706 protein-coding genes, 11 tRNA genes, 1 other RNA gene and 22 pseudogenes (1 of these 740 cut by a window edge) are annotated in these 750,871 nt (G+C 72.0%); 427 read left to right on the top strand and 313 right to left on the bottom strand.

Going from position 1 to position 750,871, the window contains the following annotated elements; translation table 11 throughout:
• The first annotated feature begins 197 nt into the window (after window positions 1–197).
• From rpmH to rsmG, 6 genes and pseudogenes are all read left to right on the top strand, one after another.
• Window positions 198–335 carry a 50S ribosomal protein L34 gene (rpmH, locus tag FA582_RS16255; RefSeq protein WP_010147277.1) on the top strand — a complete coding sequence of 46 codons (138 nt, stop codon included), beginning with the start codon at window positions 198–200 and terminating at the stop codon, window positions 333–335.
• Window positions 336–361: 26 nt separating this feature from the next.
• A complete protein-coding gene (rnpA, locus tag FA582_RS16250; RefSeq protein ID WP_010147276.1) occupies window positions 362–754 on the top strand; it encodes a ribonuclease P protein component in 393 nt (130 codons plus the stop codon).
• Window positions 751–1,152, top strand: a complete 402-nt coding sequence (yidD, locus tag FA582_RS16245; protein WP_337459772.1) for a membrane protein insertion efficiency factor YidD — start codon at window positions 751–753, stop codon at window positions 1,150–1,152. The genes rnpA and yidD overlap by 4 nt, the downstream gene beginning before the upstream one ends.
• Window positions 1,153–1,159: 7 nt before the next feature.
• Window positions 1,160–2,134, top strand: coding sequence for a membrane protein insertase YidC (yidC, locus tag FA582_RS16240; protein WP_010147274.1), 975 nt, complete (start codon window positions 1,160–1,162; stop codon window positions 2,132–2,134).
• Window positions 2,135–2,198: 64 nt separating this feature from the next.
• Entirely contained in the window at window positions 2,199–2,939 is a 741-nt protein-coding gene (locus FA582_RS16235) for a R3H domain-containing nucleic acid-binding protein (protein WP_010147273.1), read from the top strand.
• Window positions 2,940–2,943: 4 nt separating this feature from the next.
• A pseudogene (rsmG, locus tag FA582_RS16230) lies at window positions 2,944–3,633 on the top strand (16S rRNA (guanine(527)-N(7))-methyltransferase RsmG).
• Window positions 3,634–3,722: 89 nt separating this feature from the next.
• Here rsmG and FA582_RS16225 read toward each other — a convergent pair.
• The 9 genes from FA582_RS16225 to FA582_RS16185 all read right to left on the bottom strand — a co-directional run bounded on the left by FA582_RS16225 (window position 3,723) and on the right by FA582_RS16185 (window position 15,841).
• Window positions 3,723–4,811 (bottom strand): ParB/RepB/Spo0J family partition protein, encoded by a 1,089-nt coding sequence (locus FA582_RS16225; RefSeq protein WP_010147270.1) that lies wholly within the window; start codon window positions 4,809–4,811, stop codon window positions 3,723–3,725.
• Entirely contained in the window at window positions 4,808–5,581 is a 774-nt protein-coding gene (locus FA582_RS16220; protein ID WP_010147269.1) for a ParA family protein, read from the bottom strand. The genes FA582_RS16225 and FA582_RS16220 overlap by 4 nt, the downstream gene beginning before the upstream one ends.
• A 482-nt stretch (window positions 5,582–6,063) precedes the next feature.
• A complete protein-coding gene (gene trxA, locus FA582_RS16215) occupies window positions 6,064–6,387 on the bottom strand; it encodes a thioredoxin (RefSeq protein WP_010147267.1) in 324 nt (107 codons plus the stop codon).
• On the bottom strand, window positions 6,384–7,418 hold the full coding sequence (gene trxB, locus FA582_RS16210) for a thioredoxin-disulfide reductase (RefSeq protein ID WP_010147266.1): 1,035 nt from the start codon (window positions 7,416–7,418) through the stop codon (window positions 6,384–6,386). The genes trxA and trxB overlap by 4 nt, the downstream gene beginning before the upstream one ends.
• Window positions 7,419–7,551: 133 nt before the next feature.
• A complete protein-coding gene (locus FA582_RS16205) occupies window positions 7,552–8,313 on the bottom strand; it encodes a hypothetical protein (RefSeq protein WP_141567579.1) in 762 nt (253 codons plus the stop codon).
• A 255-nt stretch (window positions 8,314–8,568) separates the two neighbouring features.
• Window positions 8,569–9,141 (bottom strand): RNA polymerase sigma factor SigM, encoded by a 573-nt coding sequence (sigM, locus tag FA582_RS16200; protein WP_010147264.1) that lies wholly within the window; start codon window positions 9,139–9,141, stop codon window positions 8,569–8,571.
• Window positions 9,138–12,872 (bottom strand): murein biosynthesis integral membrane protein MurJ, encoded by a 3,735-nt coding sequence (murJ, locus tag FA582_RS16195; RefSeq protein ID WP_147899883.1) that lies wholly within the window; start codon window positions 12,870–12,872, stop codon window positions 9,138–9,140. Before murJ (FA582_RS16195) ends, sigM begins: the two co-directional genes overlap by 4 nt.
• Window positions 12,869–15,343: a DUF6049 family protein gene (locus FA582_RS16190; RefSeq protein WP_010147262.1), complete on the bottom strand. Its 2,475-nt coding sequence runs from the start codon at window positions 15,341–15,343 to the stop codon at window positions 12,869–12,871. The genes murJ (FA582_RS16195) and FA582_RS16190 overlap by 4 nt, the downstream gene beginning before the upstream one ends.
• Window positions 15,344–15,355: 12 nt before the next feature.
• Window positions 15,356–15,841, bottom strand: coding sequence for an NUDIX hydrolase (locus FA582_RS16185; RefSeq protein ID WP_010147261.1), 486 nt, complete (start codon window positions 15,839–15,841; stop codon window positions 15,356–15,358).
• 80 nt (window positions 15,842–15,921) lie between these two features.
• Between FA582_RS16185 and FA582_RS16180 the strand changes: the two genes are divergently transcribed.
• Genes FA582_RS16180 through FA582_RS16170 form a run of 3 tightly spaced genes read left to right on the top strand, consistent with a single transcriptional unit; the run spans window position 15,922 to window position 20,277 of the window.
• Complete coding sequence (locus FA582_RS16180) at window positions 15,922–17,397, top strand: CCA tRNA nucleotidyltransferase (protein ID WP_010147260.1); 1,476 nt, start codon at window positions 15,922–15,924, stop codon at window positions 17,395–17,397.
• Window positions 17,390–17,962, top strand: a complete 573-nt coding sequence (locus FA582_RS16175; protein WP_010147258.1) for a hypothetical protein — start codon at window positions 17,390–17,392, stop codon at window positions 17,960–17,962. Before FA582_RS16180 ends, FA582_RS16175 begins: the two co-directional genes overlap by 8 nt.
• Window positions 17,959–20,277: an SGNH hydrolase domain-containing protein gene (locus tag FA582_RS16170; protein ID WP_010147257.1), complete on the top strand. Its 2,319-nt coding sequence runs from the start codon at window positions 17,959–17,961 to the stop codon at window positions 20,275–20,277. The genes FA582_RS16175 and FA582_RS16170 overlap by 4 nt, the downstream gene beginning before the upstream one ends.
• Here FA582_RS16170 and FA582_RS16165 read toward each other — a convergent pair.
• Both FA582_RS16165 and FA582_RS16160 read right to left on the bottom strand, forming a co-directional pair.
• Window positions 20,226–21,587 (bottom strand): glycosyltransferase 87 family protein, encoded by a 1,362-nt coding sequence (locus FA582_RS16165; protein WP_010147256.1) that lies wholly within the window; start codon window positions 21,585–21,587, stop codon window positions 20,226–20,228. The genes FA582_RS16170 and FA582_RS16165 overlap by 52 nt on opposite strands.
• On the bottom strand, window positions 21,584–23,830 hold the full coding sequence (locus FA582_RS16160) for a transglycosylase domain-containing protein (protein WP_010147255.1): 2,247 nt from the start codon (window positions 23,828–23,830) through the stop codon (window positions 21,584–21,586). The genes FA582_RS16165 and FA582_RS16160 overlap by 4 nt, the downstream gene beginning before the upstream one ends.
• 121 nt (window positions 23,831–23,951) lie before the next feature.
• On the opposite strand from FA582_RS16160, the gene FA582_RS16155 reads away from it, so the two are divergent.
• On the top strand, window positions 23,952–25,019 hold the full coding sequence (locus FA582_RS16155; protein ID WP_010147254.1) for an inositol-3-phosphate synthase: 1,068 nt from the start codon (window positions 23,952–23,954) through the stop codon (window positions 25,017–25,019).
• A gap of 38 nt (window positions 25,020–25,057) precedes the next feature.
• Window positions 25,058–27,217 carry a glycosyltransferase family 4 protein gene (locus FA582_RS16150; protein WP_010147253.1) on the top strand — a complete coding sequence of 720 codons (2,160 nt, stop codon included), beginning with the start codon at window positions 25,058–25,060 and terminating at the stop codon, window positions 27,215–27,217.
• Window positions 27,218–27,232: 15 nt separating this feature from the next.
• On the opposite strand, the gene FA582_RS16145 is transcribed toward FA582_RS16150, so the two are convergent.
• From FA582_RS16145 to FA582_RS16130, 4 genes are read right to left on the bottom strand one after another with little or no spacing between them, the layout of a single operon-like run.
• Complete coding sequence (locus FA582_RS16145) at window positions 27,233–28,423, bottom strand: glycosyltransferase family protein (protein WP_141567578.1); 1,191 nt, start codon at window positions 28,421–28,423, stop codon at window positions 27,233–27,235.
• A gap of 4 nt (window positions 28,424–28,427) precedes the next feature.
• Window positions 28,428–29,531: a non-hydrolyzing UDP-N-acetylglucosamine 2-epimerase gene (gene wecB / locus FA582_RS16140; protein ID WP_010147251.1), complete on the bottom strand. Its 1,104-nt coding sequence runs from the start codon at window positions 29,529–29,531 to the stop codon at window positions 28,428–28,430.
• The gene (locus FA582_RS16135; RefSeq protein ID WP_010147250.1) at window positions 29,528–30,181 is read right to left on the bottom strand and encodes a hypothetical protein; all 654 of its coding nucleotides are present in this window, start codon (window positions 30,179–30,181) and stop codon (window positions 29,528–29,530) included. The genes wecB (FA582_RS16140) and FA582_RS16135 overlap by 4 nt, the downstream gene beginning before the upstream one ends.
• Window positions 30,178–31,242: a UDP-N-acetylglucosamine--LPS N-acetylglucosamine transferase gene (locus FA582_RS16130; RefSeq protein WP_010147248.1), complete on the bottom strand. Its 1,065-nt coding sequence runs from the start codon at window positions 31,240–31,242 to the stop codon at window positions 30,178–30,180. Before FA582_RS16130 ends, FA582_RS16135 begins: the two co-directional genes overlap by 4 nt.
• 89 nt (window positions 31,243–31,331) lie before the next feature.
• On the opposite strand from FA582_RS16130, the gene FA582_RS16125 reads away from it, so the two are divergent.
• From FA582_RS16125 to FA582_RS17330, 4 genes are read left to right on the top strand one after another with little or no spacing between them, the layout of a single operon-like run.
• Window positions 31,332–32,591: a nucleotide sugar dehydrogenase gene (locus tag FA582_RS16125; protein ID WP_029540669.1), complete on the top strand. Its 1,260-nt coding sequence runs from the start codon at window positions 31,332–31,334 to the stop codon at window positions 32,589–32,591.
• Window positions 32,588–33,502, top strand: coding sequence for an ABC transporter permease (locus FA582_RS16120; protein ID WP_010147246.1), 915 nt, complete (start codon window positions 32,588–32,590; stop codon window positions 33,500–33,502). The genes FA582_RS16125 and FA582_RS16120 overlap by 4 nt, the downstream gene beginning before the upstream one ends.
• A complete protein-coding gene (locus FA582_RS16115; RefSeq protein WP_010147245.1) occupies window positions 33,489–34,415 on the top strand; it encodes an ABC transporter ATP-binding protein in 927 nt (308 codons plus the stop codon). The genes FA582_RS16120 and FA582_RS16115 overlap by 14 nt, the downstream gene beginning before the upstream one ends.
• Entirely contained in the window at window positions 34,412–35,545 is a 1,134-nt protein-coding gene (locus FA582_RS17330) for a glycosyltransferase (protein WP_010147244.1), read from the top strand. The genes FA582_RS16115 and FA582_RS17330 overlap by 4 nt, the downstream gene beginning before the upstream one ends.
• 145 nt (window positions 35,546–35,690) lie before the next feature.
• On the opposite strand, the pseudogene FA582_RS17780 reads toward FA582_RS17330, so the two are convergent.
• From FA582_RS17780 to FA582_RS16095, 4 genes and pseudogenes are all read right to left on the bottom strand, one after another.
• Window positions 35,691–35,792: pseudogene (locus FA582_RS17780) on the bottom strand (hypothetical protein); the annotation flags it as partial.
• A gap of 16 nt (window positions 35,793–35,808) precedes the next feature.
• Window positions 35,809–37,038 (bottom strand): annotated as a pseudogene (locus tag FA582_RS17325) (glycosyltransferase); the annotation flags it as partial.
• A gap of 1,690 nt (window positions 37,039–38,728) precedes the next feature.
• A complete protein-coding gene (locus tag FA582_RS16100; protein ID WP_147899881.1) occupies window positions 38,729–39,433 on the bottom strand; it encodes a hypothetical protein in 705 nt (234 codons plus the stop codon).
• The gene (locus FA582_RS16095; RefSeq protein ID WP_147899880.1) at window positions 39,387–40,751 is read right to left on the bottom strand and encodes a glycosyltransferase family 2 protein; all 1,365 of its coding nucleotides are present in this window, start codon (window positions 40,749–40,751) and stop codon (window positions 39,387–39,389) included. Before FA582_RS16095 ends, FA582_RS16100 begins: the two co-directional genes overlap by 47 nt.
• Before the next feature lie 143 nt (window positions 40,752–40,894).
• Here FA582_RS16095 and FA582_RS16090 point away from each other — a divergent pair, with 143 nt between their 5' ends.
• Genes FA582_RS16090 through FA582_RS16080 form a run of 4 tightly spaced genes read left to right on the top strand, consistent with a single transcriptional unit; the run spans window position 40,895 to window position 45,337 of the window.
• Complete coding sequence (locus FA582_RS16090; protein WP_010147241.1) at window positions 40,895–41,284, top strand: hypothetical protein; 390 nt, start codon at window positions 40,895–40,897, stop codon at window positions 41,282–41,284.
• Entirely contained in the window at window positions 41,281–41,889 is a 609-nt protein-coding gene (locus FA582_RS17320) for a hypothetical protein (RefSeq protein WP_238705454.1), read from the top strand. Before FA582_RS16090 ends, FA582_RS17320 begins: the two co-directional genes overlap by 4 nt.
• A 50-nt stretch (window positions 41,890–41,939) precedes the next feature.
• Window positions 41,940–44,213, top strand: a complete 2,274-nt coding sequence (locus FA582_RS16085; RefSeq protein ID WP_238705480.1) for a glycosyltransferase family 2 protein — start codon at window positions 41,940–41,942, stop codon at window positions 44,211–44,213.
• Window positions 44,210–45,337, top strand: coding sequence for an ATP-grasp fold amidoligase family protein (locus tag FA582_RS16080; RefSeq protein ID WP_010147239.1), 1,128 nt, complete (start codon window positions 44,210–44,212; stop codon window positions 45,335–45,337). Before FA582_RS16085 ends, FA582_RS16080 begins: the two co-directional genes overlap by 4 nt.
• 7 nt (window positions 45,338–45,344) lie before the next feature.
• Here the strand turns inward: FA582_RS16080 and FA582_RS16075 are convergent, their stop codons facing one another.
• From FA582_RS16075 to FA582_RS16065, 3 genes are read right to left on the bottom strand one after another with little or no spacing between them, the layout of a single operon-like run.
• On the bottom strand, window positions 45,345–47,486 hold the full coding sequence (locus tag FA582_RS16075) for an acyltransferase family protein (protein WP_010147238.1): 2,142 nt from the start codon (window positions 47,484–47,486) through the stop codon (window positions 45,345–45,347).
• A complete protein-coding gene (locus FA582_RS16070; RefSeq protein WP_010147237.1) occupies window positions 47,483–49,570 on the bottom strand; it encodes an acyltransferase family protein in 2,088 nt (695 codons plus the stop codon). The genes FA582_RS16075 and FA582_RS16070 overlap by 4 nt, the downstream gene beginning before the upstream one ends.
• 41 nt (window positions 49,571–49,611) lie before the next feature.
• Window positions 49,612–50,778: a nucleotide sugar dehydrogenase gene (locus tag FA582_RS16065; protein ID WP_010147236.1), complete on the bottom strand. Its 1,167-nt coding sequence runs from the start codon at window positions 50,776–50,778 to the stop codon at window positions 49,612–49,614.
• Between the two features lie 296 nt (window positions 50,779–51,074).
• On the opposite strand from FA582_RS16065, the gene rpsF reads away from it, so the two are divergent.
• From rpsF to FA582_RS16010, 11 genes are all read left to right on the top strand, one after another.
• On the top strand, window positions 51,075–51,362 hold the full coding sequence (rpsF, locus tag FA582_RS16060; RefSeq protein WP_010147235.1) for a 30S ribosomal protein S6: 288 nt from the start codon (window positions 51,075–51,077) through the stop codon (window positions 51,360–51,362).
• 58 nt (window positions 51,363–51,420) lie between these two features.
• On the top strand, window positions 51,421–52,041 hold the full coding sequence (locus FA582_RS16055; RefSeq protein ID WP_010147234.1) for a single-stranded DNA-binding protein: 621 nt from the start codon (window positions 51,421–51,423) through the stop codon (window positions 52,039–52,041).
• A gap of 89 nt (window positions 52,042–52,130) precedes the next feature.
• Complete coding sequence (gene rpsR / locus FA582_RS16050) at window positions 52,131–52,367, top strand: 30S ribosomal protein S18 (RefSeq protein WP_010147233.1); 237 nt, start codon at window positions 52,131–52,133, stop codon at window positions 52,365–52,367.
• Window positions 52,368–52,389: 22 nt separating this feature from the next.
• Window positions 52,390–52,842, top strand: coding sequence for a 50S ribosomal protein L9 (gene rplI / locus FA582_RS16045; protein WP_010147232.1), 453 nt, complete (start codon window positions 52,390–52,392; stop codon window positions 52,840–52,842).
• Window positions 52,843–52,973: 131 nt separating this feature from the next.
• Window positions 52,974–55,913 carry a Na+/H+ antiporter subunit A gene (locus FA582_RS16040; protein WP_010147231.1) on the top strand — a complete coding sequence of 980 codons (2,940 nt, stop codon included), beginning with the start codon at window positions 52,974–52,976 and terminating at the stop codon, window positions 55,911–55,913.
• A complete protein-coding gene (locus FA582_RS16035) occupies window positions 55,910–56,398 on the top strand; it encodes a Na(+)/H(+) antiporter subunit C (protein ID WP_010147230.1) in 489 nt (162 codons plus the stop codon). The genes FA582_RS16040 and FA582_RS16035 overlap by 4 nt, the downstream gene beginning before the upstream one ends.
• Complete coding sequence (locus FA582_RS16030) at window positions 56,395–57,948, top strand: Na+/H+ antiporter subunit D (protein WP_147899878.1); 1,554 nt, start codon at window positions 56,395–56,397, stop codon at window positions 57,946–57,948. Before FA582_RS16035 ends, FA582_RS16030 begins: the two co-directional genes overlap by 4 nt.
• Window positions 57,945–58,553, top strand: a complete 609-nt coding sequence (locus FA582_RS16025; RefSeq protein ID WP_010147228.1) for a Na+/H+ antiporter subunit E — start codon at window positions 57,945–57,947, stop codon at window positions 58,551–58,553. Before FA582_RS16030 ends, FA582_RS16025 begins: the two co-directional genes overlap by 4 nt.
• Window positions 58,550–58,849, top strand: a complete 300-nt coding sequence (locus tag FA582_RS16020) for a monovalent cation/H+ antiporter complex subunit F (protein WP_010147227.1) — start codon at window positions 58,550–58,552, stop codon at window positions 58,847–58,849. The genes FA582_RS16025 and FA582_RS16020 overlap by 4 nt, the downstream gene beginning before the upstream one ends.
• Window positions 58,846–59,214, top strand: a complete 369-nt coding sequence (gene mnhG, locus FA582_RS16015) for a monovalent cation/H(+) antiporter subunit G (RefSeq protein ID WP_010147226.1) — start codon at window positions 58,846–58,848, stop codon at window positions 59,212–59,214. The genes FA582_RS16020 and mnhG overlap by 4 nt, the downstream gene beginning before the upstream one ends.
• 227 nt (window positions 59,215–59,441) lie before the next feature.
• Window positions 59,442–62,543 (top strand): hypothetical protein, encoded by a 3,102-nt coding sequence (locus FA582_RS16010; protein WP_010147225.1) that lies wholly within the window; start codon window positions 59,442–59,444, stop codon window positions 62,541–62,543.
• Window positions 62,544–62,648: 105 nt separating this feature from the next.
• Here the strand turns inward: FA582_RS16010 and FA582_RS16005 are convergent, their stop codons facing one another.
• Window positions 62,649–63,995, bottom strand: a complete 1,347-nt coding sequence (locus FA582_RS16005; RefSeq protein ID WP_010147224.1) for an MATE family efflux transporter — start codon at window positions 63,993–63,995, stop codon at window positions 62,649–62,651.
• Window positions 63,996–64,348: 353 nt separating this feature from the next.
• Between FA582_RS16005 and FA582_RS16000 the strand changes: the two genes are divergently transcribed.
• A complete protein-coding gene (locus FA582_RS16000) occupies window positions 64,349–67,006 on the top strand; it encodes a replicative DNA helicase (protein ID WP_010147223.1) in 2,658 nt (885 codons plus the stop codon).
• A 287-nt stretch (window positions 67,007–67,293) separates the two neighbouring features.
• On the opposite strand, the gene FA582_RS15995 is transcribed toward FA582_RS16000, so the two are convergent.
• On the bottom strand, window positions 67,294–67,917 hold the full coding sequence (locus FA582_RS15995; RefSeq protein ID WP_010147222.1) for a transposase: 624 nt from the start codon (window positions 67,915–67,917) through the stop codon (window positions 67,294–67,296).
• 129 nt (window positions 67,918–68,046) lie between these two features.
• Here FA582_RS15995 and FA582_RS17315 point away from each other — a divergent pair, with 129 nt between their 5' ends.
• From FA582_RS17315 to FA582_RS15975, 5 genes are all read left to right on the top strand, one after another.
• Window positions 68,047–68,439 carry an alcohol dehydrogenase catalytic domain-containing protein gene (locus FA582_RS17315; RefSeq protein ID WP_237707497.1) on the top strand — a complete coding sequence of 131 codons (393 nt, stop codon included), beginning with the start codon at window positions 68,047–68,049 and terminating at the stop codon, window positions 68,437–68,439.
• 9 nt (window positions 68,440–68,448) lie between these two features.
• On the top strand, window positions 68,449–69,213 hold the full coding sequence (locus FA582_RS15990; RefSeq protein ID WP_237707496.1) for a zinc-binding dehydrogenase: 765 nt from the start codon (window positions 68,449–68,451) through the stop codon (window positions 69,211–69,213).
• 1 nt (window position 69,214) lies between these two features.
• On the top strand, window positions 69,215–69,784 hold the full coding sequence (locus FA582_RS15985) for a type 1 glutamine amidotransferase domain-containing protein (RefSeq protein ID WP_010147221.1): 570 nt from the start codon (window positions 69,215–69,217) through the stop codon (window positions 69,782–69,784).
• Window positions 69,781–70,083 (top strand): putative quinol monooxygenase, encoded by a 303-nt coding sequence (locus tag FA582_RS15980; RefSeq protein WP_010147220.1) that lies wholly within the window; start codon window positions 69,781–69,783, stop codon window positions 70,081–70,083. Before FA582_RS15985 ends, FA582_RS15980 begins: the two co-directional genes overlap by 4 nt.
• A 140-nt stretch (window positions 70,084–70,223) precedes the next feature.
• The gene (locus tag FA582_RS15975; RefSeq protein ID WP_010147219.1) at window positions 70,224–71,354 is read left to right on the top strand and encodes an NAD(P)/FAD-dependent oxidoreductase; all 1,131 of its coding nucleotides are present in this window, start codon (window positions 70,224–70,226) and stop codon (window positions 71,352–71,354) included.
• Between the two features lie 181 nt (window positions 71,355–71,535).
• Here the strand turns inward: FA582_RS15975 and FA582_RS15970 are convergent.
• Together FA582_RS15970 and FA582_RS15965 are read right to left on the bottom strand one after the other, a co-directional pair.
• A pseudogene (locus tag FA582_RS15970) lies at window positions 71,536–72,860 on the bottom strand (ISL3 family transposase).
• A 988-nt stretch (window positions 72,861–73,848) separates the two neighbouring features.
• Window positions 73,849–74,160: a putative quinol monooxygenase gene (locus FA582_RS15965; protein WP_003941073.1), complete on the bottom strand. Its 312-nt coding sequence runs from the start codon at window positions 74,158–74,160 to the stop codon at window positions 73,849–73,851.
• A 107-nt stretch (window positions 74,161–74,267) separates the two neighbouring features.
• Here FA582_RS15965 and FA582_RS15960 point away from each other — a divergent pair, with 107 nt between their 5' ends.
• The 4 genes from FA582_RS15960 (at window position 74,268) to FA582_RS16480 (ending at window position 76,910) form a co-directional block, all read left to right on the top strand.
• The gene (locus FA582_RS15960; RefSeq protein WP_147899877.1) at window positions 74,268–75,209 is read left to right on the top strand and encodes a GlxA family transcriptional regulator; all 942 of its coding nucleotides are present in this window, start codon (window positions 74,268–74,270) and stop codon (window positions 75,207–75,209) included.
• Between the two features lie 464 nt (window positions 75,210–75,673).
• Window positions 75,674–76,306: a DedA family protein gene (locus tag FA582_RS15955; protein WP_010146846.1), complete on the top strand. Its 633-nt coding sequence runs from the start codon at window positions 75,674–75,676 to the stop codon at window positions 76,304–76,306.
• Window positions 76,303–76,665, top strand: a complete 363-nt coding sequence (locus tag FA582_RS15950; RefSeq protein WP_158640901.1) for a CDP-alcohol phosphatidyltransferase family protein — start codon at window positions 76,303–76,305, stop codon at window positions 76,663–76,665. The genes FA582_RS15955 and FA582_RS15950 overlap by 4 nt, the downstream gene beginning before the upstream one ends.
• 107 nt (window positions 76,666–76,772) lie before the next feature.
• Entirely contained in the window at window positions 76,773–76,910 is a 138-nt protein-coding gene (locus tag FA582_RS16480; RefSeq protein ID WP_158640900.1) for a hypothetical protein, read from the top strand.
• Between the two features lie 71 nt (window positions 76,911–76,981).
• On the opposite strand, the gene FA582_RS15945 is transcribed toward FA582_RS16480, so the two are convergent.
• A complete protein-coding gene (locus FA582_RS15945) occupies window positions 76,982–77,536 on the bottom strand; it encodes a helix-turn-helix domain-containing protein (RefSeq protein ID WP_010146844.1) in 555 nt (184 codons plus the stop codon).
• Between the two features lie 77 nt (window positions 77,537–77,613).
• Here FA582_RS15945 and FA582_RS15940 point away from each other — a divergent pair, with 77 nt between their 5' ends.
• The 3 genes from FA582_RS15940 (at window position 77,614) to FA582_RS15930 (ending at window position 80,554) form a co-directional block, all read left to right on the top strand.
• Window positions 77,614–79,248 (top strand): bifunctional NAD(P)/FAD-dependent oxidoreductase/class I SAM-dependent methyltransferase, encoded by a 1,635-nt coding sequence (locus tag FA582_RS15940; RefSeq protein WP_010146843.1) that lies wholly within the window; start codon window positions 77,614–77,616, stop codon window positions 79,246–79,248.
• Between the two features lie 77 nt (window positions 79,249–79,325).
• Entirely contained in the window at window positions 79,326–79,952 is a 627-nt protein-coding gene (locus tag FA582_RS15935; RefSeq protein ID WP_010146842.1) for a ClpP family protease, read from the top strand.
• Window positions 79,949–80,554, top strand: coding sequence for a ClpP family protease (locus FA582_RS15930; protein ID WP_010146841.1), 606 nt, complete (start codon window positions 79,949–79,951; stop codon window positions 80,552–80,554). Before FA582_RS15935 ends, FA582_RS15930 begins: the two co-directional genes overlap by 4 nt.
• Window positions 80,555–80,579: 25 nt before the next feature.
• Here the strand turns inward: FA582_RS15930 and FA582_RS15925 are convergent, their stop codons facing one another.
• From FA582_RS15925 to FA582_RS15900, 7 genes are all read right to left on the bottom strand, one after another.
• Complete coding sequence (locus FA582_RS15925) at window positions 80,580–80,885, bottom strand: helix-turn-helix domain-containing protein (RefSeq protein WP_029540508.1); 306 nt, start codon at window positions 80,883–80,885, stop codon at window positions 80,580–80,582.
• A gap of 107 nt (window positions 80,886–80,992) precedes the next feature.
• Window positions 80,993–82,006 carry an RNA polymerase sigma factor gene (locus FA582_RS15920; RefSeq protein ID WP_010146839.1) on the bottom strand — a complete coding sequence of 338 codons (1,014 nt, stop codon included), beginning with the start codon at window positions 82,004–82,006 and terminating at the stop codon, window positions 80,993–80,995.
• 94 nt (window positions 82,007–82,100) lie between these two features.
• A complete protein-coding gene (locus FA582_RS15915) occupies window positions 82,101–82,520 on the bottom strand; it encodes a YciI family protein (protein WP_147899876.1) in 420 nt (139 codons plus the stop codon).
• A gap of 116 nt (window positions 82,521–82,636) precedes the next feature.
• Complete coding sequence (locus FA582_RS16475) at window positions 82,637–83,041, bottom strand: type II toxin-antitoxin system VapC family toxin (RefSeq protein WP_010146835.1); 405 nt, start codon at window positions 83,039–83,041, stop codon at window positions 82,637–82,639.
• The gene (locus FA582_RS16470; protein WP_029540498.1) at window positions 83,038–83,217 is read right to left on the bottom strand and encodes a hypothetical protein; all 180 of its coding nucleotides are present in this window, start codon (window positions 83,215–83,217) and stop codon (window positions 83,038–83,040) included. The genes FA582_RS16475 and FA582_RS16470 overlap by 4 nt, the downstream gene beginning before the upstream one ends.
• 167 nt (window positions 83,218–83,384) lie before the next feature.
• Window positions 83,385–83,771: a type II toxin-antitoxin system VapC family toxin gene (locus FA582_RS15905; RefSeq protein ID WP_010146833.1), complete on the bottom strand. Its 387-nt coding sequence runs from the start codon at window positions 83,769–83,771 to the stop codon at window positions 83,385–83,387.
• Window positions 83,768–83,989 (bottom strand): type II toxin-antitoxin system Phd/YefM family antitoxin, encoded by a 222-nt coding sequence (locus FA582_RS15900; protein WP_010146832.1) that lies wholly within the window; start codon window positions 83,987–83,989, stop codon window positions 83,768–83,770. The genes FA582_RS15905 and FA582_RS15900 overlap by 4 nt, the downstream gene beginning before the upstream one ends.
• 157 nt (window positions 83,990–84,146) lie before the next feature.
• Between FA582_RS15900 and FA582_RS15895 the strand changes: the two genes are divergently transcribed.
• A complete protein-coding gene (locus FA582_RS15895; RefSeq protein ID WP_010146831.1) occupies window positions 84,147–84,755 on the top strand; it encodes a DUF4262 domain-containing protein in 609 nt (202 codons plus the stop codon).
• 428 nt (window positions 84,756–85,183) lie between these two features.
• Window positions 85,184–85,498: a DUF7010 family protein gene (locus tag FA582_RS15890; RefSeq protein ID WP_010146830.1), complete on the top strand. Its 315-nt coding sequence runs from the start codon at window positions 85,184–85,186 to the stop codon at window positions 85,496–85,498.
• An 86-nt stretch (window positions 85,499–85,584) separates the two neighbouring features.
• Here the strand turns inward: FA582_RS15890 and FA582_RS15885 are convergent, their stop codons facing one another.
• Window positions 85,585–86,538 carry an alpha/beta fold hydrolase gene (locus FA582_RS15885; protein WP_010146829.1) on the bottom strand — a complete coding sequence of 318 codons (954 nt, stop codon included), beginning with the start codon at window positions 86,536–86,538 and terminating at the stop codon, window positions 85,585–85,587.
• Between the two features lie 154 nt (window positions 86,539–86,692).
• On the opposite strand from FA582_RS15885, the gene FA582_RS15880 reads away from it, so the two are divergent.
• A complete protein-coding gene (locus tag FA582_RS15880; RefSeq protein WP_010146828.1) occupies window positions 86,693–87,277 on the top strand; it encodes a TetR/AcrR family transcriptional regulator in 585 nt (194 codons plus the stop codon).
• Window positions 87,278–87,365: 88 nt separating this feature from the next.
• On the top strand, window positions 87,366–88,550 hold the full coding sequence (locus FA582_RS15875; protein ID WP_010146827.1) for an MFS transporter: 1,185 nt from the start codon (window positions 87,366–87,368) through the stop codon (window positions 88,548–88,550).
• A 5-nt stretch (window positions 88,551–88,555) separates the two neighbouring features.
• Here the strand turns inward: FA582_RS15875 and FA582_RS15870 are convergent, their stop codons facing one another.
• Window positions 88,556–89,149, bottom strand: a complete 594-nt coding sequence (locus tag FA582_RS15870) for a hypothetical protein (protein ID WP_010146826.1) — start codon at window positions 89,147–89,149, stop codon at window positions 88,556–88,558.
• Between the two features lie 211 nt (window positions 89,150–89,360).
• Here FA582_RS15870 and FA582_RS15865 point away from each other — a divergent pair, with 211 nt between their 5' ends.
• The 3 genes from FA582_RS15865 to FA582_RS15855 all read left to right on the top strand — a co-directional run bounded on the left by FA582_RS15865 (window position 89,361) and on the right by FA582_RS15855 (window position 92,998).
• Window positions 89,361–90,395, top strand: a complete 1,035-nt coding sequence (locus tag FA582_RS15865; RefSeq protein ID WP_010146824.1) for a TerC family protein — start codon at window positions 89,361–89,363, stop codon at window positions 90,393–90,395.
• A 91-nt stretch (window positions 90,396–90,486) separates the two neighbouring features.
• On the top strand, window positions 90,487–91,482 hold the full coding sequence (locus FA582_RS15860; RefSeq protein ID WP_010146823.1) for a GTP pyrophosphokinase: 996 nt from the start codon (window positions 90,487–90,489) through the stop codon (window positions 91,480–91,482).
• Between the two features lie 55 nt (window positions 91,483–91,537).
• A complete protein-coding gene (locus FA582_RS15855) occupies window positions 91,538–92,998 on the top strand; it encodes a carboxylesterase/lipase family protein (protein WP_010146822.1) in 1,461 nt (486 codons plus the stop codon).
• Here the strand turns inward: FA582_RS15855 and FA582_RS15850 are convergent.
• From FA582_RS15850 to FA582_RS15840, 3 genes are all read right to left on the bottom strand, one after another.
• Complete coding sequence (locus FA582_RS15850; protein WP_141567523.1) at window positions 92,995–93,567, bottom strand: SRPBCC family protein; 573 nt, start codon at window positions 93,565–93,567, stop codon at window positions 92,995–92,997. The two genes, FA582_RS15855 and FA582_RS15850, sit on opposite strands and share 4 nt — an antisense overlap.
• Window positions 93,564–94,025: an MOSC domain-containing protein gene (locus FA582_RS15845; RefSeq protein WP_010146820.1), complete on the bottom strand. Its 462-nt coding sequence runs from the start codon at window positions 94,023–94,025 to the stop codon at window positions 93,564–93,566. The genes FA582_RS15850 and FA582_RS15845 overlap by 4 nt, the downstream gene beginning before the upstream one ends.
• Window positions 94,026–94,234: 209 nt before the next feature.
• Complete coding sequence (locus FA582_RS15840; protein ID WP_237707481.1) at window positions 94,235–95,104, bottom strand: GNAT family N-acetyltransferase; 870 nt, start codon at window positions 95,102–95,104, stop codon at window positions 94,235–94,237.
• Window positions 95,105–95,269: 165 nt separating this feature from the next.
• On the opposite strand from FA582_RS15840, the gene FA582_RS15835 reads away from it, so the two are divergent.
• The 7 genes from FA582_RS15835 to rbsD are packed head-to-tail and all read left to right on the top strand — an operon-like array spanning window position 95,270 to window position 101,020.
• Window positions 95,270–96,274, top strand: a complete 1,005-nt coding sequence (locus FA582_RS15835; RefSeq protein WP_010146818.1) for a LacI family DNA-binding transcriptional regulator — start codon at window positions 95,270–95,272, stop codon at window positions 96,272–96,274.
• Entirely contained in the window at window positions 96,271–97,776 is a 1,506-nt protein-coding gene (locus tag FA582_RS15830; RefSeq protein WP_010146817.1) for a sugar ABC transporter ATP-binding protein, read from the top strand. Before FA582_RS15835 ends, FA582_RS15830 begins: the two co-directional genes overlap by 4 nt.
• Window positions 97,766–98,740, top strand: coding sequence for an ABC transporter permease (locus tag FA582_RS15825; RefSeq protein WP_010146816.1), 975 nt, complete (start codon window positions 97,766–97,768; stop codon window positions 98,738–98,740). The genes FA582_RS15830 and FA582_RS15825 overlap by 11 nt, the downstream gene beginning before the upstream one ends.
• A gap of 45 nt (window positions 98,741–98,785) precedes the next feature.
• Window positions 98,786–99,727, top strand: a complete 942-nt coding sequence (locus tag FA582_RS15820; RefSeq protein ID WP_010146815.1) for a substrate-binding domain-containing protein — start codon at window positions 98,786–98,788, stop codon at window positions 99,725–99,727.
• Complete coding sequence (locus tag FA582_RS17610; RefSeq protein WP_338093012.1) at window positions 99,724–99,891, top strand: PfkB family carbohydrate kinase; 168 nt, start codon at window positions 99,724–99,726, stop codon at window positions 99,889–99,891. The genes FA582_RS15820 and FA582_RS17610 overlap by 4 nt, the downstream gene beginning before the upstream one ends.
• Window positions 99,888–100,631: a PfkB family carbohydrate kinase gene (locus FA582_RS15815; protein WP_338093011.1), complete on the top strand. Its 744-nt coding sequence runs from the start codon at window positions 99,888–99,890 to the stop codon at window positions 100,629–100,631. Before FA582_RS17610 ends, FA582_RS15815 begins: the two co-directional genes overlap by 4 nt.
• On the top strand, window positions 100,628–101,020 hold the full coding sequence (gene rbsD / locus FA582_RS15810) for a D-ribose pyranase (RefSeq protein ID WP_010146813.1): 393 nt from the start codon (window positions 100,628–100,630) through the stop codon (window positions 101,018–101,020). The genes FA582_RS15815 and rbsD overlap by 4 nt, the downstream gene beginning before the upstream one ends.
• An 87-nt stretch (window positions 101,021–101,107) precedes the next feature.
• Here the strand turns inward: rbsD and FA582_RS15805 are convergent, their stop codons facing one another.
• The 3 genes from FA582_RS15805 to FA582_RS15795 all read right to left on the bottom strand — a co-directional run bounded on the left by FA582_RS15805 (window position 101,108) and on the right by FA582_RS15795 (window position 102,918).
• Window positions 101,108–101,596, bottom strand: a complete 489-nt coding sequence (locus tag FA582_RS15805; RefSeq protein ID WP_010146812.1) for a glutathione peroxidase — start codon at window positions 101,594–101,596, stop codon at window positions 101,108–101,110.
• Window positions 101,593–101,895: an antitoxin gene (locus FA582_RS15800; RefSeq protein WP_010146811.1), complete on the bottom strand. Its 303-nt coding sequence runs from the start codon at window positions 101,893–101,895 to the stop codon at window positions 101,593–101,595. Before FA582_RS15800 ends, FA582_RS15805 begins: the two co-directional genes overlap by 4 nt.
• A gap of 159 nt (window positions 101,896–102,054) precedes the next feature.
• Window positions 102,055–102,918 carry a LysR family transcriptional regulator gene (locus FA582_RS15795; RefSeq protein WP_010146810.1) on the bottom strand — a complete coding sequence of 288 codons (864 nt, stop codon included), beginning with the start codon at window positions 102,916–102,918 and terminating at the stop codon, window positions 102,055–102,057.
• A gap of 122 nt (window positions 102,919–103,040) precedes the next feature.
• Between FA582_RS15795 and FA582_RS15790 the strand changes: the two genes are divergently transcribed.
• Window positions 103,041–103,958: an EamA family transporter gene (locus FA582_RS15790; protein ID WP_237707480.1), complete on the top strand. Its 918-nt coding sequence runs from the start codon at window positions 103,041–103,043 to the stop codon at window positions 103,956–103,958.
• Window positions 103,959–104,063: 105 nt separating this feature from the next.
• Window positions 104,064–105,023 (top strand): SRPBCC family protein, encoded by a 960-nt coding sequence (locus FA582_RS17605; protein WP_010146808.1) that lies wholly within the window; start codon window positions 104,064–104,066, stop codon window positions 105,021–105,023.
• A 79-nt stretch (window positions 105,024–105,102) separates the two neighbouring features.
• Here the strand turns inward: FA582_RS17605 and FA582_RS15775 are convergent, their stop codons facing one another.
• Entirely contained in the window at window positions 105,103–106,257 is a 1,155-nt protein-coding gene (locus FA582_RS15775) for a hypothetical protein (protein WP_010146807.1), read from the bottom strand.
• A gap of 126 nt (window positions 106,258–106,383) precedes the next feature.
• Here FA582_RS15775 and FA582_RS17600 point away from each other — a divergent pair.
• The 16 genes and pseudogenes from FA582_RS17600 to FA582_RS15710 all read left to right on the top strand — a co-directional run.
• Window positions 106,384–107,091: pseudogene (locus tag FA582_RS17600) on the top strand (glutaminase); the annotation flags it as partial.
• A 37-nt stretch (window positions 107,092–107,128) separates the two neighbouring features.
• A pseudogene (locus FA582_RS17775) lies at window positions 107,129–107,203 on the top strand (hypothetical protein); the annotation flags it as partial.
• A 153-nt stretch (window positions 107,204–107,356) separates the two neighbouring features.
• Window positions 107,357–108,136 carry a cyclic nucleotide-binding domain-containing protein gene (locus FA582_RS16810; protein WP_202798070.1) on the top strand — a complete coding sequence of 260 codons (780 nt, stop codon included), beginning with the start codon at window positions 107,357–107,359 and terminating at the stop codon, window positions 108,134–108,136.
• Between the two features lie 265 nt (window positions 108,137–108,401).
• Entirely contained in the window at window positions 108,402–109,505 is a 1,104-nt protein-coding gene (locus FA582_RS15765; RefSeq protein WP_010146806.1) for a serine hydrolase domain-containing protein, read from the top strand.
• A 298-nt stretch (window positions 109,506–109,803) separates the two neighbouring features.
• Complete coding sequence (locus tag FA582_RS15760; RefSeq protein WP_010146805.1) at window positions 109,804–110,733, top strand: type IV toxin-antitoxin system AbiEi family antitoxin domain-containing protein; 930 nt, start codon at window positions 109,804–109,806, stop codon at window positions 110,731–110,733.
• 274 nt (window positions 110,734–111,007) lie between these two features.
• Window positions 111,008–111,715, top strand: a complete 708-nt coding sequence (gene trhA, locus FA582_RS15755) for a PAQR family membrane homeostasis protein TrhA (RefSeq protein WP_141567521.1) — start codon at window positions 111,008–111,010, stop codon at window positions 111,713–111,715.
• Window positions 111,712–112,344, top strand: a complete 633-nt coding sequence (locus FA582_RS15750) for a dienelactone hydrolase family protein (protein ID WP_010146803.1) — start codon at window positions 111,712–111,714, stop codon at window positions 112,342–112,344. Before trhA ends, FA582_RS15750 begins: the two co-directional genes overlap by 4 nt.
• Window positions 112,345–112,360: 16 nt before the next feature.
• The gene (locus FA582_RS15745; protein ID WP_010146801.1) at window positions 112,361–112,960 is read left to right on the top strand and encodes a (2Fe-2S)-binding protein; all 600 of its coding nucleotides are present in this window, start codon (window positions 112,361–112,363) and stop codon (window positions 112,958–112,960) included.
• The gene (locus tag FA582_RS15740; protein WP_010146800.1) at window positions 112,957–113,970 is read left to right on the top strand and encodes an FAD binding domain-containing protein; all 1,014 of its coding nucleotides are present in this window, start codon (window positions 112,957–112,959) and stop codon (window positions 113,968–113,970) included. Before FA582_RS15745 ends, FA582_RS15740 begins: the two co-directional genes overlap by 4 nt.
• Window positions 113,967–116,078, top strand: a complete 2,112-nt coding sequence (locus tag FA582_RS15735; protein ID WP_010146799.1) for a xanthine dehydrogenase family protein molybdopterin-binding subunit — start codon at window positions 113,967–113,969, stop codon at window positions 116,076–116,078. Before FA582_RS15740 ends, FA582_RS15735 begins: the two co-directional genes overlap by 4 nt.
• Before the next feature lie 184 nt (window positions 116,079–116,262).
• The gene (locus tag FA582_RS17460; RefSeq protein WP_202798069.1) at window positions 116,263–116,547 is read left to right on the top strand and encodes a DUF5996 family protein; all 285 of its coding nucleotides are present in this window, start codon (window positions 116,263–116,265) and stop codon (window positions 116,545–116,547) included.
• Window positions 116,544–117,247 (top strand): annotated as a pseudogene (locus FA582_RS17450) (DUF5996 family protein). The gene FA582_RS17460 and the pseudogene FA582_RS17450 overlap by 4 nt, the downstream one beginning before the upstream one ends.
• A 220-nt stretch (window positions 117,248–117,467) precedes the next feature.
• Window positions 117,468–118,424 carry a DUF4232 domain-containing protein gene (locus tag FA582_RS15725; RefSeq protein WP_158640899.1) on the top strand — a complete coding sequence of 319 codons (957 nt, stop codon included), beginning with the start codon at window positions 117,468–117,470 and terminating at the stop codon, window positions 118,422–118,424.
• A gap of 6 nt (window positions 118,425–118,430) precedes the next feature.
• Window positions 118,431–119,288: a LysR family transcriptional regulator gene (locus tag FA582_RS15720; protein WP_010146794.1), complete on the top strand. Its 858-nt coding sequence runs from the start codon at window positions 118,431–118,433 to the stop codon at window positions 119,286–119,288.
• Window positions 119,281–120,219: a serine hydrolase gene (locus tag FA582_RS15715; protein WP_010146793.1), complete on the top strand. Its 939-nt coding sequence runs from the start codon at window positions 119,281–119,283 to the stop codon at window positions 120,217–120,219. The genes FA582_RS15720 and FA582_RS15715 overlap by 8 nt, the downstream gene beginning before the upstream one ends.
• A 412-nt stretch (window positions 120,220–120,631) precedes the next feature.
• On the top strand, window positions 120,632–122,197 hold the full coding sequence (locus tag FA582_RS15710) for a penicillin-binding transpeptidase domain-containing protein (protein WP_158640898.1): 1,566 nt from the start codon (window positions 120,632–120,634) through the stop codon (window positions 122,195–122,197).
• A 134-nt stretch (window positions 122,198–122,331) separates the two neighbouring features.
• Here the strand turns inward: FA582_RS15710 and FA582_RS15705 are convergent, their stop codons facing one another.
• Window positions 122,332–123,129, bottom strand: a complete 798-nt coding sequence (locus tag FA582_RS15705; RefSeq protein WP_010146791.1) for a helix-hairpin-helix domain-containing protein — start codon at window positions 123,127–123,129, stop codon at window positions 122,332–122,334.
• Window positions 123,130–123,220: 91 nt separating this feature from the next.
• On the opposite strand from FA582_RS15705, the gene FA582_RS15700 reads away from it, so the two are divergent.
• Entirely contained in the window at window positions 123,221–124,579 is a 1,359-nt protein-coding gene (locus FA582_RS15700) for a glycoside hydrolase family 32 protein (RefSeq protein ID WP_010146789.1), read from the top strand.
• 12 nt (window positions 124,580–124,591) lie between these two features.
• Here the strand turns inward: FA582_RS15700 and FA582_RS15695 are convergent, their stop codons facing one another.
• The gene (locus FA582_RS15695; RefSeq protein ID WP_010146788.1) at window positions 124,592–125,236 is read right to left on the bottom strand and encodes a DUF2461 domain-containing protein; all 645 of its coding nucleotides are present in this window, start codon (window positions 125,234–125,236) and stop codon (window positions 124,592–124,594) included.
• 75 nt (window positions 125,237–125,311) lie between these two features.
• Between FA582_RS15695 and FA582_RS15690 the strand changes: the two genes are divergently transcribed.
• The 3 genes from FA582_RS15690 to FA582_RS15680 all read left to right on the top strand — a co-directional run bounded on the left by FA582_RS15690 (window position 125,312) and on the right by FA582_RS15680 (window position 127,275).
• Window positions 125,312–126,004, top strand: coding sequence for a hypothetical protein (locus tag FA582_RS15690; RefSeq protein WP_010146787.1), 693 nt, complete (start codon window positions 125,312–125,314; stop codon window positions 126,002–126,004).
• The gene (locus FA582_RS15685; RefSeq protein WP_010146786.1) at window positions 126,001–126,453 is read left to right on the top strand and encodes a helix-turn-helix domain-containing protein; all 453 of its coding nucleotides are present in this window, start codon (window positions 126,001–126,003) and stop codon (window positions 126,451–126,453) included. Before FA582_RS15690 ends, FA582_RS15685 begins: the two co-directional genes overlap by 4 nt.
• 93 nt (window positions 126,454–126,546) lie before the next feature.
• A complete protein-coding gene (locus FA582_RS15680; protein ID WP_010146785.1) occupies window positions 126,547–127,275 on the top strand; it encodes a class I SAM-dependent DNA methyltransferase in 729 nt (242 codons plus the stop codon).
• A gap of 32 nt (window positions 127,276–127,307) precedes the next feature.
• Here the strand turns inward: FA582_RS15680 and FA582_RS15675 are convergent, their stop codons facing one another.
• From FA582_RS15675 to FA582_RS15660, 4 genes are all read right to left on the bottom strand, one after another.
• Window positions 127,308–127,793, bottom strand: coding sequence for a mycothiol transferase (locus FA582_RS15675; protein ID WP_010146783.1), 486 nt, complete (start codon window positions 127,791–127,793; stop codon window positions 127,308–127,310).
• Window positions 127,794–127,874: 81 nt separating this feature from the next.
• Complete coding sequence (locus FA582_RS15670; RefSeq protein WP_010146782.1) at window positions 127,875–128,378, bottom strand: DinB family protein; 504 nt, start codon at window positions 128,376–128,378, stop codon at window positions 127,875–127,877.
• Window positions 128,379–128,395: 17 nt separating this feature from the next.
• Window positions 128,396–128,899, bottom strand: coding sequence for an SRPBCC family protein (locus FA582_RS15665; RefSeq protein WP_010146781.1), 504 nt, complete (start codon window positions 128,897–128,899; stop codon window positions 128,396–128,398).
• Window positions 128,899–129,243, bottom strand: a complete 345-nt coding sequence (locus FA582_RS15660; RefSeq protein ID WP_238705453.1) for an ArsR/SmtB family transcription factor — start codon at window positions 129,241–129,243, stop codon at window positions 128,899–128,901. Before FA582_RS15660 ends, FA582_RS15665 begins: the two co-directional genes overlap by 1 nt.
• Window positions 129,244–129,442: 199 nt before the next feature.
• On the opposite strand from FA582_RS15660, the gene FA582_RS15655 reads away from it, so the two are divergent.
• The 4 genes from FA582_RS15655 to FA582_RS15640 are packed head-to-tail and all read left to right on the top strand — an operon-like array spanning window position 129,443 to window position 133,232.
• Window positions 129,443–130,162 carry a glycosyltransferase family 2 protein gene (locus FA582_RS15655; protein ID WP_237707478.1) on the top strand — a complete coding sequence of 240 codons (720 nt, stop codon included), beginning with the start codon at window positions 129,443–129,445 and terminating at the stop codon, window positions 130,160–130,162.
• 13 nt (window positions 130,163–130,175) lie between these two features.
• Entirely contained in the window at window positions 130,176–131,246 is a 1,071-nt protein-coding gene (locus FA582_RS15650; RefSeq protein ID WP_238705452.1) for a glycosyltransferase, read from the top strand.
• Entirely contained in the window at window positions 131,243–132,298 is a 1,056-nt protein-coding gene (locus FA582_RS15645; protein ID WP_010146775.1) for a glycosyltransferase, read from the top strand. Before FA582_RS15650 ends, FA582_RS15645 begins: the two co-directional genes overlap by 4 nt.
• Window positions 132,291–133,232: a glycosyltransferase family 2 protein gene (locus tag FA582_RS15640; protein WP_010146773.1), complete on the top strand. Its 942-nt coding sequence runs from the start codon at window positions 132,291–132,293 to the stop codon at window positions 133,230–133,232. The genes FA582_RS15645 and FA582_RS15640 overlap by 8 nt, the downstream gene beginning before the upstream one ends.
• A 9-nt stretch (window positions 133,233–133,241) precedes the next feature.
• Here the strand turns inward: FA582_RS15640 and FA582_RS15635 are convergent, their stop codons facing one another.
• On the bottom strand, window positions 133,242–133,823 hold the full coding sequence (locus FA582_RS15635; RefSeq protein ID WP_010146772.1) for a TetR/AcrR family transcriptional regulator: 582 nt from the start codon (window positions 133,821–133,823) through the stop codon (window positions 133,242–133,244).
• A gap of 85 nt (window positions 133,824–133,908) precedes the next feature.
• Here FA582_RS15635 and FA582_RS17295 point away from each other — a divergent pair, with 85 nt between their 5' ends.
• Window positions 133,909–134,388 (top strand): hypothetical protein, encoded by a 480-nt coding sequence (locus FA582_RS17295; RefSeq protein WP_338093010.1) that lies wholly within the window; start codon window positions 133,909–133,911, stop codon window positions 134,386–134,388.
• 42 nt (window positions 134,389–134,430) lie between these two features.
• Here FA582_RS17295 and pdxR read toward each other — a convergent pair.
• Window positions 134,431–135,924: pseudogene (gene pdxR, locus FA582_RS15625) on the bottom strand (MocR-like pyridoxine biosynthesis transcription factor PdxR); the annotation flags it as partial.
• Window positions 135,925–136,005: 81 nt separating this feature from the next.
• Between pdxR and FA582_RS15620 the strand changes: the two are divergent.
• Window positions 136,006–136,650 (top strand): pyridoxamine 5'-phosphate oxidase family protein, encoded by a 645-nt coding sequence (locus FA582_RS15620; protein WP_010146768.1) that lies wholly within the window; start codon window positions 136,006–136,008, stop codon window positions 136,648–136,650.
• A 24-nt stretch (window positions 136,651–136,674) separates the two neighbouring features.
• On the opposite strand, the gene FA582_RS15615 is transcribed toward FA582_RS15620, so the two are convergent.
• Window positions 136,675–138,720, bottom strand: coding sequence for an NADPH-dependent 2,4-dienoyl-CoA reductase (locus tag FA582_RS15615; RefSeq protein WP_010146767.1), 2,046 nt, complete (start codon window positions 138,718–138,720; stop codon window positions 136,675–136,677).
• Window positions 138,717–139,370, bottom strand: coding sequence for a TetR/AcrR family transcriptional regulator (locus tag FA582_RS15610; RefSeq protein ID WP_010146766.1), 654 nt, complete (start codon window positions 139,368–139,370; stop codon window positions 138,717–138,719). Before FA582_RS15610 ends, FA582_RS15615 begins: the two co-directional genes overlap by 4 nt.
• Before the next feature lie 49 nt (window positions 139,371–139,419).
• Here FA582_RS15610 and FA582_RS15605 point away from each other — a divergent pair, with 49 nt between their 5' ends.
• From FA582_RS15605 to FA582_RS15585, 5 genes are all read left to right on the top strand, one after another.
• A complete protein-coding gene (locus tag FA582_RS15605) occupies window positions 139,420–140,034 on the top strand; it encodes a hypothetical protein (protein ID WP_010146765.1) in 615 nt (204 codons plus the stop codon).
• Between the two features lie 115 nt (window positions 140,035–140,149).
• Complete coding sequence (locus tag FA582_RS17445; protein ID WP_010146763.1) at window positions 140,150–141,391, top strand: FAD-dependent oxidoreductase; 1,242 nt, start codon at window positions 140,150–140,152, stop codon at window positions 141,389–141,391.
• 99 nt (window positions 141,392–141,490) lie between these two features.
• Entirely contained in the window at window positions 141,491–142,066 is a 576-nt protein-coding gene (locus FA582_RS15595) for an AMIN-like domain-containing (lipo)protein (RefSeq protein WP_010146762.1), read from the top strand.
• Window positions 142,067–142,272: 206 nt separating this feature from the next.
• Window positions 142,273–143,520 (top strand): alpha-amylase family protein, encoded by a 1,248-nt coding sequence (locus FA582_RS15590; protein WP_010146761.1) that lies wholly within the window; start codon window positions 142,273–142,275, stop codon window positions 143,518–143,520.
• A gap of 37 nt (window positions 143,521–143,557) precedes the next feature.
• The gene (locus FA582_RS15585; RefSeq protein ID WP_010146760.1) at window positions 143,558–144,598 is read left to right on the top strand and encodes a lactonase family protein; all 1,041 of its coding nucleotides are present in this window, start codon (window positions 143,558–143,560) and stop codon (window positions 144,596–144,598) included.
• A gap of 181 nt (window positions 144,599–144,779) precedes the next feature.
• Here the strand turns inward: FA582_RS15585 and FA582_RS15580 are convergent, their stop codons facing one another.
• Window positions 144,780–145,784: a Rossmann-fold NAD(P)-binding domain-containing protein gene (locus tag FA582_RS15580; protein WP_010146759.1), complete on the bottom strand. Its 1,005-nt coding sequence runs from the start codon at window positions 145,782–145,784 to the stop codon at window positions 144,780–144,782.
• 126 nt (window positions 145,785–145,910) lie between these two features.
• On the opposite strand from FA582_RS15580, the gene FA582_RS15575 reads away from it, so the two are divergent.
• Both FA582_RS15575 and FA582_RS15570 read left to right on the top strand, forming a co-directional pair.
• A complete protein-coding gene (locus tag FA582_RS15575) occupies window positions 145,911–146,396 on the top strand; it encodes a MarR family transcriptional regulator (protein ID WP_010146758.1) in 486 nt (161 codons plus the stop codon).
• A gap of 76 nt (window positions 146,397–146,472) precedes the next feature.
• Window positions 146,473–147,801, top strand: a complete 1,329-nt coding sequence (locus FA582_RS15570; RefSeq protein WP_010146757.1) for an MFS transporter — start codon at window positions 146,473–146,475, stop codon at window positions 147,799–147,801.
• Between the two features lie 52 nt (window positions 147,802–147,853).
• On the opposite strand, the gene FA582_RS15565 is transcribed toward FA582_RS15570, so the two are convergent.
• Entirely contained in the window at window positions 147,854–148,834 is a 981-nt protein-coding gene (locus FA582_RS15565; protein ID WP_010146756.1) for a helix-turn-helix transcriptional regulator, read from the bottom strand.
• Between the two features lie 124 nt (window positions 148,835–148,958).
• Here FA582_RS15565 and FA582_RS15560 point away from each other — a divergent pair, with 124 nt between their 5' ends.
• Window positions 148,959–149,354, top strand: a complete 396-nt coding sequence (locus tag FA582_RS15560; protein ID WP_010146755.1) for a RidA family protein — start codon at window positions 148,959–148,961, stop codon at window positions 149,352–149,354.
• A 13-nt stretch (window positions 149,355–149,367) separates the two neighbouring features.
• On the opposite strand, the gene FA582_RS15555 is transcribed toward FA582_RS15560, so the two are convergent.
• The 4 genes from FA582_RS15555 to FA582_RS15540 form a co-directional block, all read right to left on the bottom strand.
• Window positions 149,368–150,387, bottom strand: coding sequence for an LLM class flavin-dependent oxidoreductase (locus FA582_RS15555; RefSeq protein ID WP_010146753.1), 1,020 nt, complete (start codon window positions 150,385–150,387; stop codon window positions 149,368–149,370).
• Window positions 150,388–150,411: 24 nt separating this feature from the next.
• A complete protein-coding gene (locus FA582_RS15550) occupies window positions 150,412–151,011 on the bottom strand; it encodes a rhomboid family intramembrane serine protease (RefSeq protein WP_010146752.1) in 600 nt (199 codons plus the stop codon).
• A 51-nt stretch (window positions 151,012–151,062) separates the two neighbouring features.
• On the bottom strand, window positions 151,063–152,052 hold the full coding sequence (locus tag FA582_RS15545) for an aldose epimerase family protein (protein ID WP_010146751.1): 990 nt from the start codon (window positions 152,050–152,052) through the stop codon (window positions 151,063–151,065).
• 221 nt (window positions 152,053–152,273) lie between these two features.
• Window positions 152,274–153,410 (bottom strand): citrate/2-methylcitrate synthase, encoded by a 1,137-nt coding sequence (locus FA582_RS15540; RefSeq protein WP_147899872.1) that lies wholly within the window; start codon window positions 153,408–153,410, stop codon window positions 152,274–152,276.
• Between the two features lie 52 nt (window positions 153,411–153,462).
• On the opposite strand from FA582_RS15540, the gene FA582_RS15535 reads away from it, so the two are divergent.
• Window positions 153,463–154,197, top strand: a complete 735-nt coding sequence (locus FA582_RS15535) for a helix-turn-helix domain-containing protein (RefSeq protein ID WP_147899871.1) — start codon at window positions 153,463–153,465, stop codon at window positions 154,195–154,197.
• Between the two features lie 125 nt (window positions 154,198–154,322).
• Window positions 154,323–154,844 (top strand): citrate/2-methylcitrate synthase, encoded by a 522-nt coding sequence (locus FA582_RS15530; protein ID WP_158640897.1) that lies wholly within the window; start codon window positions 154,323–154,325, stop codon window positions 154,842–154,844.
• 265 nt (window positions 154,845–155,109) lie between these two features.
• On the opposite strand, the gene FA582_RS15525 is transcribed toward FA582_RS15530, so the two are convergent.
• Window positions 155,110–155,691, bottom strand: coding sequence for a TIGR03086 family metal-binding protein (locus FA582_RS15525; RefSeq protein ID WP_010146748.1), 582 nt, complete (start codon window positions 155,689–155,691; stop codon window positions 155,110–155,112).
• 104 nt (window positions 155,692–155,795) lie between these two features.
• Here FA582_RS15525 and FA582_RS17770 point away from each other — a divergent pair.
• From FA582_RS17770 to FA582_RS15495, 6 genes and pseudogenes are all read left to right on the top strand, one after another.
• Window positions 155,796–155,912, top strand: a pseudogene (locus FA582_RS17770) (HTH domain-containing protein); the annotation flags it as partial.
• A 232-nt stretch (window positions 155,913–156,144) separates the two neighbouring features.
• Entirely contained in the window at window positions 156,145–156,768 is a 624-nt protein-coding gene (locus FA582_RS15515; RefSeq protein ID WP_158640896.1) for a helix-turn-helix transcriptional regulator, read from the top strand.
• A 159-nt stretch (window positions 156,769–156,927) separates the two neighbouring features.
• Window positions 156,928–157,401, top strand: a complete 474-nt coding sequence (locus FA582_RS15510) for a DUF2087 domain-containing protein (RefSeq protein ID WP_010146746.1) — start codon at window positions 156,928–156,930, stop codon at window positions 157,399–157,401.
• Window positions 157,402–157,464: 63 nt separating this feature from the next.
• Window positions 157,465–157,653: a PspC domain-containing protein gene (locus tag FA582_RS15505; protein WP_010146744.1), complete on the top strand. Its 189-nt coding sequence runs from the start codon at window positions 157,465–157,467 to the stop codon at window positions 157,651–157,653.
• Window positions 157,654–157,664: 11 nt separating this feature from the next.
• Window positions 157,665–158,072, top strand: coding sequence for a VOC family protein (locus tag FA582_RS15500; protein WP_010146743.1), 408 nt, complete (start codon window positions 157,665–157,667; stop codon window positions 158,070–158,072).
• Window positions 158,073–158,107: 35 nt separating this feature from the next.
• Window positions 158,108–158,740 carry a sulfotransferase family 2 domain-containing protein gene (locus FA582_RS15495; RefSeq protein ID WP_010146742.1) on the top strand — a complete coding sequence of 211 codons (633 nt, stop codon included), beginning with the start codon at window positions 158,108–158,110 and terminating at the stop codon, window positions 158,738–158,740.
• Here FA582_RS15495 and FA582_RS15490 read toward each other — a convergent pair.
• On the bottom strand, window positions 158,725–159,432 hold the full coding sequence (locus FA582_RS15490; protein WP_010146741.1) for a M50 family metallopeptidase: 708 nt from the start codon (window positions 159,430–159,432) through the stop codon (window positions 158,725–158,727). The two genes, FA582_RS15495 and FA582_RS15490, sit on opposite strands and share 16 nt — an antisense overlap.
• A 180-nt stretch (window positions 159,433–159,612) precedes the next feature.
• Between FA582_RS15490 and fdhA the strand changes: the two genes are divergently transcribed.
• The 3 genes from fdhA (at window position 159,613) to FA582_RS15475 (ending at window position 162,095) form a co-directional block, all read left to right on the top strand.
• Window positions 159,613–160,827 (top strand): formaldehyde dehydrogenase, glutathione-independent, encoded by a 1,215-nt coding sequence (gene fdhA / locus FA582_RS15485; protein WP_010146740.1) that lies wholly within the window; start codon window positions 159,613–159,615, stop codon window positions 160,825–160,827.
• 62 nt (window positions 160,828–160,889) lie between these two features.
• Window positions 160,890–161,459, top strand: a complete 570-nt coding sequence (locus FA582_RS15480; protein WP_010146738.1) for a DinB family protein — start codon at window positions 160,890–160,892, stop codon at window positions 161,457–161,459.
• A gap of 24 nt (window positions 161,460–161,483) precedes the next feature.
• Window positions 161,484–162,095: a class I SAM-dependent methyltransferase gene (locus FA582_RS15475; RefSeq protein WP_010146737.1), complete on the top strand. Its 612-nt coding sequence runs from the start codon at window positions 161,484–161,486 to the stop codon at window positions 162,093–162,095.
• Window positions 162,096–162,169: 74 nt separating this feature from the next.
• On the opposite strand, the gene FA582_RS15470 is transcribed toward FA582_RS15475, so the two are convergent.
• A complete protein-coding gene (locus FA582_RS15470) occupies window positions 162,170–162,754 on the bottom strand; it encodes a hypothetical protein (RefSeq protein ID WP_010146736.1) in 585 nt (194 codons plus the stop codon).
• Between the two features lie 45 nt (window positions 162,755–162,799).
• Between FA582_RS15470 and FA582_RS15465 the strand changes: the two genes are divergently transcribed.
• The 7 genes from FA582_RS15465 to FA582_RS15435 all read left to right on the top strand — a co-directional run bounded on the left by FA582_RS15465 (window position 162,800) and on the right by FA582_RS15435 (window position 166,555).
• On the top strand, window positions 162,800–163,135 hold the full coding sequence (locus FA582_RS15465) for a TfoX/Sxy family protein (protein WP_010146734.1): 336 nt from the start codon (window positions 162,800–162,802) through the stop codon (window positions 163,133–163,135).
• A gap of 31 nt (window positions 163,136–163,166) precedes the next feature.
• Entirely contained in the window at window positions 163,167–164,300 is a 1,134-nt protein-coding gene (locus FA582_RS15460; protein ID WP_010146733.1) for a DNA glycosylase AlkZ-like family protein, read from the top strand.
• Between the two features lie 32 nt (window positions 164,301–164,332).
• A complete protein-coding gene (locus FA582_RS15455; RefSeq protein WP_010146732.1) occupies window positions 164,333–164,566 on the top strand; it encodes a type II toxin-antitoxin system Phd/YefM family antitoxin in 234 nt (77 codons plus the stop codon).
• Complete coding sequence (locus tag FA582_RS15450; RefSeq protein WP_010146731.1) at window positions 164,563–164,949, top strand: type II toxin-antitoxin system VapC family toxin; 387 nt, start codon at window positions 164,563–164,565, stop codon at window positions 164,947–164,949. The genes FA582_RS15455 and FA582_RS15450 overlap by 4 nt, the downstream gene beginning before the upstream one ends.
• 53 nt (window positions 164,950–165,002) lie before the next feature.
• Complete coding sequence (locus FA582_RS15445; RefSeq protein ID WP_010146730.1) at window positions 165,003–165,419, top strand: ArsR/SmtB family transcription factor; 417 nt, start codon at window positions 165,003–165,005, stop codon at window positions 165,417–165,419.
• Window positions 165,416–165,937: an SRPBCC domain-containing protein gene (locus FA582_RS15440; protein WP_010146729.1), complete on the top strand. Its 522-nt coding sequence runs from the start codon at window positions 165,416–165,418 to the stop codon at window positions 165,935–165,937. Before FA582_RS15445 ends, FA582_RS15440 begins: the two co-directional genes overlap by 4 nt.
• A gap of 159 nt (window positions 165,938–166,096) precedes the next feature.
• Entirely contained in the window at window positions 166,097–166,555 is a 459-nt protein-coding gene (locus FA582_RS15435; RefSeq protein WP_202798066.1) for a hypothetical protein, read from the top strand.
• Here FA582_RS15435 and FA582_RS15430 read toward each other — a convergent pair.
• Window positions 166,552–167,454, bottom strand: coding sequence for a LysR family transcriptional regulator (locus FA582_RS15430; protein ID WP_010146728.1), 903 nt, complete (start codon window positions 167,452–167,454; stop codon window positions 166,552–166,554). The two genes, FA582_RS15435 and FA582_RS15430, sit on opposite strands and share 4 nt — an antisense overlap.
• A 72-nt stretch (window positions 167,455–167,526) precedes the next feature.
• Here FA582_RS15430 and FA582_RS15425 point away from each other — a divergent pair, with 72 nt between their 5' ends.
• A complete protein-coding gene (locus FA582_RS15425; protein WP_010146727.1) occupies window positions 167,527–168,471 on the top strand; it encodes an EamA family transporter in 945 nt (314 codons plus the stop codon).
• 133 nt (window positions 168,472–168,604) lie between these two features.
• On the opposite strand, the gene FA582_RS15420 is transcribed toward FA582_RS15425, so the two are convergent.
• From FA582_RS15420 to FA582_RS15410, 3 genes are read right to left on the bottom strand one after another with little or no spacing between them, the layout of a single operon-like run.
• Window positions 168,605–169,426, bottom strand: a complete 822-nt coding sequence (locus FA582_RS15420; protein WP_010146725.1) for a hypothetical protein — start codon at window positions 169,424–169,426, stop codon at window positions 168,605–168,607.
• Window positions 169,423–170,301, bottom strand: a complete 879-nt coding sequence (locus FA582_RS15415; RefSeq protein WP_010146724.1) for an ATP-binding cassette domain-containing protein — start codon at window positions 170,299–170,301, stop codon at window positions 169,423–169,425. Before FA582_RS15415 ends, FA582_RS15420 begins: the two co-directional genes overlap by 4 nt.
• The gene (locus tag FA582_RS15410) at window positions 170,298–170,669 is read right to left on the bottom strand and encodes a GntR family transcriptional regulator (protein ID WP_010146723.1); all 372 of its coding nucleotides are present in this window, start codon (window positions 170,667–170,669) and stop codon (window positions 170,298–170,300) included. The genes FA582_RS15415 and FA582_RS15410 overlap by 4 nt, the downstream gene beginning before the upstream one ends.
• A gap of 312 nt (window positions 170,670–170,981) precedes the next feature.
• Here FA582_RS15410 and FA582_RS15405 point away from each other — a divergent pair, with 312 nt between their 5' ends.
• The 8 genes and pseudogenes from FA582_RS15405 (at window position 170,982) to FA582_RS15375 (ending at window position 179,080) form a co-directional block, all read left to right on the top strand.
• Window positions 170,982–171,767 carry a phosphoadenylyl-sulfate reductase gene (locus FA582_RS15405; RefSeq protein WP_141567516.1) on the top strand — a complete coding sequence of 262 codons (786 nt, stop codon included), beginning with the start codon at window positions 170,982–170,984 and terminating at the stop codon, window positions 171,765–171,767.
• Window positions 171,764–172,945, top strand: a pseudogene (gene cobA / locus FA582_RS15400) (uroporphyrinogen-III C-methyltransferase); the annotation flags it as partial. The gene FA582_RS15405 and the pseudogene cobA, both read left to right, overlap by 4 nt.
• Before the next feature lie 130 nt (window positions 172,946–173,075).
• Entirely contained in the window at window positions 173,076–173,696 is a 621-nt protein-coding gene (locus FA582_RS15395) for a sirohydrochlorin chelatase (RefSeq protein ID WP_238705451.1), read from the top strand.
• Window positions 173,697–173,794: 98 nt separating this feature from the next.
• A pseudogene (locus tag FA582_RS15390) lies at window positions 173,795–174,668 on the top strand (MFS transporter); the annotation flags it as partial.
• 167 nt (window positions 174,669–174,835) lie between these two features.
• Window positions 174,836–174,904, top strand: coding sequence for an MFS transporter small subunit (locus FA582_RS17765; RefSeq protein WP_420853166.1), 69 nt, complete (start codon window positions 174,836–174,838; stop codon window positions 174,902–174,904).
• A gap of 26 nt (window positions 174,905–174,930) precedes the next feature.
• Window positions 174,931–177,080: pseudogene (locus FA582_RS15385) on the top strand (FdhF/YdeP family oxidoreductase).
• Window positions 177,081–177,124: 44 nt separating this feature from the next.
• Window positions 177,125–177,811 (top strand): SDR family oxidoreductase, encoded by a 687-nt coding sequence (locus FA582_RS15380; protein ID WP_010146715.1) that lies wholly within the window; start codon window positions 177,125–177,127, stop codon window positions 177,809–177,811.
• Window positions 177,812–177,886: 75 nt separating this feature from the next.
• On the top strand, window positions 177,887–179,080 hold the full coding sequence (locus FA582_RS15375; RefSeq protein WP_029540461.1) for a Fic family protein: 1,194 nt from the start codon (window positions 177,887–177,889) through the stop codon (window positions 179,078–179,080).
• 63 nt (window positions 179,081–179,143) lie between these two features.
• On the opposite strand, the gene rimK is transcribed toward FA582_RS15375, so the two are convergent.
• Window positions 179,144–180,346, bottom strand: coding sequence for a 30S ribosomal protein S6--L-glutamate ligase (gene rimK, locus FA582_RS15370; RefSeq protein ID WP_010146713.1), 1,203 nt, complete (start codon window positions 180,344–180,346; stop codon window positions 179,144–179,146).
• 25 nt (window positions 180,347–180,371) lie between these two features.
• Here rimK and FA582_RS15365 point away from each other — a divergent pair, with 25 nt between their 5' ends.
• Both FA582_RS15365 and FA582_RS15360 read left to right on the top strand, forming a co-directional pair.
• Window positions 180,372–180,860 (top strand): ATP-dependent zinc protease family protein, encoded by a 489-nt coding sequence (locus tag FA582_RS15365; RefSeq protein ID WP_010146712.1) that lies wholly within the window; start codon window positions 180,372–180,374, stop codon window positions 180,858–180,860.
• Complete coding sequence (locus FA582_RS15360) at window positions 180,857–181,882, top strand: succinylglutamate desuccinylase/aspartoacylase family protein (RefSeq protein ID WP_010146711.1); 1,026 nt, start codon at window positions 180,857–180,859, stop codon at window positions 181,880–181,882. Before FA582_RS15365 ends, FA582_RS15360 begins: the two co-directional genes overlap by 4 nt.
• Before the next feature lie 99 nt (window positions 181,883–181,981).
• Here the strand turns inward: FA582_RS15360 and FA582_RS15355 are convergent, their stop codons facing one another.
• Both FA582_RS15355 and FA582_RS15350 read right to left on the bottom strand, forming a co-directional pair.
• A complete protein-coding gene (locus tag FA582_RS15355) occupies window positions 181,982–182,491 on the bottom strand; it encodes a putative immunity protein (RefSeq protein ID WP_010146710.1) in 510 nt (169 codons plus the stop codon).
• Window positions 182,488–182,976: a hypothetical protein gene (locus FA582_RS15350; RefSeq protein ID WP_010146709.1), complete on the bottom strand. Its 489-nt coding sequence runs from the start codon at window positions 182,974–182,976 to the stop codon at window positions 182,488–182,490. The genes FA582_RS15355 and FA582_RS15350 overlap by 4 nt, the downstream gene beginning before the upstream one ends.
• A gap of 114 nt (window positions 182,977–183,090) precedes the next feature.
• Here FA582_RS15350 and FA582_RS15345 point away from each other — a divergent pair, with 114 nt between their 5' ends.
• Window positions 183,091–184,383, top strand: coding sequence for a DUF418 domain-containing protein (locus FA582_RS15345; RefSeq protein ID WP_051125107.1), 1,293 nt, complete (start codon window positions 183,091–183,093; stop codon window positions 184,381–184,383).
• 12 nt (window positions 184,384–184,395) lie between these two features.
• On the opposite strand, the gene FA582_RS15340 is transcribed toward FA582_RS15345, so the two are convergent.
• A complete protein-coding gene (locus FA582_RS15340; protein ID WP_010146707.1) occupies window positions 184,396–184,806 on the bottom strand; it encodes a VOC family protein in 411 nt (136 codons plus the stop codon).
• Between the two features lie 62 nt (window positions 184,807–184,868).
• Here FA582_RS15340 and FA582_RS15335 point away from each other — a divergent pair, with 62 nt between their 5' ends.
• Window positions 184,869–185,417, top strand: a complete 549-nt coding sequence (locus FA582_RS15335; RefSeq protein WP_010146705.1) for a hypothetical protein — start codon at window positions 184,869–184,871, stop codon at window positions 185,415–185,417.
• Window positions 185,418–185,932: 515 nt separating this feature from the next.
• Here FA582_RS15335 and ald read toward each other — a convergent pair.
• Window positions 185,933–187,048 carry an alanine dehydrogenase gene (ald, locus tag FA582_RS15330; protein ID WP_010146704.1) on the bottom strand — a complete coding sequence of 372 codons (1,116 nt, stop codon included), beginning with the start codon at window positions 187,046–187,048 and terminating at the stop codon, window positions 185,933–185,935.
• Between the two features lie 109 nt (window positions 187,049–187,157).
• Between ald and FA582_RS15325 the strand changes: the two genes are divergently transcribed.
• The gene (locus FA582_RS15325) at window positions 187,158–188,522 is read left to right on the top strand and encodes a cryptochrome/photolyase family protein (RefSeq protein WP_010146703.1); all 1,365 of its coding nucleotides are present in this window, start codon (window positions 187,158–187,160) and stop codon (window positions 188,520–188,522) included.
• A 201-nt stretch (window positions 188,523–188,723) separates the two neighbouring features.
• Window positions 188,724–190,454: an HNH endonuclease signature motif containing protein gene (locus FA582_RS15320; RefSeq protein WP_147899868.1), complete on the top strand. Its 1,731-nt coding sequence runs from the start codon at window positions 188,724–188,726 to the stop codon at window positions 190,452–190,454.
• A 125-nt stretch (window positions 190,455–190,579) separates the two neighbouring features.
• On the opposite strand, the gene FA582_RS15315 is transcribed toward FA582_RS15320, so the two are convergent.
• The 13 genes and pseudogenes from FA582_RS15315 to FA582_RS15255 all read right to left on the bottom strand — a co-directional run.
• Window positions 190,580–191,236 (bottom strand): aminoglycoside phosphotransferase family protein, encoded by a 657-nt coding sequence (locus FA582_RS15315; RefSeq protein WP_338093009.1) that lies wholly within the window; start codon window positions 191,234–191,236, stop codon window positions 190,580–190,582.
• A gap of 463 nt (window positions 191,237–191,699) precedes the next feature.
• Window positions 191,700–192,623 carry a metallophosphoesterase gene (locus FA582_RS15310; protein WP_010146699.1) on the bottom strand — a complete coding sequence of 308 codons (924 nt, stop codon included), beginning with the start codon at window positions 192,621–192,623 and terminating at the stop codon, window positions 191,700–191,702.
• Window positions 192,624–192,751: 128 nt separating this feature from the next.
• Window positions 192,752–193,501 (bottom strand): adenosylcobinamide-GDP ribazoletransferase, encoded by a 750-nt coding sequence (gene cobS / locus FA582_RS15305; protein WP_010146698.1) that lies wholly within the window; start codon window positions 193,499–193,501, stop codon window positions 192,752–192,754.
• Between the two features lie 5 nt (window positions 193,502–193,506).
• Complete coding sequence (gene cobT / locus FA582_RS15300; RefSeq protein WP_010146697.1) at window positions 193,507–194,595, bottom strand: nicotinate-nucleotide--dimethylbenzimidazole phosphoribosyltransferase; 1,089 nt, start codon at window positions 194,593–194,595, stop codon at window positions 193,507–193,509.
• 5 nt (window positions 194,596–194,600) lie between these two features.
• Window positions 194,601–195,125 (bottom strand): bifunctional adenosylcobinamide kinase/adenosylcobinamide-phosphate guanylyltransferase, encoded by a 525-nt coding sequence (cobU, locus tag FA582_RS15295; protein WP_010146696.1) that lies wholly within the window; start codon window positions 195,123–195,125, stop codon window positions 194,601–194,603.
• A 67-nt stretch (window positions 195,126–195,192) separates the two neighbouring features.
• Window positions 195,193–196,359, bottom strand: a complete 1,167-nt coding sequence (locus FA582_RS15290) for a CobD/CbiB family cobalamin biosynthesis protein (RefSeq protein ID WP_158640894.1) — start codon at window positions 196,357–196,359, stop codon at window positions 195,193–195,195.
• Window positions 196,356–197,084, bottom strand: a complete 729-nt coding sequence (locus FA582_RS15285; RefSeq protein WP_051125101.1) for an adenosylcobinamide amidohydrolase — start codon at window positions 197,082–197,084, stop codon at window positions 196,356–196,358. Before FA582_RS15285 ends, FA582_RS15290 begins: the two co-directional genes overlap by 4 nt.
• Window positions 197,078–198,733, bottom strand: coding sequence for a cobyric acid synthase (locus tag FA582_RS15280; RefSeq protein WP_010146692.1), 1,656 nt, complete (start codon window positions 198,731–198,733; stop codon window positions 197,078–197,080). The genes FA582_RS15285 and FA582_RS15280 overlap by 7 nt, the downstream gene beginning before the upstream one ends.
• Window positions 198,734–199,327 (bottom strand): cob(I)yrinic acid a,c-diamide adenosyltransferase, encoded by a 594-nt coding sequence (cobO, locus tag FA582_RS15275; RefSeq protein WP_010146691.1) that lies wholly within the window; start codon window positions 199,325–199,327, stop codon window positions 198,734–198,736.
• On the bottom strand, window positions 199,324–200,163 hold the full coding sequence (locus tag FA582_RS15270) for an ABC transporter ATP-binding protein (protein WP_010146690.1): 840 nt from the start codon (window positions 200,161–200,163) through the stop codon (window positions 199,324–199,326). Before FA582_RS15270 ends, cobO begins: the two co-directional genes overlap by 4 nt.
• A complete protein-coding gene (locus tag FA582_RS15265; RefSeq protein ID WP_010146689.1) occupies window positions 200,160–201,239 on the bottom strand; it encodes a FecCD family ABC transporter permease in 1,080 nt (359 codons plus the stop codon). Before FA582_RS15265 ends, FA582_RS15270 begins: the two co-directional genes overlap by 4 nt.
• 13 nt (window positions 201,240–201,252) lie before the next feature.
• Window positions 201,253–202,260, bottom strand: a complete 1,008-nt coding sequence (locus FA582_RS15260; RefSeq protein ID WP_010146688.1) for an ABC transporter substrate-binding protein — start codon at window positions 202,258–202,260, stop codon at window positions 201,253–201,255.
• 257 nt (window positions 202,261–202,517) lie between these two features.
• Window positions 202,518–202,997 (bottom strand): annotated as a pseudogene (locus tag FA582_RS15255) (aminotransferase class I/II-fold pyridoxal phosphate-dependent enzyme); the annotation flags it as partial.
• Between the two features lie 644 nt (window positions 202,998–203,641).
• Between FA582_RS15255 and FA582_RS15250 the strand changes: the two are divergent.
• Together FA582_RS15250 and FA582_RS15245 are read left to right on the top strand one after the other, a co-directional pair.
• Window positions 203,642–203,914 carry an HU family DNA-binding protein gene (locus FA582_RS15250; RefSeq protein ID WP_010146686.1) on the top strand — a complete coding sequence of 91 codons (273 nt, stop codon included), beginning with the start codon at window positions 203,642–203,644 and terminating at the stop codon, window positions 203,912–203,914.
• Between the two features lie 77 nt (window positions 203,915–203,991).
• The gene (locus tag FA582_RS15245; RefSeq protein WP_010146685.1) at window positions 203,992–204,813 is read left to right on the top strand and encodes an SGNH/GDSL hydrolase family protein; all 822 of its coding nucleotides are present in this window, start codon (window positions 203,992–203,994) and stop codon (window positions 204,811–204,813) included.
• A 17-nt stretch (window positions 204,814–204,830) separates the two neighbouring features.
• On the opposite strand, the gene FA582_RS15240 is transcribed toward FA582_RS15245, so the two are convergent.
• Window positions 204,831–206,057: an AAA family ATPase gene (locus tag FA582_RS15240; RefSeq protein ID WP_010146684.1), complete on the bottom strand. Its 1,227-nt coding sequence runs from the start codon at window positions 206,055–206,057 to the stop codon at window positions 204,831–204,833.
• Window positions 206,058–206,131: 74 nt separating this feature from the next.
• Window positions 206,132–206,785 (bottom strand): HEAT repeat domain-containing protein, encoded by a 654-nt coding sequence (locus FA582_RS15235; protein WP_238705450.1) that lies wholly within the window; start codon window positions 206,783–206,785, stop codon window positions 206,132–206,134.
• 254 nt (window positions 206,786–207,039) lie between these two features.
• Here FA582_RS15235 and FA582_RS15230 point away from each other — a divergent pair, with 254 nt between their 5' ends.
• On the top strand, window positions 207,040–207,957 hold the full coding sequence (locus FA582_RS15230; protein ID WP_010146682.1) for a cation diffusion facilitator family transporter: 918 nt from the start codon (window positions 207,040–207,042) through the stop codon (window positions 207,955–207,957).
• 25 nt (window positions 207,958–207,982) lie between these two features.
• On the top strand, window positions 207,983–208,387 hold the full coding sequence (locus FA582_RS15225) for an ankyrin repeat domain-containing protein (protein ID WP_010146681.1): 405 nt from the start codon (window positions 207,983–207,985) through the stop codon (window positions 208,385–208,387).
• Between the two features lie 2 nt (window positions 208,388–208,389).
• On the opposite strand, the gene FA582_RS15220 is transcribed toward FA582_RS15225, so the two are convergent.
• Window positions 208,390–209,322, bottom strand: a complete 933-nt coding sequence (locus FA582_RS15220; protein ID WP_010146680.1) for a LysR substrate-binding domain-containing protein — start codon at window positions 209,320–209,322, stop codon at window positions 208,390–208,392.
• Window positions 209,323–209,398: 76 nt separating this feature from the next.
• On the opposite strand from FA582_RS15220, the gene FA582_RS17440 reads away from it, so the two are divergent.
• A complete protein-coding gene (locus FA582_RS17440) occupies window positions 209,399–209,521 on the top strand; it encodes a hypothetical protein (protein ID WP_272941898.1) in 123 nt (40 codons plus the stop codon).
• A gap of 6 nt (window positions 209,522–209,527) precedes the next feature.
• Here the strand turns inward: FA582_RS17440 and FA582_RS15215 are convergent, their stop codons facing one another.
• The gene (locus tag FA582_RS15215) at window positions 209,528–210,532 is read right to left on the bottom strand and encodes a substrate-binding domain-containing protein (protein ID WP_010146679.1); all 1,005 of its coding nucleotides are present in this window, start codon (window positions 210,530–210,532) and stop codon (window positions 209,528–209,530) included.
• Entirely contained in the window at window positions 210,529–211,863 is a 1,335-nt protein-coding gene (gene fucP, locus FA582_RS15210) for an L-fucose:H+ symporter permease (protein ID WP_010146677.1), read from the bottom strand. Before fucP ends, FA582_RS15215 begins: the two co-directional genes overlap by 4 nt.
• A 188-nt stretch (window positions 211,864–212,051) precedes the next feature.
• On the opposite strand from fucP, the gene FA582_RS15205 reads away from it, so the two are divergent.
• The 5 genes from FA582_RS15205 (at window position 212,052) to FA582_RS15185 (ending at window position 216,303) form a co-directional block, all read left to right on the top strand.
• Window positions 212,052–213,188: an LLM class flavin-dependent oxidoreductase gene (locus FA582_RS15205; RefSeq protein WP_010146676.1), complete on the top strand. Its 1,137-nt coding sequence runs from the start codon at window positions 212,052–212,054 to the stop codon at window positions 213,186–213,188.
• A 36-nt stretch (window positions 213,189–213,224) separates the two neighbouring features.
• Window positions 213,225–213,872, top strand: a complete 648-nt coding sequence (locus FA582_RS15200; RefSeq protein WP_010146675.1) for a CE1759 family FMN reductase — start codon at window positions 213,225–213,227, stop codon at window positions 213,870–213,872.
• 18 nt (window positions 213,873–213,890) lie between these two features.
• Window positions 213,891–214,601 carry a matrixin family metalloprotease gene (locus tag FA582_RS15195; RefSeq protein WP_029540447.1) on the top strand — a complete coding sequence of 237 codons (711 nt, stop codon included), beginning with the start codon at window positions 213,891–213,893 and terminating at the stop codon, window positions 214,599–214,601.
• Window positions 214,602–214,873: 272 nt separating this feature from the next.
• The gene (locus FA582_RS15190) at window positions 214,874–215,794 is read left to right on the top strand and encodes a LysR substrate-binding domain-containing protein (protein ID WP_010146673.1); all 921 of its coding nucleotides are present in this window, start codon (window positions 214,874–214,876) and stop codon (window positions 215,792–215,794) included.
• 98 nt (window positions 215,795–215,892) lie between these two features.
• Window positions 215,893–216,303: a type II toxin-antitoxin system VapC family toxin gene (locus FA582_RS15185; RefSeq protein ID WP_010146671.1), complete on the top strand. Its 411-nt coding sequence runs from the start codon at window positions 215,893–215,895 to the stop codon at window positions 216,301–216,303.
• A gap of 25 nt (window positions 216,304–216,328) precedes the next feature.
• Here FA582_RS15185 and FA582_RS15180 read toward each other — a convergent pair whose 3' ends face one another.
• Complete coding sequence (locus FA582_RS15180; RefSeq protein WP_010146670.1) at window positions 216,329–216,661, bottom strand: DUF3072 domain-containing protein; 333 nt, start codon at window positions 216,659–216,661, stop codon at window positions 216,329–216,331.
• A gap of 132 nt (window positions 216,662–216,793) precedes the next feature.
• Here FA582_RS15180 and FA582_RS15175 point away from each other — a divergent pair, with 132 nt between their 5' ends.
• Window positions 216,794–218,542 (top strand): AMP-binding protein, encoded by a 1,749-nt coding sequence (locus tag FA582_RS15175; RefSeq protein WP_010146669.1) that lies wholly within the window; start codon window positions 216,794–216,796, stop codon window positions 218,540–218,542.
• Here the strand turns inward: FA582_RS15175 and FA582_RS17285 are convergent.
• The 3 genes from FA582_RS17285 to FA582_RS15165 are packed head-to-tail and all read right to left on the bottom strand — an operon-like array spanning window position 218,532 to window position 221,955.
• Window positions 218,532–219,809: a DUF4153 domain-containing protein gene (locus tag FA582_RS17285; RefSeq protein ID WP_238705449.1), complete on the bottom strand. Its 1,278-nt coding sequence runs from the start codon at window positions 219,807–219,809 to the stop codon at window positions 218,532–218,534. The two genes, FA582_RS15175 and FA582_RS17285, sit on opposite strands and share 11 nt — an antisense overlap.
• A complete protein-coding gene (locus FA582_RS17280; RefSeq protein WP_238705448.1) occupies window positions 219,719–221,269 on the bottom strand; it encodes a HAMP domain-containing sensor histidine kinase in 1,551 nt (516 codons plus the stop codon). The genes FA582_RS17285 and FA582_RS17280 overlap by 91 nt, the downstream gene beginning before the upstream one ends.
• The gene (locus tag FA582_RS15165; RefSeq protein ID WP_010146667.1) at window positions 221,266–221,955 is read right to left on the bottom strand and encodes a response regulator transcription factor; all 690 of its coding nucleotides are present in this window, start codon (window positions 221,953–221,955) and stop codon (window positions 221,266–221,268) included. Before FA582_RS15165 ends, FA582_RS17280 begins: the two co-directional genes overlap by 4 nt.
• A gap of 91 nt (window positions 221,956–222,046) precedes the next feature.
• Between FA582_RS15165 and FA582_RS15160 the strand changes: the two genes are divergently transcribed.
• The 3 genes from FA582_RS15160 to FA582_RS15150 all read left to right on the top strand — a co-directional run bounded on the left by FA582_RS15160 (window position 222,047) and on the right by FA582_RS15150 (window position 224,993).
• Window positions 222,047–222,844: a PIG-L deacetylase family protein gene (locus tag FA582_RS15160; RefSeq protein WP_010146666.1), complete on the top strand. Its 798-nt coding sequence runs from the start codon at window positions 222,047–222,049 to the stop codon at window positions 222,842–222,844.
• 131 nt (window positions 222,845–222,975) lie between these two features.
• Window positions 222,976–224,211, top strand: coding sequence for an acyl-CoA dehydrogenase family protein (locus FA582_RS15155; protein ID WP_051125100.1), 1,236 nt, complete (start codon window positions 222,976–222,978; stop codon window positions 224,209–224,211).
• Window positions 224,212–224,414: 203 nt separating this feature from the next.
• Entirely contained in the window at window positions 224,415–224,993 is a 579-nt protein-coding gene (locus FA582_RS15150; RefSeq protein ID WP_010146664.1) for a hypothetical protein, read from the top strand.
• 66 nt (window positions 224,994–225,059) lie between these two features.
• Here FA582_RS15150 and FA582_RS15145 read toward each other — a convergent pair whose 3' ends face one another.
• Window positions 225,060–226,094, bottom strand: coding sequence for a saccharopine dehydrogenase (locus tag FA582_RS15145; protein WP_010146663.1), 1,035 nt, complete (start codon window positions 226,092–226,094; stop codon window positions 225,060–225,062).
• A gap of 79 nt (window positions 226,095–226,173) precedes the next feature.
• On the opposite strand from FA582_RS15145, the gene FA582_RS15140 reads away from it, so the two are divergent.
• The 3 genes from FA582_RS15140 to FA582_RS15130 all read left to right on the top strand — a co-directional run bounded on the left by FA582_RS15140 (window position 226,174) and on the right by FA582_RS15130 (window position 229,867).
• Window positions 226,174–227,778 (top strand): SLC13 family permease, encoded by a 1,605-nt coding sequence (locus tag FA582_RS15140; protein ID WP_010146662.1) that lies wholly within the window; start codon window positions 226,174–226,176, stop codon window positions 227,776–227,778.
• A 64-nt stretch (window positions 227,779–227,842) separates the two neighbouring features.
• A complete protein-coding gene (locus FA582_RS15135; protein WP_141567505.1) occupies window positions 227,843–229,111 on the top strand; it encodes an MFS transporter in 1,269 nt (422 codons plus the stop codon).
• A gap of 513 nt (window positions 229,112–229,624) precedes the next feature.
• Window positions 229,625–229,867: a matrixin family metalloprotease gene (locus FA582_RS15130; RefSeq protein WP_010146660.1), complete on the top strand. Its 243-nt coding sequence runs from the start codon at window positions 229,625–229,627 to the stop codon at window positions 229,865–229,867.
• Window positions 229,868–229,882: 15 nt separating this feature from the next.
• On the opposite strand, the gene FA582_RS15125 is transcribed toward FA582_RS15130, so the two are convergent.
• On the bottom strand, window positions 229,883–231,034 hold the full coding sequence (locus tag FA582_RS15125) for a MalY/PatB family protein (protein ID WP_010146658.1): 1,152 nt from the start codon (window positions 231,032–231,034) through the stop codon (window positions 229,883–229,885).
• 87 nt (window positions 231,035–231,121) lie between these two features.
• Here FA582_RS15125 and FA582_RS15120 point away from each other — a divergent pair, with 87 nt between their 5' ends.
• The 4 genes from FA582_RS15120 to FA582_RS15105 are packed head-to-tail and all read left to right on the top strand — an operon-like array spanning window position 231,122 to window position 235,619.
• Window positions 231,122–232,507, top strand: a complete 1,386-nt coding sequence (locus tag FA582_RS15120; RefSeq protein WP_010146657.1) for an extracellular solute-binding protein — start codon at window positions 231,122–231,124, stop codon at window positions 232,505–232,507.
• On the top strand, window positions 232,507–233,505 hold the full coding sequence (locus FA582_RS15115) for a carbohydrate ABC transporter permease (RefSeq protein ID WP_010146656.1): 999 nt from the start codon (window positions 232,507–232,509) through the stop codon (window positions 233,503–233,505). Before FA582_RS15120 ends, FA582_RS15115 begins: the two co-directional genes overlap by 1 nt.
• A 15-nt stretch (window positions 233,506–233,520) precedes the next feature.
• On the top strand, window positions 233,521–234,327 hold the full coding sequence (locus FA582_RS15110; RefSeq protein WP_010146655.1) for a carbohydrate ABC transporter permease: 807 nt from the start codon (window positions 233,521–233,523) through the stop codon (window positions 234,325–234,327).
• Window positions 234,324–235,619, top strand: a complete 1,296-nt coding sequence (locus FA582_RS15105; RefSeq protein ID WP_010146654.1) for a glycoside hydrolase family 32 protein — start codon at window positions 234,324–234,326, stop codon at window positions 235,617–235,619. The genes FA582_RS15110 and FA582_RS15105 overlap by 4 nt, the downstream gene beginning before the upstream one ends.
• Here the strand turns inward: FA582_RS15105 and FA582_RS15100 are convergent.
• The 3 genes from FA582_RS15100 to FA582_RS15090 all read right to left on the bottom strand — a co-directional run bounded on the left by FA582_RS15100 (window position 235,552) and on the right by FA582_RS15090 (window position 238,367).
• Complete coding sequence (locus FA582_RS15100; RefSeq protein WP_010146653.1) at window positions 235,552–236,580, bottom strand: LacI family DNA-binding transcriptional regulator; 1,029 nt, start codon at window positions 236,578–236,580, stop codon at window positions 235,552–235,554. The genes FA582_RS15105 and FA582_RS15100 overlap by 68 nt on opposite strands.
• Window positions 236,581–236,641: 61 nt before the next feature.
• Window positions 236,642–237,265: a hypothetical protein gene (locus FA582_RS15095; RefSeq protein WP_010146652.1), complete on the bottom strand. Its 624-nt coding sequence runs from the start codon at window positions 237,263–237,265 to the stop codon at window positions 236,642–236,644.
• 97 nt (window positions 237,266–237,362) lie between these two features.
• Window positions 237,363–238,367 (bottom strand): aldo/keto reductase family protein, encoded by a 1,005-nt coding sequence (locus FA582_RS15090; RefSeq protein ID WP_010146651.1) that lies wholly within the window; start codon window positions 238,365–238,367, stop codon window positions 237,363–237,365.
• Between the two features lie 114 nt (window positions 238,368–238,481).
• Here FA582_RS15090 and FA582_RS15085 point away from each other — a divergent pair, with 114 nt between their 5' ends.
• Window positions 238,482–239,099, top strand: coding sequence for a DUF5701 family protein (locus FA582_RS15085; RefSeq protein ID WP_010146650.1), 618 nt, complete (start codon window positions 238,482–238,484; stop codon window positions 239,097–239,099).
• Here FA582_RS15085 and FA582_RS15080 read toward each other — a convergent pair.
• Window positions 239,096–240,097, bottom strand: a complete 1,002-nt coding sequence (locus FA582_RS15080; protein WP_010146649.1) for a sigma-70 family RNA polymerase sigma factor — start codon at window positions 240,095–240,097, stop codon at window positions 239,096–239,098. The genes FA582_RS15085 and FA582_RS15080 overlap by 4 nt on opposite strands.
• A 102-nt stretch (window positions 240,098–240,199) precedes the next feature.
• Here FA582_RS15080 and FA582_RS15075 point away from each other — a divergent pair, with 102 nt between their 5' ends.
• A complete protein-coding gene (locus tag FA582_RS15075; RefSeq protein ID WP_158640893.1) occupies window positions 240,200–240,637 on the top strand; it encodes a MarR family winged helix-turn-helix transcriptional regulator in 438 nt (145 codons plus the stop codon).
• Window positions 240,638–240,702: 65 nt separating this feature from the next.
• Window positions 240,703–242,313 carry an MDR family MFS transporter gene (locus FA582_RS15070; RefSeq protein ID WP_010146647.1) on the top strand — a complete coding sequence of 537 codons (1,611 nt, stop codon included), beginning with the start codon at window positions 240,703–240,705 and terminating at the stop codon, window positions 242,311–242,313.
• Between the two features lie 60 nt (window positions 242,314–242,373).
• Here FA582_RS15070 and FA582_RS16465 read toward each other — a convergent pair whose 3' ends face one another.
• A complete protein-coding gene (locus tag FA582_RS16465) occupies window positions 242,374–242,850 on the bottom strand; it encodes a phosphotransferase enzyme family protein (protein WP_158640892.1) in 477 nt (158 codons plus the stop codon).
• Entirely contained in the window at window positions 242,817–243,698 is an 882-nt protein-coding gene (locus FA582_RS15060; RefSeq protein WP_147899865.1) for a phosphotransferase, read from the bottom strand. Before FA582_RS15060 ends, FA582_RS16465 begins: the two co-directional genes overlap by 34 nt.
• 61 nt (window positions 243,699–243,759) lie before the next feature.
• Between FA582_RS15060 and FA582_RS15055 the strand changes: the two genes are divergently transcribed.
• Genes FA582_RS15055 through FA582_RS15040 form a run of 4 tightly spaced genes read left to right on the top strand, consistent with a single transcriptional unit; the run spans window position 243,760 to window position 247,676 of the window.
• Window positions 243,760–244,992: a GAF domain-containing sensor histidine kinase gene (locus FA582_RS15055; protein ID WP_010146644.1), complete on the top strand. Its 1,233-nt coding sequence runs from the start codon at window positions 243,760–243,762 to the stop codon at window positions 244,990–244,992.
• A gap of 22 nt (window positions 244,993–245,014) precedes the next feature.
• A complete protein-coding gene (locus FA582_RS15050; protein WP_010146643.1) occupies window positions 245,015–245,782 on the top strand; it encodes a LytR/AlgR family response regulator transcription factor in 768 nt (255 codons plus the stop codon).
• On the top strand, window positions 245,779–246,162 hold the full coding sequence (locus FA582_RS15045) for a hypothetical protein (RefSeq protein WP_010146642.1): 384 nt from the start codon (window positions 245,779–245,781) through the stop codon (window positions 246,160–246,162). Before FA582_RS15050 ends, FA582_RS15045 begins: the two co-directional genes overlap by 4 nt.
• A 2-nt stretch (window positions 246,163–246,164) precedes the next feature.
• On the top strand, window positions 246,165–247,676 hold the full coding sequence (locus tag FA582_RS15040; protein ID WP_010146641.1) for a sodium/solute symporter: 1,512 nt from the start codon (window positions 246,165–246,167) through the stop codon (window positions 247,674–247,676).
• A gap of 18 nt (window positions 247,677–247,694) precedes the next feature.
• Here the strand turns inward: FA582_RS15040 and FA582_RS15035 are convergent, their stop codons facing one another.
• Window positions 247,695–248,516 carry a SurA N-terminal domain-containing protein gene (locus FA582_RS15035; RefSeq protein WP_051125099.1) on the bottom strand — a complete coding sequence of 274 codons (822 nt, stop codon included), beginning with the start codon at window positions 248,514–248,516 and terminating at the stop codon, window positions 247,695–247,697.
• Window positions 248,517–248,796: 280 nt separating this feature from the next.
• Here FA582_RS15035 and acs point away from each other — a divergent pair, with 280 nt between their 5' ends.
• Complete coding sequence (gene acs, locus FA582_RS15030) at window positions 248,797–250,767, top strand: acetate--CoA ligase (protein WP_010146639.1); 1,971 nt, start codon at window positions 248,797–248,799, stop codon at window positions 250,765–250,767.
• A gap of 96 nt (window positions 250,768–250,863) precedes the next feature.
• Here the strand turns inward: acs and FA582_RS15025 are convergent, their stop codons facing one another.
• The gene (locus FA582_RS15025; RefSeq protein WP_010146638.1) at window positions 250,864–251,406 is read right to left on the bottom strand and encodes an RrF2 family transcriptional regulator; all 543 of its coding nucleotides are present in this window, start codon (window positions 251,404–251,406) and stop codon (window positions 250,864–250,866) included.
• 145 nt (window positions 251,407–251,551) lie between these two features.
• Here FA582_RS15025 and FA582_RS15020 point away from each other — a divergent pair, with 145 nt between their 5' ends.
• The gene (locus tag FA582_RS15020; protein WP_010146637.1) at window positions 251,552–252,466 is read left to right on the top strand and encodes a sulfite exporter TauE/SafE family protein; all 915 of its coding nucleotides are present in this window, start codon (window positions 251,552–251,554) and stop codon (window positions 252,464–252,466) included.
• On the opposite strand, the gene FA582_RS15015 is transcribed toward FA582_RS15020, so the two are convergent.
• Window positions 252,432–252,836: a pyridoxamine 5'-phosphate oxidase family protein gene (locus FA582_RS15015; protein ID WP_147899864.1), complete on the bottom strand. Its 405-nt coding sequence runs from the start codon at window positions 252,834–252,836 to the stop codon at window positions 252,432–252,434. The two genes, FA582_RS15020 and FA582_RS15015, sit on opposite strands and share 35 nt — an antisense overlap.
• Window positions 252,837–252,927: 91 nt before the next feature.
• Window positions 252,928–254,196 (bottom strand): Nramp family divalent metal transporter, encoded by a 1,269-nt coding sequence (locus tag FA582_RS15010; protein ID WP_010146635.1) that lies wholly within the window; start codon window positions 254,194–254,196, stop codon window positions 252,928–252,930.
• Between the two features lie 92 nt (window positions 254,197–254,288).
• Here FA582_RS15010 and FA582_RS15005 point away from each other — a divergent pair, with 92 nt between their 5' ends.
• From FA582_RS15005 to FA582_RS14995, 3 genes are read left to right on the top strand one after another with little or no spacing between them, the layout of a single operon-like run.
• Window positions 254,289–255,119 (top strand): MOSC domain-containing protein, encoded by an 831-nt coding sequence (locus FA582_RS15005; protein WP_010146634.1) that lies wholly within the window; start codon window positions 254,289–254,291, stop codon window positions 255,117–255,119.
• Window positions 255,116–255,520 carry a hypothetical protein gene (locus tag FA582_RS15000; RefSeq protein WP_010146632.1) on the top strand — a complete coding sequence of 135 codons (405 nt, stop codon included), beginning with the start codon at window positions 255,116–255,118 and terminating at the stop codon, window positions 255,518–255,520. Before FA582_RS15005 ends, FA582_RS15000 begins: the two co-directional genes overlap by 4 nt.
• A 28-nt stretch (window positions 255,521–255,548) precedes the next feature.
• Window positions 255,549–256,106 (top strand): AAA family ATPase, encoded by a 558-nt coding sequence (locus FA582_RS14995; RefSeq protein WP_010146630.1) that lies wholly within the window; start codon window positions 255,549–255,551, stop codon window positions 256,104–256,106.
• A 154-nt stretch (window positions 256,107–256,260) separates the two neighbouring features.
• Here the strand turns inward: FA582_RS14995 and FA582_RS14990 are convergent, their stop codons facing one another.
• The gene (locus FA582_RS14990) at window positions 256,261–256,680 is read right to left on the bottom strand and encodes a hypothetical protein (protein ID WP_141567503.1); all 420 of its coding nucleotides are present in this window, start codon (window positions 256,678–256,680) and stop codon (window positions 256,261–256,263) included.
• Window positions 256,681–257,273: 593 nt separating this feature from the next.
• Here FA582_RS14990 and FA582_RS14985 point away from each other — a divergent pair.
• From FA582_RS14985 to FA582_RS14965, 5 genes are read left to right on the top strand one after another with little or no spacing between them, the layout of a single operon-like run.
• Window positions 257,274–257,753 (top strand): NADH-quinone oxidoreductase subunit NuoE family protein, encoded by a 480-nt coding sequence (locus tag FA582_RS14985; RefSeq protein ID WP_010146628.1) that lies wholly within the window; start codon window positions 257,274–257,276, stop codon window positions 257,751–257,753.
• A complete protein-coding gene (locus FA582_RS14980; RefSeq protein WP_029540432.1) occupies window positions 257,750–259,348 on the top strand; it encodes an NADH-ubiquinone oxidoreductase-F iron-sulfur binding region domain-containing protein in 1,599 nt (532 codons plus the stop codon). The genes FA582_RS14985 and FA582_RS14980 overlap by 4 nt, the downstream gene beginning before the upstream one ends.
• Complete coding sequence (gene fdhF, locus FA582_RS14975; protein ID WP_147899863.1) at window positions 259,345–262,341, top strand: formate dehydrogenase subunit alpha; 2,997 nt, start codon at window positions 259,345–259,347, stop codon at window positions 262,339–262,341. Before FA582_RS14980 ends, fdhF begins: the two co-directional genes overlap by 4 nt.
• The gene (locus FA582_RS16795) at window positions 262,338–262,736 is read left to right on the top strand and encodes a formate dehydrogenase subunit delta (protein WP_010146625.1); all 399 of its coding nucleotides are present in this window, start codon (window positions 262,338–262,340) and stop codon (window positions 262,734–262,736) included. The genes fdhF and FA582_RS16795 overlap by 4 nt, the downstream gene beginning before the upstream one ends.
• Window positions 262,729–263,304: a hypothetical protein gene (locus tag FA582_RS14965; protein WP_010146624.1), complete on the top strand. Its 576-nt coding sequence runs from the start codon at window positions 262,729–262,731 to the stop codon at window positions 263,302–263,304. Before FA582_RS16795 ends, FA582_RS14965 begins: the two co-directional genes overlap by 8 nt.
• 103 nt (window positions 263,305–263,407) lie before the next feature.
• Here the strand turns inward: FA582_RS14965 and FA582_RS14960 are convergent, their stop codons facing one another.
• Window positions 263,408–264,643, bottom strand: coding sequence for a multidrug effflux MFS transporter (locus FA582_RS14960; protein WP_010146623.1), 1,236 nt, complete (start codon window positions 264,641–264,643; stop codon window positions 263,408–263,410).
• 100 nt (window positions 264,644–264,743) lie between these two features.
• Here FA582_RS14960 and FA582_RS14955 point away from each other — a divergent pair, with 100 nt between their 5' ends.
• Window positions 264,744–265,196, top strand: coding sequence for a VOC family protein (locus FA582_RS14955; RefSeq protein ID WP_147899862.1), 453 nt, complete (start codon window positions 264,744–264,746; stop codon window positions 265,194–265,196).
• Window positions 265,157–265,540 (top strand): VOC family protein, encoded by a 384-nt coding sequence (locus FA582_RS14950; protein WP_010146621.1) that lies wholly within the window; start codon window positions 265,157–265,159, stop codon window positions 265,538–265,540. Before FA582_RS14955 ends, FA582_RS14950 begins: the two co-directional genes overlap by 40 nt.
• 9 nt (window positions 265,541–265,549) lie before the next feature.
• Here FA582_RS14950 and FA582_RS14945 read toward each other — a convergent pair whose 3' ends face one another.
• A complete protein-coding gene (locus tag FA582_RS14945) occupies window positions 265,550–266,677 on the bottom strand; it encodes a GNAT family N-acetyltransferase (RefSeq protein WP_010146620.1) in 1,128 nt (375 codons plus the stop codon).
• A 131-nt stretch (window positions 266,678–266,808) separates the two neighbouring features.
• Here FA582_RS14945 and FA582_RS14940 point away from each other — a divergent pair, with 131 nt between their 5' ends.
• Window positions 266,809–268,548 (top strand): alpha-amylase family glycosyl hydrolase, encoded by a 1,740-nt coding sequence (locus FA582_RS14940; RefSeq protein WP_237707475.1) that lies wholly within the window; start codon window positions 266,809–266,811, stop codon window positions 268,546–268,548.
• Here the strand turns inward: FA582_RS14940 and FA582_RS14935 are convergent.
• On the bottom strand, window positions 268,533–269,225 hold the full coding sequence (locus FA582_RS14935) for a response regulator transcription factor (RefSeq protein ID WP_033228601.1): 693 nt from the start codon (window positions 269,223–269,225) through the stop codon (window positions 268,533–268,535). The two genes, FA582_RS14940 and FA582_RS14935, sit on opposite strands and share 16 nt — an antisense overlap.
• Window positions 269,226–269,421: 196 nt before the next feature.
• On the opposite strand from FA582_RS14935, the gene FA582_RS14930 reads away from it, so the two are divergent.
• Entirely contained in the window at window positions 269,422–270,210 is a 789-nt protein-coding gene (locus tag FA582_RS14930) for a hypothetical protein (RefSeq protein ID WP_141567500.1), read from the top strand.
• A gap of 61 nt (window positions 270,211–270,271) precedes the next feature.
• Here the strand turns inward: FA582_RS14930 and FA582_RS14925 are convergent, their stop codons facing one another.
• Genes FA582_RS14925 through FA582_RS14910 form a run of 4 tightly spaced genes read right to left on the bottom strand, consistent with a single transcriptional unit; the run spans window position 270,272 to window position 274,922 of the window.
• A complete protein-coding gene (locus tag FA582_RS14925) occupies window positions 270,272–273,034 on the bottom strand; it encodes a multicopper oxidase domain-containing protein (RefSeq protein ID WP_010146615.1) in 2,763 nt (920 codons plus the stop codon).
• On the bottom strand, window positions 273,027–274,163 hold the full coding sequence (locus FA582_RS14920; protein ID WP_010146614.1) for a hypothetical protein: 1,137 nt from the start codon (window positions 274,161–274,163) through the stop codon (window positions 273,027–273,029). The genes FA582_RS14925 and FA582_RS14920 overlap by 8 nt, the downstream gene beginning before the upstream one ends.
• A gap of 19 nt (window positions 274,164–274,182) precedes the next feature.
• The gene (locus FA582_RS14915; protein WP_237707474.1) at window positions 274,183–274,572 is read right to left on the bottom strand and encodes a hemerythrin domain-containing protein; all 390 of its coding nucleotides are present in this window, start codon (window positions 274,570–274,572) and stop codon (window positions 274,183–274,185) included.
• Between the two features lie 47 nt (window positions 274,573–274,619).
• Window positions 274,620–274,922, bottom strand: a complete 303-nt coding sequence (locus FA582_RS14910; protein ID WP_010146612.1) for a DUF2249 domain-containing protein — start codon at window positions 274,920–274,922, stop codon at window positions 274,620–274,622.
• A 243-nt stretch (window positions 274,923–275,165) separates the two neighbouring features.
• On the opposite strand from FA582_RS14910, the gene FA582_RS14905 reads away from it, so the two are divergent.
• The 16 genes and pseudogenes from FA582_RS14905 (at window position 275,166) to FA582_RS14830 (ending at window position 292,382) form a co-directional block, all read left to right on the top strand.
• Window positions 275,166–276,362 carry an MFS transporter gene (locus FA582_RS14905; RefSeq protein WP_010146611.1) on the top strand — a complete coding sequence of 399 codons (1,197 nt, stop codon included), beginning with the start codon at window positions 275,166–275,168 and terminating at the stop codon, window positions 276,360–276,362.
• Between the two features lie 49 nt (window positions 276,363–276,411).
• Window positions 276,412–276,624, top strand: a pseudogene (locus FA582_RS17760) (winged helix-turn-helix domain-containing protein); the annotation flags it as partial.
• 642 nt (window positions 276,625–277,266) lie between these two features.
• A pseudogene (locus FA582_RS14895) lies at window positions 277,267–281,043 on the top strand (nitrate reductase subunit alpha).
• Between the two features lie 65 nt (window positions 281,044–281,108).
• Complete coding sequence (gene narH, locus FA582_RS14890; RefSeq protein ID WP_010146608.1) at window positions 281,109–282,872, top strand: nitrate reductase subunit beta; 1,764 nt, start codon at window positions 281,109–281,111, stop codon at window positions 282,870–282,872.
• The gene (gene narJ / locus FA582_RS14885; RefSeq protein WP_010146607.1) at window positions 282,872–283,669 is read left to right on the top strand and encodes a nitrate reductase molybdenum cofactor assembly chaperone; all 798 of its coding nucleotides are present in this window, start codon (window positions 282,872–282,874) and stop codon (window positions 283,667–283,669) included. The genes narH and narJ overlap by 1 nt, the downstream gene beginning before the upstream one ends.
• The gene (narI, locus tag FA582_RS14880) at window positions 283,666–284,415 is read left to right on the top strand and encodes a respiratory nitrate reductase subunit gamma (RefSeq protein ID WP_010146606.1); all 750 of its coding nucleotides are present in this window, start codon (window positions 283,666–283,668) and stop codon (window positions 284,413–284,415) included. Before narJ ends, narI begins: the two co-directional genes overlap by 4 nt.
• Complete coding sequence (locus tag FA582_RS14875) at window positions 284,412–284,756, top strand: cupin domain-containing protein (RefSeq protein WP_010146604.1); 345 nt, start codon at window positions 284,412–284,414, stop codon at window positions 284,754–284,756. The genes narI and FA582_RS14875 overlap by 4 nt, the downstream gene beginning before the upstream one ends.
• Window positions 284,757–284,878: 122 nt before the next feature.
• Window positions 284,879–286,132: a ThiF family adenylyltransferase gene (locus FA582_RS14870; RefSeq protein ID WP_010146603.1), complete on the top strand. Its 1,254-nt coding sequence runs from the start codon at window positions 284,879–284,881 to the stop codon at window positions 286,130–286,132.
• Window positions 286,132–286,716 (top strand): molybdenum cofactor guanylyltransferase, encoded by a 585-nt coding sequence (mobA, locus tag FA582_RS14865; protein ID WP_010146602.1) that lies wholly within the window; start codon window positions 286,132–286,134, stop codon window positions 286,714–286,716. The genes FA582_RS14870 and mobA overlap by 1 nt, the downstream gene beginning before the upstream one ends.
• Before the next feature lie 182 nt (window positions 286,717–286,898).
• Window positions 286,899–287,450, top strand: a complete 552-nt coding sequence (locus FA582_RS14860) for a GNAT family N-acetyltransferase (RefSeq protein WP_010146601.1) — start codon at window positions 286,899–286,901, stop codon at window positions 287,448–287,450.
• 51 nt (window positions 287,451–287,501) lie between these two features.
• A complete protein-coding gene (locus FA582_RS14855) occupies window positions 287,502–287,762 on the top strand; it encodes a hypothetical protein (RefSeq protein ID WP_010146600.1) in 261 nt (86 codons plus the stop codon).
• Window positions 287,759–289,273, top strand: a complete 1,515-nt coding sequence (locus FA582_RS14850) for a sodium:solute symporter family protein (RefSeq protein ID WP_010146599.1) — start codon at window positions 287,759–287,761, stop codon at window positions 289,271–289,273. The genes FA582_RS14855 and FA582_RS14850 overlap by 4 nt, the downstream gene beginning before the upstream one ends.
• Window positions 289,270–289,938 carry a GntR family transcriptional regulator gene (locus FA582_RS14845; RefSeq protein WP_010146598.1) on the top strand — a complete coding sequence of 223 codons (669 nt, stop codon included), beginning with the start codon at window positions 289,270–289,272 and terminating at the stop codon, window positions 289,936–289,938. The genes FA582_RS14850 and FA582_RS14845 overlap by 4 nt, the downstream gene beginning before the upstream one ends.
• Window positions 289,935–291,152, top strand: coding sequence for a CaiB/BaiF CoA transferase family protein (locus FA582_RS14840; RefSeq protein ID WP_010146596.1), 1,218 nt, complete (start codon window positions 289,935–289,937; stop codon window positions 291,150–291,152). The genes FA582_RS14845 and FA582_RS14840 overlap by 4 nt, the downstream gene beginning before the upstream one ends.
• Entirely contained in the window at window positions 291,149–292,030 is an 882-nt protein-coding gene (locus FA582_RS14835; RefSeq protein WP_010146595.1) for a hydroxymethylglutaryl-CoA lyase, read from the top strand. Before FA582_RS14840 ends, FA582_RS14835 begins: the two co-directional genes overlap by 4 nt.
• A gap of 112 nt (window positions 292,031–292,142) precedes the next feature.
• Window positions 292,143–292,382 carry a MoaD/ThiS family protein gene (locus FA582_RS14830; protein WP_010146594.1) on the top strand — a complete coding sequence of 80 codons (240 nt, stop codon included), beginning with the start codon at window positions 292,143–292,145 and terminating at the stop codon, window positions 292,380–292,382.
• A gap of 92 nt (window positions 292,383–292,474) precedes the next feature.
• On the opposite strand, the gene moaA is transcribed toward FA582_RS14830, so the two are convergent.
• The 3 genes from moaA to FA582_RS14815 are packed head-to-tail and all read right to left on the bottom strand — an operon-like array spanning window position 292,475 to window position 294,572.
• On the bottom strand, window positions 292,475–293,521 hold the full coding sequence (moaA, locus tag FA582_RS14825; RefSeq protein ID WP_010146593.1) for a GTP 3',8-cyclase MoaA: 1,047 nt from the start codon (window positions 293,519–293,521) through the stop codon (window positions 292,475–292,477).
• Window positions 293,515–294,096, bottom strand: coding sequence for a MogA/MoaB family molybdenum cofactor biosynthesis protein (locus tag FA582_RS14820; RefSeq protein WP_010146592.1), 582 nt, complete (start codon window positions 294,094–294,096; stop codon window positions 293,515–293,517). Before FA582_RS14820 ends, moaA begins: the two co-directional genes overlap by 7 nt.
• A gap of 20 nt (window positions 294,097–294,116) precedes the next feature.
• The gene (locus tag FA582_RS14815) at window positions 294,117–294,572 is read right to left on the bottom strand and encodes a MarR family winged helix-turn-helix transcriptional regulator (RefSeq protein ID WP_010146591.1); all 456 of its coding nucleotides are present in this window, start codon (window positions 294,570–294,572) and stop codon (window positions 294,117–294,119) included.
• Window positions 294,573–294,731: 159 nt separating this feature from the next.
• Between FA582_RS14815 and FA582_RS14810 the strand changes: the two genes are divergently transcribed.
• Window positions 294,732–297,041 carry an MMPL family transporter gene (locus FA582_RS14810; protein ID WP_010146590.1) on the top strand — a complete coding sequence of 770 codons (2,310 nt, stop codon included), beginning with the start codon at window positions 294,732–294,734 and terminating at the stop codon, window positions 297,039–297,041.
• A 390-nt stretch (window positions 297,042–297,431) separates the two neighbouring features.
• On the opposite strand, the gene FA582_RS14805 is transcribed toward FA582_RS14810, so the two are convergent.
• Window positions 297,432–297,881: a PH domain-containing protein gene (locus FA582_RS14805; RefSeq protein ID WP_010146588.1), complete on the bottom strand. Its 450-nt coding sequence runs from the start codon at window positions 297,879–297,881 to the stop codon at window positions 297,432–297,434.
• A gap of 223 nt (window positions 297,882–298,104) precedes the next feature.
• On the opposite strand from FA582_RS14805, the gene FA582_RS14800 reads away from it, so the two are divergent.
• Entirely contained in the window at window positions 298,105–299,472 is a 1,368-nt protein-coding gene (locus tag FA582_RS14800; RefSeq protein WP_202980108.1) for an IS4 family transposase, read from the top strand.
• A 344-nt stretch (window positions 299,473–299,816) separates the two neighbouring features.
• On the opposite strand, the gene FA582_RS14795 is transcribed toward FA582_RS14800, so the two are convergent.
• Genes FA582_RS14795 through FA582_RS14780 form a run of 4 tightly spaced genes read right to left on the bottom strand, consistent with a single transcriptional unit; the run spans window position 299,817 to window position 303,776 of the window.
• Window positions 299,817–300,653, bottom strand: a complete 837-nt coding sequence (locus FA582_RS14795; protein ID WP_010146279.1) for an ABC transporter ATP-binding protein — start codon at window positions 300,651–300,653, stop codon at window positions 299,817–299,819.
• The gene (locus tag FA582_RS14790; RefSeq protein ID WP_010146278.1) at window positions 300,650–301,687 is read right to left on the bottom strand and encodes a FecCD family ABC transporter permease; all 1,038 of its coding nucleotides are present in this window, start codon (window positions 301,685–301,687) and stop codon (window positions 300,650–300,652) included. The genes FA582_RS14795 and FA582_RS14790 overlap by 4 nt, the downstream gene beginning before the upstream one ends.
• Window positions 301,684–302,730: a FecCD family ABC transporter permease gene (locus FA582_RS14785; RefSeq protein ID WP_010146277.1), complete on the bottom strand. Its 1,047-nt coding sequence runs from the start codon at window positions 302,728–302,730 to the stop codon at window positions 301,684–301,686. Before FA582_RS14785 ends, FA582_RS14790 begins: the two co-directional genes overlap by 4 nt.
• Entirely contained in the window at window positions 302,727–303,776 is a 1,050-nt protein-coding gene (locus FA582_RS14780) for an iron-siderophore ABC transporter substrate-binding protein (protein WP_010146276.1), read from the bottom strand. Before FA582_RS14780 ends, FA582_RS14785 begins: the two co-directional genes overlap by 4 nt.
• Before the next feature lie 92 nt (window positions 303,777–303,868).
• Here FA582_RS14780 and FA582_RS14775 point away from each other — a divergent pair, with 92 nt between their 5' ends.
• Window positions 303,869–304,708, top strand: coding sequence for a siderophore-interacting protein (locus FA582_RS14775; RefSeq protein ID WP_010146275.1), 840 nt, complete (start codon window positions 303,869–303,871; stop codon window positions 304,706–304,708).
• A 24-nt stretch (window positions 304,709–304,732) separates the two neighbouring features.
• On the opposite strand, the gene ilvA is transcribed toward FA582_RS14775, so the two are convergent.
• A complete protein-coding gene (ilvA, locus tag FA582_RS14770; RefSeq protein WP_147899860.1) occupies window positions 304,733–306,007 on the bottom strand; it encodes a threonine ammonia-lyase IlvA in 1,275 nt (424 codons plus the stop codon).
• 135 nt (window positions 306,008–306,142) lie between these two features.
• On the opposite strand from ilvA, the gene FA582_RS14765 reads away from it, so the two are divergent.
• Complete coding sequence (locus tag FA582_RS14765) at window positions 306,143–306,823, top strand: HAD family hydrolase (protein WP_010146273.1); 681 nt, start codon at window positions 306,143–306,145, stop codon at window positions 306,821–306,823.
• Here the strand turns inward: FA582_RS14765 and FA582_RS14760 are convergent.
• Entirely contained in the window at window positions 306,810–307,829 is a 1,020-nt protein-coding gene (locus tag FA582_RS14760; RefSeq protein WP_010146272.1) for a 6-phosphofructokinase, read from the bottom strand. The two genes, FA582_RS14765 and FA582_RS14760, sit on opposite strands and share 14 nt — an antisense overlap.
• Window positions 307,830–308,077: 248 nt before the next feature.
• Here FA582_RS14760 and FA582_RS14755 point away from each other — a divergent pair, with 248 nt between their 5' ends.
• Window positions 308,078–308,686: a biotin transporter BioY gene (locus FA582_RS14755; RefSeq protein ID WP_010146271.1), complete on the top strand. Its 609-nt coding sequence runs from the start codon at window positions 308,078–308,080 to the stop codon at window positions 308,684–308,686.
• 322 nt (window positions 308,687–309,008) lie between these two features.
• Here FA582_RS14755 and FA582_RS14750 read toward each other — a convergent pair whose 3' ends face one another.
• The gene (locus FA582_RS14750) at window positions 309,009–310,136 is read right to left on the bottom strand and encodes a hypothetical protein (protein WP_010146270.1); all 1,128 of its coding nucleotides are present in this window, start codon (window positions 310,134–310,136) and stop codon (window positions 309,009–309,011) included.
• Between the two features lie 146 nt (window positions 310,137–310,282).
• On the opposite strand from FA582_RS14750, the gene FA582_RS14745 reads away from it, so the two are divergent.
• From FA582_RS14745 to FA582_RS17275, 7 genes and pseudogenes are all read left to right on the top strand, one after another.
• Window positions 310,283–312,202, top strand: coding sequence for a cation:proton antiporter (locus FA582_RS14745; protein ID WP_010146269.1), 1,920 nt, complete (start codon window positions 310,283–310,285; stop codon window positions 312,200–312,202).
• Between the two features lie 175 nt (window positions 312,203–312,377).
• Window positions 312,378–313,031: a hypothetical protein gene (locus FA582_RS14740; protein WP_010146267.1), complete on the top strand. Its 654-nt coding sequence runs from the start codon at window positions 312,378–312,380 to the stop codon at window positions 313,029–313,031.
• An 18-nt stretch (window positions 313,032–313,049) separates the two neighbouring features.
• Window positions 313,050–313,631, top strand: a complete 582-nt coding sequence (locus FA582_RS14735; RefSeq protein ID WP_010146266.1) for a class F sortase — start codon at window positions 313,050–313,052, stop codon at window positions 313,629–313,631.
• A gap of 248 nt (window positions 313,632–313,879) precedes the next feature.
• Window positions 313,880–315,184, top strand: coding sequence for an MFS transporter (locus tag FA582_RS14730; RefSeq protein WP_029540334.1), 1,305 nt, complete (start codon window positions 313,880–313,882; stop codon window positions 315,182–315,184).
• Between the two features lie 96 nt (window positions 315,185–315,280).
• A complete protein-coding gene (locus FA582_RS14725) occupies window positions 315,281–315,991 on the top strand; it encodes a VIT1/CCC1 transporter family protein (protein WP_147899858.1) in 711 nt (236 codons plus the stop codon).
• 57 nt (window positions 315,992–316,048) lie between these two features.
• Window positions 316,049–317,416, top strand: coding sequence for a glucose-6-phosphate dehydrogenase (locus FA582_RS14720; protein ID WP_010146261.1), 1,368 nt, complete (start codon window positions 316,049–316,051; stop codon window positions 317,414–317,416).
• A 461-nt stretch (window positions 317,417–317,877) separates the two neighbouring features.
• A pseudogene (locus FA582_RS17275) lies at window positions 317,878–318,361 on the top strand (transposase); the annotation flags it as partial.
• 15 nt (window positions 318,362–318,376) lie between these two features.
• On the opposite strand, the gene FA582_RS14705 reads toward FA582_RS17275, so the two are convergent.
• Window positions 318,377–318,580: a hypothetical protein gene (locus FA582_RS14705; protein WP_010146258.1), complete on the bottom strand. Its 204-nt coding sequence runs from the start codon at window positions 318,578–318,580 to the stop codon at window positions 318,377–318,379.
• A gap of 73 nt (window positions 318,581–318,653) precedes the next feature.
• On the opposite strand from FA582_RS14705, the gene FA582_RS14700 reads away from it, so the two are divergent.
• Window positions 318,654–319,121 carry a MarR family winged helix-turn-helix transcriptional regulator gene (locus FA582_RS14700; protein ID WP_010146257.1) on the top strand — a complete coding sequence of 156 codons (468 nt, stop codon included), beginning with the start codon at window positions 318,654–318,656 and terminating at the stop codon, window positions 319,119–319,121.
• Between the two features lie 300 nt (window positions 319,122–319,421).
• Here the strand turns inward: FA582_RS14700 and FA582_RS14695 are convergent, their stop codons facing one another.
• Entirely contained in the window at window positions 319,422–319,808 is a 387-nt protein-coding gene (locus tag FA582_RS14695) for a hypothetical protein (protein ID WP_141567455.1), read from the bottom strand.
• Window positions 319,809–320,343: 535 nt separating this feature from the next.
• Between FA582_RS14695 and FA582_RS17270 the strand changes: the two genes are divergently transcribed.
• The 3 genes from FA582_RS17270 (at window position 320,344) to FA582_RS14680 (ending at window position 322,772) form a co-directional block, all read left to right on the top strand.
• Entirely contained in the window at window positions 320,344–321,579 is a 1,236-nt protein-coding gene (locus tag FA582_RS17270; RefSeq protein WP_010146255.1) for a helix-turn-helix transcriptional regulator, read from the top strand.
• A 116-nt stretch (window positions 321,580–321,695) separates the two neighbouring features.
• Complete coding sequence (locus FA582_RS14685; RefSeq protein ID WP_010146254.1) at window positions 321,696–322,151, top strand: hypothetical protein; 456 nt, start codon at window positions 321,696–321,698, stop codon at window positions 322,149–322,151.
• Between the two features lie 402 nt (window positions 322,152–322,553).
• The gene (locus FA582_RS14680) at window positions 322,554–322,772 is read left to right on the top strand and encodes a hypothetical protein (RefSeq protein ID WP_010146253.1); all 219 of its coding nucleotides are present in this window, start codon (window positions 322,554–322,556) and stop codon (window positions 322,770–322,772) included.
• A gap of 35 nt (window positions 322,773–322,807) precedes the next feature.
• On the opposite strand, the gene FA582_RS14675 is transcribed toward FA582_RS14680, so the two are convergent.
• Both FA582_RS14675 and FA582_RS17435 read right to left on the bottom strand, forming a co-directional pair.
• Window positions 322,808–323,164: a type II toxin-antitoxin system death-on-curing family toxin gene (locus tag FA582_RS14675; protein ID WP_010146252.1), complete on the bottom strand. Its 357-nt coding sequence runs from the start codon at window positions 323,162–323,164 to the stop codon at window positions 322,808–322,810.
• 6 nt (window positions 323,165–323,170) lie between these two features.
• On the bottom strand, window positions 323,171–323,305 hold the full coding sequence (locus FA582_RS17435) for a hypothetical protein (protein WP_256842280.1): 135 nt from the start codon (window positions 323,303–323,305) through the stop codon (window positions 323,171–323,173).
• Between the two features lie 220 nt (window positions 323,306–323,525).
• Here FA582_RS17435 and FA582_RS14665 point away from each other — a divergent pair, with 220 nt between their 5' ends.
• Genes FA582_RS14665 through FA582_RS16665 form a run of 3 tightly spaced genes read left to right on the top strand, consistent with a single transcriptional unit; the run spans window position 323,526 to window position 328,076 of the window.
• Window positions 323,526–325,121 (top strand): phenylacetate--CoA ligase family protein, encoded by a 1,596-nt coding sequence (locus FA582_RS14665; RefSeq protein ID WP_010146250.1) that lies wholly within the window; start codon window positions 323,526–323,528, stop codon window positions 325,119–325,121.
• Window positions 325,121–325,459 (top strand): monooxygenase family protein, encoded by a 339-nt coding sequence (locus tag FA582_RS14660; protein WP_010146249.1) that lies wholly within the window; start codon window positions 325,121–325,123, stop codon window positions 325,457–325,459. The genes FA582_RS14665 and FA582_RS14660 overlap by 1 nt, the downstream gene beginning before the upstream one ends.
• Window positions 325,440–328,076, top strand: coding sequence for a hypothetical protein (locus FA582_RS16665; protein WP_193559802.1), 2,637 nt, complete (start codon window positions 325,440–325,442; stop codon window positions 328,074–328,076). Before FA582_RS14660 ends, FA582_RS16665 begins: the two co-directional genes overlap by 20 nt.
• Window positions 328,077–328,640: 564 nt before the next feature.
• On the opposite strand, the gene FA582_RS14650 is transcribed toward FA582_RS16665, so the two are convergent.
• Entirely contained in the window at window positions 328,641–331,913 is a 3,273-nt protein-coding gene (locus FA582_RS14650; RefSeq protein ID WP_147899857.1) for an efflux RND transporter permease subunit, read from the bottom strand.
• Window positions 331,914–332,153: 240 nt separating this feature from the next.
• Between FA582_RS14650 and FA582_RS14645 the strand changes: the two genes are divergently transcribed.
• The 6 genes from FA582_RS14645 to FA582_RS14620 all read left to right on the top strand — a co-directional run bounded on the left by FA582_RS14645 (window position 332,154) and on the right by FA582_RS14620 (window position 337,168).
• Window positions 332,154–332,630 carry a MarR family winged helix-turn-helix transcriptional regulator gene (locus tag FA582_RS14645; RefSeq protein ID WP_010146245.1) on the top strand — a complete coding sequence of 159 codons (477 nt, stop codon included), beginning with the start codon at window positions 332,154–332,156 and terminating at the stop codon, window positions 332,628–332,630.
• 110 nt (window positions 332,631–332,740) lie between these two features.
• Complete coding sequence (locus FA582_RS14640; protein WP_010146244.1) at window positions 332,741–333,109, top strand: ArsR/SmtB family transcription factor; 369 nt, start codon at window positions 332,741–332,743, stop codon at window positions 333,107–333,109.
• Window positions 333,106–333,915, top strand: a complete 810-nt coding sequence (arsM, locus tag FA582_RS14635) for an arsenite methyltransferase (RefSeq protein WP_010146242.1) — start codon at window positions 333,106–333,108, stop codon at window positions 333,913–333,915. The genes FA582_RS14640 and arsM overlap by 4 nt, the downstream gene beginning before the upstream one ends.
• 171 nt (window positions 333,916–334,086) lie before the next feature.
• Window positions 334,087–335,106, top strand: coding sequence for a tripartite tricarboxylate transporter substrate binding protein (locus FA582_RS14630; protein WP_010146241.1), 1,020 nt, complete (start codon window positions 334,087–334,089; stop codon window positions 335,104–335,106).
• Entirely contained in the window at window positions 335,103–335,663 is a 561-nt protein-coding gene (locus tag FA582_RS14625) for a tripartite tricarboxylate transporter TctB family protein (RefSeq protein ID WP_237707462.1), read from the top strand. Before FA582_RS14630 ends, FA582_RS14625 begins: the two co-directional genes overlap by 4 nt.
• On the top strand, window positions 335,663–337,168 hold the full coding sequence (locus FA582_RS14620; RefSeq protein WP_010146239.1) for a tripartite tricarboxylate transporter permease: 1,506 nt from the start codon (window positions 335,663–335,665) through the stop codon (window positions 337,166–337,168). Before FA582_RS14625 ends, FA582_RS14620 begins: the two co-directional genes overlap by 1 nt.
• Window positions 337,169–337,209: 41 nt before the next feature.
• Here FA582_RS14620 and FA582_RS14615 read toward each other — a convergent pair whose 3' ends face one another.
• The 4 genes from FA582_RS14615 to rpmB form a co-directional block, all read right to left on the bottom strand.
• On the bottom strand, window positions 337,210–339,282 hold the full coding sequence (locus FA582_RS14615; RefSeq protein ID WP_010146238.1) for a M3 family metallopeptidase: 2,073 nt from the start codon (window positions 339,280–339,282) through the stop codon (window positions 337,210–337,212).
• Between the two features lie 93 nt (window positions 339,283–339,375).
• The gene (gene rpsN, locus FA582_RS14610; RefSeq protein WP_029540332.1) at window positions 339,376–339,675 is read right to left on the bottom strand and encodes a 30S ribosomal protein S14; all 300 of its coding nucleotides are present in this window, start codon (window positions 339,673–339,675) and stop codon (window positions 339,376–339,378) included.
• Window position 339,676: 1 nt separating this feature from the next.
• Window positions 339,677–339,847, bottom strand: a complete 171-nt coding sequence (gene rpmG, locus FA582_RS14605; protein WP_010146236.1) for a 50S ribosomal protein L33 — start codon at window positions 339,845–339,847, stop codon at window positions 339,677–339,679.
• Complete coding sequence (gene rpmB / locus FA582_RS14600) at window positions 339,847–340,083, bottom strand: 50S ribosomal protein L28 (RefSeq protein WP_010146235.1); 237 nt, start codon at window positions 340,081–340,083, stop codon at window positions 339,847–339,849. The genes rpmG and rpmB overlap by 1 nt, the downstream gene beginning before the upstream one ends.
• A gap of 121 nt (window positions 340,084–340,204) precedes the next feature.
• Here rpmB and FA582_RS14595 point away from each other — a divergent pair, with 121 nt between their 5' ends.
• From FA582_RS14595 to FA582_RS14580, 4 genes are all read left to right on the top strand, one after another.
• Window positions 340,205–341,290: a GTP-binding protein gene (locus tag FA582_RS14595; protein WP_010146234.1), complete on the top strand. Its 1,086-nt coding sequence runs from the start codon at window positions 340,205–340,207 to the stop codon at window positions 341,288–341,290.
• Window positions 341,291–341,375: 85 nt separating this feature from the next.
• Window positions 341,376–341,543 (top strand): 50S ribosomal protein L32, encoded by a 168-nt coding sequence (rpmF, locus tag FA582_RS14590; RefSeq protein WP_010146233.1) that lies wholly within the window; start codon window positions 341,376–341,378, stop codon window positions 341,541–341,543.
• Window positions 341,540–341,662, top strand: coding sequence for a type B 50S ribosomal protein L36 (gene ykgO, locus FA582_RS14585; RefSeq protein WP_010146232.1), 123 nt, complete (start codon window positions 341,540–341,542; stop codon window positions 341,660–341,662). Before rpmF ends, ykgO begins: the two co-directional genes overlap by 4 nt.
• 108 nt (window positions 341,663–341,770) lie before the next feature.
• Window positions 341,771–343,285, top strand: a complete 1,515-nt coding sequence (locus FA582_RS14580; RefSeq protein ID WP_010146231.1) for a S10 family peptidase — start codon at window positions 341,771–341,773, stop codon at window positions 343,283–343,285.
• 70 nt (window positions 343,286–343,355) lie between these two features.
• Here the strand turns inward: FA582_RS14580 and FA582_RS14575 are convergent, their stop codons facing one another.
• Window positions 343,356–344,408 (bottom strand): EamA family transporter, encoded by a 1,053-nt coding sequence (locus FA582_RS14575; protein ID WP_010146230.1) that lies wholly within the window; start codon window positions 344,406–344,408, stop codon window positions 343,356–343,358.
• A gap of 87 nt (window positions 344,409–344,495) precedes the next feature.
• On the opposite strand from FA582_RS14575, the gene FA582_RS14570 reads away from it, so the two are divergent.
• The gene (locus FA582_RS14570; RefSeq protein WP_010146229.1) at window positions 344,496–345,098 is read left to right on the top strand and encodes a CGNR zinc finger domain-containing protein; all 603 of its coding nucleotides are present in this window, start codon (window positions 344,496–344,498) and stop codon (window positions 345,096–345,098) included.
• 1 nt (window position 345,099) lies between these two features.
• Entirely contained in the window at window positions 345,100–346,182 is a 1,083-nt protein-coding gene (locus tag FA582_RS14565) for a trans-sulfuration enzyme family protein (protein WP_010146228.1), read from the top strand.
• Window positions 346,183–346,375: 193 nt separating this feature from the next.
• On the opposite strand, the gene FA582_RS14560 is transcribed toward FA582_RS14565, so the two are convergent.
• The 3 genes from FA582_RS14560 to FA582_RS14550 are packed head-to-tail and all read right to left on the bottom strand — an operon-like array spanning window position 346,376 to window position 348,646.
• Entirely contained in the window at window positions 346,376–347,761 is a 1,386-nt protein-coding gene (locus tag FA582_RS14560; protein WP_141567452.1) for an MFS transporter, read from the bottom strand.
• Between the two features lie 4 nt (window positions 347,762–347,765).
• The gene (locus tag FA582_RS14555; RefSeq protein WP_010146225.1) at window positions 347,766–348,497 is read right to left on the bottom strand and encodes a hypothetical protein; all 732 of its coding nucleotides are present in this window, start codon (window positions 348,495–348,497) and stop codon (window positions 347,766–347,768) included.
• Entirely contained in the window at window positions 348,494–348,646 is a 153-nt protein-coding gene (locus FA582_RS14550; RefSeq protein WP_010146224.1) for a type II toxin-antitoxin system CcdA family antitoxin, read from the bottom strand. Before FA582_RS14550 ends, FA582_RS14555 begins: the two co-directional genes overlap by 4 nt.
• Window positions 348,647–348,846: 200 nt before the next feature.
• Here FA582_RS14550 and FA582_RS14545 point away from each other — a divergent pair, with 200 nt between their 5' ends.
• Window positions 348,847–349,161 (top strand): YciI family protein, encoded by a 315-nt coding sequence (locus tag FA582_RS14545; protein ID WP_010146223.1) that lies wholly within the window; start codon window positions 348,847–348,849, stop codon window positions 349,159–349,161.
• Window positions 349,162–349,378: 217 nt separating this feature from the next.
• Here the strand turns inward: FA582_RS14545 and FA582_RS14540 are convergent, their stop codons facing one another.
• A complete protein-coding gene (locus FA582_RS14540) occupies window positions 349,379–350,314 on the bottom strand; it encodes a carbamate kinase (RefSeq protein WP_010146222.1) in 936 nt (311 codons plus the stop codon).
• A gap of 9 nt (window positions 350,315–350,323) precedes the next feature.
• Between FA582_RS14540 and FA582_RS14535 the strand changes: the two genes are divergently transcribed.
• Window positions 350,324–350,929: a DedA family protein gene (locus FA582_RS14535; RefSeq protein WP_051125075.1), complete on the top strand. Its 606-nt coding sequence runs from the start codon at window positions 350,324–350,326 to the stop codon at window positions 350,927–350,929.
• Here the strand turns inward: FA582_RS14535 and FA582_RS14530 are convergent.
• Entirely contained in the window at window positions 350,889–351,755 is an 867-nt protein-coding gene (locus FA582_RS14530) for a DsbA family protein (RefSeq protein ID WP_010146220.1), read from the bottom strand. The genes FA582_RS14535 and FA582_RS14530 overlap by 41 nt on opposite strands.
• 47 nt (window positions 351,756–351,802) lie before the next feature.
• Here FA582_RS14530 and thpR point away from each other — a divergent pair, with 47 nt between their 5' ends.
• A complete protein-coding gene (thpR, locus tag FA582_RS14525) occupies window positions 351,803–352,375 on the top strand; it encodes an RNA 2',3'-cyclic phosphodiesterase (RefSeq protein ID WP_010146218.1) in 573 nt (190 codons plus the stop codon).
• 105 nt (window positions 352,376–352,480) lie between these two features.
• Here thpR and FA582_RS14520 read toward each other — a convergent pair whose 3' ends face one another.
• Window positions 352,481–354,223 carry a metallophosphoesterase family protein gene (locus tag FA582_RS14520; protein ID WP_010146217.1) on the bottom strand — a complete coding sequence of 581 codons (1,743 nt, stop codon included), beginning with the start codon at window positions 354,221–354,223 and terminating at the stop codon, window positions 352,481–352,483.
• A gap of 57 nt (window positions 354,224–354,280) precedes the next feature.
• Here FA582_RS14520 and FA582_RS14515 point away from each other — a divergent pair, with 57 nt between their 5' ends.
• Window positions 354,281–354,793 carry an NUDIX hydrolase gene (locus tag FA582_RS14515; protein WP_010146216.1) on the top strand — a complete coding sequence of 171 codons (513 nt, stop codon included), beginning with the start codon at window positions 354,281–354,283 and terminating at the stop codon, window positions 354,791–354,793.
• Window positions 354,794–354,797: 4 nt separating this feature from the next.
• Entirely contained in the window at window positions 354,798–355,874 is a 1,077-nt protein-coding gene (locus FA582_RS14510) for a hypothetical protein (protein WP_202798060.1), read from the top strand.
• Between the two features lie 290 nt (window positions 355,875–356,164).
• On the opposite strand, the pseudogene FA582_RS14505 reads toward FA582_RS14510, so the two are convergent.
• The 3 genes and pseudogenes from FA582_RS14505 to FA582_RS14495 form a co-directional block, all read right to left on the bottom strand.
• Window positions 356,165–357,155 (bottom strand): annotated as a pseudogene (locus FA582_RS14505) (NAD(P)H-quinone oxidoreductase).
• A 51-nt stretch (window positions 357,156–357,206) separates the two neighbouring features.
• Window positions 357,207–358,319, bottom strand: coding sequence for a phospho-N-acetylmuramoyl-pentapeptide-transferase (gene mraY, locus FA582_RS14500; RefSeq protein WP_010146213.1), 1,113 nt, complete (start codon window positions 358,317–358,319; stop codon window positions 357,207–357,209).
• 108 nt (window positions 358,320–358,427) lie between these two features.
• Window positions 358,428–359,726, bottom strand: coding sequence for a NupC/NupG family nucleoside CNT transporter (locus FA582_RS14495; protein ID WP_010146212.1), 1,299 nt, complete (start codon window positions 359,724–359,726; stop codon window positions 358,428–358,430).
• Between the two features lie 112 nt (window positions 359,727–359,838).
• On the opposite strand from FA582_RS14495, the gene FA582_RS14490 reads away from it, so the two are divergent.
• The 5 genes from FA582_RS14490 to FA582_RS14470 are packed head-to-tail and all read left to right on the top strand — an operon-like array spanning window position 359,839 to window position 363,706.
• Window positions 359,839–360,261, top strand: a complete 423-nt coding sequence (locus FA582_RS14490; RefSeq protein WP_010146211.1) for a hypothetical protein — start codon at window positions 359,839–359,841, stop codon at window positions 360,259–360,261.
• 23 nt (window positions 360,262–360,284) lie between these two features.
• Window positions 360,285–360,611, top strand: a complete 327-nt coding sequence (locus tag FA582_RS14485) for a hypothetical protein (protein ID WP_010146210.1) — start codon at window positions 360,285–360,287, stop codon at window positions 360,609–360,611.
• Window positions 360,572–362,608 (top strand): DNA/RNA non-specific endonuclease, encoded by a 2,037-nt coding sequence (locus FA582_RS14480; RefSeq protein WP_147899855.1) that lies wholly within the window; start codon window positions 360,572–360,574, stop codon window positions 362,606–362,608. Before FA582_RS14485 ends, FA582_RS14480 begins: the two co-directional genes overlap by 40 nt.
• Window positions 362,605–363,099 carry a hypothetical protein gene (locus FA582_RS14475; RefSeq protein ID WP_010146208.1) on the top strand — a complete coding sequence of 165 codons (495 nt, stop codon included), beginning with the start codon at window positions 362,605–362,607 and terminating at the stop codon, window positions 363,097–363,099. The genes FA582_RS14480 and FA582_RS14475 overlap by 4 nt, the downstream gene beginning before the upstream one ends.
• 28 nt (window positions 363,100–363,127) lie before the next feature.
• Entirely contained in the window at window positions 363,128–363,706 is a 579-nt protein-coding gene (locus FA582_RS14470) for a hypothetical protein (RefSeq protein WP_010146206.1), read from the top strand.
• On the opposite strand, the gene FA582_RS14465 is transcribed toward FA582_RS14470, so the two are convergent.
• Both FA582_RS14465 and FA582_RS14460 read right to left on the bottom strand, forming a co-directional pair.
• A complete protein-coding gene (locus FA582_RS14465) occupies window positions 363,673–364,455 on the bottom strand; it encodes an IclR family transcriptional regulator (RefSeq protein ID WP_010146205.1) in 783 nt (260 codons plus the stop codon). The genes FA582_RS14470 and FA582_RS14465 overlap by 34 nt on opposite strands.
• 102 nt (window positions 364,456–364,557) lie before the next feature.
• Complete coding sequence (locus FA582_RS14460; RefSeq protein ID WP_158640891.1) at window positions 364,558–365,649, bottom strand: glycoside hydrolase family 3 N-terminal domain-containing protein; 1,092 nt, start codon at window positions 365,647–365,649, stop codon at window positions 364,558–364,560.
• 31 nt (window positions 365,650–365,680) lie between these two features.
• On the opposite strand from FA582_RS14460, the gene FA582_RS16460 reads away from it, so the two are divergent.
• On the top strand, window positions 365,681–365,878 hold the full coding sequence (locus tag FA582_RS16460) for a hypothetical protein (RefSeq protein ID WP_158640890.1): 198 nt from the start codon (window positions 365,681–365,683) through the stop codon (window positions 365,876–365,878).
• Window positions 365,879–365,890: 12 nt separating this feature from the next.
• Here the strand turns inward: FA582_RS16460 and FA582_RS14455 are convergent, their stop codons facing one another.
• Together FA582_RS14455 and FA582_RS14450 are read right to left on the bottom strand one after the other, a co-directional pair.
• Window positions 365,891–368,446, bottom strand: a complete 2,556-nt coding sequence (locus FA582_RS14455; RefSeq protein ID WP_010146203.1) for a glycogen/starch/alpha-glucan phosphorylase — start codon at window positions 368,444–368,446, stop codon at window positions 365,891–365,893.
• A gap of 149 nt (window positions 368,447–368,595) precedes the next feature.
• On the bottom strand, window positions 368,596–369,240 hold the full coding sequence (locus tag FA582_RS14450) for an ASCH domain-containing protein (protein ID WP_010146202.1): 645 nt from the start codon (window positions 369,238–369,240) through the stop codon (window positions 368,596–368,598).
• A gap of 133 nt (window positions 369,241–369,373) precedes the next feature.
• Here FA582_RS14450 and FA582_RS14445 point away from each other — a divergent pair, with 133 nt between their 5' ends.
• Window positions 369,374–370,102, top strand: coding sequence for a glutamine amidotransferase (locus tag FA582_RS14445; RefSeq protein ID WP_010146201.1), 729 nt, complete (start codon window positions 369,374–369,376; stop codon window positions 370,100–370,102).
• A 169-nt stretch (window positions 370,103–370,271) separates the two neighbouring features.
• Here FA582_RS14445 and FA582_RS14440 read toward each other — a convergent pair whose 3' ends face one another.
• The gene (locus FA582_RS14440; RefSeq protein WP_010146200.1) at window positions 370,272–371,531 is read right to left on the bottom strand and encodes a glycosyltransferase; all 1,260 of its coding nucleotides are present in this window, start codon (window positions 371,529–371,531) and stop codon (window positions 370,272–370,274) included.
• A gap of 103 nt (window positions 371,532–371,634) precedes the next feature.
• Between FA582_RS14440 and hutH the strand changes: the two genes are divergently transcribed.
• From hutH to FA582_RS14415, 5 genes are all read left to right on the top strand, one after another.
• Window positions 371,635–373,242 (top strand): histidine ammonia-lyase, encoded by a 1,608-nt coding sequence (gene hutH, locus FA582_RS14435; protein WP_010146199.1) that lies wholly within the window; start codon window positions 371,635–371,637, stop codon window positions 373,240–373,242.
• Between the two features lie 71 nt (window positions 373,243–373,313).
• On the top strand, window positions 373,314–374,978 hold the full coding sequence (gene hutU / locus FA582_RS14430) for a urocanate hydratase (protein WP_010146198.1): 1,665 nt from the start codon (window positions 373,314–373,316) through the stop codon (window positions 374,976–374,978).
• Entirely contained in the window at window positions 374,975–376,297 is a 1,323-nt protein-coding gene (locus tag FA582_RS14425) for a YjiH family protein (RefSeq protein ID WP_010146197.1), read from the top strand. The genes hutU and FA582_RS14425 overlap by 4 nt, the downstream gene beginning before the upstream one ends.
• A 106-nt stretch (window positions 376,298–376,403) precedes the next feature.
• Entirely contained in the window at window positions 376,404–376,826 is a 423-nt protein-coding gene (locus FA582_RS14420; protein ID WP_010146195.1) for a PPOX class F420-dependent oxidoreductase, read from the top strand.
• A gap of 108 nt (window positions 376,827–376,934) precedes the next feature.
• A complete protein-coding gene (locus FA582_RS14415) occupies window positions 376,935–377,477 on the top strand; it encodes a Uma2 family endonuclease (RefSeq protein WP_010146194.1) in 543 nt (180 codons plus the stop codon).
• Here FA582_RS14415 and FA582_RS14410 read toward each other — a convergent pair.
• Window positions 377,467–377,949, bottom strand: coding sequence for an aminoacyl-tRNA deacylase (locus FA582_RS14410; RefSeq protein ID WP_010146193.1), 483 nt, complete (start codon window positions 377,947–377,949; stop codon window positions 377,467–377,469). The two genes, FA582_RS14415 and FA582_RS14410, sit on opposite strands and share 11 nt — an antisense overlap.
• A gap of 88 nt (window positions 377,950–378,037) precedes the next feature.
• Between FA582_RS14410 and FA582_RS14405 the strand changes: the two genes are divergently transcribed.
• The 7 genes from FA582_RS14405 (at window position 378,038) to FA582_RS14375 (ending at window position 387,655) form a co-directional block, all read left to right on the top strand.
• The gene (locus tag FA582_RS14405; protein ID WP_010146192.1) at window positions 378,038–379,294 is read left to right on the top strand and encodes an allantoate amidohydrolase; all 1,257 of its coding nucleotides are present in this window, start codon (window positions 378,038–378,040) and stop codon (window positions 379,292–379,294) included.
• Complete coding sequence (locus FA582_RS14400) at window positions 379,291–380,688, top strand: formimidoylglutamate deiminase (protein WP_010146191.1); 1,398 nt, start codon at window positions 379,291–379,293, stop codon at window positions 380,686–380,688. Before FA582_RS14405 ends, FA582_RS14400 begins: the two co-directional genes overlap by 4 nt.
• Before the next feature lie 91 nt (window positions 380,689–380,779).
• Window positions 380,780–381,982: an imidazolonepropionase gene (gene hutI / locus FA582_RS14395; protein WP_010146190.1), complete on the top strand. Its 1,203-nt coding sequence runs from the start codon at window positions 380,780–380,782 to the stop codon at window positions 381,980–381,982.
• A gap of 83 nt (window positions 381,983–382,065) precedes the next feature.
• Entirely contained in the window at window positions 382,066–383,439 is a 1,374-nt protein-coding gene (locus FA582_RS14390; protein ID WP_158640889.1) for a sensor histidine kinase, read from the top strand.
• Window positions 383,436–384,149 (top strand): response regulator transcription factor, encoded by a 714-nt coding sequence (locus tag FA582_RS14385; protein ID WP_010146188.1) that lies wholly within the window; start codon window positions 383,436–383,438, stop codon window positions 384,147–384,149. Before FA582_RS14390 ends, FA582_RS14385 begins: the two co-directional genes overlap by 4 nt.
• A gap of 219 nt (window positions 384,150–384,368) precedes the next feature.
• On the top strand, window positions 384,369–385,151 hold the full coding sequence (locus tag FA582_RS14380; protein WP_010146187.1) for an ABC transporter ATP-binding protein: 783 nt from the start codon (window positions 384,369–384,371) through the stop codon (window positions 385,149–385,151).
• Window positions 385,151–387,655, top strand: coding sequence for an FtsX-like permease family protein (locus tag FA582_RS14375; protein WP_051125073.1), 2,505 nt, complete (start codon window positions 385,151–385,153; stop codon window positions 387,653–387,655). Before FA582_RS14380 ends, FA582_RS14375 begins: the two co-directional genes overlap by 1 nt.
• A 471-nt stretch (window positions 387,656–388,126) precedes the next feature.
• Here the strand turns inward: FA582_RS14375 and FA582_RS14370 are convergent, their stop codons facing one another.
• From FA582_RS14370 to recC, 4 genes are read right to left on the bottom strand one after another with little or no spacing between them, the layout of a single operon-like run.
• Window positions 388,127–388,735, bottom strand: a complete 609-nt coding sequence (locus FA582_RS14370) for a hypothetical protein (RefSeq protein WP_010146185.1) — start codon at window positions 388,733–388,735, stop codon at window positions 388,127–388,129.
• The gene (locus tag FA582_RS14365; protein ID WP_238705447.1) at window positions 388,732–390,678 is read right to left on the bottom strand and encodes an AAA family ATPase; all 1,947 of its coding nucleotides are present in this window, start codon (window positions 390,676–390,678) and stop codon (window positions 388,732–388,734) included. Before FA582_RS14365 ends, FA582_RS14370 begins: the two co-directional genes overlap by 4 nt.
• Entirely contained in the window at window positions 390,675–394,106 is a 3,432-nt protein-coding gene (locus FA582_RS14360) for a UvrD-helicase domain-containing protein (RefSeq protein WP_010146181.1), read from the bottom strand. The genes FA582_RS14365 and FA582_RS14360 overlap by 4 nt, the downstream gene beginning before the upstream one ends.
• Window positions 394,103–397,633, bottom strand: coding sequence for an exodeoxyribonuclease V subunit gamma (gene recC, locus FA582_RS14355; RefSeq protein WP_010146180.1), 3,531 nt, complete (start codon window positions 397,631–397,633; stop codon window positions 394,103–394,105). Before recC ends, FA582_RS14360 begins: the two co-directional genes overlap by 4 nt.
• A 91-nt stretch (window positions 397,634–397,724) precedes the next feature.
• Between recC and FA582_RS14350 the strand changes: the two genes are divergently transcribed.
• From FA582_RS14350 to FA582_RS14335, 4 genes are all read left to right on the top strand, one after another.
• The gene (locus FA582_RS14350; RefSeq protein WP_158640888.1) at window positions 397,725–397,994 is read left to right on the top strand and encodes a type II toxin-antitoxin system VapB family antitoxin; all 270 of its coding nucleotides are present in this window, start codon (window positions 397,725–397,727) and stop codon (window positions 397,992–397,994) included.
• A 20-nt stretch (window positions 397,995–398,014) separates the two neighbouring features.
• Window positions 398,015–398,389 (top strand): type II toxin-antitoxin system VapC family toxin, encoded by a 375-nt coding sequence (locus FA582_RS14345; protein WP_237707461.1) that lies wholly within the window; start codon window positions 398,015–398,017, stop codon window positions 398,387–398,389.
• A 23-nt stretch (window positions 398,390–398,412) separates the two neighbouring features.
• The gene (locus FA582_RS14340; protein WP_010146177.1) at window positions 398,413–399,105 is read left to right on the top strand and encodes a dienelactone hydrolase family protein; all 693 of its coding nucleotides are present in this window, start codon (window positions 398,413–398,415) and stop codon (window positions 399,103–399,105) included.
• 85 nt (window positions 399,106–399,190) lie between these two features.
• Window positions 399,191–400,045, top strand: a complete 855-nt coding sequence (locus FA582_RS14335; RefSeq protein WP_237707460.1) for a methylenetetrahydrofolate reductase — start codon at window positions 399,191–399,193, stop codon at window positions 400,043–400,045.
• A 257-nt stretch (window positions 400,046–400,302) separates the two neighbouring features.
• On the opposite strand, the gene FA582_RS14330 is transcribed toward FA582_RS14335, so the two are convergent.
• The 5 genes from FA582_RS14330 to FA582_RS14310 all read right to left on the bottom strand — a co-directional run bounded on the left by FA582_RS14330 (window position 400,303) and on the right by FA582_RS14310 (window position 405,331).
• Entirely contained in the window at window positions 400,303–400,923 is a 621-nt protein-coding gene (locus FA582_RS14330; protein ID WP_010147196.1) for a DUF1638 domain-containing protein, read from the bottom strand.
• A gap of 79 nt (window positions 400,924–401,002) precedes the next feature.
• Entirely contained in the window at window positions 401,003–403,000 is a 1,998-nt protein-coding gene (locus FA582_RS14325) for an ASKHA domain-containing protein (protein WP_237707493.1), read from the bottom strand.
• Window positions 402,997–403,902, bottom strand: coding sequence for a dihydropteroate synthase (locus FA582_RS14320; protein ID WP_010147194.1), 906 nt, complete (start codon window positions 403,900–403,902; stop codon window positions 402,997–402,999). Before FA582_RS14320 ends, FA582_RS14325 begins: the two co-directional genes overlap by 4 nt.
• A complete protein-coding gene (locus tag FA582_RS14315; RefSeq protein ID WP_010147193.1) occupies window positions 403,899–404,576 on the bottom strand; it encodes a corrinoid protein in 678 nt (225 codons plus the stop codon). Before FA582_RS14315 ends, FA582_RS14320 begins: the two co-directional genes overlap by 4 nt.
• Window positions 404,573–405,331, bottom strand: a complete 759-nt coding sequence (locus FA582_RS14310; RefSeq protein WP_010147192.1) for an IclR family transcriptional regulator — start codon at window positions 405,329–405,331, stop codon at window positions 404,573–404,575. The genes FA582_RS14315 and FA582_RS14310 overlap by 4 nt, the downstream gene beginning before the upstream one ends.
• Before the next feature lie 121 nt (window positions 405,332–405,452).
• On the opposite strand from FA582_RS14310, the gene FA582_RS14305 reads away from it, so the two are divergent.
• The 11 genes from FA582_RS14305 to FA582_RS14255 all read left to right on the top strand — a co-directional run bounded on the left by FA582_RS14305 (window position 405,453) and on the right by FA582_RS14255 (window position 417,687).
• The gene (locus tag FA582_RS14305; protein ID WP_010147191.1) at window positions 405,453–406,892 is read left to right on the top strand and encodes a trimethylamine methyltransferase family protein; all 1,440 of its coding nucleotides are present in this window, start codon (window positions 405,453–405,455) and stop codon (window positions 406,890–406,892) included.
• A 159-nt stretch (window positions 406,893–407,051) separates the two neighbouring features.
• Window positions 407,052–407,423, top strand: coding sequence for a nuclear transport factor 2 family protein (locus FA582_RS14300; protein ID WP_010147190.1), 372 nt, complete (start codon window positions 407,052–407,054; stop codon window positions 407,421–407,423).
• Between the two features lie 169 nt (window positions 407,424–407,592).
• Complete coding sequence (locus FA582_RS14295) at window positions 407,593–408,759, top strand: WD40/YVTN/BNR-like repeat-containing protein (RefSeq protein ID WP_081480531.1); 1,167 nt, start codon at window positions 407,593–407,595, stop codon at window positions 408,757–408,759.
• A 109-nt stretch (window positions 408,760–408,868) separates the two neighbouring features.
• Window positions 408,869–409,261, top strand: a complete 393-nt coding sequence (locus FA582_RS14290) for a YciI family protein (RefSeq protein WP_010147188.1) — start codon at window positions 408,869–408,871, stop codon at window positions 409,259–409,261.
• Window positions 409,248–410,543: an RNA polymerase sigma factor gene (locus tag FA582_RS14285; protein WP_141567568.1), complete on the top strand. Its 1,296-nt coding sequence runs from the start codon at window positions 409,248–409,250 to the stop codon at window positions 410,541–410,543. The genes FA582_RS14290 and FA582_RS14285 overlap by 14 nt, the downstream gene beginning before the upstream one ends.
• 57 nt (window positions 410,544–410,600) lie before the next feature.
• A complete protein-coding gene (locus FA582_RS14280; RefSeq protein WP_010147186.1) occupies window positions 410,601–411,404 on the top strand; it encodes an IclR family transcriptional regulator in 804 nt (267 codons plus the stop codon).
• 27 nt (window positions 411,405–411,431) lie between these two features.
• Complete coding sequence (locus tag FA582_RS14275) at window positions 411,432–412,403, top strand: formylglycine-generating enzyme family protein (protein ID WP_033228764.1); 972 nt, start codon at window positions 411,432–411,434, stop codon at window positions 412,401–412,403.
• Between the two features lie 49 nt (window positions 412,404–412,452).
• On the top strand, window positions 412,453–412,863 hold the full coding sequence (locus FA582_RS14270; protein WP_010147184.1) for a hypothetical protein: 411 nt from the start codon (window positions 412,453–412,455) through the stop codon (window positions 412,861–412,863).
• Window positions 412,864–413,348: 485 nt separating this feature from the next.
• Window positions 413,349–415,937 (top strand): GcvT family protein, encoded by a 2,589-nt coding sequence (locus FA582_RS14265; RefSeq protein ID WP_010147182.1) that lies wholly within the window; start codon window positions 413,349–413,351, stop codon window positions 415,935–415,937.
• Window positions 415,934–416,704 carry an electron transfer flavoprotein subunit beta/FixA family protein gene (locus tag FA582_RS14260; protein WP_010147181.1) on the top strand — a complete coding sequence of 257 codons (771 nt, stop codon included), beginning with the start codon at window positions 415,934–415,936 and terminating at the stop codon, window positions 416,702–416,704. Before FA582_RS14265 ends, FA582_RS14260 begins: the two co-directional genes overlap by 4 nt.
• Entirely contained in the window at window positions 416,701–417,687 is a 987-nt protein-coding gene (locus FA582_RS14255) for an electron transfer flavoprotein subunit alpha/FixB family protein (RefSeq protein ID WP_010147180.1), read from the top strand. The genes FA582_RS14260 and FA582_RS14255 overlap by 4 nt, the downstream gene beginning before the upstream one ends.
• A gap of 28 nt (window positions 417,688–417,715) precedes the next feature.
• Here FA582_RS14255 and FA582_RS14250 read toward each other — a convergent pair whose 3' ends face one another.
• Complete coding sequence (locus FA582_RS14250) at window positions 417,716–418,651, bottom strand: aminoglycoside phosphotransferase family protein (protein ID WP_010147179.1); 936 nt, start codon at window positions 418,649–418,651, stop codon at window positions 417,716–417,718.
• A 43-nt stretch (window positions 418,652–418,694) separates the two neighbouring features.
• On the opposite strand from FA582_RS14250, the gene FA582_RS14245 reads away from it, so the two are divergent.
• On the top strand, window positions 418,695–420,422 hold the full coding sequence (locus tag FA582_RS14245) for a cell wall-binding repeat-containing protein (RefSeq protein ID WP_010147178.1): 1,728 nt from the start codon (window positions 418,695–418,697) through the stop codon (window positions 420,420–420,422).
• Entirely contained in the window at window positions 420,413–420,556 is a 144-nt protein-coding gene (locus FA582_RS14240) for a cell wall-binding repeat-containing protein (RefSeq protein ID WP_237707492.1), read from the top strand. The genes FA582_RS14245 and FA582_RS14240 overlap by 10 nt, the downstream gene beginning before the upstream one ends.
• A 179-nt stretch (window positions 420,557–420,735) precedes the next feature.
• Here FA582_RS14240 and FA582_RS17595 read toward each other — a convergent pair whose 3' ends face one another.
• The 4 genes and pseudogenes from FA582_RS17595 to pdhA (FA582_RS14220) all read right to left on the bottom strand — a co-directional run bounded on the left by FA582_RS17595 (window position 420,736) and on the right by pdhA (FA582_RS14220) (window position 424,399).
• Complete coding sequence (locus tag FA582_RS17595; RefSeq protein ID WP_338093008.1) at window positions 420,736–421,620, bottom strand: dihydrolipoamide acetyltransferase family protein; 885 nt, start codon at window positions 421,618–421,620, stop codon at window positions 420,736–420,738.
• On the bottom strand, window positions 421,617–422,255 hold the full coding sequence (locus FA582_RS17590) for a biotin/lipoyl-containing protein (RefSeq protein WP_147899853.1): 639 nt from the start codon (window positions 422,253–422,255) through the stop codon (window positions 421,617–421,619). Before FA582_RS17590 ends, FA582_RS17595 begins: the two co-directional genes overlap by 4 nt.
• Window positions 422,252–423,324: pseudogene (locus FA582_RS14225) on the bottom strand (alpha-ketoacid dehydrogenase subunit beta). Before FA582_RS14225 ends, FA582_RS17590 begins: the two are co-directional and overlap by 4 nt.
• Complete coding sequence (gene pdhA, locus FA582_RS14220) at window positions 423,272–424,399, bottom strand: pyruvate dehydrogenase (acetyl-transferring) E1 component subunit alpha (protein WP_010147174.1); 1,128 nt, start codon at window positions 424,397–424,399, stop codon at window positions 423,272–423,274. The pseudogene FA582_RS14225 and the gene pdhA (FA582_RS14220) overlap by 53 nt, the downstream one beginning before the upstream one ends.
• 109 nt (window positions 424,400–424,508) lie before the next feature.
• On the opposite strand from pdhA (FA582_RS14220), the gene FA582_RS14215 reads away from it, so the two are divergent.
• On the top strand, window positions 424,509–425,003 hold the full coding sequence (locus FA582_RS14215; RefSeq protein ID WP_010147173.1) for an Lrp/AsnC family transcriptional regulator: 495 nt from the start codon (window positions 424,509–424,511) through the stop codon (window positions 425,001–425,003).
• Between the two features lie 97 nt (window positions 425,004–425,100).
• Here FA582_RS14215 and leuE read toward each other — a convergent pair whose 3' ends face one another.
• From leuE to FA582_RS14200, 3 genes are all read right to left on the bottom strand, one after another.
• Complete coding sequence (leuE, locus tag FA582_RS14210) at window positions 425,101–425,751, bottom strand: leucine efflux protein LeuE (RefSeq protein WP_010147172.1); 651 nt, start codon at window positions 425,749–425,751, stop codon at window positions 425,101–425,103.
• A gap of 304 nt (window positions 425,752–426,055) precedes the next feature.
• Window positions 426,056–426,448: a type II toxin-antitoxin system VapC family toxin gene (locus tag FA582_RS14205; RefSeq protein WP_010147169.1), complete on the bottom strand. Its 393-nt coding sequence runs from the start codon at window positions 426,446–426,448 to the stop codon at window positions 426,056–426,058.
• Entirely contained in the window at window positions 426,445–426,708 is a 264-nt protein-coding gene (locus tag FA582_RS14200) for a hypothetical protein (RefSeq protein WP_010147168.1), read from the bottom strand. The genes FA582_RS14205 and FA582_RS14200 overlap by 4 nt, the downstream gene beginning before the upstream one ends.
• Window positions 426,709–426,869: 161 nt before the next feature.
• Here FA582_RS14200 and FA582_RS14195 point away from each other — a divergent pair, with 161 nt between their 5' ends.
• From FA582_RS14195 to FA582_RS14180, 4 genes are all read left to right on the top strand, one after another.
• A complete protein-coding gene (locus FA582_RS14195; RefSeq protein ID WP_010147167.1) occupies window positions 426,870–427,802 on the top strand; it encodes an NADP-dependent oxidoreductase in 933 nt (310 codons plus the stop codon).
• A 70-nt stretch (window positions 427,803–427,872) separates the two neighbouring features.
• Window positions 427,873–428,808: a hypothetical protein gene (locus FA582_RS14190; protein ID WP_010147166.1), complete on the top strand. Its 936-nt coding sequence runs from the start codon at window positions 427,873–427,875 to the stop codon at window positions 428,806–428,808.
• Window positions 428,809–428,868: 60 nt separating this feature from the next.
• The gene (locus FA582_RS14185; RefSeq protein WP_141567566.1) at window positions 428,869–429,723 is read left to right on the top strand and encodes a hypothetical protein; all 855 of its coding nucleotides are present in this window, start codon (window positions 428,869–428,871) and stop codon (window positions 429,721–429,723) included.
• 88 nt (window positions 429,724–429,811) lie between these two features.
• Window positions 429,812–431,470, top strand: coding sequence for a delta-60 repeat domain-containing protein (locus FA582_RS14180; protein WP_010147164.1), 1,659 nt, complete (start codon window positions 429,812–429,814; stop codon window positions 431,468–431,470).
• 3 nt (window positions 431,471–431,473) lie between these two features.
• On the opposite strand, the gene FA582_RS14175 is transcribed toward FA582_RS14180, so the two are convergent.
• The 13 genes from FA582_RS14175 to FA582_RS14115 all read right to left on the bottom strand — a co-directional run bounded on the left by FA582_RS14175 (window position 431,474) and on the right by FA582_RS14115 (window position 445,197).
• Complete coding sequence (locus FA582_RS14175) at window positions 431,474–433,327, bottom strand: cell wall-binding repeat-containing protein (protein WP_158640886.1); 1,854 nt, start codon at window positions 433,325–433,327, stop codon at window positions 431,474–431,476.
• A gap of 195 nt (window positions 433,328–433,522) precedes the next feature.
• Window positions 433,523–434,197: a winged helix-turn-helix domain-containing protein gene (locus FA582_RS14170; protein WP_010147162.1), complete on the bottom strand. Its 675-nt coding sequence runs from the start codon at window positions 434,195–434,197 to the stop codon at window positions 433,523–433,525.
• 145 nt (window positions 434,198–434,342) lie between these two features.
• Window positions 434,343–435,539: a type III PLP-dependent enzyme domain-containing protein gene (locus FA582_RS14165; protein ID WP_029540638.1), complete on the bottom strand. Its 1,197-nt coding sequence runs from the start codon at window positions 435,537–435,539 to the stop codon at window positions 434,343–434,345.
• Entirely contained in the window at window positions 435,536–436,771 is a 1,236-nt protein-coding gene (locus FA582_RS14160) for a pyridoxal phosphate-dependent aminotransferase (protein ID WP_010147160.1), read from the bottom strand. The genes FA582_RS14165 and FA582_RS14160 overlap by 4 nt, the downstream gene beginning before the upstream one ends.
• Entirely contained in the window at window positions 436,768–437,577 is an 810-nt protein-coding gene (locus FA582_RS14155) for a 2,3,4,5-tetrahydropyridine-2,6-dicarboxylate N-succinyltransferase (protein ID WP_010147159.1), read from the bottom strand. Before FA582_RS14155 ends, FA582_RS14160 begins: the two co-directional genes overlap by 4 nt.
• Window positions 437,574–438,605 (bottom strand): 4-hydroxy-tetrahydrodipicolinate synthase, encoded by a 1,032-nt coding sequence (gene dapA, locus FA582_RS14150; RefSeq protein WP_010147158.1) that lies wholly within the window; start codon window positions 438,603–438,605, stop codon window positions 437,574–437,576. The genes FA582_RS14155 and dapA overlap by 4 nt, the downstream gene beginning before the upstream one ends.
• Window positions 438,602–439,306, bottom strand: coding sequence for a 4-hydroxy-tetrahydrodipicolinate reductase (locus tag FA582_RS14145; protein WP_010147157.1), 705 nt, complete (start codon window positions 439,304–439,306; stop codon window positions 438,602–438,604). Before FA582_RS14145 ends, dapA begins: the two co-directional genes overlap by 4 nt.
• 350 nt (window positions 439,307–439,656) lie before the next feature.
• The gene (locus FA582_RS14140; protein WP_010147060.1) at window positions 439,657–440,334 is read right to left on the bottom strand and encodes a response regulator transcription factor; all 678 of its coding nucleotides are present in this window, start codon (window positions 440,332–440,334) and stop codon (window positions 439,657–439,659) included.
• A complete protein-coding gene (locus FA582_RS14135) occupies window positions 440,331–441,635 on the bottom strand; it encodes a sensor histidine kinase (protein ID WP_010147059.1) in 1,305 nt (434 codons plus the stop codon). The genes FA582_RS14140 and FA582_RS14135 overlap by 4 nt, the downstream gene beginning before the upstream one ends.
• Before the next feature lie 49 nt (window positions 441,636–441,684).
• Entirely contained in the window at window positions 441,685–441,921 is a 237-nt protein-coding gene (locus FA582_RS14130; protein WP_147899852.1) for a hypothetical protein, read from the bottom strand.
• Between the two features lie 301 nt (window positions 441,922–442,222).
• Window positions 442,223–443,797 (bottom strand): carbohydrate-binding domain-containing protein, encoded by a 1,575-nt coding sequence (locus FA582_RS14125; RefSeq protein ID WP_010147057.1) that lies wholly within the window; start codon window positions 443,795–443,797, stop codon window positions 442,223–442,225.
• Between the two features lie 27 nt (window positions 443,798–443,824).
• Window positions 443,825–444,583, bottom strand: a complete 759-nt coding sequence (locus FA582_RS14120) for a polyphosphate polymerase domain-containing protein (protein WP_010147056.1) — start codon at window positions 444,581–444,583, stop codon at window positions 443,825–443,827.
• Window positions 444,580–445,197: a DUF4956 domain-containing protein gene (locus FA582_RS14115; RefSeq protein ID WP_010147055.1), complete on the bottom strand. Its 618-nt coding sequence runs from the start codon at window positions 445,195–445,197 to the stop codon at window positions 444,580–444,582. The genes FA582_RS14120 and FA582_RS14115 overlap by 4 nt, the downstream gene beginning before the upstream one ends.
• A gap of 153 nt (window positions 445,198–445,350) precedes the next feature.
• On the opposite strand from FA582_RS14115, the gene FA582_RS14110 reads away from it, so the two are divergent.
• Entirely contained in the window at window positions 445,351–446,094 is a 744-nt protein-coding gene (locus tag FA582_RS14110; protein WP_010147054.1) for an esterase family protein, read from the top strand.
• Window positions 446,095–446,144: 50 nt separating this feature from the next.
• Here FA582_RS14110 and FA582_RS14105 read toward each other — a convergent pair whose 3' ends face one another.
• Window positions 446,145–446,600 carry a DUF3817 domain-containing protein gene (locus FA582_RS14105; RefSeq protein WP_033228726.1) on the bottom strand — a complete coding sequence of 152 codons (456 nt, stop codon included), beginning with the start codon at window positions 446,598–446,600 and terminating at the stop codon, window positions 446,145–446,147.
• A gap of 86 nt (window positions 446,601–446,686) precedes the next feature.
• On the opposite strand from FA582_RS14105, the gene FA582_RS16455 reads away from it, so the two are divergent.
• The 3 genes from FA582_RS16455 (at window position 446,687) to FA582_RS17265 (ending at window position 454,443) form a co-directional block, all read left to right on the top strand.
• On the top strand, window positions 446,687–447,928 hold the full coding sequence (locus FA582_RS16455) for an ATP-grasp domain-containing protein (RefSeq protein ID WP_010147052.1): 1,242 nt from the start codon (window positions 446,687–446,689) through the stop codon (window positions 447,926–447,928).
• Window positions 447,929–448,121: 193 nt separating this feature from the next.
• Window positions 448,122–448,823, top strand: coding sequence for a LamG domain-containing protein (locus tag FA582_RS14095; RefSeq protein ID WP_141567550.1), 702 nt, complete (start codon window positions 448,122–448,124; stop codon window positions 448,821–448,823).
• A 271-nt stretch (window positions 448,824–449,094) separates the two neighbouring features.
• Window positions 449,095–454,443: a PKD domain-containing protein gene (locus FA582_RS17265; protein WP_147899851.1), complete on the top strand. Its 5,349-nt coding sequence runs from the start codon at window positions 449,095–449,097 to the stop codon at window positions 454,441–454,443.
• A gap of 2 nt (window positions 454,444–454,445) precedes the next feature.
• Here FA582_RS17265 and FA582_RS14085 read toward each other — a convergent pair whose 3' ends face one another.
• From FA582_RS14085 to FA582_RS14065, 5 genes are read right to left on the bottom strand one after another with little or no spacing between them, the layout of a single operon-like run.
• On the bottom strand, window positions 454,446–455,381 hold the full coding sequence (locus FA582_RS14085) for a glycosyltransferase (protein WP_010147532.1): 936 nt from the start codon (window positions 455,379–455,381) through the stop codon (window positions 454,446–454,448).
• Window positions 455,378–456,298, bottom strand: coding sequence for a glycosyltransferase family 2 protein (locus FA582_RS14080; protein WP_010147531.1), 921 nt, complete (start codon window positions 456,296–456,298; stop codon window positions 455,378–455,380). The genes FA582_RS14085 and FA582_RS14080 overlap by 4 nt, the downstream gene beginning before the upstream one ends.
• Window positions 456,295–457,230, bottom strand: coding sequence for a sulfotransferase family protein (locus FA582_RS14075; RefSeq protein ID WP_010147530.1), 936 nt, complete (start codon window positions 457,228–457,230; stop codon window positions 456,295–456,297). The genes FA582_RS14080 and FA582_RS14075 overlap by 4 nt, the downstream gene beginning before the upstream one ends.
• The gene (locus FA582_RS14070) at window positions 457,230–458,561 is read right to left on the bottom strand and encodes an O-antigen ligase family protein (RefSeq protein WP_010147529.1); all 1,332 of its coding nucleotides are present in this window, start codon (window positions 458,559–458,561) and stop codon (window positions 457,230–457,232) included. The genes FA582_RS14075 and FA582_RS14070 overlap by 1 nt, the downstream gene beginning before the upstream one ends.
• Complete coding sequence (locus FA582_RS14065; RefSeq protein ID WP_141567600.1) at window positions 458,558–459,793, bottom strand: fructosamine kinase family protein; 1,236 nt, start codon at window positions 459,791–459,793, stop codon at window positions 458,558–458,560. Before FA582_RS14065 ends, FA582_RS14070 begins: the two co-directional genes overlap by 4 nt.
• Window positions 459,794–459,924: 131 nt before the next feature.
• Here FA582_RS14065 and FA582_RS14060 point away from each other — a divergent pair, with 131 nt between their 5' ends.
• Window positions 459,925–461,445 (top strand): Wzz/FepE/Etk N-terminal domain-containing protein, encoded by a 1,521-nt coding sequence (locus tag FA582_RS14060; protein ID WP_010147527.1) that lies wholly within the window; start codon window positions 459,925–459,927, stop codon window positions 461,443–461,445.
• 24 nt (window positions 461,446–461,469) lie between these two features.
• Here the strand turns inward: FA582_RS14060 and FA582_RS14055 are convergent, their stop codons facing one another.
• Together FA582_RS14055 and FA582_RS14050 are read right to left on the bottom strand one after the other, a co-directional pair.
• Window positions 461,470–462,372 (bottom strand): sulfotransferase domain-containing protein, encoded by a 903-nt coding sequence (locus FA582_RS14055; RefSeq protein WP_010147526.1) that lies wholly within the window; start codon window positions 462,370–462,372, stop codon window positions 461,470–461,472.
• A 1-nt stretch (window position 462,373) separates the two neighbouring features.
• The gene (locus FA582_RS14050; protein ID WP_010147525.1) at window positions 462,374–463,888 is read right to left on the bottom strand and encodes an oligosaccharide flippase family protein; all 1,515 of its coding nucleotides are present in this window, start codon (window positions 463,886–463,888) and stop codon (window positions 462,374–462,376) included.
• A gap of 109 nt (window positions 463,889–463,997) precedes the next feature.
• On the opposite strand from FA582_RS14050, the gene FA582_RS14045 reads away from it, so the two are divergent.
• Window positions 463,998–464,702 carry a hypothetical protein gene (locus FA582_RS14045; RefSeq protein WP_010147524.1) on the top strand — a complete coding sequence of 235 codons (705 nt, stop codon included), beginning with the start codon at window positions 463,998–464,000 and terminating at the stop codon, window positions 464,700–464,702.
• A gap of 12 nt (window positions 464,703–464,714) precedes the next feature.
• Here the strand turns inward: FA582_RS14045 and FA582_RS14040 are convergent, their stop codons facing one another.
• Complete coding sequence (locus FA582_RS14040) at window positions 464,715–466,106, bottom strand: carbohydrate binding domain-containing protein (protein ID WP_010147523.1); 1,392 nt, start codon at window positions 466,104–466,106, stop codon at window positions 464,715–464,717.
• A 190-nt stretch (window positions 466,107–466,296) separates the two neighbouring features.
• Between FA582_RS14040 and FA582_RS14035 the strand changes: the two genes are divergently transcribed.
• Window positions 466,297–468,069 carry an SLC13 family permease gene (locus FA582_RS14035; RefSeq protein WP_010147522.1) on the top strand — a complete coding sequence of 591 codons (1,773 nt, stop codon included), beginning with the start codon at window positions 466,297–466,299 and terminating at the stop codon, window positions 468,067–468,069.
• A 4-nt stretch (window positions 468,070–468,073) separates the two neighbouring features.
• On the opposite strand, the gene FA582_RS14030 is transcribed toward FA582_RS14035, so the two are convergent.
• Together FA582_RS14030 and cysC are read right to left on the bottom strand one after the other, a co-directional pair.
• Complete coding sequence (locus FA582_RS14030; RefSeq protein ID WP_010147521.1) at window positions 468,074–468,844, bottom strand: 3'(2'),5'-bisphosphate nucleotidase CysQ; 771 nt, start codon at window positions 468,842–468,844, stop codon at window positions 468,074–468,076.
• Window positions 468,845–468,858: 14 nt separating this feature from the next.
• On the bottom strand, window positions 468,859–469,935 hold the full coding sequence (gene cysC / locus FA582_RS16655) for an adenylyl-sulfate kinase (RefSeq protein ID WP_010147519.1): 1,077 nt from the start codon (window positions 469,933–469,935) through the stop codon (window positions 468,859–468,861).
• A gap of 106 nt (window positions 469,936–470,041) precedes the next feature.
• Between cysC and cysD the strand changes: the two genes are divergently transcribed.
• From cysD to wecB (FA582_RS13975), 10 genes are all read left to right on the top strand, one after another.
• Window positions 470,042–470,953 (top strand): sulfate adenylyltransferase subunit CysD, encoded by a 912-nt coding sequence (cysD, locus tag FA582_RS14020; protein WP_010147518.1) that lies wholly within the window; start codon window positions 470,042–470,044, stop codon window positions 470,951–470,953.
• Window positions 470,953–472,215: a sulfate adenylyltransferase subunit 1 gene (locus tag FA582_RS14015; RefSeq protein WP_202798086.1), complete on the top strand. Its 1,263-nt coding sequence runs from the start codon at window positions 470,953–470,955 to the stop codon at window positions 472,213–472,215. The genes cysD and FA582_RS14015 overlap by 1 nt, the downstream gene beginning before the upstream one ends.
• Window positions 472,216–472,230: 15 nt before the next feature.
• A complete protein-coding gene (locus FA582_RS14010; RefSeq protein ID WP_010147516.1) occupies window positions 472,231–473,478 on the top strand; it encodes a GAF domain-containing sensor histidine kinase in 1,248 nt (415 codons plus the stop codon).
• Window positions 473,479–473,625: 147 nt separating this feature from the next.
• Window positions 473,626–474,009 (top strand): COG1361 family protein, encoded by a 384-nt coding sequence (locus FA582_RS14005; RefSeq protein WP_010147515.1) that lies wholly within the window; start codon window positions 473,626–473,628, stop codon window positions 474,007–474,009.
• Window positions 474,010–474,062: 53 nt separating this feature from the next.
• Window positions 474,063–474,683 (top strand): signal peptidase I, encoded by a 621-nt coding sequence (locus tag FA582_RS14000; protein WP_010147514.1) that lies wholly within the window; start codon window positions 474,063–474,065, stop codon window positions 474,681–474,683.
• 91 nt (window positions 474,684–474,774) lie between these two features.
• A complete protein-coding gene (locus FA582_RS13995; RefSeq protein WP_010147513.1) occupies window positions 474,775–475,584 on the top strand; it encodes an Ig-like domain-containing protein in 810 nt (269 codons plus the stop codon).
• Between the two features lie 107 nt (window positions 475,585–475,691).
• Window positions 475,692–476,402 carry a response regulator transcription factor gene (locus FA582_RS13990; RefSeq protein ID WP_010147512.1) on the top strand — a complete coding sequence of 237 codons (711 nt, stop codon included), beginning with the start codon at window positions 475,692–475,694 and terminating at the stop codon, window positions 476,400–476,402.
• Window positions 476,403–476,451: 49 nt separating this feature from the next.
• Entirely contained in the window at window positions 476,452–477,930 is a 1,479-nt protein-coding gene (locus tag FA582_RS13985) for an APC family permease (protein WP_010147511.1), read from the top strand.
• Window positions 477,927–479,174, top strand: coding sequence for a UDP-N-acetyl-D-mannosamine dehydrogenase (wecC, locus tag FA582_RS13980; protein ID WP_010147510.1), 1,248 nt, complete (start codon window positions 477,927–477,929; stop codon window positions 479,172–479,174). The genes FA582_RS13985 and wecC overlap by 4 nt, the downstream gene beginning before the upstream one ends.
• The gene (wecB, locus tag FA582_RS13975; RefSeq protein ID WP_010147509.1) at window positions 479,171–480,325 is read left to right on the top strand and encodes a non-hydrolyzing UDP-N-acetylglucosamine 2-epimerase; all 1,155 of its coding nucleotides are present in this window, start codon (window positions 479,171–479,173) and stop codon (window positions 480,323–480,325) included. The genes wecC and wecB (FA582_RS13975) overlap by 4 nt, the downstream gene beginning before the upstream one ends.
• A gap of 41 nt (window positions 480,326–480,366) precedes the next feature.
• Here the strand turns inward: wecB (FA582_RS13975) and FA582_RS13970 are convergent.
• The 3 genes and pseudogenes from FA582_RS13970 to FA582_RS13960 all read right to left on the bottom strand — a co-directional run bounded on the left by FA582_RS13970 (window position 480,367) and on the right by FA582_RS13960 (window position 484,056).
• A pseudogene (locus FA582_RS13970) lies at window positions 480,367–481,627 on the bottom strand (ISL3 family transposase).
• A 128-nt stretch (window positions 481,628–481,755) separates the two neighbouring features.
• Window positions 481,756–482,634, bottom strand: coding sequence for a lipase/acylhydrolase (locus tag FA582_RS13965; protein ID WP_010147505.1), 879 nt, complete (start codon window positions 482,632–482,634; stop codon window positions 481,756–481,758).
• A gap of 3 nt (window positions 482,635–482,637) precedes the next feature.
• Window positions 482,638–484,056: a tyrosine-protein kinase domain-containing protein gene (locus tag FA582_RS13960; protein ID WP_033228871.1), complete on the bottom strand. Its 1,419-nt coding sequence runs from the start codon at window positions 484,054–484,056 to the stop codon at window positions 482,638–482,640.
• Window positions 484,057–484,218: 162 nt separating this feature from the next.
• Between FA582_RS13960 and FA582_RS13955 the strand changes: the two are divergent.
• Window positions 484,219–484,524, top strand: a pseudogene (locus FA582_RS13955) (phosphoadenosine phosphosulfate reductase domain-containing protein); the annotation flags it as partial.
• A gap of 2 nt (window positions 484,525–484,526) precedes the next feature.
• Window positions 484,527–485,747 carry a lipopolysaccharide biosynthesis protein gene (locus FA582_RS13950; protein ID WP_010147501.1) on the top strand — a complete coding sequence of 407 codons (1,221 nt, stop codon included), beginning with the start codon at window positions 484,527–484,529 and terminating at the stop codon, window positions 485,745–485,747.
• 24 nt (window positions 485,748–485,771) lie between these two features.
• On the opposite strand, the gene FA582_RS13945 is transcribed toward FA582_RS13950, so the two are convergent.
• From FA582_RS13945 to FA582_RS13910, 8 genes are all read right to left on the bottom strand, one after another.
• Window positions 485,772–486,947, bottom strand: coding sequence for a hypothetical protein (locus FA582_RS13945; protein WP_141567598.1), 1,176 nt, complete (start codon window positions 486,945–486,947; stop codon window positions 485,772–485,774).
• 195 nt (window positions 486,948–487,142) lie between these two features.
• The gene (locus FA582_RS17755; protein ID WP_158640885.1) at window positions 487,143–488,042 is read right to left on the bottom strand and encodes a sulfotransferase family protein; all 900 of its coding nucleotides are present in this window, start codon (window positions 488,040–488,042) and stop codon (window positions 487,143–487,145) included.
• 129 nt (window positions 488,043–488,171) lie between these two features.
• Window positions 488,172–489,395, bottom strand: a complete 1,224-nt coding sequence (locus FA582_RS13935) for a glycosyltransferase family 4 protein (protein ID WP_010147499.1) — start codon at window positions 489,393–489,395, stop codon at window positions 488,172–488,174.
• The gene (locus FA582_RS13930; protein WP_010147498.1) at window positions 489,392–490,015 is read right to left on the bottom strand and encodes an acetyltransferase; all 624 of its coding nucleotides are present in this window, start codon (window positions 490,013–490,015) and stop codon (window positions 489,392–489,394) included. The genes FA582_RS13935 and FA582_RS13930 overlap by 4 nt, the downstream gene beginning before the upstream one ends.
• On the bottom strand, window positions 490,012–490,635 hold the full coding sequence (locus tag FA582_RS13925; RefSeq protein ID WP_010147497.1) for a sugar transferase: 624 nt from the start codon (window positions 490,633–490,635) through the stop codon (window positions 490,012–490,014). Before FA582_RS13925 ends, FA582_RS13930 begins: the two co-directional genes overlap by 4 nt.
• Complete coding sequence (locus FA582_RS13920) at window positions 490,632–491,768, bottom strand: DegT/DnrJ/EryC1/StrS family aminotransferase (RefSeq protein ID WP_010147496.1); 1,137 nt, start codon at window positions 491,766–491,768, stop codon at window positions 490,632–490,634. The genes FA582_RS13925 and FA582_RS13920 overlap by 4 nt, the downstream gene beginning before the upstream one ends.
• Window positions 491,765–493,528, bottom strand: coding sequence for a polysaccharide biosynthesis protein (locus FA582_RS13915; protein ID WP_158640884.1), 1,764 nt, complete (start codon window positions 493,526–493,528; stop codon window positions 491,765–491,767). The genes FA582_RS13920 and FA582_RS13915 overlap by 4 nt, the downstream gene beginning before the upstream one ends.
• Before the next feature lie 196 nt (window positions 493,529–493,724).
• A complete protein-coding gene (locus tag FA582_RS13910; RefSeq protein ID WP_010147494.1) occupies window positions 493,725–494,006 on the bottom strand; it encodes a DUF4235 domain-containing protein in 282 nt (93 codons plus the stop codon).
• A 201-nt stretch (window positions 494,007–494,207) separates the two neighbouring features.
• Between FA582_RS13910 and FA582_RS13905 the strand changes: the two genes are divergently transcribed.
• The 3 genes from FA582_RS13905 to FA582_RS13895 all read left to right on the top strand — a co-directional run bounded on the left by FA582_RS13905 (window position 494,208) and on the right by FA582_RS13895 (window position 496,755).
• Complete coding sequence (locus FA582_RS13905) at window positions 494,208–494,471, top strand: hypothetical protein (protein WP_010147493.1); 264 nt, start codon at window positions 494,208–494,210, stop codon at window positions 494,469–494,471.
• A gap of 79 nt (window positions 494,472–494,550) precedes the next feature.
• Window positions 494,551–495,720, top strand: coding sequence for a thiamine ABC transporter substrate-binding protein (locus FA582_RS13900; RefSeq protein WP_010147492.1), 1,170 nt, complete (start codon window positions 494,551–494,553; stop codon window positions 495,718–495,720).
• 60 nt (window positions 495,721–495,780) lie between these two features.
• Window positions 495,781–496,755, top strand: coding sequence for a type IV toxin-antitoxin system AbiEi family antitoxin (locus FA582_RS13895; RefSeq protein ID WP_158640883.1), 975 nt, complete (start codon window positions 495,781–495,783; stop codon window positions 496,753–496,755).
• Between the two features lie 121 nt (window positions 496,756–496,876).
• Here the strand turns inward: FA582_RS13895 and FA582_RS13890 are convergent, their stop codons facing one another.
• Both FA582_RS13890 and FA582_RS13885 read right to left on the bottom strand, forming a co-directional pair.
• Complete coding sequence (locus FA582_RS13890) at window positions 496,877–497,284, bottom strand: type II toxin-antitoxin system VapC family toxin (RefSeq protein ID WP_010147490.1); 408 nt, start codon at window positions 497,282–497,284, stop codon at window positions 496,877–496,879.
• On the bottom strand, window positions 497,277–497,504 hold the full coding sequence (locus FA582_RS13885) for an AbrB/MazE/SpoVT family DNA-binding domain-containing protein (protein WP_010147489.1): 228 nt from the start codon (window positions 497,502–497,504) through the stop codon (window positions 497,277–497,279). Before FA582_RS13885 ends, FA582_RS13890 begins: the two co-directional genes overlap by 8 nt.
• Window positions 497,505–497,688: 184 nt before the next feature.
• Here FA582_RS13885 and FA582_RS13880 point away from each other — a divergent pair, with 184 nt between their 5' ends.
• From FA582_RS13880 to FA582_RS16450, 4 genes are all read left to right on the top strand, one after another.
• Window positions 497,689–499,380, top strand: a complete 1,692-nt coding sequence (locus FA582_RS13880; RefSeq protein ID WP_081480553.1) for an ABC transporter permease — start codon at window positions 497,689–497,691, stop codon at window positions 499,378–499,380.
• The gene (locus FA582_RS13875; protein ID WP_010147487.1) at window positions 499,380–500,405 is read left to right on the top strand and encodes an ABC transporter ATP-binding protein; all 1,026 of its coding nucleotides are present in this window, start codon (window positions 499,380–499,382) and stop codon (window positions 500,403–500,405) included. Before FA582_RS13880 ends, FA582_RS13875 begins: the two co-directional genes overlap by 1 nt.
• Window positions 500,406–500,543: 138 nt before the next feature.
• Window positions 500,544–501,734, top strand: coding sequence for an O-succinylhomoserine sulfhydrylase (locus FA582_RS13870; protein WP_010147486.1), 1,191 nt, complete (start codon window positions 500,544–500,546; stop codon window positions 501,732–501,734).
• Window positions 501,735–502,014: 280 nt separating this feature from the next.
• Window positions 502,015–502,590, top strand: a complete 576-nt coding sequence (locus FA582_RS16450) for a hypothetical protein (RefSeq protein ID WP_010147485.1) — start codon at window positions 502,015–502,017, stop codon at window positions 502,588–502,590.
• Between the two features lie 6 nt (window positions 502,591–502,596).
• Here FA582_RS16450 and FA582_RS13860 read toward each other — a convergent pair whose 3' ends face one another.
• On the bottom strand, window positions 502,597–503,388 hold the full coding sequence (locus FA582_RS13860) for a thioesterase family protein (RefSeq protein WP_010147484.1): 792 nt from the start codon (window positions 503,386–503,388) through the stop codon (window positions 502,597–502,599).
• 25 nt (window positions 503,389–503,413) lie between these two features.
• On the opposite strand from FA582_RS13860, the gene FA582_RS13855 reads away from it, so the two are divergent.
• The 13 genes from FA582_RS13855 to FA582_RS17585 all read left to right on the top strand — a co-directional run bounded on the left by FA582_RS13855 (window position 503,414) and on the right by FA582_RS17585 (window position 518,181).
• Entirely contained in the window at window positions 503,414–504,475 is a 1,062-nt protein-coding gene (locus tag FA582_RS13855) for a DUF2891 family protein (RefSeq protein WP_010147483.1), read from the top strand.
• A complete protein-coding gene (locus tag FA582_RS13850) occupies window positions 504,472–506,013 on the top strand; it encodes a sensor histidine kinase (protein WP_010147482.1) in 1,542 nt (513 codons plus the stop codon). The genes FA582_RS13855 and FA582_RS13850 overlap by 4 nt, the downstream gene beginning before the upstream one ends.
• A gap of 9 nt (window positions 506,014–506,022) precedes the next feature.
• Window positions 506,023–506,697 carry a response regulator transcription factor gene (locus FA582_RS13845; protein ID WP_010147480.1) on the top strand — a complete coding sequence of 225 codons (675 nt, stop codon included), beginning with the start codon at window positions 506,023–506,025 and terminating at the stop codon, window positions 506,695–506,697.
• A 154-nt stretch (window positions 506,698–506,851) separates the two neighbouring features.
• Window positions 506,852–508,153: a glycosyltransferase family protein gene (locus tag FA582_RS13840; RefSeq protein WP_010147478.1), complete on the top strand. Its 1,302-nt coding sequence runs from the start codon at window positions 506,852–506,854 to the stop codon at window positions 508,151–508,153.
• Complete coding sequence (locus FA582_RS13835) at window positions 508,143–509,384, top strand: glycosyltransferase (protein ID WP_010147477.1); 1,242 nt, start codon at window positions 508,143–508,145, stop codon at window positions 509,382–509,384. Before FA582_RS13840 ends, FA582_RS13835 begins: the two co-directional genes overlap by 11 nt.
• Window positions 509,381–510,673 (top strand): glycosyltransferase, encoded by a 1,293-nt coding sequence (locus FA582_RS13830; RefSeq protein ID WP_010147476.1) that lies wholly within the window; start codon window positions 509,381–509,383, stop codon window positions 510,671–510,673. Before FA582_RS13835 ends, FA582_RS13830 begins: the two co-directional genes overlap by 4 nt.
• Window positions 510,673–512,442, top strand: coding sequence for an ABC transporter ATP-binding protein (locus FA582_RS13825; RefSeq protein WP_010147475.1), 1,770 nt, complete (start codon window positions 510,673–510,675; stop codon window positions 512,440–512,442). The genes FA582_RS13830 and FA582_RS13825 overlap by 1 nt, the downstream gene beginning before the upstream one ends.
• Complete coding sequence (locus FA582_RS13820; protein ID WP_147899849.1) at window positions 512,435–514,603, top strand: phosphotransferase family protein; 2,169 nt, start codon at window positions 512,435–512,437, stop codon at window positions 514,601–514,603. Before FA582_RS13825 ends, FA582_RS13820 begins: the two co-directional genes overlap by 8 nt.
• Window positions 514,558–515,028: a phosphotransferase family protein gene (locus tag FA582_RS13815; protein ID WP_147899848.1), complete on the top strand. Its 471-nt coding sequence runs from the start codon at window positions 514,558–514,560 to the stop codon at window positions 515,026–515,028. The genes FA582_RS13820 and FA582_RS13815 overlap by 46 nt, the downstream gene beginning before the upstream one ends.
• 119 nt (window positions 515,029–515,147) lie before the next feature.
• Window positions 515,148–515,783: a hypothetical protein gene (locus FA582_RS16650; protein WP_010147473.1), complete on the top strand. Its 636-nt coding sequence runs from the start codon at window positions 515,148–515,150 to the stop codon at window positions 515,781–515,783.
• Window positions 515,784–516,002: 219 nt separating this feature from the next.
• Entirely contained in the window at window positions 516,003–516,851 is an 849-nt protein-coding gene (locus tag FA582_RS13805) for a CPBP family intramembrane glutamic endopeptidase (protein WP_420853163.1), read from the top strand.
• 118 nt (window positions 516,852–516,969) lie between these two features.
• Window positions 516,970–517,593 carry a hypothetical protein gene (locus FA582_RS13800; protein WP_010147460.1) on the top strand — a complete coding sequence of 208 codons (624 nt, stop codon included), beginning with the start codon at window positions 516,970–516,972 and terminating at the stop codon, window positions 517,591–517,593.
• Between the two features lie 57 nt (window positions 517,594–517,650).
• Window positions 517,651–518,181, top strand: a complete 531-nt coding sequence (locus FA582_RS17585) for a GNAT family N-acetyltransferase (protein WP_010147459.1) — start codon at window positions 517,651–517,653, stop codon at window positions 518,179–518,181.
• A gap of 462 nt (window positions 518,182–518,643) precedes the next feature.
• On the opposite strand, the gene meaB is transcribed toward FA582_RS17585, so the two are convergent.
• The 3 genes from meaB to FA582_RS13775 form a co-directional block, all read right to left on the bottom strand.
• Window positions 518,644–519,813 carry a methylmalonyl Co-A mutase-associated GTPase MeaB gene (meaB, locus tag FA582_RS13790; RefSeq protein ID WP_029540759.1) on the bottom strand — a complete coding sequence of 390 codons (1,170 nt, stop codon included), beginning with the start codon at window positions 519,811–519,813 and terminating at the stop codon, window positions 518,644–518,646.
• Window positions 519,806–522,001, bottom strand: coding sequence for a methylmalonyl-CoA mutase (gene scpA / locus FA582_RS13780; protein ID WP_238705479.1), 2,196 nt, complete (start codon window positions 521,999–522,001; stop codon window positions 519,806–519,808). The genes meaB and scpA overlap by 8 nt, the downstream gene beginning before the upstream one ends.
• A 152-nt stretch (window positions 522,002–522,153) precedes the next feature.
• Window positions 522,154–523,737 (bottom strand): methylmalonyl-CoA mutase family protein, encoded by a 1,584-nt coding sequence (locus FA582_RS13775; protein ID WP_202980107.1) that lies wholly within the window; start codon window positions 523,735–523,737, stop codon window positions 522,154–522,156.
• A gap of 67 nt (window positions 523,738–523,804) precedes the next feature.
• On the opposite strand from FA582_RS13775, the gene FA582_RS16770 reads away from it, so the two are divergent.
• Window positions 523,805–524,200: a hypothetical protein gene (locus FA582_RS16770; protein ID WP_202980106.1), complete on the top strand. Its 396-nt coding sequence runs from the start codon at window positions 523,805–523,807 to the stop codon at window positions 524,198–524,200.
• Window positions 524,201–524,285: 85 nt separating this feature from the next.
• A complete protein-coding gene (locus FA582_RS13770) occupies window positions 524,286–524,684 on the top strand; it encodes a hypothetical protein (protein WP_010147455.1) in 399 nt (132 codons plus the stop codon).
• A gap of 19 nt (window positions 524,685–524,703) precedes the next feature.
• Here FA582_RS13770 and hisC read toward each other — a convergent pair whose 3' ends face one another.
• Window positions 524,704–525,795, bottom strand: a complete 1,092-nt coding sequence (hisC, locus tag FA582_RS13765; RefSeq protein WP_010147454.1) for a histidinol-phosphate transaminase — start codon at window positions 525,793–525,795, stop codon at window positions 524,704–524,706.
• A 52-nt stretch (window positions 525,796–525,847) separates the two neighbouring features.
• Here hisC and FA582_RS13760 point away from each other — a divergent pair, with 52 nt between their 5' ends.
• The 4 genes from FA582_RS13760 (at window position 525,848) to FA582_RS13745 (ending at window position 530,090) form a co-directional block, all read left to right on the top strand.
• Window positions 525,848–526,225 (top strand): phage holin family protein, encoded by a 378-nt coding sequence (locus FA582_RS13760; RefSeq protein WP_010147453.1) that lies wholly within the window; start codon window positions 525,848–525,850, stop codon window positions 526,223–526,225.
• A 100-nt stretch (window positions 526,226–526,325) separates the two neighbouring features.
• Window positions 526,326–527,513 (top strand): pyruvate dehydrogenase (acetyl-transferring) E1 component subunit alpha, encoded by a 1,188-nt coding sequence (gene pdhA, locus FA582_RS13755; RefSeq protein ID WP_010147452.1) that lies wholly within the window; start codon window positions 526,326–526,328, stop codon window positions 527,511–527,513.
• 9 nt (window positions 527,514–527,522) lie between these two features.
• Entirely contained in the window at window positions 527,523–528,542 is a 1,020-nt protein-coding gene (locus tag FA582_RS13750; protein WP_010147450.1) for an alpha-ketoacid dehydrogenase subunit beta, read from the top strand.
• 45 nt (window positions 528,543–528,587) lie between these two features.
• On the top strand, window positions 528,588–530,090 hold the full coding sequence (locus FA582_RS13745) for a dihydrolipoamide acetyltransferase family protein (protein WP_010147448.1): 1,503 nt from the start codon (window positions 528,588–528,590) through the stop codon (window positions 530,088–530,090).
• A gap of 46 nt (window positions 530,091–530,136) precedes the next feature.
• On the opposite strand, the gene FA582_RS13740 is transcribed toward FA582_RS13745, so the two are convergent.
• The 4 genes from FA582_RS13740 to FA582_RS13725 all read right to left on the bottom strand — a co-directional run bounded on the left by FA582_RS13740 (window position 530,137) and on the right by FA582_RS13725 (window position 534,238).
• The gene (locus tag FA582_RS13740) at window positions 530,137–531,120 is read right to left on the bottom strand and encodes a DUF368 domain-containing protein (protein WP_010147446.1); all 984 of its coding nucleotides are present in this window, start codon (window positions 531,118–531,120) and stop codon (window positions 530,137–530,139) included.
• Between the two features lie 57 nt (window positions 531,121–531,177).
• Entirely contained in the window at window positions 531,178–532,068 is an 891-nt protein-coding gene (locus FA582_RS13735) for a hypothetical protein (protein ID WP_010147444.1), read from the bottom strand.
• Window positions 532,069–532,241: 173 nt separating this feature from the next.
• A complete protein-coding gene (locus FA582_RS13730) occupies window positions 532,242–533,930 on the bottom strand; it encodes a hypothetical protein (protein WP_010147443.1) in 1,689 nt (562 codons plus the stop codon).
• On the bottom strand, window positions 533,930–534,238 hold the full coding sequence (locus FA582_RS13725; protein ID WP_010147442.1) for a hypothetical protein: 309 nt from the start codon (window positions 534,236–534,238) through the stop codon (window positions 533,930–533,932). The genes FA582_RS13730 and FA582_RS13725 overlap by 1 nt, the downstream gene beginning before the upstream one ends.
• Before the next feature lie 153 nt (window positions 534,239–534,391).
• On the opposite strand from FA582_RS13725, the gene FA582_RS13720 reads away from it, so the two are divergent.
• Both FA582_RS13720 and FA582_RS13715 read left to right on the top strand, forming a co-directional pair.
• Window positions 534,392–535,063, top strand: a complete 672-nt coding sequence (locus tag FA582_RS13720; RefSeq protein WP_010147441.1) for a hypothetical protein — start codon at window positions 534,392–534,394, stop codon at window positions 535,061–535,063.
• A 24-nt stretch (window positions 535,064–535,087) separates the two neighbouring features.
• Window positions 535,088–535,495 carry a hypothetical protein gene (locus tag FA582_RS13715; RefSeq protein WP_010147440.1) on the top strand — a complete coding sequence of 136 codons (408 nt, stop codon included), beginning with the start codon at window positions 535,088–535,090 and terminating at the stop codon, window positions 535,493–535,495.
• Window positions 535,496–535,646: 151 nt separating this feature from the next.
• Here FA582_RS13715 and FA582_RS17250 read toward each other — a convergent pair whose 3' ends face one another.
• Together FA582_RS17250 and FA582_RS17750 are read right to left on the bottom strand one after the other, a co-directional pair.
• Window positions 535,647–536,108: a hypothetical protein gene (locus FA582_RS17250; RefSeq protein ID WP_238705446.1), complete on the bottom strand. Its 462-nt coding sequence runs from the start codon at window positions 536,106–536,108 to the stop codon at window positions 535,647–535,649.
• A gap of 82 nt (window positions 536,109–536,190) precedes the next feature.
• Window positions 536,191–536,469: pseudogene (locus FA582_RS17750) on the bottom strand (maleylpyruvate isomerase N-terminal domain-containing protein); the annotation flags it as partial.
• Between the two features lie 139 nt (window positions 536,470–536,608).
• Here FA582_RS17750 and FA582_RS13705 point away from each other — a divergent pair.
• The 4 genes from FA582_RS13705 (at window position 536,609) to FA582_RS13690 (ending at window position 540,185) form a co-directional block, all read left to right on the top strand.
• Window positions 536,609–538,624 (top strand): bifunctional copper resistance protein CopD/cytochrome c oxidase assembly protein, encoded by a 2,016-nt coding sequence (locus FA582_RS13705; RefSeq protein WP_010147438.1) that lies wholly within the window; start codon window positions 536,609–536,611, stop codon window positions 538,622–538,624.
• The gene (locus tag FA582_RS13700; protein WP_010147437.1) at window positions 538,621–539,451 is read left to right on the top strand and encodes a carbon-nitrogen family hydrolase; all 831 of its coding nucleotides are present in this window, start codon (window positions 538,621–538,623) and stop codon (window positions 539,449–539,451) included. The genes FA582_RS13705 and FA582_RS13700 overlap by 4 nt, the downstream gene beginning before the upstream one ends.
• A gap of 45 nt (window positions 539,452–539,496) precedes the next feature.
• Entirely contained in the window at window positions 539,497–539,730 is a 234-nt protein-coding gene (locus FA582_RS13695; protein WP_010147436.1) for a DUF6458 family protein, read from the top strand.
• 86 nt (window positions 539,731–539,816) lie between these two features.
• Window positions 539,817–540,185, top strand: a complete 369-nt coding sequence (locus tag FA582_RS13690; protein ID WP_010147435.1) for a GtrA family protein — start codon at window positions 539,817–539,819, stop codon at window positions 540,183–540,185.
• 311 nt (window positions 540,186–540,496) lie between these two features.
• On the opposite strand, the gene FA582_RS13685 is transcribed toward FA582_RS13690, so the two are convergent.
• Both FA582_RS13685 and FA582_RS13680 read right to left on the bottom strand, forming a co-directional pair.
• Complete coding sequence (locus FA582_RS13685; protein WP_010147299.1) at window positions 540,497–542,425, bottom strand: acyl-CoA dehydrogenase; 1,929 nt, start codon at window positions 542,423–542,425, stop codon at window positions 540,497–540,499.
• Between the two features lie 63 nt (window positions 542,426–542,488).
• Complete coding sequence (locus tag FA582_RS13680; protein WP_010147298.1) at window positions 542,489–543,550, bottom strand: glycerate kinase; 1,062 nt, start codon at window positions 543,548–543,550, stop codon at window positions 542,489–542,491.
• Between the two features lie 62 nt (window positions 543,551–543,612).
• Between FA582_RS13680 and FA582_RS13675 the strand changes: the two genes are divergently transcribed.
• The 10 genes from FA582_RS13675 (at window position 543,613) to FA582_RS13630 (ending at window position 553,068) form a co-directional block, all read left to right on the top strand.
• Window positions 543,613–545,217 carry an ABC transporter substrate-binding protein gene (locus tag FA582_RS13675; protein WP_010147297.1) on the top strand — a complete coding sequence of 535 codons (1,605 nt, stop codon included), beginning with the start codon at window positions 543,613–543,615 and terminating at the stop codon, window positions 545,215–545,217.
• Window positions 545,218–545,246: 29 nt separating this feature from the next.
• Window positions 545,247–546,197 (top strand): ABC transporter permease, encoded by a 951-nt coding sequence (locus tag FA582_RS13670; protein WP_010147296.1) that lies wholly within the window; start codon window positions 545,247–545,249, stop codon window positions 546,195–546,197.
• Complete coding sequence (locus tag FA582_RS13665; protein WP_010147295.1) at window positions 546,194–547,081, top strand: ABC transporter permease; 888 nt, start codon at window positions 546,194–546,196, stop codon at window positions 547,079–547,081. Before FA582_RS13670 ends, FA582_RS13665 begins: the two co-directional genes overlap by 4 nt.
• 156 nt (window positions 547,082–547,237) lie before the next feature.
• The gene (locus tag FA582_RS13660) at window positions 547,238–547,573 is read left to right on the top strand and encodes a hypothetical protein (RefSeq protein WP_029540686.1); all 336 of its coding nucleotides are present in this window, start codon (window positions 547,238–547,240) and stop codon (window positions 547,571–547,573) included.
• Window positions 547,574–547,788: 215 nt separating this feature from the next.
• Entirely contained in the window at window positions 547,789–548,166 is a 378-nt protein-coding gene (locus FA582_RS13655) for a hypothetical protein (RefSeq protein WP_010147293.1), read from the top strand.
• 113 nt (window positions 548,167–548,279) lie between these two features.
• Window positions 548,280–548,582, top strand: a complete 303-nt coding sequence (locus FA582_RS13650) for a hypothetical protein (protein ID WP_147899845.1) — start codon at window positions 548,280–548,282, stop codon at window positions 548,580–548,582.
• A 1,000-nt stretch (window positions 548,583–549,582) separates the two neighbouring features.
• Entirely contained in the window at window positions 549,583–550,086 is a 504-nt protein-coding gene (locus FA582_RS13645) for a hypothetical protein (RefSeq protein ID WP_141567581.1), read from the top strand.
• A gap of 277 nt (window positions 550,087–550,363) precedes the next feature.
• Window positions 550,364–551,296, top strand: a complete 933-nt coding sequence (locus tag FA582_RS13640) for a peptidoglycan-binding protein (protein WP_158640881.1) — start codon at window positions 550,364–550,366, stop codon at window positions 551,294–551,296.
• A 3-nt stretch (window positions 551,297–551,299) separates the two neighbouring features.
• Window positions 551,300–551,965, top strand: a complete 666-nt coding sequence (locus FA582_RS13635) for an ABC transporter ATP-binding protein (protein ID WP_010149346.1) — start codon at window positions 551,300–551,302, stop codon at window positions 551,963–551,965.
• Window positions 551,962–553,068, top strand: coding sequence for an FtsX-like permease family protein (locus FA582_RS13630; protein ID WP_029541931.1), 1,107 nt, complete (start codon window positions 551,962–551,964; stop codon window positions 553,066–553,068). Before FA582_RS13635 ends, FA582_RS13630 begins: the two co-directional genes overlap by 4 nt.
• Before the next feature lie 279 nt (window positions 553,069–553,347).
• Here FA582_RS13630 and FA582_RS13625 read toward each other — a convergent pair whose 3' ends face one another.
• Complete coding sequence (locus FA582_RS13625) at window positions 553,348–554,580, bottom strand: DDE-type integrase/transposase/recombinase (RefSeq protein WP_237707597.1); 1,233 nt, start codon at window positions 554,578–554,580, stop codon at window positions 553,348–553,350.
• Window positions 554,581–555,163: 583 nt separating this feature from the next.
• Here FA582_RS13625 and FA582_RS13615 point away from each other — a divergent pair.
• From FA582_RS13615 to FA582_RS13590, 7 genes are all read left to right on the top strand, one after another.
• Window positions 555,164–555,811, top strand: a complete 648-nt coding sequence (locus FA582_RS13615; protein WP_141567779.1) for a hypothetical protein — start codon at window positions 555,164–555,166, stop codon at window positions 555,809–555,811.
• Between the two features lie 121 nt (window positions 555,812–555,932).
• On the top strand, window positions 555,933–556,097 hold the full coding sequence (locus FA582_RS16575; RefSeq protein WP_169316076.1) for a hypothetical protein: 165 nt from the start codon (window positions 555,933–555,935) through the stop codon (window positions 556,095–556,097).
• 58 nt (window positions 556,098–556,155) lie between these two features.
• The gene (locus FA582_RS13610) at window positions 556,156–557,145 is read left to right on the top strand and encodes an ABC transporter ATP-binding protein (RefSeq protein WP_337459793.1); all 990 of its coding nucleotides are present in this window, start codon (window positions 556,156–556,158) and stop codon (window positions 557,143–557,145) included.
• A gap of 247 nt (window positions 557,146–557,392) precedes the next feature.
• Complete coding sequence (locus FA582_RS13605) at window positions 557,393–558,241, top strand: ATP-binding cassette domain-containing protein (protein WP_010149351.1); 849 nt, start codon at window positions 557,393–557,395, stop codon at window positions 558,239–558,241.
• Between the two features lie 184 nt (window positions 558,242–558,425).
• Complete coding sequence (locus FA582_RS13600) at window positions 558,426–559,997, top strand: Re/Si-specific NAD(P)(+) transhydrogenase subunit alpha (protein ID WP_010149352.1); 1,572 nt, start codon at window positions 558,426–558,428, stop codon at window positions 559,995–559,997.
• Window positions 559,994–561,397: a Re/Si-specific NAD(P)(+) transhydrogenase subunit beta gene (gene pntB / locus FA582_RS13595; RefSeq protein ID WP_010149353.1), complete on the top strand. Its 1,404-nt coding sequence runs from the start codon at window positions 559,994–559,996 to the stop codon at window positions 561,395–561,397. Before FA582_RS13600 ends, pntB begins: the two co-directional genes overlap by 4 nt.
• Before the next feature lie 12 nt (window positions 561,398–561,409).
• Entirely contained in the window at window positions 561,410–562,558 is a 1,149-nt protein-coding gene (locus tag FA582_RS13590; protein WP_010149354.1) for a P1 family peptidase, read from the top strand.
• On the opposite strand, the gene FA582_RS13585 is transcribed toward FA582_RS13590, so the two are convergent.
• On the bottom strand, window positions 562,519–563,118 hold the full coding sequence (locus tag FA582_RS13585; RefSeq protein ID WP_010149355.1) for a dihydrofolate reductase family protein: 600 nt from the start codon (window positions 563,116–563,118) through the stop codon (window positions 562,519–562,521). The genes FA582_RS13590 and FA582_RS13585 overlap by 40 nt on opposite strands.
• Before the next feature lie 76 nt (window positions 563,119–563,194).
• Here FA582_RS13585 and FA582_RS13580 point away from each other — a divergent pair, with 76 nt between their 5' ends.
• Together FA582_RS13580 and purU are read left to right on the top strand one after the other, a co-directional pair.
• Entirely contained in the window at window positions 563,195–563,776 is a 582-nt protein-coding gene (locus tag FA582_RS13580; RefSeq protein ID WP_010149356.1) for a TetR/AcrR family transcriptional regulator, read from the top strand.
• An 11-nt stretch (window positions 563,777–563,787) separates the two neighbouring features.
• Window positions 563,788–564,672: a formyltetrahydrofolate deformylase gene (purU, locus tag FA582_RS13575; protein WP_010149357.1), complete on the top strand. Its 885-nt coding sequence runs from the start codon at window positions 563,788–563,790 to the stop codon at window positions 564,670–564,672.
• A gap of 218 nt (window positions 564,673–564,890) precedes the next feature.
• Here purU and FA582_RS13570 read toward each other — a convergent pair whose 3' ends face one another.
• Together FA582_RS13570 and FA582_RS13565 are read right to left on the bottom strand one after the other, a co-directional pair.
• Window positions 564,891–565,661, bottom strand: a complete 771-nt coding sequence (locus tag FA582_RS13570; RefSeq protein ID WP_010149439.1) for an SDR family NAD(P)-dependent oxidoreductase — start codon at window positions 565,659–565,661, stop codon at window positions 564,891–564,893.
• Between the two features lie 176 nt (window positions 565,662–565,837).
• Window positions 565,838–567,469 carry an AMP-binding protein gene (locus FA582_RS13565; protein WP_010149442.1) on the bottom strand — a complete coding sequence of 544 codons (1,632 nt, stop codon included), beginning with the start codon at window positions 567,467–567,469 and terminating at the stop codon, window positions 565,838–565,840.
• 64 nt (window positions 567,470–567,533) lie between these two features.
• Between FA582_RS13565 and FA582_RS13560 the strand changes: the two genes are divergently transcribed.
• Complete coding sequence (locus FA582_RS13560) at window positions 567,534–568,856, top strand: aminotransferase class III-fold pyridoxal phosphate-dependent enzyme (protein WP_010149443.1); 1,323 nt, start codon at window positions 567,534–567,536, stop codon at window positions 568,854–568,856.
• 24 nt (window positions 568,857–568,880) lie between these two features.
• Window positions 568,881–569,246, top strand: coding sequence for a divalent-cation tolerance protein CutA (cutA, locus tag FA582_RS13555; protein WP_010149444.1), 366 nt, complete (start codon window positions 568,881–568,883; stop codon window positions 569,244–569,246).
• Between the two features lie 10 nt (window positions 569,247–569,256).
• Here the strand turns inward: cutA and FA582_RS13550 are convergent.
• Window positions 569,257–569,330 (bottom strand) — tRNA-Gly (locus FA582_RS13550).
• Window positions 569,331–569,409: 79 nt separating this feature from the next.
• Between FA582_RS13550 and dcd the strand changes: the two genes are divergently transcribed.
• Window positions 569,410–569,991: a dCTP deaminase gene (gene dcd, locus FA582_RS13545; protein WP_010149445.1), complete on the top strand. Its 582-nt coding sequence runs from the start codon at window positions 569,410–569,412 to the stop codon at window positions 569,989–569,991.
• 24 nt (window positions 569,992–570,015) lie between these two features.
• Here the strand turns inward: dcd and FA582_RS13540 are convergent, their stop codons facing one another.
• Window positions 570,016–572,328: a heterodisulfide reductase-related iron-sulfur binding cluster gene (locus tag FA582_RS13540; RefSeq protein ID WP_010149446.1), complete on the bottom strand. Its 2,313-nt coding sequence runs from the start codon at window positions 572,326–572,328 to the stop codon at window positions 570,016–570,018.
• Between the two features lie 137 nt (window positions 572,329–572,465).
• Here FA582_RS13540 and cysK point away from each other — a divergent pair, with 137 nt between their 5' ends.
• Window positions 572,466–573,401 (top strand): cysteine synthase A, encoded by a 936-nt coding sequence (gene cysK, locus FA582_RS13535; RefSeq protein ID WP_010149447.1) that lies wholly within the window; start codon window positions 572,466–572,468, stop codon window positions 573,399–573,401.
• 2 nt (window positions 573,402–573,403) lie between these two features.
• Window positions 573,404–574,024 (top strand): serine O-acetyltransferase EpsC, encoded by a 621-nt coding sequence (gene epsC / locus FA582_RS13530; RefSeq protein WP_010149448.1) that lies wholly within the window; start codon window positions 573,404–573,406, stop codon window positions 574,022–574,024.
• A 99-nt stretch (window positions 574,025–574,123) separates the two neighbouring features.
• On the opposite strand, the gene FA582_RS13525 is transcribed toward epsC, so the two are convergent.
• Both FA582_RS13525 and FA582_RS13520 read right to left on the bottom strand, forming a co-directional pair.
• On the bottom strand, window positions 574,124–574,471 hold the full coding sequence (locus FA582_RS13525) for a YtxH domain-containing protein (RefSeq protein ID WP_010149449.1): 348 nt from the start codon (window positions 574,469–574,471) through the stop codon (window positions 574,124–574,126).
• A gap of 98 nt (window positions 574,472–574,569) precedes the next feature.
• Window positions 574,570–574,652, bottom strand: a tRNA-Ser gene (locus FA582_RS13520).
• Between the two features lie 209 nt (window positions 574,653–574,861).
• On the opposite strand from FA582_RS13520, the gene FA582_RS13515 reads away from it, so the two are divergent.
• A complete protein-coding gene (locus FA582_RS13515; protein WP_010149450.1) occupies window positions 574,862–575,065 on the top strand; it encodes a cold-shock protein in 204 nt (67 codons plus the stop codon).
• Here FA582_RS13515 and FA582_RS13510 read toward each other — a convergent pair.
• A complete protein-coding gene (locus FA582_RS13510) occupies window positions 574,975–576,798 on the bottom strand; it encodes an LCP family glycopolymer transferase (RefSeq protein ID WP_147899843.1) in 1,824 nt (607 codons plus the stop codon). The genes FA582_RS13515 and FA582_RS13510 overlap by 91 nt on opposite strands.
• A 120-nt stretch (window positions 576,799–576,918) precedes the next feature.
• Here FA582_RS13510 and FA582_RS13505 point away from each other — a divergent pair.
• A tRNA-Ser gene (locus FA582_RS13505) sits at window positions 576,919–577,010 on the top strand.
• 72 nt (window positions 577,011–577,082) lie between these two features.
• Here the strand turns inward: FA582_RS13505 and FA582_RS13500 are convergent.
• Both FA582_RS13500 and FA582_RS13495 read right to left on the bottom strand, forming a co-directional pair.
• Window positions 577,083–577,325, bottom strand: coding sequence for a hypothetical protein (locus FA582_RS13500; RefSeq protein WP_010149452.1), 243 nt, complete (start codon window positions 577,323–577,325; stop codon window positions 577,083–577,085).
• Window positions 577,322–579,151: a phosphoenolpyruvate carboxykinase (GTP) gene (locus FA582_RS13495; RefSeq protein ID WP_010149453.1), complete on the bottom strand. Its 1,830-nt coding sequence runs from the start codon at window positions 579,149–579,151 to the stop codon at window positions 577,322–577,324. The genes FA582_RS13500 and FA582_RS13495 overlap by 4 nt, the downstream gene beginning before the upstream one ends.
• A 164-nt stretch (window positions 579,152–579,315) precedes the next feature.
• On the opposite strand from FA582_RS13495, the gene FA582_RS13490 reads away from it, so the two are divergent.
• Both FA582_RS13490 and FA582_RS13485 read left to right on the top strand, forming a co-directional pair.
• Complete coding sequence (locus tag FA582_RS13490; RefSeq protein WP_141567784.1) at window positions 579,316–580,092, top strand: sulfite exporter TauE/SafE family protein; 777 nt, start codon at window positions 579,316–579,318, stop codon at window positions 580,090–580,092.
• Window positions 580,093–580,177: 85 nt separating this feature from the next.
• Window positions 580,178–580,250 (top strand) — tRNA-Arg (locus FA582_RS13485).
• Window positions 580,251–580,318: 68 nt separating this feature from the next.
• Here FA582_RS13485 and FA582_RS13480 read toward each other — a convergent pair.
• Together FA582_RS13480 and FA582_RS13475 are read right to left on the bottom strand one after the other, a co-directional pair.
• The gene (locus FA582_RS13480; RefSeq protein WP_010149455.1) at window positions 580,319–580,741 is read right to left on the bottom strand and encodes an arsenate reductase ArsC; all 423 of its coding nucleotides are present in this window, start codon (window positions 580,739–580,741) and stop codon (window positions 580,319–580,321) included.
• Between the two features lie 63 nt (window positions 580,742–580,804).
• Window positions 580,805–581,503, bottom strand: a complete 699-nt coding sequence (locus FA582_RS13475) for an arsenate reductase/protein-tyrosine-phosphatase family protein (protein WP_010149456.1) — start codon at window positions 581,501–581,503, stop codon at window positions 580,805–580,807.
• A gap of 46 nt (window positions 581,504–581,549) precedes the next feature.
• On the opposite strand from FA582_RS13475, the gene FA582_RS13470 reads away from it, so the two are divergent.
• Entirely contained in the window at window positions 581,550–582,278 is a 729-nt protein-coding gene (locus tag FA582_RS13470; RefSeq protein WP_010149457.1) for an arsenate reductase/protein-tyrosine-phosphatase family protein, read from the top strand.
• A gap of 62 nt (window positions 582,279–582,340) precedes the next feature.
• On the opposite strand, the gene FA582_RS13465 is transcribed toward FA582_RS13470, so the two are convergent.
• Window positions 582,341–583,303, bottom strand: a complete 963-nt coding sequence (locus FA582_RS13465; RefSeq protein WP_010149458.1) for a 2-hydroxyacid dehydrogenase — start codon at window positions 583,301–583,303, stop codon at window positions 582,341–582,343.
• Window positions 583,300–584,499 carry a pyridoxal phosphate-dependent aminotransferase gene (locus FA582_RS13460; RefSeq protein ID WP_010149460.1) on the bottom strand — a complete coding sequence of 400 codons (1,200 nt, stop codon included), beginning with the start codon at window positions 584,497–584,499 and terminating at the stop codon, window positions 583,300–583,302. The genes FA582_RS13465 and FA582_RS13460 overlap by 4 nt, the downstream gene beginning before the upstream one ends.
• A gap of 134 nt (window positions 584,500–584,633) precedes the next feature.
• On the opposite strand from FA582_RS13460, the gene FA582_RS13455 reads away from it, so the two are divergent.
• A complete protein-coding gene (locus tag FA582_RS13455; RefSeq protein ID WP_010149461.1) occupies window positions 584,634–586,040 on the top strand; it encodes a sugar porter family MFS transporter in 1,407 nt (468 codons plus the stop codon).
• Window positions 586,041–586,219: 179 nt separating this feature from the next.
• On the opposite strand, the gene FA582_RS13450 is transcribed toward FA582_RS13455, so the two are convergent.
• Together FA582_RS13450 and def are read right to left on the bottom strand one after the other, a co-directional pair.
• On the bottom strand, window positions 586,220–587,110 hold the full coding sequence (locus FA582_RS13450) for an alpha/beta hydrolase (RefSeq protein ID WP_010149121.1): 891 nt from the start codon (window positions 587,108–587,110) through the stop codon (window positions 586,220–586,222).
• A gap of 224 nt (window positions 587,111–587,334) precedes the next feature.
• Entirely contained in the window at window positions 587,335–587,904 is a 570-nt protein-coding gene (gene def, locus FA582_RS13445; protein WP_010149122.1) for a peptide deformylase, read from the bottom strand.
• Between the two features lie 47 nt (window positions 587,905–587,951).
• On the opposite strand from def, the gene FA582_RS13440 reads away from it, so the two are divergent.
• A complete protein-coding gene (locus FA582_RS13440; RefSeq protein ID WP_029541823.1) occupies window positions 587,952–588,575 on the top strand; it encodes a YgjV family protein in 624 nt (207 codons plus the stop codon).
• A 92-nt stretch (window positions 588,576–588,667) separates the two neighbouring features.
• Here FA582_RS13440 and FA582_RS13435 read toward each other — a convergent pair whose 3' ends face one another.
• The 4 genes from FA582_RS13435 to upp form a co-directional block, all read right to left on the bottom strand.
• Window positions 588,668–589,441 (bottom strand): PH domain-containing protein, encoded by a 774-nt coding sequence (locus FA582_RS13435; protein ID WP_010149124.1) that lies wholly within the window; start codon window positions 589,439–589,441, stop codon window positions 588,668–588,670.
• A 14-nt stretch (window positions 589,442–589,455) separates the two neighbouring features.
• Window positions 589,456–589,626 carry a hypothetical protein gene (locus FA582_RS16570; protein ID WP_010149125.1) on the bottom strand — a complete coding sequence of 57 codons (171 nt, stop codon included), beginning with the start codon at window positions 589,624–589,626 and terminating at the stop codon, window positions 589,456–589,458.
• A gap of 278 nt (window positions 589,627–589,904) precedes the next feature.
• On the bottom strand, window positions 589,905–591,098 hold the full coding sequence (locus FA582_RS13430) for a pyridoxal phosphate-dependent aminotransferase (protein WP_147899842.1): 1,194 nt from the start codon (window positions 591,096–591,098) through the stop codon (window positions 589,905–589,907).
• Window positions 591,099–591,124: 26 nt separating this feature from the next.
• The gene (upp, locus tag FA582_RS13425) at window positions 591,125–591,763 is read right to left on the bottom strand and encodes a uracil phosphoribosyltransferase (RefSeq protein ID WP_010149128.1); all 639 of its coding nucleotides are present in this window, start codon (window positions 591,761–591,763) and stop codon (window positions 591,125–591,127) included.
• 17 nt (window positions 591,764–591,780) lie between these two features.
• Between upp and FA582_RS13420 the strand changes: the two genes are divergently transcribed.
• From FA582_RS13420 to FA582_RS13395, 6 genes are all read left to right on the top strand, one after another.
• Window positions 591,781–592,287 carry a nucleoside deaminase gene (locus tag FA582_RS13420; protein WP_010149129.1) on the top strand — a complete coding sequence of 169 codons (507 nt, stop codon included), beginning with the start codon at window positions 591,781–591,783 and terminating at the stop codon, window positions 592,285–592,287.
• Window positions 592,288–592,335: 48 nt separating this feature from the next.
• Window positions 592,336–592,422 (top strand) — tRNA-Ser (locus FA582_RS13415).
• A gap of 252 nt (window positions 592,423–592,674) precedes the next feature.
• Complete coding sequence (locus FA582_RS13410) at window positions 592,675–592,962, top strand: ArsR/SmtB family transcription factor (protein ID WP_337459790.1); 288 nt, start codon at window positions 592,675–592,677, stop codon at window positions 592,960–592,962.
• Window positions 592,959–594,080, top strand: a complete 1,122-nt coding sequence (arsB, locus tag FA582_RS13405) for an ACR3 family arsenite efflux transporter (RefSeq protein ID WP_147899841.1) — start codon at window positions 592,959–592,961, stop codon at window positions 594,078–594,080. Before FA582_RS13410 ends, arsB begins: the two co-directional genes overlap by 4 nt.
• A gap of 133 nt (window positions 594,081–594,213) precedes the next feature.
• Complete coding sequence (locus tag FA582_RS13400) at window positions 594,214–594,474, top strand: hypothetical protein (RefSeq protein ID WP_010149132.1); 261 nt, start codon at window positions 594,214–594,216, stop codon at window positions 594,472–594,474.
• Window positions 594,471–594,656: a hypothetical protein gene (locus tag FA582_RS13395; protein WP_010149134.1), complete on the top strand. Its 186-nt coding sequence runs from the start codon at window positions 594,471–594,473 to the stop codon at window positions 594,654–594,656. Before FA582_RS13400 ends, FA582_RS13395 begins: the two co-directional genes overlap by 4 nt.
• A gap of 29 nt (window positions 594,657–594,685) precedes the next feature.
• On the opposite strand, the gene FA582_RS16645 is transcribed toward FA582_RS13395, so the two are convergent.
• Window positions 594,686–595,108: a DUF4190 domain-containing protein gene (locus FA582_RS16645; protein ID WP_010149135.1), complete on the bottom strand. Its 423-nt coding sequence runs from the start codon at window positions 595,106–595,108 to the stop codon at window positions 594,686–594,688.
• Between the two features lie 144 nt (window positions 595,109–595,252).
• Here FA582_RS16645 and FA582_RS13385 point away from each other — a divergent pair, with 144 nt between their 5' ends.
• The gene (locus FA582_RS13385) at window positions 595,253–597,193 is read left to right on the top strand and encodes a cell wall-binding repeat-containing protein (protein ID WP_010149136.1); all 1,941 of its coding nucleotides are present in this window, start codon (window positions 595,253–595,255) and stop codon (window positions 597,191–597,193) included.
• A 93-nt stretch (window positions 597,194–597,286) separates the two neighbouring features.
• Here FA582_RS13385 and FA582_RS13380 read toward each other — a convergent pair whose 3' ends face one another.
• Genes FA582_RS13380 through FA582_RS13365 form a run of 4 tightly spaced genes read right to left on the bottom strand, consistent with a single transcriptional unit; the run spans window position 597,287 to window position 599,062 of the window.
• Window positions 597,287–597,667 (bottom strand): hypothetical protein, encoded by a 381-nt coding sequence (locus tag FA582_RS13380; protein WP_010149137.1) that lies wholly within the window; start codon window positions 597,665–597,667, stop codon window positions 597,287–597,289.
• Window positions 597,668–597,727: 60 nt separating this feature from the next.
• A complete protein-coding gene (locus FA582_RS13375) occupies window positions 597,728–598,207 on the bottom strand; it encodes an SRPBCC family protein (protein WP_010149139.1) in 480 nt (159 codons plus the stop codon).
• A complete protein-coding gene (locus tag FA582_RS13370; protein ID WP_141567752.1) occupies window positions 598,204–598,722 on the bottom strand; it encodes a LytR C-terminal domain-containing protein in 519 nt (172 codons plus the stop codon). The genes FA582_RS13375 and FA582_RS13370 overlap by 4 nt, the downstream gene beginning before the upstream one ends.
• A gap of 28 nt (window positions 598,723–598,750) precedes the next feature.
• Entirely contained in the window at window positions 598,751–599,062 is a 312-nt protein-coding gene (locus FA582_RS13365; protein ID WP_010149141.1) for a hypothetical protein, read from the bottom strand.
• A gap of 24 nt (window positions 599,063–599,086) precedes the next feature.
• On the opposite strand from FA582_RS13365, the pseudogene FA582_RS13360 reads away from it, so the two are divergent.
• Window positions 599,087–600,675: pseudogene (locus FA582_RS13360) on the top strand (helicase HerA-like domain-containing protein).
• Window positions 600,676–601,095: 420 nt separating this feature from the next.
• Here FA582_RS13360 and FA582_RS13355 read toward each other — a convergent pair.
• Window positions 601,096–601,183 (bottom strand) — tRNA-Ser (locus FA582_RS13355).
• A gap of 279 nt (window positions 601,184–601,462) precedes the next feature.
• Here FA582_RS13355 and ffs point away from each other — a divergent pair.
• From ffs to FA582_RS13340, 3 genes are all read left to right on the top strand, one after another.
• Window positions 601,463–601,559: signal recognition particle sRNA small type (ffs, locus tag FA582_RS13350), an RNA gene on the top strand.
• Window positions 601,560–601,634: 75 nt separating this feature from the next.
• On the top strand, window positions 601,635–602,876 hold the full coding sequence (locus tag FA582_RS13345) for an arginine deiminase (RefSeq protein WP_010148939.1): 1,242 nt from the start codon (window positions 601,635–601,637) through the stop codon (window positions 602,874–602,876).
• Window positions 602,876–603,262, top strand: coding sequence for a sterol carrier family protein (locus tag FA582_RS13340; RefSeq protein WP_010148940.1), 387 nt, complete (start codon window positions 602,876–602,878; stop codon window positions 603,260–603,262). Before FA582_RS13345 ends, FA582_RS13340 begins: the two co-directional genes overlap by 1 nt.
• A gap of 24 nt (window positions 603,263–603,286) precedes the next feature.
• Here FA582_RS13340 and FA582_RS13335 read toward each other — a convergent pair whose 3' ends face one another.
• Window positions 603,287–603,895: a winged helix-turn-helix domain-containing protein gene (locus FA582_RS13335; protein WP_010148941.1), complete on the bottom strand. Its 609-nt coding sequence runs from the start codon at window positions 603,893–603,895 to the stop codon at window positions 603,287–603,289.
• Between the two features lie 70 nt (window positions 603,896–603,965).
• Between FA582_RS13335 and FA582_RS17245 the strand changes: the two genes are divergently transcribed.
• The 8 genes from FA582_RS17245 to purM all read left to right on the top strand — a co-directional run bounded on the left by FA582_RS17245 (window position 603,966) and on the right by purM (window position 610,930).
• The gene (locus tag FA582_RS17245) at window positions 603,966–604,529 is read left to right on the top strand and encodes an MFS transporter (RefSeq protein WP_238705445.1); all 564 of its coding nucleotides are present in this window, start codon (window positions 603,966–603,968) and stop codon (window positions 604,527–604,529) included.
• Entirely contained in the window at window positions 604,436–605,248 is an 813-nt protein-coding gene (locus FA582_RS17240; protein ID WP_238705444.1) for an MFS transporter, read from the top strand. Before FA582_RS17245 ends, FA582_RS17240 begins: the two co-directional genes overlap by 94 nt.
• A 138-nt stretch (window positions 605,249–605,386) precedes the next feature.
• Window positions 605,387–606,817: a cell wall-binding repeat-containing protein gene (locus FA582_RS13325; RefSeq protein WP_010148944.1), complete on the top strand. Its 1,431-nt coding sequence runs from the start codon at window positions 605,387–605,389 to the stop codon at window positions 606,815–606,817.
• A gap of 88 nt (window positions 606,818–606,905) precedes the next feature.
• On the top strand, window positions 606,906–607,160 hold the full coding sequence (locus tag FA582_RS13320; protein WP_010148945.1) for a hypothetical protein: 255 nt from the start codon (window positions 606,906–606,908) through the stop codon (window positions 607,158–607,160).
• An 8-nt stretch (window positions 607,161–607,168) separates the two neighbouring features.
• Window positions 607,169–607,384, top strand: coding sequence for a hypothetical protein (locus FA582_RS13315; RefSeq protein ID WP_010148946.1), 216 nt, complete (start codon window positions 607,169–607,171; stop codon window positions 607,382–607,384).
• A 60-nt stretch (window positions 607,385–607,444) separates the two neighbouring features.
• Window positions 607,445–609,025, top strand: a complete 1,581-nt coding sequence (gene purF / locus FA582_RS13310; RefSeq protein WP_010148947.1) for an amidophosphoribosyltransferase — start codon at window positions 607,445–607,447, stop codon at window positions 609,023–609,025.
• Between the two features lie 91 nt (window positions 609,026–609,116).
• Window positions 609,117–609,713 carry a sunset domain-containing protein gene (locus FA582_RS13305; RefSeq protein WP_010148948.1) on the top strand — a complete coding sequence of 199 codons (597 nt, stop codon included), beginning with the start codon at window positions 609,117–609,119 and terminating at the stop codon, window positions 609,711–609,713.
• 107 nt (window positions 609,714–609,820) lie between these two features.
• Complete coding sequence (gene purM / locus FA582_RS13300) at window positions 609,821–610,930, top strand: phosphoribosylformylglycinamidine cyclo-ligase (RefSeq protein ID WP_010148949.1); 1,110 nt, start codon at window positions 609,821–609,823, stop codon at window positions 610,928–610,930.
• A 17-nt stretch (window positions 610,931–610,947) separates the two neighbouring features.
• On the opposite strand, the gene FA582_RS13295 is transcribed toward purM, so the two are convergent.
• The 3 genes from FA582_RS13295 to FA582_RS13285 all read right to left on the bottom strand — a co-directional run bounded on the left by FA582_RS13295 (window position 610,948) and on the right by FA582_RS13285 (window position 612,621).
• Complete coding sequence (locus tag FA582_RS13295) at window positions 610,948–611,478, bottom strand: hypothetical protein (protein WP_010148950.1); 531 nt, start codon at window positions 611,476–611,478, stop codon at window positions 610,948–610,950.
• 61 nt (window positions 611,479–611,539) lie between these two features.
• The gene (locus tag FA582_RS13290) at window positions 611,540–611,788 is read right to left on the bottom strand and encodes a DUF3073 domain-containing protein (RefSeq protein ID WP_010148951.1); all 249 of its coding nucleotides are present in this window, start codon (window positions 611,786–611,788) and stop codon (window positions 611,540–611,542) included.
• Window positions 611,789–611,928: 140 nt separating this feature from the next.
• The gene (locus FA582_RS13285; protein WP_010148953.1) at window positions 611,929–612,621 is read right to left on the bottom strand and encodes a copper resistance CopC family protein; all 693 of its coding nucleotides are present in this window, start codon (window positions 612,619–612,621) and stop codon (window positions 611,929–611,931) included.
• A gap of 54 nt (window positions 612,622–612,675) precedes the next feature.
• On the opposite strand from FA582_RS13285, the gene FA582_RS13280 reads away from it, so the two are divergent.
• The 4 genes from FA582_RS13280 (at window position 612,676) to FA582_RS13265 (ending at window position 617,144) form a co-directional block, all read left to right on the top strand.
• Window positions 612,676–613,305, top strand: coding sequence for an IMPACT family protein (locus tag FA582_RS13280; RefSeq protein WP_010148954.1), 630 nt, complete (start codon window positions 612,676–612,678; stop codon window positions 613,303–613,305).
• A 101-nt stretch (window positions 613,306–613,406) separates the two neighbouring features.
• Window positions 613,407–614,846 carry a GntP family permease gene (locus FA582_RS13275; RefSeq protein ID WP_010148955.1) on the top strand — a complete coding sequence of 480 codons (1,440 nt, stop codon included), beginning with the start codon at window positions 613,407–613,409 and terminating at the stop codon, window positions 614,844–614,846.
• Window positions 614,843–615,370 carry a gluconokinase, GntK/IdnK-type gene (locus tag FA582_RS13270; RefSeq protein WP_010148956.1) on the top strand — a complete coding sequence of 176 codons (528 nt, stop codon included), beginning with the start codon at window positions 614,843–614,845 and terminating at the stop codon, window positions 615,368–615,370. The genes FA582_RS13275 and FA582_RS13270 overlap by 4 nt, the downstream gene beginning before the upstream one ends.
• A gap of 25 nt (window positions 615,371–615,395) precedes the next feature.
• Window positions 615,396–617,144 (top strand): alpha-glucosidase, encoded by a 1,749-nt coding sequence (locus FA582_RS13265; protein WP_010148957.1) that lies wholly within the window; start codon window positions 615,396–615,398, stop codon window positions 617,142–617,144.
• Between the two features lie 42 nt (window positions 617,145–617,186).
• Here the strand turns inward: FA582_RS13265 and FA582_RS13260 are convergent, their stop codons facing one another.
• The 3 genes from FA582_RS13260 to FA582_RS13250 form a co-directional block, all read right to left on the bottom strand.
• Entirely contained in the window at window positions 617,187–618,413 is a 1,227-nt protein-coding gene (locus tag FA582_RS13260) for an amidohydrolase family protein (protein WP_010148958.1), read from the bottom strand.
• Between the two features lie 72 nt (window positions 618,414–618,485).
• A complete protein-coding gene (locus FA582_RS13255) occupies window positions 618,486–619,853 on the bottom strand; it encodes an SPFH domain-containing protein (RefSeq protein WP_010148959.1) in 1,368 nt (455 codons plus the stop codon).
• Between the two features lie 52 nt (window positions 619,854–619,905).
• The gene (locus tag FA582_RS13250; RefSeq protein WP_158640880.1) at window positions 619,906–620,325 is read right to left on the bottom strand and encodes an NfeD family protein; all 420 of its coding nucleotides are present in this window, start codon (window positions 620,323–620,325) and stop codon (window positions 619,906–619,908) included.
• 189 nt (window positions 620,326–620,514) lie between these two features.
• Between FA582_RS13250 and FA582_RS13245 the strand changes: the two genes are divergently transcribed.
• On the top strand, window positions 620,515–621,669 hold the full coding sequence (locus tag FA582_RS13245; RefSeq protein ID WP_141567738.1) for a hypothetical protein: 1,155 nt from the start codon (window positions 620,515–620,517) through the stop codon (window positions 621,667–621,669).
• A 16-nt stretch (window positions 621,670–621,685) separates the two neighbouring features.
• Here FA582_RS13245 and metX read toward each other — a convergent pair whose 3' ends face one another.
• The 6 genes from metX to FA582_RS13220 form a co-directional block, all read right to left on the bottom strand.
• Window positions 621,686–622,924: a homoserine O-acetyltransferase MetX gene (metX, locus tag FA582_RS13240; protein ID WP_010148962.1), complete on the bottom strand. Its 1,239-nt coding sequence runs from the start codon at window positions 622,922–622,924 to the stop codon at window positions 621,686–621,688.
• A gap of 1 nt (window position 622,925) precedes the next feature.
• A complete protein-coding gene (locus tag FA582_RS13235) occupies window positions 622,926–624,263 on the bottom strand; it encodes a bifunctional o-acetylhomoserine/o-acetylserine sulfhydrylase (RefSeq protein ID WP_010148963.1) in 1,338 nt (445 codons plus the stop codon).
• A 428-nt stretch (window positions 624,264–624,691) separates the two neighbouring features.
• A complete protein-coding gene (locus FA582_RS16435) occupies window positions 624,692–624,847 on the bottom strand; it encodes a hypothetical protein (RefSeq protein WP_158640879.1) in 156 nt (51 codons plus the stop codon).
• A 147-nt stretch (window positions 624,848–624,994) separates the two neighbouring features.
• On the bottom strand, window positions 624,995–626,980 hold the full coding sequence (locus FA582_RS13230; RefSeq protein WP_010148964.1) for a beta-propeller domain-containing protein: 1,986 nt from the start codon (window positions 626,978–626,980) through the stop codon (window positions 624,995–624,997).
• 200 nt (window positions 626,981–627,180) lie between these two features.
• Entirely contained in the window at window positions 627,181–628,905 is a 1,725-nt protein-coding gene (locus FA582_RS13225; protein ID WP_010148965.1) for a sodium:solute symporter family protein, read from the bottom strand.
• Window positions 628,902–629,183, bottom strand: a complete 282-nt coding sequence (locus FA582_RS13220; RefSeq protein WP_010148966.1) for a DUF4212 domain-containing protein — start codon at window positions 629,181–629,183, stop codon at window positions 628,902–628,904. The genes FA582_RS13225 and FA582_RS13220 overlap by 4 nt, the downstream gene beginning before the upstream one ends.
• 223 nt (window positions 629,184–629,406) lie before the next feature.
• Between FA582_RS13220 and FA582_RS13215 the strand changes: the two genes are divergently transcribed.
• From FA582_RS13215 to FA582_RS13205, 3 genes are read left to right on the top strand one after another with little or no spacing between them, the layout of a single operon-like run.
• The gene (locus FA582_RS13215) at window positions 629,407–629,796 is read left to right on the top strand and encodes a hypothetical protein (RefSeq protein WP_010148967.1); all 390 of its coding nucleotides are present in this window, start codon (window positions 629,407–629,409) and stop codon (window positions 629,794–629,796) included.
• A 35-nt stretch (window positions 629,797–629,831) separates the two neighbouring features.
• Window positions 629,832–630,752 (top strand): hypothetical protein, encoded by a 921-nt coding sequence (locus FA582_RS13210; RefSeq protein WP_010148968.1) that lies wholly within the window; start codon window positions 629,832–629,834, stop codon window positions 630,750–630,752.
• Between the two features lie 58 nt (window positions 630,753–630,810).
• Window positions 630,811–631,629: a GNAT family N-acetyltransferase gene (locus tag FA582_RS13205; RefSeq protein WP_141567739.1), complete on the top strand. Its 819-nt coding sequence runs from the start codon at window positions 630,811–630,813 to the stop codon at window positions 631,627–631,629.
• 87 nt (window positions 631,630–631,716) lie between these two features.
• On the opposite strand, the gene FA582_RS13200 is transcribed toward FA582_RS13205, so the two are convergent.
• The 4 genes from FA582_RS13200 to FA582_RS13180 form a co-directional block, all read right to left on the bottom strand.
• Window positions 631,717–632,265, bottom strand: a complete 549-nt coding sequence (locus FA582_RS13200) for a PspC domain-containing protein (protein ID WP_010148971.1) — start codon at window positions 632,263–632,265, stop codon at window positions 631,717–631,719.
• 1,280 nt (window positions 632,266–633,545) lie between these two features.
• The gene (gene murJ, locus FA582_RS13190) at window positions 633,546–635,078 is read right to left on the bottom strand and encodes a murein biosynthesis integral membrane protein MurJ (RefSeq protein ID WP_010148973.1); all 1,533 of its coding nucleotides are present in this window, start codon (window positions 635,076–635,078) and stop codon (window positions 633,546–633,548) included.
• 22 nt (window positions 635,079–635,100) lie between these two features.
• A complete protein-coding gene (lpdA, locus tag FA582_RS13185; protein WP_010148974.1) occupies window positions 635,101–636,501 on the bottom strand; it encodes a dihydrolipoyl dehydrogenase in 1,401 nt (466 codons plus the stop codon).
• Between the two features lie 123 nt (window positions 636,502–636,624).
• The gene (locus tag FA582_RS13180; RefSeq protein WP_010148975.1) at window positions 636,625–637,467 is read right to left on the bottom strand and encodes a PadR family transcriptional regulator; all 843 of its coding nucleotides are present in this window, start codon (window positions 637,465–637,467) and stop codon (window positions 636,625–636,627) included.
• Between the two features lie 335 nt (window positions 637,468–637,802).
• On the opposite strand from FA582_RS13180, the gene FA582_RS13175 reads away from it, so the two are divergent.
• The 4 genes from FA582_RS13175 to ilvD all read left to right on the top strand — a co-directional run bounded on the left by FA582_RS13175 (window position 637,803) and on the right by ilvD (window position 642,835).
• Window positions 637,803–639,608 (top strand): acetolactate synthase large subunit, encoded by a 1,806-nt coding sequence (locus tag FA582_RS13175; RefSeq protein WP_010148976.1) that lies wholly within the window; start codon window positions 637,803–637,805, stop codon window positions 639,606–639,608.
• A 101-nt stretch (window positions 639,609–639,709) separates the two neighbouring features.
• Window positions 639,710–640,045 carry an acetolactate synthase small subunit gene (gene ilvN / locus FA582_RS13170; protein WP_081480635.1) on the top strand — a complete coding sequence of 112 codons (336 nt, stop codon included), beginning with the start codon at window positions 639,710–639,712 and terminating at the stop codon, window positions 640,043–640,045.
• Window positions 640,046–640,104: 59 nt separating this feature from the next.
• Entirely contained in the window at window positions 640,105–641,142 is a 1,038-nt protein-coding gene (ilvC, locus tag FA582_RS13165; protein WP_010148978.1) for a ketol-acid reductoisomerase, read from the top strand.
• On the top strand, window positions 641,135–642,835 hold the full coding sequence (gene ilvD / locus FA582_RS13160; RefSeq protein WP_010148980.1) for a dihydroxy-acid dehydratase: 1,701 nt from the start codon (window positions 641,135–641,137) through the stop codon (window positions 642,833–642,835). The genes ilvC and ilvD overlap by 8 nt, the downstream gene beginning before the upstream one ends.
• 82 nt (window positions 642,836–642,917) lie before the next feature.
• Here ilvD and FA582_RS13155 read toward each other — a convergent pair whose 3' ends face one another.
• Window positions 642,918–643,154: a three-helix bundle dimerization domain-containing protein gene (locus FA582_RS13155; RefSeq protein ID WP_010148981.1), complete on the bottom strand. Its 237-nt coding sequence runs from the start codon at window positions 643,152–643,154 to the stop codon at window positions 642,918–642,920.
• A gap of 79 nt (window positions 643,155–643,233) precedes the next feature.
• Window positions 643,234–644,031, bottom strand: coding sequence for a siderophore-interacting protein (locus FA582_RS13150; RefSeq protein WP_010148982.1), 798 nt, complete (start codon window positions 644,029–644,031; stop codon window positions 643,234–643,236).
• Between the two features lie 83 nt (window positions 644,032–644,114).
• Between FA582_RS13150 and FA582_RS13145 the strand changes: the two genes are divergently transcribed.
• Window positions 644,115–645,998: a phenazine-specific anthranilate synthase component I gene (locus FA582_RS13145; RefSeq protein ID WP_010148983.1), complete on the top strand. Its 1,884-nt coding sequence runs from the start codon at window positions 644,115–644,117 to the stop codon at window positions 645,996–645,998.
• 67 nt (window positions 645,999–646,065) lie between these two features.
• Here the strand turns inward: FA582_RS13145 and FA582_RS13140 are convergent, their stop codons facing one another.
• The 8 genes from FA582_RS13140 to FA582_RS13105 all read right to left on the bottom strand — a co-directional run bounded on the left by FA582_RS13140 (window position 646,066) and on the right by FA582_RS13105 (window position 652,081).
• The gene (locus FA582_RS13140; protein WP_081480631.1) at window positions 646,066–646,554 is read right to left on the bottom strand and encodes a DUF4442 domain-containing protein; all 489 of its coding nucleotides are present in this window, start codon (window positions 646,552–646,554) and stop codon (window positions 646,066–646,068) included.
• A gap of 32 nt (window positions 646,555–646,586) precedes the next feature.
• On the bottom strand, window positions 646,587–647,720 hold the full coding sequence (locus tag FA582_RS13135) for an ABC transporter ATP-binding protein (protein WP_010148985.1): 1,134 nt from the start codon (window positions 647,718–647,720) through the stop codon (window positions 646,587–646,589).
• A 47-nt stretch (window positions 647,721–647,767) separates the two neighbouring features.
• Window positions 647,768–649,354, bottom strand: coding sequence for an ABC transporter permease (locus FA582_RS13130; RefSeq protein WP_010148986.1), 1,587 nt, complete (start codon window positions 649,352–649,354; stop codon window positions 647,768–647,770).
• 32 nt (window positions 649,355–649,386) lie between these two features.
• A complete protein-coding gene (locus tag FA582_RS13125; RefSeq protein WP_010148988.1) occupies window positions 649,387–650,457 on the bottom strand; it encodes an iron ABC transporter substrate-binding protein in 1,071 nt (356 codons plus the stop codon).
• A 139-nt stretch (window positions 650,458–650,596) separates the two neighbouring features.
• Window positions 650,597–650,670, bottom strand: a tRNA-Phe gene (locus FA582_RS13120).
• 59 nt (window positions 650,671–650,729) lie between these two features.
• Window positions 650,730–650,803, bottom strand: a tRNA-Asp gene (locus FA582_RS13115).
• 44 nt (window positions 650,804–650,847) lie between these two features.
• A tRNA-Glu gene (locus FA582_RS13110) sits at window positions 650,848–650,920 on the bottom strand.
• Window positions 650,921–651,001: 81 nt separating this feature from the next.
• Window positions 651,002–652,081, bottom strand: coding sequence for a PHP domain-containing protein (locus tag FA582_RS13105; RefSeq protein ID WP_010148990.1), 1,080 nt, complete (start codon window positions 652,079–652,081; stop codon window positions 651,002–651,004).
• Window positions 652,082–652,181: 100 nt separating this feature from the next.
• On the opposite strand from FA582_RS13105, the gene FA582_RS13100 reads away from it, so the two are divergent.
• Together FA582_RS13100 and FA582_RS13095 are read left to right on the top strand one after the other, a co-directional pair.
• The gene (locus FA582_RS13100; protein ID WP_010148992.1) at window positions 652,182–652,613 is read left to right on the top strand and encodes a GNAT family N-acetyltransferase; all 432 of its coding nucleotides are present in this window, start codon (window positions 652,182–652,184) and stop codon (window positions 652,611–652,613) included.
• A 140-nt stretch (window positions 652,614–652,753) separates the two neighbouring features.
• The gene (locus FA582_RS13095) at window positions 652,754–653,626 is read left to right on the top strand and encodes a glycerophosphodiester phosphodiesterase (protein WP_010148993.1); all 873 of its coding nucleotides are present in this window, start codon (window positions 652,754–652,756) and stop codon (window positions 653,624–653,626) included.
• A gap of 199 nt (window positions 653,627–653,825) precedes the next feature.
• Here FA582_RS13095 and FA582_RS13090 read toward each other — a convergent pair whose 3' ends face one another.
• Window positions 653,826–655,190, bottom strand: a complete 1,365-nt coding sequence (locus FA582_RS13090) for an NAD(P)/FAD-dependent oxidoreductase (RefSeq protein ID WP_010148994.1) — start codon at window positions 655,188–655,190, stop codon at window positions 653,826–653,828.
• A gap of 98 nt (window positions 655,191–655,288) precedes the next feature.
• Here FA582_RS13090 and FA582_RS13085 point away from each other — a divergent pair, with 98 nt between their 5' ends.
• Together FA582_RS13085 and pabB are read left to right on the top strand one after the other, a co-directional pair.
• Complete coding sequence (locus FA582_RS13085; RefSeq protein ID WP_010148995.1) at window positions 655,289–656,374, top strand: pirin family protein; 1,086 nt, start codon at window positions 655,289–655,291, stop codon at window positions 656,372–656,374.
• Between the two features lie 3 nt (window positions 656,375–656,377).
• Window positions 656,378–658,783: an aminodeoxychorismate synthase component I gene (gene pabB, locus FA582_RS13080; protein WP_010148996.1), complete on the top strand. Its 2,406-nt coding sequence runs from the start codon at window positions 656,378–656,380 to the stop codon at window positions 658,781–658,783.
• On the opposite strand, the gene FA582_RS13075 is transcribed toward pabB, so the two are convergent.
• Window positions 658,780–659,160, bottom strand: coding sequence for a hypothetical protein (locus FA582_RS13075; RefSeq protein WP_010148997.1), 381 nt, complete (start codon window positions 659,158–659,160; stop codon window positions 658,780–658,782). The two genes, pabB and FA582_RS13075, sit on opposite strands and share 4 nt — an antisense overlap.
• Before the next feature lie 32 nt (window positions 659,161–659,192).
• Here FA582_RS13075 and FA582_RS13070 point away from each other — a divergent pair, with 32 nt between their 5' ends.
• The gene (locus tag FA582_RS13070) at window positions 659,193–660,035 is read left to right on the top strand and encodes an aldo/keto reductase (protein ID WP_010148998.1); all 843 of its coding nucleotides are present in this window, start codon (window positions 659,193–659,195) and stop codon (window positions 660,033–660,035) included.
• A 110-nt stretch (window positions 660,036–660,145) separates the two neighbouring features.
• Here the strand turns inward: FA582_RS13070 and FA582_RS13065 are convergent, their stop codons facing one another.
• A complete protein-coding gene (locus FA582_RS13065) occupies window positions 660,146–660,712 on the bottom strand; it encodes a YceI family protein (RefSeq protein WP_010148999.1) in 567 nt (188 codons plus the stop codon).
• Between the two features lie 81 nt (window positions 660,713–660,793).
• On the opposite strand from FA582_RS13065, the gene FA582_RS13060 reads away from it, so the two are divergent.
• Window positions 660,794–661,270, top strand: a complete 477-nt coding sequence (locus FA582_RS13060; protein WP_029541740.1) for a MarR family winged helix-turn-helix transcriptional regulator — start codon at window positions 660,794–660,796, stop codon at window positions 661,268–661,270.
• A 103-nt stretch (window positions 661,271–661,373) separates the two neighbouring features.
• A tRNA-Lys gene (locus FA582_RS13055) sits at window positions 661,374–661,446 on the top strand.
• Between the two features lie 17 nt (window positions 661,447–661,463).
• Here the strand turns inward: FA582_RS13055 and FA582_RS13050 are convergent.
• From FA582_RS13050 to FA582_RS13040, 3 genes are all read right to left on the bottom strand, one after another.
• Window positions 661,464–661,985, bottom strand: coding sequence for a DUF6326 family protein (locus FA582_RS13050; RefSeq protein ID WP_010149002.1), 522 nt, complete (start codon window positions 661,983–661,985; stop codon window positions 661,464–661,466).
• A 95-nt stretch (window positions 661,986–662,080) separates the two neighbouring features.
• Entirely contained in the window at window positions 662,081–663,118 is a 1,038-nt protein-coding gene (locus tag FA582_RS13045; protein ID WP_010149003.1) for an NAD(P)-dependent alcohol dehydrogenase, read from the bottom strand.
• Complete coding sequence (locus FA582_RS13040; RefSeq protein ID WP_141567740.1) at window positions 663,115–663,765, bottom strand: hypothetical protein; 651 nt, start codon at window positions 663,763–663,765, stop codon at window positions 663,115–663,117. The genes FA582_RS13045 and FA582_RS13040 overlap by 4 nt, the downstream gene beginning before the upstream one ends.
• A gap of 314 nt (window positions 663,766–664,079) precedes the next feature.
• Between FA582_RS13040 and FA582_RS13035 the strand changes: the two genes are divergently transcribed.
• Window positions 664,080–664,754: a TetR/AcrR family transcriptional regulator gene (locus tag FA582_RS13035; protein WP_029541746.1), complete on the top strand. Its 675-nt coding sequence runs from the start codon at window positions 664,080–664,082 to the stop codon at window positions 664,752–664,754.
• 356 nt (window positions 664,755–665,110) lie between these two features.
• Here FA582_RS13035 and FA582_RS13030 read toward each other — a convergent pair whose 3' ends face one another.
• Window positions 665,111–665,596, bottom strand: a complete 486-nt coding sequence (locus FA582_RS13030) for a hypothetical protein (protein ID WP_010149006.1) — start codon at window positions 665,594–665,596, stop codon at window positions 665,111–665,113.
• Between the two features lie 195 nt (window positions 665,597–665,791).
• Entirely contained in the window at window positions 665,792–667,015 is a 1,224-nt protein-coding gene (locus tag FA582_RS13025) for an endonuclease/exonuclease/phosphatase family protein (protein WP_010149007.1), read from the bottom strand.
• 77 nt (window positions 667,016–667,092) lie between these two features.
• On the opposite strand from FA582_RS13025, the gene FA582_RS13020 reads away from it, so the two are divergent.
• Together FA582_RS13020 and FA582_RS13015 are read left to right on the top strand one after the other, a co-directional pair.
• On the top strand, window positions 667,093–668,574 hold the full coding sequence (locus FA582_RS13020) for a purine-cytosine permease family protein (RefSeq protein ID WP_010149008.1): 1,482 nt from the start codon (window positions 667,093–667,095) through the stop codon (window positions 668,572–668,574).
• Window positions 668,571–669,104: a cysteine hydrolase family protein gene (locus tag FA582_RS13015; RefSeq protein WP_010149010.1), complete on the top strand. Its 534-nt coding sequence runs from the start codon at window positions 668,571–668,573 to the stop codon at window positions 669,102–669,104. The genes FA582_RS13020 and FA582_RS13015 overlap by 4 nt, the downstream gene beginning before the upstream one ends.
• A gap of 271 nt (window positions 669,105–669,375) precedes the next feature.
• Here FA582_RS13015 and FA582_RS13010 read toward each other — a convergent pair whose 3' ends face one another.
• Window positions 669,376–669,819 (bottom strand): hypothetical protein, encoded by a 444-nt coding sequence (locus FA582_RS13010; RefSeq protein WP_010149011.1) that lies wholly within the window; start codon window positions 669,817–669,819, stop codon window positions 669,376–669,378.
• 112 nt (window positions 669,820–669,931) lie between these two features.
• Between FA582_RS13010 and FA582_RS13005 the strand changes: the two genes are divergently transcribed.
• A complete protein-coding gene (locus FA582_RS13005) occupies window positions 669,932–672,559 on the top strand; it encodes a DEAD/DEAH box helicase (protein WP_010149012.1) in 2,628 nt (875 codons plus the stop codon).
• Window positions 672,560–672,680: 121 nt separating this feature from the next.
• On the opposite strand, the gene FA582_RS16430 is transcribed toward FA582_RS13005, so the two are convergent.
• From FA582_RS16430 to metH, 7 genes are all read right to left on the bottom strand, one after another.
• Window positions 672,681–673,118 (bottom strand): SRPBCC family protein, encoded by a 438-nt coding sequence (locus FA582_RS16430; protein ID WP_010149013.1) that lies wholly within the window; start codon window positions 673,116–673,118, stop codon window positions 672,681–672,683.
• On the bottom strand, window positions 673,115–674,581 hold the full coding sequence (locus FA582_RS16425; RefSeq protein WP_010149014.1) for a hypothetical protein: 1,467 nt from the start codon (window positions 674,579–674,581) through the stop codon (window positions 673,115–673,117). Before FA582_RS16425 ends, FA582_RS16430 begins: the two co-directional genes overlap by 4 nt.
• Before the next feature lie 52 nt (window positions 674,582–674,633).
• The gene (locus FA582_RS12995; protein WP_010149015.1) at window positions 674,634–675,413 is read right to left on the bottom strand and encodes a methylenetetrahydrofolate reductase; all 780 of its coding nucleotides are present in this window, start codon (window positions 675,411–675,413) and stop codon (window positions 674,634–674,636) included.
• 114 nt (window positions 675,414–675,527) lie between these two features.
• Window positions 675,528–676,466, bottom strand: coding sequence for a glycine betaine ABC transporter substrate-binding protein (locus tag FA582_RS12990; RefSeq protein WP_010149016.1), 939 nt, complete (start codon window positions 676,464–676,466; stop codon window positions 675,528–675,530).
• Window positions 676,467–676,530: 64 nt separating this feature from the next.
• Window positions 676,531–677,523, bottom strand: coding sequence for an ABC transporter permease (locus FA582_RS12985; RefSeq protein WP_010149017.1), 993 nt, complete (start codon window positions 677,521–677,523; stop codon window positions 676,531–676,533).
• Window positions 677,520–678,746 carry a quaternary amine ABC transporter ATP-binding protein gene (locus tag FA582_RS12980; protein WP_010149018.1) on the bottom strand — a complete coding sequence of 409 codons (1,227 nt, stop codon included), beginning with the start codon at window positions 678,744–678,746 and terminating at the stop codon, window positions 677,520–677,522. Before FA582_RS12980 ends, FA582_RS12985 begins: the two co-directional genes overlap by 4 nt.
• 175 nt (window positions 678,747–678,921) lie before the next feature.
• Window positions 678,922–682,623: a methionine synthase gene (gene metH / locus FA582_RS12975; RefSeq protein ID WP_010149019.1), complete on the bottom strand. Its 3,702-nt coding sequence runs from the start codon at window positions 682,621–682,623 to the stop codon at window positions 678,922–678,924.
• Window positions 682,624–682,810: 187 nt separating this feature from the next.
• On the opposite strand from metH, the gene FA582_RS12970 reads away from it, so the two are divergent.
• Genes FA582_RS12970 through FA582_RS12945 form a run of 6 tightly spaced genes read left to right on the top strand, consistent with a single transcriptional unit; the run spans window position 682,811 to window position 689,580 of the window.
• Window positions 682,811–683,350, top strand: a complete 540-nt coding sequence (locus tag FA582_RS12970; protein ID WP_010149020.1) for a sigma-70 family RNA polymerase sigma factor — start codon at window positions 682,811–682,813, stop codon at window positions 683,348–683,350.
• A complete protein-coding gene (locus tag FA582_RS12965) occupies window positions 683,347–684,387 on the top strand; it encodes a hypothetical protein (protein WP_010149021.1) in 1,041 nt (346 codons plus the stop codon). The genes FA582_RS12970 and FA582_RS12965 overlap by 4 nt, the downstream gene beginning before the upstream one ends.
• Window positions 684,384–684,602, top strand: coding sequence for a hypothetical protein (locus FA582_RS12960; RefSeq protein WP_010149023.1), 219 nt, complete (start codon window positions 684,384–684,386; stop codon window positions 684,600–684,602). Before FA582_RS12965 ends, FA582_RS12960 begins: the two co-directional genes overlap by 4 nt.
• A 60-nt stretch (window positions 684,603–684,662) precedes the next feature.
• On the top strand, window positions 684,663–687,158 hold the full coding sequence (gene treY / locus FA582_RS12955) for a malto-oligosyltrehalose synthase (protein WP_010149025.1): 2,496 nt from the start codon (window positions 684,663–684,665) through the stop codon (window positions 687,156–687,158).
• The gene (treZ, locus tag FA582_RS12950; RefSeq protein WP_010149026.1) at window positions 687,155–688,957 is read left to right on the top strand and encodes a malto-oligosyltrehalose trehalohydrolase; all 1,803 of its coding nucleotides are present in this window, start codon (window positions 687,155–687,157) and stop codon (window positions 688,955–688,957) included. Before treY ends, treZ begins: the two co-directional genes overlap by 4 nt.
• Complete coding sequence (locus FA582_RS12945) at window positions 688,954–689,580, top strand: hypothetical protein (protein ID WP_010149027.1); 627 nt, start codon at window positions 688,954–688,956, stop codon at window positions 689,578–689,580. Before treZ ends, FA582_RS12945 begins: the two co-directional genes overlap by 4 nt.
• Before the next feature lie 242 nt (window positions 689,581–689,822).
• On the opposite strand, the gene FA582_RS12940 is transcribed toward FA582_RS12945, so the two are convergent.
• From FA582_RS12940 to FA582_RS12930, 3 genes are read right to left on the bottom strand one after another with little or no spacing between them, the layout of a single operon-like run.
• Window positions 689,823–690,773 (bottom strand): NUDIX hydrolase, encoded by a 951-nt coding sequence (locus tag FA582_RS12940; RefSeq protein ID WP_010149028.1) that lies wholly within the window; start codon window positions 690,771–690,773, stop codon window positions 689,823–689,825.
• A complete protein-coding gene (gene mshD / locus FA582_RS12935) occupies window positions 690,770–691,741 on the bottom strand; it encodes a mycothiol synthase (RefSeq protein ID WP_010149029.1) in 972 nt (323 codons plus the stop codon). Before mshD ends, FA582_RS12940 begins: the two co-directional genes overlap by 4 nt.
• Before the next feature lie 22 nt (window positions 691,742–691,763).
• Window positions 691,764–692,492, bottom strand: a complete 729-nt coding sequence (locus FA582_RS12930; RefSeq protein ID WP_010149030.1) for a winged helix-turn-helix transcriptional regulator — start codon at window positions 692,490–692,492, stop codon at window positions 691,764–691,766.
• A 65-nt stretch (window positions 692,493–692,557) separates the two neighbouring features.
• Between FA582_RS12930 and FA582_RS12925 the strand changes: the two genes are divergently transcribed.
• The gene (locus FA582_RS12925) at window positions 692,558–693,361 is read left to right on the top strand and encodes a hypothetical protein (RefSeq protein WP_010149031.1); all 804 of its coding nucleotides are present in this window, start codon (window positions 692,558–692,560) and stop codon (window positions 693,359–693,361) included.
• Between the two features lie 16 nt (window positions 693,362–693,377).
• On the opposite strand, the gene FA582_RS12920 is transcribed toward FA582_RS12925, so the two are convergent.
• On the bottom strand, window positions 693,378–693,872 hold the full coding sequence (locus tag FA582_RS12920) for a heme-binding beta-barrel domain-containing protein (RefSeq protein WP_010149032.1): 495 nt from the start codon (window positions 693,870–693,872) through the stop codon (window positions 693,378–693,380).
• Window positions 693,873–693,885: 13 nt separating this feature from the next.
• Entirely contained in the window at window positions 693,886–695,109 is a 1,224-nt protein-coding gene (locus FA582_RS17235; protein ID WP_010149033.1) for an LCP family protein, read from the bottom strand.
• A 91-nt stretch (window positions 695,110–695,200) separates the two neighbouring features.
• Here FA582_RS17235 and ygfZ point away from each other — a divergent pair, with 91 nt between their 5' ends.
• The 5 genes from ygfZ (at window position 695,201) to FA582_RS12890 (ending at window position 698,882) form a co-directional block, all read left to right on the top strand.
• Entirely contained in the window at window positions 695,201–696,217 is a 1,017-nt protein-coding gene (ygfZ, locus tag FA582_RS12910; RefSeq protein ID WP_010149034.1) for a CAF17-like 4Fe-4S cluster assembly/insertion protein YgfZ, read from the top strand.
• A 200-nt stretch (window positions 696,218–696,417) separates the two neighbouring features.
• A complete protein-coding gene (locus tag FA582_RS12905; protein WP_010149035.1) occupies window positions 696,418–697,431 on the top strand; it encodes an asparaginase in 1,014 nt (337 codons plus the stop codon).
• The gene (dtd, locus tag FA582_RS12900; RefSeq protein ID WP_010149037.1) at window positions 697,428–697,853 is read left to right on the top strand and encodes a D-aminoacyl-tRNA deacylase; all 426 of its coding nucleotides are present in this window, start codon (window positions 697,428–697,430) and stop codon (window positions 697,851–697,853) included. The genes FA582_RS12905 and dtd overlap by 4 nt, the downstream gene beginning before the upstream one ends.
• Before the next feature lie 76 nt (window positions 697,854–697,929).
• Window positions 697,930–698,259, top strand: coding sequence for a DUF2516 family protein (locus FA582_RS12895; protein WP_010149038.1), 330 nt, complete (start codon window positions 697,930–697,932; stop codon window positions 698,257–698,259).
• Window positions 698,256–698,882, top strand: coding sequence for a 3'-5' exonuclease family protein (locus FA582_RS12890; RefSeq protein ID WP_010149039.1), 627 nt, complete (start codon window positions 698,256–698,258; stop codon window positions 698,880–698,882). The genes FA582_RS12895 and FA582_RS12890 overlap by 4 nt, the downstream gene beginning before the upstream one ends.
• Window positions 698,883–698,936: 54 nt before the next feature.
• Here FA582_RS12890 and FA582_RS12885 read toward each other — a convergent pair whose 3' ends face one another.
• Window positions 698,937–699,734, bottom strand: a complete 798-nt coding sequence (locus FA582_RS12885) for a class I SAM-dependent methyltransferase (protein ID WP_010149040.1) — start codon at window positions 699,732–699,734, stop codon at window positions 698,937–698,939.
• Window positions 699,735–699,828: 94 nt separating this feature from the next.
• Between FA582_RS12885 and mshA the strand changes: the two genes are divergently transcribed.
• Genes mshA through FA582_RS12870 form a run of 3 tightly spaced genes read left to right on the top strand, consistent with a single transcriptional unit; the run spans window position 699,829 to window position 702,408 of the window.
• The gene (mshA, locus tag FA582_RS12880; RefSeq protein ID WP_010149041.1) at window positions 699,829–701,121 is read left to right on the top strand and encodes a D-inositol-3-phosphate glycosyltransferase; all 1,293 of its coding nucleotides are present in this window, start codon (window positions 699,829–699,831) and stop codon (window positions 701,119–701,121) included.
• Window positions 701,114–701,635 (top strand): YbjN domain-containing protein, encoded by a 522-nt coding sequence (locus FA582_RS12875; RefSeq protein ID WP_033229412.1) that lies wholly within the window; start codon window positions 701,114–701,116, stop codon window positions 701,633–701,635. Before mshA ends, FA582_RS12875 begins: the two co-directional genes overlap by 8 nt.
• Before the next feature lie 17 nt (window positions 701,636–701,652).
• Window positions 701,653–702,408, top strand: a complete 756-nt coding sequence (locus FA582_RS12870) for a phosphoglyceromutase (protein ID WP_010149043.1) — start codon at window positions 701,653–701,655, stop codon at window positions 702,406–702,408.
• A gap of 81 nt (window positions 702,409–702,489) precedes the next feature.
• On the opposite strand, the gene FA582_RS12865 is transcribed toward FA582_RS12870, so the two are convergent.
• Together FA582_RS12865 and FA582_RS12860 are read right to left on the bottom strand one after the other, a co-directional pair.
• Window positions 702,490–703,173, bottom strand: coding sequence for a response regulator transcription factor (locus tag FA582_RS12865; protein ID WP_010149044.1), 684 nt, complete (start codon window positions 703,171–703,173; stop codon window positions 702,490–702,492).
• Complete coding sequence (locus tag FA582_RS12860; protein ID WP_010149045.1) at window positions 703,170–704,432, bottom strand: sensor histidine kinase; 1,263 nt, start codon at window positions 704,430–704,432, stop codon at window positions 703,170–703,172. The genes FA582_RS12865 and FA582_RS12860 overlap by 4 nt, the downstream gene beginning before the upstream one ends.
• A gap of 203 nt (window positions 704,433–704,635) precedes the next feature.
• On the opposite strand from FA582_RS12860, the gene phoU reads away from it, so the two are divergent.
• Window positions 704,636–705,334 carry a phosphate signaling complex protein PhoU gene (gene phoU, locus FA582_RS12855; protein ID WP_010149046.1) on the top strand — a complete coding sequence of 233 codons (699 nt, stop codon included), beginning with the start codon at window positions 704,636–704,638 and terminating at the stop codon, window positions 705,332–705,334.
• Between the two features lie 13 nt (window positions 705,335–705,347).
• Here the strand turns inward: phoU and FA582_RS12850 are convergent, their stop codons facing one another.
• Window positions 705,348–705,896, bottom strand: a complete 549-nt coding sequence (locus FA582_RS12850; RefSeq protein ID WP_010149047.1) for a hypothetical protein — start codon at window positions 705,894–705,896, stop codon at window positions 705,348–705,350.
• Window positions 705,897–706,173: 277 nt separating this feature from the next.
• Between FA582_RS12850 and FA582_RS12845 the strand changes: the two genes are divergently transcribed.
• Genes FA582_RS12845 through ispF form a run of 4 tightly spaced genes read left to right on the top strand, consistent with a single transcriptional unit; the run spans window position 706,174 to window position 708,363 of the window.
• Window positions 706,174–706,656, top strand: coding sequence for a CarD family transcriptional regulator (locus FA582_RS12845; protein WP_010149048.1), 483 nt, complete (start codon window positions 706,174–706,176; stop codon window positions 706,654–706,656).
• Window positions 706,653–707,672, top strand: a complete 1,020-nt coding sequence (gene ispD, locus FA582_RS12840; protein WP_147899840.1) for a 2-C-methyl-D-erythritol 4-phosphate cytidylyltransferase — start codon at window positions 706,653–706,655, stop codon at window positions 707,670–707,672. Before FA582_RS12845 ends, ispD begins: the two co-directional genes overlap by 4 nt.
• A complete protein-coding gene (locus FA582_RS12835) occupies window positions 707,669–707,878 on the top strand; it encodes a hypothetical protein (RefSeq protein ID WP_147899839.1) in 210 nt (69 codons plus the stop codon). The genes ispD and FA582_RS12835 overlap by 4 nt, the downstream gene beginning before the upstream one ends.
• Window positions 707,875–708,363 (top strand): 2-C-methyl-D-erythritol 2,4-cyclodiphosphate synthase, encoded by a 489-nt coding sequence (ispF, locus tag FA582_RS12830; protein ID WP_010149050.1) that lies wholly within the window; start codon window positions 707,875–707,877, stop codon window positions 708,361–708,363. The genes FA582_RS12835 and ispF overlap by 4 nt, the downstream gene beginning before the upstream one ends.
• A gap of 64 nt (window positions 708,364–708,427) precedes the next feature.
• Here the strand turns inward: ispF and FA582_RS12825 are convergent, their stop codons facing one another.
• From FA582_RS12825 to FA582_RS12820, 3 genes are read right to left on the bottom strand one after another with little or no spacing between them, the layout of a single operon-like run.
• A complete protein-coding gene (locus FA582_RS12825; protein ID WP_010149051.1) occupies window positions 708,428–708,898 on the bottom strand; it encodes a P-loop nucleotide/nucleoside kinase family protein in 471 nt (156 codons plus the stop codon).
• Between the two features lies 1 nt (window position 708,899).
• Window positions 708,900–709,058, bottom strand: a complete 159-nt coding sequence (locus tag FA582_RS16565; protein ID WP_010149052.1) for a hypothetical protein — start codon at window positions 709,056–709,058, stop codon at window positions 708,900–708,902.
• Between the two features lies 1 nt (window position 709,059).
• Complete coding sequence (locus FA582_RS12820; RefSeq protein ID WP_158640878.1) at window positions 709,060–709,854, bottom strand: class E sortase; 795 nt, start codon at window positions 709,852–709,854, stop codon at window positions 709,060–709,062.
• 196 nt (window positions 709,855–710,050) lie between these two features.
• Here FA582_RS12820 and FA582_RS12815 point away from each other — a divergent pair, with 196 nt between their 5' ends.
• The 3 genes from FA582_RS12815 (at window position 710,051) to FA582_RS12805 (ending at window position 712,292) form a co-directional block, all read left to right on the top strand.
• Window positions 710,051–711,220: an S-(hydroxymethyl)mycothiol dehydrogenase gene (locus tag FA582_RS12815; protein WP_010149054.1), complete on the top strand. Its 1,170-nt coding sequence runs from the start codon at window positions 710,051–710,053 to the stop codon at window positions 711,218–711,220.
• A complete protein-coding gene (locus FA582_RS12810) occupies window positions 711,217–711,846 on the top strand; it encodes an MBL fold metallo-hydrolase (RefSeq protein WP_147899838.1) in 630 nt (209 codons plus the stop codon). The genes FA582_RS12815 and FA582_RS12810 overlap by 4 nt, the downstream gene beginning before the upstream one ends.
• 245 nt (window positions 711,847–712,091) lie before the next feature.
• The gene (locus FA582_RS12805) at window positions 712,092–712,292 is read left to right on the top strand and encodes a hypothetical protein (RefSeq protein ID WP_141567595.1); all 201 of its coding nucleotides are present in this window, start codon (window positions 712,092–712,094) and stop codon (window positions 712,290–712,292) included.
• Between the two features lie 75 nt (window positions 712,293–712,367).
• Here FA582_RS12805 and FA582_RS16420 read toward each other — a convergent pair whose 3' ends face one another.
• Window positions 712,368–712,535, bottom strand: coding sequence for a hypothetical protein (locus tag FA582_RS16420; RefSeq protein WP_158640877.1), 168 nt, complete (start codon window positions 712,533–712,535; stop codon window positions 712,368–712,370).
• 202 nt (window positions 712,536–712,737) lie between these two features.
• On the opposite strand from FA582_RS16420, the gene FA582_RS12800 reads away from it, so the two are divergent.
• Window positions 712,738–713,553, top strand: coding sequence for a YidC/Oxa1 family membrane protein insertase (locus tag FA582_RS12800; RefSeq protein WP_010147464.1), 816 nt, complete (start codon window positions 712,738–712,740; stop codon window positions 713,551–713,553).
• Here the strand turns inward: FA582_RS12800 and FA582_RS12795 are convergent.
• Window positions 713,528–715,837, bottom strand: a complete 2,310-nt coding sequence (locus FA582_RS12795) for a glycoside hydrolase family 31 protein (RefSeq protein ID WP_010147465.1) — start codon at window positions 715,835–715,837, stop codon at window positions 713,528–713,530. The two genes, FA582_RS12800 and FA582_RS12795, sit on opposite strands and share 26 nt — an antisense overlap.
• Window positions 715,723–716,583, bottom strand: coding sequence for a GOLPH3/VPS74 family protein (locus FA582_RS12790; RefSeq protein ID WP_010147466.1), 861 nt, complete (start codon window positions 716,581–716,583; stop codon window positions 715,723–715,725). The genes FA582_RS12795 and FA582_RS12790 overlap by 115 nt, the downstream gene beginning before the upstream one ends.
• 214 nt (window positions 716,584–716,797) lie before the next feature.
• Here FA582_RS12790 and cysS point away from each other — a divergent pair, with 214 nt between their 5' ends.
• The 3 genes from cysS to FA582_RS12775 all read left to right on the top strand — a co-directional run bounded on the left by cysS (window position 716,798) and on the right by FA582_RS12775 (window position 721,593).
• Window positions 716,798–718,270, top strand: coding sequence for a cysteine--tRNA ligase (gene cysS / locus FA582_RS12785; RefSeq protein ID WP_010147467.1), 1,473 nt, complete (start codon window positions 716,798–716,800; stop codon window positions 718,268–718,270).
• Between the two features lie 12 nt (window positions 718,271–718,282).
• The gene (gene rlmB / locus FA582_RS12780) at window positions 718,283–719,251 is read left to right on the top strand and encodes a 23S rRNA (guanosine(2251)-2'-O)-methyltransferase RlmB (RefSeq protein WP_010147468.1); all 969 of its coding nucleotides are present in this window, start codon (window positions 718,283–718,285) and stop codon (window positions 719,249–719,251) included.
• Window positions 719,252–719,583: 332 nt separating this feature from the next.
• The gene (locus FA582_RS12775) at window positions 719,584–721,593 is read left to right on the top strand and encodes a S9 family peptidase (protein ID WP_010147469.1); all 2,010 of its coding nucleotides are present in this window, start codon (window positions 719,584–719,586) and stop codon (window positions 721,591–721,593) included.
• Between the two features lie 12 nt (window positions 721,594–721,605).
• On the opposite strand, the gene FA582_RS12770 is transcribed toward FA582_RS12775, so the two are convergent.
• The 3 genes from FA582_RS12770 to FA582_RS12760 all read right to left on the bottom strand — a co-directional run bounded on the left by FA582_RS12770 (window position 721,606) and on the right by FA582_RS12760 (window position 725,473).
• Window positions 721,606–722,850, bottom strand: a complete 1,245-nt coding sequence (locus tag FA582_RS12770; protein WP_010147470.1) for a DUF4032 domain-containing protein — start codon at window positions 722,848–722,850, stop codon at window positions 721,606–721,608.
• A 122-nt stretch (window positions 722,851–722,972) separates the two neighbouring features.
• Window positions 722,973–724,004, bottom strand: coding sequence for a type IV toxin-antitoxin system AbiEi family antitoxin domain-containing protein (locus FA582_RS12765; protein ID WP_029540765.1), 1,032 nt, complete (start codon window positions 724,002–724,004; stop codon window positions 722,973–722,975).
• Window positions 724,005–724,390: 386 nt separating this feature from the next.
• Window positions 724,391–725,473 carry an ABC transporter ATP-binding protein gene (locus FA582_RS12760; protein ID WP_010147062.1) on the bottom strand — a complete coding sequence of 361 codons (1,083 nt, stop codon included), beginning with the start codon at window positions 725,471–725,473 and terminating at the stop codon, window positions 724,391–724,393.
• Between the two features lie 319 nt (window positions 725,474–725,792).
• Between FA582_RS12760 and FA582_RS12755 the strand changes: the two genes are divergently transcribed.
• The 5 genes from FA582_RS12755 (at window position 725,793) to FA582_RS12735 (ending at window position 732,888) form a co-directional block, all read left to right on the top strand.
• Complete coding sequence (locus tag FA582_RS12755; RefSeq protein ID WP_010147063.1) at window positions 725,793–727,124, top strand: sugar ABC transporter substrate-binding protein; 1,332 nt, start codon at window positions 725,793–725,795, stop codon at window positions 727,122–727,124.
• 158 nt (window positions 727,125–727,282) lie between these two features.
• Entirely contained in the window at window positions 727,283–728,917 is a 1,635-nt protein-coding gene (locus tag FA582_RS12750; RefSeq protein WP_010147064.1) for an ABC transporter permease subunit, read from the top strand.
• 1 nt (window position 728,918) lies between these two features.
• Entirely contained in the window at window positions 728,919–729,893 is a 975-nt protein-coding gene (locus FA582_RS12745) for a sugar ABC transporter permease (protein WP_010147065.1), read from the top strand.
• Window positions 729,894–729,964: 71 nt separating this feature from the next.
• Window positions 729,965–731,824, top strand: a complete 1,860-nt coding sequence (locus tag FA582_RS12740) for a glycoside hydrolase family 13 protein (RefSeq protein WP_238705442.1) — start codon at window positions 729,965–729,967, stop codon at window positions 731,822–731,824.
• Window positions 731,821–732,888 (top strand): LacI family DNA-binding transcriptional regulator, encoded by a 1,068-nt coding sequence (locus tag FA582_RS12735; RefSeq protein ID WP_141567554.1) that lies wholly within the window; start codon window positions 731,821–731,823, stop codon window positions 732,886–732,888. Before FA582_RS12740 ends, FA582_RS12735 begins: the two co-directional genes overlap by 4 nt.
• Window positions 732,889–732,984: 96 nt before the next feature.
• On the opposite strand, the gene otsB is transcribed toward FA582_RS12735, so the two are convergent.
• Both otsB and FA582_RS12725 read right to left on the bottom strand, forming a co-directional pair.
• Window positions 732,985–733,782, bottom strand: a complete 798-nt coding sequence (gene otsB, locus FA582_RS12730; protein ID WP_010147068.1) for a trehalose-phosphatase — start codon at window positions 733,780–733,782, stop codon at window positions 732,985–732,987.
• The gene (locus FA582_RS12725) at window positions 733,779–735,248 is read right to left on the bottom strand and encodes an alpha,alpha-trehalose-phosphate synthase (UDP-forming) (protein ID WP_010147069.1); all 1,470 of its coding nucleotides are present in this window, start codon (window positions 735,246–735,248) and stop codon (window positions 733,779–733,781) included. The genes otsB and FA582_RS12725 overlap by 4 nt, the downstream gene beginning before the upstream one ends.
• A gap of 149 nt (window positions 735,249–735,397) precedes the next feature.
• On the opposite strand from FA582_RS12725, the gene FA582_RS12720 reads away from it, so the two are divergent.
• The 8 genes from FA582_RS12720 to FA582_RS12680 all read left to right on the top strand — a co-directional run bounded on the left by FA582_RS12720 (window position 735,398) and on the right by FA582_RS12680 (window position 744,653).
• A complete protein-coding gene (locus tag FA582_RS12720; RefSeq protein ID WP_238705441.1) occupies window positions 735,398–736,876 on the top strand; it encodes a serine/threonine-protein kinase in 1,479 nt (492 codons plus the stop codon).
• On the top strand, window positions 736,801–737,376 hold the full coding sequence (locus tag FA582_RS12715; protein WP_147899835.1) for a hypothetical protein: 576 nt from the start codon (window positions 736,801–736,803) through the stop codon (window positions 737,374–737,376). The genes FA582_RS12720 and FA582_RS12715 overlap by 76 nt, the downstream gene beginning before the upstream one ends.
• Window positions 737,377–737,540: 164 nt before the next feature.
• Entirely contained in the window at window positions 737,541–738,506 is a 966-nt protein-coding gene (locus tag FA582_RS17430) for a transglycosylase family protein (RefSeq protein WP_010147071.1), read from the top strand.
• 42 nt (window positions 738,507–738,548) lie between these two features.
• A tRNA-Thr gene (locus FA582_RS12705) sits at window positions 738,549–738,621 on the top strand.
• Window positions 738,622–738,762: 141 nt separating this feature from the next.
• Window positions 738,763–739,890, top strand: a complete 1,128-nt coding sequence (locus FA582_RS12700) for a tyrosine-type recombinase/integrase (protein WP_141567556.1) — start codon at window positions 738,763–738,765, stop codon at window positions 739,888–739,890.
• A gap of 685 nt (window positions 739,891–740,575) precedes the next feature.
• Window positions 740,576–742,093, top strand: a complete 1,518-nt coding sequence (locus FA582_RS12695; protein WP_158640876.1) for an ATP-dependent nuclease — start codon at window positions 740,576–740,578, stop codon at window positions 742,091–742,093.
• Entirely contained in the window at window positions 742,090–743,625 is a 1,536-nt protein-coding gene (locus tag FA582_RS12690) for a UvrD-helicase domain-containing protein (RefSeq protein ID WP_141567557.1), read from the top strand. The genes FA582_RS12695 and FA582_RS12690 overlap by 4 nt, the downstream gene beginning before the upstream one ends.
• A gap of 527 nt (window positions 743,626–744,152) precedes the next feature.
• Complete coding sequence (locus FA582_RS12680; protein ID WP_010147075.1) at window positions 744,153–744,653, top strand: hypothetical protein; 501 nt, start codon at window positions 744,153–744,155, stop codon at window positions 744,651–744,653.
• A 247-nt stretch (window positions 744,654–744,900) separates the two neighbouring features.
• Here the strand turns inward: FA582_RS12680 and FA582_RS12675 are convergent, their stop codons facing one another.
• Complete coding sequence (locus FA582_RS12675) at window positions 744,901–745,992, bottom strand: helix-turn-helix domain-containing protein (RefSeq protein WP_033228729.1); 1,092 nt, start codon at window positions 745,990–745,992, stop codon at window positions 744,901–744,903.
• Window positions 745,993–746,011: 19 nt separating this feature from the next.
• Window positions 746,012–746,662 carry a hypothetical protein gene (locus FA582_RS12670; protein ID WP_010147077.1) on the bottom strand — a complete coding sequence of 217 codons (651 nt, stop codon included), beginning with the start codon at window positions 746,660–746,662 and terminating at the stop codon, window positions 746,012–746,014.
• 995 nt (window positions 746,663–747,657) lie between these two features.
• Here FA582_RS12670 and FA582_RS12665 point away from each other — a divergent pair.
• Window positions 747,658–747,969, top strand: coding sequence for a DF family (seleno)protein (locus tag FA582_RS12665; protein ID WP_010147080.1), 312 nt, complete (start codon window positions 747,658–747,660; stop codon window positions 747,967–747,969).
• Window positions 747,970–748,049: 80 nt separating this feature from the next.
• On the opposite strand, the gene FA582_RS12660 is transcribed toward FA582_RS12665, so the two are convergent.
• The 5 genes from FA582_RS12660 to FA582_RS12640 all read right to left on the bottom strand — a co-directional run.
• Window positions 748,050–748,646 (bottom strand): cadmium resistance transporter, encoded by a 597-nt coding sequence (locus FA582_RS12660; RefSeq protein WP_010147081.1) that lies wholly within the window; start codon window positions 748,644–748,646, stop codon window positions 748,050–748,052.
• A complete protein-coding gene (gene cmtR / locus FA582_RS12655; protein ID WP_029540603.1) occupies window positions 748,643–748,993 on the bottom strand; it encodes a Cd(II)/Pb(II)-sensing metalloregulatory transcriptional regulator CmtR in 351 nt (116 codons plus the stop codon). Before cmtR ends, FA582_RS12660 begins: the two co-directional genes overlap by 4 nt.
• A gap of 67 nt (window positions 748,994–749,060) precedes the next feature.
• A complete protein-coding gene (locus FA582_RS12650) occupies window positions 749,061–750,524 on the bottom strand; it encodes a hypothetical protein (protein WP_081480515.1) in 1,464 nt (487 codons plus the stop codon).
• Entirely contained in the window at window positions 750,521–750,814 is a 294-nt protein-coding gene (locus tag FA582_RS12645) for a helix-turn-helix domain-containing protein (protein ID WP_051125128.1), read from the bottom strand. Before FA582_RS12645 ends, FA582_RS12650 begins: the two co-directional genes overlap by 4 nt.
• Window positions 750,815–750,837: 23 nt before the next feature.
• Window positions 750,838–750,871, bottom strand: the end of a protein-coding gene (locus FA582_RS12640; RefSeq protein WP_010147085.1) for a tyrosine-type recombinase/integrase. It continues 1,097 nt past the right edge of the window; the window shows 34 of its 1,131 coding nt (coding positions 1,098–1,131); its start codon lies off the right edge, out of view; it ends in the stop codon at window positions 750,838–750,840.

Below are 750,871 nucleotides of genomic sequence, written 5' to 3'. Positions count from 1 at the left end.
CGGCAGGATACGGAGGTTTGTCGCGCGCCACGCTGCACGGTTTGACCGGCGTGGACGCGCTCCCGTACCGTGGAGCAGGCCGTTTTCTCGGCCGCTTTCGCCTGCCCGTGCACGGATCCACTCCCGGGTGCGGGCTTCCGTTGGCGGCCGGGGCGGCGCCGTCGACCAGACCGTAGAGCACCAGACCGGAGTGAGTGATGAGCAAGCGCACCTTCCAGCCCAACAACCGCCGTCGCGCCAAGAAGCACGGCTTCCGCCTGCGGATGCGCACCCGTGCGGGCCGCGCCATCCTCAACGCGCGCCGCCGCAAGGGTCGCTCCAGCATCTCGGCCTGAGCATCGGCACCGCCGGTGCTGCCCTGATGCTCCCGCGCCGTCATCGTCTGACCACGGGCGAGGACTTCCGTTCCGTCCTCCGTGGTCGGGGTGACGGCCGTCGTCGTCATCGGGCAGGCACCGACCTCCTCGTCGTGCACCTCTCCCTGCCCCAGCACCGTCCCGACGCGCCAGTCTCCGCGTCGGTGGACGCCTGCCCGCGGGCAGGTCTCGTCGTGTCCAGGACGGTCGGCAACGCCGTTGTCCGCAACCGGGTCGCGCGGCGGCTGCGGCATCTCCTGGCGAGCCGGCTCTCCGATCTTCCGCCGGGCACGGACGTCGTGGTGAGGGCGCTCCGCCCGGCGGCCACCGCCTCCTCCCAGGAGCTGGGCAGCGCGCTGGACCACGGCCTCGGCAAGGCCCTGGCGAGGCGGGCGTGACGACTCTCGAGGGATCACCCCCCAGCGATGAGCTCCGGGACGTGCACCGCGGCGGTGTCGGACCGGGGGAACGCCGTAGCGTCCTCGCTCGTCCACTGGTGTGGCTGGTGCGGATCTACCAGTGGACGATCTCGCCGCTGCTGGGCCCGGTATGCCGCTACTACCCCTCGTGCTCGGCCTACGGCGTCACCGCCCTGGAACGGCATGGTCCGGTCCGTGGCGGCTGGCTGACCGTGCGGCGCGTGCTGCGGTGCCACCCGTGGGCACCCGGCGGGGTCGACCACGTGCCACCGCGGCGCGGGTCAGGACCCGGCTCCCGCGACCTGCCCGACCCGCCCGGGGACAGCCCCGGGCCAACCACCTCGGTGGGCGGCCACGCCGCGCACCGCCGACCTTGAGGACCCCATGGGATTCTTCGACACGATCCTCTTCCCCTTCATCTGGTTCGACTCGGCCATCCTCGTCGGCTTCGAGTGGCTGCTGACCCAGCTGGGGCTGCCGGACACGAGCGGGTGGACCTGGGTCCTGGCCATCGTCGGACTGGTGGTCACCCTGCGGGCCCTGCTGACCCCGCTGATGATCCGGCAGATCAAGAGCCAGCGTCGGCTCCAGATCGTCCAGCCGGAGCTGATGAAGATCCAGGCGAAGTACAAGGGCAAGAAGGACCAGGCCAGCCAGAAGGCCTTCCAGGAGGAGACCTTCGGTCTCTACCGCGAGGCGGGCGCCAACCCCTTCGGCGCCTGCCTGCCCATCCTCATCCAGATGCCCTTCTTCTTCGCGCTCTTCCGCCTGCTCAACACGGCGGAGACGGTCTCCCGGGGGGAGATCGAGCCGCTCGGCCTCTTCACGCAGGAGCTCGCGAGCAAGATGGCCGGCTCGGAGATCTTCGGCGCCGGGCTGACCTCGACCTTCCTGCACGACCAGGACCTGTCGGCCAAGATCCTCTCGCTGGTCCTCATCATCGTGATGTCGGTGACGCAGTTCATCACCAGCCATCAGCTCATGCGGCAGAACATGTCGGCCGAGGCCCTCAACAGCCCCATGGCCCGGCAGCAGCAGATCCTCATCTACGTCCTGCCGATCGTCTTCGCGGTCACCGGCGTCAACTTCCCGGTGGCCCTGCTCATCTACTGGACGGTCAGCAACTTCTGGACCATGGGCCAGCAGTTCTTCGTCATCCGCAACATGCCGGCCCCCAACACCCCGGCCGAGGAGAAGTACAAGGCGCGGATGGCCCGCAAGGGCAAGGTGGCCACCGGAGTCCAGCTGAAGAACCCCAACTTCATGGCCGAGCGCGAGGCGGCCCAGGCCCAGGTGCAGGAGCGCGCCGCAGGGCAGCGCACCCAGCCCAAGAGCAAGAAGCGGCGCAAGAGGCGCTGAGCCGCACCGGCATACCGGGCGCCCTCGGCCCCGACCCCATCGACCCTTCGAGACAGGAGTGCACGTGAGCACCACGAACGAGACCGAGCAGAGCACGGACGAGCAGGTCGACACCCAGCCAGATGTGACGCACGTCACAGGCCAGGTGCCCGAGGAAGGAGCGCCCGTCAGCGAGGACGGGGAGCCCACCGAGGAGCAGGGACAGGCTGACACCGGGGACGGCCAGGTCGCCGAGGACGAGGCCGGCCCGGCCCCGCAGATCGAGCAGACCGGCTCCGAGGAGGATCGGCCGGCCACGGCGTCCGCCGCCGGGACCCGCTCCACCGGGACCGCCGCCGAGGACCTGGTGCGTGAGGGAGAGGTCGCCGCCGACTTCCTCGAGACGCTGCTCGACATCGCCGACCTCGACGGCGACCTCGAGGTCGACGTGGACGGCGACCGTGCCGCGGTCGCGCTCGTCGACTCCGAGGACGGCGCCGCCCCCCGTCGCCTCGTCGGACCCGGCGGCTCGGTCCTGGAGGCGCTGCAGGAGCTGACCCGCCTGGCGGTCCAGGCGGAGACCGGTGAGCGCAGCAGGCTCATGCTCGACGTCGCCGGGTATCGCGCCGACCGCCGCAGCACCCTGGTGTCCCAGGCCCAGAAAGCGATCGCCGAGGTGAAGGAGTCGGGCGAGCGTCGCGAGCTGGAGCCCATGAGCGCCTTCGAGCGCAAGGTCGTGCACGACGAGGTGCTGGCGGCCGGCCTGTCCTCGGAGTCGGAGGGGACCGACCCTTCGCGCTACGTGGTCATCCTGCCCGCAGACTGACGCGATGTCCGCCAGCGCAGCGCTCGTACCACCCCCTCCTGACCAGGCGCGGGAGATCTTCGGGGACAGGCTGCCCGTCGCGCAGAGGTATGCCGAGCTCCTGGCGACGACCGGCATCACGCACGGCCTCATCGGGCCTCGCGAGGCCGGGCGGCTGTGGGAGAGGCACCTGCTCAACTGTGCGGTCGTCGGGGAGCTCTGCGAGCCCGGGAGCCGGGTCCTGGACCTCGGGTCAGGGGCCGGACTGCCCGGACTCGTGCTCGCCATCGCCAGGCCGGACCTGCAGCTGGACCTCGTGGAGCCGTTGCTGCGCCGGACGACCTGGCTGCAGGACGCCGTGCAGCAGCTCGAGCTCACCAATGTCACGGTCCACCGCGGACGGGCCGAGGAGATGACTCTGTAGGCCCCCATCGTGACGGCGCGGGCGGTCGCCTCGATCGACAAGCTGGTGCGGTGGAGCTTCCCGCTGCTGGTCGAGGGTGGCCGGTTGCTCGCGCTCAAGGGCGAGGCGGCCGCGGGCGAGCTGGAGGCTGCGGCGGCCTTCCTCCGTCGTCAGGGGGTGCAGGCCTCCAGGGTGCACGTGCTCGCCGAGGGAACGCCGACCGGTCCGGTCCGGGTGGTGGAGATCGTGCGGCCGACCGCCACCACGACCACGGCGTCCGCCCGGCGGTCCTCGCGCCAGCGACGTCGCTGACCCAACCCGTCTCAGGTCGTCCCGCGGCGGTCGCCGACCCACCGGCCTCGGGTCGTCCCGTCGCGGTCGCTGACCCCACCGTCCTCAGGTCATCCGGTGGCGGTTTCCCCGTCGCGGCCCAGGAGCTCGAGGATCCGCTCGAGGTCCTCCTGACCCGCGAACTCGATGACCATCTTGCCCTTGCGGCGGCCCATGGAGACCTGCACGCGGGTGTCCAGGCGGCCGGACAGGGAGCTCGCGATCTGCTCCAGCTCCGGTGCCGGCGTCGGGCGACCGGTCCGTCGCCGGGGGGCGCGGTCCTCATCCCCCATCATGACGATCTCCTCGACCGAGCGGACCGACAACCCTTCGGCGACGATCCGCTGCGCGAGGCGCTCCATGGCCGCTCCGTCAGCCAGCCCGAGCAGGGCGCGCGCGTGACCGGCGCTGAGGACCCCGCTGGCGACCCGGCGCTGCACCATCGGCGGCAGCTTGAGCAGCCGGATGGTGTTGCTGATCTGGGGCCGCGACCGGCCGATCCGGCCGGCGAGCTCGTCGTGGGTGCAGCCGAAGTCCTCGAGGAGCTGCTGATAGGCAGCCGCCTCCTCCAACGGGTTGAGCTGAGCCCGGTGGAGGTTCTCCAGCAACGCATCACGCAGCATGTGCTCGTCGTCGGTGGCGCGCACGATCGCGGGGATGGTGGCCTGGTCAGCAGCCCGTGAGGCGCGCAGGCGGCGTTCCCCCATGACCAGCTCGAAGGGCGGTTCCCCGTCGGCGACGGCCGCGGCGTCCGTGGACCGGACCACCACGGGCTGCAGGACCCCGAGCTCGCGGATGCTGCTCACCAGCTCGGCCAGGTCGTCCTCGTCGAAGACGGCACGGGGCTGGCGTGGGTTGGCCCGGATCTGGTCCACGGGGATCTCGGCGAACTCCGCACCCGGCACCGGCGCGAGACCCGAGTCGTCGTCGTCCGTGGGACCACCGTCGGGCCGCTGCTGCGGGAGATCCGTGTCGTGGTTTCCTGTGGAACCATGAGCAGCGTCGGCCTCGGACGGGGTGTGGTCGTCCTCCGTGGATGCGCCGTCAGCACCGGTGCCACGGGGGAAGAAGACGTCCCGCGGCCGGTCGGGCCCGGGCGGGGCCTGCTGCGGGATGAGCGCCCCCAGTCCCTTGCCGAGTCCTCGTCGTCGGTCGGTCATGCGATCTCCTTCTGTCGGCGCATCTCAGCAGCCGCCTCGGCGTAGGACAGTGCTCCCGTGCTGGTCGGGTCGTAGGTCATGACGGTCTCCCCGTGGCTGGGGGCCTCGCTGATGCGCACCGACCGGGGGATCGCCGTGCGGAGCACCCGGTCCCCGAAGTGCTCCCGGACCTGCTCGGCGACGTCGGAGGCCAGACGGGTCCGCCCGTCGAACATCGTGAGCAGGATCGTCGAGACGCGCAGATCGGCGTTGAGGTGCTGCTGGATGAGCTCGACATTCTTGAGCAGCTGGCTGAGGCCCTCGAGGGCGTAGTACTCGCACTGGATGGGGATGAGCAGCTCGCGGGCGGCGACGAAGGCGTTGACGGTGAGGAGGCCGAGGCTGGGCGGGCAGTCGATCAGCACGAGGTCGATGGTGCTCTCGGTCGCGTCGAGGTAGGTCTGCAGGGCCCGACGCAGACGGTTCTCCCGGGCGACCAGGGGCACGAGCTCGATCTCGGCGCCGGCGAGGTCGATGGTGGCGGGGGCGCAGAGCAGGTTCGGGACCTGCGAGCAGGGCTGCACGACCTCGGCGAGCGGGACCCCGTCGATGAGCACGTCGTAGATGCCGGCCGTCCCACTGGTATGCGGGATGGACAGCGCTGTGCTGGCGTTGCCCTGGGGATCCATGTCGATGACGAGCACCCGCAGCCCGGATGCCGCCATGGCTGCGGCGAGGTTCACCGTCGTCGTGGTCTTGCCGACTCCACCCTTCTGGTTGGAGATCGTCACTACGCGCGTCCCCCGCCAGGCCTGGCCCGACGACAGGAAACCGGATGCGTCAGAGGTGGAGGTGGGCGACTCCCCTGACGGCGGAACGGGAGCCGATGACGTGTGACGCGGGGTGACGGACGGAGTTTCCCGTGAAACAGGGGCGTCCGCGCCGGCGGGCGTCGATGAGGTTTCGCGTGAAACAGAGGCATCTGCGTCGGTCGAGGGTGAGGATGTTTCCCGTGGAACGGTGACGTCATCGCGGTTGACCTGCGGCCATCCCAACGCGGTGGGGCGGAAGCCGCTGGTCACGGGGGACTCGTCGTCGTGGCTCGGCCAACCGAGCGCGCCATCATCAGCAGTCATGAGACCCCCATCATCGCCGATGGGGGACCCACCACCAAGTCGCCCCCGGACACGCCACAGCCGTCCACAGGCCTGTGGACAAGCCTCGTGGACGGCAGTGGACAGCCGGGCGCCGAGAGCGGCGCGCGCGGGGTGCGTCAGGCGGTGAAGGGCTCCAGCTCGCCGGCCAGCTTCTTCTTCGGCAGGGCACCGACGATGGTCTTGACGACCTCTCCACCGGAGTAGACGTGCATCGTGGGGATACCCGTGATGCCGTAGCTCTGGGTGGTCTGGGGGTTCTCGTCGGTGTTGAGCTTGACGACCTTGAGCTTGTCACCCCACTCCTGCGAAAGCTCCTCCAGGATCGGGGCGATCATCTTGCACGGGCCGCACCAGGGCGCCCAGAAATCGACGAGGACCGGCCCGTCGTGCTGCAGGACGTCCTCGGTGAACGTGGCGTCGGTGGTGTTGGTGATGCTCATGAAACTCCTTCTCTCACAACGGTTGTGGCCTCGAGGTCAGATGCGGGTGCGTCGTCGAGGGCGGCCAGCCACCGCTCGGCGTCCAGGGCTGCGGCGCAGCCGCTCCCGGCGGCGGTGATCGCCTGCCGGTAGGTGTGGTCGACCAGGTCACCGCAGGCGAAGACCCCGTCGAGGCTGGTGGCCGTGCCGCGACCCCGCACCACGACATACCCCTCGTCGTCGAGCTCGACCTGCTCACGGACGAGCTCGTTGCGGGGGTCGTGGCCGATGGCGATGAAGACCCCGGTGGCGGGCACCTCGCGCTCCTCGCCGGTGACGGTGTCGGCGAGGCGCACACCGGTGAGCTTCGGAGACCCCTGGAGCTCGGTCACGGCGGAGTTGAAGGCGAAGGTGATCTTGTCGTCGTTGAGGGCGCGCTCGGCCATGATGCGGCTGGCGCGGAGCTCCTCGCGGCGGTGGACGACGGTGATGGACCGTGCGAAGCGGCTGAGGAACGTCGCCTCCTCCATCGCGGAGTCACCACCGCCGACCACGACGATGTCCTGGTCGCGGAAGAACGCGCCGTCACAGGTCGCGCACCACGAGACTCCGTGGCCGGAGAGCTCCTGCTCGCGGGGCAGGCCGAGCTCGCGGTAGGCCGACCCCATGGCGAGGATGACTGCGCGGGCGCGGTGCACCGTGCCCTCGGCATCGGTCACCAGCTTGACCGGTCCCGAGAGCTCGACCGACACGACGTCGTCGCGCACGAGCTCGGCGCCGAAGCGCTCGGCCTGCTCACGCATGTCCATCATGAGCTGAGGGCCCATGATCCCCTCGGGGAAACCGGGGAAGTTCTCGACCTCGGTGGTGTTCATGAGGGCTCCACCGGCGGTGACGCTGCCCTCGAAGACGAGGGGGGCGAGGTTGGCCCTGGCCGCGTAGACCGCGGCGGTGTAGCCCGCGGGGCCGGAGCCGACGATGATCACCTCGCGGACCGCGGTGGGGTCGCCACCGACGGGGGCATCAGGCCGGGACAGCAGGTCGATGGTCATGGGAGCCTTCCTCGCGGGGGACGCACAGCGGATCGGTGGGGGCGACGTCTGGGTCAACCGATCCTAGGACCACATTGTTCCAGGGCTGGCCGGGCACGCGGGTCAGCGTCCTGGCGAGGTGGATCTGTGCAGGTCAGGGGGTTGCTGCTCGCCCGGCCGGCTCCACCGGAGCGACCCCCGGCTGCTGGGTGCACGAGTGCGGGACGACCCAGGCTCGGCCGGTGTCGCCGGGTCCGCGAGCGAGCAGCACCACGACCTCGTCCTCGGCGCCACCGCCGGCCTCCAGGCGGGCCGACGCTGCGAAGGTCTCCTCTGCCTCCGGCGCCTCGACACCGCTCCAGCACTGCGTGGCCTGGGCGGGGGTCAGCGAGAGGTCACCGTCGGCGGTGGTGGCGCTCAGGCTGGCCTGTGCCACCGACGCGGCGTAGTCGTCCAGGACGACGACACCGAGGTCGGGCAGCACCGTGGGGGGAACCGTGCTCGTCAGGACCCCGGGGCCTGCGCCGGCGTCGGCGGACTCGCCGGCGGCGTCGTCCTCGGCACGGTCAGCCCCGGGGAGATCCTGCGACCCCTCGGCAGCACCGTCGGCCTCCTCATCAGCGGCGAAGTCCTCGCCGGCCTCCGACGAGGCGGGGTACTGCGCCATCGTCCCGCTGTCGCCGGCGCCGCCGGACCCGAAGAGCTGGGTGAAGGCGATGGTGGTGACCGCCAGACCTGCGGCCGCGGCGGTCAGGAGCCCCAGGGTGCGACCGGGCCGACGGCGGCTCCGCTCGTCGGCGAGGTCGACGACCCGGTCGGCGGAGCCGCTCAACGGGTGCCCGCCCGCGACACCCGCGAGGTGCTCACGCTCCACCTCCAGACGGGTCTGGATCTGGCGGACGAGGTGCTCGGGCATGGGACCAGGGTCCGGAAGTCCGGCGAGCAGGGCGCGGACACCGGTGGGGTCGTGCTCCTGCGCGTCCGGGGCGTGCGAGGGGTCAACGGGCGGCACAGCGGCTCGACCTCCTCTCCTGCGGTCTGCGGGCGATGTGCGGGTGGTGGGGCCCGGCACCTACCGGTGGCCCACTGGAGTACGACGAGCGGCGGCGGGAGGTGGTTCCCTCGCCACGGCGGGCCCGACCGTCGGTGGCCCGGGGTGGGTGGGCGGTGATCATCGGTCCTCCCCTCCGTCGAGGCCGAGCAGGCGAGCCATCGCCTCCCGGCCGCGGGAGCAGCGTGACTTGACGGTGCCTTCGGCGACCTCGAGCACGGCGGCTGCCTCCGCGATGCTCAGCCCGTGCATGTCGACGAGGACGAGGGCCAGCCGCTGCCCCTCGGGCAGGTGCGTCAGCGCCTCCTGGATGTCCAGCCGCACCTCGACGGAGGTATGCCGGTCGCGCGGCTCGACCGGCTCGTGACCCTCGAGCTCCACCGTCGGGCGTTGCCGCCGCAGCCGGTCCAGGCAGGCGTTGACGGTGATGCGGTGCAACCAGGTGGAGACCTGCGCGTCACCGCGGAAGGAGCCGGCCCGGCGGAAGGCGTTGAGGAAGGCGTCCTGGACGGCGTCCGCGGCGACCTCCGGGTCGCGGGTCGTGCGCAGGGCGACCGCCCACATCCGGTCGCGGTGGCGTCGGAAGATCTCCCCGAACGCCTCGTGGTCACCCTCCTGGTGCCGCCGCAGCAGAGCCAGGTCGTCCAGCTCGGCGAGCTCGGCCGCGGTGCTCACGATGCCGGACGGGCTCACCGGACGGTGATCTCGGCCACCCGCACGATCTCGCCCTCCGGGCCGGTGTGCGCGCGGGTGAACCACAGGATGAGGTAGCGGCCGGTCGCCGGCTCGTCCGGGGTGACCGTCCACGACCCCTCGGCGGCGTCGTCGCTGCCCAGCTCGGTGGCGCCCTCGAGGGCGGGGGTGTCCGCCAGGTAGACCGTGCCGCCCATGTCGCCCTCCCCGAGGAGCACCTCGACCTCGGAGACCTCGGCGTCCTCCCCGAGGTCGACCACCAGGCCGGTGCCGCTCTTGAGCGAGCCCCAGTCCTGCGAGAGGTAGGTGTGCGAGGTCCACTCCGTGCCATCGTCTCCGTCGACCGCGAGGGGGGCGAGGTCGTTGCGCTCGTCGCCGTCACCCTCGGGGTCGAAGGAGGTGATGCCCTGGACGGCCACCGGTCGGGAGGGCTCCGGCGCGGCGGCCGTCTGCTCCTCCTCGCCCGCCGGTGCATCGCTCGTCGGGGCACCGGCGTCAGCGTCCTCGGAGGACTGCTGCTCGGTGGGGGAGCTCGTGGCCCCGCCCGCGGGGTCAGGGTCGGTGTCGGAGCCGCCGAGGTTCCGCAGCACGCCCCAGCCGAGGAAGATGGCGATGCCGAGCAGCGCCGCGATGATGACCAGGACCATGGCGGTCTGCGCACCCGTGCCACGCTCGTCGGGCAGGCCGGACCCGTCGGCGGCGGCCCGCGGCGGGGCGGTGGCCGTCGCGGTGCGGGCCTGGTCGGCCCGGGCCTGGCGCGCCTCGCCGCCGCGCAGCAGCCCGCCCATGGTGTCGTCGGCGCGGGCCGGCGGGACGGCCGCGGTCGTCGCCGCTCCGGCGGCGGTCGAGGCCTCGGTGCGGTAGTAGGGGCGGGGGACCTCGTCGGTGGGGTCCGAGGGGGAGGCCTGGCCCTGCTCGCCCTGACCGGAGCCGACTGCCGCGGCAGCGGCCGCGGCTCCTGCGCCGCCTCGCAGCGACTCCTCGGCGCGGACGCCGTCGGGCCGGGAGGAGGGAGGGGACAGCTCGCCCGGCGGCGTGCCGCGCACCATGTCGGCCGACCACGGGGCCAGCTGACGCACGAGCTCCCCCGGGGTGTGCGGTGCGGCGTGCAGGTCCGCCTCCGACCCGTGCGCCAGTCGGCACAGGGCGTCGAGGTCGCCCGGCACCCCGGAGACGAGCTCGGACGGTGCCGGCAACGTGCCGTCGGCCAGTCGGCGGGCCGGCCGCACTCCGGCGAGGTCCTCGCCCGGCCACCGCCCGGTGAGGGCGGTGTAGAGCAGCGAGATGAGGTCGGCGGAGTCGATGAGGGAGGCCTCGTCGGCCGTGACGTCGTCAGTGCCCTCCAGCGCCGAGGCGACGCCGACGCCCGACACCTTGACGGTGCCGTCGCTCGTGCGCAGCACCGAGTGAGGGTTGAGGTAGAGGTGGTGCAGACCGCGGCGGCGGGCGGACTCCAGGGCCGAGGCGCTCTCGCCGACGATGCGCCTGGCCTCCTCCGCGGGCAGCGGGTGCTCCTCGACCAGGGAGGCCAGGGACTCCGCCTCCGACAGGCCCTCCTCGATGATCCAGCACAGGCCGTCCTGCTCGCCCACGTCGAGGACGCGCACGAGGCGCGGGTCATCGACGGAGGCGACGCGACGCGCGCCGTCGAGCACGGCCTCCGCGACCGCGGCAGCGGGACCCTCGGAGGGCAGCACGGTCACCGCGACGAGGCGGCCCAGCGTGCTGTCCTTGGCCGACCAGTACTCCAGCCCGCCGCCCTCCCGCTCGGCCAGCAGCTCGTCGAGGACGTAGCGGTCACCCAGTCGGGTGCCGACCTCGAGCCGATCCATGCTGGTGTCCTTTCGGGGGGGTCCGGGGTGGGAGCGACGGTCGTCCCACCCTAGTGTGCCGTCATCGGCCGCCCGGGCCGCCGTCGCCGCGCCGTGCCCGCGCGCCGTGTCGTGCGCCGCCTCGTCCAGCCCCGCCAGCGAGGACGCGTCGTCAGCCGCGGCGGTGAGGTCCGCCCGCAGCGGGTCGGTGCCGGTGGTGCCGGGGCCGGCCGGTGTGGTCGGGGCGAAGCGCCGGAGGCCGGGTATGCGCCGCAGCAGGGGGGCGGCGACCTCGCCGACCTCGCGTACCCCGAGGCGGTGCGCGAGCACGGCATACACGAGGAGGTAGACGAGGCCCGCGCTTCCCAGGGTGAGGGCCGCGCTGACGAAGGCGTCGACCCCCTGGGGGTCCATGGACGTGGCGTCGACGGGGGCGCCCCGGTCGAGCAGCCGCACGACGAGCCAGGTGGGCAGCAGCGCCACGACGGCGGCACCCGCGGCCCGCAGGTAGGTCCCACCGGTCGCCCGCAGCCCCAGGGCCGGCAGGCGGCGCCGTGCAGCCCACAGACCGAGGATGGCCGCGGTCGTCTGGCCCAGCGCCTGCCCCAGCCCCAGCAGGATCGCGACCCGGCCGGGCGGGGCGAAGGCGGCCACGAGGCACACGGTGAGCAGGACCGAGGTGATGCTCATCTGGAAGAGGAAGGGGGTGCGCGCGTCCTCGAAGGAGTAGAAGACGCGCGAGCAGAGGAGGTAGACGCCGTAGGGCACGAGGCCGACGACCATGGCGATGACGATCGCCGCGACGGCGGCGTGCTCGGCCGGCGTGCTGCCGAAGTAGACGACCCGCACGAGCAGCGGGGCGAGCAGCACCATCCCCAGGGCGATCGGCACCATGGCCGCGCCGAGCAGCCGCAGGCCCCGCGACGTGTGCTCGGCCATGGCGTCGAGGTCGTCCCTGGCCGCGTCCTTGGACAGGACCGGGTAGATGGCGGTGAGCAGCGACAGGGCGATGAGCGAGTGCGGCAGGACGAAGAGGGAGAAGGCGTAGGTGTAGGTGATCTTGCCCGGCGCGTCGGGGACCTCGTCGATGACGTCGCTGAGGAGGTTGGTGACGACGAGCATCCCGCCCTGGGAGAGGGCCATGTCGGCCAGCGCCCACCCGGCCATGACCCCAGCCGTTCCGAGGCCGACCCCGCGCAGGCCCCACCGCGGGCGCCAGCGGAAACCGGTGGCCCGGACCGCGGGCAGCAGCACCAGCGCCTGCACCACGATGCCGAGCGTCGCGGAGCCGGCCAGCAGCCCGATCATCCCGGGGGTCCAGTCCTGCAGCCCGATCGTCCCCGCGTCGGGGTAGCGGCGCATGAAGACGACGATCCCGACGATGGCGATGATGTTGGCCAGCGCCGGGCTCCAGGTGAACGCCGCGAACCGGTGGTGCGCGGCCAGGATCTGCCCCATGACCGTGTGCAACCCGTAGAAGAGCATCTGCGGGATGCACAGGTAGGCGAAGACGACCGCCAGCTGCAGCTTGGGGTCGTCCCAGGCCCAGGAGAGGGCATACACCTTGGTCACCAGTGGGGCTGCCGCGGTGAAGACGACGGTGCCCAGCGCCAGGATGGCGACCGAGAGGGTGATGAGCCGGTCGCTGTACTCCTGGCCCTCCCGGCCGCGGGTCATGGCCCGGGTCAGCTGGGGCAGCAGCAGGACGTTGAAGACGCCCGCCGCCAGCAGGAGGTAGATGGTGTTGGGGATGGTGTTGGCGGTGTCCCAGACGCTGCCGGCCGGGGTGAGGACGCCGATCGCGATCCCGAGCAGGGCCATCCGCGCCATCCCGAGGAGACGGGAGGCGAGGGTGCCGCCGGCCATGATGGCGCTGGATCGGGCCAGGCTCGAGCTGGACCCGGTGCTGCTGCCGCTCACGGCTCTCCTTCGTGGTCGGTGGCCTCGTCCGCGGGTCCCTGTCGGGGAGTCGGGTCGGGGGTGGAGGGGGCGCGGGGCGTCGGCGAGCTGCGCAGCGCGCGGGCGAGCCCCAGCACGAGGACCAGGCCGGCGATGCCGCCGAGGACCCAGTAGACCCAGACGCCGGTGGGCTGGACCCGCACGTCGATGGGCACCGGCTCACCGAGGGTGGTGCCGGAGGGCGTGCTGAGCTGGGCGGTGAGGGTCGTCTGGCCCCGGGTGATGGACCGTGCCTCGAAGGAGACGGAGGCGCGGCTGTCCGCTCCGACGCTCACCGGTCCGGGTTGCCGGATGACCTGCAGGCGCCCGTTGGAGGCGACCACCTCGAGCACGACCTCGTCGATGGCGACGCCGAGGTCGTTGACGACGGTGATGTCGATCTCCCCCTGGTCGGTGAGAAAGTTGACGACGCTCGGGGTCACCCTGATCCCCTGCCGCGCCGTCTCGACGTCGTCGCGGACCTCCGCGCGCACGAGCGACCAGGCGTTCTCCTGCCCCCGCCAGCTGGTGGACCACAGGGTGCTGAGCAGCGGACGCCACGACTCCAGGGCCGTGGTGTCCCGCAGCACCTCCTCCAGGTCCTCCAGGTGGTCGTCGGTGGCGGCCAGGACCTCGGCGCGCTCGGGATCGACCGGGCTGTCACCGGGTCGCAGGACGGAGACGAGGTCCCCGAGCACGCTCTCCTGGGGTCCGACCCCGGTCAGGGCGATCTGCTGCGAGTCCTCGGCCCGGTCGAGGAGCTCCTGCGCGGTCACCGACCGCAGCCACGGGGCCTCGCGCCACCCGTCGCTCACCTGCTTGAGGACCTCGGCGCTGGCCGGCGTGCGCCGAGGGGGCGCTATGACGAGCTCCCGGCTCTGGGTGGGGTCCTCCAGATACGTCGCGAGGGTGTGCGCGAGCAACCGCTGCGCCGCCGCCCCGGCGCCGTGGTCCTCGGCCTCCTCCTGGCTGCGCGCCACCAGGGCGCTCGTCCACGAGTCGGCACCGAGCGCGAGGACGCCGTCGGACCGGCGCAGCGGCGCGGCCCCCCGCCGCGGCAACGCGGCGCTGTCCGCAGTGAAGCTCTCCCGGGGGAGGACGACGACGCCGAGGTCGGCGCCGTCGGCCGACCCGCGCACCATCCCCGCCATCCCCGTGAGGGTGTCGGCGTCGGGAGCGGCCCCGACCGGCCAGGCCACGTCGTGCCGACCGGTGCCGAGGACGAACTGGCCGTCGTCCTCGGTGACGGGGGCCAGCACGTCGCTCACCACGTCGGTCGGCGGGCCCAGCCGGTGTATGACGGTGAGGTCGGGGTCGTGCTCGGGCAGCCACCACAGCTGGTCGTCCGGCAGGCCCGCCAAGGTCGTGGCCAGCGTCGCGACGGACGCGGCGACGTCCGCGTCGTCGGCCTCGGGCGGGTCGGTCGGTGAGGGGGTGGGCCCTGGTTCCTCGGTGGCGACGGCACCGTCCGGGACGGGCGCGGGCACGGTGTCCTCGGACGGTGAGTCGGTGCTGCCGCTGCCGTCGGTGTCCCCGGGTGTCGGAGCCTGCGTGGTCGCGCCGTCCGGAGTGGGGAGGGGGTCCGTGGGCTCGGGTGCCTCCTCCGGGACCTCCTCGGGCGCATCCTCACGAGGGGTGGCGATCCCGGGGGACGGCTGGTGGGCGAGGACCGTGGCCGGGTCCACGACGTAGGTCACCCCCGGGACGTCGAGGTCCTCCAACCAGCCGGTCACCGCGGACTCCGGCCCGATGGCGGCGGCCCAGGCCGGGTCGTGCTGCTCGTCCAGCGGGCTGGTCAGCGCCGGGTCGGCGGGCAGGGTGAGCGGCACGACCCACGAGACGTCGAGCGGCTGCTCGACGTCCACGAGACCACCGCTGGACAGGGTCGCGCGCAGCTCGGCGTCGGTCGCCGCGTCAGTCCCGGCCGCGTCGTCGTCGTCGGCGCGCAAGAGAAGGGGCAGGACGCCGGCGGAGGCCGGGAGGTCCTCGGTGATCGACGCGGGGACCTCGATCTCGAAGGGGACGGCCCCGCCCGCCGGCACGACCGGCCCGACGGCGTCGTCGCCCAGGGTGAGCCCCTGACCCGGAGCGAGGTCGCCGTCGACCCACTGGGCCACCTGGGTGCGGGAGGACAGCGGGGGCCCGGAGACCGTGGCGGTGAGCGTGGTGAGCCGCTGCGGGACCGGCCCGTGGTTGAGCAGGCGGCCGGTGAGGGTGATGTCCTCCCCGGGGGTGAGCACGACGGGGTCGACCTCGTCGAGGAGGACGGACACCGCGCCCGGGTCGGTGGTGCCCGCCGCGTCTGTCGCCGGGGTGACCGGGTCGGCGGCGCTCGCGGTCGTCGGCGCCGCCAGCGGGGTGCTCAGCGCGAGCGCGAGACCGAATGCACGAGCCGTCGTGGGCAGGGTCCGGGGACGCTGCGCCCTGGGTGGGCGACGGGGGCTGGTGAACAACGCCGTGGTCCCTCAGGCGCTCCGGGTGAGTCGGAGCCAGGCCTCACGGGCGATCCGCCGCTCGTTGGGGAAGGTGAGCTTGCGGTGGACCTCCTCGAGCGGCACCCAGATGGCGTCGATCGCCTCGTGGTCCGGGTCGTTGTCGATGGTGAGCCGTCCGCCGGTGGCCTCGAGGAGGTAGTGGTGCACCATCTTGTGGATGCGGTGCGAGGGGGTGGTGAACCAGTACTCGATGGTGCCCAGGGTGATGAGGACCCGCCCCTCGATGCCCGTCTCCTCGGCCACCTCCCGCTCGGCGGTCTGCACCAGCGTCTCCCCGGGCTCGACGTGACCCTTGGGCAGGCACCACTCCACCCGACCGGAGCGGTTGCGGCGCGCGATGATCGCGATCCGGGCCCGTCCCTCGTAGACGTCGATGACCACGCCCCCCGCGGAGGTCTCGTTGACCGACGGCAGCCGTCGCGCGCCCTGCTGCTGGCGCGGAGGCGTGGTGGTCATCCACCCACTGTAACGAGTGGGACGGTGGCCGGACCGGAACGGCGACCCGCCCGGGCGCGGGGCCGATTACCCTAGATTCGATGTCCGCCACCGAGATCACGCCCGACGGCGCGCTGCTGCTGCGCGCGCTGCGGCAGCTGACCCCTGCCCTGGACCTCCTCACCCAGGTGGGTGAGCTGTTCACCGCCGCGGGGCACGAGGTGGCCCTCGTCGGCGGCCCCGTGCGTGACGCCTTCCTCGGGCGCCCCTCGGTGGACCTCGACTTCACCACCTCGGCCTCCCCGGACGAGATCGAGCAGGTGCTCCACGGCTGGGCCGACGCCACGTGGGACATCGGTCGCGACTTCGGCACCATCGGCGCCCGCCGCGGCGACCAGACGCTCGAGATCACGACCTACCGCGCCGATGCCTACGACGGGGAGACCCGCAAGCCGGTCGTCGCCTTCGGGGAGTCGTTGGAGGAGGACCTCGTCCGGCGCGACTTCGGGGTCAACGCGATGGCCCTGCGGTTGCCGGACCTGACCTTCGTCGACCCGCACGGCGGGCTGGCCGACCTGGCGGCGCGGCGGCTCCGCACCCCGCACGCCCCCGAGGTGTCCTTCGGCGACGACCCGCTGCGGATGATGCGGGCCGCCCGGTTCGCCGCGCAGCTCGGCTTCACACCCGACGAGGACGTCGTGGCGGCGATGAAGGACATGGCCGACCGCCTGGCCATCGTCTCGGCCGAGCGGATCCGCGACGAGCTCGTCAAGCTCATGCTCGCCCCCGACCCGCGGGCCGGCCTGGAGATCCTGGTGTCGACCGGCCTGGCCGACCACCTGCTCCCCGAGCTCCCCGCCCTGCAGCTGGAGGTCGACGAGCACCACCGGCACAAGGACGTCTACGAGCACAGCCTCATCGTGCTGGAGCAGGCGATCGCCCTGGAGGACGCGCCGGACGCGCAGGGCCAGGACACCGTGCCCGGCCCCGACCTGGTCCTGCGGTTGGCCGCGCTCCTGCACGACATCGGCAAGCCCCCGACCCGGCGCTTCGAGCCCGGCGGCGGGGTGAGCTTCCACCACCACGAGGTCGTGGGCGCCAAGATGACCCGGGCCCGCCTGCGGGCCCTGCGCTTCGACAAGGAGACGATCCGGTCGGTGACCCGCCTGGTCGAGCTCCACCTGCGCTTCCACGGCTACGGCTCCGGCGAGTGGAGCGACTCGGCCGTGCGCCGCTACGTCACCGACGCCGGCCCGCTCCTGGGCCGGCTCCACAAGCTCACCCGCTCGGACTGCACCACGCGCAACCGCCGCAAGGCGGCCCGCCTCTCGGCCAGCTACGACCACCTCGAGGAGCGCATCGACCGGCTCCGCGAGGAGGAGGAGCTCGGCGCCATCCGGCCCGAGCTGGACGGTCACCAGATCGGCGAGATCCTCGGCATACCCCCTGGCCCGCAGCTCGGTCGTGCCTACCAGCACCTCCTCTCCGTCCGTCTCGACCAGGGCCCCCTCGGGGAGCAGGGCGCCCGGGCAGAGCTGCTGAGGTGGTGGGCGGAGCAGGAGACGCCCGGTGGGTAGGCACAGCCGGGCCCGCCACAGCGAGAGCGCACCGCGCCACTGGACCCACGTCCTCGCCGGCGTGCCGTGGATCACCCTCGTGCTCCTCGTCGTGCTCGGCCTGGGCGCCCTGGAGCTGTCCCGCCCCCGGACCTACCTCGCCACGGCCACGCTCACCGCGACGACCGAGCGCGCGGCCGACCAGGTCTCGGTGCGGCTCACCGACCCGGCGCTGCGGTCCGCGACGGAGCGGGCGATCGAGCTGGACCCCGAGCTCGTGGGCAGCGTCGGCCTCCAGGTCCGCCACGACACCCGTGACCCGCAGGTCCACCTCGAGGCACAGGCCCCGGACCCGCGCCTGGCCGCGGTCGCCGCCGACACCGCCGCCGCGCTGGTCGTGCAGGAGCGCGACGACGGAACCCGGCTGAGCGAGACGGCGCGGGTGCCGACCGAGCCGCAGGGCGAGCGCGGTCTGACCTGGCTCGTCGTCGCCGCAGCAGCCCTGGCCCTCGCGGTCCGCATCGAGGGGGCGCACCGGATCTGGATGCGCGAGCACCCCGCACCCGAGCCGGTGGGCGCCGCGTGAGCGCCACCACCGCACCCGACCAGCCGCTCACGCGCCGCCGGGCCCGGGCGCTGCACGCGGCCCGGCACGCGCTGCGGGTGCCGCCGGTCCCCCGCGACTTCCGCAGCGACATCGAGGGGATGCGGGCGATCGCGGTGCTGGGCGTCATGCTCTGGCACGCCGGGGTCCCGCTGCTGCCCGGCGGCTTCGTCGGCGTCGACGTCTTCTTCGTCGTGAGCGGCTTCCTCATGACGTCCCTGCTCCTGGAGGAGGGACGCTCGCGCGGACGCATCGACCTCGGCCGCTTCTACGCGCGTCGGGCGCGCCGGCTGCTCCCGGCCGCGCTCACCGCTCTCGCCGGGACCACGCTGCTCACCGCACTCTTCCTGCCGCGCGGTCGCTGGGCCGAGGTCGGCGGCGACCTGCTCGCGTCGGCGACCTACGTCGTCAACTGGCGGATGGCCTGGCGCTCGGTGGACTACCTCGACGTCGAGCGGGCGCCGAGCCCGTTGCAGCACTACTGGTCGTTGTCCGTGGAGGAGCAGTTCTACGTCCTCTGGCCGCTCATCCTGCTCCTCATCCTCGTGTATGCCGCGGGCCGGGCCCGGGTCTTCGGAGTCCTGACCTGGGCGGTCACCCTGGCGATGTTCGCCGGGTCGCTGGTGCTGTCCTGGCGCTGGAGCCTGGAGGAGCCGGCCGCCTACTTCGTCACCCCGACGCGGGTCCACGAGCTCATGCTCGGCGCGGTCGTGGCGCTGGGCGCCCGGGCCTGGCCGCGGCTGCCGCGCTGGGCGGCGGCACTGCTCGGCTGGGTGGGCGTCGCGATGGTCGTGGTCTCGCTGTTCCGCATCACCTCGGAGACGGTGTTCCCCGGGCTGTGGGCGCTGCTGCCGACCACCGGGGTCGCGCTGGTGCTGGTGGCGGGACCGGCGGCCGGCGCGCTGGGTCCGGTCGTCGTGCTGCGCCAGGGCATCCTGCAGTGGGTGGGGCGGCTGTCCTACAGCCTCTACCTCTGGCACTGGCCGTTCGTGGCCGTGGCCGCGGAGCTGGCCGGCGTGGGCCGCGGCGGGCCCGACACCCTGCCGGTCGTCTGGGGGCTGCTCGCCGTCGCGCTGTCGGTCCTCCCGGCGTGGCTCTCCTTCGTCCTGGTCGAGGACCCGGTACGTCGGCACGGGCGGGTGCTCGCGGCGCAGTTCTCCCCGGGCATCGTCGTCCGGCGCACGCTGCGGCTCGGGCTCAACTGCACGCTGGCGGGGGCGGCTCTGGGTCTGGTCCTCATGCTCGCGGCACCCCCGTCGGAGACCGAGCAGACCGCTCGCTGGCGCACCCCGGAGGTCGTCGAGCAGCTGCGGTCACCGGTCGGGGCGGACACCCTCGCGGTCGGGGTGGAGGACCCGGCGCCGCAGACGACGTCCCCGGACCCCAGCGACCCGGTCGAGGCGGCGACGGCGGGGAGCGGGGCCTCGGACGCCCTCGGCGAGCCGCCACCGGTGGTGCGGATCCCGGCCGAGGTCGGCGAGCTGGCCGTCCCGCTGGAGCAGGTGCCGGACGACACCCCCGTCCTGGAGCCGGAGGACTGCTTCGTCGGCCTCAGCGGCACCCGCGTGCGGATCTGCGAGGCGGGGGACCCCGAGGGCGCGATCACCGTCGCGCTCGTCGGGGACAGCCACGCCGGGATGTGGATGACGGCGTTGGACGCCATCGGCCGGGACCGTGGCTGGCGGGTGCTCGCGATGACCAAGTCGTCCTGCCCCCCGGCCCGCGGGCTGGTCGTGGAGCGGTCCGGGCAGGCGGGGGACTACCGCCAGTGCACCACCTGGCAGGAGAACCTCGACGGGACGCTCGTCGAGGAGTCACCCGACGTGGTGCTCCTGTCCAGCGCGTCCTACGGGACGACCGGTGATGAGCAGGTGGCGGCCGGACTGGGTGAGCGCATCGACTGGCTGACCGAGGAAGGTATGCAGGCCGCGCTCATCCGGGACGTGCCGCGGGCACCCTTCGACGTGCCGGCCTGCCTCATCGAGCACGAGGACGACGTCCCGCGGTGCGCCTTCGACCGGCAGGACGGGCTGGCTGCCTCCGGCACCGGCCACGAGCTCCTCGCGCAGGAGCGCCCCGACCTGCCGGTGCTCGACCTCACCGAGGCGGTCTGCCCCGGGCGCACGTGCAGCCCCATCGTGGGCCAGGTCGTGGTCTGGCGGGACAGCAACCACCTGTCGGCGACCTATGTGCGGTCGCTGCGCGACCTCGTGGAGGAGCAGGTGGCCCCGGTCGTGCTCGCCGATCAGCTCGGTGAGACGGTGCGGACCGGCGTGGAGGTCGGCGCCGGACGGTGAGCCGGGCGATGGGGGGCCCGGGCGACCTCCCACAGGAGCCACGTCCACGCGGCGGCGCGCAGCACCACCACGACGGCATACGCGTCGGGGGGCAGTCCCCGGCCGGGGTCGCTGGCGTAGGCGATGTGCAGCCAGGTCGTGACGAAGGTCAGCGCCTCGACCAGGGCCCAGACGAGGTGTCGGGACCACGGGACCGAGGACAGGGCGAGGAAGGGCAGCACCCACAGGCCGGACTGCACCGAGAGCGAGGTCGCGGTGAGCGCCACGACGAGCAGCATGAGCGCGGCCACCTGCTCCACGCCCGGCGCCCCACCGGGCCGGTCGGGGGCCGTCCAGCGCCACCCCAGCATGAGCGCGAGCGGCCAGCCGCCCACCGCCACCGCGGTCGTCAGGCCGGTCGGCACGGAGAGACCGAGCAGGCGCGGCACCATCTGCAGTGCGCCATAACCGGCCGGCTGGCCCCACCACTGCTGGGCGGCCGTGAGCGCCTCGGGCTGCACCGACACGAGCGGGAGCAGGACGAGCAGGGCGCCGAGGACGGTGCCCACCACCGCCTGCAGGGCCGGCAGGAGACGACCTCGCCGCGCGGCGAGCATGACGATCGCGGCGAGGACGAGCAGGGGGAAGGGCCGGACGAGCAGCGCGAGCCCCAGCAGCAGGCCGGCGACCCACGGCCGGTCCCGCCGCCAGGCCCAGAGCCCGAGGACCATGAGGGTGACGCCGAGCAGGTCGGTGGAGACCAGGGCGAGGAGGGCGAGCACCGGGCTCGCCGCGAGATGCGCCGCCCGCCACGGTCGGGTGGGGCAGAGGGCCACCAGCGCCACGACGGCCACCGCGAGCAGGACCATCGCCACGAGGGCCCAGAGCGCGAGGACCCACTGCTGGGAGGCCAGGCCGCCCCCGGCGCGCGGGGAGACCACGGCCAGCAGCCACATGGCGACCCCGGACAGTGGTGCGGTGCCGGTCGCGGCGCCCTCGCCGACCCAGGGCAGGGCCCGCTCGGCCAACGGGGAGCTCGCGTGCACCACGGCGACGTCGGAGTAGCACGACCGCCAGAACTGGTCGGGCGTGCTCCACCCCTTCATGAGGCAGTGCCCCTTCTGCCAGACCCCCAGGCCGAGCATCAGGGCACCGAGCAGGACGACCGCGGCGGCGACGCCGGCGAGGCCACGACCGCCGACGACGGCATACCGCCCCAGCGGTCCACCGACGATGCCGGTGGCCTGCGCGACGACCGGGTCGACCCAGGAGGGCACCTGCCAGGGTCGGTCCTGCCCCTCCTCGGTGCGCGGGTCCGGCGGTGTGCTCACCCGGTCGGCTCGGGCTCCGTGCCGTCACCCGGCGGGCCGGGCTGGGTCGGCTCCGGGGCGGTGGGCTCGGGGATGGTCGGGACGGGCGTGGTCGGCTCGGGCACCGTCGGGACCGGCGTCGTGGGCTCCGGGGTGGTGGGTTCGGGCGTGGTGGGCGCCGGCTCCTCGGTGGTGGTCTCCGTCGGCTCCTCGCTCGTCGTCTCGGTCGGCTCCTCGGTCGGCTCCGGCGTCGGGGTCGGGGTCGGCGAGGGCTCCTCGGTGGTCGTCGGTGCCGGGGCCGGCTCCTGGGTGGTCGGCGTGTCGTCGGTCGGTCCACCGGCGCCCACCCGCGGGGAGAACTCGAGCACCTCCTCGCCGTCCAGCGCCAGGCGCATGAACTCGCCCCAGACCTGGGCCGGGAAGGATCCGCCGGTGATCTGGTCGAGGCCGGCGACGTCCTGCATCGGCACGGTCCCGTCGCCCTTGTAAATCACGACGCCTGCGGCGAGCTGCGGGGTGAAGCCGTCGAACCACGCCGAGACGTTGTTCTCGCTCGTGCCGGACTTGCCGGCGGTCGGGCGGCCGAGGTCACCCGCCGACATCCCCGACCCCTGCGTCATGACGTAGGTCATGGCGTCGGTGACGTCCACCGCGGCGTCCCGCTCGACGCCGTTCTCGGTCTGCGGGTCCGCCTCGTGGGTCACCTCCCCGGAGACCGTCTCCACGCGGGCGATGAGGTAGGGCGTGGCCCGCTCACCGTCGGCGGCGAGGGTGGCGTACGCATTGGTCATCTCGACCAGCGTGGGCGAGGCCGTGCCGAGGACGTTGGTGAGGTCGGTGTCCAGGCCCGGGGTGTCCTCAGGCAGGCCGAGGTCGATCGCGGCCTCGCGGGTGCGGTCGGGGCCGATGTCCTCGTTGAGCTGGACGTAGACGGTGTTGACCGATTCCGCGAGCGCGGTTCGCAGGTCGATGACGCCGAACGCGAGGTCCTGGAAGTTGTTGACCTCCAAGGCGTCCTCCCCGAAGGTCATCGGGGTCGGACCCTCGTAGGTCTGGAGGGTGTCGACGCCCTCCTCGACGGCGGCGAGCAGCGTCACCGGCTTGAAGAGGGAGCCGGCCTGGACGCGGGCATCGGTCGCGGCGTTGAGCTGGGTCTCCTGGTAGTCGTCGCCGCCGTACATCGCGGTGATCGCGCCGTCGCCCGGGCGGATCGCGCTGAGGGCGACCGTGATGTCGTCCGTGCCGCCGCCCGTGGGCCGGTAGAGCTCCACGGCCTCCTCGGCCGCCTGCTGGTGCTGCTGGACGATCGTCGTCGTGATCCGCAGGCCGCCGCCGTCGATCTCGGCGTCCTCGACCCCGAGAAGGCTCTTGATCTCCTCGCGGGCCTGCTCGGCGATGTAGCCCTCGACGCCCCGCGCGGCGGTGGAGGGAGCCGTCTGCTGGATCTCGGGCAGGCCGAGCCCCTCCCGCTCGCCGGCCTCGAGCCAGCCCTCCTCCACCATGCCGTCGAGCACGTAGGCGACGCGCTCGGTGGCCCGCTCCTCGTTGCCCTCGGCGTAGTCGGGGTCGAACAGGGAGGGGGCGTTGGTCACCCCGGCGAGGAAGGCGCCCTCCTCGACCGACAGCTCGGAGACGTCCTTGTCGAAGTAGGCCTGGCTGGCGGTCTGGATGCCGTAGGCACCGCGGCCGAAGTAGATGGTGTTGAGGTAGTTCTCCAGGATCTGGTCCTTGGAGAGCTCGTTGTCGATCTTGATCGAGATGATGATCTCGGTGAACTTGCGCTGCAGCGTCTGGTCGGCCGTGAGGTAGTAGTTCTTGACGTACTGCTGGGTGATGGTGGACCCGCCCTGGAGGCCGTCGCCGGCGAGGGTGCGGTAGGCGCCGCGGGCCGTCCCGGTGATGGAGACGCCCTCGTTCTCGTAGAACGACCGGTCCTCGGCCGCGAGCATGGCCTCCCGGACGTGCTCGGGGACCTCGCCGAGCGGCACCGCCTCGCGGTCGTAGCCCCCGGTGAAGCGCGCCAGCTCGGTCTCGCCGTCGGCGTAGTAGAGGATCGAGCTCTGCGCCTCGGCGAAGTCGTTGGGGGCCGGGATGTCGGTGCGGTTGTAGGCCCAGGCGAAGACCCCGACGGCCAGCAGGACAGCCAGCAGCCCGAGCCCGGTCAGCCAGAGCAGGACGCGGCGGACCCGACCGCCGCGGCGCGCCCGCCCCTTCGTGCGGGCAGCCGGACGGCGGGACGCGGGGGCGGTGCGGGAGCGGCTCACGCCACCATTGTGCCCACCTCTCCTGGGGGTCCCCGGAATGCGCCCGCGTTCGGCGGCGTTGCTCGTGGGCGAGAGGGGCGGCCCAGGTGGGCCGCTCGTGGCATGTCAGCAAGGAGTATCGATGTCATCGGTCAGGGTCGCGATCGTCGGTGTGGGCAACTGCGCCAGCTCGCTCGTCCAGGGTGTGGAGTACTACCGCGACGCGGATCCGTCCGCGTCGGTGCCGGGGCTGATGCACGTCAGCTTCGGGGACTACCACGTGGGCGACCTGGAGTTCGTGGCCGCCTTCGACGTCGACGCCGCGAAGGTCGGCCAGGACCTCGCCAAGGCGATCCAGGCCGGGGAGAACAACACCATCTCCTTCGCGCAGGTGCCGGACACCGGCGTCAGCGTGCAGCGCGGGCCGACCCTCGACGGCCTGGGCAAGTACTACGCGCTCACCGTCGAGGAGTCCTTGGCCGAGCCGGTCGACGTGGTGCAGGCCCTCAAGGACGCCCGGGCCGACGTCCTCGTGTCCTACCTCCCCGTCGGCAGCGAGGAGGCCGACAAGTTCTACGCCCAGTGCGCCCTCGACGCCGGCGTCGCCTTCGTCAACGCGCTGCCGGTCTTCATCGCCAGCGACCCCGAGTGGGCCGCGAAGTTCGAGGCCGCGGGGGTGCCGATCGTCGGCGACGACATCAAGAGCCAGGTCGGGGCCACCATCACCCACCGCGTGCTCGCCCGGCTCTTCGAGGAGCGCGGGGTCGCCCTCGACCGGACCTTCCAGCTCAACGTCGGCGGCAACATGGACTTCAAGAACATGCTCGAGCGCGAGCGTCTGGAGAGCAAGAAGGTCTCCAAGACGCAGGCCGTCACCTCCAACATGTCGCGGACCATGGCCGAGCGGGACGTGCACATCGGCCCCTCCGACTACGTGCAGTGGCTCGACGACCGCAAGTGGGCCTACGTCCGGCTCGAGGGACGGGCCTTCGGCGACGTGCCGCTCAACCTGGAGTACAAGCTCGAGGTCTGGGACAGCCCCAACTCGGCAGGCATCATCATCGACGCCATCCGGGCCGCCAAGATCGCCAAGGACCGCGGCCAGGGTGGCCCGGTCGTCGGCGCCAGCGCCTACCTCATGAAGAGCCCGCCCGTGCAGATGCCCGACGATCAGGGGCGGGCCGAGGTCGAGGCCTTCATCCGGGGCTGAGCCACGCCCCGGCCCCGCCGCTCGCGTAGGGTCGGCACGTGTCCGAGCGTGCTGTCCCCCCCACCGCCGGGACCGACGTGCTCGCGCTGCCGCCCCGGCAGCGGATCGTGGCGGCGGCGCACGACGCCCACGAGCTCGAGGTGGTCGCCGCGCGCCTGCGGCGGCTCACCGACGAGGGACACCAGGTGGTGCTCCTGTGGAGCGTGGGGGAGCCCGGCCCCACCCTGAGGTCCTTCCGCGGCCGGGTCCCGGTGCGTCCGAGGCCGGTCAGGACCCCGCGGGAGCTGGCGCGCCGCGTGCTCCGGCCGGCACCCCTGGCCTGGCGCCTCGACCGCGGCCCGCTGGCCCGTGGGCTGGCTGCCGACCCCCGTGCCCGACGGACCCTGGAGCAGGCGGACGCCGTCCTGCCCGTCGGCGCCACGGCGCAGACCCTCTTCGCGCGGCCCGGGGCCTCCTCCGTCCCGGTGCTCGCACTGCCGAAGGTCGTGCGTGAGACCGAGCAGGGTGACAGCGCGATCTGGACGACGCTGCGGCGCAGCTCCCGTGCCGGGGGCGCCCGTCTCGACGCCGACCTCGCGCGAGAGGTGCTCGCTGCGCTCCCCGCGGCCGACGGGAGGACCCGCATACCGGCCCGACGTCAGCGCCTGCTCGTGCCGCTCGTCGAGGCGCTGCACGCGACGGGGGAGTATGCCCTGGCCGCCGAGATCGCCGGGCGCCTCGACCCCGAGCGGGGCGAGGACGCGCCGGTGCACCGTGCGCTGCGCGCGCTCACCGAGCTCTCGCGGACGGGCGAGGAGCCGCCCGGGCACGAGCCCGAGCTCGAGCTCCTCGCGAGCGTGCGCGGGCTGCTGGCCCGCGCGGACGCCGTCCTCGACGACGACCTCGACCTGGCGGTCCGCTGCACGACGCTGGCCCTGCAGCTGCTCTTCCACCGCGAGCTGCACGCCGACGGCACGAGCTCGCCGCTCGTGGCCGACCCGGACGCCTTCCTCGCCGACTGGCGCACCTCCAGGGTCGGTCGGCTGCTCGCCGCGCCGGTGCCCCGCACCCCGCCCCACCCTCGCGTCGCCGCCGCGCGCGGCACCGCGCGGGCGCCACGGGTCGTCGTGGCGCCGGGCTCCTACCCGCAGTTCGCGGCGCCGGTGGTGGAGGAGCTGGGCGTCCGGGCCGACGTGCACGTGGCCGACCTCCGGGCCAAGGACCAGCTGCGGGGACTGGGCCCCCGACGGGAGCTCGTCGCGGCCCGGCTGCGACAGGCCCTCGGCGAGTCGTGGGTGCCCGACTACGAGCTGCTCGAGGAGCTGGAGCGGGCGGACGCCCTCTTCGTCGACTGGGCCGACCGGGGGTCGGTGGCGGCGGTCATGAGCGCCCCGGCGCACGTGCGGATCACGCTGCGGATCCACAGCATGGACGCGCTCTCGCCGTGGATCCACCTGCTCGACTGGACCCGCGTGGACGCCCTCGTCGTCGTGAGCGAGCACCTGCGCCGGGCCGTGCTCACCCTCCTCGGCGAGCGGCTCGACGCGACCGAGGTCCACGTCGTGGGCAACGTGCTGGACCCTCGCCGCATCCCGGTGGACAAGACCGAGGGCCACCGGCGTCGCCTGCTCATGGTCGGGTGGGCGCAGCGGGTCAAGGACCCCCTGTGGGCGCTGGAGGTGCTCGCGCTGCTGCGGCGGGAGGACCCGGACTGGAGCCTGGTCCTCGTCGGCGGCGACTTCCCCGAGGGCTCGATCGCCTCGCAACGGGCCTATGCCCGCCAGGTGCGCGAACGCCTGGCCGCCGACGACGTCCGTGGCGGGGTCACCTTCGTGGGCTACACCCGCGACCTGGGTCCGCACCTCGCGTCCGCGGGCTTCGTCCTCTCGACGAGCCGCCGCGAGTCCTTCGGGCTCGCCCTCGTCGAGGGCGCCGCCTCCGGGGCGGTGCCCGTGGTGCGCGACTGGCCGATCTTCGCCCCGCTCGACGGTGCCCGAAGCCTCTTCCCCGACGACTGGGTGGTGGGCTCGGTCGCCGAGGCGGCGCGGCGGATCACGACGCTGGCGCAGGAGCCGGCCTGGTCGGAGGCCTCCGCGCAGGCCCGGGCCGTGGTCGAGCAGCGGTTCTCCTCCGGCGAGGCCCGGCACGAGCTGGCCCGCATCATCCTCGGGGACCAGGGGCGTCCGCCCGGCGCGGTCGGCACCGACGCCCTCCGGTGAGGGTATGCCGCGGCGTCAGCCGCGGGCGATCTGCGCGAGCACCTGCACGGCCGCCGAGGCGTGGTCCACCGGGGAGCGGTGGTGCAGCGGCTGGGAGTCCAGGACCGAGCCGGGCTCGACCATGCCCCAGACCGGCGTGCCGCTGCCGCGGTAGTCGCTCCACTTGCTCGGCAGGAACGGGTTGGTGGCCAGCAGCCCCTGGGTGACCGCGTCGCTGACGAGCAGGACGTCCATCCGCCGGCACAGGGCGAGGAACTCGAGGTAGCCGAGGAAGGGGCCGCTGCGCACGCAGTCCTCGAGCCCGCGCCGGCGCACCTCCGCGTCGACCTGCTCGGGGCGCCCGGCGAAGACGTGCAGGCATACCTCGTCGCGGAGTCGACGCGGCAGCGCCTCCAGGGCCGCCAGGACGCTCCCGATCCCCCGGGTCGCGTAGAAGTTGCCGAAGTAGCCGATGTTGCGGCGGTCCTCGGGGAGCGGGTGGTCCGGATCGGCCATCGTGTAGAAGGACTCCGGCAGGGTCGGGTGCGGCGAGACCCGGCTGCGCTCCAGGACCCGCGAGACCAGCTCGGGGTCGGTCACCGGCTCGAGCATGAGGTCGCGCTGGTGCTCGTTGGTGAAGACGACGGTGTCGGCCAGGGCGAAGGCGAGGTGCTCGGCCCACTCGAAGGAGTTGCCGCTCGTCGGCGGGGCGAAGCCCGCCGCCCGGATGCCCTCGCCGAGGGCCCCGAGCAGGTCGTCGTCGCGGGTCGGGGCGTGCCGGACCGCCCCGGTGACGTCACGCGACAGGGGGTCGGAGAACTCCGCCGTCCACTCCAGCCCGGGTCGGCGCATCGCCACGCGGGCCGCGAGGACGTGGCTGGCCGTGAAGTGGGCCCGGCTGTACATCCGGGCGTAGCCCTCGGAGTCACGGTCCCACTCCAGGGCACGCTGCAGCCCGCGCTGGGTGAAGCCGGTGATGCCGCGCCAGGAGGAGAAGAGGGTGGGGCTGGGCAGCTGCTGGCGGCGCACGACGAGGTGGTCGGCGATGGTGGCCAGGCCTCGGTCGGTCGAGCGCTCGGTGCGCATGCGGTTCTGCAGCACATCGACCGGACGTCCCATCTCGCGCACCCGCTTGGCGGCGACGATCGCCGAGGTGTCGACGTAGGGCGGGAAGCAGTAGGAGATGACGAGGTCGCGCGCCGACCGCTGGCCGGGGTCGGGGCTCACCACCTCAGGCCACCCCGAGCGTCCCGGCGAGCACCCGGGCGATGCGCGGCCCGGAGCGGCCGTCCCACAGCGGCGGCACCGGGGTGCTGCCCGGGGCGGGTCGCCCCGCCCGCAGCCGGGTGGCGACCGCGTCGGGGAGGTCGGCGTGGGTGGTGAGGGCATTGGTGCCGTGGCTGATGGTCACCGGCCGCTCGGTGTTGGGGCGCAGGGTGAGGCAGGGGACCCCCAGCACGGTCGTCTCCTCCTGCACCCCGCCGGAGTCGGTCACCACGACCGAGGACCCCTCCACCAGGGACAGGAAGTCGAGGTAGCCCAGCGGGTCGACGGCCCGCACCTGCGGGTGCTCCAGCAGCCCGACGTCGATGAGCCGCGGCCGGCTGCGCGGGTGCAGGGGCAGCACGACGGGGCAGTGCTCGGCGACCCGGTGCAGCGTGGCCACCGCGCTGCGCGCGTGCTCCCGGTCGTCGACGTTGCCGGGGCGGTGCAGGGTCGCCAGGACGTAGGGGTCGTCGTCCCCCAGCCCGGCCTCGGACCGCGCCCGTCCCTGGTCCAGGCGGGTGCGGTGGCGCAGCAGGGTGTCGATCATCGGGTTGCCCACGAGGTGGACGGCGGCCGGGTCGACACCCTCGGCGAGCAGGTTGTCCACCGCGTCGGCGCACGTCGCCAGCAGCACGTCGCTGATGCGGTCGGTGACCATCCGGTTGATCTCCTCCGGCATGCTCCGGTCGAAGGAGCGGAGCCCGGCCTCGACGTGGGCGACCGGGAGGTGCAGCTTGCTCGCGACCAGGGTGGCGGCGACGGTGGAGTTGACGTCGCCGTAGACCACGACGAGGGCAGGGCGCCGCTGCGTGAGGACCTCCTCCAGGCCGATCATGGCGGCCGCCGTCTGGGTGGCGTGCGTGCCGGACCCGATGCCGAGGTCGACGTCGGGGCGGGGCAGCCCGAGCTCGGTGAAGAAGACCTGGCTCATGCGGTCGTCGTAGTGCTGCCCGGTGTGGACGAGCAGCTGCTCCACCTCGTGCTCGCGCAGGGCCTCGATCACCGGCGCGGCCTTGGGGAAGTTGGGGCGGGCGCCGGTGACGTGGACGACGAGGGGGCGGGGGCTCACGGGCGGTCCTTCGCGGGGAGATCGGGGGGGAGGGTCGGGACGGGCTCGGCCGGGCGGACGTCCAGCTCCTCCGGGAGCCGCTCGCCCACCGCGCGCAGGAGCCGCACGTCGGCGGCGTCGAGCCCGTCGGGGCCGGCGCGCAGGAGGTGCCACAGCTGGTAGTGGTCGATGAGGCCGGCGACCCGGCGTGCGACGTAGTCGTCCCAGCCGCCGGGGTCGCCGTGGGTGCCCCGCGCGACGACCGTCTCCGGCACCAGCAGCTCGAGGGCGACGTCGTGGCGCCGGGTGACGGCGAAGACCGGGCGGTCCAGGACGAAGAGCGGGCGGAAGGAGCGCAGGTCCGCCTGCAGCACGCACACGTCCTCGACGAGACGCTCGGCCGCGGCCTGGTCGAGCCCGGTCGCGAGGACCCCCACGACCGGTAGCCGGGAGACGTCGGGCCCGGTGACCGCCCGGCCGGAGCGCAGCGGGACGTCGACCTGGCCGGCGCCGTGACGGGGGGCGAAGACCCGCCAGGCGAAGTCGGAGAGGGTCGCGTTGCGCCGCACCCGCGGCAGCACCTCCTCCAGCGCCAGCCGGTAGCCCGGGGCCCGCTTGACCCACCGGGCGACCGTCTGCTGGCGGCGCCGCTGCTCCGGGCTGGGGGTCATGCCGCACCCCCCACGGCGAGGATGTGGTCGGCGGCCTGCTGGGCGCCGTTGCCGGGGTCGGCCGCCCGCGCCGCGGCCGCGAGCTCCCCGCCCCGCGCCAGCAGCTCCTCGACGAGCGGCCCGGCCGCGCCGCCGGTGAGCGTGGGCGCGCTGAGCGCCCAGCCCCGCCGTGCGGCCTCCGCGGCCCGGGCCTCCTGGTCGTCCAACGAGGTATGCCGGTTGGGCACGAGCAGGGTCGGGACGCCCAGGCGCAGCGACTCGTGGAAGGAGTTGTAGCCGGCGGCCGCGACGACGAGGTCGAAGGCGCGGTAGTGCTCGGACAGCGGGAAGTGGCGCACGAGGTGGACGTCACCGGCATACGCCCGCTCGGCGATCGCAGGGGCGGTCACGCAGACCCCGACCCCCCGCTCGGTCAGGGCCGCCGCGGCGGCACCGACCTCGTCGTCGGTGTCGTTGATGTTGCCGGCCCCGAGGGAGACGAGGGCGAGCGGGCCCTCGGCGGGGAGCCCGAGAGCGGCCCGGGCCGTGGCCCGGTCGACCGCCTGCCCGGCGTCGAGCAGGGTGACCGGCGGCACCCGCAGCACCTCACCGTCCGGGACCCCCGCGGTCGCGCCGTGGTCGGCGGCCGCCGAGAGGTCGCCGGGCTCGACGACGGCGTCGAACCACGCCGCCTTGGCGAGCTGGTCGGTGTTGCGCCCGGCCCGCCACATCCCGCGCCGCGACCAGACCGCGCGGGTGCGGGGGTGGCTCGCCAGGGCCTCGTCGAGGCCGGAGTAGGGGTGGGTGCCGTCGAAGACGAGCACGTCGGGGTCGACGCGGTCCAGGATCTCGGCGACCTGCTCGGCGAAGAGGCGGCGCCAGGCGGCCGGGCGCAGCCCGGAGGCGCCCTGCGAGGCGAGGTACTCCCACGGCAGGCCCTCGGCCTCGACGACGGGAACGGCCTGCGACAGGGAGACCACGTGTCGCCGCACGTCCGGAGGCATCCGGCGGGCATAGGCGAGCAGTCGCGTCAGGTGGCCCATCCCCGCGCCGTTGCTGGACAGCAGGAGCACCGACGACATACCGGCGATCATGGCACAGCGCGTTATGCTCGTGAGGCGCCCGTGGGCGTCCCGTCCCACCCCTCTTGTCGCGAAGGAGTCTGGCCACCGTGGCTGTCGACGCTGTCATCATCGGCCTGGGTTATGTAGGTCTCCCCCTGGCGCAGGAGGCGACCAGAGCGGGGATGCGTGTCCTCGGGTTCGACATCCACCAAGGTGTCGTGGACGACCTCAACGCGGGTCGCTCGCACGTCGACGACCTCAGCGGGGACGATGTCGCGCAGATGCGCGAGGGCGGCTTCGAGGCGACGACCGACGAGTCCCGCATCGCGGAGGCCGCGACCGCGGTGATCTGCGTGCCGACCCCGCTGTCCGCCGACGGCGGACCGGACCTGCGCGCCGTGGAGTCGGCCGTCGCGGCGGTGGCCCGCAACCTGCGCCCGGGGATGCTCGTCATCCTGGAGTCCACGACCTACCCCGGCACGACCGACGAGGTCGTGCGCCCGGCCCTGGAGGCCGGCGGTCTCGTCGCCGGTGAGGACTTCCACCTGGCCTTCTCCCCGGAGCGGATCGACCCGGGCAACGAGACCTTCGGCGCCAAGAACACGCCGAAGGTCGTCGGCGGGCACACCCCCGCGTGCAGCGACGCGGCCGCCGCCTTCTACGGCACCTTCGTCGACACCGTGGTGCGCACCAAGGGCACGCGGGAGGCCGAGACGGCCAAGCTGCTGGAGAACACCTACCGGCACATCAACATCGCGCTCGTCAACGAGATGACGCGCTTCTGCCACGAGCTGGGCATCGACCTGTGGGACGTCATCCACGCCGCCAGCTCCAAGCCGTTCGGCTTCCAGGCGTTCTACCCCGGCCCCGGCGTCGGCGGTCACTGCATCCCGATCGACCCCAACTACCTCTCGCACAACGTGCGGGCGCGGCTGGGCTACCCGTTCCGCTTCGTGGAGCTCGCCCAGGAGATCAACGCCGGTATGCCGGCCTACGTCGTCTCGCGCGCGCAGGACATCCTCAACACCGAGGGCAAGCCGCTGCAGGGCTCGACCGTGCTGCTGCTCGGCGTGACCTACAAGCCCAACATCGCCGACCAGCGCGAGAGCCCGGCCGTGCCGCTGGCGCGTCAGCTGGCCGCCAAGGGCGCCCAGGTGCGCTTCCACGACCCGCACGTGCAGGAGTGGCGCGCGGTGCCAGAGGCCCAGCGGGTGGACGACGCCGCCGCGGCGGCCGGCGAGGCCGACCTGACGATCCTGGTGCAGAACCACCGCGGCTACGACGTGGACGCGCTGGCCGAGGCCTCGCAGGCCTTCTTCGACACGCGCGGGACGGCGACCGGAGGGGAGAAGGTCGTCCGGCTGTGAGCGCCGACCTCGGGCCTGAGCCGCACCACCAGCCCACGGCCCTCTCCCACGCCCAGGCGCAGGAGCTCGCTCGTCAGTACGGCATGACGCAGGTCGCGACGCGACCCAGCCTCCCGGCATACCTGCGTGAGATCTGGCGCTACCGCCACCTCATGTGGTCGCTCGCCAAGGGCGAGGTCGTCAGCCAGCACCGCGACAACTACCTCGGGATCCTCTGGTCGGTCATCAACCCGATCCTGCTCGGCGTCGCCTACTACCTCATCTTCGGTGTCCTGCTCGGCCTGGACCGCGACGTCGACAACTTCGTCGCCTTCCTCACCGTCGGGCTCTTCACCTTCTCCTTCATCTCCGCGACGCTCACCTCGGGGGCGCGCGCCCTCATGGGCAAGGTCGGGATGATGCGCTCGTTGGCCTTCCCCCGGGTACTGCTGCCCGTGGTCGTGGTCATCTCCGAGTTCGTCAACAACATCCCCGCCTTCCTCGTGCTCATCGTCATCGCCCTCATCACCGGGGAGCCGGTCACCTGGGAGTGGCTGCTCTTCCCCGTGGCGCTGCTCGTCGTCGTCGTCATGGGGCTGGGGATCTCCATGCTCGTCGCGCGCGCGGTGCACGCCGTGCGCGACCTCAACAACATCGTCCCGCTCATCACCCGGCTGCTGCGCTACGTCTCGGGCGTCTTCTTCGCGATCGACGTCCGCTTCGCCAACCTCGAGCAGGCGCCGCGCTGGGTGGGCCTGGTGCTGGAGTACCAACCCGTGGCGGTCAGCCTCACGCTCGTCCGGGAGACGCTGCTGCAGGGCTTCGCGCTGCAGTGGCAGACCTGGGCGGTCGCGAGCGCGTGGGCCGTCGTGCTCTTCGTGACGGGGTTCATCGTCTTCTGGCGGGGGGAGGGCACGTATGGCCGCGCCTGAGCGGGGAGCTCCGGTCACCGGACCGGGAGTCCCGAACGCGGACGGCCGGATCCCCTCGGTCGTCGTCTCGCACGTCGACATCAGCTACCGCATCTACGGCAGTCCTAAGAAGCCGGAGGAGACCGAGGAGGAGGGCGCCGTCCGGCGCCTGCTCAGCCGGGGCACCCAGGGGCTGGGGGTCCAGGAGGTGCACGCCGTCAAGGACGTCTCCTTCGTCGCCTACCGCGGGGAGTCGATCGGCATCATCGGCCGCAACGGCTCGGGCAAGTCGACGCTGCTGCGCTCGGTCGCGGGGCTGGTGCCGCCGACCAACGGCACCATCTGGCTCGGGGGCAAGGCGGCGCTGCTCGGGGTCAACGCCGTGCTCCAGCGCAAGCTCAGCGGCCGCGACAACATCTGGATCGGGGCGCAGGCGCTCGGGCTCACCCCCGCCGAGGTGCGCGCCAAGATGGACGAGATCATCGAGTTCGCCGACATCGGCGACTTCATCGACCTGCCGATGAACAGCTACTCCAGCGGTATGGCGGCCCGGCTGCGGTTCGCGATCTCGACGGCCCGGGTGCCGGACATCCTCATCGTCGACGAGGCGCTCGCGACCGGTGACGAGCACTTCCGGGAGCGGGCGACGGAGCGGATCGAGCAGATCCGCGAGCAGGCCGGCACCGTCTTCCTCGTGGCCCACAGCCGCAAGCGCATCAACCAGCTGTGCACCCGGGTGCTGTGGATGGACGACGGCCGGTTGCTCGGCGACGGGCGGCCCTCGGTCATCAACGGGCTCTACGGCCGCAAGTACGGTCGGCACCGTCAGGTGTGGAAGGAACGCTACGAGGAGATCGAGCGGGTGATGAGCGAGCAGGGCCCGGAGGCGGCCCGCGAGCTGCTGCGCCGGTGGGAGCCGGAGGGCAACTGGTGACCCCGCGCCGGATCCTCGTCGTCACCGTCGTCCACCACCCGGAGGACGCGCGGATCCGGCACCGTCAGATCGCCAGTCTGCTCGCCGCCGGGTGGCAGGTCACCTTCGCCGCGCCCTTCAGCGGTCACGGCGTCGCCCCGCCGACCACGGTGCCCGGGCTCACCGCCGTCGACCTCACCCGGTCCACCGGGAGGCGCCGGGTCCTGGCCCAGCGCGACGCCCGTCGGGTGCTGCGCGAGCGAGGGCCCCGGCACGACGTCGTCCTGCTGCACGACCCCGAGCTCATCCCGGCCACCCTCGGGATCTCGCTGCCGGTCACGGTCTGGGACGTGCACGAGGACACCCGGGCCGTGGTCGCCCTGCGGTCCTGGGTGCCGGACCGTCTGCGCGGGCCGCTCGCCACGGTCGCCTCCGCGCTGGAGCGCAGCGCCGAGCGCCGGATGGTGCTCATCCTGGCCGACGACGACTACGCCGACCGGTTCGCCCAGGAGCACCTCGTCGTCCCCAACACCACCCCGGTGCCGCCGGACCCGCCCCCGGCGGGCACCCCGGACGAGCAGGGCCGGCTCCGGGTGGTCTACCTCGGCAGTCTCGCCCGCGAGCGGGGCGTCGCCGAGCTGGTCGCGGTCGGGGAGCAGCTGCAGGCGCGCTCCGGGGGTCGGGCCGTGCTGGAGGTCATGGGCCCGGCGCACGGGGCGAGCGTCATCGCCCAGCTCGAGACCGCACACCGTGCCGGCCACCTGGAGTGGCTCGGCTTCCGACCGGCCGATGAGGCGCTGGGGCGGCTGGACGGCGCGCTGGCCGGGCTGTCACTGCTGCACGACGTCGCCAACTTCCGGCCCAGCATGCCGACCAAGGTCGTGGAGTACCTCGCCCACGGCATACCGGTCATCACCACGCCGCTGCCCCGGGCCGTCGACCTCGTGGAGCGCAGCGGGGCCGGCGTGGTCGTGGACTTCCACGACGTCGAGCAGACCGTGGCGACGCTCCTGTCGTGGGTCGAGGACCCTGCTGCCGCGGCCGCCCTGGGACGCCAGGGGCACGCGCTGGCCGCGCGCGAGCTGGACTGGTCGGTCCACTCACAGGCCTTCGTCGCCGCCATGCAGCGGCTCGCCGACGCGCCCCGCTGACCCCGACGGCGACGTCGACGTCGCGATCTCGTAGACCCGGTCGTAGCGTCGGGCGATCGCGGCCCCAGGTGCGGTGCTCCCGGACCCAGGCGCGTGCCTCCTGCGCCATCGACGCGCGTCGCGCCGGGTCGGCCAGCAGCTCCTCCAGGACGTCGGCCAGCGCGGCCGCGTCGCCCGCGGGGAAGGTCGCCCCGCGCTCGCCCTCGCCGACGATCTCCAGCAGGGCGGGCAGTGCGGAGACGACCACCGGCACGCCCCATCGACATGGCCTCGTAGGGCTTGAGCGGTGTCACCAGCCGGGCCGCCCGCTCATCGATGCGCGGCACGACGAAGACGTCGAGGAGCGCGTAGTAGTCACCGACCTCCTCGTGCGGCACCTGGCCGGTGAGCACCACGTGCTCGGCGACACCGCGCTCGGCGGCCAGCCGCTCCAGGGCCTGCTGGCGCTGACCGCCGCCGACGAGCAGGGCGCTCACCGGCACACCCCGCCCGCGCAGCAGCGCCACGGCCTCCACGAGGACCTCCTGGCCCTCCCGCGGGTGGTCCAGGTTGCTGACGTAGCCGACCACGTGCGCCTCGACGAGGCCCAGTCGGTCGCGGAGGTCCTGCCGGGGCGGGCGGGGGTCGATCGCGGCGGCGTCGACGCCGTTGGGCACGACCACGACGCGCTCGGGGTCGGGACGCAACCCCTCGCGGGTCGGCGGGCGGCCCACGATGTCCTCGCGCATCGACTCGCTCAGCGTGACCACCGCGTCGGCCTGCACCAGGCACCGCGTCTCCAGCTCGCGGCGCAGCCGGTAGAGCTCGCTGCGGGTGGCCCGCTCCACCTCCGAGGTCCACACGCCCTCGAAGAGCCCGCGGACCTCGTAGACCACCGGGATGCCGGTGGCGCGCCCGACCGCCAGCGCGACGAGGGCGAGCTCGTAGCCGCGGTGCCCCGAGTGCGCGTGCAGGACCGCTGGGCGGTGCTCGCGGACGACCTCGAGCAGGCGCCGGGCGAAGGCGTCGAGGTGGGTGTCGGGCGGCTCCCGCTCGGGGACGTCCTCGCGGGTGAGCCGCAGGTGGGGGACGCCACCGACGTCCTCGACCGGGGCCACGGGCTCTCCGGGGAAGTCGAGCGCGGTCGCCGCGAGGACGTCCTCACCGGCGCGGGCCCGTTCGCGCAGGAGGTAGAAGGAGCGCACGGCATACCCGCTCGTGCGGTGCGGGAGCGAGGCCTTGAGCAGGTGGAGCACCCGGCCGGGGACCGGGTCGATCCCGGTCGCGGGCAGGTCTCCCGGGAGCCAGCCGGGGCCGAACTCCCGCAGGCGGCCCTCCTGCTCGCGCACCAGGGCGGCGACGAGCGGTCGGTCGTCGAGCTCGGCCCACCGGCGCAGGAGGGCCAGGCGCGCGGTCGGCTCCCCGGCCTTGGTCGTGGCCAGAGCACCCTGCTGCAGGGCCGCGGCCCCGACCTTGTGCGCGGGGCGGGCGAGCAGGTCGGTGACGAGGCGCATCGCGGCGTCGTGCTCTCCCGCCGCGGTGTGGTCCGCGAGGCGCCCGATGTCGCCGAGCACGACCTCCCGGAGCAGGCTGGCGGCCTCGTCGGCCGGGTCGGGGTGGCGCAGCTCCGCCAGCCCGGTGAGGACCTCGACCCGCTCAGGCGGGCCGCTGACCTGGCCGAGGACCCGCTCGCGGGAGGACTCGTCGGGGACGAGGAGACGGTCCACCCGGGCGAGGTCGACGAGGGGGAGCCAGGGCCCGTCGAGGTCCTCCGGGCGCAGCAGGACGACGAGGCGGGCCTGCGCAGGCAGGGTGAGCGAGGCCAGGACCGCCCGCTGGTCCGCACCGTCCACCACGACCACGTCGGGCCGGCGCTCGCGGAGCGTCGCGACGAGGGTGCGGTAGGCGTGGACGGGCAGCCCGAGACCGGCGCGCAGCCGGGCCTCCACGAGCTGGTCGGGGACGGTGGGCCCGCGCAACGAGGACGGCACGTCCGGGCCGGACAGGGCGAGGACGTCGACGACCGGGGAGACGCGCAGCGCGGTGCGCAGAGCCGGGCCTGACCCTCCGGCCGGCAGCAGGAGGACCCGATGATGGCCGCTGTCGGCAGCGGTGGGGGCCGCAGCGGCGTCGTCGACCGTGGTGACGGCGCGTGGGGTTTCCCCGCCGGCGCCCACGGCAGTGGGCCCGGTGACCGGCTGCGCGGCGGGGGGCGAGGGCACCGGGACGGTGAGGACGAGCCCGGTCCGGCTGCGGCGGAGCAGGTCGAGGGCGGGCCCCGACTCCTCGTCGCAGGCCTGCCACAGGCGCAGGGCGAGCGCGGCCCAGCGGGCGGCGGTCACGGTGTCGACCTCGGTCAGGTCGCGACTGTCGCCGCGGTCACCGTCACCGTCACCGTCGTCCGCGGCTCCTCCCTCGTCATCGGTGCGGGTGCCGGTCGACGGGGTGTCGAGCACGGTGTCCGCGGCCGCGAGCAGGTCGGCCGCGGCCTGCGCGATCTTGTCAGGCGTCGCCCGGTGACTGCTGTCGGTCAGGAGCAGCGACCAGCCACGGACCACGACGTCGTCGGCCCCCAGCAGCGGACCGAGCGCTCCCACGAGGTGGGCTCGTTGATCGCGGTCCAGCGTCAGCCACGGCAGGAGCCGGGCGCGCTCACGCACCTCGGCGCTGGGGTCTCGGTCCGCGAGCACCCAGACCGCGTGGGCCAGCAGGTCCAGCTCCTCCTGCGGGAGCTCGGTCCGGGGGCGGGGGTGGCCCTGGGGCAGGAGCTGCAGGGCGAGCCGCTCGCCGACCTGACACGCGGCATCGTGACCGGTGACCACCCGGGTCGCCGGAACGACCTGATGGGTGACCTCGGCGACCGCGTCGGCGCCCGGGCCCAGGGCGATGACGAGGTCGACCTCACGCAGGGCCGGCCTCAGCCGGGGGTCACGCCAGACCGCGAGCGCGGCCCGCAGGGCCGGCGGCGCCGTGTGCTCGGCGACCTTGAAGGCGACCTGCTGCCAGCGGGGCCGACCGTGCCCGGCGCGCAGCACCAGCCGCCCCTCGACCGTGGCCGCTCCGGGCCCGGTCTGCACCACGCGCACGGTCGGCACCAGGGGCGTCAGCGCCTGCACGACCCGTTCGCCGCGGGGGTCGGGGGTGCCGGTGAGGACGACGAGGACGCTGGTGGGCTCCCCCTGCTCGACGACCCCGGACGGGTCCTCAGCGGGCATCGCTGGCCTCGCGCACGCCGAGATCGACGGCCCCGCGGGCGCGCAGATCATCAGCCCCATCCACGGTGAGGTCGAGGCCGGGCAGCGCAAGACGCAGCTCCTGCGCCTCCGACTCCTCCAGCCACGGCGCGATGACCCAGCGGGGTCGCACCCCCCACCAGGAGCGCACCAGGTCGGAAGCGCCGAGGACGTCCTCGGGCAGCCCGGAGGGTCCGGGGCGGACCGTCTCGGTGCTCAGCCAGACCTCGACCTCCTCGGCCCGCACCCGCACCTCCTGGCCGCCCAGGAGGGCCAGCACCGAGAGGTCGAGCACGACCAGCCGCCCCACGGACTGCGCGTCCATCCGGGAGAGCAACCACAGCCGGTGGTCGAGGAGCGGGTCGTCGAGGCTGCGGTCGAGCTCGGCCCGGCGCAGGTCCGTGGCGGCGTGCCCCTCCTGGTGCCACAACCCGGCCTGCTCGGCGTCGGCGGAACCGCGCAGCTCGGCGGACAACCACGCGGTCGCCCGGCTCGGCGGTGAGGTGAAGGAGCCGAGGTAGGCGGTGTCCAGCCGCGCCGGCAGCTGCCTCTCCACGGGCAGGCCACGCGTCCAGCTGCGCGGCACCGGGAAGGGCAGGCCCGCGAGGGTGGCGTCGTCGATCGTGACCTCACCCTCCGCCTTGCGCCGCCGGCTGAGCCGACGGTGCCACGCCATGAAGCTGGCGCGGAAGGCGCGTCGCTCGGGGGCGGCCCAGGAGAAGGTGAAGTCGCCGCGGGAGAGGGAGCCGGCCCGCAGACGGGTGACCGCCAGGGGGATCTCCACGTCGACGATCCGCCCCGTGCAGCCGGGACACCCGCTCGGCGAACTCGGAGTCAGCCCCCTTGCGCACCGGTAGGAAGCCCCCGGTCCGGTCCAGCACGCTGCGGCGCAGCAGCAGGGAGGAGGCGTTCTCGCGCACGGCGCGGTAGCCGAGCCACTGGTGGGTGAGGTCGTCCTTCGCGCGGACCGCCCGGCTGCGGGTCATCGGCGCCTCGGGACCGGCCTGCTCCAGCGCCCTCACCTGGTGCTCGATCCGGCTCGGGTGCGACCAGTCGTCGGCGTCCTGGAAGGTGATGAGGCTGCCCCGGGAGGTCTCGATCGCGGCGGCCCGCCCGAGGTATGACCCGCCGTTGCGCTCCATCGGCAGCACCCTGACCCGGGGGTCGAGCGCGGCGACCTGGGCGTAGACGTCCGCGTAGCCCGGGCCGGAGCAGTCGTCGACCACGACGATCTCCAGGTCCGGATAGGTCTGCTCGGTGATCGAGCGCACCGCGGTGAGCAGCCCCTCGTCGGGGCACCAACTCGGCATGATGACGGTGACGAGGTCGCCACCGGGCGCCGACCCGGCGACGCTGCCGGCTGCCGCGAGCCGGTCGAAGGCGCTCGGCCCGTCCGTGCCGGCTCCGGAGTCGGCGTCGCGCAGCTGCAGCGGGGCCAGGTCGCGCTCGACGAAGCGCGCGCTGAGCAGCTGCTCCCAGGCCGCCTCCTCGAGCGCCAGGGAGCTGGGCCCGTGCGGGTTGGCGAGGTCCACGCGGAGGTAGTGCGCGGCGTCGGGGTGCAGCCCCTCCAGGCCGCTGAGCAGGGTCGAGAGTTGGTCGTACCTCCCGGCGAGGTAGAGGGTCTGCAGGCTCGTCATCCGCAGCTGCGGGCCGAGCCAGGACAGCCCGTCCCCGGGCCACAACGCCTCGAAGACCAGGGCCGCGGCGCGCAGCTGCTCGGGCGACCGGAGCATCCCCGCCCAGACGAAGGCGACGCCGGCCAGGGCGCGCCGCCGACGTGGCTGGAGGCTGGCGCGCGGAGGGCCGTCGGCGAGCACGGTCTGCAGCAGGCTGGCGGCGTCGTGGCTGCCGCACGTGGCGAGGTCCACCAGGGCCTCGAGCGCGGCGGGTGAGCGGCTGCGCAGGGCCTGGTGGAAGAGCGGCACCGGATCGCGTGCTCCGGGGCCGTGGCGCAGCTGCCAGGTGAGCCAGGAGGTGGCCGCGTCGCTGGTCATGAGCTCCTCACGTCTGCCTCGTGCCCCGGCTGGGTCTCGGGTGGGTCGTGCCGGACCGGGGCGGCCGACCCCGGGTACAGTGAACACCGTCTGGCCCGGTGCCGGAACACCGACACCCCATCCCGTTCAGGAAGGTCTGCCGCGTGCCCGTTCGCCTCGTCCCCCTCCTCGGAAGTGCGGCCGGCCTCGTGCTGGCCCTTCTCCTGGTGCTGGGGGTGGCCCTGGACCAGCCGGTGCTCGCGGCCGCGGCCGGTGGCCTGCTGGGGGTGCTCGTCCTGGCCGTGCAGCTCGACTCCTGGCGACGGGTCCGCAGCCTGCGCAACTTCGTGCGCGACGAGATCCGCCGCTCGGCGGGCCCCGCGAGCGCCGAGCCGGCCCCGACGACGGCTGCCCCGGCGGCCTCCCAGGCCGACCTGCTCGGTGCCGTGCAGCTGCTGCAGGCGCAGTACACCGGCCGCCTGGACCGGATGCAGGTGGCCCTCGACGACGCGCTGGCCCGGCTGGACGTGCGGGCCGACCACGACGTGCGGTGAACGCCGGTCACCGCTCGACCACCCAGGGGGTCGCCGCCGACCACGCCCGCATCGCGGCGCGCCGCTCGCGGGCCCTGGTCGCGACCGCCCTGCGCACGCGCTCCGTCCACGCCCGCGAGGTCCTGGCGCAGGCCGCGTGGGGCGGGCACACCCCCCTCGACCTCGCCCGGTGGGCTGCCCGGCCGGTGGGGGCCGGGATCCCCGAGGGTGCCGACCCGGTCGGTGTCGCCGACCACGCACGGGTGCTGGCCGTCCAGACGGGCGACCCCGAGGACATCGCCGTCGCGCGCGGCCTGCTCGAGCAGCTGGCGGCCTCACCCCACTGGGGCGCCCTGCGCCGCGAGCACGTGGAGATGCTGGCCCAGCTGCGGGTGCTCGGCGGCGACCCCGGGGCGCGGTCGACCTCGTCGCGGACCGCCGCGTGCGACCGGGCGTGGCCTCCTCAGTGCGCGCCGACGCGCTGCACCCGCGGCTCGCCGCCGACGGCGGGACCGCGGGCCAGGGTGGCGAGTGGGCCGCCGCCTTCTCCGCCGCCCTGGGCAGCGGGCGCCTGGCCGCCTTCCGCGAGCCCGAGGACGGCGCGGCCCCCCACCTCGACACCCTGAGCACGCGGGCCGTCGAGCCGGTGAAGGGCTCGGGGCTGGTCACCGTGCTCATGAGCAGCTACCGCCCGGGCCCACCGCTGCTCACCGCTGTCCGGTCGGTGCTCGCCCAGACCTGGACCGATCTGGAGCTCCTCGTGGTCGACGACGCCTCGGCCCAGGAGGAGACCGAGGCCCTGCTGGCCGAGGCGCACGCCCTCGACCCGCGGGTGCGGGTGATCCGCAAGGCGGTCAACGGCGGGACCTACCGCGCCCGCAACACGGCGCTGCGGCTGGCTCGCGGCGACTACGTCGTCGTGGTGGACTCCGACGACTGGTGGCACCCGCAGACCCTGGAGACCTGCCTGCGCCCGCTGCTCGCCGACCCGACGCTGATGGCGACCCGCGCCCAGGGGGTGCGGGTCAGCCCCGACCTCGTCCTCACCCGACCGGGCTACCTCCCACGCTTCGCCTCCGCCGCCACCGTGCTCTTCCGCAGGCAGCCGGTGATGAACCGGATCGGCTTCTTCGACCCCACCCGCAAGGGCGCGGACACCGAGTTCACCCGCCGGCTGGAGGCCGCCTTCGGCCCGGTCGTGCGCGACATCGAGGAGACGACGACGATCCTGCGCGGCGGGGCGGCGACCCTGTCCTCCGAGGAGTTCGCGAACGGGTACCGGCACCCGGCGCGGCAGCAGTACAAGGCGCTCTACACCCCCTGGCACGAGGGCGTCCGCGCGGGCGAGGAGACGGCATACCTCGACCCCGAAGCGCCCCGACGCCTCCCCGAGCCGCGGCGGTGGAGCCGGCCGACGCACCCGCTGCTCGACGCCCGACCCGACCGGTTCGACCTCGTCGTCGCGGGCGACTGGCGCAAGTTCGGCGGCCCCCAGCGTTCGATGATGGAGGAGATCCGGGCCGCGACCGAGGCCGGCCTCCGGGTCGGGGTGATGCACCTCGAGGCGCTGCGCTTCATGTCCGCCCAGGACCAGCCGCTCGCCGGCCAGTTCACCGATCTCGTGCGCTCCGGCGCCGTGACCTGGGTCCAGCCCGACGACGACGTCGACATCGACGTCCTCCTCGTGCGCTACCCACCGATCCTGCAGTACCCGCCCCGCCTGGCCCGGGTCGCGCGGGTCCGCCAGGTGCTCGTCATGGCCAACCAGGGTCCGCTGGAGCCGGACGGCAGCGACCAGAGGTATGTCGTGAGCGACGTCACCGAGCGCGCCCGCGAGCTCTTCGGGGCGCCGGTGACGTGGGTCCCGCAGAGCCCGACGATCCGCCGGGTCCTGCTCGAGCAGGACCCCGACGTGCCGCTCACCTCCTGGGACAACCCCGGTCTCATCGACGCCGACGCCTGGGCGGTGCGACCGACCGACCGCGCACCCGGGGCGGGCGGGACGCTCGTCGTGGGTCGGCACTCCCGTGACGACCGGATCAAGTTCCCGACCACGTGGGGCGAGCTGGAGACGGGCTACCGCTTCGGCGACGGTGTCGAGGTGCGGATGCTCGGCGGCGAGCAGACGGTGGAGCGGCTGCGCGCCACCGCCGGGGACCCTCCGCCGCCGCTGCCGGCCGGCTGGAGGGTCCTGCCCGCCACGCAGGACGACGTGCGCCCCTTCCTCGCCGACCTGGACGTCTACCTCTACCTCGACAACCCGGACGCGCACGAGGCCTTCGGCCGGACCCTGCTGGAGGCCGCGGCCAGCGGGGTGCTGACCATCGCCCACCCCAAGCATCGCCCCACCTTCGGCGACCTCCTCGACTACGCCGAGCCGGGCCGGGCGCAGGACCTCGTGGCGCGCTATGCCGCCGACCCGGTCGTCTACCGGGAACGGGTCGAGCGCACGCTCGCCCTCGTCCGCGAGCGCTACGGCCACCAGGGCTTCGTCGACCATCTGCGGCCGCACCTGTCCGACCCGGGGGCGCCCGGTGCGGCGCCGGGGGACGACGAGGAGCCCGCCGACTCACCGGTGCGCCTGCCGCTGCGCAGCGCGGGGGACGGCACCCGCGCCGACGCCCTCGTCGTCGAGCACGACGGCCTCACGGCGGGCGACCTGCGCTCCTGGTTGGCCCCCGCGCTCCCCGACCCGCGCGGACCCGGCTGGACCCCCGACGCCCTGCTCGGCAGCGCCCCGGCAGGGGTGCGTTCCGTGCGGGTCGAGCAGGGCGGACTGGTCCTGCTCGCCGAGCGGGCGGCCGGGCCGGACGACAGCCTCACTCACGACACCGGCACCACGCATGAGACCCGGCGGCTCTGGGGTGCCCCGCCACCGGGCTGGACCTGGCGCTCGCGGCCACGGCATACCGATCTCGCCCGCCGCTCCACCACCGAGGAGACACGATGACCCTTCGACAGCAGGTGATCGGCCGGATCCCGCCCCTGGCCCGACGGGACGAGGAGCTGCGGCGCCGTGCCCGCCAGATCCGCGACCTGCGCCGCGAGCAGGCGCAGGCCGAGCGCGACCTGGCCGAGGAGCGGGCCCGCGCGGAGCAGTTGGTGGACCCCAGCGAGTTCTCCGCCCGCCCCTCCTTCGCGCGCGACCTCGTCGCGTTGCGGCGGATCACGGTGCAGCTGCGCGAGCTCGACCCGCAGCGCCGGCACCCGCTGCGGCACGTGCCGTTCAAGCTGCGCAACTACGAGTTCGCCGCCAGCCACGGCATCCGCGTGCCCACCGTCCTCGCGGTCTGGGAGGACCCGACGCAGCTGGACCTGTCGGGGCTGCCGGAGGCGTTTGTGCTCAAGTCGGACGGCGGGGCGGGCAGTCACGGCGTGCTGCCCCTGCGCCGGGCCGGGGAGGGCTTCGAGCTCTTGGACGGCACCCGGCGGCTCACCGAGGAGGAGGTGCGCGAGCACTTCGTCAGCCGTGCCGCGGCCGCGCGGATCAGCGGCCCCTTCTTCGCCGAGGAGGCGCTGCGCCAGCCCGGCGGCGGGCCGATCCCGGACGACATCAAGATCTACGTGACGTATGGCCAGGTGCAGCAGGTGATGCTGCGGCGGATGGCGCGGCACGGCGACCTCAAGGCGGCGACCTACCGCTACCTGCGCGCCGACGGCAGCGACCTCGGCCCGGTCGGTCTCGGGCAGGCGCCCGGACCGGACATCCCCGTGTCCGACACGCTGACCGACCTCGTCGAGGTGGCCCGGCACGTGTCGCTGGCGCTGGGCCTGGCGTTCTGCCGGGTCGACCTCTTCGACACCGACGGGGGCGTCGTGCTGGGCGAGGTCACCCGCACGCCCGGCGGTCGGCAGCGCTACCGCGACGACCACGACGAGGCGATGGGGCTCGGCTGGGAGCTGGCGCAGAGCCGGCTCGAGCTCGACCTCATGGCCGGTCGGCCGCCGGGGCTGCTGCACGGCGAGCACCCGGCGCCGCGGCTCTACCCCGAGACGCACGTCTCCCGGTCCGCCGATCCTGGCACCTGGGCGCCCCGGGTCGTGCCCTGCTCCGCCTGGTGCGGGACGACCTGAGGTCGGATCAGGGCGCCGGGTCCTCCGGGAGGGTCCAGTCGATGTCCTCCAGCGGGGTGTCGACCACGCCCAGGCGGGCCAGCTCGTGGTGCAGCACCGGGGTGAGGCTGCGGACATAGGTCGCGGACAGGTGGCTGCCCTGCCGGTTGACGACAACCCCGCCGATGACCGGGGCGCACCCACCCAGCGCGTCCGGGGTCGGGCAGATCCAGGGCAAGAGCTCGACCAGCGGCGCGTCCAGGCGCTGCGCCACCTCGGTGAGCACCGCGGTGCCGGAGGCCGGGTCTGCCGCGCTCCAGCAGGGGGAGATGTCGTCGCGGTTGCGGTCCAGGCACTCGAAGCTGCTCACCCCCTCGGGCTCCCCCTGCGGGCGGGGGTATGGCGTGTCGGCGAGGAGCACCACCTCGGCGCCCTGCTCCGTAACGGGGCCGAGCAGGTCGACCATGGATCCGGCGAGATCGGCCGGGTAGCCCTGGCCCACCGAGGTGAGGACCAGGTCCGGCGCGGTCTCGGGCTGGCCGAGACGGTCGGCCAGGGTGGCGTTGTAGGCGTGGCACTCCGCCGAGCGGCCCTCGCCCACGAAGCCGCAGGCGGACTTGGTGTAGAAGCTCACCCGCCAGCCCTCCTGCAGGCCGATCGCGTGCAGGGCCGAGCTCCACTGCTCCATCTTGGAGTCGCCGACCACGGCGACGTCGGTCGTGCCCTCGGGGTCGCCGAAGGTGCATTCTTCCTGCGGCGGCAGCTCGGTGCCGCTCATGGGGACCTGACACCCCGCCCGGTAGGCCAGCGAGATGTCCTGGTCGGCCACCGCCGGGTCGGGCACGGCCTCATCGGTCCACCGCGTCAGAGCCTCGACGTCCTCGACCATGACCAGCTCCTCGGCACCCCGGCTCTCCTCGGTGACGAGCGTCACGGCGCCGACGCCCTCGGTCGGGGCCTGCGCGGTCTGCAGGCTCGGGGCGCTCAGCACCAGGGCGCCGGCCAGGCCCGCCGAGACGACCATCGCCGCAGCGCCGCCGAGCAGGGCCGGTCGGGGCGAGCGCGTCATGAGCGGGGAGTAGCGCAGCGGGTTCTCGACGAGGTGCAGCGTCAGCCACGACAGCAGCACCGCCCCGGCAGCCACGGTCAGCCGGAGGAGGAGGTCGGCGTCGGGGACCCGCTCGGCCAGGAGCCGCAGCATCGGCCAGTGCCAGAGGTAGAGGCCGTAGGACAGGGCGCCGACGAAGCGCAGCGGAGCCACCCCCAGCAGGCGGCCGACCGGCGACCCTCCGGGCGCGATCCCGGCCCCGATGACGGCGGCGGTCGCCAGCGTGGGGAGGGCGGCTGCGGTGCCCGGCCACGGGGTGGACCCGTCGACCGCGACGACGGTGAGCGCGATGCCGGCCACCCCCGCGCCGGCCAGCACGGTGCGGGCCACCCTCGGCAGCGTCTCCAGGCGCGAGGTGAGCAGCACGAGCAGCGCCCCCACCCCGAGCTGCCACACGCGGGTGGTGGTCGCGAAGTAGGCCTCGCCCGGCGAGGTGGCCGTCCGGGTCACCGACCACACGAAGCTGGCCAGCACGAGGGTCGAGAGCACGAGCGTGAGCATCGGGACCAGCCGCAGCCGGTAGCGCCGGACGAGCCAGAGCACGCCGATGATGAGCAACGGCCAGAGGACGTAGAACTGCTCCTCGACCGAGAGCGACCAGTAGTGCTGGACCAGCGAGGGGTCCTGGTCCTCGGCGAGGTAGTCCACCTCCCGCCACGCGAGGAGCCAGTTGACGACATACCCCGTCGCGGCCATGACCTCCGCGCCGAGGTCGGCGTGCCGGCCCCGGGGGAGCAGCAGCCAGCCCGCCACGGTCGTCACGACGAGCACCAGGGAGGCGGCCGGCAGGAGACGGCGGGCCCGGCGGGCGTAGAAGCGGGCCAAGGACACCCGCCCGTCGCGCCGGGCCTCCCGGACGAGCTGGCTGGTGATGAGGTAGCCGGAGATGACGAAGAAGACGTCGACCCCGGCGAAACCGCCGCCCGACCCGGGCACCCCGACGTGGTAGGCGAGGACCATGAGGACGGCGATGGCGCGCAGCCCCTCGATGTCGCCGCGCAGGGTCGGCCGGCCCGGGGCGCGGCCGGAGACGTCGACCCGGGGTGCGGTGGCGGCGGTCATCCGGGACTCTCCTGCTGCTCGGACGCCCGACCCGGCACGTCCTCCAGCGCGATGTCGCCCGCGCCCGCCTCGGTGAGGCCGAGGGAGCTGAGCTCGCGGTAGAGGAAGGGCGTGAGGGAACGGGCGTAGGTGTCGGTGACGTGGCTGCCCTGACGGTAGACCAGCTGGCCGCCGAGCGCGGCGGGGCAGGTGGTCTCCTCCGGGCAGATCCAGGGGTTGAGGTCGATGACCGGGGCGCCGGTGGCCTCGTGGACCAGCTGCAGGTGCGCGCGACCGTAGTTGTGCCGCGGGGGCCGTTCGCAGGCGAGGAGGTCCTCCGGGTGCTCGGCCGCGCACTCGTAGGCCTGGTGGTCAGGGTGGGTGTTGTCGTCGATGATGACGACGTCGATCCCGGCGTCGGTGAGGGTGCGCGCCCCCTCGACCATCCCCTCGCGCTCGGGGGCCTCGAAGCCGCCGGACCCGATGATGACCAGGTGCGGCGGGTCGGCCAGGAGCTGCCGCACCACCTCCCGCCCGAAGGCGTTGCAGTCCTCGTGCTCCGCGCCCGAGACCGTCGGCGAGCACGCGCTCTTGAGGTAGAAGACCAGCCGCCAGGACTCGTCCTGCGCGATCGCGTCGAAGGCGGAGGCGTACTGGCCCAGCTTGGAGTCGCCCCACAGCGCCACCTCGGTGCCCGAGTCGACGTCGCCGTAGACGCACGCGGGGTCGGGGACCGCGACGCCGTTCTGCACCTGGCACCCGTCGGCGTAGTAGACCGGCAGGTCCTGCCGGGCCAGCGAGGGGTCGGGCTGCACCGGAGCGACGCGGTCGTAGGTCCGCCGTGGACGGTCCACGAGCTCCCAGACCTGCGCCTCGGGGTCGGCCACGAGGGCCGCCGGCCCGAGGGTCGTCGTGGCCTCGAGGGTCGGGCGGGTGGCCCAGGCCAGGCCGGCGGTGCCGGAGAGCAGGGCCATCGCGGTGCCCGCGGCCAGCAGCGAGCGGGCCGGCCGCGCCGACAGCCGCCGGTCGAAGCGCACCGGGTCCTCCACGAGCACCCGCATCAGCCACGCGACGAGCACGGTGAGCGCCCCGACGAGCACGAGTCCCGCCGGGCCGAGAGCGCCGCGGGCCTCCTCGACGAGGACCAGCAGCGGCCAGTGCACGAGGTAGATGCTGTAGGACAGCCCCCCGAGCCAGACCATCGGCGGCAGCGACAGCAGGCGACCGGCGACGGTCGGGCGACCGGAGGTGCCGGCGGCGACGAGGAGCACCGAGCCCAGCACCGGAAGCAGGGCCGCCGTCCCCGGCCAGGGCGTCCCTGCGTCCACCAGCAGCACGGTGGCGAGCACCAGGGCCAGCCCGAGGGTGGCCGCGACCTGGGCGGCGACGAGGCCCAGGTCGCGCAACCGGGGGGCGGCGAAGGCCAGCAGCGCCCCCGCGCCCAGCTCCCACAGCCGGGTGGGGGTGACGAAGTATGCCGTGGCCGGGCTCTGCGCGGTGGCCGTCACCGACCAGAGGAGGGAGAGCACGGTGATCGCCCCGAGCATCCCCGCGAGCAGGGTGCGGGGCCGTGCTCCGGTGCGCGCCGCGAGCGCCAGGCCCACCACGACGAGCAGCGGCCAGAGGAGGTAGAACTGCTCCTCCACCGCGAGCGACCAGTAGTGCTGCAGCGGGGAGACCCCGGCACCCTCGGCGAGGTAGTCGACCGAGCGCGCGGCGAGCACCCAGTTGACGACATACAGCGTGGAGCCGAGCACGTCGGCCAGCAGGTCCGGCCGGCTGCTGGAGGGGAGCACGACCCACCCGGCCGCGAAGGTGAGCGCGATGACGACCAGGGCGGCGGGCAGCAGCCGACGCGCGCGCCGGGCCCAGAAGTCGCGCAGGGAGACCCGGCCCGTCCGCTCGATCTCCCGCAGCAGGATCCCGGTGATGAGGAAGCCGGAGATGACGAAGAAGACGTCGACCCCGGCGAAGCCGCCACCGAGGCCCGGCACCCGCAGGTGGTAGAGCAGGACCGCGAGGACCGCGACGGCGCGCAGCCCCTCGATGTCACGCCGACGGGTCCGCGCCGGGGCGGGGAGGGAGGCGTGGCCCGAGCGCGGCATAGCGCCCATGGTGCCAAACGGCGGGCCGAGGACCCAGCAGGTCAGTCCCGGCCGTAGAGGTCGCGGGTGTAGAGCTTGTCGCCGAACTCCCCGCTGTGGTCGTCGAGCCGGTTGGCGATGATGACGTCTGCGCTCTGCGTGAAGTCGTCGAGGTCGCGCAGCACCCGGCACCCCTGGAAGGTGTCGCGCTCGTAGGACGGCTCGTAGATGACGATCTCCACGCCCCTCGCCTGAAGCCTCGACATGACCCCCTGGACGCTGCTGGCCCGGAAGTTGTCGGACCCGGCCTTCATGATGAGCCGGTAGATCCCGACCCGGCGCGGGCGCCGGTCGAGGATGTCGGCGGCGATGAAGTCCATCCGCGTCGTGTTGGCGTCGACGACCGCGGTGATGAGGGTCTGCGGCACGGTGCCGTAGTTGGCGAGCAGCTGACGGGTGTCCTTGGGCAGGCAGTAGCCGCCGTAGCCGAAGCTCGGGTTGTTGTAGTGCGCGCCGATCCGCGGGTCGAGCCCGACGCCCTCGATGATCTGTCGGGTGTCCAGGCCGCGGGTGACGGCATACGTGTCGAGCTCGTTGAAGTAGGCCACCCGCATCGCGAGGTAGGTGTTGGCGAAGAGCTTGATCGCCTCGGCCTCGGTCGAGTGGGTGAGCAGCACGGGCACGTCGGTGTCGACGGCGCCCTCGAGGAGCAGGTCGGCGAACTCCTGGCCGCGCTCGCCGGTGTCGCCGACGATGACGCGCGAGGGGTGCAGGTTGTCGTGCAGCGCCCGCCCCTCCCGGAGGAACTCGGGGCTGAAGATGATCGGGGCGCCGGGGTAGGCCTCGCGCAGCTGCTCGGTGTAGCCCACCGGGATCGTGGACTTGATGACGATCGCCGCGTCGGGGTTGACCCGCCGGACGTCGGCCACGACCGACTCCACGCTGCGGGTGTCGAAGAAGTTGGTCTCGGTGTCGTAGTCGGTCGGTGTCGCGACCACGACCCACGCGGCGCCGGCATACGCCTCCTGCGGGTCGGTCGTCGCCCGCAGGGTGAGCTCCCGGGTGGCGAGGTAGTCGCTGATCTCCGGGTCGTGGATCGGGCTGCGGCGCGCGTTGATGAGGTCGACCTTGGCGGCGTCGATGTCCAGCGCGGACACCTCGTGGTGCTGGGCCAGGACGACGGCGAGCGAGAGCCCCACGTATCCGGTGCCGGCGATGGCGATCTTCATACCTCTCCTTGGTGTCGGTGGCGCCCAGTATGTCGTGGGGCAGGTGAGAGGAGCATGAGGCCGACCTCACCGGCTCCTGCGGGTCGTGCTGACGATTAGGCGCCTCCGCGCCGCGGCCGGTATCGTGGTCGGGTTCACCGCGATCCGTGGGGGTCCGGCACGCCGGGACCCTGTGGACAACGCCTGCGGCGGCCGTCTCGATGATGGCATGCTGGCAGCGATGCGGTGGACGTGTGAAGCCCTCCTGTCACGGAGAGACCGTGACCGCTACAGACCGAAGGAGGTGGGTCCTCACCATGCGTCAGTACGAACTCATGATCATCCTCGACCCCGAGACCGATGAGCGCACCCTCCAGCCCACGCTGGAGAAGATGCTCGCCGTCGTCGTCAAGGACGGTGGCTCCGTCGACGAGATCGACGTCATGGGCCGGCGCCGCCTGGCCTACGAGATCAAGAAGCAGCCCGAGGGCATCTACGCCGTGGTCACCATGACCGCGGAGCCCGCGACCGCGCAGGAGCTGGACCGCCAGCTCGGCCTCAACGAGACCGTCCTGCGGACCAAGCTGCTGCGCCGCGACGCCTGAGTCGCGCGCCGCATCCTCGCCCCCACCCGCCCGCTCGACACGCCAAGGAGCACCTGACATGGCCGGAGAGACTCCGATCACCGTCGTCGGCAACCTGACCGCCGACCCCGAGCTGCGCTTCACCCCCAGCGGTGCTGCCGTCGCGAACTTCACCGTGGCCTCCACGCCGCGGCAGTTCGACCGGCAGAGCAACGAGTTCAAGGACGGCGAGACGCTGTTCATGCGCTGCTCGGTGTGGCGCGAGGCGGCCGAGCACGTCTCGGAGTCGCTGCACCGCGGCGACCGCGTCATCGCCACCGGCCGACTGGTCTCCCGCTCCTGGCAGACCCAGGAGGGCGAGAACCGCACGGTCATGGAGATGCAGGTCGACGAGGTCGGTCCGTCCATGCGGTATGCCACCGCCCAGGTCACCAAGGCCCAGCGCGGCCAGGGTGGCGGAGGCGGCGGCGGCTGGCAGGGCGGCCAGGGTGGCCAGTCCGGCTACCAGGGCGGCCAGGGTGGCCAGTCGGGTCAGCCGGCCGGCGGCCAGCAGTCCGGCTCCGGCTCCCAGCAGGCGCCGGCCAACGACCCCTGGGCGACCGGCGGGGCGAGCAACACCCCCGGTGGCAACACCTCCGGCTCCTCCGGCGGAGGCTCGGGCTGGGGCGGCGCGCCGTCCTACGACGAGCCGCCGTTCTGAGCCGGTCCGCGCCACCACGCACCACACTGTTCAACCACCACCATCCCGAGCGATGAGCTCGGGCTCTCACGAAAGGGGAGAGCACCACGATGGCCAAGCCCGTCATGCGTAAGCCGAAGAAGAAGGCGAACCCGCTCAAGTCCGCGAAGATCGAGTCGATCGACTACAAGGACACCGCGCTGCTGCGCAAGTTCATCTCCGACCGGGGCAAGATCCGTGCCCGTCGGGTGACCGGTGTCTCCGTGCAGGAGCAGCGCCGCATCGCCAACGCCGTCAAGAACGCCCGCGAGATGGCGCTGCTGCCCTACAGCAGCTCCGCCCGCTGAGTCGGCCAAGGGAGCATCTGACATGAAGATCATCCTCACCCAGCCGGTCACCGGCCTCGGTGACGCCGGCGACGTCGTCGACGTCAAGGACGGCTACGCCCGCAACTTCCTGCTGCCCCGCAAGGTGGCCACGCCCTGGACCAAGGGCGGCCAGAAGCAGGTCGACTCGATCAAGGCGGCCCGCGACAAGCGCGCCGTCCGGAGCGCCGAGGACGCCGCCGCCGCCAAGGCCCGGCTCGAGAGCTCCGAGGTCACCGTGGAGGCGCGCGCCGGCTCCGGCGGTCGCCTCTTCGGTGCCGTCACCCCCGGTGAGATCGCCGAGGCGATCCGCGCCAGCGGTGGCCCCGAGGTCGACAAGCGCCGCATCGAGGTCCGCACCCCGATCCGCAGCCTCGGTGAGCACGCCGTGCACGTGCGTCTGCTCGACGACGTCGCGGCCGACGTCACCGTGAGCGTGGTCGCCAGCGCCGTCTGACCCACGGCTCCGGCACGGCTCAGGACGGCCCCGCACCCCTCGTGGGTGCGGGGCCGTCCGTGCGTCGTCAGGGCACCATCGCGCGGCCGGTAGACTTGCGGGACACGTCATACACCATAGGGGAGGTCAGCATGGTCCTGACCGTCCTCGGAGCGCACCTCCTCGCCGCCGTGCTGGCGCCGACGTTGGTGCGCCTGCTCGGTGGCCGCGCGTTCGCGGTGCTGGCGCTGCTCCCCGCGCTCACCGCCGCCGGCGCCGCGACCTTCCTCCTCGCCGATGCCCCGCCGCGCGTCGAGGAGCTCACCTGGGTCGCCGACCTGGGTCTGGCGCTGTCCTTCCGCCTCGACACCCTCGCGCTGCTCATGAGCCTGGTCGTGGCCGGGGTCGGGGCGCTGGTCCTGCTCTACTGCTGGCACTACCTCGACGTCAGCACGACGGCCGGGAGCCCCGGGCTGCTCGGGGGCGCGCTCGTCGGCTTCGCCGGGGCGATGCTCGGCCTGGTCACCACCGACGACCTCCTGCTGCTCTACGTCTTCTGGGAGATCACGACCGTCCTGTCCTACCTCCTGGTCGGCTACCTCACGACCAGCGCGGCGAGCACCCGGGCCGCCCGGCAGGCGCTGGTGGTCACCGCCGCCGGAGGCCTGAGCATGCTGGTCGGCATCGTGCTCCTCGGCGACGCGGCGGGCAGCTACCGGATCAGCGAGCTCGTCGCCGACCCGCCCACGACCTCCACATCCGTCGCCTGGGGTGTCGGGTTGCTCCTCGTCGGCGCGATCACCAAGTCCGCCCTCGTGCCCTTCCACTTCTGGCTGCCCGGCGCGATGGCCGCCCCCACCCCGGTGAGCGCCTACCTCCACGCCGCCGCCATGGTCAAGGCCGGTGTCTACCTCGTCGCGCGCTTCGCGCCGGGGTATGCCGACGTGCCGGTGTGGCAGGTCATGGTCCTCGTGCTCGGGGGGTTGACGATGCTGCTCGGCGGCGTCCGGGCGACCCGCCAGCTCGACCTCAAGCTGCTGCTCGCCTATGGCACGGTGAGCCAGCTGGGCATGCTCGTGCTGCTGCTCGGCTACGGCAGCGAGGCCACCGCGCTGGCCGGGCTGACCCTGCTGCTCGCGCACGCGCTCTTCAAGTCCTCGCTCTTCCTCACGACCGGGGCCATCGACCACGCCACCGGCACCCGCGACATCCGGCGGCTGCGCGGGGTGCGTCAGCAGGCGCCGTGGTTGGCGCTCGCGGGGGTGCTCGCCGCGATGTCGATGGCCGGGCTGCCGGTGCTGCTCGGCTTCGTCGGCAAGGAGGCTGCGGTCGCCGCCCTCCTGGAGCCCGCCGACGGGTGGTGGTCGCTGCAGGGCGCCACCGCGGTGGTCTTCGTGGCCGGGGCGGTGCTGACGATGGCCTACTCGCTGCGCTTCGTCTGGGGCGCCTTCACCGACGGCGCCCGGCCGCCGGAGCGGCCCGCCGGTCAGCCGGCCCCGGCGCAGGTGCCGGCCGACCATCCCTGGCACGCCCCCGGCCCGGTCCTCGTGGGGATCCCACTCACCCTGGCCCTCGCCGGACTCGCCCTCGGGGTGACCTCGCTGCCGCTGGAAGGGGTGCTGGAGCGGCATACCTCGACGGTGGGGCAGGTGGCCGGACCGAGCGTGCACCTCGGGCTCTGGCACGGGTGGTCGCCGGCGCTGTTCGTCTCGATCGGCGTCTGGGTGCTGGGCGGGCTCTGGTGGTGGCTGCAGGCCCGCCGCCCGGCCGAGGTGCCGATCCCGCTGCTGCCGTTCGACGCGGGGCGTACCTACCAGCTCATCATGCGGGGGCTGGACCGCACCGCCCTGGAGGCCACCGGCTTCATGTCCCGCGGCTCGCTGCCGGCCCTGCTCGGGACGATCTTCATCGTGCTCGTGCTGCTCCCGGGGACGGTCCTGCTGCTGGGCGCGCCCCCCTGGCCGACCGAGGTCAGGATCGCCGACAGCGCCGCGCAGGTCGCCGTGGCGGCCCTCGTCATCGCCGCGGCCGTCCTGGCCACCCGCGCCCGGCGCCGGCTGCGGGCGGTCTTCCTCGTCGGGGTGACCGGCTACGGCACGGCGATGCTCTTCCTGCTGCACGGGGCACCCGACCTTGCCCTGACCCAGATCCTCGTCGAGACGGTGTCGCTCGTCGTGCTCGTCCTCGTGCTGCGGCGCCTCTCGGGGCGTTTCCCCGACGACCCGAGCCGTCTGACCCGGCGGCTGCGCGCGACCCTCGGGGTGGCGGTGGGCGCCGTCGTCGGGCTGGGCGCCCTGGTGGCGACCTCGTCACGGGTGCACGACCCGGCCGGGATCGGGCTGCCCGAGCGGTCGGTCGACTACGGCGCGGGCAAGAACATCGTCAACGTCATCCTCGTCGACGTCCGCGCCTGGGACACCATGGGCGAGCTGTCGGTGGTCCTGGCCTGCGCCACGGGCGTGGCCAGCCTGGTGTGGCTGAGGGGCGAGGCGCTGGAGGGTGTCCGCGCGGGGCTGCGGACCGCCCGCGGTGCGCGCGCCGGGCTGCGCGCGCGACCGGTCGAGACCGACACCGGGTCGTTGCCGGTCAGCCGGTGGATCACCGTCGCCGACCGGCTGGGCCCTGAGCGCCGCTCGGTCATCCTCGAGATCGTCACCCGGCTCGTCTTCCACACGATCCTGCTGTGGTCGGTCTACCTGCTGCTCGCCGGGCACAACCAGCCCGGTGGCGGGTTCGCGGCCGGGATCATGGCCGGGCTGGCGCTGTGCCTGCGGTTCCTCGCCGGTCGGGGGTATGAGCTGCGCGCCGCGCTGCCCGTCATGCCCGCCGCGCTGCTCGGGACCGGGTTGTTCATCGCGGCCGGGTCGGCCGTCATCCCCATGCTGCTGGGGAGCGCCGCGCTGCGGACCTGGGACACCTACCTCACCATCCCGCTCATCGGCGAGGTCCACCTCGTGACCTCGCTGCTCTTCGACATCGGGGTCTATCTCGTGGTCATCGGCCTGATGCTGGACGTGCTGCGCAGCCTCGGGTCCGGCATCGACGCCCAGATCGCGCGCGAGCGTGAGCAGCTCGAGGAGGCGAGCCGATGACGCCGAACCTCACCCTCGTCCTGGTCGCCAGCGTGCTGGTCGGCGCCGGCGCCTACCTCTTCCTGTCGCGCTCGCTGGTCCGCGCGCTCATGGGCTTCCTGCTTATGGGCAACGGCGTCAACCTCGTCTTCATCATCGGCTCCGGTCCGGCCGGGTCGCCGCCGATCGTCGGGGCCGGCGACGGCGGGCCGATGGCCGACCCGGTGCCGCAGGCCCTGGTGCTCACCGCGATCGTCATCACCCTGGCGATGACCGCCTTCGTCCTGGCCCTGGCCCACCGTGGCTGGCAGCTCGCCCGGGACGACCTCGTCAGCGACGACACCGAGTCCGCCCGCATCCACGCGCGCGCCGAGGCCGACGACCTGGGGCCGGGTGCCGACCAGGCGCACGACGTCGAGGTGGACGACGACGGCGACGAAGCGGTCGCCGCCGACCATGGGCGCACCACGCAGGACGACGAGCCGCGCGGGGAGGGGTCGCCATGACCACGGCATACAGCTGGATGGTGCCGTTGCTCGTCGTGCTGCCCCTCATCGGCGCCGGGCTGACCCTCGCCGCCGCCGGACGCACGGCGGTGCAGCGCGCCGTGAGCCTCACCGCGCTGTCCGGCATGGCCGTGCTCGCGGCGGTGCTGCTGTGGGCGAGCGACACCCAGGGGCCGCAGGTCATGCTCGTCGGGGGGTGGACCGCGACCGAGGGCATCGTGCTCGTCGTCGACCGGCTCGCCGCCCTCATGGTCATCGTGTCGACCACGGTGACCCTGGCGGTGCTGACCTACTCGATCGGGCAGGGCGCCAGCAGCTTCGACGACGAGAGCGACGGGCACTCGCCGCTGCCGGTCTTCCACCCCTCGCTGCTGGTGCTGGCGGCGGGCGTGACGACGACCTTCATCTCCGGCGACCTGTTCCACCTCTACGTCGGCTTCGAGATGCTGCTGGCCGCGAGCTTCGTCTTGCTGACCCTGGGCGGCACGGTCGAGCGGGTACGCGCGGGCACGACCTACGTGCTGGTCTCGCTGCTCAGCTCGCTGATCTTCCTGGCCGCGATCGGCATGGTCTACGCCGCCACCGGGACGATCAACCTGGCGCTGCTCAGCGACCGGATGGGGGAGATCGCGCCCGGTACCGCGGCGCTGCTGCAGGTCATGCTGCTCATCGGCTTCGCGGTCAAGGCGGCGGTCTTCCCGATGTCCGGCTGGCTGCCCGACTCCTACCCCACCGCCCCCGCGCCGGTCACCGCGGTCTTCGCTGGGCTGCTCACCAAGGTCGGGGTCTACGCCATGATCCGGACCCAGACGTTGCTCTTCCCCGGGGGGCAGTTCTCCGACCTGCTGCTGGTGGCGGCGCTGCTGACGATGATCGTCGGCATCCTCGGCGCCATCGCGCAGGACGACATCAAGCGGATGCTCAGCTTCACCCTGGTGAGCCACATCGGCTTCCTCATCTTCGGCATCGCCCTGGGCAGCACGCACGGGCTGGCCGCGGCGATCTTCTACGTCATCCACCACATCACCGTGCAGACGACGCTCTTCCTCGTCGTCGGCCTGGTCGAGCGGGTCGGCGGCTCCTCGGACAGCACGCGGCTCGGGGACCTCGCGCGGATCTCGCCGGTGGTGGGGCTGCTCTTCTTCATCCCGGCCATGAACCTCGCGGGCATCCCGCCGTTCAGCGGCTTCCTCGGCAAGGTGGGGCTGGTGCAGGCGGGCGTCGCCGACGGGTCGTGGCTGGCGCTCGTGCTCGTCGCCGGGTCGGTGCTCACCTCGCTGCTCACGCTGTATGCCGTGGCCAAGGTCTGGGGGCGCGCCTTCTGGTCCGAGAACGCCAAGGGCATCACCGGGCGCGGGCCGGTGCGCGGCGGTCATCACGGGGCGCTCGGGGTGGGCGTGCTCGCGCCGACGACGGCGCTGGTCGGCGTGGGTCTGGCGCTGACGCTCGTGGCGGGTCCGTTGTTCGACGTCGCCACCCGGGCCGCGGTCGACCTCATGCTGCGCGAGCCCTACGTCGTGGCCGTGCTGGGGTCGGGGGTGACGCCGTGAGCGGGCGGGCGACGGGCCGCAGGCGTGGACGGCACAACGGGCGCGCGGCGCGCCGGCTGCCGGGGGTCTCGCCGTGGGCCCTGCTCTGGCTGACCGCCGTGTGGGTGCTGCTGTGGGGCTCGCTCAACCCGCTCAACCTGCTCGGCGGTGTCCTCGTCGGGCTGCTCGTGCTGCTGCTCTTCCCGTTGCCGCGGGTGGACCTACGCCTGCGGGTGCACCCGGTCGGCCTGCTGGTGCTCGTGGGGCGCTTCCTCTCCGACCTCGTGCGTGCCTCGGTCGAGGTGGCCTGGCTGGCGGTGCGGCCCGGGCCGGTGGCCCACGGCGTGGTCATGGACCTCGAGCTGGTCAGTGACGACGCCTTCCTGCAGACGTTGACCGCGGAGATGGTGTCGCTGGTGCCGGGCTCGGTCGTCATCGACCTGGAGCCGAGCACCGGGCTGCTCACCCTGCACGCGCTCGACGTGCGCACCCGGGCGGAGGCCGAGCGCGTGCGGCACAAGGTGCGGGCCCAGGAGGCCCGGATCCTGCGCGCTTTCCACCCCGACCCCGAGTCGCTGCTCGACCCGCGGCGGCGACGGCATACCCCCGAGGAGGTGGACGGATGAGCCTCGACCTCGTGGAGACGGTGCTGACCTGGATCATCGGCGCGCTGCTGGCGGTGTCGGCGGCGCTGACGCTGGTGCGGATCACGCGCGGGCCGAGCGTGCTGGACCGCGTCGTCGCGACCGACGTCCTCGTGTCGATCGTCGTGTGCGCGCTGGGGGCGTATGCCGCACTCACCGAGGCCTGGACGACGCTGCCGCTGCTCATCTCGCTCTCGCTCGTGGGCTTCCTCGGGTCGGTGGCCGTGGCGCGCTTCGTGGCGCGCGACACCGACGTGCCGCGGGAGGAGGAGCGATGAGTCTGGGTGACGCGCTCGATCTGGCCGGGTTGGTCTGCCTCATGCTCGGCGCCCTGCTGTGCCTGGCGGCGGCGATCGGCCTGCTGCGCTTCCCGGACCTGCTGACGCGCATGCACGCGGGCACCAAGCCGCAGGTGCTCGGCGTGCTCCTCGTGATCCTCGGCGTGGGGCTGCGCACCCGCAGCGGGCTGGACGTCGGGATGCTCGTGCTCATCGCGCTGTTCCAGCTGCTCACCATCCCGGCCGGGTCGCACATGGTCGGCCGCGCGGGCTTCCGCACCGGCCAGATCGCGCCCACGGAGGTGCACGTCGGTCGGCGGCGCGGCGATGCCGAGCACGGGGGCCCGGGCCCCACCGCGACCTGAGCACGCTCTTCTCGGTGGGACCAACCTGAGCAAGCGTGGTCCGCACGATGCACCATGGCCATGGTGGAGCGTAGGGACTCAGCTTGCTCAGGTTGTCCTGGAGCAACGCCTGCTTGCTCAGGTTGCCCGGACGCAACGCGGTCGGCTGATCTCCACCTGCAGGTATCCACTGCGCACGACAGGGCTCTCATCAGCACGCGACACCGCGAGAGACCACCTGGAGTGCCATGGCCCCGACGACCTTGCCCCGCCGCACGCTGATCCTGCTCACGATCTGCGGTGCACTCCTCATCTCCCTGACCGAGATCGACCGGCTCATCCGGATGGTCCAGGCGGGTCCGGAGGGGTTCTCCCTGGGGCTGGCCGAGGTGAGCTCGCCCCGGCTGCCGCTCCCGGTGCCGTGGTCGACGTCCCAGCCGTGGCTGGCGATCCACCAGCTCGCCGCGCAGCGGGACGACACGGGCACCCTGGTGGAGTCCGCCGTCACGGGGCAGGCGGACCTCCTCGTCGGGGTATGGCTCGGGCTGGACGTGGCCTTCGCGCTGACCTACGGGCTGCTGCTGTGGCTCCTGCTGCGCCGCGTCCTGGCGCGTGGGGCCGTGCCGACGCACGCCCCGCTGCGGATGCTCACCTGGCCCCGGCCCTGGCTGGTGTGGGCGGCGGTCGCTGCCGACCTCACCGAGAACGCCCTGCTGGCCCTGCTCGTCCTCGGTCCGGCCGGCGAGGCGCCACCCGGGCTGCTCGTCGGAGCCGCCGCGTGGGCGAGCGCCGTGAAGTGGGCGCTGGTGCTGGCCGTGCTCACCCAGCTCGCCTACTGCCTGCTCGGCACCCCCGTCGGCCGCACCTGGCTCGGGCGCCGCGGCCGCGCGGTCTATGCCCAGCGCTTCTCGGCGCTGGCCTTCGCCCCGGTCGCGCTGCTGGCCCTGGTGCCGGGCAGCGGCATCCTCGACCAGCTGCCGGACATCCAGCGCACGTGGTTCGCCACCGGTGACGGGCGCACGCTCGTGCCCGGCTGGGTGCACGCGCTGCTGGCCTCCGTCCTGCTGCTGCTCATCACGCTCGGCCTGGTCCTGCTCGGGCGCCTCATGGCCGACAACGTCGCGCGCCGGGTCGTCGCGGACCCCGACGACCTCGTGCATCGCCCCGCGCCCGCCCTGCGCCAGTGGCTCTTCGGTCCGGTGCTCGTCCTGGCCCTGTGGGGCTGGGTGGCGCTCGAAGGGACGGGTGGGGTGCGGTGGGTGTCGCTGGGCAGCTTCGTCGCCGTCCCGGTGCTCATCGTCGTCGGGTCGTGGCTGACCGGCCGCCGCGCGCCGGGGCTCGCCGCTCCCGCCCCCTCGAGGTATGACGCGGCCACCGCCGCGCAGGTCCGTCGCCTCGGCGACATCCTCGCCCTGAGCGGGCTGGTCGTCGGGTCGCTAGCGCTCATCCGGTCCCACCTGGTGCTGACCGTCCTCGGCGAGGGCACCCCGCTGCAGCGGTGCCTGCCAGCCCTGGGCCTGGCGGCCGCGATCTGCGTCTGGTGGGTGGGGCCGCGCGTCATCCAGCGGCTGCAGGGCCTGCCGGGCGTCGGCGACCTCTTCACCCCCGGTGAGGGCACGAGCACGGTCGTCGCAGAGGACGCCGTCGGCGCGTGGGGGCAGCCCACGCAGCCCGGCTCGCGGCGGCTGTGGCGGCTGGCCTGGGCACTCATCCTCGTGAGCACCGCGGTCCTGCTGGCCCTGCTCGTGTGGCCGGTCCGGCTGTCGGCCGTGCTCGGCGTCATCGGGGTGGTCATGCTCGGGCTGGGCGCCCTCATGCTCATGATCGGCTCGAGCGTGGTGCTGCACCAGTTCTACGCACCACCGCAGATCTTCTGGTGGCCCGCGCTCAGGCTCCGCGAGGCGCCGGTCGCGATCCTGCTCACCGCGGTCGTCGTCGCGGCGCTCATCCCCGGCAGCAGCTACCAGCTGCACGGCATCCGCGGCTCGCTCGCCGGCGACGCCGACACCCCGGCCCTGCGCCCCGCGCCCCTGTCGGAGGTCGTGGGCGACTGGCTGGAGCGCACCGATGACTGCCAGGTCCAGACCCCGCAGGGACCGGCCCGGCCGATGGTCCTCGTCGCGGCCGAGGGAGGCGGGATCCGGGCGGCATACTGGAGCGCGGCCGCCCTCGAGGAGATCCGCGACCACACCCCCTGCGGACTCGACGGAGTGCTCGTCGCCAGCGGCGTCAGCGGGGGCTCGGTCGGGCTGGCGGTGAGCAGGTTCGCCGACGACCAGGCCACGGCCGTCGACGAGGTCTGGACGATGGGTGGGCCGGACGCGCTGGCGCAGGGCAGTCTCGGTCTTCTGCTGCGCGACCCGGTGTATGCCGTCACCGGCCTGCCCGCCGGGTCCGACGCCGAGGGCGAGGGCTGGCACGACCGGGGCGCGCTCATGGAGCTGTCGTGGGAGAAGAGCGCTCCGGGGCTCGAGGCCGACTTCCTCGACCCGCCGCAGGAGCGCGCCGAGGGTGAGCTGAGCGGTGCGCTCGTGCTCAACTCGACCGCGACCTCCTCGGGCTGCCGGGTGCTCGTCAGCCAGGTCGCGCTCGGCTCGGGCCCGGTCTCCGACTGCGCCGACCTGGGCTCTCCGCTGGCCTACAGCCGTGACTTCTATGCCGACTACCTCCCGCCGGAGGGCGAGGCCGCCACCGGCGAGAGCGACCACTGCGTCGGGTCGGTGCCCGCGTCGACCTCGTCGATGACCTCCGCGCGCTTCCCCTACGTGACGCCGTCGGGCGTGGTGGGCCCGTGCGGTGACGCGCCGCAGGCCCAGCTCATCGACGGTGGGTATGCCGAGGGCAGCGGGCTCGGGACCGTCGTCGACCTGGCGCCCCGGCTGCTGGCGCAGGTGGCCGAGCAGGCCCCGGACGCCCGCGTCGTGCCAATCGTCGTCTACCTCGACAACGGCCGCGGCAGCGACCTCGTGCAGCCGCCGCCGGAGCCGGTGGCCGAGGCGCTCGTCCCGCTCATCGGCAACAGCAACGCCGCGACCACGCAGAAGGGCACCTCGGCGCTGCTCCAGCGGGCGCACGAGCTGACCACCGCGGTGCGCCCCGACCTCCCCACGGTGTATGTCGTCACGCAGGCCAGCCGTCCCGCGGTCGAGGCGCCGCTGGGCTGGGTCCTGTCGCCGGCCAGCCGGGAGGACATGCTCGGTTCCCTGGACGAGCGGGTGGCCGAGGCGACCCGGCACTGCCAGGAGGACACCGAGCCCGGCGAGGCGCCGGTGGAGGGCAGGCCCGCGCGCTACCCCGGTCTCGCCGAGCTGCTCGTGGCCCTCGACGGGTGCACGACGCTGCGGCGCTGAGTGGCGGTCTCCGCCGCAGACCTGGGCAAGCCTGGACCGCACGCTGCACCATGGCCATGGTGCAGCGTGCAGACCCACCTTGCTCAGGTGCCCAGACGGCACGCCTCAGCGCTCGGCGCCGACGACCATCCAGGCCTCGCCGCGGGCGCGCCACCACAGCAGCAGGGCGCGCGCCGTCATGAAGCCGGTGAAGGCGATCCACAGCCAGACCAGCCCGGTCGTCCCCTCCGCACCGCTGAGCCGCACGCCCAGGACCATGGGCAGGTAGGCCAGGGTCGCGGCGGTCTGGGCCCACGCGAGCCACCGCGTGTCTCCGGCGCCGATGAGGACGCCGTCGAGGATGAAGGCGATGCCGGCGATCGGCTGCCCGAGCGCGACGACGATAAGGGCGGCGGCGAGCGCGGTGCGCACGTCGGGGTCCTGGCTGAAGCCGAGCGGGATGACGCGGTGCAGCACGAGGACGAGCAGGGTGAGGGCGGCGCCGAACCACACCGACCAGCGCAGCATGAGGGTCGTGGCGGCGCGGGTGCCCTCGACGTCGCTGGCGCCGAGGGTCTTGCCGGTCAGCGCCTGGGCGGCGATGGCGAGGGCGTCGAGCGCGAAGGCGAGCGTCGACCAGACCGTCATCGCGACCTGGTGGGCGGCGAGCTGCTCGTCGCCGAGCCCGGCGGCCGACCACGTCGTGACGAGCAGGGCCGCGCGCAGGGCGATGGTCCGCACGAGCAGGGGTATGCCGCCGCGCGCCGCCCGCAGCACGCCGGCCCCGTGGAAGGTCAGCGACGACCCCAGCCGGCGCGCCCCCCGGACGACGATGAGGACGAGGGCGAGCGCCATACCGGTCTGGGCGATGACGGTACCGATCGCGGCACCCGCGATGCCCCACCCCACCCCGTGGACGAGGAGGAGCGACAGCGCGGCGTTGGCGGTGAAGCCGACGACAGCGGCGACGAGTGGCGTGCGGGTGTCCTGCAGGCCCCGCAGGACGCCGGTCGCGGCGAGGACGACGAGCATGGAGGGTATGCCGAGGGCCGACCAGCGCAGGTAGGTCACCGCCTCGGCCGCGACGTCGGGGCCCGCCCCGAAGACCTGCACCAGAAGCGCCGCGAAGAGCGCCGTGCCGACGGCACCGAGCGTGCCCAGGAGCAGGGCCAGCCAGATGCCGTCGACCCCGGCGCTGATCGCGCCCCGCTGGTCGCCGGCGCCGAGCCGCCGGGCGACGACCGCGGTGGTGCCGTAGGCGAGGAAGACGAAGATGTTGACGGCGGTGAGCAGCACCGCGCTCGCGACGCCGAGACCGGCGAGGGCGGAGGTGCCGAGGTGGCCGACGATGGCAGAGTCGGCGAGCAGGAAGAGCGGCTCGGCGACGAGGGCCAGGAAGGCCGGCACGGCCAGCCGCAGGATCTCCCGGGCCTGCCCCGCGGACCCCGCGTCCGACTCTCTCCGACGTCTCACGGGACCGAGTCTGTCACCCGCGCGGGAGGGTCCCGTGGGGCAGGAGGGGGGATGTGGGCAGGCGGGGTGGAAGAAGTTTTTATCCACAGGTTGTGATGAGTTGCATCCCAGGTCAGAGGGGGTCTGTCGATAAAACTGCCTCGATGTCCACACTCGTCGTCCACAGGGGGTACTGGAGAGTTGTCGTCCTGTCCCCACGTCGTCCCCAGGCTGTCCACACCCTCGTGCACAGGGGGATGGTGCGCGGCGGCGAGGTTGGCCGTACGGTGACTCGGTTGTCGGTTGGCGTGAGGTCTGTCGGTGCTCGGTGCTGGACTGGGCCCCACGCAACATTTCGAGGGTGTGGAGACAGTATGGCGCTGAGCGAGATGGAGGTCTACGGGCCACCCGACCAGGGCTCCGGGGGTGGTCCCGAGGATCGCCTGCCCCCGCAGGACGTCGCCGCCGAGCGCAGCGCCCTCGGCTCGATGATGCTGTCGAAGGACGCCATCGCCGAGTGCTCGGAGATGGTCAAGGCCCACGACTTCTACCGCCCGGCCCACGAGAGCATCTTCGAGGCCTGCGTCGACCTCTACTCGCGCGGCGAGCCGGTCGATGCGATCACCGTCGGCGACGAGCTGACCAAGCGGGGCGACCTGCAGCGGATCGGTGGCACGGCATACCTCCACCAGCTCATCGCCGAGGTCCCGACGGCGGCTAACGCCGCGTTCTACGCCGAGATCGTCGCCGAGCGCGCGGTGCTGCGCCGGCTCGTCGACGCGGGCACCAGGATCGTGCAGATCGGCTACCAGGGCGGTGACGTCGAGGACATCGTCAACGCCGCCCAGGCCGAGGTGTATGCCGTCGCCGACAAACGTGGCGGTGAGGACTACCACCCGCTCGGCATGCTCATCGAGCCCACGATGGACGAGATCGAGCACGCCGCCGGGTCGTCGGGGGAGATGACGGGGGTGCCCACCGGCTTCACCGAGCTGGACGAGCTGACCAACGGCCTGCACCCCGGGCAGATGATCATCATCGCGGCTAGACCGGCTGTCGGTAAGTCGACCATCGCATTAGATTTTGCCCGCGCGGCCGCCATCAAGCACCAGATGGCGACCGTTGTGTTCTCGCTGGAGATGAGCCGCACCGAGATCACCATGAGGCTCCTGTCGGCCGAGTCGGAGATCCCGCTGCAGAACATGCGCAAGGGCAACATGCGCGACCGCGACTGGACCCGCCTGGCCGAGACCCAGGGCCGGATCACCGACGCGCCGCTCTTCATCGACGACAGCCCCAACATGTCGCTCATGGAGATCCGCGCCAAGTGCCGCCGGCTCAAGCAGCGCAACAACCTGCGCATGGTGATCATCGACTACCTGCAGCTCATGAGCTCGGGCAAGCGCGTCGAGTCCCGTCAGCAGGAGGTCGCGGAGTTCTCCCGTGCACTCAAGCTTCTGGCCAAGGAGCTCGAGGTGCCGGTCATCGCGCTCTCGCAGCTGAACCGTGGGCCCGAGCAGCGGACGGACAAGAAGCCGCAGATGAGTGACCTGCGTGAATCGGGGTGTCTCACGGCTGACACCCGAGTGCTGCGTGCTGACACCGGCGCCGAGGTCACGCTGGGTGAGCTTCACGAGCAGGGGGCGACGGACGTCCCGGTCTGGTCGCTGGACGAGTCGTTGCGGTATGTCCGGCGCCACCTCACCCACGTGTTCGCGACGGGGACGAAGCCGGTCTTCCGTCTGACGCTGACCTCCGGCAAGACGGTGACAGCGACCGAGAACCACCCCTTCCTGACCTACGACGGTTGGAAGCAGCTCGGCGATCTTCGCGAGGGTGACCGCATCGCGGCGCCCAGGCACGTGCCGGCCCCCGAGGTGCATGAGCCGTGGGACGACGACAACCATGTGGTCCTGCTCGCGCACATGCTCGGCGACGGCTCGATGCTCAAGCGTCAGCCGATGCGCTACGCCTCGATCGATGAAGAGAACCTGCGCGCCGTGACGACGGCCGCCTTGTCCTTCGGGGTGGTGGCGGTGCGCGACGAGTACGCCGCCGCTCGGTGCACGACCCTTCGTCTCAGGGCTCCGTTCCGTCTGGCCCGCGGGAGACGGAACCCGATCGCCGAGTGGCTCGATGGCTTGGGAGTGTTCGACAAGCGAAGCCACGAGAAGTTCGTCCCAGATCCGGTGTTCCGGCTCTCGAAGCGCCAGATCAGTCTCTTTCTCCACCACCTCTGGTCGACGGACGGCTCGGTCACGGTGAACAAGCACCAGAGCGGCGGCCGCATCTACTACGCCTCGACCTCACGTCGGTTGGTGGATGACGTCAGTCGCCTGCTGTTGCGGTTCGGGATCTCGACCCGGCTGCGGACGGTGAAGAAGTCTGGCTATCGGGACGGCTATGCGTTGGACATCTCTGGAGTCGACAGCCAACGGCGCTTCCTGCAGGAGATCGGTGTCTTCGGGGGACGGTCTGCATCTGCGGCGCAGTTGCTGGAGGTCATCCGGGAGCGCCAGGCCAACACCAACGTCGACACCGTGCCGCGAGAGGTATGGGGTGACGTGCGTCGCGTCATGGGTGAGCGCGGAATGACGACGCGTGAGTTCCAGGCAGCTGTGGGCACGCAGTACTGCGGAAGCACCTTCTACAAGCACGCGCCGTCTCGGGAGAGGCTGGGGCAGATCGCCACGGTCCTCGACAGCGCCGAGCTGGAGCTCTACGCGGTGAACGACGTCTTCTGGGATCAGGTCCGCTCGGTCGAACTGGTCGGGGTAGAGGACGTCTACGACGCCACGGTGCTCGGCGGCCACAACTTCGTCGGAAACGGCATCGCCGTCCACAACTCGATCGAGCAGGACGCGGACGTCGTCATCCTCCTGCACCGCGAGTCCCTCTACGAACGCGAGTCACCCCGTGAGGGAGAGGCTGACGTCATCGTGGCGAAGCACCGAAACGGGCCCACCGACACGGTCGTCGTGGCCTTTCAGGGCCACTACAGTCGGTTCACCAATATGGCGAGCAACTTCTAGGCACTTGTTGTCGAGATGTAGCGAAGATGTCACAAACGAGGTTCGTATGTGTCATAAACTGCACGTTATGGGTTACTGTTGGTTTGCGTTACGCTCGGTCATCCATCCGACGGAGGACTGATCGTTCGTGACCGACCTCCGTCCTCACCCCCGGCCTAAGCCCGAGTCGCTGCGAGAGGCCATCGCCCACTCCCTGTGGGAACACGTGAAGGCCTACGACCTCGGTGCGGTCTGCGAGAGGCTGGGCCTCGAACCCACCCGTGACGGTGAAGACCCATGAGGGCTCTTCACAATGGAGGGTGTAGTCGGGGCCTGAGCCTCGATCCGCCGAGCGGGTTTCGTGAACGTCGTCCGGAATGTCGGAGATCGGTCTGGGAGGTGGGTCCGGGTTCGGGGCAGGGGGAATTCGCCGGTCTGCCCGGCTCTTCCACGTGGGGTCGTTCCTCGTAGGGGCAGGGGCGGGGTTCAGCCGCGGCGTAGGCGGCGTCGTGGAGGCGTTGCCAGGCGTCCTGCCAGGGCCGGTGCATGGGCAGGTGCAGGTGGAGACGTCGGGCGCGGTTGGCGATCCGGGCCGGGATCTTGATCAGCTGGTCCCGGATCGTGGCTGGTCGGGCACGGGCGTGCCGGGCCGAGGCCAGGACGCCGGCAGCGCGGTTCAGGTTGAACGCGATCGCGGCCAGCACCGTCCAGGCACCGTTGGTGCAGAAGGACCCGCTGGGGGCGTGGGCGAGCGGGCCGGACTTCAGGTCGGCCATGACCTGCTCGACGATCGCGTGGTCGCGGTGGGATGCCTCCGCGCCCAGCATCGACAGGGTTGAGTCGGTGAACACGGCGTGGTGGCGCCAGGTCGCGAACAGCTCGTCCTGTCCTGTGCTGGTCGCCGTGGGGTTGAAGCGCTTGACGCGGCGCACGATGAGCCGGGCGGTGACTGTCAGGTCGAGAGCGGCTCACCCGTGAACCCGGAGGTGTGGCTCGGCGCGCATCTTGTCGGTGGAGCGCGTAGGTTCGGACAGTCACCCCGCAACGCTTGGAGGTTCACTATGAAGGCTGTTGTCTATCAGGGACCGCGCGATGTCGCAGTCACGGATGTTCCGGACGCCGAGATCGAACGGCCCACCGATGTGCTGGTCAAGGTCACGACGACCAACATCTGCGGTTCGGACCTGCACATGTACGAGGGGCGGACCTCCTTCGAGAAGGGCCGGACGTTCGGTCACGAGAACATGGGAGAGGTGGTGGAGGTCGGCCAGGGCGTGGAGAAGGTCAAGGTGGGCGACCGGGTCGTGCTGCCGTTCAACATCTCGTGCGGGTTCTGCAAGAACTGTGAGCGCGGGCTCACGAACTACTGCCTGACGACGCAACCCGACCCATCGGCCGCCGGTGCGGCCTACGGCTTCGCCGAAATGGGCCCGTACGGTGGCGGGCAGGCGTAACTGCTCCGGGTGCCCTTCGGCGACCACAACGCGCTGCGCCTGGGTGAAGACGCGCAGGACAAGGAGAACGACTACGTCATGCTCTCCGACATCTTCCCCACCGGCTACCACGCCACCGAGATGGCCGGCGTGATCCCGGGCGACAGCGTCGTGATCGCCGGGGCCGGCCCCGTGGGACTGATGGCCGCCCTGTCCGCGACGATCAAGGGCGCCGCGAAGGTGATGGTGGTCGATCGCCACCCCGACCGGCTCGCGCTGGCCGAGCAGATCGGAGCGATCGCCATCGACGACTCCAAGGTCGACCCCGTGCAGGCTGTGCTGGACGAGACCATGGGGCTCGGAGCCGACCGTGGCTGCGAGTGTGTCGGCTACCAGGCCCACGACCCTGAGGGCAACGAAGACCCGGCTGCCACCTTGAACATGCTCATCAACTCGGTCCGGTTCACCGGCGGGATCGGCACCGTCGGCGTGTTCGTCCCCGAGGACCCGGGGGCCAAGGGCGAATTGGCCAAGCAGGGCAAGGCGGCCATCGACTTCGGCACCCACTGGTTCAAGGGACAGACCATGGGCAACGGTCAGTGCCCGGTCAAGAGGTACAACCGCCGGCTGCGAGACCTCATCGCGGCTGACAAGGCGAAGCCGTCCTGGATCGTCTCCCACGAGATCTCGCTGGATCAGGCTGCCGACGCCTACAGGAACTTCGACTCCAGGTCCGAGGGTTGGACCAAGGTCGTCATCAAGCCCGGCATGTCAAACGGAAAGAAGGCAAACTGATATGGCAGCAGATCTTCAGGGCAAGAGGGTCGCGATCCTCGCCGCCGACGGCGTCGAACGCGTTGAGCTCGAGCAACCCCGCGAAGTACTGGACCGCGCGGGCGCTCAGACCGAGGTCCTCTCGATCCACGACGGCGAGATCAAGGCCCGAAAGAACGACCTGGATGAAGCGGGCACGTTCACCGTCGACGGGCTGGTCGCCGACGCCTCGGTGGGCGACTACGACGCCCTGTTGCTTCCCGGCGGCACGGTTAACCCCGACCAGCTCCGGGTCGACGAGGGCGCCGTTTCCTTCGTCCGCGGCTTCGTCGAGAGCGGCAAGCCGGTGGCGGCGATCTGTCACGGGCCGTGGACGTTGATCGAGGCCGGCGTGGCCGCGGGTCGCACCCTGACGTCGTACCCGAGCATTCGCACCGACCTGCGCAACGCCGGCGCCGACGTCGTCGACCAGGACGTGGTGATCGACAAGAATCTCATCACCAGCCGCTCGCCGGAGGACCTGCCGGCGTTCTCCGAGGCGATCGTGTCCCACCTCGCGGGCACCACGACAAACGAAGAGGAGAAGTCATGAGTGTGACCAAGGGACTGCTGGTCAGGTTTGACGCGCTGCCCGGCAAGGAGGACGCCGTGAAGGAGTTCCTCGACAGCGGCCGTGCGCTTGTCGAGGACGAGCAGGCGACCACCGCGTGGTTCGCGATCCGCCTCGGGCCGACCTCGTTCGGGATCTTCGACGTGTTCCCCGACGACGCCGGACGTGACGCCCACCTGTCCGGTCCTGTTGCGGTAGCTCTCGGCGAGCAGACCGGCACGTTGTTCTCCGAACCCACGATCGAGAAGCTGGACGTACTGGGCTCCAAACTCCCCGCCTGACACCACAGACCGGGAGTACTGGCCCAGACAGGAGGGGTCGCTGCACGCAGTAGCTTCGGGCTGACACAGCCCGCTGACGACGTCGCAGCGGCCTCTCTTGCGTCCATTGCACGTCCCCCTACAGATTGCTATGAACTGTCATGAAGAACTTGAATGACGGCGCCGCCGAGGCACACTCACCCGAAGTTGCCGTGATCGGGGGCGGGATCGTCGGTCTGTCGACGGCGTACGCGCTGCGAGAGCAGGGCGTGCCGGTGCGGTTGTACGAGGCTGGTCTGCCCGGGATGGGTCAGTCCGCAGGCGAGTCGCGGATCTTCCGGCATGCCCACGACGACCCGCGACTCGTCACTTTCGCGCGCGAAAGCCGCGGCGTATGGGATGAGTGGGCCGAGCACTTCGACGTCGAGCTGGTCTCATCAGACGGCGTCGTGGCGATCGGAGACAGCGCCCTGGCGCGGCTGCGGGTTCTCGACCAGGTCGGCGGCGTGGAAGCGCACGAGATCGACCCGGCCGAGGTCGCCCAGCGGATGCCGCTGCTCGCTGGCTACTCAGGGCCAGCGGTGCTCGACAAGTCGGGCGGCGCGATCCGCACCCGCGCCGCGATCACGGCACTCACGGGTGCTCTCGCAAATGCGGTCACCACCGGTGAGGTCATCTCCATCGATCCCCGCGCCGACGGGACGGTCGAGGTGCGCAGCGTCACCGACCGGGCTGTCTACTCCAAGGTGGTCGTGTGCGCCGGCCGCGAAACCGCCCGCCTGGCACGCAGCGTCGGCCTGTCGCTGCCGGTTCGCCTGGCGGCACACGTCCGGCTGACCTTCGACGTGAAAGACGCCGCCCCGGCACGAGTCGCGTGCCTGCAGGACAGTAGCGGCGTCTTCGGCGAAGTCGGCGTCTACGCGACGCCGCTACCGGGCAACAGCAACTATTCGGTCGGACTAAGCGACACCGTCGGCGTCCGCGACGACGGAACTTTCATCGACCCGGCGGCGATTCGATCGCTGGACGAACGCGCACGTGAATACGTGACACGGGCGCTGCCCGGTCTCCACCCAGAGCCGCGCGACTTCCTTCACTGCTGGGTGACCGACCTCCCGTGGAGTGAGGACGGCGTGGCCGTGTGGGAGGCAGGCTCTGTCTTTTTTGTGGCCGGTCACAATTTGTTCAAGCAGGCACCTGCGCTGGGTCGCGCTCTTGCCCGGGCTGCGACCGGAGGCGGTCTCCGCGCCGAGCTCACGCCCGAAGCGCGCCTCGGCGAGGTCCAGGGCTAGAAGCGTTTGATACGTCAGCCCCTTGAACTCATAGCCGACGTTCTCCAATTTGAACACGCGATCGCCATGGGTGCCGTCATAGAATCGGCGTAAGGTCTCCAGTCTTTGCTGTCCGTCGAGAATCGATAGAACATTGTCGGTCCGCTTCACCAGAAATATCCCGGGCAACCAGATAACCGGCTCATCCCAATCGGGGGTGTAGAAGTTGGGGTCTGAAGCCGCCGGTCTCGAGCAGGCTTCGGGCGATGTAGTTGGTCAGGTTGCGGAACCCGAGTGCGGAGCCGCGCAGGTGTTCGAGCCGTCCGTGGAGCGCCTCGGTCGGCCCGTTGCTGGTGCCGGGTCGTTCGAAGTAGGCGAGCACGTCGGCGGCTCGCTTCTTCAGGGTCCGGCCCAGGGTGGTGAGCTCGGTGAGCACCTTGGGGACGCCGGCGCTGAGGTCGGTGATCAGCTTCTCCATGAGCTCGCGGCCACGTTGCCGGTCCTCGTGGCGATAGGCGGCGATCATGCGCTGGTAGACACCCCAGGTCGCCTCGACCTCGACGTGAGCGTCTCCAACGAACAGCGCGCGTAGCCTGTCGCTCTGCTTGTCGGTGAGCAGGTCCGCGCCGGTGTGCAGCGTGCGCCGCGACTTGTAGAGCGGGTCGTCCCTGAACCCACGGTGCCCGTGGATCGCGAGTTGGACCCGGCGCCGGCACCTGTCGAGGGCGTCACCGGCCAAGCGCACGACGTGGAAGGGATCCATCACCGTGACCGCGTCCGGGATCTCCTCTGCAGCGGCGGTCTTGAACCCGGTGAAGCCGTCCATCGCGACCACCTCGACCGCGTCACGGAAGGCGTCGTCGCGGTCGGCGAGCCAGGTCTTGAACGCCGCCTTCGACCGGCCCTCGACCATGTCCAGCAGCCTTGCTGGGCCGGCGCCATCGCGGACCGGGGTGAGGTCGATGATCACGGTGACGTACTTGTCGCCACGCCTGGTGTGGCGCCAGACGTGCTCATCGACGCCAATGACCTCACGCCCTCGAACCGCGTGGGGTCGTTGATCAGCAGCCGCTGGCCTTCGGCCAGGACCGCGTTGTTGGCGGTGTCCCACGCGACTCCGAGTCCCTCGGCGACACGGGCGACGGTGAGGTGTGCGACCACGATCCCTTCCAGCGCCCACCGCAGCCCGGTGCGCGAGAGCTTCGCGCGTGGCTCCGCCGCGGCGCTGGGGTCTTGGCGCCACACGTGTCCGCAGTCGGCACAGCGGTAGCAGCGCACTACAACTTCCAGCACGGTCGGTCGCCAGCCCAGCGGCTCGTGGGCCAACCGCCGGATCACGGTGTCACGAGCAGCGCCTTCGCTGCCGCACCGTCGGCACCACTGATCTGGTTCCACCATGCGGCACGCGAGGACCGCACGATCCGGTTCAAGTCGTTGTCCGGTCACGCTCAGACCGAGGCCGTCGAGTCGAGCGAAGGCGGTCAGGTCAGGGCGGCCGAGGCCGGCCGGCGGGGTAGCGTCGGTCACGTCGAGGTCTTTCGGATGGATGGCGTAGGAACCTCCGTCGTCGGGAGACCTCGACGTCTATCTGCGGACCGACGCGCCCGGCCAACCTACACCGTCATCTGGGAAGACCCCTGAAACGTCTTCGACGACGACGGGACCGGCTAGGAGGAGGGCGCGGTGAGCTAAAAGAATGGAGCTTGCTCGGCGTCGCCGCCGCAAGCTCCGGTGAAACGGTCGGTACTGGTCGGTCGTCGTCGGTCACCACCGGATGGCGGCGCCCCCACTCTCGGCGTTTGCGCAGGTCAGCGGCTCGTTCGCCCAGTGGGCGCATCAAGCGATAGACGCAAAGCCGACGTGATTAGGTCGTCGGTTCGATTCCGACAGGCGGCTCTGGCGAACAGCCCCTGACCTGCGGAAACGCAGGGCAGGGGCGGTTCGGTTTTGGTGGTCGCGCGATGCGCTGGCCTCACGGCTCTGCCCGACACCGACGTCGCTCTCCTCTACGACGGACCCCTCGCCGGCTGAGCGCTCGCGGCCGGCATCCTGTCCGTGTGCCGATAGGCCTCGCTCCGCTCGGCAACGCGGCGTGGCGTTGTGTCGCGACCTGTACGTGCGAGGTGTCAACGGTGCGTCGGCGCAACGATCGTTGTGTGCGCAGCGAAATGTTCCATGCCGCACGGGCGACGCGCACGAACGCAACGCCCCGGAACGCCAACGACCCGTCATCGCTGCGACGCGCAACGCGTCTCCCGTCACGGCAACGGATCGCAACCGAGACCCGCCCACGGCGCCTAGCGGGACGGAGGGCAAGTTGACACAGTTGCGCTGCCATAGAACCGCGCTGGCTCTCTCGATGACCACCGGTGAACCAGTGCCGCTCCAGGCTTGCGCCTGGTGTTGCCTGGCCCCCCTCGTGATCGGCCCATCGGGGATCGTCAACGTGGTGCGGGTGTCGAGGCGGTCGGGTCCGACGGCTCGGCGGGGCGCGATCGTCTCGTGCGTTGGCGGACTACGGGAGCTTGGACGCGAGGACGTCGGCCGCCAGGATCTCGGGTGCTGCGCCGAGGAGGTGCTGGTTGGCCATCAGGGCTGCGACGATGGCGCCGTTGGCGTGGGCGTCGCGAGCGGCCTCGTCGGGGAATGCATCGAAGATCCAGAAGGTGTCGGCGTGGGTCCTGACCGCGAACCAGACAATCGTTCCTACTTCTTCGTTGGCGAGTGCGACAGCGCCGGCGAGCAGATCGGCGAGCGCGTCGTGCTGTCCATCGGCCGCGACGATCTTGGCGACGAAGGCATACGGAAGTGATGCGGGTGTGGACATGAGGGGTTCTCCTAGGTGTCGAGGTTCTTCGTGGGGCGAGTTCAGCGTATGACGAGCAAGGGCATGTGAGAAGTGGCGTATACGACAGTATTGCTATTGTTCGCGCCATGCGTATCGGACTGATCGCGATCGACGGCTGCTTCGGTTCGGCTGTCGCGTCGGTCATCGACATCGTGCGGGTGGCCGACGGAGCCCGCGGCGATATCGACCCGCGGATCGACCCGATCGAACTCGCCATCCTCGGACCGAAACGGAGAGTGACCACGACGGCATCGATGACCCTGTCGGTTGACCACCCGCTGTCGGAGTCCGCAGAGTTCGACGTGGTCGTCGTCCCTGCGCTTGGAACCCTCACGGCCGCCGCTACCAACGACGCCCTCCAGAGCCGAGATGCTCGTTCGGTCATCGCCTCGCTCGGGCGCCTCGACGACGCGACCACCCGGATCGCCGCGGCGTGCACCGGCGTGTTCGCCGTCGCCGAGACCGGACGGATGCATCATCGGCGGGCGACGACCAGCTGGTTCCTGGGGCCGGAGTTCCTGAAGCGCTATCCGACCGTCGCCCTCGATCTCGACACCATGGTCGTGGTCGACGGGAACCTCGTCACCGCCGGCGCCGCGTTCGCCCACATCGACCTCGCGCTCTCACTCGTGCGATCGATCAGCCCCGACCTGGCCCAACATGTCGCCAAGCTCCTCATCATCGACGAGCGTCCGTCGCAGGCGGCCTTCGTCGCCTACGAACATCTCCGGCACGAGGACCCGATCGTCGTCGAGTTCGAACGCTTCGTGCGCGCCCGCCTGGACGAACCGTTCAACGTCGCCTTCGTCGCGCAGTCGCTCGGCACCAGCCGGCGCACCCTCGAACGACGAGTCCGTGCGGCGCTCAACCTCACTCCGCTCGGCTTCGTCCAACGGCTTCGCATCGAACGAGCTCGGCACCTCTCAGCAACCACGGACCTCACCTCCGCCGAGATCGCGCTACGGGTCGGCTACGCGAACGCCGAGACTCTGCGCTCCCTCCTGCGCAGGGAGCGACGCCGTTCCTGACCTATCGTCATGCCTGTAGCCGGTGTCCTAGCGCCCGGTTGGAACCACCTCTCAGCACGTCGCGTCGACGCTCCTGCGTCGCCCCTGGACGACCCACTCGACACGCCCGCAGCACAGGCCATGTGACGTGCCCCGGCTTCCCGGGCCGGTCGGGGTTGGGTGGCTGTGATGTCGCTGCGTTCTCGTCGAGGGGGTCAGCAGACCCGATCAGGGTCGATGGGGATGAGACGCGAAGGCGGTCAGGTCAGGGCGGCCGAGGCCGGCCGGCGGGGTAGCGTCGGTCACGTCGAGGTCTTTCGGATGGATGGCGTAGGAACCTCCATCGTCGGGAGACCTCGACGTCTATCTGCGGACCGACGCGCCCGGCCGACCTACACCCTCATCTGGGAAGAGCCACCAAAGTGAGGGACGACGACTCCCTTCGTGGACTGATCTGCGGGTGAGTCGCTCCATACCGTCGATCCATGCTCTCGACCCTGACCTCGCTCCTCGCCACCGTGGGTGAAGACCCGCTGCTCGTCACCCTCGCCATGGGTGGCGCGGCACTGGGGGAGTCCGCGCTCGGGCTGGGCGCGGTCGTGCCCGGCGAGACGCTGGTCTCGCTCGGAGCGCACGCGCTCAACGGCAGACCCGTGCTCTGGCTCGCCTGGGTCGTCGTGGCGGGAGCTGCCTTCGCGGGTGACCATGTCGGCTACCTGGTCGGGCGCCGGAGCGGTCCCGCCCTGGCCTCCAGCACCCTCGTCCGCCGCCTCGGCGTCCAGCACTGGCACCGGGCCGCGGCAGTCGTCGGTCGGCACTGGGTCGCGGCGCTGGTGGCGGGCCGACTCGTGCCCGGGCTGCGCACCCTGATGGGACCGGTGGCCGGGGCGCTCGGCATGGGCTATCCACGGTATGCCGGCGCCTCGCTCGCGGCGTCGTTCCTCTGGTCGGCCATCTGGGTGGGTGGTGGGGCCACCGTGGTCCGGGTCGTCCTCGCGGCGGATCCTCGGCTCATCGCCGCAGGGTGCGTCGTGGGCCTGCTCGTCGTGGTCGCCCTTCTGGTGCGGCGCGCCGAGACGCTGCAGGTGGTCGGGCACCAGACGTGTCCCGGCCGGTGATCGACTCTCCGCTCCCCGGGGCATCACGGTTCACCACGACGCACGCCGGACATCGCCGCTGGGCCACCTGGCCGAACGCCATCACGGTCGCCCGGCTCCTCCTGACCGTGCCCCTGTGCCTCGCCGTCCTCCACCACGACGCCCTCTCGGGCAGGGCGCAGGCCCTGCCCGTCCTGCTGGCTCTCCTGTGGGCCGGGAGCGACTGGCTGGACGGCTTCGTGGCGCGCAGGCTGGGGCAGCAGACGTCGCTCGGGGAGATCCTCGACCCGGTGGCGGACCGGGCAGGGTCCTCGCCCTCTGTGTCAGCCTCGCTGTTGTCGGCGACCTGGCGTGGTGGGTCGTGGTTGCCGTCGGGGTGACGGACTGTGCCCTCGCGCTGGGGACGGCGGCGGCGGCGCGACGAGGCGCGCTGTCGGTCAGCCGGGTCGGCAAGGTCAGGACCGCTCTTCTCCTCGCAGGACTCTGCATGGTGATCGCCGGCGTCCTGACCGCCCTGCCCCTCGCGGGGGTCGGGCGCGTGGTGCTCACGGTGGGCGGCGTCCTGCACGTCGTCGCGGGGGTGGACTACCTGCTCCGCGCGTTCGCGGTGTCGGACCGGGTGTAGGCGTCGCCCGTTAGCAGCCTCGCGCGAGCCCAGGGCTGCGACACGCGTCCATTCCGTCACCGCCCCGGCCGTCACTGGTGCACGTGCGCCCGCTGCCCCTCCCGGTCGAAGATCATGACGACCTCGGCGGGCCCGTCGATCGCGCTGATCGCGTGCGGTGTCATGGTCGAGAACTCGGCCGCCTCGCCGGTCTCGACCTCGATCTCGCGGTCGCCGAGGTGCAGCAGGACGCGCCCCTCGATGACGACGAACCAGTCGTGCCCGGCGTGCACCTGCTGGGTGGGCGCGGCTGACGTCGGCTCGAGGCGGACCTTGATCGCGACGGTCCGACCGTCCGGTCGGCTGAGCGGCCACGTCGTCTGCCCACCGGAGCTGTGCGGGGACGGGCGGATGACGACGTCCTCGTCGCCCGGCCGCTCGAAGAGCGCGTCCAGGCTGACGCCGAGCGCCTGGGCGAGCGGCACGAGGACGTCCAGCCCGAGGGTCCGCTTGCCGGTCTCGATCCGGCTGATGGTCGAGGGGCTGAGGTGGGTGCGCTCGGCCAGCTCCTCGAGCGAGTAGCCCAAGGTGCTGCGCAGCGAACGCAGTCGGGTGCGGGCGAGCGTCTCGACATCGGTGGTGGCCATGGGTCCAGGGTGCGCGAGTCTTGCGAATACTGCAAACTGGTTCCCGTATGCCGCACGGCAGGGCTACCGTGGAAGTCATGACGATGCACACGCACTCCCACCAGCACGACCACCCCTCGCCCCCTCCGATCGAGCGCCTCTGCGACGTCGCGGTCATCGGTGGGTCGGCCGCCGGTCTGACCGCCGCCCTCCAGCTGGCCCGGCAGCGACGCACGGTCGTCGTCGTCGACGACGGCACCCCCCGCAACGCCCCGGCCGAGCACATGCACGGCTACCTCGGGCGCGAGGGCGCCGCTCCGGCCGAGCTGCTCAGCATCGGCCGCGAGGAGGTGCGCGGCTACGGCGGCGAGATCCTCACCGGTCGGGTGCTCGCCGTCCGACCTGCCGACGACCGGTCCGACGGGCGGTTCCGGGTCGAGCTCAGCGGAGGGCATACCCTCCTCGCGCGGCGCGTGGTCGCGGCCACCGGCATCCACGACGAGCTCCCCGACATCGAGGGCATCGCGCAGCGCTGGGGCCAGGACGTCATCCACTGCCCCTTCTGCCACGGCTACGAGGTGCGCGAACAGCGGCTCGTGCAGATCATCACCCACCCGATGGGCCTGCACCCGACCGCCCTCCTGCGCCACCTCACCGACCGGCTGACCGTCGTGCTCCACGACGTGCCGGGATGGGACGATCGCGCCGAGGCGACGATCAGCCAGCTCGAGGACGCTGGGGTGCCCGTCGTGCGCACCGCCGTCCGCCGGCTCATCACCGGCGCCGACGGTGCGGTGAGCGGCGTCGAGCTGGTCGACGGCCAGCGGCTCGAGGCCGACGCCGTGATGGTCGGCACCCGCTTCCACGCCCGCCTCGACGCCCTCGCCCCGCTCGGGATCGTCGGGAGCGCACACGCCAGCGGCCTCGGCGAGGTGCTCGAGGTCGACCCGATGACCGGGCAGACCGCCGTCCCGGGCGTGTATGCCGCGGGCAACGTCACCGACCCCTCGCTCCAGGTGCTTCCGGCGGCCGCCCACGGCGGTCGGGTCGGCGCGATGGTCGCCTTCAGTCTCGCCGAGGAGGACCTGCGCTCGCGGGCCCGGCCCTCGGGCGAGGAGGGCGACTGGGACGCCCGCTACGGCACCGGGGAGCGGATGTGGAGCGGCAACCCCAACGGCACCCTCGCCGCCGAAGTGGAGGGTATGCCGCCCGGCCGGGTCCTCGACGTCGGCGCGGGGGAGGGAGGCGATGCGCTCTGGCTGGCCGAGCAGGGCTGGGACGTCACCGCGACCGACATCTCCGGAGCCGCGCTGGCTCACGTCGGTGCCGAGGCCGAGCGTCGCGGGCTGCCGGTCACCCTGCACCACGCGGACGCCAACGCGCCGGGCGCCTTCGAGCCTGGCGCCTACGACCTCGTCTCGTTGCAGTACGGCTCGTTCCCACGCACCCCCGAGCAGCGTGGCCTGCGCAACCTGCTGGGCGCCGTCGCCCCCGGTGGGACCCTGCTCGTCGTCGGCCACGACCTGGCACCGCTGCGTGAGGCCGTCGACCCGGCGGAGCACACCTGGATGTTCGACCCCGACGCCTACGTCGGCGTCCAGGAGATCGCCGCGGCCCTCGGCCTGCAGGACGGGTGGACCGTGCTCACTCACGAGACGCGTCCTCGACCGGCTGGTGCCGCGTCGAGCCACCACGTGGACGACGTCGTGCTCCGGGCGGTCAGGGCCGGTTGACCTCGCGCTGCTCTGGGCAGCGCTGCCGTGAGCAGCGGGAGGGAGGCGGCAGATGACTCCGGGAGCACGCTGCTCCCATGACCACGCAGACCACACCCCCGCCACCGGGCCGAGACCTTGACGAAGACCTCTACCGCCGGCTCTTCGAGCAGCGCACCCTGCTGCTCGGGGAGCCGCTGGAGGACTGGAACAGCAACCGGCTCTGCTCCGGGCTGCTCGTCCTGGCTGCTCAGGATCCGACCGCCGACATCCGGCTGCTCATCAACAGCCCCGGTGGGTCGGTCCCCGGCATGCTGGCGATCCGCGACTGCATGCGCTCGATCGAGGCCGATGTGGCCACCATCAACCTGGGCATGGCCTACAGCGCAGGGCAGTTCCTCCTGAGCAGCGGGACGCCCGGCAAGCGCTACGCCCTGCCGCACTCCAAGGTCATGCTGCACCAGGGCAGCGCCGGGATCGGTGGCACCGCGATGGACATCGAGATCCAGGCGGACGACCTGCGGCACACCAGGGACACCGTGCTGGCCCTGGTCGCCGCCGACACCGGCCAGGACCTGGACACCATCGAGCGCGACTCCCGGCGGGATCGGTGGTTCGACGCCGACGCCGCCCGCGACTACGGCTTCATCGACCAGGTGATCGGCTCGATGGCCGAGGTCATCCCGATGCGCGCCCCGCGCGTCGGGCTGGGGGGTGGGCGATGAGCAGCTATCCCATCCCCTACGTCACGACCCGCACGCCCGCGGGCGAGCGTACCCAGGACATCTACAGCCGGCTGCTGGCCGAACGGGTGATCTACCTGGGCACCGGGATCGACGACGGGGTCGCGAACACCGTCATCGCCCAGCTCATCCACCTGGAGTCGGAGAGCCCGGACGTGCCGGTGCAGCTGTACCTCAACTCACCCGGTGGCCAGATCCCCGCGGTGCTTGCCATCTATGACGCGATGCGGTACGTCCGGCCCGCGGTGCATACCACGTGCGTGGGGCAGGCGGCGTCCACCGCCGCGGTGCTGCTGGCCGGTGGAGCGGCAGGACATCGAGCGATCCTGGCGCACGGCCGAGTGGTCATCCACGCCCCCGCGGGTCAGCAGCGCGGGACCATCCCTGATCTGATCCTGGAGGCCGAAGAGGTCGCCCGCGTCCGCGCCATGCTGGAGGAGATCTTTGCCCACCACACGGGAAGGTCTGCCGCGCAGATCCGGGAGGACACACAACGCGACCTGATCCTCACCGCCCAGGCGGCCCTGGACTACGGAGTGGTCGATGCGGTGCTGACCAGGCGTGACCTCGAGGACCAGGAGTGAGCGCAGACGCGCCCTTCCAGGACCCTCAGGCGGCGAGGCAGAGCGGTCCGGAGCCCCGGGCCATGCGGTCCGCGGCCCGTCCGGCGACGTCGTGCACGGGGAGTTCCAGAGCTCCGGTGATGGCACTGAGCATCTCCGAAGAGGGGTCCTTCAGGCCGCGTTCCACCTCGGAGAGATACTGCGGGCTCACGCCGGCCGCGCTCGCCGTATCGAGGATCCGCTCGCCCCGGTCCTGCCGTGCCTCCCGGAGCACATCACCGACGGCCTCTCGCCACAGCAGCTCAGACCTGCGCCTTCGGCGAGTTCCTGGCAGCGGGACGATCGTGCTCATGGGCCCGGGATAGACCCCGCCGTCCGAGCGGCGCGGCAGCGTCGATGGTGCGCCTGGGCACCTGGGCGGGTTGTGCGCGGTGGACGATGCTCCACCGTGCTCCACCGTCAGGCCGGGGGGGAGTCGAGCCTGGCCGCCTGCTTCGTCAGGTGGTCCCGCTCGGCGGTGCTGCTCGCACGGGCAGCGGCACGGGCATACAGGCGCGCCGCCTGCGTGGTGGCACCCGTCCGCTCGAGCAGGAAGGCCTGCGCCGCCTCCCGACGCGGTATGCCCTCGGGCACGTCTGCCAGTGCGCGGAGTCCGGCCTGCGGCCCGTCCGCCTCACCCACGGCCACAGCACGGTTGAGGGCGACCACGGGGCTGTCCGTGACGGTGAGCAGCTCGTCGTACCAACCGACGATCTGCGCCCAGTCCGTCTGGTCGGCCGTGGGTGCGTCGGCATGGAGCGCGGCGATCGCGGCCTGGATCTGGAACTCGCCGAGCCGGTCGGTCGCCAGTGCCGCCTGCAACAGGTCGACGGCCTCGCGGATGAGTCCGGCGTCCCACTGCGCCCTGTCCTGGTCGGCCAGGGCGATCAGCGAGCCGTCGGTGCTGAACCGGGTGCCGCGCCGCGAGTGGTGCAGCAGCATGAGGGCCAGCAGACCATCGGCCTCGGGATCCTGGGTCCGGCCCACCAGCTCTCGAGCGAGGCGGATCGCCTCGGCGGCGAGATCCACCTCACCGCTGTAACCCTCGTTGAACATGAGGTAGAGCACCCGCAGGACCCGACCGAGGTCCCGGGTCTCGTGCGCAGACAGCCCTTCCTCGGCCATCGTGCGTTTGGCCCGGCTGATCCGTTGACCCATCGTGGTCTCGGGAACGAGATAGGCCTCGGCGATCTGACGGGTGGTCAGGCCGCCCACCGCGCGCAGCGTGAGCGCCACGGCGGAGGAGGGGGTCAGGGCGGGGTGGCAGCACAGGAACAGCAGGTGCAGCGTGTCGTCGGCCTGCTCGGTCGGCCCCGGGGGCGGCTGATCGAGGTCGGCGCGCTCGCGCCGGTGGCGCGCGGCCTCGGAGCGGACGTGGTCCAGCCACCGGCGCCAGGCAACCGTGACCAGCCAGGCGTGCGGGTCCGACGGCATACCCTCCGGCCACCGGGCGACCGCCTCGATGAGGGCCTCCTGCCCAGCACCTGGGGGCCGAGATGCCGCAGCAGGTCCTCCACGGGGTCGCGCCTCAGGCGTCCGTCTCAGGGACATGCGTGAGGAAGGGGCGCACCTCGAGCCACTCGCAGATCGGCTCGCCCCCGGGCCCGGGCGCGGCCGAAAGCTCGGCCGCCGCCTCGTAGGCACGCTCCTGGTTCTCGACGTCGATGATCATCCACCCCGCGATGAGGTCCTTGATCTCCGCGAACGGTCCGTCCGTGACCGGGGGCCTTCCCTCGCCGCCGTGTCGGACGAAGGTGCCCTCGGGCGAGAGCGCCTGCCCGTCGACGAACTCCCCGCGCTCGCGCAGCTGCTCGGCGAAGTCGTCCATGAACCTCAGATGGTCGCTCACCTCCTGCTCGGTCCACCGATCCATCGGCAGGTCGGTCCCGGGCAGCGGAGCAGGTCCGGAGCTGCGGCGGTAGTGCTTGAGCAACAGGTACTTGGCCATGGTGTCCTCCTGGTGTCCGTGGCGACCATTGTGGCCGCCATCTGACCAGGGGACGGAGCGGACGCGGTGTTCTCGACATGGGCGGGTGGATCATGTGTGCGGCCGCCGCGCTCCGATCAGTAACCGAGGACCTGCAGCCCGACGATCCGCGAGAGGTGTGCCCGATTCGCCGTGAGCAGGGCGGCGTCATGGTTGAGAGCTGTGCACCCGATGAGCAGATCCATGGTGGCCGGTGGTGTCCCCTGCTGCGTCAGGCCGGCGTGGACACGCGCATACGTCGCGGCGAGCCGGGTGTCCGGCTCGATGACGGGGGGCTCACCCAGCACCTGGAGCACCCGCCGGCGCTCCGTGTCGGGCTCGGCGTGGAGCTCGGCTCCGACCAGCAGCTCGGCGCGGACGAAGACGCTCAGGGCCAAGTCCTCCCGCCGGTTCTCGATCAACCAGGCCCGGGCGGGGGCGTCCTCGCCACGTCGACTCTCACGGATCGCATCGACGAGGAAGGTCGTGTCCAGATGGATCACCAGCCGGGTTCCCGCACCGGGTGGTCGCCGCGGCTCGCGATGACGCTGCCGATCCGCTCGATCGTCCCGTCCGAGACCTCGGCAGCGTCGAGGGTCGCGAGCAGGTCCTGAGCCGTCGCCCCGGGGGCAGGGAGGTACCTCTTGATCACCTGCGAGAACGAGCCGCCGTCCTTCAACCACTGAGACGGTCGTAGGCGTCCATGTCGATGGTGATCGTCTTGACTGCCATGCCCTTAGCGCACACGGACACCTGACCGACTCACGGGGCCCTGTGGACAACTTCGGTAGGCCACCTGATGGGGCCCGAGCGCTGCGCAGGTCGTCCGCCGTAGGACCGCGTGGGTCAGCTCGCGCCCCACCAGGTGGCTACGTCATACCTGTCGAGGATCCGGTCGCTGGTCACCAGGGTCGCCCCCTCGACCTGGGCCTGGGCCAGCAGGAGCCGGTCGAAGGGGTCTCGGTGGTGCCAGGGAAGGTGCTCCACCGCCGCCGCATGGTCGAGGGTGACCGGAAGGTGGTCGACCTCGAGCCGGCCCAGCGTCGAGCGCCAGGCCTCCCCGATGCGCAACTTGCCGAGGGAGCGCTTGATCGCGATCTCCCACGCCGAGGCAGCTGACACCAGGACCTCGGAGTGCGGATCCGAGATCGCCTCGGCGACCTCGGGGGGGACGGCATCGCGGTCGCCGAGGAGCAACCACACCACGACATTCGTGTCGAGCAGGTATCTCACGTCTCGTAGCCGCCGAAGTCGTCGAGCGGCTCGTCGAATGCCTCCGTCAGCTCCCCCTCGAGGTCACCCCAGATCTGTCGTTCGACGCCCTGGGCCGGGGCCGGGACGAGGACGGCGACCCTCTTGGAGCCGCGCCGGATCACGACCTGCTCCCCTGCCTCTACCCGCCGGAGCAGCCGCGAGAGGTGCGTCTTCGCATCCTGCACCGTGACCTCCATCTCGTCAGAATAGATCGACCAGGTTGACCTGGTCAAGTAGCACCGTGCACGTCGCCGCCCGGACGGTCAGTACGGACGTTCGAAGGTCTGTCGGTGCCGGGGTCTAGCGTCCTGGTCACGCACACAGCACCGTGGGCGTCACAGGAGGGGGATCCACATGACCATCTCACCCGCGCTGCAGGCCTACTGGGACCAGGAGCGGCGCCTCATCACCGACAACATCAGGCGCTTCGGCACGCACCTGACCTACGTGTCCGACGAGCTGGGGACCGACGGCGACGGGACCTGCGCGTGCTGCGCCGCTGGGGTCGGGGCTGATGCTGAGGAGTATGCGGTGGACGGACTGGCTGATCTCGTGGCGCGGACGGGTGGGGACCCCACCCTGCTCCCGCCGCGGATCCACGTGCCGTTCTGCTACACGACCGGGCTGTTCGGCGTCGGTCACGCCGAGCTGGTCGTCGTCGGGCTCGACCGGTCGCTGTCTGCACGCATGCTCAACGAGGCCGCGCACCGGGTGCTCAGCCACGGCCACGAGCTCACCCCTGGAGAGGAGACGGAACTTGCCGGGCGCCACGTCCTCGCCGAGGAGGTGCGGCACTCCGGCCTCGTCCTGCTGGAGGCGCACAACTATTTCGAGCGTCCGCCGTGGGTGCCGATGGCAGCCTGCCAACTCACCTGGGCCGACGAACAGGGGCGTTTTCCCTGGGACGAGGGGCACCGGTCCGGTCGCTGGAGCCAACCCCGGCCCGGGGCCTACCGGGCCTGACCGCTGCCGCCGCAGCCCTCGGCGCGGCGGGTGGACCGATGACCCATCCGGCTGGTCGCGGGCGGGGAGGTGGCGCCGGCTGCCTTCGGTCACGGCGCGCTCGTGGGCCTGCCCGGGTGGTTGCCGGACGTTGCGTCCGGTCAGGGAACTGCGTGAGCTCGGGCATCTCCGGTATGCGGGAGGCGCTGTCCATCGAGACGTCCCACCGTGCCGCGAAGTCCGGAATGACCGTGCACCAGTGCGTCATCCTGGTCCAGGGGCGCACCTGGCCAGGCGGACCCCTTCGCCGAGGACCTCGGACCGTGGGAGTCCTGGAGCCCTCGAGTCGCGGGGTGAGCCCGCCCCACCAGCGTGGCTGCCCGTGGCACCCGCGGCAGGCGTTGACGGCAGGCAGGAGTGATTTCTCTGCCCACGTAGGGTGATCTTCCATGGACGGGGTGGAGCCGTATGTCGCGCGGCTCGCGCAGGTCAACCGGCACGGCTTCGGCTTCTTGCTCGCCTACGGTGTGACGTGGACGGTGGTCTTCACCATCGTGTTGGCGGCGCACTTCGTGCCTTACTCCTGGCTCTACGGCACCGTCCTGTATGCCGTGCTCGCGCTCCTGATCGCGCTGGTCGTTGCCCTGGTCGTGGGGACCCAGGGCCGGTGGGGCGACGACGCGCAGCGGAGGGCGGGCGTCTGGATCACGTCGGCCAACGGGCTGATCCTGCTGGGCGGCGGAGTCGTGGCGCTCACGCCTTGAGGGCCAGCAGCTTGCTGTTCCTCGTGACGCGCCTGGGGTGCGCCCAGGTCAGCAGGCAACGGTCCGGCGCCTCCTCGTCCGGGTGCTCACGGCGCGCCCGGAGAGGATGTCTCGTGGTCAGCCAGGAAGGTCAGCACCTCGCGCCCGACCCGCTCGGGGTCCTCCATCGGCAGTGAGTGAGTGGCCTCGGACCAGACATCGATGCTGAGGTCCGGCACGAGCTCCCGACCTCGCTCGACCGCGGCGGCCGGGTCGGCGAGGACCGAGCTGTCGCCGGCCATGACCGCGTAGACGGGCATGGAGAGGGTGCGTAGCTGCTCGTCGGTCAGCTGGTCGGGGAACGGGCGCCGGGACACGTAGTGCTGCGTCCCGGCATCGATCATCCGGGTCATCGGGTCGCTCCGGTCGAGGTCCTCCTCACCTCCGATCCTGGCCAGGGCCTCGTCACGCCAGGACTGCGGAAGCACGGGCACCGAGGCCGGAATGGACCAGACGTAGATCTGCCAGCGGAAGGTCGAGAAGACCTGCACCGGGTCGAAGAGGGTCAGCGTCGCCACCTGGTCCGGGTGGTGCAGGGCGAGGTTGGCTGCTGACCAGCCGCCGAAGGAGTGACCGAAAACGTGCACCGACTCGAGGCCCAGTTCGGAGATCGTCTCGCTGACCCAGGCAGCCTGGGACCGGGGGGAGTCGAGGGGCACCGTCTGCGTGCTCCGCCCGGCATCGCCGAGGGCGTCCACCGCATACACGGTCCGCTCCGACACCCATGCGGGAAGGTTGTCCCGCCACATCGGGATCCCCGAGCCCCATCCCGGCATGAGCAGCACGGGGATGCCGTCGCCCTCGCCGAAGCGGGCGACGTGCACGGTCCCGTAGGACGTGCCCACGTCGAGCCGTTCCTCCGGCTCAGGCATGGTGGCGAGCACGTCGTCGTAGGCCTCGAGGTAGGCGTCACGACCCTCCGCGCTGCGCCAGGCGCCGACGGCAGGGCCGTCGCCGGTCGTCCAGAACCAGAGGTTGGACAGCAGGGAGAGGACGAGCACGAGCCCGATGCCTCGACGGCGCCAGCGCCACCGAGGCTTCGACCTCGGGGCGGGGCTGGGTCGAAGATCGGGTGCGGCCGGCGCGTCAGGGTTCATGGCAATACATTCGCATTGCCACGTGGGCAATGCAAGTGCATTGTCTTAGGCTGGAGGTATGCCTCGCCTGGTCGACCACGACGAACGCCGTCGCGAGTTCGCGCTCGCGGTGTGGGGCATCGTTGCCGAGCGCGGGATCGAGGGGGTGACGCTGCGCGAGGTGGCCCGTGCGGCCAACGTCTCGGTGGGGCGTGTCCAGCACTACTACGCGACGCGGGAGGAGCTCGTCCGCGACAGCTGCCGGGTGATGCTCGAGATCGCCGAGGAACACCTGGAAGGCGGCGTGACCGGGCTTGGACCGGGTGCGCGGCTCCGGGCCCTGGTCCTGCATGCCGTCCCGGCGACGACCGGTCTCGTCAGGGGTACGGCTGTCTGGACCGCGTATCTCGCCAAGAGTGTGGACGACCCCGGGATCGCTGACCTCGTGCGGGAGTCGCACCGGGGTGCGGTGGATCTCGCGGCCGACTCGATCCAGGAGGCGCGAGCCCAGGGCGCGATGCGGGAGGGCGACGCGGCGAGGGACCTCGCCCTGGAGCTGCTCGCTCTCTCCGAGGGATATGCCGCCCGCGTCCTCACCGGGAGCCTCACGGCCGAGGAGGCGGTGGCCGCACTGGAGAGGCGGCTCGCCATCGAGTCCCCCTGAGCGCCGCCAGCCCGCAGAGAACGGAAGGGGCGACGCGTCCTCGACATCGCGTCGTGGGCCGCCGTTCGGTGACCTCTAGGGTCGACCCATGACCTCGAGGTCTCCACGGCGTGCCGTCGCCCTGATCGTGCTGGCCCAGCTGCTCGGGACCTCGGTGTGGTTCAGCGCCAACAGCGCCGCCGACGGGTTGCGGGCGGAGTGGGGCCTGGACGCCGTCGGCGTGGGCCGCCTGACCCTGGCGGTGACGTTGGGCTTCGCGCTCGGCACGATCCTCATGGCGGTCTCCAGCCTGGCCGACCGGTTCCGGCCCAGTCGGGTCTTCGCCGTCTCCGCCGTGGCGGCTGCGGTGACCAACGCGGGCTTCGCGCTGCTCGCATCGGGCCCGACCGAGGGGTTGGTCTGGCGGTTCGTCACGGGCATGACCCTGGCCGGCGTCTACCCGCTCGGGATGAAGATGGTCGTCTCCTGGGACCCCGGCCGCGCCGGCGCGAGCCTCGGCTGGCTGGTCGGCATGCTCACGCTCGGCACCGCGCTGCCCCACGGGATCCGCGCCGTCGGTGTCGGCCTGGAGTGGACGCAGGTCATGCTCACCTCCTCGGTCCTCGCCCTCGGCGCAGCCGTGATCGTCCTCCTGCTCGGTGACGGCCCGCACCTGCCCCGCGCCGCACCGGGCGGCCTGCGCTGGGGAGCGGTCCTGCGGGCCTTCACGGTCCGGGAGTACCGCGTCGCGGCGGTCGGTTACTTCGGCCACATGTGGGAGCTGTATGCCTTCTGGACCCTCGTCCCGCTCCTCCTCGCCGACGCCCTCTCCCCGAACAGCGGCGTCGTCCCGGCCTGGTCGTTCGCCGTCATCGGGATCGGCGCCATCGGCTGCGTCGTCGGCGGCAGACTGTCGGCCACCTGGGGCAGCGCGCGCGTCGCCGTCGTGGCGCTCGCCGCTTCGGGGCTGGTCTGCGTGGTCTACCCCCTGCTCGCCGGTGGCCCGTCCTGGCTGGTGCTCCTCGTCCTGCTCCTGTGGGGCGTCGCGGTCATCACCGACTCGCCGCAGTTCTCCGCGCTCAGCGCCCGCGCCTGCCCGCAGGACCTCGTGGGCAGCGCGCTGGCGATCCAGAACAGCGTCGGGTTCGCGATCAGCGCCGTGTCGATCCTGCTCGTCTCCGCCATGTATGCCGCACTCGGCGCGGGGGTCGCGTGGCTCCTGCTCCCCGGCCCGGTGCTGGGGCTCCTGGGCATGCTGAGCCAGAGCCGCGTCCCCCGCGCGACCCGCACCTAGCCACCTCAGGCCGGGTCGACGACGCGGCGCATCACCGTGTTGCGCAGCCCCTTGGGCCGGATGAACTCGAAGCCGGCCTCCTCATACATCGTGCGGGTGCCGTTGTAGACGAAGGAGTTGCTCATCCGCTTCTCCCCGATCTCGTGCGGATAGCCCTCGACCACGCCGCCACCCTCCGCCGCGATGAGGTCCAGCGCCCCCGCGAGCGCGAGCTTGGCGCAGCCGCTCCTGCGGTGCCGCTTGTCCACGAAGATGCAGGTGATCCGGTAGTCCGGGACGAGGTCGGCCTCGGCGTCGTACTGCTTGCGGTGGTGGATGTTGGGGAGCTCCTCAGGCGGGCCGAACTCCGCCCACGCGATCGCCTCGTCCCCGTCCATGACCAGCGCGGCGTGCGCCCGGCCCTGCTCGACGTAGGCCTTCTTCATCGCCTTGCTCCCCTCATAGCCCGGCCCCCGCTGCTCGCACGAGGGGTGGAAGTAGGTGCACCAGCACCCGCCGAAGATCCCGTTGTGCCGCTCCACCAACCCCGCGAAGGCCCCCCACGTGTCCACGCTCAGCGGCGCGACGGCATACCCCTTGGTCCCCATGTCAGTGTCCATGGCCGTGAGCGTAGGAGTTGCCCCGGACAGTCACTGTCCGCAACAGATAGTTGACGGGTCCACCAGCGCCTTCGTATCATGGTGCCCACAAGGGGAGTACTTCTCTCAAGCTGCGACCGGTCAGTTCGCGGGGCCCTGCCTCCGCCCGGCGCACACCCGCACCCCGGGTGAAGGAGACCTTGACGTCGTCACTCACGATGCGAGGTTTCCCGTGCTTCATCCCGCCCTGTCCCCGCTCGCCGCCGCGCCCGACAGCTCCGGCGCCATCACCACGATCGCCGACCCGACGCTCTGGTGGATCACCCTCGGCGGCGTGGTGGCGCTGCTGGGTCTGGACTTCCTCATCACCCGCCGACCGCACGAGGTGTCGATGCGCGAGGCGGTCGGCTGGTCGCTGTTCTACGTCGCCCTGCCGCTGCTGTTCGGGATCTGGGTATGGCGCTCGCACGGCTCGGAGATCGGGCTGCAGTACTACACCGGGTATCTGGTCGAGAAGTCCCTGTCGGTCGACAACCTCTTCATCTTCATCCTCATCCTGACCGCCTTCGCCGTGCCTCGCGTGCTGCAGCAGCGGGTGCTGCTCATCGGCATCATCGGTGCGCTGCTCATGCGGGGGGCCTTCATCGCCCTGGGTGCCGCCCTCATCGCCCGCTTCTCCTGGATGTTCGTCATCTTCGGGGTCATCCTGCTGGTCACGGCCTGGGGCGTGCTCCGCGACGCCCGTCACGGGGGTCACGACGTCGACGTCAACCAGCTGCGGATCGTGAGGCTGGCCCGGCGCTGGTTCCCCGTCACCGAGGACTACCGAGGCACGCGCCTCACCGTGACGGAGGCCGGCCGCCGTGCCCTCACCCCGCTCGCGCTGGTCGTGCTCGCGATCCTCGGCACCGACCTCGTGTTCGCCGTCGACTCGGTCCCGGCGGTCTACGGCATCACCGGCGACCCCTACCTCGTCTTCGTCACCAACGCCTTCGCCCTGCTGGGTCTGCGCGCCCTCTACTTCGTGCTCGAGGGGCTGCTCGGGCGGCTGCGCCACCTCGGGTACGGGCTCGCCGTCATCCTGGCCTTCATCGGGGTCAAGCTCATGCTGCACTGGGCCCACGGGGTCTGGGAGAGCGTGCCGACGGTCCCGACGCTGGCCTCGCTCGTCGTCATCCTGCTCGCCCTGGGGGTCACCACCGCCACCAGCGTGTGGGCGAACCGTCGGGACGAGCGGCAGGCCGTCCTCGACCGGTCCCCGACGTGAAGCCCGGCCCGACTCGCCCGGTGATCTGCCCGCTGGCGCCCACGCGGGTGTGAACGCGGCGTCGGAGACTGATCTGCGGCAGGCTGTGCGCATGGCGAGCAACCAGTCGGTCCGGATCCGCAGGGCGGTCGCGCGGTATGCCGCGGGTCACGAGCAGCTGCGCGCCGCCACTGACTCCTACGTCGCGCTCATCACCCAGCTCCTCGACGACGCCGGCATCAACTACCTCGCGGTGACCGGTCGGACCAAGACCGTCGAGTCCTTCGCGGAGAAGGCGGCGCGGCGCTCGCGCACCGGTCGGCTGGCGCACCCCAAGCCCATGACCGACATCACCGACCAGATCGGCGTCCGCGTCGTGACCTACGTGCAGGCCGACGTCGAGGCGGTGGCCCAGCTCCTCGATGCCCAGCTGGAGATCCGGGACGACCGCGACATGGGCCGCGAGACCGCGGCCGAGGGGCGCTTCGGCTACGCCAGCCGTCACCTGCTCGTCGCCGTGGACGACGAGCGCGCCCGGGAGGCCGGCATACCGGAAGGCCGCCCGGCCTCGGTGCAGATCCGCACCGTGCTCCAGCACGCGTGGGCGGAGTTCGAGCACGACATCCGTTACAAGGGGTCGGTGCCGGAGGAGCACGCCTTCGACTTCGACCGGCGCTTCACCCTGGCCGCCGGGCTGCTCGAGCTCGCCGACCAGCAGTTCTCCGCCATCGGTGATCGCCACCGTCAGGAGCTCAGCTCACCGGCCGAGGCCGCGGACGACGACCCGCGGATCAGCGCGACCGACCTGGCGGCCTTCCTCGCCGGGCAGTTCGCCGATGCCGGCTGGTCCCGCACCGACCACTACGCCTGGATCAGCGGGCTGCTCCTCGAGCTCGGCATCAGCTCGCTGTCGGAGTTGCGCGAGGTGCTGCGCGGGGTGGACGTGCCGACCATCGAGGCACGCATGGGCTACCGCTACCCGCCCGGCGCCGTGCGCCGCCTGGACGACTCGCTGCTCTCGGTCTACGGCGAGCGCTACGTCGGGCTGCACGGCAACGTCCACCGGGTCGACCTGCTCACGACCCGGCTGGCGCGACTGACGAGCTGAGTCCGGCCGCTCGATCTCGGTTGCCGGGCCGGGTGGCGGGGAGGACGATCGGGCCATGCACCTCGACATCGCGGTCACCGGTGGCGTCGTCCGCGGCCGGGTCGCCGAGGGCGTCGCCGTCTTCCTCGGTATGCCGTTCGCGGCACCTCCGGCGCGCTTCGCCGCACCCGAGCCGCCCGGGCCGTGGGAGGGTGTTCGGGAGGCCCTGGCCTTCGGGCCACCGCCGCCGCAGGGGGCGGCCCTCGGGCCGGTCGACCTGCCGGGCGACGGCAGCGGGGACTGGCTGACCCTCAACGTCTGGGCGCCGTGGGCGGAGCGCGAACCCTCCGCCCCCGTCACCTCCGGACGGCCGGTCCTGCTCTGGATCCAGGGTGGCGGCTACGTCGTGGGGGCCTCCGGCCTGCCGGAGTACGACGGCACCCGCCTGGCCCGCGACGGGGTCGTCGTGGTGACGCTCAACTACCGCGTCGGCTTCGAGGGCTTCGGCTGGGTCGACGGGGCACCGGCCAACCGTGGCCTGCTCGACCAGGTCGCCGCCCTGACCTGGGTGCGCGACAACATCGCGGCCTTCGGCGGCGACCCCGCCCGCGTCACCGTCGTCGGCCAGTCCGCCGGGGCCGGATGCGCTGCAGCCCTCATGGTCATGCCCCGCGCGGCCGGGCTCTTCGCCCGCGTGATCGCGCAGAGCGTCCCCGGGGCCTTCCTCACCCCCGCGCTGGCCGCCGACGTGACCGCCGCCTGCGCCGCCGAGCTGGGCGTCGACATACCCGACCTCGCGCAGGTCGAGCCCGAGCTGCTCGCGCTCGCCGGCGACGCGGTCCTGGCGACGATCCGCACCCGGACCGACCGGTGGGGCGCCGCCGCGCACGGCGACATCGTCTTCGCCCCCGTGGTCGACGGCGACGTGCTCCCCAGCACCCCGTGGGAGGGTCTGACCGGCGAGATCGACCTGGTCGTCGGGCACACCCGGGACGAGCAACGCCTGCTCACCCTGCTCAGCGGCCTCCTCGGCGAGGTCACCCCCGAGCTGGCTCGGGAGAGTGCCCTCGCCCTCGCGCCCGACCCGCAGCGCTACCTCGAGGCCTACCCCGACCCCGAGCAGCTGTATGAGGTGGTCCGCTCGGACTGGCTCTTCCGGATGCCCTCGCTCCACCTCGCCCTCGCCCAGGCTGCGGCCGGGGGTCGCGCCTACCTCTACGAGCTGACGTGGCCCGCGCCCGGCATGGGCGGGATGCTCGGCGCCTGCCACGGGCTGGACGTGGCACTCGTCCTCGGCAACCTCACCCAGGGGCAGACGGCCATGCTGCTCGGCGAGGTCACCCCCGAGGTCGAGGCGATGTCGGCCCAGCTGCGCTCCGCGTGGGTTGCCTTCGCCTCCGACGGTGACCCGGGGTGGCCCGACGTCGCGACCGGAGCGACCCGGATCGTCGACGTCGAACCGGTGGCGACGGCATACCCCGAGACGCTGTCGCAGGAGATCTGGCGCGACCCGCCGGCGGTGCTCGACCTGCGCTAGGTCTCCTCCGCGAGGTCCCGCAGGGTCTGTAGTTGCTTGGCCATCATCAGCAGATCGCCCCAGGCCAGCGCGTGCCGGCGCAGGTCGGCGAACCGCCCGCCGCGGTCCCGCTGCAGGCGCAGCACGGCCAGCAGGCGAGAGCCGGTGCCGTTGGGGCGGACGGCATACGTCACCAGCACCTGACCGAACAGCCGCAGTCCTGCGCCCTGCCGCAGGCCCAGCGTCAGCTCCTGGCCCGGCACCACGTCCAGCGCGCTGAAGATCGTCATCACCCGCTGCCCGGAAGTGAGCGGTGGCAGGTCTGTGCGCAGCCTCCGCGGGCTGCGGCGCCCGAGATTGTCGAGCCAGTCGTAGCTGTAGGGCGCGACCCGCAGGTTGCCCAGCCACGCGAAGACCACCTCGGGGTCGGCGGCGACGTCGATCCCGCGAGCCAGCCGCAGGTCACCGGTCCGGGCCAGGTCGTCGCAGCCGTAGTGCCGGGCCACCTCGGCCTCGCTCACGCCCCACCGCCACGGTATGCCGTGCGGCGTGGTGGGCGGGGGCGTCCCGCCCGCGGCTGGCTGGCTCATGCGTCCCAGATCACCTCGTCACCCAGCGCGACCGTGCCGGAGGTGAGCAGGCGGCAGACCGTGCCGCCGCGGCCGTGCAGGGCCCGCATCGCCCCGGGGCCGAGCCAGTCGTCCAGCAGTCGGCACGGCGCCGCGAGCCGCACCACCTGGAGCTCGACATCGCCCACGCGGACGAGGGTGCCGGGCTTCGTGGGGACGGGGCCGTGCGAGACGGTGAGGTTGCGGCGAGTGCCACTGGCAGGCACCGGCCGGCCCAGCTCCTGCGCGGCGGCCTCGAGGTCGGTGCGCGACTGGATCGTGACGTGGCGGTGCCGGGTGCCGTGGTAGCGGTCGCCGACCAGCCCCACGCCCGCCTCGGCGTCGACCTGCTCGACGGACTTGACCGGCAGCCGGGCGCCCGGGGCGATGCCGATCTCCACCACCTGCACGGGCAGCTCGGTCGTCGTCACGGTGTCCATGATCCGGCACCGTGGTGGGCGCGTGCCACCGTGGTGGGTGCGTGCTGCCAGGGCGACCCATACCCACCACGCTGCCGCCGACGGGCGTCCGTGTCTCCGTGGCTCGCGGAACGCCACTCGCACGACCGGGGGGAGCCCCCAGAGAGCAGGTGGGCAGGCCCACCCAACGACCGCGCGCGGCAGCTCCCACAGCACTCATCCCACGGCACTCACCCCGCGGCCCGCACGCGGTCGCGCCGCTGCCCGTGAGCCACGAATCCGGCAGCCTCGTAGGTCGCGACCGCCCCGCGGTTGCTGGTCGTCGTGGCGACCCACGCCTGCGCCGCGCCGAGGTCTCGCAGCGCCCCGGCGGCGGCGAGGGTGATCTCCCGGCCGTAGCCCCGCCCCCGGTGCTGCGGGTCCACCCCCATCGGCTCGACGATGCCGAGGTGCCCGGCGCCCGCACCCCAGACCCCGGCGCACGCCACCGCGCGCCCCTGGTCGTCGACACCGAGCAGGAAGCGGGCGTCCTGCGCCGCCGGCCCCTCAGCCATGGTGAGGAACCGCCGGGTCGCCCACTCCTGGGTCACCGCGGTGCCGTCGAAGGCCGCCCGGTGCACCGCCGCCCACGCCGCCGCGCGCTCCGCCCCGATCTCCGCGACGTGCAGCGCGGGTGCCTCGACCGGCTCGGCCAGGTCGCGACCCAGCAGGGTCCACGGCTCGTCCAGCGACCACCCGACCTCGCCGAGCAGGTCGTGGATCAGCGCCCCCGGCGGGCACTCGACCCCGACCTCACCCGTGGGCAGCACCCGGGCGTCGTCTGCGACGACGTCCTCGACGATTCGGCGCGCGAGCTCCTCTTCCCGCTGCTCCCTCGGGTCGATGCCGAGACGCAGCAACGCCTCGCCGTCGAGCAGTCCGACGGCGACGACGCGCCCGGAGCGACGCCATACCCGCAGCGCCGCCGCGGTCGCCGCCTCACCCCGACCGCCGAACCACCCGATGTCACCGGGGTGGAGCTGCAGCGGCGAGCCCGGCAGCTGCCAGGCCGCAACCGCCTCGAGGACGCCCGCGAGGTCGGCGGGGTCGGGGGTGCTCATCGTCACGGCCATGGGCTGATCCCAGCCTGCAGCGGTGGCGCGGCGCAACAGGTTTAGCCGTCGGCGGCCGGGCGGGGCTCTTGCAGAGGGCACGGACGTGCGGTAACGTCCGCGAGAGTGGAAACGTTTCCACACCCAGCTTGCCAGGACGAGGAGGTCCAGCCGATGGCCACGATCCGCGATGTCGCCGCCCGCGCGGGCGTCTCGCTGGCCACCGCCTCGCGCGCCCTCACCGGTGGCGGGCCCGCCTCGGCGGCCACGGTCGAGGCCGTGCGCCGGGCGGCGACCGAGCTGGGCTACGAGGTCAACAAGGCCGCGCGGTCTCTGCGCACCCAGCGCACCGACACCATCGGCCTGCTCATCTCCGACGTGCGCAACCCCTTCTTCTCCGACCTCGCGTATGCCGTCGAGCAGCGGGCGGCGGCGCGCGGCCTCGCGGTCATCACCATGAACGCCGACGAGCGCCCCGAGCGTCAGGTCGACGCGCTGCGGGCGCTCACCACCCAGCGGGTCGACGGCCTCATCGTCGTGCCTCAGGGTGGGGCGCCGGTCGAGGTGCCCGAGGAGCTGCCGCTGGTCCTGCTCGACCGGCGGGTGGAGAACCACCACGCCCCGGTGGTCCGCTCCGACGACGCCATGGGCTCGCGCCAGATGATCGAGCACCTGCTCGACCTCGGGCACCGCGACATCGCCCTCATCGCCGGACCCCAGTCCTCCTCCACCGGTCGTGCCCGCCGCGCGGCGAGCCTCGCCGCCCTCGCGGAGCGCGGCGCCCCGGTGCCCGAGGAGTGGGTCGTGGAGGGCGACTTCCGGGAGGGCAGCGGCTACCGCGCCGCCCGCAGCCTGCTCGCGGGGGACCGCCGCCCCACGGCGATCTTCGCCGGGGACAGCCTCATGGCGGTCGGTGCGCTCACCGCCGCCAAGGAGGCGGGCCTGCGGATCGGTCACGACATCGCGGTCGTCTCCTTCGACGACAGCCTCTGGTTCCCGCTGCTGGACCCCCCGGTCACCGCCGTCGCCCAGGACGTGCCCGCCCTCGGCTGCGCCGCGGTGGACGGCCTGCTGGCCCGGATCGCCGGGGAGCCCGTCGACGACGTCGTCGTCCCCACCCGCCTCGTGGTCCGGCAGTCCTGCCGGACCACCGCCACCACCCCCTCGGAGGCATCATGACCACCGGTCCCGTCCTCGAGCTCCAGGGCGTCGGCAAGAGATTCGGCGGCGTCGTCGCCCTCTCCGACGTCGACCTCACCGTCCGCCCCGGGCAGGTCCAGGTCCTGCTCGGCGAGAACGGTGCGGGCAAGTCGACGCTGGTGAAGATGATCGCCGGCGTCCACGAGCCCGACTCCGGCCGCATCCTGCTCGACGGCGAGCCGGTGCGGATCGCGAGCACCAAGGACGCCGAACGGCTCGGCATCGCCACCATCCATCAGGAGCTCAACCTCGTCCGGTCCCTGAGCGTGGCCGAGAACATCACGCTCGGCCGCACGCCCCGCCGGCTGGGCCTCGTCGACCGGCCGCAGATGCGGCGCACGGCGCGGGAGGCGCTGGAGCGGATCGGCCTCGACGTCGACCTCGACCGGCCGGTCGGCACCCTGGGCATCGCCCGCCAGCAGCTCGTCGAGATCGCCAAGGCGCTCAGCGTGCAGGCCCGCTTCCTCGTGCTCGACGAGCCGACCGCGGCGCTCACCCGCACCGAGATCGCCCAGCTCTTCAGCGTCGTCGACCAGCTGCGCCGCGACGGCGTCGGCATGGTCTTCATCAGCCACCACCTCGAGGAGATCGCCGAGATCGGCGACAGCGTCACGGTGCTGCGCGACGGCTCCTTCGTCGAGGAGGTCCCCGCCTCGACCCCCGAGCCCGAGCTCATCCGCCTCATGGTGGGCCGCAGCATCGACCAGCTCTTCCCGCGCCGTCAGGCCGAGGCCGGGGAGCCCCTGCTGGAGGTCTCCGGCCTCACCCGCGAGGGCGCCTTCGAGGACGTCTCGCTCACCGTGCGCGCCGGAGAGGTCGTCGGCCTCGCCGGTCTCGTGGGGGCCGGACGCACCGAGGTGCTGCGCGCCATCGCCGGCGCCGACCGGTATGACGCCGGCAGCGTCCGCGTCGACGGGCAGGAGCTGGCCGGCCACGACGTCGCGGCCGCGGTCCGGGCCGGGGTCGGCCACGTGCCGGAGGACCGCAAGAGCCAGGGCCTGGTCCTGGACGCCAGCGTCGAGAACAACCTGGGCTACGCCACGCTGCGCTCCCACGGCCGCGGCCTGCTCGCGGACCTGCGGGGTCAGCGTCGCCGCGCCGGTGAGGTCAGCGAGCAGCTGCGCATCCGGCTGCACGACGTGCGCCAACCCGCGCGCTCCCTGTCCGGCGGCAACCAGCAGAAGGTCGTCTTCGGCCGCTGGACGCTCGCCCGCTCACGGGTCCTGCTCCTCGACGAGCCGACCAGAGGCGTCGACGTCGGCGCCAAGGTCGAGATCTACGAGCTCATCAACGCCATCACCGACGCCGGGGGTGCCGTGCTGCTCGCCTCGAGCGAGCTCCCCGAGGTCCTCGGGATGAGCGACCGCGTCGTCGTCATGGCGGGAGGGCGCGTCGTCGGCGAGCTCCCCGCCACCGAAGCAACCCAGGACAGCGTCATGTCGCTGGCCGTCAAGGAGGTCGAGTCCACCCGTGTCCACTGACACCACCACCCGCACCCCGGCACCCGCGCGACGCGGACGCCGGATCGGTCAGTTCCTGTCCGACAACGGCGCCCTCGTGGGCCTCGTCCTGGTCTGCGTCGCGATGTTCATCGCCACGCCCGACTTCCTCACGACGAGCAACCTGCTCAACGTCGGGGTCCAGGCCGCGGTCGTCGCCATCCTCGCCTTCGGCATGACCTACGTCATCGTCGCGGCCGGGATCGACCTGTCCGTGGGTAGCGTCGCCGCGCTGTCCGCCGTGTGTGCGGGCTGGATCGCCGCCTCCGGTATGCCGGGGGTCCTCGCCCTGGTCGTCGGCCCGCTCGTCGGCCTGCTGGCCGGGCTCGTCTCCGGGCTGGCCACGGCCTACGGCACGCTGCCCGCCTTCATCTCCACCCTGGCCATGCTGTCGGTCGCGCGCGGCCTGACCCTCGTGGTCTCCGGCGGCCGCCCCCAGTCGATGCCGCCCGAGGTCAGCTGGCTGGGCAACTCGGTGCTCGGCATACCCGTCCCGATCCTCGTCATGCTCGTGATGTTCGCCATCACCGCCTTCGTGCTCAACGTCACCGTCTTCGGCCGCTCGTTGTATGCCGTCGGCGGCAACGAGGAGGCGGCGCGCCTGTCCGGACTGCCGGTCAAGCGCCTCACCGCCACCGTCTTCGCGCTCAGCGGGCTCTACGCCGGCGTCGCCGGGATGGTGCTCGCCGGGCGCCTCAGCTCCGCGCAGCCGCAGGCCGCCGTGGGCTACGAGCTCGACGCCATCGCCGCCGTCGTCATCGGTGGGGCCAGCCTGGCCGGCGGCCAGGGCCGCGCGGTCGGGACCCTCATCGGCGCGCTGGTCCTCGCCGTCATCCGCAACGGGCTCAACCTGCTCAACGTCAGCTCGTTCTGGCAGCAGGTCGTCATCGGCGTCGTCATCGCGCTCGCCGTCGGCATGGACGTCCTGCGGCGCAAGACCTCCTGACCCCCGCATCCATCACCGTCACCACCCTCAAGGAAGAGAGCAACCATGACCACCGCATCCCGCCGCACCACCGCCCTCGCGCTCACCGCGACCCTCGCGCTCACCCTGTCCGCCTGCAACCGGGGCGGCGAGGGCTCGGCCGAGGGGGGTGACCGCAGTCTCACCCTGGCGGTCTCCACGCTCAACAACCCCTTCTTCATCGACCTGCGCGACGGTGCCCAGGAGGCCGCGGACGAGGCGGGCGTCAGCCTGGAGGTCGTCGACGCCCAGAACGACGCGGCCACCCAGCAGAACCAGCTCGCCAACGCGGCGACGCAGGAGACCGACGCCGTCCTCATCAACCCGGTCGACTCCGAGGCCGCCGCCGCAGCCGTCGACCCGCTGCTCCAGGCCGACATCCCCGTCATCGCCGTCGATCGCGCGGTCGAGGGCGCCACCGTCAACACCACCGTGAGCAGCGACAACGTGGCCGGGGGCCGTCAGGCCGCCCAGGCCCTCGCCGAGGCGATGGGCGAGGAGGGCCAGGTCGTCGTCCTCCAGGGCGTCGCCGGGACGTCGGCGAGCCGGGACCGCGGTCAGGGCTTCGAGGAGGGCATCGCGGAGTTCCCCGACATCGAGGTCGTCGCCATGCAGCCCGCCAACTTCGACCGCGCCCAGGGTCTGGACGTCGCGACCAACCTGCTGGAGAGCAACCCCGAGGTGACCGGCATCTTCGCCGAGAACGACGAGATGGCGCTCGGCGCACTGCAGGCGCTCGGTGACCGGGCCGGCGAGGAGGTCTTCGTCGTGGGCTTCGACGGCACCGGCGACGCCCTCACCGCGATCGAGGAGGGCTCGATGGTGGCGACGATCGCCCAGCAGCCCGCCGAGCTCGGCCGCGCCGCCGTGGAGGCCGCGCTGCAGGCCGTGGACGGCGAGGACCTGCCCGAGTCGCAGCCGATCGACGTCGTCACGGTCACCACGGACAACGTGGCGGACTATCAGTGAGCCCCACCCTCCTGGTCGTCGGCTCGACCAACGTCGACCTCTTCGCCCAGGTCCGTGCCCACCCCGCGCCGGGTGAGACCGTGCTCGGCACGGGGGGCACCCGGGCGGCCGGCGGCAAGGGCGCCAACCAGGCCCTCGCCGCCGCGCTCCAGGCGCGCGGGTGAGGTTCGTCGGCGCGGTCGGTGACGACGCCGATGCGCAGACCGCGCTCGCCTCCCTGCGCGAGGCCGGGGTCGACCTCGGCGCGGTCGCCGTCGCGGCCGGCATACCCACCGGTCTGGCGATCATCACCGTGTCGGACGACGGCGAGAACACCATCGTCGTCGTGCCCGGGGCCAACGCCACCGTGCCGCCGGAGACGGCCGAGGCGGCCGTGGCGCGGATGGGCGAGGGCGACGTGCTGCTCCTGCAGGGCGAGCTGCCCCGCGAGACCACGCAGACCGCGGCGCGGGCCGCTGCGTCGGCCGGTCAGCGGGTCGTGCTCAACGTCGCCCCGTGGGTCAGCCTGGCCCCGGACGTGCTCCGGCTGGCGGACCCGCTCGTCCTCAACGAGCACGAGGCCCGGTCCGCGCTGGCGGAGCTGGGGATCGCCGCCGGGCAGGACTCCGCTGCCGACGCCCGGGCGTTGCACGCCGCCGGTGTCACCTCTGTGGTCGTCACCACCGGCGCGGCCGGCGCTGTCCTCGCCACCGCGGCCGGGGTGGAGGCCGTCGCGAGCCCGCGGGTCCGCGCGGTGGACACGACGGGTGCCGGTGACGCGTTCACCGGGGCGCTCGCCGCCCGGCTGCTGGCCGGCGCGGACCTCGCCGAGGCGGTCGACCACGCCGTCCGGGTGGGGGCCTTCGCGGTGCAGCACGCCGGGGCCCAGCCGTCCTACCCCGCCGCCGGTCAGGAGCTGCCGTGAAGCGCCGCGGGATCCTGCACGCCGAGCTGGCCGGCCGGCTCGCCGGCCTGGGGCATACCGACCTCGTGTGCGTCGCGGACTGCGGCCTGCCGATCCCGCGGGAGACGCCGGTGGTCGACCTCGCGCTCGTCCAGGGGCTGCCCGCCTTCGCCGACGTCCTCGACGCCCTGCTGGACGAGATCGTCGTGGAGGGGTATGTCGTGGCGCGGGAAGCGACCGGCGGCGCCGCCGACCGCACCTTCGAGCAGTGCGCGGGCCTGCTCGGCCCGCGCGAAGAGGTCCCCCACGAGGAGCTCAAGGAGCTCGTGGGCCGGTGCGCCCTCGTCGTCCGCACCGGCGAGGCGACGCCCTACGCCAACGTCGTGCTGCGCTGCGGCGTCGCCTTCTGAGATCACCGCGCATCGTCGCGGGCATGAGCCACATCGTGGTGGCTGCGGGTCGCCCCGACGTCCCGCAGCCACCACGATGCTGTGTTCTCAGGCGGTGGTGGGCAGGACCTTCTCGATGTCGGCGCGGATCGCGGACGGCTCGGTGGTGGGCGCATACCTCGCGACGACCTCGCCGTCAGGCCCGATGAGGAACTTGGTGAAGTTCCACTTGATGCGGCCGCCGAGCAGGCCCTTCTTCTGCTCCTTGAGCCAGGTGAAGAGCGGGTGCGCGTCGCCCCCGTTGACCTCGACCTTGGCGAACATCGGGAAGCTCACGCCGTAGTTGCTCTGGCAGAACTCGCCGATCTGCTCGGCGTCGCCCGGCTCCTGGTTGCCGAACTGGTTGCACGGGAAACCAAGCACGACCAGACCCCGGTCGGCGAGCTCGGAATGCAGCTCCTCGAGGCCGGCGAGCTGTGGCGTGAACCCGCACTGGCTGGCGGTGTTGACCACCAGCACAGCCTTGCCGGCGTAGTCACCGAGGTCCTGCTGCTGGCCGGTGAGCGTCTCTGCCGCGAAGTCGTGCAGCGTGCTCACCGGCGACCCTCGCCGGGGCCCTGCGCCGAACCGTCGGTCCGCTCGTCGACGTCGGTCGGGTTGACCGGGCCTGCACCGTCCGGGTTGATGCGACCGTCGGGGTTGGTGCGGCCGATGGCTGCCTGACCGGCCCGGTCGGAGGCGGACCGGATCTGGCTGGAGTACTTCCCCTTGGTGCGGCGGTCGGCGAAGTCGGCCGCCTTGTCGAGGTAGGACTGCGTCTTCTCGGGGTTCTTGCGGGCGAAGCGGCGGGCCGCGTCCGCGGCGGCACCGAGAGCGGCGAGCTTGCGCAGAGGCATGGTCGTCCCTTTCGTCGGGTGGACTGGTCTGTTAAGGCTCAACGTCGGACAGCGCTAGAAGTTTCCCAGGTCACGCGATCGGTGGGCGGCGATCGTGCATGAGGCGAGGGGTATGGCCTGCCGCGTCGGGGCCGCGGGAAGGGTGCGGGAGCCAGAGCGTCAGGAGAGGTAGGCCTCCTGGACCAGGTCGATGAGCTCGGCCATGGCGCTGGGCGGGTCCTGCCGCCACCAGATGAGCAGCACCGGCACCCGCGGGGCGTCCCGCACGGGCCGGAAGACGACGCCTCGACGGGAGTACTGCGCCGCCGTGGCCTGCGAGGTGAGCCCGATCGCCTGGCCGGCGGCGATGACGGTGAGCCACTCGTCGGTCCCTCGGACCTCGCGCCAGGCCGCCGGCGCCCGCTCCGTCGTCCACAGGTCGCGGGTCGTCGTGCCCGTGGAGGTGTCCAGCGCGACCGTGCGGCCCGTGAAGTCGCTCATCCGCAGGCTGCGCCGGCGGGCCAGCTCGTGCTCGGTCGGCAGCGCCGCCATCCGCCGCTCCTCGCCCAGGACTGCGGTCGCGATCTGCGACACCCCCGGGTCGCGGCGCACGACCGCGACGTCGACGGTGCCCTCGTTGAGCCCGGCGAAGCGGGTCGCCGCGTTGACGAAGGTCAGCTCGGAGCCCGGGTGCCGCCGCGCCCACTCGCGCTGCACGGTGGCGGTGTGCTCGCCGAGCGCGGCCCAGGCATACCCCACCCGCACCTCGCGACCCTCGTCGTGGGCGGCGCGCACGACCGCGGCCGCCTCCTCGACGGCGGCGCGGGCGTGCCGCAGGACCCGCCGGCCGGCTGCCGTCACGGTGACCACGCGGCCGCCGCGCTGGAGCAGGCGCACGCCCAGGGTGCGCTCCAACGCCCCGACGTGCCGCGACACCGAGGCCTGCGTCGTGCCCAGGGTGATCGCGGCGTCGGTGAACGTGCCCTCCTCGACGACGGCGAGGAAGGAGCGCAGGTCGCGCAACGCGACCTCGGGTTCGCTCATGCGACAAGTGTATGCAGCGTGCCTTCCGTGCATTTTTCGTATGCCGCCGCCTGTCCGAGACTCGACGCATGTCCTTGAGCCAGCCGTCGTCCCCCGTCGCCGTGACACCGACGCAGGGATCGGTGCCTGTGCCCGAGGTGGGGCCGGCACTCCCCGACGGGCCGGGGGATAAAGAGGTACCCGCCCCCGGCGGCGCCCGGCGCACGAGCCCGCGCGACATCGCGCTCATGCTGACCGCTGCGACGAGCACCCAGGTTGGCGCGGCCTGGGGCAGCCACGCCTTCGGCGCCATCGGCCCGGCCGGGGTGGTGGCGGTGCGCCAGCTCGTCGCCTCCGCGGTGCTGCTGCCCCTGACCCGACCCGACGTGCGGCGGCTGAACCGTGGCCAGTGGATGCGCGTGCTCTGGCTGGCGGCGATGTTCGCCGGGATGAACCTCGGCCTCTATGCCGCCGTCGAGCGGATCGGCCTCGGCCTCGCCGTCACCTTGGAGTTCCTCGGGCCGCTGGCCGTCGCCCTGCTCGGCTCCCGCTCGGTGCGCGACCTGGCGCTCGCGGTCGTCGCGGCGGTGGGCGTCTACGTGCTCGTGCTCCCCGGCCCGAGCAGCGACCTGCTCGGCGTGGCGTTCGGTCTCGCGGCGGCCGCCTGCTGGGGCGGCTACATCCTGGCCAACCGCTCGGTGGGCGCCGCCCTCCCCGGGGTCCAGGGCACGGCGCTCGCGACCGCGGTGTCCGCGACGGCATACCTCCCCGTGCTGGTGTGGTTGAGCCTCACCGACCGGTTCACGACGGCGGCCTTCGGCTTCGCGGTCGTCGCGGGGGTGCTCTCGACGGTGGTGCCCTACACCCTCGACCTGCTCGTGCTGCGGCGCGTTCCCGCCGGCGTCTTCGGCATTGCGATGAGCGCCCACCCGGTGCTCGCCGCGCTGGTGGGGATGGTGCTGCTCGGCCAGCTCCTCGCACTGCACGAGTGGGCCGGTATGGCGCTCATCGTCGCGGCCAACGCCGTCACCATGTCCGGCCTGGGCCGTCGCCGCGGCTGAGGAGGCGGCACCCACCACTGGCGACACCCCGCGTTCCAGGGGTGCCTAGGGTGTGGGTCAGCCGGCCCGCCCCCGAGGGCCGACGCCGTTACGCGAGGAGAACCTATGAGACCGCTCACCGACGAGGTGTCGATCCACGTCGACGCACCAGCGGAGCAGGTGTGGGCGTTGGTCAGCGATGTGACGCGGATCGGCGAGTTCAGCCCCGAGACGGTGGCCGGCCGCTGGACCGGCGGCTCGACCGGGCCTGAGGTCGGCGCGACCTTCGCCGGGCAGGTGAAGCGCAACGGCGTGGGCCCGACCTACTGGTCGGCGTGCCGGGTGACGCGGTGCGAGCCGGAGCGTGAGTTCGAGTTCTCCGTCGGCACGCGGAAGGTCGCGGTCAACAACTGGGGCTACCGGCTGCGCCCGAGCGGCGAGGGGACCGAGGTCACCGAGTACTACCGGCTCGAGCCGATGCTGCCCATGCGTCTCTACTGGGCAGTGCTTGGCCGAGCCCGTGGTCGCACCAACGCCAGGGGTATGCGGACGACCCTGGAGCGCATGAAGGCGGTCCTCGAGGGGTCGACGCCGGAGGCGGGCGCAGGGTTGACTGGTGCCATGAGCACCGAGGAGCAGCAGCACCAGGTCGTGAGCGCCACCCGGGAGATCGAGGCCCCGCCGGAGGTGGTCTTCGAGCTCATCGCCGACCCCGCCCGGCAGCCCGAGTGGGACGGCAACGACAACCTCGCCGCGATCGTGGGCGGCGGGCGGATCAGCGCGGTCGGCGACGTCTTCACCATGCGCCTGACCAACGACAAGGTGCGCGACAACCACGTCGTCGATGTCGAGGAGGGGCGACGCCTCGCCTGGCGCCCGGCCAGCGAGGGCCAGGCACCCGCAGGCCACGAGTGGCGCTGGGAGATCGAGCCGCTCGGCGAGGGCCGCAGCCGGGTGACCCACACCTACGACTGGCGCGAGCTCACCGACGAGTCCCGGATGGCCAAGGCCCGCAGCATGACCCCCGAGCACCTGCGCGCCTCCCTCGATCGCCTCGCCGAGGTGGCGGAGTCGGCCAACGGCTGAGCCCTCCCGGGATCGCGGGAAGGAGAGCCTGAGCCCGCAGCCTCGTGGCCCCTGCCCTGGTGCCCCGTGCCGGCGCGACTCAGCCCCGAGCTGCCGGGTCCACCCAGGCGGTGAAGACCGGCAGCCCGTGCCACGCTGCGCCGCCCTTGCCGGTATCGAGGGCGACGGCGAGCACGGCGTGCGGGCGGTCCAGGCGCAGGTGGATCTCGCGCACGAGCACCTCCCGCTCCTGCGGCATACCCGCCGCCCGGACCCCCATGGCGGTCACCGCGGCTGCTTCGAAGCCCGTGGCGGAGTAGGCCGCGACCGCGCTCTGCCGGGCCTCGGTCTCGGCGGGTCGCTCCAGCGGCGGCACGTAGCGCGCGAGCGAGCCCAGCGCGGTGGCGAAGCCGGGCGCCGCGCCCAGGTCGTGGTCCTCGGTATGCCGCCACGCCGGCACCCACCCGCTCCACTCCTCGACGACGTCGGTGAAGCCGGTGCGCACCTCGCGGCGCTCGCGCACCGTCCAGGCGTGGCCGTCCTCGGTGACCGGGACCCCGCGCAGCATCCGCGGCGAGGAGAGCAGGGCGCCCACCTCGTGGGCCGCCGCGAGGACCTGGGCCTGCGGCACGCCCGCGTCCGCGATGACGCTGACCACGGCCAGGCCGGAGGTCGAGGTGGGGGCGATGATGCCGACCCGGCCGGCGGCCTCGGTGTCGACCACCGCGTGGCGGGCCCGGCCCGCGTCGGTGCCGAGCCCCCCGTCGTCGAGCTCGTCCAACGGCATCCGCCACGAGATGCGGGTGGCCAGCGCCGAGGCGAGCACGAGCCGGGTCAGGTCGTCGACCTGCAACGGGAAGCGTTCGATGAGCCCGTCGGTGCGCTCGCGGGCCCACCGGTCGGCACCCGCCTGGTCGGGCAGCGGTCCGTCCTCGACGAGCTCCGGCACGGTCCACCCCGCGAAGTCCTCGGTGAGGGCTGCCGCGTCGGCCCAGCGCGCGACCGCCGCGGACACGGCCGGGTGCGGATCGGCGAGGAGCGCGGCGAGCGCGCCCCGCGCCTCAGGCGCGCCCAGGCCGACGACGTCCTCGAGCGCGGCCTGGTCCGCGGGCTCCGCCTGGTCGGCGACGAGCGCCAGCAGCAGCCACGCCCCGAGCCCCGACCCCACGCCCGGCCGGCGCAGCACGTGCTCGTCGAAGCGCACGGCATACCGGCGGATCGCCTGCGCCACCCCGCTGTCCCGTGTCGCGTCCATGCCCGCGATCCTGCCACCTCGGCCGCGCACCGGGTCGCGGAATAGGCTCGGGCCGGCCGGACACCGAGGCGAGGAGGGCGTGATGCGCAACCCTGTGCAGGACTACCTGGAGCAGATCGTCGACCAGTGCGGCGACGCCGGCGGGGAGGCGTGGGCTACATCCCCGAGCTTGCCGCGGCCAACCCCGACCGTTTCGCGCTGTGCCTGGCGAGGGTCGACGGGCAGGTCTACGAGGTGGGGCAGACCGACCACCGCTACAGCATCCAGTCGATCTCCAAGCCGTTCACCTATGCGCTCGGGCTGCACGACCAGGGGCTGGAGGCAGTGGCGCGCAAGGTCGACGTCGAGCCCTCGGGCGACGCCTTCAACGAGATCAGCCTCGCGCCGGACACCGGCCGCCCGAAGAACCCGATGATCAACGCGGGCGCCATCACCGCGACCTCGCTGGTCGCCGGGGAGACCGGGCAGGAGCGCTTCGCCCGGGCGCTGGACTGGTTCGGTGCCTTCGCCGGGCGCGGGCTGGACGTCGACGAGGCGGTCTTCGAGTCCGAGCTGGGCAGCGCCCACCGCAACCGGGCGATCGCCCACATGCTGCGGGAGTTCGGGATCCTCGAGGGCGACCCCGAGCCGGTGCTGGAGCAGTACGTCCGGCAGTGCTCCATCGCTGTCGACACCCGCGACCTCGCACTCATGGCCGCGACCCTGGCCAACGGCGGCCGCCAGCCGCGCACCGGAGGCCAGGTGCTCGACCCCTCGCTGGTCGAGCACGTCCTCGCGGTGATGACGACGTGCGGGATGTATGACGCGGCCGGCGACTGGGTGAGCGCTGTCGGTATGCCCGCCAAGAGCGGGGTGAGCGGCGGCATCATCGGTGTGCTGCCGGGCCAGGTTGGGGGTGGCGGTCTTCTCCCCGCGGCTCGACGCGCACGGCAACAGTGCTCGCGGGGTCGCGCTCTTCGAGCGGATGTCGCGCGACATGGAGATGCACCTCATGCACGTCAGCCGCGGCTCGCGCAACGCCGTGCGCAGCAGCTTCTCGCTGGAGACCGCCCGGTCGGGGACCCGCTGGCAGGGGGCCGACGAGGAGGTGCTCGACCGCGTGGCGGGCCGCGCCCGCGTCTACGAGCTGCACGGAGACCTGCTCTTCGCCGGCGCCGAGGCCATCGTCCGGTCGGTCGTGGAGGACGCCCCTGAGCTGGCGATCCTCGACTTCTCCCACGTCAACGAGATCGCGCAGGTGAGTCGGCTGACGCTCCTCGCGCTGCGCGACCGGCTGCGCGCCGAGGGCTCGGAGGGGGTCGTCGTCGACCCGTCCGGGGTCATCCCCGACCCCGACGCCGGGACCGACAGCGCCTCGCCGCGCTTCACCGACCTCGCCTCGGCGGTCGAGTGGTGCGAGCAGGTGCTCATCCGCACCCACTGCGGGCCGCGCCCCGAGCCGGACCCGGTCGAGGACCACCCGCTCATCCGCGACCTGGAGGGTGCTGCGGCCGCAGCTGTGCGGGGGGCGATGACCCGCCGGGTCGTGTCGGCCGGGGAGGTGGTGCTGGAGGCCGGGACCTCCTTCGCCGGGGTGCACCTCATCGTGCGTGGCCGGGCCGAGGCCCGGGGCACCGGCCCGGACGGCGAGCCGGTCACCTGGGTGACGTTGGGCCCGGGCACGTCCTTCGGCGAGCTGGCGCTCGGCACCGGTGACGAGCAGCAGACCTCGATCCACGCCGTTGAGGAGCTGGAGCTGCTCGTGCTCGGCGCGGATGATCTCGCGCGCATCGCGCAGGACGACCCGGCCGTGGGGGTGCAGGTCTGGCGGGCCATCGCCCGCGACGGCTACCGCGTCGCCGACCGTGCCCTGCGGCGCAGCGCCATCCGCTCGCGCTGAGGGGAGCTTGTCCACAGCGTGTGCACACCCTGTGGAGAACTACATCCGTGTAACTCTGGCCCCCGGCGACGTGATCAACCTCCGCCGTCCGCCGTCGACGCGGCGCGGCCTGCCGGGCGTTGCTCCGGCGACGCGCTCACCTGGCCCGTCCAGACGGCATACCCACAGCGGCGCCGCCGGCCCCGCTCGGGCCGGGGTCGCCGCGACCGATGAGGTGGGACAGGCTGGGTGGTCCCACCACGTGAAACCACCTCGAGGAGGAACCGTGAGTGATCTGACCGACCTCCTCCACCGGCACGTGGACGAGCGCACCGCGCCCGGGATCGTGGCCGCCCTCGGCGACACGACGGGCGCGCTGGAGGTCGCATCGGCCGGTGACCTCCGGCCCGACGCGGTCGTCCGGATCCAGTCCCTGACCAAACCGGTCCTCGCCGTCGCGACCCTGCGCCTCGTCGGCGCGGGGGAGCTCGACCTCGACGACCCGGTCGACGCGTGGCTGCCGGAGCTGGCCGACCGTCAGGTGCTGCGCGCGCCCGGCGCCGACCTCGACGACACGGTGCCCGCGGAGCGCCCGATCACGGTGCGGCACCTGCTCACCTGCACCAGCGGCCACGGGATGATCCTCGAGGACTCGCCGTTGCAGCGCGCGATGGTGGAGAGCGGGGTCGAGGCCGGCTCGGCGCCGCTCACCCTGGGCGCCGACGACTGGCTCGCCGCGCTGGCGGGCCTGCCGCTCGTCGGGCAGCCGGGGGAGCGCTGGCGCTACCACCACTCCTTCGGTGTCCTCGGTGTCCTGCTCGCGCGGGCCGTCGGTCGGCCGCTCGCCGAGCACCTGCAGGAGGACCTCTTCGCGCTCCTGGGCATGGTCGACACGGGGTATGCCGTGCCTCCCGCCCGCGCGGCCCGGCTCCCCGCGGCGTACCGCATCGAGGGCGAGGAGTTCGTGCAGACCGAACCGGCGGGAGGCGGGCACTACGTCGCCGACGACGTGACCGCCCGCAGTCACGACGAGCTGGTCTCGACGCTGGCCGACTACGCCGCCTTCGCCCGCATGCTCGCCGCCGGCGGTGTCCACGAGGGCGAGCAGGTTCTCGAGCCGGAGCTGCTGCGGGCGCTGCGCACCGACCAGGTGCCCGCCCCCGCCAAGGAGCCGGGCAGCTTCTTCCCGGGCTTCTGGGAGAACGCCGGGTGGGGGTATGGCGTCGCCGTCGAGCTCGGCGGTGACCACCCCGGGCGGTTCGGGTGGTCCGGCGGGCTCGGCACGGACTTCTGGGTCGACCCCACCACCGGCCGGTATGCCGTGCTCCTCACCCAGGTCGAGATGGGGCCGCCGGCTTTCCGCCTCCTCGGCGAGCTGCAACAGCTCTGACCCGCGGGGTGCCTGCGTGGCCGAGGGGGTCCGGGGTCGCTGCGCCGTCTCCGTGACGCCCCGGGCCTCCCGGGTCGTCCCGACCTGAGCCGCCGCATACCCCATTGGTCACACGCTCAACGCGACGCCAGGACATGCGGATCTGCGGGGCGAAACGAGCCGCGCAGATCCCGCTATCCCGGCACTCAGTGGCGCGTGTGACGTGCGGTGCCTAGCCGGCGTGCCCTCGGAAGATGACGTGCGGTGACCCTGTGGACAACTTCGGCGCGGGTGAGCCGGATCGGCGCATGATCGAGTGATGCGGGACGAGGTGCGGACACTGCTGGCCGCCTGCGGGCAGGTCATGTCGATCGGGGATCTGCAGGCGTTGGGGTTCGGGCCCGATGAGGTGCGGGCCATGGTCCGTAGCGGTGAGCTCGTCCGGATCCGTCGGGGCGCCTTCGTCTCCGGCGTCGTCTGGCGCGCCGCGGCGCCGTGGGAGCGACCCGCCCTGCGTGCTCGTGCGGTGCTTCGAGGCCTGGGTCCCGAGCCGGCGGTGGCTCCCAGCCACCAGAGCTCGCTCGCCGTCCAGGCCGTCAGCGTGCACGGGACCGACGACCGGGTCCATCTGTGCCGCCTCGACGACGGGAGGTCCCGGCAGGACGACGTGGTCTGCGTGCACCGCCGGGTGCCGGCCGCCTTCCTGATCGACACCGACGTCGGTCCGTGCGTGCACGCGGCGCTGGCCTCGCTGCAGGTCGCGACGCGGTTCGGGGTCGAGGCCGGTCTGGTCAGCGCCGATGCCGCGCTCCGCCTCCGGATGGCGACGAGGGCCGAGCTGGAGCAGGCGCTCCACGTCCTGCGGGCCTGCCCCCGTCGCGCGGCAGCCGCCCGCGTCGTCGAGCTCGCCTCGCCGCTCAGCGAGTCGGCCGGTGAGTCGCGGACCCGCTGGGTCCTGCTCGCGGTGGGCCTGCCCCTGCCCGAGCAGCAGGCCGAGATCGCGGATGAGCACGGCCTCTTCGTGGCACGGGTCGACTTCCTCTTCCGGCGGGAGAGGGTGATCGTCGAGTTCGACGGCATGCTCAAGTACGACGACCCCACCGCCCTCCGGCGGGAGAAGCTGCGCGAGGACCGGCTCCGCGAGCTGGGCTACGAGGTGGTCCGCCTCACGTGGGCCGATCTCGCAGATCCCCGCCTGGTGGAGCGTCGGCTCAGGGGGGCCTTCGCTCGCGCCCGGGCCCGCCGCTGATCGCCGGATCACACCGTTCACAGGCGCACCACGGTGCCAGGACATGCGGATCTGCGCGGCGAAACGAGCCGCGCAGATCCCGATATCCCGGCAGTCCGTGACGGGTGAGGTTCGTGGTGGAGGTGGGGGGATAGGCGTGGGGGCAGGGGGTCGCGCTCGTGGTGCGGTGGCGTGGGGTGGCGCCCCAACGCCCCACGACGCGCACCCCATCACGCGCGCCGCAGCGCCCACCCCCACGCCGTGCAGCCGCGCGGACCCCGGCGCACCGCATACCATGGACCCCGCACCCGACCCCGCCCGAGAGCAGGCCATGGAGACCGCCCCGCGCAGCCGTGACGGCAGCATCCACGTGACCGACGAGCGGATCAACACGATCTCCCACCTCGTCGCGTCGTGCTTCGCGGTGCTCGGAGCAGCGCTGCTCGTCGCGCAGGCCGGCGCCGAGGGCGACCCGTGGAAGATCGTCGGCCTCTCGGTGTATGCCGCGTCCCTGGTCACCCTCTTCGTCGCCAGCACGATCCACCACGGCTTCGACCGGGGCCCGCGGGTCAACGACATCCTGCGCACGCTGGACTACACCTCGGTCTTCGGTCTCATCGCCGGCACCGTCACCCCGCTCGTCCTCGTGCTCGAGCGCACGGTCGCCGGCTGGGCGGTGCTGGGCACGGTCTGGGGCATCGCCGGGCTCGGCATCGCGGCCCGCTCGGTGTGGCGTGACCTGCCCAAGTGGGTGACGAACACGCTCTACATCGTGCTCGGCTGGATGCCGGTCGCCCTCGTGCTCACCGGCCTCTCCCTGCCGGTCGGCGCGCTGGCGCTCATGGCGGCCGGTGGCGTGGTCTACAGCGCGGGCTTCGTCATCTTCATCCTCGAGCGGCCCAACCCGGTGCCCGGCGTCTTCGGCTTCCACGAGATCTGGCACCTGCTCGTCATGCTCGCCGCCGCGCTGCATTTCCTCATGATGTACGCCTACGTCCTGTGACGCCGCGTCTCTTCACGGTGCGCGCCGCGGCCGACCCGCGCGCGCAGGTGCTGGTGCTGCACGGCGGTCAGCAGCACAGCACCGATCCCACGAGCTGGCGCCAGCTGTCGGTGCTGCGCAGCCGGGTCTTCGCCTCCGCGATCGCGCGGGCGGGCGCCCCGCACGGACTCTCGGTCTACTTCCTGCGGTATGCCGTCCGCGGCTGGAACGACGCGGCGCCGCTCGCCGACGCGACGTGGGCGCTCGACCGGTTGCGCGAGCAGCGTCCCGACCTCCCGATCGGTCTCTTCGGCTACTCCATGGGCGGGCGCACGGCGCTCCGGCTGGCCGGTGAGGTGGACACCCTCGTCACCGCGGCGGCCTGGGTGGACCGTGCCGACCTCCCCTCGATCCGCCCGCCGCGGGGCGGCCGCGTGCTGCTCCTGCACGGCGCCCGCGACGAGGTGACGGCGCCCGAGGGCACCCTCGCGGCGGCGGAGCGGTTGCGCCGGCAGGGGGCCGACGTGAGCGTCCGCGCCGACCTCGACGACACCCACGGCCTGGTCCGGCAGGCCCGCACCTGGCACCGGTTGGCCGGGGAGCACCTGGTCGAGTCGTTGCCCGGCTCGGCGCGCGAACGCCACCCCTGACCGGCACAATGAGGTGATGCAGCAGGAGACCGGGGGCGTCACCGCCCTGTCCACCAAGCTCACCATCAACGGATCGCCGCAGGAGCTCACGCACGACGTGCGGGTCACCCTGCTCGACGCGCTCCGCGACCACCTCGGGGTGACCTCGGTCAAGAAGGGGTGCGACCACGGGCAGTGCGGCGCCTGCACGGTGCTCGTCGACGGTCGGCGGGTCGTGTCCTGCCTGTCGCTCACCGCCTCGCTGGACGGCGCGGAGGTCGTCACGGCAGAGGGCCTGGGCACGCCGGGGCAGCTCAGCGACCTGCAGCAGGCCTTCGTCGACCGGGACGCCCTGCAGTGCGGCTACTGCACCCCCGGGCAGGTGTGCTCGGCCCAGGCGATGCTGGCCGAGGCGGCCGCCGGTATGCCGAGCCACGTCACCGACCCGGACGCGCTCGTCGACACCGACGCCACGGTCGAGCTGACCGATGCGGAGATCCGCGAGCGGATGAGCGGCAACCTGTGCCGTTGCGGTGCCTACGTCAACATCCTCGCGGCGATCCGCGACACGGCCGCCCGGCGGGCCGAGGGTGCGGCCGACGCCTCCGTACCGACCGCGAGCGAGGAGTCCTCGTGAAACCGTTCACCTACGAGCGGGCGACGAGCACCGCCGACGCCCTGCGCCGCAGCGTCGCCGCCACCACCGAGGGCCGGCGGGCGGCATACCTCGCGGGCGGCACCAACCTCATCGACCACCTGCGCCTCGGCATCCGCGAGACCGACCGGATCATCGACGTCAGCCACCTCGACCTCACCGAGGTGTGCGAGCTGGAGGGCGGCGGCCTGCGGATCGGGGCGATGGCACGCAACGCCGACGTCGCCGCCCACCCGCTGGTGCGCACGGCGTTCCCGCTGGTCAGCGCGGCGATGCTGGCCGGTGCGTCCGGCCAGCTGCGCGGCATGGCCACTATGGGCGGCAACCTGCTGCAGCGCACGCGGTGCGTCTACTTCCAGGACCCCTCGACCCCCTGCAACAAGCGCGAGCCCGGCTCCGGCTGCTCGGCGATCGAGGGGTTCGGCACCTACAACGCGCTCATCGGGGCCTCCGACGCGTGCGTCGCCGTGCACCCCTCCGACCTGTGCGTCGCCCTCGCCGCGCTCGACGTCACCGTCGTCGCGCAGGGCCCGGTCGGGGAGCGGCGTATCGACTTCGCCGACCTGCACCGCCTCCCCGGGGACCGCCCGGAGGCCGACACGACCCTGGAGCGCAGCGAGCTCATCACGGCGATCGAGATCGCCGGGCCGGCCTTCGCCCGGCACTCGCGCTACCGCAAGCTGCGGGAGCGGGCGTCGTATGCCTTCGCGACCGTCTCCGTCGCCGCCGCCCTCGACGTGCGCGACGGCCGGGTCGCTGACGTGCGCCTCGGTCTCGGCGGGGTGGCGCACAAGCCGTGGCGGGCGCACCGGGTCGAGGACGCGCTGCGCGGCGGCCCGGCGACGGCCCAGGCCTACATCGCGGCCATCGACGCCGAGCTGGAGCAGGCCCGGCCAGGGGAGGACAACCGCTACAAGGTGAGCCAGCTGCGACGGGTCGTCCCCGCCGTGCTGCAGGAGCTGACCGGGCCGGTCGAGGAGGGGCGCTCATGAGCGAGGCGGCGATGGAGGAGTTCCGCGACCGCACCCGGGTCGACGCCCCGCTCAAGGTGGCCGGCCTCGCGCCCTACGCCTACGAGCACGAGCTCGAGGACACGCTCTTCCTCGCGCCCGTCCTGGCGACGATCGCCAAGGGCCGGATCACCGCGATCGACGAGGCGGCGGCACGGGCGGTGCCCGGGGTGCGGCTCGTCCTCACCCACGCCAACGCCCCGCGGATCGCCCCGACGCTGCCGACGCTCACCGTGCTGCGCAAGCCCCGGGTGCGCTACCGCGGCGAGATCGTCGCGGCGGTCGTGGCCCAGACGCCCGAGGCCGCGCGGTATGCCGCGTCGCTCGTCGCGATCACCTACGCACCCGACGAGGCGGACACCCGCCCCGACCCCGAGGCCGAGGACGTGCGCGAGGTCCGCCGGGTCATGGCGATCTACCCCGGCCGGCACAGCGAGGGCGATGTCGACACTGCCCTCGCCACCTCCGCGCACCGGGTCGAGGCGACCTACGCGACGCCGACGAACCACCACAACCCGATCGAGCCGCATACCATCACCGCGCTGTGGCACCCCGGGACGAGCCGACTGTCCGGACCCGGCACCACCCGGGTGACGCTGTGGGACTCCAACCAGGGGGTGCTCGCGCCGCAGGGCGTGGTCGCCGGGGCGTTCGGGCTGCTGCCCACCCAGGTCGAGGTGATCTCGCCCTACGTCGGCGGCTCGTTCGGCACCAAGGGCGCCCCGCACCCGCACACCATGGCGACGGTCATGGCCGCCAAGCTGCTGCCCGGGCACCCGGTCAAGGTGGCGCTGACCCGGCCGCAGATGTTCGCCGGCACCGGGTATCGCCCCGAGACCGTGCAGCGGGTCGCGCTCGCCGCCGACGCCGACGGTCGGCTGACCGCGATCGACCACGAGGTCTACGCCCCGGTCTCCCGGGTGATCCCGTGGATGGACCCGAGCGCGGGCCCGAGCCTGTCGATGTATGCCTCCGCCGCGCGGCGGATCGGCTACCGCACCCAGGACCTCGACATCGCGCCGGGGACCTTCATGCGGGCTCCGGGGGAGTACACCGGCATGTTCGCCCTGGAGACGGCGATGGACGAGCTGGCCCACGCCGCCGGGATCGACCCGATCGAGCTGCGGCTGCGCAACGAGCCGGAGACCGACCCCGAGTCGGGCAAGCCGTGGAGCAGCCGGCACGTCCCCACCTGCCTCACCGAGGGCGCCCGGATCTTCGGCTTCGAGCAGCAGCACGGTGGGCGACACGAGGGCGAGTGGTGGATCGGGCAGGGCGTCGCGTGCGCGAGCTTCCCCCAGATGTCGATGGGTCCGAGCCTGGCCCGGATCACCTTCACCGGCGGCCGGTATGTCGTGAGCATGCAGGCCAGCGACATCGGCACCGGTGCCTGGACGGTGCTGGCGCAGATCGGCGCGCAGGCGCTCGGCGTGCCCGAGGATGTCGTCGAGGCGCGGATCGGCACCAGCGACGCGCCGATGGCGATCATCGCCGGCGGCAGTACCGGGACCTTCGGCTGGGGGTCGGCCGTCATCGAGGCGGCGCAGGCGTTCCGGGCCGAGCACGGGAGCGACCCGGCCGAGGGCGCCACCGCTCGTGCGCGGACCCGGATGCCGGCCGGGGTGCGCGGCGTGACCCGGATGGCGTTCGGGGCGCACTTCGCCGAGGTGGCGGTGAGCGAGGTGTCCGGGCAGGTGCGGGTGCGGCGGATGTACGGCCACTTCGACGGCGGCCGGATCATGAACCCGCGCACGGCCCGCAGCCAGCTCATCGGCGGGATGACGATGGGGATCTCCGGGGCGCTCTTCGAGGAGTCCTACCGCGACCCGCGCTTCGGGCACGTCGTCAACGGCGACCTCGCCGGCTATCACATCGCCTCTCACGCCGACGTCGTCGACCTCGAGGTCGGCTGGGTCGGTGAGCCGGACCCGTGGATGGGCGCGACCGGGGCCAAGGGCATCGGCGAGGTCGGCATCGTCGGGGTGCCGGCAGCCATCAGCAACGCAGTCTTCGACGCGACCGGGGTGCGGGTGCGCGAGCTGCCGTTCACCCCCGGCAGGGTGCTGGAGGCCTGGGAGGCGCTGGGCTAGGAGGAACCGGCCCCCAGCCCCACCGAGCGCCGCAGATGGTTGCTCTTCACCCCACCGAGCGTCGTAGATGGTTGCTCTTCCCCTCACCGAGCGTCGTAGATGGTCGCTCCTCACCCCACCGGGGCTACGGTGGCAGGCAGCGCCGGGTCCCACCCTGGCGGCATACCCCGGGGGAAGGAACCTCATGAACCAACAGCACTGGCCGCGGCTGAAGGTCGCCGACTGGGCCGACACCCGCGACACGCTGCACCTGTGGACGCAGATCGTCGGCAAGGTCCGGACGGCCTACGCGCCGCTGGTGAACCACTGGTGGCAGGTCACGTTGTATGTCAGTCCCCGCGGGCTGACCACCGGCACCATCCCGACTCCGCGGGGCGCACTCGACCTCGAGTTCGACTTCGTCGCGTACCGGCTGCGGATGCGCACACAAGCCAGGGTGGTGAGCGGGAGGTCGCGCTCGAGCCGATGACCGTCGCCGACTTCTACGCCCGGACGATGGCGGCGCTCGCCGAGCTCGGCCTCGAGCCGCAGATCCAGGGGAGCCCCAACGAGGTGGACCCGGCGATCCCGTTCGCCGAGGACCAGGGCACGCCTCTTACGACGCGCAGTCGGCACACCTCTTCTGGCAGCAGCTGGTCCAGGCCGACCGGGTGCTGGGAGAGTTCCGCTCCCACTTCGTCGGCAAGGTCAGCCCCGTGCACTTCTTCTGGGGTGCGATGGACCTCGCCTGCACGCGCTTCTCGGGCCGGACGGCGCCGGAGCATCCCGGCGGGGCGCCCAACTGCGGCGACTGGGTCATGGTGGAGGGCTACTCGCGCGAGCTCAGCAGCTGCGGCTTCTGGCCCGGTGGAGGGGAGGAGGGCGCGTTCTACGCGTATGCCTACCCCGACCCGGAGGGTTTCGCCGAGGCCGAGGTCGGCCCGCAGGAGGCGTTCTGGAGCACCGAGAACGGCCAGTTTCTGCTGCCCTACGAGGCCGTGGCCGGGGCGGCCGACCCCGATGCCGCCCTGAGCACCTTCCTGCACGACACCTACGCCGCCCGCGGCGGACCTCGGCGGTTGGGACCGCGCCAACCTGGAGGACGAGCCGTCTCGGTGGCCGCAGCACACCCGACAGGGTGGCGGCCCCGGTGCGCTTCGGGCCTAGGCTCACCGCACGAGCATCGGTGAGGAGCGGCGCCCTGAGCGGCGGTGATATCCACCTCACCCTGCTGACCGAGGGGACCGGCACTTTGACCTATAGCTGGTCTGCTGGTCCCATGGAGCGGTGAACGACTCCCACGGCACCGCGGCAGGGAACCGTGTCGTCGGACCCGTCGATGACGCGGGGGAGATGCTCGTCCTCGGCCCACGCCGGACGGGTCGGCGTGCTCCGCGCGACCGACGAGCCGTGAGCGTCGTCGCAGAGTGCGTCACCGCCGCCCTCGTGGTGGTGCTGCTCTGGCCCGTCGCGGCTCGGGTGCAGAGCCTCGCCCTCGTCCGGGACCTCGACCTCCTCCTGCTCGTCGTGTCCGGATCGGCGGCGGTCGCGGGCCTCGCCGCCGCCTGGCTGCACGTGCGGCTGGCCGGTCGGGTCCGGGGTGCAGGCGTGGTGGGGGGTGCCGCCGCGGTCGTGGCCGGGACGGCCTTCTCCGGGTCGACGCTGAGCGTCGTGGCCGGCTGGACACCGCTGTGGCTCGTCAGCGCCGCGACGCTGGCGTCGACCGTGGCGGCGGTGCGCCTGCCACCCGGGCGCCGGGTCGCCCCGGCGGCGGGGTCGGTGCTCGGGACGGTCCTGCTCTGCGTCGCCGCGGCGCAGACGGTGGCGCAGCTCCTGCCGGCCGCGCCCGGTGCCTCCCCGCCGCTCCTCGCCGACGAACCCGAGGGAACCCCGGAGCCTCCTGCGGTGGACGCGCCGGGTCCGACCATCGGGGATCTGTGCCACCCGGACGAGTTGATCCTGGAGACCTCGGTGCCCGAGCCCGCGATGAGCGACGTGGTCGCCACGCTCACCCTGACCAACGAGGGGGAGCGGACCTGCCGGGTGGAGGGCTTCCCCACCGTCTCGCTCATCGGCCAGGTCGAGCAGGACGACCTGACCCTGCAGGTCAGGGTCTCGGAGGTCGACCCCGCCGGTGGCGGCCCGGTCGAGATCGAGCCGGTCGAGATCGCTCCCGGTGACCGGGCGCTGACCCAGGTGTGGTGGCCGTCCTGGGGTGCCGCGGCCGATCTCGCCAGCCCGCAGCAGCTGCGGATCGGCGTCGGCGGCAGCACGGAGGTGCTGGACCTGCCGCCCGAGCGCCGGTGGGACGTCGTCCAGAGCGCCGAGGCGTGGGTCGGGCCGTGGCGGCCCGTCGAGGAGGGTTGAGACGGGATGGATCTGCTCCGCCACTGCTCCTACGTCCTGGCCGTCGTCGACGAGGGCAGCTTCACCGATGCCGCGATCAGCCTGGGCATCACGCAGCCACCGCTGAGCCAGGGCGTGCGCCGGCTCGAGGAGCGCTGGGGCGTGCGGCTGCTGGACCGCAGCGCCCGCGGGGTCGGCCTCACCGCGGAGGGGCGTCGGCTGCTGCCGGTGCTGCGCTCCCTCGTCGCGGACGCCGAGGCCCTGGAGCGGCGGGCCCGTGAGCTCGGTCGGGACCCGGGCGACCTGGTCTGCGGGGTCGACCCCGCGCTGGCCGGACTCACCGAGGCCGTCCTGGCGCGGCTCGCGGAGCGCTCGCGGGTGCCGGTGCGCCCGCGTCCGGGAACCCCCGAGGTGCTGGTCGACGCGCTGCGCGGTGGTGAGATCGACCTCGCCCTGGTGCGCCACCCCTGCGTCACCGACGGGGTGCACGCCGGAGCGCCGGTGACGGTGCGGACGGCACTGGTGCGCCCCGCGGCGCGCGAGACCCACGACGCCTTCCCCGTGCCGCGCGGTCTCTCGCTGGTCCTGCGCCCGCGCGAGGAGGCGCCGGCCGCGCACGACCTGCTCTGGCACGAATGCCTACGGGCCGGGCACGACGGGCCGCTGATCGAGGCCGAGCACGGGGCGCTGGCCTGGGTAGCGGCAGGCGCGGGCTGGACCCTGCTGCCCTGGGCGGCGCTGCCAGCCGTGCCGGAGACCGTGGTCGTCACCGAGGCGCCGCCCCGACTGTCGTTGCGGGCCGTCGTGGTCGCCCGCGAGGACGAGGTCGGGCAGCAGGCCCACGCCGTCCTCGCCGGGGTCGCGAGGGGTGCCGATGGTGGGTGAGCCGGAGCAGCGCATCGGCGACCTGCTCCGGGACGCCGGGGCACGTGGCTGGGTGCACGCCGCGCCGTTGCGGGCGGCTCCGACCCGGCCCGGGCTCGCCGTCCGGCACGAGGTGTCGTATGCCGCCGACGACCTGGTCCCCATGGCCTCGCTCTACAAGGTGCTGCTCGCCCTGGCCTGGGCCCGCCTCGTGGACGCGGGTGATCTCGACCCGCGTGCACGGCATACGGTGTCGGCCCCTGACCGCACCCCCGGCCCCACCGGGCTGTCGAGCCTCGAGGACGAGGTGGTGGTCTCCCAGCGCGACCTGGTCACCCTCATGCTCACCGTCTCCGACAACGCCGCGGCGGACGTCCTGCTCGACCTGGTCGGGCTGCCGCGCCTGCGTGAGGTCGCCGCCGACGCGGGCATGACGGCCACGACCCTGCACGGGGGCACGCGGCACCACCAGCGGCTGCTCCTGGAGGAGGTCGGGGCGCCGGGCTTCCCGGAGGCGTTGCGGCTGCTGCGGGACCGCCCGGGTCATGGCGCGACCGCCGTCTACGACCCCGCCATGAGCTCGACGACCACCACCAGGGACATGACCCGGCTGCTCGGCGCCCTCTGGCGCGAGGAGCTGGTCGCGCCGGAGTCGGGGGTGAGGATCCGCCGGTCTATGGCCCGCCAGGTCTTCCGCCACCGGCTGGCGTCGGGGTTCCCGCACGACGACGTCGAGATCGCGAGCCGGACCGGCTCGCTGCTGGCGCTGCGGCACGAGGTGGGGGTCGTGACCTTCCCTGGCGAGGAACCGGTCGTCGTCGCCGTCCTCACCCAGGCGCTCAACCCGGCCCAGCACCTGCCCGACGTCGATCGGGCCATCGGCGAGATCGGCAGGGTCGCCGTCGGGCCGCTGCGGCGTGTGTGCGGTCGGGGTTATAGCCGTGGCGACTGACCGGGGGGCGTGTCGGCACTTTGGGGTATGCCGTGCGGTCCTGGTTCGCTGAGCCCATGACCTCCTCGAGAAGTCCCCGCGTGCGTCGACCGGTCAGCGCGCTCGGCATCGCCGCCCTCGCCACGGCGGGCCTGGCCGCGTGCGACACCGGACCCGAGGGGTCCCCGACGGAGGTCGCCGAGGCCTTCGCCGAGGGCCTGGAGGCAGGGGACCTGCGCGGGTTGCCGCTCGTCGACGGGACGCCCGAGGCCGCCCAGCAGCAGCTCGAGCAGGCCCATGCCGGGCTGGGCGAGGTGCCGGTGTCGGTCGAGGTCCTCGAGGTCGACCCGGTCGACGAGGCGATGCGTGCGGGGGCACGGTTTCGGCTGACCTTCGACCTCCCCGGGGACGGGGAGGACTTCGTGCAGGAGAGGTGCCGGCGCGGCTGCGCGTCTCGGAGAATGTCTGGTCCCTGGCCTGGGAGCATGCCCTGCTCGGGGTACCCAAGGGTCAGCGCCTCGAGCTGGAGCAGGTGCGAGCCCCGCGGGCCGACATCGTCGACCGGGAGGGGGAGCCGCTCGCGACCGCGAGGCCGGTCTGGCGGTTCGGGACGGACAAGACGCTGGTCGAGGGGGAGGAGGCCACCGACGCGGCCCGGGACCTGGCGGACGCCGCCGGCCTCGACCCGGAGGCCTACGCGGAGCGGGTGTCGTCGGCCGGGCCGGAGGCCTTCGTCGAGCTCATCACCTACCGCCAGAGCGACCCCGACGGCCAGGAGCTGGCGACGGCGACCGAGGGCATACCCGGAGCGGTCGCGCTCGAGGACGAGCAGGTGCTCGGCCCGACCCGGACCTTCGCCCAGCCGCTGCTCGGCACCGTCGGTCCGGTGACGGCCGAGCTGCTCGAGGAGGCGCCCGACCGCTACGCCGCCGGTGACGTCGTCGGGCTGACCGGCCTGCAGGCCGCCTTCGACGACCGGCTGCGGGGCGGTCAGGCGGCCGTGGTCAGCGCCGTGGACGTCGACACGGGCAGCTCCACCGTGGTCATGGAGCAGGAGGAGGTGCCAGGTGAGGAACTGCGGCTCACCCTGAGCGGTCCCCTGCAGCGCGAGGCCGAGGCGGCGCTCGCGGACGTGGAACCGCCGAGTGCCCTCGTGGCGCTGGACCACACGACGGGCGACCTGCTGGCGGTCGCCAACGGGCCGGGCTCCGAGGGCGCGTCGACCGCGCTCGCGGGGCAGTACGCCCCGGGCTCGACCTTGAAGGTGGCCTCGGCGCTGGGCCTGCTGCGCGAGGGATTCACCCCGGACTCGGAGGTCACCTGCACCGAGGAGCTGACGGTGGACGGCTATCCGTTCACCAACGTTCCGGGCTACCCGGAGTCGGCCCTGGGCACCATCACGCTGCGGACCGCGCTGGCCAACTCCTGCAACACCGCTCTCATCGCCGAGCGGGACCAGGTGCCGATGGACGCGCTGGCCACCACCGCAGCGGACCTCGGTCTGGGCGCTGTCTGGGACATGCCGGTGACCGCCTTCTCCGGCTCCGTCCCCGACGCGGCGCAGAGCGACACCGAGCACGCAGCGACCCTCATCGGCCAGGGCCGGGTGCTCGCCTCACCGACGGCCATGGCGGCGCTCGCCGGCACCGTCGCGCAGGGCGAGCAGGTCGTCCCGCGGATCGTCGCTGATCAGCAGGTGCCGACGGCCACAGGGGGGATCGAGCCGTCGGAGGCGGAGGCGCTCCAGGAGATGATGCGCGCGGTCGTCACCGAGGGGGGAGCCGCCATGCTCGCGGACAACCCCGGCCCGCCCGTCCTGGCGAAGACCGGCACGGCGGAGTTCGGCACGCAGAGCCCGCCGCAGACCCACGTGTGGATGATCGCCGTCCAGGGCGACCTCGCGGTCGCCGTCTTCCTCGAGGAGGGCGAGCGCGGCTCCACCACCGCCGGGCCGGTCATGGACGCCTTCCTCACCGAGGCCCAGCGACTCGGGGACTGAGGGCGACCATGTGCGGCGCTCGGTGGGGGTGAGCGCAGCCATCTGTGGCGCTCGGTGGGGCTGGGGGCGACCATCTGCGGCGCTCGGTGGGGGTGAGCGCAGCCATCTGCGGCGCTCGGTGGGTCTGATCCGGCCTAGTCGTTCTCGCGGAGCGCCAGCCCCTGCTCGGCCAGGGCCTCGGTGAGCCGGGCGATCGCGACCGGGCCGACGCCGTGCAGGGCGCTCAGCTCCGCCTCGCTCCAGCGCGCGACCTCCTCCAGGCTCCCCACCCCGGCCGCGCGCAGCGCCCGGGTGGCGGGCGCCCCGATCTCCCGGGGCAGCGGCATACCCGCAGGTCGGGGTGTGCGTCGCCGTGGCGGACCGCCGTGGTCCAGCACCGCCTCGCCACGGGGCGAGAGGCGGTAGCCGATGGCCAACGACTCGGTCAGCCCCTTCTCCTTGAGTTTGCGGACATCGGCCTTCCACGGCAGCGTCTCGCGACCGAGCCGGGCCGCGAGCTCCGGCGCCCGCACCTCCGGGTACTCGTCGATGAGGCGCAGGGTCTGGCGCGTCCACGGACCGTGCGCCGACGCCGCGTCGAGGCGGTCGAGCCAGGTGTGGATCGCGGCGATCTCCTCCTCGTCGGGCACCTGCTCGCGCAGCTCGGTGCGCGGGTCGGGCCCCGCATACCTCAGCCCGATCCGGTATGCCGGTCGCTCGGCCCGCACCGCGAGCCCGTCCCTGAGCGCGGAGAGGCTCGCGGCGCCCGCCCGACGGGCGTCCTGCGCCCGGAGCGTGGAGACCGACACCTGCTCCACCGAGGTCACCTCGACCAGCCCGACGGCGGTCCGCAGGCGCGTGCCGACCTTGACCCGCGGGCGGTCCCACCGACGGAAGGCCAGGTCGATCTCGCCGGCCCTGATCGCCGCCAGCTCGGCGGGACGGATCATCATGGTGTCTGCGCTCCCGGCATACGGACAGTCAACCGCACGCCGCCCCCAAACCCTCGCCGCTCCGACCCGTCCACGACCAGGAAAGGCCCCGATGACCACGCCGACCGCGCGCCAGGAGGCTGGTGCCCACCTCAGGCCCCGCGCCCACTTCACCCCCACGGGCACGTGGATGAACGACCCCAACGGACTCGTCCTCCACGAGGGCACCTACCACCTGTTCTTCCAGACCAACCCGCTCGGCCTGGAGTGGGGCAACATGTCGTGGGGCCACGCCACCTCGCCCGACCTGCTCACCTGGACCGAGCAGGACATCGCGCTGCGGTTCACGCAGGAGGAGGCGATCTTCTCCGGCAGCGTCGTCGTGGACCACGACAACACCTCCGGCCTCGGCGAGGACGGTCGGGCCCCGCTCGTCGCGCTCTACACCAGCCACTACCTCGAGGCGTCCCCACGCCACGGCACGCAGGCGCAGTCGGTGGCGTGGAGCACCGACTCGGGCCGGACCTGGCAGACCCACCCGGGCAACCCGGTCCTGGACCGCGGGAGCTCGGACTTCCGGGACCCCAAGGTCTTCTGGCACGAGGGGCGTGGCGCCTGGATCATGGTGGCCGTGGAGGCGATGGACCACCAGGTCGTCATCTATGCCTCGCCCGACCTGCTCACCTGGGAGCACCTGTCGACCTTCGGGCCGGTGGGCTCCACGGCCGGGGCCTGGGAGTGCCCGGACCTCTTCCGGCTGCCCGTCCGCGGCGAGCCCGGTGCTGAGGCCTGGGTGCTCGTCGTCAGCGTCGGGGACGGGGGCCCGGCCGGAGGGTCGGGGACGATGTATGTCGTCGGTGACTTCGACGGCACGACGTTCACCGCCCGTGAGGGTGAGACCGGGCAGTGGCTCGACGTGGGGCCGGACCACTACGCCGCCGTCTCCTTCGACAACACCGGCGAGCGTCGCGTCATGATCGGCTGGGCCTCCAACTGGGCGTATGCCGTGCGCACGCCGACCCCGACGTGGCGGTCGTCGATGTCGCTGGCCCGCGACGTGCACCTGGCGCGCTCGCGCGACGGCCAGCTGCGGCTGCACCAGCGGCCGGTCCTGCCCGAGGCGGATGACGTGCTTCAGCGGCGCTTCACCACCCCCGCGGGGACGACCCGCACGGCCACCGTCACCACCGAGGCCGGCCAGGACCCGCTGGTCATCAGGGTCGACACCGTGGGCGGCCGGCTGCGGCTGGACCGCTCCCGGTGCGGCGACGCGTCCTTCGACCCGCGGTTCGTGCCGGTCGTCGAGGCGGCCCTGCCCGAGCACGGTGTCGACGTGGACGTCCTCGTCGTCGTCGACGGGTGCGTGGTGGAGGTCTACGCGCTGGACGGCGAGCTCGCCCTCACCGCGCAGGTCTTCCCGGCCGCCGCCCTGACCCGGGTCACGGTCACCGAGGTGGCACCTGCGGTCTGAACGTGCCCGCGGTCAGTGCCGCGCGGCGGGATCGGTGCGGGCCAGCCAGTCCACGAGCGGGCGCAGCCGCGACCAGCGCTGGCGGACCTCCTCGACCAGCCGCGGCGTGGTGACGATGTCGCCGTCCTCGACCCACCGCATACCCGTCAGCGCCTTGTGCCGGAGCAGCTCGATCCGCTCGTGCTCACGGTCCCAGCCGCGTGGAGCGGTCTTGACCTGCTCGCCGCCGATCTCCCACCCCTCGCCGCGCAGGTCCTCGACGATCTGCCGCAGCTGCTGGCCGGTGCCGGGGGAGTCCACCGCGGCGCGGTAGGCCTTGAGCCGCGCGGAGTCCATCTGGTAGCAGCCGCCGCCCAGCATGAGCCCGTCGGCGGAGACCTGGACGTACCACCCGGTCGCCTCGGCCACCGCGACGTAGGCGCCCTGGTGCGTCTTGTAGGGGCTCTTGTCGGCCGAGAAGCGCACGTCGCGGTGCGGTCGGAAGAGCTTCGCCTCGCCGAAATCCTCGGCCAGCTCCGCGGTCAGCGCCTCCAGCGGCGCCCGCACGTGCTCCTCGTAGTCGGCCTTGTGCGCGGCCCAGAAGTCACGGCTGTTGTCCTGCTCCAGCCGGGCGTAGAAGTCGGTGGCGGCGTGCGGGATGCCGGTGAAGGTGCCCATGGGACCAGTGTGCACGGGTCGCACGAGAGCGTCAGAGCACGGGAGGACGAGTATCGGATCTGATAATCTTCAGGGATGGATCCACGGCTCACCGAGGTGCTCGCTTCTGCCGCACGACTGCAGCAGATGGTCCCCGACGCCGTCCTCGTGGGGGGGACGGCATCGGCTCTGCATGCCGGCCACCGACTCTCCCTCGACCACGATCACGTGCTGCTCGATCTCGCCGAGCGCTACGCCCAGGTCGTCGAGGCCGTCGAGGCGAGCGAGGGCTGGGTCACGAGCGTGCGCGCCAGCTCGCCGCCGCTCACCCTGCTGGGCTCCTTGGACGGGGTGGAGGCAGGGCTGCGGCAGCTGCGGCGGACCCGCCCGCTGGAGGTCTCCGAGGTCGAGATCGACGGGCGGTGCGCGACGGTGCGTGTGCCACCGCTGCCGGAGATGCTGCGCATCAAGGCCTACCTCGTGGTGCAACGCAATGCGACCCGCGACTACCTCGACACGGCGGCGATGGCGGACCGGCTGGGGCTGCCGCAGGCGGTGGAGGTCCTGGGGTCGATCGACGACTACTACGCGGACCGATCGGAGCAGGGCGACTCCGTCGTCACCACTCTCGTCGAGCGACTCGCGCAGCCACGCCCCCGGGACCACCGGGTCACCACCCAGCTCGAGCACTACAAGGGGCTCGAGGCCCGCTGGCAGGACTGGGCGGCCGTCCAGGCGGTCTGCCACGCACTCGCCGACGGCATCATCCGCCTCCTGGAGCCGCGGTGACCACGCCGATCCGCAACGTCGACGTCCATGGCGACAGTCCGCTCGAGGCCTGGCCCTATGAGGCCCTCGTGACGCTGATCGAGCGGGGCACCGCTCGCGACTGGGCCAGGATCACCGGGGCCGTGCGGCGCGATCCCTGGGGGCCGGTGGCGCGTCAGGTCGAGGAACACCTCGGGTATGCCGACGCCTCCGGTCGCACCGCGCTGCTCGGTCGGGCGGTCGCCTCGGCCCGCGAGGAGGCCGAGCGGGCCGAGCGGGCCGCGGTGGCTGCGGAGGTGGACCACCTGATCGAGCTGAGCGGTCTGACGGCTGCGGACTTCGCGCGGCGGCTGGGCACGTCGGCGCCGCGGCTGTCGACCTACCGCTCCGGGACCGTCGTGCCGTCCGCGGCGCTCGTGCTCCGGATGCGGCGGGTCGCCGGTGTGCCGGAGTCGTCGGTGCTGCCCTGAGCCCGAGGGGGCGTGCGGTCTGGGCCCCGACCTCTGAGCGAGGGCGCGGATAACCGGTTGCCCCGACCGCGGGTCGCCCGTCAGGTTGGCCCCATGACCTCCAGCGACCTGTGGGACGCCGACACCGCGGCCCGCTACGACCGGGCCAGAGCGGCGATGTTCGCCCCCGAGGTGCTCGACCCCACGGTCGACTTCCTCGCCGAGTTCGCCGGTGAGGGCCGCGCGCTGGAGCTGGCGATCGGGACGGGGCGGGTCGGCATACCTCTGCTCGAGCGGGGTGTCGATGTCACCGGGATCGAGCTCTCTGCGCCGATGGTCGAGCAGCTCCACCGGAAGCGGCCGGACCTGCCCGTGAGTGTCGGTGACATGGCCACGACGCGGGTGGAGGGGCGGTATGCGCTCGTCTACCTCGTCTTCAACACCATCGGCAACCTCTGCACCCAGGACGAGCAGGTCGCCTGCTTCGCCAACGCGGCGTCGCACCTGCAGCCCGGCGGCAGGTTCGTCGTCGAGGTCGGGGTGCCCGCGCTGCGGCAGCTGCCGCCCGGGCAGGTCGCGGTGCCCTTCGACGTGAGCGAGGGCCACGTCGGCCTCGACACCTACGACCCGGTGACGCAGCGGGCGACCTCCCACCACTACACCCGGCAGGCCGACGGCTCCTACCGCTACTGCCCGCACCACTACCGCTACGTCTGGCCGAGCGAGCTCGACCTCATGGCCCGGCTCGCCGGGATGCGCCTCGAGCGGCGGACGGCGGACTGGTCCGGGGCGGAGTTCACCGCGGAGTCCCAGAGCCACGTGTCGGTCTGGCGGCGCGACTGAGGGGACGGGGCGGACCGCTCATCACGCCAGGGTCAGTCGCCGGTCACCACGAGGTGCTGATGCCCGTCGATGCCCTCGCGGACGATGTCGAGGTGCCCCGCGTGCACCGACGTCTCGGTGAGGACGCGGAGCACGACCTCGTACCCGTCGGACATCGGTGCACCGCCGAAGACCTCCGCCGGCGGCCACCAGCGCGGTGGTGCCTCGAGGTCGACGGTGGCGAGGACATCGTCGCTGAGGGCGATGCGCCGCCGGTAGACCTCGACGGCCTGCGCGCCCGTCATGGGCGTCGACGACCACCCGTCGTGCAGCTCGGAGATGGCCGAGGCGTCGCCGCCGAGGACCGTCGAGATCCAGAACATCTCGTCGTCGAGGGCGAGGTGGTTGAGGAGTTGGGTGATGGACCAGCCGGAGGCGGTCACCGGCCGACCCAGGTCGTCCTCGCTCAGGCCGTCGACGGCCCGCAGGACATGCGCCCGCTCCCTTGCGAGCGCGGCGAGCAGGTGGGTGTGGGGCATGGGTGATGACTCCTCGGTGAACGGACGGCGGCGGGCTGGGTGGGGTCGACCGGCCTGGCCTTCGGGGACTGAGGCAGTGCGCTAGCGGGGCCCGAGTCCGGTCCGGCCGTCGAGCAGCTCACGGGCGATGTCGAGGTGGCCGGCGTGCCGAGCCGTCTCCTCGACGAGATGGAGCACGACGTCGCGGACGTTGTCGACGGGTGTCGGCAGGTCCGGTCGGCGCACGCCGGGAGGCCGGTCGTCGGGCGCCAGTCCCGCGAGGACGCGGTCGGTCTGGCGGCACTGATCCTGGTAGAAGGCGATGACGTCGACCACCCCTTGGTCGGACACGAACCCGGCATCCGCCCGATCCGCCTCCGCGCTCGGCCACTGCCGCGGTGTGACGCGGCCCGCGAGGACGATCTGCCCCCACAACCGCTCGGCCTCGCCGAGGTGCTCGAGGAGCCCGAGCGGCGTCCAGCCGGTCGGGACGACGGAGCGGCGCCACGACGTCTCGTCGAGGTCCGAGACGATCGCCAGGACGCAGGCTCGTTGTGCCGAGAGACAGGCCAGGAGGCCGTCGTGCTCGGCGGACCGGGATGTCATCCGGGGTCTGGCCCTGGTCACCGTCGCTCCGGCGATCCGTAGGCCGGCCGCAACGCCGCCCAGCGCTGCGACCACGGCCCCGTCGGGCGTCCGTCGAGAACGGTGCGGAGGTCCTCGAGGTGCGCCTGCCAGCCTGCTGCGTGGTCGGGCGCCTGGTCGGCCGGGATCCCCCGCTCCTCGATGACGAGGCGCGTGCCGTGGTCCTGCGCGCTGAGGAGTGCCTCGAGGGAGGTCTCGTCGGCCGCGTCCGGCTCCATCGTGAGCAGGAGGCGGTGCGGCGCGTCGCAGACCTCGATCCGGCCGGGGCCTTCCCAGCCGCCGACGAACGAGGCTCTGAAGAGCCCTCCTGGCTGCAGGTCACCCTCGACCGTCGCGATCCATCGGCGCAGCCTCGCGGGGTCGGTGATCGCCTGCCACAGGTCGTCGCTGTCGGTGTCGTAGACGTCTTCGACGTGGACGACGGACACGCCGTCCACCACTCTCACCTCGCCCAGCAGCCCGTTGTGGCCCATCGGTGACATCACTCGTTCCCCTGTCGGTCTCGGCGGCCTCGTGCCACCTCGGTGTGCAGCGCTCGCATCCGGTGCTCCCACTCCTGCCTGCGCGCGTCGAGCCAGTCGTCCACCTCGACGAGGCCCTGCGGGCGCAGACGGTAGATCCGGCGCTGGCCGTCGCGGCGGACGTCGACCAGACCTGCCTCGCGCAGCACCGACAGATGGCGTGAGACCCCGGGCTGCGCGATGGGCACGAGTGCGCCGAGGCCGCCGGCCGCTGTCTCGCCGACACTGAGCGCCTCGACCATGAGGCGTCGGTGGGGGTCTGCGAGGGCGTGGAGCACGGCATCCATGGCCTGGAAGATATCCATGCAGATATATATCTGTCAAGGTATATATAGACCGGGCCGCCCAGTGGGGCCACCGGACGCGTCGCTTGGGAGAGCGCGCTCATTGCCCCAGCCCTACTCTGAGCGACATGACTCCTTCTCGGCACGTCCCCCCCGTGAGGCGGGCACCGTGCGGAGTCACCGTGGTTGCAGGGGCCGCCACCGTGACTCCCGACCCCACGTGATCAGGTCTGTCCACGTCGTCATACCCGCTCGGGACGAGCGCGATCTGCTCGGTCCCTGCCTGACTGCGGTCCAGGCGGCGATGGACCACGCCCGCACTGCCCTGCCCGGGCTCTCCTGCCGGTGCACCGTCGTCCTCGACGGCTGCCGTGACGACTCGGCGCGGGTCGTGCGCGCCACCGGGGCGCGACCCCTCGTCGTCAACCACGGGGTGGTCGGCGCCGCGCGGCATACCGGCGCGCGCGCCGTCCTCGCGGCTGACGCAGCAGCGGGTGTGCCGGCCGCAGACTCCTGGATGGCGTGCACCGACGCCGACACGATCGTGCCGCGGCACTGGATCACCGGCCAACTCGAGCTCTCGGCCACCTACGACGCCGTCATCGGGACCGTCCAGCCGCTCGGCCTCACCGATCCGACGTTGCTGGCCCAATGGCACCTGCGCCACCAGCTGAGCGAGGGTCACCCGCACATCCACGGGGCCAACCTGGGCGTGCGGGGATCGACCTACCTCGAGATCGGCGGCTACCGACCGCTCAGCCGCGGCGAGGACGTCGACCTGGTCCGGCGCATCCGTGCCACCACGCCCCGCTGGGTCGCGACCGACACCGTCCGGGTGGACACCTCGGCACGCTTCAAGGGTCGCCTCAAGGGCGGGTTCTCCGACTATCTGGTGGACCTGCGGACCGACATCACGGACATCACCGGGGTGGCCGGCTGACGTGCGGGTCGCGATGCTGGCGACCTCCCGTCATCCCATCCGCGAGCCCTACGTCGGCGGCCAGGAGTCGCACACCGCCGTCCTCGCGCGCGGGCTGCGCGAGCAGGGGCACCACGTGCGGTTGTATGCCCGCCCCGGCACCGACCCCGAGCTCGCCGACGAGATCGTCCCCTACCCCGACCTCCCCCCACTGAGCGCCGTCGCGGCGGTCGACCCCGCGCTGCCGGAGCCGGAGTTCCTGCGCGACCACGCCGCCTTCCTCGCCGCCGTCCGCGACCTGCTGGCCCGCCCCGACGTCGACGTCGTCCACAACCAGAGCCTGCACTTCCTCCCGCTCGCGCTGAGCGAGGTCCTCCCGGCCCCCCTGGTGACCACCCTGCACACGCCACCCTTCCCCTGGATGGAGCTGGGCATCGCGCTCGCGGGGCCGCGCTCGGCCTACGTCTGCGTCAGCGGGGCGAGCGCCGCGGACTGGACGAGCCTGCCGCACCCGCCCCGGATCGTGCCCAACGGCGTCCGCGACGACGGCGAGGGCGCGGGCAGCGGTGGGCCCGACCTCGTGTGGATGGGCCGGCTGACCGCGATCAAGGGCGCCGACCTGGCGATCCGGGCGGCCCGCGCGGCGGGACGGCGGCTGTCGCTTGTCGGCCCGGTGAGTGACCCGGAGTGGTATGCCCACGCCGTCGCCCCGTTGCTCGGCCCGGACGTGGAGCACCACGGCCACCTCACGCATACCGACCTCGCCCGGCTGGTGCGCTCCAGCGCGGCCACCCTGGTCACCCCGCGGTGGGACGAGCCCTTCGGGCTGGTCGCGGCGGAGTCGACGGTGTGGGGGACGCCGGTGGTCGCCCTCGACCGTGGCGGCCTGCGCGAGGTGGTGCAGGAGGGCACCGGTGTCCTGGTCGACGACCGCGGCGCCGGCGAGGGCACGGTGGTGGACCGGCTGCGCGACGGCGTCGAGGCGGTGCGGGACCTCCCGCGCGCGTCGGTGCGCGAGCGCGCGCTCGCCCACCTCGGGGCGGACGTCATGGTGTCGCGCTACCTGCTGGTCTATCGCGAGCTCGTCGCCGAGGACCCCGCATGAGCACCATCGGCTGGTATGCCCACCACCACGGCGCCGGGCACCGGACCCGGGCCCGCGTGGTCGGGGCCGAGCTGGTCGCCCGTGGTCTGAGCGTCACCGTCCTCGGCTCGGGGCTGGACGCGGAGGTGCTGGCGACCGACGGACTGGGCTGTGTCGACCTCCCGCTGGACCACCCGGTGGCGCCAGGTGAGGACGACTCCGAGGTGGAGGCGACGGCACGGGGACTGCTGCACTGGGCGCCGCTGCGACAGGAGGGGTTGCGGGCCCGGATGGCGCGGATCTCCGCATGGCTCGAGGCGGAGCAGCCGTCCCTCCTGGTCGTCGACGTCTCGACCGAGGTGGCGCTGCTGGCCCGCCTGCACGGCATACCCGTCGTGCTCGTCGCCCAGCCCGGAGACCGCCGGGACGAGCCGCACACCCTCGCCCTGCGCTGCGCCTCGGCTGTCCTCGCCCCCTGGCCGGGGTGGGCGACGGAGTCCCTGTGGCGCACGGCCGTCCCGCACGCCGAGCTCGACCTGGTGGCGGTCGGTGGGGTGGCGCGCGCCCGGGTCGAGCCGGGGGAGGTGGGTCGGCCCTACGGGCTGGTGCTCGCCGGAGGCGAGGGCTTCGACGACCCGGGCACGGCGGGTGAGATCGAGCGGGCCGTGCCCGAGCTGGACTGGGTCGTGCTCGACGGCCGGACCTGGGTGACGGACGTCCGGTCGCTCGTCGCGGGCAGCGAGGTGGTCGTGGCGCACGGTGGACAGAACGCGGTGGCCGACATCGCGCGCCACCAGCGTCCGGCGGTGCTGGCGCCCCAACGCCGGCCGCACGCGGAGCAGGAGCACCTCGCCCGCGCCCTGGATGCCGCGGGTCTGGCGGTGCCCGCCGATCCAGTCCGGGTGCAGCAGGAGGGGTGGGCCGGCCTCGTGGCGCGGGCACGCTCTCTTGGTGGCGAGGGCTGGGCGCGCTGGGAGTGTGACGGCGCGGCCGCCCGCGCGGCGGACGCCCTGGTGCGGGTGGCGACCGGGGCTGGCTCGGCGTCGACGAGGAGGAAGGTCGGCCATGGGTGAGGAGGTCAGCGACGGGCAGCGTGGTGGCTCGTCCGGTCGGGGTCTGCGGGTGGGCGTCGTCACGGTGGCTCACGGGCGGCACGACCACCTCCGTGAGCAGCGGCGGGTGCTGGTGCAGGTCGCGCCGGAGGTTCACCACGTCGTGGTCGCGATCGACGACCGGGCGATCGGTGACGTGGTCGGCGGCGAGGCGGATGACTTCGGTCAGGCGCGCGAGGCATCAGGTGGCGCCGGGAGTCGCGAGTCGTGTGGCGGTGTCGAGGTGCTGCACGTCCCCACGGACCCGCGCGGTCTGCCCCTGGCCCGCGCCCGCAACCTCGGTGTCGGGGCTGCGGTGGCCGCCGGGTGCGAGCTGCTGGTGCTGCTCGACGTCGACTGCGTGCTGGCCCCGGGCGCGGTCGAGGCCTACGTCGCCGCCGCCGCGCGCTTCCCCGACGCCCTGCTGGCCGGCCCGGTGACGTACCTGCCCGAGGGGCAGGAGGTGCCGGCGGACCCGGCCCGGCTCCTCGACCTGGTCGACCCGCACCCCTCCCGTCCCTCACCCCCGGCCGGGGATGTCCTCACGGGGGGTGACCACCGCCTGTTCTGGTCCTTGAGCGCCGCCCTGACAGAGGCCACGTGGCGCCGGATCGGGGGCTTCGACGAGGCATACGTCGGGTATGGCGCGGAGGACACCGATGTCGGTCGCCGCGCTCAGGAGCGGGGTGTGGACCTGGCCTGGGTCGGTGGCGCGGACGCGTTCCACCAGTACCACCCGGTCTCCCGGCCCCCGGTCGAGCACCTGGTCGACATCGTCCGCAACGCGACCCTCTACCACCAGCGGTGGGGGCAGTGGCCGATGGCGGGGTGGCTGGAGGAGTTCGCGCGTCGGGGTCTCATCGACTGGACCGAGGCCGGACCCACCGTGTCCGTGCGCGGCGCGGGCCGGCGCTGAGAGCGCCGGTCAGCCCCGGAGGATCGCGCCGACGCAGCGGGCCACCGTGGGCTCGACGTCCTCGGGGGTGAAGACGGTCCCGGGGGTGATGAGCTGCACGCAGATGCCGTCGAGGACGCTGAGGACGAATCGCAGCGCGCCCTCCCGGTCATCGAGGAGCGCACCCTCCTCCTCCAGCTGGCGCATCCAGCCGTCGATCCGGGCACGGGTCAGGGCCGCCAGTCGTGCCAGGGTGCGGGTCCCGGACGCGGTCGCTGTCGGCCCGACGGCCGTGGCGTAGGACGTGAACCACAGGGCCGTCGTCTCGGGGCGGAGAAAGTCCGGGGGGAAGAACTGCATCAGGCACTCGAGCAGGCGCCGACGCGGAGCGACGCGTCGATCGCCGATCCGCAGGTCCGACAGCATCCGGTCCAGCGCGGGTCCGAGGAGCGCGTCGTAGAGGTCGCACTGGGTCGGGAAGTAGTGCCGCAAGGTGGTCGCGCCGATGCCCGCCCGCCGCGCCACGCTGCGCACGCTGACCGCCTCCAGGCCGCCCTCGGCGGCGAGCGCCCGCGCGGCCTGCACGATCTGCTCCCGGCGCTCTGCCGTCATGACGCTCCTCACCGGCACAGTGTGCTAGTACACCGTGCTAATCTGCTGCCGACACTGTACACAGGGGACACCGACCGGGAGGGTCATGATGATCGACAACCTGCAGGAGTTCACCGAAGGGCTCCCGCCGCTGCTGCAGTGGCTCGGGGTGATGGCCGCAGCAGCCATCCCCTTCGTTGAGAGCTACTTCGGCGCGGTGATCGGTGTGCTCGCGGGCCTCAACCCGGTGGTGGCGATCATCGCCGCCGTGGTGGGCAATGTCATCTCGATGGTCCTCGTCGTCCTGTCCGCGGACCGGCTGCGCGCCCGGCGAGGGGTGACTCCCGTCGAGCAGCTGTCGCCGCGCAAGCAGCGCCTGCGCCGGATGCTCGACCGCTTCGGGGTGCCGGGCGTGAGCCTGCTGGGGCAGACCGTCCTGCCGAGCCAGATCACCTCAGGTGCCCTGGTCGCCTTCGGCGCCAGCACCCGCGGGGTCATCGGGTGGCAGGTGGTCTCCATCATCCTGTGGGGCGTCGCCTTCGGCACGCTGGCCGTCCTCGGGGTGGACCTGGTCCAGAACTCCTAGCTCCTGGGTGAGGGCCGCCGAGACGGCTCCGACCACGGCCGGGGCGCGGGTCTCCGGCAGCCGGGCGTACCCGATGACCAGGCCGGGCCGCGGTGGGCCGAGGTAGTAGGCGCTGAGCGGTTCGACCCAGATGCCGCTCTCGCGCAGCCGGCCGATGACCGCACGGTCATCGATGGCTCGGTCGAGCAGGAGGACCAGGTGCAGCCCGGCCTCGACGCCGCTCACCACCAGGTCCGGCAGCTGCTCCCCGACGGCGTGGACCAGGGCGTCGCGGCGGGCGCGGTAGAGCCGGGCCGCCCGCGCCAGGTGCCGACCCAGCGCGCCCGAGTCGATGAGGTGGGCGAGCGCCCTGGACGCCACGGGGGAGGCCCCGAGCGAGAGCTGGTCCTGCGCCTGGCGGACGGCCGTGAGCAGGTGCGGTGGGGGCACCACCCAGGCGAGCCCGAGGTCCGGGGTGAGGATCTTGGAGGCGGTGCCGACGTAGGCGACGCAGTCCGCCCCGCCGGGGAGCGACCGCAGCGCCGGCATCGGGGGCACGCCGTAGCGGAACTCGCCGTCGTAGTCGTCCTCGACGATCAACCGGCCGGCCTGACGCGCCTGCCCCACCACCTCGACCCGGCGGGGGAGCGGCATCCGGGCACCGAGCGGGTACTGGTGCGCCGGGGTGAGGTACGCCGCCGCATCGTCGGGGTCCAGGAGCGCCGGGTCCAGCCCGTCGTCGTCGACCGGCACCCCGCGGACCCTCGCCCCGGCGGCCTCGAACGCCGCTCGCGCGCGGCGGTAGCCGGGGTCCTCGACCGCGACCGTCCGGCCCACCAGCCCCGCCGCCCGGGTCAGGACGGTGAAGGCGGCGCTCGCGTTGGGCACGACGACGACCTCCTCGGGCGCGACGGCCAGACCGCGGAGCCGGCGCAGGTGATCGGCGAGCGCCGCCTCCAGCTCGGGGTGGCGCGTGCGGCTCAGCGCCTCCGCCCCCGGCTGGTCGGGTATGCCGTGCCGCCAGGCCGTCCGCCAGTCGCGGGTGGAGATGAGGGCAGGCTCGGCGTGGCCGGGTCGCAGGTCGAGGTCACCTGGCGGCGGGGTGGCGACGCCGCCGCTGGGGTCGGCGTGCCCACGCATCGCCGAAGCCTCCCGCCGCGCCCGCCCCCTCAGCTGCTCTCGACCGGTCGGATCGGTGGGTGCGGGTCCATCCCCGGGCGTGCGTGCGCGGGTCTGCTGCCGCGACTCGGTCCTGCGCTGCTCTCCACCCGGCGGCTGGACGGCCCGCGCGGCGACGTCGGCGCCCTGCACGACGAAGGTGCCGCTGCCGGTCCGCCCCTCGGCGTAGCCCGCGGCGACGAGCTCGTCGTAGGCCCCCACGACCGCCCCGCGGCCGACCCCGAGCTGCTCGGCCAGTCGTCGGGTCGCAGGCAGCGCGTCCCCCGGCCGCAGGGACCCCGAGGCCAGCGCCTCGACCGCGGCGGCGGCGATCCGGTGCGGCAGCGACCCCGGGCCGGAGGAGAGGCGCAGTGGTCCCTGCCAGGTGGATGACGGCATACCTCGTCCTCTGAAATGGTCTGGTGATCGGTGCAGCAAATGGCTCTGGAAGGAGGTCCAGATGTCCGCCACCCTAGACCCATGACCGATCTGGCGACGCCGACCCGCAAGCCCGAGCGCTACACCTCCGAGCGCGCCGCCCTCGACGACCTGCTCGACACCGTGCCGGTGGGCGTGCTGTCGACCGTGGTCGACGGTATGCCGTGGTCGGTCCCGCTGCTCCTCGCCCGCGACGGCGACCGCGTGCTGCTGCACGGGTCCACCGGCGCGGGCGCGCTGCGTCACCTCATCGCCGGGGCGCCGCTGACCCTCACGGTATTCGCGCTCGACGGTCTCGTGGTGGCTGAGAGCGCCTTCGACTCCTCGGCCAACTACCGCAGCGCGGTGCTGCGGGGCACGGCCGTCGAGCTGGACGCCGAGGAGTCCTGGGCCGCTCTGGAGCGGATGACCGACCGTCTGCTCCCCGGCCGTACTCAGGAGATCCGGGCCAGCAGCACCAAGGAGATGCGGGCGACGACGTGCCTGGCGCTGCCGATCGAGGAGGGCTCCTGGCTGTTCAAGGCGCGCACCGGCGGCTGCGACGCACCCCAGGACCAGGGCGTCTGGACCGGTGTCGTGCCGCTGGCCGTGGTGGCAGGTGAGCCGGAGCCGACGCCGGGCGTGAGTGCGCCGGTGCCGGCCTCCGTGGAGGCGGTGCGCCAGGCATACCCCTCGGCAGGAGCCTGAGCGTTCCGCCCTCGGGCGGCGGCCCTAGATCTGCGCCGCCAGCTCGGTGGCCTGCTTGATCGCCCGCTTGGCGTCGAGCTCGGCGGCCACGTCCGCCCCACCGATGACGTGCACCGGCACCCCGAGCTCGCCGAGTGGCTCGACGAGGTCGGTGACCGACTCCTGGCCAGCGCAGATCACCACGGTGTCGACGGGTATGACGTGCGGCCGGCGCTCGCCCGTCCCGCCGTCCTCCGGGGGCAGGGTCAGGTGCAGCCCGGCGTCGTCGATCCGGACGTACTCCGCGCCCCCGACGAACTCCACCCCGGCGTCAATCAGCTCCGTGCGGTGCACCCACCCGGTCGTCCTGCCCAGGCCCTTGCCGTGGCGCGTCGCCTTGCGCTGCACGAGGTGCAGCTCCCGGGGCGGGGGCGGCTGCCGCTTCTCCCCGAGCCCGGCGCGCTGCTCCCACGGGTCGGCGACGCCCCAGCGCGCCCGCCACTCCTGCACGCTCTCGTCCGGCTCGTGCAGGAGCGCGCTGCTCACGTCGAAGCCGATGCCACCGGCGCCGACGACGGCGACCCGCCGGCCGACCCGCCCGGGCTCGCGGATCGCCTCGGGATAGCTCAGCACGCTGGGGTGGTCGACCCCCGGGATCTCCGGCACCCGCGGCGTGACGCCGGTCGCGACCACGACCTCGTCGGCTCCCCGCAGCTCCTCGACGCCGACCCGTCGGCCCAGGTGCACCCGCACCCCGCGGACCCCGAGCATGTGCTCGTAGTAGGCGATCGCCGCGCGGAACTCCTCCTTGCCGGGGATCTGCGCCGCCAGCCGGAACTGCCCGCCGACCTGCTCGGACGCCTCGTAGAGGTCGACCTCGTGCCCGCGACCGGCCAGCTCGACGGCGGCCGCCAGCCCGGCTGGCCCAGCCCCGACCACGGCGACCTTCCTCACCATGCGGGTTGGGGCGAGGACCAGCTCGGTCTCGTGGGCCGACCGCGGGTTCAGGATGCAGGTCGCCCGCTGGTTGTCGAAGGTGTGGTCCAGGCAGGCCTGGTTGCAGGCGATGCACGGGATGATCTCGGCCTCGCGCCCCTGCGCGGTCTTGCTGACCCAGGCGGGGTCGGCGAGCAGCGGCCGCGCCATGGAGACGAGGTCGGCCTCGCCCGCGGCGAGGACCTGCTCGGCGACCTCGGGCCGGTTGATCCGGTTGGAGGCGATGACCGGCACGCCGACCTCCGCCTTGAGCCGCGCGCTCACCCAGCTGAAGGCCGCCCGCGGCACCGAGGTGACGATCGTCGGGATCCGCGACTCGTGCCAGCCGATGCCGGTGTTGAAGCAGGTGGCCCCTGCCGCCTCCAGGGCGTGCGCGAGGTCGACCGTCTCGGCCCAGCTCTGCCCTTCGGGCACGAGGTCGAGCAGGCTCATGCGGTACTGCACGATGAAGTCATCTCCGACGAGCTCGCGGGTCCGGCGCACGATCTCCACGGGGAAGCGCTGACGGGCCGCCGCGGACCCGCCCCAGGCGTCGGTGCGGTCGTTGGTCCGCGCGGTGAGCATCTGGTTGATGAGGTAGCCCTCGGAGCCCATGATCTCGACCCCGTCGTAGCCCGCCTGCTGCGCCAGCCGCGCCGACTGGGCGAAGTCGGTGATCGTCCGCTCCACCTGTCGGGTGGTCAGGGCCGAGGGGCGGAACGGCGTGATCGGCGACTTCAGCGCCGACGCGCCCTGGCTCATCGGGTGGTAGGCGTAGCGCCCTGCGTGCAGCACCTGCAGCAGGATCCGCCCGCCGTGCTCGTGCACCGCGTCGGTGACCGTGCGGTGCCTGCGCGCCTGCGTCGCCCGGACCATGCTCGAGCCGAAGGGGAGCAGCCAGCCGCGCCAGCTCGGGGCATACCCCCCGGTCACCATGAGCCCGACGCCGCCCCGCGCGCGCTCGGCGAAGTAGGCCGCGAGCTTGTCGATGTCACGCGCCCGGTCCTCGAGCTTGGTGTGCATCGAGCCCATGACGACGCGGTTGGGCAGCGTCACCCCGCCGAGCTGCACGGGGCTGAGCAGATGGGGGTATGCGCTCGCGCCCGATCCGGTCATGACGACAGGGTAGGTGGGTCGCTCGGCGGGGTCGCCAGGAGTTGGAGCGTGAGCGACTCGGCGAGCCAGTCGGCATACCTCTCCTCGGACCAGCCGCATCCCGCGGTGGCGCCGAGATAGGTCTCGACGCCGGTGAGCAGCCAGGCGCGATCCACCGCCTCGCCCCGCTCGAGGCCGGGTCGCAGGGCGCCCTCGTCGGCGAGCCGGCCCATGAGCGAGGTCAACGCCTGCCGGCGTCGCTGGTTGCCCGTCTCGGCGAGCTCGGCGATCAGCGGGTCGGCCATCGCCGCCTGGGCCACCTGCATCGACGCGCGGCTGGTGGCGAAGAAGGCGCGGGTCCACTGAGCGAAGGCGCGCAGCACGAGGGCGGGGTCCTGCTCCTGCGCGATGCGCTCGCGCCACGTCACCGCCTCGGCCGCCTCCTCCATCTGCTCGAGCAGGTCGCGCAGGATCGCGGCCTTGCTGCCGAAGGTGGAGTAGATCGTCTGGGGCGAGACGTCGGCCCGTTCGGAGATGGCAGCGATCGTCGTCGAGCCGAATCCCTCGGCCTCGAACAGCTCGCGGGCGGCGGCCCGCACCCGGTCCCGGGTCTGCGCGGCGCGCTCGGCGCGGAGGGGGGAGCGGTAGGTCCTGGTCGGCGGGGCGTCCATGGGTTCACGGTAGTTGACTACATTCATTAGATGCAACTACAGTCAAAGTATGGACACCTCATCACACACCGCCGCAGCGCGGACCGGGACGTTGCGCGTCCCCGCCGACCGGGGCCAGGCGATCGGCGCCCTCATCGCCGGGTCGTTCGGCCTCGTCTTCGTCTGGGTCAACTCCGGGCTCCTGGCTGACGGGGTCGCGCTGGCCCTACGGATCGCCGGCGCCGTGGCGTTCGTGGCCGTCGTGGTCGCCGCCCAGCTGACCTACCGGGCGATGGCGCGGGCCGGCCGGGAGGGGTTGGCCGTCCCCGGGCCCGACCGCCCGCCGTTCCGGGGGGCGTTCTGGGTGGTGACGGCGGTCGAGGCGGTAGCCATCATCGTCGGCGTGCGGGTGATCTCGCAGGTGTTCGACGCCCCCGAGGCGGGGGTTGCCTGGGTGGCGCTCGTCGTCGGGGTGCACTTCGTGCCGCTGGCTCGGCTGTTCCGGCATGCGAGCTTCATGGCGCTGGCCGTGGTGATGTCGGCCCTCGGGCTCGCCGGGTTGGTCATGGCGGTCCTGGGGGTGGGCGCGGCGCCGATCGCCCTGGTCAGCGGGGTGGGCTCGGGGGCCCTGCTGATCGGGTGGGCGCTGTGGGGCGCCACGCGGAGGATCGAGATCTCTTGCTGACCGGCCTCGCGCCTCGCGTCCTAGGTCGCCACGCACCGGACACCGCGTCGCGCCGTGCGGACTGCGGCAGACCGTGGTGGACTGGCCGGATGAGAGGACATGAGGGGGATGTGGCATGAGGGTGCTGATCGCGGGTGGCGGGATCGGTGGGTTGGCCCTGGCGCAGGGGCTCGTCGGGCGCGGCATCGACGTGGTCGTCGTCGAGCCGGACGTCGACCTGGAGCGCACGGGGGGCTACAAGCTGCACCTCGGGCCGAAGGCCGTGGAGGCGCTCGGCAGCCTGCTGCCCGCCGAGCGGCGCGATCTGCTGCTCGCCTCGGGCATGGGCGCCGAGGACTTCCGGACCGCCCTGTGCGATCACCGCGGCCGGCTGCTCTTCTCCGCGGCCGACCCGCCGGGCGGGCGTTCGGTGGACATCGACCGGGTGACCCTGCGTCTGGTGCTGGCGGAGGGCCTGGAGCAGCACGTGCTGCTGGGTCGCCGGGCGGTCCGCTACGACGTGGACTCGCCCTCGCCGGGGGTGCGGCTGGAGCTCGACGACGGGAGCCAGCTCGAGGGCGACGTGCTCATCATCGCCGACGGAGCGGGGTCCGGTCTGGCGCAGCGCCTGGCCGGTGAGCCCACGAGCACGCCGGTCGGGCTGGTCGGGGTGGCCGGGCGCACCGAGTGGTCGCGGCTGTCGACGCAGGCGCAGGAGCTCGTGGCCGAGGAGCCCATGCTGGCGATCGGCCCGGGCGGCGCGGGACTCTTCGCCTCCCGGCACGACCCCGCAGGTCAGCCGGGTGGCACCGGCAGACGGTCGCTGTCCCTCACCACCGAGCCAGTGATCATCTGGGGCTTCATCGGCGTCGACCACCTGCTGCCGGAGCGAGTCACCGGCGTTCCCGGCTCGCTCCTGGTCCACCACGTCGGCGAGGTGCTGCGCGAGCGCGGCTGGGAGCCCGGCGCGCTGGAGCTCGTCGAGCGCGGCGAGCACCGCGAGATCTCCGGCTTCCGGTTCCTCGCGGCCGACCCCGCCGCGATCGCACCGTGGGACGCCGGCCCGGTCACCGCGCTCGGCGACGCCGCCCACGCGATGCCCCCGACGGGTGGGCAGGGCGCGGCCACCGCCGTCCGCGACGCCGCCGCCCTGGCCGAGCTCCTCGGTGAGGTGGACGCAGGCCGGCGACCCCTCGTCGAGGCGGTCGAGGCATACCACCAGCAGATGCGCGAGTATGCCGCCGCGGCCGTGCGTGACTCCCTCCAGACGGTGACCTGGATCCAGCGCTCCGACACCCCGTGGGGCCGCCGCCTCATGCGCTGGCTGCTGCCGATCGTCGCCATGGTCGCGCGCTGGGTCCACCGCCGCTCGGGCTGACGCGACCCCCGAACCCAGGGCAACTCATGGGTATCCAGCGGCAACCTTTCGCCCTCCTCCGTGCGACATACAGATACATCGCACGACAAGGAGGTCGTCATGAGATCCATCCGGAAAACCACCCCACGCACCCTGGTGGCCAGCGCCTTGCTGGCCGCCGCGGCGCTCGCGCCCACCGCGGTCATCGCCCCTGCGGCGCAGGCCGCGCCCTACTGCGGCATCACCTGGGGCTCGACGCCCAAGGTCACCGGCTACGACACCGCGCAGGCGCCGATCACCGACGTCCGCTCGGGCAGGCACACCTGCTTCGACCGGGTCGTCATCGACGTCTCCGGAGAGTCCGGGGAGTATGCCGTCCGCTACGTCACGACCTACCGCGCCCCCGGGAGCGGAGCGGCGCTGTCGCTGCGCGGCGGTGCCAAGATCGAGGTCCTGGTCGGCAACCCGACCTACGACACCGACACCGGTGACGCCGTCTACGACCCGGCCAACCCGGCCGAGCTCGTCAGCACCTCGGGCTACAGCACGCTGCGTCAGGTGCGCCTCGGTGGCAGCTTCGAGAGCCAGACCTCGCTCGGGATGGGCGTGCGCGCCCGGCTGCCGATGCGCGCCTTCGTGCTCGACGGCCCGGGCTCGGGTCAACGGCTGGTGATCGACGTCGCCCACCGCTGGTGAGGCGCTGCATCGGGCCCGGGACGCCAGCACCACGGCGGCCCGGGCCCGTAGCTGCGTCTGGGCCATGGCTGGCGGCAGCCCCCCACCCTCAGCCGGCTCGTCATGTGACGTCCCCCTCGAGCAGGACGACACATGACCAACCGGCTGAGAGTGCCCCCCCCGACCGACCGATGGTGCGCCGGCGTCGCGCCTGGGAGGATGGGCGTATGCCTGCACCCCCTGCCCCCGGCGCCGCACGCCTGCTGGACCACGCCATCTGGTGGCACGTCTACCCGCTCGGGGCGGTCGGGGCCCCGGCGGTGCTGGAGGGCGACCCGGCCGACGCCACCGTCGAGCACCGGCTGCCGCGGCTGGAGGGCTGGCTCGACCACGCCGTGGAGATCGGCTGCTCGGGCCTGCTGCTCGGGCCGGTCTTCGCCTCGCGCAGCCACGGCTACGACACCCTCGACCACTCCAGGGTCGACCCGCGGCTGGGGGACGAGGCCGACCTCGACCGCTTGCTCCAGCAGTGCCGGGAGCGGGGGCTCTCGGTGCTCCTGGACGGCGTCTTCAACCACGTCGGGGTCGACCACCCCATGGTCACCGACCCGCAGACCGCCGCCATGCTCAAGCAGGGCGAGGACGGCCGCCCCGCCTCCTGGGAGGGGCACGAGGGCCTGGTCGAGCTGGACCACGGCCACCCCGACGTCGAGGACCTTGTCGTCGAGGTCATGCTGCACTGGCTACGGCGGGGGATCGCCGGGTGGCGGCTCGACGTGGCATACGCGGTGCCCACCGACTTCTGGGCCCGCGTCACGACCCGGGTGCGCGAGGAGTTCCCCGACGCGCTCTTCGTCGGCGAGGTCATCCACGGTGACTACGCGGGCTTCGTGGAGGCCAGCGGCGTCGACACGGTGACGCAGTACCAGCTGTGGAAGGCGATCTGGAGCTCGGTCGTCGACACCAACTGCTGGGAGCTGGCGCACGCGATCGAGGGGCACGACGCGCTGCTGGAGTCCTTCGTGCCGCAGACCTTCGTCGGCAACCACGACGTCACCCGGATCGCCACCACCGCCGGTGACGACGGTGCCGTGCTAGGGCTCGCGGTGCTCATGACGGTGGGCGGTATGCCCTCGGTCTACTACGGCGACGAGCACGCCTTCCGGGGGCTCAAGGAGGAGCGGCTCGGGGGCGACGACGACATCCGCCCGGCCCTGCCGGACGCGCCCACCGACCTGTCTGCCGACGGCGCCTGGATGCTCGAGCTGCACCGCGCGCTCATCGGGCTGCGCCGCCGCCACGCCTGGCTCGCGCGGGCCCGCACCCAGGTCGAGGAGCGCAGCAACGAGTCCCTGACCTACGTCTCCTCGGGTCAGGACCAGTGGCTGCGGGTGCAGATCGTCCTCGCGCCGACGCCGTCCGTGACGGTCACCGGCGCCGATGGCGAGGTCTTCGGCTGGGCCTCTGGCGACTGACCGATCGCCCGCGCCGGGCACGGCATACCGTGGGGGCATGAGCGAACTCGTCCTCGTGGCCAACGCCGGTGACAGCACGGTGAGCACCTTCCGGATCGACCCCGACTCCGCCGCGCCCGCCCTGGAGCGGATCGCGCTGAGCGAGGTGGGGGAGGGCTGCGGCACCTTCGCGATCGACCCCGAGCGCGACCTCGTGTATGCCGCGGCCAAGGGTGACCCGCCCGGCATCGACGTCTTCGCCCTCGACCGGGAGTCCGGTGCCCTGGAGCACCTGTCGCGCACCGACGTCGCCGACTCGATGACCTACCTCGCGCTCGCCCACGGGGGGACGCTGCTCGTCGGGGCGTCGTACGGCGGCGGGAGCGCTCAGGTCTTCCCGGTGGACGGCGACGGGCACGTCGAGGAGCCGACCGCGGAGGTCACGTGGCCCAACGCGCACTGCGTCGCGCTCGCCGGCGACGGCGGACAGGTCTACGTCGTCTCGCTCGGTGCCGACGTCGTCGCGCAGTACGCCCTCTCGCCCGGCGGCGGCCTCTCGCCGCTCGCTCCGCCCACCGCGACGGCGCCGAAAGGGTCGGGCCCCCGCCACCTCGTGCTGGACGCGCAGGAGACCCATGCCTACGTCATGACCGAGTTCTCCGGGGAGGTGCTGGCCTATGCGCGGGACACCAGCGGTGACCTGACCCAGCGCTCGGCGACCCCGGCCTACGCCCCGGACCGCGGCCTCCGCCACAGCGAGCTCGGCGCGGACCCGGTTGCCGGACACCTCATCTGGGGTGCCGACCTGCACCTCGCGCGCGGGGGTGCCTACGTCCTGGCGAGCGAGCGCTCGGAGTCGACCCTGGCCAGTCTCCCCGTGCGGGAGGACGGCACGGTGGGCGAGGCCGTGTCGCTCATCCCGACCGTGGCCCAGCCGCGCGGCTTCGCGGTGCTCGCGGGCGGCGGGTATGCCGTCGTGGCGGGGGAGAAGGACACCGACGTCGCGCTCGTCGCGATCGGTGAGGACGGCTCCCTCACCGAGCTGGGCCGGGTCGAGACCGGCGCCGGCGCCAACTGGGTCCGCACCCTGCCCCTCTGACCCACCGAGCGCCGCAGATGGTCGCCCTCTGACCGACCGGGCGTCGCGGATGGTCGCGCACGGACCGACCGAGCGCCGTAGATGGTCGCGCACGGACCGACCGAGCGCCGTAGATGGTCGCCCTGTAACCCACCGAGCGCCGTAGATGGTCGCCCTGTAACCCACCGAGCGCCGCAGATGGTTACTGCCCGGCGTCCAGGGTCGCCCGGATCTCCTGTTCCTCGCTGTCCGTCAGCCCCGCTCCCCGCGGGGTCGTGCGCGTCTCCTCCCAGGCCAGGGTGTCGCGCAGCGTCTCGACCAGGGGCCGGGTATGCAGTCCTGCACCACGCGCGCGGGTCGTGTCGAGCACGGCGAAGGAACGCAGCGACGGATCGTCGATCCACAAAGGCAGCGACCGCGGGCCCATCCACGGGTTGACGCCCAGCTCGGCGAGACGCGCAACCGGCACCGGTCGGGGAACCACCGCCTCTCCGGCCACCTCGCGGGCCGCCTCGACGACCTCGGCCAGCGGCACCATCGGCCCGGCCGCGTTGAAAGCCCCGTCGAGTCGCTGTTCGGCTGCGTCGGCCATCCACGACGCGAGGTCGCGCACGTCGATGACGGCGACGGGGAAGTCGGGGTCGTCCGGCACGAGCACGTCCGGGCCGCTCGGGTGGGCGAAGCGCCAGGGCCAGTATCCCAGGCGGCCGGACGTGTCCCCCGGACCGCCGATGAGACCCGCCCGCACCAGGGTCGAGGTGCCGCCCCGTGCGGTCATCCCCTCGACCACCGCCTGCTCACACGCCACCTTCGCCGGTCCGTAGTCCTCCATCGAGGCCATGACTTCTCCCGCCAGCGGCTCCAGCAGGTCCGTCGACTCGGTGGGCGGCCCGCTGGTGCCACCGGGGCCGGGAGTCGCGTAGACGTTGGCGGTCGACACGAAGACCCAGTGGGCGGTGTCGAGCTCGGCCACCGCACGGCGTACCTGCCCCGGCTGCCGGGAGACGTCGATGACGGCGTCCCATTGCCGGCCGCGCACCGGCGCCAGGCCTTCGTCGGCGTCCCGATCCCCCCGCACGAAGGTGACGCCCTCTGGTGTCGGTGCGGTCCCGCGAGCCAAGCAGGTGACGTCGTGGCCCCGCCGCACCGCCTCGGTCGCGGTCGCGCGGGAGAGGAAGGCGGTGCCGCCGAGCAGCAGGATGCGCATACGAGGTGTCTATCAGTCGGTGGGTGGTGGGGCGACCATCTACGGCGTTCGGTGGGTGGTGGGGCGACCATGTGCGGCGCTCGGTGCGGAAGGCGGCATACCTGACAGGGCTGTTATATTAGCGCTGTGACATCCCCGGACCCGACCCGAGAGAGCCGGCTCAAGCAGCTCTTCGAGGTGCTGGCCGACATGGACGCGGCGATCACCGATGCCTACCGCGAGCGGGGTCAGGGGCAGGTGCGCAGCAGGTTCGTCCTGCCGCTGGTGCGACTCGCCCACCTCGGTCCGATGACGATCACCCAGCTCGCGCGCGAGCTCGACCGGACCCACTCGGCCCTCTCGCAGACGATCACCCAGATGCGCCAGGCCGACCTCGTCACCAGCGAGGCCGGCGAGGACGGGCGCACCCGCGTGGTGACGCTGACCCAGCGCGGACGTGCGCTGGTCCCGCTGGCCGAGGCTGAGTGGCGCGCGACCGAGGCGGCGATCGCCGAGCTGGAGGAGGAGCTGCCGTATGCCCTCAGCCGGGTCGCCACGGACGTGGCCGAGGTGCTGGGGCGCCGGTCGTTCGCCGAGCGGCTGGAGGACCACCTCCGGGGTGACGCCCGATGACGCCGGCCCGTGCGTCCCGCACGCGTGACCATGAGCGACGCCCGGTCCGGTCGGGGACGACCATCAGCGACGCCCGGTGGGTGAGGTGAGAGGGCGGGGCGCCCGCAGTGCCTTCGTCGACCTGACGCCGCTGCGGCGCAGCCCGGACTACCGGCGTCTCTGGGTCGGAGGTGCGCTCTCCGGGCTCGGTCACCAGGTCGCGGTCGTGGCCGTGCTCTTCCAGGTGTGGGAGATGACCGGCAGTGCGTTCTGGGTGGCCTCGATCGGGCTCACCCAGGCGGTGCCGATGATCGTCATGGGGCTGGTGGGCGGTCCGGTGGCCGACGTCCTCGACCGGCGCCGTGTCGCCTTGGCAGCCACCGGCGGGCAGGCGGGCGCGGCCCTCGCCCTCGGGGCCCAGCTGGTGCTCGGCCTCTATCCGCTGCCGGTGCTGCTCGCCCTCATCGGCCTGCAGACCGCCTGCAGCGCCCTCGGTGCGCCGGCCCGACGCACGTTCATCACCCGCCTGCTGCCGCGTGACCTGGTGGCCGGCGGCATCGCGCTGCACATGATCAGCTTCCAGGCCGCGATGATGGTGGGCCCAGCGCTCGGTGGGGTGCTTCTGGGGCTCGCCTCGCCAGCGGTCTGCTACCTGGTCAACGCCACCGCCCTCATGATCAGCTGGTTCACGGTGCGCGCGCTGCCCCCCATGCCGCCGGAGCGGGCGAGCGCGACGGCATACCCGCACCTCCCGGCCCCCGTCTCGCACGTGGGTCGACTCCGCCGCCGTACCCGCACCGCGCTGCTCATGCTGGGCGAAGGCGTGCTGCAGGTGCGTCGCGACCCGGTGCTGCGCGGGTCGTTCCTCCTCGACCTGGCGGCGACGCTGCTGGCCTTCCCGGTCGCGCTCTTCCCGATGGTCAACGAGGAGCTCTTCGCCGGCGACCCGCGCACCCTCGGGCTGTTCCTCAGCGCCATCGCGGTCGGTGGCGTCAGCGCGGGGGTGGCGTCGGGGCTGGTCACCCGGCGTGCCCGGCTGGGTGTGGTGCAGCTGGTCGCGGTCGCGGTATGGGGTCTCGCCCTGCTCGGTTTCGGTCTCGCCGCACTCGGTGGGCTGGCCTGGGCAGCGCTGGCCACGCTCGTCGTCGCCGGGGCCGCCGACACCGTGTCGGTCACCAGCCGGGCGGCGATGGTGCAGCTCGCGACCCCGGACAGCCACCTCGGGCGGGTCTCCTCCGTCGAGCACGTCATCGGGGTGTCCGGGCCGGACATCGGCAACGCGCGGGCAGGTCTGGTCGCCGGCCTGACGACGCCCGCCTGGTCGGCGCTCCTCGGTGCCGCGGCCTGCCTCGTGGTCGCGGGCTGGGTGACCAGGACGCACCCACAGGTCGCCGCCTTCCGGGTCGGGGCGGACGGGGTCAGCTGAGGGTCGAGCCCTGGGCGCCCCACCGCGCCCCGGCACCCGGCGGAACGTCGGGCTACCCGCTGCCGGGCGACGTGCCGTACCGCGCCACCAGCTCCGCCGCTCGGCGCCCCAGTGCCTCGCGCAGAGACGAGGGAGACTCGACCTCGGCCTCCGTCCCCAGACGCCACACCGCCCACACCGCGTGGCGCAGGTCGTCGAAGGTGACGTCGAGGCGGAGCCACCCCTCGCGCGAGTCGTGCTCGGCACGGACCGCGCGGGCCAGGTCCAGGATCTCCTCGCGTCGAGCTGCCGACACCCGCAGGCGCACCGACAGGTGGCCGGAGTCGAGGAAGCTGGCGCAGCGGTCAGCCCAGAGCCGGTCCAGGTCCACCTGCGCCGGGCGGGTGGCCGGCTCCGGCAGTCGCCCTGCATCCACCATCCGCGACACACGGTAGGTGCGGTCCTGCCCGTCCTTGGTGGCCATCAGGTAGGTGCGGCCACGGACCGTGACCAGGCCGATCGGATCGACGGTCCGCCGGCCCGGCGCCCCACCCGGGCCGGCGTAGTCGAACCACACCCGGTGGCCGGACAGGACCGCCTCGCGGATCGTGCCCATCACCGCACCCACCGGCTCCTCGGCCCCTCGTCCTCGGGAGAGCAGGTCGACCTCGGGCTCGACCAGGAGCCGGCTGACCACGTCGTCCACGGTCGACCGGTGCCCGTCCGGCAGCGCGTCCACGACCTTGCGCAGCGCCGAGTCCAGGGGGCCGCGAAGTCCGAAGGCGGCGGCTCCACGGGCCGATCCGGAGGCGAGCAGGGCGAGAGCCTCATCTCGGGTCAGGCCGGTGAGCTCGGTGCGAAAGCCCGGAAGCAGGCTGTAGCCGCCGTGCCGACCGCGGTCGCTGTAGACCGGGACACCGGCGGTGGAGAGCGCGGTGACGTCGCGCACCACGGTGCGCACGCTGACCTCGAGCTCGGCCGCGAGCTGGTCGGCGGTCATCCGGCCGCGCTGCCGCAGCAGCAGCACCATCGCGACCAACCGATCCGCCCGCATGAGCGAACTCTCCCAGAAATCAGGACACAAGGTGTCGTGATGAGTCGTCAGGCTGGGCGAACGGCGTCAGGACGGCGGCCATCAGGGCTGTCGGGCGCACGTGAGCTACCCGATCGGAGTACCCATGGAACGTCGCGCCATCAACCCCGTCACCTGGTCACAGAGCCTGGGCTTCAACCAGGGCGAGGTCGTCACGGGACACACCCGCACCCTCTACATCTCCGGACAGACCTCGATGAGTCCCGAGGGTCGTCCGGTGCACGAGGACGACCTCGCCGCCCAGCTCGCGCTGGCGACGGACAACCTCGAGGCCGTGCTGGGCGCGGCCGACATGTCGCTGGCCAGTCTGGTCCGCCTCAACGTCTACGCCACGGACATCGAGGCGCTGATGCCCCACTACGGCGCGCTGGCGGGGCGTCTGGAGGCCGCGGGGGCAGCCCCGACCACGACGATGCTCCAGGTCGTTCGCCTGGCCATCCCCGGCCAGATGGTCGAGCTCGAGGGGACCGCCGTCGGGTAGCCGGCCCTCGAGTTCAGTCCCGCCAGCCGAGCTCGGTCGCCACCTCGAGCACGCCCTCGATGACGTGCGCGCAGTAGTCAACACCCAGCTGGTTCGGCACGGTGAGCAGCAGGGTGTCGGCGGCAGCGATCGCCTCGTCGGCCGCGAGCTGGCGGGCCAGCTCGTCCGGCTCGGCGGCATACGTCTTGCCGAAGGTCGAGCGTGAGCCGTCGATGATGCCGACCTGATCGGTGCTGCGCCGCTCCAGCCCGAAGTAGGCGTGGTCCTGCTCCGAGCGCAGCGGGAAGACGCTGCGGCTCACCGACACGCGCGGCTCGCGAGCGTGCCCGGCGGCGGTCCAGGCGTCGCGGTAGCGCTGGATCTGCTCGGCCTGCAGCTGGTGGAACGGCACGCCGGTGTCCTCGGTGAGCAGGGTCGAGCTCATGAGGTTCATCCCCTCGCCGGCCGCCCACTCGGCGGTCCCGCGGGTGCCGGCGCCCCACCAGATGCGCTCGCGCAGGCCCTCGCTGTGCGGCTCGAGGCGCAGCAGCCCGGGCGGGTTCGGAAACATCGGGCGCGGGTTCGGCTGGGCGAAACCCTCACCCTCGAGCGCGTCGAGGAAGCGCGCGGTATGCCGTCGCGCCATGTCGGCGTCGCTCTCACCCTCGGCGGGGTGATGGTCGAAGTGCCGGTAGCCCTCGATGACCTGCTCGGGGCTCCCCCGGCTGATGCCCAGCTGGAGCCGGCCGCCGGAGATGAGGTCGGCGGCGCCGGCGTCCTCGACCATGTAGAGCGGGTTCTCGTAGCGCATGTCGATGACGCCCGTCCCGATCTCGATCCGCTCGGTCTTGGCGCCCACCGCCGCGAGCAGCGGGAAGGGCGAGGCGAGCTGCCGGGCGAAGTGGTGGACGCGGTAGTAGGCGCCGTCCGCGCCGAGCTCCTCCGCGGCGACCGCCAGGTCGATCGACTGGAGCAGGACGTCCGAGGCCGACTGCGTCGCCGACTGGGGGTGCGGCGTCCAGTGGCCGAAGGAGAGAAAGCCGATGCGCTTCATGGGTGAGTCAAGCGGAAGTGGCCCTCACGCATTCCGCGACGTCCGGTCTCGCCGCCCGAGCCACACCGCCATCGCGACCCCCGCGGCGGCGCCGAAGAGGTGCCCCTGCCACGAGACGCCCTCGCGCAGCGGCAGCACGCCCCAGATCATCGACCCGTAGACCAGGATGACGAGCACCCCGAGCAGCGCCTGGCCGATCCTGCGGGCGACGAAGCCGTAGACCGCGAGGAAGGCGGCATACCCGTAGACGACGCCGCTCGCGCCGATGTGCACCGTGTTGGGCCCGCCGAGCACCCAGACGCCCAGCCCGCCGAGCAGCACGACGCCGGCCGTGACGAGCCACAGGTGCCGGGTGGTCAGCGCGAGCAACGAGCCCAGCACGAGCAGCACGACCGTGTTGGCCATGAGGTGCCCGAACCCCAGGTGCAGGAACGGACTCAGCACGATCCCCTGCAGGTGCCCGAGGTCGCGCGGCCGGATCCCGAAGGCGTCGAGGTCCAGCGGCAGGATCAGGTCGACGATCTCGGTCACCCACATGAGCGCGACGAGCACGAGCACGGGTATGACGCGACGCAGCCAGGTGGGCGCGTCGACGCGGCGGGCGGAGGGTCGGGCGGTGGTCACGTCTCCAGTGTGGCACCGGCGACGAGCTGCCGGGCGGGTCATCGGGCCCGGTCAGCCGCCGTGGCTGAACCGCCACTGCGTCGTGGAGGCGAACCTCTCACCCGGCCGCAGGATCACCGACGGGAAGTGTGCGTGGTTGACCGCGTCGGGGTAGCCCTGCGTCTCCAGCGCGACCCCGGCGTACGGGCCGTAGGGCCGCCCCGACGTCCCGACGATGCCCCCGTCGAACTGCGCGCCGGTGTAGACCTGCACCCCGGGCCGGTCGCTCCAGACCTCCAGCGCCAGGCCGGAGGCACCCACGAGCCGGGCGTGCCGCCGCAGACCCTCGCCGCGCACGACGAAGTGGTGGTCGATCCCGCCCGCGATCTGCGCCTGCTCGTCCTGCGGCGGCGGGAGGAGGGTGGACAGCTCGACCGGCTCGCGCAGGTCGAACGCTGTGCCCTCGACGGGGCGGATCTCGCCCGTGGGGATCTGGTCGGGGCGGGTGGGCAGGAAGGCGTCCGCGTCCACGCTCAGCACGTGACCGGTGACCTCGCCGGCGTCCTCGCCGTCGAGGTTGACGTAGCCGTGGTGGGTCAGGTTGAGCGGGGTCGGCGCCGTGGTCGTGGCCGCGTAGTCGAGGGTGACCCTGCCGCCGGACAGCGTGTAGGTCAGGCTCACCTCGACCTCGCCGGGGAAGCCCTGGTCCCCGTCGGGCGACACCAGGGTCCAGGTCGCGTGCTCGGGACCGGCGTCGGCCAGGGTCCAGTCGCGTGCGTCGAACCCGTCGGGCCCGCCGTGCAGCGCGTTGGGCCCGTTGTTGGCGGGGATCTGGTGCGTCGTCCCGTCGAGGGTGAACCGCCCTTGGTCGATCCGGTTGCCGACCCGCCCGATCACGGCGCCGAGATAGCCGCCCACCTCCCGGTATGCCGTGGCGCCGGGGTGTCCGAGCGCGACGTTGGCGCCGTGCACCTCGAGCCGGGCGACGGCGGCGCCGGTGCTCACCAGCTCCAGGCGCAGGACGTCGTTCTCGAGGGTCAGGGTGCGCGGCGCGGTGGTCATCGGGCTCCTTCGGTCGGCCGCAGGCACCCTACCCCCGCCCGGCAGCCAACCCAGCCCCTCGCCTTTCTCGCACCGAGCGCCGCAGATGGTCGCGCTCACCTCGACCGGGCGTCGCAGATGGTCGCTCCTGACTCGACCGAGCGCCGCAGATGGTCGCCCTCACCCCCACCGAGCGCTGCAGATGGTCGCTCTCACCTCGACCGGGCGTCGTAGATGGTCCCTCAGGGCAGCGGTGCGGGCGCCGGCGGCCCGACGTACTCCGCCGCGGGCCGGATGATCCGGGGGTCCCGCGTCTGCTCCAGGATGTGCGCGCCCCACCCGACGACCCGGGCGGTGGCGAAGGTCGGGGTGAACATCTCGCGCGGGATGCCGCACTGCTCCATGACCACGCCGGCGTAGTACTCCACGTTGGTGTGCAGCTCGCGGCCCGGCTTGAGGTCGGCGAGGGCCTCGATGACCTCCTGCTCGACCTGCACCGCGAGCGAGGCGAGCGGACCGCCGAGCTGCACGGCATACTCCCGCAGCAGCGCCGCGCGGGGGTCCAGGGTCCGGTAGACGGGGTGCCCGAAGCCCATGATCCGCTCCCCGGCGGTGACCCGCTCGCGCACCCACTCGCGCGCCCGGTCCGGCGTGCCGATCTCGTCCAGGGAGTCCAGCGCGCGGTCGGGCGCGCCGCCGTGCAGCGGCCCGGAGAAGGTCCCGATCGCACCGCACACCGCCGATGCGACGTCCGCGCCCGCGGAGGTGACGACGCGAGCGGTGAAGGTGGAGGCGCTGAAGCCGTGGTCGATGGTGCTGGTGAGGTATGCCGTGACCGCCGCCGCGTGCTCGGGCGCCGGTTCCTCGCCGGTCAGCATCCACAGCCAGCTGCCGCCGGCGCCGAGGTCGGGGCGAGGCTCGAGCGGCGGCATACCCGCGCGGAGGCGGAAGAGCGCCGCCTGCAGCACCGGCACCGCGCCCATCACCCGGATGACGTCGGCGCGGACCTGCTCCGGTGCGGCGCCGTAGGTCGGCACGAACCCCTCCACCGAGGCCAGCAGCGAGATCGCCGTCCGGAGCCGGGCCAGCGACCCGCGGTCCGGGCCGGAGCGCGCGATCGCGAGCAGCTGTTCGAGCAGCTCGTGGGGCAGCGTCGACGCGGCGGCCAGCTCCGCGGCGAAGGCGCGCGACTCCGCCTCGTCGGGGAGGTGCCCGTCGACCATGAGGTGCGCGACGTCCTCGAAGCTGCGGTGCTGCGCGAGGTCCACCGCGGAGTACTCCCGGAAGTGGTAGAACCCCTCCTCTCCGCGGACGTCCCCGGTCTCGGTGCGGGCGACGACGAGGCCCTTGAGGCCGGGCGGTGCGATCTGGGTGCTCATGGGCCGAGGGTGCCGCTAAGGTTGATCGGGTGTCAACGTTGATCGAGTCAACATGAGGGACGAGGTGAGCACCGGGCAGGTGGCCGACTACCTCGGGGTCAAGGTGCAGACGGTGTATGCCTACGTCAGCCGGGGAGTACTCACGCCGGTGCGCCGAGAGGCGGGGACGGGCAGCCTCTTCGCGCTCGCCGACGTCCAGGCGGTCGCGGCGCGGGGCGGGCGGGCCGGGCGACGCCAGGCGACGAGCGACGACGTGCGGACCGCGATCACGCAGCTCGGGCCCGGCAGCCTCGCCTATCGCGGGCATGACGTGCGGGACCTGGTGGGCGGAGAAGGCCCTGCCGGGGAGGGTACGGACACGGCCGGTCGAGGCGAGGGGGCCTGGACCTTCGAGCAGGTCCGCGACCTGCTGACCGGGATCCCCGTCGACCTGGTGGGCGAGCGTGCCTCCGGCCCACCACGGGAGGTGCGGCCGCTCCCGGGAGTGCGTGGGGCAGGTGGCCAGCACTCGCGCGTTGCCCCGGAGGCTGCCTCGATCCGGACCGTGATGGCCGCGCTGCCTGACCGGACCCCGGTGCTCGACCGGTTCAAGCACGCAGTGCTGCTGGCCGGCTCGGCAGACGTGGGTCGCCGCGACCGCAGCCCCGACGCCTTCGCCCGGGCCGGTGCGCGGGCGCTCGCGGCGATGATCGGCTCCCTCCCGATGAGGACGCCCAGACCCGGAGCACGACCCCGGCGTCTCGTCCAGGGGGCAGGGCGACGGTCAGTCCGGCGACCTCGACCCTGAGCCCGCCGGCTCCGAGCGCCAGGCCCCTGCTGCGTCCACGGCGGCCGCGCTCACGGCATACCTCGACCTGCCCGTCGACCTGCTCGATCTCGCGCTCGTCCTCCTCGCCGACCACGACCTGGGCGGTGTCCACGACCGCCGTCCGGGTCGCGGTGTCCGCGGGCAGCGATCCCTACTCCGCGCTTCTTGCCGGGCTCGCCGCCGCCGACAGCCCGCTGCACGTCGGCGCCTCGGTACGCGCCGTCGACTGGCTGCGCGGCGCGCTCGACGATCCCAGGGCTGCGCTCGACGTGGCGCTCGCGACCGGACCGCCGCCGGGGTTCGGGCACGTGGTCTACACCGAGGCCGACCCGCGCGCCCAGCTGCTGCTCGACCGGCTGCTCCCGGAGAGCTCGCCGGAGATCCGCGAGGCGGTGACCCTGCTCGAGCAGGAGCTGACCGAGCGACGCGGCTGGGTCCTCAACATCGACGCGGCCCTGGCGCTGCTCGTCCTGCAGCACGGCCTGCCGCGCGACGCCGGGTCGGTGATCTTCGCCTGCGCGCGCACCGTCGGCTGGACCGCGCACGCGATCGAGGAGCTCGCCGAGCCGGGTATGCGGTTCCGGCTCCGCGGGGTCTACACCGGCTCCCGCCAGGCGAAACCTTGAGGCGCGCCGGCCGCCTCTTTGTGGTGGTCGGGTGGTCACGGCCCCTGTGACGTCGGCTCCCGCGGCTCCCTTGGCCAGCGTGCATTGGCGCTGACCGGTCACGCCAACACCACGCGCACCTCAGTGCCAGGTCGTGCGGATCTGCCTGGGTGATCTCCTGAATCCGCCCTGCGCACAGACCGATGTCCTGGCAACCGGTGGCGCGTGGGACGGGCGGGGTTGGGCGACCCGCTGAGGCCCTCGGCGCACCGTCGGCAGAGGGCCGTCAGCGCGTGGTGCGGCCGAGCCAGTTGGCCAGCCGCTCAGTCGGCCCGGCGTCGGCGGCCGGCTCGACCGGGGCGTCGAAGGGCACCCAGTCCTCGCCCCGGATGTGCGCGGGGACGAACTCCTGGGCCATGGGCAGCACCTGCTCCGCCACCTCGGACAGCGCCTCGCCGTCCTGGCCGGTCGCGGTGGCGAGGTCCCACCCGTGCACCAGGTGCTCCTGGACGTAGCCGCCGAGCACGGCGCGCCCGGGCATCGTGCCCCACGGCGGTGACAGCTCGCGGTCGAGCACGGCGTGGTCGGCCCAGGCCGCCTGGGCCCGGCTCACCTCCGTGCGGAAGCCGTCGCCCAGATCACCCGGGGGCAGCGGGAGGCTGACCGGTTCGCCGTCGACGGTCCCCTTCTCCGGCAGGACGCGGATCCGGTGCTCCACGGCCATGAGGTGCGCCACGAGGTCACCCACGCTCCAGCCCGCGCAACTGGTCGGCGCAGTGAGTCGGTCCGGCGTCACCCCCTCGACGAGCTGGGCGACCCACTCCTGGGTGCGGGCGAGGGCGGGGCGCAGGTCGGGCTGATCGGTCATCTGAGGTCTCCTTCGTCTTCGGCGCCGAGTCGGCGCCTCGACGGATCCAGTCTCGAACGGCATACCTGACATCAGATGTCATTGTTTGCTGCCATTCTGGGGCGATGCGGACCGAGCGGCTCCTGCGCCTTGTCGGCCTGCTGCGCGCCCACGGGCGGCTCAGCGCGACCGAGCTCGCCCGCCGCCTCGAGGTCAGCCCGCGCACGGTCATGCGGGACGTCGACGCCCTCTCGCTCGCCGGCGTCCCGGTGTATGCCGAACGCGGCCGGGGTGGTGGGTATGCGTTGCTGCCCGGCTACCGACCGGACGCCGAGGACCTCACCGACGCGGAGTCACGCGCGCTGTTCGTCGCCAGCGGAGCGGGGGTGGCCGAGGCGCTGGGGATGGGCGGCGACTACACGACGGCGCTGCGCAAGCTCGCCACCGGCATGCCCGGAGGCGCAGACCGGGCAGGTGGGCCGCACGCTCGAGCGCATCGTCATCGACCCCGGGGGTTGGTCCGGGCGCCGCGACCACCCCGCGTTGCTGCGGGACCTGCTGGAGGCGGTCGAGGCCGACCGGCGGGTGCGCGCCGTCTATCGCGCGGCCTCCTCGGGGTGGAGCGGTCGACGCACGCTGGACCCGTGGGGGCTCGTGCTGGGCGGGCAGGCGTGGTACCTCGTCGCCGCGCACCGCGGCACACCGCACACCTATCGGGTCGACCGCTTCGAGACCGTGCGCGTCCTCGACCAACCGGCCCGCCGCCCGGCCAGCCTGGATCTGCTCGCCACCTGGCAGGCGTTGCGCAAGGCCTGGCAGAGCCGTCCCGCCGTGGCGGTGACGATCCGGGTCCGGCGCGACCAGGCCGATCTGGCCCGACGGCAACTGGCCATGGTCCTCCTCGGTAGCGTCGAGCGGCGCGACGACGGACCGGACCACGTCGTCCTGACCGCGCCGGTCAGCTCGCTGCGTGGGCTGGCCGGGATCTTCGTGGGCTTCGGCGACTGGGTGGAGGTGCTGGACCCGCCGGAGGCGCGCGACGTCATGCGCGCGGTGGCCCGGGAGAGTCTGGCGGCGCACGCGGGGTCGGTATGCTGATGCTCGGCGTCGCCCGCACGCCCAGCCCGACCAGCGCCCAGCCCGCCGGTCCTCACGGCGAAGGGGAGCAGATCCTCGAGGGGTGGCAGACGGCATACCCACTGCACACTGCGCGGCGCCGGGGCTGGAGCGGGCGATCCGCGAGAACGTGAGTGGACGATGACGACCGACGCCGACCTCAAGGCCCGGGTGCGCGAGCGCATGACCCGCACCGGCGAGAACTACACGACTGCCCGCGCGGCCCTGCTGGCCAGCCCGCCGCGCGCCCTCGTCGTCGAGACCGACCTGGCCGCCGACCGGGCGGTCGCCTCCTTCTTCGACGGCGACCGGTTGCGGTCGATCCCGACCCGCCGGCGCCCGCGCGCCGCCGTGCTGATGCACCTGCTGCGACGCTTCGAGCGTGGCCGGGAGTATGCCGAGCGCGAGGTCAACGCGATCCTCGCCACGGCGCACGAGGACGTCGCGTCGCTGCGGCGTGAGCTGGTGGACTACCGGTGGTTGAACCGCGCGGACGGGGTCTACCGGGTGACCGACGCGGTGCCGGAGCGCTTCCCCAACGAGGCGCAGGAGGTGCCCACGGACGAGGTCGCCCGGCTCGCCGCCCTCCCGCGGTGGACCCCGCACGGGGGATAGCCCCACTGCTCTCCGGTGGTGATCTGCCTGGTCACCCGGCGCCGGGCTGCCTAGGTTGGGGCCATGGCTCTCTCATCCGCCCTCGCCCGCCCCCGCAACGACCGCGTCATCGCCGGCGTGTGCGCCGGCCTGGCCCGCCGCTTCAACATGAGCGCCGGCATGGTCCGGATCCTCTTCGTGCTCTCGATGCTGCTGCCCGGCCCGCAGGTCCTGGCCTACATCGTGCTGTGGATCCTCATGCCGGCCGAGTGACGGCAACCCATATGCCCGGCCCCGCCGCCAACCCGGTCCACCACATCGAGCTCTGGACCGACGACCTGACCGCGGTGGAGGCCTCCTTCGAATGGCTGCTGCCGCGCCTGGGCTGGCCGGCCGACCACGACCCCGCCTGGCCGCGGGGGAGGGTATGGCGTCACCCCAGTGGCGCCTACGTCGTCCTGGAGGAGTCGCCGGCGGTGACCGGTCCGCACGACCGTCTGCGCGCGGGCCTCAACCACCTCGCGCTGCGCGTGGACGAGCGCTCCGAGCTGGACGGCATACGGGCCGAGGCCGGTGACCACGGGTGGTCCGAGCTGTTCGCCGACGACTATCCCCACGTCGGCGGTCCCGACCACACGGCGCTCTTCCTCGAGAACGCGCAGGGCTTCGAGCTCGAGATCGTCGTAGCCTGATCTCCGCCCGACCCCCACCCGTGAGGAGACCCCTCGTGCCCGTCTACCGCAAGGACGGCCGGTCCGTGCTGTTCGTCCACGTGCCCAAGACCGGCGGCACCTCCGTCGAGCACCTCTTCCGCGCCAACGGCTGGGAGCAGGGCTTCTTCAGCGCGAAGTACGGCAAGGGCACGCTCAACCACCTGATGTACTGCGGCCCCCAGCACCTGCACGCCGAGCCGCTCGAGCAGCTCTTCCGCCTGGAGCGCTTCGACCTCATCTTCACCGTGGTGCGCGAGCCCGTGGCGCGGCTGCGCTCGGAGTACGTCTGGCGGCACCGCAAGAAGGAGCAGGTCGAGCTCGGCGCCCGCGCCGTCTCCGCGTGGTTCGCCTCCTCGGTCAAGCGGTCCCGGGCCAACCCCTACCTCTACGACAACCACCTGCGCCCGCAGCACGAGTTCCTGCTGCCGGGCAGCGAGGTCATCCGCCTCGAGGACGGCCTCGCCGAGGGCCTGCGCCGCCTCAGCGACGCCCACGACCTGGGCCTGGAGGGTGGGCCGGAGCAGTTCAAGGACAGCAGCTCAGGCCCGCGACGCTCCGGCGACGTCGAGATCTCGGCCGCGACCAAGCGCCGGATCCGCCGGTTCTACAAGCGCGACTTCAGCACCTTCGACTACCCCAGGCCCTGAGTCAGCTCGCGCGCACCGAGCACGAGGCAGACCGCACAGACGAGCCAGAAGACCGCGATCCATACCGCGGCCGGCAGCCGGGTGAGTCGCGCCAGCTGGTCGACGTCGCTGCCCCGCTCGCCGCGACGGCGACGCTGCCGCTGCAGCTCGACGACCGAGCGCGGGGCGGCGAGCAGCAACGACCAGACGACGAGGTATGCCGCAGCCGAGATCACCTGGCCGCTCGCCGACCACGACAGCAGGGCGAGGCTGGCGCCCGTCGCGAGCACGACCCACAGGCCGTAGAGGTTGCGGATGAGCACGAGCATGAGCGCGCAGGTGAGGACGAGCGCCCAGAGCACCCCGGCCGCATACCCCGCCCCGAGCAGGAAGGCTCCGGCGAGCCCGACGACCGCCGGCGCGGGGTAGCCGGCGAGCACCGTGGCGACCATCCCGGCGCCGCGGGGTCGCCCGCGGGAGACGGTCACGCCGGAGGTGTCGGAGTGCAGCTGGATCCCGGTCAGCCGTCGTCCGGCGAGGGCCGCGACCAGGGCGTGGCCGGCCTCGTGGACGAGGGTGACGAGGTGCCGCACGAGGCGGTAGCCCGACGGGCTCCAGGTGAGCACCAGCGCCACGACGCCGAGGAGCAGGCCGACCGGCCACGCCAGCGCGGGCTGGGTGGTCGTGGCACGGTCCCACAGGTCGAGGAGCACGGCACGAGCCTGCCAGGTTCGGCTGTGCGCTTGCGGGGAGTCCGCGCGACCGCCAGGGTGGAGGGAGTGCGGGCGGTATGCCGCACGCGAGGACGATCCCTTCCCTCCTGACGGCTGCCGCCTGGTCGCACCGGGGGCGCCACCCGGCGCCGCCCGTCGCAGACGAAGGAGTCGAGCGCCATGGCACAAGGAAATCGCGTCGTCGTCTACACCGGCCCGGGGGAGGTGGCCGTGGACTCGGTCGACTACCCCACGCTGGAGATCCCCGGGGAGGTAGCGACCCACTTCGGCATCGCCAAGGCGGCTCCGCACGCCGTCATCCTCAAGCTCGTCACGACCAACATCTGCGGCTCTGACCAGCACATGGTCCGCGGCCGCACCACGGCCCCGGTCGGGCAGAGCCTCGGCCACGAGATCACCGGTGAGGTCGTGGAGAAGGGTGAGGACGTGCTCTTCGTCGACGAGGGCGACATCTGCTCGGTGCCCTTCAACATCGCCTGCGGTCGCTGCCGGATGTGCAACGAGGGCCACACCGGCGTCTGCCTCAACGTCAACCCGGCCCGCGCCGGCGCGGCCTACGGCTACGTCGACATGGGCGGCTGGGTCGGCGGTCAGGCGGAGTACGTCATGATCCCCTACGCCGACTTCAACCTGCTGAAGTTCCCCGACCGTGACCAGGCCCTGGAGAAGATCCTGGATCTCACGATGCTCTCCGACATCTTCCCGACGGGCTACCACGGCGCCTACACCGCCGGGGTCACGACCGGATCGACGGTGTATGTCGCCGGCGCCGGTCCGGTGGGTCTGGCCGCCGCTCACTCGGCGCAGCTCCTCGGCGCTGCCGTGGTCATGGTGGGCGACATGAACACCGAGCGGTTGGCGCAGGCCGAGAGCTTCGGGTGCGTCGGGATCGACCTGACCAGTGACGGCGCTCTCGTCGACAAGATCGAGGCCATCGTCGGAGAGCCGGAGGTCGACGCGGCCGTCGACGCGGTGGGCTTCGAGGCCCGCGGTCACGGCGAGGGTGCCGACGAGGCGCCCGCCACCGTCCTCAACGACGCCATGACGATCACCCGCGCGGCCGGGGGGATCGGCATACCCGGACTGTATGTCACCGGCGACCCCGGTGCCGTCGACGACGCCGCCAAGGAGGGCACGCTCGGGGTGCGCCTCGGGCTCGGCTGGGCCAAGTCGCAGCACTTCACCACCGGCCAGTGCCCGGTGAAGCGCTACAACCGGCAGCTGATGAACATGATCCTGCACGACCGGGCGCAGATCGCGAAGGCCGTCAACGCCCAGACGATCAGCCTGGACGACGCCCCGCGCGGCTACGCCGAGTTCGACCAGGGCGCGGCGACGAAGTTCGTCATCGACCCGCACGGGATGGTCGCCTGACCTGACGCGCGGCCCCTCGTGGCGGACGTCCACTGTCCGCCACGAGGGCTACCGTCGCGGTCATGAACACCTCACCCGCCTGGGAACCGCCGCTCGCCGGAGACGAGATCGAGCACCTGCTCGGCGCGCTCGACCGCCAGCGGATGACCTTCCGCTGGAAGGTCGACGGGCTCGACGACGAGGGGCTCGCGGCCCGGGTCGGCGCCTCGTCGCTGACGCTGGGCGGCCTGATCAAGCACCTGACGGGCGTGGAGCGCAGTGCCGCGACGCAGCGCATCGACGGCTCACCGCTCGGGCCGCCGTGGACCGAGGTCGACTGGAACGCCGACCCCGACTGGGACTTCCGCACCGCCGCGGACGACCCGGTGCAAGACCTGCTCGACCGGTACGACGAGACGGTCGCGGCCACCCGCCAGCGCCACCGGGAGGTCATCGACGCCGAGGGGCTGGGCCAGATCGTCGCCTGGGGCAGGCCCTTCGGGGTGGACGTCAGCCTGCGCCGCATCCTCTTCGACATCCTCGAGGAGTATGCCCGCCACACCGGTCACGCGGACCTGCTCCGGGAGGCGGTCGACGGCCGGGTCGGTGAGGACCCGCCGGAGGACTGGTCGCCGCCAGAGGTCTGGCGCTGACCGGCGACGTGTCACTCTTGGCCCGTGGGCGATCATCACTTCGACAGCATCTCGGCGACCTACGACGACCCGGAGAAGCAGGCCCGGGCGCAGGAGATCGCCGACGCGATCCGCACGCGGGCTGGGCTGACCGGCCGCGAGCGGCTGCTGGAGTACGGCGCCGGCACCGGCCTGGTGAGCCAGGCGCTCGCCGAGCTCGTCGGGACGGTGACCCTCGCCGACACCTCCTCGGGCATGCGCGAGGTGGCGCGGAGCAAGGTCGCGTCCGGCGACCTGCCCGCGAGCACGACGATCTGGGACCTCGACCTCACCGAGCAGGCGCCGCCGCAGGAGACCTTCGACCTCATCGTCACGAGTCTCGTCCTGCACCACATCCAGGACCTCGGGCCGGTGCTGGCCGGCTTCCGGAGCCTGCTCGCGCCGGGCGGCCAGCTCGCGGTGGCCGACCTGGACAGCGAGGACGGCTCGTTCCACGCCCACCTGCACGACTTCGACGGCCACGACGGCTTCGACCGCGACGGCCTCGCGGCCCAGCTCGAGCAGGCGGGCTTCGTCGACATCCGGGTCGGCGACTGCAGCACCGTCGTCAAGAACGGCACGACCTTCCCGGTCTTCCTCGCCCTCGCCCGGCGCTGACGCTGCTCGCGGCGGCTCGCGCTGCGGGCGCGGGCCTGCCAGGCGTGGTCACCCGCACTCCTCGCGCGGTGCGCTCAGCCGTCGGACTCCAGCGCGTCCAGCCGCTCGGCGACCAGGTCGACCAGCCGCTGCTCGATGCGGACGAGCTCGACGATCGACCCGGCGTGCTCCTCGGGGGAGATCTCCTGCGCCGGGATGAGCATGGGGTCGGAGTCGCCGGCCAGCCGGGCGAGCCGCTTCTTCTCGATCGCCGAGAGCTCGACCAGCGTGGCCGTGTGGGCCAGCACCGCCGCCACGTGCCGCATCTCCACCGACGCCAGCTCGGACTCGGTCGCCATGTCCTCGACGATGCCGATCCAGGAGGAGTCGTCGACCGGCCATTCCTCGACGGCGTCGGTCAGGGTGTTGAAGATCTGCTGCCCTGCGACGAAGACCCCGGGCCAGATCTCCTCCCGCTCGTCGTAGGGCAGCGCCGCAGCGCGAGCCGCCAGGGTCTGGGCGCGAGGCTGGTCGTCGTCGAGGAGCGCGGTGGCGATCTTGTCGAGGAGGTTGGCCGCAGAGTCCCACAGGCCGCGCGACTGCTCGACCTCCGCAGCGCTCGACCACGGCACTCCCTGGTCGCCAGAGGTGAAGGCCCGTCCACGTGCGTCGGGGGTCATGAGCACATCGTGCCGTATGTCGGACGTGGGCGGCATACTCGATCCATGGCGTATGACGAGGGGTTGGCGCAGCGGATCCGTGATCTTCTCGCAGGGGAGACCGGGGTGGTCGAGAAGCGGATGTTCGGCGGCCTCGCCTTCCTCGTGGGCGGGCACATGGCGGTCGCCGCCACGGGCGACGAGGGCGTGATGGTCCACGTCGACGAGGGGCTGGCTGCAGAGCTGGCGCAGCGCGAGGGGCTCGAGCCGATGGTCATGCGGGGGCGGCCGATGCGGGAGTGGGTGCACAGCGAGGGCGCGGCTGCCGACGACGAGGACCTGCTCGCGGAGCTGGTGCGCCTGGGTGTGGAGCGAGCCCGGGCGCAGCCGCCGAAGACGTGATCGTGACGGCGCGGGCGTGTGAGGTGCCGGGGTGACCGTCCACCACCTCTCCCGCCGCGACGCGCAGCGCATCGCGGTACGCGCCCAGCTGCTCACCCGCGCGCGGCCCGGCGACGTCGTCGAGACCGTGCGCGAGCTGACCCTGCTGCAGATCGACCCGGTCAAGGCAGTGGCTCCCGCGCAGCACCTCGTGCTGTGGAGCCGGCTGGGCAGCAGCTACGACACCGGCGAGCTGGATCGGCTGCTCGCGGAGCGCACCCTCATCGAGCTGCTCGGCTTCATCCGCCCGGGCGAGGACATCGCGCTGCACCTCGCCCAGATGGAGGCCTGGCCCGCACCGTCCCGTCGCGACGGCCGGCTCCGGCCGTGGCAGGAGGGCATCGCGCGCTGGGTCGAGGCCAACGACCGGGGGCGCCGCGCAGTCCTGGCCCACCTCGAGGCCGAGGGGCCGACCCTGACCGGGGCACTGCCGGACGCCACCGAGGTGCCGTGGCGCTCGACGGGCTGGACCAACGACAAGAACCTCGGGCGGCTGCTCGACCTCATGGTCGCGCGCGGGGAGGTGGCGGTCTCCGGCCGCGAGGCCGGGCAGCGGCTCTGGGACCTCGCCGACCGCGTCTATCCCGACGTGCCCACCCTCCCGCTCGAGCAGGCACGCCAGGTGCAGGACGAACGTCGGCTCGCCTCCCTGGGGTTGTTGCGCTCCCGCAGCCAGGAGTGCCCGGTCGAGCCGGGTGACGCCCGGACCGCGGGTGAGGAGGCGGTGGTCGAGGGGGTCGGGGGCACCTGGCGCGTGCACCCGGCATACCTCGACCCGGCGGAGCCGTTCGCCGGCCGTGCCGCGCTGCTCTGCCCGATCGACCGGCTGGTCTTCGACCGTACCCGGATGGAGGAGATCTTCGACTTCGACTACGTGCTCGAGATGTACAAGCCCAAGGCGCGGCGGCGGTTCGGCTACTACGCGCTGCCCGTGCTCGACGGCGACGAGCTGGTCGGCAAGCTCGACGCGACCGCCGAGCCGAAGCGTGGGGTGCTGCGCGTGGACGCCCTGCACGAGGACGGGGTATGGCGCGCCGCCCGCCGCGAGCGCGTGCTCGAGCAGGTGCACGACCTGGCCGCCTGGCTCGACCTGGAGCCTGAGCTGCCAGCACATCTCGGGGGCTGACGCGTTGTGGGTTAGTCCACTAGACTAGGTCGATGAGCAGTGATGCCGTCGTCAACATCCACGAAGCCAAGACCCACCTCTCCCGGCTGCTGGAACGGGTCGAGGCGGGGGGGCGCGTCACGATCGCGCGAGCGGGCACCCCCATCGCCGACCTCGTGCCTCACCGGGCGTCCCGGGTCAGCTACGGAGAGCTCGACCTGACCTACGACGACCAGGCGTTCCGCGAGTCGGACGCCGAGGTGGCTCGACTCCTCGGAGCGGGGTGAGTCGCGTCCTGCTGGACACGCACGTGCTGCTGTGGGTCCTGACCGACGACGACCGGCTCGGGCTGGCGGCGCGTTCCACGCTCGACGACGCCAGTCAGGTCCTGGCGTCGACGGCAAGCCTGTGGGAGCTGTCGATCAAGCACTCGATCGGGAAGTTTCCCGACCCTGCCCCGCTCGTGCCGGCGATCGAGCGCTCAGGGCTGCGGCTCATCCCGATCGAGCCGGCGCACGTGCTCGGCGTCCGAGCGAGTCCGCTCGAGCATCGTGACCCCTTCGACCGCGTGCTGCTGGCCCAGGCGGAGGCCGAGAGTGCGGTGCTGATGACGGCGGACGGCCGCATCCTGGCGTCGTCCGCGGCAGGCGTCGTCGACGCCCGCGTGTAGGTCGCGCCTCCGCACAACTCGACGGACTGGTCAACATATGGTTACCTATTCGCATGGACGTCTTCTCCGCGCTGGCCGACCCGGTGCGCCGCTCGTTGCTGGAGCAGCTGGCCGGTGAGGGGGCGCGCCGCGTCGTCGACCTGACGGCGGGGCGGGGCATCTCTCGACCGGCGGTGAGTCGTCACCTGCGGCTGCTCGGGGAGGCCGGCCTGGTGCGCGTCGACGACGTGGGGCGGGAGCGGCACTACCGGCTGGAGCCGGCGCCGCTGAGGCAGGTGGAGGCATATGCGCAGAGGCTGCGGGCGGGCGCCGCGGGTCCGCCGATCGCCGCCCACGACCTGGATGCCCTCGACCTCGAGGTCCGCCGGACGGTGCGCGAGCGCCGCGACGGTGAGCCCCGGCATACCCCATCGGTGCCTGACACCGACGACGCCGTCATCGACACCACCACCACCGAGGAGACCGCATGATCACCGGAGCCCCCGAGACCATCGACGGACAGGACCACCTCGTCCTCACCCGCACCTTCCGCGCGCCGATCCAGGACGTCTGGGCGGCGCTGACCGAGAGCGAGCGGTTGGGGCGCTGGTTCGCGACGTGGACCGGCGACCCGAGCACGGGCCGGGTGCAGGTGACCTGGGCCTTCGAGGAGGACATGCCCACCGAGCCCTACCTCGTCGAGGTCTGCGAGGAGCCGACCCGGCTGCGCGTCCGCAACGAGAACGACGACCCGACCCAGGTCTGGACCCTCGACCTGCGGCTCGCCGAGGAGGCCGGGGTCACGACCCTGCGCTTCGCCCAGGTGCTCACCGACCGCTCGCTCGTCACCGACGTCGGCCCCGGATGGGAGTACTACCTCGACCGGCTCGAGGAGTCCGTGCGGACCGGGGAGACGGCGACGACGGGGTGGGACGGCTACCTCGCGAGGAGCGGGGAGTATGCCGCCGCCTTCGGCCTCCCGGACGACGAGAGGCAGACGGCCACCTGAGGGGCGTGGCGGCTGCGGGGGTCTGGCTGTCATAAGGTTCGCCCAGGCGGCGTGCAGGGGCTGGTGTGGGATCGACGAGGGGAGAGCCGTGCTCGAGGAGTTCCGGGACGTGGTGTTCACGTCGGCGTGGTTCGGGCTGATGACCATGGTGTGGTGCGGGTGGGCGCAGGAGTCACCCGCCCGCGGTTGGCGCGTGCCACTCGCCGTGGGCTCCGCCGCGGGGGTGCTCCTCGCCGTCGGTTCGGCATCTGGACGGGGCTGAGCTGGAGCGAGCCGACCGCGTTGGAGGGGCGCTACGCGAGTTTCGGGATCGTCGTCGCCGCGGAGGTGCTCCTCGCCGGCGCAGGCGTCCTCGTCCTCGCGACCCGCGGTGGGAACCGGTGGATGGCGTGGTGGGTCGCCGTGGTCGTGGCGGCCCACTTCCTGTCCCTGTCCTGGATCTTCGGTGGGTGGATCCTCACCGTGCTGGGAGTGGTCCAGCTGGCGGGCCTGGTGGGGATGCTCGGCCTGCTGCGGGGGACGCCGGTCCCGACCAGCCGCTTCGTCGGGCCGTGGATGGGAGCGACGATCTTCGGCACGGCCCTCCTCCTCGGCGCGAGCGTCCTGTCCGGTCGCTAGCCGATCGCGGTCAGCCCCGCTCCGACGCGCTCCAGCTCGTCCACGACCGTGCGGACGGCCAGCCGGGCATGACGGTCGGGCCGGCACAGCGCGACGATCGCCCGCTGCGCCGGCACCCCGGCGAGCGGGCGCAGCACGACCCGTCCGTCGGCGGGCGTGGTGAAGCGTGGCAGGAGCGCGAGCCCCTCGCCCCGGCCGACGAGGGCGCGGATGAGCTGGTTGTCACGCAGCCGCTGGCGGCGCTCGAGAGTCTGGCCGGTGAGCGCCTCCACGGCCAGCAGGATCGTGTCGAAGGGGTATCCCTCCGGGACACCGATCCACGTGGTCCCGACCAGGTCCCGAGGGTGCAGGCGCTCCCGTGAGGCCAGGGGGTGGTCCGTGGGGAGCGCGACGTCGATCGGCTCGCGGACCAGCACGTGGGAGGTGAGCCGCTGCGCCCCGGCGGGCACGTCACCGCTGAGGCTGTGCGCGATGACGACGTCCACGTCGAGGGTGCGGGTGGCGTAGTCGGCCTCCGCGAGGTCGAAGTCGTCCAGCGTCAGCTCGATCGCGCTGCCGCGCAGCGCCTTCACCAGCCCGGGCAGCAGGGCCTCGCCGGCGCTGGGGAGCGTGCCGATGCTCACCCGGCCGCTCGGTTCCCCGCGCGCGGCGTCCAGGCGCGCCTGCACCTGGGCCTGGACACGGCATACCTCGTCGGCGGCGTCGGCGAGCAGTTCGCCCTCGGTCGTCAGTCGGAGCCCCCGCCCGACCGGTTCGACGAGCGCGACGCCGAAGTCGCGCTCCGCAGTCCGCAGCTGTTGGGACAGTGCCGACGGCGTGCGGTGGGTCGCCTCCGCGACGGCGGCCAGGGTGCCGCGCACGGCGAGCTCGCGCAACAGTTCGAGATGCCTCGTCTCCATGTAGTCACCCTAAGGAGTGACGTCAGAAAATGTCGCTGGACCTCAAGGTTCGGGCGTCGCAGACTCTGAGGTATGCCGTTGCGCCGCACCCTCCTCGCCGTCGCCGTCGCGGTGCTGTGGGGTCTGAACTTCCTCGCCATCCACGCCTCGCTCGAGCACTTCCCGCCACTCTTCCTCGTCGCGCTGCGGTTCGCCGTGCTCGCGGTGCCGACGATCCTGCTCGTGCCGCGACCGCAGGTGCCGCTGCGGTGGTTGGTGGGCTACGGGCTCGGTTTCGGGACGCTGCAGTTCACTGGCCTCTACCTCGGGATGGCCGCCGGCTTCCCCGCCGGGCTGGCCTCGCTGGTGCTGCAGGCGTCGGCGCCGTTCACCGTGCTGCTCGGCGTGCTCCTGCTGGGTGAGCGGCTCACCCCGCGACGTGCCGCCGGGGTGGGTGTCGCCGTGCTCGGGCTCCTGGTCGTCGGCCTCAGCCGCGCCGAGGCGACCTCGTGGGTGCCCTTCCTGCTCGTCGTCCTCGGCGCCTTCGGCTGGTCGCTGGGCAACCTCAGCAGCCGGCTCGCCGCCCCGCCGAACCCGCTGCACCTCACCCTGTGGATGTCGGTCGTCCCGCCCCTGCCGATGATGGCCGTGTCGTTGCTGGTGGAGGGCCCGTCGGCGATCTGGACCTCGCTGGCGACGTCCGCGAGCGCCGCGGCGCTGCCCGCGTGGCTCGGCTTGGCCTACACCGTCGTTCTCGGGACGATCGTCGGGTCCGGCATCTGGGTGTGGCTCATGGTGCGACACCCGGCAGGCGTCGTGGCGCCCTTCTCGATGCTCGTCCCGGTCGTCGGGATGAGCACGGCCTGGGGGGTCCTCGGCGAGCGCCCGACGCTGCTCGAGCTGGCCGGCGGTGTGCTCGTCGTGGGCGGGGTGCTGTGGGCCTCCCTCACCCTCCGGCGCCGCCCGACCCCGCCGCCCGCGACGCCGCGTGAGCGCATCCCCGTCCCGGCCACGCCCGCCTCGCCCGCCGTGCCCTGACCTCCGGCCCGGCCAACCTGGGCAAGCTGGCTCCACACGGAGCAGCAGTGCCATGGTGCGGTATGCCGACCCAGCTTGCTCAGGTCCGCGGCCAGGTCCTCGGCGCCCAGGACCACCGCCCGGCCCTCGGCGCTCAGGCCGACGCCCGCGGCGGCAGCGGGAGGGAGCGCAGCACCCACCACGTCGCGGCCACGGTGAGGGTGAGCACGAGCAGGCAGAGGGCCATCGTGGGCAGCGGCGGGAGCATGGTCGGGATCGTCTCGATCCACGAGCGCGGCCCGCCTGCCCCCATGCCGCGCCGCGTCACCGAGCGGGTGAGGACGTCCTGGGCGAAGAACGGCAGCCCGGCCGTGACCGGCAGCAGGAGGGTCGCCCAGCCGCGCCAGCGGACGAAGCTCGCGCCGACCAGCACGCCGCACACGGCCGCGGTGATGCAGAGCAGGCCCAGGGCGGGGAGCGCCGCCCACCATGGGGCAGTGCCGACGGAGAAGTAGGTCTCCGTCATGGCATCCATGACGGCCTGCCCGGCGAGCTCCACGACCACCACCCCTGCGGCGAAGAGCACGCCCACGGCGAGCGCGCAGAGGAGGCCGGCGACGGTGATCGCCCGCCGGGTGAAGCCGGCGTGCACGAGCTGGCGCACGGCGCTCCCGACGGTGATGACCAGGACGGTGAAGGCGATCCAGGGCACGGTGGAGACGCCCACGTAGCTCATGACCGCAACGACGAGGAAGACCTCGCGCGTGGCCAGCGCCACCCCCAGTGCCCAGGCAAGGGCCAGGACGGCGACCGTGCCCAGGGTGATGCCCAGGGCCGGCCGCAGGAGGTGGCGGGTCAGCCTGACCCACGGCGCGGCAGGGGCCGGGTGCACAGACGCCTCGTCGGAGGGCGGCCTCGCGGTCATGGTCGTCACCGCCGCCGGGGCGTCGGGTCGCGGGCTGGTCGGCTGGCTCATGCTGCGTCCTTGGTCGTGAGGTGGATGAAGAGGTCCTGCAGCGGCACCGGGCCGAGCTGCAGGCCCTGCCGCTGGGCCTCTGCGGCCCAGGGCTCGTGGGCGGAGCCGAGCACCGTGGCCTCCCGGGTGGGGCCGAGGTCGCGTCGGCCGACCGTGCGCAGGCCCTGGGTGGCCGCCTCGACCAGATCTGCCCGACCGGTGACGGTGACCCCCTGCCGGCGCAGCTCGTCGGCCTCCTCGGAGATCAGCACGCGCCCCTCGTGCAGGATCGTCACGGTCTCCAGCAGGTGCTCGATCTCGCTGATGAGGTGGCTGGAGATGATGATGGTCCGCGGGTGCTCGGCGAAGTCCTCGAGCAGCAGCTGGGTGAACTCCTGGCGGGTGGGGGCGTCCATGCCGAGGTGGACCTCGTCGAGCATGGTGAGGGGAGCCCGGCTCGCCAGGCCGACCGCGGCGGCCACGGCCGACTGCTGGCCCCGCGACAGCTTGGCGAGGGTCCTGCGCGCAGGCACGCCGAAGCGGTCCAGCATCCGATCGGCCAGCGCGCGGTCGAAGGTCGGCCGCCCGACCTGGTGCAGCGCCAGGATGTCCCCGACCTTGGAGTCGGCGGGCAGGTCACCGGCCGAGCGCATGAGGCAGGTGGCTCCCATGAGGTCGGCGTCCTCGAACGGCTCCCGTCCCTCCAGCAGCACGCGCCCGGCGTCCGGCCGGGCGAAGGACGCGAGCAGGCTGAGCAGGGTGGTCTTGCCGGCGCCGTTGCGCCCGAGCAGGCCGTGGATGCGCCCCGCCGCGAGGTCGAGGCTCACGCCGTCGAGGGCGTGCGTCGCGCCATACCGGACGGAGACGTCCTCGGTGGTCACGGTCAGACCGGTCATCGGTCCTCCTCCTGGTCCAGGTGGGTGTGCAGGTATGCGGTGAGCTCGGCGGCGGTGATCCCGAGGGCGGCGGCCTCGCGCACGACGGGGGCGAGCCGATCGTCGAAGAACGCGTCCCGGCGCGAGGCGCGCAACCTGCCGGTCGCACCCTCGGCGACGAACATCCCGACCCCGCGCTGCTTGACGAGGACGTCCTCGGCGACGAGCTCGGCGAAGGCCTTGGCGGCGGTGGCCGGATTGATGCGATAGGTCGTGGCGTACTGCGTCGTCGACATCACCTGGTCGCCCTCCCGCAGGGCCCCGGTGAGGATCTCGCCCCGGATCGCCTCGGCGATCTGGAGGTAGATCGGGTCCCGTCCGTCGAACATCCGCCCTCGCTTCTGTGGTTCGTTACTTGACTAATGAACCACAGAACATGGCAGGGCGCAAGCGGCCGAGCATACCCAACGACTTGTGACCGCATCGATAACCATGCATGATGAGTGCATGTTCTCTCGGGGTTGGCCCCTGACCACGTGCCACGAAGTAGACCTCCTGCGCATCAGCAGCATGCTGATGTGCACCTGTCGCTGACCCCACCCGCCCTCCGGGTCGCCGCGGACCCACCGCAGCGCCGACGCCAGCACGGTGTCACCTGCGCCTCGACGCGCGACCCAGCCAGCGACCACCCCGAGGTGACCATGACTCTTCCCGCCACTCCGACCGTCCTGTCCCTGGCCACCCGCTCCGAGCGGGAGGACCGTGATCGCCTGCGTGCGCTCGCGCACGAGGCGGCCCCCCGTCTGGCGGACGCCGACACCGAGACGGTCATGGCGTGGGCCGCGCAGACCTTTGGGGCCCGGATGGCCGTGACCTCGAGCATGGCGGAGTCGGTGCTGCCCCACCTCGTGTCACGGCACCAGCCCGGTGTGGACGTGCTCTTCCTCGACACCGGCTACCACTTCGAGGAGACGCTCCAGACCCGGGACCGCGTCGCGGAGGCCCTCGACATCACCGTCGCCGACGTCCGCCCGCAGCGGTCGGTGGCCGAGCAGGACGCGGAGTTCGGCCCCCGGCTGCACGATCGCGACCCGGGCGCCTGCTGCGCCATGCGGAAGGTCGAGCCCCTGAGGCGGGCGCTCGCCGGGTATGACGCCTGGGTCACCGGGGTGCGCCGCGCGGAGAGCCCGACGCGGGCCATGACGCCCGTCGTGGCCTTCGACGAGTCGTTCGGGCTCATCAAGATCAACCCGCTCGCGACCTGGAGCGACGACGAGGTAAGGCTCTACGCCGAGCTCTACGACCTGCCGAGCAACCCGCTGCTCACCCAGGGCTATCCCTCGATCGGGTGCGGGCCGTGCACCCGCCAGGTCGCGCCGGGTGAGGACCCGCGGGCCGGCCGCTGGTCGGGCTTCGCCAAGACCGAGTGCGGTCTGCACGGCGGCCCGGACGCCGACCGGGCCGAGCCGGAGCAGGAGGCCTCATGAGCGGGCCCTTCCTCCTCGGGCTGTCGCTGGCCGGTCGGCGGGTGGTCGCGGTCGGTGGCGGCGCGGTCACCGCGCGACGGGTCACCGACCTGCTCGCCGAGGGCGCGGAGCTCGAGGTCGTCGCGCCCGAGCTCGTGCCCGGACTGCGCGCGCTGGTCGAGTCCGGTGAGGTCTCCTGGACCCCGCGTCGGTATGCCGGTGCCGCCGACCTCGACGGCGCCTTCCTCGTGCACACCGCGACCGGCGACCCTGCGACCGACCGGCGCGTCGCCGCAGACGCCGAGGCACGGCATACCTTCTGCGTCAACGCCGGGGAGGCCGCCGCCGGGAGCGCCCAGGTCCCGGCCCGGGCCGACGTGGCCACGCCGACCGGTGACGTGCGGATCGCCGTGCACGCGGGCGGAGACCCGCGGCGCGCGGCGGGCGTGCGCTCGAGCCTGGTCGACCACCTGACCTCCGGGGTCGTCGACCTGCGCAGCCACCGACCGCACGGCGGCTGGGTCGCCCTCGTGGGTGCCGGACCGGGGGAGGAGCAGCTGCTCACCCGTCGCGCCACCACGCTGCTCGCCGCGGCCGACGTCGTCGTCACCGACCGGCTCGTCCCGCAGGCCGTCCTCGCGCGCCTGCCCGAGACGACCCGGGTCATCGACGTGGGCAAGCAGCCCCTGCACCACCCGGTACCGCAGGAGGAGATCAACCGGATCCTCGTCGAGGAGGCGCGGCGCGGTCGGGCCGTGGTGCGGCTCAAGGGCGGCGACCCCTACGTCCTCGGGCGCGGCGGCGAGGAGCGGGCGGCGTGCGAGGCCGCCGGGGTGCGGGTCGAGGTCGTCCCCGGCATCACCAGCGCCGTCTCGGTTCCCGCGGCGGCGGGCATCCCCGTGACCCACCGCGGGGTGGCCCGCGGGTTCACCGTCGTGACCGGGCACGAGGAGCTGCCCGGGCTGCCGACCGGCACCGACCACACGCTCGTCGTGCTCATGGGCATCGCCGGGCTGCGCGAGACCGCGGCCCGACTGGTCGCCGCCGGACGCCCCGCCAGCTGCCCGGTCGGCGTCGTCGAGAGCGGGTGGACGGCGCAGCAGCGCGTCACCCTCGGCACCCTCGCCGACATCGCCGAGCGCGCCGAGCAGGTGGGTGTCGCCTCACCCGCCGTGGTCGTCGTCGGTGACGTCGTGACCCTCGCGCACGCGTGGCCCGCGAAGGGCGTCGGCGGGGCGCGGTCGCGTGAGCCGCCCCCTCGTCGTCGCTGCCCACGGCACCGCCAGCCTGGAGGGCCAGGCGGCGGTGCGCGAGTGCGCCGCGCGCGCGATGGCGGTGCTCGGGATGGCCGGTCCGCCGGTCGTCGGCTACGTCGACGTCTGCGGGCCGACCCTCGAGGAGGTCCTCGGCGACGTCGAGGACCCCGTGGTCGTGCCCTACTTCCTGGCCTCGGGCTACCACGTCAAGCATGACGTCCCCTCGGCCACCGAGCAGTCGCCGGGCGCGCTCGTCACCACCGCGCTCGGGGTCGAGCCCGAGGTGCTCGACGCGGTGACCGACCGGGTCCGTGAGTCGCTCGGTGCGGACGGCCCCGACGACGCCGCGCCTGCCGTCGAGGCCGTCCTCCTGCTGGGCGCCGGGTCCAGCGTGGACTCCGCACGCGCCGAGGTGGCCGACGTGGCGGCGCAGGTGGCGGGCCGGTTCGGCGCGGCGAGCGGGACGGCCTTCCTCAGCGGTCCCGGGCCGCGCCCCGCCGACGAGCTCGCCCGCCTCCGGGCGCAGGGGCATACCCGGATCGCCGTGGCCGCACACCTGCTCTCGCCGGGGTTCTTCCTCGACCGCGCCCACCAGGTCGCCGTCGAGGCGGGAGCGCAGCCGACCGCGCCCCTCGGCACGCACCCGTTGCTCGGTGCCCTGGTCGCCCGGCGCTACCGCGAGGCGCTCGCCTGAGTGAGGGCACCAGAGGTCACCCGGGACGTGCCGGAGCAGGGCGCCCGCGCGAAGGTAGAGGGTCCCCATAGTTCACTCCTGTCATTCGAGCAGCGCCGATGCTCGCCATGCTCGACCGGGAGCGCACCGTCGCCGGACCAGGCTTCAACCGGTGGTTCGTGCCGCCCGCAGCGCTCGCCGTCCACCTGTCCATCGGGCAGGTGTATGCCTTCAGCGTCTTCAACATCCCGCTGGAGGAGCGCTTCGGCACCTCGGCGACCGCGGTGTCGATCATCTTCTCCATCTCTCGTCATGCTCGGACTCTCCGCCGCGATCCTCGGCACGTGGGTGGAGCGCAACGACCCCCCGAAAGACGATGGCGGTCTCCGCCGCGCTCTGGGTCGCCGGCTTCCTCGTCTCCGCGCTCGGCGTCTCGCTGGGGCAGCTGTGGATCGTCTACCTCGGCTACGGCGTGCTCGGCGGCATCGGGCTGGGGCTGGGCTACATCTCGCCCGTCTCGACCCTCATCAAGTGGTTCCCGGACCGGCCGGGTCTGGCGACCGGCCTGGCCATCATGGGCTTCGGCGGCGGCGCGCTCATCGCCTCCCCGCTGAGCAACCGGACCCCGCAGTTCTGGCTGCTCTGGACCGTGCTCTTCTGCAACGTCACCGCCGGCATCGGAATCCTCGCGCAGGCCTCGCCCATCGTGCAGAACTTCTTCACCGGCGTCGGCCCGCCGAGGCCGCGGGTTTCGTCAGCCTGCTGAGCCTGGCCAACATGGCCGGGCGCCTCGTGTGGTCCTCGACCTCCGACGTCATCGGCCGCAAGCCGACCTACATGATCTACCTCGGGGTCGGCGCGGTGCTCTACCTCGGCGTCGCGACCCTGGGCCGCTCCTCGCTGCTGCTCTTCGTCCTCATGAGCGTGGTCATCCTCAGCTTCTACGGTGGCGGCTTCTCCACCGTCCCGGCCTACCTCAAGGACCTCTTCGGAGGGCTGCGGCTCGCCGGTCGACCCGCGCTTCCACGAGCCCGTTGCCGCACGCGACGACCTCGCGACCGAAGGAGCTTCCTCATGAGCGATCAGACGCATACCCCGACAGCCCGGCGCGAGGGTGCCGACGCCGCGGAGAGCGCACCGCCGCCATCGTCCTGTGGGTCGTGGTCTCGGCGGGGCTGCTCTACGGCGTGGGCGAGACGATCGCCCGCGTGACCCAGCTCTTCGGCTGACCCGACGCTCGACCAGGAGGACCCCCGTGGCGTCTGACGCACCCCAGCACGACTTCACCGACGACGAGCTCGAGATCCATGGGCGCAAGGAGTGGGCCGCCGGCGTCCCCGGGGTCTACCACGCGCTCAAGATGTCCTACGAGCAGATGGGTGCGCTGCGCACGGTGCGCACGCTGCCCCGGCTCAACCAGAAGCACGGCTTCGACTGCTCCGGCTGCGCCTGGCCCGACCCCGAGCACCGCTCGCCGGCCGAGTTCTGCGAGAACGGCGCGAAGGCGGTGGCCGAGGAGGCCACGCTGCGCCGGATCGGCCCCGACTTCTTCGAGGAGCACGACCTCGAGGACCTCGCCACCCGCACGCCGCGATCTTCTACACCTCGGGCCGCACGTCCAACGAGGCCGCGTTCGTCTACCAGCTCCTCGTCCGCGCCTACGGCACCAACAACCTCCCGGACTGCTCCAACATGTGCCACGAGGCCTCCGGGGCGGCGCTGGGCGACGCCATCGGGCTGGGCAAGGGCACCGTCCTGCTCGAGGACATCTACGACGCCGAGCTCATCATCATCGCGGGCCAGAACCCCAGCATCAACCACCCCCGCATGCTGAGCGCCCTCGAGCGGGCCAAGCGCAACGGTGCCTCGATCGTGGCCGTCAACCCCCTCCCCGAGGCCGGGCTGCAGCGCTTCAAGAACCCCCAGGAGCCGCTGGGCGTCGTCGGCTCCGGCACCGAGCTGACCGATGAGTTCCTCCAGATCCGCATCGGCGGTGACATGGCGCTCTTCCAGGCTCTCGGCGCCCTCCTGCTGGAACGGGAGGCTGCCGCCCCCGGCACCGACCTGGACCACGACTTCCTGGCCGAGCACACCGACGGCTTCGAGGCATACCGGGAGCACGCCGCGACCCTCGACTGGGACGAGGTCATCACCGCCACCGGCCCGCGCCGCGAGCAGATCGAGGAGCTCGCCGACCGTCTGGTGGGCAGCCGCCGCACCATCGTCTGCTGGGCGATGGGCCTGACCCAGCACGAGCACTCGGTGGCCATGATCACCGAGGTCGTCAACCTGCTGCTGCTCCAGGGCAACGTGGGTCGCGACGGCGCGGGCCTGTGCCCGGTCCGCGGCCACAGCAACGTCCAGGGCGACCGCACCATGGGCATCTGGGAGCAGATGCCGGACGCCTTCCACGACAAGCTCGACGAGGAGTTCTCCTTCACCAGCCCGCGCGAGCACGGCTACGACACCGCCATGGCGATCGAGGCGATGCGCGACGGCCGGGCGCAGTTCTTCATGGGCATGGGCGGCAACTTCGTCAAGGCGGCCCCGGACACCGACGTCACCGAGGCCGCGCTGAGCTCCTGCGCGATGACGGTGCAGGTCTCGACCAAGCTCAACCGCTCGCACGTCATCACCGGCGAGACCGCGCTCATCCTGCCGGTCCTCGGCCGCTCGGAGCGCGACGAGCAGGCCAGCGGGCACCAGCGGATCACCGTCGAGGACTCGATGTCGGCCGTACACGCGAGCCACGGACCGTTGCCGCCCGCCTCGCCCCACCTCCTCAGCGAGGTGTCGGTCGTCTGCCGGCTGGCCCGACGGCTCCTCGGCGACACGACCGTCGCTGACTGGCAGGCCTTCAAGGACGACTACCGCACGATCCGTGACTCGATCTCCCGGGTCGTCACCGGGTTCGAGAACTACGAGGACAAGATCAACGACCCCGGCGGGTTCGTCCTGCCGCACGGCGCGCGAGCCAGGGAGTGGAACACCCCGACCGGCAAGGCGCAGTTCGGCACCCACGAGCTGGTCTATCCCCAGGTGCCCGAGGGGCGGCTGCTGCTGCAGACGCTGCGCAGCCACGACCAGTTCAACACCACCATCTACGGCCTGGACGACCGTTACCGCGGCATCGAGAACGGTCGCCGCGTCGTCTTCGTCAACCCGGACGACCTGCTCGCGCAGGGGCTGGTCGACGGGCAGATGGTCGACCTGGTGAGCCACTGGGAGGACGGCGAGCGGGTGGCCGAGGAGTTCCGGATCGTGTCCTACGACACGGCCCGCGGCTGCGCGGCGGCCTACGACCCCGAGACCAATGTCCTCGTGCCGCTCGGGCAGCGCTCGAAACGCAGCGGCACCCCGGCCAGCAAGTCGCTCGTCGTCGAGCTGCGTCGCCGGGCCGGCTGAGGCATACCGGAACATCGGGGCGGGTCCTCGGTGTTGACCCCGGTATGCGTATCGCCATCATCGGAGGACACGGAAAGATCGCCCTGCTGCTCGGGCCGCTGCTGAGCGGTCACGAGGTGACCGGGGTGATCCGCAACCCCGACCAGGCGTCCGACCTGGAGGCCGCAGGGCTGCGCCCGGCCGTCGCGGACGTCGAGACCATGAGCACGCAGCAGCTCACCGAGCTGCTCCAGGGCCAGGACCTCGTCGTGTGGTCGGCCGGTGCCGGCGGCGGCGACCCGGAGCGCACCTACGCTGTGGACCGCGACGCCGCCACCCGCACCATGGACGCGGCCGAGCAGGCCGGGGTCGGGCGCTACCTCATGGTCAGCTACCTCGGCGCCCGCCGCGACCACGGGGTGCCCGAGGACAACGCCTTCTTCGCGTATGCCGAGGCCAAGTCGGCCGCCGACCAGCACCTGCGTGACTCCGGCCTGGGCTGGACGATCGTCGCGCCGGGCCAGCTGAGCCTGGACGAGCCCACCGGCTCGATCGAGGTGCGCGGCTCCGGGCCCGGGTCCGACCCGGCCGCCTCGGAGGGCGAGGAGCTTGCTCCCATCGCCCGCGCCGACGTCGCGGCCGTCATCGCCGCGGTCGTCGGGCGCGAAGACCTCACCGGGCGAATGATCGAGTTCGTCGGCGGGGACACCCCGATTGACCAGGCACTGGACGAGGTCGCCGCCGGGGCTTGAGCCTGTGTCTCTAAAACGAACGTGATGGACGAATCACAGCGATGAAAGTTTCCACATCTGCTCTAGAGTGACATTGTGGACGTCGCAAAGTTCCAAAAGAGCCCTTCTGGACATCTTGTGCCCATCACCGGCACGAGCCAAGGTTTGACGTGGCAGCATCACGCCTTCGTCCCCCGCCCGCTGGGGCAAGCCAGTCCCGTGCTGGATGGCCGTTCGTACCGAGCAGTGGCCGACGCCCGCGCCGCCATCGCGGCTCTGGACGCCACCGCGGCGAGACTGCCGAACCCTCGCCTGTTCCGGCTACCGGCGCTGCGGCTGGAGGCTCAGTCCACAGCTGCTCTCGAGGGCACCTACGAGCCCGTCGAGAGAGTGCTGACCGCAGGCGATGACGACCGCGCGGACCCTTCGATGCGCGAGGTACTCAACTACGTGCTCGTTGCGGAGCAGGCTTTCGCGCTGGACGTTGACGGACATCGCCTGACGGTCTCGTCGCTGGAGGATCTGCAAGGGCAGCTCATGAGCGGCACTCGACTGGAAGGCCCCGCGTCAGGACGACTGCGGGACCTCCAAGTCGTGATCGGGCGACGTCCGGATGCGCCGCCGGAGGTACCGGCGATCAAGGCCGCTCAGTTCGTGCCGCCGCCGCCCGGACCCGACCTCCGCGCGAGGCTGGATGACCTCTTGAGTTGGATGCAGGCGCAACACGACGGGATCGATCCCGTGGTCGCGGCGGCTATGGGCCACTACTGCTTCGAGGCCTTGCACCCCTTCCACGACGGCAATGGACGACTTGGGCGGCTCCTCGTGGTCCTCTCCTTGACGTGGTCGGGCGTCCTCACTGAACCGAGCATCTCCGTGTCCCCCTGGTTCGAGGCGCGGCGGGAGCGCTACTACGACTGCCTCCTGGGGATTTCCATGACGGGAGACTGGTCATCGTGGGTCACCTTCTTCGCACAGGGGCTGCAGTCCGCGGCGGACCAGGCCCAGCGCCAGATGCTGCAACTGGTGGCTGTCCGCGATGACCTGCGCGAACGGATCCGTCAGTCACCTATCCGCAGCGCGCGCGCCTTCGATCTCGTCGATCATGCCCTGGCGTCGCTGACCTTCACGGTCGCGGAGGCGGCTGAAGCCGTTGGTCTGCAGAAGACGGGTGCGAGCAAGCTCATCGACAGTCTTGTCGAGCACAGGATTCTTGAGCAAGTCGGGCATCGGTCATACAACCGCCGCTTCGCGGCGCCCGACGCTCTGGCAGTGCTCCGAGGCGTGTAGTTGCGCAGAGCGAGCTGCCGGGTGGGCGCGCCGCGACCTGGGGTCCTTCTCGCGGGTTCTGACTCAGGCCTCGGGCACGTCATCGTGGATCGGCTGCTTGGGCAGCTTGCGGACGCGTCGGGGTCGCCGTGAGCGGGCCGGGATGAGGGAGCGCATGTTCTCGTGGCGGCCGAAGCACAGCAGCCGGTCGCCGTCCTCGAGCACCTTGGTGCCCTCAGGGTTGGGCACGACTCGGGTGCCGCGGTGCAGCGTGAGGATCTGGATGTCCTTCTCCCGCAACCCCGATGCCTCGATCGACTGCCCCACGAGCTCCGAACCCGACATCACCGCGATCTCGGCGACGCCATACCCCGTCGAGACGGCGAGCCGCTGGCGCACGTCGATGTCGGGGAAGCCGGCCTGGTCGGCGATGTAGTCGACGATCGCGCCCGCGACGTCGAGCTTGGTCGCGGCCTCGATGCCCTCCAGGCCGGGGGAGGAGTTGACCTCCATGACCAGCGGCCCGTCGTTGCCCTCGAGCATGTCGACACCGGCCACCCGCAGCCCCATGATGTGCGCGGCGCGGACCGCGATCTCCTGGTAGGCCGGGTCGAGCTCGACGGGCTCGACCGAGCCGCCGCGGTGGACGTTGGAGCGGAACTCATCACCCTGGGCGCGGCGCCGCATCGCCGCGACGACCCGGTCGCCGACGACGAGGGCGCGCACGTCCTTGCCCTTGGACTCCTTGACGAAGCGTTGGATGAGCACCTGCTGGTTGGTGCCGTGCAGGGTCTCGATGATCGCCTCGGCGACCTTCATCGTCGGGGCGAGGATGACGCCGATGCCCTGGGTGCCCTCGAGCAGCTTCACGACCACGGGCGCGCCGCCGACCATCTCGATGGCGTGCGGGATCTCGGCCCGGTTGCGGACGAACGCCGTCGCCGGCATCTCGATGCCGTGGCGGGACAGGATCTGGGTGGCCCGCAGCTTGTCGCGGCTGTTCATGATGCCGTTGGAGGTGTTGGGCGTGTAGACGTCCATCTGCTCGAACTGCCGCACGACCGCGGTGCCGAAGTAGGTCACCGACGCGCCGACGCGCGGCAGGACCGCGTCATACGTCGACAGCGGCTTGCCGCGGAAGTGCAGGTCCGGCTCGTCTCCGGAGAGGTCGATGCCGAAGCGGAGGGTGTCGAGGACCTTGACCTGGTGGCCGCGGTCGAGCGCCGCGGTGCGCAGCCGCTGGGTCGAGTAGGCGCGCAGGGACCGGGAGAGGATGGCGAGCTTCATGGGGACGTCCTGAGAGGATGCGCTGGTGACAGGGTCCAACCATTTCATCACGGAGCAGACGGTCGTCGGGTGGCGCGAGTGGGTGCAGATCCCGCAGGTCGACGTGCCGTGGATCAAGGCCAAGATCGACACCGGCGCCAAGACCTCGGCGATCCACGCCTTCGACCTGCGCTCCTTCGACCGTGACGGGCGCGACTGGGTCAACTTCGCCGTGCACCCGTGGCAGGCGACCGCGCAGGACGAGGTCGCCGTCGAGCTGCCGGTGCACGACTCGCGCTCGGTCCGGTCCTCCTCGGGGCACGAGGAGCAGAGGTATGTCGTGCGCCTGCCGGTGGTCCTCGGCGGTCGGGAGGTGCCGGTCGAGGTCACGCTGACCGACCGTGACGAGATGGGCTTCCGGATGCTCATCGGGCGCGAGGCGCTGGTGCAGGGTTTCCTCGTCGACCCCTCGCTCAGCTATGCCGGTGGTCGGCCCGAGCGGGCCGTGCGCCGCCGCAACTGGGGCAAGGCGTGAGCACGCGCCGCAAGCCGCGGCCCTCCTTCCCCATCGGCACGCTCAAGGTCCGTGCCGGCAGCCGCCGCGAGGTCTCGCTGCCGATCTCGCGCCTGGTCACCGGTGCCGAGGTGAGCCTGCCGGTGCACGTGCTCCACGGGCGGGAGGAGGGCCCCACCCTGTGGCTGAGCGCGGCGATCCACGGCGACGAGGTCGTCGGCATCGAGGTCGTGCGCCGGGTGCTGGCCCGGCTCGACCCCAAGACGATCCGCGGCACCGTCCTGGCCGTCCCCATCGTCAACGTGCTCGGCGTGATGTCGGGCGACCGCTACCTGCCCGACCGTCGCGACCTCAACCGCAGCTTCCCCGGGTCGGCGCGCGGCTCGCTCGCGGGGCGCATCGCCCACCTCATGATGAAGGAGGTCATCGGCCCCTCCGACGTCGGCATCGACCTGCACACCGGGGCGGACCGACGCACCAACCTTCCGCAGATCAGGTGCGACCTGGAGGACCCCAAGACCCGCGCCCTCGCCGAGGCCTTCGGTGCTCCGGTGGCCTACCACGCCAAGCTCCGCGACGGTTCGCTGCGGTATGCCGCCCGCGAGCGGGGTGCGCGCGTCCTGCTCTACGAGGGCGGGGAGGCGTGGCGCTTCGACGAGTGGGCGATCGTGGCGGGAGTCGACGGCGTGATGCGCGTCCTCGCGCACCTGGGGATGATCGAGGACCCCGACGTGTCCTCCGAGCCCCCCAGGCCCAGTGATATCTGCTGGCGCAGCGGCTGGGTCCGTGCGCGCCGCACCGGCATCGTGCACATGGACGTCGCGCTGGGGCAGCGGGTGAGCGAGGGGGAGAAGCTCGGCGAGCTGTTCAACTCCTTCGGCAAGCGGTTGGCCATCGTCAAGGCCGACCGGGACGGCGTCGTCATCGGGCGGGCGGAGGCGCCGCTGGTCAACCGGGGTGACGCTCTCGTGCACATCGGGGAGATCACGTCCGAGGACCGCTCGGGGCTGGACGAGGACGCCCTGGACACCGACACCCCCTGACGCGACGCGGTCGACCCTGTCGGAGATCGGGAGTAGGTCGCCCTCACCCTGACGGAGGAGCCCTCAGCGACCCAGGAGGCGTGCTCTGACGCTGCTGGCTCAGTCGGCGAACACCGACCAACAGATGTCGTCGCGCCGAGCCTGATCCTCGACGACGAGGGCAGACAGGTGCTCGGGGACCTGGGCCCGTTGCCAGTCGCGTTCCGCGCGGCGCACGTGGGGATCGTGAGGGTGTGCCGCCTGGACCGCCCTGATGGCGTAGGCGGCGGCCCCGAGGTCGTGCTCGGCGACGTGCCCGACGCAGGCGGCCTGTCCGGCGGCGTAGGCAGCGAACCGGGCCGGCCCGCGCAGCTCCCGGGCGGCACCCATGGCATGACCGCCCGCCGACCTGGCCTGCATCATCCCCACGCCGCCGGCCGCCCACGAGCGAGTGGCGGTGATGGCGTCGCGGGGTCTGTGGTCCTCGGGCAGCTGCTGCTCGAAGAGATGGAGCACGTGTTCGGCGCACTCGGCGGCCCAGAGGGCGAGGAGGGCGTGATCGGTGTCGGTCAGGAGTCCGCCGCGCCTGACTGTGATGAGACGAGGGTCACGCACCTCGGGGAGGATCATCGGCCCCCTCCTGTCACCGACAACCCCTCGTGGCCCTGCTGTCTCGTCGCCTCGTCCAGGCGGGAGCGCAGCCGGTCCAGCCCACCGCGGATCATGTCCCCGTAGCCGTCCGCAGGAAGGTGGCGCCCTTGCCGCAGCCCCGCCTCGAGCTCCGCCGTGGCCTCCGGCAACCGTCCCTGACGGAGGTATCCGTCGCCGAGGTTCAGATGGAGGCTCGGTGCCATGCCGGCGGCCGAGGTGATCCCCACAGGCGCCAGGTCGGCGTCAGCGACATGGGCGTACTCGGACAGCGCGACCTCGTCCCACCGCACCTCGTCGTCCAGATGGGGCTGCAGGTCGGCCAGGTAGTGCGCGACCACGCACCGGTGCGCATGGTCGCTCTCGCGCGTCCCCGCCCAGGCGCTCAGGAGGCCTTCACGGCCGGTCTCCCGGTCACCGCTCAGCGCCAGTCCCACCGCCGCCAGGATGTCGTCCCACTCAGCCATGGGTCCACGCTAGATCCGACCCTCTGACAACCCGCGAGGTCGTCCCGGCTGCGCCGTCGAGGTCGTGACAGACGTCAGCCCCGGCCGGGCGACGCCGCTGCCATGCTGAGACGCATGACGGACAAACCAACCTCGGTGCGGGTGGCCGACACCGCTAGGGTGGGGCCACCGCGGGCCCTGGCCCCGGACCTGGCGCGGGGCTTCATGCTGCTGCTCATCGTGCTGGCCAACATCCCGTGGTTCCTCCAGGGCGCCCCGCACGGGTTGTCGGTCGGCCACCCGGTCGGCGCGACGGGGGTGGACCGGGTGGTGCAGACGCTGATGATCGTGCTCGTCGACGCGCGGGCCCTGCCGATGTTCGCGCTGCTCTTCGGCTACGGGATGGTGCAGTTCGCCCGTGCGCAGGAGGCCCGGGGGACGCCTGTCGCAGGCTTCCGGGCCATGCTGCGGCGCCGGCACGTCGCGCTGCTCGTCATCGGGGTGCTGCACGCGGCGCTGCTCTGGTACGGCGACGTGCTCGGGCCATACGGGATCCTCGGGCTGGTGCTGGTGCCGCTGCTCTTCTGGCGCAGCACCCGCGCCATCAGGATCGTCCGTGGCGTGCTGGTCGGTCTGCTCGCGGTCTTCGCCGCGCTGTCGGTGGTCTCCGGCGTGGCGCTGCTGTCGGTGCCGCAGGAATCGTGGGACACGGCGATGTGGATGCCGGCGACGACGGACGCGAACGGCATCTCGTCCTACGCCGCGTCGGTCCTGCCGCGCCTGGGCGAGTACGTCTTCATCCTCGGGTTCAGCGTCTTCTCGCTCAGCGTGCCGGCCGCGATCCTCACCGGGTGGCTCTGGGCGCGGGAGGGCGTGCTGGACCGGCCCACCGAGCACCTGCCCCGGTTGCGCCGCACCGCGGTGGTCGCTCTGCCCGTGGCCTGGCTCGGCGGTGTGCCGCTCATGCTCGTGCACACCGGCGTCTGGCTCACGCCGGAGCTGAGCTTCATGGTCATCGGCGTCCAGATGCTGACCGGGCTTGCCGGGGGCCTCGGGTATGCCGCGGTCTTCGGCCTGGTGGCGGCGCGCCTGCAGTCACGGGTTGGGGCTGAGGAGCGGGATGCCGCTGGCGCCAAGGCGGGATGGGTGGCCGGGGCTCTGGCGTCGGTCGGGCGGCGGTCGCTGTCGGCATACCTCTGGCAGTCGGTGGTCATGGCGCCGCTGATGGCGGCCTGGGGGCTCGGCCTCGGCGGGCGGATCGGGTCGGCGGGTGCGGCGGCGGTCGCGATCCTCATCTGGCTGGCGTCGGTGGGGTGGTGCGCCTGGCTGGACCGCGCCGGCCGGCCGGGCCCGGCGGAGGTGGTGCTGCGCCGGGTGACCTACGCCGACCGAGGTCGTTCCGTCGCCCCGGTCGGCGAGGCGCGCTGACGTTCCCGTCTGTCAGGCGACGAAGATGCAGAACGGGTGACCGGCCGGGTCGGCGTAGACGTACAACGGTTCGTCCGGGTCGTCGGTGCGGTCGAGGAGGAGCTCGGCGCCCAGGTCGAGAGCCCGTCGGTGCTGGGTCTCGAGCGCGTCACGGTCCGGCACCGTCAGGTCCAGGTGCATCTGCGTCGGCACGTCGGGCCTCGGCCACGTCGTCCGCTCGAGGCGGTCGACCTCCTGGAAGGCCAGGGTGCGGTCGCCTTGGGCGTCGGTGAGGACCAACCAGTCGGCGTCGTCATTCTCGTCCACCGGGGGCTCGTCGCCGGGCCGGTACTGCAGACCGAGCAGCTGGCGGTAGAACTCGGCGAGCTGTCGCACCTCGGGGGTGTCGAGGACGGTATGCAGCAGCTGCGGGTAGTCGGCCATGACTTGGAACGTAGCGGTCCTGGACGGGGGCGGCACGTCGACCGACGTGGCAGAGTCGCGTCATGCGGCTGAGGGTGCACTGTGAGGAGTGGGTGCTGGGTGATCGCGGCTACGGGGTGGCCGTGGGGGACTCGTTCTCGGAATGGTTGGTGCTCGACGATGACGAGGGTCGGACCGCCGAGCTGCGGGCGACCTACGAGGCACTCGTGACCCCGCTGAAGCCATGGGAGGGGTTGGCGTTGGGCTATCACGCCTACCGCCTGGACATCGGCCCGGTCCCGGTCTACTGCGAATGGGCCGAGGAGATGGATCCTGGTCCTGGGGTGGTGACCGGGGTGCTGTCGGTCGACACCTATGTCGCCCCGCCTGACTGGCCGAAGACGACGGGGGTCGTGGTCCGGATGTGGACCGAGCACCGCCGGTACGTCCAGGACCCCGCTGGGGACGGGACGTGGGTGTTCGAGTCTCCGAGCGGACGGTACGAGGAGGTCGAGCAGTGTGTCTTGAGTCGTGATCGAGGCCTCTTCCCTCGGGGACGTCAGGCAGAGCAGCGCACCGGCGTCCTTCTCGAGATCGACGTCGACCTCGCTGGTGAGTCCTCCCTCGGCTGATCGTGCGCGCTGGCGATGCCGCAGACGAGCGGTCCGGGGCATACGCGCGAGGAGTGGTGACTGCCGGAGAGGACTGAGCGGCACACGGTGATGCTCTCTCAGTCGCAGGCCCGCTTCGCTTCGCTCGCCCCCGCACGGAGGACGAACTCCTCTTGGTGTCCGACCTCGTCGGTGAAGACGAGGGTGGTCTCGTCGACCCGGGTGATGGAGCCCGTCTGTTCCGGGTTGTCCCAATCGTCGGGCGGGTTCGCGGAGCCGTCATCGAGCGGTACTCCGGGCCTAGACGTCGTTGAGGCAGACCCAGCGAGCCCGGTCCTCTGGTACGACTAGATCTGGCCACCGAGCCGCGTACTGGAAAGCCTTCTCCTCATAGACGTACTCGGACGCCAGCCTCCGGAGTGTGGACGCACGTGCATCGTGACCATGGCGGCGAGGCCAAGCAGGTGAGGTGTGACTGCCACCGGGAGGGCTGCTCGGGCGCGGTCAGCCGACAGAGGTGGGGCAGCCGCTCAGCCTCAGCCGAACACTTCCTCCACGGTGACCGACTCCATCCCGAAGGCCTCCGCGACGGCGCCGTAGGTGAGTGAGCCGGCGTGCGCGTTGAGCCCCTTCGCCAGGGCGGCGTTGTCGCGCAGTGCCTGCTCCCAGCCCTTCTCGGCAAGCTGCACGGCATACGGCAGGGTCGCGTTGGTCAGTGCCCACGTGGACGTGTGCGGCACCGCACCCGGCATGTTCGCGACGCAGTAGTAGAGCGAGTTGTGGACCGGGAAGGTCGGGTCGGCGTGCGTCGTGGGGCGGGATCCCTCGAAGCAGCCGCCCTGGTCGATCGCGACGTCGACGAGGACCGAGCCCGGCTTCATCGTGGCGACCATCGCGTCGGTGACCAGCTTGGGCGCTTTGGCTCCGGGGATGAGCACGGTGCCGATGACCATGTCGGCCTCGGGCACGAGCTCGGTGATCGTCAGGTTGTTGGAGGCCAGCTGCTTGACCTGGTTGTCGAAGCGCCAGAAGAGCGTGCGCAGCTTGTCGAGATCGGTGTCCAGGATAGTGACGTCGGCACCCATGCCGAGCGCGATGTTGGCGGCGTTCTGGCCCGCGACGCCCCCGCCGAGCACGAGCACCTTGGCGTTGGCGACCCCGCCGATGCCGCCCATGAGCACGCCTCGCCCGCCCTGCGCCTTCATCATCGTGTGCGCCCCGACCTGCGGCGCCAGGCATCCCGCGACCTCGGACATGGGGTAGAGCAGCGGCAGCATCCCGCTGGGCAGCTGCACCGTCTCGTAGGCGACCGCCGTCGTGCCGGCCTCGACGAGGCGCCGGGTCAGCGGCTCGTCGGCCGCGAGGTGGAGGTAGGTGAAGAGGAGGAGGTCGTCGCGGAGATAGGCGTACTCGCTCTCGATGGGCTCCTTGACCTTGAGCACCATCTCCCCGGCCGCCCATGTGGCGTCCGGGCCGTCGACGATCGTGGCGCCCTGTGCGGCATACTCCTCGTCGCTGATCGAGGAGCCGAGCCCCGCGCCCTGCTGCACGAAGACCTCGTGCCCGCGGCGCACCAGCTCGTGCACCCCCACCGGGGTGATGGCCACCCGGAACTCGTTGTTCTTGACCTCGGTTGGCACGGCGATCTTCATGAGCCCACTATGCCGCCCGAGGGTGGGTCGGCGCACCCCGTCTCGCGCGGTCGCCACCGGTGCCCGCCCGACCTAGGCTCGGAGTCATGTCCTCCCCTCGCGTGACCACATGACCGCCCTGCTCTGGCTGCGCCGCGACCTGCGCCGCGGCGACCACCCCGCGCTGCTCGCGGCCCGCGACGCCGCCGACGGTGGGGTGTGCGTGCTCTTCGTCGTCGATCCCCACCTCTGGGAGCGCGGCGGACCGGTGCGTCGTGCCTGGTTGGCCGCCAGCCTGAAGGCCGCGCAGGAGGACTTCGAGGGGCGCCTGGTCATCCGGCACGGTGACCCGGCCACCGTCGTGCCCGCCGTCGCCACGGAGATCGAGGCCTGCTCGGTGCACGTCACCCGCGAGGTCACCCCGGCTGGGCGTCGACGTGACGAGGCGGTCCGGGATGCCTTGTCCGACAAGGACATCGACTGGGTCGAGACCGGCACGCCGTATGCCGTCGGGCCGGGTCTGGTGCGCAACGGCTCCGGTGACCCCTACAAGGTCTACACCCCCTTCCACCGTGCCTGGCACGAGCACGGCTGGCCCGAGCCCGCGGCATACCCGCGCTCGTTGGAGCTGATCGAGGTCGACGGCCACCAGAAGGCGCTCGACCTGCTCGACGTGGCCCTGCGCGAGGACGATCTGCCGACGATGCCCGAGGCGGGGGAGAAGGCGGCCCTGGCACGTTGGCGCGACTTCCGCGACGAGGCGCTGGACGACTACGACGGCGACCGCGACAGGCCGGCCAAGGACGGCACGAGCCGGCTCTCGCCCTACCTCAAGATCGGCGCGATCCACCCGCGCACGATCCTCGCTGACCTCGCCGACAAGCGTTCGCAGGGGGCGCAGACCTTCGAGCAGGAGATCGCCTGGCGCGAGTTCTACGCCGACGTGCTGCTGCAGAACCCGCGCAGCGCGTGGGCGGACCTGCGCGACGCGCTGCCCGGGATGCGCTACGACGAGCCGCAGGACGCGATCGAGGCGTGGAAGGAGGGGCGCACCGGATACCCGATCGTGGACGCGGGGATGCGTCAGCTGCGCGAGGTCGGCTGGATGCACAACCGGGTGCGGATGATCACCGCGAGCTTCCTCACCAAGGACCTGCACGTCTGGTGGCCGACAGGAGCCCGGTGGTTCCTGGACCGGCTCGTCGACGGCGACATCGCCTCCAACAACCACGGCTGGCAGTGGGTCGCCGGGACCGGCACCGACGCCTCGCCCTACTTCCGCGTCTTCAACCCGGTGACGCAGGGCGAGAAGTTCGACCCGACCGGCGACTACGTGCGGCGCTGGTTGCCCGAGCTGCGTCACCTCTCCGGCAAGGCGGCGCACCAGCCGTGGAAGGCCGACGACGGCTACGCGCACGACTACCCGGAGCGGATCGTCGACCACGCCGAGGAGCGCAAGGAGGCGCTGAGCAGGTATGAGGCCGCTCGCCGGTGAGAGACGGGCAGCCCTGCGGTGGGCCTCTGCTTCGGGGTTGTCCGGCGGTTTCGTCCGGGGCCGCCGACGGCCGGTTGGACCCCCTCTGGATCGGCAGAGAGTCGTCGGACGCCTCGGGCCGAGAGGTCTGTCAGACCTCGCCCCTAGTGTGTGAAGCATCGGACGAGGACGCCGGTGAGGATCACCAGGGGGTGAGGGACGATGGGTGCAGCAGTCTCGGCGGTGCCGCTGCCACGGCAGGGTCCGCTACCCACGCCGTCGGTGCTGTTGCGGGCGGTCGCGGGGCTCACCCAGCAGTTGCAGGAGGTCGGCACGGCGCTCTCGCAGGAGGAGCGGGTCGCGCTCCTCGCGGGTCTCGAGACGCTCAAGTGTGCCGCCGAGGGGGCGCAGGCCACGTTGACGGTCGACCTGCACGAGCAGGCGGCGCGCGACCGGGAGGCTGGGGAGTCTGAGCTCGGGCACCGCCGACGCGAGCGTGAGGGGGTCACGCTCGAGGTCTCCGTGGCCCGGCGTGTCTCGCCGCACCGCGCCCGCCGCCTCATCGACCTCGCACGCGCACTCGAGGAGGATCTCCCACACACCCGTGCAGCGCTGTCCGAGGGGCGGATCAGCGAGTATGCCGCGAGTCTCGTGCACTCCGTCACGGCGCCGCTGACTGCGCAGGACCGCCGGGTGGTGGACGAGGGCCTTGCCCCCAGGCTCGGGACGATGTCCGAGCGCAGGCTGGAGAAGGCGGCGCAGTCCTTGGCCTACGAGGTGGATCGTCGCAGCTACCTCGAGCGGATGTCGCGGGCCACCCAGGATCGCTTCGTCAGCGTACGGCCCGCACCCGAGGGGATGACCCGGTTGTCCGCGCTGCTGCCGCTGGCCGAAGGAGTCGCCGTGCACGCGTCGTTGCTGGCGCATGCCAAGGCCGCGAGAGCCGGCGGTGACGAGCGCACCCAGGCCCAGCTCTGCGCTGATGAGCTGGTGCGTCGGGTCACGGCTGTCGACCCGCACCGTGAAGGTATGCCGGTCGAGGTCGGCCTCGTCATGACCGACGCCGCGCTCCTCGCCGAGGCCGATGACCCGGCGCGGGTGCCCGGCTTCGGTCCGATACCCGCTCCCGTGGCTCGACGACTCGCCCTGACCGGCTCGACCCGGCCGCGACGCGTGCCCGGGACAGCGGAAGGGAGTCACGGGTCGGCGCAGGCAGATCCGAGCGGCTGGCCGTCACCAACCCAGAAGACGTGGCTCCGCCGCATCTTCCTCGATCCGGTGGACGCCACGGTGACCGAGGTGGACCGGCGCAAGCGGTTCTTCGACGGCGGTCTGCGTCGGCTCATCCTCACCCGCGACCAGCAGTGCTCCATGCCCTTCTGTGACGCGCCAATCGCGGCCGTCGACCACCTCGTTCGTGACCGCGACGGCGGCCCCACCTCGGTCGACAACGGTGCGGGTGTCTGCGAGAGCTGCAACCTCGACAAGGAGGCCGAGCAGCTGAGGACCGACCCGGTGCGCCGGTTCGACGGCGGGCGGGGGGTAGCGGTGCACACCCGCTACGGCCAGCGCAGGACGACCTCCCCGCCACCGGTGCTGGACACCTCCGCCGACCTGGTCGCTCGCCGGTATGGCGGGCAAGACCCGTGGTGGCGAGGCAGTGGGCAGCGAGCGCGGCCGGCGGCGGGCTCCGGGGGTTCCGTGAGCTCCGGCGCAAGCGTGAGCTCCACCGCATCCGTCAGGTCAGGCGCATCCGTCAGGTCAGGCCGGGCGGGCGGCTCGAGCAGACCAGGCAGTGTAGGCAGCCCAGGCGGCTCGAGCAGATCAGGCAGTGTAGGCAGCCCAGGCGGCTCGAGCAGATCAGGCAGGGTCGGCAGCCCAGGCGGCTCGAGCAGATCAGGCAAGGCAGGGAGGCCCGGGACCCGGGCCAAGCCCGACGACGAGCCGTCCTGATCGCGGGGCAGGGGCTTGCGCGTCACCGTCCTGCTCTCCCGAAGAGGTCGGCTGCGCCGTCGAGGAGCGGCGCCTGCCGTCCGCCGCTCCTCCGCGGCCTGCAGTGACGTCCTGCGGCCCGCTGGTCAGTCGGTGAAGGCCTTGGCCAGCGCGATCATCCGCGACCGGAAGTCGTCGGAGGCAGGCGCGTGGTCTGCGGCCCGGACGGCGTTGAGCACCAGCCTGACGAAGGTCCAGGCCCGCACGCGGTCCTCGTCCAGCCCGGCCGCCTCGGTCACGATGTCCGCGCGCAGGCGGGCGTGGGTGCGCAGGTTGCTGGCCCGTGCGGCCTCGTCCGCCCGGTTCCAGACGATCGGCGCGACGGCGTAGGCCCACTCGCCGCTGACCGGTTTGGGGTCGATCGCCACCCAGCCGCGTGGCGGACTGCCCCCCGGACGGTCGACGTCCGACGCATCGCTACGGGAGTGGTCGTCCTCCAGCGGTGCCAGCACATTGAGGTCGTGGAGGTCCTCGTGCACCAGCCGCGCTGCCGGGGCATCGGCAAGCAGGCCGGGCAGCGTCGCGGCCGCCTGCTCGGTGAGGCGTCGCGGCACGAGTGGCGTCATGGCCGAGAGCTGCCCCACCCATCGGCGCGCCATCGAGTCCACGGTGTCCACCCGGGGCAGGGCCGGCCGGTCGAGGTCCCGCATGAGGCTGCCGATGACCTCGCACGCCTCGAGCAGCGGCTCCGCACGCAGGCAGCGGTCGGCGTCGAGCCGCTCGAGCAGCAGCGCGCACGACACCGGCTCTGCCGCCAGAAGCCTCCGCACCGCGGCCGTCCCACGCACGCAGCGCGAGGTGTTCGTCTCTCGCCTCGGCGTGCGGCCAGGTCACCTTGAGCGCGGCCGGGTCCCCGGTCTGGCGCCGCACCGGGACGACGAGCGCGCATTCACCGTGCCGGCTCGTCCCGTCGATGCTCAGCCGCCAGTCGTGCAGCAGCGACTCCACCAGCCCGGGGAGCGCGCGCAGCCAGGCCGCTCCGTCGATCGCCGCGGGCAGCCCGGCCCGGTCGGGCAGCGCGGACAGCAGCTCGTCGGCAGGCCGGTCCTGGATCAGGGAGGTGAAGGACGGCGGGACGAGAGGCACGCGACCACCCTAGGTCGGCACCTCGGCACCTCGGCACCTCGGCACCTCAGTGCCGCCGCACGCCGTGCCGACCCTCGCGACCCGCGAACCCTTCCGTGTCGGTGCCTGGGGAGCCCGGGCTCACTCCGGGGTGTGCGGTGAGTCCTTGCGCGACACCATCTCCCGACGCTGCTCGGGGCTCAGCGCCGCGAGCTGGGCGACGACCTCGGCCGGGTGGCCCCTGACCTCCGGCGCCGCCGCGACGGGGACGGTCGTGTGGACGACCCGATCGGCATACACGTGGACGACGTTGACCGACTGGTGCGCGTCGACCGCCGAGGTGAAGCGGCCCAGCGGCGCAGGGTCCTCCAGGTAGCAGGTCGCCGCAGCCACGCTCACGGGGATCCCGGCGAATGTCGAGTGCGAGGAGAAGTGGAAGTGGCCGCCGAGGATGCTGATGACGTCGCTGCCGTCGAGGACGGCGGCGAGCCGGTCCTGCTCGAGCAGTTCGATGATCGCGGCGGCGGGCACCATCGGGACCGGGATCGGCGGGTGGTGGAGCGCGAGGAGAGTTCCGTGCTGGGCCGGCGTCGCCAGCACCTCGGCCAGCCAGGTCAGCTGCGCGTCCCGCAGCTCGCCGTGGTGGTAGCCCGGAACGGTCGTGTCGAGCGAGATCACGCGCAGCCCGTTGAGGTCGTAGACCGCGTCCTGCGGGTCGTCCTCACCGACCTCACGACCGAAGAGCTCGGCGGCGTAGGCGCGACGTTCGTCGTGGTTGCCCATGACCCAGACGATCTCGGCGCCGAGATCGCCCGCGATGGGCTCCACGAGAGCGCGCAGGTCCTGGTATGCCGCAGGCTCGCCCCGGTCGGCGAGGTCGCCGGTGACGACGATCGCGTCCGGCGCGGGGTCGAGGCGGGTCAATCGGTCCAGGGCCGCCCGGGCGTTGGCGGCGGTGTCGATGGCCCCGAACTGCAGCGCCCCTCCGGCCAGAAGATGGGTGTCGCTGACGTGCGCCACCGTGCGCAGCGGGGGAGGGTGTTGGCCGAACTGAGGTGTGCTCACCCGGTCAATCTACGGCTGGCCGTCGACCAGGACCAGGGACCACCCGGTGCCAGCCTCAGGACTCCTGCGACCGGCGGCTCAGCCAGCTCCCGACGGGCGCTCGTTGCTCCGTCCCCGACTCGGGAAGCTCAGCCCAGAACGGCCACGACCGCGAGAAGGGCGCCGAGCTGGGTGAGCACCGCGGTCGCGCCGAGCACGTCGCCCGTGACCCCGCCGAGCATCCGGGTCGCCCACGCGCCCACGGCGAGCGGGGTGACGCCGACGGCGACCAGTGCCGCCACCCCTGCCCACACGTCGACCGGCCAGAGCGCGAGTGTCGACAGCCCGGCGAGGCCGCTCGCCACCATCACCTGGGCCGGCAGGAGCCCGCGGACGAGCGGTCCGGCGGTGCCCTCCGGCCGCGCCGACGGCAGGCGCACCGCCACGACGAGCATCGCCGCCCGCGACAGGGCGCCGACCGACGCGAGGACGGCGAGGATCTCCCACCCGTCGAGCAGCCCGAGCAGGGCATGCACGACCCCGACCTGCAGCAGCAGCGCGAGCACCACCGCGGCGGCCCCGTAGACCCCGACCGCATGGTCCTTCATGATCCGCAACCGGCTCTCCCGGTCGTGCCCCCCACACCCGTCCGCGCAGTCGGCCAGGCCGTCGAGGTGCAACGCCCCGGTGAGCACGACCTCGGCGAGCACGGCCACCGTCGCCGCGACGAGGGTGGGCAGCAGCAGGTGGGTGGCCCACGCGACACCGCCGCCGACCGCCCCCACCGCGGCCCCCACGACGGGGAAGGCCCACGCGGCCCCGGCGAGGTCGAAGCGGCCCCGGCTGCGCACCGGCACCCGCGTGAGGAAGCTCGTCGCGTCGCGCAGCCCGTCGATCATGCCGCTCAGGTGTCCTGCGGCAGGCCGAGATCGGCCAGGTCGCCCATGTCCTGCAGCAGCGCGAGGGTGGAGCGGATGAGCGGGATCGCCAGGGCTGCACCGCTCGCCTCCCCCAGGCGCATCTCGAGGTCGAGCAGCGGGGTGAGACCCAGCTCCTCCAGCTGCATGGAGTGTCCGGGCTCGGTCGAGCGGTGCGCGGCGATCATCGCGTCGGCAGCACCCGGTGCCAGACGCCACGCCACCAGCGCCCCGGCGGTGCTGATGAAGCCGTCGAGCAGGGCGGGCACGCGGTGGGCGGCGCACGCCAGGGCGACCCCGGCGAGCGCGGCGATCTCGAGCCCGCCCATCGCCGCGAGCACGTCCCACGGGTCCTCGACGTCTCCGTGACGCGCGAGCACGGCGTCGACCATCTCCACCTTGTGCGCGAGCTCCTCACCCTGGACCCCGGTGCCGCCGCCCACGACCCGGGCGGGGTCGCGGTCGAGGATGCCGGAGGTCAGCACGCTGGCGGTGGTCGTGTTACCGATCCCCATCTCACCGAGCGCGATGAGGTCGGCGCCCCCCTCGATGAGCTCCTCGGCCAGCCGGATCCCGGTCGCCACCGCCTGCTCGGCCTCCGCCATGGTCATCGCCGGCCCGTCGGCGCTGTTGTCGGTGCCGGCGCGGACCCGCCGGTCCAGCACGGGGGCATACCTCGGGTGAACCTCAGGCGGCTCGACGACACCGAGGTCGGCCACGACGAGTTGGGCGTCGGCCTGGTGCGCGAGGATCGAGACCGCGGCTCGGCCGCTCGCGAAGGTCGTGAGCATCTGGGCGGTGACCTCCTGCGGGTAGACGCTGACGCCCGCCCGCGCGATCCCGTGGTCGGCTGCGCACACGAGGACGACCGGGGAGTCGACCCTCGGCGTCGTCGTGCCCTGGATGGCCGCGATCCGCGCCGCGAGTCCCTCCAGCCGGCCCAGGCTGTGCACGGGCTTGACCTTGCCGTCGAAGGCGCGGGCGACCGCCGCGGAACTCTCGTGGTCGGGGCCGCCGATCGCGGCGATCGTACGCTCGATCAGGGCGCGGTCAGCGCTCTGCCCGGTCTCGCTCATGCTGGTCAGTCCTCCAGAGGGTCGAGGGTGAGGGTGCGGCCGGCGACGACGAGCTGCGCCAGGTCAGCCTCCCGGGCCAGGACGGCGTTGACCCGGCCCAGACGGTCACGGTAGTCCCTCGACACCGGGTGCATGGGGACGATCCCCAGACCGACCTCGTTGGTCACGACGACGACCGCGCCACGGTATGCCGTCGCCCACCCTGCCAGCGCACGGGCCCGGTCGAGGGTGGTGGCCTCGTCGTCACCGTGCTCCATGAGGTTGGAGACCCACAGCGCCAGGCAGTCGACGACCACGCAGGCTCCGGGTTCGAGGGCCGCGCAGGCCCCGACGAGGTCGAGGGGGGCCTCGACGGTGTCCCACTCCTCGGGGCGTTCGGCGCGGTGGCGGGCGATGCGGTCGGCCATCTCCTCGTCGCGGGCCTGGCCGGTGGCGACGAAGACGACCGGCCGCCCGCTGCGCCCGGCGCGGCGCACCGCCAGGGCCGACTTGCCGCTACGGGCGCCGCCGGTGAGCAGGGCCAGGGTCATCGGTACCTCCGGGTGGTCGCGGTCATGACGTCCTCCGGGCGGTCGTGGTCAGCGTGTCCTCGGGGAGTCACGTCCATCGGTGTCCCCGGCGCGCGGTCGCGCGGTCGAGCAGCCACAGTGCCACGCCGGCCAGCACGAGGGTCCGCTCGACCCGGTCGACGAGCGCGCGCGCCCGGTCGATGTCGTGCGGGCCGGGGCGTGGACCGGAGCCGAGCCGGGGACGCTCCTCGTGCCGACCGGCATACTCCAGCGGGCCGCCGAGCTCGACGCCGAGCGCACCGGCCACCGCGCTCTCGGCGACCCCGGCGTTGGGCGAGGGGTGTGCCGGGGCGTCGCGCGCCACGACGGCCAGGACCTGCCTCCCGGAGCCGCCGGCCCCTCCACCTGCGGACCTGTGCACGCTTCGTGGACCAGGACGGCACATATGTCCTGCGCTCTGCCCCGACAACGGTGCACAGACCCCACCCAGGAGGCCACGCGAGCCGGCGTCCATCGCGACGAGGCCCGCGAAGAGCCGCGCCGGCACCCAGGCCATGACGTCGTCGGCGCGGGCGGCGACGGTGCCGAAGCGGGCATACCTCGCGCTGCGGTGCCCCACCATCGCATCCATCGTGTTGACCGCCCGGTGGACGAGCACGCCCGGCGCCCCGGCGACGAGCCCCCAGAAGGCGGGCGCGACGACGGCGTCGACGGTGTTCTCGGCGAGCGACTCGACGACGGCAGCGGCGATGCCCGCCTCGTCCAGCCCGCTCGGGTCGCGCCCCACCAGCCACGGGAGCCGCTCCCGTGCCCCGGCGAGGTCGTCCGTGAGCAGGAGTGCCTCGAGGTCCGCCGAGGTATGCCGCAGCATCCGCCCCGCGCTCGCGACTCCGACCGCGACCGCGAGGCCGGGGGTGCCCAGCCGGGCGAGGCAGCTGCCGGCGAGGGCGCCGAGGGCCGCTCCCGTCACGGCATAAGCAGCGCCCGCCCCGTGCCGGTCGGCATAGACCGATTCCTCGATGCCCCCCATCGCCGTGCCGAACCACGCGACCGGGTGCCAGGCGTCCGGGGGTTCGCCGAGCAGGCGGTCCAGCACCAGCCCGGCCGCCACGCCCAGGCCGCGATGCCCCAGGGTGCGGGAGGTCGGGGTGCGGGGTGCTGGGGTGCGTGAGGTCGGGCCGCGACGCTTCGTGGTGTGTGGTGCCAGCGCGCGGTGCACCACGGTGCGATGCGCCGACCAGGGTGAGCGCGTCACCAGACCACCCCGGGTCGCCCCGAGCCTCCGGGCCGCCACGGGTGTGCCGTGAGCCCGGCGGCCACGGTGGCGTGCACGGCGGCGGCGACCCGCCGACCCCAGACCGATCGGACGCCCGCGAAGGCCTCCGCCGCACCGTCCGACCTCGAAGGGTCGGGGCAGAGCACGACGACCGCGTCGCTGGCTGTGCCGGTGCCCGGCACGTCGGCCTGCACGAGCACTTGGGCCTTGGCCTCGGTGATGGTGCCCACCGCCTGGACCAGCGCGGAGACGCTGAGCGGGACGGGTGCGGCCACGACGAGGTTGATGGTGCCCGGAGAGGGAGGCCCGTGGTGCGCGGGCCCGGGATGCTCGCCCATGGTGCGCGTGCCCTGTGGAGCCGCGTCGCCGTGCTGGCTTCCTCCCGGTGGCACCGGCCACGTCGGCTTGGTCACGCCGACGGTCGCCCAGCAGCGCACCCCCTCGACCTCGGCGTGCTCGACCTGCCGCACGTCCGCGGCGGTGAGCAGCGTGGTGCCCGGACCGGCGAGTCCCAGCCCTGCGGAGCGCTCGGCGGCGTAGGCCGCCAGGTCGGTCCGACGGAAGTCGTCACCGACGTCGAGGTTGCTCACCCATCGAGGGTGGGTGAGCCCGCCACCGACCGAGGCCGAGCCGAGGGCCACCCACCCGTCGGGCACCTCCCAGACGAGGGCCCGGGCCTCGTGCTCGAGGCGGAAGCTCACCATCCCGGCCCCTCACCCGGTACGGCAGCGGTCTGCGTGAGCGCCAGCAGGGCGTCGACGTCGAGGTGCTGCTCCACCCAGTCGGCGAGGTGCTCCAGATGGGCGTCCAGCGCCTCGGCGTAGGGCACCGGCGAGGGCCGGAAGTCGCGCCCCCGGACCGTGGCGACCGCGCCGAGGAACGCGTGCCGCATCGTGTCCTCGTCGAGCACGCCGTGCACCGTCGTGCCGCGCACCCGGTGGTCCGTGCTGAGGCACCCCTCCTCGCCCGCCTCGTCGAGGCTGAGCCAGCGGGCAGCATCCTCCTGAGCGGTCACCCTGCCGAGGTGGATCTGGTACCCCGACACGGCAGACGACCCGCCCGCGACCCGCCCGACGACACGGCGCACCACCTTGGGCCGGGCGAAGCGGGTCGACACCGGGAGCAGACCCAGCCCGGGCACGACGCCGTCCCGAGGCGCGACCATCTGCGACGCCCGGTGGGGGTCGGGGGCAACCATCTGCGACGCTCGGTGGGGGTCGGGGGCGACCATCTGCGACGCTCGGTGGGGTGCGGGGGCGACCATCTGCGGCGCTCGGTGGGGGTCAGCCTCGATGCCGTCGTCCTCGATCTCCTCCCCGAGCATCTGGTAGCCACCGCAGATCCCCAGGACGTGCGGCCCGGCGGGGTCCTGCGCCAGGCGCACGATCGCCTCGGCGAGACCGCGCTCCCGCAGCCAGGCGAGGTCGGCGAGGGTGGCGCGGGTCCCCGGCAGGAGCACGAGGTCGACGTCGTGCAGGTCGCCCGGCCGCGTCGCCCACCTCAGCTCGACCGACGGCTCGAGCACGAGCGGGTCGAGGTCGGAGGGGTTGGCCAGGTGGGGCAGGGCGACGACGCCCACGCGCAGCGGTCGACCCTCGCCCGGCCCCTCCTCGGGCGAGGGCCGACCGGCTGCGCGCAGATCCAGGGAGTCCTCGACGCCGAGCATGAGGTGCTCGCCGAGGTGCGGCAGCACCCCGAGGACGGGTATGCCGGTGCGCGCCTCGAGGTCGCGCACGGCGGGGTCGAGCAGGGAGACGTCTCCGCGCATGCCGTTGAGGACCACCCCGCGCAGACAGGACCGGAGCCGTTCCGGGAGCAGCGCCCACGTGCCGAAGGCCGCCGCGAAGGCACCGCCGCGGTCGATGTCGACGACGAGCACGGCCGGCATCCCCGCCGCCGCCGCCAGCGGCAGGTTGACGACGTCCCGGTCGAGGAGGTTGGGCTCGGCCGCGCCTCCGGCACCCTCGGCGACGACCACCGCGTGATCGCGACACAGCGACGTGAGCGCCTCGAGGACGACGGGGCGCAGGGACCGCGCGCGGTCGCCATAGCTCAGGGCGTCGTCGACGCCGACCTCGTCCCCGAGCACGACGACGTGCGAGCGCATCCCGGACGGCTTGAGCAGCACCGGGCCCATGCGCCGGTCGGTGTCGACCCGCGCGGCCAGCGCCTGCATCGCCTGGGCGCGCCCGAGCTCGCCGCCGTCGGGGGTGACCGCGCTGTGGTTCGACATGTTCTGCGCCTTGAAGGGCGCGACGTCGACCCCGCGCCGGGCCAGGGCGCGGCACAGCGCGGACGTGACCGTCGACTTGCCGGCGCCGCTGGTGGCACCCGCGACCAGCACCGCGCCCATCTAGTAGTCGATCCCCCGCCGCGCGCGGATCCCCTGCTGGAAGGCGTGCTTGACCGGGACCATCTCGGTGACCGTGTCGGCGACGTCGATGACCGGCTGCGGCATCTCCCGGCCGGTGAGGAAGACGCTGACATCCTCGGGGCGCCCGCGCAGGACCTCGACGACGGCCTCGACCTCGATCCAGCCCCAGTTCATGGGGTAGGAGATCTCGTCGAGCATGATCATCCGGTGCTCGCCCGCGGCGATGAGCCCGGCGCTGAACTCCCAGGCGGCGACCGCCTTGGCGCGGCTCTCGTCGAGATCGGTGCTGTCCCAGGAGAAGCCGTCGCCCGCGCTGAACCACTTAACCCCGAGCTGACGCAGCATCGCCTCCTCGCCGGTCCGCCACGTGCCGGACTTGAGGAACTGCACGCACGCGGTCGGCCAGTCCCGCCCGCGGCTGCGCAGCAGGGTGCCGAAGGCGGCGGTGGACTTGCCCTTGCCATGGCCGGTGTTGACGAGCACCAGGGAGGGTGCGGAGCGCAGCTCGCGCCGGTCGTAGGGCCGCTTCGTGCGGGGCTCGGCGTGCTCGCCGGTGCCGGTGTCGTCGTTCACGAGGCCTCCGTGGTGTGCCGGGTGGGCAGGGGTGTCGGCGCCGAGGTCGGGGTATGCGGTGCGCGGGCCTCGGGGAGCACGATGAGGTGGCCGTCGAGCCGGTGGACCCGCACCGGGTGGTGGTAGACGCGGCTGAGCAGCGTCGGCTCCAGGACCTCCTGGGGCGTGCCGAGCGCCACCTGGGCGCCCCGCTCGAGCAGGAGGAGGCGGTCGGCATACCGGGCCGCCATCCCCAGGTCGTGCATCGCGGCGACGACGGTGAGGCCGTCCTCGCGGCGCAGCTCGTCGACCAGCTCGAGGACCTCGACCTGGTGGCCGACGTCGAGCGCGCTGGTGGGTTCGTCGAGCAGCAGGATCGGGCTCTGCTGGACCAGCGCCCGGCCGATGACGACGCGCTGCGCCTCGCCACCGGAGAGGCTGCGCACCGGGCGCCGGGCGAAGGACGCGAGCCCGAGGCGGCGCAGCACGTCGGTGGCGATCCGACGGTCCGCCCGTGACTCCATGGAGAGCCAGCCGAGGTGGGCGGTGCGGCCGAGCAGGACGTACTCGACGACGGTCATCCCGGGCGGCAGCTCGGGCGACTGCGGCATGAGCGAGAGGTCGGTGGGGCCGGGCGCGGTGCCGTCGCCCCGCTCGACGCTGCCGGTGCGGGGGACGAGCCGCACGAGGGAGCGCAGGAAGGTGGACTTGCCCGAGCCGTTGGGGCCGATGAGCCCGAGCCACTCGCCGGCCCGCAGGTCGAGGTCGACCCCGGCGACGACCTCGGTGCCGGCGAAGGAGACCCGGATGTCGCGGGTGCGCAGGGCGTGGGCGGGGGTGAGCGGGTGGGTCGTCATGAGTCGACCTTCCGGCGCCACAGCACGACGCAGAAGAAGGGGGCGCCGACGAAGGCGGTGATGACCCCGACGGGCAGCTCGGCCGGCGCGACGAGGGTGCGGGCGCCGATGTCGACCGTGGCGAGGAAAGCCGCGCCGAGGATGGCCGACAGCGGGACGATGAGGCGGTAGGAGTGGCCGACGAGCAGCCGCACCAGGTGAGGGGTCACGAGGCCGACGAAGGCGATGAGGCCGCTCACCGACACCGCCGCCGCCGTGATGAGCGTCGCCGCAGCGACCACGACGAGCCGCGAGCGAGCCGGGGAGAGCCCCAGCGCGCGCGCCTCGTCATCGCCCAGGCGCAGCACGTCGAGGTGGCGGCCGTGCAGCCACAGCACCGCCCCGGCGAGCAGCACGTAGGGCAGCAGCAGGGTCACCGGGCCCCAGCCGTGCGTCGCGAGCCGGCCGAAGAGCCAGGAGAGCACCTCGCGGGCGCGGGTCTCGTCGAGCCGGGTGAGGGCATACGTCTGCGTCGCGGAGAAGAGCGCCGCCATCGCGACACCGGCGAGCAGCAGCGTCGCCGGGTCGCGGAAGGACCCGCGCGCCACGAGCACCGAGCCGGTGACGGCGAGCACCGCCCCGACGAAGGCGGCCATCGGCAGCGCGGCGATCGGGCCCCACGCGAGGTCGAGCCCGAAGCCGAGCGCGAGCACCGCCCCCAGGCCGGCCCCGGCCGAGACCCCGAGCAGGTAGGGGTCGGCGAGCGGGTTGCGGAAGACCCCCTGGTAGCCGGCGCCGGCCATCGCCAGGCTGGCGCCGACGAGCGCCGCGAGGATGGTGCGCGGCAGGCGGATCTGCCACAGCACCGCCTCCTGTGCGGTGGTGAGCGTCTGCGTCAGCTCGATGCCGGGCAGGGCACCGACGAGTGCGCGGACGACTCCCTCGACCGGCAGCCCCGCCGCCCCCTGCGTGGCCGAGGCCAGGATCGCCAGGAGCAGCAGGGCCGTGCACCCGAGCAGCGCGGGCACCGAGAGCCGGAAGGCGCGGTCAGCAGCCTCGTCGAGCGCATCGGTGGGCGCGTGGGTGCGGGTCGTCATCGGGTAAGCCGTCTCAGCCGTTGGCGGGGACGCTGACCTGGCTCATCGCGTCGGACAGCGTGGTGACCAGCTCGGGCAGGCGCGGCCCCCAGCGGGAGGAGATGTCGGCGGAGACGGTGACGATGTTGCCGTTCTTCACGGCCGCGACCTCCGACCAGCCGGGGCGGGCCGCGACGTCCTCGGCGGTGTAGGACACCTGGTCGGTGATGACGATGAGCTGCGGGTCGGCCTCGATGATGGCCTCCTCGGTCAGCTGCGGGTAGCCCGTTCCGTCGGTGTCGGCCTCGTCGGCGATGTTGACCGCGCCGAACTGGCTGTAGACGTCACCGATGAAGCTGTTGCTGCTCGCGGAGAAGAAGGTCTCGTCCAGCTCGTGGTAGACCCGCAGGCCCTCGACGCCCTGCGGCGCCTCGGCGAAGGCGGCGTCCACCTGCTCGCGCAGGTCGGCGATGACCTCGGCGGTCTCGTCGGGGTGGCCGGTGGCCAGGCCGAGCATGGCCATGCCGTCCCAGCCCTCCTCGATCGTCGTGGGCGCCGGGTTGTCGATGACCGGCACGTCGAGCGCGTTGAGCGAGGAGGTGAGGTCGTTGGTGTCACCGGAGATGACGACGAGGTCGGGCTCGTAGCCCGCGATGGCCTCGACGTTGGGCTCGTAGCCCGACAGGTCGGTGGTCGGGGCCTCCTCGGGGTAGGTCGAGAAGGCGTCGGCCGCGACGACCTGGTCGCCGGCACCGATCGCGAAGAGGATCTCGGTGGCCGAGGGGGAGAGGGAGACGATCTGCTGCGGCTGCTCCTCCAGGGTCACCTCGCCCGCGGTGGTGTCGACGGTCAGCGGGAAGCTGCCCGGTCCGGCCATCTCGGACTCGGCGGCCTCGTCGGTGCCGGCGGTGCTGGAGTCGGACTCGCCCCCTGCGGCGGGGGTGTCCTCGGGGCCGGAGTCGGTGCTCTCGCCACCGCAGGCGGCGAGGACGAGGCCGAGCGCGAGGGCGCAGGCCAGGCGGGAAGTGGGACGGATGCTCATGGCGGTCTCCTGTCGGTCGAGGGAGGTTCCGCCCGAGCGACGGGACTGGTGTCCGTCGTCCGAACCGGCCCTAGGTCCTCGAGGGCATGTGGTCTCGGATCATCGGGCAGTTCGACCGGACTCGGTCACCTCGCGCCTCGTCGGGACGGGCGGGTGACTCCACCGTTGCGGGACAGTGCCGGGTTCTCACCGGACTTCGTCTGCACGACGCGCGCCAGTCTAGGCCACCGTGCCCCGCTCGCGCACCGGCCCGAGGGTCACCCTCCCACGGCGTCGAGCGCCCGCCCCAGCCGCTGCAGCCCGTCGGCGTCGGGCACCGCGACCCGGGCGACCCCGGGCAGGCCGAAGCTAGTGCAGTCCCGCACGAGCACCCCGAGCGGGGCCAGCGCCTCCCGGAGCCCCTGCCGGTGCACGAGCACCCACGGGGCGTCGGCGGCCTCGACGCTCAGCCCGTGGCCGGCCAGCAGGTCGGTCAGCTCCCGACGCAGCGCGCGTATGCCGTCCGCCCAGGCGGGCAGGTCGGCGGCGGCGAGCAGGTCCGGCAGCACGGCGAGGGCGGGGGTGCCCACCGACCAGTGCGGTTGGCGCGCCCGCAGCCGGTCGACCACGTCCGGGTCGGCCACGGCATACCCGAGGCGCAGCCCGGGGCAGGCGAAGGTCTTGGTGAGAGAGCCGACCGTGGCGCTCGCGGTGTCCCGGTCGGCGGTCCAGCGGCCGGTGGCGAGGGCGTAGAACGCCTCGTCCCAGACGTCGGCCCGCTCCTGCGGGCCCGCGAGCGCGCCGCTGGGGCTGTGCGGGTCGGTGCGCCACCGCGGGCCGTCGGGGGAGCGGGGTGCAGGCCGAAGTCGGGCTCGCTGCGCACGCCGCCGCCGAGCTCGGCGGCCACGAGGTGGATCGCCTCGCTGCCGCCGTTGGTGAGCAGGAGCCGCTCCGGGTCCACCCCCAGGGCGGCGGCGAGCTCGCGGGTCGCCGGGCCGGGGTCGGGGTAGCGCCCGAGGGTGTCCAGGTGCCGCGCCACCATGGGCGCCACGGCCGGGGCGAGGGGGTTCATCGTCTGGCTCAGGTCGAGCAGGTCGGCGGGGTCCAGCCCCAGCGCCCGCGCCACGGCGGGCCCGTCACCACCGTGCGCCCCCGCAGGGAGGACGACCGGCCCACCCGATCCGACGCTCACACCCTCAGCCTAGGTGCGAGGGGTGTCCTGCCGGCCGACGGTGCCCCCGCGTGCACGGTGCTCGCCGGGCGGCTCCCGGCCGTCGACGAGGCGGCAGACACACCGTCCAACCCCGGAATTCCGCGACGCGCCGGGGTTCGGAGTTGGCAAAACGCGCGATCGTCTGCCTACGGTGTGGCCGATCCATTGGCTCTACGAAAGGCTGTCATCATGAGCAAGAAGGTTATCGTCGAGGCCGTCGCCCGCGAGGCGGGCATGACCCAGGCCGCTGCCGACAAGGTCGTCAGCTCCGTGCTCGAGGCCATCTCGGCCGAGCTGGCCAAGGGCGAGAAGGTCTCCCTCCCGGGCTTCGGCACCTTCGAGGTCCGCGAGCGCGCGGCCCGCACCGGCCGCAACCCGCAGACCGGCGCCGAGATCCAGATCGCCGCGAGCAAGGCCCCGGCGTTCAAGGCTGGCTCCAAGCTCAAGGAGCGCGTCTCCTGAGCTGAGGCTCACTCGGTCCGACGCCCGGTCGCTCCCTCGAGGAGCGGCCGGGCGTCGGCGTTTCCTATCCTTGAAGCATGCCCGTCCGTCCTGACGCTCCCAGCCCGCGCGTCTGGGAGCGCTTCGTCGCCCTGGGGGACTCCTTCACCGAGGGCCTCGCGGACCCCGACCCCACCACCGAGGACACCTACGTCGGCTGGGCCGACCGGGTCGCGGCCGCGCTGGCGGCCCGCAACGGCGAGCTCGGCGCCCCCTTCGGCTACGCCAACCTCGCGATCCGCGGCCGGCTCATCGACGCGGTCATCAGCGAGCAACTGCCGGCGGCGCTCGCCCTGCGCCCCGATCTGGTGAGCCTGTCGGCCGGCGGCAACGACGTGCTGCGCCCGCGGGTGTCGCTGCCGGCGGTCATGGACCGGCTCGAGGGGGCCGTCACCCAGATCCGCGACACCGGAGCGGACGTCCTGCTGGTCACCGCCCCCGACGTGTCGTGGGCGCCCCTGGTCAACCGGGTCCACCCGCGGATGGTGGAGTACACCGCCAACCTCTGGGCCGTCGGCCAGCGCACCGGCGCCTTCGTCGTCGACATCTACACGCTGCGTTCGTTGCACGACGCCCGCATGTGGGGGGCGGACCGCATCCACTTCAGCAGCGAGGGGCATACCCGGATCGCCGCCCAGGCGCTGTGGACCCTGGGCCTGGAGCAGGACGAGGGCTGGTCGACGCCGCTGGAGCCGGCTCCGCCGCTGGGCCGGCTCGAGACGCTCCAGGCGGACCGGGAGTGGGTGGCCACCCACCTGCGGCCGTGGATCCGGCGGCGGATCCGCCGGGAGAGCTCGGGTGACGGGCGGGTGCCCAAACGTCCGGTCCTCGGGCCGCTCGAGCCGCCGACAGCACCCTGAGGAGGTGGGGCGGCGCGTCAGCGGCGGCCCCACTCCCAGCTGGGTGTCGTGAGCATGCCCTGGCCGGCCACCTGGGTCTCGCCGAGGTCCTTGGTGAGCTCGTGCAGGCGCAGAGGTGGGACTGCGGCGAGGTCGTCGTCGCCGACCTCGCGAGGGTCGATGGCGAGCGCGTGCTGCTCCCGGACGGCCTCGGCGAGGGCGTCGACCAGCGCCTGGGAGTGCGTGACGAGGACCACCTGCGCCCGGGTCGACGCGGCGGCCACCGCCCGCGCCAGCGGAGGCACGAGGCTCGGATGCAGGCTGGTCTCCGGCTCGTTGAGCGCGAGCAGCCGCGGCGGGACCGGCGTGAGCAGGGCCGCGAGCCAGAGGAGGTAGCGCAGCGTGCCGTCGGACAGCTCGGCCGAGCGCAGCGGCCTCAGCATCCCCGGCTGGTGCAGCGCGACGTCGAAGAGCCCGTCGTGGAGGGCGACCTCGAGCCGTGCCCCGTCGAAGGCGTCCTCGACGGCTGCCGCGAGCTCGGCGCCGGAGTCCTCGCGGATCGTCTGCAGCGCCGCCGCGAGGTCCGAGCCGTCCTCGGCCAGCGCCCAGGTGCGGGTGCCGACCTGAGGCCTACGGGCGGGTGCCTCACCATCCACCCGGAAGCCGTCGTAGAACCGCCACGTCCGCAGCTCTTGTCGTACCGCCCAGAGCTCGGGCGCCGCGATCGGGTCGACGACATCGGTGAGCATGCTCGCCCAGGGGTGGACCGCTGCCGCCGTCTTCTCCCAGCGTTCGTCCTCGGCGCGCAGCTCGACCGAGTGATGTCTGCGTCGTGCCGCCAACGTCGCCGGGCGCATGACCGGGCCGCGCCACACCGCCTCACGCTTGACCTCCGGGTCGCGGGCGAAGGCGGATTCTCCCGGCACCGGGATGCCGAGGTCCACGAGGTAGGACAGGTCCGCCTCCGTCCCGCCCACGCCGAGGCGGACGCTGATCGGGCCCGACCGCATCGTGCCCTGCAACGCGTGGCCACGCCGCGCCTGGGCGAGCGACTCCGGGCCGGCCCACAGCGCCGACTCCAGGCCGCCCTCCTGGGCCAGGGCGCGGACCACCTCGCCCCGGCCGCAGGCACCGAGAAGCCGCAGCGCGCGGTAGACGCTGCTCTTGCCGGTGCCGTTGGCCCCGGTGACGACCGTCAGCCGGCCCAGGGGCAGCACCACGTCTCGGAGGGAGCGGTAGCCACCGACCGCGACCGTCGAGTACATGCCGCCACACTAGGCAACGGCACCGACAACCCTGGGTCCCCGTGCGTCCACCGCGCAGGTATGCCGTCGTCCGGCTACGGCGCCGTGCCCAGGCCGCGCTCCTCCCGGTCGGCGAGCAGCCACTGCGCGGTCATGGCGCGGAACCGGTCCGCACCGTCCCGGAGCTGCTCCAGGGCAGGGCGCACGCCGGGGTGGTCGAGCGCAGCCAGCGCCTCCAGGGCCACGAGGGCGTTCTCCTGCTCGTCGACCTGCGCCATCCGGGCCAGCGCGGGTGCGGCCGGCCGCCCGGCGGGGTCGCCGACGAGGACGAGCGCCTGGGCAGCATGCCCCCGGACCTCGGCGTCGTCGCTGGTCAGCGCTTCGGACAGGCCGGCGACGCCAGGCTCACCGAGCTGCTCGAAGGCCCGTGCCAGCTCGCGCCGGTGCTCCTCCTCGCCCGTGCCCAGGTGGGGCAGCAGGGCGGGGGCGGCCTCGGGAGTTCCGGTGCGGCCGAGGGCCCACCACGCCTTGCGGGCGACGGCAGGGTCCTCGTCGTCGGCGAACGGCAGGATGTGCCCGACCGCCTCCGGGGCCTGGATCTTGCTCAGTGCGTGCAGGACCTGAACGCGCGCGTCCGGCGCGGAGCCCAGCGCGGCGACGAGGTGCGGCAGTGCGGCGGGGTGGCGCACCACGGCCCAGGTGAGGGTCTCGCGGACGAAGAAGTCGGGCTCGGCGACGAGCAGCGACACCCAGCTCCGGGGTCACGGAGGCATCGGCATGGGTGCCCAGGTGCAACGCGGCCTGCTGGCGCACGGTAGGGCTGAGGTCGTAGGCGGCCCGGCGGGCCTGCTCCAGGGTGGTCACAACACTCTCCTCGGGTCGCTTCGGTCAACGCGGTCGGCCCGAGCCTCATTCCTCACCCAGGGTGAGGGTCAAGCCGCGGCGCCCACGTCGGGGCGGCCCGATCCCGGAGCCGGGAGGCAGCGGGTGGATACTCGACGGCATGGGTGCAGGCCACGACCACGGTGCGGGCTCGAGCTCGAGGCGGTTGCTCCTGGCCTTCATCATCACCGCGACCGTCCTCGTGGCCGGCGTGGTGGGCGCCGTCCTCACCGGCAGCCTCGCGCTGCTCGTCGACGCCGGCCACATGCTCACCGACGCGGGGGGACTGCTCATCGCGCTCACCGCGGCCCGGCTCATGCAGAGGCCGCCGAACGAGCGGCGGACCTGGGGGTATGCCCGGGCCGAGGTCCTCGGCGCCGGCGCCCAGGCGACGGTCCTGCTCGCGGTCGGGGGGTATGCCCTCGTCGAGGGTGTGCGGCGTCTGCTCGCGGACGACCCGGCGCACGTCGCCGGTGGTCTGCTGCTCGTCTTCGGCGTCGTGGGCCTGGTCGGCAATCTCGTCTCGATGCTCGTCCTGGCGGGCGGTCGTGAGGACAACCTCAACCTGCGCGCGGCCTTCCTGGAGGTCGTGGCTGACGCACTCGGCTCGGTCGCGGTCATCGTCTCCGCCGTCCTCATCCAGACCCTCGGGTGGGTCAAGGCGGACGCGGTCGCGGGCCTGCTCATCGCGCTGCTCATCCTGCCGCGGGCCGTGGTCATCCTGCGCGAGGCCGGCAGCGTCCTGCTGGAGTCGGTGCCGCCAGGACTGTCCCTGGCCGAGGTGCGCGAGCACCTCCTCGGTGTCGGTCACGTCCTCGACGTGCATGACCTGCACGTGTCGCGGATCGGCACCGGCACACCCGTCCTCACCGCGCACGTCGTCGTGGAGGACGAGTGCTTCCACGACGGTCACGCCCCGCAGCTGCTCGACGCGCTGCAGACCTGCGTGGCCAGCCACTTCGACGTCAGCGTGGAGCACTCGACCTTCCAGCTAGAGATGCGGCGGCATACCGACCACGAGCACGCCCACCACCCCTGATGTCGCGGCGCGTAGGCTCGCGCCCATGAACGACCCGCTCGGCCCCGACACCCCTGCGCCGGAGGTCGTCGACCTCGCGCACGTCCTCTTCGACCTCGCCCGGGGCGGGGAGGCGCAACGGCTCGCGGCCTACGTCGACGCCGGGGCGCCGCTCGACCTCACCGACCCGTCCGGCAACACCCTGCTCATGCTCGCGGCCTACCACGGGCACGCCCCGACCGTCGCCGCGCTCGCCGACCGGGGCGCCGACGTCGACCGGCTCAACGACCGCGGCCAGTCGCCCCTGGCGGGCGCGGTCTTCAAGGGCGAGGCTGACGTCGTGGAGGTCCTGCTGGAGCACGGCGCCGACGTCGACGCGGGGCAGCCGACCGCACGCGAGACGGCGGCGATGTTCGGTCGAGAGGACCTGATCACCGACCGGGGCGCCTGAGCCTACGCCTCCGTCGGCGGCACGGGCTCGGGCAGCAGGCGCGCCTCGGCGCGCTCCAGCACGTGCCGGCGGAAGAGGTCGGCCGAGGGCAGGAGCCGGCGGCGGGGAGCCCAGGACAGCCCGACGTCACGGGTCGCGGTGCGATCCTCCAGGGCGAGCACGTGGAGACCGGTGACCGGTGCCGCGACCGAGCCTCCCCACCGGGTGGGTGCGACCGCCACCCCCAGCCCCGCTGCGACATACCCGCGCAGGGTGGGCAGGTCGGCCGCGACGAAGGCCACCTGGGGGCTGAAACCCACCTCCGCGCAGAGCTGCTCGGTGTGCTTGCGCAGCACCGACGTCGACGTCATGACGACGAACGGGTCCTCGGCGACCTGGCTCAGCGCGACGGAGCCACTGTCGGCCAGCCGGTGGTCGGGCCCGACGAGGAGCCGCAGCGGTTCGGCGACCAGCGCCCGCCACCGCGGCTCGTCCTCGCCGCGGTGCGGGCGCAGGGTCGACAGCTCGAGGTCCACGTCGCTGCGCGGACCGACAGCAGGGACCGTCTCGTCGTCCTTGGTGCGCAGGTCGAGCCGGACCTCGGGGTGGGCGGCGCGGAAGCTCGTCACGAGATCGGGGACGAGCCAGGTGCCGAGCGAGGGCTGGAAGGCGACCGTGACGGTGCCGGTCTCGGGGTCGAGGAGCTGCTGCACCGCGGCGACACCGTCGTCCAGCTCGTGCAGGAGGGCGTCGACGTGACGTTTGAAGAGAGTGCCGGCATGCGTCATCCGCAGCACTCGGCCCTCCCGGCGCAGGAGCGGAGCGCCGATCTCCCGCTCGAGCCGGCCCAGGGCCCGCGACACCGCGGGCTGGGAGACCATCTCCAGCTCGCTCACCTCGGTGACCGTGACCCCGTCGGCGACGAGCTGGAACCACCGCAGCGTCTGGATCTCCACATCTATGACGCTAGCGCATGGTTGAGGTGACTAGAAGACATTGGACGTATGGGTCGGAGTCGAGGACCGTAGACGTATGGCCAAATACCTGATCTCGCTCCTCGTCGGTCGCTCGCAGCACGACATCCGCTCCCTGCCCGCCACCCGCAGCGCGGCCGTCGTGGCGTGGCCCTCCGCCACGCAGCGCTCTCTTCGCTGACCCCGCTCAGGACCCCCAGCAGGTCCGCACGCCGAACTCCACCCGGCGTGACTCCACCCCCTCCACCGGGTCGTCGCTGACCAGCAGCGTCCCGGTGTCGAGGTAGCCGGTGGGCTCCTCCCCGTCCCGCACCGCGCGGGCGACCGCCCGCACCCCCTCGCGAGCCATGTTCTGCGGATACTGCATCGCCGTCGCGTCGATGAGCCCGGGCCGCACGCCCTCCCGCATCGCCCGGCACCCGCCGTCGACCGACACCAGGACGAGCTCGTCCATGTCGACCCCCTCCTCCTCGAGCGCGGCCAGGGCGCCGAGCGCCGCCGGCTCGTTGACCGTGTAGACCACATTGACGTCGGGATGCTCGGAGAGCACCTGGGTCATCGCGACCGCAGCGTTGTCGCGGTCTCCCTCGGTGTCGACCGAGGCCACGATCGCTGCGTCGCCCTCCTCGACCCCGAAGCCGCTGAGAAACCCCGCACGCCGCTGCTCGCCGGTGCTCACCCCCGGCGTGAGGTCCAACGTGACGATCTGCGCGTCCAGACCCAGTTCCTCGGCCTTGGCCGCGGCATACTCCCCGATGAGCTGGCCGGCGCGCTCGTTGTCCGTGGCGAAGGTCGCGTCCATGAGCTCCGGCGGGTCGGTCGGGGTGTCGACCGCGATGACCCGGACCCCCGCGTCCTGCGCGCGGCCGATCGCCTCGCTCAGCGCCTCGGCGTCGGTCGGTGCGATGAGGATGCCGTCGGCGCCCTGCTCCACCATGTCGTCCAGTGCCGCCTCCTGGGACTCGACGTCGGTGTCGCTGGTGCCGGTGGCGGTGAGCAGCTCCACGTCGAGGTCGTCGGCGGTCTCCTGCGCGACCTCGCGCATCTCGACCCAGTAGGGGTTCTCCTCCTGCTTGGTGATGAGACCGACCGTCACCGCCTCACCCTGGTCCTCGCCGCAGCCCGCCAGCGCGAGCCCTGCGAGCAGGGAGCCGGCCAGCACCAGCGACCGGAGGGGGTATGCCGCGCTCATCGGCCCGCTCCCGCCTCGTGCACGGGTCGGGTGGTCTCGCCGCCGGCCCGGTCGGTCCGCAGATCGAAGAGGGCGTAGCAGGCGACGAGCAGCAGGCAGACGCCGGGGACGACATACCCCATCGCCGACCCGGCCGCGTCCATGACCGCCGCGTGGACCATCGGCACGAGCGCACCGCCGAGGATCGCCATGACCAGCCCGGCCGAGCCGAACTTCGCGTCCGGCCCGAGCCCCTGCAGCGCCAGGCCGTAGATCGTCGGGAACATCAGGGAGAGTCCCGCCGAGATCGCCACCACGGCGATGAGGCCGACGATGTTGAGGACGAACATCGAGGTCAGGCAGCAGGCCACCCCGAAGAGCGACATGATGAGCAGCAGCAGCGCCGGGCGGAAGATCCCCAGCAACCACGTCATGACGAAGCGCGAGACGAGGAAGATGATGAGGCTGGCCTGGAGCCACCACCCCGCGGCGGCCGAGGACGTGCCGACGACGTCCTGGGCGTAGAGGATGGTGAAGGTCCACGTGCAGGTCTGCGCGGCGACGTTGAAGAACTGCGCGATGACGCCGTAGCGGTAGTGCCGGTTGGCCCACAGCCGGGCGAAGGTCCCGCCGCCGCCCTCGGTGAGGTCGACCGCCTCCGGCTCCGTCGGCATCTGCATCTTGCGGAAGGCGATGAGGAGCCAGATCGCGACGAGGATCCCGGCGATGACGAGGTAGGGGCGAAGCACCAGCAGCAGGTCGGCCTCCTGGGCGGCGACCAGCTCGGCCTCACCCATGATCGTCTTGCTCTCCTCGGGGGTGAGGTTGGGCAGGATGAGGACCGCGCCCATGAGCACGCCGAGGTTGGCGCCGACCGGGTTGAAGGACTGCGCGAGGTTGAGCCGTTGCGTCGCGCTCTGCTCGTCGCCCATCGCGATGACGAAGGGGTTGGCCGAGGTCTCCAGGATCGAGAGCCCTGCCGCCAGGACGAAGAGCGCGAGCAGGAACATGTTGTAGGCGAGCATCTGGCTGGCCGGGATGAAGAGAAATCCCCCGGCGGCCGCCAGGCCCAGGCCGACGAGGACCCCGGCCTTGAAGCCGAAGCGGGCGTTGATGAAGGCGGCCGGGACGGCGAGCAGGAAGTAGGCCCCGTAGTAGGCGAACTGCACCAGCGAGGACTGGAAGTTCGACATGTCGAAAATGCCGCGGAACACCCCCACGAGGATGTCCGTGAGGTTGGCCGCCATGCCCCAGGCGGCGAAACACAGCAGGAGCAGCACGAACGGCACTCTCAGGTGTCGCGCGACCAGCGGCGCCTCTCGCTGGTCGCTCTCGGCCGGCAGCGTCACCATCCGTGCCCCTTCCCTTTGACGTTGCGTCAACGTCTGGCCCGAGAGTAGCGGATCCGCGCCCGCTCCACGACCGGGCGAGGTGCGGCATACCTCGGGGTGCTCCTGGCCCGGCGAGGGGGCCCTGGAATATCGAGGCGGCGCGGGTGTTGATATAGTTGATACATCAACAACCCAGGAGGGCGAGAGAGATGCAGTTCGGTATCTTCAGCGTCGGTGACGTCACGCAGGACCCGACGACGGGCCGCACCCCCGGCGAGGGCGAGCGGATCTCCGCGATGACGGACTATGCGCTCAAGGCCGAGGAGGTGGGTCTCGACGTCTTCGCGAGCGGTCAGCACCACAACCCGCCGTTCATCTCCTCCGCGCCCACCACCCACCTGGCCTACATCGCCGCGCAGACGCAGAACCTCAAGCTGTCGACCGCGACCACGCTCATCACGACGACCGACCCGGTGCGGATCGCGGAGGACTACGCCTTCCTGCAGCACCTGTCCGGCGGCCGCGTCGACCTGATGATGGGTCGCGGCAACACCGGCCCGGTCTACCCGTGGTTCGGCAAGGACATCCGTCAGGGCGTGCCGCTCGCGGTGGAGAACTACCACCTGCTGCGCCGCCTGTGGCGCGAGGAAGTCGTCGACTGGCAGGGCAAGTTCCGCACGCCGCTGCAGGGCTTCACCTCGACCCCGCGGCCGTTGGACGACACCCCGCCGTTCGTCTGGCACGGGTCGATCCGGTCCACGGAGATCGCGGAGCAGGCCGCCTACTACGGTGACGGCTTCTTCCACAACAACATCTTCTGGAACATCGAGCACACCGCGCAGATGGTCGAGCTCTACCGCCGCCGGTTCGAGCACTACGGCCACGGCTCGGCCGACCAGGCGATCGTGGGCCTCGGTGGCCAGGTCTTCCTGGCCGGCAGCGAGGCGGAGGCGAAGAAGGCCTTCCGGCCCTACTTCGACGTCGCCCCGGTCTACGGCCACGGCCCGAGCCTGGAGGAGTTCACCCGGATGACCCCGCTGACCGTGGGGACGCCCGAGATGGTCATCGAGCGCACGCTCGGCTTCGCCGACCAGGTCGGGGACTACCAGCGCCAGTTGTTCCTCATGGACCACGCCGGCCTGCCCAAGGACGTCGTCCTCGAGCAGATCGAGATCCTCGGCCGCGAGGTCGTGCCGGTGCTCCGGCGCGAGTTCGAGGCCCGTCGCCCGGCGCACGTCCCGAGCGACCCGCCCACCCACGCCTCGCTCGTGGCGCAGGGACCGGGCGCGCCGCACCACCTCGTCGCCCCTGCCCGGGCGAGCGAGACCGCAGCAGCCACCGCCTGACCCAGCTGCACCGCATACCGAGAGAGGGAGCACGTCATGACCCGCCGCATCGTCGTCACCACCGCCGGGCTCTCCCAGCCCAGCTCGACCCGGCTGCTGGCCGACCGGCTCGCCGACGCCGTCACCGCCCAGGTGTCGGCGCGCGGCGAGGCGGCCTCGGTCGAGGTCGTCGAGCTGCGCGAGCTCGCGCACGACCTGGCCACGACCATGACCACGGGAGGTATGCCGACGCCCGCCGTCGCGCAGGCCCGGGACCTGGTCTCCTCGGCCGACGCGCTCATCGCGGTCACCCCGGTCTTCGCGGCGAGCTACTCGGGGCTGTTCAAGATGTTCGTCGACGTGCTCGACCCTGAGGCGATCTCGGGGATGCCCGTGCTCATCGCCGCCACGGCGGGCACGGCGCGCCACCAGCTGGTGCTGGACCACGCGCTGCGGCCATTGTTCAGCTACCTGCGCGCCGCGGTCGTCCCCACCGGGGTCTTCGCCGCGACCGACGACTTCGGCGGGGCCGGCTCGGCCGACCTGGGCCGGCGCATCACCCGCGCGGCCGGCGAGCTCGCCGGTGCCGTCGTGGCGGCCGGCGTCGCGGGCTTCGGCCCGTCGGAGGGCAGCCGGAGCGCGGGCACGCGGGTCGAGCAGCAGGTCACCGACTTCGAGGACCTGCTCGCCGGGCTGGGCCAGTAGCCCGGGCACACTGGTCCCATGGCTGAGCGGCGCGGTGGCGGGTGCACGAGCATCCTCAGCGTGCTGCTCGTCATGGGGCTGGTCATCAGCATGGTGGTCTACCTCTCGCCCGGCCTCGACTTCGGCAATGTCCGCCGGACGGTCTACTCCGACCGGTCGGCGGGCGTGCCCGGGTCCGGGGGCGAGGGCTACACCTTCATGCAGGTCACGAGCCGCGATCGGCCCGTGACCTGGGGGTGCGAGGCGCAGATCGAGGTGGAGGTCAACCCGGCCGGGGCCCCGGAGGGGTATGCCGATCTCGTCGCCTCCGCGGTCTCCCGGGTCAACGAGGCCAGCGGGTTCACCTTCGTCGTCACGGGGGAGACCGACGACCGCGAGTTCGAGGGGCGGCAGCGGGGCCCGGTGCTCATCGGGTGGGCCGACGAGGAGGAGGTGCCGGACCTCGCCGGGCCCACCGCGGGGCTCGGGGGCGCCTCCTACGTCGTCGGGCCTGGTGGCGACGCGCGTGCGGTCGGGGGCATGGTCGTCCTCGACACCGAGATGCGCGGGGGCTGGCTGCGCGGCCTGGACGAGGAGGTCGTGCTGGTGCACGAGCTCGTGCACGTCCTCGGTCTGGGGCACTCCGAGGAGGCCGACGCCCTCATGGCGGCGGAGAACTCCGGCCAGGACGCCTTCACCGAGGCCGACCTCGCCGGGCTCGAAGCCCTGCAGGAGGCCGCCTGCGCCTGAGGGGGACGCGGCACGCGGGATGCGAGAAGCCGCCCCCGGGATCTCCCGGGGGCGGCTTCTCGGTGCGTCGTGGGTCAGCCGCGCAGGTGCTCGATCGGGCGCCAGTTGCGACCGATCTCGAGGATCACGTGGGTGCTGCTGCGGAAAGCCTTGGACAGAGCGGTCATGATGGCCACCTTTCTTCGTGTTGGGGTCTGACAGGTACTACTCTGACAGGGCTTTTGCGTTAGCACAAGCGAACGTTTCTTACAGGTATGTGTAAGAATATCTGTATGTTTTCACCCGAGCACCTGGTGAGTCTCAAGGCGGTCGTCGAGGAGGGCACGGTCCTCGCCGCGGCCGACCGTCTGGGGCTCACGGCCTCCGCCGTCAGCCAGCAGCTGACCCGGCTCCAGCAGGAGGCGGGGCAGCCCGTCCTGGTGCGCCGGGGACGCAATGTCGTGCCCACCGACGCGGCCGAGGTGCTGGTGCGGCTGGCCGCTGAGGTGGAGCAGCTCGACGAGGCCGCCCGGGCCGAGCTGGAGCTCCTCACCAGCGACGTCTCGGGGCCGCTCGTGCTCGCGTCCTTCCCCACCGGGATCGTGGGGTTGCTGGCGCCGACGATCCCCGCGCTGCGCGAGCGCTACCCCCTCCTGCGGCTGACCGTGCGCGAGTTCACCCCCGAGGGCTCGTTGCGTGCGCTGCGTCGGGGGGAGGTCGACCTCGCCGTCGTCCACGACTGGACGGACTACCACAAGGCCCTGCCGGAGGGGCTCGTGGCGAGCGTGCTGGGCAACGACGTCGTCGACCTCATCGCGCCGCACGACCACGACCTGCGGATCGGCCGCAACGGCATCCTCGACCTGCGGGACTGCGAGGACCGCGACTGGGTCGACGACTCACCGGGCGTCTTCAGCGACTGGCTGCTCACGGCCCTGCGCGAGCGGCACCTGGACTACCGCATCGCCGCGACCGCCGACACCCACCCCAGCAAGATCGCCCTCGTCGCCGCCGGCTTCGGGATCGGCCTCATGCCCCGCCTGGGCCGACCCGAGCTGCCCGACACCGTCGTCGCCCTGCCTGTCAAGGATCCGCCCACCCGGCGCGTCATGCTCGTCCACCGCGACTCCAGCGAGCGGCGGCCCGCGGTCGCCTCCGTCGCCGCCGAGGTCCGGCAGGTGTGGGCGTCCACCAACCCAGAGCCATCCGCCTGAACCTACACATGCATACACACGTGTTGCTGGGCTGTGGCCATGTCGCACGAGCTCAAGCAGGCCTACGCCTCGCCGCTCGAGACGATCCTCGATCCTCGATGAGGGCGGTGTTCGTCGACTCCTCCGTCCTGCTGCTGGCCTTCGGTGACGAGCATCCCGACCGGGCTGCCTGCGTGCGCGTCGTCGAGCTCGCGGCCACCGGTGACCTGCGCCTGCACCAGTCCGTGGAGGCTGGCCAGGAGTTCCTTGTCCACCGCCTGCGGCGCACCTCCACGGCAGAGGCGATCACCGACTTCGACGTCCTCGACCGTCTCGTGGTCTGGCACGACTTCGACCACGAGACGTTGCGGGAGTCGCGTCGGTTGGTCGAGCGCGAGGAGGCTCGAGGCCGGGACGCGGTCCACGCCGCGACGGCCCTGCTGGCAGGGTTCAGCGGCATCGTCACCACCGACACCGACTTCGACGGCATCACCGGCCTGTCGCGGGTCGACCCGTCCGACCTGGCGTGACGGCTCGCCGCGGCGCTCGCCGCGCTCAGGACTCGCGGGGCTGCATCCCGGTCTGGCCCTGGAGCCGATCGATGTGCTCGGAGGCCTGGGCCTTGGTGAGACCGTCGGCCGAGATCTGCTCGCCGGCGGCGCTGGCGAGCCGGTCGAGGTAGGACTTCTGCGCCTCGGTCGCCGGGTCGTCGCCCGTCGTCCAGTCCGCGGGGTCGCGCTCGAGCTGCTCGCCCGGGGACTGCGGGCTGGGGGCGCCGAGCATCTCGGCGTCCTCGGGCTGGTTCTGCTCGGGTACGACCTGGTCGGGCTGGTTCTGCTCGGGCATCGTCTGGTCGGGCTGGGGCTGGTCGTCCATGGGGCTCGTCATGGCTCGACTCTAGGTGGCAGGTCCGACATCGTCGCGCGGAACGACCCGGTCCTGAGAGCTCACCCGCCGGACGCCGCAGACACACGGCCCCCGGGCTGACAGCCCCACCCACCGGGGTGTAGGTATGAGGGCATGACGCCGACGTCCACCCACCAGCCGACCACCGAGGCCTACCGCGCCGCCCGTGACCAGCTCCTCGAGCTCTACGGCGACCCGGCCCGCGCCCGCGAGGAGTTCGACTACCCCGACGTGGGGGAGAGGTTCAACTGGGCCATCGACTGGTTCGACGCGATCGCTCGGGGCAACGACCAGCCCGCCCTCGTCGTCGTGGAGGAGGACGGCACAGACCAGAGCCTGACCTTCGACGAGGTCGCCACCCGCTCCGACCAGGTCGCCGCGCTGCTCGCCCACCAGGGCATCGGTCGCGGTGACAGCGTCATCGTCATGCTCGGCAACCAGCTCGAGCTGTGGGCCACCATGCTCGGGGTGATGAAGCTCGGCGCGGTCATCATGCCGACGACCACGGCCGCCGGCCCGGCCGACCTGCGGGACCGGCTGGAGCGCGGCGCCGCCCGCGCGGTCGTCGTCGACGCGGCCGACACCGACAGGTTCGAGGAGGTCCCGGGCGACTACGTGCGCCTGTCCGTCGGCGAGGCGGACGGATGGACCGACCTGCGCACGGCATACCTCGAGCACGTCAGCCAGGCGGAGCATCCCGGCACGGCCCCCGACGACCGGCTGCTGCTCTACTTCACCTCCGGCACCACCAACAAGCCCAAGCTCGTCGAGCACACCCAGGTGAGCTACCCCGTCGGGCACCTGTCGACGATGTACTGGCTCGGGCTGCGCCCCGGCGACGTGCACCTCAACATCTCCTCGCCGGGATGGGCCAAGCACGCGTGGAGCTGCTTCTTCGCGCCGTGGATCGCCGAGGCGACGATCCTGGTCTACAACTACGCCCGCTTCGACCCGGCTGCGCTGCTCACGGCGCTCCGCAGACATCGGGTGACGAGCTTCTGCGCGCCGCCGACGGTGTGGCGGATGCTCATCAACGCCGACCTCTCCGGTGGTCCCGGCGCGCTGCGCGAGGTCATCGGGGCCGGAGAGCCGCTCAACCCCGAGGTCATCGCCCAGGTGCAGCGGCAGTGGGGCCTGACGCTGCGCGACGGCTACGGCCAGACCGAGACGACCGCGCAGATCGGCAACTGCCCGGGCGGCCAGGTCAAGCCCGGTTCGATGGGTATGCCGCTGCCCGGCGTGCCCTCCGTCCTCGTCGACCCCGAGACCGGGCAGGTCGTGCAGGGTGCCGGCGAGGGTGAGATCTGCCTCGACCTGTCCGCCTCGCCGATGGCCCTCATGACCGGCTACCAGGGCGACGAGGACCGCAACGCCGAGGCGATGGCGGGCGGTTTCTACCACACCGGAGACGTCGCGGAGCGGGATGCGAACGGCATGATCACCTACGTCGGCCGCACCGACGACGTCTTCAAGGCCAGCGACTACAAGATCAGCCCCTTCGAGCTGGAGTCGGTGCTCATCGAGCACCCGGCGGTGGCCGAGGCGGCGGTCGTGCCGGCACCGGACGAGGTGCGCCTCGCGGTGCCCAAGGCCTACATCGCGCTGGTCGACGGGCACGAGCCCGATGCCGACACGGCGCGTTCGATCCTCGCCCACGCCCGGGAGCACCTGCAGCCCTGGCAGCGGGTGCGCCGGGTCGAGTTCTACGAGCTGCCCAAGACGATCAGCGGCAAGATCCGCCGCGTCGAGCTGCGCTCCCGCGAGGAGGAGCTCGCCTCGGGTGCCGGGGGCGGCAGCGCGGTCGAGGCGCCCAGCCAGCCCACCGAGTGGCGGGACACCGACTTCCCCGATCTCAAGGGGTGAGCGGCAGCTCGGACGGGCAGTCGCCCACCGCGAAGGTCGGGTAGGAGAAGCCCTCGATCGGCGTCAGGCTCATCGGTCCCGCCTCGATTGCCCGGGCCCGCCCGAGGTTCCAGCTGAGCGGGTCCTCGACGAGCTCGTCGTCGACCCGCCACCCGACGGAGCAGTCGGCCAGCTCGGGGGGCAACCCCTCCCGGATGACCGGCACCGCGTCGGCGCCGAGCGACTGGAGGTAGGTGAGGTCCAGGTCACCGGTCTCCTCGTAGCGCTCGATGTTGCGCTGGGCCACCCACGCCTCGGGGTTGCCCAGGCCGAGGAGCAGCAACATCGCCGCGCCCGAGGCCAGGGCGGCGCGCGGCAGCCACCAGCCGCTCATCCGGGCCCCGGCCACCATGACCAGGACGACAAGCAGGCCCAACCACAGCTCGAAGGCGTCGACGAGCACGCGGAGCACGGTGAAGCCGTAGGCCTGCTGGTAGACGTGCATGCGGTAGAGCGCGGAGGCGACGACGACGAGGGTGAGGCCGCACAGGACCCCGAGTGCCACCCGCAGCAGCAGCCGGTCGCGCTCGGTCCCCCGGGGCGCCCGGCGGGTCACGAGCGCCACGGTGAGCAGGGTGAGCGCGGTGGCGAGGGTGAGCTGGCCGAAGCCCTGGTGGACGGACTGGGCATACGTCATCCCGGTGGTGCGCTGGACGTAGTCGTGGCCGCCGAAGAGCGCGACCCCCTGCGCGAGCAGGAAGACGACGAAGGTCGCGACGACCACACCCACCGGCACCAGCCACTCCCAGGCGCGGGTGACCGGGCGGGCCTGCGGCAGCGCGACCAGGTCGACCCGCGGGGGGTTGAGCGCGAGGTAGGTCGCGGCGAGCACGATGCCGCCGACGACGAACCACGTGAAGCTGCGCAGCACCAGCGACTCGGCGATGTCGACGTCCGGCACGAGGTCGCTGACCCAGGCCCCGACGAGGGCGTCGCCGGAGGCGAAGAGGCCACCGAAGACGACCAGCGCGACGAGCGAGATCGCGGCGGTCCGCAGGATGGGCCAGACGAGGGTATGCCGTGACGTCGCCGAGAGCGTCCGCCCCAGCAGCGGCAGGCCGCGCAGCCCGCTCGCGACCCAGGAGGCGGCCGAGGTGAGGATGGCGGGCAGCCCGCGGGCGCCGGTGAGGGCGGTCGTCACCAGGACGGCAGCGGTGAGCAGGGAGAGGACGGTGAGCCACTCGGCGGCCCGCAGGACCACGAGGCTGGCCAGCCCGACGCAGAGCACGGCGGACGCGATCGTCCACGGCTCGCGCCGACGGGAGGAGAGGGAGAGCACCAGCGCACCGGCGAGGAGCAGGACGACGGCATACGCCAGGCCGATCCCGCGGTAGGGCAGCAGGACCGCGGCGAGCGCGCCCACGCCGACCGAGGACCACAGCGCGACCGGCGCCGTCCGCAGTCGTGAGGTCGGCTCGGGCCAGAACCGGCCGAAGACGGTGTCGAGGACCGACGGCGTCGGCACGGGGATGGTCCGGGCGACGCCCGAGCCACGGCCGGTGGCGAGGGCGGGAGCCCCGCCGACAGGCTCGTCGACGGCCCCGGCCGCGCTCCCGGCGCTCTGCCCGCCTTGGCGGCGCGTCCGGGCGGAGCTGTCAGGGGGAGCGGACGCGCCTCCCTGGGTCCGGATCCGTCTGCCGCGGTGGCCACGGGCAGCTCGACCCGCACCAGGGCGCCGGTGCGGTCGGCGGCGGTCTCGACCGCCTCGACCCGCCCGCCGTGCAGCTCGCACACCCACCGCACGATGGCCAGGCCGAGCCCGGTGCCGCCGCTGCTGTCGTCGCCGACCCCGAAGCGGGCGAACATCTCCTCCGAGCGCCCGGCGGGGAAGCCCGGCCCCTCGTCGGCGACCTCGAGGGTCCAGGTGGGCCCGGCGCCGACGGCCCCGACCCGCACCGTGCCGCCCTCCGGGCTGTGCCGCACCGCATTGTCCAGGAGGTTGGTCACGACCTGCGCCAGGCGGGCCGGGTCGGCCTCGACGTGCAGATCCGGCGGGGTCACGTCCAGGTCCACCGCCACGCCGCGCCCGGTCGCGCCGACGCTGGCCCGGGCCTCCTCGACGCAGCGCGCGAGCAGGGCGCCGACCGCGACCGGCTCGAGCGACAGGGCCGCCACCCCGGCCTCGATGCGACTGAGGTCGAGCAGGTCCTGCACGAGGGTGCTGAGCCGTTCGGACTGGTCGAGCGCCGTCTGGAGCGCGCGGTCGTCGGGGGTGACGACGCCGTCGACGAGGTTCTCCAGGAGGGCCCGCTGCGCGGCCAGCGGCGTGCGCAGCTCGTGCGAGACGGTGGCCAGCAGCTCCCGGCGCTGCCGGTCGGCGTCCGCGAGCTCGGCGGACATCGTGTTGAAGGCGACGCCGAGCTGGCCCACCTCGTCCCGCGAGGCCGTCGTCACCCGGGCGGTGTAGTCGCCTCCCGCCATCTGCCCGGCCGCCACGGTCATCTGCCGCAGCGGTGCCGTCATGCCGCGGGCCAACCAGGCGGTGACGCCCAGGGCGGCCGCGAGCGACACGGGGATGGTGAGCCAGGCCGAGACGCTCGACCGGTCCCCGACCTCGAAGATCACGACCGCGGCGAGGATGCTCACCGCGACGAGCAGGCCGATCTTGACCTTGATCGAGCCCACGAGGTCCAGCGGGCGCTCCAACTCCGCGCCCCCGGGCCGGGAGTCCCGGTCGACGGCGCTCATTGGCCGCCTTCCAGGGCATACCCGACGCCGTGCACCGTGCGGACCCGGTCGGCCCCGATCTTGGCGCGCAACGCCTTGACGTGGCTGTCGAGGGTGCGGGTGCCGTGGGCGTCGGCCCAGCCCCACACCTGGGTCATGAGGTCGTCGCGTCCACGCACCGTGCCGGGGCGCTCCGCGAGCGCGGTGAGCAGGTCGAACTCCAGCGGCGTGAGGTGCACCTCGCCGCCGTCCACCCGCACCCGCCGCGCCCCGCGGTCGATCTGCAGTACACCCACCTCCAGCAGCGGCAGCGAGGAGCCGGCCAGCTCGGTGGCTCGTTCCACCCGGCGCAGCAGCGCCTGCACGCGCGCCACGACCTCCCGCATCCGGAAGGGCTTGGTGACGTAGTCGTCCGCCCCCGCCGCGAGCCCGACGAGGATGTCGGTCTCGTCGGTCTTGGCGGTGAGCATGAGGATCGGCACCGGGCGCTGCGCCTGCAGCCGACGGCAGACCTCCAGCCCGTCGAGACCGGGCAGCATGAGGTCGAGGACGACGACGTCAGGGGTATGCCGCTCGGCCTCCGCGAGGGCGCCCGGCCCGTCGACCGCACGGGCCACCGTGAAGCCCTCCGCGGCGAAGCGGTCGGTGAGGGCCTGGTTGATCGTGGGGTCGTCCTCGACGACGAGGACGGTTCGGGTCTGGGTCATGCCTCCGAGACTAGGGCGGCCCGCGTGGAGGGGGTGGTGGGCAGATGTGCAGGTTGTGTGAAGGTCGGTGCGGACCCCTAGGTTGTGCCCTGTGACCACCATCGTCTTCCTCCACGCCCACCCCGACGACGAGGCCAGCGGCAGCGCCGGCACCATGCGGCTGGCCGCCGACGCGGGGCACCGGGTGGTGTGCGTCTACGCCACCCACGGCGACCACGGCACGGTGCCGACCGACCTGCGCGAGGGGGAGAGCGTCATCCAGCGGCGTCGTTCCGAGGCGGAGGCCTCCGCGCTCGTCCTCGGCACCGCGCGGGTGGGCTGGCTGGGGTATGCCGACTCCGGCATGACCGGCTGGGAGCAGAACTCCCACGAGCAGTCCTTCCATGCCGCTGACCTCGAGGAGGCCGCGCGTCGGCTGGCGCAGATCCTTGACGAGGAGGGCGCCGGGGTGCTCGTGGGCTACGACTGGCACGGCGGCTACGGCCACCCCGACCACGTCAAGGTCCACCACGTCGCGCACCGGGCCGCCGAGCTCGCCGCACGGCGACCGCGGCTGCTGGAGAACACCATGAACCGCGACCACATGCGCCGGATGGTCCAGGCCGCCACGGAGGCCGGTCTGGTGCCGGAGGGGCAGGACTGGGACCCCGACGGCCCCGCCGACGACGGCAACCCGATGGGCACCCCGGAGGCCGAGATCCACTGGCACGTGGACGTGCGCGAGGTCCTCGAGGCCAAGCGGGCCGCCCTCGCGGCGCACGCCAGCCAGGAGGACGTCGGCTGGATGCTCGGGATGCCGACCGAGCAGTTCGCCGCGATCTTCGGCGACGAGTGGTACATCGAGCCCGGGCGCGAGCCCGGCCTGCGCGCCGCTCACCCCCTGCTCTGACCGGCGCTTCTGCGACCGGGCGTCCTGCGGGCCGACCCGACCCGGCCCGATCCGGCCCGATCCGACCCGATCCGGAGCGGGCGGGGCGGCCACGGACGGCGCCGGGGTGGGTGGCGGCATACCCTCGACCCATGAGTGATGCGCCCGAGCCATTGCCCGAGTCCGCCCGCGCGGTGCCGGACGGCTCCGACCTGGGTCGTGCGCGGGGGACCGACTTCTTCGGCCTCGACGACCTGCTGAGCGAGCGCGAGCGCGAGCTGCGCGACGGCCTGCGCGCCTGGTGCGACGAGGAGGTCGTGCCGCGGGCCCAGGAGTGGTGGGAGGCCGCGCGCTTCCCGGCCGAGATGGTGCCCGGGTATGCCGCGACCCGGGTCGCGGGGGCGGCCATCCAGGGCTACGGGTGCGCGGGGGTGTCCGCCGTCGCCGAGGGGATGATGTGCGCCGAGCTGGCGCGCGGCGACGGGTCGATCGCGACCTTCAACGCGGTGCACTCGGGGTTGGCGATGACCGCGGTCCACCTCCTGGGCAGCGAGGAGCAGCGCGAGCGCTGGCTCCCGGGTATGGCGCGCGTGGAGACGGTGGGCGCGGTGGCGCTGACCGAGCCGACGCACGGCTCGGACGTCGTCAGCCTGGAGACCACCGCCCGGCGGGACGGCGACCATTGGGTCCTCGACGGCGCCAAGCGGTGGATCGGCAACGGCTCCGTCTGCGACCTGGTGGTCGTGTGGGCGCGCGACGAGGCCGGCGACGTCGGGGGGTTCGTGGTCGAGGACCCGCAGCAGGCGGACGGCTGGGACGCGCAGGTCATCGAGGGCAAGATCAGCAACCGTGGGGTGTGGCAGGCCCACATCCGGCTCGACGGGGTGCGCGTGCCTGCGGACTCCCGGCTGGCGCAGGCGCGGACCTTCGCCGACACCAACCGGGTGCTCGCCCGGTCGCGGCAGACCGTGGCGTGGGAGGCGATCGGGCACGCGGTCGCGGCCTACGAGGGGGCCCTGACCTACGCGCTGCGCCGGGAGCAGTTCGGCCGGCCGCTGGCCAAGAACCAGCTCATCCAGGACGACCTCGCCCGGATGGTCACGCTCATCACCTCCATGCAGCTCATGTGCACCCGGATGAGCCAGCTGGAGGACCAGGGCCGCTGCACCATCGAGCACGCGGCGATGGCCAAGCTGCACACCACGACCGCCGCCCGCGAGGTCGTCGCGATCGCCCGCGACCTGCTCGGCGGCAACGGCATCCTGCTCGACCACCACGTCGCCCGGCACTTCGCCGACCTCGAGGCGGTCTACACCTACGAGGGCAGTCGCACCGTCCAGTCGCTGCTCGTGGGGCGGTCCGTCACCGGCACCAGCGCCTTCCGCTGACCCACCGAGCGCCGCAGATGGTCGCTCTCTGACCCACCGGGCGTCGTAGATGGTCGTTCTCTGACCGACCGGGCGTCGTAGATGGTCGCTCTCTGACCCACCGGGCGTCGCAGATGGTCGCTCTCTGACCGACCGGGCGTCGCAGATGGTTGTTGACAGATGTCATCGGTGCACCGTCACCGCCACCGCTAGTGTGGGGAGGTATGGCGAACTCCACCACTCCCGACCCGTTCCGTGACGGGCCGTCGGAGGTGCCGCCCGAGTGGCAACCCCGGATCCCGCAGCCCGGTGAGCGACGCGCGCCCCGCGAGGAGGTGCCGCAGGACCGTCGGCCGACGGCTCGGCATACCGGCCCGGACGCCGCCGTGCCCACGCGGGAACCCAGCCAGACCATGGGCACGCTCATGGGCGATGTCCGCCGGACCGGGGCGTGGACCGCCGCCGAGCACACTTCGGCCTACCTGGGGATGGGCAACGTCCTGCTCGACCTGCGCGATGTGGTCCGGCCCGGGGAGACCTTGCGGCTCACCGCCTTCACCGGCCTCGGGGACGTCAAGATCGCGGTGCCGCCCGGCTGCCGGGTGGAGCTCCAGGGGTTCAACCTGCTCGGCGATGTGCGCCACGAGGTCGACCCGGCGGTGCAGGCGGCGCCCGAGACCGGCGCGCGGCTGGTCATCAACGCCTCCAGCCTGCTCGGCGACGTGCGCGTGCGGACCATGCCGATGGACGACCCCAGCGGTCCCAAGCCGGCCCGAGGGTGGCGCTGGACCCGCAAGGCCTGAGGGCAGCCAGCGACCATCTGCGGCGCCCGGTGGGTCTTAGAGCGACCATCTGCGGCGCTCGGTCGGTCAGTGGCGCGGCACGTGCCGGCGGAACCACTCGAGGCTGGCGGCCCAGGGGCCGCGCCGCTCGGCGAGGTCCTCGAGCAGCGGGGTGAGCTCGGCGGAGAAACTCATCGAGGACTCCAGCGGCAGCAGTGAGGGCAGGTTGTCGATCGCGATGACCTCCAGCGGCGCCTCCGGGGTTCCGACCTCACGCACCGGGTCGTCCCAGGTGGTGATGGCGGTGTTGATCGGCAGCAGGTTGGCCTCGGAGGTGACGTCGCAGGTGACGTCGCCGATCGTGCGCAGGCGCCGCGGCGCGACGACGTCCTCCGGCCCGACGAAGGGCTCGCGCGGCGTGCTGCTCACGACACAGTTGATGAGCAGGTCGTGGTCGCGCAGCGCGTCCTTGTCGAGGTGCAGGGTGTCGGCGCGGTCCCACCGGGTCACGGCGCAGCCGGCGAGCTCCAGGGCCTCGACGGCACCCTGACCCGAGCGCCCGCGCGAGCCGATGACCAGGGCCCGCTCCGGCTCCCGACCGGCAGCGCTCTCCCGCAGCTGGGCGTCGAGCTCCTCGCGGCCCATCGGCGCCACCCCGCCCTCAAGCAGTCCACGGTGCCGCAGCACGGAGAGGGCAGCCCCGACATACCCCGCCCAGAAGCCGAAGGCGACGACCCGCTTGCCGTCCAGCGTGAGGTACTCCACGTCCAGCAGCTCACCACCGCCGCGGCGGAAGCGCTCCAGGGTGACGTCGGCGCCCTCCTGCCCCTTGTAGGCGTGCGCGAAGAACACGTGGGTGTGGGCGAGGTCGGCGGGGTCCTCGGGCAGCTCCTTGATCCCGACGACGACGGCGCCCTCCGGCGCGTCCACCCACGAGCCGAAGGGGGCGACCGAGCAGCCGACCGCGACGTAGTCTTCGAGGTCGATGACGCGGGTCGGGGACTCCTCGACGGTCACGACATACCCATCGCTCACGAGGCGGGCGGCGTCGGCGGGGACGATCGGCACGCGCTGCTCGCTGGGGCGGGCCTCGGCGCGGATCCACAGGTGCGGTCTGCTCATACGTCAAGGGTATGCGCGGGCGCTCCCTGCCGTTGCGTTAGGTTGAGGCGTTCACACCGAGGTGAGAGGAGCTGGATCGATGACCGGCCAGATCGTGCGGGAGCAGGGCGAGAACGACTACGAACCGAGCGATCGGGAGCCTCCACGATCACCCGGCCGCACCTGGGCCTTCCGGCTCGGCGGGCTGGGTCTCGCCGCCGTGGTCTACCTCCTGCTGGGCGGGGCGGAGATGTCGGGCGACGCGCGCTTCGTCGCGGCGATCGCCGTGCTCATGGCCGTGTGGTGGATGACCGAGGCGATCCCGCTGGCGGCGACCTCGTTGCTGCCGATCGTGCTCATCCCACCGCTGACCGGGCTCGGGGTCGCGGACGCGACCGCCCCCTATGCCAACTCCATCGTCTTCCTCTTCCTCGGTGGCTTCCTCATCGCCATCGCGATGCAGAAGTGGAACCTCCACCGCCGCATCGCGCTGCTGACGCTGCGCCGGGTCGGCACGCACCCGCGCCGCATCATCCTCGGCATGATGATCTCGACGGCCTTCCTGTCGATGTGGGTCTCCAACACCGCCACGACCCTGATGATGCTGCCCATCGCCATCTCGGTGCTGGCCCTCGTCGTGGAGAACAGCCAGGTTGCGCACGCCGGCGACGGTGACGTCGCCGAGGAGGTCGGTCAGGGGCGCGCCGTGAGCGACACGGTGAGCGACCCCGACGTGCGGCTCTTCGGGGTGGCGCTGGTGCTGTCCATCGCCTGGTCGGCCTCGATCGGCGGGTTGGGCACGCTGCTCGGCAGCCCGCCCAACGCCATCGTCGCCGGTTACCTCGCCGACGAGCTCGACACCGAGATCGGCTTCGTCAACTGGATGATGCTCGGTGTCCCGATCGTCGTCGTCTTCATCGCGGTGTCGTGGCTGCTCATCACCCGGGTGATGTTCCGCTTCAAGCTCCAGGAGATCCCCGGCGGACGCCAGCTCATCGACGACGAGATCGGCAAGCTGGGCGCGATGAGCCAGGGAGAGAAGGTCGTGCTCGCGGTCTTCAGCGGCGCCGCCTTCCTGTGGATCGTCCCCGGCCTGCTGTCCAACATCCCGGCCCTCGGCAAGGCCGCCCCGTGGTTGGGCGAGCTCGACGACACGGCCATCGCCATCGGCGCAGGCATCGTGCTCTTCCTCATCCCGGGCGACCGGGAGGGCCGGATGGCGCTGGAGTGGGACGACGCGGAGGAGGGGCTGCCCTGGGGCGTGCTGCTGCTCTTCGGTGGTGGCCTCAGCCTGGCCGCCGCGGTGGCCGGGACCGGCCTCGACGAGTGGTTCGGCACCCAGGTCACCGGGCTCGGGGCGCTGCCGGTCGTGCTGCTCCTCGCGGCCGTCGTCACTATCGTCCTCTTCCTCACCGAGGTCACGAGCAACACCGCGACGGCGGCGACCTTCATCCCCGTGCTGGGCGGTGTGGCGGTCGGCATCGGTGTCGACCCGATGACGCTGCTCATCCCGGCGGCCCTGGCGGCGACCTGCGCGTTCATGCTGCCGGTCGGCACCCCGCCCAACGCCATCGTCTTCGGCACCGGGGCGGTGAAGATCCAGGAGATGGCGCGTGGTGGAATCATCCTCAACGTCGTCGGCGTGGTCGTCATCACCCTCTTCACGGTGCTCATCGGACCGTTCGCCCTGGGCCTGGTGCTCTAAGCCCGGGGCTGCGCCGGAGGCGACCGGCGAGCAGCAGACGGCAGAGAGGGGGCGAGGCGCCCGCGTGGTCACCGCAGCAGCCCCTCGCCGTGGACGCTCCGCGCTCGTCATGGTGCTCGCCTCGGCGATCACCACGCTGGGGGCGATCCCGCCCTTCCTCCTCGGCGCCCAGGCGGTCGAGATCCGCGAGGACCTCGGGCTGGGCCTGGGCGCCTTCGGTGTGGCCGTCAGCGTGTTCTTCGCCACCGCCGCGGTCGCCACCCTTTCGACCTCCGGCGTCGTGGACCGCTGGGGCCGCGGCTGGCTGCTCATGGCCGCGGGCTCGCTGGTCGCCGGGGGCGGACTGGCGATGACGCTGCTGGCCCGCGGCTGGTGGTCGGTGATGCTCGTCATGGTGGTCCTGGGCCTCGGCAACGCGGCGTCGCAGGCGACGGCCAACCTGCTCATGGCCCGCGCCCTCCCACCGGGGAGGCGGGGGCTCGGCTTCGGGGTCAAGCAGTCGGCCGTGCCGCTCGCGATCATGCTCGGAGGGCTCGCGGTGCCGACCACGGGCGCGCTGTGGGGGTGGCGCTCGACCTTCGTCATCACCGCCGCGGCCGGTCTGGTGGTGTGCGCCGGCGCCGTGGCGCTGCTGGTGCAGGGTCGGCGCCGCCGCCGACGACGGGGTCGCTCCGCCCCGGCGTCGCTGCCCGAGCTGCTGGAGTCACCTCCCACCCTGCCGCTGGTGCTGGCGGCGCTCGCCATCACCTTCGCCAGCGCGGCCGCCAACTTCGTCGGCGCGTTCACCGCCTCCTGGGGGTTCGAGGTGGGGCTGAGCCCCTCGCAGACCGGGGTGCTCATGGCGCTGGGGTCGGGCGGTTCGATCATGGTCCGGATCTTCTCCGGGTGGCGGGCCGACCACCGGCACGGCGCCAACCTGCCGGTCGTCGCCACGCAGATGGGGGTGGGGGCGCTGGCCTGCGCCGGGCTGGCGCTGGGGACCCCGTGGGCGGTGTGGGTCTTCGGCCTGCTCGTCTTCAGCATCGGCTGGTCCTGGCCCGGTCTGCTCCTGTATGCCGTCGCCCGCCTCGGGCGCGACAACCCGGCGCAGGCCTCGGGCGCGGTGCAGGCGGGCGCCTTCGCGGGCGGGGCCTTCGGTCCGGCACTGCTCGGGGCGCTCTCCCAGGAGGCGGGTTTCCCGCTGGCGTGGGGGGTGGCCGCGGGGTGCTTCGCCCTCGCCGGACTGCTCATCCTGCTCTCGCGCCGCCGGTTCACCGCCGACCTGCTCCGTCGGCCCCCGCGCGAGCCCTTCCGCTACGCCCGGAGCAAGGTGACGCCTTCGCGCGAGGTCTGACCCGCGGCATACCCCTTCTCGCGGCCCCCGCTGTGCGGCAGGATGTGCCCATGATGGAGGGCGCGGCCCGGCGCCGACGGGCGCGGGAGATGGAGCGTCGCCTGGCCGAGCTCGACCGGTGGGACGAGCTCTACGGCCTGGGCGCCATCCCGTCGTCCCCTCCGCCGCGCCACCGCCGTCGCCGGTCGGGGGCGGGCTGGCTGCTCGTGCTCGGGGTCGGCGCCGCGGCGGCGCTCTTCCCGACCCAGTCGCTGGCGGTGCTGGACCGGGTGAGCGCCCTCGTTCCCGGCGGCGGTGACCAGCCGGCGGCCTGGGCCGACGAGGTCGGCTCCGTGGTGCAGGACGCCTCCGCGGTGTCGGGGCCGCTCGGCGGCCTGACCGAGGGGGCCTCCCGCGTGCTGCCGGAGGTCGACGTGTCGATGACGGGGGACTACGCCTTCCTCTACACCCAGCCCGGCGCGGGAGGAGGCCGCGCTCGACGGCCTGACGGCCGGCCTCGGCGGCCCGCTGGTAGTGACCGAGAGCGTCTCCGGACGATCGTGGATCGTCAGCGGGTCGGTCGTCCTCGACCGAGAGGACCTGGACGGCGAGGCCGAGACGTCGGTGGTGCTCGACCACGAACTCGCCCACGTCATGGGGCTCGACCACGTGGACGACCCGGACGAGCTCATGTCGGCGGTCAACACCGGGCAGGCCGGCTTCGGGCCGGGTGACCTGCAGGGTCTGGCGCAGCTCGGCGCCATCGACTGCGGCTGAGGCGTGCCCGGTCGCTCAGCCGAGGGCGGAGGCCATGCGGCGGACGGCCTCGCCCACGAGCTCCTCGCTGGTGCCGATATTGAGCCGTGCGAAACCGGCCCCACCGGCCCCGAACGCCGGACCGGGGGAGAGCAGGACCCGCCCTCGCTCGAGGAAGGTCGCCGATGGGTCGTCGCCGAGGCCGAGCGCGCGGCAGTCGAGCCAGGCGAGGTATGACGCGTGCCCGGGGGTGTAGCGCACGTCCGGCAGGTGCTCGGCGAGGAGGGCGGGCAGTGCCCGGGTGCGCGCCTGGAGCTCGGCCGTGGTGGTGGACAGCCAGTCGCGCCCCTCGGTGTAGGCGGCGATCGCGGCATACTGCCCCAGGATGCTCGGGGCCCAGTCGGTCTCGGCCTGGAGCGCGGGCCAGCGGCTCTCGACCGCGGTGACGCCCAGCGCGAGCTTGAGGCCGGCGGTGTTCCACGCCTTCGAGGGCGAGTGCAGGGCGATCCCGACCTCGCGAGCCGTCTCGCTCACGCTGAGGAAGGGGACGAACCCGCGGGGGCTGCCGGGGTGGACCAGGGGCGCGTGGATCTCGTCGGAGATGACGACCGCGTCGTGCTCGGCGGCGAGCTCGGCCAGGGCCGCCAGCTCCTCGCGGGAGTAGACGTAGCCCAGCGGGTTGTGCGGGCTGCAGAGCAGCACGATCCGGGCGCCGTCGGCCAGGGCGCGAGACATCCCCTCGAGGTCCAGCCGCCCGCCTGCCTCGACGTCGAGCATCGGCACCTCGAGCGCCTCCACGCCGATGTCGCGCAGCCAGGGGTAGAAGGAGAGGTAGACCGGGGGGTTGAGGATGACGCTGTCTCCTGGCGCGGCGAGGGCCCGGATGGTCTCCTTGACCGCCTGCCCCACGTCGGCGAACAGCCGCACCCGGCCAGGAGTGTCGGCGACCTCCCAGCCCCACTGCTCTCGCGCGAAGCCGGCGAAGGCGTCGATCACGGGGCCGGGCTCACCGGCATACCCGAAGTCGCTGCGCCCGATCGCGGTCTGCAGCGCGGCGCCGATCGCGGGCGCGGACCGCACGTCCATCTCGGCGGTCCACGCGGGGAGCACGTCGTCGGGCACCCGGCTCCACTTGGCGCTGCGATGGGTGCGGAGCTCGTCGAGGGTGAGGTCGAAGGGCGAGGCCATGAAACCACCTTCTCAGGCCGGGGGGTTGACAGTCCGCACACCCTCCGGCACAGTGAACTAATTCGTATTAGTTCGAAGGAGGCAAGGATGCCTGACATCAGCAGACGAGCCGTGCTGGCGGGAGCCACCGGAGCAGGAGCGGCGGCGCTCTTCGGCCTCAATATCGACCGACTCTTCGCCGCCGACATCCCCGGTCGCCGGGACGACACCCTGACGATCGCCATGCTGGGCACCAACCAGGACGCCGCCTCGCGGCAGGGTCTGGTGGACGCCTTCCGCGAGCTGCATCCGGACATCCCGGTGCGCATCCAGGCCATCCAGGGCGCGGACTGGGCCGACTTCTTCGCCAAGATCCTCACCATGGTCGCGGCCGGGACGCCACCGGACGTGTGCGTCGTCGCGACCGAGGGGGCCCAGCTGTTCGCCGACCGCCTGGCCGAGCCGCTGGACGACTACGTCCTGCGTGACCGGGAGGTCGTGCAGGACTACTTCGACGACGTCCACCCGAGCCTCATCGAGTCGTTCATGTACCGCGGCCAGCTCTTCCAGCTGCCGATCGATTTCAACGCTGCCAACGTCTACTTCAACAAGGAGGCGCTGGGTCGGGCAGGGCTGGAGCTGCCGCCCGCCGACTGGACGCAGGAGGACTTCCTGGACACGGCCCGGGCCATGCAGTCGGCGTCGACCGGGCGGTTCGTCCCCTATTACTGGACCAACCGGCTGTGGGGCGGCATCGTCCCCTGGCTCTACGTCAACGACACGAGCTTCCTCCAGGAGGAGAGGTCGACCGGCGGCGAGTGGCTCTGGGACAGCTTCTACCCCGGCGAGACCGGACGCTCCGGCGGCTTCCTCTGGGAGGCGTCGAACGCCCTGGACCCGGCCGTGGAGGAGACCTTCTCCTTCGTCCGCCGGCTGGTCGCCGACGGGTTGGGCACCAGTCCGGCCCAGGGCGGCGGCAACGAGCTCGTCGGACAGTTCGCGGGCGGCGTGATCGGGATGACGCCCGCGGGCGGGTTCTGGGTGGACGGCCTGTCCGAGGCCGGGATGGGGCCGCAGGACTACGACGTGCAGTTCTTCCCTCGGTGGAAGAGTCAGCGGCACCAGTTCGGTGCGGCCGGCTACGCGATCCTGCGGACCTCGGACAAGAAGGACGAGGCCTGGGAGTGGGTGAAGTTCTGCATCTCCCGCCCGGGGATGGAGCTCGCCTTCCCCACCCCCAACACCACACCCACCCGCCGCTCCATGGTCAACGCATCGCTGTATGCGGACAAGGGCCCCGAGCACTGGAAGGTCTTCTACGACACCCTCGACACGCTCCCGGCCGGCCCCATCCCGGCACCGCCGCAACAGGCCGCCGTGGAGACCGCCCTGATCAAGAACGTCCTCGGTGCCGTCACCGGCTCCGAGGCCAACATCGGCCGGGCGCTGCGGCGCCTCGACGCCGACCTCAACTCCGCCCTCGGGAGGTCCTGATGTCCAGCTCGGCCACCACCGCGCAGGGCGCGCCCGGCGCGCCCTCCGCCCCCACCAGCCCCGCGACCGGCCGGACCCCACGGTCCGCCCGGTCGGCCGGCACCTCGCCCACCGGGGCCCGTCACGACCGGGCCCGCAACCTCCTGATCGCCCTCTTCCTGCTCCCGACGATGCTCGGCCTCATCGTCTTCACCTTCCTGCCGATCGTGGCCTCGTTCGTGCTGGCGTTCTTCTCCTGGGACATCATCACCGCCCCGGAGTTCGTGGGCCTGGCCAACTTCGCCGACATCGCCACCGACCGGACGATTCGGGTCGCCTTCGGCAACACCCTGCTCTTCGTGCTCGTCGCGGTCGTCCTCCAGCTGAGCGTGGCCCTGGGCCTCGCCGTTCTCGTCCAGACCAAGATGCCCGCCCGGTTGCGGGGGTTCTTCCGCTCGGTGCTGTTCTTCCCGCTGGTGCTCTCGGCGGCCTCGGTGTCGATCATCATGAGCTACCTGTTCAACGAGAACTTCGGGCTCGTCAACGACCTGCTCGGCCGGATCGGGATCCCCGCGGTGCCGTGGCTGACCTCCCCCACCGGCGCGGTGATCATGGTCGTGCTGGTCTATGTCTGGCAGAACTTCGGCTTCTCCTTCCTGCTCTTCCTCGGGGGGTTGTCCTCCATCCCCCGGGAGGTCTACGAGGCGGCGTCTGTGGACGGCGCCACCGGCTGGCGGCAGTTCTGGACCATCACCTTCCCGCTGGTCAGCCCCACGACGCTGGTGGCCTCGGTCATGGCGATCATCGCCGCCCTGCAGATCTTCGACCAGCCCTACGTGCTGACCCGAGGAGGGCCGGGCGACTCGACCCGGACGGCCGTGATGGTCATCTACGAGTCGGCCTTCAAGCAACTCGAGTTCGGCCGAGCTTCGGCCATCGGCATCGTGCTGACGATCATCATCATGCTCGTCACCGCGCTGCAGTTCCGCCTGTCCCGTCGCTTCGTGTTCTACGGCTGAGAGAGGAGACGCGCGATGAAGAACGTCTGGCGTTTCGTGATCCTGGGGCTGGCCACAGCCCTCACCCTCGGGCCGGTCATCTGGACCGTCCTCACCTCGCTGCAGCCGCCCAGCCAGAGCCTGGGCTCGGGCAGCATCATCCCGACCAGCCTCACCACCGTCGCCTACCGTGACGTCTTCGCCCAGGTGGACATGTGGCTGCTCATCCTCAACAGCGTCCTGGTCACCGCGGCGATCGCCCTGGGTCAGATGCTGACCGCGGCCCTCGGCGGCTACGTCTTCGCCCGGATGGAGTTCCCCGGCAAGGGCACGATGTTCGCGGTCATCCTGGCCACCATGATGGTGCCGATGCAGGTCACGATCGTGCCGGTCTTCATGCTGGTCCGCGGCATGGGCCTGGCCGACACCCTCATGGCACTGATCCTGCCCGCGATCCCCACTGCCTTCGGCACCTTCTTGATGCGGCAGTACTTCCTCGGCCTGCCCGTCGAGCTGGGCGAGGCGGCCGCGGTGGACGGCGCGAGCCCCTGGCGGACGTTCTTCTCGATCTACGCCCCGCTGGCCGTCCCGGGCATGGCGATCGTCGGGATCCTTGCCTTCAACTTCCACTGGAACGAGTTCTTCCGGCCACTGATCATGACGATCAGCGAGGAGAACTTCACGCTGCCGCTGGGCCTGGTCTCGCTGCAGGGAAATATGGGCACCGGGTCGGTCGCCACCGTCCTGGCCGGGGTGGTCATCTCGATGATCCCTGCCTTCGTCGTCTTCATCTTCGGCCAGCGCACGCTGCGCGAGGGCCTGACCGCAGGGAGCAACCGGTGAGCAGCACCGAGGACCGCACCACGTCCACCGGCGCCGCCGCGACCCCCACGGCCGGCGCCACGGCATACCACCTGCGTCCCCGGGCGGGATGGCTCAACGACCCCAACGGGATGGTCTTCCACGAGGGGCGCTGGCACGTCTTCTTCCAGCACAACCCGGACGGGCCGTGGCACCGGCAGATCGCCTGGGGTCACGCCAGCAGCGAGGACCTCGTCATCTGGCGCGAGCACCCGGTCGCCTTCGCGCCGACCCCGGACGGTCCCGACTCCTACGGGTGCTGGTCGGGAGTGTTCGTCCCCGGGCTGGAGCGCCCTGCCGTCGTCTACTCCGGTGTCGTCGGGCCGGATCACACCAGCACGGTCTGCCTGCGGTGGGGTGGTGGTGAGGGGCTCGACGACTGGTCCGCCCCGCTCGTGGTCGCCACCACGCCGGAGGTGGACGACGTCGCGGTGATGCGCGACCCGTTCGTCGTCGAGCACGCCGGGCACCGGTATGCCGTGCTCGGCGCCGGGTTGCGCGACGGCACCCCGGCGATCCTGCTCTTCGGCTGCGACGACATCGAGGACTGGGACTACCTCGGGGTCTGGCTCACCGGCCGTGACGAGGTCCTCGCGGACGCTCTCCCGGCCGACGTGTGGGAGTGCCCCCAACTGGCGGTTCATGGTGATCGGGCCACCCTGGTGCTGTCCCTGCACGACCGAGGGGTGCTCGGGCAGGTGGTGGGCTGCACCGGCTCCTTCGACGCGGATCCCGAGGGTCGCCCTCGGTTGCAGCCGGAGCGAGTCGATCTGCTCGACGAGGGCAGCGACTTCTACGCGCCCCAGCTCGCGCCTGACGGCCGCGAGGGGTGGTGGCTCATGGGCTGGGTCCGTGAGGACGGAACCGAGGAGCCGGGGCGCGACCACGCCGGCTGTCTCGCGCTGTCTCGGCGTCTGGTCCAGGACTGCGACGGTTCTCGGCTGGTGCTCGACCCGGCGGTTCCCGCCGCCCTACGCACGTCCCTCCCTTCGGCACCCGCCCGGAGGGTTCCGCTTCGAGGTCAGCTGATGCTGGAGGTGGGCGTAAAAGGGGGCGCCCTGCGGCACGCGGCACTCGGTGAGCGGTCGCTCAGCGAGGGGGCGCGGGTATTCGTCGACGGGGCGGTGGTGGAGATCTTGCCGGCGAGCGGCGCCCCGGCCACCTTCCGGCATCCGGCGCCGTGGAGCTGGGAGGGGCAGGCTCTGATCAGCGAGGTAAGGACGTCGAGTCGCGCACCACGATCGGGCAGGGCAGCACCACCTGCCGCGGGGTGAGGTCCCCGGCCGCCGACGTCAGCGCCATCTCGACGGCGACCTCGCCCATACGCTCGTGGGGCAGGGCGATCGTGGTCAGTGCGGGGACGACGTCGGCGGCCAGGCGCTCCTGGTCGTCGAAGCCCACGACGGAGAGGTCCTGCGGTACGCGGAGCCCGAGCCGACCAGCAGCCAGCAGCACCCCGACCGCGACCCGGTCGGTCACCGCGAAGATCGCCGTCGGGCGGTCCGGCCCGCCCAGGATGTCGATCGCCGCGGCATACCCGTCCTGGATCTCCCACCCCGCACTCACGATCCGTGCCTCGCGGCCGGCCCTCCGGATCCCGGCCCCGAAGGAGTCGGAGCGCAACGGTCCGGAGACATTCCCGACCTCCTTGCTGCCGTGCTTCTCGAAGGGGCCGGAGATCATCGCCACGTCTCGATGGCCGAGGTCGATCAGGTGCGTCGCTGCCGCGGCGGCACCACCCGCGTCGTCGGGCACGACACTGACCTCGGTGGCCGACCGGGCCGTGCAGTTGGCCAGCACCACGGGGATGCGTGCGGTCGGGGCCGTGTCCAGGATCCGGAACCCCATCGACGCATAGATGAGGCCGTCCACCCGCCGGCGGGCGAGCTCGGCCAGGGCTCCGGCCTCTCGTTCCCGATGATCGTGGGTGTCGATCGTCATCACCGCGTAGCCCTCGGCGGCGGCCCGCTCCCCGGCACCGGCCATCATGCGGCCGGCGAACGGCGAGGAGGCGATCGCGTCGGTCACCAGACCGAGGGTGCGGGTGCGGTTGCTGCGCAAACTGCGAGCGATCTCGTTCGGCTCGTAGCCGAGGTCGGCTGCGGCCTGGAGGATCTTGTACCGAGTGGCTGCCGAGACGTTGCCCTCGGCCTGGCCGTTCATCACGAAGGACACCGCGGTCTGCGACACCCCGGCCTGACGGGCGACATCTGCGGCCCTGGGACGTGGGTTCATAGGCTCCACCCTGCCGCACGCGCGCCCGTGGGGCGTCGGCGCGGTGGGTGGCGGTCAACGCTCAGGCGGCGAAGGCCCAGCGGTCCAGCACGCGCTGCAGCTCATCGACGTGCCACCGCGGCACGTAGGCCACGGTGATCCGCTGGCCGTGGCGCACGTAGGCGCTGGCCTGGCCGGGCATGCAGACCGCGTCGAAGATCCACGGTAGGACCTCGAGGTCGGCGTTGTCGTGGTCCAGGCGCGGGTGGAGCTCCCGGGTGATGCGGCCCAACCGGAAGCGCACGATCCATCGGCTGCGCTCGTGGTCCACCCCGCCGTGCACCTCGCCCAGGTCGGCGGTCGAGCCGGCCGCGGCCGCGAGCTTGCGCACGAGGTCGGGGTAGGAGTCCGGGCCCACGACGTGCTCGAGGTCGACCGTGGTCACGTGGGGGTGGTGGGTGAGCTGACCGTCGCCGTCGCGGGCCAGGCAGTGCAGGGCGGCGACGTAGGGGTGCCGACGCACGGCCTGAGCCACCTCCTTGTCACCCACGAGGTCGGCCTCGGTGACGCCGTCCTGGGCGGAGAGCCCCAGGCGGTCGAGGGTCGCCAGCTGCTCCCGGGCCGAGGGGCGGATGGCGGGGGTGACCAGCGCCGGGGAGTCCGGGCTGCCGTCGCTGTGCCGGGCGAACACGTCGTTGAGTGCCATGGGGCCAGCGTCCCACCGGTCGAGGTGTCGGCACAACGGGTGACGCCGCCCCCGGGATGAGACCGGGGGCGGCGTCACGAGCCGTTCAGGGGTGGGGTCAGGCCACGCGGGTCTGCGGGGCGGTCTCGCGGGTCTTGGCCGCGTCCTTCTCGGCGACGCCACCGACGGCCTTCTCGATCGCGGCCATGAGGTCCTCGTCGAGCTTGACCCCGGCCGCCTTGACGTTGTCCTCGACCTGGGAGGGCTTGGAGGCTCCCACGAGGGCGGCGGCGACGTTGGGGTTCTGCAGCACCCAGGCGATCGCCAGCTGGGGCATGGTCAGGCCGGCCTCCTCGGCGAGTGGCTTGAGCTCCTGCACGGCGCTGAGCACCTCGTCGCGCATGAAGCCCTGCATGCCCTTGCCCATCGACTCGTCCGCGGCCCGGCCCTCGGTGGGCTGCTGGCCGGGGAGGTACTTGCCGGACAGGACGCCCTGGGCCATCGGGCTCCAGACGATCTGGGAGATGCCGAGCTCCTCGCAGGCGGGGACGACCTCGGGCTCGATGACCCGCCAGAGCATGGAGTACTGCGGCTGGGAGGAGATGAGCTGGATGCCGAGGTCCTGGGCGAGCGCGTGCCCGGCCCGGATCTGGTCGGCGGTCCACTCGCTCACGCCGATGTAGAGCGCCTTGCCCTGGCGGACGATGTCGGCGAAGGCCTGCATCGTCTCCTCCAGCGGCGTCTCGGTGTCGTAACGGTGGGCCTGGTAGAGGTCGACGTAGTCGGTCTGCAGCCGGGTCAGGCTGCCGTTGATCGACTCCATGATGTGCTTGCGCGACAGTCCCGTGTCGTTCTTGCCGCCGGGGCCGGTGGGCCAGTAGACCTTGGTGAAGATCTCCAGGCTCTCCCGCCGCTCGCCCTTGAGGGCGTCGCCGAGGACGCTCTCCGCCTTGGTGTTGGCGTAGACGTCGGCGGTGTCGAAGGTGCTGATGCCGGCGTCGAGCGCGGCGCGCACGCACTGGTGCGCGACGTCGTTCTCGACCTGGCTGCCGTGGGTGAGCCAGTTGCCGTAAGTGATCTCACTGATCTTCAGACCGCTGTTGCCGAGGTATCGAAACTCCATCCCTGAACCGTATGCCTCCCCACCGACAGACGCGGCGGCGGGTGCTGCTCCCTCGCGTCGGGAATGGGCGGGCGGGTCTCGACGTTGTTGAGGCCCCCGACCCCCTGGAGGACCGTGCGCCCGCTGCCCGACCTGCCCACCCAGCACCGACGTCTCCTCGACCTGGGGCTGCCGCTCCCCGACCTGCCCGAGGGGCTGACCGGCGACCTGCTGGCGGTCCACCCGAGGCTGGTGCCCGTCGCCGATCTCGTGCCCCTGCTGCGGCTCGGCGACCGGGCCGGCTTCGTGGTGGAGGATCTGGGCGATCTCGACGCCTTCGTCCCCGCGCCGGAGGTCGTGGTGCCGGAGACCGACCTGTATGCCGTGCACGCGCCCGAGCGTGGCGACGACTACGCCAACCTCAGCCCCGACGAGGTGGACCCGCAGGTCCGGGCCGCAGGCCGTGACCTCATGACCGTCGCGGAGGGGGTGTGCTGGGCGCTGCAGGTGCCGGAGGTCATCGAGCGCGGTCACTGCTTCATGACCACCGGGTCCCGCGCCCCGTCGCGCCGGGCCCGGGCCGCCGCGGGGGCCCTCGACCCGCGCGTGCCCGCGCTGTGGATCAGCAACGGCACCGGCCGCGACGGCCGTGAGCGCAAGGACGCGCCCAAGCTGGGGTGGTGCTGGGCAGGCAACCGGCATACCTGGCTGGGCATCGCCTCGGTCGGCGGGCGCGCCGCCGTCCGCGGCTAGCGCTCCAGCACCAGCGGCAACCCCGCCCGGGTGAAGGCGTCCTCGGAGAAGAACCCGACGACGCCGGTGACCCGGCCCTCCTGGAGGTCCACGACGCACAGCTGGAAGGCACGGTAGCCGCCGTCCTCGTGGCGGAGGTACATCCCCGCCGCAGGCTGGCCGTTGGCGACGGTGGGCACCATCCGCAGGTCGCGCGGCCCGCTCGCCGGGCACTGCGTGCCGATGAGGGCGGCGATGTCCTGCGGGCCGACGTAGTAGCGGTCGAAGGGTGGCATCTGCCAGACCGCCTGCGCGGTCATGACGCCGACGACCGCGGGCACGTCGTAGCGCTCGAAGGCCTCGCAGAAGGCGGCGAAGACGTCCCGCTCGGCCTGGGTGAGCTCGCTGACCCGACGCCCGGAGCGCTCCAGCCCGTCACCGATGGTGACGCGGGAACGCTGCAGGGCGGAGTTGACCGAGGCCACCGTGGTGTCGAGCACCTGCGCCGTCTCGGCCGCCGACAGCTGCAGCACGTCACGCAGCACGAGCACGGCCCGCTGCAGCGCCGGCAGCTCCTGCAGGGCTGCGACGAAGGCCAGCTGGGTGCTCTCGGTGGCCTCCGCGGCCTGGGCGGGGTCGACCGTCGCGGCGTCGCGCCCCCAGACCACGCGGTCCGGCAGCGGCTCGAGCCAGTCGCGCGAGCGGTCCTCGACGACCGCGGTGCGGGGGTCGCCGGGCGGCTGGCCGAGACCGCTGGGCAGCGGTCGCCGAGCCTGACCCTTGAGTGCCGTGAGGCAGGAGTTGGTGGCGATGGTGTACATCCACGTGCGCACGGAGGAGCGACCCTCGAAGCGGTCGTAGGACCGCCAGGCGCGCAGGTAGGTCTCCTGGACGAGGTCCTCGGCCTCGCCCGCCGACCCGAGCATGCGGTAGCAGTGGGCGATGAGCTCGCCGCGCAACGGCGCGGTCACCTCCTCGAACTCGCGCTCCTGCTGCGGGCTCAGCGTGGTGCTGGTCATGCGGGTCTCCCTCGTCCACCTCTGGCGGTCCTCGGACACGCTAGTCGCTGGCACCGACAGGCCGCGCGGCATCCACCGCGATCAATGTATGATGTTTGCATCATGCAACTATCTGAGGAACTCGCCCGCACCTTCGCCGCGATGGGTCGTTTCCTGCGTGAGCGCGAGGGTGACCTCTCCCGGACCGACTTCGCCGTCCTCATCCGGCTGGCCGGTCAGCAGTGCACCCGCTCGCGCGACCTCGCGCACGCCGAGGGCCTCGACCCCTCGACGATGAGCCGCCGGCTGAGCTCGCTCGCCGAGCGCGGGCTCATCGAGCGCCATCCTGACCCCGCCGACCGCCGCGCCCAGGTGCTCTCTCTCACCGAGACCGGACGCAGGGCCCTGGCCCAGGAGCGCGACCGCCGGGTCGACCTCGTCACGGACACGCTCGCCGACTGGCCCGAGCAGGACAAGGCCCAGCTCGCCGACCTGCTCGGTCGCCTCGCCGACTCCCTCGAGGCCGACCGGGGCGGGCCAACCGCGGGGCAGTCGCCGTGAGTCGGCGCGAGCCGCCCGCCGACCACCACCTAGCGACCAGCAGCACCAGCACGAGCAAGGACCTCATGACGACCAGCACGCGAGCCAGCGCGGCACCCGAGCACACCGCGACCGACGCCGGCACCTCCAGCACCACCGTCCCCGCCTTCCGCCTCAGCCGTGAGCACAAGATCGTCTTCGCCGGTCTGATGATGGGCATGTTCGTCGCCTCGATCAGCCAGACGATCGTCGGCCCGGCCCTGCCGCAGATCGTCGCCGACCTCGGGGGGATGAGCCACTACTCCTGGGTGGCGACCGCGGCGATGCTCGTCTCCGCCGTGGTCGTGCCGGTGGTCGGCAAGCTGTCCGACCTCTACGGCCGCAAGACCTTCTACCTCGCCGGCCTCGTGATCTTCATGGTCGGCTCGATCGTCTCGGGTCTCGCGGGAAGCTTCTGGGTGCTCGTCGCCGGCCGCGCGATCCAGGGCGCGGGCATGGGCACCCTCATGCCGCTGTCGCAGACGATCATCGGCGACATCATCCCCGCCCGGCAGCGGGGGAAGTACCAAGGGCTCATGGGCGCCGTCTTCGGCGTCACCTCGGTCGCCGGGCCGCTGGCCGGTGGCCTCATCACCGACCACCTCGGGTGGCGTTGGTTGTTCTTCACCACGATCCCGATCGGGCTGCTCACGCTGGCCTTCGTGGCCCGCTACATGCACCTGCCGCACCAGCGCCGCCAGGCGCGGATCGACGTCGCCGGCATCATGACGCTCTCCGTCGCGATGGTCTCGATCCTGCTCGCCACGAGCTGGGGAGGCACCACCTACCCGTGGGTCTCGACCCCGGTCCTTGGCCTGTATGCCCTCGGCCTGGTCACCGTGATCGCGTTCGTGGCGGTCGAGCTGCGGGCCAGCGAGCCGCTGCTCCCGCTGCGCCTCTTCCGGATCGGGATCTTCAGCTGGGCCAACGTGGCCGCCCTCGGCCTGGCGATGGTGATGTTCGGCTCGATCATCTACATCCCCGTCTTCGCCCAGGGCGTGCTCGGGGTCAACGCCACCGAGTCGGGGCTCATCCTCATGCCGATGATGCTCGGCCTCATCGTCATGGGCATCCTCACCGGGCTGCTCGTCACCCGGACCGGCCGCTACAAGCCGTTCATGCTCACCGGGGTCGCCATCATGGCGGTCGGGGTGTGGCTGCTCACCCTCCTGTCGGAGACCTCCAGCCCGTGGGAGCTCTTCGGCGCGATGGCCGTCGTCGGGATCGGCCTGGGTATGGCGATGCAGCTGTTCACCCTCGTCGTCCAGAATGCCGTGTCGCGCCGGGACCTCGGCGTGGCCACCGCGACGACGCAGTTCAGCCGCAACATCGGCTCGACGGTGGGCATCGCGGTCTACGGCTCGATGATGACCGGCGGGCTCGGCGCGGCCGTGGCCTCCCACCTGCCGGCCTCCATGCGCGAGCAGGCCGCGGAGCAGGCGGGCAGCCTCGACGTCGGCTCGGTGCTCGACCCCTCGTCGCTGGGTGACGTGCCCCCGGTGGTCGAGCAGGCGCTGCGCGCCGGGCTCGCCGACCAGCTGCACGGCGCCTTCCTCATCGGTCTGCCCATCCTCGTGCTCGTCTTCATCGCGACCACGATGATCAGGCACGTCCCCCTGCGCGAGACGCTGGAGGACGCCCCGGCCGAGCAGGGCTGAGGCGGTCTTCGGGGCAGCCTCCAGCGGTGGGGTTGCGGCCCCGCGCCCCCACGGCCTCCCTCAGCCGGCCGGCACTGCGCGGGTGAAGTGACCGGTGCCGAGCCAGTGGCGCAGCCGGTCGCCGGTGATCCGCAGATAGGCCTCGGCCTCCGAGCGCTGGTTGGCGGTCGTGCTGGCCAGCAGGCTGTTCGCCAGCAGGAGCTGGCGCGCCGCCACCAGGGCCTCGTGGTCCGCCCGGGCGACGTCCGGGAGCGGGCGGACCGCGGCATACCCCTCCCGGAGGGCGTCCTCGAGCACCCCCTCGTCCTCGCCGCCGCGCAGGTAGAACGCGCAGATCGCGAGGTCCAGCGCGGGGACGCCGAGCCCGCTGTCGTCGAAGTCGAAGACGGCGAGGTGCCCCTCGTGCCACTTGAGGTTGCCGCCGTGCAGGTCGGCGTGCAGGGGGATGGCCGGCTGGGCGGCCCACCGCGCGAAGACCCGCTCGCACCGCTCCCAGGCCTCGGTCACCAGGTCGCGCAACCCGTCGTCGCCCGCCACCAGGGCCTCGTGGTCCGCCCGGGCGACGTCCGGGAGCGGGCGGACCGCGGCATACCCCTCCCGGAGGGCGTCCTCGAGCACCCCCTCGTCCTCGCCGCCGCGCAGGTAGAACGCGCAGATCGCGAGGTCCAGCGCGGGGACGCCGAGCCCGCTGTCGTCGAAGTCGAAGACGGCGAGGTGCCCTCGTGCCACTTGAGGTTGCCGCCGTGCAGGTCGGCGTGCAGGGGGATGGCCGGCTGGGCGGCCCACCGCGCGAAGACCCGCTCGCACCGCTCCCAGGCCTCGGTCACCAGGTCGCGCAACCCGTCGTCGCCCGCCACCGCGGCCGTGAGCAGGTCGGGGTCGCCGAAGAGCGTGCTCGCGAACCGGGGGAAGCGGCCGTGCCCCTCGGGCTCCCACTGCTCGGCGTGCGTATGCAGCCTGGCGGCCAGGGCGCCGAGCGCGCGAGCCTGCTCGGGCGTGCTCAACGTCCCGAGGTCCTCGCCCGCCAGCCACGAGCTCGCCGTGACCACGACCTCGCGGTCGAGCGCGGCGGAGTGCACCAGGGCGACGTAGCCACCCTCCGCGGCGGGCAGCGGGTCCGGCACGATGACGTCGGTGTCCCGTCGGAGGGCGTGCTGCCAGGCCTGCTGCGCCTCGACGTTGGCGATCGAGCTCATCGAGTTGGTGTTGACCCGCATCGCGACCGCGCCGGCGTGGGTGTCCAGGCGGAAGGTCGTGTTGAAGCCGTGCAGCACGAGCTCGGCCGCGGCCGCGTGGAGACCGAAGGCCGGGGCAGCCAGCAGCGCGACCTCCCGCAGCACCTCGACCTGCGAGGCCTCGTCCAGGTCGGCGTAGGCGGTGGGCATGGCTCAGCCTCGCACGCGTGAGGGGCCCGCGCCCGGCCCGTGCAGGGGGTAGCCTCCGGCCATGCCCGGAGACTTCCACCTGCCGACCGCGCTGGTGGTGCTGGGCGCGTGCCTGCTCGTGTGGGTCCTGCTGTGGTGGCGGTGCCGCCGCGCGGCCAGCGGCTTCCTCTCCGAGACCGACCGGGTCACCTACGAGACGCTGCGCCTGGGCGCCCAGGCGGGGCGCAGCCTGCGGGCCGGGCTCACCCCGGACCACGCCGAGCCGGCAGCCCGGCACCTGCGGATGATGCTCGGCGGGACCGCGCTCGCGGTCTGCGACAGCCAGCAGGTGCTGGCCTGGAGCGGGCTGGGTGAGCACCACCGGGAGCAGGTCCTCGCGCAGGCGCGCCGGGTCCTGCTCAGTGGCGATGTCGTCGTCCTGACCCGCGCCGACCTGCCCTGCGACACCCCCGAGTGCCCGGTCCGCGCCGGGGTCGTCGCCCCGCTCGTGGTGGACGACCGCGTCATCGGCGCGCTCGCGGCATACTCCCCCCGTCCCTCGGCCGGTCTGGCCCGCGCGACCGAGCAGGTGGTGACCTGGGTGAGCGGGCAGCTGGAGCTGGGCGAGCTGGACCGCGAGCGGACCCGCGCGATGGAGGCCGAGCTGCGCAGCCTGCGCGCCCAGATCAGCCCCCACTTCATCTACAACTCCCTCGGCGCGATCGCCTCCTTCGTCCGCACCGACCCCGACCGGGCGCGGGAGCTGCTCCTGGAGTTCGCCGACTTCACCCGGTATGCCCTGCGCCGGGGAGGGGCGTTCACCACCCTCGCCGAGGAGCTGCGCAACATCGAGCGCTACCTCGTGCTGGAGCAGGCGCGCTTCGGCGACCGGTTGCGGGTCAACCTGCTCATCGCCCCCGAGGTGCTGCCCGTCGCCGTGCCCTACCTCGCCGTGCAGCCGCTGGTGGAGAATGCCGTCCGCCACGGCCTCGCCGACAAGGAGGGCGTCGGCACCGTGACCATCACCGGCACCGACCTGGGCGACCTGGCCGAGATCGCCATCGAGGACGACGGCGTGGGTTCCGACCCCGAGCTCGTGCGCCGGGCCCTCGACGGCGACCACACCGGCGAGCCGACCTCGCGCGACAACGAGAGCGTCGGCCTGGGCAACGTCGACGCCCGGCTGCGCCAGGTCTACGGCGACGACCACGGCCTCGTCGTCGAGACCGCGCCGGGGCTGGGCACCAAGGTCACCTTCCGGGTGCCGAAGTACGCCCCGGGCGTCCACCCGGACCGCTCCTCGCCGACCCCGTGAGCCCACCCCTACCATGACCCTCATGCGCGCCCTCGTCGTCGACGACGAACCGCCGGCCCTGTCCGAGCTGACCTACCTGCTGGAGCAGGACGGCCGGTTCGGCAGCGTGCAGCCGGTGTCCTCGGGCACCGACGCGCTACGGGCGCTCGAGGACGACGGCGTCGACGTCGTCTTCTCCGACATCTCGATGCCCGGGCTGGACGGGATGGAGCTGGCCCGCGTGGTCAACCACTTCACCACTCCGCCCCTCATCGTCTTCGTCACCGCGCACGAGCAGCATGCGGTCGACGCCTTCGCCGTCCAGGCGGTCGACTACGTCATGAAGCCGGTGCCGCCGGACCGCCTGGCCCAGGCGGTCGACCGGGTGGTCGCGGCGCTGGCGCAGCGGGGTGCCGGGACTGCCGAGGCGGCCGAGGACGTCGGGCCGGTCCAGACTGCTGCCTCCGAGGGGTCCGAGGAGCGCATCGCCGTCGAGCTCGGTGGGGTCACCCGTTTCGTCCAGCGGTCCGCGGTGCGCTACGTCCAGGCCCAGGGCGACTACGTCCGGCTCTTCACCGGCTCCGCCTCGCACCTGCTCCGCCTGCCGTTGACCACGCTGGAGTCCCGCTGGGCCGAGGCCGGATTCGTCCGCATCCACCGCTCGACGCTGGTCAACCTGGCCCACGTCGGCCAGGTGCGCCAGGCCCAGGGCCGCCTCAGCCTGCGCCTGCTCCCCGACGGCCCCGAGCTCCCGGTCTCCCGGCGGCACGCCCGGCTCGTCCGCGAGCAGGTCCTCGCGCAGGGCGGATGAGCGAGGACCGGCCGCGGCTGACGGCGCGGGTGCGGGTGACCTCCTCCCGCCGCGAGGCCACGACCGCCCGCCGCCGCCCCATGGCTGCCGCCCTGGTCGAGCAGACCGGCGCCGGCGAGCTCTACCTGCGCGGTCTCATGCGTGCCCAGCTCCGGCTCGCCCTCGCCGTCCTGGCGGGGCTCGCCGTGGTGCTCGGCGGCATACCCGTGCTGTATGCCGTGCTCCCTGCCACCCGAGCCGTCCAGGTCGCCGGTGTGCCGGTGGTGTGGCCGGTCCTGGCGGTCCTCGTCTACCCCGTCCTCGTGGGGGTCGCAGCGTGGTACACCCGGTCCGCGACCCGGATCGAGCGACGCCTCTCCGCGGTCGCCCGGGAGCGCTGAGCGTGGCCCCGAGCCTGGCCGCCGGTGCGGTCCTCATCGTCTGTCTCGTCACCGTCGCGCTGAGCGCCTTCGTGCTGCGCCTCTCCCGACGCACGAGCGACTTCTACGTCGCCGGCCGCGCCGTCTCGCCGCAGCGCAACGCCGCCGCGATCGGCGGGGAGTACCTCTCCGCCGCGAGCTTCCTCGGCGTCGCCGGCCTCATCTACGACCAGGGCGTGGACGCGCTCTGGTATCCCGTCGGCTACACCGTGGGCTACCTCGTCCTGCTCGTGCTGGTCGCCGCCCCGCTGCGCCGCTCCGGGGCCTACACGCTGCCCGACTTCGCCGAGGCCCGGCTGGAGTCGCGCTTCGTCCGCCACCTCTGCTCGGTCCTCGTCGTCTTCATCGGCTGGCTCTACCTGCTGCCGCAGCTGCAGGGCGCCGGCTTCACGCTGCGGCTCGTCTCCGGCGCGCCGCTCTGGCTCGGGCCGGTGCTCGTCGTGGTCGTCGTCGTGCTCTCGGTGGCCGCCGGGGGGATGCGCTCGATCACCCTCGTGCAGTCGGTGCAGTACTGGATCAAGCTGACCGCGCTCGCCATCCCGGCGGGTGTGCTGCTCGCCGTCTGGTGGGGCAGCCAGGGGCCGGGGCTGGAGGTCACCGAGTCGTGGGTGCTGCCCGGCGTCGGGCCGGAGGAGGGCGGGCACGGGCTCTACCGCACGCTGTCGCTGATGATGGCGCTCGCCCTCGGGACGATGGGGCTGCCGCACGTCGTCGTCCGCTACTACACCAACCCCGACGGCACCGGCGCGCGGGCGACGACCGTGCGGGTCCTCGTGCTGCTGGGGATGTTCTACGTCGTCACGGTGGTGTATGCCGTGCTCGGCCGCGCCTACCTGCCCACCCTGGAGCCGGGGGTGCGGGCGGACACCGTGGTCCTGCGGCTGCCCACCGAGGTGCTGCCCGGGGTGGGCGGGGAGGTGCTGCTCGCGGCGCTCGCCGGTGGGGCCTTCGCCGCCTTCCTCTCGACCTCCTCCGGGCTGGCGCTCGCCGTGACCGGCGTGCTCAACCAGGACGTCATGCGACCGCTGCTCGCCCGGGCAGTGCACGGGGACCACTCCGAGGTCGCGGGCTTCCGGATCGCGGCCGTGGTCGCCGTCGTGGTGCCCTTCGCGGGGGTCGGCGTCTTCCCCGAGGTGCCGCTCGCGGCCTTCGTGACCCTGGCCTTCGTCATCGCGGCCTCCACCTTCTTCCCCCTGCTGGCGCTCGGGGTGTGGTGGCCGAGGCTGTCGGTGCAGGGCGCCGCCGCCGGGCTCGTCACCGGGGCCGTGCTCGCCATCGGTGCCGTGGCGGTGACCGTCCTGGCCGGCGGGCAGAGCGGCTGGCCGGCCGCCCTGCTCGCCCAGCCCGCGGCGTGGATCGTGCCGCTCGTCGGGGCGGTGATGGTGGGCGTCTCCCTGCTCACCCCGCAGGGGATCCCCCGGGGCGCAGCCCGCACGCTGGTGCGGCTGCATACCCCGGAGGACCTCACCGGCTGATCGGCACCCCCATCAGACTCAGAGGAAGCTGTCGATCTCCGCGTCCTCGCGCAGCCCGGCGAGGATCTCGTCGGTGGCGGCCGACTGCTCCTCGGCCTTGAGCTGCTCGGCCAGCTGGTCCTTGATCTCCTCGAACGGCGGGATCTCGGGCTGCTGCGGCGCCGCGGTGCTCGCCGCGTCGTCCTCGCCCCCGGCGGCCTGCTCCTGCTGGGCGACGAGGTCGTCGTAGTAGGTCTGCAGCTCCTCCTCGGAGGGCTCCTCGACCTGGGCCTCCTCCTCGACGTAGGCCTGGATCGCGAGCTGGTTGGCGGCCTCGCGGCGCGCGGTCTCCTCGTCCATGCCCTGCTGCTCCAGGACTCCGAGGAACTCCTCGACCGAGGCGAGGCCGTTGCCGGTCGCCAGCTCCTCCAGCAGACCGTCGACCTCCTCCTCGCTCGGCTCCAGCCCGGCCTCCTCGGCGGCCTGGCGCAGCAGCACGCTGTCGACGACGACGTCGAGGGTGTCGGTCTGGAGCTGCTCGACGTCGAGCTCCTCGCCGCTCATCTGCGCCTGCCCGGAGGCGCTGGCGAACTGCCCCTCGTAGTAGGTGGCGAACTCCTCCTTGGTGACGTCCTCCCCGTTGACCGTGGCCACCGGGTCGGGGATCTCGCTGAGGTCGGGCTCGGGCATAGCGTCCGGCGCCGCGGGGGCCGGGGCGCTGCTGCTGGCGGCTTCGTCGGAGGAGGCAGAGCTGGCCGAGGCGTTGTCGCCGTCGCCGGTGTCACCGCTGCACGCGGTGAGGCCGACGAGGCTGAGGGTCAGGGCCACGCCTACGGAGGCGAGGCGGTGGTGCACAGTCATGTCCATCTCCCAGATCGGGTGCGGGTGTGCAAGCCGGCGAACGTAGCACGCTCCCGTGGGCGCTCCCGTCGGGATTCTCCCAGGGTTCGGTCAGTCGCGGGGCCCCGTGATCGCACCGGCCGGCCGGCGGCGCGCCGTGCTGCCGGCCGCCCGTCCTCCCGCTCGCCGCGCGGCCCCGACCGCTCGCCGCACCGGCCCGACCCCTGGTCGCCCCGGACCTGCACGGGCGGGGGAGGTCACGGCATACTCGGCAGGACGACCCCGAGCGCAAGGAGCATCCATGTCCGATGAGGGACTGTCCAACCTTTTGCACGAGGAGCGCAGCTTCGCGCCGAGCGAGGAGTTCGCCGCACAGGCCAACGGCACCGCGGAGCTCTTCGAGCGCGCCGAGGCCGACCGGGAGGGCTTCTGGGCCGAGCAGGCGCGGACCTACCTGCAGTGGGAGACCGACTTCGACCAGGTCCTGGACTGGTCCGACGCGCCCTTCGCCAAGTGGTTCGTCGGCGGCCGTCTCAACGCCTGCGTCAACGCCGTCGACCGGCACGTCGAGGCCGGGCACGGCGACCGGGTGGCCATCCACTGGGTCGGTGAGCCCGAGGACGACACCCGCGACCTCACGTATGCCGAGCTGCACGAGCAGGTGCAGCGGGCCGCCAACGCGCTGACCGACCTCGGCGTCGGCGAGGGCGACACCGTGATGATCTACCTCCCGATGGTCCCCGAGGCCGCGGTGGCGATGCTCGCCTGCGCCCGGATCGGCGCCCCGCACTCCCTCGTCTTCGGCGGTTTCTCCTCCGACGCCCTGCGCAGCCGCATCGCGGACGCCGACAGCAAGGTGGTCATCACCGCCGACGGTGGCTACCGACGGGGCAAGCCGTCGGGGCTGAAGTCGGTCGTCGACGGCGCCCTGGAGGGTGAGACGCCGGTGCGGAACGTCCTCGTCGTCAAGCGCACCGGCCAGGACGTCGAGTGGACCGACGGGCGCGACCAGTGGTGGGAGGAGGCGCTGGAGGCGGCCGACCCCACCCACGAGGCGCAGGCCTTCGACGCCGAGCACCCGCTGTTCATCCTCTACACCTCCGGCACCACCGGGAAGCCCAAGGGCATCGTCCACGCGACCGGCGGCTACCTGCTGCAGACGGCATACACCGCCCACGTCGTGCACGACATCCATCCCGAGACCGACGTCTACTGGTGCACCGCCGACGTCGGCTGGGTCACCGGGCACTCCTACATCGTCTACGGGCCGATGACGCTCGGGGCGACCCAGGTGATGTACGAGGGCACGCCCGACACCCCGCACCAGGGCCGCTTCTGGGAGATCGTGCAGGACAAGAAGGTGACGATCCTCTACACCGCGCCGACGGCGATCCGGACCTTCATGAAGTGGGGCAAGGAGATCCCGGAGAAGTTCGACCTGTCGAGCCTCAAGCTGCTCGGGTCGGTGGGCGAGCCGATCAACCCCGAGGCATGGATGTGGTACCGCGAGGTCATCGGTGGCGGGCGGTGCCCGATCGTCGACACGTGGTGGCAGACCGAGACCGGCGGCATCATGATCTCCCCGATCCCGGGCGTCACCGAGACCCGGCCCGGCTCCGCGCAGCACCCGATCCCCGGCATCAACGCCGTCGTCGTCGACGACGCGGGCCAGCCGGTGGAGCGGGGCAGCGGCGGCTACCTCGTCGTCACCGACCCGTGGCCCTCGATGCTGCGCGGGATCTGGGGTGACCCGGAGCGCTACAAGGAGACCTACTGGAGCCGGTTCGAGGACATGTACTTCGCCGGTGACGGCGCCAAGCTTGACGAGGACGGCAACATCTGGGTGCTCGGCCGGGTCGACGACGTCATGAATGTCTCCGGTCACCGGATGTCGACCGCTGAGATCGAATCGGCGCTGGTCAGCCACCCGAAGGTCGCCGAGGCGGCGGTCGTCGGCGCGGCGGACGAGACGACCGGCCAGGCCATCTGCGCCTTCGTCATCCTGCGTCAGGAGGCCGTCGACCAGGCCGACGAGGAGGGCGAGGGCGAGGACCTCGTCGCGGAGCTGCGCCAGCACGTCGCCAAGGAGATCGGCGCGATCGCCAAGCCCCGGCAGATCATGGTCGTGGCCGAGCTGCCCAAGACGCGCTCGGGCAAGATCATGCGCCGCCTGCTCAAGGACGTCGCCGAGCACCGCGAGGTGGGCGATGTCACCACCCTCGCCGACTCCTCGGTCATGGACCTCATCAGCAAGGGGATGAACGACGGCTGACCCATCAGGCCGGCGACACGCCGACGCGGAACGGCTCAGGTATGCACGTGCGTACCTGAGCCGTTCTCGTCCGGCGTGTCGACCGGACGGGTCCGCTCAACGGCTCTCCCAGGCGTCCGGCTGGCGGAGCAGCTCGGTGATCTCCGGCGACCAGCTCCCGCGGCGGAGCTGGTCGAGGGTCGTGCCGTCGAGGACGGTGCGCAGGGCGGCGCGGGTGGCCACCCAGAGGGTGGGCAGGTGCTCGGCCTCCCCGGGGTATGCCGTGTCGTGCGGGCGCAGACCCCGCACCTCGGCCAGCGGGCCGTCGACGGCGCGGATGATGTCACCGACGGCGATCTCGTCGGCCGGTCGGGCCAGGAGGTAGCCGCCGCGGGCGCCGCGGCGGGAGGTGACCAGCCCGGCGCGGCGCAGGTCGGCGACGATCGCCTCGAGGAACTTCACCGGCAGGTCCTGGGCCTGCGCGAGGCGGTCGACCGAGACGGGGTTGGCGCCCGGGCTCCTGCCCTCAGGGGTGGATCCGCCGGTGCCGCCGGTGCCGCCGGTGCCCGCGTCGGGGGCGGCCGGTGCGTCGGCATCCTGGCCGGCCAGGAGCGCGAGCATCGCCCGGACGGCGTAGTCGGAGCGGGCGGAGATGTCCACGGGCCCAGTGTCTCGCACGCGCGGCCGGGGCCGTCGGCATACCCCGTTTGACATTAATCCTAGTCATCCGACAGGATTAGCAGGAATACACCGGTCGATGTGGCCCGGTCCCGTGAACGTCCGACCACCTCATCCAGGAGCACCCATGCGCCAGCTCATCCTGCTCGCCCTCGTCGGCCTCGCCGCTCAGCTCGTCGACGGCGGCCTCGGCATGGCCTACGGCGTGACCACCACCACGCTGCTGCTCATGCTCGGCACCAACCCGGCGGCGGCCTCCGCGACCGTCCACCTCGCCGAGATCGGCACGACGCTCGCCTCGGGGACGGCGCACTGGAAGTTCGGCAATGTCGACTGGTCGGTCGTCCTGCGGGTCGGGGTGCCCGGCGCTGTCGGTGCCTTCTTGGGGGCCACCGTGCTCAGCTCCCTCGACGCCGAGGTCGCGCGACCGATCACCGCGACGATCCTGCTCGCCCTGGGCATCTACCTCCTCGCCCGCTTCACCCGCAGCGGAGTGCGGACCGACCGGCTCGGTCAGCCGCTGCGACACCGCTTCCTCACCCCGCTGGGTCTGGTCGCCGGCTTCCTCGACGCGACCGGCGGCGGCGGCTGGGGGCCGGTCGGCACGCCCGCCCTGCTCGCGACCGGCCGTCTGGAGCCGCGCACGATCGTCGGCTCGATCAGCGCCTCGGAGTTCCTGGTCGCGCTGGCCGCGAGCCTGGGCTTCCTCGTCGGACTCGGGTCACAGGGGATCAACCTCACCTGGGTGCTGGCGCTGCTGGCCGGCGGTGTCGTCGCCGCGCCGATCGCGGCGTGGCTGGTCCGGATCGTGCCGCCGCGGCTGCTGGGCGTCGGCGTGGGTGGTCTCATCGTGCTCACCAACGCGCGCACCCTGCTGCGCACCGACCTGATCGACGCCGGCGACCTCACCCGCTCGGTGGTGTATGCCGTGATCGTCGCGGCGTGGCTCGGTGCCCTGAGCTACGTCGTCGCCAAGCTGCGCGGTACGGCCGGCCAGGACGGCGCGACTACGGCCGAAGCAGCTGGAACTGGCGCCCGCTGACCTCGGTCACGGCGACGGCGACGGTGCTGAACTTCTCCTCGCCCACCCAGGGGCGCGGGCCCAGCCCCTCCACCTGCCGCGCGTCCGTGCCCTCGAGGAGCTCGGCGGTGCCCCGCGCCACGACGCTCCACGCGGTGTCGGACCCGCGGTCGACGTGGTCGATCTCGAAGGCCACGTCGGAGTCCATGACGACACCGAGCAGTTTGGATCCCTCGGCGGTGCGGAAGACGATGCGCCCCCGGTCCACGACGTAGTTGACCGGGACGATGTGCACCTCGTCGGTGAGGTGGTAGGCCAGGCGGCCGAGCTCCTCCTCGGCCAGCCGGGTCCAGCACTCCTGCTCGGACAGGGTGAGGGTGGCGTCGCTCATGGCTGCTCCTTCGTCGAGGGCCTGCCCCCATGCTACGACGAAGTGTCGTACGTCGGAAGGTCGTCCTCGGCCGGAGGGGCGTGCCTGACCCTCAGCCTCCGAAGGCCCGCTCGATGGCGCCCTGGAGCTGGGTCGCCGCGAGCCAGGCGAAGAGCAGAGCGCAGATGGCCATGAGGACATTGACGACCGGGCCGTTGCGCCACTCCTTCGGGGTGCGCGCGGTGTTGAGGATCCACAGCAGCGTGACGGCGAGGAAGGGCATGAAGAAGGCACCGAGCACGCCGTAGGCCAAGATGATCCACACCGGCTGGCCGACGAAGAGCATGATCATCGGGGGGAAGGTCAGCCAGAGGATGTAGGCCTTGTACCACGTGCCCCCGAGCCGGGTGCTCGGGTCGTCCTTGGGCAGTCGCCGGGCGTGGCCGACGAAGTCGGCGAACATCATCGACACGCCGTTCCACACCCCGACCAGCGAGCTCATGGCCGCGGCCCAGAAGCCGATGAGGAAGACCGTGCCGGCCCACGCGCCATACCGGTCCTTGAGCACGTCGGAGAGGTCGAGCAGGCCCTCCTCGCCGGTGTCGACGGCGATGCCGGCGGAGTAGAGCAGCTCGGCGCCGACGATGAGGGTGGAGATGACGAAGATGCCGGTGACGGCGTAGGCGACCGTGTTGTCGAGGCGCATGACCCGCATGTGCCCGGGGGTGGTCCAGCCCTTCTCGCGGATCCAGTAGCCGTAGGCCGCCAGGGTGATGGTGCCGCCGACGCCGCCGGCGACCGACAGGACGTTGATGAGCCCGCCCTCGGGGATCCGCGGGGCCAGGCCGGCGAGCAGCTCGGGGATGTTGGGCAGGGTGAGCAGCGCGGCCAGGAACATCGTCACGAACATGATGCCGACCAGCGCCGCGCAGACCTTCTCGAAGACGGCATACCGACCGAACCACACGAGCGCCGCGCCCGCGAGCCCGGAGATGATGCCCCAGACGGTCACCGAGAGCCAGGGGAAGAGGCTGTGCAACGGCAGCCCGGTGCCGGCCATCGCGGCGGCGCCGTAGACGAAGCCCCAGATGACGATGTAGGGGGCGAAGTACCACGTCGTCCACCTGCCGAGCGTCGCCCAGCCCTCGTAGATCGTGTTGCCCGTGGCGAGGGAGTAGCGGCCCGCGCCCTCGACGAGCACGACCTTCATGAGGCAGCCCACCACGACCGCCCAGAGGAGGGCGTAGCCGAACTTCTGCCCGGCGATGACCGTGGCGACGAGGTCGGCGGCGCCGACTCCGGTGGCGGCGACGATGAGGCCCGGGCCGACCAGGCTCCAGCCGGCCCGTGAGCTCTCGGTGGTCTGAGACGGCGTTGTCATGGGACGTGTCTACACGACGGGGGCGACAGGGTGGTGGAGGTCCGCAGCGCGACGGTCACGGACGTGGGCCTGCGCACGTGCGAAGGTGAGGTATGCGCGTGAGCGAGGTGTGGCGATATCCCGTGAAGTCCGTGGGCGGGGAGGCGGTGGACCGGGCCGTGGTGGAGCCGTGGGGGCTCGAGGGGGACCGGCGGTGGGGTGTCGTCGGGCCGGACGGCTTCCCGGTCACGGCGAGGGAGTGCCACGAGCTGCTGGGGCTGAGCGCCACGACGGTCGATGAGGAGACCATCCGGATCAGCGCCCGGGGCGGCGACTCGATCCTCGTGGAGACGCCCCTGGGGGTGCCGCCGGTGCCGGTAGGCCACTCGCGTCAGGGGTTCGCGCCGCCGGCGGACGCGGACGTCAGCGAGTGGGTCACCGAGCAGGTCGGCCGACCGGTCCGTCTGGTGTGGCAGGAGGACCCGAGTGTGCGGCGCATCTCCGGGGCCCACGGCGGGCAGGAGGGGGAGTCGTTGTCCCTGGCTGACGCCGGGCCGCTGCTGCTGACCAACGAGGCATCACTCACCAGGCTCGGCGACTGGATCCTCGAGGGTGGGGGAGAGCCGGTGCCGATGTCGCGCTTCCGCCCGAATGTCGTCATCGCGGGCGGCGAGGAGCCGTTCTCCGAGGACGGCTGGGAGGTGGTGAGGATCGGCGGGGTCCGCTATCGCCGCACCGAGCTCTGCGACCGCTGCGTCATGACGCAGATCGAGGAAGAGACGCTGCAGACCGGCCCGGAGCCGATCCGGACCCTGGCTCAGCACCGCAGGTGGGACGGCAAGACGTGGTTCGGCATCCGGCTCGTGCCGGTCGATCTGGACGGCTCGGCCGCCGGTCTCGCGGTCGGCGACGAGGTCGTCGTGGAGACGGAGGAGGGGCGATGAGGTCGTGGGTGGTCTGGTCGACCTGGGTCTACGCGGCGTTGGTCGTCCTAGGCGTCCTCTGGTCCATCATCGACCCTCTAGCGGCGTCGAACTCGATGGACTCCGCGCTGGTCGGTGGGGCGTGTATGGCGCTCGCGACCACCGCGATGGCGCCCCGCAACCCCTTCGGCTGGGCCGTGCCGATGTTCGTCTTCGCCAGTGTCGCGCTGGCGATCAACAGCGTGGGATCGCGGCTGGCCGAGCTCGAGGAGCCCGGGTCGACGCTCGGCGGATCGGGCCTGGACGCCGTCCTCCTGCTGCTCGTCGTGGCCTGGCCGGCCGGCTTCGTGCTGACGATCATCGCGATCCTCACCAAACCCGTCGAGGTCGTGGAGCCCGACCGGTCGCCACGCCCCTTCTAGCGGGCTCGCGCCTGGCAGGATCGCGTCCATGCCCTCAGAGCCAGCACGTCCCGTTGCGGGGAGCCCGCCGGCGCCGCGGCTCATCATGCTGTCGGGGCCGATCGCCAGTGGCAAGAGCACGGTGGCAGCCCTCCTCGCCGACGCCGCGCGCGACCGGGGTCTGACGGTCGCGCTGACCGATCTCGACACGGTCGCCGAGATGGCGCTGCCGACCCTGCCTGACTGGGACTGGGTGCACCGCGTGCACGCCGATCTCGTCGGTGCGTGGCTCGGGACGGACGTGGAGCTGGTCGTCGACGAGGGCACGTCGTCCCGGGAGGAGGTCGATCTCGTGCGCCGTCACGCGGTGGGGGTGAGCGTTGCCCACGTCATCCTCGTCGCCGACCTGGAGCGGGCGCACGCCAGGGCAACAGCCGATCCTGGGCGCGGCATCAGTCGGGACTACGCCTTCCTGAGCGCCGACCACGAGAGGTTCGCCGCGGAACGGGCGCAGCTGCCGTGCGACCTGTTGATCGACGTCGAGCGCGGCACCCCGGAGCAGCACGCCGCAGCGATCGTGGAGAGGTTCCTGCCCGACCGCCGGTGAGGTGCAAGAACGCAGATGAGCAAGCTGGGTCCGCTCGCTGCACCATGGCCATGGTGTCGTCAGCAGAACAGGCTTGCCCAGGTTCGGGAGAGGGACGGCGACAACCATCTGCGGCGCTCGGTGGAGTCGGGGCAGTTGGCAGCTGGGCAGAACCCTAGAAGCCGACGATCTTGACGGCCGGCCGGCGGGTCGGTTGGGAGCGCCCGCTGTCGTAGCCGCCCAGGAATCCCTGGGTGACCTCGACCTGCGCGCCGTGGCGGACGTGCTCGATGTACAGGCGTGGGCGGTCACCGGTAGACCCGTGGGGGGCGCCCCACTCCCAGCGCACCCGGTCGGCGTCCTTGATGACCAGCTCGCGCTCAGCGACGGTCAGACCCTCCGGACGCCATACCTGCAGCGTCTCGCCGTGCTCGAAGGAGAGGACCAGCTCGTCGTCCTGCGCGGTGGCGTCCACGATGCGGTGCGCGGTGTCGAAGCGGCCCCCGAAGATGTCGCCGAAGACGACCGGCGTTCCGGGCCTCAGGTCGGGGAGCCGACTGGTGAGCTCGGCGACGATCTGCTGTGCCCCTGTCACGTCTCCACGGTATGCCTGGCCTACCACCACGACCACCATCTGAGCGTCGGCGGCGGTGTCGGCGACGTTCGTGGCGTCGTGCACGAGCCTCGAGCGCCGCGGCGTACTCGCCCGGCGCGAAGAGGTAGATCCCCTCGATGCGCGGGATGCCCTCGAAGAACGGCAGGAGGGCACCGACCTGGCTGACGATGCCTTTTCGTCCCGAGAGCTTCCCGATGAGCGCCCGCCCTCGAGGGGTCACGCAGAAGCCCCCCTCGACGATCTCGACCAGACCGGAGGCCATGAGGGTCCCGAGGCCGACGGCGCTCTCCGTCTCGCTGGGCACGCTCGCGTCCCGGGCGTCCGTGGTCGAGAGCAGGCTGTCGATGGAGACGCCGCGCCGACGGCCGACGGAGAGCAGGAGCAACGCGTCTGACGTGGTCCACCCTTGCGGGGCGTCGTGCGGGCTCATGCCCGTCAGTCTGCCCCGCCCCGGCGATGCTGTCCGCCGAGGCGCCCTGGCGGCGACGCGTGATGACGGCTGGCGCGCTCGTCGCGCGCTGTGTCGGTGCTGCGACGTAGAGTGGAGAGCACCCAACGACGGGAGGCGCATCGTGGCGCGTGCAGGTCGGCAGGCAGAGGAGCTGACACCCAGGTCCGCGCGGGCCGAGTCGGTCCGGGACATCGCGCTGAGGTATGCCGGGGAGCGGGGGCCGCTGCTCGAGATCCTCCATGCGACGCAACGCGAGCACGGCCACGTCGCCGATGAGGATGTCGTCGAGATCGCCGACGTCCTCAACCTCTCGGTGGCCGAGGTGCACGGCACGGTGAGCTTCTACCACGACTTCCGCCGCACCGCCCGGCCCGACCACGTCGTCCAGATCTGCCGGGCGGAGGCCTGTCAGGCAGTCGGCGGGGCCGACCTCTACACCTCCGCGCAGGAGCTCTTCGCGCACCGCGAGGACGTCGAGGTGCGCGAGGTCTTCTGCTTCGGCAACTGCGCCCTGGGCCCCAGCGCCAGCATCGATGGCCGACTCCGGGCCCGCACGACCCTTGACGACATCGCGGCGGCGGAGTCGGGGTGGTCGCGATGACCGCGAGCGGCCGGGGATGCATCGCGTGGGTGCCGCAGGACTCATCCGCCCGCGCCGTGGGCGCCGACGAGGTGGCCGCCGCGCTGTCCGCGATCGACAGGGTCACCGTCCGCCGCAACGGCACCCGCGGCATGCTCTGGCGCGAGCCGCTCGTCGAGGTCGAGACCGAGCGGGGGCGTGTCGGCTACGCCAACGTGACGGCGGACGACATACCTGCGCTGGTCGAGGCCGGCATGCTCGCCGGCGCGCCACCACGAGCGACGCCCGGTGGTGCTGAGGACGACCACGCGCGGCGCTCGGTGGAGTATGTCGGGATCGTCGACGACGACCCCTGGCTCACCGCGCAGGACCGCGTCAGCCTGGCCCGCATCGGACTCGCCGAACCCACCGACATCACCGCCTACGAGGCCCAGGGCGGATGGGCGGGCCTGCGCCGCGCCCTCGAGCTCGACCCGGAGGACGTCGTCGAGGAGGTCGTCACCTCCGGGCTGCGCGGTCGTGGCGGCGCGGGCTTCCCGACCGGGGTCAAGTGGCGCACGGTGCTCCAGGCAGAGTCCGACCTGAAGTTCGTGGCGTGCAACCTCGACGAGGGCGACTCCGGCACCTTCGCCGACCGGATCCTCGCCGAGGCCGACCCGTTCACCCTCCTGGAGGGCATGACGATCGCTGCCGTCACCGTCGGCGCGACCGAGGGCTTCATCTACTGCCGCAGCGAGTATCCCGACGCCATCGAGCGGCTGCGCGACGCCATCGCCGTCGCGACCGAGCACGGCTACCTCGGTGACGATGTCGCGGGCAGCGGCCGGGCCTTCCGGCTGCAGGTCCGGGTCGGCGCCGGCGCCTACATCTGCGGCGAGGAGACCTCCATGCTGGAGTCCCTCGAGGGCCGCCGCGGGGAGGTCCGCGCCAAGCCGCCCATCCCCGCCCTCCAGGGCTTGTGGCGCAGCCCCACGGTCGTCAACAACCTGCTGTCCTTCGCCGCGATCCCGATGATCCTCGCCGAGGGCGGCGAGGCGTATGCCGCTCGCGGCGTCGGCAGGTCCCGCGGCACCCAGATCTTCCAGCTCGCCGGCAACATCGCCCGCGGCGGCGTCTACGAGGCGCCCCTCGGCATCAGCCTGCGCGAGCTCGTCGAGGACATCGGGGGCGGCACCCGCAGCGGCCGACCGGTGCGGGCCGTCCAGGTCGGCGGCCCGCTGGGTGCCTACCTCCCTGCCGACCGGCTCGAGGTGCCGATGGGCTACGAGGAGCTCGCCGAGGCAGGCGGCATGCTCGGGCACGGCGGCGTGGTCGTCTTCGACGAGGGCGTCGACATGGCCCGCATGGCCCGCTTCGCCATGGAGTTCTGCTCGGTCGAGTCCTGCGGCAAGTGCACGCCCTGCCGCATCGGCTCGACCCGCGGCGTCGAGACCATCGACGCCATCACGGCCACCCCGGCCGGCGCTCCGGGTCGCGACCAGCTCTTCGTCCTCCTCGAGGACCTCTGCGCCACCATGACCACCGGATCGCTGTGCGCCATGGGCGGGCTCACGCCCGTCCCGGTCCGCAGTGCGCTCACCCATTTCCCGGAGGACTTCGAAGGGAGCCCGCGATGACCGCCACCATCCCCACCGCAGAGCAGGTCGCCAGCCAGCTCGGCCAGGTGAGCCGCGACGGCGAGGTGACAGCAGGGCCCGGTGCAGAGGGCCGGGCTGGCAGCGCCACCGCCGAGGCGACGGGCGCGGCATACCTGCCCGAGGCCGACTTCGGCACCCCGCGGGTGACCAGCGAGGCCACCGTCACGCTCACCATCGACGACCGCGAGGTCACCGTGCCCGAGGGCACGTCGGTGATGCGTGCGGCGCGCGAGGCGGGGGTCGAGATCCCGAGCCTGTGCGCGACCGACTCGCTCAAGGCCTTCGGCTCCTGCCGCCTCTGCCTCGTCGAGGTCGAGGGCGGCAAGGGCGCCCCCGCCTCGTGCACCACCCCCTGCGCCGACGGCGCGGTCGTCCGCACCCAGACCGAGCAGGTCCGCCGCGTCCGGCAGGGTGTCATGGAGCTCTACCTCTCCGACCACCCCGCGGACTGCCCCGGCTGCGCCCGTGGCACCTGCCAGATCGCTGCGCTCGCCCGGCAGACCGGGGTCGCCGAGGTGCGCTACGGCCTGCGTGAGCCCGCCGACCGCGGCGCCCTCGACACCTCCAACCCCTACTTCGACTACAGCCCGGACGCCTGCATCGCCTGCTCCCGCTGCGTGCGGGCCTGCTCCGACATCCAGGGCACCTTCGCGCTCACCGTGGAAGGGCGCGGCCTCGCCTCCCGCATCGCCCCCGGTCCTGCCGACTTCTTCGGCTCCGAGTGCGTCTCCTGCGGCGCCTGCGTGCAGGCCTGCCCCACGGACGCGCTCACCGAGAAGTCCGTGGTCAGCCTCGGTATGCCGAAGCGCACCGTCGAGACGACGTGCGCCTACTGCGGGGTCGGGTGCTCCTTCCGGGCCGAGGTGACCGACCGCCGCGACGAGCAGACAGGGCAGATGCGCACCGAGGTCGTCCGGATGATGCCGCTCAAGGCGGGCAAGGCCAATGAGGGCCACAGCTGCGTCAAGGGCCGTTTCGCCTACGGCTACACCGACCACGAGGACCGCCAGATGTCGCCGATGGTCCGCGACTCCCTCGAGGAGGAGTGGCGCACGGTCTCCTGGGAGGAGGCCATCGGCCGGGTCGCGGAGGGGTTCCGGGCGATCCAGGACCGGCACGGCGTCGGTTCGATCGGCGGCATCAGCTCCAGCCGCTGCACCAACGAGGAGGTCTACGTCGTCCAGAAGATGGTGCGGGCCGCCTTCGGCAACAACAACGTCGACACCTGCGCCCGGGTCTGCCACAGCCCCACGGGCTACGGCCTCAACCAGACGTTCGGCACCTCCGCCGGCACCCAGGACTTCGCCAGCGTCGAGGACACCGACGTCGTCCTGCTCATCGGTGCCAACCCCACCGACGCGCACCCGGTCTTCGCCTCCCGGATGAAGCAGCGTCTGCGCGAGGGCGCCCAGATCATCGTGGCCGACCCGCGCCAGATCGGGCTCGTGCGCTCCCCGCACGTGGAAGCGGCATACCACCTGCCGTTGCTGCCCGGCTCCAACGTCGCCTTCGTCAACGCGATGGCGCACACCATCGTCACGGAGGGGCTGCACGACAAGGGCTTCCTGGAGGAGCGGTGCGAGGACGTCGAGTCCTACCTCGACTTCATCCGAGCCCCTGAGAACTCCCCGGAGGCGACCGCAGCGTCGACCGGCCTGGACCCCGAGCAGGTGCGCGAGGCCGCCCGACTCTACGCCGCGGCCCCCAACGGCTCGATCTACTACGGGCTGGGGGTCACCGAGCACAGCCAGGGCTCGACGATGGTCATGGGGATGGCCAACCTCGCCATGGTCACCGGCAACATCGGGCGACCGGGCGTCGGCGTCAACCCGCTGCGGGGACAGAACAACGTGCAGGGCTCCTGCGACATGGGGTCCTTCCCGCACGAGCTGCCCGGCTACCGTCACATCTCGCTGCCCGAGGTCCGCGCGATCTACGAGGACCTCTGGGGCGTCACCCTCGACCCGGAGCCGGGGCTGCGGATCCCCAACATGTTCGACGCGGCGATCGGCGGCAGCTTCAAGGGGCTCTTCGTCCACGGCGAGGACATCGCGCAGTCCGACCCCAACCTGCAGCACGTGCGCGCCGCCCTCACCTCGATGGAGATGGTCGTGGTGCAGGACCTCTTCCTCAACGAGACCGCGCGCTACGCCCACGTCTTCCTGCCCGGCAGCAGTTTCCTGGAGAAGGACGGCACCTTCACCAACGCCGAGCGCCGCCTGGGGCGGGTGCGGCCGGTGATGCCGAGCCGGGTCGGCAAGGACGAGTGGCAGGTCGTCTGCGACATCGCCACCGCCATGGGCTATCCGATGGAGTATGCCTCCGCCTCGGCGATCATGGACGAGATCGCCGCGACGACGCCCACCTTCGCGGGGGTGAGCTTCGCGCGGCTGGACGCCGAGGGCTCGATGCAGTGGCCGGTCAACGACAAGGCGCCCCACGGGACGCCGACGATGCACGTGGAGGAGTTCGTGCGCGGCAAGGGCAAGCTCATCCCGACCGTCTTCGTCCCCACGACTGAGACGACCAACCGGCGCTTCCCCCTCATCCTCACGACCGGGCGGATCCTCACGCAGTACAACGTCGGGGCCCAGACCCGGCGCACCGCCAACTCCTCCTGGCACCCCGAGGACGTCCTCGAGCTGCACCCCGCGGACGCCGAGATGCGGGGCATCCGCAGCGGTGACCGGGTCGAGGTGTCCAGCCGGGTCGGGGCCACGACGCTCACCGCGCTCGTGTCGACTCGGATGCAGCCGGGCGTGGTCTACACGACCTTCCACCACCCGGTCAGCGGGGCCAACGTCGTGACGACCGAGAACTCCGACTGGGCCACGAACTGCCCGGAGTACAAGGTGACCGCGGTCCAGGTGGGCGTGGCCAACGCCGGGCGCGACCGGGAGGTGGAAGAGGAGGTCGGCGACGGCCACGACCCGGTGGACCCGGCCGTCCAGGTCGTCGGGGTGGGCCGATGAGCCAGTACCCGGCCGAGCCGTCGGGCGGGTTGCCGCCCGAGGGTGCGCCGCGGAGTGACGAGCCGGACCTCGACGCCCCCACAGACGCGGACCCGACACCGGATCAGGGCCCGCCCGTCGGCGAGGAGGCGGACGCGCAGCGGCGTCAGCGGCTGCCCGCCGAGGTGCGGATGGGGGAGGACATCGCGCGGGCGATGGCGCACCACCCGCCGGAGCGGGCGGCCGAGGAGATCGCCACCCACCTCCGCAAGTTCTGGGACCCGCGGATGCGCTCCTCGATCCTCGCCCGCGTCGCGGCGGGGGAGGAGATGGACGACCTCCTGCGGGCCGGCGTCGAGCTCTACCGCCAGGGCGAGATCGACCGCTCCGAGGTCGCGGAGCCCTCCGGTGGCTGAGGGCCGGCACGGCGAGGTCTCGGCCCGTGCGGTCAGGGGACGGTCTGACGCCAGCGAGCAGGGGCCGCCCCGCGTCATGACGGAGCCGGTCTCCCCACGGTTCGACGGGATGTATGTCCTCGCCGGGCTCGGGTGGGGCGCGCTCGTCGGGGCGCTGATGGGGGCGGCCTTCGCCCTGCTGGCTGTCGCCAGGGACGCGTCGGTGGCCGCTGGGGGTGACGAGACGCTCTGGGCCGGTGCCACGCTCGGGCTGCTGGCCACCGGGATGTTCTTCGGCGGGCTGGTCGGGCTGCTGCCCGGCCTGGCGGCCGGGCTGGCCTGCGCCACGGTCATGCCGTGGACCGCCGGGCAGCGGAGCCGGGGTTGGCTGTGCGCGGCCTTCGCGACGGCGGCCGGTTGCCTCGCGCTGGGCGTGACCACCGGGCTGCTCGGGTCCTGGTCCGGCACGGAGGGCCTCGGCACCACGCTGCTGAGCATGGCCCTCGTCATCGTGGCACCGAGCGTCGTCGGCGGGGTGCTCATGGCCTGGTCCACCCGCCCGTTGCGTCCGCCCCAGCGGCTGGCCTGACGGGGGCTGCTGCCGCGCAAGCCGTTACGGGACGCCCCTCACTCACAGCCGCCAGGTCATCTGGCAGCCTGCTCGAGGGGGCTGTCAGATGACGTCGCGGCTGTCAGTCGAGTTTCAGGGCGCGCCGGTGCCACAGCCACAGGCCGGCGCCGAGGGCGGCGAAGAGTGCGCTCGTCAGGGCGGCGGTGAGCAGGCTGCCGGTGACCAGGGGCGAGATGACCCCCGCCAGCAGCGCGTTGAAGACCAGCGCCGCGAAGGACGCCATCGACGCGGCGGCCCCCCGCGCCTCGGGGAAGAGGTCGAGCATCGCGAGCTGCTGCACGGGGAAGGCCACCCCGATCGCGATCCCCATCGCGGCCGGACCCAGCACCGCCCACGGCAGCGTCGGGGCCACCGCGCAGAGCAGCACGTTGAGCGCCGCCGCGGCCAGCAGGCCGGCCATGGTGAGGTCGACCATCCGGTTGCTGTCGACCCGACCGGCGAACCGGTTGGTCAGCAGCGAGCCGGTCACCATGCCGCCGATCATCGGCACGAAGAGCATCCAGAAGTCCTGCTCGCCCTTGCCCAGCAGGTCGACGACGACGATCGGGGCGGAGACGACATACAGGAAGTAGGCGGCGAAGACGAAGGCCGAGGAGAACGCCAGCCGCTCGAACCGCCCGGAGCGCGCCACCTGCCACAGCGACCCCACCACCGCCCCGACCCGCAACGGCGTGCGGCGCTCCTGGGGCTGCGTCTCGGGCAGCACCACGGCGGTGAGCACGGCGGCGCCGATGCCGTAGGCCGCGACGAACCAGAAGATCCAGTGCCACGGCCCGAACCGCAAGATCTCCCCGCCGATGACCGGCGCGATCGCCGGCGCGATGGCGAAGATCATCATCACCCGGGCCATGAGCCGCTGGGCCTCGGCGCCGGAGAACAGATCGCGGATCACTGCCCGGCTGACGATCGTCGCAGCCCCGGCGAACAGCCCCTGCGCCACGCGGGCGGCGAGCAGGAAGCCCAGGGTCGGAGCGAGGGCGCAGGCGACGGAGGCGACGACATACCCGATGAGCCCGCCGATCATCACCGGCTTGCGGCCGAGCGCATCGGACAACGGACCGTGGAAGATGCTCATCACGGCGAAGCTGAGCAGGTAGATGCTGGTGATCTGCTGCAGCGCCGCGGTGTCGGCGTCGAAGTCGCGGCCGATGGCCTCGAAGCCGGGGAAGATCGTGTCGATCGTGAACGGCCCGATCATCGCCAGCGCGGCGAGGGTGCTCGTGACCAGCAACGTCGCGCGGCGGGGGTATGCCGTCGCCCCGGTCTGCGCTGCGGACTCGGGTGCGGGGGAGGTCACCAGGTCACGGTAGCCGCGGACCGGTGGACGTGTGTCGGTGGGCGGCCCTAGGTTCGGTGGTGTCCAGCTCCGCCGGAGCAGACGAGGCGAAGGAGCCCCCATGTCCACCCGTGACAGCTACGCCGCAGGCACCCCCTGCTGGATCGACCTCATGACCGCGGACGTCGACGCCGCGACGGGGTTCTACACCTCGCTCTTCGACTGGACGGCGCAGGACAGCCACGGCGAGGACGGCACCCGGATCTACACCAACTTCCTGCGCGAGGGTCAGGTCGTGGCGGGGATGAGCGGTCAGCCGCCGGAGATGGCCGAGGCCGGTATGCCTCCCGTCTGGAGCACCTATGTCGCCACCGAGGACCTCGACGCCACCGTCGCCACGGTCGAGCAGGCCGGTGGGAGCGTGCTCATGCCGACCATGGACGTCATGGACGCCGGCCGGATGGCCATCGTCGGCGATCCCGGCGGCGCCGCGATCAGCCTGTGGCAGGCGGGGAGCCACCAGGGAGCAGACGTGTGCAACGAGACCAACACCTGGGCTGGAACGAGCTGCTGACGCGCGACCTCGACACGGTCTCGGCGTTCTACTCCACCGTCTTCGGCTGGGACTACGACGACATGGAGATGCCCTACGGCAGCTATCGCGTCATCAGGGGTGGCGACGAGGGCGGGCTCGGCGGCCTCATGACGATGCCGCCGGAGGTCCCGGAGCAGGTGTCGAGCTACTGGAACGTCTACTTCATGGTGGACGACCTCGAGGCGATGCTGGGCCGGGTCACCGACCTCGGTGGCCAGGTGGTCCACGGGCCGGACGACATGGCCGGTGTGGGCCGGATCGCGACGGTCGCCGACCCTCAGGGAGGCACCTTCCTCCTGCTGGAGCCCGCGTCGCAGGGCTGAGGCGAGGGCTCAGCGGCGCAGCTGCCAGCCGCCCTGGACCCCGGCGGTGCGGAAGCCGAGCTCGGCATTGATGGCGAGCATGTGGGTGTTCTCCTCCGCGTTCCACGTGTGCAGGCGCTGGGTGGCGGGCTGGTGCGCATGCAGGGCGAGGAGGTTGGCGGCCTTGACCCGTGCTCCGAGCCGGTGCCCGCGGTGGTCGCCGTGCACGAGGGTGTCGTCCTGGAAGCCGGCGACCGGGCGCCCCCGCGGCACCGAGATCTCGGTGTAGGCGACGGGTCGGCCCTCGTGCAGCGCGACCGTCGTCACCACGTCACGGCCGGCGGCGTCCATCCGCTCGTCGCGCCGGACGATCTGGTCGACGTCCCAGGCCTCCTCCTCGTAGTCCAGGTCCGCGCCGGGCGCGTCCACGCTCATCCGGGAGCGCAGAGCCGCCATCCCCTCGCGCAGGTCGAGTGGCGTGACGCCGATCCAGCTGCGCAGGCGGTGGCGCGGGCTCGCGCTCGGACCGGCCTCCGCAGAGGGGTTGGAGGCGCCGGGGCCCTCGTCGGCGATCAGCCGAGCGGCGGCGAGGGCGGCGGCATCGAGTGACAGGACGCTGTAGCGCTCGACCTGCTCCAGGACGAAGCCCGCGTGGGCGAGCCACCGGGCGCGCTCGTCCTCCTCGACCGCCCCGGCGCCGCTGCGCGCTGCGAGCCGTCGGGCGCCCGCACCCTGGGGCGGATGCGTCGCCCAGCAGTGGATCACCCGCCGCTCGTGCTCGTCGAAGACCCGCGCAGCCTCCTGCCAGAGCGCGTCGTAGACCGCCGACTCGTCCTGGCCGGGCAGGTGGTTGGGGAAGAAGTAGCCGAGGGTCCGGTTGTCCCGCAACGGCATCCACACGTGTGCCGCACCGACGACCTCACCGTCCGGGTCGGCTGCGCCCCGATCGGAGCCGCCCGCGAGCGCCACGAGACGCACCCGCCGACTGGTGTCCTGCCAGGTGTAGGACGTAGCGATCGACTCCACCGGGTCGACGAGGTCGTCGTGACCGACGAGCTGCTCGTGGTGGGCCCGCTCGACCTCGACCGTGGCCGCCAACCACGGGTGCGGGCGAGCCGGGTCATCTGGCACGGGCACGGTCGCGACGCGGAGGGGCATACCCCGATCCTCGGTCACGCCCGGCCGCCGCGCCAGGCAATTAGCGGATCGGCGGGCTACCATCGACGGTCGGGGGCGCAGCCACACGGCAGGCGCCTCTCGTCGTGTCCGTGAGCAGCAAGGAGATTTCGTTGAGCGTCGCCGGCATGGGAGCCATCCCGATCGAGGGCGGGTACGCCTTCCGCGTGTGGGCGCCGAACGCGTCCTCGGTGAGCGTCATCGGAGACTTCAACGAGTGGGACCCCTCGGCTCACGGCATGGAGTCCGAGGGCAACGGCCACTGGTATGCCGAGGTGCCCGGCGCGCAGACGTGGCAGGAGTACCAGCTCCTCGTGAGCAACGGGGACCAGTCCTTCCACCGGATCGACCCGCGGGCCCTGGCGGTCACCAACTCGGTCGGCAACGGCCTGCTCTACGACCACTCCGCCTTCGACTGGGAGGGCGACGACTTCACCCCTCCGCGCCAGCACGAGACGGTGATCTACGAGACGCACATCGGCTCCTTCGTCGCCACCGAGAACGGTCGCCCGGCTGACCTCGGTGACCTCATGGGCAAGCTGGACTACCTCGTCGAGCTCGGCGTCAACGCCATCGAGCTCATGCCGCTCATGGAGTTCGCCGGCGACTACTCCTGGGGCTACAACCCGGCCCACATCTTCGCCGTGGAGTCCAGCTACGGCGGCCCGGACGCGCTCAAGACCTTCGTCCGTGAGGCGCACAAGCGCGGCCTCGCGGTCTACGTCGACGTCGTCTACAACCACTTCGGCCCGAGCGACCTGCCCACCTGGCAGTTCGACGGCTGGTCGGAGAACGGCAAGGGCGGCATCTACTTCTACAACGACCACCGCAGCGCCACCCCGTGGGGCGACACCCGCCCGGACTACGGCCGTCACGAGGTGCGCGACTTCATCCTCGACAACGCACGGATGTGGCTGCGGGACTATCACGCCGACGGCCTCCGGCTCGACATGACGCCCTACATGCGCCGGGTCGACGGCACCCACGGCGACGAGATCCCCCAGGGCTGGGACATGATGCGCCGGATCGGGGAGATGGTCCGCACCGAGTTCCCCCGTCACCTCGTCATCGCCGAGGACCTGCACGGTGTCGCCGCCGTCACCTCCACCGAGTCCGGTGGTGCCGCGATGCACGCTCAGTGGGACAACAAGTTCGTCCACCCGGTCCGCGAGGCGCTCATCACCCTCGACGACGCGCACCGGTCCATCGCCGCGGTGGCGGCGGCGGTGACGCATACCTATCAGCACTCCTTCGACCGGGTCATCTACACCGAGTCCCACGACGAGGTGTCCAACGGCAAGGCGCGGATCACCTCCGAGGTCGCCGGTGACAACCCGAGCGGGTGGAACGCGCAGAAGCGCGCGACCCTCGGTGCCGCGCTGGTGCTCACCGCGCCCGGCCTCCCGATGCTCTTCCAGGGCCAGGAGTTCCTCGAGGACGAGTGGTTCCGCGACAACGTGCCGCTGGACTGGGAGCGGGCCTGGGCCTTCCGCGACATCACCCAGATGTTCCGAGATCTCGTCCGGATGCGGCTCAACCGCGACGGCGACACGGCCGGCCTGTCGGGCCCGCACACGACGATCGTCGCCGCGGACGAGGACGCCAACCTGCTCGCCTACGTCCGCTCGACCGGCGACGGGCACCACACCCTGGTCGCGATCAACCTCTCGGCGCACGCCGTGCAGCGGCCGGTGGAGCTGCCCGGCGGGCTGTGGCGGGTGCGCTTCAACAGCGACGCGCGGACCTACAGCCAGCTCTTCGGCGACCACCAGACGCCCGACGTCGACGCGCAGGACGGCGTCGGCACGCTCGACATCGGGCCGTACTCGCTCGTCGTCTACGCCCCGGCCTGAGGCGAGATGGCCTCCTCGCCCTCGACGTCGTCCCGCATGGTGTCGGGGGTCATCCGGTGCTCGAGTCCCCAACGCACCGCCTGGGACCGGCGGGTCACGCCCATCTTGCGGTAGGCCGTGCGGATGTAGGTCTTGACCGAGTTGATCGACAGGTAGGTCCGCAGCGCGATGTCGTTGTTGGTCAGCCCCTGCGTGATGAGGGTGATGATCTCGGCCTCCCGGGCCGACAGTCCCTCGGCGCGCCCCGGCCAGTCGCCGGGCGAGTGCGGCTCGGGGGTGGGCAGGCGACTGGAGGCCGGCTCGACGACGACCTCACCGGCCGCCACCCGCTCCAGGGCGGTGACGAGCTCGGCGCCGCTGACCGTCTTGCCGATGTAGCCGCGGCAGCCCTTGGCCAGGGCGATCTCGACCAGGGCCGGGTCGACGTTCCACGTGTAGACCACGATCGCCCCCGGGTCCTCGCTCTCCAGGACGTCGTCGAACTCCTCGCCGTCGACCTGGGGCTCGGAGAAGGTGTCGTAGAGCGTGAGGTCGACCGAGCTCTCGACATCGACCTGGGCCCCGAGCTCGACGACGCTGATCCGCTCGCCGAAGGGCTCCAGCATCGCGTGCAGCCCCCGCACCACGACCTCGAAGTCGTTGACGAGGGCGACCCGGAGCGGAGTTCCATCGGACATGCCCAGCACGTTACGCCGCGGCAGGCGGCGTGGCGCGGTGAAGTGCCGCACCCGCCCCGTCGCGTTCCACCCTTTCGGGGGTAGCGACCCCGTGCTCGCGCTGCCTATATTTCGGCGCGTGCCCGTGACTGTTGCTGTCCTGACCATGACACGTGGGCATCACGACCATCTGCTGGCGCAGGTCGACGGTCTCTCCGTGGGTTCCCTGCCTCCCTCGCTGCACGTCGTGATCTCCATGGGCGACCGTGACCTCACCCGCGGTCGGCTGCCGCTCGGCACGGACCGCTGGAAGACCATCGTCAAGCCCATCCACACCGACCGTCGGGCGCTGCCCTACGCCGCCGCCCGCAACCTCGCCGCGGAGCTGGCGATCGAGGTCGGGGCCGAGGTGCTGATCTTCCTCGACGCGTCGGTCATCCCCGGGTCGCGCACGCTGGAGCGGTATGCCAAGGCCGTCACCAAGGACACCGAGGACGCAGTCCCGGCCGGCCCGGTGCTGTGGAGCGCGCCGGTGCTCCGCCTGCCCCCGGTGGCCAACCCGGCCCTCGGTTACCCGCTGCGCCAGCTGCACGACCTCAGCCTCCGCGCGCCGGGCGCCCCGGCCCTCGCTCCCGGCGAGCTGCAGGTGGAGCAGCGCCTGCACCTGTTCACCCCCGCCAGCTTCGCGCTCAGCGCGAGCGACTTCCAGCAGGTCGGCGGCTTCTGCGCCGACTACGCCGGGCCCGGCCTGGAGGCCGCCGACTTCGTCCGGGCCGTCTCGGGTGCGGGAGGTTCCCTGGTCTGGGTGGGTGGGGCCGAGGCCTACCGCCAGCCGGTCGATGCGCTCACCGAGGACCAGGAGTCGCGGTATGCCCGCAGCCACGCCGCGGTCTGGCGCGAGCGCTGGGGCGCCGAGCCCGACCACCCCTGGCTCACCCGTCTCGTCGGCGAGGGCGTGATCCGGCGCGACGCCGCCGGCCGCATCCCCGACCCCCCACGCCGCTGACCTCGGGTCCGCCGGGTCGAGCCCCGGCGCGGCCCCTCGGCCTTGCCCAGCCGGTGGTCCGTCAGTCGCTGACCTCGACGACCCCCCTCGCGCCTCGTTCCGCGTCGACCATGAGGTGTGAGACCACCGGGTAGTGGCCCGCCTCCGGGAAGCTCAGCTCCACGAAGCCGCCCTGGGCCGCCTGCAGGCCCAGTGCCTGGGCGCCGGTGCCCTCGGCCTGCGGGCCGAGCAGGTAGGTGCCCTCGGCATACATCGTGTCGAACTGCCCGCCCACCACGTGGAAGGACGTCGCCCGGTTCGGGCCGGCGTCGAGCACCCAGAAGCGCACCCGCTCACCGACCCGCGCCTCGAACATCTCCCCGGCCTCGCCGTACTGCCCCGCGATCCCGTTGAAGGTGACGAAGGCCGGACGCTCGGCGAGGATCGCGTCGGCGTCCACCTCGGCGGGCGCCTCCCCGCCCTGGCCGGTACCGGGCGCGAGGTAGACCTCGGACTGCACGACGACGTACTCCCGGTCGACCTCCGGCAGACCCTCGCGCGGCTCGATGATGACGGCACCGGCCATCCCAGCGGCGATGTGGCTGCTCATCGGCATCGTGGAGCAGTGGTACATCCAGATGCCTGCCCGCTCCGCCGTGAAGCGGTAGACCAGCGACTCCCCAGGAGCGATCGTCCGCATCGGCCGGTCTGGGGCGAGGGCACCGGCGTGGAAGTCGATGGAGTGGCCCATCGTGCCGTCGTTCTCGAGCGTGATCTCGAAGACGTCCCCGACCCGGCCGTGCAGCGTCGGCCCGGGCGCCCGCCCGTTGAAGGTCCACCGCGTCTGCGTCACGCCCGGGGCCACCTCGAGCTCCACCTCCTCGGCGGTGAGGGTCAGGCGGTGCACCCGCTCCTCGCCGAGCGGGTCGAGCACCGGGTCCACCGGGTCGGTCACCCGGGCGTCCGGGTCCAGGAACGGCGTCGCGCTGTCGGGGTATGGAGTGCCAGGGGATGCGGTGCCGTCGTGCTGGCCATCGGCGTGGGTGCCGTCACCGTCCGAGGCGCCGCCCACGACGACGACGTCGAGCACCATCCCCACCTGGCGGTGGCCGACGATCGTGCACCAGCCCTGGGTGGAGCTCTCGACGACCCCCACCTCCAGGGTCGCGGTCTCCCCGGGTGCCAGGCGCGCCGTCTTCGCCCCGAGGAGCTGCAGGTCGTGCACGGTGGTCGGATCGGCGTTGACGAGCTCGACGACCAGCGCGTTGCCGGCGGGGACCGTGATCGTCGAGGGTTCGAAGCGCATGTCGAGCGCCTCGACCCGGACGGTCGTGGTCTCGCCGGTGGGCTCGACGGCGGCGCCACCGGACGCGCCGACCCCCGGGCGGACGGTGCCGGTCAGCCCGGCGGCCGCCGGGTCGGCGGCGACCCCGAGGCTGACGGCCAGCACCAGGGCCGAGAGGGCGGCGACGAGCTGCCCGCCGGACCACACCGACGGCATCCGGTCGGGTGCCCCAGGTGGGGTGCCGGGGGTGGGGGTGGCGCCGGCCGGCGGCTGCGCGGCGGCTCGGGACGCCTCGACCTCCCACTTGGCGCGGACGGCCGCGCGGATCCCGGCCAGCATGAGCGGCACGAAGGCCGCCAGGGCCAGCACAACGAGGACCGAGAGCACGACCCGGACGATGCTCGGCACGGGCAGCAGGCACAGCAGCAGGCCGACGTTGACCACGGTGAGGCGGGCGGTGCCCCACCGGTCGAACCAACGCTGCCCGGCGCGGACCACCGTCTTGCCCCCGCCCTGGACGGAGGGCAGGAGGTAGGACAGCGCACCGGAGAGCAGCTGGGCGGCGAAGCCGACGACGAGGACCGCCACGGTGGGCCCGAAACCGTCCGCGAACGCGGCCCAGTCCGGTGCGGACCCCAGGCGCCAGAGCACCAGGGTCAGCCCGACGAGCCACCAGAGCAGGGCCAGCCCGACCGAGGCGGGGGCGAATTCGCGCGGCGGCGCGGCGAGCACCGGGGGCAGGACGGCCGAGGCCCACCAGAGCAGGGCCAGGGCGTAGGCACCCAGGGCGCCCACGGTGAGCCAGCGCAGGTCCATCAGCGCCCCGCCGACCACGGTGAGCAGGGCGAGGGTGAAGACCGGCAGGGCCTGCCGGGCCCGCCCTTCGGCGGCGGGGCCGATGCGGGTGCGCAGCATCGTCGGCCACAGGGTGAGCAGGGTGCCGGTGACTGTCAGCCCCACCCAGCCCAGGATGTTGACCATCGCGTGGGCCAGCAGGAGGCGGCCGTGCCAGGCGTCGCTGAGCCCCAGCGCCAGGGTGGCGCCGAGGGCCGCGCCGACCGGGAGGCACAGGGTCGCCACGACGTAGTAGCGCACGGTGACCCGGAACCGTCCCGGCAGGGCGGCCCGGAGCCGACGCACCAGCTGGACGCCGTGCCACAGCACCGCGACGCTGACCAGGCTGGCCCCGAGCAGGATGACCGGCCAGGTGGCGGTGGGCACGCCGATCAGCGTGAGGGTGGTGCCGCCGAGCAGCAGCCAGAGCCGCTTCGACTGCGTCCGGCGGTCGTCCAGGCCGGGGCGGGTCTTGAGCAGGGCCTGGGTGAAGTGCGTGCTCCACACCATGATCGAGTGGGTCAGCGCCCCCAGCAGGACCAGGTGCACCATCAGCCAGCGGGACTCCGGCACGAACGGGTGGACGAAGGTCATCAACCCCGCGAGCGCCAGCCACAGCACCCCCGGGCGGTCGCGCAGACCCCACGTGCCCCGGGCGCCGGCCCCCGGGCGGGCGGCGGGACCGGCGTCCGGTCGGGGGCCGGGGGCGGTGGACAGCTCAGGCATGGTGCATCGCCTCGTGGGGAGCCGGGCGGTAGACGGCCCGGGTCGCCCGGGTGCCGATCACCACCGAGATGAGCAGGAAGAGGATCAGGGCCGCCACGTTGCCGAGCAGCGCGAGCTGCCAGACCGGCAGGGTCCGCAGGCCGATCCCCACCAGCGCCAGGGAGAGCACCCGGCCGGCCAGCGTGAGGTGCAGGAGGATGAGAGGGACCCACATGGCACGGTGGTAGGGCAACCGCACCCGCAGCACCGCGGGCAGGATGACCGGCGCGTGCGCCAGGATCATCGACATCGCGAAGCCGAGGAAGGTCGCGTGCACGACGACGTCGTAGACCTGCCCCCCGGGTCGCCCGAGGAGCAGGAGCAGCAGCCCGGCCAGGGCCAGCCAGACGTAGCCCGCCAGCAGTGCCGTCGCGGCGAAGCGCGGCAGGCCGGTCGCGTTGATCATCCGGCGGGCGACGTCGTGCCGCACCAGCCAGAGGGTCAGCAGGAGCAGGCCGAGGCCCAGGGCCCGCCAGGCGATGCTCCCCACGACCGGGGATCCCGCCACCGCCACGACCGTCGCTGCCGCGAGCGCCACCACGCCGGCCAGGACGGCGACACGGTCACCGGCCCCGGACGGCATCGCCAACCGCGCCAGCTCGACGCGCTCGGCCGCGATCGTCAGCACGACGAAGCCGACCAGCAGGGGCAGGACGGCGGCCACCTCCACCCGGGTCAGAAGCAGCGCGGCGGCCAGCGCGAGCACCGCGCCCAGCCCCTCCACGGCGATGGTGACGTCCCGGTTGCGACGCCAGAGCGCGGCATACACCAGCGCCAGGGTGAGCAGCCCCTGGGCCAGCAGCAGTCGGCCCGCCAGGGGCGCGGGCAGCACCACGAGCGCCAGGGCCCCGGCGGCGCACAACCCCGGGGCGAGGAAGCCCCAGGCCGCCCGCAGAGCCGTGGCCCGCTCCAGCGCGATGACGGTGCCGAGGAAGCCGAGGACCATGAGCGGCCCGTGCAGCTCCGCCAGGCGTGCGCTGCCCACCGGGGCCGGCACGCCCGCCAGGGTCAGCCCGGCATCCATCCCGGTCAGCAGCGCGAGCCCGCCGGGCAGCAGGAGCAGGGGTGCCAGTGGTCGGGGGGTCGGCATACGGGAGGGCCGGTGGCCGTCAACGACCGAGGGGTGTGTTGTCGTCGACCTCGACCCAGTCCGGGCCGTCCAGCGCGATCGCGGCGGCCGGGAACAGGCCGTTGTCCTCCCGGTCGATGTGATGACGCAGCAGGTCCTCGAAGACGGGGAAGGAGGCGTGGCCCCCGGCCCGGATCTCCGCCAGCTGCGCGTCGAGCGTGGTGTGCTCGCGGCACAGGTCGTCGATGTGGTCGGTGAACTGCTCGCCGCGGCGCATGACGGCGAAGAGCCCGACCTCCTCCGCCCGGGTGTGCGGGGAGAGGAGGTCGGCCAGGGCGTCGGCGGTCGTCTCGACCACGGCCTGGTCACCGGTCCGGCAGGCCCGGCGCAGCTCGCCCGCGGCGTTGATGATCTCGGTGTGCTCGGTCATGAAGCGGCCGACCACCTCGATCGACTCGCAACCGCAGTACGTGCACATCAGGCGTGGCGGGAGAAGCGCAGCGTCCAGGCGTCGGGTCCGCGCTCCAGGTAGTCGTGCGTGACCGCGTCGCCCTCGCGCTCGGCGATCTGCCCGAGCAGGGGCAGCGGGTCGTGCGGGGCGATGAGGTCGAGCTGCTGGCCGGGACGCAGTCCGGAGAGCGCGCCGAAGATGGTGGCGTGCCGGATCGCGTGGGGAATCTCGCGGGCGTCGAGCGCCGGGATGCCCTCGTCACCGGAGCAGCCGCAGCCACACCCGCCCTTCTCGACGACGGGGAGCTGGGTGCGGGTCGAGTCGGTCATGAGTCCTCCTGGTCCTGGGGCGCCCGAATTGACGTCTCGACCAATATAGACTAAAAAAAGGATGTCGGGTTGCGGCATGCTGGTCCTATCGTCACTGCACACCGACAGGCAATGCACCAGTAGCCCTCTTCGCAGGAAGGCCGGACCATGGACGAGTCGACCGAAGTGCCCCTGTCCGAAGGACATGTCAGCCCACCGACGCCCAAGGGGTCGGACCGGGGTACGGCTCGCACGATGCTCGTGATGGCGACAGTGGGCTTCGCCATCTGCTTCTGGGCGTGGGCGCTGCTCTCGCCGTTGGCCGTCACGCTGCGCGAGGAGCTCGGGCTGAGCTCCCTGCAGCAGTCACTCGTCGTCGCCACCCCGGTGCTCGTCGGATCGCTCGGCCGCATCCCCGTCGGTGCTCTCACCGACCGGCTCGGTGCCAGGGTGATGTTCCCCGTGGTCGCGGCCCTGACCATCATCCCGGTGCTCTTCCTGGGCTTCTTCGGGGACAACCTCACGGCGCTGCTGCTCGGCGGCTTCTTCCTCGGCATCGGGGGGACCTCCTTCGCCGTCGGTGTGCCGTTCGTCAACGCCTGGCATTCTCCCGCCCAGCGGGGCGCCGCCCTCGGCCTCTTCGGCATGGGCACGGGTGGCACTGCGGTCGCGGCCTTCACGACCCTGCAGCTGTCCAACGCCTTCGGCCGACCGGCGCCGTTCGTCCTGGTCGCCATGCTGCTGGGGATCTACGCAGTCGTGTCCTGGCGCGTCCTACGGCCGGCGCCGGGGCGGGGCACGGGCGCGAGAGGCGGCAACTGGCTGACCAACGCGATGCGCACGCTGGCGACCCCGGTCGCGCTCAAGCTGGCCGTCCTCTACGCCATCGCCTTCGGCGGATTCGTGGCGTTCAGCGTCTATCTGCCGACCTATCTCGTCAACAACTTCGGTATGGAGAAGGGCGCCGCGTCCTTGCGGATGGCCGGTTTCGTCGTCGTCTCGGTGCTGGCTCGACCCGTCGGCGGCTGGTTGTGCGACAGGTTCGTCAAGACCCTTGTCCTGGCGTCGTTGCTCGTGGTCACCGGTCTGTTCGCCCTGCTCGCGGCTCTGGTGGGAGCAGGGACGACCGTCATCGTCGGCGACAGCACCATCCCGGTGGCCCTCGAGCCGGTCGGCACGGTGGCCTTCCTCGGGATGGCCGCGGGTCTGGGAGCAGGCGCAGGCGCGGTCTTCGCCCTCGTCGCGGCCCTGGTCGAGCCCTCCAGGGTCGGTGCAGTCACCGGTGTCGTCGGCGCGGCCGGCGGCCTCGGCGGGTTCGTCCCTCCGCTGCTCATGGGGGTCATCTACGACGCCTACGGCAGCTACACCATCGGTCTGCTGGCCCTGGCCGTGGTCGCGGTGATCGGTGGCCTCTACACCGGCGTGGGCTTCCGGAAGGAGTTCCGGGCCACGACAGGATGAGGGTTGAGGCACCACAGCCCGGCACACCCATGGACGGAGAGGAGGCAGGATGACGGAGGCACGGCAACCGGAAGGCACTCCGGCGGTACCCGACGTGGGCGCGGCCCTGCTGCTCTCCCCTGTTCGTCGGGGCATCGTCGAGGAGCTCAGCAGTGCCATGCCGCACGAGCGCACGACCGGCCTCAGCGCGGCCGAGTTGGGTGAGCGGCTGGACCTGCACGTCACCACGGTCCGTTTCCACGTCGACCAGCTGCTCGACGCCCGGATCCTCGACGCTCGCTTCGTCCGGGACGGGGGTGTCGGTCGCCCGAGCAAGAGGTACGTCCTGCGCGAGGTCCCGCTCGGCGAGAGCACGTCGACGGAGGGGGCGCCCTTCGTCGTCCTGGCCGGACTGCTCACCTCGGTCCTCTCGGCGCAGGAGATGGACCGACTCACGCCTGAGGAGGCGGGCGCCCGCTGGGCCACCGAGCGAGCAGCGTCCCTGCGGACCGGTAGGCCGAGGGACCACGATGCCGGCCCGACGGGTGAGGCTGGTTCGACGGACGCTGCCACCTCGACGCGCGAGGACCAGCTGGGCAAGGTGCGCGACGTGACCCGCCTCCTGACGGACTGGGGCTACTCTCCCGAGATTTCCGACGAGGAGAGCGGTGAGGTCGGGATCACCCTGCGCGACTGCCCCTTCCTGACACTGGCCGCCTCGCACCCCGACGTGGTCTGTGGCGTGCACCGCGGTCTGCTGAAGGGCGCCCTCGATGCTGTCGGCGAACCCGGGGCGAAGGTCAGCCTCCGGCCTTTTCACGGGCCCCACCACGTGTCGTGCGCTGCTCCAGCTCGCCCCCCCGGCCACCAGTGGACCCACCAACGCCGACGTCACGTCGGCGTCGTCGATCGAAGGAGATCACCGATGACGGATACCCAGCGCAGCAGGGCCGGCCTGGACGGCCCGTTGAGCCAGGCACTGGTCAGCACGAGCCGGTTCTTCACCCGCGGGGAGGTCTCCGACGACCAGCGCTCGGTGCACGTCACGGGTGGCCGGTCCGGCGATGCCTTCTACCGTGATCGGTGGAGCCACGACAAGGTCGTCCGATCCACGCACGGCGTCAACTGCACCGGGTCCTGCTCCTGGAAGGTCTACGTCAAGGACGGGATCATCACCTGGGAGGCCCCAGCAGACCGACTACCCCTCCGCCGGTGCGGATCGACCGGAGTACGAACCCCGCGGCTGTCCCCGGGGGGCGGCGTTCTCCTGGTACACCTACAGCCCGACCCGGGTGCGCTATCCCTACGTCCGCGGGACGCTGCTCCAGCTGTTCCGCGAGGCCAAGGAGATGTATGGCGACTCCGTGGTCGCGTGGGCCTCGATCGTCCAGGACGAGGGAGAGGGCCCGGGCCTACAAGAGCGCTCGTGGCAAGGGCGGCCTCGTCCGCGCTACCTGGGAGGAGGTGGTCGACCTCATCGCCGCGGCGCACGTCTACACCGTCAAGCGCTATGGTCCCGACCGGATCGCCGGTTTCTCCCCCATCCCCGCGATGTCTCCGGTCTCCTACTCCTCCGGATCCCGCTTCCACGAGCTCATCGGTGCGCCGATGCTCTCCTTCTACGATTGGTACGCCGACCTGCCCAACGCCTCCCCGCAGATGTTCGGGGACCAGACCGACGTCCCGGAGTCGGGGGACTGGTGGGACGCGGCATACCTCATCATGTGGGGCTCCAACGTCCCGCTCACCCGCACCCCCGGACGCCCACTGGATGACCGAGGCACGCTACCGGGGACAGAAGGTCATCGCGGTCGCCCCCGACTATGCCGAGAACGTCAAGTTCGCGGACGAGTGGGTGGCCTCCGCGCCGGGCACGGATGCCGCGCTGGCGATGGGCATGGGACACGTCGTCCTGAAGGAGTTCTTCGTGGACCGCCAGGTCGACTTCTTCACCGATTACAACCAGCGCTTCACCGACCTGCCCTACCTCGTGACGCTCGAGCCCGTCGAAGGCGAGGAACGAGCTTCGTCGACGGAGCAGGGAGAAACGGGCAAGCGGAGCGAGCACCGAGCAGTTTTCCGTCCGGGCAAGTTCCTCACCGCCGGTGACCTGGATGACCACCACCCGGAACGGGAGAGCGCCAACGCACTGTGGAAGCCGGTGGTGCTGGATCGGGCCGTGGACGACGTCGCGGTCCCGAACGGCTCCATCGGGCATCGCTTCGGCGACGAGGACGCCGGACGCTGGAACCTCGAGCTCGACGGGATCGAACCCGCCCTGACGCTCTACAGCAGCGCTGGCGACGCCGTCGAGGTGGTGCTGCCCCGGTTCGACAACGTGGAGGGCAACGCGCGCCATGAGCGTCGCGGCGTGCCCGTCCGGCGGGTCGGGGACCACCTGGTCACCACGGTCCTGGACCTCATGCTGGCCCACTACGGCGTCGGTAGGGAGGGACTGCCCGGTGACTGGCCGACCGGCTACGACGACCCGTCCGCCCCTGCCACTCCGGCCTGGGCGGCGGAGATCTGCGGGGCGCCCGTGGAGCAGATCGTCCGGATCGCCCGGGAGTGGGCGCAGAACGCCATCGACACGGGCGGTCGCGGCATGATCCTCATGGGTGCCGGCACGAACCACTGGTACCACTCGGACCAGATCTATCGCGCCATGCTCGTGCTGACGACCATCTGCGGCACGCAAGGCCGCAACGGTGGCGGCTGGGCCCACTATGTCGGCCAGGAGAAGGTCCGCCCGATCATGGGTTTCCAGCACCTGGCCTTCGCGCTGGACTGGGTGCGTCCGCCACGGCACATGAACCAGACGGCGTACTGGTACGTCAACACCTCGCAGTACCGCTACGACACCTTCGACGCCGACGGCATCAACGGCCGGACCGGCGCCTTCGCCGGGCAGACGACGATGGACCTGCTCGCCCAGTCGGTGCGCCTGGGTTGGACGCCGTCCTACCCTCAGTTCGACCGGTCCTCGCTGCAGGTCGCCGACGAGGCCGCCGAGGCCGGGATGAGCGCCGGCGAGTATGTCGCGAGCCAGCTCACGACGGGGAGGCTGAAGTTCGCGGTGGAGGACCCGGAGCACCCGGACAACTACCCCCGGATCCTGTCGTTGTGGCGGGCCAACCTGCTGGGCTCCTCGGCCAAGGGCAACGAGTACTTCCTCAAGCACCTGCTCGGCACCGACAGTGCCGTCAAGGCCGAGGAGGCGGGCGAGCAGCATCGCCCGACCCAGGTCGTCTGGTCCGACCGGGCAGGCGAGGGCAAGCTCGACCTCCTGCTCACCCTGGACTTCCGGATGACCAGCTCCACCCTCTTCTCCGACGTGGTCCTCCCGGCGGCCACGTGGTACGAGAAGCACGACATCAACACCACCGATATGCACCCCTTCGTGCACTCCTTCAACCCTGCCATCGCCCCGCCCTGGCAGTCCAAGACCGACTGGGAGGCCTGGAAGGCGATCGCCAGACGCTTCTCCGAGCTTGCGGTCGAGCATCTCGGCACCCGCCGGGACGTCGTCACCAAGCCGCTGTGGCACGACACCCCGGAGGCGATGGCGACCGTCCACGGCACGGTGCGGGACTGGAAGTCCGGGGAGGTGGACGCCATACCGGGCAAGACCCTCCCGGTCATCGCCGAGGTGGAGCGGGACTACACCGCGGTCTACGACAAGATGACAGCGATCGGCCCGCTCCTGGAAGAGGTCGGCATGCTCACCAAGGGCGTCAAGTATGAGGTGTCCCGGGAGATCGACATCCTGCGGCAGCGCAACGGCGCGGTCCGGGGAGGCGTCGCCGACGGTCGGCCGAACCTCGACACCGACGTGCAGTTCGCCGACGCGATCCTGCACCTGTCCGGCGTGAGCAACGGCCACCTGTCCACCCAGGGGTTCAAGTTCCTCGAGAAGCGCACCGGCACCCAGCTGCACGACCTGTCGGCCGAGCACGAGGGCAAGCAGATCACCTTCAAGGACACGCAGGCCGCCCCGGTGCCGGTCATCACCTCGCCGGAGTGGTCGGGGTCGGAGAGCGGCGGGCGGCGCTACAGCCCGTTCACGATCAACATCGAGCGATCCAAGCCCTTCCACACCCTCACCGGGCGGCAGCAGTTCTACCTCGACCACGACTGGATGCAGGGGATGGGCGAGACGCTGCCGACCTACCGGCCGCCGCTGGACATGACCACCCTCTTCGGGGAGCGGCGCCTCGGCGACACCACCGACGAGCTGGGTGCGGTCGCGGTCTCCGTGCGCTACCTCACCCCGCACAACAAGTGGTCGATCCACTCCGAGTACCAGGACAACCTGTTCATGCTCTCGCTCTCCCGCGGCGGCCAGACGATCTGGATGTCGGACGTGGACGCCGAGAAGATCGGGGTCAGGGACAACGACTGGATCGAGGCGGTCAACCGCAACGGCGTGGTCGCCTGCCGGGCGATCGTCAGCCACCGGATGCCCGAGGGCACGGTCTACATGCACCACGCCCAGGACCGGCTCATCGACGTCCCGCTCACGGAGACGGACAAGAAGCGCGGCGGCATCCACAACAGCCTCACCCGGATCCTGCTCAAGCCCAGCCACCTCATCGGCGGCTACGCCCAGCTCTCGTACTTCTTCAACTACATCGGCCCCACCGGCAACAACAGGGACGAGGTCACGATGATCCGCAAGCGGACCGCAAAGGTCGAGTACTGACGCACGGGGGCTCCGCCCCCGTGTCCCCCCGCTGGGGCTCGCCCCAGACCCCGAAGGAGATCTTTATGCGCGTCATGGCCCAGATGGCGATGGTGATGAACCTCGACAAGTGCATCGGGTGTCATACCTGCTCGGTGACCTGCAAGCAGGCGTGGACCAACCGGCAGGGCACGGAGTACGTCTGGTTCAACAACGTGGAGACCCGGCCCGGCCTGGGCTACCCGCGCGGGTATGAGGACCAGGACACCTGGAAGGGCGGCTGGGAGGTGACCTCGAACGGCCGGCTCAAGCTCAAGGCCGGTGGCCGGCTCACCAAGCTGCTCAACATCTTCTCCAACCCGAAGATGCCGAGCATCAACGACTACTACGAGCCGTGGACCTACGACTACGAGACGCTGCTCAACGCCCCGGCGCAGGCGAACTTCCCGGTGGCCCGGCCCTACTCGCTGATCTCCGGCAAGCAGATCAACATCGAGTGGTCGGCCAACTGGGACGACGACCTCGGCGGCTCCAAGGAGCACGCGGCCATGGACCCGATGCTCAAGGGCATCGAGGACAAGGTCAAGTTCGAGTTCGAAGAGACCTTCATGTTCTACCTGCCGCGCATCTGCGAGCACTGCCTCAACCCGAGCTGCGCGGCCTCCTGCCCCTCCGGCGCGATCTACAAGCGCGAGGAGGACGGCATCGTCCTGGTCGACCAAGACCAGTGCCGCGGCTGGCGGATGTGCGTCACCGGCTGTCCCTACAAGAAGGTCTACTTCAACCACAAGACCGGCAAGGCCGAGAAGTGCACCTTCTGCTACCCCCGCATCGAGGTCGGCATCCCGACGGTGTGCGCGGAGACCTGCGTGGGCCGGCTGCGCTACATCGGCCTCATGCTCTACGACGCGGACAAGGTGCTCGAGGCGGCCTCGGTGGAGAACGAGCACGACCTCTACGAGGCCCAGCGCTCGGTCTTCCTCGACCCCCGCGACCCCGCCGTCGCGCGCGAGGCGGAGAAGGCCGGCATCCCCGGTGACTGGATCGAGGCGGCCAAGCGCAGCCCCGTGCTGCGGCTGATCAACGACTACAAGGTCGCGCTGCCGCTGCACCCTGAGTACCGCACGATGCCGATGGTCTGGTACATCCCGCCGCTGTCACCCGTGGTCGACGTCATCAAGGACACCGGCTACGACGCCGAGGACAAGGACAACCTGTTCGCCGCGATCGACGCGCTGCGGATCCCGGTCGAGTACCTCGCCAACCTCTTTACCGCCGGCGACGTGCGTCCCGTCAATGATGTGCTGCGCAAGCTGGCGGCCATGCGCTCCTACATGCGGGACATCAACCTCGGGCGGGACCCCCGGGCGGAGATCCCCGAGGCGGTGGGCATGAGCGAGGAGGCGATGTACGAGATGTTCCGACTCCTCGCGATCGCGAAGTACGAGGACCGGTACGTCATCCCCGCTGCGCACGGCGAGGAGGCGCATGCCCTGGAGGAGATCGCCACCGACTGCCCGGTCACCGGCTACGACGACGAGCTGATGGAGACCTCCGGCCCGTTCGGCGAGGGCTCTGGCCGCGGGGCGCTCACCCCGGTCGCGGTGGAGAACTTCAAGATGCTCCAGCAGCGGCAGACGGGGGAGAGCCTGGTCGCCGGCGGTGCCAAGCGCGGCCGGGTCAACCTGCTCAACTGGGACGGCAAGGGTGTCCCTGAAGGGCTCTTCCCGCGTCGGGACGAAGAGCGGACCGACACCCCGCAGACCGCCGCCAATGGTGGCCCGGCGGATCTCGAGGGCGGGCGGGCCCGACCCGACAACACGGCCGGCTCCGAGGGGGGACGGCGCTGATGCCCCTCTGGAAGCGGCACCGCCGCAGTCGGCCCGGCCTGGACGCCCGCGCCCAGGCGGACACCTGGCAGCTGTGCTCGTTGCTGCTGGACTACCCCGACGAGCAGCTGGTCGAGCGACTGCCGGTGCTGCGGGAGGTCATCGAGGGCCTGCCCGCCCCGGTCGCGGACCCGCTGCGCCGCTTCCTGGACCACGTCGCCTCCACCCTGGGGCAGCACGGCCTGGGTGCGCTCCAGGTCTCCTACGTCGACACCTTCGACGTGACCCGCAAGTGCGCGCTGCACCTCACCTACTTCCTGCACGGGGACACCCGCAACCGTGGCGTCGCGCTCGTCCGGTTCAAGCAGATCTACCGACAGCACGGGGTCGAGGTGACCGCCCGGGACGCCGGGGGCGAGGAGCTGCCGGACTTCCTGCCGGTCGTGCTGGAGTTCGGCGCCACGACCTCGGCGGGCGCGGCCTGGAAGCTGCTCAACGACCACCGGGTCGGCATCGAGCTGCTCCGGCAGGCCCTGGAGAGGCGCTCCTCACCGTGGCTGGACGTCCTCACCGCGGTGCGGGCCACCCTGCCCCAGCTCGACCAGGACGACGAGGTCGCGCTCCTGAAGCTCATCGCCGAGGGCCCGCCGAAGGAGACCGTCGGCCTCGACGACGTCTCGCTCAACGCGCCCTATGCGATGGACCCGGCGCTCGACCAGCTCCGTGAGCCTCCGACCGCCGGCTGCGACGATGCGGCCGGCCGCCCCCCGACCCCCCAGTCTCTCGGCACGACCATTCCCGTAGGAGCCCCCCGATGAGCACCTTTCTCTGGGTCATCTTCCCCTACATCTGCCTGGCGATCTTCGTCGTGGGGCACGTCTGGCGCTACCGCTACGACAAGTTCGGGTGGACCACGCGCAGCTCCCAGCTCTACGAGGACCGGTTGCTGCGGATCGGCAGCCCGCTGTTCCACTTCGGCATGCTCTTCGTCGCCGTGGGCCACTTCATGGGCCTGATCGTGCCGCAGGGCTGGACCGACCGGGCCGGGGTGAGCCAGGAGCTCTACCACATCGTCGCCCTCGCGGGCGGCTTGCCGGCGGGGATCGCCGCGCTCGTCGGTCTGGCGATCCTGGTCTACCGCCGGCGAACCGTCGGCCCGGTCTTCTCCGCGACCACCGTCAACGACAAGGTCATGTATGCCGTCCTGGCCGTCGTCATCGTGCTCGGCATGTGGAACACCATCGCCGGCAGCCTGCTCAACCTCGGGATCGCCGGTGACCACTACAACTACCGCGACGGTGTCTCGCCGTGGTTCCGGCAGATCTTCTGGTTCCAGCCGGACGCCTCGTTGATGGAGAACGCTCCGATCGGTTTCCAGCTGCACGCCCTCTCGGCGTTCCTGCTCTTCGCCCTGTGGCCCTTCACCCGTCTGGTGCACGTCTTCTCCGCCCCGGTCGGCTACCTCGTGCGCCCCTACATCGTCTACCGGTCGCGCGACCGGAGGAGCGGCACCGGGACGGGGAGCAGGCCGCAGCGGCGCGGCTGGGAGAAGGTGGGGTCGTGAGCCCGGCAGCGGAGGCCGGCGGCGTGGTGCTGACCAGGGAACGCGGCGCAGAACTGGTGGCGAAAGCGCGCGGGCAGGGACGAGGGTCGGCCGTTGAGCAGGTCGTGGACCAGCCGCAGCAGCGCTCGCTGCTGATCGGGATGCCGGCTGGCGGTGGACTGCCCGAGCACGACGCACCGCGGGCAGCGACCCTGTACTGCGTCAGCGGTGCAGTGAGCCTGATCGCCGGAGAGCGGCGCTGGGAGCTGGCGTCGGGCGACCTGGTGCCCGTGCCGCAGGAGCGCCACCGCGTGGAGGCGGACGTCGACAGCGTGTGCTTGTTGACGGTGAGCAGAGGGTGAGCATCAGCCACAGCGGCGCACCGACAACCGCGAGGGACGTCGCGTGGCGGCACCCCACCACACGGTCCAGGAGCATGGCTCCCGCTGACGGGGCCGGTGCGCGAAACATGCAGACTGAGGTCATGACCCCGCTGCCCCCCCTCGTCGAGCCGGGAGCGCCGCTCACCTCCGAGCAGGTGTCCCGCTACTCCCGCCACCTGCTCGTGCCCGGTCTGGGCATGGGCGCCCAACGCCGACTGCTCGCGGCCCGCGTGGCGGTCGTCGGGGCCGGTGGGCTGGGCAGCCCGGTCCTGGCCTATCTCGCGGCAGCCGGTGTCGGTCACCTCACGGTCATCGACGACGACGACGTCGACACCACCAACCTGCAGCGCCAGGTCATCCACCGCGCGGACTCCGTGGGCACGCCCAAGGGTGCCTCCGCCGAGGCCTTCGTGCGCGGGCTCAACCCCGACGTGTCGGTGAGCGTGCGGCATACCCGGATCGAGGCGGGCAACGCCGAGGAACTGCTGGGCGGGCACGACGTCGTCCTCGACGGCGCCGACAACTTCCCGACCCGGTATGCCGTCTCCGACGCGTGCGTCGCGCTGGGGATCCCGCTGGTCTGGGCCGCGGTCCTGCGCTTCGACGCCCAGCTGTCGACCTTCGTGCCCGGGGTAGAGGACGCCGTCTCCCTGCGCGACCTCTTCCCGGTGCCGCCGCGCGCCGAGGACGTGCCGAGCTGCTCCGAGGCGGGAGTGCTCGGGGCGCTCGTCGGGCAGGTCGGTTCGATCATGGCGGCCGAGGTGGTCAAGCTCATCTGCGGTTTCGGGGAGCCGCTCGTCGGGCGGGTGCTGCTCATCGACGCGCTGACCCAGCGCTCCCGCGAGGTGCCGCTGCGGCCGGTGGGCGCTGTCGTGCAGCCCGCACAGCGCGAGCAGTTGCGGCCCGTCGTGCCGTTGCCCGAGATCAGCCCGACGCAGGTCGCTGCGCTGCTGGCCTCGACCCCACGGAGCGTCGCGGATGGTTCGCCTTCGACCCCACCGGGCGTCGCGAATGGTTCCCCGTCGACCCCACCGGGCGTCGCAGATGGTTCGCCGGGCGCCGACCGCGCGTCGGGCATGGCTGCCCCGACGCTCCTGGACGTCCGCGAGCCCGCCGAGCACGAGCTCGGCACCGTGCCGGGTGCTCTGCTCATCCCGGTCGGCGAGGTGCTGAGCTGGGAGGACCTCGACCGGCACCTGCCGCCCGGACCGGTCGTCGTCTACTGCAAGGCCGGCCCCCGGGCCCAGCGCGCCGCCGCGCATCTCGTGCGGTTGGGGCACGCCGACGTCAGCGTCATGACGGGCGGGATCCTCGGCTGGATCGAGCAGGTGGACCCGAGCCTGCCGAGCTACTGATGGGCGCCGAACCGGAGGTGGATCTCCTCGTCCTCGCCGGTGGCCGCGCCGAGCGGCTGGGCGGAGCGGACAAGGCCGCGCTGGTCGTCGGCGGCCGCTCCCTGCTCGACCGGGTCCTCGACGTCGAGCTGGGCGGCCGTGTCGTCGTCGTCGGTGACACCCCCGTCCCCGACGGCGTCGTCCGGACCGTGGAGGACCCGCCAGGCGGTGGCCCGGTCGCCGGGATCGCTGCCGGTCTCCTGGCACTCGACGCCCTGGCGGCCCCTCATCCGCCGGCCTGGGTCGCGATCTGCGCCGTCGACCAGCCCGGGGCTGCTGCCGCGCTGGCCGCGCTACGGACCGAGCTGCCGCGGGTGGGGGAGTTCGTCGAGGCCCTCTGCCACGTCGACGACACCGGACACCTGCAGTGGCTGTTGGCCATCTACCGCCGTCACGCCCTCGACGCGGCGCTGGAGCGGGTGGGTGAGGCACGGCATACCTCGGTCCGGGCGGTGGTCGCCGACCTGCGCTGGCACGAGGTCGACGCCGGGCGCGAGCACCTCGGCGACGTCGACACGTGGGAAGACCTGCAGCGCTGGGACTAGGCGCGACCTCCAGGTCCTGCCGACCGCACTCTCGTCCGGTTGGTCATCTGTCGTCCTCCTCCAACCGGACGACAGATGACCAACCGGACGACGGATGACCAACCGGCCGAAAGTCAGGGCCAGCCGGGCCCTCGCCCCAAAAGCGCTGGCGTCCCCGCTCCCGGGTGACCGAGGCTGGGCCAATGGAACCCCTGCTGCGCCACGCCACCCCCAAGGACGTCGAGGCCATCGCGCACGTGCGGGTGGCCGGGTGGCGCGCGGCCTACGCCGGACTCGTGCCGCAGGCCATGCTCGACGCCCTCGACCCCGTCTCGGAGGCCGTCCGGCGACGTGCGCGCTGGCCGGAGCAGCACCGCCACCCGCACGCCCTCGAGCTCGTCGCCGAGGTCGACGGGGCCGTCGTCGGGTGGGCCGTGGCCGGCGCCTCGCGGGACGAGCAGCGCCCCGCGCTCGGCGAGCTCTATGGCCTCTACGTCCTCCCCGAGCACTGGTCGACCGGGGTGGGCCACCGGCTCATGCTCGCCGTCGATGACCACCTGCGCTCCTGCGGGTATGCCGCAGCGCACCTCTGGGTGCTCGACGGCAACGAGCGGGCGGCCGGGTTCTACGAACGGCACGGCTGGCGCGAGGACGGCCGGACGCAGCTCGACCGGCGCGGGGAGCATGTCCTGCGAGAGCGTGGCCGGCTGCGTGACCTGCGCAGAGATGACGATCTTGTGCACAAAACAGGCTGAGATCTCCCCCAAAGGGTTGACAGATCCGAGTTTTGTGCACAATCTGAGGTCATGCAACGGCGCATCAGCACTTCCTCGACGTCCCCGCGGGAGCCGATCCGGCGTCCCCTCGTCTGGGTCCTCATCGGCCTGACGATCCTGGCCGGCGTGCCCTGGTACCTCCCGAGCGGCCTCATCGAACCGGTCGTGGCCCACCTGCCGGGCTGGTTCTGGCTCTCGATCATCGCGGCGGTCGCCTTGTCGGCCGTCACCTGCTGGGCCTGTCTGACCCAGTGGGAGCTGGAGCCGCACGACGGGGAGGACCTGTCGTGAACCTCGCCTTCTCCGGCACCAGCGGGATCGTCATCCTCGTCGTCTACGCCGTGCTCATGCTCCTGCTGGGCTTCGTCGCCGGACGCGACGCCCCCGAGGCCAACAAGTCCCTCAACGGCTACTTCCTCGCCGGGCGCGACCTCGGCCTCGTCGCCCTCTTCTTCACGCTCTACGCGACGCAGTACTCCGGCAACACGATCATCGGCTACGCGCCGACGGCATACCGCAGCGGTCTGTCGTGGTGGATGTCCGTGCCCTTCATGACCGCGGTCGTCGTGGCCTACCTGCTCTTCGCCCCGCGGCTCTACATGATCGCCCGGCGACACGAGTTCATCACCCCCATCGACTGGATCCACTACCGCTTCCGCAGCAAGGCCCTGGCCGCCGTGGTGACCTTCCTGCTCCTGTGGGGGCTGGGCAACTACCTGCTGGAGCAGCTGGTCGCGATGGGTCAGGCGATCGCCGGCCTGACCGGCAACACCGTGCCCTACCAGGTGGGCGTCGTCGGCTTCCTCGTCGTCATGCTGACCTACTCCTGGGTCGGGGGTATGCGCGCGGTCGCCCTCACCGACGTCATGCAGGGGATCGCGCTGCTCGTCGGCGTCCTCGCGCTGATGCTGGGGGCGGTCTACCTCGCGGGCGGCAGCCTCGGCGCGGTCACCGACGAGCTCATCCGCAGCGAGCCGGCCAAGATGGGCGTCCCCGACGCGGCGGGCGTCACCGGCTGGCTGGGCATGATCGTCATGGTGGGCCTCGCCGCGGCGATGTACCCCCACGCCATCCAGCGGGTCTACGCCGCCTCCAGCGAGCGCACGCTGCGGCGGTCCCTGGCCGGTATGGCGTGGATGCCGCTGGTGACGACCGGTTTCGTCTTCTTCATCGGCATCATCGCCCTGGCGCTCTACCCCGACCTGGACGAGGCCGCCTCCGAGCAGATCGTCGGCCGCCTGGCCAACGACGTGGCCGCGCTCAACCCGCTGATGTACGTCCTCATGATCATCCTCTTCGGCGGCGTCGTGGCGGCGATCGTCTCGACCGCCGACTCGGCGCTGCTCGCCTTCGGGTCGATGGTCTCCCGCGACGTCTACGCGCCCACGCTCGGCAAGGACGCGTCCGAGGCCCGCCAGGTCAAGGTGGGCAAGGTGGTGAGCGTCGTGGCCGTCGGGCTGCTGCTCATCCTCGCCTGGAACCCCCCGGGCACGCTCTACCAGATCTTCCTGCTCAAGCTGGAGCTGCTCGCGCAGATCGCCCCGGCCTTCATCCTCGGCCTCTACTGGCGCCGGATGTCGGCCGTGGCGGTGCTCGCCGGCGTCGTCGCCGGGGCCGGCCTGTCGGGCTACCTCACGATCATCGGCCACGACAGCCCGACCGGGCTGCCCAACGGCCTGCTCGGGCTGGGTCTCAACCTCCTCCTCTGCATCGTGCTGTCGATCGCGATGCCCGACCGCGCGACCCCCGAGCTGCGCCCGCTGCGGCAGCCCGCGACGAGCGGTGCCAGGGAGGTGCGGTGAGCGAGGCCCCCTACGCCGCGCTGCGTGAGCTGCTCCTCGCCGGCACCTGGCAGCCGCACACCCCGCTGCGCGAGGAGCTGCTCGCCAGCCAGCTCGGGACCAGCCGCACGCCCGTCCGGGACGCCCTGCGGCGTCTGGAGGCGGACGGGCTGGTCGAGATCGCGCCCCGGCGCGGCGCCCGCGTGGTGGGCTTCTCCAACGAGCAGGTCGACTCGATCTTCGAGCTGCGCGCCCTGCTGGAGGGGTATGCCGCCCGCCTCGCCGCGGAGCGTGGTGACGTGGACGTGCCCGCGCTGCGGCGGTTGGCGCAGGAGATGGAACGCTGCGCCTCCTCCGGCGAGCGGGGCCAGATCGGCGCGCTCAACCTGGAGTTTCACCACGCCCTCCACGAGGCGGGCGGCAACGTCCTCCTTCCCCGGGTGCTGCAGTCGGTCATCTCCGTGTCGCTCGTGCACACGGCCTTCATGGTCTACGCCGACGCCGAGCTGGCCCGGAGCCAGGGCCACCACCGCGAGCTCATCGAGGCGGTCGAGGCCGGTGACGGTGCCTGGGCCGAGGGCGTCATGGTGGCGCACATCCGCGCTGCGCACGAGGCCGTCCGGCAGCACCGGGTGGCGACGCAGCGGGACTCCGCTGCCGATCCGACGACGAAAGGTATGACGTGAGCGACCCCGACCAGGGCCCCCTCAGCGGGATCCGCGTGGTGGAGATGGGCACCCTCATCGCCGGGCCCTTCTGCGGCCAGATCCTCGGTGACTTCGGGGCCGAGGTCATCAAGATCGAGGACCCGGGCGCCGGCGACCCCATGCGCCGTTGGGGCAGCGAGGAGATCCCCGACCACGACGAGCCGGTGTCGCTGTGGTGGCCGGTCATCGCCCGCAACAAGCAGTCGGTGACGCTGAACCTGCGGACGGAGCGGGGGCAGGGGCTGGCCCGCGACCTCATCGGGACGGCCGACGTGCTCGTCGAGAACTTCCGCCCCGGCACGCTGGAGCGGTGGGGGCTCGGCGATGAGGTCCTGCGCGCCGTCAACCCGGGCCTGGTCACCGCCCGCGTCACGGGATACGGCCAGACGGGTCCGTATGCCCCGCGGGCCGGCTTCGGCTCGGTCGGGGAGGCCATGGGTGGGCTGCGCCACGTCACCGGCGACCCCGACGGCCCACCGAGCCGGGTCGGGGTCTCCATCGGTGACTCCCTGGCGGGGTTGTTCTCCGCCCTGGGCGTCTCGATGGCCCTCGTCGCCCGGCAACGGACCGGTCGTGGCCAGGTGGTCGACACGGCGATCTACGAGGCCGTGCTGGCGATGATGGAGTCACTCGTGCCGCAGTACGCCAAGGCCGGGGTGACCCGGGAGCGGACCGGCTCGACATTGCCCGGCGTCGCACCCAGCAACGTCTACCCCACCGCCGGGGGCGGCACCGTGGTCATCGGCGCCAACCGGGACACCGTCTTCGCCCGACTGGCGCAGGTCATGGGTCGACCCAACCTCGTCGAGGACGAGCGCTACCGCGACCACGACGCCCGGGGGCAGCACCAGGAGGAGCTCGACGAGCTCATCTCGGCCTGGACCTCCACCCGCGGAGCCGAGGAGCTGCTCGAGGACCTCCACGCCGGTGGCATCCCGGCGGGGCTGGTCTACACCGCCGCCGACATGCTCTCCGACGAGCACTTCGCCGCCCGGGAGGCGATCACGACGGTGATGCACCGGACCCTGGGCGAGCTGCCGATGCAGAATGTCACCCCCAAGCTCTCCTCGACCCCGGGCGGCATCAGGCACCTCGGGCCGGAGCTGGGCGAGCACACCGACGCCGTGCTGAGCTCGGTGCTGGGCCTGGACGACGCGCAGCTGCGCGAGCTGCACGCCGAGGGGGTCGTGTGAGCACCGACCTGCAGATCGTCGAGGTCGGCCCGCGGGACGGCCTGCAGAACGAGCCCGAGCACGTCTCGCCCCACGTCCGCGCCGAGCTGGTGCGCCGGCTCGCGGGCACCGGCCTGCGCCGGATCGAGCTGGGCAGCTTCGTCGACGGGCGGCGGGTGCCGCAGATGGCCGAGGTCGAGACGGTCGTCGCCGAGGCGGCGGTCGGTCAGGGCGTCACGCTCAGCGCGCTCGTGCTCAACCCGCGCGGCTACGAGCGCCTCCGCGAGGCGCCGGTGCCGGAGGTGCACCTCGCCTTCTGCTCCACCGAGACGTTCAACCAGCGCAACCAGGGCCGGTCGGTCGGGCAGTCGGTGGAGGAGGCCAACGCCCTCATCGCGTCAGCCCACGCCGACGGACGCCGGGTGAGCGTGACCCTGGCCGCGTCCTTCGGCTGTCCCTTCGAGGGCGAGGTCGACCCGGGGGTCCCCGTCGCCCTCGCGCACCGGCTGGAGGCGCCGGACGAGATCATCTTCGCCGACACGATCGGCGTCGGCAGCCCGCGCCAGGTCACCGCGCTGCTCCGCGGCGCCGAGGGTCTCGGCATACCCCTCGGGCTTCACCTGCACAACACCCGCAACACCGGCTACGCCAACGCCTACCAGGCCCTGGAGCACGGGGTCAGCGTGCTCGACGCCTCGGTCGCCGGTCTCGGCGGGTGCCCCTTCGCCCCGGGCGCGACGGGCAACATCGCCACCGAGGACCTGCTCTACCTGCTGGAGCGCGAGGGCGTGGACACCGGGGTCGACCTCGACGCCGTGCTCGAGGTGGCCGCGTGGGTGACCCGGCTGCTCAGGCGCGACCTGCCCGGCCAGCTGGGCCGGGCCGGGCGCTTCCCGTGACCCGTCCCGGCGCCTCCCGGAAGCGGACCTCCGGCCCGCGTCCCGGCGCCCCCCGGAAGCGGACCTCCGGCCCGCGGGGGCGGCATACCGGCTCGTCTGCGACACTGGCGCCATGGCGACGGTGAGATTTTTCGCCGCGGCCGCGGAGGCTGCAGGCACCCAGAGCGAGCACGTCGAGGCCGACGACCTCGGGTCGTTGCTCGCGAGCCTGCGCGAGCGGCACGGCGCCGAGCTGACCCGGGTGCTGGCGCTGAGCTCGGTGCTGCACGACGGGCAGTACGTCTCCGACCCCGACCTCCCGCTCGGCCACGACGCCGTGCTGGACGTGCTCCCGCCCTTCGCCGGCGGCTGAGCCGCCCCACTGGCTCGGTCGGGTCGGGGCCAACCATTCGCGGCGCTCGGTCGGGCTGGGGGCAACCATCTGCGGCGCTCGGTCGAGAGGTGCTAGCCGCCGATGGCGCTCATGGGTCGCGGCGGCTGCAGGAAGTCGGGCTGGTTGATGCCGTGCCCGGGCAGCTTGGCTCCGATCGAGGCGCGGAGCAGGTCGGCCAGCTCGTCGTCGGAGGCACCCTCTCGCATGGGGGTGCGCAGGTCGGTCTCCCCGGTGGCGAAGAGGCAGTTGCGGATCATCCCGTCGGCCGTGAGCCGCACCCGGTCGCAGCTGCCGCAGAAGGGCATCGTCACCGAGGCGATGGCCCCTACCGTGCCCAGTGGCGGCGAGCCTGCGTCGGGACCGACGCCGAGGGGGCGGACGTCGAAGAGCTCGGCCGGGGCGCTGCCCCGTGCCTCGTCGGGCTGGGCGGCGAGGTCGTAGCCCGTCCGCAGCATGCCCAGGATCTCCTCACCGGTGATCATCTGCGTGCGGTCCCAGCCGTGCTGGGCGTCCAGCGGCATCTGCTCGATGAAGCGCAGCTCGTAGCCGTGCTCCAGGGCGAAGGTCAGCAGGGCGACGACATCCTCGGGAGCATCGTTGACGCCGCGCATGAGCACGGTGTTGATCTTCACCGGCACCATGCCGGCCTCGGCGGCGGCGTGGACCCCGGCGAGCGTGTCGGCGAGGCGGTCGCGCTTGGCCAGGGAGATGAAGACGTCGCGGCGCAGGGTGTCCAGGCTGACGTTGACCCGGGTCATCCCCGCCTCGTGCAGGGCGGCGGCGTTCTTGGCCAGGCCGATGGCGTTGGTCGTCATCGAGACCTCGGGCGAGCCGGCCGGGCCCTCCAGCGCGGTGATCCCGGCGACGACGTCGACGAGGTCGCGGCGCAGCAGCGGCTCCCCGCCGGTGAGGCGGACCTCCTCGATGCCCATCGAGACGGCGACATCCGCGATCCGGACGACCTCCTCGGTGGTGAGCATCGTGGCCCGGGGCAGCCAGGGCACACCGTCCTCGGGCATGCAGTAGGTGCAGCGCAGCGAACAGCGGTCGGTCACCGAGATCCGCAGGTCGCGGTGCACGCGTCCGTAGCTGTCGACCAGGGGGTCGCGGGTCACCACGAGTGGTCACCCCCGCTCACCTGCGACAGCACGTGCCGCAGCAGCGGGCCGACGATCTCCATGCCCTCGGTGACCGCCGCGGGACGCCCGGGGAGGTTGATGACGAGCGTCCCGCCCACCCCGCGCTCGGCGGGCCAGTCGACGACGCCCACGACGCCACGGGACACCGCAGCGAAGGGCGTGTGCCGGGCGCCTTCCCGACGGATCAGCTCGGCCATGCCGTGGTTCTCCCGGGTGATGACCTCGCGGGTGCCCTCAGGGGTGAGGTCGCGTGGCCCCATGCCGGTGCCGCCGGTCGTGACGACCAGGCGGGCACCGTCGGCGACCGCCGCGCGCAACGCCCCAGCGACGGACTCGACGCCGTCGGGGACGACGACCGAGGACTCCACGGCATACCCGAGGTCGCGCAGCGCCTCGACGAGCAGGCGACCGCTCTCGTCCTCCCGGCGCCCGTCGGAGCTGCGGTCGGAGATGGTGACCGCCACCGCGGCGGAGCGTCCGGGCGTGTCCTGGTGGTGGGTGTCGTCGTGCTGCGGGTGGTCGTGCTGCGTCTGCTCGCCAGCCTGCTGGCTCATCACCACAGTCTAGGTGCGCCTCAGAGCAGGCGCCCGACGGCCCGTTCCGCCTCGGTGAGGAAGCGCAGGACGATCTCGCGCTCGGCGTCGCTGAGGGTGGCGTCCACCTGGGCCAGACCGACGAACATGGGCATGAGATGGCCCAAGAGCTCCTCGCGGCCGCTGTCGGTCGCGGTCACCGCGGTGCGGCGGCGATCGGTCGGGTGCGGCTCGCGGCGGGCGTGGCCGCGGGCGACCAGCCGGTCGACGATGCCGCTGGCTGCGGCCGAGGTCACCCCGAGACGCTGGGCGAGCTCGCTGGGCCCGACCGGCTCGTCCATGACGTGCTCGAGGACGGTGAGCTCGGTATGCGTCAGGCCGGCCCGGCGGGCGAGGGCCGGGGTGGCGCGGCGGCTGGTGTCGATGAAGCGGCGCAGGGTGTCGAGCACCGGCCCGGGCTCCCAGGCCTGGACCCACTGGGTCTGGGGGCCGGGCACGGCGATCGGCTCCGCCCTGGACTCCTCGGGTGGGGCAGCCTCCGCACGAGTGGTCTCGGCGGGTCGGCCCGTGCTACTTTCTGTCATGAACTTGCTCACTTAGTTAGGTACCTACCTGACGACTTGAGCCCAGCCTACGCCGGAGGTCACGCGTCCACCATGTCTCGCCTCATCACCACCCTCACCGCCCCGCGGTCCTGGGTCATCGCCCTGGTCGGGCTCCTGCTGGGCGTCGGGCTCATCGCCGGCATCGGCCAGGCCGAGCGGACCGCCTCGCCGCTGGACACCCTGCCGGCCGGCTTCGACAGCACGCAGGGCCAGGCGCTGCTCGACGAGCTGCCGGACGAGGGCAGCAAGACGGCGATCGTCCTCTTCACCGCGGACGCGGACATCGAGAGCGCCCTGCCCGAGCTCGGCCAGCTCATGGAGGACGTCGCCCCGGAGGGGGCCGAGGCTCCCTCGACCGGTGGCGAGGGTGGACCACCGCAGGGGGCGGACGACGGCTCGGCTCCGTCTGAGGGGGCCGACGCGGCCGCCTCGACCGGCAGGCCCGAGGGTGAGGGTGCACCGGCGGACGCCGATGCAGAGGGCGCGGACGCGGCAGGGGGCTCAGCCGAGGAGGGCGAGCAGGCGGCCGGGGGGCCGCCACCGGGTGTCGTCGGCGACTACCCCGTCATCCCCGCCGAGGACGGCACCGCCGCCATCAGCGTGCTCGCGCTGGACGCGCCGACGGCCACCGACTCGCAGGAGGTCGTGACCCAGCTGCGCACCGACCTGGCCGACGGCGCGCCCGAGGGGATCACCGCCCAGGTCACCGGCCCGGCCGCGATCGAGGCCGACCTCGCCTCGGTCTTCGACGGCGCCAACATCACCCTGCTCGGCGCGACTGCGACCGTCGTGGCGCTCCTGCTCATCGTGACCTACCGCAGCCCGGTGCTCTGGGTCATCCCGCTGCTCGTCGTCGGCGTGGCCGACCAGGTCGCCGCCACCGCCGCGACCTATGCCCTCAAGGCCGTGAGCATCCCCTGGGACGAGTCGACCATCGGGATCCTGTCGGTCCTCGTCTTCGGTGCCGGCACCAACTACGCGCTGCTGCTCATCAGCCGCTACCGCGACGAGCTGCGACGGCATACCTCTCGGCACGAGGCGATGGCCGTGGCGCTGCGGCGGGCGGCCGAGGCGATCATCGCCAGCGCCAGCACCGTCGTGGTCGGCGTGCTGTGCCTGCTGCTCTCGGCCTTCCCCTCCACCCGCGGGCTCGGGCTCGCCTGCGCCGTCGGGGTGCTCGTGGCCATGGCCTTCGTGCTCGTCGTGCTGCCCGGCGCGCTCGTGCTCTTCGGCCGGTGGATCTTCTGGCCGCAGGTCCCCCGCGAGGGGCAGCCGGTGCTGGCCGAGTCGCGATCGCTGTGGCGTCGCATCGGTGACCGGGTCGCGAAGGCCCCCGCGGCATACATCGCCGGGACGCTCGTGCTGCTCGCCGCCATGGCCTTCGGCCTCACCCAGATCCGCAGCGGGCTCGCGCCGGAGGACCAGTTCCTCCAGACGCCCGAGGCGATCACGGCGGCGGAACGGCTGGGGGAGTCCTTCCCCGCCGGCACCTCCGACCCGCTCGTGGTCGTGACGCGCGGTGACGAGGCGCAGCTGGAGGAGCTCGTGGGCGTGGTGGGCGATATCGAGGGCGTCACCCAGGCCACGCCGGTCGAGCCGGTCGACGGCATCGGCCAGGTGCAGGTCGTCCTCGACGCCGATCCGGGGAGTGAGGAGGCCGAGGCTGCCGTCGTCGAGCTGCGCGGTGCGGTCGGCGGCTATGCCGAGACCTACGTCACCGGCGGCGACGCGTCGGCCCTCGACGAGGGTGAGGGCAACCTGCGCGACCGCTTCGTGGTCCTGCCGCTCATCCTCGTGCTGGTGCTCCTCGCGCTCATGGCGCTGCTGCGCTCGGTGCTGGCGCCGGTGATCCTCATCGCCTCCGTGGTGACGACCTTCTGCGCGGCGCTGGGCGTGTCGTGGTGGCTCTTCACCGGGGTCTTCGGCTTCGCGGCGATCGATGCGGGGATGCCTTTGCTGGCCTTCCTGTTCCTGGTGGCGCTGGGCGTGGACTACAACATCTTCCTCATCACCAGGACCCTGGAGGAGGCCGGCGAGCACGGCACCCGCGACGGCGTGCTGCGAGCGCTGGGCGCGACCGGCGGCGTCATCACCAGCGCGGGCATCCTGCTCGCCGCGGTCTTCGCGGTGCTCGGCGTGCTGCCGTTGGTGGTGCTGGCCCAGCTCGGTGTCGTCATCTGCATCGGTGTGCTCCTCGACACCCTCGTGGTGCGGACCGTGCTGGTGCCCGCGATCGTGCGGGTCCTCGGCGAGCGCTTCTGGTGGCCGCGACGGGTCGACCACGCCGGTCGCCACCGCCCTGAGGGTGAGCCGACCAAGGATGCCGACGAGCCGAGCGGCCAGGTGGCCGCCCCGGCCTGACCGGGGGCCGCGGAGGCTGCTTGATCGGTGGCCTGGCGGGCAGCTCCGGAGGGGCCGGCGGTCTCGGTGGCGCGCCCCTGCTGGCGTGGTGCGTGGTGGGTGTGGGTCGTCAGGGCCACCCAGAGCCACCACGGTCCTCGATGACCAGTGCAGGTGTGTGGTGGGTGTGGGTCGTCAGAGCGACCCGGAGCCACCACGGTCCCCGATGACCAGCGCAGGTGTGTGGTGGGTGTGGGCCGTCAGAGCGACCCGGAGCCACCACGGTCCCCGGTGACAGGCGGCGGGACCCGCCCGCCCGCCGAGTCCGAGAAGCCTGCCTGGGCGAGGGCTCTCGGCTCGGTCGGGGTGCGATGCCTGGTGGACTCAGCCGGGGTGCGATACCTGGTGGACTCAGCCGGGGTGCGATGCCTGGTGGTGCCAGGTATGCAGCTGCGCCACCTCGGGCTCCGTGAGCAACCTGCCTGCGGCCAGGGTCCTGCCGTCGTGGGCCCGGATCTCGAGGCGTGTGGTCGTCTCCTGGTGCCTGCGGAGGGGGCGGGCGGGAGCGGGCCGGATTCGGGCGACCTCGCCCCACGGGGTGAACCGCCGGCCGTTCAGCCGGCTGCGGTGCAGGCCCTCGGCGTCGGCTCGCACGGTCAGCATCCTGGTCATCCTCCCGGTCAGCGCCAGGATGAGCATCACGACCGACAGGAGGAGGAAGGCGACCGAGACGGCTGCCCAGGCCCCGCCGTCACCCCACCGCTGAGCCGCCTGGATCAGCCACACCACCACCTGCAGCGCCCACAGGACCGTCTGGCCCCACGAGGTACGTCGCGGCGGCAGGATCCGGACGCTCGGCATGCCAGGGATCTTGGCATGCCGAGCGAGCTGGTGCAGCGCGTCCCGCCAGCAAGCAGCCGGCGAAGCGTCCCAGTTCGGGGGGTTAGGCGCAATGCCGCGCAGTTAGTGGTGTGGCTGGTGTTGCAAGTGTGACTGCTGGTCGGCGTGTCGGGCGCAGAGCAACGGAGCTCCCCCGGTAGTGAAGGGATGTCCTGCAAGACGTCCCGCTACCGATGGAGCTCCGTTGTCGTCCCAGTCTGTCATCTCTGCGCGGGTGCTCGCGCCGGTGGACCCCTTCGCCGCAGGTCATCTGGGCGAGCTGACCCGGATCGTCTCCGTCGATCTGGTCGACGCGGCGATCGAGACCGCGGGGGCGGCCCAGAAACGGGTGCGGCGCCTGCCCACGAGGGTGGTCGTCTACCTCCTGCTGGCCGCGGTGCTGTTCGCCGACGTCGGCTACCAGCAGGTGCTGCGACGCTTGGTCTGCGGTGCGGGCCTGAGCGTGAAGCCGCCGGGAAGCTCGGCGCTGTCCCAGGCCTTTCGGCGCATCGGGGTCGCCCCGTTGCGCGAGCTGTTCGACCTGGTTCGTGGGCCGGCGGCCGGGTCCCCGCGCTGGCACGGCCTGTTGGTGTGCGCGATCGACGGGACCACGATGGCGGTCCCGGACAGCGCCGCCAACGCGGCGGGCTTCGGCCGGCAGACCGCCCGTCCGGGCTCCCCGGCCGGGTATCCGATGCTGAGGCTGGTCAGCATCATCGCGTGCGGCTCACGCACCGTCCTGGACGCTGTCTTCGGGTCCTACCTGGTCGGTGAGACCACCTACGCCCCCCGCCTGGCCGGCTGCCTGCGACCCGGCATGATCCTGCTCGGTGACCGCAACTTCGCCGCCACGGCACTGCTGGAGCAGTTCGCCGCCACCGGCGCCGACCTGCTCATCCGGTGCAAGAACGACCGCCGCTTCCAGGTCCTGTCCCACCTGGGCGACGGCACCCGGATCGTGGCCCTCGGCCAGCTGCGGGTGCGTGTCATCGACGCCCGGATCACCGTGGACCTGGGTTCGGGCGGTGAGCAGCGCACCGGCCGGTACCGCCTGGTCACGACCCTGACCGACCCCCTCCTGCACCCGGCAATGGAGATCGTGGAGCTCTACCACCAACGGTGGGAGATCGAGACCAGCTACCGAGAGGCCAAGGCGAGGATCCTGGATGGGCGGGTCCTGCGCGCACGCACCCCCGCCGGCATCGCCCAGGAGGTCTACGCCGTCCTGATCGTCCACCAGGCACTACGAACCGCGATCGCCGACACCGCCCTGAGCACCGCCGGCGGCGTCGCGCCCGACCGGCTCAGCCTCACCATCGCCCTGACCGCCGCCCGCGACAGCATCCACAACGCGGCGAGCATCCTCACCCAGAGCGGCACCGACCTGACCGGGCGCATCGGGGCAGCGGTCCTGGACGGCCTCATGCCCGCCCGCCGATCACGCTCAAGCCCCAGAGTCACCAAACGCGCCATCTCAAAGCACCGCGCCAAAGGGACCGTCGACCGGAACAACTACCAGACCACGATCACGACACACCTGCTCACCGTCCTTGACACCAACCACGACGGCTAACTGCGCGGCATTGGGGTTAGGCGGGGTGGACCCCGGGGGCTCGTCAGACGGAAGTGCTCATCGACGGCCCTGCCCCGCCGTCGTGTGGTGGGTGTGGGCCCTCAGGGCGACGTGGGGCCACCACGGTCCCCGACAGCCAGCGTGCGTATGTGGTGGGTGTGTGTCGTCAGGGCGACCCGGAGCCACCACGGTCCCCGACAGTCAGCGCGGGTGTGTGGTGGGCGTGGGTCGTCAGGGCGACCCGGAGCCACCACGGACCTCGGCCACCAGGGGAGGGCTGGTCACCGCCAGCTCCTCAGGCCGACGGTCCGCGGCCACCTGGGGAGCGTGGTGGGCGCGTGTCGTCAGAGCGTCCCGGAGCCACCACGCACGTCGACGCCGACCGCGGTGTGGTGGCGGCCGATGGGCAGGATCATCGGCTTGCCGGACACCGGGTCGGGAATGACCTGGCTCGGCATCCCGAAGACGGCGTCCACCACCTCGGCGGTGAGGACGTCCTGCGGCGCCCCGGAGGCCACGACCCGGCCGCCGGCCATCGCGACGAGGCGGTCGGCATACCGCGCCGCGAGGTTGAGGTCGTGCAGGACCATGACCACCGTGGTGCCCCGCGTGGCGTTGAGGTCGGTGAGCAGGTCGAGGACCTCGACCTGGTGGCTGATGTCGAGGAAGGTCGTCGGCTCGTCGAGGAGCAGGATGTCGGTCTGCTGCGCGAGGGCCATGGCGATCCAGACCCGCTGGCGCTGACCGCCGGAGAGCTCGTCGACCGCGCGGTCCACCAGGTCACCGGTCCCCGTCAGCTCCAGCGCCTGCGCCACGGCGAGGTCGTCGGCGGCGCTCCACCGGCTGAGCATCCGCTGGTGCGGGCTGCGGCCGCGGGCCACGAGGTCCCCGACCGCGATCCCCTCCGGCGCCGTCGGCGACTGCGGCAGCAGCCCCAGCGTGCGGGCCACCACCTTGGTGGGCTGGCGGTGGATGTCGGCGCCGTCGAGCACGACCTGCCCGGCGCCGGGCCGCAGCAGCCGCGACAGGGCCCGCAGCACGGTGGACTTGCCGCACGCGTTGGCGCCGACGATCGCGGTGATCCGCCCCGGCTCGATGCCCAGGTCGAGGTCCTCGACGACGGTGCGGTCGGCATACCCCAGCCGTACGCCCTCGGCGCGCAGCGTGTGCGAGTCGGTCACAGCGACCCTCCTGAACGGTTGGTGCGGATGAGCAGGTAGACGAGATAGGGCGCGCCCAGCGCCCCGGTCACGGCGCCGACCGGGTAGCGGGTGCCGAAGGCGTGCTGGCCGACGAGGTCGGCGGCCAGCACGAGGAGCGAGCCGACCAGCGCCGAGGGCACGACGAGAGACCCGCCCGACCCGGCGATCCGGGCCGCGATCGGCCCGGAGAGGAAGGCCACGAAGGCGATGGGACCGGCCGCGGCGGTCGCGAAGGCGATGAGGGTCACGGCGACCGCGATGACGGTGAAGCGGGTCCGCTCCACCCGCACCCCCAGCGCCGCGGCCGTGTCGTCGCCGTGCTGCATGAGCGAGAGCCCGCGCGACTGGGCCACGAGGACCGGCAGGAGCACCAGGCAGGCCACGACCAGGGGCAGCACGGTCGTCCAGGAGGCGCCGTTGACGCTGCCGGTCAGCCACCGCATCGCGGTCTGCAGGTCCCACGTCGCGGCCCGCACGATGACGTAGGACACGACCGAGTCGAGCATCGCCGAGATGCCGATGCCGATGAGGATGAGCCGGGTGCCGAGCACGCCGTCGCGGTAGGCCAGCAGGTAGATCACGGTCGCCGTCGCCAGCGCCGCCAGGATCGCCAGGCCGGAGACGACGGCCTCGTCGAGGTGCAGCACGACGAGCCCGATGACGGCGGCCGCGCTGGCGCCGGCGCTGATCCCGATGATGTCGGGGGAGGCGAGCGGGTTGCGCAGCATCGTCTGGAAGGTCACCCCGGCCGCCCCGAGCGCCGCCCCGGCGGCCAGCGCCAGCACCGCCCGCGGCAGCCGCAGCGTCCCCACGGTGAAGGAGGCGCCCGGCACGTCCTGCCCGAGGAGGACGCCGAGCACCTCGCCCGGGCCGTAGAACGTCTGCCCCACCATGAGGCTCACCGCGAAGAGCGCCGCGACGACGGTGGCCAGTGCTATGACGGTCCGCCGCCGGTGCGCGCCACGGCTGCGCCGGCCGGCCCGCAGAGCCTCGAGGGTGGTCGTGGCGCTCACAGCGCCCTCGCCCGCATGCGGCGCACGATGAGGATGAAGACCGGCGCCCCGACGAGGGCGGTGACGATGCCGACGTCGACCTCGCTCGGCCGGGCGACGACCCGTCCGATGACATCGGCGAGGGTGAGCAGGATCGCGCCGGTGACGACCGAGGCCGGCAGCAGCCAGCGGTGGTCGCTTCCGACGAGCAACCGGCAGGTATGCGGCACCACCAGGCCGACGAAGCCGATGGGTCCGGCGACGGCGGTCGCCGCGGCGCACAGCATCACCGCGCCGATGGCCGCGGTCGCCCGGGTGAGGCCGACGTGCTCGCCGAGCCCGGCCGCGAGGTCGTCGCCGAGGGCGAGGGAGTTGAGGCCGCGAGCCGTCCCGACGCACAGCAGCGCCCCGACGAGGAGGAAGGGCGCGACCGTGACGATCTTGTCGATGCTCGCCCCGCCGACACCGCCGATCTGCCAGAAGCGGAAGGAGTCCATGACGTCGATCCGGGGGAGCAGGACGGCGCTGATGAGCGAGCTGAAGGCCGACGAGATCGCGGCTCCCGCGAGCGCCAGCTTGAGCGGGGTGGCGCCGCCGCGCCCGAGCGAGCCCACGGCATACACGAAGGAGGCGGCGAGACCGGCGCCGATGATCGCGACCCAGATGAAGCCGGTCGGGGAGGCGAGGCCGAAGAACGCGATGCCGCTGACGACGGCCAGAGAGGCGCCGGTGGTGACGCCGAGGATGCCCGGGTCGGCCAGCGGGTTGCGGGTGACGCCCTGCATGACCGCGCCGGCCAGACCGAGCGCCGCGCCGACGAGCATGGCCAGGATCGTCCGGGGTATGCGTTGACGCACCGCGGCCTGGGAGACGTTGGCCTCCGAGCCGGTCAGGGCGGCGACGAGGTCGCCGAGGGCGATGTCGCGGGCGCCGAAGGTGACCGAGAGCAGCCCGGCCGCGACGAGCGCGACGAGGGCGAGCAGCAGGAGCCCGGCACGGCTGACCGCCGCCGACCGCCGGGGGGCGGTCGGCGGCGGTGTCACCGGTGCCAGGGTCAGCGTCATTGCGCCTGGGCGACCGCGTCGTCGAGGAGCCCGAGGTAGTCGCTCAGGCCCCACTCGATCGACAGCGGCGAGGGGTTCGTGGACGCCGCGAGCGGGGTGTTGTCCTCGAGCACGACGACGGCGCCGTTCTCCACGGCCGGGATGGCCGAGAGCAGCGGGTCGTCCTGGATGGCCTCAAGGGTCTCCTCGGTGCCGTAGGTGACGATGAGCTCGACGTCGTCGAAGGAGTCGCTCTCCTCGGCGCTGACGGTCTCGTAGAACGCCTCGCTGCTGCCGGAGATCTCCTCGACCGTCGTCGGCACGCCCGTGCCGAGCTGCTCGAGGAACATCGCCCGCGGGTCGGCCGTGGTGTAGAAGCCGACCTGGCTGAGGTCGTTGGGGTCGAGGTAGGCGAACATCGCGTTGGTCCCCTCGAGCTCGGGGTGCTCCGCCGCCGCGTCCGCGATCTGCTGCTCCAGCTCGGCGTTGAGCTGCTCGCCCTCCTCGGCCAGCCCGAGGGCCTGGCTGTTGAGCGAGATCATGTCGGCCATGCTCGTGTTCCACGCCGTCTCGGGGTAGGCGACGACGGGGGCGATCTGGCTGAGCGTGTCGTACTCCTCCTGCGTCAGGCCGGAGTAGGCCGCGAGGATGACGTCGGGCTCGGTGTCGGCGACGGCCTCGAAGTCGATGCCGTCCGCCTCGTCGAAGAGCACCGGGGTCTCTGCGTCGAGCTCGGTGAGGCGGTCCTCGACCCACGGGAGGACCCCGTCGCCGTCGTCGTCGCCCCAGGCGGCCTCGCTCATGCCGACGGGCACGACGCCCAGGGCCAGGGGCACCTCGTGGTTGGACCAGGCGACGGTGGCGACCCGCTCGGGCTGCTCCTCGATGGTCGTCTCACCGAAGGCGTGGCTCACGGTGACGGGGAAGGCACCCGCGTCGGCCTCGGGGGCGGCGGACCCGGCCTCGGTGTCCTCGCCCTCTCCCGTCGAGGCGCCGCCGCCGCACGCGGCGAGGACGAGTGCGGTGGTCAGCGCGAGGCCGACGCTCGTCGTCCGAGAGGTACTCATGGGTCTCCTTAGGTCAGTTAGGTAAGGCAGGCCTCATATATATACGATGCACCTGTGTGTACCAATTCGACGTGGAGCAAGGGGATCCGCTGATGGGCCGCAGAACCGCACAGGTCGCCCGACGCAAGCCGGTGGACGCCCGTCCGCTGCGGGTGCAGGTGCTCCACCGCTCCCGGCCGCTGCCCTCGCTCGCGCGGGTGACGCTGGGCGGAGGGGAGATCGCCGACCTCACGCCGATGGGCTTCGACCAGTGGTTCCGGCTCTTCCTGCCCACCGGCGGGATCGACTCGTTGCGGCACGTCCCGCAGGCGCTCACCACGGCGAGCTACGCCCGCTTCATGCTCGTCCCGGCCGACGAGCGGCCGATCATCCGCAACTACACCATCCGTGCCTACCGTGAGACCGGGATCCACGGCGAGGGCCCGGAGATCGACGTCGATCTCGTCGTCCACGGCAGCCCGGAGGAGGGCACCTGCGGCCCGGCTTCGACCTGGGCGCAGACCTGCGCGGTCGGCGACGAGGTCGCGATCATCGACGAGGGCGCGATCTACGCCGGCCCCGAGGAGGCGCAGGTGCTGCTCGCCGCAGACGAGTCCGGTCTCCCCGCGCTCGCCGGCATCCTGCGCGACCTGCCCTGCGCGGCCCAGGGGGTCGCCGTGGTGGAGGTGCCGCACCCCGACGACCGGCACGACCTCGGCGGTCCGGACGGGGTCGAGGTGCGCTGGGTCGTGCGCGGCGCGCCCGGCGGCCGCCCCGGCACCGCTGCGCTGGCCGAGCTCGCGACCGTCCCGGTGCCCGAGGGCGAGGTGTATGCCTGGGTCGCCGGCGAGTCCGACCTCGCGACCTCCGCGCGTCGCCACTGGGTGCGTCACGGCATACCCAAGGCGCAGATCAGCTTCTGCGGCTACTGGAAGTCCGGCACCAGCCACTGAGACGCCCGGCGCTGCGGGCCCCGCTCAGAGGATGAAGCGGAAGAGCGGGCTGTCGGGCTGGATCGGCTCGATCTGCATCGAGCTGGCGTCCATCCGCTCGAGCAGGGGCGCGAGGTCCTCCCGCGCACCGAGCTCGATGCCCACGAGGGCGGGCCCGGTCTCGCGGTTGTTGCGCTTGACGTACTCGAACAGCGCGATGTCGTCGTCCGGCCCGAGCACCTCGTTGAGGAACTGCCGCAGCATCCCCGGCTCCTGCGGGAAGTCGACGAGGAAGTAGTGCTTGAGCCCCTCGTGGATGAGCGAGCGCTCCATCACCTCGGGGTAGCGCAGCAGGTCGTTGTTGCCGCCGGACACCACGACGACGACGGTCTGCCCGCTCAGGTCGCCGAGGGACTCCAGCGCCGCCGCCGCGAGCGCCCCGGCGGGCTCGGCGATGATCCCGTCGCTCTGGTAGAGCCGGATCATCTCGGTGCAGATGCGGCCCTCGGGGACGGCCACGAGCGCGGGGGTATGCCGTCGCACCACCTCGAAGGTGTGCGTCCCGACCTTCTGCACCGCGGCGCCGTCGACGAACCGGTCGATCTCGGGCAGGGCGACCGGCTCACCGGCATGGGTGGCGGCCATCATGCTGGCCGCCCCGGCCGGCTCGGCGGCGACGACCTTGACGCCCGGGGCGTGCTCGCCGAACCACGTCAGGCACCCCGCGAGCAGCCCACCGCCGCCGCAGGGCACGACCACGACGTCCGGCGGGTCGGGGAGGTCCTCGCTAATCTCGCGGGCGATCGTGCCCTGACCGGCGATGGTGTGCGGGTGGTCGAAGGCCGGGACGAGGGTGGCGCCGGTCCGCTCGACGTCGGCGAGGGCCGCCGCAGCCGCCTCGTCGTAGGTCCGGCCCCCCACGACCACCTCGACCCAGTCGCCGCCGATGCTCGCCACGCGGTCCCGCTTCTGCCGGGGGGTGTTGGCGGGGAGGTAGATCCGGGCGTTGACGCCGAGCGTGGCGCAGGCGTGCGCGACACCCTGCGCGTGGTTGCCGGCGCTGGCGCAGACGACGCCCGCCCAGATCTGCTCGCTGTCGAGCTGGGCGATGAGGTTGGCGGCCCCCCGGCCCTTGTAGGACCGGACCGGTTGCTGGTCCTCCCGCTTGAGCCAGACGGTCGCACCGGTCTCCTCGGACAGCCGGACGCTGCGCGTGAGGGGGGTGCGGCTGACCCGGCCCGCGATGCGCTCCGCCGCGTCCTCGATGTCCGCCGCCGAGGGCAGCGCCGAGCCAGCGGAGACTGACGGGAGGGACGACATACCTGGATCCTAGGCGGGGTTCATGATGCCCGGGGACACGCCGCATGGGGCCGGCTCAGTCGCGCACGTGAACAGGTGAGCCGCTCCGGGCGGGCGTGTCGTCGGCACGATCGGCCAACCTGCCAGGATCACCGCATGCGCGCCGTACTCTTCGACCTCGACGACACGCTGATCGACCAGCGCTCCGCCATGCGGGCTGCGGTGGTGCCCTGGGCTGCGGAGCAGGGAGTCACCGGAGCCGGGGTGATGGACCGGTGGGATGCCATCGCCGAGCGGCACTACGCCCGCTACCAGCGGCGCGAATGCACCTTCCAGGAGCAGCGGCGGGCGAGGGTGCACGATTTCCTGGGTCTGGACCTGTCCGATGAGGCGGCCGATGCGGTCTTCGGTCGCTACCTCGAGCGGTATGAAGCAGGCTGGGCGCTCCTGCCCGGCGCCGTTGCTGCGCTGACCCGGGTCCGCGCGGCTGGCCTCAGGGTGGGGATCCTGACCAACGGGGACGAGGACCAGCAGAGACGCAAGCTCGACGCGTTTGGGCTGTCGCGGCGGGTGGACGTCCTGGTCGCCTCGTCAGCACTGCCGGCCGGCAAGCCGGATCCGCGGGCCTTCGCTGCCGCGGTCTCGCGGTTGCGCGTTGCCGCTCAGGAGGTGCTCATGGTGGGGGACTCGCTGGAGAAGGATGTCCGCGGAGCCCTGGCTGCTGGGCTGCAGGCGCTGCTCTTCGACCCGGACGGGAGGCATACGGACACCGACGTCCCCCGCATCACCTCACTGGACCAGTTGCTGCCCTCCCTGCGGGCGGTCAGCCGAACATGATCGCGGCTTCGTCCCACTGGTCGCGGGGGACGGTCTTGATCTCGCTCGTGGCGTCGCGCAGGTTGACGTTGACGATGTCCATGCCCTGCAGGGCGACCATCGTGCCCCACTTCTTGGCGCTGACGGAGTCGATGGCGGCGGTGCCGAAACGCGTGGCGAGCACCCGGTCGTAGGAGCTCGGCACGCCGCCGCGCTGCAGGTGGCCGAGGGTGGTGTTGCGGGTCTCGATGCCGGTCCGCTCCTCGACCATGCGGGTCACCCGCTCGCCGATGCCGCCCAGCAGCGGGCGGCCGAAGCCGTCGACCCGGTCGCTGGCCACCTGCTCGTCACCGGCGAAGGTGAAGCCCTCGGCGACGACGATCGTCGGTGCGCGGCCGCGGTCCATGGCGTTCTGGACCCACTCGCACAGCTGCTCGGGGGTGACCGGCACCTCGGGGACGAGGATGGCGTGCGCGCCGCTGGCGATCCCCGCGTGCAGGGCGATCCAGCCGACGTGGCGACCCATGACCTCGACGACCATGCAGCGCGAGTGCGCCTCGCCGGTGGTGCGCAGCCGGTCGATGGACTCGGTCGCGATGGACACGGCCGTGTCGAAGCCGAAGGTGCGGTCGGTGGCCGACAGGTCGTTGTCGATCGTCTTGGGCACGCCGACGACGTTGATGCCCTCGTCGTGGAACATCCGGGCGACGGTGAGCGTGCCCTCGCCGCCGATGGTCACGAGCGCGTCGATCTCGTGCTTGTCCATGACCTCCTTGACCCGGCCGATGCCGCCGGTGCGGATCGGGCTGATCCGGGAGGTGCCCAGGATGGTGCCGCCGACCTTGGAGAGACCCCGCACCCGCTTGCGCGGCAGGGTGATGATGTCGTCCTCGACCAGGCCGCGGAAGCCGTCCTTGATCCCCACGAACTCGTGCTCGTAGATCCGGTCGCCCTTGAGCACCACGCCGCGGATGACGGCGTTGAGTCCGGGGCAGTCGCCGCCTGAGGTCAGCAGGCCGATCTTCATGGGGTGTCCTTCGCAGGGGTGGGAACGACAGTGCGCCGGCCACCCGAGGGCGGTGACCGGCGCCGATGCGTGTCCCAGGGTATGACGTCACGTCACCTCGGTGCCAGTCGCGCCGGGGGAGCGGGGTGAGGCAGTGGGGGGTCGGCGCCGCTGCGGTGGTGGTGAGGTGTGCGCCCGTGCCGTCGGGGTGGTGGGCCGGGTCGGGTGGGGACCGACGGGTCGGGCCGGGCTGTGGCATTCTGTGCGCCATGTCGACCGTCCCCGCCTCGTCCCACAGCTCCTCCCTCGTCCTGGCCGACCGGCTGCTGCCGCGGCGGGGCGTCCTCACCGATATCGGTCTGGTCGCCGGTGGTGTGGTCGTGGTGTCGCTGCTCGCTCTCGTGGAGTTCCGCATCGGGCCCGTCCCGATCACCGGGCAGACCCTCGGCGTGATGCTCGTCGGCTCCGCGCTCGGGATGCGCCGGGGCGCTGCGGCCCTGACGACCTACCTGGTTGCCGGCCTCGCCGGGGCGCCGATCTTCGCCGGCGGCGGGGGGCCGGCCTACCTCGCTCAGCCGTCCTTCGGTTTCATCGTCGGCTTCGTCGCCGCGGCGGCCATCGCCGGGTGGGCCGCCGAGCGCGCCTGGGACCGGCACGTGGGGCTGGCCATGGTCGGCTTCCTGCTCGCCACGGCCGCGCCCTTCCTCGTGGGTGTCCCCTACATGGCGAGCGTCCTCAACATGACCGACCCGGCTGCCATCGCCGCTGCTGGCATCACGCCCTTCATCGTGCCGGGCCTCATCAAGGCCGCCATCGCCGCCGCGATCTTCCCCGCCGCGTGGGCCATCGTGCGGCGCCTGGACTCCAGCCGCGACTGAGCCCCGGGGTGCCGGGATCGCCCTGTGTGGTGAGCGCGGGTCGCCAGAGCGACCTGTACCCACCACGGTCCCAGGGGAGGGCTCCGAGGAGGAGTCCGCTCTGGGTAGCGGTGCCACGCTGTGTGGTGCCTGTGGGTCGCCAGAGCGACCTGTAGCCACCACGGTCCCAGGGGAGGGCTGCCAGGAAGGGGCCGCTCGGGGTGGCGGTGCGCCCTGTGTGGTGGGCGCGGGTCGCCAGAGCGACCTGGAGCCACCACGGTCGCGGGTCGGGTGGGCCCCCATCGAAGCGGGCTGACGTCTCCTGGCCCTCCCAGGCATCCGCTCACCCGGCGTCCTGGGCCTCCTCCAGCTGACGTCGGCCGGTGTCGCGGGCGCTGCGGGCGTCCTCGAGCGTTCGGTCCGCCTCGTCCTGCTCCGCCTGCGCCTGGTCGAGCCGGTCCTGAGCCGTCGCGGCATGGCGCTCGGCCTGAGCCAGCAGCCGCCGGGCCTGCTCCACCCCTGCGGCCGCGATGTCCACGTCGTCCTGTCGCCGACGGGCCACGGCCTCCGTCTCCCGCCTGGCCTCCCGGGCCGTGCTCACCTGCGCCTCGGCGGACTCCAGCTCCTCGCGGAGCCGCTCCACCTCCGCCTCGTGCGCGTCACGGGAGCCGACCTCGCTCGTGTCGTCCGGCTCGGCGGCGTCCCCGTGCTCGCTCGCCTCGTCGTGGACCTCATGCCTGCCTCCGGAGGCGTCCTCAGCCTCGTCCTCGCCTCCAGCAGCGCTGTTTTCGGCACTGCGACTGCCCTTGCCGCCCTCGCCCGCGTCCTCCCCGGCCGCCGACCCCGCTCGCGTCCTGGACTCGGCGTCGGTGGTGGACACCGCAGCCGCGTCCTTCCCGGCCTTGGAGCGGCCCCTGGCCGCGCCGCCCTCGATGCGGGTGAGGACGACCCCGGTGCTCGTGCGCGCGACGGCGTCCGCGACGTCGACCTCGCCGAAGCCGCTGTAAGCCAGCGCCCGGGTCAACGACCCGCTGAGCACGATGTCGCTCGCGCGGGCATCCGCGAGCGCGGCCACGGCGGTGTCCCGCACCTCGGCCTCGGTGCTCGCGGCGAGCGGACCCGGAGCGTGCCGACGGGCGGCCGCGACCCAGTCGGCGAGGACCGCGTCCCGCTCCCCGCGCATCTCCGTCATCCGTGCGGCGTCCATCGCCGACTGGGCGTGTCGCAGCCGGGTGCCGACGTCGCGCAGGCGGTCGAGCACCGGGTCCTCGGCCCGCACCAGCGCGTTGACCGCGGCTGCCGACACGCTCGGCTTGCGCAGCCCACCGATCTCCTTGGCCGTGTCGCGGTGCCCCGCCGCCCGCGCCCGCCCGACCCACTCCTTGCGCGTGGCGACGAAGTCGGCGGGGGCGACGGCATACACCGCGTCCACCGCCGCGCGCAGCGCTTCCTGCGCCGACAGCTCCTCCATCGCCCCAGGCTAGTGACGCGCCGTGCCCTCCCGCCGCCCATCGTCAACGCCCCGCCGCCCCGGGCCGCCCAACGCCCCGCCGCCCCGGGCCGCCCAACGCCCCCGCCGCCCCGGGCAGCCATCACGTTGCTGGCACACTGGCGCGGGTGACTCCCGCGCCCTACCTCGCCCTCGTGCTCGGGGTCGCCATCGTGTGCCAGCTCGCGGCATACCGGCTGCGGGTCCCCTCGATCCTGCTGCTGCTGGTCGCCGGCTTCGGGCTCGGCCAGTGGGTCAGCCCGGAGACCGTGCTGGGCCGGGACCTGCTCTTCGCCGGGGTCAACCTCAGCGTCGGCGTCATCCTCTTCGAGGGCTCGCTGTCGCTGCGCTTCCGCGAGCTGCGCGGGCTGAGCAGCGCCGTGATCAGGCTGTGCTCGGTGACCGTGCTGCTCGCCTGGGTGCTGGCGACCGCGGCGGGGGTGGTCGCCGGCCTGGAGTGGCAGCTCGCGCTGCTCATCGGCGCCCTGCTCGTGGTCACCGGCCCGACCGTCATCGCCCCCATCATCCGCCAGCTGCGACCGACCCGCCGGGTGTCCTCGATGCTGCGGTGGGAGGGGATCGTCGTCGACCCGATCGGCGCGATCCTCGCGGTCCTCGTCTTCCAGGCGATCATCGTGGGCGGCCCGGACGGCGCGCTCGCGACGGCCGCGATCACCCTCGGCCGCACGATCCTCGTCGCCACCGTGCTCACCCTGGTCTTCGGCGTGCTGCTGGAGGTCGCGATGCGCCGCCACCTCATCCCGGACTTCCTCGAGGGCGTGACCTTTTTGGCCGTCGCGGTCGGCTCGCTCGTCATCTCCAACGAGCTCGAGCCCGAGAGCGGGCTGCTCACGGTGACCATGCTGGGGATCTACCTCGCCAACCGGCCCGGGCTCCGGCTGGAGCACGTGCGGGAGTTCAAGGAGCACCTGCAGGTGCTCATCGTCGGGGCGCTCTTCGTGCTCCTCGCGGGGCGGGTCAGCCCGGCGGAGGTGGTCGCCGTGGCGCCGACCGCCCTCATCTTCGTGGTGCTCCTGCTGCTCGTGGTGCGCCCGGCGTCGGTCTTCCTCGGCCTGCTGGGCACCGAGGCGACGCGTGAGGAGCGCACGCTGCTGGCCTTCATGGCGCCGCGCGGCATCGTGGCCGCCGCCGTGACCAGCGTCTTCGCCCTCGAGATCGAGCACGCCACGGACGAGGCGCGCGAGCTGGCCGCGCTCGGCGGGGAGACCCCGCAGGAGACCCTGGCGCTGGAGGCGTCGGCCGAGCGGCTGGAGCAGCTCCTGCTCGCCTCCGCCGACCTCGTGCCCCTGGTCTTCGTGACGATCGTCGTCACCGTCGCGATCTACGGCCTGGGCGTGGGTCGGCTCGCCGAGCGCCTCGGGCTGGCGACGACGACGCCCAACGGTGTCCTCTTCGCCGGCGCGCCGGTCTGGGCGCGGCAGGCCGCCGGGGTGCTGGGGGAGCTCAAGGTCCCGACCCTGCTCGTCTCGCTCGCCTCCGGCGAGGTGGCGCAGGCCCGGATGGCCGGGCTCAAGGTGGAGCGGACGCACATCCTGTCGGAGTATGCCGTCGAGGACATGGAGCTCGCCGGTCTCGGGTCGCTCGTCGCGGCCACCCACGACGACGACACCAACTCGACCGCAGCGCGTGAGTTCGGGCACGCGCTGGGAGGGGCCAACACCTACCAGCTGCGTCGCCAGGGCGAGCCGCTGCCGCAGCGGTCCCGCCCGCGGGACCGGGAGAACGCCAGCGGCTCGGGCGGCACGTCGGAGGCCAAGGCCAAGCAGCAGACGGCGAGCAAGCTCACCGCACGGGTCGCCTTCTCGCCGCCGATGTCGGCGCCGGAGCTGGATGCCGCGACCCGGGAGGGTATGCGGGTGCGCCGCACGAAGCTCACGTCGCAGCACACGCTCGACGACTTCCGCGAGCGCGAGCCCGACGCCGTCCTGATGTTCCTCGTGCAGGAGGGGGTGGCCACGGTCGTGACGCCGCGCAGCCACCTGCCGCAGGAGGGCGCCACCCTCGTCGCCCTCGTCCGGGCGCGCTGAGCGCGGGCTCCCGCAGATCGGCGACACGCCGCCGGAGGACGTCCAGCGTGCATCCAAGGATCGATATGGTGCTGATGCGTCGAATGTGACTGATGTGAACTGTGTGGTCAGGTGTCGACCGGCGCTCGCCACCCCACCCGCGGCCCATGCCGCGTTCCTGCGGAAAGGACTCCAGATGAGCACCACGACCCTGCGGACGCTGACCGTCGCCGCCGGTGCGGCAGCCCTCACCGCCCTCGCCGTCTCGAGCCCGGCCCTGGCCGCCGATGAGGACCAGCTGGCCGAGACCTACGACAACGTCCGCTGCGACGTCATGGCCATGCCGGGCACCGCCACCGCGACGTACCTCGACGAGTCCGTGCACGGGCCATACCTCGACAGGGACAACGAGTGGGTCGCGCTGACGCTCACCTCCGACGAGGGTGCGGTCGAGGTCGCCGACCCGGCCTACGGCGAGACCTACGGCAGCGAGGGCGGCGCCATCATCCGCGAGATCACCCTCTGCCAGGGCACGGCCGCCGCTGATGCCGAGGCGCCCGCGCCGGAGGAGGAGGCCGCTGAGGAGGCCGCCGCCGACGAGGAGGCCGCGCCGGAGACCGAGGCGGGCGGGTCCGACGGCGAGGACGAGGCCGCTCAGGACGGCGAGGCCGCCGAGGACGACGCCGCTGCCGAGGAGGAGCAGGCTGCCGGGCCCGCCGTCGAGACCGACGGTCCGCTGCGTGAGGCCGGGCTCTCCCCGCTGCTCATCGGTGGTGCGGTGCTGGCCGTCGCCGGTGCGGGCGCCGCCGCGGTCGGCCTGCGTCGCCAGCCGCAGCGCGACCAGAGCTGAGCCCGCGAGGACCCTGTCGTGAACGCCCGTCTGCTGCTGCCCACGGGCCTGCTGGTGGGCACGCTCGGGGTCAGCGCGCTCGCCGTCCAGGCGGTGGGGGCGATCCAGGGCACTGACGGCCGCCCCGTCCACGCCGACGGAGCAGGAGCGCCGACCTGGGTGAGCGTCCCGTCCGCCGGGCTCGAGGAGGAGCCGATCGCGCCCGAGGGGCTCACCCCGCAGGGCACCATCAACCCCGACCAGGGCGAGGCGATCTGGTATGCCGGTTCTGAGCGAGTCGTCCCCGGTCAGGTCGGGACCGCCGTGATCGCGGCGCACGTCACCTACTACGACGAACCCGACGTGTTCTACGACCTCGCCGAGGTGAGCGAGGGTGAGGTCATCACCGTCGGCTACGGCCACGGCGGCACCCGCGAGTTCGTCGTCACCTCGACCCAGCAGATCTCCAAGGAGGGGCTGCAGCGCAGCGACGCGGTGTGGGGCGACCAGGCGGACACGGCCAGGATCGCTCTCATCACCTGCGACCCCTCGCTCGGTGCCCGCAGCGACGGGGGGCAGAAGGCCAACTTCGTCGCCATCGCCGAGGCGATCGAGGGCTGACACGCGACGTCGGCGGCGGTCGGACGCGCGTCCGCCCGCGCCGTCGGACCCCGCGACATCGAGGCCTGACGCCCCGCCGCGCACGTGGTCGTCGCCTGCTGGCATGGCATCCTCCGCCCGGCAGCGGGGTTAGGCTAGAGGTGTCTCCAGCGTCGGCGTCTCGGATCGCCAGCACCCCCAGGGCACGGTGACTCGGCGCCCGTCGAGGCGCCCCCACCGTCGTGCTCCTCCTGATTCGAGGTCTGTCCTTGTCGTCGCCGACCGTGCCCTCCGCACCGTCCTCCGCTCCCGCCGCGTCTGCCGCGCCACCCCGCGCCGGTGCGCAGCGGCATACCCTCGCCTTCGCCGCCCTCATCCTCGGCGGCGTCGGCATCGGGATCGCCGAGTTCGTCACCATGGGGGTCCTGCCGCAGATCGCGACCGGGCTGGACGTGTCGATCCCCACGGCGGGGTATGCCATCTCCGCCTACGCCCTCGGCGTCGTCGTCGGGGCGCCGATCGCCGCGGTGGGGGCCGCTCGTGCGCCCCGCCGCGCCGTGCTCGTCGGCTTCATGCTGCTCTTCGCCGTGGCCAACGCGGCCGCGGCGCTCGCGCCGACGCTGGAGACGCTCGTCGTCGCCCGCTTCGTCGCGGGCCTGCCGCACGCCGGCTTCTTCGGGCTGGCCTCGCTCGTCGCGATCTCGCTGTCGCCGCCCGGGCGCGGTGGCCGCGCCGTCGGCACCGTCATGCTCGGCATCCCGATCGCCCTGCTGCTCGGCGTGCCGCTGGGCACCTGGGCGGGGCAGGTCTTCGGCTGGCGGGTGAGCTACTGGGCGGTCGCGGTCATCGGTCTCGTGGCGGCCCTCCTCGTGCGGCTCTGGGTGCCGCGCACCCCGCGCGACCGCACGCAGTCGCGTCGGGCGGAGCTGCGCGCGTTCACGAGCACGCAGTTCTGGCTCACCCTGGCGATCGGCGCGATCGGCTTCGGCGGGATGTTCGCCACCTACTCCTACATCGCGCCGACGATCACCGATGTCACCGGCCTGCCGGAGTTCTGGGTGCCGATCTTCCTGCTCGTCTACGGCGTGGTGTCGATCGTCGGGACGTGGCTCGGCGGGCGGCTCGGGGACTGGTCGGTGCTGCGCACCCTCGTGCTGACCGGCGTCGGCTCCGCGCTGTCGCTGCTCGTCTTCTTCTGGAGCTCCTCCGCGCTCGTGCCCGCGCTGCTCACGGTCGCCGCCATCGGGCTCACCAGCTCGGCGTGGGTGGTCGGTCTGCAGCTGCGCCTCATGCACGTCGCCGGCTCGGCCAAGACCCTCGGCGCGGCGATGAACCACGCCTCCCTCAACGTCGCCAACGCGCTCGGCGCCTGGGTCGGCGGCCTGGTCATCACCGCCGGCTACGGCTATCGCGCGCCTGCTCTGGTCGGCGCCGCCCTGTCCGTGGGCGGACTGCTCGTGCTCGGCATCTCCCTGCTCGTCCACCGCCGCGACGTCGGGCCGCGGGGTGTCGCCGCTGCGGGGCGCGAGACCGCCGGGGCGAGCGAGCCTCGCGAGGTCAGCCGGGTCGACTGAGCCCCGGGTGGGGCGCCCGGGGCTCACGGCTGCCTGCGCGGGAAGCGAAGCCTCACCATCCTGGCGGGATGCTCGGGGTCGGACGATCCTTGGTCCATGGTCAGGCCACCGCTGGAGGAGCACACCGAGCCGCGCACCACCGCGAGCACGCTCAACTGGCTGCGCGCAGGCGTCCTGGGGGCCAACGACGGCATCATCTCGACGGCTGGCCTGGTCATCGGTGTGGCCGCCGCCACCACCGACCGCACGGCGATCATCACCGCTGGTCTGGCCGGTCTCGCCGCGGGAGCCATGTCGATGGCCGTGGGCGAGTATGTCTCGGTCAGCACCCAGCGCGACAGCGAGCGGGCGCTGCTGGACCTCGAGCGCCACGAGCTCGCGCAGATGCCCGAGGAGGAGCTGGCCGAGCTGGCCGGGATCTACCGCGCCAAGGGCCTGTCACCGGAGCTCGCGCAGCAGGTCGCCGTCGAGCTCACCGAGCACGACGCCCTGGGTGCGCACGCCGAGGCCGAGCTCGGCATCGACCCGCAGGAGCTGACCAACCCGTGGCACGCCGCCTGGGCCTCGTTCATCGCCTTCACCCTGGGCGCGCTGCTGCCGCTCGTCGCGATCGCCGCCGTGTCCAGCCAGTGGCGGGTGCCCGTGACCGCGGCATCGGTCCTCCTGGCGCTGGTGCTGACCGGCTGGATCAGCGCCACCCTGGGCCACTCGCCCAGGGCGCGCGCCGTCTGGCGCAACGTGCTCGGCGGCTTCACCGCGATGGCCGTGACGTATGCCATCGGTGCCCTGGTCGGCACGCAGCTCTAGTCACGAGGTGCGAGACTGGCGCCGCACCGTCATCTCCGAGGGAAGAGGGACTCCCGCATGGCCGACCAGACCACCGCGCTGCTCATCCTCGGCGCCTCCGGCGACCTGACCCGGAGGTTGCTGCTGCCCGGCCTGGGCACCCTGCTGCGCGAGGAGCCGGGCCGCCCGGTGCGGGTCCTGGGCGCCGACCGGGTCGAGCTGAGCCAGGAGGACTGGCAGAGCAAGGTGCGCGACAGCCTCGCCGAGGCCGAGGTGCCGGATGCGGTCGCCGCGCCCGTGGTGAGCGGTGCGGCATACCACCAGACGGATCTGCTGGAGCGGGACCAGCTGCAGGCGCTGCTCGCCGAGGTCGAGGCACCTGTCGTGCTCTACTTCGCGCTGCCGCCCGCGGTGACCGTCAAGGTGTGCGCGCTGCTCGAGGAGATCGGCGTGCCGGAGGGGACGCGGCTGGCGCTGGAGAAGCCGTTCGGCGACAGCCTGGAGTCGGCGCGCGCGCTCAACCGGCAGCTGCTGCGGGTGGTGCCCGAGGGCGACATCTACCGGATCGACCACTTCCTCGGCGTCAACACGATCCTCAACCTCATCGGGCTGCGCTTCGCCAACCGGCTGCTGCAGCCGATCTGGTCGGCCGAGCACATCGAGCGGGTCGAGATCTCCTACGACGAGACCCTCGCGCTGGAGGGGCGGGCCGGCTACTACGACCACGCCGGCGCGCTCATGGACATGATCCAGAGCCACCTCCTGGAGATCCTCGCGTTCTTCGCGATGGAGGCGCCGGCCACGATGCACGCCGAGGAGATCCGCGGGCTCAAGGCGCAGGCGCTGCGCGCGACGCAGCTCTGGCAGCACGACCCGGTGGCCGCCTCGAAGCGGGCACGGTATGCCGCGGGCGAGCTCGAGGGGCGCTCGATCCCCGACTACGCGGCAGAGGAGGGCGTGGACCCGGAGCGGTCGACCGAGACCCTCGCCCAGCTCACGGTGCAGCTGGACAACGCGCGCTGGGCTGGCGTGCCCTTCGTGCTGCGCTCGGGCAAGGCGCTGGGTGTGGCGGCCAAGCAGGTCGTCGTGGTCTTCAAGGCGCCCGCGCACGTGCCCGACGGGCTGACCGACACCTCCGAGCCGGACCGGCTCATCCTCGAGCTCAAGCCGGGCAGTGTCGGGCTGGAGCTGTCGATGAACGCCGAGGGCGACCCCTTCGACCTGGAGCAGAAGTCGCTGCACGCCGAGCTCGGCAAGCCCCGGATGCTGCCCTACGGCGAGATCCTCGGCGCCATCCTCGACGGCAACCCGCTGCTCACCATCCGCGGTGATGAGGCCGAGGAGCTGTGGCGGATCGTCGAGCCGGTCCTGACAGCCTGGCGCGCTGGCGAGGTCCCGCTGGAGGAGTACCCCGCCGGCTCCGCCGGCCCCGACGGTTGGGCCTAACCCACCCTGACCCATCCCCGACCGCGCCCCCGACCCCGACCCCGACACCGACCCCATCCCCGCCCCCAACCCCGCCCCCCAACCCCACCGGGCGTCGCGAATAGTTGCCCTGGACCCCACCGCGCGTCGGCCTCGCAACTCGAGGGCCGTGACATTCCGGTACTGCCGATGAGCGGTCGGTTCGAGTCGCCTAGTCGTGTCGGCCCAGCGAGGTGGCTGTGCAGGATCGCGCGTCGGTTGCGGGCGCTCGTGCGGTATCAGGTGCACTGGACCTGGACGGACGTGAAGGGCCCGGAGCGGTTGGCGGAGAGCCACGGGGGTGCGGGCGATCGCGCCGAGAGCGACCTGGCCGAGCAAGCGGGCCTACGGTGGGAGACTGACGTCGTGATGGTGGCCGACCATGGCAGCGGCATCCTCTAGCACAGCCCGGAACAGGGCGTCGTCGCGCTGCTCGACCCGTGCTGAACGCCCAGATCGAGCGGCTCGGGCATGTGGTGGCCGAGCATCTTGGCCGGCACCGGGACGCTGACATCTACACCAGCCTCCCGGGCCTTGGTGTGATCCTCGGCGCCCGGATCCTGGGCGAATTCGGCGACGACCCGCACCGGTACGCCGACGCCAAGGGCCGCAAGGCCTACGCCGGCACCGCCCCGATCACCAGAGCCTCCGGGACCAGGCGGGTCGTGCTCGCCAGGTACGCCCGCAACCGCCGCCTCGGCGACGCCGTCCAGCAGTGGGCGTTCTTCTCCATGCGCGGCTCAGCCGGCGCCCGCGTCTACTACCAGGTCCTACGGAAACGAGGAGTGGGCCACCCAAGCCGCTCTTCGTCAGCTCGCCAACCGCTCAATCGGGATACTCCACGGCTCCTGGTGCCGACACCTGCGCTACCGCACCTTCTACGACGAGAACACCGCCTCGCAGCAGCACCTCAACATAGCCGCTTGACAGAACCAGAACGTGCTACGCCGTGTCGCTCGATCCTTGGCTCTGCCTTGCGGCCCGTGCTTCCGCGACCCTCGCCGCTCGTTGTGCCTCCATCCGGGTCTGCGGGTCCTGCCGGGCGTCCAAGCGGGGCGGCCCAAAGAAGGTGAGCAACGTGTACTTCAACCTCCAGGTGAACCGGTACCACAGGGACAGGCCGTCACGCTCCTGCTCCTTGCTCACGTCAACTCCATATCGTTAGGGCACGAACAGTTCGTGGATAGTGTAGCTGTCGCCATCGATTACCGTGTCAGCCATGACGCTTGCCCACGATCCGCCTCGCGCTCCGGACCTACTTGCCCTCGATCAGCAAGTCTGCTTCGCCCTGGCTGTCGCCTCACGCAACGTCATCACGCTCTACCGACCCTTCCTCGCTCCCCTAGGCATCACTCACCCGCAGTACCTGGTCATGCTCGCGCTGTGGGAGGAGGCACCCGTGAGCGTGGTCCGGCTCAGCCAGCGGCTCAGCCTGGAGCCGGCCACCCTGTCCCCGCTACTCAAGAGGCTCGAAACCCGTGGTCTGATCACGCGTGAACGACGCCCCGAAGACGAGCGAACTCTGGCCATCTCCCTCACGCCCCGCGGGCAAGAGATACGCGCCGAAGCCGAACGGATCCCGGAAGGAATCCTCAACAGACTCAGCATGAGTTTGGAGGAGCTTGAGAGCTTACGCGATGTGCTGCACCGCCTCATAGACGCCAGCACCAGGGCAACTGCCGGCTAAAGTGTGGCGTTCAGCGGGGGGTGCGGGCTCGTGTTCACGGCCCAACAGAGTCGTCTTCCGCACCTTCTGCTGACTACGTGCGAGTCGCTGTCACCGCCGACGCCATCGGCGCTGTTTTCACAGGCACGGTCCCCGGCACAGGCACGGCCCCCGGCGCGCCAGCGATTGCTCTTCCGGCCTCCGTTGCACTCGCGCCAGCTCTAACACGCGCGTAGAGAGGCTGCGGCATCCGTACCCAGCCCGGCCGCTAGAAACGAGTAGCCCGCGGACGAACATCCTCCACTGCCGCACCGCGCTCGGTCAGTCGGCGGCGTCGGGGGAACCGTACTGACGCCAAAGGCGATCGCGATCAGGCCCGTATTTCTGGACCGTCTCGTAGGTGACCATCTCATCTGCCTGCGCATCGAATGTCTCGAACGCACCGGCCTGCAGCTGCTCGATCAAGGACCAGCCAGGACCGTAGTCTTCCTCCGGCTCTTGGGGGTGGCCATCAAGCCAGTGCGGCTGAGCCCAGAGCCACTCCTGCTTGATCCAGAAGGCAGGGAACGAGCGCATAGGGCCTACGGTGGTGGTCAGATACCCGATGAGTTGGCCGCCGCTGCGGAGTTCGAACACCCCGTCGCGGTATGGATCGAGGCGGGTGTCGTGTGGCCGCGGCTCAGCGAAAAGTCGGGAACGGCGCGTCACGGTGCCAGTATGGCTGCACCGCGAGTGAGCGCTCCGTCGACATCCTGTCTTGCCGCGGCGAGTGCGTGTCGGCAAGGCGGTGTCCACGTCGAGGGTGGTCCCACGTTAGGTGGCCGTCCGGTCTGTCTCGCGCGTGAACCCGTAAGCCCAGAGCTTCCACTGCCACAACGTGAGCGCCACGGAGCTTGGCGGGCCGGCCGACGACGACGGTCCTCCTGTGCTGGCAGGTGTCCCCCATGGCACCCATTAGCGACACCGTAGCTGCGTCCTTCAGAGCCAGGACGCTGGGCCCAGACGTGGGGTCCCGAGTCCCTGACTCATCGCCCAGAATGGTCCGTGTTGCAACGAGGACGTCTCGGGGGCTCGTCGCGATCGCAGATCGCGGGCCGGGCGAGGTGACGCGGCTGATCGCGCCCCTCGCGTAGGCGTCCACCCTGCCGGGACGTCCGACAGTCTGGACGCGAGACCCCTCGTGTGGGACGGTGACAACCACCATCCGGACGAATGGCCCGGATGCACAGGAGGCCGCACGGTCATGACCTCGACCGCCACCTTGACGCGCGGGCTGTTGGCGCGTGACGGCGTAGCCCTTTCGGTCGTCTGCGTGGTCCTGGCTTCACTCGCACTCTCGATCGCGTCTGCAGCCGAGCCGGTGGTCGTGCCGCCTACCACGTGGCCGGTCCTCGTATCCATGGTCGTGGCCGTTGTAGTCATGTTGGCGGCGATCGGCACTCTGGGCCGGGGTTGGTCCGGTCTCCGCCTGCTCCTCACGCTCCTCACGGTGGTGGCGGCCGCCTACCCGGGCCTGTGGGCGCTCGCAGTCACCGTGACGGTGCAGGCGCCGCACTCTGCCGCGGCGTGGGCCACCGGTGTCCTTGCTGGGGTAGCGCACCTCCCGGTCGTCGGTGCGTTCTCCATGGTCCCCCTGATATGCGTTCGGTATCTCGGTCCCCGCACCGGCCGCTCGGTCCTGACCGCGGTACTCGTGCTCGGAGCAACCGCGGCGGCCTCGTTCGTGGTGTTCTTCGATGACTTCGAGCCGCTCCGCGCGAACGCGCTTGTTACGTCCGCGCTCGGCGAGCGGATCGGAATGGCCCTGAACCTCGGTTTTCTGGCGACGGTTCTCCTCGGACCTGCCGTCGCTCTGCTTGCGACGTGGCGCAGCGCCGCCGACGTGGCCGCGGCACGGCGTCTGGCGATGGTCGCAGGTTCCTCTCTCGCCGGCACCTTGCTCGTCATGGTGTGCGGCGCTGTCGGCGCAGGGTCCGTGCTCGGGGGGACGGTGCTGCTCGTGGGAATGTACGCGGCACTCGCCGTCGTCGTGACTGGTTGCGTACGGTCCCTGGCCACCGACGTGGTCGAACATGCCCCGGCGACGGCGCCAATCATGACGTCGCCGTTGCCGCCAGCCGGGCCGCCCGTCCAGGACCCCTCCCCCGCGTACCGGCAGCCGACGTCCACGAGGTCGGCTGGTGACACCGCCGTCAGACCAGGCCGTGCACCCGCCTCCACTGGCGCAGCCACTCCGACGGGCGGGCTCGCGGTGCTCACCCGACGGGAGAACGAGGTCATGCAGCTCCTGGCCGAGGGGCTGTCCAACGCGGGTATTGCAGCCCGTCTCGTCCTCTCGGAGCGGACGGTGGACGCCCACCTGCGCTCGGTGTTCGTCAAGCTCGAGCTTCCCCAGGGGCCGGAGCACAACCGGCGGGTGCAGGCGGTCAACGCGTTCCGCATCCGTGCGACCGCGCCGACGGCGGAGGCATCCCGGTGAGGGCCCCGACCTGATCCCGGTCACGCGGCCGAGAGATAGGCGAAAACGCCGATGCCGCCGCGGACCTGCACTCCTACGGTCGGAGGCATCGCCACCTGCTCGAGAAGGAGACCCGCATGTCCCGCCCGCTCACCCTCCTGGCCCTCGGCTGGGCACCGTTCCTGTCGATCTTCGTGTTCGCGTCGCAAGGGGACACCAGCGCACTGCACATCTCGTCCCACCTCCTCGCCCTCGCGCTGCTCGTCCCCGCGACCGTGTTGGTGTGGCGGATGCGTCCCGAGGCGCCCACCGCCGCGTCGCGCTGGATCCTGAGCCTCATGTCTGCGACCGTTCCGATTGCAGTGCTCGGCCACGTCGGCGAGCTCGCCGTCGCGATCCAGCGGCTGGCCCGGGACGGGTGGGTCAACCGCGACACCGCCGACATCTGGGAGCAGGGGCCACACGTCACGATCTCCAACGTCACGATCCCCGCGCTCATGCTGAGCATGCTGCTCACCGCGGCCTTGGTCGTGGTCTCCCTGCGACGCAGGGGCTCGGTCACCGCGGATCGCGAGGCCAGCCGAGTCGGTTGACGGACTACCCGTCGCCCGGACCGGCTGCGCCGGCGAGCGACGCACACGCTGGAACCTCGTCGATGATCCCGCCCGCCCGCCACGCCCTCCTCAACCCGCTCTCACTTCCCCGTCGCTGAATCGCTGAGGCGCATGAACGCGGAAGCTCAGGATTCTGACCACTGCCGTCGGCGACGGTTGCAGACTGTCCACTGAGCGACGGACGCATCCTGTTCTGCCGCATCCTGGGTCTCCGCCCCTCACCGCAACCATCGGGTGACATAGGTGACACCCGTCGGTGCAGCAATCCCGGACGAAGACTCATGAGGCTTCGTGCATCCATCCTGTCCGGCCGCACTGCAGAGCGAACGCCTGACCCTCAGCGACCAGCCCCTCTGGCCAGCCTCACGCCATACTTCACCCATGAGTCAGAACCACCTCGAGGAACTCCTCGCCGCCGCACTCCGAGGTCTGGTCGAATACGTGGACGCGCGTGAGGAGACTTTCAACGATGACGACGACGTCCGCGCGATCGAGGACGTCTCAGCGGTGCTGCAGCAGGCTGCCGCACAAGACTCCGATCGGCTCGCGTCTCTGCTCGGCCCGAAGATGGCCTTCGAGCTCGGTCTAGTGGACGGCTAAAACGGACTCGCTCGTGCCGCGAGTCGTTGGCTCAGTTAGTGCCACTGGGCCAGGTGGCGGGCTGCCACCTGGTGGTCGGCCTTGCCGCTGGCGACGGCGATGACCAGGTCGTAGGCGTCGTCGTCGGGTGCTTGGAAGTCGACGCCGTTGAGGCCGTAGAACACGACCACCGCGAGCCAGCCCAGGCGCTTGTTGCCATCAACCAGCGCGTGATTGACGACGATGGACTCCAGCAGCGCCCCCGCCTTCGCGTCGATGCCGGGGTAGGCATCATGTCCGAAGACGCTGGCGCTGGGGCGGTGGGCCGCGGAGTCCAGCAGGCCAAGGTCCTGGACCGGACCGACGCCCAGGTCTGCTGCCAGGGTGAGCAGGTCCTCGGTGGTCAGGTACACCAAGGGTCAGCGTCCGAGACGCTCGAGCAGGTCGGCGTAACGCTCTCGCCCACGTGCGGACAGCTCGCGCACACGCTCCTCGTGCCCACGCCGCGCCGCCGCCTCTCGGATCGCGCGAACTGTCGCCTCCTGCTTGCTCACACCCTCAGCCTCAGCAAGAGCCGCCAAAGCACGCGCATCCTCTGGAGACAGCCGCAATGTCATAGCCATCCAGGCATGGTATCACTCTGGTATCTCACGGTCTTCCGCTACAAGAGTGAGGACTTTGCGCCCGGGGAGCTGATGACGCCGACTCTGCCCGGACCGCCATCGTGGTGATCGCACGGTCGGTGCCCACACCGCGAAGCGTTAGAGTCCGGCCATGGGATGGCGGGAGATCGGGACGAAGGCGTGGACGAGTGCGCCGCTGACGGCGACGCGGCGGAGTGCGCTCAAGGCGGGCACCCGGGCGCTCACCACGACCTACAGCCTCTACAAGGTCCACCCGGCCACGTGGCGCTTCACCGCGACCCACTACCAGCCGTGGATGGGCGAGTTCGCGCGGCTGCACGCCTGGATGACCTGCCAGCTGGGGTCGCTGCACGTGCCGGCATACCGTCAGCACCTCGCCGAGCACGACTGGCGTTTCCGCTGGTGGGACCTGGAGAACTACCCTCCGACCGACAAGGCGTCCTACGTCCAGCGGTATGACGAGGCGGCGCGCTCGCGCACCGGTCGCCTCGAACTGCGCGGCACGATCGTGGACGAGTCGTCCGGCTCCTCCGGCCGCCCGTTCAACTGGGTCCGGGGCAAGGACGAGCTCGAGGACATCCACCGCAACGTCGCCGGCTTCACCTCGTTGATGATGCGCGACGAGGAGCGGCTCTACGTCATCAACGCCTACTCCATGGGCGCGTGGGCGACCGGCACCAACACCGGCATCGCGATGGCCAAGATCGCCATGGTCAAGAACACCGGCCCTGACCTCGACAAGATCGTCGACACCCTGCGCCATTTCGGGCCGAGCTTCACCTACCTCGTCGCGGCCTACCCGCCCTTCCTCAAGGACCTGCGCGACCGGCTCGACGCCGAGGGCTGGGACTGGCCGGCCTGGCGGATGCACGGGCTCGTCGGCGGCGAGGGCATGACCGAGGCGCTGCGCGACTACTGCGAGGAGCGTTTCCTCACCGTCCGCTCCGGGTATGGCGCATCAGACCTGACCATCGGCATCGGCGGCGAGACCGACCTCACCGTCTGGCTGCGCCGCGCGCTGCTGGAGGACCACGACCTGCGCGAGGCGGTGCTCGGGCCGGGGGAGGCCCGCACGCCGATGATCTTCCAGTACAACCCGCTCGAGACCTACCTCGAGACCACCCCCGAGGGCGAGCTGCTCTGCACGCTCACCTCGACCGCCGTGCTCTCGCCCAAGCTGCGCTACAACATCGGCGACGAGGCGCGGCTCATGGACTGGCACGACCTGGCTGCCGTCCTGCGCAGCCAGCCGCAGTGGCAGGCGCCGGCCCGGGAGGCCTTCGAGCGGCAGGGGATGAAGCTGCCGCTGCTGCTGCTCTTCGGCCGCGCCGACGCCACGATCTCCTTCATGGGGGCCAACATCTACCCCCAGGACGTCGAGAACGGCCTCTACACCGACCAGCAGCGCGCCGCCCAGATCGGCTCCTTCACCCTCACCCTCGAGGACGTGGACGGCGACGCGACCCGGCAGCAGCCGACGATCCACCTCGAGCTGCGCGAAGACGTCGCGCTCACCGACGACGAGCGGGTGACGATGGCGGCCGAGGTGGGCGACGGGGTGGTTGACTACCTCGCGCGAACCAGCCGCGACTTCGCCCAGTCACTGGAGGAGTCCGACCGCAGCGACGACATCGAGGTCCGGGTGCACGACGCCGGCGCCGGGCCGTTCGCCGCGCTCCCGGACAAGCTCAAGCGGGTCTACCTCTCCAAGGGCACCGGGGCCTGATGGAGCTAGCGGGGGCGGTCTTCGTCGGGGCGACGCGGTATGCCTCGCCGGCCGCCTGGCTGCGCCTCGCCCCGCGCTGGCGGGCGATGGTCGACCAGATGAAACGGATGCCCGGCTACGTCCACCATCAGGTCTACTACGACCCGCCGTTCACCCTCGGCACCGTCGGCTACTTCGCCACCCGCGAGGACCTGCTGCGCTTCGCCCGCAGCGGGGTGCACCGCGAGCTCATGCAGTGGGTGACCGACGGCACCAACAACGCGACCGGCGGCTACATCCGCGTCTACGAGCAGGCGAGCGGGCGGCATACCCCTGGCGGTGACGATGCGCACTCGTGACTTCTCCGCCGCGCCACCGCTGGCCCGGGCAAAGGTCATGATCACCGTCGAGCCACGGGACGGCCGATCGACCCCGCGCTGGCGCAGGCGGGCGGTCGAGGCGGTGCAGGGCGACGGCCTCGTCCGCCGGGAGTGGCTGCGTGCCGGGGTGCGCCGGGTCGGCGTCATCGCCTGGTATGCCGATCAGGCCGCCGCGCAGGCCGCGATCCGGCGGGTGCAGGTGGGTCCGGGGGGTCTCGTCCAGGTGCACGACGCGGAGCCGGACGGCTACAGCAACGGGGTGTGGCGTGCCGAGGACGGGGTGATGGCGCACATCGAACGGTTCAGCCCGATCGGGGCGGAGGGTGTCGGGCCGACGGTGGCTCGACAGCCCAGATCGACGACGGATGCCGCGAGGTCGACCGCTGACCGGGGTCGAGCTGCCACGACACCGACAGCAACCACGACGGCGTCGCCCGGCTTCCTGGTGGTGCCGGTCCGCATCCGCCACGACCTGCGGGCCTTCCTCAGGGTGCAGCCCTGGGGCACCCCGCGGGAGACCCACGGAGTCCCGCTGTGGCACAGCACCATCCGGTCCTGGTGGAGGGGCAAGGGGCCGCACCGCCGGCACGGGGCGGTCGAGCTCTACCTCGTCCGGGACCCCTGGGGTGGCGTGGCAGGGCGCACGACACTGCATACCGACGAGCGGATGGACGCCAAGCTCGGCGAGCGCGTCCTGCTCATGGGCGCCACCGAGTTCGCCGGCGCTCCGGCACTCGCTGCGCTGGTGGAGCACGCCGAGGCCGTCGCGCGCGAGCGTGGCCGCACCCGGTTGCTCGGCCCGGTGTCGCTCCTGCCCAACCAGGTCGGCGGCGTCGTGACCTCGGGCTGGGAGGAGCCGGGCTTCCTCGACGGTCCGTGGACCCCCTCCCACTACCACCGCGACTGGGAGGCGCTGGGCTTCGAGCGGATCTGGGAGGGCTCCACATGGGTCTGCCCCGACCTCGGCTCACTCGACCCGACCACGATCTTCCCGGTCGGCGCGCTGCCCGAGGGCGTAGTCCTGCGTCAGGCCGACCGCAGACGCCTCGACGAACAGCTGCCGGTGCTGCGCCAGATGCTCAACGCCGCCTTCGCCGAGCTCGGCTACTTCACCCAGATCGAGGCCGACGAGCTCGCGGCGGCGACCGACGGGCTGGCGCACCTGCTCGACGAGCGCCTGCTGCTCTGGCTGGAGCGGGACGGGGAGCCGGTGGCCTTCGTCCTGGTCGTGCCAGACCTCACCGCTTTCGTCCGCTCGACCGGGGGGCGGCTCGGGCCGGTCGACCTGGCGCGGCTGCTGGTCACCAAGGGCCGTTACCGCCGCGACGCCGTGCTCATCATCAAGGGGACGGTGCCGGGTGCGCGCGGGCAGGGGCTCATGCGGCACCTGTCCCGGGAGCTGCTCGAGGGGCTGCAGGCCGGAGGGTATGCCGCGCTGCGCGTCACCTTCGTCGAGCACGACAACGCGGGCTCGCAGTCGCAGTTCGTGGCGATGGGCGGGCGTCCCCTGCACGGGACGTGCTTCTACACGCGGGCGGTGGACGTGCGTGATGAGACCGGCTCAGCCGAGGGTCACGGGGCCGCGACGGCCGATGCCTCGCCGGCGAGTCGCCTGCTCGCCCGCGCGGCCGACTGGGGGAGGGCGCCCAGTGCGCACAACACCCAGCCGTGGGACGTCCGCGCCCTCGACGACGTGACCCTGCGGCTCGGCTGGCACGCCGAGCGTGCGCTCCCGGTCGCCGACCCGACTCATCGCGACCTCCTGCTGTCCCTGGGCGCCGTGGCGTTGAGCCTGCAGGTCGTTGCCGCGGAGCTCGGGCTGATGGCCGAGGTCGAATGGGGTGTCGCTGTCGGGGCCCGGCAGGCAGCGGTGATCCGGCTCAGTGATGGGCAGGGCCCCAGGCTCGCCTGGTCGGTGGCCGAGCTGCACGCCCGCTCGACCGTCCGCGCCGCCTACGAGCAGCAGCCCACCCCTGAGGAAGTCTCGTCGCTCGCGGACCTGGCGCAGCTGCCGGCTGGCACGGGTCTGCTGGTCCTGCCGGACGCCCTCGTCGACGACCTGCTCCCCGGCGCCACCGCTCGCACGCTCACCGGCCCGGCGGCCAGCGAGCTGCGGGAGTGGCTGCGGCTGACGCCAGCGCACCCGCGCCACGACCTGGACGGCCTGAGCGCGGCAGCGATGCGGCTGAGCCCGGTGGAGGCGCGCGGGCTGGGTCTGCTCACCGGCTCCGGCCTCGCCCGTCGTGTCCTGGGCGCCACCCGTCTGGATCGGTTGGTGGCTCGGGTCAGCGAGGTCCGGCCGCGCGGTGCGGTCGTCGCGCTCTGGGGCCCGCCCGGATTGGGCCTCGACGAGCTGGGCCCCCTCGGCGGCGGGCTGCTCGGCGTCTGGCTCGCCGCCGAGCGCGCCGGCTGGTCGGCCCACCCGCTCAGCGAGCTGCTGGACTCACCGACCTCGGCGAGCGCCCTGCAGACCCACGTCGGTGCGGTGCTCGGCCACCCCGCCCAGGTGTATGCCGTGTGGCGCTGCGGCCGCGCCGCCGCCGCGACGGGGACAGGCGCCGGGGCGGCATACCGCAGCCCCCGCCTCACCGACTGACCGACACGCCCGACGCCCGTCAGCCCGAAGCGGCGCCCTGGGGAGGATCGGTGCACGCGCAGGGATCCTCCCCGCCGGAGCCCGCTCATCCGGGGAGGATCGGTGCACACGCAGGGATCCTCGCCGCCGGGGGTGGCGCATCCGGGGAGGATCGGTGCACGCGCAGGCATCCTCCCCACCGGACGCCGCCGATCCGGGGAGGATCGGTACACACGCAGGCATCCTCGCCGCCGGGGGTGGCGCATCCGGGGAGGTTCGGTTCGCGCGCAGGCATCCTCCCCACCGGACGCCGTCCGCGGCAGGCCGCGCGACAGGGACAGGCGCCGGGCCGGCATACCGCAGCCCCGCCTCACCGACTGACCGAGACGCCGGACGCGCGCTCGACCGTCCGTTCGGGGAGGATCGGTGCACGCGAAGGGATCCTCTCCGCCGGGGGCCGCTTATCCGGGGAGGATCGGTGCACACGTAGGGATCCTCACCGCCGGGGGTGGCGCATCCGGGGAGGATCGGTGCACGCGCAGGGATCCTCACCGCCGGCGGGCCGGTCCACGCCTGCCGCCAGCGTCAGGCAGCCCGACGCTCCCGCCGCTCCCCGCGCCGCCCGCGCAGCCCGCTCGCCCAGGCCGACCCGCGGCCGACGAGCTCGTAGAGCACCGGCACGAGGATGAGCGTCAGCAGCGTGGAGCTGATGAGGCCGCCGATGACGACGATCGCGAGCGGCTGGGAGATGAAGGCCCCGCCCCCGGTGATCGCGAAGGCCATGGGCGTCAGCGCGAGGATCGTCGCGAGCGCGGTCATGACGATCGGCCGGAAGCGGTGGCGCGACCCCTCGAGCACGGCCTCGGTGCGGCCGAGCCCGCGGTCGCGGTACTGGTTGACGAGGTCGATGAGCACGATCGCGTTGGTCACGACGATGCCGATGAGCATGAGCATGCCGACCATGGAGGCCACGTCGAGCGGGGTGTCCGTGAGCAGCAGCAACCCGATCGAGCCGGTCGCCGCGAAGGGCACCGACACGAGCAGGATGAGCGGCTGCACGAGGGAGTTGAAGGTCGCCACCATGACGAGGTAGACGATCGCGATGGCGGCGAGCAGCGCCAGGCCGAGCGCCTGGAAGGCGGCCTGCTGGTCGGAGCTGACGCCGCCGAGGCTGACCTCCACACCCTCGGGGGTGTCCAGACCGTCGATGCGCTGCTGCAGGTCGGCGGTGAGCGCCCCGAGGTCGTCGCTCGTGGACCGGCCGGTGACGGTGGCCGCACGCAGCCCGTCGACCCGGGTGACGCTGACCGCCTCCTCGACCGTCCGCAGGTCGGCGACATCGTCGAGCAGCACCGGCTCACCGGCGGTGTCGGTGCTGACCTCCAACTCGCGCAGCGCCTCCAGGTCCTGGGCCTCGCCCTGCTGGACGACGACGTCGACGCGGGAGGCGTCGATCTCCACCTGCCCGACGGTCGCGCCGTCGGTCGCGGCCTGGACGACCTGCCCGAGCTGGGCCTCCGCCAGCCCGGCCGCCGCGGCCGCCTCACGGTCGACCTCCACCTTGAGGGCGGGCACGGTATCGGTGAGGTTGTTGGTGACGTCCAGCGCGCCGGCGTCGGTCATGAGCTCGGTGACCTCGTCGGCCGCCGTGCGCAGGTCCTCGACCTCTTGGCCCTGCACCTGGACCTCCAGGCTGCTCGCGCCACCCATCTGCTGGCCGGCCTGCGCGGTGAAGGTCGCCTCCTCCGGGAGCTCGACGGCGCTGGTCAGCTCGGCCCCGAAGCTCTCCCCGTCGACGCCGTCGGCGAGGGTGAGGGCGAAGGTCGCCGTGTTGGTCCCGCTGCCGAGGAAGACCGCCTCGATGCCGCCCGGGCTCCCGGCGGTCACCTGGTAGGTCTCGACCTCGTCCTGCTCGGCCAGCCACTCCTCGACCTCGGCGGCCTGCGCGTCGGTGTCGTCCAGCGTCGTCCCGGTGGGCATGGAGAGGGTCGCCTGCAGGCTGTTCTCGCCGGAGCTGCCGATGAAGTCGGTCTTGAGCAGGGTCGCGGCATACCCCGTGCCGCCGAGGACGAGCAGCGCGAGCAGCACGGTCAGCCAGGGGCGGGCGAGCGCGGTGCGCAGGACGGGCAGGTATGCGCGCTGCAACCGGTCGGGGGAGTCGTCCGCCTCGGTGAGCGGGGACTCCTCCTCGTGCCGGCCGACCCGCCCACGGTTGCCGAGGAACCAGTAGCCCAGCACCGGGATGATCGTCAGCGCGACGAGCAGCGAGGCGAGCATCGCCAGCGACACGGTGACGGCGAACGGCCGGAACAGTTCACCCACCTGCCCGCCGACGAAGCCCAGCGGCAGGAAGACCGCGACGGTGGCGATGGTCGCCGAGGTGATCGCGCCGGCCACCTCACGGGTCGCCTCGACCACCGCGGTCCGCCGGTCGTCACCCCGGGCGATGTGCCGCTTGATGTTCTCGATGACCACGATGGAGTCGTCGACGACGCGACCGACGGCGATGGTCAGCGCGCCGAGGGTGAGGATGTTGAGGCTGTAGCCGGCCACCTGCAGCCCGACCAGCGCGATGAGCAGCGACAGCGGGATCGACAGCGCTGTGACCAGGGTGAGCCGCACCGACAGCAGGAAGACGAGCACGACGAGGATGGCGAAGCCGAGGCCGAGCAGCCCCTCGGTCGCGAGGTCCTCGATGGACTTCTCGATGAACGGCGCGCCGTCGTAGATCGTCACCAGCTCGCCACCGTCCAGCGCGGTCCCGATCTCGGTCTCCAACGCCTCCAGCTCGTGGGAGATCTCGACCGCGTTGCCGTCGGGCGTCTTGGTGATCGCCAGGCCGACGCTGGGCTCTCCGTTGGTCCGCGTGTATGCCGTCGCGTCCCGCTCCTCCAGCGTCACGGTGGCGACGTCGGCCAGGAGGGGGATCTCGACCTCGCCCGCCTGCTCCGCCGCCGCGGCGGCCTGCTCGGCAGCGGCGGCCGCAGCAGCGGCCTGGGCCGCCAGCTCGGGGTCCTGCGGCGCGGCAGCAGCGGCCTCGGCCGCGTCGTCCGCAGCCTGCTGGGTCTCGCCGACCTGAGCCTGCGCCTGGGTGGCGGCCTGCTGGGCGCCGATCGTCTGCTGGGTGAGCAGCGGGAGGTTGGCGATCTGCTCGGCGGAGGTCAGCCGCGAGCCGACCTGCACGGGAAGGTCGGTCTCGCCGTCGAGCACCTGGCCACCGGGCAGGACGACACCGTTGGCCTGCAGCACCTGGCTGACCGCGCTCGTGGTGACACCGGCCTCGGCCGCGGCCTCCTCGTCCAGGTCGATGGTGACGACGCGGTCGGCGACGCCGGAGAGGGTGACGGAGCGGACGCCGTCGATGTCCTCGATCTGGGGCACGACGAGGCGCTCGAGCCGGTCGACGAGGTCCTGGGCGTCCGAACCGCCGCTCGCGGCGAGCTGGATGATCGGGAAGTCGTCGAGGTTGCCGGCGAAGATCTGCGGCGTCGCGGTGTCCGGCAGGTCGGGCAGGGCCAGCACGGCGCGCTGCAGGTCGGTCTGCGCGGCGCCCATCTGGGTGCCGTAGTCGAGCTCGACGATGACGGAGGAGAAGCCGTCGGTGCTCGTCGAGGTCACCTCGACGACGTTGTTGAGCCCCTGCGCCGCGACCTCGACCGGCTCGGTCACCTGCTCCTCGACGACCGAGGCGCTCGACCCCGGGGTCGACGTCGCGACGACGAGCACCGGGAACTGCAGCGACGGGAAGAGCTCGCGCGGCAGGCTGCTCGCCGACCACAGCCCCGCCAGGATGCTGAAGAGGGTGGCCAGCGCGATGAGAGCTCGGTTGCGGACGCTGAAGAGCGTGAGGCGTGACATAGGATGCCTAGCCTAGAGCCAATAGTTACCCTGAGCCGAATCAATCGACCGAGCGCCGCACATGGTCGTCCCAGCTCCCACCGGGCGTCGCAGAGGGTCGCCCCAGCGCCGACCGGGCGTCGCAGATGGTCGCCCCAGCGCCGACCGGGCGTCGCAGATGGTCGCCCCAGCGCCGACCGGGCGTCGCACATGGTTGGGGTTGAGGGTCGTGCCCGGACAGCAACAGGAAGGAGCAGAGGTATGAGCGTGGACGGCCAGGACTCCCGGCGTTGCCGACTGGCGCAGATCGCCGAGGCGGAGGCTCAGTTGCACGCCACCGCGATGCGCTGGCTGGACCCGTTGCCCGTGCCGGCCGACCTCACGCTCCGCCAGGTGCAGGTGCTCGCCCTGCTCCGGGCCAATGCGGATCTCACCGGCCAGGAGCTCGCCGCCCTGCTGCGGGTCTCCACGCCCACGACCAGCGGGATCATCGACCGGATCGCCGCCAAGGGCTGGCTGGACCGGCAGCCCGACCCGGCCGACCGACGCCGCGTCCTCATGCGCATCACGGCCGCCGGCGAGGAGGTCCTCATGGGCCTCGAAGGCCCCACCATGCGCGCCCGTGCGATGGTGCTGGACCGACTCGGCGACGACGAGCTCGCCGACCTGGCCCGCCTCATGGAGCGGATGCGCGACGTCGCCGTCGAGGTGGACGCCGAGCGGTCCTCCTCTTCCTGAGAACGCGGCGCCAGGGCGCTCCCTCGCGTGGCGACGCGGCTCGTCCACCCTTCCGGTCCGCCGACCTACCCCTTGCCCTGGCAGCGTCGATCGACTATCGTCGATGATCGATGAATGACATCGTCCAGCTCGACCGCGACGCCGCGGAGAGGTATGCCGAGTGGTTCCGGACCCTGTCCGACGCCACCCGGGTTCAGCTGCTCGCCTTTCTCGCGCAGCACCGAGAGCCGGTGGCGGTCCGCGACATCGTCGCGGCCTTCCCGCTGGCACAGTCCACGGTGAGCCACCACCTCTCGGCCCTCGTGGCCGCCCGCTTCCTCACCGCGACGGCGCACGGCGCCAGCAACCGGTACGCCGTCAACCCCGCCTGCCTGCAGGAGTTTCCCGATGTCGCGGCACTGGTCGTGCGCGGCGGGGCCTGCTGCATCGAGGATCTCCCCGCCCATCTCCGAATCCCACCCACTGAGGACACCCCATGACCGACCCGCTGACCGACTCTGCCGACGACGTCACCTCCGGCCTGATCCGCGACGCCGTCCAGGCCCGCTACGCCGCCGCCGCGCGCGACCTCGCCACGCCGTCCGGCTCCTCGGCCGACCCGACCGGGTCGCGCTGCGGCACGTCGAACTCCGTCGACCTGCTCACGCCGGACGGCATCTTCGGCCGCACCCTCTATGTCGAGGGCGACGCCGACCCGGCATCGGCCGCCGCGCTCGCGGCGTCCTTGGGCTGCGGGGTCCCGACCGCGGTCGCGGATCTGCACGAGGGCGAGACTGTCCTGGACCTCGGCTCGGGCGCCGGTGCCGACGTGCTCATCTCCGCCCGCCGCGTCGGCCCCACTGGACGCGCCATCGGCCTCGACATGACGCCGGAGATGCTCGACCTGGCCCGCCGCAACGCTGCTGAGGCGGAGGTGGACAATGTCGAGTTCATCGAGGGCTACCTCGAGCAGATCCCGCTGCCGGACGCCAGCGTCGACGTCGTCATCTCCAACTGCGTCATCAACCTCGCCGCCGACAAGAGCCTCGTCCTCGCGCAGGCCTTCCGGGTGTTGCGTCCCGGGGGCCGCCTCGCGATCAGCGACGTCGTCGCGCTCGCCCCCTGGCCCCAGGATCGCCGGGACGAGGTGGAGCAGTGGACCGGCTGCATCTCGGGAGCCCTTCTCGAGGACGACTACCGCACCGCTCTTGCGGCAGCCGGGTTCGTCGAGGTCGACATCGAGCGCACGCACCAGGTGCACGATCTAGCCGCCGCCGCAGTGATCCGCGCCCGCCGACCTGAGTGACGGCATACCCCGAGGTATGCCGCTCTGCCGGACCACCGATCAGTCGTCGCCGCACCGATCTCAGTCACACAGCGGCGTCGCAGCGCGCTGCGACGCCGCTGTGTGAGGATGTGGGGCGAAGGACTGCGGCGGGGGAGTATCGCCGCGTGTGCCGGACGAAGGAGACTGCACATGAGCGACGCTGCAGCGGGGTCCGCAGAGCCCGCCTCAACGCCGACCCGGCGACGCGCCCTGACGCTGGGCTTCGCCGCGCTGGCCGTGCCCGTCATCGGTGCCGCGGGCTACCAGTCGGTCCGGGCAGCCTCCGGCGGCACCAACATCCGCGCCAACCTCACCCTGGTCGCCCCGGCGGCCGCCGGTGGCGGGTGGGACGCCTTCCAGCGCGAGCTGCAGCAGGCGATGCGCGCCAACCAGCTCGTGGGCAACGTGCAGGTCCTCAACATCCCCGGGGCGGGCGGGACCATCGCCATCGGCAGCGTGTCCCGGCTGAACCGTCCCACCACCCTCATGGTCGGCGGCACCGGGCAGATCGCCGCGCAGATCCAGTTCGGCACCCCCTCGCAGATCCACGACGTCACCCCGATCGCGCGGGTCATCGAGGAGTACGACCTCATCGCCGTCCCCGCCGACGGGCCCTACGACGACCTCGACTCCCTCATCACCGCCTGGCGCGAGGACACCCCCAACGTGGCGTGGACCGGCGGCGGGTCCTTCGACCAGCTGGTCGCGACCGACCTGGCCCTCAACGCCGACGTCCCGACGGGTGACATCACCTACATCCCCTCCGACGGCGGCGGCGAGGCGATCCAGGCGCTGCTCAACGGCACGGCGCAGGCGACGGCCGGTGGCTTCGCCGACATCTACCCCCAGGTCGAGTCTGGCCGCCTACGCGCTCTGGGTCTCGTCGCGCCGCAACCGCTGGAGGGCGTCGACCTCCCGACGCTGCCCGACCTCGGATACGACGTCACGCTCACCAACTGGCGGGCGCTCTTCGCGCCGCCGGTGGTGACGCAGGAGCAGGTCGCGGAGTATGAGGTGCTGCTCGAGGAGTCCTTCGCCACGCCGGAGTGGCAGGAGGCGGTGCAGCGCAACAACTGGGTCGAGGTGCCGCTGCAGGGCGAGGAGCTGCGCGACTACATCGACTCCGAGATCGAGCGGATCTCGGGCCTCTTCGCGGAGATCGAGGGATGAGCGACATGGACACGACCACGCCCACGGGGCAGAGCGGGCAGGCGCCCGTCGGCCCGTCGGTGCCCGAGCGCTCCGGTGGCCGGTTCGCGATCGTCATGCCGGCCGTGGTCGGGGCCTTCAGCCTCTTCCTGCTCGTCGGCGCGCTGCTGCTCGACGCCGACGCGGCGGAGTTCCCCGGCCCCCGGTTCGTCCCGCTCATCGTCGGCTCGGTCGGGCTCGCGCTCTCGGTCATCCTCGCCATCGGCGTGCTCCGGGAGTCCAGGGCGGCGCGCGAGGTCGCCAGAGACGAGGACACCGGCGAGCCGGAGCACCGCACGGACTGGGTCGCCGTGGGCTGGGTGGTCGGAGGCTTCGCCGCCTTCGCGGTGCTGCTGCCCTGGCTCGGCTGGATCCTCGCGGCGGCGCTGCTCTTCTGGTGCTCCTCGCGCGGCTTCGGCTCCCGCCGGCCGGGCCTCGACGCACTCATCGCCCTCTTCCTCAGCTCGGCGATCTACCTGATCTTCTCAACCGGACTCGGGCTCGTCCTGCCCTCCGGCATCCTGGGAGGTGGCTTCTGATGGAGCAGCTCGGACTCCTCGCCGACGGCTTCGCCGGCGTGTTCACCCCGATGAACCTCCTGTGGGTCGTCATCGGCTGCCTGCTCGGCACGGCCGTGGGCGTCCTGCCGGGGCTCGGCTCGTCGATGGCGGTCGCGCTGCTGCTCCCGATGACCTTCGCCCTCGACCCGACCGCCGCCTTCATCCTCTTCGCGGGCGTCTACTTCGGCGGGCTCTTCGGCGACTCGACCATGGCGATCCTGCTCAACACCCCTGGTCAGGCCTCGGCCATCGCCTCGACCTTCGAGGGGCACCGGATGGCCAAGGACGGCCGCGCCCCGCAGGCGCTGGCCACGGCAGCCATCGGGGCCTTCATCGGTGGCATGGTGGCCTCGATCCTCGTGGTGTTCATCGCGCCCGCGCTCGTGGAGCTGTCCGCGGCATTCGGCCCGGAGGAGTTCTTCGCGCTCGCCCTCTTCGCCTTCATCGCCACCAGCTCGGTGGTGTCGGACAACATCGCCAAGGGGCTGGCCTCCCTCGTCCTCGGGATCGGGATCACCCTCGTGGGGATCGACGGCATCTCCGGCATGGAGCGCTTCACCCTCGGCGCTACCCAGCTCTTCGACGGCATCTCCCTGGTCACCGTGACGGTCGGCATCCTCGCGCTGGGCGAGGTGTTCTACGTCGCCTCCCGCGCACGGCACGAGCGTGAGGACCTCGGCGTCCGGGCCACCGGGCGCCCCTTCCTCAGCAGGGCCGAGCTCAAGGAGGCCGCCCCGGCGTGGGCCCGCGGCACCGTCATCGGGCTGCCGTTCGGCGTCATCCCCGCCGGTGGGGCGGAGGTGCCGACGTTCCTGGCCTACGAGGCGGAGCGCCGGCTCGACGCCCGCTCCGCGAAGCCGAAGTTCGGCACGGGGGCGATCCGGGGTCTCGCGGCGCCGGAGGCTGCGGGCAACGCGACGACCGGCATGGCGATGGGCTCGCTGCTGGCGCTGGGTCTGCCGGTGTCCGCGACCGCCGCCATCATGCTCGTCGCCTTCCGGCAGTACGGCATGCAGCCCGGTCCGCTGCTCTTCGAGCGCAACGCCGACCTGGTGTGGGCGCTGCTGGCGAGCTTCTTCCTGGCGATGATCGTCCTGCTGGCCATCAACATGCCGTTCGCGCGGCTCTGGTCCAAGCTGCTGCTCATCCCCAAGCCGCAGCTCTACGCCGGCATCGCGGTCTTCTGCGGGTTGGGCACCTACGCCACGTCCGGGGCCGTCTTCGACCTGCTCCTCCTGCTCGGCATCGGCGTCCTCGGCTTCTTCATGCGCCGCTTCGACTACCCGCTGGCCCCGCTCATGATCGGTATGGTGCTCGGCCCGCTCGCCGAAGGATCGTTGCGCGACGCGCTGCTCGCCTCGGTCGGCGACCCGCGGATCCTCGTCTCGAGCCCCATCACGATCGTGATCTACGCCCTGCTCGTGGTGGTCGTCGGGCTGGCGGTCCGCAACGCCGTCCGCAAGCGGGCCCGCAGCAGGGCCTGAGCCGCCCGGACCAGCTCGGTCCGGGCAGCCCGACGCCCGCCTCAGCCGGTGAGGCCGAGGCGCTCGAGCAGCGGGGCGACCTCGGGGTCGCGGCCGCGGAAGCGCCGGTAGGTCTCCAGGGCCTCGATCGAGCCGCCCCGGCCGAGCAGCTCGCGGCGGAAGGTGTCGCCGGCCGAGCGGGTCATACCGCCGGGGTTGTCCTCATCGCCCTGCTCGCGGAACCACGCGACCGTGTCGGCGTCCATGACCTCCGACCAGAGGTAGGAGTAGTAGCCGGCCGAGTAGCCGCCGCCGAAGATGTGGTGGAAGTAGGCGCTGCGGTAGCGCGGCGGGATGAGCGGGAAGGCGACCCCGGCCGCCTCCAGCGCGGCCGCCTCGAAGGCCTCGACGCCCGAGCCGTCCTGGGGGAGCTCGGTCAGCGGGGTCTGGTGCCAGGCCTGGTCCAGGATCATCGCCTTGAGCAGCTCGAGCGTGTGGTATCCCGTCTCGGTGCGGCTGTCGACGAGCTGGTCGATCCACTCCGCGGGCACCGGCTCACCCGTCCCGTGGTGACGGGCATACCGCGCCAGCAGGGCGGGCTCCCAGGCCCAGATCTCGTTGACCTGGCTGGGGAACTCGACGAAGTCGCGGGGCACCGACGTGCCCGCCCGCGAGGGGTAGCGCACGTCGGAGAGCAGGCCGTGCAGGTCGTGGCCGAACTCGTGGAAGAGGGTGACGACGTTGGTCCACGTCATGAGGCTGGGGGAGCCGGGCGCGGGCGGCGGCACGTTGCAGGTGTTGGTCACCACCGGCAGGTCGCCGAGCAGGTGCGACTGGTCGACGATGCTCGTCATCCACGCCCCGCCCTTCTTGGTCGGGCGGGTGTAGGGGTCGAGGACGACGAGGCCGAGGGCCGAGCCGTCCTCCTCGCGCACCTCGAAGACCCGCGCCTCCTGGGTGTAGCCCACGAGCTCCTCGCGCTCGTGGAAGGTGATGCCGTAGAGCGCCGTGGCCGCGGCGAAGACGCCGTCGTGCAGCACCCGCTCGAACTCGAGGTAGGGCGTCAGCTGACCGGTGTCGAAGCTCTCGCCGGCGCTGCGGGAGGCGAGGAACTGCCAGTCCCACCCCTCCAGGGTCGCGCCCGGCTCGAGGGTATGCAGCAGCTCGCCCAGCGCGTCGACCTCCCGCTGCGCGATCTGCACGGCTCCGGGGGCGAGCCGGCCGAGGAGGTCGTTGACCGCGTCTGTGGTCCGGGCGCACCCGACCTGGTGCACGTAGGAGGCGTGGTGCTCGTAGCCCAGCAGCGAGGCACGCTCGGCGCGCAGCCGGGCGATGCGCACGAGGATCTCGCGGGTGTCGTGCTCGGCCCCTGCGCCGTCCCTGCCGAGGCCACGGTCGACCGACGCGCGGTAGACGCGCTCGCGCAGGCCGCGGTGCTCCAGGCTGTCGAGGATCGGCTGACCGGTCGTGTTGGTGAGGGTGATGAGCCAGCCGTCCAGGCCCTTGGCCTCGGCGGCGCCACGCAGACCGGCCTTGTCGTCCTCGCCCAGCCCGGCCAGCTCGGCCTCGTCGGTGACGTGCACCGCGGCCGCGGCCCGCCCGGTGACGAGCAGCCGGTCGAACTCCGTGGAGAGGGTGGCCAGCTCGCCGTTGAGCTCGCGCAGGCGGGCCTGCCCGGGCTCGTCGAGGGTGATGCCGCCGCGCTCGTAGGCCCGGAGCCGCTCGTCGAGGACGAACTCGTCCTGCTCGTCCAGCTCCACCTCGCCGGCGTCCGCCCGCTCGCGCAGGGCGGTGAGGCGGGCGTAGAGGCCGGTGTCGAGCATGATCGTGTCGCTGTGCGCGGCCAGCCGCGGCGCGAACTCGGCCATGATCGCGTCCCGCTCGTCGTTGGTGTCCGCCGACTTGGCCACCCAGAACGCCGACAGCGTCCGGTCGAGGGTCGCGCCGGAGGTCTCCCAGGCGTGCAGGACGTTGGCCACCGTCGCGGGCTCGGTGTCCTCGGCCAGCATCCGCAGGGCGGAGAGCTGCTCAGCCATCCCGGTCTCCATCGCCTCGCGGACGTGAGCATCCGTCAACGTGGCGTAGTCGGGCAGGGAGAAGGGCAGGACGGAGGGCGACAGGAGCGGGTTCGTCATATCTCTCATCCCATCACAGGCCCACCCGCCCCTCCGTCTGGACATCGGTCTCCGGGGAGCGGGCCCGGACAACCGATGTCCAGAAGGGGCGCGCTACCAGCTGGACTTCGTGATGCCGGGCAGCTCGCCGCGGTGGGCCAGGGCCCGGAAACGCACACGGGACAGCCCGACCTTGCCGATGTAACCCCGTGGGCGTCCGTCCACGGCGTCGCGGTGCCGCAGGCGGGTGGGGCTGGCATCGCGAGGCAGCCGCTGCAGGTCGCGCTGGGCCTGGGCGCGCTCCTGCGGAGAGCCGACCCGGAGGAGCTCCTTGAGCTCGGCCCGTCGCTCGGCATACCGCGCGACGACCTGCTCCCGGCGGCGCTGCGCCGCGATCTTGCTCTTCTTGGCCATGTCAGCGTGACTCCTTGAACTCGACGTGCTGGCGGATCGCCTTGTCGTACTTGCGCATCACCAGACGGTCGGGGGAGTTGCGCCGGTTCTTCTCGGTGATGTAGGTCGTGCCCGTCCCTGCGGTGGACCGCAGGGTGACCTTGGGGCGGATGTCCTTGCTCTTCCCGGCCATCAGAACCGCTCTCCCCGGGCCAGCATCTCCGCCACGACCGCGTCGATCCCGCAGCGGTCGATGGTCTTGATGCCCTTGGCGCTGAGCGTCAGCGTCACGTGGCGGCCGAGGCTGGGCACCCAGTAGCGCTTGCGCTGGATGTTGACGTCGAAGCGGCGCTTCGTGCGCCGGTGCGAGTGCGAGATGGCGTGGCCGAAGCCTGGCCGGGCTCCGGTCACCTGGCAGGTGCGGGACATGAGGCCTCCACAAGCTGTGTAAGAATGAGAACGATTCTCAACCATACCTCAGAGAGGACATCGTGAAGAACGGCATCCACCCGCCCTACCCCGCCTCCTCCGGCGGACGGGAGCAGTTGCGGTGAGCACCATCCCCGTCCACCTGGTCACCGGTATCCACCCCGAGGCGATGGCCGCGACCACCGTCGGTCTGCAGTGGGACCTGCCCGATGCGGTCGTCGTCGAGCACCGCATCGACCCCGACCGCCAGCGCCTGGTCCGGATCGTCAGCGACCGCACCGGCAAGCTGGAGGAGGAGGTCGTCGACCTCGAGCACGCGTGCGTCAGCTGCGCCATCCGTGAGGACATGGTGCCCACCCTCGACCGGCTCGGGCAGCTCGGCCGGTGGTCCGACGTCGTGGCCCACCTCGCGGCCGGCGCGGAGGCCTCGCAGGTCTGCCGCGTCGCCGGGTATGCCGCCGAGTCGTGGTCCTTCCACGTCGCCTCGGTGGTCGCGACCTTCGAGGGCGCCGGGCTGGGTGATGTGCTCCTCGGCGACGAGCTCCTGGCCGACACCGACGTGCCGACCCTGCCGTCGGAGGACCGCGGGCTCGCCGAGGTCGCCGTGCCGATCCTGGAGTATGCCGATCTCGTCGTCGTGCGCGGCAGCCGCGACCCGGTGGGGCACGACGCCGTCCGTGCCCTGGCCAGGCCCGGCGCCCTCGTGCTCCGGGACGGCAGCGAGATCGACGCCCGCATCCTGCAGCAGGGGGTCCACCACCACGGTTCCACCGAGGCGTGGGTCAGCGACGTGCGGCGCGGTCCGGTCCCGACCCCGCAGACCGAGCAGGTGTGGACCATGGAGCTGACCGCCGACCGACCCATGCACCCTCGCCGGCTCGAGCAGCGTTTCGAGGATCTCGGCGTTGGCTCCCACCGCGCGCGCGGCTGCCTGTGGGTGGCCACGCGCCCGGGCGACGTCATCGGCTGGGACGGCGCCGGCGGTCAGCACCGCCTCGGCGCGGTCGCCACGTGGAGCGCGGCCACCGGGCCGATGTCGCGCGTCTTCGTCACGGGGCGTCACGACGACGACCGGCGCGCGTCGATCCGTGGGGCGTTCCGCGACTGCCTGCTTAACGACACCGAGCTCACCCGTCTCGGCAGCCTGTGGGAGCAGCACCAGGACGGCCTCGAGCCGTGGCTCGGGCCCATCCGCGGCGCCGCCTGACTCGACGCGCGCGCCGTCCTGGCGTGCGCCTGCACCCCCTGCCTGTCGTCACCGTGGCGACGGGCCGACCGAAGGAGAAAAACCCATGGCCGTTCCCAAGCGCAGGATGTCGCGCTCCAACACCCGGCACCGCCGGTCCCAGTGGAAGGCGGCCCCGGCCGACCTCGTGCCGGTGACCGTCGACGGTCAGGTCGTCCAGGTGCCGCGGCGGCTCGCGCGGGCCGCCCAGCGCGGTCTGGCGGTGAGCCGATGAAGGTGCGCAAGTCCCTGCGCTCGCTCAGGCAAGCCCCGGGTAGCCAGGTCGTCCGGCGCCGCGGCACGCTCTACGTCATCAACAAGCAGAACCCGCGCTTCAAGGCGCGGCAGGGATGACCCTCTCGGTCCGCGCCTCCTCGCCGTCCTGGGCGGGGGTTCCGGGGGGCCGTGCCCCACGAACCCACGCCCTGGACCCGGGGTGAGCGTTGTCTAGGGTGGGGCACCATGAGCGATGAGGCTTCGACAGGCACGAGCACGGTCGACACCAGCGGCGGCGACACCGGCGGCGCGGCCAAGCGCCCGGAGCCGCGCGACCAGCTGGTCGAGACCCAGCACACCATCGGCACCAGCGACGGTGACCTGACCTACACCGCCACGACGGGGCGGATCGTCATCCGGGAGGAAGAGGTCAAGGACGACGTCTTCCAGGGGTGGACGGCCCGCGGCGAGCTGGCGGTCACGGCATACACCCTGACCGACGAGGACGGCGCGCCCGACCGCGACCGGCCCATCACCTTCGTCTTCAACGGTGGCCCGGGGTCGAGCTCGGTCTGGCTGCACCTGGGCGTGCTCGGGCCACGGATCGCGGACGCGGGCGAGCCCAACGACCCCACGCCGCCGCCGTACGCGCTCAAGGACAACCCGGAGACGCTGCTGCGGGCCTCCGACCTGGTCTTCATCGACCCGATGTCGACCGGGTGGTCGCGGGCGGTCGAGGGCGGCAAGGCCAAGGACTTCCACGGGTGGAAGAAGGACGTCGAGCAGGTCGCCGAGCTCATCCGGCTCTGGTGCACCCGCGAGGACCGGTGGATGAGCCCGAAGTTCCTTGCCGGGGAGTCCTACGGCACGACGCGCGCGGTGTCGGTCGCCGAGCACCTCTTCACGAGCTTCGGGCTGCAGCTCAACGGGCTCGTCCTGATCTCCAGCGTGCTCGACTTCGGCACCCAGGACTTCCGCTACCTGCGCTTCGACGAGGCGTGCCTGTCCTACGTGCCGACGTATGCCGCCATCGCGCACTACCACGGCAAGCACGAGGGTCGGGAGCTCGCCGAGGTGCTCGGGGAGGCCGAGGAGTTCGCCGCGGGCACCTACCGCTGGGCGCTGGCGCGCGGCAACCGGCTCACCGAGGACGAGCGCGCCGACGTGGTGACCCGGCTGGCGCGGCTGACCGGTCTGTCGGAGGACTACGTCCGCCGCTGCGACCTGCGGCCGGAGCACTGGCGCTTCTGCACCGAGCTGCTGCGTGATCAGGGCGAGACGGTCGGGCGGATCGACGGGCGCATCCGTGGGGTCCTGCACTCCGGCATCGCCGAGGGCATGGACGCCGACCCGAGCATCGACGCGATCATGGGCCCGTATGCCGCGGCGATCCACCACTACCTGCGGTCCGAGCTGAGATCCGAGCTGGACCTGCCCTACGCCGTGTTCTCCGACGCCATCGAGCACTGGTCCTACAAGGAGTTCGAGGCCAAGCCCATCAACGTCGTCGACAAGCTCGAGCGGGTCATGCGCGCCAACCCGCACCTGCGGGTGCGCTTCGAGTACGGCTACTACGACCTGGCCACGCCCTACTCCGCCGCCGAGGACACCGTCGCGCACCTGCGGCTGCCCGACGCCGCGCTCGACCGCATCGAGCACGCGTGGTTCGAGACCGGGCACATGCCCTACGTCGGGGAGTCCTCGCGGGTCGAGGAGGCCGAGGGCATCACCGACTTCGTGCGGCGCGCGAGCGCGCGTTGACGGGCCGGGTGCGCCGCTGCGGTGCGACTGTCAGCCGGTAGGTCATCTGACAGCCTGCTCGGGGAGGCTGTCAGATGACATCGCGGCTGAGAGTTGACCGCGCGTCCACCTCGGGCAGCGGCTCGACCTCGTAGGTGGCGGCCGGCAGCTCGTCGTCGCGCTCGTCGGCCTTGATCGCGGCCACCCCGGCCACGATGAGCACGCCGCCGAGCAGCTGGATCGCGGCCGGCATCTCGCCGAGCAGGAGCCAGGCGAAGAGCACGGCGAACATCACCTCGGCCAGCCCCACGAAGGACGAGACCTTGGCGCCGAGCATCCGGGCGGCCACGATGCCGGTGAGGTATGCCCCCGCGGCCGCGACCAGGCCGAGCCACAGCACCGGGACCCACCACGGTGCGTCGACCCCGGCGAGCAGCACGTCGCTCGTGCTGACGGCCATCGGCACCACGCCGAGGAGCCCGGCGAGCGCCAGGGCGACGGCGCCGATCGTCATACCCATCGCGGCGAAGGCGGTCGGCGGGAGCCCGCTCGCGTCGTCCGCGCCGATGACGAAAAAGACGGCCAGGCCCACGGCAGCGAGCAGGCCCCACATGACTCCGGCGGCGCTCAGCTGGACCTCACCGAGGACGTCGAGGACGAGCAGCAGGCCGACCACGGCCAGCGCGACCCCACCGATCGTCAGCGGGCGCGGGCGCTGACCGCGCCGTGCCCACAGCCAGCCGACGACGAGGATCGGCCCGAGGTACTCCAGCATGAGGGCCACGCCGACCGAGAGCCGCTCGACGGCGAGGAAGTAGAACAGCTGGCATCCGGCCACCGCGACCAGGCCGAAGAGGCCGGTGTGGATCCAGGTGACGGGTCGGCGCAGGAGGTGCCACCGGCCGCGCATCGCGACGGCGGCGGGCGCGGCGAGGACGAGCGCGCCGAGGGCGACCCGTGCGGTCACGGCGGCGCCGGGAGTCCACCCCTGGAGCAGCAGGCTCTTGCCCACGGCTCCGGCGGTGCCGAACATCGAGGCGGACAGCATGGCCACCGCCAGGCCGAGCAGCAGGACCCGCGCGCGGGGGTGCCGACCCGGCATACCGGCCGGTCGGGGGTTCACGGTGGTCTGGGTCGCGGTCATGGGGCGGGCCCCCTCTCGTGGGTTGGCGTCAGGAGCATCTATCGATGACACTAATGACGATAGGGACGTCTGTCATCAGGAGTCAAGTTGCAGTTCACTCATGACACGGTCGAGGCGCTGCAGGGTGCGGCGGGGCTCGTCAACACCCGCACGGGGGCCGGGAGCGGGAGCGATCACCTGACGCCGGAGCGAGCGGCGCAGGCTCGTGCGGAGGGGGTCGACACCCTGACGACCGTGGCGGATCTCGAGGCCTTCGTGCGGCACTGGCGGTGGTCGGGCACGCCCGACCGGCGCTTCGCCGAGGTCCAGCGGGTGCGGCTCGTGCGGCCCCGCCTGGCCCAGCTGTGGGAGCTCGACGAGGCCGGGGTCGTCGATCTCGTCAACGTCCTGCTGGCCGAGGAGCGCGCCGTCCCCCGCCTGGTCGACCACGACGGGTGGGGGTGGCACCTGCACGCGACCGACGACGACGCACCCTTCGCGACCAGGATGGTGGTGGAGGCCGCGATGGCGATGGTCGACGTGGTCAGGGCCGGCGAGCTCGGGCGGTTGCGGCGCTGCGAGGCCGACGGGTGCGAAGGTGTCCTCGTGGACCTCTCCCGCAACCGCTCGAAGCGTTTCTGCAGCACGTCCTGCGGCAACCGGGTCGCGGCGGCCGCCTATCGTGAGCGCCAGTCCCAGCAGGAGGTATGACGTGAGCCACGACGACGGGCTGTATGCCCCCGCCACGCGCGCGGTGGCGCTCGGGCGACCCGAACGCCACCCCGGCGCGCCGGTCAATGTGCCGGTGACCTTCAGCTCGACCTACGTCGCGGACGGCGAGGTGAGCTATGCCCGGACCTCCAACCCCACGTGGGAGGCGGTGGAGGAGGTGCTCGGCTCGCTCGAGGGCGGCCGGGCGCTGGCCTTCGCCTCGGGCATGGGTGCGGTCGCGGCCGTCGTCGGCCTGGTGCCCGTCGGTGGCGTGGTCGTCGCGCCGCGGCACGTCTACAACGGGACGACCGGGCTGCTCGACGAGCTCCGGGCCGCCGGGGCGCTGAGCGTGCGCCGCGTCGAGGCCGAGGACGTCTCCGGCACCCTCGCCGCGTGCGAGGGCGCCGACCTGCTCCTCATCGAGTCGCCCAGCAACCCGATGATGGAGCTCGCCGACGTGCCGGCCGTGGTGCGCGGCCTGCGCGAGCGGTATGCCGAGGCCCGCCCGGTCGTCGCCGCCGACAACACCTTCGCGACCCCGCTGGGTCAGCAGCCGCTCACCTGGGGCGTCGACGTCGTCATCCACTCGGCGACGAAGTACCTCGCCGGCCACTCCGATGTGCTGCTCGGGGCCGCCGTCGTCTCACCGGAGCGGCCCGACCTGCTGGAGCGACTGCATACCTACCGGTCGTTGCGCGGCGCCATCCCCGGGCCCATGGAGGCGTGGCTGGTGCTGCGCGGGATCCGGACGCTGCACCTGCGGCTGGAGCGCGCCGAGGCGAGCGCGCAGGTCCTCGCTGGTCGGCTGGTGGACCACCCGGCGGTCGAGCGGCTGCGCTACCCGGGCTTCGGCGGGATGCTGTCGATCGAGGTCGCTGGCGGTGTCGAGGGCGCCGAGCGGGTCTGCCGTGCCACCCGCCTGTGGACCCACTCGACCAGCCTCGGCGGGGTGGAGAGCCAGATCGAGCGCCGCCGCCGCCACCCGCTCGAGGTGGAGACCGTGCCGGAGAACCTCCTGCGCCTGTCGGTCGGGGTCGAGGACGTCGAGGACCTCTGGCGCGACCTCGACCGGGCCCTCACCTGATCCGCCGACCGCACCCTCCCCATGCACCCCACCCGTCCCACCCACCCCACCCGTCCACCCCTCCTGCTCCTCTCTTTCCTTTTCCTTCCCTTCTTCGACCGAGCGCCGCAGATGGTCGCCCCTGGCCCCACCGGGCGTCGCAGATGGTCGCCCCTGGCCCGACCGGGCGTCGCAGATGGTCGCCGATCTCAGATCACCCGGTGGAGGCGAGGGGCTGCGCAGAGGCTGGCCGGGCCGCCGCCCGGAGCCGGTGCAGCATGAGAAGTGCGACGACTGTCAGCGCGAGGTAGAGCCAGGGGGATCGGTCCGCGACGCCCGAGCCGAGCCCGAATCCGGTGCCGAGGAAGGCATACCCCGCGGTCGTGGCGACCGCCATGCCGACCGACTCCACGAGCACCGCGGCACCGGCGATGCGGTCGGAGGTGATGCCGTCGTCGTGCTCCGGCGGCGTCAGGCAGCGACCGAGGAGGTCGGGGTACAACGCTCCCATGCCCAGGCCGGCCAGCGTGGCGCCGACAAGCAGGCCGACGAAGGCCACCGATGAGCTGGGCGCCAGCGTCGTGGTGGCAAGCAGAACCACGATCCCGCCCGTCAGCACGGCACCGGCCCGCCCCGACCGGCGCGCGAAGGGCGCGTCTGACAGGGCCGGGTGGGCTCCCGTCCACAGCCCGGTGAGCGCCCAAGCCACGCCCGGTGCCGCGATGACCACGGCGAAGGAGGCGGTGCTGAGGCCGAGGCCGTCGTGCGCGACGACCGAGAGCACCATCGTGGCGCCGAAGTATGCCGCCGCCGTCACCCCGAGCGCCATGAGTCCGGCGCGCCGACCACCGTGCGCGCGAGCAGTGCCCGGCGGGAGCAGCCGAGCCGTCGCCCAGAGCATCGCCCCCGCCCCCAGCGCCACCGCCAACATCGACGCCCCGTCGACCGGCAGCGCCAGGATGGCGGACCCCGCGGCGAGGACGACGGCCCACCGCCACGGGACGGTCTCACCGGTCGGCCCCTGCTCCGCCTCGGGCGGGAACTGACGGGCCACCGCCCAGCGTGCGAGGACCAGCAGGGGCAGGTAGGCGACCATCGCCCAGCGCCACCCCAGGAGGGAGGCCGTGGTCGCGGCATACACCGGGCCGAGGGTGGAGGAGAGCAGCCAGACGCCAGACATACCGGCGAGCACCAGCTGGCGATGCCGGCTCGGCAGGCCCCGGCTGATCGCACCCAGGCTGATCGTCGCGAGGGCGCCTGCGGCCAGCGCTCGCACCGCGGTGCCCGCGATGAAGGCCGGCATGGTCGGCGCGAGGGCGCAGATGACCGAACCGAGGACCGTGATCAACGTGAAGGCGAGCACGAGCGTGCGCACCGGCACCCGCGAGAGGAGCCACGCGCCCGCGGGGAGCGTGAGGAAGAGCGGCGCCTGGGCGGCGGCGTCGAGGGGACCGTAGAGATGCGCCCCGTCCAGGTCCCGCGCGAGGAGCGGGAGCACGGTCTGGGAGAGGTAGCGCTGCATGCCCGCGAGGAACTCGACCGTGAGCAGGGCGAGGGCCAGCAGCACGGCCCGGCGCCCCTCCGTGCGTGGCGCGGGCACGAGCTCAGGCGCTGACGCGGGTGTAGCCGTAATGGTCGGTCTGGCGTTCGTTGACCCAGATCTCCTTGCCGCCGTCGGGGTCGGTGACCTGGACGGTGCGGCTGTAGGTCTCGTCGATGAGGACCGCCTGGATGCCTGCCTCGGTCATGAGGGTCAGGGCGTCCTCCACGTCGCCGTCCCACTCGAAGGCGAGCTCGATGCCGCCATGGTCCGCCCGGTGGGCGGCGACGAGTCCGCCGCCAGCGCACGTCAGGTCGGTCCAGCCGCCGTCGTCGGCCATGAGGCGCGGCGTTGCTCCGAGGCCCTCGACGACGCCGCGGATCATGCCGGTGTCGGGGGCGTACCAGATGGGCATCACGCTCAGCCGAGCATCGCGCACGGCTCCGGGGAGCTCGACCGGGGTGGGGGAGTCGAGAGTGAGCTCGGTGCCGTCTGCGGCCGTGACCAGGCCCGCCTCGCCGTGATCGGGGTGGCCGAGCGCGATGGGCACCCCGGCGACAGCGGCCTCCGCGACCGCCTCGGGGATCGGCGTGCTGGTCGAGAAGGCCAGTCTGGTCATCGACGCCGGCTGCTCCGCGCTCGCGTGGTGCAGGGCGAGCCGGCCGGAGCCGAGGGCATACACGAGCCAGCCGGGCCGCTCGAGGATCAGGTGGCCGCCGAGAGTCTGGGCGATGCGCTGCCAGGCCGGGATGTCGGCGGTGAACCGGATGGGCTGCGCGGTCAGGTTGGCGATCACGGCTGGTCTCCTCGGTGCTCGTTGAGGTATGCCCGCAGCGCCTTCTCGACGAGGGCGGACAGGCTGATGGCTTCGTCGATGCCGCGGTGCTTGATCTCGGTGATCAGGTCCTTGGGCAGGTAGACGTTGAACTGCGCCTTCTCGATCATGGCTATGATGCTAGCAACCTAGAGCGAGCCATGCAGCCATGTGCGGCGTTCGGTGGGGGTCTGGGGAGCCATCTGCGGCGTTCGGTGGGCGCCTCAGCAACCATCTGCGGCGCTCGGTGGGGCGATGTGGTCAGTCGGGAGAGGGGGCCGGGCGGGCCGAGGTCGACTGGGAGGGGCGGCGGGTCCCTAGGATGAGCGGCATGAGCCTCTTCGTCGTGCACTACACCTACTCCGACGACACCGCGGCGCGGGACGAGCACCGTCCTGCGCACCGCGACTTCCTCGGCGCGCTCGCCGCTGACGGCACCGCCCTGCTGACCGGTCCCTACGCGACCATCGACGAGGCGCCTGATGCCGCGCTGCTCATCCTGCGTGGTGAGAGCGCTGCCGACCTGGCCGAGCTGCTGCGTGAGGACCCCTTCCAGCAGCAGGGCCTGGTCGAGCAGGTCGCGATCCGCGAGTGGAGCCCGGTGCTGGGCGCGTGGTTCGACGGGGCCCTCGCCGACGAGCTCTGAGGCCACGTCGCCGAGCTTCCTGAGGTGAGCGATCAGCACCGGGCCGCACCGGCAGTCGTTGACGTGAGCCCCGGGGCCGGTCGTCCCGCCGCCACGCCGGTCGACATCGGCTCAGCTACGCACGTGCGCGGATGAGCCGCTCGGGACGGGCGTGTCGCCGGGACGACGTCTCCTGCGCAACCAGACGTCGGGCGGCCCTGGGACAGCCCCTGCCCTCTCAGCCCCGGCGGGCGGTGACGTAGGTCCCCGCCGAGCCGTCCACGAGGGCCACCGCCTCGTCGAGACTGCCGATCGCGGCAGCCACCTCGACGCCGCCGGAGCGTGACCCGGAGACCTCGACGAAACGGCATACCGCCTCGACCTTGGGCCCCATCGACCCGGCCGGCAGGTCGAGCGCCCGCAGCTCCTCTGGCGTGGTGTGCCGGATCTCCCGCTGGTCATCGGTGCCGTAGCCCTCCATGACCGCGGGCACGTCGGTGAGCACGAGCAGCCGGTCGGCGCCGAGCCGGTGCGCGAGCAGCGCGGCCGACAGGTCCTTGTCGATGACCGCCTCGACCCCGCGCAGGTCACCGGTCTCCGTCCGCACGACCGGCACCCCGCCGCCACCCGCGCAGACGACGATGACCGACTCGTCCAGCAGGTGGTCGATGAGCCGGGTCTCGATGATCTCCCGCGGCCGGGGCGAGGGCACGACCCGCCGCCAGTGGGTCCCGTCCGCCCTGACCTGCCAGCCGTGCTTCTCGGCGAGCTGCCGGGCCTCGGCCTCGGCATAGACCTCCCCGACGAACTTGCTCGGATCCCCGAAGGCGGGGTCGTCGGCGTCCACGAGCGTCTGGTTGAGCACGGCGGCGAACTGCCGGTAGGGCCGTTCGTTGCCGATCGCCTGCAGGATCCAGTAGCCGATGAGCCCCTGCGTCATCGCCCCGAGCGCGTCGAAGGGGTAGGGCTGGCTCAGTCGCGCGTCGTCGGCGCTCTCCATCGCGAGGATGCCGACCTGTGGCCCGTTGCCGTGCGTGATGACCACCTGGTGGTCGTCGGTGAGCGGCGCCAGCGCGTGCATCGCGCGCCGGATGTTGGCGACCTGCGCGCCCGCGTCGGGCACCTGGCCGCGCTCCAGCAGCGCGTTTCCCCCGAGGGCGACGACGATCCTCATGGCCGGAGTATGCCGTGCCCCACCGCCCCCGACCCGGTGCGCCGCGCGTGGGATGCTGGTCGGGTGGACGTCTGGCAGTCCTTCCCGCTCGGCCTCGCCCTCGCCTTCCTCTGGGGCGTTGCCATGCTGCGCGGCCAGGTGACCTACTGGATCGCCCGCACGGTCACCGAGCAGACCCTGCGGCACACCCACCCCCTCACCGGCTGGCGCGCCTCGGTGCACCGGTGGTTGCGCAGCGAGGCTCTCGACCGCGGGCGCGGCGCGGTGCAGCGGTGCGGGATCGGCGCGGTGCCGCTGTGCTACCTCACCGTGGGCCTGCAGACCGTCGTCCTCGCCTCGGCCGGCGTGCTGCGGATGCGGTGGTGGGCCTTCACCCTCGCCCAGTCGATGGGCGCCCTCGCGTGGGCGGTGATCTATGCGACGGTCGGCTTCGCGATCTGGGCGGTGGCCTTCGAGGCGGCGCTCGCGGGCGGGCCGTGGCTCGTCGTGGGCGCGGCCGTGCTGCTCGCGCTGGTCGTCGCGCTGGGGCACCGGTGGTATGCCGTCCGTCGCCGGCGGCAGCGCGAGGGCGAGGTCACGACTGCTGCGACGCGACCTGCTGCTGCTCCTCGATGATCTCGATGACCCGGTCCGCCGGGTAGGCGCCCTGCAGCACCTGGGTGTTGATGAGGAAGGTCGGGGTGGAGGCGACCCCGATGGTGCGGGCCTCGGCGGTGTCCGCCTCCACGGCGGCGAGGAGCTCCTCGTCGGTGAGGTCGGCCTCGAACTCCTCGAGGTCCGCCACCCCCACCTGCTCGGCGATGGCGAGGAGCTCGGCCTCGGCATACTCGCCGTGACCCTCGGTGGACAGCGCGAAGACGGCGTCCTGGAACTCCTCCAGCCGGTCCTGCTCGGCGGCGGCGCGGGCGGCCACCGCAGCCAGCTGGGAGGTCTCCTCGAAGATGACGAAGTCGCGGAACTCGATGCGCAACGTCCCGTCCTCGACGAGCGGCATGAGGTCGGGGCGGATGTCGAGGTGGAACTGCGCGCAGTAGGGGCAGCGGTAGTCGGCGTACTCGATCATGACGACCGGTGCGTCGACGTCGCCGACCGCCAGCGGGTCGTCGGGGTCGCGGCGCTGCAGGTCGAGCATCATCTGGGCGACCTCAGGCGGGGGAGTCTGCTCGGCCGCGCCCGGGTCGGCGGGTGCCTCCCCGGCATCCGAGCCGTCGTCGGCGGAAGAGGCTGACGGCGGCTGATCGGCGTCCTCGCTCGGATCAGCGCTGGGCGTCGCGTCGCTGCTGGCCGACGAGGCGGGCGCCGCGCTCGGGTCCGCGTCGCGCTGGCCCAGCGCCAGCCAGGCGATGAAGGCCGCGACGAGCGCGACCACGATGGCCGCAGCGGCCCAGGCGACCGCGATGACGGTGCGGTCGCTGCGGGGCTGCTGGCTCGACGTGCTCACGCTCCCAGCCTCGCACACCGCCCCAGTGGCCCTGAGACGATGGCCTGATGCGCGCCTTCATCGCCCTGCTGCCACCCGCCGCGATCACCGAGGAGCTCGACGGCTTCCTCGAGCCCCGCCAGGAGGCGCTCGCCGACCGTGCTCAGTGGCGCTGGACCCGCAGCGAGCAGCGGCACCTGACGCTCGCCTTCTTGCCCGAGCTCGAGGAGTGGCGCGAGGAGGAGCTCATCGCCGCTGGGGAGGCCTGGGCCGAGCGCTCACGCCCGGTGCAGCTGGCCCTCCGCGGGGCGGGTGCCTTCCCCGACCCTGGTGAGGCGCGGGTCCTCTGGGCCGCGGTGGCCGAGCCCGACCCCGGGTCCCTGGCGAGCTGGGCCATGGCGCTGCGCTCGCTGGCGAGCCGCAGCGGCGTTCGCGTCGACGGCACGCGGTTCACCCCGCACCTCACCCTCGCCCGCTCCATCGGCCGACCCCAGGCTGCCGGCCACCTGCTGCAGGCGCTGGACACCCTGCATACCTCGACGTGGCGGGCCGAGGAGGTCTGCCTCATCCGCTCCGAGCTCGGCCAGGGACCCGGCGGCACCCCTCGGTATACCGTCCGCCACACCTGGTCTCTTTCCTGACCTCACCCCGCGCCACCGCACGCTCGTGCGTCGGGTCGTGCGCTTCTTCGTGACCCACGCGTGCCCCTGGCCACGGCTTGGTCACACGCCTCCGCACGGGGCTCGTCACGGCTCCTCGGTCACTCCCGCGCCGTCCGTCGACCCCACCGCTCCCGGCCCGTCCTCGATCTCCGGCAGGTCCAGCGGCGGCAGCGTCGTGACGACGGCGTCGTCGGGCGGGGTGACCTCCACCTCGGTGGGGTCGGCCTCGGCGTCCTGCAGGAGCTGCTCGACCGCCTGCACGCTGACCCCGAGGTCGGTCGAGCAGGACCGGTCCTGCGGCACCTGCGGCTGGATCGAGCGGCCGTTGATGAGGCTGACGTCGTCGAACTGCGGCCGACCGGACACGAGGTTGCGGTAGCTGTAGCGGGTCAGGCTGCTGATCGCGCAGTCCTCGCCGAAACTGAGGATGTCGAAGCTGTAGGGGTGACCCTCCAGCTCACCGGCGGTCTCGGGGTCCTCCTCGGCCGCCTCCTGGGCCTGCTCGGTCAGCGGCGGCAGCCGGAACTGGTTGACCAGACCGCCACCGGTGAACGACCCGACCTGCAGGTGCTGCCCGGTGAGGTCCCGGGAGTGCATGTGCCCGTTGATCGTCACGGCGCGGGCGCTCACCCGGTCCGCGGCATACGGCTGGTGGGTCAGGACGATGTCGCTGAGCGGCAGCCCGGCCGTCGCCTCCCGGAACCGCTGGGCGAGCGCGGTCTGGTCGCCGCCGTAGTCGCCGCTGCGCTGGTTGAAGTAGCGGGTGTCGTTGAAGCCGGTGATCGTCACCCCGTTGACGCTGATCTGCTGCAGCTCGCCCTCGGTCGGCTCGACGAGCAGCACGTTGGTCACCTGCGCCATCCGCTCCAGCACGCCCTCGTCCCGCGCCTGCGCGCCGTCGTGGTTGCCGCGGACGTAGATGTAGGGCACGCCGAGGCTCTCGATGCCCTCGTAGATGCCGGTGAGGTCGCCCTCGTCCTCACGCCCGAAGTTCAGCAGGTCGCCGGCGTCGATGACCGCGTCGATGTCCTGGGTCTGCACGATCTCGCGCATGAGGGGGTACTGGTTCATCCCGTGGATGTCGCTCACCAGCAGGAACCGCGCGGCGGCAGGTTGCTCGGTCGCGTCCGGGCTGAACTCCTGGCGCATCGCCGTGGACAGCGCCAGCAGGTTGGTGACGTAGACGGCACCCTGGTCGGCCTTGCGGTCGAGCCCGGCAAGCAGGTCACTGTTGTCGGTGGCCAACGAGAGCAGGCTGGTGGTGCGGAACTCCGCGACGCGGTCGGTCCGATAGGTGAGGTATGCCGCAGCTCCCGGCACGATCATCGCCAGCGCCGTCGCGACGACCGAGGCGATGAGACCGCGCGCGAGGTGCGTGGGGCGGGCGGCGGCATACGCGAGCATGACGAGCGCGGTGGTGAGCAGGGCGCCGGCGGCGAACTTCCACGCGAGCTCGGCGACGCCGGCGTCGATGGCGTCGCGCAGCTCGCCCGGGGTGGGCTCGAGGTCGGAGCTGCGCAGCTGGCCGCGCCGCAGCAGGTCGGTGACCTCCTCGCGCACCTGCACCTGGGCCTCGAGGCCAGGGGCCGGCAGCACCTGCCGGGTGAAGGACACGGTCATGTCGCCGACGACGGTCGGCAGCAGCACGGTGGAGCTGAGGCGCGGCTGGACCGAGATGTCGGCGGAGAAGTAGCGGGTCTGGGTATGCACCGGCCACAGGTGGGTGGTGGCGACGCCGCCGGTGTAGGCGAGCACCAGCAGCAGGGCCACGACGCCGATGCGTCGCAGCCCCGGGACCACTGTCGCGATGCGCTCACGAATGCCCATCGGCACGAGGGTAGCGGCCAGGTCTCCCGCGACCACGGGGTGTGGTTGGCTGACCGGATGGATCTCTCGACGCTGCGCCGCAAGGCCGGCACCGCGGCGCTGGTCGGCTTCCGGGTGGCGCCGGGCCCGCTCAAGCGCCTGGCCGTGCGGACGGTCGCCCCGAGCTACACCGTCGGCGCCGTGTGCGTGATCGAGCACGACGGGGAGTTCCTCGTGCTGTGGCAGCCGCACCGTCGAGGGTGGAGCCTGCCCGGGGGGTTGCTCGGCCGTGGCGAGGAGCCGGCTGAGGCAGTGCGTCGCGAGGTGGCCGAGGAGGTCGGGCTCGACATCGACCCGGGCGACCCGGTGACGGTGCGGGTGGACGCGGTCGAGCAGGGGGTGGATGTCGTCTTCCGGGTGGTGCTCGACGAGCGTCCCGACCTGGAGCTGGCGACCGAGGCCCGCAAGGCCCGGTGGACCAGGCGCTCCGAGCTGGGACCGGCCGACCGCGACACCCGCGGCATCCTCGCGGCTCTGGAAGACGTACGCCGCGAGCCCCGGCCGGGAAGGCTTCTCCACCTGGGACAGTAGGGGGATGGGACGCCACGCGAGGATCATGGCACTCACCGGCGTGCTGGCCCTGGCGGCCTGCGCTGGCACCGACGACGAGGGACAGGCGGGCGACCCGGCGCAGACGCAGGCACCCGGCGCGACCTCGGCGGCCCCGACGCCGACGGGGGGAGCCGGAGGATCGGGGGACGTAGAGGACGAGGAGGCCGCCGGTGGTGCCGCGGGCGAACCGGGTGATACTGCCGGCGACGGCGACGGCGACGGCGACGGCGACGGCGACGGCGCCGAGGCGACGACCGACGGGCCGGCCGAGCTGCCTCGCGGGGGCCGCGAGCTCTTCCCGGACTACGCCCTCGTGGGCTATGTCGGCCACCCGGACTCCGAGGCCATGGGCCGGCTCGGGATCGGCGACCCGGACGAACGGGCGGGTGAGATCGAGACCGAGCTCGCCGACTTCGCGGGTGACCGCGAGCTCCTGCCGGTCCTCGAGCTCGTGGTGTCGATCGCCCACCCCGTGCCCGGGGCGGACGGCACCTACCGCACCCAGATGGCCGACGACACGATCGATGACTTCCTGGAGCTTGCCCGGCGGCACGACGCGCTGCTGCTGCTCAACATCCAGACCGGCGCGGTGCCCTTCCCGGAGGAGGTGCGCGACTTCGAGCGGTGGCTCGTCGAGCCGGACGTCGGGGTGGCGCTCGACCCGGAGTGGGCGGTGGCGCCCGGCCAGGTGCCGGGGGAGGTCTACGGCCGGACCACCGGCGCCGAGCTCGACGAGGTCGCGGCATACCTCGCTGGTCTCGTCGAGGAGCACGACCTTCCGGAGAAGGCGATGGTCTACCACCAGGTGTACGCCAGCGTGGTGCAGGACGAGGCCGGGCTCACCGAGCACGAGGGAGTGGCGGCGATCAAGTCGGTCGACGGGATCGGGCACCCGCTCGACAAGGTCTACACCTACGACCTCGTCAACGCCTCCACCCCGGAGCACGTCCACGGCGGCTTTAAGATCTTCCTCGAGGAGGACGCCGAGGTGGGTCCGCTCATGACCCCCGAAGAGGTCGCCGAGCTGGACCCGGAGGTCGAGTACCTCATGGTCGAGTGACCGCCGGCGCGCCGCCGGGACCGAGGTGTCGACGGCGCGAGCGGCCGGCGGCGGCCGACGCCCGGCGTCGGCCACCCCCGGCGCCGACTCCGCCGGTCTGTGGGCCGGCCCCGCAGCACCATGAGCAAGGTGAGTCCGCACGCTGCAGCAATGCAGTGGTGCAGCGTAGGGACTCAGCTTGCTCAGGTCGCCTCAGGGCAACGCCGGCTTGCTCAGGAAGGCCCCCGCGATCGGCGCGCACGGTGAGCGGCCGGCGCCCCCTCCGCCTGCACGGTGAGCTGCCGGCGCTCCTACGCCTGCACGGTGAGCAGGATCTTGCCGATGTGCTGGCTGGCCTCCATCTCACGGTGCGCCGCCGCGGCGTCCTCGAGCGGGTGGCGGGACTGGATGAGGGGCCGCACCCGGCCCTCGGCGACCCAGGGCCAGACGTGCTCACGGACCTGGGCGACGATCTCGGCCTTGCCCGTCAGGGACCGGGAGCGCAGCGAGGTCGCCTGCACCCGGCCGCGCTTGCGCAGCAGCGCCCCCAGGTCGAGCTCGCCGGTGCGACCACCGAGCAGCCCGATCACCACGAGCCGCCCGTCGTCGGCCAGGGCGCGCACGTTGTCGGTGAGGTACTTCGCGCCGACGACGTCGAGGATGACGTCGGCGCCGCCGCCGTTGGTCGCCGCGCGCAGCTCCTCCACGAAGTCCTGCTCGCGGTAGTTGATGAGGATCTCGGCGCCGAGCTCGCGGCAGGCCTCCAGCTTGTCCGCCGACCCGGCCGTGACCGCCACCCGGGCGCCGAGCGCCCTGGCGACCTGGATCGCCATCGTGCCGATCCCGCTCGAGCCGCCGTGGAGCAGCACCGTCTCGCCCTGGCTCAGCCCGGCCTCCATGACGAGGTTGCTCCAGACCGTGCAGGCGACCTCCGGCAGCGCGGCGGCGTCCTCGAGGGGTATGCCGTCGGGCACGGGTAGGAGCTGGCCGACCGGGACGGCGACGGTCTCGGCATACCCTCCGCCGGCGAGCAGCGCGCAGACCTCGTCACCGACCGACCAGCTCGAGTCCTGCGTGCCCTCGCCGAGGGCGCTGATGCGGCCGCTGACCTCCAGCCCGGGGCAGCTCGGAGGCTCCGGGCGGGGGCGGGTAGGCGCCCTTGCGCTGCATGACGTCGGCCCGGTTGACTCCCGCGGCGACGACGTCGACGAGCACCTCGCCCGCGGCGGCAGCAGGGGTGGGCACGTCGGCGGCGACGAGGGCGTCGGCTTCACCGGGCTCGGGGATCGTGATCGCTCGCATGCGACTCAACCTAACGCGCCCCACCGACAGGGCAGCAGGCGAGCCGCCGGATCAGAGGCTGACGACCCACTCGGCGTAGAACAGGCCCAGCCCGGCCGCCACGCAGATGCCGGCGACGATCCAGAAGCGGATGACGATGGTGATCTCGGCCCATCCCAGCAGCTCGAAGTGGTGGTGCAGCGGAGCCATCCGGAAGACCCGCTTGCGCGTGAGCTTGAAGCTGATGACCTGGATGATCACCGAGGCCGTGATGATGACGAAGAGCCCGCCGAGGATGACCAGGAGCAGCTGGGTATGCGTGAGGATCGCCATACCTGCCAGCGCCGCTCCCAGCGAGAGCGAGCCGGTGTCGCCCATGATGATCGACGCAGGCGAGGCGTTCCACCATAGGAACCCGGCGCAGGCGCCCGAGATCGCGGCGGCGACGACGGCCAGGTCGATGGCGTTGCTGATCGAGTAGCAGTTCGACCCCGGGGCGATGCCACAGCTCTGGTTGTGCTGCCACATCGCGATGACGGTGTAGGCGCCGAACACCATCGTGCAGGCCCCGGTCGCCAGCCCGTCGAGACCGTCGGTGATGTTGACCCCGTTGGACGCGCCCGTGATGAGCAGGTTGGACCACAGCAGGAAGAGGAGCAGCCCCACCACCGGCCCCGCGAAGGCCAGGTCCAGCGGGGTGTCGCGCACGAACGAGATCGCGGTCGAGGCCGGTGAGCGACCCTCCTCGTCGGTGACGAGCAGCGCGGCGAGCGCGAAGACGACCGTGATGAGGGTCTGCCCGACGAGCTTCTGGCCGGACGTGAGGCCGAGGCTTCGCTCCTTGCGGATCTTGGTGTAGTCGTCGAAGAAACCGATGACGCCCAGGCCGGTGAGCAGGAAGAGCACGAGCAGCGCATTGATGGAGAAGCGGCTGGCCGTGACGTCGAGCAGACCCGTGAGGGCGAGCAGCAGCACGACGCCGTGGGAGCCGAAGTAGCCCAGGAGGGAGGCGCCGATGATCACCGCGCCGCCCATCGTCGGCTTGCCCCGCTTCACGTGGTGGTGGGTCAGGTCGTCGCGGATGAACTGCCCGTAGCGACGGCGGACGAGGAAGCGGATGAACAGCGGGGTGCACAGGAGCGCGAGGACCATCGAGATGCCGCCCGCGAGCATGACGTTGACCATCGCGTGCACTCCTCGCTGGCGGTTCGGGATCTCCGGCGTCAGGGCCTCACCCCAACCGGTCCACTGTAGACGTCGGTGGAGGCAGGGGCGCGCACCGTCGCCGGGTCGCTAACCGATGAGGATGCCGGCGATCGCCGCGCTCATGAGGTTGGCCAGGGTCGCGGCGAGGACGGCGCGCAGGCCGAGCTCGGCGATCTCGCTCCGCCGGTCCTTGACCAGCGACCCCAGTCCGCCCAGCAGGATGCCCAGCGAGCCGAGGTTGGCGAAGCCGGTGAGGGCGAAGGTCACGATCGCGGCCGTCTTGGGGCTGAAGTCGTCGATGGTGGGCGCGAAGTTGGAGAAGGCGACGAACTCGTTGACCACGATCTTCTGCCCGACGAAGCTGCCCGCGCCGGTCGCCTCCGCCCACGGCACCCCGATCGCGGTCATGAGCGGCGCGAAGAGGTAGCCGAGGAGCTGCTCGAAGGTGACGTCCGGCGCCCCGAACCACCCTCCGACCGTCCCGATGAGCAGGTTGATGAGCGCGATGAGGGAGATGAAGGCGAGCAGCATGGCGCCGATGTTGAGCGCGAGCTTGAGCCCGTCCGCCGCGCCCGAGGCGGCGGCGTCGACGACGTTGCGGTACTCCATACCGTCGAGGTCGTCGTCCTCATCAGGTATGCCGTCCGCGTCGCTGTCGGCGTCGGCCTCCCCGGGCCGGTCAGCGACCATGCGATCCGGGCGGCGACGCTCCTCCGGCGGCTCCTCAGCGTCCTCTGGGAGCACCAGCTTCGCCATCATCAGCGCCCCCGGTGCCGCCATGAACGACGCGGCGATGAGGTACTCCAGCGGGGCGCCGAGCAGGGAGTAGCCGACGAGCACCGAGCCGGCGACGGTCGAGAGGCCACCGACCATGACGGCGAAGAGACCGGAGCGGCTCAGGCCGCGCAGATAGGGCCGGATGACCAGGGGTGCCTCGGTCTGGCCGACGAAGATGTTGGCGGCCGCGTTGACCGACTCCGCCTTGCGGGTGCCGAGGACCGCGCCGAGCGCACGCCCGAGGTTCTCCACCACGAACTGCAGGATCTTGAAGTGGTAGAGCACGGCGGTCAGCGAGGCGAAGAAGATGATGACCGGGAGCACCTGGAAGGCGAAGACGACCCCGGCGTTCTCGCCCTGCGGCAGCACGGGGCCGAAGAGGAAGCTGATGCCCGCGTTGGAGGTGTTGATGACGGCCTGGACGCCCTGGCTCACCGCCCCCAGGGCCTGCTGCCCCCAGGACCAGTAGAGGACGATGATGCCGAAGGCGACCTGAATCCCCAGCGCGGCGAGCACGGTGCGCCAGTTCACCGCCTTGCGGTTGGTGGACAGCGCCAGTCCCAGCCCGATGAGCAGGACCATGCCGCCGATGCCCCACAGCACGTCCATGGTGGACCTCCTGGTCTGCGTCGTCGCTGGTGTGGGGCGACGGTATCGCGTCCGGGCGAATGTCGGGACGAATGGTTATCGTGGAGCCACAGACAACCGGGAGGGGTGGGTCGTGGAGGCCAGCCAGCAGCAGGAGGCGGTGCGCGCCATCGCGCAGCGCTTCGTCGAGATCGCGCCGGCCGGGTGGGCCCGGCTCGTCGGCAACTGGGAGGCGACCCAGGTCGACGGTGCGGTCCACCTCAACTACGTCACCCTGGGGGTCGTCGACCTCCAGGACCGCTGGGGTGTCGGTCAGTTCGACTTCGACGAGCCCCTCTACGATCTGGTCGCCGAGCTCAACGAGGCCATGGCGGCGAGCGGGGAGCGGTGGAGCGTGATGGACCTGGAGGTCGACGCGGACGGCGCGTTCCGGACGCACTTCGGCTACGGCCCCGCCAAGCGGAGCCAGGGCATCCACGACGAGGAGTCGATGGGCCGCTTCGAGAACTACCTGGCGACCTGGGTCGCCGAGCACGGCGAACGTCCGCAGCACTGACCGCACGAAACTGACAGAGGGGTATGGGGAGCATGGCGGGTGAGGACGAGGTCACGATGGTGCCCAACGCCTACAAGGACGCGTTGGAGTCCGCTCGCAGCAGATCGGTGAGCCCGGCGGACGACATCAAGGAGGCCTTGGACAAGGCTGACCGGGCGATGTCGGCTGGCTGCTGGGTGAGCACGACTGCGGACGACTTCGGCAGCGCGCTGAGCGAGCACAAGCGGACGCTGGGCACAGTGCGCGACAAGGTGATCGAGGACTTCGACGACGCGATCGCCGGCCAACCCGAGCGGGTCGAGTCGACGGCGTGGCAGACCCGGTGGCAGAAGATGGCGGGGATGCGCTGATGGCGGTGTGTTCGATTCACATCCCCGGCTTCACCGATCTGGTGGCGGGGGTGGAGAAGGTCCGCTCGGACGTTCCGGGGGACCGGTCCACGGTCTCCGGCAACCTGAGTGGGGTGATGCTTGGCACGGGCTCGCTCTCGCGGGTGGACGACGTGCTCAGTTGGGCCGACGACGAGATCCGGGGTCTGCGCCGGAGATTGGCTTTGGCGCAACAGATCGAGGCCTCGACCCCCGGTGTGCAGGTGTATGCGCAGTTCGACGAGGACGACGTGTCGACCAAGAGCCAGGCGCAGGTCGAGGCGGATGCGCAGAAGGTCGCGGACTACCTCGAGGAGGGCGGGGAGATTCCGCAGGAGGTCCTTGACCTGCTCGCGGAGGGCAAGAACGACCCCTACTTCGCGCAGGCACTGGCCGAGCGGGCCGACCTGGAGGATCTGTCCAACACCATCATGACGGTGGGGCACCCGCCCCCTGCCTCGGGGATGGACCCGGACTATCAGGAAGACCTGGAGCAATGGCGGCAGGACTATGACGCCCTCCTGGGCGGGTTGGGCGAGACGATGGGCCTTGCCTCCCGGGGCACGGGGGACGTCGCTCCGCCCGAGGGGTGGAACCAGCAGTGGATCGACGCCATCACAACGACCGACCCGCCCGGTCAGGCGTCCAGGCTCGCGGCGGTGGTCTCCCGGGGGCGGTGGTCGAGCGACTTCACCGTCGAGCTGACCCAGGCGCTCTACGACTACGAGACCGGGGAGGACGGCCACGAGGGGATGTGGAACCAGAGTGCATATCCCATGGGCAGCTACCTCGGGGCGCGACTGCCGGACGGCACCGAGGCCTACGACCCGATGGCGCTCGTGCTGCAGGCCGTGGCCCAGGACCCCGAGGCGGGGATGCGGCTGGTGAAGGAGGCGGACCGCACGACCGTCGAGGTGGATGGGGAGTCGCACGAGGTCTCCTCCTTCGTGGACTACCTCCTCACTCAACGAAAGTGGCCGGTCGATGACGGTGCCGCCGCCGGTGACATGCTCGCCAGTTCCATCACTCCCTACGAGGGGGGTAGCACCTACTCCCTGACTGTGGGGGAGGACGTCAGACTCGTCTCGACGGCGTTCGAGGAGGAGGTCCTCGCGCGCACCGAGGACAAGCCCTGGTGGTCGGATGCAGGGCACCTCTTCCTCGACGTGCTGGGCCTGGTCCCCGTCATCGGAGAGCCCATCGACGGCATCAACGCTGCGTGGTACTACGCCGAGGGCGACGTGGTCAACGGCAGCCTCACGGTTGTCGCGATGGTGCCTCTCGCCGGCTGGGGAGGCACCGGGGCCAAATGGGGGACGAAGGTCTTCAAGGGCAGTGACGCGGCGAAGTTCGTCGACGAGGTCGGAGGGAAGGTTCTCGACGACGCGATCGGCGGGGCCCCCATGCCGAGCGTCGCGAAGGCGGACGGGCTTGCCGGCAAGGTCGATGTGCCCTCGATGAAGTTTACCGATGAGGCGAGCTTCAACGCCGCGGCGAACAAGGCGCATCCCAACGCCAGCTACGAGTACAACGGGATCACCTGGAGGACGGACGAGTTCGGACGCACGAAGGCGATCGAGGGTTCCCTCACCGAGGGCTCGGCGACCCGGAGCAAGCTGCAGACGGACATCGGCAACACACCAGGAGTGGCGGCCGACACCGACGTGGGCTTCCACCTGCTCGGACACTGGTTCGGCGGACCGACGAACCGCCTCAACGTGGTACCCGGGAACGGCAAACCGCTCGCGGACGGCACGAAGAACCTCAACAACAGCGGCTACGCCAAGATGGAACGGTCGCTGCGTGATGCGATACGTGATCCTGATGTGGCAGACGTCAAGGTCAGGATGGAGCCGGTGTACTTCGACGGCAACACGTCGGTTCGGCCAGATGTCTTCCGAGTAGTGACGGAAACTGTGAACAAAGATGGCACCGTCATCAAGAACACCTACCGCTTCATGAACAGGAAGAACCCATGACCCATGAGACAGCCGCGCTGCTCACCAAGTTCGCTCAGCGGTATCGCGATGCAGCGCCGACAGGCTGGGTGCGCATCGTCACCTGGTGGGCCAAGTTGGGCGACTCGGCAGAGGAGGCGTCTCTCGACGCGACTATGACGCCAGCTGTCGTGGTCTTTCGGGATCGCAGCGGAGCTTTGGTGCAGGAGTCCATCGAGCCGACCAGCGAGCCGCTGCAAGACCTGCTCCAGCTGGAGGCTCTGGATCAGGCCGACACCAGTTGGCTCGTCATGCGGGTCGAGATCGACGCCGACGATCCCGAGCCGCGCGTGGAGTTCGACCACGACACCCTCGTCCGGGCGGAGACATCGCTCCAGGACCCGTGGGCGGATGAGGTTCACCATTACCTCGAGCGGCACTGTGAGGAGCTCGAGCAGGTGAGCGGACCGGCCACGAGAAGCACGGCGGAGGAGCAGCCGCGCCGTCGGTGGAACTGGTTCAGGTCGGAATGATGTCGCCAAGAGCGGGGGAGGCCTGAGCATGGATCTTCCGGGCTGGCTCACGGGATCGAAGGTCGTCGGTCGGTCCTCCTCGGTGGCCAGTGCTACGGACGGCGCGCTGACCTGGACGATGACCCAGGACCGGCGGGGCGTCGTCACCCTCGAGGTGCTCTCGAGAGGCCAGTTCGTCAAGTCCTGGCACCCGCACCTCACCGGTCTCGTCCTTCACGAACCCGCCGGTGCCATCCTGCCCGACCGATGGTCCGCCTCTGAGGTCATGAGGTTCAGCGATGTCGATGGCGCCCAGCGGGAGGTGTCGGCGAATTGGCTGGTGTTCGACAATCGGGAGAACCTCCGCCGGGAGCACCCGTGGCGGTGCGAGCTGCCTGTGTCTGCGGATCGGATCAGCGCGCTCTTCTTCGGGTCCTTGACCGATCACTGCTGGCTGGAGAACGCCGTCGACCACGCCTGGATCGTCCGCTACGAGTCGAATACCAGCCTGTTCAGCTGGACCGACCACATCGGCAGCACACCGACCATCCGCTCCTCCACGGTGGTCGTCGCCGAGGATCGACGGATCCGGCTTCAGCCGACCGGCGAGCGGCCGTGGCCGCGGTGACCGAGGCGTTCGGACAGGTCACGGGCCGAGGCCCGGACCGCCTTCACGAGGGAGGTGACGTCAAGATCCTCCTGCGTCGGGTAGGTCACCGCGACGCCCGCGGCCGGGTGGCCGGAGTGGTCGAGCACCGCGGAGGCGACGGAGGCCAGGCCGGGGGTGACGAGCCCGTCCTCGACGGCATACCCCCTGGCCCGGGTCGCCGAGAGCTCGCGCCGCAGCTCGACCAGTGAGCTCACCCCGGTCCCGTGACGCTGCACGAAGGACTCGCGACCGGGGAAGAGCGCCCGCACCTGCGCCGGGGGTAACGCCGCGAGGATCGCCAGGCCGCTGGCCGTGAGGGTCGCCGGCAGCCGCACGCCCACATCGGTGACCAGGGAGGGTCGCCCGGCGACCCGTTCCTCCACGACGTAGAGGACATCCGGCCCGTGCAGCACCGCCAGGTGGGCGTTGTGGCCGGTCGCGTCCGCGAGGCGGGTCAGGCGCGGCCGGGCCAGGCGCTGCAGCGGCGCCTGACGGGTGTAGGCCGACCCCAGCTCGAAGGCGGCGACACCGAGGCCGTAGCGCCGGTCCTCGGGCAGGTGCACGGCATACCCCTGCTCGACGAGGACCGTGAGCAGGTGGTAGGTGGAGGAGCGAGGCAGCCCCAGCTCCCGCGCGATCGTCGCCGCCGCCACCGGCGTCGCGTGCCGGGCGAGCAGGGTGAGGATGGCCAGCGCATGACCCGCCGCGGGTGCGTTGCCGGTCGCCATGGGGGGAGCCTATGTCGTGCGTGTCACCGCGTCTCCGCGTCGATCCGACGCAGGTCGGCGGCGGGCTGCGACCGTCGAGTCGGCAGACCTCGCCGAGTGAGGTCAGCGGCGGGCGGGATCGCAGTCCGCGAGTCCGTCGCCGACGCTCGCCTTGAGGTCGAGCACCCGCGCGGTCTTCGCCTCGACCTCGTCAGCGATGTCGGGGTCCTCCTCGACCAGCGCCACGGTTGCTTCGACCATCGCGGTATGGATCGTGGGGTCGCCGTTGATGACCACGTCACCGCCGGCGCGCAGGAAGCCGGTGGCGCGCTCACCTGGGGCGACCGACTGGACCTGCGCCGCGGCGCCCAGGTCGTCGGAGATCACGACGCCGTCGAAGTCGAGGTCACCGCGCAGCATCTCCTCGATGACCACGGGTGAGAAGGCCGCTGGTACCCCGGGGTCGATGAGGTCGTAGACCGCCGTGCCCACCATGACCGAGGACACCCCTGCCTCGATCACCTCGGCGAACGCGACCAGCTCTGGGTCGTCGCGGGTGGTGTCGGTGTCGACGACGTCGGCGGCGAAGTCGGTGTTGCCCTCCACCCGGCCCAGGCCAGGGAAGTGCTTGGCGCTGGTGCCCAGGCCGGCCCGCTGCAGACCCTCGGCCACCGCGACCGCCTTCGGCGCGGCGGTCGCCGCGTCCGGGCCGTAGTGGCGTCCCAGCACGCCGATCGGCTCGTTGCGGCCCGCGAACTCCGGCGGGACCACCCCGGCGACCGGTGCCAGGTCGAGGTCGACACCCGCAGCCCGTAGCTGCTCACCCCAGACCTCGGCGGCCGCGCGCAGCTCGTCATCGGCGAGCTGGGCCTGCTCGATCGCCGCCGGTATGCGGTCGAAGCCGGGGCCGCGCAGCCGCTGGACCTGGCCGCCCTCCTGGTCGACCGCGACGAGCAGCCCCAGGCCCTTGGGCTGGTCGTCGGCGGTGCGCAGGTCGTCGGTCAGGGCGCGGACGCCCTCGACCCCGGCCTGGGTGTCACCGAGGAGCAGGACCTGCCCGGTCGAGGTCGTGGCCAGCACCTCGGCGACCTGCGGGGTGAGGCCAGACTCGGTGCTCACCCCCAGCATGAAGAGCTGCCCCACCTGCTCGGCCGGGTCCAGCTCCTGCGCCAGGGCGAGGCACGAGCCGGGCGCGGGACCGCTCGGGGTCGGCATGGGCACCGCGGTCGGCGCGGAGGAGGTGGCCGTGGCCGAGTCCTCCCTCTGCGTGGTGATCGGCTGCGCGGGCGACGTCTCCGGGGCGCGCTCCACGTCGCTGCACGCGCCGACAGCCAGCGCCCCGGCCGCCACGACCGCTGCGGCTATGCCGCGCCGCGACGAGCCGATGCGCCGTGACGCGGCGATGCCACAGGTGCGCGCCGGCATACCTCGTTGCTGGTGGTGACGGGCAGCGATGTCACTCGCTCCCGGGCAGCCAGATGCGGTCGAGGTAGTCACGCATCGAGCGGTCGGAGGAGAAGAAACCGCAGCGCGCGACGTTGAGGATCGTGGAGCGGCTCCACGCCTCGGGGTCGGCGTAGGACTGCTCCACCCGCGCCTGCGCCTCGAGGTAGGACTCGAATCCGGCGAGCGCCATGAACGGGTCGTGGTTGAGCAGGTTGTCGAGCACCGCCGACACCGCGCCCGGGTCGCCACCGGTGAAGTGGCCGCTGCCGATGAGGTCGATCGTCGCCTTGAGCGTGGGGTCGCCCTCGTAGTAGGAGCTGGGGGCGTAGCCACGCTGACGCAGTGCCTCGACCTCCGGCTCGGTCATCCCGAAGAGGAAGAAGTTGTCCTCGCCGACGAGGTCGAGGATCTCGACGTTGGCGCCGTCCAGGGTGCCGATCGTCAGTGCGCCGTTGAGCGCGAACTTCATGTTGCCCGTGCCCGAGGCCTCCTTGCCGGCGAGCGAGATCTGCTCGGACAGGTCCGCCGCGGGGATGACCTTCTCGGCCAGCGTGACGTTGTAGTTGGCCGGGAAGAGCACCTGCAGGCGGCCGTCCATGATCGGGTCGGCGTTGACCTTCTCCGCCACCGAGTTGATGAGGAAGATGATCTCCTTGGCCATGTGGTAGCCCGGTGCGGCCTTGGCGCCGAAGAGCACGGTCCGCGGCGTGACGTCCTCGACCCGTGTGCGGCCGGACAGGACACCCTCGTAGACCGAGACCACGTGCAGGAGCTTGAGGGACTGCCTCTTGTACTCGTGCAGCCGCTTGACCATGACGTCGAGCAGGTGATCCTGCCGCAGCTCGACGCCGTCGCGGACCCGCAGCAGCTGGCCGAGCCGCTCCTTGTTGGCGGCCTTGACCTCCCGGAACCGCCGACGGAACTCGGGGTCGTCGGCATACGGCTCGAGCTCGCGCAGCCGCTCCAGGTCGGTCACCCAGCCGTCGCCGATCGTCTCGGTGATGAGGCCGGAGAGCTTGCGGTTGGCGAGGCGGAGGAAGCGGCGCGGGGTGATGCCGTTGGTGACGTTGGTGAACTTCTCGGGCCACATGGCGTTGAAGTCGGGCAGCACGTTGTCGCGCAGCAGCTGGCTGTGCAGCTCGGCGACGCCGTTGACCTTGGCGCCGGCGACGGTCGCGAGGTAGGCCATGCGCACCGCACGCTGCGGCTGCTCGGCGATGATCGACATCCGACGGACCCGACCCTCGTCGCCGGGGAAGGCCTCCCGGACCTCGAGCAGGAACTCCTCGTTGATGCGGTAGATGATCTCCAGGTGGCGCGGCAGCAGCCGGCCCAGCAGCTCGGTCGGCCAGACCTCCAGGGCCTCCGGGAGGAGGGTGTGGCAGGTGTAGGCGAAGCACTGCCGGGTGATGCCCCACGCCTCGTCCCAGTCGAAGCCCTTCTCGTCCACGAGGATCCGCATGAGCTCGGGGACGGCGATGACCGGGTGGGTGTCGTTGAGCTGGAAGATGATCCGCTCGGGCAGGCGGTGCAGGTCGAAGTCGCGGGGGAGGGTGTTCTCGATGAAGTCGCGCAGCGAGCAGGCGACGAAGAAGTACTGCTGCTGGAGTCGCAGCTCCTTGCCCTGCGGGGTCGAGTCGTCGGGGTAGAGCACCTTGGAGATGTTCTCGGCGAAGATCTCGGCGCGCGAGGCCTGCGCGTAGTCGCCGCGGTTGAAGGTCTGCAGGTCGAAGGCCTGGTTGGCCTCGGCGCTCCAGAGCCGCAGCGTGTTGACGACGCCGTTGCGGAAGCCGGGGACCATGTAGTGGTAGGGGACGCCGCGGACCTGCCAGGCAGGGGTCCACGTGGTGCGCGCGTCGGTCTCGTCGTCCTCGGCGGCGGACGTCTCGGTATACCCGCCGAAGCCGACCTGGACCGCGCGCTCGGGGTGCGGGAACTCCCACGGGCTGCCCAGCCGCAGCCAGCTGTCCGGCTCCTCGACCTGGCGGTTGTCGACGAAGGTCTGGCGGAAGATGCCGTACTCGTAGCGGATGCCGTAGCCGATGCACGGCACGTCCATGGTCGCGAGCGAGTCGACGAAGCAGGCGGCGAGGCGTCCCAGGCCGCCGTTGCCCAGGCCCGGCTCGACCTCCTGGCCGCGCAGCGCGGCCATGTCGATGCCGCACTGCTCCATCGCCCCGTCAGCGATGTCCTGCAGGTCGCTGGCCAGCAGGTTGTTGCCCAGCTGACGGCCGAGGAGATACTCGGCCGAGAGGTAGCCGACCATCCGCGTGGGGTTCTTGCGGCGGCGGTGCCCGGTCTCCAGCCAGGAGGCCATGAGGTAGGAGCGCACCGTGCGCGCCAGCGCGAGGTACTGGTCGTTGATGGTCGACTGGGACAGCTTGACCCCCTGCCCGAAGTTCAGCTGGTCCAGGAACTCGCGCACGAAGCCGTCGACGGTCGCCGGCGGTGAGGTGACCGGCCCGGTCGCCAGGTCGTGGGAGGGCTCGAAGCTCGGGCCGCGCCGGTTGGCGTCGGCCGAGGGGCTCTCGTCGGTGATGACGGGGTGGTGGTGCGTCTGGGTCACTGAGGCCTCGCAGATGCGATCGGTCGAGCAGGCTCGCGCAGGTGGATGGATGGTCACGTCCGACGCTACGTCAAGCAGACGCGCGTCGGCAGGCGCCGTTGCCCGGATACGTAGCGTAGAGCCTGAGGGCGGGTGGGCGTGCCCACTGCTCAGGTATGCGCCCGCGCCGCGCGCCGGGCGGAGGCCGGGACGAGCACCTCGAAGCGTTCGAGCACGACCAGGGAGTCGTCGGTGACGGGCTCGCCGTGCGGTGCGTTGGCGGCGAACGCCTCGCGGTGGACGGCCCGCCAGTGCTGCAGTGAGCCGTCGCCCTCTCCCTCGAGCCGGGCGTGCTCGGCCGGGACGTCCGCGAAGCGGCAGACCTCCACGTCGGTGATGCGCACGAGGGCGCGGGGGTGGCCGGAGCCGTCGAGGATGATCGAGAGCAGGCCGGGCTCGGGGAGGGCCAGGTCGAGGTCGACCTCGGTACGGGTCAGGGTGTCACTGGAGCGCGTGTCGGGCGTGTCGGCACCGGCCCGTGAGCGCGCCTCCTCCTCGTACTCCCGGTAGGCGCTGGCCGTGGCCGTCTTGCGACCGGCGAGGACCAGCCCGAGCAGGCGGTCGGCGGTCTGCGGGTCGTCCTCCCCACCGAAGCTCCACGCCGGGGGCGGGAGGGTGTCGCTGACCTGGGCGCCGGCATACACCTCGATGCGGTTGAGCTTGCCGCGGATCCGGGCGTCGGCCCAGAAGGCGGCGACGGCCTGGTCGTGCCGGGCCTGGCGGGCGTGCTCTGGCTGGTCTGCTGGCTCGCTCACCCCACCCACCCTACGGGCAGCCCGACCGGACCCACCTGGGCACGACGAGTCCGCACGATGCACCACAGCCATGGTGCATCGTGCGGACTCCGCGTGCTCAGGTCGGCGTCGGTGCCTCATAGGCTCTGACCCCGTGAAGCCCTTCCTGCTGCTCGGCACCCGTGCCGAGGACGACGCCGCCGACGACGAGTACGCCGGCTTCCTGCGCTACGGCGGGCTCGAGGAGTCGCAGCTGCGCCGGGTGCGCCTGGAGGCGGCGCCGCTCGCCGCGCTCGACCTCACGGCATACAGCGGGATCATCCTGGGCGGCAGCCCGTTCAACGCCTCGGACGAGCGCAAGTCGCCGGTCCAGCAGCGGGTCGAGCGCGACCTCACTGAGCTGGTCGGGCGCGTGGTCGCTTCGGACAGCCCGTTCCTCGGCGCCTGCTACGGCGTCGGGGTGCTCGGGCTGGTCTGCGGCGGCACCGTCGACCGACGGTATGGCGAGGCGCCCGGTGCGGTGCAGATCTCGCTGACCGATCAGGGTCGGGTCGACCCGCTGCTGGCCGGGATGCCCGAGACGTTCCACGCGATCGTCGGGCACAAGGAGGCGTGCGCCGTGCTGCCCCGAGGGGCGGTGCTGCTGGCCTCGTCGCCCGCGTGCCCGACGCAGATGTTCCGGATCGGGCGCCACGTCTACGCCACGCAGTTCCACCCCGAGCTCGACGCGGACTCCCTCGAGCACCGGCTCAGCATCTACGCCGGGCACGGCTACTGCGAGCCCGAGGAGGTCGCCCCGATCGTGGCGCAGGCGCGGGCGGTCGACCTCGACCACGTGCGCACGGTGCTGAGGACCTTCGTGCGCCGGTACGGCGTCATCTGATCGTCGGGGAGCCGCGACGGTGGGCACACGAGCCCCATCCGTCACCTCCTGCCAGGACATCAGGATCTGCGCAGGTCATGCCCCCCGGCAGATCCTGATTGCCTGGCACTGTGGTGCGCGTGCGGCGGCAGTGACTCCCTGGCCCAGCTGATCCTGTGACGGCAGGCGCTCAGGTCGGGTCGGTGGTCGGGCAGATGAGCGCGACGACCTCCTCTACGGTGGGGCCCGTGGCGATCTGAGCGGCCAGCTCCTGGGCACGTCGCGTGTATGCCGCATCCCCGAGAACGCGCTGGACCGCTGCTCGCGCGGCGCGTGGGGAGAGGGTCGGCCGGGCGATGCCGACGCCCACCCCTGACCAGCTGACCCTCGCCGCGACGTCGCGCTTGTCCTCGCTCGCGCCGACGCAGACCAGGGGCACGCCATGCCGCAGCGCATGATTGACTCCGCCGTAGCCGCCGTTGGTGACCATGACGTCACACACCGGGAGCAGCTCGTCGTAGGGGAGGAAGTCGGCGACCCGGACGTTGGGCGGCAGCCGGTCCAGGCCGAGGGGGCCGCCGCAGGTCGTGGCGACCACCAGCACGTCGACCTCGGCGAGGCCGGTGATCGTCGGTGCGAGGAGCTGGCCGAGGTCGGCGTTGGCGATGGTGCCCTGGGTCACGTGCACGACCGGACGGGTGCCGTCCAGGTCGTCCCACCACGGCGGCAGAGCGTGCTCGCTCGTGGTGCTGGACGTCAGGGGGCCGATGAGGTGGATCGGGGCGGGGACATCGGCAGGGTCGCGGGGATACTCGAACCCGGGGGCGGTGAACTGCAGGACCCCATCGCTGCGGGCCGGCCAGTCGAAAGGGATGAGGTCGGTGGTCACGCCGGTCTGCGTGCGGACCTCGTCCTGGGCACGCCGCGTGATCGGCCGCAGGAAGCGGTGCGCCAGGGCTCGGATGGTCGCGTTGCGGGCCCGGGTGATGGGGGAGGAGGTAGGAGGGAAGGCAGGGAGCAGCGCCATGAGCGGCAGGAAGCCGAGCGCCAGCACGCAGGGACGCGAGGCGCGGGGGCGCAGAACCAACTGCATACCGGCCAGGAAGAGGGGGTCGCAGAGCACGACGTCGATACCTCGGGCGATCTCCTGGTCGACGACCCTGAGCTGGTGCGGCATCGCCTCGACGAACCGGGTGAGGTCGAAGCGCGCGAGCCTCATCCCCGACAGTCCGGCACGTCCGGGGACTGATCCGTCGAGGTCGGTGTCGTCGAAGTCGACCTCGGGAGGCAACGGCAGGGTGCGGGCGCCGAGATCGGCGAAGGTGTCGAGGTAGCGGGCGCCGGTGATGACGCTGACCTCGTGACCGGCCGCGACCAGCGCTCGGGCGAGCGGGGCGGTCGGACCGACGTGGCCCCGGGCGGGCTGGACGCAGATCAGGACCCGTGACATCGACTCACCTTCCGACCTCGCAATCCTAGTGTGTCCGGGATCCGAGACACGAGGGCGCCTGCGGGGGGTGACGGCGGGCCTGCCGACCGGTCCAATGGTCGGTATGAGTCGTCTTCCCGAGCAGGACAGCCCGACCGAGGTGGTGGTCGGTGTGGGCCCGCTGTCGCCCGCCGAGGTCGTCGCCGTTGCCCGGCACGGAGCGACCGTGACGCTGGCGGAGGAGGCCGTCGAGGGCATCGCGGCCACCCGCCGCATCATCGAGGACCTCGCCAACGACACCCAGCCGCACTACGGCATCTCCACCGGCTTCGGGGCGCTGGCCACCACGAGCATCCCGCCGGAGAAGCGCGCGCAGCTGCAGCGCAGCCTGGTCCGCAGCCACGCCGCGGGCTCCGGCGCCGAGGTCGAGCGCGAGGTCACCCGTGCCCTCATGCTGCTGCGCCTCTCGACCCTGGCCACCGGCCGCACGGGGGTCCGGGTCGAGACCGCGCAGGCCTACGCCGCGCTGCTCAACGCCGGCATCACCCCGGTGGTGCGCGAGCACGGCTCGCTCGGCTGCTCCGGCGACCTCGCGCCGTTGGCTCACTGCGCCCTGGCCGTCATGGGGGAGGGGATGGTCCGCGTCGGGCCCGCCGCGGGCGCCGACCGCGCCGCCTGGGTCGACACCCCGCAGGAGCTGCTCCCGGCCGGTGAGGCACTGGCCCGCGCCGACATCGCCCCGGTGGAGCTGGCGGAGAAGGAGGGCCTGGCCCTCATCAACGGCACCGACGGCATGCTCGGCATGCTCGTCCTGGCACTGCACGACCTCGACACCCTGCTCACGACTGCCGACATCGCGGCCGCCATGAGCGTCGAGGGCCAGCTCGGCACCGACGACGTCTTCGCCGCCGACCTCCAGGCGCTGCGCCCCCACCCCGGCCAGGGACGCTCGGCCGAGAACCTGCGGAACCTGCTGCGCGACAGCGAGATCCGCGAATCACACCGGACCGAGGCCTGCACCCGTGTGCAGGACGCGTACTCCCTGCGCTGCTCGCCGCAGGTGCACGGCTCGGCCCGCGACACCTGCGGGTATGCCTTGACCGTCGCCGGACGCGAGCTGGCCGCCGCCGTCGACAACCCCGTCGTCACCCTCGACGAGCGGGTCGAGAGCAACGGCAACTTCCACGGAGCCCCGGTCGCGCACGTCCTCGACTTCCTCGCCATCGTCGCGGCCGACGTGGCCGGCATCAGCGAGCGGCGCACCGACCGCTTCCTCGACGTCGCCCGCAACCACGGCCTCCCGCCCTTCCTCGCCGACGACCCCGGCACCGACAGCGGACTGATGATCGCGCAGTACACCCAGGCCGCGGTCGTCAGCGAGCTCAAGCGGCTGGCCGCCCCGGCGAGCGTGGACTCCATACCCTCCTCCGCCATGCAGGAGGACCACGTGAGTATGGGGTGGGGCGCCGCGCGCAAGCTGCGACGCGCCGTCGACGGGCTGGGTCGAGTGGTCGCGATCGAGGTGCTGACCGCCGCCCGCGCTCTCGACCTGCGCGCGCCGCTCACGCCCGCACCCGCCACCGCAGCCGTCGTCGCCCTGCTCCGCGACGCCGGGGTCGAGGGTCCCGGGCCCGACCGCTACCTCACCCCTGAGATCGAGGCGGTCGTCGACCTCGTCGCCGACGGTCGCGTCCGCGCCGCCGCCGAGCGCGTCACCGGACTGCTTAACTAACCGCATACCTGCGACCGGGCGACGCACGTCGCGCCTCCGGTCGGGACCACACCCACGTCGAAGGAGACACCATGGAGGGCGCTCGCCCCGTCCGCGCCGCGCGCGGCACCACCCTGACCGCTCGCTCCTGGGCCACCGAGGCTCCGCTGCGGATGCTCATGAACAACCTCGACCCTGAGGTCGCCGAGCGCCCGGACGACCTGGTGGTCTACGGCGGCACCGGCCGCGCCGCGCGCGACTGGAAGAGCTTCGACGCCATGGTGCGCACGCTCACCGACCTGCGCGAGGACGAGACCATGCTGGTCCAGTCCGGCCGCCCCGTCGGGGTCATGCGCACCCACGAGTGGGCGCCGCGCGTGCTCATCGCCAACTCCAACCTCGTCGGTGACTGGGCGACGTGGCCCGAGTTCCGCCGGCTCGAGCAACTCGGCCTGACGATGTACGGCCAGATGACCGCCGGGTCCTGGATCTACATCGGGACCCAGGGGATCCTGCAGGGGACCTACGAGACCTTCGCGGCCGTCGCCGCCAAGAAGTTCGGCGGCACCCTGGCCGGCACGCTCACCCTCACCGGCGGCTGCGGCGGGATGGGCGGGGCGCAGCCGCTCGCAGTCACCCTCAACGGCGGGGTATGCCTCGTCGTCGACGTCGACGAGTCGCGCCTGCGGCGCCGGGTGAAGAGCCGCTACCTCGATGAGGTCGCCGACTCCCTCGACGCCGGCATCGAGCGCGCGCTCGCGGCGAAGGGCACCCGTGAGGCGGTCTCCATCGGGGTCGTCGGCAACGCGGCCGAGGTCTTCCCCGAGCTGCTGCGCCGGGGCGTCGAGATCGACGTCGTGACCGACCAGACCTCCGCGCACGACCCGCTCTCCTACCTGCCGACGGGCATCGACCTCTCGGACTGGCACGACTACGCCGAGAAGAAGCCGGAGGAGTTCACCGACCGGGCGCAGGAGTCGATGGCACGGCACGTCGAGGCGATGGTCGGCTTCATGGACGCCGGCGCCGAGGTGTTCGACTACGGCAACAGCATCCGCGACGAGGCCCGGCAGGGCGGGTTCGACCGGGCCTTCGAGTTCCCCGGCTTCGTCCCGGCCTACATCCGGCCGCTCTTCTGCGAGGGCAAGGGTCCGTTCCGGTGGGCCGCGCTCTCCGGCGACGAGAAGGACATCGCGGCCACCGACAAGGCCGTCCTCGACCTCTTCCCCGACAACGACCACCTGCACAAGTGGATCCGCGGCGCGCAGGACCGGGTTGCCTTCGAGGGGCTGCCGGCCCGGATCTGCTGGCTCGGCCTCGGCGAGCGGGACAAGGCCGGGCTGCGCTTCAACGACATGGTCGCCAGCGGCGAGGTGTCGGCCCCGATCGTCATCGGGCGGGACCACCTCGACTGCGGGTCGGTCGCCAGCCCCTACCGCGAGACCGAGGCGATGGCCGACGGGTCCGACGCCATCGCCGACTGGCCGCTGCTCAACGCCCTGGTCAACACCGCCTCCGGCGCCTCCTGGGTCTCGATCCACCACGGCGGCGGCGTCGGCATCGGCCGCTCGCTGCACGCCGGGCAGGTCTCCGTCGCGGACGGCACCGACCTCGCGCGACAGAAGCTGGAGCGCGTGCTCACCAACGACCCCGGCATGGGTGTCATCCGGCACGTCGACGCCGGCTACGACCGGGCCGACGAGGTCGCCGCGGAGCGCGACGTGCGGATCCCGATGCGGGAGGGCGAGCAGGCATGAGCACCCAGACCCGGCCCACCGACGTGCCGGCCACCTCCGCCCCCATGTGGAAGTTCTTCGCCTTCTCCGCGATCGGCGTCCTCATGTTCTTCGTGCCCGTCACGATCGGGGGCAGGAGCACGATCCCGCTGGACCACATCGTCTCCTGGGTGCGTGAGGCGATCCCCGGCGTCCTGCCCTGGTATGCCCTCGCGCTCATCGTCGCCGGCGCGGCATACCCCTGGGTCACCGGGCAGTGGCGCCGCAGCACGACCGACCTCGTCTTCGCCGTCGCCCGCGTCGTCGGGCTGGTCGTCGGCGTCATGCTCGTGCTCGGCATCGGACCGGCCTGGCTCTTCGCCGACGGGATGGGCCCCTTCCTGCTCAACGCCCTGGTCATCCCGGTCGGGCTGCTCGTGCCGATCGGCGCGATCTTCCTGGCGCTGCTCACCGGCTACGGGCTGATGGAGTTCGTCGGGGTGCTCGCCCGGCCGGTCATGCGGCCGCTGTTCCGCACGCCCGGACGGTCGGCGATCGACGCGGTCGCGAGCTTCGTCGGGTCCTACTCGCTGGCCCTTCTCATCACCAACCGGGTCTACCTCGAGGGGAAGTACACGCGGCGCGAGGCGATGGTCATCGCGACCGGCTTCTCGACCGTCTCGGCGACCTTCATGATCGTCGTCGCCACCGCGCTGGACCTCATGCAGCACTGGTCGCTCTACTTCTGGTCCACGCTGCTCATCACCTTCGCCGTCACCGCGATCACCGTGCGGATCCCGCCCCTGGGCCGCATGACGGACGAGACCGCTCCGGGCGTGGAGCCCGCACCCGAGCAGCCGGTGCAGGGCAGTCGGGTCGCCGCCGCCTGGGGCGAGGCGCGGCATACCGTCGCGGCCGACCCCGGCATCCTCCGGGTCATCGCCTCGACCTTCGTCGACGGGATCAAGATGGCCATGGCGATCCTGCCGAGCATCCTGTCGATCGGGCTGCTCGGGCTGGTGCTCGCGGAGTACACCCCCATCTTCGACTGGCTCGGCTACCTCTTCTACCCCATCACCTGGGCGCTGCAGATCCCCGAGCCGCTGCTTGTCGCCAAGGCCTCCGCGCTCGGCGTCTCGGAGATGTTCCTGCCCGCCGCGCTCGTCGCCGAGTCGGCGATGTCGGTGAAGTATGTCGTCGCCGTGGTCTGCGTCAGCCAGGTCATCTTCTTCTCGGCGATGGTGCCCTCGCTCGTCGGCACGCAGATCCCAGTGTCCCTCCCGAAGCTGCTGGTCATCTGGTTCGAGCGGGTGGTGCTGAGCCTCGTCCTGGCGATCCCCGTGGGGCTGCTGCTCTTCTAGTCGCTCGCGAGCGTCCCGTGGGAGTTGGCGTATGCCGTGACTCCCACGGGACCCTGCGTGCAGATCGAGGGGGCGTCGGGGCTCGTGGCGCCGTAGGTTCGTCGCCATGACGTCATCAGCGGTCCAGCGCCTCGGGTCGGAGGAGTTCCTCCTCGTGACCACCTTCCGCCGCAGCGGCGAGGGGGTGCCCACCCCCGTCTGGGTGGTGCCCCTGAGCGACGGGGAGCGGATCGGCTTCTACACGACCATGGGCACCGGCAAGACGAAGCGGTTGCGGCACACCGCCCGGGTCCTGGTGCAGCCGTGCAGCCGCACCGGCGCGCCCACCCCCGGCACCCGCCCGACGCAGGCCACCGCCGAGATGGTGCAGGGTGGCGCGGAGTTCGAGGAGGTACAGGCCGGGGTGCGCGAGAAGTACGGCTGGCAGACGCGGGTCTTGCGCCTCGTCGGGAGGTTCAGCAACCGCGGCAAGGGGCGGACGTATGGCGACACCGTCGTCCTCATCCGGCCTGAGACCAAGGCCGCCTGACACGGTCCGCTGAACGCCGATCAGCAGGGCCTGTGGAAAAACTCAGGGCCACGTGCGCCGCAGGCCTCATGCTGGACGACATGACCAGAGAGGGGCACCATGGGAGCCATGAGCATGACCGAGGTGGGCGTCTACACGGTCGAGGACCTGTATGCCTATCGCGAGCAGCGCGACGACATGACCATCCAGCTGATCGAGGGTGAGCTGGTCGTGTCACCGAGCCCGGCCGTCATCCACCAGGTGGTCAGCGGGGAACTCTTCGCGATCCTCCGCGCCGCCTGCCCGCCCGAGCTGCGGGTCCTCGCCGCGCCGCTCGACGTCCGCGCCGGCGAGCGCAGCATGCTGCAGCCGGACCTGATCGTCGTCCCCCGTGAGCTGCGCAGCGGTGGTCAGGTCGAGACCCCGCCCCTGCTCGCCGTCGAGATCCTCACGCCCTCCAGCCGCCGCACGGACCTCGTCGCCAAGCCGCAGGTCATGGCGCGCTTCGGGTGCCCGCACTACTGGGTGGTCGACCCCGAGGCCCCGGCGGTCCAGGCTCTGCGCCTCGTCGGTGGTGGCTATGTCCCTGCGGCCGTCGCCGAGGGGGATGACGAGCTCGTCGTCACGGAGCCCTTCGCCGTGAGGTTCCGCCCGGTCGACCTCACCCGCTGAGCTCGGTGACGTCGGCGACCTGGGCACCGAGGGCAGCCAGGGCATCCCGTGCGCCGACGGTGACCGCGACGCCGTGCGCCCCCGCCCCGAGGGAGATGCGCCGGTCCGGCTCGTCCGCCGCGGCGAGCGAGGCGTCGGCGATGACCGGCCAGGCCGTGGTCGAGCCGAAGGGCGTGATCGTGCCGCGCTCGAAGCCGGTGGCCTCCCGCGCGGTCTCGGCGTCCGGCATCGACAGCCGGTTGACGCCGAGCAGCGCCCGCAGCCGGGGCCAGGAGATCTCCCGGTCGCCGGGCACGAGCACGAAGAGGTAGTCGTCCTCGCCCCGGCGCACCACCATCGTCTTGACGATGTCGCGCGGCTCCACGCCCCGGACCCGGGCCGCCTCCTCCAGGCTCCCGACCCGCCCGTGCCGGGTCACGGCATACTCCAAGCCGGCCGTCTCGACCGCCGCCAGGGCTCGTTCCTCGCTCATGCGGACCAGGGTAAGCCGTCCAGCATCCGAGACTCCGGGCGTGCGCCGCCCCTCCCGCCGCAAGCGGCGCGGCCCTAGAGTTGAGAGCGTGAGCACCGCCGTCGCCGAGCACCTGAGGACCTTCGACCGCCTGTGGGCCGACCTCGACTCGGTCGGGCGGGTGGGCAGCGGCGGCTACCGCCGGTTCGCGTGGACCCGGGAGGACGCGACGCTGCGCGAGTGGTTCGCCGGGGAGGCCACGGCACGGGGCCTCGACCTCGTCGAGGACCGCGTCGGCAACCAGTGGGCGTGGTGGTGGGACGGACCCGGGAGCGTCGACGACGCGGCGCGCGCCGGTCAGAAGGCGGTGGTCATCGGTTCCCACCTGGACTCGGTGCCCGACGGCGGTGCCTTCGACGGCCCGCTCGGCGTGGTCAGCTCCTTCGCCGCGCTCGATGCACTGCGGGCCCGGGGCATCTCCCCGGCCGTGCCCGTGGCGGTCACCAACTTCGTCGACGAGGAGGGCGCGCGCTTCGGGATCGCCTGCGCCGGGTCGCGGATCCTCACCGGGGCGCTCGAGGCCGATCGGGCGCGCGGTCTCACCGACGCCGACGGCGTGACGTATGTCGACGCGCTCGCCGCCGCCGGCCGTGACCCGCAGCACCTCGGTCCCGACGCCGAGGCCCTGGCCCGCATCGGGTGCTTCGTCGAGCTGCACGTCGAGCAGGGGCGGGCGCTGGTCGACCTCGACGCCCCGGTCGCCGTCGCCAGCGACATCTGGCCGCACGGGCGGTGGCGCTTCGACTTCCCCGGCGAGGCCAACCACGCCGGCACCACCCGGCTCGTCGACCGCCGGGACGCCATGCTCGGCTATGCCGACCTCGTCCTGCAGGCGCGCGACGTCGCCACCCGGCGGGGCTGCGTCGCGACCGTGGGCAAGGTGGCCGTCACCCCGGGCGGGGTCAACGCCATCGCCTCCCACGTCACCGGCTGGCTCGACGCCCGCGGAGCCGACGAGGCCGAGGTGGAGGCGCTCGTGGCCGACCTCACTGCCCGGGCCGGCGAGACGCTGGGGAGCGTCACGAGGGAGTCCTGGACCCCGACCACCCGCTTCGACGAAGCGCTCAGCGGCCGGTTGCGCGCGGTGCTGGGCAGCGACGACGCACTGAGCGTGCCGGTCCTCGGGACGGGAGCGGGCCATGACGCCGGCATCCTCGCCACGGCCGGGATCCCGACCGCCATGCTCTTCGTGCGCAACCCCACGGGCGTCTCGCACAGCCCCGCCGAGCACGCCGAGCAGGCCGACTGCCACGCCGGGGTGGATGCGCTCGCCGCCTGCGTCGCCGACCTGGTGGCCCACCCGTGAGCGCCCGCACGACCTTCCACGCCCCGGCGGCGCACCTCCCGCAGGGTCTGCGCCGCGACGTCCGGCTGACGGTCGAGGCCGGGCGCTTCGTCGAGGTGAGCGACGGCATACCCGCGCAGCTCGGTGACCACCGCCTTTCCGGCGTCGTCCTCCCGGGCCTGGCCAACGCGCACAGCCACGCCTTCCACCGCGCGCTGCGCGGTCGGACGCACACCGGCGGCGGGACGTTCTGGACCTGGCGGGAGGGGATGTATGCCATCGCCGCCCGACTGGAGCCCGACACCTATCTGGCGCTGGCCCGCGCGGTCTACGCCGAGATGGCGCTCGCCGGCGTGAGCGCGGTGGGGGAGTTCCACTACCTGCACCACGCGGCCGGCGGCAAGCGCTACATGGACCCCAACGCGATGGGGCACGCGCTCGTGCAGGCGGCGGCGGACGCCGGCATCCGGCTCACGCTGCTCGACACCTGCTACCTCGCGGGCGGCCTGGACGGCGCGGGGTATGCCGCACTGGAGGGGCCGCAGCTGCGCTTCGGTGACCTCGATGCCGAGGCGTGGGCCCTGCGGGTGGACGACCTGCACGACCACACCGACGGCGGTCCGGCGCACGTCCGGGTCGGTGCCGCCATCCACTCCGTGCGGGCCGTGCCGCGCCCCGATCTGGCCGTCGTCGCGGGATGGGCGCGGGACGGCGCCGTCCACCCGCCCGGCGAGCACGGGGCACACGGCGGAACTGCCGGGACCTCGCGGCCGGTGCACCTCCACCTCTCCGAGCAGCCGGCCGAGAACGACGCCTGCCTCGCCGCCCACGGGATGACCCCGACCGCCCTGCTCGAGGCCGAGGGTGTGCTCGGGCCGGACCTGTCGGCGGTGCACGCCACGCACCTCACCGATGCCGACGTCGCGCTGCTCGGGCGGCACCGCGCCCACGCCTGCTTCTGCCCCACCACGGAGCGCGACCTGGCCGACGGCATCGGCCCGGCGCGGGCGCTGCGGGACGCGGGGGCGCGCCTGTCCCTCGGGTCCGACCAGCACGCCGTCATCGACCTCCTGGAGGAGGCTCGCGCCCTGGAGATGCACGAACGGCTCGCCACCCTCGAGCGCGGGCGGCTCGCCCCGGCCGACCTGCTCGGCGCCGCCACGGCCCACGACAGCATCGGCTGGCCCGACGCCGGTCGTCTCGAGGTCGGTGCCCGGGCCGACCTCGTCGCCGTCCGTGACGACACCGTGCGGACCGCCGGCAGCGACCCTGCGCAGATCCTCCTCGCCGCCACCGCGGCCGACGTCGACACCGTCGTCGTCGACGGCCGGGTCGTCGTCGAGCAGGGCCGGCACCAGCTCGGGGACGTCGGGGCGCTGCTCGCCGAGGCGATCGCGCCGCTGTGGCAGGAGTGAGGCGGCGTGAACCCCCGTCTCTCGTGCCTGCACGCGGCACTGGGCGGGACAGCCCTGACAGCGCTGGACCACGACGCGAGAGGATCGACCCATGAGCATGCTCATCACCGGCATCCGTGAGCTCGTCACCTGCGACGACACCGTCGAGGAGACGGCGGGCTCTCCCCTCACCGAAGGCCTCGGCGTCATCCCGGACGCCGCCGTCGTCATCGGCGGTGGCGGCGAGGACGCCGCGCCGGCCGTGGAGTGGATCGGCCCTGCCGACCAGGCACCGGACGCCGACTGGGCCATCGACCTGGGTGGCAAGGCGGTGCTCCCAGGGTTCGTCGACAGCCACTCCCACCTCATCTTCGCGGGCGACCGGTCCGCGGAGTTCGCGGCCCGGATGACCGGTCAGGCCTACGACGGCGGCGGGATCGCCGTGACCATGGAGGCCACCCGCGAGGCCTCGGACGCCACGCTGCGCGCGCTCATCCAGGCCCGGGTCGCCGAGATGCGCGCCCAGGGAACCACCACGGTCGAGATCAAGAGCGGCTACGGCCTCGACGTCGAGCACGAGGTGCGGGCCCTGCGCCTGGCCCGCGAGGTGACCACCGAGACCACCTTCCTCGGCGCCCACGTCGTGCCGCCGGACGCGAGGGAGGCCGGGGGGCGGGCGGCATACCTCGACCTCGTCTGCGGTGAGATGCTCGCGGCCTGCGCGCCCTCTGCCCGCTGGATCGACGTCTTCTGCGAGCCGGCCAGCCCGCATGCCTTCGACGGCGAGGAGTCGCGACGGGTCCTGGAGGCCGGACGTGACGCCGGGCTGGGGCTGCGGGTTCACGGCAACCAGCTCTCCCATGGGCCGGGCGTGCAGCTCGCCGTCGAGCTCGGGGCGGCCAGCGTCGACCACTGCACCTTCCTCAGCGACGAGGACGTCGACGCGCTCGCCGGGAGCTCGACCGTGGCCACGCTCCTGCCGGGGGTGGAGTTCTCGACGCGCCAGCCCTACCCGGACGCCCGCCGGCTGATCGACGCGGGCGTCGCCGTGGCCCTCGCCACCGACTGCAACCCCGGGACCTGCAACTCCTCCTCGATGCCGCTGATGATCGCCCTCGCCGTGCGGGAGATGGGGATGACCCCGGCGGAGGCGCTGCGGGCGGCGACGGTCGGCGGCGCCCGGGCGCTGCGGCGCGACGACGTCGGCCGGATCCGGGTCGGGCAGCGCGCCGACCTCGCGGTGGTCGACGCGCCCAGCGTGCTCCACATCCCCTACCGCGTCGGGGTCCCGATCGTGCGCGCGCTGGAGATCTGAGGCGACCCGGTCCGCCCCTGGGTGGACGCGGTCACGACCCTGGTATGACGCGGCGCCCCGCCCTGACGCCTAGGCTCGTCCGGGTGAGAGTGACGACAGCTGCTGCCCGGGAGATGGCGCAGCAGGTCAGGACCTGGGCGCGCTCGACGCCCTGGCTGCCGGATGTGGCCCTGGTGGCTGCCCTGCTGCTGCTGATGGTGGTCGGTGGAGCAGGTCTGGGTGGTCCGGCCTTCCTGGCGATCAGCCTGGTGCAGATCGTCCCGCTGGTCTGGCGCCGCACCCACCCCCTGCCCGTGGCCGTCGTCGTCGCGGTCGGGTGCCTGCTCCAGCTGGTGTTGCTTCCAGGGCCGTTGACCAGCAACATCGCCGTGCTCATCGTGATCTACAGCGCTGCTGCCTTCGGCTCCCCGCGCACCTCCAGGATCGTGCTGATCATGGGCCTGGCGGGTGCGCTCATCGGCGCGCTGCGCTGGTCGGCGTACTACGGCTTCGGCTCCTTCCTCAGCATCGTCGCCATCCAAGCGACCTTCCTCGCCTGCTTCGTCGGGGTCGCCTGGGTGCTCGGCGACGTCATGCGTCGCCGCCGCGCGGTCGTCGCCCGCCTCACCGAGCAGAACCGCGCGCTGGCGCGCGACCAGTCCCAGCGCGAGCGCCTCGCGGCCCAGGACGAGCGGGCCAGCATCGCCCGGGAGATGCACGACGTCGTCGCCCACTCGCTCGCGGTCGTCGTCGTCCAGGCCGACGGCGGGCTGTATGCCGCGCGCCAGGCCCTCTCGAAGGACCCCGGGATCGCTGCGGACCGGGCCGCTCTGGAGCGGGCCGCGACCACCCTGGAGACCCTGGCCGACACAGCGCGGGCCTCGCTCGCCGACACCCGGCGACTCGTCGGGGTGCTGCGGGACGCGAGCAGCGGTGCGGAGTACTCCCCGCTCCAGGGGCTCGCCCACCTCGACGACCTCGTGGACCGGGTGCGCAGCTCGGGGGTGGACGTGCAGGCCCACGTGCGCGGCGACGTCGCCGCCCTGCCCCAGGACGTCGACCTCGCGGCCTACCGCGTGGTGCAGGAGTCGCTCACCAACGCGATGAAGCACGCCGGCCCGGACGCCTCGGTCGACGTCGACGTCCTGCGGACCCCCGAGGTCGTCCTGGTCCGGGTGAGCGACGACGGCCTCGGACGCCACGGGGCGGCCTCCGACGGCGAGGGCAACGGCCTGGTGGGGATGCGCGAGCGCGTCGAGGTCGTCGGCGGCACCCTGCACGCCGGGCCCCGCCAGCGGCGCGGCTGGGAGGTCGTCGCGACCCTGCCGGTCCCGGTGGGCTCGGAGGTCCCCGATGCCGCTGGGGCCGATGCTGCTGGGCCCGATGCCGTTGCGCCCGAGGCCGCCGAGGCCCCGACCGTCGCGGCGGCGTCATACGCCTCGTCGGACACGACACGGATGCCAGAAGGAGAACGATGACCGACGCACCCACCCGGCTCTTCCTCGTCGACGACCAGGAGCTCGTGCGGGCCGGCTTCCGCATGGTGCTCGACGCCCAGGACGACATGACCGTCGTCGGTGAGGCCGGTGACGGTCAGACCGCGCTGGAGGCGATCGCCCAGACGCGCCCCGACGTCGTGCTCATGGACATCCGGATGCCGCGGATGGACGGTGTCGAGACGACCCGGCGGCTGCTGGGCGAGGACGGACGCGGCGGAGCCGCCGGCCCCAAGGTGCTCGTGCTCACGACCTTCGACCTCGACGAATACGTCTACGCCGCGCTCAAGGCCGGCGCCTCGGGCTTCCTGCTCAAGGACGCCGGTCCGGCCGAGCTGCTGTCGGCGATCAGGGCCGTGCACGCCGGCGATGCGGCGATGGCTCCCTCGACGACCCGGCGGCTGCTGGAGCGCTTCGTGCCCGAGCTGCCCGAGGCGGGCTCGGAGGGGGCGGCGGCGCGGGACCGGCGGGTGGCAGCCGCCCGGCTGGAGCCCCTCACCGAGCGCGAGCGCGAGGTGCTCGAGGCGGTGGGCCGTGGCCTGACCAACACCGAGATCGCGGCCGAGCTCTTCCTCGCCGAGGCCACGGTCAAGACGCACATCGGGCGCGTGCTCGCCAAGCTCGGGCTGCGCGACCGGGTGCAGATGGTCATCACGGCCTACCAGACCGGCCTCGTCGGGCGCCCCGAGTAGCGCGGCACCGCCGCGGCGCAGAGGGTCCCGTGGGAGTCGTGCGATATGCCGACTCCCACGTGACGCTGCCCGCCACGGGTGGAGCGTCCCGTGGGTCTCGTGCGATATGCCGACTCCCACGGGACGCACGCCGTCCTACCACGGGTGGACCGGGGCAGGCGGGAGGTCGAGACCTGCGGCCGATGCGTGGGGCGACCGGGGGTCCATACCGTCGCTGGTATGACGACAACGACACCGCAGCGCGGATCTGCACCCACCACGACACGACAGGGCAGCGCACTGGCCGCCAGCGCGCTCGACCTCACCAAGACCTACGGACGCGGGGAGGCCGCGGTCACCGCCCTCGACGGGGTGTCCGTCGGGATCGAGGCGCGCCGGTTCACCGCGATCATGGGCCCCAGCGGCTCGGGCAAGTCGACGCTCATGCACCTGCTGGCGGGTCTGGACACCCCCACCAGCGGGCGGGTCCACCTCGCGGAGCACGAGCTCAGCTCGCTCTCCGACGGGCAGCTGACCCGGCTGCGGCGGGAGTCGGTGGGCTTCGTCTTCCAGGCCTTCAACCTGCTGCCGACGCTCACCGCCCGGCAGAACCTCCGCCTCCCGCTCGACCTCGCCGGCCGCGACGTCGATGCGGCGTGGGAACGGACCGTCGTCGACGCGCTCGGGCTCACCGAGCGTCTCGACCACCGTCCTGGGGAGCTGTCCGGCGGGCAGCAGCAGCGGGTGGCGCTGGCCCGGGCCCTGGTCACGCGTCCGGCGGTGATCTTCGCGGACGAGCCGACCGGCGCTCTGGACTCCACCACGGGGGCCGAGGTGCTCGCCCTGCTGCGGCGCTCGGTCGACGAGTGGGGCCAGACCGTGGTCATGGTCACCCACGACCCGGGCGCGGCCGCCGTCGCCGACCGGGTGCTCATGCTCGCGGACGGTCAGATCGCCGGCGAGCTGGACCACCCCGACGCCGACGCGGTGCTCGTCGCCCTGCGCGACCTGGGGAGGGCATGATGGCGCGCGGCTGGATGACGGCCGGACTGGCCTCACGGGGACGGCGGCTGGTCGCGGCGGCGGTCGCGATCATCATCGGCGTGGGATTCCTCACCGCGAGCGCGGTCATCCTCGCGACCGCCCAGAAGGAGTTGGAGGACGCCGTCGCGGCAGGGCTGCGCGAGGCCGACCTCGTGCTCACCGGGGAGAGCGGACCGGTCGACCTCGAGGCGTATGACGAGGTGGCCGCGATCGAGGGCGTCTCCGGTGTCACGGGGGAGGCCTCGGTGTTCACCGAGCGGGCCGGGGACTACTTCCCCGGCACGAGCCTGCCGCTGGCGGGCGCGACCCTGCTCTCCGGAGAGCTCCCGACCGGGTCGGGAGAGATCGCGGTCAACCCGGCCGCCGCCGATGACGGCCTCGCCCTCGGCGACACGGTCTCGATCACCGGCGCGCCCACCGAGGGCGGCGGGCGCGGGGAGGCCGTCGACGTCACCGTCGTCGGGATCGTGGAGCCCGGGCCGGTGCACCCGCTCACCTTCGGGCTGGGCTACGTCGCCTCCGACCCGACGCTGCGCGAGCTGGACCCGGCCCTGACCTACCAGCACGTCGTCATCGAGCTGGCCGACGGGGCGGACCCCGTCGCCGTCCGTGACGCGATCACGGGGACCGTGCCGGACGCCACGCTCAGCACCGGCCCCGAGGCCGCCGAGCGGGCGGTGACGGCTGCGACCGGGGGCACGGCGGTCCTGGGAGCGATCCTGCTGGGCTTCGGCGGGGTGGCTCTGCTCACGGCGTCGCTGGTCATCGCCAACACCTTCACCATCACCCTGGCCCAGCGCACGGGCGAGCTGGCCCTGCTGCGGTGCGTCGGGGCCACCCGGGCTCAGGTGCGACGGTCGGTGGTGCTCGAGGCGCTCGTCCTCGGTCTCGTGACCTCGGTGGTCGGCGTGCTCGCGGGTGTCGGGGCGGGAGCGGGCCTGCTCGCCGTCGCCCGGCAGCTCGACCTGGGCATCCCGATGGGCGACGGGCTGGCCCTCGGGTGGCCGAGCCTCGTCCTCCCGGTGGTCGTGGGCGTGGCCGTCACCGTGCTCGCCTCGCTGTGGCCCGCGGCCCGGGCCACCCGGGTGTCGCCGCTCGCGGCGCTGCGACCGTCCGACCTCCCGTCGGAGGGGTCGCGTGCTGGGCTGGTGCGGATCGCTCTGGCGGTGCTCCTGCTGGCCGGAGGCACCGGCCTCATGGTCATGGCAGCCATCTCACGCGAGGTCCTGCTCGGGGTGCTCGGCGGCGTCGTGTCCTTCGGTGGCGTCCTGCTCGCCAGCATCCTGGTGGTGCCCTGGGCGGTCCGGGCGCTCGGCCTCGGGGCGAGGGTCGCCGGGGTGCCCGGGCGTCTCGCGGTCGCCGGCGCCGTCCGCAACCCCGGTCGTGCGGCGGCCACCAGCGCCGCCCTGCTCGTCGGGGTCACGCTCATCACGATGACCTCGGTCGGGGCCGCCTCGGGTCAGCGCACCGCCCTCGGGGAGATCGACAAGGAGTATGCCGTCGACCTCGTCGCCGAGGGTGCGCCCGCCGACCCCGGCCCGGCCTCCGGTGGGTCGGAGGAGTTCCTGGTCCCCAGCCCGGTCGACGACGACCTCGCCGCCCGACTGGGGGACGTCGACGGGGTGGACGCCGCGGTCGCGGTGGACACGGCATACCTCCGCATGGGCGAGTCGATGGACCCGACCCGCGCGGTGGCCCTCGACCGAGGCGCCGCCGAGCAGGTCCTGCGCAGCGAGGACCTGGTCGACCGGGTCGAGCCGGGCATCGCCGGCCTCGGTGACACCGACCTGGCGATCCACGGTCTCAGCGCGGGTGATGAGCTGCGCGTGAGCGGTGCCGAGGGCAGCCGCGAGCTGCGCGTCGTCGAGCTCGGTGTCGGCGGGAGCCGGTTGGCGCTGCACCCTGACGACCTCGCGGCCCTCGCCGGCGACTCGGCCCGACAGGGCGCGGTGCTCCTGCGCCTCGGCGAGCAGGCCGACGTGGTGGCGACGATGACCGGCGTCTCGGAGATCACCGACGAGGCGGGTCTGCAGCTCGACGGTGCGGCCGGGCTGCGCGCCCAGATCGTGCAGATCCTCGACGTCATGGTGCTGGTGGCGACGGCGCTGCTCGGGGTGGCCGTGGTCATCGCGGTCGTCGGCATCGCCAACACGCTGTCGCTGTCGGTCATCGAACGTCACCGGGAGCACGCGTTGCTCCGCGGCCTGGGGCTCACCCGGGGCCAGATGCGGGTGATGCTCATGGTCGAGGGTGTGCTGCTGGCGCTCGTCAGCGCGGGCATCGGGCTGGCGCTCGGGGTGGCGTATGCCGCGCTCGGCATCCAGACCCTGCTCCCGGAGGGCACACCGCTGGCGCTGGCCGTGCCGTGGGGGCGCGTCGGAATCATTGTCGCGGTCGCGCTGTTGGCTGGGGCGCTGGCCAGCGTGCTGCCCGCTCGCCGCGCCGCACGCGTCAGCCCCGCCGAGGGGCTGGCCGCGGCCTAGGACCGGTCGGGCGGCGGTGCAGGGACTGACCGCCGACCCGACCGTGGGGACTCCTCGCCTCAGGGCGGGTGGCAGGCCCCGCAGGGCCGGCCGGGAAGGGACACCCGGCCGGCCCTCACGGCGTCCCCGACCCGCTGCGGGATGGCGTTCAGAGGGAGATGGCGCTCAGTGGGAGACGGCCCTCAGGGGAGGCACCCTTTCGTCGGCGCGCGCCGTCAGGGGGGTCGCGCTCCGCTCAGTCGGCGCGGGTGAGCTTGTAGTGCAGGCGGACGGCGGGCGCGGACAACAGGCTCAGCGTGTGGTCGGTGCGCAGCGTCCCCTCGTCGTCGACGTCGAGCCGGAACACCTCGTGGATCGGGGCCCGTGCGGCGTGGGTCCCCCGGTGGTCGACGACGACGTAGGCGCCGTCCTGGCCGAACCGGCCCGCGGGGGAGGCGAGCTCCAGGCCACCACCGGGCAGCAGGCGTGGCCTCAGGAAGACCTGGACGTTGCCCGACTCGAGGGGAACGCGACGTGCACCCCGGGCTGGGTGCTGCCGGGGAGGGTGCGGACGGAGTAGCAGCCGCTGTAGACGTACTCCCCTCTGGAGCGGAGGGTCCGCAGCCAGGCCGCCGCCCGTTGCGCGCCCGTGGCGTCGGTGAGCACGGTGACGCGGCTGTCCATGCCGTGGGCGACCTCCAGCGGGCGGGTGGGCAGGGCCAGCTGCTGGACCCGACGGCCGAAGAGCCGGGAGACCAGCTCGCCGCCGGGCTGGAAGAGCGGGCTCCACTGGGTCCACACCTCCATCCGCCAGTCGGAGGTGTGCTCGTAGAAGTCACGGATCTCCGGGCGCAGGTCGGCGGCCCGGAAGCCGGAGCCGTCCAGCTGCGCCATGTCGGCCAGGAGACCGGCGTGCGGTCGGTCCAGCGCCTGCCCTCCCCAGGCCAGCGCGGTCGGCTCGACCCAGGCGTCACCGACCGAGGGGCCGGGGCTCATCGGCGCCGCGAGCCAGGCCTCGTCGCCGGTCAGGTCGACGGGCCTGCCGCTCAGTCGCCAGAACTGCCGGGTCAGGAGGTCCAGGCGTGCGGTCGGCAGGCTCATGGTCCGGCCGCCAGGCGCTGCCGCAGGCCGCTGGCCCGGAGCACCCGCCGCTCCACGGCCGCCCGCACCTCCTCCTCCGACCCGACGACCCGGACCCGCTCCTGCGCCCGGGTCACGGCGGTGTAGAAGAGCTCTCGCGTGAGCAGCGGGCTCTCGAGGTCGGGGAGAGCAGCACGGTGATCTCCTGCGCCTGGCTGCCCTGGGCCTTGTGGATCGTCATCGCGTGCATGGTCTCGACGTCGCCGAGCCGGGAGGGGGCATACCGGCTGCGGCCGCTCGTGCCGTCGATGACGGCCATGCGCACCGGGACCCCGCCGGAGGTCTGCGAGGCGACGACCACTCCGGTGTCGCCGTTGAGGACCCCGGTCGCGTAGTCGTTGGCGGTGACGAGCAGCGGGCGCCCGAGGTACATCGGGTCGTAGAAGCTCAGCCCGGTGTCCTCGCCCAGCCAGGTCTCGACGAGGTGGTTCCACCGCCGCACACCCCCGGTCGCCCTCGCGGTGCGCGCAGAGCAGCCGGTGACGGTGCAGGGCGTCGAGGGCGGCGTCGCCGTCGCCGACCCGCGCGGCGCGCAGGATGTCCAGCGCCTGTCGGGCCAGGATCTCGCGCAGGTATGCCGTGGGGTCGGGCCCGCGCACCCACGTCACCTCGGCACTGCCGGCGGACAGGGCGCTCACCACGGCGTCGGCGTCACCGACGCGCAGCGCCTGGGCCAGCGCGCCGATGGTCTCGCCGAAGCGGTGCACCGTGCGCAGCCGGGCCAGGGCGAGCGGCGCGGTCGGCGTGGGCGGTGGAGGCTCGATGTCCACCGAGGGCGTCGGGTCGGGCGTGGTGGCAGGGGTCTCCTGCGGGTCTGCGACCGCTCCGCGTGCGTCGCCAACGCTGTCCTCGGGCACAGCGGCCACCAGGTCGGCGAGCACCGCCCCGGCCTCGACCGAGACGAGCTGGTCGGCGTCACCGACGAGGATCAGCCGGGCCGTGGGGCGCAGCGCCTCCAGCAGCCTCGCCATCTGGGTGAGCGAGACCATCGACGCCTCGTCCACGAGCACGACGTCGTGCGGCAGCCGGTTGCCGCGGTGGTGGCGGAACCTGCTGCGCGAGCCCGGCCGCCACCCGAGCAGCCGGTGCACGGTGCTCGGCTCGACCTCGCGGAGTCGCTGCACCACCTGGCGACCGGACGGGTCGGAGGTGCGGTCCTCGATCTCGTCCAGGGCGCGGTCCACCGCGGCCTTGACCCGCGCCGCGGCCTTGCCGGTGGGGGCGGCCAGCCCGACCCGGGGCGGCCGCTGCCCGGCGGCCGCCGCCTGCTCGGCCAGCAGGGTCAGCACCCCCGCGACCGTGGTCGTCTTGCCCGTGCCCGGGCCGCCGGTGATGACGCCGGTGCGCGCCCGCACGACGACCACGGCTGCCGCGCGCTGCTCGGCGTAGCCCTCCCCGGGGAAGATCCGCGCCAGTCCGGCTGACAGCGCTTCCTCATCGACCGATGGCGGGCCGAGCTCGGCCCGGGCCCGCAGGTCGGTCGCCACCTGGACCTCCTGGTGGTGGTAGCGCTGGAGGTAGGCCAGCCCGGTCGACTTCTCGACCACCATGCCGCCCTCGGTCACCAGTCGGCTGCCCGCGACCGTGGTGGTCCAGGTGGCCGGGTCGGGCCAGGGCAGGTCGGGCAGCGTCTGCGCGCCCTGGGTCGCCAGGGCGGCGAGGTCGACCGCCACCGACCCGGTCCGGACGGCGCGGGTGGCGAGGGCCGCGGCGAGCACGACGTCGGCGTCCTTCTCGGCCACGGCGCGCGCGAGCCCGGTCGCGACGTGCACGTCCGCGGCCGTCAGCAGGCCGGCCCGGTTGAAGGCCGCCAGCGGTCCAGTGGCCGAGGACGCCAGCCGGCGGTCGTGGTCGTCGACCGGCTCGAAGAGGTCCAGCACCGCCGCGTCCCGGACGTCGCTCACGACCTCATCCCCTCGGGCCGGTCGGCCCCGTCGAGCAGGTCCGAGACACCCAGCACGAGCGCGACGGGCGGCTTCCAGGAGAAGACGCCGCACGGCATACCGTCGACGACGGGGGTGTCCGGACCACACATGCCACGAAGGTAGAGGTAGAGCACCCCACCCAGGTGCCGCGCGGGGTCGTAGCCGGGCAGCCGCCAGCGCAGGAACCGGTGCGCGACGACGGCGTAGAGCAGGGCCTGCAGCGGGTAGGAGGAGTGCCCCATCGCCTCGTCCAGCCGCTCCGGGCGGTAGTCGGCGGCGGTCAGCGGCTCCTCGGGGCTGCCGAGCCAGTTGGTCTTGTAGTCGACGACGAGGAAGCGACCCTCGTCGTCCCCCGACCCTGCGCGCACGCGCAGCACCACGTCGATCGAGCCGGTGAGATAGCCGCGCAGCTGCTGACCGGCCAGGTCGGGGGCCGCGTCGAGGACGTCCGCCCAGCCGCGCACCGGGTCACCGGCGGGCAGGTGGGAGCGCAGCAGCGGCACGAGGTCACCGAGCAGGGCCGCCGCGTCGTCGCCCGGCCGGGCGCGCCGCAGGTCACCGCCGCCCAGCGGCAGCTCGAAGTCGAGCTCGCACAACCGGTCCACCGTGCCGATCTCCCGCAGCGTCGTGCCGTCCGCGAGCGGACCGAGCGGGGTGTCGCAGACCGCGACGAGGGCCTCGGCGAGCAGATCCGTCCCGCCCTCGCCCAGGTCGACCGGCCACAGGACGCGCTGCTCGCCGATGTGGCGACGCAGCTCGGCGGCGAGGTCGGGGGCCTGCGGGTCGGCGTGCTCGAGGACGGCGTGTACGAGGGATCCGAAGGTCGCACCCACCGGGAGGTCGGCCATCGGGGAGGGCACCTCGGCGCCCGGCGCGGGGGCGACGGCGTCCAGGCCGGGCAGCGCGGGGACGGTGTCGATGACCGGATCCGGCCCGGACGGCTCGTCCTCCCGCCCGGTCACGCCGACCTCGGGCTCGCTGCTCACCCCTGCCACACTCACCTCGGTCTCGGCCGGGGTCGACAGCGCGGTGTATGACGTGCGCCGCCACTCGTGGTCGATCCGCCGCGTCCACGCAGCCAGGGCCAGCTCGGGGGCCGGCGGGGAGGGCACGAGCGGCACCTCGCTCGCCTGGTCGGCGCGCTCGAGCACGAACGCGCCCTCGTCGGCCCACCGCTGCAGCCGCGCCGTGGCGACGTCGTCCTGCCGGGGCACTCCGACCTTGGCCGGGACCTCGTCCTGACCCGGCTCCCGCCCGAAGAGCACCCGGTGCAGGGCAGAGTCGCTCGCGTTGTTGACCGGCGCCCACCAGGTGACGACCTGGCTCTGCGCCCGGGTGAGGGCGACGTAGAGCAGCCGCAGCGACTCACCGGCGTCCTCCTCCTTGTGCCGCCGCACCGACTCCGGCCAGCCCGGGTTGGCCGGGTGCTCACCGCCGACGTCGAGGCAACGGGTGCGCTCCGGCGGGTCGTCGTGGAAGAGCGGGATGGCCGGGGAGTCGCTGACCCAGCGGTCACCGAGGGAGGGGAGGTAGACGACGGGGTACTGGAGCCCCTTGCTCCCGTGGATCGTCGCGAGCTGCACGGCGGCGGCGTCGCTGTCGAGGCGGCGGGTGCGCGCCCCGGCGCTCTGCGGGGAATCCTCGGCCATGCCCGCGCGCAGCCACTCCAGCAGCGCCACGAGGCCGAGCTGGTCGTGGCGCGCGGTCTCGTGCAGCAGCTGGGCGACGTGCCGCAGGTCGGTCAGCGAGCGCTCGCCCCCGACCTGGCTCAGCACCCGAGCCGGCAGCCCGCGCGCGGTCAGCAGCTCCAGCACCGCCGCGACCCCGTGCCGGGCGTAGACCCCGGCCAGCTCACGGCAGGTCTGGGCGAGCGCGTCCTCCAGCTCGGTGTCCTCCCGCTCGCCGCGCGCGCCGACCTGAGCGACGGCATACCCGAGCAGGTCGGTGAGCGCCGCGGCCCGGGTGAGCATCGGGCGGTGCGGCGCGACCATCGCCTCCAGCAGCGCCAGCCACTCGTGCGCGGCCCGGCTGGCGAGGACGCTCGACCCACCGGTGCTGACGGCAGGTATGCCGAGCTCGCGCAGCGCGCTCTGCGCCTCCAGGAGGTCCTTGGCCCGGTGCGCGAGCACCGCGACGTCCCGCGCCTGGATCGGACGGTCGTCGAAGGTGGCGCCCGAGGCGAGCAGGGCGGCGACGTCGTGCGCGAGGTCGCGGGCGATCCACGGCCGGACCGTCGGCATCCGGGTGTCGCCGCCGAGGTGGTCGCGCAGCAGCACCTGGCGGACGCGCACCGGCGCGCTGCTCGGTGCGCCCGTGAGTCGCGAGTCCGTGCGGTGCGCGGTGACCGGATGGACGACGATCTGCTCGTCGCCGAGCTGGGCGCCGGTGAGCATCGACCCCAGCGCTTGCGTGAGGCCGGGGTCGGAGCGGAAGTTGCGCGGCAGCGTGCGACGGTCGTCGGCGGTCGCGGCGGCGGTGAGGTAGGTCGGCACGTCGCCGCCGCGAAAGGCGTAGATCGCCTGCTTGGGGTCGCCGATGAGCACCATCGCGTGGGCCTGACCCGTGAAGGCGCGGTCGAGCACCGACCACTGGATCGGGTCGGTGTCCTGGAACTCGTCGACGAGCACGACCTTCCACCGCCCGCGCATCCGCGCCCGGGCCGGGGAGTCGTCTCTCTCCAGGGCGTCGGCCAGCTGGGTGAGCAGGTCGTTGTAGTGCATGACCTGCAGTCGCTGCTTGCGCAGGTCGAGCTCGGCGCGGACGGCCTGGGCGAAGCGGACCCGGCGGCCGGGCACCGAGCCGGGCTCGGCGGCGGTCGGCCGCAGGTCGGCATGGATGTCGTCGACGACGGTCCGCGCGATCTGCAGCGCCTCGCGCCGGGTGAAGAACGGCTCGTCGTCGCGCAGGGCGAAAGCGCGCAGGTAGAGGTCGTCGACCACCTCGACGAGCAGCCGGTCCAGGTCGTCGACGAGCTCGGCACCGGCATCGGCCGTGCCCGCGACGCCCAGGCTGCGCAGCACCTGCTGGCAGAACTGGTGGGTGGTCGCGATCGTCGCCGCGTCGATGTCGGACAGCGCGGTGCGCAAGCGGCGGCGGCGCGTCTCCCGCTCCTGGTCGTCGACGTCGAGCAGCAGGGTCACCAGGTCGTCGCGCTGCTCCAGCGGGGGAGGATCGGACAGCGCGCGCTCCGCGGCCACCAGCTGCTCGCGCACCCGGGCCCGCAGCTCCTGGCTCGCGGCCCGACCGAAGGTCACGACCAGCATCTCCGGCAGCAGGACCACGCCTTCGGCGACGTAGCGGGTGACCAGCGCGGCGATCGTCCACGTCTTGCCGGTGCCCGCGCTCGCCTCGAGCAGCACCGTGCCGCTCGGGAGGGGATCGGTGATGGAGAAGTGCGGGATCGTCATACGCTCTGCCGCCGTTCCGCGCCGCCTCTGAGCACCGGGCCCCACACCCGCAGCGCCAGCTGGCCGAGGCGGTGCTCGACCCCCGGCTCCCACCGCTCGTCCTCGCGGGCCACGCCGAGGATGTCCTGCAGGGGAGCGGAGACGCCGAAGACATAGCTGTGGCTCGGGTCGTCCTGCTCCTTGGGGAAGGCCTGCTCGAAGGTGTCGTCGGTGCGCCACTCACGCACCGCGTCCAGGGTGGCCGCCCGTGCGTCACCCGGACCGCCGAGGTAGGACTCCGCCCAGCGCAGCGCGGTCTGGACCGGCAGCGGCAGCGGCTCGACCATCCCGCGGGCCCGGACGTCGACGAGCTGGTCGAGCAGGCCGAGCGCCTGGTCGGGGTCGTGCGGGCCGTGGGTGAAGTGGACCCCGCCCGGCTTGCGTCCCCGCCGCTGGCGACCGAAGAGGTGGCTGCTGGCCTCCGGGCCGAGCGCGGCGGCCAGGACGAGGGAGGTGATCCACGACTGCAGCCGCTGCTTGGCCTTGATCGTGGAGTAGGTCGCCTTGACCGCACGGTGTCCGACGAGGCCGGTGAGCGTGCCGGTCAGCCGGACGCCGCTGGGCAGGGTGAGGTCGATGTCGAGGGTGTCGCGGTCCAGGGGGATGCCCCACCCGCCCTGACCGACGGTGCTCCAGGTGGCCTCGGCGACCAGCTGCGCCTGCTTCGTGACCTCTCCCATGACGGTGGCCCCGAGCGCCCGGGGCGGCAGCTCCCCACGCCAGAGCTCGGCGTCGACGGTGGCCCCTGGGTCGCGGCCTGCCAGCACCGCCTGCAGCACCCTGTCGCCGATCGCCCATGTCTCCAGCCCGCCGAGGTCGATGGGGATGCCCTCGCCCTGCTCCTCCGGCACCTCGGGCAGCACGAGCCCGAGGCGGTCACGGAGGTAGGCACGGGCCGGGTTGTCGAAGAAGCGGAGCAGCGCATCGAGGGCGACCGACTCGGCCTCTGCGGGCGCGAGCGGACCCAGGCTCGCGTCGACCGGGAGTGGCCGGGGGGTCCGTGGCGCGACGGCCGCACGTCCCCCGGCCAGCGCGGCGGGGTCGAAGCTGAACGGCGCGCCACCCGGCAGGAGCGCCCGCGCGCCCTCCCGAGACGCCCCGAGGTTGCGCGGGTCGAAGGGTTGCAGCGGGTGTTCGGTGAGGACACGGCATACCCCGGGGGAGTCGGGGTCGGCGGTGCGCCGGACCGCGTCGAGCAGCTCGCCCAGCGGCACGGCCGGGGGGCGCGGTGCGCCGGTGTGCTCGTCGAAGCCGGTGTAGGTGATGACCAGCGCGTCGCTGGCCGCCATGACGGCGTCGAGCAGGAGCTGGCGGTCCTCGCTGCGCGGGTCGCGCTCGCCGGTCACGGGCCGGCGGGCGGTCGCGTCGTCGCCGTCGGGGGCCGTGGTGCGGGGGAAGACGCCGTCGTCGAGGCCGACGAGCGCGACCACCCGGTGCGGCACCGAGCGCATCGGCACCATGGTGCAGACCGTGAGGGTGCCGGTGCGGAAGTTGGAGCGGGTGGCGCGCCCAGCGGCGTGCTCCTCCAGCAGCGCGCGCACGTCGGAGAGGCTGAGAGCGAGGTCGCCACCCTCGGTCGCGGGCGCGCTCGCGTGGACGCCCACGAGGTCGAGCTCGCGGCGCAGCTGGGTCACCTGCCAGGCGTCGGCCGGGGCGACGTCGGCGAGTCCGAGGACACCATCGGTCAGGGCCTCGACCCACTCGGGCACCGCCGTCGCCGAGCGCAGCGCACGCAGCGTGCCACCGAGCCGGGCGACCAGCTCGGCCATCCGCCCGGCGAGGTCGAGGTCGGCGCTGTCGAGGTCGTCCAGGCCCAGGGTCGTCCCCAGGTGGTCGACCTCCTGGCCGTCGACCGCGGCGCCGACGAGCACCCGCGCGAGCCCGGCCTGCCAGGTGTTCTGGGTCAGCCCGGGGAGGGCGTAGTCGCCGCGGTGGGCGTCGTCCAGGCCCCACCGGATCGCCACCGAGCCCACCCAGTCGCCGAGCCGCTCCAGGTCGTCGTCGTCGAGCCCGAAGCGTCGCCGCACCGGAGCCGTCCGCGCCAGGTCGAGCACCTCGCCGGCCGTCAGGCGGCCCCCCGCGAGCTCGACCAGCCGCGCCGCCAGCCCGAGCAGCGGGTTGGCCTGGGTCGGGGCGCGGTCGGCCAGCCGGACCCGCAACGAGTGGGCGGGGTGGGTCGGGATGCTCCCGCCCACGCCCCCTGCGTCGCGCTCGCGCCCGACCTCACCCAGCCCGAAACCGGCGTGCACCAGCGGGGCGTAGGCGTCGATGTCAGGGCACATGACGAGGATGTCGCGGGGCTCCAGGGTCGGGTCGTGCTGGAGCAGGTCCGCCAGGACGTCGCGCAGCACCTCGATCTGCCGCGACTGACCGTGGCAGGCGTGCACCTGGAGGCTGCGCTCGGCCTCCGGGATGGCGCGGGCGGCGCGTTCGGCGTCGGTCGGTGGGTGGTCGGCGGCGAGGTCGGCCTGGAGGAGGTGGAGCAGCGAGGTCTGTCCCGGTCCCGGTGCTGCGGGCCGGGCGGGCGTGGTGGTGGCCGGGGCGGCGTCGGACCGCAGGAGGGTATGCGGTGCCAGCGCCAGGGTGCGCTGCAGCTCCCGGGCGTCACGACCGAGGCTCGCGAGTAGCGGGTGGTCGATGAGCAGGGCCGACATGTCGTCCTCCCGGGGGACGGGCCCGGAGCGGGCGTCCTCGGCGAGCGCGTCCCAGGCGGTGGGGGAGGCCTGCGGCAGCCAGAGGTGGACGTCGCGGTGCTCGGCGAGGGCCGAGATGACCTCCACCTCGCTGCGGGCGATGCGGGTGTGACCGAAGAGGGAGAGTCGTCCCGGCAGGTCCAGCTCCCCGCCTGGTCCCGCGTGAGTGCCGGAGCGCAGGGCCTGCACCACCCGGGCCTGCCGCACATCGGGCGGCTCGGCGTCGACCCGCGCGAGCACCCGCCGCCACAGGGGTGGTTGCCAGGCGAGGTCCGCGTCGACCGGGCTGCCGAGGCCGTCCCCGTCGCCGCCCTCACGCCAGTCGGTGAGCATCGCCGGACGCGACCCGGCATACGCGGCGAACAAGCCCGCCAATCGGCGCGCCACGGCATACCGTCGACCACGGCGCAGCTCACCCTCCGCGCCCGAAGCGTCATACCCCAGGTGCGTGGCCAGGGTGGTGGCCCACGTCTCGGACAGGCTCCCGTCGATCGCCTCGAGCACCGGCCAGACCAGGCGGTCGGGGTGCCACGGGTCGTCGCGCTCGATGCCGAGCACCATCGCCACGAGCGAGTGGGGGTTGAGGAAGCGGACGCCCGCGCAGACCCCGTCGTGCCCCGAGGTGCCGGCGCCGAGCGTGTGCGACAGGCGCTGCGCGAGCCAGCGCTCCACCCCCTTGGCGGGGACCGCGACGACCTCCTGCGCGAACGGATCGGGCAGCGGTGTCGCCAGCAGGTCAGCGAGGCCATCGGCCAGCTTCGCCGTGCTGGTGTCGCGGTGCACGAACAAGGTCACGGCGCCGACCCTATCCGCGCCCACCGACGGACCGTCCGCGGCCATCACCCGTGTGGTAGACGGTAGATGACCGATGTTCTACCCTCTACCCGTGAGCCTCAACATCAAGAACGACCGCGTCCACGCCCTGGCGCGGGAGGCGGCTCGGATCACCGGCCGGAGCCAGACCAGTGTCATCGAGGAGGCGTTGACCCGGTTGCTCGCGGACTACGGGGCCGACCCGTCGACGGTGTCCCAGGGGCGCAAGCTGGACCTCGCGCACCAGATCCTCGCCGAGTACGCCGCGGATCCCGGCCTGGCCGGACGCGCCATCCGTGAGCCGGATGACCTCTACGACGAGCTGACCGGCCTGCCGCGGTGATCATCGACTCCTCTGCCGTCATGGCAGTCCTGCAGCAGGAGCCCGGTGCCGAGGACCTGCTGCGCGTGCTGGCCGCCTCGCCGAGCCGTATCTCTGCCGCAACGCTGGTGGAGGTCGGCATCGTGGCCGACGCGCGTTCCACCGCCCACGGGGAGCGGCTCGACCACCTGTTGGACGTCCTGGAGATCACGGTGGTGCCGGTCAGCGCCCGCCAGGCTCAGGTCGCGCGACTCGCCTACCGCCGATTCGGTCGCGGTTCGGGGTCGCCGGCACGACTGAACTTCGGCGACTGCTTCTCCTACGCGCTCGCGGTGGAGGCTGGCGAGCCGCTGCTCTTCGTGGGGTCCGACTTCACGCATACCGACATCGCTGCGGCTCCCCGCTCGCGGGCCTGACGCGCTGCCCGCAGACTGTGCTCATGCCTACCGAGGACGTCTTCACCCTGCCCCGTCCGGACGGCGACCTGCCGGTCCACCGCTTCCGCCCCGATGACCCGGCGCACGCGGGGATCGTGCTCGTCCAGGAGATCTTCGGCGTCTCGCCCTACATCCGGGACCGGGCTCGAGATCTGGCCGAGGCGGGGTATGAGGTGCACGTCCCCGAACTCTACTGGCGCATCCCGGACCACGAGGTCGACGGGAGCGGTGAGCAGATGCTGCAGCACGGCATGGAGCTGATGGGCAGGACGGACTGGGACGGCGCGGTGGAGGACACCGTGACCGCCGTCGAACACCTCCGCGGTGCCGTCGAGGGGCGGGTCGGTCTGGTCGGCTTCTGCTACGGCGGCGGGGTGGCCTTCGCCGCGGCCGCGCAGACGTCGGTCGACGCCCTCGTCTCCTACTACGGCTCGGCGCTCCCCGGGCTCCTCGACCTGGCGCCGCAGGTCACTGCGCCGAGCCTGCACCACTGGGGCACGGACGACGCCTTCATCCCGAGGGAGACGGTCGAGGAGATCGAACGAGCCGTGGCGCGCGACGGCGTGGAGTTCGTCTGGCACGACGGTGCGGGTCACGCCTTCGACAACCCGCTTCCGGCGTTCTTCCACGCCGAGGCGTCCGCGGCGGCCTGGCCCCGCACGCTGACCTTCCTCGGGCGGCACCTACGCGGCTGACGTCAGAGCGCCATACCGCGAAGGTCTTGTCAGCGGCCTCGGCGTACTCGTACGCTGCTGTTGTGCGTATGACGAATCACGTTGCATGATGAGCAACAAATGCCCCTCCGTGGCGCTGGAGGGGTTGCTGCGGGGAGCACGCCTGGAGATCCTGCCGACCGGCTCGATCGCCGAGCAGGTGCACGCCCACGTCGAGCCCGGGCGCACCGTCACCGTCACGGCTTCCCCGGCCAAGGGCCTCGAGGCCACCTTGGCCCTCACCGAGGAGCTGGCGGACCGCTATCACGTCGTCCCGCACCTGGCCGCGCGGATGGTGGGGCGTGCCGAGCTGCCCGACATCGTCGCCCGGCTCCGCGCCGCCGGGGTCACCGAGATCTTCGTGCCGGGCGGTGACGCGACCCCCACCGAGACCGCCTTCACCAACGCCCTCGACCTGCTGATCGAGCTGGAGGAGCTGGGCCGGCCGTTCGAGCGGGTGGGGATCACCGGCTACCCCGAGTCCCACCCGGGCATCGACGACGACGTCATCGTGCAGTCGATGTGGGACAAGCGGCGCTACGCCACCGACATCGTCTCCAACATGACCTTCGACGACGAGCAGGTCGGCCGGTGGCTGGAGCGGATCCGGCGCCGCGGGATCGAGCAGCCGGTCTGGATCGGCGTGCCCGGTCCGGTCGACCCGGCCAAGCTGCTCAAGATGGCGACGGTCATCGGGGTCGGTGACTCCATGCGCTTCCTGCGCAAGCAGCACGGCGTCTTCACCCGCATCGCGCTCCCCGGCTTCACCACCACCCGCTTCGCCCACCGGGTCGCGGCGCTCGCCGGCACCGAGCGGCTGGGGATCGGCGGCCTGCACCTCTACAGCTTCAACCAGGTCGAGAAGACCGAGGCGTGGCGCCGCGAGCAGCTCTCCCGGGCAGCCGACCTGCGCCGACCCTAGGTCCGACCGAGCGCCGCAGATGGTCGGCTCACGCACGACCGAGCGCCGCAGATGGTCAGCAGCACAACCATTTGCGGCGCTCGGTGGGGGCAGGGGGAACCATCTGCGACGCTCGGTCGGGTCAGGGGGAGCCATCTGCGGCGCTCGGTGGGGTCAGGGGCGACCATCCTCGGCGCTCGGTGGGGTCAGGGGCGACCATCCTCGGCGCTCGGTGGGGTCAGGGGGAGCCATCTGCGGCGCTCGGTGGGGTTGGGGGGTCAGGCGTCGTCAGCCAGGACGAGGCGGGCCAGGGCGTCGTCGAGGCCGGTCAGACCGGTGGTCTCCAGCTGGAGCGGCAGCCCGAGCAGCGCCGCGGCCCGCTGCGCCGCCCGGGTGAGGTCGGCCTCGGCTTCCGCCTGTGTGGTGAGCTCGGCGTCGGGCTCCGGCTCCTGCGTCAGCCACACGCACCGGGTGTAGTGGCCGAAGTAGTCGTCCCGCAGCTCCGGGTGGCGGTCCAGGCCCAGCTCGGCCCACACGGTCCGGTCGAAGCTGCGGACGAGGAAGTCGGTGAGCAGGTAGGTCCCCGGTTCCTCCTCCATGAGCTGGGCGATCCGCGCCTCCCCGGCATACAGGTCGTAGCAGTGCAGCCCCGGCAGTCGCGCCACCCCGCGTCGCGCGCAGAGCTCGTCGAGGGCGCCGTAGGTGCCGCAGTCGGCATACCCCACGATCACCCGGTCGTAGCGGCCGGCCAGCCGGTCGATGACCGCCTCGACCTCGGCCGCGATCCGCGCGGGGTGGTTGTGCAGCAGCGGCGGCAGCGGGTGCACGTCGACCGGCAACGCGGGGGTATGCCGTGCCGCCGCGGCAGCGGCGTGGGTCGCCAGCGCGCCGCACGCCACGAGTGCGACCCGGGCGCCCTCGACGCGCAGCGGGAGGGCGTCGGGTCCACGGCGCCGGTCGGTCGCCGCGATGCTCGAGTCAGGTCGAGGGGAAGGCGAGTTGGTCGACGAAGCGGTCGTTGAAGTCGCTGCGGTCCGAGAGCTCGACATAGCGCACCCCCTCGAGCAGGGCGTCGGCGCCGGTCCGCTCGGTCGCCGAGAGCAGCACCATCTTGGCGCCCTCCCCGGCGATGTTGCCGGCGGCGACGATCCGCAGCGTGGGCAGCTTGGGCACCAGGCCGATGCGCACGGCGGCCGCCGGTGAGAGGTAGGACCCGAAGGACCCGGCCAGCAGCACCTGCTGGACCTCCCGCGGCTCCAGCCCGACCTCCTCCAGCAGCAGCGTCCACCCCGTGGAGATCGCGGCCTTGGCGAACTGCAGCTCGCGCACGTCGCGCTGGGAGAGGTAGACCGACTCGGCGGCGGGCAGGTCGGGGGACTCGCGGTGCAGCACGAAGACCCGCTCGCCCGCGTCACCGACGCTGGCCAGCCGGTCGGCCAGCGCGGGCGCCACCGCGCGCGCGGCCTCGGCGTCCAGCAGTCGGCCCGAGGAGTCCAGCAGCCCGACCCGGCTGAGCTCGGCCACAGCGTCGACCAGGCCCGACCCGCACAGCCCGCGCGGCTCGACGTCCCCGATGACCCCGAGCTGCACCGGGTCCGGCAAGGGCTCGTCGCCGTCAGCCGGCTCCGGCCACTCTGCGAGGAGCTTGACCGTCTCGATCGCGCCGTCGGCGGCCCGCATCCCGCACCGGATCGAGGCCCCCTCGAAGGCCGGCCCTGCGGGCGCTGCGGTCGACACCAGCTGGGTGCCGTCGGAGAGCACGATCTCGCAGTTGGTGCCGATGTCGATCATCAGGCGGACCCGCGAGTCGCGGTCCATGCCCGAGGCCTGGATGCCCGCGACGATGTCGCCGCCGACGTAGGCACCGAGCGCCGGGTGCAGGAACGCCTTGGCTGCAGGGTGGACGGCCTCCCCGAGCCCGACCTCACCCGCCGGCACCAGCGGCCACCGGTGGGTGGCGAGGATGAACGGCGCCACGCCGAGCGGCTCGGGGTCCTGGCCCAGCAGCAGCGCGACCATCGTGGCGTTGCCGGCGATCGCGACGTCATACACCTCCCGCGGCTCGACCCCGGCCTCGGCGCACACCTCCGCGGCGAGCTCGGCCAACGTCTCGTGCGCGCGGACGCGCAGCCGCGGCAGCGCCTGCGGGTCGAGCATCGTCGCGCTGATCCGGGAGATGACGTCGCCGCCGAAGGGCTGCTGCGCGTTGAGCATCGAGGCGACCGCCACCGGGGTGCCCGTCGTGAGGTCCATGAGCGTCGCGACGACCGTCGTCGTCCCCAGGTCGACGGCGATCCCGAAGGACCGCCCGGTCGTGTCGCCCTCCTCGACGTCGATGAGCCGGTCGTCGGCAACCACCGCGGTCACCCGGTAGTCCGCGGCTCGCAGCGCGGTCCCGACCCGGCGCAGCGCGTGCAGCTCGGGGGTCGGCTCGAGGTCCTCGATCGCGTCGAGCAGCCGGGCGAGGTCGGGGCGCTGGTCGGCCAGGGTCGGCTCCTCGAGCTCGACGTAACGCTTCTGCACCGACGGCCGCAGGATCACCTGGCGGCCCACGCCGACGGTCGAGGCCTTGGGACGCGTCGTCAGCGGCGGCACGTCGACGGTGAGCGAGGACCGCGCCAGCGCCAGGCACCCGAGTCGCCACCCGGCCTCGAGCTGGCCGGGGGAGAAGGTGCGCTCGTCCTGCGGCAGCACCGGCGGCCGCTCGCCCTCGGTCACCTGGATCTTGCACTTGCGGCATGTCCCGTGGCCACCGCAGGTCGAGTCGACGGCGATGCCGTTCCAGCTCGCCGCCTCGAAGAGGTTGACCCCGCTGGGCACCCGGACCGTGGTGCCCGACGGGGTATACGTGAGGTCGACCCGCTCGGGCGTCGTCTCCGCGACGCTCCCCGAGGCGTCGTCCAGCTCCGCGGCAGCACCCGCCGCCCGGATCACCGCGCCCTGGGCGGTGCCGGCTCCGGCCTGCGGCTGCCTCACGTCGCCGCGGCCGCCTGCCGCGCGCGGTGGGCGCCGATCCACGACATACCCCACTCGTCGTGCCCGAGCAGCAGGTCCGCCGCCCGGACCGCGCCGACCACCTCGGGGGTGCGCGCGTCCATGATCGCGCTGGTCATCCCCGCCGCCATCGCGAGCGGCAGCCACGCGCCGTTGATCGCGTGCCGACCGGGCATACCGAAGGACACGTTGGACGCGCCGCACGTCATGTTGAGCCCCCACCGCTCGTGCACGCCCGCGATCGTCTCCAGCGTGGTGATGCCGACGGTGGAGTCCGCGCCGATCGGCATGGCGAGCGGGTCGATGACGATGTCCTCGATGGCGATGCCGTACTCCTGCGTCGCGACGCGCACGATCTTCTCGACCAGCTCCAGCCGCTTGCCCGACTCCATCGGGATCTCGTCGGCGTCGTTGGGCAGCGCGATGACGGCGGCACCGTGCTTCTTGACCAGCGGCAGGATCGCCTCGAGGCGCTCGTCCTCGGCGGTCACCGAGTTGACCAGCGCCCGTCCCTGGTATGCCTCGAGCCCGGCCTCGAGCGCCTCGATCACCGAGGAGTCGATGCAGACCGGCAGGTCGCAGCGCGCCTGCACGAGCTGGATGGCGCGGACGAGCAGGTCCGCCTCGTCGGTGAGCGGGACGCCCATGTTGACGTCGAGCACGTCCGCCCCGCCCGCCACCTGGGCCTCGATGTCCTTCTCGATGGCCGACAGGTCGCCCTCGCGCAGCTGCAGCTGGAAGGTCTTGCGGCCGGTCGGGTTGATCCGCTCGCCGATGACGCAGAACTTCTGGTCCGAGCCGATGACGACCTCCGCGGTCGCCGAGCGCAGCACGGTGTGCAGCGGGCCTCCGGCCAGCGCGGCCGACCCCCAGGCCGGGCTCATACCGGCACCGCCGCCCCGGCGCGGGCGCGACGGTCCTTGAGCAGGGTCTTGGCCTTCTTCACCGTGGCCGAGGCGTCCGCGGCGTAGCCATCGGCGCCGACCGCGTCCGCATACTCCTGGGTCACGGGGGCGCCGCCGACCATGACGATGACGTCGTCGCGGATGCCCGCCTTCTCCAGGGCGTTCATGTTGGCCTTGAACATCGGCATCGTCGTGGTGAGGAAGGCGGAGAAGCCGACGACGTCGGGCTGGTGCTCCTCGATCGCGGCGACGAACTTCTCCGGCGCCACCTGCACCCCGAGGTCGATCACCTCGAAGCCGGCGCCCTCGAGCATGATGTTGACGAGGTTCTTGCCGATGTCGTGGACGTCGCCCTTGACCGTGCCCATGAGGAACGTGCCGACCGTCTGCACCCCGGTGTCGGCCAGCAGCGGGCGCAGGACCTCCATCGACCCGGCCATCGCCTTGCCGGCGATGAGCATCTCCGGCACGAAGAAGTCACCCCGCTCGAAGCGGGCGCCGACCTCCTCCAGCGCGGGGATGAGGGCGTCGAAGAGGAGCACCTGCGGCTCCATCTCCATGCCCAACGCCTCGTGGGTCAGCTCCAGGACGCCGGGACCGTTGCCCACCAGGGTGCGGTCGTAGAGGCCCTGCAGGATCTCGTCGGGAGTCATGAGGCACCTTTCATCATGTGCGGCTCGGTGAGGCGCGCGGACAGGTCGTCCGCGTGCCGGGAGACGAGGCGGCCGAGCTCGTCGAGCCGGCCGGACAGGCGGGAGGTCGGGCCGGAGACGCCCAGCGCGGCGACGAGGCGGCCGCGCAGGCGGACCGGCGCGCCGATGCCGGTCAGCGCCACCTCGAGCTCGTCGACGGTGGTCGCCCAGCCACGGCGGCGGATGACCTCGAACTCGGCGCGCAGCGTGTCCGGGTCGGTGACCGTGCGCTCGGTGAGCGCCTCGAGCTGCGCGGGCAGGTCGAGGGCGCCGAAGGCATACAACGTCTTGCCCAGGGAGGAGGAGTGGGCCGGCAGGTCGACGCCCACCCAGTTGCGGCTGCCGATCATGAAGGTCGAGTCGACCTGGGCGATCTGGACGACCGCGCCGCCGACGGGGACGCCGAGGTTGATGGTCTCGCCGGTGGCGTCGCTGAGCGCCGCCATCGTCGAGTGCGCCTCGCGGGCGAGCCACTCGCGCGTGTCGGTGCGGGCGGCGTACTGCTCGAAGAGCGGCCCGGGGAGGTAGCCGTGGCCCTCGACGTCGCGCGAGATGAGGTGGGAGCGCTCCAGCGCGGCGAGCAACCGGGAGACGGTCGAGCGGGCCAGGCCCGTGGCCTGCGCCAGCTCGGGGGTCGAGAGCGGGTCGGGGGACTGGACGACGCGCACGACGAGATCGGCCGCTCGGTCGATCGCCTGGGTCCCCTGGGTCGCCATCTTTCGTGTCCCTCTTCCCTGAGTTCTCACTATGTGGGAGCGTATGCCCATATCGTGAGACGACGCAAGGGTGTGTCGTCCGGCGCGTCGCCCGGGCCACCGGGGACGGGGAGGAGGAGCGATGTTCGTCAACCGCATGCCGAGGTATGAGGTGCTCTCGGAGCAGGCGATGGAGCAGCTGGACGGCGCCTGGCGCCGGCTGATGACCGAGGTGGGCGTGCAGTTCGCCAGCGAGGAGGCCCTGGAGCTCTTCCGCCAGGCGGGGCAGAAGGTCGAGGGGGAGACGGCATACCTCGACCCGGAGTGGGTGCTGGAGCAGGTCGCCAAGGCGCCGCACGAGTTCGACGTGCAGGCGCGCAACCCCGAGCGCTCGGTGCATATCGGTGGCGACAGCATGGCCTTCGGCGCGGTCTACGGCCCGCCCTTCGTGCGCGAGGGCGAGGCCCGGCGCGACGGGACCTTCGACGACTTCCAGCGGTTCGCGCGGCTCGCGCAGACCTTCGACGTGCTCGACTCGGCGGGCGGGGTCGTCTGCGAGCCCAACGACCTGCCGCTGGACTCCCGCCACCTCGACATGACGCTCGCGCTCATGACGCAGACCGACAAGATCTACATGGGCAATGTGGTCACCGGCGAGAATGCCCGCGACGTCATCGCCATGGGCGAGATCCTCTTCGGTGGCCGGGAGGCGATCGAGCAGACCCCGGCGTCGATCTCGCTCATCAACTGCAACAGCCCGCTGCGCTGGGACGACCGGATGCTCGAGTCGCTCTTCGAGTATGCCCGCGCCGCCCAGCCGGTCGTGCTCACGCCGTTCATCCTCATGGGGGCTATGTCGCCTGTGACCATCCCGGCGGCGCTGACCCAGCAGATCACCGAGGCGCTCTCCGGGATCGCGCTCGCGCAGACGATCCGGCCGGGGACGCCGGTGATCTTCGGGTCCTTCCTGTCGACGATCGACATGCAGTCCGGGTCGCCGACCTTCGGCACGCCGGAGTCGGGGCTGGGGCTGCTGTGCACCGGCCAGATCGCCCGGCACTTCGGGCTGCCGTTCCGCGGTGGGGGTGGGCTGACGTCCTCGCAGGTGCCGGACGCGCAGGCGGGTTACGAGGCGACGATGACGCTGCTGCCGACCTTCCTGGCCGGGACCAACTGGGTCATGCACTCGGCCGGGTGGCTGGAGGGCGGGCTCGTGTCGAGCTTCGAGAAGTTCGTCGTCGACTGCCAGATCCTGGAGATGCTGCAGCACGAGTTCAAGCCGCTGGAGATCGACGAGGGCAGCCTGGCCTTCGACGCCCACGTCGAGGTCGGGCACGGCGGGCACTTCCTCGGCGCGATGCACACGATGGAGCGTTTCCGCACCTGCTTCTACCGCCCGTTCCTCTCCAGCGCCGACAACTTCGAGCGCTGGAGCGGCAAGGGCTCGCCGGACACCGCGACCCGGGCGGGCGCGGTCGTGGCGTCACGGCTCGAGGCCTACGAGGCGCCGCCGCTGGACCCCGCGGTCAAGGAGGAGCTGGAGGCCTACGTCGTGCGGCGCCGGGCCGAGCTCGGGGACTGAGCGGAGGGGCTGGGGGCCGGGCAGGGGGGGCCGGGCAGGGGGCAGGGTGATCGGCGCCGGCCGGCCAGTGGCTGTCGAGGATCCGCGCAGGTGCACGGATCCTCCCCGGGCGGTCGGAAGTGCGGGGGTATGTCGTTCGGTGTCCCTAGTCTGTAGGGCATGGATACCGTCGCGCTGGTCCGGACCCTGATCGAGACGATCGATGACCGCCGGTGGGGTGACCTGCCGTCGCTCCTGGCGCCGGACGTCCGGATCCGCCTGGTGCACACCGGAGAGACGTTCGACCGGGAGTCCTGGGTGCGCTTCAACGCCGACTACCCCGGCTTCGGTCGGATGTGGCTCGAGGACGTGGTCGGTGTCGGTGAGCGAGCTGCTGCTCGCGTTCACACCACCGGCACGGTCGACGGGCAGGAGGCGCACTTCGAGGTGGCGATGTTCGTCACCGCACGAGAGGGCGTCATCGTCGAGCTGGTTGAGGTCTGGGCCGATTGCGACGCGGAGCCGCCGGTAGGGACGCGGACCTCGGGCTGACCGGCCTGCCCAGCCTCCCGCCACCGGGTGCGGGTGCGGAGGGTGAGCACGCGCGTGTACGGATCCTCTCCGCAAGGCGCAGGCCGGGACCGCTTCCTGACAGGTGTCGGTGCCTCGTGCCAGGATCGAGCCGTCCGCGCAGCCATCGTCGGCGACGCAGAGAGGGAGCATGATGAGGACACGACCGAGTCTGCTCGTGGGGACGACCAAGGGGGCGTTCATCCTCGACTCGGGCGCCGAGGGTGCCTGGTCGGTGCGCGGGCCGTTCTGCGACGGCTGGCCGATCAACCACGTCGTCGGCGACCCCGCGACCGGGACCCTCTGGGCCGGTGGTGGCGGTGACTGGACCGGGGCTGGAGTCTGGCGCTCGACCGACGGCGGGCACTCCTGGACCCTCGCCAAGCTGAGCACGGGGCAGATGGATGCCTGGGCCTCGAAGGACCCCGAGTTCGCCGCGATGGTCGGCTGGACGCAGGGGCAGGAGCCGTTCGGCGCGGAGTTCAGCCAGGTGTGGTCCCTCGGGGTCGCCGGCGACCGGGTGTATGCCGGGACCAAGCCGGCGGCACTGCTGGCCAGCGACGACGGCGGGGTGACCTGGGCCGAGGTGGAGAGCCTGCGCAAGCACCCGTCGGCACAGGAGTGGAACCCCGGCGCCGCAGGTCTGGTGCTGCATACCGTCCTTGCCGACCCGGGCGACCCGACCCGGCTGTGGCTCGGCATCTCGGCGGCGGGGGTCTTCGCCTCCAAGGACGCCGGCGGGCAGTGGGAGCGCCGCAACTCCCTCGCCCTCGCCGAGGAGCCGGATGCCGGGGCCATGGCGGACCACCCGGGCGGCCCCGGCGGTGGCGAGGTCGGGCTGTGCGTGCACCACATCGTGCGGGCTCCGGGCCCGGGGGACGTGCTCTACCAGCGCAACCACGTCGGGGTATGGCGCTCCGGCGACGGCGGCCTGACCTGGACCGACATCACCGCCGGGCTGCCCTCGACCTTCGGTTTCCCGATGCGGGTCCACCCGCGCGACCCCGACACCATCTGGACGATCCCGCTCAACGGCGACATGGAGGGGCGTTACCCGCCCGACGCGGCAGCAGCGGTCTGGCGTTCCACCGACGGTGGGTCCACGTGGGAGGCGCAGCGCGACGGACTCCCGCAGGAGGCCTGCTTCTTCACCGTGCTCCGCCAGGCGATGGCCGGCGACACCGGTGACCCCGCGGGCCTCTACTTCGGCACCAACACCGGGTCGGTCTTCGCCAGCCCGGACGAGGGAGAGAGCTGGGCCGAGATCGCCCGACACCTGCCCACCGTGCTGTCGGTGGAGACCCTCGAGGTGGGGTGAGTCGCGGCGCCCGAGCTGATCGTGGGGGGCGTGTCGAGAAGCCTGCCGCCGTTCCGACGTCCCCGTAGAGCGTCGGCACCCGTCCGTCGCCCGAGTCCCAAGGAGCACCATGAAGTACGTCATCCTCATCCAGTCCAACCCCCAGCCCTGGGGCCACCCGACCAGCGACTTCCTGCCCGGCGCGCAGGACCAGACCCAGCAGGAGCGCGATGCCTCGGAGGCCGACTTCGGTCGCCTGCTCACCGAGATCAGCTCTTCCGGCGAGCTCGTCACCGCGGAGGCCCTCGGTGACCCGGCCGCCTCCCGGCTCCTGCGCTGGCGGGACGGCGAGCGGGTGATCACCGACGGGCCCTACGCCGAGGGCAAGGAGCACCTGGCGGGGTTCTTCCTCATCGACGTCGACAGTCAGGAGCGCGCCGAGCAGATCGCCGGGGGCTTCGGTGCACCCGGGGAGACGATCGAGCTGCGCCCGGTCATGGGTGGTGGTGGTGACGTCGACTGAGTCCCCCGGGGCGCAGCCTGTCGAGCCCTCGTCGGCGGCGGCACGGGCGGTCGAGGAGGTGTGGCGCACCGAGCGCCCGCACGTCCTGGCCGCCCTGTCGCGACGGCATACCGATGCCGCTGACGTCGAGGACGCCGCGCAGCAGGCCCTCATCGCCGCCCTCGAGCAGTGGCCGCGCGAGGGTGTGCCCGATGCGCCGCGCGGGTGGTTGATCCGGGTCGCCTCGCGGCGGCTCACCGACCAGATGAGGGCCGACGGCGCCCGGCGCCGACGAGAGGAGGTCGTGGCCCGCCAGGACCACGCGGTGCACCGGGGTGCCGAGGGCTGGCCCGCCGATCTCGAGGTCGAGCAGACACCCGCCCTGGACGACCTGCTCGACCAGATGCTGCGGTGCTGCCACCCGGCGCTGTCGCCGTCCTCCCGCGTGGCACTGACCTTGCGGGCCGTCGGCGGGCTCAGCACGCGCGAGATCGCGGCCGGCTTCCTCGTGCCGGAGGCGACGATGGCGCAGCGGATCAGCCGGGCACGGGCGACGCTGGTGCAGCGGGTCGCCGGCTTCGGCCCGACTCCGCCCGCCGAGCTGCCCGAGCGGCTGGCCGCGGTGCGCCACGTCGTCTCCCTCGTCTTCACCGAGGGCCACCAGCGCAGCTCCGGTGACGCGGTGATCGGCCGGGCCTTCGTCGAGGAGGCGGTGCGGCTGGCCCGGTTGCTCCACCGCGTCGCTCCGCAGGACCCGGAGACTGCCGGCCTGCTCTCCCTGCTGCTGCTCACCCACGCCCGGTCGCCGGCGAGGGTGGACGCCCGCGGGGACCTCGTGCCGCTGGACCGCCAGGACCGCCACCTCTGGGACGCCGCGCTGATCCGTGAGGGGGTGCAGCTGCTGGAGGTATGCCTTCCAGTGGGCGAGGTCGGGGCGTTCCAGCTGCAGGCCGCGGTCGCCGCGGTGCACGCCGAGGCGGCCACGGCGCAGGACACCGACTGGCCGCAGATCCTCGCGCTCTACCGCATGCTCGACGCGGTGGCACCCTCCGCGGCGACGACGCTGGCGCTGGCGACCGCGAGCGCCGAGGTGGACGGGCCGCACGTGGGGCTGGCCCTCCTCGACGAGCTCGAGGAGGAGCGGTGGCATCGGGTCCACGCGGTGCGGGGCCACCTGCTGCAGCGGCTCGAGGACCGCCCCGGCGCCCGGGCGAGCTTCGCCACCGCCGCCCGCCTGACCCGCAGCATCCCCGAGCAGCGCTACCTCAACGCCCGCATCCGCGAGCTCGACGACGGCGCCTGACCCGACCGGCGCGCCGCGCGCCCACCGCTCCAGCGTGGGGCCGCGTAGGGTTGCGGCATGCGCAACGACGCCGAGTCCGGTCGGTCCGCCTCGGGCGACGCCCGCACCCAGGGGGCGGTGCAGTCCGTCGACCGGGCCCTGACGATCCTGGAGATCCTGGCCCGCGCCGGCGAGGCGGGGGTGGGTGAGGTCGCCGCCGAGCTCGGTGTCCACAAGTCGACCGCCAGCCGCCTGGTCGCCGCCCTCGCGGCGCACGACCTCGTCGAGCAACCGGCCGAGCGGGGTCGGGTCCGGCTGGGGATCGGCATCCTGCGGCTCGCGGGCGCCACGAGCGCCCGCCTCGACCTCGTGCAGGAGGCCCGCCCGGTGTGCCGCCTGCTCGCCTCGCAGACCAACGAGACGGTCAACCTCGCGGTCCTCGGTGACCGCTCGGCGCTCTACATCGACCAGGTCATCGGGCCGTCCACGATCACCTCCTACAACTGGGTCGGCCAGCACATCCCGCTGCACGCGACGTCCAACGGCCGGGTCCTCGTCAGCGAGCTGACGCCCGAGGAGCGCCGGGTCACGTGGGGCGAGCTCACGGCATACACCGACAGCACCGTCACCGACCCGGACACCCTCGAGGAGATGGTCGCCGACGTCCACACCCGGGGGTATGCCGTCGCCCGGGACGAGCTGGACGTGGGGCTCACCGCGGTGGCGGCCCCGGTGCGCAACGCGCACGGCGAGATCTGCGCCTCGGTGAGCGTCTCGGGGCCGAGCTTCCGCATCGACCAGGCGCGCGTCGAGGAGCTCCTGCCGCTGCTCCTGCAGGCGGCCGGTGACGTCTCCGCGCGCCTGGGCTGGCACCGGGCCTGACCGGGGCCCCGCCGGCCCGGGTGGACGATGACCGACGTGAGCGACCACTGCTGCAGCCCGGGCCGAGGGCCCGCCGCAGTCCAGCGACCCGTCGCCGTGCCCTCCGGCACACACCCGGTGCACGGGCGACATGCGGTCCCGCAGGTCGACGTGCCCGGCGGCACCTTCGCCCGTGGCGACGCGCACGGCGACGGCCACCCGGGCGACGGCGAGACCCCGGTCCACGAGGTCACCGTCTCCGGCTTCTCCCTCGACGCGACCACCGTCACCAACGACGACTTCGCGCGCTTCGTGGCGGAGACCGGCCAGCGCATCGAGGCCGAGCCCTTCGGCTTCTCCGCGGTCTTCCACCTGGCGCTCGCCGCGCGCCCGGAGGAGGTGCTCCGGCCGGTGCCGGGAGCGCCGTGGTGGCTGGGCGTGCGCGGGGCCGACTGGCGTCATCCGGGTGGGTCGCGCTCGGACCTCACCGGGCTGGGTGACCACCCGGTCGTCCACGTGAGCTGGAACGACGCGCTCGCCTACTGCGCCTGGGCGGGGCGCCGGCTGCCGACCGAGGCGGAGTGGGAGTATGCCGCGCGCGGTGGACTCGCCCACGCCCGTTACCCGTGGGGTGACGACCTGCTCGACCCCTCGGGCGCGTGGCGCTGCAACATCTGGCAGGGCGACTTCCCGCGCCGCAACGACCTGGCCGACGGCTACCTCACCACGGCGCCCGCGACGTCCTTCACGCCCAACGGCTACGGCGCCGTCCAGATGGTCGGCAACGTGTGGGAGTGGTGCGCCGACTGGTTCGACCCCGGCACCTACGCGCAGGTCGCGCGCGCGGGCCGCGCCGTCGACCCGACCGGTCCGGGCGCAGGCGGGTCACGGGTCATCCGCGGGGGCTCCTACCTGTGCCACGACTCCTACTGCAACCGCTACCGCGTGGCCGCCCGCTCGGCCAACACCCCGGACTCCTCGACGGGCAACACCGGCTTCCGCACGGTCGGCGCCGGCTGACTTCAGGGCGCCCACGTCACAGGCCGCCGGCCGCCGGACAGGGAGGGGTATGACGCACACGCACCAGGGCGAGGACGCCGAGGTGCAGTTCCGGCAGCTCTACGCCGAGACCGGGCCGGAGGTCCTGCGCTTCGTGCGCCGTGCCCTGCTCGCCCCGGGCCACTGCTGGTCCGAGACGGAGGGTGGAGGTGCGGCAGGTATCTCCGTCGCGACCGACGTGGACCACCGCCCGGCCGCCGACTCGCTTTCGCTCATGGACTTCGACGGGATGGCGCACGACCCAGGCGTGAGCGGCCTGGCCCCGGCCGTGGTCATGGCCGGCGGCTGGGTAGGGGATGACGTCACCGCTGTCACTCTCCACGAGCAGGGGCAGGTGCCGGTGCGGGCCACCGTCGCTGATGGCTGCCGCACCGCTTGGTGGCCCAGCGAGATCCCGGCCGACAAGATGCCGCCCACGTAGGGATGGCGGCCGACCTCACCCTGATCCACGGCGCGGGGTCGAGGGTGTCGCCCTCACCGAAGTGGCCAACCTCGAGGTCCCCTGGTGGCCCGAACCGCGCGACGCCCCCTGACCCAGATGGCTCTCGTGAGTCACAGATGCCACAAGATGCCGGGATATGGGGATCTGCCGGGGATATGCAGGGCGCACAGCCTGATTTCCTGGCACTGCGGTTCGCGTGGGGCTGATGTGCTGCGAGGGGGCAGTTCCTCGCGCCGACCACCTCGGCAGGCCCCATCCCCCCGCCCCTTCGCGTCGGCCGCGGAAAGCCCACCCTCGGGCCCATCCGGCCGAGGCCCGGCGGTGCCCTGCGGGCGGCATACTCCCTCGTCGTCGACCCACGCCACGATCCGGCCGCACGGATCCTTGACACCCCGCCCCGCCCGGGATGAGACTAGTTGCGTGATACGCGCATAGTTGCGCCATACGCACCACGAAGGGCGACCATGAGCACCTCCTCCCTCCCCGACCGCTGCGACGTCCTGGTCATCGGGGCCGGCATCGTCGGCAACTCGCTGGTCCATCACCTCGCCGAGCTGGGCTGGACCGACATCGTCCAGATCGACAAGGGCCCCCTGCCCAACCCGGGCGGGTCCACCGGGCACGCCTCCAACTTCATCTTCCCCGTCGACCACAGCCGTGAGATCACCGACCTGACGCTGGACTCGATGCGGCAGTACGACGAGATGGGCGTGCTCACCACCTCCGGTGGCATCGAGGTCGCCCGGACCGAGGAGCGGATGGAGGAGCTGAGGCGGCGTATGTCCTCGGCCAAAGCCTGGGGCATCGAGTCGCGAATGGTGACGCCGGCCGAGGTGGCCGAGCTGGTGCCCTTCCTCGACCCCGACGTCATCGTCGGTGGCTTCTACACCCCCAGCGTCGGCGTCGTCGACTCCCTCCGCGCCGGGACGATCATGCGGGAGAAGGCGCAGGCCAAGGGCGTGCTCACCACCGTCCCCAACGTCGAGGTCACGGGGATGACCGTCACCGAGGGTCGGATCAGCGCGGTGCAGACCGACAAGGGCGACATCGAGGCGCCGGTCGTCGTCATCGCCTGCGGGGTCTGGAGCCCACGGCTGGCACGGATGGCCGGCGCGCACATCCCGCTCACCCCCGCGGTGCACCAGATGATCTCGGTCGGCCCGTGCGAGCCGCTGGCGGAGAAGCCCGGGGAGATCAGCTATCCGATCATCCGCGACATGGACACCTTCTGCTACGAGCGCCAGCACGGCTCCGACATGGAGGTCGGCTCCTACGCGCACCGCGCGATCCTGCACGAGCCCGACGAGATCCCCTCGATCGCCCAGGCCAAGCTGAGCCCGACCGAGATGCCCTTCACCGAGGACGACTTCGACCCCCAGCTCGAGCAGGCCCTCGAGCTCATGCCCGAGCTGCTCGGCGACGAGCGGGCCGAGATCCGCTACGCCATCAACGGCCTGCTCTCCCTCACGCCCGACGGCGCGCCCGTGCTCGGGGAGACCCCCGAGGTCAAGGGGCTGTGGAGCTGCGCCGCCGTGTGGATCAAGGAGGGGCCCGGCGTCGGCCGGGCGGTCGCCGAGTGGATGACCCACGGCATACCCGAGATCGACCTGGGGCACAGCGACATCGCCCGCTTCTACCCTCACCAGCGCACCCGCGCCCACATCCGGGCACGCACGTCCGAGGCGTTCAACAAGACCTACGGCATCGTCCACCCCGCGGAGCAGTGGTCCAGCTCCCGACCGGTGCGCAAGAGCCCGATGTGGGAGAGCCAGCAGGCCCTCGGCGCGGAGTTCTTCGAGGCCGTCGGGTGGGAGCGGCCCCAGTGGTATGCCTCCAACGCGCCGCTGCTGGAGGAGTTCGGCGACGCGGTCATGCCGCGTGAGCACGAGTGGGACGCGCGCTGGTGGTCCCCGATCATCAACGCCGAGCACCTCGCGCTGCGGGCCCGCGGCGGCATCGTCGACCTCACCGCCTTCGCGATCTTCGACATCGTCGGCCCTGTCGCGATGGAGGCGGTGCAGCGGATCATCGTCGCTCAGGCCGACGTGCCGATCGGGCGGGTGGTCTACACCCCGGTCCTGGACGAGCAGGGCGGCTTCCGCTCCGACCTCACCGTCATGCGGCTGGCCCACGACCGCTTCCGCGCGGTCACCGGCGGGGCGCACGGCATGGTCGACGCCAAGTGGTTCGCCGACCACCTGCCCGAGGGGGCCTCCCTGGTCGATCTGACCTCGTCCCTGACGACGATCGGCCTCTGGGGCCCGCGGGCCGCCGACGTGCTCGGGGCGCTGACCGACGACGACCTGTCGCCGGAGACGTTCCGCTTCGGGACGTGCAAGCTCATCGAGGTGGGCGAGCTCTCGGTGCTGGCCTCCCGGATCTCCTACGTCGGCGAGTTCGGCTGGGAGCTCTACGCCCCGATCGAGACCGGTGCGGCGCTCTGGGAGCGGCTCGTCGAGACCGGGCGGGAGCACGGTGTGGTGCCGGTCGGGATCGGGGTCTACACCGCGACCGGCCGGATCGAGAAGGGCTACCGGGCCTACGGCGCCGAGCTCGACTCCGAGCGCACCCTCGCCGAGACCGGCATGCAGCGACCCAAGGTCAAGGACGCCGACTTCATCGGCAAGGCGGCGATCACCGCGCAGGCGCAGGAGGAGCCGAAGGCGGTCCTGTGCGCGTTGACCGTCGACGACCACACCAGCGCCAGCGGGGTGAAGCGCTACATGCTCGGCGGTGAGCCGATCCTCACCCGCGACGGCCAGACCCTCACCGACGGCCACGGCCACCACCCCTACGTCACCTCGGCGGCCTCCGCCCCGAGCCTGGGCAAGCACGTGCTCCTGGCCTTCCTGCCGCCCGAGCAGGCCGTCGTCGGCACCGAGCTGGCCGTGTCCTACATGGAGGAGCTCTATCCCGTGACCGTCGCGAGCATCGACGCGACGCCACTGCTCGACCCGGACAACCTGCGGGTCAAGGGTCGGTATGCCGAGCTCGAGCAGGCCGATGCCGACGCCTCGGCAGGCGCCGAGCCGGTGGGGGTGGCCTCCCGATGACCGACGTCCTGGTCTGCGTGAAGCGGGTGCCGGACGCCTCCGGCGAGGTGGTTCTGACGCCGGACGGCAGCTCGGTCGACGGCCGGTATGCCGGCTACACCATGAGCGCGCACGAGGAGTGCGCCGTGGAGATCGCGGCCTCGGTCGCCGGGGAGAGCGGCGGGTCGGTCACCGTCCTCACCCTCGGTGACGACGACAGCGTGGAACAGCTGCGGGCGGCGCTGGCGGTCGGGGCGCACGAGGCGGTGCGGGTCGACGCCGTGGCCGACGACTACGGCCCGGCTGACGTGGCCGCGGCGATCGCCGAGGTCGTGCGGTCCCGGGAGGCGAGCGGGTCGGGCTTCGGGCTCGTCCTCGTCGGCAACGACGCCGCCGACACCGGTGACCACCAGGTCGGTATCCGGCTGGCGCACCTGCTCGACCGTCCGGTGGTCGCCGGGGCTCAGCAGGTCGCGATCAGCGGGGACCGGGTGGACGTGCGGGTCGGGACGGCGGCCGGCACCGAGGTCTACGACCTGCCGCTGCCGGCCGTGCTCACCGTCCTGGAGGGTGGCGTGGAGCCGCGCTACCCCAACATCAGCGGTCGGATGAAGGCCAAGAAGGCGCCGATCGAGGTGGTCGAGCCCGCGGTGGTGCCGCAGGGCTCGGGGCGGCTCGGTCTGCGGGTCCTGCCGCCGCCGGAGAGCAACGTCGAGCTGCTCGGCGAGGGGGCGGCCGCCGCGCCGCGCCTCGTCGAGGTGCTGCGGGAGATGGGAGTCGTGCGATGAGCGTGCTGGTGGTCGTGGAGCCCGACGAGGGTGCGGAGGGCGGCCTGTCGGTCGTCTCCCGGGAGACGTTGACGCTGGCGCGGGCGATGCCGGGCGGGGCCGCCGGGCTGGCTGCCGTGCTGGTCGGCGGGGTGGGTGCTCCGGACGAGGCCGTCCTCGCGCACTGCCGGGAGCAGGGCGTGGACACGCTCTACGTCTGCGGCGACGAGCGGCTCGAGCGGTATGCCGCCCGCGCCTGGGCGAAGGTGACCGGCGCCGCCGTGGAGGCGGGCGGTGCGGCATACCTCGTCGCCGGTGGGACGCCTCGGGGCAACGAGGTGCTGGCGCACGTCGCGGCGACGCGCGGGGTGCCGATGGCGACCAATGTCGTGGCGGTCGTGCAGGAGGACCCGGTCGAGGTCGAGCGGCAGGTCGTCGGCGGCGCGGTCCTGGAGCGGGTCGCGCTGTCCGGCTCGCCAGCCATCGCGTCGGTCGCCGGGCACGCGGTGGTGCCGGAGGCCTCACCGACGCCGGGTGAGGCGCAGGTCGAGCAGGTCGCGGTCGAACTGACCGAGGCGGACCTGACGGCGCAGGTGGTACGGCTGGAGGCTCGCGAGGGCGGCGACACCTCGGCGCTGACCGGCGCCGACGTCGTCGTCGGCGCCGGTCGAGGCGTCGGGGGTGCGGACCGGTTCGCCGACGTCGAGGCCCTCGCCGCCCGGCTGGGCGGTGCCGTGGGCGTGTCCCGCGTCGTGACGAGCCTCGGCTGGCGGCCCCACCACGAGCAGGTCGGTCAGACCGGCAGCCGCATCGCTCCGGACCTCTACCTTGCCTGCGGGATCAGCGGCGCGATCCAGCACTGGGCCGGGTGCAGCTCGTCGAAGACGATCATCGCGGTGAACACCGACGGTGAGGCGCCGATGGTCACCCAGGCGAGGTATGCCGTCCTCGGCGACATGCACGAGGTCCTCCCGGCCGTGCTGGCCGAGCTGGGGGAGCCGTAGCGGACGGCGGCCCCATGGGTGCCGGCCCTCAGCCGGGCGCCAGGAGGTCGGCGGAACGCAGCCAGCGCTCCGCCTCCTCGCGGTAGCCGAGCCGGTGCAGCCAGACGCCGGTCGACACCCGCTCCACGAAGGCCCAGGCGTCCACCCGGTCCGGCTCCAGGCGCAGGCGGGCGCTCACCGACGCGACCTGGCGCCGGTGCCAGTTCCGCACCGCCGCCCCGCCGTCGGCCCCGGCGATCGCCTCGAGCTCGGTCATGAGGTCGCGCAGCACGACGCCGGCGTCGTAGTCGCGCTCGCAGAGGAAGCCGTCCGGGTCGATGAAGGCATACCCGCCCCCGGGTCGCTGCAGCGCGTTGAGGCTGTGCGCGTCGCCGTGGACGACCACGCGCTCGGGGTGCGGGTCCGCGACGAGGGCGCGGGCCAGGCGGCCCGCCCGGTCGAACGCCGAGGTATGCCGCTGCACCCACCCGCCCTCGGCGACCTCGGTCTCCACGATGGCGAGCAGCTGGCTGGCCTTCTCGCTCGGCTGCTCCGCCTGCGCCACCTCGGTCGGGAGCTCCCAGGCCGCCTCGAGCAGCCGCACGAGCACGTCCACCTGGGCCAGACCGTCCGGGGTCGTGCGCGCCAGCGACGGGCCGAGGCGCTCGAGCAGGGCGGCCCCGATCTGCGGGTCGTGGTCGAGCACCCGGCAGTAGCCACGGCCCCCGGCCGCCGTCATGACCCGCACCTGCTGGGTCAGGTCGGTGCCGGCGTCGTCGAACTTCACCGCGGCCCGCTCCGAGCCCCGGCGCACCTCCAGCACCGGCAGTCCGACCCCGTCGGTGTGCGCCCGCTCGATGACCAGCCCCCACCGGTGCACCGTCTGCGCGAGGGTCCGCGGGAAGGTTTCGAGGAGGGGTGCGGCCCAGTCCTGGTCCGCCCACGGCCGGGCCAGCGCCAGCGCCACGACGTCCGACTGCTCCACGGACGAGATCGTGCCAGACCCCGGCGACCGTAGAATCCCCGGTGTGTCCCTCCGTCACCGCCACGGGCGCCGCCGCCCGGAGATCGCCCTGCGTGCCTGTGCCGCCGCCCTGCTGGCCGGCGTGCTGGCCCTCACCGGGCTGCCCGCGACCGCGCTCACCGGGGACGAGGACGACCTCGGCGCGCGTGCCCTGCGGGACGAGGGGTGGAGCGAGCCGCGCATGGAGTTCGACGACCTGACCCCGGGCCCACCGGTGCTGCCGATGACCCCGCCGGTGACCGCGGTGACCCGTATGTACCCCTCCTACTACGCCGACGGCTGCCACGTGGGACGCACCGGCACGACCGTGCGTCCCGGCTGTGTCTACGGCGACGTCGACAGCGACGTGGAGGTGGCCGTCCTCGGATCCTCCAAGGTGGGGCAATACTTCCCCGCCCTCGAGGAGATCGCCCTGCGCGAGGGGTGGCGGCTGCGGATGTACACCAAGCTCGCCTGCTCCTTCGCCGACGAGCCCGAGCCGAGCTACCCCGAGTGCGACGCCTATAAGGCTGCGCTGCGCACGCACCTCCTCGCCAACCCGCCGGACATGGTCATCACCGGGGGTATGCGGCGCGACGTCGCCGACGGCTACACCCGCACCTGGACCTGGCTGCGCGAGCTCGGGGTGAAGCAGGTCGTGGCCCTCTGGGACTCCCCGGTCCCGAGCGACGGCAACCCGTCCGCCTGCGTCGCCGAGGCGCTCGAGGAGGGCTACAGCCTGCGCTCCTGCGTCGTGTCGCTGCCGGAGTCGCGCAGCGGCAACCCCTCGATGCGCGACGCGGCCGAGCGGGTGCCGGGCGCGCTCTTCGTCGACCTCCGGGACTGGGTCTGCCCCACGTCATACCTCAGCCCGCGGTGCGCCTCGGTGGTCGGGCGTGCCCAGCTCTACGGCAGCGGTTCGCACCTCGTCCCGAGCTACACCGCGACCCTCACCGACCCGTTGCACCAGCGCCTGCACGAGGCGGGGGTGGCGGCCTACCGTCCCTCGGTCGACCGGGTGGGCGGCGCGGACCGGTATGCCACCGCGGCGCTGCTCTCCCGCGACACCGAACCGGGTGGGCGGGTCTTCCTCACCAGCGGCCGCGACTTCCCGGACGCGCTGGCCGCCGCGGCCAAGGCCGGCGCCCGTGGGGAGGCCGTGCTGCTGACCGGTGGCCCGGCGCTGCCCTCGGTCACGCGCGAGGCGCTGGTGCGGTTGCAGCCGAGCGAGGTCGTCGTCGTGGGCGGCGAGGACGCCGTGCCCCAGAGCGTGCTGGAGCAGGTCGCCCGCCTGGCGCCCGTGGACCGAGTGTCGGGGGGCAGCCGCTACGAGACGGCGGCGGCCCTGGCCGGGATGGACCCGGTCGTGGAGCAGGGGAGTGTCTACGTCGCGACGGGAGCGGGCTTCCCCGACGCACTCGCGGCCGCGGCCCGTGCCGGGCAGCAGAGTGCTCCGATCCTGCTCGTGCGGCAGGACGGGATCCCCGAGGCCACCGCTGCCGCGCTGCGGCGCCTCGACCCGGCCCGGATCGTCGTGGTCGGTGGGGAGGGCGCCGTCTCCGACAAGGTCGCCCGGGAGCTGGGTGACCTCGGGCGCAGCGTGCAGAGGATCGGCGGCGCTGACCGCTATGCCACGGCCGCCCTGCTCGCGGGCCAGTCGGCCGAGGTGCTGCACGTCGGGCCGGCGTGTCCTTCGCCGATGCGCTCGCGGCCGGTCCGGTGGCGGCCGCGAAGGGCGGCGCCGTGCTCCTGACCGGCCCGGACAAGGTGCCGACCGCGACCCGCGAGGCGCTCGAGCGGCTCGGGCCCGAGCGGGTCGTCCTCACCGGTGGCTCCGGCGCCGTGAGCGAGGACGTGCTCAGGGCCCTGCTCCGCCTCGCCTCCTGAGGTCGGGAACTGCGCCGGCTGGCGCAACCTGAGCGAGCTGAGTGGGCACGAGGCACCATGGCACTGCTGTCGTATGGCGATTCAGCTTGCCCAGGTTGTGTGGCGGCCCGACAGCTGGCTCACGACCTCCGAGGCGGCAGCGGGGTGCTCGGTCCCGCGCCCCTCTGTCCCGTGCCGCCTCAGAGGTCGGCCAGCAGCGCGGCGGGTTGCTCGACGCAGTCGGCCACGAAGCGCAGGAACCCGCCGGCGGTGCCGCCGTCGCAGACCCGGTGGTCGAAGGTGAAGGACAGCTGGGTGACCTTCCTGACCTTGAGCTTGCCCCGGTGGACCCACGGCTTGTCCACGATCCGGCCCACGCCGAGCATGGCCGCCTCGGGGTGGTTGATGATCGGCGTCGAGCCGTCCACGCCGAAGACCCCGTAGTTGTTGAGCGTGAACGTCCCTCCGGTCAGCTCGGCCGGCGAGAGCTTGCCGTCCCGTGCCTTGAGGGTCAGCTCACGCAGCGCGGCCGCGAGTTCGGTCGTCGTCATGGCGTGCGCGTCGCGGACGACCGGCACCACGAGCCCGCGTGGGCTCTGCGCCGCGAAGCCGAGGTTGACCGCACCGTGGTGCACGATCTCGCCGGCCTCGGTGTCGACCGAGGAGTTGAGCGCCGGGTAGGCCGCCAGCCCCGCCACGGTGATCCGGGCCAGCAGCGGGAGCACGCCGATCCCGGCGTCGGGCCGGGCGGTCTTGAGCGCGTCCTTGGTCTTCATCAGCCGGGTGGCGTCGACATCGACCCAGGTCGTGGCGTCGGGGATCTCGCGGCGGGAGGTGCTCAGGCGCTCGACCATGAGGCGCTGGACGCCCTGGATCGGTATGCGCGTCGTCGCGCCGTGGCCAGATGGGCGGCCCGCGGCGCCCGCACCGGCGATGCGCGCCGGCCCGGCGTCCGGCCGGTCCGATCCACGCTCGAGGTATGCCGTCAGGTCGGCCCGGCGGATCACGCCCGTGGGGCCCGGGGGCACCAGGGCCAGGTCGACGCCGTGCTCACGGGCCAGCTGGCGCACGAGCGGGGAGATCACCCGCACCGCGCGCCCACCATCTGGGGCGCTCGGTGGGGTGGGTCCGCGACCATCTGCGGCGCTCGGTGGGGTGGGTCCGCGACCATTTGCGGCGCTCGGTGGGGTGGACGGGTAGTGGTCGCCGGGGTGGCCGGGGTGGCCGGGGTGGCCGCGCGGCGGCGGCGCCGGGCGCCGCCAGTGCGGCGAGCGGGGCCCTCACCCGCGCCGTAGCCGATGAGCGGGCGCTCCGGCTCGTCCTGCGAGCCACCGCCCGCCTCACCGGCGGCCTGGCCCTCGGGGAGCCGGGCGCCGGCCCGCTCCTCCTCGCGGTACTGCTCACCGTCCGCGCCGCCGTGGCCCCCTGGTGCGCCGCCGGAGGGCTGGGCGTCGTCACCGCTCCCCGCGCTGCCGTCGGCACCGATCTCGCCGATCGTGATGAGCGGCTCACCCACGGGGAGCACCTGGCCGGGCTCGGCGTGCACGCGGGCGACGGTGCCGGCATACGGGCAGGGCACCGACACCGCGGCCTTGGCGGTCTCGACCGTGACGACCTCCTGGTCGACGCCGACCACGTCGCCGGCGGACACGTGCCACTCGACGATCTCGGCCTCGGTGAGGCCCTCGCCGAGGTCGGGGAGCCGGAAGACCTGCGTCATGCCGAGACCTCCTGCGGGGTATGCGTGTGGTCGGGCTCGTCGTCCCACTGCAGGCGGGCGATGGTGTCGAGGACCCGGTCGACCCCGGGCAGGTGCGTGTGCTCGAGCTTGGGCGGCGGGTAGGGGATGTCGAGCCCGGTGACGCGCAGCACCGGCGCGGCGAGGGAGTGGAAGCAGCGCTCCTGCACCCGGGCCGCGATCTCCGCTCCCATCCCGGCGAAGCCCTGGGCCTCGGCGAGCACGACGGCCCGGCCGGTCCGGCGGACCGAGGCCTCCACGGTCGCGTCGTCGAAGGGCACGAGGGTGCGCAGGTCGACGACCTCGACGTCCCAGTCCTCCTCGGCCGCCGCGACCTCGGCCGCCTTGAGCGCGGTGGCGACCTGCGGGCCGTAGGTGATGATCGTGACGTCCGACCCCGTCCGGCGCACGGCGGCCCGGCCGATCGGCTCGGTCGTGGCGGGGAGCTCGACCTCGGCCTTGGCGTAGTACTGGCTCTTGGGCTCCATGAAGATCACCGGGTCGTCCGAGGCGATCGACTCACGGAGCAGGGAGTAGGCGTCGGCCGGGGTCGCGGGGGTGACGACGTGCAGCCCGGGGGTGTGGACGTAGTAGCCCTCGGAGGAGTCGCAGTGGTGCTCGACGCCGCCGATGGCGCCGGCATACGGGATCCGGATGACGATCGGCATGGGGAGCGCCCCGCGGGTGCGGTTGCGCATCTTGGCGATGTGGGAGACGACCTGCTCGAAGGCGGGGTAGCCGAAGGCGTCGAACTGCATCTCGATGACCGGGCGGAAGCCCTGCATGGCCAGGCCGACCGCGAAGCCGGCGATCCCGGCCTCCGCGAGCGGGGTGTCGACGCAGCGGTCCTCGCCGAAGTCCCTGGTGAGGCCGTCGGTGATGCGGAAGACACCGCCGAGCGCGCCGACGTCCCGAGGATGAGCACGTCGGGGTCCTCGGCGAGCGCGTCGCGGAGCGCGGTGTTGAGCGCCTTGGCGTAGGTGTGATCTGGGTCTGGCTCATCGGGCCTCCTCCATCTCCTCGGTGGTGACGTGGCTGTCGATCTCGCCACGCACCATCTCCCGCTGCTCGCGCAGCTGGGGCGTCGGCTCGGCGTAGACGTGGTCGAAGAGCTCGAGCGGCTCCACGGTCGGCTCGGCGTTCATGCGGGTCCGCAGGTCGGCGGCGAGGGCCTCGGCCTCGTCGCGCACCTCCTGGATGCGGGCGTCGTCGAGGTGTCCCTGCGCGACGAGGTATGCCTGGAGCCGGACGATCGGGTCCTGCCCGGTCCACTCGTCGACCTCGTCGGCGGTGCGGTAGCGGGTGGCGTCGTCGGCGTTGGTGTGCGCCTCCATCCGGTAGGTGTGCGCCTCGACGAGGACCGGGCCCTTGCCCGACCGGGCGTGGGCGTAGGCCTCGCGCATCACCGCGAGCACGGCGGCGGGGTCGTTGCCGTCGACCTGCTCGCTGCGCACGCCGTAGCCGACGCCCTTGTAGGCCAGTGCCGGTGCCCTGGTCTGCTTGGCGAGGGGGACGGAGATGGCGTACTTGTTGTTCTGCACGAGGAAGACCGTGGGCGCCTCGAAGACGGCGGCGAAGTTGAGCCCCTCGTGGAAGTCGCCCTCGCTGGTGGCGCCGTCGCCGATGAGGCACAGGGCGAGCGCGTCGGTGCCGCGGCGGGCGATGCCGTGGGCGGCGCCGGCCGCGTGGACCGCCTGGGTCGCCAGCGGCGTGCACTGGGGAGCGGTGCGGGTGGCCCGCGGGTCGTAGCCGCAGTGCCAGTCACCGCGCAGCAGGGTCAGGACCTGCACCGGGTCGATCCCGTGGGTGACCAGCGCCATCGAGTCGCGGTAGGTCGGGAACAGCCAGTCGTGCTCCTCGAGCGCGAGGATCGGGGCCACCTGGCAGGCGTCCTGCCCGCGGGAGCTGGGGTAGACCGCCAGTCGACCCTGCTTGGTCAGTGCGGTCGCCTGGGCGTCGAAGCGGCGACCGAGGACCATCGCGCGCCAGACGGCGAGCAGGTCCTCGGGTGCCGGCATGGCATAGCCGCGGGCCCGCGCCTGCTCGCTCGGCTCGACGGCGCTCCCGTCGGCGGCGAGCAGCTGCACCGGGTCGGGGCAGGGGAGCAGTTCGGTGATGTCACTCATCGTCGAGTTCCTCGGGTCCTCACGTAGACGTCTGAGGGCTATCGTGCCGCGTGACTGCACACTCGCACGACATCTGGCTGCAGATCCGGACGGATGGCATCATGGGCCGATGACTGAGCACCGTTCGTCCGACGAAGGATGGGTCCGTGGTGGCGAGGCCGGACAGGTTGCCGCACCCCTCGACGACACCGACCGCGCGATCGTCACCGAGCTGCGTCGCGACGGCCGCCTGTCGGTCCGCGCGCTCGCCGAACGGGTCCACATCAGCCGGGCGACGGCATACTCCCGGCTGGAGCGGTTGCACCGCGAGGGCGTCATCACGGGGTATGCCGCGAAGGTCGACTCGGACAAGCTCGGCCTGGCGACGGCGGCCTACGTCTCGGTGTCGATCGAGCAGGGGAGCTGGCGGGAGGTGCTCGGCGCGCTGGAGGCGTTGCCCGGGGTGGAGAAGGTGGCGCTGGTCGGCGCGGAGTTCGACATGCTAGTGGAGGTGCGCGCCCGCGACAACCACGAGCTGCGCGACGTCGTGCTCGGCCGGATCCAGGGGGTGACCGGGGTGCGTGCCACGCGGACCTGGCTGATCTTCGATGAGTGGGAGCGCTGACGGCCCTCACCGCCGGAGTGACCACGCGTTAGCACGACCTTCATCGGCGATCTTGCCGATGAAGGTCGTGCTAGGGCGACCGCGGTCCCGGCGGAACTCAGAGGGAGGTGGCGGCCAGCTTGACGCCGAAGCCGACGAAGACCACGCCGACGAGGCCCGTCAGGCCGCCCGAGGTGCGCCGGTGCCGCTGGAAGCCGCGGGCCAGGGCGGTGCCGGCGACGATGAGCGCGCCGAGGTAGATCATGCTCAGGACCTGCAGGGTGCTGGCCAGGACGAGGAAGTCGCCGAGCGGCCGGGGGGAGTCCGGGCGGAGGAACTGCACGAAGAAGGCGACGAAAAAGAGGATCGCCTTGGGGTTGAGCAGGCTGAGGACCAGGGCCGTCGTGAAGGAGGTGCCGCGCCGCGTGGGCGCGGCCGGGGCGTCGGCGGTGGCGGGGGCCGGGCGACGGATGGCGGCGATCCCGCCACGCACGAGTCGCAGCCCGATCCAGGCGAGGTAGGCCGCGCCGAGGTACTTCACGAGGCTGAAGACCACGGGGTTGCCCTGCAGCAGCGAGGCCGCACCGAGGAAGGTGAGACCCATGAGCACCGAGTCGCCGACGAAGACGCCGAGCGCGGCAGCCCAGCCGCGGCGCACGCCACGACGGGCCGCCTCGGAGAGCACGAACATCGAGTTCGGTCCGGGCAGCAGCACGATGAGCAGAGCGGCGACGAAGAACGTCCCGTAGTCAGGGATCCCCAGGAACACACGACCAGCGTAGGGCCAGCGGGCCTGTCCTGGAAAGTCCCGTGCCCACGGTCCCCGAGCCGTCTAGGGTGGCGACGTGGGCGACCCTGCCGACCCGACGTCATACCGGCTGCGACCCGGGCGTGAGGACGACGCGGCTGCGGTGCTTGCGGCGTTCCGGAGCGCTCCTGACATGGTGCGCCAGGCCCGCTCGACGACGTCCGGACCTACGGGCGCCTCGTCACGGACCCGTGGCCGACCGGGCGCCGAGTCGAGATGGATGGTCGGGAGGGCGGCGAACCACACACCGGCGGAGGGCGAGTAGCTAGCCCAGGGTCGGCCTGACGGTGAGGTGTCGCGCTCGCGCTGCGGCGGCCAGGCGGTCATCGAGGGTCGCCAAGGTCGACCCCGTGCGGAGCGCCGTGTCGAGAGCGCAGCAGTCAGGGAGCTTCAGCCCGGTCTCGACCCGGAGGGTCGCGAGGCGAAGGGGGTCGGTGTCCTCCGGGCTCGCGACGTCGATGCCGATGGCCCCTAGATCGTCCATCAGTTCTCGGCCTCGGCCGGATCGGACGCCGCCGACCAGGACCTCGGTGAGGTTGAGGGGGTGGATGAGCAGAGGCTGGCCCGCGTACTCCCTCAAGAAGGACGTCGCCGGGTCGTGGTGGGGGTCTCGTGGCTCAAGGTGGGCGATGACCAGGCTGGCGTCCAGCGTGATCATTCTGGCCAGTCCTCCCGGAGCTCAGCCAGGTAGCCGTCGCCGAACACGTCGACGTACTTGCCCCGGGTGGCCTCGACGGCATCCCTCCGTCGCACGGTCTCTTCCTCGATGCCCTGGTCGAGCGCCTCGCTCCCCATCTGGACGAGTCGCAGCAGCAGCCTGCTCCGCGGCTCGTCGGGCCAGCGCCGGGCGGCGCGATCCAGCGCAGCGGCGACAGCAGGTGTCTCGGTCACCTGGTGCCGCGGGCGGGTCGTAGGCATGGTCGCAAGTGTGCCACCGATGTCATTGGTGTTGCACCGGAAGAGTGTCCGTGGTCCAGGGCCAGTGCCGAGCGGTGTGGAATAGCCCACTGCCACCGGTGTTGTCCTTGGGGCGCGGCCGCGGCCGCGAAGAACCACCCCCGAACGTCAAGGAGAGTTCCATGCGCGCAGCCAGCTACGACACCTTCGGTGGAGCCGAGGTGCTCACCGTCGTCGAGCGTCCCGACCCGCCCGTCGGCCCGGACACCGTGCTCGTGCGAGCCCGGGCGACCAGCGTCAACCCGGTCGACTGGAAGATCCGCGAGGGCTATCTGCAGGGCGCCTACCCGCACCACCTGCCGATCATCCCGGGCTGGGACGTCGCCGGGGTCGTCGAGGCCGTGGGCCCGGCGGTCCGCACCGGCGTCGAGGTCGGTGACGAGGTATGGGGTTACGTCCGCCGCGACGACGTCGCCTTCGGCACCGCTGCGGAGCTCGTGCCGGCGCCCGAGCGCACCGTGGCCCGCAAGCCCGCCGGCCTGTCCTTCGAGGAGGCGGCGTCCGTGCCGCTCGCGGGACTGACGGCATACCAGGCGCTGACCGAGGCGCTCGCGATCCAGCCGGGGGAGCGCGTGCTCGTGCACGCGGCCTCGGGTGGGGTGGGCCAGTTCGCGGTGCAGATCGCCCGGAGCCTGGGCGCCGAGGTCATCGGCACCGCGTCGGCGGCCAACGCTGATCTCGTGCGCTCCCTCGGCGCGAGCGAGGTGCTGGATTACACCGCCGGGCCGATCGGCGAGCAGTTGGCGCAGTCCGGCGGCCAGGTCGACGCCGTCCTCGACCTCGTCGGTGGCGAGGCCATGTCCGACATCGCCGAGCAGGTCAAGGACACCGCTCGGGTGGCGTCGGTCATCGACGCCGAGCAGATGGCCACGATCGGCGGGCACTACGTCTTCGTCCGCCCGGACCGCGACCACCTCGACGCCCTGGCCGAGCTGGTCGACCGGGGTGAGCTGAAGGTCACGGTGGCGGCGACCTTCGAGCTCGACCAGATCGCCGACGCGCACCGCCTCTCGCAGGAGGGGAGCCCCGGAGGCAAGATCGCCGTGCGCATCTGAAGGGACGACGCGGCGCTCGTGTGTGAGACTGCTGCGATTCCCCGTCGGTCGATGCACAGTGAGGTGCTCCATGCCGCGGCCTGCACGCGCAGCCACCCTCGTTGGCCTCTTCCTGCTCACCGGGTGTGCCAACGTGGGCGCCCAGGGGCCTGACGCGCACGACACTCCCGCCGGTGCTCCCACCTCGCCGGAGTCCTCCGCGGCCACCTCGGCCGCGGAGGGTTCCACGGCCTCCGAACGCCCAGGTTCTGAGCCGTGGGCGACGACCACTGAGCCCTATCGAGGTCTCGAGGGCCGACCGAACCTGCTGGCCCTGGCCCTCGACGGATCCGACGGTGACGTCGTCACCTCGATGCGTCCGGACGCCGACGGGCTCGTCATCGATGTCGTCACCCTGGACGGCGGAGTCGTGACGACCGGCCGTGACAGTGCTGAGGCTGCCGCGTTCCGCTTCCCCTCCTACGCCACCGGCCCGCAGCCCCCGAGGGCGATCGTCCGGGTGCAGGAGGTCGCAGATCCGGGGGCGCTGCGGGTGGACGACCTCGACTTCACCTTCGGCGCCGACTTCGCGGTCGACGACCGTTCGGAGGGAGCCGGTGTCGACGGCGGCAACAACCTCATCCAGCGCGGGCTCGCCTCGGACGGAAGCCAGTTCAAGATCGACATCGACGACGGTATGCCGTTGTGCCGCATCGAGGGCGACGGGGGTGTCCTCGAGGCGCGGATCCACGAGGAGGTGCGCCCGCAGGAGTGGTACCGCGTCCGATGCGCGCGACGGGGCGAGGCCATCCGGCTGTCGCTGACGCCCATCACCCTCGTCGGGCCGACGGCGGTCGCCACCGCGAGCGGTCCCCTCGGGCGGCTCTCGTTCAGGGCCGGTCTGCCGCTGTCGATCGGGGGTAAGTTGGCGGCCAACGGCGCCGTCATCCGGTCGACGACGGACCAGTTCAACGGCCTGGTCTCCGAGCCATACCTCGTCGTTGCGGATCGAGACGCGGGCCGCTGAAGCGCCGACGTGCAAAGATTTATCTCTCGTCCCCGTGTCCGTGGCCCAGAGGAGCGACTCGTGCCTACACCTGCCCCGTTGCTGGCCGGCGTCCTCGGGGTGCTCCTCCTCGCCGGCTGCGGGGGAGAGACGGAGCCCGACCCTGGAGTGCAGGAGGATGCCGGTCGCGAGGCGGAGCAGGCAACGTCGGCCGCGCCCGAGGCCGCCACGGACGGGGGCAACCTGCTCGACGTCGACATCGACATCCCCGAGGGGAAAGCCCTGGACACCCTCCCGGTCGGGTCGGGGGCCCTCGACATCGACGCGGTGGCGTTGAACGGCGGGGTGATCACGGCCGACCGCGACAGCTTCGGCGAACCCGCGCTGCGCTTCCCCGCCTTCTCGTTGGACGACGAACCCCCGAGAGCGATCGTCCGGGTGACGCAGGACGCGTCGGGCGGGGTGCTGGACGTGGGTGAGGACACCTTCACCTTCGGTGTCGACTTCGCCCTCGACGCGGTGTCCTTCGGGACGACGGTCGACGGGGGCAACAACCTCATCCAACGTGGGCTGGCCTCCGGCGAGAGTCAGTTCAAGATCGACTCCGACGGCAGCAACGTCCTGTGCCGGGTCGCGGGCCTCGACGGGATCCTCGAGGCCCGGATCACCGCCGACCTGGAGGCGGGCGAGTGGTACCGCGTGCGGTGCGTCCGCAGGGATGAGTCCGTCGAGCTGTCGCTGGCTCCCCTGTCCGTCGTCGGGTCGACCGTCAGGGTGACGGAGGAGGGGCCGCTGGGCGCCTTGTCCTTCGAGGAGGGCGTGCCGTTGTCGCTGGGGGGCAAGCTCGCGGCCAACGGGGCCGTCATCCGTTCGGCGACCGACCAGTTCAACGGTGTCCTGGCTCAGCCCTTCCTGACCGTCGGCGAGGAGCGTTAGCCGGCGGTCGTCCGGATCGCGTCGAGGCATTGACGCCGGTCCTGCGGTAGGCGGACGATAGTGGCACGCGCCTACGAATGGACGGGCCATGGTCGGTCGATGTCGATTCCTCTTCCCCCAGGCGCTCGTCTGCGCCCTCGTCATGCTCCTCATGGTGCCCCCCACCGCGACGGCGGTCTCGCCTTCGCCGGTGCCCGCCGCGTCGTGGCGGGTGAACGGCAAGGTCTCGGCCGTGCTGACGGTCGGTCCGATCGTCTACGTCGGGGGCAATTTCACCACTGCCACCAGCCCGGGAGGCGAGATGGTGGCCCGGCGCAACCTGGCCGCCTTCGACGCCCTCACCGGTGAGCTGCGCCGGGACTTCACCGCTGATGCCGGGGCGACCGTGCAGGCCCTGGCCAGCGACGGTTTGGCGCTCTACGTCGGTGGCCACTTCGGGCGGATCCGTGGTGTGGACCGGGTCAGGCTGGCCAAGGTGAGCCTGGTGAGCGGTGCAGTCGACACGGCCTTCCGGGCCGATGCCAGCGGCGCCGTGCTCGGGCTCGACGTCCGCGACGGCTGGCTGTATGTGGGTGGTGACTTCACCACCGTCGGCGGGGTGACCCGTCAGCGGGTGGCCAAGGTGCTCGCCACCACCGGCGCGGTGGACCCTGCCTTCGTCGGGCGGGCCGATGCCAAGGTCATGTCGGTGGTCAAGCACCCAGTCCAGGACGTGCTGTACCTCTCCGGAAGTTTCACCTCGGCCGGGGGTCTGCCCCGCACCGGGGTGGCCGCCGTGTCCAGCGTCACGGGAACCGCCCACCCTCAGACCTTCCAGTCGAGCGTGCGCCCGATCCTGGATCTGGCCCTCAACGACGACGGTTCGTTGCTCTTCGGTGCCCTGGGAGCAGGATCCAACAGCGCGACCGCGTGGGACGCCGCCACCGGGGTCCGCCGGTGGCGGCAGACCACGATGGGCGACGTCCAGGCGGTCGACCACCACGGTGGACGGGTCTACTTCGGCTTCCACGACGGCTACCAGGACGACACCCGGCTGAAGCTGCTCGTCGCCGACGCCGTCACGGGTGTCGTGGACGACGCCTTCCGGCCGACCTTCAACCACTTCTGGGGGATCTTCGCCATCGACGCCACCGCCACCGGGGTGGTCGCCGGCGGCGAGTTCACCCTGGTGAGCGGCATACCTGCCCAGGGGTTCGTCCGCTTCACCGGCGGCGCGCCACCTCCCCCCACCACCCGACAGACCTACGTCGACGGGTCCAGCGCCCCGTGGACCTACTGGGACAACGGCAACCTGGCAGCGGGCTGGCAGGGGCCGGCCTTCGACGACGGCGGCTGGGCGCAGGGCTCCGCCGAGTTCGGATACGGCGACGGCGACGAGGCCACGGTGGTGTCGTGGGGCCCCTCGGCGTCGGCCAAGCACATCACGACGTACTTCCGCACCCGGTTCACCGTCGACACGGTGCCCGACACCCTCGTGGTGACGATGGTCGTCGACGACGGTGCGGTGGTCCACCTCAACGGCGTCGAGGCCGCGCGCGACAACATGCCGGCCGGCCCCGTCACCGCGACGACCCGGGCCGCGACCAACCGCGACGGTCAGGCCGAGCGCGCCCTGCGCTCCTTCGCCCTCGACCCTGACCTGCTGGTGCCCGGCACCAACACGCTGGCCATCGAGGTCCACCAGTCGTCGTCGTCGTCCTCCGACCTGAGCCTGGACGCAGACCTCGTCGGGTCCTCCACGCCCTAGGGCTTACGGGTTGCGCACCGACTCGCCGTAGGCGTTCCTGGCCTTGGGGTAGGACGACTTCGTCAGGTCGGCCATGATGTCGCCAGGCTTGTCGCGGGAGAAGTAGACCGCACCGGATACGCCGAGGTCATCCATCTTCGGGCGCAGCTTGCTCAGGAAGTCGACGACGTTCTGCTCACCGTGCTGGGTGTCCTTCGCGAACTCGCCGAAGATGATCGGCTGCCCGGCGTACCAGCTCCGGCTGCGCAACCAGGTCAGCTTGGGGGCGGCCATCTCCTCGAACGTCGTGTCCGAGGCGTGGTGGTCGAAGACGTAGGGGTCGAGCGCCAGGATGTCGGGGCGGTTGAGCCCTGAACCGATGGCCTCGATCTTCTTGGTGTCGTGGTAGCCGTACCAGTAGACGAACTTCACGTTCGGAGCCTTGGCCTTCACGCGCTGCTGGAAGCGGTTGTAGGCGCGCACGTAGTCGTCCGTGGTCGTCGCGGAGCCGAACTTGCCCTGGTTGAGCTTGACCTCGAACTCGTGGTCGAAGGTGAACCACACCTCACCCCGCAGATTGCCGAGCTCGGTGGCCCAGTAGTCGATCCAGGGGTCGGCCGCACCCGAGCCGATCTGACGCATGCTGTAGGGCCCGTTCACCGAGGTGACCGTGATGAGGGGGATTGTGCCGCGGTCGATGCGTGCCTTCTCGTAAGACCTGTTGATGGTCCCACCGCCGCGGCCCTGGGCCTGGTAGTAGGTGGACGCCAGGTCGGGCCAGGCGCCGAAGGATTCCCGGAAACGCTCGTCCGGTCGTTCACCTGGAGCGCCGAGGTAACCGCCGAGCAGCGGTCGCCCGCTCGGGTCGGATCCACCGCCTCCCTGGCGCAGCTGCTGCACGACCGCGTCGGAGATGCTGGACACGGTCCCGACAACGACGATGGAGTCGAGCGGGAGACCCGCGAGAGCACCGGCCGTGGAGGAGGGCACCGACGTCGCCCTGGTCAGCAGAAGCGGGCTGTTGGCACGACCTGCCGCTGCGGCGGCGACGAGGGCCTCGGCATACGACAGGCCGGGCCCGACGTAGGCGCGGGACGTCGAGCCGGGGAAGCGGTCGGCTATCTTGGCGGCGGTGGCGTAGCGGTCCACACCACTGATTCTGCTCACCCGCCCCGAGGTCGCGTAGGCCGCCACCTGCTGGGCGACGCTGGAGGACACGACACCGGTGCCGCCCAGGATGACGATCTCCGAGGGGCGAAGGTGCTGCAGGGCCTCGCGGGTGGAGGGATGGAGACTGTCACGCGGGGTTAGCGCCATCGGCACTTCCTGGAAACCCGCGAGGGCCGCGCCGGCCATGGCGTCCGCGTAGCCGAGCCCACCGGCCAGGTAGACCCGGTCCGTGCCGCGGGGGAACTTCTGCGCGAGGTGGGCCGCCGTCACGTAGCGGTTGACGCCGGAGACCCGCTCGACCACGCCTGTCGTGGCATACGAGCGAAGGGCGCCGACCACCGAGTCGGAGACGACGCCGTCACCTCCGACGACGACGATCCGCTCGGGGTCGAGTCGGTTCAGCGCGTCGCGGGTCACTGTGGGCACCGAGGTTTGGCTGACCAGAAGAACCGGGGCATTGATGCCGCCGGCCCGGGTGGCGGCCACCATCTGGTCGGGATAGGCCTGCGCGCTGACGACGAAGACGACGGGCTGGCCCGCGGGGGCCGACTGGGACGCCGCTGCGGCCACCGCGTAGGCGTTGGTGCCGGTGATGCGGGTGACGGAGACCGATGAGGTCGTCTCGTCCTGGGCGACCGAGGGGGCGGCTCCCATGGTGGACAGGGAAAGAAAAATGGCGCTGAAGAGCGCCACCACAAAACGAATCACGAAGTGCTCCGGGGGGACATGAGCGCTGATGGGAAGCCGTGACATTAACAGCGCTCAGGCGCCCTCGGAGGGCCCCTTAAGGAATACTGGACAAACGCTGACCAAGCTTTTCCCTGGGAGCAAGCAAACCGAAAGAATTTCCGTCAGGGGGTTCTCGACCGCTCCTGGCGGTGGTCCCTGGCGGAGGTGCGGGACCTACTCGCGGAGACGGTAGCCGATCCCGCGCACCGAAGAGATGACGTCCGGGGCACCTGCCGCCCGAAGCTTGCTGCGCACCCTGCTGGCGTGTGTCTGCAGGGCACGGTTGCTCAGGGTGTTATGGCCCAGGGCACGGGAGAGGTCGTGGTTGTCGACGACCGACCCACGGCGCAGCGCGATGGTCAGCAGCAGGTCGAACTCCGACTTCGTCAGGGTGACCGGCGAGTTCCCCACGCAGACCGTGCGGCTGCCCGGGGAAAGGGTGACGTTGCCGTCCACCCTGATCTCGTCGGACTCCTCGTGGACCTGCACGGGGGCGCGGCCGAGGAGTCTGAGCCGGGCGCCGAGGCGGCGTGTCGACAGCGGCAGGCGCAGGACGTCCTGCGCGCCGCGGTCGAGCAAGATCGCCTCGAGGTCATCGGTGAGGGTGGGCAGGAGGATCAGCGTGGGCACTCTGGCATCGGCGAGCCACCGCTGCGCCTCGATCAACGGCGGGGACGGGCGTCCGCCCAGCAGGATCGCCGCTGTCGGGCGCTCGCCGCCCAGCAGGTCGCGCAGCGCGGGGAGGGGGACGATCGTGCAGGTGAACCGCGACTCCTCGCAGGCACGCTTCGCGACCGCGACGTCGGGCGGCGCGGCATCGAGCGGGGTGATCCAGAAAGTCTGAGCCACGAACCACCTGCGGGTGAGAGTCTGGCGTCGGAATGCATCCGGCGACGTTGACTAAGTCTTTACTTTTCTTTCAGGGATGTCAATGACCTCGACCAGTCTCGCAGCGACCCGTGGCACTCCGCAGTCCTGTGCTCCCCGGCCGCTCTCACGTCAGCCAGTGTTGCTGAGGCAGCGCGTGGGAGAGGAAGTGGCTCATCGCCTGGGTATAGGCGTAGGCCCCGGTCTGGCCGAAGACCACGACGTCGCCCGGGCGCAGGTCGATCGGCAGGTCGCCGGTGCCGACCCGGTCCAGGGAGGTGCACAGCGGGCCGGCGAGGGTCGTGCTGGCCCGCCGGCTGGTGATGACGCCCTCGCCCGGTCGGATCGCCAGCGTCGGGAAGGACTGCCCGGTCAGCAGGGGACGGAGCAGGTGGTTGATCCCACCCTCGAGCATGACGAAACGCTCGCCGCGGGAGGCCTTGGTGCGGACGACCCGCGCGGCATACACCCCGGTCGGACCGGAGAGCCACCGCCCCGGCTCCAGGAGGAGCTCGCCGGTGAACCAGGGGTGCTCACCGAGGACCCGCCCCAGCCCGGCGCCGAGAGCGCGGATGTCCAGGGTCGCCTCGCTCAGGGCATACCGGATGCCGAGCCCGCCGCCGAGGTCGATGAGGTCGAGCTCGCGGCCGACCAGCTCCTGCAGCCGCTGGCCGATCCGCAGCGCGGTGCGGTGGTTGGCCAGGAGTCGCCCCGCGTCGAGCTCGTTGCTCGCCGAGAAGACCTGCAGCCCGCTGATCTGGACTCGGTCGTAGCGCGCCGCCTCGGCCACGAACTCCTCCAGCACCTCCTCGTCCACCCCGAACGCGCTCGGCCCGCCACCACCGATGATGGTCGCGCCCTCTGACACACCTCCGACCGGGTTGACCCGGACGTTGACTCGCAGCGGCCGCGCGCCGGTGTGCAGGGTGTGCAGCCGGGCGACGTCCTCGATGCCGTCCACCTGGACCCGAGCCCCCGCGAAGAGGGCGGCCTGCAGGTCGCGCTCGGTCTTGGCCGGACCGGCGAAGACCATTCCCTCGCCGGTCCCGCCGGCGGCCAGGGTCGTCGACACCTCGCCCGCGCTCGCGCAGTCGAACCACGCGCCCTGCTCGGCCAGGGTCTCCAGCAGCGGGAGGCCAGGGTTGGACTTCACGGCATAGGCCAGCCGCACCCGGGCCGGCAGCGCCGCCCTCAGCCGCGTGAACCGCTCGCGGGCGGCGGGCAGGTCGTAGGCGAAGAAGGGCCGCTCGTGCCGGGTGGCCAGGTCGTCGAGGGTCGCCTCGTCGAAGGCGAACAGGTCGGTCGTCGCAGCAGTCAAGATCATGCCTTCCACCAGGGCGCCAGGCGCCGGAGTCCTTCCTCGAGCTCGGCGATCGGGCCACCCAGGCTCACCCGGAGGAATCCTGCCCCTCGGGGTCCGAAAGCGGTGCCGGGGATCGTCGTCACGCCACCCTCGTCGCGCAGCCGCAGCGCGAAGGTCTCGGTCGTCGCGGCGTCGGACCGGCCGTGCTCCTCGACGTCGTGGGGCAGGGGCAGCCAGAGGTAGAAGCCGACCCGCCCGGCGGTCCTCGGCAGGGTCGCCGGGTGGCGCTCGCCCACGATCCTCCGCGCAGAACGGCAGAGATGGGGAGCGATCACATCGACCGTCTCCCACCGCGTCCGGATCTCCTCCCGGGCGGCCGGCAGCACCTGCTCAGCCGACTCCAGCAGGGCGAGCGCGGCGGCCTGCGAGAGCCGCGACGGTGCAGTGGTCATGGCGTTGTGCACCAGCCGTGCTGGGGCGAGCACGTCGGGGTCGCCCGTGGCCCAGCCGATGCGCAGCCCCGGGGCGGCGAAGGCCTTGCTCATCGAGCCGAGCGCCACCCCGTTGTCGGTCACCTCGCGTAGGGAAGTGGGGCGCTCGTCGACCCACAGTTCGGCATACACCTCGTCGCTCACGAGCAGCACGTCACGCTCGTCGCAGCGTCGCGCCACCTGCTCCAGCGCGGCGGCGGAGGCCACGCCCCCGGTGGGGTTGGCCGGGTGGTTGAGCACGACGAGCGAGGTATGCGGGTGGGCACCGAGGGCGTCGGCCAGCGCCTCGGCATCGAGGTCGCCGCCGGCGCCGAGCGGGTAGCCGACCGGTGTCGCCCCGCACATCCGCGCCAAGGTGGGGTAGGCGACGAAGCCGGGATCGGGGACCAGCACGACCGATCCGGGCTCGACATAGGCGCTGAACAGCGCGAAGAGCGCCGCCTGGCTGCCGGCCGTGACCATGACCTGGTCGGGGGACAGCCCAGGCGACTGGCCGTGCCCGGCTGTGACCGGGGCCGAGGTGTCCGAGGGAGTGGACCCACCCGCAAGCGCGCCCGCATACCGTCCGATCGCGCGGACCAGCTCGGGGTCGGAGGTGTTGGGGCCGTAGGCCAGCGGCGTCGGACCCGCAGGGGCACCGAGGTCGGGCATCGCCCACCCCGGCTCGCCGAGACCCAGGTTGATCGCGTCCGGCGGGGCGCCGAGCGACATGCGTCGGATCGGTGACAGGCCCTGGCCCGCCACCCTGGTCGCCGTGATCACCGCAGCGACTCCTCGAGGGCCGTGGCCGCGTCGGTGGAGGCGTCGCGGTACTTCACGATCACCGGCGCGTAGAGCGAGAGGCCGAGGACGTCGGCGTAGTCGCCCCGTGCGGGCCGCGACCCGGGGACGACGACGGCGTTCTCCGGCACCTCACCGCGCACCTCACGCTGCTGGACCAGGTCGTAGATCGTAGATCCGGCCGTGAGCGTGACGCCAGGGGCGAGGACGGCTCCACGGCGCACGACGACGCCTTCGTAGAGCCCGCACTGCGCCCCGACGAAGACCCCGTCCTCGACGACGACCGGCCGGGCACCGACCGGCTCCAGCACGCCACCGAGCTGCACCGCGGTCGACAGGTGGACGCCCGAGCCGACCTGCGCGCAGGAGCCGACGAGCACGTGGCTGTCGATCATCGAGCCGGCGCCGACATACCCCCCGACGTTGACGTAGCTCGGGGGCATGACGACCACGCCGGGGGCGAGGTGGGTGCCACGTCGGAGGGAGGTGCCGCCCGGTACGAGGCGTATGCCGTCGCTCGCGGTGATCCGGCGCGCGGGCACGAGCGACTTGTCGACGCTGCCGCCGGGCCAGTCGATCTCGACGGTCTCGCTCAGCCGGAAGGCGGTGAGGATTCCGCGCTTGACCCAGCCGTGGGCCGTCCATCGGCCCTGCTCGTCGCGGCTGGCGGCCCGCACCGTGCCCTCCTCGAGCGCGGTGAGCAGCTGCTCGACGTCCGCGACGGTGGGGTCACCACCGTCGGAGAAGACAGCCTCGAGCTCGTGCGGCGTCGTGGTTACGGTGCTCACGAGGCGAGGGCGGCGGCGTCGTGGGGCACCGCGAGCTGGGTCGGCAGCTGGCCGATCCGGGCTCCGCGGGCACTGCGGCGGGCGGACTGCACCCCCGCGAGGGCGCCCTGGACCCGGGTCCAGGTGTCCGGCTCGGCGGGGGAGAGGGGGAGGCGGACGTGGGCGGTGGCCAGGCCCAGGCAGGCGAGCGCCGCCTTGACCGGTACCGGGTTCGTCTCGGCGAACATCGCGTCCATGAGCGGTGCGAGCACGGCGTTGATCTCCCGCGCGAGGCCCAGGTCGCTGGCCAGGGCGGCGTGGACCAGACGGCGGGTCTCGACCGGAGCGACATTGGCGCAGACCGAGACCAGGCCTTGCGCGCCGACGGCGATCCCGGCCAGCGCGAGGTCGTCGTCACCAGCCAGCACCGCACGACCCCGAGGGGCCTCCTGGCACAGCTGCGCGAGCTGGCGCAGGTCGCCCGAGCTCTCCTTGACCGCCACGACCTGGTCGATCTCCCAGAGCTGGCGCATCGCGTCCGGGGTGATGTTGCACCCGGTGCGGCCCGGCACGTTGTAGGCGATGACCGGCAGCCCGGCCGCCGCCTCGGCGACCGCGCGGTAGTGCGCGACCAGCCCACTGACCTGCGGCTTGTTGTAGAACGGCGTCACCACGAGCACGGCGTCCGCGCCGGCTGCGGCGGCCTGCGCGGCGAGCTCGCAGGTGCGCTCGGTGTCGTTGTGACCGACACCGACGACGACGGGGGTGCCGCGGACCGGGCCGTCGCCGCGGCTGAGCTCGACCGCCTGGCGCACGAGGGCGTGCCGCTCGGTGTCCGAGACCGTGGCGGCCTCACCGGTCGAGCCCAGCACCACGAGCCAGTCCACGCCGAGACCGTCGGCCAGCACGTGCTCCACCAGGCGCCCGAAGGCGGCGTGGTCGACGGCGGGCTTTCGTGCCCCACCCACGGCGTCGGTCCCGGTGGTGAACGGCGTCGCGAGGGCGACGCCGAGGCCGGTGAACGGTGCGGCGGTGAGGCTGGTGCTCATGCTGTCTCCTTCAGGTGGTCCTCGGCGAGGTCGTCGAGGGTGTACAGGCCCGGGGCGGGCCGGGTGGTGAGCCAGGTGGCTGCGGTGAGCGCACCGGCGGCGAAGAGGTCACGGTCGTGCGCGGTATGCCGGACCGTGATCGTCTCCAGGGCGGTGGCGACGGTGACCTCGTGGTCGCCGATGACCTCGCCCAGACGGAGGCTGGTGGTCTGCACGTCCTCCGGGTGGCGGGCTGCGCCGACGGAGAGGGCGTCCCGCAGCGCGAGTGCGGTGCCGCTGGGCGCGTCGATCTTGTGGCGGTGGTGCGTCTCGGTGACCGCGAGGTCGACCGCGACGCCGTCGCGGTCCGTGGCGGCGGCATACCCGCCGAGCAGGAGGCTCAGCCGACGTGCCAGGGCGACGCCGAGGGAGAAGTTGGGGGCCACGAGGACACGGATTCCGTGGTCGCCGTCCGCGAGGAGCGCCGGGTCCCAGCCCGTGGCGCCGATGACCAGGTCGGTGCCGGTGCGGCGGGCCCAGGTGAGGTGCTGGGCGACGGCCGGTCCGGTGCTGACGTCAATGACGACGTCGACCTGTTCGAGGTCGCTCGCCGCTTCCCGACCGACGGCCCAGCGGAGGTCCACGTCGTCGCGGGCGTCGGCGAGCCGCCGGATCGCCGAGCCGAGGCGTCCGGTGCCGAAGAGTCCGAGGGAAGTGGGCACCAGAGGAGTATGTCGTCGCCTCCGCGCCGTCGCAAAGCGTGTTTTCGCAGGTCAGGTTGCATTTCCTGCCAAGGCGCCTCGCCGCCGGACGATGTCCTGCCCCGGGTCCTCGCCGCCTCCGGGTCCTCCCGTCGGCCCGCTCAAAGTCGGTATACCCACCGGGCGTCGCGAATGGTTGCTCTGCCACCCACCGGGCGTCGCGAATGGTTGCTCTGCCACCCACCGGGCGTCGGGAATGGTTGCCCTGCCCCAACCATCTGCGGCGCTCGGTGGGAAGAGGGAGCGCGGCCCAACCATCTGCGGCGCTCGGTCGGAGGGCAGGGCCGGTCGGGAGGGGTGGAAGAGGAAGATCAGGGCTGGACGAGGCCGGTCTTGTAGGCCAGCGCGACCAGCTGCGCTCGCTCGGAGCTCCCGGTCTTCATGAGCAGTCGCGAGATGTGCGTCTTGACCGTCGCCTCGGAGACGAAGAGCATGCCCGCGAGGTCCTGGTTGGACGGTGCATCACCCATGAGGGTCAGCACCTCGAGCTCACGGGGAGAGAGCATCTCCAGGCTGGGCCGACCGCTGGCGTCGCGGGGAGCGGTCTCGCGCAGGGTCTCGATGACCTTGCCGGCCACCGTGGGGTCGATCCATGAGCCGCCGTCGGCGACGCGCCGGACGGCGTCGCCGAGCCGGGTCGGGGCAGCGTCCTTGAGCATGTAGCCCGATGCCCCGGCCCGCAGGGCGCCGTAGAGCGCATCGTCGTGGTCGAAGGTGGTGAGCACGAGCACGGTCGTCACGCCCTCGGCCTCACCCCTGCTCTCGGGGTGATCGCTCGTGATGATCCGGGTCGCCTCGATGCCGTCCATGCGCGGCATCCGGATGTCCATGACCACCACGTCGGGCCGCTCGCGCCGCACGGCCGCGACCGCCTCGTGACCGTCGGCTGCGAGGGCGACGACCTCGAGGTCGCTCTCGGCGGCGAGCAGCATGGACAGGCCGTCGCGCACCTGCTCCTGGTCGTCGGCGATGACGACTCGGATGGTCACGGTCTCCCCGGCGTCGGCGCCGGGTGCGTCGCAGATCCCGTCGGAGGACGGGCGGGCAGGACCGCGGTGCTGACGAACTCCTCGCCGGCCCAGCCCGCCTCGAAGCTGCCGCCCACGAGACCGACCCGTTCCCGCAGCCCCCGCAGGCCGGTGCCGCTGCTGGGGATGCCCGGCCGCGCTGCGTCGCGGCTGCCCCGACAGCGCACCTGGACCTGCACCTCCTCGCCGTGCCAGGCGACGTAGAGGTCGACGAGCGCGCCGCGCCCGGCGTGCTTGAGCGCGTTGGTCAACGACTCCTGGACGACGCGGTAGGCCGCGGCCCCCACCGACGGGTCGACCTCGCGCGGGGTGCCGCTGTGGTGCGTCTCGACGATGAGGCCGCTGCTTCGTGGCACGGAGAGCAGGTCCTCCAGATCATCCATCCCCGGCTGCACGCTGGACTCCCGGTCGAGGTCGAGGCTGCTGCCGCCGGGATCGGCGGCCACCTCGCCGCGCAGCACCCCGAGGAGGCGGTGCAGCTCACGCATGCTCTGGGCGCCGGTGGTCTCGATGGTGCCGAGGGAGCGCATCACGGTCCCCACCCGTGCGTCGTCGGGGTGGTCGCGGCCCACCGATGCCGCCATCGCCCGGGCGCCGGCGGCCTGCATCATCATGGCGCTGACGGAGTGGGCGACGATGTCGTGCAGCTCGCGCGCGATGCGTTGCCGCTCCGCGTGCGCGGCCTCCTCCGCCGTGCTGTCGATCGTGTCGTGCAGGGCGGTGGCGCGCCGATGGGCGTAGCGCTCGACCGTCCCCGCCGCCCAGGCCGCGAACACCAGCGCCGCGAAGAAGGTTGCCGTGGACAGGTACTCGCCGAGCCCGTAGGTGGAGAAGGACTTCGCGACGTTGCGCATGATGAGGGGCACGAGGACCAGACCCAGTCCCAACGAACCCCACCAGCGCAGGAGGCCGCCGCGACGGGCCGCTGCATGGATGGCGACGAGCAGGCAGAAGATCGGCTGGCCATACTCCAACCCGAGGGTGAGACCGACGCTGATCCCCCACACCCCGAGGAAGGCCACCACGGGGAAGCGGTAGCGCACCACCAGCAGCGCACCCATGAGGAGCACGAGCGCGACCACCAGCCAGATCGGTGCAACCCCGCGGCCTCCCACCAGGAACGGCTCGTCGATGAAGATCCCGGTCGTGCCGAGGTCGAAGATCGTGGCCATGACGATGGCGAGCACCCCCAGGCCCCGGATGAGCAGGCGCCACCGCGGACCGTCGGAGATGTCCGGAGAGCCGGAGGTCGGGGTCGTCACGGGTGCCCCCTCTCGTCGTCGGGCCGGTGCTGCGGGTAAGGGATCCAACCTAGTCGCAGAGCCGGGGGAACTTCCGGCAGAGCCAGTTGTCGATGCCGGCGAGCTGGGGGGCCAGGGACGCCACCTGGGTGTGCGAGGCCGACGATCCGCTCCCCGACCGAGCGCCCGAGCTGCGTGCGGACACCCTGCCGGAGGCGCCCTCGGCCAGCTTCAGGGCCACGTCACCGCTGCCGTCCTCGGACGGGAGCACCTCGACGACGGCGATGGTCCTCGGCGCAGCGAGCACCTGCTGACCATCACGCACGGTCTGAGGTCCCGCGGTGGTGGTGTCGTGCTCGCCCCTGCCGCCCCCTGCTGCGACAGGGACGAGCACGACATGCAGAGGGAGAGAGGGCGTGGGCTCCCTGACACCCAGCCGCATCACAGCGCACTCGGGGGTGACCAGCTCGGCCTGACCCAGGGTCCGACCAGAGTGTCCCTCTGCATCACCCGCCACGACGCGCACGTGTTCTCTGAACTGCACGGGCCCCAGTCTGGTGGGGTGCACCAGACCGGGGCATCATCCCGCAGACGGATATCGGACCCGCTCAGGGGCGCGGGCCTCCCCTACCACCGAGGGAGTACTCCCCGGCGATGGCGGTGGCGAGGGTGGTGGAGCCGGAGCTGACGGTATACGTCTCTCCCGCCACGAGGTCTGCGCTCGAGAGCACGAGGGACGCGGTGTCCCGGCCCACCTCGATCTCGGCGACGACCTCGCCGTCGGCGTCGGTCACGGTGAGCGTGCTGCCCGCCGTGGCGCTGCCGCTCAGCGCCGTGGCCAGGGAGGTCTGCTCGCCCGCCGTGGACGGCGCCATGAGCATGCCCGCGCTGCCGACCGCGAGGAGGTCACCGCCGGAGACGAGGAAGTCGCCGTCGACGTCGAGCGCCCCGTTGCCGTCCATCGTCGGGCCGTTGACGACGACCGTGCCCCCGGTCATGGTGACCGTCCCGTTGGAGTCGAGGCCATCACCCTCGGAGGTGAGGGTGAGCTCACCGCCGCTGATCTCCACCGACGGCGTGGTCGTGTCCGACGCGGCGTTGAGGGCGTCGTCGCTCGCGGTGACGTCGGTCGTGCCGCCCTCGACGAGGATCCGGGCCGACTCCAGACCCTCCAGCGACTGGGTCACGGTGAGCTGGCCGCCGACCAGGTCGATGGCGTTCTCACCCTTCACCGCGTCGTCGCCCGCGGCGACGGTGATCTCGGTGGTCTCCCCCGAGACGGCGATGATCCCGGTGCCCTCCTCGGTGTTGTCCGACGTCAGGCCGTCACCGTCGGCGGTGACGGTGAGGGTGCCGCCCTGGACGGAGAGGAAGTCCTTGCCCCGGATGCCGTCGTCCACCGCGTCGACGGTGAGCTCGCCGGAGAGGATCACCAGGCCGTCCTTGCTCGTGATGCCGTCGCCGCCGTAGCTCTCGACGGTGAGCGCGCCGGTCCCGGCGATGGTGAGGTCGGCGGTGGAGTAGAGCGCGGCGTCGGGGGCGTCGACCTCCTCACCCGTCTCCTCGTCGACGACCGCCTCCGTCTGGGCATAGGTCGCGGGATCGGTGAGGGAGTTCTCGGACCCGTCGGCGAGGACGACGGTGGCGTCTTCGGCCGCGCTGATGAGGAGGGCCGAGCCCAGCGAGCTGGTCACCTCGACACCGTCGAGCACGACGGTGACGTCCTCCTCCTCGGGCACGTCCAGGACGACCTGGCCGTCGGTCAGGGTCCCGGAGAGGACGTAGGTGCCGGCCTCGGCGATCGTCACCAGGTCGGTCCCCTCTTCGGTGCTGCTCACCTCGACGCCGCTCCCGGCGCTGCTGCTGCCGCCGTCGTCGGCCAGCTCGACCGACACCGCGCTCGCCGCGTCGTAGTCGGCCTCGTCGCCGTCGGCGTGAGTGGTGAGGCCGACGGTGCCGATCGCCTTCTCGGTGTCCTCGCCGGCGTCCTCGGACGCCTCGGCGCTCTCCTCGGTCGTGGCAGTGCTGTCCTCGGTCGAGCCCTCGATGTCGGAGGTGCTCGTGCTGACGGTGCTGCCGGCGGCGGTGCTGCCGGTGGTCCCCTGGACGCCGCAGCCGGCGATCAGGGCGGCGACGGCGAGGCTGGCGGCGGTGGTGCGCAGGCGGGTGCGGGTGGTGCTCATGGTGGTTCTCCTTCGGTGGGTGGTGGGTCAGGCGGCCAGCGAGCCGGTGGTCGTGAGCAGGCGGTGCCAGCGGTGCGCGGGCAGGGTCGGGTCGAGCAGGGCCAGGCCGGTGGCGAACTTGCTGATCCGCACCGGCCGGTGGCCGGCGGCCCAGAGCGCGCGGTCCAGCGAGGTCGGGGTGGACCCGCCTTTGGACTCGACGATGGCGACGCCCTCGGGCGCCAGCTCGGTGCCGTCCGGCGAGGTCCAGCGCAGCCGGGTGTCGATGGTGGCGCGGGCACCATCGGCGAGCGCGAGCGTGCTCCGGCGGTATGCCGTGTCGAGCGCGGGTGCCGCGTCCCACCCGTCCCGGGGCAGCGGCACCCCCTGGTCGCGCAGTGTGTGCTCCACGAAGCCGGCCGCGTCCGCGGTGAGGGCTGACGGCATACCGACGGGGTGGGGCTGGCGCGCCTTGACCGTGGTGCCGCGCGGACCGCGGGTCTTGACCTCGAGCCAGCAGGTCCCGGTGTCGAGGTAGGAGCGGGTGCGGACCTTCCAGCGACGGCGGCGCGCGGTGGCGGCGAGGCGGTAGCTCTGCCGGTCGTCGGTGTCGAAGTAGGTCGAGGCGTAGTCGAACCGGCGCAGGCCCTCGATCTCCAGGACGCGCGTCCCGGCGGGCAGGTCCGTGAGGGCGGCGTCGACCTGGGCGGTGGTGAGGAGGTACTTGCGGTCCACCCGGGTGAGCAGGGCCGACTCGGCCACCAGGTCCGTCAGGGAGATGGGGGAGAGGCTGGCTAGCGGGCTCATCGGGCGACCGCCTCGCGGGTCACGGAGGCGCCGGCCGGGGCCTGCACCGTCGGCGAGGTCCTGCCGGACACCCGCCAGCCGACCTCGACCTGCGTGCTGTCGTCGACCAGGTCCAGGCGCACCGTGCGGGCGGTGACGACCTCGCCGCCGAGCAGCGCCCGCAGCCGGTCGCGCAGCTCGTCGGGGTCGGTGACCGCCCGGTCGAGCACGACCAGCTGCTGCAGCAGCTCCTCCTGCGGCCCGGCGACCCTCGGGTGGTCGCCGACCGCGAGGGCGAGCACGACGAGCGCCATGAGGCCGATGCCGACAGCGAGGCTGGTCACCCCGATGCCACCGAGCAGACCCAGGGTGAGCGCGGCGAAGTAGTAGGCGATCTCGCGCTGGCTGAGCTCGCTGGAGCGCAGCCGGATGATCGACAGGACGCCGAAGAGCCCGAGCCCCAGACCGACCGTCGCGGCCGAGGAGGTGAGGGCCATGCTGACGGCCAGCACCCCCACGTTGACCCCGAGGAAGGCCGGGACCAGCTCGGTGCGTCGGTGCCGGGGCAGGTAGATCGCGAAGGTCAGCAGGACGATCGCGAGCAGGTCGACGGCGGGCAGGATCAGGGCGTTCATGGGTGCTCCTCGGGGGCGGTGTCCGGTGGTGTGAGTCCATTCCGCAGCCCGGGGCTATGTGCCTGCTGTGAACCGCCGGTGCGCGATGTATGAGGTGTGGCAGGCTGGCCTTCACGTCGGGTCAGGACGAGGCCCGGGCAGCGAAGGAGAGCCATGGAGCGCGAGCAGGTCGACCTCGACACCGAGGGTGTGGGACGCGGAGCGGTCATCCGCTACGGCCACTTCGGGCGGCCGGTGCTGGTCTTCCCGTCCGAGGCCGGGCGGGCCTGGGACTTCGAGAACAACGGCATGCTCGACGGCATCGCCCACCTGCTCGAGGAGGGACGCGTCAAGCTCTACTGCGTCGACTCCTTCGACCACCTGACGTGGAGCGACAACAGCCTGCCCACGGAGGAGCGGGCGCGTCGCCACGGCGGCTACGAGCACTGGATCCTGGAGACGGTGGTGCCGCTCATCGACCAGGACTCACCGGGGCACCAGAGCATCGTCACCGTGGGGGCCAGCATGGGTGGCTTCCACGCGGTCAACTTCGCGCTCAAACGGCCCGACATCTTCGGGGTGGGCATCAGCCTGTCGGGCAACTTCGACCCCAGCTCTTGGCACGGGTGGGGCGAGCTGGGGGAGGCGACCTACTTCAGCAACCCGACCGCCTACGTCGCCGGGATGGGGGGCGAGCACCTGCAGTGGGTGCGCGAGCACGCCACCATCCTGCTCGTCGCGGGCCAGGGGGCCTTCGAGGTGCACCCGACCCAGTCGCTGCCCGGGGCGCACCGGATGGCGGGGATCCTCGCGGACAAGGGCATCCCGCACGAGTTCGACCTGTGGGGCCACGACAGCGCCCACGACTGGCCGTGGTGGCGCAAGCAGCTCGCGCACCACCTGCCGCGCTTCTGCTGAGGCCCGTGCATCCACCTCGCCGGTGGCGTTGACCGGGCTTGGCGGCGCCGTCAGCCGACCGGCGGCCCCAGCCGGAGCAGTACGGCGAAGACCACCGCCACCGCGACCAGGGCGACGACCGCCCACACCACCGGCCGCCGCAGGACGGCGTGCAGCGCCCGCTCCGGGGCGCTGCGGGCCGCGCCCGCCTCCCGCAGCCGCCAGCGGTCGCCCGCCTGCCCGGTCCGGCGGACCGAGCGCTCGAAAAGGATGGTGAGGAACGGCGGCACCGCGCTGAAGAGCCCGAGCAGGAGCGTCGTGGCCCGCCACCGCTGGTCCACGGCGACCACCACGACGACGACGCAGTAGGCGAGGAAGACGAACCCGTGGATGGGTCCGGCGATGCTCACCCCCAGGTCCGTGGTGCGGGTGAGGTACTTCAACGCCATACCGATGAGCAGCAGCGACCACGTCACCGCCTCGGCGTCGGCGAGCAGGCGGAGCAGTCGGCCGGGTCCGGGAGCCATCACCTCGCCAGTGTCGCTCAGGGACTCCCCGACGCACGCACCGGCCATCGCTGACGGGAGCGGCTCGAAGCGCTAACGTTCCGCCCATGGCCAACGACGTGCGCACGCATCTGATCGGTCTGCTGCTCGGTGCGGAGGAGGACTGGCCGCGTGCCTTCGAGTCCGTCCTGTCCCAGGTGGGACCGGTGGAGGCCGACGGGGTGACCCATTCGGTCAGCAGCGAGCGGGTGCGGATCCACCCGTTCGACCTCACCGACCCGGTCCGGCACGGTCTGGTCATCGACCGGCTCGCCTACTGGTACTACCACCCGCGTGAGTGGCTGAAGAAGGCGTCGCTCATGAACGACACCTACCTGCTCAACAGCCCCTTCACGTTCCAGTCGATGGAGAAGCACAGCGCCTACGTCGCGATGCTGCGCCTCGGGATGAAGATCCCCAAGACCGTGCTCGTGCCCTACAAGAACCCGGTCGACAACGTCCGGTGGGCCTACACCTCGAGCAAGTACAACGACCCCTTCGACCTGGAGACCATCGCCGCCGACATCGGCTACCCGCTGTTCATGAAGCCGTTCGACGGTGGCGGCTGGCGCGGGGTCTCCAAGGTCAAGGACGTCGAGGGACTGCACCAGGCCTACGACGAGTCCGGCAACATGCTCATGCACCTGCAGGCGACGGTCGACTACGACAAGTTCGCGCGGGCGCTGACGATCGGCCCCGAGACCATGGTCATGGACTTCCGTCCGGACGAGCCGATGCACAACCGGTATGCCGTCACCCACGACTTCCTCTCCCCGCAGGCCGGGTGGGAGGCCGAGACGGTCTCCAAGGTGGTCAACGCCTTCTTCGGCTGGGAGTTCAACTCCGCCGAGATGCTCGTCGCCGGCGACGAGGTCTACCCGATCGACTACGCCAACGCCTGCCCGGACGTCGCGATCACCTCGCTGCACTACTACTTCCCCTGGGCCATCACCGCCCTGGCCCGGTGGTCGACCTACTGCCTGGTCACCGGGCGCAAGTCGGCGATCGGCGTGCGCAACCCGCGCGACTACTTCGCCATCGGCGACGACCCGGACCGCACCTACCTCGAGAAGATGCAGGCCTACCGTGAGCTCGCGGACGCCGAGTTCGAGACCGACCGCTACTGGGAGTGGTGCGACCAGCACCTGCCGCACCTGCCCGAGCGGGTCCTGGAATGGGTGGGCTCCCCGGACTTCGACACGCTCCTCGTCGACACCGTGCGCGGCCACTTCCCCGAGCACGAGCACGAGAAGTTCATCGCGCACTTCCGGGGGCTCACCGGGATGTGGGTGACCGACCAGCGGGCCTGAGTCCGCGGCGCGAGCAGCGATCCCGTCGTTCGGCGAGCGGAGCGGTCGGGCGTGGCTTACTCTTCTGCTGTTCCCGCACGAGGGGAGGGCCACCGTGACGGCTCGCCATGCATTGATCGGATCCACTGCCATCCTCGCAGTCGTCCTCGCCGCCACCGGCGCGACGGCTGTCGAGCCACCCCCGGGGTCGGAGGTGTCCCTGCACGTCGGGGGCGACCAGACCAGGGGGACCGACCTCACCAGATTGGTCAACACGGGCGCGCTGCCGGTCAGCGCTGACGTGGCCTCGGTCTACGGCGGCGACGCGTCCGTCGAGCTGGACCGTTTCGGCGATACCGCGGTCCGTCTGCCCGCCCTCGCCTCGGGATGGTCAGCACCGCGGGCCGTGATCCGGGTGCGGCACCAGGCGCAGTCCGGTGACCCGCTCTCCCCAGGCTCGCGGGGCTTCCAGTTCGGCGCGATGTTCAAGAAGGACGAGCGGTCCGCGGGCACCACGACGGACAACGGTGACAATCTCGTGCAGCGGGGCCTCGCCTCCGACCCCTCGCAGTACAAGCTCGAGGTCGACGGAGGGCGTGTCGCGTGCCGGGTCAAGGGTGACGCCGGTGCGGTGACCGTCCGCTCCTCCGTGCCGATCTACTGGCACCGGTGGTACTCCGCGGTCTGCGCGCGCAGTGGCTCCACCGTGACCGTGACCGTGACGGAGCACCTGGCGGACACCAACAGGGTCACCCGCAGCAGCGCCTCGGGCTCGATCGGGACGCTGCGCTGGTCCAAGCCCAAAACACCGATGTCCGTCGGCGGCAAGCTGGCGGCAGACGGGTCGATCATCCGCTCGGCCACGGACCAGTTCAACGGGATCATCAGTGATCCCTTCCTCGACATCAGCAGCTGACGCGGCCCGCCGTGGGCTGTTCGACGCCTGTGGCTGACGTGACGAATGTGGCGCAGCACGACCGCGCCTGAGGCAGAGGACGACATTTTCTCAAGGGTGAGAACGACGACCTGAGCGCAAAGTGTTGATCTCAAGGCGTTCATGCCTTTACTCTTCTTTTACTCAACATTCAGGCACGCCAGCAGGGTTGGTCGCAGGGGGCTTCTCCCTGAGGTCGAGAGGGTGGTGTGACCGCAGGCCGCCCATCGGGCGGAGAGGGAGAACCCTGAGCATGACTGGGGTCCAGTCACAGACTTTTCGCCGCTGGTTGTTCGGTGCCCTCGTGGGGGTATTCCTCGTCGGGGGGGTGCTTCCCACGACGGTGTCCGCCGCTGAGGGAGACCTCGATCCGGCGCGTTACACCGGCGCGACCGCAGACACGGCAGCCGTGTCGTGCTGGGAGATCAAGCAGCTCAACCCCGAGTCCACCGACGGGGCCTACTGGCTCCTGACGCCGCAGATGACCGCGCCGCAGGAGTTCTGGTGCGACATGACCACCGACGGGGGCGGATGGGTCCGGGTCGGCAGCGGCCGTCAGCAGTGGACGACGTCCTACGACGGCAAGGGTGATGCTCGCGAGCTCCTCCAGGCGCAGCCTCCGTTGACGCGCGGGATCCAGCTGGGGTCGGCCACGATCGACGACCTCGTCGGCGGGGGTCGCGTGGACCGCATGACCGACGACATCCGGGTCCGGCGGGCCTCGGCCTCGGACGGCTCGACCTGGCAGGAGGTGCGCTTCCGCTACGCGAACCGTGACCGCTGGGTCTGGAGCCTGGGCGCCGAGCACCCGGTGGCCCGGTGGAACGTCGGCGGGATCACCGGGACCGGCGGCCAGACCCTGGGCTACGGCAGCGGGTCCGGCCTCAACCACGTCACCTCCAACATCCTGTCCGGCCAGAACTTCTCGTGGGGGTTCGCCTACGGCTCCCAGGTGGCGGGGCAGAACTCCGACTCGACCTATCTGTGGTCTGCGACCACGGGTGGTGGCAACGCCCTGCCCTACGCCGAGGTCTATCTCCGGCCGCGGCTGACGACCTTCACCGCGCCGTTCGACGGGATCGGGGACGCGGGGACCGCCGCGATCGAGCGTGACCCCGCGGCGTCGTCCGCGGCTCTGGTCAATCCCTGGGGCGTCGCGGGACTGGCCGGCAGCACCGGGACCGAGGGCAATGTCGAGGTGCAGGCCTTCGAGCAGATCGGCAACGTGATGTATGTCGGCGGCAACTTCCGCTGGGCGCAGCAGGACGCCGCGGGGGCGGGACGGGTCGAGCGACCGTTCCTCGCGGCCTTCAACGCCAGCACCGGGCAGTTCATCCCCGGCTTCGCGCCGGTACTCAACGAGCAGGTGCGCACGCTGGCGGCTCTCCCGAACGGCCAGCTGGCCGTGGGCGGCGATTTCACGTCTGTCAACGGGCAGCCCGCGCAGGGTCTCGTCGCGCTGAACGCCTCGACCGGTGCCCGATCCACCACGTGGGGTGTGACCCTGGAGAACGCCACGTCGCCGGGCAACGTCCGCGTCGAGGCGATCGACGTCGGGGAGGACGGCTACCTCTACCTCGGCGGGAGCTTCACCCACCTCAGCCGCACTGACGCCACGGGTCGGGTGTATGCCCGCAACGCCGGTCGGGTGAGTGCGGCGAACGGCACCCCGGATGCGTGGAACCCCGAGTTCAACGGGACGGTGCTCGACGTCTCCGCCAGCCAGGACGGGGAGCGAGCCTACTTCTCCGGGTTCTTCGACCGGTCCGGTGAGGCGACCGCCTTCCGGGCCGCAGCCGTCATGAGCGACACCGGGTCCCTCGACCCGGTCGCGTGGTCGCCGACGTGGAGCAATGCCAGCAAGAACTACCAGCGCTCGATCCGGCAGCACGGCGACCGGGTCTGGGTGGGCGGCTCCGAGCACGCCCTCTTCGACTTCTCGACCAGCACCTACGAGCGGCTGGGCGGCAGCATCACCAAGCGCGGTGGAGACTTCCAGGCGATCGAGGCCCGAGGCGAGCAGATCTTCGCCGGGTGCCACTGCAACAACTGGACCTACCAGGACGCCTACACCTGGTCCAACGTCGGAACAGGCTGGTCCCAGGCCGACTCCATCGGGTGGATCGGCCAGTGGAACGCCGACACCGGGCGCTACGTGCCGGAGTTCACCCCTGAGTTCCGCACCCGGCTGGGATCGGCCGTCTGGGCGATCGAGATCGCGGACGACGGCACCGTCTGGGGAGGCGGTGACATCACGAGTGGTCTGACGACCTCAGGCTCGCGCTGGATGGGTGGTTTCGCACGGTGGGCGCCACGCGACACGGTCGCACCCGCCACCCCTGGGTCCTTCCGCATCGTGAGCCAGACGACCGACACGGTGACGCTGGCCTGGGCCTCGGTCCCCGGCGCCTCCTCATACCAGGTGCTGCGCGACGACCGGGTGATTTCGACGACCGGGGGGACGACCCTGACCGTGCCCAAGGACGGGGCCAACCGGTTCTTCGTCCGGGCCGCCGACGCCGAGGGCAACGTCTCGGCGAGCACCACGGTGCGCGAGACCGGTGACGGCAACCCCGCTCCGGTGCCGCAGATCGACGTCCAGGTCGAGGGGCTGCAGGTCAGCCTCGACGGGACCGGCTCGACCGACGACGGCGACATCGTGTCCTACACCTGGGACCTCGGTGACGGCACGTCCAGCACCGACCCCGTGGTCGAGCACACCTACGAGCGCACCGGCAGCGTGGAGGTCACCCTGCGCGTCATGGACGACCAGGGCAGCTTCCGGACCGCACGGGAGACGATCGAGCTCACCATCCCCGCGCCGACCGACGCCTATGGCACGACGGTCCTGGAGGACGAGCCCGACCTCTACTGGCGGCTCGACGACGCCGCCGGGACCTACGCCCAGGACTCCAGCCAGAACGACCGGGTCGGCGTCTACCAGGGCAGCGTCACGCGCGGCCAGAGTGGCGCGCTGGTCGACAACGGCAACACCGCCACCGCCTTCGACGGCGCGAGTGGTGCGGTCGTCGGCAGTCCGGACACCGCCGTGAACGACCCCGGTGCCTTCTCGATCGAGACGTGGTTCTCGACGACCAGCACCCGCGGCGGCAAGCTCATCGGCTTCGGCAATTCGGCCACGGGCCTGTCGAGCAGCTATGACCGGCACGTCTACATGCGCAGCAACGGCACGCTCACCTTCGGGGTGTGGACCGGCGCCGAGAACACCATCACCAGTGCTCAGCCCTACAACGACGGCCAGTGGCACCACGTCGTGGGTACCCAGGGACCAGGTGGCATGGCGCTCTACGTCGACGGCGAGCTCGTCGGCACGCACCCGCAGACGGAGGCGCAGGCCTACACCGGCTACTGGCGCGTCGGCGGCGACCGGGTCTGGGGTGGCGCGAGCAGCAACTACCTCCAGGGTCTGCTCGACGAGGCCGCCGTCTACTCGGCTGCGCTGCCTGCGGATCGCGTCGCCGCGCACTTCTCCGCCGGATCGACCGCCAACATCGACCCCACGGCCGACTTCTCGGCCCAGGTCGACGGTCTCGAGGTGGCGCTCGACGGCTCCGCCTCGAGCGACGGGGACGGCGAGATCGTCTCCTCCACGTGGGACTTCGGCGACGGTGAGACGGGAGACGGCGTCACGACGAGCCACACCTATGCCGAGGCCGGGACCTACGAGGTGACCCTGACCGTCACCGACGACCGCGGTGGTGAGGGCACCAGCACGCAGAGCGTCACGGTGGAGGAGCCGCCCAACGCCGTTCCGACGGCGGAGTTCGGTGTCACGACCGACGAGCTCGGCCTGGCCGTGGATGCGTCCGCGTCGAGCGACGAGGACGGAGAGATCGTCTCCTACGCGTGGGACTTCGGCGACGGCACCACAGGTGAGGGTTCCACCGCGAGCCACACCTATGCCGAGGCCGGGACCTACGAGGTGAGCCTGACCGTCACCGATGACCGCGGTGGTGAGGGCACCAGCACGCAGAGCGTGACGGTGGCGCTGACCCCCAACGTGGAGCCGGTCGCCAGGTTCACCGTCGACTCCGAGCTGTTGGAGGTGTCGGTGGATGGGTCGTCGTCGGTGGATGAGGATGGTGAGGTCGTCTCGTATGCGTGGGACTTCGGTGATGGTGCCTCGGGTGAGGGTGTCACGACGAGCCATGCCTATGCGGCGGCCGGGACGTATGAGGTGACGTTGACGGTCACCGACGACGATGGGGCTCAGGCGTCGGTCACCGAGGAGGTGACGGTGTCGGAGGCTGTGGAGCCGGTGACCTCGACGGTGATCGAGCGGGATGCGTCGTGGTCGTGGTACTACGGTGCGGATGCGCCGGTGGCGGCGTGGAAGTCTGGTGGTGACCTGGCCGGGTGGGAGTCTGGCGCGGCGCCGTTGGGCTTCGGGTTCACGGGTGTGGCCACCGATATCGATGTGGATGGTCCGACGACGGATCGTCCGCGGGCGGCGTACTTCGTGCGGGAGTTCGAGGTCGCTGACGCTGATCGGGTGGTGTCGTTGGTGCTGGACACGGTGGCCGATGACGGTGCAGTGGTCTATGTCAACGGGGTCGAGGTGGGTCGGCAGAACATGCGTGAGGGTGAGGTCACCCACTTCACGTATGCGCCGTCCGCGCGGCGTCGTGAGGTCGCCCAGGCCGATCCGTTGGTGATCGAGGTGCCGGTCGGGCTGCTCGTGGACGGCACCAATGTCGTCGCGACGCAGACCCACCTCAACTACCGCGGCACCCGCGACATCAGCTTCGACCTCGAGGCCGCGATCACGACCCTCGAGCCAGGGGCATCGGCACCCAACCAGGCGCCGACCGCAGCCTTCTCCTCGGTGTCCGAGCTGTTGGAGGTGTCGGTGGATGGGTCGTCGTCGGTGGATGAGGATGGTGAGGTCGTCTCGTATGCGTGGGACTTCGGTGATGGTGCCTCGGGTGAGGGTGTCACGACGAGCCATGCCTATGCGGTGGCCGGGACGTATGAGGTGACGTTGACGGTCACCGACGACGATGGTGTTCAGGCGTCGGTCACCGAGGAGGTGACGGTGTCGGAGGCTGTGGAGCCGGTGACCTCGACGGTGATCGAGCGGGATGCGTCGTGGTCGTGGTATTACGGTGCGGATGCGCCGGTGGCGGCGTGGAAGTCTGGTGGTGACCTGGCCGGGTGGGAGTCTGGTGCGGCGCCGTTGGGCTTCGGGTTCACGGGTGTGGCCACGGATATCGATGTGGATGGTCCGACGACGGATCGTCCGCGGGCGGCGTACTTCGTGCGGGAGTTCGAGGTCGCTGACGCTGATCGGGTGGTGTCGTTGGTGCTGGACACGGTGGCCGATGACGGTGCGGTGGTCTATGTCAACGGGGTCGAGGTGGGTCGGCAGAACATGCGTGAGGGTGAGGTCACCCACTTCACGTATGCGCCGTCCGCGCGGCGTCGTGAGGTGGCCCAGGCCAGCCCGTTGGTGATCGAGGTGCCGGTCGGGCTGCTCGTGGACGGCACCAATGTCGTCGCGACGCAGACCCACCTCAACTACCGCGGCACCCGCGACATCAGCTTCGACCTCGACGCCGTCCTCACCGAGCAGCCAGGCTGACCTCAGCCCTCGAGGCTGACCGGCTCGGGCCGGACGCGCACGGTGCTGCGTCGTCTGGCCCGGGCGAGGACCGGGAGCGGGTCGTCGTCGGGCAGCAGCACGCTGACCAGGCCGCGATGCTCCAGGGCGCGAGCGAGCTCCAGCTGATGGTCGTCGGCGTGCTCGCGCAGGTCGGCCAAGCGCGGCACGACCACCGGGTGCTTGCCGGCGCGCAGGGCGAGCAGCACGGAGCCGACTCCCGCGTGGGTGACGACCAGGCTCGCGCGGGTGGTGAGGTCGGTCAGGTCCTCGGGGCTCATCCACCGGCGGCAGCGCGGATCGGCATCATCGGCCGGGGTATGCCCGGTCTGCACCGTCCAGGACAGGTCGTCCGTCACCTCGACCAGCGACAAGGCCCGGGTGAAGGGGAAGCGTTCGGTGCCGATGGTCAGGAGGGCGTCCTCGGAGACCGGTGCGCCCTCGGGGCCCGGGGCGAAGGAGTCGAAGACGCTGCCGGTGGCCCGCCAGCGCCCGCGCGGCTCGTCGAAGGCCTGGTGGTGCAGGTGGACGCCGGGCACCCGCTCGAGCACCCTGCCGGTGAGCGAGGGACCGTGCAGGCGGGTGGCGCTCTCGATGTAGTGGACCCGGGCTCCGGTCGCGCGGGCGGCCAGGAGGTAGGGCAGCGCGAGGGCGGCCCCGGTGGAGATGACCCGGTCGGGGCGGTGCTTCTGCATCAGCCGTCGGGCGATCGGGAGTGAGCGCGCAGCGCGCCACGCCTGGCGCGACCCGACGCTGGGGATCCACTCGACGTCCTCACCGGAGAGCAGGCGCTCGGTCTGGAGGCTGCGCGCCGTGACCCAGACCGGCTGCTGGGGGGCGGGGGTGAGCCGATGCATCAGCTCGGCCAGCTCCTCGACGTGGCCACCGGGGGAGGCCACGAGGAGGTCGCGAGCACTCACACGCCGCGTCCCATCCGGTGGAGCAGGTTGAGGACCGTCCCTCCGGCCCGGGGCCAGACCGAGACCGCTGCCGCCAGGGGCCAGCGTGGCTCCGCCGGGTTGCGCCGGGCGGTCCGGGCCACCCACCGAGCCGCGTCGCGTCGGTTGCCGCTGCACGCGTGCGCGAAGGCGATCTGGCCCATGAGCCGAGACGCCGCACGGGAGTCCGCCGCGATGGCAGGGTGACGGCGAAGCATCCATTCCGAGCTGTCGATCTTGGTGTCCCACCGGCGCGAGAAGAAGGAGGTCGCGCCCCAGACGACGTGCACGAGCGGCTCGTCGACGTGGACGATCGGACCCCGCTCCGCCGCGCGCAGCAGGATGTCCCAGTCCTCGTTCTGGCTGCCGGGGATCTCCTCGTCGATGAGACCGAGGTCGCCCAGCATCGCCGCGCGCCGGAAGACGAAGGTGGAGGAGTGGAGCATGGCCATCCTGGACCGGACGAGCATCGGGTGCGTGACGCGGTCGACGCCCGCCAGCCGCGGCGTGGACCGCCCGTCGTACTCCACCAGGATGGAGCACGTCACCATCTCCGCGTCAGGTGCCCGGTGCAGCTCCTCGACCTGCCGACGCAGCTTGGTCGGGGCCCAGTAGTCGTCGTCGTCGCAGAACGCGACCAGCTCGCCGTTCGCGTGCACGGTCGCGGTGTTGCGGGCACCGGCCAGACCTGGCGTCCGCTCGTTGCGCAGCACCCGCACCGGTCGCTCCGCGCCGGGAGCCGTCTGCAACGACAGGTCTGGCTCGGCGTTGTCGTAGACCACGACGACCTCGAGTTCGCCGGCGTAGTCCTGCGCGCGGGCAGCCTCGATGGCCGTCCGCACCTGCTGGGGTCGGTCGTGCGTGGGGATCGTGACGGTGACGGAGGGAAGATCGGTCATGGCTGGCGTCCTACGTAGTGGAAGAGGCGGAGCAGCGGCAGGGTCATCGCGGTGACCAGCCGGTTGCTCGAGGTCGGCAGGTCCTCGCGCCACCGCTCGTCCAGGCGGATGCGGACCTCCCCGGTGCGGAAGCGCAGCGGGTTGCCGCTGCAGGTGTGGTTGGTCACCAGGGTCACGGCGGTGTCGGTGATGGCATCCACCGGTGTCGGCTCCAGGTCGCACGCGCGCAGGATGTCGGCGGTCGCCGCCCGTGGAGCGCGGACCCAGTCCTCGTACCGCAGGGTGGTGACGGGCTGCCCGGTCAGCCGGCTCGCGAGCGAGGAGACGTTGTGCGCGATCCAGACCAGGGAGAGCTTGGAGGGTGAGTAGCGGGTCATCGTGCCGAAGGACTCGACCTGGGCCTCGGGGCGGTCCACGGTCTTGGTCCAGGAGTAGGCGACGGCCCGGCTGTCGCGCACGCAGTGCAGGATGCGGACGTCGAGGGCGTCCTGATGGGTGAGGACATAGGGGATCGAGGGTTGCTTGCTGGAGTCGACCACCACGTCGGCGCCGTTCACCTCGGCGGCCGCGCGGTAGATCTGGGCGTACAACGCGCCATACCGCTGGACGTCCTTCCGGTAGCGCCGACCGCCGAGACCGAGGAGCAGCCGCGGGGTGCGGCTCACGCGGTCGAGGCGGGCGCGGGTGGCGACGATCTGCGCGGCGTCGAGCGTGTCCCAGCCACCGAAGGCGCGCTGCCCCACCTCGGTCCAGAAGGGGCACTCGGAGAACGGCAGCCCGCAGCCGCAGAGCTCATCCATCTGCAGGCTGCGCTCCCACAGGTGGGTCACCTCGCCCAGCACGACGAACCGCGGGTCCGTGCCGAGCGTGCGCTCGATGAGGGTGCTTCCGCTCCGGCCGACGCCGGAGATGAAGAGCACGCGTGTGTCCATCAGATGTCTCTCCCTGCTGTGAGCCTGCTCCGTGTGAGGCGTGGTCGGCGGTCCCGGTGCAGCGGGCCCCGCTCCGACGATGCACCTCGCAGTGCCAACGCCGCGGCGATCATCGTGAGCATCAGTCCCACGGGGAGGAAGCCGTAGTAGAAGACCTCTGCCAGCGCCACCAGCACGACCGCGTTGGCCACCGTGCCGACGTCGTCGGTCCGTCGCAGACTTCCGGCGACGACGAACGCGAACCAGCCCAGGAAGAACAGCACCCCGGGGATCCCGTGGGAGTGGATGACCATCCAGAACTGGCCGTGGGTGCCCACGGGCGGGATGTTGGGGTTGGTGGACGGGCGAGGGGCCCCGAGCCCGAAGACCGGGTTGTCCTGCACGCTCCGCAGCGTCTGGAGATAGATTTCTGCGCGGTCCTCCGTGGTGCTGGTGTCCTCTACCCGGGCGGTGATGTTGTCGTCGAAGGAGGAGGCGGTGAAGGCCCCCGCCCCGAGGACGCCGGCCAGGACGACGCAGATCAGGACACCTGGCCGCCCCCGCAGGAGGTAGCGCACGGCGAGGTAGATCGCGGCGAGACCGAGCCCGAGGAACATCCCGCGGTTGAGGGTCGCGGCGGCGGGGATGAAGGAGATGGGGACCAGGGGGAGCAGGACCCAGAAGCGTCGCTGGTGACGGACCTTGATGAGGTAGAGGACGACGAAGGGGAGCAGCAAGGAGTAGGCGTTGCCCCAGTTGTTGGTGTAGAGGAAGGGCGCGCTGGGGCGCGGCGCGACATCGAAGTAACTGGTCGGGTCGTACTGCGCGAAGCGGCGGATCACCATGTGGTTGACCAGCTCGTTGTTGAGCAGGAAGCCGGGCAGGACGTAGGACAGGGGGGTCCGCACCACCGTGGTGGGCAGCAGCATCCCCAGGAAGCCGCCGACCACCGTGATGAGCCAGTAGGTCGTGAGCAGACCCAGCACGAAGGTGTCGTGCAGGCGGGTGCGGGCGTTGTAGATGTAGAGGAACAGGACGGTGGCCGCCACATAGATCAGGTGGCGGTAGGAGAAGCCCACAACGCGACCGAAGGTGTCCAGCTGGGTGACCGACAACGTCATCCAGACGAGGAAGGCCAACCAGATCCCGAAGCCCCGGGGGGCCCGCGTGCGACCGTTGCGGAGGAGGTAGAGCAGTTGCAGCGCCCCGAAGAGGATCCACGAGACGTCGACGATGCCGATGATCCACCAGAGCGGGTACCCGGCGAGCAGGGCGACCATGGGCCATACCGGCAGCGGGCGGTCGGCGTCGGGGGCGACCCGGTGTCTGGTGTCGGAGAGGAGTGTGGTCATCGCGCGGCGGAGTCGATGTGGTGCTGCGCCAGGGTCAGCAGACGGGCCACGTCGTCCGCCCCGATGCGGTTGCGGGACCAGGTGTCGTGGCTGGCGGCCAGGGCGCACGCCCGCTCGACCGTGGCGAGCGCGAAGGCGGCCGTCGCGACGTGCTGGGCGGCGGGGGTCATGCCGAGAGCGTGGAAGGTCGGGGCCGCGCGGGTGAAGGCGTCCGTGGTGGCGGCCGCGAGGTCGGAGGGCGACGGGCCGTGGACGGAGTGGACGAACCAGTGGAGCGCGTCGGTGCCGGCCACCACGTCCGTGATGGAGGACTCCCAGTCCCACGCCCACACCTCACCCTCGCGACTGCGACAGGTGTTCCACGGGACGAGGTCGCCGTGGTCGAAGCGAGCGATGGGCACATTCACCTCGAGCCCCATGAGTCCGCCCACGGTCTGCGCCAGTGCGGCGGCGGCATCGCGGACCACAGCGTGCTGCCGCAGCTGCTCGGCGTGCTCCCGCATGCCGAGCAGTGCGCCGCTGGTATGCGCGGGTGCCCGGCGGTCGAGGGGGGACACGGTGGCGAGCTCGGCCACGCCGAGGTCCTCCGGGCGGGAGAGCCGTCGGACACCCCGGGGGAGGGGCGCGGTGACGAGGTAGGGATGACCGAAGGTCTCGCCGCGCGCGAGCACGCGCGGGACACGCATACCCCCGGTCCGGCCGTCCAGCTCCTGCAGACGGTCGGCCTCGGTGAGGACGTAGCCGGAGGTCAGGGGGTTCCAGGCGAACTTCGCGTAGCCGACCGGCGTGCCGGAGGGGCTGAAGAGCTGGGCGGTGGCCTTGGCGTTGGCCCCGGTGCGGACCCCGACGTGGGCCAGGACGGGGCGACCCAGCCTCTCGCCGACGGCGGTGAGCGGTTCGGGGGCCCCAGCGGCGCGGGTCGCGTGCTCGAGGACGAAGGCCGGCCTCCCGCCGGCGGCGCGGGCGCCGGCGGCGGCGGTGGTGGCGAGGCGGGCCGCCTGGAGACGGCGCGGTCGTAGCCCCTGGTAGGCCAGCAGGGCCTTGGCCGTGGTGGCCGATCGTCCGCGTTCCATGATCATGCGGGCGCGGCTCGTCGAGGGGAAGACGTCGAAGTGTCGGACGGGCTCCCAGCCCGGGGTGGCCCGGCCGGTGGTGCGGATCCGGACGTCGCCGCTCTCGACGGCAGCGCCCCACAGCTGCCGGAGCGTGTTGGCGAGAGCGGGATCGCCCACGTGTGCCACGGTCTGCACCTCACCCCTCTGGAACACCTTGGCCAGCCGGATCTGGACACCAGCCGGTTGTCGTAGCATACGAGACGGCCATCATTGAAGAATCATCCGTCGGGTGGGAGACGAAGAGCACCATGGAGCAGCGTAACGACGATGCGGGCGTCGACCTGTGGCACTACGCCGAGGTGCTGTGGCGCAAGTGGTGGGTCATCGTGCTGGCCACGCTGCTGGGCCTCGGCGCCGCCGCTGCCTCCCTGCTGGTCCTGCCGGTGAAGGCGAGCGCGACCGCCACGGTCTCGCTCAACCTCATCACCAGTGACCCGTTCGACGTGACGCGCCCCGTCTCCGAGCTCATCGACGCTGCCGGGGAGGCTCAGGTGGCGTCCTCCTTCGCCGTGGCGGACCGGGCGGCGCAGGGGCTGGGCGGCGACTACGAGCCGACGGACATCCGTCAGGCGATCGAGGTCGCGGGGGTGGCCGACACGGCGGTCCTGCGCATCACGGCCACCGCGGACTCGGCGGAGGCTGCCCGTGACATCGCGGATGCCTCCGCGACCGCCTACCTCGACTACCGGGCGGAGCAGGCGCAGAGCCGCATCGAGCGACGGCTGGAGCAGTCGGCCGCCCGGTTGGCCGAGCTGCGTGACGACCTGCGCGAGGTCAACGAGCGGTTGGCGCAGGTCGAGGGTGGGAGCGAGGCGGCCATCCAGGCGGAGTCGGACCGCTCGCTCATCAACCTCGAGATCGACGCTCTCGCCTCGCAGCTCGCGACGGCGCGGGGGATCGACACCAACGGTGGCACGGTGCTCAACCCGGCAGCCAACGGTGGCGTGGAGTACTCGCCGTCGCGGCTGCTGGTCCTCGTGACCGGAGCCGTGGCGGGCTTCGGGCTGGGGCTGCTGCTCGCCTTCCTCGTGCAGGCCATCTGGCCACGGGTCGTCTCCCGGTCCGACGTCGCCTCGCACGGGGGCGTCGAGATCCTGGGCTCCATCGACCGGGGCAACGTCGAGGTCGCACCCCGTGGCGACGACCTGGCCGTCTACCGCGAGATCCGGGAGCGGCTGCTGGCGAGAGGCTTCCTGAGCGACGGCCGGGGGGTGCTGGCGGTGCTCCCGGTGCACGGGCCCGGAGTCTCCACCGGGGTGGCCGTCACCCTGGCGCACGTGCTGGCGCAGTCCGGACTGCAGGTGACCTTCATCGCTCTGCGCACCAGTGAGGCCCAGGCCGACCGGGTGCGCCGCTCGCTCGGGCTGAGCGAGGTCGCGGCGACCGGGGTGGGGACCCGCTACGCCTCGCAGGAGGTGCCCGGCTTCACGGTCTATGTCCCCACGCAGGACTCTGACGACGAGCCGATCTCGGCCGCGGTGCGGCAGGAGATCGCTGCCCGTCAGGGTGACTCGGTGGTCGTCCTCGCCGCGCCTCAGGAGTATGGCCGCGCGAGCCGGCTCGCGGCGTCCCGGCTGGCAGATGCGACGGTGTTCCTGGCCGCTCGCGGTGCGAGCACCGTGACCGAGCTGCGACAGGCCGCGCGCGACACGGTCAGCCAGGGCAGTCGGGTCGTCGGGACGGTGATGGTGCACCGTCGACGGCGTCCGGAGATCGGGATGCACGACGCGGCGTCGGTGTCGGACGAGGGTGCCCGTGCCCGTCGCTGATCAACTCGAGCGGCCGTCGACGCCTCAGGTCCAGTCCAGCCGCTCTCCGAGGAACTCCTCGAGAGCGGCGTTGTGCGCCTGGTAGTGCGCCGCGAGCTGCGCGGCCGCCGCAGGTGGCGGGGCGTCCTTGGTGCGCCACGTCGCGTTGTAGGGCTTGGTCGTGGGAAGGCGGTGCTCCGGCAGCCCGAGGAAGGCACAGATGCGATCGACGGTGCCCTGGGTGTCGGAGTAGAGCTTCTCGCTGGGGAGCACGAGGAGCTGCTCCCGGGGGAAGTGCTCCAGCCAGGTCGTGATCTGGTCGAGGTACTCGCCACGACGTCGGTAGCCGTACCAGTCCCACGTGGTGCTGTGGTAAGTCGGGTCGGTGAGCATCCGCTCCAGCTCGCCGTCCAGGCGGTCGGACTCCACCGCGAGCGCCTCCTCGAAGGTCAGCGGCTCGACGCCGTTCTGGACCCGCTCCTGGTAGTGCGACCAGGAGCGCTGCACCGGGTCGCGCACGAGCAGGATCGAGCGGGTCGCCGGGGCGGCCGCGGCGACCTTGGCCGCGATGCGGGGATCCCAGACGTAGTAGGGGGAGGCTTCGAAGCTCTGCGGGCGGTACCCGAGGCGGGAGGCGAGCACGCGCCGGAAGGTCTCGGTGTGGAAGTGGGAGCGGTACCACCGCGGGGACCTGCCTGAGTCGGCGAAGTAGTAGTCGGTGCTCTTGCGACCACGCGGCTGGGGGTAGAGCGCGAGGATGCCCGGGTGCTGGATGAGGTAGTTGAAGAGCGAGGTCGTGCCCCCACGCTTCGTGCCGATGACGAGGAAGTCCGGCATCGGCCGGTTCGGCGAGGTCGCCAGGCCGCCGAGACGGGACGCCCCGTTGGCCGCGTCGAGCGCCCACCTCGGAACTCGTGACTTCAGAGCGGTCAGCTGGACGGTGTCCACGTCATGTCCCCTTTCGTGCCGTGATGATCGAGGCCAGGTCCGCGAGCTGGAACAGCCGCGGGGCGCGCCACATGACGATCACGAGGCATACCACTCCCAGGGCCGCCCCGCTCAGCATCGCCGTCACGGTGTCGCCGATGCTTAGTCGCAGTATCAGGGCGGGTGTCCCGAACGTCAAAACGGTCGTCGCCAGGACGGCCAGCACGGCTCGCGGCAGGGGTCTGACCCCGACCTTGCGGTGCACCTGCGTGATGGCGAGCACGGTGTCGACCACCATCCCGGCGACCCACGCGAGCGCGGCGCCGACGATCCCGAGCGGTGGCACCAGGAGGAAGAGCAGGGTGACGTTGACCGCGACCGCGGCGAGCTTGTTGAGGGCCGCGAGGGAGCTGTACCCGCTCATGAGGAGCACCGACTGGATGTTGCCGGCGGTCAGGACCATGGCCATACCCCCCGCAAGGATGCCCAGGGCCGGCGCCCCCTCGCGGAAGTCCTGCCCCAGCAGGCCGATCATGGATCCGCCGAAGAGCGCCAGCACGAGGTAGATGGGGACGCTGAAAGCGATGATCCAGATCGTCGTCACGGAGTAGAGCCCGTCGGCGGCTCGTAGGTCCTTCGCGCCGAGGTGGCGGCTGTACATCGGCGCCACCACGATCCGCAGCGACGTGCTGAGGATCATGCCGGCATTCGTGAACCTCGTGGCCGCGCCGTAGAGCCCGGCGGCCGAGGGGCCGGCCAGCAGGCCGACCAGCAGGACGTCCAACCACCGCATCGACTCCTCGAGCACGGCGGACACGGCGCGGGGCGCGGTGTATCCCCAGATGCGACGGTTGAGAGAGGCCCCCGGCTCCGGCGAGCCGAGGTCCTCGGTGTCGCCGAGGACCCGGCGCAGCTGCCGGGCCAGGATCAGCAGCGCCACGCCGGCCGCGAGGGGGAGGGGCGCGACCCAGGAGACGGCCACGGCGACCGCTCCGCCCCCGGCGAGGGTCACCGCCCAGGCGAGCACCGGACGAGCCGTGGGTATGGCGATGTTCTGCACCGTGACGAAGGTCCGCACACCACCGAGGGCGCGCGTCGCCGCCAGACCGACCAGGGCCACCCCGGCGAGCGGGAGCGCCCACGCCATCCCCACCAGGCTGTCGGCGAGCAGGTCGTTGTCGGCACCAACCAGCCGACTCAGGAGGAGCAGTGCCCCTGCGCCGAGGACGCCCATGGCGAAGGCCGGCGCGAGCAGACGCACCACGGCCGCCCGCATGAGGTGGGGGGCCTCAGTCCGGAGGCGGGGGAGAAGCCAGACGGCGGTGGTGTCCAGGCCGAATCTCGCGAGGCTCATCGCGATGGTGAAGGCAGCGATGGCCTGGAAGACGACCCCCGCACCGGCGGTCCCCAGCGTGCGTCCCAGCACGACGACCAGGAGGAGTCCCATCACCGCGCTCACGACCGAACCGGCGAGCGCGAACGCGCCGCCACGAGCGACCGAACCCATCCCTCCGGCGGAGGTGGTGGCGCGACTCATGGGTACCTGTCCTGGGGGAAGGGGTGGCCGTTGATCGGCGGTCCGACGGATGGCCGCCGAGGCAGACCACGAGAGTAGGGTACGAGACCCAAGCTCTCAGGAGGCGGACATGCGCGGTGGTCGGGTCTGGATCGTGGCCGCGGTGCTGGTGGCAGCGGTCCTGCTGGTCTGGGCGCTCACGCGCGACGGGGGTGACGAGCAGGCGGCCGACCCGCCTTCCTCGTCCACCGGGTCGGCCGAGCCGGATGCGACGGCGACCGGGACGGGGGAGACCGCCGCCCCAACCGAGGACACCGTGAGCGCCACCGATGGCGAGACCGTGAGCGAGGCCCCGGTGACGGACGCGGAGGGTGCCACGCCCCGCGATGACGTCGCCGCCACGGCCTCGCCCGAGCAGGTCGCCCAGGACGAGGCCGCGGCAGACCTCGTCGATCCCGTCATCGACGTGAGCAGCGAGGCGCTCACCGTCCCCACCGAGGTCGACTGGGACGCCGTGGTCTCGGTGACCGGGGGCAACCTGCTGAGCGACGTGGAGTCCACGGTCCTGGAGTACACCGAGAACGGCTGGACCCAGGAAGGCACGCCGGAGCTGGTCAGCTCCTCAGTCCTCGAGGTCGACGAGGAGTCCACACCGGCGGTCGCACGCGTCGAGGTATGCCTCGACTACTCGCCGGTGACGCGTCTCGACGCCAACGGCGAGTCGCTCACCGACCCCGAGGCCGAGCAGCGGGTGCGCAGCATCTTCAGCCTGGAGTTCGTCGACGGACGGTGGGTCGCGGTGGACCAGGCGTTCGAGGCCGAGACCTCCTGCTGAGCCGGCCCGCCGTCACCGGGCGACGAACTCCCGCCAGACGGCGCGCGAGTACCTGTCGTTGAGCCGCCAGTCGCCGTCCCGGGTGGACTGGAAGTAGGTGACGAACTGCGCGTCGTGCCGCACGGCATACTCGGCCACGGAGCGCAGCCACGCCGCGCGTCCCTGCCCGTCGTCGCCGGGCACCAGGCGGCTGCCCGTCTCCGCGATGCCCCACGGGCGCCCGTCCGCGATGGACGTCTGGACGGCCGGAGCCATGAACTCCGAGACCGGGGAGTAGTAGTCGCGGTCGGGGTCCGAGGCACCGTTGTAGGGGTCCCACGCGAGCACGTCGATGACGTCACGGCCGGCGTCGTAGTCGCGGTAGTCGCGCCCGGAGGCCGGGATGGCCGTCCAGCCGGTGAGGATGAGGGTGGAGAACATGTTGGGCTTGCACGCCTCGTCGGCGAGCGCCTCGATCCGACGCCAGGCCGCCTTGTACTGCGTGGCGGTGAAACGGCCGCTCTTGATGAGGGGCTCCGGCTCGTGGATGTAGGACCAGTAGATCGTCCGGTCCTCCGGGGCCTGGGCGAACCACCGTCGGAAGAAGGCGTCGTGTCGACCCGCGAGGACGTCCTGGGGCATGGGACGGAAGGACATGACCATCGTCCGACCCTCGAGCAGGTCGTTGCGGGCGTGGCTCCACTCGAAGGGCAGACCCGGGTCGAAGATCCGGACGACGGGGAGGGTGCCGAAGGCCTGGTCGAGGCGCTCCAGCGAGTCCTCGGCGCTGATGCCCGAGGTCGTCATCGAGGCGCCGAAGAGGGTCGTGTCAGGGACCCGGCCGGTGCAGGGCTCCGGGGCGGGGAGCGCCGTGGTCGTCCTCGTCAGGGTCACGTCGTCGACGACGAGCCGCTCACCGGGAGCCAGGTTCCACGCGACGACATTGACGTCGAGGCTCGCCCCGGAGCGGGTCGTGGTGATGGGCAGGCTCACCGTCTGCCACGAACCGGTCAGCTCGAAGGCCTTCTGGTGCTCACGGGTGCCCGTGGCGCCCACCTCACGCAGGCGGAGGGCTCCGTCGGTGCCGGAGGTCCCCCGGACGCGGGCGCTCAGCCGGTAGGTCGCGCCGGTGGAGCCGGTGTCCGCCACCGAGTTGGTCGCGTCGTTGAGCACGGTGTGCCGCTGCGTGGTGGACGTGAGGACGGCGGCCGGGTTGCCCGAGAAGCTCTCGGTGCGCAGCACCTCGGCCGAGCCGTTGGTCCGCCAGTACCGCGTCCCCTCGTCGAAGGAGCCGTTGCGGACCAGGCCGGCGGCCTGGGCCGTTCCGGGCAGCGCGGTGAGGGCGAGAGTGGCGACGAGAGCGGTCGCGAGCCACAGGAGGAGCCACGATCGGGGGCGTGGGCAGGACGGTGAAGACAGGGTCATGACGGGACAAATTCCTTCGGGGGGACAACTCACGGGATGATGCGAGGAGGCACTTCACGGGCGCCTCGGCCAACGACGTTAACCCGTGCGCCACCGTCGTGTGACGTGAGTGAGCTCCTGTGGCGTCTCCTGACGAGAATTTTGTGAAAGCGCAAGCAGCCCGCAAGATCGTGGGGCCGAGAGAGAGGGCGTGACCGTGTCGCTCGACGCGTGGATCACCGTGGTGGTCCTCATCGGAGTCCTGGCGGCGCTCGTGCGTCAGCGGACGAGCCCGTGGGTGGTGGTGCTGGGAGGGGTGATCGCCCTCCTGGTGGGTGGCGTCATCACCCCTGCGGAGGCCTTCACCGGCTTCTCCAACCCCGCCCCGATCACCGTCGCGGCGCTGTATGTCGTCGCGGCCGGGATCGAGAAGACCGGGGCCCTGGCCCCGGTGATGCAACGGACCCTGGGTGACCGCGGGACCTACCGGCTGCCGCTGCTACGGGTGCTGACCCCCACCGTGGGTGCCTCGGCCCTGCTCAACAACACCCCCATCGTGGCCATGCTCATCCCGCAGGTGACCGCCTGGTGCGAGAGGCGGGGCCTCTCGGCCAGCAAGTTCCTCATGCCGATCTCGTTCGCCGCCGTCCTCGGCGGTCTGCTCACCGTCATCGGCACCTCCACCAACCTCGTGGTCTCCGGCCAGATGGCCGAGCTCGGGCTGGCAGAGATCGGGTTCTTTGAGATCGGTCGGCTGGGCCTGCCGATCGCAGTGATCGGTCTGCTGGCCCTCGTGGTCCTCTCTCCGCGGCTGCTGCCGGCGCGGCGCTCTGCACGAGAGGAGCTGGAGAGCGAGGGCAGGAGGTTCTCCATCGAGATGATCGTGCAGCCCGGCGGGCCGGTGGACGGCCGCACCGTCGAGGAGGCCAAGCTACGCTCGCTGCCCGGGCTCTTCCTCGTCTCGGTGGACCGCGGGGACACCGTCATCGCGCCGGTGCGACCCGACACGGTGCTGCGTGGCGGCAACCGCCTCCACTTCGTCGGCTCGGTGAGCAAGGTGGTCGACGCACAGCTCATGCCCGGGCTGCGCTCGGCCGAGCTGGAGCATGTGCTGGACCTGCAGAGCCAGACCGCGAAGTACTTCGAGGTGGTCGTCGGCTCGCAGTCGCCACTCGTCGGGAGGACGCTGCGCGAGTCGGGCTTCCGGGCGACCTACCAGGCCGCCGTGGTCGGCATCCACCGCTCGGGCCACCTGGTCGACGGCAAGCTCGGCTCGCAGACCATCCGCCTGGGCGACACCCTCATCGTCGTCTCGGACCCCGACTTCCGGCGGCGCTGGCGCGACCACTCCGACTTCCTGCTCATCGCGGGCCTCGACGGCTCCCCACCTACCGCGACCCCGCGCGCCTGGATCCCGGTGACGATCCTCGCCCTGGTCGTGGGGCTGGCCGCGGTGGGCGTCCTGCCCATCCTGCAGGGTTCCCTGCTCGGCGCGGTGGCGCTCGTGCTCACCGGGGTGCTCTCGGCCCAGGAGGCCCGCCGGGCCGTCGACCTCGACGTCATCCTCGTCATCGCGGCGGCCTTCGGGCTGGCGAGCGCGATGCAGGTGTCCGGGCTGGCGCAGGCGCTGTCGGGTGCGCTCGTGGCCTCGCTCGGCACCTTCGGCACCGTCGGGGTGCTGCTCGGTCTGGTGCTGGCCACCATCGTGCTCACCGAGCTCGTGACCAACAACGCCGCCGCGCTGCTCATGCTGCCGGTGGCCGTGGCCACCGCCGAGTCGGTGGGCCTCGACCCGCGGGGTGCGGCGATCGCGGTGGCGGTGGCCGCCTCGGCGTCCTTCCTCTCCCCGATCGGCTACCAGACCAACATGATGGTCTACGGCCCCGGTGGGTACCGCTTCACCGACTACGCCCGACTCGGGTGGGTCCTGACGATCATGGTGATCGTCGTGACGGTCGGGCTGACGCCGCTGCTCTGGCCCTGAGGCGTCAGTCGAGCGAGATGGTGGCGAGCGCGGCGAGCAGCTCCTCGGCCACCTCAGGTCGGCAGACGACGAGGTCGGGGGACCACGGGTTCTCCCGGTTGTAGACCAGGGGGCTGCCGTCGACCCGGCTGGTGTGCAGACCGTGCGCCGCGGCGACCGCCACGGGCGCCGCGGAGTCCCACTCGTACTGCCCGCCGGCGTGGACGTAGGCGTCGGAGGAGCCGTCGAGCACCGACATCGCCTTGACCCCGGCCGACCCCATCGGGACCGTGGTCGCCCCCATGGTCCGGCCGAGCGCCTCGGCGAAGGCCGGCGGGCGGGAGCGGCTCACGGCCAGCCGCAGCGGCGGGTCGCCGGCCGGCCGTGCTGGCAGGTCGAGCCGGTGCTGCTCGCCGGTGCTGTAGGTCACGCCGCGCGCGGGCAGCGCGACCGCCCCGGCCACGAGCTCACCGGACTGCCACAGCGCCACGTGCACGGCCCAGTCGTCCCGGGGCACCTCGCTGAACTCCCGCGTCCCGTCCAGCGGGTCGATGATCCACACCCGCTCGGCGGAGAGCCGGGCGTGGTCGTCGGCCGCCTCCTCGCTCAGCACGGCGTCGCCGGGGGCGCGCTCGGCCAGCGCGGCTGCCAGCAGCTCCTGGGAGGCGGCGTCACCGGCGTCCTTGAGCTCGCGGCCCTCGACCCCCTTGGTATGCAGCTGCTCGCGGACGCTCAGCAGGCGTGCGCCGGCGAGGTCGGCGAGCTCGCGGGCCAGGGTGTGGTCGTCAGTCGTCATGGGTGCCCCTCGGGTCATCGGGTGGGTCCGGGAGGCGCGATCGCCGCCAGGATGTGGTGCACGAGCTCCTCGACCTCCCGGCCGGTCGTGTCGAGCGTCAGCGTCGCGTCGGTGGGTGTCTCGTAGGGAGAGCTGATGCCGGTGAAGTCCGGGATCTCGCCGGCGCGGGCCCGGGCATACAAGCCCTTGCGGTCTCGCCGCTCGCACTCCTCCAGCGGGGTGGCGACATGGACGAGCACGAACCGGCCGCCGCGTCCCTCCACCATCCGCCGCACGTCCTGGCGGGTGCTCTCGAAGGGCGCGATGGGGCTGGCGATGGCGGTGCCGCCGTGCCGCGCGATCTCGGCGGCGACCCACCCGATCCGGCGGATGTTGGTCTCGCGGTCGGCGGGGGAGAAGCTCAGCCCGGCGGACAGGTGGCGGCGCACGACGTCGCCGTCGAGCAGGGAGACGGTGCGGTCCTCCTCCTCGACGAGGTGGTCGCGCAGGGCCCGCGCGATCGTGGACTTGCCGGAGCCGGAGAGGCCGGTGAGCAGCACCACCACACCACCACGTCCGGCGGGGTATGCCGATCCCTCCGTCGCGGAGGTGAGGTCGTGGACCTGCTCGGGGCCACCGAGCGACTGCTGGAGCCGTGCCACCTTGTCCGCCCGCCGTGGGGTGCCGTGGCCGAGCGGCGCGACGCGGAGGGCATACCCGGACCTCTCTGCGGTGGCGCGTGCGGCGCGGACGAGGTCGAGGTCGCGTTGGTTGTCGTCGCCGTCGGTCGAGGCGAGGACGACGAGGGTGCGGGTGTCACCGGGGACGGCGGCGAGCGCGGTCTCGTCACCGACGAGCGCGACGGGCAGCTCGACCTCGGTATCGGTCAGGTGCCACCGCTCGAAGGGCCGGGAGGAGCGGGGGGAGAGCCAGGAGAGCTCGCCGTCGGCTGACACCTCGACCACCGGGACCCCTTCGGCGTCGCTCAGCGTGAGGGGGCCGTCCGGCACCGAGACCAGGTCGCGCGGGAGCAGGCCGTGGCGCACCAGCTCGAGGTCGTCGAGGGTGGGGACACCGGGGTAGGACGGCGACGGGGAAGGCGGTGTGCTCACCCCTGCACCCTAGGTCAGGCCGGCCAGCGAGCGGAACGATGCGGGAGTGCGGCCGGAAGTCCGATATCGTGACACGCTGCAGCATCCGTAGGGGAAAGGCGCAGGAGTGACAGTCGACGGCAACTACCGACTCTCCCAGCTCGATGAGCTCGAGGCAGAGTCGATCCACATCTTCCGTGAGGTCGCGGCCGAGTTCGAGAAGCCGGTGCTGATGTTCTCCGGCGGCAAGGACTCGATCGTCATGCTCCGGCTGGCGGAGAAGGCGTTCTACCCGGCCAAGGTGCCGTTCCCGGTGCTGCAGGTCGACACCGGCTACGACTTCCCCGAGGTGCTGGACACCCGCGACCGGTGGGTCGAGCGGCTCGGGCTGCGGCTGCACGTCGCCTCGGTCGAGCAGGCGATCAAGGACGGCGTGGTCGTCGACGACGGCAAGACGCCTCGCAACCGGCTGCAGATCGGCACCCTGCTCAACGCCATCGAGGAGGAGGGCTACACCGCCGCCTTCGGTGGTGGGCGTCGCGACGAGGAGAAGGCGCGCGCCAAGGAGCGGGTCTACTCCCACCGCGACGAGTTCGGCCAGTGGGACCCCAAGAACCAGCGCCCCGAGCTGTGGAGCCTCTACAACGGGCGCATCCACGAGGGCGAGCACATGCGGATCTTCCCGCTGTCCAACTGGACCGAGCTGGACGTGTGGGACTACATCCGCCGCGAGGCCATCGACATCCCCTCGATCTACTTCGCGCACCAGCGCCGGGTCTTCGAGCGCGGCGGCATGCTCTTCTCCGAGAGCGAGTTCAACCCGCTGCGCGAGGGTGAGACCGTCACCGAGCGGCAGGTCCGCTTCCGCACGGTCGGCGACCTGACGCTGACCGGGTGCCTGGAGTCGGCCGCCGACGACCTGGACAAGATCATCGAGGAGGTCGCGGCCTCCCGCATCACCGAGCGCGGCGCCACCCGCGGTGACGACAAGTTCTCCGAGGCCGCCATGGAGGACCGCAAGAAGGAAGGCTACTTCTGATGGGGACCGAGACCGGGATGGACCTGCTGCGCTTCGCGACGGCGGGGTCCGTGGACGACGGCAAGTCGACGCTCATCGGCCGCCTGCTGCTGGACAGCAAGGCGATCTTCGAGGACCAGCTCGAGTCGGTGGAGAAGACGTCCAAGGACAAGGGCTTCGACTACACCGACCTGGCGCTGCTCACCGACGGGCTGCGCAGCGAGCGCGAGCAGGGCATCACCATCGATGTCGCCTACCGCTACTTCGCGACCCCGCGGCGCAAGTTCATCATCGCCGACACCCCCGGGCACGTGCAGTACACCCGCAACATGGTCACCGGTGCCTCCACCGCCGACCTGGGCCTCGTGCTCGTCGACGCCCGCCAGGGCATGACCGAGCAGTCGCGCCGCCACGCGGTGATCCTGTCGATGCTGCGGGTGCCGCACCTGGTGCTGGCCGTCAACAAGATGGACCTCGTCGACTTCGCGGAGGAGACCTTCCGGGAGATCGAGGCCGAGTTCACCGCCTTCGCGCGCAAGCTCGACGTGCCCGACCTCACGGTCATCCCGATCTCGGCCCTGCAGGGCGAAAACGTCGTGACGCGCAGCGAGAAGATGCCGTGGTTCGGCGGCAGCAGCCTCCTGCACCACCTCGAGCACGTCTACATCGGCTCCGACCGGGAGATGCGCGACGTCCGCTTCCCCGTGCAGTACGTCGTCCGTCCCAAGTCGGATGAGTTCCACGACTACCGCGGGTATGCCGGTCAGGTCGCCGGTGGTGTCATGAAGCCGGGCGACGAGGTCATCGTGCTCCCCAGCGGGATGACGAGCACCATCGAGGCGATCGACGCCTTCGACAAGCAGCTGGACGAGGCATACCCCCCGATGTCGGTGACCATCCGGCTCGCGGACGACGTCGACGTCAGCCGCGGCGACATGATCGCCCGGGTCAACAACCAGCCGGAGCAGACGCAGGACATCGACGCGATGGTCTGCTGGATGTCCCCGGGTGCGCTGAAGGCGCGGTCCAAGCTGCTGCTCAAGCACACGACCCGCACGGTGAAGGCGTTGGTCAAGGAGATCGACTACCGCCTCGACGTCAACACGCTGCACCGCGACCAGGACGCCGAGGAGATCGGCCTCAACGAGATGGGCCGCATCCGGTTGCGTGTCCAGCAGCCGCTCATGGTCGACCTCTACGAGCAGAACCGCATCACCGGCTCGTTCATCCTCATCGACCAGGCCTCGGGCGTCACCGTCGGCGCGGGGATGATCCGGGACTGAGACCCGGGTCGGGACATGAGCCGCGAGGGGGAGGCTGCGCACGCAGAGGTCGGTGAGACCGACCGCTACGGGCTGATCGGCGGGCCGCCTAACGACGAGCTGCGGTCCCTGTCCAACCTGGCGGCGCGCATCTTCGACGCCCCCGGATCGGCTGTCACCCTCTTCACGGCTACCAGCGAGCACCGGATCGCCGCCACTGGCACCGAGCCGGAGGTGTGCGCGCTGGGGGAGTCCCTGTGCACGGCGGTGCAGATCGAGGACCCGCTGGTGGTCCCGGACGCCCAGATGGACGAGCGCCTGGCGGACCACCCGATGGTGGCGTCGCATCCGGGCATCCGGTTCTACGCGACCGCGCCCATGCGCAGCCCGGACGGCGCTCTTGTCGGCCAGTTGTGCGTCTTCGACCACCGGCCGAGGAGGACGACCGACGCCCAGCGGGACGCGCTGGGTTTCCTCGCGGCGAGGGCCACCGACATCCTGGAGCTGCGGCTGCGCAGCCGGCAGCTGACCACCTCGCTGCGTGAGCTGACCGAGGCACGGGACGCCCTGGCCCGGTCGAACGTAGAGCTGTCCCACTTCGCAGCCCAGGTCAGCCACGACCTGCGCAACCCGCTGATGGCCGTGCGGGCCAACGCCGAGCTGCTGGCCGGTGAGCCGGCCATCCAGCAGGACCCGGAGCTCTCCGGTGCGGTCGCTCGGATCGCCGACGCCGCCAAGGGGCTCAGCGGGATGATCCAGGAGGTGCTCTCGCGGGCCGAGGACGGCGGCCGCCCCAGGCCGACCCAGATCGACCTACGTGAGGTCGCCGACCGGGTGCTGCTGGACCTGAGCCCGCTCGTCCGCCAGACCTGCGCCCGGGTGCAGGTCGAGGACCTGCCGGTCGTGCCGGCGGACGGCGCGCTCCTCTACTCGGTGCTGCTCAACCTGCTGGACAACAGCCTCAAGTTCACCCGGCCGGGGGTCGCCCCCGCCGTCCGGCTGCACGCGCAGCCACGACCGGGCTGCTGGCGCATCTGCGTCACCGACAACGGCGCCGGCGTGCCCCCCGGGCAGCAGCACGGGGTGTTCCTGCCCTTCGTCCGCGGCTCCGGACACGAGGACGCGCCTCTGCAGGGCCACGGGATCGGGCTGGCGACGGTGCAGCGCATCGTCACCGCACACGGCGGCCGGGTCGGGCTCGAGCCGGCGCCCGGAGGCGGCACCTGCGCCTGGTTCGAGCTCTCCACGGACGTGCCCGCGTCGGAGCCCGGCGCCACCACCTGAGCCTTTGCTACTCGTCGGTCACAAAGGCTGTGGCGAAGATGTGGATCAGAGCGGGATCTCGCGTGGACGAGCCGTGGACGAAGGCTGCGTAGCGTCGGAGACACCAACCAGATCACCTGCAGGGGTGACCGTCACAGGAGTCTCGACATGGCCAGCAACACCACCCGCTCCAAGATCCTCGCCCCGCCCGGCGATGTCGTCAACGGCTCCCTCACCCTGACCAACACCGGGTCGCTACCGGCCGCCTTCTCGCTGACCGAGTCCTCCTCGACCAACGGCTTCTCGGCGAAGAACCTCACGCTGACGATCACCGACACCACGGCGGGGACGGTCGTCTACGACGGGACGTTCGGTGGCCTGGAGGACGGCGTCAAGCAGGCGCTGGGCGAGGTCGAGGCCGGTGACGCGCGCAGCTTCACCTTCACTGTGGCGCTCGACGAGGCCGCCGGCAACAGCGAGCAGGGCAAGACCGCCTCGGCGAGCTACGTCTGGGACGCCGTCCAGGCCGAGGGCCAGACCACCGACCAGTGACCGGCTCCGCCGACCACCACCGCCCCGACCACCGCTGACCCGAGGAGATGACCGTGCCGCAGCTCACCACCCGCACCCGCCGCCTGGCCGGTCACCTGGGCAACCTCACCATGGTGGCGGTGATCCTGGCGTGCGCGGCATACCTGCTGCCGTCCCTGCTCGGCTACGAGCGCTACGTCATCACCGGGGGTTCCATGTCGGGTGCCATCGAGCGCGGCTCGGTCGTCTTCTCCGAGCCGCGCCCGGTGCAGGACCTGGAGGTCGGGGACGTCATCACCTACCTGCCCCCGGCCGACAGCGGGGTGACCACCCTGGTCACGCACCGGATCGTGGAGATCGAGCCGGGCGAGCAGGGTGGGGCGGTCATGCGGACCAAGGGCGACGCCAACGCCGATGTCGACCCCTGGACCTTCCGTCTCCTGGCGCAGGACCAGCCGGTCGTCACGCACACGGTGCCCGCCGTGGGATACCTGCTCATCGCGCTCGCGGACCGGGAGGTGCGCATGCTGGTCATCGGGGTCCCGGCCGGCGTCATCGCGCTCCTGGCTCTCCTCGAGCTCACACGCAACCTGGCGGCACTGGGACAGCCGTCAGGTCAGGGCCGGTCCACCTCCGGACCAGGCCCCGGGGGTCCTGCCGCCTTCCGTGACGGCGACAGGGCCCCTGTCTGCTGAGGGGGCGTCGCCGGTCAAGGGACAAACGGCGACGCTCCCTCAGCCCCCCACCATCTGCACCGCACACCGACGAGACCACCAGGAGGACGGCGTGACCCACCTGCGTTCCTTCGTCCTCCTCGCGCTGGCGGCCGTGCTCTCGCTCATGGTGACGGCGGCACCCTCCTCCGCCACCTTCACCGATCGCAGCACGAGCACCGCCACCGTCGCGGCCGCCCTCGACTGGGTGTCACCCACCGTGTCGTTGGGTCCGCTGGCCTCACCGGCCCGGGGGGTCGTCACCGTGAATGTCGAGGCCTCCGACGCCGAGAGCTCGGTGGCGCAGGTCGTCGTGGAGGTCCGGGCGGCCGGCGTCGCTTCGTGGAGCCCGCTGTGCACCGACACCACCCGCCCCTACGGCTGCAGCTGGGACACCAGCCTGAGCGCCAACGGTGCGTACGAGGTGCGCGCGCGGGCCGTCGACGCCTACGACAACGTCTCCAGCTGGGTCAGTGCCCCGGTCACCGTGTCGAACGGCTCGCCGGTCGCCCTCCGGGTGCCGGGAGAGGTGCTGCGCGCCACCGTCCGGATCACGGCCGAGCGCACCGACACGGGCGCAAGGGTGGTCTCGCAGGGGGTCGAGATGCGCATGACCAGCTCTGGCGCCTGGGCCTCCCTGTGCCAGGGGACGACCGATCCGGTGGTCTGCAACTGGCAGACCCACAAGTCTCCGGACGGCAGCTACGACCTGCGGGCCTGGTCGCGGACCGGCGGCGGGCAGGTGGACTACTCCGACGTCACGCGGGTCCAGGTGGCCAACTCGAAGGGGGCGGCGAGCCGCACCTCACCCGAGCCCGCACCGGTCGAGACCTCCGACACCGACACGGGACAGGACTCGGCGACCGAGACGGAGACCCCATGAGGGTCAGGCCGCCCTGGTCGGCCCGACGGCGCAGTGCGCGGGCCGCGACACCCGGAGCGCGACCCGGTGTCATCACCATCGGGCTGGCGTTGCCTACGATGCCTGTCATGACCTCGGTGGTGGTCGTCGAGGACGACGACAAGATCGCCGCCCCGCTCGTGCGCACCCTCGAGCGGGACGGTCATGCCGTCGACCGCTTCGCCCAGGGGCAGCCAGCCGTGGACCGGGTGCTCTCCGGGCAGCCACCCGTCGACCTGGTCCTGCTCGACCTCGGGCTCCCGGACATGGACGGCATCGACGTCTGCCGTGCCCTGCGGGAGGGTGGCTACCCCGGCGGGATCATCATCCTCACCGCCCGCGACGGTGAGCTGGACCGGGTCGTGGGGCTGGACACCGGTGCCGACGACTACCTCGCCAAGCCGTTCGGCCTCGCCGAGCTGCAGGCGCGCACCCGGGCACTGTTGCGTCGAAGCTCCCTCAACCGGTCGCCAGAGCCGGACAGCGGCGCACGCGAGACCTCCGTCGAGAGCGGGCTGCACATCGACGTCGATGCCAGGCGCGTCCTGGTGCGCGGGGTCGACCTGCCGACCACGACCAAGGAGTTCGACGTGCTGGCCCTCCTGGCGGCGCGGCGTGGAGCGGTCGTGAGCCGCGAGGTGCTCATCACCGAGGTCTGGGACGAGAACTGGTTCGGCTCCACCAAGACCTTGGACAACACGGTCGGGCGGCTGCGTACGAAGCTCGAGGGAGCGGAGGCTCCCGTGCGGATCACCGCCGTCCGTGGAGTGGGATTCCGGTTGGAGCCTGCGGCGGGTTAGGGCCTGTGCGCCATGGCCGTCCCGCCTGGTGCCTCTAGACTCGGGCACCATGACTGATCAGGCGGGCGCTCCCGCGGACCGGCAAGAGCTGCGCAAGACCCTCAAACCCCAGTGGGTGTGGGCGGTGGCCCTCGGCTCGGCGATCGGCTGGGGCGCCTTCGTCCTCCCGCAGGATCTCCTGGCGCAGGCCGGCCCGCTGGGGGCGAGCCTGGGTCTGCTCATCGGAGGGGCGTTGATGTGCCTCATCGCGGTGAGCTACGGCCTGCTCATCCGGCACTTCCCGGTCAGCGGTGGGGAGTATGCCTATGCCTACACCTTCTTCGGGCGCACGCACGCCTTCATCGCCGGCTGGGCGCTGGTGCTGGGCTACGTCTCGATCATCGCGCTCAACGCCTCGGCGCTGGCTCTGCTCTTCCGCCGGCTGCTGCCGCCGGTCGTGGAGTGGGTGCCGCTGTGGGAGGTCGCCGGCTGGCAGGTCTACCTCGGCGAGGTGGTGGTCGCGTCGGCGGCGCTGGTGCTCTTCGCCTTCCTCAACGCCCGTGGGGGCACCCTCTCGGGACGGGTGCAGTATGCCTTCTGCCTGGTCATGCTGGCCGCCGTCGCGTGCATAATGATCGCGACCTGGTTGCACCCCGGCACCCCGTTGTCGAACCTCGAGCCTGGCTTCCCCGATGGCGTGTCGCCCCTGTCCGCCGTGCTCATGATCGTCGCGATCGCGCCGTGGGCCTACGTCGGCTTCGACAACGTCCCGCAGGCGGCCGAGGAGTTCGACTTCTCGCCGACCAAGGCGTTCGGGCTCATCATCCTGGCCATCGTGGCGGCCGCCGGGATCTATGTCGCCATGCTCATCGCGACCGCGGTGGCCCAGCCCTGGCCGCAGATGGTCGCCGACGCACCTGCGTGGGGCACCGCCGACGGGCTGGAGCGGCTCTTCGGTCCCCTCGGGCTGGTGCTGCTCGCCATCGCCGTCGTGATGGGTGTCTCCACCGGCCTCAACGGCTTCTACGTCTCCGCCAGCCGCCTGCTCTTCGCCATGGGTCGCGCCCGGGTGCTGCCGCCGTTCTTCGCCAAGGTCAACGACGCGGGGGCGCCGGGCCGAGCCGTGTGGTTCGCCGCCGGTCTGTGCCTCATCGCCCCGCTCTTCGGCCGGGAGGCCCTCCTGTGGGTGGTCGACATGACCTCCGTCGGCGTCACCATCGCCTACACCTACACCTGCCTCGCGGCATACAAGCTGTGGCAGTGGTCGGGCAGCGACCAGGGTGCGCCTGACACCCGCTCCAGCGGCCGGAAGGTGCTCAGTGGTCTCGGTGCCCTGACCGGCGTGCTCTTCCTGGGACTGCTCCTCCTGCCCGGCTCACCCGCCCAGCTCGGCACCCCGTCCTTCATCGCGCTCGGTGTATGGGTGGCGCTCGGCGCGATCTTCTACGTGACCCGGCTGCGCTCCAGCCATCAGATCGACGATGACGAGATGCGCCACCTCGTGCTGGGGGAGCACGCGAGCCGGCGACCGGCGGGGGATGCGCGATGAGCCCGCGCGTCGCCGTCATCGGCCTGGGCTACATCGGACTGCCCACGGCAGCAATACTGGCCCGGTCTGGCTACGAGGTGGTCGGCGTGGACGTCAGCGACCGCCACGTGGATGCGGTGAACGCCGGTCAAGTGCCCTTCGTCGAGCCCGACCTGGCAGAGCACGTCGCCGAGGCGGTGGCACAGGGCACACTGAGCGCTCAGAAGGACACCCCGTCCGCGGACGTCTACGTCATCGCGGTCCCTACCCCCTTCGCCGAGGGTCATCGGGCGGACCTGACCTACGTCGACGCGGCCACCGATGGGCTCATCCCGCAGCTGAAGGGCGGAGAGCTGGTGATCCTCGAGTCGACCTCGCCGCCTGGGGCGACACAGCACGTGGCCGACCGCATCACCGCCGCCCGCCCGGAGCTCACGACGGGTGTCGACGGAGGAAGCCTCAACGTGGATGTCGCGCACTGCCCGGAGCGGGTCCTGCCCGGACGGGTGATGATCGAGCTCGTCGACAACGACCGCATCGTCGGCGGCTTGACGCCGACGGCGGCCCGACGCGCCAAGGAGGTGTATGCGACGTTCTGCCGCGGGGAGATCTTTCTCACCGACGCGGTCACCGCGGAGATGGCCAAGCTCACGGAGAACGCCTTTCGCGATGTCAACATCGCCTTCGCCAACGAGCTGTCGATCATCGCGGAGAAGGTCGGCGTCGACGTCTTCGAGCTGATCGAGCTGGCCAACAAGCACCCCAGGGTCAACATCCTGCAGCCGGGACCAGGGGTGGGGGGACACTGCATCGCGGTCGATCCGTGGTTCATCGTGTCTGCAGCGCCTGAGGAGGCTCACCTCATTCGCGCCGCCCGCGAGGTCAACGACGCCAAGCCTGAGCATGTCGTCGACCTGGTGCTGCGCGCCATCGCTGGGGTGAAGGCCCCGACCATCGCCACCCTCGGACTGGCCTTCAAGGCCGACATCGACGACTTGAGAGAGTCCCCGGCCCTCGCCATCACGGCCGAACTCGCCCGACGCTGCCCCGAGGCGACCATCATGGCTGTCGAACCCAACGTCAAGGAACTGCCCCCAGGTCTGCAGGTCATGGAGAACGTCCGCCTTGCGTCATTGGAGGAGGCGCAGACCGTGGCCGACGCAGCCGTGCTGCTGGTCGACCACCGAGAGTTCCGCGAGCACGGCTGGGGCGGGCGGGCACCGGTCGTGGACACCCGGGGGCTCTGGCGGGACCAGCGAGGATGACCCCGGGGCCGCTGCGGGTCATGACCGTCTACGGCACCCGGCCCGAGGCGATCAAGGTGGCGCCACTGCTGCGCGGCCTGGGTGAGGACCCGAGGTTCGACCCGGTCGCCGTGGTTTCGGGTCAGCACCGGGAGATGCTCGACCAGGTCAACCAGATTTTCGGCATCGTCCCCGACGTCGACCTCGACGTCTTCGCCCACGGGCAGAGCCTGAACGGCCTCATGGCCAAGGTCTTCGAGCGTCTCGACCCGGTGCTGGCCCAAGCGTCCCCCGACGCCCTGGTGGTGCAGGGGGATACGTCCACGGTGGCGGCGGCATCCCTCGCCGCGTTCTACCGCGAGATCCCTGTCGTGCACCTCGAGGCCGGGCTGCGCAGCGGTGACCTGCGGTCCCCCTTCCCGGAGGAGGCCAACAGGCGGGTCACCTCCCAGCTGGCCACGCTGCACCTGGCCCCGACGCGGACGGCGCGGGACAACCTGCTGCGGGAGAACATCCCTGCCGGAGATGTGGTCGTGACCGGCAACACGGTCATCGACGCGCTCCTGCACACCTCACGCCAGGGCGTGCCCTTCAGCGACCCGCGGCTCGGCGCACTGGAGGAGGAGGCTCGACGGGTGCTCCTGGTGACGACCCACCGCAGGGAGAGCTGGGGGACGGCGATGGAGGGGGTGGGGCGTGCCCTGCGTGTCCTGGCCGGGCGCTACCCCGATGTCACGATGGTGCTGCCGCTGCACCGCAACCCGCTGGTGCGCCAAGCCCTGCTCCCGGCCCTGGACGGGTTGCCCAACGTCCTCGTGACCGAACCGCTGGCCTACGGCGAGTTCACCCGGCTCATGGCCGCGAGCACGGTGGTGCTGACGGACTCCGGGGGTGTCCAGGAGGAGGCGCCGTCACTGGGCAAGCCGGTGCTCGTGCTGCGCTCGAACACCGAACGCCCCGAGGCCGTCACCGCGGGGACGGTGCGGCTGATCGGCACACGGGAGCAGGACGTCGTCCGTCAGGTGTCCCGGCTTCTCGACGACCCCGGCGCCTACCGGGAGATGGCGCACGCGGTCAACCCCTACGGCGACGGCAACGCCACCACGAGGTGCGTCGCGGCGCTCGCCCAGCTGCTGGGCGTGGGGGAGCGGGAGCCCGACTTCGCGGGCTGAGACCCACCTACGAAAATGGGCTCTCCTGACTGATCCGTGGGTCATTTCCGGCCTGGGAGGGCGGGCTTGTGGCCGCCGAGGCTGAGCATGGCCAGGGCGATGAGGGCCTGGGGTGAGCGGAACCCGAAGGCGATCCGGGTGATGAGGCGGACCTTGGTGTTCACGGACTCGATGCGCCCGTTGGACAGGCCGTGCTCGATCGAGGCCAGGATGGAGCGGCGGTGTCTGAGGATCTTGCGTTGCAGCTTCACGAACGCGGGGATGCGGCACCGGCGGGCCCAGGACACCCACCGGTCCAGGGCCTCCTCGGCGTCTTTCAGGTCGAGGCGGAAGACGGTGCGTAGGCCTTCCTTGAGCAGGTAGGCCCGGTACAGGCGCGGGTCTGCCTTGGCGACCCAGGCCAGCTTGGCCTGCTGGCCCTCGGTGAGGTTCTCCGGGTTCTTCCACAGCGCGTACCGGGCGCCCTTGAGCGTCTTGGCGTGCCCGGACGCGCGAGCGGCCCGTCGCTGGGTCACCGCGCCGCGGGCGCTGTTCCAGGCGTCCCGGCGGACCTCGTCCAGGGCGTCGGTGGCCCAGGCCACGACGTGGAACGGGTCAGCACAGCGCACCGCCTGCGGGCACCGGTCGGCCACGACCGTGCTGACCCACTCGGCCCCATCAGCGCTGATGTGGGTCAGCTGGGTGCACCGGTCGGGGCCGAGCTTGTCGAAGAAGCGTGCAGGGTGGCCTTGTCCCGCCCGGGCGCGGCCCACAGAAGGACACCGGAGTCGTGGTCGACCACGACCGTGAGGTAGCGGTGGCCCTTCTTGTAGGAGATCTCATCGATCCCGATCCGTCGCAGCCCGGCGAACCGGTCGGTGGCCGACTCCACCTCCTCCCGGGTCCGGGTGATGATCGCGCCGACGGTGCGCCAGGCGATGCGCATCAGCTGGGTGACCGCGGTCTTGGAGCACTGCGTGGCCAACCACGCGACCTGGGCGTCGAAAGCGTGGGTGTGCCCGGCCCCGTGCCGGGCCCAGGGCACCGCAGCGACGGTCGGCCCGTGAGTGCGGCAGTTCATCCGTGGCGCTCGGCCTCCAGGTACACCTGGACCGTGCCCAGGTCCAGGGCCCGCCACCGGCGCCGGCCCTCGCCCTGGTCATACCCCGGGCCCGGCCGCCCGCACCGCCCGCACCGACTGCGAGCCCGTTTCCGGGGGCGCACGTGCGCGACCACGACCTCCTCGCCCTCGTCGAGCTCGACCCGCTCGAGGACCGTCTTCTCGACTCCCAGGAGCCCACGCCATAGGGTGACGTTCTGCACGCCGCTCTCCGCCTCACTTGGTGACTGACCTTCGACAAGCCAGAAACCTAAGCAGAGAGCGGCGTGCGCACGTCAACGGCGCGCCAGAACACCCACGGAAGCGTCAGAGGAGCCCGAAAATGCGAGCCCTAGTCACTGTCGCGGGTGCCTTCGTCGAAGGCGAGAGCCCACTCCTCCGCGGTGGGCTCGTCGGACGTCGCTTCGCGCAGGTCGACGAGCGACACCCGGTCGTCGTTGTCCTTCGCCCACGCCACCACGTCGTCGGCCACCCCCGGTTCGTAGAGCCCTGACGGTCCTGCGGTGACGAGCACCGGCACGTCCGGGAGTTCGTCGAGCAGTTGGTCAAGCTGCTCGGGGATGTTTTCGTCGCCGCTCGACCCGCCGAGGGTGACGAGGACCGCGTCCGGTGGTGCGGAGGCGTCGATGAAACGGTCGACGCGTCTGGTCGCCTCGCGGATCGTCGTGCCGTCGCGACTGGCGCTCCACACGTGCAGGTCAGGACCCTCACCGTCGGAGAGCTCGATCGGGTCGTTGAAGGCGTCGTCAGCGCCCTCGGCCCAGTGGCTGACGAGGGTAGGACGGCCCTCGGCCTGCCGGCCGGCCCAGAGCTGCACCCACTGCGACTCCAGGTTGCTGTAGCCGTCGCCGATGACCAGGAGGTCGGCGCCGTCACTCCAGGCCGACCTCCAGTCGGACAGGGTCGGCTCCGCCTGCTCCGTCGTCGTCTCCTCCGGGTCGGACGACTCCGGGGGCTCCTCATCCGCGGACGAGGTCGACTCGTTGTCGGACGCCTGGGTCGAGGTCTCCTCCGTTGTCTGACCGTTCTCGGAATCTGACGTTGCGGTGGGTGTGGTGCTTGTGCCCTCGGTCGGTGTGGGACTGCTGAGGACCTGCGCTGTCGGTTCGGGCATCTGGCGGACGTTCCAGATGGCGTAGCCGGACGCGCCGACCGCCCCCAGCGCCAGCACGATGAGGAGCGTGTTGCCCTGCCGACTCGAGAGCTCCACGGATCAGCTGCTCTGCTTGCTCTTGCGACGGGCTCGGCGCGACTTCGCGCGCTTCCCCTGGGCCTCGAGGGCGGCGTCCGACTGGTAGCTCTCGTAGGCGTAGGAGTAGGCGTCCGGGCCCTTGACGGGTAGGCGGTTCAGCACGAGCCCCAGCAACTCGGCGTCGACCTTCTGCAGGTTTCCCAGCGCCCGGTCGAGCTGGTCACGACGGACGAGCTTGGTCCCCACGACGACGATGACACCGTCGGCCTGGGTCGACAGGATGGCGGCGTCGGTGACGGCCAGCAGCGGCGGGCTGTCGATGATGATGTAGTCGAAGCGTCCCTCGAGAGTGTCGATGAGGCGGCTCATGGCGGCAGAGCCCAACAGCTCGCTGGGGTTCGGTGGGATGGGCCCGCAGCCCAGGACCCACAGGCTCTCGCCCCAAGGCTGCAGCACGTCGTCGAGGTCGGCGCGTCCGACCAGGACGTCCGTCATGCCGGCTGCGTTCTCCAGACCGAGGTACTCCAGCAGCCGCGGCCGACGGAGGTCGCCCTCGATGAGGCACACGGTCGCCCCGGACTGTGCCAGGGTGAGGGCGAGGTTGGCCGTCGTCGTGGACTTGCCCTCACCGGGGATGGTGGACGTGAAGACCAACGTCTTCGGCTGGTTGTCGGCATCGATGTAGCGCAGATTGGTCCGCAATGTGCGGAAGGCCTCGGCTCGGGGGCTGTGCGGGTCGATCTGGACGACGAGGGGGTGCTCGGGGGCGTCCTTGTCGTAGGCGATGGCGCCCACGATGGGTCCTTCAGTCACCCGCTGCACGTCTGCCTCACCCTTCACGCGGGCATCGAGAAGATCGCGCAGGACTGCTGATCCAAGACCCAAGAGCAGGCCTAGTACTGCGCCCAGAATCAGGTTGCGCACCACGTCTGGGGAGTCGGCCACGGCTGGAACGGCGGCGGGTTGGACTACTGTCGCCTTCACGGGGCTGTCGCCGGATGAGTCGGCACGCTCGAGATCTTGCACGGTCTGAGAAAACTGTTCGGCGATGGCGTTGGCGAGCGCCGCCGCGTCTTGCGGGTTCTGATCGGTGACACTCAGGTTGATGAGAACGGTGCCCGCGGGAACCTGCGCCGTGGTGCGACCCGACAGCCCGGCCGAGCCATTGAGGTCGAACTCATCAGCGACAGGGTCCAGGACGATCGGGGTGGTCACGATGTCGGCGTATGTCGCGACCTGTCGCTGGGCGAAATTGGATCCCTGGGCGAGGTCTGTAGCAGTGTCACCACTGGAGGTGGACACGAAGACCTGCGCCTGCGCGCGGTACTGCGGCGTCGTCAGTGCGGTGATGAGCGCCGTGACGAGCAAGACAGCGAGCGACACCGCGACGATGAGTCGCCACTGACGTCGGACGAGGTGTAGGTAATCAGTGAGTTCCACGCATACTCCGGTGCTCTCGGGGGCGGGTCGGGACGGAGAACCCACCGGGCAACAATAGGGACTTGCCCAGCAGCAATCTACCTAGCCGCTCGCGATGCGAGGTTGCGACACGAAGTCCGATATCGTGACACGCTGCAGCATCCGTAGGGGAAAGGCGCAGGAGTGACAGTCGACGGCAGCTACCGACTCTCCCAGCTCGATGAGCTGGAGGCCGAGTCGATCCACATCTTCCGTGAGGTCGCGGCGGAGTTCGAGAAGCCGGTGCTGATGTTCTCCGGTGGCAAGGACTCGATCGTCATGCTGCGGCTGGCGGAGAAGGCGTTCTACCCGGCCAAGGTGCCCTTCCCCGTGCTGCAGGTCGACACCGGCTACGACTTCCCCGAGGTGCTGGACACCCGCGACCGCTGGGTGGAGCGGCTGGGGGTGCGGCTGCATGTCGCCTCGGTCGAGCAGGCGATCAAGGACGGCTGATGCGCTTCTTCGGCCGCTTCCTTCGGTCGCGGACGGTGGTTCTCGTCGCAGGCAAGTTTTCGCTGACGATTGCCCAGGGAGCCGTCCTCATCGTCCTCGGGCGCAGCCTGGGCGCCGGCGCTGTCGGAACATACACTTTGGCGTTGGCCATCGTCTCCCCCTTCTTTCTGTTCGGTCACCTGCGGCTGCAAGACAAGTTGGCGAGCGACCCCGAGGCCGAGACCAGGTGGCCCGAGTACCGGAATGCCATGGCACTCGGAGGGCTAGCGGCCTTCATCCTGAGCGTTCTCATCGCGGCGATCTACCCCACGCCTGGGCTGTTCAGCGTCGCCGTTCCCTTAGCCCTAGCGCGGCTTTCAGAGTCTTACGCCTTCATGGTGCACGGCTACTGGCAAGGGCTAGGGCGGATGCGGATGGTTGCCGGGGCGAATGTTAGTCGCTCTGCAGGACTAGTGGTCGGCACCGTGGTGGGCTTGTTGGGAACAGGCCAGCTCTCTGGCGCAGTCTGGGGTGCGGCTCTCGTATCTCTCGCCATCACTCCTATGCTCGAGGGTCGTGAACGAATCCGACAGGATCGCCGCGGAAATCTTCGACAAGTGTGGCGGATAGTTCGCAACCTTGCCCCCCTGGGAGGTGTGGCTGTCTTGCTGTCCATGAATCAGACGGTCGTACGCTTGGTGATCGAACGCTCAGTCGGAGTCGCGGAGCTCGGGATTTTCGCTGCTACGGCCTACCTCGTGCGGATCGGATCGATACTGGCCCAGGCGATTGGCCAGGCACGTTCACCCGAGATTCGGCAGGCCACCATGACTGGTGACCGCCGCAGCGTCGCCCGCCACGGCCTCCATAGCGCCCTTATCGCCGCGTTGGTCGGCTGCGCTGCTGCCGTAGGCATGATTGCGATGGGACCGTGGCTGATGTTGGTGGCGTTCGGTGAGGACTTTGTGCCTGCGCGAGTCTTGATCGCTGCCATCTTTGCGGCCGGGATACCGCTATTCGTCTCGACGTCACTCACGGTATCGACGGTGGCTGCAGGTCGCCGCGGTGCGTACCTGGGGGCAGTTATGGCGAGCCTGGTCGTCACCACTGTGGCGGTCCTGTCCCTCGCCCCTCGCTACGGAAGCGCCGGGGCTGCGCTGGGGTGGGCGACCGGAGAGCTTACCGGCGCACTACTCCTCGTCTTGTTGGCCGCGAAAATCGCACACAAACCTCCGAACTGACGGGAAGTTGGAGGCGGAGCGGTCTCAGTGCTTCGCCCTATTCGGTAAGTAGCTCGACCTCCTACGCCTACCCCCAAGCTCGGTCGTGACCGACTTGGTTGATTCGGGCCAGACGTAGCTCGCCGCCTTGGGTCCGGCTAGACCCGCGAACGCGAGGGGAAGTAGCAGCATAAGCGGTTGAGTTCGAATTCGGATCAAGAGGCCATAGTTGTAAGCAGCGGTGATGGAAACCACCACGTACAGCGCCATGGCAGGCACGAAGAGCACCCAGAGGCCTGGCGAAGGGTGGTGTCGAAGCCATCTGATGGCGCAGAAAAGAACAATCCAACAGAACACTGCATCCAGGGCAAGGACCAGCAGGGGGCCGGTCCATTCCCATGGTAGAGGACCCAGCAATGCGCGACCGAAGTTAAGCGGGTCGACCGGGAGGGTACTGGACGAGGCGATGCTGGTCGTGCCGCGAGCGACGGCCACCCTCGATGACTGCAGATCGGATGATGGTAGTTGTGCCCAGACGTAGCTCAGGACAGGAGTGATGAGCACCGCTGAGACGGCAAGAACGAAAAAGCGGCGATCGAGCGTGTCGCGCCTAGCAAAAATCAGTGCCATCACAATGGCGATGCCCAAAGTGACGACCGATTCTTGGCGGGTGCCGGCCAGGCCTAAGAAAGCTATGGCAGCCCATGCGCCCCAACGTAGTTTCAAGGCACAGCGCAGGGCAGCCATTCCGGCGAGAGCAGTGAAAAGGAAGATGAAGGGCTCTCTGATGAGGTCTTTGGTCCACAAGAGCAAGCCGGGCACGAACATGCCACTCCACAGGGCGAGGCGGACGGCTGCGGTCCCTCCACCCAGCATCTTGGTGCTATGCGCTAGGACGAGAGCGGTACTTGCCACCGCTGCAGCGTTCAAGATGATCATGGGGTAGGGGGTTGTGCCGAATGCACCATACATGGCAGCAAGCGCGACGATGTAGCCTTGCCTGTCCTCGAGTTCGGCGGGCCGACTCGAAGCTCCTTCACGCCAGAATGAGAGAGTGCTTCTGGCCGTGTCGTCGTACAACTGAGCATCGTTGCCTAGCCCGATGGCGTGGATGGCCAGAACGCCGATCAGACTGTTGAAAGAGAAGCTGGCCAACACCGGCACCAGCGCTGCGCCCATCGACCGACGCGCAGCCGCCGCCAACGCGAACACTACAGTCATGGCGACGACCAATGTGGGGAGTAGGTGATCCATCAGGCGACAGCTCTCCAAGGGCCGTACTGCGAGGAAGTTCTCGCCCCGTGTCGGTTCGCTCCCGCCCTAGACCTCAACGGCCCCAGGGTCATGGCTGAGTTGACGCACCCGGATGGCCCTCCTGGTGTTTGGGCGCTCAGCCAGGTCTCTCTATCCTCCATCTTATGAGCCCTGTCGCCAGGGCTCTTTGCTATACCCCAGATCTTGGGCTGCAGATGCCACGATGTCCCAGGTGTCGTCGATCCAATCTTGTTGCCATGCGCCCCACCCGCCAGTGGAAAGACTGAACCCGCGCGTACCTGCCACGCGCCCCGCTTCGCGACCTAAGTCGTGGTTATGGAGGTGGTAGTTGAGAACCGACTCGTTCCACGGCAGGTGAAAATGCGACGTGATACTGCCTAGAGTGTTCCGGGGATCGCTGCAGAGGTCTTCATACCTGATTGATAGCGCGGTAGTGTTTTCTGATTCGCCGAGGGCTGTCAAGCCTCGTGTTGTGCGGTGCCAGTATCTTGCCGCGGTCAACACGAGATCTTTGCCCATGGTTGATGAGCCGAGAGCAGGATGCTTGAACGACCCGGCTCGGGTGAAGGAATGAATTTGGTCCAGCGGATGGCGATGCATGATGACGAATCGGGCCTCGGGGAAAAGAGCCAGGATCCTTAGAGGCTCTTCTGCATATCGCGGGGATTTATCTACCCAGCCAAGTCTGGACTCCCGACCGGAGGCGTAAGTATCGAGGGGCACTCGCGCAGTATGGGCGAGTAGTTCACGGACATGTTCGGTGTCGTACCCGAGGTCGCGATAGCCGGCCATGCTGGCCTCGTCTTCCATAACTGCCGCTATAAGGGACACGAAATCGGACTCGGGCGGCACGGCGATGTCTGGGTGGGAGTCGAGGCAGTACCTCAGCAGGGTCGTCCCAGACCGGTATGGGGACAAGATAAAGCGGGCCTGGGTACCGGCGGGAGCCTCTGCGGAATGAATAACTTGGACCCTCGTCCTCCCCTTGACGATCTCTCCATAAGCCCGTCGTGCCGACTCCTTCACTCGCTGCAAGCGCATGTCAGCAAGTGTACGGGCACGGAGGAGCCATTGATTCTGCCTCTCGTCGACCCCCCGCCGCCTGGTGAAGAGAACCGTCATGCCGTGAAACGGCGGTCGACCCAAGGGGCAGGATGCTGCCGGAGCTCGTCAAGAGGTGCATCCTTGATGTGGATGGCCATCAGCCCGTCGAGAGGCAACGGGAGGGGCATGCGCGACAAGGGTCCTCAGGTACTCGGTCCACTGTCTCCAGACCAGCGGACGAGAAAAGTCGCGTTCGACACGTTCGCGAGCTTGTATACCCAGCTGATCACGCAGACGTTCATTGCTGACCAGGAGGTGCGCAGCCGCAACGAAAGCAGGTACATCGCCCTGGGTGACCAGCAGTCCCGTCTCGCCGTCCATGACGGCATCGACGGTGCCGGTGGCGCGGTAGGCGACGGTGGGGATCTGCATAGCAGCAGCCTCAATCACCACGGTGGGTAGTCCTTCCCGCCTGGTCGGGAGGACGAGGACGTCCGCGGCCTTGTAGGGCACACGCATGTCGTCTTGATGTCCGGCGAAGACGACCCGAGGGTTCGCGAGAAGTGCTGCCATGTCCGCCTGGTCCCTGGCGCTGTGGGGTTCGGGTTCGCCGACGACCAGCAGCCACCCACGACCGGTTTCCGGTTCATCGCTGTTGCCCAGGGCAGTGGCCAACGCGACCAAGGTGGACAACCCCTTGTCCCCCGTCAGTCGACCCACGAAGGCCAGGACGCGACCTTCGGGCCGCAGCCCCAGCTCATCGCGAGCGGATGCTCTGTCAGCCGAGGACGGCGGCTGGAAGTGCTCGAGGTCCACGCCGTTGGGCGACCCGCTCCCTAGAACAGTCACGCGTCCGTCCGGTGCGCCTGCTGTGCGGAGTCCCTGAGCCACGCTGGGGCTGACCGCCACGACGTGATGAGCGAGGCACGACAGAAGCAGCTCGAGACGGGTCAACCCCGTCCGGCGCAGTCCGGACGCCCCCTCGAACCTCAGCCCGTGACAGAGGTAGATGCGGTGAGGCACGCGCAGAACGCTGCCGCAGGCGAGAGCCAGCAGGCTCATCTTGGGCGTTCCCGCCACCATGATCTGGGGCCGGACCCGCCGCAGTGCCGCGGCCACCTGGAGGAAAGCACGGGCGTCGCTGCGCAGCGAGGGAGTGCGCGTCACCTCTACCTCGTGCAGCGTCGCCCCCTCCTCCGCACACCGCCGGGACAGTCGGCCGGAAGGGTCGGATCCGCACAGGACGTGCACGTCGAACCCGGCCTCTCGTGCTGCCCTGAGCTGGCCCTCGAGGAAGATGAGGGCTGAGATGGGGGCGGTGACCGCGTACATCAGGCGCGGTGTGGTCATCGCGCAGGCACCCCTTTGACCACCATGGTCGCGGCGACGGCCCGGGTCACGACGGCGCCGGCCCCGACCACGGCCTCGGCGCCGACGTCCAGACCCTGCAGAACGGTGGCGTTGGCACCTACGAGGGCTCCGTGACCGACATACACCGTTCCGGAGAGGCAAGCGGCCGGATTTACTCGAGCGAAATCCCCAAGGACGCAATCGTGGCCGATGGTGGCGTTCTGATCAATGTGAACGTGGTTGCCGACCTGGATGTTGGTGCTAAGGGTGGCGCCCGCAGCCACCACGCAACCGTCGCCCAGGGTAACGCGGGGGCCGAGATGAGCGCGCGGGTGCACCAGCGTGGCGAAGCGTGTGTCGCTTGGGAGTCGTTGCGTGATGGACCGTCGGATGGACGGATCACCCACTGCGACTACGACCTCCTCCACCCGAGTATCCAGTTCGTGTATGGGTCCGAGGATGTCCGCCCCTAGGTCGCCGCAAAGCTGGCGGTGGTGAGCGGGTCGGTCGTCCCGGATCGCGACTACACCCCACCGTGACTCCGTGTCGTTGAGCAGCGAGGCGAGGCACCACGCCTCCCGGCCGAACCCACCGGCCCCCACGATGGTCAGATCCCTCATACGAAGTGGGATTCCGGTGCCGCCTCGGCGGACCCGAGGAACTCTGGCATGGTGGCGCTGTCAGGGGCTGAAATGCCCTTACGTCCTAGAACCGCCGTAATGGTTGCTGCCATGATGCGTAGATCCATGATGGCCGTGTGGGAGTCCACGTACTGCACGTCGAACCTGAACTTCTCTTCCCAAGAGAGGCTGTTGCGGCCTTTGACCTGCGCAAGGCCGGTCAGGCCGGGACGGGCCTCATGGCGCCTGGCTTGCTCGGGCGAGTACCTCGACAGGTAGGCGGTGAGCAGGGGGCGTGGGCCGACCAGACTCATGTCCCCGCGAATGACGTTCCACAAGGTTGGCAACTCGTCAAGGCTGGTGCTACGGAGAACCCGTCCGAGGGAGGTCAGCCGCGCGGCGTCGTCGGAAGACCCCGCCGCTTCCTCGCTCAGCATGGTCCGGAACTTGAGGATGGTGAAGGTTCTGCCGTGCAGGCCCGGACGCTCTTGTCGGAATAGGACCGGCTTGCCCATCGTGCCCCGGATTGCACCGGCGACCACGACCTGAACGGGTGCCGTGACCACGGCCACCGGGATGGCGACGGCCAGATCGAGTATGCGCTTGCCGCGGTAGCTCATGCAGCCCGCCCGAGAATCAACCGGAGATGATCGATCACCCGATCCACCTCGCTATCGCCCAGGCCCGAGCCGCTCGGTAAAGTCAGCCCCGTCTCGAAGAGGCCGTCGCACGTGCCGGATCCGTAGAACTGTGCACCGGAGAAGACAGGTTGCCTGTGCATTGGCTTCCACAGGTGACGAGCTTCGATCGCGGCGTCATTGAAAGACTTGATGAGACGGTCGACGTCAGTATGGGCGTCTTCGCTCACCACCGTGGTCAACCAGTAGTTGTCGTGCCCTGCTGCGCGGTTTCCTTCCTCGCCCAGGAACCTCAGTGGTGCATCTTCCAAGGCTGTGACATAGCGCCGCCTGATGTCCCGTCGACGGGACATCATGGTGTCGAGTCGGGTGAGCTGAGCACGCCCCAGAGCTGCCAGGATGTTGGACATCCGGTAGTTGTAGCCGATCTCGGTGTGCTCGTACCACGGGACGGGCTCTCGAGCTTGGGTAGACAGCTTCCGGGCGTGATCGATGAGAGCCCCATCATTACTGAGCAGCATGCCACCGCCCGAGGTCGTCATGATCTTGTTGCCGTTGAACGACAAGGCTGCTGTTCGCCCGAACGCACCAGCGCCCCTGCCTTTGTACGTGGCACCCAGGGCCTCCGCGGCATCCTCAACAAGCGGCACCTCGCGCTCCGCCAGCGCGGGCTCGATACGCCCGTAGTCACAGGCTCTCCCGAAGAGGTCCACGGTCATGACGGCAGCGACATGCCTACCTCTGGCGCGCTGGTCATCGACCGCTTCTACGAGTAGATCAGGGTCGACGTTGCCATCCTCCATGAGGCTGTCCACGAAGACGGGCTCCGCCCCGGTGTAAGCCACGGCGTTAGCTGAGGCGGCGAACGTCATGCTCGGGAGCACGACGACCGTGCCAGGACGGGCCCCTAGATGCACGAGCGCCAGATGCAGAGCGGCAGTGCCAGAGGACAGCGCCAGCGCGTGGCGCACGCCGACTCGGTCCGCGACCTCTCGCTCAAAGGTGTCGACGTCGGGTCCCAGAGGGGCGATCCACCCTGATCGGAGGGCGGCAAGGACGTACCGCTCCTCGACCTCGGTGACATCGGCCTTCGAGAGGTAGATGCGTTCCGTCACTCCGAGCGCTCCAGCGCGCGGGTTTCGGGCGAGAGTTCCGTATGCGCGGCGAGCCAAGCGGCAGTCTGCTCGGCGGTGCCGAAGTGACGCTGTCGGACCTGCTCCGGCTCCATCCGCGGGACATTGACGGCTGTGATCAGCGGGTGCTCGGTCGGCCGGAAGCGCTCACCCTCGGTGAAGAGCACCTCGCTGAGCTTTTCGCCTGGACGCAAGCCGGTGTAGCGGATTTCGATGTCCTTTCCAGAGGTGCGGATGAGGTCACGGGCAACGTCGACGATCTTGACGGGCGTGCCCATGTCCAGGACGAGCACGTCACCATCACGGCCGATTGCACCGGCCTGCAGGACGAGCTGTGAAGCCTCAGGGATGAGCATGAAGTATCGCTCGACGTCCCTGTGCGTGACTGTCACCGGGCCACCCTGACGGATCTGCTCGGTGAAGGCCGGGATGACCGAGCCGCGCGAGCCGAGGACGTTGCCGAAGCGCACTGAGACGTAGCGACCCGGCTGCCGCAAGGCGAACTCGGCGGTCAGGCGCTCGGCCATGCGCTTGCTTGTGCCCAGTACCGACGTGGGGCTGGCGGCCTTGTCGGTCGAGATGTTGACGAAGGTGCCGACGCCGTTCTCCGCGGCAGCGGTGAGGACGTTGAGGGTGCCTAGGACGTTGGTCTGCCAGGCTTCCTTGGGGTAGCGCTCCAACAAACTCAGGTGCTTCAGGGCTGCGGCGTGGAACACCACGTCTGGCTTGCACGTGGCGAACTGTGTCTGCAGATTGTCCCCATCCCGGATGTCGGCGAGGAGGAGATCCTCTCCCTCGAGCAAGCCTCGGCCGGTGATGGAGAGCTGGACCGCGTGCAGGGCGGACTCGTCACGGTCGAGCATGATGAGACGGGCAGGATCGAAGCGTGCAATCTGGCGACACAATTCGGAGCCGATGGATCCGCCGGCGCCCGTGACGAGGACGATCTTGCCGGTGAGGTGCTCGGAGATCGTCTCCTGATCGAGCTCGACGGCCCGGCGTCCGAGCAGGTCCTCGAGGTTGATGTCGCGCAGGTCGGTCGCCTGTGGGTCCGTCTGGCGGAGCCAGTCCTCGATCGGGGGGAGTACCTGCACTTTGAGGTCCAGGTCTCGCGCCTGCCTTTGGACGTCGCGCAGCAGCTCGGGCGTGGCGTGCGGCACCGCCACCGCGAGGTAGGTCGCCCCGGTCCTCTCGACCGTTGTCGCCAGCTTGGCGAAAGTCCCCACGACCGGGACGCCCTCGATCTTGAGCCGACGCTTGTTGCGGTCGTCGTCGAGCAGGGCGACCGGCGTGAACTGCGAGCGGTCGTCGTGCAGCATGTTGTGGACGAGCCGTCGGCCGGCCAGCCCAGCACCGAAGACGATGACCTTCTCGCCGTGCGGATTGCGGCTCACCAGTCTCGAGCGGTAGGTCCGGACGAAGAAGCGCGCCGCGAGCATCAGGACAAGTGCGAGGGCCGGAGAGAGGAGAGCACTCGACCGCGGGATGAAGACGGCCGGCGTGAGCCAGGCGATGGCCATGAGCGCCAGAGCGGTGATCAGGGCCGTCCGGGTGAGCGCGGCGATCTCGTCAAAACTTCCACGCATGTGACGGACCAGGTAAGGGCCCGTCAGCAACCCGACGGTAGCGTGAATACCCGCCACGATCGCCATTCCGATCCACAGATTCGATTCTGTGAAGATGGTCAAGGAAAATTCAAGACGTGCCCAGATGGCGATTGTTAGGGCGATGGCCCAGGACAAGGCATCGATAGTGACCCAGAAGCCACTGATGGCGATTTCACGTCGCGTCTGTGCGGCCGAATGGGGAGTAGGCATAAGCGTGGCCTTGGGGACATGGGAACGGGGACACGCCATTCTGTGACAAAAGTAGTCCCGAGTGCAAGGTGCGCTTTATCACCTGGATGCCGGGCGAGGAGGATGCCGCGCCGTGCAGGGCTCAGTTGGTCGCGTCCGCGACCTGCTCGGAGCTCTTGTGGCTCGCCTTGGCGATGACCCGGCTCGACTGCCGGTTGGCGAGCATCCGGGCCAGCCCGACGAGCGCCCCGGAGAGCAGGGCGAAGGCCACCGCCTCCTTGAGGTCGATGTCCGGATCCTCGGGGTTGGCCGGGGAGTCGCTGCCGGTGACGAACTTCCAGGTGCCATCGGTCGCCTTGCGTGCGATGGAGCTGGCCGCGAGCACGGCGGCGACGGTGACGGCCTTGGCGACGAGATTTCCCATGCTCCGATCCTGCCACAGGACCACAGGGGCGGCGACGCCCCGTGACCGGCACGGCGGCCGCCTCACCCGCAAGGGTGTGCGAGGCCTGTCGGCCACCTCTTCTTGCTATGGTCTGCGCGCATCCACCTCCGGGCATCGCCGCCCGGGTGGCGACACGCACGGTTGTCCTCCCCGACCCCCGAAAGGTTGAGCGCCTCCGTCATGCAGGCTGACCTCTCCACCTGGCTGGTGCTCGGGCTGTGGATCCTCCTCGCCCTGGCGGCGCTGGGCATCCTCTGGGCCACCGCGCGCTCCAGCCTCAAGGGCATGGAGGTGGTCCTCGGCCCCCCTCGCCAGCCCTGCCGGGAGAAAGAGTCCGACCAGGAGTCGGGCACCCGCGCAGGTGAGCACCCGCCCGAGGCGGGCGGCGATGACGACGGTGATAGTGTCGAAGACGACCACGACAGGGGAGCGCCCGAGCGCTGAGAGTGCGGCACCCGCCGCAGACCCTCGAACCTGCACCGGCTAGCACCGGCGAAGGAAGTCGATGAGGAGACGCATCGCCATGACTCATAACCGTCCTCGACGGACCACCATCCTTGCCCTCGCAGCCCTCACCGGGCTCACGCTGAGCTCCTGCACCCTCATGGGTGAGGACGACACCGAGGGGAGTGCCGCGGCACCGACCGGGGCCGAACCCTCCACTACGGACGACCCGGACGCCGGCGACGACACCGCGAGCGACACCGCCCCCGCGCCCACCCCGGCCGACACCGGCACCGTGGTGCTCGCGGCGCACGACTCCTTCACCCTCCCGGACGAGCTGATCGCCGCCTTCGAGGCGGACACCGGCTATGAGCTGGAGGTCCAGCTCGCCGGTGACGCCGGCCAGATGGCCAACCAGATCGTCCTCACCGCCGGCAACCCGACCGCCGATGTCGTCTTCGGCATCGACACGACCTTCGCCAGCCGGGTCGTCGCGGCCGACGCGCTGGAGGCATACCGCCCGGACGACCTGCCCGCCTCGGTCACCGAGCACGACCTCACCGAGGGTGGCGACGCCTACCTCACGCCCGTCGACTACGGCGACGTGTGCGTCAACATCGACACCGCGTGGTTCGCCAACAACGGCATCGAGCCGCCCGAGGACCTCACCGACCTCACCGACCCGGCCTACGAGGACCTCTTCGTCACCCCCGGCGCCAGCACCTCGAGCCCCGGGCTGGCCTTCCTGCTCGCGACGGTCGGCGAGTTCGGCCCGGGGGAGTGGCAGGGCTACTGGGAGGACCTCATGGCCAACGGTGCCAAGATCACCAGTGGGTGGACGGACGCCTACACCGTCGACTTCACCGCGGGCGGCGGCGACGGCGACCGGCCCATCGTCCTGTCCTACGCCTCCAGCCCGCCGTTCACCATCCCCGACGGCGGGTTCGAGCCCACGACCCGCGCCCTGCTCGACACCTGCTTCCGCCAGGTGGAGTATGCCGGCGTCCTCGCCGGGACCGACAACCCGCAGGGCGCGCAGGCGGTCGTCGACTGGCTGCTCAGCGAGCCCGTGCAGGCGGCCATCCCGGACAGCATGTACGTCTACCCGGTCGATGACGAGGTCGCGCTTCCCGAGCTGTGGGCCCAGTGGGCGCAGGTCGCCGAGGACCCGATCGTCGTCCACCCGCGCCAGATCGAGGCCGAGCGGGAGACCTGGCTGCGCGAGTGGGCGGACATCGCCACCGGATGAGTCCGGCGAGCCGGTGTTCCATTTTTCTTCATGTTTCACTATGCTGAACACTTGGACGTCATGAGACACTGGCTGGTCGAGTTGCTCAGGCGGGTGCGGGCTGAGGGCGTGGACGCACGTCTGGAGAGTTCTCCCTCCCCGGATTCCGCAGCCGATGGAACCTTGACCGTTGCCTCGCCGACCGGACAGCAACGGTTCTCGGCCGTCATCAGGACGGGCCTGTCTCCGTCGGCGGTTGGGTTACTGCCGGCGGTCAACAACCCCATCCTTCTCGCAGATCATGTCAGTGCGCCCCTCGCTCAGGCGCTGACCCGCGCTGGGTGGAACTACATCGACCAGCACGCGAACGCCCATGTGAGTGCCCCCGGACTCGTTGTTCGTATCGAAGGCAGGGGTCCGGCACGCGCTGCCAAGGTCTCCATCTCAGCGCCCTTCACCAAGGCAGGGCTGCCCGTCACCTTCGCGTTGCTCGTGCTCCATGGACAGGGTGTGAAAGCAACCCAGAGGGAGCTGGCTGACTACGCAGAGACCTCACTGGCCACGACGAACAGGGTGGTGCGCGCACTGCGTGAGCTTCGTCAGCTCTCGAGCGAGGGGAAACTGTTGCGCCCGGACATGCTGGCCGAGTCATGGGCCGACGCCTATCTGGCTCAGCGAGATCTACTCGCTCCCGGACAGGCATACACGTCAGACGTGTGGAAGGGCGTTCCCGAGATGCGATCAAGCGCTCGACCCGCGGGCACGTATCTAGGGTCTGAAGCGGCCGCGGCGGAAGTCGGTCTGTCCATCCGCCCGATCACCGTTCTCCTCTATGCAGACACGGCTGGGCGGAATCAGATCATCCAAGCCGGTCGGTTGAGGCGCGACAGTGGAGGGTGGGTCGAGATTCGGCAGCGGTTCTGGAGTGCCGGGCTGCTCGGGGACTCGGCGGTGGTCCCGCCCTTCCTGGTCCGCGCAGACCTGTCGGCCATGGAGGATCCACGCCTGAGCGCCTTGGCCGCATCGATGGTCGGTTCGCTGAGCACACGTTCTTGATCCAGGGCGTCGAGGTCGCTGTCGTTCCCTTCGGCAGCATCGAAGGCGGGCGGCAGGTCACTCTGCGCGAGAGGAGATCCAGCAGCCACCGAGCACCCCCGTGTAGGGATGCTCTCGCCGGTCACGGGGTGATCAGCTGCAGGCCGGGGAACGCTGTGGCGTACCTGGTGGCGTCCCGGGTGAGCAGGCGGTGACCCGCCACCACGGCGTGCGCGCCGATGTAGAAGTCGGGTAGGGGCGTCGGCCTCTTCCCGCCGCGACGACGGTAGGCCAAGAACGCCTTGCCGGCGAGGAATGCCCCCGACCACGGCAGTGCCTCCCGCACGAAGTGACGCGCGGGGAGGAGGTTCTCGAGGTCCTCGATGCGGTCGAAGCCGACGGAAACCTCGGCATACACGATCGGGTTGATGACGACGAGGCCTCGGTCGAGGGCGGCCGACAGGGCCTCCCCGGACCAGGCGGCCCAGTGGGGGTCGTCCGTGGCGATGTCGAGCAGGACGTTGGAGTCGACCAACGTCGAGTCAGTCATCGCGCAGCAGGCTCATGAGTTCATCGGTGCTCAGATCCGTGCTCGCCCGACCGCGCATCCGGCGCACCAGCCGTCCGCCGGGTGTCTCGCCCTGATCCGCGTGCACGATGCGCAGAACGGCGCCGTCCGCGACCACCTGCACCTCGTCGCCTTCGACGAAACCGTGACTACGCCGCAGTTCCGCCGGGATCGTCACTTGCCCCTTGCTGTTCAGCCGCATGGCACCTCCATGTATGACGTATTCCGTGTGTCACATCCTACGCTGAGGAGCCGGGGTACGTCTGGTCCGCCGGGTCACCTGTAGCCTGAGATCCACGACAGGGGAGCCTCGCGCTGAGAGTGCGGCCCGCAGCCGCAGACCCTTGATGAACCTGCTCCGGTTAGCACCGGCGAAGGGAGTCGACATGAGCCGATCTGCGACGTTGCTCAGCCGCGTGCGGTGGCGATCGGGGGCCAACGGGCCGGGCCTCGGGCTCGGGATCCTCGCGCTCGTCCCGCTCGCCTTCCTCGCGGTCTTCTTCGTCCTCCCGGTGAGCGGGATGCTCGCGCGCGGGCTGTGGCCCGAGGGCAGGCTCGACCTCAGCGCGGTGCCCGAGGTGCTGGGGCGGGCCCGGACCCTGCGCGTGCTGACCTTCACCCTGGTCAGCTCGCTGGCCGGCACGGTCCTCACGCTGCTGCTCGGCGTGCCGGTGGCCTTCGTGCTCTACCGCCTGCGCTTCCCCGGCCGTGCCCTGCTGCGCGCCGTGGTGGTCATGCCCTTCGTGCTGCCGACCGTCGTCGTCGGCGTGATGTTCCGCTCCCTGCTGGCCCCCGGGGGCCCGCTCGGCGGGCTCGGCCTCGACGGCACCTGGGTGCCGATCCTGCTCGCCTTCGTCTTCTTCAACCTCGCCGTCGTCGTGCGCACGGTCGGCGGGCTGTGGGAGGGGCTGGATCGCCGGGCCGAGGAGTCCGCCGCCACGCTGGGCGCCAGCCCCTGGCAGGTATGGCGCACCGTCACCCTCCCGGCGCTCGCGCCCGGCATCGTCTCCGCCGCGACCCTCGTCTTCCTCTTCTGCTCCACCGCCTTCGGGGTCGTCCTCACCCTGGGCGGGCTGCGCTATGGCACCATCGAGACCGAGATCTACCTGCTCACCGTGCAGTTCCTCGACCTGCAGGGCGCGGCCGTCCTCTCGGTCCTGCAGCTGCTCGCCGTCGTGGCCATGCTCACGGTCGCGGGGCGCACCCGCACCCGACGTGAGCAGACCCTGCGACGGGTGGGCGCGCAGGCCGCGGCCCGGGCGCCCCGGCGCGACGACCTCCCCGCCCTGGCCGCTACCGCGCTCGCCGTCGCCTTCGTGCTGCTGCCGGTCGGCACCCTCGTGGTGCGCTCCCTGCAGGTCGGCCCGGGGTGGGGTTTCGCGCACTACCGCGCCCTCACCGACCCCGACGCCACCGCGGCGCTGCGGGTCAGCGTCACCGAGGCGATGGCCAACTCGCTGCGCACCGCGGCCGACGCCACCGTCCTGGCCATGCTGCTCGGTCTCGCCGTCGCCGTCGTCGTCTCCCGCCGCCCCCGCGGCATCGGCTGGGCGCGGGTGGTGTCGGTGCTCGACGGAGCCTTCATGCTGCCGCTGGGCATCTCGGCGGTCACCGTCGGCTTCGGCTTCCTCATCACCCTCGACCGGCCTCCCCTGGACCTGCGCACCTCGCCGGTGCTCGTGCCCATCGCGCAGGCGATGGTGGCGCTACCGCTGGTGGTGCGCACCCTGACGCCCGTGCTGCGCTCGGTGGACCCGCGTCAGCGGGAGGCGGCCGCCACCCTCGGGGCACGGCCGTGGCGGGCGGCGTGGACGGCCGAGGCCCCGGTGCTGGCCCGCCCGCTGCTCGCCGCGACCGGCTTCGCCTTCGCCGTGTCGCTGGGGGAGTTCGGCGCCACGAGCTTCCTGGCCCGCCCCGACCGGCCCACCGTCCCCGTCGTCATCTACCAGCTCATCTCCCGGCCGGGCGCCGACCATCTCGGCATGGCGCTCGCCGCCAGCGTCCTGCTCGCGCTCGTGACGGTGATCGTCATGGGCGTGGTCGAGCGGCTCCGCGTCGGCTCGGTGGGGGCCTTCTGATGCTCGAGCTCACCGAAGTCACCGTCACCTTCCCCGGCGCGACCGCGGTCGATGACGTCTCCCTGCAGGTCCAGGACGGCACCGTCCTCGCGGTGCTCGGGCCCTCGGGCTGCGGCAAGTCCACCCTCATGCGCGCGATCGCGGGGCTGGAGCCGACGACCTCCGGGACGATCCGCTGGCAGGGCGTCGACCTCGCCGGGGTGCCCACCCACGAGCGCGGCTTCGCCCTGATGTTCCAGGACGGGCAGCTCTTCGCCCAGGCCAGCGTGGCGGACAACATCGGCTACCCACTGCGGCTGCGGGGCGTCGGACGCCGGGCCAGGGCGAGCCGGGTCGGCGACCTGCTCGAGCTCGTCGGGCTCGCGGGATATGCCGACCGCCGCCCCGCCACCCTCTCCGGCGGCGAGCAGCAGCGGGTGGCGCTGGCCCGGTCCCTGGCCGCCGACCCGGCGCTGCTGCTGCTCGACGAGCCGCTCAGCGCGCTCGACCGCGCCCTGCGCGACCGGCTCGCCGGCGACCTGCGCGAGATCCTCGTCACCACCGGCACCACCGCGCTCCTGGTGACCCACGACCACGACGAGGCCTTCACCGTCGCCGACCGGATGGCGGTCATGCTCGAGGGCCGGATCGCCCAGGAGGGTGACACGACGCAGGTATGGCGCGCGCCGGTCTCCCGCGAGGTCGCCACCTTCATCGGCTACGACACGATCCTCGAGCCGGCCACCCCCGCCGAGCGTCGCCTGTGGCTACCCCCGGGCCGCGGGGACGCTGCTCGTGGTGGCCCGGAGCCGGACGCGGCGACCTCCGTGGTGGCGTTGCGCCGCTCCGCCCTGCGCGTCGATCCTGCCGGCCCGCTCGTCGGGACGGTGCGGCGGGTGATGACCGTCTCCGACGCCGTGCAGCTCGAGGTCGAGGTCGAGCGCCTGGGGCGGATCCCGGCGTTCGCCGACGACCTCGGGCCCGAGGTCGGCGACGTGGTGCGGCTCGCGGTGGATCCACGCGGCGTCGCGCACCTGCCCGAGTGACCTGCGCCGGACGCCGGGACTCACTGCAGAACCTGCGCACAAGGCGGATCGTGCGGAGAGACGTCGGAAGATCCTGCATACCTCGAGAGGCGGTCCCGATGCCGGACGACCGCCGCGCAGGGCCTAGATTGGTCCCCCATGAACACCCCTGACGGCTGGCGTCCGGACACGCTCGCGGTGCGCGGCGGGCTCATGCGCAGCGAGTTCGACGAGACCTCGGAGGCGCTCTACCCGACCTCCGGTTACGTCTACGCCAGTGCGCAGGAAGCGCAGGCGGCGTTCAACGACGAGGTCGAGCGCTTCGTCTACAGCCGCTACGGCAACCCCACCGTCGCCATGCTCGAGGAGCGGATGCGGCTGCTGCACGGCGCCGAGGCCGCCCAGGCCACCGCGTCCGGCATGTCGGCGGTCTTCACCGCCCTCGGCGGCCTGTGTGCGGCGGGTGACCGGATCGTCGCGAGCCGCGCGCTCTTCGGCTCCTGCTTCGTCATCATCGACGAGGTGCTGCGCCGCTGGGGCGTCGAGAGCACCTTCGTCGACGGCACCGACCTCGAGGACTGGGCCCGCGCCCTGTCGACCCCGGCCACCGCCGTCTTCTTCGAGACCCCGAGCAACCCGACGCAGGAGCTCGTCGACATCGCCGCGGTGAGCGAGCTCGCGCACGCCGCCGGCGCGGTCGTCGTCGTCGACAACGTCTTCGGCACCCCGGTCTTCTCGCGACCCCTGGATCACGGCGCCGACATCGTCGTCTACTCCACCACCAAGCACATCGACGGCCAGGGACGCGTCATGGGCGGGATGATCCTCGGCCCCACCGAGCTCGTCGGCGGTCCGATCCAGACGCTGCTGCGGCATACCGGACCGTCGATGTCGCCGTTCAACGCCTGGGTGACGCTCAAGGGGCTGGAGACGCTGACCCTGCGGGTGGAGCGCCAGGCGCAGAGCACCCTCGAGCTCGCCCGTCACCTCGAGGCCGACCCGAGGGTGACCCGCGTCTTCCACCCCTGGCTCGAGTCCCACCCGCAGGCCGAGCTGGCCCGGCGGCAGATGACCGGCGGCGGCACGGTGGTCACCTTCACCCTCGACGCCGGGCAGGAGGAGGCCTTCGCCTTCATGAACGCGCTGGAGATCGTCGACATCTCCAACAACCTCGGCGACGCGAAGTCGCTCACCACGCACCCGACGACGACGACGCACAAGCGGCTGCCGGAGGAGGCGCGGCTGGCCGCCGGGATCACCGAGGGCACCATCCGGCTCTCGGTCGGCCTGGAGGACGTCGAGGACCTGCGGGAGGACCTCGAGCGGGGCCTCGCCGCCGCCTTCTCCTGAGCCGGAGCGGGTCGCGGCCGGACCCGGCGGATACTGTGATGCAGATCACAGTATCTGGATGCAACGAATCTCCTCCTCCTGACGTCTAGGTAGTGTCGGTTCGGGACAGCCGACACACCCCGTCGTGAGGGGCCGCAGTTTGCGGGACGGTGGGGATGAAGGTTGGTGGGGCGCTGGATCAGGGACCAGCGCCCCACCACCCACACCCTCATCGGCGCGCTGCGTGGCCTCCAGACCTAGACTGACGGGGACGCGACGCAGACGCCGAGGAGCCCTTGCGATGATCCGCACCCGCCGACCCCTCCTGGCCCTGAGTGCCCTGAGCCTGGCCGCCGCACTGGCCGGCTGCGGCGACACCGGCAGCGATGCCGGCGACGAGCCGACGCCGACCAGCACCCAGAGCGCCGATGACAGCAGCGCCGACCCCACCGACACCAGCGAGGATGCCGCAGTGACCTCCGAGGAGCCCGCCATCGGCGACAAGCCGACCCATACCCAGATCGCCCCGGGTGGGGGAGAGGCGTCGCTCCCGCTCGGCACCGTCCCCGACGGCACCGCCGAGCGGGCCGACGTGCAGGAGGCCATCGCCGCCGAGGCCGAGCGCAGTGGTGTCGAGCCCGACGCGGTGGGCATCGCCGGCTATGCCGACGTCACCTGGAGCGACGGCTCGATCGGCTGCCCCCGGCCCGGGATGATGTACACCCAGGCGCTCGTGCCCGGGCACCAGCTTGTTCTCGAGGTCGACGGCTCCTACGCCAGCTACCACGCGGCGGAGGGCAAGCCGTTCTCCTACTGCGCCCAGCCGGTCGCGCCCTCCTCCTCGGAGTCCCACGGCGGCACGATCAGCGACCGCTGACGCGCCTCAGCGCGCCGGTCGCAGCGTGAGCGCCTGCACGACCGTGCCCACCGGTCCCTGCTCGTCGTGCACGACGGAGGCCGTCTGACCGATGCCGGTCGGCCCCCACGACACCCGGGTGTCCATCCCCACCCACGGACCCTCCGGCTCCCGGTGCAGGTGCAGCGTGAGGTCGACGTTGGGGAAGAGCCACTCGTGCGGGGCCTCCCTGCCCGCCGTGCCGTTCGCGGTGTCGAGCAGCCCGACCCAGGAGGCCAGCGGCGAGGCCTGCTCGCCGGTGCTCCCGCCGACGAGCGGCACGTGGGTGCGCACCCAGGTCCGGCCGCGTCCGGCCCGCGACCCCGGCACCGACCGGAAGTCGAGGCTGCGGATGAAGCCACCGCCCCAGTGATCCATCCCGTGCCAGTCCTCGAGCTCCCCGGGCGCGGGCAGCTCCGCGTGCTCGCCCGAGGCGACCGCGCTGGTGTCGCCGCGCACCAGCCGCCACGCCGTCATCCGGACGGCCGCGCGGCCCGCGATCTCCACGCTCGACTCGAGCAGCTCGATGGTCCGCCCGGGCCGCAGCACCCGGGTGGTCACCGTCATCTCCTCGCGCCGGATGAAGCCGAGGATGTCCACGCTGAGCCGGGCCCACTGCAGGTCCTCGCGCGGGTGCTCGTGCTCGAGCGTGTGCAGCAGCAGCCCGATGACCGGGGCGACGTGCTGCTCGTCGGGCGACCACGCACCCTGCACGTGCTCGGTCGGGCGATAGCGCCCCTCGCCCAGTGCCGTGAAGTAGTGCCGCCCGTCAAGCCTCATGAGGCGCGAGTGTAGTAATGGTCCCGTGACCCCGCCCGAACCCACCCGACCGGCCACCCACCCCCAGCCCCACCCTCGGGCCCGCGCCTGGAGCCGGATCGCGCGCGCGGTGATCGGCACGGCATACCCCTGGGCGCCGGGGCACCTCGTCCTCGGCCCCGACGACACCGACGTCACCCCCGAGCGCCTGCACCCTGCCTTCCACGGTGCCTTGGACTGGCACTCGTGCGTGCACATGCAGTGGTCGCTCGTCACCCTCCTCACGAGGTATGCCTACGCGCTCGGCGAGCAGGAGTGCGCCGCCGCCCGGTCGCTGCTCGAGGAGCGGCTCACCGCCACGCACCTCGCGGCCGAGGTGGACTACCTGCGGGCCCGGCCCGGTTTCGAGCGTCCCTACGGCTGGGCGTGGGCCGCGCAGCTGGCTGCGGCGACCGCCGGTCTCGCCGACGTGCTGCCGCAGGCGCGGGGCTGGGCAGACGACCTCACCCCGCTGGCCGACCTCCTCGCCGAGCGGATCCTCGCGCACCTGCCCCGCCAGGCCTATCCGGTCCGCCACGGGAAGCACCAGAACGACGCCTTCGCCCTGCTCCTGCTGCGCGACGCCTACCGGCGGCTGGGCCGGGACGACGTGGTGCGCGCGTGCGGTGACGCGGCGCGCCGCTGGTTCGGCGACGACAGCCCGCTCGCGACCGACGACGAGCCCAGCGGCTCGGACTTCCTCTCCCCGGCGCTGACCGAGGCGCTGCTCATGACCGAGGTGCTCGGTCCCGACGAGGGCGCCGCGTGGCTGGACCGCGCGCTCCCGGGGCTCGGCGCCGGGCGCCACGAGCACCTGCTCGAGGTGCCGCGGGTGCTCGACCCGACGGACGGGCAGGGTGCCCACCTGCTCGGGCTCGCGCTGTCGCGGGCGTGGGCCCTGCGCACTCTGGCACCCTGGGTGCAGGATGCCGCGGCCGCCCGGCTGCGGGAGGCCGCCGAGGAGCAGGAGGGTGCCGTGCTGGAGCAGATCACCGCCGGCGACTTCATGGCGACCCACTGGCTGGTGTCCTTCGCCCTGCTCGCCGACCCGGCGGAGGGTGGGGGATGAGGCTGGCCGGCGACGGCGGGTGGACCGTCCAACGCCGCTTGCTCGTCATGATGGTGGGGATGATGGCCCTGGGCATCGCCCTCACCGGGGTGCTGTCCTTCGCGGTGCAGTTCCGCTCCCTCGACGAACGGATCCAGGACGACCTCGAGCAGGAGATCCAGGAGGTCTCGCGGCTGGCCGAATCGGGTCCGCTGCGCGACGGGGAGCCCTTCACCGACGCTGACGCACTTTTCGTGTCCTTCATCGAGACCTCCGTCGCGAGCTCCAACGAGGCCTTCCTCGCGTTGCTCGACGGGGAGCGACGCTTCCAGAGCCCGGGTGAGCGGGACTTCCGGATCGACCACGCCGACGTGCTCGACCTCATCGCGAGCACCCCGCTGGAGCCGGGGCGGGCGGTCATCGACACCGTCGACACCCAGGGGACGACGCTGACGGTGATCATGGCCGACGTGCGGCTGCCGCAGGAGGAGCGGGAGGGCACCTTCGTGGTGGCCATCGACTCCGGCGCGCTGGCGGACCAGATCTGGCGTCGGGTGTGGACGTATGCCGGGGTCGGGTTGGCCTCGCTCCTCGTCGCGGGAGCCCTGGCGCACGTCGTGCTGGGGCGGCTGCTGCGGCCGCTGCGCGAGCTCCAGGACGCGACCGCGCAGATCAGCCCGGAGGACCTCTCCCGCCGGGTGGAGGTCTCCGGCAGCACCGACGTGACCGCGCTGGCCCACCGTTTCAACGCCATGCTCGACCGGATCGAGGACGGGGTCCGGATGCAGCGGCAGTTCCTCGACGACGCCGCCCACGAGCTGCGCACCCCGCTCACCATCCTGCGCGGCAACGCCGAGCTGCTGCGTCCGGAGGACCCCGAGGACGTCACCGCGACCCGCACCCTGCTGCTCGACGAGGTCGACCGGATGCAGCGGCTCGTCGACGACCTGCTCATGCTCGCGCGGGCCCAGCGCGGCGACTTCCTACGGCCGCAGCGCACCGACGTCACCGAGCTCGCGGTGGAGTGCATGGAGCGCATCACCTCCCTCGGGGACCGCCAGTGGCGGTTGGCCGCGCACGCCGAGGGCCAGGTCGTCCTGGACCGGCAACGGCTCATCCAGGCCGTCGTCCAGCTCGCGGCCAACGCGGTGAAGTTCAGCGAGCCCGGCTCGCCCGTCGAGCTGGGCTCGGGCTGGGTCGAGGGCAAGGACCCGCAGGTCGGGCGGGCCCAGGAGCTCGGGGCCCGCCCCGCCACCCGCTACCTCAGCCTCTGCGTGTCCGACCACGGCACCGGCATACCCGAGACCGAGCAGGCGCGGATCTTCGAGCGGTTCGGGCGCGCCGAGTCGGCCTCGCACGTCGACGGCAGCGGCCTGGGCCTGGCGATCGTGCAGGCCATCGCCGAGGCGCACGGCGGCGCCGTCGGCGTCGAGTCGGTCGAGGGGCTGGGCTCGCGCTTCACCATGTGGATCCCGGGCGACACGCAGGCCGGCCCGGCCGCGGCGCGCACGATCGAGGCCGGGGTCGTCCAGGACTCCCCGGTGCGGACCGGCGGGTAGCCTGCGCGCATGGCGAACATTCTCATCGCGGAGGACGAGGAGGGGATCGCCCGCGTCATCGACCGGGGGCTGCGGGCCGACGGCCACCGCACGACGATCGTCTCCGACGGGATCGCCGCGCTGGAGGCCGCCAGCGGAGGCCAGATCGACCTCGTCGTGCTCGACGTGGGGCTGCCCAAGATGGACGGCTTCACCGTGCTGCGCATGCTGCGCACCATGGACGAGCCGGTGCCGGTCATCATGTGCACGGCCCGCGACTCGGTCGAGGACACCGTGCACGGCCTGGAGAACGGCGCCGAGGACTACCTGCCCAAGCCCTTCCGGGTCGAGGAGCTGCGCGCCCGGGTCAAGCTGCGGCTGCGCCAGCACGCCGAGGCGCAGGCCGGTGGCCGCGGGGAGGACGTCCTCGAGGTCGGCGGGGTCCGCCTCGACATCCCCGCCCGCACGGTGCACGTCGACGGCCAGCCGGTCGAGCTGTCGGCCCGTGAGTTCACCCTCGCCCGTGAGCTCATGGACCACGCCGGCCAGGTCCTCAGCCGTGACCAGCTGCTGGACCGGGTGTGGGGCTTCGAGGTCACCGGCAGCTCCAACGTCGTCGACGTCTACATCCGCTACCTGCGGGCCAAGGTCGGCGCCGACCGCATCACCACCGTGCGCGGGGTCGGCTACCGCTTCGAGCGCTGACGCGTCCGCTGCTGACGGCGTCCGCCCGACGCCGCTGCGTCGATGCAGGTCAGGCCGCATGAGAGCACTCTCATGACGGTGTCATGGTGACCTCATCCCGCCCGTGTTCACTCATCCTCACGCCCCGGCACCGGGTCGGGCGGGAGAGGACGACATGGACCGACGCAGCAGCACCGGCAGCGGCGCACAGCCGCTGCGTGCCGTGTTCTACTCCCACGACTCCCAGGGTCTGGGTCACTTCCGCCGCAACCGCGCCCTCGCGCATACCCTCTCCCAGCGTCTGCCGGTGCTCACCGGTCGTCCGGTCACCGGTCTGCTCCTCAACGGTGTCGCCGGGGCCGGCGCTCGCAGCCTGCCGGCCGGCTTCGACGTCGTCACCCTCCCGGCGATCGGCAAGACGGCCGGCCACAGCGGCTACGGCCCGCGCCACCTCGACCTGGGGATGGACGCCGTGCTGTCGGTGCGCGGGGAGATCGTCCGGGCCACGGGGGTCGCCTTCCGGCCCGACCTCGTCGTCGTGGACCGCCACGCGCTCGGCGTCGGCGGCGAGCTGCTCGCCGGGCTCCAGGCGATGCGCCGCGAGCTGCCGCAGGCCCGCTTCGTCCTGGGTCTGCGCGACGTCCTCGACGCCCCCGAGGCGGTCGAGTCGGAGTGGCGGCAGACGCCCGCCGAGCTGGTGGCCGAGATCTACGACGAGATCTGGATCTACGGCGACCCGGCGGTGCACGACCTGCGGCTCTCCGGCGAGCTGCCCGACGAGCTCGCACCGCTCGTCCGCTACCAGGGCTTCCTCGCCCACGGCCGCGCGGAGGAGCCGACCGAGCTCGACCCCGAGCAGCCCTACCTCGTCACCACGGCAGGTGGCGGCAGCGACGGCACCCGGCTGTGCCTGGCCGCCGCCCGGGCGCGGGTGCCCGCCGGCCACCGGCAGATCCTCATCACCGGGCCCCAGATGTCGGACGCCGACCACCGTGCGGTGGAGCGGGAGGCCGGCCGCCACACCTCGGTGACCCGCAGCGTCGACGACGCCGCCGGGCTCATCCGCCGGGCCGCCGCCTCGGTCTCGATGGCCGGCTACAACACCGTCGCCGAGACCCTCGCCACCGACGTGCCCGCGCTGCTCGTGCCGCGCGAGCGCCCGCGCACCGAGCAGCTCATCCGGGCCCGCGCCCTCACCGGCGTGGGAGCCACCGACCTGCTGCGGGAGGGCGACCTCACCGACGCGGCCATCAGCCGGTGGTGGGCGGGCGCCGTGCACCATCGGGTCGACCGCTCCGGCCTCGACCTCGGGGGCCTGCGGGCGGTCGCGACCTCGGCCGCCGCGCTGGTCCGCACCTCCCCGGCACTCGCCCCGGTCCCCGCCTTCGCGCTGCCCACCGAGGGCCTCACCGGCAACAGCACCGAGTCCGCGGCGGCGGCCGTGGACCGCAGGGAAGGACTGGCCGTTGCCGTCTGAACGCACCGCCTACGTCCTCAAGGTCTACCCGCGCTTCTCCGAGACCTTCGTCGTCACCGAGATCCTGGCCCGTGAGGCCGCCGGCGACGACCTGGCCATCTACGCGCTGCGGCCCACCACCGACTCGCGCTTCCACCCCCAGCTCGCCCAGGTGCAGGCCCCGGTGACCCACCTGCCCCGCGCGCACAAGCTGTCGGCCGAGTGGGAGGTCCTCGCGCAGGCGCAGGCCGAGCTGCCCGACTTCGGCGCGCGCTTCGGTGCGCTCATGCCGCTTCTCGTCCGTCTCGACCCCTCCGACATCGCCCAGGGCGTCGACCTCGCGCTGCGGCTGCGCCGCGACGGCATCACCCGGGTCCACGTGCACTTCGCCAGCATGGCGTCGTGGTGCACGGCGATCGCGAGCGCGCTCACCGGCATACCCTTCACCGTCACCACGCACGCCAAGGACCTCTTCCACGAGTCCGTCGACCGCGTGGTGCTGCGGGAGGTGCTCGGACGGGCCGCTGCCGTCATCGCGATCAGCGACTACAACCGCCGTTTCCTCCTCGAGCACGTCGACCCCACGCTGGCCGACCGCGTCAGCCTCGTGCGCAACGGGCTGGAGCTGGGGCGCTTCGCCTACCGCGACCCGCGCCCCGTCGGCCCGGTGCTGCGCGTGCTCGCGGTCGGCCGCATCGTCGAGAAGAAGGGTTTCGACCACCTCGTCGACGCCGTCACCGCGCTGCGCGCCGAGGGTATGCCGCTCGAGGTGCGGATCGTCGGTGAGGGCGAGCGCGCCGCCGACCTCGCCGCACAGGTCGAGCGGGCCGGGGTCGGCGACGTCGTCACCCTGCTCGGGTCGCGCAGCCAGTCCGAGCTCGTCGCCGAGCTCGACTGGGCCGACGTCATGGTCGCCCCCTGCGTCGTCGGCGCCGACGGCAACGCCGACGGGCTGCCGACTGTGCTGCTCGAGGCGATGGCCAGTGGGGTGCCGTGCGTCGCGACCGACGTCACCGGCATACCCGAGGCGATCCATCCGGCCACCGGCGACGCGCCCGCCACCGGCGTGCTGCTGCCCTGCGACCCCGACGGGCTCGCCGGCCGGGTCGCCGACGCGCTGCGCCGGGTCGCCGAGCCCTCCTGGCCCCGGGTCGAGGTCGCCCGGTCCGCCCGCGCCCGCGTCGAGCGGGACTTCGACACCACCACCCAGGCGGCCCGACTGGCCGCCGTCACGGCAGGAGCCACCCGATGACCCGCGTCGCCTACGTCTGCGCCGACCCCGGCATCCCCGTCTTCGGGACCAAGGGGGCGAGTGTCCACATCCAGGAGATCGTGCGTGCCTGGCGCGACCGGGGCGCCGACGTCGAGGTGTATGCCGTCCGCCTCGGTGACCCCGAGCACGTCCCCGCCGACCTCGCCGACCTCGTGGTCCACCACGTGCCGGTCGGTCGGATCGGGTCCGGCTCCGGGTCTGGCTCGGACGACGCCGGTGCCGCGGCCCGGCGCGAGGTCGCCCAGCGGCAGGCCTGCGCCGAGATCGCCCGCCGGGTCGTGGCGGCGGCGCCTGATGTCGTCTACGAGCGCTACTCCCTCTTCTCGACCGTCCTGCACGCGGCGCGTCGCGGTCTGGGCGAGGGGGTCCGGGCGGTGCTGGAGGTCAACGCCCCGCTCATCGACGAGCAGCGCGAGCACCGCGTGCTCGTCGACGAGGTCGGGGCCGAGGGCGCGCTTCGGGCCCAGGTCGCGGCGGCCGACGTCGTCGCCTGCGTGAGCGGACGCGTGGCCGAGTGGGTGCACGAGCGCGTGGGGCTGGACGAAGGACCGTGCGCCGCGCCGGGTGAGGTCGCGCACGGCGGCGCTGGTCTCGTCGGTCAGGCCAGCGTCCTCGTCGTGCCCAACGGGGTCAACACCGACCGGATCCAGGCCGTGACCCCCGATCTCGACGGCGACCCGGTGGTCGTCTTCGTCGGGACCCTCAAGCCGTGGCACGGCGTCGAGGACCTCGTGCGGTCCGCCGCCCTCGCGCAGCGCCCCTGGCGGCTGCGGATCGTGGGCGACGGGCCGCAGCGGGCATCCGTCGAGCAGGCGGCCGCGGAGCACGGGCTCACCGTGGAGCTGACCGGCGCGGTCGCGCCCGAGCAGATCCCGGCAGCCCTGGAGGGGGCGCTCGTCGCGGTCGCCCCCTATCCGGAGAGCGGCGACCACTACTTCTCCCCGCTCAAGGTCTACGAGTACGGCGCGGCCGCCCTGCCCGTCGTCGCCTCCCGGATCGGCCAGATCCCTGCGGTCGTCGAGGACGGGCGCACCGGGCTGCTCGTGCCGCCGTCGGACCCGCCGGCGCTCGCCGCCGCCATCGACTCCCTCGTCGCCGACCCCGACGCCGCGCGCCGCATGGGCGCCGCGGCCCGCCGGCTGATGGAGCGCGAGCACTCCTGGGGCCACGTCCTCGCGGCGACGCTGGCGCCGATCCCGGTGGCCACGAGGATCTCGGCGACCACGCCGACCACCCGTCCGGCCGTGCCCGTCGCCGGGGTCCGCTGATGGCCCGCTCCACCGCGCCGGCCTCGCCGCTGCGGCGGACCCTGCGGCTCGTGCTGCCGCACCTGCACGGGCAGCGAGCGCTGATGGCCGGCGGGGGAGTGCTGCTACTGCTCGAGGTGGTCTTCCGCGTGCTCGAGCCGTGGCCCACCAAGCTGGTCATCGACGCCCTGACCCGCAGCCTCGGGGCGGACCTCGCCGAGCCGGGGCCGCAGGCCACGGTCCAGCTGCTCGTCGCCTGCGGCCTCGGCACCATCGCGATCATCGGGCTGCGGGCCGTCTGCAACTACGGCGCGACCGTCGCCTTCGCGCTCAGTGGCAGCCGCGTCGCCACCCGGCTGCGGGCCGCGGTCTTCGACCACGTGCAGGGGTTGTCCCGCAGCTACCACGGGCGGGCGCGTTCCGGCGACGTCGTGCAGCGGCTGGTCGCCGATGTCGGTCGCCTCCAGGAGGTCGCCGTGACCGCCGGTATGCCGCTGGTGGCCAATGTCTTCACCCTGGTCGCGATGCTCGGCGTCATGACCTGGCTGGACCCGGTGCTGGCGCTCATCGTGCTCGTCTCGATCCTCATCTTCGGGCTGTTCTCCCGCCTCTCGACCGGCAAGATCACCCACGCCTCCCGCAAGACGCGGCGCAGCGAGGGCGAGCTGGCCAACGTCGCCCAGGAGACGCTCACCGGGATGACGCACGTCCAGGCATACGGGATGGAGCGCGACCGCTCGGCCACCTTCCAGGGCTCCAACAACCGCTCCCTCAAGGACGGCGTCGTCGCGCGGCGGCTCGCCGCTGGGCTGGAGCGACGCACCGACGTGCTCGTCGGCGTCGCGACCGCGGCGGTGCTGCTGCTCGGTGGCGCGCGGGTGCTGCAGGGGGCGATGACCCCCGGCGACATGGTGATCTTCCTGACCTACCTCAAGACGTCGATGAAGCCGTTGCGGGACCTGGCGAAGTACACCGGGCGCATCGCCCGCGCCAGCGCCTCCGGCGAGCGGGTCGCCGACCTGCTCGACGAGCAGCCCGACATCGTCTCCCCGGTCGACCCGGTGCGCCTGGGCGTCGTCCGAGGTCGGGTGGAGCTGCGGGACGTGCACCTGGAGTTCGTCCCCGGGCTGCCGGTGCTGCGCGGGGTCGACCTGCAGATCGAGCCGGGGGAGCGGGTCGCCATCGTCGGCCCTTCGGGCTCGGGCAAGTCGACCGTGGCCTCGCTTCTGCTGCGCCTGCTGGACCCTGGCTCGGGCAGCGTGCACCTGGACGGGGTCGACCTGCGCGAGGTCGACCTGCGCGACCTGCGCGGCCAGATCGCGCTCGTGCAGCAGGACGCCGTCCTCTTCACCGGCACCATCGAGGACAACATCCGGCAGGGCCGCCCCGAGGCGAGCGAGCACCAGGTGCAGCGTGCGGCGCGGCTCGCCCGCGTCACCGAGTTCACCGACGAGCTGCCCGAGGGTCTGCAGACCGAGGTGAGCGAGCGTGGGGCGAGCCTCTCCGGCGGTCAGCGGCAACGGATCTCCCTGGCCCGGGCCTTCCTGCGCGACGCACCGGTGCTGCTCCTCGACGAGCCGACGACGGGGCTCGACCCGGACAACGTCGTGCTCGTCGGTGAGGCGATCGCCGAGCTCAGCCGCGGGCGCACCAGCGTCATGATCACCCACGACCTCGACGTGGCGCGGGGCGCCGACCGGGTCGTCGTGCTCGAGCAGGGCCGGGTGACGTGGTCGGGGCCGGCACAGGAGGCGCCGCTGGGCGAGGTCCTGGAGGAGAGCCGTGGCTGATCGGACGGCGTCACGCGGGTCCGCGCCGGACCCGGTGCTCGAGCTGCTCCTCGACCCGGGGCGGCTGAGCGGGCTGCTGCGCACACCGGTGCGAGTGACCCGCGTGCGACCCAAGCCGGGGGTGAGTCACACGGCGGTCCTGCTCGGCCCCGACGGGCGGGTGCTCGGCTGGATCCAGGCGCTCATCGGGCCCGCGCGCGCCAAGGCGGTCAAGGCTCGGGAGCGGGCGCAGCGCTACGGACTGGCCGAGCAGATCTCCTCGGTGCCGCTGCCGCAGTGGGACGCCGAGCTGGTCTGGGGTGGCCTCGCGACCGACCCGGCGCTGGCCAAGCCGTTGCGCCGCAGCGGCCTCGACCTCACCGCCGACGACCTGGTGCTGCTGCGCTACAACCCGCTGCGTCGCCTCGTGCTGCGGGCCGGGGACGAGGTCGTCCGGGTCACCGCCGAGCCGCATGCGCAGCGGATGGCGACCGTCAGTCAGGCGCTCGCGGCGCAGGGCCTGCCCGTGGTGACGCCGCGGGGGTCGGGCGAGGGGTCCACTGGCGACGGTAGGGCGACGTCCGGGCGGGTGGGGCCCGGCGTGACGACGTCCGGAGGTGCAGGTGAGGTGGCCTCCGGGGGTGCGGAACCTCGGGTGATGACGTCTGGACGGGTCAGCGTGTGGCCGTGGGTCGAGGGGACCGACCTCGCCCGAGACGCGGAGCACCCAGCCGACCTGGTGAGGGCCGCCCACCTGGCGGGTGCGCTCGCTGCCCGGCTGCATACCGTGACCCCGACGGTCGTGGGTCTGCCCCGGCGAGGATGGAGCGATCTGCGGGCCGCGGCAGAGCGGGCGGTCACGCAGGTCGAGGCGGTCGCGCCGGAGGTCGCCGACACCGCGCGGCGTGCCCTGGCCGGGCTGCCGCCGTCGCTGCCGGAGGGTGGCGAAGGCGAGGGAGGGGCTTCCGAGCCGGCGTCCGTCGGCACTGCGCCCGCGGTCACCAGGCCGTCCCGGCTCGCCGGTGTGCCCTCCACGCCCACGGTGCAGAGTTCTGCTGCCGTGGTGCTGCACGGGGACCTCTCGCTGGACCAGTTCCTGCTCGGCGATGACGGGGCGGTATGGCTCACCGACCTGGACCGTGCCTGCCTCGGGCCGGTCGAGATCGACCTGGCCTCGGTTTGGGCGAGCGAGATCCTGCGCGAGGCGCAGGATGCGGTCGCCAGGAGGAGCCCGGCCGCTGCCGCTGGCGGCACCGACTCCACCTCGGCGCAGTGGGAGGCCTTCCTCGCCGGTCATGGCCGGAAGGCCATCGGCGGCGCGTGGGTCGCCGCGGCCCTGCTGGCGCGGGTCGGGGAGCCGTGGCGGGCCCAGCGTGCGCGCTGGCGCGAGGAGACCCTGCTCATCGGGCGGCTAGCGCTCGACCAGCTCACCCGCGCCGCCGATCAGCCGACCCACAGCGCGGCCGACGGGCCACCCTCCCGAGCGCGCGACCGCGATGCCACCCCACCGAGGCCGACGGGCGGCTCGCACGGCATACCCATGACCGACGCCGCACGCGAGAAGCCCGAGGAGACATGGCGGGTGCCGGGACACGTTGCCGGGCCGCGCCCCGAGGACGACGTCGACGTCGAGCGTGCCTGGCCGGCCGGCGAGCGGCACGGGCACCACCGGGTCGCGATCGAGGGTCGCGACACCCGCGGCCACCTGCGAGCCGGCACCATCACGACCGCGGGGGAGGTCCACTTGCTGCCGTATGGCGAGGATCCGCGGCTGCCCGCCCTCGGCGATGTTGTCAGTGGCGGAAGCCTGCTGGTGCACCGCGCCGGGCGGCGGGCCGTCGTGCATCGGTGCGACGGCTACCTCAAGGTCGTGCGCCCGGGCCGGGCGGCGGCCGTCGCCGAGGCCTCGTGCGGGGGGCGTCGGTGGCGCGGGCTGCCGGGCTCGACGCCGCGGACGTGCTCGAGTGCACGGATCAGACCGTGCGCTCCGCGGCGCTGCCGGGGCTCCCCGTCCAGCGGTTGTCGACCGACCGGGGCTGGACCGAGGTGTGGGGGGTCTGGGCGGGCGCCTGGTCGAGCTGGCAGCGGCTGTCGACGACCGGTCTGGAGGCGCATACCCCCACCCACGAGGCTCAGGTGCTGCGCACGTGGTCGGAGCGGGTGGGCGCCCTCGGCCTCCTGACCGGCACCGGATGGTCCGAACGCCTGGAGGCCACCGCGGCCGAGCTCGACCGCTCGCCCGCGGTGGATCTCGTCGTGGCGCACCGCGACCTGCACGACGGTCAGCTGCTCTGGGACGGCCAGCGCATCGGCGTCATCGACCTCGACACGGTATGCCGGGCCGAGCCCGCCCTCGACCTCGCCAACCTCGCGGTGCACGCCGCACTGCGGCAGGCGCAGGGGGTGTGGACGATTGCCGCCGCGGACGTGGTGCGGGAGGCCGTGGCTGAAGCTGCCCGGGCGGGGAAGGTGCCGCAGGCACGGCTCGGGCTCGCGCGTCGGGCGACCGTGGCGCGGCTCGTCGCGGTCTACTCCCTGCGGCCGCGCTGGCGCGACGTCGTCCTGGAGTGGGCCGAGGAGCAGTGGACGGTCGACGTCCGCGCGTAGGTGTGGGCCGGTGGTGTGACTGCGTTTCAGCGGATTCTGTGGCGGCTGGCCAGCGCGGATGAGAGGTTTCTCATGGAGGTCTCACCCCCCTCTCCTCCGGGCTCGGCAGACTCGGTCGCATGAAGATGGTGGCTTCCGCTCTCGCCCTCGTCCTCATCGGCCTGACCGGTGGGTGGCTGTGGATCGACGCCGCCGCAGACGCGCAGGAGACCGAGGGCATCGTCGTCGCCGGTGCCCTCGAGATCGCCGAGGCTGACGCGCCCGTCCCCCAGGCCGGGTCGGCCGGTCGTCCTGACGTCCTGACCGCCGACCTCGTGCGAGCACTCCAGGAGGGGAGCCTCACCCTCTCGGACGGCTTCGCCCAGGTGCGGGAGGACGCCGAGCGGGAGGCCGAGGCGCGGGCCGCCGAGAAGGCCGAGCAGAAGGCGAAGGACCAGGCGGCCGAGGAGAAGGCGGCAGCAGAGAAGGCGGAGAAGGCTGCGCAGGAGGAGGCCGCCGCCCAGCGAGCAGCCGAGGATCAGGCCGCGGCCGAGGCCGAGGCTGCCGCTCGCGCCGCCGAGGAAGCAGCCCGTGCCGCCGAGCAGGCACCTCCTGCGCCGGCCCAGCCCGCACCGGTGCAGCCTGCCCCGGCGCAGCCGGCACCCGCCCAACCTGCACCCGTCCAGCCCTCGCCCGTCATGTGCTGGGACGACGACGGGTGGGAAGAGTGCGATGACGACTGGGACGACGATGACGACTGGGACGACGATGACTGAGGACGCGCCGTCGGGCTGACCCTCCCTGTCGGGTCGGCACCCGTCGACCCCCACGAGCCGGGCGGCGCGCAGTCACCCCTGCTGACGGCGACCGCCCTCGCGGACCGAGCACCCGGACGACCCACCCGGGTGCTCGGTCGTGCCCGGCCTGGATCGTCTGGGGTCGGAGCCGCTCGCGCGCCGCCCGGGGCGCGGCCGTCGAGCACCTAGCCTGAGGGGGTGGACCGTCCTCTGCCACCCAGCGCCCTCCCACCCAGCGCCCTCCCACCCAGCGCCCTCCCACCCAGCGCCCTCGCGCGCCGCAGCCTCCCACCCAGCGCCCTCCCGCGCCGCACCCTCCTGACCGAGACACTGCTCGTGCTGGGTGTCAGCCTCGGCGCCTCCGCCGTCTGGTCCGTCCTGAGCATCGCGCGCAAGCTCACCGCCCCCGGAGGTCTGTCGGCCCAGACCACGAGCATGAACACCAGCGCGGCGCCGGACCAGCCCTGGATCGACCTCGCCTACCAGCTCGTCGGCATCGCCCTGGCTCTCGTGCCGGTGGTGCTCGCTCTCCATCTCCTGGGCCGCGACATCGCCCGCCCGTGGCGGGTCATGGGTCTGGACCGCACCCGACCGGTCCGTGACCTCGCGCAGGGGACGCTGCTCGCGGCGGTGATCGGCATACCTGGTCTCGGTCTCTATCTCCTCGCGCGCGAGCTCGGCGTCAACACCACCGTCGCCCCGGCCAACCTGCCCTCGATCTGGTGGGCCGTGCCCGTGCTGGTCCTTGCGGCAGTCCAGAACTCGGTGCTCGAGGAGGTCGTGGCGGTCGGCTACCTCTTCACGCGGTGGGCACAGGCGGGGTGGTCGATGTGGGCGATCATCCTGACGTCGGCGCTGCTGAGAGGCAGTTACCACCTCTACCAGGGCTTCGGCGGGTTCATCGGCAATGTGGCGATGGGGGTGATCCTCGGGTGGTTCTACGCGCGGACGCGGCGGGTCATGCCGCTCGTGGTCGCCCATACGGTGCTCGACGTCGTCGCCTTCGTCGGGTATGCCGCCCTCGCCGGCCGGGTCGACTGGCTCTGACCCGCGCCGCGACTGACAGGTGAGGCACAGGTCGTCCTGAGGTGTGGCATACCCACGGCGCTGATGGTGGAGGCATCGACGCCACGGACCGTGGCGGCACCGACAGGGAAGGACCATCATGAAGACCTCCATCGCCACCGCACTCGGGGTGAGCGGCCTGACCGCAGCCGTGATCGGCTTCGGGGTCGCCGTGCCCAGCCTGGCCGAGGACGCCTCGACCACGAGCACGACGACCGAGGATTCCGCCTCGACCTCGGACCCTGCGGCCGAGGGGACGACCGAGGATGAGGATGGCGTCCGCGACCCGCACGGTGGTGGGGCCGATGGTCCTCGCGGCCACGGCCCGCGCGGCCTCTCCCTCACCACGGCGGCCGACACCCTCGGACTGACTGCGGAGGAGCTCGGGACGCAGCTCGCGGAAGGGACCACGCTCGGGGAGATCGCCGATGCCGAGGGCGTGGACCGGCAGGTGCTCGTCGACGCGCTGCTCGCCGCGGCGGAGTCCGACATCCAGGAGTTGCTCGACCAGCCGCTGACCGGCGGGCCCGGCCCGCGGGGGATGGGCGGCGTGCCGGGCGGTGCGGTCGACGGCCTGCCGCCGGAGTCGGACACGGCGGTCCCTGGTGGCGTGCCGGGCGAGGATGGGTCCACGGCGAAGCCTTGGCAGCCGGAGTCCAGCACGGACGGGGCGGGCGCGGGCGACGACTCCACCGACGAGTCGGGGGCGACCTCCGACACCTGACCGGGACGACGGGCCGCCGGGACGCCGCTCAGGGTCCCGGCGGCATACCCTTGGACCATGACGCAGATCGTCCACCTCGCCGAGCAGGACCGCTGGGAAGCTCATGATGCCGACCGGTCCATCGGATACCTCTCGTACGCGCTCGCCGACGGCGTCCTGGACCTGCAGCACTCCGTCGTCGACCCCGCCGCGCGCGGCCAGGGACTGGGCGGTCGGCTGGTCGAGGAGGCGCTGCAGTATGCGCGCGCCGAGGGCCTGCGGGTGCGGCCGACATGCCCGTTCGTGCCGGACTACATCGCCCAGCACCCCGAGCACGCAGACCTCGTCGAGGGTGCGGAGAGTGCCGCTGCCGAGACCGCCGAGGGCGGCGACGTCGCCACCGTCGGGATCCGCGACCAGAGCATCCGCCTGGGTCAGCTGCTCAAGCTCTCCGGGGTGGTGCCGGACGGTGCCATGGCGCGCATGGTCATCGAGAACGGTGAGGTCACGGTCGACGGGGAGGTCGTCATGCGGCGCGGGACCCAGATCCGCCCCGGCCAGATCGTGTCCTATGCAGGGGAGTCGATCACTCCGGCGCACGAGGGCTGACCGCTCAGAACGGCGGCGGTCCCGTCGGGCTCATCCCCGACATCGTCAGAGCGTGCTCGAGCAGGGCGCGGGCTCGCGCTCGGTCGGCAGTGCTGGCGATCGCCACGATGGCACCCCCTTCCCGATCCGCGACCACCCCCCGGTGGTTGCGTGGTGCTTCATCTGATCTCAGAATAGAACACGTGTTCGATCAATGGAAGGTGACACGCCCAGTCTGGGGATAACGGGCCGAGCGCATCGGGGGTGTGGACGACCTGGGTGCGAGCAGCGCTCGCGCGCGTGGAGCTGGGGTGCAGCCAGCAGTCGACGGTCGCGCCCGGGTTGTGGCTCAGCGGGGTCTAGGCAAGCGGGTACTACAGGTCAGCGGACCGGGGAGATCTGCGGGTGCGGCGGGTCAGCGGACCGGGGAGAGCTGCGGGTGCGGCACATCAGTAGCCCGGTCAGAGCAACCGGTGCGGCCAGTCAGCGGGCCCAGGGAAGCTGCGGCGCCTCCTGCGCGAAAGCCTCCAGGATGCGGCCCGCACCTTCGACGGCGCTGAGCCGCTGCTCGCGGATCTCGCGCTCCACCCCCGCGGCGGCCTCGCGCACTGCAGGAGACCCGCGGAAGGTCGACCACAGCTCGGTCTGCAACAAGGCCCACAGCCACTGCAGCTGCTGCTCGCCGCGCCGACGCGCCAGCCCACCCTCGACGGATAACTCGAGGTGGGAGCGGTGGGCGAGGACCTCGCGCCATACCTCGTCGAGACCGTCGCCGTGCAGCGCGCTGCAGGTGAGCACCGGCACCCGGCGCTCGCCGTCCCCGCCCCGCAGGAGGCGCATGGCGATCGCCAGCTCCCGCGCTGTGCCCCGGGCCTCGGCCTCGTGCGGACCGTCCGCCTTGTTGACCGCGATGACGTCGGCGATCTCCAGGATGCCGCGCTTGATGCCCTGCAGCTGGTCGCCGGCCCGGGCCAGCGCGAGCAGGAGGAAGGTGTCGACCATCTCGGCGACCGCTACCTCGGACTGCCCCACCCCGACGGTCTCGACGATGACGACGTCGAACCCCGCGGCCTCCACGACGATCATCGACTCGCGCGTCGCCCGCGCCACGCCGCCGAGGTGCAGACCGGTCGGCGACGGACGCACGAAGGCGTCAGGCGACGTCGTCAGCTCACCCATGCGGGTCCGGTCGCCGAGGATCGACCCTCCGGACCTCGCCGACGACGGGTCGACCGCCAGCACGGCGACGCGATGCCCCTCCTCGATGAGGCGCAAGCCCAGCGCGTTGATGAAGGTCGATTTCCCCGCGCCCGGCACCCCGGAGATGCCGAGGCGCACCGAGGTCACGGTGGAGGGCGCCGCGGTCGTGGGTGGACCGTCCACCGGCTCCGAGTCCGACGCCGGCTCCGACGCCGACGCCGACGCCGACGCCGGCTCCGGGTCGTGGGTCGTCTCCCGGTCGTGCGTCGTCGGGTCGGGTTGCGGGTATGCCGAGTCGCCGACCGTCGGAGTCAGTCGCCGCAGCAGTTCCCGGGCGGCGGTCCGGTGGTCGGGATGGGTGGACTCGACCAGGGTGATGGCGCGCGCGAGGTGCCCGCGCGAACCCGAGACGACACCCTCCGCGAGGGCATCGACATCGACCGGCCTAGGCACCCGCCCGCCCGGCCGTCCCGTCACCCTCCCGATGCCCCAACCGCTGAGCGAGCTGCCCCACGAGCTCGGCGGCAGCGACGGGGATGACGGTGCCCGGCGGGTAGATCGCGTCCGCACCGAGCTCGTGCAGCTGGGCCATGTCGCCCTCGGGGATGACCCCGCCGACGACGATCATCATGTCCTCCCGGCCCAGGGCGTCGAGCTCGCGCCGCAGCGCGGGCACGAGGTAGAGGTGGCCGGCGGCGAGCGAGGAGACGCCGACGACGTGCACGTCACCTTCCACCGCCTGCCGTGCTGCCTCGCCCGGGGTCTGGAAGAGCGGGCCGACGTCGACGTCGAAGCCGAGGTCGGCGAAGGCGGTGGCGATGACCTTCTGCCCCCGGTCGTGGCCGTCCTGGCCCATCTTCGCCACGAGGATCCGCGGCCTGCGGCCCTCCTCGGCCTCGAAGTCCTCCACCAACGCCAGCGTCCGCTCCAGCGAGCCCGCTCCGGTCGATCCCATGGCTTCCTTCGCGTAGACACCGCTGATGGTCCGCACCTGCGCGGTGAACCGGCCGAAGACCTCCTCCATCGCATCCGAGATCTCGCCGACGCTCGCGTGCGCGCGGGCGGCGTCGATGGCCAGGGCGAGCAGGTTGCCGGAGAGGTCGCCGGAGTCCGGTGCGCTCTCGGACTCCATGGCCGCGCGCGCCCCGGCCGTCAGCGCCGTCAGCGCCCGCCGGCAGGCGTCCTCGTCGCGCTCGGCGCGCAGCCGCTCGAGCTTGGCGAGCTGGTCGCGGCGCACCTGGGCGTTGTCGATCTTGAGGACGTCGAGGCTCTCCGGGTGCTCCAACGGATAGCGGTTGACCCCGATGAGCGGCTGGGTCCCGCCGTCGATCCGCGCCTGGGTGCGCGCTGCCGCCTCTTCGACCCGCATCTTGGGGATGCCCGCCTCGATGGCCGACGCCATACCCCCTGCCTCCTCGACCTCCTCGATGTGCGCCCACGCGGCGCGCGCGAGGTCGTGGGTGAGTCGCTCGATGTAGGCGCTGCCGCCCCACGGGTCGATGACCCGCGTCGTCCCGGACTCCTGCTGGAGGAAGAGCTGGGTGTTGCGGGCGATGCGGGCACTGAAGTCGGTCGGCAGCGCGATCGCCTCGTCGAGGGCGTTGGTGTGCAGCGACTGGGTATGCCCCTGCGTCGCCGCCATCGCCTCGATGCAGGTGCGCGTGACGTTGTTGTAGACGTCCTGCGCGGTGAGCGACCACCCGGAGGTCTGGCTGTGGGTGCGCAGCGACAGCGACTTCGGGTCCTGCGCGCCGACCCGCTGCACGAGACGCGCCCACAGCAGCCGGGCCGCCCGCAGCTTGGCGACCTCCATCGCGAAGTTCATCCCGATGCCCCAGAAGAAGGACAGGCGCGGCGCGAAGGCGTCGACGTCCAGGCCCGCGGCCTGACCGGCGCGGAGGTACTCCACCCCGTCGGCCAGGGTGTAGGCCAGCTCCAGGTCGGCCGTGGCCCCGGCCTCCTGGATGTGGTAGCCGGAGATCGAGATCGAGTTGAACCGCGGCATCCGCGCGCTGGTGAAGGCGAAGATGTCGGAGATGATCCGCATGGAGGGCCCGGGCGGGTAGATGTAGGTGTTGCGGACCATGAACTCCTTGAGGATGTCGTTCTGGATCGTCCCCGAGAGCAGCTCCGGCGCCACCCCCTGCTCCTCCGCGGCCACGACATACAACGCCAGGATCGGCAGCACGGCACCGTTCATCGTCATCGACACCGACATCTGGTCCAGCGGGATGCCGTCGAAGAGCTGGCGCATGTCGAGGATCGAGTCGATCGCCACCCCGGCCATGCCGACGTCGCCCTCGACACGGGGGTGGTCGGAGTCGTAGCCGCGGTGGGTCGCCAGGTCGAAGGCGACCGACAGGCCCTTCTGCCCGGCCGCGAGGTTGCGGCGGTAGAACGCGTTGGACTCCTGCGCGGTGGAGAACCCGGCATACTGCCTGATCGTCCACGGCTGGTTGACGTACATCGTCGGGTAGGGGCCGCGCAGGAACGGCGGCAGCCCCGGCCAGGTGTCGAGGAAGTCCAGCGGCGCCAGGTCGGCCTGCCCGTAGACCGCGGCGACCTCGATGTGCTCGGGGGTGTGCCACGGCTCGGGCAGCTCCGGGTATGCCGCGCCGCCGGCCTCGTCGTCGGCAGCCATTTGCGACGCTCGGTGGGGGTCGGGGGCGACCATCTGCGACGCTCGGTCGGGGGAGGAGGGGTCGGAGTCGGCGTGGGGGTCGGCGTGGGGGTCGGGGTCGGGGTGGCCGGAGGGCACAAGGGTGAGCGGGACCTGGCTGAAGTCGGGGATCGTCACCGGGCCACCTTCAGGGTGTCGAGCAGGGCGTCGAGGAAGGCGACGACGTCCATCCCCGCGTGCACCGTGCCGTCGACGAGAGGGCCGTCGGTGTCTGCGTCGGGCGTGGCGCGGCCATGGGGGTCGGGGGCAGGGGCAGGGGCAAGGTCGCTGTCACCGTCGGCCCGGCGAGGGGCCAGCTCGCGCTCGGCGCCGGCGAGGAGGACCTGGGTCGCGCCGGCGTCGCGCAGGGCGCGGGCGACGGCGGGGCCGTGCTCGGCATACCGGTCGGCGGAGGAGGTGAGGATCGCCACCGGCGACCCGGTGTCGCGGACCGCCGCCGCGAAGACCTCGGCGTCCGTCCCCTCGACGAGCACCCCGCGGATCCCGGCGGCGGCGAGCAGGCTGGCGGTGAAGGTCTCGCGGGCCCCGAAGTCGCGTCGGGCGCCGATGCCCGCCAGCACCACCTGGGGAGGCGTGCCGTGCTGCTCTGCATGTGTGCGCGAGCGGTCGCGCAGCGCCTCGAAGACCGCGGCGTCGCGCACCCGTGGCAGCCCGCCGGACACCGGCTCGGGCCGCGGCACGCGCTCCAGCGGAGCCTCGTCGACCGCCGGGAAGCTGCTCACCCCGGTGATCGGCGCGCTCCGGTCGGCGATGCGGCGGGCCCGCTCCGCGCTGCTGGCGGCCAGGACGTCCGCGACGAGCGAGGACCCGTCGAGCGCCCGTGCGAGACCGCCCTCGGCCTCGACCCGCTGCACGAGCTCCCAGGCGCGGGCGGCGAGGTCGTCGGTGAGGGACTCGACATAGCCCGAGCCCCCTGCCGGGTCGGTGACGCGCCCGATCCCGGCCTCCTCGGCGAGGATCACCTGCGTGTTGCGCGCCACCCGCCGGGAGAAGGCGTCGGGGTAACCGTGGACGTGGTCGAAGGGGAGCACGGTGACGGCCTCCGCACCCCCGACCGCAGCGGCGAAGGTCGCTGTCGTCGCGCGCAGCATGTTGACCCATGGGTCGTCCCGGGTGAGCATCCGCCAGGACGTCACCGCGTGCTGCCGGGCTCCGCGCCGCGGCGCCGGCACGCCGCACTCCTGCAGCACCCTCGACCACAGCACCCGCAGCGCCCGCAGCCGGGCGATGGTGAGGAACTGGTCGGCGCTCGCCGACACCCGGAAGTCGATCTGGTCGGCAGCCGTCGTCGGGTCGACCCCGGCGGCGTCGAGGAGGCGCAGGTGGGCGATACCACCCGCGATCGCGAGGCCGAGCTCGTCGACGTCAGCCCCACCTGCGTCGTGGTATGCCGTCGCGTCCACGGTCAGCGCCCGCACCCCGGGGTGGTCGGCGAGGACGTGGCGGGCCAGCTCACCCACCCCCGCGTCCTCCACGGGCCTCTCCGTGACCGCAGCGAGCGCCAGCGGGTCGAGGCCGAGGTTGCTGCCGGGGGCCAGCGGCACACCCCGCTCGGTGGAGACAGCGAGCAGGGCCCGCGCGCTGGCCTGCTGGTCGTCCTCGCTGGAGACGACGACGGGGGCGAGGTCGAGCTCCACGCCGGCCAGCAGCCGCCCCAGGTCGTCGGGCGCGACGGCGCCGCGCCCGACCTGATCCACAGGGAGTCGCGCCGCGCTCGAGGTCGGCGAGCACGGCGCCCGCACCGGCGGCGGTGTCGGGGTCGTCGTGCAGGGCCCGGACGTCCCAGCTGCCGTCGGTGCGCACGGTGGTCCCGCGGCGGAACGGCGCTACCCCCGGCTCGCCCAGGTCGGTGCGGGCACGGTGGGGTTCGCCGAGGTCGTGGTCGCCGAGGTCGTGGTCGCTGCGGGCGGGGGAGTAGACCGGCTCGATCTGCAGGCCGTCGACGGTGCGGGTGCGCAGCGCCTCCAGGCACTGCTCGACGGAGAGCTGCCGGTCGGCGGGGCGGCGCCGGTTGAGGACACGGACGACCTGCTCCTCCCACTCCCGGCGCCCCACCTGCGGGAAGGACTGCGCCAGGGAGAGCACCTCGGGCATCGCGTCGACGACGTCCTCGGCCGGCTGGATCGTCTCCTCCATCGGTTCGTGCTCTCCCTCGAGTGACGGACACCTTCCCCGGGATCGTAACGCCGGGGTGGGACGCTCCGGCCGGGAGGCCGACTATCGTGGACGCCACGAAGGAGGCTCGATGACTCTGTCCCCCCACGGCTCCAGCGCCGTGGCCACCGGTTCCCTGCGCAAGGGCCTGCCGATCATGCTGCTCGGTGGCATCCTCGCCTGGGTCGCCGGTCAGTCGTGGAGCGTCGAGCGGGGGTCGGGCGAGGTCTTCCAGGTGCTCATGGCCTACGGCAACCTCGCGATCATGGCGGTCGCCGCACAGTTCATCGCCGGCCCCCGCGGGCGCGCCTGGATGATGGCGACGGCGGGCGCGGTCGGGATGACCGTGCCGTGGTTCTTCGGCCTGGCCGTGGCGCAGGAGGGGCAGGGCGTGCTGGTCCCGACGATCCTCGTCGGGGTCACGAGCTGGTGCATGACGTATGTCGTGTCGATGGTGACGCGGCGCACGGTCGGCAGCCGCGGCCACTGATCGGGCGGCGGCCCAGCACTCATCCCCGGTTCGAGAGCCACTCCCGCGCCACCTCGACGAGCCGGTCGTTGGCCTCGGTCTCCCCGATCGTGCAGCGCACGCCGTCGCCGGCGAACGGCCGCACCATGAGCCCGCGGGCCTGGGCCGCCTGCGCGAAGGGCACGGCGGCCTCGCCGAGCGGCAGCCAGCAGAAGTTGCCCTGGGCCTGCGGCACGTCCCACCCCTGCTCGCGCAGCGCCGCGACGACCCGCTCGCGCTCGGCCACGAGCTCCCCGACCCGCGCGAGGAGCTCGTCCTTGGCGTCGAGGCTCGCGATCGCCGCCTGCTGCGCGAGGTCCGTGACCCCGAACGGCGTCGCGGCCTTGCGCAGCGCGGTGGCGATCTCGGGGTGCGCCACGGCATACCCCACCCGCAGCCCGGCCAGCCCGTAGGCCTTGGAGAAGGTCCGCAGCACGACGACGTTGGGTCGCTCCTGCGCGAGGGCCAGGGCGTCCGGCACGGTCTCCTCGGTCGTGAACTCGAGGTAGGCCTCGTCGATGACGACGAGCACGTCGCTGGGCACCCGGTCGAGGAAGGCGCGCAGCTCCTGCTCGCCGACAGCCGGACCGGTCGGGTTGTTGGGGGTGCAGACGAGCACGAGGCGGGTGCGGTCGGTGATCGCCTCGGCCATGGCGTCCAGGTCGTGGCGTGCCTGCGCGTCCAGCGGCACCTGCACCGAGACTGCTCCGGAGAGCGCGACGACGATGGGGTAGGCCTCGAAGCTGCGCCAGGCATACACCACCTCATCGCCGGGGTCGCAGGTGATCGCGACGAGCTGGGTGAGGACCGCGACGCTGCCGGTGCCGGTGGCGATCTGCTCGGCGGGCACGCCCAGGTCGGCCGAGAGCGCCTCGGTGAGGGCGACAACGCCCATGTCCGGGTAGCGGTTGACGCTCGCCGCCGCCTGCCCGATCGCGTCGAGGACCGAGGGCAGCGGCGGGTGAGGGTTCTCGTTGGAGGAGATCTTGTATGCCGTGACCCCCTCGACCGGCGCCGGCGGCCTGCCCGGGACGTAGGCCGGGACGCCGGCCAGGGCGGTACGCAGACGGACGGGGCTGGACTGCTCGGTCATGAGGTCAGGGTAGCCAGCCCCTCCGACGCACCAGGCGTGGGACGATGGCGGCATGAGACTCCTCGCCACGATCGTCGCCAACGGCGTCGCCCTCTGGGTCGCCTCTGCCCTCGTCTCCGGCATCGAGTTCGGTGGGTCGGGCTGGAGCCAGGTCCTCACCATCATCGGGGTGGCGGCGCTCTTCGGCGTCGTCAACGCCGTCGTCCGGCCGCTGGCCCAGCTGCTCTCGCTGCCCCTCATCGTCCTGACCCTGGGCCTCTTCCTGCTCATCGTCAACGCCCTCATGCTCGTGCTGACCTCCTGGCTCTCCGGGGTGCTCGGCCTGGACTTCCACGTCGACGACTTCTGGTGGGACGCCGTGCTCGGCTCGATCGTCGTCTCGATCGTCTCGATGTTCGTCGGGATGCTCCTGCCCGACGGCCGCGACTGACTCCCGGCCAGGCCCCGGAGCGGCCACGCGACGTGCCCCGAGGTCAGGTTGACGTCTGCGGTAACGTTCCGGCCAAGTCCACAGCACGAAGGAGTTTCGCGTGAGCGACGACGATGTCGCGCCGCAGGGCGCACCCGTATCCACCGGCGGCCACGAGCCGCCGGAGCGGGACATCACCGACGGCGGGCCGGACATGGTCCAGTTCCTCGCCGCCGACGGCAGCCGGGTCGAGGTGACCCCGACCACCGAGCCGTACGCCGCCTACCTCGAGGAGATCGACCACGAGGAGCTGCGCGGCTTCCTGCGCGACCTCATCCTCGTCCGCCGCGTCGACTCCGAGGGCTTCGCGCTCCAGCGCCAGGGTGAGCTCGGGCTGTGGCCCAGCCTGCTCGGCCAGGAGGCCGCTCAGGTCGGGGCCGGCCGCGCGATGCGCCCGCAGGACTACGCCTTCCCCGGCTACCGCGAGCACGGCGTCGCCTGGTGCAAGGGCGTGCCGCCGGAGAACCTCCTCGGCATGTTCCGCGGGGTGAACCACGGCGGGTGGGACTCCAACGCCAACAACTTCCACCTCTACACCATCGTCATCGGCAACCAGATGCTGCACGCCGTCGGCTACGCCATGGGGGTCAGCCGGGACGGCGACGTCGGCACCGGTGACGCCGAGCGCGACACCGCGGTCATGGCGTTCACCGGCGACGGGGGCACCGCGCAGGGCGACTTCAACGAGTCGCTCGTCTTCGCCGCGGTGACCAACGCGCCCGTCGTGTTCTACGTCCAGAACAACCACTGGGCCATCTCCGAGCCCAACGACCGGCAGTTCACCATCCCGCCCTACCGTCGGGCCGACGGCTTCGGCTTCCCCGGGATCCGGGTCGACGGCAACGACGTGCTCGCCAGCTATGCCGTCACCCGCCACGCCCTCGACCGTGCCCGGGCCGGTCAGGGCCCCACGCTCATCGAGGCCTTCACCTACCGGATGGGCGCCCACACCACCTCCGACGACCCGACGAAGTACCGCATCTCCGCCGAGGTCGACGCCTGGAAGGCGAAGGACCCGATCGACCGCATGACGGCATACCTGCGGGCGGAGGGCGCCATCGACGACGCCTGGATCGAGCAGATCGACGCCGAGGCCGACGAGCTCGCCACCCGCATCCGCCGGGCCTGCCAGACGATGCCGGACCCGCCGCACGAGGAGATGTTCGCGCACGTGTATGCCGAGCCGCACCGCCTGATCGAGCGCGAGGCCGCGGCCTTCGCCGACTACCAGTCCGGCTTCGAGGACTGAGGGGCAGCGATGAGCACGCAGACCAGCACCGCTACCCGGATGACGATCGCCAAGGCGCTCAACGCCGGCATGCGCGCCGCGATGGAGCGCGACCCCAAGGTCGTCCTCATGGGTGAGGACGTCGGCAAGCTCGGCGGCGTCTTCCGCATCACCGAGGGCCTGCAGAAGGACTTCGGCGAGGACCGCGTCATCGACACCCCGCTCGCCGAGGCCGGCATCATGGGCGCCGCGGTCGGTATGGCGCTCCGCGGCTACCGCCCGGTCGTCGAGATCCAGTTCGACGGCTTCGTCTACCCCGCCTTCGACCAGATCGTCAGCCAGGTCGCCAAGATGCACAACCGCAGCCTCGGTGCCCTCAAGGTGCCGATGGTCATCCGCATCCCCTACGGCGGCGGCATCGGCGCGGTCGAGCACCACAGCGAGTCCAACGAGTCCTACTTCGCGCACACCGCGGGGCTGCGGGTCGTCACCTGCTCCAGCACCGAGGACGCCTACTGGATGATGCAGCAGGCGATCGCCAGCGACGACCCGGTCGTCTTCTACGAGCCGAAGCGGCGCTACCACGAGCGCGGCGTGCTCGACCTCGGCGCCCAGGGCGGTGCCCTGGAGAACGCCCCGCACGCGCTCGACGAGGCCGTCGTGCGCGTCGAGGGCAGCGACGTCACCGTCCTCACCTACGGCCCGATGGTCAAAGTCGCGCACGCCGCGGCGCAGGCCGCGGAGCTCGAGGACGGCCCCTCGATCGAGGTGATCGACCTGCGCTCGCTGTCGCCGCTGGACACCGAGGTCATCGAGGAGTCGGTGAAGAAGACCGGCCGGTGCATCGCGTTGTCCGAGGCCCAGACCTTCGCCAGCATCACCTCCGAGCTGGCCGCCTACGTGCAGGAGCACTGCTTCTACCACCTCGAGGCCCCGGTGCTGCGGGTCGGTGGCTACAACATCCCCTACCCGCCGAGCCGGCACGAGGAGGTCTTCCTCCCCGACCTCGACCGCGTCCTGCACGCCGTCGAGACCCTGCTCGCCTACTGACCTCGTAACCCAGCAGCAGCCCAGATCTCAGGAGAGGCGACCCCCGTGCCCGAGTTCAAGCTTCCGGACCCCGGTGAAGGCCTCGTCGAGGCCACCGTCATCGAGTGGAAGGTCGCCGTCGGCGACACCGTCAGGACCAACGACATCGTCGTCGAGGTGGAGACCGCCAAGTCCCTCGTCGAGCTGCCCATCCCCTGGGCGGGCACGGTGACCAAGATCCTGGCCGCCGAGGGCGAGGAGGTCGAGGTCGGCACGGGCATCGTCGTCATCGACACCGGTGACGGTGCGGGGACCGACGGCGACGGTGCGACCGGGGCGGGCGACACCGCGGGGAGCGGCGGGCCGGACGAGGAGCAGGACGCCGCCGCCGCGGCCGACCTCGTGCCCACCCCGCCCGCCGGGGGGGAGGGCGGCACCACCCGGCAGGCCATGCTCGTCGGCTATGGCGCGATCGAGGGTTCGACGACCCGGCGCAAGCGACGCAGCGGTGCCTCCGGGGCCGAGGCGGAGGCCGCGGCCACCCCGCAGCGCAAGGCCAAGGCGTCGCCGCCGGTGCGCAAGTACGCCCAGGAGCGCGGCGTCGACATCAACGCCGTCCCGGCGGCCGGCCCGACCGGGATCGTCCGGCGCTCCGACATCGACACCTACCTCCAGGGGGCTCCGCCCCCCGGATACCCCCCAGCCACCCCCGACCTCCAGGGCTCGGCGGGCGCCGGGGCCACCTCACCGAGCGCCGCAGATGGTTCCCCCTCGACCCCACCGAGCGTCGCAGATGGCTCGCCCGCGCCGTCCAGCGCTGCGGCATACCAGCGCCCGATGCTGTCCCGCTCCGGCGAGCGCGAGGAGCGCGTCGACGTCAAGGGCGTCCGCAAGCTCACCGCGCAGGCGATGGTCGGGTCGGCCTTCACCGCGCCGCACGTCACCGAGTTCATCACCGTCGACGTCAGCCGGACGATGGAGCTCATCGACCGGCTCAAGGCGGACCGCGCCTATCGTGACCTGCGGATCAACCCGCTGCTCGTCCTCGCCAAGGCGATGACCGTGGCGGTGCGCCGCAACCCGGGGATGAACGCCGTGTGGGACGAGGACGCGCAGCAGATCGTGCAGCGCAACTACGTCAACCTCGGGATCGCCGCGGCGACCCCCCGCGGTCTCGTCGTGCCCAACATCAAGGACGCCGACCTCATGGACCTGCGTCAGCTGGCCGAGGCGATGACCGACCTCGTCGCGACCGCCAAGGCGGGGCGCACGCAGCCGGCCGACATGTCCGGCGGCACCATCACCATCACCAACGTCGGCGTCTTCGGCGTCGACACCGGCACCCCGATCATCAACCCGGGGGAGTCCGCGATCGTCTGCTTCGGCGCGGTCCGGCGGATGCCGTGGGTCGTCGGTGAGGGCGAGCAGGAGCGCATCGAGCCGCGCTGGGTGACCCAGCTCGCGGTGAGCTTCGACCACCGCCTTATCGACGGAGAGCTGGGCTCGAGGTTCCTCGCCGACCTCGCCGCGCTCATGGAGGACCCGGCCAAGGCGCTGGCCTGGCTCTGAGCCGGGTCTGCCGTCCGCGCTCGGTCGCGGCCGGTATGCCGCTCGCTCAGTCGCGGGTGACGGCGCCGTCGTCGCCGGGGTCGTCGCTGCTGCGCGCCTCGACGACGATGAGCACGGCCACGATCGCCGCCCCGAGCAGGGCCAGCAGGGTGGGCATGAGGACCGGGTCGTAGGGCGCGACGAGCGCGCCCGGCCCGTGGTCGTCCCCGGCGGACTCCTGCCAGGGCCAGAGGGCCCGCAGCGAGCCGATCATCAGGCCCGACATGACCAGCAGCGTCGAGCGCCGGTGGCGGTCGAGCAGCCAGCTGAGCAGCTGCACGAAGGACGCCAGGCCGGTCATCGCGCCGAGCGCGAAGACCGCGATGTAGGCCAGGTCGCGGGAGTCGACCGCGTCGAGGGTGGTCGTGTAGAGGCCGACGGCCAGCAGGAAGAAGGATCCCGACACGCCGGGCACGACGAGGGCGCAGATGGCGACGGCCGCGGCGCCGAAGACGAGGATCAGCGGGGGCTCGGCGATCGTCTGTCCTCCGGCGAGGCCGATGAGGGTCCAGGCGAGGACTGCCGCGCCCACGACGAGCAGGCCGTCGACGACGGCGGGGTGGCGGCGCTGCGGCAGCATCCGCAGGGGTACGAGGACGCTCATCGCGACCATGCCGAGGAAGAGCCCGCGCGCGTGCTCGGGGGAGCCCGTGACGAAGCTGCTCATCACCCCGGCCATCGTCACGACGGCGAGGCCCATGCCGACCATGACGGGCACGAGGAGCCACCAGTCGGTCCGGCGCAGCTCGGTGACAGCTCCGCGGACGCGGCCGTGATCACCCCCGACGACAAGGGTCTTGGCGGCCGAGACGACGTGGGAGGCCGACCCGATGAGCTGCTCGTAGAGCCCCGTGACCAGGGCCACCGTCCCGCCGGAGACCCCGGGTATGAGCTCGGCCATGCCGATGAGGAAGCCGCGCAGCAGGTCCAGCGGCAGCAGCAGACGGGTGCGCGAGGGGTGCGCGGTCGTGGCGGGAGAGGTGTCGGTCACGGCGTGCAGCCTACGTGAGTGCCCACGGCGGCCGACGACTCTCGGGCGTCCCCGAGGCTACTTCGGGGCGTACTGCCGCGCCTTCTCGCGGATGCGGTCAGGCTCACGTCGGCGCAGGACGGCACCGATGGTGACTTCGGGGACGACGGAGATGGGCTCGAGGGTCTCGGGGTCGTCGCGGGAGATGCGGGCAGTCCCGCTGAAAGGATTGTGGTCATCCTTCTCCCCCTCGCTGTACCACCAGCGTCCGGGGTAGTGGGTGAGGAGGGTCTGGCCGATGTAGCGGACGGCGCCGGTGAGCTCGTGCTCCTGCTCGGGGGTGATGTCGCCGCGCAGCCAGTCGGTGCCCTCGGGGTAGCGGTCGAGGATCCACTGGCCCAGGGTGGTGAGTGAGTCGAGCGAGTAGTCCCATCGGTCGGCGGGGGCGGCGGGTCCGTGCATCCAGGTGTGGAGCTCGGTGTCCATGGTGTCCAACCAGGACGCGAGGCGGGTGCCGGGCTCGGCGGAGGGGTGGGTGTCGATCCCCCGATCGGTCGCCTCCGGGCCGGTGGCGTCGGGTCTGGCGGCGTGGTTGATGTCGAAGGCGTCGAGCAGGACGTCGTCGCCGGGGCGTGTGATGGTCGCGGAGACCAGTCGCAGGACGTCGACGGGGTCGTCCTCGGTAATGTGGGGGACGTCGAGGACCAGGACAGGCCGGCCTCGCCAGCTCACGTCGGGGTCGGTGGTGTAGTGCCAGTGCCCACCGATGTGGCGGATCATCGTCTCCCCGATGAGGCGCACGGCGCCGTCGACGAAGGCGGTGTCGGAGCCGTCGGTCACGGCCTGCGGGGTGGCCAGCCGGTCACGGATGACGTCCTGCAGATCGCCCAGGGCGTCCCGGGTGTAGATCCGTGCCTGGAAGCCTTTCGGGAGGCCGAACATCTCGAACCCGGTGATCTTCGGGTCCATGTCCTCCAACCACGTCTCGAACAACTCCCGGGAAGCCGGCAGACCCTGGGCCGGGCCACCTGAGTCATCCCGCCCGCCGGATCGCTTCGCGCCCCCCTCGTCGTCGCCACCGGGCGATCGCCTCCACCACGCCATGCTGCTTCCCGTCCTCTCGACCTGCTGTCGGTTCGAGACTATCCGGTGGGGCTGCCGACCCCGGCCCAGACCTCCCACTCGATACCGGCCTCGCGCATCGCACGTTGCGCCGCCGCGCTGGGCTCGTCGCTGAGGATGTAGATGATCGTCCAGTCACGGTCCCGGATCATCGCGGCGTCCTTCTCGATCTGGGCCAGGCTCGGGTTGCCGCCGGACTTGAACTCGTAGGCGATGCCGTTGGCCTCGTCGACGTAGTCGTAGTTGCGGGTCCTGCCGTCCGGCAGCTCCACGTCCGTGTTGCGGCTCCACCCGTCCTCGACGCGGAAGCCGTGGTCGTCCCAGAAGGCCTGCTCGTAGGCCTCGCCCTTGTTCTGCCGGGCCCAGTTGTCGATGGTGTTGTCCCTCCAGCGCTCCCAGCTCCACGGCGTCCGGCCCTCGGCCTCGCACCTGTTCAGGTAGCGCTGCCAGCGCTGGAGCAGTGCCTCGCGAGATCCTGGTGGGTAGGTCGCACCCATGTCGATGTCGTCGAGGTCGAGACGATCCGGCTCGGGGGTGTTCCGCAGCGACTCGCCGGGGCTGTCGTACTCGTACTGACGGGGGTTGTCGGGGGTCCCGCCCACCAGGGGCCGGTTGCTGCCCGGCAGGTCGTCCGGGCCGGGACCGCGCGGCGTGGGCGTGGGCGGCTGGTCCCGCTTGAAGAGACGCGCGAGGAAGTCGACGATCTTGCGGCGCATCGAGGCGGGCAGAGCGTCCAGGAGCTTCTTGCCGAGCTTGAGGAAGACACCACCGGGGATGAGGAGGGAGACGAGGGTGAAGGCGCCCTCGATCGCGAGCTGCTGGACGAGCTCCTGCCCGTCGATCTTGCCCTCGCCCCAGTCGGCGACCGTGTCCACCATGTCGCCCGCGCCGATGAGGCTGCCTCCGATGCCCATGATGATGAGTGCCACGCCGGCGCTAGGCACTCCGGCGAGGGCGCCGATGCCGGTGGCGCTGGCGATGATGGCCAGGATGAGGAGCACGGCGCCGACGACCACGAGGATCCAGCCGACGACCTTGAGGACGATGGCGATGATCCGCAGGATGATCACGTTGTTCTTGATCCACTCACGGACGCCGGCGAGGTTCTCGTCGATCCAGGCGCCCAGGTCGGCGGTAACCTCGTCCCACCAGGCCGCCATCGCCTCCCACGCCTTGGAGACCTCCTCGGCGAGGGTGTCCCAGGCCTCGGTGATCTTGCCGGCCAGCCACTCGGCACCATCTCTGATGCCCCCCAGGATGTCGCCACCCAGCTTCTTGATCCCACCGACCGACAGCAGGGGTGGCTCCTCCTGAGGCGGCTCCGGAGCCTGCTCAGGCACGAACTCGGTGGGTGGCGGCGTGCTCGTCGTGCCGCCCGTCAGCGCACTGATCGAGGTCTCCACCGGCGAGATCGGCTGCTCGTCGACACTCAGGTCACGCCCGGCCAGCTGGTCCAGGAGTGCGCCGGAGTAGGGGAGCCTGGCCAGCTCCTCGGCCTCCCGCTCGCGGCGGCGCAGCGCAGGCACGACCCTGGTGTCGAGATCGTCCTCGGCTCCGAGCACGGCGTCGATGTTGTGGCCGGGGACGCCCAACCGGGTGAACTCGGCACGTAGCGTGCGGATGTTCGTCTCGACCGCACGCACGACCCGGTCCAGGTCGGCGTTGGCGCCGTGCAGGCTGCGGTGATCGATCGCGACCTCGGTGCCCATCACAGGCCCCATTCCCTGCGCAGCTCACGGGCGCGTTCCGGGCTGACCTCGCGCGGGAGCCCGTCCCTGGCTGACTCGACGTCGTCCACCAACCTGCCCAGCGGGCCGTAGAGACCAGTCCGTGCCGGCTCCAGGTGAGCGTCACGGAACCGGCGGGCTGCTGGTCCCTTCCAGGCATCGCCGTCGCCCACGGCCTCGAGCGGTCCGCTCAGACCGGGGACCTCACCGGTCGCCAGGCGCACCCGGCGCACGAGCTCATCGAGCTCGGCACGCAACGGGTTGGTGACCGGGTCCTCCGGCTCGCTCATCTGTTGCCCCTGTCGTGTGAACTGCTGCCGCCCCACCGCTGACCCCAGGATGCCACGGCCGGGAGCGACCGGACAAGACCCTGGTGCGGCATGAACGCGCCAGTGGGTCGGATGGCAGGATCATGTCGAGCCGCGCTGAGGCAGACTGGTCCCATGGACGAGCGACGGCTGGAATGGGACGACCTCGGCCGACCGGGAGAGAAGATGGGTTTCGGGGAGCCTCCGTTCGGCTACCGGGTCCAGGTCCCACCCGGCTGGAAGGTCCTGCGCACAGGGCACGAGCTGTCCGCCGACGTCGAGAAGGCGTGCACCGCGACACCGGGGTGGCCCAACCTGGACCCGGCCCAGCAGATGTCCCTGCGCCAGCTGCTCACCAGCATCGCCACCCAGGCGAGCCTCGCCGGTGCGGTCCTCACCGCGGCTGATGCCGGGTACGACCGTGGTAGTGGAGAGCTCCTCATGGGCTCGCTCACCCTGGCCTGGGTGCGGACCGCGCCGATCGAGGCCGACACGGCGCTGGCCGAGCTCATGGCCGACGGAGGCGCCGAGGTCCGTCAGTTCCCCGGTACGCACTCGGTGGGCGTGCTGTCCGCGGCGGTCAGCGACACCGGGCGCGAGCTCCTGGAGGGGACCGGGACGCGCGCCTACACCATCCAGGCGTACGTGCCCACCCCCGGCACCACCTGGATGGGCCTGGTCACGGGCACCACGCCGCAGGAGCGCATGGCGCCGCTGATGGAGAAGGCGACGGAGCGGATGGCCCGGACCCTCACCGTGACCGAGGGTGGCTCCCCCCGGCCCCGTCGGGAGGAGACGGAGCACTGAGGAGGCACGGCATACCATCGCCCCATGCCCCGGCCCCGCCTCAAGGACCGCATCTTCACCGCGCTCACCACCCTCGCGGCGCTGGTGGTCCTCGTCGTCGGGTTGTCGCGCGGTAACACCCGGGTCGCCGTGCTGGGGTGCGGGTTCTTCCTCGGGTATGCCGTGCTCCACGCCGTGAGCCGCCGCCTCGAGCCGGCCGCGCGCCTGCTCACCGGCAGCGAGGCCGACCGCGCCGAGGCCATGGCGCAGTTCCGCGCCACCCGCCTGGCCGGTCAGGGCGGGCTGCTCATCGCGCTCTTCGGGGTGCTCCTCGACGTGACCATCGGGTGGGCCCCGGGGCTGTGGGTGGCCGGGACGGTGCTGGCCGTGCTCGCGCTCTTCGTCGGCGGGCTGTGGTGGTTCAGCCGCGCCGCCCGCACCCGCACCCGCTGAGCCCCTACCACCCGGACCGACCACGGCCTAGCACGACCCTCATCGGGAATCTCGCCGATGACGGTCGTGCTAGGCCGTGGTCACTCCCGATGCGGTGGGGGGGTGGTGGGGCGGGCCGGGGTGGGGACGGCCGGGGTGGGGCGGGGGCGTGTCACCGGGTGAGAGTGAGGGCCTCCAGCACGCGGCGGGCGAGGTCCTCGTCGCCGTGCACGTGGTACGCCGTGTCCTCGGTGCTCGCGCGACCGGCGCTGCGGCGGGCGAGGGCGTGGGTGGACAGCGAGATCGTGGTCGTCGCCTCCTCACCGGCGTCGGTGACGGGCACGTCGTCGCCCTCCTCGGCGGAGTGCCCGGTGAAGAGCTCGTGCGCCACCGGCTCGCCCGCCTCGTCGACGTCGATGCGGACCCCGGCGCGGCCGGTCACCGGGCCGGTGCTCTCGAGGATGAGGACCGTCCCCGGCTCGGGCGCGACCCGACGCAGGACCACCCGGGGGAGGGCGGTGAGGACCATGGCCGTCCACTGGGCCGCGCCCGCCCCGTCGAGCGACCCGGGGCGTCCCACCGCCTCCCGGATGTCCTGCTCGTGCGTCCAGATGTCGCACAGCCGGAGCTGCACCAGATCCCCCGAAGCGGGCCTCCGAGCCGCGCACCGAGCGCACCGTCGAGTCCAGCGCCAGGTCCGGGGCGTAGAGGTCGGCACTGCGGATCTCGACCAGTGCCCGCAGCTCGGCGACGAGCTGCTCGGGGCCCACGTCGGCGCGGGAGCGGACCCCTTGCTCCATCCAGACGCCGAGGTCGTTGCGCACGTGCTCGGGCGACCCGACCTCGATCGCCTCGTCGGGGACGGGGTGCTCGGAGCCGGAGAGGTAGTCCTCCAGGTGCACGGTGTGGGCGACGTGGTCACGGACCCGCCAGCCGGGGCAGTCGGTGGGGAGGTCCCACTCGGCCTCGCGCAGCCCGTCGCACACGTTGACCATGGAGATGAGCACCTGGCGGTAGGCCTCGACGAAGCCGGGCACGTCAGCGGGCGGGGAGGGGTGGACGACCATCCCCGCAGCCTAACGACCGCCGCCCGGGCCGCGTCGAACCTCGTCGGGGCCTCCGTAGCATGGAGGTATGTCGTCGCCCCCCACCGTGCCCCCGGTCACCCCCGAGGTGTCCGGCGCGCCCACGGGGTCGGGCACGGTGCGCTGGACGGTGCCGGTGATCACCGTCCTCACCGCCCTCGTCGTGGCGATCCCCGCCGCCGCCCTCAGCGGGGCCGCGGCACCCCTGGTCCTCGGCGACGCAGGGCCGCTCGTGCGCTGGGGGATGGTCGTGCTCGAGGTGGTCCACCATCTCGCCGCCGCCCTCACCATCGGCCTGCTCGTCGTGGCGGCCTTCCTCGTCCGCGAGGGCCGCGGCACCGACCGGCGCGGCACGGCGGCCCGCATCGCCGCCCTCTCGGCGCTGCTGTGGGCCGCGACCTCGGCGGGCATCCTGGTCCTCGGCTTCGGCGACCTGGCCGGCATACCCGTGAGCGCCCCGGGCTATGGGTCCGACCTCCTCGCCAACCTGTGGGGCCTGGAGCTCATGCGGCTGCGGCTCATCGAGACCGTCCTCGTGCTGCTCCTCGTGGCGGCCGCGGCGGTGGCGCGCACCCGGGGCGCGCTCGCGTGGGCGGCCCTCCTGGCGCTGACCTCCCTGCTGCCGCTCTCCTACGGCGGTCACGCGAGCGGCACCGCCGGGCACGAGACGGCCGTCACCGCGCTCATGCTGCACCTCGGGGGCATGACGGTCTGGGTCGGCGGGCTCATGGCGCTGGGACTGCTGCTCCGCGTGCTCGGCACCGCCCTGCCCGACGCGCTGCGCCGCTACTCCACCCTCGCGACCTGGTGCTACGCCGCCATCGCCCTCTCCGGCCTGCTCTTCGCGCTGCTCACCGTCGACGACCTCGGCGACCTCACGAGCGCCTACTGGTGGCTCATCTGGGCCAAGGTCCTGCTGCTGGGCGTGCTCGGCGCCTTCGGGGCGGTGCAGCGGCGCGAGATCATCGCCCGCGGCGCCGACCGGCCGTGGCTCTTCGGGGCCCTCGCGGCCGGCGAGCTGGCCGTGATGGGCGCCGCGGTGGCGCTCGGCGCCGTCCTCTCCCGCACCCCACCGCCGGTGGTCGAGTCCTCCGGCGACATCGACACCGCGGCCTACGCACTCACCGGCTTCCCGCTGCCGCCGCCCTACGAGAGCGCCAGGCTGCTCGACGTGTGGCAGGTCAACTGGCTCTTCCTGCTCGTCGCGCTCGTCGCGGTCGGCCTGTATGCCGCCGCCTGCGTGCGCCTGTGGCGCCGCGGCGACCGGTGGCCGTGGTGGCGGCTGCTCGTCTGGGTGATCGGCTGGGGGATCTTCGCCTACGTCACGAACGGTGCCCCCTCGGCCTACGGGCGGGTGATGTTCTCCCAGCACATGGTCATGCACATGGCGCTCATGATGGCCGTCCCGATCTTCCTCGTCCCGGCGCAGGCCATCACCCTGGCCTACCGCACCCTCCCGGCCCGCCGCGACAAGACCCTCGGCCCGCGGGAGATCCTGCTCGCTGTCGTCCACTCCCGCTGGGCCGCGGTCTTCGCCAACCCGCTCGTCGCCGGGGTCGTCTTCTTCGCCAGCCTCATCGCGTTCTACTGGACCGGCCTGCTGGAGCTCGCGCTCACCACGCACACCGGACACGTGCTGATGATCGTGCACTTCTCCCTGGCCGGCTTCGCCTTCGTCTGGTCGCTCGTCGGCCAGGACCCGGGCCCCCCGAAGTGGTCGCCACCGCTGCGCATCATGGTGCTGCTCGGCACGCTCGCGGCGCACGCCTTCTTCGGGCTGGCGCTCATGCAGGGCACCTGGCTGCTCGCGCCCGGGTTCTACAAGGCCATCGAGGTGCCGTGGGTGCCCGACCTGCTCGCCGACCAGCAGGTCGGCGGCGGCATCGCCTGGGGTGTCGGGGAGCTGCCGACGGTGGTGCTCGTCCTCATGGTCATGGTGGACTGGATGCGCCGCGACGAGCGGGAGAGCGTCCGGTCCGACCGCCAGGCCGAGCGCGACGACGACGCCGAGCTCGCGGCATACAACGCCCACCTGCAGCGGTTGGCGGGAAGGAGCACCAGGTGAAGGTCGCCATCATCCAGCTCGGGTATGCCGAGGGCGCCGAGGAGTCTGTCGAGGAGCGCGCCGAGCGGGCCGCCGGGCTCGTGCGGCGCGACGGGGCGGGTCACGACCTCGTGCTGCTGCCCGAGCTGTGGAGCGCCGGGGGCTTCGCGTCCTCGGAGTGGGCGGACCGCAGCCAGGACCTCGCCGGGCTGGCGCACGGCGACCTGCCCCCGGCCCTGGTGCCGATCGCCGAGGCGACGCGGGAGATCGGGGCCGTGGTGCATACCGGATCCGTCGTGGAGCGGACCGCCGAGCCGGGGGAGGAGGGGCGCCACCTGTGGAACACCTCCGTGGTGCTGGACCCGCGCGGTGCGGTGTGCGCGACCTACCGCAAGATCCACCGCTTCGGCTTCGGCGGGGGCGAGCCCAAGCTCATGGAGGCCGGCGCGGAGCTCGTCGTCACCGACCTCCCGGCGCCCGCCGACGGCCTGCGTGTCGGCCTGTCCACCTGCTACGACCTGCGCTTCCCCGAGCTCTACCGTCAGCAGCTGGACCGCGGCGCGGAGCTCTTCCTCATCCCCTCGGCGTGGCCCATGGCGCGGGTCGAGCACTGGCGGCTGCTGCTGCGCGCCCGGGCCGTCGAGGACCAGTGCTTCGTCGTCGCGGGCAACACGGCGGGCACCCATGCCGGGGTCGAGATGGGCGGGCACAGCGCCGTCGTCGACCCGTCGGGGAGGGTGCTGGCGGAGGCCGGTGCCGGCGAGGAGACGCTCTCGGTCGACCTCGACGTGGCCGAGGTGGCGCGGGTGCGGGAGGGCTTCCCCGTGCTGTCCGACCGGCGTCTGTGAGAGCCGAGGGCTAGGCTGGTCCCGACCAAACCGAAAGGATCACTCATGGGCATCGGCCTCGGTATCTTCCTGCTCGTCGTGGGCGCCATCCTGTCCTTCGCCGTCAGCAACGCCGTCGACGGCGTCAACCTGGTGATGATCGGCTACATCCTCATGGCCGCCGGTGTGCTCTCGCTGCTGCTGGGCCTGGTGATGAACACCCAGCGCACCAACACCACCCACCGCGAGATCGTCGACCGCAAGACGGACGCCGACGTGCGTCACCGCGACGGCTACTGAGCGCCGCCGACTCCTTCGCCCGGGCACGCGCCCGGGCCTACGCCGTCCTCCCGGGGCCGGTCCGGCGGTTCGTCCCCGAGACCGCGGTGGGGTTCGCCGCGATCAGCGGCACCACCTATGCGATCGACCTGACGCTTCTGGCGCTGCTCTTCGACGTCTTCGGGTGGCCCTACCCGGTCGCGGTCACGACGGGGTACGTCGTGGCCTTCGGGCTCGCCTTCGTGCTCAACCGGTGGCTCAACTTCCAGAGCCACGGCCCCCTCGGGCGTCAGACCGGCCGCTACGTCGTCACCGTCGTCGCCAACTACCTGCTCTTCATCCTCGCGCTGTCCACGACCCTCGAGGCGCTGGGCGTGCACTACCTGGCCGCGCGCCTCATCGCCGGGGCCTGCGAGGCGGTCTTCATGTACGTCATGATGCGCACCTACGTCTTCCGCCTCAAGCGCTACACCTGAGTCGGCGGTCGTCCCGGGGGCACGGTCCTCAGAAGCCGGCGGCGGTGAGGATGGGTGCGCGTGCACGGATCCTCCCGGCCTGGTGCGGGTATGCGGTGAGGAGGGGTGCGTGTGTACGGATCCTCCCCCGGCCTGGTGCGGGTATGCGGTGAGGAGGGGTGCGTGTGTACGGATCCTCCCCCGGCCTGGTGCGGGTATGCGGTGAGGAGGGGTGCGTGTGTACGGATCCTCCCCCGGCCTGGTGCGGGTATGCGGTGAGGAGGGGTGCGTGTGCACGGATCCTCCCCGGCCTCGCGCCTTCCCGACGTCTCTCAGAAGCCGGCGTCGGGGAGGTTCATGACCGAGGTGACGTGGTCGGCGTCGACGGAGGTGATGATCCGCCGGTCGGCGCCAAGGCGCGGCAGCACCTCGGTGGCGAAGAAGCGCGCCGCGACGACCTTGCCCTGGAGGTAGGCCACGTCGTCGCGTCCGGCCCGCACCCCGGCACCGTCGGCCGCGCCGCTGATCCCGCTGACCCCGGTCTCCCCGGAGTCCAGCAGGCGCTGGGCCACCTCGGCCTGGCGCAGCAGCAACCACCCGATGAGCAGGTCGCCGGCGGCCAGGAGCAGACGGGTCGTGCCGAGGCCCACGGCATAGATCGCGCTCGGCTCCTCCTGCGACTCCACCGCCTTGGCGGTCATGAACTCCACCATGGCGTTCACCTCACCGAGCGCGCGCAGCACCGCGCCGCGCACCTCGCCCAAGCCGTCGTCGACGCTCGCCGACGCGGTCTGCTGGACCTGCGCGGCGACATACCCCAGCGCCTGCCCCCGGTCGCGCAGGATCTTGCGGAAGAAGAAGTCCATGCCCTGGATCGCCGTCGTGCCCTCGTAGAGGCTGTCGATCTTGCTGTCGCGGACGTACTGCTCGATGGGGTAGTCCTGCAGGAAGCCCGACCCGCCGAGCGTCTGCATCGACTCCGTGCCGAGGAGGGTGAACGCGCGCTCGGACCCGCATCCCTTGACCAGCGGCAGCAGCAGGTCGTTGACCCGCGCCGCCATCGCGACGTCGCTGCCCGCACCGTGCAGGTCGTCGTCGCCGGCGAGGTCCTGCGCCTGGTGCACCTGGTCCTGGAAGCTCGCGGTCCACAGCATGAGCGCCCGCAGCCCCTCGGCGTAGGACTTCTGCAGCAGCAGCGAGCGCCGCACGTCCGGGTGCTTCGTGATCGTCACCCGCGGCGCGGTCTTGTCGGCCATCTGGGTGAGGTCGGCGCCCTGCACCCGCTCCCGGGCATACCCGAGGGCCGCCTGGTAGCCCGCCGACAGCGTGGCGATCGCCTTGGTCCCGACGAGCATCCGGGCATACTCGATGATCCGGAACATCTGCGCGATGCCGTCGTGCACCTCGCCGAGCAGGTAGCCGACGGCCGGTCGCGACTCGTCCTCTCCGAGCGCGACCTCGCAGGTCGTCGACACCTTGAGGCCCATCTTGTGCTCGATCGCGGTGATCTGGACGCCGTTGCGCTCGCCCAGCTCGCCGGTCTCGAGGTCGGTGACGTGCCGGTCGGGGACGATGAACAGCGACAGTCCCTTGGTGCCCGGCCCGGCACCCTCGGGGCGGGCGAGCACGAAGTGCAGGACGTTGTCGTAGAAGGGGGCGACGCCGCTGGTGATGAAGCGCTTGGTGCCGCTGAGGTGCCAGCTGCCGTCACCGGCCTTGACCGCCTTGGTCCGCCCGGCGCCGACGTCGGAGCCGGCGTCCGGCTCGGTGAGCATCATCGTCGCGCCCCAGGCCCGGTCGACCATGAGCTGGGCGAGCTGCTGCTGCTGCGGCGTGCCGAGGCGGTAGAGCACGTTGGCGAAGGTGTAGCCCGCGGCGAACATCTTGACCGCGGGGTTGGAGCCGAGGACCAGCTCGGACATCGCCCAGGTGAGGCTCGGGGGAGCGGGGGTGCCGCCGAGGCCCTCCTCGATCTCCAGCCGCCACCACTCGCCCTCGACCCAGGCCCGGTATGACGTGACGAAGCTCTCCGGCATGCTCACCTCACCGGTGGCCGGGTCGAGCACGGGTGGGGTGCGGTCGGACTCGGTGAAGGACGCGCCGAGGGGGCCCTCGGCGAGGTCGGCGACCGCCCGCAGCGCCTCGCGCGCGACGTCGACGTCGATCTCGGCATACGGCGCGGTCCCGAGGATGTCCTGGCGTCCGAGGACGTCGAACAGCATGAACTCGGCGTCGCGGACGTTGCTGCGGTAGTGGCCCACGGTGGCTCCCTCAAAGTATGCGGTACTGGCGGTACTTGTTTCTCGCCAGTAGTTTAGCGCGCCTCAGAGGGTGGAGAGCTGCTCGGTCACGGCACGCTGGATGCAGGCCGCCGTGTCGTTCCAGGAGGCGGCCGCGCCGTAGGTCGCGGACAGGTCGACCACCCGCAGCCCGGCCAACCGGGTGGCCGGCGCGTCGTCCCGGACGACGCCGGTGACGACGACGACCGGGAGGCCCTCGGGCTCGGCCGCGTCGACGACGCCGCCGACGACCTTGCCGTTGAACGACTCGGCGTCCAGCGCCCCCTCGCCGGTGACGATGGCGTCGGCGCGGCCCACGGCCTCCTCCAGCCCGACCTGCTCGGCGACCAGCCGCAGGCCGGGGACGAGCTCGCCGCCGAGCACGAGCAGGCCCCCGCCGAGACCACCGGCCGCGCCCGCCCCCGACGTCAGCGACACGTCGACGCCGAAGCGCTCGACATACTCCCCCTGCAGCGCGAAGAGGCGCCCGGTCAGCTCGACGACCTGCTCGGAGGTCGCGCCCTTCTGCGGGCCGAAGACCTGCGCCGCCTCGACGAAGGGCGTCTGCACGTCGCACGCGGCGAGCAGCTCCGCGCCGAGGTCGGCCGGACGCCGACCGTCGAGGCCCGCGAGGGTCGCCTCGACCGCGCCGCGCCCTCCGTCGCTCATGGCCGAGCCGCCGAGGCCGACGATGATCCGGCGCGCCCCGGCGAGGGCGGCCTGGGCGATGAGCTCGCCGGTGCCCGCGCTCGTGGCGCCGACGGGGTCGTTGCCCTCCTTGCCCCCGGCCAGCACCAGCCCGCTCGCGGCCGCCGACTCGATGACCGCGACACCGTCCTCCCCGAGGCGCCACCGCGCCTGCACCGGCTGCCCGGTCGGCCCGGTCACGCTCGACGTGCGGTTCGCGCCGCCGAAGGCGTCGAGCATGCCCTCGCCCCCGTCGGCCATCGGCAGACCGATGACGTCCCACCCGGCCGCACGCGCTCCGGCTGTGGCGGCCTCGACCACCTCGGGCGCGCTCAACGAGCCGCGGAACTTGTCGGGCGCGACGAGGACCACGCGCCGGTCGGAGGACGAGGGGGTGCTGGCGTCGTTGCTGAGGCTCACCCGACCGAGCCTAGAGGAGCAGGGATTGACGCATCCGCGGGAGCATGGACGATGATGAGGCTATGAGGACGTCGACGAAGACTCGTTCCCTGGCCCTGACCGCTCTGCTGGCCACGACCGTCACGCTGGCCGGCTGCAACGCCGGCGCGAGCACGAGCTCCGGTGGTGGCTCCGGTGAGACCGAGGGGGGAGGGTCCGGCGGCTCCGGCAGTGAGCAGTCGGGGGAGACCCAGGCCGCCCCGGCCCCGGGTGGCTCGGAGGAGACGGTGCGCATCGGCCTCGTCGCCGAGCCGGCCAGCCTCGACTTCACCACCACCGACGGCGCCGCGATCCCGCAGCTGTTGCTGGACAACGTCTACGAGACGCTCGTCACCGTTGACGCCGAGACCGGTGAGATCGTCCCCGCGCTCGCCGAGAGCTGGGAGGTCAGCGAGGACCGACTGACCTACACCTTCACGCTCGAGGAGGGGGTGACCTTCTCCGACGGCTCGGAGTTCACCGCCGAGGACGCAGCCTTCTCCCTGGAGCGCGTCTCCTCCGACGCCTGGACGATCAGCCTCAAGGCGCAGCTCGACGTCGTCGAGTCGGTCGAGGCGGTGGACGACACCACCCTGGAGGTCACGCTGTCGCGGCCCTCGAACTCCTTCCTCTACTCCCTCACCACCCGGGTGGGCGCGATGTTCGACACCGAGGGCGTCGACAACCTCGCCGAGGAGGCGATCGGCACCGGCCCCTACACCTTCGGCACCTGGGACCGCGGCTCGCAGATCACTCTGGAGCGCAACCCCGACTACCACGGGGACGCGCCCTACTTCGCCGCCGTCGAGATGCGCTACTTCCAGGACGCCAACGCGCTCAACAACGCCATGCTCACCGACTCGATCGACGTCGTGTCGACGGTGCAGGCGCCGGAGTCGCTGGCCGAGTTCGAGGGGGGCGACTTCCAGATCGTCGAGGGCACGACCAACGGCGAGGTCGTCCTGTCCATGAACCAGGCCGAGGGCAACCCTCTCGCCGACCCGGCCCTGCGCCAGGCGGTCCGGCACGCCATCGACCACCAGGCCCTCATGGACACCTGCTGGGCCGGGCGCGGTGAGCTCATCGGCTCGATGGTCCCGCCGACCGACCCGTGGTACGAGGACCGCACCGGTGACTACCCCTCCGACCTCGAGCGCGCCCAGGAGCTCATCGCCGAGGCCGGCGCGGAGGGCACCGAGCTGCGCCTGCGCATACCCACGCTGCCGTATGCCGTTTCCTGCGGCACGGTCGTGGAGTCGATGCTCGAGGACGCCGGGTTGGAGGTGAGCATCGACGAGCTGGAGTTCCCCGCCGCGTGGCTGGAGACGGTCTTCACCAACAAGGACTTCGACCTCTCGATCGTCTCGCACGTGGAGCCGCGCGACATGGCCAACGTCTTCGGCAGCCCGGACTACTACACGACCTACGGCACCGAGGAGATCCAGACCCTCTTCGAGGAGGCCGACACCGGCACCGAGGAGGAGCAGACCGCGAAGCTGCAGGAGGCCGCCGCGCTCATCAGTGAGGACGCTGCCGCCGACTTCCTCTTCCTGCTGCCCAACCTCATGGTCGCCGACCCGGACATCACCGGGCTGCCGACCAACGCGATCAAGGAGTCCTTCGACCTCGGCGACCTCGCCCGCGGCTGAGCGGGGAGGCCCCGGCATAGGGTGCTGGCATGCTCTTGCGTCTGCTGCACCGCGCGATGATCTTCGCGCTGAGCGTGCTCGCGGCCTCGGTGCTCGTCTTCGCCTTCATGCGGGTGCTGCCGGGTGACCCGGCGCGTGTCGCCCTGGGGATCAACGCCTCGGACGAGGCGGTCGTGGCGCTGCGCGAGCACTTCGGCCTGGACCGTCCGGTCGTGGTGCAGTACCTCGACTGGGTGCGCGGCATGCTCACCCTCGACCCGGGCATCGAGTTCATCTCCAAGGCCGCCATCGGGCCGCAGATCGCCGACCGGCTCCAGGTCACCCTCATCCTCGTCATCACCGCGATGCTCCTGGCCGTCCTCGTGGCCGTGCCCGTCGGCATCTGGATGGCCGTGCGGCACCGTCACGTCGACGGCGTGGTGATGTCGGCGGTCTCGCAGGTGGGCGTGGCGATCCCCGCCTTCCTCGCGGGCATCGTGCTCATCTCGGTCTTCGCCGTGCGGCTGCGCTGGGTGCCCAGCGGGGGATGGGCGGTGCCGGCGCAGGACCCGGTCGGCTTCCTGCAGCGGCTCGCACTGCCGGCGATCTCGCTCGCCGGGGTGCAGGCCGCCGTGCTCGCGAGGTATGTCCGCTCGGCCGTCCTCGACGTGCTGCGCGAGGACTACCTGCGCACCGCCCGGGCCAAGGGGCTACGGCCGGTGCAGGCGCTGTGGCGGCACGGGCTGCGCAACGCCGCCGTGCCGGTGGTCACCGTGCTCGGGCTGCAGCTCGCGACGCTGCTCGTCGGTGCCGTCGTCATCGAGCGGGTCTTCGTCATCCCGGGCCTGGGGTCGCTGCTGCTCGACTCGGTCGCCCAGCGTGAGCTGCTCACCGTGCAGACGGTGGTCATGGTGCTCGTCGTCGCGACCCTGCTCATCACCTTCCTCGTCGACGCGCTCTATCTGGTCATCGACCCGCGGCTGCGGACGGGGTCGCGATGAGCGAGATCCAGGGCGCCCCCGCGCAGGGCCTCGAGGACACCGGGCAGGCGGCCGCAGGTGGGTCGTCGGGGCGCCGGCTCAACCCCTCGTTGCTCATCGGCGGAGCGATCGTCGCGGTCGTCGTCGCGCTGGCGCTGCTCTCCTACGTCTGGACGCCCTACCAACCCATGCGCGTCCTGCCGGTCGAGCCCTACCAGACGCCGAACGCCGAGCACTGGCTCGGCACCGACCGGTTGCGGCGTGACGTGCTCACCCAGATCCTCGTCGGGGCGCGCACGACCCTGTATGTCGGTTTCGTCGCCGTGGGCGTCGCGGCGGTCGTCGGTGTGCCGATGGGGATCCTGGCCGCGATGTCTCCTGGCTGGCTGGGGCAGCTGGTGATGCGCAGCAACGACGTGCTCCTGGCGTTTCCGGCCCTGCTGCTGGCGATCATGTTCGCCGCGCTCTACGGCGGCTCGACCCGGGTGGCGATGATCGCGATCGGGATCGCGACGATCCCGGCCTTTGCGCGGATCACCCGCTCCGGGGCGTTGTCGGTGATGAAGACCGAGTATGTCCTCGCCGCCCGGGCCGCGGGGCGCTCGCCGCTCGGGATCGCGGTGCGCCACGTCATGCCCAACGTCGCCGGGCTGGTCATCGTGCAGGCCTCGGTCTCCTTCGCCATCGCGATCCTTGCGGAGGCGGCGCTCGCCTACCTGGGCCTGGGGACGCCGACCGGTCAGGCGAGCTGGGGCCGCATGCTCTACGAGGCGCAGACCACCCTGCGCTCCGCGCCGCACCTGGCGCTCATCCCGGGGGCCGCCATCGCCCTGTCGGTGCTGGGCTTCAATCTCTTCGGCGACGGCCTGCGGGACTGGCTCGACCCCAAGCTGGAAGGGCGATGAAGGGCGTCTGACAGTCCAGCGGGCGTTCCCATTCCCATTAGTTGGTCAAGACTTGGCAAAGGTTCTCTCACATGGTTGACAGATCGCTGCAAGGGGGGGGGGTATCGTCATAGTTCCGGGGAATACATCCCGCCGATCCACACAGGGGAGAGAACGATGAAGAAGTCCATTAGGAGCATCGTTGCCGGTGCTGCGGCCATCTTGATAGCGGGATCCACCGCTGGCCCCGCGTTCGCGGTGGTCCGCGACTCGGGCTGGTTCTACGACAGCTCGTGCAACTCCTGGACAGACCCGTGGACTCACGCACGCTGGCAGGGCAAGGGGGAGATCATGGGGCCAGGAAGTAGCCAGTACCTCATCGTCTCGTACAGTTCCAGTTGGCGGCAGCACAATGTCAAGGGCATGGCCGCCGGAGGTTACTGGGCCGCCACGGGCAGTGTGAACCTGGATAAGACTGGAACCTACGCGTTCTGTGGTGATGGTTCCCCGTGATGCCCCGAGCGATGCGTTGGTCCCGCCTCGCAAAAACGCCCATCGGTGTGGTCCGTCTTTGTGCGGTCATCTGCGGAGCGGTGATTCTCTGTTCGTGCAACGACTCATCGCAGGAAAGGCACGACGCCAGACTCACCGCGGCGCCGACGGATCTGGACGACCTCTCCGTGGATGCGTCTCGTGAGCTGCGTGGTGCCGCCGCGAGAGCGGCACAGATGCAGTTGCAGGCCTGTCTCGAAGAGCGAGGCTTCCCGTCGCAAATGACCGACGACGGTATGCTGCAGGTGGACGTCGGTGGGCAGCACGAAGCCTACGAGCGGGCGTCGGTGGAGTGTGACGAGGTGGTCGACTATGGGGCGGCGGCTGCCCCACTGTCTGAGGCAGAAATTAGGTGGGTATACGACGAGAACGTCAAAGCCTTTGACTGTTTGGTGGCCGAGGGGTTCACGCCAGAAGAACCGGTGAGTTTCGAAGTATTCCTGGCGGATTACCGAGAGGGTCGGCCGCCATGGACCCCGTTCATCACCGCGGAGAGCAATGCGCCCATCATGACGCAGGAGTGCCAAGAGCCGTCGATCAATCTGGAAGAGTAGGCATCGATGCGAGATGGTGGTGGGCGCCAGGGCTACGAGAGCAGCGAAGGGCGACGCTCCAACTCCGCAGCCCGTCAAATCGGTGCGGCGTCCTGGTGTGGCAGGATCGGTGAATGAACAGGGATTCGGGGACTGCATCGCGCGGGCTGGGCGTGGTGCTCGTGGTCCTGCTGCTGGTGGCGGGGGTCGGTGCGGCCTCGTGGTGGGCGGCGCGGACGACGTTGCCGGCTGAGCCTGCCGCCGACGGCGCTTTGGGGCAGGCTGATGCGGCCGTGTGGGGTGAGGTGACGCAGGGGTCGGTGGGGCGCTCTTTGCCGTTGTCGGTGACGTTGCGGCAGCCGGCGGTCCCGGTGGCGGCGAACGGGTTGTCCGGGGTGGTGACTTCGATCTCGCCGGTGATAACTGAACGACGCTGATGGATGATCAGTTGCCCCCGTGGCGGTCCCGACAAACGGTCGCCATCCTCGCATTCGGAGCCTTAGTGGTTAGTCTGGGTTCCTGTTCGTCGGTCGACGGGCGCTCCGCTCCGGCGTCAGGCGCAGCGTCTTCGGCCCCTGACCTAGTGAGTGGCTCGGGCGAGGTGTTCGCAGGAAGCCCTCGCGACTATCAAACCAAGTTAGCCGACTGCCTCGCTAATCTCGGCTTCCCAAGTGAAGTAGTGGTGACCGAGTATGGTGATCTGGGTGTCAGTAGTTCTGGGGTGGACCAGAGTACGATGAGCGACTATCTCAAGGCAGACAGCACGTGCACGGAGAGACTGCCTGCCCCTCCGGAGCCTCAGTCTGACGCGGATCTCGATCAATACTATAAGGCGTGGTCATCTCAGCACGCCTGCTTGACGCAGGCTGGGTACGACATCCCTGGACTTCCCACGTTGCAGACCTTCGTGGCCACGTATCGGAGCGGTAATCTCTTGTCGTCTCCCGTGGGTTTCGTTGAACCGTCTCGTCAGCGTAAGGCCGCCCAGGACTGCCCTCCAAACAACGAGAACTGGTGGTAGGCGTCCATTTTCAATCCTTCACGATTACCACAGAAAGGTTAACCATGAAAATCGGGAGAACTAGCGCGGGAGTCTGCCTGCTAGGGATGGCCCTGTCGGCGATCCTCGCAGTCAGCCCGGCATTGGCATACGAGACGAAGCATATCGGAGGGAGCGTCAGTGGGTGCGGAGGGTATTCAGCACCTTATGCAGGGGCCTATGCCACCGGTGCGATGATTCACAAGGCACCCGGGGGTAAGACGCACCGCTACACCAATCTGGGATGGGCGACGAGGGGATATTGCGGGCCCGGAGGTTCGTGGTCAGTAGACGCCAATTCATCTTCGGGGTACATCGAAACCACTCGAAGCGGCGGATACTGTCGTAATCCTTGACAGGTGACTATTTTTCGGAGTTTCCGGGCAAGCCTCGCATCGGTGCTGCACATCGCCCTCCTCGCTGCTTGCTCCGGTGGTGGAGAGGACGCCCGGTCCGAGGCGAAAGTCCGACGCAGTTTTGAGATATTCGACCAGCAGGTGCGCGCCTACTACCAGCAGCAGGCTGAGTGTTTCAATGAGTCGGGCTTTCCGACGACTGTTGAACGTGATGGCAGTATCGCGATCAGCGGGCTTGACTCTGAGCGCGATCAAGAAGTTATTGCCATGTGCGACAGGCGGTCAGGGGAGCATCCTGATATGCCACTTCCGAGTAAGGAGGGGCTCAAGCAATTGTATCAGCGCCTGCTGGACGTCAAAGAATGCCTGCAGTCACACGACCTGCCTGCGACGCCTGAACCAAGTGAAGAGGTTTTCGTCGAGTCCTATCTGGCAAGTCTCAGTGGTGGGACGGACAGTGCCCCGTGGCATCCGTACGTCGCTTTAGCTGGACCGGAGGTGGAGCAATGTCCAGCGCCATCCTTGGGGGACATCTACCTTGACTGACTCGCGAGAGTGGGTGATGACGGCTGGGGCTTCGTGGACGGCATGTACAAGACGCGACGACGTCCCTGTCGTCGTGTGGCAGGATCGGTGAATGAACAGGGATTCGGGGACTGCATCGCGCGGGATGGGCGTGGTTCTCTTTGTGTTGCTGCTGGTGGTGGGGGTCGGTGCTGCCTCGTGGTGGGCGGGGCGGACGACGTTGCCGGCTGAGCCTGCCGCCGACGGCGCTTCGGAGCAGGCTGATGCGGCCGTGTGGGGTGAGGTGACGCAGGGGTCGGTGGGGCGCTCTTTGCCGTTGTCGGTGACGTTGCGGCAGCCGGCGGTCCCGGTGGCGGCGAACGGGTTGTCCGGGGTGGTGACTTCGATCTCGCCGGGGGAGGTCGACTCCGGTGACGTGGTCTACGTGGTGGGGCGTACTCCGGTGCGGGTGGTGGAGTCCGAGCGGCCTTTCTGGCGTGACCTCCAGAAAGATCTCGAGGGCGATGACGTGGCGGTCCTGCAGGAGCTGCTCATCGCTGAGGGGTTGCTCGAGGGCGAAGCGGATGGTGACTTCGGGGCGGGCACCGAGCGCGCGGTCAAGGCCTGGCAGAAGGCCCAGGGTCTGCCTCAGACCGGGACCCTGATGCTGGGGGAGCTGGTGGGCGTGGCTTCCCTGCCGACGGTGGTCACTCTCGGGGAGACGATCACGGTGGGGAGTCGTGTCGGCGGGGGCGAGGAAGGGGTGTTGGCGCCGACGGGTGAGCGGGAGTTCGTGCTCGTCGTGACGGCCGAGCAGGCGCGGCTGATCCCGGCGGAGGCGACGGTGGAGATCACGTTCGAGGAGCAGCGGTGGACGGGGGTGATCGCCGGGTCGCGGGTGGATGAGACGGGCTCGACCGAGTTCGAGCTGACCGCGCCCGACGGTGGGCCGGTGTGCGGTCAGGACTGCGGCGTGCTGCCGGGGGATGAGCAGGTCACGCTGCGCTCGGAGGTCGTCATCACGCCCCGGGTCGAAGGTTCTGGTGTCCCGGCGGCGGCGGTGCGCACCCGGGCCGACGGCACGGCATACCTGGTCACCAGAGAAGGGGAGGTGGACGTCGAGGTGATCGGCTCGGGTCAGGGGGTCGCGATCGTCGAGGGGGACGGCATCGAGCCTGGTATTTCCGTCCTGGTCACCGGCGAGCCAGCTGAGGTCCCGGGCGAAGACGCGGGCACCACTGAGGGTGACTGAGCAGTGCTGGCGGTGAAGGACCTGTCGTTTGCCTACCGGAGAGGCGCGGAGGAGTTGTTCAGCGGGCTTTGCCACACCTTCACCCCGGGTGCGGTGACCGCTGTCACCGGGCCGTCGGGGCGGGGCAAGTCCACCCTGCTCTACGTCCTCGGTCTCATGCTGACGCCCACCCAGGGGCAGGTGATGCTGGCTGGAGACCCGGTCTCCAGCGCCGCTGACGCGACCCGGGCGAGGGTGCGGGCGCGGCGCATCGGGTTCGTCTTCCAGGACGCGTCGCTCGACCCGACCCGAACGGTGATCGACTCGGTGATCGAACCGGCGCTGTATGCCGGGTGGTCGCTGCGCCAGGCCCGTGCCCGCGGCGTCGAATTGCTGGAGCAGATGGGGGTCGGCGCCAGGGCGGAGCACCGACCGGGGGAGATCTCCGGCGGACAGGCCCAGCGGGTCGCGGTGTGTCGCGCGTTGGTCACCGACCCCTCGGTGGTGCTGGCGGACGAACCGACGGGCAACCTGGACCGTGACAACGCGCTCGGTGTCCTGGCGGCGCTGTCCGCCGTTGCCGCGGGAGCCGGCCAGGAAGGGCGCGGCGACGGCATACCTCGGACCGTGGTGATCGCCACCCACGACCCCTTCGTGCTCGAGCACGCGGACGAGGTGCTCGCGCTGTGAGGCCGTGGTTGGTGCTGCGGGAGGCCGCGGCGACGGCGTGGGCCGCCAAGGTGCCCTCGGCGCTCGTGCTGCTGCTGGTCGCCGTGATGTGCGCGGCGACGATCGCCACGGTAGGGCGAACTGCCGCGGCCGAGCAGCAGCTCGTCGACCGGCTGGACGAGGCCGGGTCGCGGGTGCTGTCCGTCGCGGACGCCCGGGGCGCGGGACTGCTGCCACCGACCGTGGTGGACCAGGCGAGAAGCCTGTCGACGGTCGAGCGGGGGATCGGGGCGCTCATCCCGGTCGATGTCGTCAACGGGGTCATCGGGCAGGGCGGCACCCGGGTGCCCGCCTGGGGCATGCACGGAGACCTGAGTGCTGTCGCCGAGCTCACCGGCGGACGATGGCCCGGCCCGGGTGAGGCCATCGTCACCGGGACGGCGATGGAGCAACTCGGGATGGAGGATCCGGTCGGATGGCTCGCCCTGGCCTCGACCACGGTCGTGGACGACTGGTCGGTCGTGGGCTCCTTCACCCCGCGCGAGCCCTTCGACGACTACGCCACCGGGGTGCTGTACGTCGCGCCGGCGGACCAGCCGCTGGACACGTTGCACGTCGTGCTCGCCGACGCCTCGGCCGCGCAGACGACGCAGTCGCAGGTCGTCGCGCTGGTCTCGCCGCCCACCCCGGACGCGCTCACCGTGACCTCCCCGGTGTCGCTGGCCGAACTGCAGGCCCAGGTCACCGGCGACCTCGCAGCCTTCGGGGCCACGCTGCTGCTGGGGGTGCTGGGCGGCGGTGCGCTGCTCGTGGCGATCGTCGTGCTGGCCGACGTGCTGGTGCGGCGCAAGGACCTCGGCCGACGGCGTGCGCTGGGTGCCACCAGGGTCACCATCGTCGGTCTCGTGGTCGGGCGCACCCTGCTGCCCGCCCTGCTCGGGGCGGGGCTCGGCGTCGGCGCAGGGTTGTTCGCGGTGTCGCGCATCGGAACCGGAGTCGCACCGCCGCCCGACTTCAGCATCGCCACCGCCACCCTGGCCCTGGTCGCCGCTGTGATCGCCGCTGTCCCGCCCGCCGTGTATGCCGCCACCCGCGACCCCGTCCGCGTGCTGAGGACTCCATGACGGGCGGCTCGCGGGTGACTGATCGCGCAACCGTGACGACAGGACAACGGAGAGGAACCCTTCAACGCTTGTCGTTGTCGTGGTCGCCAGGATGTATGCCCTGGCACGACGTGAAACACGGTCAAAGCATTCGCCCAGTCGGTGCGTTGGCGCCAGAATCGCGGGCTCTCGACATGGATTTGGGTGAGGGGCAATGAGGTGGGGCGTAGTGCCTCATGTCAAGGTGCCCGCGAAACGGGCCCGTGCCTCAACTAGGAACTGCCCGCGAAAGTAGGGGGGTCAGCTGGCTTGGACGCGGATGCCGCGACGGATGTCGGGAAGTGCTGAGGGGAAGCTGGCGAGGTAGAGCTGCTCGGTCTTGTCCTTGGCCAGGACGAGGAGGCGGGACTGGAGGTCGGCGATCCGGCGGGCGAGGTCGGCAGGGTTGAGCGTGTCGCGGTAGGCGATCAGCTCTGCCTCTTGCTGAGCGCTGAGGACCTTGGCGCCCAGGAGCCGCTCCAGGGGGGTGGCCGGCTGGTCGTAGAGGCGGGTGCGGTGTCCGTGGCGGTCGGTGCCGTACCCGGTCGGCTTCTTGGTCGGGGTGAGGAAGTTGAGGCGGTCGTTGACCAGCGGCCACAGCCGGCCGAGCACGGCACGCTCGGCGTCGGTGTCGTAGCGGTAGTAGAAGGCGTACCGGCGGACCAGGTGGTTGTTCTTGGACTCGATCGTGGCCTGGTCGTTCTTCTTGTACGGCCGGGAGCGGGTGAAGAAGATCTGCCGGTCGGCGGCCCAGTCGATGACGGCGTGGTTGAGGAACTCGCTGCCGTTATCGAAGTCCAGACCGCTGACCGCGAACGGGATCGCCTCCACGCTGGCCCTCAGCGCGCCCAAGATGTGGGTGTGGGCGTTGTTGCGCACCGTGGTGGTGAACACCCACCCGGTGTGTACGCAGGTCAGGTTCACGGTGCGCGCGAACTCACCCTTCAGCGTCGGTCCGCAGTGCGCGACCGTGTCACCCTCGAAGAACCCCGGTTCGGTCTCGACCTCGTCCCCGGCCCGGCGGACCGTGATCGAGGACCGCAGCAACGGCGAAGGCTTGGTCGTGGAGGTGCCGCGCAGCTGATCGGTGGCCTTGGCCGGGGCCAGGTACCTGTCGATCGTGGCCGCGGACATCGCCAGCAGCTCGGCCCGCACACCCGCGCTGTACCGGCCCTGCGGGTCCAACCGCCCGGGCCCGTCGAGGGCGAGCTCGCCATGACGTTCCAGGGCATCGAGCTGGGTCCGCATCGAGGCGGCCAGGTACTTCCCGCACTGCCCGCCCGAGGCCGCCCAGACCCGCTGCAGCACTCTCGTGGCGTCGTAGGAGAACTTCGCCGCCCGCGGTTTGCGTGGCCGTGCGGCTACCCGCCGACCCGACCCCGGCGGCGACTTCGCCGCCGCCCTCAACCGGCGTCGGGCGTTGTCCCGCGACCAGCCCGTCACCGAGACCACCTCGTCCAGGATCTGGCCACGCACCTTCTTCCCAGCGCTCACGTACGCCCTGGCGTACCTCGTCGTCACCTCGGCACGAGACCTCATCGACAGCCCACCGTCCATGTCCCAGGGCGCCCCCAACCAGCCACCGATTCGCGGGCATTCCTACGTGAGGCACCGACCCGCTTTCGCGGGCACTTCAGGTGAGTCTCGTCGTGGGGTTGACGGCTACCGCCGGGCCGGGTAGCGTCTATAGATCCAGCACGAGAGATGTCGGCTTGACGATAAGGGGAAAGAACATGAAGGGAAAGCACGTTCGGGGACGGCCATAGTGTGCGCAGTTTTCCTGTGTCTCAGTGCCACGCCAGCGCACGCCAACACTGAGTACACTGGATCCCAGTTTTGCTCCACGAGTCAGAATGCGGCCATTCAGGGCTACCACCAAGGATATCAAAATCACCGTATCTACGATTTTCAGGGGGGAGTGGTCAAGTTTAGACAACTCCCCTATTTCAACAGTTGCGCTATTTACAGGGCGACGAGCAAGGCGGGGCTAGCCGAATCGCATAGGATGGGAAGCGCTTCGAGATATGCCTCTACGCGACTGCAAGCAGTTGGCGCATTCTGCACTTCCTATTAGTCCATGACTTCCAGCGAGCGGGGCAGGTGGGCAGTGACAGGCTCAAAGATGCGCCTACCAACTTCGGTTGTGGTGGCTGGCTGCGTTGCGACGGGTGGCTGCGTCGCAGGCGGCGCCCAAGGTTCTGGTGGGTCGAACGTCAGCCCAGATCAGAACCGGGAAGAAGAACTAAGCGAATACGCCCGTGTGCTCGGTATTGACGATCCACCGGCCGTCGAGGTGGTTCGTGAGGTGTCCCCGGAGGATCAGGTCGACGCTATCCGAGAGTGCATGGGCGAGTCTGGTTTCGCAGTGTCGGACCCGCAGTCCGCAGATTTGGAGTGGGATGTGCCGCAGGGGCAGGACGAAGCGTTCTCGCTGGCAATTTATGTCTGCAACGCTCGCTATCCCATCGCGCAAGAATACCGGGCGCCTTTGGATGCCGATGGGCGCGGGGGGCTGTACGACCACTGGGTGAGCGAGACGATCCCTTGCCTGGAGTCCCTGGGCTACTCGGTCGATGTGCCCCCCTCTCGGGATTCCTTCATGGCTGGAGCGGTGTGGGATCCCCGAGCCTCGACCATGGAACAGGTCATGGCCGACGTCAGCCAGGGACGGTGGGCCAGCGAGGACAGCGTCTATGGGCAGGAGTGCCCCACGGAGCCTGGGTAATTCCTGGGGTGAGCAGGGCCGCGGCGTGCTGGTCGGCTCCCACTGGCGTGGGTCGATCGTCGAAGATGCCCCGTCGCCTTCGGGGCTTGCGTGGTTGCCGGTGTCTCGTCATGCTGCCGGTATGACCACGCCCGAGGACCTCGCCGAACAGGCTGGGCGAGCGGAGCGGTTCCAAAGGCTCAAGGAGCAGATTGGCGCGACTGACCCGCACGACCGCGCTCGGTGGGAAGGCGAGGCGTCTGCTGGGGAGCATGCCGAGCTCAGCGATGCGGCCGGGCGTGGCTGATCACGTAGCGGTGCCAGCGGCATCGATCACCTCAGGTGGCGACGCCACCGTGCTGGCCGTGGACGGTCTCGACGTCCGTGCCGACGCCGGGCAGACTGCGTTGCTGCAGGATGTGACCTTCTCGATCGGCCGCGGCGAGCGCGTCGGTCTCATCGGGGAGTCCGGGTCGGGCAAGTCCCTCACCGCGCTGGCGGTGATGGGCCTGCTCGGGGAGGGGCTGCAGGTCAGCGGTGACGTCAGGCTCTCCGGGCGGACCCCGGCGGAACGCAACCTGCTGGAGGTCGGCGAGCGTGAGCTGGCGCGGCTTCGCGGCGACTCGATGTCGATGGTGTTCCAGGAGCCGATGACCGCGCTCAACCCCACGATGAGGGTGGGTGCCCAGGTCGCTGAGGTGATGCGGATCCACGGCACGCGCGACAAGGCGGGCGCGCGGGCGCGCGCGGTCGAGCTGCTCGACCAGGTCGGCCTGCCCGACCCCGAGCACCTGGCCCGGTCCTACCCGCACGAGCTGTCCGGCGGGCAGCGGCAGCGCGTCGTCCTCGCGATCGCGCTGGCCAACGACCCGGCGCTGCTCATCTGCGACGAGCCCACCACGGCCCTCGACGTCACCGTGCAGGCGACCGTGCTCGATCTCGTCGTCCGTGGCGTCGAGGAGCGGGACGCCGCGCTGCTCTTCATCACCCACGACCTCGCCGTCGTCGCGACCGTGTGCGAGCGGGTGCTCGTGATGTACGGCGGCCGCATCGTCGAGGCCGGACCGGTCGGCGAGGTCTTCGCCGACCCGCGCCACCGGTATACCCAAGGTCTCATCGGCGCCTCCGACCTCGCCGGCGAGCAGGGCCGGCGGGAGCGGGCGGCCCTGCCGACGATCCCCGGGACCGTGCCGCCGGCCGGGCGTTTCCCCGACGGGTGCGTCTTCCGGAGCCGGTGCGCGCACGCCACCGACACCTGCGCCCAGCTGCCGCCGTGGACTCCCCGCGGGGACCACCCGGCGGGGCGGCGAGCCTCCGGCTACGCCTGCCACCACCCCGCGGGAGAGGCCTCATGATGGTGCCGACCTCCACCCCACCCTCCCACCGAGCGCCGCACATGGTTGTGCTGCGCCCCACCGAGCGTCGCACATGGTTGCGCACCACCCCACCGAGCGTCGCAGATGGTTGCTTTTCCTCCCCACCGAGCGTCGCACATGGTTGCGCACCACCCCACCGAGCGTCGCAGATGGTTGCTTTCCTCCCCACCGAGCGTCGCAGATGGTTGTGCTCCACCCGCCCGAGCCTCGCGAGGGGTGAGCTTTCGTGACTGAGACCCCAGCCATCGAGCTGCGTGAGGTATGCCGTGACTTCCGGCGCCCGCGCACGTCCCTGCGGGAGGCGCCGCCGGTCGTGCGCGCGGTGCGGGACGTGTCGCTGACCATCGGCCGGGGGGAGCGCTTCGGGATCGTCGGGGAGTCGGGGTCGGGGAAGTCGACCTTGCTGCGCCTCATCTGCGGTCTGGACCGGCCCACGTCCGGCGAGGTGCTCGTGGAGGGTCGTTCGGTCGGTGACCAACCGGCCCGTCGCCTGGGCTGGCTGCGCACGACGCTGCAGCTCGTCTTCCAGGACCCCATGAGCAGCCTGGACCCGCGGATGCGGGTGCGCGACATCATCGCCGAGCCCCTCGTATCCCAGGGCATCGGCGGTGACCACGCGGCCCGGGTCGCCGGGCTGCTCGAGCAGGTCGGGCTCGACCCCGACGCGGCCCGGCGCTACCCCCACCAGTTCTCCGGCGGGCAGCGGCAGCGGATCTCGGTCGCCCGCGCGCTGGCCCCGGACCCGGACATCCTCGTCATGGACGAGCCCGTCTCGGCGCTCGACGTCTCCGTGCGCGCGCAGGTCCTCAACCTCATCGACGAGATCGTCAACGGGCTCGACCTCACGCTCGTCTTCGTCAGCCACGACCTGTCGGTGGTGCGCCACGTGTGCGACCGGGTCGCGGTGATGCAGGCCGGCGAGGTCGTCGAGGTCGGCCCGACCGAGCGCCTCTTCGCCGAGCCGGAGCACGCGTATACCCGGTCGTTGGTCGCCGCGATCCCCGACCTTCAGGCCGCGCTCGCCGGGAGGAGCGCGCAGGAGCTGGCCAGGGCCGTCCAGGAGCGGGACGCCTGACCGTCGCCCCCCATCGTCGCCGCACTCCCGGCGTGGTGTGTGGTGGGCACGGGTCGTCAGGGCGACCCACCGCCACCACGCAGGTCACCCCGGAGAGGCTCCCGGCGGGTCCGGCGCACGACTGTCGGACCCCCGGGCTAGTCTCGACAGCGCTCCACCACACTCGACGAGGAGAGGGGGCGGCGTGCTGATCGGCATACCCCGCGAGCCGCGGGAGACCCAGGCGATCGTCGCTGCCACCCCGGCCACCGTGACGGCGCTGCGCAAGCGTGGCCACGAGGTGGTCGTCGAGCACGGCGCGGGGGAGCGGGCGAGCTACCCCGACGTGGCGTATGCCGAGGCCGGAGCCCGCCTCGCCGCCACCACAGACGTACTGGCCGCCGACCTCGTGCTCATGGTCGACGCGCCGACGCCCGAGACGGTCGCGACCCTCCCGCCCGGCGCCGCGGTCGCCGCGCTCCTGGCACCGGCCCGCTCGCCGCAGCTGGTGGATCAGCTGGCCGCCCGTGGCGTCACCGCGCTGTCGATGGACGCCGTGCCGCGCATCTCACGGGCGCAGAGCCTCGACGTGCTCAGCTCGATGGCCAACCTGGCGGGCTACCGCGCCGTCATCGAGGCCGCCCATGACTACGGCGGCATGCTCGCCGGTCAGGTCACTGCTGCCGGCACCACCCCGCCGGCCACGGTCTTCGTCGTCGGCGCCGGGGTCGCGGGGCTCGCGGCCATCGGGGCGGCGCAGTCGCTGGGGGCGCAGGTGCGCACCTTCGACGTGCGCCCGGAGGTCGCGGAGCAGGTCGAGTCGATGGGTGCGACCTTCGTCAGCCTCGACCTCGAGGTGAGCAGCGGCCGCTCCGACGGGTATGCCGGTGAGCTCACCGAGGACGCCGAGCGCGCCACCTCCGAGCTCTACGCGCAGGAGGCGATGACGGCCGACATCGTCATCACCACCGCTCTCATCCCGGGTCGGCCCGCCCCCCGGATCCTCGACGCGGGGACGGTCGCCGCGATGCGGCCCGGCTCGGTCGTCGTCGACCTCGCAGCAGCCAACGGCGGCAACGTCGAGGGGACGGTCGCCGACCAGCGGGTCGTCACCGACGGTGGGGTGACCCTCATCGGCTACTCCGACCTCGCCGGGCGGATGCCGACGCAGGCCAGTCAACTCTACGGCACCAACATGGTCAACCTTGTCGCGTTGTTGGACAAGGGCGGCGACGGCAACGGCGATCTCGTCCTCGACCTGGACGACCAGGTGGTGCGGGCGATGACCGTCGCGCACCAGGGGCAGGTGCTGTGGCCACCGCCGCAGATCTCGGTGCGCGCCGCGCCGACGCCGACCGGGGACGAGGTCGGTGGCGGGACCGCCGCGGCCCCGGCGTCACGGCATACCCCGGAGGTCCGCGCGCGTGACCCCCGTCGGCGCCGCGCGGTGCTGCTCACCCTCGCGGTGCTCGCCGCGCTGGGGGCAGCCTTCGCCCCGGAGGAGCTGCGGATGCACCTCACCGTCTTCGCGCTGTCGGTCATCGCCGGCTACTACGTCGTCTCGCACGTGACCCACGCACTGCACACCCCGCTCATGTCGGTGACCAACGCGATCAGCGGGATCATCTGCGTCGGCGCGATCCTGCAGGTCGGCAGCAGCAGCACCTGGGTCACGGCGCTCGCCCTGGTGGGCATCACCGTGGCCTCGATCAACATCTTCGGCGGCTTCACCGTGACCCACCGGATGCTCGGGATGTTCCGGAAAGCCGAGTCGTGACGCTGACCTCGGCCGTCGACGCGGCATACCTCGTCGCGGCCCTGCTCTTCCTGGGCGCGCTGGCGGGGCTGTCCCGGCACGAGTCCGCGCGGCGCGGCAACCTCCTCGGGATCGGCGGCATGGCTCTCGCGCTCGTCGCCACCGTGGTGCTCGCGGTCAGCACCGCCGAACGGGGTGCGCTGACGACCTTGCTGCTCATCGCGGCGGCGATGTCGCTCGGTGCGGGCATCGGGATCTGGCGGGCGCGGGTCGTGGCCATGACCGGTATGCCGGAGCTCGTCGCGATCCTGCACAGCTTCGTCGGGGTGGCGGCTGTCCTCGTCGGCATCAACACCTACCTCGGGGAGGGGCCCACCGGCGCGGCCGGGGTGAGTCAGCGTGTCGAGATCGCCGCCGGCGTCTTCATCGGGGCCGTGACCTTCACCGGGTCGGTCGTGGCCTGGGCCAAGCTCTCCGCCCGGATGAAGAGCGCCCCGCTCATGCTCCCGCGGAGGCACCTGCTCAACCTCGTCGTCGTGCTGGCCGGCCTCGTGGTGTCCGTCTGGTTCGTCGCGGCCCCCGGCCTGGTGCCGCTGCTCATCCTCACCGGGCTGGCGCTGGCGCTGGGGGCGCACCTCGTCGCCTCGATCGGCGGCGGCGACATGCCGGTCGTCGTCTCGATGCTCAACTCCTACAGCGGGTGGGCCGCGGCCGCGGCGGGCTTCATGCTCGGCAACGACCTGCTCATCATCACCGGCGCCCTCGTCGGCAGCTCCGGCGCGATCCTGTCCTGGATCATGTGCACGGCGATGAACCGCTCCTTCGTCTCCGTCATCGCCGGCGGTTTCGGTGCCGATCCGGTGGTCGGTGCCGACGGCGGTGAGGAGCAGGGCACGCACCGTGAGGTCGGCGCGGAGGGGGTGGCCGAGATGCTGCGCCAGGCGCGCTCCGTCGTCATCACGCCTGGCTACGGCATGGCGGTCGCGCACGCGCAGCACCCGGTCGCCCGCCTCGTCGAGCGCCCGGGTGAGCTGGGGGTCTCCGTGCGCTTCGGCATACACCCCGTGGCCGGCCGGTTGCCGGGGCACATGAACGTCCTGCTCGCCGAGGCGCGGGTGCCCTACGACATCGTGCTCGGCATGGACGAGGTCAACGGCGACCTCGCCGGCACCGACGTCGTGCTCGTCATCGGCGCCAACGACACCGTCAACCCCGCGGCGATCGAACAGCCGGGCAGCCCGATCGCGGGTATGCCTGTCCTCCAGGTGTGGGAGGCGCGTGAGGTCGTGGTCTTCAAGCGCTCGATGGCGCCAGGCTACGCCGGCGTCCAGAACCCGCTCTTCTTCCGGGACAACACCCAGATGATCTTCGGCGACGCCAAGGCCAAGGTCGAGGAGATCCTCACCGCGCTGGGCACGTGACAGGCTGAGCCCATGGAGCGCACCGCCGGCCTGACCAACTCCCTGCTCGACGTGCCCGGCCTGGCGGTCGGCCACCACCAGCGGGTCGGCGACGGCTACCTCACCGGCACCACCGTGGTCCGCTGCCCTCCGGAAGGTGCGGTCGCCGGTGCGGACGTCCGCGGCGGCGCCCCCGGCACCCGCGAGACCGACCTGCTCGACCCCCGCAACCTCGTCGAACGCGTCCACGCCGTCGTCCTCTCCGGCGGGTCCGCCTTCGGCCTCGCCGCCGCGGACGGCGTCATGCGCGAGCTGTATGCCGAGGGTCGCGGCTTCCCCATGGGTGGACCGGGCGAGGTGGTGCCGATCGTGCCGGCCGCGGTGTGCTTCGACCTCGGGCGGGGAGGGGACTTCGGGGCCTTCCCGGACGCCGGTTTCGGTGCGGCTGCGCTCGCGGCGGCGGGTGAGGCGGCGGGTGAGGCCGGGGAGTATCGCGCCGGCCAGGGCAACGCGGGTGACACCGGAGCCCGCAGCGTGGGCGTGGTCCCGCAGGGGAGCGTCGGCGCCGGGACCGGCACCCAGGTGGGTGGGCTGCGCGGCGGTGTGGGCACCGCCAGCGGGGTGCTGGCCGACGGCACGACGGTCGCGGCGCTCGTCGTCGTCAATGCGGTCGGGTCGGCCGTCGACCTCGCCACCGGTGAGCTGTGGGGCGCCCGGCACCTGGTCGCCGAGGACCTCGACGGGCTCGGGGACTGGCCGGCCGGTGTCGCGCCGCGACGGCCGGTGCCCTCGGAGCTGGAGGCCGCCCGGTCGGCCGCCGCAGAGGCCAACGCGCGCAGCTCGGTGCCGCGCTCGCTGGCGACGACCATCGGCGTGATCGCGACCGACGCCACCCTGGACCCGGCGCAGTGTGCCCGGCTCGCGACCAGCGGTCACGACGGCATGGCCCGGGCGGTCAACCCCATCCACACGATGTTCGACGGCGACAGCCTCTTCGGGCTCGCGACCTGCGGCCGGGAGCGACCGGACCCCGCCGCCTTCCACGCGATGCTGCATACCAGCGGAGAGGTGGTGACCCGCGCCATGGTGCGGGCGCTCCTGGCCGCGGAGAGCGTCACCACCCCGGCCGGCACCTGGCGCAGCTACCGCGACGCCTTCCCGTCCGCCACGGGGGTGCGGTAGGTCAGCAGGACCACGTCGCCCGGAAGGGTGGTGGCCTCGACCAGCCGCAGCGGCAGTCCGGTGCTCGAGCGGCTCGGGTCGACGAGGAGTGGCAGCCCGTCGCCCAGGAGCAAGGGGTTGACCTTGAGCTGCAGCTCGTCGATGTGGTCGATGAGCTGCCCGGCCAGGTCTGCGCCGCCGCAGAGCCAGATGTCGGCGCCGGGCTCGTCCTTGAGGGCGCGGATCTGAGGATCCAGGTCGCCGGACCACACGTCCACGGGTGTGTCGGGGCCGAGGTCGCGATGGGTGACGACGATCTCGCGGAGGTGGGGATAGGCACTGGTGAGTCCGGCGTCCCGGGCCGGCTCGAAGGTGCGGTAGCCCATGAGCACGGTGTCGAAGCGACGGGGGCTACCCGCGACCCCCAGGGCCTCGCGCAGGTGCGCCGGGCAGGTCTCCGGGTAGCGCTCGAAGAGGTCGGTCAGCGTCCCGGGATGGTGCGGGAAGGCGCCGGTGCCGCCGCCGGGGTCGGCGATGAAACCGTCGGCGGAGGTGGCGATGTAGTAGACGAGGTCACGCATGGATCTCCCATCAGAACGTCTGTAGTGGTTGGGGTGAATCTACAACACCCGTCCTGGTTGGGGGTAGGGTGCCGTCGTGGTCGCCAACCCCCAGCGTCGTCTCTCGGTCATCGACGCTGCCCTGACCGTCCTCGGCGACCGGGGTGGGCGGGGGCTGACCCACCGCGCGGTCGATGCTCACGCCGGACTGCCGGTGGGCACCGCGGCGAACTACTTCCCCAGCCGGGCGGGCCTCATGCTCGCCATGGCCGAGCGCGTCTTCAAGCTGCTGGCGCCCTCCCCGGAGGATCTGGCCGAGCCGGATGAAGCCCGGGGCGAGGCGTTCCCTCGTTATGTCGCGGCCGTCGTGCAGCGGCTCCTGGCTCGCCCGCACCTCGCGACCGCGCTCATCGAGCTCCGGTTGGCAGCGGCCCGGGACGACGCGGTGCGAGAGGTCATCGGGCCGTTCCTGCGGGCCGGGGTCGCCGCCGACGTCGACTTCCACCGCGACCGTGGGCTGCCAGGAGGCTCCGACCTCGTCCTGCTCGCCCACCACGCCGTCAACGGCATCCTGCTGGACCAGCTGACGGTGCCGCTGGATCCGGAGGCCGACCCCGTCGACCTGGCGCGCCGGATGGCGCAGCGACTCGCCGCCACCGCGGGACCGTCTGACGCGTAGACTGCGGCGCCGTGAGCACGCATACCGGCGCGACCGCCGAGACCGGTCGAGAGTTCGTCCTGACGCTGTCCTGCCCGGACCGTGCCGGGGTCGTGCACGCGGTGTCCGGGGCGATGCTCGAGCACGCGCTGACGATCACCGAGTCGCAGCAGTTCGCCGACCCGAGCACGGGGGAGTTCCACCTGCGGATGGAGGCGACCCGCGAGGGGGCGCCCGTCGCCGTCGAGGAGCTGCGCGCGGGGCTCGGCCCGGTCGCCGACGGCCTCGGCGGACAGTGGCAGGTGCACGACCGGGCGCAGCCGCACCGGCTTCTCGTCATGGTGAGCCGCATGGGCCACTGCCTCAACGACCTGCTCTTCCGCACCCGGACCGGCCAGCTGCCGGTCACCATCCCGGCCATCGTCTCCAACCACGAGGACTTCCGGGCCCTCGCTGAGTGGCACGACATCCCCTTCCACCACCTGCCGGTGACCCCCGACACCAAGGCGGACGCCGAGGCAGCGCTGCAGGAGGTCGTGCGCGAGCACGACGTCGACACGATCGCCCTGGCCCGTTACATGCAGGTGCTCTCCCCGCAGCTGTGCGCCGACTACTCGGGGCGCATCATCAACATCCACCACTCGTTGCTGCCCAGCTTCAAGGGCGCCAAGCCCTACACGCAGGCGCACGACCGCGGGGTCAAGGTCATCGGCGCGACCGCGCACTACGTCACCGCCGACCTCGACGAGGGGCCCATCATCGAGCAGGACTTCCGCCGGGTCGACCACCGGCTTACCCCGGCCCAGCTGGCTCAGCAGGGCCAGGAGGTCGAGGCCGCGGCCTTCTCCCGGGCAATCCGCTGGCACGCCGAGCACCGGGTGGTCCTGCGCGGCGGGCGCACCATCGTCTTCAGCTGAGACCCCCACCGAGCGCCGTAGATGGTCGCTGTGACCCCCACCGAGCGTCGCAGATGGTCGTCCTGAGACCGACCGGGCGTCGCAGATGGTCGCTGTGAGCCTCACGGGGCGTCGCAGATGGTCGCTGTGAGCCTCACGGGGCGTCGCAGATGGTCGCTGTGAGCCCCACCGAGCGTCGCAGGTGGTCGTCCTGAGACCGACCGGGCGTCGTGAATGGCTCAGGTGGGCGGCGTGAACCGTCCGTCGATCGCCGTCCATCCGCCGTCGACCATCACCTGGCTCCCGGTGACAAAGCTGGCGGCGTCGGAGGCCAGCCAGCACACGGCGCCGACCATCTCCTCGGGTCGCGCCCACCTGCCCAACGCGGCCTTCTGCGCATACGCCCGATCCCACTGCTCGTCGTCGCGGATCTGCTGAGTGAGTGGCGTCTCCACGACGCCCGGCGCGACGGCGTTGATCCGCACACCGGCCGGTCCGAGCTCGGCCGACCACGTGCGGACGAGCTGCATGACGCCGGCCTTCGTGGCGGCATACACCCCCTGACCAGGTTCGACCACGACCGCGCGGATCGAGGTGAGCGTGACGATCGACCCGCGTCCGCGCTCGACCATCGCGGGCGCGAAAGCGCGCACGGCGGAGAACGTGCCGCGCAGGTTGAGGTCGACCACCCGGTCGAACTCCTCGGCGGTGTAGTCCAGCAGCCGCTTGCGGACGTTCATCGCCGCGGTGAGCACCAGCACGTCGACGTCGCCGAGGTCGCCGGCACGCGACTCCAGGTCGCCCGGGTCGAGGACGTCCACGGGGTATGCCGCCCCTCCCGGCGCCCGCTCGAGCGCCGCTTGGGCGACCGTCAGGTCCTTGTCGAGGCAGGTCACACGCGCGCCTTGGGCGGCCAGGCCCGCGACGATCTCCGCGCCGATCCCGCCGCACCCGACCACCACGGCGTGCTGACCGTCGAGGCGGAACATCTGTGAGTAGTCCAGGCTCATCCCCCGATCCTGCCAGCAACCATGTGCGGCGCTCGGTGGGGGTGAGGGCGACCATGTGCGGCGCTCGGTGGGGGTGAGGGCGACCATCTGCGGCGCTCGGTGGGTCAGGGGTGGGTCGGGTCAGGGGTCGGGTCAGGGTGGGTCAGGGGTGGGAGGAGGGTCAGGGCGGGGTGGTGTCAGGGGTGGCGGAGGAGCTCCTCGCCGCGCTCGCGCAGCTCCACCTTGCGGACCTTGCCGGTGACAGTCATGGGGAACTCCTCGATGACCTGCACGTGCCGCGGGATCTTGTAGTGCGCCAGCGAGCCCGTGCAGAAGTCCTTGACGGCCTCCGCGGTGAGCGGCTCGGCCCCCTCCCGCAGCCGCACCCACGCCATGAGCTCCTCGCCGTAGCGCTCGTCGGGCACCCCCACCACCTGGGCGTCCACGACGTCGGGGTGGGTGTAGAGGAACTCCTCCACCTCCCGCGGGTAGACATTCTCCCCGCCGCGGATGATGAGGTCCTTGATCCGGCCGGTGATCTCGACATACCCGTCCTCGTCCATGACCCCGATGTCACCGGTCGCCATCCAGCCGTCCTGCAGCACCTCGGCCGTCTTCTCCGGCTCATCCCAGTAGCCGAGCATGACCGAGTAACCCTTGGTGCAGAACTCGCCCGGCGTGCCGCGGGGGACGACCTCCCGCGTGGCGGGGTCGACGATCTGGATCTCCAGGTGGGGCATCACCCGGCCGACGGTGCCGACCTTGGCGTCGAAGGGGTCGTCCGGCGCGGTCTGGGTCGACACCGGCGAGGTCTCCGTCATGCCGTAGCAGATGGTCATCTCCTCCACCCCGGCGTCGATGAGCGTGCGCATGACCGAGGCCGGGCACAGCGAGCCGGCCATGATGCCGGTGCGGACCGAGGCGAGGTCCTCCAGCGAGACCTCGTCGCTGCGCTCGATGAGCTCGAGCTCGGCGATGAACATCGTCGGCACGCCGTAGAGCGACGTGCACTGCTCCTCGCGCACCGCCCGCAACGTCGCGGCGGGGTCGAAACCCGGGCCGGGGATGACCATGCAGGCCCCGTGGGTGGTCGCTGCGAGGTTGCCCATGACCATGCCGAAGCAGTGGTAGAACGGCACGGGTATGCAGATCACGTCGCGCTCGGTGTAGCGGCACCCCTCGCCCACGAAGTAGCCGTTGTTGAGGATGTTGCGGTGGGAGAGCGTGGCGCCCTTGGGGAAGCCGGTGGTGCCGGAGGTGTACTGGATGTTGATGGGCTGGTCCGGGGTGAGGCTCGCCTGGAGCTCGGCCAACCGGCCGCGGCTGACCTGGTGCGCCCCGGCGAGCAGCTCGTCCCACCCCTCGTCGCCGATGACGACCACCTGCGCCAGCTCCGGGCAGTCCTCGCGCACCAGCGCCACGAGGTCGGGATAGCTCGTGCCCTTGAACTCGCGGGCGACGACGATCGTGCTCACCCCCGACTGCCGCAGGACGTAGCCCAGCTCGTGCGCGCGGTAGGCGGGGTTGATGGTCACCAGGATGGCGCCGATCTTGGCCGTCGCCAGCTGCACGAGGGTCCACTCAGCGCAGTTCGGCGCCCAGATGCCGACCCGGTCGCCGGTGCCCACCCCGGAGGCGACGAACGCCCGGGCCAGCAGGTCGACGTCGGCGACGAGCTCGGCATACGTCCACCGTCGGCCGGTCGCGACCTCGACCAAGGCCTCCCGGGTGGCGTGCTCCGCCGCGGTCTCGTCGAGGTTGTCCCCGATGGTCTGCTCCAGCAGCGGGGGGTGGTCCGCCCCGGTGGTGTGCGCCAGCGCCTCAGCCATGCCCCCATCCTGCCGTCCGCACGCCGCGGGCACCAGAGGGCACGGCTCGCCTAGAGTCGCGACCATGACGATGACACCGGACCCCGCGCGCGACGCCCGCATCCGGGAGCTGTCCCGCGCCCACGTGATGACGTCCTGGTCGGCCCAGCAGGCGATCGACCCGCTGCCGCTGGCCGGGGGAGAGGGCGCCTACTTCTGGGACTACCAGGGCCGGCGCTTCCTCGACTTCTCCTCCCAGCTCGTCAATGTCAACATCGGCTACCAGCACCCGAGACTGTCGGCCGCGATCGCCCGGGCCGCCGAGCGGCTGACCACGGTCGCGCCCGCCTTCGCCGAGGAGAGCCGCGCCGAGGCCGCCGCACTCATCGCGGGACTCGCGCCGGAGGGCATGAGCAAAATCTTCTTCACCAACGGTGGCGCGGAGGCCAACGAGAACGCCCTGCGGATGGCCCGCGCGCACACCGGTCGGCACAAGATCCTCGCGTCCTACCGCAGTTACCACGGCGCCACGGCCGGGGCGATCACGCTCACCGGCGAGGCGCGCCGGTGGGGCGGCGAGCCGGGTATGCCCGGGGTCGTCCACTTCTGGGGCCCGCACCTGTTCCGCAGCGAGTTCCACGCCACCACGCCGGAGGAGGAGAGCGAGCGCGCCCTGCTGCACCTGCGGCACACCGTCGAGGCCGAGGGGCCCGGCCAGGTCGCCGCGATCATCCTGGAGACCGTGGTGGGCTCCAACGGCATCCTCGTGCCGCCGCCGGGCTACCTCGAAGGGGTGCGCGCCCTCTGCGACGAGTTCGGGATGCTGCTCATCCTCGATGAGGTCATGGCCGGCTTCGGCCGCACCGGCGCGTGGTTCGCGCTCGACCACTGGGGGGTGCGGCCTGACCTCATCACCTTCGCCAAGGGCGTCAACTCCGGGTACGTCCCGCTCGGCGGCGTCATCATCGGCGACCCGGTGGCGGCGACCTTCGACGAGCGGCCCTTCCCCGGCGGGCTGACCTACTCGGGTCACGCGCTGGCCACGGCGTCGGCGGTGGCGGCCATCAAGATCATGCGCGAGGAGGGAATCGTGGAGCACGCCGCGCAGGTCGGCGAGCACAGTCTCGGGCCCGCCGCGACCGCGCTCATGGGGACGAACCCGCTGGTGGGCGATGTGCGCGGGCTCGGGGTCTTCTGGGTGGTCGAGCTCGTCGCAGATCAGGCCTCGCGCGAACCTGCCTCCGGTGAGACGATGAAGGCGGTGCAGGCAGGATGCCTGGAGCGGGGGATGTGGCCCCTGGTCGTAGCCAACCGTGTGCACCTGGTGCCGCCGTGCGTGATCACCGACGAGGACGCCTCCCGTGGCGTGGCGATCCTCGGCGACGCCCTGGCGGACGTGACACCGTGACCGCTCGAGCAGGAAGCAGGGGACATGAACGATCTCTCGGAGCTCGTGGAGGCCCGCGTCAGCGTGCCCACGATGGAGTCCGCCAGACACATCGCTGAAGAGCTCGTCGCGCGCAAGGTCGCCGCGTGCGTGCAGATCCTCGGGCCGATGACCTCGATCTACAGCTGGAGCGGGCAGGTCCACGAGAGCAAGGAGTGGCTGCTCCTCGTCAAGACCACACGCGCCGGCTTCACACCGGTCTGCGAGGTGGTGCAGTCGCTGCACGCCTACGAGGTGCCGGAGATCATGGCCGTGCCGGTGGTGGACGCCCTGGAGGCGTATGCCGGGTGGGTGAGCGACCAGCTGCGCGGATCACAGCGGCCGGGCCCCCCGAGCCGCCTCGGTCAGTGACCGGACGGGATGGAGCGGGCGACGAGAATCGAACTCGCGTATTCAGCTTGGGAAGCTGATGTTCTACCATTGAACTACGCCCGCGACGCCTCGAACTGAGGCGAGAGCCATGATAACCATCGCGGGTGGCCCCCACCAAAGTCACCCCCGTTAGTGTGTCACCGTGCTGCTCTCAGACCGCGACATCCTCGCCTCGATCGACGCCGGGCGGGTCCGGCTAGACCCGTGGGATCCCCAGATGGTCCAGCCCTCCAGCGTCGACATCCGGCTCGACCGCTACTTCCGGTTGTTCGACAACCACAAGTACCCCGTCATCGACCCGGCGCAGGAGCAGCCCGACCTGACCCGGCTCGTCGAGGTCGAGGCGGGGGAGAGCTTCGTGCTGCACCCCGGGGAGTTCGTGCTGGGGTCGACGTATGAAGAGGTCAGCCTGCCCGACGACATCGCCGCCCGGGTGGAGGGCAAGTCCTCGCTGGGGCGGCTCGGGCTGCTCACGCACGCGACGGCCGGCTTCGTCGACCCGGGCTTCACCGGTCACGTGACGCTGGAGCTGTCCAACGTCGCGACCCTGCCGATCGTGCTGCACCCGGGGATGAAGATCGGCCAGCTCTGCTTCTTCCGTCTGAGCTCGGCGTCCGACCACCCCTACGGCAGCTCGCAGAAGGGCAGCCACTACCAGGGGCAGCGCGGCCCCACGGCCAGCCGCTCCTGGTCCAACTTCCACCGCAGCGACGTCGCCCGCTGACCCTGGCGGGCGCAGCGCCCCGGCTCAGTCCTCGGTGCTGGGCGCGGGCTCGGCCGGCTGGTCACCCCGGCGCACGGCGGCGAGCAGCATCTGGGCGACATCGACGACCTCGACCTCCTCGCGGGCGCCCTCGGCCTGCTTCTGGGTGAGCCCGTCGGAGAGCATGACCCGGCAGAAGGGGCAGCCGATGGCGATCCGGTCGGCGCCGGTGGCCAGCGCCTCCTCGGTGCGGTTGAGGTTGATCCGGGTGCCGAGCTTCTCCTCCATCCACATGCGCGCGCCGCCGGCGCCGCAGCAGAACGACTTCTCCGCGTGCCGCGGCATCTCGGTGAGCTGCACCCCCGGCAGCGCGCCGATGAGCTCGCGCGGCGGGGCATACACCTGGTTGTGCCGGCCGAGGTAGCACGGGTCGTGGTAGGTCACCGACTCCGCCGTGGACGCGGCCCCAGAGCTGTCGGCGGCGTCGGGACGGGAGACCGGCGTCAGCCGCTTCTCGCGCACGAGGCGGTTGAGCAGCTGGGTGTGGTGGACGACCTCGAACTGCCCCCCGACCTGGGGGTACTCGTTCTTCAGCGTGTTGAAGCAGTGGGCGCAGGTGACGACGATCTTGCTCGCGCCCGCCTCGTTGAGGACCTCGACGTTCTGCATCGCGAGCATCTGGAAGAGGAACTCGTTGCCGCTGCGGCGGGCCGGGTCACCGGTGCAGCTCTCGCCGTCGCCGAGCACCGCGAAGCTCACCCCGGCGGTATGCAGCAGCTCGGCGACCGCCCGCGTCGTCTTCTTGGCGCGGTCCTCGAAGGCGCCGGCGCACCCGACCCAGAAGAGGTAGTCCATCTCCGCCAGGCTCTCGAGGTCCTCGCCGACGATCGGCACGTCGAAGTCGAGATCCTTGGCCCAGTCCATCCGCAGCCGGGCGTTCATGCCCCACGGGTTGCCCTTGTTCTCGAGGTTCTTGAAGAGCCCGCCGAGCTCGGAGGGAAAGGCTGACTCGATGAGGTTCTGGTAGCGCCGCATGTCGACGATCGCGTCGACGTGCTCGATGTCGACCGGGCACTGCTCGACGCACGCGCCGCACGTGGTGCAGGACCACAGCACCTCGGGGTCGATGATGCCGCCCCCGTCGGGGACCGTCGGGTCGCCCTCGGTCTCCCCGACGAGGGGCCGCTGGGCGGCGAGCACCGCGGTGGTGGGGATGCCGTGGAACTCCTCCGGGAGGCCCTCGGCGCCCGGCCCGCCGGCGGCCTCCAGCGCCTTCGCGGCCGCCTCCCGGTGCTCCTCGCCGGCCTGCAGCCACGGGGCGATGGCGTGGTGCTGGTCGCGGAGGTTCTTGATGAGCATCTTGGGCGAGAGCGGCTTGTCGGTGTGCCACGCCGGGCACTGCTCCTGGCAGCGACCGCACTCGGTGCAGGTGGAGAAGTCGAGCAGGCCCTTCCAGGTGAAGTCCTCGACCTTGCCGACGCCGAGGGCGGCGTCCTCGGGCAGCTCCTCGATGTTCTCGAAGTCGACGGGCTCACCGGCGACGGTGATGGGCTGCACGGCGCCCAGCGACGTGGCGCCGTCGGGGTGACGCTTGAACCAGATGTTGAAGAAGGCGAGGAAGCGGTGCCAGGCCACACCCATCGTCGGGGTGCGGGCGATGATGATCATCCAGGCCATCGAGATGAGGATCTTCACCAGGGCGACGCCGATGATCCACCCCTCGAGCGTGGCGGCGGAGGCACCGGCCAGGAGGCCGCCCAGCCAGGCGGTGAGCGGGAAGTGCAGGGCGCTCGCCCAGGCCTCGCCGGTGGCCCGGCCGAGGGCATACTCCAGCGCGCGCAGCGCGACGATGGCCAGGCCCACGCCGAGGATGACGAACTCCACGACATACGCCTGCCAGAAGGTCGAGCCCCAGAAGCGTGACCGGCGCCCCATGCCGCGCGGGTGCTGCCGCTGCCGGACGACGATGAGGGCGATGATGCCGACGACCGCACCCCAGCCGAAGAGCTCGGTGAGCCACTCGTAGGGCCAGAAGTGCCCGATGAGCGGCAGGACGAAGTGGGGGTCGACCACCTGGCCGTAGGCGGTGACCAGGGTGAGGAAGAGCAGCCCGAAGGAGACCATGACCACCCAGTGGGCGACGGCGACCCACGGCTTGCGCGCCATGCGGGTATGCCCCACCACCTCGCGCAGCAGCGTGGTCGTGCGGGCGCCCGGCTCGTCGGTCCGCCGCTCGGGCTGCCCCAGCCGGAACTGCGCGACGAAGCCGGCGATGGTCCGGACGAAGAGGGCGACCGCGGCCAAGGTCACCAGGCCCGCGACCACGATGGCGAGGACCTGCAGCACACCGAATGACATGACCGCAGCCTAATCGCCAGCACCGACGAGCCGCAGGGCCAGGCGCGCGAGCCGGGCACAAGGGAATAACGTGGTGTTGAGTGATGTATAACTTGCCGAGAGCATCACCTCGCTGACCCTGCTACGAAAGGCTCCTCGTGCGCGTCCACGACGACATCACCCAGGCCATCGGCGGCACGCCGCTGGTCCGCCTCAACCGCCTGGCCGACGGCATCGCCGACGGCGCCCAGATCCTGCTCAAGCTGGAGTCGCAGAACCCGGCTGCCTCGGTCAAGGACCGCATCGGTGCCTCGATCATCGACGCCGCCGTCGAGGCTGGCGAGCTGCAGCCCGGCGGCACCATCGTCGAGGGCACCTCCGGCAACACCGGCATCGCCCTGGCGATGGTCGGTGCCGCGCGCGGCTACAAGGTCGTCCTCGCGATGCCGGAGACGATGAGCCTGGAGCGCCGCGCGCTCCTGCGCGCCTACGGTGCCGAGCTCGTGCTCACCCCCGGCTCGGAGGGCATGAAGGGCGCCGTCGCCAAGGCCGACGAGATCGCCGAGGAGCGCGGCGCCGTGCGCGCGCGCCAGTTCGCCAACCCGGCCAACATCAAGGTGCACTACGAGACCACCGGCCCGGAGATCTGGGCGGACACCGACGGCGAGGTCGACATCTTCGTCGCCGGCGTCGGCACCGGTGGCACCATCACCGGCGCCGGCCGCTATCTGCGCGAGCAGAAGCCCGACGTCGGCCTGGTCGTCGTCGAGCCCGCCGACAGCCCCATCCTCACCGGCGGCCAGCCCGGCCCGCACAAGATCCAGGGCCTCGGCGCCAACTTCGTGCCGGAGATCCTCGACACCGAGCTCTACGACGAGGTCGTCGACGTCAAGCTCGACGACGCGCTGCGTGTCGCGCGGGCCCTGGCCACCGAGGAGGGTGTCCTCGCGGGCATCTCCTCCGGCGCCAACGTCTGGGGTGCCCTCGAGGTCGCCAAGCGTCCGGAGAGCGCCGGCAAGACGATCGTCGTCGTCATCCCGTCCTTCGGCGAGCGCTACCTGTCCACCGTGCTCTTCGAGGACCTGAGGGACTGATCATGGCTGCTGCCACTCACCGGTCGCGGCAGGCCGTCGGCCTGCTGCGCCGCGCGGTGGCCGGGGTCCGCGCGGACCTCGACGCGGCGATCGCCCGGGACCCTGCCACGGACAGCCGACTCGAGATGGCTCTGGCCTCGCCAGGTCTGCACGCGCTGTGGGTCCACCGGGCCTCGCACGCGCTGTGGACGTCCGGGGCCAAGCTGCCCGCCCGCCTGCTCTCGCAGGCCAGCCGCGCGGCGACCGGGATCGAGATCCACCCCGGCGCCACCATCGGCGCGCGCTTCTTCGTCGACCACGGCATGGGTGTGGTCATCGGGGAGACGGCCGAGGTCGGCGATGACGTCATGCTCTACCACGGGGTCACCCTCGGCGGCCGGTCGATGGACCCCACGATCAAGCGGCACCCGACCCTGGGCGACGGGGTGACCGTGGGTGCCGGTGCCAAGATCCTCGGCGACATCACCATCGGCCACGGCGCGCAGGTGGGTGCCAACGCGGTGGTCACCAAGGACGTCCCGGCCATGGCCGTGGCCACGGGCATCCCGGCGTCGATCCGGCGGCCCGAGCCCGGGCTGGACCCCCAGCAGGCGCTCTACGACGACCCGGCGCTGTGGATCTAGACGTCACCCCGGCATACCCCTTCCTGCCGGGGTGACCCAGGTATGACGAAGGCCCACCTCCTGAGCAGGAGGTGGGCCTTCGTCACGGCTGGGGCCGGGTCAGGGAAGCTTCTCCCCGCCCGGGCCGAAGCCGGTGGTGTCGATGGTGGCCTCGCCGGAGCCGTCGAGAGTGCCGGTGGCGTTCTCGTAGGACCCGTCGCGGTCGGTGGCCTCGTGGCCGGTGACCTTGGACTTCACGCCGTCCGCGGTGACCTTGGCCTGCTCGCTGACCTTGGCGCTCAGCTCGGGGGCCTTGGCCTTGACCTGCTCGACGGTCTCCTGGACCTTCGGGCTGCTCCAGGCCTTGTTGGCCTGGTCGGCGATCTGGTCGTAACGCTCACGGCCGGCGCGGGCGCCGAGGACGTATCCGGCGGCGGCACCGACAAGCAGCATCAGCTTGTTGCGCATGTTGACTCCTTCATCGTGGATCTGTGGTTCGCCCTCGACCATATCGCGGTCGTGGCGGTGCGTCCGCCGGGAGCGGCGGCAGCGCACGTGCGGGTGGGCGGAGGGTGTGGGATTCGAACCCACGGAGGTTTCCCTCGGGCGCTTTCAAGGCGCCTGCACTCGGCCGCTATGCGAACCCTCCAGGCCAGGTCGGGCCCGTCCGCGGGTCCCTGTCTGGCGTCGGCCCATCATCGCACGGGCCGCGGATGCCGCTCTCAGGCCCTGAGGCTGATAGCGTGGTGTCCTGGTTGGAGTTGTATCTTCTTGCGAGTGAGCTGGGGGGTTCACCAACAACTGCCTCTCGCGCCTGCGAGGGGTGCACTTGCACAGCACAGCAGAAATGAGAATGGCATGGCACAGGGAACCGTGAAGTGGTTCAACGCGGAGAAGGGCTTCGGCTTCATCGCTCAGGATGGCGGTGGCCCCGACGTCTTCGTCCACTACTCGGCCATCGAGACCAACGGCTACCGGACGCTCGAGGAGGCCCAGCGGGTCGAGTTCGAGGTCACGCAGAGCCCCAAGGGGCCGCAGGCGGACACCGTTCGCCCGGTCTGAGGTAGGCCGTTCCACGACCTTCCGCGAAGGCCCCCGTCACCAGCTTGTGACGGGGGCCTTCCGCATTCCCAGGGCGAGGCGCCCGGGCAGGGCGTGCGTGAGCGGGGGTGAGGCCGTCGTGCCGCCTGCTCAGTCGCAGACGGCCCCGACGTCCTCGAGCTCGTCGGTGGGCTCCTCGGTGGTGGCCGCCGCGTCGTCGCTGGGCGGCTCCGTCGTCGTCTCGGTGTCGTCGGGCTCGGGGGCAGCGGTGGCGCCGGTCTCCTCCGCAGGGGGGCTCGGGGGCCGGGGGCGGGGGGTTGAGGGCCTCGTAGACGAGGTAGCGGATCTGGGAGTAGTCGGGGTCCACCGTGTCGATGTTGGCGCCGGTGAACGGCAGGCTGCTCATCGTGCCGCCCTGCACCTCGAGGACGAGCGCCGCCCACTCGTCGAGGTCGTCCTGGGGCAGGTCGGTGAGCACGTTGTCGCCCACCGCGCTGATGATCTGGGGGGTAGCGCTGCAGCATCGTCATCGGGTTGACCTGGTCGACGACCGCCGCGACCATGCACCGCTGGCGCCGCATCCGGGAGAAGTCGTCGCTGGTCACCCGGGAGCGTGAGTAGGCCAGGGCCTGCGGGCCGTCGAGGCGTTGCGAGCCCGGCTCGAGCCACTCGTAGTCGGAGTTGGGGTCCAGCTGGAGGGTGCCGTTGGCGTCGGTGTAGGTGACGCCGCCGATCGGGATGCGCTCCTGCACGTTGACCAGGACGCCGCCCATGGCGTCGACGAGGTCGGCGAAACCCTTCATGTTGACGATGACCGTGTGGTGGATCGGTATGCCGAGGATCCCGGAGAGCACCTCGCGGGTCGCCGTCTGGCCCGGGTTGGGGTCGTCGGCATACCACTCGGGGTGCTCCTCGGCGGCGGCCTCCGCCTCGGTCCAGATGCTGTTCATCAGGCACTGGTCACCACAGTCGTAGACCGGGCCGTAGACCTCGTGGAGCGGGTTGTCGCGCGGGATGGGGATGTTCTGGAGGTTGCGCGGGATGGAGAAGAGCACGCTGTCGCCCGTGCGGGTGTCGATGCTCGCGACGATCATCGTGTCGGTGCGGGTGCCCTCGCGTGCCTCGGCGGCGTCCGAGCCCAGGAGCAGGACGTTGACCCTGGGCAGGTCCTTCCACGGGTCGTCCGGGTCCGAGCCGATGACCGAGGTGGGGGTCGCCTCGCTGCTGCCGCCACCGACCGTGCCGCCGGTGTCGAAGACCTTGTCGACGGCGTCGACGTGGGCGTCGATGTAGCGCACCCCGAGCAGCGCCGGCGCGGTCACGGCGAGACACAGCACCGCGGTGAGGGCGCTCAGGGCCGTCCGCTGCCCGGTGGTGGGCCGGCGGGGCGCCGCCGACAGGGCGGTGAGGGCGATGGCGGCGATCCACACCAGCGTGCCCAGCACGAGGAGCACGGCGATGGCCCGGAGGCGGCCGGTGTCGGCAGCGGTCTGCAGGGCCGTGGTGGTCAGCCCGTTGGTCAGCGCATAGCCGCCCACGACGACGACGGTGAGGACGGCGAGTCCCACGAGGACCGCGCCGAGCCGCCGGCGCGGGGTGCCCAGCAGCCCGGCCCCCGGCAGGAGCGCGCTGAGCGTCGTGAGCCCCGCCGCGCGCCCCACCCCCTCGCTGCCCGGCTGCTGCTCCGCGAGCCACTGCGACCGCGACTCGGGCGCGTCGGACCCGCGATCGGAGGAGCCACGGGAGTCGGTCATGCGGGCAGCCTTTCGGGTCGGAGCGGAACCATACTCTCTCTATCACCGCAGACTGGTCTGGGGCTGGGAGAGACCTGTTTGGTCGTGCCCCAGCATGGCAGGTAACCTGATCCACGCCGTGGAGGTGTCGCCTAGTCTGGTCTATGGCGCCCGCCTGCTAAGCGGGTTTCGGGTTTATAGCCCGATCGAGGGTTCAAATCCCTCCACCTCCGCCCCGGTCCCTGCGGACCGAGAAGAACCCCCGAGCCTGCTGGCCCGGGGGTTCTTCCGTCTGCGGGTGGCGCTCAGGAGACGTCCGGCTCCTCCTGGGGCGGGGTCTGCGGGTCGCTCTCGTCCTGCGTCGGCTCGTCCGGCTCCTCCTTGGACTCCTGCGCCTCCGCCACCTCCTCGGAGCCGGACTGCCGCACCTTCTGGTCCAGGGCGTCGACCGTCTCCTCGATGTCGTGCTCGCCCGGGGGGAGCGGCTCGTCGGCCAGCATGGGCTCGGAGCCCTCGGGGCGGGGCTCGGAGCCCGGGATGATGCTCATCGGTGCGCGACCTCCTGCAGTCGTTGCTCGAGGATGGCCAGCTCGTCCTCCATCGCCGCGGGCAGTGAGCCCGGGCTGAAGGCGGCGAACCACTCCTTGATCAAGGGAAGCTCAGCCTCCCACTCCGCGGCGTCGAACTCCAGCGCTGCCGCCACGTCCTCCACCGACAGGTCGAGCCCGGTGAGGTCGATGTCCTCGGGCAGCGGCTGGTAGCCGATGGGGGAGTCCTGGGCCTCCACCTCGCCCTCGAGCCGCTGGATCATCCAGGACAGGATGCGGGAGTTCTCCCCGAAGCCCGGCCACAGGAACGAGCCGTCCTGCGCCCGGCGGAACCAGTTGACGAGGAAGATCTGCGGCAGCTTGGTGGCATCGGCCTGCTTGCCGACCTCGAGCCAGTGGTCGAGGTAGTCGCCCGCGTTGTAGCCGATGAAGGGCAGCATGGCCATCGGGTCGCGCCGCACCACGCCGACCGCGCCCTTGGCGGCGGCGGTCGTCTCCGAGGAGAGGGTGCCGCCCATGAAGGTGCCGTGCTGCCAGTCCCGCGCCTGCGTCACCAGCGGCACCGTCGTCTTGCGCCGCCCGCCGAAGAGGATCGCCGAGATCGGCACGCCCTGGGGCTCGTGGTACTCCGGCGCCAGCGTCGGGCACTGGGTGATCGGGGTGCAGAACCGGCTGTTGGGATGCGCTGCCGCGCGCTCCGACCCGGGTGACCACGGCTGGCCGTGCCAGTCGGTCAGCTCGGCCGGCTCGTCCTCGGTCATCTCCTCCCACCAGACGCCGCCCTGCGGCGTGCGCGCGACGTTGGTGAAGATCGAGCCGCCCGCCTCGATGGTCTCCATCGCGACCGGGTTGGTGCGGGCGTTGGTGCCCGGAGCGACGCCGAACAACCCGAACTCGGGGTTGACGGCATACAACCGACCGTCCTGCCCGAAGCGCATCCAGGCGATGTCGTCACCGATGAGCTCGGCCTTCCACCCCGGGATCGTCGGGCGGATCATGGCCAGGTTGGTCTTGCCGCAGGCCGAGGGGAACGCGCCCGCGACGTAGTGCACGGCGCCGCCGGGCCCGGTGAGCTTGAGGATGAGCATGTGCTCGGCCATCCAGCCCTCGTCGCGGGCGATGGCGGAGGCGATGCGCAGGGCGTAGCACTTCTTGCCGAGCAGCGCGTTGCCGCCGTAGCCCGAGCCGTAGGACCAGATCGTCCGCTCCTCGGGGAAGTGCACGATGTACTTGTCCTCGTTGCACGGCCACGGCACGTCCTGCTCGCCCGGCTGCAGCGGGGCGCCGAGGGAGTGCAACCCCTTGACGTAGGGCGCCTCCAGCTCCTCCATCCGGGAGAGCACCGAGGAGCCGACGCGCGCCATGATGCGCATGGAGGCCACGACGTAGGGGCTGTCGGTGAGCTCGACGCCGAACTTCGGCTCCTCCGCCTCGAGGTGGCCCATGACGAAGGGGATGACATACATCGTCCGGCCCCGCATGGAGCCCTCGAAGCGCGGCCACAGCTCGGCCTTCATCTCCAGCGGCGCCATCCAGTTGTTGGTGTGCCCGCTGTCCTCCTCGCGGACCGAGCAGATGAAGGTCCGGTCCTCGACCCGGGCGACGTCGTCGGTGTCGGAGAGCGCGAGGTAGGAGTGCGGGATCTGGTCCTCGGCGAGCGGGCTGGCGGTGCCGGCGGCCACGAGGATCTCCTCGATGCGGCTCCGCTCCTCCGGCGATCCGTCGACCCAGACGATCTGGTCGGGTCGGGTGTGCGCAGCCACCTCCTCCACCCAGGCGTCCAGCTCGGCGTGGCGGGTGCCACCGGTCGTCGTGATGTCGGGCATCGGCGTCCTTCCCTGGCGTCGTTGCCAGTCGTGGGGCTGCCGGGGCTGCGTCGCCCCGTCGCGACCACGGTAGCGCCGGGAGGCGTGCGGGGCGGCCGGAGAACGGGGCGCCGCGGTGCCAGATTGGTCACAGTGACGGGCTGTCACAACATACCCCTGGGGGTATGTATGCTGGTGTCGTGATCGTTCTCGTGGCCGTCCTCGCCGTCCTCGTCGGTGTGTCCCTCGGCCTGCTCGGCGGCGGCGGGTCGATCCTCACCGTGCCGCTCCTGGTCTACGTGGCCGGGATGGACGCCAAGGAGGCGATCGCGACCTCGTTGCTCGTCGTCGGGGTCACGAGCGCCGTGGCCGCGGTCTCGCACGCCCGCGCCGGGCGGGTGCGGTGGCGCACGGGGGTGACCTTCGGCGCGTTCGCCATGGGCGGGGCGTATGCCGGGGGTCGGGTCGCGGAGTTCCTGCCCGGCACCCTCCTGCTCGTCGCGTTCGCCGTGATGATGCTCGCGACGGCCTGGGCGATGCTGCGCGGCGGCAGGGGTGGAGGGGAGCGGGGCGGCGGGGCGCACGACGGGCTGCCGTGGCTCCTGGTGCTGGCGGAGGGGCTCGTCGTGGGCTTCGTCACCGGCATCGTCGGGGCGGGAGGCGGCTTCCTCGTCGTGCCGGCGCTCGTGCTGCTCGGGGGGCTGTCGATGCCGGTCGCGATCGGGACGTCCCTGGTCGTCATCGCGATGAAGTCCGGCGCCGGACTGGCCGGCTACCTCTCGTCGGTGAGCATCGACTGGGTGACGGCCGGCGTCGTCACCATGGCGGCGGTGCTCGGCGCGCTCCTCGGCGGTCGCCTCGTCGCCAGGGTCCACCCCGACGCGCTGCGGCGGGGGTTCGGCTGGTTCGTCCTCGTCGTGGGCGTGCTGGTCCTGGGGCAGGAGCTCCTCGCCCTCGTCTGAGCGGCCCGGTGCCCAGGCCCCGGGTGGCGCGGCCAGGCGCGATTAGGAGGCTGCCGCGGCGATCCGTTAAAGTTGTCGTTCGTCAGCGCCCGTAGCTCAACGGATAGAGCATCTGACTACGGATCAGAAGGTTAGGGGTTCGAATCCCTTCGGGCGCGCTCTGTGTTGAGACAGATGGACGAAGGCCCCCGCCACGTGTGGCGGGGGCCTTCGGCATCTGCAGCGCTCAGGCGGGCTCGACCCCCAGCTCGCGGAGCATGGTCCTCACCCGCTGGCGGATGTCGTCGCGGATCGGGCGGACGGCGTCCACGCCCTGGCCGGCCGGGTCCGCGAGCTCCCAGTCCTCGTAGCGCTTCCCGGGGAAGATCGGGCAGGTGTCGCCGCAGCCCATCGTCACGACGACGTCGGAGGCCTCGACCGCCTCGGTCGTGAGGATCTTGGGCCGCTCGGCGGAGATGTCGATGCCCTCCTCGAGCATCGCGTCGCGCACGGCGGGGTTGATGCTGTCGGCGGGGGCGGACCCGGCCGAGCGCACCTCGACGGCGCCCCCGGACAGGTGGCGGGTGTAGGCCGCCGCCATCTGGGACCGGCCCGCGTTGTGCACGCAGACGTAGAGGACGGAGGGGCGGGTGGTCGACGACGTGGTCATCGCTTCTCCTCGTGGGTGGAAGGGTCGGACAGGGGTATGGCGGAGCAATAGGGGTGGATCGGCTCAGTCCAGGACCTGGCGCAGGAGGGTGGTGACGCGGCTCTGGATGTCGTCCCGGATCTCTCGGACGACCTGGATGGGTTGCCCGGCAGGGTCGGCGACGGGCCAGTCCTCGTAGCGCTTCCCGGGGAAGACCGGGCACGAGTCGCCGCACCCCATCGTGATGATGACGTCGGCGGCGTGCATGACCGAGTCGCTGAGCGGTTTGGGGTAGGCGACCCCCAGGTCGATCCCGCGCTCCGCCAGGGCCTGGACCACGACGGGGTTGATCTCGCCGGTGGGCGCCGAACCTGCGGACCGCACATGGACGCGGCGGGCCGAGAGGTGCTCGGTGAGTGCCGCCGCCATCTGTGACCGGCCGGCGTTGTGCACGCAGACGAAGAGGATCTCCGGCACCCCCTTGGCGACCGTGCCCTGCGCCTGGGCAGCGGCCATGAGCTGCTCCCGGGCCTGCCGGGCGACGAGGATCGGCAGGAAGGTGCGGATCGTCGAGGAAGGCTCGAGGAGTGCTCGTGCCTCGTCCACAGCGCGCGTGATGCTCTCCCTGGCGAAGACTCCGTCGTAGCGGTAGGAGAGGTCATCGACGATGGCGGCGTAGGGGTCCCTCTCGGCGGGGAGGTCGAGATGCGTGCGGTTGCTCATCGTGTGGTCTGCGTCGCCGTGGTGGCGAGGGCGGCGGGGCAGCGGCGGGGTCGGGGTCACGCGCCCATCTTGACGTCGCGCCGACACCTCAGTCAAACTTGAGTCAATGAACACTGAGCGAACGTCCGGGCGGGACGAGCTGGAACGGCGGGCCCGCCGCCACGCCGCGCTGGGCGACCCCTCCCGGCTGGCGGTGGTGGACCTGCTGGAGCTCGGCGACCTCTCCGTCGCCGAGCTGCGGGAGGCCCTGGCGCTGCCCTCCAACCTGCTCGCGCACCACCTCAACGTGCTCGAGGGTGCGGGGGTGGTCCGACGGCGTCGGTCCGAGGGGGACGGTCGGCGGACGTATGTCTCGCTCGTCGCGTCAGGCGGGGCGCCGGGACCGGCCCACGGGGTCGGATGGTCCGTCGACGGTGGCGGTGCCCGGGCGGCGGTGCCCGGAGCGGACCGGGTCGTCTTCGTCTGCACGGCCAACACGGCGCGCAGCCATCTCGCGGCGGCCCTGTGGCGCGCGGCCAGCGAGGTGTCGGCCGTCTCTGCGGGCACCCATCCGGAGGAGACCATCGCCCCGGGCGCGGTCGGGGCTGCGCGCCGGCACGGGCTGGACCTGCCCGAGGTGGCGCCCCGGCAGGTCGAGGGGCTCCTGCGGCCCGGGGACCTCGTGGTGACGGTGTGCGACCGGGCGCACGAGGAGTTCGCCGGCGACCTGCACTGGTCGGTGCCCGACCCGGTCCGTGTCGGCACCGAGGAGGCCTTCGACGCGGCCCACGACGCCCTCCGGCTGAAGGTCGGCGCCCTCGCTACCGCACTCGTCCCGGCCACATGTCCGGCCTGAGCGGCTCAGTCGCGCACGTGCGTGGCTGAGCCGGTCACGACCGGCGTGGCGTCGGCCTCGCGTCAGCGGATCGGCGTGGGCGGTTCCTCACCCGCGAGCACCGCGACGGCGTTGTCGGCGGCGAGGGTCGCCATCGCCGTCCGGGTCTCGATCGTCGCCGAGCCCAGGTGCGGCACGAGGACGGCGTTGTCGCGGGTCAGGAGGTCGGGATGAACGTCCGGCTCCTCCTCGAAGACGTCCAGGCCGGCCCCGGCGATCTGGCCGGTGCGCAGAGCCTCGGCGAGCGCCGCCTCGTCGATCACCGGGCCGCGGGCGGTGTTGATGACGTAGGAGGTCGGCTTCATCGCCGCGAACTCCTGCTCGCCCAGCAGGTGGTGCGTCGCGGGGGAGTAGGGGCAGTGGAGCGACAGCACGTCGGACTCGGCGATGAGGGTGTCGAGGTCGACCCGGTGCGCGCCCAGCTCGAGCTCGAGGTCGCGGGGCGCCTGGGAGCGGGAGGAGTAGATGACGTTCATCCCGAAGGCCCGGGCCCGCCGCGCGGTGGCCGCGCCGATCCCCCCGAGCCCGACGACGCCGAGGGTCTTGCGCTGCAGCCCCGAGCCGAGGAGGTAGAACATGCCCCACTGCCACGGGGTGCCCGAGCGGATGACCCGCTCGCCCTCACCGAGACGGCGCGTCGCCATGAGGATGAGGCCCATGGCGATGTCCGCCGTCGCCTCGGTGAGCACCCCGGGGGTGTTCGTCGCCACGATGCCGCGCTCACGGCATACCTCGACGTCGACGTTGTTGTAGCCCACCGCGACGTTGGCGACGACCTGGAGCTGCTCGCCCGCGGCGTCGAGCAGCTCGGCGTCGACCTTCTCGGTGAGCAGGGTGAGCAGCGCGTCGGCGCCCCCCACCTGCTCGAGCAGCTGGTCGCGCGGCTGCTGGTCCTCGCTGTCCCAGACGTCGACCTCGTGGCCCGCGCGGCGCAGGATGTCGAGCCCGGGCTTGGGAATACGACCGGTGACGACGACCCGGCTCACGCGTGGCTCCCGACCCAGTCGCGCAGCCCGCCGAGGCCGCGGCGGATCTTCTCCTCCGACAGCCCGGAGTAGGCGAACCGGATGTAGCTGCGGTCCTCACCCTCCTGCGGTCGGCCGAAGTGGTTGCGCGTGCAGAAGCTCACGCCGGTGGCGTGCAGGGCCTGCTCGGCGAAGTCGGCCAGGCCCGTGGCGCCGACGAGCTGGATCGCCTCGGTGACGTCCGGGAAGAGGTAGAACGTCGAGCGCGGCGTCTCCACCGACATCCCCGGCGTGGCGTTGACGAGCTCGCACGCCGCGTCGCGCCGCCCCCTGAGGGTGTCGAGCATGTCGGCGACGGGCTGCTGGGTGCCGGTGAGCGCGGCGATCCCCGCCCACTGCACGTAGTGCGTCGTGCAGGACTCGTCGTTGGTGTTCATGGTCGAGAAGACCTTACCGAGCTCCTGCGGCGCGACCGCGCACCCCAGGCGGGAGCCGGTCATCGCGAACTTCTTGGAGAAGGTGTAGAGGATGCAGGTGCGCTCGCGCATGCCGGGCAGGCTGGCGATCGAGGTGGACCCGCCCTCGTAGCGCATCTCGAAGTAGGCCTCGTCGGAGAGGACCCAGAGGTCGTGCTCGATGGCCAGCTGCGCGATCGCCTCCCGCTCGGCGTCGGTCGACTCGGCCGAGATGGGGTTCTGCAGGTCGTTGTAGATGATCGCGACGGTCTTGTCGGTGATGAGGTCGCGCACCTGGTCCAGGTCGATCCGGAAGCCGTCGTCGGTCGGGAGGTAGCGGTAGGCGCGCCCCACCCCGCCGAGGTACTCGATCTGGCTCTCGTAGATCGGGAAGCCGGGGTTGGGGTAGAGCACCTCATCGCCGGGGTTCATCACGGCCTGAAGGAACTTCGTGATCACCGGCTTCCCGCCGGTCATGACGGTCACCTCGTCCGGGCCGAACGTCATACCCCGCCTCGAGCCGATATCGTCGGCCAGCGCCGACCGCAGCTCAGGTATGCCGGGACCCGGGCAGTAGCCGGTCCTGCCGTCCGCGATGGCGGCGTTCATGGCCTCGACGATGTGGTCCGCGAGCGGGAAGTCCAGGTCACCCAGGTGGAAGGGAAAGACCTCGTGGCCCTGGGACTTCCAGTCTGCGGCGGCCGCCGCCACCGCGAAGGCCGTCTCGGTGCCGAGGTTGTCGAGCCTGGTGGCCAGCTTCATACCCACGTCCTTGTATGTGTGTCGAGCGACGGAACGCCACCACGGTATCGCCCTTCACATGGTGCTCAGGCGTCCGGACGTGCACACTGGGTCTTGTCGTTACGTCAATGTCGATGACCGGAAGGGTGGTGGACATGAGCGAGCAACCTCAGGTCCAGATCGGGGAGCGGGACTACTACCTCGGGAAGGCGGTCCTGCTGGCGTCGGTCGCCGCGCTGGGAGGCTTCCTCTTCGGCTTCGACACGGCGGTGATCAACGGCGCCGTCAACGCCATGCGCGAGGACTTCGACATGGGGTCCGGTCTCACCGGGTTCGTCGTCAGCTCGGCGCTCCTGGGCTGCGTCGTCGGTGCCTACCTCGCCGGACGGCTCGCGGAGCGGCTCGGTCGCATCCGCGTCATGATGCTCGCCTCGGCGATGTTCACCATCTCCGCCATCGGGTCGGGCTTCGCCTTCGGGCCGGTGGACATGATCTTCTGGCGCGTCGTCGGCGGCATCGGGGTCGGGGCCGCCTCGGTCATCGCGCCGGCCTACATCGCCGAGATCGCACCGGCCTCGATCCGCGGCCGTCTCGGCTCGTTGCAGCAGATGGCCATCGTCACCGGCATCTTCGTGGCCCTCCTCTCCGACTACTTCCTCGCGGGGGTGGCCGGTGGCTCCGCCGAGGCGCTGTGGGGCAGCACCGCCTGGCGGTGGATGTTCTGGGCCGAGGTCATCCCGGCCGTGGCCTACGGCGTCCTCGCGACGACCATCCCCGAGTCACCGCGCTACCTCGTGAGTCTCGGTCGCGTCGACGAGGCGCGCGAGGTGCTCGGGCGGGTCATGATGCGGGGCATCGGGGAGCGGATCAGCGAGATCCAGCGGACCGTCCGGCGCGAGGCCAAGGCGTCGCTCCAGGACCTCATGAAGTCCGGCGGCGGACTGCTCCCGATCGTCTGGATCGGCATCGGGCTGTCGGTCTTCCAGCAGTTCGTGGGGATCAACGTCATCTTCTACTACTCCTCGACGCTGTGGCAGGCGGTCGGCTTCACCGAGGAGGACGCGCTCACCCAGACCGTCATCACCTCGGTGACCAACATCGTCGTGACGATCGTGGCCATCGCGCTCATCGACAAGATCGGCCGGCGGGTGCTCCTGCTCATCGGGTCGGGCGGCATGTTCCTCACCCTCGGCACGATGGCCTGGATCTTCGCCAACGCCCCGGTGGTGGACGGCGGGCCGCAGCTCAGCGACTCCCAGGGTGTGGTGGCGCTCATCGCCGCCAACGGCTTCGTCGTCTTCTTCGGTATGTCGTGGGGCCCGGGTGTCTGGGTGCTGCTCGGCGAGATGTTCAACAACCGGATCCGGGCCACGGCGCTCGGCATCGCGGCCGCCGCGCAGTGGATGGCCAACTTCGTCATCTCCACGAGCTTCCCGGCCATGGCCGACCTGGGGCTGGGCTTCGCCTACGGCTTCTACACCCTGTGCGCGCTGCTGAGCCTCTTCTTCGTCATGAAGTTCGTGCCGGAGACCAACGGCCGCGAGCTGGAGGACATGGAGTAGGCGCGGACGAGGGACCCCACCGGGCGTCGCAGATGGTCGCTGTGGTCTCCACCGGGCGTCGCAGATGGTCGCTCTGGTCCCCACCGGGCGTCGCAGATGGTCGCTCTGGTCCCCACCGGGCGTCGCAGATGGTTGTTCTCCGCGCTCAGGTATGGCGCCACGCCGGCGGGGCGCGTCTGCTAGGTCAGCGGCGGGCTGATGCTGTCGAGGATCCCGACCACCCGGGCCCAGGCGTCGGTGGTGACGTCGATGAGGTCGAAGTGTCCGCCGGTGACCTCGACGAGCTCGGCCCGGGTGCCGGCGGCGCGGGCGGCCGCGACGTAGTCCTGCGACTGCTGGATCGGCACCTGCTCATCGTCCGCGGCGTGCAGCGCCCAGACGCTCGCGTCGATCGGCAGCTGCTGCGCCGGGTCGGCCGAGGCGAACCGAGGGTCCTCCGGGTCGAACCCCATCAGGTCGTCGACGGCGCCGGACCCGAGGCGCTCACGGTATGCCGAGGCCAGGTCCAGGACGCCCGCCTGGGAGAGCACGTGGGTGACCTCGACCCGGCCCGGCCACGCGCCACTGCGTAGTCGCCCGGCGGCCCAGGCGGCCAGGTGTCCACCGGCCGAGTGGCCGAGGGTCACCACTGGCCCGCCCGCGTCGACCAGCTCGAGGGCGGAGTGCACGTCGTCGAAGGTCTGGGGGAAGCCGCCGCCGTTGCCGACCCGGCGATACTCCACGTTGAGGGTCGTCCACCCGCGCTCCACGAGGTCGGCGGCCAGCGGCTCACCGAGCTCGGCGCCGTAGGCCTCGCGCCAGAAGCCGCCGTGGATGACCACGACGGTGCCCCGAGCCTCACCCTCAGGCCGCTGGAGCTCGGCCCACTGCGACGGGTCGTCGCCGTAGCTGATGCGCCCGGTGCGCCCCGCCGTCGGCGTCGCAGCGTCGGCCGGGTCCGCGCTCGGTCCCGCGGTGCCGGACGCGGCACCGTCGTCCCTGGTCCCGTTGCTGGGAGCGCACGCCGCGAGCGACAGCCCGCCGGTCAGCGCGAGCAGGGTGCGCCGGTCGAGAGCGGGGGGAGCAGGCATACCGCAGCCTAAGCCGGGACGAGCTGGGGTGCGGGAGCCGGCTCACGCGTCACTGCAGCCTCGCCGAGAGAGTTCTCCGGCACCCTGGGCAAGCCTGGTCCGCACGATGCACCATGGCCATGGTGTCGCGAGCAAACTCGCCTTGCTCAGGTTCGCGGACGTCAACGGGCGCTTGCTCAGGTGGGTCCGGCGGGTCCGGCGGGTCGGTGCCGAGGTGCTGAGGCTCAGACCTCGTCGGCCGTGGTGGCCGAGGGGTCCCACTTGACGATGCCGTCGGCCGCCCAGCCGCGGTCCTTGACCGCCTCGCGCGCCTCTGCCTTGACCGGGCCGGTGAGCTTGTCGACGTAGAGGTAGCCGTCGAGGTGGTCGGTCTCGTGCTGCAGGCAGCGGGCGAGCAGACCCTCCCCCTCGACGACGACCTCGTTGCCGTCGAGGTCGGTCCCGGTGACCCGGGCGCGGGGGTGGCGGGCCAGGGGGAACCACTCGCCCGGCACCGACAGGCACCCCTCGCCGTCCTCCTCCTGGTCCAGCGGGCTCGGCGTGCCGAGCCGCTCCAGGACCGGGTTCACGACGACGCCGCGCGCGTTGTCCTTCCCGGGGACAGGGCAGTCATACACGAAGAGACGTAGGCGCACCCCGACCTGGTTCGCCGCGAGGCCGACACCCTCAGCGGCCGCCATGGTGTCGAACATGTCGTCGACGAGGGTGCGCACCTCGTCGGTGATCTCGCGGACCTTCTTGGTCGGAGCATGGAGGGCCTTGTGGCCGATGACGGTGATGGGACGGACTGCCATAGGAGCAGATTCTAGGTATGCCGCGCCGCTGGCCCTACTCTGCCTCCATGAACTGGATCGAGGTGCTCGGGTGGGTCGGGTCCGCCATCCTGGTGGTCTCCCTGCTGCAGACGCGCGTCCTGCGGCTGCGCTGGATCAACCTGGTCGGCTGCATCGTGCTCATCGGCTACAACGCGGTCGTCGGCGTCTGGCCCATGGTGGGGCTCAACGTGGTCCTCGCGATCATCAACGTCGTGTACCTCTGGCGGATGCTGCGCACCCGGCACGATGCCGACGCCTACACCGTGCTGGAGGTCGAGCCGGACGACCGCTACCTCGGCCACGTGCTCGGCGTGCACGGCGAGGACATCGCGCGCTACAACCCGGGCTTCGCGCACGACCCGGCCGCCGAGCACTCGGCCTTCCTCGTGCTGCAGGGCGACGAGACGGTCGGCGTCGTGCTGGCGCGCGACGCGGGGGAGGGCACCGCCGAGATCGTGCTCGACTGGGTGACGCCCAAGCATCGGGACTTCTCGCCGGGGGAGTTCGTCTACCGCGAGTCGGGGTTGTTCGCCCGGCGCGGCTTCACACGTGTCCTCTCACCTGCGGGTATGCGCAGTCCCTACTACGAGCGGATCGGCTTCCGGCCGCAGGGGGAGAGGTTCGTGCTCGAGGTGCCCGCGGGGAGGTGAGGGTGCGCAGGCCGAGGGTGCGGTCGGTTGGGGGCGGGGCCCACTGAGGGTGCGGTCGGCCGAGGTCGGCGCCACCTCGCGCTGGCGAGCGGTCAGCGCAGCGGTGTCGGATCAGGGTCGACGGCCACCCGTCTCCGGCCCGAGCGGGCGGGCGCGGCGCGCCGCGGCTCCCCCTCCCACTCCCAGTCGGCCGGGAGCTCGCCGGGGTCGACCGGCTCCCAGTGCTGCCGGCGCTCGCCCTCGCGGGCCGGCGTCGCCCGGGGTTGCGGCCCGGTCCGGTCGCCTCCATGCCCCTGCGGGCCCCAGTCGTCGTCCTCGTCGTCCCACCGGTCGGCGTCCTCGCCTGGGTCGCGGACGTCGCGGCCGAAGATCGTCTCGCACATCGCCTGGTACTTCTCGTCCGGCTGCGGGATGTAGTCGATGTGGCTCAGCGCCTGGTCCTGGCCCGCGGACTCCATGACGAAGCGGCCGTAGCCGAGCATCCGTCCCAGGATGGTGCGGTCGTAGCTCATGTCGGTCACCTTGACCAGCGGCATCATCGCGACCCGTTGGGTGATGAGGCCGTAGGTCTTGAGCAGCCGACGGTCGGTCGCGATGAACCACTCGCACCGCCACTCCAGCACCTGCCAGCCGGCCCAGGCGCACACGACCGCGAAGACGCTCAGCGCCATACCGGTCGCGGCGGCGTCGGTCACCGACGCGGCGACCCACAGGGTGAGGAACAGGGCGCCGAGGACAGCCGCGGCCGGGCCGATGAGCTTGGCCCAGTGCCACCGGGTCGAGACGACGACCCGCTCGTCCGCCAGCAGGTAGCGTTTGGCGACGCGGCGGCTGATCTGCGGCGGTGGGGGCAGGTGTCCGGGCACGGGGACCCTCTGCGTCAGACTCCCATCAGCTGGTTGAAGAACCGGCCGATGTTGAGGAAGCCCTGCGAGATGATGTCCCAGACGGCGCGCACGATGTCGGCGGCGCGGTCGGGGTTGGTGATGATCGCGTAGATGATGAAGCCCCACAGCAGCCAGTGCAGGACCTTCTTGACCGTGGACGGCATGTCAGGTGCCTTTCGCTGGACAGGTGGACACGGGTCTGGTGTCAGTGTGGCAGATGTGGCGGGGTATGCCGAGCCTCACGCGGGGTGCGTGTCGCCGAGGCTGCGGGAGGGGATACTCCGGTGAGGATGGGCGCGCGTGCACGGATCCTCACCGCGCGCGGGCGACATCCCGGTGAGGATGGGTGCGCGTGTACGGATCCTCCCCGCGGAAGAGCCTCATTCCGGCGAGGATGGGTGCGCGTGCACGGATCCTCTCCGCCGACAGGGGCCCGGCGCTGTCAGGCCGGCGGGCGCAGGAGGGGCGAGGCGGCCATCCGGTCGAGCGCCTCGTCGACCTCCGCCGTCGACCCGGCGAAGCTCAGCCGGACCTTGCGGTGGCCCTCGACCGTGTCGAAGTCGACGCCGGGGGTCAGCGCCACCCCGCAGTCGGCCAGCAGGTCGGCGCACCACTGCACCGAGTCGTCGGTGAGGTGGCCGATGTCGCACCAGGCGTAGAACGCACCGTCCGGAGGGGCGTAGTCGCGCAGCCCGATCTCGGGCAGGCGACGGAGCAGGAGGTCGCGGGTCGCGGCATACCGCGCACGATGCCCGTCGAGCTCGGCCCGTGCACCCTCGCCGAGCGCCGCGATCGCCGCGTGCTGACCGATCGCCGGTGGGCAGATGTTGAGGTTGCCGGTGAGGATCTCGAGCGGTCGCCGTAGCGAGGGCGGCGCGAGGAGCCAGCCGACCCGCCACCCCGTCATGGAGAAATACTTGCTCACCGACCCCACGACGACGCTCTCCTGCGAGGTCGCCCAGGCGCTCGCGACCTCCCGGCCGTAGGTCAGCCCGTGGTAGATCTCGTCGCTGATGAGCAGGGTGCCGTGCTCCACGCACCAGGCGGTGAGCTCGGCCAGGACACGAGGGTCGACGACGGTCCCGGTGGGGTTGGCGGGCGAGGCCACGATCAGGCCGGCGGGGGGCTGCGGCAGGGCGTCGAGCATCTCGACCGTGGGCTGGAAGCGGGTGTCCGGGCCGCAGGCGAGCTCGACCACCTCGCACCCGAGGGCCGCGAGGCTGTTGCGGTATGCCGGGTAGCCGGGCCGCGTCATCGCCACCTGGTCGCCGGCGTCGAAGGCGGCCAGGAAGAGCGCGGTGAACGCGCCGGAGGAGCCGGGGAAGACGACGACGTCGTCGGGGTCGACCTCGATGCCCGCGGTGGCCCGGTGGTGCTCGGCGATCGCCTCCCGCAGCGGCAGGATCCCGGTCGACTCGGTGTAGCCGAGCACCTCACCCGCCATCGCCGCGACGGCCGCGTCCCGCGCGACCTGCGGCGCCGGGGTGGAGGGCTGGCCGGCGCAGAGCATGATGACGTCGCCGTGGCTGCGCTGCCGCCCGGCCGCCGCCTTGAGCACCTCCATGACGTGGAAGGGCTCGACCGCGGAGCGCGCCGAGACGCGCGCGGAGGGGGAGGAGGTCTGGTGCTGCGGCATACCGGATCCGGGGTCGGGGACCGACCTCAGACGACGCCGTAGAGCCGGTCGCCGGCGTCACCGAGCCCGGGCACGATGTAGCCCTGCTCGTTGAGCCGCTCGTCGATCGCCCCGGTGACCAGGGTGACCGGGGGCTCGACGTCGGCGAGCCCGGCCTGCATCCTCTCGATGCCCTCGGGCGCCGACAGCAGGGTGATGGCGGTGATGTCGTCGGCGCCGCGCTCGACGAGGTACTTGATCGCCGCGATGAGGGTGCCCCCGGTCGCGAGCATCGGGTCCAGGACGTAGCACTGGCGGGCGTCGAGGTCGTCGGGGAGCCGGTTGGCGTAGGTGTGCGCCTCCAGCGTCTCCTCGTTGCGCAGCATCCCGAGGAAGCCGACCTCGGCGGTCGGGAGCATGCGCATCATGCCGTCGAGCATGCCCAGCCCGGCGCGAAGGATCGGCACCACCAGCGGCTTCGGGGTGGCCAGGTGGATGCCCGTCGTCGCGGCGACCGGCGTCTCGATGTCGAAGGGGGCGATGCGCACCTCACGGGTGGCCTCGTAGGCCAGCAACGTCACCAGCTCGTCGGCGAGCCGGCGGAAGGTGGGCGTGTCGGTCCGCTTGTCGCGCAGGTAGGTCAGCTTGTGGGCGATGAGCGGGTGATCGGCAACGTGGACGCGCATACGCCAGACTCTAGGGCGTGACCGACGCACCCGACACCTCACCCGCACCCCGGAGCCAGGTCGGCTGGGGTGTGGAGAGGTATGACGCCTGGGTGCGCGAGGCGATCGCGCAGGCCAGGGCGGTGGGTGGGTCGGGGGACGTGCCGATCGGGGCGCTCGTCGTGGACGCCTCCGGCGAGGTGGTCGGCCGCGGGCACAACGTGCGTGAGGCCGGGCACGACCCGACCGGGCACGCGGAGGTGGTGGCCCTGCGCGAGGCGGGCGCCGCCCTCGGGTCCTGGAGACTCATGGGATGCTCCCTCGTCGTGACCCTGGAGCCATGCGCGATGTGCGCCGGGGCGGCCGTGCTCGCCCGCGTGGACCGGGTCGTCTTCGGTGCGTGGGACGACAAGGCGGGCGCGTGCGGGTCGGTGTGGGACCTGCCGCGCGACCGGCGGGCCCTGCACCGCGCCGAGGTCGTCGGAGGCGTCCTGGAGGAGGAGTGCGGGGCCCTCCTGACCGGCTTCTTCGCCGACCGTCGCTGACGGCGAAGATTTTGGGTCGGGCCCGGCTCGTCGGGTAACCTCGTCGGCGGTGGCGTGTCCGAGCGGCCTAAGGAGCACGCCTCGAAAGCGTGTGTGGGCGCAAGTCCACCGTGGGTTCAAATCCCACCGCCACCGCCCGTGATGCCTTCGGACATCAGAAGGGGCCGGACCTGCATCGTGCGGGTCCGGCCTTTTCGTCGTCGTGGGCCTGGTGGAGCGCCCGGGGAAGGTGGCGCAGTGATGCCACATATCGACATGTGTCAACATTGACGCATGTCGATATCTTCGTTGAGTGACTGCGCACCCTCGACGGCTGAGGGGCTGGCCTGCTGTGTCCCGTTGGCTCGTGAGCCCATCAGCGTCGAGCAGGCAGCCGGCGTGGTCGCGATGCTCAGGGCCATGGCTGAACCTGCCCGGTTGAGGCTGCTCTCGATCGTGCTGTCCCACGAGGGCGGTGAGGCATGCGTGTGCGACCTGCTGCCGCACTTCGACCTGTCCCAGCCGACCATCAGTCACCACCTCAAGGTCCTCCACGAGGCAGGCTTGCTGAACCGCGAGAAGCGCGGCACCTGGGTCTACTACATCGCCCGTCCCGAGGCGATGGCCGCGCTCGGGGCCCTGTTCGCCACCGGCAGCACCGTGAGTTCCGACGACATGGCGGGGGCACCGGCATGAGCGACGCCGTCCGTGACACGCCCACCGCCGGCGCCGACAGCCCGGTGCTCCAGCGGCTCTCGACCCTGGACCGGTTCCTCCCGGTGTGGATCGGGGTCGCGATGGTGGCCGGGCTCCTGCTCGGCCGGTTCGTCGAGGGCCTCGACGACGCGCTCGCCGCAGTGGAGATCGGCTCGGTCTCCCTGCCGATCGCCATCGGTCTGCTCGTGATGATGTACCCGGTCCTGGCCAAGGTCCGCTACGACGAGCTCGGCCACGTCACCAGCGACCGCCGTCTCCTGGTGACCTCGATCGCCCTGAACTGGGTCCTCGGCCCGGCGCTGATGTTCGCGCTGGCCTGGCTGCTGCTGCCCGACCTGCCGGAGTACCGCACCGGCCTCATCATCGTCGGCCTCGCCCGGTGCATCGCCATGGTGCTGATCTGGAACGACCTCGCGTGCGGCGACCGGGAGGCGGCCGCCATCCTGGTCGCCATTAACGCGATCTTCCAGATCCTGGCCTTCGCCGTCCTCGGCTACTTCTACCTCCAGGTCCTGCCCGGCTGGCTCGGACTCGACCAGACCGACCTCGACGTCTCCATGTGGAGCATCGCGAAGTCCGTGCTGGTCTTCCTCGGCATACCGCTCGCCGCCGGGTTCCTCACCCGCACCCTCGGCGAACGTGCCAGGGGCCGTGAATGGTACGAGAGCACCGTGCTGCCCCGCATCGGACCATGGGCGCTCTACGGACTGCTGTTCACCATCGTCCTGCTCTTCGCGCTCCAGGGCGACACCATCACCAGCCAGCCCCTCGACGTCGTCCGTATCGCCGTCCCGTTGCTGGTCTACTTCGCCCTCATGTGGGGCGGCTCCATGCTCCTGTCCAAGGCGCTGAGGTTCGACTACCAACGCGCGACCGCCATCTCCTTCACCGCAGCCGGGAACAACTTCGAGCTCGCCATCGCCGTGGCGATCGGCGTCTTCGGCGTCACCTTCGGCCAAGCCCTCGCCGGCGTCGTAGGACCGCTCATCGAGGTCCCCGTCCTCGTCGGGCTCGTCTACGTCAGCCTCTGGGCGCGCAGGTTCTTCCCCGACCGCGCAACCACGGAGCAGCCCGACACCCACCCCTCCCGAGGGTGACCCCTCAGGGGCGGCCGCTCCGTCATCGGGTCCGGCTGGTGCTCTCCAGGTGGGAACCGATCAACGTCTCCCGAGGTCGGAAGCCAGGCGAGCCGCTCACAGGACCGGCTCACGACAGAGAATGAGGTCTCCCATGATCACCCTTCGCCGCACCGCCCAGGTGGCTGCCGCCGCCGCGCTCATCGCGGGCTCGAGCCTCGTCGGCGTCACGAGCGCCTCCGCCCAGGCCAACTGCACCACGGTCGAGGGCGCGCGGATGTGCGCCAACGTCGTCTGGCCCGGTGGCAACACCTACTACGGGCGGGCGACCGTGACCGACGTGGACGGTGGACCCAACCTCAACGTCGCGGTCACCAACATCCGCTCCAGCACTACAACGGCAGCTCCTGGGTGACGGTCCGCGAGACCTACGACTACGACGGCTACTTCGGCGGCTCCGACACCGGGCAGACCACGGCCATCAACCCGTGCAACTACCGCAACCCGGTCTTGCGCACCGTCGCGTACGTGCAGTGGAACGGCGGTCAGTCCGGCGCCCGGACGATCTACAGCGGGGCGCACGGTCACACCTGCTGAAGCGCGGCGAGCCATCGGCTGCGCTCGGCTCAGAGGCTGACGATGCCCCAGATGATGATGGACACGAAGTAGATCGCGGTGAGCGCCAGGAAGCAGGTGCCGATGATCCCGAGGATGCGGGCAGCGGCGAGCTGGCTCCGGTTGGCGGCGGGATAGGGCGACTGGTCGATCTCCCGCAGCGCCGTCTGCGCGATGCCCCAGGCGATCGGGCCGAGCAGCGACAGACCGCACACCGACAGGATCCCGAGGACCAGGGCGGTCGTGCCGCGCGGGTGGACGGCGACGTCCGGCGCCCCCCAGGCGCCGGACGGGGCGGCATACGGGTTGCCCGTGGGTGCCGTCCGGCCCGGGGGCGGGGCGGGGCGTGTGTCCACCGTCGCCTGCGCGTAGGGGTCCTCCGGCTCGGACCCGCCACCGAACTGCGGCGGGGGAGGAGGCTCGAAGCGGTACATGCGACCGAGGCTACGCCCTCCTGTCGGGTCGGCCCCGGTAGCGCGACACATCCGTCTCAGCGCACTCACAGATTGCTCTAGCCCCAGCCGTCACGCCCGCGCTATGCTCCCGCCTTCCCTGCATGTCACAGAAGCGAGCCGTCGATGCCTCGTCGTCCCCTCCGCCGTGCCCTGACCCTGGCTCTCGCCGCCGGTCTGCTGGCCTCCCCCCTCGTCGCCGTCGCCGAGCCGCCCGCCTCGCGCGAGCCCGCCCCGGAGCCGCTCACGCTGTCCTCGCCCCCGGTCACCCAGCTGCGGTCGGTGTCCCCCGACGTCCCGTCGGCGGTCCGGGCCGCCGACCTGGCGGCCGCCGCTGAACGCGGTGCCGACTGGCTCGCGGCGCGGGCCGCTCGCGGTCAGCTCACGACGGACGAGCTCGCGCTCACGGTCATCGCGCTGGCCGCCGCGGGTCCCGAGCACGACGCCGACCGCCAGCGACTCACCACCCAGCTCGAGGGTCGGGCCGCCGCGGCGCGTTCGGACCCGCTCGCCCTCGGCCTCACGGCGATCGCGGCCGACGCCACCGGGCGCAACCCGCGCTCCTTCGGCCGGGTCGACCTCGTGCGGGCCCTGGAGGTCGAGCTCGCCGACGGCCACTGCGGTGAGGCGTGGGCCTTCGTCTCGGGTCTGTGCGTCATCGGTCTGGACCGCACAGGGGGCACCGTCCCGCAGGCTGCGATCGACTCCGTGGCCGCCGTCGCCGACCCGGTGACCGCCGGCATCATGGCCGGTGGCGGGGTCGAGGCCTGGGCCACGGCGATCACGCCCCAGGCGATGGCCGGCGTCGACGCGCGGGCCCGTGCGCGGGCGACCGGCCTCGGCGCCCGCGACTACCTCTACCTCTCCCGTGGCGAGGGTCGCGTCCTCGCCGAGGACCTACCGGTGGGCCTCAACGCGCTCGCCGAGCAGAGCTTCGCCATGGCCGGGACCTACCAGGACGCACCGGCGCGACGCGACGCCACGATGACCTGGCTGATGCAGCAGCAGCACGCCGACGGCGGGCTGCCGGAGTTCTACGAGCACGCCGACGGTGACGTGTGGGCCACGGCCCTCACGGTACTCACGTGGTCGGGGCGCTACCTCGCCACCGACGCCACCCGGCAGACCGGCTACTCGAGCCACTCCGTCGTCGAGCGGGTGAGCGGCGCCAACCGTTACGCCGTCGCGGCCAACATCGCCGCGTCGTGGACCGAGGGCACCAGCACCGTCATCGTCGTGTCCGGCCAGAACTTCCCGGACGCGTTGTCCGGCTCCGCCCTCGCCGGGCTCGTCGGCGGCCCCGTGCTGCTCACCAAGAAGGACAGCCTGCCGATCTCGACCTCACGCGCGCTCGAGGACCTGGACCCCAGCCAGGTCATCGTGCTCGGCGGCACCGGCGCGGTGACCAAGGGCGTGGCCGACGAGCTCCGGCGCTACGCCGACCGGGTCGACCGGGTGACCGGCACCGACCGGTATGCCGTGTCCGCGGCGGTCTCGGACTTCTGGGGCAGTCACCCCGGGACGGTCTACCTGGCCACCGGGCAGAACTGGCCCGACGGCCTGACGGGTGGCGCCGCTGCGGCCTACGGGCAGGACCTGCTCATGCTCACCAAGAAGGAGGAGGTGCCGGGCGCCGTCCTGCAGGGTCTGCGCGACCGCGCCCCCAGCCGCATCGTCGTCCTGGGCGGCACCGGTGCGGTCTCCTCCGACGTCATCGGGCAGCTGCGCGCCGAGCTCGACCCCCGGGGTACGGGGACTCCACGCATCGAGCGCATCGACGGCAAGGACCGGTATGCCGTGGCGGCGGGCGTCGCGAAGCGCATCCCTGCCACCGAGCCCCTCGCCTTCGTCGCGACGGGTCGCAACTGGCCGGACGCGCTCGCCGGTGGGGCGCTGGCCGGGCAGCTCTACGCCCCGTTGCTGCTCGTCCAGCCCACGACGGTGCCGACGACGACGCGGGAGACGCTCCAGCAGCGCCGACCGGACTACGTCGGTGCCTTCGGCGGCCCGGCGGCCGTCCTTCCGGCGGCGCTCAGCCAGGTGCGGCTGATCGACACCGACGGCTAGCAGCGACCGGGGTGACCGGGCGCGGGCCGCACCCGGGCTCCGGCCCTAGAGCGTGCCCGCCCCCACCTGGGCTCCCCGCTCCGGCGTGCGGGGTCAGAGGTCGAGGAGGAGCACGCCGAGCACGACCGCGACCATGGTGAGCGCCACGAAGGCCAGGAGCACGGTGGCGATCACCCCCATCACCTGGGCGGCCGCGAGCTGGCCCCGGTTGATGACCCTCACCGGCGCCGCATCCACCTCCTGCAACGCGCGTCGTGCCATCGCCCAGGCGAAGGGCCCGATCGGGGTGAAGACGGTCACGCTCAGCAGCCCGAGCACGAACGCGTGGGTGCCCCTGGGGTGGTGGTGACCGGGCGGCCCCCAGACTGTCGCGGGGTAGGACGGCGGGCGGTCCTGCGGCCGCCGACCCGCGAGGTCATCGGGGTTCCAGCCGCGGTGCTCGGTCAGCGACGTCGGTGGATCGAAGGTCTCCATGAGCCCGAACCTAGGAGAGGTCGGCGTCGCCCCGCAGAAGTTGTCCACAGGGTATGCCGTTCAGCGCGCGTCGATCTCCTGCGCGGCGGTGGCGATGTCGTCGAGCTCGGTGCGCAGCGCCTTCTCGGTGAGCTTGAGCCCGAGCGGGCCGACGACCCGCAGCGCCATCCGCTGCAGGGCGTTGGGGTCCAGCGTGCTCGCGCTGAAGTGCACCGACAGCCGGGTCGCGGCCCCCTCGTCGAGGGGCTCCAGGGTCATCACGGTGCGATAGGTCGTGTTGCCGGAGCGGGCCTCGGTCTCGGTGCGGCGCTCGGGGTCGCTGTCGACGACCCAGATCTCCTGGGTGTCCGAGGCGCCCATCATGCGGCGGGTCTCCCGCCAACCGGTGCCCACGGCATACGGGCCCGTGGTGATGAGGTGCAGGTTGGTGACCTGGGAGAGGCGCTCCTGCGCGTGCTCGAGGTCGGTGACGACCTCCCACACCGCGGCGGGGGAGGCCTCGACCCGGCGCTCGACCCGGGCCTCGTGGGTGCCGCTCACCCCTCGCCCCCGGTCTGCTCCGCAGTGTCGTGCGCGGGCAGGTCCTCCCACGCGTCGCCGAGGACGAGGTCCAGGGTGGCGTCATCGCGCTCGTCCTGGACCAGCTCGACCTCCTGCGGCAGGGCCTCCGCGAGCAGCTGCGCACCCTCCAGGCCGGTGGGCCCGTGGATGATCTGCCCGGGTCCCGGCACGTCGGCGCCGGAGTTGTCGACGCCGTCGACGGTGAAGCCACGCGCACCCAGCCCCTCACTGGCGCGGCCGGCGAGACCGGCGGTGCCGGTGGAGTTGAAGACGTTGACGACGACGTCCTCCGCCGCGAGCGTGGGCGTCGGGGCCTCGACCGTCGCGGCGACCTCGTCGGCCTCCCCGCCCATCCCGAACCAGCCCTGCATGCTGGCCATGGCCAGGACCAGGGCGAGGGCGAGCACGCCGAAGAGCGCCGCCATGACCATGGCGGCGCGGCGACGGGCCCGACGGGCGGCCGTCGACATACCGGCAGTGCGCACGTATCCCACGCAGAACGTCCTTTCCGACCGGAGCAGGCTAGCGACTCGGCGCGGTGTCGAGGTCGAGGACACGCCCGTGGACCGCGGGCCGACCCTGCAGGGCCGCCCTCAGCGCCCGGTGCAGGCCGTCCTCGAGGTAGAGCTCGTCCTGCCACTTCACCACATGGCAGAAGATGTCGCCGTAGAAGGTGGAGTCCGAGGCCAGCAGCGCCCGCAGGTCGAGCTGGGATCGCACCGTGACGAGCTCGTCGAGGCGCAGCATCCGCGGCGGGAGGTGGGCCCAGTCCCCGGGCTCGTCCAGGCCGTGCGGGGGGTAGGGCCGCTCGTCGCCCACGCCCTTGAAGATCATGCGGCGCAGTCTAGAGTCTGAAGGGTGAGCGAGCAGAGCAGCCAGATCGACCTCATCCGCGAGGGCTACACCTTCACCGACCCCAGCATCGTGCTCGGTGGCGCCGTCGGTGCCGACGGCGACGCGGTGGTGAGCGAGGCCGTCGTCCGGCTGCCGCTCGCCTCGATGAACCGGCACGGCCTCGTCGCCGGGGCGACGGGCACCGGCAAGACCGTGACGCTCCAGGTGCTCGCCGAGCAGCTCTCCGACGCGGGGGTGCCGGTCTTCCTCTCCGACATCAAGGGCGACCTCACCGGCCTCGCGACCCCCGCCGCCGGGGGCGGCAAGGTCGAGGAGCGCATGGGTGAGCTGGGGCAGGAGTGGACGGGCGCGGCATACCCCGTCGAGCTGCTCAACCTCGGCGGCCACGGCGTCGGCAACCCGGTGCGCGCGACCATCACGGCCTTCGGCCCGACCCTGCTGTCCAAGGTGCTCCAGCTCAACAAGACGCAGGAGTCGAGCCTCGGCCTCATCTTCTACTGGGCCGACCAGCAGGGTCTGGCGCTGCTCGACCTCAAGGACCTCGTCGCGGTGACTCAGCACCTCATCTCGGACGAGGGCAAGGAGGACCTCAAGGGACTGGGTGGGCTCGCGACCTCCACCGCGGGCGTCATCCTGCGCGAGCTCATCGCGCTGTCCGCGGCCGGGGGCGACGTGTTCTTCGGTGAGCCGGAGTTCGAGACCGCCGACCTGCTGCGCACGACCGCCGACGGCAAGGGCGTCATCTCGCTGCGAGCTGCCCGGGTGTGCAGGACAAGCCGGTGCTCTTCTCGACCTTCCTCATGTGGCTGCTCGCCGAGCTCTTCCAGGACCTGCCGGAGGTCGGCAACCCGGACAAGCCCAAGCTCGTCTTCTTCTTCGACGAGGCGCACCTGCTCTTCGACGACGCGTCCGACGCCTTCCTCGACGCCGTGGAGCAGGCGGTGCGGCTCATCCGGTCCAAGGGGGTCGGGGTGTTCTTCGTCACCCAGACGCCCAAGGACGTGCCCGACGCGGTGCTCGCCCAGCTCGGCAACCGGGTCCAGCACGCGCTGCGCGCGCATACGCCCAACGACGCCAAGGCGCTCAAGGCGACCGTGTCGACCTTCCCGACCAGCGACTACGACCTCGCCGAGGTGCTCACCTCGCTGCGCACCGGCGAGGCGGTCGTGACTGTGCTGTCCGAGGAGGGTTCCCCCACCCCGGTGGCGCGCACCATGCTCCGGGCCCCGCAAGGCCAGATCGGCCCCTCGGAGGAGTCCGTCGTCCGGGCGACCGTCGCCGGCTCCGCCCTGTCGAGCAAGTATGCCGACCCGCTCGACCGCGAGTCCGCGCAGGAGATGCTCGCCGCCCGGATGGAGGCGGCGAGCAAGGCAGCCGCCGAGGCCGACGCGGCGCAGGCCGCAGCGCAGGAGCAGGCGGCCCGGGAGAAGCAGGCCTCGACCGCCTCCCGTGGCGGGCGGTCCCGCGACGCCGACCAGGGGATGGTCGAGCAGGTCGTCTCCTCCACCGCCTTCCGGTCCATGCTGCGCTCGGCCGGCACCGTCATCGGCCGGGAGATCACCCGCTCCATCTTCGGCACGCGGCGCCGCTGAGGGGCGAGCTCGGGTCCGGCCTGTTCGTGCCGGTCGCGGCGACAGTGCTGGTCGGGCGGGTCGAGCTCGGATCGGTCCCGACGCACCGAGGCTTGTGCCCCTCGGCGTCACACGTGTCGCTCCTGCCACGACCTGCCAGGACATCAGGCTGTGCGCGCTGCATGTCCTGAATCCGCCCTGCGCACGGCCGGTTGTCCTGGCACCGAGGGGCAGATGTGGCGCCTGGGACAGCCGAGGTATGCCGTGTCGGCCCAGGCCGGGTGTCGACGGGCACGGCCGAGCGAGCGTGGCCCTGCCGCGGGCGCGGCGCTCGCCGACCGGCGCGGGTGCGGCATACCGGACGTCAGTAGGGCGGAGGGCAGCGGACAGCCCCCGGACGCGAGGCGTCCGGGGGCTGTCGCCGTCCTGCAGTCAGGACCGTGGCGGAGGATGGGGGATTTGAACCCCCGAGGGTTTTATCCCAACACGATTTCCAATCGTGCGCACTAGGCCGCTATGCGAATCCTCCGCCGACGAGGATACCCGAGCGGCTGGACGGACCAAAACCGCGCCAGCGCCTCGTCACTTGCAGCCCTCCCTGTCGATCAGCGACCATCTGCGGCGCTCGGTGGGGCTGGGAGCGACCATCTGCGGCGCTCGGTGGTGCCGGGGACGACCATGTGCGGCGCTCGGTGGGGGCGGGGGCGACCATCTGCGGCGCTCGGTGGGGCCGGGGACGACCATGTGCGGCGCTCGGTGGGAAGGGCAGCGGGTTGGAGGGGGGTGCGGTCAGCGCTTAGACTCATCCCCGGACCCCTCGTGCGGTGGTACCTCGGTGAACTCCCCCAGGGCAGGAATGCAGCAAGGGCAACCGGGCTCTTCCAGGTGCGCGAGGGGTTCTTCATGTCCCGGGCCGCTGGGCCCCGGCGGGCCCGCCGCGCGTGGCAGGATGTCCGCACCCTCTGTCGAAAGGACACGCCATGCCGCTGCACGTGGGATCCGAGGTCGGCCGGCTGCGTCAGGTCATCGTGCACCGCCCCGGGCTGGAGATGCACCGCCTGACCCCGGACAACAAGGAGCGCTACCTCTTCGACGAGATCCTCTGGGTGGAGAAGGCTCAGGAGGAGCACGACTACTTCGTCCAGATCATGCGCGAGCGTGGTGTGACCGTGCACCACTTCGACGCGCTGCTGCGCGAGGCGCTGGGGGTGCCGGAGGCCCGCGCGCACGTCCTCGACCACAGTCTCGACGAGCGGCACGTCGGCCCGCAGGCCGCCGAGGAGCTCCGCGCGATGTTCGAGGGCATGGACGACGCCGAGCTCGCCACCCACCTCATCGGCGGGATCACCAAGGCCGAGGTGCTCGAGCGGATCGGCAGCCCCAACTCGGTCGTCATCGACCAGTTCGGCCAGCACGACTCGGTGCTCGCGCCGCTGCCCAACCACCTCTTCACCCGCGACACCTCCGCCTGGGCCTACAGCGGCGTCGCCGTCAACTCCATGCACAAGAAGGCGCGGCGCCGCGAGACGGTGCACTACGACGCGATCTACCGCTACCACCCGATGTTCGCCCAGGCCGGTATGCAGTGGTGGAGCCACGGCGTGGACGACGGCCCCGCGACCGCCGAGGGCGGCGACATCCTCATCCCGGGCAACGGCATGGTGCTCGTCGGGTTGTCCGAGCGGACCACCGCGATGGGGGTCGAGCGGCTGGCACGCCGCATGCTCGCCTCCGGTCAGGCCGAGCGGGTCGTGGCGCTCGACATGCCCAAGGCGCGGGCGGTCATGCACCTCGACACGGTGATGACGATGGTCGACGAGCAGACCTTCACCCGTTACCTCGGGCTGCCCGACCTCACTTCCTGGACGATCACCGCGGGGGAGGAGGACCCGGCCTCCGGTGAGCTGCAGCTCGTCATCGAGCGCCACGAGCCGGCGCAGATGGAGCAGGTCATCGCCCGCGGGCTCGGCGTCGACCGGCTGCGCGTCCTCGCCGCCGAGCAGGACCCCCGCGCCGCCGCGCGCGAGCAGTGGGACGACGGGTGCAACGTGCTCGCCCTGGAACCCGGCGTGGTCGTGGGCTACCAGCGCAACACCGTCACCAACGCCTACCTGCGCGAGCAGGGGGTCGAGGTCCTCGAGATCGACGGCTCGGAGCTGGGCCGCGGCCGCGGCGGCCCCCGTTGCATGTCCTGCCCCATCGAGCGCGACCCGCTCACCTGATGCCCGCCCGTCGACGCGTCGACCTCGCCGCCGGCGAGCAGGCGGTCGCCGCGTGGGAGGCCGCCCGGTCCACGGGGGAGGAGGGCGAGGCACCGGAGGTGTCCCGGCAGCAGCTCGCCACCGCCGTGCGCTACCTCGTGGAGGAGCTCGTCGAGCGCGCCCCCGGACGCTCGGTCGAGGTGCGGATCCCGCCGTATGCCGCGGCCCAGGTCATCGAGGGCCCTCGGCACACCCGCGGGACCCCCACCAACGTCATCGAGACCGACCCGCAGACGTGGCTGGAGCTCGCGACCGGCCGCACGACCTGGGCCGAGGCGACGGCGAGCGGCGCGGTGCGGGCCTCGGGGCAGCGGGCCGACCTCACGGCATACCTGCCGCTGCGCTGAGGCGCCGACGTCGTCTGACCCCGCCTACTCCTCCGCAGTCTGCTCCTGCGGGAGCGGGAAGGCGTACTGGTAGATCTTCACCGTGCGGCGTCCGTCGTCACCGTGGTCCGCGCGGGCCTCTCGGGCCCGGTCGAGGTGCTCGCGCATGACGGCGGCCACGGCCATCGTCATCGACTCCAGCTCCTCGGCGGTCATCGGTAGGGTCACCTCGTTGCTGCTCGCGACCGCCACCCACTGCGGGTCCTCGTGCTCGCTGCGGCGCAACCACTCCTGCAGCCGCTCGGCGCGGACGCTCAGCTGATGCTGCTCGACCACCTGCAGGGTGCTGCGAGCGGTGCGATCCTCCTCCAGGACGTCGGGGGTGAAAGAGAAGCCGGCCGCGATCCACCAGCGCTCGCGTGCGGTACCCCTTCCGCTGTCCTCCTCGACGAGACCGTGCCGTTCCAGCTGGCGGAGGTGATAGCTGGTCTGGCCGGTGCTCTCGCCCATGGCTCGGGCCAGCATCGACGCCGTTGCGGCACCGTGGTCCTTGAGGTGGTCGTACATCCGCATGCGCAGGGGATGGGCGAAGGCCTTGAGGGTCGCGGCGTCGACCTGGCGCGCGGCCAGGGGTGAGGGTTTGCGCTCGTGCATGATGCAGAGATACCTTTGCAAAGAATCGTTTGCATAGAACTGTCTGCACTCACTCTAGGGGAGTCTCTCGATGACGACGAGCACCGCGACCGCGCGCCGCGACATACCCTTGGGTCGCCCCTTCGGCGCCCACCTCGGTGCCGTCGGCCTGGCCAACCTCGCCGACGGGGTCGTCCAGATCGGGGTGCCCCTCCTGGCCGTGACCCTGACCCGATCGCCCCTGCTCATGGGGGTGCTCACGGCGGCGGTCTGGCTCCCGTGGCTGGTCTGCGGCATCCCCGCCGGGATGCTCGTGGACCGCTGGGACCGACGCCGCACGATGCTCGTGGCCCTGGGGCTCCGGGCCGTCCTGCTGGGTGGAGCTGCGGCCGTGGCACTCACCGATCGGCTGACCATCTGGGTGCTGGTCGGGCTCGCGCTGGGCTACGGCATCACCGAGGTGTTCACCGACCTCGCCGCCGCGGCGCAGGTGCCCGCGCTCGTCGGGCGGGCGGCCGGCCCCTGCGCCGCGCGAACGCCCGGCTCCTGGCGGTGGAGCAGGTGTGCAACGGGTTCGTCGGCCCACCGCTCGCGGGCGTGCTCGTCGCGCTGGGGGCCGCGTGGCTCGTCGGGTCCTCCGCGGCCGTCGTGGTGAGTGCCGTCCTCGTGCTCGCCCTCGGGCTCCGCGGCCGCCACGTCGCTGCAGGTCGGGAGGTCGAGAGCGTCGGCTCCCGGTGGTCCGAGCTCACCTCGGGGATGCGGGTCCTGTGGCGCCACCCCGTCCTGCGCCCGCTGGCCATCGCCGCCGGGCTGTGGAACTTCGCCTCCACAGCGTTCGGGGCGGTCCTCATCCTGTGGTTGGTCGGGCCGGAGTCCGTGGGCGGGCTCTCCCCCCAGCTGTTCTCCCTCGTCATGGTGGTGCTGCCGGCCGGTGCGCTGCTGGGCAGCATGGTCGCGAGCCGGATCATCGAGCGCTTCTCGGAGATGTCGGTGCTGGTGGCCTGCTGGGGGCTCAACGCGGTCTTCAACCTGGCCCCGCTCCTATGGCCCTCGGCCTGGGGACTGGCGCTCTTCCTCCTGGCGGCCGGCCCGCTCGGGGTCGTCGGCAACATCGTCTCCGGCTCGCTCCGGCCCCGTCTGGTGGCCGGGCACCAGCTCGGTCGGGTCGGTGGTGCATCGCGGGTGCTCGTCTTCGGTGCGATGCCCCTCGGCGCGCTGGTGGGCGGGCAGGTGGCGGCGCTCGCGGGCATACCTGTGGTCCTGGCCGGCGTCCCCGCGGTGATGCTCCTCGCGACCGTGCTCGTCGCCGTCACCGTGCCGCAGGCGTCGGTCGACGCCCACGTGCTGGCCCCGGAGCCGGAGCCGGTCGGCTGAGGCCGCGGACACCGGGGTCCTCCCCGCCGATGTATCCCGGTCGAGCCGGTGTGCTCTTCACCCCTGACGTCACCGCGGAGGCGAGGGACCTCCCGGCGTCACCGGCCGGCGACGGCCGGCCCGTGAAGGAGACCGACCATGACCACCACGACCAACCCACGCCGCAGGCCGGGGGTCGCCGCAGGGGCGGCGCTCGCGCTCGGCACCACGGTGCTCGCCGGCGCCGTACCGGCCTTCGCCGCGACGCTCGGCGACTACGAGATCAGCGGGGTGCAGTTCGTCAACGACGACTGCAGCCGCAACGAGTACGCCATCGACGCCAGCATCACCGGCACCACCGACGACATCGCGGGTTTCGACCGCGTGGAGTTCCAGGTGTGGGACGACGGCACGCTCAAGGACAGCCGCACCCTTGAGGTCGAGGTCGGCACCACGCGTGACGTCCACGCCTTCCTCTCCTTCGTCGGGTTCTACGGCAGCGGCGCCCCCGGCGTCGGCATCGTCATCAACGACGTGGACGCTGCCGGCGCCGTCGTCGGCACGCTCGACGTCGTCGACCCCTTCTTCCCCGACGACGTCGACGGGCCGTGCACCTTCGACGTCGAGCGCATCGGCGGACCGACCCGGATCGAGACCGCGGCGATGCTCTCGGAGCAGAAGTTCGTCATGGCAGACACCGCCGTGATCGCCACGTCCAAGACCTACCCCGACGCCCTCGCGGCCGCGCCGTGGGCCGCCCAGCTGGGCGCCCCGCTGCTGCTCACCCAGCCCGGCGGGCTGCCGCCGGCGACGGCCGCCGAGCTCACCCGCCTCATGCCCGACGAGGTCTTCGTCGTCGGTGGGGCCGGTGCGGTGAGCCAGGCCGTCCTCGACGACGTCCAGGCCACGCTGCCGGGAGCCACGGTCGAGCGGGTCTCGGGGCCCGACCGTTACGCCACGGCGGGGGAGATCGCCCAGCGCGTCGTGCAGGACAGCAGCGCCGAGCTCTTCGTCGCCTCCGGCCAGGACTTCCCGGACGCCCTCGTGCTCAGCGCCCTCGCGGCCCGGCACCAGGCACCGCTCGTGCTCGTCAAGCAGGACGGCGTGCCGCCGTCGACCGCCACCGCCGTCGCGACGCTCACCTTCGACGACGTCCACGCCGCCGGTGGCACGAGCGTGCTCTCCGACGAGGTGCTGGACGACGTCTCGCTCGGGATGCCGTGGGTCCGCTACAGCGGCCCGACGCGGTATGACACTGCTGAGGCCGTGCTGCAGCAGTTCCCGGCCGAGGGCAAGGTCATGGTCGCCACCGGCCAGGACTTCCCCGACAGCCTCACCTCGGTGCCCGTCGCGGCCCGGACCGGGGCCGGGGTGGCGCTGACCCGCCCGGACGCCGTCCCGGCCGGGGTGCTGGCCGAGATCGACCGCCTCGTCGACGGCTTCTCCTACCCGCTCATCACCATCGTCGGTGGGGAGGGGGCGGTGCACGCCTCGGTGGAGACCCAGCTGCTCGGCCTCGTGGCCGCTCTGGCCGACCCCGCGCAGCGGTCCACCGGCGGGCTGACCGAGCGCAACATCGGTCAGGAGTGATCCTGGCGGCACCGGTCCCGTGACCGGCCACCGGCGCGGCAGCCACCCGGCTGCCGCGCCGGTCCGCGTCCTGACGGATACTGGTGGGGTGGCACGCTCCGACGACACGACCGACCCCGCCCGGCTCTCGGTGCACCGACGCCCCCGCCTGAGCCGGTTCCTCGTCGTGGGCGCGCTCCTCGGCTTCGTCGCCGGAGCCGTCGTCTCGCTCCTCGGTCCGGACGCCCCGGGCAGCAGCGCCGGCCAGGAGGTCATCCTGCTGGGAGCCACCGGCGCCGCCTTCGCCGCGCTGGCCGCCGCGATCGTCTACCTCCTCCTCGACCGTCGCAGCGAGCGCGGCTGACCCGCGCCGTGGCCTACCGTCAGCCCCACCTGGTGCGTTTCCTGGCCACCGGTGCCGTCGTGGGCGCGGTGATCGCGGTCCTCGTCGCGGCGCTGGGGCGGGACGTGCCCTACGTCAACGGCCTCGAGGAGTACCTCCTCTTCGTCCTCATCGGGGGTGGCGCGGGCCTCGCGGTCGGGGCGGTGGCCTACCTCGTCGCAGACCGCCCGCGCCTCGGCTCCTGAGTCCTCCGGGCGCCGCCGGGAGCGGTGCGCGGCCCTCCCGGACTGTGGGACCATGGGCCCGTGGCTCGCGCTGACGGACAGCTCTCGCACGACCTCCTGCCCGGCGAGCGCCTGCCCCAGGACGCCTGTGGCGTCTTCGGGGTGTGGGCGCCCGGAGAGGAGGTCGCCAAACTCACCTACTACGGCCTCTACGCCCTGCAGCACCGCGGCCAGGAGGCCGCCGGGATCGCCACCAGCGACGGTCAGCGGCTCGTGGTCTACAAGGACGTCGGGCTGGTCAGCCAGGTCTTCGACGAGTCGGCGCTCGCGTCCTTGCAGGGCCACCTCGCCGTCGGCCACTGCCGCTACTCCACGACCGGGCGCAACTCCTGGCAGAACGCCCAGCCCACCCTCGGGGGCACGAGCGACGGCACCGTCGCGCTGGCCCACAACGGCAACCTCATCAACACCTCCGAGCTGCGGGACGTCCTGCGCGAGATGCTCGGCGGCGACCTCGCCCGCTCGACCGGGGAGGTGGGCCGCGGCAACACCACGGACACCGCGATCGTCACCGGCATGCTCACCGCCGACCCGGACCTGTCGCTGGAGGAGGCCGCGATGCGGGTGCTCCCGCAGCTCCGTGGCGCCTTCTCGCTGGTCTTCTGCGACGAGACCACCCTGTATGCCGCTCGCGACCCGCAGGCGGTCCGCCCCCTCGTGCTCGGCCGGTTGGAGCGCGGCTGGGTCGTGGCGTCCGAGACGGCCGCCCTCGACATCGTCGGGGCCTCGGTGGTGCGGGAGGTCGAACCCGGCGAGCTCATCGCGATCGACGCCGGCGGTCTGCGCTCGCGCCGGTTCGCGGAGGCCGAGCCGAAGCGGTGCGTCTTCGAGTGGGTCTACCTCGCGCGGCCGGACACCACGATCGCCGGACGGGAGGTCTACGACTCCCGGGTCGAGATGGGCCGCGCCCTGGCCCGGGAGCACCCGGTCGAGGCGGACATGGTCATGCCGACCCCGGAGTCGGGCACGCCCGCCGCGATCGGGTATGCCGAGGAGTCCGGCATCCCCTACGGCCAGGGGCTGGTCAAGAACGCCTATGTCGGGCGGACCTTCATCGCGCCCAGCCAGACGATCCGCCAGCTCGGGATCCGGCTCAAGCTCAACCCGCTGCGTGACGTCATCAAGGGCAAGCGGCTGGTCGTCGTCGACGACTCCATCGTGCGCGGCAACACCCAGCGGGCGCTGGTCCGGATGCTGCGCGAGGCCGGGGCGGCCGAGGTGCACGTGCGGATCTCCTCCCCGCCGGTGCGGTGGCCCTGCTTCTACGGCATCGACTTCGCGACCCGGGCCGAGCTCATCGCCACGGGCCTGTCGCCGGAGGACATCTGTGCCTCCCTGGGCGCCGACTCGCTGGGCTACATCTCGACGGAGGGCATGATCGCCGCCACCGAGCAGCCCCGCGCCTCCCTGTGCACGGCCTGCTTCACCGGCGACTACCCCATCGAGCTCCCGCGGGAGGACCAGCTCGGCAAGGACGTCCTGGAGCTGCAGTTCCCGGTGCGCACCGCCGGGGCCGACCCGACCGACGTGGGCACCCTCGACATGGACAACGTGCAGCTGTCGGCGGGCGCCGGCGGTGGCGAGGCGGTCCGCCGACCCTGAGCGCGTGGCTGCCGGTTCGTCATGCGGCCCGGGGCGCGCGGGTCTAGCGTGCTGCGGATCACCGCAGGACCGAGCGAAGGGTGGCGCCACGATGGGCGAGCACGACAACGAGCACGAGCACGACAACGAGCACGAGCACGGCAGTGAGCAGGACGAGAGCGCCGAGCACACCGACAGCACCGAGCACACCGACCGCGAGGCGCACACCGGCAGTGGTGAGCACACCGACCGCGAGGCGCAGGATGCCCCCGGCGACAGCCGGGAGGAGTCCGAGGAGGAGACCCGCCGCCGTCAGGAGGAGTTCGCGCGCGAGCACGACCCGGCCGACCACGACGTGGCGGCCGGCCAGGAGTTCCGCCAGGAGGGCGACTGGGTGGCCGACGGCGGCGCGGAGCCGCAGCAGCTGGAGACCGACCAGTCGATGCTCGCCGCGACCGGCTCGGCGGCCGGGTCCGCGGATGGATCCTCGGACGGTGACGACGAGGAGATCCGCGACGGAGGTCACGGCTGGGGCTCGGCGGCCCCTCGCTCCGACGGGGGCACCCCGGAGGGCCACCCGGTCAAGGCGTGGCACGACACGATGACCTACGTGCTGCCCGACGAGGAGGGCTACGACGCCGCGCCCCACGAGTGCTTCGTGGACGCGGGCGCGGCCGAGGGCGCCGGCTTCCGGCACGCCCACGGCTGAGCCGCGAGGGACGAAGGGCCGAGCCGGACGGGCCGCGCTCACGGAGGGGGCGGCAGGCGGCATACCCTGGGTGTGCCCACCTGCCCCCCTGCCCGAGGGAACCTCCGATGAGCGACCAGCCGATCACCTATGCCAGCGCCGGTGTCGACGTGCACGCGGGCGACCGCGCCGTCGAGCTGATGAAGGAGTCCGTGCGGCGCGCCCAGCGGCCCGAGGTGCTCGGTGGGCTGGGCGGGTTCGCGGGGATGTTCGACGCGTCCGCGCTGCGGGGCATGCGCCGGCCGGTGCTCGCGACCTCGACCGACGGGGTGGGGACCAAGGTGGCGATCGCCCAGGCGATGGGCGTCCACGACACCATCGGCCAGGACCTCGTCGGCATGGTCGTCGACGACATCGTGGTCAGCGGCGCCGAGCCGTTGTTCATGACCGACTACATCGCCTGCGGCAAGGTCGTCCCGGAGCGGATCGCCGCCATCGTCTCGGGCATCGCGCGCGGCTGCGAGCTGGCGGGGGTCGCCCTGGTCGGTGGCGAGACCGCCGAGCACCCCGGCCTGCTCGACCCGCAGGAGTATGACGTGGCGGGCGCTGCGACCGGCGTCGTCGAGCACGACGCGGTGCTGGGTCCGCAGCGCGTCACCGACGGCGACGTCGTCCTCGCGCTGGCCAGCTCGGGCCTGCACAGCAACGGCTACTCGCTCGTGCGTCGCGTGGTCGGAGCGGCCGGGTGGGGCTGGGACCGGGAGGTGCCCGAGCTCGGCCGCACCCTGGGCGAGGAGTGCCTGGAGCCCACCCGCATCTACACCCGGCCGCTGCTCGAGCTCGTCCGCGACCTGGGCCCCGGACTGCACGCCCTCTCGCACGTGACGGGTGGCGGGCTGGCCGCCAACCTGGCCCGCGTGCTGCCGGCCGGGATGCTCGCGACGGTGGAGCGGGACTGGGCGCTGCCGCCGGTCTTCACGCTCGTGCAGGAGCTGGGTCAGGTGCCGCTGGCCGACCTCGAGCAGACCCTCAACATGGGCGTCGGGTTCGTCGCCGTGCTGGCGCCGCAGGAGGCCGACCGGGCGGTCGCGTCGCTGGAGGCGGCCGGCATACCGACCTGGCCCGTCGGCACCGTCCGCCGTGCCGGGGCGGAGGAGCTCACCGGGCCCGACGTGGTGCAGGGCGCTAAGGGCGTCGACGGGGGAGCCGTGCGCCTCGTGGGTGACTACCGGCGCTGAGCCGGCGGTGCCGCGGGTCAGCGGGTCGGCGTGATGAGGACCCAGTACTCCTTGGGCCCGCGGCCGCCGATGAAGCCGCCCCACCGGACGTCGGCGGAGTCGCCGGTGAGGGCCGTGCGCACCCGCTCGTTGGTGGGCTCGGCGATGACGATCGTCTCCGCCGGGTCCTCCAGGACGAGCTGCACGCTGTGCTCGGGGGAGTTGACCGCCCACTCGTCCCAGGACAGCAACGAACCCTCCGTGCGGTCCGGCTCCACCGGCTCCTCGCCCCGCATGAGCACCATCGACATCGCCTCCGCTGGGGCAGGCTCGCAGCCGGCCGCGGTGACGTCGGCCCACGAGGCGTCCTCGGCGAGAGGCTCGGCGCACTGGCGCACCTCGTAGGTGACGGTGTCGATGTCGTTGTAGACCCGCCACGAGGCGTAGAAGGTGAGCGGCAGCGCCGCAGCGAGGATGGGAAGCACCCACCACTTGCTGCGAGGGCCTCGACCGGTGACGGTCGAGCGCTCATCGGTCCAGCGGGCCTCGTGCCGACTCCGCGTGCTCATCCTTCGCCCCTCTGCTCAGCCCTGCCCTGATGGGCGGCTCCCGCGTCGGGAAGACTGGTGGTCAACGGTGTCCGCCGGCCGCCCAGGAGCCGTACTCACCATCCTCGTCGTCCGCCGCGTAGGCGGAGTAGGGGTCATCCTCCTCGTCGGGCTCCTCCTCGGGCTCGTCATCCGACGGCGGGGAGTAGTCGAACTCTCCGCGCGTGGAGTGAAGCTCCCGCTCGAGTGCCGAAAGGTCGGTGTCGGGGGCTGAATACTTCAGCTTCCGTGCAACCTTGATCTGCTTTGCCTTGGCCCGGCCGCGCCCCATGGCGTGACCCCCTTGTATCGAGTCTGCCGGAGCGGCATCGCTGGCTGATCGCTCAGGTCGCGGAGCCGGCCCGGGGATGTGTGTATTCCGTGGCCTTACGGTACATCAGAGGGGCTCCGCCTCCCGCATCGGCACAGGCGTCAGCGGTGGCTGCGGCTCCACGTCCGGCCCAGCAGGACGAGCAGTCCGGCGGCTCCCACGGCCACCAGTGCCCATGCCCACGGGGGTATGCCGGACGGCTCCTGCGCGCTCGCGTCCGCGGAGGCCCCGGCAGTCTCCTCGTCGGCGGTGTCCTGGCCTGCTGCGTCGTCCTCGGACGTCGGCTCGGGCGACGGCTCCTCGACCGGCTCCTCGTCGGTGGGGTCGGTCTCGGAGGTGGCCTCGGCAGCGGACTCCTCGGCCTCGGTCGTCTCCTCCGCGGCGCCCGCGTCGCTGGTCGACTCCTCGGCCGGGTCCTCCTGCGCGGCGCCGGTCACGGTGAAGCCGAACTCCCCGGAGATCGGGTGCCCGTCCTCGCTGGTCACCCGCCAGGCCACGGCATACTCCCCGTCACCGAGGTCGTCGACCAGGTCCTGGGTCACCTCGGGGCCCTCCACGACCGGCTCCCCCTCGAGCACCGAGCTGCCGTCGGGTGCGGTCACCGCCACGGCAGCCCCGACGTCGGCGATCTCGCCGCTGAAGGTCAGCGTGAGATCCTCGAGGTCCCCGGCCTCGACGGTGGCGCCGTCCTGCGGCGTGGTGCCGGTGAGCTCGTCGTGGGCCTGGGCCGAGATGGGCGCGAGGACCAGGCCGAGGGAGGCCAGGAGGGCGGGGGCGAGGCGTCGTGAGGACATGTCGGCGAGTGTAGGAGAGACGCCTGGGCGGCATACCCTGCCCGGGTGGAGCCGATGACCTTCCGAACCCTCGACGCACCCGTGGTGGTGCGCACCGAGGAGAAGCGGTCGGTCTTCGAGTGCTGGCTGCGGCGGGTCGACGACGAGGACGCCGCGCGGGCGGTCGTCGAGGAGGCCCGCAGCGTCCTCTGGGACGCCGGGCACCACTGCTCGGCCTTCGTCCTGGGCCCCGACGGGGCGACCGTGCGCAGCAACGACGACGGCGAGCCCGCAGGCACGGCCGGTATGCCGATGCTCGAGGTGCTCACCCACGCGGGGGTGAGCGACGTGGTCGCCGTCGTCAGCCGCTGGTTCGGCGGCACCAAGCTCGGCACGGGCGGGCTGGCCCGCGCCTACTCCGGGGCCGTGCGCGCCGCGCTGGACGAGGCGCGGCTGCTCACCCGGGTGCGGGTGCGGGAGGTGGACGTGCGGGTGGGCCACGAGGTCGCGGGCCGGCTGGAGCACGACCTGCGCGCCCGGGGAGTCGGCATCAGCGGCACGACCTACGGTCAGCAGGTCACGTTGCGGCTCCAGGTGCCCCTCGCCGACGCCGAGACCCTGCCCGACCTGCTGGCCGAGCTCACCGGCGGGGCCGCCGAGCCGGTGCCCGGCACCACGAGCGAGGGCTGGGTCGACCTGGCCTGACCGCACGCCGCTGCCCGCCGGTGCGCGGGGAGGCCACGACGACGGCGGTCTCGGGCTACGGTGGGCCGGACGACGACGACGCCGACCCCGGGGAGGCCCTCATGGAGCCGATGGATCCTGTCTACGGAGCAGGCACCCTGCTCACCATTGCGGCGGTCGCCGTCGCGGTCCTGCTGTTCCTCATCATCAAGCTGCGGATGCACGCCTTCGTGGCGCTCGTCACGGTCAGCCTCCTCACCGGTCTCGCGGCGGGCATCCCGTTCGGCGAGCTGGCCGGGGTCGCGACGAGCTTCTTCGGCACCACCCTGGGCTCGGTGGCGCTCCTCGTCGGCCTCGGGGCGATGATCGGCCGCCTCCTGGAGGTCACCGGTGGGGCGCAGGTGCTCGCCGACACCCTCATCAACCGCTTCGGCGAGCAGCGCGCACCCTTCGCCCTCGGCATCGCGGCCCTGCTCTTCGGCATACCCATCTTCTTCGACGCCGGGCTCGTCGTCTTCCTGCCGATCATCTTCTCCGTCGCCCGCCGCTTCGGCGGGTCGGTGCTGCTGTACGCCATCCCCGCCGCCGGCGCCTTCGCCGCCATGCACGCGATCGTGCCGCCGCACCCCGGCCCGGTCACGGCCGCGACCGAGCTCGGGGGGTCCATCGGGCTGAGCATGCTCATCGGGATCCCCGCGGCCTTCGTCGCGTGGTACGTCGGCGTCTACCTCTTCACCACCGCGTATGCCGGCAAGGTCATGGTGCCGATCAACGACACCATGCTGCGGGGCACCGTGTCGGGCGAGGCCTCCGACCTCGACGACGGCGACCACGACGCGCGGGCCGAGCGGATCGCGCGAGGTGAGGAGCAGGTGGCGCCGCCGTCCTTCGGTCTCGTCCTCGGCCTGCTGCTCCTGCCCTTCGCCCTCATCGCGCTCAACACCGGTATCGGCACGCTGCGCTCGGCCGAGGTGCTCGGCGACAGCGGGGTCCTGGACGCGCTCGTGTTCATCGGGCAGACGCCGGTCGCGCTGCTCATTACGCTGCTCGTCACGACCTACGTCCTCGGGACCAAGGGCCGCTCGCTCGCGACCGTCGAGAGCCTGCTCAACGACGCCCTCGGGCCGATCTGCGCGATCATCCTCATCACCGGCGCGGGCGGGATGTTCGGCGGGGTGCTGCGCTACTCCGGCATCGGCGCCGCGCTCTCCGAGAGCCTCGCCGACCTCGGTCTGCCCCTCATCGTCTCCGCCTTCCTCATCGCCACCCTCCTGCGCGTCGCGCAGGGCTCGGCGACCGTGGCGCTCACGACGACCGCGGGTCTCATCTCCGCCGCCGTCACCGCCGAGGGGCTCTCCGACCTCAAGATCGCCTGCCTCGTGCTGGCCATCGCCGCCGGTGCCACCGTGCTGTCCCACGTCAACGACTCCGGGTTCTGGCTGGTCAGCAGGTTCTTCGGGATGGACGTCAAGACGACGCTGCGCACCTGGACCGTCATGGAGACCACGCTCGGACTGGCCATCTTCGTCATCGCCGCCGGGCTGTGGGTGGTCGTGCCGTGACGCCGCTGCCGGACCCGGCGGCCCAGCCGCTGCACCTCGTCGTCATGGGGGTGTCCGGCACGGGCAAGTCCACCATCGCGCAGGCCCTTCACGCCCGGCTCGGCTGGGAGTTCGCCGAGGGTGACGAGTTCCACCCCCAGGCCAATGTCGACAAGATGGCCAGCGGGCGACCGCTCATGGACGAGGACCGCTGGCCCTGGCTGGAGGCGCTCGCGGCGTGGACCGCCGAGCGCGATGCCGCGGGCACCCCCACGCTGCTCACCTGCTCGGCGCTGCGGCGGTCCTACCGCGACCTGCTCCGCAGGGGTGGTGCGGGCACGTGGTTCGTGCACCTCGTGGGGGACAAGGGCCTGCTGCTGGAGCGGATGAGCTCGCGGGAGCACTTCATGCCGCCGTCCCTGCTGGAGTCCCAGCTGGACACCCTCGAGCCGCTGGAGGCCGACGAGCGCGGCGCGGTCTACGACGTCGCCAACCCCCCGGAGCGCCTGGCCCGGATGGTGCTGGCTCAGCTCGACCTGGACTGAGGTCGGCAACCCTAGGATCGCGGGTATGCCGTTCCCCCTCGAGCAACCTCTGCCGCGCGACTGGTGGACCTCCGCCGTCGTCTACCAGATCTATCCGCGCAGCTTCGCCGACAGCGACGGCGACGGGATCGGCGACCTGCGCGGCATCCTCGACCACCTCGACCATCTCGAGCACCTCGGGGTCGATGTCGTCTGGCTGAGCCCGGTCTACCGCAGCCCGCAGGACGACAACGGCTACGACATCAGCGACTACCAGGACGTCGACCCCACCTTCGGGAGCCTCGCCGACCTCGACGAGCTCATCGAGGCGCTGCACGCCCGCGGGATCCGGCTCGTCATGGACCTCGTGGTCAACCACACGAGCGATGAGCACCCGTGGTTCCAGGACAGCCGCAGCGCGCCGACCTCAGAGCGCCGCGACTGGTACTGGTGGCGGCCGCCGCGCGAGGGGCATACCGGGGGAGAGCCCGGCGCGGAGCCCAACGACTGGCGCTCCTTCTTCTCCGGCCCGGCATGGGAGTGGGACGCGGCGAGCGGGGAGTACTACCTGCACCTCTTCAGCCGCAAGCAGCCCGACCTCAACTGGGAGAACCCGCAGGTGCGCGAGGCGGTCTACGCCATGATGCGCTGGTGGCTGGACCGCGGGGTCGACGGCTTCCGGATGGACGTCATCAACCTCATCTCCAAGCCCGAGGGGCTGCCCGACGGCACCTCCTTCACCCTCGTCGCCGACGGGCCCCGGGTGCACGAGTTCCTCGCCGAGATGCACGAGCAGGTCTTCGCCGCGCACCCGCGGGCCTTCCTCACCGTCGGTGAGATGCCCGGCGTCACCACCCACGACGCCCGCCTCTACACCGACCCCGCGCGGCGCGAGGTCGACATGGTCTTCCAGTTCGAGCACGTCGACCTGGGGATCGGGCCGGGCGGGAAGTTCGACCGGCGGCCGGTGACGATGCCGCAGCTGCGCGAGAGCCTCATGGGCTGGCAGGTCGCGCTCGCCGACGTCGGCTGGAACTCGCTCTACTGGGACAACCACGACCAGCCACGCGCGGTGAGCCGCTTCGGCGACGACGACCCGGCGTGGCGCGAGCGCTCGGCGAAGACGCTGGCCAGCGTCCTGCACACGCTGCGCGGGACCCCCTACGTCTACCAGGGGGAGGAGCTGGGGATGACGAACTCACCCTTCGCGGTCCTCACCGACTTCCGGGACATCGAGGCGCTCAACCACGTCGCCGAGCAGGAGGGTGGTGGTGTGGGGTTCGAGACGGTGCTGCCGGGGCTGCTCGAGGTGGGCCGCGACAACGCCCGCACGCCGGTCCAATGGGACGCCAAGCCGGGCGCGGGCTTCACCACGGGCGAGCCCTGGATCGGGATCAACCCCAACCATGCACAGGTCAACGCCGCCGCCCAGGTGGGGGATCCGGGCTCGGTGCTGGAGCACTACCGGGCGCTCATCGCGCTGCGGCACGCGGAGCCGGTCATCGCCCGCGGGTCGGTCACCCCGCTGGCGATGGACCACCCGGACCTCTGGGCCGTCGAGCGCGAGCTCGACGGGGTCGTGGTCCGCACCTTCGCCGCCTTCACCCGGGAGCCGGTCGCGGTGCCGGGCGAGCTCGTCGAGGGCTGGCAAGACGCGGAGGTGGTGCTGGCGACCTCGCCGGAGGCCGCCGACCTGCTGCGCTCGCAGGCCCTGCTGCCGGGGTGGGAGTCCGTGGTCCTGCGCCGGGGAGTGCGGTCGGCTGACAGCGACCTTCATCGCCCTCCGGAGCAATGAGGGTCCCTGTTTCCTGACCGCACCCCTGGCTCGAGGGCCGGATCAGGCCAGGGTGAGCCCCTCGGCGACGACGCGGCCGCGGTGCAGGACGGTGCGCTCGGGTGAGCGGTCCATCACGGCCGAGGTCGGCGTCTCGCCCGCGACGAGCACCAGGTCGGCCCGGTCGCCCGGGGCCAGGCCCGGCCGGTCGGTGACGCCGGAGAGCCGGGCCAGGTCGTGGTCCATGATGCTCGCCCCGCCGCGGGTGGCGACCGCGAGGGCGTGCTCGACGAGGTCGTCGGCGCGGAACCCGTGGGTGAAGGCCAGCTGCCACGTGCGGTCGAGCATGTCGGCGTTGCCGTAGGGCGACCAGTAGTCGCGCTGCCCGTCCTCACCGAGCCCCACCCGCACCCCGGCCTCCGCGAGCCCGGTCAGCGGGAGGGTCTGACGCCCGCCGGGAGCCACCGTCGCGGTCGCCACGTCGAGCTCGGCGAAGCGCTCGATGAGCCCCCTCGTCTGCGACTCGGTGCCGTCCCACAGGCCGTAGCCGTGCGAGATCAGCACCTGGCCCTGCATCCCCAGGGCGGCGGTGCGCTCGAGGATGAGGTCGGCGGAGAAGCGCCCGAGCTCGCCGGTCTCGTGCAGGTGGATGTCGACGGGCACGGCATACCGCTCCGCCAGGCCGAAGACGAGGTCGAGGTGGCGCACCGGGTCGCGGTCGAGGGTGCACGGGTCGATCCCGCCGACGACGTCGGCCCCGGCGCGCAGGGCGTCCTCCAGCACCTGCGCCGAGCCCTCCTCGCGCAGCAGCCCTGCCTGCGGGAAGGCGATGACCTGCACCTCGGCGCGCTCGCGGTGGGTCTCCCGCGCGGCGAGCACCGCCTCCAGCCGCTCCAGCCCGCAGTCGACGTCGACCTGGGCGAAGGACCGGACCCGGGTGGTGCCGCGGGCGATCATCAGCTCCAGGGTGTGGGCGACGCGCTCGGGGAGGGGGATCTCGGCGTCCCGCCAGTGCTGGCGGTCGTTGAGCATCATCGTCCACACCCCGGGCCCGCCGGTATGCGGTCGGAAGGGCAGCCCGAGCCGGGTCGAGTCGAGGTGCACGTGGACGTCGGCGAAGGCGGGCAGCAGGAGCCGGCCGCGACCTTGCACCTCCGTGTCCGACGACGAGCCGTCGGAGTCCGTCGTGGGGGAGCCCGGCGGGCGAGGGCATACCTCGGCGATGAGCTCGCCGTCCAGTCGCACGTCGCTGCTCGGGCCGCCCCACGGGCGCACGTCACGGATCCACATGGCCGACACACTACGAGCGGGGCACGACACCGTGGTGTCGTGCCCCGCTCGTGGTGGTTCAGGTGCCGGCGCTCAGCTCTGGTCGTCCCGCTTCCAGGGCTGGCCCTCACCCTCCGGGCGGTCCCACGGCTGGGCGTCACGCTCGCGCGGGGCGTCGGCCGGAGCCTGCTCGGGCGCGGAGTCCGCCTGCTGACCCAGGTCGGGCGAGACCTGCTCGGGCTGCTGGAGCTCACCGAGCTGGCCCTGCTCGTCGGAGCGGTGGGCGCCGGAGCGGTCGGCATCGCCGCCCGGAGCGGCCTGGCGGTCCGCGTCCCCACCCGGCGCTGCCGCGCGACGGGCCTTGTCGGCCGCCTCGGCGATGGCGGCGTCGGCATTCTGCTTGGAGCGCTTGCGGGTCGAGATCTCCGCGTCGCGGGTCGCGCCCTCGGCCTCCTCACGCGCCCGGCGCAGCGCCTCGCGGGGGTCCTCGAGCATCGGGGCGTCCACCCCGAGGTCGATGTCGCCGACCTCGGAGCTGATCCCGCTCGACGGGGCGTCCAGGCCCGCGGTGTCGGGGCCCTTGCCGCCGCCGAGCGCGTTGCCGATGCCGGCGAGGGCAGCGGTGAGCTCGGTCGGGACGACCCACATCTGGTTGGAGTCGCCCTTGGCGATCTCGGGCAGCATCTGGAGGTACTGGTAGGCCAGCAGCTTGCTGTCCGGGTTGCCCTTGTGGATGGCGTCGAAGACCTGCAGGATCGCGCGGGCCTCACCCTGGGACTCCAGGATCGCCGACTGAGCGGCGCCCTCGGCCCGCAGGATCTGGGCCTGCTTCTCACCCTCGGCGGTGAGGATCTGGCTGCCCTTGACGCCCTCGGCGTTGAGGATGGCCGCGCGACGGTCGCGCTCGGCGCGCATCTGCTTCTCCATCGAGTCCTGCACGCTGGCGGGCGGATCGATCGCCTTGAGCTCGACCCGGTTGACCCGGATGCCCCAGCGGCCGGTCGCCTCGTCGAGCACCCCGCGCAGCTGGCCGTTGATCATGTCGCGGCTGGTCAGCGTCTGCTCCAGGTCGAGGGAGCCGATGACGTTGCGCAGCGTGGTGACGGTGAGCTGCTCGATGCCCTGGATGTAGTTGGCGATCTCGTAGGTCGCCGCCTTGGGGTCGGTCGGCTGGAAGTAGATGACCGTGTCGATCGAGACGACGAGGTTGTCGCTGGTGATGACCGGCTGCGGCGGGAAGCTCACGACCTGCTCGCGCAGGTCGACCACCGAACGGGGCCGGTCGACGAAGGGCACGAGGAAGTGCAGCCCGGCGTCGAGGGTGCGGTCGTACTTGCCGAGCCGCTCCACGATGACGCTGGTCGCCTGCGGCACGATGCGGATCGCCCGGGCGACGGCCACGACGACGAAGAGTGCCAGCAGGAGGACGACGGCCCAGACGATGACGTTGATGGGTTCCATCAGGATTCTCCTTGGTTGGTGGTGCTCGAGGTATGCCGCGCGGCGAGCGGTGTCAGTCCCGCGGCGGGTCGAGATCGAAGGGCTTGTCCTCGGGCGTGGACGCGGTGACGACGGCGGTCGCGCCGTCGATCCGGACCACGGTCACGAGGTCGCCCGCGGCGAAGGTCTGACCCTCCAGCTCAGCGCGTGCCGTCCAGCTCTCGCCGCGCAGCTTGACCAGGCCGGCGCGGTCGGAGACCGCCTCCAGCACGGTCGCGGTCTGGCCGATGTTGCCCTCCATGCCGATCTTGCCGCCCTTGCCCTCCAGCCGGAGGTACTTCAGGGCGACCGGGCGCAGCGCGAAGACGAACAGCCCGGACGCGACGGCGAAGAGCAGCACCTGCCAGATGAGGCCGAGGCCGGTGCCGGCGACGATCGCCGCGACGAGCGCGCCGAGGGCCAGCATGAGGAAGAGCAGGTCGAGGGTCGTCATCTCGACGATCCCGAACGCGAGCGCGGCACCGATCCACCACAGCCATTGTGGAGAGTCTCGTAGCCAGTCAGGCATCCTGGGCTCCTTTCCCCTGGTATCACGACCCTATCTGGTGGACGCGTCAGCAGGCCGGGCGGTTCCCCGGTCGCCTGGCCCGCCACGATCGGGTCGCGGTGCAGACTGTGCCTCGTGAGACGACCCGCCCCCGCCGCGATGGCCGCGCTGCTGCTGGCCCCACCCCTGCTCGCCGCCTGCACGATCACGAGCGACACGGTGCAGGACGAGGCGGTCACCACCGGCTCCTCCGCCGCCCGGTCGACGGCGGGCGTGACGTCATCCCCGCCGGAGGGCGCCACGGCGACGCGCCCCGTGCCCGCCCCCACCCCGCAGGACCCGGGCCCGGCCGCAGCCGCGCTCGCGCTGGCGCCGGTGGACACGGCATACCTCACCGTGACGGACTGGGCGGCGATCAAGGAACGCCTCGGGGCGGGCGGGCTCACGAGCGAGAGCCTGCAGACCGACACCCTGGAGTTCTGGCGGTCGGTGGGGTCGAGCACGGTGCTGCTCACCGATGGTGCGCTGCGCGGGGAGAACAGCCGGCTGCGGCTGCGCCACGGCCTCACCCAGGACGACGTGCTCTGGGAGGTGCGGTGGGCGGGCGAGTCCGGCGGGGAAGGAGACGGCCTCGCGCTCCGGCTCCGCGACGACCTCGACCTGGCCGGGCTCCGCCGGGCGGTGGCCGAGGAGGTGCCGGGCGTCGCCGGTGCCGAGGTGGTGGCGGGCGAGCAGCTGCTCCTGCGGGGCGCCGCGGGGCCGGAGGGTGCCCTGGCCGCCTCGGAGCCGATGGCTGCGCTGCTGGACGGGGAGGCGGCGGAGTCCCGGCTCGCGGCCCCGGGCTGCCTGTCGTGGCTGACCGCGCTGGGGGTCGACGCCGACGTCGAGGAGCAGGAGGCGGTGGTCGCCGGGGCGGCCGTGGAGGACCTGCTGGAGCCCCAGGCGTGGGGTATGTCGTTCACCGGCCGGTCCGCCACCCTCACCGTCGTGCATGGCGAAGGGCTGGAGCAGGAGGCCGTCGAGGCCGACGCCGCGGCCCGGGTGGCGCTCGCCGAGGGCTGGCCGACGACGGAGGGCGTGGGCTGGGTCGACGCCTTCGGCCTGCCGCGCGGGCTGGCCGAGGGGTCGGACGCGGGTTACGTCGTGGCCGAGCAGGGCGGCCGGGTCGTCACGACGATCGACTACCGCGTCCTCAACCCCACGGCCGCCGCCGGGGTGGCCCTGGCCGGGCTGGTGCCAGGTGCCGTCTGCGCCGAGGTGGACTGGCTGGCCGAGCCCACCGGCCTCTGAGGGCAGTCCGCAGCGTCTACCAGAGGCCGGTGCCGACGAGGCGAGGGGTCGCAGGTCCCGACGACTCCTGTCCGGCGGCGCGATCCTCTCCCCTCGCGGACGCCTGCCCGGCCGGCGCGGCCAGGGCGCGCGTGATGATGCCGAAGACCTGCTCGGTCTCGATGAGGAAGGCGTCGTGTCCGTAGGGGCTGGTGATGACGGCGAGCTCGCGGCAGCTGCTCGCGCCGGCGATGACCTGGCCGTCGGCGGGGGTGAAGAGGCGGTCGCTGCTCACGACCCCCACCGTCAGCGAGGCGGTGATGCGGGAGAGTGCAGCGGTGACGCCACCGCGGCCCCGCCCGATGTCGTGGCTGTTCATCGCCTCGGTCAGCGTGAGGTAGGCATTGGCGTCGAAGCGTCGGACGAGCTTCTTGCCGTGGTGCTCGAGGTAGGACTGCACGGCATACCGTCCGCCGCGCAGCGCGTCCTCGCCCTCCTGCGCGCCGCACCCGAAGCGCAGCTCCAGCTCGGGCGCCGAGCGGTAGGTCGTGTGCGCGATCTGGCGGGCGATCTCCAGCCCGGCGCGTGGGCCTGGGCCCGGGTAGTAGTCGCCACCGTGGAAGGCCGGGTCGAGCCGGATCGCGTGCAGCTGCGGCACCGACCAGGCGATCTGGTCCGCGCTGGCGACGGCGCTCGCCGCGAGCACCACGCACCGCTGCACCCGCGAGGGCAGGCTCGTCGCCCACTCCAGGGAGCGCATACCCCCGACGGAGCCGCCGACGACCAGGGCGAAGGAGTCGATGCCGAGCCGGTCGGCGAGCAGGGCCTCGGCGTGCACCTGGTCGCGCACGCTGATGCGGGGGAAGGAGCTGCCGTAGGGGCGTCCGTCCGGCGCGGCGGACGACGGTCCGGTGGTGCCGCCGCAGCCGCCCAGGACGTTGGGGGCGACGACGAACCACTCGTCGGTGTCGATCGGGCAGCCGGGGCCGATGAGTCCTGGCCACCAGCCGGCCGTGGCCTGGCCGGGCCCGCGCTCACCGACGACGTGGCTGTCACCGGTGAGGGCGTGCAGGACGAGGACCGCGTTGCTGGCGTCGGCGTCGAGCCGGCCCCAGGTCTGGTAGGTCACGCGGACGTCCTCGAGGATCTCGCCGGACTCCAGCGCGAGCGGACCGACCGGCTGGGTCCGGCGGCGCGAGCGCGGGCCGCCCTCGGGGGCCGGTGCCGGGGTCAGCGGGTGCCCGGGCGTCCGGGGCTCATCGGGTGCGTCAGTCATCTCAGGCCGCCTCCGTCCCGCGCACCACGGCCGCAGCGGCGGCGAAGCCCTGCTCGAGGTCGGCCAGGATGTCCTGGATCCCCTCGATGCCGACCGACAGGCGGACGAGGCCCGGGGTGACCCCGGCAGCCCGCTGCGCCTCCGGCGTGAGCTGGGAGTGGGTCGTGCTCGCCGGGTGGATCACGAGGGAGCGGACGTCGCCGATGTTGGCGACGTGGCTGTGCAGCTCCAGGGCCGAGACGAAGGCGCGGCCGGCGTCGGCGCCGCCCTCGATCTCGAAGGCGAGCACCGCGCCCGCCCCACCCGGCAGGTAGGTCCGGGCCCGCTCGTAGGACGCGTGGCTGGGGAGACCGGCATACGCGACCGAGGTGACCTGCTCGTGCGCCTCCAGCCACTCGGCGACCCGCTGGGCGTTGGCCACGTGCCGCTCGATCCGCAGCGACAGCGTCTCCAGGCCCTGGGCGATGAGGAAGGCGTTGAACGGTGAGACCGCCGGCCCGAGGTCGCGCAGCAGCTGCACGCGGGCCTTGATGATGTAGGAGACGTTGGCGCCGAGGATCCCGCCCTCGCCGAGCGCCTCGGCATACACGAGTCCGTGGTAGCTGGGGTCGGGCGTGGAGAACTCGGGGAACCGGTCGGGCTGCTGGCCGTAGTCGAAGCGGCCGGCGTCGACGATGACCCCGGCGATCGCGGTGCCGTGCCCGCCGAGGTACTTCGTCGCCGAGTGGACCACGATGTCGGCGCCGTGCTCGATCGGGCGCGAGAGGTAGGGGGTGGCGACCGTGTTGTCGACGATGAGCGGCACCCCGACCTCGTGGGCGACGTCCGCGACCGCCCGCAGGTCGAGGACGTCGCTGCTGGGGTTGGCGATGGTCTCGCCGAAGAACGCCTTGGTGGTGGGCCGCGCGGCCGCCCGCCACTGCTCCGGGTCGGCCGGGTCCTCGACGAAGGTCACCTCGATGCCCAGCTTGGGCAGGGTGTGGGCGAAGAGGTTCTGGGTGCCGCCGTAGAGGCTGGGGGAGGAGACGACGTGGTCGCCGGACCCCGCCAGGTTGAGGATCGCCAGCGTGATCGCGGAGGACCCGGAGGCCACGAGCAGGGCGCCGACCCCGCCCTCGAGGTCGGCGATGCGCTGCTCCACCACCTCGCTGGTGGGGTTGGTGATGCGGGTGTAGATGGGGCCGAGCTCAGCCAGCGCGAACCGGTCGGCGGCCTGGTCGGCGTCCTCGAAGACGTAGGAGGTGGTCTGGTAGATCGGTAGGGCGCGCGCACCGGTCTGGGAGTCAGGGGTCTGACCGGCGTGGATCTGCCGGGTGGCGAAGTCGCTGTAGGTGGCCATGGAAGCTCTCGTCTCTCGCTGGGGGCTGCAGGGTGGTGGGTCACTCTGCTGAGCCCGCCTCAGCAGCGGGAGGAACGGGGCCGGGGCTGGACCGGCGGCGCGTCGGCTGCGAGGGGTGGGCTCAGCAGCGGCGCATTCGGCGGGAGCGGCTCGTCATGACTATTGTTCTACAGCCCCATTGCTGGCGAAGTCAATGCGGCGTAGGGCTCTGATGAGGACCATTGTTCGCAGATCCTGCAGCATGTGTCCTTTGCAGTGATGTCCCTTCGGTGAGGTGAACGCCTCGTTGCAGGTCCGGGCGCGGTGGGCCGGCGCGGTGAAATCGACAGGTGGTGCAAAAAGGATGCTGCGACGTGGTCGCCAGGGCAACGAGGGCGCAGCACCGTTCTCGTACCACCATGCTGAGCCCCCAGGCAGACTGCTGCTGGTCACCTCGGCGGCCGCTCCGCGACGCGCACGTCGGGCAGCGGGGACGGCGGGCCGAGGGCGACCAGCTCGTCGATGCGGGCGAGGAAGCGCTGCGGCCGGGCGTGCAGCGTCCACGGTGACACCCCGATGACCCTTGCGCCGACGCCGACGAGCACGGCGTCCTTCTCGACGGTGGCGGCCCAACGGTGATGGCCAGTCCCTCGAGATCGCGAGGGGACACCCGCTCGAGGCAGGCGGCATCGACCAGAGCCCTGGGCGACCACTCTGCAGCACCGTTATGCACCACCCAGGGTGCCCGGCGGCTACAGCTGGACCTCCTGGCGAGACTCCAGCGTGGACAGGTCCACCCGGTGCAGGCTGCGCTCGCCGAGCACCCACAGCTCGTCCCCGATGACCAGGGTGCGGCGGGCGGAGTCCCAGGCCTGGCCCGTGCCTCCGCTGAGCTGCAGGTCCGGACCCTGGTTGACGGTGCTGCCCTCGATCTGGGCCGAGACGACACCGCCCCACTCGCTGTTCTCGTTCCACGCAGTGGCGGGGAGGAAGACCTGCCCGGTCTGCGGCCAGGAGGTGAACGCCAGGTGGTCGTGCTCCACCTCGGAGTAGTGGTTGACCCAGGTCTGCTTGCTCACCTGCGTCGGTGCGCTCGGGTCGGAGATGTCGAAGAGCGAGACCTGGAGGCCCGTGGTCTGGCCCTCGTCGGTCGCGTCCTGTCCCACGCCCAGCAGCAGGCCGTCGCCCAGTGGGTGGAGGTATGCCGAGTAGCCGGGGATCTTCAGCTCACCGGTCACCTCCGGCGCAGTGGGGTCCGAGGTGTCCACGAGGTAGAGCGGGTCGGTCTGGCGGAAGGTGACGACGGCGGCGGTGTCGGCAGAGAGGTAGCGCACGGCATAGATCTGCTCGGTCTTGCCCAGGCCATCCACCCGCCCCTGCTCCACCAACCGGTCGCCGTCCTCGGCCAGGACCACCAATGAGCTGCTGGAGCTCGTGGACCCCCGCCCGTCCTGCGTGGTCGCGACCCGGATGATGCCGTCGGCCTCGTCGACGCTGAACTGGTTGAGCAGGCGCCCCTCGACGGTCCCGGAGGCGACGTAGTCGGTGCTGTCCCCATCGCTGAGGTCGAAGGTGTGCAGCGTCGTCGTGGCCGGGCCGGAGGTCCCACGGGGCATGATGTCCGACCCGATGAACGACCAGGCCTCCCAGGGGCTGGTCGCGACGACGAGCCGGTCGGTGGAGGCATACACGGTGGAGCCGGAGGCGACCAGCCCGCTGGCCGAGCTGACGTCCAGAGTGCTCGCGCCCAGGTCGATCGTGAGCACCGACATGGTGGACAGGCCGGAGAAGTCGGGGGGCCGGGCGATGTCCTCGCAGGGGACGGCCAGCTCGGTGCCCGCCGAGCGGCTGGAGTCAGCGCCGAGGGTCTGCACGTGCGGGAGCCAGTCGTCGAGGGTGGAGGCCTCGACGATCTCGCGGTTGGCGGCCTCGGCCTCCTCCTCCGCCACGAGCGAGCCGTTGGTGGGCTGGACGAAGGAGAGGCCGGGTGGGGTGGTCACCATGACGACCCGGGCCGTCCCGTCCTGCATCCGGGCCGAGCGGTAGTCGCCCTCCAGCCGGATGCTGCCCGAGACCGTGGGCGTCGAGGGGTCGGAGACGTCGACGAGGGTCACGACGGTGCGGGTCGACTCGAAGGCGGGATAGGTCGACATGCCGTCCATCCGCGGCAGCGGCGACACCCCGCCGCCCCACTCGCGGGTGAGGGCGAGGACGCGGTCGTTCTCGCGGTCCAGCAGGAGCTCGGCGGCGCCGGTCCCGCCCCTGCGGCTCGGCAGCGCGACCGTGCCGACCTTCTGCCCGGAGGCGACGTCCACGACGACCATCCGCCCCTGCACGCTGGTCACGATGATCTCGCCGTCGGTCTGCACGATGTCCGGCTCCTCCACGCCCTCCTCCTGGTTGTTGGTGCCGGAGAAGTCACCTCCGCCGTCGCCACCACCCGCGGAGTCGCTCGCCGCGGCGCGATCGCTGGAGACATCACCCCCTTCGGCGGCTCCGGCCATGTCCTCCATCGCGCCCATCTGAGCGCCCATCCCGAAGCCCCACGGACCGACCTGCTCGAGGGCGTGCTCCTGGAAGTAGTCGAGCAGCTCCTCGCAGGATCCGAAGTCGGTGAGCTCGGCGGCGCCGGCGGTGGGTGGCGCGAGGAGATCGGCCGGGGAGCAGGCGGCGAGCGTCAGCGGCAGTGCCAGGAGCGAGGCGGTGAGCGCGGTACGGCGGCCGGACGTCGGTGTCATGGCGACTCCTCGGGGGAGGCGGCGGGGCTCTGCGGTGAGTCTCGTCGGCGGGTGGTGCTTCGGTCAGGCATCTGACGTTGCGTCACCCTGGCTGGTTCCCCGGGACGCCGCCCCGGACGCGGACCGGCCGCACGGTCTGCGGGTGCAGATCGTGCGGCCGGTGCCGGTATGCCGGACGCGTCAGTGTCGACGCGCTCGGGTCAGCGCTCGTCGTCGCGCCGGTGGTCCTGGGCGAACTCGTCCAGGTGGCCCTCCGCGTGGGCGGCGACCAGCTCGGAGCGGCCGGGGTAGCGGACGTCTTCGACCACCTGCTGCATGAGCGCGCTGGGCTCCTTGGTGAACCGCGACACCACCACGATGGTGAGGAGGTTGAGCAGCATGCCGATCGTGCCGATGCCGGTGGCAGGGATGCCGAGGATCGGCTCGTTGCCGAAGAAGGTCGGCAACGTCCACAGCTGGTAGATCAGCGTCACGCCGAGACCGACCGCCATACCGGTGGCGGCTGCTGTCGCGGTCGCCTTCTTCCAGAAGATCCCGAGGAAGAGGATCGGGAAGAAGGAGGCCGCCGCGAGTCCGAAGGCGAGTGCCACGACCTCGGCCACGAAGCCGGGAGGGTTGATCCCGAGGTAGCCGGCGACGAGGATGGCCGCGGCCATCGCGATCCGACCGACCCGCAGCTGCTGGGCGTCGGTGGCCTGCGGGTTGATCTTCTTCCAGTAGATGTCGTTGGCGACCGAGCTGGAGATGACCAGGAGCAGGCCCGAGGCGGTGGACAGCGCCGCGGCGAGACCACCGGCGGCCACGAGGCCGACGACCGGGGCGGGGAGGCCCGCGATCTCCGGGGCGGCGAGCACGACGATGTCGTTGTTGATCGCGAGCTCGGTGCCCACGCCCAGCGCGCCGTTGACGTCGATGACGCCGTTGCCGTTGAGGTCCTCGACGGTGATGAGGCCGACGTCACGCCAGGTGTTGAACCACTCCGGGGTGTCGTTGATGCCGGTGCCCGGGATCTGGGTCAGCACGTTGTACTTGCTGAACGCCCCGACCGCGGGCGCGATGGTGTAGAGCAGCGAGATGAAGAACAACGCCCACAGCGCCGAGTAGCGCGCCGCCCGCACGGACCGGGCCGTGTAGAAGCGGACGATGACGTGCGGCAGGCCCGCGGTGCCGAACATCAGCGCCGCGGTGATGAGGACCATGTTGACCATCGAGGTCTGGGTGAAGGCCTCGGTGTAGGCCTCGAGCCCGAGGTCGCGCTGCAGCCCGTCCAGGTCGTCGAGGATGGACCCGAAGCCGATCTGGGGGAAGGGGTTGCCGGCCAGCCGCAGCGAGATCGCCACCGCCGGGATGATGTAGGCGATGATCAGCACGGTGTACTGCGCCACCTGGGTCCAGGTGATGCCCTTCATGCCGCCGAGCACGGCATACAGGAAGACGATCGCCATCCCGATGACGACGCCCCAGGTCTGGTCGACCCCGAGGAAGCGCTGGAAGACCACGCCGACACCGGCCATCTGGCCCGCGACGTAGACGAAGGAGACGACCAGAGCGCAGACGACCGAGACCAGGCGCGCGGTCTCGTTGTAGCGGTCGCCCACGAAGTCGGGCACGGTGTACTTGCCGAACTTGCGCAGGTAGGGCGCGAGCAGCAGGGCCAGCAGGACGTAGCCACCGGTCCAGCCCATGAGGAAGACCGACCCGGCGTAGCCGTTCTGGCTGAACGCCACGAGGCCGGCCATGGAGATGAACGACGCGGCGCTCATCCAGTCCGCGGCGATCGCGGCGCCGTTGGCGGGGGCAGGGATGCCGCCACCGGCGATGTAGAAGCCGGCGGTGTCCGACACCCGGCTCCGGTAGGCGATCCAGATGTAGAAACCGAAGGTGAGGACGACGAAGACGAGCGTCCATGCTTGGATGGGGCTCACTGGTGATGCACCTCCTGCTCGTACTCGGTGATGCCGAACTCAGCGTCGAGCTTGTCCATGCGCCACACGTAGAACGCGATGAGCAGGACGAAGACGATGATCGAGCCCTGCTGGGCGAACCAGAACCCGAGCGGTATGCCGAAGATGCTGACGTTGTTGAGGACGTCGACGAACAGGATCCCGGCGCCGAAGGACACCAGGGCCCAGATCACCAGTAGGACCGACATCAGGCGGACGTTGCGCCGCCAGTACTCACGCCGTTGGTCGACGTCAAGCATGGAGCCTCCTTGCTCTGCGGGACGGATGGGGCCAGCACCGCCCACCGAACACGAGGCCGCGACACGGGGGCAAGCACAGCGGCGCCGCGGTGCGCCGAACGGTGGCGGCTGTGCGGCGAGCGGCGGGGCGACGGCGACGAGTGGCGGCGCGAGATCTCTGCGCGGTAGCCGTCGGGCCGCAGGACGGGCTGCGCGCAGGGAGGCGTGGCATACAGTGCCGCTCATGCGCTCCCGACGTGCCCCCGGCCAGGGGCGGCTCCTGCTGGCGGCCGGCATGCTGGTCCTGGGCGGCTTCCTGCCCTGGGTCTACACGTATGCCGGGCCGGTGAGCGGCGCCGTGGGGGCGGGGCTCTGGGTCGTCTACGCCGGGATGCTGGCCCTCGCCGGAGGACTGGTCCCGGCGCACCGCCTCCGCACGGTCATCATCGTGCAGTCCGTGCTCTGTGGTCTCGTGGCGCTGGGCCTGCCCCTCTGGCAGGTAGTGCACCTCGTGCGGCTCGTCGGCTTCGAGGGGTGGCTGCCGGGCCCGGGGCTGGTGCTCAGCGCCTTCGGTGGCGTGCTCTGCCTGCTCGCCGCCCGGCAGCTGTCCGAGGTCCTACCCACGCAAGGATGAGCGTCGGGCGATGAGGGAGCGGGGTCCGGTGCGCCATGGCTGACCTCGAGGAGCTGCGGGAGCGGGTGCTGCAGCGTGAGGACGCGCGCGCCCGCGCCCGGCGGCTGCGGCTCTCCCGGGAGCGGCTGCAGCCGCGCATCGACCGCGACCGGTTGTTGCTCGCCGAGCGGCAGGCCGCCCTCGACGCGCAACGGGCCGACGTGGAGCGGCTGGACCGCCGGGGTCTCACCCGGATGCTCGCCTCCTGGGACGGCTCGCTGGACGAGCGCCGGGCGCGCGAGCTCGCCGAGGTGGAGGAGGCGGCCGAGCGCGTCGAGGAGATCCGGGCACGCCTGAGCACCCTCGCGGTCGAGGCCGACCAGCTGGACGGAGACATCGCCGCCCTTGGCGACGCGGAGACGCCCTACCAGGAGGCGCTCGCCGACCTGGTGCTCGCGGCACGCGCCGGTGGGTCGGGCGTGCTGGCCGGAGGGTCCTCGCCCGGCGACGAGGAGGTGGTCACCTGGGCCGAGCAGCGGCAGCTGGCCATCACCCGGCGTGCCGAGGTCGCGGCGCTCATCCCCTCCGCCCGTGCGCTGCTCAAGGACCTCACCCGCCTGTCCCGCCGCATCGAGGTCATCGCGGCCGGGATCGACGTCACCGTCGCGGCGGCGGACCCCCACGGTGCGTTCTACTGGGCGGACATGCTCGGGCAGGTCCGAGGGCCCCTCGCGGCGGCCGACGAGGCCGTGCTGCGCGTCGGGGAGGAGGTCGAGGCGTCCTCGCTGCCCGACCTCGCGCTGCCGGACCTCGAGGGCTTCCCCGCCCGGTCCGCCTCCATCTACACGCCGCTGTACGCCGACGCGTTGGCGGAGCAGATGGCGCAGGCACAGGCCTGGAGGACGCGGGTCGTGGTCGAGGCCGAGGCGCTCCTCGAGGAGCTGCTCCGGCTGCGCGAGGAGCTGGCAGATGCGTGAGGGGTCGTGCGGAGCAGGGGGTCGCGTGTCTCCCGGGCTGGCGATGGTCCACCGCGGTGTGATCGAACGCTTGGAGAGGGCGGAGTCGGCGACCGTTCTCGCCCTGGTCGAGGCACTGGTCGAGACGGGGTGCACCGACCCCGTCCCGACGGCCGTGCCCTTCGGCGGCGGACGTCTGGTGATCAGCGGCCCGCGCAGGTATGTCAACCGTGCCGTGGGGGTGACGCTCGACGAGCTCAGCCCCGACGATGTCGCTGCCCTCGTGCGGCACTACGGCGACGCCGGTCTGCCCGCCGAGGTGCAGCTGTCCTCCTGGGCCCCGACAGCGACGATCGCCGCGCTCGGCGCAGCGGGCTTCGTCCCCCTCTCGTGCAGGTCGATGTTCGCGGTGGACCCCCGCGCCCCCGTGGCGATGGATCCAGCCGTCCTCCCCGCTGACCGCCTTCTCGAGATCGAGCAGGTCGGTGACGACGTCCACCGAGCCGCCCACGCCGCTGACGTGATGATCGCCGAGGCACTGGCCGCCGGGGCGGACCGCGGCACGAGTGATGAGTTCATGGCAGCGGACCGCCACGCCCCCGGGACCACCCAGCTGGTGGCGCTCCTCGAGGGGCAGCCGGTCGGTTGCGGCTCCCTGTCGGTCGTCGGCACTGCCGGGGCACGGACGGGATGGCTCGGCGCGGCCGCAACTCTCCCGTCGGCTCGGCGCCGCGGCATCCAGACCGCCCTTGTCCGACACCGCCTCAAGCTCGCCGTCATGGCCGGGTGCGACCTCGTCGGCGCCACCGCGTCGGTCGGTTCGGTGTCGGCACGGGTGCTCACCCGCTGCGGCTTCTCCCTCGTCCAGGAGCAGTGGATAGTGCGGCGACCGCCATGACGACGTCGATGCGACGACGGCGCCGGCCGGCCCCCTGGGGGGACCCGGCCGGCGCGCCGCCGCTGCTGAGGAGGAGTCCCTGCCTCCTCAGGCGGCGGCGTCCTCGCGCTGCTGGCGCCGGGCCAGCCGGGTCCAGACCCAGTAGCCGACGGCGGCCAGGGCGGCCAGGCCGATGAGCTCGGGCAGGATCGCGGCGAGGAAGGACAGCCCACCGCCGAGCACGCCCAGCGCGGCGAAGGTGCCGAGGGCGAGCACGAGGAGGGAGCGGCCGCGGCCGTGCCGCAGGCCACCCTCGAGGTGGGTCCGGCCGGAGCGGTCGGGCATGAGCGTCCAGGCGATGAGGTAGATCCCCACCCCCACGCCGCCCAGCAGGGCCACGAGGACGGCCGCGGCGCGGACCGCGATGGGCGCGACACCGAGCCGGTCGGCGATGGTGGCGCAGATGCCACCCAGGACCGCGTCGTCGGTGCGGCGGGCGGGGAGGCGGCGCAGGGCGGCATACACGCCGTCCAGGGCGGAGGAGCCGTGCTCCTGCTCGGGCCGGGGCTGGGGGAGGAGCGGAAGGTCGGTGGCTGGGGCGGCGCTGGGGTTCTCGTTCATGTCCTCCAGCGTGCCGTCCGAGGGCGGCCGGGACATCGGAGCAGACTCCCGGACCGGGGCGGGGGATATCCCCCCTCGCGCCGCGGCGGCGATTCTCCCCCGCATCGGCGCGGTCGCGGCATACCGTGTCCCCCATGTCCACCGCCGGGAGCTCCTCCGCGTCGGTGCTCATCCTCGCGCACACCCGTGACCGGGGAGCCGTGACCGCCGCCCGCGCCCTGCGGCGCGCCGGCTGGCGGGTCGGGGCAGGGTCGTCCCGACCCGGCGCCGGGCTGCTGGGCGCCTCGCGCGCCGTCGACCGCACCGTCCTGGTCCCACGGCCGACCGGTGACCAGGGAGTCTTCGTCGAGGGGGTGCGCCGCGCCGCCCGCGAGGGAGGGTATGCCGTCGTCATCGGCGCCGGGGACGACTGGATGGCGGCGCTGTCGCACCACCGCGACCGGCTCGGGGTCACGGTCGCCCATCCGCCGGCCCGCGTCGTCACCGCGGCGATGGACAAGCTCGTGCTCTCCGACCTCGCGGTGCAGGCCGGTCTCGACGCCCCGGTGACCTCGGCGCCCACGCCGGGGGAGTGCCCGGACGTCGCCCTGCCCGTCGTGGTCAAGAACCGCTGGCACTGGTCGCCCGAGCAGAGCCGCACGCACCGGATCGAGACGACCATCTGCTCGACCAGGACGCAGCTGGTCGAGCACCTGCGGGCCTTCGGCGGCTCGGAGGACCAGCCCGTCCTGCAGGAGCCGGTCGAGGGTCACCTGGCCGCCGTCATCGGGGTCATGCACTCCGGAAAGCTGCTCGGGCGGGTCCAGCAGGTCTCGCCGCGTCTCTTCCCGACCCCCGCCGGAGCCTCGGCGCGGGCCGTGACCGTGCCGGTCGACCCCGAGCTGGCCGCACGGTGCGAGGAGCTCCTGCGCTGCCTGGGATGGGTCGGGTTGGTCGAGCTGCAGTTCCTCGTCGACGTCGCCGGGACGCACCGGCTCATCGACCTGAACGGCCGTTTCTTCGGTTCGCTCGCGCTGAGCGAGCGGGCCCGGCCCGGTCTCGTGGAGGCGGGGTTGCGCGCCGTGAGCGGTGGTCCGGTGCCCGAGCTCGGCGACGGGCGTGCTGGGGTCCGCTACCAGTGGCTCGCGGGGGACCTGCGCCGGGCGCGGCAGGAGCGTCGCGGGGGAGCGGCCCGGGACGTCGCGGGCAGCCTCTGGTGGGCGTCGCGGTCGCGGCACAGCCTGGCGGCCCTCGGCGACCCCGGCCCCGTGCTGCACCTCATGGCCGGCAAGCTCACCCGCGAGCCCCGCGGACCCCGCGAGCCCGTGGCGGTGCCCTCACCGGCGCCGCACCTGCTGCAGGACCTGGAGTGGGACGAGGCGTTCGGGGGCACGGAGCAGGGCGAGGGCGAGCTGGTAGGACACGGCGGCCACGGCGAGCGCCAGCGCGGCGCCGGACCAGGCGTGTTCGGGGCCGACGAGACGCACGGCATACCACGTGAGGACACCCGCTCCGATCGCCGCCGCCGCGGTGCGGCCTAGCAGCGGCAGCGTCCGGCGCAGCGGCACCAACGCGTGCCGACGGGCCGCGAGCCACCCGGTGAGCACGGCTGCCACGAGCAGGGAGGCCGAGGTCGCCGCGACGATCCCAGCCACCCCGAAGATCGGTGCCAGCGTGAGGTCACCCACGACGTTGACGACCATCGCGACCACCCCGATCGCGACCGGCCCACGGGTGTCGCCCACCGCGTAGCAGGCGCTCACGAGCACCTGGCGGCAGGCGAGGGCGAGGAGCCCGGGCAGGAAGCACACCACGGCCACCGCGGTGACCCGCACCGCTTCCTCGTCGAAGGCACCGCGACCGAAGGCCAGGGTCATCACCTGCTGCGGCGCGGCGAGCAGGACCACGGCGATGGGGGCGAGGAGGGTCAGCGACACCGCCAAGCCCCGGTGGACCAGCTCGCGGAGCCGGTCGAGGTCCTGCGCCCCTGCCGCCGCGGACATCGCGGGGTAGAGCGGCGCGACCAGCGCGGCGACGACGAGCATCTCGGGCAGGTTGACCAGCCGCCAGCCGAGGAAGACGGCCGAGACAGCGCCCTCCCCGACGGTCGAGGCCACGGCCCGGTCCACGAGCGTGTTGACGTTGAGCAGCGCCTGACCGAGGAGCAGGGGCGGCAGCAGCCCCCCGATCTCGCGCACCCCCGGGGCCCGGAGGTCCAGCGCCGGGCGCACCCGCCATCGGTGCTGGACGACGGGCACGACCTGCAGCGCCAACCGGGCGAGCGAGCCCACGACGAAGCCCACCGCCAGGGCGACGACACCCAGGTGCGGGCCCAGCAGCCCCGCGGCGGCGATCATCACGAGGTTGAACGGCACCCCCTGGAGCCCGCCCCAGCGGAAGACGCCGTGCGCCTGGGCCAGCGCCACGAGCAGGTCGGTCGCCGCGACGAGCACCGTCGTCACCAGGACGATCCGGGTCAGCAGCACCAGCAGGTCGGCGGCCTCGCCGTCGAAGCCGGGGGCAAGCACCCGCGACACCGGCGCCGCGGCGAGCCCCAGCACCACGCTGAGGACCCCGATGGCGACGACCGCCAGGGTGAGGACGGTGTCGAAGGTGCGGTGGCCTCGGCATACCTCCTCGCCGTCGGCCTCGCGGGAGAGCACCGGCGTGGACGCCCGCGTCAGCGACGTGCCGAGCAGCCCGAGGACGATATTGGACAGCCCCAGGGCGACGAAGTAGGCGTCCAGCTGCGCGCCCGCGCCGTAGACCGCCGCGATGACGGCGTCGCGGACGAAGCCGAGCAGCGTCGAGACGCCGGTGAGACCGGCGACGAGCACCGCCGCGCGGCCGATGCTCCAGCGGGCAGCCACCGGCGGCGGGCTCAGCGGGCGATCAGAGGTTGATCATGTGCCCGGCGATGCCGTGCACGGCCTCCTTGACGGCCTCGCCCAGGGTCGGGTGCGCGAAGACGATGCGCGACATCTCATCGGCGGTGAGGTCCCACGTCTGCGCGAGGTTGAGGACCGGCAGCAGCTCGGTGACGTCCGGGCCGATGAGGTGCGCGCCGAGGATCTCGTTGTACGTCGCGTCGGCGATGACCTTGACGAAGCCGACACCGTCGCCCAGACCCATCGCCTTGCCGTTGGCGGAGAACGGGAACTGCGCGGTCTTGACCTCGTGCCCGGCGTCCTTGGCGGCCTGCTCGGTCATGCCCATCGAGGCGATCTGCGGGTGGCAGTAGGTCGCCCGGGGGATGAAGGTGTAGTCCAGGGGCATCGTCTCGGCCCCGGCCAGGGTCTCCGCGGCGATGATGCCCTGCGCCTCGGCGACGTGCGCGAGCATGAGCTTGGCGGTGACGTCGCCGATGGCATACACGTGGTCGACGTTGGTGCGCATGTAGTCGTCGATGGCGATCGCGCCGCGGTCGGTGAGCTCCACGCCGATGCTCTCCAGGCCGAAGCCCTCGGTGCGGGGGGCGAAGCCGATCGCGGAGAGCAGCTTGTCGGCCTCCAGCGTCTGGGAGTCGCCGCCGTCGGCCGGGGTCACCGTGACCTTGACGCCCTCACCGGTGTCCTCGACATTCTCGACCTTGGTGCTCGTCATGACCTTGACGCCGAGCTTCTTGTACTCCTTGGCCAGGGCCTTGGAGATCTCCGGCTCCTCCAGCGGCACGATCCGATCGAGGAACTCCACGATGGTGACGTCGACGCCGAAGTTGGCCATGACGTAGGCGAACTCCACGCCGATCGCGCCGGACCCCGCGATGATGAGCGAGCCGGGCAGCTCCTCGTCGAGGATCTGCTCCTCGTAGGTGACGACGTTCTTGCTCACCTCGACGCCCGGCAGCATCTTGGTCACCGAGCCGGTCGCCAGGATCAGGTCGTCGAAGGTCAGCTGGTGGGTGCTGCCGTCATCGGCCGTGACGTCCATCGAGGTCGCCGAGGTGAGGGTGCCCCAGCCGTCCACCTCGGTGATCTTGTTCTTCTTCATGAGGAAGTGGACGCCCTTGACGATCCCCGCGCTCACCTTGCGGGAGCGCTGGTGGGTGGGCGCGTAGGCCATGGTGGCCTCGCCCTCGATGCCGTACTTCGCCTTGTCGTGCTGCAGCAGGTGGGAGAGCTCGGCGTTCTTGATCAACGCCTTGGACGGGATGCACCCGACGTTGAGGCAGACACCGCCCCAGTACTTCTTCTCGACGACGGCGACCTTCTTGCCCAGCTGGGAGGCGCGGATCGCCGCGACATACCCGCCAGGACCGGCGCCCAGGACAACAACGTCATAGTGATCGGCCATGAGACCACAGTATGCCCACCCCCGGGGGGCTTGCGCCCCCCGGGTTCCCCTCACCTGCCCTCGCTGCGCTCGGACGTCCTCCCGCTCCGACAGATCAGGCTCGCTGCGCTCGCGATCGGTCGGTCAGTCCTCGACGATCTCGCCCTCGGTGATCTCGTCGACGTCGTCGTCGGCCTCCGCGTCGTCGGCGTCGTCGCGGGCGATCTCGGCCTCGGCGAGCATGCGGTAGAGGTCGCGGCGGGTGCGGTCGAGCAGCTCGGCGGCCTGCTGGCTGAGGTCGTCCTGCCCGGACTGCCCGACGGCCTGGGTCGCCATCGCGACACTGCCGAGCGCCTTCCACAGGGTGCCGGCGGACCCGCGGCGCGCGCCCCCACCGGTCTCGGCCCGGGCGGAGCGCTCGCCGCCCCGCTGGTGACCTCGGCGACCCTGCCGGTCGGCGGCCCACGGGTCGTCGGGCTCCTCGCCGCCGGCCCAGCCCTGCGGGGGCAGGTCGGCCGCCGCGCGGCGGCCGGTGTCGGTGAGCCGGTAGGCGCGGCGCCCCTCGACCTCGGTCTGCTCGACCAGGCCCTCGTCCTCGAGCTGGGCGAGGGCGGGGTAGATGGCACCTGAGCTCGGCTGCCACGCGCCGCCGGAGCTCTGCGCGATCTCCTGCATGAGCTGGTAGCCGTTCATCGGCTCGCGCTGGAGCAGGTGCAGCACGGCGTTGCGGACGTCACCGCGGCGGGCGCGGCGGCCACCCGGCCCAGGGCCGCGTCGATGGTCCTGGCCCGGACCGGCGTAGGGGCCCCCGCGCCGGCCGCCCGGTCCGGAGCCGGGCCAGCCGGCTCCCGGGCCGCCGAAGGGGCCGCCCTGCTGGCCCCCGAAGACCTGCCCGAGCAGGCCGCCGGGGCCGAAGATCTGGTCGGCGTCGAAGGATCCGAAACCGCCGAAGCCGGGTCCGCCCCCGTGGTGGTGTCGTGAGGTCATGGCCGTCCCCTTTCCGTGAGGAGTGATCGGTCGTCGGTCACGGTGACCGGCGCAACGTCATACCAAAAGACTAACGCGATCTTTCTCGACATGTCAACGACATATCGTTAGTGATGCATGACTGTGCGTCACGTCACATACCTATGCAGGGGGTTGACGTGACGGCACGTGAGGGGGTTCTATGGGTCCATGCAGTTCTCCGCTCTCGTACTTATTACCTAGGGACGCGCCGCCGGCCGATCCTCGCCATCGTCGCGTCCTCCCCTCGTCAGCCCACCGGGCCGAGGGGTTTTTTGTTGCCACAGCACGTTCTCCGGACCTCAGGAAGACACCTCATGACTGCCACCCAGATCCCCGACGGAGCCACTGTGACCGCGCCCGGCACCACCGGTGGCACCTCCACCGGCACGCCACGTCGCACCGGCGCCGAAGCGCTCGTCGCCACGCTCGAGCGCCTCGGCGTCGAGCACATCTTCGGTCTGCCCGGGGGAGCGGTGCTGCCGCTCTACGACGCGCTCTACGGCGCGAAGGTGCGGCACATCCTCGTGCGCCACGAGCAGGGAGCCGGCCACGCCGCGCAGGGGTATGCCGCCGCGACCGGCAAGGTGGGCGTGTGCCTGGCGACCTCCGGGCCGGGGGCGACCAACCTCGTCACCTCCCTCGCCGACGCCAACATGGACTCGGTGCCGATGGTCGCGATCACCGGCAACGTCGCCAGCACCGCGATGGGCTCGGACGCCTTCCAGGAGGCCGACATCCGGTCGATCTCCATGCCGGTGACCAAGCACTCCTTCCTCGTCACCAAGCCGGACGAGATCGCCGCCACCGTCGCCTCCGCCTTCCACATCGCCTCTACCGGTCGGCCCGGCCCGGTCCTCGTCGACGTCAGCAAGGACGCCCTGGTCGCGCTCGCCGACGAGACGATGCTCCAGCTGCCGCTGCCCGGCTACCGCACGCCGAGCAGCCCGGCCCCCGAGGCCGTCCGCGACGCCGTCGAGGCCATGCTCACCGCGCACCGTCCGGTGCTCTACGTCGGCGGCGGGTGCCTGCGGGCCAACGCCTCCGCGCAGGTCCTCCAGCTCGCCGAGCTCACCGGCTTCCCCGTCGTCACGACCCTCATGGCCCGCGGAGTCTTCCCCGACAGCCACCCGCAGCACATGGGGATGCCCGGCATGCACGGCAGCGTCTCCGGCGTCGCCACCCTGCAGAAGTCCGACCTCATCATCAGCCTGGGGGCACGCTTCGACGACCGGGTGACCGGGGCCAAGCACACCTTTGCCCCGGACGCGACGATCGTCCACGCCGACATCGACCCCGCGGAGATCGGCAAGAACTTCCCCACCGCGGTCGGCCTCGTGGGCGATGCCCGGGAGACGATCGGTCTGCTGGTCACCGAGTGGACCCGCCGCACCGCCGCCGGTGCCGCGCCCCAGCACGAGGCGTGGGTCCGGCGGTGCGCGTCGTGGAAGGAGCGCTACCCCCTCGGCTACGACACCCCCTCCGACGGCGCCCTCGCCCCGCAGCTGGTCATCGAGCGCCTCGGCGCCATCTCCGGGCCCGAGACGATCTTCGCCGCCGGGGTCGGGCAGCACCAGATGTGGGCCAGCCAGTTCATCACCTACGACCAGCCGCGCCGCTGGCTCAACTCCGGCGGCCTCGGGACGATGGGGTATGCCGTGCCCGCCGCCATGGGCGCCAAGGTCGGGCGCCCGGACGCGACCGTCTGGGCGATCGACGGCGACGGCTGCTTCCAGATGACCAACCAGGAGCTGGCGACCTGCTCGGTCGAGGGCATCCCCATCAAGGTGGCGATCATCAACAACGCCGCCCTCGGCATGGTCAAGCAGTGGCAGGCGCTGTTCTACTCCGAGCGGTTCAGCCACTCCCAGCTGCCCTCGATGCAGGTGCCGGACTTCGCGACCCTCGCCACGGCATACGGCTGCGTCGGTCTGCGCTGCGAGCGCGCCGAGGACGTCGACGCCACCATCGAGGCCGCCATGGCGGTCGACGACCAGCCGGTCGTCGTCGACTTCCGCGTCAGCCAGGACGCCATGGTCTGGCCGATGGTCGCCGCCGGCACGAGCAACGACGACGTCCAGCACGCCCGCGACGTGCGCCCCGACTTCGGGGAGGACGAGTGACCCTGCTGTCCGACTACCCGCCCCGCGCCGCCGACGTGCCCACGCCAGCCCCCGCCTACCAGCCACACACCGATCCGCAGCACCCGACGAAAGGCACCACCATGAGCGACGCAGCTCGCACCCGTCACGCCCTGTCCGTCCTGGTCGAGAACAACCCGGGCGTCCTGGCCCGCGTGTCCGTCCTCTTCGCCCGGCGCAACTTCAACATCGACCACCTCGTCGTCGGCCCCACCGAGGACAACAAGGTCTCCCGCATGACGATCGTCGTCAACGTCAACGCCGAGCAGCTGCACAAGGTCACCAGCCAGCTCGACAAGCTCGTCGAGGTGATCCACATCGAGGAGCTCGAGGACGCCGACGCCATCCGCAGCAAGCTGTGGCAGATCAACGACAACGGCCCCCGCCCGGTCGGCGCGATGGCCGCCGCCGCCTTCTGAGCACGACGCCCCGCCCCTCGCCCGACCCCACCCGATCACGTACAGGAGACACCCACCTCATGGCCACGATGTACTACGACGCCGACGCCGACCTCGCCCTCATCCAGTCCCGGAAGGTCGCGGTCCTCGGCTACGGCAGCCAGGGCCACGCCCACGCGCTGTCGCTGCGCGACTCCGGGGTGGACGTGCGCGTCGGGCTCGCCGAGGGCAGCGCCAGCCGGGCCAAGGCGGAGGCCGAGGGGCTGCGCGTGCTCACCCCCGCGGAGGCGTGCGCCGAGGCCGACCTCGTCATGGTGCTCGTCCCCGACCACGTGCAGCGCCTGGTCTACCGCGACGCCATCGAGCCCAACCTCAAGGACGGCGACGCGCTGTTCTTCAGCCACGGCTTCAACATCCGGTTCGGCTACATCACCCCGCCGGAGGGCGTGGACGTCTGCATGGTCGCGCCCAAGGGCCCAGGTCACCTCGTGCGGCGCGAGTACGTCGACGGGCGGGGCGTGCCGGTGCTCGTCGCCGTCGAGCAGGACGCCTCGGGCCAGGCCAAGGCGCTCGCGCTGTCCTACGCCTCGGCGATCGGGGGTCTGCGGGCCGGCGGCATCGAGACCACCTTCACCGAGGAGACCGAGACCGACCTCTTCGGCGAGCAGGCGGTGCTGTGCGGCGGCATGAGCCAGCTGGTGCAGTACGGCTTCGAGACCCTGACCGAGGCGGGCTACCAGCCCGAGGTCGCCTACTTCGAGTGCCTGCACGAGCTCAAGCTCATCGTCGACCTCATGTACGAGGGCGGCATCGCCAAGCAGCGCTGGTCCATCTCCGACACGGCGGAGTACGGCGACTACGTCTCCGGGCCGCGGGTCATCGACCCCCGGGTCAAGGAGAACATGCAGGCCGTCCTCGAGGACGTGCGCAACGGGGCCTTCGCCCAGCGCTTCATCGACGACCAGGACAACGGCCGTCCCGAGTTCGAGGAACTGCGGGCCAAGGGTGCCGCGCACCCGATCGAGGAGGTCGGCAAGGAGCTGCGCGGGATGATGGCCTGGGTCAAGGGTCACGAGTCGGACGGCGACTACGTGGAGGGGTCGGCCGCTCGTGGCTGAGGTCGACATCAAGCCCCGCTCCCGCGACGTCACCGACGGCCTGGAGAAGACCGCCGCGCGCGGCATGCTCCGGGCCGTCGGGATGGGCGACGAGGACTGGGTCAAGCCCCAGATCGGCGTCGCCAGCAGCTGGAACGAGATCACGCCGTGCAACCTGTCGCTGGAGCGCCTGGCCAAGGCGGTCAAGGACGGCGTGCACGCGGCCGCCGGCTACCCCCTCGAGTTCGGCACCATCTCGGTCTCCGACGGCATCTCCATGGGGCACGAGGGCATGCACTACTCCCTCGTGTCCCGGGAGGTCATCGCCGACTCGGTGGAGACCGTCATGTCCGCCGAGCGGCTCGACGGCTCGGTCCTGCTCGCCGGGTGCGACAAGTCGCTGCCCGGGATGCTCATGGCCGCCGCGCGCCTCGACCTGGCCTCGGTCTTCGTGTATGCCGGGTCGATCCTGCCCGGTCGTGCGCGGCTCTCCGACGGCTCGGAGAAGGAGGTGACGATCATCGACGCCTTCGAGGCGGTCGGCGCCTGCTCGCGCGGGCTCATGTCGCGCGAGGACGTCGATGCCATCGAGCGGGCGATCTGCCCCGGCGAGGGTGCCTGCGGCGGGATGTACACCGCCAACACCATGGCGGCCGCCGCAGAGGCCCTCGGGATGTCGCTGCCCGGTTCGGCCGCGCCTCCCGCGACCGACCGGCGTCGCGACGGCTTCGCCCGGCGCAGCGGTGAGGCCGTCGTGGGCATGCTCCGCCAGGGCATCACCGCCCGGCAGATCCTCACCCGGGAGGCCTTCGAGAACGCCATCGCGGTGACCATGGCCTTCGGCGGATCCACCAACGCCGTCCTGCACCTGCTCGCGATCGCCCACGAGGCCGATGTCGAGCTCGACCTGGACGACTTCCGCCGGATCGGCAGGAAGGTCCCCCACCTGGCCGACGTCAAGCCCTTCGGGCAGCACGTCATGGTCGACGTCGACCGGATCGGCGGCATACCCGTCGTCATGCAGGCCCTGCTCGACGCCGGGCTGCTGCACGGCGACGTGCTCACGGTGACGGGCAAGACGATGGCCGAGAACCTCGCCGACCTCAAGGCGCCGCCGCTGGACGGCACGGTGCTGCGCGCGCTCGACAACCCCATCCACGCCACCGGCGGGCTGACCATCCTCGACGGCAGCCTCGCCCCGGGCGGGGCCGTGGTGAAGTCGGCCGGCTTCGACTCCGACGTCTTCGAGGGCACGGCGCGGGTCTTCGACGGTGAGCGCGCGGCCATGGACGCGCTGGAGGACGGCACGATCGGGGCCGGGGATGTCGTGGTCATCCGCTACGAGGGCCCCAAGGGTGGCCCGGGGATGCGCGAGATGCTCGCCATCACCGGGGCGATCAAGGGCGCCGGGCTCGGCAAGGACGTCCTGCTCATCACCGACGGCCGCTTCTCCGGAGGCACGACCGGCCTGTGCGTCGGGCACATCGCACCCGAGGCGACTGAGGGTGGTCCGATCGCGCTCGTGCAGGACGGCGACCCGATCACCCTCGACGTCGCGGGCGGTCACCTCGACCTCGGGGTCGACGAGGAGGAGCTGGAGCGCCGGCGCGCGCAGTGGACGGCCCCCGAGCCGCCCGAGCGCGCCCGCCGTGGTGTGCTCGCGAAGTATGCCGCGCTCGTGCGCTCAGCGTCGGTGGGAGCCGTCACGCACTGAGGCGCCCGTCGCGTCGTCCTGCACCGCGGTGGTCGGTGGTCGCCCTCGGGCGCCGCCCACCACCGCGGCGGGTCGGCACCGCTCAGGGCGCGGGCCGGTGGGTGGCGATGCGGCGGTAGTGGAGCATGTCGGTGAGCCGGTCCTGCGCCGCCCGCCGCACGAGGAGCTGGAGGTAGGGCGAGGCGTGGTCGCCGGGGTCCAGCGCGGCCCAGCTGTCCTCGACGACGAAGGCCACCTCGGCCTCGGTGAACGTCCCCCCGAACCGTGCGGTCAGCTCAGCGACGATGGCCCTGCGCCGCGCCGGCGCCAGTGCAGACATCCCACCAGCGTGGCGGCCCGTGGTGACGGGCGGGTGTGGCGCACGTGACGAGCGGGCGCACAGCGGTCGACGAGCGGGATCAGGGGATCTCGGCGGTCATGGCGCGGACCCAGTCCTTCTTGATCGAGCGCCACTCCTCGTCGGTGTGCCCGCGGTGCCAGTAGGGCGAGCAGGAGAGCATCGAGGGGTCGACCAGCGCACGTCCCAGCAGGTGGCGGCGCACCGCCCTGATCGAGGACGCCTCGCCGTGGACGAACGCGCTGAGCCGACCGGGCGGCAGGCGCAGCCCGCCGAGGGCGTCGACGAGCAGCCGCTCCGGCTCGGTCCGGCCGGCGCGATGGACGTAGGCCACCTGCAGGTCGCCGGGGGAGTCCAGCGTCAGCTCGTCGTCCGGCCCGTCCACCTCGACGAGCGCCACGACGGAGCGCCCGGCCGGGACGGCCTCGAGACAGGCCGCGATCGCCGGCAACGCGCTCTCGTCACCGACCATGAGGTAGGCCTCGGCGTCCTCCGGCGGGGAGAAGTCACCGGCCGGCCCCCGCAGCTGCACACGGTCCCCGGCTCGCGCGTGCAGGGCCCAGCGCCCGGCATACCCCACCTCGCCGTGCACGGCGATGTCCACCGTCAGCTCGCGGGCGGACTGGTCCCAGGAGCGCACGCTGATGCGGCGGGGGTAGGGGCGCTGCTCGCGCGGCAGGTCGCGGACGGCCTCGGTGTCGAAGGGCGGTGCGTAGGCCGCGCCCTCGGAGAGGAAGAACATGTTGACGTAGGAGTCGGCGAAGGTGGGGTCGGCGAAGTCGTCGAGCCCCTCGCCGCCGAGGACGACGCGGTACAGGTGGGGGATGAGCGGTGCGCTGCGCACGACCGTGCCGTACATGGATCTCCTCCGGGTCGGGTATTAGGCAAGGGTATCCTCACCAAATTGCTGGAGGGGTGGGGGGTCATGACAGACTTCCCACCATGCCGCCGCGCCTGCTGGACGAGATCCTCGCCGACCCCTCCGGCCAGTCGTGGGCGATCCTGTGGCGCGAGGAGCAGGCCGAGGCGGAGATCCTCGTCGGTGAGGTGGCCGACCTCGACCTGCTGGAGCAGATCCCGCGGCCGGGCGCCGACGCCCCGGTGCTGGCGATGGTGCCCTTCCGACAGATCGCCGAGCGGGGCTTCGACGTCCGCGACGACGGCACCCCGCTGCGAGTGCTGCGGCCCACCCGCACGGCCCGCATGTCCGTCGACGACCTCGTCGCGGCGCTGCCGGACGGCGAGATCGAGGTGGCTGCCGAGCGCTTCAGCGTCGAGGACGCGGCGTATGCCCGCACCGTCGCCCAGGTCATCGAGGAGGAGATCGGCGAAGGGGAGGGCGCCAACTTCGTCATCCGCCGCGACGTGCTCGCCCACTGCCGCAGCGACCACGCGGTCGCCGCCCTCACCTGGCTGCGCCGCCTGCTCCTGGACGAGCGCGGCGCCTACTGGTCCTTCGCGGTGCACACCCCCGGCCACACCCTCGTCGGCGCGACCCCGGAGCGGCACGTCAGCGTCAAGGACGGGCGGGTGTGGATGAACCCCATCTCCGGCACCTTCCGGCACCCGGCCGCGGAGGGCGAGGTGGAGGCGGACTTCCGGGCCTTCATCAAGGACGCCAAGGAGACCGAGGAGCTCTTCATGGTGGTCGATGAGGAGATGAAGATGATGGCCCAGATCTGCGCCGACGGCGGCCGGATCACCGGGCCCTACCTCAAGCAGATGGCCCACCTCACGCATACCGAGTATCTCCTCGACGGGCGCAGCGACGCCGACGTCCGCGACGTGCTCCGGACCACGATGTTCGCCCCCACCGTCACCGGCTCCCCGATGGAGAACGCCTGCCGGGTCATCGCCCGGCACGAGCCGACCGGACGCGGCTACTACTCCGGCGTCCTGGCCCTGCTCGAGCAGGATGACGAGGGCGGGGAGACGCTGGACGCGCCGATCCTCATCCGGACCGCGCACATCGGCGCCGACGGCACGGTGACCGTCAGCGCGGGCGCCACGCTGGTCCGGCACAGCGACCCCGTCTCGGAGTGCGAGGAGACCACGGCCAAGGCCCGCGGCGTCCTCGCCGCGCTCGGGCTGCGGCCGCGCCGCGAGCTCGGGTATGCCGTGGACCTCGGGTCGCTGCCCGGCGTCGCCGAGTCACTGGGCGCCCGCAACGACTCGCTGTCGCCGTTCTGGCTGAGCCCGCAGGGGTCCCACCCCGACCCCGACCTCCTGGGGCGCCGGGTGCTCGTCGTGGACGCCGAGGACACCTGGACGCAGATGCTGGCCCACATGGTGCGCCACCTCGGGATGGTGCCGCAGGTGCGGCGCTGGGAGGGCGTCACCGAGGCCGACGTCACCACCGAGCGCGAGGGGGCAGCCGGCGTCGACCTGGTCCTCTACGGCCCGGGGCCGGGTGACCCCACCGACGCCACCGACCCGCGGATCGCGCGGCTGCAACAGCTCATCACGGCCCGCGTCGAGGCCGGCCTGCCGGTGCTGGCGGTCTGCCTGTCGCACCAGGTGCTCGCCGCGATGGCGGGCCTGGAGATCGACAAGCTCTCCTCACCCAACCAGGGCATCCAGCTGCCGGTGGACCTGTGGGGCGAGGTGCACCGGATCGGGTTCTACAACACCTTCGTCGCCCGTCCGGGCCGCGCCGAGCTGGGCGGGCGGGCGTTGGAGGCGGCCGTGCACGAGCCGGACGACGCGGTCGTCGGGCTGCGCGGCGACGGGGTGGCCACGATCCAGGGCCACGCCGAGTCGGTGCTGTCCCGGGACGGCCTGCGCGCCCTGCACGCCCTCATCAGGCAGGCGCTCGGCCTGCGCTGAGGCGCTCGGCCGATGCGGCGACGCCCGGTCGGCACGGTTGCTCCGGCCGCTCCTCGGCGGGCCACGCTCAGCGACCGCGGCGGACGTAGAGCTGCTTGCGGACCCGGGCGACGACGGTCCCATCGTCGGCCACCACGTCGGTCTCGAACCAGCGCAGCACCTTGGCGCCGTCGGCCGCGGCCTCGCGCAGCTCGGCCAGGACGGACTCCTCGAGCACGAAGGTCGCGGTGACGCTGCTGCGCCCCGGGGAGACGAACTCGATCTGCGCCGCCTTGTCCCACACGACATACTCCGGGCCCAGGTTGCGCAGGACCATGAGCATCCAGAAGGGGTCGGTCATGGCGAACAGCGAACCGCCGAAGAGCGTGCCGACGTAGTTGCTTGTGAGCCGGCTGCGGCGCAGGCGCACGCGCACCGAGCGCCAGTCGGCCCCGACCTCCTGGATCCGGATGCCGGAGAAGAGGAACGGCGGCCAGGCGTTCATCCCGTGCCGCAGCGCCTCGGGCGAGGAGGCCAGCGCCTTCCACCGACCGACCCGCTGGGTCGAACGGCTCATCGGTGCCGGGCGGTCCACCGGCGCGGGACCGCTCATCGTGCGGCCCCGGGGTCGGCGGTGGGAGAGGGGCCGGGCAGGCCGCCGGGGACGACACGGCATACCCCCTGGACGCGCAGACCCACGTGGGAGCCGACGGCCGGCGGGTGGGCGCCGCTGCGCGAGTGCACGAGGGTGCCGTCGTCGAGGACGAGGGTGACGAGCGCGTCGTGGCCGTGGAAGTCGACCGTCCGCACCTGCGCCGGCCTGCCGTGCTCGGACAGCACCACCTGCTCGGGCCGGACGAGGACGTGCGTGGCCTCGTCGCGGTCACCGACGACCTCGACCCGACCGAGCGGGATGTCGACGAGGGCGTCGTCGTGCTGCCCGGCCCCGGTCACGGACGGCAGCGGGAAGAGGTCGGCCTCCCCGACGAAAGAGGCGACCCACGCATCGACCGGGGCGGCGTAGACCTCCTCGGGGGTGCCCACCTGGTGCACCCGGCCCTCGCGCATCACCGCCACCTGGTCGGCCATCGACAGCGCCTCGCCCTGGTCGTGGGTGACGAGGATCGCGGTCGCGCCGTCCGCGTGCAGGGCGTCGCGGACGTCGCGGCGTAGCTCCACCCGCAGCGAGGCGTCGAGCGCGCTGAACGGCTCGTCGAGCAGCACCAGCGGCGGCCGCGGCGCGAGGGCGCGGGCGAGCGCGACCCGCTGCTGCTGACCGCCGGAGAGCTCGTGCGGCATCCGCTCGCCGAGCCCCGACAGCCCCACGAGCTCCAGGCACTCGGCGACGCGCCGGGCGCGCTGCGCCCGGGGTGAGCGCCGAGGCAGGCCGAATTCGATGTTGTCGGCCACCGACAGGTGGGGGAAGAGCGCGCCCTCCTGGGGGACGACGGCCACCTGACGGCGGTGCGGGGGCAGGTGGATGCCGGGCAGAGCCACCGCGCGCCCGTGCACGGCCAGGCGTCCCTCGTCGATCCGCTCGAAGCCGGCCAGGCAGCGCAGCAGGGTGGTCTTGCCGCAGCCGGAGGGCCCCAGGACGGCGAGGAACTCCCCGTCGTCGAGGTGCAGGTCGACGTGGTCGAGCGCGCGGACCGGGCCGAAGGACTTGCCGACGCCGATGATCTCGACCGCGTGCGTGGTGGCCTCGGCGCGGGCGGACCGGGTGTCGGCGGTGGTCACGGCCATCGGCGGTCCTTCCTGGGCTGCTGCGGGGCGGGAGGGGCGGGTCAGGATCATGGTGACACGACCGGTTCAGCGGGTGCCGGGGCGGTCGCGGTGGGGACCGACCGGTCGGAGCGGGGCGCTCCGGAGCCGGCCGGCACGATCCCGGTGCGGCGGACCACGACCCAGGTGGGGACGGCCGCGAGCGCGACGAGGAGCAGCGCGTAGGGGGCGGCCTCGGCATACCGACCGATCCCGGTCGCGCTCCACAGCCGGGTGGCGAGGGTGTCCATCCCGGTGGGGCGCAGCAGCAGGGTGGCGGGCAGCTCCTTCATCGCGGTGAGGAAGACGAGCGCGGCGCCCGCCCCGATCCCGGGCAGGGTGAGCGGCAGGGTGACCCGGGTGAAGACGCGGGCGGGGGAGCTGCCGAGGGACTGTGCCGCCTCCTCCAGCGACGGGGGCGCCTGCGCGGCGGCCGAGGCGACGGCGGCGACCGCGAGCGGGAGGAAGAGCGAGGCGTAGGCCAGCGCGAGCAGCCAGGTGGTCTGGTAGAGCGGCAGGGCGACGGTGACGCCGAAGAAGACGAGGGACAGGCCGACGACGACCCCCGGCAGGGCGTGGGCGAGGTAGGCCGCCCGCTCCAGCAGCGCGCTCAGCCGCCCGGGGTGGCGCGCGGCCAGGAGGCCCACCGGCAGGGCGAGCGCCACGGTGAGCAGCGCGCCGAGGAGGGAGGCGCTGAGCGAGCCCCACGCGGCGTCGCCGATCCGGTCCCACGCCTGGCCCGCGGACGAGCCGGCGGCCATCCAGCGGGCCAGCGAGAGGGCGGGGACGCCGAGGGCCGTGAGGACGACGACGACGAGCGCGCCGGTGCCGACGAACCGCCAGGGGCCGAGGTCCAGCGGGGTCGCGGGGCGGCTCACCGAGGCGGTGGAGAAGCGGGCGCCGGCCCGGCGGGTGCGCCCCTCGCCCCAGAGGATGCCCAGGGTCAGCAGCACGAGGACGGTGGCCAGGGTCAGGGCCATGGAGCGGTTGAAGCCCGAGCTGAGCGCGGTGAAGATCGCGCGGGTGAAGGTGTCCAGGCGCAGGATCGAGACGGCGCCGAAGTCGGCCAGGACGTAGAGCGCGGCCAGCAGGCCACCACCGGCGATCGCGGGGCGGACCTGGGGGAGGGTGACGGTGAGCAGCGTCCGCCAGGGTCCGCGGCCGAGGGACCGCGCCACCTCCTCCTGGCTGGGGTCGACCCGGGCCAGCGCGGCGGCGACCGGGAGGTAGACGTAGGGGTAGGTGTAGAGGGTGAGCACCAGGGCCGCCGCCCCGAAGCCCTCGAACCGCGCGCTCGGGTCGCCCGACCACAGGTCGGACACCGAGACCCAGGTGAAGGCGGCGACGTAGCTGGGCACGGCCAGCGGCAGCGCCAGCAGCACCGCGAGCGGGGCGCGGCCGGGGGTGTTGGAGCGGGTGACGAGCCAGGCGCTGCCGACGCCGATGACGAGGCAGGCCACGGTGACGACCACGGCGAGGGAGAGCGAGGTCGCGGTGAGCCGGGCGACCCGCTCGGTGGCGACCGTCTCCCACCAGGAGGCCAGGCCGCCCTCGGCGGTGCGCAGCAGCAGGTAGCCGAGCGGGAGCAGCGCCACCGCCGTGGCCGCAAGGGCCACGGCGGTGAGCGCCGGATGAGCTCGGCGGCCGGTCAGAGCAGGCCCGCCTCGGTGATCATGCTGATCGTCGTCTGCAGGTCCTCGAGGTCGTTGAGGTCGATGTCGGGGGTCTCGAGGTCCTTGAGCGCCGGGAGGCCGGCCGGGCCCTCGAGCCCCTCGATCATGGGGTACTCCGAGGTCTGCTCGACGAAGTAGGTCTGGCCCGCCTCGGAGAGCAGGTAGTCGACCAGCGCCTGCGCGTCGCCGTCGGCCTGCTCGCCCACCAGGCCCATCCCGGAGATGTTGACCAGGGCGCCGGTGTCGCCGCCCGGGAAGAAGTGCAGCGCCACGTCCAGCTCCTCCGGGGCGACGCCCTTCTCGGCGGCCAGCTCGTAGAGGTAGTAGTGGTTGACCAGGCCCGCGTCGATGGCGCCGGAGTCGACGTCGGCGACGATCTCGCCGTTTTTCTCGCGGATCTGCGGGTCGTTGGCGGCGAGGTCGGCGAGCCAGGTGGCCGCGGCGTCCTCGCCCTCGAGCACGCGCATCGCGGTGACGAAGGACTGGAAGCTGGCATTGGTCGGGGCGACGCCCACGCGGCCGGTCCACTCCGGGCCGGTCAGCTCCTGGACCGAGGCGGGCAGCTCGTCCTCGCTCACGGCCTGCGTGTTGTAGGCCAGGACCCGGGAGCGCCCGGTGAGCCCCACCCAGGTGCCGTCCGCCGACTCGTAGGTGTCGGGGACCAGGTCAAGGGTCTCCTGCGGGAGGTCCTGGAGCAGCCCCTCCGCGGACACGGCGCCGAGGGCACCGGCGTCCTGGGCGAGGAAGGCGTCGGCGGGGGAGTTCTCACCCTCCTCCAGGAGCTGGGCGGCCATCGCGGCGGTGTCGGCGTAGCGGATCTCCACCTCGATGCCGGTCTCGCTGGTGAAGTCGTCGAGCACCGGCTGGACGAGCTCCTCGTTGCGGCCGGAGTAGAGCGTGAGGGTGCCGTCGCTCTCGGCACCGGACTCGGCGGTGTCGGCGGTGCCGCCGTCGGAGGCCGGAGCCGGCTCCTCGGTCGGGCCGCAGGCGGCGAGGGTCAACGGGAGCAGGGCGCCGACGAGGGCGAGGCGGGTCACTCGGATCATGAGAGAAGGTCTCCTGGGGGAGCGGGCCAACTTAGGTGGACCTTACTTCACCACACGCATGATCGTCTGCACAAATTCCCCGACCCCCGGAAACGCGAAAGCCGCGGGTGTCATCAGGGCAGACCCGCGGCTTGTCGCGTGGCCAGGGGCGGGGTCGAACCGCCGACCTTTCGATTTTCAGTCGAACGCTCGTACCAACTGAGCTACCTGGCCGTGAGTAGCGATCCGGCGTGGCCACCAGAGGAACTCCGGTGACCACGCCGCATCTGCTGCGACCCCGACGGGACTCGAACCCGCGACCTCCGCCGTGACAGGGCGGCGCGCTAACCAACTGCGCCACGGGGCCTCGATTTTCAGGTCGAGACCTGGTGCATCCCCAACAGGGATGTGCATCCCCAACGGGATTCGAACCCGTGTTACCGCCGTGAAAGGGCGGGGTCCTAGGCCACTAGACGATGGGGACCTATCCGTTGAGGACGACGATGAGCATACGTGATCGCGACCGGATGATCCAAAACGGTGCGCGTGGCCCCGTGGCCGCCCCTCAGGCCGCCGATCCGGGGTCACCGGCCCAGGCGAGCAGACGGTCCAGGGGCCAGGTGTTGACCACCCGGTCCGCGGGCACGCCGTAGCGCACGGCGCGCTCGCAGCCGTAGTCGAGGAAGTCGAGCTGGCCGGGGGCGTGCGCGTCGGTCGAGACGGCGAAGAGGCAGCCCGTCTCGATCGCGAGGGTGAGCAGGGCGCCCGGCGGGTCCTGCCGCTCCGGGCGCGAGTTGATCTCGACCGCCGTCCCCGTCGCGGCGCACGCCTCGAGGACGGCGGCGGCGTCGAACTCGCTCGGCGGGCGCATGCGGGAGCCGCTGCGCGAGCCCCGGTCGCCGCGCCGGGGCATGACCCGGCGGCCGGTGCAGTGGCCGAGCACGGAGGTGAGGGGGTTCTCGACCGCCGCGACCATCCGCCGGGTCATCGCCCCGCTGGCCATCGTGAGCTTGGAGTGGACGGACGCCACGCGCAGGTCGAGCTCACCGAGCAGGTCCTCGTCCTGGTCGAGCGCGCCGTCGTCGAGGATGTCGACCTCGATGGACTTGAGCAGGGTGAACCCGGGGGAGGTCTGCGCGTTGAGGGCCTCGACGATGCGCAGCTGGCGCCGCAACCGGTCGGCGGTGAGGCCGTGGGCGACCGTGAGCCGGGGGGAGTGGTCGGTGAGGGCGAGGTAGTCGTGGCCCAGCTCCATCGCGCTGGCCACCATCTCCTCGATCGGGCTGCCGCCGTCGGACCAGTCGGAGTGGCTGTGCAGGTCGCCGCGCAGCTGCGCGCGCAGGGCCTCGCCGCCCGCGGCCAGGGGCTGGTCGGCGCGTGACTCCAGGTCGGCGAGCTTGTCGGGCACCTCGCCCCGCACGACCGCCTCGATGACGGCCGAGGTCGAGGGCCCGATGCCGGGCAGGTCGCGCAGCGTGCCGGCGGCGACGCGACGGCGCACCTCCTCCTCGCCCAGCGGCAGGATGACGGTGGCGGCCTTGCGGTAGGCCTCGACCCGTCGGGTCTCCTCGCGCTCGCGCTCGAGCAGGAAGGCGATCCGGCGCAGCGCATCGACCGGCTCGAGCCCACCTGGTGCCTGGGTCATGGCGCCAGCCTACGCACCCGGGCCCCTCGCCCTGCCGGACCGATCTGGGTGGGCGACGGGCCGATGTCCACCTCGGCGCGCGTCGGCATACCCTGCCGTCATGCCCACGATCCGCGCCGCCCGGTTCGCCGACCTCGACGTCCGCACCCTGCACGACCTGCTGCGGTTGCGGGTCGACGTCTTCGTCGTCGAGCAGGAGTGCCCCTATCCCGAGATCGACGGTCGCGACACCGAGCCGGCCACCGAGCACCTGTGGGTCGACGCCGACGGCGTGGTCGCCGCGTGCGTGCGCACCCTGGTGGACGGCGACGGGACGCGGCGGCTCGGTCGGGTGGCGACCCACCGCGACCACCGAGGACAGGGGTATGCCGCCGCTCTCGTCGAGGAGGGCCTGCGCCGGCTCGGTGACGGTCCGGTCGAGATCGGCGCCCAGGCCCACCTGGAGGGGTGGTACTCGCGGCTCGGCTTCCGCCGCAGCGGGGAGGACTACCTCGAGGACGGCATACCCCACCTGCCGATGACGCGGGGCTAGACGAAACGCTGACCTGCCGGCTGCTGGGGGCTCGACCAGACGTCACGGGGGCGGTGCCTCGAGGTCACCGGGAGTCCACCCGCGCTGCCTAGCGTCGAGCGGGTCCGCACGACCCTCTGCCTGAAAGTTCGAGGACCCCCATGACCCGTTCTTCCCTGCGCCGCACCCTGCCCGCCGGCCTGGCCGTCTCGCTCCTCGCCGTCGGCGCGCTCGGAGCCAGCGGCGCCGCGGCTGTGCCCTCCCCGGACCACACGGTCGACGAGATCGCCCACCGCGGGTCCAGCTTCGAGCAGCCCGAGAACACCCTGGCCGCGGTGCGCGAGGGCATCCGCGACAAGGTCGACTTCGTCGAGATCGACGTCCAGCTCACCGCCGACGGCGAGATCGTGCTCATGCACGACACCTCGCTGCGGCGCACCACCGACGTCGAGCAGGTCTTCCCCGACCGCGCGCCCTGGAACGTCGCCGACTTCACCTACGCCGAGCTGCTCCAGTTGGACGCCGGCTCGTGGAAGGGCGAGGAGTTCGCCGGGGAGCAGATCCCGACGCTCGCCGAGGCGGTGCGCGAGCTGCGCTCCAGCCGGTCCGGGCTGCTCCTGGAGGTCAAGTCGCCGGCGCTCTACCCGGGGATCGGGCCGGACATCGCCGACGTGCTGGCCGACGAGCCCGGCTACCTCACCTCCGCGGTCGCGGGCGAGCGGCTGGTCGTGCAGTCCTTCGACTGGGACTTCATGGCGGAGTTCGACGCGCTGCTGCCGCAGGTGCCCGCAGGCCTGCTCGGGGCGCCGACCACCGCCCAGCTGCCGGAGCTCTCGACCTGGGCCGACCAGATCAACCCGCACCACAGCGCCGTGACCTCCGACTACGTGGCCGCGGTGCACGCGCAGGGCATGACGATGAACACCTGGACCGTCGACGACCCGGCGATCATGCGCCGCGTCATCGACCTCGGCGTCGACGGCGTCATCACCAACCAGCCGGACGTGCTGGCCGAGGTGCTCGGCGGCCGCTGAGCCGCACTGCACGGCGCTAGTGCGCGCGGGGAGGATCGGTGCAGCTGCACGGATCCTCCCTGCGGGCGCCGGGGTATGCGGTGAGGATGGGCGCCCGTGTACGGATCCTCCCCGCGGGCGCCGGGGTATGCGGTGAGGATGGGGGCGCGTGCACCGATCCTCCCCGCGGCTGAGGGATCGTGCGGGGAGGCCGGTCCGGTCAGCGCTTGGGCTGGCGGCGGAAGTCCTCGCCGAGGTACTCCAACGCGAGCCGGGCATACACCTGCTGCTCGGTGACCGTGCGCTCGGAGCGGTCGCGGCCGAGGAAGCTCACCGCCCAGTGCATGAGCGTCGCGAGCTGGCTCTTGAAGCCGATGATGTAGAAGAGGTGCACCGCGAGCCAGGCCACCCAGGCGGGGTAGCCGGTGAGCTCCAGCCGGCCGCGCTTCATCACCGCGCGGAAGCGGGAGATCGTGGCCATCGAGCCCTTGTCGAAGTAGCTGAACTCCTGGCCGGTCTCCTCGCCGCGCAGCCGGCGCAGGATCTGGTCGGCGGCGTGGCGCCCACCCTGGATGGCCCCCTGGGCCACGCCCGGGACGCCCTCGACGGCCGCGAGGTCACCGACGACGAAGACCTCAGGGTGGCCCGGCAGGGTGAGGTCGGGCAGCACCTTGACGCGCCCCGAGCGGTCCAGCTCGGCGCCGGCCTGCTCGGCGACCTTGCGGCCGAGCGGGTTGCCCTGGACCCCGGCCGCCCAGACCTTGGTCTGCGCCTCGATCCGCTCCTGGCTGCCGTCCGTCGTCGACTCCAGGACGACCCCGCCCTCGTCGACGTCGACCACCTTGCGACCGAGCTTCACCTCGATGCCTAGGTCGGCCAGGCTCTTCTCGGTCTTGGCCGCGAGCGTGTCGCCGAAGGGCGCCAGGACCTTGTCGACCGCGTCCACGAGCAGGATGCGCGCCTTCGTGGGGTCGATGTGGCGGAACTCCTTGCGCAGCGTGCGCTTGCTCAACTCGGCCAGCTGCCCGGCCATCTCGACGCCGGTGGGGCCGGCGCCGACGACGACGAAGGTCAGCAGCCGGCGCACGTCGTCCTCGCGCCCGGCCGCGGCCGCGAGCTCGGCCAGCTCGAACGCGCCGTAGATGCGACCGCGCAGCTCCAGGGCATCGTCGATCGACTTCATGCCGGGGGCGTACTCGGCGAAGTGCGGGCTGCCGAACCACGACTGGTTGGCTCCGGCCGCGAGGATGAGGCTGTCGTAGTCGTAGACCATGTCCTCACCGGCGGTCACCGCGGTGACCGTGCGCTCGGCGAGGTCGATGTTCTTGACGTCGCCGAGCATGACGGTGGCGTTGTCCTGGGTGGCCAGCACGTCGCGGGTCGGCGGGGCGATGACGCCCTCGGACAGGATGCCGGTCGCCACCTGGTAGAGCAGCGGCTGGAAGAGGTGGTGCCCGGTGCGCGCCACCATGAGCACCTTCACGGCGGGGTCGGACAACGCCTTGGTGGCGAAGAGGCCGCCGAAACCGGAACCGATGACGACGACGCGGTGCGGGGCGGTGGTAGCTGGCTGGGGAGCACTCATACATCTAGTGAACCGCACATCCGGCCCGCAGAATTCCGCTGCGGCACCTCGGTGGCCCTACGACGACGAGACGTTGGTCACGGTGGGAGACTGGGCGGATGAGTTCGCTGGAGACACGCCCGGACGAGGTCGCCTGCGGGCAGCCGCCGGCTCGCGACGGTCTGATCACCCTCATCACCCCGCGGGAGGTGCCGCTCGGCGGTCCACGCGCGATGCGCGTCCGTCGCACGCTCCCGGCGCGGGGGCGCACGATGATCGGGGCGTGGTGCTTCGTGGACCACTACGGGCCGGACGAGATCGCGACCTCCGGCGGCATGGTCGTCCCGCCGCACCCGCATACCGCGCTCCAGACCGTGTCGTGGCTGTTCAGTGGTCTCATCGAGCACCGGGACTCGACCGGAGTGCGCGCGCTCGTGCGCCCGGGCGAGCTCAACCTCATGACGGCCGGGTATGGCGTCTCCCACTCCGAGGTCTCGGTCACCTCGGCGGAGGCTGCGGAGGGCGGCGAGGTGCCGACCGTGCTGCACGGCGCCCAGCTGTGGGTCGCGCTGCCGACCGAGCACTCCGAGGTCGCACCGGCCTTCGAGCACTTCGCGCCCGAGCCCCTCGCGGTCGAGGGGGCGCGGGTCAGCGTCTTCCTCGGCGAGCTCGGGGTGGGCCACGACCACGGCCCTGGGGCGAGCGACCGACTGAGTTCCCCGGTCACGACCTACACCCCGTTGCTCGGGGCGGAGATCGTGCTGGAGCCCGGTGCCGGCCTGGAGCTGGGCGTGGACCCCGACTTCGAGCACGGCGTGCTGGTCGACCACGGCAGCATCACCGTCGGCGGCGGCGTCATCGGCGGCGGTGGGGACGGGGAGGCCGGTGGCGACGACGGCGTGGAGGTCGCCCGAGCCGAGCTTGCGCACCTGGCGTCCGGCCGCGACCGGCTCCGCCTCGTGGCGGGTCCTGACCCGGCCGGCACCCGGGTGCTGCTCATCGGGGGTCCGCCGTTCGGCGAGCAGATCGTCATGTGGTGGAACTTCATCGGCCGCTCCCACGACGACATCGTCGCGGCGCGCGAGGCGTGGCAGACCGAGCTCTCGCACGCGCCGCAGGGCCGGTTCGGGGCCGTCGACTACCCCGACGGTACGTCGCTGCCCGCGCCGGACCTCCCGCCGCTCCGGCTGCGTCCCCGGGGCTGATCGGTGCCCGGGGAGGTCCTGCTGATCGACCACGCCGACAGCTTCACCTACAACATCGCCGACCTGCTGCACCGCGTCCTCGGCCGTCCGCCGGTGCTGTGGGCGCACGACCACCCGGCCACTCCGGCCGAGCTGGGGGAGTTCGCGGCGATCGTCGTCGGCCCCGGGCCGGGGCGGCCGCAGGTGGCGCAGGATATGGGCCTGTCCGACCTGGCGTTGCGGCAGCGGGAGGTGCCGGTCCTGGGGGTATGCCTCGGCCACCAGGGGCTGGCGCACGTCGCGGGCGAGCAGGTCCGGGAGATGTCGCTCACCCGGCACGGGATCGTCAGCGACGTGGAGCACGACGGCACCGGCCTCTTCCAGGGGGTGCTGTCGCCGCTGCGGGTGGTCCGCTACCACTCGCTCGAGGTCGCCGTGCCGCTGGTCTCCGGGCTGAGGGTGACGGCCCGCGCGCTCGACGACGGCTGCGTCATGGCCCTCGCCGACCCCGAGCGACCCTTCTGGGGCGTGCAGTTCCACCCCGAGTCGGTCCTGTCCGAGCACGGGGAGCTCATCGTCGCGAACTTCCTGCGCCTGGCCGGAGTCGATCCCACTCCCGCAACGGAGGCGAACCGCGCGTCGGTGGCGGTCGGCGATGCGCTCGGTCCGCACGCCCACCGCTCGGGCGGGCGGCCTGTGTCGGTGCAGAGGTGCCGCCTCGACGCCATGGACTGCTGGGACTCCTCGGGCGTCGGCCCGGACGTCGGTCCGGACGTGGCCCGGGTCGGCTCCGGCGTCGGCTGGGTCGGCTCCGGCGTCGGCTGGGTCGGCTCCGACGACCTGCCCGAGCGGCGCACCGCCGCGATCCCTGGCCCGCTCGACACCGTGGCGCTGGCCCCGGTGCTGCAGGAGCTGCTGCTGGGTGATGCCCCGACATCGGTCTGGCTCGACGCCTCGGACGGCACCGGGTGGTCGCTGCTCGTGGACTCGCGGGGGCCGCTGTCCTTCGAGCTCAAGCACCGGGTGGGTGAGGGCGCGACGCTGATGGATCGCCTCGACGATCTGCTCGGCGACTGGCACCTCGTCGACGCCCCGGTGGGGCCGGGCTCGCCGGTCGTGTCGCAGTCCCCGGTGCCGTCGACCTCCGCGACGGTGACCGGGTCCGCCGTCGGGGAGCAGGCGCCGCCCGTGTGGCGCCCGGGCTTCGTCGGCTACCTCGGCTACGAGCTCAAGGCCGAGACCGGCGGGTCGGCGGCGCACCGCTCGCCCTGGCCGGACGCCTGGCTGACCTTCGCCGACCGGGGCGTCGTGCTCGACCATGAGACCGGCGCGCTCTGGGCGGTGTGGCTCGAGGACGATCAGGTCCGCGACACCCAGCGCGACTGGGTGCTCGGCGTGGGCGCGGCGCTGGCGGAGGCGCTCCACCGGCTGGCGGTCGGGAGCACGGCTCCGTTCAGCCAGGACGATGCCCTCGACCCGCCCTCGCGCGGACGCGCGGACGCCGAACCACCCCCGGTACCCCCGGCGCCCCTGGCGCCCCTGGCACACCCGGTGCTGACGCCCCGGGACGAGGAGGAGGCATACCTGCGCCTCGTGCAGCGCGCCCAGGCGCAGATCGCGCGGGGTGAGTCCTACGAGATCTGTCTCACCACGACCTACCGGGCCGAGGCGCCCGACCTGCGGGAGCGGGAGACCTACCTCGCGCTGCGCGAGGTGTCGCCGGTGCCGCGCGGTGCCTGGCTGCGGACGCCGGAGGTGAGCGTGCTGAGCGGCTCGCCCGAGCGGTTCGTGTCGGTCGACGGGGCGACCGGGGCCGTCGAGGCGCGGCCGATCAAGGGGACCCGCCCGCGCGGCGCCACCCCTGAGGCCGACGCGGCGCTCGCCGCCGATCTCGCGACCGCCGTCAAGGACCGCGCCGAGAACCTCATGATCGTGGACCTGCTGCGCAACGACCTCCACCGCGTGTGCCGCTCGGGCAGCGTGCGCGTGCCCGAGCTCTTCGCGGTCGAGACCTACGCCACCGTGCACCAACTCGTCTCCACCGTCCGCGGCGCCCTGGCGCCCGGGATGGGCCCGACCGACGTGCTGCGGGCCTGCTTCCCCGGGGGCTCGATGACGGGCGCACCCAAGGTCCGGACCATGGAGATCCTCGACGAGCTGGAGGCGGCGCCGCGCGGGGTCTACTCCGGGGCCATCGGCTGGCTCGGGCTGGACGGCTCGATGGACACCTCCATCGTCATCCGGACGCTGACCCGGACCCCGGAGGGCGAGCTGGCCTTCGGCGTCGGCGGGGCGATCACGGCGTTGTCCGACCCGGCCGAGGAGTATGCCGAGACCCGCGCCAAGGCGCAGGCGATGCTGCGGGCGGTGGACCGTGCGGTGGACCGGACTGCCGCCCGGGCGGCGGGGGCGCGCGCGCCGGGCGTCTAGTCCGGCTGGTCGGGGCCGATGAGCCAGATCTGCACGGGCGTGCGCCCGGGCACGCCGCCGAGGGTGAGGAGCAGCCGGTCGTCGCGGTGCTCCCAGCGGGAGAGGGTGATGGCGTACTTGTCGTGGAGCGCCCGCACGATGCGGCCGAGGTCGCCCGGTGCGGCACCCCCGACGAGGAAGGTCGTGGAGTCGGCGAGCCGGAGGCGTCCTACGCCCTGGGTCGGCCCGGGGGTGACGCCCCGCACCGGCACCCGGCGCGCGACGAGGCCCGGCAGCTGCACCTGCAGGTGCCGGGTGAGCTGCAGGTGGGCGGCCGCCTCGTCCTGACGGTCCCAGCGCTCGTGCTCGGGGTCGTCGGGCAGGTCATCCCACGACATACCTCCAGTGTGCCCGACGTATCGTGGAATGCATGACGAGTCAGCCAACCATCACCCTCAACAACGACATCACCATCCCGCAGCTCGGCTTCGGCACCTTCCAGGTCGACGAGGCGGAGACCCAGCGGGTCGTCGAGGCTGCGCTCGAGGCGGGCTACCGGCACATCGACACGGCGGCGGGCTACTACAACGAGGCCGGCGTCGGCGCGGCGCTGCGCGCGAGCGGGCTGCCGCGCGAGGAGGTCTTCCTCACCACCAAGCTGCGCAACGGCGACCAGGGCCGCGAGCGCGCCCGCGCGGCCGCCGAGGCCTCCCGCGAGGCGCTGGGCGTGGACGCCGTCGACCTCTACCTCATCCACTGGCCGGTCCCGGGCAAGGGCCTCGCGCCGCAGACCTGGGAGGTCTTCCAGGAGCTGTATGCCGAGGGCGCCGTGCGCGCGATCGGCGTCTCCAACTTCCTCCCCGACCACCTCGCCGAGCTGCTGCGCGACGCCTCGGTGACGCCGGCGGTCAACCAGATCGAGGTCCACCCGTCCTTCCAGCAGCCCGACACCCAGCGTGCCTCGCGTGAGGCCGGGCTGGCGGTCGAGGCGTATGCCCCGATCGGCCAGGGCGCGGACCTCGAGCTCGCGCCGGTCACCGAGGCGGCGCAGGCGCACGGCGTGAGCCCCGCCCAGGTCGTCATCCGCTGGCACCTGCAGGAGGGGCGCATCGTCATCCCGAAGTCCGCGACCCCCGAGCGCATCGTCTCCAACGCCGACGTCTTCGGCTTCGAGCTGGACGAGGCGCAGATGGCCGCGATCAACGGTCTGGACACCGCCGAGCGGATGTTCCCGGACCCGCAGACCGCGGAGTTCACGCAGTTCCGCAGCTGAGCCGCGGCATACCCCGAGCATGACAACGGCCCCGCCGGGTCACAGGTCCGGCGGGGCCGTCGCTCACCCCGGGCCGGTTGCAGGCACGGCCCGGGGGAGAGCGGGGGAGATCAGGCCGACTTGATGGCCGAGATCTCGAACTCAAGAGTAGCCTTCTCGGCGACCAGCACACCACCGGTCTCGAGCGCGGCGTTCCAGGTGAGACCGAAGTCCTTGCGGTTGACGACCGTGGAGCCCTCGAACCCGACACGCTGGTTGCCGAACGGATCGGTCGCGGCGCCGGCGTACTCGAAGTCGATCGTGACCGGGCGGGTGACATCCTTGATCGTGAGGTCGCCGGTGACGCGCAGCGTGTCGCTGTCCACGGCGGTGACCTCGGTCGAGGCGAAGGTGATCGTCGGGTAGGTCTCGACGTCGAAGAAGTCGGCCGACTTCAGGTGGCCGTCGCGGTCGGCGGAGCGGGTGTCGATCGAGGCGACCTGCATGGTGACCTCGATGCGGGCGCCCTGCAGGTCGGGGCCGGTGGTGGCGCTGCCCTCGACCTCGTTGAAGGCGCCGCGGACCTTGGTGACCATCGCGTGGCGGGCGGAGAAGCCGATGCGGGTGTGCGAGGGGTCGATGGCGTAGGTGCCGTCGAGCTCGCGGAGGGGGGTGGCGGTGGTGGTGACGTCGGTCATGGTGATGTCCTCTCGGTGGTTGAACTGTCAACCAAGACTCTAGATCTTGGTGACGTGTCACGCAAGTGCTAACCTGGGACCATGTCCACGCATTCCCCGACCCCGTGGCTCGATGAGGCCGAGATGGACCTGTGGCGCGCCTGGCTCCGGGTGCAGACCGAGCTACCAGCGGCGATGGGCCGTGCCCTGCACGAGGACAGCGACCTGTCGTTGCAGGACTTCGAGACCCTGGTGCGGCTGTCGGAGTCGGGGGAGGGGCGGTTGCGGGTCTCCGTGCTGGCGGAGCAGATGCACTGGGAGCGCTCGCGTCTGTCGCACCACCTGCGGCGGATGGGCGCGCGGGGTCTGGTCGAGAAGGTCGAGTGCGCCGAGGACGGGCGTGGGTCGTTCGTCGTGCTGACGCCGGCCGGTCGTGAGGCGTTGGACGGGGCCGCCCCGGACCACGTGCGCACCGTGCGTCAGGTCTTTCTCGACGGGATGAGCGAGCAAGAGCGCGAGGCGCTCATGCAGGTGCTGACCCGGGTGCTGGAGCGGACCGCGGGGCACCGGGCGGGCTGAGCTGGTGGCCGGTCACGCGCGCCTCGGGGGAGGCGGGCGGACGACCGGTGGGTGGGTACGCTGGTGCGTCGCGCCCGTGCCTGGCTTGTCGGGCTCGGCGCGCGGGCCTCTAGCTCAATTGGCAGAGCTGCGGACTTTTAATCCGTAGGTTGTGGGTTCGAGCCCCACGGGGCCCACCGCGCGTGCCCGCGGGTCAGACCACGTGGGGCACGCCCTCGTCGCCGCTCGAGCGGGCCCGTGCGCCGTCGGCGTCGGCGCCCGTCGCCGCCGCCCGTGCGGTGCTCCGGGGCCAGGTCCAGGCCCAGCGCAGGATGAGGGCGAGGACGAGCATCTCCAGCGTGACGCCGAGGAGGTAGAAGAACATCCAGGGCTCGCCCACCTGGCCCACCGCGTTGAATCCGGCGAAGGGGATCTGGACCGAGGCTGCGACGAGGTTCGTGATGCGGTTGGCCCGAGCAGGCAGCGACATGGACAGCATGACCATGAGGATCGGGATCGCCAGCAGGGTCAGCGCTGTGCTCGCCCACGTCGAGGTGACCTCGAACTCCCAGACGACGCCGGCCAGGATGTCTTCGACGACCCCGGGCTTGTAGAAGGCGAGAAGGTCGACGTAGACGTAGAGGAACATGAGGCTGGTCCAGGCTGCTGCGAGCTTGGCCTGCACGGGGACGGGTGGGGTGTCGAGCGGGGCGGGGGTGGGTCGCCGGAGGGTCATGGGTCCTTCTCTCGAGTCGCGGGTGGGTCCGGCCCTGGGTCACGAGGGCGTCGGGTCCGGGGCGTGCGGGTGTCGTCGGTGTGCTGGCAGGCCCGTCAGAGGGTGATCACGACCTTGCCCCGGGTATGCCCGGCGCCGACGTGGCGCAGGGCCTCGGCCGCGTCGTCGAGGGGGTAGGTGCGGTCGATGACGGGTCGGATCTGCCCGGTCGCGAGCAGGCCGGCCAGGGTGAGCAGATCCTTGCGCTTCCCGAGCGAGAGGAAGGGCTTGAGCTGTTGTCGGCTGACGACGGACAGCATGCGTGCGGTGAGGATGCGACCGATGGGCCCGAGCCAGCGGCCGCCGTGGCCGCTGTTGGGGATGAGGGTGCCGGTGGGGGTCAGGATGCGGCGGACGGTCGCCAGCGGCTGGGCCTCCACGTTGTCGAGGATGACGTCGTAGCGCTCCTCGCCGAGGGTGACGTCGGTGCTCGCGTAGTCCACGACATGCTCGGCACCGAGGGAGCGGACCAGGTCGACGTTGCGGGCGCTGCATACTCCCGTCACCTGGGCGTCGAGAGCGGTGGCGATCTGCACGGCGAACGACCCCACGCCGCCCGAGGCGCCGATGACCAGCACCCGCTGGCCGGGTCGGACGTGGGCGACGTCCCGCACGGCCTGCAGCGCCGTCATGCCTGACGTGGGCACGGCCGCCGCCTCGGCGACGGACAGGTCGGGCGGCCGGGGCACGAGATGACCGGCCGGGACACAGGCATACTCCGCGAGCGCCCCTCTGGTGCTCCAGCCGAACACCTGCTCGCCGGGGGTCACGCTCGTGACGCCCTCACTCACGGCCACCACCTCGCCGGCCAGGTCCATGCCGGGGATGCCCTGACGCGGCCGCCGGAGTCCGAAGGCGAGGCGCGCGACATACGGCTCACCGGTCATGACGAAGTAGCCGCCAGGGTGGACCGAGGCCGCGCCCACCCGGACCAGGGCCTCGCCTCGGCGGGGCACGGGTCGCGCGACCGTGGACGGCTCGAGGACCGAGGGCGGGCCGTACCGGCGCTGTACGACGGCCCGCATCATCGTCGTGCCGGTGGTTCTCGCCTCAGGTGTCGGGTGGTTCGCAGCTGGCTCGAGCTCGGTGCTCATGAGTCCTCCTCGGGGGTCGATGCGTGGTGGTCGGGTCGGTGGGAGGGGCGGGTGCGCACCAGGCGTATGCCGGTCGCGAGCAGCCAGACGAGCCAGGCGAGAAGGCCGGGCAGGCCGACGAAGAGCAGCGGGGAGCCGTCCGCGATGGCGAGGCTGGCGCCCCCGGTGAGGAGCAGCAGGGCTCCGCCGGTCAGACCGAGCAGACGCTGCCATCCGGGGGTGAGGTGGCTCGCGTGCGTGGCGAGCGCTGCGCCGATGGCCGTCGTGCCGAGCGCGGGCAGGGCCAGTGCGAAGGCTGCGGCGTGCAACTGCCAGGCGAGCTGGAACACCGGGCTCGGTGCGGTGAGGTCGCTGGCGGACAGCACCACCCCGATCCACAGGACGGAGTAGAGCGCGAGGGCTGCTGAGGCAGCGGCGCCCGCGGCCACGGCGAGGCGCGACCAGTCCGCGCCGCGACCCCCGCGCCGCCCGACCAGCCCGTGGAGGCCTGCGAGGAACCTAAGGAGCAGCGGGAGGTTGAGCGCCTCGTGCCCCACGGCGACCGCGACGGCGAGGCGGTGATGGGTGTGGAAGGAGAGCACCTCCTCGATCGGGTCGCCGTAGCCAGGAGCCCCGACCCAGGCGAAGAACGCGTTCTGGAATGCCATCGAGAGGGCGAGCGCGATCGCCGTCGCGCCCACGACCCTTCTCGCGGCGGCCTCGGCCGTCGTGCACGTCTCGGGTGCCCCTGCTGCCGTGGGAGTCTCGGGCGTTCGGGTCGCCGGCTCGTGGGGCAGGGGTCGCCGCGGGCGGGGGTGGGTGGCTGTCTGATGTCGTCGCTCCACGGGAGCCTCCTACGGGTCGAGCGCCGATGCGCTCAGCCCCTGGCTGTTCGTCGTACACCGTACGTGTACGTCACATGACGCACTCTGCCCGTACGCTGTACGGTTGTCAAGAGAGGTTCGAGCTGGCGAGGAGTGGCATGCCGAGGACGAAGCAGGGCCGGGCGCCCGCAGACGAGGGGCTGAGCAAGCAGCGGGTAGTCGTCGAGGCGATCCGGCTCGCCGATCGCGAGGGCGTCGACGGGTTGAGTATGCGCAGGCTGGCCGGCGTGCTCGGGTCTGGTGCGATGTCGCTGTACCACTACGTGGCCAACAAGGAGGAGCTGCTCGACGCCATGATCGACAGCGTCTTCGAGGAGATCGACCTGCCGGATGCTGAGGCGGGCTGGCGGTCGGCGATGCGGGGCCGGGCGGTCTCTGCTCGCGAGGTTCTCGCTCGCCATCCGTGGGCGATCGGCTTGATGGAGTCACGGACCTCACCAGGCCCCGCCAACCTCCGTCATCACGAGGCGGTCGTCGCGTGCCTGCGGCGGGCCGGCTTCTCGGTCGTGATGGCGACGCACTCCAACTGGCTGCTCGACAGCTACGTCTACGGTTTCGCCCTCCAGGCGGCGAGTCTGCCGTTCGACACCGCCGAAGAGTTCGCGGACGCGGGTGAGGACGTCTTCCTGCCGCAGCTGCCTCAGGAGGAGTTTCCCTACCTCCACGAGTCTGCCGTGACACTCGTCGCTGCCGGCTACGACCCAGCGCAGGAGTTCCACTTCGGCCTGGATCTCATCCTCGAGGGTCTCGAACCCTTGAGGCGGCTCGCGTAGGGGCGGAGCGGGCGGTCGCCTGGTGGGAGCGGCGGGACCTGCGGGGAGTGGCGCACGCGCGGCTGTCCCGGGCTTGGGGCGCCCTGGCGTGAGGGTCTAGAAGGGCGGGGGTTCGTCGTGGGTGTCGGTCCAGGGCTGGGGCGGGTCGGTGTCGGGCGGGTCGGTGTCGGGCGGGTTGCTGCCGGGCGGGTCGGTGTCGAGCATGATCGAACTAGTGTTCGATCATCAAGGGGCCACAGAGACTTTCTCGAGAGAATTTTCTGGAGGCCGGCCGAGCGAGCCACCCGCGGGAAGCTCAGAGGTCGACCCCTCACTCAAGGATGGAGAGCGCCAGGCGTCGGCAGGACGATCGGGACCTACTTGCCGTGCCACCACTTCCGCTTCGCCTCACCAGGAGCAAGGGTGTGGATCCGGACGCTCGAGAAAGCTCCCGTGTGCACGATGCGGACGCGCGGCATACCAGGAGCCGAGACCCCGGCGTAGTCACCCTTCACCTCGCTGAAGATCGCCGACCCCTCGGCCAGGTCGACCCCCACGCCGCGAGGGACGATGATCTCCGCGCTGGAGAAGACGTCGGTGAGCCGAATCTCGACCACCTCCGTGCTGAAGTCCGCCTCGCGCAGGTCGAGGGTGGTCTCGGAGAAGCCGCCGGCGATGGTCAGCACCGCGGGGACCGGCCAGCGCCCGGAGCGGGTCGTGGTGCTGAAGAAGGTCATGACGCGACCCTCCCCGGTGTCCGTGCCTCGAGCCGGCGGGGTGTCCGCACGTCCCGACTCCCGCCGGTCGGCCGGGGGAGTCCAGGACGGGGTGTCCTGGGCTGCCGGGCCGCTGATGAGCGTCATCGGACGGTCCCTGTCGTCAAGGCCCGAGCCGCCCTCGCCCTCCAGGCTCGTCGACGGTCGGGGGAGCGGAGGGGCGTCGACGCGTTCTGCTGGCCGCTGCTGGGCACCCGGCGATGAGCCGGGGCCAGATGCCTCCCCCTGATCTCGGTGCTGCTCCTCAGGTATGCCCATCGCCCCACCGTAACGGGGCGCGCCTCAGCCTCGGTGCGGCAACCGGACGTCGGTCCACACGAGACGGTGGTCGCTCGTCGGGAACGGGAAGGTGCCCACCAGGTCGAAGTGCGGATCGTCGCTGGTCGGCCAGAAGACCCCGGCGTCGCGCACCGGCAGGGACCGGCTCGGCAGGACGTAGTCGACCCGCAGGTTGCCGGGCTCGGGGTTGTCGTTGAAGTCGGCGGTGTCGTGCGCGGGGTCGCCCACGTGCTCCTCGTTGGCGCCGCCCTGCACCTCGGAGGCCTCGACGGCGCCCTCGCTGTCGGGCACCGTCTGGGTCGACACCCGCCGGTGGTCCAGCAGCTGGTTGATCGCGGCGTCACGGGAGTCGCCGTCGTAGGGGTCGGCGTTGTAGTCGCCGGCGATGACGAAGCGCTCGCCCGGCCGCAGCCCTCCAGTGCGGCCCTGGTCGTCGTAGATGTAGCGGGAGTGCTGCGGCCCGGCGACGTAGTCGGCCCAGAACCGGATCTCGTCGTGGTTGCGCCGGCCGTTGCGGTCCTCCTCGCCGTCGAAGGTCGGGGGAGTGGGGTGCGCCGCGAGCAGGTGGACGGTCTTGCCGCCCACGAGGATCGGCACGTCCCAGTGCGACTTGCTCGAGAGTCGCAGCGCCTCGCGCTCCTCGGAGTCGTAGTAGTCGCCGGGGATGAGGTTGCCCGGCATGTCGGTCCAGCGGAAGCGCTGGAAGGTCCGCACCGCCTCGGTGTCGATCGGGAAGCGGGAGTAGACGACCATGCCGTACTGGCCGGGGAACAGGCCGAACCCGTAGGCGTCGTCCGGGCCGCCCACCTCCCCGTCATTGTTGAGGTCGAGGCCGCTGGGGACACCGGTGTTGGACGGCGCGATGTAGGCGTAGGGGTAGTCGACCGGGTCCGCGCCGCCCTGCCCGACCTCGAGGTAGTTGTCGCGGAACAGGTCGACGTTGTCGCGGGCGTAGTCGAACTCGTTGATGAGCACGACGTCGGGGGCCGAGCGCTGGATCGTCTCCGCGACATTGCGCGCCTGCTGGTTCGACCCCGAGCTGAGATCCTCGGTGAGCTGACCCTCCGCGCCCCGGTTGAGGGAGGCGTTGAAGGTGGCGAAACGCACGTCCAGGTCCACGCCCCGCTCCGTCACGGGCGAGGGTGCCGCAAGGGCGGGCGTGGTCAGCCCGGCGCCGACCAGGGCGGTCGCCGCCAGGAGGGAGAGGTGTGCCGGGCGTGTCGTCATACCTCCACGGTAGGTGCTGCCGCTGACACACCGCCAGTCGTGGGCCGTGGGAGGTGAGCCTGTGGGACAGTATGCGGATGAGCCAGACCTCCCCGGCAGCGGCGCCGCGGCTGAGCGAGACGGAGCGCCGTCTCATCGAGACCAACGGCATCGAGATCATCGACGAGGCCGAGCGGACGGCGAGACCGCGCGACCTCTTCTGGCCGTGGTTCGCCGCCAACGTCTCCGTCTTCGGCATCAGCTACGCGAGCTACGTCTTCGGCTTCGGGATCAACCTCGCCCAGGCCCTCCTCGTGACGGTGCTCGGCGTCGTCGCGTCCTTCCTCGCCTGCGGGATCATCGCGATCGCGGGCAAGCGCGGATCCGCCCCGACGATGGTGCTCTCCCGCGCCGCCTTCGGCGTCAACGGCCAGAAGGTCCCCGGCGTCTTCTCCTGGCTCATCTCCATGGGCTGGGAGACCTTCCTCGCCATCATGGCCGTGCTCGCGACCGCGACCGTCTTCACTCAGCTCGGGTGGGGCGGCGGCACGACGACGTCGGTCCTGGCCTGCGCGGTCATCGCCGCGCTCATCGTCGGTGCCTCGGTCGCCGGCTACCACACGATCATGCGGCTGCAGTCGATCCTCACCTGGCTCACCGGCGCGGCCACCATCGCCTACATCCTCATGACGCTGGACCGCATCGACCTTGCGGCGGTGACCTCCCGCGAGGCCGGGCCGACCGAGGCGGTCATCGGCGCCCTCGTCATGCTCATGACCGGCTTCGGCCTCGGGTGGATCAACATCGCCGCCGACTGGTCGCGCTACCAGTCCCGCGACGCCAGCGGTGGCGCCATCGTCCTCTGGAACACGCTGGGTGGTGCCCTCGCGCCCACCCTGCTCGTCATCTACGGCCTGCTCCTCATCGGCTCCCAGCCCGAGCTGGAGGAGGGGATCGTCAACGACCCGATCGGCACCCTCGCCACGATCCTGCCGATCTGGTTCCTCGTCCCCTTCCTGCTCGCCGCCGTGCTGGCCCTGGTGAGCGGGGCCGTGCTCGGCATCTACTCCTCCGGGCTCACCCTGCTCTCGCTGGGCATCGACATCCCCCGGCCGGCCGCGGCGCTCATCGACGGCACGATCCTCACCCTCGGCACCATCTACGTCGTCTTCTTCGCGCAGAGCTTCCTCGCGCCCTTCCAGAGCTTCCTCATCACCCTCGGCGTGCCGATCGCCGCCTGGGCCGGGATCCTCATGGCCGACGTCGCCCTGCGCCGCAAGGACTACGACGAGCGCGCGCTCTTCGACCCCCGCGGTCGCTACGGCGACTGGAACTGGACCGCCATCGGCATCATGGTCACCGCCTCTCTCATCGGCTGGGGGCTGGTCATCAACCTCTTCGCCGACGCGGCCGCGTGGAACAACTGGCAGGGATACCTCCTCGGACCGCTCGGCCTGGGCGGCAAGGAGGGCACCTGGGCGTGGGCCAACCTCGGGGTCCTGGTCGCCCTCGCCATCGGCTTCGTCGGTTGGATGGTCCTGGGGCGCGCGATCGTCCGGCGCCAGGAGCAGGGAGTATGACGTCGCAGCCCTGGTTGGTCGTCATCGACGCGCAGCGGATCTTCGCCGATCCGGGCTCGGAGTGGTGCGCACCCCGGTTCGCCGAGACGCTCGACCCGATCCGGGAGCTCGTCGCCGAGCACGGTGAGGGCGAGCGTGTCGTCCAGACCCGGTGGGTGCCCCCGCACGTCAAGCACGGGTCCTGGATCCCCTACTTCGAGCGCTTCCCCTTCGCCGACCGGGAGCAGCACGACCCGCTCTTCGACCTCGTCGAGGAGGTCGCCGAGCTGCGGCTGCCGTATACGGTCAGCGAGCCGAGCTTCGGCAAGTGGGGGGAGCGGCTGCGTGAGGTCGTCGGGGCGGACGCCCACCTCGTGCTGGCCGGGGTCGCCACCGACTGCTGCGTGCTCTCCACCGCGCTCGCCGCGTCCGACGCGGGGTGCACCGTGGAGATCGCCGCGGCGGCCTGCGCGGGCTCCGACGACGAGGCGCACGAACGGGCGCTCGCCACGATGGAGCTCTACGCCCCGCAGATCACCATCCGCCGCTGAGGCCTGCCGCCGGCCTACGGGCAACCCGCTTACGACGCCGCCGCCCAGGCTGCCGGGGCGTGCCTGCGCCCCACCCCCACGCGACCGGACCTCCCGCCCCGGGGACGAACCTGAGCAAGCCCGGTCCGCTGGATGCACCATGGCCATGGTGTAGCCAGGAGGCCCAGCTTGCTCAGGTTCGTCAGGCGCAACGCAGGCTTGCTCAGGTTCGGCAGGCGCAACGCGGGCTTTGCTCAGGGTGTCGGACGCCGGGCGCCGTGCGCGGCTCGCGTCAGTGCCGGGTCTCCAGGACGGCCAGGCAGGCCAGCCCGTAGGCCTCCTCGGCGTCCCGGTGGGTGTAGGTGCGTGGCGAGCCCTCGACCAAGGCGACGACGGCATACTCGGTGTCGTCGTCGGTGGGTGCGGCGCCCTCCTCGGTGCGGGCGGCGCGCAGCCCCAGGCCGACGAAGTCGTGGCCGAGCACCGCGCGCAGCTGGTCCTCGCGCGGCAACCAGGTGGTCTCGTCGAGATCCACGGAGTCCAGCGCCCACTCGGCGACGCCGTTGAAGCCGATGACCGAGCCGCCGACGAATTCGTGCACCTCGACCGTCATGTCGGCGAGGTAGAAGACGTCGGCGTCCAGGGCCTCCCGGTCGACGACGAAGCGATCTCCCGCCAGGGGTGACCAGATGAGTCCGGCCCGGTGAAGGCGGCGGGCGAGATCGACGCTGAGCATGGGCCCATCGTGCCTGATGGACGCCGCCCGCGCGGGGTCAGGCGGAGGATGAGGGGTGGTGGCCTCCCGGCGTCCTTCGCGCTACCGCCCGCATCACCCACAATGGGCGGTGATGCCCACCGACCAGACCCTGACCGATCGCCTCCCCACCCGCCCGGGCGCCGAGGGCGCCATGCCCGACGCGGACACCCTCTTCGACACCTTCACCTCCTGGGCCGCCGACCGCGGCACCACGCTCTACCCGCACCAGGAGGAGGCGCTGCTGCACCTGCTCGAGGGCAGCAACGTCGTGCTCGCCACGCCGACCGGCAGCGGCAAGTCGCTGGTCGCGACCGCCGCGTGCTTCCTCGCGCTCGCTCGCGACGAGGTCGCCTTCCTCACCGCGCCGATCAAGGCGCTGGTGAGCGAGAAGTTCTTCGACGCCTGCCGGGTCTTCGGCGCCGAGAACGTCGGGATGCTCACCGGTGACGCGGCCGTCAACGCCGACGCCCCGATCGTGGTCTGCACCGCCGAGGTACTGGCCAACATCGCGCTGCGCGAGGGCGAGGGCGCCGACATCGGCACCGTCGTCATGGATGAGTTCCACTACTACGGCGACGGCCAGCGCGGCTGGGCCTGGCAGGTCCCGCTGCTCACCCTGCCGCAGGCGCAGTTCGTCCTCATGTCCGCCACCCTCGGTGACACCACCCGCTTCAGCGAGGACCTCACGCGGCGCACCGGGCGGCCCACCGCGCTCGTCGCCGGGGCGGAGCGGCCGGTGCCCCTGCACTTCGCCGAGTCGCTCGCGATGACGCCGCTGCCGGACACCATCACCGAGCTGCTCGAGGAGCGCCAGGCGCCGGTCTACGTCGTCCACTTCACCCAGCGGGAGGCGCTGGAGCGCGCCCAGTCGCTGCTCTCGGTGCCCAAGCTCGTCGATGCGGCCGAGAAGGAGGCGATCCGCACCCGGATCGGCGCCTTCCGCTTCACCGCCGGCTTCGGTCGCACCCTGTCCCAGCTCGTGCGGCACGGCATCGGGGTCCACCACGCGGGGATGCTGCCGCGCTACCGCCGCCTCGTCGAGCAGCTCGCGCAGGACGGCCTGCTCAGGGTCATCTGCGGCACCGACACGCTCGGGGTCGGGATCAACGTGCCGATCCGCACGGTGCTCTTCACCGGGCTGGCGAAGTTCGACGGGTCGAGGCAGCGGGTCCTGCGGGCGCGGGAGTTCCACCAGATCGCCGGACGCGCGGGCCGGGCCGGCTTCGACACCTCCGGGTATGTCGTGGTGCAGGCTCCCGAGCACACGATCGAGAACGCCCGTGCCCTGGCCAAGGCGGGAGATGACCCCAAGAAGCAGAAGCGGGTGCAGAAGAAGAAGCCGCCCGAGGGTTCGGTCTCCTGGAGCGAGCAGACCTACACCCGGCTGGTGGGGGCCGAGCCGGAGTCGCTGCAGTCGAAGATGAAGGTCGACCACGCGGTCATCCTCAACACCGTCGCCCGGCGCGGTGACCCGGTCCGCCATCTGTCGACGCTGCTGCGGGACAACCACGAGACGCCCGCCGCGCAGAACCGCCTGGCCCGACAGGCCGTGAGCCTGGGACGGTCGTTGCTCGACACCGAGGTCCTCGTGCGCCTCGACCCCCCCGGCGACGGTGGCCGCAGCGTCGACCTCGGGCCCGGGGTCGCCGAGAACTTCGCGCTCAACCAGCCGCTGGCCCCCTTCGCGCTCGCCGCGCTGGACCTCTTCGACCCCGAGGCGCCGACCTACCCGCTCGACATCGTCTCCGTCGTCGAGGCCGTGCTGGACGACCCCATGCCGATCCTCATGGCGCAGCGCTACCGTGCCCGCGGCGAGGCGGTCGCCCGGATGAAGGCCGATGGGCTCGAGTACGACGAGCGCATGGCCGAGCTGGAGGACGTCAGCTGGCCGCAGCCGCTGGCCGAGCTGCTCCAGGCGACGCTGGCGACCTACCGGCAGTCCCACCCGTGGGTGCGCGAGGACGCGCTCTCGCCCAAGGCGATCGTGCGCGACATGTGGGAGCGGGCGATGAGCTTCACCGAGTTCGTCGGGTACTACCAGCTCGCCCGGTCGGAGGGCGTCGTCCTGCGCTACCTCACCGACGCCTACCGCACCCTGCGTCAGACGGTGCCGGAGTCGGCCTACACCGAGGCGCTGCACGACCTCGTGCACTGGCTCGGCGAGACCATCCGGCAGACCGACTCCTCGCTGCTGGAGGAGTGGGAGGCTCTCACCGACCCCGCACGCGTCGAGGAGGCCGCCCGCCAGGCTGCCGCGGGCGCGCCGCCGCCCCCCGCCCGGCCGATCACCGGCAACGAGCGAGCCTTCGGGGTCATGGTGCGCAACGCGATGTGGCGACGCGTCGAGCTGGTCGCGGACGACGCCTGGGAGGCGCTGGGCGACCTCGAGGCGCAGGTGGCGGCGCTGCCGGAGCCGGCCCTCGAGCCGCTCATGACGCGGGAGGACTGGGACGCCGCGGTCGGCGCGTTCTACGACGAGCACGACCAGGTCGTCCTCGACGCCGACGCCCGCGGGCCCCAGCACCTGCGGACGGAGGTTGTGCCCGCCGCGCAGGCCCGGATGGGTGACGGTGGGGCGCAGCGGGTCCGGCGGGTCACCCAGACGGTCACCGACCCCGACGGCGACCTCGACTGGGTCATCGAGGCCGAGTGCGACCTCGACGCCAGCGATGAGGTCGGCGAGCCGGTGCTGCTGGCGACCGCCTTCCGGCGCCTCTGAGGGCGGGCCTTCCCCGTCGGCTGCTGCTGGCCACGGCCGTCCGGCGCCTATGAGCGAGGGCTGTCCGTCGGCTCGCCGGCGCTGCGACCGAGCGCGGGCCGGGGCCCCAGCGAGGGGGTCCCTAGCGCCCGACCGTGGCCGCGAGGGCGTTGAGCGCCCCGATCCAGCCGTCCCGCATGTCGGTGTCGGCGTCGGGCTGGGCGATCTCGTGGGTGAGGACCACGAGCGTCCCGTGCGAGTGCTCCCGGAGCTCGATCGTCACGAGGTCGTCCTCGGCCTGCCCCTCACCGGTCTCCCAGCGCCACGCGAGCTGCACCAGCGAGGGTCGCTCCAGCCGGGTGAACCGGCCACGCGCCCCGAGCGAGGCGACCTCCGAGCTCACGACGAACTCCCCGCCCTCCACCGCCTCGACGGTGCGCTGGGTGTCCGGCAGCCCCGGCCACCACCAGGTCGCGAGCCGCTCCTCCTCGGTCCAGGCGGCATACACCTCCTCGGCGTCGGCGTCGACGTCCTGCGCGACGACGATGCGGGGTCCGGGATAGCTGCTGGGCTGCGTCATGGGTCTCCTCCTGCTGCGGGTATGCCGTCGGCCTTCTCCCCCTGCGTCTCCAGCCCGAGGACCGACCGCAGGACGGGCACGCACTCCACCGTATCCGGCCGGGTCCGGGCGGGACGCTGCAGCGGCGCCCAGTAGCGCAGGTGGTCGTGCAGCGGCAGCAGCCGGTGCCACCAGGGCCGGTGCTGGCCGGAGTGGTGGACGGCCACGTCGCGGATGCCGGTGCCGAAGACGCCGCGCAGCGGCCCGCCCACCGGGTCGCCGAAGACGAGCAGCCGGGCCGGGAAGTAGAGGTTGGTCCACCGGGTCGGGCCGAAGGGCGCGCCGTGGTTGCCGACGAGCACCCCGCGCTCCAGGTCGCCCTTGCGCAGGACCGTGGGGTAGAAGGCGGCCGAGCGCTCGTCGGCGTCGGCCGAGGGGGCGAGCGAGGGCATCGGTGGGCACATGGGCAGCTCGAGGTCGTCCTGGCGCCGCTGCAGCGAGGAGGCGCGGGTGTCGAGCAGCAGCCGACCGTGCGCGAGGGGCGAGCCGAGCGTGATGAAGTCGGTGACCAGCCATGGGACCCCGCGCTCGCGGCACTCCCGCCAGAGCCGACGCTGGACGTGCTGGAAGACCTCGACCTCGCCCGGCTCCAGGCCGAGGGGGTCGCTGTAGTCGTGGACCAGGCGCTCGGCCTCCGGCTGGGCCCCAGCCATCTCGAAGGTGGGGTGGCGCGCCTCGTCCCAGAAGAGGCGCAGGATGTCGTAGCCGATGACCGAGCCCAGCGAGTGGCCCACCACGGCGACCTCGGAGTAGATGCCCGACGCGTGCAGCCGCCGCATGAGCTCCAGCCCTTCGGTGCGGATCTCGGTGCGCGGCGCGATCCCGGCGGGGTCGGGCGTGAGGTAGCGCTCGGCGTCGGCGAGACGTCGGGTGAGCAGCGGCCGCACGGCCGCCTGCGCGAGCGCCAGGCCTGCGGCGACCCAGAAGGGCGGCTCGGTCAGCCAGGCCCGCACCCCCTCGCGGGAGACCATGACCACGGCGATGACGACCGCCGCCACGACGGTGAGCGTCAGCAGCAGGGTGAGCACGTTGAGGGCCGGGGCGGCCGGCCCGCCGGACCAGCCGGACCGGCGGCGCAGGAGCCGCCCGAGCCACGCCACGACCTGGGGCCCGCTCGCCGTCGGGGCGTGGTGGGCCCAGTAGAGCTCGTAGAGGTCGGTCGGCACCCGGTGCGTCGAGCGGCCGTAGAGCGACATCCGCCGTAGTTCGAGGTTGTCGCTCACCCGGTCGGGCTTGCTCCAGGCCTCCCGACCCAGGCCGAGCCCGTCGAGGAAGCCCCGCAGCGTGCCGGTCGGCTCCTGCTCGCCGATCCCGTGGATGAGGACGACGGCCCGGCGCACCCGACCGTCACCCTCTCCGGCGACCGGCCGAGGCGCATCGGAGCCCCGGACCTCACCGGCTCTGGCACCCCACCTCGTCGTCATCCCGCCATCCTGGCAGCGGGGACCGACAGACCCACCGGGCCCGAGGAGCCCGTCAGCTCCCGTCGAGGACCCCGCCCAGGTAGTCCAGCAGGGGAGCGCGCACCGGCATGAGGTAGGCGTGGTGGCCGCGCTCGCGGGCGAAGTCGACGACGCGTCGGGCGAAGTCGCGCTGCCACGTCATCGAGGTGTCGAAACCGCCGGGGAAGACGACCCGGTTGCGCCTGCGCCAGTAGCCCATGGCCCCGTCCGTCGTCACCGACGTGGCGCCCCACCACACGGGGATGTCGCGGGGCAGGACCGAGGCCCACGCCGCCATGAGGTGGGTGTCGAAGAAGGGCTGGGTGAAGATCCCGCTCGCACCCGCGGCCAGCTTGCGGTCGAGGTAGCGCATCTCCGTGGTCATCGACTGCCGGTAGGGATCCAGCCCGGCGTAGATCCGCACCTCCGGCAGCTCGGCCCTGATCCGCCGGATGACATCGACCGCGTCGACGGGGTAGGTCGCCGAGTGGAAGTAGTCGGCGTCGTCCCCGGAGACGACGAGCAGCTCGCCCGTCCGCCGGGCCTCCGCCGCCATCGGCAGCGGTGCGTCGGGGTCGACGTCGGCGGCACGGATGTGCGGGATGGTCCGGTATGCCGTGCCGTCGCCGCGGGCGGTCGACTCCCGCGCGACCTGGGTCGCCGCCCAGCTGCGCAGCTCGAACTTCACGAGGTCAGGGATGTTGATCGTGTCCACGCCGGTGAGGTGCTCGCTCACCTGCTGCATCTCGGCGCGGACCGACTCCTCGCTGCGGGGGACGAGCTCGACGGAGATGCGGGTGCGGGGGGTGGACATGGTGCTCAAGTTTTCCAGCCGGGACCGCGGGTCGGGAAATCGCCGTGGACGCCGACGGCCCTGCGGTGCGCGCACCGCAGGGCCGTCGAATCGTGCACCGATCGGGCGTCGGCGTCAGCCCTCGTCGACGATCAGCGTGTCGAAGGCCTCGGGGTTGGCCTCGATCCACGCGTCGATGGCCTCGCTCTCCTGGCCCTCCTCGTACTGGTTGACGACCGTGTCCTCCAGCGCGCCGTACTGCTCGTCGTCCAGCTGGATCCCCTCGATGAGCTCGGCGGCCTCGGGGAACTCCTCGGCGAAGCCCTCGGTGCCGAGGAAGTGCAGGGCCTCGGCCTCGCCGAGCGCGCCCTCCGGGTCCTCGAGGGTCTTGACGTCGAAGGCGCTGTTGGCCCAGAAGGGCTTCCACAGCGTGACGACGATGTCCTCCTCGTTCTCGATGGCACCCTCCAGCTCGGTGAGCATCGCTGCGGTGGAGGAGGTGACGAGCTCGTAGTCGCCGTCGAGCTCATACGTCGGCATCACCGAGTCCTGCGTGGCCTCGGTGAGACCGGCACCGGGCTCGATCCCGATGATCTGGCCGCCGAACATGTCGGCGTTGCCGGTGAGGTCGGCGATCGAGGAGATGTCGGTGTAGGACGGCACCGCGAAGGTGAGCTTCGCGTTGTCGTAGTAGGCACCGAGGTCCTCGATCCGATCGCCGTACTCCTCCATGTAGGAGGCGTGCGTCACCTCGGGCCAGGCGGAGGGGTACATATCGATGTCGCCCTCGGCCAGGCCGGTGTAGAGCAGCGCCGCCTCGGTGAGCTCCTCCATCTCGACCTCGTAGCCGAGCTTGGTGAGCTGGTCCTCCAGCAGGTATGCCGTGGACCGGCCGTCGGTCCAGGACGGGATGAAGCCCAGGGTGATGGTGCCCTCGGCGCCACCGCCCTCGGAGCCACCGTCACCCGCGGGCTCGCCGTCGGTCTCGGAGCCGCCTCCGCAGGCGGCGAGGGTGAGGCTGGTGGCCAGGGCGGCCGCGGCCACGGTCATCGTGCGGTTGCGTCGGAGTGTCATCTCGTGTCGTTTCCCTTCGTGTCGTGCGACCGCCTCGCGGCGGTCCGATCGGTCGGTCGATGTGTCAGGAGCCCACCTGGGCGAGTCCGCGGCCCTTGTCGGCGCCGCCCTTGATCCGGTCGCGGGCCTCCTGCTGGGAGGCGCCGGCGTCGTCGTCCGGGCCGCGGTCACGGCTGGAGCGACGCCGCAGCAGCCCCAACCCCGAGTGGGGGTGGTCACCGGGCCGCCCCAGGGCGGCGGTGACCCGGTCGAGGTAGATGGCGATGATGACGACGGAGAGGCCGGCCTCGATGCCCTGCGGTCCGTCGAGGGTGGAGATCGAGGCGACGACCTCCTTGCCCAGGCCGTCGGCCCCCGCGATGCCGGCGATGACCGCCATCGACAGCGAGAGCATGATCACCTGGTTGACGCCGGCCATGATCGTCGGCGTCGCGAGCGGCAGCTGGATCCCCCGCAGGATCTGACCGGGGGTGGCGCCGAAGGCGTGCCCGGCCTCGACGGTCTCGGAGTCCACCCCGCGGATGCCGAGCTCGGTGAGCCGGACGCCGGGCGGCAGCGCGAAGATCACGGTCGCGAAGATGCCCGGCACGACACCGATGCCGAAGAACACCACGGCCGGGATGAGGTAGACGAAGGCGGGCATCGTCTGCATGAAGTCGAGCACCGGGCGCACCACGGCGCTGACCCGGTCGCTGCTGGCCGCGAGGATGCCGATGGGGACCGCGATGAGGATCGCCACGAGCGTGGCGATGAGCACCAGGGCGAGGGTCTGCATCGCCGTGACCCACTGGTCCATGGCGACGATGAGCAGGAAGGTGACGACGGTGCCCACGGCCAGGGCCCAGGAGCGCACGAGGAGCCCGATGAGCGCGAACACCACGACGAGCACCAGGGCGGGGACCAGGATCAGCGCGTCGGTCACCGTCGTGACGAGCCAGTCGAGGACGGTGGACAGGAAGTCCAGCAGCCACCGGAAGTTGTCGTCGATCCAGTCGAGGGCGGTGTCGCCCCACTCACCGATGGGGATCCTGGGGATGATCGAGTCGTTCCCGTTCATGCCGCACCTCCGGTCGGCTGCAGGTCGGGGGTCTGCGGGGCGTTCGGCTCCGCCGGGCTGGTCCGCAGCGCGGCGAGCAGGGTGACGCGAGGTATGACGCCGATCACCTTGTCGCTCTCGTCGAGCACGACGAGGATCGGGTGCTCGGTGGCGCTGGAGAAGAGGTCCACGAGGTGGTCGTCGGCGCGAGCGATCCCGACCTGGTCGGCGGGGACGACGGTGAGCCCGCTGCCGTCGCGGACGGCGCTCGCGACGTCGCGCTCGTGCACCATGCCGGCCAGGGTCCGGTCGCGACGGACCACCGGCAGCACGCTCGTCTGGTGCTCACGCATGAGCTTGTGCGCCGTCTGCGGGCCCTGCTCCGCGCCGAGCACGGCGGCGGGCGGCTCCATGACGTTGGCGGCGGTGAGCACCCGGGTGCGGTCGACGTCCTGGACGAACTCCGCGACGTAGTTGTTGACCGGGTTGTTGAGGATCTCCTCCGCGCTGCCGACCTGCTCGATCCGGCCGTCGCGCATCATCGCGATCCGGTCGCCGAGGCGCATCGCCTCGTTGAGGTCGTGGGTGATGAACAGGATCGTCTTGCCGAGCTCGTGCTGCAGCTCGATGAGCTGGTCCTGCATGTCCCGGCGGATGAGCGGGTCGAGGGCGCTGAACGCCTCGTCCATGAGCATGACGTCGGTGCCGGAGGCGAGCGCGCGCGCCAGGCCGACGCGCTGCCGCATCCCGCCGGAGAGCTCGCCCGGCAGGGAGCCGCCCCAGCCGCCGAGCCCGACCATCTCCAGGGCACGGGAGGCCTGCTCCTCGCGCTCGGACCGGCCGACGCCGCTGATCTCCAGGGCGTAGGCGGCATTCTCGCCCACGGTGCGGTGGGGGAGCAGCGCGAAGTGCTGGAAGACCATGCTGACCTTCTCTCGCCGGACGCGCCGCAACTTCTCCCCGCTCAGCCGGGTGACGTTGTCACCGTCGATGGAGACGCTGCCGCTGGTGGGCTCCAGGAGCCCGTTGACCATCCGGATGAGGGTGGACTTGCCCGACCCGGACAGGCCCATGACGACGAAGATCTCGCCCTCCTGGACCTCGAAGGACGCGTCGATGACGGCAGGGGTCAGGCCCTGCGTGCGCAGGTCGGCACGGCTCGCGCCGTTCGTGAGCGCGTCGACCCCTCGTTGGGGTCGACGGCCGAAGATCTTGTAGAGATTCTGGGCAGAGATCGAGGCCACGGGGCTCCTCTGGCAGGTGGCACGGGCAACGGGCGTTGCGCTCGACCGTAGCAACGGGGGCGGCCCACGGCGTATACCAGAAGGGCGACTGGGCGTCATCGTGACGGGACTGTGACCTTCGCAACAACTCGGTCACGATCTGCGCGGCGCAGGAATGCGCCCGCCGCCGAGGAGCTCAGCGCAGCAGCGGTCCCAGCCAGCGCTCCGCCGTCGCGAGGTCCCAGCCCTTGCGGTCGGCGTAGTCGGCCACCTGATCGTCGTCGATCCGTCCCACCGCGAAGTACCGCGCCTCGGGGTGCCCCAGGATGAGCCCGGAGACCGCGCTGTTGGGGCTCATCGCGCCGTGCTCGGTGAGCGTCATCCCGGCCTGACCTTCGGCGTCGAGCAGCTCCCAGAGGGTGAACTTCTCGGTGTGGTCGGGCTGCGCGGGGTAGCCCGGCGCCGGGCGGATCCCGTCGTAGCGCTCCTTGATGAGCTCCTCGACCGGCAGGTCCTCCTCCGGCGCGTGGCCCCACAGCGTGGTGCGGACCTCGCGGTGCACCCACTCGGCGAAGGCCTCGGCCAGCCGGTCGGCCAGCACCTGCACCATGATCGCGCCGTAGTCGTCGTGCTGCTCGTCGCGCAGCTGCGCCGCGAGCGTGTCGGCGCCGTGGATCGAGACCGCGAAGGCGCCCACGTGGTCCTGCTCGGGGGCGACGAAGTCGGCGAGCGAGGCATACCCGCCCTGACGGCGCTCCTTCTGCTGCCGGAGGGTATGCAGCACCACCGGTCCGCCGTCGGTGTCCAGCACGATGTCGTCGCCGTTGGTGGCCCGGTGCGCCGGCCAGAGGCCGACGACCCCGCGCGGGGTGAAGAGACCCTCCTGCACGATCTGGCTCAGCCAGCGCTGGCCGTCCTCCCAGGTGGCGCGCGCCTGCTCGCCGACCTTGGGGTCCTCCAGGATGCGGGGGTAGGAGCCGCGCAGCTCCCAGGCGGTGAAGAACGGGGTCCAGTCGACGATCTCGACGAGCTCGGCCACCGTCGGCTCCACCACGCGGGTGCCGGTGAGCGTGGGCGTGGCGCCGACCGGGTCGGTGACCGCCCGGGTGCTGGCCCGCGCCTGGTCCAGCGGCACCAGCCGGACGTCCTTGGCGCCGTGCCGCTCGCGCAGCTCAGCGTAGGTGCCCGCGACCCGGTCGCGCAGCTTCTCCTCGTAGTTGATGGCGTCGGCGAGCACGCCGACGGCGCGGGAGGCGTCGACGACGTGGACGACGGTGCCCTCGTAGGCCGGGTCGATCTTGACCGCGGTGTGCGCGGCCGAGGTGGTGGCCCCGCCGATGAGCAGCGGGGTGGTGAGCCCGCGCCGCTGCATCTCGGTCGCCAGCGTGACCATCTCGTCCAGGCTGGGGGTGATGAGTCCGGAGACCCCGATGACGTCGGCGCCGATCTCGTCGGCGGTGGCGAGGATCTTCTCGGCCGGGACCATGACCCCGAGGTCGGTGACCTCGTAGCCGTTGCAGCCCAGGACCACGCCGACGATGTTCTTGCCGATGTCGTGGACGTCGCCCTTGACCGTCGCCATGACGATCTTGCCCTTGCTGTGCCCGCCGGTCTCGGCGGCCGCGGCCTCGAGGTAGGGGGTGAGGTGGGCCACGGCCTTTTTCATCACCCGGGCGGACTTCACGACCTGGGGGAGGAACATCTTGCCGGCGCCGAAGAGGTCGCCGACGACGTCCATCCCCGCCATGAGGGGGCCCTCGATGACCTGCAGGGCGCTGCCGAGCTCCTGGTAGGCCTCCTCGGCGTCCTCGACGGCATACGTGTCGACGCCCTGCACGAGCGCGTGCCGGAGCCGCTCGGCGACGGGCTGGTCGCGCCAGGCGAGCTTCGCGGCCGCGGCGGCGCTGCGCTCGCCCGGGGCGGCACCCTCACCCTCGGCCTTGATCCGCTCGGCGAGCTCGATGAGCCGCTCGGTCGCGTCCTCGCGGCGCGCGAGGACGACGTCCTCGACGGTGTCGCGCAGCTCGGGGTCGAGGTCGGCGTAGACCCCGAGCATCCCGGCGTTGACGATGCCCATGTCGAGCCCGGCCCCGATCGCGTGGAAGAGGAAGACCGAGTGCATCGCCTCGCGCACGGTGTTGTTGCCGCGGAAGCTGAAGGAGACGTTGGAGACACCGCCGGAGACGAGCGCGCCCGGCAGGTGCTGCTTGATCCACCGCGTCGCCTCGATGAAGTCCAGGGCGTAGCGGTCGTGCTCGCTCATGCCGGTGGCGACGGTGAGGATGTTGGGGTCGAAGATGATGTCCTGCGGCGCGAACGGCTCCGGCAGCGCCTCGCTCCCGGTGGTGAGCAGGTCGTAGGCCCGCCGGCACACGTCGATGCGGCGCTGGTAGGTGTCGGCCTGACCGGTCTCGTCGAAGGCCATGACGACGACCGCGGCGCCGTAGCGGCGCACCACCGCGGCCCGCCGCAGGAACTCCGCCTCGCCGTCCTTGAGCGACAGGCTGTTGACCACGCCCTTGCCCTGGATGCACCGCAGGCCGGCCTCGAGCACCTCCCAGCGGGAGGAGTCGATCATCACCGGCACCCGGGCGACGTCTGGCTCGCCCGCGAGCAGGTTGAGGAAGTGGGTCATCGTCTCCGGGCCGTCGAGCATGCCCTCGTCGACGTTGACGTCGACGATCTGCGCACCGGCCTCGACCTGCTGGCGCGCGATCGCGACGGCGGCGTCCCAGTCGCCCTCCTTGACGGCCTTCGCGAACTTCGGGCTGCCGGTGATGTTGGTGCGCTCGCCAACGTTGACGAAGTTGACGTCCGGGGTGAGGGTGAAGGCCTCCAGCCCGGAGGTGCGCAGGTATGCCGGGGGCTGGGGGGCGCTGCGCGGGTCGAGGTGCTCGACGGCCTCGGCGATGGCCCGGATGTGCTCGGGCGTGGTGCCGCAGCAGCCGCCGACGATGTTGATGAGGCCCTCGCGGGCCATGTCGCCGAGCACCTCGGCCATGTCCTCGGGGGTGTCGTCGTAGCCGCCGAAGGCGTTGGGCAGGCCGGCGTTGGGGTGGACGGAGGTCAGCGCGGTGCTGGCCCCGCCGAGCTCGCGCAGGTGGGGGCGCATCTCCTCGGCGCCGAGGGCGCAGTTGAGCCCGACCGAGATGAGGTCCATGTGCTCGGTGGAGACGGCGAAGGCCTCCGGGGTCTGGCCGGAGAGGGTGCGGCCGGAGGCATCGGTGATCGTGCCGGAGAGCATGACGGGGACCCGCGGGTGACCGGCGGCCTCGCGCGCGGCGAGCACGTCGGCGACCGCGTGCAGCGCGGCCTTGGCGTTGAGGGTGTCGAAGACCGTCTCCACCATGAGCAGGTCGGCCCCGCCCTCGAGGAGGCCCTCGGCCTGCTCGGCATACGCCTCGCGCAGCTGGTCGTAGGTGATCGCCCGGAACTCGGGGCGCTCGACGTCGGGGGAGAGCGAGGCCGTGCGGTTGGTCGGGCCGAGCGAGCCGACGACCCAGCGCGGGCGACCGGTCTGCGCCTCGACCTCGTCGGCGACCTCGCGGGCCACCCGGGCGGAGGCGACATTCATGGCCCGCGCCAGGTGGCCGGCCTCGTAGTCGGCCTGGGCGATCGTCGTCGAGGTGAAGGTGTTGGTCGTGAGCAGGTCGGCGCCGGCCTCGAGGTAGGACCGGTGGACCTCGGCCAGGACATCCGGACGGGTCAGCGCGATGAGGTCGAAGTTGCCCTTGAGCGTGATCTCCCGCAGGGGCGCCCAGGCGGGGTCGTCGCCCGGACCGTGGAAGTCCTCCTCCTCCAGCCCCACCTGCTGCATGAGGGTCCCGTAGCCGCCGTCCAGCACGAGGATGCGCTCGCGAGCGAGGTCGCGAAGGTCGGGGCGGGGAGTGGCAGACACCCTGAAGATTCTACGGTCGCGCGGGGTGGCTCACCGATTCCGACCCTGCACGCGGCGACCCGCCACCGTGGCCGCACCCTGGCCGCAGGACGTGCGGGCGGACCGGTGCGGCACCGCATACCGTGCGGCGTGCAACGTCGGCCGCGTCCCGCGGCGTCTGGAGGAGTATGACTGCCAGGATCGGGCCATGAGGCTCTTCGGCGCGGGTGCGGCCCAGCGCGCGGAGGCCGAGGCCTACGTCGAGCAGGCGATGCCCCGCCTGGTCGGTCTGGCGTTCGCGATGACCGGCCAACGGGCCGATGCCGAGGACCTCGTGCAGGACACCCTGGCGCTCGTCATCACCCAGTGGTCGCGGGTGCGCGAGGCGGAGAACATCGACGCCTACGTGCGTCGCACGATGGTCAACCGGCTCAGCTCGGTCAAGCGGCGCAAGGCCGCCTCCGAGGTGATCTCCCACGAGAGGGTGACTGCCGACTGGTCCGCCCCCTCGGCGGCCTCACCCGAGGGCGAGGTCGCCGCCCGCGACACCGTGCTGGCCCTCATCCGCCAGCTGCCCGACCGGCAGCGCGCCGTGGTGGCGCTGCGCTACTACGAGGACCTCGCCGACCGCGAGATCGCCCAGGCCCTCGGCTGCACCGAGCAGGCCGTGCGCAGCGCCGCGCACAGCGCGCTCACCAAGCTGCGAGCCCTGGCACCGCAGAGCTTCGGAGAGGAGGCCCCGCGATGACGCCCGACGAGCAGTCGCGCCCCAGCGACCGGCCCAGCATCGATGACCAGCTCCGCGAGGCGCTGGGCGGGCCCGCCTACGGCGAGACCTTCGACCACGACGCCCTCGTGGCCGGGGTCAAGAGGCGTGCCCGCGGCATCCGCCGGCGGCGCGCCGCGACGGCCGCGGTCGCGACGGCGGTGCTGCTGCCCACCCTGGCCGGCACGGGATGGGTGCTCGGCCACCGCCTCATGGAGTCCGGCGGCAGGGGGGTCGACGTCACCGTGGCCACCCGGACGCAGACGGCGTCGCCGACCCCGCTGCCCAGCCCGCAGCCCGACGACGAGGCCACCACCAGCGGGCCGGTGACGACCAGCCCGGTCGCCCCGACCCCGACCCCCACCGACCCCCCGTGGCAGTCCACCGAGCCGCCTGAGCCCGTCTCGCCCGACGACGGCACGGGACCCCTGTCCAACCGGATCGAGCTGCCGGACCCGCGGCCGGTCGGCATCGAGTTCCTCGACGCGTTCGGGGGGCCGGAGGGTGAGTTCGTCGGCCCGCGCCAGATGCCGCTGGGGACCTTCATGGCCGGCAACCTCGAGCCCGGCATCGAGCCGCACAGCGGTGTGCAGTGGTTCTACTACGACGACGGCAACGCCATCGACCAGGACTCCCTCGAGCTGATCATCACGGCCTGGGACGACGGGGCGGAGGCGATGGAGCTGGTCCGCGCCGGCAGCCCCGATCTCAGCGCCCGGTGGGTCGGTGACGGGGCCGAGGTGATCGACCCGCCGGAGCCGCTGCCCTGGCCCGGGCACGAGGACGACGACCACCTGCTCGTGGGGGTCGAGCAGGCCCTGCAGAGCGGCAGCACCCACCAGCTCGGCGGGGCCGTGGTCCGGCACGGCGACTACCTCGTCGGCGTGACGGTGCGGGCCTCGCCCGGCGACGGCGGGGTGGACACGCAGGACGAGGCGGTCGCGGCGGCCGCGGAGATCGCGCAGAAGACCGCCGACAACCTCGCCTACCTCGACCCCGAGGGTGGCGCCGAGCGATGAGCCCGTCCACCATCCGGGCGCTGGAGGAGCTGCTGCGGCGGGTCCTGCGCTCGCCGGGCCACGGCATCGACCCGGTCCCGCAGGTGGCGGCCGCCCGGGCCCGCGCCGCGACCTACCGCTACCGGCGCCGGACCCTCGTCGCGGTGGCGGTGGCCCTCGGGCTCGCCGCCCTCGCCCTGGGGTGGTTCTCCGGCCGGTCCGGACTCCTCGGCTGACCGCTCGGAGGGCCGGGTCGGCACCACGCGAGCCGATGCGGTGAGAGACTGGTCCGCGTCATGACTGCTTCGACGACGCGTCCCCTGACCGCCACCTACCGCCTCCAGCTGCACGCCGGCTTCACCTGCGCCGACGCGCAGCAGGTGCTGCCCTACCTGCACGCCCTGGGGGTCAGCCACGTCTACCTCTCCCCGGTGCTCACCGCCGTCCCCGGCTCCGAGCACGGGTATGACGTGCTCGACCACACGCAGATCAACCCCGAGATCGGCGGACGCCCCGGGCTGGAGGCGCTCGCCGACGCGGCGCACGACCTCGGTCTCGGGGTGGTCGTCGACGTCGTGCCCAACCACATGGCGCTCGTCGCCCCGCTGTGGCGCAACGCCCCGCTGTGGGAGGTGCTCCGCGACGGCCAGACCGCCGCCCGGGCGTCGTGGTTCGACGTCGACTGGGCGCACCTCGGCGGGCGCTTCGGGCTGCCCGTCCTCGGCGAGGACCTCGAGGCCGTCCTGGCCCGGGGGGAGATCACCCTCGGCACCGGCGGGCCGGACGAGGGCCCCGCCGCCGGCCAGCCGGTGGCCCGCTACTTCGAGCACGTCCTGCCGCTCGCGCCGGGCACCGACCGCCTGGCCGAGGAGCACCCCGAGGGGGCCGCGTCGCCGGCCGCCGTGCGCGCCGTCCTCGACGCGCAGCGCTGGCTGCTGGCGTCGTGGCGCGACGCCGCCGACGTCCTCAACTACCGCCGCTTCTTCGAGGTCGACGGGCTCATCGGGGTCCGCGTCGAGCAGCCCGATGTCTTCGCCGCCACCCACGAGCTGCTCCTCGACCTGCACCTGGGGGGCGTCATCGACGGCTTCCGCATCGACCACCCGGACGGGCTGGCCGACCCCACGGCATACCTCCAGCAGCTGCGCGACGTCACCCGGCCCGGCACCCCGGTCTGGGTCGAGAAGATCCTCGAGGGCGACGAGCGGCTCCCGGCCGCCTGGGCGTGCGCCGGCACCACCGGCTACGACGCCAACGCCGCCCTCTCCGCGGCCCTCGTCGACCCCACGACCACCGATGTCGTGAGCGCCACGTGGGCGCGGACCGGGGGCGAACCCGACCTGCACGCCGAGGTCGAGCGCTGCAAGCGGCTGGCCGCGACCGAGCTGCTGCGCCCCGAGGTCGCACGGCTCATGCGCCGGGCCGTGCAGGCGCTGCCCCGTCACGACGAGGCCCGCCTGCACGACGCCCTCGTCGAGCTGCTCGTCTCGGTCCACGTCTACCGCGCCTACGTCCGCCCCGGAGCCACCCCGCTCGAGCAGGACGAGGCGATGGTCGCTCCGCTGCTCACCGGGCAGGAGCGCGCCCGCGCCGCCCGCCCCGACCTGCGTGAGGAGATCGACGCGCTCGTCGCCGTGCTGGCCGACCCGCAGGGGTGCGCCACCGACCCGGCGGCCGCCGCCGACCTGTGCGTGCGCTTCCAGCAGACCACCGGCCCGGTCATGGCCAAGGGCATCGAGGACACCGCGTTCTACCGCTGGCACCGCCTCGTGGCCCTCAACGAGGTGGGCGCCGACCCGGCCGTGGGGCTCGACGCCGCCCGCGGGGTGGCGACGCTGCACGCCTGGGCGACGCACCAGGCGGAGCACTGGCCGAGCGGCATGACGACGCTCTCGACGCACGACACCAAGCGCAGCGAGGACGTCCGCGCCCGGATCCTCGCGGTCTCCGGCGACGGCGAGGCCTGGGCCCGCGTCTCGGAGCGGGCCCTGGAGGCCGCGCGGCGGCACGGGGTGGACGGCGAGACCGCCCACCTCATCTGGCAGACCCTCGTCGGGGCCGGGAGGGTCGACGGCGAGCGCCTGGAGACCTACCTCACCAAGGCCATGCGCGAGGCCAAGCTGCACTCCACGTGGACCGAGCCGGACACCGCCTACGAGGAGCGCGTCCTCGCCCTGGCCGAGGAGATGCTCGCCGGGGGAGAGGTGGCCGAGGCGATCGCGGCCGCCGTGCGCGACAACGCCCCGACGATCCGGACCCTCACGCTGGCGCAGAAGATCCTGCAGCTCACCCTCCCGGGCGTGCCGGACACCTACCAGGGCTCGGGCGTCGTCGACCTCTCGCTGGTCGACCCCGACAACCGCCGCCCGGTGGACTACGAGGAGCGGGTCGAGCGGCTGCGCAGGCTGGACGCCACCGGGTGGACCGGCGATCTCTCCGACGAGGTGCTGTGGGTGACCTCGCGGGTGCTGCGGCTGCGGGCCTGGCTGCCCCACGCCTACGGGCCGGGCGCCGACTACGCCCCGGTCGAGGCCGGGGAGCACGTGCTCGGCTTCCTGCGCGGCGGGGTCGCCGCGACCCTCACCATCCGGGCCCCACGCGCGCTCGGCGCCGCGGGCGGGCTCGGTGACCAGCGCATACCCCTGCCGTCGGACCTCTGGGTCGACGCCCTCACCGGGGCCGAGCACCCGGTGGGTGAGGCCGAGACCGGGCCCCTGGCCGCCGACGTCTTCGCCCAGGGGCCGGTCGCGCTCCTGGTCCGCGCCACCGACCTCCAGGAGGGCAGCCGATGAGCCACCACGACGTCCGCCTCTGGGCGCCCGACGCCGAGCACGTCGACCTCGTCCTGGGAGCCGACGGCTCGACCCGCATCCCCCTGCGCGCCGGCGAGGACGGCTGGTGGTCGGCGACCGACGGCACCCTCGACCCCGGCACCCTCGCCCCCGGCAGCCGCTACGCCTTCGCCGTGGACGGCGGGTCGCCCGTGCCCGACCCGCGCTCCCTGCACCAGCCGGACGGCGTGCACGCCCCCAGTGCCGTCGTCGACACCGCGGCCTTCGCGTGGACCGACGAGACGTGGACCGGGGTGCCGATGGAGCGCGCCGCGGTCTACGAGCTGCACGTCGGCACCTTCACCCCGGAGGGGACCTTCGAGGCCGCCATCGGGCACCTCGACCACCTCGTCGACCTCGGCATCACCGTGATCGAGCTGATGCCGGTGGCGGCCTTCCCCGGTCGGCACGGCTGGGGCTACGACGGGGTCGCGCCGTATGCCGTCCACGACGCCTACGGCGGGCCGCAGGGCCTGGCCCGTCTGGTCGACGCGGCGCACGCCGCCGGGCTCGCGGTCTGGTTGGACGTCGTCTATAACCACCTCGGCCCCAGCGGCAACTACCTGCGCCAGACCGGGCCCTACTTCACCGACCGGCACCACACGCCCTGGGGCGAGGCGGTCAACCTCGACGGGCCGGGCAGCGACGGGGTGCGGGCCTACCTGCTCGACAACGCGCGCCTCTGGCTGGAGGACTACCACCTCGACGGCCTGCGGCTGGACGCCGTCCACGCCCTGCACGACGAGCGGGCGGTGCACCTGCTGGAGGAGCTCGCTGCGCTGGCCGACGAGATCTCCGGGCGCACCGGGGTCCCCCGGTCGTTGGTCGCCGAGTCCGACCGCAACGACCCGGCGACGGTCGCGCGGCGCGGTCCCGGCGGCGCCGGTGGCGTGGGGCTGCACGGGCAGTGGGCCGACGACGTCCACCACGCGCTCCACGTGCTGCTGTCCGGGGAGTCGCAGGGCTACTACGCCGACTTCGCCGACGCCGACGCGATCGTCAAGGTGCTCGGTCGCACACCCTTCTTCCACGACGGCACCGTGTCGAGCTTCCGCGGCCGGGTCCACGGGCGACCCGTCGACCTGGAGGTGACCGAGCCGTGGCGCTTCGTCGCCTCCCTCCAGACCCACGACCAGATCGGCAACCGGGCCGTCGGGGACCGCCTGCACCACGGCATACCGGCCGGGCGGCACGCGGTCGGGGCGGCCCTGCTCCTCACCGCCCCGTGGTCGCCCATGCTCTTCATGGGTGAGGAGTGGGGCGCCTCGACGCCGTGGCAGTACTTCACCGACCACGAGGAGGAGTGGCTCGCCGAGTCGATCCGCGAGGGTCGGCAGGCGGAGTTCGCCGAGCACGGCTGGTCGGGCGAGGTGCCGGACCCCCAGGACGTCGGGACCGTGGCGGCCTCGACGCTGGACTGGGCCGAGGTGGGCGAGGCGTCGCACGCGCAGATGCTCGCGTTCTACCGCGCCCTCCTGCACTGGCGGCGCGACACCCCGGCCGCCGACCGCGGGACCGTCGGGGAGGTCACCCGGGAGCCGGACGGCACCGGCGGCGAGCTGCTCACCGTCGTGCGCCCGGGCGTCGCCCTGCTGGCGCGGCTCGGTGGGGAGGGTGAGGTCTCCCGCGCCCTGCCCGGCCGCGACGAGGTCCGGTCGGCGACGCAGGAGACGATCGCCGCCTTCGGGGCGCGACTCGGGGAGCCGGGCTCCGGCGAGGTCGGCCTCGACCCCGACGGCGTGGTGGTGGTCCGGCGATGAGCGAGGAGTCGAAGCGGCCCTTCCACCGGCCGACGCTGCGCCCGCCGGACCGGCTCGAGGACACCTCCGACGGGGTCGACCCCCTCGAGGTGGCGGAGGCGGCGCACCGCAGCGCGGAGCTCGTCGTCGGGCGCGGTCGCGCGGAGTCGGCCGGGGACAGCGAGCTCGCCTCGCGACTGGTCGGGCTCGTGGGTGAGGTCGGTCTGGCCACCGTCGCCCAGCTCTGGTCGGACCGGCCCGCCCGCAGCCTGCCGGGGGCGTTGTGGCGGCTCTACCTCCTGCACGAGTGGGTGCTGCGGCAACCGGCCGAGGTCGGTCGGCAGTTCGCGACCGGGGCAGGGCACGCGGAGGTCTACCAGGCCATCGCCGGGGTCGCCGACCCGCCCGAGCCCGACGCCCTGCGGCACCTCACCGAGCAGATCCTCGGCGGGGTCTTCACCGGAGACTTCGCGATCGCCCTGGAGCGGGCCAGTGCCTTCTGCCACGTCATGGCGGTGGGCCTCGCCGACCCCGTGGCCGACGACATCCCCAGCGAGCAGGTCACCCGCGCCGCCCGGCTGCGGGACACGGCCGACGACCTCAGCGCCTGCGCCCGCCTCTGGCGCCTCGGCGACCTGCACTAGGGCGGGCGTCGCCCCGGCCGATCCTGTGCGTCCGCGCAGGGGTGATGCCCCCTGAGTTGGGGAACATCGAGCAGAGGCGTACCGTTGACGACTGCGTGCCGGGCCGCGGCAGCCCCGGGCTCCAACACACGCCGCTTCGAGCGGCCTCGCGCCGTGAGGCGCTCCCGGCCCGGCACGCTCTTTGTCCTCCTCCCGCGTCACCGCCCGTGGGGATGCCCTGCGCCCGTCGGTATGCCGGTGCCTCAGTGCGGCCGGTGCCGGGCCACCGCGAGGACCCGGGCGTCGTCGCCCAGGTCGCTCATCGTGCAGGCGAGCACTTCGCCCTTGTCCATCGTCGTCCCGGTGAGCCGGGCCAGCATCCGTCGCTCCGCACGGTCCATGCCGGGGTCGGCACGGTCCAACAGGGTGGCGACGATGTCGGGGAGCAGCGGCCCGTGGGTGCACAGCGCCGTCCCGACCCCGCGCTCCAGGACCCGCCGCAGGTGCCTGCCGAGCGCGCCCGGGTCGTCCTCGTAGCCTTCCTCCGACAGCCCCTGCTTGGTCCGCAGCCGCAGGCCGGCCGTCTCGGCGAAGGGGGCGAGCGTGTCGACGCAGCGCACCGACGGGCTGCTCACCAGGCGCTCGGGGGCATACGCGGCGACGAGGTCGGCGATGCGGTGCCGGGCCCGGCGGCGCCCGGCGCTGCTGAGCGGGCGCCGCGGGTCCGGCCCGGACCACTCGCCGCGGGCGAGGGCGTGGGCGTGGCGGACCACGAGCAGGGTCCAGGTGCTCAGCCGGTCGCTCGTGTAGTGGTCGACCACCGCGGCGAGCTGCTCGTGGTCACGCTCATAGGTCAGCCGCCGCCCGGCGAGGGTCGGTGAGAGCCACGCCACCTCGTCGACCTCGTGCTCCAGCGCGCCGGTGTCGTGGAGCACCTCCCCGGCCCAGTAGTGCACGAGCTTGTCGGAGCCGCTGGCCAGCTGGTAGCGGGACGCCGGCAGGGGCGCGAGGAGCCGCACCCGCAGCCCGGTCTCCTCCAGCGTCTCGCGCACCGCGGCGACGGGGAAGTCCTCGCCGCGGTCGAGCTTGCCCTTGGGCCAGGACCAGTCGTCGTAGTGGGGGCGGTGCACCAGGGCGACCTGGAGGGTCCCCTCCTGGACCCGGACCGGGAGCACCCCGCCGGCGCGGACCACCGACGGGCCGGCGCCGCTCATGCCTGCGCGTCTCCCGCGGCATACATGACGTCGACCGCCGAGCGCTCGAAGCCGAGGCGCTGGTAGGTCGCGATCGCCGGGGCGTTGTCGCCGTCGACGTAGAGCGTGACGTCGTGCACGTCGCGGGCGCGCAGGTGCTGCAGGCCCAGCAGGGTCACCGCGGTGCCCAGGCCCCGACCCTGGTAGTCGGGGTCGACGCCGACGACGTAGACCTCCCCGGTCTCGGGGTGGTCGGTCTCGACCTTGGTCCAGTGGAAGGCCGCCACCCGCGCCTGGCCCTCCGGGTCGACGTCGGTGGTGTCCTCGACGACGAGGAAGCCCGAGGGGTCGAACCACGGCTCGTGCTGGCGGTCCTGCAGGTCGGCCAGGCTCATCCGACCCTGCTCGGCGTGGTCGGCGAAGGCGCGCGCGTTGACCGCGAGCCACGGCTCGTCGTCGCTGCCGACGCGGTAGGGGCGCACCGCCAGGCCCTCGGGCAGCTCCACCCGGTCGGGCAGGTCGGCCCACTCGCCGGCCAGCGGCCGGGACATCTGCCACAGCTCGCGCACGACCCGCAGCCCGCGCGAGGCATACAGCGTGCGGGCGTCCTGCAGGTCGCCGTGGCTCCACAGCCGCACCTGGGGCCAGCGCCTCAGCACGTGGTCGAGCAGCGCGCCGCCCACCCCGAGGCGCCGGTGCTCGGGGTCGACGACGAGCTCGGCGGACGGGGCGTCCGGGTCGCTGGTGTCGACGTGGCCGTAGCCGATGACCGGGCCCTCGGGGCCGTTGCGGACGACGAGGTGCACCCCCGTCTCGTGGCTGGAGACGCTCTCGGGCAGGCGGCGCGCCTGCAGCACCGTCTGCTCGGAGAGCGGCTTGACCCCGTCGTGGCCGGCCGCGCGGACGGCGAGGGCGAGCACGTCGCCGGAGACGCGTCCGGGCAGGGCGGGAAGCTCGTCGATGTCGGGACGTGGGCGAGGTCCGGGCATGGGGGTCAGTCTGGCACGCAGCTCAGCGATCTGTGCTGCGCGACCCGGTGAAGCGGTAGCCGACGCCGCGGATCGTCCCGATGAGCGACTCCCGCTCGGGCCCGAGCTTGGCGCGCAGGCGACGGATGTGCACGTCGACGGTGCGGGTGCCGCCGTAGTAGTCGCCGCCCCACACCTGCTGCAGGAGGATGTCGCGGGTGACGACGCGGCCGGGGTGCTGCACGAGATAGCGCAGCAGCTCGAACTCCTTGAAGGTCAGGTCGAGGACGCGTCCGCCGGCGCGCACCGTCCAGCTCGCCTCGTCCACGACGACGTCCGCGACCTTGATCGTCTCCGGCTGGTCGTCGCCGTCCGCCGCGCCCGAGGGGGCGGGGGACGCGCCGGTATGCCGGGGGCCGCGGCCGAGCGCGAGACGCAGCCGGGCCGCGAGCTCGGCCGGGCTCGCGGTGGACACGACGAGGTCGTCCATCGGCCACTGGTCGTCCAGCACCGCCAGCGCGCCGTCGCCGACGACCGCGAGCACCGGCACGTCCAGGTCGAGGGTGGCGAGGGAGCGCAGCACGCCGCGCGCCTGCACGAGGTCGGCCGTGGCGTCGACGAGGACGAGGTCAGGGTCGCCGTGGCTCACGAGCGCACCGAGGTCCATGCCGGTGACCGACACGCGGTGCGGGAGCAGCGAGAGCCCGGGCAGCACGAGCGCCGCCGAGGCGCTGTCGGCGGGGCGCGGGGTGAGCAGGACCAGGTCGGCCACGGACCAAGGATAGGGACTGGGCCTGCCTGCGGCGTCCACCAGCGCCGGTGCGGCAAGATGGAGGTATGCCTCAGCCCACCTCGAGCGCGCGGGTCGCGGATGCGCCCACGCCACGTCTCGTGGGGGTGCTGGCGATGCTCGTGTGCGTCGTCTCGGGGTTGCTGGCGCTCGCGGCGCTCGCGGCGCCGTGGCTGCTGGCGATCACGCTGGGGGTGTGCGCCGTCATCGTGGCGTGGGGCTGGTCGGGCACCGTGGGCCTGCCCTCACCGCGCGGCACGGTCGGGGTGCTGCTCGTCGGCGGGCTCGCCCTGGTCGTCTCGGTGGGCGTGCGCGACGAAGAGCCGTGGCTGGGGTGGGCGCCGGCCGCGCTGGCCCTGGCGATGATCGCGGCCTTCCTCCACCAGATCCTGCGCCGCGACGGTCGACCCCGGGTGGTGCAGTCGGTCAGCTCCGTGGTCCTGGCCCTGGCGCTCGTGGGCTGCGGGATCCTCATGGTCCCGGCGAGCCACACGGCGGTCGGGATCGCGCTGCTCCTGGGTGCGCTCGCCGCCGCGAGCGTCTCGTCGATCACCGACCTCGCGGGTCGCTGGTCGGGCCTGCGCGGGTGGCTGCTGGCCCTGGCCATGCTCGGTGGCGGGGTGGGCTCCCTGGCGGTGGCCCTGGCCCTCGGGGCGAGCCCGGCGACGTGGCTCCTGCTCGGGGTGGGAGCCGGGGCTCTCAGCCACGCGATGCGCGCCGTGCTCTCCCCGCTGCCGCCGTTGGCGCACGCGCGGCCCCGCCTCGTGGCAGCAATCCTGTCGGTGCTCGTCGTCGGGGTGGCGCCCTACCTCGTCGGCCTGGCCTTCGAGCCCAGCGCCTTCCCGGGCTGAGCGCGGCCCAGCCGGCTCAGACGCGCTTGAGCTCGGCCGACATGTAGGACTGCATCTCGTGGCCGTGCGCGGTCATGTCCATGACCCACATGAGGTTGCTGTTGACGTAGCCGTAGAGGCGCTGAGCCGCGGCATACTCCGGCGCGGTGGGGCTGCGCACGATGCTGTCGGTGGCGACCTCGACCTTGGCCTGGCCGGTCTTGCCGTAGTAGAGCTCGACGACGCCGGTGGGGTGGGCGAGCAGCAGCTCGACGTCACCGTCGGGCTGGGGGCGCCAGTAGCCGGTCTCCACCGCGAAGAGCTCCTCCTGGTTCCCCTGCTCGTCGAGCAGCCAGGTGCGCGAGGTCCAGTGCAGGAACGGGCGACCGTCGTGGGTCACCTCGACCTCCTGGCCGAAGTTGCGGGACTCCATCGTCGGGTAGCCGACGACGCCGGCCCCCGCCCAGGTGCCGAGCAGCCAGGCCAGCGGGGCGTTGTCGTGATGCATGGTCGGGTCGAGTTCGATGGGCACCCGACCATGGTAGTCAGCCGCCGAAGCCGCTGCGGGGGGACACCGGGTCGGTGTAGTCCTCCATGGTGTCGTTCTGCAGGTGCTGGGAGAGCACGTCCATCTGGTCGGAGGCCATGAGGACGATCGACCCGGCGACGGGGTGCATGTCGATGCCGTTCCACGGCGCCGTCTCGAAGAAGATGTCGTCGCCGCGGACGCCGCGCATCGACAGGCCGAGGTCACGCATCTCGCCGACCTGCAGGTCGGCGTCGACGGTGAGGTTGGTGGTGGCGGCGTCGACGAAGCTCGCGAGGCGGGCCGGGTTGGTGATGGTCTCCCGCGACAGCGCCTTGGTCATGATCGCCTTGATGAAGGCCTGCTGCCGCTGACCGCGCGAGATGTCGCCCTGGGACAGGGCATACCGCTCCCGGACGAAGCTCAGGCCGGTGGCGCCGTCCATGTGCATGACGCCCTCCGGGAAGCCGGGGGAGGCCTCGGCGACATCGACGTCGACGCCGCCGATGGAGTCGGTCATCGCCTGGAAGCTCTCGAAGTTGACGATGACGACGTGGTCGATCGGCACGTCGATGAGCGGCTGCAGGGTCTGGACCAGCAGCGGTGCCCCGCCGTAGGAGTAGGCCGCGTTGATCTTGGAGGACCCGCCCGTCCCCGCGATCGGCACGAAGAGGTCGCGGGGGAAGTGCACGAGGTCGACGCGGTCGCGCTCGTCGTTGATGTGCATGAGGACGATGACGTCGGAGCGGCCGCGCTCCACCGACAGGTCGCGGCTGTCCGAGCCGATGATGAGGAAGTTCATCGCCTCGCCGGCCTCCGCCGGACGCTCGGGCGTGGTCGCGACGAACTCGCTCTGCGGGACCTCGATCTCTTCGCCGTCCTCGCCGACGATGGGTGCCGTGCCGTCGTCCTGGTCGAGCTGCTCCTCGCCCGTCTCGCCGTCGGTCTCGACCGGGCCGTCGAGGTCCACCGAGCCGTCGGCGTCCGCGTCCTCTCCGGGCTGGTTGGCTCCGGTGCGGTCAGGGGAGATCGTCACGACCGCGTTGTCCTGGGCGTTGAGGTCCTCCCGCTCGATGTTGCCCTCGACGGTGCGCTGGAGGTAGAACGCGTAGCCGCCCAGCGCGATGACGCCCACGAGGGCCAGCAGGCCGATGCCGAGTGCCAGCGCCCGGAACGGGTGGCGACGCCTGCGGGTGCGGGTGCCCGTCGGCCCGGCGTGGGGTGAGGTGGTCTCTGACGGCATGGGCCGGATTGTATGCGCCCAGGCTGCGCGTCCGGTGGGATGACGGGCGCGTACCGTGGACCGGGCAGACCCCCCGAGGAGGATCAAGACGATGAGCGTGCTCCTGGAGCGCCCCGGTGCCGTCGAGGGCACCGGCCCGGACGCCGGTGTCGCGTCGCACTACGGCAACCCCCACCGTGAGCAGCGACTGCTCGCCGAGGGCCTGGCCGTCGTCGACCTCTCCCACCGCGGGGTGGTGACCGTCACCGGGCCGGACCGGCTGAGCTGGCTGCACTCGCTCACCACCCAGCAGCTCCTCGACCTGCCGCCGCGGACGTCCGCGGAGACGTTGATCCTCTCGCCCAAGGGCCACGTCGAGCACGCGCTGCACGTCGTGGACGACGGCGAGACCACATGGATCACCACCGAGCCGGGCGCCGCGTCGGCCGTGGCCGGGTGGCTGGACTCCATGCGGTTCATGCTGCGGGTCGAGGTCGCCGACGTCAGCGAGCGGTATGCCGTGCTCGGCGAGCCGGTGGCGCGCGAGTCCGCGCCCGGCGAGCCGCTGGCGTGGGTGGACCCCTGGCCCGGGCCGGTCGGCGACACCTTCTGCTACGGGCCGGAGGGGGAGGAGCACCCGGGGAGCGGGCGTGCCTGGCGCGAGCTCGTCGTGCCCCGCGACCAGCTCGCGGAGGTGGTCGGTGAGCGCCCGCTCGCCGGCACCTGGGCGGCCGAGGCGCTGCGGGTCGCGGCCTGGCGGCCGCGGGCCGGGGTGGACACCGACCACCGCACGATCCCGCACGAGCTGGACTGGCTGCGCACCGCCGTCCACCTGCACAAGGGCTGCTACCGCGGCCAGGAGACGGTCGCCCGGGTGAAGAACCTCGGACGCCCGCCCCGTCGCGTCGTCTTCCTGCACCTCGACGGCTCGGGTCACGTCATACCCGAGGCCGGGACCGAGCTCACGCCGCTCGAGGGAGGCCGCGCGGTCGGGCAGCTGACCAGCGTCGCCCGGCACGCCGACGACGGCCCGATCGCCCTCGCGCTCGTCAAGCGCAACCTCGACCCGACCCTCACCCTGCTGGCCGACGGCACCTCCGCGGCGCAGACGGTGGTCGTCCCCGGCTGACGGCATACCCGCAGCCCCCCAGCCTTCCGGACCAACGCACCCGAGCCCGGACCAACGTCGGCCTAGCACGACTGTCATCGGCAAGTTCGCCGATGACAGTCGTGCTAGGCCGTGGTCGGTCCCGGTGGGGGGACGGGGAGGCGGCGGCCGGGGCCCGGGGTGGCAGCGCCCGACCTCATACCGGCTGGCAGGATCGGCCCATGCCTTCGCAGACGCAGACCTCAGGCTCGCCGCTCGCCACCGCTCCCGTCGTCGCCGAGGTGGTGCGTGGCGGCTTCGTGGAGTCCGTGCACCACGGAGTGGTCGCGCTGACAGGCCCCGACGGCTCGCTCGAGCTCGCCGTCGGCCCCGTGGAGGCGCCGATCCTGCCGCGTTCCTCCCTCAAGCCGATACAGGCGATCGCCATGCTGCGGGCCGGGGCGCGGCTCGAGGGCGAGCTGCTCGCGCTGGCCTCCGCGAGCCACTCGGGCCAGGAGCGGCATCTGGACGGTGCCCTGCGCATCCTGGCCTCGGTGGGTCTCGACGAGTCAGCGCTGCTCAACACCCCCGACCTTCCGCTCGATGAGGAGGAGCGCCGCCGCTGGACCCAGGCCGGCAACCCCGCGACGTCCCTGGGGCAGAACTGCTCGGGCAAGCACGCCGGCATGCTGGCCGCCTGCGTGGCCGCCGGGTGGGACACCGCGACCTACCTCGACCCCGAGCACCCGCTGCAGCGCCTGATCGTCGAGGTCGTCGAGGAGTTCACCGGCGAGCCCGTCGCCGTCGCGACCATCGACGGGTGCGGCGCGCCGGCCCTCGGGGTGTCCTTGACCGGCCTGGCGCGCGCCCTCGGCCGGATCGCCGCCGCGCCGGAGGACAGCGAGGCCGGCCGGGTCGCGGCCGCGATCCGCTCGCACCCCGAGTTCCTCGGAGGCACCGGCCGGGACGTCACCGACCTCATCACCGCGGTGCCCGGTCTCATCGCCAAGGACGGCGCCGAGTCGGTGTATGCCGTCGGCCTGGCCGACGGTCGCGGCGTGTCCGTGAAGATCACCGATGGCGGCGAGCGGGCCCGCGTGGTCGTCACCACGGCGGTGCTGCGCCGGGCCGGGGTGGAGCAGGCGGGGCCGGAGGTCGCCGCCGCCCTCGACGCGCTGAACGCCCGGGCCGTGGTCCGGGGTCACGGCCAGCCCGTGGGCGCGGTCCGCGCCGTCCTGGCCGAGGACGACGCGTGAGAGCAGTCCTGCAGCGGGTCACCCGGGCGCAGGTCACGGTCGAGGGCGAGGTCGTGGGGCGGATCGAGCGGCCAGGGCTGGTCGCCCTGGTCGCTGCGACCCATGACGACGGGTCGGCCGACGTCGAGACCATGGCCCGCAAGATCGCCGAGCTGCGCATCCTGCGCGACGAGCGGTCCGTCACCGAGGCCGGCGCCGCGGTCCTCGTCGTGAGCCAGTTCACCCTCTACGGCAGCACGCGCAAGGGGCGCCGGCCCTCGTGGGGCGATGCCGCCCCCGGCCCGGTCGCCGAGCCCCTGGTCGACGCTGTCGTCGAGGCGCTGCGCGGGCGCGGGGTCGAGGTCGCCACGGGGCGCTTCGGCGCCATGATGGAGGTCGAGATCGTCGGGGACGGGCCGTTCACGGTGATCGTCGACACCTGAGTCCGGCGCCCAGCCCCGCCCCAGCTCGCCGTCTCGCCCGCAGCGCGCCCCCAGCGTCTGCGCGTAGGCTGAGGACATGCCAGCCATCTACGAGGCACAGAACCTGTTGCAGGTCGTCGTGGGCGTCGCCGTCTTCGCGATGATGCTGTGGGCGCTCATCGACTGCGCCCGGACCCGCGCCGACGCCTTCGTGGCGGCGAGCAAGCGGACCAAGCAGTTCTGGCTCCTGCTCACCGGCGGGGCGGCCCTCATCGGCTTCATCTTCATGTTCAACCCCTTCAGCATCTTCAACGTCATCGCCGTCGTCGCCGCCGGGGTCTACCTCGCGGACGTCCGGCCCGCGGTGAAGTCGGTCCAGGGCCGCGGTGGCTCCACCACCCACATGGGGCCCTACGGCCCCTGGTGAGTGCCGACCCCAGCGTTCTCGCACCCGAACCGGCTGGCCCGGGAACGAGTGACTCCTGGGTCTATGTCGTCACCGACATCGAGGTCGACGGTCCGCACCCGGGCCCGAACTCCCTGCGCTCCTTCGCCTCCGTCGCCATGACCGCCTCCGGGGGCGAGTGCGGGAGGTTCGAGGCGGTCCTCGAGTCGCTTCCCGGGGCAGCGCCGAACCCCGAGACGTATGCCTGGTTCCAGACCGTCCCAGAGGCCTGGTCGGCCTGCACCACGGGTGCCCGACCGGTCTCCATCGTGCTGGATGACTACGTGCAGTGGCTGCGCGAGCTGCCGGCCCCCCGCACCTTCGCCGCGTGCCCCCTGGGGTTCGACGGGACCTGGATGGACCACTACCTGCGCCGCTTCACGCCCTACGGGCTGGCCCAGGGCCCCTACGAGCGCGACCGGATCTTCCACGGGCCCGGCCTGTGCATCGCCTCCTTCGCCGCCGCGCGCCTTGGCCGTGCGCCAGGGGGCTTCGAGCCTTCCTCCCTCGACCCCCGGCTCCTCGGCGACGTCCCGCACACGCACCGTGCTATCGATGACGCCGTGGGCTACGCCCACCTGCTCCGGACGTTGCTCACCGGATAGTCCTGGGCCGGATCGTCTGACACGAGGTCGTCGACCGCGGTGGCGGTCGACGCTTCACCCGGGGGCCACGGCCGACCAGTCCACGGTCAGCTCGCCGAGCCGCCACCGGGAGACGCCGCCGTGCACCGGCCAGCCCTCCTCCCGCAGGGCGCGGGCGGACGCCACGAAGCGCTGCCGGGCGCCATAGCTCGCCATCGGCGCCGACCTGGCCCACGCCGCGTCGAGCGCCGTGAGGAAGGTATGCACCCGCTCGCCCGGCAGGTTGCGGTGGATCAGCGCCTTGGGCAGCCGCTCGGCCACGACCGAGGGCGACTCCATCCCGGCCAGCCGCAGCGACAGGGTGAGCGAGCGCGGCTCGGGGCGGCCGTCGGTCCCGCGCCGCACGTCCACCCAGGTCGCCAACCGCCCCAGCTCGTCGCAGGTGCCCTCGACCAGCACCCCGCCCGGCGCCAACCTGTCGACCACCTGCTCCCACGCCGGCGCGACCTCGGGCTCGGCATACTGCCGCAGGACGTTGAACGCCCGCACCACGGTCGGCTGCGCGCCGACCCCGAGCGAGGAGGGCAGCGGCACCTCGAAGCCCCCGAGCACGAAGTCGACCGCCGGCGGGTCGGCCAGGTCGAGCCCACGCGCCACCCGATCGGGGTCGATCTCGATGCCGACGAGGCGCACGTCGGGCCGGACCCGGCGCAGCCGGTCGGCCAGCTCCAGCACCGTCACCGGCGAGGCCCCGAACCCCAGGTCGACCACCACCGGAGGCGCGGGAGCGGCACGCAGGAGCCCGCCGAGGGCATACCCCATCCAGCGGTCCACCTTGCGCAACCGGTTGGGGTTGGTCGTCCCGCGCGTCACCGTGCCGAAGACTCTGCTGCGGCGGGCGGGGCGGGCAGGCACGGGACCACCCTAGGCGCCACGGTCGGTCGGACCCGCGTGCCAGACTGCCCGGGTGAGCACGACAGCCGCCGACCCACCGGTCAACCGGGTCGCGATGATCTCGCTGCACACCTCACCGCTGACCCGCCCCGGCACCGGTGACGCGGGTGGTCTCAACGTGTATGTCGTCGAGACCGCCACCCGCCTCGCCCGCCGCGGCACCGAGGTCGACATCTTCACCCGGGCCACAGGGGCGGTGCGCGAGAGCGTCGAACTCGCGCCGGGGCTCGACGTCACCGTCCACCACGTGCCGGCCGGCCCGTTCGAGGGCGTGCCCAAGGACGACCTGCCCGGGCACCTGTGCGCCTTCGCCGACGACCTGTCGCGGCACGTCGCGGGTCTTGCCGAGGGGCACTACGACGTCATCCACGCGCACTACTGGCTCTCCGGGCAGGCGGGCGGCCTCACCGCCCGCCGCTTCGACGTGCCCCTCGTGCAGACCATGCACACCATGGCTCGGGTCAAGAACGCCGCCCTCGCCGCCGGCGACACCCCCGAGCCGCAGCAGCGGGTCGAGGGGGAGCAGGAGCTCGTCGACGCCGCCGACGCGCTGGTCGCCAACACCCCGGCCGAGGCCCGTGACCTCATCGAGCGGTATGCCGCCGCGCCCGAGCGCGTGCACGTCGCGCCTCCCGGGGTCGCCCTGGAGACCTTCCGCCCCGGCGACCGCGACGCCGCGCGGCGGGAGCTCGGCCTGCCGCCGGACGCCGTGGTGCTGCTCTTCGTCGGCCGCATCCAGCCGCTCAAGGGGCCCGATGTGCTGGTCCGCGCCGCGGCCGAGCTGGTCCGCCGCGACCCCGGGCTGCGCGACCGGCTCGTGGTGTCGGTGCTCGGCGGGCTGTCCGGCTCCGGCCTCGCGGCGCCGCAGGCCCTGCAGCGGCTGGCGGTGGCGGAGGGCATCGAGGACCTCGTGGACTTCGGCCCGCCCGTCTCCCGGGCGGAGCTCGCGCAGCGGATGGTCGCGGCGGACCTCGTCGCCGTGCCGTCCCACAACGAGTCCTTCGGTCTCGTCGCCATCGAGGCGCTGGCCTGCGGCACGCCGGTCGTCGCCGCGCGGGTCGGAGGTCTGCCCCTCGCGGTAGGCGAGGTGGGCGTCCTCGTGGACGGGCACGACCCCGGCGACTGGGCGAGCGCGCTGCAGGGAGCGCTCCACCGGCTCGAGGACCCCACCGAGCGCGCCGCATGGTCGGCGCGTGCGGCCGAGCACGCCCAGGCATACTCCTGGGACCGCACGGTCGACGCCCTGCTGGAGGCCTATGCCGCAGCGGTCGACGCCCGCGCCCACCGAGGAGGACACCATGGATGAGGCCGCCCAGGCCCAGCTCCGCGAGCACCTCGACGCCCTCGGGGTCGACTGGGAGGAGGGCACCCGGGCCGGCGAGACCGTGGTCGCGCTGCCGGGGGAGCGCAAGCTGCGCACCGTGCTCTCCCTCGTCGTGGGGCAGCGTGCCGTGGAGCTGCGCGCCTTCGTCATCCGCAACCCCGACGAGAACCACGTGGCGGTCTACCGCTACCTCCTGCGACGGGCCCTGCGTCTGCCGGGCGTGGGGTATGCCGTGGACCGCAGCGGCGACGTCTACCTCACCGGGCGCGTGCCGCTGGCCGGGCTCGACGAACAGGTGCTCGACGAGCTGCTGGGTGCAGTGGTGGCGGCCTGCGACGAACCCTTCAACGAGCTGCTGCGCCTCGGCTTCTGGACCTCGATCCGACGCGAGTGGGCCTGGCGCCTCGACCGGGGGGAGTCGACGGCCAACCTCGAGGCCTTCCGCGCCGAGCTCGAGGCGCACGACCGGCACGAGGGTCCGCCACCGGCCCGCTGATCGGTAGGGTGGGCGCCATGAGTGAGGCCGCATACACCCTGATCCTGCTGCGCCACGGCGAGAGCGAGTGGAACGACAAGAACCTCTTCACCGGCTGGGTCGACGTCGACCTGACGCAGACCGGTCACGAGGAGGCGCGTCGCGCCGGTGAGCTGCTCCGGCAGGAGGACCTGCTGCCCGACGTGCTGCACACCTCCCTGCTGCGTCGCGCCATCACCACCGCCAACACCGCCCTCGACGTGGCCGACCGGCACTGGATCCCGGTGCATCGTCACTGGCGCCTCAACGAGCGCCACTACGGCGCGCTGCAGGGGCTCAACAAGGCCGAGACCCGCGACAAGTACGGCGAGGAGCAGTTCATGCTCTGGCGCCGATCCTTCGACACCCCGCCGCCGCCCATCGAGGACGACAGCGAGTTCTCCCAGGCCGGGGACCCGCGCTACGCCGACCTCGGCGACGACCTGCCCCGCACCGAGTGCCTCAAGGACGTCATCGCCCGCATGCTGCCCTACTGGGACGACGCGATCGTGCCCGACCTGAGGGCGGGCCGGACCGTGCTCGTCGCCGCGCACGGCAACAGCCTGCGCGCGCTGGTCAAGCACCTCGACGGCATCAGCGACGAGGACATCGCGGGGCTCAACATCCCCACCGGCATCCCGCTGCTCTACGAGCTCGACGCCGACTTCTCCCCGCTCACCCGTGGTGGGCGCTACCTCGACGCCGACGCGGCGGCGGACGCCATCCAGGCGGTCGCGGACCAGGGCAAGAAGTAGACCCCCGGGGGGCTTCGCCCCCGGGCTCCCCCCACCGGCCTCCGGCCGGGAGTCACCTGCCTCGATTGCGTGCGGTCCGGGTCAGGTGGTCTCGAACTTGTAGCCGAGCCCGCGCACGGTGACGATGTGCTGGGGGTTGGACGGGTCCGGCTCGATCTTGGCGCGCAGCCGCTTGACGTGGACGTCGAGGGTCTTGGTGTCGCCGACGTAGTCGCTGCCCCAGACCCGGTCGATGAGCTGGCCGCGGGTGAGCACCCGCCCGGCGTTGCGCAGCAGCATCTCGAGCAGCTCGAACTCCTTGAGCGGCAACGAGACCGACTCACCGCCCACCGAGACGGTATGCCGCTCGACGTCCATCCGGACCGGCCCGGACTCGACGGTGGAGGGGAGCAGCTCCTCCGGCTCGCTCAACCGGCGCAGCACCGCCTTGATGCGGGCGAGGAGCTCACGGCCGGAGTAGGGCTTGGTGACGTAGTCGTCGGCGCCCAGCTCGAGGCCGACCACCTTGTCGACCTCCGAGTCCTTGGCGGTGAGCATGATGACCGGGACGCTGGAGCGCTGTCGCAGGGCGCGGCACACGTCGACGCCGGACATGCCCGGCAGCATGAGGTCCAGCAGCACGAGGTCGGCGCCGTTGCGCTCGAACTCGGCCAGCCCGTCGGTGCCCGTCTCGGTGACGGTGACCTCATACCCCTCTTTCTCGAGCAGGTAGGACAGCGGGTCGGAGAAGGACGCCTCGTCCTCCACCACCAGGATCCGGGTCATGGGTGCACCTTTCCTCGAGCAGGACGGTCCGCCGTCGCGGCGGTGGGCGGGGTGTCACCGTGCGCGGGGTCCGGCACCTGCGCCGGACGTCCTCCACGGTAGGGAGCGGGGGAGCCGATCTCGCGGGTGTCACCGACGGCGGCGGGGAGCTTGAGGGTGAAGGTTGAGCCCTGCCCCTCCTCGCTCCAGACCGAGACGGACCCGCCGTGGCCGGCGCTGATGTGCTTGACGATCGACAGGCCCAGACCGGTGCCGCCGGTGCGGCGGGACCGGGCCGGGTCGACGCGGTAGAAGCGCTCGAAGATGCGCTCCTGGTCCTGCGCCGAGATGCCCTTGCCCTGGTCGGAGACCGAGACCTCGACGACGTCGTCGACCCGTCGGGTGACGACCCCCACGCGGGTCTTGTCGGCGGAGTAGGCGATGGCGTTGGTCACGAGGTTGCGGATGGCGGTCGTCACGAGCTCGTGGTCGCCGTAGATGCGCAACGTGTCGCGGCGCCCGGCGGGGGCGGCCACCACGGTGCGGCCGCCCGCGACGACCCGGGTCTGCTCGACCGCCTCCGCCGCGCAGGCGGCGACGTCGACGAGCACCATGTCCGCGAGGAGATCGCTGGCCTGCAGCCGGGACAGGTCGACGATCTCGGCGACCAGCCGGGTGAGGCGCTCGGACTCGACCTTCATCCGCCCGGCGAAGCGGGCGACCGCCTCGGGGTCGTCCGCCGCGTCGGCGATCGCCTCGGACAGCAGCGCCAGCCCGCCGACAGGGGTCTTGAGCTCGTGGCTGACGTTGACGACGAAGTCGCGGCGCACCTCCTCGACCCGGCGGGCCTGGGTGCGGTCGTCGACGAGGATGAGCGCGAGGCCGTCCCCGAAGGGCGCGACCCGCACGGCGAGCAGCACCTGGCCCGAGGCGAGCGGGCCACGGAAGAACTCCAGCTCGGCCTCGCACACCTGCCCCGTGGACAGGACCTCGGCGACGAGCTCGCGCAGACGGGTGTTGACGAGGTCGTCACCCCGGACCAGCCCGAAGGCCAGGGCGGCTCCGGTCGCGACGTGCACCCGGGCCGAGCTGTCGGCGACGATCGCCCCTGAGCGCAGCACGGCGAGCACCTGCTTGGCGCCCTCCGGCACGACGTCGACCTCGGACTGGCGGTCGGGGTCGTGGGCAGGGCGCCCGGCGGATCGACTGAGCGACCACACCAGCGCAGCCAGGAGCAGGCCGAGGGCGAGCCCCAGGAGACCCGCGGTGAAGGGGTTCACGATGACCAGCCTAGGGTCTTCTGGTGACCACCTCGTGCACCATCGGTGCACCACGAGCACTGGATACGGGGGCCGGCTGGCCAGAGTTCATCTGTGGGTCGCACGACGTTCACGTCGACCTGCGAACGTCGCACGCTGGTGGCACCTGTCGACGTGCACGACAATGGAAGACCGCCGCCCCCACCGACCACGAGGAGCCAGGTATGCGCAGCGCGTTCACCGAGGAGCTTGACCTCATCAGCGAGCAGCTGGTGCAGATGAGCCGACTGTCGGCGACGGCGCTGAGGCGGGCGACCGCCTCGCTCATGGAGACCGACCTGTCGCTGGCCCAGGAGGTCATCTCCGACGACCAGCTCATCGACGCCCTGCGTCGCGAGCTCGACAACCGTGCCATCGACGTCCTCGCCCGCCAGCAGCCCGTGGCGACCGACCTGCGGCAGATGGTCACCGCCCTGCGGATGAGCTCGGACCTCGAGCGCAGCGGCGACCTCGCCCGCCACGTCGCCAAGCTGACGCGGCTGCGCTACCCCTCCCACGCGCTCCCCGAGGAACTGCGCCCGATCTTCGCCGAGATGGCGACCACGGCCGAGGCGATGATCCTGCGGGCCGGCGACATCATCGGCAGCAAGGACGCCGACGGCGCCACCGAGCTCATGAAGGCCGACGACACCATGGACCGGCTGCACCGCGAGGTCTTCCGCAAGCTCCTGGAGCCGTCGTGGGCGCAGGCGACCCAGGTCACCGTGGACGCCACCCTGCTGTCCCGCTACTACGAGCGGTATGCCGACCACGCGGTCTCCGTCGCACTGCGCGTCGTCTACCTCGTCACCGGGGTGTGGCACGACGAGCAGCTGCCCGGCGCCGACGACCGTTACCCCGGCAGCGTGCCGCGGGAGAGCTGAGCGGGACCTCGACCTAGTGGTCGCCCTCGCCCTCGCTGTGCTCGGCCGGGGGCTCCACGGTGCCACCCGCGTCGTCGGCGTAGTCGGCATACGGGCCCTGCGGCAGCAGGACGGGTGCCGAGGCGGCCAGGGTCTCGCCGCCGCCGGTGATCCGCACGTCGACGTGCTGGCCGGCGGTCGCGTCCAGCGCGGGCACCACGAGGCGCTCCCCGGCGGTGCCGTCGGGGGCCATGCCGTCCAGGCGGGCCGAGGACTCGGGCTCCACGGTCACCTCGGGCGTGAGAGCCTCGCCCGCCACCGTCACGGTGAGGGTCACCGGCTCGGCGGACTGGTTGATGACCGACCCGGAGACGACTGCGGGCGCTCCGTCGCCCTGGCTGACCACGAGGAGGTCGCGCACGTCGATGGTCTCGCCGTCCGCCTGCACCCCGTCTGCGGGGGCGTACTCCAAGGTGGTGGCCTGCGGGGAGTTGACCAGGCATCCGGAGAGCGCGGGGGTGGCCAGGGCCACGAGCGTCAGGGCGGCCAGGCGGCGGGTGCGGGCAGTGCGTGCAGTCGTCACGAGGACAGCCTATCGTCCGCCGCGACCGACCGGCCCGCGTGCCGCGCGACCTGCGACGACGCCGTCGAGTCGGGGTCCGCGGGAGGGGAGCCGGAGGGCTCGCGGGAGGGGTCCGCGGGGGTGCGCGGCGGCATACCCCGGGGGTCTTGTCCGACCCTCCAGATGCATACTCCTCAGGTGATGTCAACCCCCTGACCTGCACAAACGTCGGTCGCGCGCTTGAGTGACCTGCACCACGCGTGGTATCCTGGAGGTCCGCGAAAGGGGCTTTACCACGATGACGTTCAAGGTCGGAGAGACGGTTGTCTACCCCCACCACGGGGCCGCTCTCATCGAAGAGATGAAGACGCGAACCATCAAGGGCGAGGAGAAGCTCTACCTCAAGCTCAAGGTCGCACAGGGCGACCTCACCATCGAAGTACCTGCTGACAACTGTGACCTCGTCGGGGTCCGGGATGTCGTCGGCAAGGAGGGCCTGGACAAGGTCTTCGCCGTCCTGCGGGCCGAGCACACCGAGGAGCCGACCAACTGGTCGCGCCGCTACAAGGCCAACCTCGAGAAGCTCGCCTCCGGTGACGTCATCAAGGTCGCCGAGGTCGTCCGCGACCTGTGGCGCCGCGACAAAGACCGCGGTCTGTCCACGGGCGAGAAGCGGCTGCTGTCCAAGGCCCGCCAGATCCTCGTGAGTGAGCTCGCGCTCGCCGAGAAGACCAACGAGGACACCGCTGAGGCCACCCTCGACGAGGTCCTCGCCTCCTGAACGTCGGGCTGATCCTGGTCGCTGCCGGCCAGGGCACCCGGCTCGGGGCGGGGATGCCCAAGGCTCTCGTCCCGGTGGGCTCCGGCCCGCAGGCCCGTCCGCTCGTGCACCACGCGCTGAGTGGTGCCGCGGCGGTCGCCGATCTGTCACACGTCGTCGTCGTCGCCCCACCTGGGGACGGCGCGGCGGCGCTCGAGCAGGCGCTGGACCACTCCTTGCTGCCGGCAGAGGTCGGTCTCCAGGTCGTCCCCGGCGGCGCCGAGCGCGTCGACTCGGTGCAGGCCGGCCTGGCCGTCATGCCGCGTGTCGGCATCGTGCTCGTCCACGACGCCGCCCGCGCGTTCACCCCGCCCGAGGTCTTCGAGCGGGTCGTCCACGCCGTGCGCTCCGGCCACGCCGCCGTCGTGCCCGCGCTGCCGGTGACCGACACCGTCAAGCAGGTGCTGCCCCACGGCGAGGTCGACCTGGTGACAGCCACCCCCGACCGGGCGTCGCTGCGGGCCGTGCAGACGCCCCAGGGCTTCCTGCGCGAGACCCTCGAGCGGGCCCACGCGCAGGCGCGGGGCGAGGCGCGGCATACCGACGACGCGGGCATGGTCGAGGCCATCGGTGGCCACGTCGCGGTCGTCGCCGGTCATCTGCGCGCGCTCAAGGTGACGACGCCGCAGGATCTCGACGTCGCGGCGCGGTGGGCCGACGAGGGCGTGGCGGGGGAGCCGGTCCCGGTGCTCGTGGTCCTCAGCGGACTGCCCGGGGTGGGCAAGACGACGGTCGCGCGCGCGGCCTGCCGGCGGCTCGGGGCGGCCCACGTGCGGGTCGACACCCTCGAGCAGGCCCTCCTGCGCGGCGGGTTGCCCGAGGCCGACCTCGGCGCGCTGGGTATGCCGCCGCCCTCGCCGTCGCGACCGACCAGCTCGCCGTGGGGTGCGCCGTCGTCGCCGACCTCGTCAACGCCGTGCCCGAGGCGCGCGATGCCTGGGAGCGCCTCGCACACGACAGCGGGGCGCGGCTGGTGAGAGTGGAGCTCGGGTGCTCCGATCCCGAGATCCACCGGCGCCGGGTGCAGGAGCGCCGGCCCGACCTCGAGGGCCACCGGATGCCGACGTGGGCGGAGGTGCGCGACCGCGCCTGGACGCCGTGGCCGGGCGCGGAGCTGCGGATCGACACGGCGCAGACCGACGTCGAGGATGCCGCTGACCGGATCGAGGAAGCCTGCCGATGAGCACACCACTGCCGCGCACGGGGATCGGGGTGGACGTCCACGGGTATGCCGAGGACGAGCGCACCCTGTGGCTCGCCTGCCTGGAGTGGCCGGGGGAGCGCGGCATCGAGGGGCACTCCGACGGTGACGTCGCGGCGCACGCCGCGTGCGACGCGCTGCTGTCGGCGGCCGGGCTGGGTGACCTGGGATCGGTCTTCGGGACCGGGCGGCCCGAGATGGCCGGCGCCAGCGGCCGACAGATGCTCGAGCACGTGCACGAGCTGCTGCGGGCCGCCGGCTGGCAGGTCGGAAATGTCGCGGTGCAGGTCGTCGGCAACCGGCCCAAGGTCGGTCCGCGGCGCGATGAGGCGGCAGCCGCCATGTCGGCGGCGCTCGGCGGTGCACCGGTGTCGGTGAGCGCCACGACCACGGACGGCCTGGGCCTCACCGGCCGGGGGGAGGGCGTCGCCTGCCTCGCCACGGCGCTGGTCGTCCCCACGCCCTGACCCACCGGGCGTCGCAGATGGTCGCCCTGTGACCGACCGGGCGTCGTAGATGGTCAGGCCGCTCTCAGCCCGTGCGGATGATCTCGGGCTCCTCGTCCGGACCGGGCACCTCGAAACCGGCCGCGTAGGCGCGGACGACCTCCGGGGCCAGCACCGCGTCGTTCGCGTGCGACCCGTTGCGGGCCGCGACCCGGGCGAGCAGCACCTCCACCGGGGCGGTGAGGTGGACCAGCCGGGTGGACGCGCCGAAGCGGGCGGCGATCGCGCGGTATTCCTCACGCATCGCGCGGGTCGAGAACGAGTAGTCCAGGACGACGTCGCTCGACCCGTCCCGCAGCACCTCCTCCAGCTGCCGGTCGAGGTCGTCCTTCACCTCCTGCGCTCGTGGCGCCGGCACGGGGTGCGGCCCGCGGTAACCCCGCGCCCAGTACTCCTCGTCGTAGGACAACCGGCGGGCCCCGGCGTCCTCCAGCGCACGGGCATACCTCGTCTTGCCCGACCCTGCCGCGCCACACATGAGGATCACCGTCGCCACGTCAGCTCCGCACGTCCGGGTCGTTGAACGGCAGCAGGGGCGCGATCAGCGGGAAGAGCCAGGTGAAGCAGACCACCACGACGCACGCCAGGGCGAGGAGCACGAGCAGCAGGCGGACCCAGACCGGTCCGGGCAGGGCGCGCCAGAGAGCGGCATACATCTCAGGCACCGACCTCGGGGGGAGCGCCGTCGGCCCGGGGGACGAACCGGTCCAGCAGCGCGAACGCCGCGATCCGCTGCGCCGCACTGAACTTCGGGTGGCAGGCGGTCAGGACCATCCACGCCTCGGTCGGCTCGGCGGCGGGATCACCGGGCACCCCGGCGATGACCTCGGTCTGGGTCGGCGCGATGACCTGGGTGCGGTCGAGGGCGTAGACGAACCACCCCTCCTGCGTCTCCACCACCACGGGGTCGCCGGGCTGGAGCTCGCCGATGGACCACAGCGGCGCGCCGTAGGTGGTGCGGTGGCCGGCGACCGCGAAGTTGCCGACCTCGCCGGGCAGGTCGCTGCTCGGGTAGTGCCCCAGCACCCCGAGATTGAGGATCGACAAGTCGACCCCCTGGGCGACCGGCCGCAGCTCGCCGACCGTCGGCAGGTGCACCAGCGCGAGGTCCTCTCCCTGGGCCCAGGTGGTGTCGGTCGTGGTGTCGTCGGGGTCGGCAGGGCCAGGGGAGTCGCCGATGCTCTCGTCCTGCTGCGGGCGCTCGTCGGGGTCGCCGCCGCTGCCGCCCTGCGCTCCGTCGCCGCCCTGCGTGGTGCCGCCAGAGATCTCGGCGCCGGAGGCGAAAGACTCCTGCAGCGCCGCGACGCGATCCTCGCTCGCCGCGTCCGCGACGACGTCGGTCCACCAGAACTGCCATACGGCGAAGAGCAGCACCAGCGCCCCGAGGGTCATCATCAGCTCGCCGACCACGCCAGCGGTGGCGCGCGCCACTCCCACCCGTGATCGACCCACAGGGAGACTGTATGCGGTCACTCGCGGCGGCGGAGGCGCTCGCCGGAGGCGGGCCTCGGGTGCCCGGGCTGCGCGCGGAGGTGGTGACCGCATACCGTGGGCGGAGCACCGCACGCCCGCCGCCGGCGCACCGACCCGCCACCAGGGCAGCGCATCCCGGCGCTGGGCACCGCGACCCGTCAGAGAGGACCGCAGCATGCAGCAGACCGTCAAGGGTGTCATCGCCCGCCGCAAGGGAGCCGACGTCGAGCTCGTCGACATCATCGTCCCGGACCCGGGGCCCGGCGAGGCCGTCGTCTCGGTCGAGGCGTGCGGCGTGTGCCACACCGACCTGCACTACCGCGAGGGTGGGATCAACGACGAGTTCCCGTTCCTGCTGGGGCACGAGGCAGCCGGGACCGTCGAGGCGGTGGGGGAGGGCGTCACCGAGGTCGAGCCCGGTGACTTCGTCATCCTCAACTGGCGTGCGGTCTGCGGTCAGTGCCGGGCCTGCGCGAAGGGACAGCCGTGGTACTGCTTCGCCACTCACAACGCGAGCCAGAAGATGACGCTCGCCGAGGGTGATGAGATGGCCGGCACCGAGCTCAGCCCGGCCCTGGGGATCGGCGCGTTCATCGAGAAGACGCTCGTCCACGCCGGGCAGTGCACGAAGGTCGACCGGGAGGCCTCCGCCGTCGCGGCCGGGCTCCTGGGCTGCGGTGTCATGGCCGGCTTCGGTGCGGCCGTCAACACCGGCGGGGTGACGCGGGGTGACTCGGTCGCCGTCATCGGGTGCGGCGGGGTCGGCGACGCCGCGATCGCTGGTGCCTCGATCGCCGGGGCCACCACGGTCATCGCCGTCGACGTCGATGACCGCAAGCTGGAGACGGCGAAGACGTTCGGCGCGACGCATACCGTCAACAGCAAGGACAACGACCCGGTCGAGGCGATCCAGCAGCTCACCGGCGGCAACGGCGCCGACGTCGTCGTGGACGCGGTGGGACGGCCGGAGACCTACCGGCAGGCGTTCTACGCCCGCGACCTGGCCGGCACCGTCGTGCTCGTCGGCGTTCCGACCCCGGAGATGGAGATCACCCTCCCCCTGCTCGACGTCTTCGGCCGGGGCGGGTCGCTGAAGTCGAGCTGGTACGGCGACTGCCTGCCGAGCCGGGACTTCCCCATGCTCATCGACCTCTACCGCCAGGGACGCTTCGACCTCGACGCCTTCGTCACCGAGCGGATCGGACTCGGCGACGTCGAGGCGGCGTTCGACAAGATGCACGGTGGTGAGGTGTTGCGCTCGGTCGTCGTCATCGACGAGGCCGCGGGAGGTGGCACGGACTCTGCGGAAGCCCGGTCGGACGCCGACGCGGAGGTGCGCGCATGAGTGCCCGCATCGACCACGCGACCACAAGCGGCACCTTCGAGCTGGACGGTGGCTCGTGGGACGTCGACAACAACGTCTGGGTGCTCGGTGACGACGCCGAGTGCGTGATCATCGACGCCCCGCACGACGCGGCCGCCATCGCCGAGGCCGTGGGGGACCGGCAGGTGCGCGCCATCCTGCTCACCCACTCCCACAGCGACCACGTCGACGCCGCCTTCGACCTCCGGGAGCGCACCGGCGCACCGCTGCACCTGCATCCCGCCGAGGCCCCGGTATGGGAGCTCACCCACCCCGGGCGGCGCTGGGACGAGGACCTCGCGGACGGGCAGTCCCTCCAGGTTGCGGGAGTGACCCTCGAGGTCCTGCACACCCCCGGCCACTCGCCGGGTGCCTGCTGCTTCCACGTGCCCGAGCTGGGGGTGTTGTTCTCCGGGGACACCCTCTTCCAGGGCGGGCCCGGGGCCACGGGGCGCTCGTTCAGCGACTTCGACGTCATCGTGCAGTCCATCACCGACCGGCTGCTGACGCTCCCCGAGGAGACGGTGGTCCACACCGGTCACGGCGACGACACGACGATCGGCGCCGAGAAGCCGCATCGGCAGGGGTGGCTAGACCGGGGGGAGTGAGCGTGAGGGGCTCGGGGGAGGCGTCCGCTCCGGAGCGGCGCGACTGGACGCCGCCGACACGGCAGTGAACCTGGGTGCCACTGGTAGGCGCGGTGTCCTTTGTCGTCCTCGCGGTGCTAGAGGCGTTCGACGGCACCTTGGGTGGTGCGGCGTGGAGAGCGGCCTTCGCTGTCGTGTGCGCGCTGCAAGCGTGGTCGACTCTCGCGACCCGGACGTCTGTCGATGCTGACGGGCTCCATGTGCGGATGCCCCCGTCGAAGGCGCTGGACCTGGCCTGGGACGAGGTCGCCGACATCCTTGTCCAGCGCGAGCCCCGAGAACCTCCGCGGATCCTGGTCGAGACGACGGCTGGCGCCCAGCATCGCCCGTTCTACGTGCCGGTGGACGATGTCGAGGAGTTGCGTGCGTCGTGGCGGGTGCATCGCACTCACGCTCTGGAGTGGTGAGCGTCCGCTGTTCTCAGCACATCGAGGCGTGGCGCTCGGAGTAGGCTGCTCGTCATGACCTCCCGCAGCGACCGGCTACCCCTCATCGGGGTGGTACTGCCGTTGCTCGCGGTGGTTGTACTGCTCTCCGCTGCGGCGACTCCCGATCACCTGCTCATCGGTCTGGCCGCTGCGGCGGTCGTCGCGCTCGCGGCCGACCACGGTGCGCTGCCGCTTCGCGCGCAGGTGGTCTCGGTCCATCATCGCAGCGAGGTATGCCGGTGCTCCGGCGTGCGGTCCAGCGATCCGGACCGCTCCGGCTGGGTCCGACCCCGGGCGCCCGGGCGGGCCTGACCGGCCCCGGGAGCTGGTCGGGGAACGCCCTCGACCACCGGCAGGGGCCGGGTGACGCCAACCCAGCCCTTGGCATACCCCCAGCGGTGTGCCCGCCCACCAGGAGCCTCGCGTGTTCGCCTTTCTCGACCCTCTGCTCATCCACGTCCATGACCTGCTGACCGCCCTCGACGGGTTCCTCCCACCCGCTCTCGTCATCATCGCTGTGACGCTGGCCGTCCGGCTGGCGCTGCACCCGATGAACCGCGGCCTCGCGCACGGCACCGTGCGCCGTCGCGACCTGCAGCCCAAGATCGCGAGGCTGCGCGAGGAGCACCCCGACGACCCGCGAGCCCTGCAGCAGGCGGTCCTCGACCTGCACCGGGAGGAGGGGGTGTCCCCGCTCCCGGGCTGCCTGCCGATCCTCATCCAGATCCCGGTCTTCTCCATGATCTACCGGCTGTTCACGGCCACTGAGATCCGCGGTGAGCACAACCAGCTGCTCGACCACACCCTCTTCGGGGTGCCCCTGTCGGACCACCTGCTCACCACGGCTGAGGGCGACCGCTGGGTCTTCCTCGTGCTCATCGGCCTGACTCTCGTCGTGGCGGCCTTCGCCGCACGGCAGATGCGGCGGCACATGTTGCAGGACCGCGCGAACACCGCAGAACGCGACCCAGGCGCGCGTGAGCGGCTGAGCGATGCGCAACGGGCGATGCAGGACTCGATGGAGCAGATGACCAGGGTGCTGCCCTTGCTGTCCTTCAGCACGTCCTCGTCGGGCAGGTCCGGCCACTCTTCACCGTGCTGGCGGTTGTGTCGCTGCCGCTCGCGGCGGGCCTCTACCTCGTCACCAGTTCGGTCTGGGGTCTGCTCGAGCGGGCGAGCCTGCGACGGATCAGCGCCGTGCGGCCGCCAGTCAGTTAGCGCGCCGCGACGATCTCGGTGAGGGCGCCGACGAGGGTGTCGTCGAGGCGGGCCGAGCGCAGCTCGTCGACCACCCGAGCGACGCTCCGGTTCGTCTCGCCCTGGCCCAGCCCGCGGCGCAGCACCGCCCAGGCCCGCTCCTTGGCGGCGTGCTCCACCTCGGCCGCGTCGAGAAGGGCGAAGCACTCGCCCAGCACGTCGGGCTCGCCGACCGCGGGCAGCTCGAGCACGACCTCCTCGCCGACCGGCACGTCCGTGGCGGTGAGCACGTCCGCGTTCCCGGCGACCCGCACCGTCCAGGTCCGGGTGGCCGGCAGGACGTCGAGGTCGCCCTCGGCCGGGCCGATGACCAGACGCCCGGTGGCCGCGTCGTGCCGCAGCGGGGTGCGGGTCAGCCGGCGGGTCGCGACCGGGCCGTCGTCATCCTCCACGAGCACGTGCTGGCCGTCCGCACCGGGGAAGACCCGCAGCTCCAGGTGCTCGGGCAGGTCGACGCCGTTGCCGGGCATCTCGGTCCCCAGGAGCGGCAGCACGCTCCCGGCGCGCGCGAAGACCGGGGTGTGCGCCAGGTCCCGGTATGCCGTGAGGCTGCGTCCGTGCGCGCCCGCGTCATAGCGCCGCCCCGTCTCGAGGTCGAACCACTCCCCGGGCGGCAGCCACAGCGGCGTCGCGGACAGGCCCGTCCCCGGCAGCCGAGGCGTCACCGGGGGCGCGACGAGCAGGTCCTCGCCGAAGAAGAAGGTGGCGCGGTGGGCATACGCCTCCATCCGGTCAGGGTGCCGGTGGTAGACCGGCTCGACCAGTGAGATGCCTTGTGCCGCAGCGCGTTCGGCCATGGTCGCGAGGTAGGGGAGCAGCCGGTGGCGCAGGCGCAGCGCCTCACCCATGAGCCGCTCGCCCTCCGCCCCGAAGCGCCACGGCTCCTTGCCCTGGAAGGGGCTGGCGCTGGCGTGCAGCCGGTTGATCGGCGACCACACCCCGAGCTGGACCCAGCGCACCGCGAGCTCGACGTCCTTGGCGCCGGACCAGTGGCCGCCGATGTCGTGGCTCCACCAGCCGTAGCCGATGTTGGCCGCGCTCGCGGTGAACTCCGGCTGGAAGGCCAGTGACTCCCAGCTGATGAGCGAGTCGCCGGAGAAGCCGATCGGCGTGCGGTGCGAGCCGGGACCGGCATACCGCGAGAAGACCAGCGGTCGCCTCCCCTGCGCCTCCTGCTCGGCGAAGTGCCGCTCGTTGAGCAGCCACAACGGGTCGAGCCCGGGCAAGGCCGTGTGCGTGCCCTGCTGCCAGTCGATCCACCAGAAGTCGACGCCCTGCTCGGCCAGCGGTCCGGCGACGTGGGTGAAGTAGGCCTGCCAGAAGCGCTCGGAGGTCGGGTCGAACTCGACCGGCTCGCCGCTGGCCGGGTCGATGCCCATCGCCTGCGCCATCGCCGGGTACGCGTCCTCGTGCCGCCGGATCCCGTCGGCCGGGTGGTCGTTGAGGGTGACCGCGAGCCCGCGGCGGTGCAGGTCGGCGAGGAAGGCGGAGGGGTCGGGGAAGAGGTCGCGGTTCCAGGTGTAGCCGGTCCAGCCGCTGCCGATCTCGGGGTCCACGTCGACGACGTGCCAGTCCATGTCGATGACCGCGACGGAGAAGGGCAGCCGGTCGGCGGCGAACCGGTCCAGGAGCGCGGCATACTCGGTCGCGGAGTAGGGGTGGTAGCGGCTCCACCAGTTGCCCAGGACGAAGCGCGGCACCCGCGGCACCGGCCCGGTGAGCGCGTGGAAGTCGCGCAGCGCGCCCCGGAAGTCCAGACCGTGGGTGAAGACGTAGAGATCGAGCGCGCCCGGCTCGCGCGGCGCGAGGTCGGTGAGCAGGGGTCCGCTGCGGACCAGCGACGCGGAGTCGTCGAGGACGCCGAGGCCGCTGCGGGACAGGATCGAGGGCTCCAGCGGGATGCGGCCGTCGGCGTCGTCGAGGGTGCGGGTGGTGCCGGGCAGCGGGGCGTCCACGGGCTCCCCGAACCGCCACGTGGAGTGGTATGACGTGAGCCCGCCGCGGGCCTGCACGCTCAGTCCGGCGGCGGACGGTTCGGCGCCGTCGTAGCGGACCTCGAAGCCCGCCGCGAGGGCCTTGACCCCGCCGCGCCAGGGCTCGACCTGCAGGGCCGCCTCACCCTCCTGCTGCGCGGGCCACAGGTCACGATCGATCACCACCTGGGTGGGGGCGTCGGTGAAGGTGCCGCTCGGCGACCACTCGATCCGCAGCAGGTGCGGGGTGAGAGCGGTGAGGCGGCAGCGGTCGTTCTGGTGGACGATCGGCATGCGGACAACCCTATGTGGGTCGGGGTGGGCAACCCGGCGGGGCCTCGCAGGTCAGTCGCTCGACGCCGCGCCACCCGCCGCCACTGCCGCGGCGGCCGCGGCGGTCGCCGCCTGGATGGCCTGCGACACCGCCGTCGCGCCCCAGCGGCCCTGGGCGATCTCCTTGGCGCTGCGCCGCAGCTCGCGCAGCGGGATGCCCAGGGCATCCCGCTGCGCCGCAGCTCGCGCAGCGGGATGCCCAGGCGCGCCTCCTTGGGGAAGGCGGCGCCCAGGGCGTTGAGCGCGTGCAGCATCGCGATGAGGGACCCCGTGCGGCCCTGCGGCTCCTGCTGGCCGGTGAGCACGGCGAGCAGCTCGGCGCGCAGGGCGTCGCGGCGGGCGGTGTCGATGACCCGCCAGCGCGACCACCAGCGGACCCCGAGCGCCCGGGCCTGCTCCTCGTGCAGGATCTCCGCCCGACCCAGCCGCTCCAGGACCAGGCGCGGCAGGCCGCGACCGATCCGGGCGATGACGTCCTTGGGCTTCTTGCCGGTCCGGTCGGCGAACCGGGTCAGCGCCTCGTCGAGCAGGTCGTCCCCGGTGGAGGACCCGTCGACCACGGCGATGCGCCCGTCGTCGAGGTTGACGCGCTCGAGGAGGGCGAGCTCACAGAGCAGGGCACCGGCGACGGCGAGGTCCGCCCGGCCCACGCGGTCGAGCCCGTCGTCGGCGCGGGTCAGCAGCAGCAGCTCCTCGGCGATCAGCATGCCTGGCACGCTACGGCCGCCGGTCGCGCACGCGCATCGGACCCAGGTCGGACATCGGCCTCATCCTCGGGTCTGAGGGCGCGCCCCCACCCTGCCCGGGCGCGGACCCCGACCGCGGCGGGGCGACCCCGACCGCGCCGGGGCGACCCCCGCCCGCATCGTGCGCGGCCCGAGCGGCGCGGCATACCTCGTGCAGCCCGTAACCTTGACTCTCGTGAGTCTGCACCTGTTCGACACCGCCACCCGCGAGCTGCGGCCGTTCGTGCCGCTGGACCCCGAGGGCCGCCACGTCGGCATCTACATCTGCGGTCTCACCACGCAGGGCAGCCCGCACATCGGGCACGTGCGCTTCGCCGTCGCGTTCGACATCCTGCGGCGCTGGCTCGAGCGGGGGCACGGCTACGACGTGACGCTGGTGCGCAACGTCACCGACATCGACGACAAGATCCTCACCAAGGCGGCCGACGCGGGGCGCCCGTGGTGGGCGTGGTCGTATGCGCACGAGCAGGAGACGAGCCGCGCGCTGGAGCTGCTCGGGGTGCTGCCGGCGACCTACGAGCCGCGCGCGACCGGCCACATCCCCGAGCAGGTGGAGCTCATCGAGGCCCTCATCAAGCGGGGTCACGCGTATGCCGCCGAGGACGGCTCGGGCGACGTCTACTTCGACGTGCGGTCCTGGCCGGACTACGGCTCGCTCACCCGGCAGATGCTGGAGGACATGGAGCCGGCCGGGGACGCCGACCCGCGCGGCAAGCGCGACCCGCGCGACTTCGCGCTCTGGAAGGGGCACAAGGACGGCGAGCCGCGGACCGCGAGCTGGCCGACGCCCTACGGGCGCGGTCGCCCGGGCTGGCACCTGGAGTGCTCGGCGATGGCGCGCAAGTACCTCGGTGACGCCTTCGACATCCACGGCGGCGGCGTCGACCTGCGCTTCCCGCACCACGAGAACGAGCAGGCCCAGTCGCGCGCCGCGGGCCTCGACTTCGCCCGCTTCTGGCTGCACAACGGCTGGGTCACGGTCAAGGGCGCCAAGATGGGCAAGTCGCTCGGCAACGCGCTCGCCGTCCTCGAGCTCACCAAGCAGGTGCGGCCGCTCGTGCTGCGCTTCTACCTCGGGGCGGTGCACTACCGCTCGATGATCGAGTATGGCGAGGGCTCGCTCGCCGAGGCCGCTGCGTCGGTCGAGCGGATCGAAGGCTTCGTGGAGCGCACGCTGGAGGCGCTCGGTGAGCCGGCGGGCGCGGTGCTGGAGGACTCGCGGGCACTCGCGGCCGACGACGCCTTCCCCGCGGAGTTCCGCGCCGCGATGGACGACGACCTCAACGTCTCCGAGGCGCTGGCCGTGGTCTTCGGTGCGGTGCGCGAGGGCAACAAACTGCCCGAGGCGGGCGCCGACGGCGCTGCTGCCGGTGAGCTGCGGCATACCCTCCTCCAGGTGCTGGCCATGCTCGACGTGCTCGGGGCCGACCCGCTCGACCCGGCCTGGGCCGACGCCGGCGCGACGGACGGCACGGGCGGTCGCGGCGGCGAGGTCCTCGGCGCACTCGTCGAGGACCGGCTCGCCGCCCGCGCGCAGGCCCGGACCGACAAGGACTTTGCGACCGCGGACGCCATCCGCGACCAGCTGACCGCGCTCGGCGTGGTCATCGAGGACACACCGGCCGGGGCCCGCTGGGCCCTGCGCTGACAAGGAGCAGACATGGCAGGCAACCAGCAGCGTCGTGCGGCGCGCACCACCAACAAGAAGGGCGCCGTCGTCGGCTCCGGCGGGCAGCGGCGCAAGCAGCTCAAGGGCAAGGGCCCGACCCCGCGGGCCGAGGACCGCGTCGGCCACCCGGCCTCCCGCCGCGGCGGGCGCAGCGAGGGTGCGTCGGGCGGGCGCGCCGGGCAGGGCGGTCGGCCCGGTCAGGGCGGACGCCGCGCCAAGGCCTCGACCGAGCTCGTCGCCGGGCGCAACAGCGTCCTGGAGGCGCTGCGCACCGGAGTGCCCGGCACGGTCCTGCACATCGGCAACCGGATGGAGTCCGACGACCGGGTCCGTGAGTCGATCACCCTGGCCACCGAGGCGGGCATCCCCGTCATGGAGTCGCCGCGGGGCGAGCTGGACCGGATGACCGACGGCGCCGTGCACCAGGGGCTCGTCCTCGCGGTGCCGCCCTACGACTACGCCCACCCCGACGACCTGCTGAGCCAGCAGCTGCCCGGGGCCCCGCTCATCGTGGCGCTCGACGGCATCACCGACCCGCGCAACCTCGGGGCGATCGTCCGCTCCGCGGGGGCCTTCGGCGCCCACGGGGTGATCGTCCCGGCCCGCCGCTCGGCCGGTATGACCGCAGCGGCGTGGAAGACCTCCGCCGGTGCCGCCGCCCGCATCCCGGTCGCGCAGGCGACCAACCTCACCCGGGCGCTCGAGGGCTACCGCAAGGTGGGCTTCTTCGTCGTCGGACTCGACGCCGACGGCGACGTGACCCTGCCCGGCCTCGACCTCGCTGACCAGCCGCTCGTCGTCGTCGTCGGCTCGGAGGGCAAGGGCCTCTCGCGCCTGGTGCGGGAGACCTGCGACCAGATCGTGTCGATCCCCATGGCCGCCGTCACCGAGTCGCTCAACGCCGGCATCGCCACCGCCGTCACGCTCTACGAGATTGCCCAGACCCGCGCCCGCCGCTGACCCCTGCTGACACCCCCCCCGCCCTCTCACCCTCATCTCTCGCCCCTCACCCCTCGCACCACGCCCGACCGAGCGTCGCAGATGGTCGTGCCCTGACCGACCGGGCGTCGCAGATGGTTGTCCCCTGACCGACCGGGCGTCGCAGATGGTCGTGTCTTGACCGACCGGGCGTCGCAGATGGTCGTGTCTTGGCCCACCGAGCGTCGCAGATGGTCGTCTCCTGACCGACCGGGCGCCGCAGATGGTTGTGTCCTGTCCCACCGAGCGTCGCAGATGGTTGTTGACCGGATCTCGCCGCTCAGGTTGTCGGTGCGGGATGACAGGGTGGGTGTATGCAGACGCTCCCGCACGGATCGTGGCCCTCACCTCTGGACGCCCGGCAGACCCTCGCCGGGCTGACCCGCCGCAGCGCCCCACGCGCCGACGGTGACGACCTGTACTGGCTGGAGGCGCGGCCGCCGGACGCCGGCCGGGTGACCCTGGTGCGCCGCCGCGGAGGGGCGCTGGAGGATGTCAGTCTGCCTGGTCACAATGTCCGTACCGGTTACCTGGAGTACGGCGGTGGGGAGTATGCCGTGTTCGGCGGCGTGGTGCTCTGGGTCGACCACGACACCCAGCAGGTATGGTGCCGGCGCCCCGGAGCGGAGCCGGCCCCGCTCACCCCGGACGTGGGTGGACAGGTGCGCTGGTCGTGCTTCCGGATGGACCTCGCCCGCGGGATCGTCGTCTGCCTGCGCGAGGACCAGCGGGAGGAGGAGCTGGAGCCGGTGAACTCGCTGGTGCGGCTGGACCTGGGGGGTGACAACACCGACCTGGGCACCGTACTCGTGGCCGGCCGTCGGCGACCGAGGGCCGACCGGGAGCGGCAGGAGGAGGCGGGCGGCGTCATACCTGAGGGGCCGGACTTCGTCACCGACCCCGTGCTCTCGCCCGACGGCACCCGCCTGGCCTGGCTGAGCTGGGACCACCCGCGGATGCCGTGGCAAGGGACAACCCTGCATGCCGGGCGGCTGGACGCGGCCGGCGACCTGCACGACGTCCGCGAGATCGCCGGTAGGCCGCAGGAGGCGATCGAGCAGCCGGTGTGGCTCGACGAGGACACGCTGCTCTTCCTCTCCGACGCCGGCGGGTGGAGCAACCTCTGGCGGGCGGACCTCGCGTCGAATGCCGCGCCGAGCCCGGTGACGCAGGACCAGCTCGAATTCGGGCACCCGCGCTGGGTCCCCGACACCCGTTCCTACGCCGTGCTCCCGGACGGATGGGTCGTCAGCGGCCGATCCCGGGACGGATTCCGCGACCCGGTCCTCATCGACCTGGCCGACGGGCGCGTCGTGGAGGTCGAGACGGGCACCACCTATGTCCGTGACCTCGCTGTGCTGGCCGACGGGACGGTGGCGGTCGACGCCTCCCGGGCCGACGCACCGGCGGACATCCTGCTGGTCCACCTGCCGACCGGGGCCACCCGGGCCGCTGCGGTCGAGCGGACCTCCCCCGTGCCGGAGGGTCTGGCGGCGCTGCCTGAGCCCGTGAGCTGGGCGTCCGACGACGGGGCCACCGCCCACGGCTTCCTCTACCGGCCGGCCAACCCGCAGGCGGCAGCACCCGAGGGCGACCTGCCGCCGCTCATCGTGACCCTCCACGGGGGGCCTACGGCCTGCGCGATCCCCGGTCTGAGCGCAGCCCGCACGTTCTGGACCTCCCGCGGATTCGCAGTGCTGGACGTCAACTACGGCGGGTCCACGGGGTTCGGGCGGGCCTACCGTGAGCGGCTCGACGGACAGTGGGGCATCGTCGACGTGCAGGACGCGGCGACCGGGGCCCGGCACCTGGCCGACACCGGGGTCGTGGACCGCGAGCGGCTCGCGATCACCGGCGGCAGCGCGGGTGGCTTCACCACGCTGGCCGCCGCCACCTTCACCGACACCTTCGCCGCCGGGGCCAGCCACTTCGGCATCTCCGACCTCGCGACCCTGGCCACGGACACGCACAAGCTGGAGTCGCGCTACTGCGACGGACTGGTCGCGCCGTGGCCCGCGGGGGAGCAGGTGTATGCCGAGCGCTCGCCAATCCGCCACGTCGACCGGCTCTCCACCCCTCTCATCCTGCTGCAGGGCACCGAGGACAAGGTGGTGCCACCGGCGCAGGCCGAGCAGCTGGCGGACGTCCTGCGGGACAAGGGACTTCCGGTGGCGTTGCTGCTCTTCGAGGGCGAGGGCCACGGCTTCCGGGCGCTGGACAACCAGGTGCGGGCCCTGGAGGCGGAGCTGTCCTTCTACGCCCAGGTCTTCGGGTTCGAGCCTGCCGGGCAGATCGAGCCGGTGCAGGTGGACAACCTGGGCTGAGGCATACCTCGGTCAGCTGGTGACCGCGCGGATCGGGATCTCCTCGGTGTCGACACCGAGGATCGCGACCTCGTCCGGCTTGCTCGGCAGGACCGTGGAGACGTAGTCGCCCACCGCCTCCTCGAAGGTGGTGTCGTAGCCCTGCCGCTCCGAGAGGTACCACCGGTGCTCGAGCAGCTCGTGGAAGAGCTCGGCCGGCTCCAGCTTGGAGCGCAGCTCGCGCGGCACCGCGCGGGTGATGGGCTCGTAGACGCGGGACAGCCAGTCGTGCGCGACGAGCTCCTCGTCGTCGTCCTGCCGGGCGGTCGCGGCACGGTAGGCGTCGAGGTCGTTGAGCAGGCGGCGCGCCTGGTTCTCCTCGACGTCGAGACCGGTGAGGCGCATGAGGCGACGCGAGTGGTGCCCGGCGTCGACGACCTTGGGCTGGATACGGATGTAGGCGCCGTCGATGTCCGTCGTCATCTCCAGCTCGTCGACGTCGAAGCCGAGGTTGTTGAGGCGGCGCATCCGCTCGTCGACCCGCCAGCGGTCACCCTGCTCGAAGCGCTCCTCGCCGGTCAGCTCGTTCCACAGCAGGTCGTAGCGGTGCATGATCCGGTTGGCGATCTCGATCGGGTCCTCGCCCTCGTCCAGGCGCCCGGCCGCCTCGAGATCCATCAGCTCGCCGGCGATGTTGCCGTGCGCGACGTAGAGGTCGTGCTCGCGCTGGCCGGGGGAGAGCTGCGGGTGCAGCTCGGCGGTCTCCGCGTCCACGAGGTATGCCGCGAAGTCGCCGGCGTCGCGGCGGAACAGCGTGTTGGACAGCGAGACGTCGCCCCAGAAGCAGCCGGCCAGGTGCAGTCGCACGAGGAGGACGGCCAGCGCGTCGAGGGTGCGGCGGGCGGTGTCGGGGCGCATCCGCTGGCTGAAGACGGCGCGGTAGGGAAGGGAGAACTTGAGGTGCCGGGTGACGAGGCAGGCGTCCAGCGGCTCGCCGGCGGCGTCGGTGCGGCCCGAGACGACGGCCAGCGGCTCGACGGTCGGCATGTCGAGGCGGCGCAGGTTGCGCAGGGTCTGGAACTCCCGGCGGGCCAGCGGCTCGGAGATCTCCTTGATCGCCAGGACCGACCCGCTGAGCTTGACGAAGCGGACGACGTGGCGCGAGATGCCCCGGGGGAGCGCGGCGAGGTGGCTCTCGGGCCAGTCCTCGAGGGGGATGTCCCACGGCAGGTCGAACATCGCCGGGTTCGGCTTGATCGCGGTGAAGTCCAACGGCATACGCGCAAGACTAGGCCCGGCGGCCCCTCCTGCGCACCGGGCGTCTTAGATGGTTGCTGTGGTGCCCACCGGGCGTCGTAGATGGTCGCTCTGGTTCCCACCGGGCGTCGCAGATGGTTCGGTCAGGCGGCGCGAGGGAGCAGCGGGAGCTTGCGGAACTCTCCCTCCCAGAGCACCCAACCGATGAAGGGGCGGGACAGCGCTCGCGATCGGGCGGCGTTGATGCGGTGCGCGACGACCTCTGGCGTGTGCATGGCCTCCTCGGTCATCCATCGCGCGACCTCCAGACCCAGCCGCTCGATCCGGCGCTGCCGGGAGGTCTCGGCCGTCAGCGCCGACCGGGCCACACGTTCTGCCGTGTCCGCCGTCGCGTCGATCCGATACTTGACCTCGCCGTCAGACTCCGTGGCGACCTGCTCGTGGTCCAGGAGGCCGTCGAGCCGTGCGACGAATCGGAAGTGCTCGTCATACAGCTCCACCTGCGGGATGGGTTGCGGCAGCTCGGCGAGGTGGATGACCCCGGCGGAGTATGCCTCGCCCCAGCTCTCCCGGCGGGCGTCCAGCAGGTCGAGGACCTGGAGGGCTTGGGGCCGGCCGACCCAGCGCCGTTGGGTGTCCAAGACACCGCGCACCTCATCGGCGCTCACCTGTGACGCGCGGACGGCTCCATCGAGCATCGCCAGAGCGTGGGGAAGTCGCCGCGTGCGCAGGACATCGGCGCAGGTCTGGCTCATCGTGGTGACGCGCAACCCGTCCACGATCGTGGTCGGAACTTCGATCGTGTCGGTGTGGTGGATCGTCACGCCTGGCAGCCGCCGTGAGCTCGGAGCGTCCTCCACACGCACGAGCTCCACGTCCGCGAGCGGCGACACGAGTAACGGCAGGTTGTGGACCACACCCCCGCTGGTATGACTCGCGGCGCACCCAGGGTGGTCGGCCAGGGCTTCCCTCACCCGTCGGAGCTGGTCCTGCCGCGTGAGATCCCAGCGTTCGCCCGCGGGCAGGGCGACTCCGACGACGGCATACCAGCCGTACCTGAGTCGCGTGATCCATCCTTCTCGAAGCAGGTGCCGCAGCTGCCCCCGGGTGAGACCCAGGGCGAGAGCGTCGGCATACCGGAAGGGTGTCAGAGGGAGGTCGCGGAGCGTGGCCATGGGGCCACGATGGCCGCGACGGAGCGGGAGGACCAGAGTCAGCCTTTCGCCTGTGGAGAAGGGGCGAGCAGCGGAAGGCGATGTGGACGGCGACAACCATTTGCGGCGCCCGGTGGGGCCGTGGGCGACCATCTGCGGCGCTCGGTGGGGACGTGGGCGACCATCTGCGGCGCTCGGTGGGGGTGAGAGCGACCATCTGCGGCGCTCGGTGGGGGTGAGAGCGACCATCTACGACGCTCGGTGCGAGAGAAGGGGGGAGAGGGAGGGGGAAAGGAGGTGGGGGAGAGGTTACGACGCGGCGAGGCCGCCTGCCCCGGGTGGGACAGGCGGCCTCGGTGCTGCGTGATGGCCGCGGTCGGGGAGTCCCCGACCGCAGGTTGGGAGTGTCAGCCGCTGATGCGCTCGCCGGACTCGAGGTTGAAGAGGTGGATGTGGTCGCCCTTGGGGGTGAAGTGGACGATCTCGCCCTTCTTCGGCGGGGTGCGACCGTCGACGCGGGCGATGAACGGCTTGTCCGTCGCACCGGCGCCGGGCAGCTCGCCGTAGATGTAGGCGTCGGCGCCGAGCTCCTCGACGACGTCGATCTCGATCGGCAGGCCACGACCGGAGTCGGACAGGTCGATGTCCTCCGGGCGGACGCCGAGGACGACCTCGTTGCCGGCCTTGGCGAGCACGTCGCGCTCGACCGGGTGGACGTAGTCACCGAGCTTGATGCCGCCGTCGGCGACCGGCACCGTCATGAGGTTCATGGCGGGGGAGCCGATGAAGCCGGCGACGAAGACGTTGTTCGGGTGGTCGTACATGTGCCGCGGGCTGTCGCACTGCTGCAGGATGCCGTCCTTGAGCACCGCCACGCGGTCGCCCATCGTCATGGCCTCGACCTGGTCGTGGGTGACGTAGACGGTCGTGACGCCGAGGCGGCGCTGCAGCGAGGCGATCTGGGTGCGGGTCTGCACGCGCAGCTTGGCGTCGAGGTTCGACAGCGGCTCGTCCATGAGGAAGACCTGCGGCTGGCGCACGATGGCGCGGCCCATGGCGACGCGCTGACGCTGGCCACCGGAGAGCGCCTTGGGCTTGCGCTCGAGGTACTGCGTCAGGTCGAGGATCTTGGCGGCCTCCTCGACCCGCTCGCGGATCTCGCTCTTGGACTTGCCGGCGATCTTGAGCGCGAAGCCCATGTTGTCGGCCACGGTCATGTGCGGGTAGAGCGCGTAGTTCTGGAAGACCATCGCGACGTCGCGATCCTTGGGCGGCATGTGGGTGACGTCCCGGTCACCGATGAGGATGCGACCGCCGTTGACCTCCTCCAGGCCTGCGAGCATGCGCAGCGAGGTCGACTTGCCGCAGCCCGACGGGCCGACGAGGACGAGGAACTCGCCGTCGGCGATCTCGATCTCGAGCTCGTCGACGGAGGGGGTGTCCGCCCCGGGGTAGATACGCGTGGCCTTGTCGTAGGTCACCGTTGCCATGATGCACTCCTTCACCGGCAGGTACGTGCCGGACGATCCGTTGTAAAGGACGGACCCGGCGCCGGTCGACGCTGGGTCATCGCCGGGCGGCGAGGGTGGCGGTGGTATGCCGTCAGAGGCGCCGTTGCCGGTGACGCGCGTCACGTTAGCAGATCGTGACCTGATGATCTCTTGCAAGTTCTTGCAAAGTCGGGGCCAGTACTTGCATACTGACGTCATCGGTCGACGACCACCCCCGGGTGGACGACGAACCGCGGCATCGTCGCCGCTCCTCGAGCAGCGCCGGGCCGGTGACCTCACCACTGTTCGAAGGAGAACCATGAAGCGCACCACCGGTGCTGTAGCCATCACGAGCGCGGCGGCGCTGCTGCTGTCCGCCTGCGGCGGCGACTCCGGCGAGGAGACCGCCGACCAGGGCTCGTCCGCCGAGGAGACCGCCGCCGAGGACGAGGAAGCCGCCGAGGACGAGGAGGCCGCGGGCGACGACGCCGCCTCCACCGAGGCTCCCGTCCGTGACGAGAACGCCGAGCTCGTCATCTGGTCCGACGACGTCCGGGCCCCCATCCTCACCGAGTGGGCCGAGCAGTTCGGCGAGGAGTACGGCATCACCACGCAGGTGCAGGTCGCGACCGACGTGCGCCAGCAGTTCAAGGACGCCGCCAACGTCGATCAGGGCCCGGACATCGTCGTCGGCGCCCACGACTGGCTGGGCGAGTTCGTCCAGAACGGCATCGTCGAGCCCGTGCAGATGTCGTCCGACACCCAGGCCCTGTTCACCGAGGACTCGCTCGAGGCCACGAAGTACGACGGCCAGATCTACGGCGTGCCCTACGCCACCGAGTCGCTCGGACTCATCCGCAACACCGCCCTCGCCCCCGAGACCCCCGCCTCCATGGAGGACCTGGCCGCGACCGGTAAGGAGCTCGTCGACTCCGGCGAGGCCGACCAGGCCTTCGTCACCCCCGTGAGCAACGTCGGCGACGCCTACCACGCCTTCCCCTACCTCTCGGCCTACGGCGGTGGCATCTTCGGCACCAACTCCGACGGCGGCTGGGACCCCAGCAACGTCATCGTCGGCTCCGAGGAGTCGATCCAGGGCGGCGAGAAGATCGCCTGGATGGCCGAGCAGGGTCTGCTCAACGTCAACGTCGACTTCCCGACCATGGAGTCGCTCTTCGCCGAGGGCCGCACGCCCTACATGGTGGCCGGCCCGTGGGCGATCCCCAACGTCGAAGGCGCCGAGATCGAGTATGCCGTCGACCCGATCCCCGACTTCGAGGACGGCGGCGAGACCGTGCCGTTCCTCGGCGTCCAGATGTTCTACGTCGCCTCCGGCGCCAAGAACCCGACCCTGGCGCAGGAGTTCGTCAACACCTACGTCACCACCGAGGACATGCAGCTGGCGCTCTTCGAGACCGGCCAGCGTCCCCCGGCCCTGCAGTCGGCGCTGGACACCGTGTCCGCGGACGACGAGGACATCGAGGCCTGGTCGGCCGCCGGCGAGGGTGCCTCGCCGATGCCGAACATCCCCGCGATGAACGCCGTGTGGGCCCCGCTGGGCCAGGCCACCTCCGACATCGTCGGTGGCTCCGACCCCGCCGAGCGCCTCGAGGCCGCTCAGGAGGAGATCGTCTCCAACATCGGCCGCTGAGCCGTCCCTCGACCCTCGGTCCGGCGGCGCGGACGCTGTCCCGCCGCCGGGCCGAGGCCCCCAGCACGAACCCGCAGCACGGACCCCCAGCACGACCCTGAGCGCCACGCTCCCGAGCACCCCGAACGGCCGACGGCCGCAGTCAGAGAGGGACGACGATGTCCGAGACACGGAGCAGCGACGTGGATGCCGCGCTGCACAACCTCGAACCCAGCGGTGAGCACCTCGAGTTCAGCTCGCGCACCCCGATCTGGGTGCAGGTGGTCAAGTGGGGGCTGATCCTGCTGACCCTCGCCGTGCTGGGCTGGATGGCCCAGCAGGTCATCGAGGCCGGCTACTGGATCATGGTCAGCCTCATCGGCTTCATCGCCCTGTGCGTCATCGCCGTCTACGCCACCAGGCGCGCCATCCCCGCGAAGTACCTCTTCCCCGGTGTCCTGCTCATGCTGCTGCTGCAGATCTGGCCGCTGCTCTACACCGTGCAGATCTCCTTCACCAACTTCGGCGACGGACACATCAGCACCAAGGAGGAGGCGGTCGCCTCGATCGTCGCCAACTCGGTGCGGGAGGTCGAGGGAAGCAGCCGGTATGCCCTCAACGTCGCCGTCCCGGAGGGCACCGACGTCGCCACCGGGGACCTCGCCTACCTGCTCACCGACGCGGAGGGCACCTACTACGTCGGCACCCTCGAGGGACTGGAGGAGCTGCCCGCCGACGGTGTCGAGGCCGGCCCGACCGGTCGCATCATCTCAGCCCCCGGCTGGACGGCGCTGACCCCGCAGGAGGTCAACGACCGCTCCGACGACCTCGCCGACTTCGGGGTGCCGGTCTTCGACGAGTCGGGGGAGCAGACGGCCGGCATCCGGCAGGTCGGGCTGTCCGAGGCCTTCATCGGCACCCCGACCCGGGTCTACGACGAGGAGGCCGACACCATCACCGACACCGTGACGGGCACGGTCTACGTCGCGGAGGACGCCAACTTCGTCCCGGAGGGCGGCGAGGGGGCTGCGCTGCCGCAGGGGTGGCGGGAGTTCGTCGGGTTCGAGAACTACACCAACGCCTTCACCAACGCCACCCTGCGCGAGGGGCTGACCAAGGTCTTCGTCTGGAATGTCTTCTTCGCGGCCTTCACCGTCGTCGCGACCTTCCTGATGGGCATGGCGATCGCGCTGCTCATGAATGACGAGCGGCTCAAGGGCAAGGGCCTGTACCGCTCGATCCTCATCCTCCCCTACGCCCTGCCGATCTACGTGACGGCGCTGGTCTGGGCGTCGATGTTCAACCAGGACTTCGGCCTCATCAACAACCTCTTCGGGCTGGACATCAACTGGCTCGGCAACGCGTGGTGGGCAAGGGTCGCGGTGCTCATCACCAACCTCTGGCTGGGCTTCCCCTACTGGTTCATCGTCTGCACCGGCGCGCTCCAGGCCATCCCGAGCGACGTCAAGGAGGCGGCGGCCATCGACGGCGCCGGGGCCTTCGCCACGGTCCGGCGGGTCATCATGCCGCTGCTGCTGGTGGCGGTCGGGCCGCTGATGATCGCGTCCTTCGCCTTCAACTTCAACAACTTCGGGCTCATCTGGCTGCTCACCGAGGGCGGGCCGTTCGTCGGCGGGCAGAGCTCCATCGGCTCGACCGACCTGCTCATCACCCTGGCCTACCGACTGGCGCTGGGCGGGGCCTCGCCCAACTTCGGCTTCGCCTCGGCCATCTCGGTGGTCATCTTCTTCCTGGTGGCCACCATCAGCTACTTCGGCTTCACCCGTACCGCGGCGCTCGAGGACGTGAACTGACATGACTTCTCCCCAGGACCCCACCAGCAGCACCCTCGGGTCGGTCGACGCGCACGGCAGCGACCGGGGCCGTGGCGGACGGCTCGGCACAGCCGCGTCCGACGTCTACACCGTCACCCGGAAGTCCCGCCGCACGTCCTTCCGGGCCGTCTGGTGGCGGCACGCGCTGGCCCTGCTCGCGCTGGCCTTCGCCCTCTTCCCGATCGTCTTCATCGTGTCCTCCGCGTTCAACAACGCGGGGACGCTGTCGACCTCGGGCCTGCTGCCGACCCGCTTCGGGCTGCGCAACTTCGACGCCCTCTTCAACGACGCCGCCCGGCCGTACTGGACGTGGTACAAGAACTCGCTCATCATCTGCGGCGTGGCCACCCTGGCGACGCTCGCCCTGGGCTCGGCCGCGGCATACGCCTTCTCCCGGCTGCGGTGGACGGGCCGGCGCTTCGGGCTCCTCTTCATCCTGCTGGTGCAGATGTTCCCCGCGTTGCTGGCCTTCGTGGCGCTCTACATCACCTTCGCGACGGTCGGCGAGGTCATCCCGCAGATCGGGCTCAACACCCTGTGGGGCCTGCTGCTGGTCTACCTGGGCGGGGCCATGGGCGCCAACATCTGGCTGTTCAAGGGTTACTTCGACACCATCCCCAAGGAGCTCGACGAGGCGGCCAAGATCGACGGCGCCAGCCACGCCCGGGTGTTCTTCACCATCATCCTGCCCCTGGTCCGCCCGATCCTCGCGACCGTCGGCATCCTCGCCTTCGTCGGCCTGTGGGGCGAGTTCCTGCTGGCCAGCATCTTCCTCACCGACGCGGACAACCAGACCCTGGCGGTCGGCCTCTACGCCACCCGCAACGCCGACCAGAACCGGTACTTCGGCCAGTTCGTTGCCGGTGCGCTCCTGGCCTCGCTGCCGGTGGTGCTCGTCTACCTCAGCCTGCAGCGGCTGCTCATCGGCGGGATGACCGCAGGTTCGGTCAAGTGATCTGCGCGGAGCATCCTCATCACGACGGGTCTCCGCTCTACGTCAGCGAGCAGCAACCGGCTCCTGGAGCCGTGGTCGCCGTCCGCGTCCGTGTCCCGCACGCGGCCGGGGTCGGTGCGGTCCATGTCCGCACCACCCCGGACGGAGAGCAGTTCTTCACCGACGCCCGCCTCGTCCACCGCGGCGAGCACGAGGACTGGTGGCAGGCGGAGGTCACCTGCCACAACCCGGTGACGACCTACCGCTTCCTGCTGGAGAGCGACGAGCCGGGGCACGCGGCATACCGGTGGCTCAACGGCACGGGCGTGCACCTGCGCGACGTCCCCGACACCAGCGACTTCCGGCTCGTCACCCACCCGGCGCCGCCGGAGTGGGCGCAGCGAGCCGTGGTCTACCAGGTCTTCCCGGACCGCTTCGCCCGTGACGCCGGTGTCGAGCCGGTGGGCGATCCCGGCGGTCAGCGCTCCGACCTGCCCGACTGGGCCGTCCCGGCGCGCTGGGAGGACCCGGTGGCCCTGACCCGACGGTCCGGCCCGGTGCAGGTCTTCGGCGGCACCCTCGACGGCGCCCGCGAGCGGCTGGACCACCTCGTCGACCTCGGCGCCGACGTGCTCTACCTCACGCCGGTCTTCCCGGCCCGCTCCAACCACCGCTACGACGCCTCGACCTTCGAGGCCGTCGACCCCGTCCTCGGCGGTGACGCGGCACTGCTGCGGCTGCAGGAGGCGGCGCACGAGTGCGGCATACGCGTCATGGGAGACATCACCACCAACCACACCGGTGACGCGCACGAGTGGTATGCCGCCGCCCGGCAGGACCCGCACGGCGAGTTCGGGTCGTGGTACGTCCGCGACGAGGCACGGCCGGGGGAGTGGGTCACCTGGCTCGGCGTCGAGAGCCTGCCCAAGCTGGACCACGCCAACCCGGCGGTGCGCGCGCGGCTCACCGAGGGACCGGGGTCGGTCATCGAGCGCTGGCTGGGTGAGGGGCGCGGTTTTGACTCCTGGCGGGTCGACGTGGCCAACATGACCGGCCGCTACAAAGGCAGCGACCTCGCCCACCAGGTGGCGCGGGAGACGCGGGCCGCGGTGGACCGCGCGACCGGCGGGCAGGGGCTGCTCGTGGCTGAGCACACCCACGACCACAGCCGGGACGTCGACGGCGACGGGTGGCACGGGGTGATGAACTACTCCGGCTTCACCCGGCCGGTGTGGACGTGGCTGCGGGCCGCGGACTTCGCGCCGAAGTTCCTCGGCAGCCCGCTGCAGGTGCCGCGGCTCGGCGCCGAGCTGGTCGCCGAGACGATGCGCGACTTCTGCTCGCTGGTGTCGTGGCGCTCGTGGACGCACTCGATGACCCTCGTCGGCTCGCACGACACGACCCGGGTGCGGACCCTCGTCGGGGACGACGTCGAGCAGGTCAAGGTCGCCGCCGGTCTGCTGCTCACCATGCCCGGCATCCCGATGATCACCTACGGCGACGAGATCGGGATGCCCGGCGACTTCGGCGAGGACGGCCGACGCCCCATGCCGTGGGCCTCCCGGGGTGCCGGTGACGGGATGTGGGACGAGACGCTCACCGAGCACTACCGCGCGCTCATCACCCTGCGTCGGGAGTCCCCTGCACTCTGCGCCGGCGGGATGCGCTGGCTCTATGCTGAGGGTGAGGCCATGGTGTACCTCCGGGAGCACCCGGCCGAGACGGCGCTCGTGCACATCGCGCGGGCGAGCCACGACACGGTCGAGATCCCGGTCACCCAGGTGCCCGGGGCACACGCCGCGCAGGAGCGGACACCGCATACCCCGGCGCTCGACCTGACCGACCGCGACGTCCGCCTGAGGGCGCACGGTCCGACCGTCCAGGTCTGGGCCTGGTCGACCGACGCACCGGCCTGGGAGCCGGTGCCCGAGACCTACCGAGGTGGTTGGTGAGCAGCACATCCACTCCCGTGCGCCCAGGAGCCGACGGTGCCGGCTCCTCGCGGGGCCGGCTCGCCGACCTCGCGGCGTATGCCGGGGTCAGCGAGGCGACCGTCAGCCGGGTGCTCAACGACAAGCCGGGTGTGGCGGTCGCGACCCGGCAGGCGGTGCTCACCGCCGCCGACGTGCTGGGCTATGAGCGGCCGAGCAAGCTCTCGCGCAACAGCGCCGGGCTGGTCGGGCTGATCACGCCGGAGCTGACCAACCCGGTCTTCCCGATGTTCGCCCAGTCGATCGAGACCCAGATGGCGGCCGCCGGCTTCACCCCCGTGCTGTGCACGCAGACGCCCGGTGGGGTGCACGAGGACGAGTACGTCCAGATGCTCCTGGACCGCGGCGTCTCGGCGATCGTCTTCGTCAGCGGCTACCACGCCGACAGCCGGGCCGAAATCGAGCGCTACACCGCGCTGCGCGAGCGGGGGCTGCCGATCGCGCTGGTCAACGGCTACCGGGACGGGATCGACGCGACCTTCATCAGCCACGACGACCACGCCGCCATGCGGCTCGGCGTGCGCCACCTGCGCGACCTCGGGCATACCCGGATCGGCTTCGCGACCGGGCCGGCGCGGTATGTGCCCGTCCAGCGGCGCATCGAGGGCTTCCGCGAGGCGATGACCGACCTCGGCAGGGGCGCGGACGTCGACCTCGACGAGCTCATCTGCACCACGCTCTTCTCCGTCGAGGGGGGCGCCGCGGCCGGGCGGCAGCTCATCGAGGCGGGCGCGACCGGCATCATCTGCGGCTCGGACGTCATGGCGCTCGGCGTCGTGCGGGCGGCCGGTCAGCTGGGGCTGCGGGTGCCGCAGGACCTCTCGGTCGTGGGTGGCGACGACGTGCCCTTCATGACCTTCGTCGACCCGCCGCTGACGACGGTGCGGATGGATGTCACCGGCATGGCCGAGGCGGCGGTCACCGCTGTGCTCGAGGAGATCGCCGGCGAGCCCGTCGACCCGCGGGAGTACCTCTTCGACCCCGAGCTCATCCTGCGCGAGTCGACCGGTCCGGTGCGGCGCTGACGCTCACCATCTGGGGCGCTCGGTGGGGGTGAGAGCGACCATCTGCGGCGCTCGGTGTGGGTGAGCGTGACCATCTGCGGCGCTCGGTGGGTCTTTTTAGTGGGGGGCGCGGGTGCGGCGGGCGTTGAGCAGGGCCTGGAGCAGCTCGACCATCGCGTCCTCGTCGGCGACGCGGTAGCGGGCCAGGGTGTCGCCGTCGCCGACCCGGACCGTCAGCCGACGCTCGGCGCGGGCGGTGTCCTCGTCGTCGGCCAGCGCCGCGAAGCCGTGCTCGTCGGTGAGGTCGTCGCCGGCGTAGAACACCGCCTCGGCCCCTACCTCGCGGGCCAGCGCCACGAGCGCCACCCCCTTGCCGACGTGGGCGACCGCGAGCTCGACCACGTCCTTGCCGGGCGTCACCTCCAACGAGGTATGCCGTCTCCCCAGCTCGAGGGCGGCGGCCAGGGCGGCGTCGGCCTCCTCTTGCGGCAGGCCGCGGGTGTGGGCGACGCGGCCGGCAGGCTTGACCTCCACCCGCATGCCGGGGTGCTCCCGGCGCAGCGCCGCCAGCTCGGTGTCGAGGGTGTCCAGCAGCCCGCGCTGGGCGTCGTCGAGCGCCAGCCCGCCCTCGGCCCGGGAGTCCTCGGCGCCGTGGCTGCCGATGAGCACGATCGGGTCCTGCGCCCCGGTGAGCTCACCGAGCGGGCCGAGCGCCCGGCCGCTCACGAGGGCGACCGTGGTGCCGGGGAGGGCGGCGAGAGAGGTGAGCGCCGGCATACCTCCCTCGACCGGGCGGGAGTCCATGGGGTCGAGCACGAGCGGGGCCAGCACCCCGTCGAAGTCGGTGGCGACCAGCACACGGTCGAGGGCGACGAAGCGCTCGAGCGCCTCGACGAGGTCGGGGGAGAGGGTCACGCGTCCTCCTTGGCGGTGCTGCGGGCTGGGCGCTCGGGGGCGGCGGCGAGGGCGGTGAGGAAGTCCTTGGCCCAGGTCTGCACGTCGTGCTTGCGGACGCGGCGGCGCAGGGCGCGCATCCGCCGCTCCTTCTGCGCCGGGTCGTCGCGGATGGCCTGCAGGATCGTCTCCTTGAGCCCGTCGAGGTCGTGCGGGTTGCAGAGGTAGGCCTGCGGCATCTCCTCGGCGGCGCCGGTGAACTCGGAGAGGACCAGCGCGCCGCCGCCGTCGTGGCGTGCGGTGACGTACTCCTTGGCGACGAGGTTCATCCCGTCGCGCAGCGGCGTGACGAGCATGACATCGGCGACCTGGTAGAGCGCGGCCATCTCCTCACGCCCGTAGGACTGGTGCAGGTAGTGGATCGCGGTCGCCCCGAGGTGCGAGACGTCGCCGTTGATGCGGCCGACGGTGCCCTCGATCTGCTCGCGCAGGGTGCGGTATGCCTCCACCCGCTCCCGGCTCGGGGTCGCGACCTGCACGAAGGTCACCTGGTCGGGGGAGATCTCGCCGTCCTCGAAGAGCTCGCCGATGGCGCGCAGCCGGTGCCGGATGCCCTTGGTGTAGTCGAGCCGGTCCACGCCGAGCAGGACGACGTCGGGGTCGCCGAGGCTGGCGCGGATCTCCTCGGCCCGCTCCTGGACCTTGGGGGAGTCGGCGAGCTCGCGGAAGCCGGCGGCGTCGATGGAGATGGGCACCGCGGCGGCGCGCACGGTGCGAGGTGCGGCGCCGAGACGGTTGTCGTCGGCCCCGGCCCACTCGACCTTGTCGCCCCGAGCCGTGGCGCCGAGGACGGCCCGGCAGGAGCGGCTGAAGTTGCGGGCGTCGTCAGGGCGCTGGAAGCCGAGGAAGTCGGCCCCGAGCAGGCCGCGCAGGATGCTCGCGCGCCACGGCAGCTGGGCGAAGAGCTCGACCGGCGGGAAGGGGATGTGGTTGAACCAGCCGATCCGCAGGTCGGGGCGCTGGTCGCGGACCATCGCGGGCACGAGCTGCAGCTGGTAGTCGTGGATCCAGACGGTCGCGCCCTCCGCGGCGACCTCGCAGACCGCGTCGGCGAAGCGCTGGTTGACCGTGCGGTAGCACGTCCACCAGGAGCGGTGGAAGGTCGGCGGCACGATGACGTCGTGGTAGAGCGGCCACAGGGTGTCGTTGGAGAAGCCCTCGTAATAGTCGGCGAGCTCCTTGCCCGACAGCGGCACCGGGTGCAAGCGCAGCTTGCCCTCGTCGAAGGGCTCGGGCGCCTCGCCGGGGAAGCCGGCCCAGCCCACCCACGCGGCGCCGGACTCCCAGCCGCGCATCACCGAGTCCATGGCGGTGACGAGGCCGCCGGGGGCGGTGCGCCACTCGGTGCTGCCGTCGGGGTTGACGTGCCGGTCCACCGGCAGGCGGTTCGCGGCGATGACGAAGTCGTACCTGGTGCCTGAGCCCATCGACATACCTCCAGGTGCGTGTCTCGGTGACCGGTCGGTCCCCAGCCTAGGAGGTCGCGGCGTCCGGGGCGTGGTCGGTGGACGCCACGCCACACCCGGTTCACCGCGATCTCATCTGCGGCTCAGGAAAAGCGCCTACCGTGGAGTCCGTGACCTCGCCGATGCCACGCTCCAGCGACCCGGACCTCACCCGTCCGGTGCCTGCCGGTGTCGCCTCGGGGCAGACCGACGAGCTCGTGGTGCCGCGTCAGCTCGGCCCGTGGGCCCTGCAGGAACGCCTCGGCGAGGGGGGTATGGGTGTGGTCTGGCGCGCGGTCGACGACGGCGGCCGCGAGGTCGCGGTCAAGGTGCTGCGCAGCCACATCGCCCACGACGACGGTGCGCGCGAGCGCCTGCGCCGCGAGGTGCACACCCTGGCGCGGGTGCACCACCCCCAGGTCGCCGCGGTCATCGACGCCGACGTGGACGGGCCGGCGCCCTACATCGTGACGGACTACGTCCCCGGGCGGCCGCTGGACGTCGTCATCGAGGAGCAGGGGCCGCTGGGGCGGGAGGCGCTGCTGCGGCTCGCGCGCGGCCTCGCCGGGGCGCTGCAGGCGATCCACGGGCTCGGCATCGTGCACCGCGACCTCAAGCCGGGCAACGTGCTGCTCGTCGGCGAGGGGGAGCGGCTGGAGCCGGTGGTCATCGACTTCGGCATCGCGCAGGTCGCCGACGACGTGCGGCTCACCTCGACCGGGCTGGTGATGGGGACACCGGGCTACCTCTCGCCCGAGCTCGTCGACGGCGGCGAGATCACCGAGGCGACCGACTGGTGGGGCTGGGCGGCGTGCCTGGCGTATGCCGCCTCCGGCCAGCCACCCTTCGGCCGCGGCCCGATGACCGTCGTGCTGGACCGGGTCGTGCGCGGGCGGGTGCAGCTGGACGGCGTCGACCCCGAGCTCGCGCCGCTGCTGGCGCTCGCCCTCTCGCCGCGCCCGTCGTGGCGGCCCGACGCTCGCGAGGTGCTCGAGGCGGTGGAGCTGTATGCCCGTGGCGAGGACGTCACGGGCGCCTTGCCGCGGGTGCCGCAGGAGCGTGGGCCTGAGCGTGATTTCGACCGTGGGGCCGACGCGACGAGGGTGACCCCGCAGGTGTCTGACACCCGGCAGGCGCCCGTGCGCCGGCCCGACCCCACGCGCGCCGCGCCGAGCGGGCCGTCCACCCGGCAGTGGGACGGGCGAGCGGCGGGGGCCGCCGGTGGCGCGGGTGCTGCTGGTCTGGTCGGCGGCGCAGCGGCCGCCCAGCCGCGCGAGCCGCAGCAGTGGCCCTCCCGCAGGACGACCGGAGGTGGGAGAATCCGTCCGAGCGCGGCCGGGCCGATCGGGGCTGGTCGGCGGCGCCGGAGCGGGGACGCACCGACGGGCCCGCGGCCTACCCGGAGCGGGACGGCGGCGGCCGGCTGCGGCATACCCCCAGGGCGAGGACGTGCGTCCGAGCCCGCCTCGACCCGCACCAGGGGCAGCCGGACCCGCGCATCGGGCGCAGCCCGAGGCGGGGGACGCTGGCGGCGATGCTGCTCGGCTTCGCCGCGGTCGCGGCTGCCGCACCGCTGCTCGCCTGGGGCCTGTATGCCGTGTGGGGCCTGACGACCCGCACCGTCGACCGGGCGCTCACCGGGCTGGTGCTGCGGCGCCACCAGGTGGGCCCGCGGCGCAGCGACGTGCCGATGGCGGTGCTCGCCTCACCGTGGCACCTCGTCGCCGCGACGCTGGCGACGATGCTGTCGTTGCTGCTGCCGCTCGCGGTGGCCGCGGTCGTGGCGGTCGTGATGTCGGGCCTGCTCACAACCAGCGAACTGGCGCCGGGGGTCGGCATCGCGCACCCGGTGGCCGTGGGCACGGGGTCGCTGGTCGGCGGCTGGCTGGGCTGGTGGGGCCTGGGGAGCACGTCGCTGCGGCGCGGGTCGCGGACGCTCGTGCGCGGGATCGTGCCGCCCGGGGTGGCGACGATGGTGCTCGTCACGCTCTGCCTGGTCGGTGGCGGAGCCCTGGTCTACTGGTCGCTCCTCGACGGCGACGTGGTGTCGTGGTGGCCGCTGCCGGGCGGCACGACGCCGCTGGACTACCTGCCGTTCGGGGTGCGCTGAGAGGCTCGGGGGAGTGACGGCATACCGTCGCAGGAGTCACACGCGACTCATTTCGTCACGTGAGACTCGTCACATTTCCCTTCCCAGGCGTGTCACGCTGGCCTAACGTGGGCCGGGCGCCTCGTCCCAGGTGCCCCACTCGTCCCATACGGAAGGACCTCCCCATGGCCCGCCCTGCCCGTCACCGAGCCGCCCGCACGGGTGCCGCCCTGCGTCGAGCCGGCCAGGCCACGCTGGCCGGCACCGCCTCCCTCGCCTCCGTCGGCCTGACCGCGCAGGGTGCCGCGGCGGACGACCACAACGTGTGGGACCGGGTGGCTCACTGCGAGTCGACCGGCAACTGGAGCATCAACACCGGCAACGGCTTCTACGGCGGCCTGCAGTTCTGGCACCCGACGTGGAAGGGCTTCGGCGGCCAGGAGTTCGCCGGGTATGCGCACCAGGCCACCAAGGCCGAGCAGATCACCGTCGCCCAGCGTGTGCTGCGGGTGCAGGGGCCCGGCGCCTGGCCGGTGTGCTCCGTGCGGGCCGGGCTGACGATGCAGAACGGCCTGGAGCCCTACCCCGGCGGCGGTGCCCCGGCCCCCGAGCCGGAGCCGGACCCCCAGCCCGACCCCACGCCGCCCCCCGGCGAGGTGACGACGTGGAAGGTGACGGCCGGTGCCGGCGCCAACATCCGCTCCGGCCCGGGTACGAACTACGGCGTCATCGGTGGCGCCGCGCGCGGCACGCAGTTCGCCGGTGTGGCGAGCAACGGGTGGGTCAAGCTCGACGGCCGCTCGGGGTGGATCAGCGCCAGCATCATGAGCCGCGTCGGTGACGACGGCGGTGGTGGCGGTGGCGGCGGCGCCTCCGACATGTCGCCGCTCGTGGCCGACGGGGTGCGCGGACCGCTGACGACCAAGGCGATCCAGCGCTGGGTCGGCGTCTCCGAGACCGGTGCGTGGGACGGCCGGACGATCAGGGCTGTGCAGTCGAAGGTCGGCACCGACGTCGACGGCGTCTGGGGCCCGAAGTCGCAGGCCGCGCTGCAGAGCCACATCGGCGTCTCCCGGGACGGTTCGACCTACATGAACCACCGGACCGTCGTCGGCCTGCAGAAGTGGCTCAACGCCAACGTCATCGGCTGAGACAGGTAGCATCGACGCGCCGTCCGGCCTCGTGCCGGACGCGCTGGCGTGGCGCAATTGGTAGCGCACCTGTCTTGTAAACAGGTGGTTGAGGGTTCGAGTCCCTTCGCCAGCTCTCCTCCTGATCAGCGACTTTACCCCGCTGACCTGCAGAAACGTGGCTAGTATGCCCTGAACCAGCATGGTCACACGTTGTCAGAAGTAGGCACGAAGTGGCACCCTTGTTGCACGTATGTTGCACGAAATGGGGTGCGGGATGGCAACGAGACGAGGCTTCGGGGCACTGCGGCGGCTTCCGTCGAAGCGGTGGCAGGCCAGCTACACCGGGCCGGATCTGGGGCGGCACACCGCCCCGCACACCTTCGTCGCCAAGGCTGACGCGGAGGCCTGGCTGGCCAAGGAGTGGGCCTTGGTCAACGGTGACGGCTGGGTCGCCCCGAAGCGGCGGGCGCAGCTGGCCGAGCGGCTAGCGCCACCCACCTTCGACGAGTACGCCCGGCAGTGGCTCACCGACCGGTCCCTCAAGCCCCGGACCCGGGAGGGCTACGAGCACCTGCTGCGGCGCTACCTCGAGCCGGAGTTCGGCGACCTGCTCGTCTCCGATCTCACGCCGGCACTCGTGCGTCGGTGGTGGGCAGGCCTGTCGCCGGACCACCCGACGGTCAACGCCCGTGCCTACGCGCTGCTGCGGGCCATCCTGACCACCGCCGTCACCGATGAGCTGTTGGCCAGCAACCCGTGTCGCGTCCGAGCCGTCTCCAACCCCCCGACCAAGAAGGAGATCCGTCCGGCGACGCTCGCCGAGCTGGACGTGCTCGTGAAGGAGATGCCGGAGCAGCTCGGTGCCCTCGTCCTGCTCTGCGCCTGGTGCGCCCTGCGGGTGGGGGAGGTGCTCGAGCTGCGCCGGCGCGACCTCGACCTGAACCGCGGTGTCGTCAAGGTGACCCGGGCGGTCTCCTGGGTCCGGGGTCAGCCGATCATCGGTACGCCGAAGTCCGCCGCCGGCACCCGCGAGGTCAGCGTGCCCCCGCACATCGTCCCCGCCCTGGAGCGGCACCTGGAGAGGCACGTCCGACCTGGAGCAAGTGCCCTGCTCTTTCCCTCGATGCGCGACCACGAGCGCCATCTGCAGCCGACGGTGCTGCACACGGCCTGGCGCAAGGCCCGAGCCGCCGCTGGCCGCGAGGACCTGAGGATTCATGATCTGCGGCACACTGGCGCCACCATGGCCGCCATGACCGGCGCCACGCTCGCCGAGCTGCAGGCCCGCCTCGGCCACTCGACGGTCGCGGCCGCCCTTCGATACCAGCACGCCGCTCAGGGTCGTGACGCGGAGATTGCCGCTAAGCTCTCCGACCTTGCCCGCCCCAGAGATACGGAGTAGGCGGTTGCCGCGAGGGGGCGATCCCGGGCAGGGGGCGAGAGATCACCCTCACGCCGATAACCGGGTGTTGACCCAGACTCCACCCTAGAAGTCCTGCGCTGGACTCGAGCAATTCCCTTCGAGCGGACGGTGGGCATGATGCCAGCAGATACGAGCCTCGCTTGACTAGGGCGGCCGCGTTGCCGTCAAAGACGTGCTTCCGAGTGCCTACGGCTGCTGCCGAACGGTCTTCAAAGCCACCGTTGTTCGCCGAGCCACCGGTGATCCCCAAGAGGAGTCATACCCAGCCGCTGTAGTGTGTTGGTCAATGTCGCGACCAAGGAAGGCGCTGGGAGAGATGCACCTGTCGAGAGTTGAAGTGAAGGGCTACCGTGCATCGGTCGGCAGTCCGTTGACTTGCGAGTTGTCCGGTCGCTTCAGCGCGCTTCTTGGAAGCAATGGTTCTGGCAAGACCACACTAAGTGAAGCGATCCTGCACGCTCACATCCAAAGATTCCCAAGGCCTCCCGCCTTTGACGCGGCATTGCTCGGTCCACCCCCAAGGGCCGTGCGAGTCGAGTACGAGTACGAGACCGATGCAGAAGGCGAAGGCGCGTTGGGGAAAGCCCTTCGCTCGTCCGGCTACGTGGCGCCTACGTGGGGACGCCCCCTGGAGCGATCCCTCGGGAAGATCAGGGCAGGTGCCGTGGCAGAGATCACTGGGCGGCCAGAGAATATTCGGCTGATCTACCTGCCGGCCCTGCGAAATCCCGTAGATGAACTATCGCGCCGTGATGCCCAAGTCCTTCTCGAACTACTCCGCGCCGAACAGCTTCGGAACCCGTCTTCGGGCGGTCTGCGAGGCTTGCGCGCTCAGGCGCAAACAATGTTGAGCTCCATGACTGCGCACCAACTCATATCGGATCTTGAAGGGCGCATCGCCGAACAGCTTAAGACGCTAAGTGGCGGCCTGCGCGAGCATCACGCCTTCATAGGCACGCAGCGTGTCGACGACGCCTACCTCGCCCGGGTGTTGGAACTGCTGCTGGCTACGCTACCTGTACGTGGGGAAGCAAGAAGGCTTGAAGCCTCGAGTCTGGGTTATGTCAACCTGTTGCACATTGCTGTGACCTTGGCTGGCATACCTAATCCCTCATCTGACCCCGTAGCTGGTGCGCAGCCAACTGACGATGAAGATGCCCCTCCCTCTGGCGCGAGCCAAGCAACGGAAGACGACGCCGGGACTCGAGACGCCCGACAGCGATTGAATGAAGTGTCAGAAGCCGCAGAAGAGGATCATGACTCATTCTTTCCTGAGCTATTTCACGCCACTGTACTGATCGAGGAGCCAGAAGCGCACCTGCATCCGCAACTTCAGTATGGCCTGGTGCGCTACCTCAGGCGCATGGTCACCTTGCGACGCGACCTTCAAGTGATCGTCACCACGCACTCCGGCGAGATTGCGGCGGCAACCGACCCGTCGGAGCTTGTGGTCGTACGGCGAACCCAGTCGGGATCCTCGGTATCACGCCAGCTCAACAAGTTGCCCTTAGCACCAGCGAAGCGCCAGGACCTTTTCCAGCAGACGCGCCTCCACCTGGACGCGAGTAGGTCATCTGCACTGTTCGGCGACAGAGTTCTCGTTGTAGAGGGGGTCACTGAGGCGGCTCTTCTGCGCGTCTTGGGACGCGCGTGGGCCGGCGGCGACGATAGAAAGACCGCGTTCGTAGATGCCCTACCCCTCGTGCCAGTGGGACATAAAGTGGGTGAGTGGCCAATCCGGATACTGGCGACGCCGGGCTTCGAACTAGTAGGCCGAGTAGCTGCCCTAGCTGACACGGACCAGCGGGGAGACCCGCTGCCGGACCCTGCACCTCCCGCTTGGCATGCCGAGCTCGACAACGAAACAGCGCGCTTTTTCTGGTCACAGCCAACCCTGGAGCCATCTCTGGTTCACGGTAATGAGGAGGCGGTCAGTGACGCGCTGGGGCGCATCTCATTGACAGTGCCCGCATCGGTTACGCCCCTGGCCGTGGACAGCCTGTTCACCGACGGCAATCGACGGAAGAAGGGGGCCTTCGCTATGGCCCTCGCTGCGGTGTTCGAGGACGATCTCGCCGGAACGACGGTCCCGGACCATATCGCGGCACTGTTCGACTGGCTCTACGAGCCGACGACGCCGGGTCAGGATCCGCAGGCGCAGACTCCGCTTGCTTCGACGTGATCACTCTCACCGACGAGCAAGTGCTCGCAGTGGCTGCACCCGAACGCCTGGTACGGATCATGTCGGCGCCGGGAAGCGGTAAGACGACCGTCGCCGCGGAACGATTCGGTTATCAACGGTACCGTCTCCCGGATCGGCGAGGGGTGCTTGGGTTGACGTTCAACCGCGCCGCAGCGGCCGAGTTGGCTAGCCGGATCCGGGGTCGATGGGGTGAAGGCTGTCTGAGCTTTCCACATCGCGTGATGACGTTCGATTCTTTACACGTCACCATCTTGGAGAACTTACTAGCCGCCCGGGCAATCTTATGGCCGTCGGGACACGAGGCGTTGGATGTGCGCGACGATTACCGCGGATTGACCGGGTACAGGTACCTGAGACCGCCCGGGAATTGGCGTCGAGTTGCGAGTATGGACAATAGGCTTCGAGTAGTTTCTGATGGAGTGAGGGTCCAGACACCTGGAAATGGCATCGGAAACAAGGCGCAACACGAAGCGGTGTTGGCTAGTGGTATTTCGAGCCACGAAGACGTGCGCGCGGTGTTAGAGGCAGCCGTGCAGGATGAGTCGCTCGTCGATAGAATCGCACTCTGGCTTAGAAACAACTTCCGGGCAATCATTATCGACGAAGTCTACGACTCCGCATACCTCGATCTGGTAATCCCATACATGGCTGCGGAGTCCGGACTGTCGGTAACGCTTATTGGGGACCCATGGCAGGCACTGTACGGGTGGAGGGGCGCAACGCCCCACCTCGTAGATCGGGCAGTCGAGACAACGTCGGGGGAGTTCATGCGATACGAACTCACGACGTCGTTCCGCTTTGAGGGCACCCAGATGCCTGTTCTGGCCAAACAGCTCCGCGCCGGGCAGCCCGCGGCACTTCCCAAGTTGGCCAGCACACAAGTGAGCGTCGCGCTTGCTCGAACATGGAGGGGGTTGTGGCACGCCGGGGACAACGTTCTGCCGCTTGCCTTTCGGACGATTGACAACGCGACCGACGCAGCGCTGAATCTCCTACTCGACTTGGTCACGCAGGCCAACCTTGGGCGACCCTCATTCGGCAGGGAAATAGCCATGACGTTGCTAGGGCTTGATCGCGAGGCCGTCCAGGTAAGTCAGTCGGATGCCTTGGGCCCGATTGTGCGGGATCTCGCAGCAGGGCGGCCGGTTGCCGAGTTGATGGACGATTTGAGGAATGCAATCGTTACTTTAGGCGCGCCACGTCGTCCCCGCAGATTGCAAGAGACCAGAGAGGCTGAACGCCGTCAGCATCTGAACGATTTGCGATCTAGGCTCAATGAGCCATCGCTGATTCCTGGGCTCACCGTATATCAGGCAAAAGGCCAGGAGTGGCCGAGTGTTGGGGTCGTCCTTAGTAGTTCCCAAAAGTCGCTCCTGAGTTCTGGCCTTCAAGCTTTGCGCGATGAAGATTGCGTTCTATACGTCGCACTGACTCGAGCGAGAAGCAAGTGTGGGATCCTTGCCGCTGACGCGATGTTAGATGTGCATCTCGCCGGGGACTTCGAGTCGTAGGCAAAGCGCAACGCGGTACGTCACGCAGGAATCGGTGCTAACGGGATACGGTGTGGGTCCGAGGAGGGGCCGATGATTCCCACGATGCTGCTGTTTGGATTGGTCCTCGGCCGTTGGTGGAAGACCTGCCTCGTGGTCGGGACGGTGGGCTGGCCTCTGCTTCTGTGGCTCGACGACATCATCGAGTCACCCACTGAGTTCGGAGCGGCGGGCCTCGCTGCCTTGAACACAGCTGTCGGAGTTGCGATCCACCAGTCGCTGCTCCATCTGTTCAGGTGGCTACAAAAGCGCCGTCGGGCCCCCGACCACGCAGCCGCCTGACGCAGTCACCTGCCGCTCGTCGCTCGTGCGGCGAGGGCATCTCGGTTCGCCGGAACCCTGCCCGGGTGGCGTGGGAGCCGTGGCGGTCAGCCGAAACATGAGATGCCGACGGAGCTTGTTGCGCCGAGCGGCCTCCGGCGACGTGACTCCAGACGGGATCCGCCCAACGGTCTACGATTCGCGGAGACCAGGAGGGACAGACGAGCATGGGCTACAGCAACGAGTTGGAGATCAAGCGAGAGCTGGGAATAGAGACCTGGCGGGAGTTGTCGAAGGACAAGCTGCTGCGCTTCGTCGCCATGATGCCGGACATGGACACGGAGGTGGCGCTGAAGGTCGTCGAACAGTTTCCGAGCTTTAAGGACTTCGCAGTAGAGGTCGTTGACGCCGTGGAGACCGCATACGAGTCCACGCTGAAGACGAACGAGCGGAGCGGTGACCACGTCCACGATGCGTACGGTGACATCCGAACCATCCTGAAGGCAGAGCTAGATAAGGGGGATCTGACCTGGGAGCAGCGGCGCTGGCTCGTGGAGCAGATCCAAGAGACCGGCCGCCAGCAGTTCATCAAGGACAGCGAGAACAAGCGCTTCTTGGACAGTGTGCTCGGGAAGGTCCTCGTGGGCGCCGGTGGCATCGTGGTGCTCGGCTTGGCCGCGTTGGGAGGCCGGGTGCTTGAGCAACGCGGCACTGATGGTCACTCCTAACGCTCGCGCCAGGTGGGCCGCAGATCGCTCGCCGGTTCCGCCAGGCATGCCCGGTTCGGGCAGAGTGTCCGCCTAATTCGGCCAGTTGACAGGTGCACGCGCGATTGACATCCACGCGGACCAAGTCGGCCACGGATCCCAGCCTGGTCTGTAACCGCTTTCCGATGGACACCGGTTCACCGAACGGGTCGTTATTGCTGTTCAGGGAATGGCGTGGTGAAGCGGGCCAGGCCGGGACACGGGTCATTCATCCGTTCTCGACTACTCGCAAGTGACCTTGGCGGCCGGTGGTGCGACCGCCCAGCTGGCCATCGACCGCCAGCGGCGTCAGGCCCATCATGTAGGCCTGCACTTCGGCGGGGTGTAGGCCCAGATCGGCTGCGATCGCCCCTAGGCCACTTTGATTGGCGCGTAACTGCTGCATGACCTTAGTGAGCAGCATTGACGATTCGTGTGCAATGCCGTGTGGCTCACCGCGGCGGTAGCCAAGGCGAGACAGGTCGATGCAGAGGCTGCGGTATGCCCACTCCGTCATCAGCCCCAGCTCGTTCGCGCGGTGTGCCATAGCCATCGCGGCGACTCTCCAACGCTTCTTGGCTTCGAGGACCTGGGGCGCTGTGGCGTTGGTGAGTCCCTGCGCGAGCACGCTGGCCCTCGGCATCAAGAACGCCGCGGCGAACCTGTTGGCCTCAGCCTCCGCGTCGGGCCCGTTGGGGATCTTGTCTTCACCGTGAAGGATCAGGTGCCCTAGCTCATGAGCAGCGTTGAACCGACGCCGCTCCCCCGACTTCTCTCGGCTGAGCAGGATGAACGGCTGACCGTGCCAGTTCACGCAGTACGCATCGAGGTCCCTCGTGTCATCGGTTAGCGAGAAGACCCTGATGCCGTGGGCCTCCAAGAGGTGAACCATGTTGCCAATGGGCTGCTCACCCAGCCCCCAGCGGGCTCGAACCTCTTGCGCCGCCAGCTCAGGATCTCGCCCTGTCAAGGTGGGGACGTCGGGTTCTGGGAGCGCGAACCTCCGCTCGATCCACTCGTTGATGAGAATGGCGATGCGCCCCGAGCTCAGTCCTCGATCACGAGTCCGTGCCGTCATTTTGCTTAGAGCTCGAAAACTAACTGACTCGACCGGGATCTCGTCCAGATCGTCGGCGGTCAAGAATGCCTCCTCGACGCCAAGCGCCTCCGCCAGGGTCGCCAGGGTCTGGGGTGTTGGGTCCTGGTGCTGATTCTCGTAAGCCGACAGGCTTACTCTGCTCAGGCCAGTCTCGGCAGCCAGTTTCGTCAATGTCCAGCCTCGGCGCTTTCGGGCGGCCGCCAGTCGCGTTGGGTTCAACACGGAGTCTGCTCCTACTTGGCTAACGCAGCGCGACTTCGACGTTGTAAGCGTCCCCGTCCTCGGACGGGGGCTCCTCGATCGCCACAGTCGAGGGCGGGTCTTGGCGCGAAATATGCGGAAGGAGGATTCGCTCTTCCCAGTCGACTATGACCCCCTTCTCGATCGACGTCGGTAGCGACAGCTCGGCGTAGATAGTCTCGGCGGTCACCCGCTGGAGGAGCAACCAAACGTTCTCCAGGTCTGCCGGGTCGAGTGTGCGAAGCGCGTAAGCTTCACCAAGGTCGAGCACCCCCTGGTCTGCGTTCTGCTTGACCGCCATAGTTGTCAGGTCGCCCTTGGCGTACTTAGTCGATGGCTTCATGCCCGGCACATGGACGCCGGTGAACTCGTCGCCTGAACTGGTCACGATCGAGAACGAACCGCTGGGGTGGATCGTCCGGCAGAAGTTCTTCGCGTTGTCTGGCTTCCAGCCCAGCGGTACGAGTTCCTCGCGCACGTAACGCACGGTCTTGGCGTACCGGGTTGTCCCTTCCGCTGTGGGCGGCTCAAGACCGGTGGTCATCTTGGCTTCGGCGTCGGCGCGCAGAAGGGCCCGTATGAGCAGGTCTGCACTGAGACCGAGTTGCTGGAGGCGGCCCTCGGCGACGTGGTCGATCGCGACTGCAGTCATGGCATGGCTCCTTGCGGTGAGGTTGGCTTGACGAAACCTTACCTCATGAGAGGTCGGAAATCGTCAAGTGAGGGAGTGCAAGCTGTGGCACGTGTCGCCTCGCAACCTTTGCCAGTGCACATGTGATGCGGCCCGCTGAGGCCTCCCTGGCCCTGGCATAGAACCACCGGCCGCCAGGCAGGCGGGAAGCTGTCCGCGGCGCACTGGCACAGCACGTGTTGCCCAACTCGTGTGGTGGCGCACTCATCTGCCGCGAGCCCGCTCGGGTCATGGCGCTCACGCCGCGTGCGAGCCACACCCAGGACGACGGGAGATGGTTGGACAGCGCCGACGGAGCCACAGCGCCCTCTCGGATCAATGCCGGGGAGGTGGCTACCAACGACTCTCGCGGCGATGGAGCTTGTCGCTGCGTGCGTGGTAGGCAGCGATCACCCGGGCCAGAGGCGGTTCGATCTCGGCTAGATCCTCGAGGTCCATGCGGTTGCTTCCGAGCGCCCATTCGAGCCGGCTCAGTACGTCGACCCACTCCCTGGCAGAGCGGGGCGTCCGGGGCACGGCCACCTGCACCCGCCTCTCTTCGACGACCTTCTCAACTCGCACGACCTCGACCACGCGGTCGACGACTTCAACCGCTGCGAGACCGGCGTCAGCGGCGCGGCGTTGCTCCCAGGCGCGATGGCGGCAGGAGCTGGAGCACCACTTCGGGACGCGTCCGCGAGGTGGCACCGGCACCTTTGTCCCGCACCACCCGCACTGGATGGTCTGCCCCGGTTTCCGGGGAGCGGTGGGAGCGCGCCCACCCCTGGGGGCGCCGCTTTCCGTGGTCTCCATGAGCGCCTCCGACGGGCCGCCGCGGTAGGGGACGTTGATCGTGCCAACGATATACCTGTACTGGTGGACAGCCCTATTGGAACGTGTCTTTATAAGGGCGCTTGGGGCGGATCAAACTGCCCGCCGGTCTCCGGTGCGTGAGGGGGGTGGGGGATGATGAGCGGATGAATGTGCAGTTCCTCTACTTCGACGGGTGCCCTCACTGGAAGCCGGCAGAGGCGCGTCTGCGTGAGGCACTGCGGGTTCACGGTGGGGTCGTCGAGGTGGAGCGCATTGCCGTGGACACGCCGGACATTGCGGAGTTCTACGGATTTTCGGGCTCACCCTCGGTGCTGATCGACGGTGTGGATCCCTTCGCTGAGTCGGCAGCACCGGTGGCGTTGTCGTGCCGCTTGTATCGCACGCCGGAGGGTCTGGCCGGGTCGCCGACCGTAGAGCAGCTCGTCGCAGCGCTGTCCGAGGCATCAGCCTCGTAGCGGCACGCGGTGCGAGGTACAGGTCGCGTTGGGGCGACGTTTCGCTCAGATCCTTGTCCAACCCGGTGGGTGGCCGGTTGTCAGAGTCCGAATGCGCCGCCGCTGACGAGAATGGCTATGCCGAGGCCGATCAGGACGATCGGGAAGAGCACGTGTTCCCACCGCTCGAGCACCTCGGCGATAGGCCGGCGGGTCGCGACATACCTGGCGAGGAAGACCAGCACGCCGACGAGCAGCAGGAACACGACGCAGAAGAGGATCACGGTTGCCGTGCCGACGTTCAGGAACACCGGGACGTAGACACCGATGTTGTCTCCGCCGTTGGCGAAGGTGACGGCGGCGACAGTCAGGATGCCGACCTTCTTGCCTTCGACCTTCTCGTCGTCGTCGTCACCGTCCCCTCGCCAGGCCTGCCAGGCCGCCCAGATTCCGAGCGCCAGGGGGATGAGTCCGAAGTAGGGAATGGCACTGGATGGCAGGACGAGCCCGGCTCCCCAGGTGACCAGCAGCGCAGCACCGAGGATGCCGGCGAACCCCAGGTACTGCCCCAGCGCGATCCTGGTGGTGGTGCCCCGTTGGCCGGCGCCTCGGGCGAAGAACAGGGAAAGAACGATGATGTCATCGATGTTGGTGGCCATGAACAGCCCGATCGCCTGCAGGACCGTGGTGAGGATCACCGGCTGACCTCGCAGCTGGCGACGGGGCACTGGGGATCCAGGCACGGGGCGTCCTCGTTCACGGCGAGGGTCACCTCGACCAGGGCGAGCAGCGCGTTGGTGAGGTGCGGGTCGGCGATCGCGTAGAGGGTCTGACGTCCCTGCGGTTCGGCCACCACGATGCCACAGTCGCGCAGGCAGGTCAGGTGGTTGGACACGTTGGGCCGCGTCAGACCGAGGTCCTGGGCAAGACCAGCAGGATAGGCAGGACGTTCGAGCAGCGACAGCAGGATCCGCGCCCGCGTCGGATCTGCCAGCGCGCGGCCGATCCGATGCATCGCGTCCAGCCGGGAAGAAGTAGTTAGCATGCGCTGAACTGTACAGTCTTGACTGAACCGTCCCTGAGTTTGGGGTGCAACGGGAAAGTCGGCAGGTTCAGCGTCGGAGGTGGGCGTCGCGTTGAGCGGTGTAGGCGCTCCAGCCTCGTGAGGCCAGGGCGGCCCACCGGCTGGCGGTGTTGGGCGCCAGGCCCAGAACCTCGGCCAGGATCGGGGTCGGCATGGTCGCGGCGAGCTGGAACATGGCGGCGTTACGGGCGGCCAACGGTTGGATGCCGCGCGCGACGAGCTGAGAGCGGACGTTCTCCGTGGCTAGGTGCTTGCCGGGGATGCCGCCGGGAAAGAGCCAGACGTCCGTCCCGCTGGCGTAGGAGGCCTGCCCGCGGCGGGCCAGGTGGGTGCGTACGAGGTGGCCCAGCGGGTCGGGCAGCTCGATGTCGAAGGTGTCGAAGGTGGCGGTCACGACCCCGTCGTCGTGGAGGGTGATCTGGTCGGTGCGCATCCGGCAGACCCTGGCCACTGGTTGGGCGTAGAGGAGGACGAAGAGTCCTGCGATGCGGGCGTAGAGGCGGGTCGTGTCGTCGTGAAGCAAGAGATGGACGTGTGCCCACCGGTCCTCGTCGGCCAGGCTGACCGCCGGCTGAGCCTCGGCACGGTGGACCGGGGACAGCTCCGTCTGAAGACCGGTGCGGAGGCACCATGCCAGGAACGGCCGTAGCGCGACGGCCCGAGCCCGGTGCTGCTCGGCGTACCGGTCCAGATCATGCTGGGAGAGGTCGGTCAGGTCGAGGCCGTTCTCGGTGAGCCAGTTCATGAACCGGGCGGTGACGACGAGGGTGGCCCGGGCGGCTGAGATGGCGCCGTGGGTGAGTCTCCCGTGCTGTTCGGCGCGCCGCAGCCGGCGCAGCACCTGCCAGCGGGCGAACCGGTTGAGCACCTCGGCCTGCTGGGGTGGCAGGGTGTCCAGGACCTGGTGCAGCCAGGGGGTGACGCGCTCGAGGTCGGCGTGGAAGGGCGGGAGGACACCGAGGGCGGTGAGCAGGTCGCGCAGATAGTTGTTGGGCTTGTTCGCCGGCATCGCCTCGAAGGTGGCGTGGGAGATCTCGACCTCGCCGCGGGCCATCGCTGCCAGGACGGCCGGGCCGGTGGAGCGGGTGAACCAGTACAGGGTGGACTGAGGCCGCGGCCCGGAGGTGAGGGCGTCGTACACCGGTTGCAGCTGGGGGTGGATGCCGCCGCCAGGGGCGGACAGCAGCGCGGTGGCCTTCTGGTTCAAGGCGCAGGGGCCGCACTGCCGGCCGAAGGGTGAGTCCTCCCGCCCGCAGTCGACGCAGGCGTAGACCGGGTCGTTACCGGTGCAGGTCGCGCAGGCCGGTCGACGCTGGGCGTCGTAGAAGGCGAGCACCTTGACCTGCCCGCACCCGGGGCAGGGCTGGGCCGCCCGGGCGACCCGTAGGGCGCAGCGTGGGCAGACCGGCTGCTCGAGGACTACCCGGGTGCAGCGTTCCTGGCGTCCGCAGTGCGCGCAGTCCTGGCGTGGCAGCCGTGCCCGGGGGCTCATGCGTCGGTCGGTGGGCGTCGTACCTGGGCGCGGATCGGGCGCAGGTCGCCGATGCCGGGGCCGGTCTCTCCGCCTGCTGTCCTCGCCGGTTTGTCCTCGACGACGGTGGGGATGAGCAGGTCGTTGGGTTCGCAGTCCAGGATCTCGCACAGCGCGGCCAGGACGTCCATGTTCAGTCGTTGCGGGGTCCGGGCGACGAGACGGTAGACGTGCTCGCGGGACAGGTGCACCCCGCGCTCGGCCAGCAGGGGCACAAGGTCGGAGGTCTGGTACATGCCATGGGTGGCCATCACCTTTCGCAGGTTCCACTCGATCACGGTGCGGACGGGCACAGCGGGTCCTCCTTC

This window comes from Serinicoccus profundi, assembly GCF_008001015.1.
GTDB lineage: Bacteria > Actinomycetota > Actinomycetes > Actinomycetales > Dermatophilaceae > Ornithinicoccus > Ornithinicoccus profundi.
Note: the sequence above shows the minus strand (reverse complement) of the source record. Positions and strands in the feature narration are given on the sequence as shown.

Coding starts and splice junctions, on each gene's coding strand:
- FA582_RS13510 (WP_147899843.1), bottom strand. CDS start 576,798: ATGACCGACTCCCGTGGCTCCTCCGATCGCGGGTCCGACGCGCCCGAG.
- narH (WP_010146608.1), top strand. CDS start 281,109: ATGCGCGTCATGGCCCAGATGGCGATGGTGATGAACCTCGACAAGTGC.
- FA582_RS15615 (WP_010146767.1), bottom strand. CDS start 138,720: ATGACCGGATCGGGCGCGAGCGCATACCCCCATCTGCTCAGCCCCGTG.
- FA582_RS14060 (WP_010147527.1), top strand. CDS start 459,925: ATGGAGCAGCGTAACGACGATGCGGGCGTCGACCTGTGGCACTACGCC.
- ilvA (WP_147899860.1), bottom strand. CDS start 306,007: ATGTCGTCCCTCCCGTCAGTCTCCGCTGGCTCGGCGCTGCCCTCGGCG.
- FA582_RS14410 (WP_010146193.1), bottom strand. CDS start 377,949: ATGAGCGAGGAACGAGCCCTGGCGGCGGTCGAGACGGCCGGCTTGGAG.
- FA582_RS16035 (WP_010147230.1), top strand. CDS start 55,910: ATGACGCCGAACCTCACCCTCGTCCTGGTCGCCAGCGTGCTGGTCGGC.
- FA582_RS15510 (WP_010146746.1), top strand. CDS start 156,928: ATGACGACCGACGCCGACCTCAAGGCCCGGGTGCGCGAGCGCATGACC.
- FA582_RS13715 (WP_010147440.1), top strand. CDS start 535,088: ATGCCCCGGCCCCGCCTCAAGGACCGCATCTTCACCGCGCTCACCACC.
- FA582_RS14015 (WP_202798086.1), top strand. CDS start 470,953: ATGGGGACCGAGACCGGGATGGACCTGCTGCGCTTCGCGACGGCGGGG.
- FA582_RS13045 (WP_010149003.1), bottom strand. CDS start 663,118: ATGAGCACCGAGCTCGAGCCAGCTGCGAACCACCCGACACCTGAGGCG.
- FA582_RS14785 (WP_010146277.1), bottom strand. CDS start 302,730: ATGACGCTGACCCTGGCACCGGTGACACCGCCGCCGACCGCCCCCCGG.
- FA582_RS14165 (WP_029540638.1), bottom strand. CDS start 435,539: ATGATCTTGACTGCTGCGACGACCGACCTGTTCGCCTTCGACGAGGCG.
- FA582_RS15280 (WP_010146692.1), bottom strand. CDS start 198,733: ATGGGCGCGGTGCTGGTCGCGGGTGCCACCAGCGGCGCCGGCAAGTCG.
- FA582_RS15425 (WP_010146727.1), top strand. CDS start 167,527: ATGCCGTTGCGCCGCACCCTCCTCGCCGTCGCCGTCGCGGTGCTGTGG.
- FA582_RS15440 (WP_010146729.1), top strand. CDS start 165,416: ATGATCACCGGAGCCCCCGAGACCATCGACGGACAGGACCACCTCGTC.
- FA582_RS13850 (WP_010147482.1), top strand. CDS start 504,472: ATGAGGCTGGCCGGCGACGGCGGGTGGACCGTCCAACGCCGCTTGCTC.
- FA582_RS13335 (WP_010148941.1), bottom strand. CDS start 603,895: ATGCACGAGCGCAAACCCTCACCCCTGGCCGCGCGCCAGGTCGACGCC.
- FA582_RS15880 (WP_010146828.1), top strand. CDS start 86,693: ATGCCTCGCCTGGTCGACCACGACGAACGCCGTCGCGAGTTCGCGCTC.
- FA582_RS13650 (WP_147899845.1), top strand. CDS start 548,280: ATGAACAGGGATTCGGGGACTGCATCGCGCGGGCTGGGCGTGGTGCTC.
- FA582_RS15245 (WP_010146685.1), top strand. CDS start 203,992: ATGCCCGTCCGTCCTGACGCTCCCAGCCCGCGCGTCTGGGAGCGCTTC.
- FA582_RS12815 (WP_010149054.1), top strand. CDS start 710,051: ATGCAGCAGACCGTCAAGGGTGTCATCGCCCGCCGCAAGGGAGCCGAC.
- ykgO (WP_010146232.1), top strand. CDS start 341,540: ATGAAGGTGCGCAAGTCCCTGCGCTCGCTCAGGCAAGCCCCGGGTAGC.
- upp (WP_010149128.1), bottom strand. CDS start 591,763: ATGCGCGTCCACGTTGCCGATCACCCGCTCATCGCCCACAAGCTGACC.
- epsC (WP_010149448.1), top strand. CDS start 573,404: ATGGCTGCTGCCACTCACCGGTCGCGGCAGGCCGTCGGCCTGCTGCGC.
- FA582_RS15410 (WP_010146723.1), bottom strand. CDS start 170,669: ATGTTCGACGGACGGGACCCGATCTACCTCCAGATCGCCGAGGCGATC.
- FA582_RS15075 (WP_158640893.1), top strand. CDS start 240,200: ATGCAACTATCTGAGGAACTCGCCCGCACCTTCGCCGCGATGGGTCGT.
- cmtR (WP_029540603.1), bottom strand. CDS start 748,993: ATGCTAACTACTTCTTCCCGGCTGGACGCGATGCATCGGATCGGCCGC.
- FA582_RS13500 (WP_010149452.1), bottom strand. CDS start 577,325: ATGAGCATCATCCCGGGCTCCGAGCCCCGCCCCGAGGGCTCCGAGCCC.
- FA582_RS13890 (WP_010147490.1), bottom strand. CDS start 497,284: ATGACTGACTCGACGTTGGTCGACTCCAACGTCCTGCTCGACATCGCC.
- FA582_RS12895 (WP_010149038.1), top strand. CDS start 697,930: ATGCCAGCCATCTACGAGGCACAGAACCTGTTGCAGGTCGTCGTGGGC.
- rnpA (WP_010147276.1), top strand. CDS start 362: ATGCTCCCGCGCCGTCATCGTCTGACCACGGGCGAGGACTTCCGTTCC.
- FA582_RS13585 (WP_010149355.1), bottom strand. CDS start 563,118: ATGCGTGACCTCGTCTACTACATCGCCACCTCCGCCGACGGTTTCATC.
- FA582_RS14075 (WP_010147530.1), bottom strand. CDS start 457,230: ATGGACACACGCGTGCTCTTCATCTCCGGCGTCGGCCGGAGCGGAAGC.
- FA582_RS14515 (WP_010146216.1), top strand. CDS start 354,281: ATGGATCTCTCGACGCTGCGCCGCAAGGCCGGCACCGCGGCGCTGGTC.
- FA582_RS14765 (WP_010146273.1), top strand. CDS start 306,143: ATGCGCGCCGTACTCTTCGACCTCGACGACACGCTGATCGACCAGCGC.
- FA582_RS13480 (WP_010149455.1), bottom strand. CDS start 580,741: ATGACCACGTCGTCGACCACCCGCCCCTCCGTCCTCTACGTCTGCGTG.
- FA582_RS14685 (WP_010146254.1), top strand. CDS start 321,696: ATGTCCCGCCCGCTCACCCTCCTGGCCCTCGGCTGGGCACCGTTCCTG.
- FA582_RS13905 (WP_010147493.1), top strand. CDS start 494,208: ATGCAGGCTGACCTCTCCACCTGGCTGGTGCTCGGGCTGTGGATCCTC.
- FA582_RS15260 (WP_010146688.1), bottom strand. CDS start 202,260: ATGAGCATCCGTCCCACTTCCCGCCTGGCCTGCGCCCTCGCGCTCGGC.
- FA582_RS15705 (WP_010146791.1), bottom strand. CDS start 123,129: ATGATGATCCGTCCCGCCGAGCTGGCGGCGATCAGGGCCGGCGAGATC.
- FA582_RS14195 (WP_010147167.1), top strand. CDS start 426,870: ATGCGCGCAGCCAGCTACGACACCTTCGGTGGAGCCGAGGTGCTCACC.
- FA582_RS16565 (WP_010149052.1), bottom strand. CDS start 709,058: ATGTATGCCGCTCTCTGGCGCGCCCTGCCCGGACCGGTCTGGGTCCGC.
- FA582_RS13935 (WP_010147499.1), bottom strand. CDS start 489,395: ATGACCACACCGCGCCTGATGTACGCGGTCACCGCCCCCATCTCAGCC.
- FA582_RS12985 (WP_010149017.1), bottom strand. CDS start 677,523: ATGAACGGGAACGACTCGATCATCCCCAGGATCCCCATCGGTGAGTGG.
- FA582_RS12670 (WP_010147077.1), bottom strand. CDS start 746,662: ATGACTGCAGTCGCGATCGACCACGTCGCCGAGGGCCGCCTCCAGCAA.
- metX (WP_010148962.1), bottom strand. CDS start 622,924: ATGACTGACGCACCCGATGAGCCCCGGACGCCCGGGCACCCGCTGACC.
- FA582_RS13565 (WP_010149442.1), bottom strand. CDS start 567,469: ATGGCTGAGGCGCTGGCGCACACCACCGGGGCGGACCACCCCCCGCTG.
- FA582_RS15325 (WP_010146703.1), top strand. CDS start 187,158: ATGACCGCCCTGCTCTGGCTGCGCCGCGACCTGCGCCGCGGCGACCAC.
- FA582_RS13210 (WP_010148968.1), top strand. CDS start 629,832: ATGGCTGACCTCGAGGAGCTGCGGGAGCGGGTGCTGCAGCGTGAGGAC.
- FA582_RS15480 (WP_010146738.1), top strand. CDS start 160,890: ATGAACACCTCACCCGCCTGGGAACCGCCGCTCGCCGGAGACGAGATC.
- scpA (WP_238705479.1), bottom strand. CDS start 522,001: ATGGCTGCCGACGACGAGGCCGGCGGCGCGGCATACCCGGAGCTGCCC.
- FA582_RS13365 (WP_010149141.1), bottom strand. CDS start 599,062: ATGATCTTCAAGGGCGTGGGCGACGAGCGGCCCTACCCCCCGCACGGC.
- FA582_RS13590 (WP_010149354.1), top strand. CDS start 561,410: ATGGAGCGCACCGCCGGCCTGACCAACTCCCTGCTCGACGTGCCCGGC.
- FA582_RS13230 (WP_010148964.1), bottom strand. CDS start 626,980: ATGACACCGACGTCCGGCCGCCGTACCGCGCTCACCGCCTCGCTCCTG.
- arsM (WP_010146242.1), top strand. CDS start 333,106: ATGACCGACCCGCTGACCGACTCTGCCGACGACGTCACCTCCGGCCTG.
- FA582_RS14700 (WP_010146257.1), top strand. CDS start 318,654: ATGACGCTTGCCCACGATCCGCCTCGCGCTCCGGACCTACTTGCCCTC.
- FA582_RS14750 (WP_010146270.1), bottom strand. CDS start 310,136: ATGGAGGAGCTGTCGGCGCAGGAAGCGCTGCGCGCGGCGGTGGACGCG.
- FA582_RS15080 (WP_010146649.1), bottom strand. CDS start 240,097: ATGACCAGCACCACGCTGAGCCCGCAGCAGGAGCGCGAGTTCGAGGAG.
- FA582_RS13150 (WP_010148982.1), bottom strand. CDS start 644,031: ATGTACGGCACGGTCGTGCGCAGCGCACCGCTCATCCCCCACCTGTAC.
- FA582_RS15500 (WP_010146743.1), top strand. CDS start 157,665: ATGCCCGGCCCCGCCGCCAACCCGGTCCACCACATCGAGCTCTGGACC.
- FA582_RS14910 (WP_010146612.1), bottom strand. CDS start 274,922: ATGACCGACTCGACCCGCACCCAGCTCCCCGTCGTCGAGAAGGGCGGG.
- FA582_RS15925 (WP_029540508.1), bottom strand. CDS start 80,885: ATGAGCACGATCGTCCCGCTGCCAGGAACTCGCCGAAGGCGCAGGTCT.
- FA582_RS13495 (WP_010149453.1), bottom strand. CDS start 579,151: ATGCCCGACATCACGACGACCGGTGGCACCCGCCACGCCGAGCTGGAC.
- FA582_RS15525 (WP_010146748.1), bottom strand. CDS start 155,691: ATGACCGATCAGCCCGACCTGCGCCCCGCCCTCGCCCGCACCCAGGAG.
- ispF (WP_010149050.1), top strand. CDS start 707,875: ATGAGCACACCACTGCCGCGCACGGGGATCGGGGTGGACGTCCACGGG.
- FA582_RS15100 (WP_010146653.1), bottom strand. CDS start 236,580: ATGAACCCACGTCCCAGGGCCGCAGATGTCGCCCGTCAGGCCGGGGTG.
- ilvN (WP_081480635.1), top strand. CDS start 639,710: ATGAGCGACGCAGCTCGCACCCGTCACGCCCTGTCCGTCCTGGTCGAG.
- trhA (WP_141567521.1), top strand. CDS start 111,008: ATGGACCCCGCACCCGACCCCGCCCGAGAGCAGGCCATGGAGACCGCC.
- FA582_RS13525 (WP_010149449.1), bottom strand. CDS start 574,471: ATGCGCAACAAGCTGATGCTGCTTGTCGGTGCCGCCGCCGGATACGTC.
- ilvC (WP_010148978.1), top strand. CDS start 640,105: ATGGCCACGATGTACTACGACGCCGACGCCGACCTCGCCCTCATCCAG.
- FA582_RS16650 (WP_010147473.1), top strand. CDS start 515,148: ATGAAGATGGTGGCTTCCGCTCTCGCCCTCGTCCTCATCGGCCTGACC.
- FA582_RS13705 (WP_010147438.1), top strand. CDS start 536,609: ATGTCGTCGCCCCCCACCGTGCCCCCGGTCACCCCCGAGGTGTCCGGC.
- FA582_RS13735 (WP_010147444.1), bottom strand. CDS start 532,068: ATGGACCCGAAGATCACCGGGTTCGAGATGTTCGGCCTCCCGAAAGGC.
- FA582_RS15975 (WP_010147219.1), top strand. CDS start 70,224: ATGAAGAACTTGAATGACGGCGCCGCCGAGGCACACTCACCCGAAGTT.
- ald (WP_010146704.1), bottom strand. CDS start 187,048: ATGAAGATCGCCGTGCCAACCGAGGTCAAGAACAACGAGTTCCGGGTG.
- FA582_RS15445 (WP_010146730.1), top strand. CDS start 165,003: ATGGACGTCTTCTCCGCGCTGGCCGACCCGGTGCGCCGCTCGTTGCTG.
- FA582_RS12665 (WP_010147080.1), top strand. CDS start 747,658: ATGAATGTGCAGTTCCTCTACTTCGACGGGTGCCCTCACTGGAAGCCG.
- trxB (WP_010147266.1), bottom strand. CDS start 7,418: ATGACCATCGACCTGCTGTCCCGGCCTGATGCCCCCGTCGGTGGCGAC.
- FA582_RS14855 (WP_010146600.1), top strand. CDS start 287,502: ATGCAACGGCGCATCAGCACTTCCTCGACGTCCCCGCGGGAGCCGATC.
- FA582_RS16070 (WP_010147237.1), bottom strand. CDS start 49,570: ATGCCGCGCTCGGGCCACGCCTCCCTCCCCGCCCCGGCGCGGACCCGT.
- FA582_RS14290 (WP_010147188.1), top strand. CDS start 408,869: ATGAAGTACGTCATCCTCATCCAGTCCAACCCCCAGCCCTGGGGCCAC.
- FA582_RS15350 (WP_010146709.1), bottom strand. CDS start 182,976: ATGGCTGAGTGGGACGACATCCTGGCGGCGGTGGGACTGGCGCTGAGC.
- FA582_RS15250 (WP_010146686.1), top strand. CDS start 203,642: ATGAGCAAGAAGGTTATCGTCGAGGCCGTCGCCCGCGAGGCGGGCATG.
- FA582_RS13670 (WP_010147296.1), top strand. CDS start 545,247: ATGCTCTTGCGTCTGCTGCACCGCGCGATGATCTTCGCGCTGAGCGTG.
- FA582_RS12845 (WP_010149048.1), top strand. CDS start 706,174: ATGACGTTCAAGGTCGGAGAGACGGTTGTCTACCCCCACCACGGGGCC.
- FA582_RS15225 (WP_010146681.1), top strand. CDS start 207,983: ATGAACGACCCGCTCGGCCCCGACACCCCTGCGCCGGAGGTCGTCGAC.
- FA582_RS15050 (WP_010146643.1), top strand. CDS start 245,015: ATGCGCGCCCTCGTCGTCGACGACGAACCGCCGGCCCTGTCCGAGCTG.
- FA582_RS13095 (WP_010148993.1), top strand. CDS start 652,754: ATGACCCGTTCTTCCCTGCGCCGCACCCTGCCCGCCGGCCTGGCCGTC.
- FA582_RS12925 (WP_010149031.1), top strand. CDS start 692,558: ATGCCTCAGCCCACCTCGAGCGCGCGGGTCGCGGATGCGCCCACGCCA.
- FA582_RS15335 (WP_010146705.1), top strand. CDS start 184,869: ATGCGGCTGAGGGTGCACTGTGAGGAGTGGGTGCTGGGTGATCGCGGC.
- FA582_RS15985 (WP_010147221.1), top strand. CDS start 69,215: ATGGCAGCAGATCTTCAGGGCAAGAGGGTCGCGATCCTCGCCGCCGAC.
- FA582_RS13760 (WP_010147453.1), top strand. CDS start 525,848: ATGAGACTCCTCGCCACGATCGTCGCCAACGGCGTCGCCCTCTGGGTC.
- FA582_RS14665 (WP_010146250.1), top strand. CDS start 323,526: ATGGGATGGCGGGAGATCGGGACGAAGGCGTGGACGAGTGCGCCGCTG.
- FA582_RS13770 (WP_010147455.1), top strand. CDS start 524,286: ATGACTCTGTCCCCCCACGGCTCCAGCGCCGTGGCCACCGGTTCCCTG.
- purM (WP_010148949.1), top strand. CDS start 609,821: ATGAGCGACCAGCCGATCACCTATGCCAGCGCCGGTGTCGACGTGCAC.
- FA582_RS15565 (WP_010146756.1), bottom strand. CDS start 148,834: ATGCGGGCGGATCGGTTGGTCGCGATGGTGCTGCTGCTGCGGCAGCGC.
- FA582_RS15585 (WP_010146760.1), top strand. CDS start 143,558: ATGAGCGAACTCGTCCTCGTGGCCAACGCCGGTGACAGCACGGTGAGC.
- FA582_RS13015 (WP_010149010.1), top strand. CDS start 668,571: ATGACGTCGCAGCCCTGGTTGGTCGTCATCGACGCGCAGCGGATCTTC.
- FA582_RS15720 (WP_010146794.1), top strand. CDS start 118,431: ATGGATCTGCTCCGCCACTGCTCCTACGTCCTGGCCGTCGTCGACGAG.
- FA582_RS13060 (WP_029541740.1), top strand. CDS start 660,794: ATGTCCACGCATTCCCCGACCCCGTGGCTCGATGAGGCCGAGATGGAC.
- FA582_RS14460 (WP_158640891.1), bottom strand. CDS start 365,649: ATGCCGACCCCGAGCGGTCCCGCGCCCGGCTCGTGCCTCGCCCTGGCG.
- FA582_RS14810 (WP_010146590.1), top strand. CDS start 294,732: ATGTCTCGCCTCATCACCACCCTCACCGCCCCGCGGTCCTGGGTCATC.
- FA582_RS14775 (WP_010146275.1), top strand. CDS start 303,869: ATGGGCCGCAGAACCGCACAGGTCGCCCGACGCAAGCCGGTGGACGCC.
- FA582_RS13040 (WP_141567740.1), bottom strand. CDS start 663,765: ATGGCATTCCAGAACGCGTTCTTCGCCTGGGTCGGGGCTCCTGGCTAC.
- FA582_RS13345 (WP_010148939.1), top strand. CDS start 601,635: ATGCCGCTGCACGTGGGATCCGAGGTCGGCCGGCTGCGTCAGGTCATC.
- FA582_RS13265 (WP_010148957.1), top strand. CDS start 615,396: ATGCCGTTCCCCCTCGAGCAACCTCTGCCGCGCGACTGGTGGACCTCC.
- FA582_RS15635 (WP_010146772.1), bottom strand. CDS start 133,823: ATGACGGCAGAGCGCCGGGAGCAGATCGTGCAGGCCGCGCGGGCGCTC.
- FA582_RS17430 (WP_010147071.1), top strand. CDS start 737,541: ATGGCCCGCCCTGCCCGTCACCGAGCCGCCCGCACGGGTGCCGCCCTG.
- FA582_RS13910 (WP_010147494.1), bottom strand. CDS start 494,006: ATGGGAAATCTCGTCGCCAAGGCCGTCACCGTCGCCGCCGTGCTCGCG.
- FA582_RS16100 (WP_147899881.1), bottom strand. CDS start 39,433: ATGGCGTGGCACCGTCGGCTCAGCCGGCGGCGCAAGGCGGAGGGTGAG.
- FA582_RS15110 (WP_010146655.1), top strand. CDS start 233,521: ATGAAGAACGTCTGGCGTTTCGTGATCCTGGGGCTGGCCACAGCCCTC.
- FA582_RS14260 (WP_010147181.1), top strand. CDS start 415,934: ATGACCGACGTCCTGGTCTGCGTGAAGCGGGTGCCGGACGCCTCCGGC.
- FA582_RS14955 (WP_147899862.1), top strand. CDS start 264,744: ATGTCCACCCGTGACAGCTACGCCGCAGGCACCCCCTGCTGGATCGAC.
- FA582_RS13655 (WP_010147293.1), top strand. CDS start 547,789: ATGCAGTTGCAGGCCTGTCTCGAAGAGCGAGGCTTCCCGTCGCAAATG.
- FA582_RS12750 (WP_010147064.1), top strand. CDS start 727,283: ATGTCCGAGACACGGAGCAGCGACGTGGATGCCGCGCTGCACAACCTC.
- FA582_RS16135 (WP_010147250.1), bottom strand. CDS start 30,181: ATGACCCCCAGCCCGGAGCAGCGGCGCCGCCAGCAGACGGTCGCCCGG.
- FA582_RS15960 (WP_147899877.1), top strand. CDS start 74,268: ATGCGTATCGGACTGATCGCGATCGACGGCTGCTTCGGTTCGGCTGTC.
- cobU (WP_010146696.1), bottom strand. CDS start 195,125: ATGACCCTGGCCCTGCTCACCGGCGGCGCCCGTAGCGGCAAGTCGGCC.
- FA582_RS17755 (WP_158640885.1), bottom strand. CDS start 488,042: ATGCGCTTGCAGCGAGTGAAGGAGTCGGCACGACGGGCTTATGGAGAG.
- FA582_RS13515 (WP_010149450.1), top strand. CDS start 574,862: ATGGCACAGGGAACCGTGAAGTGGTTCAACGCGGAGAAGGGCTTCGGC.
- FA582_RS14535 (WP_051125075.1), top strand. CDS start 350,324: ATGCCGTGCCCCACCGCCCCCGACCCGGTGCGCCGCGCGTGGGATGCT.
- FA582_RS13260 (WP_010148958.1), bottom strand. CDS start 618,413: ATGTGGATCCGTGACGTGCGCCCGTGGGGCGGCCCGAGCAGCGACGTG.
- FA582_RS14630 (WP_010146241.1), top strand. CDS start 334,087: ATGAGCGACGCTGCAGCGGGGTCCGCAGAGCCCGCCTCAACGCCGACC.
- FA582_RS13950 (WP_010147501.1), top strand. CDS start 484,527: ATGCGCTTCTTCGGCCGCTTCCTTCGGTCGCGGACGGTGGTTCTCGTC.
- FA582_RS15090 (WP_010146651.1), bottom strand. CDS start 238,367: ATGGAGTTTCGATACCTCGGCAACAGCGGTCTGAAGATCAGTGAGATC.
- FA582_RS13400 (WP_010149132.1), top strand. CDS start 594,214: ATGATCACCCTTCGCCGCACCGCCCAGGTGGCTGCCGCCGCCGCGCTC.
- FA582_RS14470 (WP_010146206.1), top strand. CDS start 363,128: ATGGATCTTCCGGGCTGGCTCACGGGATCGAAGGTCGTCGGTCGGTCC.
- FA582_RS13090 (WP_010148994.1), bottom strand. CDS start 655,190: ATGAGTGCTCCCCAGCCAGCTACCACCGCCCCGCACCGCGTCGTCGTC.
- FA582_RS13380 (WP_010149137.1), bottom strand. CDS start 597,667: ATGGAGACCTTCGATCCACCGACGTCGCTGACCGAGCACCGCGGCTGG.
- FA582_RS13295 (WP_010148950.1), bottom strand. CDS start 611,478: ATGAGCACGCGGAGTCGGCACGAGGCCCGCTGGACCGATGAGCGCTCG.
- FA582_RS14125 (WP_010147057.1), bottom strand. CDS start 443,797: ATGAGCACCACCCGCACCCGCCTGCGCACCACCGCCGCCAGCCTCGCC.
- FA582_RS13990 (WP_010147512.1), top strand. CDS start 475,692: ATGACCTCGGTGGTGGTCGTCGAGGACGACGACAAGATCGCCGCCCCG.
- mshD (WP_010149029.1), bottom strand. CDS start 691,741: ATGCCCGGACCTCGCCCACGTCCCGACATCGACGAGCTTCCCGCCCTG.
- FA582_RS13325 (WP_010148944.1), top strand. CDS start 605,387: ATGACCACCACGACCAACCCACGCCGCAGGCCGGGGGTCGCCGCAGGG.
- FA582_RS15940 (WP_010146843.1), top strand. CDS start 77,614: ATGACGATGCACACGCACTCCCACCAGCACGACCACCCCTCGCCCCCT.
- FA582_RS16575 (WP_169316076.1), top strand. CDS start 555,933: ATGACCACGCCCGAGGACCTCGCCGAACAGGCTGGGCGAGCGGAGCGG.
- FA582_RS14820 (WP_010146592.1), bottom strand. CDS start 294,096: ATGAGCCAGCAGGCTGGCGAGCAGACGCAGCACGACCACCCGCAGCAC.
- FA582_RS13100 (WP_010148992.1), top strand. CDS start 652,182: ATGCCCACGATCCGCGCCGCCCGGTTCGCCGACCTCGACGTCCGCACC.
- FA582_RS13215 (WP_010148967.1), top strand. CDS start 629,407: ATGCGCTCCCGACGTGCCCCCGGCCAGGGGCGGCTCCTGCTGGCGGCC.
- FA582_RS14265 (WP_010147182.1), top strand. CDS start 413,349: ATGAGCACCTCCTCCCTCCCCGACCGCTGCGACGTCCTGGTCATCGGG.
- FA582_RS13800 (WP_010147460.1), top strand. CDS start 516,970: ATGAAGACCTCCATCGCCACCGCACTCGGGGTGAGCGGCCTGACCGCA.
- FA582_RS15470 (WP_010146736.1), bottom strand. CDS start 162,754: ATGACCCCCGACGCACGTGGACGGGCCTTCACCTCTGGCGACCAGGGA.
- FA582_RS14190 (WP_010147166.1), top strand. CDS start 427,873: ATGCCGCGGCCTGCACGCGCAGCCACCCTCGTTGGCCTCTTCCTGCTC.
- FA582_RS12765 (WP_029540765.1), bottom strand. CDS start 724,004: ATGGCCACGCTCCGCGACCTCCCTCTGACACCCTTCCGGTATGCCGAC.
- FA582_RS15165 (WP_010146667.1), bottom strand. CDS start 221,955: ATGACCCAGACCCGAACCGTCCTCGTCGTCGAGGACGACCCCACGATC.
- FA582_RS14370 (WP_010146185.1), bottom strand. CDS start 388,735: ATGAGCCTGCCGACCGCACGCCTGGACCTCCTGACCCGGCAGTTCTGG.
- FA582_RS13440 (WP_029541823.1), top strand. CDS start 587,952: ATGAACTGGATCGAGGTGCTCGGGTGGGTCGGGTCCGCCATCCTGGTG.
- FA582_RS14380 (WP_010146187.1), top strand. CDS start 384,369: ATGACGACAACGACACCGCAGCGCGGATCTGCACCCACCACGACACGA.
- FA582_RS14120 (WP_010147056.1), bottom strand. CDS start 444,583: ATGAGCCCGCTAGCCAGCCTCTCCCCCATCTCCCTGACGGACCTGGTG.
- FA582_RS15190 (WP_010146673.1), top strand. CDS start 214,874: ATGTTTTCACCCGAGCACCTGGTGAGTCTCAAGGCGGTCGTCGAGGAG.
- FA582_RS13665 (WP_010147295.1), top strand. CDS start 546,194: ATGAGCGAGATCCAGGGCGCCCCCGCGCAGGGCCTCGAGGACACCGGG.
- FA582_RS17445 (WP_010146763.1), top strand. CDS start 140,150: ATGAGGGTGCTGATCGCGGGTGGCGGGATCGGTGGGTTGGCCCTGGCG.
- hutU (WP_010146198.1), top strand. CDS start 373,314: ATGGAGGGCGCTCGCCCCGTCCGCGCCGCGCGCGGCACCACCCTGACC.
- FA582_RS13410 (WP_337459790.1), top strand. CDS start 592,675: ATGCTCAGGGCCATGGCTGAACCTGCCCGGTTGAGGCTGCTCTCGATC.
- FA582_RS14305 (WP_010147191.1), top strand. CDS start 405,453: ATGTTCGTCAACCGCATGCCGAGGTATGAGGTGCTCTCGGAGCAGGCG.
- FA582_RS13430 (WP_147899842.1), bottom strand. CDS start 591,098: ATGCCGCAGCACCAGACCTCCTCCCCCTCCGCGCGCGTCTCGGCGCGC.
- FA582_RS12970 (WP_010149020.1), top strand. CDS start 682,811: ATGAGGCTCTTCGGCGCGGGTGCGGCCCAGCGCGCGGAGGCCGAGGCC.
- FA582_RS16430 (WP_010149013.1), bottom strand. CDS start 673,118: ATGACGCAGCCCAGCAGCTATCCCGGACCCCGCATCGTCGTCGCGCAG.
- FA582_RS14315 (WP_010147193.1), bottom strand. CDS start 404,576: ATGACTCCCGACGAGATCCTGCAGGGCCTCTACGACCGCACCCTGGTG.
- FA582_RS17315 (WP_237707497.1), top strand. CDS start 68,047: ATGAAGGCTGTTGTCTATCAGGGACCGCGCGATGTCGCAGTCACGGAT.
- FA582_RS12990 (WP_010149016.1), bottom strand. CDS start 676,466: ATGACACTCCGACGCAACCGCACGATGACCGTGGCCGCGGCCGCCCTG.
- FA582_RS14925 (WP_010146615.1), bottom strand. CDS start 273,034: ATGCCTGAGCTGTCCACCGCCCCCGGCCCCCGACCGGACGCCGGTCCC.
- FA582_RS14980 (WP_029540432.1), top strand. CDS start 257,750: ATGACCGCGAGCGGCCGGGGATGCATCGCGTGGGTGCCGCAGGACTCA.
- FA582_RS15465 (WP_010146734.1), top strand. CDS start 162,800: ATGGCGTATGACGAGGGGTTGGCGCAGCGGATCCGTGATCTTCTCGCA.
- FA582_RS16205 (WP_141567579.1), bottom strand. CDS start 8,313: ATGCCCGAGCACCTCGTCCGCCAGATCCAGACCCGTCTGGAGGTGGAG.
- FA582_RS15000 (WP_010146632.1), top strand. CDS start 255,116: ATGAGGTCGTGGGTGGTCTGGTCGACCTGGGTCTACGCGGCGTTGGTC.
- FA582_RS14780 (WP_010146276.1), bottom strand. CDS start 303,776: ATGAGTACCTCTCGGACGACGAGCGTCGGCCTCGCGCTGACCACCGCA.
- FA582_RS12790 (WP_010147466.1), bottom strand. CDS start 716,583: ATGCTGATCGCCGAGGAGCTGCTGCTGCTGACCCGCGCCGACGACGGG.
- FA582_RS15285 (WP_051125101.1), bottom strand. CDS start 197,084: ATGGTGAGCTTCCGCCTCGAGCACGAGGCCCGGGCCCTCGTCTGGGAG.
- FA582_RS13840 (WP_010147478.1), top strand. CDS start 506,852: ATGGACCGACGCAGCAGCACCGGCAGCGGCGCACAGCCGCTGCGTGCC.
- wecB (WP_010147509.1), top strand. CDS start 479,171: ATGACCCCGGGGCCGCTGCGGGTCATGACCGTCTACGGCACCCGGCCC.
- FA582_RS13900 (WP_010147492.1), top strand. CDS start 494,551: ATGACTCATAACCGTCCTCGACGGACCACCATCCTTGCCCTCGCAGCC.
- FA582_RS16020 (WP_010147227.1), top strand. CDS start 58,550: ATGAGCCTCGACCTCGTGGAGACGGTGCTGACCTGGATCATCGGCGCG.
- FA582_RS16095 (WP_147899880.1), bottom strand. CDS start 40,751: ATGACCAGCGACGCGGCCACCTCCTGGCTCACCTGGCAGCTGCGCCAC.
- FA582_RS14425 (WP_010146197.1), top strand. CDS start 374,975: ATGAGCACCCAGACCCGGCCCACCGACGTGCCGGCCACCTCCGCCCCC.
- FA582_RS15055 (WP_010146644.1), top strand. CDS start 243,760: ATGCCCGGAGACTTCCACCTGCCGACCGCGCTGGTGGTGCTGGGCGCG.
- FA582_RS13005 (WP_010149012.1), top strand. CDS start 669,932: ATGCCCACCGACCAGACCCTGACCGATCGCCTCCCCACCCGCCCGGGC.
- FA582_RS16075 (WP_010147238.1), bottom strand. CDS start 47,486: ATGACCGCCGCCACCGCACCCCGGGTCGACGTCTCCGGCCGCGCCCCG.
- FA582_RS14320 (WP_010147194.1), bottom strand. CDS start 403,902: ATGAGCCCGGCCTGGGGGTCGGCCGCGCTGGCCGGAGGCCCGCTGCAC.
- FA582_RS12905 (WP_010149035.1), top strand. CDS start 696,418: ATGCCTTCGCAGACGCAGACCTCAGGCTCGCCGCTCGCCACCGCTCCC.
- FA582_RS17280 (WP_238705448.1), bottom strand. CDS start 221,269: ATGAGCGCCGTCGACCGGGACTCCCGGCCCGGGGGCGCGGAGTTGGAG.
- FA582_RS16570 (WP_010149125.1), bottom strand. CDS start 589,626: ATGCCGTCCACGGTCAAGAAGGTCCTGCACTGGCTGCTGTGGGGCTTC.
- FA582_RS15915 (WP_147899876.1), bottom strand. CDS start 82,520: ATGGCCAAGTACCTGTTGCTCAAGCACTACCGCCGCAGCTCCGGACCT.
- FA582_RS15870 (WP_010146826.1), bottom strand. CDS start 89,149: ATGGACACTGACATGGGGACCAAGGGGTATGCCGTCGCGCCGCTGAGC.
- FA582_RS15005 (WP_010146634.1), top strand. CDS start 254,289: ATGCGCGTGAGCGAGGTGTGGCGATATCCCGTGAAGTCCGTGGGCGGG.
- arsB (WP_147899841.1), top strand. CDS start 592,959: ATGAGCGACGCCGTCCGTGACACGCCCACCGCCGGCGCCGACAGCCCG.
- FA582_RS12770 (WP_010147470.1), bottom strand. CDS start 722,850: ATGCCGTTGGACTTCACCGCGATCAAGCCGAACCCGGCGATGTTCGAC.
- FA582_RS14475 (WP_010146208.1), top strand. CDS start 362,605: ATGACCCATGAGACAGCCGCGCTGCTCACCAAGTTCGCTCAGCGGTAT.
- FA582_RS15645 (WP_010146775.1), top strand. CDS start 131,243: ATGAGCACCATCGGCTGGTATGCCCACCACCACGGCGCCGGGCACCGG.
- rpsN (WP_029540332.1), bottom strand. CDS start 339,675: ATGGCCAAGAAGAGCAAGATCGCGGCGCAGCGCCGCCGGGAGCAGGTC.
- FA582_RS14760 (WP_010146272.1), bottom strand. CDS start 307,829: ATGAAGATCGGCCTGCTGACCTCAGGCGGCGACTGCCCCGGACTCAAC.
- FA582_RS14995 (WP_010146630.1), top strand. CDS start 255,549: ATGCCCTCAGAGCCAGCACGTCCCGTTGCGGGGAGCCCGCCGGCGCCG.
- mraY (WP_010146213.1), bottom strand. CDS start 358,319: ATGGTCAACGTCATGCTCGCGGGCGGCATCTCGATGGTCCTCGCGCTC.
- FA582_RS13860 (WP_010147484.1), bottom strand. CDS start 503,388: ATGAGGCTTGACGGGCGGCACTACTTCACGGCACTGGGCGAGGGGCGC.
- FA582_RS17440 (WP_272941898.1), top strand. CDS start 209,399: ATGGCCAAATACCTGATCTCGCTCCTCGTCGGTCGCTCGCAGCACGAC.
- FA582_RS16645 (WP_010149135.1), bottom strand. CDS start 595,108: ATGTACCGCTTCGAGCCTCCTCCCCCGCCGCAGTTCGGTGGCGGGTCC.
- FA582_RS13450 (WP_010149121.1), bottom strand. CDS start 587,110: ATGCCTGCTCCCCCCGCTCTCGACCGGCGCACCCTGCTCGCGCTGACC.
- FA582_RS13025 (WP_010149007.1), bottom strand. CDS start 667,015: ATGACGACACGCCCGGCACACCTCTCCCTCCTGGCGGCGACCGCCCTG.
- FA582_RS14205 (WP_010147169.1), bottom strand. CDS start 426,448: ATGATCACGCTGGACGCCAGCCTGGTCATCGCCCACCTTGAGCCACGA.
- FA582_RS15850 (WP_141567523.1), bottom strand. CDS start 93,567: ATGAGCCAGCCAGCCGCGGGCGGGACGCCCCCGCCCACCACGCCGCAC.
- FA582_RS17605 (WP_010146808.1), top strand. CDS start 104,064: ATGAGACCGCTCACCGACGAGGTGTCGATCCACGTCGACGCACCAGCG.
- FA582_RS13845 (WP_010147480.1), top strand. CDS start 506,023: ATGGCGAACATTCTCATCGCGGAGGACGAGGAGGGGATCGCCCGCGTC.
- FA582_RS14415 (WP_010146194.1), top strand. CDS start 376,935: ATGAGCATGACCGAGGTGGGCGTCTACACGGTCGAGGACCTGTATGCC.
- FA582_RS14465 (WP_010146205.1), bottom strand. CDS start 364,455: ATGGCGACCGGCAACGCACCCGCGGCGGGTCATGCGCTGGCCATCCTC.
- FA582_RS14215 (WP_010147173.1), top strand. CDS start 424,509: ATGACTGAGCACCGTTCGTCCGACGAAGGATGGGTCCGTGGTGGCGAG.
- FA582_RS15540 (WP_147899872.1), bottom strand. CDS start 153,410: ATGAGCACCCAGATCGCACCGCCCGGCCTCAAGGGCCTCGTCGTCGCC.
- FA582_RS15320 (WP_147899868.1), top strand. CDS start 188,724: ATGGGTGCAGCAGTCTCGGCGGTGCCGCTGCCACGGCAGGGTCCGCTA.
- FA582_RS15395 (WP_238705451.1), top strand. CDS start 173,076: ATGGCGGTGCTCGGGATGGCCGGTCCGCCGGTCGTCGGCTACGTCGAC.
- FA582_RS13615 (WP_141567779.1), top strand. CDS start 555,164: ATGACTTCCAGCGAGCGGGGCAGGTGGGCAGTGACAGGCTCAAAGATG.
- FA582_RS17235 (WP_010149033.1), bottom strand. CDS start 695,109: ATGCCGTCAGAGACCACCTCACCCCACGCCGGGCCGACGGGCACCCGC.
- FA582_RS13070 (WP_010148998.1), top strand. CDS start 659,193: ATGACGAGTCAGCCAACCATCACCCTCAACAACGACATCACCATCCCG.
- FA582_RS14545 (WP_010146223.1), top strand. CDS start 348,847: ATGAGCCTCTTCGTCGTGCACTACACCTACTCCGACGACACCGCGGCG.
- FA582_RS13140 (WP_081480631.1), bottom strand. CDS start 646,554: ATGAGCCGTTCGACCCAGCGGGTCGGTCGGTGGAAGGCGCTGGCCTCC.
- FA582_RS13010 (WP_010149011.1), bottom strand. CDS start 669,819: ATGCTCAGCGTCGATCTCGCCCGCCGCCTTCACCGGGCCGGACTCATC.
- FA582_RS13275 (WP_010148955.1), top strand. CDS start 613,407: ATGGAGCCGATGGATCCTGTCTACGGAGCAGGCACCCTGCTCACCATT.
- FA582_RS12760 (WP_010147062.1), bottom strand. CDS start 725,473: ATGGCAACGGTGACCTACGACAAGGCCACGCGTATCTACCCCGGGGCG.
- FA582_RS13125 (WP_010148988.1), bottom strand. CDS start 650,457: ATGATCCGAGTGACCCGCCTCGCCCTCGTCGGCGCCCTGCTCCCGTTG.
- FA582_RS15230 (WP_010146682.1), top strand. CDS start 207,040: ATGGGTGCAGGCCACGACCACGGTGCGGGCTCGAGCTCGAGGCGGTTG.
- FA582_RS13880 (WP_081480553.1), top strand. CDS start 497,689: ATGAGCCGATCTGCGACGTTGCTCAGCCGCGTGCGGTGGCGATCGGGG.
- FA582_RS15415 (WP_010146724.1), bottom strand. CDS start 170,301: ATGACCGGTCTGACCGTGACCACCGAGGACGTCTCCGTCCGGTATGGC.
- FA582_RS14520 (WP_010146217.1), bottom strand. CDS start 354,223: ATGGGCATTCGTGAGCGCATCGCGACAGTGGTCCCGGGGCTGCGACGC.
- FA582_RS15010 (WP_010146635.1), bottom strand. CDS start 254,196: ATGACAACGCCGTCTCAGACCACCGAGAGCTCACGGGCCGGCTGGAGC.
- FA582_RS12945 (WP_010149027.1), top strand. CDS start 688,954: ATGAGCGAGGAGTCGAAGCGGCCCTTCCACCGGCCGACGCTGCGCCCG.
- FA582_RS14335 (WP_237707460.1), top strand. CDS start 399,191: ATGATGAGCAACAAATGCCCCTCCGTGGCGCTGGAGGGGTTGCTGCGG.
- FA582_RS13720 (WP_010147441.1), top strand. CDS start 534,392: ATGGACGAGCGACGGCTGGAATGGGACGACCTCGGCCGACCGGGAGAG.
- FA582_RS15035 (WP_051125099.1), bottom strand. CDS start 248,516: ATGACTGTGCACCACCGCCTCGCCTCCGTAGGCGTGGCCCTGACCCTC.
- FA582_RS15930 (WP_010146841.1), top strand. CDS start 79,949: ATGAGCAGCTATCCCATCCCCTACGTCACGACCCGCACGCCCGCGGGC.
- FA582_RS14920 (WP_010146614.1), bottom strand. CDS start 274,163: ATGCCGACCCCCCGACCACTGGCACCCCTGCTCCTGCTGCCCGGCGGG.
- FA582_RS15760 (WP_010146805.1), top strand. CDS start 109,804: ATGCGGGACGAGGTGCGGACACTGCTGGCCGCCTGCGGGCAGGTCATG.
- FA582_RS15820 (WP_010146815.1), top strand. CDS start 98,786: ATGACCACCGCATCCCGCCGCACCACCGCCCTCGCGCTCACCGCGACC.
- FA582_RS15670 (WP_010146782.1), bottom strand. CDS start 128,378: ATGACATCCCGGTCCGCCGAGCACGACGGCCTCCTGGCCTGTCTCTCG.
- FA582_RS16000 (WP_010147223.1), top strand. CDS start 64,349: ATGGCGCTGAGCGAGATGGAGGTCTACGGGCCACCCGACCAGGGCTCC.
- narJ (WP_010146607.1), top strand. CDS start 282,872: ATGCCCCTCTGGAAGCGGCACCGCCGCAGTCGGCCCGGCCTGGACGCC.
- FA582_RS14510 (WP_202798060.1), top strand. CDS start 354,798: ATGGGACGCCACGCGAGGATCATGGCACTCACCGGCGTGCTGGCCCTG.
- FA582_RS14615 (WP_010146238.1), bottom strand. CDS start 339,282: ATGACGAACCCGCTCCTGTCGCCCTCCGTCCTGCCCTTCTCCCTGCCC.
- FA582_RS12995 (WP_010149015.1), bottom strand. CDS start 675,413: ATGTCCACCCCCCGCACCCGCATCTCCGTCGAGCTCGTCCCCCGCAGC.
- treZ (WP_010149026.1), top strand. CDS start 687,155: ATGAGCCACCACGACGTCCGCCTCTGGGCGCCCGACGCCGAGCACGTC.
- FA582_RS15745 (WP_010146801.1), top strand. CDS start 112,361: ATGCAGCAGGAGACCGGGGGCGTCACCGCCCTGTCCACCAAGCTCACC.
- hutH (WP_010146199.1), top strand. CDS start 371,635: ATGAGTCGTCTTCCCGAGCAGGACAGCCCGACCGAGGTGGTGGTCGGT.
- FA582_RS14345 (WP_237707461.1), top strand. CDS start 398,015: ATGGCAGTCCTGCAGCAGGAGCCCGGTGCCGAGGACCTGCTGCGCGTG.
- FA582_RS15620 (WP_010146768.1), top strand. CDS start 136,006: ATGACCGATCTGGCGACGCCGACCCGCAAGCCCGAGCGCTACACCTCC.
- FA582_RS15835 (WP_010146818.1), top strand. CDS start 95,270: ATGGCCACGATCCGCGATGTCGCCGCCCGCGCGGGCGTCTCGCTGGCC.
- FA582_RS15535 (WP_147899871.1), top strand. CDS start 153,463: ATGAGGGACGAGGTGAGCACCGGGCAGGTGGCCGACTACCTCGGGGTC.
- FA582_RS15690 (WP_010146787.1), top strand. CDS start 125,312: ATGGATCCACGGCTCACCGAGGTGCTCGCTTCTGCCGCACGACTGCAG.
- FA582_RS16185 (WP_010147261.1), bottom strand. CDS start 15,841: ATGACCACCACGCCTCCGCGCCAGCAGCAGGGCGCGCGACGGCTGCCG.
- FA582_RS14255 (WP_010147180.1), top strand. CDS start 416,701: ATGAGCGTGCTGGTGGTCGTGGAGCCCGACGAGGGTGCGGAGGGCGGC.
- FA582_RS15070 (WP_010146647.1), top strand. CDS start 240,703: ATGACGACCAGCACGCGAGCCAGCGCGGCACCCGAGCACACCGCGACC.
- hutI (WP_010146190.1), top strand. CDS start 380,780: ATGAGCATGCTCATCACCGGCATCCGTGAGCTCGTCACCTGCGACGAC.
- FA582_RS15965 (WP_003941073.1), bottom strand. CDS start 74,160: ATGTCCACACCCGCATCACTTCCGTATGCCTTCGTCGCCAAGATCGTC.
- FA582_RS14340 (WP_010146177.1), top strand. CDS start 398,413: ATGCCTACCGAGGACGTCTTCACCCTGCCCCGTCCGGACGGCGACCTG.
- FA582_RS16420 (WP_158640877.1), bottom strand. CDS start 712,535: ATGATGGACCGAGACCACCTGCGCGCGAAGCGGCAGCGCACCGTGGTC.
- FA582_RS15665 (WP_010146781.1), bottom strand. CDS start 128,899: ATGTCACCGATGGGCCACAACGGGCTGCTGGGCGAGGTGAGAGTGGTG.
- FA582_RS15895 (WP_010146831.1), top strand. CDS start 84,147: ATGACCATCTCACCCGCGCTGCAGGCCTACTGGGACCAGGAGCGGCGC.
- FA582_RS13875 (WP_010147487.1), top strand. CDS start 499,380: ATGCTCGAGCTCACCGAAGTCACCGTCACCTTCCCCGGCGCGACCGCG.
- FA582_RS13280 (WP_010148954.1), top strand. CDS start 612,676: ATGACCTTCCGAACCCTCGACGCACCCGTGGTGGTGCGCACCGAGGAG.
- FA582_RS17590 (WP_147899853.1), bottom strand. CDS start 422,255: ATGACGCAGGTCTTCCGGCTCCCCGACCTCGGCGAGGGCCTCACCGAG.
- FA582_RS15595 (WP_010146762.1), top strand. CDS start 141,491: ATGAGATCCATCCGGAAAACCACCCCACGCACCCTGGTGGCCAGCGCC.
- FA582_RS16225 (WP_010147270.1), bottom strand. CDS start 4,811: ATGACCGACCGACGACGAGGACTCGGCAAGGGACTGGGGGCGCTCATC.
- FA582_RS15095 (WP_010146652.1), bottom strand. CDS start 237,265: ATGGCACTCAACGACGTGTTCGCCCGGCACAGCGACGGCAGCCCGGAC.
- thpR (WP_010146218.1), top strand. CDS start 351,803: ATGCGCGCCTTCATCGCCCTGCTGCCACCCGCCGCGATCACCGAGGAG.
- FA582_RS15115 (WP_010146656.1), top strand. CDS start 232,507: ATGTCCAGCTCGGCCACCACCGCGCAGGGCGCGCCCGGCGCGCCCTCC.
- FA582_RS15380 (WP_010146715.1), top strand. CDS start 177,125: ATGCGTATCGCCATCATCGGAGGACACGGAAAGATCGCCCTGCTGCTC.
- FA582_RS15920 (WP_010146839.1), bottom strand. CDS start 82,006: ATGCCGTCGGACCCGCACGCCTGGCTGGTCACGGTTGCCTGGCGCCGG.
- rpmB (WP_010146235.1), bottom strand. CDS start 340,083: ATGTCCCGCACCTGCCAGGTGACCGGAGCCCGGCCAGGCTTCGGCCAC.
- FA582_RS13675 (WP_010147297.1), top strand. CDS start 543,613: ATGAGGACGTCGACGAAGACTCGTTCCCTGGCCCTGACCGCTCTGCTG.
- FA582_RS14495 (WP_010146212.1), bottom strand. CDS start 359,726: ATGGACGTGCTGTGGGGCATCGGCGGCATGGTCCTGCTCATCGGGCTG.
- fucP (WP_010146677.1), bottom strand. CDS start 211,863: ATGGTGACGCTGCCGGCCGAGAGCGACCAGCGAGAGGCGCCGCTGGTC.
- trxA (WP_010147267.1), bottom strand. CDS start 6,387: ATGAGCATCACCAACACCACCGACGCCACGTTCACCGAGGACGTCCTG.
- FA582_RS15840 (WP_237707481.1), bottom strand. CDS start 95,104: ATGAGCACCCCCGACCCCGCCGACCTCGCGGGCGTCCTCGAGGCGGTT.
- FA582_RS15265 (WP_010146689.1), bottom strand. CDS start 201,239: ATGACGACCCGCACCCACGCGCCCACCGATGCGCTCGACGAGGCTGCT.
- FA582_RS14080 (WP_010147531.1), bottom strand. CDS start 456,298: ATGACCGATCTTCCCTCCGTCACCGTCACGATCCCCACGCACGACCGA.
- FA582_RS15795 (WP_010146810.1), bottom strand. CDS start 102,918: ATGAGCGAACCCGAGGTCGCGTTGCGCGACCTGCGCTCCTTCCTCGCC.
- FA582_RS13145 (WP_010148983.1), top strand. CDS start 644,115: ATGCCGCCGCGCCTGCTGGACGAGATCCTCGCCGACCCCTCCGGCCAG.
- FA582_RS14755 (WP_010146271.1), top strand. CDS start 308,078: ATGTCGACCGTCCCCGCCTCGTCCCACAGCTCCTCCCTCGTCCTGGCC.
- FA582_RS13830 (WP_010147476.1), top strand. CDS start 509,381: ATGACCCGCGTCGCCTACGTCTGCGCCGACCCCGGCATCCCCGTCTTC.
- FA582_RS12700 (WP_141567556.1), top strand. CDS start 738,763: ATGGCAACGAGACGAGGCTTCGGGGCACTGCGGCGGCTTCCGTCGAAG.
- FA582_RS13020 (WP_010149008.1), top strand. CDS start 667,093: ATGAGCCAGACCTCCCCGGCAGCGGCGCCGCGGCTGAGCGAGACGGAG.
- FA582_RS13135 (WP_010148985.1), bottom strand. CDS start 647,720: ATGGCCGTGACCACCGCCGACACCCGGTCCGCCCGCGCCGAGGCCACC.
- FA582_RS16080 (WP_010147239.1), top strand. CDS start 44,210: ATGACCCTTCGACAGCAGGTGATCGGCCGGATCCCGCCCCTGGCCCGA.
- fdhF (WP_147899863.1), top strand. CDS start 259,345: ATGACCGCCACCATCCCCACCGCAGAGCAGGTCGCCAGCCAGCTCGGC.
- FA582_RS15405 (WP_141567516.1), top strand. CDS start 170,982: ATGACTCTTCCCGCCACTCCGACCGTCCTGTCCCTGGCCACCCGCTCC.
- rpmH (WP_010147277.1), top strand. CDS start 198: ATGAGCAAGCGCACCTTCCAGCCCAACAACCGCCGTCGCGCCAAGAAG.
- FA582_RS15935 (WP_010146842.1), top strand. CDS start 79,326: ATGACCACGCAGACCACACCCCCGCCACCGGGCCGAGACCTTGACGAA.
- FA582_RS15590 (WP_010146761.1), top strand. CDS start 142,273: ATGCCTGCACCCCCTGCCCCCGGCGCCGCACGCCTGCTGGACCACGCC.
- FA582_RS13660 (WP_029540686.1), top strand. CDS start 547,238: ATGAAGAAGTCCATTAGGAGCATCGTTGCCGGTGCTGCGGCCATCTTG.
- FA582_RS15545 (WP_010146751.1), bottom strand. CDS start 152,052: ATGACCACCGCGCCGCGCACCCTGACCCTCGAGAACGACGTCCTGCGC.
- FA582_RS13455 (WP_010149461.1), top strand. CDS start 584,634: ATGAGCGAGCAACCTCAGGTCCAGATCGGGGAGCGGGACTACTACCTC.
- FA582_RS17270 (WP_010146255.1), top strand. CDS start 320,344: ATGACCTCGACCGCCACCTTGACGCGCGGGCTGTTGGCGCGTGACGGC.
- FA582_RS13895 (WP_158640883.1), top strand. CDS start 495,781: ATGAGACACTGGCTGGTCGAGTTGCTCAGGCGGGTGCGGGCTGAGGGC.
- rpmG (WP_010146236.1), bottom strand. CDS start 339,847: ATGGCCGGGAAGAGCAAGGACATCCGCCCCAAGGTCACCCTGCGGTCC.
- FA582_RS14905 (WP_010146611.1), top strand. CDS start 275,166: ATGGCGACAGTGGGCTTCGCCATCTGCTTCTGGGCGTGGGCGCTGCTC.
- FA582_RS15605 (WP_010146765.1), top strand. CDS start 139,420: ATGGACACCTCATCACACACCGCCGCAGCGCGGACCGGGACGTTGCGC.
- FA582_RS13470 (WP_010149457.1), top strand. CDS start 581,550: ATGAACACTGAGCGAACGTCCGGGCGGGACGAGCTGGAACGGCGGGCC.
- FA582_RS14180 (WP_010147164.1), top strand. CDS start 429,812: ATGGTCGGTCGATGTCGATTCCTCTTCCCCCAGGCGCTCGTCTGCGCC.
- FA582_RS12870 (WP_010149043.1), top strand. CDS start 701,653: ATGAGTGAGGCCGCATACACCCTGATCCTGCTGCGCCACGGCGAGAGC.
- FA582_RS15980 (WP_010147220.1), top strand. CDS start 69,781: ATGAGTGTGACCAAGGGACTGCTGGTCAGGTTTGACGCGCTGCCCGGC.
- FA582_RS17460 (WP_202798069.1), top strand. CDS start 116,263: ATGAACCAACAGCACTGGCCGCGGCTGAAGGTCGCCGACTGGGCCGAC.
- cobS (WP_010146698.1), bottom strand. CDS start 193,501: ATGATCGACGGGCTGCGCGACGCGACGAGCTTCCTCACGCGGGTGCCG.
- FA582_RS14550 (WP_010146224.1), bottom strand. CDS start 348,646: ATGATCGAGAAGGCGCAGTTCAACGTCTACCTGCCCAAGGACCTGATC.
- FA582_RS13825 (WP_010147475.1), top strand. CDS start 510,673: ATGGCCCGCTCCACCGCGCCGGCCTCGCCGCTGCGGCGGACCCTGCGG.
- FA582_RS14420 (WP_010146195.1), top strand. CDS start 376,404: ATGACGTCATCAGCGGTCCAGCGCCTCGGGTCGGAGGAGTTCCTCCTC.
- FA582_RS13925 (WP_010147497.1), bottom strand. CDS start 490,635: ATGAGCTACCGCGGCAAGCGCATACTCGATCTGGCCGTCGCCATCCCG.
- FA582_RS14830 (WP_010146594.1), top strand. CDS start 292,143: ATGGCGACGGTGAGATTTTTCGCCGCGGCCGCGGAGGCTGCAGGCACC.
- FA582_RS14440 (WP_010146200.1), bottom strand. CDS start 371,531: ATGTCACGGGTCCTGATCTGCGTCCAGCCCGCCCGGGGCCACGTCGGT.
- FA582_RS13570 (WP_010149439.1), bottom strand. CDS start 565,661: ATGAGCCTGGACTACTCACAGATGTTCCGCCTCGACGGTCAGCACGCC.
- acs (WP_010146639.1), top strand. CDS start 248,797: ATGTCCGATGAGGGACTGTCCAACCTTTTGCACGAGGAGCGCAGCTTC.
- FA582_RS13695 (WP_010147436.1), top strand. CDS start 539,497: ATGGGCATCGGCCTCGGTATCTTCCTGCTCGTCGTGGGCGCCATCCTG.
- FA582_RS16450 (WP_010147485.1), top strand. CDS start 502,015: ATGATCCGCACCCGCCGACCCCTCCTGGCCCTGAGTGCCCTGAGCCTG.
- FA582_RS14680 (WP_010146253.1), top strand. CDS start 322,554: ATGAGTCAGAACCACCTCGAGGAACTCCTCGCCGCCGCACTCCGAGGT.
- FA582_RS16065 (WP_010147236.1), bottom strand. CDS start 50,778: ATGAAGATCGCCATCGCCGGCACCGGATACGTGGGGCTCTCGCTCGCC.
- FA582_RS12875 (WP_033229412.1), top strand. CDS start 701,114: ATGGATGAGGCCGCCCAGGCCCAGCTCCGCGAGCACCTCGACGCCCTC.
- FA582_RS15205 (WP_010146676.1), top strand. CDS start 212,052: ATGCAGTTCGGTATCTTCAGCGTCGGTGACGTCACGCAGGACCCGACG.
- FA582_RS14040 (WP_010147523.1), bottom strand. CDS start 466,106: ATGACCCTGTCTTCACCGTCCTGCCCACGCCCCCGATCGTGGCTCCTC.
- fdhA (WP_010146740.1), top strand. CDS start 159,613: ATGGCACAAGGAAATCGCGTCGTCGTCTACACCGGCCCGGGGGAGGTG.
- FA582_RS12725 (WP_010147069.1), bottom strand. CDS start 735,248: ATGGGCTCAGGCACCAGGTACGACTTCGTCATCGCCGCGAACCGCCTG.
- FA582_RS16115 (WP_010147245.1), top strand. CDS start 33,489: ATGGCCGCGCCTGAGCGGGGAGCTCCGGTCACCGGACCGGGAGTCCCG.
- FA582_RS15175 (WP_010146669.1), top strand. CDS start 216,794: ATGACGCCGACGTCCACCCACCAGCCGACCACCGAGGCCTACCGCGCC.
- FA582_RS14115 (WP_010147055.1), bottom strand. CDS start 445,197: ATGAACGCCCTGATCCTGCCCGCCGTCGACCTGCTCGCGATCGTCCTG.
- FA582_RS14860 (WP_010146601.1), top strand. CDS start 286,899: ATGGAACCCCTGCTGCGCCACGCCACCCCCAAGGACGTCGAGGCCATC.
- FA582_RS17585 (WP_010147459.1), top strand. CDS start 517,651: ATGACGCAGATCGTCCACCTCGCCGAGCAGGACCGCTGGGAAGCTCAT.
- FA582_RS13385 (WP_010149136.1), top strand. CDS start 595,253: ATGCCTCGTCGTCCCCTCCGCCGTGCCCTGACCCTGGCTCTCGCCGCC.
- FA582_RS14485 (WP_010146210.1), top strand. CDS start 360,285: ATGGGGAGCATGGCGGGTGAGGACGAGGTCACGATGGTGCCCAACGCC.
- FA582_RS16085 (WP_238705480.1), top strand. CDS start 41,940: ATGAGCAGCTACCGCCCGGGCCCACCGCTGCTCACCGCTGTCCGGTCG.
- FA582_RS16010 (WP_010147225.1), top strand. CDS start 59,442: ATGGCCCCGACGACCTTGCCCCGCCGCACGCTGATCCTGCTCACGATC.
- FA582_RS15890 (WP_010146830.1), top strand. CDS start 85,184: ATGGACGGGGTGGAGCCGTATGTCGCGCGGCTCGCGCAGGTCAACCGG.
- FA582_RS13725 (WP_010147442.1), bottom strand. CDS start 534,238: ATGAGCGAGCCGGAGGACCCGGTCACCAACCCGTTGCGTGCCGAGCTC.
- FA582_RS16030 (WP_147899878.1), top strand. CDS start 56,395: ATGACCACGGCATACAGCTGGATGGTGCCGTTGCTCGTCGTGCTGCCC.
- FA582_RS15345 (WP_051125107.1), top strand. CDS start 183,091: ATGACGGACAAACCAACCTCGGTGCGGGTGGCCGACACCGCTAGGGTG.
- hisC (WP_010147454.1), bottom strand. CDS start 525,795: ATGACCGAGCAGTCCAGCCCCGTCCGTCTGCGTACCGCCCTGGCCGGC.
- FA582_RS12865 (WP_010149044.1), bottom strand. CDS start 703,173: ATGACCCGGATCCTGGTGGTGGAGGACGAGGCGTCCTTCTCCGACCCG.
- FA582_RS12940 (WP_010149028.1), bottom strand. CDS start 690,773: ATGAGCGGCGCCGGCCCGTCGGTGGTCCGCGCCGGCGGGGTGCTCCCG.
- rplI (WP_010147232.1), top strand. CDS start 52,390: ATGAAGATCATCCTCACCCAGCCGGTCACCGGCCTCGGTGACGCCGGC.
- FA582_RS13870 (WP_010147486.1), top strand. CDS start 500,544: ATGAACACCCCTGACGGCTGGCGTCCGGACACGCTCGCGGTGCGCGGC.
- FA582_RS15140 (WP_010146662.1), top strand. CDS start 226,174: ATGACCGGCCAGATCGTGCGGGAGCAGGGCGAGAACGACTACGAACCG.
- FA582_RS16155 (WP_010147254.1), top strand. CDS start 23,952: ATGTCATCGGTCAGGGTCGCGATCGTCGGTGTGGGCAACTGCGCCAGC.
- FA582_RS12745 (WP_010147065.1), top strand. CDS start 728,919: ATGACTTCTCCCCAGGACCCCACCAGCAGCACCCTCGGGTCGGTCGAC.
- yidC (WP_010147274.1), top strand. CDS start 1,160: ATGGGATTCTTCGACACGATCCTCTTCCCCTTCATCTGGTTCGACTCG.
- FA582_RS12715 (WP_147899835.1), top strand. CDS start 736,801: ATGCTGCTCGGCTTCGCCGCGGTCGCGGCTGCCGCACCGCTGCTCGCC.
- FA582_RS12795 (WP_010147465.1), bottom strand. CDS start 715,837: ATGCCGATCGTCCACCAGAACGACCGCTGCCGCCTCACCGCTCTCACC.
- FA582_RS13035 (WP_029541746.1), top strand. CDS start 664,080: ATGCCGAGGACGAAGCAGGGCCGGGCGCCCGCAGACGAGGGGCTGAGC.
- FA582_RS12810 (WP_147899838.1), top strand. CDS start 711,217: ATGAGTGCCCGCATCGACCACGCGACCACAAGCGGCACCTTCGAGCTG.
- FA582_RS15735 (WP_010146799.1), top strand. CDS start 113,967: ATGAGCGAGGCGGCGATGGAGGAGTTCCGCGACCGCACCCGGGTCGAC.
- FA582_RS15680 (WP_010146785.1), top strand. CDS start 126,547: ATGACCTCCAGCGACCTGTGGGACGCCGACACCGCGGCCCGCTACGAC.
- dapA (WP_010147158.1), bottom strand. CDS start 438,605: ATGAGCACCAGCCTCACCGCCGCACCGTTCACCGGCCTCGGCGTCGCC.
- FA582_RS15180 (WP_010146670.1), bottom strand. CDS start 216,661: ATGACGAGCCCCATGGACGACCAGCCCCAGCCCGACCAGACGATGCCC.
- FA582_RS14945 (WP_010146620.1), bottom strand. CDS start 266,677: ATGCCCCTCCGCGTCGCGACCGTGCCCGTGCCAGATGACCCGGCTCGC.
- FA582_RS14575 (WP_010146230.1), bottom strand. CDS start 344,408: ATGACCGCGACCCAGACCACCGTGAACCCCCGACCGGCCGGTATGCCG.
- rpmF (WP_010146233.1), top strand. CDS start 341,376: ATGGCCGTTCCCAAGCGCAGGATGTCGCGCTCCAACACCCGGCACCGC.
- FA582_RS15020 (WP_010146637.1), top strand. CDS start 251,552: ATGCGCCAGCTCATCCTGCTCGCCCTCGTCGGCCTCGCCGCTCAGCTC.
- FA582_RS13085 (WP_010148995.1), top strand. CDS start 655,289: ATGAGTTCGCTGGAGACACGCCCGGACGAGGTCGCCTGCGGGCAGCCG.
- FA582_RS15155 (WP_051125100.1), top strand. CDS start 222,976: ATGAGTGATGCGCCCGAGCCATTGCCCGAGTCCGCCCGCGCGGTGCCG.
- rlmB (WP_010147468.1), top strand. CDS start 718,283: ATGGCAGGCAACCAGCAGCGTCGTGCGGCGCGCACCACCAACAAGAAG.
- FA582_RS15150 (WP_010146664.1), top strand. CDS start 224,415: ATGGCGAACTCCACCACTCCCGACCCGTTCCGTGACGGGCCGTCGGAG.
- FA582_RS13285 (WP_010148953.1), bottom strand. CDS start 612,621: ATGTCCTCACGACGCCTCGCCCCCGCCCTCCTGGCCTCCCTCGGCCTG.
- FA582_RS12680 (WP_010147075.1), top strand. CDS start 744,153: ATGGGCTACAGCAACGAGTTGGAGATCAAGCGAGAGCTGGGAATAGAG.
- FA582_RS14010 (WP_010147516.1), top strand. CDS start 472,231: ATGAGCCGCGAGGGGGAGGCTGCGCACGCAGAGGTCGGTGAGACCGAC.
- FA582_RS15775 (WP_010146807.1), bottom strand. CDS start 106,257: ATGGACGCGACACGGGACAGCGGGGTGGCGCAGGCGATCCGCCGGTAT.
- FA582_RS13560 (WP_010149443.1), top strand. CDS start 567,534: ATGACGATGACACCGGACCCCGCGCGCGACGCCCGCATCCGGGAGCTG.
- FA582_RS13180 (WP_010148975.1), bottom strand. CDS start 637,467: ATGACCTCACGACACCACCACGGGGGCGGACCCGGCTTCGGCGGTTTC.
- FA582_RS14030 (WP_010147521.1), bottom strand. CDS start 468,844: ATGACGACTGACGACCACACCCTGGCCCGCGAGCTCGCCGACCTCGCC.
- FA582_RS16480 (WP_158640900.1), top strand. CDS start 76,773: ATGGTGATCGCCGGCGTCCTGACCGCCCTGCCCCTCGCGGGGGTCGGG.
- rimK (WP_010146713.1), bottom strand. CDS start 180,346: ATGAAGCTCGCCATCCTCTCCCGGTCCCTGCGCGCCTACTCGACCCAG.
- FA582_RS16130 (WP_010147248.1), bottom strand. CDS start 31,242: ATGTCGTCGGTGCTCCTGCTGTCCAGCAACGGCGCGGGGATGGGCCAC.
- FA582_RS15660 (WP_238705453.1), bottom strand. CDS start 129,243: ATGGATATCTTCCAGGCCATGGATGCCGTGCTCCACGCCCTCGCAGAC.
- FA582_RS15955 (WP_010146846.1), top strand. CDS start 75,674: ATGCTCTCGACCCTGACCTCGCTCCTCGCCACCGTGGGTGAAGACCCG.
- FA582_RS14645 (WP_010146245.1), top strand. CDS start 332,154: ATGAGCGTGGACGGCCAGGACTCCCGGCGTTGCCGACTGGCGCAGATC.
- FA582_RS12650 (WP_081480515.1), bottom strand. CDS start 750,524: ATGAGCCCCCGGGCACGGCTGCCACGCCAGGACTGCGCGCACTGCGGA.
- FA582_RS16040 (WP_010147231.1), top strand. CDS start 52,974: ATGGTCCTGACCGTCCTCGGAGCGCACCTCCTCGCCGCCGTGCTGGCG.
- FA582_RS14280 (WP_010147186.1), top strand. CDS start 410,601: ATGCGCAACGACGCCGAGTCCGGTCGGTCCGCCTCGGGCGACGCCCGC.
- FA582_RS12775 (WP_010147469.1), top strand. CDS start 719,584: ATGCAGACGCTCCCGCACGGATCGTGGCCCTCACCTCTGGACGCCCGG.
- FA582_RS15185 (WP_010146671.1), top strand. CDS start 215,893: ATGAGGGCGGTGTTCGTCGACTCCTCCGTCCTGCTGCTGGCCTTCGGT.
- mnhG (WP_010147226.1), top strand. CDS start 58,846: ATGAGTCTGGGTGACGCGCTCGATCTGGCCGGGTTGGTCTGCCTCATG.
- FA582_RS15430 (WP_010146728.1), bottom strand. CDS start 167,454: ATGGAGACGAGGCATCTCGAACTGTTGCGCGAGCTCGCCGTGCGCGGC.
- FA582_RS12805 (WP_141567595.1), top strand. CDS start 712,092: ATGCCCCCGTCGAAGGCGCTGGACCTGGCCTGGGACGAGGTCGCCGAC.
- FA582_RS14915 (WP_237707474.1), bottom strand. CDS start 274,572: ATGACCGAGCACACCGAGATCATCAACGCCGCGGGCGAGCTGCGCCGG.
- FA582_RS16425 (WP_010149014.1), bottom strand. CDS start 674,581: ATGACGACGAGGTGGGGTGCCAGAGCCGGTGAGGTCCGGGGCTCCGAT.
- narI (WP_010146606.1), top strand. CDS start 283,666: ATGAGCACCTTTCTCTGGGTCATCTTCCCCTACATCTGCCTGGCGATC.
- FA582_RS14270 (WP_010147184.1), top strand. CDS start 412,453: ATGACGCACACGCACCAGGGCGAGGACGCCGAGGTGCAGTTCCGGCAG.
- phoU (WP_010149046.1), top strand. CDS start 704,636: ATGCGCAGCGCGTTCACCGAGGAGCTTGACCTCATCAGCGAGCAGCTG.
- FA582_RS14275 (WP_033228764.1), top strand. CDS start 411,432: ATGACCGACGTGAGCGACCACTGCTGCAGCCCGGGCCGAGGGCCCGCC.
- mobA (WP_010146602.1), top strand. CDS start 286,132: ATGGGCGCCGAACCGGAGGTGGATCTCCTCGTCCTCGCCGGTGGCCGC.
- FA582_RS14110 (WP_010147054.1), top strand. CDS start 445,351: ATGGAGCGCGAGCAGGTCGACCTCGACACCGAGGGTGTGGGACGCGGA.
- FA582_RS14725 (WP_147899858.1), top strand. CDS start 315,281: ATGGTCAGGCCACCGCTGGAGGAGCACACCGAGCCGCGCACCACCGCG.
- FA582_RS12755 (WP_010147063.1), top strand. CDS start 725,793: ATGAAGCGCACCACCGGTGCTGTAGCCATCACGAGCGCGGCGGCGCTG.
- FA582_RS13065 (WP_010148999.1), bottom strand. CDS start 660,712: ATGACCGACGTCACCACCACCGCCACCCCCCTCCGCGAGCTCGACGGC.
- FA582_RS13305 (WP_010148948.1), top strand. CDS start 609,117: ATGGGCGAGCACGACAACGAGCACGAGCACGACAACGAGCACGAGCAC.
- FA582_RS13945 (WP_141567598.1), bottom strand. CDS start 486,947: ATGACTGTAGTGTTCGCGTTGGCGGCGGCTGCGCGTCGGTCGATGGGC.
- FA582_RS14740 (WP_010146267.1), top strand. CDS start 312,378: ATGAGCACCACGACCCTGCGGACGCTGACCGTCGCCGCCGGTGCGGCA.
- FA582_RS15195 (WP_029540447.1), top strand. CDS start 213,891: ATGGCTGAGCGGCGCGGTGGCGGGTGCACGAGCATCCTCAGCGTGCTG.
- FA582_RS14650 (WP_147899857.1), bottom strand. CDS start 331,913: ATGTCACGCCTCACGCTCTTCAGCGTCCGCAACCGAGCTCTCATCGCG.
- FA582_RS15800 (WP_010146811.1), bottom strand. CDS start 101,895: ATGCCTCTGCGCAAGCTCGCCGCTCTCGGTGCCGCCGCGGACGCGGCC.
- FA582_RS15675 (WP_010146783.1), bottom strand. CDS start 127,793: ATGCCCCACACCCACCTGCTCGCCGCGCTCGCAAGGGAGCGGGCGCAT.
- rpsR (WP_010147233.1), top strand. CDS start 52,131: ATGGCCAAGCCCGTCATGCGTAAGCCGAAGAAGAAGGCGAACCCGCTC.
- FA582_RS15560 (WP_010146755.1), top strand. CDS start 148,959: ATGGAACGTCGCGCCATCAACCCCGTCACCTGGTCACAGAGCCTGGGC.
- FA582_RS15420 (WP_010146725.1), bottom strand. CDS start 169,426: ATGAGCCAGCCGACCAGCCCGCGACCCGACGCCCCGGCGGCGGTGACG.
- FA582_RS14580 (WP_010146231.1), top strand. CDS start 341,771: ATGAGCGATGAGGCTTCGACAGGCACGAGCACGGTCGACACCAGCGGC.
- FA582_RS13730 (WP_010147443.1), bottom strand. CDS start 533,930: ATGGGCACCGAGGTCGCGATCGATCACCGCAGCCTGCACGGCGCCAAC.
- FA582_RS14625 (WP_237707462.1), top strand. CDS start 335,103: ATGAGCGACATGGACACGACCACGCCCACGGGGCAGAGCGGGCAGGCG.
- FA582_RS13490 (WP_141567784.1), top strand. CDS start 579,316: ATGTATGCTGGTGTCGTGATCGTTCTCGTGGCCGTCCTCGCCGTCCTC.
- FA582_RS15555 (WP_010146753.1), bottom strand. CDS start 150,387: ATGAAGCGCATCGGCTTTCTCTCCTTCGGCCACTGGACGCCGCACCCC.
- FA582_RS16795 (WP_010146625.1), top strand. CDS start 262,338: ATGAGCCAGTACCCGGCCGAGCCGTCGGGCGGGTTGCCGCCCGAGGGT.
- FA582_RS14295 (WP_081480531.1), top strand. CDS start 407,593: ATGATGAGGACACGACCGAGTCTGCTCGTGGGGACGACCAAGGGGGCG.
- FA582_RS13255 (WP_010148959.1), bottom strand. CDS start 619,853: ATGGAACCCATCAACGTCATCGTCTGGGCCGTCGTCCTCCTGCTGGCA.
- FA582_RS15640 (WP_010146773.1), top strand. CDS start 132,291: ATGGGTGAGGAGGTCAGCGACGGGCAGCGTGGTGGCTCGTCCGGTCGG.
- FA582_RS14540 (WP_010146222.1), bottom strand. CDS start 350,314: ATGAGGATCGTCGTCGCCCTCGGGGGAAACGCGCTGCTGGAGCGCGGC.
- FA582_RS12645 (WP_051125128.1), bottom strand. CDS start 750,814: ATGGCCACCCATGGCATGTACCAGACCTCCGACCTTGTGCCCCTGCTG.
- FA582_RS14070 (WP_010147529.1), bottom strand. CDS start 458,561: ATGACCACACTCCTCTCCGACACCAGACACCGGGTCGCCCCCGACGCC.
- FA582_RS14935 (WP_033228601.1), bottom strand. CDS start 269,225: ATGTCCGATGGAACTCCGCTCCGGGTCGCCCTCGTCAACGACTTCGAG.
- FA582_RS14870 (WP_010146603.1), top strand. CDS start 284,879: ATGACCCCGCTGCCCCCCCTCGTCGAGCCGGGAGCGCCGCTCACCTCC.
- FA582_RS15200 (WP_010146675.1), top strand. CDS start 213,225: ATGACCCGCCGCATCGTCGTCACCACCGCCGGGCTCTCCCAGCCCAGC.
- treY (WP_010149025.1), top strand. CDS start 684,663: ATGACTGCTTCGACGACGCGTCCCCTGACCGCCACCTACCGCCTCCAG.
- cutA (WP_010149444.1), top strand. CDS start 568,881: ATGAACGATCTCTCGGAGCTCGTGGAGGCCCGCGTCAGCGTGCCCACG.
- wecC (WP_010147510.1), top strand. CDS start 477,927: ATGAGCCCGCGCGTCGCCGTCATCGGCCTGGGCTACATCGGACTGCCC.
- FA582_RS15145 (WP_010146663.1), bottom strand. CDS start 226,094: ATGAGCAGACCGCACCTGTGGATCCGCGCCGAGGCCCGCCCCAGCGAG.
- FA582_RS16055 (WP_010147234.1), top strand. CDS start 51,421: ATGGCCGGAGAGACTCCGATCACCGTCGTCGGCAACCTGACCGCCGAC.
- pdhA (WP_010147174.1), bottom strand. CDS start 424,399: ATGAGTGACATCACCGAACTGCTCCCCTGCCCCGACCCGGTGCAGCTG.
- FA582_RS13050 (WP_010149002.1), bottom strand. CDS start 661,985: ATGACCCTCCGGCGACCCACCCCCGCCCCGCTCGACACCCCACCCGTC.
- FA582_RS15700 (WP_010146789.1), top strand. CDS start 123,221: ATGACCACGCCGACCGCGCGCCAGGAGGCTGGTGCCCACCTCAGGCCC.
- FA582_RS15650 (WP_238705452.1), top strand. CDS start 130,176: ATGCTGGCGACCTCCCGTCATCCCATCCGCGAGCCCTACGTCGGCGGC.
- FA582_RS13200 (WP_010148971.1), bottom strand. CDS start 632,265: ATGTCCCGGCCGCCCTCGGACGGCACGCTGGAGGACATGAACGAGAAC.
- FA582_RS15015 (WP_147899864.1), bottom strand. CDS start 252,836: ATGAGCGACGCCACCCTCACCCTGTCCGAGCAGGAGTGCTGGACCCGG.
- FA582_RS15270 (WP_010146690.1), bottom strand. CDS start 200,163: ATGACGACCCACCCGCTCACCCCCGCCCACGCCCTGCGCACCCGCGAC.
- FA582_RS12960 (WP_010149023.1), top strand. CDS start 684,384: ATGAGCCCGTCCACCATCCGGGCGCTGGAGGAGCTGCTGCGGCGGGTC.
- FA582_RS12965 (WP_010149021.1), top strand. CDS start 683,347: ATGACGCCCGACGAGCAGTCGCGCCCCAGCGACCGGCCCAGCATCGAT.
- FA582_RS15215 (WP_010146679.1), bottom strand. CDS start 210,532: ATGAGCGCGGCATACCCCCTCCGGTCGCTGGTGCTGGCCGGCTCCCTG.
- FA582_RS14385 (WP_010146188.1), top strand. CDS start 383,436: ATGACCGACGCACCCACCCGGCTCTTCCTCGTCGACGACCAGGAGCTC.
- FA582_RS13075 (WP_010148997.1), bottom strand. CDS start 659,160: ATGTCGTGGGATGACCTGCCCGACGACCCCGAGCACGAGCGCTGGGAC.
- FA582_RS14360 (WP_010146181.1), bottom strand. CDS start 394,106: ATGACGATCCCGCACTTCTCCATCACCGATCCCCTCCCGAGCGGCACG.
- FA582_RS15610 (WP_010146766.1), bottom strand. CDS start 139,370: ATGGACGCCCCGCCGACCAGGACCTACCGCTCCCCCCTCCGCGCCGAG.
- FA582_RS15580 (WP_010146759.1), bottom strand. CDS start 145,784: ATGCGCATCCTGCTGCTCGGCGGCACCGCCTTCCTCTCCCGCGCGACC.
- FA582_RS15120 (WP_010146657.1), top strand. CDS start 231,122: ATGCCTGACATCAGCAGACGAGCCGTGCTGGCGGGAGCCACCGGAGCA.
- FA582_RS14375 (WP_051125073.1), top strand. CDS start 385,151: ATGGCGCGCGGCTGGATGACGGCCGGACTGGCCTCACGGGGACGGCGG.
- FA582_RS15855 (WP_010146822.1), top strand. CDS start 91,538: ATGCACCTCGACATCGCGGTCACCGGTGGCGTCGTCCGCGGCCGGGTC.
- FA582_RS14300 (WP_010147190.1), top strand. CDS start 407,052: ATGGATACCGTCGCGCTGGTCCGGACCCTGATCGAGACGATCGATGAC.
- FA582_RS14640 (WP_010146244.1), top strand. CDS start 332,741: ATGAATGACATCGTCCAGCTCGACCGCGACGCCGCGGAGAGGTATGCC.
- FA582_RS15340 (WP_010146707.1), bottom strand. CDS start 184,806: ATGGCCGACTACCCGCAGCTGCTGCATACCGTCCTCGACACCCCCGAG.
- cobT (WP_010146697.1), bottom strand. CDS start 194,595: ATGAGCGAGACCGGGCAGAGCGCTGACCGCGCCCTGATCGAGCGTACG.
- FA582_RS13340 (WP_010148940.1), top strand. CDS start 602,876: ATGCCCGCCCGTCGACGCGTCGACCTCGCCGCCGGCGAGCAGGCGGTC.
- FA582_RS13175 (WP_010148976.1), top strand. CDS start 637,803: ATGACTGCCACCCAGATCCCCGACGGAGCCACTGTGACCGCGCCCGGC.
- FA582_RS14620 (WP_010146239.1), top strand. CDS start 335,663: ATGGAGCAGCTCGGACTCCTCGCCGACGGCTTCGCCGGCGTGTTCACC.
- FA582_RS17245 (WP_238705445.1), top strand. CDS start 603,966: ATGACGACGAGCACCGCGACCGCGCGCCGCGACATACCCTTGGGTCGC.
- FA582_RS15945 (WP_010146844.1), bottom strand. CDS start 77,536: ATGGCCACCACCGATGTCGAGACGCTCGCCCGCACCCGACTGCGTTCG.
- FA582_RS15830 (WP_010146817.1), top strand. CDS start 96,271: ATGACCACCGGTCCCGTCCTCGAGCTCCAGGGCGTCGGCAAGAGATTC.
- FA582_RS15845 (WP_010146820.1), bottom strand. CDS start 94,025: ATGGACACCGTGACGACGACCGAGCTGCCCGTGCAGGTGGTGGAGATC.
- FA582_RS13155 (WP_010148981.1), bottom strand. CDS start 643,154: ATGTCTGCACTGGCGCCGGCGCGGCGCAGGGCCATCGTCGCTGAGCTG.
- FA582_RS15860 (WP_010146823.1), top strand. CDS start 90,487: ATGGCGAGCAACCAGTCGGTCCGGATCCGCAGGGCGGTCGCGCGGTAT.
- FA582_RS15060 (WP_147899865.1), bottom strand. CDS start 243,698: ATGCCCACCGCCTACGCCGACCTGGACGAGGCCTCGCAGGTCGAGGTG.
- FA582_RS15900 (WP_010146832.1), bottom strand. CDS start 83,989: ATGGAGGTCACGGTGCAGGATGCGAAGACGCACCTCTCGCGGCTGCTC.
- FA582_RS15505 (WP_010146744.1), top strand. CDS start 157,465: ATGGCTCTCTCATCCGCCCTCGCCCGCCCCCGCAACGACCGCGTCATC.
- FA582_RS14805 (WP_010146588.1), bottom strand. CDS start 297,881: ATGCCGAGCGTCCGGATCCTGCCGCCGCGACGTACCTCGTGGGGCCAG.
- FA582_RS13105 (WP_010148990.1), bottom strand. CDS start 652,081: ATGACCCAGGCACCAGGTGGGCTCGAGCCGGTCGATGCGCTGCGCCGG.
- FA582_RS15695 (WP_010146788.1), bottom strand. CDS start 125,236: ATGGGCACCTTCACCGGCATCCCGCACGCCGCCACCGACTTCTACGCC.
- FA582_RS14660 (WP_010146249.1), top strand. CDS start 325,121: ATGGAGCTAGCGGGGGCGGTCTTCGTCGGGGCGACGCGGTATGCCTCG.
- FA582_RS14045 (WP_010147524.1), top strand. CDS start 463,998: ATGCGCGGTGGTCGGGTCTGGATCGTGGCCGCGGTGCTGGTGGCAGCG.
- FA582_RS13030 (WP_010149006.1), bottom strand. CDS start 665,596: ATGACGCTCATCAGCGGCCCGGCAGCCCAGGACACCCCGTCCTGGACT.
- FA582_RS13885 (WP_010147489.1), bottom strand. CDS start 497,504: ATGCGGCTGAACAGCAAGGGGCAAGTGACGATCCCGGCGGAACTGCGG.
- FA582_RS13930 (WP_010147498.1), bottom strand. CDS start 490,015: ATGAGGGATCTGACCATCGTGGGGGCCGGTGGGTTCGGCCGGGAGGCG.
- ygfZ (WP_010149034.1), top strand. CDS start 695,201: ATGAGCGTGCTCCTGGAGCGCCCCGGTGCCGTCGAGGGCACCGGCCCG.
- FA582_RS14310 (WP_010147192.1), bottom strand. CDS start 405,331: ATGGCGACCCAGGGGACCCAGGCGATCGACCGAGCGGCCGATCTCGTC.
- FA582_RS14105 (WP_033228726.1), bottom strand. CDS start 446,600: ATGGCTCCCGGACCCGGCCGACTGCTCCGCCTGCTCGCCGACGCCGAG.
- FA582_RS15455 (WP_010146732.1), top strand. CDS start 164,333: ATGAGCAGTGATGCCGTCGTCAACATCCACGAAGCCAAGACCCACCTC.
- FA582_RS15125 (WP_010146658.1), bottom strand. CDS start 231,034: ATGGCCTCGCCCTTCGACCTCACCCTCGACGAGCTCCGCACCCATCGC.
- FA582_RS17295 (WP_338093010.1), top strand. CDS start 133,909: ATGATGATCGACAACCTGCAGGAGTTCACCGAAGGGCTCCCGCCGCTG.
- FA582_RS13290 (WP_010148951.1), bottom strand. CDS start 611,788: ATGGGGCGCGGCCGGGCCAAGGCAAAGCAGATCAAGGTTGCACGGAAG.
- FA582_RS15355 (WP_010146710.1), bottom strand. CDS start 182,491: ATGATCCTCCCCGAGGTGCGTGACCCTCGTCTCATCACAGTCAGGCGC.
- FA582_RS13540 (WP_010149446.1), bottom strand. CDS start 572,328: ATGTCATTCGGTGTGCTGCAGGTCCTCGCCATCGTGGTCGCGGGCCTG.
- FA582_RS15240 (WP_010146684.1), bottom strand. CDS start 206,057: ATGTACTCGACGGTCGCGGTCGGTGGCTACCGCTCCCTCCGAGACGTG.
- FA582_RS17265 (WP_147899851.1), top strand. CDS start 449,095: ATGACTGGGGTCCAGTCACAGACTTTTCGCCGCTGGTTGTTCGGTGCC.
- FA582_RS13235 (WP_010148963.1), bottom strand. CDS start 624,263: ATGGCCACCTACAGCGACTTCGCCACCCGGCAGATCCACGCCGGTCAG.
- FA582_RS16455 (WP_010147052.1), top strand. CDS start 446,687: ATGGCCAACGACGTGCGCACGCATCTGATCGGTCTGCTGCTCGGTGCG.
- FA582_RS15875 (WP_010146827.1), top strand. CDS start 87,366: ATGACCTCGAGGTCTCCACGGCGTGCCGTCGCCCTGATCGTGCTGGCC.
- FA582_RS13460 (WP_010149460.1), bottom strand. CDS start 584,499: ATGAAGCTGGCCACCAGGCTCGACAACCTCGGCACCGAGACGGCCTTC.
- FA582_RS14005 (WP_010147515.1), top strand. CDS start 473,626: ATGGCCAGCAACACCACCCGCTCCAAGATCCTCGCCCCGCCCGGCGAT.
- FA582_RS14050 (WP_010147525.1), bottom strand. CDS start 463,888: ATGAGTCGCGCCACCACCTCCGCCGGAGGGATGGGTTCGGTCGCTCGT.
- FA582_RS13985 (WP_010147511.1), top strand. CDS start 476,452: ATGACTGATCAGGCGGGCGCTCCCGCGGACCGGCAAGAGCTGCGCAAG.
- FA582_RS13220 (WP_010148966.1), bottom strand. CDS start 629,183: ATGCTTGACGTCGACCAACGGCGTGAGTACTGGCGGCGCAACGTCCGC.
- FA582_RS14720 (WP_010146261.1), top strand. CDS start 316,049: ATGGCCGACCAGACCACCGCGCTGCTCATCCTCGGCGCCTCCGGCGAC.
- lpdA (WP_010148974.1), bottom strand. CDS start 636,501: ATGGCCGATCACTATGACGTTGTTGTCCTGGGCGCCGGTCCTGGCGGG.
- FA582_RS16180 (WP_010147260.1), top strand. CDS start 15,922: ATGTCCGCCACCGAGATCACGCCCGACGGCGCGCTGCTGCTGCGCGCG.
- FA582_RS15045 (WP_010146642.1), top strand. CDS start 245,779: ATGAGCGAGGACCGGCCGCGGCTGACGGCGCGGGTGCGGGTGACCTCC.
- FA582_RS14200 (WP_010147168.1), bottom strand. CDS start 426,708: ATGCCTACGACCCGCCCGCGGCACCAGGTGACCGAGACACCTGCTGTC.
- FA582_RS13750 (WP_010147450.1), top strand. CDS start 527,523: ATGAGCACGCAGACCAGCACCGCTACCCGGATGACGATCGCCAAGGCG.
- rpsF (WP_010147235.1), top strand. CDS start 51,075: ATGCGTCAGTACGAACTCATGATCATCCTCGACCCCGAGACCGATGAG.
- FA582_RS13250 (WP_158640880.1), bottom strand. CDS start 620,325: ATGACGACCCTCGACCTGCTCTTCCTCATGCTGGCCCTCGGCGCGCTC.
- def (WP_010149122.1), bottom strand. CDS start 587,904: ATGGCAGTCCGTCCCATCACCGTCATCGGCCACAAGGCCCTCCATGCT.